This window comes from Embleya australiensis, from assembly GCF_051903075.1.
GTDB lineage: Bacteria > Actinomycetota > Actinomycetes > Streptomycetales > Streptomycetaceae > Embleya.
In genome coordinates this window covers 683,113-1,605,858 of the sequence record NZ_CP182422.1, presented here as the reverse complement: position 1 = coordinate 1,605,858, position 922,746 = coordinate 683,113, and the positions used below count along the sequence as shown (strand labels likewise).

742 protein-coding genes, 4 tRNA genes, 11 pseudogenes and 7 riboswitches (2 of these 764 cut by a window edge) are annotated in these 922,746 nt (G+C 71.7%); of the genes and pseudogenes, 401 read left to right on the top strand and 356 right to left on the bottom strand.

What is annotated here, in order from left to right:
- Positions 1–2,119, bottom strand: partial view of an ATP-binding protein gene (locus tag ACMXN5_RS06665; RefSeq protein WP_439674460.1) — the 5' portion only. The gene continues 1,394 nt to the left of window position 1, outside the view; only the first 2,119 of its 3,513 coding nucleotides appear in the window; its start codon is at positions 2,117–2,119; its stop codon lies beyond the left edge, outside the window.
- Positions 2,120–2,544: 425 nt separating this feature from the next.
- On the opposite strand from ACMXN5_RS06665, the gene ACMXN5_RS06660 reads away from it, so the two are divergent.
- From ACMXN5_RS06660 to ACMXN5_RS06650, 3 genes are all read left to right on the top strand, one after another.
- Positions 2,545–3,423, top strand: a complete 879-nt coding sequence (locus ACMXN5_RS06660) for an alpha/beta hydrolase fold domain-containing protein (RefSeq protein ID WP_439674459.1) — start codon at positions 2,545–2,547, stop codon at positions 3,421–3,423.
- A 213-nt stretch (positions 3,424–3,636) separates the two neighbouring features.
- A complete protein-coding gene (locus ACMXN5_RS06655) occupies positions 3,637–4,329 on the top strand; it encodes a peptidyl-tRNA hydrolase (RefSeq protein ID WP_439677964.1) in 693 nt (230 codons plus the stop codon).
- A gap of 340 nt (positions 4,330–4,669) precedes the next feature.
- Positions 4,670–5,050 carry an STAS domain-containing protein gene (locus ACMXN5_RS06650; RefSeq protein ID WP_395785868.1) on the top strand — a complete coding sequence of 127 codons (381 nt, stop codon included), beginning with the start codon at positions 4,670–4,672 and terminating at the stop codon, positions 5,048–5,050.
- Between the two features lie 31 nt (positions 5,051–5,081).
- Here ACMXN5_RS06650 and ACMXN5_RS06645 read toward each other — a convergent pair whose 3' ends face one another.
- Positions 5,082–6,077: a cobalamin B12-binding domain-containing protein gene (locus ACMXN5_RS06645; protein WP_439674458.1), complete on the bottom strand. Its 996-nt coding sequence runs from the start codon at positions 6,075–6,077 to the stop codon at positions 5,082–5,084.
- Positions 6,074–7,804, bottom strand: a complete 1,731-nt coding sequence (locus tag ACMXN5_RS06640; protein ID WP_439674457.1) for a SpoIIE family protein phosphatase — start codon at positions 7,802–7,804, stop codon at positions 6,074–6,076. Before ACMXN5_RS06640 ends, ACMXN5_RS06645 begins: the two co-directional genes overlap by 4 nt.
- Before the next feature lie 279 nt (positions 7,805–8,083).
- On the opposite strand from ACMXN5_RS06640, the gene ACMXN5_RS06635 reads away from it, so the two are divergent.
- Positions 8,084–8,473: an STAS domain-containing protein gene (locus tag ACMXN5_RS06635; RefSeq protein ID WP_439674456.1), complete on the top strand. Its 390-nt coding sequence runs from the start codon at positions 8,084–8,086 to the stop codon at positions 8,471–8,473.
- A gap of 278 nt (positions 8,474–8,751) precedes the next feature.
- On the opposite strand, the gene ACMXN5_RS06630 is transcribed toward ACMXN5_RS06635, so the two are convergent.
- Positions 8,752–9,939, bottom strand: a complete 1,188-nt coding sequence (locus tag ACMXN5_RS06630) for a phytanoyl-CoA dioxygenase family protein (RefSeq protein ID WP_439674455.1) — start codon at positions 9,937–9,939, stop codon at positions 8,752–8,754.
- A 204-nt stretch (positions 9,940–10,143) separates the two neighbouring features.
- On the bottom strand, positions 10,144–10,887 hold the full coding sequence (locus ACMXN5_RS06625) for a FadR/GntR family transcriptional regulator (RefSeq protein ID WP_439674454.1): 744 nt from the start codon (positions 10,885–10,887) through the stop codon (positions 10,144–10,146).
- Positions 10,888–11,023: 136 nt separating this feature from the next.
- On the opposite strand from ACMXN5_RS06625, the gene ACMXN5_RS06620 reads away from it, so the two are divergent.
- The 4 genes from ACMXN5_RS06620 (at position 11,024) to ACMXN5_RS06605 (ending at position 14,744) form a co-directional block, all read left to right on the top strand.
- Positions 11,024–11,755 carry a (Fe-S)-binding protein gene (locus tag ACMXN5_RS06620; RefSeq protein ID WP_126635586.1) on the top strand — a complete coding sequence of 244 codons (732 nt, stop codon included), beginning with the start codon at positions 11,024–11,026 and terminating at the stop codon, positions 11,753–11,755.
- A gap of 125 nt (positions 11,756–11,880) precedes the next feature.
- A complete protein-coding gene (locus tag ACMXN5_RS06615) occupies positions 11,881–13,356 on the top strand; it encodes a lactate utilization protein B (protein ID WP_439674453.1) in 1,476 nt (491 codons plus the stop codon).
- The gene (locus ACMXN5_RS06610) at positions 13,353–14,039 is read left to right on the top strand and encodes a LutC/YkgG family protein (protein ID WP_439674452.1); all 687 of its coding nucleotides are present in this window, start codon (positions 13,353–13,355) and stop codon (positions 14,037–14,039) included. Before ACMXN5_RS06615 ends, ACMXN5_RS06610 begins: the two co-directional genes overlap by 4 nt.
- Positions 14,040–14,069: 30 nt before the next feature.
- The gene (locus tag ACMXN5_RS06605; RefSeq protein WP_395785884.1) at positions 14,070–14,744 is read left to right on the top strand and encodes a hypothetical protein; all 675 of its coding nucleotides are present in this window, start codon (positions 14,070–14,072) and stop codon (positions 14,742–14,744) included.
- Positions 14,745–14,815: 71 nt separating this feature from the next.
- On the opposite strand, the gene ACMXN5_RS06600 is transcribed toward ACMXN5_RS06605, so the two are convergent.
- Entirely contained in the window at positions 14,816–15,379 is a 564-nt protein-coding gene (locus ACMXN5_RS06600; protein WP_439674451.1) for a hypothetical protein, read from the bottom strand.
- A gap of 109 nt (positions 15,380–15,488) precedes the next feature.
- Here ACMXN5_RS06600 and ACMXN5_RS06595 point away from each other — a divergent pair, with 109 nt between their 5' ends.
- Both ACMXN5_RS06595 and ACMXN5_RS06590 read left to right on the top strand, forming a co-directional pair.
- Positions 15,489–16,166 (top strand): response regulator transcription factor, encoded by a 678-nt coding sequence (locus ACMXN5_RS06595; protein ID WP_126635589.1) that lies wholly within the window; start codon positions 15,489–15,491, stop codon positions 16,164–16,166.
- A gap of 164 nt (positions 16,167–16,330) precedes the next feature.
- Positions 16,331–17,692 carry a sensor histidine kinase gene (locus ACMXN5_RS06590; protein ID WP_439677963.1) on the top strand — a complete coding sequence of 454 codons (1,362 nt, stop codon included), beginning with the start codon at positions 16,331–16,333 and terminating at the stop codon, positions 17,690–17,692.
- Between the two features lie 428 nt (positions 17,693–18,120).
- Here ACMXN5_RS06590 and ACMXN5_RS06585 read toward each other — a convergent pair whose 3' ends face one another.
- A complete protein-coding gene (locus tag ACMXN5_RS06585) occupies positions 18,121–19,350 on the bottom strand; it encodes a styrene monooxygenase/indole monooxygenase family protein (RefSeq protein WP_439674450.1) in 1,230 nt (409 codons plus the stop codon).
- 163 nt (positions 19,351–19,513) lie between these two features.
- Entirely contained in the window at positions 19,514–19,987 is a 474-nt protein-coding gene (locus ACMXN5_RS06580) for a hypothetical protein (RefSeq protein WP_439674449.1), read from the bottom strand.
- Positions 19,988–20,153: 166 nt separating this feature from the next.
- On the opposite strand from ACMXN5_RS06580, the gene ACMXN5_RS06575 reads away from it, so the two are divergent.
- Positions 20,154–22,667 carry a DEAD/DEAH box helicase gene (locus ACMXN5_RS06575; RefSeq protein WP_439674448.1) on the top strand — a complete coding sequence of 838 codons (2,514 nt, stop codon included), beginning with the start codon at positions 20,154–20,156 and terminating at the stop codon, positions 22,665–22,667.
- A gap of 79 nt (positions 22,668–22,746) precedes the next feature.
- Positions 22,747–23,130: a hypothetical protein gene (locus ACMXN5_RS06570; protein WP_439674447.1), complete on the top strand. Its 384-nt coding sequence runs from the start codon at positions 22,747–22,749 to the stop codon at positions 23,128–23,130.
- 15 nt (positions 23,131–23,145) lie between these two features.
- Here ACMXN5_RS06570 and ACMXN5_RS06565 read toward each other — a convergent pair whose 3' ends face one another.
- Both ACMXN5_RS06565 and ACMXN5_RS06560 read right to left on the bottom strand, forming a co-directional pair.
- A complete protein-coding gene (locus tag ACMXN5_RS06565) occupies positions 23,146–24,006 on the bottom strand; it encodes an aminoglycoside phosphotransferase (protein WP_439674446.1) in 861 nt (286 codons plus the stop codon).
- A 204-nt stretch (positions 24,007–24,210) separates the two neighbouring features.
- Entirely contained in the window at positions 24,211–25,284 is a 1,074-nt protein-coding gene (locus tag ACMXN5_RS06560; protein ID WP_439674445.1) for a DUF2867 domain-containing protein, read from the bottom strand.
- 101 nt (positions 25,285–25,385) lie between these two features.
- Here ACMXN5_RS06560 and ACMXN5_RS06555 point away from each other — a divergent pair, with 101 nt between their 5' ends.
- Positions 25,386–25,961 (top strand): TetR/AcrR family transcriptional regulator, encoded by a 576-nt coding sequence (locus ACMXN5_RS06555; protein WP_439674444.1) that lies wholly within the window; start codon positions 25,386–25,388, stop codon positions 25,959–25,961.
- A 14-nt stretch (positions 25,962–25,975) separates the two neighbouring features.
- Here the strand turns inward: ACMXN5_RS06555 and ACMXN5_RS06550 are convergent, their stop codons facing one another.
- From ACMXN5_RS06550 to ACMXN5_RS06540, 3 genes are all read right to left on the bottom strand, one after another.
- Positions 25,976–26,521: a hypothetical protein gene (locus ACMXN5_RS06550; RefSeq protein ID WP_439674443.1), complete on the bottom strand. Its 546-nt coding sequence runs from the start codon at positions 26,519–26,521 to the stop codon at positions 25,976–25,978.
- A gap of 3 nt (positions 26,522–26,524) precedes the next feature.
- Positions 26,525–26,731: a hypothetical protein gene (locus tag ACMXN5_RS06545; RefSeq protein WP_439674442.1), complete on the bottom strand. Its 207-nt coding sequence runs from the start codon at positions 26,729–26,731 to the stop codon at positions 26,525–26,527.
- A 238-nt stretch (positions 26,732–26,969) separates the two neighbouring features.
- On the bottom strand, positions 26,970–28,199 hold the full coding sequence (locus tag ACMXN5_RS06540; RefSeq protein WP_439674441.1) for a helix-turn-helix domain-containing protein: 1,230 nt from the start codon (positions 28,197–28,199) through the stop codon (positions 26,970–26,972).
- A 115-nt stretch (positions 28,200–28,314) separates the two neighbouring features.
- Here ACMXN5_RS06540 and ACMXN5_RS06535 point away from each other — a divergent pair, with 115 nt between their 5' ends.
- Positions 28,315–28,626, top strand: a complete 312-nt coding sequence (locus tag ACMXN5_RS06535; protein WP_439674440.1) for a 4a-hydroxytetrahydrobiopterin dehydratase — start codon at positions 28,315–28,317, stop codon at positions 28,624–28,626.
- Positions 28,627–28,729: 103 nt separating this feature from the next.
- Positions 28,730–29,266: a hypothetical protein gene (locus ACMXN5_RS06530; RefSeq protein WP_439674439.1), complete on the top strand. Its 537-nt coding sequence runs from the start codon at positions 28,730–28,732 to the stop codon at positions 29,264–29,266.
- Positions 29,267–29,436: 170 nt separating this feature from the next.
- Here ACMXN5_RS06530 and ACMXN5_RS06525 read toward each other — a convergent pair whose 3' ends face one another.
- Positions 29,437–30,756 (bottom strand): ammonium transporter, encoded by a 1,320-nt coding sequence (locus ACMXN5_RS06525; RefSeq protein ID WP_439674438.1) that lies wholly within the window; start codon positions 30,754–30,756, stop codon positions 29,437–29,439.
- 190 nt (positions 30,757–30,946) lie between these two features.
- Positions 30,947–31,840 carry an IclR family transcriptional regulator gene (locus tag ACMXN5_RS06520; RefSeq protein WP_439674437.1) on the bottom strand — a complete coding sequence of 298 codons (894 nt, stop codon included), beginning with the start codon at positions 31,838–31,840 and terminating at the stop codon, positions 30,947–30,949.
- Between the two features lie 143 nt (positions 31,841–31,983).
- Here ACMXN5_RS06520 and ACMXN5_RS06515 point away from each other — a divergent pair, with 143 nt between their 5' ends.
- From ACMXN5_RS06515 to ACMXN5_RS06500, 4 genes are all read left to right on the top strand, one after another.
- Positions 31,984–33,096: an LLM class flavin-dependent oxidoreductase gene (locus ACMXN5_RS06515; protein WP_439674436.1), complete on the top strand. Its 1,113-nt coding sequence runs from the start codon at positions 31,984–31,986 to the stop codon at positions 33,094–33,096.
- A gap of 38 nt (positions 33,097–33,134) precedes the next feature.
- Entirely contained in the window at positions 33,135–34,748 is a 1,614-nt protein-coding gene (locus ACMXN5_RS06510) for an alpha/beta hydrolase (protein WP_439674435.1), read from the top strand.
- Positions 34,749–34,833: 85 nt separating this feature from the next.
- Entirely contained in the window at positions 34,834–36,771 is a 1,938-nt protein-coding gene (locus ACMXN5_RS06505) for an exonuclease domain-containing protein (RefSeq protein ID WP_439674434.1), read from the top strand.
- Between the two features lie 124 nt (positions 36,772–36,895).
- Positions 36,896–37,330, top strand: coding sequence for an SRPBCC family protein (locus ACMXN5_RS06500; protein ID WP_395785921.1), 435 nt, complete (start codon positions 36,896–36,898; stop codon positions 37,328–37,330).
- A gap of 95 nt (positions 37,331–37,425) precedes the next feature.
- On the opposite strand, the gene ACMXN5_RS06495 is transcribed toward ACMXN5_RS06500, so the two are convergent.
- A complete protein-coding gene (locus ACMXN5_RS06495) occupies positions 37,426–38,145 on the bottom strand; it encodes a M50 family metallopeptidase (RefSeq protein WP_380038843.1) in 720 nt (239 codons plus the stop codon).
- Positions 38,146–38,278: 133 nt separating this feature from the next.
- Positions 38,279–39,337: an FHA domain-containing protein gene (locus tag ACMXN5_RS06490; protein WP_439674433.1), complete on the bottom strand. Its 1,059-nt coding sequence runs from the start codon at positions 39,335–39,337 to the stop codon at positions 38,279–38,281.
- Positions 39,338–39,515: 178 nt separating this feature from the next.
- On the opposite strand from ACMXN5_RS06490, the gene ACMXN5_RS06485 reads away from it, so the two are divergent.
- From ACMXN5_RS06485 to ACMXN5_RS06475, 3 genes are read left to right on the top strand one after another with little or no spacing between them, the layout of a single operon-like run.
- Positions 39,516–39,842 (top strand): PadR family transcriptional regulator, encoded by a 327-nt coding sequence (locus ACMXN5_RS06485; RefSeq protein ID WP_439674432.1) that lies wholly within the window; start codon positions 39,516–39,518, stop codon positions 39,840–39,842.
- Entirely contained in the window at positions 39,839–40,195 is a 357-nt protein-coding gene (locus tag ACMXN5_RS06480; protein ID WP_439674431.1) for a DUF1048 domain-containing protein, read from the top strand. The genes ACMXN5_RS06485 and ACMXN5_RS06480 overlap by 4 nt, the downstream gene beginning before the upstream one ends.
- Before the next feature lies 1 nt (position 40,196).
- On the top strand, positions 40,197–40,523 hold the full coding sequence (locus ACMXN5_RS06475) for a DUF1048 domain-containing protein (RefSeq protein ID WP_439674430.1): 327 nt from the start codon (positions 40,197–40,199) through the stop codon (positions 40,521–40,523).
- Between the two features lie 98 nt (positions 40,524–40,621).
- Here ACMXN5_RS06475 and ACMXN5_RS06470 read toward each other — a convergent pair whose 3' ends face one another.
- Positions 40,622–41,143, bottom strand: coding sequence for an RICIN domain-containing protein (locus ACMXN5_RS06470; RefSeq protein ID WP_439674429.1), 522 nt, complete (start codon positions 41,141–41,143; stop codon positions 40,622–40,624).
- 584 nt (positions 41,144–41,727) lie between these two features.
- Between ACMXN5_RS06470 and ACMXN5_RS06465 the strand changes: the two genes are divergently transcribed.
- A complete protein-coding gene (locus ACMXN5_RS06465; RefSeq protein ID WP_439677962.1) occupies positions 41,728–42,531 on the top strand; it encodes an ATP-grasp domain-containing protein in 804 nt (267 codons plus the stop codon).
- Positions 42,532–42,569: 38 nt separating this feature from the next.
- On the opposite strand, the gene ACMXN5_RS06460 is transcribed toward ACMXN5_RS06465, so the two are convergent.
- Positions 42,570–43,076 (bottom strand): hypothetical protein, encoded by a 507-nt coding sequence (locus ACMXN5_RS06460; RefSeq protein WP_439674428.1) that lies wholly within the window; start codon positions 43,074–43,076, stop codon positions 42,570–42,572.
- Positions 43,077–43,326: 250 nt separating this feature from the next.
- Between ACMXN5_RS06460 and ACMXN5_RS06455 the strand changes: the two genes are divergently transcribed.
- From ACMXN5_RS06455 to ACMXN5_RS06425, 7 genes are all read left to right on the top strand, one after another.
- Positions 43,327–44,262 (top strand): helix-turn-helix domain-containing protein, encoded by a 936-nt coding sequence (locus tag ACMXN5_RS06455; RefSeq protein ID WP_439674427.1) that lies wholly within the window; start codon positions 43,327–43,329, stop codon positions 44,260–44,262.
- An 11-nt stretch (positions 44,263–44,273) separates the two neighbouring features.
- Entirely contained in the window at positions 44,274–44,462 is a 189-nt protein-coding gene (locus ACMXN5_RS06450; RefSeq protein ID WP_439674426.1) for a DUF397 domain-containing protein, read from the top strand.
- Positions 44,463–44,638: 176 nt separating this feature from the next.
- Positions 44,639–47,158 carry a valine--tRNA ligase gene (gene valS / locus ACMXN5_RS06445; protein WP_439674425.1) on the top strand — a complete coding sequence of 840 codons (2,520 nt, stop codon included), beginning with the start codon at positions 44,639–44,641 and terminating at the stop codon, positions 47,156–47,158.
- Between the two features lie 82 nt (positions 47,159–47,240).
- The gene (locus ACMXN5_RS06440) at positions 47,241–48,191 is read left to right on the top strand and encodes a DUF7065 domain-containing protein (RefSeq protein WP_439674424.1); all 951 of its coding nucleotides are present in this window, start codon (positions 47,241–47,243) and stop codon (positions 48,189–48,191) included.
- 212 nt (positions 48,192–48,403) lie between these two features.
- Positions 48,404–49,342 carry a heme/hemin ABC transporter substrate-binding protein gene (locus ACMXN5_RS06435; protein ID WP_439674423.1) on the top strand — a complete coding sequence of 313 codons (939 nt, stop codon included), beginning with the start codon at positions 48,404–48,406 and terminating at the stop codon, positions 49,340–49,342.
- Positions 49,343–49,528: 186 nt separating this feature from the next.
- A complete protein-coding gene (locus ACMXN5_RS06430) occupies positions 49,529–50,599 on the top strand; it encodes a FecCD family ABC transporter permease (RefSeq protein WP_439677961.1) in 1,071 nt (356 codons plus the stop codon).
- Entirely contained in the window at positions 50,599–51,423 is an 825-nt protein-coding gene (locus ACMXN5_RS06425; protein WP_439674422.1) for a heme ABC transporter ATP-binding protein, read from the top strand. The genes ACMXN5_RS06430 and ACMXN5_RS06425 overlap by 1 nt, the downstream gene beginning before the upstream one ends.
- A 49-nt stretch (positions 51,424–51,472) precedes the next feature.
- Here the strand turns inward: ACMXN5_RS06425 and ACMXN5_RS06420 are convergent, their stop codons facing one another.
- Positions 51,473–52,393, bottom strand: coding sequence for an alpha/beta hydrolase (locus ACMXN5_RS06420; protein ID WP_439674421.1), 921 nt, complete (start codon positions 52,391–52,393; stop codon positions 51,473–51,475).
- A gap of 105 nt (positions 52,394–52,498) precedes the next feature.
- Positions 52,499–53,704 carry an FAD-dependent monooxygenase gene (locus ACMXN5_RS06415; protein ID WP_439674420.1) on the bottom strand — a complete coding sequence of 402 codons (1,206 nt, stop codon included), beginning with the start codon at positions 53,702–53,704 and terminating at the stop codon, positions 52,499–52,501.
- Between the two features lie 160 nt (positions 53,705–53,864).
- On the opposite strand from ACMXN5_RS06415, the gene ACMXN5_RS06410 reads away from it, so the two are divergent.
- On the top strand, positions 53,865–54,527 hold the full coding sequence (locus tag ACMXN5_RS06410) for a TetR/AcrR family transcriptional regulator (RefSeq protein WP_439674419.1): 663 nt from the start codon (positions 53,865–53,867) through the stop codon (positions 54,525–54,527).
- A 134-nt stretch (positions 54,528–54,661) separates the two neighbouring features.
- The gene (locus tag ACMXN5_RS06405) at positions 54,662–56,194 is read left to right on the top strand and encodes an APC family permease (protein WP_439677960.1); all 1,533 of its coding nucleotides are present in this window, start codon (positions 54,662–54,664) and stop codon (positions 56,192–56,194) included.
- A 76-nt stretch (positions 56,195–56,270) separates the two neighbouring features.
- On the opposite strand, the gene ACMXN5_RS06400 is transcribed toward ACMXN5_RS06405, so the two are convergent.
- From ACMXN5_RS06400 to ACMXN5_RS06365, 8 genes are all read right to left on the bottom strand, one after another.
- Complete coding sequence (locus tag ACMXN5_RS06400; RefSeq protein WP_395785960.1) at positions 56,271–56,870, bottom strand: hypothetical protein; 600 nt, start codon at positions 56,868–56,870, stop codon at positions 56,271–56,273.
- A 78-nt stretch (positions 56,871–56,948) separates the two neighbouring features.
- On the bottom strand, positions 56,949–58,496 hold the full coding sequence (locus ACMXN5_RS06395; protein WP_439674418.1) for an AMP-binding protein: 1,548 nt from the start codon (positions 58,494–58,496) through the stop codon (positions 56,949–56,951).
- 128 nt (positions 58,497–58,624) lie between these two features.
- The gene (locus tag ACMXN5_RS06390; protein ID WP_439674417.1) at positions 58,625–59,905 is read right to left on the bottom strand and encodes an alpha/beta hydrolase; all 1,281 of its coding nucleotides are present in this window, start codon (positions 59,903–59,905) and stop codon (positions 58,625–58,627) included.
- Between the two features lie 189 nt (positions 59,906–60,094).
- On the bottom strand, positions 60,095–61,309 hold the full coding sequence (locus ACMXN5_RS06385; protein WP_439674416.1) for an acyl-CoA dehydrogenase family protein: 1,215 nt from the start codon (positions 61,307–61,309) through the stop codon (positions 60,095–60,097).
- 3 nt (positions 61,310–61,312) lie between these two features.
- Positions 61,313–63,091, bottom strand: coding sequence for an acyclic terpene utilization AtuA family protein (locus ACMXN5_RS06380; RefSeq protein ID WP_439674415.1), 1,779 nt, complete (start codon positions 63,089–63,091; stop codon positions 61,313–61,315).
- The gene (locus tag ACMXN5_RS06375; protein ID WP_439674414.1) at positions 63,088–65,148 is read right to left on the bottom strand and encodes an acetyl/propionyl/methylcrotonyl-CoA carboxylase subunit alpha; all 2,061 of its coding nucleotides are present in this window, start codon (positions 65,146–65,148) and stop codon (positions 63,088–63,090) included. Before ACMXN5_RS06375 ends, ACMXN5_RS06380 begins: the two co-directional genes overlap by 4 nt.
- Positions 65,149–65,222: 74 nt before the next feature.
- Complete coding sequence (locus ACMXN5_RS06370; RefSeq protein ID WP_439674413.1) at positions 65,223–66,821, bottom strand: acyl-CoA carboxylase subunit beta; 1,599 nt, start codon at positions 66,819–66,821, stop codon at positions 65,223–65,225.
- Positions 66,822–66,999: 178 nt separating this feature from the next.
- Positions 67,000–67,806 (bottom strand): hypothetical protein, encoded by an 807-nt coding sequence (locus tag ACMXN5_RS06365; protein WP_439674412.1) that lies wholly within the window; start codon positions 67,804–67,806, stop codon positions 67,000–67,002.
- A gap of 261 nt (positions 67,807–68,067) precedes the next feature.
- On the opposite strand from ACMXN5_RS06365, the gene ACMXN5_RS06360 reads away from it, so the two are divergent.
- The 3 genes from ACMXN5_RS06360 to ACMXN5_RS06350 all read left to right on the top strand — a co-directional run bounded on the left by ACMXN5_RS06360 (position 68,068) and on the right by ACMXN5_RS06350 (position 70,105).
- On the top strand, positions 68,068–68,760 hold the full coding sequence (locus ACMXN5_RS06360; protein WP_439674411.1) for a nucleotidyltransferase domain-containing protein: 693 nt from the start codon (positions 68,068–68,070) through the stop codon (positions 68,758–68,760).
- Positions 68,761–68,829: 69 nt separating this feature from the next.
- Positions 68,830–69,006 (top strand): hypothetical protein, encoded by a 177-nt coding sequence (locus tag ACMXN5_RS06355; protein WP_395785976.1) that lies wholly within the window; start codon positions 68,830–68,832, stop codon positions 69,004–69,006.
- A gap of 139 nt (positions 69,007–69,145) precedes the next feature.
- Positions 69,146–70,105: a DUF1152 domain-containing protein gene (locus ACMXN5_RS06350; RefSeq protein ID WP_439674410.1), complete on the top strand. Its 960-nt coding sequence runs from the start codon at positions 69,146–69,148 to the stop codon at positions 70,103–70,105.
- Between the two features lie 13 nt (positions 70,106–70,118).
- Here the strand turns inward: ACMXN5_RS06350 and ACMXN5_RS06345 are convergent, their stop codons facing one another.
- The 4 genes from ACMXN5_RS06345 to ACMXN5_RS06330 all read right to left on the bottom strand — a co-directional run bounded on the left by ACMXN5_RS06345 (position 70,119) and on the right by ACMXN5_RS06330 (position 76,017).
- On the bottom strand, positions 70,119–71,582 hold the full coding sequence (locus ACMXN5_RS06345) for a DUF6745 domain-containing protein (protein ID WP_439674409.1): 1,464 nt from the start codon (positions 71,580–71,582) through the stop codon (positions 70,119–70,121).
- Between the two features lie 121 nt (positions 71,583–71,703).
- The gene (locus ACMXN5_RS06340; protein WP_439674408.1) at positions 71,704–72,372 is read right to left on the bottom strand and encodes a response regulator; all 669 of its coding nucleotides are present in this window, start codon (positions 72,370–72,372) and stop codon (positions 71,704–71,706) included.
- Between the two features lie 13 nt (positions 72,373–72,385).
- Complete coding sequence (locus ACMXN5_RS06335) at positions 72,386–73,636, bottom strand: sensor histidine kinase (protein WP_439674407.1); 1,251 nt, start codon at positions 73,634–73,636, stop codon at positions 72,386–72,388.
- Positions 73,637–73,848: 212 nt separating this feature from the next.
- Positions 73,849–76,017: a putative bifunctional diguanylate cyclase/phosphodiesterase gene (locus ACMXN5_RS06330; protein ID WP_439674406.1), complete on the bottom strand. Its 2,169-nt coding sequence runs from the start codon at positions 76,015–76,017 to the stop codon at positions 73,849–73,851.
- Positions 76,018–76,559: 542 nt separating this feature from the next.
- Between ACMXN5_RS06330 and ACMXN5_RS06325 the strand changes: the two genes are divergently transcribed.
- Entirely contained in the window at positions 76,560–77,414 is an 855-nt protein-coding gene (locus tag ACMXN5_RS06325) for an ADP-ribosylglycohydrolase family protein (protein ID WP_439674405.1), read from the top strand.
- Between the two features lie 108 nt (positions 77,415–77,522).
- On the opposite strand, the gene ACMXN5_RS06320 is transcribed toward ACMXN5_RS06325, so the two are convergent.
- Positions 77,523–77,598: transfer RNA gene (locus ACMXN5_RS06320), tRNA-Thr, on the bottom strand.
- A 119-nt stretch (positions 77,599–77,717) separates the two neighbouring features.
- The gene (locus tag ACMXN5_RS06315; protein ID WP_439677959.1) at positions 77,718–78,515 is read right to left on the bottom strand and encodes an STM4013/SEN3800 family hydrolase; all 798 of its coding nucleotides are present in this window, start codon (positions 78,513–78,515) and stop codon (positions 77,718–77,720) included.
- 288 nt (positions 78,516–78,803) lie between these two features.
- Here ACMXN5_RS06315 and ACMXN5_RS06310 point away from each other — a divergent pair, with 288 nt between their 5' ends.
- The 6 genes from ACMXN5_RS06310 (at position 78,804) to ACMXN5_RS06285 (ending at position 85,368) form a co-directional block, all read left to right on the top strand.
- Complete coding sequence (locus ACMXN5_RS06310; RefSeq protein WP_439674404.1) at positions 78,804–79,706, top strand: NUDIX hydrolase; 903 nt, start codon at positions 78,804–78,806, stop codon at positions 79,704–79,706.
- Positions 79,703–80,857: a lipopolysaccharide kinase InaA family protein gene (locus tag ACMXN5_RS06305; protein ID WP_439674403.1), complete on the top strand. Its 1,155-nt coding sequence runs from the start codon at positions 79,703–79,705 to the stop codon at positions 80,855–80,857. The genes ACMXN5_RS06310 and ACMXN5_RS06305 overlap by 4 nt, the downstream gene beginning before the upstream one ends.
- Before the next feature lie 120 nt (positions 80,858–80,977).
- Complete coding sequence (locus tag ACMXN5_RS06300) at positions 80,978–81,973, top strand: hypothetical protein (RefSeq protein WP_439674402.1); 996 nt, start codon at positions 80,978–80,980, stop codon at positions 81,971–81,973.
- Complete coding sequence (locus tag ACMXN5_RS06295; protein ID WP_439674401.1) at positions 81,970–83,256, top strand: adenylosuccinate synthetase; 1,287 nt, start codon at positions 81,970–81,972, stop codon at positions 83,254–83,256. Before ACMXN5_RS06300 ends, ACMXN5_RS06295 begins: the two co-directional genes overlap by 4 nt.
- 241 nt (positions 83,257–83,497) lie before the next feature.
- Positions 83,498–84,292: an electron transfer flavoprotein subunit beta/FixA family protein gene (locus ACMXN5_RS06290; RefSeq protein WP_439674400.1), complete on the top strand. Its 795-nt coding sequence runs from the start codon at positions 83,498–83,500 to the stop codon at positions 84,290–84,292.
- Positions 84,293–84,408: 116 nt separating this feature from the next.
- Positions 84,409–85,368: an electron transfer flavoprotein subunit alpha/FixB family protein gene (locus tag ACMXN5_RS06285; protein WP_439674399.1), complete on the top strand. Its 960-nt coding sequence runs from the start codon at positions 84,409–84,411 to the stop codon at positions 85,366–85,368.
- A 112-nt stretch (positions 85,369–85,480) separates the two neighbouring features.
- Here the strand turns inward: ACMXN5_RS06285 and ACMXN5_RS06280 are convergent, their stop codons facing one another.
- The 3 genes from ACMXN5_RS06280 to ACMXN5_RS06270 form a co-directional block, all read right to left on the bottom strand.
- Entirely contained in the window at positions 85,481–85,903 is a 423-nt protein-coding gene (locus tag ACMXN5_RS06280; protein WP_439674398.1) for a PIN domain nuclease, read from the bottom strand.
- Entirely contained in the window at positions 85,900–86,115 is a 216-nt protein-coding gene (locus ACMXN5_RS06275) for a type II toxin-antitoxin system VapB family antitoxin (RefSeq protein ID WP_439677958.1), read from the bottom strand. The genes ACMXN5_RS06280 and ACMXN5_RS06275 overlap by 4 nt, the downstream gene beginning before the upstream one ends.
- A gap of 189 nt (positions 86,116–86,304) precedes the next feature.
- Positions 86,305–87,219 (bottom strand): EamA family transporter, encoded by a 915-nt coding sequence (locus ACMXN5_RS06270; RefSeq protein ID WP_439674397.1) that lies wholly within the window; start codon positions 87,217–87,219, stop codon positions 86,305–86,307.
- A 74-nt stretch (positions 87,220–87,293) separates the two neighbouring features.
- On the opposite strand from ACMXN5_RS06270, the gene ACMXN5_RS06265 reads away from it, so the two are divergent.
- Complete coding sequence (locus ACMXN5_RS06265; protein WP_439674396.1) at positions 87,294–88,205, top strand: LysR family transcriptional regulator; 912 nt, start codon at positions 87,294–87,296, stop codon at positions 88,203–88,205.
- A 52-nt stretch (positions 88,206–88,257) separates the two neighbouring features.
- Here ACMXN5_RS06265 and ACMXN5_RS06260 read toward each other — a convergent pair whose 3' ends face one another.
- The gene (locus tag ACMXN5_RS06260; RefSeq protein WP_439674395.1) at positions 88,258–89,208 is read right to left on the bottom strand and encodes a hypothetical protein; all 951 of its coding nucleotides are present in this window, start codon (positions 89,206–89,208) and stop codon (positions 88,258–88,260) included.
- A gap of 328 nt (positions 89,209–89,536) precedes the next feature.
- On the opposite strand from ACMXN5_RS06260, the gene ACMXN5_RS06255 reads away from it, so the two are divergent.
- The gene (locus tag ACMXN5_RS06255; RefSeq protein WP_439674394.1) at positions 89,537–91,243 is read left to right on the top strand and encodes a choice-of-anchor A family protein; all 1,707 of its coding nucleotides are present in this window, start codon (positions 89,537–89,539) and stop codon (positions 91,241–91,243) included.
- 110 nt (positions 91,244–91,353) lie between these two features.
- On the opposite strand, the gene ACMXN5_RS06250 is transcribed toward ACMXN5_RS06255, so the two are convergent.
- On the bottom strand, positions 91,354–92,568 hold the full coding sequence (locus tag ACMXN5_RS06250; RefSeq protein WP_439674393.1) for an amidohydrolase family protein: 1,215 nt from the start codon (positions 92,566–92,568) through the stop codon (positions 91,354–91,356).
- A gap of 154 nt (positions 92,569–92,722) precedes the next feature.
- Here ACMXN5_RS06250 and ACMXN5_RS06245 point away from each other — a divergent pair, with 154 nt between their 5' ends.
- Positions 92,723–93,631: a LysR family transcriptional regulator gene (locus ACMXN5_RS06245; RefSeq protein WP_439674392.1), complete on the top strand. Its 909-nt coding sequence runs from the start codon at positions 92,723–92,725 to the stop codon at positions 93,629–93,631.
- 107 nt (positions 93,632–93,738) lie between these two features.
- On the opposite strand, the gene ACMXN5_RS06240 is transcribed toward ACMXN5_RS06245, so the two are convergent.
- Genes ACMXN5_RS06240 through ACMXN5_RS06225 form a run of 4 tightly spaced genes read right to left on the bottom strand, consistent with a single transcriptional unit; the run spans position 93,739 to position 96,883 of the window.
- Positions 93,739–94,500 carry an AIM24 family protein gene (locus ACMXN5_RS06240; RefSeq protein WP_439674391.1) on the bottom strand — a complete coding sequence of 254 codons (762 nt, stop codon included), beginning with the start codon at positions 94,498–94,500 and terminating at the stop codon, positions 93,739–93,741.
- The gene (locus ACMXN5_RS06235; protein ID WP_126635649.1) at positions 94,497–95,144 is read right to left on the bottom strand and encodes an AIM24 family protein; all 648 of its coding nucleotides are present in this window, start codon (positions 95,142–95,144) and stop codon (positions 94,497–94,499) included. The genes ACMXN5_RS06240 and ACMXN5_RS06235 overlap by 4 nt, the downstream gene beginning before the upstream one ends.
- Complete coding sequence (locus tag ACMXN5_RS06230; RefSeq protein WP_380038845.1) at positions 95,141–95,764, bottom strand: AIM24 family protein; 624 nt, start codon at positions 95,762–95,764, stop codon at positions 95,141–95,143. The genes ACMXN5_RS06235 and ACMXN5_RS06230 overlap by 4 nt, the downstream gene beginning before the upstream one ends.
- Before the next feature lie 36 nt (positions 95,765–95,800).
- Positions 95,801–96,883: a slipin family protein gene (locus ACMXN5_RS06225; protein WP_439674390.1), complete on the bottom strand. Its 1,083-nt coding sequence runs from the start codon at positions 96,881–96,883 to the stop codon at positions 95,801–95,803.
- 241 nt (positions 96,884–97,124) lie between these two features.
- Between ACMXN5_RS06225 and ACMXN5_RS06220 the strand changes: the two genes are divergently transcribed.
- The 3 genes from ACMXN5_RS06220 to ACMXN5_RS06210 are packed head-to-tail and all read left to right on the top strand — an operon-like array spanning position 97,125 to position 100,080.
- A complete protein-coding gene (locus ACMXN5_RS06220; protein ID WP_201261004.1) occupies positions 97,125–97,985 on the top strand; it encodes an AAA family ATPase in 861 nt (286 codons plus the stop codon).
- A 6-nt stretch (positions 97,986–97,991) separates the two neighbouring features.
- Positions 97,992–99,413, top strand: coding sequence for a vWA domain-containing protein (locus tag ACMXN5_RS06215; RefSeq protein ID WP_439674389.1), 1,422 nt, complete (start codon positions 97,992–97,994; stop codon positions 99,411–99,413).
- A gap of 4 nt (positions 99,414–99,417) precedes the next feature.
- Positions 99,418–100,080 (top strand): class I SAM-dependent methyltransferase, encoded by a 663-nt coding sequence (locus ACMXN5_RS06210; protein ID WP_439674388.1) that lies wholly within the window; start codon positions 99,418–99,420, stop codon positions 100,078–100,080.
- On the opposite strand, the gene ACMXN5_RS06205 is transcribed toward ACMXN5_RS06210, so the two are convergent.
- Positions 100,081–100,548, bottom strand: coding sequence for a YbaK/EbsC family protein (locus ACMXN5_RS06205; RefSeq protein WP_379998478.1), 468 nt, complete (start codon positions 100,546–100,548; stop codon positions 100,081–100,083). It abuts the gene before it with no gap.
- A 99-nt stretch (positions 100,549–100,647) separates the two neighbouring features.
- Between ACMXN5_RS06205 and ACMXN5_RS06200 the strand changes: the two genes are divergently transcribed.
- The 4 genes from ACMXN5_RS06200 to ACMXN5_RS06185 all read left to right on the top strand — a co-directional run bounded on the left by ACMXN5_RS06200 (position 100,648) and on the right by ACMXN5_RS06185 (position 104,929).
- The gene (locus ACMXN5_RS06200; protein WP_439674387.1) at positions 100,648–101,202 is read left to right on the top strand and encodes an NADPH-dependent FMN reductase; all 555 of its coding nucleotides are present in this window, start codon (positions 100,648–100,650) and stop codon (positions 101,200–101,202) included.
- A gap of 110 nt (positions 101,203–101,312) precedes the next feature.
- The gene (locus tag ACMXN5_RS06195) at positions 101,313–102,638 is read left to right on the top strand and encodes an endonuclease/exonuclease/phosphatase family protein (protein ID WP_439674386.1); all 1,326 of its coding nucleotides are present in this window, start codon (positions 101,313–101,315) and stop codon (positions 102,636–102,638) included.
- Between the two features lie 125 nt (positions 102,639–102,763).
- On the top strand, positions 102,764–104,191 hold the full coding sequence (locus ACMXN5_RS06190) for an MFS transporter (protein ID WP_439674385.1): 1,428 nt from the start codon (positions 102,764–102,766) through the stop codon (positions 104,189–104,191).
- Between the two features lie 9 nt (positions 104,192–104,200).
- Positions 104,201–104,929 carry an SMI1/KNR4 family protein gene (locus ACMXN5_RS06185; RefSeq protein WP_439674384.1) on the top strand — a complete coding sequence of 243 codons (729 nt, stop codon included), beginning with the start codon at positions 104,201–104,203 and terminating at the stop codon, positions 104,927–104,929.
- A gap of 55 nt (positions 104,930–104,984) precedes the next feature.
- Here the strand turns inward: ACMXN5_RS06185 and ACMXN5_RS06180 are convergent, their stop codons facing one another.
- Positions 104,985–106,847, bottom strand: a complete 1,863-nt coding sequence (locus ACMXN5_RS06180; RefSeq protein WP_439674383.1) for an LVIVD repeat-containing protein — start codon at positions 106,845–106,847, stop codon at positions 104,985–104,987.
- A 410-nt stretch (positions 106,848–107,257) separates the two neighbouring features.
- On the opposite strand from ACMXN5_RS06180, the gene ACMXN5_RS06175 reads away from it, so the two are divergent.
- The 4 genes from ACMXN5_RS06175 to ACMXN5_RS06160 all read left to right on the top strand — a co-directional run bounded on the left by ACMXN5_RS06175 (position 107,258) and on the right by ACMXN5_RS06160 (position 112,023).
- The gene (locus ACMXN5_RS06175; RefSeq protein ID WP_439674382.1) at positions 107,258–108,205 is read left to right on the top strand and encodes a LysR substrate-binding domain-containing protein; all 948 of its coding nucleotides are present in this window, start codon (positions 107,258–107,260) and stop codon (positions 108,203–108,205) included.
- A gap of 101 nt (positions 108,206–108,306) precedes the next feature.
- Positions 108,307–109,185 (top strand): AAA family ATPase, encoded by an 879-nt coding sequence (locus tag ACMXN5_RS06170; protein WP_439674381.1) that lies wholly within the window; start codon positions 108,307–108,309, stop codon positions 109,183–109,185.
- Between the two features lie 223 nt (positions 109,186–109,408).
- Positions 109,409–110,476 (top strand): fatty acid desaturase family protein, encoded by a 1,068-nt coding sequence (locus ACMXN5_RS06165; protein ID WP_439674380.1) that lies wholly within the window; start codon positions 109,409–109,411, stop codon positions 110,474–110,476.
- A complete protein-coding gene (locus ACMXN5_RS06160; RefSeq protein WP_439674379.1) occupies positions 110,476–112,023 on the top strand; it encodes an MFS transporter in 1,548 nt (515 codons plus the stop codon). Before ACMXN5_RS06165 ends, ACMXN5_RS06160 begins: the two co-directional genes overlap by 1 nt.
- Here the strand turns inward: ACMXN5_RS06160 and ACMXN5_RS06155 are convergent.
- Entirely contained in the window at positions 111,995–113,548 is a 1,554-nt protein-coding gene (locus ACMXN5_RS06155; protein ID WP_439674378.1) for an ABC transporter substrate-binding protein, read from the bottom strand. The two genes, ACMXN5_RS06160 and ACMXN5_RS06155, sit on opposite strands and share 29 nt — an antisense overlap.
- A gap of 249 nt (positions 113,549–113,797) precedes the next feature.
- Between ACMXN5_RS06155 and ACMXN5_RS06150 the strand changes: the two genes are divergently transcribed.
- A complete protein-coding gene (locus ACMXN5_RS06150; RefSeq protein ID WP_439674377.1) occupies positions 113,798–114,937 on the top strand; it encodes a baeRF3 domain-containing protein in 1,140 nt (379 codons plus the stop codon).
- Between the two features lie 126 nt (positions 114,938–115,063).
- On the opposite strand, the gene ACMXN5_RS06145 is transcribed toward ACMXN5_RS06150, so the two are convergent.
- A complete protein-coding gene (locus tag ACMXN5_RS06145) occupies positions 115,064–115,705 on the bottom strand; it encodes a hypothetical protein (protein WP_078978026.1) in 642 nt (213 codons plus the stop codon).
- 118 nt (positions 115,706–115,823) lie between these two features.
- On the opposite strand from ACMXN5_RS06145, the gene ACMXN5_RS06140 reads away from it, so the two are divergent.
- Positions 115,824–116,009 (top strand): DUF5703 family protein, encoded by a 186-nt coding sequence (locus ACMXN5_RS06140; RefSeq protein WP_078978027.1) that lies wholly within the window; start codon positions 115,824–115,826, stop codon positions 116,007–116,009.
- A 133-nt stretch (positions 116,010–116,142) separates the two neighbouring features.
- Here the strand turns inward: ACMXN5_RS06140 and ACMXN5_RS06135 are convergent, their stop codons facing one another.
- From ACMXN5_RS06135 to ACMXN5_RS06125, 3 genes are all read right to left on the bottom strand, one after another.
- The gene (locus ACMXN5_RS06135) at positions 116,143–116,793 is read right to left on the bottom strand and encodes a chaplin (protein WP_439674376.1); all 651 of its coding nucleotides are present in this window, start codon (positions 116,791–116,793) and stop codon (positions 116,143–116,145) included.
- Positions 116,794–117,106: 313 nt separating this feature from the next.
- A complete protein-coding gene (locus ACMXN5_RS06130) occupies positions 117,107–117,337 on the bottom strand; it encodes a chaplin (RefSeq protein ID WP_395786041.1) in 231 nt (76 codons plus the stop codon).
- A gap of 222 nt (positions 117,338–117,559) precedes the next feature.
- The gene (locus ACMXN5_RS06125) at positions 117,560–118,888 is read right to left on the bottom strand and encodes a M20/M25/M40 family metallo-hydrolase (RefSeq protein WP_395786043.1); all 1,329 of its coding nucleotides are present in this window, start codon (positions 118,886–118,888) and stop codon (positions 117,560–117,562) included.
- A gap of 293 nt (positions 118,889–119,181) precedes the next feature.
- Here ACMXN5_RS06125 and ACMXN5_RS06120 point away from each other — a divergent pair, with 293 nt between their 5' ends.
- Together ACMXN5_RS06120 and ACMXN5_RS06115 are read left to right on the top strand one after the other, a co-directional pair.
- The gene (locus ACMXN5_RS06120) at positions 119,182–120,048 is read left to right on the top strand and encodes a TIGR04222 domain-containing membrane protein (protein ID WP_439674375.1); all 867 of its coding nucleotides are present in this window, start codon (positions 119,182–119,184) and stop codon (positions 120,046–120,048) included.
- A 342-nt stretch (positions 120,049–120,390) separates the two neighbouring features.
- Positions 120,391–121,641 carry a class I SAM-dependent methyltransferase gene (locus ACMXN5_RS06115; protein WP_439677957.1) on the top strand — a complete coding sequence of 417 codons (1,251 nt, stop codon included), beginning with the start codon at positions 120,391–120,393 and terminating at the stop codon, positions 121,639–121,641.
- Between the two features lie 345 nt (positions 121,642–121,986).
- On the opposite strand, the gene mshC is transcribed toward ACMXN5_RS06115, so the two are convergent.
- The 4 genes from mshC to ACMXN5_RS06095 form a co-directional block, all read right to left on the bottom strand.
- Positions 121,987–123,213: a cysteine--1-D-myo-inosityl 2-amino-2-deoxy-alpha-D-glucopyranoside ligase gene (mshC, locus tag ACMXN5_RS06110; protein WP_439674374.1), complete on the bottom strand. Its 1,227-nt coding sequence runs from the start codon at positions 123,211–123,213 to the stop codon at positions 121,987–121,989.
- Between the two features lie 141 nt (positions 123,214–123,354).
- Positions 123,355–124,179 (bottom strand): SCO1664 family protein, encoded by an 825-nt coding sequence (locus ACMXN5_RS06105; RefSeq protein ID WP_439674373.1) that lies wholly within the window; start codon positions 124,177–124,179, stop codon positions 123,355–123,357.
- The gene (locus ACMXN5_RS06100; protein ID WP_078978035.1) at positions 124,176–124,745 is read right to left on the bottom strand and encodes a DUF3090 domain-containing protein; all 570 of its coding nucleotides are present in this window, start codon (positions 124,743–124,745) and stop codon (positions 124,176–124,178) included. The genes ACMXN5_RS06105 and ACMXN5_RS06100 overlap by 4 nt, the downstream gene beginning before the upstream one ends.
- Positions 124,746–124,837: 92 nt before the next feature.
- Positions 124,838–125,563 carry a histidine phosphatase family protein gene (locus ACMXN5_RS06095; RefSeq protein ID WP_395786053.1) on the bottom strand — a complete coding sequence of 242 codons (726 nt, stop codon included), beginning with the start codon at positions 125,561–125,563 and terminating at the stop codon, positions 124,838–124,840.
- A 169-nt stretch (positions 125,564–125,732) separates the two neighbouring features.
- Here ACMXN5_RS06095 and corA point away from each other — a divergent pair, with 169 nt between their 5' ends.
- Together corA and ACMXN5_RS06085 are read left to right on the top strand one after the other, a co-directional pair.
- Entirely contained in the window at positions 125,733–126,707 is a 975-nt protein-coding gene (corA, locus tag ACMXN5_RS06090; protein ID WP_439674372.1) for a magnesium/cobalt transporter CorA, read from the top strand.
- A 257-nt stretch (positions 126,708–126,964) separates the two neighbouring features.
- Positions 126,965–127,588, top strand: a complete 624-nt coding sequence (locus tag ACMXN5_RS06085) for a hypothetical protein (protein WP_379998438.1) — start codon at positions 126,965–126,967, stop codon at positions 127,586–127,588.
- A 129-nt stretch (positions 127,589–127,717) separates the two neighbouring features.
- On the opposite strand, the gene ACMXN5_RS06080 is transcribed toward ACMXN5_RS06085, so the two are convergent.
- On the bottom strand, positions 127,718–128,767 hold the full coding sequence (locus ACMXN5_RS06080) for an LLM class F420-dependent oxidoreductase (RefSeq protein WP_439674371.1): 1,050 nt from the start codon (positions 128,765–128,767) through the stop codon (positions 127,718–127,720).
- 197 nt (positions 128,768–128,964) lie between these two features.
- Between ACMXN5_RS06080 and ACMXN5_RS06075 the strand changes: the two genes are divergently transcribed.
- Positions 128,965–129,945, top strand: a complete 981-nt coding sequence (locus tag ACMXN5_RS06075; RefSeq protein ID WP_395786059.1) for an aldo/keto reductase — start codon at positions 128,965–128,967, stop codon at positions 129,943–129,945.
- Positions 129,946–130,016: 71 nt separating this feature from the next.
- Here the strand turns inward: ACMXN5_RS06075 and ACMXN5_RS06070 are convergent, their stop codons facing one another.
- Positions 130,017–130,400, bottom strand: a complete 384-nt coding sequence (locus ACMXN5_RS06070; RefSeq protein WP_439674370.1) for a hypothetical protein — start codon at positions 130,398–130,400, stop codon at positions 130,017–130,019.
- Positions 130,401–130,749: 349 nt separating this feature from the next.
- Here ACMXN5_RS06070 and ACMXN5_RS06065 point away from each other — a divergent pair, with 349 nt between their 5' ends.
- Positions 130,750–133,833 (top strand): helix-hairpin-helix domain-containing protein, encoded by a 3,084-nt coding sequence (locus tag ACMXN5_RS06065; RefSeq protein WP_439674369.1) that lies wholly within the window; start codon positions 130,750–130,752, stop codon positions 133,831–133,833.
- A 66-nt stretch (positions 133,834–133,899) separates the two neighbouring features.
- Here ACMXN5_RS06065 and ACMXN5_RS06060 read toward each other — a convergent pair whose 3' ends face one another.
- The 3 genes from ACMXN5_RS06060 to ACMXN5_RS06050 all read right to left on the bottom strand — a co-directional run bounded on the left by ACMXN5_RS06060 (position 133,900) and on the right by ACMXN5_RS06050 (position 136,719).
- The gene (locus ACMXN5_RS06060; protein ID WP_439674368.1) at positions 133,900–134,997 is read right to left on the bottom strand and encodes an ABC transporter ATP-binding protein; all 1,098 of its coding nucleotides are present in this window, start codon (positions 134,995–134,997) and stop codon (positions 133,900–133,902) included.
- A 242-nt stretch (positions 134,998–135,239) separates the two neighbouring features.
- The gene (locus ACMXN5_RS06055) at positions 135,240–136,058 is read right to left on the bottom strand and encodes an MOSC domain-containing protein (RefSeq protein ID WP_439674367.1); all 819 of its coding nucleotides are present in this window, start codon (positions 136,056–136,058) and stop codon (positions 135,240–135,242) included.
- Between the two features lie 142 nt (positions 136,059–136,200).
- Positions 136,201–136,719 (bottom strand): DUF6643 family protein, encoded by a 519-nt coding sequence (locus ACMXN5_RS06050; protein WP_201260900.1) that lies wholly within the window; start codon positions 136,717–136,719, stop codon positions 136,201–136,203.
- Positions 136,720–137,892: 1,173 nt separating this feature from the next.
- Here ACMXN5_RS06050 and ACMXN5_RS06045 point away from each other — a divergent pair.
- From ACMXN5_RS06045 to ACMXN5_RS06020, 6 genes are all read left to right on the top strand, one after another.
- A complete protein-coding gene (locus ACMXN5_RS06045) occupies positions 137,893–138,027 on the top strand; it encodes a hypothetical protein (RefSeq protein ID WP_439674366.1) in 135 nt (44 codons plus the stop codon).
- Between the two features lie 1,061 nt (positions 138,028–139,088).
- On the top strand, positions 139,089–140,123 hold the full coding sequence (locus ACMXN5_RS06040; protein WP_439674365.1) for an ADP-ribosylglycohydrolase family protein: 1,035 nt from the start codon (positions 139,089–139,091) through the stop codon (positions 140,121–140,123).
- Between the two features lie 127 nt (positions 140,124–140,250).
- The gene (locus tag ACMXN5_RS06035; RefSeq protein ID WP_439674364.1) at positions 140,251–140,517 is read left to right on the top strand and encodes a MarR family winged helix-turn-helix transcriptional regulator; all 267 of its coding nucleotides are present in this window, start codon (positions 140,251–140,253) and stop codon (positions 140,515–140,517) included.
- A 1,171-nt stretch (positions 140,518–141,688) separates the two neighbouring features.
- Entirely contained in the window at positions 141,689–143,845 is a 2,157-nt protein-coding gene (locus ACMXN5_RS06030) for an MMPL family transporter (RefSeq protein WP_439674363.1), read from the top strand.
- Positions 143,842–145,017: a sensor histidine kinase gene (locus tag ACMXN5_RS06025; protein ID WP_439674362.1), complete on the top strand. Its 1,176-nt coding sequence runs from the start codon at positions 143,842–143,844 to the stop codon at positions 145,015–145,017. The genes ACMXN5_RS06030 and ACMXN5_RS06025 overlap by 4 nt, the downstream gene beginning before the upstream one ends.
- A gap of 97 nt (positions 145,018–145,114) precedes the next feature.
- Positions 145,115–145,810, top strand: coding sequence for a response regulator transcription factor (locus tag ACMXN5_RS06020; protein WP_395786074.1), 696 nt, complete (start codon positions 145,115–145,117; stop codon positions 145,808–145,810).
- 65 nt (positions 145,811–145,875) lie between these two features.
- Here the strand turns inward: ACMXN5_RS06020 and ACMXN5_RS06015 are convergent, their stop codons facing one another.
- Complete coding sequence (locus tag ACMXN5_RS06015; protein ID WP_439674361.1) at positions 145,876–146,880, bottom strand: transporter substrate-binding domain-containing protein; 1,005 nt, start codon at positions 146,878–146,880, stop codon at positions 145,876–145,878.
- Positions 146,881–147,353: 473 nt separating this feature from the next.
- Positions 147,354–147,950, bottom strand: a complete 597-nt coding sequence (locus tag ACMXN5_RS06010; protein ID WP_439674360.1) for a TetR/AcrR family transcriptional regulator — start codon at positions 147,948–147,950, stop codon at positions 147,354–147,356.
- Positions 147,951–148,090: 140 nt separating this feature from the next.
- On the opposite strand from ACMXN5_RS06010, the gene ACMXN5_RS06005 reads away from it, so the two are divergent.
- Positions 148,091–149,245 (top strand): FAD-dependent oxidoreductase, encoded by a 1,155-nt coding sequence (locus ACMXN5_RS06005; protein WP_439674359.1) that lies wholly within the window; start codon positions 148,091–148,093, stop codon positions 149,243–149,245.
- An 84-nt stretch (positions 149,246–149,329) separates the two neighbouring features.
- Here ACMXN5_RS06005 and ACMXN5_RS06000 read toward each other — a convergent pair whose 3' ends face one another.
- Complete coding sequence (locus ACMXN5_RS06000) at positions 149,330–150,640, bottom strand: trans-sulfuration enzyme family protein (RefSeq protein WP_439674358.1); 1,311 nt, start codon at positions 150,638–150,640, stop codon at positions 149,330–149,332.
- A gap of 60 nt (positions 150,641–150,700) precedes the next feature.
- On the opposite strand from ACMXN5_RS06000, the gene ACMXN5_RS05995 reads away from it, so the two are divergent.
- Positions 150,701–151,207 (top strand): Lrp/AsnC family transcriptional regulator, encoded by a 507-nt coding sequence (locus ACMXN5_RS05995; RefSeq protein WP_395786084.1) that lies wholly within the window; start codon positions 150,701–150,703, stop codon positions 151,205–151,207.
- A gap of 15 nt (positions 151,208–151,222) precedes the next feature.
- On the opposite strand, the gene ACMXN5_RS05990 is transcribed toward ACMXN5_RS05995, so the two are convergent.
- Together ACMXN5_RS05990 and ACMXN5_RS05985 are read right to left on the bottom strand one after the other, a co-directional pair.
- On the bottom strand, positions 151,223–152,413 hold the full coding sequence (locus ACMXN5_RS05990) for a low temperature requirement protein A (RefSeq protein ID WP_439677956.1): 1,191 nt from the start codon (positions 152,411–152,413) through the stop codon (positions 151,223–151,225).
- A gap of 642 nt (positions 152,414–153,055) precedes the next feature.
- The gene (locus tag ACMXN5_RS05985; RefSeq protein ID WP_439674357.1) at positions 153,056–154,279 is read right to left on the bottom strand and encodes a lactate 2-monooxygenase; all 1,224 of its coding nucleotides are present in this window, start codon (positions 154,277–154,279) and stop codon (positions 153,056–153,058) included.
- Positions 154,280–154,418: 139 nt separating this feature from the next.
- On the opposite strand from ACMXN5_RS05985, the gene ACMXN5_RS05980 reads away from it, so the two are divergent.
- Entirely contained in the window at positions 154,419–155,699 is a 1,281-nt protein-coding gene (locus tag ACMXN5_RS05980; RefSeq protein WP_439674356.1) for an alpha/beta fold hydrolase, read from the top strand.
- Positions 155,700–155,782: 83 nt separating this feature from the next.
- On the opposite strand, the gene ACMXN5_RS05975 is transcribed toward ACMXN5_RS05980, so the two are convergent.
- From ACMXN5_RS05975 to ACMXN5_RS05945, 7 genes are all read right to left on the bottom strand, one after another.
- Positions 155,783–156,466 (bottom strand): GntR family transcriptional regulator, encoded by a 684-nt coding sequence (locus tag ACMXN5_RS05975; RefSeq protein ID WP_078978057.1) that lies wholly within the window; start codon positions 156,464–156,466, stop codon positions 155,783–155,785.
- Positions 156,467–156,588: 122 nt separating this feature from the next.
- Positions 156,589–157,590, bottom strand: a complete 1,002-nt coding sequence (locus tag ACMXN5_RS05970; protein WP_439674355.1) for a proline racemase family protein — start codon at positions 157,588–157,590, stop codon at positions 156,589–156,591.
- A complete protein-coding gene (locus ACMXN5_RS05965) occupies positions 157,590–158,531 on the bottom strand; it encodes a dihydrodipicolinate synthase family protein (protein ID WP_439674354.1) in 942 nt (313 codons plus the stop codon). Before ACMXN5_RS05965 ends, ACMXN5_RS05970 begins: the two co-directional genes overlap by 1 nt.
- The gene (locus tag ACMXN5_RS05960; protein WP_439674353.1) at positions 158,528–159,904 is read right to left on the bottom strand and encodes an NAD(P)/FAD-dependent oxidoreductase; all 1,377 of its coding nucleotides are present in this window, start codon (positions 159,902–159,904) and stop codon (positions 158,528–158,530) included. Before ACMXN5_RS05960 ends, ACMXN5_RS05965 begins: the two co-directional genes overlap by 4 nt.
- Positions 159,901–160,188 (bottom strand): (2Fe-2S)-binding protein, encoded by a 288-nt coding sequence (locus ACMXN5_RS05955; protein ID WP_439674352.1) that lies wholly within the window; start codon positions 160,186–160,188, stop codon positions 159,901–159,903. Before ACMXN5_RS05955 ends, ACMXN5_RS05960 begins: the two co-directional genes overlap by 4 nt.
- A complete protein-coding gene (locus ACMXN5_RS05950) occupies positions 160,185–161,333 on the bottom strand; it encodes an NAD(P)/FAD-dependent oxidoreductase (protein WP_395786096.1) in 1,149 nt (382 codons plus the stop codon). Before ACMXN5_RS05950 ends, ACMXN5_RS05955 begins: the two co-directional genes overlap by 4 nt.
- 138 nt (positions 161,334–161,471) lie before the next feature.
- Positions 161,472–162,500, bottom strand: coding sequence for a glycerophosphodiester phosphodiesterase (locus ACMXN5_RS05945; RefSeq protein WP_439674351.1), 1,029 nt, complete (start codon positions 162,498–162,500; stop codon positions 161,472–161,474).
- Between the two features lie 139 nt (positions 162,501–162,639).
- Here ACMXN5_RS05945 and ACMXN5_RS05940 point away from each other — a divergent pair, with 139 nt between their 5' ends.
- Complete coding sequence (locus tag ACMXN5_RS05940) at positions 162,640–162,810, top strand: hypothetical protein (RefSeq protein WP_439674350.1); 171 nt, start codon at positions 162,640–162,642, stop codon at positions 162,808–162,810.
- Between the two features lie 183 nt (positions 162,811–162,993).
- Here ACMXN5_RS05940 and ACMXN5_RS05935 read toward each other — a convergent pair whose 3' ends face one another.
- On the bottom strand, positions 162,994–163,773 hold the full coding sequence (locus ACMXN5_RS05935; RefSeq protein WP_439674349.1) for an SDR family NAD(P)-dependent oxidoreductase: 780 nt from the start codon (positions 163,771–163,773) through the stop codon (positions 162,994–162,996).
- Positions 163,774–163,910: 137 nt separating this feature from the next.
- On the opposite strand from ACMXN5_RS05935, the gene ACMXN5_RS05930 reads away from it, so the two are divergent.
- Positions 163,911–165,113 (top strand): TetR/AcrR family transcriptional regulator, encoded by a 1,203-nt coding sequence (locus tag ACMXN5_RS05930; protein WP_439674348.1) that lies wholly within the window; start codon positions 163,911–163,913, stop codon positions 165,111–165,113.
- 28 nt (positions 165,114–165,141) lie between these two features.
- Here the strand turns inward: ACMXN5_RS05930 and ACMXN5_RS05925 are convergent, their stop codons facing one another.
- Positions 165,142–165,945, bottom strand: coding sequence for an IclR family transcriptional regulator (locus ACMXN5_RS05925; RefSeq protein ID WP_439674347.1), 804 nt, complete (start codon positions 165,943–165,945; stop codon positions 165,142–165,144).
- Between the two features lie 130 nt (positions 165,946–166,075).
- On the opposite strand from ACMXN5_RS05925, the gene aceB reads away from it, so the two are divergent.
- From aceB to ACMXN5_RS05910, 3 genes are all read left to right on the top strand, one after another.
- A complete protein-coding gene (gene aceB, locus ACMXN5_RS05920; protein ID WP_439674346.1) occupies positions 166,076–167,695 on the top strand; it encodes a malate synthase A in 1,620 nt (539 codons plus the stop codon).
- 140 nt (positions 167,696–167,835) lie between these two features.
- Complete coding sequence (locus ACMXN5_RS05915) at positions 167,836–168,225, top strand: allophanate hydrolase-related protein (protein ID WP_439674345.1); 390 nt, start codon at positions 167,836–167,838, stop codon at positions 168,223–168,225.
- A 25-nt stretch (positions 168,226–168,250) separates the two neighbouring features.
- Positions 168,251–168,601 carry a hypothetical protein gene (locus ACMXN5_RS05910; protein ID WP_439674344.1) on the top strand — a complete coding sequence of 117 codons (351 nt, stop codon included), beginning with the start codon at positions 168,251–168,253 and terminating at the stop codon, positions 168,599–168,601.
- A gap of 20 nt (positions 168,602–168,621) precedes the next feature.
- Here the strand turns inward: ACMXN5_RS05910 and ACMXN5_RS05905 are convergent, their stop codons facing one another.
- The 6 genes from ACMXN5_RS05905 to ACMXN5_RS05880 all read right to left on the bottom strand — a co-directional run bounded on the left by ACMXN5_RS05905 (position 168,622) and on the right by ACMXN5_RS05880 (position 172,575).
- Positions 168,622–170,010 (bottom strand): 8-oxoguanine deaminase, encoded by a 1,389-nt coding sequence (locus tag ACMXN5_RS05905; RefSeq protein WP_439674343.1) that lies wholly within the window; start codon positions 170,008–170,010, stop codon positions 168,622–168,624.
- A 34-nt stretch (positions 170,011–170,044) separates the two neighbouring features.
- Positions 170,045–170,959, bottom strand: a complete 915-nt coding sequence (gene pucL, locus ACMXN5_RS05900; RefSeq protein WP_439674342.1) for a factor-independent urate hydroxylase — start codon at positions 170,957–170,959, stop codon at positions 170,045–170,047.
- A 4-nt stretch (positions 170,960–170,963) separates the two neighbouring features.
- Positions 170,964–171,305 carry a hydroxyisourate hydrolase gene (uraH, locus tag ACMXN5_RS05895; RefSeq protein ID WP_439674341.1) on the bottom strand — a complete coding sequence of 114 codons (342 nt, stop codon included), beginning with the start codon at positions 171,303–171,305 and terminating at the stop codon, positions 170,964–170,966.
- Positions 171,302–171,799, bottom strand: a complete 498-nt coding sequence (gene uraD / locus ACMXN5_RS05890) for a 2-oxo-4-hydroxy-4-carboxy-5-ureidoimidazoline decarboxylase (RefSeq protein WP_439674340.1) — start codon at positions 171,797–171,799, stop codon at positions 171,302–171,304. Before uraD ends, uraH begins: the two co-directional genes overlap by 4 nt.
- Positions 171,800–171,958: 159 nt before the next feature.
- Positions 171,959–172,321, bottom strand: coding sequence for a helix-turn-helix domain-containing protein (locus ACMXN5_RS05885; RefSeq protein ID WP_439674339.1), 363 nt, complete (start codon positions 172,319–172,321; stop codon positions 171,959–171,961).
- Positions 172,318–172,575 (bottom strand): thiamine-binding protein, encoded by a 258-nt coding sequence (locus ACMXN5_RS05880; protein WP_439674338.1) that lies wholly within the window; start codon positions 172,573–172,575, stop codon positions 172,318–172,320. Before ACMXN5_RS05880 ends, ACMXN5_RS05885 begins: the two co-directional genes overlap by 4 nt.
- Before the next feature lie 141 nt (positions 172,576–172,716).
- Between ACMXN5_RS05880 and ACMXN5_RS05875 the strand changes: the two genes are divergently transcribed.
- From ACMXN5_RS05875 to ACMXN5_RS05840, 8 genes are all read left to right on the top strand, one after another.
- A complete protein-coding gene (locus ACMXN5_RS05875) occupies positions 172,717–173,559 on the top strand; it encodes a hydroxypyruvate isomerase family protein (protein WP_439674337.1) in 843 nt (280 codons plus the stop codon).
- Positions 173,556–174,512 (top strand): 2-hydroxy-3-oxopropionate reductase, encoded by a 957-nt coding sequence (locus tag ACMXN5_RS05870; RefSeq protein WP_439674336.1) that lies wholly within the window; start codon positions 173,556–173,558, stop codon positions 174,510–174,512. Before ACMXN5_RS05875 ends, ACMXN5_RS05870 begins: the two co-directional genes overlap by 4 nt.
- Positions 174,512–176,227 carry a glyoxylate carboligase gene (gene gcl / locus ACMXN5_RS05865; protein WP_439674335.1) on the top strand — a complete coding sequence of 572 codons (1,716 nt, stop codon included), beginning with the start codon at positions 174,512–174,514 and terminating at the stop codon, positions 176,225–176,227. Before ACMXN5_RS05870 ends, gcl begins: the two co-directional genes overlap by 1 nt.
- A gap of 169 nt (positions 176,228–176,396) precedes the next feature.
- Positions 176,397–177,518: a glycerate kinase gene (locus tag ACMXN5_RS05860; protein ID WP_439674334.1), complete on the top strand. Its 1,122-nt coding sequence runs from the start codon at positions 176,397–176,399 to the stop codon at positions 177,516–177,518.
- Entirely contained in the window at positions 177,515–178,861 is a 1,347-nt protein-coding gene (gene allB, locus ACMXN5_RS05855; RefSeq protein ID WP_439674333.1) for an allantoinase AllB, read from the top strand. The genes ACMXN5_RS05860 and allB overlap by 4 nt, the downstream gene beginning before the upstream one ends.
- A gap of 116 nt (positions 178,862–178,977) precedes the next feature.
- The gene (gene alc / locus ACMXN5_RS05850) at positions 178,978–180,024 is read left to right on the top strand and encodes an allantoicase (RefSeq protein ID WP_439674332.1); all 1,047 of its coding nucleotides are present in this window, start codon (positions 178,978–178,980) and stop codon (positions 180,022–180,024) included.
- A 301-nt stretch (positions 180,025–180,325) separates the two neighbouring features.
- Entirely contained in the window at positions 180,326–181,621 is a 1,296-nt protein-coding gene (locus ACMXN5_RS05845) for a family 2B encapsulin nanocompartment shell protein (RefSeq protein WP_439674331.1), read from the top strand.
- A 158-nt stretch (positions 181,622–181,779) separates the two neighbouring features.
- On the top strand, positions 181,780–181,989 hold the full coding sequence (locus ACMXN5_RS05840; protein WP_078978080.1) for a CsbD family protein: 210 nt from the start codon (positions 181,780–181,782) through the stop codon (positions 181,987–181,989).
- A gap of 105 nt (positions 181,990–182,094) precedes the next feature.
- Here ACMXN5_RS05840 and ACMXN5_RS05835 read toward each other — a convergent pair whose 3' ends face one another.
- From ACMXN5_RS05835 to ACMXN5_RS05790, 10 genes are all read right to left on the bottom strand, one after another.
- Complete coding sequence (locus ACMXN5_RS05835) at positions 182,095–182,793, bottom strand: hypothetical protein (protein WP_439674330.1); 699 nt, start codon at positions 182,791–182,793, stop codon at positions 182,095–182,097.
- Complete coding sequence (locus ACMXN5_RS05830) at positions 182,784–184,235, bottom strand: hypothetical protein (protein WP_439674329.1); 1,452 nt, start codon at positions 184,233–184,235, stop codon at positions 182,784–182,786. Before ACMXN5_RS05830 ends, ACMXN5_RS05835 begins: the two co-directional genes overlap by 10 nt.
- Positions 184,232–185,098 carry an ATP-binding cassette domain-containing protein gene (locus ACMXN5_RS05825; RefSeq protein WP_439674328.1) on the bottom strand — a complete coding sequence of 289 codons (867 nt, stop codon included), beginning with the start codon at positions 185,096–185,098 and terminating at the stop codon, positions 184,232–184,234. Before ACMXN5_RS05825 ends, ACMXN5_RS05830 begins: the two co-directional genes overlap by 4 nt.
- Entirely contained in the window at positions 185,095–185,931 is an 837-nt protein-coding gene (locus tag ACMXN5_RS05820) for a zf-HC2 domain-containing protein (protein ID WP_439674327.1), read from the bottom strand. The genes ACMXN5_RS05825 and ACMXN5_RS05820 overlap by 4 nt, the downstream gene beginning before the upstream one ends.
- The gene (locus ACMXN5_RS05815; RefSeq protein ID WP_439674326.1) at positions 185,928–186,497 is read right to left on the bottom strand and encodes an RNA polymerase sigma factor; all 570 of its coding nucleotides are present in this window, start codon (positions 186,495–186,497) and stop codon (positions 185,928–185,930) included. Before ACMXN5_RS05815 ends, ACMXN5_RS05820 begins: the two co-directional genes overlap by 4 nt.
- Before the next feature lie 8 nt (positions 186,498–186,505).
- Complete coding sequence (locus tag ACMXN5_RS05810; protein ID WP_439674325.1) at positions 186,506–187,720, bottom strand: XdhC family protein; 1,215 nt, start codon at positions 187,718–187,720, stop codon at positions 186,506–186,508.
- 40 nt (positions 187,721–187,760) lie between these two features.
- Positions 187,761–189,266, bottom strand: a complete 1,506-nt coding sequence (locus ACMXN5_RS05805; protein WP_439674324.1) for an NCS2 family permease — start codon at positions 189,264–189,266, stop codon at positions 187,761–187,763.
- Positions 189,267–189,499: 233 nt separating this feature from the next.
- Positions 189,500–191,866 (bottom strand): xanthine dehydrogenase subunit D, encoded by a 2,367-nt coding sequence (gene pucD, locus ACMXN5_RS05800; RefSeq protein WP_439674323.1) that lies wholly within the window; start codon positions 191,864–191,866, stop codon positions 189,500–189,502.
- Between the two features lie 4 nt (positions 191,867–191,870).
- Entirely contained in the window at positions 191,871–192,371 is a 501-nt protein-coding gene (locus ACMXN5_RS05795; RefSeq protein WP_439674322.1) for a (2Fe-2S)-binding protein, read from the bottom strand.
- Positions 192,368–193,252 (bottom strand): FAD binding domain-containing protein, encoded by an 885-nt coding sequence (locus ACMXN5_RS05790; RefSeq protein WP_439674321.1) that lies wholly within the window; start codon positions 193,250–193,252, stop codon positions 192,368–192,370. Before ACMXN5_RS05790 ends, ACMXN5_RS05795 begins: the two co-directional genes overlap by 4 nt.
- Positions 193,253–193,554: 302 nt before the next feature.
- On the opposite strand from ACMXN5_RS05790, the gene ACMXN5_RS05785 reads away from it, so the two are divergent.
- Positions 193,555–195,174: a PucR family transcriptional regulator gene (locus ACMXN5_RS05785; protein WP_439674320.1), complete on the top strand. Its 1,620-nt coding sequence runs from the start codon at positions 193,555–193,557 to the stop codon at positions 195,172–195,174.
- Between the two features lies 1 nt (position 195,175).
- On the opposite strand, the gene ACMXN5_RS05780 is transcribed toward ACMXN5_RS05785, so the two are convergent.
- Positions 195,176–195,961 (bottom strand): SDR family NAD(P)-dependent oxidoreductase, encoded by a 786-nt coding sequence (locus ACMXN5_RS05780; RefSeq protein WP_439674319.1) that lies wholly within the window; start codon positions 195,959–195,961, stop codon positions 195,176–195,178.
- A 157-nt stretch (positions 195,962–196,118) separates the two neighbouring features.
- Between ACMXN5_RS05780 and ACMXN5_RS05775 the strand changes: the two genes are divergently transcribed.
- The 4 genes from ACMXN5_RS05775 to ACMXN5_RS05760 all read left to right on the top strand — a co-directional run bounded on the left by ACMXN5_RS05775 (position 196,119) and on the right by ACMXN5_RS05760 (position 199,750).
- Positions 196,119–197,363, top strand: coding sequence for a Tm-1-like ATP-binding domain-containing protein (locus ACMXN5_RS05775; RefSeq protein WP_439674318.1), 1,245 nt, complete (start codon positions 196,119–196,121; stop codon positions 197,361–197,363).
- A gap of 1 nt (position 197,364) precedes the next feature.
- A complete protein-coding gene (locus ACMXN5_RS05770) occupies positions 197,365–198,228 on the top strand; it encodes a phosphoenolpyruvate hydrolase family protein (RefSeq protein ID WP_395786156.1) in 864 nt (287 codons plus the stop codon).
- Between the two features lie 76 nt (positions 198,229–198,304).
- On the top strand, positions 198,305–198,640 hold the full coding sequence (locus ACMXN5_RS05765) for an EthD family reductase (RefSeq protein WP_439674317.1): 336 nt from the start codon (positions 198,305–198,307) through the stop codon (positions 198,638–198,640).
- A 221-nt stretch (positions 198,641–198,861) separates the two neighbouring features.
- Positions 198,862–199,024: riboswitch (cyclic di-AMP (ydaO/yuaA leader) on the top strand.
- Between the two features lie 105 nt (positions 199,025–199,129).
- Complete coding sequence (locus ACMXN5_RS05760) at positions 199,130–199,750, top strand: transglycosylase family protein (protein WP_439674316.1); 621 nt, start codon at positions 199,130–199,132, stop codon at positions 199,748–199,750.
- Positions 199,751–199,896: 146 nt separating this feature from the next.
- Here the strand turns inward: ACMXN5_RS05760 and ACMXN5_RS05755 are convergent, their stop codons facing one another.
- The 5 genes from ACMXN5_RS05755 to ACMXN5_RS05735 form a co-directional block, all read right to left on the bottom strand.
- Positions 199,897–200,646, bottom strand: a complete 750-nt coding sequence (locus tag ACMXN5_RS05755; protein ID WP_439674315.1) for a hypothetical protein — start codon at positions 200,644–200,646, stop codon at positions 199,897–199,899.
- 87 nt (positions 200,647–200,733) lie between these two features.
- The gene (locus ACMXN5_RS05750; RefSeq protein WP_439674314.1) at positions 200,734–202,098 is read right to left on the bottom strand and encodes a carotenoid oxygenase family protein; all 1,365 of its coding nucleotides are present in this window, start codon (positions 202,096–202,098) and stop codon (positions 200,734–200,736) included.
- A 215-nt stretch (positions 202,099–202,313) separates the two neighbouring features.
- Positions 202,314–203,381, bottom strand: a complete 1,068-nt coding sequence (locus ACMXN5_RS05745) for a threonine aldolase family protein (protein WP_439674313.1) — start codon at positions 203,379–203,381, stop codon at positions 202,314–202,316.
- The gene (locus tag ACMXN5_RS05740) at positions 203,363–204,064 is read right to left on the bottom strand and encodes an SDR family NAD(P)-dependent oxidoreductase (protein ID WP_439674312.1); all 702 of its coding nucleotides are present in this window, start codon (positions 204,062–204,064) and stop codon (positions 203,363–203,365) included. The genes ACMXN5_RS05745 and ACMXN5_RS05740 overlap by 19 nt, the downstream gene beginning before the upstream one ends.
- A 99-nt stretch (positions 204,065–204,163) precedes the next feature.
- Entirely contained in the window at positions 204,164–205,549 is a 1,386-nt protein-coding gene (locus ACMXN5_RS05735) for a DUF6421 family protein (RefSeq protein ID WP_439674311.1), read from the bottom strand.
- A 504-nt stretch (positions 205,550–206,053) separates the two neighbouring features.
- On the opposite strand from ACMXN5_RS05735, the pseudogene ACMXN5_RS05730 reads away from it, so the two are divergent.
- Both ACMXN5_RS05730 and ACMXN5_RS05725 read left to right on the top strand, forming a co-directional pair.
- Positions 206,054–206,236: pseudogene (locus ACMXN5_RS05730) on the top strand (SAM-dependent methyltransferase); the annotation flags it as partial.
- Positions 206,237–206,538: 302 nt separating this feature from the next.
- Positions 206,539–207,036 (top strand): hypothetical protein, encoded by a 498-nt coding sequence (locus ACMXN5_RS05725; protein WP_439674310.1) that lies wholly within the window; start codon positions 206,539–206,541, stop codon positions 207,034–207,036.
- Here the strand turns inward: ACMXN5_RS05725 and ACMXN5_RS05720 are convergent.
- Positions 207,028–208,803 carry a cholesterol oxidase substrate-binding domain-containing protein gene (locus tag ACMXN5_RS05720; protein WP_439674309.1) on the bottom strand — a complete coding sequence of 592 codons (1,776 nt, stop codon included), beginning with the start codon at positions 208,801–208,803 and terminating at the stop codon, positions 207,028–207,030. The genes ACMXN5_RS05725 and ACMXN5_RS05720 overlap by 9 nt on opposite strands.
- 366 nt (positions 208,804–209,169) lie before the next feature.
- Complete coding sequence (locus ACMXN5_RS05715) at positions 209,170–210,597, bottom strand: sensor histidine kinase (RefSeq protein ID WP_439674308.1); 1,428 nt, start codon at positions 210,595–210,597, stop codon at positions 209,170–209,172.
- A gap of 262 nt (positions 210,598–210,859) precedes the next feature.
- Here ACMXN5_RS05715 and ACMXN5_RS05710 point away from each other — a divergent pair, with 262 nt between their 5' ends.
- From ACMXN5_RS05710 to ACMXN5_RS05695, 4 genes are all read left to right on the top strand, one after another.
- On the top strand, positions 210,860–211,831 hold the full coding sequence (locus ACMXN5_RS05710; protein WP_439674307.1) for an alpha/beta hydrolase: 972 nt from the start codon (positions 210,860–210,862) through the stop codon (positions 211,829–211,831).
- A complete protein-coding gene (locus ACMXN5_RS05705) occupies positions 211,824–212,972 on the top strand; it encodes an acyltransferase family protein (RefSeq protein WP_439674306.1) in 1,149 nt (382 codons plus the stop codon). The genes ACMXN5_RS05710 and ACMXN5_RS05705 overlap by 8 nt, the downstream gene beginning before the upstream one ends.
- Before the next feature lie 60 nt (positions 212,973–213,032).
- Positions 213,033–214,397 (top strand): sensor histidine kinase, encoded by a 1,365-nt coding sequence (locus ACMXN5_RS05700; protein WP_439674305.1) that lies wholly within the window; start codon positions 213,033–213,035, stop codon positions 214,395–214,397.
- 70 nt (positions 214,398–214,467) lie between these two features.
- Complete coding sequence (locus ACMXN5_RS05695; protein ID WP_439674304.1) at positions 214,468–215,136, top strand: response regulator; 669 nt, start codon at positions 214,468–214,470, stop codon at positions 215,134–215,136.
- 9 nt (positions 215,137–215,145) lie between these two features.
- Here ACMXN5_RS05695 and ACMXN5_RS05690 read toward each other — a convergent pair whose 3' ends face one another.
- Positions 215,146–215,790: a TetR/AcrR family transcriptional regulator gene (locus tag ACMXN5_RS05690; RefSeq protein ID WP_439674303.1), complete on the bottom strand. Its 645-nt coding sequence runs from the start codon at positions 215,788–215,790 to the stop codon at positions 215,146–215,148.
- Positions 215,791–215,908: 118 nt separating this feature from the next.
- On the opposite strand from ACMXN5_RS05690, the gene ACMXN5_RS05685 reads away from it, so the two are divergent.
- A complete protein-coding gene (locus ACMXN5_RS05685) occupies positions 215,909–216,784 on the top strand; it encodes an NAD(P)-dependent oxidoreductase (protein WP_439674302.1) in 876 nt (291 codons plus the stop codon).
- On the opposite strand, the gene ACMXN5_RS05680 is transcribed toward ACMXN5_RS05685, so the two are convergent.
- From ACMXN5_RS05680 to ACMXN5_RS05650, 7 genes are all read right to left on the bottom strand, one after another.
- The gene (locus tag ACMXN5_RS05680) at positions 216,744–217,748 is read right to left on the bottom strand and encodes a lactonase family protein (RefSeq protein ID WP_439674301.1); all 1,005 of its coding nucleotides are present in this window, start codon (positions 217,746–217,748) and stop codon (positions 216,744–216,746) included. The two genes, ACMXN5_RS05685 and ACMXN5_RS05680, sit on opposite strands and share 41 nt — an antisense overlap.
- 50 nt (positions 217,749–217,798) lie before the next feature.
- A complete protein-coding gene (locus ACMXN5_RS05675) occupies positions 217,799–218,707 on the bottom strand; it encodes a GNAT family N-acetyltransferase (protein WP_439674300.1) in 909 nt (302 codons plus the stop codon).
- A gap of 1 nt (position 218,708) precedes the next feature.
- Positions 218,709–220,739 carry a peptidase C14 gene (locus ACMXN5_RS05670; protein WP_439674299.1) on the bottom strand — a complete coding sequence of 677 codons (2,031 nt, stop codon included), beginning with the start codon at positions 220,737–220,739 and terminating at the stop codon, positions 218,709–218,711.
- Between the two features lie 247 nt (positions 220,740–220,986).
- The gene (locus tag ACMXN5_RS05665; protein ID WP_439674298.1) at positions 220,987–221,793 is read right to left on the bottom strand and encodes an SDR family NAD(P)-dependent oxidoreductase; all 807 of its coding nucleotides are present in this window, start codon (positions 221,791–221,793) and stop codon (positions 220,987–220,989) included.
- A 23-nt stretch (positions 221,794–221,816) separates the two neighbouring features.
- Positions 221,817–222,680 (bottom strand): amidohydrolase family protein, encoded by an 864-nt coding sequence (locus tag ACMXN5_RS05660; RefSeq protein ID WP_439674297.1) that lies wholly within the window; start codon positions 222,678–222,680, stop codon positions 221,817–221,819.
- Positions 222,677–223,867, bottom strand: coding sequence for a mandelate racemase/muconate lactonizing enzyme family protein (locus ACMXN5_RS05655; protein ID WP_439674296.1), 1,191 nt, complete (start codon positions 223,865–223,867; stop codon positions 222,677–222,679). Before ACMXN5_RS05655 ends, ACMXN5_RS05660 begins: the two co-directional genes overlap by 4 nt.
- Complete coding sequence (locus tag ACMXN5_RS05650; protein ID WP_439674295.1) at positions 223,867–225,240, bottom strand: aspartate aminotransferase family protein; 1,374 nt, start codon at positions 225,238–225,240, stop codon at positions 223,867–223,869. The genes ACMXN5_RS05655 and ACMXN5_RS05650 overlap by 1 nt, the downstream gene beginning before the upstream one ends.
- Positions 225,241–225,444: 204 nt before the next feature.
- On the opposite strand from ACMXN5_RS05650, the gene ACMXN5_RS05645 reads away from it, so the two are divergent.
- The 11 genes from ACMXN5_RS05645 to ACMXN5_RS05595 all read left to right on the top strand — a co-directional run bounded on the left by ACMXN5_RS05645 (position 225,445) and on the right by ACMXN5_RS05595 (position 238,989).
- Entirely contained in the window at positions 225,445–226,278 is an 834-nt protein-coding gene (locus ACMXN5_RS05645) for an IclR family transcriptional regulator (protein ID WP_379998278.1), read from the top strand.
- A 734-nt stretch (positions 226,279–227,012) separates the two neighbouring features.
- Positions 227,013–228,815: a peptidase C14 gene (locus ACMXN5_RS05640; RefSeq protein ID WP_439677955.1), complete on the top strand. Its 1,803-nt coding sequence runs from the start codon at positions 227,013–227,015 to the stop codon at positions 228,813–228,815.
- Positions 228,816–228,879: 64 nt separating this feature from the next.
- The gene (locus ACMXN5_RS05635; RefSeq protein WP_439674294.1) at positions 228,880–230,190 is read left to right on the top strand and encodes a Gfo/Idh/MocA family protein; all 1,311 of its coding nucleotides are present in this window, start codon (positions 228,880–228,882) and stop codon (positions 230,188–230,190) included.
- Positions 230,191–230,290: 100 nt separating this feature from the next.
- Positions 230,291–231,550: an ABC transporter substrate-binding protein gene (locus ACMXN5_RS05630; RefSeq protein ID WP_439674293.1), complete on the top strand. Its 1,260-nt coding sequence runs from the start codon at positions 230,291–230,293 to the stop codon at positions 231,548–231,550.
- Between the two features lie 84 nt (positions 231,551–231,634).
- Positions 231,635–232,540 carry a carbohydrate ABC transporter permease gene (locus ACMXN5_RS05625; RefSeq protein WP_439674292.1) on the top strand — a complete coding sequence of 302 codons (906 nt, stop codon included), beginning with the start codon at positions 231,635–231,637 and terminating at the stop codon, positions 232,538–232,540.
- 2 nt (positions 232,541–232,542) lie between these two features.
- On the top strand, positions 232,543–233,517 hold the full coding sequence (locus tag ACMXN5_RS05620; protein WP_439674291.1) for a carbohydrate ABC transporter permease: 975 nt from the start codon (positions 232,543–232,545) through the stop codon (positions 233,515–233,517).
- Positions 233,518–233,548: 31 nt separating this feature from the next.
- A complete protein-coding gene (locus ACMXN5_RS05615) occupies positions 233,549–234,607 on the top strand; it encodes an NAD-dependent epimerase/dehydratase family protein (RefSeq protein WP_439674290.1) in 1,059 nt (352 codons plus the stop codon).
- Between the two features lie 53 nt (positions 234,608–234,660).
- On the top strand, positions 234,661–235,692 hold the full coding sequence (locus tag ACMXN5_RS05610) for a dihydrodipicolinate synthase family protein (protein ID WP_439677954.1): 1,032 nt from the start codon (positions 234,661–234,663) through the stop codon (positions 235,690–235,692).
- Positions 235,676–236,758, top strand: a complete 1,083-nt coding sequence (locus tag ACMXN5_RS05605) for a hydroxyacid dehydrogenase (protein WP_439674289.1) — start codon at positions 235,676–235,678, stop codon at positions 236,756–236,758. Before ACMXN5_RS05610 ends, ACMXN5_RS05605 begins: the two co-directional genes overlap by 17 nt.
- Before the next feature lie 110 nt (positions 236,759–236,868).
- Positions 236,869–237,720: a fumarylacetoacetate hydrolase family protein gene (locus ACMXN5_RS05600; RefSeq protein WP_395786217.1), complete on the top strand. Its 852-nt coding sequence runs from the start codon at positions 236,869–236,871 to the stop codon at positions 237,718–237,720.
- Between the two features lie 117 nt (positions 237,721–237,837).
- Positions 237,838–238,989, top strand: a complete 1,152-nt coding sequence (locus ACMXN5_RS05595; protein ID WP_439674288.1) for a low temperature requirement protein A — start codon at positions 237,838–237,840, stop codon at positions 238,987–238,989.
- Positions 238,990–239,006: 17 nt separating this feature from the next.
- Here ACMXN5_RS05595 and ACMXN5_RS05590 read toward each other — a convergent pair whose 3' ends face one another.
- Complete coding sequence (locus ACMXN5_RS05590; RefSeq protein ID WP_439674287.1) at positions 239,007–239,624, bottom strand: TetR/AcrR family transcriptional regulator; 618 nt, start codon at positions 239,622–239,624, stop codon at positions 239,007–239,009.
- 129 nt (positions 239,625–239,753) lie between these two features.
- Here ACMXN5_RS05590 and ACMXN5_RS05585 point away from each other — a divergent pair, with 129 nt between their 5' ends.
- The gene (locus ACMXN5_RS05585) at positions 239,754–240,497 is read left to right on the top strand and encodes an SDR family oxidoreductase (RefSeq protein WP_439674286.1); all 744 of its coding nucleotides are present in this window, start codon (positions 239,754–239,756) and stop codon (positions 240,495–240,497) included.
- Positions 240,498–240,590: 93 nt separating this feature from the next.
- Positions 240,591–241,079 carry an isochorismatase family protein gene (locus ACMXN5_RS05580; protein ID WP_439674285.1) on the top strand — a complete coding sequence of 163 codons (489 nt, stop codon included), beginning with the start codon at positions 240,591–240,593 and terminating at the stop codon, positions 241,077–241,079.
- A 210-nt stretch (positions 241,080–241,289) separates the two neighbouring features.
- Here the strand turns inward: ACMXN5_RS05580 and ACMXN5_RS05575 are convergent, their stop codons facing one another.
- Complete coding sequence (locus ACMXN5_RS05575; protein WP_439674284.1) at positions 241,290–242,993, bottom strand: Cys-Gln thioester bond-forming surface protein; 1,704 nt, start codon at positions 242,991–242,993, stop codon at positions 241,290–241,292.
- Between the two features lie 538 nt (positions 242,994–243,531).
- On the opposite strand from ACMXN5_RS05575, the gene ACMXN5_RS05570 reads away from it, so the two are divergent.
- Positions 243,532–244,140, top strand: a complete 609-nt coding sequence (locus tag ACMXN5_RS05570; RefSeq protein WP_395786229.1) for a hypothetical protein — start codon at positions 243,532–243,534, stop codon at positions 244,138–244,140.
- A 67-nt stretch (positions 244,141–244,207) separates the two neighbouring features.
- Here ACMXN5_RS05570 and ACMXN5_RS05565 read toward each other — a convergent pair whose 3' ends face one another.
- The 3 genes from ACMXN5_RS05565 to ddaH form a co-directional block, all read right to left on the bottom strand.
- Positions 244,208–245,071: an anti-sigma factor family protein gene (locus tag ACMXN5_RS05565; protein WP_439674283.1), complete on the bottom strand. Its 864-nt coding sequence runs from the start codon at positions 245,069–245,071 to the stop codon at positions 244,208–244,210.
- A complete protein-coding gene (locus ACMXN5_RS05560; RefSeq protein WP_439674282.1) occupies positions 245,068–245,631 on the bottom strand; it encodes a sigma-70 family RNA polymerase sigma factor in 564 nt (187 codons plus the stop codon). The genes ACMXN5_RS05565 and ACMXN5_RS05560 overlap by 4 nt, the downstream gene beginning before the upstream one ends.
- Before the next feature lie 258 nt (positions 245,632–245,889).
- The gene (gene ddaH, locus ACMXN5_RS05555; protein ID WP_439674281.1) at positions 245,890–246,735 is read right to left on the bottom strand and encodes a dimethylargininase; all 846 of its coding nucleotides are present in this window, start codon (positions 246,733–246,735) and stop codon (positions 245,890–245,892) included.
- Between the two features lie 1,661 nt (positions 246,736–248,396).
- Between ddaH and ACMXN5_RS05550 the strand changes: the two genes are divergently transcribed.
- Complete coding sequence (locus tag ACMXN5_RS05550) at positions 248,397–248,966, top strand: LmbU family transcriptional regulator (RefSeq protein WP_439674280.1); 570 nt, start codon at positions 248,397–248,399, stop codon at positions 248,964–248,966.
- A 141-nt stretch (positions 248,967–249,107) separates the two neighbouring features.
- Here ACMXN5_RS05550 and ACMXN5_RS05545 read toward each other — a convergent pair whose 3' ends face one another.
- Complete coding sequence (locus tag ACMXN5_RS05545; RefSeq protein ID WP_439674279.1) at positions 249,108–249,752, bottom strand: FMN-binding negative transcriptional regulator; 645 nt, start codon at positions 249,750–249,752, stop codon at positions 249,108–249,110.
- 414 nt (positions 249,753–250,166) lie between these two features.
- Here ACMXN5_RS05545 and ACMXN5_RS05540 point away from each other — a divergent pair, with 414 nt between their 5' ends.
- Positions 250,167–251,453 carry a lysine N(6)-hydroxylase/L-ornithine N(5)-oxygenase family protein gene (locus ACMXN5_RS05540; protein WP_439674278.1) on the top strand — a complete coding sequence of 429 codons (1,287 nt, stop codon included), beginning with the start codon at positions 250,167–250,169 and terminating at the stop codon, positions 251,451–251,453.
- An 18-nt stretch (positions 251,454–251,471) separates the two neighbouring features.
- On the opposite strand, the gene ACMXN5_RS05535 is transcribed toward ACMXN5_RS05540, so the two are convergent.
- The 3 genes from ACMXN5_RS05535 to ACMXN5_RS05525 form a co-directional block, all read right to left on the bottom strand.
- Positions 251,472–252,194 carry a hypothetical protein gene (locus tag ACMXN5_RS05535; protein WP_439674277.1) on the bottom strand — a complete coding sequence of 241 codons (723 nt, stop codon included), beginning with the start codon at positions 252,192–252,194 and terminating at the stop codon, positions 251,472–251,474.
- Positions 252,195–252,322: 128 nt separating this feature from the next.
- Complete coding sequence (locus tag ACMXN5_RS05530) at positions 252,323–253,198, bottom strand: SAM-dependent methyltransferase (protein WP_439674276.1); 876 nt, start codon at positions 253,196–253,198, stop codon at positions 252,323–252,325.
- 202 nt (positions 253,199–253,400) lie between these two features.
- Positions 253,401–255,176, bottom strand: a complete 1,776-nt coding sequence (locus tag ACMXN5_RS05525) for a CDGSH iron-sulfur domain-containing protein (protein WP_439674275.1) — start codon at positions 255,174–255,176, stop codon at positions 253,401–253,403.
- Positions 255,177–255,294: 118 nt separating this feature from the next.
- Here ACMXN5_RS05525 and ACMXN5_RS05520 point away from each other — a divergent pair, with 118 nt between their 5' ends.
- Positions 255,295–255,903: a TetR/AcrR family transcriptional regulator gene (locus tag ACMXN5_RS05520; protein WP_439674274.1), complete on the top strand. Its 609-nt coding sequence runs from the start codon at positions 255,295–255,297 to the stop codon at positions 255,901–255,903.
- A 13-nt stretch (positions 255,904–255,916) separates the two neighbouring features.
- Here the strand turns inward: ACMXN5_RS05520 and ACMXN5_RS05515 are convergent, their stop codons facing one another.
- Together ACMXN5_RS05515 and ACMXN5_RS05510 are read right to left on the bottom strand one after the other, a co-directional pair.
- Complete coding sequence (locus ACMXN5_RS05515; protein ID WP_439674273.1) at positions 255,917–256,468, bottom strand: hypothetical protein; 552 nt, start codon at positions 256,466–256,468, stop codon at positions 255,917–255,919.
- Between the two features lie 152 nt (positions 256,469–256,620).
- Entirely contained in the window at positions 256,621–257,088 is a 468-nt protein-coding gene (locus ACMXN5_RS05510; protein ID WP_439674272.1) for a MarR family winged helix-turn-helix transcriptional regulator, read from the bottom strand.
- Positions 257,089–257,235: 147 nt separating this feature from the next.
- Between ACMXN5_RS05510 and ACMXN5_RS05505 the strand changes: the two genes are divergently transcribed.
- Together ACMXN5_RS05505 and ACMXN5_RS05500 are read left to right on the top strand one after the other, a co-directional pair.
- Entirely contained in the window at positions 257,236–258,711 is a 1,476-nt protein-coding gene (locus ACMXN5_RS05505; protein WP_439674271.1) for an MFS transporter, read from the top strand.
- A 55-nt stretch (positions 258,712–258,766) separates the two neighbouring features.
- Positions 258,767–259,786, top strand: coding sequence for an NADP-dependent oxidoreductase (locus tag ACMXN5_RS05500; RefSeq protein WP_439674270.1), 1,020 nt, complete (start codon positions 258,767–258,769; stop codon positions 259,784–259,786).
- 166 nt (positions 259,787–259,952) lie between these two features.
- On the opposite strand, the gene ACMXN5_RS05495 is transcribed toward ACMXN5_RS05500, so the two are convergent.
- The 5 genes from ACMXN5_RS05495 to ACMXN5_RS05475 all read right to left on the bottom strand — a co-directional run bounded on the left by ACMXN5_RS05495 (position 259,953) and on the right by ACMXN5_RS05475 (position 265,053).
- On the bottom strand, positions 259,953–261,398 hold the full coding sequence (locus ACMXN5_RS05495) for a CHRD domain-containing protein (RefSeq protein WP_439674269.1): 1,446 nt from the start codon (positions 261,396–261,398) through the stop codon (positions 259,953–259,955).
- An 85-nt stretch (positions 261,399–261,483) separates the two neighbouring features.
- Positions 261,484–262,098 carry a hypothetical protein gene (locus tag ACMXN5_RS05490; RefSeq protein ID WP_439674268.1) on the bottom strand — a complete coding sequence of 205 codons (615 nt, stop codon included), beginning with the start codon at positions 262,096–262,098 and terminating at the stop codon, positions 261,484–261,486.
- A gap of 242 nt (positions 262,099–262,340) precedes the next feature.
- Positions 262,341–263,810, bottom strand: coding sequence for an SDR family NAD(P)-dependent oxidoreductase (locus ACMXN5_RS05485; RefSeq protein WP_439674267.1), 1,470 nt, complete (start codon positions 263,808–263,810; stop codon positions 262,341–262,343).
- A 165-nt stretch (positions 263,811–263,975) separates the two neighbouring features.
- The gene (locus tag ACMXN5_RS05480; RefSeq protein WP_395786263.1) at positions 263,976–264,407 is read right to left on the bottom strand and encodes a nuclear transport factor 2 family protein; all 432 of its coding nucleotides are present in this window, start codon (positions 264,405–264,407) and stop codon (positions 263,976–263,978) included.
- 100 nt (positions 264,408–264,507) lie between these two features.
- Entirely contained in the window at positions 264,508–265,053 is a 546-nt protein-coding gene (locus ACMXN5_RS05475; protein WP_439674266.1) for a GNAT family N-acetyltransferase, read from the bottom strand.
- A 153-nt stretch (positions 265,054–265,206) separates the two neighbouring features.
- Here ACMXN5_RS05475 and ACMXN5_RS05470 point away from each other — a divergent pair, with 153 nt between their 5' ends.
- Positions 265,207–266,697 carry a pyridoxal phosphate-dependent decarboxylase family protein gene (locus tag ACMXN5_RS05470; protein ID WP_439674265.1) on the top strand — a complete coding sequence of 497 codons (1,491 nt, stop codon included), beginning with the start codon at positions 265,207–265,209 and terminating at the stop codon, positions 266,695–266,697.
- Positions 266,698–266,884: 187 nt separating this feature from the next.
- Positions 266,885–267,157 (top strand): hypothetical protein, encoded by a 273-nt coding sequence (locus tag ACMXN5_RS05465; RefSeq protein WP_379998208.1) that lies wholly within the window; start codon positions 266,885–266,887, stop codon positions 267,155–267,157.
- Positions 267,158–267,267: 110 nt separating this feature from the next.
- Here the strand turns inward: ACMXN5_RS05465 and ACMXN5_RS05460 are convergent, their stop codons facing one another.
- The gene (locus ACMXN5_RS05460) at positions 267,268–268,197 is read right to left on the bottom strand and encodes a non-homologous end joining protein Ku (protein WP_395786269.1); all 930 of its coding nucleotides are present in this window, start codon (positions 268,195–268,197) and stop codon (positions 267,268–267,270) included.
- Between the two features lie 103 nt (positions 268,198–268,300).
- On the opposite strand from ACMXN5_RS05460, the gene ligD reads away from it, so the two are divergent.
- Positions 268,301–269,182 carry a non-homologous end-joining DNA ligase gene (ligD, locus tag ACMXN5_RS05455; RefSeq protein ID WP_439674264.1) on the top strand — a complete coding sequence of 294 codons (882 nt, stop codon included), beginning with the start codon at positions 268,301–268,303 and terminating at the stop codon, positions 269,180–269,182.
- 24 nt (positions 269,183–269,206) lie between these two features.
- On the opposite strand, the gene ACMXN5_RS05450 is transcribed toward ligD, so the two are convergent.
- The 6 genes from ACMXN5_RS05450 to ACMXN5_RS05425 all read right to left on the bottom strand — a co-directional run bounded on the left by ACMXN5_RS05450 (position 269,207) and on the right by ACMXN5_RS05425 (position 279,120).
- On the bottom strand, positions 269,207–270,157 hold the full coding sequence (locus tag ACMXN5_RS05450; protein ID WP_439674263.1) for an ATP-dependent DNA ligase: 951 nt from the start codon (positions 270,155–270,157) through the stop codon (positions 269,207–269,209).
- Between the two features lie 82 nt (positions 270,158–270,239).
- Complete coding sequence (locus ACMXN5_RS05445; RefSeq protein WP_379998200.1) at positions 270,240–270,899, bottom strand: response regulator; 660 nt, start codon at positions 270,897–270,899, stop codon at positions 270,240–270,242.
- On the bottom strand, positions 270,896–272,254 hold the full coding sequence (locus ACMXN5_RS05440) for a sensor histidine kinase (RefSeq protein WP_439674262.1): 1,359 nt from the start codon (positions 272,252–272,254) through the stop codon (positions 270,896–270,898). The genes ACMXN5_RS05445 and ACMXN5_RS05440 overlap by 4 nt, the downstream gene beginning before the upstream one ends.
- Before the next feature lie 99 nt (positions 272,255–272,353).
- Complete coding sequence (locus tag ACMXN5_RS05435) at positions 272,354–273,148, bottom strand: ABC transporter permease (RefSeq protein ID WP_439674261.1); 795 nt, start codon at positions 273,146–273,148, stop codon at positions 272,354–272,356.
- A gap of 31 nt (positions 273,149–273,179) precedes the next feature.
- Positions 273,180–274,154 carry an ABC transporter ATP-binding protein gene (locus ACMXN5_RS05430; RefSeq protein WP_439674260.1) on the bottom strand — a complete coding sequence of 325 codons (975 nt, stop codon included), beginning with the start codon at positions 274,152–274,154 and terminating at the stop codon, positions 273,180–273,182.
- A 316-nt stretch (positions 274,155–274,470) separates the two neighbouring features.
- Positions 274,471–279,120, bottom strand: a complete 4,650-nt coding sequence (locus tag ACMXN5_RS05425) for a hypothetical protein (RefSeq protein WP_439674258.1) — start codon at positions 279,118–279,120, stop codon at positions 274,471–274,473.
- 422 nt (positions 279,121–279,542) lie between these two features.
- Between ACMXN5_RS05425 and ACMXN5_RS05420 the strand changes: the two genes are divergently transcribed.
- From ACMXN5_RS05420 to ACMXN5_RS05410, 3 genes are all read left to right on the top strand, one after another.
- The gene (locus ACMXN5_RS05420; protein WP_439677953.1) at positions 279,543–280,652 is read left to right on the top strand and encodes a carboxylate-amine ligase; all 1,110 of its coding nucleotides are present in this window, start codon (positions 279,543–279,545) and stop codon (positions 280,650–280,652) included.
- A gap of 106 nt (positions 280,653–280,758) precedes the next feature.
- Positions 280,759–282,609, top strand: a complete 1,851-nt coding sequence (locus ACMXN5_RS05415) for an NAD-binding protein (RefSeq protein ID WP_439674257.1) — start codon at positions 280,759–280,761, stop codon at positions 282,607–282,609.
- 190 nt (positions 282,610–282,799) lie between these two features.
- A complete protein-coding gene (locus tag ACMXN5_RS05410; protein ID WP_439674255.1) occupies positions 282,800–284,572 on the top strand; it encodes an amidohydrolase in 1,773 nt (590 codons plus the stop codon).
- Between the two features lie 93 nt (positions 284,573–284,665).
- Here the strand turns inward: ACMXN5_RS05410 and ACMXN5_RS05405 are convergent, their stop codons facing one another.
- Complete coding sequence (locus tag ACMXN5_RS05405; RefSeq protein WP_439674253.1) at positions 284,666–285,211, bottom strand: YbaK/EbsC family protein; 546 nt, start codon at positions 285,209–285,211, stop codon at positions 284,666–284,668.
- Between the two features lie 92 nt (positions 285,212–285,303).
- On the bottom strand, positions 285,304–285,972 hold the full coding sequence (locus ACMXN5_RS05400; protein ID WP_439674251.1) for a hemerythrin domain-containing protein: 669 nt from the start codon (positions 285,970–285,972) through the stop codon (positions 285,304–285,306).
- 185 nt (positions 285,973–286,157) lie between these two features.
- Here ACMXN5_RS05400 and ACMXN5_RS05395 point away from each other — a divergent pair, with 185 nt between their 5' ends.
- Complete coding sequence (locus ACMXN5_RS05395; RefSeq protein ID WP_439674249.1) at positions 286,158–289,763, top strand: BTAD domain-containing putative transcriptional regulator; 3,606 nt, start codon at positions 286,158–286,160, stop codon at positions 289,761–289,763.
- A gap of 54 nt (positions 289,764–289,817) precedes the next feature.
- Positions 289,818–290,405: a hypothetical protein gene (locus ACMXN5_RS05390; RefSeq protein ID WP_439674247.1), complete on the top strand. Its 588-nt coding sequence runs from the start codon at positions 289,818–289,820 to the stop codon at positions 290,403–290,405.
- A gap of 28 nt (positions 290,406–290,433) precedes the next feature.
- Here the strand turns inward: ACMXN5_RS05390 and ACMXN5_RS05385 are convergent, their stop codons facing one another.
- From ACMXN5_RS05385 to ACMXN5_RS05365, 5 genes are all read right to left on the bottom strand, one after another.
- A complete protein-coding gene (locus ACMXN5_RS05385) occupies positions 290,434–291,081 on the bottom strand; it encodes a maleylpyruvate isomerase family mycothiol-dependent enzyme (protein ID WP_439674246.1) in 648 nt (215 codons plus the stop codon).
- A 121-nt stretch (positions 291,082–291,202) separates the two neighbouring features.
- Positions 291,203–292,975 (bottom strand): FAD-dependent oxidoreductase, encoded by a 1,773-nt coding sequence (locus ACMXN5_RS05380; protein ID WP_439674245.1) that lies wholly within the window; start codon positions 292,973–292,975, stop codon positions 291,203–291,205.
- A gap of 168 nt (positions 292,976–293,143) precedes the next feature.
- Complete coding sequence (locus ACMXN5_RS05375; protein ID WP_395786299.1) at positions 293,144–293,383, bottom strand: DUF5302 domain-containing protein; 240 nt, start codon at positions 293,381–293,383, stop codon at positions 293,144–293,146.
- Positions 293,384–293,509: 126 nt separating this feature from the next.
- The gene (locus tag ACMXN5_RS05370) at positions 293,510–294,178 is read right to left on the bottom strand and encodes a TetR/AcrR family transcriptional regulator (RefSeq protein ID WP_439674243.1); all 669 of its coding nucleotides are present in this window, start codon (positions 294,176–294,178) and stop codon (positions 293,510–293,512) included.
- 137 nt (positions 294,179–294,315) lie between these two features.
- A complete protein-coding gene (locus ACMXN5_RS05365) occupies positions 294,316–295,953 on the bottom strand; it encodes an MFS transporter (RefSeq protein ID WP_439674242.1) in 1,638 nt (545 codons plus the stop codon).
- A 232-nt stretch (positions 295,954–296,185) separates the two neighbouring features.
- Between ACMXN5_RS05365 and ACMXN5_RS05360 the strand changes: the two genes are divergently transcribed.
- Positions 296,186–296,962, top strand: a complete 777-nt coding sequence (locus ACMXN5_RS05360; RefSeq protein ID WP_439674240.1) for an SDR family NAD(P)-dependent oxidoreductase — start codon at positions 296,186–296,188, stop codon at positions 296,960–296,962.
- 104 nt (positions 296,963–297,066) lie between these two features.
- Here the strand turns inward: ACMXN5_RS05360 and ACMXN5_RS05355 are convergent, their stop codons facing one another.
- The gene (locus ACMXN5_RS05355) at positions 297,067–297,771 is read right to left on the bottom strand and encodes a hypothetical protein (protein ID WP_439674238.1); all 705 of its coding nucleotides are present in this window, start codon (positions 297,769–297,771) and stop codon (positions 297,067–297,069) included.
- 331 nt (positions 297,772–298,102) lie between these two features.
- Between ACMXN5_RS05355 and ACMXN5_RS05350 the strand changes: the two genes are divergently transcribed.
- The 5 genes from ACMXN5_RS05350 (at position 298,103) to ACMXN5_RS05330 (ending at position 303,247) form a co-directional block, all read left to right on the top strand.
- Complete coding sequence (locus ACMXN5_RS05350; protein ID WP_026218929.1) at positions 298,103–298,324, top strand: hypothetical protein; 222 nt, start codon at positions 298,103–298,105, stop codon at positions 298,322–298,324.
- Positions 298,325–298,612: 288 nt separating this feature from the next.
- Positions 298,613–300,430 (top strand): 2-isopropylmalate synthase, encoded by a 1,818-nt coding sequence (gene leuA, locus ACMXN5_RS05345; RefSeq protein WP_439674237.1) that lies wholly within the window; start codon positions 298,613–298,615, stop codon positions 300,428–300,430.
- Positions 300,431–300,491: 61 nt separating this feature from the next.
- Positions 300,492–301,184: a FadR/GntR family transcriptional regulator gene (locus ACMXN5_RS05340; RefSeq protein WP_439674236.1), complete on the top strand. Its 693-nt coding sequence runs from the start codon at positions 300,492–300,494 to the stop codon at positions 301,182–301,184.
- 253 nt (positions 301,185–301,437) lie between these two features.
- Positions 301,438–302,550: an LLM class flavin-dependent oxidoreductase gene (locus tag ACMXN5_RS05335; RefSeq protein ID WP_439674234.1), complete on the top strand. Its 1,113-nt coding sequence runs from the start codon at positions 301,438–301,440 to the stop codon at positions 302,548–302,550.
- 43 nt (positions 302,551–302,593) lie between these two features.
- Positions 302,594–303,247 carry an FMN reductase gene (locus ACMXN5_RS05330; RefSeq protein WP_439674233.1) on the top strand — a complete coding sequence of 218 codons (654 nt, stop codon included), beginning with the start codon at positions 302,594–302,596 and terminating at the stop codon, positions 303,245–303,247.
- A 239-nt stretch (positions 303,248–303,486) separates the two neighbouring features.
- Here the strand turns inward: ACMXN5_RS05330 and ACMXN5_RS05325 are convergent, their stop codons facing one another.
- Together ACMXN5_RS05325 and ACMXN5_RS05320 are read right to left on the bottom strand one after the other, a co-directional pair.
- The gene (locus ACMXN5_RS05325) at positions 303,487–304,128 is read right to left on the bottom strand and encodes a GNAT family N-acetyltransferase (RefSeq protein ID WP_439674232.1); all 642 of its coding nucleotides are present in this window, start codon (positions 304,126–304,128) and stop codon (positions 303,487–303,489) included.
- A 43-nt stretch (positions 304,129–304,171) separates the two neighbouring features.
- Positions 304,172–304,804, bottom strand: coding sequence for a TetR/AcrR family transcriptional regulator (locus ACMXN5_RS05320; protein WP_439674231.1), 633 nt, complete (start codon positions 304,802–304,804; stop codon positions 304,172–304,174).
- Between the two features lie 144 nt (positions 304,805–304,948).
- Between ACMXN5_RS05320 and ACMXN5_RS05315 the strand changes: the two genes are divergently transcribed.
- From ACMXN5_RS05315 to ACMXN5_RS05305, 3 genes are all read left to right on the top strand, one after another.
- Positions 304,949–306,172, top strand: coding sequence for an acyl-CoA dehydrogenase family protein (locus ACMXN5_RS05315; RefSeq protein ID WP_379998148.1), 1,224 nt, complete (start codon positions 304,949–304,951; stop codon positions 306,170–306,172).
- A 66-nt stretch (positions 306,173–306,238) separates the two neighbouring features.
- Positions 306,239–306,994 carry an SDR family oxidoreductase gene (locus tag ACMXN5_RS05310; protein WP_395786324.1) on the top strand — a complete coding sequence of 252 codons (756 nt, stop codon included), beginning with the start codon at positions 306,239–306,241 and terminating at the stop codon, positions 306,992–306,994.
- The gene (locus ACMXN5_RS05305) at positions 306,991–307,779 is read left to right on the top strand and encodes an SDR family oxidoreductase (protein WP_439674230.1); all 789 of its coding nucleotides are present in this window, start codon (positions 306,991–306,993) and stop codon (positions 307,777–307,779) included. The genes ACMXN5_RS05310 and ACMXN5_RS05305 overlap by 4 nt, the downstream gene beginning before the upstream one ends.
- Positions 307,780–307,817: 38 nt before the next feature.
- Here the strand turns inward: ACMXN5_RS05305 and ACMXN5_RS05300 are convergent, their stop codons facing one another.
- Positions 307,818–308,378, bottom strand: a complete 561-nt coding sequence (locus ACMXN5_RS05300) for a hypothetical protein (protein WP_439674229.1) — start codon at positions 308,376–308,378, stop codon at positions 307,818–307,820.
- A 78-nt stretch (positions 308,379–308,456) separates the two neighbouring features.
- Positions 308,457–309,545, bottom strand: coding sequence for a MerR family transcriptional regulator (locus ACMXN5_RS05295; RefSeq protein WP_439677952.1), 1,089 nt, complete (start codon positions 309,543–309,545; stop codon positions 308,457–308,459).
- 154 nt (positions 309,546–309,699) lie between these two features.
- Between ACMXN5_RS05295 and ACMXN5_RS05290 the strand changes: the two genes are divergently transcribed.
- Positions 309,700–310,920 carry a helix-turn-helix domain-containing protein gene (locus ACMXN5_RS05290; RefSeq protein WP_439674227.1) on the top strand — a complete coding sequence of 407 codons (1,221 nt, stop codon included), beginning with the start codon at positions 309,700–309,702 and terminating at the stop codon, positions 310,918–310,920.
- A 95-nt stretch (positions 310,921–311,015) separates the two neighbouring features.
- On the opposite strand, the gene ACMXN5_RS05285 is transcribed toward ACMXN5_RS05290, so the two are convergent.
- Positions 311,016–311,849, bottom strand: a complete 834-nt coding sequence (locus ACMXN5_RS05285) for a helix-turn-helix domain-containing protein (protein ID WP_439674226.1) — start codon at positions 311,847–311,849, stop codon at positions 311,016–311,018.
- A gap of 336 nt (positions 311,850–312,185) precedes the next feature.
- Here ACMXN5_RS05285 and ACMXN5_RS05280 point away from each other — a divergent pair, with 336 nt between their 5' ends.
- A complete protein-coding gene (locus ACMXN5_RS05280; RefSeq protein WP_439674224.1) occupies positions 312,186–312,704 on the top strand; it encodes a hypothetical protein in 519 nt (172 codons plus the stop codon).
- Between the two features lie 14 nt (positions 312,705–312,718).
- Here ACMXN5_RS05280 and ACMXN5_RS05275 read toward each other — a convergent pair whose 3' ends face one another.
- The 5 genes from ACMXN5_RS05275 to ACMXN5_RS05255 form a co-directional block, all read right to left on the bottom strand.
- Positions 312,719–314,059 carry a class I SAM-dependent methyltransferase gene (locus ACMXN5_RS05275; RefSeq protein ID WP_439674223.1) on the bottom strand — a complete coding sequence of 447 codons (1,341 nt, stop codon included), beginning with the start codon at positions 314,057–314,059 and terminating at the stop codon, positions 312,719–312,721.
- Positions 314,060–314,228: 169 nt separating this feature from the next.
- Positions 314,229–314,981: an amino acid ABC transporter ATP-binding protein gene (locus ACMXN5_RS05270; RefSeq protein WP_395787040.1), complete on the bottom strand. Its 753-nt coding sequence runs from the start codon at positions 314,979–314,981 to the stop codon at positions 314,229–314,231.
- A gap of 50 nt (positions 314,982–315,031) precedes the next feature.
- Positions 315,032–315,946 carry an amino acid ABC transporter permease gene (locus ACMXN5_RS05265; protein WP_395786338.1) on the bottom strand — a complete coding sequence of 305 codons (915 nt, stop codon included), beginning with the start codon at positions 315,944–315,946 and terminating at the stop codon, positions 315,032–315,034.
- A 103-nt stretch (positions 315,947–316,049) separates the two neighbouring features.
- The gene (locus ACMXN5_RS05260) at positions 316,050–316,955 is read right to left on the bottom strand and encodes an ABC transporter substrate-binding protein (RefSeq protein ID WP_439674222.1); all 906 of its coding nucleotides are present in this window, start codon (positions 316,953–316,955) and stop codon (positions 316,050–316,052) included.
- A gap of 259 nt (positions 316,956–317,214) precedes the next feature.
- Entirely contained in the window at positions 317,215–318,114 is a 900-nt protein-coding gene (locus ACMXN5_RS05255) for a UbiA family prenyltransferase (protein WP_439677951.1), read from the bottom strand.
- A gap of 259 nt (positions 318,115–318,373) precedes the next feature.
- Between ACMXN5_RS05255 and ACMXN5_RS05250 the strand changes: the two genes are divergently transcribed.
- Genes ACMXN5_RS05250 through ACMXN5_RS05240 form a run of 3 tightly spaced genes read left to right on the top strand, consistent with a single transcriptional unit; the run spans position 318,374 to position 320,973 of the window.
- Positions 318,374–319,438, top strand: coding sequence for a type III polyketide synthase (locus ACMXN5_RS05250; RefSeq protein WP_439674221.1), 1,065 nt, complete (start codon positions 318,374–318,376; stop codon positions 319,436–319,438).
- 6 nt (positions 319,439–319,444) lie between these two features.
- Complete coding sequence (locus tag ACMXN5_RS05245) at positions 319,445–319,963, top strand: isoprenylcysteine carboxyl methyltransferase family protein (protein WP_439674220.1); 519 nt, start codon at positions 319,445–319,447, stop codon at positions 319,961–319,963.
- Positions 319,960–320,973 (top strand): NAD(P)/FAD-dependent oxidoreductase, encoded by a 1,014-nt coding sequence (locus ACMXN5_RS05240; protein WP_439674219.1) that lies wholly within the window; start codon positions 319,960–319,962, stop codon positions 320,971–320,973. Before ACMXN5_RS05245 ends, ACMXN5_RS05240 begins: the two co-directional genes overlap by 4 nt.
- 544 nt (positions 320,974–321,517) lie before the next feature.
- Here ACMXN5_RS05240 and ACMXN5_RS05235 read toward each other — a convergent pair.
- From ACMXN5_RS05235 to ACMXN5_RS05215, 5 genes are all read right to left on the bottom strand, one after another.
- On the bottom strand, positions 321,518–322,951 hold the full coding sequence (locus tag ACMXN5_RS05235; protein ID WP_439674218.1) for a PLP-dependent aminotransferase family protein: 1,434 nt from the start codon (positions 322,949–322,951) through the stop codon (positions 321,518–321,520).
- A gap of 80 nt (positions 322,952–323,031) precedes the next feature.
- Positions 323,032–323,871: an SAM-dependent methyltransferase gene (locus ACMXN5_RS05230; RefSeq protein ID WP_439674217.1), complete on the bottom strand. Its 840-nt coding sequence runs from the start codon at positions 323,869–323,871 to the stop codon at positions 323,032–323,034.
- 253 nt (positions 323,872–324,124) lie between these two features.
- A complete protein-coding gene (locus ACMXN5_RS05225) occupies positions 324,125–325,648 on the bottom strand; it encodes an RNA polymerase sigma factor (RefSeq protein ID WP_126635819.1) in 1,524 nt (507 codons plus the stop codon).
- Between the two features lie 941 nt (positions 325,649–326,589).
- Positions 326,590–327,456 carry an NmrA family NAD(P)-binding protein gene (locus ACMXN5_RS05220; RefSeq protein ID WP_439674216.1) on the bottom strand — a complete coding sequence of 289 codons (867 nt, stop codon included), beginning with the start codon at positions 327,454–327,456 and terminating at the stop codon, positions 326,590–326,592.
- Between the two features lie 108 nt (positions 327,457–327,564).
- Positions 327,565–328,416 carry an AraC family transcriptional regulator gene (locus tag ACMXN5_RS05215; protein ID WP_439674215.1) on the bottom strand — a complete coding sequence of 284 codons (852 nt, stop codon included), beginning with the start codon at positions 328,414–328,416 and terminating at the stop codon, positions 327,565–327,567.
- A 226-nt stretch (positions 328,417–328,642) separates the two neighbouring features.
- Between ACMXN5_RS05215 and ACMXN5_RS05210 the strand changes: the two genes are divergently transcribed.
- The 3 genes from ACMXN5_RS05210 (at position 328,643) to ACMXN5_RS05200 (ending at position 331,422) form a co-directional block, all read left to right on the top strand.
- Positions 328,643–329,533: an SIS domain-containing protein gene (locus ACMXN5_RS05210; RefSeq protein ID WP_439674214.1), complete on the top strand. Its 891-nt coding sequence runs from the start codon at positions 328,643–328,645 to the stop codon at positions 329,531–329,533.
- Positions 329,534–329,567: 34 nt separating this feature from the next.
- A complete protein-coding gene (locus ACMXN5_RS05205; RefSeq protein WP_439674213.1) occupies positions 329,568–330,500 on the top strand; it encodes a 1-phosphofructokinase family hexose kinase in 933 nt (310 codons plus the stop codon).
- 64 nt (positions 330,501–330,564) lie between these two features.
- Positions 330,565–331,422, top strand: a complete 858-nt coding sequence (locus tag ACMXN5_RS05200) for a class II fructose-bisphosphate aldolase (protein WP_439674212.1) — start codon at positions 330,565–330,567, stop codon at positions 331,420–331,422.
- A gap of 72 nt (positions 331,423–331,494) precedes the next feature.
- Here the strand turns inward: ACMXN5_RS05200 and ACMXN5_RS05195 are convergent, their stop codons facing one another.
- The 7 genes from ACMXN5_RS05195 to ACMXN5_RS05165 form a co-directional block, all read right to left on the bottom strand.
- Positions 331,495–332,874: a cytochrome P450 gene (locus ACMXN5_RS05195; protein WP_439674211.1), complete on the bottom strand. Its 1,380-nt coding sequence runs from the start codon at positions 332,872–332,874 to the stop codon at positions 331,495–331,497.
- Positions 332,871–333,491, bottom strand: a complete 621-nt coding sequence (locus ACMXN5_RS05190) for a GTP-binding protein (RefSeq protein ID WP_439674210.1) — start codon at positions 333,489–333,491, stop codon at positions 332,871–332,873. Before ACMXN5_RS05190 ends, ACMXN5_RS05195 begins: the two co-directional genes overlap by 4 nt.
- On the bottom strand, positions 333,472–333,822 hold the full coding sequence (locus tag ACMXN5_RS05185) for a DUF742 domain-containing protein (RefSeq protein WP_439674209.1): 351 nt from the start codon (positions 333,820–333,822) through the stop codon (positions 333,472–333,474). The genes ACMXN5_RS05190 and ACMXN5_RS05185 overlap by 20 nt, the downstream gene beginning before the upstream one ends.
- Positions 333,819–334,226: a roadblock/LC7 domain-containing protein gene (locus ACMXN5_RS05180; protein ID WP_379998100.1), complete on the bottom strand. Its 408-nt coding sequence runs from the start codon at positions 334,224–334,226 to the stop codon at positions 333,819–333,821. Before ACMXN5_RS05180 ends, ACMXN5_RS05185 begins: the two co-directional genes overlap by 4 nt.
- Complete coding sequence (locus tag ACMXN5_RS05175) at positions 334,223–335,692, bottom strand: sensor histidine kinase (RefSeq protein WP_439674208.1); 1,470 nt, start codon at positions 335,690–335,692, stop codon at positions 334,223–334,225. The genes ACMXN5_RS05180 and ACMXN5_RS05175 overlap by 4 nt, the downstream gene beginning before the upstream one ends.
- 427 nt (positions 335,693–336,119) lie before the next feature.
- Positions 336,120–336,704, bottom strand: a complete 585-nt coding sequence (locus tag ACMXN5_RS05170; RefSeq protein ID WP_439674207.1) for a septum formation family protein — start codon at positions 336,702–336,704, stop codon at positions 336,120–336,122.
- Positions 336,705–336,825: 121 nt separating this feature from the next.
- Positions 336,826–337,428, bottom strand: a complete 603-nt coding sequence (locus tag ACMXN5_RS05165; RefSeq protein WP_439674206.1) for a CGNR zinc finger domain-containing protein — start codon at positions 337,426–337,428, stop codon at positions 336,826–336,828.
- Between the two features lie 359 nt (positions 337,429–337,787).
- Here ACMXN5_RS05165 and ACMXN5_RS05160 point away from each other — a divergent pair, with 359 nt between their 5' ends.
- On the top strand, positions 337,788–338,291 hold the full coding sequence (locus ACMXN5_RS05160) for a hypothetical protein (protein WP_439674205.1): 504 nt from the start codon (positions 337,788–337,790) through the stop codon (positions 338,289–338,291).
- Between the two features lie 72 nt (positions 338,292–338,363).
- Here the strand turns inward: ACMXN5_RS05160 and ACMXN5_RS05155 are convergent, their stop codons facing one another.
- Complete coding sequence (locus ACMXN5_RS05155) at positions 338,364–339,122, bottom strand: IclR family transcriptional regulator (RefSeq protein WP_439677950.1); 759 nt, start codon at positions 339,120–339,122, stop codon at positions 338,364–338,366.
- A gap of 381 nt (positions 339,123–339,503) precedes the next feature.
- Here ACMXN5_RS05155 and ACMXN5_RS05150 point away from each other — a divergent pair, with 381 nt between their 5' ends.
- The 7 genes from ACMXN5_RS05150 to ACMXN5_RS05120 all read left to right on the top strand — a co-directional run bounded on the left by ACMXN5_RS05150 (position 339,504) and on the right by ACMXN5_RS05120 (position 345,690).
- Positions 339,504–339,611, top strand: a complete 108-nt coding sequence (locus ACMXN5_RS05150; RefSeq protein WP_439674204.1) for a putative leader peptide — start codon at positions 339,504–339,506, stop codon at positions 339,609–339,611.
- A 246-nt stretch (positions 339,612–339,857) separates the two neighbouring features.
- Entirely contained in the window at positions 339,858–340,937 is a 1,080-nt protein-coding gene (locus ACMXN5_RS05145; RefSeq protein ID WP_439674203.1) for an ABC transporter substrate-binding protein, read from the top strand.
- Entirely contained in the window at positions 340,930–341,970 is a 1,041-nt protein-coding gene (locus ACMXN5_RS05140; protein ID WP_439674202.1) for an ABC transporter substrate-binding protein, read from the top strand. Before ACMXN5_RS05145 ends, ACMXN5_RS05140 begins: the two co-directional genes overlap by 8 nt.
- Positions 341,967–342,848, top strand: a complete 882-nt coding sequence (locus tag ACMXN5_RS05135) for an ABC transporter permease (protein ID WP_439674201.1) — start codon at positions 341,967–341,969, stop codon at positions 342,846–342,848. Before ACMXN5_RS05140 ends, ACMXN5_RS05135 begins: the two co-directional genes overlap by 4 nt.
- Complete coding sequence (locus tag ACMXN5_RS05130) at positions 342,845–343,699, top strand: ABC transporter ATP-binding protein (protein ID WP_439674200.1); 855 nt, start codon at positions 342,845–342,847, stop codon at positions 343,697–343,699. Before ACMXN5_RS05135 ends, ACMXN5_RS05130 begins: the two co-directional genes overlap by 4 nt.
- Positions 343,700–344,614: an ABC transporter substrate-binding protein gene (locus tag ACMXN5_RS05125; protein ID WP_439674199.1), complete on the top strand. Its 915-nt coding sequence runs from the start codon at positions 343,700–343,702 to the stop codon at positions 344,612–344,614.
- A complete protein-coding gene (locus tag ACMXN5_RS05120) occupies positions 344,611–345,690 on the top strand; it encodes an LLM class flavin-dependent oxidoreductase (RefSeq protein WP_439674198.1) in 1,080 nt (359 codons plus the stop codon). Before ACMXN5_RS05125 ends, ACMXN5_RS05120 begins: the two co-directional genes overlap by 4 nt.
- Positions 345,691–345,757: 67 nt before the next feature.
- Here the strand turns inward: ACMXN5_RS05120 and ACMXN5_RS05115 are convergent, their stop codons facing one another.
- Positions 345,758–346,549, bottom strand: a complete 792-nt coding sequence (locus ACMXN5_RS05115; RefSeq protein ID WP_439674197.1) for an SDR family NAD(P)-dependent oxidoreductase — start codon at positions 346,547–346,549, stop codon at positions 345,758–345,760.
- Between the two features lie 138 nt (positions 346,550–346,687).
- Here ACMXN5_RS05115 and ACMXN5_RS05110 point away from each other — a divergent pair, with 138 nt between their 5' ends.
- The 3 genes from ACMXN5_RS05110 to ACMXN5_RS05100 all read left to right on the top strand — a co-directional run bounded on the left by ACMXN5_RS05110 (position 346,688) and on the right by ACMXN5_RS05100 (position 350,082).
- Positions 346,688–347,293, top strand: coding sequence for a TetR/AcrR family transcriptional regulator (locus tag ACMXN5_RS05110; protein WP_439674196.1), 606 nt, complete (start codon positions 346,688–346,690; stop codon positions 347,291–347,293).
- 61 nt (positions 347,294–347,354) lie between these two features.
- Positions 347,355–348,050: a glycerophosphodiester phosphodiesterase gene (locus ACMXN5_RS05105; RefSeq protein WP_439674195.1), complete on the top strand. Its 696-nt coding sequence runs from the start codon at positions 347,355–347,357 to the stop codon at positions 348,048–348,050.
- Between the two features lie 112 nt (positions 348,051–348,162).
- On the top strand, positions 348,163–350,082 hold the full coding sequence (locus ACMXN5_RS05100) for a serine/threonine-protein kinase (RefSeq protein ID WP_439674194.1): 1,920 nt from the start codon (positions 348,163–348,165) through the stop codon (positions 350,080–350,082).
- 15 nt (positions 350,083–350,097) lie between these two features.
- Here the strand turns inward: ACMXN5_RS05100 and ACMXN5_RS05095 are convergent, their stop codons facing one another.
- Both ACMXN5_RS05095 and ACMXN5_RS05090 read right to left on the bottom strand, forming a co-directional pair.
- Positions 350,098–352,677, bottom strand: coding sequence for a right-handed parallel beta-helix repeat-containing protein (locus ACMXN5_RS05095; RefSeq protein WP_439677949.1), 2,580 nt, complete (start codon positions 352,675–352,677; stop codon positions 350,098–350,100).
- 20 nt (positions 352,678–352,697) lie between these two features.
- Entirely contained in the window at positions 352,698–360,503 is a 7,806-nt protein-coding gene (locus ACMXN5_RS05090) for a hypothetical protein (RefSeq protein WP_439674193.1), read from the bottom strand.
- 170 nt (positions 360,504–360,673) lie between these two features.
- Here ACMXN5_RS05090 and ACMXN5_RS05085 point away from each other — a divergent pair, with 170 nt between their 5' ends.
- Both ACMXN5_RS05085 and ACMXN5_RS05080 read left to right on the top strand, forming a co-directional pair.
- Positions 360,674–361,513: a hypothetical protein gene (locus ACMXN5_RS05085; RefSeq protein WP_395786401.1), complete on the top strand. Its 840-nt coding sequence runs from the start codon at positions 360,674–360,676 to the stop codon at positions 361,511–361,513.
- 86 nt (positions 361,514–361,599) lie between these two features.
- A complete protein-coding gene (locus ACMXN5_RS05080; RefSeq protein ID WP_078978201.1) occupies positions 361,600–361,899 on the top strand; it encodes a hypothetical protein in 300 nt (99 codons plus the stop codon).
- An 80-nt stretch (positions 361,900–361,979) separates the two neighbouring features.
- On the opposite strand, the gene ACMXN5_RS05075 is transcribed toward ACMXN5_RS05080, so the two are convergent.
- From ACMXN5_RS05075 to ACMXN5_RS05060, 4 genes are all read right to left on the bottom strand, one after another.
- A complete protein-coding gene (locus ACMXN5_RS05075; RefSeq protein WP_439674192.1) occupies positions 361,980–366,641 on the bottom strand; it encodes an FtsK/SpoIIIE domain-containing protein in 4,662 nt (1,553 codons plus the stop codon).
- Between the two features lie 226 nt (positions 366,642–366,867).
- Positions 366,868–367,998, bottom strand: a complete 1,131-nt coding sequence (locus ACMXN5_RS05070; RefSeq protein WP_439674191.1) for a hypothetical protein — start codon at positions 367,996–367,998, stop codon at positions 366,868–366,870.
- Positions 367,995–368,522 (bottom strand): sigma-70 family RNA polymerase sigma factor, encoded by a 528-nt coding sequence (locus ACMXN5_RS05065; protein ID WP_379998061.1) that lies wholly within the window; start codon positions 368,520–368,522, stop codon positions 367,995–367,997. Before ACMXN5_RS05065 ends, ACMXN5_RS05070 begins: the two co-directional genes overlap by 4 nt.
- A 148-nt stretch (positions 368,523–368,670) precedes the next feature.
- A complete protein-coding gene (locus ACMXN5_RS05060) occupies positions 368,671–369,087 on the bottom strand; it encodes a winged helix-turn-helix transcriptional regulator (RefSeq protein ID WP_439674190.1) in 417 nt (138 codons plus the stop codon).
- 130 nt (positions 369,088–369,217) lie between these two features.
- Here ACMXN5_RS05060 and ACMXN5_RS05055 point away from each other — a divergent pair, with 130 nt between their 5' ends.
- On the top strand, positions 369,218–370,147 hold the full coding sequence (locus ACMXN5_RS05055; RefSeq protein WP_439674189.1) for an NADP-dependent oxidoreductase: 930 nt from the start codon (positions 369,218–369,220) through the stop codon (positions 370,145–370,147).
- A 297-nt stretch (positions 370,148–370,444) separates the two neighbouring features.
- On the opposite strand, the gene ACMXN5_RS05050 is transcribed toward ACMXN5_RS05055, so the two are convergent.
- Positions 370,445–371,263 (bottom strand): DUF2127 domain-containing protein, encoded by an 819-nt coding sequence (locus tag ACMXN5_RS05050; protein WP_395786409.1) that lies wholly within the window; start codon positions 371,261–371,263, stop codon positions 370,445–370,447.
- A 101-nt stretch (positions 371,264–371,364) separates the two neighbouring features.
- Positions 371,365–371,982 carry a TetR/AcrR family transcriptional regulator gene (locus ACMXN5_RS05045; protein WP_395786411.1) on the bottom strand — a complete coding sequence of 206 codons (618 nt, stop codon included), beginning with the start codon at positions 371,980–371,982 and terminating at the stop codon, positions 371,365–371,367.
- Positions 371,983–372,285: 303 nt separating this feature from the next.
- Between ACMXN5_RS05045 and ACMXN5_RS05040 the strand changes: the two genes are divergently transcribed.
- Positions 372,286–373,467, top strand: a complete 1,182-nt coding sequence (locus tag ACMXN5_RS05040; RefSeq protein WP_439674188.1) for a thiolase family protein — start codon at positions 372,286–372,288, stop codon at positions 373,465–373,467.
- 113 nt (positions 373,468–373,580) lie between these two features.
- Positions 373,581–374,342, top strand: coding sequence for a 3-hydroxyacyl-CoA dehydrogenase (locus ACMXN5_RS05035; RefSeq protein WP_380035221.1), 762 nt, complete (start codon positions 373,581–373,583; stop codon positions 374,340–374,342).
- Positions 374,343–374,698: 356 nt separating this feature from the next.
- Here ACMXN5_RS05035 and ACMXN5_RS05030 read toward each other — a convergent pair whose 3' ends face one another.
- Positions 374,699–375,352 (bottom strand): TetR/AcrR family transcriptional regulator, encoded by a 654-nt coding sequence (locus ACMXN5_RS05030; RefSeq protein WP_439674187.1) that lies wholly within the window; start codon positions 375,350–375,352, stop codon positions 374,699–374,701.
- 147 nt (positions 375,353–375,499) lie between these two features.
- Positions 375,500–377,506 (bottom strand): hypothetical protein, encoded by a 2,007-nt coding sequence (locus ACMXN5_RS05025; RefSeq protein WP_439674186.1) that lies wholly within the window; start codon positions 377,504–377,506, stop codon positions 375,500–375,502.
- Between the two features lie 494 nt (positions 377,507–378,000).
- Between ACMXN5_RS05025 and ACMXN5_RS05020 the strand changes: the two genes are divergently transcribed.
- Positions 378,001–378,828 carry a GntR family transcriptional regulator gene (locus ACMXN5_RS05020; protein WP_439674185.1) on the top strand — a complete coding sequence of 276 codons (828 nt, stop codon included), beginning with the start codon at positions 378,001–378,003 and terminating at the stop codon, positions 378,826–378,828.
- Here the strand turns inward: ACMXN5_RS05020 and ACMXN5_RS05015 are convergent.
- Together ACMXN5_RS05015 and ACMXN5_RS05010 are read right to left on the bottom strand one after the other, a co-directional pair.
- Positions 378,803–379,534, bottom strand: coding sequence for a GntR family transcriptional regulator (locus tag ACMXN5_RS05015; RefSeq protein ID WP_439674184.1), 732 nt, complete (start codon positions 379,532–379,534; stop codon positions 378,803–378,805). The two genes, ACMXN5_RS05020 and ACMXN5_RS05015, sit on opposite strands and share 26 nt — an antisense overlap.
- Positions 379,535–379,704: 170 nt before the next feature.
- On the bottom strand, positions 379,705–381,237 hold the full coding sequence (locus ACMXN5_RS05010) for an ArnT family glycosyltransferase (RefSeq protein WP_439674183.1): 1,533 nt from the start codon (positions 381,235–381,237) through the stop codon (positions 379,705–379,707).
- 198 nt (positions 381,238–381,435) lie between these two features.
- Here ACMXN5_RS05010 and ACMXN5_RS05005 point away from each other — a divergent pair, with 198 nt between their 5' ends.
- The 4 genes from ACMXN5_RS05005 to ACMXN5_RS04990 all read left to right on the top strand — a co-directional run bounded on the left by ACMXN5_RS05005 (position 381,436) and on the right by ACMXN5_RS04990 (position 384,597).
- Entirely contained in the window at positions 381,436–382,860 is a 1,425-nt protein-coding gene (locus ACMXN5_RS05005) for a serine/threonine-protein kinase (RefSeq protein WP_439674182.1), read from the top strand.
- 131 nt (positions 382,861–382,991) lie between these two features.
- Positions 382,992–383,531: a TetR/AcrR family transcriptional regulator gene (locus ACMXN5_RS05000; RefSeq protein ID WP_379998036.1), complete on the top strand. Its 540-nt coding sequence runs from the start codon at positions 382,992–382,994 to the stop codon at positions 383,529–383,531.
- Positions 383,528–384,016: a DUF5360 family protein gene (locus ACMXN5_RS04995; protein WP_439674181.1), complete on the top strand. Its 489-nt coding sequence runs from the start codon at positions 383,528–383,530 to the stop codon at positions 384,014–384,016. Before ACMXN5_RS05000 ends, ACMXN5_RS04995 begins: the two co-directional genes overlap by 4 nt.
- A gap of 98 nt (positions 384,017–384,114) precedes the next feature.
- Positions 384,115–384,597: a peroxiredoxin gene (locus ACMXN5_RS04990; RefSeq protein ID WP_439674180.1), complete on the top strand. Its 483-nt coding sequence runs from the start codon at positions 384,115–384,117 to the stop codon at positions 384,595–384,597.
- Between the two features lie 21 nt (positions 384,598–384,618).
- Here ACMXN5_RS04990 and ACMXN5_RS04985 read toward each other — a convergent pair whose 3' ends face one another.
- The gene (locus tag ACMXN5_RS04985; RefSeq protein ID WP_439674179.1) at positions 384,619–385,554 is read right to left on the bottom strand and encodes a S1 family peptidase; all 936 of its coding nucleotides are present in this window, start codon (positions 385,552–385,554) and stop codon (positions 384,619–384,621) included.
- A 257-nt stretch (positions 385,555–385,811) separates the two neighbouring features.
- On the opposite strand from ACMXN5_RS04985, the gene ACMXN5_RS04980 reads away from it, so the two are divergent.
- Both ACMXN5_RS04980 and fes read left to right on the top strand, forming a co-directional pair.
- Positions 385,812–386,834, top strand: a complete 1,023-nt coding sequence (locus ACMXN5_RS04980) for an ABC transporter substrate-binding protein (protein ID WP_439674178.1) — start codon at positions 385,812–385,814, stop codon at positions 386,832–386,834.
- 145 nt (positions 386,835–386,979) lie between these two features.
- Positions 386,980–388,197, top strand: coding sequence for an enterochelin esterase (gene fes / locus ACMXN5_RS04975; protein WP_439674177.1), 1,218 nt, complete (start codon positions 386,980–386,982; stop codon positions 388,195–388,197).
- Here the strand turns inward: fes and ACMXN5_RS04970 are convergent.
- The 3 genes from ACMXN5_RS04970 to ACMXN5_RS04960 all read right to left on the bottom strand — a co-directional run bounded on the left by ACMXN5_RS04970 (position 388,183) and on the right by ACMXN5_RS04960 (position 397,230).
- Positions 388,183–389,616 (bottom strand): DHA2 family efflux MFS transporter permease subunit, encoded by a 1,434-nt coding sequence (locus tag ACMXN5_RS04970; RefSeq protein WP_439677948.1) that lies wholly within the window; start codon positions 389,614–389,616, stop codon positions 388,183–388,185. The two genes, fes and ACMXN5_RS04970, sit on opposite strands and share 15 nt — an antisense overlap.
- 62 nt (positions 389,617–389,678) lie before the next feature.
- Entirely contained in the window at positions 389,679–389,894 is a 216-nt protein-coding gene (locus ACMXN5_RS04965) for an MbtH family protein (protein WP_439674176.1), read from the bottom strand.
- Complete coding sequence (locus ACMXN5_RS04960) at positions 389,881–397,230, bottom strand: amino acid adenylation domain-containing protein (RefSeq protein ID WP_439674175.1); 7,350 nt, start codon at positions 397,228–397,230, stop codon at positions 389,881–389,883. Before ACMXN5_RS04960 ends, ACMXN5_RS04965 begins: the two co-directional genes overlap by 14 nt.
- 177 nt (positions 397,231–397,407) lie before the next feature.
- Here ACMXN5_RS04960 and ACMXN5_RS04955 point away from each other — a divergent pair, with 177 nt between their 5' ends.
- Positions 397,408–397,545 carry a hypothetical protein gene (locus ACMXN5_RS04955; RefSeq protein WP_439674174.1) on the top strand — a complete coding sequence of 46 codons (138 nt, stop codon included), beginning with the start codon at positions 397,408–397,410 and terminating at the stop codon, positions 397,543–397,545.
- On the top strand, positions 397,542–398,708 hold the full coding sequence (locus ACMXN5_RS04950) for a M20 family metallopeptidase (RefSeq protein ID WP_439674173.1): 1,167 nt from the start codon (positions 397,542–397,544) through the stop codon (positions 398,706–398,708). The genes ACMXN5_RS04955 and ACMXN5_RS04950 overlap by 4 nt, the downstream gene beginning before the upstream one ends.
- A 97-nt stretch (positions 398,709–398,805) precedes the next feature.
- On the opposite strand, the gene secA2 is transcribed toward ACMXN5_RS04950, so the two are convergent.
- On the bottom strand, positions 398,806–401,166 hold the full coding sequence (gene secA2, locus ACMXN5_RS04945; RefSeq protein ID WP_439674172.1) for an accessory Sec system translocase SecA2: 2,361 nt from the start codon (positions 401,164–401,166) through the stop codon (positions 398,806–398,808).
- A gap of 451 nt (positions 401,167–401,617) precedes the next feature.
- On the opposite strand from secA2, the gene ACMXN5_RS04940 reads away from it, so the two are divergent.
- Entirely contained in the window at positions 401,618–402,037 is a 420-nt protein-coding gene (locus ACMXN5_RS04940; RefSeq protein WP_439674171.1) for an SRPBCC family protein, read from the top strand.
- Between the two features lie 141 nt (positions 402,038–402,178).
- Here ACMXN5_RS04940 and ACMXN5_RS04935 read toward each other — a convergent pair whose 3' ends face one another.
- Both ACMXN5_RS04935 and fhuB read right to left on the bottom strand, forming a co-directional pair.
- On the bottom strand, positions 402,179–403,114 hold the full coding sequence (locus ACMXN5_RS04935; protein WP_439674170.1) for a SigB/SigF/SigG family RNA polymerase sigma factor: 936 nt from the start codon (positions 403,112–403,114) through the stop codon (positions 402,179–402,181).
- 133 nt (positions 403,115–403,247) lie between these two features.
- The gene (gene fhuB / locus ACMXN5_RS04930; protein WP_439674169.1) at positions 403,248–405,599 is read right to left on the bottom strand and encodes a Fe(3+)-hydroxamate ABC transporter permease FhuB; all 2,352 of its coding nucleotides are present in this window, start codon (positions 405,597–405,599) and stop codon (positions 403,248–403,250) included.
- 160 nt (positions 405,600–405,759) lie between these two features.
- Here fhuB and ACMXN5_RS04925 point away from each other — a divergent pair, with 160 nt between their 5' ends.
- The 5 genes from ACMXN5_RS04925 to ACMXN5_RS04905 all read left to right on the top strand — a co-directional run bounded on the left by ACMXN5_RS04925 (position 405,760) and on the right by ACMXN5_RS04905 (position 410,572).
- On the top strand, positions 405,760–406,539 hold the full coding sequence (locus tag ACMXN5_RS04925) for a 2,3-dihydro-2,3-dihydroxybenzoate dehydrogenase (RefSeq protein ID WP_395786457.1): 780 nt from the start codon (positions 405,760–405,762) through the stop codon (positions 406,537–406,539).
- A 244-nt stretch (positions 406,540–406,783) separates the two neighbouring features.
- Positions 406,784–407,971 (top strand): isochorismate synthase, encoded by a 1,188-nt coding sequence (locus ACMXN5_RS04920; protein WP_439674168.1) that lies wholly within the window; start codon positions 406,784–406,786, stop codon positions 407,969–407,971.
- A complete protein-coding gene (locus tag ACMXN5_RS04915; protein WP_439674167.1) occupies positions 407,968–409,653 on the top strand; it encodes a (2,3-dihydroxybenzoyl)adenylate synthase in 1,686 nt (561 codons plus the stop codon). Before ACMXN5_RS04920 ends, ACMXN5_RS04915 begins: the two co-directional genes overlap by 4 nt.
- A 48-nt stretch (positions 409,654–409,701) precedes the next feature.
- Complete coding sequence (locus ACMXN5_RS04910) at positions 409,702–410,334, top strand: isochorismatase family protein (protein ID WP_439674166.1); 633 nt, start codon at positions 409,702–409,704, stop codon at positions 410,332–410,334.
- Between the two features lie 7 nt (positions 410,335–410,341).
- Positions 410,342–410,572 carry a phosphopantetheine-binding protein gene (locus ACMXN5_RS04905; RefSeq protein WP_126635871.1) on the top strand — a complete coding sequence of 77 codons (231 nt, stop codon included), beginning with the start codon at positions 410,342–410,344 and terminating at the stop codon, positions 410,570–410,572.
- A 9-nt stretch (positions 410,573–410,581) separates the two neighbouring features.
- On the opposite strand, the gene ACMXN5_RS04900 is transcribed toward ACMXN5_RS04905, so the two are convergent.
- Both ACMXN5_RS04900 and ACMXN5_RS04895 read right to left on the bottom strand, forming a co-directional pair.
- On the bottom strand, positions 410,582–411,796 hold the full coding sequence (locus tag ACMXN5_RS04900) for a serine hydrolase domain-containing protein (RefSeq protein WP_439674165.1): 1,215 nt from the start codon (positions 411,794–411,796) through the stop codon (positions 410,582–410,584).
- Positions 411,793–413,043, bottom strand: coding sequence for a serine hydrolase domain-containing protein (locus tag ACMXN5_RS04895; protein ID WP_439674164.1), 1,251 nt, complete (start codon positions 413,041–413,043; stop codon positions 411,793–411,795). Before ACMXN5_RS04895 ends, ACMXN5_RS04900 begins: the two co-directional genes overlap by 4 nt.
- Positions 413,044–413,189: 146 nt before the next feature.
- Between ACMXN5_RS04895 and ACMXN5_RS04890 the strand changes: the two genes are divergently transcribed.
- Entirely contained in the window at positions 413,190–413,567 is a 378-nt protein-coding gene (locus ACMXN5_RS04890) for an RNA-binding S4 domain-containing protein (protein WP_439674163.1), read from the top strand.
- Between the two features lie 61 nt (positions 413,568–413,628).
- Here ACMXN5_RS04890 and ACMXN5_RS04885 read toward each other — a convergent pair whose 3' ends face one another.
- From ACMXN5_RS04885 to ACMXN5_RS04875, 3 genes are all read right to left on the bottom strand, one after another.
- Positions 413,629–415,302, bottom strand: a complete 1,674-nt coding sequence (locus ACMXN5_RS04885) for an APC family permease (RefSeq protein ID WP_439674162.1) — start codon at positions 415,300–415,302, stop codon at positions 413,629–413,631.
- A 234-nt stretch (positions 415,303–415,536) separates the two neighbouring features.
- Positions 415,537–416,751 (bottom strand): Cmx/CmrA family chloramphenicol efflux MFS transporter, encoded by a 1,215-nt coding sequence (locus ACMXN5_RS04880; RefSeq protein WP_439674161.1) that lies wholly within the window; start codon positions 416,749–416,751, stop codon positions 415,537–415,539.
- A gap of 128 nt (positions 416,752–416,879) precedes the next feature.
- Complete coding sequence (locus ACMXN5_RS04875) at positions 416,880–417,461, bottom strand: TetR/AcrR family transcriptional regulator (RefSeq protein ID WP_439674160.1); 582 nt, start codon at positions 417,459–417,461, stop codon at positions 416,880–416,882.
- Positions 417,462–417,558: 97 nt separating this feature from the next.
- On the opposite strand from ACMXN5_RS04875, the gene ACMXN5_RS04870 reads away from it, so the two are divergent.
- Entirely contained in the window at positions 417,559–418,800 is a 1,242-nt protein-coding gene (locus tag ACMXN5_RS04870; RefSeq protein WP_439674159.1) for a hypothetical protein, read from the top strand.
- A 47-nt stretch (positions 418,801–418,847) separates the two neighbouring features.
- On the opposite strand, the gene ACMXN5_RS04865 is transcribed toward ACMXN5_RS04870, so the two are convergent.
- The gene (locus ACMXN5_RS04865; RefSeq protein ID WP_439674158.1) at positions 418,848–419,498 is read right to left on the bottom strand and encodes a TetR/AcrR family transcriptional regulator; all 651 of its coding nucleotides are present in this window, start codon (positions 419,496–419,498) and stop codon (positions 418,848–418,850) included.
- 213 nt (positions 419,499–419,711) lie between these two features.
- Here ACMXN5_RS04865 and ACMXN5_RS04860 point away from each other — a divergent pair, with 213 nt between their 5' ends.
- Positions 419,712–420,737, top strand: coding sequence for an alpha/beta hydrolase (locus ACMXN5_RS04860; RefSeq protein WP_439674157.1), 1,026 nt, complete (start codon positions 419,712–419,714; stop codon positions 420,735–420,737).
- A gap of 616 nt (positions 420,738–421,353) precedes the next feature.
- On the opposite strand, the gene ACMXN5_RS04855 is transcribed toward ACMXN5_RS04860, so the two are convergent.
- The 5 genes from ACMXN5_RS04855 to ACMXN5_RS04835 form a co-directional block, all read right to left on the bottom strand.
- Positions 421,354–422,172, bottom strand: a complete 819-nt coding sequence (locus ACMXN5_RS04855) for a polysaccharide deacetylase family protein (RefSeq protein WP_439674156.1) — start codon at positions 422,170–422,172, stop codon at positions 421,354–421,356.
- Between the two features lie 124 nt (positions 422,173–422,296).
- Positions 422,297–422,860, bottom strand: a complete 564-nt coding sequence (locus ACMXN5_RS04850) for a rhodanese-like domain-containing protein (protein WP_439674155.1) — start codon at positions 422,858–422,860, stop codon at positions 422,297–422,299.
- Between the two features lie 103 nt (positions 422,861–422,963).
- On the bottom strand, positions 422,964–424,190 hold the full coding sequence (metX, locus tag ACMXN5_RS04845) for a homoserine O-acetyltransferase MetX (protein WP_439674154.1): 1,227 nt from the start codon (positions 424,188–424,190) through the stop codon (positions 422,964–422,966).
- A 36-nt stretch (positions 424,191–424,226) separates the two neighbouring features.
- Complete coding sequence (locus tag ACMXN5_RS04840) at positions 424,227–425,603, bottom strand: bifunctional o-acetylhomoserine/o-acetylserine sulfhydrylase (protein WP_439674153.1); 1,377 nt, start codon at positions 425,601–425,603, stop codon at positions 424,227–424,229.
- 317 nt (positions 425,604–425,920) lie between these two features.
- Complete coding sequence (locus tag ACMXN5_RS04835) at positions 425,921–426,001, bottom strand: putative leader peptide (protein ID WP_379998678.1); 81 nt, start codon at positions 425,999–426,001, stop codon at positions 425,921–425,923.
- A 520-nt stretch (positions 426,002–426,521) separates the two neighbouring features.
- Here ACMXN5_RS04835 and ACMXN5_RS04830 point away from each other — a divergent pair.
- From ACMXN5_RS04830 to ACMXN5_RS04785, 10 genes and pseudogenes are all read left to right on the top strand, one after another.
- A pseudogene (locus tag ACMXN5_RS04830) lies at positions 426,522–427,349 on the top strand (isopenicillin N synthase family dioxygenase); the annotation flags it as partial.
- 180 nt (positions 427,350–427,529) lie between these two features.
- On the top strand, positions 427,530–428,885 hold the full coding sequence (locus tag ACMXN5_RS04825; RefSeq protein WP_439677947.1) for an O-acetylhomoserine aminocarboxypropyltransferase/cysteine synthase family protein: 1,356 nt from the start codon (positions 427,530–427,532) through the stop codon (positions 428,883–428,885).
- Entirely contained in the window at positions 428,882–429,724 is an 843-nt protein-coding gene (locus ACMXN5_RS04820) for an alpha/beta fold hydrolase (RefSeq protein WP_439674152.1), read from the top strand. The genes ACMXN5_RS04825 and ACMXN5_RS04820 overlap by 4 nt, the downstream gene beginning before the upstream one ends.
- 108 nt (positions 429,725–429,832) lie before the next feature.
- On the top strand, positions 429,833–431,386 hold the full coding sequence (locus ACMXN5_RS04815; RefSeq protein ID WP_439674151.1) for an ABC transporter substrate-binding protein: 1,554 nt from the start codon (positions 429,833–429,835) through the stop codon (positions 431,384–431,386).
- A 61-nt stretch (positions 431,387–431,447) separates the two neighbouring features.
- Entirely contained in the window at positions 431,448–432,416 is a 969-nt protein-coding gene (locus ACMXN5_RS04810; protein WP_439674150.1) for an ABC transporter permease, read from the top strand.
- Positions 432,413–434,164: a dipeptide/oligopeptide/nickel ABC transporter permease/ATP-binding protein gene (locus tag ACMXN5_RS04805; RefSeq protein ID WP_439674149.1), complete on the top strand. Its 1,752-nt coding sequence runs from the start codon at positions 432,413–432,415 to the stop codon at positions 434,162–434,164. The genes ACMXN5_RS04810 and ACMXN5_RS04805 overlap by 4 nt, the downstream gene beginning before the upstream one ends.
- On the top strand, positions 434,161–434,973 hold the full coding sequence (locus ACMXN5_RS04800; protein ID WP_439674148.1) for an ABC transporter ATP-binding protein: 813 nt from the start codon (positions 434,161–434,163) through the stop codon (positions 434,971–434,973). The genes ACMXN5_RS04805 and ACMXN5_RS04800 overlap by 4 nt, the downstream gene beginning before the upstream one ends.
- A gap of 71 nt (positions 434,974–435,044) precedes the next feature.
- The gene (locus tag ACMXN5_RS04795; protein ID WP_380035347.1) at positions 435,045–435,527 is read left to right on the top strand and encodes a (2Fe-2S)-binding protein; all 483 of its coding nucleotides are present in this window, start codon (positions 435,045–435,047) and stop codon (positions 435,525–435,527) included.
- Between the two features lie 5 nt (positions 435,528–435,532).
- Positions 435,533–436,522, top strand: coding sequence for an FAD binding domain-containing protein (locus ACMXN5_RS04790; RefSeq protein WP_439674147.1), 990 nt, complete (start codon positions 435,533–435,535; stop codon positions 436,520–436,522).
- Positions 436,519–438,726: a xanthine dehydrogenase family protein molybdopterin-binding subunit gene (locus tag ACMXN5_RS04785; RefSeq protein ID WP_439674146.1), complete on the top strand. Its 2,208-nt coding sequence runs from the start codon at positions 436,519–436,521 to the stop codon at positions 438,724–438,726. Before ACMXN5_RS04790 ends, ACMXN5_RS04785 begins: the two co-directional genes overlap by 4 nt.
- On the opposite strand, the gene ACMXN5_RS04780 is transcribed toward ACMXN5_RS04785, so the two are convergent.
- From ACMXN5_RS04780 to ACMXN5_RS04770, 3 genes are all read right to left on the bottom strand, one after another.
- Positions 438,694–440,292 (bottom strand): sensor histidine kinase, encoded by a 1,599-nt coding sequence (locus ACMXN5_RS04780; RefSeq protein WP_439674145.1) that lies wholly within the window; start codon positions 440,290–440,292, stop codon positions 438,694–438,696. The two genes, ACMXN5_RS04785 and ACMXN5_RS04780, sit on opposite strands and share 33 nt — an antisense overlap.
- A gap of 115 nt (positions 440,293–440,407) precedes the next feature.
- Positions 440,408–440,914, bottom strand: a complete 507-nt coding sequence (locus ACMXN5_RS04775; protein WP_439674144.1) for a DUF2269 family protein — start codon at positions 440,912–440,914, stop codon at positions 440,408–440,410.
- Positions 440,915–441,017: 103 nt separating this feature from the next.
- The gene (locus ACMXN5_RS04770; RefSeq protein ID WP_439674143.1) at positions 441,018–443,201 is read right to left on the bottom strand and encodes a DEAD/DEAH box helicase; all 2,184 of its coding nucleotides are present in this window, start codon (positions 443,199–443,201) and stop codon (positions 441,018–441,020) included.
- Between the two features lie 176 nt (positions 443,202–443,377).
- On the opposite strand from ACMXN5_RS04770, the gene ACMXN5_RS04765 reads away from it, so the two are divergent.
- From ACMXN5_RS04765 to ACMXN5_RS04750, 4 genes are all read left to right on the top strand, one after another.
- The gene (locus ACMXN5_RS04765; RefSeq protein ID WP_439674142.1) at positions 443,378–445,099 is read left to right on the top strand and encodes a glycoside hydrolase family 13 protein; all 1,722 of its coding nucleotides are present in this window, start codon (positions 443,378–443,380) and stop codon (positions 445,097–445,099) included.
- 43 nt (positions 445,100–445,142) lie between these two features.
- Complete coding sequence (locus tag ACMXN5_RS04760) at positions 445,143–446,309, top strand: N(5)-(carboxyethyl)ornithine synthase (RefSeq protein WP_439674141.1); 1,167 nt, start codon at positions 445,143–445,145, stop codon at positions 446,307–446,309.
- A gap of 60 nt (positions 446,310–446,369) precedes the next feature.
- Positions 446,370–446,726, top strand: coding sequence for a hypothetical protein (locus ACMXN5_RS04755; RefSeq protein ID WP_439674140.1), 357 nt, complete (start codon positions 446,370–446,372; stop codon positions 446,724–446,726).
- A 96-nt stretch (positions 446,727–446,822) separates the two neighbouring features.
- The gene (locus ACMXN5_RS04750; protein ID WP_439674139.1) at positions 446,823–447,731 is read left to right on the top strand and encodes a Gfo/Idh/MocA family protein; all 909 of its coding nucleotides are present in this window, start codon (positions 446,823–446,825) and stop codon (positions 447,729–447,731) included.
- Between the two features lie 13 nt (positions 447,732–447,744).
- Here ACMXN5_RS04750 and ACMXN5_RS04745 read toward each other — a convergent pair whose 3' ends face one another.
- From ACMXN5_RS04745 to ACMXN5_RS04705, 9 genes and pseudogenes are all read right to left on the bottom strand, one after another.
- Positions 447,745–448,944: an MFS transporter gene (locus tag ACMXN5_RS04745; protein ID WP_439674138.1), complete on the bottom strand. Its 1,200-nt coding sequence runs from the start codon at positions 448,942–448,944 to the stop codon at positions 447,745–447,747.
- Positions 448,945–449,232: 288 nt separating this feature from the next.
- Positions 449,233–450,267 carry an N-acetylglucosamine kinase gene (locus ACMXN5_RS04740; RefSeq protein WP_439674137.1) on the bottom strand — a complete coding sequence of 345 codons (1,035 nt, stop codon included), beginning with the start codon at positions 450,265–450,267 and terminating at the stop codon, positions 449,233–449,235.
- A complete protein-coding gene (locus ACMXN5_RS04735; RefSeq protein ID WP_439674136.1) occupies positions 450,255–451,541 on the bottom strand; it encodes a 6-phospho-beta-glucosidase in 1,287 nt (428 codons plus the stop codon). The genes ACMXN5_RS04740 and ACMXN5_RS04735 overlap by 13 nt, the downstream gene beginning before the upstream one ends.
- Positions 451,538–452,443 (bottom strand): carbohydrate ABC transporter permease, encoded by a 906-nt coding sequence (locus ACMXN5_RS04730; protein ID WP_379997922.1) that lies wholly within the window; start codon positions 452,441–452,443, stop codon positions 451,538–451,540. Before ACMXN5_RS04730 ends, ACMXN5_RS04735 begins: the two co-directional genes overlap by 4 nt.
- A gap of 114 nt (positions 452,444–452,557) precedes the next feature.
- Positions 452,558–453,523: a carbohydrate ABC transporter permease gene (locus tag ACMXN5_RS04725; RefSeq protein WP_379997920.1), complete on the bottom strand. Its 966-nt coding sequence runs from the start codon at positions 453,521–453,523 to the stop codon at positions 452,558–452,560.
- A 4-nt stretch (positions 453,524–453,527) separates the two neighbouring features.
- Positions 453,528–454,817 carry an ABC transporter substrate-binding protein gene (locus tag ACMXN5_RS04720; protein WP_395787045.1) on the bottom strand — a complete coding sequence of 430 codons (1,290 nt, stop codon included), beginning with the start codon at positions 454,815–454,817 and terminating at the stop codon, positions 453,528–453,530.
- 334 nt (positions 454,818–455,151) lie between these two features.
- Positions 455,152–456,363 (bottom strand): ROK family transcriptional regulator, encoded by a 1,212-nt coding sequence (locus tag ACMXN5_RS04715; protein ID WP_126635900.1) that lies wholly within the window; start codon positions 456,361–456,363, stop codon positions 455,152–455,154.
- 316 nt (positions 456,364–456,679) lie between these two features.
- Positions 456,680–456,808: pseudogene (locus ACMXN5_RS04710) on the bottom strand (carbohydrate-binding protein); the annotation flags it as partial.
- A 336-nt stretch (positions 456,809–457,144) separates the two neighbouring features.
- Positions 457,145–459,028 (bottom strand): annotated as a pseudogene (locus ACMXN5_RS04705) (M4 family metallopeptidase); the annotation flags it as partial.
- A gap of 422 nt (positions 459,029–459,450) precedes the next feature.
- Here ACMXN5_RS04705 and ACMXN5_RS04700 point away from each other — a divergent pair.
- Entirely contained in the window at positions 459,451–460,917 is a 1,467-nt protein-coding gene (locus ACMXN5_RS04700; protein WP_439674135.1) for a sugar porter family MFS transporter, read from the top strand.
- A gap of 36 nt (positions 460,918–460,953) precedes the next feature.
- Here ACMXN5_RS04700 and ACMXN5_RS04695 read toward each other — a convergent pair whose 3' ends face one another.
- The gene (locus ACMXN5_RS04695) at positions 460,954–462,600 is read right to left on the bottom strand and encodes an ABC transporter permease (protein ID WP_439674134.1); all 1,647 of its coding nucleotides are present in this window, start codon (positions 462,598–462,600) and stop codon (positions 460,954–460,956) included.
- Positions 462,597–463,508: an ABC transporter ATP-binding protein gene (locus ACMXN5_RS04690; RefSeq protein ID WP_439674133.1), complete on the bottom strand. Its 912-nt coding sequence runs from the start codon at positions 463,506–463,508 to the stop codon at positions 462,597–462,599. The genes ACMXN5_RS04695 and ACMXN5_RS04690 overlap by 4 nt, the downstream gene beginning before the upstream one ends.
- A gap of 117 nt (positions 463,509–463,625) precedes the next feature.
- Here ACMXN5_RS04690 and ACMXN5_RS04685 point away from each other — a divergent pair, with 117 nt between their 5' ends.
- Together ACMXN5_RS04685 and ACMXN5_RS04680 are read left to right on the top strand one after the other, a co-directional pair.
- Positions 463,626–464,111, top strand: a complete 486-nt coding sequence (locus tag ACMXN5_RS04685) for a GbsR/MarR family transcriptional regulator (protein ID WP_439674132.1) — start codon at positions 463,626–463,628, stop codon at positions 464,109–464,111.
- 114 nt (positions 464,112–464,225) lie between these two features.
- A complete protein-coding gene (locus ACMXN5_RS04680) occupies positions 464,226–466,208 on the top strand; it encodes a WD40 repeat domain-containing serine/threonine protein kinase (protein ID WP_439674131.1) in 1,983 nt (660 codons plus the stop codon).
- A 182-nt stretch (positions 466,209–466,390) separates the two neighbouring features.
- Here the strand turns inward: ACMXN5_RS04680 and ACMXN5_RS04675 are convergent, their stop codons facing one another.
- Positions 466,391–467,086, bottom strand: coding sequence for an HNH endonuclease family protein (locus tag ACMXN5_RS04675; protein WP_439674130.1), 696 nt, complete (start codon positions 467,084–467,086; stop codon positions 466,391–466,393).
- A 190-nt stretch (positions 467,087–467,276) separates the two neighbouring features.
- Here ACMXN5_RS04675 and ACMXN5_RS04670 point away from each other — a divergent pair, with 190 nt between their 5' ends.
- The 3 genes from ACMXN5_RS04670 (at position 467,277) to ACMXN5_RS04660 (ending at position 470,389) form a co-directional block, all read left to right on the top strand.
- The gene (locus ACMXN5_RS04670) at positions 467,277–467,900 is read left to right on the top strand and encodes an RraA family protein (RefSeq protein WP_439674129.1); all 624 of its coding nucleotides are present in this window, start codon (positions 467,277–467,279) and stop codon (positions 467,898–467,900) included.
- A gap of 278 nt (positions 467,901–468,178) precedes the next feature.
- Positions 468,179–469,702: a serine hydrolase domain-containing protein gene (locus ACMXN5_RS04665; protein WP_439674128.1), complete on the top strand. Its 1,524-nt coding sequence runs from the start codon at positions 468,179–468,181 to the stop codon at positions 469,700–469,702.
- A 141-nt stretch (positions 469,703–469,843) separates the two neighbouring features.
- Positions 469,844–470,389, top strand: coding sequence for a hypothetical protein (locus ACMXN5_RS04660; protein WP_439674127.1), 546 nt, complete (start codon positions 469,844–469,846; stop codon positions 470,387–470,389).
- On the opposite strand, the gene ACMXN5_RS04655 is transcribed toward ACMXN5_RS04660, so the two are convergent.
- Positions 470,350–471,003, bottom strand: coding sequence for a hypothetical protein (locus tag ACMXN5_RS04655; protein WP_439674126.1), 654 nt, complete (start codon positions 471,001–471,003; stop codon positions 470,350–470,352). The two genes, ACMXN5_RS04660 and ACMXN5_RS04655, sit on opposite strands and share 40 nt — an antisense overlap.
- An 86-nt stretch (positions 471,004–471,089) precedes the next feature.
- Entirely contained in the window at positions 471,090–471,539 is a 450-nt protein-coding gene (locus ACMXN5_RS04650; protein WP_439674125.1) for an ATP-binding protein, read from the bottom strand.
- A 241-nt stretch (positions 471,540–471,780) separates the two neighbouring features.
- Here ACMXN5_RS04650 and ACMXN5_RS04645 point away from each other — a divergent pair, with 241 nt between their 5' ends.
- On the top strand, positions 471,781–472,638 hold the full coding sequence (locus tag ACMXN5_RS04645; RefSeq protein ID WP_439674124.1) for a helix-turn-helix domain-containing protein: 858 nt from the start codon (positions 471,781–471,783) through the stop codon (positions 472,636–472,638).
- 1 nt (position 472,639) lies between these two features.
- Positions 472,640–472,837 (top strand): DUF397 domain-containing protein, encoded by a 198-nt coding sequence (locus ACMXN5_RS04640; protein WP_439674123.1) that lies wholly within the window; start codon positions 472,640–472,642, stop codon positions 472,835–472,837.
- Between the two features lie 778 nt (positions 472,838–473,615).
- Here the strand turns inward: ACMXN5_RS04640 and ACMXN5_RS04635 are convergent.
- From ACMXN5_RS04635 to ACMXN5_RS04625, 3 genes are all read right to left on the bottom strand, one after another.
- Positions 473,616–474,179, bottom strand: a complete 564-nt coding sequence (locus ACMXN5_RS04635; RefSeq protein ID WP_439674122.1) for a DinB family protein — start codon at positions 474,177–474,179, stop codon at positions 473,616–473,618.
- Positions 474,180–474,338: 159 nt separating this feature from the next.
- Positions 474,339–475,466 carry a methyltransferase gene (locus ACMXN5_RS04630; protein WP_439674121.1) on the bottom strand — a complete coding sequence of 376 codons (1,128 nt, stop codon included), beginning with the start codon at positions 475,464–475,466 and terminating at the stop codon, positions 474,339–474,341.
- Positions 475,467–475,763: 297 nt separating this feature from the next.
- Complete coding sequence (locus tag ACMXN5_RS04625; protein ID WP_439674120.1) at positions 475,764–476,213, bottom strand: carboxymuconolactone decarboxylase family protein; 450 nt, start codon at positions 476,211–476,213, stop codon at positions 475,764–475,766.
- Positions 476,214–476,295: 82 nt separating this feature from the next.
- Here ACMXN5_RS04625 and ACMXN5_RS04620 point away from each other — a divergent pair, with 82 nt between their 5' ends.
- On the top strand, positions 476,296–477,192 hold the full coding sequence (locus tag ACMXN5_RS04620; RefSeq protein WP_439674119.1) for a sigma-70 family RNA polymerase sigma factor: 897 nt from the start codon (positions 476,296–476,298) through the stop codon (positions 477,190–477,192).
- Positions 477,193–477,296: 104 nt separating this feature from the next.
- Positions 477,297–477,740 carry a hypothetical protein gene (locus ACMXN5_RS04615; RefSeq protein ID WP_439674118.1) on the top strand — a complete coding sequence of 148 codons (444 nt, stop codon included), beginning with the start codon at positions 477,297–477,299 and terminating at the stop codon, positions 477,738–477,740.
- A gap of 118 nt (positions 477,741–477,858) precedes the next feature.
- Here ACMXN5_RS04615 and ACMXN5_RS04610 read toward each other — a convergent pair whose 3' ends face one another.
- The 7 genes from ACMXN5_RS04610 to ACMXN5_RS04580 form a co-directional block, all read right to left on the bottom strand.
- Positions 477,859–479,043, bottom strand: a complete 1,185-nt coding sequence (locus ACMXN5_RS04610; protein WP_439674117.1) for an epoxide hydrolase family protein — start codon at positions 479,041–479,043, stop codon at positions 477,859–477,861.
- Between the two features lie 89 nt (positions 479,044–479,132).
- Entirely contained in the window at positions 479,133–479,651 is a 519-nt protein-coding gene (locus ACMXN5_RS04605; RefSeq protein WP_439677946.1) for a DUF4240 domain-containing protein, read from the bottom strand.
- 88 nt (positions 479,652–479,739) lie between these two features.
- Positions 479,740–480,201, bottom strand: a complete 462-nt coding sequence (locus ACMXN5_RS04600) for a TetR/AcrR family transcriptional regulator (RefSeq protein ID WP_439674116.1) — start codon at positions 480,199–480,201, stop codon at positions 479,740–479,742.
- A 58-nt stretch (positions 480,202–480,259) separates the two neighbouring features.
- Positions 480,260–480,844 carry a MepB family protein gene (locus ACMXN5_RS04595; RefSeq protein ID WP_439674115.1) on the bottom strand — a complete coding sequence of 195 codons (585 nt, stop codon included), beginning with the start codon at positions 480,842–480,844 and terminating at the stop codon, positions 480,260–480,262.
- A gap of 164 nt (positions 480,845–481,008) precedes the next feature.
- Positions 481,009–484,200 carry a M28 family peptidase gene (locus tag ACMXN5_RS04590; protein WP_439674114.1) on the bottom strand — a complete coding sequence of 1,064 codons (3,192 nt, stop codon included), beginning with the start codon at positions 484,198–484,200 and terminating at the stop codon, positions 481,009–481,011.
- Between the two features lie 261 nt (positions 484,201–484,461).
- Positions 484,462–485,889 (bottom strand): helix-turn-helix domain-containing protein, encoded by a 1,428-nt coding sequence (locus ACMXN5_RS04585; RefSeq protein ID WP_439674113.1) that lies wholly within the window; start codon positions 485,887–485,889, stop codon positions 484,462–484,464.
- A gap of 584 nt (positions 485,890–486,473) precedes the next feature.
- Positions 486,474–486,968: a winged helix-turn-helix transcriptional regulator gene (locus ACMXN5_RS04580; protein WP_439674112.1), complete on the bottom strand. Its 495-nt coding sequence runs from the start codon at positions 486,966–486,968 to the stop codon at positions 486,474–486,476.
- A 172-nt stretch (positions 486,969–487,140) separates the two neighbouring features.
- Between ACMXN5_RS04580 and ACMXN5_RS04575 the strand changes: the two genes are divergently transcribed.
- Positions 487,141–488,538, top strand: a complete 1,398-nt coding sequence (locus tag ACMXN5_RS04575; RefSeq protein ID WP_439674111.1) for an MFS transporter — start codon at positions 487,141–487,143, stop codon at positions 488,536–488,538.
- A gap of 128 nt (positions 488,539–488,666) precedes the next feature.
- On the opposite strand, the gene ACMXN5_RS04570 is transcribed toward ACMXN5_RS04575, so the two are convergent.
- Both ACMXN5_RS04570 and ACMXN5_RS04565 read right to left on the bottom strand, forming a co-directional pair.
- Positions 488,667–489,263 carry an HhH-GPD-type base excision DNA repair protein gene (locus ACMXN5_RS04570; RefSeq protein WP_439674110.1) on the bottom strand — a complete coding sequence of 199 codons (597 nt, stop codon included), beginning with the start codon at positions 489,261–489,263 and terminating at the stop codon, positions 488,667–488,669.
- Positions 489,264–489,367: 104 nt separating this feature from the next.
- Positions 489,368–490,372 carry a serine hydrolase gene (locus ACMXN5_RS04565; protein WP_439674109.1) on the bottom strand — a complete coding sequence of 335 codons (1,005 nt, stop codon included), beginning with the start codon at positions 490,370–490,372 and terminating at the stop codon, positions 489,368–489,370.
- Between the two features lie 166 nt (positions 490,373–490,538).
- On the opposite strand from ACMXN5_RS04565, the gene ACMXN5_RS04560 reads away from it, so the two are divergent.
- Entirely contained in the window at positions 490,539–491,639 is a 1,101-nt protein-coding gene (locus tag ACMXN5_RS04560; protein WP_439674108.1) for a nucleotidyl transferase AbiEii/AbiGii toxin family protein, read from the top strand.
- Here ACMXN5_RS04560 and ACMXN5_RS04555 read toward each other — a convergent pair.
- Complete coding sequence (locus ACMXN5_RS04555) at positions 491,636–493,309, bottom strand: AMP-binding protein (protein ID WP_439674107.1); 1,674 nt, start codon at positions 493,307–493,309, stop codon at positions 491,636–491,638. The genes ACMXN5_RS04560 and ACMXN5_RS04555 overlap by 4 nt on opposite strands.
- Positions 493,310–493,532: 223 nt before the next feature.
- On the opposite strand from ACMXN5_RS04555, the gene ACMXN5_RS04550 reads away from it, so the two are divergent.
- The gene (locus tag ACMXN5_RS04550; protein ID WP_439674106.1) at positions 493,533–494,408 is read left to right on the top strand and encodes a response regulator transcription factor; all 876 of its coding nucleotides are present in this window, start codon (positions 493,533–493,535) and stop codon (positions 494,406–494,408) included.
- Between the two features lie 668 nt (positions 494,409–495,076).
- Here the strand turns inward: ACMXN5_RS04550 and ACMXN5_RS04545 are convergent.
- Positions 495,077–495,466: a hypothetical protein gene (locus tag ACMXN5_RS04545; RefSeq protein ID WP_439674105.1), complete on the bottom strand. Its 390-nt coding sequence runs from the start codon at positions 495,464–495,466 to the stop codon at positions 495,077–495,079.
- Positions 495,467–495,683: 217 nt separating this feature from the next.
- On the opposite strand from ACMXN5_RS04545, the gene ACMXN5_RS04540 reads away from it, so the two are divergent.
- Together ACMXN5_RS04540 and mtnC are read left to right on the top strand one after the other, a co-directional pair.
- A complete protein-coding gene (locus tag ACMXN5_RS04540; RefSeq protein ID WP_439674104.1) occupies positions 495,684–496,265 on the top strand; it encodes a 1,2-dihydroxy-3-keto-5-methylthiopentene dioxygenase in 582 nt (193 codons plus the stop codon).
- Complete coding sequence (gene mtnC, locus ACMXN5_RS04535; protein WP_439674103.1) at positions 496,262–497,014, top strand: acireductone synthase; 753 nt, start codon at positions 496,262–496,264, stop codon at positions 497,012–497,014. The genes ACMXN5_RS04540 and mtnC overlap by 4 nt, the downstream gene beginning before the upstream one ends.
- A gap of 74 nt (positions 497,015–497,088) precedes the next feature.
- Here mtnC and ACMXN5_RS04530 read toward each other — a convergent pair whose 3' ends face one another.
- From ACMXN5_RS04530 to ACMXN5_RS04495, 8 genes are all read right to left on the bottom strand, one after another.
- Positions 497,089–497,886 (bottom strand): ferredoxin reductase, encoded by a 798-nt coding sequence (locus tag ACMXN5_RS04530; RefSeq protein ID WP_439674102.1) that lies wholly within the window; start codon positions 497,884–497,886, stop codon positions 497,089–497,091.
- Positions 497,879–498,493, bottom strand: a complete 615-nt coding sequence (locus ACMXN5_RS04525) for a sulfite oxidase-like oxidoreductase (protein ID WP_395786537.1) — start codon at positions 498,491–498,493, stop codon at positions 497,879–497,881. Before ACMXN5_RS04525 ends, ACMXN5_RS04530 begins: the two co-directional genes overlap by 8 nt.
- A gap of 14 nt (positions 498,494–498,507) precedes the next feature.
- Positions 498,508–499,869 carry an amidohydrolase family protein gene (locus ACMXN5_RS04520; RefSeq protein ID WP_439674101.1) on the bottom strand — a complete coding sequence of 454 codons (1,362 nt, stop codon included), beginning with the start codon at positions 499,867–499,869 and terminating at the stop codon, positions 498,508–498,510.
- Positions 499,866–500,645 carry a nucleoside phosphorylase gene (locus tag ACMXN5_RS04515; protein WP_439674100.1) on the bottom strand — a complete coding sequence of 260 codons (780 nt, stop codon included), beginning with the start codon at positions 500,643–500,645 and terminating at the stop codon, positions 499,866–499,868. The genes ACMXN5_RS04520 and ACMXN5_RS04515 overlap by 4 nt, the downstream gene beginning before the upstream one ends.
- Positions 500,642–501,610, bottom strand: a complete 969-nt coding sequence (locus tag ACMXN5_RS04510) for an ABC transporter permease (RefSeq protein ID WP_439674099.1) — start codon at positions 501,608–501,610, stop codon at positions 500,642–500,644. The genes ACMXN5_RS04515 and ACMXN5_RS04510 overlap by 4 nt, the downstream gene beginning before the upstream one ends.
- Positions 501,611–501,612: 2 nt before the next feature.
- Positions 501,613–502,812 (bottom strand): ABC transporter permease, encoded by a 1,200-nt coding sequence (locus ACMXN5_RS04505; protein ID WP_439674098.1) that lies wholly within the window; start codon positions 502,810–502,812, stop codon positions 501,613–501,615.
- Between the two features lie 13 nt (positions 502,813–502,825).
- Positions 502,826–504,436, bottom strand: a complete 1,611-nt coding sequence (locus ACMXN5_RS04500; RefSeq protein ID WP_439674097.1) for an ABC transporter ATP-binding protein — start codon at positions 504,434–504,436, stop codon at positions 502,826–502,828.
- 92 nt (positions 504,437–504,528) lie between these two features.
- On the bottom strand, positions 504,529–505,605 hold the full coding sequence (locus tag ACMXN5_RS04495) for a BMP family ABC transporter substrate-binding protein (protein ID WP_439674096.1): 1,077 nt from the start codon (positions 505,603–505,605) through the stop codon (positions 504,529–504,531).
- Between the two features lie 661 nt (positions 505,606–506,266).
- Here ACMXN5_RS04495 and mtnA point away from each other — a divergent pair.
- Together mtnA and mtnB are read left to right on the top strand one after the other, a co-directional pair.
- A complete protein-coding gene (gene mtnA / locus ACMXN5_RS04490) occupies positions 506,267–507,262 on the top strand; it encodes an S-methyl-5-thioribose-1-phosphate isomerase (protein WP_439674095.1) in 996 nt (331 codons plus the stop codon).
- 207 nt (positions 507,263–507,469) lie between these two features.
- A complete protein-coding gene (gene mtnB, locus ACMXN5_RS04485; RefSeq protein ID WP_395786544.1) occupies positions 507,470–508,114 on the top strand; it encodes a methylthioribulose 1-phosphate dehydratase in 645 nt (214 codons plus the stop codon).
- Positions 508,115–508,215: 101 nt separating this feature from the next.
- Here the strand turns inward: mtnB and ACMXN5_RS04480 are convergent, their stop codons facing one another.
- Positions 508,216–509,199 (bottom strand): LysR family transcriptional regulator, encoded by a 984-nt coding sequence (locus tag ACMXN5_RS04480; protein ID WP_379997820.1) that lies wholly within the window; start codon positions 509,197–509,199, stop codon positions 508,216–508,218.
- 273 nt (positions 509,200–509,472) lie between these two features.
- On the opposite strand from ACMXN5_RS04480, the gene snpA reads away from it, so the two are divergent.
- The 3 genes from snpA (at position 509,473) to ACMXN5_RS04465 (ending at position 511,229) form a co-directional block, all read left to right on the top strand.
- Positions 509,473–510,135, top strand: a complete 663-nt coding sequence (snpA, locus tag ACMXN5_RS04475; RefSeq protein ID WP_395786545.1) for a snapalysin — start codon at positions 509,473–509,475, stop codon at positions 510,133–510,135.
- A 162-nt stretch (positions 510,136–510,297) separates the two neighbouring features.
- A complete protein-coding gene (locus ACMXN5_RS04470; RefSeq protein ID WP_439674094.1) occupies positions 510,298–510,699 on the top strand; it encodes an NTP pyrophosphohydrolase in 402 nt (133 codons plus the stop codon).
- A gap of 74 nt (positions 510,700–510,773) precedes the next feature.
- Positions 510,774–511,229, top strand: coding sequence for a hypothetical protein (locus tag ACMXN5_RS04465; RefSeq protein ID WP_439674093.1), 456 nt, complete (start codon positions 510,774–510,776; stop codon positions 511,227–511,229).
- A gap of 7 nt (positions 511,230–511,236) precedes the next feature.
- Here ACMXN5_RS04465 and ACMXN5_RS04460 read toward each other — a convergent pair whose 3' ends face one another.
- Positions 511,237–512,172, bottom strand: coding sequence for a hypothetical protein (locus ACMXN5_RS04460; protein ID WP_439674092.1), 936 nt, complete (start codon positions 512,170–512,172; stop codon positions 511,237–511,239).
- A gap of 328 nt (positions 512,173–512,500) precedes the next feature.
- On the opposite strand from ACMXN5_RS04460, the gene thpR reads away from it, so the two are divergent.
- On the top strand, positions 512,501–513,088 hold the full coding sequence (thpR, locus tag ACMXN5_RS04455; RefSeq protein WP_439674091.1) for an RNA 2',3'-cyclic phosphodiesterase: 588 nt from the start codon (positions 512,501–512,503) through the stop codon (positions 513,086–513,088).
- Between the two features lie 135 nt (positions 513,089–513,223).
- Positions 513,224–514,486: a sulfite oxidase gene (locus ACMXN5_RS04450; protein ID WP_439674090.1), complete on the top strand. Its 1,263-nt coding sequence runs from the start codon at positions 513,224–513,226 to the stop codon at positions 514,484–514,486.
- A 56-nt stretch (positions 514,487–514,542) separates the two neighbouring features.
- On the opposite strand, the gene ACMXN5_RS04445 is transcribed toward ACMXN5_RS04450, so the two are convergent.
- Positions 514,543–516,762: an NADP-dependent isocitrate dehydrogenase gene (locus tag ACMXN5_RS04445; RefSeq protein WP_439674089.1), complete on the bottom strand. Its 2,220-nt coding sequence runs from the start codon at positions 516,760–516,762 to the stop codon at positions 514,543–514,545.
- Between the two features lie 195 nt (positions 516,763–516,957).
- Between ACMXN5_RS04445 and ACMXN5_RS04440 the strand changes: the two genes are divergently transcribed.
- On the top strand, positions 516,958–518,256 hold the full coding sequence (locus ACMXN5_RS04440; protein ID WP_439674088.1) for an NAD(P)/FAD-dependent oxidoreductase: 1,299 nt from the start codon (positions 516,958–516,960) through the stop codon (positions 518,254–518,256).
- Positions 518,257–518,350: 94 nt separating this feature from the next.
- Here the strand turns inward: ACMXN5_RS04440 and ACMXN5_RS04435 are convergent, their stop codons facing one another.
- Both ACMXN5_RS04435 and ACMXN5_RS04430 read right to left on the bottom strand, forming a co-directional pair.
- Positions 518,351–519,472 carry a glycerophosphodiester phosphodiesterase gene (locus ACMXN5_RS04435; RefSeq protein WP_439674087.1) on the bottom strand — a complete coding sequence of 374 codons (1,122 nt, stop codon included), beginning with the start codon at positions 519,470–519,472 and terminating at the stop codon, positions 518,351–518,353.
- Positions 519,473–519,644: 172 nt separating this feature from the next.
- On the bottom strand, positions 519,645–520,775 hold the full coding sequence (locus ACMXN5_RS04430; protein ID WP_439674086.1) for a saccharopine dehydrogenase family protein: 1,131 nt from the start codon (positions 520,773–520,775) through the stop codon (positions 519,645–519,647).
- Positions 520,776–521,328: 553 nt separating this feature from the next.
- Between ACMXN5_RS04430 and ACMXN5_RS04425 the strand changes: the two genes are divergently transcribed.
- From ACMXN5_RS04425 to ACMXN5_RS04410, 4 genes are all read left to right on the top strand, one after another.
- Positions 521,329–523,875 (top strand): BTAD domain-containing putative transcriptional regulator, encoded by a 2,547-nt coding sequence (locus tag ACMXN5_RS04425; RefSeq protein ID WP_439674085.1) that lies wholly within the window; start codon positions 521,329–521,331, stop codon positions 523,873–523,875.
- A 724-nt stretch (positions 523,876–524,599) separates the two neighbouring features.
- The gene (locus ACMXN5_RS04420; protein ID WP_439674084.1) at positions 524,600–528,034 is read left to right on the top strand and encodes an amino acid adenylation domain-containing protein; all 3,435 of its coding nucleotides are present in this window, start codon (positions 524,600–524,602) and stop codon (positions 528,032–528,034) included.
- A 333-nt stretch (positions 528,035–528,367) separates the two neighbouring features.
- Positions 528,368–529,768 (top strand): M1 family metallopeptidase, encoded by a 1,401-nt coding sequence (locus ACMXN5_RS04415; RefSeq protein ID WP_439674083.1) that lies wholly within the window; start codon positions 528,368–528,370, stop codon positions 529,766–529,768.
- A 100-nt stretch (positions 529,769–529,868) separates the two neighbouring features.
- Positions 529,869–530,930, top strand: a complete 1,062-nt coding sequence (locus ACMXN5_RS04410; protein WP_439674082.1) for a hypothetical protein — start codon at positions 529,869–529,871, stop codon at positions 530,928–530,930.
- Between the two features lie 89 nt (positions 530,931–531,019).
- On the opposite strand, the gene ACMXN5_RS04405 is transcribed toward ACMXN5_RS04410, so the two are convergent.
- The 7 genes from ACMXN5_RS04405 to ACMXN5_RS04375 all read right to left on the bottom strand — a co-directional run bounded on the left by ACMXN5_RS04405 (position 531,020) and on the right by ACMXN5_RS04375 (position 537,144).
- Complete coding sequence (locus ACMXN5_RS04405; protein WP_439674081.1) at positions 531,020–532,531, bottom strand: FAD-dependent monooxygenase; 1,512 nt, start codon at positions 532,529–532,531, stop codon at positions 531,020–531,022.
- A gap of 36 nt (positions 532,532–532,567) precedes the next feature.
- Entirely contained in the window at positions 532,568–533,701 is a 1,134-nt protein-coding gene (locus tag ACMXN5_RS04400) for a zinc-binding alcohol dehydrogenase family protein (protein WP_395786559.1), read from the bottom strand.
- An 82-nt stretch (positions 533,702–533,783) separates the two neighbouring features.
- Positions 533,784–534,710 (bottom strand): ketoacyl-ACP synthase III, encoded by a 927-nt coding sequence (locus ACMXN5_RS04395; protein WP_439674080.1) that lies wholly within the window; start codon positions 534,708–534,710, stop codon positions 533,784–533,786.
- Positions 534,707–534,955 (bottom strand): hypothetical protein, encoded by a 249-nt coding sequence (locus ACMXN5_RS04390; RefSeq protein ID WP_379997786.1) that lies wholly within the window; start codon positions 534,953–534,955, stop codon positions 534,707–534,709. The genes ACMXN5_RS04395 and ACMXN5_RS04390 overlap by 4 nt, the downstream gene beginning before the upstream one ends.
- 31 nt (positions 534,956–534,986) lie before the next feature.
- Positions 534,987–535,235 (bottom strand): biotin/lipoyl-containing protein, encoded by a 249-nt coding sequence (locus ACMXN5_RS04385; RefSeq protein WP_395786561.1) that lies wholly within the window; start codon positions 535,233–535,235, stop codon positions 534,987–534,989.
- Positions 535,232–536,230, bottom strand: a complete 999-nt coding sequence (locus ACMXN5_RS04380) for an alpha-ketoacid dehydrogenase subunit beta (protein WP_439674079.1) — start codon at positions 536,228–536,230, stop codon at positions 535,232–535,234. The genes ACMXN5_RS04385 and ACMXN5_RS04380 overlap by 4 nt, the downstream gene beginning before the upstream one ends.
- Complete coding sequence (locus ACMXN5_RS04375; protein WP_439674078.1) at positions 536,227–537,144, bottom strand: thiamine pyrophosphate-dependent dehydrogenase E1 component subunit alpha; 918 nt, start codon at positions 537,142–537,144, stop codon at positions 536,227–536,229. The genes ACMXN5_RS04380 and ACMXN5_RS04375 overlap by 4 nt, the downstream gene beginning before the upstream one ends.
- A 631-nt stretch (positions 537,145–537,775) precedes the next feature.
- Here ACMXN5_RS04375 and ACMXN5_RS04370 point away from each other — a divergent pair.
- The 10 genes from ACMXN5_RS04370 (at position 537,776) to ACMXN5_RS04325 (ending at position 563,249) form a co-directional block, all read left to right on the top strand.
- Positions 537,776–537,994, top strand: coding sequence for an MbtH family protein (locus tag ACMXN5_RS04370; RefSeq protein WP_379997778.1), 219 nt, complete (start codon positions 537,776–537,778; stop codon positions 537,992–537,994).
- A gap of 41 nt (positions 537,995–538,035) precedes the next feature.
- Complete coding sequence (locus tag ACMXN5_RS04365; RefSeq protein ID WP_439674077.1) at positions 538,036–539,577, top strand: amino acid adenylation domain-containing protein; 1,542 nt, start codon at positions 538,036–538,038, stop codon at positions 539,575–539,577.
- Positions 539,578–539,612: 35 nt separating this feature from the next.
- Positions 539,613–539,843, top strand: coding sequence for an acyl carrier protein (locus ACMXN5_RS04360; RefSeq protein WP_379997774.1), 231 nt, complete (start codon positions 539,613–539,615; stop codon positions 539,841–539,843).
- Positions 539,844–539,929: 86 nt separating this feature from the next.
- Positions 539,930–541,117: an NAD(P)/FAD-dependent oxidoreductase gene (locus tag ACMXN5_RS04355; protein ID WP_379997772.1), complete on the top strand. Its 1,188-nt coding sequence runs from the start codon at positions 539,930–539,932 to the stop codon at positions 541,115–541,117.
- Positions 541,118–541,160: 43 nt separating this feature from the next.
- Positions 541,161–548,939, top strand: coding sequence for an amino acid adenylation domain-containing protein (locus tag ACMXN5_RS04350; protein ID WP_439674076.1), 7,779 nt, complete (start codon positions 541,161–541,163; stop codon positions 548,937–548,939).
- A gap of 11 nt (positions 548,940–548,950) precedes the next feature.
- Entirely contained in the window at positions 548,951–556,729 is a 7,779-nt protein-coding gene (locus ACMXN5_RS04345; RefSeq protein WP_439674075.1) for an amino acid adenylation domain-containing protein, read from the top strand.
- A gap of 4 nt (positions 556,730–556,733) precedes the next feature.
- Entirely contained in the window at positions 556,734–560,624 is a 3,891-nt protein-coding gene (locus ACMXN5_RS04340) for a non-ribosomal peptide synthetase (RefSeq protein WP_439674074.1), read from the top strand.
- Between the two features lie 82 nt (positions 560,625–560,706).
- On the top strand, positions 560,707–561,432 hold the full coding sequence (locus ACMXN5_RS04335; RefSeq protein ID WP_439677945.1) for a thioesterase II family protein: 726 nt from the start codon (positions 560,707–560,709) through the stop codon (positions 561,430–561,432).
- 120 nt (positions 561,433–561,552) lie between these two features.
- A complete protein-coding gene (locus tag ACMXN5_RS04330) occupies positions 561,553–562,491 on the top strand; it encodes an ATP-binding cassette domain-containing protein (protein ID WP_439674073.1) in 939 nt (312 codons plus the stop codon).
- Positions 562,488–563,249: an ABC transporter permease gene (locus tag ACMXN5_RS04325; RefSeq protein ID WP_439674072.1), complete on the top strand. Its 762-nt coding sequence runs from the start codon at positions 562,488–562,490 to the stop codon at positions 563,247–563,249. Before ACMXN5_RS04330 ends, ACMXN5_RS04325 begins: the two co-directional genes overlap by 4 nt.
- Positions 563,250–563,267: 18 nt before the next feature.
- Here ACMXN5_RS04325 and ACMXN5_RS04320 read toward each other — a convergent pair whose 3' ends face one another.
- Positions 563,268–566,411, bottom strand: coding sequence for a BTAD domain-containing putative transcriptional regulator (locus ACMXN5_RS04320; RefSeq protein WP_439674071.1), 3,144 nt, complete (start codon positions 566,409–566,411; stop codon positions 563,268–563,270).
- Positions 566,412–566,927: 516 nt separating this feature from the next.
- On the opposite strand from ACMXN5_RS04320, the gene ACMXN5_RS04315 reads away from it, so the two are divergent.
- The 11 genes and pseudogenes from ACMXN5_RS04315 (at position 566,928) to ACMXN5_RS04265 (ending at position 593,650) form a co-directional block, all read left to right on the top strand.
- Positions 566,928–567,239, top strand: coding sequence for a phosphopantetheine-binding protein (locus tag ACMXN5_RS04315; RefSeq protein ID WP_439674070.1), 312 nt, complete (start codon positions 566,928–566,930; stop codon positions 567,237–567,239).
- Positions 567,236–568,483, top strand: a complete 1,248-nt coding sequence (locus tag ACMXN5_RS04310; RefSeq protein WP_439674069.1) for a cytochrome P450 — start codon at positions 567,236–567,238, stop codon at positions 568,481–568,483. Before ACMXN5_RS04315 ends, ACMXN5_RS04310 begins: the two co-directional genes overlap by 4 nt.
- Positions 568,480–569,217, top strand: coding sequence for a thioesterase II family protein (locus tag ACMXN5_RS04305; RefSeq protein WP_439674068.1), 738 nt, complete (start codon positions 568,480–568,482; stop codon positions 569,215–569,217). The genes ACMXN5_RS04310 and ACMXN5_RS04305 overlap by 4 nt, the downstream gene beginning before the upstream one ends.
- Positions 569,218–569,269: 52 nt before the next feature.
- A complete protein-coding gene (locus ACMXN5_RS04300; protein WP_439674067.1) occupies positions 569,270–572,362 on the top strand; it encodes a type I polyketide synthase in 3,093 nt (1,030 codons plus the stop codon).
- A gap of 66 nt (positions 572,363–572,428) precedes the next feature.
- Positions 572,429–577,966, top strand: a pseudogene (locus ACMXN5_RS04295) (SDR family NAD(P)-dependent oxidoreductase); the annotation flags it as partial.
- Positions 577,967–577,975: 9 nt separating this feature from the next.
- Entirely contained in the window at positions 577,976–584,557 is a 6,582-nt protein-coding gene (locus tag ACMXN5_RS04290; RefSeq protein WP_439674066.1) for a type I polyketide synthase, read from the top strand.
- Between the two features lie 2 nt (positions 584,558–584,559).
- Entirely contained in the window at positions 584,560–587,685 is a 3,126-nt protein-coding gene (locus ACMXN5_RS04285; protein ID WP_439674065.1) for a type I polyketide synthase, read from the top strand.
- Positions 587,686–587,932: 247 nt separating this feature from the next.
- Positions 587,933–591,253, top strand: coding sequence for a non-ribosomal peptide synthetase (locus tag ACMXN5_RS04280; RefSeq protein WP_439677944.1), 3,321 nt, complete (start codon positions 587,933–587,935; stop codon positions 591,251–591,253).
- Between the two features lie 14 nt (positions 591,254–591,267).
- A complete protein-coding gene (locus ACMXN5_RS04275) occupies positions 591,268–592,038 on the top strand; it encodes a thioesterase II family protein (protein ID WP_439674064.1) in 771 nt (256 codons plus the stop codon).
- A 218-nt stretch (positions 592,039–592,256) separates the two neighbouring features.
- Complete coding sequence (locus ACMXN5_RS04270; RefSeq protein ID WP_439674063.1) at positions 592,257–592,721, top strand: hypothetical protein; 465 nt, start codon at positions 592,257–592,259, stop codon at positions 592,719–592,721.
- Between the two features lie 80 nt (positions 592,722–592,801).
- Entirely contained in the window at positions 592,802–593,650 is an 849-nt protein-coding gene (locus ACMXN5_RS04265; RefSeq protein ID WP_439674062.1) for a DUF4097 family beta strand repeat-containing protein, read from the top strand.
- A gap of 127 nt (positions 593,651–593,777) precedes the next feature.
- Here ACMXN5_RS04265 and ACMXN5_RS04260 read toward each other — a convergent pair whose 3' ends face one another.
- On the bottom strand, positions 593,778–594,290 hold the full coding sequence (locus ACMXN5_RS04260) for a hypothetical protein (protein WP_439674061.1): 513 nt from the start codon (positions 594,288–594,290) through the stop codon (positions 593,778–593,780).
- 243 nt (positions 594,291–594,533) lie between these two features.
- On the bottom strand, positions 594,534–595,739 hold the full coding sequence (locus ACMXN5_RS04255; protein WP_439674060.1) for a serine hydrolase domain-containing protein: 1,206 nt from the start codon (positions 595,737–595,739) through the stop codon (positions 594,534–594,536).
- Positions 595,740–596,088: 349 nt separating this feature from the next.
- Here ACMXN5_RS04255 and ACMXN5_RS04250 point away from each other — a divergent pair, with 349 nt between their 5' ends.
- From ACMXN5_RS04250 to ACMXN5_RS04240, 3 genes are all read left to right on the top strand, one after another.
- Complete coding sequence (locus ACMXN5_RS04250; protein ID WP_439674059.1) at positions 596,089–596,508, top strand: hypothetical protein; 420 nt, start codon at positions 596,089–596,091, stop codon at positions 596,506–596,508.
- Positions 596,453–597,514, top strand: a complete 1,062-nt coding sequence (locus ACMXN5_RS04245) for a tyrosinase family protein (protein ID WP_439674058.1) — start codon at positions 596,453–596,455, stop codon at positions 597,512–597,514. Before ACMXN5_RS04250 ends, ACMXN5_RS04245 begins: the two co-directional genes overlap by 56 nt.
- A gap of 86 nt (positions 597,515–597,600) precedes the next feature.
- Positions 597,601–598,323, top strand: a complete 723-nt coding sequence (locus tag ACMXN5_RS04240) for an RICIN domain-containing protein (protein WP_439674057.1) — start codon at positions 597,601–597,603, stop codon at positions 598,321–598,323.
- Between the two features lie 63 nt (positions 598,324–598,386).
- Here ACMXN5_RS04240 and ACMXN5_RS04235 read toward each other — a convergent pair.
- Positions 598,387–598,728: pseudogene (locus tag ACMXN5_RS04235) on the bottom strand (hypothetical protein); the annotation flags it as partial.
- Between ACMXN5_RS04235 and ACMXN5_RS04230 the strand changes: the two are divergent.
- Complete coding sequence (locus tag ACMXN5_RS04230; protein ID WP_439674056.1) at positions 598,711–600,549, top strand: FG-GAP-like repeat-containing protein; 1,839 nt, start codon at positions 598,711–598,713, stop codon at positions 600,547–600,549. The pseudogene ACMXN5_RS04235 and the gene ACMXN5_RS04230 sit on opposite strands and share 18 nt — an antisense overlap.
- Before the next feature lie 27 nt (positions 600,550–600,576).
- On the opposite strand, the gene ACMXN5_RS04225 is transcribed toward ACMXN5_RS04230, so the two are convergent.
- A complete protein-coding gene (locus tag ACMXN5_RS04225; RefSeq protein ID WP_439674055.1) occupies positions 600,577–600,987 on the bottom strand; it encodes a hypothetical protein in 411 nt (136 codons plus the stop codon).
- Between the two features lie 296 nt (positions 600,988–601,283).
- Between ACMXN5_RS04225 and ACMXN5_RS04220 the strand changes: the two genes are divergently transcribed.
- The 4 genes from ACMXN5_RS04220 to ACMXN5_RS04205 all read left to right on the top strand — a co-directional run bounded on the left by ACMXN5_RS04220 (position 601,284) and on the right by ACMXN5_RS04205 (position 605,144).
- Positions 601,284–602,999: an alkaline phosphatase D family protein gene (locus tag ACMXN5_RS04220; protein ID WP_439674054.1), complete on the top strand. Its 1,716-nt coding sequence runs from the start codon at positions 601,284–601,286 to the stop codon at positions 602,997–602,999.
- A gap of 114 nt (positions 603,000–603,113) precedes the next feature.
- Positions 603,114–603,989: a helix-turn-helix domain-containing protein gene (locus ACMXN5_RS04215; protein ID WP_439677943.1), complete on the top strand. Its 876-nt coding sequence runs from the start codon at positions 603,114–603,116 to the stop codon at positions 603,987–603,989.
- 72 nt (positions 603,990–604,061) lie between these two features.
- Positions 604,062–604,529, top strand: coding sequence for a cupin domain-containing protein (locus ACMXN5_RS04210; protein WP_439674053.1), 468 nt, complete (start codon positions 604,062–604,064; stop codon positions 604,527–604,529).
- Positions 604,530–604,814: 285 nt separating this feature from the next.
- On the top strand, positions 604,815–605,144 hold the full coding sequence (locus ACMXN5_RS04205; protein WP_439674052.1) for a hypothetical protein: 330 nt from the start codon (positions 604,815–604,817) through the stop codon (positions 605,142–605,144).
- A gap of 135 nt (positions 605,145–605,279) precedes the next feature.
- Here the strand turns inward: ACMXN5_RS04205 and ACMXN5_RS04200 are convergent, their stop codons facing one another.
- The 3 genes from ACMXN5_RS04200 to ACMXN5_RS04190 all read right to left on the bottom strand — a co-directional run bounded on the left by ACMXN5_RS04200 (position 605,280) and on the right by ACMXN5_RS04190 (position 609,176).
- The gene (locus ACMXN5_RS04200) at positions 605,280–605,510 is read right to left on the bottom strand and encodes a hypothetical protein (RefSeq protein ID WP_439674051.1); all 231 of its coding nucleotides are present in this window, start codon (positions 605,508–605,510) and stop codon (positions 605,280–605,282) included.
- Between the two features lie 174 nt (positions 605,511–605,684).
- The gene (locus ACMXN5_RS04195; RefSeq protein ID WP_439674050.1) at positions 605,685–606,035 is read right to left on the bottom strand and encodes a MerR family transcriptional regulator; all 351 of its coding nucleotides are present in this window, start codon (positions 606,033–606,035) and stop codon (positions 605,685–605,687) included.
- Positions 606,036–608,285: 2,250 nt separating this feature from the next.
- Positions 608,286–609,176, bottom strand: coding sequence for a NaeI family type II restriction endonuclease (locus tag ACMXN5_RS04190; RefSeq protein ID WP_439674049.1), 891 nt, complete (start codon positions 609,174–609,176; stop codon positions 608,286–608,288).
- A 136-nt stretch (positions 609,177–609,312) separates the two neighbouring features.
- Between ACMXN5_RS04190 and ACMXN5_RS04185 the strand changes: the two genes are divergently transcribed.
- The 4 genes from ACMXN5_RS04185 (at position 609,313) to ACMXN5_RS04170 (ending at position 612,032) form a co-directional block, all read left to right on the top strand.
- Positions 609,313–609,975 (top strand): hypothetical protein, encoded by a 663-nt coding sequence (locus ACMXN5_RS04185; protein ID WP_439674048.1) that lies wholly within the window; start codon positions 609,313–609,315, stop codon positions 609,973–609,975.
- Positions 609,972–610,151 (top strand): hypothetical protein, encoded by a 180-nt coding sequence (locus ACMXN5_RS04180; protein ID WP_439674047.1) that lies wholly within the window; start codon positions 609,972–609,974, stop codon positions 610,149–610,151. The genes ACMXN5_RS04185 and ACMXN5_RS04180 overlap by 4 nt, the downstream gene beginning before the upstream one ends.
- A 217-nt stretch (positions 610,152–610,368) precedes the next feature.
- A complete protein-coding gene (locus tag ACMXN5_RS04175) occupies positions 610,369–611,199 on the top strand; it encodes a class I SAM-dependent methyltransferase (RefSeq protein WP_439674046.1) in 831 nt (276 codons plus the stop codon).
- 176 nt (positions 611,200–611,375) lie between these two features.
- Complete coding sequence (locus ACMXN5_RS04170; RefSeq protein ID WP_439674045.1) at positions 611,376–612,032, top strand: class I SAM-dependent methyltransferase; 657 nt, start codon at positions 611,376–611,378, stop codon at positions 612,030–612,032.
- Between the two features lie 43 nt (positions 612,033–612,075).
- Here ACMXN5_RS04170 and ACMXN5_RS04165 read toward each other — a convergent pair whose 3' ends face one another.
- Genes ACMXN5_RS04165 through ACMXN5_RS04150 form a run of 4 tightly spaced genes read right to left on the bottom strand, consistent with a single transcriptional unit; the run spans position 612,076 to position 618,564 of the window.
- The gene (locus tag ACMXN5_RS04165; RefSeq protein WP_439674044.1) at positions 612,076–615,393 is read right to left on the bottom strand and encodes a ferritin-like domain-containing protein; all 3,318 of its coding nucleotides are present in this window, start codon (positions 615,391–615,393) and stop codon (positions 612,076–612,078) included.
- A gap of 11 nt (positions 615,394–615,404) precedes the next feature.
- A complete protein-coding gene (locus tag ACMXN5_RS04160; RefSeq protein WP_439674043.1) occupies positions 615,405–616,883 on the bottom strand; it encodes a flavin monoamine oxidase family protein in 1,479 nt (492 codons plus the stop codon).
- On the bottom strand, positions 616,871–617,974 hold the full coding sequence (locus ACMXN5_RS04155) for a methyltransferase (RefSeq protein ID WP_439674042.1): 1,104 nt from the start codon (positions 617,972–617,974) through the stop codon (positions 616,871–616,873). Before ACMXN5_RS04155 ends, ACMXN5_RS04160 begins: the two co-directional genes overlap by 13 nt.
- A complete protein-coding gene (locus ACMXN5_RS04150; protein WP_439674041.1) occupies positions 617,974–618,564 on the bottom strand; it encodes a DUF6875 domain-containing protein in 591 nt (196 codons plus the stop codon). Before ACMXN5_RS04150 ends, ACMXN5_RS04155 begins: the two co-directional genes overlap by 1 nt.
- A 630-nt stretch (positions 618,565–619,194) precedes the next feature.
- Between ACMXN5_RS04150 and ACMXN5_RS04145 the strand changes: the two genes are divergently transcribed.
- Positions 619,195–620,013, top strand: a complete 819-nt coding sequence (locus ACMXN5_RS04145) for a methyltransferase domain-containing protein (RefSeq protein WP_439674040.1) — start codon at positions 619,195–619,197, stop codon at positions 620,011–620,013.
- Positions 620,014–620,123: 110 nt separating this feature from the next.
- Positions 620,124–620,732 carry an AAA family ATPase gene (locus ACMXN5_RS04140; protein ID WP_439674039.1) on the top strand — a complete coding sequence of 203 codons (609 nt, stop codon included), beginning with the start codon at positions 620,124–620,126 and terminating at the stop codon, positions 620,730–620,732.
- A 128-nt stretch (positions 620,733–620,860) separates the two neighbouring features.
- On the opposite strand, the gene ACMXN5_RS04135 is transcribed toward ACMXN5_RS04140, so the two are convergent.
- Complete coding sequence (locus tag ACMXN5_RS04135) at positions 620,861–621,796, bottom strand: TY-Chap domain-containing protein (RefSeq protein ID WP_439674038.1); 936 nt, start codon at positions 621,794–621,796, stop codon at positions 620,861–620,863.
- A 160-nt stretch (positions 621,797–621,956) separates the two neighbouring features.
- Complete coding sequence (locus ACMXN5_RS04130) at positions 621,957–622,967, bottom strand: hypothetical protein (RefSeq protein ID WP_439677942.1); 1,011 nt, start codon at positions 622,965–622,967, stop codon at positions 621,957–621,959.
- Positions 622,968–623,103: 136 nt separating this feature from the next.
- Between ACMXN5_RS04130 and ACMXN5_RS04125 the strand changes: the two genes are divergently transcribed.
- Positions 623,104–623,766 (top strand): TetR/AcrR family transcriptional regulator, encoded by a 663-nt coding sequence (locus ACMXN5_RS04125; protein WP_439674037.1) that lies wholly within the window; start codon positions 623,104–623,106, stop codon positions 623,764–623,766.
- Between the two features lie 213 nt (positions 623,767–623,979).
- A complete protein-coding gene (locus tag ACMXN5_RS04120; RefSeq protein WP_439674036.1) occupies positions 623,980–624,180 on the top strand; it encodes a hypothetical protein in 201 nt (66 codons plus the stop codon).
- A 266-nt stretch (positions 624,181–624,446) separates the two neighbouring features.
- Here ACMXN5_RS04120 and ACMXN5_RS04115 read toward each other — a convergent pair.
- Together ACMXN5_RS04115 and ACMXN5_RS04110 are read right to left on the bottom strand one after the other, a co-directional pair.
- Positions 624,447–624,671 (bottom strand): annotated as a pseudogene (locus ACMXN5_RS04115) (DUF6545 domain-containing protein); the annotation flags it as partial.
- 55 nt (positions 624,672–624,726) lie between these two features.
- Positions 624,727–625,464: a TetR/AcrR family transcriptional regulator gene (locus ACMXN5_RS04110; protein ID WP_439674035.1), complete on the bottom strand. Its 738-nt coding sequence runs from the start codon at positions 625,462–625,464 to the stop codon at positions 624,727–624,729.
- Between the two features lie 199 nt (positions 625,465–625,663).
- Between ACMXN5_RS04110 and ACMXN5_RS04105 the strand changes: the two genes are divergently transcribed.
- From ACMXN5_RS04105 to ACMXN5_RS04085, 5 genes are all read left to right on the top strand, one after another.
- On the top strand, positions 625,664–626,440 hold the full coding sequence (locus tag ACMXN5_RS04105) for a hypothetical protein (RefSeq protein WP_439674034.1): 777 nt from the start codon (positions 625,664–625,666) through the stop codon (positions 626,438–626,440).
- Between the two features lie 383 nt (positions 626,441–626,823).
- Entirely contained in the window at positions 626,824–627,855 is a 1,032-nt protein-coding gene (locus tag ACMXN5_RS04100) for a hypothetical protein (RefSeq protein ID WP_439674033.1), read from the top strand.
- Positions 627,852–628,691 carry a DnaB-like helicase N-terminal domain-containing protein gene (locus ACMXN5_RS04095; protein ID WP_439674032.1) on the top strand — a complete coding sequence of 280 codons (840 nt, stop codon included), beginning with the start codon at positions 627,852–627,854 and terminating at the stop codon, positions 628,689–628,691. The genes ACMXN5_RS04100 and ACMXN5_RS04095 overlap by 4 nt, the downstream gene beginning before the upstream one ends.
- 274 nt (positions 628,692–628,965) lie before the next feature.
- Positions 628,966–629,241, top strand: a complete 276-nt coding sequence (locus ACMXN5_RS04090; protein ID WP_439674031.1) for a hypothetical protein — start codon at positions 628,966–628,968, stop codon at positions 629,239–629,241.
- A gap of 1,005 nt (positions 629,242–630,246) precedes the next feature.
- Positions 630,247–630,585, top strand: coding sequence for a MerR family transcriptional regulator (locus ACMXN5_RS04085; RefSeq protein ID WP_439674030.1), 339 nt, complete (start codon positions 630,247–630,249; stop codon positions 630,583–630,585).
- Between the two features lie 1,133 nt (positions 630,586–631,718).
- Here ACMXN5_RS04085 and ACMXN5_RS04080 read toward each other — a convergent pair.
- Positions 631,719–632,615: a SpoIIE family protein phosphatase gene (locus tag ACMXN5_RS04080; protein WP_439674029.1), complete on the bottom strand. Its 897-nt coding sequence runs from the start codon at positions 632,613–632,615 to the stop codon at positions 631,719–631,721.
- A 1,431-nt stretch (positions 632,616–634,046) separates the two neighbouring features.
- Here ACMXN5_RS04080 and ACMXN5_RS04075 point away from each other — a divergent pair.
- Positions 634,047–634,277: a hypothetical protein gene (locus ACMXN5_RS04075; RefSeq protein ID WP_439674028.1), complete on the top strand. Its 231-nt coding sequence runs from the start codon at positions 634,047–634,049 to the stop codon at positions 634,275–634,277.
- 152 nt (positions 634,278–634,429) lie between these two features.
- Here the strand turns inward: ACMXN5_RS04075 and ACMXN5_RS04070 are convergent, their stop codons facing one another.
- Positions 634,430–635,017, bottom strand: coding sequence for an ATP-binding protein (locus ACMXN5_RS04070; protein ID WP_439674027.1), 588 nt, complete (start codon positions 635,015–635,017; stop codon positions 634,430–634,432).
- Between the two features lie 419 nt (positions 635,018–635,436).
- Between ACMXN5_RS04070 and ACMXN5_RS04065 the strand changes: the two genes are divergently transcribed.
- The gene (locus ACMXN5_RS04065) at positions 635,437–636,315 is read left to right on the top strand and encodes an RNA polymerase sigma factor SigF (protein ID WP_439674026.1); all 879 of its coding nucleotides are present in this window, start codon (positions 635,437–635,439) and stop codon (positions 636,313–636,315) included.
- A gap of 162 nt (positions 636,316–636,477) precedes the next feature.
- Here the strand turns inward: ACMXN5_RS04065 and ACMXN5_RS04060 are convergent, their stop codons facing one another.
- Positions 636,478–638,028, bottom strand: a complete 1,551-nt coding sequence (locus ACMXN5_RS04060; protein ID WP_439674025.1) for a DEAD/DEAH box helicase — start codon at positions 638,026–638,028, stop codon at positions 636,478–636,480.
- Between the two features lie 372 nt (positions 638,029–638,400).
- Positions 638,401–638,607, bottom strand: a complete 207-nt coding sequence (locus ACMXN5_RS04055; RefSeq protein ID WP_020554951.1) for a cold-shock protein — start codon at positions 638,605–638,607, stop codon at positions 638,401–638,403.
- 584 nt (positions 638,608–639,191) lie between these two features.
- Here ACMXN5_RS04055 and ACMXN5_RS04050 point away from each other — a divergent pair.
- The 4 genes from ACMXN5_RS04050 (at position 639,192) to ACMXN5_RS04035 (ending at position 642,035) form a co-directional block, all read left to right on the top strand.
- On the top strand, positions 639,192–639,395 hold the full coding sequence (locus ACMXN5_RS04050; protein ID WP_439674024.1) for a hypothetical protein: 204 nt from the start codon (positions 639,192–639,194) through the stop codon (positions 639,393–639,395).
- A 95-nt stretch (positions 639,396–639,490) separates the two neighbouring features.
- Entirely contained in the window at positions 639,491–639,778 is a 288-nt protein-coding gene (locus ACMXN5_RS04045; protein ID WP_439674023.1) for a hypothetical protein, read from the top strand.
- Between the two features lie 650 nt (positions 639,779–640,428).
- Positions 640,429–641,484, top strand: coding sequence for an ice-binding family protein (locus ACMXN5_RS04040; RefSeq protein WP_439674022.1), 1,056 nt, complete (start codon positions 640,429–640,431; stop codon positions 641,482–641,484).
- Positions 641,485–641,672: 188 nt separating this feature from the next.
- A complete protein-coding gene (locus tag ACMXN5_RS04035; RefSeq protein WP_439674021.1) occupies positions 641,673–642,035 on the top strand; it encodes a hypothetical protein in 363 nt (120 codons plus the stop codon).
- A gap of 180 nt (positions 642,036–642,215) precedes the next feature.
- On the opposite strand, the gene ACMXN5_RS04030 is transcribed toward ACMXN5_RS04035, so the two are convergent.
- Positions 642,216–642,431, bottom strand: a complete 216-nt coding sequence (locus tag ACMXN5_RS04030) for a hypothetical protein (RefSeq protein ID WP_439678122.1) — start codon at positions 642,429–642,431, stop codon at positions 642,216–642,218.
- Between ACMXN5_RS04030 and ACMXN5_RS04025 the strand changes: the two are divergent.
- Positions 642,411–643,280 (top strand): annotated as a pseudogene (locus ACMXN5_RS04025) (transposase); the annotation flags it as partial. The gene ACMXN5_RS04030 and the pseudogene ACMXN5_RS04025 overlap by 21 nt on opposite strands.
- Positions 643,281–643,454: 174 nt before the next feature.
- A complete protein-coding gene (locus ACMXN5_RS04020) occupies positions 643,455–644,222 on the top strand; it encodes an SDR family NAD(P)-dependent oxidoreductase (protein ID WP_439674020.1) in 768 nt (255 codons plus the stop codon).
- 97 nt (positions 644,223–644,319) lie between these two features.
- On the opposite strand, the gene ACMXN5_RS04015 is transcribed toward ACMXN5_RS04020, so the two are convergent.
- Positions 644,320–645,627, bottom strand: a complete 1,308-nt coding sequence (locus ACMXN5_RS04015) for a PP2C family protein-serine/threonine phosphatase (protein WP_439674019.1) — start codon at positions 645,625–645,627, stop codon at positions 644,320–644,322.
- A gap of 413 nt (positions 645,628–646,040) precedes the next feature.
- Positions 646,041–647,045, bottom strand: a complete 1,005-nt coding sequence (locus ACMXN5_RS04010; RefSeq protein WP_439674018.1) for a YdcF family protein — start codon at positions 647,043–647,045, stop codon at positions 646,041–646,043.
- A gap of 188 nt (positions 647,046–647,233) precedes the next feature.
- Between ACMXN5_RS04010 and ACMXN5_RS04005 the strand changes: the two genes are divergently transcribed.
- The 7 genes from ACMXN5_RS04005 (at position 647,234) to ACMXN5_RS03975 (ending at position 654,724) form a co-directional block, all read left to right on the top strand.
- Positions 647,234–648,247, top strand: a complete 1,014-nt coding sequence (locus tag ACMXN5_RS04005) for a tyrosine-type recombinase/integrase (protein ID WP_439674017.1) — start codon at positions 647,234–647,236, stop codon at positions 648,245–648,247.
- A gap of 575 nt (positions 648,248–648,822) precedes the next feature.
- The gene (locus tag ACMXN5_RS04000; RefSeq protein WP_439674016.1) at positions 648,823–649,503 is read left to right on the top strand and encodes an HNH endonuclease; all 681 of its coding nucleotides are present in this window, start codon (positions 648,823–648,825) and stop codon (positions 649,501–649,503) included.
- Between the two features lie 590 nt (positions 649,504–650,093).
- Complete coding sequence (locus ACMXN5_RS03995; RefSeq protein WP_439674015.1) at positions 650,094–650,225, top strand: hypothetical protein; 132 nt, start codon at positions 650,094–650,096, stop codon at positions 650,223–650,225.
- Between the two features lie 159 nt (positions 650,226–650,384).
- A complete protein-coding gene (locus ACMXN5_RS03990) occupies positions 650,385–651,599 on the top strand; it encodes an ABC-three component system protein (protein WP_439674014.1) in 1,215 nt (404 codons plus the stop codon).
- Positions 651,596–652,081 carry a three component ABC system middle component gene (locus ACMXN5_RS03985; protein ID WP_439674013.1) on the top strand — a complete coding sequence of 162 codons (486 nt, stop codon included), beginning with the start codon at positions 651,596–651,598 and terminating at the stop codon, positions 652,079–652,081. The genes ACMXN5_RS03990 and ACMXN5_RS03985 overlap by 4 nt, the downstream gene beginning before the upstream one ends.
- The gene (locus ACMXN5_RS03980) at positions 652,078–654,021 is read left to right on the top strand and encodes a DUF3732 domain-containing protein (RefSeq protein WP_439674012.1); all 1,944 of its coding nucleotides are present in this window, start codon (positions 652,078–652,080) and stop codon (positions 654,019–654,021) included. The genes ACMXN5_RS03985 and ACMXN5_RS03980 overlap by 4 nt, the downstream gene beginning before the upstream one ends.
- Positions 654,022–654,190: 169 nt before the next feature.
- Positions 654,191–654,724, top strand: coding sequence for a tyrosine-type recombinase/integrase (locus ACMXN5_RS03975; protein WP_391581919.1), 534 nt, complete (start codon positions 654,191–654,193; stop codon positions 654,722–654,724).
- A gap of 263 nt (positions 654,725–654,987) precedes the next feature.
- Here ACMXN5_RS03975 and ACMXN5_RS03970 read toward each other — a convergent pair whose 3' ends face one another.
- The gene (locus ACMXN5_RS03970; protein ID WP_439674011.1) at positions 654,988–655,815 is read right to left on the bottom strand and encodes a hypothetical protein; all 828 of its coding nucleotides are present in this window, start codon (positions 655,813–655,815) and stop codon (positions 654,988–654,990) included.
- A gap of 159 nt (positions 655,816–655,974) precedes the next feature.
- On the opposite strand from ACMXN5_RS03970, the gene ACMXN5_RS03965 reads away from it, so the two are divergent.
- The 3 genes from ACMXN5_RS03965 to ACMXN5_RS03955 all read left to right on the top strand — a co-directional run bounded on the left by ACMXN5_RS03965 (position 655,975) and on the right by ACMXN5_RS03955 (position 660,608).
- Positions 655,975–658,059 carry a GmrSD restriction endonuclease domain-containing protein gene (locus ACMXN5_RS03965; protein WP_439674010.1) on the top strand — a complete coding sequence of 695 codons (2,085 nt, stop codon included), beginning with the start codon at positions 655,975–655,977 and terminating at the stop codon, positions 658,057–658,059.
- 1,169 nt (positions 658,060–659,228) lie between these two features.
- On the top strand, positions 659,229–659,510 hold the full coding sequence (locus ACMXN5_RS03960) for a hypothetical protein (protein WP_439674009.1): 282 nt from the start codon (positions 659,229–659,231) through the stop codon (positions 659,508–659,510).
- Between the two features lie 108 nt (positions 659,511–659,618).
- Positions 659,619–660,608 carry a helix-turn-helix domain-containing protein gene (locus ACMXN5_RS03955; RefSeq protein ID WP_439674008.1) on the top strand — a complete coding sequence of 330 codons (990 nt, stop codon included), beginning with the start codon at positions 659,619–659,621 and terminating at the stop codon, positions 660,606–660,608.
- Here the strand turns inward: ACMXN5_RS03955 and ACMXN5_RS03950 are convergent.
- Together ACMXN5_RS03950 and ACMXN5_RS03945 are read right to left on the bottom strand one after the other, a co-directional pair.
- Positions 660,598–661,071 carry a hypothetical protein gene (locus tag ACMXN5_RS03950; RefSeq protein ID WP_439674007.1) on the bottom strand — a complete coding sequence of 158 codons (474 nt, stop codon included), beginning with the start codon at positions 661,069–661,071 and terminating at the stop codon, positions 660,598–660,600. The two genes, ACMXN5_RS03955 and ACMXN5_RS03950, sit on opposite strands and share 11 nt — an antisense overlap.
- Before the next feature lie 264 nt (positions 661,072–661,335).
- Entirely contained in the window at positions 661,336–662,265 is a 930-nt protein-coding gene (locus ACMXN5_RS03945; protein ID WP_439674006.1) for a LysR family transcriptional regulator, read from the bottom strand.
- A gap of 70 nt (positions 662,266–662,335) precedes the next feature.
- Between ACMXN5_RS03945 and ACMXN5_RS03940 the strand changes: the two genes are divergently transcribed.
- From ACMXN5_RS03940 to ACMXN5_RS03930, 3 genes are all read left to right on the top strand, one after another.
- On the top strand, positions 662,336–663,223 hold the full coding sequence (locus ACMXN5_RS03940; protein ID WP_439674005.1) for an SDR family NAD(P)-dependent oxidoreductase: 888 nt from the start codon (positions 662,336–662,338) through the stop codon (positions 663,221–663,223).
- 43 nt (positions 663,224–663,266) lie between these two features.
- Entirely contained in the window at positions 663,267–664,196 is a 930-nt protein-coding gene (locus ACMXN5_RS03935; protein WP_439674004.1) for an SDR family NAD(P)-dependent oxidoreductase, read from the top strand.
- A 381-nt stretch (positions 664,197–664,577) separates the two neighbouring features.
- The gene (locus ACMXN5_RS03930) at positions 664,578–665,300 is read left to right on the top strand and encodes an FAD-dependent monooxygenase (protein WP_439674003.1); all 723 of its coding nucleotides are present in this window, start codon (positions 664,578–664,580) and stop codon (positions 665,298–665,300) included.
- A gap of 400 nt (positions 665,301–665,700) precedes the next feature.
- On the opposite strand, the gene ACMXN5_RS03925 is transcribed toward ACMXN5_RS03930, so the two are convergent.
- The 5 genes from ACMXN5_RS03925 to ACMXN5_RS03905 all read right to left on the bottom strand — a co-directional run bounded on the left by ACMXN5_RS03925 (position 665,701) and on the right by ACMXN5_RS03905 (position 670,530).
- Entirely contained in the window at positions 665,701–666,405 is a 705-nt protein-coding gene (locus ACMXN5_RS03925) for a hypothetical protein (RefSeq protein ID WP_439674002.1), read from the bottom strand.
- Entirely contained in the window at positions 666,402–667,151 is a 750-nt protein-coding gene (locus ACMXN5_RS03920) for a MerR family transcriptional regulator (protein WP_439674001.1), read from the bottom strand. Before ACMXN5_RS03920 ends, ACMXN5_RS03925 begins: the two co-directional genes overlap by 4 nt.
- Positions 667,152–667,495: 344 nt before the next feature.
- Positions 667,496–669,235 carry a LuxR C-terminal-related transcriptional regulator gene (locus ACMXN5_RS03915; RefSeq protein ID WP_439674000.1) on the bottom strand — a complete coding sequence of 580 codons (1,740 nt, stop codon included), beginning with the start codon at positions 669,233–669,235 and terminating at the stop codon, positions 667,496–667,498.
- Positions 669,211–669,546: an AAA family ATPase gene (locus tag ACMXN5_RS03910; protein WP_439677941.1), complete on the bottom strand. Its 336-nt coding sequence runs from the start codon at positions 669,544–669,546 to the stop codon at positions 669,211–669,213. The genes ACMXN5_RS03915 and ACMXN5_RS03910 overlap by 25 nt, the downstream gene beginning before the upstream one ends.
- Positions 669,547–669,636: 90 nt before the next feature.
- Positions 669,637–670,530: an alpha/beta fold hydrolase gene (locus tag ACMXN5_RS03905; RefSeq protein ID WP_439673999.1), complete on the bottom strand. Its 894-nt coding sequence runs from the start codon at positions 670,528–670,530 to the stop codon at positions 669,637–669,639.
- 405 nt (positions 670,531–670,935) lie between these two features.
- Between ACMXN5_RS03905 and ACMXN5_RS03900 the strand changes: the two genes are divergently transcribed.
- Positions 670,936–671,883, top strand: a complete 948-nt coding sequence (locus ACMXN5_RS03900) for an RNA polymerase sigma factor (RefSeq protein ID WP_439673998.1) — start codon at positions 670,936–670,938, stop codon at positions 671,881–671,883.
- A 115-nt stretch (positions 671,884–671,998) separates the two neighbouring features.
- Here ACMXN5_RS03900 and ACMXN5_RS03895 read toward each other — a convergent pair whose 3' ends face one another.
- Together ACMXN5_RS03895 and ACMXN5_RS03890 are read right to left on the bottom strand one after the other, a co-directional pair.
- Positions 671,999–672,847, bottom strand: a complete 849-nt coding sequence (locus tag ACMXN5_RS03895; protein WP_439673997.1) for an alpha/beta fold hydrolase — start codon at positions 672,845–672,847, stop codon at positions 671,999–672,001.
- A 104-nt stretch (positions 672,848–672,951) separates the two neighbouring features.
- A pseudogene (locus tag ACMXN5_RS03890) lies at positions 672,952–673,643 on the bottom strand (alpha/beta fold hydrolase).
- Between the two features lie 217 nt (positions 673,644–673,860).
- On the opposite strand from ACMXN5_RS03890, the gene ACMXN5_RS03885 reads away from it, so the two are divergent.
- The gene (locus ACMXN5_RS03885) at positions 673,861–676,590 is read left to right on the top strand and encodes a helix-turn-helix transcriptional regulator (RefSeq protein WP_439673996.1); all 2,730 of its coding nucleotides are present in this window, start codon (positions 673,861–673,863) and stop codon (positions 676,588–676,590) included.
- A 626-nt stretch (positions 676,591–677,216) separates the two neighbouring features.
- Here the strand turns inward: ACMXN5_RS03885 and ACMXN5_RS03880 are convergent.
- From ACMXN5_RS03880 to ACMXN5_RS03795, 18 genes are all read right to left on the bottom strand, one after another.
- Positions 677,217–677,702 carry a cytochrome P450 gene (locus ACMXN5_RS03880; protein WP_439673995.1) on the bottom strand — a complete coding sequence of 162 codons (486 nt, stop codon included), beginning with the start codon at positions 677,700–677,702 and terminating at the stop codon, positions 677,217–677,219.
- A 361-nt stretch (positions 677,703–678,063) separates the two neighbouring features.
- A complete protein-coding gene (locus ACMXN5_RS03875; protein ID WP_439673994.1) occupies positions 678,064–678,687 on the bottom strand; it encodes an NADase-type glycan-binding domain-containing protein in 624 nt (207 codons plus the stop codon).
- Between the two features lie 637 nt (positions 678,688–679,324).
- Positions 679,325–679,888, bottom strand: coding sequence for a phage tail protein I (locus ACMXN5_RS03870; RefSeq protein WP_439673993.1), 564 nt, complete (start codon positions 679,886–679,888; stop codon positions 679,325–679,327).
- Entirely contained in the window at positions 679,885–681,849 is a 1,965-nt protein-coding gene (locus ACMXN5_RS03865) for a putative baseplate assembly protein (RefSeq protein WP_439673992.1), read from the bottom strand. Before ACMXN5_RS03865 ends, ACMXN5_RS03870 begins: the two co-directional genes overlap by 4 nt.
- A gap of 4 nt (positions 681,850–681,853) precedes the next feature.
- The gene (locus ACMXN5_RS03860) at positions 681,854–682,279 is read right to left on the bottom strand and encodes a GPW/gp25 family protein (protein ID WP_439673991.1); all 426 of its coding nucleotides are present in this window, start codon (positions 682,277–682,279) and stop codon (positions 681,854–681,856) included.
- Positions 682,276–682,590: a PAAR domain-containing protein gene (locus ACMXN5_RS03855; RefSeq protein ID WP_126639692.1), complete on the bottom strand. Its 315-nt coding sequence runs from the start codon at positions 682,588–682,590 to the stop codon at positions 682,276–682,278. The genes ACMXN5_RS03860 and ACMXN5_RS03855 overlap by 4 nt, the downstream gene beginning before the upstream one ends.
- A gap of 54 nt (positions 682,591–682,644) precedes the next feature.
- The gene (locus ACMXN5_RS03850; RefSeq protein ID WP_439673990.1) at positions 682,645–684,414 is read right to left on the bottom strand and encodes a VgrG-related protein; all 1,770 of its coding nucleotides are present in this window, start codon (positions 684,412–684,414) and stop codon (positions 682,645–682,647) included.
- Positions 684,411–685,133: a CIS tube protein gene (locus ACMXN5_RS03845; protein WP_439673989.1), complete on the bottom strand. Its 723-nt coding sequence runs from the start codon at positions 685,131–685,133 to the stop codon at positions 684,411–684,413. The genes ACMXN5_RS03850 and ACMXN5_RS03845 overlap by 4 nt, the downstream gene beginning before the upstream one ends.
- Positions 685,134–685,208: 75 nt before the next feature.
- Entirely contained in the window at positions 685,209–685,634 is a 426-nt protein-coding gene (locus ACMXN5_RS03840; protein WP_439673988.1) for a phage tail protein, read from the bottom strand.
- Between the two features lie 37 nt (positions 685,635–685,671).
- The gene (locus tag ACMXN5_RS03835; RefSeq protein ID WP_439673987.1) at positions 685,672–686,142 is read right to left on the bottom strand and encodes a hypothetical protein; all 471 of its coding nucleotides are present in this window, start codon (positions 686,140–686,142) and stop codon (positions 685,672–685,674) included.
- Between the two features lie 2,620 nt (positions 686,143–688,762).
- Positions 688,763–688,921 (bottom strand): DUF6760 family protein, encoded by a 159-nt coding sequence (locus ACMXN5_RS03830; RefSeq protein WP_170222246.1) that lies wholly within the window; start codon positions 688,919–688,921, stop codon positions 688,763–688,765.
- The gene (locus ACMXN5_RS03825) at positions 688,918–689,430 is read right to left on the bottom strand and encodes a hypothetical protein (protein ID WP_439673986.1); all 513 of its coding nucleotides are present in this window, start codon (positions 689,428–689,430) and stop codon (positions 688,918–688,920) included. The genes ACMXN5_RS03830 and ACMXN5_RS03825 overlap by 4 nt, the downstream gene beginning before the upstream one ends.
- The gene (locus tag ACMXN5_RS03820; RefSeq protein ID WP_126639687.1) at positions 689,427–689,867 is read right to left on the bottom strand and encodes a phage tail protein; all 441 of its coding nucleotides are present in this window, start codon (positions 689,865–689,867) and stop codon (positions 689,427–689,429) included. The genes ACMXN5_RS03825 and ACMXN5_RS03820 overlap by 4 nt, the downstream gene beginning before the upstream one ends.
- Positions 689,868–689,907: 40 nt before the next feature.
- A complete protein-coding gene (locus tag ACMXN5_RS03815) occupies positions 689,908–691,455 on the bottom strand; it encodes a phage tail sheath family protein (RefSeq protein ID WP_439673985.1) in 1,548 nt (515 codons plus the stop codon).
- A gap of 180 nt (positions 691,456–691,635) precedes the next feature.
- A complete protein-coding gene (locus tag ACMXN5_RS03810; RefSeq protein ID WP_439673984.1) occupies positions 691,636–693,810 on the bottom strand; it encodes an ATP-binding protein in 2,175 nt (724 codons plus the stop codon).
- Positions 693,807–694,559, bottom strand: a complete 753-nt coding sequence (locus ACMXN5_RS03805) for a DUF4255 domain-containing protein (protein WP_439673983.1) — start codon at positions 694,557–694,559, stop codon at positions 693,807–693,809. Before ACMXN5_RS03805 ends, ACMXN5_RS03810 begins: the two co-directional genes overlap by 4 nt.
- The gene (locus ACMXN5_RS03800) at positions 694,556–697,810 is read right to left on the bottom strand and encodes a hypothetical protein (protein ID WP_439673982.1); all 3,255 of its coding nucleotides are present in this window, start codon (positions 697,808–697,810) and stop codon (positions 694,556–694,558) included. Before ACMXN5_RS03800 ends, ACMXN5_RS03805 begins: the two co-directional genes overlap by 4 nt.
- A 178-nt stretch (positions 697,811–697,988) precedes the next feature.
- A complete protein-coding gene (locus tag ACMXN5_RS03795; RefSeq protein WP_439673981.1) occupies positions 697,989–698,744 on the bottom strand; it encodes a helix-turn-helix transcriptional regulator in 756 nt (251 codons plus the stop codon).
- 195 nt (positions 698,745–698,939) lie between these two features.
- Between ACMXN5_RS03795 and ACMXN5_RS03790 the strand changes: the two genes are divergently transcribed.
- Positions 698,940–700,412 (top strand): COG1470 family protein, encoded by a 1,473-nt coding sequence (locus ACMXN5_RS03790; protein WP_439673980.1) that lies wholly within the window; start codon positions 698,940–698,942, stop codon positions 700,410–700,412.
- 207 nt (positions 700,413–700,619) lie between these two features.
- Complete coding sequence (locus ACMXN5_RS03785; RefSeq protein WP_439673979.1) at positions 700,620–701,306, top strand: eCIS core domain-containing protein; 687 nt, start codon at positions 700,620–700,622, stop codon at positions 701,304–701,306.
- Positions 701,307–701,384: 78 nt separating this feature from the next.
- Here the strand turns inward: ACMXN5_RS03785 and ACMXN5_RS03780 are convergent, their stop codons facing one another.
- Together ACMXN5_RS03780 and ACMXN5_RS03775 are read right to left on the bottom strand one after the other, a co-directional pair.
- Positions 701,385–703,736: a hypothetical protein gene (locus ACMXN5_RS03780; protein WP_439673978.1), complete on the bottom strand. Its 2,352-nt coding sequence runs from the start codon at positions 703,734–703,736 to the stop codon at positions 701,385–701,387.
- Positions 703,737–704,505: 769 nt separating this feature from the next.
- Positions 704,506–704,931, bottom strand: a complete 426-nt coding sequence (locus tag ACMXN5_RS03775) for an ester cyclase (protein ID WP_439673977.1) — start codon at positions 704,929–704,931, stop codon at positions 704,506–704,508.
- A gap of 183 nt (positions 704,932–705,114) precedes the next feature.
- Here ACMXN5_RS03775 and ACMXN5_RS03770 point away from each other — a divergent pair, with 183 nt between their 5' ends.
- From ACMXN5_RS03770 to ACMXN5_RS03760, 3 genes are all read left to right on the top strand, one after another.
- On the top strand, positions 705,115–705,432 hold the full coding sequence (locus ACMXN5_RS03770) for a hypothetical protein (protein WP_439673976.1): 318 nt from the start codon (positions 705,115–705,117) through the stop codon (positions 705,430–705,432).
- Positions 705,433–705,573: 141 nt separating this feature from the next.
- On the top strand, positions 705,574–706,392 hold the full coding sequence (locus ACMXN5_RS03765; RefSeq protein ID WP_439673975.1) for a hypothetical protein: 819 nt from the start codon (positions 705,574–705,576) through the stop codon (positions 706,390–706,392).
- Between the two features lie 1,161 nt (positions 706,393–707,553).
- Positions 707,554–708,180 (top strand): pentapeptide repeat-containing protein, encoded by a 627-nt coding sequence (locus tag ACMXN5_RS03760; RefSeq protein ID WP_439673974.1) that lies wholly within the window; start codon positions 707,554–707,556, stop codon positions 708,178–708,180.
- Between the two features lie 21 nt (positions 708,181–708,201).
- Here the strand turns inward: ACMXN5_RS03760 and amcA are convergent.
- Positions 708,202–708,309 (bottom strand): annotated as a pseudogene (gene amcA, locus ACMXN5_RS03755) (multiple cyclophane-containing RiPP AmcA); the annotation flags it as partial.
- Between the two features lie 771 nt (positions 708,310–709,080).
- Between amcA and ACMXN5_RS03750 the strand changes: the two are divergent.
- Together ACMXN5_RS03750 and ACMXN5_RS03745 are read left to right on the top strand one after the other, a co-directional pair.
- Positions 709,081–709,602, top strand: coding sequence for a DUF6879 family protein (locus ACMXN5_RS03750; protein WP_439673973.1), 522 nt, complete (start codon positions 709,081–709,083; stop codon positions 709,600–709,602).
- Positions 709,603–709,632: 30 nt separating this feature from the next.
- Positions 709,633–710,487: a helix-turn-helix domain-containing protein gene (locus ACMXN5_RS03745; protein WP_439673972.1), complete on the top strand. Its 855-nt coding sequence runs from the start codon at positions 709,633–709,635 to the stop codon at positions 710,485–710,487.
- Between the two features lie 7 nt (positions 710,488–710,494).
- Here ACMXN5_RS03745 and ACMXN5_RS03740 read toward each other — a convergent pair whose 3' ends face one another.
- Entirely contained in the window at positions 710,495–710,617 is a 123-nt protein-coding gene (locus ACMXN5_RS03740) for a hypothetical protein (protein ID WP_439673971.1), read from the bottom strand.
- 517 nt (positions 710,618–711,134) lie between these two features.
- Here ACMXN5_RS03740 and ACMXN5_RS03735 point away from each other — a divergent pair.
- Positions 711,135–711,458 (top strand): hypothetical protein, encoded by a 324-nt coding sequence (locus ACMXN5_RS03735; RefSeq protein WP_439673970.1) that lies wholly within the window; start codon positions 711,135–711,137, stop codon positions 711,456–711,458.
- Positions 711,459–711,468: 10 nt separating this feature from the next.
- Entirely contained in the window at positions 711,469–712,110 is a 642-nt protein-coding gene (locus ACMXN5_RS03730) for a nucleotidyl transferase AbiEii/AbiGii toxin family protein (RefSeq protein WP_439673969.1), read from the top strand.
- A gap of 133 nt (positions 712,111–712,243) precedes the next feature.
- On the opposite strand, the gene ACMXN5_RS03725 is transcribed toward ACMXN5_RS03730, so the two are convergent.
- The 5 genes from ACMXN5_RS03725 to ACMXN5_RS03705 form a co-directional block, all read right to left on the bottom strand.
- Positions 712,244–713,323, bottom strand: a complete 1,080-nt coding sequence (locus ACMXN5_RS03725; protein WP_439673968.1) for a terpene synthase family protein — start codon at positions 713,321–713,323, stop codon at positions 712,244–712,246.
- A 334-nt stretch (positions 713,324–713,657) separates the two neighbouring features.
- Positions 713,658–713,912, bottom strand: coding sequence for a hypothetical protein (locus ACMXN5_RS03720; RefSeq protein ID WP_439673967.1), 255 nt, complete (start codon positions 713,910–713,912; stop codon positions 713,658–713,660).
- Between the two features lie 85 nt (positions 713,913–713,997).
- Positions 713,998–714,471 (bottom strand): hypothetical protein, encoded by a 474-nt coding sequence (locus ACMXN5_RS03715; protein ID WP_439673966.1) that lies wholly within the window; start codon positions 714,469–714,471, stop codon positions 713,998–714,000.
- A 325-nt stretch (positions 714,472–714,796) separates the two neighbouring features.
- Entirely contained in the window at positions 714,797–714,919 is a 123-nt protein-coding gene (locus ACMXN5_RS03710) for a hypothetical protein (protein ID WP_439673965.1), read from the bottom strand.
- Positions 714,920–715,394: 475 nt separating this feature from the next.
- Positions 715,395–716,492, bottom strand: coding sequence for a prenyltransferase/squalene oxidase repeat-containing protein (locus tag ACMXN5_RS03705; RefSeq protein WP_439673964.1), 1,098 nt, complete (start codon positions 716,490–716,492; stop codon positions 715,395–715,397).
- 130 nt (positions 716,493–716,622) lie between these two features.
- A riboswitch (cobalamin riboswitch) is annotated at positions 716,623–716,757 on the bottom strand.
- A gap of 367 nt (positions 716,758–717,124) precedes the next feature.
- Positions 717,125–717,250: riboswitch (cobalamin riboswitch) on the top strand.
- A 61-nt stretch (positions 717,251–717,311) separates the two neighbouring features.
- On the opposite strand from ACMXN5_RS03705, the gene ACMXN5_RS03700 reads away from it, so the two are divergent.
- Positions 717,312–717,905 (top strand): cob(I)yrinic acid a,c-diamide adenosyltransferase, encoded by a 594-nt coding sequence (locus ACMXN5_RS03700; protein WP_439673963.1) that lies wholly within the window; start codon positions 717,312–717,314, stop codon positions 717,903–717,905.
- A 447-nt stretch (positions 717,906–718,352) separates the two neighbouring features.
- Here the strand turns inward: ACMXN5_RS03700 and ACMXN5_RS03695 are convergent, their stop codons facing one another.
- From ACMXN5_RS03695 to ACMXN5_RS03665, 7 genes are all read right to left on the bottom strand, one after another.
- Positions 718,353–719,252, bottom strand: coding sequence for an ECF transporter S component (locus ACMXN5_RS03695; protein ID WP_439673962.1), 900 nt, complete (start codon positions 719,250–719,252; stop codon positions 718,353–718,355).
- A complete protein-coding gene (locus ACMXN5_RS03690; RefSeq protein ID WP_439673961.1) occupies positions 719,249–720,949 on the bottom strand; it encodes an ABC transporter ATP-binding protein in 1,701 nt (566 codons plus the stop codon). Before ACMXN5_RS03690 ends, ACMXN5_RS03695 begins: the two co-directional genes overlap by 4 nt.
- Positions 720,946–722,181 carry a CbiQ family ECF transporter T component gene (locus ACMXN5_RS03685; RefSeq protein ID WP_439673960.1) on the bottom strand — a complete coding sequence of 412 codons (1,236 nt, stop codon included), beginning with the start codon at positions 722,179–722,181 and terminating at the stop codon, positions 720,946–720,948. The genes ACMXN5_RS03690 and ACMXN5_RS03685 overlap by 4 nt, the downstream gene beginning before the upstream one ends.
- On the bottom strand, positions 722,178–723,218 hold the full coding sequence (locus ACMXN5_RS03680; RefSeq protein WP_439673959.1) for a hypothetical protein: 1,041 nt from the start codon (positions 723,216–723,218) through the stop codon (positions 722,178–722,180). Before ACMXN5_RS03680 ends, ACMXN5_RS03685 begins: the two co-directional genes overlap by 4 nt.
- Complete coding sequence (locus ACMXN5_RS03675; protein WP_439673958.1) at positions 723,215–724,726, bottom strand: prenyltransferase/squalene oxidase repeat-containing protein; 1,512 nt, start codon at positions 724,724–724,726, stop codon at positions 723,215–723,217. Before ACMXN5_RS03675 ends, ACMXN5_RS03680 begins: the two co-directional genes overlap by 4 nt.
- 104 nt (positions 724,727–724,830) lie before the next feature.
- A riboswitch (cobalamin riboswitch) is annotated at positions 724,831–724,989 on the bottom strand.
- Positions 724,990–725,137: 148 nt separating this feature from the next.
- Positions 725,138–727,462 (bottom strand): 5-methyltetrahydropteroyltriglutamate--homocysteine S-methyltransferase, encoded by a 2,325-nt coding sequence (gene metE, locus ACMXN5_RS03670; RefSeq protein ID WP_439673957.1) that lies wholly within the window; start codon positions 727,460–727,462, stop codon positions 725,138–725,140.
- A gap of 164 nt (positions 727,463–727,626) precedes the next feature.
- Positions 727,627–727,844, bottom strand: a riboswitch (cobalamin riboswitch).
- A 227-nt stretch (positions 727,845–728,071) separates the two neighbouring features.
- Positions 728,072–728,605 carry a flagellar hook-length control protein FliK gene (locus ACMXN5_RS03665; RefSeq protein WP_439673956.1) on the bottom strand — a complete coding sequence of 178 codons (534 nt, stop codon included), beginning with the start codon at positions 728,603–728,605 and terminating at the stop codon, positions 728,072–728,074.
- A gap of 183 nt (positions 728,606–728,788) precedes the next feature.
- Positions 728,789–728,863, bottom strand: a riboswitch (cobalamin riboswitch).
- Between the two features lie 348 nt (positions 728,864–729,211).
- On the opposite strand from ACMXN5_RS03665, the gene ACMXN5_RS03660 reads away from it, so the two are divergent.
- Both ACMXN5_RS03660 and ACMXN5_RS03655 read left to right on the top strand, forming a co-directional pair.
- Complete coding sequence (locus tag ACMXN5_RS03660; RefSeq protein WP_439673955.1) at positions 729,212–729,679, top strand: NUDIX hydrolase; 468 nt, start codon at positions 729,212–729,214, stop codon at positions 729,677–729,679.
- Positions 729,680–730,139: 460 nt separating this feature from the next.
- Positions 730,140–730,874: a tyrosine-type recombinase/integrase gene (locus ACMXN5_RS03655; protein WP_439673953.1), complete on the top strand. Its 735-nt coding sequence runs from the start codon at positions 730,140–730,142 to the stop codon at positions 730,872–730,874.
- A gap of 201 nt (positions 730,875–731,075) precedes the next feature.
- On the opposite strand, the gene ACMXN5_RS03650 is transcribed toward ACMXN5_RS03655, so the two are convergent.
- Positions 731,076–735,407, bottom strand: a complete 4,332-nt coding sequence (locus ACMXN5_RS03650; protein ID WP_439673952.1) for an AAA family ATPase — start codon at positions 735,405–735,407, stop codon at positions 731,076–731,078.
- A 164-nt stretch (positions 735,408–735,571) separates the two neighbouring features.
- Here ACMXN5_RS03650 and ACMXN5_RS03645 point away from each other — a divergent pair, with 164 nt between their 5' ends.
- Positions 735,572–736,453: a hypothetical protein gene (locus ACMXN5_RS03645; protein WP_439673950.1), complete on the top strand. Its 882-nt coding sequence runs from the start codon at positions 735,572–735,574 to the stop codon at positions 736,451–736,453.
- Positions 736,454–736,668: 215 nt separating this feature from the next.
- Here ACMXN5_RS03645 and ACMXN5_RS03640 read toward each other — a convergent pair.
- Positions 736,669–736,899 (bottom strand): annotated as a pseudogene (locus ACMXN5_RS03640) (restriction endonuclease); the annotation flags it as partial.
- A 446-nt stretch (positions 736,900–737,345) separates the two neighbouring features.
- Here ACMXN5_RS03640 and ACMXN5_RS03635 point away from each other — a divergent pair.
- The gene (locus ACMXN5_RS03635; protein WP_439673949.1) at positions 737,346–738,587 is read left to right on the top strand and encodes a hypothetical protein; all 1,242 of its coding nucleotides are present in this window, start codon (positions 737,346–737,348) and stop codon (positions 738,585–738,587) included.
- A 482-nt stretch (positions 738,588–739,069) separates the two neighbouring features.
- Here ACMXN5_RS03635 and ACMXN5_RS03630 read toward each other — a convergent pair whose 3' ends face one another.
- Positions 739,070–739,369, bottom strand: a complete 300-nt coding sequence (locus ACMXN5_RS03630) for a DnaB-like helicase C-terminal domain-containing protein (protein WP_439673948.1) — start codon at positions 739,367–739,369, stop codon at positions 739,070–739,072.
- On the opposite strand from ACMXN5_RS03630, the gene ACMXN5_RS03625 reads away from it, so the two are divergent.
- Positions 739,317–739,655: a hypothetical protein gene (locus ACMXN5_RS03625; protein WP_439678121.1), complete on the top strand. Its 339-nt coding sequence runs from the start codon at positions 739,317–739,319 to the stop codon at positions 739,653–739,655. The genes ACMXN5_RS03630 and ACMXN5_RS03625 overlap by 53 nt on opposite strands.
- A gap of 75 nt (positions 739,656–739,730) precedes the next feature.
- A complete protein-coding gene (locus tag ACMXN5_RS03620) occupies positions 739,731–740,471 on the top strand; it encodes an integrase (protein ID WP_439673946.1) in 741 nt (246 codons plus the stop codon).
- Positions 740,472–740,618: 147 nt separating this feature from the next.
- On the opposite strand, the gene ACMXN5_RS03615 is transcribed toward ACMXN5_RS03620, so the two are convergent.
- Positions 740,619–740,692, bottom strand: a tRNA-Pro gene (locus ACMXN5_RS03615).
- Between the two features lie 141 nt (positions 740,693–740,833).
- On the opposite strand from ACMXN5_RS03615, the gene ACMXN5_RS03610 reads away from it, so the two are divergent.
- The 4 genes from ACMXN5_RS03610 to ACMXN5_RS03595 all read left to right on the top strand — a co-directional run bounded on the left by ACMXN5_RS03610 (position 740,834) and on the right by ACMXN5_RS03595 (position 745,101).
- Positions 740,834–741,781, top strand: a complete 948-nt coding sequence (locus tag ACMXN5_RS03610; protein ID WP_439673945.1) for a hypothetical protein — start codon at positions 740,834–740,836, stop codon at positions 741,779–741,781.
- A 139-nt stretch (positions 741,782–741,920) separates the two neighbouring features.
- Complete coding sequence (locus ACMXN5_RS03605; protein WP_439677940.1) at positions 741,921–742,724, top strand: helix-turn-helix domain-containing protein; 804 nt, start codon at positions 741,921–741,923, stop codon at positions 742,722–742,724.
- Positions 742,725–742,761: 37 nt separating this feature from the next.
- Positions 742,762–743,715, top strand: a complete 954-nt coding sequence (locus ACMXN5_RS03600; RefSeq protein WP_439673944.1) for a DMT family transporter — start codon at positions 742,762–742,764, stop codon at positions 743,713–743,715.
- A gap of 225 nt (positions 743,716–743,940) precedes the next feature.
- A complete protein-coding gene (locus tag ACMXN5_RS03595) occupies positions 743,941–745,101 on the top strand; it encodes a M28 family peptidase (RefSeq protein ID WP_439673943.1) in 1,161 nt (386 codons plus the stop codon).
- 107 nt (positions 745,102–745,208) lie between these two features.
- On the opposite strand, the gene ACMXN5_RS03590 is transcribed toward ACMXN5_RS03595, so the two are convergent.
- The 6 genes from ACMXN5_RS03590 to ACMXN5_RS03565 all read right to left on the bottom strand — a co-directional run bounded on the left by ACMXN5_RS03590 (position 745,209) and on the right by ACMXN5_RS03565 (position 752,133).
- On the bottom strand, positions 745,209–747,650 hold the full coding sequence (locus ACMXN5_RS03590; protein WP_439673942.1) for an endonuclease/exonuclease/phosphatase family protein: 2,442 nt from the start codon (positions 747,648–747,650) through the stop codon (positions 745,209–745,211).
- Positions 747,651–747,999: 349 nt separating this feature from the next.
- Positions 748,000–748,070: transfer RNA gene (locus ACMXN5_RS03585), tRNA-Cys, on the bottom strand.
- 9 nt (positions 748,071–748,079) lie between these two features.
- Positions 748,080–748,150: transfer RNA gene (locus ACMXN5_RS03580), tRNA-Cys, on the bottom strand.
- 375 nt (positions 748,151–748,525) lie between these two features.
- Entirely contained in the window at positions 748,526–749,425 is a 900-nt protein-coding gene (locus ACMXN5_RS03575; RefSeq protein ID WP_439673940.1) for a glutathione S-transferase C-terminal domain-containing protein, read from the bottom strand.
- Complete coding sequence (locus tag ACMXN5_RS03570; RefSeq protein WP_439673938.1) at positions 749,422–751,392, bottom strand: FAD/NAD(P)-binding protein; 1,971 nt, start codon at positions 751,390–751,392, stop codon at positions 749,422–749,424. Before ACMXN5_RS03570 ends, ACMXN5_RS03575 begins: the two co-directional genes overlap by 4 nt.
- A 309-nt stretch (positions 751,393–751,701) precedes the next feature.
- A complete protein-coding gene (locus tag ACMXN5_RS03565) occupies positions 751,702–752,133 on the bottom strand; it encodes a hypothetical protein (RefSeq protein ID WP_439673937.1) in 432 nt (143 codons plus the stop codon).
- Between the two features lie 810 nt (positions 752,134–752,943).
- Between ACMXN5_RS03565 and ssuE the strand changes: the two genes are divergently transcribed.
- The 3 genes from ssuE to ACMXN5_RS03550 all read left to right on the top strand — a co-directional run bounded on the left by ssuE (position 752,944) and on the right by ACMXN5_RS03550 (position 756,081).
- Positions 752,944–753,477: an NADPH-dependent FMN reductase gene (ssuE, locus tag ACMXN5_RS03560; RefSeq protein ID WP_379997371.1), complete on the top strand. Its 534-nt coding sequence runs from the start codon at positions 752,944–752,946 to the stop codon at positions 753,475–753,477.
- 70 nt (positions 753,478–753,547) lie between these two features.
- Positions 753,548–754,675 (top strand): LLM class flavin-dependent oxidoreductase, encoded by a 1,128-nt coding sequence (locus ACMXN5_RS03555; RefSeq protein WP_439673935.1) that lies wholly within the window; start codon positions 753,548–753,550, stop codon positions 754,673–754,675.
- 11 nt (positions 754,676–754,686) lie between these two features.
- Positions 754,687–756,081, top strand: a complete 1,395-nt coding sequence (locus tag ACMXN5_RS03550; protein ID WP_439673933.1) for an NtaA/DmoA family FMN-dependent monooxygenase — start codon at positions 754,687–754,689, stop codon at positions 756,079–756,081.
- A 39-nt stretch (positions 756,082–756,120) separates the two neighbouring features.
- Here ACMXN5_RS03550 and ACMXN5_RS03545 read toward each other — a convergent pair whose 3' ends face one another.
- From ACMXN5_RS03545 to ACMXN5_RS03515, 7 genes are all read right to left on the bottom strand, one after another.
- Positions 756,121–757,065 carry a glutathione S-transferase C-terminal domain-containing protein gene (locus ACMXN5_RS03545; RefSeq protein ID WP_439673932.1) on the bottom strand — a complete coding sequence of 315 codons (945 nt, stop codon included), beginning with the start codon at positions 757,063–757,065 and terminating at the stop codon, positions 756,121–756,123.
- A 278-nt stretch (positions 757,066–757,343) separates the two neighbouring features.
- Positions 757,344–758,432, bottom strand: a complete 1,089-nt coding sequence (locus tag ACMXN5_RS03540) for an LLM class flavin-dependent oxidoreductase (RefSeq protein ID WP_439673930.1) — start codon at positions 758,430–758,432, stop codon at positions 757,344–757,346.
- Positions 758,429–760,081: a dipeptide ABC transporter ATP-binding protein gene (locus ACMXN5_RS03535; RefSeq protein WP_439673928.1), complete on the bottom strand. Its 1,653-nt coding sequence runs from the start codon at positions 760,079–760,081 to the stop codon at positions 758,429–758,431. Before ACMXN5_RS03535 ends, ACMXN5_RS03540 begins: the two co-directional genes overlap by 4 nt.
- 164 nt (positions 760,082–760,245) lie before the next feature.
- Entirely contained in the window at positions 760,246–761,112 is an 867-nt protein-coding gene (locus ACMXN5_RS03530; protein WP_439673927.1) for an ABC transporter permease, read from the bottom strand.
- Entirely contained in the window at positions 761,109–762,041 is a 933-nt protein-coding gene (locus tag ACMXN5_RS03525; RefSeq protein WP_439673925.1) for an ABC transporter permease, read from the bottom strand. The genes ACMXN5_RS03530 and ACMXN5_RS03525 overlap by 4 nt, the downstream gene beginning before the upstream one ends.
- Positions 762,041–763,693 carry an ABC transporter substrate-binding protein gene (locus tag ACMXN5_RS03520; protein ID WP_439673924.1) on the bottom strand — a complete coding sequence of 551 codons (1,653 nt, stop codon included), beginning with the start codon at positions 763,691–763,693 and terminating at the stop codon, positions 762,041–762,043. Before ACMXN5_RS03520 ends, ACMXN5_RS03525 begins: the two co-directional genes overlap by 1 nt.
- A gap of 605 nt (positions 763,694–764,298) precedes the next feature.
- Positions 764,299–765,279, bottom strand: coding sequence for an NAD(P)/FAD-dependent oxidoreductase (locus tag ACMXN5_RS03515; protein ID WP_395786720.1), 981 nt, complete (start codon positions 765,277–765,279; stop codon positions 764,299–764,301).
- Between the two features lie 376 nt (positions 765,280–765,655).
- On the opposite strand from ACMXN5_RS03515, the gene ACMXN5_RS03510 reads away from it, so the two are divergent.
- From ACMXN5_RS03510 to ACMXN5_RS03495, 4 genes are all read left to right on the top strand, one after another.
- Positions 765,656–765,784, top strand: coding sequence for a hypothetical protein (locus tag ACMXN5_RS03510; RefSeq protein ID WP_395786721.1), 129 nt, complete (start codon positions 765,656–765,658; stop codon positions 765,782–765,784).
- Between the two features lie 46 nt (positions 765,785–765,830).
- A complete protein-coding gene (locus ACMXN5_RS03505) occupies positions 765,831–766,451 on the top strand; it encodes a hypothetical protein (protein ID WP_379997349.1) in 621 nt (206 codons plus the stop codon).
- A 309-nt stretch (positions 766,452–766,760) separates the two neighbouring features.
- Positions 766,761–768,554 carry a glycosyl hydrolase family 18 protein gene (locus ACMXN5_RS03500; protein WP_439677939.1) on the top strand — a complete coding sequence of 598 codons (1,794 nt, stop codon included), beginning with the start codon at positions 766,761–766,763 and terminating at the stop codon, positions 768,552–768,554.
- 199 nt (positions 768,555–768,753) lie between these two features.
- The gene (locus ACMXN5_RS03495) at positions 768,754–769,308 is read left to right on the top strand and encodes a group III truncated hemoglobin (protein ID WP_439673923.1); all 555 of its coding nucleotides are present in this window, start codon (positions 768,754–768,756) and stop codon (positions 769,306–769,308) included.
- Positions 769,309–769,921: 613 nt separating this feature from the next.
- Here the strand turns inward: ACMXN5_RS03495 and ACMXN5_RS03490 are convergent.
- On the bottom strand, positions 769,922–770,773 hold the full coding sequence (locus ACMXN5_RS03490; RefSeq protein WP_126636026.1) for a PAC2 family protein: 852 nt from the start codon (positions 770,771–770,773) through the stop codon (positions 769,922–769,924).
- 349 nt (positions 770,774–771,122) lie between these two features.
- Here ACMXN5_RS03490 and metH point away from each other — a divergent pair, with 349 nt between their 5' ends.
- The 5 genes from metH to ACMXN5_RS03465 all read left to right on the top strand — a co-directional run bounded on the left by metH (position 771,123) and on the right by ACMXN5_RS03465 (position 779,007).
- Entirely contained in the window at positions 771,123–774,599 is a 3,477-nt protein-coding gene (gene metH / locus ACMXN5_RS03485; RefSeq protein ID WP_439673922.1) for a methionine synthase, read from the top strand.
- Positions 774,600–774,670: 71 nt separating this feature from the next.
- Positions 774,671–775,519, top strand: a complete 849-nt coding sequence (locus tag ACMXN5_RS03480) for a putative RNA methyltransferase (protein WP_439673921.1) — start codon at positions 774,671–774,673, stop codon at positions 775,517–775,519.
- 128 nt (positions 775,520–775,647) lie between these two features.
- Positions 775,648–776,352, top strand: coding sequence for an HAD family hydrolase (locus ACMXN5_RS03475; RefSeq protein WP_439673920.1), 705 nt, complete (start codon positions 775,648–775,650; stop codon positions 776,350–776,352).
- Between the two features lie 607 nt (positions 776,353–776,959).
- Positions 776,960–778,333 carry a histidine kinase gene (locus ACMXN5_RS03470; protein ID WP_439673919.1) on the top strand — a complete coding sequence of 458 codons (1,374 nt, stop codon included), beginning with the start codon at positions 776,960–776,962 and terminating at the stop codon, positions 778,331–778,333.
- A complete protein-coding gene (locus ACMXN5_RS03465) occupies positions 778,330–779,007 on the top strand; it encodes a response regulator (protein WP_078978583.1) in 678 nt (225 codons plus the stop codon). The genes ACMXN5_RS03470 and ACMXN5_RS03465 overlap by 4 nt, the downstream gene beginning before the upstream one ends.
- A 28-nt stretch (positions 779,008–779,035) precedes the next feature.
- Here ACMXN5_RS03465 and ACMXN5_RS03460 read toward each other — a convergent pair whose 3' ends face one another.
- Entirely contained in the window at positions 779,036–779,947 is a 912-nt protein-coding gene (locus ACMXN5_RS03460) for a RecB family exonuclease (RefSeq protein WP_439673918.1), read from the bottom strand.
- A 170-nt stretch (positions 779,948–780,117) separates the two neighbouring features.
- On the opposite strand from ACMXN5_RS03460, the gene ACMXN5_RS03455 reads away from it, so the two are divergent.
- Positions 780,118–781,557 carry a cellulase family glycosylhydrolase gene (locus ACMXN5_RS03455; protein WP_439673917.1) on the top strand — a complete coding sequence of 480 codons (1,440 nt, stop codon included), beginning with the start codon at positions 780,118–780,120 and terminating at the stop codon, positions 781,555–781,557.
- Between the two features lie 478 nt (positions 781,558–782,035).
- Here the strand turns inward: ACMXN5_RS03455 and ACMXN5_RS03450 are convergent, their stop codons facing one another.
- Positions 782,036–783,178, bottom strand: a complete 1,143-nt coding sequence (locus tag ACMXN5_RS03450; RefSeq protein WP_395787054.1) for a site-2 protease family protein — start codon at positions 783,176–783,178, stop codon at positions 782,036–782,038.
- A 128-nt stretch (positions 783,179–783,306) separates the two neighbouring features.
- Between ACMXN5_RS03450 and ACMXN5_RS03445 the strand changes: the two genes are divergently transcribed.
- Both ACMXN5_RS03445 and ACMXN5_RS03440 read left to right on the top strand, forming a co-directional pair.
- Positions 783,307–784,215 carry a tRNA (adenine-N1)-methyltransferase gene (locus ACMXN5_RS03445; RefSeq protein WP_439673916.1) on the top strand — a complete coding sequence of 303 codons (909 nt, stop codon included), beginning with the start codon at positions 783,307–783,309 and terminating at the stop codon, positions 784,213–784,215.
- 99 nt (positions 784,216–784,314) lie between these two features.
- Positions 784,315–785,076: a hypothetical protein gene (locus tag ACMXN5_RS03440; protein WP_439673915.1), complete on the top strand. Its 762-nt coding sequence runs from the start codon at positions 784,315–784,317 to the stop codon at positions 785,074–785,076.
- Positions 785,077–785,109: 33 nt separating this feature from the next.
- Here the strand turns inward: ACMXN5_RS03440 and ACMXN5_RS03435 are convergent, their stop codons facing one another.
- Positions 785,110–785,397: a ferredoxin gene (locus tag ACMXN5_RS03435; RefSeq protein ID WP_078978591.1), complete on the bottom strand. Its 288-nt coding sequence runs from the start codon at positions 785,395–785,397 to the stop codon at positions 785,110–785,112.
- Positions 785,398–785,621: 224 nt separating this feature from the next.
- Here ACMXN5_RS03435 and arc point away from each other — a divergent pair, with 224 nt between their 5' ends.
- The 6 genes from arc (at position 785,622) to prcA (ending at position 791,749) form a co-directional block, all read left to right on the top strand.
- Complete coding sequence (arc, locus tag ACMXN5_RS03430) at positions 785,622–787,388, top strand: proteasome ATPase (RefSeq protein WP_078978592.1); 1,767 nt, start codon at positions 785,622–785,624, stop codon at positions 787,386–787,388.
- Positions 787,389–787,608: 220 nt separating this feature from the next.
- Entirely contained in the window at positions 787,609–789,114 is a 1,506-nt protein-coding gene (gene dop / locus ACMXN5_RS03425) for a depupylase/deamidase Dop (protein WP_078978593.1), read from the top strand.
- 175 nt (positions 789,115–789,289) lie between these two features.
- Complete coding sequence (locus ACMXN5_RS03420; protein ID WP_078978594.1) at positions 789,290–789,499, top strand: ubiquitin-like protein Pup; 210 nt, start codon at positions 789,290–789,292, stop codon at positions 789,497–789,499.
- A 6-nt stretch (positions 789,500–789,505) separates the two neighbouring features.
- Positions 789,506–790,111, top strand: coding sequence for an endonuclease VII domain-containing protein (locus tag ACMXN5_RS03415; RefSeq protein WP_439673914.1), 606 nt, complete (start codon positions 789,506–789,508; stop codon positions 790,109–790,111).
- Entirely contained in the window at positions 790,063–790,908 is an 846-nt protein-coding gene (gene prcB / locus ACMXN5_RS03410; RefSeq protein WP_395786733.1) for a proteasome subunit beta, read from the top strand. Before ACMXN5_RS03415 ends, prcB begins: the two co-directional genes overlap by 49 nt.
- Positions 790,909–790,972: 64 nt before the next feature.
- Positions 790,973–791,749, top strand: a complete 777-nt coding sequence (gene prcA, locus ACMXN5_RS03405; RefSeq protein ID WP_439673913.1) for a proteasome subunit alpha — start codon at positions 790,973–790,975, stop codon at positions 791,747–791,749.
- Between the two features lie 110 nt (positions 791,750–791,859).
- On the opposite strand, the gene ACMXN5_RS03400 is transcribed toward prcA, so the two are convergent.
- A complete protein-coding gene (locus tag ACMXN5_RS03400; protein WP_439673912.1) occupies positions 791,860–792,882 on the bottom strand; it encodes a LacI family DNA-binding transcriptional regulator in 1,023 nt (340 codons plus the stop codon).
- Positions 792,883–793,003: 121 nt separating this feature from the next.
- Here ACMXN5_RS03400 and ACMXN5_RS03395 point away from each other — a divergent pair, with 121 nt between their 5' ends.
- From ACMXN5_RS03395 to ACMXN5_RS03375, 5 genes are all read left to right on the top strand, one after another.
- Positions 793,004–794,278, top strand: a complete 1,275-nt coding sequence (locus ACMXN5_RS03395) for an MFS transporter (RefSeq protein ID WP_439673911.1) — start codon at positions 793,004–793,006, stop codon at positions 794,276–794,278.
- Positions 794,279–794,287: 9 nt separating this feature from the next.
- Complete coding sequence (gene pafA / locus ACMXN5_RS03390) at positions 794,288–795,649, top strand: Pup--protein ligase (protein WP_078978599.1); 1,362 nt, start codon at positions 794,288–794,290, stop codon at positions 795,647–795,649.
- 99 nt (positions 795,650–795,748) lie between these two features.
- Positions 795,749–796,585: an ABC transporter ATP-binding protein gene (locus ACMXN5_RS03385; protein ID WP_246126500.1), complete on the top strand. Its 837-nt coding sequence runs from the start codon at positions 795,749–795,751 to the stop codon at positions 796,583–796,585.
- Positions 796,586–796,668: 83 nt separating this feature from the next.
- Positions 796,669–797,577, top strand: coding sequence for an FKBP-type peptidyl-prolyl cis-trans isomerase (locus tag ACMXN5_RS03380; protein WP_439673910.1), 909 nt, complete (start codon positions 796,669–796,671; stop codon positions 797,575–797,577).
- A gap of 82 nt (positions 797,578–797,659) precedes the next feature.
- Positions 797,660–798,037, top strand: coding sequence for an FKBP-type peptidyl-prolyl cis-trans isomerase (locus tag ACMXN5_RS03375; protein WP_439673909.1), 378 nt, complete (start codon positions 797,660–797,662; stop codon positions 798,035–798,037).
- 214 nt (positions 798,038–798,251) lie between these two features.
- Here ACMXN5_RS03375 and ACMXN5_RS03370 read toward each other — a convergent pair whose 3' ends face one another.
- Positions 798,252–799,337 carry a DUF3866 family protein gene (locus ACMXN5_RS03370; RefSeq protein WP_439673908.1) on the bottom strand — a complete coding sequence of 362 codons (1,086 nt, stop codon included), beginning with the start codon at positions 799,335–799,337 and terminating at the stop codon, positions 798,252–798,254.
- 127 nt (positions 799,338–799,464) lie between these two features.
- On the opposite strand from ACMXN5_RS03370, the gene ACMXN5_RS03365 reads away from it, so the two are divergent.
- The 9 genes from ACMXN5_RS03365 to ACMXN5_RS03325 all read left to right on the top strand — a co-directional run bounded on the left by ACMXN5_RS03365 (position 799,465) and on the right by ACMXN5_RS03325 (position 808,738).
- The gene (locus ACMXN5_RS03365; protein ID WP_395786740.1) at positions 799,465–800,448 is read left to right on the top strand and encodes a helix-turn-helix transcriptional regulator; all 984 of its coding nucleotides are present in this window, start codon (positions 799,465–799,467) and stop codon (positions 800,446–800,448) included.
- Positions 800,445–801,410: a helix-turn-helix transcriptional regulator gene (locus ACMXN5_RS03360; RefSeq protein ID WP_439673907.1), complete on the top strand. Its 966-nt coding sequence runs from the start codon at positions 800,445–800,447 to the stop codon at positions 801,408–801,410. Before ACMXN5_RS03365 ends, ACMXN5_RS03360 begins: the two co-directional genes overlap by 4 nt.
- A gap of 119 nt (positions 801,411–801,529) precedes the next feature.
- Positions 801,530–801,733: a hypothetical protein gene (locus ACMXN5_RS03355; RefSeq protein ID WP_078978606.1), complete on the top strand. Its 204-nt coding sequence runs from the start codon at positions 801,530–801,532 to the stop codon at positions 801,731–801,733.
- A 32-nt stretch (positions 801,734–801,765) separates the two neighbouring features.
- On the top strand, positions 801,766–801,993 hold the full coding sequence (locus ACMXN5_RS03350) for a hypothetical protein (protein WP_439673906.1): 228 nt from the start codon (positions 801,766–801,768) through the stop codon (positions 801,991–801,993).
- 130 nt (positions 801,994–802,123) lie between these two features.
- Positions 802,124–802,405 carry a Sec-independent protein translocase subunit TatA gene (tatA, locus tag ACMXN5_RS03345; protein ID WP_439673905.1) on the top strand — a complete coding sequence of 94 codons (282 nt, stop codon included), beginning with the start codon at positions 802,124–802,126 and terminating at the stop codon, positions 802,403–802,405.
- A 32-nt stretch (positions 802,406–802,437) separates the two neighbouring features.
- Positions 802,438–803,379, top strand: coding sequence for a twin-arginine translocase subunit TatC (gene tatC, locus ACMXN5_RS03340; protein ID WP_439673904.1), 942 nt, complete (start codon positions 802,438–802,440; stop codon positions 803,377–803,379).
- Between the two features lie 25 nt (positions 803,380–803,404).
- Positions 803,405–804,292, top strand: coding sequence for a YegS/Rv2252/BmrU family lipid kinase (locus ACMXN5_RS03335; RefSeq protein WP_439673903.1), 888 nt, complete (start codon positions 803,405–803,407; stop codon positions 804,290–804,292).
- A 170-nt stretch (positions 804,293–804,462) separates the two neighbouring features.
- Entirely contained in the window at positions 804,463–807,192 is a 2,730-nt protein-coding gene (locus ACMXN5_RS03330) for a DEAD/DEAH box helicase (protein WP_439677938.1), read from the top strand.
- Positions 807,193–807,313: 121 nt separating this feature from the next.
- Positions 807,314–808,738, top strand: a complete 1,425-nt coding sequence (locus ACMXN5_RS03325; protein WP_395786744.1) for an amidase — start codon at positions 807,314–807,316, stop codon at positions 808,736–808,738.
- A gap of 43 nt (positions 808,739–808,781) precedes the next feature.
- On the opposite strand, the gene ACMXN5_RS03320 is transcribed toward ACMXN5_RS03325, so the two are convergent.
- The 5 genes from ACMXN5_RS03320 to ACMXN5_RS03300 form a co-directional block, all read right to left on the bottom strand.
- Positions 808,782–810,530, bottom strand: a complete 1,749-nt coding sequence (locus ACMXN5_RS03320) for an RNA polymerase sigma factor (protein ID WP_439673902.1) — start codon at positions 810,528–810,530, stop codon at positions 808,782–808,784.
- Between the two features lie 243 nt (positions 810,531–810,773).
- Positions 810,774–811,502: a hypothetical protein gene (locus ACMXN5_RS03315; RefSeq protein WP_439673901.1), complete on the bottom strand. Its 729-nt coding sequence runs from the start codon at positions 811,500–811,502 to the stop codon at positions 810,774–810,776.
- 154 nt (positions 811,503–811,656) lie between these two features.
- Entirely contained in the window at positions 811,657–812,598 is a 942-nt protein-coding gene (locus tag ACMXN5_RS03310) for a 5'-3' exonuclease (protein ID WP_439673900.1), read from the bottom strand.
- 76 nt (positions 812,599–812,674) lie between these two features.
- Complete coding sequence (locus tag ACMXN5_RS03305; protein WP_020552020.1) at positions 812,675–813,049, bottom strand: STAS domain-containing protein; 375 nt, start codon at positions 813,047–813,049, stop codon at positions 812,675–812,677.
- A 217-nt stretch (positions 813,050–813,266) separates the two neighbouring features.
- Positions 813,267–814,511 carry an amino acid deaminase/aldolase gene (locus ACMXN5_RS03300; RefSeq protein ID WP_439673899.1) on the bottom strand — a complete coding sequence of 415 codons (1,245 nt, stop codon included), beginning with the start codon at positions 814,509–814,511 and terminating at the stop codon, positions 813,267–813,269.
- Between the two features lie 155 nt (positions 814,512–814,666).
- Between ACMXN5_RS03300 and ACMXN5_RS03295 the strand changes: the two genes are divergently transcribed.
- Positions 814,667–816,199, top strand: coding sequence for a carboxyl transferase domain-containing protein (locus ACMXN5_RS03295; protein ID WP_439673898.1), 1,533 nt, complete (start codon positions 814,667–814,669; stop codon positions 816,197–816,199).
- Between the two features lie 1,509 nt (positions 816,200–817,708).
- A complete protein-coding gene (locus ACMXN5_RS03290) occupies positions 817,709–818,446 on the top strand; it encodes an SseB family protein (protein WP_439673897.1) in 738 nt (245 codons plus the stop codon).
- A 329-nt stretch (positions 818,447–818,775) separates the two neighbouring features.
- Here the strand turns inward: ACMXN5_RS03290 and ACMXN5_RS03285 are convergent, their stop codons facing one another.
- A complete protein-coding gene (locus tag ACMXN5_RS03285; protein WP_126636054.1) occupies positions 818,776–819,144 on the bottom strand; it encodes a DUF1844 domain-containing protein in 369 nt (122 codons plus the stop codon).
- 374 nt (positions 819,145–819,518) lie between these two features.
- Here ACMXN5_RS03285 and infC point away from each other — a divergent pair, with 374 nt between their 5' ends.
- The 7 genes from infC to pheT all read left to right on the top strand — a co-directional run bounded on the left by infC (position 819,519) and on the right by pheT (position 826,910).
- Positions 819,519–820,214 carry a translation initiation factor IF-3 gene (gene infC, locus ACMXN5_RS03280; RefSeq protein ID WP_395787056.1) on the top strand — a complete coding sequence of 232 codons (696 nt, stop codon included), beginning with the start codon at positions 819,519–819,521 and terminating at the stop codon, positions 820,212–820,214.
- A 94-nt stretch (positions 820,215–820,308) separates the two neighbouring features.
- Positions 820,309–820,503, top strand: a complete 195-nt coding sequence (gene rpmI, locus ACMXN5_RS03275) for a 50S ribosomal protein L35 (protein WP_078978620.1) — start codon at positions 820,309–820,311, stop codon at positions 820,501–820,503.
- Between the two features lie 119 nt (positions 820,504–820,622).
- The gene (gene rplT / locus ACMXN5_RS03270; RefSeq protein ID WP_020552013.1) at positions 820,623–821,015 is read left to right on the top strand and encodes a 50S ribosomal protein L20; all 393 of its coding nucleotides are present in this window, start codon (positions 820,623–820,625) and stop codon (positions 821,013–821,015) included.
- Between the two features lie 73 nt (positions 821,016–821,088).
- Positions 821,089–821,937: a TrmH family RNA methyltransferase gene (locus tag ACMXN5_RS03265; RefSeq protein ID WP_439673896.1), complete on the top strand. Its 849-nt coding sequence runs from the start codon at positions 821,089–821,091 to the stop codon at positions 821,935–821,937.
- 136 nt (positions 821,938–822,073) lie between these two features.
- The gene (locus ACMXN5_RS03260; protein WP_439673895.1) at positions 822,074–823,123 is read left to right on the top strand and encodes an ATP-binding protein; all 1,050 of its coding nucleotides are present in this window, start codon (positions 822,074–822,076) and stop codon (positions 823,121–823,123) included.
- A 158-nt stretch (positions 823,124–823,281) separates the two neighbouring features.
- Complete coding sequence (gene pheS / locus ACMXN5_RS03255) at positions 823,282–824,403, top strand: phenylalanine--tRNA ligase subunit alpha (RefSeq protein WP_380001047.1); 1,122 nt, start codon at positions 823,282–823,284, stop codon at positions 824,401–824,403.
- The gene (gene pheT, locus ACMXN5_RS03250; protein WP_439673894.1) at positions 824,403–826,910 is read left to right on the top strand and encodes a phenylalanine--tRNA ligase subunit beta; all 2,508 of its coding nucleotides are present in this window, start codon (positions 824,403–824,405) and stop codon (positions 826,908–826,910) included. Before pheS ends, pheT begins: the two co-directional genes overlap by 1 nt.
- Positions 826,911–827,005: 95 nt before the next feature.
- Here the strand turns inward: pheT and ACMXN5_RS03245 are convergent, their stop codons facing one another.
- Positions 827,006–828,889 (bottom strand): hypothetical protein, encoded by a 1,884-nt coding sequence (locus tag ACMXN5_RS03245; protein WP_439673893.1) that lies wholly within the window; start codon positions 828,887–828,889, stop codon positions 827,006–827,008.
- 77 nt (positions 828,890–828,966) lie between these two features.
- Between ACMXN5_RS03245 and ACMXN5_RS03240 the strand changes: the two genes are divergently transcribed.
- Positions 828,967–829,641, top strand: a complete 675-nt coding sequence (locus ACMXN5_RS03240; protein WP_439673892.1) for an SDR family oxidoreductase — start codon at positions 828,967–828,969, stop codon at positions 829,639–829,641.
- Between the two features lie 604 nt (positions 829,642–830,245).
- Here the strand turns inward: ACMXN5_RS03240 and ACMXN5_RS03235 are convergent.
- Complete coding sequence (locus ACMXN5_RS03235; RefSeq protein ID WP_439673891.1) at positions 830,246–832,120, bottom strand: hypothetical protein; 1,875 nt, start codon at positions 832,118–832,120, stop codon at positions 830,246–830,248.
- A gap of 79 nt (positions 832,121–832,199) precedes the next feature.
- Complete coding sequence (locus tag ACMXN5_RS03230) at positions 832,200–834,083, bottom strand: hypothetical protein (protein ID WP_439673890.1); 1,884 nt, start codon at positions 834,081–834,083, stop codon at positions 832,200–832,202.
- A 409-nt stretch (positions 834,084–834,492) separates the two neighbouring features.
- Between ACMXN5_RS03230 and argC the strand changes: the two genes are divergently transcribed.
- The 23 genes from argC to ACMXN5_RS03115 all read left to right on the top strand — a co-directional run bounded on the left by argC (position 834,493) and on the right by ACMXN5_RS03115 (position 866,418).
- A complete protein-coding gene (gene argC / locus ACMXN5_RS03225) occupies positions 834,493–835,521 on the top strand; it encodes an N-acetyl-gamma-glutamyl-phosphate reductase (RefSeq protein ID WP_439673889.1) in 1,029 nt (342 codons plus the stop codon).
- Positions 835,518–836,672, top strand: coding sequence for a bifunctional glutamate N-acetyltransferase/amino-acid acetyltransferase ArgJ (argJ, locus tag ACMXN5_RS03220; protein ID WP_380041003.1), 1,155 nt, complete (start codon positions 835,518–835,520; stop codon positions 836,670–836,672). The genes argC and argJ overlap by 4 nt, the downstream gene beginning before the upstream one ends.
- Positions 836,673–836,704: 32 nt before the next feature.
- Positions 836,705–837,688: an acetylglutamate kinase gene (gene argB / locus ACMXN5_RS03215; protein WP_439673888.1), complete on the top strand. Its 984-nt coding sequence runs from the start codon at positions 836,705–836,707 to the stop codon at positions 837,686–837,688.
- Complete coding sequence (locus tag ACMXN5_RS03210; RefSeq protein ID WP_439673887.1) at positions 837,685–838,902, top strand: acetylornithine transaminase; 1,218 nt, start codon at positions 837,685–837,687, stop codon at positions 838,900–838,902. Before argB ends, ACMXN5_RS03210 begins: the two co-directional genes overlap by 4 nt.
- A 45-nt stretch (positions 838,903–838,947) precedes the next feature.
- Entirely contained in the window at positions 838,948–839,511 is a 564-nt protein-coding gene (locus ACMXN5_RS03205) for an arginine repressor (protein WP_395786762.1), read from the top strand.
- A gap of 112 nt (positions 839,512–839,623) precedes the next feature.
- On the top strand, positions 839,624–840,820 hold the full coding sequence (locus ACMXN5_RS03200; RefSeq protein ID WP_439673886.1) for an argininosuccinate synthase: 1,197 nt from the start codon (positions 839,624–839,626) through the stop codon (positions 840,818–840,820).
- Positions 840,817–842,235: an argininosuccinate lyase gene (gene argH, locus ACMXN5_RS03195; protein ID WP_380001026.1), complete on the top strand. Its 1,419-nt coding sequence runs from the start codon at positions 840,817–840,819 to the stop codon at positions 842,233–842,235. Before ACMXN5_RS03200 ends, argH begins: the two co-directional genes overlap by 4 nt.
- Positions 842,236–842,474: 239 nt before the next feature.
- Positions 842,475–843,719: an alpha/beta hydrolase family protein gene (locus ACMXN5_RS03190; RefSeq protein ID WP_439673885.1), complete on the top strand. Its 1,245-nt coding sequence runs from the start codon at positions 842,475–842,477 to the stop codon at positions 843,717–843,719.
- Complete coding sequence (locus ACMXN5_RS03185; protein ID WP_439673884.1) at positions 843,716–845,272, top strand: wax ester/triacylglycerol synthase family O-acyltransferase; 1,557 nt, start codon at positions 843,716–843,718, stop codon at positions 845,270–845,272. The genes ACMXN5_RS03190 and ACMXN5_RS03185 overlap by 4 nt, the downstream gene beginning before the upstream one ends.
- Entirely contained in the window at positions 845,269–846,099 is an 831-nt protein-coding gene (locus ACMXN5_RS03180; RefSeq protein ID WP_439673883.1) for an SDR family NAD(P)-dependent oxidoreductase, read from the top strand. Before ACMXN5_RS03185 ends, ACMXN5_RS03180 begins: the two co-directional genes overlap by 4 nt.
- A gap of 312 nt (positions 846,100–846,411) precedes the next feature.
- Entirely contained in the window at positions 846,412–846,888 is a 477-nt protein-coding gene (locus ACMXN5_RS03175; protein WP_078978635.1) for a GNAT family N-acetyltransferase, read from the top strand.
- A gap of 380 nt (positions 846,889–847,268) precedes the next feature.
- Positions 847,269–848,342 (top strand): methionine ABC transporter ATP-binding protein, encoded by a 1,074-nt coding sequence (locus ACMXN5_RS03170; RefSeq protein ID WP_395786768.1) that lies wholly within the window; start codon positions 847,269–847,271, stop codon positions 848,340–848,342.
- 2 nt (positions 848,343–848,344) lie between these two features.
- Positions 848,345–849,001, top strand: coding sequence for a methionine ABC transporter permease (locus tag ACMXN5_RS03165; RefSeq protein ID WP_078978636.1), 657 nt, complete (start codon positions 848,345–848,347; stop codon positions 848,999–849,001).
- Between the two features lie 82 nt (positions 849,002–849,083).
- Positions 849,084–849,905: a MetQ/NlpA family ABC transporter substrate-binding protein gene (locus ACMXN5_RS03160; protein ID WP_395786769.1), complete on the top strand. Its 822-nt coding sequence runs from the start codon at positions 849,084–849,086 to the stop codon at positions 849,903–849,905.
- A gap of 469 nt (positions 849,906–850,374) precedes the next feature.
- Positions 850,375–852,471: a putative cobaltochelatase gene (locus tag ACMXN5_RS03155; protein WP_439677937.1), complete on the top strand. Its 2,097-nt coding sequence runs from the start codon at positions 850,375–850,377 to the stop codon at positions 852,469–852,471.
- Positions 852,472–853,028: 557 nt separating this feature from the next.
- Entirely contained in the window at positions 853,029–853,643 is a 615-nt protein-coding gene (cobO, locus tag ACMXN5_RS03150) for a cob(I)yrinic acid a,c-diamide adenosyltransferase (RefSeq protein ID WP_395786771.1), read from the top strand.
- Positions 853,640–855,040 carry a cobyrinate a,c-diamide synthase gene (locus ACMXN5_RS03145; RefSeq protein WP_439673882.1) on the top strand — a complete coding sequence of 467 codons (1,401 nt, stop codon included), beginning with the start codon at positions 853,640–853,642 and terminating at the stop codon, positions 855,038–855,040. The genes cobO and ACMXN5_RS03145 overlap by 4 nt, the downstream gene beginning before the upstream one ends.
- 120 nt (positions 855,041–855,160) lie before the next feature.
- Positions 855,161–856,375 carry a precorrin-6y C5,15-methyltransferase (decarboxylating) subunit CbiE gene (gene cbiE / locus ACMXN5_RS03140; RefSeq protein ID WP_439673881.1) on the top strand — a complete coding sequence of 405 codons (1,215 nt, stop codon included), beginning with the start codon at positions 855,161–855,163 and terminating at the stop codon, positions 856,373–856,375.
- On the top strand, positions 856,372–856,878 hold the full coding sequence (locus ACMXN5_RS03135) for a cobalamin biosynthesis protein (protein WP_439673880.1): 507 nt from the start codon (positions 856,372–856,374) through the stop codon (positions 856,876–856,878). Before cbiE ends, ACMXN5_RS03135 begins: the two co-directional genes overlap by 4 nt.
- Before the next feature lie 208 nt (positions 856,879–857,086).
- Positions 857,087–858,190, top strand: a complete 1,104-nt coding sequence (gene cobC, locus ACMXN5_RS03130) for an Rv2231c family pyridoxal phosphate-dependent protein CobC (protein WP_439673879.1) — start codon at positions 857,087–857,089, stop codon at positions 858,188–858,190.
- Complete coding sequence (cobT, locus tag ACMXN5_RS03125; RefSeq protein ID WP_439673878.1) at positions 858,187–863,463, top strand: nicotinate-nucleotide--dimethylbenzimidazole phosphoribosyltransferase; 5,277 nt, start codon at positions 858,187–858,189, stop codon at positions 863,461–863,463. Before cobC ends, cobT begins: the two co-directional genes overlap by 4 nt.
- Before the next feature lie 229 nt (positions 863,464–863,692).
- Complete coding sequence (cobA, locus tag ACMXN5_RS03120; RefSeq protein ID WP_439673877.1) at positions 863,693–864,916, top strand: uroporphyrinogen-III C-methyltransferase; 1,224 nt, start codon at positions 863,693–863,695, stop codon at positions 864,914–864,916.
- Positions 864,917–865,614: 698 nt separating this feature from the next.
- Positions 865,615–866,418: a TrmH family RNA methyltransferase gene (locus ACMXN5_RS03115; RefSeq protein WP_380037926.1), complete on the top strand. Its 804-nt coding sequence runs from the start codon at positions 865,615–865,617 to the stop codon at positions 866,416–866,418.
- Between the two features lie 48 nt (positions 866,419–866,466).
- On the opposite strand, the gene ACMXN5_RS03110 is transcribed toward ACMXN5_RS03115, so the two are convergent.
- Positions 866,467–867,354, bottom strand: a complete 888-nt coding sequence (locus ACMXN5_RS03110) for a hypothetical protein (RefSeq protein WP_439673876.1) — start codon at positions 867,352–867,354, stop codon at positions 866,467–866,469.
- Positions 867,355–867,773: 419 nt separating this feature from the next.
- Between ACMXN5_RS03110 and ACMXN5_RS03105 the strand changes: the two genes are divergently transcribed.
- The gene (locus ACMXN5_RS03105) at positions 867,774–868,895 is read left to right on the top strand and encodes a DUF2637 domain-containing protein (protein WP_395786778.1); all 1,122 of its coding nucleotides are present in this window, start codon (positions 867,774–867,776) and stop codon (positions 868,893–868,895) included.
- A 677-nt stretch (positions 868,896–869,572) separates the two neighbouring features.
- On the opposite strand, the gene ACMXN5_RS03100 is transcribed toward ACMXN5_RS03105, so the two are convergent.
- Complete coding sequence (locus ACMXN5_RS03100) at positions 869,573–871,720, bottom strand: protein kinase domain-containing protein (protein WP_439673875.1); 2,148 nt, start codon at positions 871,718–871,720, stop codon at positions 869,573–869,575.
- Between the two features lie 196 nt (positions 871,721–871,916).
- Here ACMXN5_RS03100 and ACMXN5_RS03095 point away from each other — a divergent pair, with 196 nt between their 5' ends.
- Both ACMXN5_RS03095 and ACMXN5_RS03090 read left to right on the top strand, forming a co-directional pair.
- Complete coding sequence (locus tag ACMXN5_RS03095) at positions 871,917–872,144, top strand: hypothetical protein (protein ID WP_380000988.1); 228 nt, start codon at positions 871,917–871,919, stop codon at positions 872,142–872,144.
- 630 nt (positions 872,145–872,774) lie between these two features.
- Entirely contained in the window at positions 872,775–873,350 is a 576-nt protein-coding gene (locus tag ACMXN5_RS03090; RefSeq protein WP_439673874.1) for a phosphoribosyltransferase family protein, read from the top strand.
- 46 nt (positions 873,351–873,396) lie between these two features.
- Here the strand turns inward: ACMXN5_RS03090 and ACMXN5_RS03085 are convergent, their stop codons facing one another.
- Complete coding sequence (locus tag ACMXN5_RS03085) at positions 873,397–873,714, bottom strand: WhiB family transcriptional regulator (RefSeq protein ID WP_380000984.1); 318 nt, start codon at positions 873,712–873,714, stop codon at positions 873,397–873,399.
- Between the two features lie 301 nt (positions 873,715–874,015).
- On the opposite strand from ACMXN5_RS03085, the gene ACMXN5_RS03080 reads away from it, so the two are divergent.
- The 7 genes from ACMXN5_RS03080 (at position 874,016) to ACMXN5_RS03050 (ending at position 886,141) form a co-directional block, all read left to right on the top strand.
- On the top strand, positions 874,016–875,905 hold the full coding sequence (locus ACMXN5_RS03080; RefSeq protein ID WP_439673873.1) for a penicillin-binding transpeptidase domain-containing protein: 1,890 nt from the start codon (positions 874,016–874,018) through the stop codon (positions 875,903–875,905).
- A gap of 257 nt (positions 875,906–876,162) precedes the next feature.
- Positions 876,163–876,393 carry a hypothetical protein gene (locus ACMXN5_RS03075; RefSeq protein ID WP_126640696.1) on the top strand — a complete coding sequence of 77 codons (231 nt, stop codon included), beginning with the start codon at positions 876,163–876,165 and terminating at the stop codon, positions 876,391–876,393.
- Positions 876,394–876,513: 120 nt separating this feature from the next.
- A complete protein-coding gene (locus ACMXN5_RS03070; RefSeq protein WP_395786784.1) occupies positions 876,514–876,921 on the top strand; it encodes a hypothetical protein in 408 nt (135 codons plus the stop codon).
- Between the two features lie 524 nt (positions 876,922–877,445).
- The gene (locus ACMXN5_RS03065; protein ID WP_439673872.1) at positions 877,446–878,858 is read left to right on the top strand and encodes a HEAT repeat domain-containing protein; all 1,413 of its coding nucleotides are present in this window, start codon (positions 877,446–877,448) and stop codon (positions 878,856–878,858) included.
- Positions 878,859–878,959: 101 nt separating this feature from the next.
- Positions 878,960–880,507 (top strand): hypothetical protein, encoded by a 1,548-nt coding sequence (locus tag ACMXN5_RS03060; protein ID WP_380000977.1) that lies wholly within the window; start codon positions 878,960–878,962, stop codon positions 880,505–880,507.
- The gene (locus tag ACMXN5_RS03055; protein ID WP_380000975.1) at positions 880,504–881,352 is read left to right on the top strand and encodes a hypothetical protein; all 849 of its coding nucleotides are present in this window, start codon (positions 880,504–880,506) and stop codon (positions 881,350–881,352) included. Before ACMXN5_RS03060 ends, ACMXN5_RS03055 begins: the two co-directional genes overlap by 4 nt.
- 205 nt (positions 881,353–881,557) lie before the next feature.
- A complete protein-coding gene (locus tag ACMXN5_RS03050; RefSeq protein WP_439673871.1) occupies positions 881,558–886,141 on the top strand; it encodes a hypothetical protein in 4,584 nt (1,527 codons plus the stop codon).
- 6 nt (positions 886,142–886,147) lie between these two features.
- Here the strand turns inward: ACMXN5_RS03050 and ACMXN5_RS03045 are convergent, their stop codons facing one another.
- Complete coding sequence (locus ACMXN5_RS03045; protein ID WP_380000971.1) at positions 886,148–886,693, bottom strand: nuclear transport factor 2 family protein; 546 nt, start codon at positions 886,691–886,693, stop codon at positions 886,148–886,150.
- Between the two features lie 99 nt (positions 886,694–886,792).
- On the opposite strand from ACMXN5_RS03045, the gene ACMXN5_RS03040 reads away from it, so the two are divergent.
- The gene (locus tag ACMXN5_RS03040; protein ID WP_439673870.1) at positions 886,793–887,917 is read left to right on the top strand and encodes a serpin family protein; all 1,125 of its coding nucleotides are present in this window, start codon (positions 886,793–886,795) and stop codon (positions 887,915–887,917) included.
- Here ACMXN5_RS03040 and ACMXN5_RS03035 read toward each other — a convergent pair.
- Positions 887,869–888,492 (bottom strand): helix-turn-helix domain-containing protein, encoded by a 624-nt coding sequence (locus ACMXN5_RS03035; protein ID WP_395786789.1) that lies wholly within the window; start codon positions 888,490–888,492, stop codon positions 887,869–887,871. The genes ACMXN5_RS03040 and ACMXN5_RS03035 overlap by 49 nt on opposite strands.
- A 37-nt stretch (positions 888,493–888,529) precedes the next feature.
- Between ACMXN5_RS03035 and ACMXN5_RS03030 the strand changes: the two genes are divergently transcribed.
- Both ACMXN5_RS03030 and ACMXN5_RS03025 read left to right on the top strand, forming a co-directional pair.
- Complete coding sequence (locus ACMXN5_RS03030; RefSeq protein ID WP_439673869.1) at positions 888,530–889,801, top strand: MFS transporter; 1,272 nt, start codon at positions 888,530–888,532, stop codon at positions 889,799–889,801.
- 82 nt (positions 889,802–889,883) lie between these two features.
- Complete coding sequence (locus ACMXN5_RS03025; RefSeq protein ID WP_439673868.1) at positions 889,884–890,858, top strand: LLM class F420-dependent oxidoreductase; 975 nt, start codon at positions 889,884–889,886, stop codon at positions 890,856–890,858.
- Between the two features lie 15 nt (positions 890,859–890,873).
- On the opposite strand, the gene ACMXN5_RS03020 is transcribed toward ACMXN5_RS03025, so the two are convergent.
- The 4 genes from ACMXN5_RS03020 to ACMXN5_RS03005 all read right to left on the bottom strand — a co-directional run bounded on the left by ACMXN5_RS03020 (position 890,874) and on the right by ACMXN5_RS03005 (position 894,532).
- Positions 890,874–891,740 (bottom strand): amidohydrolase family protein, encoded by an 867-nt coding sequence (locus ACMXN5_RS03020; RefSeq protein ID WP_439673867.1) that lies wholly within the window; start codon positions 891,738–891,740, stop codon positions 890,874–890,876.
- A 105-nt stretch (positions 891,741–891,845) separates the two neighbouring features.
- On the bottom strand, positions 891,846–893,039 hold the full coding sequence (locus tag ACMXN5_RS03015; RefSeq protein WP_439673866.1) for a lipid-transfer protein: 1,194 nt from the start codon (positions 893,037–893,039) through the stop codon (positions 891,846–891,848).
- The gene (locus ACMXN5_RS03010) at positions 893,036–893,482 is read right to left on the bottom strand and encodes a Zn-ribbon domain-containing OB-fold protein (protein WP_395786794.1); all 447 of its coding nucleotides are present in this window, start codon (positions 893,480–893,482) and stop codon (positions 893,036–893,038) included. The genes ACMXN5_RS03015 and ACMXN5_RS03010 overlap by 4 nt, the downstream gene beginning before the upstream one ends.
- A gap of 102 nt (positions 893,483–893,584) precedes the next feature.
- Positions 893,585–894,532 carry an AurF N-oxygenase family protein gene (locus ACMXN5_RS03005; RefSeq protein ID WP_439673865.1) on the bottom strand — a complete coding sequence of 316 codons (948 nt, stop codon included), beginning with the start codon at positions 894,530–894,532 and terminating at the stop codon, positions 893,585–893,587.
- Positions 894,533–894,708: 176 nt separating this feature from the next.
- Here ACMXN5_RS03005 and ACMXN5_RS03000 point away from each other — a divergent pair, with 176 nt between their 5' ends.
- From ACMXN5_RS03000 to gcvP, 16 genes are all read left to right on the top strand, one after another.
- Complete coding sequence (locus tag ACMXN5_RS03000) at positions 894,709–896,742, top strand: acetoacetate--CoA ligase (protein ID WP_439673864.1); 2,034 nt, start codon at positions 894,709–894,711, stop codon at positions 896,740–896,742.
- A 135-nt stretch (positions 896,743–896,877) separates the two neighbouring features.
- On the top strand, positions 896,878–898,236 hold the full coding sequence (locus tag ACMXN5_RS02995) for a glycosyltransferase 87 family protein (RefSeq protein ID WP_439673863.1): 1,359 nt from the start codon (positions 896,878–896,880) through the stop codon (positions 898,234–898,236).
- Between the two features lie 149 nt (positions 898,237–898,385).
- A complete protein-coding gene (locus ACMXN5_RS02990) occupies positions 898,386–899,819 on the top strand; it encodes a glycosyltransferase 87 family protein (RefSeq protein WP_439673862.1) in 1,434 nt (477 codons plus the stop codon).
- A 63-nt stretch (positions 899,820–899,882) separates the two neighbouring features.
- Positions 899,883–900,539, top strand: coding sequence for a CDP-alcohol phosphatidyltransferase family protein (locus ACMXN5_RS02985; RefSeq protein ID WP_201260924.1), 657 nt, complete (start codon positions 899,883–899,885; stop codon positions 900,537–900,539).
- Between the two features lie 112 nt (positions 900,540–900,651).
- Positions 900,652–903,147: a sugar phosphate nucleotidyltransferase gene (locus ACMXN5_RS02980; RefSeq protein ID WP_439673861.1), complete on the top strand. Its 2,496-nt coding sequence runs from the start codon at positions 900,652–900,654 to the stop codon at positions 903,145–903,147.
- Between the two features lie 223 nt (positions 903,148–903,370).
- Positions 903,371–904,348: a DUF881 domain-containing protein gene (locus ACMXN5_RS02975; protein ID WP_395786800.1), complete on the top strand. Its 978-nt coding sequence runs from the start codon at positions 903,371–903,373 to the stop codon at positions 904,346–904,348.
- Positions 904,345–904,677, top strand: coding sequence for a small basic family protein (locus ACMXN5_RS02970; protein ID WP_020548716.1), 333 nt, complete (start codon positions 904,345–904,347; stop codon positions 904,675–904,677). Before ACMXN5_RS02975 ends, ACMXN5_RS02970 begins: the two co-directional genes overlap by 4 nt.
- A gap of 517 nt (positions 904,678–905,194) precedes the next feature.
- Positions 905,195–906,001: a DUF881 domain-containing protein gene (locus ACMXN5_RS02965; RefSeq protein ID WP_439677936.1), complete on the top strand. Its 807-nt coding sequence runs from the start codon at positions 905,195–905,197 to the stop codon at positions 905,999–906,001.
- A 74-nt stretch (positions 906,002–906,075) separates the two neighbouring features.
- Complete coding sequence (gene gcvH / locus ACMXN5_RS02960; RefSeq protein ID WP_126640677.1) at positions 906,076–906,462, top strand: glycine cleavage system protein GcvH; 387 nt, start codon at positions 906,076–906,078, stop codon at positions 906,460–906,462.
- Positions 906,463–906,841: 379 nt separating this feature from the next.
- Positions 906,842–907,360, top strand: coding sequence for an FHA domain-containing protein (locus ACMXN5_RS02955; protein WP_395786801.1), 519 nt, complete (start codon positions 906,842–906,844; stop codon positions 907,358–907,360).
- Positions 907,357–908,118, top strand: a complete 762-nt coding sequence (ftsR, locus tag ACMXN5_RS02950) for a transcriptional regulator FtsR (RefSeq protein ID WP_439673860.1) — start codon at positions 907,357–907,359, stop codon at positions 908,116–908,118. The genes ACMXN5_RS02955 and ftsR overlap by 4 nt, the downstream gene beginning before the upstream one ends.
- Before the next feature lie 161 nt (positions 908,119–908,279).
- Complete coding sequence (locus ACMXN5_RS02945) at positions 908,280–908,753, top strand: bifunctional nuclease family protein (protein ID WP_020548711.1); 474 nt, start codon at positions 908,280–908,282, stop codon at positions 908,751–908,753.
- 368 nt (positions 908,754–909,121) lie between these two features.
- Positions 909,122–909,736 carry a MerR family transcriptional regulator gene (locus tag ACMXN5_RS02940; protein WP_380000939.1) on the top strand — a complete coding sequence of 205 codons (615 nt, stop codon included), beginning with the start codon at positions 909,122–909,124 and terminating at the stop codon, positions 909,734–909,736.
- A gap of 48 nt (positions 909,737–909,784) precedes the next feature.
- Positions 909,785–910,471: a SanA/YdcF family protein gene (locus ACMXN5_RS02935; RefSeq protein WP_439673859.1), complete on the top strand. Its 687-nt coding sequence runs from the start codon at positions 909,785–909,787 to the stop codon at positions 910,469–910,471.
- Between the two features lie 94 nt (positions 910,472–910,565).
- Positions 910,566–911,975 (top strand): DNA polymerase IV, encoded by a 1,410-nt coding sequence (locus ACMXN5_RS02930; protein WP_395786805.1) that lies wholly within the window; start codon positions 910,566–910,568, stop codon positions 911,973–911,975.
- A 71-nt stretch (positions 911,976–912,046) separates the two neighbouring features.
- Positions 912,047–912,144, top strand: a riboswitch (glycine riboswitch).
- A gap of 199 nt (positions 912,145–912,343) precedes the next feature.
- A complete protein-coding gene (gene gcvP, locus ACMXN5_RS02925; RefSeq protein ID WP_439673858.1) occupies positions 912,344–915,265 on the top strand; it encodes an aminomethyl-transferring glycine dehydrogenase in 2,922 nt (973 codons plus the stop codon).
- A 36-nt stretch (positions 915,266–915,301) separates the two neighbouring features.
- Here gcvP and ACMXN5_RS02920 read toward each other — a convergent pair whose 3' ends face one another.
- The 6 genes from ACMXN5_RS02920 to ACMXN5_RS02895 form a co-directional block, all read right to left on the bottom strand.
- Entirely contained in the window at positions 915,302–915,901 is a 600-nt protein-coding gene (locus ACMXN5_RS02920) for a TetR/AcrR family transcriptional regulator (RefSeq protein ID WP_439673857.1), read from the bottom strand.
- A 182-nt stretch (positions 915,902–916,083) separates the two neighbouring features.
- Positions 916,084–916,284 (bottom strand): DUF5999 family protein, encoded by a 201-nt coding sequence (locus ACMXN5_RS02915; protein WP_126640671.1) that lies wholly within the window; start codon positions 916,282–916,284, stop codon positions 916,084–916,086.
- Positions 916,285–916,436: 152 nt separating this feature from the next.
- On the bottom strand, positions 916,437–917,006 hold the full coding sequence (locus ACMXN5_RS02910; RefSeq protein WP_380000928.1) for a hypothetical protein: 570 nt from the start codon (positions 917,004–917,006) through the stop codon (positions 916,437–916,439).
- A 222-nt stretch (positions 917,007–917,228) separates the two neighbouring features.
- Entirely contained in the window at positions 917,229–918,215 is a 987-nt protein-coding gene (locus ACMXN5_RS02905) for a hemolysin family protein (RefSeq protein ID WP_439673856.1), read from the bottom strand.
- Positions 918,215–919,414 carry a hemolysin family protein gene (locus tag ACMXN5_RS02900; protein WP_439673855.1) on the bottom strand — a complete coding sequence of 400 codons (1,200 nt, stop codon included), beginning with the start codon at positions 919,412–919,414 and terminating at the stop codon, positions 918,215–918,217. The genes ACMXN5_RS02905 and ACMXN5_RS02900 overlap by 1 nt, the downstream gene beginning before the upstream one ends.
- Positions 919,415–919,975: 561 nt before the next feature.
- Positions 919,976–920,761: a polysaccharide deacetylase family protein gene (locus ACMXN5_RS02895; protein ID WP_439673854.1), complete on the bottom strand. Its 786-nt coding sequence runs from the start codon at positions 920,759–920,761 to the stop codon at positions 919,976–919,978.
- A gap of 352 nt (positions 920,762–921,113) precedes the next feature.
- Between ACMXN5_RS02895 and ACMXN5_RS02890 the strand changes: the two genes are divergently transcribed.
- Together ACMXN5_RS02890 and ACMXN5_RS02885 are read left to right on the top strand one after the other, a co-directional pair.
- Entirely contained in the window at positions 921,114–922,592 is a 1,479-nt protein-coding gene (locus tag ACMXN5_RS02890; protein ID WP_439673853.1) for a glutamate--cysteine ligase, read from the top strand.
- 28 nt (positions 922,593–922,620) lie between these two features.
- Positions 922,621–922,746: the beginning of a CPBP family intramembrane glutamic endopeptidase gene (locus ACMXN5_RS02885; protein WP_439673852.1), read on the top strand. The gene runs 678 nt beyond the window's last position; the window shows 126 of its 804 coding nt (coding positions 1–126); the start codon lies at positions 922,621–922,623; its stop codon lies off the right edge, out of view.

Genomic DNA, 922,746 nt, shown 5'->3' with positions numbered 1-922,746 from the left:
GGGCGTAGTCCAGGGCCCGGCGGGCCTCGCCGAAGCGGCAGGCGAGCCGGAAGTGGTGGGCCAACTCGGGCAGATGGGCGTCCCGATCGCCCCGGGCCTCCAGGGCCAGGCCGACTTTGCGGTGCAGTTGCAGGCGGCGCGCGGTGGGCAGTTCCTGGTAGAGCGTGGAGCGGACCAGGGCGTGCACGAAGGTGAAGCGGCCCGGGCGGTCGGTCTCCTCGCCGCGCACCACGTGCGCGCGTTCCGCGTCGTCGAGCGCGTCCACGACGGTGTCGAAACCGCCGGGGTGCACCGCCGCGACCAGGTCGATGTCGAACGAGGGGCCGACCACCGCGGCGACCGTGAGCGCCTCCAGGGTGGACTGCGGCAGGCCGAGCAGCCGCTGGCGCAGCACGTTGCGCACCCGGCGCGGGACGTCGGCCGGCACGCTCTTCCCCAGCGCCGACCAGTCGCTGACGTCGGCCCACTGGCGCAGCAGTTCGGTGGCCAGGAGCGGATTGCCGTCGCTGAGTTCGCGCAGTACATGGGCCCGGACGCCCTCGGCGCGCGGCGGCAGCGGGCCGGCCAGTACGTGGGCCAGTTCGACCAGGGCGGCCACGTCCAGGCCGCCGAGCGGCACATGCAGCGGGTGCAGATCGCGGTAGAGGTCGGCGATCAGCCGGGTCATCGGATGTACCGAGCCCAGACCGGTGTCCCGGAAGGCGATCACCACCACCGCCCGGGTGCCGACCAGGGCGCGGGCGACATGCCGCAACATCAGCATGGTCGAGGTGGAGGACCAGTGCACGTCGTCGAGCAGCAGGATCAGGTCGCGCTCGCCGGCGGCGTGCCGGAACACCCCGGCGACCGCCTCGAACAGCCGATACCGCTCGGTGTCCGAGTCGGGCGGTCCCTGAGGCTGGGTCAGGCCCGCGGGCTCCAGCGGCAGTTCGGGCAGCAGTCGGTGCAACTCGCCGCCCAGGTCGCCGACCCGCTCGCGCAGTTCCTCCGCCGCGACGTCGCCGAGATGGGCGCGCAGCATGGTCACGAACGGTTGGAAGGGCGCGGCCACGCCCTCGTCGCTGCGTCCGGTCAGCACCAACGCGTCGCGGCCGGCGCGGGTCGCGAACTCGTTGAGGAGGAAGGACTTGCCGATCCCGGCGTCGCCGCTGACCAGGATCACCCGCGAGCCGACCTCGGCCCGGGTGGACTCCTCGAGCAGGCGCAGTTCGGCGGAGCGGCCCACGATCGGCCCGGGCGCGCCGTGCGGGAACACGTCGTGCGCGGAGCGGGTCGGGGCGGGTGCGGGCGGCGCGTCCAGGCCGGGTGTCGGTGAGGCGAAGCGGGCGGCGGGTGCGGGCACCGGCAGCGGTTGCGGTGTGGCGTCGCCGAGCAGGCGCAGGAACGCCGACTCGGTCTCGGGCGAGGGGCCCACGCCCAGTTCGGAGTTGAGCAACCGCCGACACCGCTCGTAGGCGCGCAGCGCGGCCGCGCGGTCGCCGCCGGCGGCGTGCGCGGTCATCAGCAGGCGGTGGCTGCTTTCGCGGAACGGGTCCAGGTCGACCAGTTGGGCGGCGCGGGTCACGGCCGCGTCGGCGCGGCCCAGGTGCAGTTCGGTGGTCACCGACACGGCGAGTGCGCGCAGTCGGGCCGAACGCCAGCGGGTACGCCGTTCGTTCACCCAGTCGCCGTCCAGGCCGGGCAGAAACGGCAGCGCGAGGATTTCGTGCGCGTCGTGCGCGCGGGTCCTGGCCTGCGCGAACGCGCCGTGCACGGCCAGCGCCTCGGCCTCGATCAGGGCGCTTTCCGCCGCCTCCACGTCGACCTCGGTGCCTTCGGGCAGAGACAGCACGTAGCAACCGGCCCGGTGGCGCAACACCGACGACGCGTCGTAGCCGGCCTGCCCCAGGAATCCGCGCACCCGGCTGAGCACTCCGCGCAGTGCGCCCTCCCACGACTTGGGCGCCTGCTCGGGCCACAGGAGCGCGGCCAACTCCTCGCGCGGCACCGGGTGTCGGCGGCCGAGCGCGAGCGCGGCGAAGACGAGCCGGGCCTGCGGTCCGCCCAGCAGGTCCTCCGCGGCACGACCCGCGGGGCCGTCGACGCAGACATGGCCGAGAACACGTACCCGGACCACCATGCGACGGACCCCCCTCCTGCTGTCGTCGGCGCGACGACCGATTCCCCGGCGCCGGTCCGGGAGCGGTTCGAAGGACCCCGCGCGCCACATCGTACGAACCGAACGGTGCGCCCGGCGCCCAATTGCGCCGGCGCCCAGGTCACAACCCGGCCAATCGCTTGATCCCTACCAGGGTTTGTCGCAAGCTTCGATCCGCACACGCGCGCTCCCGGCCGGGCGGTCGACGATCGGGCGGTCGCACGGGTCCGTTCGTGGGATGGGCCCGCCGGCGTGGACGATCGACGGCGGGGCAGACGGTGGGTGGGCCCGGATCCGCGGGCCGGGACGGGTTGTCGACGGGATCGATGGGATCGGAGGGGTCGAGCGGGCCGCCGGGGACGGTGGGTCCGGTCGGTCCGGTCGGGTCCGGGCGGGGAGGAGCAGGGATGAGCCTGGACGATTGGCAGTTGCCGCCGGCACGGGAAGGGCGGCCCGCGCCGGAGGAGTTGGAGGCGCGGCGACGTGGCACGGCGGCGTACCGTGAGGAACCCGAGGAGGGGGTGGCGGTCGCCCGACGCCTGGTGGGCGGGGTGCCGTGCACGTTCCTGGAGGTCCCGGTCCCGGCGCTGACGCTGCTCTACTTCCACGGCGGCGGCTATCGCATGGGCGACGCCGAGGGCTGGCTGGGGATCGCGTCGCGGATCGCGCTGGCGGCCCGGGCGCGGGTGATCCTGGTCGAGTACCGGCTCGCCCCGGAGGCGCCGTTCCCCGCCGCGCTGCACGACGCGGCGAGCGTGTACGACGCGCTCGTGACGGTGGAGGAGGAGGGCCTCGACGCGGCGCCGTTCGTGGGCGGCGACTCGGCGGGCGGCGGCCTGGCGGCGGCGCTCGCGATCGCGGCGCGGGGGGCGCGGGTGCCGATGCCGGCGGGCCTCGTGCTGTTGTCCGCGTGGTTGGACCTGACGGTGACCAAGCCCACATACGACTCGAACGCGGCCACGGACCTGTTCATCTCGAAGCGGTCGCTGCGCGAGGCCGCCGAGATCTACCTGCAACTGCACGACCCGAGCGACCCGTTGGCCTCCCCGTTGTTCGCCGACCTGTCCGGCCTGCCGCCGATACTGCTCATGGCCTCGTGCCACGAGGCCCTGCTCGGCGACACCACGGCCTTCGCCTCCCGAGCCGCCGCAGCCGGCGTCCAGGTCCAGGCCCACCTCATCCCCGACGTCCCCCACGCCTGGCCCGCCATCGACCCGGAAATCCCGGAATCCACGACGGCCATCGGGGCGATAGCCAGGTTCCTGACGACAACGTCGGCGGCCTGAGACGAAGCGCGAAGCGCGAAGCCGGACGGCTCCGGCATGCGTTGCGCCTTGGGTTACGGATGGCTGGTGCGGGGCCACGCCCGCCCAACGCGCCATGCGGATCGGGGTTGGGGGCCGGGTTGGTTTCGGCCGATGCTTGTGGGGGCCCAGCCTTCGCACTCGGCGTAACGGGTGGGCGGGGTGGGCGCACCGCCCACCCCGCCCGGCGAGGCCATGTGGCCACGAGCACGGCATGATCGGGGCGTGAGTTCCATCGAATACGTTCTCCCCCTCGTCGCCCACATCGAGAAGGACGAACCCCCCGCCCGTACCGATGCCCTCGAGGCCGCCGCGCGGGCCGTCCTCGTCCTGCTTGCCGACGTGCGCTCCACCGACCCCGAAGGGGAGTGGCACGACGTCGTCGAGGCCTGGCAGGGGCATCGGATCCGCAAAGTGGTGCGCCGGGCCCGCGGCGGTGAGTGGCGTCGTGCCGGCGCCCTGCCCGGGATCACCGTGGCCCACCGCACCGCCGAGGTCCGGGTGTACCCGCCCATCCCGCTGGACGGATGGCCCAAGGACCTGGCCAAGTTGCAGGTCTCCGGCACCGACCTGGACGAGCCGGTCGCGCCGCGCGCCGCCGATCCCGGGCAGCCGGTGTTGTGGTTGAACCCGTCCCTGGAGATGACCGCCGGCAAGGCCATGGCGCAGGTCGGGCACGGCGCGCACATCGCCTGGATGGGGCTCGGTCCGGGGGCGCGGAAGGAGTGGGCCGCGCGTGGCTTCGACCTCGCGGTTCGGGTCGCCGATCCCGCCGCATGGCCCGCGCTGGCCGGCAGCGGCCGGCCCGTGGTTCGCGACGCCGGCTTCACCGAGATCGCGCCGGGGTCGTGCACGGTGGTCGCGGATGTGCCATGGCCGACCCGCTGAACGACGTACCGCCCCCGCCGCGTCGCGAGTCGAGGTGACGGCAGGTGACGTTGCGTCATCGGGGCGGTCGATCGGGCGGGCGCCCCGACTCCCGGAGGCGCCCGGGATGATCCGTGTACGCTGCAACCGAGACCCGTACGTGACCGGATCGTCACTGCCCCGGTTCCTGCGGGCCACTACGGTAGGTCACAGGCCGGGCCGACCACCCGGCTCCCGAGCCACGTGTCCAGGTCCCGCCCGGATCCGTCGGTGCCATCCGCTGGGGGACGGGTTCGCCGATCGCTCCGGCCGCCCTGTCTCGCGCGGCTCGGGACACCATGGGCGAGGGGACTGCCGGCGCGTGACTCTTCAGGTGATCAAGGACGATCTCCAGGGCTGGACCGTGCTGCACGTCCTCGGGGAGGTCGACTACGCCGTCGTCCCCGAACTCCGCGAACACGTCAGACGCGCGGTCGCCGACGGCGACCATCGCATCGTCCTCGAACTCACCCGGGTCGAATTCCTCGATTCCACCGGCATCGGCACCCTCGTCGCGGCCCGCCGACTACTGCGCTCCACCGGCGGCTCGTTGCGTCTGGTGATGCCCGGCAACAACGACCACCACGTCAACCGCGTCTTCACCGCCCTGGGCCTGCGCCGCCTCTTCGACGTACACCCGGACCTCACCGAAGCCCTGTCCGACGACACCCCCACGGACGAGGACCTGAGCGCCGTGAGCTGACCGGCTCCGCCCCCGCCCCACAACACCGCGCCTACAACACCGCCCCCGCCGCCGTCAGCGTGGCGCTCGCGCCGGGGACGTGGGTCAGGCGCGTGGCGAAGGCCCGGTAGGCGGCGGCCAGTGCCTCGCTGGGCACGCGCCGGTGGCCCAGTACGTCGGCGAACCACCGGGTGAAATCGATGAACAGCGCGTCGTCGTCCAGGAACAGCGAGACGGCGAGCGTGTCGACCGCACTGGCCAGGCCGTCGCGCATGGTGGTGTCCGAGCGTTCGCCCTCGATCGGAGCCAGCGCCGACATGCCCGCGGCCACCAGCGGGGTGCGCAGCAGGCCGACGCCGTCGTGCGCCGGGTCGGACAGGTGGCGCAGGCGCGGGGCCGGCGTGGTGACGGTCGGCCAGTCGGGACCGGTCAGCATCTCGGCGGCGCGTTCCGCGTCAGGCGCCCAGCCGTTCGCGCCGACGACGCCCGCCCAGCGCCCGTTCGGGCCGAAGCCGGGACCGCCGACCAGCACCGGCACCCCGACCCGGCGGGCCACCTCCACCATCGCCCGCGCGCCCGGCAGCGCGGTGGAGACCGTACAGCTCAGCACCACCGATCCGGCGCCCGAGTCGGGCACCACCCGGGCCAGTTCACCCGCACCCGTACCCGGTGGCAGCACCGTGGTGTCGATCCCGCGCAGCCGCAACAGCGCGGCCAGGATTCGGGACGCGAGCCCGTGCCAGTCGCCCTGCGCGCAGCACACCACGATCCGGGTCTGCGAGCGCGGACGCGGCGTCGCGTCCGCGACCAGGTGCACCACCCGCCCCGTGACGTGCGAGGCGGCGTGCTCGCGCGCCACCGTCCACTCGCCCGTCGCCCACCGCTCGCCCACCACCCGCAGCGCCGGGATCACCAGGCCCGTCAATACCTCCTCGCCCGGCACCCCCTTGCCCAGCAGGTTGCGGACCAGGTTCAGTGCCTCGACCTCGTCGGCTCGACCCAAGTGTGCGAGGAACAGGTCGAGTTCGTCGGAGACCACGTGCGTCATGCGCCGTCCGGATGCTCGTCGGGACCGGGACGACCCGGCTCGGCCAGGATCGGCAGCGCCTCGTGGTCGTCCCGATAGGGGATGTGAATGGCCAACAGCACCACGTCGTCGATCACCGGGGCGTCGCCGAGATGCGTCAACAGCCGCTGTTCCAGGCGCTCCACCAGCGCCTCCACCGGCATGCCCGCACACGAGGCCAGGTCGTGCCGCAACGCCTCCACCCCGTACGCCTCGCCGTCCGCGTCCCGCGCCTCGGTGACCCCGTCGCTGTACAGGAGCAGCGTCGACCCGGCCGGCAACGGCAGTTCCCGCTCGCCGAACACGGTGCCCGGGATGCCCGCCACCAGCGGATCGGTGAACGCCATCGCGGTCACCCGGCCCGCCGGGTCCATCCACAGCGGCGGCGGATGCCCGGCGCAGGTCAACCGCACCCGCGCGGAGCCGTCCGGATGCACCGAGCAGTCCCCGGTGATCGCGGTCAGCACCAACGAGGGATCGCCGAGGGTGAGTTCCGCGTCGAGCAGCGCCATCCGATGCGCGGGAGCGCAGCCCGCGCTCGCCGCCGTGCGCAGTATCAGCAGCGAGCGCGAGCTGAACATGCCCACGGGCGTGCCGCGTCCGCACACGTCGCCGACGGAGAACGCCCACGTGCCGTCGACCGGGGTGGGATGCACGGCGTAGAAGTCGCCGCCCAGACCATTGGTCAACGACACCGGGCGATACCGGGCGGCGATCCGCGCGCCGGGCACCTCGGGCAGCGGGCCCGGGACGAGGGCCCGGGCGAGCAGCAGGGTGCGCCGGTCCTGTTCGACGTACAGCCGCGAGGTGCGCAGTGCCACGCCCACCCGTTCGGCGTAGTCCACGGCGAGTGCGATCTCCTCCTCGGCGAACGGCTCCGAGGTCGCCGAGCGCACGAACGTCAGTACGGACGGCGCGTCGTCGTCGGTGGGCACCGGGACCACGAGCGCACACCGCGCGTCGACGGCGAGCAGGTCCGCGACCGCGTCGTCCGGTACCAGGCGGCCGAGCAGTTCGCGATCCATCAGCGGATGCAGCTCCTGCCGGCGGGTACGCAACACCCGGCCGACGCCCGCCGGGGCCGTCCACGCCGTGCCCAGACCGGTGGTCACCCGGGCGATCGGGGTGCCGGTGGCGGGCGCGTACGTGGTGCGCATCCGGCCGTCCTCCATGCTCGGCACGGACAGCGCCACCCAGTCGGCCAGTTCGGGTGCGGGCAGCGTGGTGACCAGGTCGGTCAGCCGGCGCGGGTGGGTGGTCGCGGACAACATCCGGCCCGCCTCGGCGAGGAAGACCTTGCGCCGCCGCTCGGCCAACAGCGCGTCCTCGCGCCGCCGTTCGGCCGTGGTGTCGCGGACGTACCAGGCGTAGTGTCCGTCGCTCAGAACCGCTCGCCGCCCCTGCACGCGCCGATCGTCGACCTCGCCGCGCCAGGTGGTCCCGGTCGCGGGCAGGGTCGGGAAGGCGGTGCCCACCGCACAGTCGGGCAACAGGCGCGCGGCCGCGGGGTTGACGTGGCACACGGTGCCCTCGGCGGTGAACACGATCACGCCGCTGTCGCTCTCGTCGAGCACCTCGGCCGGTGACCAGCCGGGCGGCGGCGTCTCGTCCGGGGCGTGCGGCGGCTCGAAGCCGTTGCTCCGCCGGGCGACGGCGGGCTCCTGCGTGTTGCTGCCCCGCTCGTCGCTCGAGGGGCGTGGTCCGGTCATGGCTACGGAATCCCTTGCGTCCGTGCGTTTCGAGCCGACTCGCACCGGCGCTCGCGCAACCTTCACGGTACGACCGCCGGGGCCGGCCGCGGGTGGCTTCCGACGGAATCACACCTATAGGGGAAGACGGTCCACGAGCGACCGATGCGGCGAGTAGGGTGCCGATGCGGTCCTGCGTTCCGGGATGGATGTGGGGGTTCGTCCCAGGACGCGCGCATCGTAGCGAGCGGTCGCGTGCCGCGCGACCGAACCGACACTCGACCGGGTGGAGTGGTCCCCATGAGCCTTGACGATCTCCCGCCGGACGACGTGGATCACACATCGTTCTCGGCGAGACCGTGCGTGGTGCGGACGGCCCTGGAGGCCGACCTCGGTGGCATCGTGTCCGTACACGGCGACATGGACATGACCGCGGCGCCGGCCTTCCGCCAGGCGGTGGACCGCCTCGTCGACGAGGGCGCGCGCAGCCTGCGGATCGACCTGTCGGGGGTGCCGTTCATCGACTCGTCCGGCCTGGGCAGCCTGGTCTACGGCTACCGCCGACTGCGCGACCGGGACGGGGACATCGTGGTGTGCGGTGTCGGGCCGCAGCCGGCGCGGGTGTTGCGAATCACCCATTTGGACCGGATCCTCAGCGTGGAACCGGCGGGTATCGTCCGGAACCGGTGAGCGCCGAACGCCGATTGCCGAACGCCGATTACCCCTTGCGGAACGCCGAGTGCCGATGCCGGGCCGACGAGTACACGCGTGCCCGCGCGTGTGGCCGCCGCCGACCGCCTCCGCGAGCCGAGCGGCCGATCCCGTCCCGCCCGTTGCACCGGCCCCGAACCGCCCCGCCCGTCCCGAACCGTCCCGCAGCGCAGTCCCCGCACCCGTCCCGCCAGGCGCGCTCCCGCGCCCGTCCCGCCCGGCGCAGTCCCCGCGCCCACCCGCCCCGAAGGGCGGACTCACCGGCCCAGGCCGGCCTCCAGCTCACCCGCCGTACGACTGCGGATCAGGTCGTTGACCGCCTCGCCCGGTCCGACCTGCTCGAACAGCGACGGCGGCCGGAAGGTGACGTACATCGTGCGCCGCCCGCCCACCCCGGCGGGCGGCGGCGACGCGTGCAGTACGTCGGCCACGTGCACCGTCACATCGCCCGGCTCGGTCGGCACCGCGACATAGGGCAGGTTCGCCGGCTTCTCCTGCGTCGGTTGCGGGCAGGTGCGCCCGTGCGAGCCGGGGATCGCCTCCAGGTAGCCGGTCTCGGCGGAGGAGCCGGTCAGTTGGATGCCGATCGCCACCGACGGGCACATGATGTGGTGGCCGCCGAGACCGCAGTCGGTGTGCCAGGGGATGTTGGCGAGGCCCTTGAGCCGACCCGCCGGCTTGAGCAGGACGGAGACCCCCTCCATCCGGTCCATGGACGCGGCGAGGTCGTCGTGCAGCAGACCGGCCAGCCGGACCAGGCGCGGATCGCGGGCCAACTCACCGATCGGCGCGGAGCGTTCGCTCGCATACACGATCCGGCACAGCACCGCCTCACCCGACTCGGTCTCCGCCCACCAGGACCGGTCGTCGTCCGGACGGGCCTCGGCGGCGAGCCGGTCCACCTCCGCGTTCAGGACGGCGATCTCGGCGGCGGAGAACACCCCGCGGATCCGCATCACCCCGGTCGCCTCGAAGTGTTCGGCGAGTTCCCGATCGGAGCGGTCGAGGGTGAGTTCGGCCGCCGGGTCCACCGGCGCGCCGTGCCGGTCGTACAGTTCCGGGCCCTGCGGCAGGTAGATCTCGATGCCCTGGTAGAGCGCCCGCAACGCCGGTTCCCAGCGGAACAGGTCGAGCACCGTGCCGTGTTCGGTGTGCACCTCGCCCGCGATGGCCAGCGCCGCGGCGGTGCGCAGCAGGGTGACCAGGTCGGTCCAGGCGTCGGGGGACAGCCGCACCACGCAGCCGGCGTCCGGGTCGATCCCCTCCACGACGCGCAGCCGGGAGTCGTCCGCGCGATAGGTCCACGCGCCGGTGCCGATCCGCAGTCCGAGCGGGTCGAGCCCGGGGAGGCCCGCCTCGGCCCGTTTGCCGTGTGCGCCGATGAGCAATCCGGGGACGATGTCCCGGTGGTAGGTTTCCGCGTCGATCCGGTCGTGCCCGAGCATCCTCGCGACCTCCTGCGCTGTACGTTGCCGCGCAGTATGCCGGGCCGGAGCGCTGTGTCACCAGAGCGTTGCGCGCTTTGCCCGAAGTCCGCGCGAGCGGGCCGCCGACAACCCACCCCCGGCGCCGACCTGTTGGGCGATCGCCTTACCACACGCGGTCGATGACGGTTCGTCAGCTATGTCGGCCGGATCGTTGACGGTTCGTCAGTTCTCCGGGGACGGCGCGTCTTCGCGGACCTGGGACACCTGCGGGTACGCGCGGCGCAGATGCGCGGCCACCGCGTCGGCCGCGGCGCGCGGGTCGCGGGCCACGATCGCGGCCAGGATGGCCCGGTGGTCCGCGCGCAACGCGCCCGTGTCCGGCCCCAGTTCGGCCACCGCGCGGCGCTGGTGTCGGCGTACGGTGTCGCGCAGCGCGCGCATGAACGTGGTCACCAGCGCGTTCCCCGACAACTCCGCGATCGTGGTGTGGAACTCGGTGTCCAGTTCGTTGAACCGCTCCGGGGACAGGTCCGGGTCGTCCATCGCGGCCACGATCGCGCGCAGCCGGTCCAGGTCGGCCTCGCCCGCGTGCCGCGCCGCGCCCTCGACCGCCCACGATTCGATCAGCAGCCGGGTCTCGACCACGTCGTCCACGGCGAAGTTGGCCAGCCCCAGGTGCAGCCCGAGGACGCCGGTCAGCGCCGGACCCGCCGAGCCGGCCAGGATCGCCCCCGCCTCCGGGCCGCTGCCGGGGTTGGCCACCAGCACGCCCATGGCCTCCAGGACCCGCATCGCCTCGCGCACCGAGGGGCGGCTGACCCCGAGCGCGGCGGCCAGCGCGCGCTCGCCCGGGAGCTTGTCGCCGGCCCGCAGTCGGCCGCTCGCGATCTGCTCCTCGATCTGCGCCACGACCTCCTCGAACGCGCGTACACGCTTGACCGGACGCCAGTCGGGGCCGTCTGTCACGGGGGCTCCTCGGATGCGGGCGTCGCGAATCGCGAATCGGGGGGTGTCTTGTGGCCAAGCATGCCATGCCCTTAGCGTGAGCACACCACAGTGTGGTCAGACCACATGATTCGACAGTCGCGAGGAGGCCGCACGCATGCGCGTCGGGCTGTTCATCACCTGCGTCAACGACACGCTCTACCCCCGCACGGGGCAGGCCGTCGTCCGCCTCCTGGAACGGCTCGGCTGCACCGTGGACTTCCCCACCGCGCAGACGTGCTGTGGACAGATGCACTGGAACACCGGCTACGGAAAACGGATCGAGCCGATGGTGGCCGGGTTCGCGGACACCTTCGCCGGCTACGACGCGGTGGTCACCCCGTCCGGGTCCTGCGGCGCGATGATCCGGGACAACCACCCGCGCGCCGCCGCCCGCGCGGCCGATCCGGGGTTGTCGGCCCGGGTCGCGGCGGTGGTTCCGAAGGTGTACGACCTCACCGAGTTCATCGTGGACGTGCTGGGCGTCACCGACGTCGGCGCCTACTTCCCGCACCGGGTCGTCTACCACCCCACCTGCCACTCCCGCCGCCTCCTGGGCCTGGGCGACCGGCCGACCGCGCTGCTCCGCGAAGTGCGGGGTCTGGAACTGGTCGACCTGCCGGGCGAGGAGGAGTGTTGCGGCTTCGGCGGCACCTTCGCGGTGAAGAACCCGGACGTGTCCACCGCGATGGGCGCCGACAAGGTGCGGCACGCGGCGGGGACGGGGGCGGAGGTGCTGTGCGCGGCGGACAACTCGTGCCTGATGCACATCGGTGGGCTGATGGATCGTCAGCGGACCGGCATGCGCGTGGTGCATCTGGCGGAGATTCTCGCCTCGACGGCGGGCTAGGGATTGTCTACCCGCCCGCTCCACCCGTTGCGCCGGCCGTATCGGCTGCGGTTTCAGGGCAGCGGTGTGGCCTTCATGGCCTGTGAGCCGAATTTCCTCGACCCGTTGATCGGAAAGCTTTGGTCATGACCTCATCGCCTACGTTTTTGGGTATGCCGCCGTTTCCCGAGGCTGCTCGATCTGCCGTTTCGAATCCTCAGCTTCGGCATAATCTGCGCAAGGCCACTCATACCATTCGGGATAAACGGGCCCATGTGGTCGGTGAGCTTTCCGACTGGGGTGAGCTTCGGGCCGCCGGGGCGGCGATCAAGGATCGGACATTGCGTCGGCTCGACGAGTACCTGGTCGCCGCCGAGGCGGCCGTCACCGCCGCCGGGGGCACCGTGCACTGGGCGGCGGACGCGGCGGAGGCGAATCGCATCGTCGCCGATCTGGTTCGGGCCACCGGGGAGACCGAGGTGGTCAAGGTCAAGTCGATGGTCACCCAGGAGATCGGGCTCAACGAGGCGTTGGCCGCCGAGGGCATTCGGGCCTACGAGACCGATCTGGCCGAGTTGATCGTGCAGTTGGGCGACGACCTGCCGTCGCACATCCTGGTGCCGGCCATCCACCGCAACCGGGCCGAGATCCGGGAGATCTTCGTCCGGGAGATGGCCGAGTGGGGGGTACCGGCGCCGCCCGGACTGACCGACGAGCCGGCCGCGCTGGCCGAGGCCGCGCGACGACACCTGCGGGAGCGCTTCCTGTCCGCGAAGGTCGCGGTGTCCGGCGCGAACTTCCTGGTCGCCGAGACCGGCACGCTGGTCGTGGTCGAGTCGGAGGGCAACGGGCGGATGTGTCTGACCCTGCCCGAGACGCTGATCTCCGTGGTCGGCATCGAGAAGGTGGTGCCGACCTGGGCCGACCTGGAGGTGTTCCTGCAACTCCTGCCCAGGAGTTCGACCGGGGAGCGGATGAACCCGTACACCTCGATGTGGACCGGCGTCACCCCCGGCGACGGCCCGCAGGACTTCCACCTGGTGCTGCTCGACAACGGCCGCACCGACGTGCTGGCCGACACCACCGGACGGCAGGCGTTGCGCTGCATCCGGTGTTCGGCCTGCCTGAACGTGTGTCCGGTGTACGAGCGCACCGGGGGACACGCGTACGGGTCGGTGTACCCGGGGCCGATCGGCGCGATCCTGGTGCCGCAACTGCGGGGCGTGGCCACCGGGAAGGTGGACCCGCAGACCGCGTCGTTGCCCTACGCGTCGTCGTTGTGCGGTGCCTGCTACGAGGTGTGCCCGGTCGCCATCGACATCCCCGAGGTGCTGGTGCACCTGCGCGAACAGGTGGTCGAGGGCGGCGGTCACCGGGCCGAGCGGGCGGCGATGCGGGCGGCCGAGTGGGTGCTCGACGACGCGAAGCGGCTGCGCACCGTACAGCGGGTCGCGGCCCGCTCGCGTCGGTTGTTGCCGCGCCGCGCGCCCGGGCCGGGTGCGGCCTGGTCGGACAGCCGGGCCCTGCCGGAGGTGCCGGCGCAGTCCTTCCGCGACTGGTGGGTGCGCGAACGCGGCGCGCCGCCGGCGGAGAAGAACCGGATCGAGGAGGACGACCGATGAGTTCGCGTGCAGCGATCCTGGCCCGGGTCCGCCGGGCGCTCGCCGACGTGCCGAGCGACGACGACTCCCCGGTCGTGCGCGACTACGCACGGGCGCATGTCACCGAAGGTGTGCTCGACCTGTTCGTCGAGCACCTGCGCGACTATCGGGCCGTGGTGCACGAGGTCGCCGAGGACGCCCTCCCGGACGCGGTCGCGGCGGCGGTCGAGCGGCGCGGGGCCCGCACCCTGGTGACCCCGGCGGGGCTGCCGGCGGCGTGGACGGTCGGGCTCGCCGAGGGGGTGTGCCTGGCGGACGGTTGGGCGTACGGGCAGTTGTACGACAATCGTATTAATAACAGGCCTCAGGTCGTCGAGCCCGCCGACATCCTGACCACGTCCGCCCTCGACACCGCCGACGGCGTACTCACCGCCGCCGCCGTCGGCATCGCCGAAACCGGCACGATCGTGCTCGACGCCGGGCCCGGCCAGGGCCGTCGGGCGTTGACCCTGGTGCCGGACTGGCACCTGTGCGTGATTCGCGCCGCCGACGTGGTCGCCTCGGTGCCGCGGGCGCTCGAACGACTCGACCCCGGTCGACCGCTGACCTGGATCTCCGGGCCGTCCGCGACCAGCGACATCGAGCTGAATCGGGTCGAGGGTGTGCACGGGCCGCGCACCCTCGAAGTCCTGGTCGTGCGGTGACGGGCCGCCGATCATTTACAGTCCATAGGCGTGGCACCTGATACGAACGCACTCGTCCGCTCGACCAAGAATCTGATGGAGATGGTCGACCTCCTCGGCAACACCAGCCCGCCGGAGGCGTACGACGCGATCGCCGAGCAGTTGGCGAACACGCGCCGGCTGCTCGGTCAGTTGACCGCGCCGGCGCCGACCACGCTGTGCAACGAGCATCCGCACGGCCCGGTCGACGAGGACGCGCGGGACAAGTGCCTGTTCTGCGAGAACCGGCGACGGCGCGGCCGGGCCCGGGACGCGGCCGACGCACGACCACGTTCGGCGCCGTGTCCCCGGCACCCCGAGCGCGGTCTGCTCGCGCTCGGCGAGACGTGTCCGCTGTGCGGTGGCCCCGAGGGCGCGTCGATGCCGCGTCAGGGCGTGCCGAGCGTGCGCGATCCGCGGCCGGCGCCGTTGGCCGGTGTCCGGGGCGTCGACATGCGGCTGACCGTGCTTACCCGGCAACTCGCCGGGATGGCGGGCGAACCGGGCCAGGACGCGCGCGGGGAGGCGTTGCTCGCCGCGGCGGTCGACGCGCTCAAGGGCGCCCAGGGGCTGATCCAGGCGGCCAACGCGTTCTCCGAGGGGCGCGGCGACGAGGGGTACAACACCGCCACCCGGGTCGCGCGCGGTCTGCGCGCCACGGCCGCCGAGGTGCTGGAGGACCTGTGAGCCGGGCGGGTCGCGGGGCGCGAGGGCACGGCAGGGGTCGGGGCGCGTAGGTCGCTCGGCCGCGCCGGTCGTCAGTCCTCGTAGGTCGAGGCGATCGGGTCGTGCCCGTTCCACACCACGAAGACCGACGAGGTCTGTCCGTGTCGGATGAAGTCGACCCGGATCCACCGGTCGCCCGGCCACACCTTGACCGCCCACCCCGAGTTCGGCGTCGCGGCGATCAGCGTCGCGATGGTCGGCTGGTAGCGGAACGACGCCCGCCCGCCGCGCACCTCGAAGCTCTGCACCGCCGCGGCCGGCTGCTCCCGCAACTGCGCGGGCGGCGGCGCCTGCGGAGCCTTCGTGGTCGGCGGGGTCGTGGTCGGCGGCGGCGGGGGCGGGGACGACGAGGTCGGCGGCGGGGTGCGGTTGACGGCCGAGATCAGGTCCGGCGCCTCGGAGGTCGGCGGCGCCGAGGGCGTGGGCGGCGATGTGGACACTGCGGGCGGCGGTACGTTCCCGGCCACCGGGCTCGGCGGCCGGGGCGGCTCGAACACGGTCTCGCGCAGCACGCTGCGCACCCCCCACCAGGAGAGCGCGACGGCGACCGCGGTCACCGCGAGCCACACCGAGATCGACGTGATGATTCTCCGCACGAGCCCTATCCTCCCGCCCCCGGCCCACCCCTCCCCGGCGGGGTGGGCCCGAGGTCGCGGGCCCCTCCCGGGCTGGACGGAGCCATCCGTACGGGTACGGTTCCGAACCATGGCACAGGTGCTCGTTGTCGAGGACGACCAATTCGTACGTTCGGCGCTGATCCGCTACCTCACCTCGTCCTCCCACGCGGTGCGCAGCGTGGGCACCGCCCTGGAGGCGCTGCGCGAGGTGGCCCAGTACTCGTTCGACGTGGTCATCCTGGATCTCGGCCTGCCGGATCTGGACGGATCCGAGGCATTGAAGATGTTGCGCGGCATATCCGACGTCCCGGTGATCATCGCGACCGCCCGGGACGACGAGGCGGAGGTGGTCCGGCTGCTCAACGCCGGCGCCGACGACTATGTGACGAAGCCGTTCTCCGGGGAGCATCTGGGTGCCCGGTTGTCGGCCGTGCTGCGCCGCGCGCGCGGCGGCAGCACACCCGAGGTGTTCACCACCGGCGGCCTGCGGATCGACACCCGACGCCGCGAGGCGCACCTGGACGGCCGCGAACTGGAGCTGACCCGGCGCGAGTTCGACCTGCTGGCGTTCCTGGCCGCGCGGGCCGGACGGGTGGTGCCGCGGCGGGAGATCCTGGCCGAGGTGTGGGGTCAGGCGTACGGGGACGACCAGACCATCGACGTGCACCTGTCGTGGTTGCGCCGCAAGCTCGGCGAGAAGGCGCGGGAGCCGAGGTATCTGCATACCGTGCGGGGTGTCGGGGTGAAGCTGGAGCCCCCGGCGTGAGACTGCGCTCGGGCGGGCGCGGGGCGACGGGGCGGCGCGGGGAGGGCCGCTCCGGTGGTCGGGCGGCGGGTGCGGCGGAGCGGGCCGGCGGGTCCGCCCGGGTTTCGGGGTCGGGCAGTCCGAGGTCGGAGCGCGGCCCGAGGCCGGCCCGGGCGCCGAGGGGGCTGCGCGGCACGTTGGTCCGGGTCTCGTTGGCGGTGACCACGATGGTGGCGCTGGCGTTCCTGATCCCGCTGGTGCTGGTGATCCGGGAGATCGCCGCGGACCGGACCTTCACCGATGCCGAGCGGCAGGCCGCCGCGTTGCAGCCGGCGTTGGTGATCACCACCGATCGGGCCGCGCTGGAGCCGGCGATCGCGAGTGTGCCGGCCGGTTCGGGCGGGCGGATCGCGATCCACCTGCCGGACGGGTCGGTGCTCGGGCGACCGCGGGCGAGCGAGCACAACGTGGCGGGCGCGCGCGAGTCGGCCCGCTCGTTCCGGGTTCGGGCGGGCGGCGGCTGGGCGCTGTTGCAGCCGGTGGTGCTGGATCAGGGGCGGATCACGGTGATCGAGGTGTACGTCCCGGACGGCGACCTCGACCACGGCGTGGGCACCGCGTGGCTGGTGCTGACGGGGGTGGCGGTGATCCTGGTCGGCGGTTCGGTCCTGGTCGCCGACCGGCTCGGCGCGCAGGTGGTGCGCTCGGCCCGGTCGTTGGCCGCCGCCGCGCGTTCGCTGGGTACGGGCGACCTGGAGGCGCGGATCGCCCCGCAGGGCCCCTCCGAACTCCAGGAGGCCGCCACGTCGTTCAACACGATGGCCGATCGGGTCGAGCAACTGCTGGCCAACGAGCGGGAGATGGCCGCCGACCTGTCGCATCGCCTGCGCACCCCGCTGACCGCGCTGCGGCTGAACGCGGCGGCGCTCGGCGACGATCCGGTGGCCGAGCAGACCCGGCACGCGGTGGCGCAACTGGAGCGCGAGGTGGACGAGTTGATCCGCGGCGCGCGCCGGTCCAGCGCGAGCATCGAACGGGTGGGCTGCGACGCGGCGGAGGTGGTGCGGGCCCGGATGGACTTCTGGTCCGCGCTGGCCGAGGACGAGGACCGCCCGTGGCAGCTGGCGGGCGCGGAGGCGCCGGTACGGGTCCCGGTGTCCCGGAGCGACCTGGCGGCCGGTCTGGACGCGATGTTGGGCAACGTGTTCCGGCACACCGAGGAGGGGGTGCCGTTCTCGGTCACACTGCACGCGGGCCGGGAATCGGTGATCCTGCTGGTCGCCGACGGCGGCCCCGGCATCGCCGACCCGGAGACCGCGCTGCGGCGCGGGCACGGCCAGGGCGGCGACGGCTCGACCGGCCTGGGCCTGGACATCGTGCGCCGGCTCGCGGAGGCCACCGGGGGAGAGGTCGGCCTGGGCCGCTCGGTGCTCGGCGGCGCGGAGGTGAGCGTGCGGCTGGGTGCGGGCCGTACGGAAGCAGTCACCCGGCGCAGTCGTCGAGCCGGCAAGAGTCGGCGCGGCCGGCGCCGGACCGGTGTCGGCTGAGTGTCCCGACGCGTTCCGCCGCTTGTCGGCGGCGCCGATCTTCTCACTCTGAGTCACTGGTCGTGTGCCCCCCGGAACCTCGGCGACGATTCACTCTTAAGAGGGCCTTAAACCCTCGTCCCGGGCCCAATCCGGTCGGGTCGACAGGTGTTCTTCGGCCACGGTTTTCACTAGCCTTCAGAACGACGGTCCATTCGGAACCAACGGGACTCCCCCCTTTCCGAGTGGGCCAGGCGCAGCCCAATCCCCCCCAGGGTCTGTAGCCGTTCGGGGATCTGATCCCCGGCCGTTCGTGTCCCCACCCCCACCCGGGGCACGACGGCACCGGCCCGAGAGCGTGAGCTCTCGGGCCGGCCTTCTTTGTGCGCCCGTCGGCGCCGATCGTGGAGTCCTGGGTCGCCGGACCCCACGACGGGGAGCCGATCGCCCTACAGCGCGCCGACGCCGTGCAGGAACGCCTTCGTCTTCTCCGGCTCGTACATGAACTCCTCGAACTCCGCCGGGTTGTCGAACGCGCTCATGATCGCGTCGCAGACGGCCGGGCAGTCGTTGCCCGCGCCCATCAGCATCTGCACGTGCTCCGGCGGGGCGCCGAGCAGGGCGGTGGAGAACTTCACCCCGTGCCGGGCGCGCTCCCAGAACGTGGCGAACAGCGACTCCATCCAGGCCGCGTCGAACGGCCGGTCCCCGTGCGCCACGATCGCGTTCAGGTACAGGTCGGCGGCCCGCGCGGCGTTGTTGGCGCCCTGGCCGCTGAGCGGGTCGTTGGTGACCAGCACGTCGCCGATGCCCAGGGCGACGCCGCCGGAGGGGAGTTGGGCGACCGGCTTGCGCACGACGGGGGAGAAGCCGCCGCTGAGCACGCACATCGGGTCGGTGAGTTCGGCCCGGCTGATCCGGTCGTGGTCCCACGGCGCGAACCGGCGGACCACGTCGCGCATCAGCGTCCAATAGGTTTGCGGGTCGCGCACACCGCCGAACACGTCCAGCGGTCCCCCGGGGATCGCCTCCAGCAGGATGATGTCGCACGGCCCGGACAGGGTCAGGCCCGGGAACATGATGATCTCGCCCGCCTCGGGGATGGCGTTGACGTGCAGCGCGTCGTGTCCCACCGCCGGCCTGGGCGTCGCGCCGTGGAAGTAGGCGACCGCCAACTGCCGCTGCGGGGTGGTGAATTCGGACTTCTCGTGGTCCCGGTCGAACATCGACACCAACTCGCCCTTGCCGGCGGCCACCACCACGAGGTCGTAGGCGCGGGTGAACCAGTCGATGTCGGACACCGCGACCGGGTGTACCACCAGGTTGCCGCCCCGGGCCACGAACAGCTCCATCCAGGCGGGCATCTTCATCCGCTGGTCCACCGACTGCGCGCCGCCCAGGTCGCCCAGCCAGTCCACCACGGGTGTGCCGTCCGGGCCGGGGATGGTGAAGCCCGCCCGGTCGATCGGCGGCACCCGGTCGGCCCACAGGTCCAGCCCGTGCGGCCGTTCGAGGGCGATCGTCGACGGCATCATGATCTGTGTCGAGGTCACCCGGCCCGCGCGTATCTCGTCGGGCGTGCGCTCGGTCATCACGGTCACGTCGTAGCCGTGGGCGAGCAATCCCAGGCCGAGCTGGAGCCCGGATTGGCCGGCACCGACGATGAGGATCCTGCGCATGGCTGAAGTCCCTTCCCCTGATCAAGTCGCATGCATCGTATGGCTCGCGCTGCGTGTTCACGGGGGCACCGACGGGAACTCGGGGGCCGCCGACCGGAGATCGGGCCGCGGGGGTCGGGGAGCGGGGGTGGGCCGCGAGGGCGGCGCGCTTCGGGCGTCGACGTCAGGGGTGCGGCGCCGTCCACCGCTCGCGGGTGCTCCAGCCGGAGTCCCGGTCCCGGTCGTCCCGGATCCGCACGCTCCAGTAGTACGTGGTGCCCGACTCGTAGCGGAACCCCGACGGCCGCACCCCGGCGTGCTGCGCGGAGTGCACGACCCCGCTGTCCCACACGTCCGGGTCGACGCCGCCGGCGAGCACCGTGTCCAGTGAGTCCGGATCGGCGGAGATGACCAGCCGGTAGGTGCGCTGCGCGCGGTCGTGGCCGAGGTCGCCGTAGCGGACCGCCCAGCCGATCCCGTCCGCCCCCGCCCGTGCCTCGTCCGACATCGCGACCACGGTCGGCGCGCGTCGGGACGCCGGCGATCCGGAGCGGGCCGCGTACCCGAGCAGGCTGCCCGCCAGTACCACACCGGTGACCAGCACCAGGCCCGTGAGCAGCACCGGACCCACCCGCCCCACGCGTCGTGCCGACCCCACGAGCACTCCCCGTCCCAGGCGGCGGATGATCACGTGACCCTAGACATGTGACACGCGTCACCGGAAGCCCCCGCGACCGGCGCGCGGAGCGCCGCCGCCGACGCGCGGGCGAGGTCGTATCCGGGTTGCGTCCGGGGCGGGGTCGGCGAGCAGGCAGGATAGACGGGTGACTCTCATCGATCTGCTCCCCGCCGAGGCCGACCCCGACGCCCTGTACGAAGCCTTCGCCGCGTACGCGGAAGAGCGCGGCCTCACCCTGTACCCCGCGCAGGACGAGGCGCTGATCGAGCTGGTCTCGGGCAACAACGTCATCCTGAACACGCCGACCGGCTCCGGGAAGAGTCTGGTCGCCGCCGGCGCGCACTTCGCCGCGCTGGCCCGCAAGGAGCGCAGCTTCTACACCGCGCCGATCAAGGCGCTGGTGTCGGAGAAGTTCTTCGACCTGGTGGCCCAGTTCGGCACCGAGAACGTCGGCATGATGACCGGCGACGCCTCGGTCAACGCCGGCGCGCCGATCATCTGCTGTACCGCCGAAGTGCTGGCCAACATCGCGCTGCGCGACGGCGCGGACGCGGACGTGGGCCTGGTGGTGATGGACGAGTTCCACTTCTACGGCGACCCGGACCGGGGCTGGGCCTGGCAGATCCCGCTGATCGAGCTGCCGAGGGCGCAGTTCCTGCTGATGTCGGCGACGCTCGGCGACATGGACCACTTCCAGGCCGACCTGAAGCGGCGGACCGGCCGGTCCACCACGATCGTCAAGTCGGCCACCCGCCCGGTGCCGCTCTACTTCTCCTACCGGGTCACCCCGCTGCACGAGACCATCGAGGAGTTGCTGACCACGCGTGAGGCGCCGGTGTACATCGTGCACTTCACCCAGGCGTCGGCGGTCGAGCGGGCCCAGTCGTTGATGAGCATCAACATGTGCACGCGCGCGGAGAAGGACCAGATCGCGTCCGTGATCGGCCGCTTCCGCTTCACCACCAAGTTCGGCCGCCAGCTCTCGCGCTGGGTGCGGCACGGGATCGGCGTGCACCACGCGGGCATGTTGCCCAAGTACCGCCGGCTGGTGGAGCGTCTCGCCCAGGCCGGGCTGCTCAAGGTGATCTGCGGCACCGACACCCTCGGTGTCGGGGTCAACGTGCCGATCCGCACGGTGTTGTTCACCGCGTTGTCGAAGTACGACGGCCAGCGGGTGCGCCGGCTGCGGGCGCGCGAGTTCCACCAGATCGCCGGGCGCGCCGGGCGGGCCGGGTTCGACACGGTGGGCAACGTGGTGGCGCAGGCCCCCGAGTACGAGATCGAGAACCTCAAGGCGCTGGCCAAGGCCGGTGACGACCCGAAGAAGCGCCGCAAGGTGGTCCGTAAGAAGGCCCCGGAGGGCTTCGTCGGCTGGAACGAGGAGACCTACACCAGGCTCCAGGAGGCCGAGCCGGAGCCGCTGGCGTCCCGCTTCCGGGTCACCCACGCGATGCTGCTCGCGGTGATCAACCGTCCGGGCAACGCGTTCGAGGCGATGCGGCACCTGCTGGTCGACAACGACGAGCCGCGCGCGCAGCAGTTGCGGCACATCCGGCAGGCGATCGCGATCTACCGTTCGCTGCTCGACGGCGGCGTGGTGGAAAAGCTCGACGCCCCGGACGAGGAGGGCCGCATGGTGCGGCTCACCGTGGACCTCCAGGCCGACTTCGCGCTCAACCAGCCGCTGTCCACCTTCGCGCTGGCCGCGTTCGACCTGCTCGACCCGGAGGCGCCGACCTACGCGCTCGACGTGCTCTCGGTGGTCGAGGCGACCCTGGACGACCCGCGGCAGATCCTGGCCGCGCAGTTGAACAAGGCCAAGGGCGAGGCGGTCGGGCAGATGAAGGCCGACGGCATCGAGTACGAGGAGCGGATGGAGCGGCTGGCCGACATCCAGTACCCGCGCCCGCTGGAGGAACTGCTCGAACACGCCTACGCGATCTACATGCGCAGCCACCCGTGGGTGGGCGACCACCCGCTGTCGCCGAAGTCGATCGTGCGCGACATGTTCGAGCGGGCGATGACGTTCGGCGACTACGTCGGCTGGTACGAACTCGCGCGCACCGAGGGCATCGTGCTGCGCTACCTGGCGAGCGCGTACAAGGCGCTGAACCAGACCGTGCCGGACGACGCCAAGAACGAGGACCTGCACGACATGATCGCGTGGCTGGGCGAACTCGTCCGCCAGGTCGACTCCAGCCTGCTCGACGAGTGGGAGAAGCTGGCCAACCCGGACGCCACGCAGGAGGAGCTGGACGACATCGAGGGGCGGACCACGCCCGTCACCGCCAACGAGCGCGCGTTTCGGGTCCTGGTGCGCAACGCGCTCTTCCGGCGGGTGGAACTCGCGGCGCTGCGGCGCTACTTCCAGCTCGGTGAGTTGTCCGAGCAGGAGGGCGACACGGCGTGGGATTCGGAACGCTGGCAGGACGCGCTGGAGGACTACTGGGACGAGCACGACTCGATCGGCACCGGTCCCGACGCGCGCGGGCCCAAGCTGCTGCAGATCACCAAGGAGGACTCGGCATGGCGGGTCCGCCAGGTGTTCGACGACCCGGCGCAGGACCACGACTGGGGCATCACCGCCGAGGTGGACCTGACCGAGTCGGACGAGACCGGGCGCGCGGTGGTGCGGGTGGTGGCAGTGGACCGGATGTGAGGGGCGGCGGCCGGGATGGGACGCGCGGGGGCGCGGGTGATTGCGGTCGATCGTATGTGAGTTCGGGCAGACTGGGCCGATGACGAAGAAGCGGCTCGCCGTCGACGCACACGGCTCGATCCTGTCCCGGAACTCGCACAACTCGGTGTTGTCGATCGGGTCGGAGGGTTCGGTGCTCTCGATCGGCTCGGTGGGCTCGGTGTTGTCGATCGGCTCGGTCGGCTCCGCGCTGTCCTTCGGGTCGGTCGGCTCGGCCCTGTCGTGCGTGTCGATCGGCTCGTTTCTGGGCGTGGCCTCGGCGTTCTCGGCGCAGTCGGTGTGGTCGGCGTTCTCGTTCCAGTCGAGCGGCGGCCTGTTCGACGCCCACAACCGGCGCCGCGACGCCCGCGGGGCGGCGTTGCCGGTGGCGGTGGCCGTAGCCGCCCTGGTCACGACGGCGGCATTGGCCCGCAGGTCCCGCTGACGCCGCGTCCCGGGCCTATGCCCAGACGTCGGCCCAGGCCCGGGCCGAGGGGGCGATATCGGCCGCGCCCCGGACGCCGTCCGCCGCGTCCTCCTCCCATCGGCGCGCCTCGGCCCGGGTGAACGCGCGTACGCCCCGCGGCGTCGCCGTCCGCCATCCCGGTGTTCGGGCTGCCCAAGCCCGCGCCTGCGCGGGGGTGTGGCCGCCCGCCGACACCAGGCGCATGCCCCACAGGACGGGATCGATCCAGGCCGGCCCGAGCGCGGGCCAGGCCCAGTCGACGAGACGGGCCCGATCGCCGTCCACGAGGACGTTGCAGGCGGCCGGATCGGTGTGCATCAGGCACGCACCGGCCAGGAACGGCTCGTCCGCCGGATCGCACCAGTAACCCCAGCGATCCCACGCGGTCGGCAACGCCAACGCCGGTGTCGGGCAGCGCGCCACCTCGGCCAGGGCGTCCACCACCAGGGGCAGGTCCGGCGACCCGGGCGCGTAATCGGCGTGCCGGCCGCCGACGCCCTCGAACGCGAGCAGGTGCCACCCGGCGGCCGCCAGGCGCCACAACACGCGCGGCGCGCTCGCGGGCAGGAACGGGTTGATGCGCTCCTCCTGGGCGAGTTCATCGACGGGGGCCCAGGTCGGCCCCCACCAGCCTCCCGGATCCTGGTTCGCGTCGTCGGCGGCGGGCACGGGGTCGCGGCCACGCTGCCCCTTGACGAACACCGTGTGCCCGTCGGGCAGCGTCAACACCGCCGAGACACCACAGTTCGCCCCGGCCGGCGTGTCCGCCGCCGCGAACCCCGCGCCGAGCCGCCCCGCCACCGCGCTCCGCACCTCGACCGGAAGTCCGTGCCACGCGATGCGGTCGATGGTCACGTCACGACCCCGGCGGTGGCGGATGCTCCGGCGGCGCGGGCGGGTTCTTGTCCGGGGACACCGGACCGGGCGGGCGTCCCGGGTTGTTCGGGGTGGACGGTCCGCGCGGAGGCTTGCGCGTTTCACGCGTCATGCCCGGAGCCTAGACCGCCCGGCTGCCCGGCTGCCCGGCACAGAGAGTCGAACGACGACGTCCCGCCCGGCTCAGTGGACCCTGGTCGCGGCCTTGCGGAGTACACCGGGGACCAGGCGGCGGTGTACGGCGGACAGCGGAGGCCAGATCAGGCCGCCGAGGGTGCGGTCGTAGCGCAGGAAGGTCCCGAGTGAGACCCGCCCCTCGCTCGTGCGGACGACGAGGTTGGCGGTGAGGTTCGGGGACGCCGTCTCCAACCGGATCCAGTCCTCGCCGCGTTCGGCGACACGCCAGCCGGCCACCGTGTCCGGCGAGCGCCCATGGCTGAGCCGCAGGCCGAGCAGGCCGCGCCAGATCAGGCGCTCCCCGGTGTCGGGGACGTCGCCGAACATCGCCCGCGCCCACTGCTCGGGTGTGGCGTCGCCGGCCGCGTCCGTGGCGAGGGTGAACACGTCGACGTAGTCGAAGTCCGGGATCGAGGTGAGGGCGTGGAACGACGGGGGCATGTCCTTCCGTCCCACGACGGCGTCGACGGTGCCCGCCGGGCTGCCCCCTTCGGGGTTCGGGCGGCCGTACTCCCGCCAGGCGCGTTCCCATTGCCGGGTCAGCGCCGGGTAGACGACGAGATGGCGGAACGGCGCGATGGCGGCCATGTACAGCCGACCGAAGGTGCCGTTGGGCTTCACCAGGACCGCCATGCGCAACTCGTGGTCGCCGCTCGCGGTCGGCACCCATCCGAGGTGCATGATCGCGTGGACGGTCTTGTTCACCAACTCGCGGGCGCACTCGGTGTCCAGCTCGTACACGGGGGTGAGCGGCATCTCCTCGGACTCGAAGCCCGGGCTGTCGCGCAGGTCGGCGGGCAGGCGATCGCGCAGCGACGGAACCCGTGCCCCGATGCCGGCCTTCGGCTCGTCCCAGCCGAGCAGGGTGCCGATCTGCCGGCGCGCGGCGAACAGGAATCGGGCCGGCGCACTCTGCTTCGCGAGTCCGCCGGCCGCCCGCAGCGCGGCGAGCATGGTCGGGAAGTCGTCCGGCCCGGCGCCGGGTGTGCGGAACGACCACACGTCCTCCACCCGGAAGTCGCGGGTGAGTTCGTGGATGCGCCACGGCTGATCGGTGTACGCGGTGCGGGGGAGCTTCATGGGCAGAACCGCCTCGAATGCGCGATATACGGGTGCGTATAAAATGAGGCTAGCCGTTCTATACGGCTCCGTACATCGGCTTCGAAAGTGAAGTGGGGCACATGGTGGGAACACCGCGCACACCGCGGGACCGGTGGGTCGAGGAGGGCCTGCGCGCCTTGGCCGCCGGCGGTCCGGACGCGGTCCGTATCGAGGCGCTGGCCAAGCGGCTCGGCGTCACCAAGGGCGGGTTCTACGGCTACTTCGCCGACCGCGGCGCCCTGCTGGAGGCGATGCTGGAGACGTGGGAGCGGGAGAGCACCGACGAGGTGATCGACCGGGTCGAACGCGAGGGCGGCGACCCGAGGACCAAGATCCAGCGCGCGGGCGCGCTCACCTTCTCCAGCGACCGCCTGCTGCCCCTGGACCTGGCCATCCGCGACTGGGCCCGCCGCGACGAGGCGGTCGCGGAGCGGCTGCGACGCGTGGACGCCCGGCGCATGGCGCTGCTGCGCGAGATGATCGGCACGTTCTGCCCCGACCCGGACGAGGTCGAGGCGCGCAGCCTGATGGCCTTCGCGATGGCGATCGGCACCCACTTCCTGGACCTCGACCACGGCCCCCGAACCAAGGCCCAAGTCCGCGCCCACGCCGCCGACATCCTCCTAGACCGCCCGAGGCCGAAGCCGAAGCCCTGACGAGACGGACGGCCTCAGACGGGCCGGGTCATCGGCCCGGCCCGATACATCTCGGCGGCGGGCGCGGTGGCGGTCTTGTCGGCGAGTGCGCCGTAGTCGTATTCGACCATCCATTGCTCGCCGTCATGCCAGATGCGGGTGATGGTGCCGAGGTGGTGAAGCCCGTGGTCGAGCTTGCGCCACAGGTGCTCGCCGACGGACCAGGGGGGAGGTGAGGTGGACACGAGTTCTCCGTGAACACGAAACGGAACCGGTTCGGGGGTGGTGCGCTCGCGGTGCAGGATCATCCGCACGTAACCGGGCGAGAACCCGGCCGCGCGGGCGACGACTTCGACGGATATGCCGCCCCGGTACGCGTCGGCCACCGCGCCCCGAACCGCAGCCCCGGCGGCACGGCACCGCCGGCGGTGCGCGTCCTGCCGATGACGAGGCGCCGTCGCGGGGTCCGGCAACCACCCCTGAAGCCGCTCCCGCTCGCCAACGGCGGCGACCAGGCGCACGAGGGCGGCCGGCCGTGGGGTGGCGGCGGCACGGCCCTCCTCGCGGGCGCCATGGGGCATGGTTCAGCCGCCCGAGTTCGAGATCCGGCCGATCCCCGTGGGCGGCAGCGTCCGCATCAGGCGCATTCGGGCCTCGTGCACCAGCGCGGTCAATTCGGCGCGTGTCACGTCCAGTTCCGGGCGGCCGGGCAGCGCGATGCGGTGGGGGCGGGTCGAGTCGCCCGATTCGGCGACGCTCACCCGGACGACGATGTCGTTGCGCGGCGTCACGGTGTCACCGGCGGGAGTGCCGCGTTCGGACGGAGCGTGCGATCGGGCGTGGACAGGACCGGGTCGAGCCGCCTGATCGGCAAAACGGGCACGGTGCGCGCACACATGTGTCGGCTCATGGCATTCCTCGCGGTAACGGTGAACAGTCACGCAACCATGGACGAGGATGCACACGGCAACAGGGACAGATCGTCCCCCTACCTGAAAGGGGCAATCCGTCCCTGCTGTTCGTGCGCGTTCAGTCGATGACGCCCACGTTCTCCGCGAGTTGCACGACCTCGCTCCGGAGTGGGCCGCGTGTGGTCCGCCACAGTTCGGCGATCACACCCCGCGCCGCCGGAGTGAACCGCACCGCCTCCGGGCCGACCGTGACGGCGCGTTGCATCAGGTGCAGAGCCGCCGTGTGCTCACCTCGCTGGACGTGGCTGCGGGCGCTCTCCGTCCACAGTCGCGACTGGCGTTCCATCGACGGCATGGTTTCCGGATCGATGCGATCCGCGTACTCCAACGCCGTTCCCGCACGCCGCAAATCGGCCGCCACCGAGACCGCGTGGATGTCCACGTTCGTCCGCCCGAAGACCGTCCACGGATGCAGGTAGCCCGCCGGCAGGGACTTCGCCGTGGCATCGCCGCGCTGCCAATGCGCCCAGGCATCCCCGTCGTGGCCGGACTTCGCGTGCGTGATCGCGGCATGCAGCTGCAGCGCACCGTACAGGCCCCGCGCGTGCTCGCCGAGCTCGTCGAGGTGCGACCGCATTGCATCCGCCGCGTCGATCACCACCGCCAGCGCCTCGTCGCCGTCGGCCGTCTCGCGCAACGCGTTGCCGTAGCACCAGGCGGCCCCCGCGAGTGCCTCCGGGGTGTCGGCGTACTGCGCGGACGACATGCCGCGATCGGCCACCACCCACACCAGTTCGGCCGGTGCGATGTAGGCGATGTGCTGCTGTACGAGGTGGTAGATCGTGGCCAGGACCGCGTAAGCCTCGCGGCGCTCCGGCCCGTCGAGCACGCGGACCGCGACCTCGCCGTCGCCGATCAGATCCGGCAACAGTGCGCCGACCTCGCTTCGGTTGAACCGCGAGCCGTGCCACAGCCGCCAGGCGGCATCGACGCGCGCCCGGAGCGCCGCCACGTCCGGTGCCTCCGCAGGCCGAACGGCGGAGTGGTTGCGCTTCTTCACCGCCGCCCAGATGCCCGGGATCGACTCGTGGTGCAGGGCCGGTGACACGGGTTGCAACACCTCCCCGGCGCCGGTGCCGGTGAGGACTCCGAGATCCGTCAGCCCGAGAACGCATGCCAACCGCAGTATCAGTCTGTGGTCGCGCAGTTCACGCTCACCGGACTCGATCTTCTTGAGCCAGTCGGGTCCGCGACCACACAAACCCGCCAGGACCGGGCGGCTCATACCGCGCCGCCTCCGCAACCACTCGATCCGCTCGCCCATCGGCAGGTCAGCCGGCACGTCCATGAATACCCCCGGAGGTGGTGTGTGCACCTGCTGCCAAGGTACGCCGGAACGGCAAACAACCGTGACCTCACCGAACTCCTGGCTACGATCGGCCTCTGACGACATGGGGGTGGACATGGCACTCGCGCCGTTGACCGACGATCGAATCACCGCACTCCTCGCCGAAATCCCCGGCTGGCAGCGCGTCGGCGACGCGATCGAGCGGACCTTCACGCAGGCATATCACGAGACGTTGCACCTGGCGATGTACGTCGGTGCCAAGGCCCGCGAGATCGGCCACCACCCCGACATCCACATCCCCTGGCAGCGCATCCGCTTCTCCGTCACCACCCACGACGCCGGAAACAGGCTCACCGAGCGCGACTTCGAACTCGCCCGCTGGATCGACTCCATCGCCGAGGGCCACGGAGCGACCCCGAGCAACTGATCGCCGTCACCTCGACAGACCCCGCGCGGGCCGGGCGACAACTGAGGAGGACTGATTTCATGGACAAGCGCACACCCCTGGATGCCGTCGAAGGAGCCTCCCCATGAGTCGCAGTCGCCGTGAGATGGCGCGGACCCTGCGCCTGGCCCGGCGACTGAGGGGCAAGCGCGGTCGCAGGCGTGGCCGTCCCACGTTCATGTCCTGGCCGTCGATCGGATCCCTGCAAGTCCTCGAGTGGCGTCTGACCGAGCCGGGTCGTCCGGAGGCGCAACGGCTCCTGGAGCGCGTCATGGATGCGCTGTCCTGGAACATGAGCCTCGTCTACGGCGTCGACCTGGGACCACAAAGAGGGGCGATCTTCTTTTCCCAAGCCGCTCTGTACTTCGACGGACCCTCCGGCCTCGCCGTCACCTGCGGGCACCACGACCCGGCCCCGTCCGACCCACCCGAGAGTCCCGAATACGCGCGCTTGCACGCCGCTCTCGCCGCGCTCGAACGGCAGTGGCGCCACGAACTCCCGCCCTACCCCACACGCATCGTCCTTCGCGACGTCCGCAAGCGCCGCGAAGGGCAACTCCGAGCACTCTTCGACGCCTTCACCACCACCCACCCCGGCCTCACCGCCACTGTCCGCCGCTGAACTTCGCCGCCGCCGCGATCGACGCCCGCGACGGGTGGGCGACGGTCGAAACCTCCGCGTCGGCGCCGCGCAACGACCGGGTGCCGTGCCCGAAGGTGCCGGTGCGCGACCCGGACCCGCCATCGACGGCCGGCCGGATCCGCGGGGCGGCCTCGGGGTCGGGGCCGGGGTCAGTCCAGTTCCTCCGCCGGCTTCGGGGTCGGGTGCCAGGTCGGGCCGGGGGTGCGCTTGGTGCCGGCGAAGGCGGTCAGGTCGTAGGCGCTCTCGGCGTGTACGGCCAGGTCCAAGCCCTGTTGTTCGTGGTCGGCGTGGGCGCGGAAGCCGATGGTGCGGTCGATCACCTTGGCGATCGTGTACGTCACGCCGAAGGAGAACGCGGAGACCACCACGATCGCGACCAACTGCTTGCCGAGCAGCGCCGTGCCGCCGCCGTGCAGCAGGCCCGCCGGTCCGCCCGTGACGTCCTTCGCCGCGAACAGGCCGATCAGCAGCGTCCCGACCACGCCGCCGACGTAGTGCACGCCGACCACGTCCAGCGAGTCGTCGTAGCCGAAGCGGTGCTTCCAGCCGACCGCGAAGCTGCACAGGACGCCCGCCACGAGGCCGATCACCATCGCGCCCGGCAGGTCCACCACACCGCACGCCGGGGTGATCGCGACCAGGCCCGCGACCGCGCCGGAGGCCGCGCCGAGGGTGGTGGCGTGTCCGTCCCGGCGCTTTTCCACCGCGAGCCAGCCGATCAGAGCGGTACATCCGGCCGCCTGCGTGTTCACCAGCGCCTGCGCGGCCAGCCCGTTGGCGCCGAGCGCGGAGCCGCCGTTGAAGCCGAACCACCCGAACCACAGCAGCCCCGCGCCCAGCACCACCAGCGGCAGGTTGTGCGGCCGCATCGGATCCCGCTTGAAGCCGATCCGCGGGCCGAGCACCAGCGCTACCGCCATGCCCGCCGCGCCGCAGTTGATCTCCACCACCAGGCCGCCCGCGAAGTCGAGCGCGCCGAGCCGATGCGCGATCCAGCCGTCGGGGCCCCAGACCCAGTGCGCGAGCGGGACGTACACGCAGGTCACCCACACGGCGCAGAAGAGCACCCACGCCTTGAACCGGGTCCGGTCCGCGATCGCCCCCGAGATCAGCGCCACCGTCAGGATCGCGAAGGTCAGCTGGAAGGCCATGAACAGCAGTTCGGGCACCGTGCCGTGCAGGTCGGCGGGCTTGGTGCCGGCCATGAACACGCTGCCGAGGTCGCCGAGCAGACCGCCGCCCACGTCGCCGCCGAAGGCCAGGCTGTAGCCGAAGGCGATCCACACGACGGTCACCACCGCGATCGCCACGAAGCTCATCATCAGCATGTTCAGCACGCTCTTGGCCCGCACCATGCCGCCGTAGAAGATCGCCAGGGCGGGGGTCATCAGCAGCACGAGCGCGGTGGCCACAAGCAGCCACGCGGTGTCTCCGGCGTTCAGGGCGTCGGGGGCGACGGCGACGGTCATGCGGCTCCCTCATGGGCCTGATGGGGTTTCAGGTCAGGGTGCGCAGCGCGGGTTTCCTGGCGTATACCTCGGTGTTACGCGCGGGTTAAGTAACCGGCCGTGTGTTACGCGTGCATTGCCCGATGGTGAGCGGGCGTGCACGGGGTGAGCGTCCCGACATGCCGGTGAAACACGAATGGCCGACCCGGCTTCACTCCGGCGCCCGCCCGCCCGAGCGCCGCGTGACCAGCCGGGCCACCGCCCCCAGCCGCTCGCCGTAGTCGCCCACCCGACGGCCCGTCACGGCCTTCAGGCCGTTGAGCGTGAGGGCGACCGCGACCCGGCCGGCGGCGTCGAAGACCGGGGCGACCAGGGTCGAGATGTCGTAGACGGTGTCCGGGTCGACCGCGATCAGCTCGTACTCCTCCTCGCCGAGCGCCGCGACCAGTTCGGCCAGCCGGTCGCGCAGCAGCGGCGCCTCGCGGGGATGTTCGGCCATCCGCTCCAGCGTGTCGCCGATCCGGGTCCGGGTCGGGCTGTCCAGGGTGATCGAGTAGCCGCGCTCGCGGACCGCGCCGAGCGTGGCGGGCAGGTGGATTTGGGCCGTGCCGCGCACCCGCTCGTCGAGCCGGTCCAGCCAGGCGTCCACCTCCGCCGGCGTGGACCAGGCGTGGAAGACCTGCCCGAGCGGCGGCACCATGCGCAGCCGCTGCCCCACCCGGACGTCGGCGGACGCCAGTTGCGGCCGGCCCTCCACGGCCAGGATCACCACCTCGTCGCCGATCGCCACACTCGCCACCAGCTCGGTGTCGAACTCGCCCGCCAGCGCACGCAGTTCGGCCCGAGCCAGGTCCACCGCCCGGTTGCCGCGCAGCGCCGCGTCACCCAGCGCGATCGGCGCCGGCCCCAGCTCGTACGTCTTGCGGCGCGGATGCCGCACCAGGTAGCCGCCGTCCTCCAACGCCTGGAGCACGGAGAGCGCGGAGGCGAGGTTGATGCCGAGCGCGGTGTGCAGCTCGGACAGCGTGTACGCCTGCCCCGGGTGGGCGGCGAAGAAGTTCAGGATCTCCACCGCGCGACCGGCGGCGAGGGCGGGACGAACCATGAGGACGACTCTCCGACCCGGCGGGCATCTTGTGGCCGATACCTCGCGGGGCCACACTCGGCAACACGAAATACGGGATTCGGAAACACTTTTCAATATATCGAAAACTATCGCCCCTGAACCCCGACCCCGGGAGTCGCCCCATGAAGCTCGACGTGCTCTATGAAGTGGACGTGCCGCGCCCCTGGCCCGGCGAACACCCGCACGGCCAGCGGCGCGCCGAGCGGCGTGCCTACCGCGAGGCGGTGGAGCAGATCCGGCTGGCCGACCGCATGGGGTTCCACACCGTCTGGGCGGTCGAGCACCACTTCCGCGAGGGCCGCTCGCACATGCCGGCATCCGAGGTCTTCCTCGGCCACCTCGCCGGCCTCACCGAGCGCATCCGGATGGGCTTCGGCGTCACCCTCACCCCGTTCGGCTTCACCCCGCCGCAGCGGATCGCGGAGAAGGTGGCCACCGTGGACATCCTGTCCGGCGGCCGGGTGGAGTGGGGGACGGGACGCTCCACGCCGATGGAGCAGACCGCCTTCGGCGTGGACATCGCCCGCTCCCGCGACGACTGGCGGGAGGCGATCGAGATCGTCACCGGCATGTGGCGCGAGGAGTACTTCGAGTACGCGTCGGAGCGGTTCACCTTCCCGCGCCGGATGGTCACCCCCAAGCCGTTCCAGGACCCGCACCCGCCGTGCTGGATGGCCGCCACCTCGCAGGGCTCGGCGGAGATCGCCGGTCGGTACGGCCTGGGCATGTTGTCCTTCTCGATCATGCAGCCGCTGGAGACGATGGCCGCCCAGGTGGCCGCCTACCGCGCGGCGGCGGCCGACCCCACACCGCTGACGGACGTGACCACGAACAAGGTCGCCGCGTACACGCTCGTGCACACCACCGCCGGCAAGCGGGTGGATCGCCGGGTCTGGGACTCGGTCGCGTGGTGGTACAAGAACCTGGCCATGTTCACCCTGGAATGGGAACTGCCGCACCTGACCCCGGAGGAGCGGGACCGCACCTTCCCGCTCCTGAAGCCGCTGTTCGAGGGCGAGGTCCCGGTGGACACCTTCGACGCCGCCGACATGATCGTGATCGGCGACGTGGACACCTGCGTACGCAAGCTCAAGCGCTACGCGGACCTGGGCGTGGACGAACTGATCTGCTACGTCCAGTGGGGCTTCCTGGAGCACCGGGAGATCATGCGCACCCTCGAAATCCTCGGCAAAGAGGTCATTCCGGAACTGGAGAAATACCGACCAAACAAATAGTGGGCGGATGTGGTCGGTTGCTGATAGTTCTTGGCGCCGTGAGCACCTCCATATTCGTGTCGCGAGCGCGACGCATCATCCCCGCCGGTCTCGTCCTGGCCCTGGCCGTCGGCTGCGGCGGGTCCGGCGGCGGGTCCGAGCGCAAGGCCGAGTCCAAGGCCGAGTCCAAGACCCGGCCGCCGGCCACCGGCGCCCCCGCGCCCGCCGGAACCACCCCGCCGACGGCCACGCCGATCGGGGCGGACGACCCGGCGCTGAAGGAGTTCTACGGTCGGCAACTCGCCTGGGCCAAGTGCCCGGACGACAAGCTCACCAAGGCCGACGAGGGCATGCTCGAATGCGCGAAGCTGCGCGTGCCGCTGGACTACGCGAATCCCGCCGCCGAGACGATCGAGCTCCAGGCGTACCGCAGGAAGGCCACGGGAGAGCGGCTGGGGATCCTCGCGGTCGACCCCGGCGGCCCGGGGTCGGGGGTACAGGGCACGACGGCGACCTTCGCGCAACGCCCGGCGCTGGGCGAGCGCTACGACATCGTCGGGATCGACCCGCGCGGGACCGGCGGCAGCAACCCGGTGACCTGCGTCGACGACGCGGGCACGGACCGGTACAAGGGCCTCGACCCGACGCCGGACGATCCGGCCGAACTGGAGCGGATCACCGCCTACTTCAAGGAGTTCGCCGACGGCTGCACCGCGCGCAGCGGCAAGATGCTCGCGCACCTGGGCACCGAGGACGTGGTCCGCGATCTCGACGTGCTGCGCGGGGTGCTGGGCGAGGACAAGCTCAACTACTTCGGCTACTCCTACGGCACCTTCCTGGGCGCCGTGTACCTGGAGAAGTTCCCCACGCACAGCGGCCGGATGGTGCTGGACGCGCCGATGGACCCGGCCCTGGACCGGGTCGCGATGGCGCGCAGCCAGGCGCAGGGCTTCGAGCGGACCTTCCGGGCCTTCCTGACCGACTGCCTCAAGCAACCGGACTGCCCGCTCGCCAGCACCGCGGACGAGGCCACGAGCAAACTGGCCGATCGACTGCACCAGTTGGGCCGCACACCCCTGACGACCGCCCAGGGCCGTACGATCGGCGAGGGCGAGGTCGTCAACGCGATCTCCCAGGGCATCTACAGCGACCGGTTCTGGAAAGACCTGCGCGTCACACTGCGCGCCTACCTCGGCGACGACGCGGCCAAGGCCGCCGCGGAGACCGACCTGTGGCTCGGGCGGGACCGCAACGGCGCCTACCCCCGCGACCACACCGCGGCCAACCTCACCATCAACTGCGCCGACGGGCGGTCGTTGACCATCGCCGAGGCCGACCGACTGGCCCGTGAAGTGGCGGCCACGATGCCGATCACCGGACCCGGAACGGCCTGGTCGTTCGCCGCCGACTGCCGGCCCGCCGGGACCGACCGGGCCCGGCCGATCCAGGCGCCGGGCGCGCCGCCGGTGCTGGTGATCGGCTCCACCGGGGATCCGGCGACGCCGTACGAGCAGGCGCAGGCACTCACGCCGCAATTGCCGGGCGCGGTGCTGCTCACCCGTGAGGCCGACGGGCACGGGTCGTACAACAAGGGCAACACGTGCGTCGACGGCGCGGTGGAGACGTATCTGGTCAAGGGCGAACTGCCCGCCGCCGGCACCCGCTGCCGCTGATCGCGACCCGGCTCGGGGGGCGGGACGCCAATCACGATTGCGGCTCTCGCCGCCCTGCCCTGGCCGCGCGTTGTACGGTCCGTGAGTGACAGTCACATCACTCGCGACGTGGCCCGTCGACTACCCGAGCGACTACGCGGTGGTCGACGTGGAGACCACGGGGCTGCGGAGTTCGGATCGCATCGTTTCGGTGGCCGTGGAAGTCCTGGATCGACACGGCACCGTCACCGATCGCTGGTCGACGCTGGTGGACCCCGGGCGGGATCCGGGACCGGTGCACATTCACGGGCTGACGACCGAACGGCTGGCCGGGGCACCGACGTTCGACCGCGTTGCGGAGGATCTGGCCGAGTATCTGGCCGGGCGGGTATTCGTCGCGCACAACGCGCCGTTCGACTGGCAGATGTTGACGTCGGAGTATCGGCGGCTCGGCACGGCGTGGCCGATGGAGCGCCGGTTGTGCACGATGGCGCTCGCCCGGCATCTGGAACTGCCGGTCGGCGACTACCGGTTGGCCACCCTCGCCGAGTATTACCGGGTTCGCCAACTGCGGGCGCACGACGCGGTGGACGACGTGCGGGTGCTCTCCGAGATCTTCCGGTACGGCCTGCACGAGGCGGCCGGCGCGGGCCTGCCGCTGCCGCTGACCGCGCCCGGCGACGAACCGGGGCAGCGCCGCGCGGCGGTCGCGCGCGCTCGCAGCGCGGAACGCGGCGCACCGGCCAAGGCGCCGTGTCCGTGGGTGAATCCGGGTCGGCTCGACCTCGGCGTCGGGCTGGTCCAGGGGATGCGCGTGGTGTTCACCGGCGAGACCGACCGGCCGCGCGACGCGTTGGAACTGCGCGCGACCGAGGCCGGGTTGTACGTCACCGGCTCGGTCAGCGGCAAGACGTCGGTCCTGGTCACCAACGACCCGCGGAGCGGCAGCGGCAAGAACCGCCGGGCGGCGCAGGCGGGGACGCCGGTGATCGACGAGGCGACGTTCGTCGAGCTGGTGGGCCGGGTGCGGCCCGGGACGGCCCGGGTCGGGGTGGTGCCGGCGCCGCGCGGGGAGGGTGCGCCGGTGGTGGACGCGGCCGGCCCGGCCGGGGTGGTGGTCCCGGCGCGGGCCGACACCGGCGCCGCGCTCGACGCGGCCCGAGCCGTGGGCGTTCCTGCCGAGGTCGTCGCCGTGCCGGATCCGGCCCAGGCCGCCGGCGCGCCCGATTCGCCCCGCGCCGGCGCCCGTACCGCCGTGCGCCAGGTCCTGGTCCTCCAGGGTCGCGACGAGCACCTGGACGGCGGCCGGGTCCGGCAGCTCGTCCTGGAGTCCGGGGCCCGGCTTCGGATCAACCTCACCTCGACCGTGGACACCGTGGTGGTGCTGCCCGGCGCGGCGGCCGACCCCCGGATCGCCCGGGCCGAGGCGTTCGGGGCGGTCTGTCTGACCGAGGCCGAGTGGTCCGCGTCGGTGTCCGGGACCCCGGCGGCGCCCGCGACGTCCGGGCGGCCGGACACCGGCCATCTGCCGCGCGGGGGCACGGTCGAGCTGCCCGGCGGCGCCAACCCCGGCCGGTGGACGCTGAACGCCTCGTGGGCCTGGGACCGCCCCGACGAGGAGATCGACATCGTGGCCTTCCTCCTCGACGAGAACGAACGGGTACGCGGCGACGCCGACTTCGTCTTCTGGAACCAGCCGGCCGCGCCGCTGGACCTGGTCGTCCTCGACGCGTCGGGGCCGGCCGAGCAGACGGTCACGCTCGAACTGGACGTGCTGCCGCGTGACGTACGTCGCGTCGTGATCGCCGCCGCCGTCGACGGGACCAGTACGTTCGACGCGGTCGGGCCGATCGAATTGGACGTCGCGCCGTTCCAGGGCACCGCGTTCCGCCGCTCGGTGCTCGACGCCGCGACGGTGGAACGGGTGCTGCTGCTCGGCACGTTCTACCGTCTGGGCACGGGCTGGAAGTTCCGTACCGAGGGCCAGGGCTACGAATTCGACCTCGCGGGCCTGGCCGGCTCCTTCGGCGTGGACATCGCGTAGAACCGGTCCGAGTCATCGACATGACGACCGTCCGACCGGCCGGTAACCGGAGTGCGATTCGGTCGCCGGGCGGTGGAGTGGTTTGCTTGACCCGGCCGACAGCAATCGAGGGCAAGGAGTGGTCATGGCGCAGGTCAGGGCAACCGCACACACGACTGTGGCGGCGGAACCGGAGGCGGTTTTCGCGGCCGTCGCGGATTACGCGGACGTGCGACCCAAGCTGCTCACCGAGCACTTCTCGGAGTACGACGTGCGCGAGGGCGGCAAGGGCGCCGGTACGGTCGCGCACTGGCGGCTGCAGGCCACCAGCAAGCGTTCGCGCGACTGCCTGGTGACGGTCACCGAACCGGCGCCCCTCACGCTGGTGGAGACCGACGCCAACTCGTCGATGGTCACCACGTGGACCGTCTCGTCCGCCGGCGCGGGCAGCCGGGTCGAGGTCGTCACGGTGTGGAACGGGGCCGGTGGCATCGGGGGCTTCTTCGAGAAGACCTTCGCGCCGGCCGGGCTGAAGCGGATCTACGACGGAGTCCTGGCGAAGCTGCCCGACGCGCTCTGACGAGCCGTAACGGGTCACGCGCAACGGAAGAGGCCGCCGGCCCCACCGCGAGGTGGGTGCCGGCGGCCTCGGCGCGTTCGGGCCGGCCGGCGGGATCAGGTGAGCAGGGAGCCCGCGCCGATGCCGAGGGCGGCGGCGGAGACCAGGCCGAAGAAGCCGACCCAGAACGCGCCCGGTATCCGGGTCAGATCGGCGAGTTGGTCCGCGTCCGACCACGGCGCCCGGCCCCGGCTGCGCATCTGCTGCAACTCCAGGACCGGACGTACGCCGGACACCAGCAGGAACCACACCAGCAGATAGGCGAACGCCGCCTGGATCCGGGCGCCGGCCAGCCACGAGATGGCGAAGATCACGCCGCCGGTGACCAGCAGTACCAGTGCGCCGAACACGTTGCGTATCGCGATCAACATCAGCGCGAGCAGCACCAGCGCCACCCACAACACCATGGTTATGTGCGCGCCCGCGAGCAGCGCCGCCCCGCCCGCGCCCAGGATCGACGGGGTGATGTAGCCGGCCATCGCGGTGAACACCATGCCCAGGCCGGTGGGTTTGCCCACCGACACGGTCACCCCGGAGGTGTCCGAGTGCAGCCGGATCCCGGACAGCCGGCGCCCCATCAGCAGCGCCACCATCGCGTGCCCGCCCTCGTGGGCGATCGTCACCACCGTGCGCAGCGGTCGCCAGGTCGGGCGGTACAGCACCACCGCGACCGCGACCGCCCCCGTCACCAACGCGAGCCAACTCGGCGGATCCGGCTGGGTCCCGACCACCCGGTCCCACATGTCCTGCAACGACACCGTGTCGACGTTGCTCACGCCGCCCCTCTCGTCCTACGTCCCGACCGCTGCCCCCGCCGCGAACGCTACCGTCCGCCGCGCACCCCCGATCGCCCGCGCACCGTCCCGTGACGCGACTGTCGCCGACCCGGGGCACGCCCGGGCCGGGCGGTCAGCCGCCGGCGCCGGCCGCTTCGGTCGCGGTGGCGATCCGGCGGTCGGCGACCTCCACCCGGACCCCGCCGCCGAGCACGAGCCGATCACGCGGGGCGAGGATCACCTCGGCGTCCGCGGCCAGTGGCCGGCCCGGCTCGTACGTCGCGCCGTTCCAGCGCTCCACCTCGGTGCCGTTGGCGGAGCCGAGATCGATCGCGACCACGTGCTCGCCGGCCCGCCCCGACGCCAGGCGAAGGAGTACGTGCTGTCGGCTCACGTAGCGCACCGCCTCGCCGAACCGGTGCCCCCGACCGCCCAGGTCGTAGCCGTTGTCGATGCGTCCCCGGCCGAGCACGAGGGTGTCGCCCACCTCCAGCGGAAGCCGCTCGATCGACGCACCGCCGGCATGGTCGGCCACCGCCACCTCGCGCGTCACCCGCCGCGCCCCCGCCGCCCGGAGCGCGCTCGCGCAGCCCGGACAGATCGCCCGCCCGCCGTCGTCCACGCGCGGCCACACCGGCAGCCGCCCGCTCCAGGTACGCGCGTACACACACGACCCCTCGGCGCAGCGCCACCGCGTGCGCACGATCTCCGGATGCCGCGCCGGGTCGGGATAGCGGTCGTCGACGTCCTCGGTGCGGGCGACCGTCGTCTCGGGCCGGATCCCGGCGGGCACGAAGCGCACGACCCCGTCCGCCTCCCGCCGCCAGTGGTGGAACCGCTCGGGATGCGCCTTGATCCACGGGTGTCGGCGGCGAAAGTCGAGGTAACGATCCCCGCTGAGCACATGCAGCCCGCCGGCTTCGGCCCGCTCCAGGATCACCGTGTCCGCGACCGGCACCAGACTCGCCTCACCGAGCCCGACAAGCCGCCGCAACGCGTGCGCGTCGGCCGGGCTCAGGGTGTACAACAACGCCCGGTCGGCCACGAGCTCGACCCGCGCGTCGGCCCCGTGGCGGGCCCGCCAAGCCGCCTTGGCGGCATCGACCCGAGCCAGAACCGCGCCCTCCGCGCCGGCCGGTTCCCACTCCTCGGAGTGACACACATCGGCCACATCCACGATCGCGTCCCACATACCGTCCCCCTGCTCGAACCCTGCCCCATTCCTATCCGAAACCCGCCCACCCCGCCGCGCCACACGCCGCCGTACGCACACGGTCGGCGGCCGGCGGTTGGCCTCGCCGCTACTCGGTGATACTTTGTAGTGGTACTCGGTGCCACTCAGTACCGGGGGCAGTCGAGGAGAACGCGCGATGGATGACCTGACGGAGATGTTGAAGGGCACGCTCGAAGGTTGCGTGCTCGAAATCATCGATGGCGAGGAAACGTACGGCTACGCCATCACCCGCCGGCTGAACGAACTCGGCTTCGCCGACGTCGTCGAGGGGACGGTGTACACCATCCTGCTGCGACTGGAGCGCAACGGCCTGGTCCAGGTGACGAAACGACCGTCCGGGGTCGGTCCGCCGCGCAAGTTCTACGCGCTCAACGACGCCGGACGCGAGCAACTCGCGAGGTTCTGGGCGAAATGGCAGTACGTCTCATCACGCATCGACAAGCTCAAGGAGGGCGGCGGATGAACTTCCGGGAGAAGGTCACCGGCAGCGATCTCACCAGGGAATGGAAGGCGTTCGAGGCCCGGGCCGAGGCTTTGCCGGACGACCACCGGGCGGCGTGGGAACACATCAAGGCCAACCTCGTCCCCTACGGGGACTTCACCGGCCGCAACCTGACGCCGATCCTCGACGGCGCGCTGGGGCTGCTCGAGGAATCGGCGGCGGACGGGCAGGGCGCCCACGAGGTGCTCGGCGACGACATCCCGGGCTTTTGCGCGGCCCTGGCCGGCGGCGAAGGGGCTCGTACCTATCGCGACCGATGGCGCGAGCAGTTGAACAGGAACGTCGCACGGAAACTGAGCCGGCTGGGAGGCTGACGTGAGCATCCGGGACATCATCGAGGGCAAGAAGCAGTGGCGGGCGCACATGGCCAGGGTCAAGGCGCTCCCGCCGGATTACCGCATCGTCTACAAGGAAATGCAGACGTACCTGTTCAAGGTCGGCCCGCTCGACCTGCCCGACGGCCCCCTGCTCCCGGGAATCGTCGACTTCTTCGAGGAGGGCGCCGCCACGGGCAAGGGAGTCCTCGAACTCATCGGCAACGACGTCGCCGCGTTCTGCGACGACCTGATCAAGGACTCCCCAACCCGCGCGGACGCCCTCCAGGAGTCCATCGGCCGGGAATCCGCCCCGTCCGAGAAGTAGCCCATGACCCGGCCCGTCTGAGCATCCCCCGCCGAGGCGGTTCGGCCCGGCGAGGGAGGCAGTCCTGGGTCGACGTGCCGACGTGCTGTTCCGCGTCGTCAGGGCTGCAGGTACCAGAAGTGGTCGTTCCAGGGGCCGCAGCCCCAGGTGATGGACTTCGTGCCCGGGAGCGTGCTGCCGCCCTGTATGCCCATGCAGTTGTAGTTCGAAGCGACCTTGAGCTGAAACTTGTCGCCCTCGGGAACGAAGGCCCACAGCTGGGACTGGTAGTTGGAAGCAGACTGCTCGGTCTCGCAGAGGGCGAGGAAGTTCGGGTTACCGGCAGTGGCGCCGGCGGTGATGCACCAGGCGGGATTCTCCGGGTGGCGCAGGCGGAGCCACATGACCATGTACATGCCGACCTCTTCGACCTGCCACGTGGTGTGACCGGAACCGCAGTCGACTTGGACGACGTTGTCCCATACCACCGGCGCCCCTCGTTCGGGTCCCAGGCACAAGCCGGTGCCCTGGTTCCTGATCTTCAGGGTGTACGTCCCGGCGTCGGCCGGCGGCGCGGCGACTGCGAACAGTGTTGCCAGTGCGACGGCGACGATCCGTAGCCCGCGGAAGGGCTTCCTCATGGGCGTGTCCTTGCCTCGGTTGACGTTCTTCGGATGGGAGAGCGACCAAGGTTGTGCCATGCACGGACTGCCCCCACGATGGGGCCAGGGCAGGTTATTGGGAGCCCGCGAAACAATCAATCGTCTCGCAGGCCGGGTGGGCGGCGAGGCGGACGCGTTGCGCTTGGGTGGGCCGCCGGGCAGCCACCGCACCGACATGAGGGCCAACGGCAACCGGATTCGCAAAGCTCAGTAGCCTTTGCGTATCCCGTCCCCCCGTCCTCGCCGCCGCACTGCCCACGTATGAACGCGCCGATTGCGAGCGGCTCGCCGACGCGGGGATCGCCCTGTCCGACGGCCTGGCCATGCGCCTGCTCTACACCCCCGACGCGCAGGGACGAACCGATCCCCGCCCTCGACCGAGCACTGCGGGCACTCCTCACGCACCACTGAACCGGCCGCTGCACGCAGGAGGGCGGATACAACCGGGCTTTCGGGCGTCGCGACGTGGTTGCGAGGGCGGTTGGCGGACCCGAACCGGCTCCCGCACTGCGCGAACCGCCGGTCCGCACCGGCTGGAGTAACGTGCGCACGTGTCCTCGATCATGCCCGGCACCCTCGCGCTCTCCGCTCAATCCACCACCACGGCCGAACTGTTGGCCGAAGCTGCCGTGGGGCGTGGGATGGCGGTTGCCGTGCTTGCCGGGCCTCGGCCCGAGCTGCGGGGTGTTGCGGCCTACTACGGCGGGCCCCGGTTCGCCGACACCGTTGCCGCGTCGTTGGATGTGGCGCTTCTGGAGCCCGCGGACGGCTGGTTGACCGCGTTGCCGGAGCGGTGGACTCGGCGGGGGATCGCCGCGACGACGATGGGTGAGGCGCGGCGGTTGCGGGTGCCCGCGTTCGTGAAGCCGCCCAGTGACAAGTCGTTCGAGGCGGCCGTGTACACGGACGGCACCCGGCTGCCCGCCGGTGTTCCGGACGCCACGCCGGTGCTGGTCGCCGAGATCCGGACCTTCGTCGTCGAGTACCGGCTGTTCGTGCTGGACGGCGTCCCGCACACGGGTTCGCGCTATGCGACCTTCGGCCGGCTCGACCCGATGCCGCTGACCGACGATCCCAGGTCCGGGGAAGTGTTCGCCTTCGCCCGCGACCTGCTCGCCGAGCACGGCGCGGGGTTGCCGAGCGCGGTGGTCCTGGACGTCGGCCTGGCCGGCACCGCGGACAGCGCGGAGGAGCACTGGGTGGTGGTCGAGCCCAACATGGCCTGGTTCAGCAACATCTACGCCGCCGACCCGGCCCGCTGCCTGGACGTGATCGTGGCCGCGGCCGGCCCCCGCACCGCACTGCGCCCGACCGACACCCGCTTCGCCCGAGCACGACACGACACGCCGCGCGCACCCACCGGCTGAACCACCCCCACCTCCCTGCCGATTCGGTACCCGCGCGCCTACGCCCCACCGGAGGCGCAGCAGGCCCTCGGTGTATCGGCCTCGGCGGTCAGGTAGGCGTCGGCCAAGGTGGTGACGCAGGTCAGGTTCGTGCCCAGGCCGGGGCGGACGATCCAGGTCATCGACGAGCCCGGGTACGGGCGCGGCCCCGGGAGGGTGAGGCAGCCGCCGTGGCCCACGTAGTGGTAGCGGGTGCCCTCCGCCGGACCGACCGCGCCCTGCCATGCCTCCGCGCTGCCCGGTCCGACCAGGTACGCCCACTTGCCCGCGTGCTCCTCGGCGATCACCGTCCCCACGGGAGCGCCCGTCGCGACCAGTAGCGCCAGCACCGCCCGGCCCAGATCGGCCCGCATCACCACCGCGTCGAACAGCCGGCCGGTGTCCGCCGCGCGGCGTGCGCCCGGATTGGTCAGCCAGGTGTACCGCGTGTCGCGCGGATCGCGGGTGGCGGCACTTATCCACGCGATCCCGGCCTGATTGACGCCGGCGTCTTGCTCCCGCAGCACGATTCCTCGCCTCCCAAGGTTCGGGACACCGGCGCGGCCCCGGGCGCGACCGGACCCTCACGAGCCCCTCGGCGTGTGCTCGACGGGTCGCTGTAAGTAGCGTCCTCGGTACGGGCATCAAGTGCAAGTCAAACAAGTCACCCAACTTGCATCGTGTCGGATATGAGTAGCATGACGCCCACTCCTCGGGGCGAACTCCCGGAATCACCCAGAAAAGCCATGAATATCGCGCAAAGCCACAGGAGGAACCATGGGCGCCGAGCAGTACCCGACGGTGCGCAGGCGCGTCCTGGGTGCCAACCTGCGTCGGCTGCGCGAGGATTGCGCGCTGCTCCTGGAGGACGTGGCCGACGCCCTCTCCTGCCATCCCGCCAAGGTGAGCCGGATCGAGTCCGGCCGCAGCGGCATCCGGGCGCTCGACCTCAAGGCGCTGCTCGATCTGTACGAGGTGGCCGACCCGGCCGCGCGCGAGGGCTGGTTGGCGCTGGCGCGGGAGGGTCGGCGGCAGCGTTGGTGGCGCGACCTCGCCGACCGACTCCCGCAGGACTTCCTCGACCTGATCGGCCTGGAGGCCGAGGTCGCCTCCTGTCTGGGCTTCCAACCCAGCATCATCCCGGGGCTGTTCCAGACCGAGGCGTACGCGACCGCCGTCATCCGCGGCGGTACCGTGGGACCGCTCGACGAACAGTGCCGGACCCGGGTCCGGGTGCGGCTGGATCGGCAGCGCGTGCTGACCCGCGAAGAGCCCGCGCCGATGCGGGTGTTGATGGTCATCGGCGAGGCCGCGCTGCGCCAGGAGATAGGCGGCCGGGGGGTGTTGCGCGAGCAACTCCTGCGCTTGATCGAAATTGCCCAACTTTCGAACGTGACCGTGCAGGTACTACCCTTTTCGGCAGGCGCCTATCCGGGCGGCCCCACGCCGTTCTCGATCTACGGGTTCCCTCCCCCCTCGGGGATGGAAGTGGTTTCGCTGGAGAACTTCACCAGCCACGCCTACCTGGAAAGAGCCCAGGACACCGCTCACTACGGCAAGGTTTTCGCGGACTTGCGGGGAATCGCGCTGAGTCCCATCGAGTCCGAGGCCTTCATCGCGTCCAGTGCCAAGGAACTCGCAGGCCGATCGTCCTGCGCACCGACCACCTCGCGGTTCCCGAGCGAGCAGCCGCGTAGTCGAGTAACCGAGTAGGAAGAATGCCGATGCCTGAGAACTCACCCCGTTGGGTCAAGAGCAGCTACAGCATGCAGAACGGCGACTGCACCGAGATCCGTCCCCACCCGGACGGCCGCACCGACGTACGCGACAGCAAGGATCCGGCGATCGGGCCGCTGACCCTCGCCCAAAAGCCCTGGGCCGCGTTCGTCGCCGCACTGCGCACCGACGCCTGACCGCTCCACCCGCCCGACCGGCCCCGGCGAACGCCCGACCCCCCGATGGGCGTTCGCCGGGCCCGCCCCACCCCACCCGCCGCGACCCGCCCCCACGAAACGAACAATCGGTTAGAGCCCCGCCCCCTCGCCCGGTACGCTCCGGGGGCATGGTTCCCGCCTCTGGTTCCCCCCGCATGCCCGACAAGCCCACCCTCGACGGGCTGGAAGCGAAATGGTCGCGCGTCTGGGACGAGACGGGCGTATACCGCTTCGATCGCACCCGGACCCGCGACGAGGTCTACTCGATCGACACCCCGCCCCCGACCGTCAGCGGATCGCTGCACGTGGGCCACGTCTTCTCGTACACGCACACCGACGCCATCGCGCGCTACCGCCGCATGTGCGGGCGCGAGGTCTTCTACCCGATGGGCTGGGACGACAACGGCCTGCCCACCGAGCGGCGGGTGCAGAACCACTTCGGCGTGCGCTGCGACCCGGCGCTGCCGTACGACCCCGACTTCGTGCCGCCCGCGCAGCCGGCGAAGCGCCAGATCCCGGTCTCCCGACGCAACTTCATCGAACTGTGCGAGGAACTCACCCGGCAGGACGAGCGCGCGTTCGAGGAGTTGTGGCGACTCCTCGGGTTGTCCGTCGACTGGTCGATGACGTACCAGACCATCGACGCCGTCTCGCGCACCGCGTCGCAGCGGGCCTTCCTGCGCAACCTGGCGCGCGGCGAGGCGTATCCGGCCGAGGCGCCCACCCTGTGGGACGTCACCTTCCGCACCGCCGTCGCGCAGGCCGAACTGGAGGACCGGGAGCGGCCCGGCGCCTACCACCGCCTGACCTTCCGCGCCCCGACCGGCGACGCGCTGGAGATCGCCACCACCCGGCCGGAGTTGCTGCCGGCGTGTGTGGCCCTGGTCGCGCACCCCGACGACACCCGCTATACCCACCTGTTCGGCTCGTGCGCCCGCACCCCGCTGTTCGGCGTCGCCGTGCCGGTGTACGCCCATCCGCTGGCCGATCCGGAGAAGGGCTCCGGACTGGCCATGGTGTGCACGTTCGGCGACACCACCGACGTCACGTGGTGGCGCGAACTGCGCCTGGAGACCCGGCCCGTGCTCGACTGGGACGGCAGGTTCCGGGCCGAGCCGCCGGCCGGGATCGAACGGCTCGAGGGGATCGAGGCGTACGCCCGTCTCGCCGGCGCCACCGTGTTCACCGCGCGCGAGCGGATCGTGGCGATGTTGCGCGAGAGCGGCGACCTGGTCGGCGAGCCGGAGCCGATCACGCACGCGGTCAAGTTCTACGAGAAGGGCGACAAGCCGCTCGAGATCGTCACCACCCGGCAGTGGTACCTGCGCAACGGCGGACGCGACGCCGACCTGCGCGGCCGACTGCTGGCCCGGGGCGCCGAGTTGGCCTGGCATCCCGCGCACATGAAGGTCCGCTACGACAACTGGGTCGACGGCCTCAACGGCGACTGGCTGATCAGCCGGCAGCGCTTCTTCGGCGTGCCCGTGCCGCTGTGGTACCCGTTGGACGAGGCCGGCCTGCCGCTCCACGACAAGCCGCTGTCGCCCGCCGAGGCCGACCTGCCGATCGACCCGTACACCGACGTGCCGCCGGGATATACCGAGCAACAGCGCGGCGAGCCGGGCGGGTTCGTCGGCGACCCGGATGTGATGGACACCTGGGCGACATCCTCGCTGACCCCGCAGATCGCGGGCGGCTGGTGTCGGGACGAGGACCTGTTCGCCCGGGTCTTCCCGATGGACCTGCGGCCGCAGGCGCACGAGATCATCCGTACCTGGCTGTTCTCCTCCGTGGTGCGCGCCGACGCGGAGAACGACAGCCTGCCGTTCGCGCACGCGGCGATCTCCGGATGGATCCTGGACCCGGACCGCAAGAAGATGTCCAAGTCCAAGGGCAACGTGGTCACCCCGGTCGACCTGCTCGCGCAGCACGGCTCCGACGCGGTGCGCTACTGGGCGGCGAACGGCCGGCCCGGCGTGGACACCGCGTTCGACGTCGGGCAGATGAAGGTCGGCCGGCGGCTGGCGATCAAGCTGCTCAACGTGGGCCGCTTCGTGTTGTCGATCGGCGCGGCCGAGGCCCCCGAGGCGGTGACCGAACCGCTCGACCTGGCGCTGCTCGCCGAGTTGGCGGAGGTGGCCCGGGCGGCGGGGGAGGCGTTCGAGGACTACGACTACGCACGGGCGCTGGAGCGGACCGAGCGCTTCTTCTGGTACTTCTGCGACGACTACGTCGAGTTGGTCAAGGCCCGCGCGTACGGCGAGGCCGGCGCCGAGGCGGGCGCCGCCTCGGCCCGGGCCGCGCTGGCGGGCACACTGTCCGTGCTGACGCGGCTGCTCGCGCCGGTGTTGCCGTTCGCCACCGAAGAGGTGTGGTCCTGGTGGCAGGAGGGCTCGGTACACCGGGCGGCCTGGCCCGCCCCGGCCGCACCGCCGGCGGCCGACCGGGCCCTGCTCGGCGTCGCGTCCGGCCTGATCGCCGAGGTGCGCCGGGCCAAGTCCGCCGCCCAAGTGTCGATGCGCGCCGAGGTGGCCGCGCTGACCGTCACCGGCGACGCCGACGAACTGGCCCGGATCACCCCGATCGAGACCGACCTGCGCGCGGCCGGCCACATCGCCCGGATCGACCGGGTGCCGGGGAGCGGGCCGCTGACGGCGGAGGTCGTGCTCCAGTAGCACCAGGCCTCAGGTCGCATCCGGCCTCAAGTGGCACCCAACATTCATTGACTCGGCCAAGTACCCGTAGTACCCGTTGGCCATGACCACTCACCACCCCGACGACAGGTTCCACCCGCCGACCGACGACGACCCGTACTGGTCGGAGACCTCCTGGTTCACCTTCACCGTGCCGCACAAGCGGTTGTCCGGGCAGTTGTACCCGTTCTTCCGGGCGAACCAGGGGGTCGCGGCGGGCGGCGCGTACTTCTGGGACGACAGCGGACAGCACCCGCACGACGCGGTCTACGCCAAGAACTTCTGGCATCTGCCGATCCCCGACCAGGACCTGACCGACCTGCGCCTGCCGAACGGCTTCCGGGTGCGCTGCGTGGAGCCGCAGCGGGTGTACGAGGTCGGCTACGACGATCCCGACGGCGGCGACGAGATCCACGTCGACCTCACCTTCACCGGCCTGTTGCCGCCGCACTACCTGGGCGAGAAGCACCTCGACCAGCCCGGCCGCTACACGGGCACGGTGGTGCTGCGCGGCGAGGAGATCCCGGTCGACTCCTACGGCTTCCGGGACCGTTCGTGGGGTCCGCGATCCCAGTTCGGCCCCGGTCTGATGCAATCGCCCGCCCGGCGCGGCGGATACAGCTATGCGACCGCCTCCGAACACGACGCCTTCCACAGCATCACCATGGACTTCGGCCAGGGGTGCGTGTCGATCCACGGCTATCTGCTGCGCGACGGCACCTGGGCGAAGCTGGCCCGGGGCTGCCGCGAGGTGGTCGAGCGGGACGACGCCACCGGCTGGGCAACCCGGGTGGTACTGACCGGCGTCGACACGCTCGGTCGCGAACTGCGCGCCGAGGGGCGGCTGTACAACCGCCTCGGCTTCTTCCTGAACCCGAATCTGTTCACCGTCAACGGCCTCACCGAGTGGACCTTCGACGGCGTCACCGCGTGGGGCGAGGACCACGAGAACTTCTCCGCGGCCGAGATCCGCCGACACAGCCGGGACTGGCGCGCCCGCCGCTCGGCCGGGTGAGCGGCGGGGCGATCGGCCGGGTGACCGGCGGGCGAATCGTGTGCGGGTCGGCGGGTTCGTGTGACGTTGTCCACCCGACACGGGCTTGAGTTAGGCAAGCCTTACCTTTAAATTGCCGGATGAAGGAAGGCAAGGCTTGCCTGACTTCGCCGGCTCCGGGTCGGCCCACCCCGTGCACGAAAGGCCGCCGGATGCGTCTGCGCCGAACAAGCTTGAAGCTGGCCGCGGCCGTCCTCGCCATCACCGCGTTCGCCACGGCGTGCGGCGACGACGACCAGAAGTCCGACGCCAAGACCGCCAAGGGCGACCAGGCCGCCGCCGCGCTGCCCGCCACCGTGGACACCACGATGGGCAAGGTCACCGTCAAGGACGCGAGCCGCATCGTGCCGCTCGGCGGCGACATCGCGCAGACCGTCTACGCCCTCGGCCTGGCCTCGAACGTGGTCGGCGTGGACACCTCCGGCGCGGTCCTGCCGGAGAGCAAGGGCAAGCCCACCTTCGGCAATTCGCGCAGCCTCAGCCCGGAGGGCATCCTCGCCCAACGGCCCACCGTCGCGATCGGCAGCGCCTCGGTCGGCCCGCGCAGCGCGGTCGACCAGCTCAAGGCGGCCGGCGTACCGATCGTGCTGGTCCCGGACAGCGGCAAGCCCGAGGACGCGATCACCCGGATCACCACCATCGCCACCGCCCTCGGCGTGCCCGACAGGGGCAAGGTGCTGGCCGACCGCACCGCCGGCGAGATTGCCGGCGCCAGGGCCAAGGGCGCACAGGCCGCCGGCAAGCCGCGTGTGGCGTTCCTCTACATCCGCGGGCAGGCCAACCTGTACCAGATCGGCGGCAAGGGCCTGGGTCCCGACAGCATGATCAGCGCCGCCGGCGGCATCGACACCGGTACCGAACTGGGCGTACAGATGTCCGCCGCGCTCACCCCGGAAGCGATGGTCGCGGCCAAGCCCGACGTCATTCTCGTCTTCCAGAAGGGCCTCGAGTCGGTTGGCGGCATCGACGGCGTGCTCAAGCTGCCCGGCGTGGCGCAGACCCCGGCCGGCCAGAACCGCAAGGTCGTCGCGATGGACGACCTGGAACTGGGCGGCGGCGGCCCGACCGCGGGCGTCGCGCTGAACAAGCTCGTCGACCTCCTGCATGGCTAGGCCCGGTCCGATCCGCCGGATCGGGCCCGGGGCCGGCCGGCCCGAGGTCCACGCCCCCCGGGCGTCGGACGGGCCCGTCCCGCCCGTCCGACGCCCGAGGACCTACGACGCGAAGACCCAGGGGAGCCCGTGGCCACGGTGACGGAGCGTCAAGAACCCACGGGCGAGCCGAACCAACCCCCACCCGTGGTCGAACTCGGCACGCCCACCGCCCCGGTGCCGGCCGCGCCGCGCCGGCACGGCCGTTGGCTGATGCCCACCCTCGTACTGCTCCTGCTGGCCACGAGCATCGTCTCGGCCGGCATGGGCGCCTTCGAGATCCCCTCCGACCAGGTGCTCTACTCGGCGCTGCGCCACCTGGGCCTGGACGTCGGCCACGTGTCCGAGGCCAACGAGGCCGTGCTCTGGAACATCCGCTTCCCGCGCATCGTGCTCGGCATCATGGTCGGCGCCTGCCTGGGCTGCGCCGGAGCCGCGATGCAGGGCGTGTTCGGCAACCCGCTGGCCGAACCCGGCGTGATCGGGGTCTCCTCCGGCGCGGCGCTCGGCGCGGTCGGCGCGATCGTGCTGGGCGTGTCCACCTTCGGATCCTGGACGGTGACCGCGTTCGCCTTCATCGGCGGCCTGCTCACCACCCTCTTCGTCTACCTGCTCTCCCGCTCCGACGGCCGCACCGAAGTGGTCACCCTGGTGCTCACCGGCATCGCGATCAACGCCCTCGCGGGCGCCGCGATCGGCCTGTTCACCTTCGTCGCCGACGACGCCGAACTGCGCAGCATCACCTTCTGGAACCTGGGCAGCGTCGGCGGCGCGAGCTGGAAGATCATCGGCGCGCTGGCCCCCTTCGCGGCGATCGGCCTGCTGATCCTGCCCCGGTACGCCCGCGCGCTCGACATCATGGCCCTCGGCGAACGCGGCGCCCGGCACCTGGGCGTGGACACCGAACGGGTACGCGTCGTGGTGGTCGTGCTGAGCGCGACCCTGGTCGGCGCGGCCGTCGCCGCGGCCGGCGTGATCACCTTCGTCGGCCTGGTCGTACCGCACATCATCCGCCTGATCTCCGGCCCCCGACACCGACTGCTGCTGCCCGCGAGCGCGGTCCTGGGCGCGCTGGTCACCGTCGCCGCCGACCTGGCGGCGCGCACCGTCGCGATGCCCAAGGAGGTCCCGCTCGGCGTGCTCACCGCGCTGATCGGCGCCCCGTTCTTCCTGTGGTTGTTGCGCCGGACCCGTTCCCGGCAAGGAGGTTGGGCCTGATGAGACTGCTCGCCCGGAGCCGGTCGGCGATCGACCGGAGCACCCCCGAGATCGGCACGGTCGGCGTCGAGGCCGAGGACGTCACCTTCGCCGTCGGCGGTCGCAACCTGGTCGACGGCGTCTCGCTGACCGTGCGCCACGGCGAGATCGTCGCGGTCCTGGGACCCAACGGCGCCGGCAAGTCCACCCTGCTCGGCCTGCTCACCGGCGACCTGACCCCGCACCACGGCACGGTGCGCATCGCCGGCCGCCCGGTGCCCGACTACGCGCAGCGGGAACTGGCGCTGCGCCGAGGGGTGTTGCCGCAGAGTGTGACGCTGTCCTTCCCGTTCACCGTGGACGAGGTGGTCCGGATGGGCCGCGCGCCGCACGCGGGGCTGCCGAGCGAGGAGTCCGAGGACACGATCGTGGCCCGCTGCCTCGCGCAGACCGACGTGGCGCACCTGGCCGACCGGACCTACCCGTCGTTGTCCGGCGGCGAGCGGGCCCGGGTCTCGCTGGCCCGGGTGCTGGCGCAGGGCGCGCCCGTGCTGTTCCTCGACGAACCCACCGCCGCGCTCGACCTCAGGCACACCGAGGACGTCCTGCGCCTGGCCCGCACCCGGGCCCGGCTCGGCGACGCGGTGGTGATCGTGCTGCACGACCTCAACCTCGCCGCCGCCTACGCGGACCGGATCGCGCTGCTCGCGGGCGGACGGCTGGTCGCGTGCGGTGTGCCGGACGAGGTGTGCACCGCACCGGTGCTCTCCGACCTGTACGGCCACCCGGTCGAGGTGCTGCGCCGACCCGGCACGGACGAACTGCTGATCCTGCCGTCCCGCTGAGCGGCGCGACCGGGCGCCGTCCGCCGCAGGCGCCCGCGCCGCCGTCCGGTCAGGGGTGCAACGCCCGGTGCAGCGCGGCGAACGAGCCCGTCGCGCACTCCTCGCAGCGCGGGACCAGGTCCACGAAACTCATGAACCCGTGCACCATGTCGTCGAACGACTCGCACTCGACGGCGTTGCCCGCCGCCCGCAACCGCTCGGCGTAGTCGGCGCCTTCGTCGCGCAGCGGATCGTGACCCGCGATCACCACATGCGCGGGAGCCAGGCCGGACAGGTCCTCGATGGTGCCGATCCGGGCGTACGGACCGAGGTCGGCCGGCTTCCGGCCGCCGAAGTAGTGGCCGAGGAACCACGCGATCGAGGCCGCGGTGAGCAGCGGCGCGTCGGCGTTCTCGACCTGCGACGCGGTGCCCTCGATGCCGGTCGTCGGATACCACAGCATCTGCAACGCCGGTTGCGGAAGCCCGTGTTCGCGGGCCAGGAGGCACACGGTCGCGGACAGCGTGGCACCCGCGCTGTCCCCGGCGAGGGCGATCCGGGTGGGATCGGCGCCCAGTTCGCCGGCGTGATCCAGCAGCCACCGGTACGCGGCGAACGCGTCCTCGGTCGCGGCGGGGAAGGGGAATTCGGGGGCGAGCCGGTAATCCAGGGACACCACCACGCAGTTCGCGTGCCGGGCGATCCGCCGGGCCAACGCGTCGTGGCTGTCCAGGCCGCCGATCACGAAGCCGCCGCCGTGGAAGAACAGGGTCACCGGCAGCCCGGGCTCCTCCGACGGCCGGTACACCCGCGCCGGCCGCGCGTCGACGGCGCCGGGGACGGTGCGATCCTCGACCCGCGCCAACTCGGTCAGTACCGGCAGCAGCGCGACCCCGGCGTCGATGCCGGCCCGCGCGGTCGCCGCGTCCCCCACGAACAGGTCGTCCGGCAGGACCCCCAACAACTCCACCAACTGCGGATCGATGGTCACCGTGCCCCCTCCGTCGAGCCCCCATACCGGCCGGTACGGAATGTACGACGCATGCCCCGAAGGCGGAACCCACATCGGTACCGCACTCGGGCCGCCCGGCCCGGATCATGCCTCGGCCCGGGTCGACGCGTCGGCCCCCGTCGGCGGACGCCAGGCGAGCACCGGGTCCAGCGGGCGCAACGCCGCGTCCGGCGCGACCCGGCCGGCCACCCGCAGGAGCGTGTCGCGCACCGCGACCGCGCCGCGTCCGTGCCACTGCGCCATCGCCCCGATCCGACGCGACTTGCGGACCACCGCCGAGGTACGGGCCACCCGGCGCCGGCTGTATCCCGGCAGCGCGTCGACCACCCCGGCCGCGGTCGCCCCGGAGAGCACGTCGGCCAGCTCGATCGCGTCCTCCAGCGCCTGGTTGCCGCCCTGGCCCAGGTTCGGCGTCATCGCGTGCGCGGCGTCGCCGATCAGCACGACCCGCCCCCGGTGGTGGGCCGGCAGCGGTGTGGCCATCTCGTGCACGTCCAGATGCAGGATGCGCTCGGCCGGCGCGGCGGCGATCAGGTCGCCGACGGGTGCGTGGAAGTCCCGGTACAGCCGCAGCAGTTCGGCCCGTTCCCCGGCCGCGTCGCCGTGCGTGGTGCCGGCCGGCCGGTTCGCCGTCGCGTACCAGTACACCCGCCCGTCGGCCAGCGGCATCGCCCCGAAGACCAGTCCGCGTCCCCAGGTCTCGCCCGGTGTGATGTCCATGGCCGGGACGATCGCCCGCCACGTGGTGAACCCGGCGTAGCGCGGACCGGGGTGCTCGGGGAACACCGCCTGCCGGATCGGCGACCGGATCCCGTCGGCGGCGACCACCAGGTCGGCGGTCAGCGTCTCGTCCGCGGTGGTCACCGTCGCGCGCCGATCCGCGTCCCCCGGGGTCACCGTGAGCACGGTCGTCCCGGTCCGCAGCGCGTCGGACGGCAGCCCCGCGAGCAGCACCCGCATCAACTCGGCCCGCTCCGCGAGCACCATCGGCTCGCCGAACCGCGCGGTGAACGCCTCCCCGCTGGTCGGCGAGAGCACCCGCCCGTCCGGCCGGCGCAACGTCGCGGTGCCCCGGATCGCGGCCAGCGCGCGCAGCGGCACACCCGCGTCGATGGTGTCCAGGGCGCGCAGCCCGTTCGGCGCGATCGCGATCGCGGCGCCGATCGGCTCCAGCGTGGCGGAGCGCTCCAGGACGACCACGGACCACCCCTTCCGGTGCAGCGCGGTGGCGGCGGCGAGCCCGCCGGGGCCGGCGCCGACGACGATCGCTTCGGGCTTGGTGACGGACATGGTTTCCCCCGATGTCGGTGGGTGTCGACGGCGTCGACTGCCTGGTGCCCACTACAGGTGTAGAGGGCATGGCCACGACTCTACACCTGTAGTGGCCCGAATCTCTACACCTGTAGCGGGTCGATCTCTACAGCTGTAGCGAAATCGCTAGGCTGCACCCGTGACCACCGCCAAGCGCAGCCCCGACCGCCCCGACCGCCTCCTGCTGATCGGCGACACCGCGATCCGCCTGCTCGTCGAGCGCGGCATGCGCGGGCTGACCCATCGCGCCGTCGACGAGGCCGCCGGGCTGCCGGCCGGGTCCACCTCCTACTACGCGCGCACGCGCGTCGCGCTCCTGGAGGTGGCGTTGGCCCGGATGACCGTCCTGGAGGCAGGGGAGTTCGCCCCCGCGCTGGCCGCCGGCGACCTGCCGCCCGCGCTGCCGCGCGACGTGGACGGGGTCGCCGACATGGCCGCCACGATCGTGAGCGAGGCCATCCGTGAAGGGCGCGCGCAGAAGATCGCCCGCTACGAACTGGCCCTGGAGGCGACCCGGCGCCCCGAGTTGCGCGGGATGTACGACAGCGCAGGGGTCGCGTTCCGGGAGGCGGCCGTCGCGATGGTGGCCGCGCTCGGCTCGCCCGAACCCGCGCGGCACGGCCGATTCCTGGTCGCGTGGTGCGAGGGGGTGATGTTCGACGCGATCGCCGGCTCGGGTTGGGCCACACCCCCCTCCCGCGCCGACATCCGCACCGGAATCGCCGAACTGCTGGCCGGGATGCTCGGCGACACCGCCCGCCGGCACCGCCCGACAGCTCCACCCGAAAGCCCCAACGAGTGACATGAACGACTCGTGCGATCGTTCCCGGCCCCTTTGGTCAAAAGTCGTTTCATCCTGACTTAGTCTGTTCACTTGTGAGTCATGAGCACGTGCGCCAAAGGGGCGATAAGCACCAGCACCAGCACCAGCACCACCTGGTAGGGGAGTCGCACTACCTGCCGGAGTCCGATCTCCAGGACAAGGGGCTGAGCAGAAATTCCATCGGCCTGCTGGGCAGCGTGGTCGTCGCCATCTCCACGGTGGCGCCGGTGTACACGCTCACCGGCGCGCTCGGGCCCACGGTCAACCAGGTCGGCACCCACATGCCGGCGATCTTCCTGGTCGGCTTCGTGCCGATGTTGCTCGTCGCCTTCGCGTACCGCGAACTCAGCAAGGCCGTTCCGGACGCCGGCACGTCCTTCACCTGGACGGTCAAGGCGTTCGGCCCGCGCGTGGGTTGGATGTGCGGCTGGGGCCTGGTGATGGCCACCATCATCGTGCTGTCCAACCTGGCCGGCATCGGTACGTCGTTCTTCTACCTCGCGCTCGGCGAGGCGTTCGACAGCGACCGGATCCGCGACCTGGACGACAACAAGCTCGTCCACGTGCCCACCTGTCTGGCCTTCATCGCCATCGCCACCGCGATCAGCTACCGCGGCATGACGGTGACCAAGCGGGTCCAATACGTGCTCGTGGCGCTCCAACTCGCGGTGCTCGCCCTGTTCGTCGTGATGGCCATCGGCAAGGCCGGTGCGGGCGACGTGCCCACCTCGATCCCGTTCTCCTTCGACTGGTTCAACCCGTTCAGCATCGGCAGCTTCGCCGCGCTGACCGCGGGCCTGTCGTTGTCGATCTTCATGTATTGGGGTTGGGACACCGCGCTGAGCATCAACGAGGAGACCGCCGGCGGGCCCAAGGTGCCGGGTCGGGCCGCGATCATCTCGGTGTTGTGCATCGTGGTGGCCTATCTGATGACGGGCGTCGCCACGCTGATGTACGCGGGCACCGGGACCACGGGACTGGGCCTGAACAACGACGAGGACGACAACATCTTCGCGAAACTGGCCGATCCGGTCATGGGTTCGGGGCTCGGTGTGCTGATGTTCGTCGCGGTGCTGGCCAGTTCGGTGGCCAGCCTCCAGACCACCTTCATCCCGGTCGCCCGCACACTGCTGTCGATGAGCACCTACCAGGCGGTGCCCAAGGTGTTCTCGCGGGTGCATCCCCGGTACAGGACACCGGGGTTCGCCACCATCACCGCGGGTGTCGCGACCGGCGCGTTCTACACGGTCATGACGATCCTGTCGGAGAACGTGCTCACCGACACGATCTACGCGCTCGGCCTGATGATCTGCTTCTACTACTCGCTGACCGCGTTCTCCTGCGTGTGGTACTTCCGCAAGGACCTGTCCCGCAGCGTGCGCGAAGCGATGGTCAAGGGCGTCATGCCGGCCCTGGGCGGACTGATGCTGGGCGCGATCTTCGTCAAGACGCTGGTCGACGTGGCCGACCCGAACTACGGCGACGGCAACCGGGTCCTGGGCGTGGGCAGCGTGTTCATCATCGGCGTGGGCCTGCTGGTGCTGGGCGTGGTGCTGATGGAGATCCGCCGGATCGAGAGCCCGGCGTTCTTCCGGGGCGAGGTGCTCAAGCGGGACACGCCCGTCCTGGTGCCGGACGGGGACTGAGCGCACGCGGCGGACCAGGCACGACCGGCCCGCCGCCGGCCGGGTCGCTGGGGGACCCGGCCGGCGACGGAACGATTCAGCGGTTCTGGATGGCGTCCATGGCCACCGCGACGCAGATCGCCAGTCGGCGATCCATCGTCGGGTCGGGGAGCGAGACCAGGTACTGGTCGCGCAGCTTCATCTGCCGCTCGACGGTCAGCACCGGCCGGCCGCCCTCGTCGACGAAGTCGAAGTGGTAGGTCGGAGCCGGCAACCAGTCCCCGACCACCGGTATGAGACCCCACAGGCGGCGCAGGATCGCCCCGAAGAGGCTGCGCTCCTGCCCCGTCGCCCGGGGAGCGTCCGGACGCTCCAGGTGCCACGTGGAACGCAGCAGCGACTTCTTGAAGTCCTTGGCGAACATGCCGAGGTTGCTGCCCTCGACACCGGTCACGTCGTGCTGGGACCGGATGTCGAGTATCTGGCGCGCCTTGAACCGGGCGAGTTCGGTGGTCTTGGTGTCGTCCGTGTAGAGGATCACCTCTTCCTTGAGCTTGCCGCGCTTTTGCTGCGCGAAGGCGATCACCGGTCCGTGCTTGCCGTCCGGGCCGACCAGGTGCACCACGTATTGGTTCACGATCGGGCGGAAGTTCTGCCGGATGATCAGCTGTGTCTCGTTCTGGAACGGCATGGTCATGACGTGCGCGATCCCCCCGGGGATTCATTGGATTCGCAGGCACGGGGGCCTTGGGCCGCACAACCTACCGGTGTTCCCTCACGAGCGCTCGTACTCCTCGACCAGTAGGCGTTTGTACAGCTTCCCGGTCGGGTGGCGCGGGAGCGTGGGACGGAAGTCGACGGAGCGCGGGCACTTGAAGTGGGCCAGTCGGGCGCGGCAGTACGCGATCAGTTCCTCGGCCAACTCCGGTCCGGGCACGGCGCCTTCGGCCGGCTGGACGACCGCCTTGACCTGCTCGCCCAGGTCTGCGTCGGGCACGCCGAACACCGCGACGTCGGCGATCGCGGGGTGCAGGGCGAGCAGGTTCTCCACCTCCTGCGGGTAGATGTTCACCCCGCCGCTGATGATCAGGTGCGATTGACGATCCGTCAGGTACAGGAAACCGTCCGCGTCCAGGTGTCCGATGTCGCCGAGGGTGGTCCAGCCCCGGCCGCCGGGATCGCGGCCGGCCTCGGTCTTGGCCGGATCCTCGTGGTAGGAGAACCGCGGCCCGTCGGCGAAGTAGACCACGCCGTCCTCGCCCACCGGCAGTTCGCGGCCCTGCTCGTCGCACACGTGCGGCGTGCCCAGGATCGCCCGCCCCACCGTGCCGCGATGGGTCAGCCACTCCTCGGGCGTGCAGGCGACGTAGCCGTTGGCCTCTGTGCCCGCGTAGTACTCGCACAACACCGGCCCCCACCACTCCAGCATGCGTTCCTTGACCTCGGGCGGACACGGCGCCGACGCGTGCACCGCGTAGCGCAACGACGACAGGTCATGGCGATCGCGCACCTCGGCGGGCAGTTTGAGCATGCGCACGAACATGGTCGGCACCCACTGACTGTGCGTCACCCGGTATCGCTCGATCGCCGCGAGCGCGGCCTCGGCGTCGAAGCGCTCCAGCACCACCACGGTGTGCCCGCCCCGGAGGAACTGCATGCAGTAGCGCAGCGGGGCCGCGTGATACAGCGGCGCCGGGCACAGGTAGACGTCGCCGCCGGCGCCCGAGGTGTCCATCCCGTACAGCGCGCCGAGCAGCTGATAGAGCGTCACGGCCGGTCCGCTGCCCAGCGGATGGTCCTCGCGGCGGGGCAGCACGCCCTTGGGCCGGCCGGTGGTGCCGGAGGAGTAGAGCATGTCGGCGCCTTCGAGTTCGACGGCGATCGGCGTGCTCGGGTACGGCCGCACCGCCTCCTCGTACGCCTCGAACCCGGCTCTCGCGCCGTCGAGCATCAGCCAACGCTCGACCCGGGGCGCCCGTTCCCGGACGGCGCCCGCGAGTTCGCCGACGCCGGCCGAACAGACGAATACGCGGGCGCCGCAATTGTCGACCACGTAGGCGAGTTCGTCCGGGTGCAGGCGCACGCTCACCGGCGTGTAGATCAGTCCGGAGCGCTGTGCGGCCCAGGTGATCGCGAGATAGAGGGGATGGTTCTCCAGGGCGATGGCCAGATGGTCCCCGGGGCGCAGCCCCGCGTCGTACATCAGGTGGGCGAAACGATTGGATTCGGCGTCCAACTCGGCGTAGGTGACGACCCGGCCGGAGCCGGCCAGGATCACGGCGGGGCGGTCGGGGTGCGCGGCGGCGATGACACCGGGATGCATGGGCGATCCTCGTCTCGGTGCGGCGGTCCACCGCCCGGGCGGGCGACGGGCTGCTGAGCTTCCGTTCGGATGGCGCCGCAGAAGTCTCGCACCGTACGCAGCCGCGTTGAAGGACCGGCGGCCACCGCTCAATGCAGCGGGCGTCCGCCCGTGAAGGCCGGTCCGCGTACCTCGCCCTGCTGTGCGGTGGCCGCCGCGAGTTCGCGCCCCAGCCACTCGAACGCGGCGGGCAGCCCCCTGGCCCAGGTGCCGAAGTTGTGCCCGCCGGACGACTCGATCTGTACCTTCACCGTGTCCGTGGGCCGGAACTTGCGGGCGAACTCCCGGGCCTCGCGCACCGTCTTGCCCTCGCCCTTGGCCGCGAACAGATACATGCGCACCGGCGCCCGCCGAGGGTTGTCGATGGTGTACTGCGGGCTGTTGGCCCGGCGCAGCCCCTCGTCGCCCCTGTACAGATCGCCCGTGGTCATGTCGGTGATCGCCTTGAAGTAGCCGGACAGGCTGGCCGCCGCGGTGTAGCGGTCGGGGTGGCGCAGGGCCAGGTTCGCCGAGCAGAAGCCGCCGGTCGAGTAGCCGAGCAGCCCCCAGCCCGCCGGCGCGGGCGCGGTGCGGAAGTTGGCCGTTATCGCGTCGGGCACGTCCTGGCCGAGGTAGGTGTCGGCGCGGGCGCCGCCGGGCGCGTCCACACACTCGCTGTCGCGGCCCTCGATCGGGTTCTGCGCCGCGATCACCACGATCGCCGGCGGCATCCGCCCCGACTCCATCAGGCCGGCCAGCATCTGGTGCACCTTCATCCGGCGCAGCCAGGTGTCCGGGGTGCCGGGGAAACCCGAGGTCAGCTGGATCACCGGGAAGCGGGTCCGGGCGTTGTCCGGGGTGAAGTAGGCGGCCGGCAGGTAGACGAAGGTGTTCAGTTTGTAGCCGGTGCGCGGGCCCTGGATGCTGGTGTTGACCAGCACGCCGTGCTTGGGGTCGGCGCCGCGCCGCGGCGGATGCGGCCGGCGCGGCTGGTCGGTCAGCGGGGGTTTGGTGACCATGAACGGCAGGCCCTTGCCGTCGTCGTCGGAGAACGGCACGGCCGGCTTGGGATCGAGGTGCTTGACCTTCACCGTGGACACCGACACGTCCGGTACGGACGGCCCGTCGGCGATGTGCATCAGGTCCGACAGCGTCGAGTAGAAGTACATCTGGGCGTTGACCGCGGCCAGGATGGTGAAGGTCACCATGAGCTGGGTGAACAACAGCGTGCAGATCCGGCGGGTGCGCTGCAGCGTCGGGCGGTTCCAGAACCAGACGGTGGCGAAGGCGGTACCGGCGGTGGCGACCGCCATGCCTATGACGAACCACACACTCGTGATGTCCACGTCCCAGAAGGGCCGTCCCGCCAGCACTTGATCCAACGCTCCCACTGCCTTCTCCGCCGAGCCCGACCGGTGGCGCCGGTCCCGGACGACGCCCCGCACGGTCGCGCCGGGAGCGGTGCAGCCTCTGTCTATTTTGTGCCCGACGGGGTGCCGGCGCGTCGATCCCGGGTCCCGTGCCGAGTCATTCACAAGTCGCACGCGAGTGCGCCGACTCCTCCGGCCGCCGATCGGGGATCAGTACGAACGTGGCAATCCCAGTGTGTGCCGCGCCACATGATTGAGGATCATCTCCCGGCTCACCGGCGCGATCCGCAACGTGCGGGCCATCGCCCACAGGGGGATCAGCCCGTAGTCGCGGCTCATCCCGTTGCCGCCGTGGGTCTGGATCGCCGCGTCGACGGCGTGTACGGCCGCCTCGGCGGCGGCGTACTTGGCCATGTTGGCGGCCTCCCCCGCGGCCTTGACCCGCGCCTCGCCCGCGTCGTGCAACCGGGCCGCGCGGTAGGTCATCAGCGCGGCCAACTCGACCTCGATGGCGGCCTGGGCGAGCGGGTGGGCGATCGCCTGGTGGGTGCCGATCGGGCGATCCCACACCTCGCGGGTCCGGGCGTAGTCGGCCGCGCGGGCGAGGGCGTATCTCGCGATGCCCACGCCCAGTGCCGCCCCGGTCACCCGCTCGGGGTTGAGGCCGTGGAAGACCTGGCGCAGCCCGTCGCCCTCGGTGCCGATCAGCCGGTCGGCGGACAGCGGGACGTCGTCGAAGAAGAGGGTGAACTGGCGTTCCGGGGCCGCCCCTTCGACCGCCAGTGGGGTCGCGGTCAGCCTCGGGTCCGCGGTGTCGACCAGGAACAGCGAGAGCCGGCCGTGCCCGGATCCCGGGTCGGTGCCGGTGCGGGCCACCACGAGTACCGCGTCGGCCTCGTCGACTCCGGAGATGAACTGCTTGGTGCCACGCAGCAACCAACCGTCACCGTCGCGGCGGGCCGTGGTGGACAGTCGATGGGTGTTGGAACCGGCCTCCGGCTCGGTGATCGCGAACACGATCTTGCGGGTGCCGGCGGCCAGGCCCGGCAACCACGCGGCCTGTTGCCCGGCGGTGCCGAAGCGGGTCAGCACCTCGCCGGCGATCGCCCCGGACACCAGGAGCAGCAGCAGCGGGCAGCCGTGCGCGGCGACCTCCTCGCAGACGATGGTCAGCTCGACCAGGCCACCACCGCCGCCGCCGTACTCCTCGGGCAGGTTGACACCGATGTAGCCGTGCCGGCCCAATTCCCGCCACAGCTCGGTGGTGGGGCGGCGCTCGCGGCTGTGCTCGGCGAAGTAGCCGGGGCCGAATCCGTCGGTGATGGCGCCCACGGCGGCGCGCAGGGCCCGGTGTTCGTCGCTCTCGTCGATGCTCGGGTCGAAGCCTTCGTCGCGGGATTCGTCGTGGGTTTCGGCAAAGCGCATGGATCACCCGTCCAGCAGCGTCGTGGGGATGTCGGTGTGGCGGGACCGCACGTATTCGCCCAGGCCCTTGGCCTGCGGGTCGGGGCGGGTGGAGGAGCCGACGCCCTCGCCGAGCAGGCCGGTGATCACGAAGTTCACCGCGCGCAGGTTGTCGAACACGTGGCGTTCGATCGGCAGGTCGGCCGCCTCCGGCAGCAGCCCGCGCAGCCGATCGACGGTCAGATGTACGCGCAGCCAGCGATACGACGCGTCGTCGCGCGTCCACAAGCCGAGGTTGGCGTCGCCGCCCTTGTCGCCGGAGCGGGCGCCGCAGACCAGGCCGAGGGGGGCTCGGCGGGTGGGGGTCGGCGGGCGGGCGGGCCGAACCGGCGGGACGGGGCGTGGGGGAGGTATGGGGTCCGGGAAGCCGTGTGGCAGCGCGGCGGTCAACTCCGGCGGCGGGATCGGGCGGACGGTGCCGTCGGGGAGCACCACGGTGTGCGCGACCTCGCTCGCCGGGATCCACGCGGCGCGGAAGACGGCGTAGGCGGTCTCGGCCGTGGGCGGGGTGGTGGTGTGGAAGCCGGGGTAGCCGGCCAGGGCCAGTTCGACGACCGCGCCGGAGAAGGCGCGGCCGACCCGGGTGGGGTCCGGGTCCTTGACGGTGATCCGCAGGTGCGCGCCGGCCTGCTCGTTGGTCGGCGCGTCGGGGCGGTCGTAGCGGATCAGCCGCACGTCCACCTCGGCGAAGCGGTCCCGGCCGCCGAGCGCGTCGAACAACATGTGCTCGGCGTGCGCGGCCTTGGCCTCGATGTCCAGGCCGGTGAGCACCATCGTCATGGTGTTGCGGTAGCCGCCGAGTTCATTGACGCCGACCTTGAGGGTGGGCGGCGGCGGCAGGCCCCGGACGCCCTGGATCCGGACCCGGTCGGGGCCGGCCGGGCCGATCCGGATGGTGTCGAAGCAGGCCACCGCGTCGGGGTTGGCGTAGGCGGGGCCGCCGATCTCGTACAGGAGTTGGGCGGTGACCGTGCCGACCGAGACGGTGCCGCCGGTGCCGCGGTGTTTGGTGATCACCGACGAGCCGTCGGCGGCCACCTCGGCGATCGGGAAGCCGGGGCGGCGGGTGTCGAGGGCGAAGTCGGCGGTGCGGCCGGGGCGTTGCCGTCGGGGGGCGTCGCCGAGGAAGGGGTAGTTGCCGCCGGTGGCCTGTGGGCCGCACTCGATCACGTGGCCCGCGACGATCGCGCCGGCGATGCGGTCGTGGTCGGTGCGTCGCCAACCGTGCCACCACGCGGCGGGGCCGACCACCAGGGACGCGTCGGTCACGCGGGGGCAGACCACGATGTCGGCGCCCTCGGCCAGCGCCTCGGCGATGCCCCAGCCGCCGAGGTAGGCGTTGGCCGTCACGGTGCGCGGGCCGGCGTCGATCCGGTCCAGTACGTCGTCGCCGGTGATGTACGCGATCTTCGGGGCCAGGCCGAGGCGTTGCGCGCTCACGTGCAGTCGCTCCGCCAGGCCGGCGGGGTTGAGACCGCCCGCATTGGAGACCACCCGGATGCCCCGGTCCAGGCACGTGCCCATGACCTGTTCGAGCTGGGTCACGAAGGTGCGCGCGTAGCCGGCGCTCGGGTCCTTGGCGCGGGCCTTCCACAGGATGGACATGGTCAGTTCGGCCAGGTAGTCGCCGGTGAGCACGTCGATCGGGCCGCCCTCGACCATCTCGTGCGCGGCGGAGAGGCGATCGCCGTAGAAGCCGGAGCAGTTGGCGATCCGGATGGGGCGGCTGTCGGTCCGGCTCATCCGACCGCCTCCTCCGGTGATCCGGCGGGTGGGGCGGCAGGCTTCGTCGTGAGCCCCGACTCCGTCTCGGGATCCGCGGCGCGGACGACCGCCAACACCGCGCCGGCGTCGACCGCTTCGCCCGTGCCGACCGGCAGGTGGGACACCACGCCCGGGTACGGGGCGGTCACCTCGTGCTCCATCTTCATCGCCTCCACGGCCAGGACGAGCTGCCCGGCCGCCACCCGTTGGCCCTCGGTGACCGCGACCCGCACCACCGTGCCGGGCATCGGTGCGAGCAGTGACCCGGCCGGTTCGCTCTCGGCCGGCACCGGCTCGGGCAGGCGCGGGAGTTCGGTCAGCACGCTCGCGCCGAGCGGACTGTCCACGTACACCGTGTCGCCGACCCGGTGTACGTGCACGGTGCGGCGGACGCCGTCGGTGGTCAGGTCGACCCGATCGGCGTGCGCGGCGTGGATCACCAGGCCCGGCAGCGGTTTTCCGTCGATCGCGACGTGGTCCGGGAGGCGGTAGGACACGGTGGTCCGGGTGTCCGGGTCGGATGTGTAGGTCACCTGCTGGTCGGCGTCGCGGACATTGCGCCAGCCGCTCGGGATGCTCGTCAACACGCCTGCCCGGAAACGGCGTTCGGCCTGTCCGGCGAGCGCGGCGGCGGCGGCGTGCACGCGCGTCGCCGAGGGGTCGGCGGCACACAGGTCGGCGGCGGCATGCCGATCCAGGAAGCCGGTGTCCACGGCGCCGGCGGTGAACTCGGCCGAGCGCAGCACGCCGACGAGCAGATCGCGGTTGGTGCGTACGCCGTGCACCCGGGCTCGGGCCAACGCGCGGGCGAGCCTGCGACATGCCTCCTCGCGGGTCGGCGCGTACGCGATCACCTTGGCCAGGAGCGCGTCGTAGTGCGCGCCTATCCGACTGCCCGTCACCACCCCGGCGTCCACCCGGATTCCGTCCCGCTCGGACTCGGCGAGTTCGAATCGGTGCAGGATGCCGATCGAGGGGGCGTAGTCCCGGACCGGGTCCTCCGCGTACAGCCGGGCCTCGATCGCGTGCCCGGCGGAGTGCGCCTCCGCGGGCAGTGCGTGGCCCTGGGCCACCAGGAGTTGCAGGCGGACCAGATCCAGGCCCGTGGTCAGTTCGGTGACCGGATGCTCGACCTGGAGCCTGGTGTTCACCTCCAGGAGGTGGAAGGCGCCGGCGTGGTCGAGGACGAACTCGACGGTGCCCGCCCCGAGATAGCCGATCGCGCGACCGGCGGTGACCGCCGCCGCGCACAACTCGGCGCGCAATCCGGGGTCGATGCCCGGCGCGGGGCTCTCCTCGATCAGCTTCTGGTGTCGGCGCTGGATCGAGCAGTCCCGCTCGAACAGGGCGATCACCCGACCGTGCGTGTCGCCGAGGATCTGTACCTCGATGTGCCGTGGATCTACGACCAGTTGCTCCAGGAACACGGTGTCGTCGCCGAACGCGGCGGCGGCCTCGCGACGGGCGGCGGCGACGGCGGCGGGCAGGTCGCCCGGCTCGCTGACCACGCGCATGCCCCGACCGCCGCCGCCGAACGCGGCCTTGACGAGGAGGGGGAAGCCGATGCGGTAGGCCAGTTCGTCCACGGATTCGGGAGCGGATTCGGGAGCGGATTCGGGAGCCACGACGCCGCCCGGCAGGACCGGGACGCCGGCGCGGCCGAGGAGGTCCTTCGCGGCGAGTTTGTCGCCCATCGCGGCGATGGTCTCGGGGGTCGGACCGACGAAGAGCAGTCCCGCCTCGGCCGTTCGGCGGGCGAAGTCGGCGTTCTCGGACAGGAATCCGTAGCCGGGGTGGATCGTGTCGGCGCCGGTGGTCCGGGCCGCCTCGATCAGCAGGTCGCCGCGCAGGTAGGTGTCCGCGGCCGCCGCGCCCGGCAGCCGGACCGCCTCGTCCGCCGCCGCGACGTGCGGGGAGTCGGCGTCGGGATCGGCGTACACGGCGACGGTGTCGATCCCCATCGCGTGTGCGGTGCGGGCGATCCGGACCGCGATCTCGCCGCGGTTGGCGATCAACAGCCTGCGGATGAGCGGCATACGATCCCCTCGGTGTGCGGGTGGCCGGTGGGGGTGGTCGCGGGGGCGGGTGCGGGCCCCGGCGGAGGTCGGGCCTACATGCGGAAGACCCCGTAGCCGGTGGTACCCGCGACCGGGGCCGAATGTGCCGCGGACAGCGCGATGCCGAGCACGGTGCGGGTGTCGCGGGGGTCGATCACCCCGTCGTCGTAGAGCCGCGCGGTGACGAAGAAGGCGTGCGACTCGCGCTCGATCTGCGCCTCGATCGCGGCGCGCCGCAGTTCGTCCACGTCATCGTCGAAGGCGATCCCACGAGCGGCGGCGGCCTGGCGGCCGACGATGGACAACACGCCCGCCAGCTGCGCCGCGCCCATCACCGCGAGTTTGGCGGTCGGCCACGCGAACAGCAGGCGGGGATCGAAGGCACGCCCGGACATTCCGTAGTTGCCCGCGCCGAAGGACGCGCCGATGTTGAGGGTGAGGTGCGGGACGGTGGAGTTGGTCACCGCGTTGATCATCTTGGCGCCGTCCTTGACGATGCCGCCCTGTTCGTACGCGGTGCCGACCATGTAGCCGGTGGTGTTCTGGAGGAACAGCAGCGGGGTGTGCGAGCGGTTGGCGAGTTGGATGAACTCGGCGGCCTTCCTGGACTCCTCGCCGAACAGCACCCCGCGCGCGTTGGCCAGCACCCCGACCGGGAAGCCGTGCACCGAGGCCCAGCCGGTGACCAGGCTGGTGCCGTGCTCGGACTTGTACTCGTCGAACCGCGACCCGTCCACCACCCGGGCCAGCACCTCGCGCGGATCGAACGGGACGCGCAGGTCCGTCGGGACCAGGCCGAGCACCTCGTCGATGTCGTACAGCGGCTCGTCGGGCGGTCGGCTCGGACCCGGGCCGTGTTTGCGCCAGTTCAGGTCGGCCACGATGCGCCGCCCGATCCGCAGGCAGTCGTACTCGTCGACGGCGTAGTGGTCGGCGAGTCCGGACACGCGCGCGTGCATCGCGGCGCCGCCCAACTCCTCGTCGTCCGCCTCCTCGCCGGTGGCCATCCGGACCAGCGGCGGCCCGCCCAGGAAGACCTTGGCCTGGCCGGCCACCAGGACCGCGTGGTCGCACAGGCCCGGGATGTACGCGCCGCCGGCGGTCGAGTTGCCGAACACGAGGGCGATGGTGGGGATCCCGAGCGCGGACAGCTCGGTCAGGTCGTGGAAGACCCGGCCGCCGGGCACGAACAGCTCGGCCTGGGTGGGCAGATCGGCACCCCCGGACTCGACCAGGTTGACCACGGGGAGTCGATTGCGGCGGGCGATCTCCAGCGCGCGCAGGTTCTTGCGCAGGGAGTACGGATTGACCGAACCGCCGCGCACTGTCGGGTCGTTGGCGATCAGCACACACTCCACGCCGGAGACCGGACCGATACCGGTGACCACGCCGGCGCCCACGGTGAAGTCGGTGCCCCACGCGGCCAGGGAGGACAACTCCAGGAAGGGCGCGTCCCGGTCGAGCAGCAGCTCGATGCGCTGACGGGCGGTCAGGCGTCCGCGGGCCCGATGTCGTTCGACGTAGCGTTCGCCGCCGCCGGCCCGGGCCAGGTCCAGTTGCTCGTGCAGCGCCGCGAGGGCGGCCAGTTGTGCGGTGCGGTTGGCCCGGTAGGTGTCGGACCGGGGATCGAGACGGGAACGCAGAACGGGCACGACCTCGACTCCTCGCCTGTCGACGCGAAGGCAGCTTCCGGATGTTAACGGCCGGTCACTTGGCTACGGAAGGCCCGAGCGCAGCGGGGGAGTCGCGGACGCCGGCGCCGTACCCGGATCGGTCGGCGCACAACGACGCCGACGCGACCCCGATCGGGGGCCGCGCCGGCGGGTGGGATCAGCCGTGGTGCCCGTGGTGCCCCGCGTGCGGGTCGGCGGCCTGCTCCGGCGCGTGGGCGTGCGGTGCGGGCTTGCCCGCCTCGACGGTGAACTCGGCGGTGCGGACCACGCCGCCGTGTTGGAAGTCGAGGAAGAACCGGTACGTGCCGACGCTGGGCAGTTCGGTGTGGAACGCGATCTCCGGACCGGCCGGGGTGACCCCGTCGCCGGGCGCGCCGCCCGGGTGCACGTGCAGGTAGGCGAGATCGCCGTCGCGCAGCACGACCAGGTGGCCGAACGCGGCCAGGTAGGGCTCCAGGTCGGTGACGGGCAGGCCGTCCCGGGCCACGGAGAGGGTGATGTGCGCGCCCTGTCCGGCCGCGGGTTCGCCGGCGAGGGTGACCGTGTAGCCGTCGACCTCGGCGGTCGCGGCCGGGGCGGGCAGCGGCACGGGCCGGAAGTCGCCCGCGACGTGGATGTCGACGCCGAGGGTCAGCGGGGTGCCGGTGGCGGCCGGGGCGAAGTCGGTGAAGACCCGGTACGTGCCGGCCTCGTCGAGGGTCAGCTCCTGGGTCCAGACGCCGTCCTCGCCGAGGACCGGGTGTACGTGCCGGAAGCCGCTCAGGTCGCGGCGCACCACGATCAGGTGCAGGTCCTTGTCGTGCTGCGGGACGTACTCGCGCACCGGGGTGCCGGCGGGGCCGTCGATCCGGAACGCGAAGGTGCCGGCGGGCGCGGCGACGGGGACCAGGGTGTAGCCGTCGCGGGAGACCTGGAGACCCTCGGGGGTGGCGGGGGCGGCTGCGTGGTGGGCGTGGACGGTCATGACGGTCTCCCTGAGCGATGTGCGTGCTGTTCGAGGTGTTCGGTCTCTTCGTCGGCGGCCGGCGGCGTCGGCCACGAGGATGAAGTTATACCCCCTAGGGGTATCTGGCAAGATCATTTGTGCGGCTTCTCGAAACTTCTTCGCGGCGTGACGGCCGACGCCGGTGAGTCGGCCGGGCCGGAAAACGGGATTCGCATCGGGTGCGCGGTGTCGGATACTGCGGGCTCGGGGGGACGGTCACGGGGAAGCGAGGTCGGCGGGATGCGTACGTTGTTGATGGGGGTGGTCGGGTCGACCGCCTACGGGTTGGCCACCGAGAGCTCCGACGAGGACCTGCTCGGCGTCTTCCTCGCGGACTCGCGGGAGGTGCTGGGCCTGGACGGCGCGGCGGCGGCCGGCCGCTCGCGGGTGACCACCAAGCCCGACGTGACGATGCACGAACTGGGCAAGTACTGCTCGCTCGCGCTCAAGTGCAACCCGACGGTGACCGAGCTGTTGTGGCTTCCGGAGTATCGGGTCGAGACCGAGGCCGGTCGCCGACTCCGGGCCCTGCGGGGGAAGTTTCTGTCCACGGAGTACGTCCGGTCGGCCTACGGCGGTTATGCGCTCCAGCAGGCCAAACGCCTGCTCGGACGGCACGAGGCGGGCAAGGACGGCTTCTCCGCGGACACCGCCCGACGTACCGCCAAACACGGCCGACACTGTCTGCGCCTGCTGATCCAGGCCCAACGCCTGCTCGCCACCGGCGAGTTGATCCTGGACGTCGGCGCGCAGCGCGAGGACCTGTTCGCCGCGGGCCGGCTGGCCGTCGAGGACCCGCCGGCGTTCGCCGCGCGCTTCGAACACGAGAAGGCCGGCCTCGACGCCGTGGCCTCGGTGCTCCCCGACCGCCCGGACCGGGCGGCGATCAACACGCTGGTCGTGGAATTGCGGATGGCCGCCCTCACTCCCTGACCGAGGTCGAATACGCTCCGTGTGGGTAGGTATCGACACGGACCGGAACCTTCGAAGGGAGGCGCGATCATGGCGCAGGAATACGATCCTCCGCGAAAGAGCAGGCCGCCCCGGAAGGATTGGAAGAACTCCTTCGAACACTGGGACGCCACGCCGCACGACTGGCACGCGGAGGGTCCGGACCTGTTCCAGTGCGGGGAGTGCGGCTTTCGCTCCTCCGCCGTCCCGGTACGACCGACGCGATAGCGGCCGGCGCGGCGGCGAGCCTCGGGCGCCGAGTCTCGGCCCCGAGCACATCCGCGTCCGGACGGGGGCACCCGGGGACTCTTGCGGTATGGCTCAAATGTGTTGACCTTTGTGCTGATCACCTTGGTACGGTCCGGCCGTGTTCACACTTGCCGAACCTCCGCTCTTCGCCCGCCTCCGCGATGCCCGCTCGGTGCTGATCGCCGGGGCGGGCGGTGGATTCGACGTGTTCGCCGGGCTGCCGCTCGGCATCGCGTTGACGGATCTGGGCAAGCGGGTGCACTTCGCCAATCTGTCGTTCGTGACGGTGGATCACCTGCCGTCCTCGGTACGGGTGATGCCGGGCCTGGCGGCGGTGCGGGCGGATACCCCCGGGAACGACGACTACTTCCCGGAGCGGGCGCTGGCGATGTGGTTGTCGCGCAACGGCTTTCCGGACACGGTGTACGCCTTCGCGAAGACCGGGGCGAAGCCGCTGCGGGCGCTGTACCGGCGCCTGGTCCACGACTTGGACATCGACGCGATCGTGTTGGTCGACGGCGGGACCGACATCCTGATGCGCGGCGACGAGGCGTCTCTCGGCACGCCGGAGGAGGACATGACCAGCCTGGCGGCGGTGGCCGGGGTGGACGTATCGGTCCGGCTGGTGGCCTCGCTCGGGTTCGGGATCGACGCCTACCACGGGATCTGCCACGCACAGGTGTTGGAGAACCTGGCCGCGCTCAGCCGGTCGGGCCACTATCTCGGCGCGTTGTCCATCCCGCGCGAATCGCGGGAGGGCACGCTGTTCCTGGACGCGGTGGCCTACGCGAATCGGGTCACCCCGCGCCGCCCGAGCATCGTGCAGGGTTCGGTGGGCGCGGCGCTGACCGGCCGGTTCGGCGACGCGCACTTCACCGAACGCACCGGGAACAGCGAGCTGTTCATCAATCCGCTGATGAGCGTGTACTTCACCGTCGACCTGGTCGGTCTGGCCGAACGCTCGCTCTATCTCGACCGGTTGGAGAGCACCCGCAACATCTGGGAGGTCGCGTCGCGCATAGCGGAGTTCCGCGACGAGTTGCCGTCGACCCGGCCCCGGCAGGCGATCCCGCACTGAGGCCGGCCGGTCGTCAGGTCTCGCGCAGCGGGCGGTAGTCGTCCGGGCCCAGGCCGAACGTCCAGGCCACGCCCTCGCGGGCGGTCTCGGTGTCCGGCGGCACCCGCAACCAGTAGGTGCGGACGCTGCCGTCGGGCTCGGGGGTGGAGTTCAGCACCTCGACCATCACGATCGGTTCGTCGTCGTCGAGATCGATCTCCCACAACACGCCGGTCTCGTCCCGATCGAGCGGCTGCGCGCCCACCTCGCGCAGGTAGCGGTCGTAGCCGTAGATCTCCAGCATCACCCGGCGCAGTTCGGCGTTGTGTTCGGTCCGGATGGCCCGTGCGGTCAGCCGGCTGCCACCGGGACCCAGGCCACCGACGAAGTCGGCCGGTACGGGCATCCCGCGCCACGCGTGCAGCGCGAAGCCGTCGGCGTAGGTGAGCGCGGGGCCGTCGCCGTGGTGCAGCCGAGAGTGGTCGTCGCGGTGCATGACGATGGGCCGTTCGCTGACGAGGGCGACCCGCTCGTAGGGCCACCACCAGCCGACGTGGCGGGCCACCTCGCCCAGTTCGGCCACGACGGGGAAGTCGAACTCGGGGAAACACCTCCGCAGTCCGTCGAAAACCGCCAGCCAGGCCCCGTCGAACTGGCCGCCGAGGGCGCTGTACGTGGTCGCGCGGACCCTGTCGGCGACGTCCCATCGGCCCGGGACGGAGGCGGCGCGCCTGGTGGGGGTGCGTACCGAGGGGTCCGTCGCGCCGACGCCGGCGTGTACGGCCTCGCGGATCCGCTCGGTCAACTCGCGGGTGGGCTCCCACAACCGCGACGCGCCCTCGTTCCAGGCGAGTTGCCAACCGGCCGCGCCGAGCGCCGCGCTTGCCTCGGCCTTGGCGGCCTGCCACGGCCCGCTCCACAACCGCTCCTGGACGGGCCGCCCGGGCCGCCCGGGCACCTTCACCGACAACCGCGTGGCGGCCAGGTCCGCCGGCCGGCACGTACCGGAGGCCACCGCCGCCGCGACCGCCGCCGTGAGTGGCGAGTCGTACCAGACCACCCGCTCGGGCTCCGCCATCCCGGCGGCCCGATACACCGTCCGGATCGCCCGCTCGGCCGCCTCCCGATCCGTCCCACCGGTGGCGGAGACCACCTCGCCCCAGTGCTCGGCGGCCTCCTGCAACACCACCCGGTCCGCGTCTCGGAGTACTCGGGCCAGCCCGTCGGCGTCGCCGGGACGCGAGCGGACCACGACCGTCGCGAGGCCGGGCTTGGGGTGCCTACCGGGAGCGGGCCTCGGGAGAGGGGCCGGGCCGCGGGCCGCCGTTTCGTCGTGTGGGGCCTTCGTCTCGCGGGCCATGCTCGCCATGTGGGCCCGGAGCGCGGACCAGGCCGCGTCGGCCGGATTGGCGGGCGGCGCTGGGCGGGGCGCCGGGGGTGCGGCGGGCGGCCTGCGGGGCAGCGCGATGCCGGGCAGTCGGCGGGGCGGCGGGGGCATCAGTGTCTCCCATGGCTGTCGGTTCGCGGCGACACGCTAACCGACCCGACCGACACCGCACCGTGCCTGCGCCGCGCGCCCGACCGGGCCCGACGGCGCCCGACCGCGCCCGTGCCGCGGCTCAGTATCCCGTCGGGCGGATCAGGCCGGATTCGTAGGCGTACACCGCCGCCTGGGTGCGATCGCGCAGGGACAGCTTGACGAGGATCCGGCCCACATGGGTCTTCACCGTCTGTTCGGCCACCACCAGGCCGGCGGCGATCTCGGCGTTGGACAGGCCCTGGGCGATCAGGGACAGGACCTCGGTCTCGCGTTCGGTCAGGTCGCCGAGCCGGCCCTTGACGGGAATCCTCGGAGCGCCGGCCAGGCGGGCGTACTCGCCGATCAGGCGTTTGGTGAGGTTGGGCGCCAACAGGGCGTCGCCGGCGGCCACCACCCGTACCGCGTGGGCCAGTTCCTCGGCCGAGGCGTCCTTGAGGAGGAAGCCCGACGCCCCCGCGCGCAGCGCCTCGTACACGTACTCGTCCAGGTCGAAGGTGGTCAGTACGAGGACCTTGGCCGCGCCGTCGGCGGGGCCGGTGATGCGGCGGGTGGCCTCGATGCCGCCCAGGCGCGGCATCCGGATGTCCATCAGCACCACGTCGGGGGCCAGTTCGGCGACCATCGCGACCGCGTCGAGGCCGTCCACCGCCTGGCCGACCACCTCGATGTCGGGCTCGGCGTTCAGCAGCACGGTGAACCCCTGCCGGACCATCACCTGGTCGTCGGCGATCAACACCCGCACGGTCACGAACCGTTCCCCCTCACGAACCACTCCCCAGCGGCAGCCGTGCCACCACCTCGTAACCGCCGCCGGGAATCGGCCCGTCGGCGAACTCGCCCCCCAGCATGGCCACCCGCTCCCGCATGCCGAGCAACCCGTGCCCGCCACCCGCCGTCCCCGCCCCGGCGGCCTCGGCCACGCCAACCGCCGCCGGCGGCGCCGTATTGGCCACCCGCAGCGCCAACCCCGTGGCCTGATACCCCACCTCCACCCGGATCGCCGCCCCGGGCGCGTGCCGCAGCACGTTGCTGAGCGCCTCCTGCACGATCCGGAACGCGGACAACTCGACCCCCGGCGACAACGCCCGGCGCTCGCCGGTGATCCGGGTTTCCACGTCGAGGCCGGCGCCGCGCACGTTGTCGACCAACTCGTCCAGCCGGTCCAGGGTCGGCTGCGGGACGTGCCGCATCGCGGTCGACAGGTCGTCCTCGGAGCGCAAAACGCCCAGCACCCGGCGCAGTTCGGCGAGCGCGTCCACCGCGTTCGCCCGGATGCCGATCAGGTTCTCCCGCAACGCCTCGGACGGCTCGGCCACCAGATGCGGCGCCACCTGCGCCTGGATCGAGATCACCGACATGTGATGGGCGACCACGTCGTGCAACTCGCGGGCGATCCGGGTGCGTTCCTCCAGAAGGGTGCGCCTGGCCCGTTCCTCGGCGGTGAGTTCGGCCTGCGCCACCAACTGGGTCCGAGCCACCCTGCGCCCGCGCAGCGACGTACCGACCAGCACCGTGACGCACAGGATCAGCGTGGCCTGGTACAGATCGGGGTTGTGCACGGGCGACGCGGCCACGGTGCACACCGCCCCCGCCAGCACGCTGATCCCCAGCGCCTCGGCCGCGATCCGCGGGCGCATCCGCAGCGCCAGCACGAACAACACGGCGGCGTGCAGCGCGAGGCCGCTGCCGGTCCACGGGTACATCTGCGGCCCGTGCGGCTTGGCGAGCACCGCGACCAGGACCATCGTCACGGTCACCGCCCACCAGGCCCGCACCGGCCGGTGTACGGCGCAGACGACCGCCAGGGCCGGGATCGCGCCCAGCACCACCCCGAGCCCCTGGCCCAGGCCGTACTGCCAGACGGCCTGGTTGATGCTCACGATCCCGATCGGGAACACCACGAACGCGACCAGCAGCACCAGCGCCGGCTGCCAGTCGCGCCAGGCACGCGGCAGCGGATCGGGCCCCGCCGTCCACAGGTCGTCACGGAGCGTACGGGTCAGTGTGCCCAATACCGATCCGAATCGGCCCCCGCTTCCCTCCCGCACAAGATCAACACTAGGCACGCCGTACCTCCGCCGTCCGGGCGGGTCGATGCCCGACCCGGCCCCGGCACCGAAGCTACGCACCGCCCCCACCGGCACGCATCCCGCCGCGGAGCCGCCTTCCGGACTGGCTCGGAGGTATTACGGGTATGACGGCCGGCAATCGACCGCCCCACCCCTCAACCGGGCTCCTTGACCCCCGCCAGCATGCCCTCGATGCGGTCCGGCGGGCCCGGGCGGGAGAAGTACCACCCCTGCCCCGCGTCGCACCCGATCGCCCGCAGCCGCTCCGCCTGGACCGCCGTCTCGATGCCCTCGGCCGTCACGGTGAGCCCGATCGCGTGCGCCAGCTCGACCAGCGAGGCCACGATCCGCCCGTCCACCGGGTCCGAGTCGCCGGGCTGGCGCAGGCCCTCGACGAACGAGCCCGCGATCTTGAGTTCGCACACCGGCAGTCGGCGCAGATAGGCCAGGTTCGAGTAGCCGGTGCCGAAGTCGTCGATCGCGATCCGGATGCCCATCGCGGCCAGTTCGCGCAGCCGTTCCAGCGGACCACCGTCGGTGGACATGATCTGACTCTCGGTCAGCTCGAATTGCAGCCGGCCCGGATCCAGGCCGGTCTCGGCCAGTACCCGCTCCACCTGCCGGACCAGGCCCGGTTCGCGGCACTGGCGTTCGGCCAGGTTGACGCTGATGAACGGCGCGCTGTCCGGCTCCAGGTCCTGCCAGCGGCGCGCCTCGCGGCAGGCCTGTTCCAGCACGTGCATGCCCAGCGGCACGATCAGGCCGGTCTCCTCGGCCAGGCCGATGAAGCGGTCCGGTCCGACCAGGCCGTTGCGCGGATGGCGCCAGCGCACCAGCGCCTCGACACCCAGCACGCCGCCGTCGGCGAGGGACACCAGCGGCTGGTAGTCGACGTAGAACTCGCCGTGATGCAGCGCGGCGGGCATCTCCGCGGACAGCGTGTAGCGCGCCACCTCGCGGTCGTTGCGGTCGGTGTCGAACACCGTCCACCGGCCGCGGCCGTCGGACTTGGCCCAGTACAGCGTTATGTCGGCCGCCCGCAGCGTGTCCGCCGGGCTGGTGCCGGCCACCGGCCGCTCGACGATGCCGATGCTCGCGGTGACCGTCAGATCGTGGCCGCGGATCCGGAACGGCTCGCGCAGCGCGGCGAATACGCCGTCGGCGAGCGCCACCACCTGGCCGGTCCCGGTGGAGTGCTCGACCAGGATGACGAACTCGTCGCCGCCCATCCGCGCCATCAGATGCCCGGCCTGGCCCGCGTACCGGCTCAGCCGCCGGGCGACCGCGACCAGCAACTGGTCGCCCACGTCGTGCCCGAGGCTGTCGTTGACCACCTTGAACCCGTCCAGGTCCAGGTAGCACAGGCCGACCCGATCGCCCGGGCCCGGGTGTTCGAAGGCCGCGGTCAGTCGTTCGACGAACAGCGCGCGGTTGGGCAGCCCGGTGAGTTGGTCGTGCATCGCCTGGTGGCGCAGCCGGGTGTGCAGGCGGTGGCGGTCGGTGACGTCCTCCAGCATGCAGACCTGGTACTCGGGGTTGCCCTTGGAGTCGCGGACCAGGGACAGCGACAGGTGTGTCCACAACGTCTCGCCGTCGGCGTTCTCGAACTGCTTCTCCAGCGCGAAGTGATCCCGCTCGCCGGTGACCAGCTCGTCGTAGAGCTTCCACATGTGGTCGGTGTCGCCGGCGTGCATGAACTCGCGGACCTGCCGCTTGCACATCTCCTCGACACTGGCCGCGAACATGGTCGTCATCGCCTGGTTCACATCGATCACGTTGCCGTCGACGTCGCCGATCCCGATGCCGATCGCGGCTTGGTCGAAGACCGCCCGAAAACGCGCCTCGCTCGTGTGCAGCGCGTGTTCGGCGTTGTCCCGCGCGACCAGGACGGCGGCGTGGATGGCCTCCTGCTCGTCCAGCGTGCGCCGCCGCAGCGCCTCCGCGTAGCCCGCCGCGAGCGCCCCGGCGAGCGCGGTGACCCGCTCCAGCCAGGCGTCGGGATCGTGGCCCTGTGCGGCGGCCTTGGCGCGCAGCACGGGCCACCAGGGGCCGACCAGGCCCAGCGTGCGCTCCAGCGTCCCGCTGCCGGTGAAGTGTTGCCCGACCAGCGACGCGCCGACCTCGCGCGCGATCGCGGGGTCGAACGGTTCGGAACGCAGCGCCTGGGCGAGGCGCTCGGCCTGCCCGCGCAGGTACTCCTCGATCTCGGCTCCGCTCAACGGGACGAAGCTGGTGCCCTCGATGGCGCGGGCCCAGTCCCGGGCGAAGCGGCTCAGCGACCCCTCGGCCTCGTCGAAGCGTGCGTCGTCCGTTCCGCCGCTCACCCTGTGCTCCCCACGGTGGTCCGGGCGCGCCGGCCGGCTCCCCGGCACGCCTGGAGCCACATGCCCGGCGCCCACGATGGTCGATCCACCGCCCCACCTTTCCTCCTCGGGGGCGATCCGCCACCGCGCAATGTCGGTGCGGTCGCCTCTCGGACGAGCCGGCCACAATCCCCAGCGGCCGTGTGAACGAGCCACATCACCCGTTATCACCCGTTCGGACGAGCCGGATGGTACGTCCGGCACGTCCCGACGATCGCGTGATCATCGTTGACGGTATCCGCCGCGGCGCGGAAACGTCTTGCAGTTGGACACGGCGCGAGGAGCATCACTCCGGAGAGGGACAGGTGGTGCGCGCGGGTCCGTACCGAATTGTGGCGTACGCCCTCGTACTCCGGCGCACGCAGGGCGCCCGACGCGATGACTGACGGACCATCAGGTTGTTGCCCTCGGGTAACGGTACGCTCTACCGGCTCGCGTCGGCGAGTCGGGGCGCCGCCGCGACCGGCGTTCGGCGACCCGTCCGGAGAGAGGATGTGGTCCCGATGATGGTCGAGTTGGCGGTGGGCGACGCGTACGGCGCAGGGTTCGAGTACGCGGAGCGCTCGTTCGTCACGCGAGGCAACACACTCGCCGGTTATGTGCAGCATCCCCGTCATCGTGACGTGCTGCCGGGTCGATATACGGACGACACGCAGATGAGTATCGCGGTCGCCGAGTGGTTGCTCGGCGACGATCGCGGAATTCCGGCCCTGGCGGAGCTGTTCGTGCGGGCGTACAAGCGGGATCCGCGCGCCGGATACGCGCGGGGGTTCCGGGGCGTACTCGAGGAAGTCGCCGACGGCACAGGGCTTCTGGAGGTGCTGCGGCCGGAGAGCGACAAGAGCGGCGCGGCGATGCGGGCGGGCGTGATCGGGCTGCTCTCGGACCGGGACGAGGTGCGGCGCACGGCGGCGCTCCAGGCCCGGATCACCCACCGCACGCTCGGCGGGATGACCTCGGCCACGGCGGCGGCGCTGGCGGTGCACTACTGCCGGTACGGGCTCGGCCCGGTCGCCGAGCTGCCGGGATGGCTGGCGGCGAACCTGCCCGCCTCCACCGGCCCGGCGGTGTGGACCGAGCCGTGGCGCGGCAAGGTCGGATCGGCCGGGATGGACAGCACCCGCGCGGCGGTCACCGCGCTCGCCGCGCACACCGGCACGGCCGCGCTCCTGCGCGCGTGCGTCGCGTACACCGGCGACGTGGACACGGTGGCCACCATCGCGCTGGCGGCGGCGAGTTGCTCGGCGGAGTACGCCCAGGACCTGCCGCGCGAGCTGCTGGCGGGCCTGGAGGACGGCCCGTACGGCCGGGAACATCTCGCGGGCCTGGACGCGCGGTTGACGGCGCGATTCGGCTGAGCCGGGCGCGGGGCGAAAGTCCGGCGAAAGATCGCCTCGGCCGCGTCCCGAGTGGTGGGCGGCCGAAAGACGAGAGGCCCCCGGCGAACCGGGGGCCTCTCGTCTGCCTGGAGCCCCAATACGGAATCGAACCGTAGACCTTCTCCTTACCATGGAGACGCTCTACCGACTGAGCTATTGGGGCCTGCGCGGCGAAAACTTACCGGATCCGCGTTCGGTCTGCCAACTTGATCCGTTCGGGTCGCCGGCCCGGCCCGGGAGCGGTTCCGCGCCCGGGCTCGCGCCCGCCTCCCGCAGGGGTGCTCACCACTCGCCGGGGCTCATCGTGAAGTGCGCGTAGGGCACCGTCCAGACCACCTCGCCGGCGGCCTGCGCGGCCTCGTCGTAGGCCGTGCCGTGGTCGCTGGTGACGATCGCGAAGCACGGCCGGCGGCAGCTCATCGCGCGAAACAGCCGGCCGATGTGCCGGTCCACGTATTCGAGCGCCGCCGCGTGGGTGTCGCGGGTGTCGCCGTCGGCGGCGGTGGCGCCGGGGGTGTGGAACCAGTTCGGGTGGTGCACGGCGGCGACGTCGACGAGCAGGAACAACCGGCGATCCGGGTCCAGGCCGCCGACCACCAGCTCGGCCCGGGCGACCTGGGCCTCGAAGGAGATCGGTGAGGTGACGCCGAGTTCGGGGTCCCAGTGGCTCTCGGCGAACATCGCGGGCAGCACCGAGTCGAGCGCGCCCTGCTTGTCGAAGCAGCCGACCCCGCCGATGCACGCGGTGTGGTAGCCGGCCTTGGTCAGCGCGCTGGGCAGGTCCGGGGTGTCGAACAGCCAGGTGTGCGGGCCGGTCGTCTCGGCGTCGCCGAGGCGGGAGGCGAACAGGCGCGGGTGCGGCCCGGGTCCGTCCGGGGTGGGCAGGTAGCCCGCGAGGAACGCGGTGTGTGCGGCGAAGGCGAGCCGTGCGGGGGTCTGCCGGCGCTGCCAGCCGCCCTCGGGCAGGACCCGCGCGAGGTTGGGCAGCCGGCCGGACGCCGCGAGCTCGACGGCCACGTCGTACCGCAGCGCGTCGAGCGTGACGAGCAGTAGGTCCTGCTCACCCACGACGGCGTTCATGTCGGGATCGGTCATATCGGACATGCCACCTGCTCCGCTTCTGCTCGGGTGTTCGGGGCCGCCGCCGGTGGCCCGCACGCGGGCGGCGAGTGGATCGCCCATGCCTACCAGAGGGAGGGGACTCTTCGAGGGATAACCCCCTCGCCGGTTCGGATCCGGCCGTGTATGTTGTTCTCAGATTAAGAAGATCTCAATCGGAGAACAACCGTCGAGTCGGTGTCGGGAACGTGAACCGACAGGGCCGCGTCGGACGTGCATCGCCATGAGCACATGGGAGGGATTCGCGATATGGCCGACACCGCCACCACCGAACGCGACTGGCTCGCGTCCTACGACCCCAGGGCCTTCGAGCCGATCGCGGTGACCGTCGACATCGTCGCGCTGACGATCCGTCAACTCGGCCCGCCGGTCGGGACGTCGGGCGATCCGGGGGGCGACGCGGAGGCGGGGGCCGGCCCGGAAGCCGGCGCGGAAGCCGGTGAGGGGGCCGAGAGCGCCGCCAAGGCGCTGCACGTGCTCCTGGTCCGGCGCGGCGAGATGCCGTTCGCGGGCCGCCTCGCGCTGCCCGGCGGCTTCGTCCGCCCGGTGATCGACCCGGACGGCACCCGGCACGAGGAGGACCTCGCCGAGGCCGCCGAGCGCGAACTCGCCGAGGAGACCGGGCTCGCCGCCGGCACCCGACTCGACCGGCTCCACCTCGAACAACTGGGCACCTACGGCGCCCCCGGGCGCGACCCGAGGATGCGGATCGTCTCGGTCGCCCACCTCGCCTTCGCCCCGGACCTGCCCGACCCGACCGCCGGCGGCGACGCCGCCCACGCGCAGTGGGTCCCCGTCGCCGACGTCGACCCGGCCGAACTGGCCTTCGACCACGCGCGCATCCTCGCCGACGGCCTGGAACGCGCCCGCGCCAAGCTCGAATACTCGCCGCTGGCCACCGCGTTCGCGGGCGAGGAGTTCACCGTCACCGAACTGCGCGAGGTCTACCAGGCGGTGTGGGGCCGGCCGATGCACGCCGGCAACTTCCACCGCAAGGTGCTCTCGGTACCCGGCTTCGTCCGGGACACCGGCGCCACCACCGCCCGCGGCGGCGCGCGCGGTGGGCGCCGCGCCCGGCTGTACCGCGCGGGCCCCGCACGTCTGCTGCACCCGGCGCTGCTGCGCCCGTCCCCGGAGGAGGACTCCCGATGACCAGGACGCCCGGCACCACCTCGACCGGCCCCACGACCTTCGACGACGCGCTCGATCTGCTGACCGGCGCGTCGGATCCGCAGGGCGTCTTCGGGCCCTACGACGGCACGCCGGAGGCCTGTCTGCGGGCGGGCAACCGCACCTATCGGCTGCTCGCGCGCCTGCTCCACCCGGACACCGCGCCGGCCGACCGCCGGGCCGAGGCAGCCGCCGCGTTCACCCGGCTCGGCGAGTCGTGGAACCGCTATCAGCAGGACATCACCGGTGTGACCGGCCGTCAGGTGGTGATCACCACCAAGCGCCGGGTCTACTCGGTCGGCGGCGAGCGGGCGAGCGGCGACATCGCCACGCTCTACAAGGTCAACTACCGGGCCGAGGACGACGGCGAGGCGCGGGCGCTGCTCAAGCTGCCGCGCTCGGTCACCGACAACGACCTGATGGAGCGCGAGGCCACCGCCCTGGAGCGGATCGCACGCGAGGGCGACCCGGAATACGCGAACTACGTACCGCGGCTGATCGAGACGTTCCGGCACCGCGACGCCGCGTCCGGTACCGAGCGGCGCGCCAACGTGATCGAACGGGTGCGCGGCTTCCGGTCGTTGGCCGAGGTGCGCGAGGCGTACCCGGACGGCCTGGACGCGCGCGACGTGGCCTGGATGTGGCGCCGGCTGCTCGTCGCGATCGGATACGCGCACCGCGCGGGCGTGGTCCACGGCGCGATCACCCCCGACCACGTGCTGATCCATCCGCGCGAGCACGGCCTGGTCCTGGTCGACTGGTGCTACTCGGTGCTGCTCGACGGGTCGGCCGATCCGGCCCGACCGGAGGCGATCCTGCGGGCGAAGGCGGTCGAACACGTGCCCGCGATGATCGACCGGCACGCCGACCTGTACCCGCCGGAGATCCCGGCCAAGCAACCGCCGGAGACCGCCGCGGACGTCTACATGGCGACCCGCTGCGTCACCGGCCTGCTCGCGCCGGACGCGCCCAAGCCGCTGTTGCGCTTCGCCCGGGGCTGCTCGTTGCCCGCCCCGGCACGCCGTCCGCACGACGCGTGGAAGCTGCTGGGCGAGTTGGACGAACTGCTCGGCAAGCTCTACGGCCCGCGTCGTTTCCGGCCGTTCGCGATGCCCACGCGCCGCGAGGCGTAGATCCCATCCGACGGGAGCGGCGGCGGTCTCCGCCTGCTCCCGTCGCACCTTCGGCCGGCCCGCTCGGCCGGTCGAACATCCACGCACGCATCCCAGCGTCCCGATCGGGGAGTGAGCACCATGGGTAGTGGCAATTGGTCCACCAACGTCTACGACGCGGCCCAGAGTTACAACCGGGCCAGCGGTCGCAGCGCGTTCCACTACGACCACGTCACCAAGAACAGCACGCCGCACAGCGCCTGGAAGGCGCACGTCGACCTGGATCCGGCGCTCGCGGGCATCCGGGAGAGCCGGGACAGCGACGAACACCCCATGTCCCTGGCCGTCTCGGTGCTGTTCGACGTGACCGGCTCGATGCTGCGGGTCCCGCAGACCCTGCAGACCAAGCTGCCCGAGTTGTTCGGGCTGCTGCTGCGCAAGGGCTATGTGCAGGACCCGCAGATCATGTTCGGCGCGATCGGCGACGCGACCAGCGACCGAGTCCCGTTGCAGGTCGGCCAGTTCGAGTCGGACAACCGGATGGACGACCAGCTCGGCAACATCCTGCTCGAAGGGGGCGGCGGCGGACAAAAGCGCGAATCCTACGAGCTGGCCCTGTACTTCATGGCCCGGCACACCTCGATCGACTGCCACGAGAAGCGCGGGAAGCGCGGCTACCTGTTCGTGATCGGCGACGAGATGCCCTACCGCAAGGTGCGCCGGTCCGAGGTGCTGGAGTTCATCGGCGACGACATCGGCGAGGACATCCCGATCGAGCGCATCCTGGCCGAACTGCGGCGCAAGTTCGAGGTGTACTACATCCTCCCGGCCGGGTCCTCCTACGTGGGCGACAAGGAGGTCCTGGGCGAGTGGCGGGGCCTGCTCGGGCAGCACGTGATCGAACTCGACGACCCCGACGGGGTCTGCGAGACGATCGCGCTGACCATCGGCCTCGCGGAGGACGCGATCGACTTGGACGAGGGCCTGGAGCACCTGCGCGACGTGGGTGCCGACGCGCAGGTGGCCAACGTGTCCAAGGCGCTGGCCTCGTACGCCCGTTCCGGCGGCGCGGTGGCCGTGTCCGGCACGCTGCCGGGCCTGGGCGAGGGCGACGCCGCGGGCACCACGCGCCTGTGACGCCTCGTCATGTCGCGGTCGTCGACCTGGGGTTCGGCGACGCGGGCAAGGGCACCACGGTGGACCGGCTGTGCGCGCGGGGGCGCGCGGAGGGGCGGCCGGTCCACGCGGTGATCCGGTTCAACGGGGGTGCGCAGGCCGCGCACAACGTGGTCACCGACGACGGGCGGCACCACACGTTCGCCCAGTTCGGCTCGGGCACGTTCACCCCGGGCACGCGTACCCACCTGTCCCGGTTCGTGCTGGTGGACCCGCTCGCGCTGGCCGCCGAGGCCGAACACCTGCGCGCGCTCGGGGTGGCGGATCCGCTCGGGCTGCTCACGGTGGACCGGGACGCGCTGTTGACCACGCCGTACCACGCTGCGGCCAATCGGGCCCGGGAGTCGGCGCGCGGGGTGGGGCGGCACGGGTCGTGCGGGATGGGGGTGGGCGAGACCGCGGCCTTCGCGCTCGCCCATCCGGACCTGGCGCCGCGGGTGGGGGACTGCGGCGCGCCCCGGCAACTGCGTCGGCGGCTGAGTGCGGTGCGGGAGGTGTTGAGCGCCGAATTCGGGACACCACTGGGACCCGACGTCGAGGCGTGCGTGGCGGCGTTCCTCGGATTCGGGCGGGCGGTGCGCGCGGTGGACGGGGGGTATACGGGCGAGCTGCTGCGGGCCGGGCCGGTGGTGTTCGAGGGGGCGCAGGGCGTACTGCTCGACGAGTGGCACGGGTTCCACCCGTACACGACGTGGTCGACCACGACGTTCGCGGGCGCGGAGGCGTTGGCCGGCGAGGCGGGGGAGGGGGTGTACCGGCTCGGCGTGCTGCGCACCTACACCACGCGGCACGGGCCCGGGCCGCTGCCGAGCGAGGACGCGGGGCTGACGGCCGCGCTGCCGGATCCGCACAACGGGACCGGGCGGTGGCAGGGGAGCTTCCGGGTGGGCCACTTCGACGCGGTCGCGCATCGGTACGCGGTCGCGGTGTGCGGGGGTGTGGACGGGCTCGCGCTCACCCACGCGGACGTGCCCGGGCGGGTGCCGGGCATGGGCGTGGTGAGCGCGTACGCCGGAACCGAGCCGTGGGCGAGCCCCGTTCCGGACCTGGCCCACGCGGAGCGGCTGACCGCCTTGATGTCGGCCGCGCGGCCGATGGTGGAGCAGGCGCCGTCGGCCACCGAGTGGCCGGATTTCGCCGCCGCCGAGCTGGGTGCCCCGGTGACCTTGCTCTCGTTCGGTCCGCGCACCGGTGACAAGCGCGAGCGGGCGGTACTAGGCTCCTATTACTCTCCGGTAACATAGCGGTTTCGGGTCGATGGTCGGAGTCTTTTCCAAGACCGCGTACTCTCGGAACCAGAAGTTGACGGACCGTCAGAACTGAATGTGCCCTGTGTCACGCGTGTGCCCGCGCACGGGCGTGGCATCGTGGCGCGAGATCGATGGATCTTGGGGCCGGAACCGTGGGCCCGTCGTGGACCCCGACGGCGGGCATGACACCCTCGGACCGGCACCTGGGTGACCGGACGACCACAGGAGAACTGTTGTGAAAATCGTTGTCTGCGTGAAGTACGTACCCGACGCGACCGGGGACCGGGGCTTCAACGACGATGGCACCACCGATCGCGAGTCGGTCGACTCCCTGCTGTCGGAGCTGGACGAATACGCGATCGAGCAGGCTCTGGGGATCGTGGAGTCCGGCGTCGAGGCCGAGATCACGTACCTGACGGTCGGTCCGGACGATGCCAAGGACGCGCTGCGCAAGGCGCTGGCGATGGGCGGCGACAACGCCATCCACGTCAACGACGACGACATCGCGGGCACCGACGCGCTGGGCACCTCGCTGATCCTGGCCAAGGCCATCGAGGACGCGGGCTTCGACCTGGTCGTGTGCGGCATGGCCTCCACCGACGCGTCGATGGGCGTCGTGCCGGCCATGCTCGCCGAGCGTCTGGGTGTTCCGCAGGTCACCTACCTGGACGAGATCACCGTCGAGGCCGTGGGCAAGGGCGCCGGTGTGGTCAAGGGCCGTCGCGAGGGCGACGTCGCCACCGAGCTGATCGAGGCCCCGCTGCCCGCCGTCGTGTCGGTCACCGACCGCACCGGCGAGGCGCGTTACCCCTCGTTCAAGGGCATCATGGCGGCCAAGAAGAAGACGGTCGTCTCCAAGGACCTGGACGACCTGGGCATCGAGTCGGACGAGGTCGGCCTGTCCGCCGCCTGGTCGATCGTGGACACCGCGACCAAGCGCCCGCCGCGCGCCAAGGGCGAGGTCGTCGAGGACGAGGGCGAGGGCGGCGTGCAGTTGGCCGCGTTCCTCGCCGCCAAGAAGTTCATCTGAGTCGGTCGGCAGAACCGGACTGTTTCGACACCTTTGACCGGCCGCCCCCCGGGGCGACCGAGCATCGCAACCCGGCCGGAGAGATCCGGGCTGTACCGGAGTAGGAGAGAACAACCATGGCCGAGATCCTCGTTCTCGTCGACCACGCCGACGGCGCGGTCCGCAAGCCGACCCTGGAACTGCTGACCCTGGCCCGCCGCCTCGGCGAGCCGGCCGCGGTCTTCCTGGGCAAGGGCGCCGAGGGCGCCACCGAGACGCTGGGCAGGTACGGCGCGCAGAAGGTGTACGTCGTGGACGCCCCCGAGGTGGACGACTACCTCGTCGCGCCGGCCGTCGACGCGCTCGCGCAGATCGCCGGGGGCGGTGAGCCGGGCGCGATCCTGGTCGCGTCGTCGAACGACGGCCGCGAGATCGCGGCGCGCGTAGCGGTGCGGCTGGAGTCGGGCCTGATCACCGACGCCGTCGATGTCGAGGCGGGCCCCGACGGCCCGGTCACCGAGCAGTCGGTGTTCGCCGCGACCTACCAGGTCAAGGCACACGTCACCAAGGGCACCCCGATCATCACGGTCAAGCCGAACGCGGCCACCCCCGAGGAGGCCCCGGCCACCCCGACGGTGGAGGCCGTGACGGTGGACTTCACCACCGCGGCGACCGGCACCAAGATCGTCTCGCGCGCCCCGCGCGAGAAGTCCGACCGCCCCGAGCTGACCGAGGCCGACATCGTCGTCTCGGGTGGTCGCGGCGTGAACGGCGCGGAGAACTTCCACGTGATCGAGTCGGTCGCGGACGCGCTCGGCGCGGCCGTGGGCGCCTCCCGCGCGGCGGTCGACGCCGGCTGGTATCCGCACAGCCACCAGGTCGGCCAGACCGGTACCCAGGTCTCGCCGCAGCTCTACATCGCGGTCGGCATCTCCGGCGCGATCCAGCACCGCGCGGGCATGCAGACCTCCAAGACCATCGTCGCGATCAACAAGGACGAGGACGCCCCGATCTTCGACCTGGTCGACTACGGCGTGGTCGGCGACCTGTTCAAGGTGATGCCGCAACTCGAAGCGGAAATCAACAAGCGCAAGTAGCCGCCCCCGGCGCCCCGCCGCACGCGCGACGACCCCGCACCGGAAACCCGGTCGCGGGGTCGTTCGGCGTTTCGCCGGACAACCGAATGACCGAATATCCGCACTGACGGGGCTACTTGCCGGTCGGTGGGCCGTACCACTGGAGTGCCTGCCCGGTAACGGCCGCGATGCACTCGAAGTCCCGATCGCGATGCAGCAGCGTCAAGCCTTGGAGCTCCGCCGTGGCGGCGACAACCAGGTCAACCGGTCCGGCGCTGCGATGCTGCCCCCGATCGGTGAGCTCGTCCTGAACCTGCCAGGCGCGGTCGTAGGCACGATCGTCCACTGGGACCCAACTGAACAACAGCCGCACATCCCCGATGCTTCGGGCGCGGTCCGCGGCCGAGCGGGCACTGTAGAAGAATTCGAGCTCGGTGATGGGACAGGTTGCGATGAGCCCGGCCGCGGCGGCCTGATCCCAACCGTATTGTTCGCCTTCTCCGCGCATGAAGCGGCCGAGTGCGCTTGTGTCGATCAGGAACTGCGCTGCACTCACCGGCGGTAGTTCCGCTTGTCCTCGAAGATCTCCAAATCGAAGGCGCCGTCCTCGGCTGCCGCCCGCAGTCGGGTGAGTGCCAATGCCCGCCGCCGGTTGTCCAGGACTTCGCGGAGTGCGGTGTTGACCGTCTCCTTCTTGGTGCCGGTTCCCAATGCCTGGGCCACGGCGGCGAGCAGGTCGTCGTCGAGGTCGATCACGGTCCGGGCCATCAAATGCACCTCCATTGATATCAGCCTGAGTCTCGAGTATATCCGGCCTGGTATCAATGTGGGCGGGTTCGGCTTCTTCTGCCGGACGACGTCGTGCCTCGTGGGCCCCTGTGCCGAGCGGGTCGGCGTACGAGCGGAAGGCGGACCGAGCACGCCCGGCCGGGATCGGCTGCTTCGAGGCCGGGTGGGTCAGGGCCGGGCGGCCGGGATCGAGGCGGGGTGGACCGTGGGAAGCCCGGGTGGGGTTTCGGTTTTGCGGGGGAGGCTTGCCAGGGCTATGCCGGTCAGGACGATCGCGGCGCCCACGGCCTCGATCCAGGTCGGGCGTTCGCCGAGGACGGCCCAGGCGGCGAGGATGCCGACGATCGGCACGAGCAGGCCGTACGGGGCGACCGCCGAGGCCGAGCGGCGGCCGAGGAGGGCGAACCACAGGCCGTAGCCGAGCCAGGACGACAGCACGACGGTGAACGCCAGTCCGCCGACGCCGGTCCAGGAGGCGGAGGTCAGCGCGTCCACGTCCCGGCTCGGGCCCTCGACGGTCAGGGACAGCGCGAGCAGCGGCAGCGGGGCGGCCAGCGCCGACCACACGACCAGACCGAGGCCGCCGGGGATGCCGGCCTTGCGGGTCAGTACGTTGCCGAAGCCCCACGACGCGGCGGCGCCGACCACCAGCAGGAACGGCCACAACGAAGCGCCCTGGCCACGACCGAACGCGATCACGCCCATCCCGACCGCGGCCACGCCCAGCGCGAGCACCCGGGTACGCCCGGGGATCTCGCGCAACATCGCCACCGCGCACAACACGGTGAACATCGCCTGGCACTGGATCACCACCGAGGACAACCCGGCCGGCATGCCCGCGTGCATCGCGCTGAACAGGAACGCGAACTGCCCCATGTTGACCGTGAGTCCGACCCCGATGATCAGCTTCCAACTCGTCCGCGGCCGCTTGACGAACAACACCGCGGGAAACGCGACGAGCGCGAAGCGCAGCGCGGCCAGCAGGAACGGGGGGAAGTCGTCGAGGCTCGCGTCGATCGCGACGAAGTTCACCCCCCAGATCACCGTGACGAGCACGGCCCACAGGGAATCGGTACGGGTCATGCCGAGAAGTGTGTGCTCGGGCCATCCATGGAGTCCAGCTACATTTTCCGGATCTCAATCGGTAGTTTTGCTACATGGAGATCAAGCGGCTGAACATCCTGCGCGCGCTCGACCAGCACGGCACCGTGGTCGCCGCCGCCCAGTCGCTGCACCTGACCCCGTCCGCGGTGTCGCAACAACTGGCGGTGCTCGCAAGGGAGGCCGACGCCGTACTCCTGGAGAAGCACGGGCGCGGCGTCCGGCTCACCCCGGCCGCGCATGTGCTGCTCGGCCACGCCGACGCCATCGCGACCCGGCTGGAACAGGCCCGCGCCGACCTCGCGGCGCAGCGCGACGGCCGCATCGGGCGGGCCCGGATCTCCGGCTTCCCGTCCGGCATCGCGGGCCTGATCGCGCCCGCGCTGGCCCGGCTCAAGCGGACCCACCCGGGGTGGCGGTTCGAGGTGGTCCAGTACGAGACCGAGCTGGCGTTGCCGCTGCTGCCGGCGCGCGAGCTGGACCTCGCGGTGGTGATGACGCATCCGGACCTGCCCGCGCCGGACCACCCGCGAATCGAGCTGCACCCGCTGCTCGACGAGCCGTTCGAGATCGCGCTGCCGGCCGATCACCCACTGGCGGGGCGCGCCGAGGTGGCCCTGGCCGCCGATCTCGTGGACGCCGACTGGATCATCACCGCGCCCGGGACGGCCTGCCACGACGTGCTTCTGACCGCCTGCCACCAGGCGGGCTTCCAGCCGCGCCTGGTGCACACCTCGACCGACTTCGGCGCGCAGCTCGCCCTGGTGGCCGCCGGCCTGGGCGTGACGATCATCCCGCGCCTGGCCCAGCCCGAACTCCCCCGGGGCGTGGTCCTGCGCCCCATCACCGCCCCGGCCCCCCGCCGGCACCTGATGGCCGCCGTCCGCCGGGGCCAGGGCCCGACCCCCCTCCTCGACACCCTGCGCACGGTGGGCGCGGAACTCGCAGAGCGGGGCGCCCCCGGCTGACCCGCGCCGAGCGGGGGAATCGTGTGTGCTCCGTGGGGCCCCGCGGGTGCGGTCAGGTGCGGGATGGGGTGCCTTCGGGGCTCTTGTCCGGTGTGGCGGAAGGTTCCTGCTCGTCCTGCGCGTCGTGCTTGCCGAAGTAGGCGACGGCCACGGCGCCGGACACGGCGAGGACGAAGCCCAGGACCGCCAGCCAGGCGAGGCCGGCGCGGGAGGTGTCGCCGAGCCACAACACGCCGACCGCGCCGGGGACCACCGTCTCGCCGACCACCAGGGCCGCCGTGGCGCCGTTCACCGAGCCGATCTGCAGCGCGATCGTGTGCAGGTACATCCCGCCGATGCCGCCGATCAGGACCGCGTACAGGGCCGGGTCGGCGGCCAGCTTGCCGAGGTCGAACGGGTCGACGCCGTCCAGGATGCGTACGCCGATGCCCAGGCCGCCGAAGCCGAGGCCGGAGAGCAGGCCCGCGACGATCGCGCCGTTGGAGCCGAGGAAGCGCACCAGTACGGTCCCGCCGACGATCACCACGAAGGTGACGATCAGCACCCACCAGTGCGTGGCGCGCGGACTGTGCCCATCACCCTCGGGCCCGGCCGCGATGCCGAGCAGGACCAGCGCGCCGCAGACCACCCCGATCGAGGTCCAGTCGGCGCGATGCAGCTTGATGCCGAGCAGCTTGATGCCCAGTACGGCGGTGATCACCAGGTTCGCGCTGATGATCGTCTGGGACAGGAACAGCGGCAGCAGCCGCGCCGCCAGCGCGCCGAGCGCGAAGCCGACGAAGTCGAGCAGGGTGCCGACGATGAACTCCCACGTGACCGCGGCCTTGGCGGTCGAGGACAGGCTCGGGCCGCCGTACCCGGTCACCTGTGCGGTACCGCCGCCCCGCGCGGCCTGCTTGGCCGCCTCCTCGCGCGCGGATCGCCGCGACCCGACCGCTTGCAGCACCGACCCCACTCCGTAACACGCGGAGGCCGCGACAGCGGTACCCAGTCCGACGATCACAGAAGACTCCCTCTCACTCTCACCAGGATTCGTGCGTCGTCCGAGGACGACCGACGGCGCACGGCCGCGAACACCTCGCCGGTTCACGCGTGCCCGCCCGGGCCCGACCGTACCGGCACGGCTTCCCGCCCCGCCCCGCCCCGGCAACGATCACGCCGCGCGGGCGGTTTCCGATTCGGCGGCGCCCTTCGTATCCCATACCTGCGATGTATGCGGGCCGTACGCATCTCGGTTGACGGTCGCGTGTGCGAATCCCCGGGAGAGGCATTCGGGGGAACCTTCCGCGCGCCTTGTCCGCATTTGTCGTTTTATATCCCATGTTTCAGAAATGCACAGGAAACCGAACGCCCGGATCCGCGCGACGGGCCTCGCGCTATCCGGAGTCGTCACCCTCGGCGGTGTGATCCTCGTCTGCGTGTTCGCCGTGATGGGCTTCGCCAAGCCGCTGCCCGGGGGTCTCGGCCCCTGCGTCCCGGGCAGCTGTCCGGCTGTGGACCTGGAGCCCAACAACGGTCCGATCCAGGGCCGGGACAACGGCATCAACATGTTCGTGGGCGGCAACTGGACCGTGAGCGGGTCCGCCGCCGAAGCCGAGGGCAAGCTGGTCACCCTCGGCAACTTCGACATGAACAAGACCTCCGGCTCCAGCGTCTACAACGTGGGCATCGTCGGGGTCGGCTCCCGTGTGCCCCCCGACAACGGCACGGACTTCCTCACCGTCGGCGGCAACCTGACCGTGGCGGCGGGGCAGACCCTGATCGCCGAGGAGGGTGCGGTCAGCGGCGTCGTCCGCTACGCCGGCACGCTCAGCGGCACGGTGACGCCGGATCCGGTCAAGGACGGATCCGCCGCGGCGCCGTACACCGCGCTGCGCCCGCAGTTGACCGACTCGTCGAGTTGTTACGCCTTCCCGGACGGCCGGCTCCGGCAGGCGACCGGTACGGCGGTCAACGTCGGCTTCGAGACGTTGTTCACCGGCGACGGCACGTCCGCGCTCCAGGTGTTCAACGTGGACTTCGACATGGTGAGCGCGAGCGGCGGGGACCAGGGCATGACCTTCCTCGGCATCCCGAGCGGCGCCACGGTCCTGGTCAACCTGACCGGGGCGAACCGGACGATCGCCAGCTTCATCGGCAACACCGCGATCCCGACCGGGCTGCGCGAGCGGTTGCTGTGGAACTTCCCGGAAGCCACGACGGTGACCATCAGGGGCAGCGCCCAGTTCCAGGGCAGCATGCTGATCGGCAACCCGGCGAGCACCACGACGGTGTCCGTGCCGGGGATGAACGGCCGGTTCTTCACGGCCGGATCGCTCATCCACCAGTCGTCGTCCGGATCGGAGTTCCACCGCTACCCGTTCAACGGTGACCTGCCGGACTGCGGCGGTACGTCGCCGTCACCGTCGACCTCGCCGTCCACGTCGCCTTCGGCCTCGCCTTCGACGTCCCCGTCCGCGTCGCCTTCGGTCTCGCCGTCGATGTCGCCGTCCATGTCGCCGTCGGCGTCGCCTTCGGTTTCGCCGTCCACGTCCCCGTCGGTCTCGCCCTCGGTCTCGCCGTCCGCGTCGCCGTCGATGTCGCCCTCGGCCTCTCCGTCGGCTTCCCCGTCGGTCTCGCCGTCGACGTCGCCCTCGGCATCCCCGTCGGCGTCCCCCTCCGTATCGCCCTCGATGAGCCCGTCGGCCTCGCCGTCCGCGTCGCCTTCGGCCTCGCCTTCGGTGTCCCCGTCGGTCTCACCCTCGGCGTCGCCGTCCGGTTCGTCCTCGGCCTCGCCGTCCGCGAGCCACTCGGCCGTGCCCTCCGGCGCGCACACCAAACCGCACGGCGGTGGCCACGGCGGCCACGGCGACGGCGGTAACGGAGGCAACGGCGGCGGTCACGGCGGTGGGATCGGTGGATCCCACGGATCCGACCAACTCGCCCACAGCGGCATGCCGGGCAACGTGGCCATCCTCCTCGCCGGCAGCGCATGCGCCATCGGCCTCGGACTGGCCCTGATGTTCCTCTACCGCGCACGCGGACGTAACCGCACGTAATCCCCCTCCGCCCCGAATGGCCCACGAACTCCCCAGAGTTCGTGGGCCATTCCTACGCCTGCGGCCCGAGCGCGAGGAGACCGCCGACGTCACCGCGGGACTGTTCGTCGTTACTTGGTGATGCCGAAGCGGGTGAGGCCGAAGGCCTTGATGGCGTTGGTGCGGAAGAGTTTGTCGCATTCGGCCTGGGTGAGGCCCGCCTTGGTGGCGATGTCGAGGGCGACCTTGTGGGTGTTGGGGAAGGTCGAGTCCGCGTGCGGGTAGTCGACCTCGAAGCAGATCTGGTCGATGCCGATCACGTCGCGGTTACGCAGGCCGATCTCGTCGTCGAAGATGCAACCGTAGATCCGGTCCTTGATGTACGAGCTGGGCTTTTGGGTGAGCGAGGAGCCGAACGCGTTGTCGTCGCGCTCCTCCCACAGCTTGTCCGCGCGCTCCATGACGTAGGGCATCCAGCCGACCTGGCCCTCGGCGTAGGCGATCTTCAGCTTCGGGAAGCGGTCGAAGACGCCGGAGAAGATGTAGTCGACCATCGAGCCCATGGCGTTTTGGAACGTCAGCACCGAGGAGACGATGAACGGCGCGTCGGGGGAGGTGGAGGGCATCTTCGAGGACGAGCCGATGTGCATGCACACGATCGTGTCCGTCTCCTCGCAGGCCCGGAAGAACGGGTCCCAGAACCGGTCCTTCGAGTGCACCGACGGCAGGCCGAGCGGGACCGGGTTCTCCGAGAAGGCGACCGCGAAGGAGCCCTTGGCGGCGCAGCGGCGCACCTCGGCGGCGGCCAGGTTCGCGTCCCACAGCGGGATGATCGTCATCGGCAGCAGGCGGCCCTTGCCGTCGCCCGCGCACCACTCGTCGATCATCCAGTCGTTGTACGCCTGCACGCACAGCAACGCGAGTTCCTTGTCCTCACGCTCGTAGAACGCCTGGCCGCAAAAGCGCGGCAGGATGTTCGGGAAGCACAGCGAGGCGTCGACGTGGTTGGCGTCCATGTCCTTGAGGCGTTCGGACTGGATCCACGCGCCCGGCCGGATGTCGTCGAAGGTGACCGGCGTCACGTCGAGCGTGTCGAAGCCGACCGCGGCGGAGAGCTTGGGGAACGGGTAGACCAGGTCGTCGTACAGCCACCAGTCGCACCACTCGCCGTCCTCGACACCGCGCTCGTACGAGAAGACGCCGCCGATGAAGTTGAACTTCGCCTTGTCGCGCACCACGCGCGGGCCGCGGTCCTTGTACTTGGCGGGCAGCCGCGAGGTCCACAGGTCCGGCGGCTCCACCACGTGGTCGTCCACGGAGATGATGCGCGGGATCTCGAGCGTCATGACCTGCTCCTTAGTGCGACTTCGGTGCGATTGCCGTGTGGCTGCGGTGCGATTGCGGTGCGATTGCCGCGCTCCCAAGGAAACCTGCTGACGGGGCGTCAGCCAAGCCCCTGTTGTTGCTAACGTTATGCCGACACGGCATAGGTGGGTTTCCATGGAACTGCGCGACCTGAGATGTTTCCTGGCGGTCGCCGAGGAGCGGCACTTCGGCCGGGCCGCCGCTCGGCTGTACCTGTCCCAACCGATGGTGAGCAAGGCCGTACGCCGGCTGGAGCAGCAGCTCGGCACCCGGCTCGTGGACCGCTCCTCGCTGCCGGTGGCGCTCACCCCGCTCGGCGAGGTGTTCCGCAGTCGGCTCGACGAGTCGTTGCGGGTGCTCGACGACGCGTGCGCGGAGGTACGGCGGCGGGCCACCTGGGACGCCGGGCAGGTGCGTGTGGGGTATACCTCCGGCCTGGGCCCCTCGCTCGTGTCGGCCGCGATCTCCGCGCTGCACATCCGCCACCCCGCGCTGCGCGTGCAGTGGACCAGCGAGCCGACCGCGCGCCAGGTGGCCGACGTGCGCGAGGGGGTGCTCGACGCGGGCCTGGGCTGGCTGCCGGACCTGGGCTCCGGCTTCGAGTCGGCCCGGGTCGGCACGTTCGCCTTCGTCGCGCTGTTCCCGCAGGAGCACCCCTTCGCCGAACGGCGCTCGGTGGACCTGACCGAGCTGGTCGGCTGCGGCGAGCCGATCGTGGTGTGGCCGCGCCAACCGCATCCCCGGCTGTACACGCGCGTCACCGAGGCGCTGCGGCGCTCGGGCGCGACCGACATCGTCGAGGCGTACGGCAGCGTGGACGACGTGATCGCGCGCGTCGTGGACCGCCAGGGGGTCGGCCTGTCGCCGCGCGGCTGGGCCCGGCAGCGGCCGGTGCGCGGGGTCGTCCAGGTCCCGCTGACGGGGGCGCCGGACGTCGCGGTGACCGCCTTCTGGCGCGCCGACACCGACCACGAGGGCGTCGACGTCCTGGTGCAACTCCTGCGCGAGGTGGCCGCGGACAGCGACCTGGCCGACCAGCTGTAGGCCGGGGGCACAAGCCGACCGGCCGGCCGAGGCATTGGCGAGGCCCTCCACCGTCCCCAGTGAAGGGCCTCGCCAGGTCAACGGCCCGAACCCGCCGTCGGTTCCCGCTACTGCAACAACCGACCCAGCCGCCCCGGCAGATTCGGCAGCCCCGGGATGTTCTGCGCCCCCGGCGGCTGGTTCTGCTGCGCGGTCTGCGCCGGGATCAGGTTCGGGTCGATGGAGATCTCCGAGGACTGCATCAGCACCGTCCCGGTCCCGACGAAGTCGTACTGGTGCTCCTCGCCCGACGCGCCGCCGATCCCGGTCAGCCGCCGGGCCATGCCGAGCGCGCCGCGCATGTACTTGGTGTCGAAGTGGTGGCACGGCGTCGGACAGTCGGCCCAGCCCAGCAGCGCCTCCGGGTCCACCCGGATCGGCGGTTCGACGAAGTGCACCGCGCCGTTGGACGCGGCGACGAACTTGCCGGTCCCGATCAGCGTGACGAACCCGGGCACGATCGACTGCTTGAGGTCCAGACCCGGCTGGAACGCGAGCAGGTTGGCCGCCCGGATGGTCAGGTTGCCCACCTCCAGGTCGTACGAGTTGACGTCGAACCCGCGGTCGGCGAGCAGGAGTCGGCCCTTGCCCTGCGCGACGATCCAGTCCTGGATGTACAGCGGCGAGTTGAAGTTGGCGGTGACCAGCCGGTCCAGCGCGCCCACGCCCAGCGCCTCGAACTTGATCCGCCCGTAGTAGGCGATCATCTTGCCCTTCTGCACGAACCACTCGCCGTCGAGCGCCACGCAGAAGGAGTAGGGATTGACGTTGTCGTCCTGGGGCAGCGAGCGCGCGTCGTACACGGTCGTGCCGGAACCCGGGCCGCTCACAGCTTCTCCTCGCTCGCCTGGACGTAGACCGTGCCGGTGCCGGACAGTTCCAACTGGAACGCCTCGCCCGAGCCGCGCCCGATCACGTCGCGCCAGCCGACGTTGGCGCCGATCCGGTTGTCGAGTTGCCCCCGGTGCGCGATGTACGCCTGTGGGTCGACGTGGATCGACCGGCCCGGCTGGACCGGCAGTTCGATCACCCCGCCGTGCGCGAGCACCGCGCACCAGCCGCGCCCGGTCAGCGTGGTGGTGAACAGGCCCTGGCCGGTCACCTGGCCGCGGATCATCCCGCGCACGCCGCCCTGCGAGCCCATGAACATCGTGCCCTGCTGGAGGCTGTCCTCGAACACCATCAGCCGGTCGGCCTCGATGTGCAGGGTGTCGCCGGTGATCTCGATCAGGTGCACGTGCCGGCCCGCGTAGCCGAACATCACCCGGCCGTCGCCCTCGGCCTTCATCAACGGCACCGATTCGCCGGCCAGACGCCGACCGATCATCCCGCCGACGCCCTGCGCCCCGGTGCTGGTCGGGGTGAAGGAGACCTCGCCCCGGTAGGCCAACATCGCGCCGCGCAGGCAGTACAGCGTCTGCCCGGGCCGCACGGTGGCCTCGATCATCTTGGAGTTGAGCTGGTCGAACGTCACGTCTGCCCCCCGATGGTCTGCCGCTCGGTGGGCTGTACGTACACCAACCCGTCGCCCTCGAAGCGCAACTGCACGCTCTCGCCGGATCCCTCGCCGATGAACGTGCGCCAGTTCACGTCCTTGACGAACTCCTTGCGGAGCTGCCCGGTGTGCGCGACGTACGCCCCCGGGTCGACGGACAGCGGTTCGCCCTGCGACACCCGCAGTACGATCGCCGGCCCGTCGGAGGTCACCGCGACCGTGCCCTGACCCGAGACGGTCGTGGTGAACAGGCCCTGCCCGCTGGTCGCGCCGTGCAGCCCGGTGAACTCGGTACCGGTACGCAGGCTCTGCTCGACCGCGAGCAGGTTGCTCGACTCCACGTGCAGCGTCTCGCCGCTCAGGTGCACGAGGTTGATCTCGGTGGCCCGGTCCGCGAACCAGCACGTGCCCTCGCCGCTCACCTCCATGAGGGTCATGCCCTCGCCGGTGAGCCGGCGGGTCACCATCCCGCGCAGCCCCTCACCCCCACCGGACAATCGTTTGAAGGTCATTCGTCCGTCATAGGCGATCATCGTCCCGTTCCGGGCCTTGACCGCCTCTCCGCCCAAGCCCACCGCGAGAACTCGCGTGCCCTGCATCACAAAGGTCGCCACGGTGGGGAAGTTAGCAGCGGGTCAGCCGTGGTCGGAGGGTGGAAACCCCTCATCTTGCCGGGGCTTTACCGGCGGCGCGGCAGGCGGCACGATCGGCGGCGCGGCCGGCACCGGCGGAACCCGGGGCGCGGGCGGCATCGGCGGTACGGCCGACACCACCGCCGTCACCGGTCGATCCTCGTCCCCCAGTGCCGACGCCGAGGCCGCGACCGCCGCGGCCCGCTCGTCCGCGGACCCCTCCTCGCCCCTGCTCTCGCCCCCGTCCGCGACCCGCGCCGCCGCCTGCGCGACCGCCTTCACCGCGGCCCGCGCCACCGCCGGATCGCGCGGCTCCGGCCCACCCCCGCCGTTCGGGAAGTTCTCGAAGAAGCGCAACATCTCCACCGGGAACGGCATCACCAGCGTCGAGTTCTTCTCCGCGGCCACCTCGACCACCGTCTGCAGCAGCCGCAGTTGCAGCGCGGCCGGCGACTGGGACATCTCGTCGGCCGCCGCCGCGAGCTTCTTGGACGCCTGGAACTCGCCGTCGGCGGTGATGATCCGCGAGCGCCGCTCACGCTCCGCCTCGGCCTGGCGCGACATCGACCGCTTCATCGACTCGGGCAGCTGTACGTCCTTGAGCTCGACCCGGTCGATCTCCACACCCCAGCCCACCGCCGGGCTGTCGATCATCAGGGCGAGGCCCCGGTGCAGTTCCTCGCGGTTGGAGAGCAGGTCGTCCAGATCGCTCTTGCCGATGATCGAGCGCAGCGAGGTCTGCGCCACCTGCTCGATCGCGAACACGTGGTTCTGCACCTCGACGATCGCCCGCGCGGGGTCGTGCACCCGGAAGTAGACGACCGCGTCCACCCGCACCGTCACGTTGTCCCGGGTGATGCCCTCTTGAGCCGGGATGGGCATCGTGATGATCTGGATGTTGACCTTCCGCATCCGGTCGAAGAACGGCACGATCACGTGGAATCCGGGCTGGCGGACCCGCTGCCTGACCCGGCCGAGCCGGAACACCACCCCACGTTCGTACTGCTGTACCACGCGTGCGCCCTTGGCCACCACGATCAGCATGGCGACCACGATCCCGATGACGAAACCCACCGCGATGTCCATGTCTCGATGCTAGGAACCCGAGGCCGCACATGGACCGGGGAACTCCCTACGGACGGTGTGATCGGCGTCAAGAATCGGTCATGTGACGCCACGTCAGCCAAGCCGGAGGGCGTGGTGGAGCCGACCCGGCCCCGCTCGTATCCTGCCGACCGGCCCCTCTTGTAACTTGAGGGGGCGGCCGGCGCCGGATCCGGCACACCGGCCGGCCGCGATCGCCCGCGAGGAGTGCACCACGATGACGATGTTCGCCTCGCCCGAGGACGCCCGCACCCGGCTCGGCGCGGTCGACTACCTGACCGACCCCGGCATCGCCACCGCCGTCTTCCTGGCCGACGCGCTGGGCAAACCGCTGCTGATCGAGGGACCGGCGGGGGTGGGCAAGACCGAGTTGGCCAAGGCGGTCGCGGCGGCCACGTCCTCGGCGCTGATCCGACTCCAGTGCTACGAGGGCCTGGACGAGTCCCGGGCGCTGTACGAGTGGGACTACCGCAAACAACTCCTGCGCATCCAGGCCGGGGTGGACGGCTGGGACGAGGCGCGCGCCGGCATCTTCGCCGAGGAGTTCCTGCTCGCCCGCCCGCTGCTCACCGCGATCCGCCGGGACGAGCCCACCGTGCTGCTGATCGACGAGACCGACAAGGCCGACGTCGAGGTCGAGGGGCTGCTCCTGGAGGTGCTGTCCGACTTCCAGGTCACCATCCCCGAACTGGGCACCATCACCGCCTCGCAGCGCCCGTTCGTGGTGCTCACCTCCAACGCCACCCGCGAGCTGAGCGAGGCGCTGAAGCGCCGCTGCCTCTACCTCTACATCGACTACCCGACGCCGGAGCGCGAGCGGGACATCGTGCTCACCCGGGTGCCCGGGATCCGCGCGCACCTGGCCGAACAGGTGGTCCGCACCGTCGCCTCGCTGCGCGCCCTCGAACTCAAGAAGGCGCCGTCCATCGCGGAGAGCCTGGACTGGGCGCACACGCTGCTCGCCCTCGAGGCCGACGACCTGGACGAGGAGACCATCGCGCGCACCCTCGGAGTCGTGCTCAAGCACGTCGCCGACCACACGCGGGCCGCGAAGGAACTCGGCCTGCCCGGCCTCGGCGGCTGACCGCCGATGTCGCTCCTGGATCGACACACCGGGTTCGTCCGGGCGCTGCGGCACGGCGGGTTGCCGGTGTCGCTCGCCGAAGGGCTCGACGCCGCGCGCGCATTGACCGTGCTCGACCTCGCCGACCGCGAGACGCTGCGCGCCGCCTACGCCGCGTCGCTGGTCAAACGCCACACCCATCGGCCGGTCTTCGACACTCTCTTCGAGCTGTGGTTCCCGCTCGGGGAGAGCCCGAAGGGCCCGGAAAGCCCGGAGTGGACGCCGGAACCACCGGCGGAGGCGCCGGCCGACAGCGCCCCCGCCCCGGATGCCCCCGCTTTGGACACCGACGCCGCCGATGCCGAGGCATTCCGCGACCGGCTGCGGGAACTCCTGCTCACCGACGACGAGATCGCGCTGCGCGCGCTGGCCCGCGAGGCGGTCGGCCGGTTCGCCGGCTTCGAGGGCGCGTCGGGCTACTCGTGGTCCGCACAGCTGGTCGGCCGGGCGCTCGACCCCAAGACGCTGATGGCCGGCCTGCTGCGCGCGGTACTGGGCGGGCAACTCCCCGGCGGGGTTGCCGAACGCAACGCCCGGCGGATGATCCAGGCCCGGGTGGGCCGGCTGAACGCACACATCCTGGCCGACGTACGCCGCCGCCTCGCCGAGGAACGCGGCATCGAACGAGTCGCCGAGACGGCGGTGCGGCCGGCCGTGGAGAACCTGGACATCCTGCGCGCGAGCCGAGCCGACCTGGTGGCGCTGCGCCGCGAGGTGCAACCCCTCGCGCAGCGCCTGGCCACCCGACTGACCGTCCGGCAACGCGCGGGCCGCAGCGGCCGATTGGACTTTCGCCGGACGGTGCGCGCGTCGTTGTCCACCGGCGGCGTGCCGCTGACCACCCGGCATCGGCCGCGCCGACCGCACAAGCCCGAGTTGGTGGTGCTGTGCGACGCCAGCGAATCGGTCGCCTCGTTCGCCCACTTCACCCTGCTGCTCGCCTACGCACTGCGCGAACAGTTCGCCCGGGTACGGGTGTTCGCGTTCATCGACACGCTGGACGAGGTGACCCGGTTCTTCGAACGGCCCGGCGGCGACGTGGGCGAGGCGATGCGCCGGCTGACCGCCGAGGCGAACCTGGTGCGGCTGAGCGGACACAGCGACTACGGACACGCCTTCAAGGTCTTCGTCGAGCACTACGGCGACGTGATCGGCCCCAAGACCTCCCTGCTGATCCTGGGCGACGCCCGCAACAACTACCAGGACCCGGCCCTGTCCGCCCTGGTGGCGATGGTCACCCCGGCCCGCCACGCCTGGTGGCTCAACCCGGAGCCCGAGCGCGACTGGGACACCGGAGACTCGATCGCCGGCGTGTACGCCCGACACATCCCCCTGATCGAGTGCCGCAACCTGGCCCAATTGGGCCGATTTGTAGGGGAGTTGGCCTGACCACATGGATGCGCACCGGATCGCCGTGGAGTTTTGGGACGACGCCTACGCGGACGGGATGTACGCCGACGCCGGGCCCGACGCGTTCGTGGCGCGGATCCTGGAGGTGGCGGCGCCCGGGGTCTCCGGGGTGGAGATCGGGTGTGGCAACGGGCGGAACCTGATTCCGCTGCGGCGCGGTGGGCTGGAACTGGTCGGGGTCGACCCGTCCCGGATCGCGCTGGAGCAACTGGCGCTGCGGGAGCCGGGAGTGCCGTTGGTGCACGGCACCCAGGACGATCTGCCGCCTGGGCGGCGATACGACGTCGTGGTCGGGATTCAGGTGCATCAGCACGGCACCCGCGCCGCCGCCCGGGACATGGTGCGCGGTTCGCTGGAACGGGTGGCCCCCGGCGGCCTGTTCGCGCTGCGCACCGCCTCGGCCGAGACCGAGGCGGTCGAGGCGCACGAGGTCTTGGACGAACACCCCGACGGGGGGCGGACCTTCCGCTACCTGGAGGGCTTCAAGGCGGGCCTCGTCGTGCACTACTACGGCCGCGCCGAACTGGAGGCGCTGTTGGCCGACTTCGAGCCGGTCCTGCCCCTGCGCGCCGAATACAGCCCACGACTGGACCCGCCGGCGGGCCGCTGGGCCCATTGGGAGACGATCGTGCGCCGGCCCCGCTGATCACGCTTCGACGTCCGCCGCCTGCCCGCCCGTCATCCGCAGCAGCTCCGCGTACGTCGTCGGATACATGTGGTTGTGGTCGCCCGCACCGGCCCAGACCACCTCGTGCTTGTCCAACCACGTGTCGATCAGCGTGCGGATCGGCTGCGGATGACCCACCGGGGCCACCCCGCCGACCTCTTGGCCGGTAGCCGCGAGGACGAACTCCGGGTCGGCGCGCCGCACCTTGCGCACGCCCAACAGCCGGGCCACCACGCGGGTGTCGACCCGGTGCGCTCCGCTGGTGACCACCAGGAGCGGTCGGCCGTCGGCGGAAAAGATCAGGCTGTTGGCGATCGCGCCCACCTCGCAGCCCAGTACCTCCGCGGCCGCCGCCGCGGTCGGCACCGTCTCGGCGAAGGCGCGGATCCCACCCGTGGCGCCGAGCGCGCGCAGCGCCTCGGCGACGTTCTCGACCGGCGTGTTCATGGGGCGAGGTTAATACCGGCGCGCCGCGACTGCGGCACCGATACCGGCGACCCGTCGGCGTCGGGCGGCGAAGTGCGCGCGGTGCTACCTTGACCGGCCATGACAGCGAATCGTCGGGTGCTCGTGATCAGTGGGTCGCTTCGTGCGGAGTCCACCAACTCCGCGGTGGTGCGGACCGCTTCCGTGGTCGCACCGGAGGGGGTCGACGCCGTCGTCTTTCCCGGCCTCGCCGAGCTGCCGCACTTCAACCCCGACGACGACCACGAGCCGTTGCCGCAGGCCGTCGTCGCGCTGCGCGCCGCGATCGAGGGCGCCGACGCGGTGCTGTTCTCCACGCCCGAGTACGCCGGCGCGTTGCCCGGCTCGTTCAAGAACCTGCTCGACTGGACCGTCGGCGGCGTCGAGACCAGCGACAAGCCGGTCGGCTGGATCAACGCCTCGACCAACCCCGGCGGCGCGGTCAAGGCGCACGAGTCGCTGCGCACGGTGCTCGGGTACACCGGGGCCGACGTGATCGAAGCGGCCTGCGTACGCCTGGGCGTGGCCCGCGACGGGATCGACCCCGAGGGCCTGATCGCCGACCCCGAGGTGCGCCAGGGCATCGCCGCCGTGCTGACCGTACTCGCCGAGGCGGCCCGACTCACCCGGGCCTGAACGCACCGTCGACGGATCGTCGGGAGTCCCCTCCCGAGCGGGATTCGCCGCTCTATGCGCTGGGCCTGGGCCTGGTCCTGGGCGACGCCGCCGGGCGAATACGCGCCGAGGTGCGGTGGGCGCCGGCCTGGAGCATGGTCGGCTTCTTCGCCCTGACCTTCCTGCACTACGCCCGCTACGACATCGAGATCGGCGTCCTGGCCCGCGGCCGGGTGCTGCTCCTGGGCGTGGCGGCGATCGCGGTCGTCGCGGGCACGGCGGCGCTCCGCGACCTGCGCGCGCCCACACCGGCCGAGCCCGAGACCCCACCCGCCCCGGCCCGCGCCCAAGCCCAAAGCCGAACCCCACCTCAACCCCATACCCGAGCCCGCGGGCGCACCGTCGCACACGCCACCGGCTCGAACGGCCCCCGATCCGACGTCCCACTCGGCGCCCGCACCCGCACCGGCCGCTCGCCGCAACGCCCCGGCCGCAAACCCGGCACCCGCCCCGGCGCCAAGTCCACCCCCAAGTCCACGGCCGCCCGCGCCGCCGGCCGCCCCGGCGTACCCGCCCCACCCGGCACGACCACCCGCAAGGCGGACCGCGTCGCACCCCCGCCCGCCCCGTCCGAGCGGGCCGAACGCCTGCACCTCCCGCTCGCCCTCGCCACCGTGTTCCCGGTGCTGCTCGCGCTCGCCGCCTTCGGCCTGCGCGCGGGCCCGGGCTCGGCACCCGTGCCGGACGCGGGGGCCGGAACGCTGCGGGTGGTCACGTACAACATCCGGATGGGCTACGGCATCGACGGACGGTTCGACCCGGATCGCACGGCCGACACGATCCGGGCGCTGCGCCCCGACGTGCTGCTGCTCAACGAGGTGGACCGGGCCTGGTTCCTCAACGGCGGCCACGATGTACTGACCCTGCTCGCCCGGCGGCTCGACCTGCCCTACCGGTTCGCGCCCGCCGCCGACCCGCAGTGGGGCGACGCGGTGCTCACCCGCAAGCCGATCCGGCACCTGGAGTCGATTCGGCTCCCGGCCGGCGGCGCCCCCACCGGCGCTCAGGCGCTGGGCGTGGTGGTCGAGGCGGCGCCCGGCAAGCGGCTCGGGTTCGTGGCCACCCACCTCCAGGACGCGGACGACGAGGTGCCGCAGCGGCAGGCGGACCGTGCCGCCGCGTTCGCGACCGGCCTGGCCGAGCGTGAGGCGGTGCCGGTGACCGTACTCGGCGACCTGAACGCCGCCGTGGACAGCCCGCAGGTGCGGGCGTTCACCGCGCGCGGGCTGGTGGACGGCCTGGCCCGGGTACGGCCGCTGCGCACCTATCCCGCGGACCGGCCCCGGCGCGAGATCGACCAGGTGCTCGTCGACGCGAGACTGCGGGTGCTCGCCGTGGAGGCACCGCCGTCGAGGGCCGCCGATCACCTGCCCGTCGCGGTGACGCTGGGCTACTGACCCGCGCCCCGGGCGACCGGGGTCACCCGGGCGGGCGCCTTGGCTCCGGGGGATGTGGGCATCGTCCCTCGGATGGTCGCCGACGGGGCGGCCGTGCGGGAGCGGCCGAGAAGGGGCGTGGGAGCGTGACGCACGATGCGCCCGACCCGCATCGGTGGCAGGCGCTCGGGGTCTGTCTGATCGCGGGGTTCATCACCCTGCTCGACGTGTCGATCGTCAACGTCGCACTGCCGTCGATCCGGGCGGGCCTGGGCGCCTCGGAGAGCGACGTGCAGTGGGTGCTGTCCGGCTACGCGTTGACCTTCGGCCTGGTCCTGGTGCCCGCCGGTCGGATCGGCGACGCGCGCGGGCGCCGGATGATGTTCATGACCGGCCTGGCCCTGTTCACCGCCGCGAGCGCGCTGTGCGGCGCCGCGCAGACGTCGTTGTGGCTGGTGCTGGCCCGACTGCTCCAGGGCATTGCGGGCGGCATCCTCACCCCGCAGGTGTCCGCGCTCATCCAGCAGATGTTCGCCGGCCACGAACGCGGCCGCGCGTTCGGCATGTTCGGCACCGTGATCGGCATCTCCACCGCGGTCGGCCCGCTCCTGGGCGGGCTGATCATCAAGGCGGCCGGCGCCGAGGAGGGCTGGCGCTGGGTGTTCTACGTCAACCTCCCGATCGGCGTGCTGGCCCTCGTCCTGGCCCGGCGGCTGCTGCCGGGACCGGACCACGCGAACCGGGCCTACCTGCGCGACCTCGACCCGGTCGGGGTGCTCCTGCTCGGCTCCGGTGTGTTGCTGTTGCTGCTGCCGCTGGTCGAGGAACGCCAGTGGCAGGGTTCGACCAAGTGGCTCCTGATCCCGATCGCGGCGGTGTTCCTGGCGGTCTTCGTGCGCTGGGAGATCCACCAGACCCGGGTCGGCCGCAACCCGGTGGTCGACCTGGCCCTGTTCCGGGTCCGGTCGTACACGCTCGGGTTGTTGGTGATGTTGTTCTACTTCGCCGGATTCACCTCGATCTTCTTCGTCTTCACCCTCTACCTCCAGTCCGGCCTCGGCTACAGCGCGCTGCTCGCCGGGCTTGCGATCACTCCGTTCGCGGTCGGCTCCGCGGTCGGCGCATCGATCGGCGGGCACCTGGTGAACCGGTACGGGCTCGCGCTGGTGACCGGCGGGCTGCTGATGGTCGCGGTCGGCCTCGGCGGGGCGATCGTGGGGGTGTACGAGGTGCCCGGGCGCGACATCGGCTGGATCCTGGTGGCGCCGCTGGCGTTCGCGGGGGTGGGCAGCGGGCTGGTGATCTCGCCCAACCAGACGCTGACCCTGGCCCGGGTGCCGCCGGCGCAGGGCGGCAGCGCGGGCGGGGTGTTGCAGACCGGGCAGCGGATCGGCTCGGCGATGGGCATCGCGGCGGTCGGCTCGATCTTCTTCTCCCGACTGGCCGCCGACCGGGGCCGGGACTGGGCCGGGCCGCTGCGGCACGGCCTGGTGGTGTCGGTGGCGTTCGTGCTCGCCGCGTTCGTCGTCGCGGTGGTGGATCTGCACCGGGGACGGGTGCCCGAGACCCGGTAGCGTCCGGCCATGACCTTCGACATCCACGCGGCACTGCCCGCCGCGCTCGCCGATCGGGCCGGGGCCTGGGGGTTCGTTCGTGCCTTTGCCGCCGATCGGTCCCGGGCGATCGGGCCCGCCGACGGGTACACCCCGGCGGAACTGGACGCGAGCGCGGCGCGACTGGGCGTCCCGCTGCCGGCCGCGCTCCGCGAGCTGTACGAACTCCTGGGCCGGCGGGCGGACCTGACGAGCAATCACGACGTGCTGCTGCCGCCCGACAAGCTCTACGTGGAGGACGGCCTGCTGGTCTTCCGCGAGGAGAACCAGGGCGTGGCGTGGTGGGGCGTGCGGCCGGACGGCGACGACCCCGAGGTGCTGGTGGGTTTCAGCACGGCCGAGCCGGTCGAGGAGCCGTGGAGCGCCTGGCTGCACCGGTTCTCGCTCGCGGCCGTGGAGATCGTGCTGTCCGAGACGCTGCTGTTCGACGACGACCTGGTCGAGGCGGTCGAGCTCGACGCGGACGACCTCGACCTGCTCCCCGAGACGATGCGGGAGTTGGCCTTCCCGGGCTACCCCGAGAGCGAGTCGGCCGGGAACCGGATCCGCTGGTTCGCCGGTCACGACCTGCTCGGCCGGCACGACGGCACGATGATCGTCTTCCGCGCCCGCACCGAGGACGATCTGGAGACCTTCTTCGACGCGGTCTGCGGCCCGGACGAGGACGACGAGGACGAGCCCGACGCTCGCGCCGGGTGAGCCGGTCGGCCGCCCGGCGTCCCGAGGTGCGGACGCCGGGCGGCCGAACCGTCGCTCAGGAACCGCTGTTGCGGAACGGCTCCTTCGGCCGGCCCAGGTTCGGCTTGCCCAGCACGTCCTTCGCGGACAGCGCGTAGATGCCGTGATTGGTCAGCACCCACACCACGTTGCGGTCCCACTCGACGTAGACGCCGTGCGTCTGGTTGCCCATCGCCCACTCCGGGAACGTGCCGTCCTCGGTCGGCCAGTCCCGGGTCTTGGTGCCGAACGCCTTGGGCACGAAGTACGCCTCGATCTCCGGCCGGGCGGGGTTCTTCACGTCGAAGACCTGGGCGCCCGCGTTGTAGAAGCCGTACACGAGGGTGCCGTCGTCGTGCCGGCCCGGGTTGGTGTAGTAGCCGGTGCGCTTGGGTCCGAAGCTGCCCCGGCGCTGGCAATAGTCGGTGATCCCGGCCGACTTCGGCGGGGTCGGACGCGGCAGTTGCCCGACGATCCGGGGGTTGGCCGGGTCCCGTGCGTCGATCTGGTAGATCGGCTTGTAGGGCTCGTAGCAGTCCTCGGTCAGCGGATAGCCGGAGACGTAGATCATCCCGGTGCGCTGGAACTGCGAGACGTCGATGTTGTCGCCCTCGGTGCCCGCTACCGACGGTGGCAGGTCCACATGCCCCACCTGGCGCATCCGGGCCGGGTCGGAGATGTCCAGGACGGTCATGCCCAGACCGCCCTGCACGGCGAAGCCGTATCGCCCGCCGCGCTCCACCGGCGTGGGCACGAACAGCGACATCCGCGCGCCCAGCCAGCTGGTCCGGTTCCCGCAGCGCGGGTTGCGCGCGTACGCCTCGTCCTCGCCGGTGACCTGTCCGGGCAGGTGCCAGGTGTCCAGCAGCCTCGGCGCGCCCGGGTCGGACATGTCGTAGGACTGGTAGCCGGCCGAGTGCAGGTTGGTCGGGTACTCGGTATTGGCGTACGTGTCGTTCGGCGCGACCGCGATGAACATGTACCTGCCGCCGTCCCAGTACGGTACGTCCAGCGAACCGGAGCCCTGCTGCGGGCGGTTCGGGTCGCTGTGCAGCGGGTCCGGCTGGGTCGAGTCGGTGCTGACGGTCGAGATCAGCTGCCAATCGGCCTTGCGGGGACCGTTCAGGCGATACACCTTGAAACCCTTGAGACCGGGCTTGGCACGCAACTTCGCCACGCCCTCGGGGTTGCCGTACTTGTCCTTGCCCGGCTCGTCGCCGAGTTCGGTGATCTGCCGCTTGTCCTCGAAGGACTGCACCATCACGTAGGCGCGCAGCCGGTCGTTCCACTGGATCGTGGACGCGCCCCAGTAATCCCCGGACGCCCAGGTCCCGTTGGCCTTCGACTCGTCGCCGCCGACCTCCTCCCGGGACATCTTCTCCACCACCGTGACGTGCTTGACGTCGGTGATGTCGTAGACGCGGCCCTCGGAGCGGTCGTACTGGAACATGTAGCGGCGGCCGTCGAAGTCGACGATGTTCTGCCAGGTGTGGAAGAAGTCCGGGGTGAAGTCGTAGCCCTCGTAGGCTGCTTCGACGGTCATGTTCTTCACGTACTGCCGGCTGTCGTAGTCGGCGCGGCGGCCCGGGAAGGGGTGCGGGTTCTCCTCGTCGAGCGGGGTCGACGCCGGGGCCAGGAACGAGCCGTCGAGCTGCATGCCGTACGCGTTCGGATCGGCCGCCTGCGGGCGACGCTCCTGGCAGACGAACGGGATGTTCGGATCGGTGCCGGCGGCGCCCGCGGCGGTCGCGGTGCGGGGCGGGGAGCCGGCGGCGGGGGAGCCGGCGCGTGGGGCGCCCGCGTAGGTGCCGGCGGTGAGGGCCACCAGGGCGGCCACCGCCAGTGCGCTGGATCTGCCGTATCTGCCGGTGCCGTTGCGGAGGAGGGGAGTGCGGCGCATCTGACGAACCTTCCGACCGGGACGATGACGGGGAAGTACACGACCGGCGGCGACGGCGCCGGGCGGGGACGCGGCACGCGCCTTCGCGGGGCACGACACGAACGGAATCCCCGATCGTGCCGTCGACCCGTGACCTCCTCGCCGGCGACTCGTACATCCGGCGAGGGGCACATTCGGCGAGTGGGCCGACCCGGCGGCTCCGGAAGCTCCGATGCCGCCGCGCGTCGATCCGCCCGGGGCCGCTCGCGCGCTCGTGCGGCCACGGCGGCGGCTCGTCAAGAAGCCGTCGCCACGTGCATGATGGCTGCGCCGGTGCATGTCCATCCAATGCCGATCCGGCGCCATGGCATCACCAAACAGGTATGCGTCCTGTCGGGGGGACGCAGCACCGAACCGGTACGGGAGCCCGCGTGGACCTGCTCGACGGACGGCTGAAGTTTCGCCACCTGACCCTGATCACGGCGATCGCCGAGCACGGGGGAGTCAGCCGCGCGGCCGAGGCGTTGCACCTGACCCAGCCCGCCGCCACCCGCACGCTGCGCGAGCTGGAGACGATGGTCGGCGTGCCGCTGTTCGAGCGGGGCCCGCACGGGATGAGCGCGACCCTGTACGGCACCGCCCTGGTCGCACACGCGCGAGCGATCCTGGCCGAGGTGCGGCGCGCCGGCGACCACCTCGCGAGCCTGCGCGAGGGCCAGACCGGCACGGTCGTCGTCGGCACCCTGCTCGCCGGGACCAGCGTGCTGCTGCCGCGCGCGGTGTCCGCGCTCAAGCGGGAGCGGCCCGGGATCACCGTGATCGTCCGCGAGGCCACCCACGACGTACTGCACCCGCAGCTGCTCGCCGGCGAGATCGACGTCGTGGTGGGCCGGTTGGGACCGGCCGCGGACGGCGGACGGGTCCGGCGCACCGCGCTGTACCGCGAGCCGATCCGGCTGGTGGTCCGCCGCGGCCACCCGCTCCTGGACAGCGCGCGCGAGCTGGCCGACACGATCGCGCACCCGTGGATCCTGCCGCTCGAGCAGACGGCGCTGCGCAGCGAGTTGGCCCAGCTGTTCCTGCGCAACGGGCTGGCCCTGCCGGCCGACCGGGTGGAGTGCACCTCGATCCTGACCGTACGCGCGCTGCTGCTCGGCACCGACATGATCGCGGCACTGCCCGAACTCGTGGTCACCGGCGACGACCGCCTCGCGGTATTGCCGGTGCCGCTGGAGTCGGTGCGCCGCACGGTGGGCACCACGCTCCTCGCGGACCGGCCGCCGACCCCCGCCGTGGGCGCCTTCCTCGCCTGCATCGGCGAGGAGGCGGCGGCGTTGCGGGCCGCGCTGGGCGAGGAGGCGGCGCTCGATCCGGACTGACGCGCCCGCCCCGTACCACCGCGCGCCCTGTTCAAGCGGTTGCGCCCGGGAGCACCATGCCACCTCGACGACCGCGCGGGACCGCGCCCAGGGGGGCCATCGTGCCGAACGATCCGCTCAGCCTCACCTCGCATCCACAACTGCTGCTCGTGCTCAACGGCCCCCGAGGGGTCGGCAAGCGCACGGTGGCCGCCGCCGTCGCCCGGCACCTGCGCGGCGCCACGGTGTTCGACCCCGACGCGGTGGGGGCGCCGGACCCGGTGGGCATCCCCCACACGGCGGGCGCGCCGGGCATACACGCGGGCGCCGCCGACGACGAGCACCGGTCGCCCAAGACCAACCACCGCACTCCCGACCCGGCCCGTACCTCGGTCACCGCCGACCACCTCACGCCGACCGACAAGCACATGCGCACCAACCACCACGCCGGGCCCACGAACGACCTCGAGCACCGCGCGCCCGCCCGGTGGCGGGTCCTGGTCGCGGATGCCGCCGAGGCGCTGCGCAGGCGCCGGCCCGGGCCGATCCTGATGCCCGCCACCCTCCTCGACCGCACGCACTGCGAGCACCTGCTCGATCTGCTGGTGGCCCGCGGCTTCGATGTCCGACACGTCACGCTGCACCTGGACCACCGCGACCGCCGGGCCCGGATCGGCGACGACGAGGCGACGGCGTCCGGCCGTGCCGCCCGCCGCGCGCGGCTCGGCCACGAGCGGCGCTACGAGCGGGCCAGGCCCTGGCTGCACACGGCGACGCTGGTCGTGGACACCACCGCCGGCTCGCCGGACACCATCGCGGTCGGCCTCGCCGAGGCGGCGCTGAACGGATCGTTGCCGGTACACCGACCCGGTGCGGATCGGCCCGACTCCGCCCCGACCCGGATCGACCGGCCCGCGCCCGCGGGGGTGTACCGGGCCGGCGTCCGCAACCCCCCGCTCCGGGTCGGCCGCACCCCGGACGGCCGACGCCGCAAGGGATAGCCCGCGCGGCCCCACCACAGGAGACGGCCCCACCAGCCGCGTCCGCCATACCCGATCACACCCCGGTTGTCCATGGGGTGCGGCCCCCGGATGGGGGAGGTGGAGACGCCCCCGCATCCGGGGGCCGACCGGCTCGTTCCCCGCGCGGGTGATCAATAGCGTCGAGTTACGCCCGGTCGGCGTGCTCGACCGATCATCCGCAACCTGAATTCGGGGACGCCCCATGACCATGACCGCACCGATCCTGGATACCCCGGAGGCCGCCGCCCCGCGCCGGGGCAGCGACTTCGCGCCGCTGCTCGCCGACCTCAAGGCCGCCGGCCTGCTGGAGCGGCGCACCGCCTGGTACGCCCGCTCGATCGGCCTGAACCTGCTGCTCCTGCTCGGCTCCTGGGCCGCGGTCGTCCGGGTCGGCGACTCGTGGTGGCAGCTCGCCCTCGCGATACCCGTCGCGCTGTTCACCACCCGCGCGTCCTTCGTCGGCCACGACGCGGGCCACCAGCAGATCGCCCGCAGCGCCCGCACCCACCGCGTAATCTCCCTGCTGCACGGCAACCTGCTGATGGGGATGAGCTGTGGCTGGTGGAACGCGAAGCACAACAAGCACCACGCCAACCCGAACCACCGCGAGAAGGACCCGGACGTCGCGGTCGGCGTGCTGGTCTGGGACGCCGACCAGACGGGCGGCCGGACCGGCCTGATGGGCTGGCTGACCCGCAACCAGGCGCGGCTGTTCTTCCCGCTGCTGTTGCTCGAAGGGCTCAACCTCAAGGTCAACGGCCTGATGGCGCTCAAGGAGCGCACCCCGCGCGAGCGCCGGGTCGAGGGTTCGGTGCTGGCCCTGCACTACGCCCTGTACATATCGGTCCTGGCCATCTCGATGTCGCCGGTCAAGGCCCTGGTCTTCGTGCTGCTCACCCACGCGCTGCTCGGCCTGCACCTGGGCATGGCGTTCGCGCCCAACCACAAGGGCATGCCGATGCCGGAGCCGGGCGTCAAGTGGGACCACCTGCGCCGCCAGGTGCTGACCTCGCGCAACGTCACCGGCGGCCCGGTCACCGACTGGCTGCTCGGCGGGCTGAACTACCAGATCGAACACCACCTGGTGCCGAACATGCCGCGCGTGAACCTGCGCCGCGCGCAGCCGATCGTGCGCGCGCACTGCGCCCGGCTCGGGGTGCCCTACCTGGAGACGAGCGCGATCACCTCGTACCGGCAGGCGCTCGGCCACATGCACCGGGTGGGCGCACCGCTGCGCAAGGAGCGGGCAAAGGTGTCCGCAAACGATTGATGTGTCGTACATCTATCCCTAGGGTGGGGCCGACCTTCCGCCCTCTCCCATCCGGAGCGTTCGTGACCGGCCCCGCCTCGACCCCGCACGACGCGCGACGACGCTTCCTCGTACCGGTCCTCGGCTCCTGCGGCATCGTCGCCGCGCTGATGCAGACCGTCGTCGTCCCGCTCCTGCCGGACCTGCCCGCGCTGACCGGCAGTTCGGCCTCGACGGTGAGCTGGACCCTGACCGCCACGCTGCTCAGCGGCGCCGTCTGCACCCCGCTGCTCGGCCGGGCGGGCGACATGTTCGGCAAGAAGCGCATGCTGGTCCTGGCCATGGTCGTGCTGTCGATCGGCTCGCTGATGTGCGCGCTCACCTCGGACATCGGCGTGCTGATCGTCGGCCGCACCCTCCAGGGCATGGCCACCGCGGTGGTCCCGCTGGGAATCAGCATCCTGCGCGACGAACTGCCGCCGGCCAAGGTCGGCGGCGGCATCGCGATGATGAGCTCCACGCTCGGCATCGGCGCCGCCGTCGGCCTCCCGCTGGCCGGCCTCGTGGTCGACCACGCCGACTGGCACGTGATGTTCTGGGCCGCCACGGCGCTGGCCCTGGTGGTGCTGACCCTGGTCGTGCTCGTGGTCCGCGAGTCGCCGGTCCGCACCCCCGGACGCTTCGACGTGATCGGCTCGCTCGGCCTGGCCGCGTTCCTGGTCTGCCTGCTGCTCGCGGTCTCCAAGGGCGCCGCCTGGGGCTGGGGCAGCGCCCGCACGGCCGGCCTGATCGGCGCCGCCGCGGTGATCCTGCTCGGCTGGTGCCGGCACCAGTGGCGGGCCCGCACCCCGCTCGTGGACCTGCGGGTGACCACCCGCCCGGCGGTGCTGCTGCCCAACATCGCCGCGCTGTTCATCGGCTTCTCGTTCTACGCCAACAGCCTCTCCACGGCCCAGCTGGTCCAGACACCCGAGGCGAGCGGCTACGGCCTCGGCCTCTCGGTCGCCGCCGGCGGCCTGTGCCTGCTCCCCGGCGGGGTGATGATGGTCGTGCTCTCCCCCGTCTCCACCCGGCTGACCGCCACCCGGGGACCACGCTTCTGCCTCGGCCTCGGCGCCGTCCTGCTCGGCCTGGGCTACGTGGTGCGCATCTTCACCAGCCACGACCTGTGGACCGTCATCGCCGGCGCCACGGTCGTCGCCTCCGGCACCGCCATGTGCTACTCGGCGCTGCCGATGCTGGTCATCCGGGCCGTGCCCGCCGCGCAGACCGCCGCCGCCAACGGGATCAACGCGCTGATGCGCACCATCGGCCAGGCGGTGTGCAGCGCGGTGGTGGCGGCCGTGCTCACCTCGTACACGATCTCCGCCGCCGGCCGCGAACTGCCCGCGCTGCACGCCTACATGGTGATATTCGTGATCGCCGGCACGGTGGCCGGCTGCGCGCTGATCGCGTGCCTGTGCATCCCCGAACCCGGTGGCCCCACGGCCGTGCCGATCCCCGCCCCGGCCGCCCCCGCCGAGTCGCGCCCGCTCGCGGCTAGGCCAGACCCAACCGGTCGAACATGATCAACCCGTCCTCGAACACGGTCAGGTCGACCACCTTGGCGTTCTTCGCCCGGATCGCCGCGGTGAACGCCTGCTCGTAGGCGAAGATCGGCACATCCTCCGCCAGCGCCCGCTGCACCTCGGCATAGGCGGCCCGCCGGACCTCCGGATCGGTGGTGGCCCGGGCCCGCTCCAGCGCCCCGTCCACCGCCGGGTTCCTCCACTGCATGTGGTTGTCCTGCCCCTTGGAGTGCAGGAAGTTGTACAACACCGGCTCCGGGTCCTCGAAGGACAACACGAACTCGCCCGCGTCGAACTGCCGCTGGATCTGCACCTTCTGGAGGTACTGGGTGCCCTCCAGGAACTCGGTTTTCATGCTGATGTTCTTCATCGTGGCGAGCTGGGCCAGCCAGTATTCGGCGGTCACATGCGAGCCGGGGCTGTTGTACGTGCTGTAGGTGAAGCTCAGCGGCTTGCCCTCGGCGGCGAGCGCGTCGAGCAGGCGCTGCGCCTCGACCCGGTTGTTCGCGGGCAGTGGCGCGTCGGAGGCGACGAAGTCCGAACCCGGGCGCAGGAACGTGCTCAGCGGTTTGCCGGCGTCGTCGGTGACCACCTTCGTCCGCGCGGCCGGATCCATGATCAACGCGAACGCGCGCCGCGCCCGGGGATCGTCGAAGGGCGGTCGGGCCGTGTTGAACAGCGTCATGAAACCGCCGCTCTTGCCCTCGGTGACCACCGGCAGCCCGGCCTTGCGCGCGTCGCCCATCAACTTGGCCTGCGCCGTGGTCAACACCTGGGCCTGATCGGCACCCAGCATGGCCAGCCGCTGCGACTGGTCGACCACCGGCTTGAGGATCAGCTCCTTGAGCGGCGGCCGGGAGCCCACCTGCCAGTACTTCGGGTTGCGCTTGAACACCATCTGCTGGTCGCGCACCCAGCTCTCCAGCCGGTACGGCCCGGCCCCCACCGGCTTGGCGCCGAACCCCTTCGGATCGGCCTTGATCGCCGTCGGCGAGCCGATGAACGCCAGGTTGTGCGCGATCACCTTGTCGAAGTGCGCGTTCGGGGCCGGCAGCGTGACCCGGACGGTCCGGCTGTCGGCCACGGATATGCCGACCCCGGCGACCACCCGCGCCTGGAGCGACTTGTTCGCCGGATCCGCGTGCCGCTCCCAGTTGAACTTCACCGCCTCCGCGTCCAGCGGGGTGCCGTCGGAGAACCTCAGGTCCGGCCGCAGCCGCAACGTCCAGACCCGCCCGCCCTCCGCCGCCGCCGCGCTCTCCGCCAACTGCGGCTGGGCCCGGCCGGTCTTCGGATCGATCCACAACAGCACGTCGAAGACCGCCGCGGCCTGGGTGCCGCCGGTGATCTGGGACAGGCTCGCCACGATCGGGTCGAGACTGCGCGCCTCCTGCGTGACCAGCACGGTCATCGCCTCGCGGGACGAACCGCCGGCGGCGGAGTCGTCGCCGCACGCGGCGGTGGTCAGGGTCGAACCGAGCAGCGCGGCCACGAGGGCCGGCCGCCGGGAGAGCACGGATCGCACGTGGTCGCTCCTCGCACGGGCCCACCCCGGTCCGGGCGGACCACGGTCTCCGGGCGGGCCGGATCCCCATGGACGGTGAGGGCTCAACCTAAAGTCACTCCTGACTCACGGTCAACAAGTGTTTCCGGATCGGTGACCGCCCCGGGGCTGCGAGCCGGTCGGGTGATTCGCGCGATTTTCCTGCCGAAGCGGGCATAGGACGGTGTGTTTGCCGATGCCGCGAGGCCTGAACGCACGCCAGGAGACCGCATGACCACCGCCGCCCTGACGCCGGACCTGCTCGCCGAGCTGCGCCGTCCCCGCGCGTACCCGCTGGTGTCCCTGACGCTGCCCACGCACCGGCACCGCCCGGAGAACCAGCAGGACCACATCCGGCTGCGGAACGTGCTCACCGAGGCGGAGAAGCGGCTGGCGGCGGACCCGGAGGTGACCCGGGAGGTGCGGATCAAGACGGCGGAACGGCTCCGGGCCGCGGCGGCCGAACTGGATCCGGAGAGCTTCCTCGACGGTCTGGTGCTCTACGCGTCGGCGGACGAGCACTACGCCTTCAGGATCGAGGCGCCGGTGAGCGAGCGGATCGTCTTCGCGACCACCTACCTCACCCGCAACCTGGTCTCCGCGGCGGAGCGGCTCACCCCGTACTGGGCGCTGGTGCTCAGCGAGCAGGAGGCACGGTTGTGGCGCGGCCGGGGCGAGCACGTGTACGAGGCGCGCGTCGACGGGTTCCCGGTCACCACACCCGCGCCCGAGCCCGACGGCCAACTCCGGCGCGAGGGCGGCGGCATGGGGGTGAGCGAGGAATTCCGCCGACTGCTGAACGAGGCCGACGAACACCTGGCCCACGCGCTCGTCGGGCCCAACCGCGACGGCAAGGTCGTTCTGGTCGGCCTGCGCCCGCAGGTCAAGGCGTTCCGCGAGGGCAGCCGCAACGCCGGGCACCTGGCCGAGCGCGATCTGGAGGTCGGCGGCCTGGTCGAGGCCACGCCCGCGCAGCTCGCCGAGATCCTGGCCCCGGCGCGGGCCGCGCTGGCCGAGGAGGCGACCGCCGCCGCACTGCGGGCGCTCGACGACGCGCGCAGCGCCAAGCGGTACGCGGGCGGCATCCAGGAGGTGTGGACGCCGGTCCGGGCCGGGCGCGGCGCGCTGCTCGTGGTCGAGGAGGGCCTGCGGGTCACCGGCCGCCTGGTCATCGTCGAGGCGACCGGGGAGATCGCGCTCCAAGTGCTCACCGGCCCGCACGCGGAGGACGCGGTACTGGCCGGTCGGGCCGAGGACGACATCGTCGACACCGTGGTCGAGGCGGCCCTCGAAGGCGACGGCAAGGTGGTCTTCGTCCCCGACGGCACGCTCGCGGATGCGGGCGGCATCGCCCTGGCGATGCGCTACTGAGCCGACACCACGCACATCCGGGTGCGGGGGCGGCCTCCGGAAAGGCCGCCGCCGCACCCGGATGACCCGTGACCGGACCCGCGAGGGTCGATCGGCGGTCGATCGGTGCGCCGGTCGGTGCCTCGGTCAGTGCAGATCGCGTTCCAGGGCTTCCAGGTCGTCCTCGTACGCGGTGCTCGTCTCGAACCGGTAGATGATGCTGCGCGGATCCGCGTCCTCGAAGGGGGCGTCGAGCCACTCGCCCGGTTCGGTCGGCTCGATCGCGGACACCCACAGGGTCGAGTCGCCCGGTTCCAGGCCCAGTTCGTCGGCGCGCTGGGCGATCTCGTCCGGATCGTAGACGTCGAAGAGCACCGCGACCGCGCTGGACGCGCTGTCGGCGCCGGTATCGCGCGGCGAGACGGCCGGTTCGTTCTCGCCGGCCTCCGCGTCCGCCCGGCGGGCGTGGTCGACGAGGGTGATCAGATCCTTGATCACGTAGTCGCGACGGATCAGCACGGTCACCGCCTCGGGGTTGGTCGGCCCCTCGTACTCGGCTTCCTCGCCGCTGCTCGGCACCTCGAACGGGGTGACCTCGTCATAGGCGTCGTACAACAACTCGTCGTAGGCCTCTGCGGCGGCCGCGAGCGCGTCGTACGCGGCGAAGACGGCCGGGTCGCTCTCGCCCTGGCGGGCTTCGACGGCGGCCAGATGGTCGTCGATCGCCGATTTGAGAACGTCCGCGGCGGCACGGACCTGCTCTGGCGTGGGCTGCGCAACACCGGTCATGGGGTGACGTTATCCGCAAGAGCCCCACGCGCGCACAATGGTTCACTGATGGCGGAGTCGTTGGCCTACCAAAAGGCCGGTCACCGCGCCGGCGGCGCGGGCGCCGGGGAATGGAAACATGGCGGACTACGAGTTTCGGCAACTGGACATTCCGCGCGGCACGTCCCGCGGGGACGCGTGTCGGATCCTGACCGAGCAGGCGGAATACGGGTATTGGGAGCTGGACCGGCTGCTCCTGCGCGGCGACGGCAGCCGCCGGGTGGTGCTCCGGCGCCGAATCATCCGACAGGTGCGCACCATGTGACGATGCGCACCATGTGAGCGAGGCGAAACGCGGACTGCCCGCCCCTGGCCTCCCAGGGGCGAGCGGTCCATCCGGGCGTGCGTCGGGGTGCGTCGTGCGCCCGGTCGATGTGGGTCGGTCCCGTGGGTCGGGATCAGTCCCGGGCGGGCCGCGCGCGACGGTACAGAACGAAGCCGCCGAGCAGCAGCGCGGCGCCGATCGGGGCCACGGTCAGCGCGTCGGAACCGGTCTCGGCGAGAGCCCCGCCGCCGTGCGAGGAACCGCCGGTCGAGCCGCCGGTGCTGCCGGCCGACGAGCCGCCCGTCGACCCGCCGGTGGTCCCACCCGTGGTGCCACCGGTCGTACCGCCGGTGTTGCCGCCCGTGGACCCGCCGGTGTTGTGGCCGGTCGAGCCGCCGGTGGTGGGCGGCTTGCTGGTCGGCGGCTTGGTGGTGGGGGGCTTGGTGGTCGGGGGCTTGGTGCTCGGCGGGCACGTGGTCGGCGGCTTGCTGGTCGGCGGGTGGGTTGTCGGAGGCTTCGTGTGCGGCGGCTTGTCGGCCGACACGTTGGCGCAGTGGTTGCCGAAGGCCGGGTTCAGCGCACCGATGACGTTCACGGTGTTGCCGCAGATGTTCACCGGGACGTGGATCGGCACCTGGATGTTGTTGCCCGACGCCACGCCGGGCGAGCCGACGGCCGCTCCGTCGGCCCCGCTGCCGGCGTTGGCCACGCCGACAGCCGCGGACGCGAGTGCGCCCGCGGTTGCGACGACGACCAACAGCCCCTTCTTGGCGAGCTGGTGCATGTAGGTACCCCTGTGTCTCTCTCGCGAGGGGCGGGGGACGTTGACCCCGCACGGTCGTCCAACGAGAGTCGACACCGGAGGTCACCGGGGTGACGGCGATTCGCTCGTATGGCTGAGTTTCGGCCTTCCTTGCAACCGTGTTCCGATTGTTTTCGCCCGCACTTCGGCCCGGACGGGCGCTCGGCTGAACGAAGACGACCGTCGATGCGCCGACGCCGCCGGGCTCGGATGAAAGCGGGCGGCGCAGCGGGACGGCCCCGAGACCTTGGCGGTCCCGGGGCCGTCCACACGCCATCGAGGGCGTGGGCCTGGATCAGGCGTTGATGCAGGTGTTGCCGAACGTGGGGTTCAGGACACCGATGATGTCGATGCTGTTGCCGCACAGGTTGATCGGCACGTGGATCGGCACCTGGATGTTGTTGCCCGACAGCACACCGGGGGAGCCGACGGCCGCGCCGTCCGCCTCGGCGTTGGCCATGGCACCGCTGGCACCGGCGAGCACGAGACCACTGCCGGCCGCGACGATGAACGCGGCCTTGCCCATCTTCTTCATGATTCTTCCGTCCTCCTTGTAGACACCACGACGCGCATGCGCGCCGCACAAGAAGAAACGACCGGATCGGGCGCAGGCTACGTGCTCCACGAGGTATTCACTCGTTCGGGCCCGATGCCCGGGAAACCCCGGGCCGGCGGTGCCGACGGGCGCGCGACACGGCCTCGGGATCCCCTCCCGGGCCCGGCCGCGCGCCCCCCGCTCGGCGATGTCTCACGCGTTGTCGAGCAGGTGATCCAGCACCCGGACACCGAACTTCAGCCCGTCCACGGGGACCCGCTCGTCCACGCCGTGGAACATGCCCGCGAAGTCGAGGTCGGCCGGCAGCTTGAGCGGCGCGAACCCGAAGCAGCGGATGCCCAGATCGGCGAAGGACTTCGCGTCGGTGCCGCCCGACAGGCAGTACGGCACGGCGCGCGCGGCCGGGTCGTGCGCGCGCAGCGCGGCCGACATGGCCTCGACCAGGGCGCCGTCGAAGCCGGTCTCCAGGGCCTGGTCGGTGTGGATCGTCTCGCGGCGCACGCGCGGGCCCAGGACCGCGTCCAACTCGGCGTGGAACTCGTCCTCGAAGCCCGGCAGGAAGCGGCCGTCCAGGTGGGCGGTGGCCTGCCCGGGGATCACGTTGACCTTGTACCCGGCGTTCAGCATGGTCGGCTGCGCGGTGTTGCGGATGGTCGCGCCGATGATGCTCGCGATCGGGCCGAGCCGCTCGATGGTGGACTCTATGTCGTCCGGGTCGAGTTCGATGCCCAGCGCGTCGGAGACCTCGTCCAGGAACGCGCGCACCGTCTTGGTGACCCGGACCGGGAACTTGTGCCGTCCCACCCGGGCGACCGCCTCGGCCAGTTCGGTGATCGCGTTGTCCTTGGCGATCATCGAGCCGTGGCCGGCGGTGCCGTCCACGATCAGCCGCATCCAGTCCATGCCCTTTTGGGCGGTCTCGACCAGGTAGAGCCGCAGGTCCTCGTTGACCGTGAAGGAAAAGCCGCCGACCTCGCCGATCGCCTCGGTGACGCCCTCGAACAGGTCGGCGTGGTTGTTCACCAGGTGCCGGGCGCCGTACAGCCCGCCGGCCTCCTCGTCGGCCACGAAGGCGAGTACGACGTCGCGCGCGGGCGGCCGGCCGGACCGTACCCGGTCGCGCAGCACCGCGAGCACCATCGCGTCCATGTCCTTCATGTCGACCGCGCCGCGACCCCACACACAGCCGTCGGCGATCTCGCCCGAGAAGGGGTCGTGGGTCCAGTCGGCGGCGTTCGCCGGGACCACGTCGGTGTGGCCGTGGATCAGCAGGCCCGGCCGGGACCGGTCGGTGCCCTCGATCCGGACCACCGTGCTGGCCCGGCCGCGCTCGGATTCGTAGATCTTCGGCTCCAGGCCGACCTCGGCCAGCTTTTCGGCGACGTATTCCGCGGCGGCCCGTTCACCCGGCCCCGATCCGTCGCCGTAGTTGCTCGTGTCGATGCGAATCAGGTCGCGACACAGGTCGACGACCTCGTCTTCCGCGCGGGTGGTGGGCTGGGGACGGACAGCCTCCGTCATGACGGCTCCTCGGGGAAGGCGGAACGGCACGTGCGTACGGGTGTACCACCATCCTGCACCCGCGAGCGGATCCGACCGAGCCCGGGCACCGTTCTGACGATCAGTCAGTCGAGCGAGGTCGGTCGCGGGGTCGGTACGGGGCCGCCGGGCGAGCGTGTGGCGACCGCGCGGCGACGGTGCCCGCAACGTAGGGAGATGCCTCTGACCGGGAGGATCGGGCCACTGCTACCTTCCGGATCAGGGTGAACAAGCCGCACACACCCACGAGTCGGACCATCGGGAGGAGACGTCACATGAACGGCACGGCGTGGGGTCTGACGGGTCCCGAATTTCTCCGCCTCTACGGCGGGATCGCCCTCGGCCTCGTGGTCCTGGCGATCGTGTTGCGGATCGTGCTCGCCTGGGCGGTCCGCGGCCAGGCGCGAAGCGGGTCGCTGGGCCCGTACGACGCGGCCTACCTGGCGGGCGGCCCGATGCGGGTCGCCGACACCGCCCTGGCGTCGCTGATCACCGAGGGCTACGTACACGTCCAGCGGGTCGGCCGGGTCACCGCCGCGACCGGATCGCGTCCGCCGGAGCCGGTGGCCGCGGCGATGCTGGACGTCGTCCGCACCACGCGCGGCACCCGACTCGCCCTGCTGCGAGGCTGGTCGCGCACTCCCATGCGGGAGCAGATCGAGCGCAGTCTGGTCGAACGCGGACTGCTGCACTCGCCGCTCGCGCGTCGGATCGCCAAGACGCCGTCCCGGCTGCTGTTCGTGCTCGGACTGGTGGGCATCGCCCGCTTCGTCAACGGCCTGGCGCACAGCCGGCCGATCGGCTTCCTGGTCCCGATGATCGTGCTCACCTTCGTCTTCGCGGGGTTGACCGCCGCGGGCTTTCGGACCACCGCGGCGGGCCGCCGGGAGCTGCGCGAGCTGACCTCACGGTTGCGGGCCGACCGCCGTTCCGGCGCCCTGGTCGGCGCGGGCGCGCTGTCCGGGCTGTTCGTGGTGGCCTGCCTCGGCATGGCCGCACACCCGGACCCGGACGCCCGGCTCGCGCTGGTCGCGTACGGCGGCTCCGGCAGCAGCGGTGGCGGCGGGGGCGACGGCGGCAGCAGTTGCAGTGGCGGGAGCAGTTGCGGCGGCGGCTGTGGCGGTGGCGGCTGCGGGGGCTGAGCTCGCGCCCGCTCGACGATCGAAGAAAAACCGGCTCCGCATCCTCGACTCCGGGATGCGGAGCCGACGCATGTCGGGCCGCCGCCGCGCGCCGCGCACAACGCTCCGCCGCGGCCGTCCGGGACGGGTTCTCCCGGCCCACGGCTGTCGCCGCCCGTTCCGGGAAGAGTGGGACTCGAATGGGAGTTCTACGAGTCGCCGTTCCTCCCGAGGCGGGCAACCGTCGATCGGGTCGGCCCGAACCGGAGGGCGGCGCGGACGGTCACGTCGCACCAACGGGGTGCGCGGCCGCGCGGCGTACCCGTGGTGCGGGCACGGGACTGGAGGGAGTCTGCGTTGAGTGTGATCGAGGTTGCCCCGACCCGGGTCGATCCGGTGCGCTGGCCCGATGTGGCGGAGGTGCCGCGTCGACCGCTGCGCGCCGCCGCGGCCCGCTTGCTGTTCGAACGAGCGGTGGCTCGGCTGCCGTTGCGGGTGTGGATCGACGGCGCGCTGCGCGGCGACGGGGACGCGAAGGCGCCGGTGATGCGGATCGTGCGGCCGGACGCGTTCTTTCGTCGGGTGGGCACGGGTGGGCTGATCGGCTTCGGCGAGGCGTATCAGGCGGGCGACTGGGAGGCGGACGACCTGACCGCGGTGCTCACCGTGTTCGCCTCCCGGGTAAGCACGCTGATTCCCCCGGCGCTCCAGCGACTTCGCCCCCTGGCGATACCGCGCCTGCCGCGTGCGCAGCGCAACACCGTGGCCGGGGCCAAGCGCAACATCCACCGGCACTACGACCTGTCGAACGAGTTGTTCGCGACCTTCCTGGACGAGACGATGGCCTACTCGTCGGCCGTCTTCGAACAGGGCCCGGACGGCGGACCGCGCGCCGACGAGGACGCGTTGCCCGAGGCCCAGCGGCGCAAGATCGACCGGCTGCTCGACCTGGCGGACGTCGGCCCCGGTACCCGGCTGCTGGAAATCGGTACCGGATGGGGCGAGTTGGCACTGCGCGCGGCCGAACGCGGGGCGGACGTACACACCATCACCATCTCGGCCGAACAGCGCGACCTGGCGGCGGCGCGGATCGCGAACGCGGGCCTGGCCGATCGGGTCCGGGTCGAGTTGCGCGACTACCGCCACGTGAGCGGCAGTTACGACGCGATCGTCAGTGTGGAGATGATCGAGGCGGTGGGGGAGGAGTACTGGCCCACCTACTTCGCGGTGCTCGACCGACTGCTCGCGCCCGGCGGCCGGGTCGCGTTGCAGTCGATCACCATGCCGCACGACCGGATGCTGGCCAGCCGCGACACGTACACGTGGATCCACAAGTACATCTTCCCGGGCGGTCTGATCCCCTCCGACGACGCGGTGCGCAAGGCCGCCGCCGCGACCCGGCTGCGGGTCGCGGACAGCAGGTCGTACGGGCTGCACTACGCCGAGACGTTGCGGCTGTGGCGGGAGCGGTTCGACCGGCGCGCCGACGCGGTCGAGGCGTTGGGCTTCGACCACGTGTTCCGGCGCATGTGGGACCTGTACCTGTCCTGGTCGGAGGCGGGCTTCCGGTCCGGCTACCTGGACGTGCGGCAGTACCTGCTGATGGAGGCGTGAGCGCGAGAGCGGCGGGATCCGAGGGAGTTCCGCCTCGGGGAGCCCGGTTCGGGGGCAATGTCGGGGAATCGGGTCGGCGACTCCCTCGAAGTTTCCGCCGAAGATGAGGGCTTCCCCTGAAGTGCCGAGGGATTCCCGCGTGATCTGCTTATGACGCGGGCGAGGGGTCCGCTCCGATCGGCCGTCGCGGGGGTGTGGCCGGGCGGAGCGGGTACCGACCCCGGGCCGGCGCCGGGCAGGTGCCGGTGATCCATGAAGGCCCCGAACGGCGAGTGCCGTTCGGGGCCTTCGGGGTTGTTCGGGCCGGCGCGGCCGTCGTGGCCGGCCGCCGTCGTCGGGTCGCGGTTACAGGGCCACGCCGAGGATCGCGTCCAGGGCCCGTGAGGCCACGCCCGGGGCGGACATGTCCTCGCCGCCGTCGGCGAGTTGCCGCGCCGCCCAGGCGTCCATCGCGGCCAGCGCGCCCGGGGCGTCCAGGTCGTCGGCCATCCGTTCGCGGATCGCGGCGAGCAGTTCGGTGGTGTCCGGCCCGTCGGGACGGCCCACCGCCGCGCGCCACGCGGCCAGCCGTGCCTCGGCCTCGGCGAGGACCGTGTCGGTCCACTCCCAGTCGCTGCGGTAGTGATGGGCCAGCAGGGCCAGACGGATCGCCATCGGGTCCACGCCCTCGCGGCGCAGCTTGGAGACGAACACCAGGTTGCCGCGCGACTTGGACATCTTCTCGCCGTCCAGCGCGACCATGCCCGCGTGCACGTACGCCTTCGCGTACGGCACCTCGCCGGTGACCACGTGCGCGTGCGAGGCACCCATCTCGTGATGCGGGAAGACCAGGTCGCTGCCGCCGCCCTGGACGTCGAAGCCCATGCCCAGGTACTTCAGCGCGATCGCCACACACTCGATGTGCCAACCGGGGCGCCCCGCGCCGAAGGACGCGTCCCAGGACGGTTCGCCCGGCCGCGCCGCACGCCAGAGCAGCGGGTCGAGCGGGTCCTTCTTGCCGATCCGCTCGGGGTCGCCGCCGCGCTCGCCGAAGATCTCCAGCATCCGGGCGGCGGTGTATCCGGACACGCCGCCGAAGCGCTCGTCCGACACGATCGAGAAGTAGATGTCGCCGTCGACCGAGTAGGCCGCCTCCTTGGCGAGCAGGTCCTCGATCAGCGGCACGATCAGCGGGATCGCCTCGACCACGCCGATGTAGTTCGCCGGCGGCAGCACCCGCAGCGACGCCATGTCCTCGCGGAACAGCGCGGTCTCGCGCTCCGCCAATTCGACCCAGTCGACGCCGTCGCGCACGGCCCGCTCCAGGAGGGGGTCGTCCACGTCGGTGACGTTCTGCACGTAGTCCACGGTGTGGCCCGCATCCCGCCAGACGCGCTGGAGCAGGTCGAAGGCGACATACGTGGCCGCGTGGCCCATGTGGGTCGCGTCGTACGGCGTGATGCCGCACACGTACAACCGCGCGACCGGTCCCGGGGTGACCGTCACCAGCTCGTGCACGGAACTGTCGTGCACGCGCAGGGACGCACCCTGACCAGGGAGAACGGGGAGCTCGGGTGCAGGCCAGGCATACATACGTATGAGCCTAACGTCCGCGGGGGGTGAAGATCTTCCAGGGTTGGCAGACGAATTTCCGCGTCTTTACCCGCGCCCGGGGCGCGTCGGCCGGCGCCGTCGGCCGGGAACGCCCGGTCGACTCGTGAATTTCATGTCACGTCAGATCGGCGGCCACGGAATCACGTGCCGGCGGCCGTCCGGCTTCGGCAGCCGGCCCTCGGCGAGCAGAACTCTCACCCGTTCGCGGGTGGCCTCGACCTCGTCCGGCGTAATCAGCTCGCCCAGACGCACACCCAGAGCGCCGTCCAGTTCCTCGGCGAGCGAGGTCAGCGCGGCGCGCGCGGAGGCCGGCAGCGGCTCGCCCGCCCAACCCCACAGGAGGGTGCGGAGTTTGTCCTCGACGTGGAAGCAGATGCCGTGATCGATTCCGTACACGTGGCCGGCCGGGCCGGGCAGGAGGTGGCCGCCCTTGCGGTCGGCGTTGTTGATCACCGCGTCGAACACGGCGATGCGCTGCAGTACGTCACCGGCGGCGTGCACGAGCAGGGCGGGCTGCTCCTTGCCCTGTTCGTCGGGGACGACCACGTGTGCGATCGGCTTCCAGGCCGGTCCGGGGTCGACCGCCGGCAGGATCGCGACCGGCTCGGGCTCATCGTCCGCCCGCTTGTGGTCGATCCACAACTGGCACATGCCCGCCCCGTACGGGCCCTCCCGGAACACCGTGGTCGGCACGATGTCCCAGCCCAGCGCCTCGGACACCTCGTACGCCGCGACCTCGCGCCCCGCGAGCGTGCCGTCGGGGAAGTCCCACAGCGGACGCTCGCCCGCGACCGGCTTCCACACACACGGCAGCGACACGCCGTCGAGCGTCGCGACGCAGTACAGCGTGGCGTTCGAGGCGTCCTCCAGGCGCGCCTGCACCGTCAGCTCACCCCGACGCAACAGCTCCGGGACGGCGGCGGCGTCGAGGACCGTGTCGGTCAACGCCGGTACCCGTTGGCGCGCGGGCAGATGTGGCCCTCGGCGTCCATCGGCAGCCCGCAGAAGGGACACGCCGGCCGCCCGGCCGCGACCACGAGCAGCGCGCGCTTCGCGAACGCCCGGGCCTGACCGCCGGTGAGCCGCACCCGGAGCAGCGGCGGGCCGTCCTCGTCGTCGTCATCGCCGAGCAGGGTGTCCTCGGGGGAGTCGTCGTCGGGGACCTGGGCCTGCGCCTCGACCACGAGTCGTTCGTCGTCGGCGTCCCACGCGAGGGCCATCGTGCCGACCCGGAACTCCTCCAGGATCGGCGGCAACAGCGGTCCGGAGTCCTCCAGTTCGGCGGGCGTCACGGCCGGCACGGCGGTCTCGCCCCCGGTGCGGCGCACCAACTCGTCGAGGAGTTCGTCGACACGTTCGGCCAGGACGGACACCTGCGTCTTCTCCAGCGCGACGCTCGTCACGCGGCCGGCGGCGGAGGCCTGGAGGAAGAAGGTTCGCTGGCCGGGTTCACCCACGGTGCCGGCGACGAAACGGTCCGGGGGGTCGTACAGGAAGACCTGGCGGGGCACGATCTGCTCCGTGTTTCTGTCGAGAGCTGGACGGGTGGTCGATCGGGTCGGTCGGCCAGGGCGCGCGGGGGGAGCGCGCCCTCCGAAGAACCCTACGGCGCGCCGGCTCCGCCGCCCACCACCGCGTCGCCGGACGCCGGCCCGTGCCGTCCGTCGGGCGGCGGCAGCAGGCCGGCCACCGAGCCGCCGGTGTCGTTGAGGCGGCCGACGGTCGGCCGGTGGGTACCGTACGTGATCACCGTGAGCGAGCACGGATCCACCTGGATCCGCTGGAACAGGTCCAGGTGCATCCCGAGCGCGTCCGCGACCAGCGCCTTGATCACGTCGCCGTGCGAGCAGACCAGGTACATCGCGTCGGGTCCGTGCTCGGCGGCGATGCGCTCGTTCCAGTCGCGGACCGCGTCCACCGCGCGGGCCTGGGTGGTCCGCAGCGCCTCGCCGCCCGGGCCGGGGAAGGTGACCGCGCTCGGGTGCGTCTGCACGGTCTGCCACAGCGGGTCCTCGGCGAGCTTCTTCAGCTCCTGCCCGGTCCAGTCGCCGTAGCGGCACTCGCCGACCCGCTCGTCGACCTGCGCGCCCGCGTCGAGCGCGAACTTGGTCCCGAGCCGGGCCGTCAGCACCGCCTCCGAGGTCTGCCGGCAGCGCTCCAGCGGGCTGGTCACCACCGCCGCGAGCGGCACCTCGGCGATCCGCGCCGCCAGCGCGGCGGCCTGTTCCTCGCCCCGGTCGTCCAGGAACACCCCCGGCGTCCAACCGGCGAGGACTCCGGAGGAGTTGGCCGTGGTCCGTCCGTGCCGAACAAAGAGCACCGTCGTCATGGGGCCAAGCCTATGTCGGGGTGGTGCGAGCGCCGTGCGCGAGGCGTGCGTGAGGGGCGGGTGGGGTGTGAGTGGGGCGCGGCCGGAGTGTGGGTGGGGCGTGGGCGGGGGCGGTGCGGTGGCGGGTCGAGCCGCGTCGGTCGGGCGCGCGAGCCGGCAAACTGGCCGGGTGATCGTCGACTGCGCCATCTACACGAACGGCCGCCGGACCGAAGGGCCCACCGACTTCTCCGACGCGCTGGACGAGGCTCGGCGGGTCGGTGACTCGTTCCTGTGGATCGGGCTGCACGAGCCGACGCCGAGCGAGTTCGACCTGGTCACGAGCGAGTTCGGGCTGCACCCGCTGGCGGTCGAGGACGCGCTGCACGCGCACCAGCGGCCCAAGCTGGAGACCTACGACGACTCGATCTTCCTGGTCCTGAAGACGCTCCACTACTACGACGAGACGTCGTCGGTGGAGACCGGCGAGCTGATGATGTTCATCGGCGACTCGTTCGTGGTGACCGTTCGGCACGGTCCCGGCGCGGAGCTGAAGTCGGTGCGCCGCCGGGTGGAAAAGCAGCCCAAGCTGCTCAAGCACGGCCCCGGCGCGGTGATGTACGCGGTCGCCGACGCGGTCGTGGACACCTATCTCGCCATCGCCGGCGAGCTGGAGACCGACCTGGAGGAACTGGAGGCGCGGGTCTTCTCGCCCAGCCGGGAGAACGACGCCGAGGCGATCTACCTGCTCAAGCGCGAGGTCCTGGAGTGCCGGCGCGCCGCGCTGCCGCTGATCGAGCCGATACGGCGGCTGGCCACGTCCGAGATCGCCTTCGTCCCGGCCGACACCCGGCCGTTCTTCCGGGACGTGGCCGACCACGTGACCAGGGTCACCGAACAGATCGAGTCGTTCGACCGGTTGTTGTCCGACGTCCTGGGCGCGCACCTCGCGCAGGTGGGCGTGCGGCAGAACGAGGACATGCGCAAGATCTCCGCGTGGGCGGCGATCTTCGCGGTGCCGACGATGATCGCGGGCGTGTACGGGATGAACTTCGAGCACATGCCGGAGCTGAAGTCGGTGTGGGGGTATCCGGGTGCGGTGGCGCTGATGGTGCTGTCGTGCGTGGGGTTGCATCGCATGTTCCGGCGGAGCGGGTGGTTGTAGGGGGCCGCGTCGGCTCCGTGTGCGGTCGCCGCCGGGCCGGTTTCGGTTGCCGGCGCGTCCGGGGCTCCCGGCCCCGCCGGCGTGTCCTTTGTCGGGTGTGGTCGTTGAACTCGGTACCGGCCGTGGCGGGGACGCACTGGACTCCCCCGCCGCGGCCTGATTTCGTTCCGTGAGCGATCAAGCGGTGGACGCCGGCACCGCCCGCGCCGGACTCTCGTAGGCTTCTGCTTGTACAGACGCGGCGGAAGCAGGTGGGGATGTTCGGCAAGTCGGGCAGGCAGCGCACATCGGGGACGCGCCCGGCCCAGGTTCCGGGGGCCGGAGCCGCCGGGGCCGACTGGTCCGCGCACACCCAGCTGGAGGACGCGGTGCGGTCCTACCTGCTGCACCCGGACGTGGCGATGGAGGCCCTGGGCTCGGTGCTGGGCCGCCGTCCGGTGCGCGGGTTCACGCTCGAACGGGTCGTGGACATCAACGCGAACGGCACCTCGGTCTGGCAGGAGGCGGCGGTCTGCGACGACCGGCGCCTGGTGTTGTGGCACAGCGAGGACATGACCGACCCGTCCGCGCCCGGCGGCACGGTGCTGGATTCCTCCGTGCAGGTGATTCCGCTCGGCTCGGTCTCGCACGTCGGGATACGCACCCTGGTGGGCACCGACAACGACGGGCGGCGGCAACTGCGCGGCGCGTTCGTGTTCCTGGCCACGCCGACGCTGCAGGAGGTGGCGACGGTGCGCGGGGAGGACGGCGCTTCGACGGGGCGCTTCCGGCAGGAGGCGTACCGGTTCAGCAAGTCGTTGGAAGACGGCGGGCCGGGGCAGATTCGCCGGCTGTTGGAGTTCGCCGAGGTGATCGCGGCGCGGGTGCCGGGGCCGCGCTGAGGGTGTGGGCGCGGGTGGGGGCTTCGGGTGCTCCCGGTGCCTCCGGTGCTTCGGGCGCGGCGTGATCGGACGTGCGGCGGGCCCGAGGTGCGTCGGGCCCGCCGTCGGGTCGGGAGCCGGTGGCTCGGGTCAGGAGCCGGTGCCGGAGAGGTCCAGCGCCTCGGCGGCCAGGCGCAGCGCCGCCACGCGTTCGTCGAGGGTGCTGCCGTTGGGCGCGATGGTCAGGGTGGTCACGCCGGTGTCGGCGTAGGCCTGCATACGCTCCGCGATCCGCTCCCGGCCGCCGAGCAGGCTGGTCTTGTCGATGAAGTCGTACGGGACGGCCGCGCCCGCGCCCGCGTAGTCCTTCGCCAGGAACCTGTCCTGGATCTCCTTGGCCTCCGTCTCGTAGCCCATGCGGACCGCGAGCCGGTTGTAGAAGTTCTGGTCCCGGCTGCCCATCCCGCCGACGTACAACGCGGCGTAGCCGCGCACCTGTTCGGCCGCCTGCCGAGGGTCGTCGCCGACCACGAGCGGGACGGTCGGCACGACGTCGAAGTCGGTCATCGCCAGGCCGGCCTTCTCCCGGCCGGCGCGGATGTGTACGAGCGATTCCTCGGCGTGCTCCGGGGCGTAGAAGACGCCCAGCCAGCCGTCGGCGATCTCGCCGGTCAGCTCCAGGTTCTTCGGGCCCACGGCGGCGATGTAGAGCGGGATGTGCTCGCGCACCGGGTGCACGGTGAGCTTGAGCGGCTTGCCCGGGCCGCCGGGCAGCGGCAGGGTCCAGTTGGCGCCCTCGTGGGCGACCCGCTCGCGGCGCATCGCCTTGCGGATCACCTCGACGTACTCGCGGGTGCGGGCGAGCGGCTTGTCGAACTTGACCCCGTACCAGCCCTCGGACACCTGCGGCCCGGACACGCCCAGGCCGAGCCGGAACCGGCCGCCGGAGAGCACGTCGAGCGTCGCTGCGGTCATCGCGGTCATGGTCGGCGTCCGGGCCGGGATCTGGAAGATCGCCGAGCCGACGTCGATCCGGGTGGTCTGCGCCGCGACCCAGGACAGCACGGTGGCCGCGTCCGAGCCGTAGGCCTCAGCGGCCCAGCAGACCGCGTAGCCGAGCCGATCGGCCTCCTGGGCGACCGCCAGATTGTCGGCGTCGTTGCCGGCGCCGAAGTAGCCGAGGTTGATTCCGAGTCGCATCTGCGCGGACCCCCTGTTCGACGTCTGTCCGACGTCCGTCTCACGCCGGACGACGTTCGTCCGACTGGTTGGCGGTACCTGATACCTCGGCCGACCCTACCGCGTGACCTACCCGTCGGTAACCTGTCTCGCCGGCATACCGCCGAACGGCCCCGCCAACGGCGGCGCGGGGGAGGGAACGGCTAGTCTCCGGTGCCATGGAGCAGCGACATCTCGGCCGCACCGGCCTGCGGGTCTCCCGCATGGGGCTGGGCACCATGACATGGGGACGAGACACCGACGAGCACGACGCGGCCGACCAGATGAAGGCATATCTGGACGCCGGCGGGAACCTCGTGGACACCGCCGACGTATACGCCGACGGTGAGGCCGAGTACATGATCGGCCGCCTCCTCGACGGGTACATCCCGCGCTCGGAGCTGGTGATCGCGACCAAGGCCGCGAGCGTGCCGTACAGCGAGCGCCGCTTCGACGGCTCGCGCGGCCACCTGCTCCAGGCGCTCGACCACTCGCTGGCCCGCCTCGGCACGGACCATGTCGACCTGTGGCAGTTGCACGCGTACGACCCGTCGACGCCGCTGGAGGAGACCCTGCACGCGCTCGACTTGGCGGTCACCAGCGGGCGGGCCAGGTATGTCGGGGTGTCCAACTTCTCCGGCTGGCAACTGGCGAAGGCGGCCACGTGGCAGTCGGCGGCCCCCGGCCGGGTGGTGGTGGCCAGTACGCAGGTCGAGTACTCGCTGCTGCAACGCGGCATCGAACGCGAGGTCCTGCCCGCGGCCCTGGACCTGGGCGTCGGCCTGCTCCCGTGGTCGCCGCTGGGGCGCGGGGTGCTGACGGGGAAGTACCGCCACGCCATGCCGGCCGACTCCCGGGGCGCCTCCGCCCACATGGGCCCCTTCGTCGCCCCTTACCTGGACGACCACTCCCGCCGCATCGTCGACGCCCTGGCCACCGCCGCCGACGGCCTGGGCGCGGCCCCGATCGAGGTGGCCCTGGCCTGGGTCCGCGACCGACCGGGCGTGGTCGCACCGATCGTGGGCGCCCGCAACGCCGGCCAGCTCCGCGCGTCGTTGGCAGCGGAGTCCGTGACGCTTCCGACCGAGATCCGGAACGCGTTGGAGGACGTCTCCCAGCCGATGACGGGTTACCCGGACGATTCGTGGAGCCAGGCTTAGGGCGTGTCTTGGTCGGGGTGAAGCCGAGCCTCTCGTAGTCGTGCACGAGCCAACCGTCCTCGCCGGTCCAATCAGTGCGTGCGAAGCAGCCGTATGCCGCGCCGGGCGGCTTCGGCGACCAGGGCCGCGATGTCGAGATCCCAGTGCCTCACATCGCTGACCAGGAGGTACAGGTATAGCTCGGGCTCGTCGGACGGCGGAATGAACTCCGGGGCCTCGTCGGTCGGTACGGAGCCGCCGGTGACGCGGCCCGACGGATGCCGGCAGATTCGCGTTCGGCCGGCGCGGGTGTGGCGTAGCACCTGTTTGACGATCGGTGGGGGGTCCTCCCACTCCAGGGTTTCGGGCAGGTCGACGTAGCGCGTCGGGAGCAGCCAGGTGGTGTGCCCGTAGAGCATCGAGACGAAGTCCGATACGTCGTCGAGGCTGCCTTGGGTGACCTTGATGTCGATCATGGTGTCCTTCCCGCGCTCCGGTGCTGCGGGGGGCCGGCCATGGCTGGACATCGAAGGTGCGTTCGGTGCCGCCGGTGGTCGGTGGTGTGGCTGCTGGGTGTCGGTCGGTCCTGATTGGTTGGGGGTGCGGGGGTGTGGTGGCCGGTGATCGGGTGTTCGGGGGCGCGCCGGTCGGGGGTTTCGCTGGATCGGGTGGGTCGAGGGGGGCGGCTTCGGTGCGGCGGAAGGTGTCGGACGGCCGGGTACGGCAGTTTGGGACCATCGATTCCGGCGAGGGTCGGTGACACCGGCGCGGCCGGTTGTGTGTCGGGGTGTTCGAGCGGACGAGTGTGGGTCGGGTGTGGCTGACGTGAGTGTGGGCGGTGCGGGCGGCGTGAACGGCGGCGGTGCGGGAGCCGATCCGGAGGATGTGACCGAGCGTCGGGCCGGGGCCGACCCCGGGGCCACGGCGACCCGGGCCGGCTCCGAGCACGGGCCGTCGGATCCGGAGCCCGAACCGTCGGACGCCCGGGACAGCCGACCGAAGGCCGACCCGGTGGCCCTCCTCCGCGACCAACTCGCGAGGTTGGCTCGCGGCGAGGCCCCCGAGGTCGTCGGCGGCGTGGCGCATATCGAGACCGCCGACCCGACCCACGCCGAGCGTGCCCGCCGCCGCACCACGGTGGCCGCGGAAGCCGCCGAGGCCGAGGCCGCCGCGATTGCTGCCGCCGAGGCGGAAGCGGAGGCCGCCGCCGAGGCTGCGGTGGCGGCCGAGAAGGCCCGTGGCGAGGAGGCTCGCGGCGAGGGGGCTTCGGCCGACTCGGCCGCTGTGGAGGATCCGGCGCCTGCTCCCTCGTCGACGGACGAAGAGGCCCGCCGTGAGGTCGAGGCCGATGACGAGGCAGCGCCGCGTCAAGAGCCGGAAGTGGGTGAGCCCGGGGCCGGTGACGAAGCGCCGCCCCGTCGGGAGACGGAGGCCGGTGAGGAAGCGCTGTCCCATCGGGGCACCCGGCGCGCCCCTCGGCACGTCCGCGACCTGGACCTCCCGCCGGAGCCGGACAGTGAGGGCGCCGCTGTCGAATCGGCCCCTGTCGACGCTTCGCCAAGCCCGGCCATCGGCGACGTGGCCACGACCGAGCCGGCTGACGAGGACACGGAGGCCGAGACTCCCGACAGCACCGCTCTCGCCGCTCAGCCGTCGGAGCCGGTGGGCGGTCCGACGAACCCGGCCGGCAGTGGTGACGCGCCACGCTCGGCCGATGAGAGCGCAGTCCGACCGCCGACCGCCGCCGACACGATGGCCGCGACGCCGAAGCCCGCCGACGAGGGCGCCGCCGCCGACGGCCCGGCGGATTCCGACGGCGATCCGGATCGGGGCCCCGAGGGCGCCGCGCGCGTCGATCGGGATCGGGCAGCGGAGGCGACGTCACTTCATCCCGAGGCTGCGCGCGGCGCCGACGCCGGTACCGAGGACGCTTCCCCCGGCGTGGACGCCGAGAGCGATGTTGTCGCTGCGTCCGACGGCGATGGCGATGGGTCGGGCCTTGTGAGGGGCGGTGGTGCCCTCGCTTCCGGTGGTGACGGTGGCAGGTCCCCGCTTGTGGGCGAGAGCGGTACGCCCGCGAGGCCGGGCGTTGCCGAGGGCGGTGGGCGTGAGCGTGGGGCCTGGGGGCGGCCCGGTGGTGGTGCCTCCGACCCGGGGGTGGGGGAGGTGGAGCGGCGGCCGTTCGGTGTTGTGGTTGCCGATGTTGCTCGGCTGCTGGGGGCCGCCGGGGCTCCCGAGGGGATGGCTCCCCAGGTGGTTGCCGCGCTGGGGAGCGAGGCGGCGGAGTTGTTGGCCGGTGATCCGTGGGCGTTGCTCGGCGTGGCGGGGATCGCGCCGCAGCAGGCCGACCTGTTCGCGCGTGGGGCGTTGGGTACCGCGTGGGCCGCCGACGATCCTCGGCGGGTGCGGGCGATTGTGCTCTGGCTGCTTCGCCGGGCCGCTCGCCAGGGGGATACCGCGATCGAGGCCGATGCCGTTCGGGCCGCGCTCGGGCACTTCGAGGTGGGTGAGTCCGACACCGCGTTGCGCGCCATATTGGCCGAGGGCCGGGTGATGGCTTTCGCCGCCGTACCTGCCGCCTCCGCCGAGGAAGGTGGCGAGGAGGGCGGCGACTTCGACGAAACGGACGACGGCGACGGCGACTTCGAGGCCGACTTCGAGGAGCCCGACGAACTCGCCGCCGTCGGTGGCGTGCTGCTCGCCCTGGACGACTACGCCCTTGCCGAGGAGGCCATCGCCGAGGCGGTCGTGCGGCTGATGTCGACGGTCGAGCCCTGGCCGGAGTTCGGCGACGGCAAGCTGGATCGGGCGCTGGCTTCGACCGGCGTCGTGCTCTACGCCGCGGGCCCCGGTGAGGAGCCGCCCGCCGCGATCTCGGCCGTCGTCGCGAAGGCTCGGGCGGCCGGACTTCGGGTCACCGTGGTCGCCCCGACCCTCGACGGCCGGGATCGCCTCGGCGCCGGTGCGGTCGGTTTGCGCGAGTTGGCCGCGATGGAACGTGGCCCGGACGGCACCCTCGAACTCGACCTTCTCGTCGTCACGGACGCGACCCTGCTCGACGTCACCGCCGCGGCGGCGATCTTCGAGGCGGTTCCCGACGGCGCCAGGCTCCTGCTGGCCGGCGACCCGGCCGGACTCGAATCGACCGGCCCGGGACGGGTGTTCACCGACCTGGCCGCCACCGGCGCGATCCGTGCGCTGGTCGCGCCGAACGTCCCGGACGGACCCCTCGAAGCGCTCGCCGACGGCATCCGGGACGGCCGGCTGCCACCGATCCGGGATCCCGAGCGCCGCGTCGTACTGATCCCCGCCCGCACCGGCGAGGAAGCCGCCCACCGCTGCGCCCAGTTGGTGGCCGACTCGATTCCGAGGGCGATCGGCATCGCGGCGCGGGACGTGCTGGTCGTCGCTCCCCTGGCCACGGGGCCCGCCGGCGCGAACGCGCTCAACGCCGCCCTCAAAGCCCGGCTCAACCCGGGTCCCGGCGGTGGGAGTTCGCCGACGCCGGGCGCCATCGACGTCGGCGACCGGGTGATCCGGGCCACGACCGACCCGAGTTGCGGGGTGGTCCAGGGGACCGTACGCGAACTCCTGCCCGACGGGCGGGCGGTCGTGGTCTTCGGGACGGCCGCGCCGGAGGCGGTACCTCCGATGGAGCTTCGCCACGGCTGGGCCTTGACGGCCCGTCAATCCCTGGGCGTGCGGCGCCCGGCCGCGGTGGTCGTACTGCCCGCAGAGGGCGCCGACGCCTACACCAGGGCCCTCATGTACACGCTCGTCACGCGAGGCGAGCGCCACGTCTCGATCGTGCACGCGGCCGGTCCGGCCCTCGCCGCCGCGGTGGCCGCGGACCCGACCCGGCAGCGAACCACCCACCTGCGGCAGGCGTTCGGGGAGGCGGCCGGCTGAGGGACGCTCGGCGCCCGGGCTCGGCGAGCCCGGGCGTGGGTATGGGCGCGTGCGCGGGCGGGGAGTTCAGTCGGCGAGGCGTTCGCCGGTGGACTTCGAGAACTTGTGGATCTCGTCGATGCGTGGGGTCACCCGCAGCGTCTCGCCCTTGTGCGGCACCCGGTTGCCGGGCACCCGGACGACCAGGGGCGCGGGCGAGCCGTCGACCCGGGCGGTGCCGTATACGTAGGCGTCGGAGCCCAGTTCCTCGACCACATCCACGGTGACGGGCAGGCCGTCGGCATCGGAGTCGGAGGTGACCTCCAAGTGCTCCGGGCGGATGCCGACCGTGATCCGCTCGGCCTTCTCGGCGCGGGCCGTTTCCAGCGCCTCGCGGGTGAGCGGAATCGGGGCTTCGCCGAACCGGAAGCCGTCCTCGGTCAGTTCGGTGTCGACCAGGTTCATCGACGGCGAGCCGATGAAGCCGGCCACGAACACGTTGTTCGGGTGCTCGTACATGCGACGCGGGGTGTCGACCTGTTGGAGGATGCCGTCGCGGAGTACGGCGACGCGGTCGCCCATGGTCATCGCCTCGACCTGGTCGTGTGTCACGTAGACCGTGGTGGTGCCCAACCGCCTTTGCAGGCCCGCGATTTGGATGCGGGTCTGGACGCGGAGCTTGGCGTCGAGGTTGGACAGCGGCTCGTCCATCAGGAATACGCGCGGTTCGCGGACGATCGCGCGGCCCATCGCGACGCGTTGACGCTGACCGCCGGAGAGCGCCTTCGGCTTACGGTCGAGGTATTCGGTGAGGTCGAGGATCTTCGCGGCCTCGGTGACGCGTCGGGCGATCTCGTCCTTCGGCCGATGTGCGATCTTGAGCGCGAAGGCCATGTTCTCGGCCACCGACATGTGCGGGTAGAGCGCGTAGTTCTGGAACACCATCGCGATGTCGCGGTCTTTGGGTTCAAGGTTGGTGACGTCGCGGTCGCCGATGCGGATCGCGCCCGAGTTCACGTCCTCCAGGCCCGCGAGCATGCGCAGGGCGGTGCTCTTCCCGGAGCCGGACGGGCCGACCAGGACGAGGAATTCGCCGTCGCCGATCTCCAGCGAGAGCTGGTCGACGGCGGGCCTGTCGCCCTTGGTGTACCGGCGGGTGGCCCGGTCGAACGTGACGGTAGCCATGGAGTCGCGCCCCTCACCCGGCAGGAACGTGCCGGACGGTCCTAGGTAGTGGGGGTATCAGCGTGTCGGGGGAGTGGGGGCGTGGGGTCGGGGCGCGCGGACGATGTCACCCACGTGAGTGACGCCGGTGCGCCGGGTGGCGGGGTCGGCCGGACCCGCGCGGTCCGTACCCACCGCGCCCACGACGGCCCTCGTATCGGCCCTCGCAGGCGCGAGAATCGGCCGGCCGCGCCGTGGTCCGGTCAGTCCGTTTCGAGGACTTCGAAGGTGTCGCCCACGTGGAGGATGCCGGTGGTGTGGGCGGGGAGTTCGGGGACCAGGTTCTGGCCGAAGACCAGCTTCGTACCGAAGCGGCGGTGCTTGCCCAGGGCCCGGAGCGGTTCGGGGCCGCGCTCGCCGGTCCGCTGGTCGGTGGTGGTGATGACGCAGCGGGAACACGGCTTGACCACGCGGAATACGACGTCGCCGATCCGGATCCGACGCCAGTGGTCCTCGGCCCACGCCTCGGGTTCGTCGATGACCACGTTGGGGCGGAAACGGTTCATCGGCAGCGGGGATTCGACGAGACCGTTCAGCGCTTCGAGTGAACCCGTCGTGGTCAGGAGCAGCGGAAAGCCGTCCGCGAAGCTCACTCGATCGGATGAGTCCGCGTACCTCTGATCGGGCATCCGTCGGGTCGGGTCGTCCAGGTGGACGAGCCGCACGTCGATGCCCAGCACCTTCCCGAACCACGTGTGCGCGTCGTCCGGGCCCACGGCGGCCTCGACCTCGTCGTTCCAGACCGTCACCGGCACCAGCCGGACCTCGGCGGGCGGCTCGACCCGGAGTTCGTCCATCGAGGGCGCGCGGACGACCAGTCGTCCGCCGTCCTCCTGACGTACCGTCACGGTCGCGAGCAGGGGCTGCTTGCGCTGGCTGAGAAAGCGTCCGGTGGTGTCCACCAGCATCCAACGCCGGTCCCCGGCAAGGCCCCACGGCTCGACCACGGCCTCGGAGAGGTCGATGCCACGAGTGGACTTGATCGGGTACAGGTGCAGGGAGGCGAGGTGGCGGTGGTGCATGGCTTCACTGTTTCACGCCGGCCCGAGAGGGCCGACGGCGGCTCGGCGCGGCGCCTCGGCTCGGGGACGGCCACGCGGGACGTACGGGTATGACGACTCTCGGTTCTCGACCTCGCTCGGGCCTGCGCTCGGCGGCGTTCGCTCAGTAACGGGGCGGGAATTGGCCCGGCTCGCCCATGTTCGGCACACGCGGCGCGGGAACCTGCGGCGGCTGGACGTACTGCGCGGCGTACTGCCCGGCACCCGGCTGCGACTGGTGCACGGCCGGCTGCGGAGCCTGCGGCGCGGCCGGGGCCATCGACGCGTAGCCCGACATGGGCGCGTTGTTGTACTGACCGCCCCCGTACTGCGGAGCGCCACCGTACTGCGCGGGCACCGGCAGCGGCGCGGGCAGTGCGGGCATCGGCGCGGGCGCGTTGTAGCCGTAGCCCGGGGTCGACGAGCCGTACGCGGGCGCGGGCGACGAGTACGAGGAGGGCAGCGCCGGGAGGGCGGGGAGCGCCGGTCGTTCGCCGAAGAGCGGGTGCATGGCGAAGTCCGGGAGGGGCACGTTGAAGGGGCCGATCTCCGGCCGGCCCCGTTCGGCCACCAGCCGGTCGTAGATCGGGGTCTCCGAATACGGCGAGTAGATGCCGCCGTCATAGGCGCGAGCCGAGGTCATGGCCGATAAGGTACGCGATTCGCGGCGCTTGCGAACCCCCTGGGTCGTGACGAATTTCAGCGGGTTGCGTCTGAACTTCGTCAAGGCTTGCCAATAGCGCGAGCCGGGGTGCTTCTGCCGCCTGCGCGGGCGATGTGATAGGGCGTCACATTTAGGACGTTTCCGCAACTCCCGACACCCGGGGTTAACCAAAGCGACGGGCGTGTCGGGATGGGGCGGGTCGGGGGGAGCCGGGGCGGCGGGGCGGGGGCGCGACGGGAGGCATCCGGCCTCGGGCGCGGGGCGGGGCGCGGGGTGTGGCCGCCGGTCCTCGCGGGGCCCGACCGCGACGGGAGACGTTCGGCCTCGGTTGCGGGTTGCAGGTTGCGGCTGCCGGACCGGGCGAGGCCTGACCGCGACAGGAGGCGTTCAGCCTTGGTTGCGAGGGCGGGCTGCGGGGCGAGGCCGCCGCTCTTGGCGGGGCCCGACCGCGACGGTAGGCATTCGGCCTCGCTTGCGGGGCCGGGTCGTGGGGCGTGGCTGCCGGTCCTGACGGGGCCTGACCGCAACGGAAGGCATTCGGCTTCGCTTGCGGGGGATGGGTCGCGGGACGCGGCTGCCGGTCCTGGCGGGGCCAACGCTTGACGGTAGGGCACGGGCCGCGCTTGGGGACGGTGGCTGCGGGGCGGGGCTGCGTGACTTGGCGGGGCCCAACGTCGACGGCAGGCATCTCGCTTCGCCTGGGGACGCCGACTGGGGTACCGCCGCGTGCCTCGGTGGGCTCCAAGCTCGACGGCAGGTCTCGCCGTCGCCTGCGAGGCCAACGCGGGGCATGACTGCCGGACTTGGCGGGCCCACCCTCGACGGCCGGCATGTGGCTTCGCCTGGGGACGCCGACTGGGGCAGCGTCGCGTGCCCCGGCGGGCTCCAAGCTCGACGGCGGGGGTGCGGATCGCGCCCCCGGATGCCCGCCTCGATGCACCGCCGCCCGACCCCGCCGGGTACCGGGATCTCGACTGTGCGCGGCGTCGGCGACGTCTTGCCTCCGGACGAGACGACGCCTGTCCGTTTCGACATTCGCTACGACCATCGCCGACGGAGCTACATCGGCACGATGACCTACGGCGAGCACCGGCTGGAGCTGCGTCGGGTCGCGGCGAGCCGCGATTGCACGTTCTTGCCACGGGGAACCCGGTGCCGATCCGGCTGAAACTCCCGGAGAACGGCACCGTCGAGTGGTCCGACCTCGGCAAGCCGGTCGATGTCACCGCGCCGCCCACATCGGACACCGTCGACCTCCCATCCGAGGCCACCAACCCCACGAACTGATCGGCCCCGGTTCCTACGGCGGCGACGGGGTGCGTGCCCCGGCGCCCGGGCCGCCGGCCGTCTACGAACCGGACCGGCGCGCAGTCGGACTTCGAGCAGGGCTTGTCGCTCGTCGGGTTCACGCTCGGTCGCGACGGCTTGGTCGGCCGTCCTCCCCGACCCCGGGCGTGCAGGGCCCGGGGTCGGGGGGCGGCCGGGTCAGTCGAGGGTCCCGCCCGCCGCGCCGACGATGACCGGGGGCGAGGTGGGCGATCAACTCCGCCGGCGTCCCGGCGAGCGAGGTCGTGGAGAGCATCGCTCCGGCGCCGGGGCCGCCGGTCCGACCCTGTGCCGCCCGGCCGTATGTTCCCTGCGCGCGTTCGCCGCCCGAAGCGATATCTCTCCACGAATCGTGCGCAGGCCCGCTGAGGAGTCATCCGATACATCGAGGTCTTCGACAATCGCCGACGGTTCCAGGTGAGCCTGGGCTATCGGGGGGGCGCCCGTTCGAAGCCCGGCGGGAACCACATCGAACCCGTACTTGGGGCGTAAAAGGACGGCATGTGCAAGCGTCCGGAAAACGCCGGCATCTCGGTTCGGCAGTGGGTGCGGGATGTCGGGGCCGGGAGTCGGGACGAGGGGTGACCGGGCATTGAGCGTCGAAGTCGACCGGCCTGAAGCAGGAGGGTGAAAGCCAAGCATTGTGAAGCGAATGCGGTGAGCGACGATCGAATTCGTGAAGATTTGCTCTCGGGGTCGTCTGGGACGACGTCGTCTTCTCGAGACGATTGGCTTTGACGGTGATTCCGGGTGGGCCTGTGAGGTGACCCGATCAACGCGAGGATCGGCCCAAGGTGGGCGAGGGCGAGGTCGGTCGTCCGCGGGTGGATCATTCGGCGGGTGATGATCACGGCGCCGGTCGGGGTGGCTGCCAACCGCAGAGATGGGCGGCACTGAGGTGATTGACGCCATGAATATTTGGCTTGAGACGGGTGCTTCGGAGGCGGTTGGCGCCACGATGCTTGCGGGGTGGATCGTCCTGGGCAAGAGCTTCTGGACCGGGCGTGATTCCTGGGAAGTCGATGGAGTTCGATGGCTTGCGGGGGGATGGACTGTTGCGAGACGAGTCGAGTCGGGAAAAGGTCTCGGGGGTTGATGCGTTGATCGATGAGCTGCTGCCTCCGGCCGGGGGGATTGATCCGCCGCCGGTACGCGGCGTGTTGTTCGATCGGATCCACGGGGGATGGATCGGGCGATGCCTTGGCGCCCATGAGGCGAGGCAGGGATTGGGTTCCGGTTTGGCCGAGGATCGCAGTGACGCGGTTGATCGGGCGGTTTTGAGTCTGCGGGTTTTGGAGTCGTACGGGCCGGGGTTCACGAGTGCGCAGGTTGGCGGATTGTGGTTGCTTACCCTGCCGTTCCTACGGGCCTTTGCGGCGGAGCAGGCCGCGTATCTGCGTTTGCTTGACGGGGATTTGCCCCCGACCACGGCAGGTGATGGGAGCGCGTCGGGTGAGGCGATGACGCGGGCCGACCTGTATGGCTATGTGGCGCCCGGGGATCCGAGGCGGGCGGCTCGGTTGGCTCGGAAAGATGCGGTGGTGTCGCATGCCGGGGAGGGGGTGTACGCCGCCATGTGGTGCGCTGCCCTTGCGGCGGCGGCCTTCACGGCTCGGGATGCGGCGCAGGCGGTCGGTGTTTCGTTGCGGCACGTTCCGGTGAACTCGGAGGTGTCGCGGGTGGTTCGGGATGTGTTGGTTGCGTCTGCGCGTGGGTGGGCCTGGGACCGAGTGGTCGCCGAGGTACGACGAGAGGCCGGGAGCGACGATCGGCACGACGCGTCGGGGAGCGCGGGGCTGATCGCGGCCGGGTTGTTGTGGGGAGGCGCCGACCCCGCTCGGCAGATTGGGCTGACTGTGCGCGGCGGGTGGGGCGTTCATGCCACCGCGCCGTTGGTGGGCTCGATCGCAGGCGTGTTGCACGGTGCCGAGGCGGGGTGGCCGGAGGGGGTGGCGACTCGGGTCGAGACCGCGCTGCCCGGGGAAGGCGTCTGCGCGCTGCGGCAGTTGGCGCGGCGGACTCTGGCGGTGAGCGGAACCGAGCTGCCCCTGCGGTGACGTTGGACCATGGGCTGGGTGCCTGAGGCGGCTGGACCATCGTCGGTGGCGGGGTGGCGGGTTCGTTTGCGGATTTGGGTGCCGGCGCGCGTTGTGGTGGCTGGGGTGCGGGTCCTGGCGGGGGCCATTGGGCAAGACGATCGATGGGCTGGAGCAGCTGGGCTACGTCGAGCGGCACACGGATCCGAATGACGCGCGGCGCAAGCTGGTTGGGCTCACCGCGCATGGGGTCGACTCGTTGGTGAAGTCGGTCGCGATCTTCGAGGACGTCAGGGCCAAGTGGGCGGACCGGCTCGGCGCGGATCGGTTGCGTGCGCTGGAGGAGGATCTTCGGCTGATGACGCCCGGGGACGCCATCCACCTGGACATGCCGGCTTGGTTCGGCGGCGGCTGAGCGGCCGACCCGACGGCGGGCGAGCGGCCGAGCCGACGATGGTCCGGTCGGCCGTGGGTCGGTTGACGATCGGAAGGTGGCCGAGTCGACGGCGGTCGGGCTGCGGCGGGTGGGCTGACTGCGGCTGGGCCGGTGCACGTGACAGGCGGGCGTACCTGTTCACGGGCACCATCACCGTGGCCTCGATTCGTGTGCGGCTCAAGCCCTGGCGAGCCCGTTCCGTCAGTGGGCTTCCGGATCTTCGGCCCGCCGCTCACGTTCCGCCGCGGCATCGACAGGATCGCATCCGCGTCGGCGAACGCCGGCCGCCCTTCGACGAAGTAGTGCTCGCGGTACTCCTGGCCGCACGCCGGTGGTGTCGCACGGCACTCGTCTGCGTGGAGACACCGCGCGGCTCGGTCAGCGGGCTGCGCCCGCGTTGCAGCCTCCGATGTCGTGATCTGCCCGACCGGCCCTGCGCGGCTGCGTACGGCGGGGCATGGACGATCGGGCGGCGACGATCGGGAACGCGGGCGCTGCGGGGCGAGCCGGCGCATGCGCTCGGGCACGTCGCCCCGTGGAGGTGAGCGCGCTGCCCCGAGCCCGCGCCTACGCCCGGCCGGGCAGCCGCTCCCGTGCGCCCGAGTTCCCGCTCGCGGTCCCCGCCTGGGCGGCACACGGCCGCGCCATCGCCCCACGTCCGACGCGCGACTCCCGCCCTCCGCACCGCATTCCGGCTCCGGGCCTGTGCGCCCGTGGTCCCTGTTCGTTGCCCGCGCCTGCTGCGGCGCCTCCGCCCTCGTGTCCCCGTGTCCGTCCCGACTCCGTCCGTGCGTCGGTGGTCCTCGCGCGCCCGGCGCTGTCCGATCTCGGCGCCTGCGCCCCCGCGTTGCGCTCCGCGTCTGCTGTCCGGGCCTTCACTGCTGCGCTGCGCCTGTTCCTGCGGTCTTCACCGATGTACGTCGTGCTGCGCCGGTTTCCGGGGACTTCGGCGCCGTGCTTGGGGGCGGACTCGGGTCCGGGGTTCTGGTCCTCGGGTTGCTGGGGGCATGGGCATGGGCATGGGCCCGGGCTGGGGCGGGGTGGGTTACTCCTCCGGGATTAGTGGGGGTTCCATGACGTCGGGTGGAGTAATGCGGAGATCGGTCCTTGGCCGGACGAGTGGGGTGGGGTTGGGCGGAAGCCTTGGGGCATGGAGATTTTGGCGCGGGAAGAGAGCGGCTCGGGGGCCGACCCGGGCGTGCCCGTACGGTCACGGCCGCGGCCGTCGCGGCGGGGACGGTTGTGGGGGTTGCCGTGGGTCGTGGTGGGCGGGTGGGTGTTGGTGGTGCTGGTGGCGGGGATGTTCGCCGCCAAGCTCGGTGACGTGCAGCACAACGAGGCCGTGGACTATCTGCCCGCCAACGCCGAGTCCACCCAAGTGGCCCGGATCCAGGGCGGGTTGCCGGGCGGCGACGCCATGGACGTGCAGATCGTGTACCGCCGCGACGGCGGATTGACGCCCGCCGACCGGCAGTCGGCCGCCGCGGGGGTCGCCGACGTGGTGGCTCGCCATCCGCTCGTGGGTGGGTCGGTGCCGGCCGCGCAGGAGTCGGTCGATCACACCACGCTGCGCTACGCGTTGTCCGTCGACCGCCGGGGCGCCGAACCGGACGACATCGTGCCGGACATCCGCACCCTCGTGGAGCGGCATCCCGACGGGCTCAGCGTGCGCGTCGGTGGGCCCGGCGGCATCACGGCGGACATGCAGGAGGTGTTCTCGTCCATCGACGGGACGCTGATGCTCGCGAGCGTGCTCGTCGTGGCCGTGTTGCTCATGCTGACCTACCGCAGCCCCTACCTCTGGGTCGTCCCGCTCGTCTGCGCCGGAGTCGCGGTGGCCGTCGCGACGGCGACGGTGTACGGGTTGGTGCGGGTGTTCGGGATCACCGTCACCGGGCAGAGCTCCGGCGTGTTGACGGTGCTCGTGTTCGGGGCGGGCACCGACTACGCGCTGCTCCTGGTGGCCCGCTACCGCGAGGAACTACGGATACACGAACGGCCCTTGGTGGCCATGCTCGCCGCGCTGCGCGGCTGTGGGCCCGCCGTGCTGGCCTCGTCGGGGACGGTCGTGGTCGGGCTGCTCTGCCTCACCGCCGCCGATCTGAACAGCAGTCGGGGCATGGGGCCGGTCGGGGCGGTGGGCGTGGTGTGCGCGCTCGCGGTGATGACGACCCTGCTGCCGGCGATCCTCGTGTTGCTCGGGCGGCGGGTGTTCTGGCCGTTCGTGCCGGTGTTCGGGAGTACGCCGAAGCTGGGGCGCGGGGCCTACGCGCGGATCGGAACGGCGGTGTCCCGGCGGCCGATTGCCGTGCTCGTCGCGGGAGTGGTGCTGCTCGGGGCCGGGGCGTTGACCGCGTTCGGGCTGCCGGGCGCGTTGCGGCAGAGTGACGGCTTCACGAAGAAGCCCGAGTCGATCGTGGCCCAGGAGACGTTGAGCGCGGCCTTCCCGGAGCAGTCCGGTGCGCCGATCGCGGTGCTGGCGCGGAGCGAGCAGGCGGGGGGCGTGCTGGCGGCGGTGGGCTCGACCGAGGGGGTCGAGCATGCGCGTCAGGGTCGAACGGCCGGTGGGTGGACGGAGATCCTGGCCTTTGCGAAGGATCGACCCGAGTCGGCCGGGGAGCATGCCACGATCGAGCGTCTGCGTGCGGTGCCGGATGCCCGGGTCGGCGGCCCCACCGCGCAGCAGATGGACACCGCGCACACCACGGCCAGGGACCGCCGCGTCGTCGTGCCGCTCGTACTGCTCGCGGTATTGCTGGTGTTGATCGTGCTGTTGCGCAGCCTGGTGGCGCCGCTGATCCTGGTTGCCGCCGTCGGGTTGGTCTGGGCGGCGTCGCTCGGACTGGGCGGGCTGGTCTTCGAGCACGGCTTCGGGTATGCGGGCGTGGATGCGCAAACGCCGCTGCTGACCTTCGTGTTCCTGGTCGCGCTCGGGGTGGACTACGGCATCTTCCTGATGCACCGCGTGCGGGAGATGGCGCTGCGCGGGGATTCGGTGCGGATCGCCGCGCCGGCCGCGCTGGAGACTACGGGCGGGGTGATCGCCTCGGCCGGGTTCGTGCTCGCGGCGACCTTCTCGGTCCTCGCGCTGCTGCCGCTGGTCTCCCTCGTGGAGCTCGGATTCGTGGTCGCGGTGGGGGTGTTGATCGATACGTTCCTGGTCCGGACGTTCCTGGTCACCGCGGCGAGCGTGGCGCTGGATCGGTGGATCTGGTGGCCTGGCCCGCTTTCCCGACGGCCTGCGCGGGACACGACGGCGACCCGACCGCCGCAACCGCCCCTGTCGTCCCGGAAGATGGCGGTGTGACGACACGAACGAGGTGGGGTGGGGCGTCCGTCGCGGACGCCCTGCTCGCCGTCCTGTTGGCGGCGGGGGCGGTCGGCGCGGCGCAGGTGTGGTCGGCGCAGCGGGCGCTGGACCCGGTCGGCGTGGCGCTGTTGGTCGGTGCCACGATTCCGCTCGCCTGGCGTCGGGTCCGGCCGGGGACGGTACTCGTGCTGACGTTCGCGCTCACCGTGCCCTACCACCACCGCGAATACCTGCACGAGAGCGCCGCGGTGCCGGCGTTGGTGGCGTTGGGGACATACGCGGCGTACGTGCGGCGCGGGGTGGCCGTCGTGGTCGGGGTGGCGGCGCTGACCGTGGCCGTCGTGGCGATGACCCTGGGCGGTACCGACGGGCCGAGCTGGCGTGATCGTTGTGGGATGGCGGGCTGGGTGGTCGCGGCGGTGATCGCGGGCCAGGCGTGGCGCAGCCACCACGACTACGTGAGCGCGATCATCGATCGGGCCGAACGCGCCGAACGCACCCGGGACGAGGTGGCCCGGCGGCGGGTGGCCGAGGAACGCCTGCGGATCGCCCGGGACTTGCACGATCTGCTGGCGCACAGCATCACGCTGATCGGCGTCCAGGCGGGGGTGGCCGCGCACCTCGCCGCGCAGGAGCCGCCGGCCGACCGTACGGTCATGGTGGGCGCGTTGGACACGATCGCGCAGACCTGCCGGGACGCTCGCCACGAACTGCGGGCCACGCTCGCGGTGTTGCGGGATGCCGAGGAGGTCGCGTCGTACGAGGCGGTGCCGGGCCTGGCCGGTCTGGACGGCCTGGTCCCGCTGGCGGGCGCGGCCCGCTCCGCCGGCATCGACGTCACCCTGACCGGACACGACGGCCCGACGCCCGCGCCCGAGGTGGGCGTCGCCGTGTACCGGATCGTGCAGGAGGCGCTGACGAACGTGGTCAAGCACTCGCAGGCGCACACGGCGCGGGTGGAACTGATCGCCGACGATGGCGAGTTGAGAGTGAGCGTGGTCGACGACGGCCACGCGAACGGGGTCGGGGAGGGCGCCGGCTTCGGCATCCTCGGAATGACCGAACGGGCCCGCAGCGTCGGCGGCACGTTGGTCGCGGGCCCCGCCCCCGAGGGCGGGTTCGCGGTCTCGGCGGTGTTGCCGATGGCACGGTCGGAGGACGCGGGGTGAAGGCGACGCCGGTCCGCCGACTGCCCGGCCGCGCCGGTGCTGCCGGCCGTGCCGACCGCTCCGGCCGGCGGGTTTCGGAGGAACGGGGGAGTGTGTGATGGGCGATACCTTGCGGGTGTTGCTGGCCGATGATCAGCATCTGGTGCGGTCGGCGTTCGCGATGTTGGTGTCCTCGGCGGCCGACATGGAGGTGGTCGGGGAGGCCGCCGACGGGCGGGCCGCGCTCGAACTCGCCCGGGAGTGCGGGCCGGACGTCGTGGTGATGGACATCCGGATGCCGATTCTGGACGGCATTGAGGCGACGCGGCTGATCGCGGCGGATCCGGAGTTGTCCCGGGTCCGGGTGTTGGTGTTGACGACCTACGAGGACGACGAGAACGTGCTGGCCGCGTTGCGGGCGGGTGCCGGCGGGTTCCTGGTCAAGGACACCCGCCCAGCCGAACTCCTGGCCGCCATCCGCACGATCGGCGCCGGCGAGGCGCTGCTGTCGCCCGGCCCGACCGCACGGTTGATCTCGCGCGTGTTGCGGATGCCGGCGACGGCGACCACGGGTACGCCGGGCTCGACTCGGGTGGCCGACCTGTCGGCGCGTGAACGCGAGGTGTTGACGCTGGTCGGACGAGGGCTGACGAACGCGGAGATCGGCACGCTGCTCGGGCTCAGTCCGCTGACCGCCAAGACGCACGTGAGCCGCATCATGGCCCGGCTCGGCGCCCGGGACCGGCCGCAACTGGTGGTCATCGCCTACGAGTCGGGACTGATCGTGCCGGGGGACGACCTGTCGCCGACGTAGCGTTCGGCCACGGTGCGCAGTGACCGCGACCGCCACCCCGACCCCGCCCGGCTCCACGCGCCCGCTCAGTCCCGGTACTCCGCCTCCGGCGCCGTCACACCCCCCGACTCCGGGATGTAGCGGCCCAGGTAGGTGTCGAACAACCGACGCCAGGTGCCGTCGTGCCGGACGCGTTCGAGGGACGCGTTGACGAAGCGGACCAAGTCCGGCTTCCCTTTGGCGATTTCGAGCCCGTAGGGCTCCGTGGTCAACTTGGGACCGACCATGCGGATGAAGCGGTCCTGCGCCTGGAGGCCCGCCATGACGGTGTCGTCGCCGACCGCCGCGTCGGCTTGGCCCTGCTGGATGCGGACGAGGCAGTCCGTCCAGTTGTCGCCGGTGACGTCGACCAGGCCCCGCGTGGCGTGTACCGCGTCGGCGGCGGTGGTGCCGCCGACCGTACACACCCGGGTCCCGGTCGGCAGGCCGGCGAGGCCCTTCGTGTGGTCGGCGCCCGCGGCCGGGGTGTCGTCGACGATCAGTACCCGCTGCCCCGACTCGTAGTAGATCGAACTGAAGTCCACCACGGCCCGCCGACGGCAGTTGACGGTGACGGACTTCGCCACCATGTCCACCGTGCCGTCCGCGACCGACTGTTCGCGGATGTTGTTCGGCACCACCCGAAAGCGCAGTCGGCTCGGGTCGTTGCCGCCGAACAGGTCCGCGGTGATCTCCCGCACCAGGTCGACGTCGAAGCCCTTGAGCCGGTTGTGGTCGGTCACGTCGGCGTAGCCGAACGGGTAGGCGCTCTGGTCGATCCCGACGATCAGGTAGCCCCGCTCCAGGATGCGGGTGAGCGAGCCGTCGGTGCGGTAGTCGGCCGCGCGGGGCGGGCCGGAGGCGGGCCGCAGGCTCGCGGTGGGGTTCCCGCAGGCGGCGGGTGGTTCGGTGACGGCTCCGGGGGCGAACCCGGGTGCGGTCGCGCCCGCGTCGGGGAGCCCGGTGGGCGAGGCGGCGGGTGCGCCGGACGTCGTGGAGCGGGCGGACGTACAGGACGCCAGTGCCGCGAGCACGATCAGTACGACCGCCATCGTCAGCGCGGATGTCGGCCGCAGCGTGGTTCTCCGGCATCGCCGAAGTCGCATCCCCCGGGCGCCCCGGCGTCGCGGGTGCCGAGCCGCCGCGCGCGAAGCCCTCCCGTCGGGACACCGAAGTCCCGTGAACGGTCGGGCCCGAAGTGGGCGGCGTGCCGTGCGGTGCGGTCGGACTGCGTGCCTGTACATGACGCGTCACCTCCCGGGGCGGTGTGCACGACACCGCTCGGCGCGGCCGATGCTGCCTTGATCGAGACGCTACCCGGGCGAACTCGCGGGCTACCGGGGGTAATCCCCACGAATCGTGGAGACCGTACGCGGACGGCTCGGGACGATCGACGCCGAGGCCGTCGGCGCGCGTCCGGCCATGCGCCGCAGAGCCCCGGACGCCCGGCCCGCCGGCAAGTGGGCGTCGCACTCCCGGCCTTCCGCCGCCCGCCCTCGGACCCCCGGCCCCCGGGCGCCGACCCTCAGACCCCAGGCATCCCGGCCCCCGGATCGTCGGCCCCCAGGCTCCCCGTCAAACAGCGTTGGATCTGCGGACCGAGCCAGTCGACCACCTCGGGATGCGTCATCGCCACGATCGGCGGCAGCCGCAGGACGTATCGGCACAGGGCGAGGCCGAGCACCTGCGTGGCGATCAGGCCGGCGCGCCGGGGGGCCTCGGCGCGGTTCGGGCAGGTGCGGAGTACGAGCGGGGCGAGCTGGTCCGCGAAGACCGCGCGCATACGCTCGGCGGCGTCGTCGTTCGTCACCCCGGTCCGCAGCAGGATCAGCATCGCCTCGTCCCCCTCCCACCGGTCGAGGAAGTGCGCCGAGAGCACCGCTCCGAGCTGTGGGCGCGGGACCGCATCGAGCGCGGGCAAACGCAGATCGACGTCCGCCGCAGCGGCGAACAACTTCTCCTTCGTGCCGAAGTACCGCATCACCATCGACGGATCGATCGCCGCATCCGAGGCGATCGCCCGAATCGTCGCCCGTTCGTAGCCGTCGGCGCCGAATCGTTCCCGGGCGGCGGCCAGGATCACGGCCTTGGTCTCGATGGACGACCTACGCGGAGTACTCATGCCAACGATTGTAGGCCAACGCCTGTTGACTTACCGCCACGGGAGGGCCATCGTTATGCCAACAGACGTTGGCCAACAAACGTTGGCCTCTGGGTCCGGCTTTCGAGCCCGGCCTCCGATCCCAACCCCAGGAGCCCCCGATGAGCAGCCGACTCCCCGCCACCACCGACGTCCTCGTCGTCGGCGCCGGCCCCGCCGGACTGACCCTCGCCCTGGCCCTGGCCGCCCAGGGGCGGGACGTCACCGTCGTCGACGCCCACGCGGCTGCCGAACAGACCTCGCGCGCCGCCGTCGTACACGCCCGCACCCTCGAGGTACTGGCCCCGCTCGGAGTCGCCGCCCCGCTCGTCGCGCAGGGCATCCCCGCGCCGACGTTCACCGTCCGCGACCGGGACCGCGTGGTGGTCCGGATCGACTTCACCGACCTGCCCACGCAGTACCCGTACTCGCTGATGGTCTCCCAGGCCACCACCGAGGCCGCGCTCCTCGACCGCCTCACCGCACTCGGCGGCACCGTCCTGCGGCCGTACCGGGTGACCTCCCTCGACCAGGACGCCGACGGCGTGACCGCGACCTTCGAGAGCGGCGAACGTGTCCGCGCCGGCTGGGTGGTCGGCGCCGACGGCATGCACAGCACGGTGCGCGACCAAGCCGGAATAGGCTTCCAGGGCGGCACCTACGGCGAGTCGTTCGTCCTCGCCGACGTACGGCTGAGCGGCGCGGTCGCGGCCGACGAGGTGGTCCTGTACTTCGCCCCCGCCGGCCTCGTCGTGCTCGCCCCGCTCCCGGGCGGCCGGCACCGGATCGTCGCGCCGGTCGCCGACGCGCCGCACGAGCCGTCGGCGGCCTACGTCCAGGAACTCCTCGACGTACGCGGTTCGAAGACCGGCCGCATGGTCGTCGAGGAGGTCGTCTGGGGCTCGCGCTTCCGGGTCCACCACCGGATCGCCGACGCCTACCGCGCGGGCCGGATCCTGCTCGCCGGCGACGCCGCCCACGTACACAGTCCGGCGGGCGGCCAGGGCATGAACGCCGGCATCCTCGACGCGGTGACCCTGGCCGAGGCGCTCGGCTCGGTACTCGACGGCGGCCCCACCACGGCCCTGGACACCTACGGCGCCACCCGCCGCCCGATCGCCGAACGCATCGTCAAGCTCGCCGACCGGATGACCCGGGTGGCCACCCTCACCCCGGCGCTGCGCCCCCTGCGCAACATCGTGCTGCGCACGCTCACCCGGATCCCCGCCGTGCGGCGTCGACTCGCCCTGCAGCTCTCGGGCTTGACCTACCGCTGACCCGGCCGGGACCGGCCGCGCCGCGAAGCGCGCCGCCACCGATCCCGGGCCCGCGCGATGCGGGACCCACCCCGGCCCCGCCGCTCAGACCCCCACCGGCCACAGCGCCGCGTCGCCCACCCCGACCTGCGCGTCCGGAACCGGCGATGCCCCGACGATCTCCCCGCCCGTCCGCTCCAGCGCCGCCGACAGGTCCGCCCACAGGTCCGCCTCGTGTTCCAGGCCGATCGACAGGCGGAGCAGGTGCGGGCCGATGTCGCCTTCGGCGCGCGCCGCGTCGTCGATGACCCGGTGGGTCAGCGAAGCCGGATGCTGGATCAGGGTGTCGACGCCGCCGAGGCTCACGGCGGGGGTGATCAGGCGGAGCGCGCCGACCAGCCGCATCGGGTCGCCGATCGGTTCGAAGGCCACCAGGGCGCCGCCGATGCTCGGATAGTGCACACGCGCCACCGCCGGGTGTGCGGCCAGTCGGGCGGCGAGCGCGGCGGCCGTCGCGGAGGCCCTGGCGACGCGGATCGGCAGGGTCGCGAGGCCGCGCAGCAGCAGGTAACCCGCCAGGGGGTGCAGCAACGCCCCGGTCGCGAAACGGATTTGCCGCAGCGCCTTGGCCCACTCCGGATCACAGGCCACCACACCGCCGAGCACGTCGCCGTGTCCCCCGAGGAACTTGGTCGCACTGTGCAGGACCAGACGGGCACCGGAGGACGCCGGCTGCTGCAGGACCGGTGTGGCGAACGTGTTGTCCACCAGCAGCGGTATCTCGCCCGCCTGCGCCGCGAGTTCGGCCAGATCGAGTTCGGCCAGCGTCGGATTGGCCGGTGTCTCGACCATGACCAGACCCGTGTCGGGCCGCAACGCCGCGGCCACGCCGTCAGGTTCGACCCAGGTGACCTCGGTGCCGAGCAGGCCGCCGGAGAGCAGGTGGTCGGTGGTGCCGTACAGCGGCCGGACCGCGACCACGTGCCGTCGGCCCTGCGCGGCGGCGGCGAGCAGGCACGCGGTGACCGCCGCCATGCCGGTCGCGAACGCCACCGCGTCGGCGCAGCCCTCCAGTTCGGCGAGCGCCTGCTCGAAGCGGCGCACGGTCGGATTGGTCAGCCGACCGTAGATCGCCGAACCGTCGGGCAACTCGCCCTCCGCGTAGGCGTCCAGGGCGAGCGCCGCGGCCGGCAGGTCCGGCAGGGGATAGGTGGTCGACAGGTCGATCGGCACGGCGTGTACGCCCAGGGCGGCCAGGTCGTCGCGGCCTGCGTGTACCGCGCGGGTCTCGAACGTGTGCCGCGCGAGGGGTCCGGTGGGGGTGGAGCCGGCAGGGGCGGCGCCGGCGGGGGTGATGCCGGCGGGCGCGGTGTCGGTGCGGCCGGCGGCGGCGGGGGAGTCCGGTCGAAGGTCCATGGACGTCATCCTGGGGCGACCTCCGGAGAACCTTCCCGATCACCGAATTATCATCGCCGGATGAGCCAATCCATCGCCCTCGATCCGATCGACCTCGGCATTCTCCGGGCTCTCCAGAACGATGCCCGGATCAGCAACAAGGCGCTCGCGGCCGAGGTCGGGATAGCGCCCTCGACCTGCCTGGACCGGGTGGCCCGGATGCGCGCGGCCGGGGTGGTGAAGGGCGCGACGGTGGAGGTGGACGCGGCGGCGCTCGGGCGACCGCTCCAGGCGATGCTCGCGGTGCGGGTACGGCCCCATCACCGCGCGGTGCTCAACCCGTTCGTCGGGCATGTGCTGAAGCTGCCGGAGACCCGCGCGCTGTACCACCTCGCGGGTCCCGACGACTTCCTCGTGCACGTCGCGGTCGCCGACGCGACCGGGCTGCAACGCCTGGTGGTGGACGGATTCACGGCGCGCACCGAGGTGACCCAGGTGCACACGATGCTGATCTTCCAGCAGTGGTCCGGCGGTCCGCTCCTCCCGCCCGAACCGTCGGTTCCCGCACGGCGCCTGACGGCGGGTTAGCCGTTCGTCCCGGACTCAGTCGGCCTCGGACACCGGCTCCGGGCGCGGGTCGACGTCGCCGTCGCCGGCGCCCTCGCCCTGGCGGGCGGACAACACCACCCCCGCGGCGACGGTCAGCGCCGCCACCGCTCCGGCCGCCGGCACCGCCGCCTCGCCCAGGAACGTGGAGGCCAGGACCAGGACCGCGGCGGTCGGCAGCAGTATCTGCTGGGCGGCGCCGCGCTTGTGGTGGCGGGCGTGCAGCGCCCATGTGGCGACCAGGAACAGCCCGGCGGGGATCGTGACGCTCGCCGCGGCGGCGACGTCGGAGATGTGCGCCTCGCCGACGGCCTGCTCGACGGCGACCTCGAGACCGGCCCCGATCGCGGCGGCGGAGCCGAAGATCACGTAGTGGCCGTAGCCCCACAGGAACGCCTGTCGACTGGATTGCAGGTATTCGTGGATGGGCGCCGCGAAGTAGATCCAATAGGCCGCGAACACGATCAGCAGCCCGCCGGCGGCGATCGGCAACAACTCGTCCAGTGCGGCCTGGTCGTCGAGCGCGGTCTGGATCGCGACGGTCGCGGCGGACACGCTCTCGCCGAGCATGATGATGGTGAACAGGCCGTAGCGCTCGGCGATGTGATGCGGATGCCAGCTGGTGGAGCGCCCGCGTTCGGCGATGGCCGGTACCGCCATCTCGGCGATCGCCAGCGGTGGGAAGCCCCAGTTCCAGGCGGCGTCGGGGAGCAGCAGGAGCACCACCCAGCCGATCTGGACCAGCACCACGCCGGCCGCGTAGCGCAGCGCGGTGCGGCGGGCCGCCGGGTCGGTCTCGTCGTGGGCCGCGCGCAGCCACTGGAAGGTCAGCGCGAGGCGCATGATCAGGTAGCCGACGATGGCGACCGTGTAGTCGCTGCTCTCGAACGCGCGCGGGACGCCGGCGGCCAGGACCAGGACACCGGTGATCTGGACGAGCGTGGCGACGCGGTACAGCGGGTCGTCGCAGTCGTACGCGGAGGCGAACCAGGTGAAGTTGACCCACGCCCACCAGATCGCGAAGAACACGAGCAGGTATCCCGTGATCCCGTGGCCGGGGTGGCCCTCCGCGAGCGAGTGCACCAGGCGGCTGCCGGCTTGGGCGACGGCCACCACGAAGGTCAGGTCGAAGAACAACTCCAACGGCGTGGATGCGCGGTGCGGCTCCGTGGAACTGCGCGAGGTCATCCGGCGCAGGATTGCGGCGGGGCGCGCGGGGTTGGTCACGGGGTTGGTCCTCTCGATCCGGGCGTGATCATGCGCGGAGGGTATCCGAGAGGGGCGGGCAAACCGGGGTAATCCCAGCGGGCGGTGTGGTCGAGGTGGCCTGGGGTCGGCGGGGTGGCCGGCCTGCGGTTGTCCTCGAACGCCGGACGGGCTGGGGGTTGGTGGGCTTGCGGCATGGTGTGCCGTGATGCGGTCGGTTGCGCGGGCGTTGTCCTCAAGCGCCGGACGGGCTGGAGTTGGTTGGTGCTCGTGTGATGTGTTGACGTGCGGTGAGTGGTGCGGGTGATTTCAAGCGCCGGATGGCTGGGTTGGTTGGATTGCGCTGTGATGTGTCGCTGAGCGTTGGGTGGCGCTTGTGGTGTCCTCAAACGCCGGACGGGCTGGGGTTGGTGGGCTCGTGCTGTGATGTGCCGTGATGCAGTGGGTGGCGCAGGCATTGTCCTCAAACGCCGGACGGGCTGGAGGGGTGGTGCTGGATGGGCTGGAGCGTGCCGGAGGGCCTGGATGTTGGACGGGCTGGAGCGTGCCGGTGGGCTGGAGGGTGTTGGGCCGGCCGGAGAGGGTTGGGTGGCCGGAGAGGGTTGAGTGCGGTTGGTTGGTGGGTTAGGTCAGGGTTGATGGGGTTAGGGTTTGTGGGTGGGTGTGGCCTGATAGGGCCATGGATAGGTCGAATTCGGCAAGTAGGCAGCGGAGTACGTGGGTGATGCCCGGTGTGCCGCCCAGGGCCAGGCCGTAGATGTAGGGGCGGCCCAGGAGGACTGCGCGGGCGCCGAGGGCCAGGGCCTTGAGGATGTCGGTGCCGGTGCGTACGCCGCTGTCGAAGAGGACCGTCAGGTCGTTGCCTACCGCTGCCGCGATCTCCGGGAGGGCATCCAACGCCGGGATCGCGCCGTCGAGTTGGCGGCCGCCGTGATTGCTGACCACGATGCCGTCCATGCCCGCGTCGCGGGCCTTTCGGGCGTCGTCGGGGTGTAGGACGCCCTTGAGGATGATCGGGCCGATCCAGTTGTCGCGGAGGAAGGCCAGGTCGGACCAGGTTTTGGTCGGGTCGGAGAACATTCCGGCCCAGTGCACGATCGCCGCCGTCGGGTCCTCGGCGATCGGGCGGCTCAGGCCGGCCAGGAAGGCCGGGTCGCTCAGGTAGTTGGCCAGGCCGATGTGCCGCAGGAAGGGCAGGTACGCCCCGTCCAGGTCGGTCGGCCGCCAGCCCAGATACCAGGTGTCCAGGGTGACCACGAGCACGCTGTAGCCGGCCGCCCGCGCCCGGGCGAGCAGGCTGATCGTCACGTCGTCGTCGCGCGGCCAATACAGCTGGAACCACCGGGGGCCCGAGCCGGACGCGGCGGCGACCTCCTCCAGGGAGTACGAGGACGCGGTGCTCAACACCATCGGCAGCCCGAGCCCGGCCGCCGCCCGCGCGGTCGCCAACTCGCCCTCGGGATGCACGATCGACTGCACGCCGACCGGCCCGAGCAGCACCGGCGCGGGCGAGTCGGTGCCCAATACCGAGCAGGACAGGTCCCGGGCGCCCACGTCCCGCAACATGCGCGGGACGATCCGGCGCCGCTCGAAGGCCTCGCGATTGGCCCGCATCGTCGCGCCCTCGCCGGCGCCGCCCAGTACGTAGCCGCGCGGCCCCGGATCGAGCCGTTCGCGCGCCGCCTCCTCCAACGCGCTCGCGCCCGTGGGGTACGGGGGTGTCTCCCCGGTCAGCAGTCCGTCGAGATAGATCGAGTCCTGAAACGCGGAGAAGGGCCCGGCGGTCCGCGCGATACCGGACCGCGCCTCACCGGCGTGCGCGCCATCGGACACCGGGCCATCGACCATGACTGACACCCTTTCGCCGCACGGGATCCCGCGGAACCCTGCCGCAGCAATCTTCCCGATGCGGTGGGACAACAAGCACCTTCCTCCGGTGGAATGTCACAGCACACCCGAACGGCACGCACCCAGGGGAGGAATCCGCATGACCCGCACGACCCGCATCACCCGGATCCCGGGGATGGCCCTCACCGATCACACCTTCGTCGTCCCGCTCGACCACGCGCGTCCCGACGGGCCGACCATCGAGGTCTTCGCCCGCGAGGTGGTCGATCCCACCGCGACGGGTCGCAACCGGCCGTGGTTGTGCTTCTTCCAGGGCGGCCCGGGCCAGAAGGCGCAGCGCCCCCCACGCGCCAACGGCTGGCTGGCCCGTGCGCTGAAGACCCACCGGGTGTTGCTGCTCGACCAACGCGGTACCGGACGCAGCACGCCCGTCACGCCGAGCCTGGCGGCGCGCACCCCACCCGACGAACTCGCCGCTCTGCTACGGCACATGCGCGCGGACTCGATCGTCGCCGACGCCGAGCTGATCCGCCGTCGACTGTGCGGCGACGAGCCGTGGGAGACGCTCGGCCAGAGCTACGGCGGCTTCATCACCCTCGCGTATCTCTCCCGAGCCCCCGAGGCGCTGAAGTCCTGTTACGTCACCGGGGGTTTGATCGGCCTGGACGTCACCGCCGAGGACGTCTACCACCGCACCTACCCGAGGGTGCGGACCAAGAACGCCGAGTACTACGCGCGCTACCCGGACGACGTGGAGGCGGTCCGCCGGCTCGCCGACCACCTGACCGAGCACGACGTCCGGCTGCCCGACGGCGACCGACTGACCGTGCGCCGACTGCAGTTCCTCGGCTCGGTGTTCGGCATGGGCGACGGTTTCGAGCGGGTGCACTGGATGCTGGACGAGGCGTGGGACGGCGACCGGGTCTCGGACACCTTCCGTGCCGCCGCCATGCAGGCCACCGCGCTGACCGACCAACCGCTGTGGGCGGTGCTCCAGGAGCCGATCTACGGGCAGGGCAAGGTCGCCACCGGGTGGGCCGCCGAGAAGGTGCGCGCGGGGTTGCCGGAGTTCGCGGAGAGCGCCGATCCGCTGCTGTTCACCGGGGAGATGATGTACCCCTGGATGTTCGAGGAGATGGCCGCGCTGCGCCCGTTCCGCGAGGCCGCCCACCTGTTGGCGGAGCAGTACGACTGGCCCGTCCTGTACGACGTCGAGCGGCTGCGCGCGAACGCCGTCCCGGTGGCCGCGGCGATCTTCTTCGACGACATGTACGTGGACGCCGACCTGTCCCTGGAGACCGCGCGCGAGGTGGGCAACCTGCGCGCGTGGGTCACCAACGAGTGGGAGCACGACGGCTCCCACGCCTCCGGCGGCGCGGTCCTCGGCCGCCTGATGGACATGGTCGCCGGCAAGGTCTGACGCCGCCGACCGGGCCCGGTCGGCCCCGGGCACGTGGTCCGGGGGCGCGGAGCGGGCGACGCGATGTCGATCCCGCCCCCGGCTCAGCCCTCCCGCTCCGGCCCCGCCCACAGATTGCGGACGTGGCCGATGTGCCGGGCCATCACCTGCTCGGCCGCGGCCGGGTCGCCGCTGTCGAGCGCGTCGAGCAGTTCGAGGTGTTCGGCGGCGGACGCGGCGAGTCGGCCGCCGCGCGCGAGCCGGGACAGCCCGTACAGGCGCGAACGTTTGCGCAGATCGCCGACCACCCGGACCAGGTGTTCGTTGCCCGCCAGTGCGAGCAGCGACAGGTGGAAGCGGCGGTCCGCCTCCACGTACCTGATCAGGTCGCCCGCCTCGGCCGCCGCGACGATCTCCTCGGCGACCGGGCGCAGCGCGGCGGTCTGGGCCGGGGTGACCACACCCGCGAGGCGGGCCACCACCGGAACCTCGATCAGCGCACGCACCTCGGTGAACTCGTCCAACTCGCGGTCGGACAGCTCGGTGACGCGAAATCCCTTGTTGCGTACGGCCTCGACCAGTCCCTCGTTGGCGAGGTCGAGCATCGCCTCGCGCACGGGCGTCGGCGACACGCCGAACTGAGCGGCCAGCGCGGGCGCGGAATAGACCACGCCCGGCCGCATCTCACCCGCGATCAACGCCGCGCGCAACTCTCGTGCCACCCGATCCCGCAGGATCGGTCGATCGTCGAAGGACGGCAGCGCGAGCGCTCCGTGTCCCGTGTCCATGGTGCCTCCTCCCGCCATGTTACTGACGGTCAGTCACCGCTGGGGCGGGATCGCGACTGCGCGTGTGAAAGATCACCGAGGGTGAGCAAGGAAGCGGGCGGAACCGACCGCGCGCCCGCCCCTCAGAGCCGGAACCCCGCCGGGAACGGGTCCTCCGGGTCGAGCAGATACTGCGCGGTCGCGGTGATCCACGCCCGCCCGGTGATCTCCGGCACCACCGCCGGCCGCCCGCCGACCTCCGCCTCGGCGACGATCCGACCGCGAAAGCGGGTCCCGATGAACGACTCGTTGACGAACGTCCGACCCACCATCAACTCGCCCCGCGCCGCCAACTGCGCCATCCGCGCGCTGGTTCCGGTGCCGCACGGCGAACGGTCGAACCAACCGGGGTGGATCGCCATCGCGTTGCGCGACAGCGCCGCGTCCGAGCCCGGCGCGAGGAACTGCACGTGGTGGCAGCCCGCGAACTCCGGCTGCTCCGGATGCACCGGCCTGGCCTGCTCGTTGATCGCCGCCATGATGGCGAGGCCGGTCTCCAGGATGCGGGTGCCCTCGGCCCGGTCGAACGGCAGGCCCACCTTCTCGATCGGCAGGATCGCGTAGAAGTTGCCGCCGTACGCCATGTCGTAGGTGACCGCGCCGAGCCCCGGCACGTCCACCGTCGCGTCCAACTCGTGGGAGTACGCGGGCACATTGCGCAAGGTCACCGAGCGGGCCGCGCCGTCGCGGACCTCGACCTGGGCGACCACGAGCCCGGCCGGGGTGTCCAGACGGACCGTGGTGACCGGCTCGACCACCTCGACCATGCCGGTCTCGACCAGGACGGTGGCCACCCCGATGGTGCCGTGTCCGCACATCGGCAGACAGCCCGACACCTCGATGAACAACACGCCGTAGTCGGCGTCCGGCCGGGTCGGCGGTTGCAGGATCGCCCCGCTCATCGCCCCGTGCCCGCGCGGCTCGTACATCAACAGCGTGCGGATGTGGTCCAGTTCCGCCATGAAGTGGCTGCGCCGCTCGGCCATCGTGGCGCCGGGGATCACCCCGATGCCGCCGGTGATCACCCGAGTGGGCATGCCCTCCGTGTGCGAGTCGACCGCGTGGTAGACGTGTCGGGAACGCATCAGTTCAATCCCTCCGCGAGCGCCTTCTCGGTGGATTCCCGGACGAAGGCTTCCTGTTCGGGCGACAGCGGCAGCCGCGGCGCGCGGCACGGCCCGCCGCGCAGGCCCGCCAGATCCATCGACAACTTGATCGACTGCACGAACTCGGTGCGCGCGTCCAGCCGCAGCAGCGGGTGCAGCAGGCGGTACAGCGGCAACGCCGCGCGCGGGTCGCCGTGCACGGCCGCGCGGTACAACTCCACGCTCGCGCGCGGGAAGACGTTGGCGTAACCCGCGATCCAACCCACCGCGCCGGCCAGCCCGAACTCCAGGGTGACGTCGTCGCTGCCGATCAACACGTCGAGCCCCGGCGCGAGTTCGGCCACCTCGTAGGCCCGGCGCACGTCCCCGGTGAACTCCTTGACGCCGACCACGAGACCTTCCTCGTACAGGTCCGCGAGCAGTCGGGGAGTCAGGTCGACCTTCGTGTCGAACGGGTTGTTGTAGGCCACGATCGGCAGCCCCGCCCGGGCCACCGTGCGGTAGTGGTCCATCACCGTACGGGTGTCCGCACGATAGGAGTTCGGCGGAAGCAGCATCACCGCACGGGCGCCCGCCTCGGCCGCCTGCTCGGTCCAGCGCAGCGACTCGGCCGCGCCGTACGCCGCCACGCCCGGGAGCACCCGGTCGCCGCCCACCGCGTCGACCGCGACCCGCACCACGCGGGCGCGCTCCTCCGGGGTGAGCGATTGGTACTCGCCCAGCGAGCCGTTCGGACAGACCCCGTCGCAGCCCGAGTCCACGAGCCACCGCACGTGTTCGGCGTACGCGTCGAAGTCCACCGACAGGTCCTCGCGCAGCGGCAGGGCGGTGGCCACCACGACGCCGTGCCACGGCTTGCGGTCGGCGCCGTCCTGCGGGGCGGAGCGCTCCGGGGCGGGAAGGTGCGGGCTTGTGCTCATGAGGCTCCTTGGGCGAGATCTCCGAGACGGATGGGGACAGCGATCGGACGGGTGGGCGCGGGCGCGGCGATCGGCCGGCCCAACACGTCGGAGAGCACGCACGCGGTGGCCTCGGCGCACATACGGCCCTGACACCAGCCCATGCCCGCGCGGGTGAGCAGCTTGATCGAGCGTACGTCGTCCGCGCCCTGCCGCGCCGCGTCCGCGATCCGGCCGCGCGGCACCTCCTCGCAACGGCAGATCGGGGTGTCCTCGTCGGACCACGACGGCCAGCCCGACCGGATCGGGTAGAGCGCGCGCAGCCCGGCGGCGAACCGGGCGAGCCGGGCCCGCCGACGCAGCAGCGCCTTCGGCGGCGTCCGGCCCGCGACGGCGTATGCGGCCAACTCACCCTCGACCACGGACAGTTGGGCGCCTCCGATGCCGGTGCTCTCGCCCGCGGCGTACAACCCGGGCAGGTCGGTGGCCTGGCGGGAGTCGACCGCGACGAAGCCGTCGGGGGTGCTCGCGCAGCCGAGTTGGCCGGCGAGTTCGAGCTGCGGGGTGAAGCCGTAGCCGACCGCGAGGGTGTCGCAGGCCAGTTCGTCCCCCGTCCCGGGCCGCACCCGCCAGTCCGCGTCGAGCCGGGCCACGGTGACCGAACCCAGCACGCCCCCGTCGCCGTGCGCGGCGACCACGGCCCGGCCGGTGCGGTACGGGATGCGCCGCCGCGCCAACGCGGCGGCATATCCCGCGGCCTCGACCACCCGTGCCGGGCTGTGCGGGGCGAGCGCGGCGGCCCGCGGCGTGGGACGCGAGGCCTCGACCACCGCGAGCACCCGCACACCCGCGTCGGCGAGCCCGACGGCGACCGGCAGCAGGAACGGACCGGTACCGGCCACCACCGCCCGCCGCCCGGGCGCGACGCCGTTGCCCTTGAGCAGGGCCTGCGCGCCGCCGGCGGTGAACACCCCGGGCAGATCCCAGCCGGGGAAGGGCAGTTGCCGGTCGTAGGCGCCGGTGGCCAGGAGCAGCCGACGGCCGCGCACGGTCACCGCGACGCCGTCGCGCTCGCCCGCCACGGCATGCACGGTGAAGTGGTGGTCGCCGCGTTCGACCGCCCAGACCCGGTGTTCGGCCAGGTGCTCGACGGTGTGCAGGCGCGCGAGCGGCGCCCACGCGGGCGGGCGGCCCGCACGGTGCCGGTAATACTGGCCGCCCGCCCGGGCGTTCGTGTCCAGGACGGCGACCCGCAGGCCGAAGCCGGCGGCGGTGACGGCGGCGGCGAGCCCGGCCGGCCCGGCGCCGACGACGACGAGGTCGTGCGGGGTGTCGTGGCCGCCCGAGTCGCGGCCCTTCTCGTGGTTCATTCCCTGGCCCATCTCGTGGCTCATGACGTGCTCACCTCGTCATCGGGGCGCGCGGTCACCAGGCAGGCGCGCAGCGACGGCGTACCGTCCACCGTCACCAGACAGTCGAAGCACACCCCGATGCCGCAGAACAGGCCGCGCGGCCTGCCCGCGAACCGGGTGGTGCGCCAGGACCGGATCCCGGCGGCGAGCATCGCGGCGCCGATCGTCTGACCGGGCTCGACCGGGATGCGGCGGCCGTCCACGGTCAGGTGGAAGCCGGCGTCGCCGGAGCGGTCGAGGGGGGCGGGGCCGGTTTCGTCGGTCACGCGGCTACCTCCGCGAAGCGGTTCGGGGCGAACGGGGCGAGGTCGACATCGGGGCGCTCCCCGGTCAGCGTGCGGGCGATCAGCAGGCCGGTGGCGGGGGCCAGACCCACGCCGGCGCCCTCGTGACCGCACGCGTGCAGCAGGCCGGGCGCTCGCGGATCCGGGCCGACGACCGGCAGGTGGTCCGGGCAGTACGGCCGAAAGCCCCGATAGGCGCGCAGTACCGACGCGCCGGCCAGGACCGGGAACAACTCGATCGCCTGCGCGGCCAGTCGGCGCAACACCGGCACCGAGAACGAGGGGTCGAAGTCCACCCGCTCCCGGCTGGCGCCGATCAGGACGGTCCCGGCCGGGGTGCCCTCGATCACCGCCGACGAGGCGAGGTCCGCCTCGTCGCTGGCCACGTCCCCGGCATAGGCCGCCGCGTACACCTTGTGCCGCACGATCGGCGGCAGCGGCTCGGTGACCAGCACGAAGCCCCGGCGCGGCAGGATCGGCAGGGTGATCCCGGCGAGCGCGGCCACCTCGCCGGACCAGGTGCCGGCGGCGTTGACCACCGCGCCGGCGGCCACGTCGCCGTGCGAGGTCCGCACGCCCACCACCCGCTCGTCGGCCCCGCGCAGGAAGCCGGTGACGCTCACCCCGGTGTGCAGCCGGATGCCGTCGGCGCGCAACATCGAGGCGGTGGCCAGGGCCGGCTGTACCTGGGCGTCCTGGGGATAGTGGGTGCCGGCCACGACGGCGCGGGACAGGTGCGGCTCGTAGTCGGGCAGGCGCGCGGCGTCGACCGCGTGCGCGGTGACCTCGCAGGCGCGCTGGGCCGCCGCCGTCGCCGCCATCGCGGCGGCCTCGGCCTCGGTCCGGGCGACGATCAGGCCGCCCTTGGGCTCGTACTCGAAGTCGTCGCGGCGCTCCGCGAGTTCGGCCCACAGGCGGAGCGAGAGCAGGGCCAGCGCGAGTTCCGGGCCGGGCTCCTTGTCCGAGACGAGGAGGTTTCCCTCACCCGCGCCGGTGGTCCCGCCCGCGACCGGACCCCGGTCGAGCACGGTGACGGACAGGCCCGCGCGCGCGGCGAAGTGGGCGCACGCGGCACCCACCACGCCCGCGCCGATGACGACGACATCACTGGGACGGAGTTGGCTCACGTCAGTAAAATGTCACATTGCCCTTACGAGGTAAAGGGTTTGTCGACGCGGTTCCGTGGACAGGACGGCCCGCGACCCGTCCGAAAGCGGGGTTTCGGGTCGGTCGCGGGCCGTTCACGGGCCGTTCGTCGGCTCGGCTCAGTGGCGGGCGCCCTTCCCGGGGGTGTGCTTCCCGTTCCATGCGACCAGGTCGGCGCTGCGGTTGGTGATGATTCCGTCCACCCCCGCGTCGTGCAGCTTCGACCACTCGTTCGGGTCGTCGGGGGTCCACGCGAACACCGCGACGCCGGCCGCGTGCAGGCGGCGGACCAGGTCGGGATGCTTGGCGACCAGGTAGTAGGAGGGGTTGTACGAGGTCAGCCGCAGCTCCCGGGCCAGCGCCACCGGATCCGCCTCGTCCGCGTCGCCCAGCAGGCCGAGCGGGAGGTCGGGGGCGAGATCGCGGGTGATCCGCAACGACTCCCGATCGAAGCTCTGTACGAACACCCGGTCCGACATGCCGCTGTGGCGCACCTCGTCGACGATGCGGGCGATCTCCTCCCGGGTCTGCGGGTTCTTGATCTCCAGGAGCAGGCGCCCGCCCCGGGAGCGCAGATCCGCGAGTTGTCCGCGCAGGGTCATCACCTTCGTGCCGGCGAACTCCGGCCGAAACCACTTCCCGGCATCCAGACCGGCCAGCTGGGCCGAGGTCAGATCGCGAATGCGCCCGTGTCCGTCGGTGGTTCGATCCACCGTCTCGTCGTGCATGATGTGCGGCACGCCGTCCCGGCTCGGCTGCACGTCGTTCTCGATCCAGTCCGCCCCGGAATGGCGGGCCGCCTCGTCGGAGGGCAGCGTGTTCTCCGGGGCCAGCGTCGGCGCGCCGCGGTGCGCGAACACGGTCACCCGGTCGCCGGCGGATCGCATGTACCGGCGACCGTCGATCGCCGAGGAGCCGTTCGGCGAGCCGGTGTTGTCCCAGGATGGGCGCATCGCGGCCGGCTGGGGCGGCTCGGTGGTCGTCGACACGCCGCCGGCGGACGCCGTTGTGCCGTCCTTGTGCACCCGGGCGGGCTCGGCGCACTGGACGGCGCCGACGGCGATGCCGGCCATGGCGAGCGCGACGCCGATCCGCCGCATGGGGTATCCCCGGCGGCGGTGCCGGCGTCGGCGTGGATCGAGGGGCATCCAGGCATCGTAGAAGGTAAGTCGAGCCGCCATTCGATTCCCCCCGATGACCGCGTGTGATCCTCGACATGCGTACCGTCATGAACGGTGTGAGAGTGGTCGATGACCGCCCAACGGCTCTCTCCAGGAGGAAACGGTCATGGCCAAGCAGAAGCAGAAGCCGCACCTGAAGAACAAGAACCCGATGCTCGCCGACACCGAGCGCGTGGAGTCCGCCCCGGCGCAGCCGACCGAGGCGATCGACACGCTCGAAGCCCCCAAGACCGCCCGGCGCGGCAAGAGCGACCGACCCAAGGGCCGTCGTCGCTGACCGTCCGGTCGCTCCGGGGCGACGGCCCCGGCGTGTCGACCCGAAGACTTCGCGGATACCCGGGGGAGGGGCGTGACGGAGACACCGCCCCGCCCGGACGCACCCGAGGACCCCGCCGACCATCCGTCGGCGGGGTCTTCGGTGTCCCACCCCGAGCGCGGGCGCCGCGACCTCGGGCAGGCGCTACCCGCGCGTGGGTCCGTACACCCGGCCGGTCCGCGTGGATACGTTGCCGAACAGGGCGCGCGGGGTGAGCCGGGCCAGGCCGACCACCGCCTTGTAGCGCAGGTCCGGCACGCTGACCGACTTGCCCACCGCCAGGTCGCGGATCGCCGCGGCGACCACCCGATCGGCGTCCAGCCACATCCAGTTGGGGATGTTGGACGTGCCCATCCCGGCCCGCAGGTGGAACTCGGTCCGCACGAAGCCCGGGCACAGCGCCATCAACCGCACACCGCTGCCCGCGAGTTCCTTGGCCGCCCCCTCGGTGAAGCTCACCACCCACGCCTTGCTCGCGCCGTACGTGCCGCGCGGCAGGAAGGCGGCGACGGAGGCCACGTTCACCACCCAGCCGCGCCCGCGCTCGCGCATCGCCTCGCACGCGGCGGCGGTCAGCCGCAGCACCGCCTCGCAGTGCACCTTGAGCATGCGCAACTCGTCCGCGGTGGACACGTCGAGGAAGCCGCCCTTGTTGCCGAACCCGGCGTTGTTGACCAGCACGTCCACCGGCGCCTCACGGTCGGCCAGGCGGGCCTCGACGGCGGCGATGCCCTCGTCGAGCGACAGGTCGGCGGCCAGCACCTGCACCGACACGCCGTGCTCCTCCCGCAGTTCGCGGGCACATTCGGTCAACCGTTCGCGGTCGCGCGCGACCAGGACGAGGTCGTGCCCCTCGTGCGCGAGGCGCCGGGCGAACGCGGCGCCGAGCCCTGCGGTGGCACCGGTGATCAGTGAGGTCGTCATGCCTCCGCAGCCTAGTGATCGCGACCGGTGGCCCGGTTTACTTCATCGGGGCGGGGCCGGTTCGGCGCGTGGCCGCCGCGGGCGGCGGCCGGCTGGAACAATGGCGCGCGGGGGCGGATCCCGGAGGGAAGTACGCGATGGCGGCTGCGGTGCGCAAGGTCGGCGGACTCGTGCCGCCCGCCCGGGGGACCCGACCGCGCAATCGACGCGAGCTGATCCTGGCCGCGGCGGCCGACCTGTTCTACCGCCGGGGCTACGCCGACGTGGCGATGAGCGACATCGCCGAGGCGGTGGGCATGGGCCCCTCCGCCCTGTACCGGCACTTCCGCAGCAAACAGCACCTGCTCCTGCAGGTGGTGCTCGACGGCATCGCGCCGGTGCGCGACGCGCTGGCCCGCAGCGCCGTGGACGACCCGGACACCGTGCTGCGCGCGGTGGTCTCGGCCACCCTCGACCACCGCGAGGTGGGCGTGTTGTGGCAGCGCGAGGGCCGGTTGTTGCCGCCAGAGGAACGCGCCGAGGTACGCCGCGAGGTGCGCGCGGTCACCGCCGTGGTCACCGCGCTGATCCGCAAGGCCCGCCCGCAACTGTCCACCGGGCAGGGCGAGGTGCTGGCCCGCAGCGGCCTGGGGGTGCTGCTCAGCCCGTCCTTCCACCGGATCGACCTGCCCCGTCCGGAGTACGTCCGCCTCCTGGTGGACCTCTGCCGGGCGGCGTTCACCGCGGATCCGGCGGCGCTGGGGCCGATCGCCGAGGCCCCGGCTCCGGCCGGGATCGGGCTGCGCTCGCGGCGCGAGGCCCTGCTCGGCGCGGCGGTGCGGATGTTCGCCGAGCAGGGCTACGCGGGGGTGGCCATCGAGGACATCGGCGCCGCCGCCGGGATCGCCGGCCCCAGTGTGTACAACCACTTCGAGAGCAAGGCCGACCTGCTGTGCGCCGCGGTGACCCGGGGCCTGGAGTGGCTTTCGATGGACATGACACGCGCGCTCGCGGGCGCCGACGACGCCGAGACGGCGCTGCGCGCACTGCTGCGGTCGTATGTGCGCTTCTCCCTCGACCGCAACGACCTGGTGCAGTTGTTGGTCGCGGAGGTTTCGCACCTGCCGACGCAGGCGCGGCATCGGGCCCGGCAGGCGCGGGTGGACTACCTCATGGAGTGGACCCGATTGTTGGGCGCGGTGCGGCCGGAGTACGGCGCCGCCGAGGCGCGGATCCGAGTGCACGCGGCGCTGAGCGCGATCAACGACGTGGCCCGGGTGCGGCATCTGCGCGACACCGACGGCGTGGCGCCGACCCTGGCGGTGGTGGCCGGCGCCGTGCTCGGTCTGACGCCGGCCTGACCCCGCTCGGCGGGTGGGTGCGGGTGGCTCAGTCGGCGGCCAGGGGCTCCGGGAGCGGGTCGGTGCCGCCGAGGCGTCGGCCCAGGCGGACGGCGATCTCCTGCATCCGGCCGGTCATCCAGCCCTCCTCCATCGCCCGGATGCGCGCCTCGGGGCCGGAGATGGACAGCGCGGTCGCGGTCGGCGCGCCCGGTACCACCACCGCCACGCAGCGCACGCCGAGTTCCTGCTCCTGGTCGTCGATCGCGTAGCCCCGGGCCCGGATCGTCGGGAACTGGGCCAGCAGTTCGGCGGGATCGGTGACCGTGTGCTCGGTGTGCGAGGCCAGCGGGCGACCGCCGAGCACCCGTGCCGCGTCGGCCTCGGGCAGTTGGGCGAGCAGCACCTTGCCCACCGCGGTGCAGTGCGGTTGCACCCGGCGGCCGACCTCGGTGAACATCCGCATCGAGTGCCGGCTGGGCACCTGGCCGACGTAGACCACCTCGCCCGCCTCCAGAACCGCGAGGTTGGCGGTCTCGCCGGTGGCCTCCATCAGCTCGGCCAGATACGGCCGGGCCCAGCTGCCGAGCAGGCGGCCCGCGGTCTCGCCCAGCCGGATCAGCCGCGGGCCCAGGGTGTAGCGGCGCGACGCGTCCTGGCGCAGATAACCCAGCGACACGAGGGTGCGTACCAGGCGGTGGATCGTGGGCATGGGCAATCCTGAACGCGCGGCGAGTTCGCTGAGCGTCAGCACCCCGCCGGCGTCGGCGAGCAGTTCGAGGAGGTCGAACGCACGTTCCAGGGACTGGACGCCGCCGCCCGTGCCGTTGCTGCCTGTCTTGCCTGCGGCCACCGACGATCCTCCACACGACTCGGTTCGACGAGATTCGTCGACACTGAGTTCAACACGTTGTTGAACTTCCGTTTCCCGGAAACTAATGTCCACTCTACAAAAGAACGTCGACGGCGAAGGAGAGCCACCCATGAGTGCACCGACCATCGTGGTCAAGCACGGCGGCGCGACCGGCGGCTCCGTGCCGCGGGCGGACGAAGTGCTCGGCCCCGAGGCGCTGCGCTTCGTGGCCGCGCTGCAGCGCCGGTTCGGCGGTCGCCGCCTCGAACTGCTCGACCGGCGGCGGGCCCGGCGCGCGGAGATCGCCCGCACCGGCCGGCTCGACTTCCTCCCGGAGACCGCCGACGTGCGCGCCGCCGACTGGCGGGTCGCCGAGGCGCCGCCCGCGCTGCGCGACCGCCGGGTCGAGATCACCGGACCGGCCGATCGCAAGATGACGATCAACGCGCTCAACTCCGGGGCCCGGATCTGGCTCGCCGACTTCGAGGACGCCTCCGCGCCCACCTGGCACAACGTGGTGGCGCACCAGCTCAACCTGATCGACGCCTACGACCGGCGGATCGACTTCTCCACCGCAGAGGGCAAGAGCTACCGGCTGCGCCCGGACGACGAACTGGCCACCGTGGTGATGCGCCCGCGCGGATGGCACCTGGACGAGCGGCACATCCTGGTCGACGGCGCGCCGGCGTCCGGTGCGCTGGTCGACTTCGGGCTGTACTTCTTCCACAACGCGGCCCGGCTGCTCGACCGGGGCCTGGGACCGTACTTCTACCTGCCCAAGATCGAGAGCCGGCTCGAAGCCCGGTTGTGGAACGACGTGTTCCTGCACGCGCAGGACCTGCTCGACATCCCGCGCGGCACGATCCGGGCCACCGTGCTGATCGAGACGGTCACCGCCGCGTTCGAGATGGACGAGATCCTGTACGAACTGCGCGAGCACGCCTCGGGGTTGAACGCCGGCCGGTGGGACTACCTGTTCAGCATCGTGAAGAACTTCCGGGACGCGGGCGAGGCGTTCGTGCTCCCCGACCGCAACGCGGTCACCATGACCGCGCCGTTCATGCGCGCGTACACCGAACTGCTCGTGCGCACCTGCCACCGGCGCGGCGCGCACGCCATCGGCGGGATGGCGGCGGTGATCCCCTCCCGCCGGGACGCGACGGCCAACGCGGCGGCGCTGGCGAAGGTGCGCGACGACAAGGACCGTGAGGCCGCGGACGGCTTCGACGGGTCGTGGGTGGCACACCCGGACCTGGTCCCGGTGTGCCGCGAGGCGTTCGACGCGGTGCTCGGCGATCGGCCGAACCAGCTCGAACGTACCCGCGACGAGGTCGAGGTGACGGCGGATCAGCTGCTCGACGTGGCCTCCGCCCAGGGCTCGCCGACCGGCGCCGGGCTGCACGGCGCGGTCGGGGTGGGGCTGCGCTATCTGGAGGCGTGGCTGCGCGGATACGGCGCGGTCGCCGTGTTCGGCCTGATGGAGGACGTCGCCACCGCGGAGATCTCCCGCTCCCAGGTGTGGCAGTGGATCAACAACGGCGTGGTGCTCTCGGACACCGGCGAGAAGGTCACCGCGGACCTGGTCCGCCGCCTGGTCGTCGAGGAACTGGGCTCGCTGCGCGAGGACTTGGGCGATCAGAACTTCGACGCGGGCCGCTGGACGGACGCGCGCGACCTGTTCCTGCGGGTCGCCCTCGCCGAGGAGTTCGTCGACTTCCTTACCCTGCCGGGATGCGAACTCCTCGACTGAGTCGAGCCGTTCGCGTATCTCCCCACATGCGCGGAACGGCCGGGTCCATCCCGGCGGTCGTGGGGCGCGTCCGATCGGACGGGCCCGGCCGTTCCGCACCCTCCCCCGCACCCCTGCCGATTTCGAACAGGAGACAGCCGATGGCCCGCATGTTCCTCAATGGTCAGGCGATGGAGGGTGGCCCGTTCCACCACCACTTGGAGGGCGCGCCGCTGGTCGCCCGGACCCGCACCGCTCCCGGATACCGCTTCTTCTCGATCGGCGACCGCTGCCCGGGACTGCTGCCCGACCCGACGAGCGAGGCGCGGATCGCGGGCGAGGTGTACGAGGTCCCCGACGAGGTGTTGCGGGACAACCTGCTGCCGACCGAACCGCCGGAGTTGGAGTTCGGGATCATCAAGCTGGAGGACGGCTCGGCCTGCTTCTCGATGATCCTGCGCCGCGGCGAGTCCGAGTCCGGCCGGCACAAGGAGATCACCGAGTTCGGCGGGTGGCGGGCGTACCTGCACACGCTCGGGCGCGAGGCGTAGCCGCCGGCGCCCATATGATCACGGTATGACTGCCGAGAACGCCGCCCTGGCCGCCGTCCTGGAGGACACCGACGGGGAGATCGACCCCGCCGACCTGCTCGCAGCGATCGTGGCCGGCGGGGTGGTGGTGGCGATCGACGACACCGAGTCGGTGGTCTTCATCCACGGGCAGGACGGCAAGCCGTGGCTGGCGGCCTTCGTCGACGCGGCCACCTGCGCCCGGGACGTCCCGCACGCCCGGCCCTACGTGTGCGACGCGGCCCGGCTGGTGGACATCGCCGGGCGGACCGGGGTGCGGACCATGACGGTGGCGTCCGCGACGCAGTGCGCGACGGTACCGCTGGCGCTGGTGGCCAAGGCGGCGACCCGGGACTGACCCCCGCCCGCCGCGGGGCGCTACCTCGCGCGCAGTCGGGCCGCCGCTCGGCTCACGTTGCGGGCGATCTCCTCCTCGTCCACCCGGGACAGGTGACCGTGCTCCACCACCTCGCGGCCGTTCACGAGCAGCAGGGTCAGCGGGGCGGCGGCGCCCAGGACCAGCGCGGCCACCGGGTCGGCGATGCCCGAGTGCAGCACGTCGTCCACCCGCCACATGGCCAGGTCGGCGAGCTTGCCCGGTTCCAGGGAGCCGATCTCGTGCTCCCGGCCGAGCACCTTCGCGCCGCCCGCGGTGCCCAGGCGCAGCGCCTGACGGACCGTCAACGCGCCCGGTCCGCCGCGCAGTCGGGCGACCAGCAGCGCGTTGCGCAGTTCGGTACCCAATTCCCCCGACTCGTTGGAGGCGGCGCCGTCCACGCCGAGGCCCACCGGGACGCCGGCGGCCAGCATGTCCGGCACCCGGGCGATGCCCGCCGCGATCCGGGCGTTGGAGGAGGGGCAGTGCGCCACGCCGGTGCCGGTGCCGGCGAACTTGGCGATGTCCGAGTCGTCCATGTGGACGCAGTGCGCCATCCACACGTCCTCGCCCAACCAGCCGAGGCTCTCCAGGTAGTCGGTCGGCCCCATGCCGAATCGTTCCCGGCAAAACGCCTCCTCCTCCACCGTCTCGGCACCGTGGGTGTGCAGCCGAACCCCCTTGGCGCGGGCCAACTCGGCTGCCCCGCGCAGCAGTTCGGGGGTCACGGAAAACGGCGAGCAGGGTGCGGCGGTGACCCGGACCATCGCGTCGAAGGAGGCGTCGTGCCAGCGGTCGATCGCCTCGGCCGTCGCGGCGAGCGCCGCGTCGGTGTCCTCGACGCACGCGTCCGGCGGCAGTCCCCCCTGCGAAGCGCCCAGGTCCATCGACCCCCGGGTGGGTTGGAACCGCATGCCCAACTCGGCCAGTGCGCGGATCTCCGCGCCCAGGATGTCGCCGCCGTCCTTGGGGAAGACGTAGGCGTGGTCGGTGGAGGTGGTGCAGCCCGAACGCAGCAGCGCGGCGGCCGAACCCTGCGCCGCGGCGTAGCACATCTCGTCGTCGATCCCGGCCCAGACGGGGTAGAGCGTGACGAGCCAGTCGAAGAGGTTGCACTCCTGCGCGAGGCCGCGCGTGATCCATTGATAGAAGTGGTGGTGGGTGTTGACCAGGCCCGGGGTGACCAGGTGCCCGGTCCCGTCGATGCGGCGCACGACCCGTTCCAGGCCGGCGGGGGCGGGCCCGGCGCCGACCGCCTCGATGCGGTTGCCGGCGACCACGACGTGGCCGCAGTCGTACTCGGTGTCCCCGGCGTCGACGGTGGCGATCGCGCAGTTCTCGATCACGACGCGCCCGGGGGCGGTGGAGCCGGTGGAGTTGTCGACAGACATCGGCGGTCCCTTTGCGGCAGCGGTGTCGGTGGGTTCAGTCCACCGGGATCAGTGGCGTGACACCCTCGCGGTGCACCGTGCCCTCGATCAGACCGTAGGGCCGATCGGCGGCGTAGTACACCTCCTTGTCGTTCTTGATGCCCATCTGCTCCATGTCGACCAGGAAGTGGTGCTTGTTCGGCAGCGACAGGCGGACCTCGTCCACCTCGTGCCGATGGGTCAATACCCGGTCCGCCATCGCGTACAGGCTCTGCTGGAGCGAGTAGGAGTAGGTCTCGGCGAACGCTTCCAGCAGGTGCCGGCGCACCTGCGTGTACGAGCGTTCCCAGTCCGGTTCGCTCGCGCCGGCGGAGGCGTCGAAGGAGAACCGCCAGCGGGCGCTGACCTTGGTGGCCAGGATGCGGTCGTACGCCTCCTGGAGGGTGGTGTAGCGGTCCTTGATGTAGCCCCGGAATTCGGAGGCGGTCGTGTTCATCACGACCAGGTCCTTCAGCCCGGAGATCACCCGCGCCCGTCCGTGTTCCCAGACGATCTCGGTGGTGCGGGTCTCGCTCGCGTCGCGGACGAACGAGTGGCGGATCTCGTCCGCGCCGACGAAGCGATCGCGCCCCGGGGCCGAGGTGATCCGGTTCCACGGGTATTCCTCGATCCGGATCCGCGCCCGGGTGATCGACGGCTGCGATTCGACGAAGTGCCGGGCCAGCCGTATCCCGTAGGCCTCGGCGGAGTCGATGCCGTGTTCGCGGGCGAAGGCGAAGACGGTGTTCTTCATGGTGTCCGTCGGCAGCACCTTGTCGTTGCCGCCGGTCAAGTGGGTGTCGGACAGGTCGCCCGACAGCGCGACGCCGACGTTGAGGTCCTTGACCTCGTGCCGCTCGGTGTCGCGGCGGACCCGGACGACGCGGGTCTCCGCCTTTCCGTACTGGTTCTGCCCGAGCACCGTCGCCATGTTGTCAGCTCCCTCGATAAACGGAGTATCCGTACGGGTTGAGCAAGAGCGGTACGTGGTAGTGCGTTTCGGGGTCGGCGGTGAAGACCACCCGGACCTCCGGGAAGAACGGCGTCTCGCCGCGGGCGCGCCGGTAGGCGCCGACGTCGAAGACCAGGCGCACGTCGACGGGGCCGGCGGCCGGGTCGACGCCGAGCGCCGGCAGGTCCGGGCAGCGGCCGTCGGCGTTCGTCGCGGACGTGCCGAGCACGATCCAGGTGCCGTCGGCGGTGCGTCGGGACAACTCGACGGGGACGTCGGAGGCCGGGCGGCCCTCGCTGGTGTCGAGGATGTGGGTGGAGATCACGCGCGGATCAGTCCTTCCAGGCGCAGGCGGTTGATCTTCCGCAACTCCTCGCGGGTGACCTCCCACTCGGTCGCCGGGTCGTTGTCGAGTCGCCGGCGCAGTTCGGCCAGGATCGCCGCGGCGCCGCGCCCGCTCGCGCAGATCAGGAAGACCCGCCCGAACCGGTCCCGGTACGCGATGTTCCCGGCCCGCAGCTCGGCCGCCAGTGTGTCGTCCGCCTGCCGTACGCCCGCCTGTTCGCGGGTCGACTGCGGATCGTCGTGCCGGGGGCGCCCGATCACGGCGTGTCCGTCGATCGCCTCCAGCAGATCGTCGGTGGTGAGAGCGGCGGTCGCCGCGTCGGAGCCGGCGAACAGCGCCTCCGGGTCCGCGTAGGGGCGTCCGGCCAGCACCCCCGCGATCCAGGCCCGACTGGCGCATACCTCTCCGAGCAGTCGGATCCCCTCGTCGGTGGACGCGTCCTCGAGCCGTTTCAGCCCTGGGGTCGATGGCATGTCGAGACCTCCTCGCTCCGCGGGTACTCCAGTCCAGAGGTGAGCACCACGCCCGAGCGAGTACCCGGCGTCGGCACTGGCCGGAACGCTAGGCGTTGCGAATCCCGATCGTCAACAGTTTGTTGAAGTGCGTCATCGGAGCGATCGTGGGGCCTCGGTTCAGGGGCGCGTGTCGCGGTTCAGGTAGTTGTAGACGGTGAAGCGGCTCACTCCGAGGGCCGCGGCCACCGTCTCGACGCCGTGGCGGATGGTGAACGCGCCGCGTTGTTCGAGGGTGCGGACCACCCGCTGCTTGTCCTCGCGGCCGAGGTCGGCCAGCGGGCCGTATTGGCGTTCGGCCTCGCCCAGGAGGCGGTCCAGGGCGCTGCCGAGGCCGGGCAGGCGTACGGCGACGGCGGGGCGGCCCTCCCAGTCGAGCACGACGTCCTCGGGGCCGGCGTCGCCGACCGGGACGAACTCGGCGCCGATCGCGGTCACCAGGGGCTTGATCGCGGCGGACAGGGGATGTTCGGCGGCGCTCACGCCCGGCCTCCCGATGTCTGCGGCACGGTCGTCACCTGGATCGAGATGCGGGACGCGCCGACCCCGAACGCGCCTCGGCACACCCGGTCCAGCGCCGCGAGCACCACCTCGGCCTCGCCCTCGGCGGTCGTACCGAACGGGCCGACCTCCACGTCGAGACCCGCGTCGTCGAGCACGCGTCGGGCCTCCAGGGCATGGGCCGGCACGCCGTCCAGATCGAACGGCTCGGTCGAGAACTCCATCCGCAATCGCACGCCCGAACCCTAGCCGGCCGATCCCCGGCAGGCCAGGCTGCCGCGCGCCACCCTTGACAAACTGTTGAAGCCACGTGGCATGATTTCGATGAGCAGAATACTACTTCCGCATTATGGAATCGACGTGGAAGAGGTGATCCCGTGAGCGCTCGCGAACTGCGCTTCGACGTCAATCTCTCGATCCTCTTCACCGAACTCCCGCTCCTCGAACGGCCCGCGGCCGCCGCCGAGGCCGGCTTCACCGAGATCGAGCTGTGGTGGCCCTTCGCCGGTCCGACCCCCGCCGACGCCGAGTCGGACGCGCTGGCCCGGGCCGTCCGCGACGCCGGCGTCGCCCTGGTCGGGCTGAACTTCGACGCCGGGGACATGCCCGCCGGGGATCGTGGCCTGCTGTCCCGGCCCGCCGAGGCGGCGCGCTTCCGGGCCAACATCGACGTCGCGACCGGCTTCGCCGGGAGCCTGGGCTGCCGCGCGCTGAACGCGCTGTACGGCAACCGGGAGGACGGCGTGGATCCGCGCGCCCAGGACGAACTCGCCCTGGAGAACCTGGTGTCGGCGGCCGTCGCCGCCGAGCGGGTCGGGGCGACCGTGCTGATCGAGGCGCTGAACACGCCGGAGAACCCGCGCTACCCGCTGGTCACCGCGGCCGACGCGCTCGCCGTGGTGGACAAGGTGAACGCCGAGACCGGTCTGGGCAACACGGCCCTCCTGGCCGACTTCTACCACCTCGCCCGCAACGGCGAGGCGCCGGCGGGGGTGATCGACGCCCACGCCGACCGCTTCGGCCACGTGCAGATCGCCGACACCCCCGGACGGGGGCAACCCGGCACCGGCGAAATGGACTTCGACGACCTGTTCCGCCGACTCGTCGCCGCCGGGTACACCGGGCGCGTCGGCCTCGAATACAAGCCGGTCGGCGCCGCCGCGGACAGCTTCGGCTGGCTCGCGCGCGAGTTGCGCGGCAGCAAGGGAGGGACCGGATGACCGGCGCGGGGGACACCGGGCGGATCGGGTTCATCGGACTGGGCATCATGGGCGGCCCGATGGCGGCCCATCTGGTCCGGGCCGGCCACCGGGTCACCGGATACGACCTGGAGCGGGCCGCGATCGACCGGCTGATCGCGGCCGGCGGCGAGGGCGCGGCGGGTATCGCCGACGCGGTGCGCGACGCGGACGTGGTGATCACCATGGTCCCGGCCGACCCGCAGGTCGAGCGGGTGATGTTCGGCGCGGGCGGCGTCCTGGAGACTGTCGCGCCCGGCACGCTGGTGATCGACATGAGCTCGATCAAGCCCGGCACCTCGATCGCGGTGGCCGAGGCCGGCGCCGAGCGCGAGCTGCGGGTGATGGACGCGCCGGTCAGCGGCGGCGAGGCGGGAGCGGTCGAGGCGGTGCTCTCGATCATGGTCGGCGGCACCGAGCGGGACTTCGCCGCCGCACTGCCGCTGTTCGAGGTGCTCGGCCGCACGATCGTGCACGTCGGTCCGCACGGCGCGGGACAGACGGTCAAGGCCGCGAACCAGCTGATCGTCGCGGGCAACATCCAACTCGTCGCCGAGGCACTGCTGTTCCTGGAGCGCGCCGGGGTGGACACCGAGGCCGGGCTGAAGGTGCTCGCCGGCGGACTGGCCGGCAGTACCGTCCTGGACCGCAAGGGGCGGGTGATGCGCGACCGCGACTTCGAGCCGGGATTCCGGATCGACCTGCACCACAAGGACATGGGCATCGTCACCGAGTCGGCCCGCGAGTTCGACCTCGTGCTGCCGCTCGCCGGACTCACCGCGCAACTCGTCGCGTCGCTGCGCGCCCAGGGCGGCGGCGGGCTTGACCACTCCGGTCTGCTGCTCGGCCTGGAACGGCTCAACGGCGGTCCCCGCGAGGGTGGTTCGGCGACCGCCGGCACCGAGGACAGTGTTTCGAAACAGGGAGACAACTGATGGCACCCCGTCGTGTTCCGGTCATGAACGCCGTGGTGGAGGTGCTGAAGTCGGAAGGCGTGGACACCGCGTTCGGCTGCCCCGGCGCGGCCATCCTGCCGCTCTACGCGGCCCTGGAGGCGGTCGGCGGGATCGAGCACCTGATCGTCCGGCACGAAGAGGGCGCGACCCACATGGCCGACGGCTGGGCCCGGACCAACGGCGGTGTCGGCGTCGCGATCGGCACCTCCGGTCCGGCCGGCACCAACATGATCACCGGCCTGTACACCGCGCTCGCCGACTCGGTCCCGATCGTGTGCATCACCGGTCAGGCCGTGTCGAGCAAGCTGCACCAGGAGGCGTTCCAGGCGGTCGACATCGTGGAGATCGCCAAACCGGTGACCAAGTGGTCGGTGCAGGTCAAGGAGGCCGCACAGGCTCCCTGGATCTTCCGTGAGGCGTTTCGGCTGGCCCGCTCGGGCCGCCCGGGCCCGGTGCTGATCGACCTGCCGCTGGACGTGCAGCGCCACGAGATCTGGTGGGACTCGGAGGTGGACGCGCCGCTGCCGGTGACCGAGGTGCACCCGCACCAGCCGCGGGTGGACGCCGCGTTGGACCTGCTGCTCGCCGCCGAACGCCCGCTGCTGCTCTCCGGCGGCGGGGTGATCATCGGCGAGGCGCACGAAGAACTGGTCGAACTCGCCGAACTGCTCCAGATCCCGGTGCAGGTCACCCTGATGGGCAAGGGGTCGATCGACGAGGACCACACGCTCTACAGCGGGATGACCGGTGTGCAGACCTCGCAGCGCTACGGCAACGCCTCGTTCCTGGAGTCGGACCTGGTGCTCGCGCTCGGCGCCCGCTTCGGCGACCGGCACACCGGCACGCTCGATGTGTACCGGGGGGAGCGGAAGTTCATCCACGTCGACATCGAACCCACCCAGATCGGCAAGGTGTTCGAGCCGGACCTGGGCATCGTCTCGGACACCCGGCTGTTCCTCCAGGCGATCCTGGCCGGCGCCAAGGAGCGCGGCATCCGCCGCGAGGCGGGCGCGTGGGTCGCGCGGATCCGGGAGCTGCGCGCGTCGTTGACCCGGCGCGAGGACTTCGACACCGTGCCGATCAAGGCGCCGCGCGTGTACAAGGAGATCAACGAGATCTTCGACGCGAACACCTACTTCGTCACCGCGATCGGGCTCTACCAGATCTGGGGCGGCCAGCATCAGAAGGCGTACAAGCCGCGCCACTACCAGGTCTGCGGTCAGGCCGGCCCGCTCGGCTGGGAGATCCCGGCGGCGATCGGGGTCAAGAAGGCGCTGGGGCACAGCGATCCGGACGCCGAGGTGGTCGGCATCGTCGGCGACTACGGCTTCCAGTATCTGGTCGAGGAACTGGCCGTGGCGGCGCAGTACAACGTGCCGTTCGTGATCATCATGATCAACAACGAGTATCTGGGCCTGATCCGGCAGGCGTCGATCCCGTACGAGATGAACTACCAGGTCGACATCCACTACGACGAGGTCGGCACCGACAACGTCAAGTTGATGGAGGCGTACGGCTGTTCGGGCAAGCGGGTGATCGAGCCGGGCGACATCCGCCCGAGCATCGAATGGGCTCGCAAGGAGGCGCAACGCACCTCGCGGCCGGTCCTGGTGGAGATCATGATCGAGCGCGAGGCGAACACGCCGCACGGGCCCGCGATCGACGCGGTCGAGGAATTCGAGCCGGTGCCGTAGCGGACCGCGGCTTCCCATCGATTCCGCCCGGTGGCGTCGACCCATTCCGGTGTCGTGCCCGCGCCACCGGGCGGTTGCCGGCCCCGTCGGTCCTGCCCGAAACGGCGACCGCGTAGTTGACTGTGCCCTCTGTACAGCCCACCCGACAGCCCACCCGAAGGAGCAGCGCATGGGCCCGGTCGTCGTGCTGGCCCCCGACAAGTTCAAGGGGACCCTGACCGCGGCGGAGGCCGCGGCCCGGATCGGCGCCGGGATCCGCCGGGCACGCCCGGACGCACGGATCCGCGTGGTGCCCGTCGCCGACGGCGGCGAGGGCACGGTCGACGCCGCGGTGGCGGCCGGCTTCACCCGGATCCCGGCGCGGGTGAGCGGTCCCACGGGGCTGCCCGTCGACGCGGCGTTCGCGATGCGCGGCGCCACCGCCGTGGTGGAACTGGCCGAGGCCTCGGGGCCGGCCCGGCTGCCCGCCGGACCCGAGCCGCTGACCGCCGACACCACCGGGGTGGGCGAGTTGATCGCCCGCGCGCTCGCACTGGGCTGCACCCGGATCGTGCTCGGCCTGGGCGGCGCCGCCACCACCGACGGCGGCTCGGGGCTGGCCCGGGCGCTGGGGGTGCGCCTCCTCGACGCGGCCGGGGCGGACCTGCCCCGGGGCGGGGCCGCGCTGCGCGACCTGGACCGGATCGACGGCGCCTCGGCCCTGGCCGCGCGGCTGGCCGGCGTCGAGGTGGTGATCGCCTCGGACGTGGACAACCCGCTGCTCGGCCCCAAGGGCGCGGCGGCGGTGTACGGGCCGCAGAAGGGCGCCACCCCCGACGACGTGGCCGTGCTCGACGCGGCCCTCGCGCGCTGGGCGGAGGTGGTCGCCCCGGACCTGGCCGACGTCCCCGGCGCGGGAGCGGCCGGCGGCGCCGGATTCGGCGCGCTGGCACTGCTCGGCGCGACCGTGCGCCCCGGCATCGGCCTGCTGCTCGACCTCCTGGGTTTCGCGGAACTGCTCGACGGGGCCCGGCTCGTGGTCACCGGCGAGGGCAGCCTCGACGCACAGACCCTGCACGGCAAGGCACCGGCCGGGGTGGCCGCCGCCGCCCGGGCCCGGGGCGTGCCCGTGGCGGTGGTGTGCGGCCGCGTCGAGTTGAGCCGGGACCGACTCGACGCGGCCGGCATCGTCGCCGCCTACGCGCTGACCGACCTGGGCCCCGACAGCCTGACCCGCGCCGGCGCCCTCGCCGAGATCGCGGGCGAGCGGCTGGCCCGCGACCTGCTCACCGCATCGGAGGACGCGTCGTGACCCACACCCCCACCCTCGTGCTGCGCTCGCGCCGGGTGCTCACCCCGGACGGCGAGCGGCCGGCCGACGTGGTCGTGGCCGGCGACCGGATCGCCGAGGTGCTGCCCCACGGCACCGCCGTCGGCGGCGCGCCGGTCGAGGATCTGGGCGAGGTAGCCCTGCTGCCGGGCCTGGTGGACACCCACGTACACATCAACGAGCCGGGCCGCACCGCGTGGGAGGGCTTCACCAGCGCCACCCGGGCCGCGGCCGCCGGCGGGGTGACCACGCTGATCGACATGCCGCTGAACTCGATCCCGGCCACCGTCACGGTCGACGCGCTGCGGATCAAGCGGGACGCCGCCCGCGGGCGGGTGTACGTGGACGTGGGCTTCTGGGGCGGGGCGATCCCGGGCAACACGGGAGAGTTGGCCGCGCTGTACCGGGCCGGCGTGTACGGGTTCAAAAGCTTCCTGGCGCCCTCCGGCGTGGACGAGTTCCCGCACGTGAACGCCGCCGAGCTGGCCGAGGCGCTGACCGAACAGGCCCGGCTGGGCGCGCTCGCGATCATCCATGCCGAGGCGCCGCAGGTCCTGGACGCCGCGCCGCAGGTGCCCGGTCGGGCCTACGCCGACTTCCTCGCCTCCCGACCCGACGCTGCGGAGACGGTCGCCGTCGGGCAACTCCTGGACACCGCCAAGCGCACCGGCGCGCGGGTGCACGTGCTGCACGTGTCCTCGGCGGACGTACTGCCGCTGCTCGCCGCCGCCCGTGCGGACGGGGTCGTGGTCACCGCCGAGACCTGTCCGCACTATCTGACCCTGGTCGCCGAGGGGGTGCCGGCCGGCGACACCACGTTCAAGTGTTGCCCGCCGATCCGCTCCGAGGACAACCGCGAGCGGCTGTGGCGCGGGGTCGAGGCGGGCGCGTTCGCCGCCGTGGTCTCCGACCACTCGCCGTGCACCACCGACCTCAAGCGGCTCGACGTCGGCGACTTCGCCGCCGCGTGGGGCGGCATCGCGTCGCTGCAACTGGGCCTGCCCACGGTGTGGACCGAGGCCCGGGCGCGCGGCCTGGCGCTGGCGAAGGTGGTCGCGCTGATGTCGACCGGGCCGGCGCACCTGGTCGGCCTGGCCCGCAAGGGCACGATCGCGCCCGGATACGACGCGGACCTGGTCGCGTTCGACCCGGACGCGGTGTTCACGGTGGATCCGGGCGGGCTGCACCACCGCAATCCGGCCACCCCCTACACCGGCCGCACGCTCACCGGCGTGGTCCGCACCACATGGCTCGCGGGCGCGCCCGTGGACGTACACGGCACCCCGCGCGGACGCCTCCTGGACCGCGTGGGGACGGCCGCGTGATCACCCCGGCCATGCGCCGGCTGCGCGGCCACGGCCCGCCTCCCCCGAGCGCTCTCCCATAGCCGCGAGCGCCCGCCCGCGGTTGTCGACTCCCGTTCCGGGCGAGGAGATTCCCCATGACCACCGACTTCACCGCGTACGTCAATCTGGCCTCGCGCGCGCTCGGCGCCGGCGTGGTCGCCGCCAACGACGAGTGGTTCGCCGAGAAGGAGAACCTGCTCCGGGCCGAGCCGCCGGTCTTCGCGCCGCACACGTTCGGCCCCAGAGGGCAGATCATGGACGGCTGGGAGACCCGCCGCCGGCGCGGCCCCTCGGCCGCGCACCCGCACCCCGAACCGGACGCGCACGACTGGGCGATCGTGCGCCTGGGCGTGCCCGGCATCGTGCGCGGGGTCGTGATCGACACCGCGTTCTTCACCGGGAACTTTCCGCCGGGCGCCTCGGTCGAGGCCGCCTCCGTGCCCGGCACACCCTCGGTCGAGGAACTGCTCGACCCGGCGGTCGTATGGACCACGATCGTCGCCCGCACCGAGTTGCGGGGCGACACCGCGCATCCCTTCGAGGTCGCCGTGGCACGTCGGTTCACCCACGTACGGCTGAACATCTTCCCCGACGGAGGGGTGGCCCGACTGCGCGTGCACGGCGAGGCGGTGCCGGATCCGGCCTGGCTCGACGGGCTCACCGTGGACCTCGCGGCGCAGGAGTACGGCGGGGTCGCCGAGGCGGCCAGCGACCGCTACTTCTCCTCGCCGCACAACCTCAACGCGCCGGGCCGCTCGCGGGTGATGGGCGAGGGCTGGGAGACCCGCCGGCGGCGCGACGACGGCCACGACTGGGTGCGGCTGCGCCTGGTCGGACGGGCCGAACTCCTGGGCGCCGAGATCGACATCGACAACTACCTGGGGAACGCGCCGGGTTGGGTCGCGCTGGCCGGCAGCGACGCGGGCGTGGATCCCGACGCCTGGTTCGAACTGCTGCCGCGCACCCGGGTCCAGCCGGACACCCGACACCGATTCCGCTTCACCGACGCGCCCCCGGTCACGCACGTACGCATCGAGGTCTTCCCGGACGGCGGGGTGGCCCGCCTGCGGCTGCCGGGCCGACTCACCGAGGCGGCCCTGACCGCACTGCGCGACCGCTTCCACACCGCCGGACCGGCATAGCGCACGCGCCGGCCGACGGGGAGTCGGTTCCGAGACGAGCGAGCGGATCCCGGAGAAGCCTCCGTCAGAGCTACTTAGCCAATTCGCACCCCTACCAGTCTCACTCGTTCGGGTAATGGCCGGCCGTCGGCGCAACGGCAACGATTGACCGCGCAAACGGGTTCATCCAGGGGAGGCGGAATCGTTGTCGATCGATGCTGGGGCGCGCACGGAAGGTGACGCCCAGGACACGCAGGCCCGTTCGAGTCTTGCGACGGAGGCGGCGCGAAATCTCGCGACGACCACCAAGACCGTCCCGCAGATGCAGGACATCACGTCGCGATGGCTGCTGAAGATGTTGCCGTGGGTCCAGGTATCGGGTGGTACATACCGGGTCAACCGACGGCTGAGCTACCGGGTGGGGGATGGTCGGGTCCAGTTCGTTCAGACCGGTTCCGATGTGCGGGTGATCCCAGCGGAGTTGGGCGAGCTGGCGCCGCTGCGCGGGTTCGAAAACGAGGAGGTGCTGCGCGCGCTGGCGGACCGGTTCGTGCGGCGGGAGTTCGCGGCGGGGGAGACGCTGGCGACCCTGGGGGAGCCGACCGACCGGGTCTTCCTGGTCGTGCACGGCAAGATCAACCGGTTCGGCGAGGGCCGCTACGGCGACCGCACCGTGCTCGGACTGCACGGCGACGGCGACCACTTCGGCGAGCGCATGCTCGTCGACCGGGACGCGACGTGGGGGTACACGGCCACCGCGGCCACCTCGGTGATCGTGCTGGAGATGACCCGGGAGGCGTTCGACGCGGTGCAGGCCGACGCGTTGCGCACGCACCTGGCCGAATACGCCGAGGACACCGGTCGGCCGCAGAACGCCAAGGGCGAGGCGGAGATCCCGATGTCCGCCGGCCACCGCGGCGAGGCGCTGCTGCCCGGCAGCTTCGTGGACTACGAACTCAAGCCGCGCGAATACGAGTTGAGCGCCGCGCAGACCGTGCTCAAGGTGCACAGCCGGGTCGCGGATCTGTACAACCACCCGATGGATCAGATCGAGCAACAATTGCGGCTGACCATCGAGGCGTTGCGCGAGCGCCAGGAACACGAGCTGATCAACAACCGCGAGTTCGGGCTGCTGCACAACGCCGACTACGACCAGCGCATCCAGGCCCAGACCGGCCCGCCCACCCCCGACGACATGGACGAGCTGCTCAGCCGGCGACGCGGCTCCAGGCTCTTCCTGGCCCACCCGCGCACGATCGCCGCGTTCGGCCGCGAGTGCAGCCGGCTCGGCCTGTACCCGACCACGGTCGACGTGGGCGGCAACCAGATCCCGGCCTGGCGCGGCGTGCCGATCTTCCCGTGCAACAAGATCCCGATCTCGGCGGAGCGCACCAGTTCGATCCTGGTGATGCGTACCGGCGAGGACGACCAGGGTGTGGTGGGTCTGCACCAGACCGGCCTGCCCGACGAGTACCAGCCGGGCCTGTCGGTGCGCTTCATGGGCATCAACGAGCAGGCGCTGATCTCCTACCTGGTCACCGCCTACTACTCGGCGGCGGTACTGGTCCCGGACGCCCTGGGAGTCCTGGAGAACGTCGAGATCTCGCGGGCCCGATGAGCGGGAGAAACTACCCCGTGTGCGGCGCCGGTGACCGGATGAGAAAGATCACGAAGAATATGTATGGGTGTCAAACCGGTCGTTTCCGGTTATAGATCGGGCCGGACGTCGCGCGATCAACGGACGCGCGCGGTCTACCGCGACAGGAGACCCGAGACATGGGCATCGACGACAACATCCGCAACAAGGCCCAGGACGCAGCCGGCCAGGCCAAGGAGAAGGTCGGCGAGGCGACCGGCAACGAGGACCTGCGGGACGAGGGCCAACAGGATCAGGGCTCGGCCAAGGCCAAGCAGGCCGTCGAAGGCGCCAAGGACAAGGCCAACGAGGCGATCAACAAGATCAAGGGCTCGCTCAAGCGGGACTGATCGCAGGGCCCGCCCGGTCGCCGCATGCGACGGAGTCGGGCAACCGCGAGGCCCCCGGTGCGCCGGGGGCCTCGCGGCGTGGGTGGGCGGGTCGGCTCCGGTGGGTCAGCCCAACCGGCCGAACGGGCGGTGGTTGGCCCGCAGCAGGACGAGTACGGCGACCGGGAGCGCGGCGGCCCAGGCGAGGTGGATGCCGGTCCAGTCGGGCGCACCCGCTTCGGGCCACGGTGAGATGGGCAGCGCCAAGGTCGCGGTGACCAGGGTCAGCACAGTGCCGATCGCGATGAGCGCGGCGGTCCTGCCGGGCACGCGGTGGACGGCCCATGCGGCGGCGGCCACGGTCGCGACGGCGAGCACGGCGGCCTCCAGGGTCAGGCCGACCCAGGGCAGCGCGGCGGGCGAGCGCCGGGTGACCACGACGGCCGCCACGCCCCAGACGAGGGCGATCGGGAGCAGCGCGACGAGGGTGCGCAGACCCTGGCGCAGCGCGCGGGGGACCGGGAGGGCGGCGGTGCTCGACTCCATCGGGTCGAGCGGCGCGACGGCCGAGGCGGCGCCGAGCAGGACGGCCGCGACCCGCAGACACGTCACCGCCTCGTCGGGCCTCGGCGCGCCCACCGCGGCCACCCAGACGGCGATCGGGGCGACGGCGAGGAACGGGATCCAGTCGATCGCCCGGACCACGGTGGGCAGCAGGGCGCGGGCGGTGCGCAGGGTACGGCCGGCGCGTGGGCCGCGGGAGGTGTCCGGGGCGGGGAGCGCGCGCCGGGCGGGCCGTACCCGCCGGTCGGGAATCAGGCGCACGGTTGCTCCCCGGCGGCCGGGATCGGGGTGTCGGCGGTGAGGCCGAGGAGCGGCAGGGCGTCGGCGAGCGGCGACTTCACGAGGGTGTCCCAGTGCGCTCCGATCCGCTCCCGCGCGCCCGGATCGGCGAGCAGTCGCCGGGCATAGGTCACCTCGGCCTGCCCGTAGTCGCGACCGAGCGGGTTCGAGCGGCCCACCGTCCATTCGCGGATCAGGTCCATCCGCACCGGTTCGGGCTCGATCGGGTATCCGGCCCGGCCGAGCAACCACAGCGCGACCACCGTGCCGGCCCGGCCCCGGGCGTCGCAGCCCTCGGGGCCCAGCCCGGTCGCCTCGGCGGCGAACCCGCCCGCGAGCATGATCCGGTAGGCGGGGGAGCGGACCCAGATCAGGCCGGTCTCCACCGAGTGCGGCGGCCGGTCCACGAACCACGACCACGTCCCGGTCACCTGACGCACCACCGGCAGTCGCCCGCGCGCCGCGGCGGGCAGACCGGCGGCGACCGGGCCGACCGCCCCCGCCCACAACGGGATCCACGCCGTGTAGTCGCGGAACGCGCAATAGGTGACCCCGTCGCGGACCTCGCAGCGCTGGGCGTCGGGGCCGAACCAGTGTGCCCGGACCCGATGGTCGACGGCCGCCACGCCGGGCCGGGGGCTGCGGCCCGGCGGGATGGTGGACGGATCCTCGGCGCGCGCCGTGGCCACCGCGCCGGCGGGCACCGCGACCGCGAGGGCGACGCCGAGCACCGCGAGCCGCCCCGGCCGCCTCCCGTGCCGGAGCAGGGCCAACGCGCAGCAGGCCACCACCGCCGCGACCAGGTACACCAGGTGCAGAGCACTGGGCCGACTCGGCCAGTCGGGCCGCTGACGCAGCACGATCGGCAGGAACCAGGCGCCGAATCCGCCGAAGCCCAACTCGGGCCGATTGCGGTTGAGCAGCGTGGCCAGGGCGAGCACGACCACCACGATCGGCGTGGCGATCAACGACGGCAGCCACCGGGCCAACACCACGCCCAGGACGGCGGCCAACGCCGTCGCCGCGACCAGCGCGAGCGGTTCGAACGGGTCGAGCCGCCCGGCGACGTTGCCCTGCACTCGGCGCACGGCCAGGTACACCCCGCATGCCGCCGCCGCGAGCAGGGCCCCGACCACCATCCCGGCCAGCGCCACCGCGCGGGTACGGGCCTCGGGTCGACACGGCAGCGCGTCGAACGCCTCGGTGGTCCCGTGGCGTCGATCGCGCGCGGCGGCGGCGTTGGTCACGAACAACACGCAGGCCGCGATCAGCAGCCCGTACCCCGCCAGTTGCACCGATTCCACGGTCAGGTCCGGCGCCCGATCGTGCACGTCGTTCAGTTGCAGCGCCGGCGCCGCGATCGCCGACAACCACGGCAACGGGTGCGTCGCGAGCCGGCGGAGCTCCAGCCGGAACAGGGTCATCGGATCGCCGCCGGGTCGACCGCGTCCAGGCACAGCAGGTAGCCGTCCTCCACCGTCGGCTCATCGGGCACCCCGCCCGGCGGCGGATCGCCCAGCACCCGGTAACTCCCGTCCGCCGTGCGCCAGTAGCGCCCCTCGGCCGGACGCTCCCCGGTGCGCCAGACCCGATCCGCCGCACTCGCGGCCAGAGTGGCCGGGGTGCCGGTGAACACCACCCGACCCGCGGCCAGCACGATCACCCGCTCGCACAACGCGGCGACGTCCTCGGTCTGATGCGTGGACAACACCACGGTCAGTCGCTCGCCGAGCCGGGAGACCAGCGAGCGAAACCGCATGCGCTGGTCCGGGTCGAGGCCGACCGTCGGCTCGTCGAGGATCACCAACTCGGGTGCGCCGAGCAGCGCCTGGGCCAGCGCGAGGCGCTGCTTCATGCCGCCGGAGAGCCTGCGCACCTTCGTGTCGGCCCGATCGCCCAGGTCCACCTCGTCGAGCACCCGACGGACCTCGCGGTGCCGTTCCCGACGATCGGTCAGATCCTTGAGCACGGCGACGTAGTCGACCAGGTCGAACGCGGTGAAGTGCGGATAGAAGCCGGGCGATTGCGGCAAGTAGCCCAGTCGACGCCGCAGTTCGGTGCGCTCATCGGCGACGGCCGGGTTCAGGCCGAGCGCCTCGATCCAGCCCTCGTCCGGGGCGAGAGTGGTGGCCAGGCAGCGGATAAGCGTGGTCTTGCCCGCGCCGTTGGGCCCGAGCAGTCCGGTCACCCCGACGCCAAGGCTCAGGTCGAGCCCGGCCAACACCGCCCGGGATCCGTAGCGTTTGCGCAGCGCGCTCACGCGCACGGTGGTGGTCGTGGTGGTCATCGCATGCTCCGAAGGCGCGGTGTGGCGGACGGGGAACCGGGATCGAGCCGGCGGCGACGGGCGTACACGACGAGCGCCAACAGCGGCACCGCGCAGGCCCAGCCGGCCTGGGCGACGGGGGCGAACAGCAGGTATCGGTCGACCCGTTGGGTGCCGAGCACCACGGCGACCCAGCCCAGGGTCAGGCCGCCCGCCGCGATCGGCAGCGGCAGGCGGGTGCCGATCGCGAGGCAGGCCAGGGTCAGCGCGAGTGCGGGCAGCAGCCACGCGGCGCCCAGGCCGGCGGGTCCCGGCAGGAAGGGCGCGGCGAGGCCGGTGAGCGCGGCGGCGGTGACCAGGACGGCGCCCGCGCGCAGGAACAGCAGGCGGGATCCGGCGAGCGGGGTGGCCGCCTGCACCTCGTAGGCCCGGTCCACGCCCGGGCCGTAGGCCAGCGCCACGCCGGCGAGTGGCAACACCGGCGCGCCGACCAGGAAGGCGAGCAGGACCCCCGGGGTGTCGCCGGCCAGGTGCGCGGCGGCGGTGCCGAAGGCCAGTACCGCGATCACCGCGAGCAGCCAGGCCCGGCTGAGTGCGGGCGTCGCGGTCAACAGGCGGGCCACGTGCGGGCGCACGCCCAGGCGGGCCAACGCCCGTTCCGGCCACGGCGGTCGGTCGATCGCGGCATCGATACCGGCCCAGGAGCGGGCCAGCCAGTCGGGGTCGACCGGGACGTGCGCGCGACAGCTCGGGCAGCCGGCCAGGTGGGCTTCGATCGACATCACGTGCGCGACGGGCAGCCCGCCGCTCAGATAGCGGGTCAGCAGCGGTTCGGGGATGTGCCAGGCGCTCATGTCAGCAACTCCCTCAGCCGGGCCCGGGCCCGCATCGCCCTGGTCTTCACGGTGCCCTGCGGTATCCCCAAGAGCCGGGCGGCCTCGCCGGTGCTGAGTCCGTCCAGCACGGTGGCCTCGATCACCGCGCGCAACTCGGGGGAGAGCCGGGCGATCGCTGCGCCCACGTCGGTGTGCTCGACGCCCAGCAGGACCAGGTCCTCGGCGGAGGCGGTGGTGGGGTGGTCGGCGTCGAGTTCGACCACGGGGATGCGCCGGACCCGCAGCAGGGAGACGAGCCGCCGGATGCCGATGGTCCAGATCCAGGCGGCCGGTTCGCCGCCGGCCGGATCGAAGCGGCCCGCTCCGCGCCACACCGCGACAAAGGTGTCCTGGATCGCGTCGTCGACGAGGTCGGCGTCGGCACAGCGCCTCGCCAGTCGGGCCCGCAACCAGGGCGCGTGGCGGGCGTGCAGGACGCGCAGCGCCTCCTGGCGGCCGGTGGCGACGGCGGCGAGCAGGTCGGCGTCGGCGGAGTTCTCGGTGACGGGCGGTGGGTCGGGGCGGTTCGCGAAAAACAGGCGCACACCCTGGACTATCGCCGTTGCTCGCGCGGCGGTTCACGCGATGGTGGGGAGTTCGGCCCCGGAGCGCAGTGGCGGAGTCGGGCCGCCGCGTGGTGGATCGGGCCCGTGGCGGTGCGCAGGGGGCGGGCCGTGGCGCCGGTTCGGGTGGCCACCACCTCGGCGAAGATGGACAGGGCCGTCTCGTCGGGGGTGCGGGCGCCGAGGTCCAGGCCGATGGGGGAGTGCAGCGCGGCCAACTGCTTTTCGGTGAGCCCGATTTCGCGCAGGCGGGTCAGGCGCGCCTCGTGGGTGCGGCGCGAGCCCATGGCGCCGACGTAGGACACATCGAGGCGCAGCGCCAGGTCCAGGAGCGGGACGTCGAACTTCAGGTCGTGGGTCAGGACGGTGATCACCGTGCGGGCGTCGAGGGTGTTCGCGATCGAGGCCAGGTGGCGGTGCGGCCAGTCCACGATCACCTCGTCCGCGTCGGAAAAACGCCGCCGCGTGGCGAACACCTCCCTCGCGTCGCACACCGTCACCCGGTAGCCGAGCAGGTTGCCCATCCGGGTCACCGCCGCCGCGAAGTCGATCGCGCCGTAGACGAGCAGGCGCGGTGGCGGGGTGCGGGTCTCCACGAAGACGGTGACGTCGTCGGGGGCCGACTCCGGACACGGGCGGCCGTCCGGGCGCAGCGTCACCAGGCTGGTGCGGCCCAAGGCGAGCATGGCTCGGGCCTCGGCGACCACGGACGCGTCCAGCGCGGGATCGGCGCCGAACGTACCGGTCACCGCGGACTCCGCGGGGTCCACTCCGCGCGCCGCGCCCACGACCGTGATCGCCCGCCCCACCAGCGCCGCCGGTCCCGCCACGACGCGGGCCGCGGCCACGGGGATGTCCCGTTCGGCCGCGGCCAGGGCCGCCTCCACCGTCGCGTCGCCGGCGCGTTGTACGAAGATGTCGAGCACTCCGCCGCAGGTCAGCCCCACGGCGAAGGCGTCCTCGTCGCTGTAGCCGAAGCGCTGGAGCACCGGGGTGCCGCGCTCCAGCGCCTCGCGGCACAACTCGTACACCGCACCCTCCACACACCCGCCGGAGACGCTGCCGACGACCGTGCCGTCGGCGCCCACCGCGAGCGCCGCGCCCGGGGGGCGGGGGGCGCTCCCGCCGACGCCGACGACGGTGGCCAGGGCGTATGGCGTTCCCGCCCGGCGCCATGCCGCGAGTTCGCTCCCGAGGTCGAGCATCGACGTCTCCTGGGGGTGTGGGTGGCGCGGTGTGCGGGCGTCAGCTGACGCCCAACCACTCCTTGATCGGATGCAGGGCGAAGAACACGAGGAATGCCAGGGTGAGGATCCACATCAGCGGGCCGATGTCGCGGAACCTGCCCTGGGCGGCCTTGATCAGCGTGTAGACGATCACGCCGGCGGCGACGCCCGCGGTGATCGAGTACGTGAACGGCATCAGCACGATGGTCAGGAACGCGGGGATCGCCGCGGCCTTGTCGTCCCAGTCGATGTGCTTGACCTGGGTGATCATCATCGAGCCGATCACCACGAGCGCGGCGGCGGCGACCTGGTCGGGGACCACGCCGGCGAGCGGGGTGAAGAACAACATCAGGCCGAAGATCGTGCCGGTCACCACACTGGACAGCCCGGTGCGGGCGCCGTCGCCGACGCCGGTCGCCGATTCGATGAAGACGGTCTGACCCGACGAACCGGTCACCCCACCGACGATGCCCCCCGCACCGTCGATGGCCAGGGCCTTGGACAGTCCGGGCATCCGGCCCTTGTCGTCCACGAGCCCGGCCTCGTTGCCGATGCCGATGATGGTCGCCATCGCGTCGAAGAAGCCCGCGAAGACGAGGGTGAACACCAGGACGGAGGCGGTGATGCCGCCGGCCTCGGAGAAGCCGCCGAACACGCTCACCTCGCCGAACAGCCCGAAGTCCGGCGCATCGACCACCTTGTCCGGCAGGTTCGGTACACCGCCGCCCCAGGTCTTGTCGGATATGTCGACGATCGCATTGACCACCATCGCCAGCACGGTGCCGAAGACCAGGCCGATCAGGATCGCGCCGCGGACACCGCGGGCCATCAGCATGAAGATGGTGAGCACCGTGACCGCGAAGATCAGCACCGGCCAGCCGGCCAGTTCACCGGCCGGGCCGAGCGTCACCGGCGGTCCGCCCGGGGCGGCGTTCTCGGTCACCACGCCCGCCTTGTTCAGCCCGATCATCGCGATGAACAGCCCGATCCCGATGGTGATCGCGTGCTTGAGCGCCATCGGGATGGCGTTCATGATGCGCTCGCGCAGCCCCGAGACGACCATCAGCATGATGATCAGGCCGTAGATCACGCACAGGCCCATTGCCTGCGGCCAGGTCATCTCGGCCGCGACCTGGTTGCCCACCACGCCGGCCACCGACAGGCCCGCGGCCAGCGCCAGCGGTACGTTGCCGATCAGGCCCATCGCCACCGTGGTGACGAACGCGGCCAGCGCGGTCATCGTGGTGATCTGCGCGGGGTCGAGCTGGTGCCCCTTGACGTCCTTGCCGCCCAGCAGGATCGGATTGAGCAGCAGGATGTACGCCATCGCCATGAACGTGGTGAGGCCGCCGCGCAGTTCGCGGCCCACCGAACTGCCGCGTGCGCTGATCCGGAAGTACGTGTCCAACGCGCCCGAACCGGACGAGCCGGCCGGCGGCGGATCGCCGGCCGCGGTCGCCCCGGATCCGCGCGGAGGATTCGGGGGATTCTCGCCGGGTTCCGTCGGAACCGATGTCTGAGCCACTTTCCCACTCCCAAGTGTCCTAGGTGTTGTTGGGGTGGAGCCGGTCGCCGCGGCGCAAACCGCCCGGAGCCTGTTCCGGGCAGGCGGGTGCGACGACCTTCCTGCGTGGGGGCGCGTCCGCTCGACGGCACGGCGATCGGCCGTGCGGGGTCGAGCCGGTCCGGCCCCGAGGGCCGCGTCTGCGCCGCCGCCGGGACCGTACTACGGTGATGAGAACGGGAACTGACGGAGTCTCAGAGCCCGGTGAGGTGTTCCGGCCGGACCGGCACCCGGTTCAGGGCCAGACCGGTCGCCGCGCGAATCGCCGCGACGATCGCGGGCGTCGCGGACAAAGTGGGTGCCTCGCCGGCCCCGCGCAGCCCGTACGGGGCGTGCGGGTCGGCCAGTTCGAGGACGTCCACCGGCATCGGCGGGGTGTCGAGGATGGTGGGGATCAGGTAGTCCGTGAAGGACGGATTGCGCACCCGTCCCTCGGCGACCACGATCTCCTCCATCACCGCCAGGCCCAGCCCCTGGGTGCTGCCGCCGTGGATCTGGCCGAGCACCGCGAGCGGGTTCATCGCCTTGCCGACGTCCTGCGCGGCGGCCAGTTCGACCACCTTGACCAGGCCCAGCTCCACGTCCACGTCCACCACCGCGCGGTGTGCGCAGAAGGTGTACTGGACGTGCCCGACGCCCTGTCCGGTGGTCCGGTCGAACGCCTGGGTGGGGCGGTGCCGGAACTCGACGGTCTCGTCCACGGGTTCGTCGCCGAGCAGGTCGACGAGGTCGGCGACCACCGCGTCGGCGCGGTCGACCACCTTGCCGCCGACCAGGCGCAGGCCCGCCACGAGATCGGGCGTCCAGCCGTGGCGGAGCCGGCCGCGCTCGAACACCGTGCCGCGCACCGCCTCGGCGGCCGACTTGACCGCACCGCCCGTCATGTACGTCTGCCGCGACGCGGAGGTCGACCCGGCGGAGCCCACCCGCGTATCGGCCGGCGCGATGGTCACCAGGTCCACGCCCAACTCGGTGCGCACGATCTGTGCGTGCACCGTGACGCCGCCCTGGCCCACCTCGGCCATCGCGGTGTGCACCAGCGCGACCGGCGCGCCGCCCAACACCTCCAGGCGGACCCGCGCGGTGGAGTAGTCGTCGAAGCCCTCGGAGAAGCCGACGTTCTTGATCCCGACCCCGTAGCCGATCCCACGTACGACGCCCTCGCCGTGCGTGCTGTTGGACACCCCGCCCGGCAGCTCGCGCACGTCCACACCGTCGGCGGTGTGCCGGTGCTCCGCCGCCGGCAGCGGCATCGCCTTGACCCGGCGCAGCAGTTCGGCCACCGGCGCGGGCGCGTCCACGACCTGCCCGGTGGGCAGCACCGAGCCCTGCTCCATCGCGTTCAGCCGCCGCAACTCCACCGGATCCAGGCCCAGTTCCGCGGCCAGCCGGTCCATCTGGCTCTCGTAGCCGAAGCACATCTGAACCGCGCCGAAGCCGCGCATCGCGCCGCACGGCGGGTTGTTCGTGTACACCGCGGTCGCGTCGATCGAGGCGTTCGGGATCACGTACGGCCCGATCCCCAGCGAGGCCGCGTTGCCGACCACGGCGGGGGAGGAGGAGGCGTACGCGCCGCCGTCCAGCACGATCTCCGCCCGGACGAACACCAACCGGCCGTCCCGGGTGGCGCCGTGCTCGAAGACCATCGTCGCGGGATGGCGGTGCACGTGGCCGAAGAACGACTCCTCGCGGTTGTAGACGATCTTCACCGGCTTGCCGGTGTACTGCGCGAGCAGACACGCGTGCACCTGCATCGACAGGTCCTCGCGCCCGCCGAACGCGCCGCCGACGCCGGCCAGGGACAGTCGCACCTTCTCCGGCGGCAGACCGAGCACCGGGCACAACTGCTGCCGGTCCACGTGCAGCCACTGGGTGGCGATGTACAGATCGATCCCGCCGTCCTCGGCGGGCACCGCGAGCCCCGACTCCGGGCCCAGGAACGCCTGGTCCTGCATGCCGACCTCGTACTCGCCGCGCACGATCACATCGGCCCGTGCGCGCACCCGCGCCGAGTCCCCGTCGCCGTGGTGGATGTGCTGGCTGTGCACGATGTTGCCGCAGGCGTGCGCCTTGTAGTCGGCCGGCGCGTGCACGTAGCCGTAGCGCTCCGGGTCCAGCGCCTCGGCCGGTCCGATCGCCGGCAACACGTCGTAGTCCACCGCGATCCGGGCCGCCGCGCGCCGCGCGGTCTCGGGGTGGTCGGCGGCCACGATCGCGATCGGCTCGCCGTGGAAGCGCACCTCGTCGATGGCCAGCACCGGCTGATCCGCGATCTCCAGGCCGTAGAACCTGCTGCCGGGGATGTCCTCGTGGGTGAGCACCGCGTACACCCCCGGCACGGCCAGCGCCGCGGACACGTCCACGGACCGGATCCGGGCCCGGGCATGCGGGCTGCGCAGCGTCGTGCCCCACAACATGTCCTCGTGCCACAGGTCCGAGGCGTAGGCGAAGTCGCCCTTGACCTTGAGGATCCCGTCGGGCCGCAGCGGCGACGCGCCGATGCCGTCCCGACCGGGCGCGGCGACGTCGAGCAGGTTCTTCGGCATGGTGGGACCGGCCATGGCGTCAGCCCTCCGAACCGGCCGGGGCCGTGCCGCGCGCTTCGGCCTTGCGTGCCGCCGCCAACCGGACCGCGTCCATGATCTTCTCGTAGCCCGTACAGCGACACAGGTTGCCGGACAGCGCCTCGCGGATCTCCGCGTCGGAGGGGTGGTGCGCCCGGTTCAGCAGGTCGTGCGTCTGGACCAGCAGCCCCGGCGTACAGAACCCGCACTGCACCGCGCCCGCGTCCACGAACGCCTGCTGGACCGGATCCAGCGTGTCCCCGTCGGCCAGCCCCTCGACCGTGCCGACCTCACGATCCTGCACCTGTCCGGCGGCGACCAGACACGCGCACACCGGGGCACCGTCGAGATAGACCGTGCACGAGCCGCACTCGCCCTGCTCGCACGCGTTCTTGGACCCGGGCAGCCCGACCCGCTCGCGCAGGACGTACAGCAGGCTCTCGCCCTCCCACACGTCGTCCGCCTCGGTCGGGCGGCCGTTCACGGTGAATGTGACCCTCATGCGGCGGCCCTCCCGGTGGCGCGGTGGTCGTTCCAGGTCCAGAGCAGGGTGCGGCGCGCCAGTACGGCCAGCGCGTGGCGCCGGTACGCGGCCGACCCGCGCACGTCGTCGATCGGCGCGGCGGCCGCCGCCACCAGTTCGCCGAAGCGCCGCGCGGTGGCCTGCGGCAGCTCGCCGCCGGAGGTCCACAGGCCGCTCTCGTCGAGTTCGGCCCGGATGAACTCCTCCGCCTCGTGAGCCCGGCGCGGGGTGGGCGCGGCTGAGCCGATCCCGGTGCGCACGTCCCGGGTGCGCGGGTGCAGCGCGACCGCGAACGAGCAGACCGCGATCACCATCGCGTTGCGGGTGCCGATCTTGGCGAACTGCTGCGGCCCGGTCGCCGAGGGGATGTGGATCGCCCGGATCAGCTCGTCCGGCTCCAGCGCGTTGCGCTTGACCCCGAGATAGAAGTCGTCGATCGGGATCAGCCGGGTGCCGCGCACCGACGCCGCCTCCACCGCGGCGCCCGAGGCGAGCAGCGGCGGGTGCGCGTCGCCCGCCGGCGAGGCGCCGCCGAGGTTGCCGCCGACCGAACCCCGGTTGCGGATCTGCGGCGAGCCGACGGTGCGTGCGCCGAGGGACAACCCCGGCAGCCGGTCGTGCAGCGACTCGATGATCCGCGCGTACGGTACGCAGGCGCCCAGACGCACCGTGTCGTCGTCCTCGATCCGCCATTCGTGCAACTCGCGGATCCGGTTGAGATCCACCAGGGCGTCGGGGCGACGCCGGTCGAAGTTCAGCTCGACCATCACGTCGGTGCCACCGGCGATCGGGACCGCGGACGGGTGCTGCGCCTTGACGGCGAGCGCCTCCTCCCACGTCGCGGGCCGCAGGAATTCCATGTCGGGTGTCTCCTTCTGCCTTGCGTATGGCCCTACCGTCCTTGTACCCGTCGCGGGGGGCGCGTCGCTCCGGGTGTGGTGACCGGTCGTTTCGTGACCGGTCGTTTTTGTGGATGGGAGGGTGCGCACCAGTACACCGAGACGGAGGTCACTGCGAGTACCCACCAAAGACATGACCCAGGCGTGTCACACGGGCGGTGTTCCCGTACTTTTCTCCAAGTGCTCGTCCGGTCGTCGAACCGGTATGACGGATCCGCCGCGCGGCCGACGCCGTGGTCGGCTCGATCGAGAGGGGGCCGTCGATGCGGTTGCGCGCGCTTCTCGGCGATGGCACGAGCGGCGTCGGCATAGCCGGCATCCGTCTGCTGGTGGGCGAGGGGGAGCTGGATCGTACGGTGCGCGCGGTGATGACCACCGACCTGCACGACCCCAGCCGCTACCTGACCGCCGGGGCCCTGGTGCTGACCGGGATGGGTTGGCGCTCGGGTCCGGCCGACTCGGACCGCTTCGTCCGGGTGCTGACCCGGGGCGGCGCCACCGCGCTGGCCGCGGGGGAGGCCGAGATCGGCGCCATCCCGGCCGATCTGGTGGACGCCTGCGAGCGGCACCACCTGCCGCTGTTCGCGGTCGCGGAGGAGTTGTCCTTCGCCCACCTGACCGAGTTCGTGGTCCGGCGGATCTCCGCCGAGCGGGCCGACGACCTGACCGCGGTGGTCGACCGGCATCGACGTCTGGTCCAGGCGGCGGCCGGCGGGGCCGGGCTGGACGGGGTGCTCGGGCTGGTCGCGGCCGACATCGACATCCACTGCTGGGTGCTCTCGCTGACCGGGCGGCAGGCCGCCGCCGGCGGGCCGGATCTGGCGCCGGGGTTGCGGATCAAGCTGGCCCGCGCGCACTTCGCCGCCCGCGAGCGCCGGGCCCGGGTGCCGTTCCGGCATCGGGTCGACGGGCGCTCGTTCTCGCTGTTGCCGGTGCCCGAGGCGGGCGGCGCGGCCGACCCGGACGTGTGGGGCGACTGGTTTCTGGCGGTCGAGGACGACGTGAGCGACTGGCCCGACCGGCATCAGGCGCTGCTGGGCGAACTGGTCCGGCTGGTCTCGGTGGGCCGGGAGCGGGTCGAGGACGGACGCCGGCACACCCGGCGCCTGGCCGACGACGTGCTGAACCTGCTGGCGACCGGCGCCGATTCGTTGGAGGTGGCGACCCGCCTGCGGGTGGCCGAGCCGGACGAGGGCGACACGTGGCACCGGCAGTTCGTCACCCTCACGCTGCCCGACGTGCCCGTGCGCGACGCACCCCGACTGGCCCGGGTGCTGCTGGAGGAGGCGTTGGCGGATCGACCGACGCCGGCCCTGGTGTCGGCGGCCGGCACCGGCGCCGTGGCGCTGATCTCGTGCGAGGGCGGGGACGACCGGGACGGCGCGGAGCCGGATCCCACCACGGGCCTGCTGCGCGAGCGGCTGGCCGCGTTGGACGGGCCCGCGACGGACGACCTGCGGGCGCACATCGGGGTGAGCGCCCGGGTGGCCCGCGCCGACGCGCTGCGCGGCGCCCTGGAGGAGGCCTGGCACGCGGGCCGGATCGCCGGGACCAGGACGGGCCGGATCGAGGTGGTCGGGCACGCCGAACTCGCCTCGCACGTGGCGCTGTTGGCCGCGGTGCCCGAGGACGTGCGCCGGGCCTTCCGGGGCCGGTTGCTGGAACCGCTGCGCGCGTACGACGCGAGCCATCAGGCGGACCTGATCGGCACGTTGGAGGTGTTCCTGGACTGCGACGGGTCGTGGACCAGGTGCGCCGCGCGGTTGCACGTACACGTGAACACGCTGCGCTATCGGATCGGCCGAATCGAGGAGCTGACCGGGCGTCAGTTGGCCCGGCTGGAGGACAAGGTGGACTTCTTCCTGGCGCTGCGGCTGCGCTGAATCAGCCGATGGAGGCCCCCGACGTGACCGGGACGACCGTGCCGGTGATCGCCCGGGCCCGGTCGGAGGCCAGGAAGGCGACGGCGTCGGCGATGTCCTCGGGCCGGGTGATCCGGCGCAGCGCCGAGGACCGGGTCAGCTCGGCCCGCACCTCGCTCTCGGGCACCTCCCGGCGCGCGGCGATGTCGGCGATGTACCCGGCGAGTTTGGCGTTCTCGGTGTAGCCCGCGACGACCACGTTGACCCGGATGCCGTCCGGCCCGACCTCCTTGGCCAACACCCCGGAGGCCACCTCCATCGCGGCCTTGGTCGCCGCGTACGCGCCCAGGCCGACCAGTTTCGCGCGCGGCGCCTCGGAGCTGATCTGCACGATCGAGCCGCCGCCCACCGCGCGCAGATGCGGCAACGCGGCCCGGGAGACGGCCAGTACGCCCAGCACGTTGATCTCGAACGCGCGCCGGAACTCGTCCGGGTCCAACTCCTCCAGGCGTCCCGACGGGTTGTACGTCGCCACGTTCACCACCACGTCCACGCGGCCCGACTCCCGCGCCGCGGTGTCCACCAGCGCGCGGCAGGCGCCCTGGTCGGCCAGGTCGGTCGGCACCGCGAGCACTCGACGGCCCGTCAGCTCCCGGATCTCGTCCGCGAGTTCGCGCAGCGGTTCGGGGCGGCGGGCGGCCAGCACGAGGTCCGCGCCGTCGCGGGCCAGCGCCAATGCCGACGCGCGCCCGATGCCCGCTCCGGCTCCCGCGACGATTGCGACCCGTGCGTCCGGTTCCTCCGCCATCGACACCCCTTTCACGTGCACGAAATCCGCGACTCGCCACCCGTCCTATCGCACGGTGCTTTGCATTGCCATGATCATCCGGTTGGGTTACTGTGCGCGGCCGTTCGCCGCCGAAGCGTCAACCCGGCAAGCCGTACCGACACCACCGGAGGCACCGATGCCCACCGTCGTACTGATCGGAACGCTGGACACCAAGGGGTCCGAATACGCGTGGCTGGCCTACCGGCTGCGGGCCAGAGGCGCCGAGGTCCTGCTGATGAACGTCGGCGTCCTGGGCGACTCGCTGGCCCAGGCCGATGTCCAGGCGGGCGAGGTCGCGGCCGCGGCCGGCACCGATCTGGAGGACCTGCGCACTCGCGCCGACCGGGGCGCGGCGACCACCGCGATGGCCGAGGGCGCGGCCTCGATCCTGCGCGAACTCTTCGAGCAGGGACGGGTGGACGGGGTGCTCGCGATGGGCGGCTCGGGCGGCTCGGCGATCGCGTCCCACGCGATGCGCGCGCTGCCGGTGGGCGTGCCCAAGCTGCTGGTGTCCACGATGGCGGCGGGCGACGTGTCGCCGTACGTCGGCGCGGTGGACGTGACGATGATGTACAGCGTCGTGGACATCGCCGGGATCAACCGGCTCTCCGAACGCATCCTGGGCAACGCGGCGGACGCGATCGCGGGCATGGCCGGCGGCTACGCCGAGGATCGCGCGGCGGTCGCCGGGGTGACCGGCGAGGGCCGACCGCTGGTGGCCGCGACCCAGTTCGGAGTGACCACGCCGGCGGTGGACGCGGCGCGCGAGCGGCTCAACGAACTGGGCTACGAGGTACTGGTGTTCCACGCCACCGGGGCCGGCGGCCGGTCGATGGAGAACCTGGCAGAGGGCGGCTTCCTGGCCGGGGTCCTCGATCTGACCACCACCGAGTTGGCCGACGACCTGGTCGGCGGGGTGCTCAGCGCGGGGCCGCAACGGCTGACCGCGGCCGGGCGGATGGGATTGCCGCAGGTGGTCAGCGTGGGCGCGCTGGACATGGTGAACTTCGGCCCCCGCGACACCGTTCCGCCGCGTTTCGAGGACCGGCTGTTGTACGTGCACAACCCGACCGTGACGCTGATGCGCACCACACCGGCCGAAAACGCCGAACTGGGACGGCGGATCGCGGCCAAACTGCTCGACGCGACCGGGCCCACCGCGCTGTACCTGCCGCTGCGCGGAGTCTCGGCGATCGACGTCGAGGGCGGACCCTTCTACGATTCCGACGCCGATACGGCGTTGTTCGACGCGTTGCGCGCCGGCCTCGACGGGACCGCCGTCGAGGTGCGCGAGGTCGCGACGGACATCAACGATCCGGCGTTCGCCAAGGCGGCGGCGGATCGATTGCACGAGTTGATCACGAAGGGACACGTGGACTGAGATGAACGGACGCGAGGCGCGGGGCCGACTGCGCACGACGGTCGAGCAGGGCGGCGTCGTGATCGGCGCGGGCGCGGGCACCGGATTGTCCGCCAAGTGCGCCGAGGCCGGGGGTGTGGACCTGATCATCATCTACAACTCGGGCCGCTATCGCATGGCCGGCCGGGGTTCGTTGGCGGGACTGCTGCCGTACGGCGACGCCAACGCGATCGTGGTGGAGATGGCGGGCGAAGTGCTGCCGGTGGTGCGCAGTACCCCGGTCCTCGCGGGGGTGTGCGGCACCGATCCGTTCCGGATCATGCCGCACTTCCTGGACCAACTCGCGGCCATGGGCTTCGCGGGAGTGCAGAACTTCCCGACGGTCGGCCTGTTCGACGGCGTCTTCCGGCAGAACCTGGAGGAGACCGGGATGGGCTACGACCTGGAGGTGGAGATGATCCGGCTGGCGGCGGAGCGCGGTCTGCTCACGGCGCCGTACGTCTTCGACCCCGAGCAGGCCCGTGCGATGGCGGCGGCCGGCGCCGATGTGCTGGTCCCGCACCTGGGCCTGACCACCAAGGGCAGCATCGGCGCGACCACCGCGGTCACCCTCGACCAGGCGGTGGAGCGGGTGCAGGAGATGCGCGACGCGGCGGCGGAGGTCGATCCCGACGTGCTGGTGCTGTGCCACGGCGGGCCGATCGCCGAACCCGAGGACGCGGCGTACGTCCTGGCCCACACCACCGGCGTGGTCGGCTTCTTCGGCGCCTCCAGCATGGAGCGTCTGCCGACCGAGGTGGCCATCACCGAGCAGGCACGGGCGTTCAAGAGCATCACCCCGAGTGGGGACGCCGCCACGACGGGCGACACCCCGGCACATCCGTAACGACCGCGCCCGGCAGCAGCCGCGTGGCGCAAGCGCACGTCCGTCCGTCCGACCACCACGAGCGTGAGGACCCGGCATGTACAAGTTGACCGTGCTCTACGGCCACCCCGACGACCCCGCGGCGTTCGACTCCTATTACTGGGACAAGCACGTCCCGCTGGCCCGCACCATGCCGGGGCTGACCGGCTGGACCATCGGCAAGTGCGAACCGGATCCGTCCGGCGCGAAGCCGCCCTATTACCTGGTGGTCGCGCTGTACGCGCCTTCGCGCGCGGAACTCGAGGCGGTGCTGGATTCGCCCGAGGGGCGGGCCACGGTGGCCGATGTGCCCAATTTCGCGACCGGTGGCGCGACGTTCCTCTGGGACGAGGAGCGGGTAGTGGTTCCGGTAGAGCTGCCCGCGACGGAATAGCCCGTCGCTGACGCACGCGTGACCGCGTGGCCGCGCACCGTGTACGCCGGCGCCGTGACCTGCAAGGACGGCGACAAATCGGGCAAATAGGTGTTATTCCCCCTTATGGGGGACGTCACAAACCGCCCGAAATGTTTGCCAACCCGGCGAACCGGTGCGTAGCTTCGTGGTTGTTCGCACAAGCGGACTCCCCGGGCGGTACGCCGAATCCTGCCGCCGCCCGAGGGAAGCAGTCGATATCGACTGGCGGCAGGAGCGGGGGAACCAAGTGAGCCGACATCGGCACTGCCGATGCCTGGGGTGAAGCCATGCCTGTGACAGGCGAGGCCGGGCCAATCGTCCGAACCCGACAGCTAACTTCGTAGGCGCCCGACGAGGTAATCAATGACCTTCCGTGCCATCACCGCTCCGGTTCGTTCGCTCTCTCGTGGCCGTCGCGCCGGCATCGCCGTCGCCGCAGGTGCGGGTCTCGTCCTTCCCCTCGTGGGCATGGCGGGCAGCGCGAACGCCGCGACTTCGTCCACCTGGGACGCGGTCGCCCAGTGCGAGAGCACCGGCAACTGGAGCATCAACACGGGCAACGGCTTCTCCGGCGGTCTGCAGTTCACCCCGAGCACCTGGAACGCGTTCGGCGGCAGCCAGTACGCGGCCAGCGCCGCGCAGGCCTCCAAGGCGCAGCAGATCGCCGTCGCCGAGCGGGTCCTGGCGAGCCAGGGCCCCGGCGCCTGGCCGGTCTGCTCCGTCAAGGCCGGCCTGGGCAAGGGCGGCGACGCCAACGCCACGGCCGAGTCCTCGACCACCGGCAAGACCAAGTCCTCGGTCGAGCCGAAGGCCGAGCCCAAGTCCGAGGCCAAGCCCGCGACCGGCAACGCGCCGAAGCTCAACGTGCAGCCCAAGCAGGACGTCGCCAAGCAGGACGCGCCGAAGTCGGCCGCGACCGAGCGGGCGTCGGGCTCCGGGACCTACACCGTCAAGTCCGGTGACACGCTGTCCGCGATCGCGGCCAAGTTCGGTGTCAAGGGCGGCTACAAGGCCCTGCACACGGCCAACGCCGGCGTCATCGGCGACAACCCGAACGTGATCGCGGTGGGCACCAAGCTCGCCGTCTGATCCCCCCTCACCACGTGGGCCCCGCCGAACACTTCGGCGGGGCCCACGTGTGCGCCGATCGCCCCTTCGCCGGCGCCCCGATCGTCTCCGCCGCACTGCGGCCGGTCGCTCGTGCCTACCGGACGCGAGTAGGCCGAACGGCCCGGTCAGCTCTGCTCGGTGCGCAAAAGCCGCAGGAACGCCTTGATGCCGGAGATGACTTCCTGGTTGTCCGTCAACTGGCTGATGGTGTCCTCGAAGCGGCGGCCGAGGGCGTCCACCTTGCGGTCCGCCTCCTGGAAGCGCCTCGTCGTGTCGGCCGCCCCGAAGACCGTCGTCTCCTTGAGTTGCTCGATGCTCTCCAGCAACTCCTTGGTGCGGGTCTCCAGGCCCTCGACCTTGGCCTTGAGCGCCGTGACGTCCTGGCTGACCGCGAGCACGTCGTCGCGGGGGTGGGTCACCTCGCGCAGCATGGTGCGCAGCCGCTGGGACAGGTGCTCCGCATACGCCTGACCGGGTCGGAACAGGGTGCTGAGCAGGTAGAACCCGGCGAACCAGTAGCCCACCACGCCACCGGAGATCCAGGTGATCAGCGCGATCACCGCGGCGGAGAGCACGTGTGCGCCGATCGCGCCGTAGAGCAGTCGGCGGGCCATCCGCCGGGCCTCGACGTCATGCCCCTCGGGAACCGCCAGGCCCCGCTCCCGGCTGATCGCGATCTCCGTGATCACCCGCTGGGCCCGGAAGTACAGGTTCCACGGCGCGGTCAGCACCAGGATCAGCCAGAACAGACACACCGCCCCCGCCCCGAGCGAGAGCAGATCCGCCAATGACGTGTCCTCGACGAAATACAGCACGATGCCCAACGCCGTCGTGCCGACGAACAGCAGAACCGCAAGCAGCCTGGTCGCACCCACCCGAATCGCACTCCCACCCCACCCGGTGCCCGGCCCACCCGAGCACGCTGCTCGGACTGTAGAGCACGAAGATCGGCGTGGTCGGGTTCAGCCGTCGGCAACCGATCCGTCGCAGTCGGGAATCCACGAACCATGGATTCCGGCCGGTACCCGGCGCGGCAGTTCGACGACCGCGATCGGCGGCGCGGTGATCCTGCGCGCGTCCAGCACCAGCAACTCCGAGGCGTTCCGGGCGAGATCACCGACCACGGTGAGCAGGTAGCCGTCGTCCTCGGCGGTGCCGCCCTCGGCCGGCACGAACACCGCCTCGCCGGGCATGCGGTCACGCCCCTGCCCGGCGATCCACCGCTCCCCGCTCACCCGGTCGTACTTGACGATCGCGTACTCGCGCAGCCCCGCCCCGGGAAAGGCCGACACGTAGCCGAATCGGTGCGGCCGGCCCACCGCACGGGCATCGATCGTGGGGAACTCGACGACCAGCGAGTCCAGTTCCTGCTCGCCCGCGATTCCCGAGGCCGGGTCCAGGATCCATCGGTGCGAGATCGCGCCGACCACGGGTGGTTCGGGGTAGCCGGGTGCGCCCACCCACCACCGCCAACTCGTCTCCCACGCGGCGCGATCGAACCTCGGCGCCTCCAGCACGATCCGCCCGCGCGCGTCCTCGTACGCGTTGGCCACATGCAGCACCATCCCCGGCGACACCTCGAACCAGGTCGGTACGGCCGGGCCGGTGCGCGGCATCACGCCGATCCGGGGCGCGTAGGACTCGCTCCAGCGGTAGGGCACACCGGAGGACTCGGCCGGGTTGAACACCACCGGCAGGTCGAGCCAGACCACATGACGTCGCGTCAGGCCGAAGTCGTGCATCAGCGAGGGCCCCGCGCCGCAGATCACCTCGCTGCGGATGATCCGCCCCCGGGGCGAGGCGACGTGGTACGTGAGATACGGCGGGGTCGGCGAGTAGCCGAAGAAGTGCAGTTCGCCGGTGCCCGGATCGGTTTTGGGATGCGCGGTCATCGCGGTGGTCAGCCCGCCGGCGAAGTCGTACGGGCCGACCGTGTCCAACTCGCGGGTCACCTCGAACGGGAGGTTGGCCTCCTGGAGCGCGAGCAGCCGACCGGCGTGTTCGACGATGTGCGTGCCGGCGATGCTCGCGGTCAGGTCCACGCTGCCGTCCGCGCGCACGTACGGCGCGCCGTTCCACGCGGGGGTACGTACCCACCGGTTGCGGTACCACTCGGCCCGGCCGGCCCGCAGCCGGATGCCGTGCAGCATGCCGCTGCCCCGGAACCAGTGCGACGGCACGTCACCGGGTCGCGGGTTGTGCCCGTTGCGGATGTAGCGACCGTTCAACTCCGGCGGAAGCATGCCCCGAACCTTCAGGTCGCGCCGGTCGATCTCGTCGGCGACGGGTGCGAAGTGCTCGGCGAGATAGGGCTTTCGCAGGTCCACGACGGCGCGCTCCGATCACCTGGGTCGGCGACTGTAACACCTGCCGCCGCCGATCCGGCACCCGATGTGAACGCGCCCTCGCCGACCTGTGCGCCCCGAAAGAGATCCGCAACCGGCCGGAAACCCACACCACTTCGAGGCAAACGTGACAAAGTCCCGGCAATACGCGAAGGCGGGCCGGGGCGCTCGCCCCGACCCGCCCACCGCCGCGCGCCCTAGCGCGCGCCCAACTCCTCGGCCAGCGCGGTCGCGAAGGCCTCGATGTCCGCCTCGGTGGTGTCGAACGCCGTCATCCAGCGCACCTCGCCGATCGACTCGTCCCAGGTGTAGAACCGGAACCGCTTCTGCATCCGCTCGGTCACATCCGCCGGCAGCACCGCGAACACCGCGTTGGCCTGCGGCATTCGGGACAGCGTCACTCCGTCCAGGTCGGCGACCTTCTCGGCGAGCAGCGCCGCCATCGCGTTCGCGTGCCGCGCGTTGCGCAGCCACAGGTCGCCGGAGAGCAGCGCCTCGAACTGCACCGATACGAACCGCATCTTGGACGCGAGTTGCATCGCCGCCTTGCGCAGATACTTGATGCCGCGCGCCGCGTCCGGGTTGAGCACGACCACGGCCTCGCCGAACATCAGGCCGCTCTTGGTGCCGCCGAAGGACAACACGTCCACGCCCACGTCCGTGCTCAGCGCGCGCAGCGGCACGTCCAGCGCGGCGGCGGCGTTGGCCAGGCGCGAGCCGTCCAGGTGGGCGAGCATGCCGTGGTCGTGCGCGTGCGCGACCAACGCGGCGATCTCGTCCACCGTATAGACCGTGCCCAGTTCGGTGCTCTCCGCGAATGAGACCACCCTCGGCTGGGCCCGGTGCTCGTCGCCCCAGCCCCACGCGTGCGTGTCCACGAGTTCGGGGGTGAGCTTGCCGTCGGGGGTGGCCACGGTGAGCAGCTTCAGGCCCGCCACCTTCTCCGGCGCGCCGCACTCGTCCACGTTGATGTGCGCGGTGGTCGCGCAGATCACCGATTCCCAGCGGTCGGTCATCGACTGCAGGCCGACCACGTTGGCCCCGGTGCCGTTGAACACCGGGAACACCTCGGCGCGTTCGCCGAAGTGGGCGCGGAAGACCTCGGTCAGGTGCTCGGTGTAGACGTCGTCGCCGTAGGAGATCTGGTGTCCGCCGTTGGCCGTGCCGATCGCGGCCAACACCTCGGGATGTATGCCCGCGTAGTTGTCGCTGGCGAAACCGCGCGCGTCGGGGTCGTGACGCGGGGTCAGGGGGCGTTCAGGCACAGTCGTTTCCCGTTCAGGTCGATGGCCGGGGTGTTCCACAGACCCGCGATCTCGGTGGCGAGATCGGCGACGTCGGTGAATCCGGCGAACTTTGCGTTGGGTCGGGCGTCCCGCATCTCGTCGTTGACGAGCGCCTTGACCACCAGGATCGTGGCCGCCGCCTCGGTGTCGGTGAACGCGTCGGCGAGCGCGAGGGTCCAGGTCTCCGCCGCGGCCTTGGCGGCGGCGTAGCCCGCGTTGCCCTGGGTCGGCTGTCCGGCCGCGGCGGCGGAGATCAGTACGAACCGGCCGCGCGGGCTGCGCGCCAGCGCTTCGTGGAAGGCCAGCGTGGTGTGCTGGAGGGTGCGTACGAGCAGGCTGTGCAGCAGGGCCCAGTCGTCGAGCGAGTTGTCGCCGAACTTCTTGCCGCCGCGCCAGCCGCCGACCAGGTGCACCAGCCCGTCCACCCGGCCGTGCTCGCGCTCGACCTCCTCCGCCCAGCGGCGGGTGGCGTCCGGGTCGAGCAGGTCCACCACCGCGCCGTGCGCTCCGGGCGCGGCGTCCACGCTCGCCCGCAGTCGTTCGGCGTTCGCGTCCGCGCCGTACACCTGCGCGCCGGCGCCGACCAACCGTTCGAGCACCGCCCGTCCGGTGGGTCCACCCGCGCCCGCGACCGCGATCACCGCGCCTTCGAGACCGTTCATCACTGCGACTCCTCGTTCACGTGCCGTTCGTCCTGCCCCGTACCCCGGTGGGCGCCTGCCGCACCCATCACGTCGGTCGCGTCCGTCGCATGCGCACGGTCACGACACCGCGGCCTCCCGCTCGGGCGCCTCGATCGGGCCCACCGGCGGGGCGTCGGCGGTGATCCCGCGTGTGGACGCGATCACGTCGCGCAGCCGCCGGTTCAGCGCCTCGTAGAACATGCTCAGCGGGAACTCGTCGGGCAGCACCGCGTCCACGAGCGCCTTCGGCGGGCCGTCCATCGGCAGTGCGGCGGTCCCCTTGGCCCACACCGACCCCGGGTGCGACGGCACATACTTGGCGACCAACTGGTAGCCGGCCAGCCAGTGGCCGACCTTCGATCGGTCGACACCCTCGCGGTAGAGCCGGTCCACCTCGTCGAACAGGCCGAGCACCGCGTCGGTGATCCGGTCCCAGTCGATGGTGAGCCGGTTGTCCGACCAGTCGAGCACACCCGCGCGGTGCAGGTAGGCGAACAACAACTGCCCGCCGAGCCCGTCGTAGTTGCGCACCCGCCCACCGGTGACCGGGAAGCGGAACAGCCGGTCGAAGATCACCGCGTAGCGCACCAGCGGCGCGGTCGGCTCGCCCTCCGCGGACAGCGCGACCGCCTCACGGAACGCGGTCAGGTCGCAGCGCAGTTCCTCCAGGGCGTACATCCAAAACGGCATGCGCTGCTTGATCATGAACGGGTCGAACGGCATGTGCCCGCGCATGTGGCTGCGGTCGTGGATCAGGTCCCACAACACGAACGCGTTCTGGGCGAGCTGCTGGCTCTCGACCAACGCCTGTGCCTCCGGCGGCAGTTCCAGCCCGAGGGTGTCCGCCGCGGCGGTCCCGACCCGGCGGAAGCGGGCCGCCTCGCGGTCGCAGAAGATGCCGCCCCAGGTGAACCTGGGCACTTCGCGGACGGCCACGGTCTCGGGGAAGAGCACCGCGGAGTCGGTGTCGTATCCGTCGGTGAAGTCGACGAACGCGAGCGGCACGAACATCGCGTTGTCGTAGCGCGTCGCCTCCAGGTCGGCCAGCCACTGCGGCCACACCACGCGCAGCAGGACCGCCTCGACGTTGCGGTTCGGATTGCCGTTCTGGGTGGTCATCGGGAAGACCACCAGGTGCTCCAGACCGTCCCGCCGGTTCTGCTCGGGACGGAAGGCGACCAGCGAGTCCAGGAAGTCCGGGCGAGCGAAGTCGGCCTCGGCCCAGCGGTGGAAATCGGCCACGACGGCGTCGAGGTACGCCTCGTCGTACGGGAACAGCGGGGCGAGCGCCGCGATGGCGGCGGTGATGTCGGCGACCAGGAGACGGGCGGCAGCATGCCCGGACGGCTCGATCGAGCCGTCCTTGGCCTGAAGCGGACGCAGGTCGGCAACGGCTTCCTTGAGCACCGGCCACTGCGGGTGGTCGACGGCGGTACGGACGGCTACGCGGGTCATGTCGGACATGAAACCCCCTCAGGAAACGCAGGAACCACGGTCAGACGAACCTATGTCAAAAGAATTTCACGTGGCAAGGCCGATTCAAACGCAATCTTATCGTCTCCAGTGCGTTTTGCCCGAATAAGTTGAGAATGCGATCACCTCGCTCCCGGCACGTCCGCAGCCGGTCCGATGCCGACCGAAGCGCGGCCCGACCCTGATCGCTGGGGGAAGCCACAAGATTTCGCCGACCGGGCCGCCGAAGGTTGCCGTGCCATGGACCATCGATCCGCTCCTCGGAATATTGATTCCGCGTCACGAAATCTTGCGGCCAGAGGAACGCCCCGGATCCGCATCCACTCCCGCTGCCCGAACCTGCGTCTCCGTACGCCAATCGGCCGGAGCGCGAGGGTGACGGGCGGCAGCGGGTCACGCTCGGGCAGGAAGCGCGCGTGCGGCTGCGCAAGCGGGGGACGCACGAACCCGGCGCGTGCGCCGGCACGGAGCTCGGGGCTGCGTAGGGTGACGGGCGTGGACGCAGCTGACTTCTACACCGGCATCGTCGCGGAGCTCTACGGGCCGCCCTACGCAGCCTTCATTCGGCAAGCCGGTATGCCGGCACTGGAACCGGGGTGCGGGGACGGTGACCCCCTGCTCGAACTGTGCCGACGCGGCCTGGACGTCGACGGCGTCGAATCCTCCACCGACCTGCTGTACTTCCGGCTCCGAACCACCTGACCGCCTCGCCTCCGAGAAGGCCCGGGATCATCCTCCAAGCACCATCAGACCGCGCTCGGGGTGCCGTCGATTATTGCGTCGTTCGTGGTGCCCCCGCCTGGGAGGATGGGCGGGTGTATGGGTCGGATGAGGTTGGTGGCGCGGGGTTTCCCGGGGTGGCGGTCGGGCTTTTCGAGACGCATGTCACCGTGGGGACCCCGGATGTGGACGGGTTGGTTCGGTGGGCCGCCGAGGTCGGGGTCGGGGTGACGCACATCGTGTTGGCGCGAGGACGGACCGTGTCGCAGCCGATGGTCACCGAGCGGGCCACCACGACCCTGCCGGCGGCTCGGGAGCGGGCCGCGGAGTTGGCCGATGTGTTGGCGCGGGGCGGGCATCGGGTGACGCGGACCAAGATCGAGGTGGCGCCGTGGCATCCGGGCGTGCCTCGGACGGACGCGCGGGCGCGGGAGCTCGGGTCCGGGATGTACTTCGAGCATCACGTGAAGCTGGTGTTGGCCGAGGGTGTCGCCGAGTCGGGCGGGTTGGTGGCCGAGGTGCTGCGGCATGGGGCGCATCTGTCGTACAACGCCCGGCGGGTGCGGGCGGACGGGCGGGCCGAGCGGTTTGTCACGCAGCGCTGCCACGGGGTCGGGGACGTGGCGGCCACTCGGGCCGCGGAGGACCTGGTGGCCGCCCTGGCCGCGTACGAAATCGCCTCGGTGGAGCGGGAGTTCGTGGTGTACGACGACAACGGGTCGCTGGATGACGGCTGGTTGGGTGGGCGGTCAGGGTAGGAGCACGTCCAGGAACGGGTTGGCGAAGACGCGACTCGGGTCGTACTTGTTCAAGGTGGCGCGGGCCGTGTCGAAGTTCGCCGTCGTGGGCAGGCCGGTGCGGAACGCGTTCGGGATGCGGCCGGTCACGGCGGCCGTGTCGGTCCAGGCGCCGCCGAGGCCGTACGCCCAGCCCTTGGACCACTCCGGGCGGACACAGGCGTAGTCGCCGGTGTAGTTGGCCCAGATCCAGGAGTCCATCTCCCGGTAGAAGTCGTGGTTGGCGGGGGTGCCGGGCAGGGTGGCGACGTCGAGCCAGACCACGGTGTCCCATTCGGGGTGGTCAGGGCGTGGGCGGGCGGCGGACAGGGTCGGCTCGACCGCGTTCGCGACCACGACCTCGCTCGCCCGGTCCACGCCGGTCACCCGCAACTCGATCGGACTGTTGCACGGATACCGGCCGTTGGCCTTGTACGCGCTCAACAGGCCCGTGTAGCGCACGAAGAACTCGTTGAGCACCCGCTGTACGTTCGCCCGCGCGGTCAGCACCGCCCAGCCGCCCTCGTGGATGCGCAGCGTGGTCGGTTCGACGAAGAGCTGCGTGTTCTTCGCCCAGCCCCAGATGTCCCAGGTCCAGGTCGCGATCAGGCCCGAACCGACCACCGCCATCTCGGCGTTGGTGAACACCTCGGTGCCGCCGACGTTGCCGGTGGCGATGTCGGCGAGGAATCTCGCCTGGTCCTCGGTGACGAAGTTGGCGAATGTGTACGGGTACGGCGCGTTGATCTGAGTCGACACCCACGGCTTGCTCGGCGCGACGCTCCACACCTTGAGCCACGGCACCGTGGTGAACGGGAACCAGATCACCTCGACCCGGCCGGAGTCGCGCAGGTAGTCGGCGAGTTTCTTGCCGGAGCCGCCGGGCGGGCCGAGCAGGGTGCCGATCTGGTCGTGGTAGAAGTTCTGGCAGCGCAGCCGTTGGTTCGTGTTGGTCTGGAGGGTGACCTCGGTGACGAAGGCCCGGCCCAGGTGCACCAGGAACGGGCCGATCTCGGGGTCGTCGCGCCGGAAGGTCTTGAGGACGTACGCGCCGGCCGTCGGGTCCCACACGACTGCGGTCAGTGCCGTCACCAGGTTGCTCAACGTACCGTAAGTTCCGCCCTGGGGAAGGGTTTCGCCGGGTGTCGGGATACCGCTGCCGTGTGCGCCGATGGCCAGCACCCCACCCACGCTCAGCTTGCCCGGCGCGGTGGTGGCGATCATCCCGCGACCGGCCTCCTCCAGTTTGGTCAGCAGGCGCTCGATGCTGCATCCGGTCTCGACGGTCACCGTGGTGGGCGAGCCCGGATTGATCACCAGCGAGGTCAGGTTCCGCGTGGTGTCCACCATCAGGGTGCGCGAGGTGTCCGCGCCGGGCGGGATCAGGATCGGCGACCAGTTGTGGCTCATGCCGCGCGGGCGGAGCCGATAGCCCTTGGCGCGCGCCCAGTTGGCCAGGATCACCACGTCGGAGGGGTGCGCGGGTACCGCCGTCCAGACGTCGTCGGCGCGCATCTCGCCGGACCAGTTCCGGTATTGCTGCACGCCCAGCGTGATGCCGGCCGGGAAGTCGGGCGGCGCCGGTGGAGCGGTGGCCCCGGCGGCGGGGGCCAGGCCGACGGGGGTCCACTGGGCCGCGACGAGCGCGGCGCCGGCGAGGCCGCCGAGCACCGCGCGGCGGGACGGGCCCGGGTCGGGATTCGGGTTCGGGCGGTTCGGATTCGGGTTCGGGTGGTTCGGTCGGGGCATCAGGATGCCTTTCGCGGCGTCCCGAGGGCCTGCAGCCCGGGGGAATTCGACATGCGGAATCGGTGGCTCCGGTTCCGGACGATCGATCTGCTGCGTGCCGAGGAGCAAGGTGGAGCGGTGATGTCGAACACCACGGCGTGGGAGCGGAGAAACGGATCCGGCGCCGTGCGGTGCCGTGCCGGTGCGGGCCGTGCCTGGCGTGCCGAGGCGGCGGGTTCGGGGTGGTTCCGAAACCCGGGGCCGTTCGGCCGAACGGTGCGACGCGGCTGGCCCGAGGGTCCATCCGGGGGCCGCGCAAGTCAACACCGAAAGATGGGTGACACGTGTCGAGGATCGAGAAGTCGGCGCGGCCGGATCCTCCGGGTATCAGCCGGTTTCGGGGCGTGATCCCGTCAGTACTCCCGGTGTCGATGCCGGGGCGGAGTCTGAGCGATCGTGGTGATCCGAACGGCCCGACCGCTCCCGGGCCGGGCGTACCGGACGCGCGCGCAACACCCACGCGACCCCGCTCGGCGGCTCTACGGACGCGGCTTCGGGCTCGGCGTCGGCTCCGGCCTCGGCATCGGCCGAACTCTCGGCCCGTGGCGCCCCGTTCGGATCATCCGGCATCCCGGAATCCACGGCTGCCGTCGCCGGGTCCACCGACAACCGCGCGTCCACCTCGAAGCCCCCATCCGCCCGCGGCCCCGCCCGGAACGTGCCCCCCGTCAGCTCGATCCGCCGATGCAGCCCGACCAATCCCGTGCCACCCGCGCCCAGTTCGATCTCCGGCGGCCGGGTGGGCGCGGTGTTCGTCACGGTGATCCGCACCTCGCCGTCGGTGTGCCGCACCAGGACCCGGACGAAGGCCCCCGGCGCGTGCTTGTGCACATTCGTCAGTGCCTCCTGGACCACCCGATACGCGGTGCGCACCACCACCGGCGAGGCCGGCCGGGCCGTACCCTCCACCTCCAGGCGCACGTCCACGCCCGCCGCCACCGACTCCTCCACCAGCGCCGACGCGTCCAGCACGGCCGGTTCCACCGGGGCGCGCGCGTCACGCTCCCGCGCGGCGCGCAACACCGAGACCAGATCGCGCAGTTCGGCCAGCGCCTGACACCCGGTCGAACGCAGGTCCTCCGCCGCCATCCGGGTCGCGTCGTCGACCGCCCGCGAACGCATCGCGCCCGCCTGGAGGACCATCAGGCTCACCCGGTGCGTGACGATGTCGTGCATGTCCCCGGCCAGCCGGTTGCGCTCCTCCTCCCGGGCCTGTTCGGCACGCAACTCCTGCTCACGCTCGGCCCGTTCGGCACGCTCGCCGAGAGCCGCGATGAGCCGGCGGCGCGAGGCGATGTAGAGGCCGTAGCACGCGGGAGTGAGTGTTCCGAAGGTGTTCCCGGTGTTGTTGGCGAGATCCCGCCAATCCCAAGGCTGCCACGTGGCCAGGCACAGGACGCCGATCAACAACCACATCCGCCGGCGGTCGCTCACGTAGACCGCGACCGCGTAGGCCGCCAAGAGGGCGCCCAAGGACTGGGCCTGCAGCAGCGTGGGCGCGATGACCGCGACGCACACCTCGGGATGCCGGCGCCGGACGATCAGGATCAGCCCGGCGATCGCCTGGGCCACGTACGTCAGCCACGCGTTCGCGACGTCCGCACCCGACTCGTGCAGGTGCACCGCCAGGGCGAGCGCGGGAACCAGCGGCCCGACCACGATCGCCACCGTGAGGTCGAAGGCGAACGAGCGGCGGGCCTGCGGCCAGGAGGGGAACGGGCGGCGGATCGACTCGGCGGCGGCGCGAAAAGTCACGGATGCCACGGTAGCCGGCCGCACCCGGCGCGCCGTCAGCCCAGCGGAGGAGAGCACGCGTGGTACCTGAGGCGCGATCCACCCTCGGCACGATTCACCCGCGGCGCGGGCCGCCGCGGAGCCGTCCCCGCCGACTCCCGAACACACGAGTGACCCGTGTAGTCCCCCAGAGCTACCCGCAGGGTCCACTCCCTGGCGCGACGCAGGTTACGGACGCCGATTCCTAGCTTCGAGTCCGGAACTTCGAGGACGGGAGCGGGAGATGCGTGTTCGGCTGCGAATGGGCCTGGTCTCGGTGCTGGTGGCGGCCGGGCTGGCCGGACCCGGCGCGAGTGTGGCGGAGGCCGCTGCGGCGGCCCCGCCGACGCTGCCGGCGATGTCCGCGACCACCCTGGGCGAGCGCTACACCGCCAACCAGCGGGCCATCGCCGACGCGGCCGGGCAGGCCCGGGACACCGGACACACCGGTCGGGCGGACAAGCTGGCGCGGATGGCCGACCCGGCCCGGACCTTCCTGTCCTTCGACGGCCGCGCGGGCCGGGTCCGGGCGGTCGAGGTGGTCGGCGACCTCGCCGCCGCGGACCGGATCGCCGTCCTGGTGCCGGGCGCCGACACCGACCTGGACCACTTCGACACGCGCGGCGACAAGCCGTACTCGGCCCCCGGCGGCGGCGCGCGCGCCCTGTACGCGGAGATCCACACCCAGGACCCGACCGCCCGCGTCGCGGTGATCGCCTGGCTCGGCTACTCCCCGCCGCACACGATCAGCCTCGACGTGCTGACCACCGGCCGGGCCGACGACGGCGCGCGCGAACTGCGCCGCTTCGTCGCCGGGCTGTACGCCGTCGCGCCCGCCGCGCAGGTGTCGCTGCTGTGCCACTCCTACGGCTCGGTGGTGTGCGGGCGGGCGGTCTCCACGATCGACGTGGCCGACCTCGCCGTGTTCGGCAGCCCCGGCCTGGGCGTCGACGACCGGGACGACCTGGGCACCGGCGCCCGCGTCTGGGCCGGTCGCGGCGATTCGGACTGGATCGACGTGGTGCCGCACGTCAGCATCCCGTTCTTCGACACCACCGTCGGCTTCGGCGCGGACCCGACCTCGCGCGGCTTCGGCGCCCGCGACTTCGCGGCCGGCGGCGGTGGCCACTCGGACTACCTGCGGCCCGGCGGGCGGGCCCTGTACAACCTCGCGCTGATCGTGCGAGGCCGCGCGACGGAGGTGACCCATGGCTGAACCGGGCGTGCTGGTACGCCGGATCGAGCGATCGACCCCCGCCGACCGCGAGCGGGAGGTGGACGGTCTGCGCGCGTTCGCCATCCTCGGCGTGGTTCTCGGCCACTGGATCGTCACGGGCGTGTCCGCCGGCGCCGACCACTGGCAGACCGGCAGCCCGCTGCGCCGACTGCCGGACTTCGCCCCGGTCACCTGGCTGCTCCAGCCGCTGGCGGTGTTCTTCCTGGTCGGCGGATACGTGGGGGCACGCTCGTACGCCCACGCCACGAGCCGACGCACGTGGGCCCGGCGGCGGATGACCCGGCTCGGCCGGCCGATCGCCGCGCTGCTCGCGGTGTGGACCGTACTCATGGCGCTGCTCGCCGACTTCGTGCCCGGCGACACCCTCCACACGCTCGGCAAACTCGTGCTCTCCCCGCTGTGGTTCGTACTCGTCTACGTGGGCCTGACCCTGCTTACCCCACTGGTGATCCGCCTCGGCCGGTCCGGGCCACCGCTCGCGCTCGCCGTGGTCACCGCCGTGGACCTGACCAGGTTCGCCGCCGACGGGCCCGCGGCGCTCGGCTGGGTCAACGTGCTCGCCGGCTGGCTGGTCCCGTACAGCCTCGGGGTGCTCTGGGCCGGTCCGCATCGGGCCCGGATCGAGCGACTGGGCGGTCCGCTCCTGGCGGTGGGCGCGCTCGGCTGCGCCGCGCTGATCCGCTGGTGCGGCTATCCGGTCAGCATGGTCGGCGTCCCGGGCCAGGCGATCTCCAACCTCAACCCGCCCACCCTCGCGGCGGTCGCCTTCGGTCTCGCCCAGTGCGGCCTCGCACTGCTGGTCCGGGGTCCGCTGCGCCGGGCGCTGAGCCGGCATCCGCGCACCTGGGCGGCGGTGGCGCTGGTCAATCTGTCCGCCATGACGGTGTTCCTGTGGCACCAGAGCGCGATGCTCGCGACCACCTCGGTCGGCATCGCCCTCGGCGGACTGCCCGGCCTGGGCACCGCGCCCGACGGACTGCCGTGGGTGGCCGCGCGAATCGGCTGGATGCCGGTGTTCGCCGCCGTGCTGCTCGGGTTGTGGGCGATGTTCCGGCGCTGGGAGGCCGCCGGCGGGCGAGCGGCCGGCTCCCCGGACTCCGGGGGTAGCTCCCGAGAGTGACATCCGGGATCACCCGGGCCGGGGACGCCGAGCCCCGATCCGGGCCCTAACCTGCTGTGGATGAGCACAAAGGCAGGCGGATCGGGTGCGCGGGACATCGACGGCGCCCGTCCGGCGACCGGCGCCGGGACCACGACCGCCGGCCGGATGCGGCGAGGGCTGAGCACGCTGCGCGGCGACCTGTTCGACGCCCGGATCCGGACCGAGCGTCCGCCCGCCCCGTTCAGCAGTCGGGCGGTCGCCCGGGTCCTGCACTACCTCACCGTGGTGCTCGTCGTGGGAATCCAGGGGGCGGTGTTCGCCGGCTATTCGGGAGTGTCCGGCGGACTGGCCTTCACCATGGGCCTGGCCACCGGTGTGCCGATCCTGCTCGCGCCGCAACGACCGATCGTGGCCTGGTGGATGTCGCTCGGCGCCACCGCGCTCTGTGCGCTGGTGGCCACGCCGGACGGGTCCTCACCGGACGGGTCCGGCGGCATGCAGTGGCCGTGGAGCGTGGTGGGCATGATCGCCCAGGTGGTGGTGATGGCCTACGTCGCCTTCCACACCCGGGTGCGGATCGTGCTGGAGACGTGGGCGTGCACCGCGCTGCTCGGCGTGGTGCTGGTGCGCAACGCGCAGGACGTCCCCTCGCGTTGGGGCACGATGCCCGCCGTGGCGATGCTGACCGCGATCGTGATGATCGTCGTGATCGCCTTCCGGGGCCGCAGCGACGCGCGCCGCGAACTCGCCGTACAGTCCGACCTGACCGCCACCGAGCGGGAGCGCAGCGCACTCCTGGAGGAACGTGCGCGGATCGCCCGCGAGTTGCATGACGTTGTCGCACACCACATGTCGGTGATCGCGATCCAGGCCGAGGCGGCCCCCTACCGAGTCGCCGACCCGCCACCGGAGTTGGTGCGCAGCTTCGTCACGATCCGGGCCAACGCGGTCGACGCGTTGGCCGAACTCCGCCGCGTGCTCGGCTTGTTGCGCACCGAGGGCGACGGCGAGGGAGCAGTGGCGGTGGACCGGGACGGGCGGCCCGCCCCACTGCCGACGCTGGAGCGACTGCCCGAACTGATCGACAACGTGCGCGCGGCCGGGATGACGGTGGACCGCGTCACCGTCGGTGCCCCGCGCCCGCTGCCCCAGGGCGTCGACCTGTCCGCCTACCGGATCGCCCAGGAGGCACTGAGCAACGCGCTGCGCCACGCGTCCGGCGCGCGGGTGCGGGTCGAGGTCGCGTACGTGCCCACCGGACTCGGCCTGCGCATACACAACGAACCGCCGCCGCACCCGACGCCGCCCGCGCGCAACGGCTCCGGGCACGGCGTGCTGGGCATGCGCGAGCGGGCCGCGATGATCGGCGGCACCCTCCAGGCCGGGCATACTCCCGAGGGCGGCTACCACGTCGAGGTCTTCCTGCCGACGGACGGGCAATGACACTGCCCGCCGGCGGGGGAGCCGGGACACCTGCCATGGACCGCGAACACGACCGAACGGTAGGGACACGATGGCTATCCGCGTGCTGATCGCCGACGACCAGATGCTGGTGCGCGAGGGCTTTTCGGTCCTGCTCGGCGCCCAGCCCGGGATCGAGGTCGCGGGCGAGGCGGTGGACGGGCGCGACGCGGTCGAGCAGGTCGCGGCGCTGCGCCCGGACGTGGTGCTGATGGATGTACGGATGCCGGTCCTGGACGGCCTCGCCGCCACCCGCGAGATCACCGCCGACCCCGACTGCGCGACCCGGGTCCTGGTGCTGACCACGTTCGATCTGGACGAGTACGTCTACGAGGCGCTGCGCGCGGGGGCGAGCGGGTTCCTGCTCAAGGATGCCTCGGCGAGGCAACTCGCGGACGCGGTACGGGTGGTGGCGGCCGGCGAGGCGCTGCTCGCGCCGACCGTGACCCGACGGCTGATCGCCGAGTTCGCCCGGCTCGGCGGTCCGGGCGCCGGCCCGCGCGGCCGGGTCGAGCAGCTCACCGAGCGGGAGACCGAGGTGTTGTCGCTGATCGCCCACGGGTTGTCCAACGCGGAGATCGCCGCGCGGTTGGTGGTCGGTGAGCAGACGGTCAAGACACACGTCAGCCGACTGCTGGCCAAGCTGAACCTGCGCGACCGCACGCAGGCGGCGGTGTTCGCGTACGAGAACGGCGTGGTGCGCGCGGGCGAGCGCCGCTGACGCCAGGGCTCAGCCCGCGTCGGTGGTGCGCGGGTAGGTGTCGAGCAGCCGGGTCAGGTGGGTGCCGGCGAGCAGCAGCGGTTCCTCGCTGCGGGTCACCTGGGCGGCCAGTTCGGCGCCCTCCAGCGTGCTGATCACGGTGTGCGCGAGTTCCCGCGCGTCGGTCTCGGCCAGGCCCGCCTCGATCAGTTTGGCGAGGACCGCCTCCCGCCAGTGCGCGAACGCCTCGGCCGCGGCGGCCTGGATGTCCGGCAGGCCGGCGGCGGTGCCGAGCGCGGTCGCGGTGACCGGACAGCCGTCGACCCAGTCGGAGGCGCGCAGCCCCTCGGCCAGACTCCGGGTGAGCGCGCGGATCGCCGCGCCCGGGTCCGGCTCGGCCGCCAGTACGGCGCCCAGGATGTCGACGAACTCCGCGTCCCCGTGTCGGATCGCGGCGACCGCCAACTCCTGCTTGCCGCCCGGGAAGAAGTGGTACATCGAGCCGAGCGTGGCGCCGGCCTCGGTGGAGATCTGCTTGATCCCGGTGCCGTCGTAGCCCTGCCGCTGCATCAGCCGGGACGCCGTGCGCACGATGCGCTCGCGGGTGCCGAGCGGAGTCGCCCCGGCGGCGGCCTCGGACTGATCGGGTCGGCTCTGCTGCGTCTTCGTCTGCACGGGCCGAGTCTACCGAATAGAGCGTTCGTTCCAGAGGCGTGCTACGTTTCTCTCGCTGGATAGAGCGTTCGTTCTAGTTCGGCATTCCCTTGCTCGTATCGCGAAAACGGGAGTACTCATGGGCGACAAGCAGGCGGTCACGGTCATCGGTCTCGGTCCGATGGGGCAGGCGATGACCCGCGCGTTCCTGGCCGCCGGCCACCCGGTGACGGTGTGGAACAGGACCGCGAGCAAGGCCGACGAGTTGGTGGCCGAGGGGGCCGTACGGGCCGACACGATCGAGGCGGCGCTGGCCGCGAACGAGTTGGTGGTGCTGAGCCTGACCGACTACGCGGCGATGTACGCGCTGCTCGAACCGGTCGCCGCGGCGCTGGCCGGGCGGGTGCTGGTCAATCTGAGCTCGGACACCCCGGAGCAGGCCCGCGAGGCGGCCGAGTGGGTTGGTCGGCACGGCGGCCGGCAGCTGACCGGCGGGGTGCAGTCGCCGCCCTCGGGCATCGGCTCACCGGAGATGTCGACCTTCTACAGCGGCCCGGCCGACGTCTTCGAGGCGCACCGGGACACGCTGGCCGTACTCACGGGCACCGACTACCGAGGTGCCGACCCGGGTCTGGCCGCGCTGCTCTACCAGCTCCAGATGGACATCTTCTGGACCTCGATGCTCAGCGCGACGCATGCCCTGTCGGTGGCTCGGGCGAACGGCATCTCGGCCGAGGAGTTCCTGCCGTACGCGTCCTCGACGGCCGCGTCGGTGCCGGGTTTTCTCGCCTTCTACGCGCCGCGCCTGGACGCGGACGACCACAGCGGGGACGTGGACAACCTGGCGATGGGCGTGGCGAGCGTCGAGCACGTGCTGCACACCACGCGTGACTCGGGCGTGGACACGGCACTGCCGGCGGCGGTCCTGGAGATCTTCCGCCGGGGGATCGCGGCCGGGCACGGCAAGGACAGCTTCACCAGCCTGAGCGAGGTCTTCCGGTCGAGCCGGGGGTGATCCGGGGAGCCGGCAGGCCCCGGCGCAGCGGCAGGACGCAGCGCGGATCCGAAACGCGCAGCGCCACGCCGAGGGGGTGCAGCGTGCCGGTGCCCGGGGTCCAGGCGAACGCGGTGACCGCGTCGGCGTCGGGGACGGCCGCGTACAGGACCCGGCCGACGAAGGCCAGGTCCTGCGGGGCGGCGCCGCCGACGGGGAGGTCGGACATCGTATGCGGGGCGCCGGCGGCCAGGGTGGTGATGGTGCCCGGGCCGCGGTTGGCCGCGTACACGTGGGCCCCGTCGGGCGCGGTGACGATCGCGGACGGCAGGCCGGGCGCGGCCAGCGGGTGGCGGGTGAGGTCGGGCAACGCCAGGATCACCGGGTCGAGTTCGCCCAGCAGCCAGCGTCCGGACAGATGCCGGGGGCCGGTTCCGCGCGGAACGGGCCGGGCGGCGAGCAACTGCGGCCGGCCCTCGGCGAGTCGGTAGGTCAGCAGTGCGTCGCCGCCCAGGTCGACCACGGTGAACGTGTCGGTGCCCGTGAACACGATCTGGTGCGGATGTGCGGCGGATTGCCGGTCGGCGACCGCGCCGGAGCCCGACCCCGGCAACGGGACGGAGGCGGACACACCCGCGAGCGCGCCGTCCGGGGCGAGCCGGTGTACGACCAGGTCGCCGCTGCCGTAGTTGGCGGTGACCAGCCGGCCGCCGTCGGGGGAGACCGCGAGATGGCAGGGGATCTCGCCGTGCGATGGGGCCTGTTGCCGGATTCGGGCGCCGCCGGTCGTCTCGACCACGGTGATCGTGCCGCTCGGCGCCTCGTCCACGCCGTAGACGAGGTCGAGACGGGGATGGGCGGCGGCGTACGCGGTGCGGACGGGAGCCGGCGGGCCGACCGGGGTCAGGACACCTGTGTCCGGGTCGGCGGCGCAGACCAGCGTGCCGGCGCCGCCGACCAGGACCGGCACCCGACTCGGCGGCACGGGGTGATTCCTCACCGAGTCGGGTGGCATCGCAGCGTCCTGACGGCCCATCAGAACGCGTCCGCCGGCCAGTGGATCGCGCCGGGGGCGGTGATCGTGGCGCGCACCCGGGCCCGGTCGCTCTGGATCGGCCGGGCCAGCCCGAACGTGGTGTGCCCGGTGCTCAGGTCGGCGAGTACCGCGCCGACCGCCCGGGTCAGCGCCGCGTCGATCGGCACGTGCAGCGTCACCACCGTGCCGGGGCCGCCGAGTTCGCGCGTCGCCGCCCGCAACAGCGCGGGCAGCGCGTACGGGCGGCCCGGGCCGAGCGCGAGTTCGAGCACGTCGCCGGTGTCCGGCCGGACCACCACGTAGTCCCCCTCCTCGGTGACCAGCACCCGGGTCGGCGGCGCGTACCAGTGCGGGAAGCGGTACGCCCAGTCGGCGGCGGAACGCACCGTGGTCAACGGCCGGTTCGCATTCCAGGCGGCGTGCGTGGCGAGCATCCCGGGCAGGTCGGCGGGGGAGGCCGGGCGCACCCGACGATCCCCCCACGCCGCCTCGGGGCCGGCCACGCCGCGCAGATACGGGGCCGCGAAGGTCTCCCAGCCGGATCCCGTGTACACCCCCGGCGTACCGCTGAACATCAACGACCACGCACAACCGTGGCGCGTCATGTCGTCGACGGCCAGGGCGAGCAGCCGGCGGATCAACCCCCGGCCACGGGCCCGTGGTGCACTGGCCACGCTGCCCACGCAGCCGACCGTGTCCACCCCGCCCGCCGGATTGCGGATCGGGCGGGGCTGCCAGTGCACGACGGCGTCGATCATGCCGTCGTCGCCGGCGGCCACCAGGGTGCGCGGATGCCGGCCCACGTCGCGCGCGTACAGCGCGGGCAGGTCGGGTGCGTCCGGGAAGGCCACCGCCCACAGGGCGCGCAGCGCGGGTTCGTCGGCCGTGGTGCTCGGGCGCAGCCGCATCTCAGATCGCCAGGTTCCCGCTCGTGACCACCCGCGCGCCGTCCGCCGGCATCGCGGTCCGGGTCACCCCGTCCTCGACACAACCGGTGTGCAGCGCGGAGGAGGCGCCGCCGAACGCCTCCGGGCGCAGCTCCAACCGGCCGCCGGTGAACCGGGTCTGGCCGGCCATCCAGTGGTTGACCCCGCCGGTCAGGCGCACATGCGCACCGTCCGTGGTCGAGGCCGCGCCGGCCAGGTGCCAGCGCAGTACACCCGCCCCGGCGCCCCGGGACAGCAGCGCGCCCGCGCCGTTGCCGCCGGTCAGCCGGGTGCCGGCGCTCACGTGCAGGTTCTGGTCGCGGACCGCCGACAGCAGGATCCCGGTGTCGGTCAGGGTGCTCGCGGTCAGGCGCAGCACGGCCGAGCCGACTTCGAGGGGCGCGGCGGTCGGCCCCGCGCCGACGAGGGTGCAGGAGTCGAAGTCGACCTCGCCCGAGCCGCGCAGGATCGCGCCGTCCACGCCGGTGAACAGGCAGTCCCGGAAGTGCACGGTGTTGCTCACCGGCGTCTGGACCAGCACCTGCTTCGCGGGCAGGTCGAACGTGCAACCCTCGACGATGTTCGGCCGGGTCGAGCGGTTCGAGCGCTGGCCGATCGCGAACGTGCGGGCCACACAGCCGCGCATCTGCACGCCGTCGGCGTTGACCTGGAGCGTGCCGCCGGGGTCGAAGGTCGGACGTGGGATCACCCGGACGTTCTCCAGGGTCAGATCGGTGATCTTCGTACCCGCGACGAACCACGAGCAAGTGTGGTCGCGCACGGTGATGCGCTTGGCGGAAGTCCCCCACAGCGCGCCCGAGTTGGCGATGTCCATCAGTCCGGAGTTGCCCTCGAAGAGCAGGTCGTGCTCGTACTGGCCGTGCGTGGTGAAGGGGTTGCCGCCCTGGTCGTCGCCGTCGCCGTGACAGTTGACGACGTGACAGTAGGCGGACGCGGTCAGGTCGTTCAGGTGTCGGGCGTTGCTGGAGACGCAGTCCTCGACCCGGCCGTAGAGGCAGTAGATCTGCTGGGTGAGATAACCCGCGCCGCCGTACATCACCGTCGGCGGGTTCTTCAACGACGAGCGGGCGGTGACGAAGTGGGTGCACCAACGGCGCATGACCACCGGCCAGAACGAGCCGGTCGCCTCGATCCCGGTGACGTCGCAGCGCACCGCGAACTCGTACGCGATCGGGTGCGAGCCGGTGTACTCGTCGTCTGCGCCGACACCGGCGCCGGCCCCGAAGAACACCATGTTCCGGACGTCGGCGTGTTGCACGGGTTCCACCCGGGTCCAGGTGATGCCGCGCCCGGCGGCCAGTTCCCACCCGTTGAGGTAGTCGACCCGGATGTGTTTGCCGTCGACGATCTGGGTGATCTCGACCAGCTTCTGCAATTCGCGCTCGTAGGTGCCGCCGCCGGCGATCGGGTCGATCTCGACCGTCCACCACTCGCCGACCCTGAACGCGCCGGCGTCGGGAACCGGGAAGGCGTCGGTGAGTTCGATGACGGTCTCGGGCAGCGCGTATTTCACGACCGCGCCGGTGACCTTGCCCTTGAAGTACAGGACGGCGCCGAACGGGTTGTCGTGGGTGTTCTTCTCGATGCCGGTGGTGCGCACGGTGTGGCCGCCGAAGTCGAGCACGATGCGCGAGCGGGCGAAGGTGTGCCGTTTGACGAAGAGCAGGTCGCTGTGCGCCTCGACACGATGGATGTACGGATCGTTCACCATCGCGTCCAACGCGGCATCCGCCGGGACCTTGTCGTCGAGGATGCCGAACCGGCGGAAATCCATCACGCCGTCGTGCACCTGGATCCACCGACCCTCCCGCCCCGCGGCGGGATCGGCGAGAACGGTGCCCCCGTTGACCGAAAGCCTCGACCGCGGGTCCCAGCGCACCACCATCGCGCCACCGTCGCCCGCCGCGTGATAGCCGGCCACCAACACCATCGCATCGGCCTCGAGGGGCCTGACGTTCATCCGCAACAACGCGGCCACATTCGGCACACTCATCGACACATCACGCGAACCGACACCATGCCGATCGTCGTCGGGTGAAGCCGAGGCAGAACCCACCGCAGCCGTACCGGCGAGCAACAACCCGCCCAATCCGCCCGCGGCCAGCAGCCGGCGGCGGGACGACGAAGGGGAAGAACCGAGTGAGGACATGGGGTCCCGCTCACTTTCTCGATCCGTGCACGAAGTGGGGTCGGGTGCGGGCCCGTCGGCCCTTTTCGGGCCGACGGGCACGCACCGGTGATCAGAGCGAGCTGCGGTACGGCGGCATGTGGCGCATGCGCGGCATCTGGTCCGCGAGCACGCCGCCGTCGACGACGATGCGGGTGCCGGTCATGTAGGACGCGGCGGGCGAGGCCAGGAAGACCACCGCGCCGGCGCACTCGTCGGGGGTGGCGTAGCGGCCGAGCGGGATTCGTTCCCGGTAGGCGGCCTCGAACGGCTCCCGGTCCAGCCGGAATTCGCCGTCGATGGGCGTCTCGACCATGCCGGGCGCCACGGCGTTGACGGTGATCCCGTGCGGCGCGAGTTCGACCGCCAGGCTCTGCACGAGCAGGTCCACACCCGCCTTGGACGCGTTGTAGTGGGCCAACCCGGCCTCGGCCACGTGGGCGTTCTTCGAGGTCACCGCGATGATCCGGCCGGCGACCCGGTCCGCGATCTGGTGCTCGGCGACCCGCTGGGACAGGAAGAACACCGCGTCCAGGTTCACCGCGAGCACCCGCCGCCAACTCGCCACGGAGATCTCGTTGAACCGTTCCAGGGCGGCCGTGCCCGCGTTGTTGACCAGGATGTGCAGCGGGCCGGCCGCGGCCCGCACCTCGTCGACGAAGCCGGCCAGCCCGGCGGTGTCGGCCAGGTCGAACGGCATCACCCGGGCGGTGCGGCCGGTCGCCTCGACGGCCGCGCGGGTCGGCTCCAGGTCGACGCCCGGCAGGTCGGTGAGCACGACGTCGGCGCCCGCCCCGGCCAGCGCGACCGCGAACGCGCGGCCCAGGCCGCCGGCCGCGCCGGTGACCAGCGCGGTGCGCTCGGTAAGCGCGAAGTCCACGGTGCGTCCCCCCTCGCCGCCGCTCACGTCAACCCCAGCAGGGGCAGCGCGTCACGGAAGATGATCGCCTCCACCGCGTCCCGGTCCAGCGGCGGCAGACCCGGGATGCCGGGTACCGCGGCCACCTCGCGCAGCCCGGTCACCGACGCGTCCACCGTGGTGAACGGGTAGTCGCTGCCGAACAGCAGCTTGTGCAGCACCCCGTAGTCCTGGGCGAGCCGCAGGCTGTGCCACAGCTGGAACGGGCGGTAGTGCAGCGCGCTGAGATCGGCGTACATGTGCGGGTGCTTGCGGATCACCGCGATGCACTCGCCCTCGAACGGATGGCCCAGATGCGCGAGCACCATGCGCAGTTCCGGATGCCGGATCGCCACCGGGTCCAGCAACCTCGGCTGCGCGTAGGCGATCGGCGCCGCCGAGACGAACGTGGTCCCGGTGTGCACCAGGATCGGCAGGCCGTTGTCCTCGGCGTAGGCGAACAGCGGGTCGTAGTGCGGATCGCCCGGGTCGAAGCCCGCGTACATCGGCATCAGCTTGATCCCGCGCAGCCCCAACTCCTGGTGGCCGAACCTCAGTTCGTCCTGCCATCCGGGTTGGGTCGGGTCGATCGACAGGTAGCCGATCAGCCGCTCCGGCTGCGCGCCGACATACTCGGCGACGGCCTTGTCCTCGACCCACAACCCGCTGCGCCGGGCCTTGCCGCCGACCACGATGGTGCGGGTGTCCGCCGGGCTGCTCGCCGCGTAGTCGGCCCAGCGCACGGTCAGGTCCACCTCGCCCGCGTGTGCGCGGGCCGACTCGGCCTTGAACGTGTCGTCGAAGTCGCAACACTGCCGGAACAGATGGGAGTGCACGTCGACGATGGCGGGGGCCGGCGTGGAGGTCATGTGCGGTTCCTCTTCTCCCAGCCGGCCGAGAACATGTTCCAGAACCGGTGCGTCGGCGGGTGTTCGGCGAACACGTCGTCGTCGAGTTCGACGCCGAAGCCGGGCGCGGTGGGGATCTCCACGTGGCCGTCGGCGGTCACCGGCAGTGCGCCGCGCACCGCGTCGAACACGTACGGCTCCAGCAGGCCGTCGAAGGTCTCCAGGATCTTGAAGTTGGTGATCCCGAGCGCGGCGTGCACCGAAACCGTGGTGCACAGCGGGGAATTGGAGTTGTGCGGGGCGACCATCACACCGTGCGTGTCGGCGATCGCGGCCAGTTTGCGCACCTCGGTCAGGCCGCCGGCCATGGACAGGTCCGGCTGGATGATGTCCACCGCGTTGGTCGCGAACAGCTGCTTGTACTCGTAGCGGTTGTGGAAGTGTTCGCCGCCGGAGATCGGGAACGGCGCGCGGGCGCGCAGTTCCGCGTAGCGCTCGATGTGCGTCCAGGGCATCGGCTCCTCCAACCAGCCGATGTCGAACGGCTCCAGCGCCCGCAGCAGTGCGGAGGCGGTGGTCATCGCGAACCGGGCGTGCCCCTCGACGAACAGGTCCACGTCCGGCCCGATCGCCTCGCGGACCGCACCGACCAGTTCGACCGACTGGCGCAGTTCGGCCCGGGACAACTCGTGCAACCCGGCGCCGAACGGGTCGAACTTGAGCGCCGAATACCCCTTGGCCACGGTCTCCTTGGCCTTCGCCGCGAACACGGCGGGGTCGCGCTCGCCGTTGTACCAGCCGTTCGCGTACACCCGGACCCTGTCCCGGCAGGCGCCGCCGGTGAGCCGGTACACCGGTACACCCAGCGCCTTGCCCATCAGGTCGTGCATGGCCTGGTCGAAGCCGGAGAGCACGATGCCGCCGATGTCGCCACCGCGCAGGAAGTCGCCCTGGTACAGGCGCAGCCAGATCTCCTCGGTGTCGAACGGGTCGGCGCCGATCAGGTGCCGCTGTGCCATCGCCTCGGCCAGCGCCGCGGTTTCGGCGACCCGGTAGGGGTGGGTGATCTCGCCGACGCCGGACAGGCCCTGGTCGGTGTGCACGCGGACGTAGCCGAAGTCGCGCCACGCGGTGCCCAGGAGCAGGGTCTCGACGTGGGTGATCCGGCCGGCGGGTCCGGTGGGTCGGGTGCGGTCGACGACGAGCATCAGCGGGCCGTCCCCTCGGTCGCGCCGCCCATCGTGGAGGTGCCGGCGAGTTCGTCGATGCCGCCGTCCTTGATCGCGTCCTGCACGGCCAGTTCGGTGGCGGCGATCAGGTGGTCCACGTCGGCGTCGGTGTGCGCGTACGAGATGTGGCTGCGCTTGAGGTTCAACGGCAGTTCGAACACGTCGTGTTCGAGCAATCGGCGGCGGTAGCCGATGAACAGGTTCGCGTCGTTGGCGAGCAGGTCGTCGTAGCTGCGCGGTACGCCGCCGGCCATGAAGTAGGTGACGAACACCGAGCCGTAGCCGGTGACCACGGCCGGGACGCCGAGCCGGGTGTACATCTCGGCCAGGCCGGTGCGCACCCGCTCGCCGAGGCGGAACACGTGCTCGTGGACCGGCTCCTCGCGCAGCTTGCGCAGCGTCTCCAGGGCGGCGGCGACCACCCACGGGTGGCCGTTGTAGGTGCCGGCGAAGAACGCGGGCGCGCCGGGGCGGGTGCTGAACTGCTCCATCAGATCGGCCCGGCCGCCGAGCGCGCCGACCGGGGCGCCGTTGGCGATGGCCTTGCCGAAGGTGGTCAGGTCGGGGGTGATCCCGGCGATCTTCTGGTAGCCGCCGAGGCCGTGCCGAAAGCCGGTGATCACCTCGTCGAAGACCAGCACCGAGCCGTGTGCGGTGCACTGTTCGCGCAGCGTGGTGAGGAACTCGGCGTCGGGCAGCAGGCAGCCGACGTTGTGCGGGATCGGCTCCAGGATCACCGCGGCGATGTCCGCGCCGTGCTCGGCGAACGCGGCGCGCACCGCGGCCGGGTCGTTGAACGGCAGGACCAGGGTGGCGGCCAGTACCTCGGGCAGGATCCCGGTGGAGATCGGGTCGGGCGCGCCGACCGCCTCGGGCGAGGAGATCACGTTCAGGCTGACCGCGTCGTGCCAACCGTGGTAGCAGCCCTGGAACTTGACGATCAGCCGCCGTCCGGTCACCGCGCGGGCGACCCGCAGCGCGTGGAACGTGGCCTCGCTGCCGGTGCTGGTGAGCAGCACCTTCTCGACCGAGGGGACCAGTTCGACCAGGGTCTCGGCGAGGGTGACCTCGCCCTCGGTGACGGCGACGCCGGTCAGGTCCAGGCGGGTCGCGGCCTCGGCCACCGCGCGCTGTACGTCGGGGTCGTTGTGGCCGAGCAGCGGCGGACCGAACGCGGAGTGGTAGTCGGTGTAGACGCGACCCTCGGCGTCGGTGAAGTTCGCCCCGTTCGTGCCGGTGACGATCAGGTCGGTCAGGCCCGGGATCCGGCGCTGACCGCTGTTCACCCCGCCCGGAATGACCCGAAGGGCTCGGGCGGGAAGGGAGTCGGTGGCGGCTGTGCCGACACTCATCGGTGGGCTCCTTGCGTCGTTCGTGACCGTTCGGATCCGCGGCCCTGCCAGGCCGTGGACCTCCGGCGCCATCCGCCTTCGGCACGCGTCGCAGGTGGTGCATTTTCGTTTTCTGAACACTGTTCGACAGAGCCGAACAGTGCAGGACTCTACATTTGGATGTACAAAGCAGTCAAGAGGTCTGGACCGGTAAAGTGTTCTGCTATGTCGAACAGCGTTAACGAGAATGTCGAGGAGTCGAAGTACTGGGTGAAATCCGTCGCCCGGGCCGCGGACATCCTCGAAGTGCTCTCCGCACGTGGTCCGGGGGACGGCATGAGCGTCACGGAGGTCGGTCAGGCCTGCGGGATCTCGAAGAGCGCGACCTTCGGACTGCTCCAGACCCTGCGCGGCTACGGCCTCGTATCCGACGACGGCGAGGGGATGAATCGGCGCTACCGGCTCGGGATGGGCCTGGCCCGACTCGGCGACCGGGCCCAGGCCCAGGTGTCGCTGCGCGACGTGGCCCGCCCGGTGCTGGCCGAGCTGACCCGGCAGACCGGCATGGCTGCCCGCTTCGCGGTGCCCGAGGGCGGGCTCGCGGTGGTGGTCGACCAGGTCGGCATAGAGCAGCGGGTCCGCCTGGACCTGCGCATGGGGGTGCGGGAGCTGCCGCACTGCACCGGATTGGGCAAGGCGATCCTGTCCGCGCTGCCGGAGGCCGAGGCGCGCGAGGTGATCCACCGCTCCGGGCTGCCCCGGCGCACCTCGCACACGATCACCGACACCGAGACCCTGATCGCCCACCTGCGCGACGTGCGGGCGACCGGCTACGCACTCGACGACGAGGAGGACGCGGACGGGATCTTCTGCATCGGCAGCCCGGTCCGCGACCACCGCGACAAGTGTGTGGGCGCGATCAGCATCACCGGCCTCAAGCTCGACCTGCCCGGTTGGCGATTCCAGGAACTGGGCCGCCAGGTACGGGCCGGAGCACTGCGGGTCAGCCGCGAGCTGGGCAGCACGGAGAGTGGCGAAGGCGACATCGGCGCCGGCTGAAACCGGTGGGTGAACAACCGGGCGAAGGGGTCGTGGCGGAACAATCCGTCGCGACCCCTTCGTGTTCCCGCGATTACGGACGATGAAAGTCGGCCAGGAGGGCTTGACCAGGATCGATGTCCGGGCCTACGTTCCTGGACTCATCAGGGCCCGCACGTTCGCTGCCACGAATCGTGCCCGATCGCCGGCCCCGGGTTGACGGTCCGTCACCACGGCCGCGCAGCCCACCCCATGCCATCCGCCGCGCGTTTCCCTCCCCGGTCGGGAAACGACGTCATCGGCACGCGCCACGGGAAGCATCCTCCGTCGAAGGCCGAGGTTCCCCGATGAGCACGTCCCCCACTCCTTCCACCTCCACCGCCACGCCGTCGGCCCCCGCTCCCGGGTCGTCGCGCCGTCGGCTGCTGGCCGCCGGCGGTCTCGGCGGGTTGTTGCTCGCCGGTACGGCTGCGGTGGGTTCTGCCTCGGCTTCACCGGACGACGATCGGCATGGTGTCGGTTCGCGTGATGTGTCGATGAGTGTGCCGAATGTGGCCGCGTTGTTGCGGATGAACGTCAGGCCCCTCGAGGCCGATGCGATGGTGTTGGTGGCCGGCTATCACGCGGCGGGCGACGGTGGCGCGATGGTGGTGCGCTGGGACCCGCGGTCGAGGCTTTCGGTCAACGGGGGCACCGTTCTCGCCGATCCCGCCGCGGGGCGGGAGGGTCGGTGGATCCAGGTGCACGACGGCGTGATGGATTTCCGCCGGTTCGGCATCCTCGACGACAAGGTCCCGGCGGATGCCGCGTTGGACGCGATGGTGAACGATCCGTACATCCATCGTGTCGAGGCGCACAGCGACCTGCTCTTCGTCAAACGGCACACCTTCGCCCGCTCGCGCATCGTGCTCGACTTCGGCGGCCACACCGTGCGCACCACCGGCATCGAGAAGAACACCCACGACAACCCGTTCGGCGCCGTCCTGTACTTCAAGGGCAAGGTCACCGACACCGTGGTCAAGGCCAGGCTGTCCCAGCCGATGCCGGACCTCGCGGACGTGTTCGAGGTGCCGGACAGCGCGGCGTTCAAGGTCGGCGACTGGTGGGCGGTCACCATCGATCCCGAGCCCGGCAAGGGCAAGTACGAGCAGGAGGTGCAGCGCCTGGTCGAGATCACCCAACTCGTCGACGCCACACACATCCGGGTCGGCTACAAGATCGGGTGGGACCTCGCCGCCGGCCGCACCTTCACCTGGACCCGGATCGAACCGGTGGACCGGGCGCACGTGCGCAACATGGTCTTCCAGGGCATCGCCGACGGCGACCAGTACACCGGATCGCACCCGATCGCCTACGAGTACACGACCAACTGCGACGTCGAACACGTCGACGCGGTCGGCACGTTCTGGCCGGTGATCATGCGCCGCTGGTGCACCCACTACCGCACTCGCGCCTGCTCGCTGCGCAACCCGGCCAGCGTCACCTGGGGCGGCGCCGGCTATCTCACCCAGCAGATCTACTGCCTGTACGGGCACGTCGAGGACTGCCACGTGGCGAACAGCCGGCACCTCAACGACCTGACCGCCTCCGCCTACTGCTACGTGACGAACTGTCACGGCGACGGCGACGACCAGGGCCCGTTCGTGACGCACGGTCAGTTCGAGCACGACCTCGTCTACACCGGCAACTCCGGCCTGATGACGTTCGCCAACTCCGGCGCCGCGTGGGGATCGGTGGCCAAACGCGTCACCGTCCGCAAGCACGTGTGCTCGTGGTTCGTGGCCCGGGTGAAGATCACCGATCTGACCCTGGAGGACATGCAGGTGATCGGCAAACCCGCGCTGTCCGGCTCCGGGATGCTCTGGGTCAACGCGGACGGCGTACAGATCCGCGGCTGCACCGCGTCGGGGCCGCTGATCGTCTCGCAGGCATCCAACCGGTCGCAACGCGCCAACGTGATCGCCGACTCCACGTTCACCCTGGCCAAGGACGCCGAGATCACCCAGGCGAACGTGACCGGCGACCTGCACCTGGAACGGGTCACGCTCAAGGGACTGGACAACGCGGCGCTGCGCAACGCCGGTCGACTCGTCCTCACCGAGTGCACCCTGATCGGCGCGCCGAACGCCGCACCGGTCACCGTCACCGGCGCTGCGCTGGCCGTTTCCGGCGGCGAACTGCGGGACACCGGGCTGCGGTTGGCGGGCACCGGCGAGCAGAGCGTGGCGCTGTCGCGCACCCGGATCGGCGGCACCAACGCGGCCCGTGCGCTACTCTCGCGCACCGGCGGCGCCCGCACGGTCCGCTGGCAGTTGGACGGTTGCGTGTCCAGCGCCGCCGACGCCGCCACCGCACACGTGCTGATCGGCGAGGGCACCAACCGCTACCGCGCGGCGGGCAACACCTTCGCCGGCGGTCGACTCGAACTGGCCGGCGCGGCCTTCGGCGGGGCCGGCGCGCTGCTGCACAGCGGCTGCGTCGAGGACGGCGTCACCCGTACCGCGATGCCCGACGAGGGCCCGCGCGTCGCGCACACGGCCGGCAACCAGCTGATCTGACCCGCCCGCACCCGGGCCCGCAGCACCCTCGTATCCGCACCGCCCTCGCACCACGGGAAGCACCATGACCGCCACCGGTTCGACCACGAACACCGCCACGCCGGCCCGCACCGACCGACCGGCCATCACCGACCGACCCGTACGGTTCGCGCTGGTCGGCGCCGGCAACCGGGGTCTGACCTACACCGATTGGATCCACCGGCACCCCGACCGCGCCGAACTGGTCGCGGTGGCCGACCCGCGCGCCTCGGCCCGGACCGCGTCCGGGGCGAGCACGCAGTTCGAGGACTGGCGACCGCTGCTCGACGAGCGCATCGCGGACGCGGTGATCGTGGCCACCCAGGACCGGGAACACGTCGAGCCGATCCTGGCGTTGGCCGAGGCCGGCTACGCGATCCTCACCGAGAAGCCGATGGCCGCCACCGAGGCGGACTGCAGGCGCATCCTCGACGGCGTGACCTCGGCCGGCGTGCCGTTCGCGGTGTGCCACGTGCTCCGATACACCCCCTACACCGACCTGGTGAAGGGTGTCCTGGACTCCGGCGTGCTCGGCTCGATCGTCAGCCTGGACCTGCTGGAGCCGGTCGGCTGGTGGCACTACGCGCACAGCTACGTGCGCGGCCCGTGGAGCCGCGAGGCCGATTCGTCGCCGATGATCCTGGCCAAGTCCTCGCACGACCTGGACTGGATCGGATACGTCACCGGCGCCCGGATCGAGACGGTGGCGAGCTTCGGCGGCCTCGCCCACTTCAAGCCGGAGAACGCGCCGGCGGGCTCGGCCCGCAACTGCCTGGACTGCGCGGTGGAGCCGGACTGCCCCTACTCCGGACCGAAGTTGTACTTCCCGGCGCTGCGCGAGACCGGCGACGCCTGGCCGATCAACCACGTCACCGATGCCGCGCACGGACCCGAGGATCAGGCGGAGCTGGTCCGGGCGCTGCGCGAAGGGCCGTACGGGCGCTGCGTCTACCACTGCGACAACGACGTGGTCGACCACCAGGTGGTGGCCATGCAGCTGTCCGGCGGGATCACCGCGACCTTCACGATGACCGCGTTCACCGAGCAGACGCATCGTCAGGTACGGATCTTCGGCAGCCACGGCTGGTTGCGCGGCGACGGCGAGAAGGTCACCGTGCACACCTTCGCCGACGACCGGGTGGTCACCCACGACGCGGGCGCGTCCGGGTCGAACGCGGCGGACGGACACGGTGGCGGGGACACCGCGCTGATCGACGCGTTCGTCACGGCGCTCGCCACCGGCGATCCCGCGCACATCCGCTCCAACGGCGCCGACTCGCTCGGCAGCCACCTCGCCGCCTTCGCCGTCGAACGCTCCCGACTCGGCGGCAACACCGAGACCGTGCCGCGAAGTTGAGCGCCCGCGCGGGGCGAAGACCCCCGCCGCCTCGACCTCGCCGGCCCGGCCCCCAGAACTGACACCCCGTCATATCTCGCTGTCAGGAGACGCGATCCCCATGAGAAGAACCATCCGCCCGCGCACCGCCCGCATGATCGCCCTCCCGGTGCTCGCCACCGCCCTCACCGTGAGCCTGGCCGCCTGCGGCGGCTCGTCCGGCCCCGGTTCGGGCGGCAAGACCGTCACCACCTGGATGTACCCGGTGATCGCCGACGAAGCGAAGAACAAGGAGTACTGGGCCGGTCTGAGCGACGCGTTCAGCAAGGCCAACCCGGGCTACAAGGTCAAGGTCGAGACCTACCCGTGGGCCAACCGGGACACCGCGCTCGCCACGGCCATCGCGGCCGGCAAGGGCCCGGACGTGGTCTACCTGGTGCCGGACCAGCTGCCCAAGTACGCGCGCAGCCTGGTGCCCGCCGACGACTACATGCCGCCCGCCGACAGGGCCGACTTCCGCAAGGCCGCGCTGGACTCGGTGAGCGTGGACGGCAAGCCGATGGCCACCCCGCTGCTGATGAGCGCCAACCCGCTGATCTGCGACAAGCGGGTGTTCGCCGCGATCGGCGAGACGAACTACCCGAGCACGTGGGACGACCTGCTCGACCTGGCGCCGAAGCTGAAGGAGAAGGGCTACCAGGCGACCAGCTACAGCGGCGACACGCAGCAGACGCTGAACCTGACCTGGTACCCGATGCTCTGGCAGGCGGGCGGGGACGTGTTCGCCGCCGACGGCAAGTCGGTCGCGTTCAACTCCGAGGCCGGCGTCAAGGCGCTGACCTACCTCAAGACCCTGGTGGAGAAGGGCTACACGGACAAGGACCAGGTCACCACCACGCCCAAGCTGGAGCAGACCCCGGTGGCCAAGGGCAAGGTCGCCTGCACCTGGCAGAACACCCCGGCCGACGTGGAGAAGTTCTGGGGCAAGGACAACATCGTGGTCAAGCCCCCGCTCAAGGACGCCAAGTCGGCGGGCTACGGCACGGTCGGCTCGTTCGCGATGCTCAAGGGCGCCAACAAGGACGCCGCGGGCAAGTGGATCTCGTTCGTGTCCAAGCCGGAGAACAGCCTGGCCCTGGTCAAGTCCAACGGCTACTTCCCGGCCCGCACCTCGGCCGCCGACCCGTACCCGGGCGACGCGCTCCAGGCGGATGTGGCCAAGACGCTCGACGTGATGAGCTCAGGCCCGCTCAAGGAGAAGTCGCGGGACGTGATGGGCGTGCTCGCGCCGGAGATCCAGGCCGCGCTGATCGGCAACAAGAGCCCCAAGGACGCGCTGAACGACGCGGCCAAGGCGGCGAACGCGCTGCTCGCGCGCTGACCCCGACCGGGCGGCCCGACCCCCGTGCGGGCCGCCCACCCTCCCGTTGTGCTCCATCCGCCTTCCCAGCCCCAGGAGGTCCCCGTGGCCGCAGTCGCGGAACAACCCCGCAGGCTCCGCCGACGCGGGCCGCACGCACGCCGCGAGGCCCGGATCGGGCTGCTGTTCGTCCTGCCCGCCTTCGTGCTGTTCGTGCTGTTCCGCTTCGGCCCCAGCATCGCCGGCGTGCTGCTCGGCTTCACCGACTACTCGCTGATGGACTCGCCGACGTTCACCGGCCTCGACAACTTCACCCGGCTGTGGGACGACCCGGTCTTCTGGTCCTCGCTCAAGGTCACCGTGCTCTACACGGTGATCACCGTGCCCGGCACGGTCGTCGCCGCGATGGGTCTGGCCCTGCTGACCCGGCGCGCGTTCCGCGGATCCAAGCTGTTCCGCTCGATCTTCTTCCTGCCGGTGGTCACCAGCCTGGTGCTCGCCTCCACGGTGTTCATCTGGATCTTCTCCACCGACGGCCCGTGGTCGACGGCGATGGGTTGGGTCGGCGGTCACACCGGATCCTGGCTCGCCGACGACGTGTTCGTGGTGCCGGCGCTGGCCATCGTGGGCATCTGGTCGCGGTTCGGCTACGGCATGCTGATCCTGCTGGCGAGCCTGCAGAACGTGCCGCGCGAGCTGGAGGAGGCCGCGCTCACCGACGGCGCCGGCCCCTGGCAGCGCTTCCGGTACATCATTCTGCCGAGCCTGAAGCCCGCGCTGTTCTTCCTGGCCGTGATCGAGACCACCGCCAGCTTCCAGGTGTTCGACGCGGTGTACGTGATGACCGGCGGTGGTCCGGCGAACGCCAGTTACACGCTGGTCTTCCAGCTCTACGACGCCGGGTTCAAGTACTTCGACCTCGGCTACGCCAGTGCGATCGGCCTGGCCCTGTTCGTACTGACGCTCATCGTCGCGGTCATCCAGCGCCTGGTGATCGGGAAGGAGAAGTGACCATGTCCCTGGACACACGTGGCACCCACGAGGCCCGTACGGTGACCGAGTCGCCGTCGGTGCCAGCGGTGCAGGACGAATCCCCGCGCTCCCGGCTCGGGTTGCGCCGGCGCGAGCGGTCCGGCGTGGGACGCGAACAGGACACCGTGCCCTACGCGCTGCGCGGCACCCGGCGCGGCAAGGTACTGCGCGGCGTGCTGCTCGGCGTGGTGGCGCTGGCCACGATCTTCCCGTTCTACGCGATGGTCGTGTTGTCCCTGAAGCCGTCCGGCGCGGTCGAGTTCCCGGGCAGCCTGCTGCCGTGGAACCTGACCACGAGCGCGTACAGCGACGTGCTCGGCTCGCAGGACGTGCCCCAGTGGCTGATCAACACGCTCATCTACTCGATCGTCGGCGTGCTCGGCACGCTGCTGCTCTCCGCGCTGGCCGGGTATGCGTTCGCCAAGAAGCGTTTCCCCGGCCGCGAGGCGATGTTCTGGTCGTTCCTGTCGATGGTCATGGTCCCGTACCACGTGACGATGATCCCGACGTTCGTCCTGATCGCGAAGATGAACGGCGTCGACACCTACTGGGGTCTGATCCTGCCGTCGCTGGCCAACGCGCAGGCGGTGTTCCTGATGCGGCAGTTCATTCAGGGGCTGCCGGACGAGCTGTTCGAGGCGGCGAAGATCGACGGCGCCTCCGAGTTCCAGATCTTCGTCCGGATCGTGCTGCCGCTGATCAAGCCGATCATGGCCACGCTCGGCACGTTCGTCTTCCTGTGGCACTGGAACGACTTCCTGTGGCCGCTGATCGTCGGGCAGAGCACGGACATGCGCACGCTGACCGTCGGCATCGCGTCGCTGCAACAACAGAACGTGCCGCTCAACGTGGTCCTCGCGGGCTCGGTGGTCGCGTTCGTCCCCATCTTCATGGCCTACCTGGTGGGCCAGCGCTACGTCACCGAGGGCGTGGCGGCAACCGGAATCAAGGGCTGAGAGCTGATCACGCGTCATGAATGGTGTAGGGATGGCGGAATCGGCGCAGGCAGGGCCGACCGGATCGGTGTTCCCGGACGGTGAGGCCGCGCTGGAGGAACTGCTCGCGACGCCGTCGGCCGGGCTGATCGCGGACCTGGCCGGGGTCGAGGGCGACCTGGTCGTGCTCGGCGCCGGCGGCAAGATGGGCCCGAGCCTGTGCCGACTGGCCCGGCGGGCGCTGGACGCGGCCGGTCGCGGCGACGTGAGCGTGTACGCGGTCTCGCGCTGGTCGGACCCGGCGGCGGCCCGGTCGTTGGAGGAGGACGGTGTACGCACTGTCGCGTTCGACCTGATGGACGGCGACCCGGCCGAACTGCCGGACGCCGGCAACGTGGTGTTCATGGTCGGCGCCAAGTTCGGCTCGGCCGGCGCGCCGGAGCACGCGTGGGCGGTGAACGCGGCGCTGCCGGACCGGGTCGCGCGCCGCTACCCGGCCGCGCGGATCGCGGCGTTCTCGACGGGCAATGTGTATCCGCTGGTCGCGGTCGGCTCCGGGGGCAGCGTGGAGAGCGACCCGGTGGGGCCGGTCGGCGAGTACGCGATGTCGTGCCTGGGCCGGGAACGGGTGTTCGCGCACGCGGCGAGCACTCGGGGTACCCGGGTGGCGCTGATCCGGCTCAACTACGCGGTGGATCTGCGGTACGGGGTGCTCGCCGACATCGCGGCGGCGGTGTACGCGGGCGAGCCGGTGGATGTGACGACGGGTCAGGCCAACGTGGTGTGGCAGGGATACGCGAACGAGGTCGCGCTGCGCTGCCTCGGGCACGCGGCGGCGGTACCGTTCACGATCAACCTCACCGGTCCGGAGACCGCGTCGGTGCGACGCCTCGCGGCCCTGTTCGGTGCGGAGTTCGGGCGGGAAGCGGTGGCGGCGGGCGTCGAGTCGGGCAGTGCGCTGCTGTCGGACGCGAGCCGCTGCCACGAGCTGTTCGGCTATCCCGACGTCCCCCTGCGCACGCTCGTGGCCTGGCAGGCGGATTGGATCCGGCGCGGTCATCCGCTGTCCGGGAAGGCCACCAAGTTCCAGGTCCGCGACGGAAAGTTCTGAGGCACAACGTGATCAACTCCGATACGGCCGCGTCGAGTGCTCCCGACTCGCCGATCGACTCGCCGATCGAGCTGCTGCTTTCGGGCACGGTGATTCCCGCGCATCCGCTCGCGTTGGACGCCGAGGGGCGGTTCGACGAGCGGCGGCAGCGGGCGCTGACCCGGTACTACCTCGCGTCCGGCGCGGGCGGCATCGCGGTCGGCGTGCACACCACGCAGTTCGAGATCCGCAAGCCCGAGGTCGGGCTGCTGCGGCCGGTGCTCGAACTGGCCGCCGAGACCGTGGCGCGCGAGGCGGGGCGGCCGGTGGTGCGGGTGGCCGGCGCGTGCGGCTATACCGCGCAGGCGGTGGCCGAGGCCGAACTCGCCGCCTCGCTCGGCTACGACGCGGTGCTGCTGAGCCCGGCGGTGCCGGGCGCCGACGAGCAGGGGCTGCTGGACCGGGCCCGCGCGGTCGGCGAGGTGTTGCCGGTGATCGGCTTCTACCTCCAGGACGCGGTGGGCGGGCGGTTCCTGACTCCGGGGTTCTGGCGCGCGTTCGCCGACATCCCGTCGGTGGCGGCGATCAAGATAGCGCCGTTCGACCGTTACCGGACCGCCGACGTGCTCGGCGCGATCGCGTCGGCGGACCGGGCGGGCGAGGTCGCGCTGTACACCGGCAACGACGACGCGATCATCACCGACCTGCTGACCCCGTATCGGGCCGGCGACCGGCCCCGCTGGTTCGCCGGCGGGCTGCTCGGCCAGTGGGCGGTGTGGACGTCGACGGCGGTCACCCTGCTCGAACGGGTCCGCCGGGCGCGCGCGGGCGATCACCCGACGATGGTCGAACTGTTGCGACAGGCACCGGAGTTGACCGACGCGAACTCGGCCGTCTTCGACGTGCGCGGCGGATTCCGGGGCTGCATCGCCGGGGTGCACGAAGTGCTGCGGCGGCAGGGGTTGTTGGCGGGGACCTGGTGCCTGGACCCGGCCGAGACGTTGTCGCCGGGGCAGGCCGCGGAGATCGATCGAGTGGCCTCGGCGTATCCGTGGCTGACCGACGACACGTTCGTCCGGGAGCACCTCGATGCCTGGCTCGGGTGAGGCGCGCCTCGACCGGCCCGGGGCGGACGGGGGGCCGGCCGTGGTCGCGGTCGCCGTACCGCCGGGACTGCGGGCGGAGTTCTTCGGCGAGGCGGCGGCCGGCGGTTCGGGTGAACCCCACGTCGGCGCGCTGACCGAACGGCTGCGGGGTGTCGGGCGGATCGTGGTCGTGGACGATCCCCGGGATCTCCCGGCCCTGCGGGCGGCGTTCGCGCGGGCGGACGTGGTGGTGTCCTCCTGGGGCATGCCGCGGTTGACCGGCGAACTGCTCGCGGCGGCGCCCCGGGTGGGGCTGCTCGCGCACACCGGCGCCGCGATTGCCCCGTACGTCGGCGCCGACGCCTTCGCGCGCGGCGTGCGAGTCACCCAGGCCGGGCAGGGCATGGCGCGGTCGGTGGCCGAGGTCGCCCTGGCCTTCACGCTCGCGCTGCTGCACCGGACCCATCGCTACGACCACGCGCTGCGCGGCGGACGGGAATGGGCCGAGGCATCGGTGGCGCCGCCGCGGCACGAGGTGTTCGGCGCCCGGATCGGTGTGGTCGGTGCGTCCCGCACCGGTCGGGCGTACATCGAGGTGGTGCGCGCCCTCGGTGCTCGGGTGCAGGTCGCCGACCCCACCCTGAGCGCGCCGGCAGCGGCCCGGATCGGGGCCGAACTCGTCCCGCTGGACCGGTTGTTGGCCACGAGCCGGATCGTCGCGCTGCACGCGCCGTCGTTGCCGGAGACGCGACACCTGATCGGCGCCCGCGAGTTGGCCCTCCTGGCGGACGGCGCCGGGCTGGTGAATACGGCGCGTTCGTGGCTGGTCGACGAGGACGCGTTGCTGGCCGCGTTGCGTACCGGGCGGATCGATGCCGCGCTGGATGTGTACGACGCCGAGCCGTTGCCCGTCGGGCATGGGTTTCGGGCATTGCCCAACGTGCTGCTGACTCCGCATCAGGCCGCCGGTACGGTCGAGTGTCGCCGCCGACAAGGCGACATCGTCGTCGACGAGGTGGAGCGCTATCTGACGGGTCGTCCACTCGACCACGAGGTCGGCCCGGAGGCGCTGATCCGCGTCGGCTGAGGCGAGCCGTTCGTTGCCGTGTGCCGCGTGGCATCCGTCGTGTGCGGTCTGGTCTGCTTCCGGTCATCATCCCCATCCCCCTGTACCCATACGTATCTGGAGAGTTCACCGTGCGCCTGATGCGCGTAGGCGAGCCCGGCAACGAACGCCCCGTGCTGTTCGCCGCCGACGGCCGCCACTTCGACCTGAGCCGGCTCACCGCCGACATCGACGGCGCGTTCTTCGCCTCCGACGGCGTCGAGCGGGTCCGCGAGGCCGCGGCGGCGGGCACGCTGCCGGAGCTGGACGTCGCGGGCCTGCGCGTCGGCGCCCCGGTGGCCCGCCCCGGCGCGGTCCTGTGCATCGGCCAGAACTACGCGGCGCACGCGGCCGAATCCGGCGCCGAGCCGCCGACCACGCCCATCCTGTTCTACAAGACGCCGCACACCGTGGTCGGTCCGTACGACGACGTGTTGATCCCGCGCGGCGCGGTCAAGACCGACTGGGAGGTCGAACTCGCCGTCGTGATCGGCCGCCGGGCCCGCTACCTCGCCTCGCCGAAGGAGGCCCTGGCACACGTCGCGGGGTACACGATCAGCAACGACGTCTCCGAACGCGCCTTCCAGCTGGAGCAGTCGGGCGGGCAATGGTCAAAGGGCAAGAACTGCGAGACGTTCAACCCGCTCGGCCCGTGGCTGGTGACCACCGACGAGGTCCCCGATCCGCAGACGCTCGGGCTGCGTTCGTGGGTCGGCGGGGAGGCCCGGCAGGACTCCACCACGGCCGACATGATCTTCGGCGTGGCGTACCTGATCCACCACCTGTCGCAGTATCTGGTGCTGGAGCCCGGTGACATCGTCAACACCGGGACGCCGCAGGGCGTCGCGTTGTCCGGCCGGTTCCCGTACCTGGCCGAGGGCGACGTGATGGAACTGGAGATCGACCGGCTGGGTCGGCAGCGCTCGCATCTGGTCCAGGCCTGACGCACGCCGCACGCCGCGTGGGCGCCGGTCGGGAGAGCACCCGACCGGCGCCTCCGGCGGGTACTGGGTGGTCGTAGGATCGGCCGGCGTATCGGGCCGGTTTGTGGGGGGATTCGGGTGAGCGAGGCGGTGGGGGAGCGGCGGGCCACCTGGTTCGAGTTGTTCTGCGACCTGGTGTTCGTGGCGGCCGTCGGGCAGGTCGTACACCGGGTGGGGGAGCAACCCACGGGCGGATCGGTCGTGGGAGCCGCCGCGCTGTTCGTACCGGTGTGGTGGACCTGGGTGTTGTACACGGTGCGGGCCAATCGTTTCGATCCGGACGACTCCGCGCATCGGTTGATCACCATGGTCGGGATGGCCGCCGTGGCCGCGATGGCGGTGTTCGTCGGCGGGGTCGGACACGGGGCCGGGGCGAATGTCGGGTTCGTCGCCGGATACCTCGGCGCGCGCGGGGTGATCGTGTTCTCGTACGCCTGGGGTGCTCGATCCGACCCGAGCTTTCGGCCGATCCTGCGCTCGTTCGGCACGATGTCGACGCTGACCGGTTCGGTGTGGGTCCTCGGTCTGCTGGTGCCTCGGGACTCGGTGCGCTACGGACTCTGGGCGGTCGCGATGGTCGGCGAGTTGTCGCTGCCGTTCCTGGCCCGCCGCCGGATCGCCGCCGCCTCGCACGACGCGGAGCATCTGCGCGAGCGTTTCGGGCTGTTCACGATCATCGTGATCGGCGAGGCGGTGCTCGGCTGCACCGGCGGCCTCGCCGACGGTGGGCGCGACGCGGTGTCCACGGGGCTGATCGGGCTGAGCGCGTTCGCGCTGTGCGCGTGCGTCTGGTGGATGTACTTCAACGCGAGCGCGACCCGGGTGGGCGGCCACGAGGAGATCGCCACCAGCCCGATCCTGCGCGACGTGTACGTCTTCGGGCATCTGCCCATCCAATTGGGCATCGCGGTGACCGGCGCGGCGATCGGTACGGTCGTCGGCGGCGACGACCGGCACGTGTCCACGGCGACCGCCGCGTGCCTGCTCGGCGGGATCGTGCTGTTCCTGGTCGCCGGGGCGGGGGTACGCGCGGCGTTCGCCGGCTCGCGCGATGCGACGGTGTGGATCAGGATCGCCGCCGCCGTGGTGGTGTCGGCGCTGCTGCCCGCCGCCGGGGTGCTGCCGGTGGCGGGCCTGATCGGCGCGACCGCCGCGATCCTCGTCGTGACGGCGGCGGCCGAGGGACCGGCGACCCACCGACGACTCGCGGAGTCGGCCGCGCGGGGGTGACGCGGGGGCCGGACCCCTCAGGGGCGGGTGGATCCCGCTCCGGCCTGGGCGGCGAGGGTCGCGCCGAGGGCGGCGGCGGCCTCGTCCGACAGGGGGCGGTGGGCGAGCAGGAAGCGGTACCAGAACAGTCCGTACATCTGATCCACGATCAGGTCGAGGTCGGCGTCGGGCGCGAGTTCGTCGGGGTGCCCGGCCAGCAGCGCGCGCAGCGCGTCCCGGCGGGTCTCGGTGAAGGTGCGGACCAGGTCGGCGGCATGCGGATCGCGCGCCGCCTCGCGGACCAGCGAGCGCAGTACGGCGGCCGTCGACTCGGCCCGGGCGCCGCGGAACGTGGCGGTGACGAAGGACGTCAGATCGGCGCGCAGCGTCTCGCCCCGGGGTGGTGACACAACGTCGCCCGCCAAGCCGATCAGGGCCTCGAGGAGGACCGCGCCCTTCGAGGGCCACCAGCGGTAGATCGTCTGCTTCCCGACGCCGGCCGCGCGCGCGATGGTGTCGATCGTCACGGGTGCGCCGCCCGACTCGGCGAGCAGGACGAGCACGGCGTCCAGGATCGCGCGGCGGGCGTCCTCGTTGCGGCGCCTACCGGTGTGCGCACGGCGCGGGGGGTCGTCATTGTCGTCGGGGTTCGTCATGGGATCAGCATAGCCGCTTGACGAGACCGTCGGTCTCGGTAATGCTTTGTCGAGACGGAAGGTCTCGGTAAAGCGAGCGCCCTCCCGTCGTCTGCATCGGGTCGTACGAAGAGAAGGCAAGGCACCGTCATGGCTCTGTCCCGTTCCCTGCATGGTCAGCACGTCGTCGTCATGGGCGGCACCTCCGGAATCGGCGAGGCGACCGCGGCCCTGCTGGCCGCCGACGGCGCGGAGGTCGTGGTCACCGGCCGCGACCGGGCGCGGCTCGACGCCGCCGTCGAGCGCATCGGCGGCAAGACCACCGGATACCGGCTCGACGGCGCGGATCAGGCCGAGGTGGCCGAGTTCTTCGCGGCGTCGGACCGGCCGATCGACCACCTGGTCCTGGCGCTGAGCGGCGCCGCCGGCAGCGGCCCGATCGCCGGCCTGGACCTGGAGCAGCTGGCGGCCGGCTTCGCGGGCAAGTTCTGGCCGTTCGTCCGGATCGTCCAGGCGGCGCTGCCCAGGCTGGCCGCGCACGCCTCGGTGACGTTCGTGACCGCGGCGTCGGCACGGGCGGCCTTCCCCGGTACCGCCGGACTGGCCGCGATCAACGGCGCGTTGGAGGCGATGGTGCCGCCGCTGGCGGTCGAACTCGCGCCGATCCGGGTCAACGCGGTCTCGCCGGGTGTGATCGACACCCCGTGGTGGGACACGATCCCGAGCGAGGCCCGCACCGAACTCTTCACCGGGATCAGCGCCGCGACCCCGGTCGGCCGGGTCGGCCACGCCGACGAAGTGGCCGATGTGATCCGGATGCTCGTGGGCAACGGCTTCATGACGGGGACGGTGACCGACTGCACCGGCGGCGCGAACCTGGCCACCGGCCGGTAGGCACCGACGCCCCGACGGCCGACGGCCGGCCCGTCACGGCGGCCCGCCGCCCGGGTCCGGCGTCGAGCGGACGGCGTGTCTACGATCACGACCGTGACTACCGCCCTGATTCTCATCGATCTCATGCCGCGCATCGTCGCGTTGCCGGTGGCACCGCACTCCGGCGAGGACGTGCTCGCCCGCTGTCGCCGCTTGGCCGACGTCTTCCGGGCCGACGCGAACCCGGTGGTCCTGGTGCGGGTGGACCGACCCGGCGTCGCCGAGCAGCCGGCCGGAAGCGACTTCGCGGAGGGGTTGGTCCGCCCCGGCGACGTGACGATCGTGAAGCACACCGTCGGGGCGTTCCACGGGACCGACCTGGACGCGCAGTTGCGGGCGCGCGGCGTGGAACGGCTCGTCCTGGCCGGCCTGGTCACCACCATGGGTGTGGAGTCCACGGCCCGGGCGGCCGACGACCACGGTTACGAGGTCGAGTTCGTGGCCGACGCGATGTCCGGATTCGCGGCGGACGAGCACGACTTCACCGTCGAGCGCATCTTCCCGCGCTTCGGGACGGTCCGAACCGCGGCTTCCTACGGCTGATTTCGAATGCCCTCGCGTGGCGTGATTCAGGAAATGAATCGTGCTGTCGACAAATAGGGATTGCATTCGAAGCGGTGTGGAAAAGGAGTTGGCGCGACGACGAAGGCCCCGCCGGTACACCGGCGGGGCCTTCGTCGTCGGAACGGGTCACCTTGCGACAGCGCCCGGTTCAACTGCCTTGCGTGGTGGTGCGATCACCTCGGTGGAGCGTCACACCTCGTGACGGCCGCGGCGGCGGTTCAGGTAGAGCGCGCCTCCACCGGCCAGCAGCAGGCCGGCGGCCACGCCGGTGATCAGGACGACGTTGGAGTCGTCCCCACCGGTGTTGGCCAGATCCTTGCGGCTGCCCGCAGGGGCGACCGGGAGCCAGGGCACCTCGATCGGCGGGTTGTCCGTGCCGGGCTCCACGATCGGCTTGGTGGGTGCCTGGCTGCCGCTCGGGCTCGCGCTGCCCACCGGGGCGGACGAGGAGGTCGCCGGTGTGCCCGTGGTGGCGGGCGCGCCCGTGGTGGCCGGTGCCGACGTGCTCGGCGGAATGGTTGGCGTGACCGGGGGAGCCGAAGTGGTCGCCGGGGCGGAGGTGTTCGACGTCGGCGGGGCAGTCGAGGTCGGCGGCTTCGAGGTGGCGGGCGGCGTGGTCACCACCGGCGGCGTCGTGCTCGCGGGAGCCGTCGGCGGCGTCGTGGTCGGCGGCACCGTCGGGGTCTCGACGCAGTCGAGCCGGCCCGTGTAGGTCTGCGCGTAGCCGCCCGGACCGGTCACGGTGATGGTGTAGTTCGTGTCCTCGGCGACCTTGACGAACTGCGTCCTGGTCGAGTTCGGCGCAACGGTCACCTTCTCGCCGTTGAGCTTGAAGTCGGCGGGGCCGTCACCGGTGTTCTTCAGCGTGACGGTGACCCCGCCCTGGACGCAGTCCTCCTTGTACGCCGACGAGGGGACCGGAACCGGCTGGTGGCTCCACTTGACCTGGGCCGCGGCACTGACCGAGAACGGCTGCGAACCGGCCGCGATCAGGGTCTGCGAGTGCTTGCGGTCCTTGGCCAGGAACACCCGGCCGATGTTGACGCCGGCCTTGGTCGAGGCCGAGATCCGGGCCTCGCCCGGGTTCTGGCTCTTCGGCACCTTGACGTACAACTCGGTGCCGTTGCCGGCGGTGCCGAGCGGGTTGCCGTCCTTGCCGACCAGCGAGACGCCGGTCGGGACGGTGCCGTCGAGCTTGACCGCGACCGGCTCGGTCGAGGTGGTCTTGACGGTGACCGGACCCACGCCCGGCGTGTCGCCGTCCTTGCCGCTGGTCGTGGTCGGCGCCAGTTCGAGGGAGGCCCCGGGCTCGGCCGCCTCGCCCTTGTTGGCGTCGCCCGTCAGGTACTTGTACAGCTTCACGACGTCTTCGCCGTTGTCCGAACCGGACAGGGACAGGTTCACGCCGTTGCTGTAGTGCCAGATCGCGGCCTGGGTGGCCTCGACCGCCTCCTGCGCGTCGAGCCGGCGCTTCTTGTCCGGCAGCCCGGCGGCCTTGGCGAGCGCGTCGAGGTCGTTGATCTTGGGGTACGAGTGGTTCAGCACCCAGTTGATCTTCGCGACCTTGGCGGTGTCCTTGAGCCAGGAGTCGGCCCACGCTCCCTCGCGGTAGTCGACATCGCCGTGGACGGACGTCTCCAGGTCGATGCAGTACACGAGAACCTGGGGGGCGTGGCGTCCCTCCGCGCTCAGGATCATCAACTCGGTCTGCTGCAGCCACCGGAAGCCGGACAGGGCGACCGCGCCCTCCGTGCGGTCGACGTGCCCACGGAATTGCAGCGCGGCCGTGTCCGCCTGCGCGACGGGCGCGAACCCGACGAGCGCGACGGCGGCCAGACCGGCGACGGCACACGCCGACGCCGCGCGGGATATACCCCGCTGTGCCAGGAACATGAAAAGACGACTCCCTCACGAAAAAGCGGCCCCCGCAGCCCGGGCCTGTTCACCGGGCTCCCCACCCCTGGGCCACCGCACGCAAGAATCGTGGCGACGGCATGTTTAGTCAATTCGGGAAGGGGGAAATTCGGCGTCGAATTATGGCCGGTTCGACGGGCGAACAGGAGCGCATCGAAACGGTGTTGGACTTTTTCCGGACTTATGCCCGAGTGGGGTGTACGGACGGTGATCGGGACGTCGCTCGGGTGCTTCGCCGAAGTCGCGGGGAGTGTGCATACCGACCGCGTGCGGCCGGGTACCGTCCGTGAACGATCCGGACCCGATCGGTCGTCGATCGATCCGGACCGGATGGCCGGTCGGTTCGGCTCGCCGTCGGTGTCGGTCCGCCCCAACACCCGGGCGTCGGCTCGGAGTCGCGGCCCGGACTTTCTATGCTTGCCGCGTGACCGACCCCAATGACCTCGATGTCCCACCGGCTTTCTCGCCGTCCGCAGCCGCCTCCGCACGGGGGGTGATGGCGCTAACCTGCGAGCGTGTGGCCGCGACATTGGCTTCGTACGAGCTGCGGGTGATGCCGTCGACCGTGGCCCAGTGGGAAGCCGGTACGGAACGCCCGAACGAAGCCGAACTGCTCGCCCTCGCCAAGTCCTTGGTCGTGCCCGTGAGCCGACTGATGGGTGGCCGCCCGACCAACCTCCAGGACCACCGGATCGCGGCCGGCCTCACCCGTGCCGAACTGGCCAACCGGGTGCGGATGCGGGAGGTGGGCTACACCCGGCTCGAACGGGCGAACAAGTGGCGGGCCGACGAGGAGCGCACCGGATTCCTGGTTCGCGCGCTCGGCCTGTCCATGCAGGGCCTGGCCGAAGTGTCGGGCGTGGGCCCGGAGCTGGAGAACCTGCTGGCCGAGGCCGTGGTCGGCCGGTGGAAGACGCAACTGCCCGACATCACCCGGCTGATCGGGATGCGCCGCAAGCGCATCGGCGAGGTGCTCGAGGTGCTGAGCTCGGTCTTCCCCGAGGGCATGGACGTGGCCGACGTGCCGCGGGCAGCCGTGGTCGAGCGATTCTGGGGCCTGCTCGGTGACCCGGTCGCCGACCCCGGCGCGCCCGGGGTCTGGTTGCTCCAGGGCCGCTTCGCCTAGAACCCGTCCGAAGTGCCGGTGCCTCGGGACGGGTTGTCCCGAGGCACCGGTACCGGTACCGCCGCCGCTACACCGGCACGCTGACCAGCGTGCCCCCGTCGGACGTGCGTACGTCGAAGCGGGCCAGATTGTCCTTCGTGGTCCAGGTCCCGGTCTGCAGCACCAGCGGGGCCTCCGAGCCCGGGACGCCGTAGCCCTTCGGCGGCACCATCCAGGAGGAGATCTGCTGCTCCTTCCCCGCCTTGTCCACCGCGACCAGCGAACACTTCAACGGGCCGCGGACGTTGCGCAGTTCGAGCGCCAGGTTGGTGCCCCACGCCTTGCTCTCCAGGGCGATCCGCGCGGCGGCGCCGCCGTTCGGCCCGGTCGCGCCCACCACCTGCCCGTTCGCGGCGATCACCGCCATCGGGTCGCCCGGCACCGCCCGGGTCGCGGTGGACGAGTCGTCCTTGAGCCAGGTCCGCCCGGTCAGTACGCCGGCGCCCAGGCCGATCGCCAGAAGCGCCGCGCACGCGGCCACCAGCAACGAGCGCCGCGGCGTCCGGCGGGCCGCCCGGCGCGCGGCGAGTTCGTCCTCGGGGGCCGAGGGGGCCGAGATGGCCGAAGAGTCCGAGCGAGTCGAGCCGGCCGGGGGAGCCGGAGCGGCCACCCGCAGCGTCGGCGGTTCCGGAGCCGGAGCCGGAGCCGGGGCCGCCTCCAGCGGGGATACGGCCGACCCGGCCGGCTCGGGTTCACCCCTCGCCTCCGCCAGCTCGTACACCCCCTCGTCGCGCAGCTCGGTCAGCAGCGTGGCCATGCCGGAGAAGTCCGCCAGCTCGTCCAGGCAGCGGTCGCACGTGGTCAGGTGTTCCTCGAACGCCTCCCGGTCGGCCGGTTCCAGCAGTCCGAGGGCATACGCGCCGACATCCGCGTGTTCGGGTTGGACGCTCATGACGACACCCCCCTCTCCTCCAGGACGACCCGCAGGGCGCGCAGCGCGTAGTACACGCGCGACTTCGCCGTACCGGCCGGGATGCCGAGTACGTCGGCCGCCTGATTGACAGTACGGTCGCGGAAGAAGGTTTCGATCAAAATTTCCCGGTGCGATGTGGAAAGCGCGTCCAGCGCGTCGCCGACCACGACCGAACGCAGCAGCCGGTCGACCTCGTCGCCGGTGGGCAGCGTGGCCAACGGCTCGTCGCCGACCTCCGGCGGGCGGGCCGATCGGGCCCGCTGTTCGTCGATGACCAGGCGGCGGGCCACGGTGACCAGCCACGGCAGCAGCGGAGCGGCGGGATCCAGCTTCTCCCGATTGCGCCAGGCGCGGACGAGCACCTCCTGCACGCTGTCCTCCGCCCGCTGGCGGTCGCCGCCGTTCAACCGCGAGACGACCGCGAGCAGCGGTCGGGAATACTCGCGGTAGAGCATCGAGACGAACCTGCTCTCCTCGTCGCCACCCGGCGGGTCGTCGGCACCCGGCGGGCCCGACCCCGGTGTGTCCACATCGGACATCCGCGACGGCCTCCTCACCCCGTAGTCGGGATCCGAGTCCCCGGAACCGCACACACCGTCCCCGGAACTGGCAATACCCTAGGGGAACCGGGAGCCCGCCTCGGCCGGGTCGGTCCGGCGCCATCGACGGCGCCGGGGCGGCGACGCGGTGTCGGGGGGAGGCCGCGACGGTGCCGGCGCGTGGCCGGAAGGCCGTCCCGTCGAGAGGATCCGGGCATTTCGGGCGGCCCGGCCGGCACCGTTGCGACAACGGGTCGATCAGCGACGCAGTTCCAGCGTGCAGCACTTGGTGTTGCCGCCGGCCTTCAGCAGTTCGGTCAGGTCGATCCCCTGGGGGATGTAGCCGCGCTCGCGCAACTGCGGTCCGAGCAGTGGGACGGCGCGCTCCGGGAGCAGTACGTGCCGGCCGTCGGAGAGCGCGTTGAGCCCGAACGTGGCGGCGGCGGCCTCGTCGGCCAGGATCGCGTCCGGGAAGCGCTCGGCCAAGGCGCGGCGGCCCGCCTCGTCGAACGCCTCCGGGTAGTACATGACCTCGTCGGGGCCGAGCACGGACAGCGCGGTGTCCAGGTGGTAGAACCTCGGGTCGACCAGGGTCAGGCCCAGCACGGGCAGGCCGAAGAACTCGCGGGCCTCGTCGTGCGCCCGCGGATCGCTGCGGAAGCCGCTGCCGGCCAGCAGTTGCCCGCCGGCCAGGAGGAAGTCGCCCTCGCCCTCGTTGATGTACTCGGCCTGGTGGACCTCGGCCCAGCCGTCGGCGCGGAACCAGTCGAGGTAGGCGGCGGACTCGTCGACGCGCTGTGGGTGGCGGAACCGGGCCACCAGCACCCGGCCGTCCACGACGGTGGCGCCGTTCGCGGAGAACACCATGTCGGGCAGTCCGGGCACCGGTTCGATCAGCGCCACCTCGTGCCCGAGTGCGACGTAGGCGTCGTGCAGGCGCTTCCACTGGGCCAGACCGGTGTCCGCCGACGTGGGCACACTCGGGTCCATCCACGGATTGATCGAATAGGTGACGTCGAAGTAGGTCGGCCGGCACATCAGATAGCGGCGCGGTCCAACCGTTCGGTTGTCCTGTGTGGGTCGTTCGGTCTCTGGCTGGGGCACGTTGATTCCCTTTTTCTCCGTGATTGTGTCCGGGGGATGAAATCAATGCCGAATTCGGCGGTGTGCGACACCGGAGGAAAACACGGTGTGCGCCCGATGATGCGGGCATACCGGAAAAGAGCGGGATTGCCGCCGATCGAAACTAGCACGAGGTTCGACCGATATCCGTCCCGTTGACAGGACAGCCACCGTTTCGGTCGCCGCGGCACCGTGAAGGGCTCCACGACGGATCGCACCGGAGACCGACAATCGCGCATTCCGGCGGACTCGCGGCCGTATTCCCCACCGAAGCGAGCGTCGCAGCCCCGAAGCGGTGCGGGCGGGGTCCCGGGCCGGAGGGTCACGCGGGGGCACACCCGGAGCCGAGCCGGCACGGGCGGGTCGATCGGGTCGCCGAACCCCGCCCGGTGCCACCGCCGGCCCCGGGGCCGGGCCGACCCCCCGGGTGCGCCGGATCGGCCCCTGGACGACCGAGTCGAACGCCTACACGACCGAGCCTGCGCTCACGCCCGCGCTCGTGGCCGAACCCGGGTCCGCACCCACATCCGCACCCCGGACCACGCCTCACGACTCCCGCGCCCGCTCCCGCGCGCGACACGTCGCATACCCCGGCGGCTCCTTCGAGGCCGTTCCGGCACTTCTTCTCGTCCGGTCGCACCCCGCTGCGACCCCGCCACCCCGCGTGTTCGCCGGCCGGATCGCGCCGCCGGTGCGGCGCCGATCGAGGCTTCGACCTGGTGTTCGAAAAAACCATCCGGGTGGTGATCGGATGTCTCGGGTCGCGTCCCATCGTGAATATCTGCGGGTAGTGCGTTAGGAAGGCGTCAATACGCATGAGTAGCCGAGTGGGGAGCGGTTCATTTCGTCTATAGTGACCGCCCCGCGAGAGTGGTCGAAGTGAACGATCGAGTACGCCGGATCCGGACCTGCGGCCAACCGATTGCCTTTCCTATGGGTTGGGTTGCGGGACGATCCGGTTGGTCGATTCATTTCCGCCGTCGGCAAAATGTCGATGAACACCAACCAAACAGTTGCGTAGCCAGTCGGTCGCGAAGTGTTGGTGGTTGGTTCCTTGATTTCCGGGACCTGCTGAGATCTACTCGGGTAGGCCCGAAGAGCACCACTCTGAATGTGGATCTTCGGGAGTCGGCGGGGGTGTGCCGCCGACAGCCGCAACGCCAACGGGGATCTGTAAAGAGGCGAACGGGGCAAACCGTTGATGCACGCATTCGTACACATGTCGACCATGTCCGGCCCTGACACCGCGCCCTCTGCGTGGTGTAGCCGCATGCTCCCGGAAGTCGTGCCGCCGATCACCCGGGTGGGGGTGATCCGTAGGCGACCGGCGACACCGGAGCCCGCGGCGGGGCCGATGGTCCGCTGAATGCAGATCGGATATCGGGCACACCCCGTAGCAGAACTCCCTGGGGCAACGCACTGCGCAAACAGCGGTTATGGCCTGCGCATTATTTGCTTGTTCGAGCATGCACGCACATGGAGGCATGGTGGCGAACCAGACGAGAGTTCACGAACGCGAGAGAGAGGCCCAGTTGCACTCGGGGCCGGGAGTGGTCGCCCGCCCGCGAAGAGCTGTCAGGGAACATCCGCCGCATTGCGGACGATTGCTCACCACAAAGGTGGGTCTGCAAATCCCGGCCGACATGACCTTCGAGGATTGGGAGCAAGCCGGGCGTAAGCTCTCGGGAATCCTTGATTCCTCGTCGTGGTGGCTCGGCGACTGGTTGGTATACGGAAAAGATCACTATACCGACCTGTATCAGCGAGGGATACGCGCAGCGGGGTTAAGCTACCAGACGCTCCGGAATTATGCGTGGGTCTCCAGGAGGTTCGACTTCGATCGTCGGCGATCCGCGCTCAGTTTCCAGCATCATGCCGAGCTGGCCTCGTTGCCGCTCGGTGAACAGGAGCTGTGGCTGGATCGCGCGGAGCAGATGAAGTGGACCACCAAGCAGCTGCGCAACGCTATCCGCGACGCGCGAGCGGACGAGGGGCGCGACGGCCGGCAGATCGAGGCGACCCGTCGTCTCGCGGTGCCCGGTGATCGTATCCAGTGGTGGCACAAGGCCGCCGAACACTCCGGGATCGACTTCGAGCAATGGGTGCTCGCGACCCTCGACCACGCCGCCGAACGGGTGCTCGAGGACGCCATCGAGGTCGCGTTGGAGGACGTACAGGAGGGTGTGCCGCAGGAGGCCGGCGTCGGCGTCTGACGGATCCGGACGCAGGTCGGCGCGCGGGGCGGGCGGGGGCGGCCCGAAGCCCGGTACGCCCCGCCCGACTTCCCGCTCCGGTGGGCCGAGGGGCCCGTGCTCCGGGTCGAGCACGGGCCCCGTCGGCAGGTCGGGCCACGGTCAGGGCAGGCGGCTCATCAACTCGGCCGTGGCGCGATGCCGCGTGCACCCGCGCTCGTCGAACGAGCGCTGCACCCGGTCCCGCACCTCGCCGGGTTGTTCCTGGCTGAGCTTGAACATGCCGTCGGCCCGGGTCACCCGGATCCGGAAGGCGCCCACGCCGGCCACGATGCTGCGGAAGTACTCGACCGATTCGGTCATGTCCCATCCGGTGCCGTGCTCGCTCTCGAAGGCCCGGACGGTGGACTTCACCACGCCCAGCGTCTCGTCCAGTGAGTCGATCTTCTCCACCGTGCCGCGCAGATGAACCGAGGTGAAGTTCCAGGTCGGCGCGGCCGGCGTGATCTCGTACACGGTCGGCGAGACGTACGCGTGCGGTCCGGTGAAGGTGAGCAGCACGGTGCAGCCGTCGGTCAGCGCCCGCCAATGCGGATTCGCCCGGTTCATGTGTCCGAGCAACGTGACACCGACCAGGTCGTCGCTCCATTCGGTGTGCCGCTCGGGATCGAGGATCACCGGCAGGTGTGTGGCGAAAGGCCCGTCCTCGGGGCTGCCGTTCAGTGCCACGAGCGCCAACGGATTACTGCGGATCAGCTCGACCATCCACGAACCGTCCGGTTCGCGATACTGCCCGGGAACGAACATCCGGAACTCACCCTTTCGGTGACCTGGTGCAGGGCGCGGCTCCACGACGACGGAGCCGGAGTCCTTGGTATGGATACGATCGGGGTGCCGCCGCGGCGGGGGTGTTGTCCCGTCGGCAGGACGGCGTACTCCGCTGCATTGCGACCGAGCCCTTGAAAGGTGTGCTCGGCCCCTCTAAGTTGAAGCTGCGGTGCTTCCCGGCGCAATACCGAATGCGTTTCTCCCGGTTCTCCGGTCGAGAGATGCGGGAACAGCCGACAACGCTCGACGAAGTTTTCCGCTGAATTCCAGGACGCCCGACCAGGGTCCCTTCCCGGTTTCCGTGACCGACCCGTCGAAGTTACCGAAGCCCCTGTCGCCGCCACGCTAGCGAGAGAGTATTCTATGGGTACTTTTGCACATCAAATCTACGACGTGGCGGGCATTGGATTCGGGCCCTCCAATCTGTCCCTGGCCATCGCCCTGGAGGAGTACGGGGGTGCCGGTGGAGACGGATCCCCGGACGGACCCGGGGCGATATTCTTCGAGCGGCAGCGTGCGTTCGGCTGGCATCGCAATATGTTGCTGCCGACCGCGACCATGCAGATCTCGTTCATGAAGGACCTGGCCACGTTCCGGAATCCGGCGTCCCGGTTCAGCTTCGTGTCCTATCTGCACGAGGTGGGCCGGCTCACGCAGTTCGTCAACAACCAGGACTTCTTCCCGACCCGCCAGGAGTTCCACCAGTACCTGGAGTGGGCGCAGGCGAGCTTCACCGACCGGGTGCACTACGGCTCGGAGGTGACCGCGATCCGCCTGCCGGCGGGCGTCGATCCGGCCTCGGCCGAGCATCTGCGCCTGGAGATCCGCGACGGCTCCGGGACCCGCACCGTCGACGCGCGCAACGTGGCCATCTCCACCGGCCTGGTACCGCGTCTGCCCGACGGCATCCAGGCCGACGAACGGGTCTGGCACAGCTCGGAGTTCCTGGACAAGTACGGCCGGACCGACCCGACCGGGCTGCGCACCGTGGCGGTGGTCGGCGCGGGCCAGAGCGCGGCCGAGATCACCCGGTTCCTCTACGACGAACTCCCGCATGCCCGGGTCTACTCGATCATCCCGTCGTACGGCTACTGCGTGGCCGACGACACCCCGTTCGCGAACCAGGTGTTCGACCCGAACGCGGTCGACGCGTACTACTTCGGGACCGACCGCACCCGCGAGGCGTTCTGGCAGTACCACCGAAACACCAACTATTCGGTGGTCGACGCCGAGGTGATCCGCGACCTGTACCGGCGCTCGTACGACGAGGAGGTGCGCGGGGCCGAGCGGTTGCACTTCCTCAACCTGACCCGGGTCGACGAGGTCAAGCGGGCGGGCGACGAGACGCGGGTGTCACTGCTGTCGCTGCTCGACGACGAGTCGCCCGAACTGGACGTGGACGCGATCGTGTTCGCCACCGGCTACGAGGCGATGGAACCGAGCCGCCTGCTGGGCGAGTTGGATCGGTACTGCCTGCGCGACGAGACCGGCCGGCATCGGGTGGGCCGCGACTACCGACTGGTCACCTCGCCCGAACTGCGCTGCGGTATCTATCTCCAGGGCGGTACGGAGCACACCCACGGGCTGACCTCCTCGCTCCTGTCCAATCTCGCCATCCGCAGCGGCGAGATCGCCGAGTCGATCCTCGGCCGCCGTCCGGCGGAGGCCCTGCACGGCTGACGTCACCGACCCGAGCCGCTACTTCCCCGCGGGCAGGCGATCCACGACCTCGCCCGCGGGGGGTGCGGCGGGCACGCACGAGCGTTCGCTGCGGGTGATCCTCGCATTCTGCGGACGGGTGCCCTCGGAGCGGATGACGACGGGATACGGCTTGCCGTACGCCCGCACATAGACCGTGCGCGACCGCCGCCGACCCTGCGCGTCCCCCTCCCCGTCGACCCGGGTGAGGGGGATCAGCGTACGGCCGTCGATGGTGACCGGTTCGCCCTTGGTGTAGCCGTCGGCGCCGGGTGCGAAGACCACGCCGACCGTGTCCAGGGGATTGGTCGGATCGTACGCGAGCATCGCGTAACGATCGGCGTACTTGCGCCTGTTCGCGGCGGTGTCGGGCAGGCTCGTGCCGGCCCACTCCCAGAACTCGGCGCCGGCCTTGAGGTAGGACTTCCCGCCGACCACGATCGCCTCGCCCGGGCGCCCGTTGATCTCGAACGTGCCCCGGTAGTCCCGGCCTTCGCGCACACACAGGTCGAAGTCGACGCGCCTGGTGGAGGTGAGCACCTGGTCGCCGATGATGCGGATGTCGTCGGCACCGCGGACCAGACTCGCCGACTCGCGGACCAGGTCCCGCGCGTCCCGGTCGACGTTGGACTCCAGCGCGCCACCGACACCGGCGCAGCCGGCGAGCGTGGCGCAGCAGAGGGCGACCGCCATGGCGATCACGGCCATTCGGGATGTGTACACGACGTTCCTTGCCTGCGAACCCGGGAATCCGACGGGTAAGTATCGCGGGTCGGATCCCGTCGGGCGCGGGCGGCCCGTCCGCATCGTGAATCGCCGCGCGCACGCGAGTCCGTGCGGTGTCGCGGGGGTCAGGGTTTGATGCCGACGGCGCCGTAGCCCCAGACGTTCTCGACCTCGTCCAGCGGGTGTTCGGGCTCCCCGTCCGGGTTCCAGTGGGTGCGCAATCCGGGTTCGACCAGGTCGAATCCGGCGAACATGGCGCGGATCTCGTCGTAGGGGCGCATGGTCATCTCGGCGGAGGCGTTCTTCCAGCCCTCGGCGCCCTTGCGGCCCTGGTTCGGGTTGGCGTCGAAGGAGGCGTGCGAGAGCAGCAGCATGCTTTTGGAGGGCAGCGCGTCGCGGAGTCGGGCGACGATGTCGTGCGGTTTCTCGTCGTCCCGGATGAAGTGCAGGATCGCCACCAGCATCAGCGCCACCGGCCGGTCGAAGTCGATGACCTCCAGCACCTCCGGCGCGGACAGGATGTCCTCGGGCGCGCGCAGGTCGGCCTGGGTGAACGTGGTCCGGCCCGGATCCGCGTCGGTCATCAGCGCCCGGCCGTGCACGAGCACGATCGGGTCGTTGTCCACGTATGCCACCCGGGCGTCCGGGGCGATCTCGTGGGCCACTTCGTGGGTGTTGCCCGAGGTGGGGATCCCGGTGCCGATGTCCAGGAACTGGCGGATGCCCCGGCGGGCCGCGTAGCGCACGGCGCGGCGCAGGAAGAGCCGGTTGAGCCGGAGGCTGACCGCCAGGTCGGGGATCGCCGCGACTATGGTGTCGGCGGTGGCCCGATCGACCGCGAAATTGTTCTTGCCGCCGAGAAGATAGTCGTAGATCCGGGCGGTATGCGGAACGGTCGTGTCGATCCGGGTGGGCAGCCTGCTCTCGATCTCGTCGAGTCGCGGCAACCGCCAAGCGTTCTCGTCGCCTTCGCCCGCGTGCCCCGCCGATATGGATGTCACGCCGCCTGCCTCCGCACCACAGATTCCGTACGTGCGCCGAGCGTACCGGGGACGGTCGCGGTTCGGGTCGGCAAGCAACCGCTGTCGAGGAATCGGGACATGCCCGAGGCCGGTCGGCAACCGACCGGTGTGCCGGGTGAATACGACCGTGCCGGCGGTCGGCCCCCGTGGCGCGGACCGCCGGCACCGGTGCCTACCGGCACTACGCCGGGGTGCCCTCGTCGACCCAGCGGGCGAAGACGTCCACCCGGTCGGCGGGCCAGGCGCCGTCGCAGGGCATGCTGCCCTGGCGCAGCCGGGCCAGGATCGCCTGCGCGTGCGCGCTGACGTCGTCGTGCGACCACAGGTCGAACATGAAGCTCATCGACTTGCGGTCCATCTCCCGGAACAGCGGCTTGATGTGCTCGGCGAAGCCGAGCGGTTGGTCCTCGGTCGGCAGGGGCATCTCGGTCGTCTCCTCGGTCGCGACGGGGGCCAGTGCGGAGACCCGGGCGCCGGGGGTGGCGCCGCAGACCCACCACCAGCGGGGCACGGGCATGTGGGCCGGCGGTCGGGCGCCGGGCTGGGAGTTCTCCACCGCGATGCGCGAGCCCCACTCGACGTAGGCGACGAACGCGGCGCGGAACTCGGCGTCGGTGGGCAGCCCCGCGTCGTTGGCGGCCCGGCCGATCAACTGGGTCCAGCGGGTGCGCCATTCCTCGGTCAGCGCCTTGCCGGCGTGCTCGCCCACCATGTGGTCGTAGCCGCCGTACCGCTCGGTGTACAGCTTGGGGCCGCCGAAGGTCTCGACCAGCCAGGCCGCCACCCGCTCGGGGTGGTCGGGTGCCATCCGGGCGAACAGCGGGCCGAGCAGCGGGTCCTGCGGTACGTACTTGTCGTAGAAGATGTGCGTCATGCGGGTCAGCGCGGGCAGTCCGCCGGCCCATTCGTAGAGCGTGGGCTCCTCGGAGCGCGGCGGGTCGGCGAAGTTCACGTACCAGTGCATGCCGCTGCAGAACGGCTTGTTCTGCGAATGGCCGCACCGGCACAGGCTGTAGTGCTCGGTCGGGGCGCCCGGACCGCGCGGTTCCGGTTCGCCGTCGGCGCCGACCAGCGGAATCGAGCCGGTCACCCGGTACGGGCCGTCCTGCGAGACCTCGATAGCGGGGTCGCGCGGTTGCGGCGGCGGGGACTGTCCGTCGATCAGGTAGTCGAGCGCGCCGGACGGGCAGGCCCGCACGGTGCGCACGATCTCGTCCATGCGGTCGCCGGAGGGCGCCACGAACGGCTCCTCCTTCTGCCGGAAGACCGTGGAGAGCCGATCGGTGCACAGGCCCGAGTGCGCGCAGATGCCGCGGTTGTCGGTGACCGCGACGGGCGCGCCGGGGTACGTCCGCCGCTCGTCGGGCACCCGGCCGGGGTCCTTGGCACCGGTGAACCCGTTCCGGGCGTGGCTGCCGTCGCACAGCGGTTTGGTGGTCGACTCGCCGCACCGGCACAGCGCGGTCTGCGGCAGTACCGGGATCGGCTCGCCGAGCCGGTCGGTGACGCGCGTGGCATTGGTGACCAGGTACGGGCCGTTGGGCGCGACCAGGATCCGGGCCGGCAGGCCGGCCTGGAGGGCGGCGAACTCCTCGACCAGCGCGGCCCGATCGGCCTCGTCGGCGAACAGCCAGGCCAGGTGTTGCAGCGCGGCGGCGGCCTCCTGCACGCCGAGCGGCGGCTCGGGGTCGACCTCGGCGCGCAGCCGGGTGACGTCCGCGGCGAGGGCGCGTACGAGGCCGGCCGGATCCGTGTCGGCGGCCGTCGGGTCGATCGGCTCCGGCTCGACGGCGCTCCCGCCGACCTCGGCCAGTGCCTCGGCGAGCGGTCGGATCACCGTGTCCCGCAGCGGCTCGCCCGCGTCGGCGTCGGTCATCCGTCGGGTGAGCGCGTGGTCGAGGGTGTGCGCCCGGGTCAGCAGCGCCCGCACCCGGCTCGGGATCGGTGCGCCGGTCACGGGGTTCCGCCGGTGGAGCGGCCCGGCGGGATGATGGGACGGTTGAACACGATGATCACGCTCGCTACCCCTGTTTCTCGGTGCGTTGCCGATCAATACAATACAGGAGTGTATTGGAATGGAAAGTGCCAGTCGCGGTGCCGGTCGGGCGCGGGACAGCGCGATCGACGCCCGCATCCTGGCCGTCGCGGGACAACATCTGGCCCGGGACGGATACGCCGCGATGTCGCTCGCGGCGGTCGCCCAGGAGGCCGGCACGACCCGCCAGGCGCTGTATCGACGCTGGCCCGGCAAGGCCGAGTTGGCCGCGGCGGTGGTGACCGCGCTCGCCGAGGAGGAGCACGACGTCGGCGCCGCCGAGCCGTTCGGCACGCTGGTGGCCGAACTCGCCGACTTCCAGCGCGGCGTCGGCAAACCCGGCCGGATGTCCCTGGTCGGCACGATGCTCCAGGACACCACCGACCCCGAACTGCGCGCCCGCTACCGCTCCCGGGTGATCGCCCCCCGCCGTGCGCGCCTGCTCGCCGCGCTGGAAGCGGCCCGCCGCCAGGGCCAACTCGCCCCCGACGCCGACCTGGAGGTCGCCCTCACGATGTGCACCGGTTCCTGGTACGGCCGCGAACTGGCCGGTGCGCCGGTTCCGACGAACTGGCCGTATCGCACCGCGGCGCTGCTCTGGCGCGCCCTCGGCGGCACGGTCCCACCGGCGGACCCCGACGCGCCGTAGCGGATCGGCCCGCTCACGTCGCCGGGTCGAACGGTCGGCAACCGGCATCCGGTTCGGCCGCGAGCCACGCGGACCGGGGCCGGGCCACAACCCGGTCCCGCAGCCGAGCGGCGTCGGCGGCGAAGGCCCGGGCCGCGGCCGGGGGCGTGTCGTACTCGCCGGACCACTCGGCCTCGGGATGACCGCCGCAGTCCGCCGGCGGCGGGCACGCGCGGCCGATCTCGACCTCGCTCACCCAGGGTGGTCCCCAGCGCAGGTCGAAGGCGCAGCGCCGGGGGAAGTACAGCGCGGCCAGAAAGCTCCGGCCGTTGGGGAGTTCGAGCCGGCCCTGCACACTCGCGCAGTGGATCCCGTCGAAGTGTTGGCCGACGTAGTGCACCGAGCCGGGGACGCCGAGGTGTGCGCCCGTCTCGCGCAGCCGGGCGTCGGCCTCGGCGAGCCCGGCGCGGACGCCGGCCGCCTCGTCTCCGGCGACGGAGGGGAAGACCCAGGCGGGGTCGCCGAGTTCGAGGGGCGTGGGGACGAAGTGCAGGCCGGATGGGGCGTCTTCGGGATCGGTGGTCATGCGCTGCCGAACCGGTACCGGGCCGGTGCGGCCGCGGGGAACTCGATCTCGGGAATCGCGGTCACCGACCGAGCGTGTCGGGCGCGCGCACCTTCGGGCAAGCCGATTCGCGCGGTCGGGCTCGGGGCGGACCGGAGCCGCCGCCGGCGCGGTCAGGCGTGCGGGGCCTCCATCGCCGGGCGCAGCCGGCCCAGCAGGCCGTACAGCGCGGCGCGCTCGTCGAGGGTGAGCGCGTCGAGCGCGGCGCGCGTGGTGTGCATCTCGGCCCGGATCCGGCGGATCGTCTCGTGCCCCTCCTCGGTCGCCGCCACGTTCTTGACCCGCCGGTCGGCGGGGTCGGCCTCGCGGCGGACCAGGCCGCGCGATTCGAGCCGGTCCACGATGCCGGTGACGTTGGAGGCGTCGCACACCAGCCGATCGGCCAGCCCGCGCATCGGCAGCGGGCGACGCAGCAGGGACAGCGTCTTGGCCTGCACGGAGGTGAGCCCGTGCCGGCTGACCACCGCGGCGAAGTCGTGGAAGTACGCGGTACCCACGGCGGCCATGGCGTCCATGATCTCGGCGGTGCTCGGCTCAGGGGTGGTCGGCTCAGGACTGCTCATGACGCCAAGACTGCTCATGACCCCAAGGTAGTGCAAAAAGGTTGAGGACTTCAACCATTGAACTTGACGTAGCAATTTCCGGGTGTCTACGGTCGGTCTCGTCCTATTGCTTGAAGACTTCAACCATCGAGGTCGACAAGCTTCTTGCTCGTAGAAAGAACACCCGTGACCCCCACCCCGCCCGACACGCGACGATCCGGTGGACCGCTGATCCTCGCCCTCGGCCTGGCCGCCATGGTCGTCGCGATGGCGCAGACCCAGGTCATCCCGATCCTGGGGCTGCTCCAGCAGGAACTGGACACCACGCCCGCCGGAGTCGGCTGGGTGACCACCGCGACGCTGCTGTCGGCGGCGGTGTTCACGCCGCTGCTCGGCCGCTTCGGCGACCAGCACGGCAAACGGCCGACCCTGATCGGCGTACTGATCGTGATGATCGCGGGCTCGGTGCTCGCGGCCGTGACGTCCTCGCTGCCGCTGCTGATCGTCGGCCGGGTGCTCCAGGGCGCGGCGACCGCGATCTTCCCGCTCGCGTTGTCGATCATCCGCGAGGAGGTGCCGGTCGAGAAGCTGCCCGGCGCGATGGCGCTGATCAGCGGCACGCTCGCGTTCGGCAGCGGTCTGTCCCTGGTGGCCACCGGGCTGCTCACGCGCGGTGACGACCCGAACTACCACCTGGTGTTCTGGTTCTCCGGGATCCTGTCCGTCGTGGCCCTGGTCGCGGTGCTGATCCGGGTGCCGGCGAGCCGGGTCAAGGCCGGCGGCCGGATCGACCTGCTGGGCGCGGCCACCCTCGGCCTGTTCCTGGTCCTGCTGCTCCTGGGCATCTCGCAGGGCCACGAGTGGGGCTGGGCGTCCGGCCGCACCGTCGGCTCCTTCGTCGGCGCGGTGGTGACGGCCTTCGTGTGGGTCCGGGTCGAGCGCCGGGTCGCCGACCCGCTGGTGGACCTGCGGATGTTCGTGCACCGCCCGGTCCTGCTGACCAACCTGGCCGGTCTGTTCGTCGGCTTCGCCGCGTTCAGCCAGTTCATCGGCATCTCCTACCTGGTCCAGATGCCCGAGCGGGTGGCCGGATACGGCTTCGGCGCCTCGGTGTTGCGGGCCTCGGTGGAATACCTGCTCCCGGGCGCGCTGATCTCGCTGCTCGCGGCACCCCTGGGCGGTCTGCTCGTGGGCCGGATCGGTGCCCGGGCCACGCTCGCGATCGGCTCGGCCGTGGGGGTGGCCGGCTTCGCCTGGCTCGCCTTCGGGCACGGCGCGTCCGCGTCGGTGATCCTCGCGGGCATGCTCACCGGTATCGCCATCTCGTTCGGCTACGCGGCGATGCCCGCGCTGATCGTGGCCGGCGTACCGCACCACCAGACCGGCATCGCGAATGGGATCAACTCCATCTCGCGCAGCGTCGGCAGCTCGATCGCCAGCGCGGTGATCACCTCGCTGCTCGCGTCCAAGTCGGTCGAGGGCCTGCCCCCGGGCCTGCCGCCGATTCCGGCGGAGAGCCGGTTCACGCTCAGCTTCGTGATCGCCGGCGTGATGTTGGTCCTGGTCGTCGGGGTGGCGTTGCTCGGCCTACAGCGGGTACCCGCCAGGGCCGAAGCCGTCGCCGTGCCCCACCCGCGGGCCCAGGAGTCCGTGGACGCCTGACCGACCGCGCCCGTCCCCTCCGCCCGTCCGTCCCACCTCAGAAAGGCCACCCGAGATGACCCCCACCACCAGCCGCGAATGGCACATCCTCGCCCGCCCGAAGGGCTGGCCGAAGGAGGAGGACTTCGCCCTGCGCGAGGTCGAGATCCCGGAGCTCGCGGACGGGCAGATCCTGGTCCGCAACCTGTTCCTGTCCGTCGACCCGGCGATGCGCGGCCGGATGAACGACGTCAAGTCGTACACCCCGCCGTTCGCGCTGAACGAGCCCATGGAGGGCGGCGCGGTGGGCCGGGTCGTCGCTTCCCGGTCGGACGCCTTCGCGGTCGGCGACCACGTGCAGCACTGGCTCGGGTGGCGCGAGTACTCGGTGGTCGAGGGCCGCGGGGCCGGGGCGGTCAAGGTCGACCCCGACCTCGCCCCGCTGTCCGCCTACCTCGGTGTGCTGGGCATGCCCGGCCTGACCGCCTGGGTGGGGCTGCTCGACATCGCGTCCTTCCGCGAGGGCGACGCGGTGTTCGTCTCCGGCGCGGCCGGCGCGGTGGGCAGCCAGGTCGGCCAGATCGCCCGGCTCAAGGGCGCTTCGCGGGTGATCGGCAGCGCGGGCTCGGCGGACAAGGTCGCCCTGCTCCAGGACGAGTACGGCTTCGACGCGGCGTTCAACTACAAGGACGGGCCGGTCGCCGAGCAGCTGGCCGAGGCCGCGCCCGAGGGCATCGACGTCTACTTCGACAACGTCGGCGGTGAACACCTCGAGGCCGCGATCGGCGCGCTGCACACGCACGGCCGGGTCGCGCTGTGCGGCGCGATCGCGCAGTACAACGCCACCGAGCCGACGCCCGCGCCGCGCAACCTCGCGCTGTCGATCGGCAAGCGGCTGCGGTTGCAGGGCTTCATCGTGATCGACTCCTTCGGCCGGCGCGACGAGTTCCTGGCCGAGGTCGGCGGCTGGCTTCGGAGCGGCGAACTCAAGTATCGCGAGACGGTGGTCGAGGGGATCGAGAACAACCTGTCCGCGCTGCTCGGCATGCTGCGCGGGGAGAACACCGGGAAGATGGTCGTCGCGCTGCCGGAGTGAGCCGCCGGAGTGAGACGCCGGAGTGAGCGGGCGGGAGCCGGCGGCCGAGGCGACCGGCCGCGGTGATCGAATGCAGAAGTGCCGAAGGGCCGCGCGTGGGGGTGGACGCGCGGCCCTTCGGGGTGGTGCGGGCCGGTGACTCACCCTCGGGGGAGGGGAGTTCGACTCAGCCCAGGAACAGGTAGTCCGCCTGGTACGGCACTTCCGCCGTCGGCCGGGTGGCCGGGTCGCACGAGCCCGTCGGCGCCACGCCGCCCCGGGTGTTCAGCCGCAGTACCTGCGTGGTCGCGGACAGCAGCGCGTCCGGCTTCCCGGTCTGGGTCGCGTTCAGCACCAGCTCGGGGATGTTGCCGTCGCCGTTGGGCAGTTTGCTCGCCACCGCGCCGGTGACCGAGCTGCCGTCGGGGGCGACCCACTGCGGCGGGCCCGCCGTCGGGGTCACGAACGTGTGCTTGAGGTCGCCCTGGAGCTTGGCGGCGACGTCGAGCTGGGTGAACGCGGTGCCGCCGTCCTTGGCCGTGCACTGGTAGATCTGCTTGCCCGCGACCACCGACAGGTTCAGCGCCGGCGACTTCGGGGTGACCTTGCGGGAAAGCTGCCCGCGCACGGCGCCGCCCGGGAACTCGCCCGTGTGCAGGTTGGTGTAGTAGTTCGCCGGCGTCGCGTTGATCCGCTCCACCAGCGCCGGGTCGATGCCCTCGACGGTGCCGGCCAGTCCGGTCACCGACTGCGGCAGGCCGGCCTTCGCGTCGAACAGCGGCGCGACCACGTCGCCGTTGGCCCCGGCCGCCGCCCGGTGCAGGTGGCCGAGCGTGGGCGGGGCGATGCCGGTCCAGCTGAACGACCAGTCGACGCAGTTGCCCCACGGGCGGATCGAGGTGTCGGCCCGACCGTCCGGGTCGGCGGTCTTCTTGCCCTCGGCGTTCGGCACCTCCTGCTTGCCGGTCGCCTCGGCGGGCAGCGTGCCGGTCTTGAGCACACTGTTCACGTCGGCCGCTCGGGCGAGCTTGACCAACTGCCCGCGTACCGCGCCGCCGGGGAACTCGCCGGTGTGCACGTTGAAGTACACGCTCGCCGGGTCGCTCTTGATCCGGTCGAGCAGCGCCGCGTCGGTGACCTTGACGGCGCCGGTGACCGCGGTCGCCGAGTCGGGCAGCGGCGAGGCGAAGAAGGGCACCTTGACCTCGCCGTTCTGCCCCTTGCCGCCCAGGTGCAGGTGTGCCGCGGTGGGCGCGCCGATGCCCTCCCAGCGGATGCCGAAGCTCACCTGGTCGCCCTTGACCCGGACCAGCGCGGTGCCCTTGCCGTCGGGGTCGCCGACCCGCGCGTTGCCGCCGGGGACCTCGTTGGCCCCGGTCAGGCCCGCTGCGAAGAACGTCTCCTCGCCGGTCGCGGGCTCGGCGGCGCCGGTCGTGGTCGGGTCGGAGGCCGGCACGGCGCCGCCGTGTTCGGCGCCGTGGACCGTACCGGGATCGTTGGCGCCCTTGGCCGCGGCGGCCGGATCGGGGCGCGTGGCACCGGACTTGGTGTCCGAGGACGAGCAGCCGGCGACGGCGAACACGAGACCGGCGGCGAGGGCGAGTGCGGGCAGCGGATACCTGCGTGCGGACATGACGAGTCTCCCCGAAGACTGGGTGGGATGGATGCGTGCCGGGTGAGCGGCGCCGACGGGCGTCGGCGCCTACTGCTCGGGTCGATCAGTAGCCGTAGCCGCCACCGCTCGTGGTCGGCGCCTTGCTCGTCTGCGGTGCGCCGGTCGCGCCCGCGCCCGCCTTCTTGCCGTCGGGGGTCACCGCGAACCAAGTCCCGTTCACACCCTGGCCCTTGGTGTCGCCGGGCTGAGTGTCGGGCGCGAAGCGGTACACCGGCCAGCCGGCGATGGTGACCTGGGTGCTGCCGTCGCTGCGGGTGACGCTGCCGACGGCGGACTGGTCGACGCCGGTCACGGTGACGCCGCCGGTGGTGGTCACCGGGGGCCACTGGGTGGCGCAGGCGCCGTCGCAGTTCGACTTGGACGGCTTGGCGGTGTCCTTGTCGAAGCGGTACAGGGTGAATCCGTTGCCGTCGGTCACGATCGGGCCGAGCTTGGCATCGGTGCCCGCTTTCAGGACGGCCTTGCCCACCCCGCCGTTCGCGGCCCCACCGGGTGTGCCGGGCGCGCTCGGCGCGGACTGCGCCGGCTGTGTGGCGGCCGGCGGGGTGGTGCCGGTGGATGTGTCGCTCTTCGAGTTGTCGCCACAGGCGGACAGACCGAGCCCGAGCGCACCGGCGATGGCGACCGCGGCGAAGCCGCGCGTGCTGAAGACAGACATGGTGAACCCCCGGAAAAGATCGATGAATGAGTCGAACTGCCCTACGGGGAAAGGTTGTTGGTTCCGATCCCGGGCGGGTCGACCGGTGCGCTGCCGGTCGGTGGTGCGTCGACATCCAGCAGTACGGGGGAGGGGTCGAAGAAGGTTCAACGGTCGGGAGAGTTTTTTCGACGAATTCCGACCGGACCGGAAACGGCCCCGGCGGGAATCCTCGCCGGGGCCGAAAAGCGCAGGTCGGCGGCCTACCAGGCAGCCGGCGCGTAGTCCTTGAGGAAGCAGCCGTACAGGTCCTCGCCGGCCTCGCCGCGCACGATCGGGTCGTAGACCCGGGCCGCGCCGTCGACCAGGTCGAGCGGTGCGTGGAAGCCCTCGTCGGCCAGGCGCATCTTCTGCGGGTGCGGGCGCTCGTCGGTGATCCAGCCGGTGTCCACGGCGGTCATCAGGATGCCGTCGGACAACATCTCCTCGGCGCTGGTGCGGGTGAGCATGTTCAACGCGGCCTTGGCCATGTTGGTGTGCGGGTGGCCGGGGCCCTTGTAGCCGCGGCTGAACTGGCCCTCCATCGCGGACACGTTGACCACGTACTTCCGCCGCGCCTTGGCCGCCGCCATCGCCGGACGCAGCCGGCTGACCAGGACGAACGGCGCGGTCACGTTGCAGAGTTGCACTTCGAGCAGCTCGACCGGGTCCACCTCGTGCACCCGCTGCACCCAGCTGTTGACCGGGTCCAGGTCGGGGACCAGGCCGCCCGCGTCGATCGCCGTGCCGGTCTCGATCCGGGCGGGCGAGGCCGAGCCGCTGGTCAGCGCGAGCGCGGTGAGCGCCTGCGGGGTCAGCGCCTGGTCGTCGCCGCGGGACTGGCCGGGCAGCAGCACGTGGCCGCTGCCCCCGACGTGGCCGAACGACACCATCTCCGGCAACTCGCCGGCGGGCAGCGGCGCGGCCTCGGCGGCGGCCAGGGCCGCGTACGCCTGCGGGGTCCGGCGTACCGTCTGCGCGGCGTTGTTGATCAGGATGTCCAGCGGCCCCGCCTCGGCCACCGAATCGGCCAGCGCGACCACCTGGGCCGGGTCGCGTAGGTCTATCCCGGCGATCTTGAGCCGGTGCAGCCAGTCGGCGCTGTCCGGCATCGCGGCGAAGCGGCGGATCGCGTCGTTGGGGAAGCGGGTGGTGATCGTGGTGTGCGCGCCGTCGCGCAGCAGGCGCAGCGCGATGTACATGCCGATCTTGGCCCGGCCGCCGGTGAGCAGCGCACGGCGGCCGGTCAGGTCGGTGCGCTGGTCGCGGCGGGCCCGGTTGAACGCGGCGCACTCCGGACACAGCTGGTGGTAGAACGCGTCCACCTCGCGGTAGCGCCGCTTGCAGATGTAGCAGGCCCGCGCGCGCTTCAGGACACCGGCGATCTCGGTGGTGGTGGCCGTGGTCAGCGCGATCCCCAGCGTCTCGTCGTCGATCCGGCCCGGCGCGCCGGTCGCCGTCGCGGCGGTGACCGCCTCGTCGTTGGCGAGCACCCGGTCCCGGCGCTCCTTGCGGCGGCGCTCCTTGACGCTCTTGTAGATCGCGGCCGTGGCCCGACGGATCCGCACCGCGTCCGGGTGCTCGACGTCGAGGTCCTCCACTTCGGCGAGCACGCTCAGGCACAACTCCATACGCGCGGGGTCGATCCCCTCCGCCACGCCCGTGTCCGCCTGAATCTCGCTACTCGCTGTCATCGCCGTTGCCGTTTCCTGTGCTCGCCGGTGCCACAAAACCCCGGCGGAACTCTACGTCGTGCCGACACGTGGGCCAATTTTCATCCGGTCAGGTGGTCGGGCAGTCGGTACGGAAGCGGTGGTCGGTGCGGGCGGGCTCGTCGGCCTTGCGGCTTCGCCTCGGTGTCAGGCGCCCTGCGCGTAGCCCTGGGCGACGTGCTCCAGCCACCACTGCGGTGCGGCGTTCATGAGCGTGCCGAAGTCCCAGTAGTCGTGCCAGCGCACGATCAGCCCGTCACGGAACTCGTGCACCGACACGAACGGCAGCACCACCTGCTCTCCGGTCTTCCAGTGCCACTCCTCGGCGTGCTCGGTCACCACGAGGTCGCCCTCGGCGACGGTGCTCTTGTGGTGGTGGATATAGCCGGTGAGCATGTCCAGGCCCAGTCGCAGCCGGGCCTCGATCGCCACCGGGCCGGTCGCCCCGGGCCCGGGCGCGGCGACGTCCGTGTAGTGGCCGTCGGCGGCGAAGCAGGCCGCGACCTTGGCGAAGTCGCGGGCGTACAGGTCCTGCCAGAACTGTTCGATCAGCCGCTTGTTCGCGGTCGCGTCACTCATGGCGCGAACACTATGTACGAGCGCCGAAACTGAACAGAGGCAAGGTTTCTCGAAATCGGGAACAGGACCGGGGCCGGGGCCGGGGCGAACACCCGGCCGCTCAGGTGCGATCGAGCAGGAGCACGGTCAGCAGCGGCGCGTTCGGCCACGCCGGGCGCAGGTCGCAGAGCACGTGGTAGCCCCAGCGCTCGTACAGGGCCAACACCCTGGGATGGGTCGGGTCGACCAGCAGCGTCACCCGCTGCTCGGTGCGGGCGGCGAGCAGCCGGTCGTGGATCACCCGCGCCGCGCCCGAGCCCCGCCACGGTTCGCGCACCATCAACTCGTTGAGCGCGAAGGTACGCCGCCCGTCCTCCTCGATGTCCACCGCCGGCACCGGCTCGGTCAGCCCGATCCACCAGCGCGCGCCGGGCTGGAGGGTGTAGCCGAACGCGTAGCCGACCGGGATCTCCCGACTCCACCCGATCACACACTCGAACCCCGGCGAGGCGGCGTACGCGGCCAGCCGTTCGGCGAAGGCGTCCACCGACTGGAACGGCTGCGCCGACTCGGCCGCGTACACCTCGGCGTAGACGTCGAGCAGTACCTTGCGGATCTCGTCGAGGTCACCGCCGCGGTGGTGGGTCAGCTCGATCTCGGTCGCCACGCTTCCTCCAGGTCGGGGTGATCCGTCCCCGAGAGGGGACTTCCCCGGGGCGCCGCGAACCACGCCCGCGCGGCGATCCTGATGGGCCGTCAAAAGCCGTTCGGGGTCCAGAAATACTCGACGCGGGCGGGCCGGTCGTGATCCCCTGCTCGGATGGCTGATCCCCTCCACGAACGTGATCTCGCCCGGCCCGCCCTCGATCTGGTGGCCGGGGCCGCCGGACGCTACCTGGAGGCGCTGCCCGAACTGCCGGTCCGTGACGCGGCCGCCGACGTGGTGTTCGACCGGTTGGGCGGCCCGCTGCCCGAGCGCGGCGACGGCACCCTGGCCAGTATCGAGGAACTGCTCGACATCGGTACGCGCGGCGCGATCCAGTCCTCGGGGCCCCGGTTCTTCCACCTCGTCGTGGGCGGTGCCACCCCCGCCGCGCAGGCCGGCGACTGGGTTACCGGACTGCTCGACCAGCCCGCGGGCCTGTGGATCGCGTCACCGCTGGCGACCGAGGCCGAGACGGTGGTGCTCGGTTGGCTCAAGGACCTGTTCGGGCTGCCCGACACGTACGGCGGGGTACTCACGCCCAGCGCCACGTTCGCCAACCTCACCGCGCTCACGTGCGCACGCCACTGGTGGGCCGCGCAACACGGCGTGGACGTCACCGCCGACGGGCTGGCGGGGTTGCCGACCATGCCGGTCCTGGCGAGCGGCTACATACATCCCAGCAACCGCAAGGCGTTGCAGATCCTCGGCTTCGGGCGGGATACGGTCCACATCTGCGCGCGCGACGACGCCGGTCGGGTGGACATCGACGCGATGGAGCGGGCGCTGATCGAGATCGACGGGCCCGCGGTGCTGATCGCCTCGGCGGGCGAGGTGAACACCGGCGATTTCGACCCGATCGACGCGCTCGCCGACCTGGCCCGACGCTACGGCGCCTGGCTGCATGTGGACGGCGCCTTCGGGCTGTTCGCCGGCGTCTCGCCCCGACTCGCCCACCTGGTGCACGGCGTCGAGCGGGCGCACTCGGTGGCCGCCGACGGGCACAAGTGGCTGAACGTGCCCTACGAGAGCGGCTTCGTGTTCGTGCGCGACGCCGAGATGCTCGGTCGGGCGTTCGGGTCCTGGAACGCCCCGTACCTGCCGGAGACCGGCGACACGCACCTCGACTACAACCGGCTCGGGCCCGAATCCTCGCGCCGCGCCCGGGCGCTGCCGATCTGGGCCACGCTGCGCGCGTACGGCCGGTCCGGCTACCGGGAGATGATCGAACGCCACCACGACCTCGCCTGCCGGCTCGGCGAACTGGTCGAGGAGGCACCCGAGTTGGAACTGCTCGCGCCGGTGAAGCTGTGCGTGGTGTGCTTCCGCTATCGACCGGCCGAGTCGGGCCCGGATGCGCGCACCGAACCGCTCACCGAGGCCGAACTGGACGAGTTGAACCGGCGCCTGGGGGCCGAGCTGAACGCGGACGGCCGGGTGTACGTGGGCACCACCGTGTACCGGGGGCGGGTGGCGCTGCGCCCGGCGATCGTGAACTGGCGTACGTCGGCGGCCGATATCGATCTGCTCGCGGCCGCGGTGCGGGAGATCGGCGCACGGGTGGCGGCCGAGTCGCGCGGTGGGACGCCCGCGGCCGGCGACGCGTAGCGCCACGCCGGTCGGTCGCGGCGATCCGGACGCGATGTCGAAACGATTCCGCGTAGGGGTCCGGGTGGGCGAATGGGGGGAGTACTTTGAGGAGACCGAGGGCACCTCGTATGCCGTTTGTCCGTACCGGCGTCGTCTGCGGTGATTCGGACATTCGAGCACCAGGCCGACCGGAGGATTCGAACGCATGTACTCACAGCACTCGATCGCTGGACACCGCCGAAGCCCCCGCCCCACGGTCGAGATGACCTACGGCCTGGCCTGCACGATGTGCGGGCGTGATCTGCGCGCCCCCGCCGACAAGCCGGCGCCCGACGCGGTGCCGGTCGGCCACGTCGAGGAGCGGCAGACCTTCGCCTGTCGGGGGGTGTGCGCGCGCCTGGCGAGCGGTTCGGCCGACGGCATCGCCGAGGAGCCGGTGCCCTTGGCGGAGCGGATCGCGGCGTTCCCCACGGCCTGAGCGCACCGGCCGGCGTCGCGGCTCGCCGGGCCGGGAGCCGGGACGCCGGGCGTCGGGGCGCCGGACGGTGGGGTGCCGCAGGCCGGGTGTCGCGGTCGGCCGGGTCCGCGTCAGGCGCTGGTGCGTTTGCGGGTGGTCTTCTTGGCGGCGGCCTTCTTGGCGGTCGACGCCGACTTGCCCTTCCCGGACGAGCCGCCCGCCGACGTCTTCTTCGCGGCCGACTTGCGGGCCGTGCCCTTCTTCGCGGGGGCCCGGCCGTGGCTGCGGTTGGCCGCCTCGACGCTCGCGGTCAGCGCGGCCATCAGGTCGACCACGTTGTCCGGCGTCGCGGCGGCCTCCTCGCCCCCCTCCACCGGCTCGGCGCCCTCCAGGCGGGCGACCACCAGCGAGTCGAGGGCCTCCTTGTAGTCGTCGTGCAGCGACTGGATGTCGAAGTCCTCGCTGAGCGTGTCCATCAGCGAGGTGGCCATCTTCAGCTCCTGCGGCCGGATGTCGAACTTGCCCTCGGGGGCCAGTCCGTCCGCCGCGCGCACCTCGTCCGGCCACAACATGGTCTGCAGGATCAGGATGTCGTCGTGCACCCGCAGCAGGGCCAGGCTCTCCCGGGTACGCAGGGTGATCTTGGTGACGGCGGACTTGCCGGCCTTGGTCAGCGCCTCGCGCAGCAGCACGTACGGCTTGGCCGCGGCCGGGGTCGCGGTCTGGAGGTAGTACGCCTTGGAGAGCATCAGCGGATCGATCTCGTCGTCGGCCACGAACGCGAGCACGTCGATGACCTTCTTGCTGGGCAGCGGCAACTCCGCCATGTCGGCGTCGGTGAGCACCGCCTGCCGGCCGTCGGGCGCCTGGTACGCCTTGGCGATCTCCTTGTACGGAACCTCGCGCTCCTCCAACTCGCAGTAGCGCTTGAGCCGGATCCGGCCGCCGTCCGTCTCGTGCACCTGGTGCAGGGGCACGTTGTGCTCCTCGGTGGCGGGGAAGAGTTGGACCGGGATGCTCACCAGTCCGAACGTGATCGCGCCTTTCCAGCTGCTGCGCATCGGCTCTCCAGAATCGCGGGGCGGGCATGGTCCGCTGTTGTCCGTCTTTGCTTCGATGTGCCACAAAATGCATCGAAAACGGGCACGAGGGGACCTTTACCGTATGCCGGACCGCATCGCCACGACAGTCGACGGACGCACCCTGACCCTCTCCCACCTGGACAAGGTCTGGTGGCCCGAGACCGGGTACACCAAGGGCCAGGCGCTGGACTACTACGCGAAGGTGGCCCCCGTGCTGCTTCCGCACGTGGCCGGACGCGCCGCGTCGTTCATCCGCCTCCCCGACGGCGTCGAGGGCACAACCCGGTTCTACGCCAAGCACGTGCCGCCCGGTGCGCCCGAGTGGGTGAGCACGATCGAGGTGGTCGGGCACGAGGAGACCAGGCGGCAGGTCGACGTCGACTCCCTGGCCACGCTGATGTGGGCGGCCAACCTGGCGGCCATCGAGATCCACGTGCCGCAGTGGGGCACCGACCCGGACGCCCACGACCGGCTGGTCCTCGACCTGGACCCGGGTCCCGGCGCGGGGATGGCCGAGTGTCGCGAGGTCGCGCTGCTGGCCCGGGACGTGCTCGCCGAGGATGGGCTGACCTGCGTGGTCAAGACGTCCGGGAGCAAGGGGCTGCACCTGTACGCGGCGCTGAAGCCGACTCCGGAGGCGGCCACGAGCGCCTACGCGAAGGCGCTCGCACAACGCCTGGAACGGGAGCGGCCCGAGCTGGTCGTGCACCGGATGGCCAAGAACCTGCGGGCCGGCCGGGTCTTCGTGGACTGGAGCCAGAACGCCTCCGCCAAGACCACCGCCGCGCCGTACACCCTGCGGGCCGGCCCGGAGCCGACCGTATCCGCCCCGGTGACCTGGGCCGAGATCGACTCGGTCGCGGAGCTGACCTTCGGCCCGGACGAGGTGCTGGAGCGCGTGGCCCGGGACGGCGACGGCTTCGCGCCGCTGTTGGCGGCGCGGACCACGGGGCGGCTGCCGTGACGGCGCCGGTGCCGCGTCGCGCGCTCAGTCCTGGGCCAGGTCCGGGCGTAGGCGGTGCCAGACCGGGTGGCGGAGCAGGCCCGCGCGGGTGCGCGTGGCGTAGCGGACCTCGCCGACCAGGCGCGGCAGTACCCAGTGGGCGTCGACCACGATCGGCTCGGGGGTGAACGGGCACTCGTCGATCGCGGACACCCGCAACAACTCGCCGAGCATGGTCCGCTCCCGATCGGCGAAGCCGGACCCGACCGCGCCGACGAAGCGCAGCAGGCCGGCCTCGCGTACCCCCACGAGCAGCGCGCCGGGCAGGTCGGCCAGCCGGCCGCGACCGGGCAGCCAGCCGCCCACGACCACGTCCAGGGTGTGTGCGTGCCGGATCTTCACCCAGTCCGGCGAGCGCACGCCGGGGGTGTACACCGAATCCAGGCGCTTGCAGACCAGGCCCTCCAGGCCCGCCTCCCGGGTGGCCGCGAGGGCGGTCTCGCCGTGTCCGATCAGCGCGGTCGGCGTCGCCCAGTGCGATCCGTGCAGGTCGAGCCCTTCGAGGAGGCGGCGTCGCTCCAGGTACGGGCGGTCCACCGTGGTCCGCCGATCCAGGAACAGCACGTCGAAGAGGAGCAGCCGGACGGGCACCACGTCGCGCATCCGGGCCGCCTCGGCGGGGTGGTCGACCAGGCCCATCCGGGACTGCAACCGCTCGAAGTCGCTGTGCCCGTGCCGGTCCGGAGCGACCACCTCGCCGTCCAGGATCGCCGGCCGGGCGCCCAGGACGTCGCGCAACCCCTGCAACTCCGGGTAGGCCCCGGTGATGTCCGCGCCCGAACGGGCCCGGAACGACACCGTTCCGTCGCCCGGGAGGTAGGTGAGGCAGCGTTGACCGTCGAGTTTGGTCTCGTACGCCCAGCGCTCGTCCTCGGCCGGGGGCGGCAGTGTGCCCGGGGTGGCCAGCATGGGCGGGTAGATGGGCAGCTCGGGCATGGGGTGAGCGTGGTCGCGCCGCCGCGGATGTACACCCGGCGTCGCCCGGACGGCGCAGCGGTCGACGACCGGGGCGCAGGGCTCAGACGAGCAGGCCGCGGCGGTAGGCCTCGGCCACCGCGGCGGCGCGGTCGCGGACGCCGAGCTTGCCGTACAGGTGCAGCAGGTGGGTCTTGACCGTGGCCTCGCTGACGAACAGGGCCGCCGCGGCCTCCCGGTTGGTGGCGCCGCCGGCGACCAGGCGCAGCACCTCCGACTCGCGCGGACTGAGCACTGCCGGGGCCGGCTCGGGAGCGCGGACCCGGCCCATCACCAGGCCGGCCACCGACGGCGAGAGCACCGCCTGCCCCGCGTGCGCGGCCCGCACCCCGCGTACCAGGTCGTCGCGCGGCGCATCCTTGAGCAGGTAGCCGGTCGCCCCCGCCTCCACCGCCGGCAGTACGTCGCGGTCGGTGTCGTACGTCGTCAGCACCAACACGCGGACGTCCGGGGCGACCTCGCGCAGCGCCCGGATCGCCTCGACGCCGCCCATCCGGGGCATCCGCAGGTCCATCAGCACCACGTCCACCCCGCCCACCCGGACCCGGTCGACCGCCGCCGCGCCGTCGCCCGCCTCGCCGACCACGTCGAAGCCGGGGTCGCCGGCGAAGATGCCGCGCAGGCCGTCCCGGACCACCGGGTGATCGTCGACGATCAACAGGCGGATCGGGGCCTCGCCGGGGGCGGGGTGGGCGGCGGTCATGCGGGCGTCTCCTTCGGGGCGGTGCCGGGGCCGGTGGCGGGCGGGCCGGTCGGGACGGACACGTTGACCGTGGTGCCCTCGCCGGGGGCGCCCTCGATAGTGACGGCGCCGCCGACCCCGGCCACCCGGTGGCGCATCGCGTGCAGGCCGTAGCCGCCGTCCCGGTCGAGCCGGGCGTCGTCGGTGCGGGTCGGGCCGATGCCGTCGTCGCGGACGTCGAGCAGGACCACGTCGTCCAGGTAGGTCAACGAGACCCCGACTCGGGTGGCGCGGGCGTGCTTCGCGACGTTGGCCAGCGCCTCCTGCGCGGCCCGGAACAGAGCCACCTCGCAGTCCACCGGAAGCTCCCGTACGACACCGTCGGTCCCGGCGGCGGCCGGTGTGCCGGTGCTCTCGGACCAGCGCGCGACCAACTCGGCGATCGCCTCCGGCAGGTGTACCCGCTCCGCGAGCAGCGCGGGCCGCAACGCCTCGACCGAGCGGCGCGCCTCGTTCAGGCCGTCCCGGGCCAGGTTACGGGCCTGGTCGAGATGCCGCTGCCAGTCGGCCGGTACGCCGCCGTGCCGGCGGGCCTGCTCGTGCGCCGCGCCCAGTTGGGTGACGATGCCCGCCAAGCCCTGGGCGATCGTGTCGTGGATCTCACCGGCCAGCCGCTGCCGCTCGGCCAGGACACCCGCCTCCCGGGCCTGGTTGAGCAGTTGCGCGTGCAGGCCGGTGTTCTCCCGCAGCGCGGTCTCCAGGCGCGCGTTGGCGTCGGCGAGTGCGTCGATGACCTGCTTGCGCTCGTCGTTCTGCACCTGCACGGCGTTGGCGACCAGGACGATCGCGGACGCGATGATCGCGTTGATCGCGGTGAGCGAGACGTAGAGCGGGAGGTTGCCGACGGTGAACTCGGCGCGTCCGCCCATCTGGGCCAGGGTGATCACGGCGGCGGTGGCGGCGGTGGCCACCGAGCCGAGTCGGCCGAAGCCGAAGCGGCGGGCGTCCACGTAGCCGAGGAAGGCGAACACCGCGTACCAGGGGTTGAGCGCGACCAGGACCGCGCTCAACCCCCACCGGACCCAGAAGTAGAGGTGGAACAGGCGCGGTCGCTCCGGGCCGATCGGGCGCCGGCTGTCCATCCACCACGACCAGGCGGCGGCCACGACGGTCAGGACCAGGGCGGCCTGGTACTCGCCGGTGGAGCCGTAGCCGTGCGCGACGCTGAGGGTGGCGAGTACGGCCGAGGCGGCGAGGAGGAAGAACGGGGCGAACCTGCGGTAGCGGGCGATCCGCACGTCGTCGCGCTCGGTGCGGTCCCGGAGGGCGGAGTGCCCGGGGCCGACCCGGCCGGGGGTGTCGTCCGCCGTCGCCACGTCGATCGTTCCTTCCTTCCACTCTCGGAGGGGGTATGTACCACCGGGATCCTCACGGGATCCTCTCACCGGCCCCGGACGCGGTTCGCCCGGGCCGGGTCACTCCCAGCGGAACCAGCGGGCCGAGGCGATGCCGAAGACCAGGGCGTAGCCGGCCAGGACCGGGAGCGCGGAACCGTGCGGCCAGTGACCGGCGGTGGCGTCGCCGAGGGCCCGGACGCCGGCGCCGAGCGGGGTGCAGTCGCCGATCGTGCGCAGGGTGTCCGGCATCTTGGCCCGGGGCAGCCACAGGCCGGCGAAGAACATCGACACGAAGAACAGCACCGCGCCCGCGCCGTTGGCGACCTTGGTGTTGGCGGCGACGGCGGAGACGAACAGCCCGATCGCGAACAGCGCGAGGGCGGTCAGCACGACGGTGACCCCGAACGCGAACGGCGCTCGCGGCAGGTGCACGCGGAACGCGAAGCGCGCGACCAGGGTGATCACGGCGGTGGCCAGCGTGGCGACCGCGCCGTGGATCAGGATCTGCGCACCCAGCACCCGGCTCGGCGGCAGCGGCGTGGTGGACAACCGACGCAGCACGCCCTTCTCCCGGTAGCCGGCCAGCGCCGGCGGCATCGCGTTCAGCGCGAGCATCGCGAAGGTGAAGGCGGTCAGGATCGGGACGTACGCCTCGACCACGCTCTGCCCGTCGAGGTCGTCGCTGTGCTTGCGGGTGCCGGGGATCGAGCCGAGCACGACGAGCAGCACCACGGGAAAGAGCAGACCCCACAGCAGGCCGACCGGCTCGCGCAGGAACAGCCGCAGTTCGGTGCGGGTGACTTGGGCCAGGAGGCCGCGCGCGGGGCGGCGGGGGGTGAGGGTGATGGGGGCGGGGGTGGTCGCGGTGGACATGCGGGCTCCCGAGTGGGGGTGGTGGGGGTGGTCAGCGGTGGTCGACGGTGCGGGCGCGTGTGTCTGTGTCGCCGTATGCGCCGGCGCCGGCGCCGGTGTCGGTGAGCGCCAGATAGGCGTCGTCCAGGTCGGGGCTGTCCACGCGCAGGTTCTCGGCGATCACGCCGGCGCGGGCGAGCAGCGCGGTGACGCCGGTGAGTGCGTCCGGGGCGCCGGTGATCACGACCCGGTCCTCGATCTCGGTCAGTTCCCGGACCTGGGGGAGCGCGGCCAGGTCGGCGCGCAGCTCCGGGGTGAGCGGGGTCCGGGGGCGGAAGCGCACGATCTGGTGGCGGACGACCCGTTCGATCAGCGCCTGCGGGGTGTCGAGGGCGACGATCCGGCCGCCGTCGAGCACCGCGACGCGGTCGCAGAGCCGTTCGGCCTCCTCCATGAAGTGGGTGACCAGGAGCACCGTCACCCCCGCGTCGCGGATCTCCTCCACCAGCGACCAGGTGTCCCGGCGGGCCTGCGGGTCGAGTCCGGTGGTGAGTTCGTCAAGGATCACCACGCGCGGCGCGCCGATCAGCGCGAGGGCGATGGACAACCGCTGCTGGAGGCCGCCGGAGAGCTTGGCGTACGGGGTGCGCAGGTGCGCGTCAAGGCCGAGCCGGGTGAGCAGCGGGCCCGGCTCGATCGGGGCGCGGTGGCAGGCGGCGTACAGCTCGATCGCCTCGGCCACCCGCAACTTGTCCGGCAGTGCGCTCTGTTGCAGCTGCACGCCGAGCACGTGCCGCACCTCGTCGCGCTGCGTCCGAGGGTCGAGCCCGAGCACGCGCGCCGTACCACCGTCGGGCCGGCGCAGCCCGGTCACGCACTCGACGGTGGTGGTCTTGCCGGCTCCGTTGGGACCGACCAGACCGAAGATCTCGCCGACGTCGACACTGAAGGAGACGTCCCGCAGGACGGACTTGCCGGGGTACGACTTGCTCAACCCCTCGACACGCACCGCTTCGACATTCGCCATGGTGGCTGACCACTCCCCGCACTCCGAGCCGACCTCGTGCCGACCCCTACGAGAATGCGACCGAGGCAGGCACCCCCGAATCCACCGACGAGCCGCACTCGGCGCAGACACCGGTGGACCCCCATCCACCGATCGGTGGATGACCGGAAGGCGGAAGGGCGCCCGTGACGCGACGTGGAGCCGGGCGACCGGCGGGCGGCCCGCCCGATGCGGTGCAGGCCGGCTGCCTTGCCGGGTGACGGCGGCGGAGGGGAGGAGGCGCCGGACCGGACCCGACCGCCCTTCCACCCCGCCCCTCTCCGTCCCTCCGCTCCCGCTACGCGGTGCGTGTCAGGAGGTTGTGGATCGTTGAGGTTGGGGACTCCGGGTGCCATGTGGGGTCTTGGGCTGTCAGGGCTGCGTAGATGTGGGGCCATTGGGGCTTGGTGGTGGTCAGGATGGAATTGATTTCCGCTTGGGCTTCGCGGCCGGCCGTGTGGATTTGGGTGGGGACCTCGAGGCGGTGGGTGGACTCGGCTATCCAGCGGAGGATCGTGGCGGCGCCTCTGGCCTTGTGGACCAGGTCCCTTCCGGTGACGTGTCCCCTCGTGACCAGGTCGTCCATGTGGGTGTACCACGTGGCGTCGCCGAGGGAGGATTGGCCGGAGGCGATCGAGGCGAGCGCGTGTGCGGGGTCGAGGAGGGCGGAGCGGCGGGCGGCGCTGACGTCGACCGGGCCGAGTTCGAGGAGCCTCGCGGGGGAGTCGCGCTGGAGGACGAGGCGGCTCAGGATCTGCCGGGGGAAGGGCTCCCGTTCGTGTTCGGCCAGGATCAGGTCCCAGTCCTGGATGTACGGCAGGTCCAGTGCCTCGTCCGTGTCGGCCACACCGGCGCAGCGGCGCAGCTTCGCGACCAACTTGTCGCCGCCCCGCTCGCGGTCGATGCGGGCGGTGAGCGTCGCGTCGGGGTCGGCATCGGTGAGGGCCTTGGCCACCAACCGGCCGGCCGTGGCGCCGAGTACGCCCTCCTCGACCAATGCCCCGATCCGGTCCGCGCCGCCGTGCCGCAGCAGGCCGCGTACGCCGATGAGCCGATCCAACAGCGAGAGCTTTCGGCCGAGTTGGCGCAGCGCGTGCTCGACCACCTCCGGGTCGGCCGCCTCCACCTTCATGCGCAGCGCCGGCAGGAGCGAGGCGGTGGGCCGGTGGTCCATCAGCAACTGCGCGCGCAGATCCGGGTCGAGCGGGAGCAGATCGTCGGGGCCGGTCGTGGGCCGGCCCTGCGGCACCCGGGAGAGCACCACACGTCGGATCGAGGCGCCCTCGTCCTCCAGGGGTGAGCCGTACAGGTCGCGGTTGAGTTCGGGGTCGTCGAACTGCAACAGCCGCTTCAGCAGCGCCGGGCTCTCGGTGTGGGTCGCGACGATGCGCAGCGCGGCGTGGTCGTTGGCTGGGAACGGGTACTCGTCCAGCGCGCGGGACGCGTACTCGACGTGCCGCGAGTACGCCCACAGCGAGGGATAGGCGTGCGGGCCGAGTCGCGGCAGGATCGCCACCAGCGCCTCGGGCGAGGCGTGCAGCAGGAGGTCGGCGGCCGGCCACCGCCACGCGCGCCGGATCCGCCATTCGGCCTCCTGCACCACCGCGGCCTCGATCGTGTGCGGGGATTCGAGGCGCTGCCAAGCGGCCTCCCGATCCGCCTCCGTCTCCGCGACGGCACCGGCGCCCGTCTCCGCGACGGACCCCGACTCCACCGCCGCGTCCAGGAGTTCCGTGATCGGCCGATCCCCCTCCGTCCCCATCGCCGTGAGCGCCCGCAACCACCGGTCCGGGTCGACGCCCAGCCGGTCGGCCACCAGCGTGCCGACCGCCCGCTTGATCGGGCCCGCCACGATTCGGTGTCGCCACTTTCGGGGCAGCGGGGTCAGTGCCCGGGTCGGGAGGATGCCGAGGATGTCGGTCGGCCCGACGATGCCGTGCCGGTAGGCGCCCTCGGCGAGGTACTCGCCGCCACCGCCGCGGCCCTCTTCGAAGTACCCACGGATCCAGCGCAGGAACGCGGCCGGTGCGGCCGCGCCCGGCCAGGTGTCCCGGGACGGGTACTGCGCGGGGCGCTCGGTCGGCGTGCCCGCCACGATCGCGGCGACCCGGTCGGCCGTCGGCTTCTCCAGGCCCTTGTTTTCGCCGAGCGCGGCCAGCACCTCCGGCTCGCCCAGGTCGATCAGGTCGTTGGCGACCGACTCGTCGAACACCCGGCGGCCCAGGGCCACCCGCGGCCCGACCGACTTGCTCGCGAAGCACGCCTCGTACAGCCAGCCCGGATACTCGTAGCCGGGTGCGTCGAACGTCGACAGCGAGGCGAGCGCGGCGAGCACGGCCGGATCGTCGGGCACCGGCGCGGCCTCGGGATCGCCCGTGGCCGCGCCGGACAGCGTACGCAGCAGGTCGACCGCGACCAGGCGCGAGGTGCGGTCCGGTTCGGTCGTCCGCTCCCGGCCCCGACGCGCGTTCGCCGCCGGCGTCGTCGCCGGATCTGCGGTCGCCGGCACCGATGCGGTCAGCGCGGTCTCGGCCGCCTCGCGCCGGGCCTGGGCGAGCGCGGCGGCGTCGGCCCGGGCCACCTCCTCGGCGTCCGGTCGGGGGCCCGCCGCCTGCCCGGCCAGCGTGACCAGTTCGGCGAGCGAGCCGTTGAACTCCTCGACCAGGCCCACCGCGATCGCCAACGCCTCGGTGTGGCCCGCGAGGTGATCCCGAGTCAGTTCGGTGAGCCGCTCCCGCATCGGGTCCACGACCAGGGTCGGGCTCATCCGCTTGATGCTCGCGACCACCGCATGCGCCGGATAGGCGATGTCCACCAGGTGCACGGGATCGAGCAGGCCGTTCTCGACCGCCGCGCCGGCCCAGTCCTCGTCGCGGTTGAACGCCTTGGTGCGCAGCCACTCCTGCGGCGAGATGTCGATCGCGCGACGGTCGTACCCCCGCAGGAAGTTGATCAACTCCAGTTGCAGCGCCACCCGATCCGCGTCGGTGGCGTCCTCGTGCCGGATCAGGTCGTCGAGCGCCTCGTACGCGAACGGCTCCGTCCGGTTGGCCGCCATCAGCAGCGGGAAGTCGTGCGCGTACGGCTCGTGGACCAGGTCGCGCACGGTGGTTCGACTGGTCCGGGTCTGGAGGCGGTTCGGCAGCGTGGCCGGATCGTCGTACGGCTCACCGCTCGCGCGCAGGTCGGCCAGGCCGTCCTCGGCCTTGAGCGCGGCCTCCACCCGCTTGCGGATCTGCGCGGCGGTGCTCTTGCCGGCGGCCGCCAGCAGCTCGCGGGCGCCTTCCGGGCCGTGCCGCTCCCAGACCTGGATGTACGCGTACTGCTGGGCGATCTTGCGGCACCCGAACTCCAGAGCCCTCGCCGCCAGTTCGGGTTCGCCGCAGGCCACGAGCGGCAGCAGCGTACGGCGGTCGCCGCCGGCGAGGAGTTCCTTGCGCAGGCCCGGATCCAGCGGCGAGCGGCGGGCGATGGTGCGGCGCAGCGACGGGGTCGAGCGCATGCTCATGTACGCCGCGGCGTCCACCGCCGGAACCCGCTTGTCGACCAGGCGGGCCAGTTCGCGGACGTCGAGGCCGATATTGCGGGCCAGCGCCTCCCACGCTCGCGGGTCGGTGGAGGTGATCGCCGCCTCGTGCACGCGTCGCGGCAGCGAGCCGCTGGAGAGCAGGTCGCGGACCAGCGCGTCGGGCAGCGCGGGCAGTACCTCGCGCAGGTCGTCGGGGTCGGCCGAGGTGAGCAGGTAGCGGTACGGCTTGGTCAGGGTCGGCGGCGGCCCGCCGACCGGTTCCGCCGGTGCGGTGACCGTTCCCGCCGCGATCTCGGCCAGCAATGCGGGCAGCGTCGCGCGGTACCGGGGCAGCGCGGTACGCAGCGTGTGCCAGCGGTCGGCGTGCGCGCCCAGGTGACGGTGCAGCAGATCGCGCAGCTCGGTGTGCTCCGGGAGTTCGGGCAGGGTGGCCACGGCGGTACGGGCGGGGGTCACCTCGTGGATGATCCGCGCCACGTCGGCGGGCTCGGCCGAGTCGCGGGTGAGCACGGCGATCCGGGCCAGCGCCGGGTGTTTGGGCAGATCGATGGCCGCGCGCAGTACGGCCGGCGCGGGCCGGGCCACCGGGCCGACCGCCGTCGGATACGCCGTGTAGAGCGCGACGAGCAGCTCCTCCGGACACTCGGCGTCGGCGGCCAGCACCACGGCGATCGCCTCCGGCAGCGGCTCGTCCCGATGCGCCTCGGTCACCGCGGCCCAGTCGACCCCGCGCCGCCAGGTCGTCGGCCGGATCCCGGCCCGCAACTCGGCGATCAGCCCCGCGGCCCCCTCGGCCTCGGCAACGGCGGCCGCCAGATCCGCGCCGCCGCCCGCCCCGGCCTCGGCCGACCCCTCCGCGCCGCCCGCCCCCTCCGCACCCGACCCCGCGAGCGCGGCGACCTCGGGCCGCACATACCGCACCGCCTCCGCCAACAGCCCCTCTCCACCGAACCGTTGCAGCGAGAGCAGACCCCTCAGCTCCTCCGCGACCGTCAACGCCCCGGCGCACACCCGCAACGCGTGCACGACCAACTCCCGCCGATCGGCCACCACCGCGGCGCCCAGCCGGCGCGGCAGCGCGGTTTCGGCGGACAGCGCGAGCAGTTCCGTGTGCAACGCGGCCAACGGATGCGGCTCGTCGGGATACCGGCCCGGCGTGAGCACCACCCGGCGCATCCACGCGGTCGCCTCGGGGTGCGCGTACACGATGCGATCGGTGACGGGGTCGGGCTGTTCCAGCAGCGCGCCCAGATCGGCCGCGGTCAGCGCCGACGAGTTGGCCGCGACGGCCCGGCGGACCCACGGATCGGGGTCGAGCGTGGCCAACGAGCGCAGGCGCGAGGTGAGCCCTTCGTCGGCGAGCAGGGTGGCGATCACCTCGTCGCCGAGGCGATGACGGACGCGGCCGAGGTCGCCCACCGCGGCCCCTTCGAACAAGAGTCCGACCAACAGGGCCTTGTTCGCTACCTGAACCCCAGACACCACACGCCCCCACACTCACCTGTTCGGCTACCGGGATCCACCCCATCACAACGGCCGGACATCGGGCGCGCCGACCCCGCCACACCCGGCCCCACATCGGTCCCGACCCCGGCCGGACGTGTCGACCTGTGGTGGTTACGGGTACAACCGATCGAGTCCTCCCAAGTAATACGACCTGTCCGGATCTTGGTCGAGCACGTCGTGGGTCGCGATGCCGCACCGTGTGGGGTTCGGGGATATTCCCGAGGGCTACGGGGTACCGGGGCACGGGTCGTGGCGCGTACCGGCCGCCGGTGGGTCAGGTCCTGGTGGAGGCCCTGCCCGGCGGGCTCGCGCCCGCTCGAAAGGACGGTTCGGTGATCACCACCCTGGGTGTCGAGGAGGAATACCTGCTCGTGGACCCCGTCAGCGGCCTACCGGCGCCGGCAGCGGAACGGGTCCGCGCCGAGGCGTGCCTGCGGCCCGGACTCGATGTCGGCGATGTACAACCCGAGTTGCTCAAGGCGCAGTTGGAGGTGGCGACTCCCGTCTGCAACTCGCTCGACGAGATCGGCGGACACCTGCACCGCATGCGCGGCGAACTGTCGGCGGCGGCCGAACGCAGCGGCTGCCGGATGATCGCCTGCGGGACCGCGCCCGTGGGCAACGGGAAGCTGATGGAGATCAGCGAACACCCGCGCTATCTGGCGATCCGGGCGAACGCCCGGCGGCTGGCCGACGTGCAACTGATCCACGGGATGCACGTACACGTCGCCGTGCCCGATCGGGAGACCGGCGTGCAAGTGGTCAACCGGATCCGGCCCTGGTTGCCGGTGTTGGTCGCGATGGGCGCCAACTCGCCGATCTGGCAGGGCATGGACACCGGGTTCGCCAGTTGGCGAACGATCCATTACGCGCGCTGGCCGGTGGAGGGGCAGCCTCCGGTGTTCGTGGACCTGGAGGAGTACGAGCGGCGGGTGGACGCGCTGCTCGCGGTGGGGGTGATGTTGGATCGGGGGCAGGTGTACTGGCAGGTGCGCTTGTCCGAGCGCTTCCCGACCATCGAGATTCGCTGCCCGGACGTGCAACTGCGGGCGGACGACGCGGTGATGCTGGCGGGGCTGGTGCGGGCCCTGGTGGTGACCGCGCTGCAACAGCACGACGAGAAGGCGCCGTACGCCGCGCCCGACCAGGAACTGCTGCGCGCGGCCTGCTGGATGGCCGCGCGCGACGGATTGGAAGCGGAACTGTTCGGACCGGTGGGGCCGGCGGGCGTCGCCCGGCGGATCGACGCGGGGGACCTGGTCGGCGAGCTGCTGCGGCACGTCGCCCCGGCGTTGGACGAATTCGGCGACACCGCCCAGGTGTTCGCGCTGGTGGACCGACTGATCCTGGAGGGGACCGGGGCCGATCGCCAGCGGGCGGCGTTCGCCGCCGGGGGGCTGCAGAGCGTCATGGACCTGCTGATCTCGGACACTTCGCCGAGGTAGGAGCAGTGCCGGCGCCGGCGGTAGGGGGCTCGGTCGGGGGCTCGGTGGGGTACGGCCGGGAAGAAAGGGGCTGACGGGGGGACGGCCCGGCGGGCAGGGTGGGGGTGTGTCGACTCCTCCGCACCACCCGACTCCCGCGCCTCGGACCGGACACCTGGTGGTGTGCGGCGACGACGCGCTCGCGCAACGACTCTCCTACGAACTGGCGCGCGTCTACGGGGAGCACGTGACCGTACTGCTGCCCTCGGTGCACCGCAATCACGGCCCCCAGATCGACGATCTCGCCCGGGCCGGCGGTGTGGCGGTGGTCGAGGCCGCCGAACCGGACGACGACGCGCTGCGCTCCGCGGGCGTCCCGGGCGCGGCGGCACTGGCGCTGGTGTATCGCGACGACCGGGCCAACATCCACGCGGCGTTACGGGCGCGCCGACTCGATCCGCGGATCCGCCTGGTGGTGCGGCTGTACAACCGCAAACTGGGCCGGCATCTGGAGGACCTGCTGGATCGGGCGGCGGCCCGGGCCGACGACGGATCGGCCCGGGACGTGACCACCACCGTGCTCTCCGACGCGGACACCGCCACACCCGCGCTGGTCGCGGCGGCGATCTCCGGCGCGGACAAGGTGGTTCAGGCCGACGGACTGCTGCTGCGGGTGGCCGAGCGGCCGCCCGCCGAACCCGACCCGGCGCCGTGCCTGCACACCCTCGCGCTGGCCGCCGACGGCCCCGGCGGCAGTCCCGACCTGCTGCCGGACGAGGCCGACGTGGTCGCCGCCGGGACCACCCGGGGGCGGACCGTACTGGAGGCGATCGGCCTCGCCGAGGCCGCCGGCCCGCCCGTCAACCGCCCCCGGATGCCCCAGGCACTGCCGGTGGCCACACTCTTCCCGCGCCGGCTGCGCTATGCCGTGGTCGGCCTGGTGGCGCTGCTGTTCGTGTTCGCGGGGCTGACGTGGTGGGTCACCCGGGATCCGCCGATGCGCGCCGCGTACCGTTCGATCCTGGACGTGTTCGGGATGGGCGATCCCGCGATCGGCGAGAACGCCTGGCGGCAGATCCTCCAGGTCCTGTCCGCAATGGCCGGGATGGCGCTGCTGCCACTGCTGTTCGCGGTGGTGCTGGAGAGCCTGGGCACGTTCCGTACCGCGACCACCCAGCGACCGCCACCGCGCGCCATCGCCGATCACGTGGTGCTGCTCGGACTGGGCAAGATCGGTACGCGGGTGCTGGATCGGCTGTGCGACCTGGGCATCCCGGTGGTGTGCGTGGAACGCGACCCGCAGGCGCTCGGCATCGCGACCGCCCACGCCCGGCGGGTACCGCTGGTGATCGGCGACGTGACCCGCGAAGGCGTCCTGGAGGCCGCGCACATCGGGACCAGCCGGGCCCTGCTCGCGCTCACCAGCGACGACGCGATCAACCTGGAGGCGGTCCTGTACGCCCGTGAGGTGGACCCCGAACTGCGGGTGGTGCTCCGGCTGTTCGACGACGACTTCGCCAAGTCCGTGAACGGGACGCTGCGCCAGTCCTATCCGCTCGCGCGCACCCGCAGCCGCAGCGTGTCGTCGTTGTCCGCACCGGCGTTCGCGGGCGCGCTGATGGGGCGACAGATCCTCGGCGCGATCTCGGTCGAGCGCGAGGTGCTGCTGTTCGCGGCGGTCGACGTCGCGGGCCACCCGGAACTCCAGGGCCACACCGTCGCGGAATCCTTTCGGGCGGGCCGCCGGCGGGTCCTGGCCCTGGACACCACCGAGTCGCCCGCGCCCGGTGCCGCCGCGTCGCCGGGCGCGGGCCGGTCGGTCGCCGTACCACCCTCGGACCACCGGCTGCTCCCGACGGATCGGGTCGTCCTGGCCGCCACCCGCCAGGGGTTGGCCGAACTCCTGCGCGAGGACGTGAGCCGGACCGACCGTGAGCCGAGCGAACCGAGCGGCGGCCCCGGGCCCGGGCCCGGGTAGACGCCACCCGGCCCCGGGCAGCGGTGGCCCTGCGCGACACCGGAACCGCGGCGACAGGGAGGCGAATTCGAAGGATGGCCGGATTCGAGCTTCATTGTCACGATCCGTCACCGCCAGACTGCATGGCGATGCCGTGATCGTGTCGGTGCGTCCGTGGGCCGGCGAGTCAGCGAAGGATCGGGTGAGTTGTGTGGCGACCGAGGAATCCCCGCCGACCGAGCCGGGCGCGGCCGATGTGATCTTCCACGGCGGTGAGATCGAGACGGTCGCCGGCCCGGCGGCCGGTCCGAGGTCGCCGGACCCGCGGCCGGAGGCGGTCGCGGTCAAGGACGGGCGGATCGTCTTCGTCGGCGACCTGGGCCAGGCGCGGGCCCGATGGCAGAGCGACGCCACCCGGATGTGCGATCTGGCCGGGCGCGCCCTCCTGCCGGGTTTCATCGACCCGCACGGCCACGTCGTCGGCACCGGACTCCAGGGGAGCATCGCCGATTTACTCGGCAAGCCCGACGGGGACGTCGAGGACATCGCCGGAATCCTGGACAAACTACGCGAGTTCGCGGTGGGCCCGGTCGGCTCGCGGTCCACCTGGATCATCGGCTTCGGCTACGACGACCACCTGCTCGCCGAGGGCATCCATCCCACCCGCGAAGACCTGGACAAAGTCTCCCTGGATCGGCCGGTGTTGGCCATCCACCAGTCGTTCCACCTGGGCGCGGTGAACAGCAAGGGCCTGGAACTGCTGGGCTACTCGGCGGAGACGAAGGATCCGGACGGCGGGAAGATCCGCCGTGGCGACATGTCGGTGCTGCCCTACGGCGAACCCGACGGCGTCCTGGAGGAGTCCGCGTTCACCCCCGCCCAGGGGCTCGCGATCCTGGGCATCGACGACCGGGACAAGGCGGCCTTCCTGGCCAGGGGCCTTGCCGAGGCGGCGAGTTACGGCTTCACCACCGTCCAGGAGGGCGCCGCCGAACTGGACGTACTGGGCCAACTCCGGGCGGTCGCCGACGCCACACCCGGCGGCCTGCCCCTGGACGTCGTCGTCTACGTCAAGGCCGCCCAGGCGATCAAGCGGCCCGAACTGGTCCGGGCGAGCCGGGAGTACGAGAACGGCCTGCGCGCTGCCGGTATCAAGATCGTCCTGGACGGCTCCCCGCAGGGCCGCACCGCGTGGTTGCGCAAGGCGTACGCCACCCCGCCGGACGGCATGTGCAAGGACTATCGCGGCTATCCCGCGCTCGACGAGAAGTCCGCGCTCGACCAGGTCCGCGCGGGCTACGCGCACGCCTGGCAGGTGATCGCACACGCGAACGGCGACGCGGCGATCGCGCAGCTGATCCGCTGCGTACGTACCGCCGGCGACGAGGCCGGACCGGGCGATCGGCGCACCACCGGGATCCACTGCCAGACGGCCGGCGAGGACCAGATCGAGCAGTTCCGCCTGCTCGACATCATTCCGTCGTTCTTCTCCATGCATACGTACTACTGGGGCGACGTGTACTGCGAAACCGTCCTCGGGCCGGTACGCGCGGTCGACATCTCGCCCGCCCGGTGGGCGCTGGAGCGCGGCATGATCTACACCTCCCACCACGACGCGCCGGTCGCCCGGCCCAGCTCCATCGCGATCCTGTCCAGCCAGGTCACCAGGCTCACCCGCAGCGGCAGGACGCTGGGCGCACACCAGTGCGTGTCGGGCCTGGACGCGGTGCGGTCGATCACCGTCAACGCCGCCTACCAATACGGCGAGGAGGCGGAGAAGGGCACCATCGAGGTCGGCAAAGTGGCCGACCTGGTGATCCTGAGCGCGAATCCGGTGACCGCACCGGGGACGGAGATCGCCGGTATCACGATCGAGGAGACGATCAAGGCGGGGCGGACGGTCCACCCGCCGCCGTCGGGGGATTCGGCGTCGGCCCCGATTCCGGAGGGCGTGGGGCTGAGCCTGTTTGCGCCGCACTGCTGACGTTCGGGCTGCGGTACGCGGGACGCCCTGTCCTGCCCGGCTCGTGATCGTGGTCGGGCAGGGCGGGGGCGTACGCGTGGGCTCCGGTGTCGGTCAGGTGATCGGGACGCCGAGGTCCGAGACGACCTCCGCGCCCGGGAGTTCGGCCAGCAGCCGACCCGGGACCCACAACTTCGAGCCGCGAATCCCGGATCCGACCACGACGCCCGGATGTGCGGCGACGGCGGCGTCGATCAGGACGGGCCAGCCGGCGGGCAGGCCGATCGGGGTGATGCCGCCGTACTCCATGTCGGTCGCGGCCAACACCACGTCCACCGGCGCGAACGAGGCCTTGCGCGCGTCGAGTCGGCGGCGGACCAGGCCGTTGACGTCCGCGCGGGTTGTGGCGGTGATCAGGCAGGCCGCGTAGCCGACGGTGCCGCCGCGTTTGGCCGCGATCACCACACAGTTGGCGCTGTCGGCCGGGGCCACGTCGTAGCGGTCGCAGAACGCGGCGGTGTCGGCCAGTTCCGGATCGATCGCGGCCACCTTCACCAACTCGGCGGACGCGGGCGGCCAACCGGCCAGCGCGCGGGCCACGGGCTCCGCGAGCAACTCGGGTCGGGTCAGAGCGGGATGCAGGTCGAGTGCGGTGGTCATGACCCCATCCAAACGCACCCGACGCGGCGATGCGCGCACCCCGGCCCGGTGGCGCCACCCGGACCCGGGCGCGGCGGGCGCCACGCACCGGGTCAGCCGCGGACCCGGCGAATCATGCGGGCGTACATCGGCCGGCCCATCACGTACCAGATCAGCCGGGCCGGGAGCGGGAGCCCGCCCAGCATCTGCGCCCGCTCCTGCTCCGTCGCATCCTCCAGGACGATGCCGAGCAGCAGCAGGATCTGCGGCTTGGGCGTGGACTCGACGAAGTGTTCGCCCAGGGCATGCCACTCCGCCGCGGTGAGCAGGCGCTGGGCCAGCGGCAGCAGCTCGGTCTCCTCGTCGTCCAGGTGTTCGATCAGCGCCGCGCGGTGTTCGACGAGTGCCGCGACCAGCGCGTCGCGTTCGGTGACCCCGGCCCCCGCCGCCCAGGCGCCGGCCAACTGCTCGGCGACGGCCAGCGAACCGGCGACCCGCTCGTGCTGGGCCTCCATCCGCAACACCAGCTCGGCCTCCAGGTCGACGCGGGCCAGCAACGGCGGCCACAGCAGTTCGTCCTCGCCGGTGTGGTGGCCGTGCAGGCCGAGGCGGTACAGGTCGAAGTGCTCGGCGAGCACCTTGGCACGGGCGGTGTCGCCCGGCTCGACCGCGCCGATCAGCTCGATCAGCAGCCGCGATTCGCGCCGCAACCCGCGGTGCACGATGACCATTTCGCGGACGTCGAAGCCGGCCTGCGCGGGGGTGATGGGCGTGGTGGTCATGGCGATGATCCCTTTCGGCGACCCCCGACCCGTCGTCGTGGGGAGTGGTGCAAGCCTCGTCCCGCCGTCTTGGAACAATCCTGGAAGGCACCTGGAAGGAACATGGAGCGGCCCGGTCGGGTTGTCCCAGGACCGGTACGGGTGGTCACCGGGGCGGACGTCGACGGATTCGGGTTGGGGTTGGAATGGTGTACCTGCGCGTGCTCGGCCCGTTCGAGGCCGAGGTGGCGGACGTGACCGTGCCCCTGGGCGGTCCGCGGCAGCGTGCGGTACTCGCGCTCCTGACGGTCGCGCGCGGCCGGGTCGTGTCGATCGACCGCATGGTCGAGGACCTGTGGCGCGGCGAGCCGCCCACGCAGGCGGTCACCTCGCTCCAGGCGTACGTGTCCAACCTGCGCCGGCTGCTCGAACCCGGTCGGCCGCGCCGGGCGCCGGCCACGATCCTGGTCAGCGCGGCCCCCGGCTACGCACTGCGACTGCCGGACGACGCGGTGGACGCGTGGCGCTTCGAACGCCTGCTCCACACCGCGCGCGAGCGGGTCGAGGCCGATCCCGCCGAGGCCCGCAAGCTGGTCGAAACGGCGCTGGCGCTGTGGCGCGGACCGGCCTTCGCCGCCGCCTCGGACGAGCCGTGGGCCGTCGCCGAGGCCGCGCGACTGGACGAACTGCACCTGAGCGCGCGCGAATTGCACATCACCGCCGGCCTCCGCACCGGCGACCCGGCGGACGCGGCGGTCGACGCCGAACGCCTCACCCGCGAGGCGCCGCTGCGCGAGGAGGGCTGGCGGCTGCATGCGCTGGCGCTGTGGGCGGGCCACCGCCAGGCCGACGCGCTGGCCACCCTCCGGCGAGCCCGCGCGGTGCTGGCCGACGATGTCGGCCTGGACCCGGGGCCGGCGTTGACGGAGGTCGAGGAGGCGATCCTGGGGCAACGGATGGAGGTACTGCGGGCGGCGGTGGGGTCGGGGGGCGAGGGCTTCGGTGTCGGCGAATCGGTGGAGGCCGGGGCCGGGGCCGCGGCGGGGGCTGGGACCGGGGCCGGGACCGGCTCCGCGTCCACTCCTCGACCCGGTCTGGGCTCCGGGGGCGGTTCCGGCCTCGGCTCCGATCCCGGCTCCGCGACCCGTTCCGGCTTCCGTTCCGAGATCCGCTCCGGCGTCGGTTCCGAGGCCGGGTCCGGCTTCGGTTCCGAGGTCGGTTCCGGTCCCGGCTCCGGCCCCGGCTCCGGACCCGGGGAGACCTTCGTCGGGCGGGACGAGGAGTTGGCCGCGTTGCTCCGGGCGGCTCGGGAGGCCGCGGCCGGCGGGGTTCGGGCCGCGCTGGTCACCGGTGAGGCCGGACTGGGGAAGTCCGCGCTGTTGGGCCGACTCGGTGCGGAACTGGAGCGGGAGGGCGGGCTCGTGGCCACCGGCCGCTGCCCCGAGGTCGACGGTGCGCCGCCCGCGTGGGCCTGGGTCGAGGCCCTGCGCGCGGTCGCCGCGATCGAGCCGCCGCCGGACGAACTCCTCGACGCGCTCGCGCCCTTGCTGGCCGACGACGCGGCCGGCGGGCCCGGTACCGATACCTCGGCGGGGCGATTCCGGTTGCACCGCGCGGTCTGGGCCTGGCTGACGGACGTCGCCCGACGCCGACCCCTGACCGTCGTGCTCGACGACCTGCACCGGGCCGACGCCGAGACCCTGGCCCTGCTCGCCGCCGGCGTCCGGGCAGAGGCCGGGCCGATGGGGGCGGCCGACGGAAAGCACGCGCCGGTACGGCTGTTCGTCGTCGCCGCCTATCGGCCCGACGAGGTCGACGGCAGACTGACCGAGACGCTGGCGGATCTCGCCCGCCGGTCGCCGGTGCGGCTCGCGCTGGGTGGGCTGTCGGCGGATGCCGCCGCCCGCGTGGTGGCCTCGGTGTCGCAGACCGCCGTCGACGCCGCCACCCTCACCGCGCTGGCCGAGCGTACCGGCGGCAACCCCTTCTATCTCCGGGAGAGCGCCCGTCTGTTGGACAGCGAGGGTGCCCTCGTGGCGCTGTCGGACGTCCCCGAGGGGGTTCGCGACGTGCTGCGCCGCCGGCTGGCGCGGCTGCCCGATCCCGCCGTCGCCGTCCTGCGCCTGGCCTCGGTCGTCGGGCGTGAGGCGGACGTGGACGTCCTGGTCGACGCGGCCGAGGTGGACGAGGGCGGCGTGCTGGACGCGCTCGACGCCGGCCTGATCGCCGGGCTGCTCACCGAACCCGCCCCCGGCCGGGTCCGGTTCGTGCACGCGCTGGTCCGCGACACGATGGCCGCCGACCTCAGCGGCCTGCGCCGGACCCGGATGCACACCCGGATCGCCGCCGCCCTGGAACGCCTCGGCACCCACGACGTGTCGGCCCTCGCCCACCACTACGGCCACGGCGTCGGCGCCGCCACCGCCGCCCGGGCCGTCGAAGTACACATCGCCGCCGCCGAGTTGGCCGAACGCCGCTTCGCCCACGACACCGCCGTCGACCTGCTCGCCCGTGCCCTGGAATGCCTGGACCGCGTCCCGGCGGCGGCCCCCGGTGATCGGGACGCCGAACGGGCCGACCTGTACGGCCGGTTGTTGCGCGCCCGGGTCCGCGCCGGCGACGTCTCGGGCGCCCGGCGTACCCGGCAACTCGCCTTCGAGGCGGCGGAGGCTGCGGGCCGGGACGATCTCGTCGTCGCCGCGTTCACCGCCTGGACCGTGCCCACTCCCTGGCAGCGCCGGCCGTACGGCGTCCTGGACGAGCCCGTCGTGGCGGCGCTGCGCCGGTTGTCGGCGCGTACCGATTCGACCCCGGAGATCCGCTGCCGGTTGTTGGAGGCATACGCGTCCGAGGTATCCGAGGAACGCATCGTCCCCGACCCGCGCGCCCTCGCCGAGGAGGCCGTGGCGCTCGCCCGTGAACTCGGCGACCCCGACCTGCGCGGCCTGACCCTGGCCACGCTGGCGGCCAATCTGGGCCGGCTGCGGGAAGAGGCCGCCCGGAACGCGGCGGCGACCGAACTCCGGGACCTGGCCGACGAATACGACCTGCCCGTCTACGGCTGGTACGCCCGGTTCAACCTGGCCACGACGGCGACCGACCGCAACGATCCCGCCACCGCGCGGCGCCTGGTCGAGGAGAGCGCGGCGATCGCCGAGGCCTACCGGATGCCCGAGGCGATCGGCGTCGGCGCCCTCGCACACGCCACCCTCGCGCACATCGCAGGCCGCCACGAGGAGGCCGAGGAGCGCTATCACCGGGCCATCGAGCCGATGATCGCCCAGGGTTCGCCGCACGCGTTCGGATTCCGGTGGGTGGCGGTGTCCACGATCCGGCTCGGCCAGGGCCGGATCGGCGAACTCGCCGGAGAGGCACCGGAGATGCTGGCGACGTTCGGCCCGTTCGCGGCAGACCTGTGCGCGCTCGCGATGGCCGCCGCCGGCCGGATCGACGAGGCCCGCGCGATGCGCACGCTGAACGAGCCGATCCGCCCCGACTTCTTCCACACCCCGATGTCCGTGCTCCGCGCGACGGCGGCGATCGCCCTCGGCGAACGAGAGGAGGCCGCCGCGCTCTACCCGACCCTGCTCCCGCTGGCCGAGGCACCCCCGGCCTGCGCGGGCCTGTCCATCGCGATCCGCCCCCCGGCCCTGACCCTGGGCGAACTGGCCCGCTTCCTGGGCCGAGAACAGGAAGCAACCGAACACTTCACCCGCGCCGCCGCCATCGCCGACATCTGGGGAGCCAACGACTGGGCAACCCAGGCACGTTCGGCCCTGCGCCGGCCCGAAGGAGGGCCGCCGATCGGCTGAAGCGTCGCCCCGGCTGCCGGCAGAATCCGAAGTCCTGTCGACGGGGGGACGAGGATGTCGGAATCGGAAGAACCGCGCGCGGAGGACGAGCAACCGGCGCTCGCCGACTCGGCGACGCGGGTGGCTTTGGAGCGGCGACGGCGTCGGCAACTCCGCCACGACGCGGCGGGGTTGTTCGGCGCGGCGGTGATCACGGCGGTGACCGTCGTCTTTCACGACTCGTTCGGCCTGCTCTTTGCTCTGGTCGGGATTCCGGTGTACCTCGGCCTCCTGCTGTCCCGACGGCACGCCTCGGTCCGGGCCGTGGAGCGGATACTGCGCGAATACCCGTGGCGCCGCTACGGCTACCGCCTGGAGCGGCAGGGCGAGGGCGTGCGCGCCGCGCTTCGGCTCGTGCTGGTCGATCCGGTGACCCGACGCGCGATCGGCTCGTATGTCGGGGCCGCGCGGTACCTGGTCGACGCGACCGGCAACCCCGTGAGCGAACTGGTGCTGTTTGCGGGCAATCCCGTCTACGGCGGCGTCCTGCGACTGCCCGACGGCGCGGAGTTCAACGTGTTCAAGCGGGTCAAGATCCCCCGCCATACCGACACCGAGGAGGAGGCGGCCAGGGCCCGCCGCGCCCGCATTGCCCGCGGCTGACCCGGGCCGCGGTCCCACCGGCGCCGCGTCAGACGGACGCACCCGACAGCGCGCTCGCGATGCGGGCGCGGCCCGGGCCGGTGACGGCTGCCAGGCCCGCCGGGCGGCCCGTGGTCAGCAGGAGAAGTTCGGCGACCGGGCCGCGGACCTCGTCCGGCCCGGTACCCGCCGACCAGTCCGCGTCGGTGGCCACCAGGCGGGTGCCCCGACACCGCTTCCGGGCGCCGTAGAACGGACTGGCCCACACATGGCCGACGGCCGCGACCGCCTGTTCCGTGGGCATCTCGCGGCTTCGACCCAGCGGCCTGGCCACGTCCTGTCCGTGCACCAGCGCGTCGACGAGCGGGTCGAGCGGGGACGTCAAGGGCGCACGACGCGGTGAGCCGGCCGTCTCGCGGAGTCGGGCGATCAACTCCGCCGGCGTGAACCTGACGGCCAGCGCCCGGGCCTCCTCCGACGTCATCCGGTCGAAGTCGCCCCGGGCCCGGATCGCGCCTCGGATCATGCTCATCACCGTCGTACGCGTCGACGTGGTCAGATGCGCGGCCAACTCGTGCATCGTCCAATCGGAGCAGAGCGAGGGCACGCCCCAGTCGTGCGGCCCGAGGTCGTCGAGGAGGTCGGCGAGGCCGAGCCGCTCGTCCCGTACCCACGCAAGAATCCTGTCGCGATCCATGTCCGGCTCTCCTCGGGTCGTGTCGTCTCGTTCGGCGCGTACATCAACACGACGAACGCACGACATCCGGATCGACAGCCCGCGAAAGATTCTTTTCCGCTGCCCGCTGCCCGACCCGCCGTCAGTCCTTCGTCGGTCGAGGGCCCGAGCGGATCTCCACGATCGGTAGCCGCAGGGCCGCCGGGGCGTCCGCCGGGACCGTCGGGGACACCGGTGCGGTGTACGGGACTTGGTGGTAGGGCTCGCCCAACGCCGGGCGTTGGTCGGGCTCGCCGCGGTTCGGCCACATGGCCGTCGCGCGTTCGGCCTGGGCGGTGATGGTCAGTGACGGGTTCACGCCGAGGTTGGCGCTGACCGCGGAGCCGTCGAGGACGTGCAGGCCAGGGTGGCCGTAGATGCGCTGGTACGGGTCCACCACGCCCGTGGCCGGCGAGTCGCCGATGACGCAACCACCCAGGATGTGCGCGGTCATCGGGACGTTGGCCAGGTCGCCCCACGAGCCGCCGGCCACGCCGCCGAGCCGGGTCGCGATACGGCGGACCGCCTCGTGACCGGCCGGGATCCAGTTCGGGTTGGGCTCGCCGTGGCCCTGGCGCGTGGTGATCCGGGTGCGGCCGAACAGGCCCCGCTTCCGGTACACCGTCAGCGAGTTGTCCCGGGACTGCATGACCAAGGCGATCACCGCGCGTTCGGACCACTTGCGCACGCTCAGGAATTTCAGCTTGGCCGGGTCCCGCAACACCGTGCCCAGCAACTGCCGTACCCGGGGCCGGTCCCCGTCGGTCAGGAACGTCTGCAACAGCCCCATCGCGTTCGAGCCCTTGCCGTAGCGGACCGGTTCGATGTGGGTGTCCGCGTCCGGGTGCCACGAGGACGTGATGGCCACCCCGCGCGTCGCGTCGATCACCCCGGTCGTCGGCGCGACCGCGCCCACCAGGGCCTCGGAGTTGGTTCGGGTCAACCGGCCGAGCGTAGGGGACAGGCGCGGGAGCGTACCGTCCGCCGCCATCCGGTGCAGCAGCCGCTGGGTGCCGAGCGTGCCGGCGGCGAACACGACCTGTTCGGCGGTCCAGGTACGCGGCGCGCGGGCGGTCGTCGGCGGCCCACTGCGTATCGTCTCCACCGCGTAGCCGCCGGGCGCTCCGTCCGGACCGGCGGCCAGCGGGCGCACCCGGCGCACGGTGCGCTCCGCGTGTACCTCCGCGCCCGCCCGCTCGGCCAGGTGGAGGTAGTTCTTGAGCAGCGTGTTCTTCGCCCCGACCCGGCACCCCGTCATGCACGAACCGCACTCGGTGCACGTGGTCCGGCTTGGGCCCGCCCCGCCGAAGTACGGGTCCGGTACCTCCTCGCCGGGACGCTGCCCCTCCTCGGGGAACAGCACGCCGACCGGCGCGAGATGGAACGAGTCGCCCACGCCCATGTCCTCGGCGACGGCCTTCATGTGCTCGTCGGCGGGCGTCATGTGCGGGTTGCGTACCACGCCGAGCATACGTTCGGCCTGGGCGTAGAACGGCGCGAGTTCGGCGCGCCAGTCGGTGATGTGGCCCCACTGCGGATCGTCGAAGAACGGTTGGGGCGGCTGGTACAGGGTGTTCGCGTAGTTCAGCGAGCCGCCGCCCACACCCGCCCCGGCCAGCACCACCACGTCCTTGAGCACATGGATGCGCTGGATGCCGGTCAGCCCGATCGCCGGCGCCCACAGGAAGTCGCGGGCCTGCCACGACGTCTTGGGGAAGTCCGCGTCGGCGAACCGTCGGCCGGCTTCGAGTACGCCGACCCGGTAGCCCTTCTCGGTCAGCCGCAGCGCCGCGACCGAGCCGCCGAATCCGGAGCCGATGACCAGAACGTCGTAGTCGAACACGAGGGGACCCTTCGCCGGGCGGGCAGTAGGCATGCCGTGAAATCTCGCGATCCCGGCGATCCTACTCCCCGGTAACCCGGCGAAGGCAGCCCCTCGACGAGCCGACTCGTGTGTCGACCCGTGTGTCCGGTCGGGTGACGACCCGTGCGTCGAGCCCGTGTGTCGAGCCCGTGCCCGACGCGGTTTCGGGGGTGGGTCGAGTCAGCCGCTCTTGCGCCGGAACGAGCGCTGTTGTGCCGCAGGCCCGTGCGCACCGTGGATCTTCGAACCGTCGCCACCGGGGTTCTCGCCGGCGCCGTCGGTCTTGGTGCCGCGCTTGCGGGCCAGTGCCTCGCGGAACTTGCGCTTGGTCTCGTCCTCGGCGCTCTCGGGCTCGGCGACCTCGCCGGCCTCGGGGGCCGTCTCCTCGGGTGTCTCGTTCGCGGGTGTCTCGTCAGCCATGGTGCGTTCCTGCTCTCGAACTGGATGCGATCCGTGAGGACACCCTTCCATGTCGAGGCCCGCGATGGCACGCCCGGTTGCGGTAACGGCCACAACGGCGGTCGAATCGGACCGCGACGGACCGGTTCAGCCCACCTGGGTGACCTGCGCCGTTCGGATGACCAGGGTGTCGATGAACGTGTCCAGTTCCGGCCACTCGAAGACCGGCGCGGTCATCCGCAGCAGCACCGCGCCGTGCATCGCGGCCCAGACCGCCAGCGCGTCCTGGAACGGGTCGGCGCCGGCGGCCTGGCCGGCCGCCTGGGTCCGGGCGATCGCGTCGATGAGGGTCTGGAAGACGTCCATGCGGCTGGGCAGCCTGGGCAGCGGCGGGGGTGCGTCCGGCGCGTCGGGCGGGTTCGGCGCGTCCGACGCCTCCGACCCCGGGCGCATCCGGTGGAACAGCGCCCGATAGCGGCCGGGGCGCTCCATCGCGAACCGGGCGTAGGCGCGGCAGCCCGCGAGCAGCGAGCGGGCCTCCGTGTCCTCGGCATCCGAGGCGGCCAGGATGGCGGCGCGCAGGTCGTCGAAGTAGCCGTTGAGGACCGTGTCGAGGATGTCGTCCAGATCGGTGAAGTGCGCGTAGATCGACGGCGCGGTGATCGCGGCCTCCCGGGCGATCCGGCGCAGCGTCACGTCGCCGGAGTGGCCGTCGCGCTCGATCAGGTCGGTCGCGGCGGCGAGGATGTCCTCGCGGAGCAGCGCCCCTTGGCCGCGGCGATTGCGTCGGCGATTCGGCCCGTGGTCGTCGTCCATGGCGCTCAGCGTACGAGGCGTGGGAGCGGCGTTGTTCGGCATGGGGCCTTCCCGGGGGTTGTCGACGGCGCATGGCATGACGCCCGCCACCCGGCGGCCGGCGGGGGCCGGTCGTCGGGTGGCGGGCTGAGGTTTCATCAGACGGTTTGTACCGCTTGAACGTTGATCGGTTCGGCGGGGGCGTCGACCGATTCGGCGGGCTTGCCGGCGGGGGCGGTGGCCTGTGCGGCCCGGCGGGGGAGGCCGAAGCCGACCAGCAGGACACCGAGCGCGGCGACCGCGGCGGCGACGAGCGCGCCGTTGTTCATCGCGGTGGTGAAGGCGTGGTCGGCGGCGGAGGTGAGCCGGCCAGCCGCGTCCGGGGACAGGTGCTCGGCCACCACGTGGGCGCTGGGCAGGTCGTGCCCGGCGACGGCGGCGGGGCCGGTGAGGTGTTGGTCGCCCATCTCGCTCCGGTAGTGCGAGGAGACCAGCGTGCCGACCACGGCGATGCCGAGTACGCCGCCGAGTTCGCGGACCACGCTGTTGAGCGCGCCGGCCATCGCGGAGAAGCGCGCCGGTACGGACGCGGTGATCTCCATGCTCGCGGGCGCCATCATCATCCCCATCCCGGCGCCCACCAGCATCATTTCGCCGGCGAGGGCGACGAACGGGGTGTCGGTGGCGGTGGTCAGGCCCATCACGCCCAGGCCGAGCGCGATCGCGCCGAGTCCGACGGTGAGGGTGCCCCGAATGCCCAGTCGGGCGGTGACGATCGGCGACAGTCCGGACATCGCCGCCATCGCCGCGGCGAACGGCATCGCACCGAGCCCGGCCTTCAGCGTGCTGTAGCCGTGGACGAGTTGGAAGTACTGGGAGAGCACGAACAGCGTGCCGAACAGGGCGAAGAAGGTGATCGCCAGCGTGCCGGCGGCGAGCACGAAGCCGCGGTTGGCGAACAGCCGTACCTGCACCATGGGTTCGTCCCGACGCAGCTCCCAGACCAGGAACGCGGCGGCGACCACGACGAAGACGACCAGTTCGACGAGGGTGACGGCGTCGGTCCAGCCGCGTTCGGGCGCCTCGATGATCGCGTCGACCAGGATGCCGAGGCCGATCACGGACAACACGGCGGCGGGCAGGTCGAGTCGGGCGGTGCCCTGGCGCGGGATGGTCGGGACGATCCGCAGGACGCCGACGAGCGCGGCGAGCACCAGCGGGACGTTGATCCAGAACGCGCTGGACCAGGAGAAGTGCATCAGCAGCGCGCCGCCGGTGACCGGGCCGATCAGCACCCCCACGCCGGCCGAGGCCGACCAGACGGCGAACGCCTTGGCGCGCTCGACGGGCGGGAACATCCGGATGATGATCGCGAGCGTCGCGGGCATCACGAAGGCCGCGCCCAGGCCCATCACCGCGCGCCAGGCGATCAGTTCGCCGGCGGTCGTGGACACCGCGGCGACGGCCGAGCCGCCGCCGAACAGGACCAGGCCGCCGAGGAGGGCGCGGCGGGCGCCGAACCGGGCGCCGAGGCTGCCGGCGAGGAGCAGCAGGGCGGCGAAGACGAGGGTGTAGGCGTCGGTGATCCACTGGAGGTCGGCGGTCGACGCGTCCAGGCCCTTGGCGAGGGACGGCAGCGCGGTGTTGAGCACCGAGTTGTCCAGCGTCACCGCGACGAGGGTCGAGCACAACACGAGCAGTGCGGCCCACCGGCGGGGATGCCCCGCGGTATCGGGAACGTCGGTCGGTGTCGGTGATGCGGTGGTTCGGGTTCGGGTCGATGCGGTGCCGGTCACGAGCTGCCCCCATTGATTAACGCCTGTTTCCTTACGGCTGTAAATCTAGGGCTTCGACATACAGCTGTAAAGCCAAGGGATGGCAAAGTCGATCGGCGTGCGCGGGCTCTTCTGTAGCGATCGCTAATAAACCTGCGCTACGGTGCTGCCCGGCAGGATCTGTAGCGATCACTAAAGATGTGCCGCGGAAAGAGACGTACGAAGCGGCACATACGAGAGGAAGGGGCGCATCATGCGCACGCTCACCCACACGCTCACCGGCAAGACCGCACTCGTCACCGGGGCGAGCCGGGGGATCGGCCGCGCCGTCGCGGAGCGGCTGGCCGCCGACGGGGCGCTGGTCGCGGTGCACTACGGCCGGGACGAGCCGGCCGCCAAGGATGTGGTCGCGACGATCGAGGCGGCCGGCGGCCGGGCCTTCGCGGTCCGGGCCGAACTGGGCGTACCGGGCGACGTGGACACCGTCGTCGACGTGCTGCGGGCCGGCTGGGCCGAGTTCGGGGTGGACGGCCTGGACGTCCTGGTGCACAACGCCGGCATCGGCTCGACCGGGCCGATCGAGGCGGAGACCGAGGCCGGCTACGACCGGGTGTTCGCGGTCAACACCCGGGCCCCGTTCTTCCTGACCCAGCGGGTGCTGCCGCTGCTGCGCGACGGCGGCCGGATCGTGACCGTCACCTCCGGGGCGACCCGGATCGCGTTCCCCGAGTCGATCGCGTACGCGATGAGCAAGGGCGCCCTCGACACGTTCACCCTGGCCCTGGCCAAACACCTGGGCCCTCGCGGGATCACCGTCAACAACGTCGCCCCCGGCATCGTCGACACCGACGTCAACGCGTCCTGGCTGCGCGGGAACCCACAGGCGCAGGCGCAGGCGGCGAGCCGCGCGGCGCTGGGCCGGGTCGGCCGCCCGGACGACATCGCCGACGCGGTGGCCTTCCTGGCCTCCGACGCCGCCCGATGGGTGACGGGTACGACGCTGGACGCCACGGGCGGGTCGGAGCTGTAGCGGCGCGGCGGGGGCGGGTCGAACGGGGTGGCGTCCGGCCCCCGGTATGCCCGGCGACTGCCGCCCGGGGCCGCCGACTTCGGAGCCGCGATCGCCGCCGCCCGCTACAGGTCCCGCGTCACGCCCAGCGGAGCGCAGTGCAGGCTGCCGTGCGCGGCGGGGGCCGCGATCCAGCTGTCGGCGCTGACGAAGTCCCGCCCGCGCTGGTGTGCTTCGCGGGCCGGGGTCGGGTCGGCCCAGGTCACCGTGAGCGGGCTGTGCTCGACGTCCCACTTGGCCCCGCCGAGTGCGCGGTCGTCGGAGGAGGTCGCCTCGACATGGGTGAGCAGGCCGGCCTCCGTGGTCAGCACGCCCGCGTGCCACAGCGTCACGCCCGCGTCGGTATGCACGATCGCGGGCGGCGTGCGCAAGGTGAGCCCGGTGCCGTCGTGGCGTTCCGAGTCGAAGCGCAGCACCAGTCGGCGCGGGATGGTCGGCAACACCACGTCCAACACGAGATCGCCGTCCGGGACATGGCCGAACAGGCACGAGGTGAACCGGATCGGCCCGGCGGACAGGGTCGTGGCCAGCGCCGAGTGGGCGAACCGGTCGCCCGACCGGGTCACCGACACCCCGTATTGGCCGAACACCTGCGGCGCGGGCGGGCGCGGGCCGGTCGGGCGGGCCAGGGTCTCCATGCCGATGGTCGTATACAGGCCGGCCGGCGTACGCAGGATCCCGCCGTGGAAGACCCGGACCTCGTCGTGCGCGAGCAGGATCTCGGGCGGCCTGACCAGCTCGATCGCCACCGGGGCAGTGCTGTCGCTCATGTGGGCGACCCTATCGCCGGGTCACCGCAAGACCCGGCGCCCCGCCGGCGGGCCCCGATACCCCGTGTCCCGCCTCGGCGATCCGTTCGGGATTCCCCCGCTCGGCCCAATCGGGAGCTGCGGGGCGCTGTGCGCGAATCGCGCCCCCGGGTGCCGGCGGGCGGGTACCGCGTGACCTGCGGGAGCGGCGCCGATGTGGCATTTCGGTCCGGTTCGGCGGGCGCATAGGGGATTCGAGCCGCCATATCGTGGGGACACTTTCCGGTTACGGCTTCGCCTATACCGCCCCGGAACGCCCCACGCGTCACCCGACAGGCGCATACTGAGGGAGATGACGACCTCAGCCGTGACCCGGCGCATTCTGCCCACCAGTCCCTTCAATGTCCCGGTCGCTCCCATCATCGAGGATTTCGAACTCGGTGCTCGAGTGACGCACGATCAGTACGGACTCGGTCGGATCGTCGGTGTCGAAGAGGACATCGCGGTCACTGTCGACTTCGGATCGCGCCAGGAACGCATCTGCCGTCCCTACGCGAAGCTGAGCAATCTCTGAACCACGCGACACCGTTCCGCACGTCCCGACACCACGCGGTCGGTACGAGGAGGCGCCCCCGGGCAACCGGGTCGGCGCCTCCTTTGCGTTGTGGGTCGCGGCCTGTTTCGGACCCTGCCATGCGCCAAGACATCAGGTTGTCAGACAAGTTGTGGTACCGTCCCGGACATGAAGCTGCGCGTGGTCCTTCTTCTCGGCCGCCGCGGCGGGGCCTGATCCGACCGGCACCCCGCCGCGGGGTTCGGTGTCGCCGGTCGACCCTCCGAGCGGCGAGGACGATCCCGCACCATGACCGACCGCATGACCAACCACACCTTCCCCACCCTGCGCACCCCCGCCGGCCCGATCCCCGAGGGCCGCCCGCACTGGAACCGGCAACGTCCCGGCACGATGCCGCACCACCGCTACCGCCCGGCGCACGAGCGGGTCCGCGTCGATGTCGACCCGGTCCGGCGGAGTTGGCCGAACAATCGCATCGAGCAGGCGCCGCTGTGGGTCCCGGTGGACCTGCGTGACGGCAATCAGGCGCTGGCCGAACCGATGGACCCCGTACGCAAACGCCGGATGTTCGACCTGCTGGTGGCGATGGGCTACAAGGAGATCGAGGTCGGCTATCCCTCGGCGAGCCGCGCCGACTTCGACTTCGTCCGGCAGTTGGCGGAGGGCGACGCGGTACCGGACGACGTCACCGTCGTGGTCTTCACCGCCGCGCGAACCGACCTGATCGAACGCACGCACCAATCGATCGAGGGTCTGCCGCACGCGGTCGTACACATGTACACCGCGACCGCGCCGACCTGGCGCGAGGTCGTGCTCGGCCACGACCGGGCCGCGCTGCACGCGCTGATCCTGGCAGGCGCGAAGGACGTGGCGCGCGGCGCCGATGCGCGACCCGGGGCGGACATCCGCTTCCAGTTCTCGCCGGAGGTGTTCAACCTGACCGAGCCCGACTACGTCCTGGAGGTGTGCGACAGCCTCACCGAACTGTGGGACGCGAGCCCGGACCGGCCGGTCATCCACAACCTGCCGGCCACGGTCGAGATCGCCACGCCGAACGTGTACGCCGACCAGATCGAGTACATGCACCGCCACCTGGCCCGCCGGGACGCGGTCGTGCTGTCCGTGCATCCGCACAACGACCGGGGGACGGGCGTCGCGTGCGCCGAGTTGGCGCTGCTCGCGGGGGCGCAGCGGATCGAGGGCTGCCTGTTCGGCAACGGCGAGCGGACCGGCAACGTGGACCTGGTCACGCTGGCGCTGAACCTGTACACGCAGGGGGTCGACCCGATGATCGACTTCTCCGACATCGACGAGATCCGGCGCACGGTGGAGTACGCGAACCGGATCGATGTGCACGCCCGGCATCCGTACGGCGGGGACCTGGTCCACACCGCGTTCTCCGGTACGCATCAGGACGCGATCAGGAAGGGGTTGGCGCACCACACGCGCGAGGCCGAGCGGCTGGGGGTGGGGGAGGACCGCGCGCCGTGGAACGTGCCGTATCTGCCGATCGATCCCGCCGACCTCGGGCGCGACTACGAGGCGGTGATCCGGGTCAACAGCCAGTCCGGCAAGGGTGGCATCGCCTACCTGATGCAGAGCGCACACGGCCTGGACCTGCCGCGTCGGCTCCAGATCGAGTTCTCCCGGGTGGTCCAGGAGGCCACCGACGACAGCGGCGAGGAGATCGGCGCGGGCGAGTTGGGGGCGCTGTTCGGGCGGGAGTATCTGGAGCGGCGTACGCCGGTGGAGGTCACCGGGTGGCGCGCCGAGGAGCCGGCGGCGGGGCGGCATCGATTCAGCGGGACGCTCGTCGGGTCGCCTTCGGGGTTGCGTGTGGGGTCGAGTACGGAGTCGCGGGCGGTGGTCGGGGAGGGCAATGGGCCGCTGTCGGCCATGACGGCCGCGCTGGGTACGGCCGGGATCCGGGTCGAGATCCTGGACTACGTCGAGCACTCGATCGGCGCGGGCGAGGATCGGCAGGCGGCGGCGTATGTCGAGTGCCGGGTGGACGGGGTGACCCGGTGGGGCGTGGGGATCGACACGTCGATCCTGGCGGCCTCGGTGCAGGCGACGTTGTCGGCGGTGAACCGAGCGCGAGGTTGACGCGGGATAGGATTTCTCAGACAACCTGAGATGTACGAGCCATGACGTAAGGCGACACACGATGACGTTCGGCCCCCTGCGCCGCAACCCGCTGGTCGGCCAGGCGGCCGAACGGCTTCGGGACCAGATCGCCGCCGGGCGCTGGCCGATCGGGACGAAGCTGCCCGGCGAGGTGGCACTCGGCCGGGAACTCGGCATCGGCCGGTCGACGGTGCGGGAGGCGATCCGCGCGCTGGCCGGTGCGGGGTTGGTCGAGTCGCGGCAGGGGTCCGGCGTCTTCGTGATCGCGACCGAGCCGACGGAGGACCTGACCGCGCGGCTGCGGCGGGCGTCGGCGGTCGAGGTGTACGAGGTGCGCAACCTGATCGAGGTGCGGGCCGCGATGTTGGCGGCGGAGCGGCGCACGGACGCGGATCTGGCGGTCCTGGACGCCCGACTGCTTGCGCGGGCCGCGGCGCTCGGCGACGACGAGGCGTACATCGACGCCGACATCGCGTTCCACGCGGCGATCGTGGCGGCGGCACACAACGAGGTGCTCACGGACCTGTTCGCGGTATTCCAGGTAACCATGCGCCCCGGCCTCCTGGACCTGCTGGCGGCGATGGACGCACAGGGCCTACGAACCGCCGCACCCGACCCGGGAGCCGACGCCCACGCGGCCATGGTCGCCGCAATCCGAGCAGGCGACCCGGCAGCAGCCGGCCGGGTAACGGAGACGGAACTCGAGATCGGCTTGCGGATCCTCCGCGACTAGCTCACCCCGTCCCGCGGTCCGCACGCGGACCCGCGCGAGCGGACGCACCTCGTGTCGCCTGGTTCGGCGCGGTCCGGCCCGCGAAGCCGGGGCCGGCGTGCGGATCGTCCGTGGGTGGGCGCCGCACGCCGGTCGGGCCCGGTCCGGCGGAGTTGCCCGGCCTCCGGGGGGTGCGGGTGGGGTGGGAATACCCGGCGTGGGATTCTGCTTGGACGGGGTGATTGAGAGTTCAACTACTGAGAGAGTGGTCATCGTGCAGTTCGGGATCTTCACCGTCGGTGACGTCACCGTCGACCCCACGACCGGTCGGGAGCCGACCGAGCACGAGCGGATCAAGGCGATGGTGGCCATCGCGCTCAAGGCCGAAGAGATCGGCATGGACGTGTTCGCCACCGGTGAGCACCACAATCCGCCGTTCGTGCCGTCCTCGCCGACCACGATGCTCGGCTACATCGCCGCGCGGACCGAGCGGATCATCCTCTCCACCTCCACCACGCTGATCACCACCAACGACCCGGTGAAGATCGCCGAGGACTACGCGATGCTCCAGCACCTGGCCGACGGCCGGGTGGACCTGATGATGGGGCGCGGCAACACCGGACCGGTGTACCCGTGGTTCGGCCAGGACATCCGCCAGGGCATCCCGCTGGCGATCGAGAACTACGCGCTGCTCCACGAGCTGTGGCGCAAGGAAGTGGTGGACTGGGAGGGCCGCTTCCGTACCCCGCTGCAGAGCTTCACGTCGACGCCGCGCCCGCTGGACGGCGTGCCGCCGTTCGTCTGGCACGGGTCGATCCGCAGCCCGGAGATCGCCGAGCAGGCGGCCTACTACGGCGACGGGTTCTTCGCCAACAACATCTTCTGGCCGCGCGACCACTTCGTGCGCCTGATCAACCTCTACCGGGACCGCTTCGAGCACTACGGGCACGGTACGCGGGAGCAGGCCATCGTCGGCGTCGGCGGACAGATCTTCATGCGGCGCAACTCGCAGGAGGCGGTGCGCGAGTTCCGTCCCTACTTCGACAACGCGCCGGTGTACGGGCACGGTCCGTCGCTGGAGGAGTTCACCGACCAGACGCCGCTGACCGTGGGCAGCCCGCAGGAGGTCATCGACAAGACGCTGACCTTCCGCGACTCGTTCGGCGACTACCAGCGCCAGCTGTTCCTGATGGACCACGCGGGCCTGCCGCTGAAGACCGTGCTCGAACAGCTCGACCTGTTCGGCGAGGAGGTACTGCCGGTGCTGCGCAAGGAGTTCGCCGCCCGACGGCCGGCCCAGGTGCCGGACGGCCCCACCCACGCGGCGCTGGTCGCCCGGCGCGACGCGGCGGCGGTGTCGGCGGAAGCCGTCCCGCAGACGTCCTGACGGCAGCGAACCCACCGGCGTGGAAAGGGAGAAGGTAACAGTGATGGCAGAACCGCTGAAGCTCGTCGTCGTCTCGGCCGGACTCGGCAAGCCGTCGTCCACCCGGCTGCTCGGCGACCGGCTCGCCGAGGCGACCCGCCGGCGCCTGGACGAGCGGGAGGTCGCGGTCGAGGCGTACACGATCGAACTGCGCGACCTCGCCGTGGACATCGCGCACAACCTGGTCACCGGCTTCCCGCCGCCCGGGTTGCGGGCCGCGATCGACACGGTCGTCGCGGCCGACGCGCTGATCGTGGTCTCGCCGATCTTCAGCGCGTCCTACAGCGGGCTGTTCAAGTCGTTCTTCGACGTCCTGGACAACACCGCGCTGATCGGAAAGCCGGTGCTGATCGCGGCGACCGGCGGCACGGCGCGGCACTCGCTCGCCCTGGAGCACGCGCTGCGCCCGCTGTTCGCCTACCTGCGGGCCACGGTCGTACCGACCTCGGTGTACGTGGCCACCGACGAATGGGGCGCGGCGGCCGGGGAAGGCGTCGAGGGAGTGGGCACGCGGATCGCTCGCGCAGGCGGCGAACTGGCCGACTTGGTGGCCGGGTTGCCGCCACACCCGGCGACCCGGCCGTCGTCGTCCGCGACCGACGCCATCGACGAAGTCGTGCCCTTCGCCGAGCAGTTGGCGGCGCTCGGACGGGGCTGAGCGGGCCCTGACAAGGCGGCCGTCGACGGGGTGGGCCCGTCGACGTCCGCCGGTCGAACCCGGCGCGTGCCGATGGCGGGTCCAATATCCGGAATCCCGTTCTCGGTATGTGGGCTTGCGTTACCCTCCTGATCCTGATCGGATTCCTACGGAGAGGCGGGTGCGAAGCACATCCTGCCTGAGCGACGCTGCGACGAGCGTCGCACGGGTCGGCGCCACCGGCCGGCGCCGCCGGAAGGCTACGCGCCGAACATGTCCCGGCAGGCGTCCAGGCCCGTGACCTCGACCGGGATGGTGCGGTGCGCCGACCACGCCTCGCGGGTCAGCCGCAGGCGTTGGAAAGGGCGGGGCTCGCCGTCGTGCGGCAGGACGTCGATGCCGTCGTCGACGTAGCCCAGGCGGCGCGAGACCCCCAGCGACGGGGCGTTGTCGAACCGGGCGGCCGAGATCGCCCATCGGGCGCCCAGGCCGGTGAAGGCCAGTTCCAACAACCCCGCGCGCATCTCGGTGCCGAAGCCCTGCCCCTGGTGGGCCAGGCCCAGCCACGAGCCCGAGCCGATCTCGCGCCGGTGGGCGAAGTCCTTGGCACAGCCCTCCTGGGTCCCGATCACCCGGCCCTCGTGCACGACGGCAAGCAGCAGGCGCCAGTCGTCCGGCTGCCAGTTGGCCCACGTACCCCAGTAGAACCGCAGCGCGTTCCGGGCCTTCGCCGGTTGCGGCTCGCGCGTCCACGGCAGGCTGAACGGCATGTAGTCGGGAGCGTGTACACCCTGCTCGGCCAGTTCCACCAGCGCCACCAGGTCGTCCTGGGTCGCCGGGCGCAGTTCGAGCCTGGGCGTGGTCACGCGGATGCCGAATACCGGCCAATGATCGGTGAGCATGTTCGATTGTGGGCGCTGTCGCTGCGCCGATGCCACGGGATTTTCAGCGCGCCGCCGTCGGCGCCAGCCCGTGCAGCAGCAGGTCGGCGAACGCGTCGCCGACCTCGCGCGGCGACATCGGCCCGTCGAACTGGTACCAGCTGTTCAGGTGGTGCACGCCGCCGAAGAAGTTGTGCGTGGCTATGTCGGCCGACACGTCCCGGCGCAACAGGCCCTCGCGCTGGCCCTGTTCGATCAGCGCGCGGAACCGCTCGTGGTAGCGCCGACGTTCGGCCCGGATCTCGGCGCTCTTGTCGGGCGTGAGCAGGTGCATCGAACGGAAGTAGACCACCGCGTCGTCCATGTTGCCGAGGGTGGTGACCACCACGTCGGCGGCGGCCTCGCGCAGCCGGTCGAGCACCGGCTCGGGTCCGTCGGCGATGCTGTTCAGGCGTTTGGTCTGCATCGACAGCATGCGGTGGTAGATCTCGACGAGGAGATCGTCCTTGGACGCGTAGTAGTGGTACATCGCACCCTTGGTGACCCCCGCGGCGGCCACGATCTCCTGGACCGAGGTGCTCTCGAAGCCACGCTCGGCGAACATCCGGGAGGCGATGCGCACCAACCGCTGCGGCAGCGACGACCCGTCGGCGTCGGACTCGACCGGCGCCGCGTTTCCGCGACCTCTTGCCGCCATGATGTTCAACCTTTCGCGGGAGCGTACGCACGCCAGTCTAGCCAAGATACCGACCGGTCGGTACCGTGAATCGGGCACGTCTCGCGAAACCCTATGGACTCGACGCCGTCGACTCGGGAACGACCCAGGAGGAGGTACACGCCGGTGGACTTCGGCTACGACGCCCGGACCGAGGAACTGCGCGAGCGGCTGCTCGCGTTCATGACCGAACACGTCTACCCCGCCGAGGCCGTGTTCGACGAACAGGTGGCCGCTCCGGGCGCCGACCCGTGGGGCCGCCCGCCGGTGCTGGCGGAGTTGAAGGCCGAGGCGCGCAAACGCGGCCTGTGGAACCTGTTCCTGCCGGGCGAGGAGGGCGCGGGGCTGACCAACCTGCAATACGCGCCGCTGGCCGAGATCGCCGGGCGCAGTCCGCACCTGGCCCCGGAGGCGCTGAACTGCGCCGCGCCGGACACCGGCAACATGGAGCTGCTGCACGACTTCGGCACCCCGGAGCAGCGCGAGCGCTGGCTGCGGCCGCTGCTCGACGGCACCATCCGCTCGGCGTTCTGCATGACCGAGCCCGACGTGGCCTCCTCCGACGCCACCAACATCACCACGAGCATCGTGCGCGACGGCGACGACTACGTGATCAACGGCCGCAAGTGGTGGTCCTCCGGAGCGATGGCGCCCACGTGCGAGATCCTGGTCGTGATGGGTCGTACCGACCCCGACGCGCCGCGCCACCGCCGACAGAGCATGATCCTGGTGCCGCGCGACACCCCGGGGGTGGACATCCGTCGAGGGATGCACGTCTTCGGCTACACCGACGGCCCCCACGGCGGACACGCCGAGGTGGTCTTCGAGGACGTACGGGTGCCCGCGACCAACCTCGTCGGCAACGCCGGTGACGGCTTCGCGATCGCCCAGGCCCGGCTGGGCCCCGGGCGGATCCACCACTGCATGCGGCTGATCGGGATGGCCGAGCGCGGCCTGGAACTGATGTGCCGTCGGGTACTGGCGCGCGAGGCGTTCGGCGGACCGCTGGCCGAGCAGGGGGTGATCCAGGAGTGGATCGCCGAATCCCGGGTGCGGATCGAGCAGTTGCGGCTGCTGGTGCTGAAGACCGCGTGGCTGATGGACACCGTCGGCAACCGCGGTGCGCACCGCGAGATCCAGTCGATCAAGATCGCCACGCCGAGCACCGTGGAATGGATCCTGGACAAGGCCATCCAGGCGCACGGCGCCGGCGGCCTGTCCCAGGACTTCGTCCTCGCCTCGCTGTGGACGCACGCCCGCACGCTGCGCCTGGCCGACGGGCCGGACGAGGTACATCGTCGTTCGCTCGCCCACCGCGAACTCAAGCCCTACCGAGACGCGGACCAGTGAACCGCGCACCCCGTTGACGCGGACCATGACCCGCGCACCCCGTTCCGACCGAGAGGCAGCCGCCCAGTGACCGACACCTCCCGCCCCGTAGCCATCGTTACCGGCGCCAGCCGCGGCATCGGCCTGGGCATCGCCCAGGCGCTGGTCGCACGCGGCGACCGCGTCTGCGTGACGGCGCGCGGCGCGGACACCCTGGCCGAGGTGGTCGCCTCGCTCGGTGGCCCGGAGCATGCCATCGGCGTCGCGGGCAAGGCGCACGACCCGGCCCACCAGGACGCCGCCGTGGCCGCGACCCTGGAGGCGTTCGGCCGGATCGACATGCTGGTCAACAACGCCGGGATCAACCCCGTCTACGGCCCGCTGGTCGAACTCGACCTCGATGCCGGGCGCAAGATCCTGGAGGTCAACCTGCTCGCCGCGCTGGCCTGGACCCAGCGGGTGTACAAGGCGTGGCTGGGCGAACACGGCGGCGCCATCGTCAACATGTCCTCGATGGCCGGTGAGCGGCCCGCGCACGGGATCGGCTTCTACGGCGTGAGCAAGGCCGCACTGACCCACCTGACCGCGCAGCTCGCGAGCGAACTCGGGCCGCGCGTACGGGTGAACGCGGTCGCGCCGGCCGTGGTCAAGACCGTCTTCGCGACCGCGCTGTACGAGGGGCGCGAGGAGGAGGTCGCGGCGGCGTACCCGATGGGCCGGCTCGGCGTGCCCGAGGACGTGGCCGGCGCGGTGGCGTTCCTGCTCTCCGAGCAGGCGGGGTGGATCACCGGCCAGACGCTCCTTGTCGACGGCGGCGTGAGCCTGTCCGGCGGTGTGGGGTGACGGTGCTCGCGGGGGCGGGCGTGGTGGTCACCGGGGGCGGCGCGGGGATCGGCGCGGCCCTGGCCCGCCGCTTTGCCGCCGGCGGCGCGCGGGTGGTGGTCAACGACCTCGACCCGGACGCGTGCCACGCGGTGGCCGCCGACATCGACGCCGTCGCGTTGCCGGGCGACGCGGCCACGGAGGCGGGCGTCGCGGCGCTGGTCTCCCGGGCCCGGGCGGCGCTCGGCGGTGAGATCGACGTCTACTGCGCCAACGCCGGCATCGGCGCGGGCGTCGGCCTGGACGCGCCCGAGGAGGCGTGGGAGCAGTCCTGGGACGTCAACGTGATGGCACACGTACGCGCCGCGCGACTGCTCACCCCGGCCTGGCTGGCGCGCGGTCGCGGCCACCTGGTCACCACGGTCTCCGCCGCCGGGCTGCTCACCATGTTGGACGCGTCGGCGTACGCGGTCACCAAACACGCGGCGTACGCGTTCGCGGAGTGGATGGCGATCACGTATGGAGCCAAGGGCATCACGGTCCAGGCGATCTGCCCTCGAGGCGTGCGTACGGCCCTCCTGGACGCCTCCGGCCCGGCCGCCCGCCTGCTCCTGGACGACGACGCCGTGGAGCCGGAGCAGGTCGCCGACATGGTGGTCGACGCGGTCGCGGCGGGCGCCCCGTTCCTGATCCTGCCCCACCCGGACGTGGCCCCCATGTACGCGGGCCGAGCCGCCGACCCGGACCGCTGGCTGACCGGCATGCGCAAACTCCAGGGCAGACTGGAACAGGCCCGGGAGGACTGAGGCACCGCCGCCGCCGCATCGGAGGAACGGCCGCGGACTCAACCGGAGTTCGGACGCCGCGCCTGCGGCGCGTGGCTCTTCGGGCCGAGGTCGGGTACCGCTGTGCGCTCGGTGCCCGACCTGGGTTTCCTCGGGTCGGCTGACGCGGGAACGTGCGACACGATCATCCACCGATCGCGGGAACGGCTCCAGACCACCTTCTCGTCGACGCGCACCCACGAGGACGTGGTGGCGGCGAAGGCGTTGATCCTGACGTCGTACAGGTCGACGGAGATCGGTTGTTCCCACGTGTAGGTGACGTCGCGCCACTGCTGCCGGCCGTGCTCGCTCATCCACAGCTCGGCGTCCTGTTTTCCTCGGTCGCCGCCGATGTCGAGATGTCGGGCCAGCTTCTGCACGTCGCCCGCGTTGAGCAACGCGACGTAGCCGTCCAGGTACTTCCGCAGTCGTCCCTCATCGGGTGTGGAGTCCTGGTCCGCGGAGCTTGATCCCGCCTTGCCGCCATCGCTGCCGCAACCCGCCGAAACAATCGCCAGCAGCACCCCCAGCGCGACAGCCGCGACCTTCCGCCGTACGGGTGCCGTAACACGAACGGCCATCGTTCCCCTCCCGTTCACCGGGAGGTGCCTTTCCGGCAAAAGCTACCGACAACCATTTCGCGGGTCCGGCGGTCGTGTTCAGGCCACGAGCAAGCGCAAGCCCGGTTCCGCCGCGTCGAGGTCGGTCAACTCGCCGTTGCGTTCGGACCATCGGCCGGAGGCGAGGTCGTCGCGGAGCCGGTCCACCGCCCGCTGCTCGGCCTCCGGCCCGACGCGGGTCCACAGCGAGATCGCGCGGCGCACGGGTTCGTCCAGGTACGCCTCGGGGCGGCGCCAGTACGCCTCGAAGAAGCCGTCGGCGCAATCCCACGGGATGAGCACCGGCTCCAGGCGGGCGCCGATCGTGCCGGCCAACCGCTGTACGGAGGGCCGGCCGGCGACGAGTCCGGTGACCTCGGGCAGATAGTCGCGGATGAGCCAGAACCGGTCCCGCCACGCGGTGTCGTGGGCGTCGTGCGTGAACACCACCACGCGCCGGGCCACCCGCCGCATCTCGCGCAGCCCGGCGACGGGGTCCCGCCAGTGATGGATCGTGCTGAAAGCCATGGCCGCGTCGAAGGACTGGTCCGGGAACGGAAGGTTTTCCGCTTCGGCCGCCACGCACGGAGCCGCGCCCGCGGGACGCTGCGCCCGCATGACTGCCGACGGCTCCACCGCAGTCACGTCGCGGTCCGGGGGTTCGTACGAGCTGGTGCCGGCGCCGACGTTCAGGACGGTTCGGGCATCGCCGAGTGCTTCCCAGACCCGCGCGGCGATGCGCGGCTCGGTGCGGCGCGTCACCGGGTACGCGGATCCGATCGTGTCGTACAACTGCGCGCCGAATACCTTCAATTGATCCTCCGAGGTGGTTCTGATCCCCATTGCCCGTGCCTCCAGTTCCGTATCGATGACCGTCACCATGGCGGCAGCCCGGTCGCGCTGTTCAAGCAGCAGGCCGCGCAATCGGCGCAGATGCGCGACGGCGTCGGTGTCGGGGTCGTCGACCAGATCCGCGATCTCACGCAGCCCGAAGCCGAGTCGCCGATAGGCGAGCACCTCCCGCAACCGCTCCACGTCCCCGGCGGCGTACGCCCGGTACCCGGCCCCCGTCCGCGCGGACGGCCGCACAAGCCCGATCTCGTCGTAGTGATGCAACGTCCGCACGCTCACACAGGCCAACTCGGCCACACGCCCCACAGTCAGGTGCTCCTCCACACCCCCGACAATGCGCCATAACGCCACGTGAGGGTCAAGCACTTCGCCGCCGACGGCTTGCGCTGCCGACCCGCCCGTATCGGGGCGTACCGTGGTGGACAGCGCCGAACCTGCCGGGAGTCTGACCATGCGAGAGAGCATCGGGGACCGCATCGCTCGGTTGCGTCTGCGGAGGGGGCATACGCAGGAATCGCTCGCCGCCGTCGCGGGGGTGTCCGTCGACGTGGTCCGCAAACTGGAGCAGAACCAGCGCCTCACGGCCCGGCTTTCGACACTCAACGCGCTCGCGGGCGCGCTCGATGTGGAGACGTCGACGCTGATCGGGCAGCCGACCACGTTCCAGGGGGCGGCGGCGGACCGGGATCCGTCCCCGAGCCTGCTGGCACTGCGCCGGGCGGTGACTCCCGTCGCCGAACTGCTCGACGACGAAATGGCGGTCGCCGACGGCGAATCGCCGTCCGTGCACGATCTGCGCGAGGCGTTGCGGTCGACGGAGGCGATCCGCCGCGAGGGGAGGTTGTCGGAGATCGCCACGATCCTGCCGCGCCTGATCGCGGACGCCCGATCCGCCACGCGCGAACACGCCGGCGCCGACCGCGCGGCGTCGTTCGCCGTACTGGCCGAGGCGTACCAGGTCGCGGCAACCACGTTGGCCGCGCTCGGCAAGGAGGACGCGGCCTACACGGCGATGGAACGCGCCGGCGCGGCGGCCCGGAACTCCGACGACCCCCGCCTCGAAGTCATCGGCATGTCCACGCTGTCCTGGATCTTCAGCAAGCAGGGCCGGATAGACGACGCCCAACGGGTGGCCCAGGCAACGGCGGAGAAGATCGAGCCGTCGTTGACGAAGACGCCGCCGATCGACATCGCACTGTGGGGCATCCTCCTCCTACGCGCCGCCTCGGCCGCCGTACGCGCCGAACGCAAGGACACCGCCGCCGAGTTCCTGCGCCTCGCCAAGCTCGCCGCAGCCCGCATCGGCACGGACCGCACGGAATACGCCACACCGTTCGGCCCCACCAACGCGGGCGTCGCCACGGTCAACGCCTACGTCGAAATGGACCGCCCCGAACAGGCCCTCACCGAGGCCCGCCGCATCACCGGCCTCCACCACCTCCCGCCCACCTGGCAGGCCCGCCACCACGTCGACCGCGCCCTGGCCCACATCGACCTCGCCGACGACATCAGGGCCACCCGCGCGATGCTCAAAGCCGAAGAAACCGCCCCGGAATGGCTCCGCTACCACGCCACATCCCGCCGAGTCGTCACCGACCTGACCTCGCGCGACCGACGACAGGACGCTCCGGCTCTCGCTCTCGCCAACCGGTTGTGCCTCGACGTCGATTAGAACGCCACGCCTTCGTCGCGCGGCGCGTACGCCCATGGCGTCGCCGGCCGCGACCATTCGTCCTGTCGATGTGAAACGGATTCCCGGCTACCCGTTCACGCTTGTAGCTCCGTGATCGCTCTCCGAATCATCGTCGCCGACTCCTGCGGGGCGAGAGAGCCGGCAAGCAGACGGTCGTACGCCGCCTGGTGGTGCGCCACCACCACGCCGTCGTCACGCAACTGGCCCATGTGGCTGCCTTCCAGGTATGCGACGGGACCACTGTCGGGTGGGGTCAAGAGCGTCAGTGATCCGCCCAACTGGCCGTGCACTCCGGAGCTGAACGGTAGGACTCGGATGGTGCTGTACGCCGTTTCCATCCGAGGCAACAGCGCCTCGAGTTGAGCGCGCATGACCGCCGAGCCACCGATCGGGCGACGGATGACCGCTTCGTCAAGGATCACGCCGTATCGCGGGGGGTGTTCCCGCGTGAAGATGCGCTGCCGGTTCATCCGCGCCGCGACGCGTCGCTCGATTTCGGTGTCCGGCACTTCGGGAGCGAACTCGCGGAACTGTGCACGGGCGTAGTCCGGAATCTGCAACAGCCCCGGCACGGTTTGCGGCTCGTATTGGAGGATACGCACCGCCGTCGTCGCGAGCTGCATGAACGGACGGTAACGGTCCGGGAACTGCCCCTGCTCCAGCAGCATTTCGTAGGCTCGCACGAAAGACCCCTCCGTCCCGAATGCGGTGTCGAGCCTGGCGGGCAGGTCCGGTGGCACCGGGCTGTCGCCGGTTTCGTACCGGGAAAGCGCGGCCTTGCTGTAACCCAGGGCAGACGCGCACGCCGTCAGCGACAGTCCCAAGCGATTGCGCACGACCCGAATCTCGCGCCCGAACATCTGACGGGGCGAACCATGGGGAGCAAGATCCTTCTCTTGATATCGCACGGATGTTCCCTCCTCCGTTCCACTGCAAATCGGTAACGGCGCCGAGATGCACAGGCTGGTTCGCCCAGTTCATCATGGGGACCGGGCGCGGCAGGCTGTGAACGGAAAGACGAGGCACCTTCCTTGCTTGGAACGTCGCAGCCGAGACACGTCGCTGCAGACGGGCGTAGGGGGCGGGGGGTTCAACTTTGGCGAGTTGCCCCACCCCTGCGTGTCCCAACAGAAAGGACACGGACCCACGATGACATATCAATTCGGATGGGCTCGACGCGCTTCGACACCGGTGTCGGTGTCGAAGCGCGACTGGTAGGAAGAGCGGATGTGGCGGAGCGGGCGATGACCAGGCGGAAGTGGGTTTCGGGGAGTACGCAGGAAGACATCGCCAAAGGGCGGGAGTTCCTTGAGGGTTACCGGTATGCGTGGTGTCGGGACGCGTATTCGGGGCGTGAAGGTGTGCTCATGGATGTATGCGGGCGACAGGTGTATCTGCGGCTGCGAACCGGGATCGAATTCGTCTCCGATGTGTGGGACTTGGTGGTTCTCCGGCTGCCGCCGCCGACTTTGGGGCATGAGGTGCGGTACGTGGGTGGGGGAGAGGTGAACTTGCGGCCGGAGGGAACGCTGATGGAGTTGTGTGCCGTGGAGTGCGGCATGTTGGCGACCGTTCAGCCATCCGAAGGGCCGGCGTGGTTCGCGTTGGTGTCGGATCTGGAGCGGGTCGATTGTCCGATGGGGGCGGTGGCGGAGTGGGGGGAGCCGCCGTTTGTGGTCGGGGCGGACCCGGGGGACGCGTTCGGGGGTGTGTGGGAGAGGATCAAGGCCGCCCAGGATGCCTGGTGGGCGCGGGGGCGATAGGCGACGGCCCGGGGCTACAGGGTTCGGGTGGGGGGCATTCCGGAGTGGCCTGTGGGTGGGGTTTTGACGGCGAGGATTTGGTTTACGCCGATGCGGTTCTGTTCGAAGGCCAGGGCCGAGGCGGCCATGTACAGGCGCCAGACGCGGGCTCTGCCCTGGGTGGTCAGGCGGGCCGCTTCGTCCTGGTTGGATTCGAGGTTGGTTACCCATGCCCGCAGCGTGGTTGCGTAGTGTTCGCGTAGGGCGTGTACGTCTCGGACCTCCAGGCCGGCTTCCTCCAGGACCGACACCGTGGTGCCGATCGGGGCCAGTTCGCCGTCGGGGAAGACGTAGCGGTCGATGAAATCGTCGACCTGGTAGGCCTCTTCGTTCGGTACCGGGCGGCGGGAGATCTGGTGGTTGAGCAACCGGCCGCCGGGGCACAGGAGTTCGTACAGCGTGTCGGCGTAGGCGCGGAACTGGACGCGGCCCACGTGTTCGGCCATGCCGATCGAGGAGATCGCGTCGTAGGGGCCGTCTGCATGCTCGCGGTAGTCCTGGATCCTGATCTCCACGCGCCCCGTCAGGCCCGCCTCGGAGACACGTTTGCGGGCCAGGTCGGCCTGTTCGTGCGAGATGGTGATCCCGACCACCTCCACGCCGTAGTGCTCGGCGGCGTGCAGCGCCATCGAGCCCCACCCGCAGCCGACGTCGAGCAGCCGCATGCCGGGGCCGAGCGCGAGCTTGCGGCAGATCAGGTCCAGCTTCGCCCGCTGGGCGTCCTCCAACGTCGCCTCGGGGCGATCCCAATAGGCGCAGGAGTAGACCATCGACGGACCCAGGACCAGGGCGTAGAAGTCGTTGCCGACGTCGTAGTGGTGCCGGATCGCCTCCTGGTCGCGGCGCACGCTGTGCAGCACGCCCCGGCGGCGCCGGACCTCCTCGGCGGGCGCCGGCGGCGGCACCGGCAGCCCGGTCAGGGAGAGCATCGTGCCCATCGGGCGGGCCGCGTCGCGCGCGATACGCCCGGCCTCGCGCAGCCGGGCGACGGGTCCGAGCCGGGCCGCCCCGGAGACCCCGGCCACCGGCCCCGCCGGAACCGGCTCGTCGCGGTTGAGCGCCAGCCCGGACAGCCGGGTCAGCGCGTCGTAGAGGTCGCCGTCCACGTCGAGATCGCCCGACACCCAGCCCCGGGCGAAGCCGAGTTCGCCCGGCGACCACAACAGGCGGCGCAGCGCGCGGCGATTGCGCACGATCAGCGCCGGACCGTCCGGCGGACCGGCCTCGCTGCCGTCCCAGGCCCGGATCCGGATCGGCGACGGGCGGCCGAGGACCTGCTGAGCCAGTGCGGCGAGGCGGTCGGCGGTGTGCGGCATGACGGATTCCTCCGCGGTGGTGGATCCCCGGACTCCCGAGCCGGGCGACACCGGTGCCCCTACCCCACGCGCGCCACGACTCGAACGGAATTGCTCCGTCCGGGCCGGCGAGCCGCCCCGGACGGAGCAGGACGGCCGCCGGCCCGACGAGACGCGCGCTACGCCGAGGTCACAGCACCTTGGACAGGAACGCCTTCGTGCGCTCGTGCTGCGGGTTGGCCAGTACCTCGCGCGGATTACCCGCCTCGACGACCAACCCGTCGTCCATGAACACCAATGAGTCGCCCACCTCGCGGGCGAAGCCCATCTCGTGCGTGACCACGATCATCGTCATGCCGTCCTCGGCCAGCCCGCGCATGACCTCCAACACCTCGCCGACCAGTTCGGGGTCGAGCGCCGAGGTGGGCTCGTCGAAGAGCATCAGCTTGGGGTCCATCGCCAGTGCCCGGGCGATGGCCACCCGCTGCTGCTGGCCACCGGACAGCTGCGAGGGGTAGGCGTCTGCCTTGTCGGCCAGACCCACCCGCGCCAGCAGCTCGTGCGCGCGGGCCCGGGCCTCCGTCTTGCTTATGCCCTTGACCTGGGTCGGCGCCTCCATGATGTTGCCCGCGGCGGTCATGTGCGGGAACAGGTTGAAGCGCTGGAAGACCATGCCGATGTCGCGCCGCTTGAGCGCGACCTCGCTGTCCTTCAGCTCGTAGAGCTTGCCGTCCTTCTCCCGGTAGCCGACGAGGTGGCCGTCCACCCACAACCGCCCGGCGTTGACCTTCTCCAGGTGGTTGATGCAGCGCAGGAAGGTGGACTTGCCGGAGCCGGAGGGGCCGACGATGCACATGACCTCGCCGGTCGCGACCTCCAGGTCGATGCCCTTGAGCACTTCGAGCGGGCCGAACGACTTGCAGACGTCCTCGGCCCGGACCATCACCCGACCGGGCTCGGCCGGGCGGGGTGCGGGCTTGTCGAGATTGGTCGTCATCGGGTCTTGCCCCCCGGGCGCCGGGTGCTGAACACATTGGCCATGATCCGCTGGAGCGGCGTGGGCGGCAAGGCTCGACTGGATCCACGAGCGAAGTAGCGCTCGAGGTAGTACTGGCCGATGCTGAACACCGTGGTCAGCAGCAGGTACCAGAAACATGCGGCGAAGAGAAGTTCCATCACCGCGAGGTTGTGCGTGTACACGTCCTTCGCCTTCTGCAGCACTTCGGGATAGACCACCGCGCTGGCGAGCGAGGACGTCTTGAGCATGTTGATGAACTCGTTGCCGGTCGGCGGCACGATCACCCGCATCGCCTGCGGCAGCACGATCCGGCGCAGGGTGCGGCCCTTGGACATGCCGAGCGCGTGCGCCGCCTCGGTCTGGCCCTCGTCCACCGACTGGATGCCGGAGCGCACGATCTCCGCCATGTAGGCGCCCTCGTTGATGCCGAGGCCGAGCAGCGCCGCCATGAACGGGGTGATCACATCGTTGGTGTTCTGGCCGAACATGGTCGGGAAGACCAGCGCGAGGTTGCCCCAGATGAGCAACTGCACCAGGACCGGGGTGCCGCGGAAGAACCAGATGTAGACCGAGGCGACGGTCGAGGTGACCGGGTTGCCGGACAGCCGCATGATCGCCGCCAGCACACCGAGGACGAGCCCGACCGCCATGGCCGCCAGGCTGATCAGCAGGGTGTTGCCGGCGCCCTTCATGATCTGGTCGTCGAAGAGGTAGTCGCCGGTCACGTCCCAGTGGATCTTCGCGCTCGCGAACGCGTTGATCAGCAGGCCGACCAGGGCGAGGACCACGACGGCGGCGACCCAGCGGCCGTAGTGCGGTACGGGGATGGCCTTGATGGGTTCCCGCTTGACCGGCTGTTTGTCGGCAGGGGGTGTTGCGGGCGTGGTCACGGTCGGGTGACCTCCTCTTGGAGCACGAGTACGGACGCGGTCGGGCGGGCGCGGATCGGGTCCGGCCCGGCCGTCGGGCGACGGGGCGGGCCGGACCCCGCGATCAGGAGGTGCCGCCGTTGATGGTGACCTCGGTGACGGCGCCGGCCTCGACCTTCCAGTTGGCCAGGATCTTGGCGTACTCGCCGTTCTTGATCAGCGCCTCCAGGGCCGACTTCAGCGCCTGCTGGAGCTGCGTGTTGTCCTTGCCGACGCCGATGCCGTACAGACCGGCCTCGATCTGGTCGCCGGTGACCTCGAAGTCCTTGCCGTCGCCGGAGGTCTGCGCGTTGTACGCGGCGACGGGGAAGTCGTTGAGGTCGGCCGCGGCGGCGCCGCTCTTCAGCTTGAGCAGGGCCTCGCCGTCGTGCTCGTACTTCTGGATGGTGATCGCGCCCTTGCCCGAGTCCTGACACTTCTTGGACTGGGCGGTGGCGACGTCCTCGTTGGTGGTCGCCTGCTGGAGCGCGACGGTCTTCCCACACAGGTCGTCGAGCGACTTGATGTGCTGCGGGTTGCCCTTCTGCACCAGGATCGAGGTGCCCGCGCGGAAGTAGTCGACGAACGACAGGCCCTGGCCCTGGCGTTCCTTCTTGTCCGTCATCGCCGACATCACGATGTCGAAGCGCTTGGAGGTGATGCCGGTGATCAGCGAGTCGAACTGCGAGTTCTTGTAGTCGTACTTGACGCCCAGCTGCTTGGCGAGCGCCGCGGCCAGTTCGGGGTCGACGCCGACCGCCTTGCCGTCCTTCATGAACTCGATGGGCGCGTACGCGACCTCGGAGCCGATCGTGATCTTGCCGGACTTTTGGACGTCGGGCGGCAGCATCTTGAAGAAGGGGGCGTTCTCGTCCTTCTTGCCGAGCGCGCTGTCGCCGCCGTCGTCGCCACAGGCGGTCAACAGCATGGATCCCGCGATCAGGGTCGCGGCGGACGCGATCAGACGGCGGTGGGTGAAGCGACCGCTCATGTGCGGGTTCCTCCAGTGTGAGGGGACAGAGGTGCCGGCACGGCACGAGCTGGCTCGGGGTGACCGATCTGCGGGCGGTTTGGACTGATCCTGGATCGAGCTATGGGCATGAATGATTTCCTGATGCTCTGAGCGGGACAATGGGACAGATTGTTAAATACGAAGATCCAATTTGACAGACCGTAAAGCAGCGATCGCTCTATTTCATCCCATCAGCCCTTTTTCAGGGCATACCGAAACAGCTCTGACGGGGACGGGTCTACGCGCATTGGCGTGATGATCGTCCGACGTCACGCGAACCGGTCCGTGCGATCCCGGTACCCCGGCGGAGCAGCAGCGCAACGTCGATCGCGGCGACCGCCACGGAGGACGCGAAGGGGATCCGGGGCCGCCGGCCGCCGAGCAGTGCGCCGGTCGCGGCGAGGGCGCCCGCGCCGAGGAGGGCGAGTCGGCCCGCGCGATCCGGCCGGCCGTACGCGAGCAGCGCGGTGGCGGCGAGGAGCGGCAGCGGGGTGAGCGCCCGGATCCCGGTCGGGCCGAGCCGGTGCGGCAGGCCGCGCACCCCCGCCGCCCGATCGTCGGCCAGGTCCGGCAGTGCGTCCGCCAGATGCGCCCCGCAGCCGAGCAGCGCGGCGGCGCCGACGATCCACCAGGTGGGCCCGGGTCGGCCCGGCAGCCCGAACGCGACGAACGCCGGCAGGCTGCCGAATCCGATCGCGTACGGCACCCACGACCCGGCCGTGCTCTTGACCCCGAGGTCGTACGCCCAGGCCGCACCCACGCCGACCAGATGCGCGGTGCCGGCCGCGGGCCCGGACGCGTAGGACAGCGGAACGCACACCACGAGCGCGCGGCGGGCGGCGCGCGCCACCCGATCGGCCCCGACCAGGCCGGCCGCCACCGGCTTGCCGCCGCGCCCCGCCGCCCGGTCCCGTTCGGCGTCCACCGCGTCGTTGCACCAGCCGACCGACAACTGCCCGGCGAGCACGGCCGCGCCGACCAGTACGCAGCCGCGCGCGTCCCGGCCGGCGGCGCGGGCGAGCCCGGTGGTCAGCGCGGTGACGGCGACGGTCGGGCCGGGGTGGCAGGCGAGCAGGAGGCCGACGGCGGGGGGCCGTTCGGGGTGGCCGGGAGCGTCGGAGCGGCGGCGGGCGCGCAGGCGGGCGAGGGGACGGCCGAGGGGGTGCGGGGCGGGGCGGCTCGGCGCTGCGGTGTCACTCACGTGGGTGTCCTTCGGGTGAGTCGGCGGTGGGACCGGAGGGGTCGGAGCGCATGCGGGCGGCAACTACGGGCAAACGACGTGGGTTCCGTGTTCGCGCTGGGCACTGTTCCAGCGTTCCCTACCTCTCCCGCCTCCCGATACCTGCCTTTTCACCCGCTATTCCAGCCCCGCCCCCTAATCCAGCAGGGGAATCGCCATGACCCGCATCGCCGCCGTCCGTGGTGCACTGCCGCCGCACCGATACCCGCAGGCCGAGATCACCGACACGTTCGCGGCGCTGTGCCTGCCGACCGGCGCCGATCGGCGCGTACTCGACCGGGTGCACGCCAGTGCCCGGGTGGACACCCGCCATCTGGCGCTGCCGCTCGACCACTACGCCAAGTTGGCGGACTTCGGCGCGGCCAACGAAGTCTGGCTGGAGGTCGCGGTCGACCTCGCCGCCGAGGCGACCGAGTCCGCGCTCGGCGCCGCCGGGTTCGGCGCGCGGGACGTGGACCTGATCCTGTTCACCACCGTGACCGGCCTGGCGGTGCCCTCCGTCGACGCGCGCCTGGTCGGCCGGCTCGGCCTGCGCGAGGACGTCAAACGGCTGCCGGTGTTCGGCCTGGGCTGCGTGGCGGGTGCGGCCGGGATCGCCCGATTGCACGACTACCTGCGCGACCGGCCCGACGAGGTCGCGGTGTTGGTCTCGGTCGAGTTGTGCTCGCTCACCCTCCAGCGCGACGACGCGTCGATGGCCAACGTGGTGGCGAGCGCGCTGTTCGGCGACGGCGCGGCGGCGGTGGTGGTCCGCGGGGACGACCGCGAGCCGGGACACGGGAACGGGGACGGGCCCAAGGTGATCGCCGCCCGCAGCCGGATGTACCCCGGCTCGGAGCGGGTGATGGGCTGGGACGTGGGCGGTTCGGGCTTTCGGATCGTGCTCGGCGCCGACGTACCGGAGATGGCCCGTACCCATCTCGGCGGCGACGTCCGGGGCTTCCTCGCCGACCACGGCCTGACCACGGCCGACATCACCGCGTGGGTGTGCCACCCCGGCGGCCCCAGGGTGCTGGAGGCGGTTGCCGAGACGCTGGACCTGCCCGCCGGCGCCCTCGACGCGACCTGGCGGTCCCTGGCCGCGACCGGGAACCTGTCCTCGACGTCGGTGCTGCACGTGCTGCGCGACACGATCGCCGCCCGGCCGGAACCCGGGACCCCCGGCCTGATGATCGCGATGGGCCCCGGGTTCTGCTCCGAACTCGTTCTGGTGGAGTGGTAGGTCGCGATGTATTGGTATTTCGCCCTGGTCGGCCTGGTCGCCCTCGAACGGCTCGCGGAACTGGTGGTCGCGCGGCGCAATCTGGCCTGGAGCCTGGCCCGGGGCGGCGTGGTCAGTGGGCGGGGACACTATCCGCCGATGGTCGTGCTGCACGTCGGCCTGCTGGCCGCGTGCATACTCGAAGTCGGCCTGGCCGACCGGCCGTTCGTACCCGCGTTCGGGTGGACCATGGTCGCGCTCACGGTGGCCGCGCAGGCGTTGCGCTGGTGGTGCATCACCGCGCTCGGGCCGCACTGGAACACCCAGGTCGTGGTCGTGCCCGGGTCGCCGCTGATCCGGCGCGGGCCGTATCGGCTCTCCTGGCTGCGCCACCCCAACTACGTCGCGGTGGCGGTCGAGGGCGCGGCGTTGCCCCTGGTGCACGGCGCCTGGATCACCGCGCTCGCCTTCACCACCCTCAACGCCGCGTTGATGGTGGTCCGGATCCGCTGCGAGTCCGCCGCGTTGTCGGCGGCGACCGCGTGATCGACCTGCTCGTCGCGGGTGGTGGGCCGGCGGGGCTGGCCACCGCGATCCACGGCGCGCTCGCGGGGCTGCGTGTGGTGGTGGTCGAACCGCGCCCCACGCCGGTGGACAAGGCGTGCGGCGAGGGGCTGATGCCGGCCGGGGTGGCCGCGCTCGCCGCGCTCGGGGTGGCGCCCGCCGGGCGGCCGTTGGCCGGGATCCGGTACGTGGACAGCCGGCACGCGGTGGAGGCGCGGTTCCGGGCCGGGTCGGGGCTCGGGGTACGTCGGACCACGCTGCACGCGGCGCTGTACGAACGAGCACTGGCCCTCGGCGTGGAGCACCGGATCGGCCGGGTCGCCGAGGTTCGCCAGGACGCGCACTCGGTGACCGCGGCCGGGCTGACCGCACGCTGGCTTGCGGCGGCCGACGGGCTGCACTCGCCCGTGCGGGCTGCGCTCGGCCCCGCGCCGCGCGATCGGCGGGATCGGCGGTACGGGCTGCGCCGGCACTACCCGATCGCGCCGTGGACCGAGTTCGTCGAGGTGCACTGGTCGCCGCGTGGCGAGGCGTACGTGACGCCGGTCGGCCCGGACCTGGTGGGCGTCGCCATGCTCGGCCCGCGCGGTCGCACCTACGCCGACCACCTCGCCGCGTTCCCGGCCCTGCGCGAACGGCTCGCCGGCGCGGCGGGCGGCGAGGTACGCGGCGCGGGACCGCTGCGCCAGCGGGTGCGCAGTCGCGTCGCGGGCCGGGTGCTGCTCGTGGGCGACGCGGCCGGCTACACCGACGCGCTCACCGGCGAGGGCGTCGCCCTGGCCCTGGCCTCGGCCCGCGCCCTGGTCGCGGCCGTGCGGGCGGGCCGTCCCGAGCGCTACGAGCGCGACTGGCGCCGCCTCTCTCGCCGCCACCGCGTACTCACCGAAGCCCTCCTCACCGCCCGCGCCCACCCCCGAACCGCCCGCCTGATCGTCCCGGCCGCCCACCGCCTCCCCACCGCCTTCACCACAATCGTCAACGCCCTCGCCTGACCGGCGGGCGACCCGAACCGCGAGGCACTGCCGCCGGATGCGGGGCCCGGCGAGGCGAAGGCGGGCGGCCGGCAGGGGAGCCCGGAAGCCGCCCGCCGAGCATCGGGGCGCGACCGCCGAGGACGCGACCGGAGCGGACTCCGGCGGGCGAAGGCGGGGGATCCGCGGGGAGTCGGAGAAGCCGCCCGCCCAACGTCGGGGCGCGAGCGCCGGGGAGGCGACCGGAACGAGCTCCGGCGGGCCGAAGGCGGGCGGTCTGCGGGGGCCGGGGAGGCTGCCCGCCGCGCGTCGAAGTGCGAGCGCCGGGGAGGCGACCGGAGCGGACTCCGGCGGGCCGAAGGCGGGCGGTCTGCGGGGTGCCGGGGAAGTCGCCGGCCGAACGTCGGGGCGTGCGTGCCGGGAAGGCGGGCGGGGCGGGCTTCGGTGGGTTGAAGGCGGGCGGTCTGCGGGGAGCGGGGGAGTCGTTCGCCGAGCATCGGGGTGCGAGCGTTGGGGAGTGGGGCGGGTTCCCCGGGTCTGGGTTTGGTGCTGCTCGGGTGCGTTGTTACGCCGTTGCCGATGCCAGGGCTCGGCACAGTGCTGTTACCGCTGCCGGGTATGCGTGGTCCGGGGGTGTGGCGTAGCCGACTACCAGGCCGTCGCGGGCTGGGGAGTCGGTGTCGGGGTGGCGGAAGGTGGACAGGGCGTCCAGGGCCAGGCCCTCGCGTTCGGCTGCGGCGATGGTGTCCGGCTCGGTGCCCGGAGGCAGTTGCAGCACCGCGTGCAGGCCCGCGGCGATTCCCGTCGCGCTCACGTGCGGTGCGTGTTCGGCCAGCGCCGCGACCAGGTGGTCTCGGCGGGCCCGATAGCGCTGCCGCATCCGGCGGATGTGCCGGTCGTAGTGGCCGCCCTCGATGAAGTCGGCCAGCGTGAGCTGATCGGTGACCCCGGCCCACGCCTCGCGCTGTCCCTTCACCGCGAGCACGTCCTCGACCAGATGCCCGGGCAACACCATCCAGCCGAGCCGGATCGCGGGAGACAGGCTCTTGCTCACCGAACCGACATAGATCACCCGGTCCGGATCCATGCCCTGGACCGCGCCCACCGGCCGCCGGTCGTAGCGGAACTCCCCGTCGTAGTCGTCCTCCACCACGATCCCGCCGCCCGCCCGCGCCCAGTCGAGCGCGGCGACCCGACGCTCCGGCGGCAGCGGCCCGCCCGTGGGGAACTGGTGGGCCGGAGTGAGCACCGCCACCCGCGCCCGCGCCAACGCGGCCGACCCGGCCGTGTCGGCGCCGTGCTCGTCGATCGCCAGCGGCAACGTGCGCACCGACGCCGCCGCCAGGATGGAGCGATGGAAGGCGAGCCCGTACGCCTCCACCGCGGCCGGCCCCCGCAACACCCCGCCGAACAACAACCGCAACGCATGCGCGAACCCGGAGCAGACCACGATCCGGTCCGGATGGGTACGCACCCCCCGCACCCGCGCGAGGTAGTCCGCCAGCGCGGCCCGCAACTCCGGGCGCCCCTGCGGATCCCCGGGCCCGAACGCCTCGCTCGGCGCCGCGTTCAACGCCCGCCGCGCCGACGCCACCCACGCCGCGCGCGGGAAGGACGCCGCGTCGGGCTGCCCCTGGCGCAGGTTGTACGTCGGCCCCGCCGGATTCCCGGCGACCGGTCGCACCCTGGCCCGGGGGCGCGGCGCGGCCAACGGCTCGGCCCGCCGGGCCACCCGCGTCCCGGACCCCTGCCGCGCGGTCAACCAGCCCTCGGCGACCAACTCCGCGTACGCGTCGGCGACGGTGTTGCGCGCGATGCCCAGATCCGCCGCGAGCGAACGATACGGCGGCAACGGCGTGTCCGGCCCCAGCCGTCCGCTGCGGATCGCCTCCCGGATCGCCCGGATCAACCCGGCCCGCCGCCCGCCCGCCCCGGACACCTCCAGATGCAGATCCCGCCCGATCCACCGGGCCGGATCGTCCGCGATCGGCGTGCTCATGGCCTCATCGTATGCATCGTGCGAACACCGCCCACGCACCACCGCCACCCGCCGACGGGTCGCCCCGGCCCGCCGGCCCGCTACGGCTTGCGCGCGATCGCGCCGAGGACCAGGCGCTGGCTCACCGTGAGGTCGGCCTCGTCGACGGGCTCCTCCGGGCGCCACAGGTCGACGTACACCAGCCCCGGGTCGGCCGGCTCCAGCCCGTCGAGGTAGGCGGCGATCTCCGCGCGCTCACGGAACCGGCCGCTTTTGTGCGAGCCCTGCATGACCCGCTCCATCTGCTCCGACTCCGGACCGCCGCGCAGGAAGTGGGTCAGGAACAGCCAACTCCCGGACGGCAGCGCGTCGAGGTAGGTGCGCAGCAGGCCGGCCGGGTCCTCGTCGTCGTTGATGTGGTGGATGACGCCCAGCAACATCAGCGCGACCGGCCGGTCGAAGTCGATCAGGCGCAAGACCTCGGGGTTCTTCAGGATCGACCGGGGCTCACGCAGGTCGGCCGTGATCACCGTGGTCCGCTCGTTCTCGGCCAGCAGCGCACGACCGTGCGCGAGCACGATCGGGTCGTTGTCGACGTAGACCACGGTGCTGTCCGCCGCCACCGCCTGGGCGACCTGGTGGGTGTTCTGCGCGGTCGGCAACCCGGACCCGATGTCGAGGAACTGCCGGACGCCCTGCTCGACCAGGAAGCGTACGCCCCGGTGCAGGATGCGCCGATGCGCGCCGGCGTCGCGCGCGAGGTCGGGCGCCACCGCGATCAGCTTCCGGGCCACCTCGCGATCGGCCGCGTAGTTGTCCTTGCCGCCGATCAGGAAGTCGTAGATGCGGGCGACGCTGGGCACGGTGACGTCGACCCCGGCCGGCGCGGGCGCGCCCTCCGGGTCGGTCGACCACAGTCGGGATTCCGCGTTCTCGGTCATGATCTCAACACCTCGTGGTCGCCGGAGGGGCCGAACGGCTCACCGCCGATGGTAGGCGGCGACCGGTGGGCTCCTGCGGTCGACTCCCTTGCCACACGCGGGAGTTCGCGATCGGTGGAGGGGGCGAGTCGGCCGATGTCCGCACTTGGTGGGATCGGCCGGGCGTCGAGGCGGTGCCGTGGCGCGGGGGATTGCGCCGGGTACGGACGGAGGGCGCCGCCGTGGCGGTCCGTCCGTACCCGGGGTCCTGCCTCTAGTCCAGGTAGTCGCGCAGCACCTGGGAGCGGGACGGGTGGCGCAGCTTGGACATCGTCTTCGACTCGATCTGCCGGATGCGCTCGCGCGTCACCCCGTAGACCTTGCCGATCTCGTCCAGCGTCTTCGGCTGACCGTCGGTGAGCCCGAAGCGCATCGAGATCACCCCGGCCTCGCGCTCGGCGAGGGTGTCCAGGACCGAGTGCAGCTGCTCCTGGAGGAGGGTGAAGCTGACCGCGTCGGCCGGTCGGATCGCTTCGGTGTCCTCGATCAGGTCACCGAATTCGCTGTCGCCCTCCTCGCCGAGGGGGGTGTGCAGCGAGATCGGCTCGCGCCCGTACTTCTGGACCTCGACGACCTTCTCCGGCGTCATGTCGAGTTCCTTGGCCAGCTCCTCCGGGGTGGGCTCACGGCCCAGGTCCTGAAGCATCTGGCGCTGCACGCGGGCGAGCTTGTTGATCACCTCGACCATGTGGACCGGGATGCGGATCGTCCGCGCCTGGTCGGCCATGGCCCGGGTGATCGCCTGCCGGATCCACCAGGTGGCGTAGGTGGAGAACTTGAAGCCCTTGGTGTAGTCGAACTTCTCGACCGCACGAATGAGACCCACGTTGCCCTCCTGGATCAGGTCCAGGAAGAGCATGCCGCGGCCGGTGTAGCGCTTGGCCAGCGAGACCACCAGGCGGAGGTTGGCCTCCAGGAGGTGGTTCTTGGCCCGCTTGCCGTCCTCGGCGACGAGTTCCAGCTCGTGCCGGAACTGCGGGGTCAGGCCGGGCTCGGTGTCCAGCTTCTCCAGCGCGAACAGGCCGGCCTCGATGCGCTTGGCGATCGACACCTCCTGCTCGGCGTTGAGCAGCGAGACCTTGCCGATCAGCCGCAGGTAGTCCTTGACCGGGTCCGCGGTGGCACCCGGCGTGGTGACCTGCTGCTGCGGGGCGTCGTCCTCGTCGGTGGTGAGAACGAAACCGCTGGGCCCGACCTCGGGGGCCACGGCGTCGCCGGGCTCGTCGAACAGGTCCTCTTCGACCAACGCCTCGTCGCCGTCCTTGGGGACACTCGGCTCGACGGGGGTCGTCTCGGTGGTGGTGGTGGACGTCGTCTTCTTGGCCGCGGTCTTCTTCTTGGCTGCGGCCTTCTTCGGCTTCGGAGCAGATTCCACGACGGACTCTCCCGATTCCGTTGCCGCGGGCGTGACTTGCGCGGGCAAGGTCTCTGTGTTCTTGACACGGGTTGAGCGCGTGGATAGCGTCTTCTTGACAGATCGCCGAGTTGTGGCTACGTCTCTCCGTTGGGTCTCTTTGACCGGGTTGACGGTCAACGTCACACCCGCCTCGTCAAGAACCTCGTTGAGGCTACGGAGGATGCTCTTCCACTGCGTCGCAGGGATGGCATCCGTTTCGAAGGCTCGGCGTATGTCCTCGCCGGTAATCGATCCTTCGGCACGGCCGCGCTCGATGAGCGCCACCAGAGATTCCGATTCGGCGATTCTGTTGGGAAGCGTGCTGGACGAGCTCGGGGTCACAAATAACCTCTCGGTTCACGCGGGCATGCTGCGGCGCCGCAACTACACCGAATCGATGACGGATCCGCGGGACCGGACCCGTCGGCGCTGCCGGCGCCACTCAAGGCATCGCTCCGATCGGTACAAGTGTTACGCCTCCACGAGGGTGACCTGGGTCACGTCGGTCCGCAGCGGCTTCGAGCGGTTGGTCCCCCAGTGTGCGGGACGGTCCGGTGATCTGCGTGATCGTGCCGATGGGCCCGGGTTTCCGGGCTCGGGCGCGGTCGCACACGCCTGCCGGGCCGGGGATCGGCGGCGACCGGATGCCGGTGGGACGAGACGGATGTTCGGGGAGGGTGGGGTCGGAGGGACAGGACAGGGACCGGTCGTCGGCGTCGGGGTCGCTCGGACGATCCCGAACCTGTCTTGAGAATGCCCGCCCTCGGGCGCGTTACGCCCGCGAAGTCGGGGGCCGCCGCCGGACGTCGGGCTCCGGCGGGTGGGCCGGCGGGGGCCGGCGCGGGGGTCGGGGCGCGGCGGAAAGCGGTGGCCGGACTTTTTTGCGCGGCGCTGCGGCGGTAATGCGCGGGGTGGTCGCGGGCCACCGGGAATCGGGTGTCGCCGGGATCGGTATTCATCGGCTGTTCGGGTGGTAGCGGTTGTGCGTGATTGTTTTTCCGGTGGGATGGATATCCGGTACGCCGCGCCGGCGAAAGAGTGAATTCGGGCGGAGGGTTTCGGCGGTCGATACCGAGCGTGCCGCTTTCGGATGCGATGGGTGAGCGCGGTGATTCGGCGGCCGGCATCCGGAATGCGGTCGGGTGATTGCGGGCCGGATTCTTTTGCCCTCTTCGGCGGCGCGGGCGGGACATCCGGCGGGGCGTCGGGGAATTCGGTCGCGGGCGTGCGGGCGGGCCCGTCCGCGGTGCGTCGGACGGGCCCGGCGGGTGGGTGGTCGGGGGTCAGGGCGTCCAGGCGCCGGTGGGGGCGGCCGAGCGCACGAACTCGGTGAAGTCGCGGGCCGGGCGGCCCAGCGCGCGCGGGACGCCGTCGGAGATCGCGGCCTCCAGGCCGCGGTGGATGCTGCCCAGGGCGGAGGTCCACATGGCCACCTCGACCTCGGGCACACCCTGGGCGATCAGGGCGGCCGCGTACTCGTCGGGGTCGGCGGCCACGTAGTCGGCCCGCCGACCGCCGGCGGCGGCGATCTCGGCCAGCGCGGCGTCGAAGGTCAGCGCCCGGGGGCCGGACAGTTCGTAGGTCTCGCCGTCGTGGCCGGGGTCGAGCAGGGCGGCGGCGGCCACGGCGCCGATGTCCTCGGTGTCGACGAAGGACACCGCCGCGGCGCCGGTCGGCAGGACCAGCTCGCCCGCCTGGATGCCGTCGCGGAACAGGCCCTCGCTGAAGTTCTGCGCGAACCACCCCGGGCGCAGGATCGTCCACGCCGGGACGGCGCCGCGCACGGCGGCCTCCAGGTCGAGTCGGGCCCGCGTGGCCGGATCGTCCGCGGCGAAGTAGCCGGGGGTGTCGACGCCCCGCGCGGAGAGCAGGACGATGCGCTCGACGCCGGCGGCGACCGCCCGACGTACGAAGGCGGGACCGGCCTCGGCACCGTCCAGTGGGACCAGGTAGACGGCTCGTACGCCGTCCAGGACCCGGTCCCAGGTGCTCTCGTCGGACCAGTCGAAGGGCACCTCGGTGGATCGGGAGGCGACCCGGACGTCGGCGCCCCGGGCGCGCAGGGCGGCGGCCACGCGGCTGCCGGTCTTGCCGGTGCCGCCCAGGACGAGGATCGGGTGCTGCGGTGCGGGTCGGGTCGTGGTTGTCATGCGTCCAGCCTGCTTCGCGCGCCGCCCGGCAACCATGGGTGAGAAGCCGGGGGGCATGTGCGTGCGTCCGGGACCTCGTCGGCCGCGCGGTTTTGCGCCGGGTCGGTACTACGCGGCGCGGTGGTGGGCGGTGCGGTGGGCCGAGGGGCTCAGGCCGCGGACCCGTTTGAAGGCGGTGCTGAACGCGAACGCGTCCGCGTAGCCGACCCGGCGGGCCACGGCGGCGACCGTGGCGTCGGGTTCGGTGAGCAGTTCGGCGGCCAGGGCCATCCGCCACTCGGTCAGGTACGTGAGCGGCGGTTGGCCGACGCGGGCGGTGAAGCGTTCGGCGAGCGAGGTGCGGGACACACCGGCCTCGGCGGCCAGGGCGGCGATCGTCCAGGGGCGGGCCGGGGCGTCGTGTACGGCGCGCAGGGCGGCGCCCACGATCGGATCGGCCAGGGCCAGGTACCACTGCGGGGCGTGCGCCTCGGGGAGGTCGAACCACGCCCGCAGCGTGCAGGCCAGCAACCAGTCGAGCAGGCGGTCGAGCACGACCTGTTGGCCCGGCCGGTCGGCGGCGACCTCGGCGGAGAGGAAGTCCAGGAGTTGATGGTCGCCGTCCGGGTCCGGCACCACCAGCAGGTCGGGCAGCGCGGTGGGCAGTCGGCGGCCGATGTCGGTGTGCGCGCGGTAGGCGCCGGAGATCAGCTCGGTCGGCGCGTCGGTGGCCGGGTCGGCGGGCCCGTCGGCGACGAAGGTGAACGGGGCCGGGCCGCGGACCACCGCCGTATCGCCCGGGCGCAGCGGGCGCGACGGGCCGCTCTCGGGCACGATGCGCCCGCCGCCGCGCACGAGTGTGCAGACGGTCAGCGGCGTGCGGCAATCGAGCCGGACGGACCCCGCCGGGGGCACGATCCGCCGGTCGAACAGGGCCTCGTCGGCCCTGATCCCGCGCAGCAGGTCGGCCAATCCATCCATGGGGAGAGCCTAGGCCCTGTCCGGCGGGGCGGGGGACCGGCGCCGGCGGGCGGGGGACGGGGTGGCGATCGGGGCGAAATTTGCCGTGAATCGGGATGAGTCGGGCTTGAGTGGGGTGTGCGACGTTGCTCATTCGTGCGTGAAACTGCTATCAAATGAATAGTTTCAAGCATGTGAGTGCAGCAGTGCGCAGCGCTGCGCATCGTTCGAGCACCCCGGGAGCGCCATGACGACCGTCAGTCACACGTCCGCCGAGATCGCCACCCAGCCCGCGTTGTGGGCCCGCGCCGCCGCGCTCGCGGGGGAGTGCGCGGGGCTGCCGAAGAGCGGCGAGCGGGTCGCGGTCGTCGGCTGCGGGACGTCGTGGTTCATCGCTCAGGCGTACGCGGTGTTGCGCGAGCGGGCCGGGCTCGGGGTCACCGACGCCTTCGCGGCCTCGGAGTTTCCCGGCGTACGGGACTACGACCGGGTGGTCGCGCTGAGCCGCTCCGGCACCACGACCGAGGTGTTGCGGCTGCTCGCGGAGGTGCGTGGCAAGGTCGCCACGACCGCGATCACCGGCCCGCCCGGGACGCCGATCACGACCGCGGCGGACGAGATCGTGATGCTCGACTTCGCCGACGAGCGCTCGGTCGTGCAGACCCGGTTCGCCACCACGGCGCTCGCGTTGTTCCGCGCGCATCTGGGCGAGGACCTGGCCGCGGCGGTGCGGGACGCGGAGACCGCCGTCGCCTGGGAGCCGGACGCGGCGTTCGTGGCCGCCGAGCAGTTCACCTTCCTCGGCTCGTCGTGGTCGGCGGGACTGGCCGCCGAGGCCGCGTTGAAGATGCGCGAGGCGGCGGGGGCGTGGACCGAGAGCTACCCGGTGATGGAGTACCGGCACGGGCCGATCAGCATCGCCGCGCCGAACCGGGTCACGTGGGTGTTCGGTCCGGTGCCGGAGGGGCTGGCCGAGCAGGTCGCGGTCACCGGCGGCACCTTCGTGGCCGGCTCCCTCGACCCGATGGCCGAGCTGATCCGGGTACAAAAGCTCGCGGTCGCGATCGCGGAGAGCCGCGGCCTGAACCCGGACGAGCCGAGGCACCTCACCCGGTCCGTGGTGCTGGACGCGTCGTGAGGGACGTCGGGCGCGGGCCGGCGGGGCGGGCGTCGTGATCGTCACGGTGACGCCGAATCCGGCCTGGGATGTCACCTACCACCTGGAACGACTGGACCGGCACGGGGCGAACCGGCCGGCGTCGGTCGGCGGGCGGGCCGGCGGCAAGGGGATCAACGTCACGCGGGTGTTGCGCTCGCTCGGGGTCGCGGTCGTGGCGGTGGCGCCGCTGGGCGGGCCGACGGGCGAGCGAATACGGGCCGACCTGGCCGCGGCCGACATCGCGTTGACCTCGGTGCCGGTGGTGGGCGAGACGCGGTGCACCACGACGATCGTGGAGACCGCGTCGGGCGGCGCGACGTCGTTGAACGAACTCGGCCCCTCGCGGACCGCCGAGGAGTGGGCGCGGGTGGTCGCCGCGGCGGCCGAACTGCTGCCCGGCGCCTCGGCGTTGGTGCTCTCCGGGAGTCTGCCGCCGGGAGTGCCTGAGGGCGGTTACGCGGAACTGGTCGCCCGGGCGCGGGCGGCGGGCGTGCCGGTGTTGTTGGACGCCTCGGGGCCGGCGCTGCTCGCGGGGGTGGCGGCCGGGCCGGATGTGGTCAAGCCGAACGCGGACGAGTTGCTCGCGGCGACCGGGGAGCGTGATCCGCTGCGCGCGGTGGCCCGGTTGGCGGCGCGGACGGGGGCCGGCGGCGCGGTGGTCGCGTCGTTCGGTCCGGGCGGGATGTTGGCCGCCTCCGACGCCGGGTGGTGGCGGGCGGTGCCGCCGGAATCGGTGCACGGCAACGCCACCGGCGCCGGGGACGCGGCGGTCGCGGCGCTGGCCCGGGGGCTGGCCGAGGGCGTGCCGTGGCCGGAGCGGTTGCGCGACGCGGTGGCCCTGTCGGCGGCGGCGGTGGCCGCGCCGCTGGCCGGGGACGTGGACGGCGAGCTGTACCGGGCCTGGCGGCCTCGGGTGCGGGTGGACGCGGTGGCGCCGCCGGCGTAGGGCGCGGGCGGCGCGGTGGTGATGGTTGTGGTGCCGGGCGGGATCGTTCCAGAGGAGTTGTGCGATGGGCTTGACCTCGACGGGGATACTGACCGACGCGGCGCGGGCGGACGGGGTGGGGGTGGCCGCGTTCAACGTGATCACCCTCGAACACGCCGAGGCGGTGGTGACGGCCGCCGAGCGGGCCGGGCTGCCCGTGGTGGTGGCGATCAGCGAGAACGCGGTGAAGTTCCGGGGCGGGCGGCTGGGACCGCTCGCGGCCGCGTGCCGGGTGCTGGCGGAGGAGGCCGGGGTGCCGGTGGCACTGCACCTGGACCACGTCGAGTCGGTCGAACTGCTGGCGGCGGCCGAGGGTACGGGGATCAGCTCGGTGATGTTCGACGCCTCGCGGCTCGGTTACGCGGAGAACGTGGCGGCGACGGCCGACGCGGTGGCCTGGGCGCACGCTCGCGGCATCACCCTGGAGGCCGAACTCGGCGAGGTGGGCGGCAAGCCGGGCCATCCCGCGCTGGACGCACACGCGCCCGGGGCGCGCACGGATCCGGCCGAGGCGGCGGCATATGTACAGGCGACCGGGGTGGACGCGTTGGCCGTCGCGGTCGGCAGCAGCCACGCGATGCTCGATCGCACCGCCACGCTCGACCACGACCTGATCGCCCGGCTGCGCGAGGCGGTCGGCGTTCCGCTGGTGCTGCACGGCTCGTCGGGCGTGCCGGACGAGGAACTGCGGGCGGCGGTGTCGGCCGGGATGACCAAGATCAACGTCGGTACGGCGCTGAACATCGCCTACACCGGCACGCTGCGCGAGCGCCTGGCGGCCACCCCCGGCAAGGCCGACCCGCGACCGGCGCTGTCCGCTTCGCGGGCGGCGATGGTCGACGCGGTCGGGGCCCTGCTGCGGGTGATCACCGCGAAGCGGTGAACCCGGCGGGTCGGGCCCGCCCGGTGCTCGTGCGGTGATCGAGCGCCGGGGGGCGGCCCGGCGCTCGCCGGGTCAGCCGAAGAGCCACGTGCTCAGCCGCGACCACCACGTGGTGGGCAGCGGCGGGAGCAGCGGCTCCGGCGGGCGGGTCGCCCGGTCGGGGCGGGCGGGGCGGACCCACTCGGCGGGCTCCACCAGGGGGACCGGGGTGAACTCGACCGGCAGCGAGGTCAGGTAGCGGGCCCAGGTGGCGGCGTGCCAGGCGGGCGGCTGGTCCGGGTGGGCCAGTCGGATGTCGGGCAGTCGGCTGTTGAGGGTGTCGATCGCGGTGTCGGTGATGGCCCGGCCGATGTCCTGCCCCGGGCACAGGTGCGCGCCGCCGCTGAACGCCAGGTGGGCCCGGTTGTGGTGGACGGGCACGGTGAGGTCGGTACGGATCTGCGGGTCGACGTTGCCGGCCATCACGCCGAGCACCAGCAGGTCGCCGGCCCGGATCCGCCGCCCGCCCAACTCGGTGTCGACCAGCGCCCAGCGACCCGGGATGACCCACAACGGCGGTTCGTCCCACAGGACCTGCTCGACCGCGTCGGGCAGGCTCAAGCGGGCGCCGGCCAGCGAGGCGGCGAACCGGTCGTCGGTGAGCACCACCCGCAGGGTGTTGGCGATCAGCGCGATGGTCAGTTCGTTGGCGGCGACCATCACGAGCCTGAGGTGGTGCAGCACCTCGTCCTCGGACAGCCGGTTCGGGTGCTCGATCAGCCAGGAGGGGAAGTCGGCGGCCGGCTCGCGGCGTTTGCGGTCGGCCAGGTCGCGCAGCGTCTGCAGGATGAACTCGTTGGATTCCAGGGCGCGTTCGCTCTGCATCATCAACTCGGCGCTGGCCTGCACCAGTTGCGGACCCATCTCGTCGGGCAGACCATAGAGCTGCGCGATGACCAGCATCGGCAACTGCTGGGCGAACTGGGCGACCAGGTCGGCGTGGCCGTCGGCGGCGATCCGGTCGATCAGCTCGTGCGACAGGCGTTGCACGTGTTTGCGGATGCCGCGCCGGTCGAACCGGTCCAGGCTCTCCGTGACCACCGAGCGCAACCGCTGGTGTTCGGCGCCGTCGCTGGAGACGCAGTCGGGGCGATACTCCATGATCGGCAGGATCGTCGCGTCCGGCGGGATCCGGCCCTCGCGCCAGTCGCGCCAGTTGCGCGCGTCCCGGGAGAACCGGCTCGGCGTGCGCATGACTTCGAGGTTCTCCCGGTAGCCGAGCACCAGCCAGCCGGGGAAATCGCCGTCGACCAGGATCGGGGCGACCGCCCCGTATTCGGCGCGCAGTCGTTCGTACGCGGCACCCGGATCCGCGATGGTCTCCGGACCGTACAACCGCGTGATGCCCTCGGTGGCCGTCGCGCCCGCGTGCGCGGGGCAACCGGGCGGCGGAACGGGGGGAGGAGCGGTCATGGCGTCTCCCGGTTCGTGGTGAGCGTGTGGAGGTATTGCATGAGCGCCATCAGCACATCCCGGCTGGAACCTCGGTCGCGGGCGTCGCAGTCGACCATCGGTACGGTGTCGTCGAGGTCGAGCGCGCCGCGCAGTTCGTCCATGGAGTAGATCGGCGACTCGGGGAACGTGTTGACCGCGACCACGAACGGCACGCCGCGATCTTCCAGGCGGCCCATCACGTCGAAGCACACCTCCAGGCGCCGGGTATCGACCAGCACCACGGCGCCCAGCGCGCCGTCGAACAGGCCGTTCCACAGGAACCAGAAGCGTTCCTGCCCGGGGGTGCCGAACAGGTAGAGCACCAGGCGCTCGTTGAGGCTGATCCGGCCGAAGTCCATCGCCACCGTCGTGGTGCTCTTGGCCTCGACGCCCGAGAGGTCGTCGATGCCGACGCCCGCCTGGGTCATCGTCTCCTCGGTGGTGAGGGGACGGATCTCGCTGACCGCGCCGACGAGGGTGGTCTTGCCGACCCCGAACCCGCCGACGATCACGACTTTGACCGCGGCGGCGGCCGTCGCGGGCAGCATGTCCTCGGGACGCGGCCCGACGAGGGTCTCAGAGCCGTTGTAGTCCATGCATCACCGCCTTGAGGAGATCGATGTCGGGCAACGACGCGGCCGGGATCGGGGCTCGGGCCTCCAAGTCGTCCGCGGTCACCATGTCCGCGAGCACCAGGGTCAGGACGCTGGTGGGTAACCGCATGTGGGCGGAGATCTCCGCCATCGACAACGGTTGTTCGCACATGCGCAGGATCGCGGCGGGCTCGGGGCCCATCCCGCGGGTGGGTGTGTGCTTGGCGACGAACAGCGTCACGAGGTCCAACCGGCCGGGGTCGTCCGGGTTCTCCCCGACCAGGTACAGCCGTTCGGGGTAGGGAACGCGCCGCGTGCGCCGCGGCACGGTCACGGGAAGGCCCCGTCGTGGCGTGGAGGACTGGTCAGGTGTTCGCCGATGCGGATCACCAGGTCGCGCATGCGGTGGCCGAGCAGGCCGGTGTCCACCTGTCCGTCGGCGAGCACCGCGAGGTAGGCGCCGGCGCCGGCGGCCATCATGTAGAAGTAGCCGCCGTTGACCTCGATCACCACCAGCCGCATCCGCCCGTCCCCCTTGGGGAATTCGGCGGCCACGGCGGCGGCCAGGCTCTGTAGGCCGGCGCACGCGGCGGCGAGCCGGTCCGCGGTGTCGGCGGCGGTGTTGTGCTGGGCCATCCGCAGGCCGTCGGCGGACAGCAGCACGATGTAGCGCGTGAAGGGCACGCTCTTCGCGAGGTCGGAGAGCATCCAGTCCATGTTGGGTCGGTACGCCGTCATCGGTATCCCCCGTCGTCCCACGAGTTTTCGCCGGTCTCGGATCGTGGTTCCTTGGGCGGTTCGCCGTTGATGCCGCTGAGGAAGGCGTCCAGGCCCAGTCCCGGCGGGGTCTCGTCGACGCTCGGGGCGGCGGCGGGAGTCGTCGGCTTGGCGGCGCGGTGTCCGCGGGTGCCACCGGCGCGGGGCACCGTGCCCAGGCCCCGTCGGCGGCGCTGCGGCAGACCGTTGGCGCCGAACTCGGTGTGCGCCGGCGTCTCGGTCATCAGGTCGTGCAGGGACGGGAGTTCTTCCAGGTGCGACAGATGCTCGGGCATCGGGTACATCGGCGGCACGTTCGCGGTGATCTGGTTCTGCGGGATGACCACGACGGCGCGCACGCCGCCGTAGGCCGACGGACGCAGCATCACCTTGAAGTTGTAGGTGTGCGCGAGGCGGGCCACCACGGTCAGGCCCAGCCGCGGGGTCTCGCCCAGGTCGCCGAGGTTGAGCGCGTCGCCGTCCAGGGACAGGATGCGCTCGGCGCGGCGGCGGGCCTCCTCGCTCAGGCCGACGCCGGCGTCCTCGATCTCGACCGCGATGCCGCTCTGCACCTCGGTCGTGCTCAGGTGCACGGTGGTCGAGGGCGGCGAGTATCGGGTGGCGTTGTCGAGGAGTTCGGAGATCGCGTGGATCAGCGGTTCGACGTGCTGGGCGATCACCGCGACCTCGACGACCGACGACAGTTTGACCCGGCGGTAGTCGAGGATGCGCGACATCGCGCCGCGCAGCACGCTGTACATGCCGATGTCGGTCTCCCACTGGCGGCCCGGGCGAGCGCCGCCGAGCACCGCGATGCTGTCGGCCATGCGGCCGATCAGCGCGTTGCCGTGGTCGAGGTGGAGCAGGTCGCGGAAGACCACCGGGTCGTCACCGTGCCGGTCCTCCATGTCCCGCATGTCCTGGGCCTGTTGGTGGATGGTGGCCTGGACGCGGCGGGCGATGTTGACGAACGCGCGTTGGGCGGACTCGCGCAGGTCCTCCTCGGCGCTGACGGTGTCGATCACCGAGCGGATCACGTTGCGGTGCGCGATGGCGAACTCGGTCGGCTCCTTGGGGTGCGGCGCGACCTTGCGCATCACCTCGGGCACCGGTTCGCCCATCTGCAGTCGGCCGATCGCCTCGGGCAACATCTCCTCGGAGAGCCGGATCATCTCCGACTCCTGCTCGGCGAGTCGGCGGCGCAGGCCGATCTGTTGCTGCTGGAGCCTGGTGTGCAGTTGGGCGATCGTGCGCCCGCGCCTGCCCGCCTCCGCGGCGCACACGGCGACGGCGACGGTCGCGAGTCCGCCGCACAGGGCCACCGCCGGGCGGGCCTGGTCGGAGACCGCGGCCACGGCCGCGGCCGCGCACACGGCTGTCACGAGGAAGGGGAGGATCCAGACGAGGGCCGGCCGTCGGCCTCCGGGGGACGATCCAGCGAGAACCATCGGCATCCTCGAAAAAGGTCGGAATCGAATCGTGCGGGTGTCCTGCGGACCGCTCGGCGGATCGGGCCGCCGGTGGCATGTTCGGGTGCGCTCGCGGCCGGTGCCGGAGCCCGAAGGGCGATCCGAGCCACCGTCGCGGGCGTCAGGCTACGCGGATGCTCGGGGCGGATCGGTCGTGTGGCCCACAAGCCCCTCGAACGGGTGAATCCGGTCCGAAGAGGCCATCGATCATCGCGAACGCGATAAGGAATCGCGGCCGATTCCCGTCGTCCGTCGGCCTGTTCACGACGGTGGGTGGCGGCGGGTTCGCGGGCGCCGGCAGGGGCCGGTTCGTGATCGTGCGCGAGGGGCCGGACATGGCGCAGCCGACCGCGCCCGGGGACACGGGCGGGGTCGGCTGCGGTGGGTAACGGTGCGGCGTGCCGCGTTACTTCAGCGGCGCCGTCAGGGGTGTGCCGTCGGTGCGCTTGAGCAGGCAGGTCAGGTCCCGGTCGTGCTCATTGAGCCAGCTGCCGGACGTGGGTCGGAACGACAGCTTCGACAGCTCGATGGCGCTGTTGCGGCCGGCCGCGCCCGAGGTCAGCTCCGTGCACTTCGCGGTGATCTCGTCCTTGAACTTCATGCTCGTCGGAGGCAGCGAGTCGGGGATGGTGTACTCGCCCACCACCTCGGCGTCGTGCGGTGTGGTGCAGGCAACGGTGAGGACGTCCTCGCCCTTCTGGTTGATGCAGTCGCCCTTGTGCAGCTTGACCATCTTGACCCGGCCGGGGCTGCTGTTCGGGTTCGCGGTGCCGGCGGGCGGCCGGCTCGCCGACGGGTCGGACTTCGCGGGCAGCGTCGGAGCCGGGGGCATCGTGACGATCGGGGGTTTGGACGCGGTGGCCGCCGGGGCGGCCTTGGGGTCCTTCTTGTCGTCGCTCTTGCCGAGGCAGCCGGACAGCAGCGTGGTGGCGACCAGGACGGCGGCCGCGGCGCCCGCGGAGCGCGTGTGGAGCAGGGACGGAACGCGCATGGAAGATCTGAGCCTCTCGCTGGGGATTCGCCCAGAGTCTTTCGGAGGCCGGCATTCCGGTCTTCAGGGGAGTCCCTTGTCTCCTGTGTCTCCCGCGTCTGCGTGTCTCCTGCGGACAGGGTCAGCCGTCGACGGACGGGTTCTTGCTGCGCCGGTAGTGCCGGGCCACGCGGGCGCGGTTGCCGCAGCCCGCCGAGCACCATTCGCGGCGCGGGTTGTTCCGGACGAAGTGCAGGATGCAGCCCGGGCCGTGACAGGCCCGCAACTCGGTGCGGTCCGGGCCGGTGAGCAGGTCGACGGTGGCGCCGGCCAGCTCGGCCAGGACCGCGGTGATCGGGTCGGCCTCGGTGCGGGTGACGGCGGTCGGCCAGGTGAGCTCGCGCCACTGCGGGGCGGCCCGGGTATAGGTGTTCAGCCGCTCGACGATGTCGGCGGCCGGCACGGTGTCGGTCATCGCGGCGGTGAGCAGGGCGCCGACGCAGTCGCGCAGGTCGAGGGCGCGGGCCAGGTCGTGCGCGTCCATGGCGAGCAGCGCGGCCTCGGACGGCGGGTTGCCCAGGCGCGGTGCGATGTCGCGGAGCCAGGCGGCCAGGTGCGCGGGCTCGGCCAGGCCCTCGTGCGGCGTGCCCCGTACCGCGTAGCGCGTATTGGCCAGCTCCACCGGCAGCGGTTCGCCGAGCAGGGGAGCGCCGCCTGGGTCGAGGTCCGCGATTCGTGTGCTCACAAAACTAATGCTACCGGGTCGCGGCATCCATGTGGATGGTCGTGGGGGTTGGGGGCGGGGACGGGCGCGGATCCGGGAGATGTGACGAGGGAGACATTTGCGGGGAACGAGTTGCGGGCCGGGTTGGTTCCCCGGTCCGGGGATGGGTTTGAGTGCGGCCTTTTGTTCGGTTATACGAGGGTTTGTCGAGCGTATTTCGGGCGCGCGGGCGACGGTTTCGACCCCTGGCGGATCTCCCCGCGGGGGGTGGGGCCAGCCCTACCCACAGAGGGAAGTGAGCACCATGGGGAATGCGTTGCCGAATCCCTAGGTTGGACCTGTCGGACCGAGGGGGTCCGCAGGGGGCCGAGGAGAGTCACGTGAACAACCGCAGCCGGGTCGCAGGACAGGACACCACCAACCCGACGGCCCCCGGCACGGTCGCCTCCTTCGTTCGATTCGTGGTCTTCGGCGGGGGTACGGGACTGGCCTCCAGCGCCGCGCTCGTCGCGCTGAACGGGACCCTGCCGCTCGTCGTCACCAACGCCGTGGTCACCGCGGCCGGCACGGTCCTCGCCACCGAACTGCACAGCCGGTTCTCCTTCCGCGCGGGTCGGGCAAACCTCAAGGCGCACGTCCAGGCAGGCGGTTCGGCCCTGATGGCCTACCTGTTCACCACCGCCGCGATGCTCGGGCTGCACGCGGTCCAGGCGGCGCCGAGCATCATGGTCGAGCAGGCCACCTACCTCACCGCCTCCGGCGTGGCGGGTCTGGCCCGGTTCGTGTTCCTGCGGGTCGCGGTGTTCGCCCGCCCGAGGGCCGGGTCGACCGTCACCACCCGCACCCGCGTGCTGGGCCGCGACGCGCTCGTCGCCGCCGCCTGACCCGGCCGGTACTTCTCGGGCCCGCCCCGACTCCCGCTTCGCGGGGGTCGCGGCGGGCCCTTCGGCATACGCCTATTCGGCGGGCAGTCCGGACTCGCGCAGTCGGCGTCGATGCGGCGGGAGCAGCAGTACCTCCAGGGCGTCGGCGCACGCCTGGGCCCGGTCGCGGAACCACGGGATGCGCTCGTCGGTCATCACGGCGGGGGTGGAGCGCACGGCGAGCGCGGCGTGCGCGTGGCCGGCGCGGTTCAGGATCGGTACGGCCAGGGTGCGTACCCCCGGTACCGACTCGCCGTCGTTGAGCGCGTAGCCGATCGCCCGAGCCGCGTCCAACTGGGCCTGGAGCGCGACCGGGTCCACGATCGTGCGGTCGGTCTGCGGGGCGAGCGGGAGCAGGGGGGCCAGGCCGCCTTCGGCCGGGTCGGCCCAGGCGAGCAGGACCTTGCCCAGCGCCGTCGAGTGCAGCGGTCGGCGCAGACCCGCACCGGTACCGGGCTGGACCGAGCTGCCGACCAGGACCAGGGCGTGCCGGCCGCTGCGGATGGCCAGGTCGGACGTCGCCGACGTGCGTCGGGACAGCTGTTCCAACTCCGGGGCGGCGTGGTGCAGGCCGCGCTGGTGGTAGGCCAGCAGACCCAATTCGGCGACCACGGGACCGAGGCGGTAGCGGCTGGTGCGGTCGTCCTGGTCCAGGAAGCCCGCGCCGACCAGGGTCCGGGCGAGCCGATGTGCGGTGGACACCGACAGGCCCAGGCGGCGGGCGATGTCCGACGCGCTCAGGTCGGTGCCGCCGGCCCGGAAGCAGTGCAGGATGCCGAGGGCGCGCTGCACGGCCTGGGCGCCGGAGGGGGCGGTCGCCGGGCGGGGCGGGTCGGCGGTGTGCGGAGCGTCCGGGGCGGCGGCCGGCTCGGGTGTGGCGGCCGGCTCGGGTGTGGCGGCCGGTTCAGGCGTGCCGGTCGGCTCGGGTGTGCCGGCGGGCTCGTGCGCCGGGATTTTCGGAGTCTTCACTGGCTTCCCCAACTCGCCGTTCGACAGGCGGTTTTCACCATACGGCAAGGGTGCGGACCACTCCGCGCCACGGGGCGCGTCGGAGAGCGACCGGACATCCCACATCGTGGGAAAGTTTGATCGGGTGGCGCGGATCGTGCCAGGATCCACCCCGATGCGCCATTCGGCGCACCCGTGCCGGATGAATGCCGTGAGGAGGCCCGCGTGTCCGCAGCCGCGTCGTACACCGCGCCGCTCGCCGGCGTCCGGGCGCTGCTCACGAGCCGCCGGCACATCGACCTCGCGCGCGTCTCCAGCGCCGGCTGTCGCTGACCCGACCCGCGTTTCCTCGGGGCTTCGGCTCGTCTTCCTTGACGGGCCCCTGCCCGACCGGGTGATGCCTTCGGTCCGCCCCGGTTTCGACCCGCGCGTCGGGTAGGTCTCGCCACCCCCTTTGTCCCACCCCTCTCTTCTCTTCTCTCTTCGTTGCCCGGACCGGCTCGGTCCCGGGTCGATCCGCGCCGTGTCGAACCGGTCGCGGATCCCGTCGACGCCTCGAACGCGAACGGAAGTATTCCCATGACCGCCCTGACCGGCGCACGTCCCGACGAGCTGTGGTTCACCCGTTGTCCCGTCCCCACCGCCACCGGCATCGCGGCCGATCTGGGCCTGCTCGACGCCGAGTTCGCGGCCGAGGGGATCACCGTGCGGTCGCTGCAGGACGTCTCGGCCGATGTCGCCGCCGACCACCACTACACGCACGCGCTGCCCGGACTGTTCCGCGAGGGCGGCAACGTACCCGCGCTGTGGGCGCGTTCGCGCGGTGAGGAGACCCGGCTGGTCGGGCTCACCTGGATCGAGGAGCGCCAGGCGATCCTGGTCCGGGCGGAGAGCGGGATCGCCTCGCCGGAACAGCTGCGCGGACTGCGGCTGGCCGTGCCCCGGCACGACATCGCGATCGACTTCTGGCGGGCGATGGCCCTGCACGGCTTCGCCGGCGCGTTGTCCCTGGCCGGCGCCACCCTGGCCGACGCACGCCCGGTCGAGGTGCCGGCGGCGCGTGGGGGCGGGCAGTGGGAGGCCGAGTTGGCCGCGCTGAGCCGGGGCGTGGTGGACGCCGTCTACGTCAAGGGCGCGTTGGCCGTGGAGGCGGCCGTCCGGTACGGCGCGGTGGTCGCGGTGGACCTGGACGCGGTGCCGGACCGGGCGGTGCGGATCAACAACGGGACGCCGCGACCGATCACCGTGCACCGCGAACTGCTGGATCACCACCCGGAGTTGGTCAGCCGGTTCCTGGCGGTCCTGGTCGAGGCGGCCGACTGGGCGCCGGAGCATCCCGCCGAGGTGGCCCGGATCCTGGGCGCCGAGACCGGCGCGGGCGCGTTCGGGGTGGCCGGCGCGTACCGCGAACTCGGCCCGGACACGCTCCGGATCGACCTGTCCGCCGAACGCCTGGAGCTGCTCGCCCGGCAGGAGCGGTTCCTGTTCGCACAGGGCTTCCTGGCCGGGCCGGTGGACGTACCGGCCTGGGCGGATCCCGAACCGCTGCGGCTGGCCCGCGAACTCGCCGATGTCCGCGCTCGTGCCCGCGCCCGCGCCACGCACCCGAACGACCCCGCACCGTCTCGCATATCACCGCTGGAGGTTCCCCATGAGTAGCCGGCCCCCTCGCCGCCCCCGACTGTTGTCCGCCGTCGCGCTCGCGACCGCGACGCTGATCGCGCTGACCGGCTGCGGCTCCTCTTCGAAGGACACCAAGGCGTCGGCGGCGAGCGGCGGCAAGAGCGACATCACGCTGCGGATTCCCGACCCGGGCAACAACGGGGTGCTGGCCCGGGGCAAGAAGGACGGCTCGCTGGACGCGGCCCTGGCCAAGGTCGGTGCCAAGGTCTCCTGGACCGGCAGCGCGGGCCCGTTCGCGCCGGCCGCGCAGGCGATCAACGCCGGGCAACTCGACGTGGCGCTCGGCTCGATCACCTCCGCCGTGGCCGCGCTCGGACAGAAGCCGAGCTTCAAGCTGTTCGGCGCCACCGCCCCCGACCTGGCGGGCGAGGGCATCCTGGTGAAGAGCGACTCGAAGATCCACTCGATCCAGGACCTGGTCGGGAAGAAGGTGGCCTGCTCACAGGGTGGCACCAGCGAATACCTGCTGCTCGCCGCGCTCGAACAGGCGAAGATCCCGGCCGACAAGGTGGAGCGGGTCTATCTGCGGGCCGACCAGACCGCGCCGGTGTTCGCGGCCGGCCAGGTGGACGCCTGGGCGACCTGGGCCACCTACTCGGTACCGGCCCTGGCCTCGGGCAATGCCCGCTTCCTGGCCGACGGGCGCGCGCTCGGCTCGGACAACTACTCGGTCTGGGCGGTGCGCAACGCGTTCGCGGACAAGCACCCCGACGTGGTCAAGGCGTTCTACACCTACCTGCACGACGCCGGCACCAAGGAGATCGCCGACCCCGCCGCGTACATCAACGTCTTCACCGACTCCGGACCCACCGCCTACGGTGCCGAACCCAAGCGCATCCAGACCGACTTCACCCGGCAGGGGGCGACGGTGGAGCCGATCCGACCCGCCGACGTGGAGCGCTTCGGCAAGGTGGCCCGGTTCTTCCAGGACCAGAAGGTCACCCAGACCCTCGTCGACGTCAAGCCGCACCTGCTCGACGTGGAGACCCTCGCGGGGGCGGCCGGATGAGCGCGCCCACGGTGATCGAGGCGCAACCCCGGGCGATCGAGGCCGATTCCCCGGAGCGCGAGTACCCCGGCCTGGTCGCCCCGCGTCCGCGCGTCCCGCGACCCCGGCCGCGCCTTCTCAGCCCCGCGCTGCGCGCGATCGGGCCGCTCGCGCTGATCGGCGGCTGGGCCTGGGCCTCGCACAGCGGGGCGCTCAGCCCCGATCTGCTCGGCTCGCCCGCCGACGTCCTGCACGCCGCGCGCGAGATGTGGGGCAACGGGCAACTCCCCGACGCTCTACGGGTGTCGCTGGGCCGCGCCGGTCTGGGCCTGGTGTTCGGGCTGACCATCGGCCTGGCCCTGGGCGTGCTCACCGGCTTCTCCCGGCTCGGCGAGGAACTGCTCGATTCCTCCGTGCAGTTGCTTCGCACCGTGCCGTTCCTCGCGCTGGTCCCGCTGTTCATGGTCTGGTTCGGGATCGGCGAGTCGGCCCGGGTGATCCTGATCGCGGTGGCCACGGCGTTTCCGATGTACGTCTCCGCGTCCGGCGGGGTGCGCAATGTGGACCGCAAGCTGGTCGAGGCGATGCGCAGCTTCGGCGTCGGTCGGCTCGCGCTGGTCCGCGAGGTGGTGCTGCCGGGCGCGTTGCCCGCGCTGCTCTCGGGGCTGCGCCTGTCCATGACGCTGAGCGTGATCGCGCTGATCGCGGCCGAGGAGATCAACTCCACGGCGGGGATCGGATATCTGATGAGCCAGGCGCAGAGCTTCTCCCGCACCGACATCCTCACCGTCTGCATCCTCGTCTACGCGATCCTGGGCCTGCTCGCCGACGTGATCGTGCGGATCCTGGAGCGGGTGCTGATGCCGTGGCGCGGCCAGGGGCAGGGGGCGGGCCGATGAGCGCCGAGACCGCCGTGCATCTCGCGGGCCTGCGCCGGGTGTTCGGCACCCGGGCCGTGCTCGACGGCGTCGATCTGGACATCGCGCGGGGCGAGTTCGTCGCCCTGCTCGGCGCCAGCGGCACCGGCAAGACCACGCTGCTGCGCATCCTGGGCGCACTCGATCGGCACGACGGCGGCACCGTGCTCGTTCCGGAGGTCCGCACGATCGTCTTTCAGGAGCCGCGCCTGGTGCCCTCCAAGCGGGTGTTGGCCAATGTGGTGGTCGGGTTGCCGAGGGGGCGGGCCACCCGGGAGATCGGCCTGCGCGCGCTGACCGAGGTGGGCCTGGAGGGGCACGCCTCCGCCTGGCCCGCGACGTTGTCCGGCGGCGAGGCACAACGTGTGGCGCTGGCCCGGGCGTTGGTGCGCGAGCCGGAACTGCTGCTGCTCGACGAGCCGTTCGCGGCGCTGGACGCGCTGACCCGGATGCGCATGCAGGACCTGGTGGGCGAGCTGTGCCGGGTGCACCGGCCCGCCGTGCTGCTGGTCACGCACGACGTCGAGGAGGCGATCCGGCTGGCCGACCGGGTCGCGGTGCTGCGCGACGGCAATCTGGTCACGGACGAGATCGTGGCCGTGGACCGACCGCGCGACCCGACGGATCCGGCCTTCGCCGCGTTGCGGCGGCGGCTTCTGGCGGACCTGGGGGTCCGGGTCGCGGACGGGCCGGTCAAGGTTCCCGCCGCCCCGACCGTCCCCACGGCGCCTGCCACGGTCCCCTCGGCCCCCGTCACGGCCGCCCCCACCGCTTCCCCCACGAGTTCCGCCACGACTTCCGCCACCGTCCCGTCCACGTCCGGAGTGATCTGAATGACCGTCACCATCGGTGTCCACGGCAGCAATCCGTCGCTGTACCTGCTCGCCCGACTGGGCATCCTCGAACGTGCCCTCGAACCGCTCGGCGAGACGGTGACCTGGTTGCCCGTGGAGGGCACCCGGGTGGGCGAACTGCTCGGCGCCGGCACGATCGACTTCGGCGGCACGGGGTCGACGCCGCCGATCGTCGGCCAGGCGCAGGGCCACGACATCGTCTATGTCGCGGTGTCCGCGCCGCGGCCCGGGCACGGCGCGCTGCTGGTCGCGGACGAGGGCCCGGTGCGTACCACCGTGGATCTCAAGGGCGGCACGGTCGTGCTGAGCATCGGGTCGTGGCAGACGCACTTCGTGGCCAAGGCGTTGAACGACGTCGGCCTGTCCTATCGGGACGACATCACCCCGGTGCGGCCGGCGGCGGGCCAGGACCAGGCGGCGCGGCTGCGCGCCGGCGAGATCGCCGGGTGGGTCGCGCAGGGCCCCGAACTGGCCGCCGCGCGCCGCGAGCCGGGCCTTCGGGTGCTGCACCGGGTCGGCGACGTGATCACCGACCGCTCGGTGTTCTTCGCCCGCCGTGCGTTCGCCGAGGAGCGCTCGGAGGTGGTCGCGACGGTGGTGGGCGCGCTGCGCGAGGCCGACGCCTGGGCGGCGACACATCCGGAGGAGGCGGCCGAACTGCACGCGGCCGAACTGCCCGGCACCCGGGCCGATTGGGCCGAGGCGCTGGCGGCGCTGCCGTGGCGGCTGGAGCCGATCCCGGCTTCGTTCATCGCCGAGCAGCAGGAGGCCGCCGACATCTTCGCGGCCAACGGGTTCATCGACCGCCCGATCACGGTGGCCGACGCGCAGACGGCGGCGTTGTCCGCGCCGGTGACCCGGGCGCTCGCAGTGGCGGACGGTGCGGGCCGATGAGTCCCGAGGTGTTGTGGTACGTGATCCCGCGCGAAGGGCCCTATCCGTGGGAGCCCGCCGGGCGGCGGCCGGTGGACCTGGCCTACCTCCAGCAACTGGGCGGCGCGGTCGACCGATTGGGCTTCAGCGGGGCGCTGCTCGCGACGGATCTGTACGACGTGTGGTCGCTGGGCAGTGTCCTGGCCGCGGCGGCGCCGACGTTTCGGCCGCTGCTCGCGGTGCATCCCGGATTGATCGCGCCGACGTTGCTGGCGAAGATGGCGCTGAGCTTCGAGGCGCTGTTCGGCCGGGGGCGGTTGCGGTTCAACGTGGTCAACGGCTCGACCGAGGGGCTGCGCGAGTACGGGCTGCATCTCGAACACGACGAGCGGTACGAACTCAGCGCCGAATACTGGGACATCGTCAAGCGGCTCACCGCGGGCGAGGTCTTCGACCACAAGGGCACCTTCTACGACCTCAAGCAGGCCGGCGCAGGGCTGCGCGAGCTGCATCGGGAGGGCGGGCACGTACCGCTGTGGTTCGGTGGCTCGTCCCCGGCCGGGATCGAGATGGCCGCCGAGCATGTCGACGTGTATCTGACCTGGGGCGAACCGCCGCACCAGCTTGCGGAGAAGCTGGCGAAGGTGCGCGAGCGGGCGGCGGCACACGGGCGTTCGTTGCGGATCGGGCTGCGGCTGCACCTGATCGTCCGAGAGCGCGAGGACGAGGCCTGGGCGGCGGCGGACCGGTTGCTCGAGGTGACCAGTTATGCGACGTACGCCCGGCAGCTGGGTCAGGCGGCCGACGCCGACGGGGTGGGCTGGGAACGGCAGTTCCGCCAGCACGGGGGCCGGGTACCGGCGCGGGCCCGGGAGTTGGAGGTGTCGCCGAACCTGTGGCCCGGGATGGGCCTGTTCCGGCCGGGGCCCGGCACGGCCGTGGTCGGCAGTACCGCCCAGGTGATCGAGCGGTTGCAGGAGTTCGAGGCGCTGGGCGTTGATACGTTCATCCTCTCCGGCAATCCGCTCCTCGAGGAGGCGTATCGGATCGGCGAGACGGTCTTGCCGGCGCTCGGGGTGCGGCCCCGGGTGGGCTGAGCGGCGGCGGCGTCGATCGGGCGGGCCGGTGCGGCCGATCGCACCGGCCCGGCCCCGACTGCGGGGTTCAGGCCGCCTTGAGCGCGCCCCCGTCGACGAGGTGGTCCGTGCCGGTGACGCTGCCGGCGAGCGGGGAGGCCAGGTAGGCGACCGCGGTGGCCACCTCGTCCGGGTCGACGAAGCGGCCGGTGACCATGCCCGACGCGCCGGGCAGGGTGTCGAGCAGCTGCTCGTGGGACAGGCCCATGGACGCGGCCAGTTGGGCGCCGTAGCCGTCCGGCGCCTCCCACATGGCGGTGCGCACCGGGCCGGGGGAGACGGTGTTGACCCGGACGCCGCGCGGGCCGAACTCCTCCGCGACGGCCTTGCCGAACGCGGTGAGCGCGGCCTTGGCGGTCGTGTACGGCACGGGACCGCTGTGCGGCACCCGGCCGCCGAGCGAGGAGATGTTCACGATCGTGCCGCGCGTGTCGACCAACGCGGGCAGCGCGGCCCGGGTGGTGCGTACGCCGGCCAGGAAGTTCAGCTCGAACGAGGCGAGCCACTGCTCGTCGGTGAAGCTCAGGAAGCCGCCGGTCTGCGACTCGCCGCCGGCGTCGCCCCCGCCGACGTTGTTGACCAGGACGTCGAGCCGGCCGAACTCGGCGAGGGCCCGATCGACCAGGCGGCGCGGGCCGTCGGGTCGGGCCAGGTCGACGGCCATGGTCGTGGCGCCGGTGGCGGCCAACTCCGGGGTGATCGTGCGGGACGCGGCCAGGACCCGGGCCCCTTCGGCGACGAGCGTGGACACGATGGCGAGCCCGATGCCGCGGCTCGCGCCGGTCACGAGGGCGGCCTTGTCGGTGAGGCGCAGGTCCATGAGAACTCCTTGGTGGGCAGCCGGCGTCGATGGTTTTCGACGACCGACCTGCTGCTTTGGTGATGCAGTGAACCTAGAACATGCATCACTGATGTCGCAAGTATGAACCGACCGGCGTCGTTGTCGTACAGTTCGAGGGTGACTTCCCCAACTGACGGAGCCGGTGGCCGGGTGCGACCGCTGCGCGCGGACGCGGAGCGGACCGTGCGCGCGATCCTGGAGGCCGCCGAGCGGGTCCTGAGCGCCAACCCCTCGGCCACGATGGAGCAGATCGCCGAGGCCGCCGGCGTGGCGCGGACCACCGTGCACCGGCGCTTCGCCACCCGCGACGCGCTGATCGTGGCGATGACCCGGTGGGCCACACAGCAGTTCCACGACGCGGTGACGGCGGCGCGGCCGGACGCCACGCCGCCGGCGGTGGCGCTGTACCAGGTGACCGCGAACGTACTGCGGGTCAAGATCGCGTGGGGCTTCGCGATGAACGCCCTGCGCACCGACGACCCCGAGGTCGCGCACCTGCACACCGACGTGCTCGATCGGTGCGATCGGCTCTTCCGCCGGGCACGCGAGAGCGGGCTGCTGCGTCCGGAGGTGGACCTCGACTGGACCCGGCGCGTCTACTACGCGCTGATCCACGAGTCGGCGCAGGACGACCGGGGTGAGGACGCGGACGTGCTCGCCACCCGGATCGTGGACACCCTGCTGCGCGGATTCGGCGCCTCCGGCGGTCCCTCGACACGATGAACCCGGGGCGGGCGCGGCGCGTGTACGGTGTGCCCGCCGGTCCCCGATCGAGAGGTTTGTCGTGACCCTGGCCGTGGCCCACCGAGGCGACCCCCGACGCTACCGGGAGAACACCCTGCCGTCGTTGTCGAGCGCGCTGGAGCGCGGGGCCGACCTGGTCGAGATCGACTTGGAGGTGACCCGGGACGGACACCTCGTACTGCTGCACGACGCGACGCTGCGCCGGTTGTGGTGGCGCAACGCGCGGGTGCGCGAGTTGACCCTGGCCGAGGTCCGGGAGATCGGCCGGCGCGGGAAGTATCGGGTGCCGAGCTTCGACGAGGCGTTGGACCTGATCAAGGGCGGCCCCGGCGGGCTGATGGTCGACTTCGGCGAGATCGAACTGGCCGGTCCCGGGACCGAGGCGGTCGCCCGGCACGGGCTGAACGAGCAGATCCTCTACGTCGGTGGACCGGTCGCGATGGGCATGGTCCGCGAGCATGCGCCCGAGGCCCACATCGGGCTCAGCGGCGACTCGTTCGCCCGGCTGCCGGGCGAGGACGTGCTGCGGACGCTCCGGCCGGAGTACATCAACCTGCGCTGGCGGGCGTACGACGCGGAGTCGGTGGCGCGCTGCCATGCGGACGGATACGGCGTGAGTGCCTGGACGGTGGACTCGCCCCGGGTGATGCGCAGGCTGTTGGACATGGATGTGGACATGATCATCAGCAACCGGATCGGCCGGTTGCTCGACGTGGTGGCGGAACGGCGCGGCTGAGCGGTCGCGGGCCTGCTCGGCGGCGAGGTTCGACGGCGCCTCGGCGAGGGATCTGCCCACGATGCGGCCGGCGGTACCGGTTGTGGGAGGCCTGATTTGTAGGGTGTGCCGCATGACCCCGGGTATACCTGGCAGACGCGTGATCGACGGCCGCTTCGAGTTGCTGGAGCGGCTCGGTGGTGGCGGCATGGGTTTGGTCTGGCGGGCGCGCGACCTGGCCCTTGAGCGCGAGGTCGCGCTCAAGGAGGTCCGGCCGCCCGACCCGGCACTCCTGGAGGACGATCCGACCGCCGCCCGGATGTTGCGCGAGCGGGTGTTGCGTGAGGCCAGGTCGCTGGCCCGGCTCAACCACCCGCACGTGGTGACGATCCATCACATCGTGGACGCCGCCGAGGTCCCGCACCCGTGGCTGGTGATGGAACTGGTCCCCGGCGGATCCCTGCACGACCGGCTGGCCAACGGGCCGATCGCTCCCGCCGAGGCCGCCGTGATCGGTCGGGGCGTACTGTCCGCGCTGAGCGCCGCGCACGCGGCGGGGATCCACCACCGCGACGTGAAGCCGGGCAACGTACTGCTGCGCGCCGACGGCAGCCCGGTCCTGACCGACTTCGGCATCGCCGCGCTGCGCGAGTCGACCAGCCTGACCGCGACCGGGGACCTGATCGGCTCGCCCGAATACATCGCGCCGGAGCGCATTCGCGGCGAGGAGGACAACGCCGCGTCCGACCTGTGGTCGCTCGGGATGATGTTGTACGTGGCGGTGGAGGGGGAGCACCCGCTGCGCCGGGCGACCAGCCTGGCCACGCTCGCCGCGGTGCTCACCGAGACGGTGCCGGCGCCGGTCCGCGCGGGCGCGTTGCGGCCGGTGTTGGAAGCGCTGCTGGTGCGGGACCCGGCGGCTCGGCCGGACGCGGCGCAACTGGACGCGCTGCTCGCGGCGGCCGCGGGCGAGCCGGGCGCGCGGCCCTCGTCGCAGCACACGACCTCGGCGCTGCCGGTGGCCGACGCCCTGGCCTGGAAGCCGGGCGACCTCGGCGGTGGTCGGGCGGTCGAATCGGGGTCGGACACCGGGTCCCGTTCCGGCTTCGATGCCGCGTTCGGGGCCGATACGGGTTCGCGGTCCGGGTCCGGGCCCGCGTGGGCCGGAGCAGACCGGGCAGGGCCCGGATGGGCGGGGGCGGATCGGGTCGACGGAGGGCCGAACTCCGGTTCATCGCAGGGGGCTTCGGCCGACTCTTCGGGCGAGGTGCCGGTCGGGTCGGCGGCGGCCGGGTCGTCCGGAGCGGGCTCGCCGTACGGTTCGGCGTTCACCCCGGCGACGCCCGAGTCGGCCGCCCGGCAGCGGGCGCGGCGCAATCGGATCGTCGGGGGATCGGTGGTCGCCACGGCCCTGGTCGGCACGCTGGTCGCGGTGCTCCTGGTGTCCCAGCTTCGCGACTCGGGGTCGGATTCGGCCGGGGACGGGGCCAAGCCGGCGGCGACGCGAACGAACATCTCGCCCGATGCGCGGGGGAGTTCGCCGAACGACGAGCCGACCGAGCCGGCCGAGCGACCGTCGCCGACCCGGACGGCGTCCAAGCCCGCCGCGGACAAGGAGAACCTGATGACGCCGGCCGGGATCCGCGGTGTGATCGAGTCGATGAAGCCGGTCATCGGCGGGACGAAGGTCAAGTCCTTCAGCGTCCATGACACCTTCGCCTCCATCGACGCACCGGTGCCCGGCAATGCCCGCCTCCAGGACCGTTATTCCTATCGCGACGGGAAGACCACGAAGGACAACGGCTTCGGCCGCACCGGTGAGGACGAGAAGACCATCGACCTCACCAAGGTCAACTGGGACGCGTTGCCCGCGTTGTTCGCCAAGGCCGACAAGGAACTCGGCATCACCACGCCGAAGAACCGCTACGTGATCGTGGACCTCGGGCTGATCGACCGGGTGGCGTCGCTGAAGGTGTACGTCAGCGACGACTACGGCTCCGGCTACCTGCGGGCGGACCTGGACGGCAAGGTGGTCAAGATGTATCCGCGCTGACGTCGTGCCCCCGGGCTACGAGGCCAACGACGTCGGCAGATCCGCGACCTCCAACGCGATCAGCTGGGCCGCGTCCGGGTGTTCGAGTTCGGCGACGCGGCCGGCCTGGCGCTCCGTCATCTCCTGGAACGCCTGGCGGGCCGAACGCCCGTTGCCGAAGCCGCCGCCCCGGGACATGCCGGCGAACAACGCGAGCAGCTCGGTGCGTGCGGCGGGGCTGAGTTCGTAGCGGTGGCGCTCGGCCTGGTGCTCGACGATGGCCACCAACTGCTCGGCGTCGTAGTCCTCGAAGAGCAGCGTGCGGGTGAACCGCGACGCCAGGCCCGGGTTCGAGGACACGAAGCGGTCCATGTCGTCGGGATAGCCCGCCGCGATCACCACCACGTCGTCGCGGTGATCCTCCATCAGCTTCACCAGTGTGGCGATCGCCTCGGAGCCGAAGTCGTTGCCGCCCGCGAGCGGGGAGAGCGAGTACGCCTCGTCGATGAACAACACGCCGCCGATCGCCCGGTTGAACGCGGCGGCGGTCTTGGGCCCGGTGTGGCCCACGTATTCGCCGACCAGGGCGCTGCGGTCGACCTCGACCAGGTGCCCGTGGCCGAGCAGCCCGAGCGCCTTGAGCAGGCGCCCGTACAGCCGAGCCACTGTGGTCTTGCCGGTGCCCGGGTTGCCCGCGAAGACCAGGTGCCGGCTCAGTGGCGGCGCGGGCAGCCCGGCCTCGACCCGCAGCCGGACCGTCTGCATCAGCTTGGCCATCGACGCGACGTCGCGCTTGACCCCGTCCAGGCCGACCAGTTCGCCGAGTTCGGCCAGCAGGTCGGTCAGCTTCTCCTCGACCACCTCGGGCAGATCCGGCACCGGCGGTGCGGCGGCCGGGCCCGGCCCGACGCCCGCGATCGCCGCGGGGGCGGGCTGTGCGCCGGCCGACGTGCCGCCGAGCGCCGGATCGCAGTCGTCGAACACCGGCGCGGCCTCCGGATCCGTGCTCAGGTCGTCCGTACAGTCGCGCAGCCGACAACGCCGGAACAGCGGATCCGCGCCGCCGCCCACGTGCAGCGCGGCGTAGCCCGCGCCGATCACGTCGCAGCCGGTGTAGGTGCCGCCGGCCTGCTCGGCCACGAACAGCCCGTTCTTGCCAGGACGTTCGATCCGCACCCCGTGCACCGTCGGCCGGGCGCCGGTCCACACCACCAGCCCCGACCCGGTGCAGTCCTCGATCGAGCCGCCCGCCAACTCGGCCCGCGAGCCCGCGTCGAACACGATGCCCGCGGCACCCGCGCCGGTGACCCGGTTGCCGGTCAACTCGGCGACACCCTCGCCGGTCACCTCGATCCCGGTGCGCCCGGCGGCGCGCACCGTACATCCCGACACCCGCGACCCGGTGGGCGATGCGATGCCGATCCCGGTCGTGGTGTCCGCGACCAGGCAGCCGGAGAGCGCGGCCGAGGAGCGGCCGGTGATCGCGATCCCGCTCATCGCGGCGGCGGAGACCGTGCAGTCGGTCAGCTCGACCCGGGCGGTGTCCGCGGTGTGCACGCCGTGTTCGGGGGTGCCCACCACCCGACAGTCGGCCAGTTTGAGAACGGCGGTACCGGCCGCGTGGATCGAGCCGAAACCGGAGTCGAGGATGCGGCAGTCGGTCAACTCGGCCGCCGCGGCCTCGGTGAGCAGCACCCCGTTGGTCGCCGAGCGGCGCACCGCGCAGCCCTGCGCGAGCACCCGCGCGCTGCCGTCGAGCACGATGCCGGCCGCGGCGGCGTCCAGGATCCGACAGTCGGTCAGTTCGGCCCGCGCGCTGCCGCCGAGCCGAATCCCGGCCGCGCCCGGCGCGCTGACCCGGCTCTCGCTCGCGGCAGCCGAGGAGGCGTCCTCCAGGAGCAGGCCCACCCGCCCGCAGCCGTGCAACACCGAGTCGGCCAGGCGCAGTACGGCCCGGCCGCGCAGCCGGATCCCGGAGCCGGAGGTGGCCTCCAGGCGCAGCCGGGCGATGCCGACCCGGGCGCTGCCGGAGACCACGATCCCGGTGCCCTCGATCGTGCCCACCTCGACGTCCTCCACCCGGGCCCGCGCATCGCCGGACACGTGCAGTCCCGCGAGCCGCGCGCCGGTCACGCGCGTGCCGGTGAGCAGCAGCGCCGAGGTGGTGCCGCCGGCGGTCGGCGGCGCGTCCAAGTCCGGGTCGGCGCCGTCGGGTTCGTCCCGATCGGGCCCGCCGCGCACCTCGATCCGACCGCCCCGGACCGTGCAGTCGGCCACGATCAGGCCCGCGCCCGGACCCACGCTGACCGCCGGCGCGTCGCCGCCCGCGCCCTGCACGGTCAGCCCGCGCACCGCGCAGTCCGCCGCGTCGACCGTGATCGCCGGCCCCTCGGCGCTCGCGGTCAGCACCACCTCGCCCCCGCCCGGTTCCGGACACAGCGTCACCGACCGGGCCAGCACCAGGGATTCGGTGTAGTGGCCGGCCTCGATCAGGACGGTCGCCCCCGGCGCGGCGGCCCGTACCGCGTCCGCGATCCGGCGGTGGGCGCCCCGGCCCTTGGCGGCCACCCGCACGGGCACCGGCCCGCCGCCGGTGTGCCGCTCGACGCTCGACATCTGTGCGCTACGCACCTTCGCTACGCATCCTTCTGCTGGTACCAGACCGGGTCGATCCCCGCGCGCACCTTGGGCAACAACCAGCCGTTGAACATCTTCTCGCCGATCTTGAATCCGATGTTGAGCAGGAACTCGCTGACACCCTGGCGGTGGAAGAACCGACCGCCGGCGGCGTTGAGGAAGCCGATCCGGGCGAGCGAGGCACTGCCGGTGCTGACCACGCCGGACAACGAGGCGATCCCGCCGTCGCCCAGCGCCTCCCAGCCGGAGAGCTTGTGGGTGAGGCCGTCGGCGCCCTTGATGCCGAACACACTCGCGTTGATGCTGCCGTTGATCAACCCGGCCAGCATGCCGACGCCGGCGCTGTAGCCGAAGTCGTAGGTGCCGCTGCGCCAGCGCACCGCGGTCTCGTTGCCCGCCCACTCGTTGGCCCACGTCTTGTCGTGGTTGCCCGGCCGGCGGTTCCAGTGCTTGCCGCCGTCGATGTTGCCGTAGCCGCTCTTGAGGTCGCCGAGCTTGCGGAAGCCGTCCCACTTGTTCTCGTGCACGAAGGCGCCCACACCGCCCTTGACCACGCCGCCGACCGCCGCGTTCAGCGCCGCCTTCTGCCAGTCGGTCTCGGTCAGGCTCTTGCCCTGCGCCCTGGCGTTGATGTCGGCCACGATGATGTTCGCGGTGAACTCGATGGCGAACTCCTGGGCGAACTCCAGCGCGAGCTTCTTGCCCAGGACCGTCCCCGCGCTCTGGTAGGCGGCTTCGGCCAGGTGGATCGAGCCGGTCGGCAGGACGCCCGGGATTCCGGTCAACGCGGTGCGGAACTGCGTCACGTCGATCCCGGTCATGTCGCCGCGCCACGGCATGCGTTGGCCCTCGCGGACGCGCCGCACCCAGCCGCGCACCTCGGTCACCTGGCCGCGGAAGTCGTACTCGCTGCCGACCACGCGCCACCGGCCCAGCGAGTCGGTGGTGATCACCGCGCCGCCGTCGGTGCGCCGGGCCAGCAGGTTGCCGTGCTCGTCGTAGCGCCGCCACTGGCCGCGCCACGCGTCCCGTTCCAGGTAGTTCCCCTCGGGGGTGAGCGATCGGGTGCGCACCGCCGTGCCGTGGTCGAACTCCTTCCAGGTGGCGGTGTTCGGCGACGTGGCGCCGCCCGGCCCGTACTCGCGCACCCGCGCCGGCGCGTCGGTGATGTGCGGCGGGGTCTCGCGGATCACCAGCGTCTCGCCCGTGGTGGGCACGAACCGGTCGCGGAAGAGCAGGTTTTTGCCGTCGAGCGGGGTCGCCTGCCAGCCGCCGGCGCCCTCGGCCGCCTTCGGGTCCCACCACACCCGCTCGTGGGTGCCCGTGCCCGGCTGGGGCATGATCGCGCCCGCCCGGTCGAACTTCTGCCAGGTCCAGGTCTGGGTGCCCGGTGCCCGCCACGCGTCGACGTAGCGGCCGTCGTCGAGCATGCGTCGTTCGCGGACCAGGTTGTTGTGCGCGTCGAAGTCCCGGAACGAGTCGTCGAACGGCAGCTTGGGGTCGTCCGAGCTGCGGAACAACACCCGCTTGCCGGACTCCCGCACCTGGCCGGCGGCATCGAGGCGTTCCCACCGCCAGGTCTTCGCGGTGGACGAGCCGTGCGCGACGATCGTGATCTCATTGCCGGCGGCGAGTGTCCAGGTGTCCCGACGCCCGGCCACGTATCCGTGGGCGTCGTACTCGACCCAGTTGCTGCGCGGGTTGGGGGCCACCGGGATCTCGGGGGCCGGGACCGGCGCGTCCGGGGTGCCGTGCACGGGCGATTCCGGCGTGGTGTAGTGCCGGATGTTGCCGTTTTCGAAGCCCTCGCGAACCATCTCCCAATGCGTGACGACGCCGTCGGCGTTCGTCACCGGTCGGAAGTCCTGCCAGTTCCGCCCGCCGGCATCCAGGCGATAACCGATGACGTCGCCCTTGCTCCACGGGATCGTTCCGGCGGGGGCGTTCGCGTGCGGCCGTACCGTGTCGCCGGCCTTGAGGGTCGAACCGTCGGCCAACTTGATCTGCGAGCGGGCGAAGGTGCCGTCGGCGAGGATGTCGAAGGAACTGCCGTCGTCGCCGACGAAGCGGGTGCCGCTGCTGCGGACCACGGTGCCGTCCGCGCCGGCGACCGACTTCTCCCAGGTGAACACCTGGTAGCGGGTGTCGGAGGCGAGGAAGGCGTGGTTGCCGGCCGGGTTCGTCCAGTGGTGGGTCAGCCACTTGCGGGCCCAACTCGGCGGGCGCTGCTCGGAGACCCGGGTAGTGGTGAACGTCGAACCGTTCGTCTCCACCACGTGCTTCCCGGCCTCCTTGCCCTGCGGCGACAACTCGTCCCAGGACGCCTTGCGGAAACCGTCGGCGCCCAGCGGGTGTTCGCGGTAGTGCCGGGCGTGGCCGGTCCGGTGCACTTCTCCCCACTGCTTCTGGACCAGTTCACCCGCGTGGTTGCCGGTCCCCGGGCCGTGTCGGTCGCTCCAGCCGCCGTCCCAGTGCGTGGTACGCGGACCGCTCGCCAACTCGTTGCCGGCGCCGTCGTAGCGGTGCCAGGTCCAGCCGTCGGTGCCCTTGACGCCGAGGGTGTGTCCCGCCCGGCCGTCGAACTTCTGGATGGTGTCCCGGAATTCGCGGACCGTGACGAAGTGCCGGTCGACGTCGGTGTAGCCGAAGCCGGACGTGTCGAACTTGCGCGAACCCTGGGCGAGGGGTGTGCCGTCGGCACCCCACTCGATCCACTTGGTGCGGTGGCTGAAGGTGCCGAAGCCGCTGAGGTCGGTACGCCGGAACGCGTCGAGCGTGGTCCCGCCGGGCAACATCCGGCGCTCGAAGATCACCACCCGGTCCGGCGAATTCGACTTCAGCCGCAGTCCGCCGTTGGCCACGCCGCTCGTGTCCACCGTGCCGTGCTGGAACTCGTTGTGGGTGAACGGGCCGCCGGGGGAGTCGGGGTGGAAGTCCTGGCGCCAGGTCGGCGTCGGGGTGCTGTGGTCGACGACGTACTGGTGGTTGGTCAAGCGGCCGTCGTCCAGCACGTTGAACCCCTCGCGGGTGACCGTGCCGTTCGTGCCGAACTCGTGGAACTCGCCGTGGCGCGGGGAGTTGGGGTGTACGACGTCGACCCGGTAGCCGGTGTGCGTGCCGTCGGCGGCGGTGAGGCGGGTGAGCCGCTGCTCCACCGGGAGCGGGTTGCCGTGCAGGTCGGTGAGGGTGTCGCCGACCGCGAACGGGCCCTGGCCGGCGCGACCCAGCTTGGTGCCGTGCTCGAACGTGCCGTTGACGGTGTCGTGGCGGAACGAGTGGCCGGTGTTCGGGTCGGTGACGCGGTAGCCGTTGTCGACGACGGTGATCGCGCGGTCGGTGACGCGGACGCCGTTCGCGTCGGTGAGCACCCGGCCGGCGCCCTCGCCGACCACGAAGCGGGGCTCGCCGGGGCCGCCGACGGCGATGCCGCGCTCGATGAACGCGCCGTCGGCACCGTGCAGTGTGGACGCGTTCGTGCGGGTGTCGACGATCCGGAAGCCCTGGTCGGCGGTGAGCGTGGCGGTCTGGTGCGGCACCGGGGTGCCGAGCATGTCGGTGAGGTGGCGGTTCGGGCCCTCGCCGACCACGAAGCGGGGTTCGACGCCGCCGCCGAGGGCGATGCCGTGCTCGGCGGCCCAGCCGTTGGCGGAGTAGCGGGTGCTGTGGCCGCCGGCCGTCTCGGTGATCCGGTAGCCCCCGCCGGTGAGCGGGGTGACCTCGACGCCGGCGACGGGGATGCCGCGTACGTCGGTGAGTTCGGGGCCGGCGTCGCGGTCGACGATGAAGTGCGGCTCGCCGAGTTCGGTCAGGCCGAGTTCCCGCTCGATCGCGGTGCCGGTGCCGTCGTAGCGCACGGAGCGGCCGGTGGCCGGGTCGGTGATGTGGTGGCCGTTTTCGAACGGGGTCAGCCTGAGGTCGGTGATCGGCTTGCCGTTCACATCGGTGAGGACCGGGGGCCGGCCGTCGCGGGTCACCACGAAGTGTCGGTCACCCGAGGACCCGGTGAGCACGACGCCGCCTTCGGCGACGCTGCCGTCGCCTCGGTAGCGGGTGGTTTGTCCGCTGGTGGGTTCGGTGATGCGGTAGCCGCCGTTGGTGGTCGGGGTGACGTGGACGCCGTCGATGCGGTTGCCGTGCACGTCGGTGAGCACCGGGCCGTGTTCGGCGGGGACGACGAAGTGTGCGTCGCCGGCGCCTTGGAGGGCGAGGCCGTGCTCGGCGACGGTGCCGTTGCCGTGGTAGCGGGTGCTCTGTCCGCTGGTGGGTTCGGTGATGCGGTAGCCGCCGCCGTCCACCCGGGTGACGTTCACGCCGTCGATGCGGTTGCCGTGGAGGTCGGTGAGTGTCGGGTGGGGTTCGCCGGGGATGACGAAGTGTGCGTCGCCGGCGCCTTGGAGGGCGAGGCCGTGCTCGGCGATGGTGCCGTTGCCGTGGTAGCGGGTGCTCTGTCCGCTGGTGGGTTCGGTGATGCGGAAGCCGTTGCCGTCGGTCGGGGTGACGTGGACGTCGTCGATCCGGGTGCCGTGCAGGTCGGTCAGCACCGGACCCCGCTCGCCGGGGACGACGAAGTGTGGCTCGTCCAGACCGCGGAGCGCGAGGCCGTGTTCGACGACGTGGCCGTCCGCGCCGTATCGGATCGAGCCGCCGGTGGCGGGATCGGTCACCCGGTAGCCGTTCTCGAACGGGGTGAAGACCCGATCGGTGATCGGCTTGCCGTGTGCGTTGGTCAGGATCGGCGGCCGGGCGTCGTTGCCGTGCACCACGAAGCGGGGCGCGCCGGCCCCGCCGAGGGCGATGCCCTGCTCGGCGACGGCGCCGTTGGTGCGGTAGCGGACGGTCTGCCCGCCGGTGGTGTCGGTGACGCGGTAGCCGCCGCGCACGACGGTGACGTCGAAGCCGAGGACCGGGTCCCCGTTCGCGTTGGTGAGGAACGGTCGACCGCCGCCGTCGTCCACGACGAACCGGGGCTCACCCGGCGAGTGCAGCGCCAGCGCCTCGTCGACGAGGCGACCGTCGTGGCCGTAGCGGACGGAGTGGCCGGTGGCGGGATCGGTGATCCGGTAGCCGCCGTGCACCGGCGTACGCACCGTCGCACCGTCGAGTCCGGTGGAACCGGCGCCGACGTGCGAGGTGACGGTCGTGTTCGGCGGCGGCACGGCTCCGGCGGCCGACGTCGTCGCCGGCGTGTTGCCGCCGCCGAGGTCGTGGTGGGTGCCGCCGACCAGCCGCGGACGCTCCAGCAGGCTCTGCGCCTGGATCTGGGCCATGCCCTTGTCGATCCGGGCCGGGTCCACGCCCAGGGCGTCCAGCCGGGTGGTCGCGGTCTCCACCTTCGCCGACGCGGTCTGCACCGCGATCCCGGCGTCGCGTTCGTATACGGACGGCTTGGACGAGCCGCCGGGGCGGACCTCCAGGTCGTGCAACACCTGCTGGGCCCGGCCCAGTTCGTTGCGCGCCGAGGTGAGGTCGCGCCACGCCTCGATCCGCTCGGCCCGCAGCGGGTCGTCGGCCTTGCCGAACAGCGCGCCGATCCGGTCCGCGTCGCGCTGCCACAGCTGTTCCAACTGGGCGCCGGTGAGCCGGTTGGGCGGGCCGGCCAGGTGACCGCCGGGCGGCGGGGTCGGCGCGACGGCGACCTGGTTCGCGGTCGGCGTGCCGGGCCGCAACTCGCCGCCGCCACCCGGGCCGTGCGGTGGCGGGGCGGTCGGCAGCGCGCCGGCATGGGCGGGCCCGTCCGGGCGCGGCATCGGCTTCGGGCCGTGGTCGAGCAGGTTGAGCGCGTTCCCGGCGTGGTCCGGGACCAGCGCCGTCGGCGGCGGGCCGCCCGCGAGCGCCGTCGGGCTCGGCGCGGACAGGGTCGCCGTCGAGCCGAACCCGGTCGACTGCAACTCCACGTGCGGAGCGGGGGCGCCGTGGCCGGGCAGACCCGGGCCGGACAGGCCGTGGCCGGCCAGGTTCGGCGCGGGCAGGCTCGGCGCCGGCAGGCCGTGGTTCAGGCCGGCCGCGGGCAGGCTCGGCGCGGTCACATGGCCGGTCGGGGCGGGCAGGTGAGCGATACCGGCGCCGGGGCTCGGGGTGTTGCCGGTGACCAGCGACGGCACACTCGGCCGGTGCCCGGCCCCGGTCTGGACCAGGTCGAGCGCGGTCAGCGTGGACAGGGACGGGGTGTGCGTGACGCCCGGCAGCGTGGACGGGGTGGGCAGCGCGTGTACCGCCCCGGCCGCGCCGTTGGTCGGGGAGAGCTGCCCGATCGAGTGGAGCGCGTTCAGCTCCATCCGGCCGCTGTTCGCCGGCGTCGGCAGTTTGGCCCAGTCGCCGATCTGCACCATCTTCATGTCGCGCGCGCCGATGTCCAGGAGCGCGTCCATGCGGCGCACCGCGTCCGGCGCGAACTGCATCACCTCGCCGAGGCTGGTCGGGATGTGCAGGCCGGCGGGGGAGGTGACGGTCAGGTTGGTCGTCGGCAGGTCCAGGGCCTTCATCCGCAGCTCGTTCGCGCCGAACCCGGACCAGTCGCCGGCTCGGATCCGGGCCAGGTCGTTCACCGGCATCTCGGGCAGCGCGCCCAGGGGCGGCGTGGTCGGGAGCTGGCTCAGGCCGCGCCCGCCCGCGCCGAGCAGCGGCGAGGCGTAGCGGAACTTGCCGAGCACACCACGCTCGTAGAAGCCGATCTGCAACGCGCGCTTGAGCCCGAACCGGCTGATCTCGGCCGCGTCCACCGGCAGGATCAGCCGCAGCCACTTGGTGCCGCCGAGTTCGGACTTCAGGAACTTCCAGGTGCTGCCCGCGGCCCCCTTGATCGCCCCGGGGATGGCGCGGAACAGCGCCGGTATCGCCTTGAGGCCGGTGACCACCGCCAAGCCGCCCTTGATCACCATGCCGCCGACCCAGGACGGCATCTTCAGCGCCGCCGCGCCCACCCACAACGCGCCCGTCTTGATCCAGCCGCCCGCGAGCCGGGCGAAGTCCTTCAGGCCCGGGATGAACGCGAACGAGCGGAACGCGCCCGCGTTGAAGGCGCCCTTGAGCGCGCCCCACGCGCCCTGCGCGAAGGGCTTGATGCCCTTGGTCCACAAGAACTTCGCGCCGTCCTTGAACAGCTTGAACAGGTTCAGGCCCTTGGTGGTCGGCGCGATCATGCCCAGACCCGCCAGGAACAGGTCGAGCAACCCGGCCTTGCCGTTGGCGACGTCCACCGCGGTCTTGACGAACAGGACCAGGTTGATCCCGATCGCGAGCAGCGCGAGCGGGCCGCCGAGGAGCAGCGCGGGCAGGATCAGGATGATCGCCAGCCAGTTGAACGCCTCCCAGAACAGGTCGCAGTTCGACACCGGCTGCTTGATCCCGGTCGCCGAGGTGTTGAGCACCTTCGCGGCGGTCTCGGCCTGGGTGCGCTGGGCGGTGCCCGCGTTGCGCGCGGTCGTGCCGTACGTGGCGCGCTGCGGATCCTCCAGGGGCAGGTCGCGGCCGTTGGCCAACGCCGTGTCGGCGACCCGCTGCTGGGCCTCCATCACGTCGACGTATGTGTGCAGCGCCTTGGCCGAGTGCTCGAACGCGTCCGCGATGCTGGTCACGAACTCGCGGAGCGGGCCGCTGATCTTCTCCCGCAGCGCGTCGGCGGTTTGCCCGACGAACGCGCCGTTGCCCGTCTTGTCCAGGACCGAGTTCAACGCGTCGTCGATCTCGCGGGCGACCTTGCCCAGGCTCTCCATCGAGGTGATCAGCGTGCGCAGCCGAACGGGGTCGCCCGGGGTGGGATCGGTGCTCAGGCCGATCGCGTTCCAGTCGGTGGGGCGATTGCCCATGACCCGTCGTCTCCTCGCCGTGCTCGCCGGACCTCGCCGTGACCACGCCCGGGCCCACCGGACGGTTCATCGGATGACGTGTCGGGCCGCGATGAACCGGGTGGTGGGCTCGGGCGTGGTCACGGCGACGGATCCGGCCGAGGGATCCGCGATGCCCGACGGGAGCGGACGTGGTCGACTTCGCGCTGGACTACAGCACGCTGGCCGAGGCCAAGAAGGACATGTACGACCTGGCCGACCGCATCTCGCCCACGCTCAAGTCGAGCGACTTCGCGACCCTGGGCAAGGGCGGCTACACCGACGCCCAGGCGGTGTTCGGCGACCCGACCCTGACCGCCGCGTTCCGCAGCCTGTACCGGCTGTCCGCGGGCCCGATGACCCGCGCCGAGGACCTGCTGAAGAAGCTCGGCGACTGCTTCGGCAAGGTCGGCGACGCCTACTTCAACGCCGACGCGCAGATCACCGAGGGCCTGGGCGTGATGGGCGCCACGATGGGCCTGGCGGAGTGGCGCAACAAGGTCGCCGCCTGGAAGTACAAGCAGGAGCACCTGGCCGAGTGCGCCAAACCCGGACCCGACGGTACCTACCCGGAGTTCTGCAAGGCCACCGACCCCGGCGACAAACCGCCGCTGGACAAGGTGATCACCACGCCCAACGGCGGCCGGATCGAGACCCACCTGACCCTGGACGCGGACGGCAACGTGATCAAGGAGGAGACCAAGGTCGTCAACAACGGCCAGACGTACACCTCGGTCACCACCTACGACTCGAGCCGGCTGAACTACACCACCGTGTCCACCGCGCCTGACGGCGGCGTGACCACCACCGAGACGCACCTGAACGCCAACGGGGGCGGCACGCAGAAGGTGGTCGACTCCGAAGGAAAGACGCACACCTACGCGCGCGCCGACGGCAAGCACGAATGGGTGGACACCACACCCAAGCCGCCGGAGAAGCCCGTCCCGCCGGGCGGTGGCGGCGGTGGCGGGCACATCCCGCGCCGCGACTGAGCCGCATCGCCCGGTAGTCCCCTGTAGCTCCCCGTAGTCCCCGTTCGTCGTACCCCCACGACGAGCCGATCTTCCCTGGAGGAACCATGCCCGATATCGCACTCGACTTCGGCCGCATCGACGAGGTCGCCGGCAAGCTGACCAAGGCGAAGGAGACCATCACGCCGATGATCAACACGCTGCTCTCCGACGTGAACGGGCTGCTGGACAACGGCATGGTCTTCAAGGAGTCGAGCCCGGCCATGCGCGAGGCCTACTCGAAGTTCAACACCAGCCTCACCGCCGCCGTCGACGGCATCCTGATCTTCTCCGAGATGTTCGCCAAGATCCGCACCCAGATGCACGAGATGGACGTGGAGATGGCGAAGAACCTGAAGAAGAGCTGAACCCTCGCCGTACCGATTCGGGCCGCTTCCCTCGGGGGGAAGCGGCCCGAACTCGTGTGCGCGAAAGGAGGTTCGCCCGGCTACTCGGCCGACCGCAACACCGTCAGCGGCACCTGCACCGCCATCGGCGCGCCGTTCGGCCCGGCGGTCCACGCCCGCCCGGGGACGGGCGGCGCCGAGCGCACCACGTTCGTCGGCAGCCGTACGCCGATCATGTCGCCCTCCTGCATGTTCTTCGGCGCGAGCAGGACGCCGCTGCGGCTGCCGCGTCGGGCCGCGGTGAGCCAACTGCCCATCGCCACCTGGAGGGCGTCGTAGGACCCCGCGTACAACAGCCCCTGCCCCCGGTCGCGGCCGGCGACCGCCAGGTCGCGCAGGACCCGGTCGGCGGCGGGCATCCCGAGCAGTTCGGCGTCGTCCACGACCACCACGCGCGGACCGGACAGCTCGTCCAGGGCCCGCTCGACCGCTTCGGCGGCGGGATCCTCCTCGGTCAGCAGCCGCACCTGGGGATGTTGCGCAAGCCCGCGCAGCGGCGACTCGCGCGGGGTGAGCACCACCAGCGACGTGCCGCCCGCGAGCAACGACACCGACAAGGACGCGAGCGTGGTGCTGCGCCCGGTCCCGGCGGGCCCGATCACGCAGAACACCGACCTGGCGGCGAAGTCCGCCCCGATCGGCTCCGCGCTGTCGCCGCCGATGCCGAGCAGCCCCCACATCGGGCGGCGCACCTCGGCCGGCACCCGCTCGTACGCGGTGGCGAACTCGACCACACGCGGCAGCGTCGGGATCAGCACCGGCATGCGCTCGCGCGGCACCGAGGTGTCGCGCAGGGCCGCCGCCGTGCCGATCCGGCGCAGCGCCTCGGCCTGTTCCTGTCCGCTCGGATCGGGCGCGAGCAACGCGACCTGACTCTCCGTCTGGGACAACACGTGCCAGCCGCGACCGGGCGAGATCACGGCCGGCACCTTGCGGATCGGCATGCCGGCCATCTGGTAGTCGCTGCGATCCGCCTGGCGCAGCAGCAGCTTGTGGTCGTTGTGCGCGGACAACCGCCCGCTCAGCAGCGCCCGTTCGGACGTCGCCACGATGTGGATGCCGGCCGCCGCGCCCTCGCGCAGCAGGCGCATCGTGTCGTCCACGAGCCGGCCGCCGTCGTGGTCGTCGAGCAGCGCGACCAGGGAGTCCCAGCCGTCGAGCAGGATCACGATGTGCGCGGGCCGCTCGGCCGCCGGGAGGATCCGGCGCAACTCCACCAATCCTGCGGCGTTGTGCGCACTGCACCGTTCCTGACGCTCGGTCAACTCGCGGACCAGGTAGCCCAACAGCCGCCCCATGCGCTCCATGTCGTGCCGCGAGACCACCGCGCCGCAGTGCGGCAGGGTCTCCAGCGCGGCCAGACCGCCGCCGCCCGCGTCGATCCCGTACAGGTGCACGTCGGCGCAACTCGCCGTGGCCGCCGCCGAACCCGCGAGGGTGCGCAATACCTGGGTGCGGCCCGAGCGCGGCGAGCCGATCACGTACAGGTGACCGAACGTGGCCAGGTCCATCGTGGTCACCCGCTGCTCCTGGAGTTGCGGAACGTCCTCCAGGGCGTAGGGGATCGGCGGCGGGCAGGGGTCGGACGGGTCGACGCCGGCCCGCTCCACCGGCGGCAGGTCGTCCACCAGCACCCGCTCCGCCAGGGGCGGCAACCACGGGCTGGGCAGCGGGCGGTAGTCGGGCAGCGTCTCGGCCGCCTCGCGCAGCGCCAGGACCAGGGCGTTGAGGTCGGTCGGGTTGGGTGTGTCCGCGGTGTCCGGGCCCTCGTCGACCGCCGGCAGCGACGCGGGCCGGCCCAGGCCGGCCAGGGTCAGTTCGGTGGCGCGCACCGCGCGGGTCGGGCCGGTCTTTTCGGCGGCGCCGCCGGGGAGGGGCCGCTCGGCGCCCACCCACGCGGCCTGGAACGGCACGGCGGCGCCCGGCCCGGTGCGGATCAGCGCCCGGCCGGGTGTGCCGGCCGAGATGTGCACGGCCTCCATGGTGTCGATGATGTCCTGGCTCTCGCCCGCGTCGGTCACCCGAAGGGCGATCCGCAGGTTGGTGTTGGCGCGGATGTCGCCGGTGACCACGCCGGCCGGACGCTGGGTGGCCAGCACCAGGTGGATCCCGAGCGAACGGCCGCGCTGGGCGATGTTGATCAGCCCCGTGACGAAGTCGGGCACCTCGCGGACGAGGGTGGCGAACTCGTCGATCACCAGGATCAGTCGGGGCAGCGGCGCCAGGGTGGGGTCGCCGGCGCGCTTGCCCCGGTACTCGGGGTGGTCCTTGGCGCCGACGTCGGCCAACAGCTGTTCGCGGCGCCGCAGTTCCGCCGCCAGCGACTCCAGCGCCCGGGTGGCGAGGTGCTCGTCCAGGTCGGTGACCATGCCGAGTGTGTGCGGGAGTTCGGCGCACTCGCTGAACGCGCTGCCGCCCTTGTAGTCGACCAGGACGAAGGTCAGCTCGTCCGGGCGGTTGGCCACCGCGAGCGCGGAGACGAAGCTCTGCAACAACTCGGACTTGCCGGAGCCGGTGGTGCCCGCGATCAGGCCGTGCGGACCGTCGCGCACCAGGTCGATACGCAGTGGCCCGTCGTAGCCGGCGCCCAGGGTGAAGGTGGTCGAGGCCGGGCGGCGGGCCCAACGGGCCACGAAGTCGGCCGCCTTCGGCGGTTCGGCGTCGACCAGGTCGAGCAGCTTGACGGTCTGCGGCAGGCCGCTGTCGTGCTCGGGGCTGACGTCGCGCAACGGCGCCAGGGCGCGGGCCAGTTGCTCGCACCACGCCGCGTCCACGTGGTCGGCGCGTACGTCCTTCACGTCGGGCAGTCCGGTCTGGCGCACGGTGAGGTGTCGGCCGGCGGCCAGCACGACGGCGGTGCACTCCTCCGGCAGCAGCCGCTCGCGTTCGTCCAGACAGACGCTGAACACCCGGGCCGCCGGGCCCTCGGTGAGCACCTGGACCATGCCGGGCACCTCGCGCAACTGCCGGGCGCCGTCGGCGATCACCAGGATGTCGGGGCCGCTGAACATGGCCTGGCCCATCGAGGAGCCCATGCTGCGCTGTCGGCTCTGGATCTGCGCGACCAGTTCGGAGATGCGGTTGGCGGTGGATTCGGGGTCGGTGCCGAGCAGGGCGACCGGCGCGGCCGAGCGGGACTGCGGGCGCAGGTGCGGCAACCAGCGCACCCAGGCCCAGTCACCGGCCCGCTCGGGATCGGTCAGCACCACCACGCGCAGGTCGCGCGGGCTGTGCAGGACGGCGGACTGGATCACCAGCCAGCGGGCCAGCGCCTGGATCGGCTCGGTGGGGCCGGCCACGCCGAGTACCCCGTGGTCGGGGATCTCGACGCCGATGGGTGTGTCGGGCAACGTCCAGCTCGCTGTGCGGTGATGCTCGTCCCGGGCCGGGTCCTCGACCTCCTTGACCGACGGCTGGTCGACGGTGCCGATCCGCAGCACCAGGTGGTCGGCGTCGCGGCGGCGCCGCTCCCACAACCGGCTGCCCGGCCCGGTCGCGATCAGCGCGACGGCGGCCGGGTCGGGGCCGACCTCGGCGCGGACGATGCGCTCGCGGCGCACGGCCGTGCGGATGTCGTCGTGCAATACGCGCAGCCGGCGCCGGTACTGCACCCCGTCGAGCTGGTGCTTGACCCGATTGCTGCGGCGGCCGGAGACCCAGTTCGCGATCGCCATGAACGGGCTCATGATGCAGAAGATCAGATAGAAGTACGAGTGGAAGAACCCGACCATCGCCAGGCCCATCACCAGCGGGGCGATCATCACGAGCAGCGGGAACGGCACCCGGTTCGGCTCCAGCGGCGGCGAGGGCAGCCGGATCTTCTCCGCGTCCAGGTGCGGGGCGATCCGGGGCGGCCGGTTGTAGTCCAGGCCGATGCCGTCGTCGGAGGGCGTCACGTCGGCGTCCGCCTCGACCGGTCCGCACAGGCGCAGCAACGACGGGCCGACGACCAGGTCGGACGCGTGCGGCCAGGGGGTGCCGGGCGGCGCCTCGGGGCGGAGCACCGGCTCCTTCGGCGGGGCGATCCGGGCGCTCTCCCGCTCGACCTTGCGGTCCGCCTCGCGCTCGTCCTCCAGAATGCGTTCCTCGTGCTTGCGGGGCAGCGCCGCGGCGGCGGTGATCGCGTCGGTGGGCGGCGGCGCCACCTCGCGGCCGTGCACCGCGCCCTCGTCGGGTCCGGTGCGATGCCAGTACGCCGAGCCGTCCGGGCACACCGTCACCCACAGGCCCCGGGCCGGTACGCCGGACACCGGCAGCCGGATCGCGCAGCCCTCGTCGGCGCCGATCTCGTGGCTGCCCGGGCCCAGCGGCCAGACCCGGCCGGTGTACGGGCCGGACACCGCGTGCACCTGGACCAGGGTCTGCGGGTCGAAGGGGTGCCGGGGGGCGTGCACCCGGTCGGGCTCGGCGGGCGGGGCGCCCAGGCCAAGCACCGTGGCCTCGCGGATCCCGGAGACGCTCAGCGGGGCCTGCGGGTCGAGCACGGTGTCGCCGAGGTAGAGCGACTGTCCGGTCGCCGGCGCCTGGCCGTCCAGGAACGCGCCCAGGTCGGCAGCGCCGGACTCGGGGGCGTCGTCGGCGGGTGCGGCCGGGCGGTGCACGGCGGTTGCGAGGTCCGCCACGATGCTCCCGGGCGGGAGGTCCAGGAGATGGTCGCGGCGCAGGCCGTCCGCGGCGTCCACGGTGGTGACGGTGAGTCTCACGTTCGTCGTGCTCCTGGGGGGTGGGGGACGGGGTCGGGTCCGGCCGACCGGGGGTGTCGGCGGGGAGGGGTCGGCGTGGGGCGGGGCAGGGCCGGCTGGGACGGGCCGGGATGTCGGCGCACGCCGGACGGGTGCCCGGCGGCGTGTCCCGGGCCCGCGCGGTGATGCTCGGCGGGGGATCGAGGACACGCCGTTCGGCCGCCCGTCCGGCGTGCGGGGACACGGGTCACACGTCGATGGAGACGCCGCTCGGCTTGTCGGTGTCGGCGGGCTCGGAGAGGTCGTCGTGCGCGGCGGCCGGGACCTGCGCCGGAACTTGAGCCCGCGTCGTGGGGGGCGGCGTGGCCGGGGTCGGCTCGGGGTCGAGGTCCAGGTCCGGGTCGATCCCGGCCGGGGCCGGGTGTACCGCGTCCTCCGTGGACCAGGGCGGCAGGCGCCACACCGTCGCGGCCACCGCGCGCGGCAGCGGGCGCGCGTCCACCCGCAGCGGCGTGCCGTGTACGAGCAGTGCGCCGTTCGGTGCGATCGCCAACAGCCGGGCATGACCCCGGGGTTGACCCGTGGTCAGCACCGACACGGGCGAGGCGGCGGGCAGTTCGGGGGTGTCGGCGCAGGCCACCACCTGCGGGTAGCGGCGGGTCGCGGCGACCGTCGTGGCATGCGCGAACGCGTCGGCGGCGCTCGGGCCCGCGTAGCGCGGATGCACCCCGGCGGCGACGGTGACCGCGCCGGCCGGCAATCTGGCGTCCAACTGGGCGGCCAGCGACTGGACGGTGGCCCGCGCGCCGCGCCGCTCGCCGGAGACCGCCAGCACGCGCGGTCCGGTCAGCAGGTCCAGGAAGACCACCGCCTCGTGCCGGGTGCCGATCGCGACCAGCAGCGGCGCGGGACCGGATCCGGGCTCCAGGTCGGAACGGGCGATCCACCACAGACGGGGGTCGAGTTCGTCCACCGCCCACGGCTCGGCGGGCACCGGCAGGTCCGGGCCGCAGCCCACCAACACCCCCACCACGTCACGCTCGACCAGCACGGCGTACGGGCGCGCGCTGGCGCTCACCTCGGCCGCCAGCATCGCCGCGTGCTCCGCGTCCGTCCAGGTGCCGGGCGCGCGCAGCGTGCGGACCAGGAGTCGGCGGCGCCGGCGGAACCGCACGAGCGCGGCGATCGGCTCGGCGAACGCGGCCACGGTGAGCGCGATTTCGCGGCGCAGCCGACGCCGGACGAAGCGCCAGCCGCCGCGCCGCATCGCGGCCCAGTGGGCCAGGGCGAACACGAGGACCAGGATTCCGGTCCACCCGAGCAGGGTCATCACATCGTGTCCGGCGACCCGCATGGCGAGGTCCTCGGAGCCGGTCATCCGCTCTCCTCGATCGCGGCCGGCTCACGCCGGATCGCCGCGATCCCGTGGTAGGTACGGGACTTGACCGTCCCGTGCGGTATCCCCAGGGCGCGCGCGACATCGGCGCCGCTGCGGTCGAGCAGGTGCACGTGCGCGACGGCCTCGCGGTGCGACGGCGCCAGTTGGCGCAACGCCCCCACCAGCACGCAACGATCGACCACCGACGCCGCCGGATCGGGCACCGTGGGCAGCCCGGTGAACTCGCTCGGGTCGATGCCCACCGGCAACGAACGATTGCGCCGTCGGGCGTCGACGGCCAGGTTGCGGGCGACGCGGAACAGCCACATGCGGATCGGGCGACCGTCCCAGTCCAGGCGGTCCGCGGCCTCCCAGGCCCGTAACAGCGTTTCCTGGACCACGTCTTCGACCGTGTGCAGATCCGCCCCCAGGATCCCGCTCACATATCTGCGCAACGGCGTGCTCTCCGCCATCAGCAGGTCGATCCGCCGCTCGCGCTCGTAGGTCTCCCGGCCAGGCGACACGAAACTGGGCTCCTCGGAGGCTCGGCCGGCGTCCGTTCCGCCGGTCAAGATCACGATATGGAGCGGGAATCACCCCCGGCGGACCGGGAAATGAACAGCGGGCGATCTTCTGGCGGCCCCTCGGTGTCCCGGGTCGGTGCCACCCGAATCACGGGCGGTTCGGGTCCATGTGCGCGGCGTCGTAGCGCTCGCGGGCCCGGTCCACCTCGGGGATGTGCTCCTCCGCCCAGATCTTGACCGCCTGCATGAGCGGCAGCAGGCTCGCGCCGAGCGGGGTCAGCGCGTAGTCGACGCGGACCGGGACGGACGGGGTGACGGTGCGCTCGACCAGTCCGTCGCGCTCCAGGTTGCGCAGGGTCTGGGTGAGCATCTTCTGGCTGACCCCGGCCACCCGCCGGGACAGGTCGCTGTAGCGTCGCGGGCCGTCGGCGAGCGCGTTGACGAGCAGGCTGACCCACTTGTCGCTGATCCCGTCCAGGAGCCGGCGGGCCGGGCAACTCGCCATGTACGCGTCGAACTCGGAACGGGCCTGGGCGCGGCGTTCGGCGGCGGTGCGGGTGGCCATGGCTCTCCTTCGGGTGGGATACGCACTTCCGGGTGGGTACTTCCTCTCGGAGAGTAGCTCTTCCTAGGTTGGCGGTCGAGGGGGTCGGGAGTTCGGCCCGTGGCTGCGGAGAGTGTGGGAGTGGTGGGTCATGCGTGCGGTGATCGCTCGGTCCGGTGCGTCGGTGGTCGAGGTCGTGGACGGACCCGTGGGTGAGCCGGGGCCCGGTCGGGTGCGGATCCGGGTCGCGGCGGCGACGGTGAATCCGGTGGACCTGATGGTGGTGGAGGGCGCGCCGGTGCGGTACGGACTGGTGCGCGAGCGTGCGGTGTTCGGGCTCGGGTGGGACGTCGCGGGCGAGGTCGACGCGGTCGGGGCGGGCGTGGCCGGGTTCGCGGTCGGCGACGCGGTGCTCGGGTTGCGCGACCGGTTGGATGTACGGACCGGCGCGCTGGCCGAGTTCGTGGTGCTGGACGCCGACGCGGTGGCGCCGCGGCCGGTCGGCCTGGATCCGGTGGCGGCGGCGACGATCCCGCTGAACGGCTCGACGGCGTGGCAGGGGCTCGACCTGCTCGGCTCGGCGGCGGGGGACACCCTGCTGGTCACCGGGGCGGCGGGCGGTGTCGGCGCGTTCGCGGTCGAACTGGCGGCGGCGCGCGGGGTACGGGTGGTCGCGGTCGCGGGGGCCGCCGACGAGGCGTCGGTGCGGGACCTCGGCGCGAGGTGGTTCGTGCCGCGCGGCGCCGACCTGGCGGACCGGATCCGGGCGTTGGTGCCCGGCGGGGTGGACGCCGCGCTGGATGCGGCCATGCTCGGCCCGGACGCGCTGGACGCGGTACGCGGCGGCGGGGCGTTCGTGGCGGTCAACGCGGGCGCGGCGCCGCCCGGGCTGCGCGGGATCCGGGTACACCACGTGTGGGTCCGCGCCGACGCCACCCAGCTGGCCGAACTCGCGACGGCGGCCGGCAAGGGCGAACTGACGCTACGCGTGGCCCGAACCTTCCCCTTCACAGACGCCCCCCGCGCCTTCGCCGCAGTCGCGGAGGGCGGCCTCCGAGGCCGGATCGTCCTGGTGCCGTAGACCGAGACGGCACGGGTCCCGCCCACCGACCTCGCCCCGGAAGCAGCGGCGACCCCTACCCGGACAGGATGGGTTATCAGTCCCACACGTGTGGGGACTCCTCGCGTCGAGAAGCGTGGGGTGGAGGTCGCGCCGGTTCAGCCCCGGCTCGGGTGAGGTGCCGGGTCCGGGCAAGGCACCGCCCGCCCGGCGAGATGCCGGGCCCCGGGAGCGATTCGGTGCCCCGGTGGAGGCAAGCGGGCGCCCCGGCCGGCGTTCGGTCGGGGCGCCCGGGGGTGCGGGTCGGGGCCCGCGGGTTTACGGGGTGCGGGCGGACGGGGGCTTGGTCGCGTGTACGTGTTCCTCCCACGGCTGCCGGGGCGGCCCGGGGTGGATCGCCTCGTCGATCTCCAGGAGCGATTCGCTGTGCCGCTCGCGTTCGAACGCCTCGGCCCCGCCGCGCACCCCGAACAGCCGCTTGGCGACGATGATGTAGACCACCGCGAGGATGTTCAGCACCAGCGTGCAGACCTTGAACCAGCTCACGTGCTCGCGCATCTCGTAGCCCTCCAGCGGTAGGAACGCCGCGGTGGCGACCACCGTGAGGTATTCCGCCCAGCGCTTGAGGTACCACAACCCGACCGCCTCGACGATCTCGATGACCGCGTAGGCGACCATCCCGATCGCCACCCAGATCAGCGTCGAGCGTTTGTAGTCGAACGTCTTGCGGATCGAGTCGACGATCGGCGAGTGGTCCAAGTCGTAGTGGAAGTGCTCGGCCACCGGCCGGAACGCGGTCAGGTCGTCCTCGAACAACCGGCGCACCGAGTCCTGCGAGTTGCTGAACCGCCAGACCGCGTAGGCCGCGAGCAGGATCAGTACGCCGCGCGCGGCCCGCTCGATGGAGAGGAAGCGCAGGATCAACACGTCGCGCAGCGCCCGACCGCGCATCACCACCGGCGCGTCGCCGGCGGGCCCGCGGCCCTTGACCTCGCCGAGCACGTAGTCGCCGCAGCGCAGGCAACGCCACGCCTCGCCGACCGGCGTGGTCGCGTGCAGCCGGGCGCGCAGCGCGGGTTCGTCGGGAGCGTACGTCTCATGGCCGCGCCGTGCGCAGGCCCGTCGATTCCAGTCCACGCCGTGAAGTTACGGTCTTCCGACCCGGCCACGTTCACGATTCGACCGGGTCCGTACCAAGGATTGGTCATCGAAGCGTGAAATGAGGCCGTACGCTCCGGTTAGGGCACGCCGTTCCCGGCCAGAACGTGGTCCAGACTCGCCGCCCATTGCCGTACGACCGCCCGCCGACGCTCGTCGTAATCGATGACGAGCGCGCTGATGCCCAGACCGCGGGCCACGTCGAGGGTGGCCTCCACGGCGGCGGACACCCCGGGCAGGGAGACGTCGGCGTCGAGCAGCTCGACGGCCATGTCGTATATCGCCGCGGTCAGTCGCAGATCCAGCGGGATCACCCGCGCGCGCAGCACGGGATCGTTGACCGCCGCCGTCCACAGGCTGAGCGCGGCCCGGTACAGCCTGCCCCGGAACATCGACGCCAGTGCCTCGACCACCGCCTCGGTGTGCGCGGGGCCGGGCGGGATCCGGGCGCCGTCCAGGCGGGTACGGGCGACCAGGTCACCGGCGATGTGGTCGATCGCGGCGGTGAACAGGTCCTCGCGGGTGGGGAAGTGGTGCTGCACGGCGCCTCGTGAGACGCCCGCGCGCTCGGCGACCACGGTCACGGTGCCGCCGAGCCAGCCCAGCTCGGCCAGCACGTCGACGGCGGTGTCCAGGAGTCGGGCACGGGTGACACGACTGCGGTGTTGACGTGGTTCGCGTACTGGTGCGCTGGTCACGTAGGTCAGCCTAACCCCCGGGACGGGGCTCGATGCCGGTTTTGTCGGTTGACGTGCGCGGTATCGCCGAGACGAGCACGAGCGTGTCGCCGCCCGGGTCGATGCTTGACAGCATTTGCGCCGGCGGGTCGAATGTCTTAGCGAACGTTCAGTAACCTTGCCGGCAGGACCCTGCGGGAATCCGGGAGCGGCCGGCCCACAGCGGGATCGCGGCACGATCGCGCGGACCGCGCACCGGATGCCACGACCGGGTCCGGCCGTCGCGGTGCGCCGGTTCCACCGTCGTGAAGGAGACGCAACGCCATGACCACAGCCGTCGTCGTCGACGCCGTACGCACCGCCTCCGGCAAGGGCAAGCCCGGCGGCGCCCTGTCCGGCACCCACCCCGTCGACCTGCTCGCGCACACGTTGCGGGCCCTGGTCGAGCGCAACGGCTTGGACCCGGCCCTGGTCGAGGACGTGATCGCGGGCTGCGTCACCCAGGGCGGCGACCAGTCGCTGAACATCGCCCGCAACGCGGTCCTCGCCGCCGGATTCCCCGAGGGCGTGCCCGCCACCACGGTGGACCGGCAGTGCGGATCCAGCCAGCAGGCCGCGCACTTCGCCGCGCAGGGCGTGATCGCCGGCGCGTACGACATCGTGATCGCGGCCGGTGTCGAGTCGATGAGCCGGGTGCCGATGGGTCTCGCCTCGCACGGCGGCAACCCGCTCGGCGGCGAACTGCTCGCCGCGCGCTACCCCGAGGGCCTGATCCCGCAGGGCTACTCGGCCGAGTTGATCTCGGCCCGGTGGAACCTGGACCGGGAGACGCTGGACCGGTTCTCCGCCCGCTCGCACCGCCTCGCCGCGCAGGCCGCCGCGCAGGGCGCGTTCGACCGCGAGATCGTGCCGATCACCGTGGCCGGCGGCGAGCACCGGGTGGACGAGACGGTACGTCCGAGCACCTCGGAGGAGGGACTGGCCGGTCTCAAGCCCGCGTTCGTGGACGAGGGCATGGCCGCGCGCTTCCCGGAGATCGACTGGCGGATCACCCCGGGCAACTCCTCGCCGCTGACGGACGGCGCGTCCGCCGCGCTGATCATGAGCGAGGAACGGGCGAACGCGCTCGGCCTGACCCCGCGCGCCCGTTTCCACGCGTTCGCGGTCACCGGCGACGACCCGCTGCTGATGCTGATGGGCGTTGTCCCGGCCACCCGCAAGGTGCTGGAGCGGGCCGGCCTGGGGATCGACGACATCGACGCGTTCGAGGTCAACGAGGCGTTCGCGCCGGTGCCGTTGGCGTGGGCGGCGGAGGTGGGCGCCGACCTGGAGAAGGTGAACCGGCGCGGCGGCGCGATCGCGATCGGGCACCCCCTCGGTGCCTCCGGTGGGCGGCTGCTGAGCACGCTGCTCGGGGTGTTGGAGGCCACGGGCGGGCGGTACGGGTTGCAGACGATGTGCGAGGGCGGCGGGATGGCCAACGCGATGATCATCGAACGGCTCTGAGGTCGTTCGGTCGTTCGGTTGGTCGGTTGGTCGGTTGGCCGGTTGGCCGGGTTTTCGGTCGGGTTCGTCGGCCGGGTTTTTGTCAGTGAGTAGCGAGTTACGGAGACACACGTATGCGCATCGAAGGCACCACCGCCCTGATCACCGGCGGCGCCTCGGGGCTCGGCCTGGCCACCGCCGAACTGCTCGTCGCGAAGGGCGCGTCGGTCGTGCTCGTCGACCTGCCCTCGTCGCAGGGCAAGGAGGTGGCCGAACGGCTGGGCGAGCGGGCCCTGTTCGTACCCGGCGACGTCACCCGTGAGGACGAGGTGCGGGCCGCGGTGGAGGCGGCCGACGCGGACGGCACGCTGGCGATCACGGTCAACTGCGCGGGCATCGCGAACGCGGCTCGCACGGTGGGCAAGAAGGGCGCCTTCCCGCTGGACGTGTTCGCCCGCGTGGTCAACGTCAACCTGATCGGCACGTTCAACGTGCTGCGGTTGGCCGCGGAGCGGATGAGCACGCACGAGCCGGTGGACGGCGAGCGCGGCGTGGTGGTCAACACGGCGTCGGTCGCCGCGTTCGACGGGCAGATCGGGCAGGCCGCCTACAGCGCGTCCAAGGGCGGGATCGCGGCGATGACGCTGCCGATCGCGCGGGACCTGTCGGGGTTGGCGGTGCGGGTGATGACGATCGCGCCCGGGTTGTTCGAGACGCCGCTGCTCGGGTCGTTGCCGGAGGCGGCGCGGGAGTCGCTGGGTGCGCAGGTGCCGCACCCGAGTCGGTTGGGGCGGCCGGCGGAGTATGCGGCGCTGGTCGCGCACATCGTGGAGAACCAGATGCTGAACGGGGAGGTCATCCGGCTGGATGGGGCGATCCGCATGTCCCCGCGGTGACGCTCGGCGCTGGGCCGCAGGGGACCTGGCCTTCGGCCTAGGTCTTTTGGCCTCAAGCGCCGGCCGGGCTGGTTGTTGCTGGGCTGGGGGGTTCGGCCGGCGTTTCGTGTTGGTTGTTTGAGGTGGCCTCAAGCGCCGGCCGGGCTGGTTGTTGCTGGGCTGGGGGGTTCGGCCGGCGTTTCGTGTTGGTTGTTTGAGGTGGCCTCAAGCGCCGGCCGGGCTGGTTGTTGTTGGGCTTGGGGGGTTCGGCCGGCGTTTCGTATTGGTTGTTTGAGGTGGCCTCAAGCGCCGGCCGGGCTGGTTGTTGTTGGGCCGGGGGTTCGGGTGGCGTTTTGTGTTGGTTGCTTGGGGTGGGCTCAAGTGCCGGTCGGGCTGAAGGTGCCTGTGTAGCCGACTGTGGACAAGGAGATCTGTACGTAGCGGTCGGCAATTTGTTGGGGGGTCAGGGGGCCTGTGGGGCGGTACCAGTTGGCTACTGCCTGGCAGCAGGTGATGACTGCTCGGCCGGCGTCGATCGGGTATGGGGTGGTGAACTCGCCCAGGGCCACGCCGTCGCGGACGGCGGCGTGCATCAGGGATTCGAGTTCGTCGCGCATCGCCACGTAGCGGGCCCGGTTGGCCGGTTCCAGGCTGCGCATCTCGGTGTCCAGGAACGCCAGCGGTGCGCGGTTGGCCATGTACAGGACGATGCACTCGACCAGCGCGGCGAATCGTGCGGCCGGCGCGTCCTCGGCCTCTTCGAGCGCTGCCCGGCAGCGGCCCAGGGCGGCGTTCATCGAGCCGATCAGCAACTCGACCAGCAGGGCCTGCTTGTTCCGGTAGTGGTAGTACAGCGCCGGCACCGTTACGCCGACCCGGCGGGCGATGTCGCGCACCGTCGTACCGTGATAGCCGTGCTCGTCGAACGCGGCGAGCGACGCGGCCAGGATCGGCGGCAGCAGCAGCGGTCGGTATCCGCGCCAGTCGGTGTGACCGTCGGCGCGCAGATCCGCCGCCAATGGCTCCGCCATGGGTCCGCCTCCTGATTCCGCGGACTTGCTCCGGCCGTTCCGGGACGCATCGTCTTGGTTGCCGGGCATTCTAACGATCGCTCGCTCGGTACCCGTACCCGTGCGCCGCCCCGCGCGACCCGGACCGCGGTCCGGGTCGCGCCGGGGTCAGCCGCCGATCTCCTGCAGGGTCTTGACCAGTTCGGCGAAGCCGATGCCCACCTCGTCCAGCACCCGCAGCAGGGCCGGCGGCGGGTCGCCGATCTGCCGGTTGAGCGGGCCGACCCGGCCCGGGACGCTCGCCAGGTCGCCGCCGCGGAAGCGCGACTCGGGGTCGGCGGGCCGGCGTATCTGGTAGCTGCGCCAGTTCCGGGCGGGCCAGTTCAGCAGCGTCAGGTCGGGCGCCTCCCAGGCCATGAACGCCCAGCGGCGCTCGTTGCCGGCCTGGATCAGCACCGGCTCGCCGTACTGCGCGAGCCGGGTCGCGGCCACCGCCGCGATCGGGACCGGGTTGCCGAACGAGCCGGTGATCCGCCAGATCCCGTCCTCGATGCCGGCCACCCAGCCGTGCGCGGCGAATTCCTCGATGGCCTCGGTGTACGGGCTGTCCTCCGGCGCGGGGGCGAAGGTGGTGGTGCCGGCCGACTCGAACTCGGTCCCGGCGGCGACGTAGAGCGGCGGCGGGGTCGGAGCCGGCGGGGGCGTCGGAGCGGGCGCGGCGACCTCGACCGGACGCGGCGGCGGGCTCACGGGTGCCGCCGGCGCCCGGGGCGGCTCGGGGGCCTTGGGCGCGGCGGGAACGGGAGCCGGGGTCGGCGCGGCCGGCGTCGGCGTCGGCTCGGCTCGCGGCGTCACCCGCTGCTCGCTCGGCCGTGCGGCCGTGGCCGGGCTGTACGCGAAGACCACGCCGGAGTGCGTCACGCCGCCGTCGGCGCGTGGAAGGCTGCCCCGCACCGCCGGGCCCTGACCGGCCGCCGGCGGGAAGGTCGCGCTCGTCGCGCCGGCCGGGACGACGCCCAACTCCCGCCAGGAGCCCGCCGATCCGTCGACGGACGTGGTGATCGTGACCGGCTCGCGGGCGGGCCCGGCGAGCACCACGTGCAGCCCCGCGCCGTCCGCCCGGGCGCCGAGCAGGACCAGTTCGGGCGTGGCCGCCACGCCGCGCAGCGCGTCCAGGTCGGCGGGCGCGACGGTGCGGCCCTCGTCGAGCGGCAGGACCGGGCCGCCGACGGTGTGTACCGCGAGGTCGAGGCCGCCGCCGGCCGCCGCGGTGGTGCCGAGACCGGCCCGGCTCAGGTCCGCGTTGCCGGTCAGCGCGGACCACTGCTCGCCGATCCGCCACTGCGCGAACCGGCCGTGCGTCAGCCGCTGTTCGGGCAGCACCCGCACCTCGGCGGGCCGCCCCGCGAGGGCCGAGCGCAGCACCGCGCCGGAGTAGCCGGACCAGTTCTCGTGTACGCCCAGCACCACCCGCGCCGGAGCCAGCCGGGCGATCAGCTCGCGCAGCGTCTCACCGCCCGGGTCCACGGCGGGGGCGTACAGGTGCAGCTCGTCCACCGGACCGTTCGGGAGCCGGTCGAGCAGCGGGCGGTCGAGGTTGTCCAGGAGCCGGGCCTCGGGACCCGGGGTCTCGTCCGCCAGGATGTGCCGCTCGGTCAGCAGCCCGGCGATCTCCCGCAGGTGCTCGGCGGCCCACGGCGCCATCGCCACCGTGTCCAGGTCCGGCAGCTTGTCCAGCCAGTCCGCGACGTCGGCGAGCAGTGCGTTGGAGGCGTCGTCCTCGGTCTCGACCACCGTCCACAGGCGGTCGTCGCCGGCCCAGCCGGGCAGTGCGGGGGAGCCGCCGCCGATCGCGATCCGGCAGGCGTGTTCGCCGATCAGTACGACCAGCTTGGCGCGCAGCGAGCCGGGACACACGGTGGGTGCGTAGAGGTAGTCCCGACCGGCGCCCCGCACCCGGCTCGGGTCGTGCGCCTCCTGGGCGGCGTCGCCGAGGATGGCGACGCGGGCGGACAGGTCCCGGGCGAGCGGTACGGCGACCCGCTCCAGGAAGGGCAGGTCGACGCCGAGGCCGAGGAACAGCGCCTCGTGCAGGGCGGCCCCGTCGGCGCGCTCGCGCCATTCGCGCAAGAGCGTGACGGGGGATGCGGATCGGGTGTGCTGCGACGCGGTCATATGTCGATGTCCAAGGTCGTTCGTCCCGAGGGGGTGGCGTGCGGCTGCGGCTCGCGGATGCGGTCGGTGGAGCCTTCGACACGGTTTCGATGGTAGGCCCGGTCGCGCCGTGGACGAGGGGGATCGGCGGGCGGAGCCACTCCCGGCCGGACGCCGAGCGGCGTACGGGCCGCGCAGGTCACGCCGGCGAGCATCCGAAACCACCTTCCTCGTCGCGAGGATCATCGCAGGAGCCGGCCCCGGGGAGGGCGAAGGCCCCACCTGCCGGGCACCATGACGGGCCATGTCCGGGGGCGACGCGCCCCCGCGTCCATGTCGCCGATCCTGCTGCCTGAGATATTAGGCGCACAGGTCCGGGAAGGTGCCGGCCGCCTCGAGTTCGCGCGGCGTCGGCGTCCGGCCGAGTCGATCCGGGCGCCGATCGGGCTTTGCCGGTCTTCGCCGATTCGGGTGTGCGGAGCCGACCGGGGCCGGGATCCGGAGAGAATCCGGGCATGACATCGAGCTCGCCGGCGCGCCCGAAGAGCCGGACCGCCGTTGCCCGCGAGGTGATCCGGCGGCGCATCCTGCGCCTGGAGATGCCGCCCGGAACGGTCTTCAGCGAGGGCGACCTGGCCGCCGCCCTGGACCTGGGCAAGACGCCGGTGCGCGAGGCGCTGAACCTGCTCACCCACGAGAGCCTGGTGGCGGTCGCGCCGCACTCGGGCTATCTGGTCATGCCGGTCACCCTGCGCGACGTCCGGGAACTGCTCGAACTGCGGGTGACGGTCGAGACGTTGCCGGCCCGCCTGGCGGCCGCGCGGGGCGAGGGCACGGCCGGCCTGGACGCGGCGGCGCTCGCGTGGTGGCAGGCGACCAGCGGGGAGCGGACCGACGCGGTGCCGAGGCCGGTCCAGGGCCTGGCCTACGGCGCCGCGCTGGCCGAACGGGCCGGCAACGCGCGGGCGGCCGAGGTCGAGGGGTACGTACTGCGCCACCAGCTGCGGCACCTGTACCTGGCCACCGCGCTCGGCGACCCGCACTGGCCCGCGCCCGACCGCTCCGCGCTGTCGGCCGCGCTGGCCGCGGGCGACCCGGACGGCGCGGCGGCCGTGGTCGAGGACGGGATCCGGGCCCTGGGCGCGGCGCTGTTCGCGACCCTGGTGCCGGTGGTGGCCGCGTACCTGAACCGGCCCGCGGACGGCGGGCCCGGGGGCCTGCCGCCCGACGCGGTGCTCGATCTGGACCTGGGCACGCTGCTCCGCGACGGCGACGGCGACGGCGCCGATGCCGTCGCCGTGCGGCCGGGCCGGGTGATCACCGCCCAGGCGACGGCCCGGTGATGTTCACGTCGAGCAGCGCGTCGTTGGCCAGCAACGTGTCGAGCACTCGCTCCCGACAGCCGGTCAGCCGGGTGTGCGCGGCCCGCCCGGCCGCCTCCGCGTCGCCGTCCGCCAGCGCGTCGAGGAGTGGACCGTCGTCCCCCGCGATCACCCGCAGGTGCGGCCCGTCGGCGGTGACGCACAACCGCAGCAGCCGGTGGTGGGCGTACAGCGTGCCGGCCAGCGCGCGCCGCAGATGCCGGTTGCCCGCCAGATCGGCGATCACCAGATGCAGCCGGGTGTACCGCTCCAGCCAGGCGTCCGGCCCGGCCACCGGGGTCGGCGTACGCACCCACGCGCCCTCGCGCGCCGGCGCCGAGCCGACCTCCGCCGCGCGCCGGGCCACCGCCGCCGAGGCGTCCCGGGCGAGCACGCGGTGCAGGTCGAACAACTCGCGCGCGGAGCGCAGCGTGACCCGGGTGACCCGGTAGCCGCTGCGCGGGATCACGTCGACGAACCCGTCCTCGGCCAGCAGCGCCAGCGCCTCGTGTACGGGTGTCTTGCTCATGCCCAGTTCCTCGGCCACCGCCTTCTCGGTGAACCGCGAGCCCGGGGCCAGCTCCAGGTACAACACCCGGCGTCGGATCTCCCGATACGCCGATCCCGTCAGCGACCCCGGTCGCCCCTCGCCACCGGTGCGGTACCCGGGCGGACTCGCCTGCGCCATGACACTCCTCGGGACTCGGTACGACTCGATACGACTCGGTCGGGTGCGATGTGGTGCGAGGTGGTGCGGTGGGACCGGGTGTGGTGGGACGTGCGGTGGTGCGATTCGGTGCCGTGCGGGCTCGGTGCGCAGGGCTCAGTGCTCAGGGCTCAGTGCTCAGGGCTCAGGGCTCAGTAGAAGTGCCGCAGGTCCGGCCAGATGCGGGACCAGGGCTTCGTGGTGCCGGCGCACAGTTCGACCACCGCGTGCTGCTCCTCGTTGTCGACCCCCTTGCCGTTGTCCACCCGGGTGACCAGCCGGCAGTCGACGAAGTCGCGGTATCGCGCGGTGACTTCCCCCTCGCGGACGACCACGACGGGCCCGTCGGCGCGATCCGGCGGCGGGCCCCAGTCGGCGAAGGACATATGGCCCGAGTACGGCTTCGGCAACCCCCGGGCCGGGCCGTACCGGTCCAGCGCGCCGGCCTCGCCGTAGTTGCCCGCGAACAGCACCGCCCGGCCGCGCTGGTCCGGCGGGATCCGCCCCCAGGCCACCGCCGCCGCGTCGGCCAGTTCCGGCCAGCCGATCTGCTCGCCCTGCTCGGGGTTGATCCCGATCACCGCGTTCACCCGGCCGGCCGGCAGCAGCGGCAGCGAGATGACCGCGCTGGTGACCGTGGCGACCAGGAGCATCGAACCCACCGGCACCCGCCGCCCGGGCCGGCTCGCGGCCCACTGCACGGTCGGCTCGCACCCCGCCGCGACCAGCACCAGGAGCAGCGGCAGCGCGTAGTACGACTTGCCGCCGGAGGCGATCACCAGCACGCACAGGATCGCGTAGCCCGGCACTATCGAGCGCGCCCAGTCGATCTGCGGCGCCCGCAGCAGCCGGCGCGCGCCGGCCACCCAGATCGGCACGAACAGTGGTGACAGATAAGCGATTTGCAGCGGGACGAACATGATCCGGTTCTTGATGCCGTCGTCCGTGCTGATCCCGCCGGCCACGGTGAACTGCGGCCAGTCGTGGGTGGCCTGCCACCACAGACCCGGCGCGCTCAGCCCGATCGCGATCGCCGCGCCGCCGACCAGCCACCGGCTGCGCAACACCTCGCGGGGGCCGACCGCGAGCAGGCCCACGAGCAGGGCCACCACGAGATAGCCGACCAGGTACTTGTTCAGCATCGCGAAGCCGACGGCGGCACCCACCGCGAGCCACCAGCGCCCGTCGCCGGTGCGCAGCAGCCGCAGGACGAACCACGCGATCAGCAGCCACGCGACGATGTCCAGGGTCGCGGTGGACCACAGGTGACCGATGCCGAGCACGATCCCGGAGGTGGCCGCGCAGGCCGCCGCGAGCAGCTGGCCGGCCCGTCCGCTGCCGAACTCCCGGGCGATCAGGGCGACCAGGAGCACCGTCCCGGCGCACGCGAGGGCGGCGAATATCCGCAGGTCCTGCGGGTCGTCCCCGAACAGTTCGCCGGACGCCCGGGCGAGCAGCGGGGTCAGTGGAGGCTGGTCCACGTAGCCCCAGGCGAGATGTCGACCGGCCACGACGAAGTACAGCTCGTCGCGGTGGAATCCGTAGCGCGCGGACACCGCCGCCTGCAGCGCGAATACCGCGACCATGATCAGCACGATCGGTCGCTTGGCGAGCGGAGGCAGAGTGGGCGGGGCCGGGGCAGGCAGCAACGGTTCGGTCGACGTGCCTTTCTCCACACGGCTCATTAGGTCATGGTGCCGGATCGACGAGCGGTACGGCAGAGACTCGCGCGCAGGTCCGGACAACAAGTCGGGTCGGTCGAACGGACGGCCTAACGTCGCCGGGACGGACGGCCCGACGTCGTCGGGGCGGAATCGGGGATGACCGTTTTCCGACGCGATGACCGGATCCCGGCGCACACTGTCCTTCGGGGGTGGCCTGCCATGGACATGCGGGATTCGGGGCGCTCGGTCGTGGGCCGGTATCGGCTGCGCGAGCGGTTGGGCGCCGGGGGTATGGGCGTGGTCTGGCGCGCAGACGACGAGCTGCTGCACGTCGAGGTCGCGCTCAAACAGGTGACCATCGGCGACTGGCTACCGGAGGCGGAACGCGAGCAGCGGGTGGCGCGGGCCATGCGCGAGGCGCGCAACGCCGCGCGGCTGCGCGAGCATCCGCACATCGTCAGCGTGCACGATGTGGTGGTCGAGGACGGCGTGCCGTGGATCGTGATGGAGTACGTGCCCTCGCGCACCCTGGCCGAGGTGGTCGACGAGGACGGTCCGCTCACCGTGGCCCAGGTCCGGGTGGTCGGCACGGCGCTGGTGGACGCGCTGGCCACGGCGCACGCGCTCGGCATCGTGCACCGCGACGTGAAACCCGCCAACGTGCTGTTCGCGCCGACCGGACGGATCGCCTTGGCCGACTTCGGGATCGCGGTGCACGAGGACGACGCGGGGCTGACCGCGTCCGGGGTGATCGGGACGCTGGAGTACATCGCGCCCGAACGGCTGCGCGGGGACCCGGCGACGCCGGCGGCCGATCTTTTCGCGCTGGGCTGCACGCTCTTCCAGGCGATCGAGGGCAATTCGCCGTTCCGCCGCGAACAGGCGTACACGAGCATGGCCGCCGTGCTCGGGGAGCCGCCCCCGAAGCCGCGTCGGGCGGGGCCGCTGACCGACGTGATCCTGGGGCTGCTGGCCAAGGAGCCGGAGCGGCGACCGGACGCGGAGGAGGTCCGGCGGGCCCTCGACGCGGATGTGACGGACAGCGGGACACGGCGGGTGGGGCGGGAGTTGGCGGGGCCGGCGGCGCTCGCTGGACCGGTGCGGCCGGTGGAGGCAGAGGAGGCCGGCGGGGAGGCGGGTACGGTTCCCGCGTCGGTGGGATCGCCCGCCGTCGAGGGCGGTGGGGACGGGGGCACGGTTCCCGCGCCGGTGGGATCGACCACCGTGGCGTCGCCGGTTGATCGGGTGGCTTCGGGCGATGTCGTGGACCCGGGCGATGCGTTGCCCCGACGTCGTCGGCGGCGCCGGGTCGGGGCCGTGCTCGGGGCGGTCGGCGGGATTCTCGTGGTGATCGTGGTGATGAGCCTGCTGCCGAACGGTCGCGGTGGTGGGGGCGGCGGGAGTGACGAGAGTACGAGCGGTCCGGCGGCGGTCGAGTCCGAATCGGCTTCCCCGGACCCGACGGACACCTCGTCCCAGGGCGATGCGGTGTCTCCGTCCTCGGACGGGGGCGCGGCCGAGCCCGCGCCCGCGTCGGCGGGGGTCACCGCGACCGACTACACCGTGCCGGGGTTGGGGCCGGTCGTACCCGCCGTGGTGGTCGTATCGCTCGACTCCCGACGGCCGGCGGCAGGCCCGTCGTGACGGGGTGACTCCCGTGCAGCGAGCGGCAGATCGGGGTTGCGCTCGGCGCGGCGGCTGCTACGGTGGCTCCCGACCGTCCGGACGGTCCGGAGGGTTCGAGTGGGTTTTCACACGGGGACGGGGGCGTGCCGATGCGTGATCGGCTGTTGGACGCGGTGGAACGGATATTGGTTCGGGACGGCGTGGAGTCGGTGCGGCTGGACGCGGTGGCCCGGGAGGCCGGGGTCAGCAAGGGCGGGTTGCTGCACCACTTCCCGAGCAAGCAGGACCTGGTGCGCGGGGTGGTCGAGCGGCTGGCCGACCGGTTCGAGGCCGCGCTGCCCGAACCCGGCGCGCCGCCCGGGGCGTTCACGCTGGCCTGGTTGCGGGCGAGCATCCCGGCCGAGTCGCCGACCGGCGATCGCAGCGGCGCCGACCAGGTCCCGCTCGCGCTGCTCGCCGCGGCGGGCGGGCCGGACGTCCTGGCCGCGCTGCGCGCCCGCTACGCCCACTGGCAACTCCGGCTCGCCGACGACGGTCTGGAGCCGGCCGTGGCCGATCTGGTTCGGATGGCCGTGGACGGCTGGTGGGCCGCGCGGCTGTTGGATCTGGGCGTGCCGCACGACGACGCGCACACCCGACTGCGGGCGCTGCTGGTCGAGTTGATCCGTACCCGAGGCGGCGCCGAGTGAGCGCGGGGCTGGGCGCGTGTGTGCGCGAACTGCTCCCGGGCGGCGCGGGCCGTGTCGTGTCCCGGGTGCGGACCGTCGACGTGATGTGCTTCACCCGGGTCTCGATGGCCGTCGCCGACGTGGGCTTCCTGCTCTACTGGACGGTCACCCTCCTCGCGCTGCTCCCGGCCGAGTACGCGTACAAGGACTATGCCGATCCGGTGATGAGCGACTGGAACTACTCGTTCGTGCCGCTCGACGTCGCCGCCGCGGTGACCGGGCTCGCCGCGCTGCGCATGGGGCGGCGGATCGCACCGGACCGGGTGCATGCGCTGCTGCCGATCTCGCTGGTGCTGACCGCCGTCGCCGGCCTCCAGGCGGTGGCGTTCTGGACCCTGCGCGGCGACTTCGCGATCGAGTGGTGGTTGCCCAACCTGTTCCTGCTGCTGTTCCCGCTGCCCGCGCTCGCCCGGCTCGTGCGGCGTACGACGATCGCCCGGCCCTGACCGGGGCGGGTAACGTCACCACCCGGAACACTTCGCGTTCCGCGCCCGAGGGCGGCTTTCCGGCCCGGACGTCCGACCCCTGCGAGGAAGCCCACCACGTGTCCAAGACCCCCGACATCGGCGCCCCGGCACCGGACTTCACCCTCGACGCGGTACGCCTGACCGACGGCGAGGCGATCCGCGAACCGCTCACCCTGTCGGCGCAACGCGGCCGTCCGGTGGTGCTCGCCTTCTACCCCGGCGACGACACCGCGGTGTGTACGAAGCAACTGTGCTCGTACTCCTCGGGTTTCGAACAGTTCACCGATCTCGACGCGGTGGTCTGGGGGATCAGCCCGCAGGGACTCGACAGCCACGAGCGTTTCGCCCGCAAACACGGTCTGCGGATGCCGCTGCTCGCCGACACCGGGCATCGGGCCGTCGAGTCCTACGGCATCGGCATGGGCGGCAAGGCGCTGCGCCGGGCGGTGTTCATCGTGGACGCCCAGGGTGTGCTGCGCTGGAAGCACGTGGCGCTGGTCGGACTCACCTACCGGGGAGTCGACACGCTGACGGCCCAACTGAGGTTGCTCGACGCCTGAGTTGGGCCATGGCGCTCGGTTTCAGAAGTTCAGCGGTTGTACGAAGGTCGGCGCCCCCTCGGTCGGCCCGCCGCTGATCAGGGCCACCCCCGTGGAGCCGGTGTGGACCGGGCCGCCGGAGTCGCCGGCGGCACCGGACTGGGTGCTGCGGGCCAGGCCGGTGACCGGGCCCTCGGGATAGTTGACGGTGACGTCGACGGCGTCGATGGTGCCGCAGCGGGTGCCGCTGGACGCGCCGGTGCCGCAGACCCGGTCGTCGAGGCGGGGGCGGCCGAAGGCGGTGATCGGGGTGGTGGCGTCGCCGTCGAGGATGTCGGGGGTCAGGGTGACACCGTCCGCGCCGGGGACGACCGCCCAGTCGGCGCCGGGGAAGCGGGAGTCGCCGACGGTGCCGATGAGGGTGCCGGTGCCGTCGTACCAGGTGGCCGCGTCGCGGGCGCAATGGCCCGCTGTCGTGGTGATGTTCGGGCGGTAGTCGTTGAAGCCCGCAGTGCAGATGTAGACCGTGCCGGTGAGGCCGCTGTACAGGGCGCTGCCGCCGTGGAAGCCGGCTGCCGGCCGCGGCGTCGCCCCGCCCGCCGGTGCCCGGGCCACGCGTGGGCGCATCGGGGTGTCCACCTCGGTGATCTCGACCAGCGCGGGGACCAGGCGGGCGGCGGTCATGAAGGCGGCGGTGAGCGGGTCGGCGGCGCCGCGCAGGATGGCCAGGGTCAGCGTGCAGCGGCGCTGGTCGACGTACCAGTACTGGCCGGCGCCGGCCCGGCCGTCGAGCGCGAGCGCGTCGAGGCGGCCGTGCAGCGCGCGCAGTCGGTCGAGCCGGTCGGTGAGGCAACCGGCGTCGGCCGGGTCGGCGCCGGCCGGGGTGGTGAGCGAGGTGAGCACGAGGACGACCGCCGCGGCCATCGCCCCCGTCGACCGCGTCACCGTGCTCCGCGTGGTCCGCGTGGTCCGCTTCATGCGGAAGACCGTACGGATCACGCCCGGTTCGGGCCGGCGAAACCGCGCCGAGGTCACCCGATCGGGCGCCCCATGCCCGCTTGGGAGCGTGGGCATGGGGCGATTCCGCATTCCGGTGGCGCGTCGATCCGCGCGGGCGGATGTGTTCGCCGGCCCGGACCACCTTGCGCCGCATGCGGAAGGTAAGGCTAACCTAAGTGGCGTCCTGGGGGTGCTGCCGTGTTCGCCCCCGTCCTTTCTCGCGCCCGGAGCCCCACATGACCACTTCTCTTCGCCCGCTCGCGACCGCCCGGCGGCGCGCGGTTCGGTTGCTCGCCGTGGCGGGGGCGGCCGGTCTGCTGCTCACCGGATGCGGATCCGACTCCGAGTCCGATGCGAAGTCCGACTCGAAGTCCGCCGCGAGCCAGGGCGGCAGCGGCGACGCGGCCGGCGGCACCCGAACGGTCAAGGACGCCACCGGTACCACCGTCCAGGTGCCGGCCAACCCCAAGCGCGTCGTGGTGCTCACCCAGGAGGACCTGGACGCGGTGCTCGCGCTCGGTGTCAAGCCGGTCGGCATCACCAACGGCCAGGGCCTGGACAAGCCGCCCGCCTACCTGGCCGACAAGGTCAAGGGCATAGAGGTGATCGGCAACCTGCTCCAACCGGTGATGGACAAGGTGATCGCGGCCAAGCCCGACCTGATCCTGGCCGGCGACATGCAGGACACGCAGATGCTCGGCCAGTTGCGCAAGATCACCCCGGCGACGCTGGTGACCATGGCGCCCACCGACGATTGGAAGTTGTCCTTCCGCGGCGTCGGCAACGCGGTCAACAAGCTGGAGCAGGCGAACAAGGTGATCACCGACTACGAGGCCAAGGCCAGGAAGACCGGGGAGGACCTGACCGCGAACAAGGGCGCCGCGGTGAGCATCGTGCGCTGGAACCCGAACGGCCCGAGCTGGATGGAGAAGCGCCAGTTCGCCGGCGGGGTGGCGCTGGACATGGGCCTGACCCGGCCGAAGGCGCAGGACAAGGACGGCAACGCGCACACGCCCGCGCTGAGCCTGGAGAAGATCTCCGAGATCGACGGCGACTGGCTCTTCCTCGGCACGCTCACGGCGGACGGCGCGAGTGCGCTCAAGGAGGTACAGAGCAAGCCGGCGTACAAGGAGTTGAACGCCGTGCAGAAGAACCACGTGGTCACGGTGGACGGTTCGGTGTGGTCCACGCGCGGCGGGCCGCTGGCGGCCGACGTGGTGCTCGGCGACATCGCGAAGGCGCTGTCGGCGACTTCCTGAGCACGGGTCGGGTGAGCCGGGCTCGGTGATTCCGGGCCCGAGGCCCCGGGCTTGAGGCCCCGGGCTTGAGGAGCCCGGCCCGACCGGCTCGGGGCCGACTGTTTGTGATTCGACTGTTCTCGACCCGCGGAAGGCGACCGGCACCATGGACACTCCGATCCTGCACGCGCTGAGCCGGGCGGTCGACGCCGGACGCGCCGACGCCTGCGCCGAGTTCTGGGCCCGGGTCGAGGCGGTCGGCGCCCCGCTGGTCGAGCCGGATCCGGACGATCCCGGACAGCGGTTGGTCACGTTCGTGTGGCGTGACGACCCGGCCGGGCCCACCGGCGACGTGCTGGCGCTGCTGCACACCTTCACGGATCGGGACCGGCACGCGGGCGATCTGACGCCGCATCTGCTGCGTCGGGTGCCGGGGACGGACGTACGGGCGATCACGCACCGGCTGCCGGCCGGGTTGCGCGCGTCGTACCAGTTCTTCGTCGGCACCGGCTCGCGGGCCGAGACGCTGCGTACGGATCGGGCGGCCTGGCTGGGCGTGTTGGACGCCGCGGTGCCCGATCCGTACAACCACGCACCCACCCTGGCCGCCAGGGACGGCCGCAACCCGTCCTCGGTCCTGGCGCTGCCGGACGCCCCCGCGCAGCCGTGGGCGCGGCGTCGGCCGGGGATCCCGCGCGGCCCGCGCGAGGACACCACGGTCGACGGCCGGCGGGTGAGTGTGCTGCTGCCACCCGCCATGGGACAACAACCCTGCCGGGTCGTGGTGTTGTTGGACGGGGAGGTGTGGGGGTCGGTGCTCGCGATCGGCGACACCCTCGACAACCTGCACGCCGACGGCCGCATCCCGCCGACGGTTACGCTGCTCGTGGACACGATGGGGCGGGAGCGGCGGATGGCCGATCTCACCTGTAGCGAACCGTTCGTGGACTGGCTCGCCGACGTGTTGTTGCCGTGGGCGGGCGAACGATACGGCGTGAGCGCGGATCCGGCGCGCACCGTACTGGCCGGGCAGAGCGCGGGCGGGCTGACCGCCGCGTTCGGGGCGTTCCATCGGCCGGACCGCTTCGGCAACGCGCTGTCCCAGTCCGGGGCGTTCTGGTGGCCCGATCCGGACGAGAGCAACGACGGGCCGGAGTGGTTGACCCGGCGGTTCGCGGCGACCGAGCGGCTGCCGATCCGGTTCCACGTCGAGGTGGGCCTGCTCGAATGGATGCTCGTGGCCGAGAACCGGCGGCTGCGTGACGTGCTGCGCGAGCGCGGATACCCGCTCACCTACGTCGAGTTCGACGGCGGCCACGACTACGCCTGCTGGCGCGGCGGGCTCGCCGTCGGACTCGTCGGACTGCTGTCAGCCGGCGGCTGACGCGCCGGTGGGCGCGGCCGGCTCGCCCTGGGCTGCGGCCGGTTCCGCGTCGTCCGGCTCGTCGTCGAACGGCGGCGGTTCAGGCGCCTCGCGCGGCAGCCGCAGGGCGAACAGCGCGCCGAGGGCGACCAGTCCGGCCGTGACCCAGATCGCGGCCCGATACGGCCCCGGCGCGCTCGCGTCGTGTCCGTTCGCGCCGCCGGCCTCGATCACCGCCGCGCCGGCCGCGATGCCCAGCGAGCCGCCGAGCGTGCGCACGATGGTGAACAGGGCCATGGCATGTCCCATGTCCGGTGGTTCGATCCCGCCGAACCCGGCGATCTGTACCGTCAGCACCGCCGTGCCCAGGACCAGTCCGACGCAGAACATCAACACCCGTACCGCCCAGGCGTGATCGGCCACCCCCGGCAGCGCGAGCGCGCCGAACACCAGGGCGGCCAGGACCAGCGCGGGAGTGGTCAGCCGGCGCGGGCCCAGTCGGGGCAGCAGGCGGTCCACCACCTGCGAGGCGAACATCAGCCCGACCGCCTCCGGGAACACCCCGAGCCCGGCGTCCAACGCCGAGGCGCCCAGCGCCGCCTGATACAGCAGTGGGAAGACGAACAACACGCCCATCAGCCCCGCCGAGGTGACCAGCGCGAGTGCGGTGGCCGCGCCGAACGCCCGGTCGGACACCAGGCGAAGCCGCAAGAGCGGCTCGGTGGCGCGCAGTTGGTGGGCGATCGCGACCGCGAGCAGGATCAGGCCGAGCAGGCCGGAGACGGCGATGGCGGGCGTGGTCCACCCCTGCGACGGGCCGAACCCGAGCGCGTAGGTGAGCAGTCCGAGGGTGGGCGTGGTGAGCCAGAACCCGGTGCGGTCGAACGGGCCGACCGCACCCGCCCGATGCTCGCGCAGCCCGTACAGGCCGAGCAACACCGCGGCCGTGCCGATCGGCACATTGACCAGGAACAGCCAGTGCCAGGACAGGTGTTCGGTGAGGAACCCGCCCAGCGGCGGGCCGAGTGCCGGCATCAGCGCGGTCGGCACGATCAGCCACTTGGCCAGCCGCATGCGCTCGTGCGGCGCGAACGCCGTGAACAGGATGGTCATCCCGACCGGCGTGAGCAGCCCGCCCGCCAGGCCCTGGACCACCCGGGCCAGGACCAGCGAGACCAGGTTCTGCGACAACCCGCACGCGGCCGAGGCGGCGGTGAACACCGCGAGCGAGCCGAGGAAGACCCGTTTGGTGCCGTGGCGGTCGCTCAGCCGCCCGGCCACCGGCAGCGCGGCCACCAACGCGACCAGGAAGGCGATCTCGACCGTATTGGCCGCCGCCGCCGGGCGATCGAAGTCCTCCGCGATGGTGAGCAGCGCCGGGTTGACGATGGTCGAGTCCAGGCCGTTCATGCACATCGCGGCCGTGTAGACGAGCACCACGATCCAGGCGGACCCCTGCGACGTGGCGGTCCGGGTCGGGCCCTGTTCGGTGGGTTCCGGGTTCACCGTGCGACCGGGCCGAGGTCGGTCCAGTGCGCGGTGATCCAGTCCAGCGCTGCCGGGCGCGGGCACGGCCCGTGTGCGATGGCCCAACCGTCCGGCACGGCGGCGAAGTCCGGCCACAGGGAGTGCTGACCGACGTCGTTCACCAGCACCAGGAACTCGCCGTCCTCGTCGTCGAACGGGTTTGTCGCGGTCTCGCGATCACGGCTGCTCATCGGTCTTGCTCTCCAATGCGGTCAGGCGGTCGGCGACCACGCGGGCGATGTGCGCGATCGGGCCGGGCAGGGTCATGTCCTTGTGCGAGCAGGCCACGTCGGTGTTGTCGATCCGACCGCTCACGTACGGGGTCCAGGTGTCGGGGGTCAGCGTGTCGTCGATGGTGTCGACGGTGGCCCGGAAGAAGAGCACATCGCCCCGGAAGACCCGGTGGTCGTAGGCGCGGACGAGGTGATTGGTGTTCAGGTAGATGTCGCCCAGCGCCTCGATCGTGGCCGGTTCCAGACCGGCCAGCGGGCTGCCCTCGCGGCGCAACACCTCGATCACCGGGCCGAGTTCGAGCGGTGCGCCGGCCAGGCTCTCCGGTCCGTAGCCGCCCATCGTGAGCAGCGCCTCCAGCGCCTCGGCCCGGTCCGGGACGGGCAGTTCGCGAAAACCCTCGGCCGGATAGGCGTCCAGGATCGCGAGCAGTTCGACCGGCAGGCCCAGGTCCTGGAGCCGGGTGGCCATCGCGTGCGCGATGATCCCGCCGGTGGACCAGCCGAGGAGTCGGTACGGCCCGCTCGGGTCCACCTCGCGCAGGCGGTCCACGTAGTGCGCGGCCAACTCCTCCAGCGTGGCGGGCAGCGGCTTGTCGGCGGTCGCCGCACCGACCCCCTGTGCCTGGAGGCCGTGGATCGGCACGTCGGCCGGCAGACGGCGGATCAGGCCCGCGTAGCACCACGACAGCCCGCCCGCCGGATGTACGCAGAACAGCGGCGTACGATCGCCGGGAGCGGCCGGGCGCAGCGGCAGCAGTACGTCCAGCGCGTCGGTGCGGTCGGTGGCCTCCAGGGCGGCGTCCAGGCCCGCGGCGGTGGGTGCCTGGAAGACGGTGCCGATGCCGATGTCGACGCCGAGCGCGGCCTTGATCCGACCGGCCAGGCGTACCGCGAGCAGCGAATGGCCGCCCAGGTCGAAGAAGTTGTCGTCGACGCCGACGCGGGGCACGCCCAGGACCTCGGCGAGCAGCGTGCAGACCAACTCCTCGCGTGGCCCGCGCGGTGCCCGCCCGGTGGTGGTGGTCGGGGTGTACTCCGGGCGGGGGAGCGCCTTGCGGTCGAGTTTGCCGTTCGCGGTCAGCGGCAGGCGGTCGAGCACGACCACGGCCGACGGGACCATGTGCACGGGCAGCGTCGCGGCGGCGTGTTCGCGCAGCGCGGGTCCGTCGGGGGCCGGCTTCGCGGGCGGTTCGGCACCGGGTTCGAGCGCCGGTTCGGGGGTGGGTTCGGCGGTGGGTTCGGCGACCACGTAGCCGACCAGGCGTTTGTCCCCCGGGGTGTCCTCGCGCAGGATCACCGCCGCGTCGGCGACCGCCGGGTGTGCCGCCAACACCGCCTCGATCTCGCCGAGTTCGACCCGGAAGCCGCGAATCTTCACCTGCTGGTCGGCGCGCCCGAGGTAGTCGAGCGTGCCGTCCGCGCGGCGACCGGCCAGGTCGCCGGAGCGGTACATCCGGGTGCCGCGCTCGCCGAACCGGGCCGCGTGTGGGTCGGCGACGAAGCGCTCGGCGGTGAGCGCGTGCCGACCCAGGTAGCCCCGGGCCAGGCCCTCGCCCGCGACGTACATCTCGCCGGTCACCCCGGGCGGCACGGGCTGGAGGTACCGGTCCAGGACGTAGACGCGCAGGTCGGGGATGTTCACCCCGATCGTGCTCGCCGTGCCGGCGGCGGCCGAGGCGCGATCCAGCGGATGGTAGGACACGTGCACGGTCGTCTCGGTGATCCCGTACATGTTCACCAAGCGCGGCGCGTCGTCGGCGTGCCGTTCGTACCAGTCGGCGAGCCGGGCCGGCTCCAGCGCCTCGCCGCCGAACACCACATAGCGCAGCACCAGTTCGCGGCCGGGGCGCTCCCGGTCGGCGGCCACCGCCTGATGGAAGGCGGACGGCGTCTGGTTGAGCACGGTGACCTTTTCGCGGGCGAGCAGGTCCAGGAAGGCGGCCGGGTCCCGGCTGATCGTGTGCGGCACCACCACCAATCGGCCGCCGAACAGCAGGGCGCCCCACAACTCCCAGACGGAGAAGTCGAACGCGTAGGAGTGGAACAGGGTCCACACGTCGTCCGGGCCGAAGCCGAACCAGTGGTCGGTCGCGGTGAACAGGCGGGCCACGTTGTGGTGGGTGACCGGCACACCCTTGGGCCGGCCGGTGGATCCTGAGGTGTAGATGACGTAGGCCGGGTCCGACGGGCGCAGCGGGCGTTTGCGCTGGGCCTGGGTCAGGTCGAAGCCCGGGTGGGCGTCGGCCTCGTGGCCGTCCACGTGGATTCGGGGCAACTCGTGGGCGGGTAGGCGGGGTGCGGTCGCGGTGTCGGTGAGCAGCGCGGCGGGGCGGGCGTCGTCGAGCATGTAGGCCAGCCGGTCGGCCGGGTAGTCGGGGTCCAGTGGCAGGTAGGCGGCGCCCGCCTTGGCCACCGCGAGCAGTGCGACGACCAGGTCGAGCGAGCGGGGCAGGGCGAGCGCGACGATGTCGCCGGGGCCGATGTCGCGCGCCACCAGGAGCCGGGCCAGGCGGTTGGCCCGGGAGGAGAGTTCGGCGTAACTCAGGGACAGGCCCTCGCAGTCGACCGCGGTCCGCGTGAAGTGCTCCGCCGCGACGCGCTCGTAGCGGGCGACCAGGGTGGTCGAGGAGGTGGCGGTCGCGGTGGGGCCGACGTTCCATTCGACCAGTGCGCGGTGCCGTTCGGCGTCGTCGAGCAGCGGCAGTCGGTCGATCGGGGTGTCGGGTGCGGCGACGGCGGCGCTCAGCAGCGCGGCGAGCCGGCGGGACAGGCCCAGCGCGGTGGTCCGGTCGAACAGATCGGTGCGGAACTCCAGGAAACCGCCCAGGCCCAGGCCGGGTTGCTCGCCCACGTTCAGGGTCAGGTCGAACTTCGCGGTGCCGGTGGGCGTGGCCACCATGCGTGCGCGCAGCGGGCCGAGCGCGAACTCGGCGTCGGGGCGCGACTGCCACGCGATCATCACCTGGAACAGCGGGTGCCGGGCCAACGATCGGGGCGGATTGAGTTCGTCGACGACCCGGTCGAAGGGCAGGTCGGCGTGGTCGTAGGCGGCCAGCGTCGTGGTGCGGACCCGGTCGAGCAGGGTGCGGAAATCGGGGGAGCCGGAGGTGTCGGTGCGCAGGACCAGGGTGTTGACGAAGAACCCGACCAGGTCGGCGGTGGCGTCGTCGTCGCGGCCCGCCACCGGGGTGCCGAGCGGGATGTCGGTACCGCAGCCGTGCCGGGTGAGCAGCGCGGCGAACGCGGCCTGGACGGCCATGAACACACTCGTCCCGCTTGCCCTGGCCAACTCGACCAGGCCGGTGTGCGTGGTGGCGTCGAGCCGGAATGGCACGGTGTCGCCCGCCGTCGAGGCGATCCGGGGCCGGGGTCGGTCGGTGGGCAGCGCCAGTTCGTCGGGCAGCCCGGCCAGCGTCCGGCGCCAGAAGTCGAGTTGCCGCCGGGCGAGGGGGGTCGGATCGTCGGGGTCGCCGAGCAGCCGGGCCTGCCACGCGACATGGTCCGAGAAGCACACCGGCAGCGGCGCGAGATCGGGCGTGCGACCGGCCACGCGCGCGGTGTACGCGGCGGCCAGGTCACGGGCGAGCGGGGTGGTGGAGGCGCCGTCGCCGGCTATGTGGTGCAGCAGCAGAACCAGGGTGTGGGTGGTGCGGTCGGCGGTGAACAGCGTGACGCGCAGCGGTGTTTCGACGGCGAGGTCGAAGGGGTGGCGCACGGCGGCGGCGAGTTCGGTGGCGGAGGCCGCGATGTGCAGGGTGGGACGGGCCTGATCGGGACTCAGGATGTGCTGGTACGGCGTGTCCTCGGCGGCCGGGTGCACGGTGCGCAGCGTCTCGTGCCGCCCGACCAGGTCGGCCAGCGCGAGGTCGAGCGCGGCGCGGTCCAGCGGTCCGGTCAGGGTCAGCACCAGCGGGATGTTGTAGGTGGGGCTGGGCCCTTCGAGCCGGTACATGAACCACAAGCGCCGCTGCGCCGGGGACAGCGGCAGCCGGTCGGTGTCGCGCGGGATGGGGGCGAGCGCGGGACGCGGCTCGGGACGGGCGCCGGCGCGGGCCAGTTCGGCCAGGCCCGCCGGGGTCGGCCGACGGAAGACGTCGGCGAGGCCGATCGGGGACCGGAAGCTCTCCCGGGCCCGGGCGGCCAACCGCGCGGCGAGCAGGGAGTGGCCGCCCAGTTCGAAGAAGTCCGCGTTGCGGTCGGGTTGTTCGGGCAGCGCCAGGACGGCCGCGAACAGATCGCACAGGATCTCCTCGTGCAGTCCGCGCGGGCCCTCGCGCAGACCCGGCGCGGTCGGTGCGGGCTCCGGCAGCGCGCGCTGGTCGATCTTGTCGTTGGCGGTGCGCGGGAGCGCGGGCAGCACCTGGATCGCCGCCGGCACCATGTGCTCGGGCAGGACGTCGGCCAGGTGCGCGCGCAGCGTCTCGGGCGCGGGGGAGCGGCCGGCGACGGGCACCGCGTAGCCGAGCAGGCGTTTGCCGTGCGCGCCCTCGCGGGCGATCACCACCGCCTGGGCGACATCGGGGTGGGCGGCCAACACCGCCTGGATTTCGCCCGGTTCGATGCGGAAGCCGCGGATCTTGACCTGCTCGTCGGCGCGCCCGAGCAGTTCGAGGGTGCCGTCGACGCGGCGGCGGGCGAGGTCGCCGGTGCGGTACATCCGGGCGCCCGGGTCGCCGTGCGCGGCGCCGAACGGGTCGGCGACGAAGCGCTCCGCGGTCAGGTCGGGCCGGCCCAGGTAGCCGCGGGCCAGGCAGGCGCCCGCGATGTGCAGTTCGCCGGTGACGCCGACCGGGGTCGGCCGCAGCGCGCCGTCCAGGACGTAGGCGCGCGAGCCGCGCACCGGCCGGCCGACGCCGTCCGCGCCCCAGAAGTAGGCGTCGACGGTGGTCTCGGTCGGCCCGTACAGGTTCAGCGGCCGGCTGCCGGGGGTGGCCGCCAACCGGCGCCACAGCGGCTCGGGCACACTCTCGCCGCCCACCACCAGGATCGCCGGGTGGTGCCGGTCGGGGTCCAACAGGCCGTCGGCGAGCAGGGCTTCGGCGTAGGTGGGGGTGACGTCCAGGTAGTCGAGGCGGTGTTCGCGCACGTAGGCGATCAGCGCGCCGGGGTCGCGGTAGGTCGCGTCGTCGAGCAGGTGCAGTTCGTGGCCGTGCACCATCCACAGGACCGGGTCCCACGACGCGTCGAACGCGAACGACGCGCTGTGGCCGATCCGCAGCCGCTCCCGGCCGGTGCGCTCGACGGCGGGCGCGATGTGGTCGGTACCGTGTCCGGCGTACAGGTTGGAGAGCGAGGCGTGGGTGACCGCGACGCCCTTGGGCCGGCCGGTCGAGCCGGAGGTGTGGATCACGTACGCGGTCTGCTCGGGGCGCGGCGGCCGCGGGGGCCGGTCCGGGTGCGCGGCGAGCCGGGCGCGGGTGTCGGGGTGGTCCAGGACCAGGGCGCGGATGTCGTGCGCGGGCAGGGCCGCGAGGGTATCGGCGGTGCCGATCAGGCACCCGGGCCGGGTGTCCGCCAACACGTCGGTGATCCGCCGGGCGGGGTGGCCCAGGTCGAGGAACTGGCAGACGCCGCCCGCCTTGAGCACCGCGAGTAGCGCGACGGCGGTGTCGGCGCCGCGGTGCAGGGCGACGGCGACCGGGACCTCGGCGGTGACACCGGCCGCGATCAACTCGTGCGCGAGCCGGTTGGCGGCCGATTCGAGTTCGGCGAACGTACGCGCGTCGGCGCCGGCGCGGACCGCGATCGTGTCGGGTGTGCGGGCGGCCCGGCGGGAGTACAACTCGGGGAGCGTGGCGTCGACCGGCGGTTCGGCGCGGCCCTCGGTCGCCGCGTGCACCTCGGCGGGGGTGAGCAGGTCGATCCGGCCGATCGGCAGCGCCGGTGCCTCGTGGAGCAGCGTGACCAGGCCGCCGAGGTAGCGCAGCAGGCCGCGTTCGTGCTCGGCCAGGGAGGTCGGGTCGTAGTGGTCGCGGTGTGCGTCCAGGTCGATGCGCAGGCCGCCGGCCGGGGTCGGCACCACGCCCAGGGCCAAGTCGTCGATGGGTCCGGCGGCGAGGTTGTGCACCCGGCCGACCGCGTCGCCGAAGACCAGGTCGCCTTCGAAGGTCTTGATGTTGACCATCGGTCCGTAGAGCGGCTGTTCGCGACCGGCGGCGCCCAACTCGCGCAGCAGGTCTTCCTGGCGGAAGCGCTGGTGGCGGCGTACCGCGCGCAGTTCGAGCACGACCCGGCGCAGCAACTCGGGTGCGGTGTCCCGGGGTTGCACGGCGATGCGCATCGGCAGGATGTTGACCGTCATCGCCGGCGTGCGCAGGGCGGTGACGCTGCGCCGGTTGAGCAGGGGCAGTCCGAGGGTGATCTCCCGCGCCCCGGTGACGCGGTGCAGGTATCCGGCGGTGGCGGCGAGCAGGAGTTCGGCCCAGGTGGCGCGAACGGTGGTCGCGGCCTCGGTGAGGCGGGTGGTGCGGTCGGCGTCGAGTTCGAGGGTGCGGTGCAGGATCTGCGAGCTGGGGGAGGGGGGTTCCGGTTCCGCTTGCTCCGGTTCCGCCTGCGACGGCGGGACCGGCGGCGTGGGTCGGGATTCGGCCAAGGTCACGGATCGGGGTCGGTCCGCGAGATGTTCCAGCCAGAATGCGCGATCGGTGTCGTACGCTTCGCTCGCTCGGTAGTCGGCCTCCTCCGCGACCAATTCGCGCAGGGTGCCGAAGGGGTTGGGGGTGGTCGGGGCATGGGTGGCGAATCCGGTGTACAGCTCGGCCACGCGCCGGCCGATCAGGGTGAGTGCGTACGCGTCCACGGCGATGTGATGGACGCGCCGGTACCACCAGTGGCGGTCGTCGGCGAGCCGGAACAGCGCGTGGGTGACCAACGGACCGGTGGTCGGGTCGATCGGCCGGGCCAGGTCGGCGCGCAGCCACTCCTCGGCCGCCGCCTCCGGGTCGGTGGCGCCGCGCACGTCGATGCGGTGCAGGGGATCCTCGCGGCCGTCGGCGGTGGATCGTACGCCCTGGACCGGGGTTCCGTCCGGGCCGATCGACACCAGCAGGTTCAGCGTCTCGGCCTCGGCGCCCACTTGGCGCAGGGCCCGCGCGAACAGGTCGGCGTCCAGCGGGCCGCGGATCTCGATCCGGTCGGCGGTGTTGTACTCGGGGTCGTCCGGGGCCAGGGCCTGCGCGTAGTGGATGCCGGCCTGGGCGGCGAGGAGGGGCAGCCGCACGGATTCGGGGACTTCGGGGCCGTCCTGACTCGGGTCGGCGTCCGTGACCGTGGGCTGGGCCGGGTAGTGACGCATGGTGTGGGGACTCCCGGAATGCGACGAGGGCAGGCGGAGCGTACCGATCCCCGGCACGCCAAGTTAGGTAAGCCTAAGCTATCTTTCGAATGCTCGACGGGGTGCCCCCGGGAGCGGCGGAACTCGATCAGGCGGAGCTCTCGATCAGGCGGAGCTCCCGAAGGGACGGAGCTCTCGGTGACGTGCGCGACGCGGCTCGCGAAGGAGCTGTCGGTGCGGCTCGCGATGGGGCTCTCGGTGCGGTTCCGGACGCTGCTCTCGAAGCGGCTCTCGATGCAGCTCTCGCTGAAGAACATGAACTGGAGCGGAACATGAGCGTGGCCGACGTGGCGAACCTACCGGCCTCGGACGCCGACCGGGCCGCGATTCGCGATCGAGTCCTGACGAACCGCGACGAGTTGCTCGCGCTTAGTCGACGCATCCATGCCTACCCGGAGCCGGCGTTCGCCGAACACCGGGCCTCCGCTTGGTGCGTGGAACTGCTGCGGGCGCACGGCTACACCGTCACCGCGCCCGCGCACGGCCTGGAGACCGCCTTCGTCGCGACCGTCGGCACGGGGCCGGTGACGGTGGCCATCGCGTGCGAATACGACGCGCTGCCGGGTCTGGGCCACGCGTGCGGACACAACCTGATCGCGGCGGCGGGGGTCGGCGCGGCCCTGGCGCTCGCCCCGGTCGCCGGCCAACTGGGCCTGACCGTTCGGGTGATCGGCACGCCGGCCGAGGAACGTGGTGCGGGCAAGGCGCTGTTGCTGGAGGCGGGCGCGTTCGACGGGGTGGACGCGGCGATGATGGTGCACCCGTGTCCGTTCGAGGTGGCCGAATTCCGCTCCTTCGCGCTCGGCACGCTGTCCGTGGAGTTGCTGGGCACCGCGGCGCACCCGAGCCTGAATCCGCACGAGGGCCGCAGCGCCGCCGACGCGCTGACGGTGGCTCAGGTCGCCCTCGGGCTGCTGGGGCGGCAGTTGCCCGTCGACTGGAGGGTGCACGGGATCACCACGGCGGCGGGCACCGCGCCCAACGTGGTCCCGGAGCGCGCCACGGCGGAGTACGAACTGCGCACCACCGACGCCGCCGACCTGGCCGAACTGCGCACCCGGGTCGAGAACTGCTTCCGCGCGGGCGCACTGGCCATCGGCTGCGAGGTCCGGCTGACCCGCCCCGAGCCGGACTACCTCGACTTCCGCACCGACCCGACCCTGATCGCCCTGTGGCGCGCCAACGCCCGGGAGCTGGGTCGTCCGGAACCCACCACGCGCCCACCCTTCGCCTGCACCGACATGGGCAACGTCTCCCACGTCATCCCCACGATCCACCCGGTCCTCGACATCACGGACGGCACGAGCGCCCCCCACGAACCCGCCTTCGCCGAAGCCGCCATCTCCCCGCAGGCCGACCAGGCCCTCCTGGACGCCGCAATCGCCATGGCCTGGACCGCCGCCGACTACGCAACCCTCCGCCACAACACCCCCCACTGACCCCACGCCGCCGCAGCGGTCGAAAAGGCCCGGAGGGCGCAAGCATGGCTCTTTGTACGCCGTGACGACTCCGGCGGTCGGGTTTCGGGGCGGTTGTTCAGGCGTTGTCGGGTGGGGTGGGGAGGAGTTTTCGGGTGATTGTGGTGAGGAAGGGGTCGCGGAAGGCTTGGAAGGGTTGGTCGTCCACCATGTAGGTCCAGGTGGTGCTGGGGCGGGTGAGGTCGGAGGCTTCCCTGTCGAGGCCGGACTTGGTGATTTTGGCGGTGTCGAGGGCTTCGGCTGCGGTGCGTTGGGCGCGTTGGATCAGGGGGGCGAAGGCTCGCTGGGTTTCGGCGTGGAACGCGTCTATGGGGTTTTGGCGGGCCAGGGCGCGTAGGTGGATGCCCTCGCGGAGGTCGGCGGTGCGGGCCAGGTGGTCGGTCCAGGCGCGGTCGAGGGCGTGGAGGAGGAGTTGGCGGGCGGCTTCGGCCAGGACGGAATCGCCCACCTCTTCGTGGAGTTCGGCCCAGCGGTCCGGGTTGAGGTCGGCCAGGATGACGGACGCCGCGTCGTCGTGCAGGACGTCGTGGCGCAGGGACAGGACCTCCTGGCGTTGCAGGTGGAGTTGTTGGTTGTACATCCATGTGGTGCGGTGGGTGTCGAACAGGACGCCTTCGGCGACTCGTTGGGCCTGTTCGACGTAGCGGCGCACGGCCGCGTCGAGGATGCGGCCGTCGGAATCGACCCGGGCCGCCCGGGGCGGGGGTTCGGTGGTGTGCCGGGTGATGGACTCGTCGTCGAGGCTGGTCAGGAAGACCGAGGTGCCCGGGTCGCCCTGACGGCCGGCTCGGCCGCGCAACTGGTCGTCCAGCCGTCGGGTGTGGTGTCGGCCGACCCCGACCACGAGCAACCCGCCCAGTTCGACGACCCGTTCGTGGTCGGCCTCGTCCGCGCCGCCGAGGCGGATGTCCGTACCGCGCCCCGCCATCTGCGTGGACACCGTGATCGCGCCGATCGCCCCGGCCTCCGCGATGATCGCCGCCTCGCGGCTGTCGTCCCGGGCGTTGAGCACCGCGCACCGCAGGCCCGACTCGTGCAGCGCCGCGCCGATCCGCTCCGACGCGGCGACGTCGCGCGTGCCGATCAGGATCGGTCGGCCCGTGGCGTGGGTGCGCTCGACCAACGCGATCAGCGCCGCGTCCCGGGACTCCTCGTCGTCGTAGAGCCGATCCGGCTCGTCCACCCGCACACAGGGCACGTTCGGCGGCAGGTCTCCCGTCTCCAACCGGTAGAACTCGCGCAGTTGCTCGGCGACGATCACCGCCGTGCCGGTCATCCCGGCCACCGTCGGATAACTCCCGATCAGATCCTGCACGATCAGCTGGTCCAGGACCTCCCCGCGCGGCCCGGCGGTCAGCCCCTCCTTGGCCTCCACCGCCGCGTGCAACCCGTCGGGCCAGCGCTGCCGTTGGGCGATCCGGCCCCGGTTGGCGTCCACGAGTTTGATGCCGCCCTCGCGCACGAGGTAGTCCACGTCCCGGCGCAGCAGCGCCCGCGCGTACAGGGCGACGTTGACCTGGGACAGGCGCGCGTCCATACCCCGCGCGTACAGGTTGTCCACGCCCAACGCCCGCTCCACCTCGGTCACGCCCGTGTCGGTGAGCTGTACGGTCATCGCGTCCGACGCGGCCTCGTAGTGCCGGCCCTCGACCAGGTCCGCCACCACCCGGGCAGCCTCCGCCTCGTCGGACCCCGCGGCCATCCCGCCGGCCAGGACGAGCGGGATCCGGGCCTCGTCGATCAGCACCGCGTCGGCCTCGTCGACGATCGCCACATCCGGTGCGGGCAACACCAGTTCGGTGACATCCGTACGCAACCGGTCGCGCAGCGTGTCGAAGCCGACCTCGGTCACCGGCACGTGCACCACGTCGCGGCCGTAGGCGGCCCGCCGCTCCGTCGGGGTGGATTCCTGGGTCACGTGCGCCACGCGCACGCCGAGCAGGTCGTAGACGGGCCCCATCCACTCGGCGTCGCGACGGGCCAGGTAGTCGTTGACCGACAACACGTGCACCCGGCGGCCCTGGAGCGCGAACCCGGCGGCGGCCAGCGCGCCGACCAGGGTCTTGCCCTCGCCGGTGGCCATCTCCACCACCGTGCCGCGCAACAGGCTCAGTACGCCCAGGAGTTGCACGTCGTAGGCCCGCTCGCCCAGGGCCCGGCGGCCGGCCTCGCGCCCCAGCGCGCACAACTCGACCATGGCGTCGTCGTCCCAGGGTGTGCCCGGAATCCCGGACGCCCGGCCGGCCCGACCGAACCGGCCGCCGGAACGCGCGGCGACCTCCGGTTCGGGCTCCGCGCCGCCGACCCGTACCCGTAGCGTGTGCGCCGCCGCGCGCAGTTCGGCGTCGGACAGATCGCGCAGCGCCGCCTCGCGTTCGGCGGCGCGCCGGACCAGGGGGCGCAGGCCGGTCGGGGTCACGGTTCCGGGTTTGCCCAGGAAACGACGGACGGACCGGGTCAGAGCGCCGGACGAACCCACTGGGCCTCCACTTCCGCGGGGCGGGTGGCGCCCCTGTCGTCGGCAGCCGAGGCGACGGCGACGTCGGTCGGATGCGGTGCGACGCGCGGTCTACCCACCCGCGCCCGCCCGTTCCGTACCGCGCCCCCGCAGCCCGACACACACATCACAACCTCGGCCCCACGTCGCCGGGGATCCGGTCGGTGCGGCCGTTCGGACAACGAAGCGAGATCCACGGCTGTTCCCTGCTCGTGACCCGGATTCCCTGTCCGTGATCGCATACCCCGCAATCCGTGACCCCGATCGACGGTATCCGGCCCGGTGCGACGACCCGGATTCCTTGTGATTCAGTCGTCGCACAGATAATCTCTGCGTGGGTTAAATACTGCCGAGCGAGCGGGGCGGGCACATCATGTGGATTCACGAGCACGCGGTCGAGACCGAGGTCGGCGCCGAGGCGATCTGGAAGGTGCTTCGGGACGTGGACAACTGGGCGTGCTGGGACACCTCGATGGAGGCGGTCGTACTGGAGGGAGCGTTCGAGGTCGGGTCGCACGTCTCGATGACGCCGACCGGGCAGGACCCGATCCGGTCCGTGATCGTCGCCGTCGAGGAGAACGAGCTGTACGCGGACGAAACCGAGTTCGGCGGCGTGCGGCTGCGCTTCAGCCACGCCCTGGAACGGCTCGCGAACGGCGTCGGCACCCGGGTCGTGCACCGCCTGGAGATCACCGGCCCGGACGCCGACCGGGTGGGCCCGGAGCTGGGACCGGCGATCACGGCCGACTTCCCGGAGGCGATGGACGCACTGCTCGGCCGCGCGGCGGCCTGAAACAGTGCCCAGAGCGAACGAGGAGGGCGGGACCGCGAATTCGCGCGGTCCCGCCCCTCGTCGATGCGCTCCGTGCGTGAAGTGGACGAAGTACGCCAACTACGCCAAGTGCGCCAACTGCACGAAGCCTAGAAAATGTGCTCAGTCCGCGAGCAGTTCCGTGCGCAACCGGGTCAGGATTCGGCTGAGCAGGCGCGACACGTGCATCTGGGAGATGCCGAGCCGGGCGCCGATCTGGGCCTGGGTCAGTTCCTGGCCGAACCGCATCGACACGATCTCCCGGTCCCGCTCCGGCAACGCGGCCAGCAGCGGCTTCAGTACGTGCAGGTTCTCCGCGACCTCGTAGCCGGGGTCGACGTAGGACGAGCGGCCGGAGTAGCCGTCGCCCGGACCGTCCTCCGAGGTGGGCGCGTCCAGCGAGGCGGCGGAGTAGCCGGCCGCCGCGGTCAGCCCCTCGGTGACCTCCTCGATGCTGAGGTCCAGGTATTCGGCCAGTTCGGCGGGAGTGGGTTCACGGTCGAATCGACCGGTGAACGCGTCGCGCGCGCGAGCCAGTTCGAGCCGCAACTCCTGAAGGCGCCGCGGCACGTGCACGGCCCAGCTGGTGTCCCGGAAGAAGCGCTTGATCTCACCCGAGATGGTGGGTATCGCGAAGGTGGGGAACTCGGTCCCGAACGAGGCGTCGAATCGGTCGATCGCCTTGATCAGTCCGATGGTGCCGACCTGGACCATCTCCTCGATCGACTCGTGCCGCGAGCGATAGCGGCCGGCCACGAACCGGACCAGGGGGAGATTGAGTTCGATCAGGGTGTTGCGCACGTACTGGTACTCGTGCGTGCCCTCCTCCAACACCCTCAGTCGGTCGAAGAGGACCTTGGACATCGCTCGCGCGTCGCTCGCGGTCGGCTCCGCGTGATCCGGGGAGGCCAAGGTGTCGAAAACCCGGTCGGCGAACTCGTCGGACGTGCCGACCGAGGATTCCGGAGCCGAGGACGCGAGTGCCGGGAATGCGACGGAACGAGCCGTGTGAGCAATCTCCGCGGCGGCTGTGGTCGCGGTCGTCGTGCTCGGGTTCATCGTCTGCCTTCCCCTCTTGTCGTACACGGTGCGTGGGCGCGGTGCATTGTTCCGACGTCCGGGCATACTGCCCCGCCTCTTTCGGCGTACACCCCTTCGCCGCGGATTATTACGATCCGGCCTCGGCCCCACCCTACGCGCGTGCGGAGCCGGACCTACCCAGCAGTACCCACAGCAGGAACGGACCGCCCAGCACCGTGGTCACCACGCCGACCGGAATCTCCGCGCCGTCCAGGACGATTCGGCCCAGCATGTCGGCCAGCACGATCAGGATCGCGCCGACCAGCATCGAGCCGAGGATCGGCACCCGCAGCGGCCCGGTCAGCCGTGCGGCGATCACCGGCGCGGCCAGCGCGACGAAGCCCACCGGCCCGCAGACCCCGACCGCCAGACCCGCCAGGCAGACCGCCGCGACCAGGCAGATCAGCCGGATCCGGCCCGGATCCAGGCCGAGCGAGGAGGCGGTGGAGTCGTCGAAGCGCAACACGTCCAGCTTGCGCCCGAGGGCGAGGGCGAGCGGGACCAGCACGGCGAGCCCGATCAGTACCGGCCACGCCACGCTGTAGCCGCGCCCGTTCAGGCTGCCCGAACTCCATACGTACAGCGCGCTCGCCGAGTTGAGCGATCGCCGGGCGAGCACCACCTGGGTGATCGCGGACGCCAGCGCGGACAGCGCCAGGCCGACCACCAGGACCCGATAGCCGCGTCGGCCCAGGCCGCCGGCGACCGCGGTGACCACCACGGCGGCGACGAGCGCGCCGATCGGTCCGGCCCACCACGCACCGAACGAGCCGCTCGCGCTGAAGCTGACCGAGACCAGCACGGCGGCGGTGGCGCCGTCGTTGACGCCGAGCAACTCCGGGGTGGCGAGCCGGTTTCGGGCCAGTGTCTGGGTCAGGCAGCCCGCGACGCCCAACGCCGCGCCCGCCGCCGCGCCGGCCACGATCCGACCCAAGCGGAACTCGCGGACCAACAGCACGTCGAAGCGGTCGCCCCGGCCGAGAATCGCGTCGAAGGTACGGACGAGGCCCAGTTCGCGCCGGCCTGAGTACACCGACACCACGATCGCCGCGGCCAGCGCGACCGCGAGCAGCGTGGTGGCCAGCACCGCCCGACCGGGCAACAACAGGGAGAACCGGCCCCGGCGCACCACCAGATGCTCGGGCAACCGCCGCACGCGCCCCCCGCGCGCCGCCGAACGCGCGGCCTCGTCCGCGCGCGCCGCCTCGCGCTCGGGCCCACCCTCGCCCGCACGCGCCGCTCCAGCGCCCCCGCGCCCGACCCCGATCAGTCGCCGCACCCGCGCGACGCCGCCGACACCCCCACCCGACGCCGCCACCGACTCCGGCGCGTCCGTGAGCCCCAGCGCGCCCAGCCGCCGCGACCGCACCACGCCGATCAACAGCGGCGCGCCGATCAGCGCCACGATCACCGAGACCGGCGCCTCGAACGGCCGGGCCACCACCCGGGCCGCGACGTCGGCGGCGGTCAGTACGGCCGCGCCGATCAGCGCGGAGAAGCACAGTTGGGCAAGGATGCGCGGACCGGCCAGGGTCCGGGCGAGGAAGCCGGCGAGCAGGCCGAGGAAGGAGATCGGGCCGACCAGGGCCACCGACGACGCGGTCAGCAGGGTCACCGACACCGCGACCAGGGTCCGGGTCAGCGCCGGGCGATGGCCGAGCCCGCGAGCCAGGTCGTCGCCCAGGACCAGCGCCGACAACGACCGCGAGACCAGCACGGCGAGCACGAACCCGCCCGCGAGCACCGGCGCGAGGCGGCCGAGCGAGTCGAAGCCCTGGATGCCGGCCAGCGAACCGAGGATCCAGAAGCGGAAGTTGTCGTACGCCTCGGTGGAGTTGACGATCAGGATGTTGGTGATCCCGCCGAAGGTGGCGCTCAGCGCCGCGCCCGCGAGTACCAGTCGCATCGGCGAACCGCCGCCGCGCCGGGCGGAGATGGCCAGGACGAGCAGCCCGGCCACGGCGGCACCGGCGAACGCCCAGACCAGATAGCCGTATCCGGTCTGCACACCGACCAGGGTGATGCCGAGCACGACGCCGAGCGAGGCCCCCGCGTTGACCCCGAGCAGGCCGGTCTCGGCCAGCGGATTGCGGGTGACGGTCTGCAACAGGCAGCCGGCCGTGCCCAACGCGGCGCCGGTGAGCAACGCGGTCAGCGTGCGCGGCAGCCGCAGGTCGCGAACGACCAGGGTCAGATGACTGTCGGAGCGGGCGCCGTGCCGGTTGAATATGTAGTCGAAGGCGCCGCCGACACCGACCTCGCCGGCGCCCACCGAAAGCGAGATCCCGGTCAGCACCACCACTGTCGCGGTCAGTGCGATCGCGGCGATCAGGACCGTACGCCGACCGGCCGCGCGCCCCGAGGGGTCGTCGCGGCGATCGTCCGAGTGCGCCCCGGGCGTGGCGTCGGTGGACATGCTCGGCGGGCCGCCCAGGTTTTGCAGAATCGGCTGATGCACAGTCATAAAGTGAGGCTAACCTAACTGCCGAGCACCCTTGGAAGGCCGCATCACGCCGACTTCGAGCCCGCGCCGAGGGCCCCACCGGGATCGACCACGAGATCGATATTAGGTTAGGCTAACCTAAATCCCGACCAACGGGGTTGTGCTTGCCAAGGGGAGTTTCGTGCACCCATCAGACCTCGCCGGTCGCGTCGCGGTGGTCACCGGCGCCGCGCAGGGCATCGGTGCCGCCGTCGTGAGGGCCCTCGTCGACCACGGCGCGACCGTCGCCGCCACCGACCGCAATCCGACCGGCGTCAAGAACCTGATGGCCGACGACGGCACCGACGCGGTGATCGCCTACCCGCTCGATGTCACCGACGCCTCGGCGGTCGAGGCCACCATCGCCGCGATCGAGAGCCGGCTCGGGCCGATCGACATCCTGGTCAACGTGGCCGGCGTGCTGCACGTCTCGCCGGTGACCGAACTCACCGACCGGGACTGGGCCGACACCTTCGCGGTCAACACCACCGGGGTGTTCCACACCGGCCGCGCGGTGGCCGGATCGATGGCCGAGCGCGGGCGTGGCAGCATCGTCACGGTCGGCTCCAACGCGGCCGGCATCCCCCGCACCGGGATGGCGGCCTACGCGGCATCCAAGGCCGCCGCCACGATGTTCACCATGTGTCTGGGACTCGAGCTGGCACGCAGCGGTGTGCGCTGTAACGTGGTCTCGCCGGGTTCCACCGACACCCCGATGCAACGCGCCCTGTGGACCGACCCCGAGGCGCCGAAGCGGGTGCTCGATGGCGATCCGGCGACGTGGCGCACCGGGATTCCGCTCGGCCGGATCGCGGACCCCGCCGACATCGCCGAGGCGGTCGTGTTCCTGGCCTCGGACCGAGCGCGGCAGATCACCATGCACAACATGTACGTCGACGGCGGCGCCACGCTGCACGTGTGACGAACGGGCGCCCCTCGTATGGGACTTCGGCCACGAGCCGCCCGGCGGAACGGCCATGCACCTGTACCCGCACGCACACCCGCATCGCAAACACCGCGCGCGGCGACCGGTACCGCAGACCGTGGCAGCGGACCGCGCGCACCGGTTCGACGTGCCCCACTCGCCCGGCCCACCGGCCGACCGGCCGGTCGTCGGTGCCGCACGGACTCCGTACCACCCCGTCGGAGAATCAAAGGAGCCTCAGGTGACCACCCCAGAAGCCACCGGCCTGGCCACAGTGGGCGCGGCGACCGCGCTGCTGGAGGCGTATCGTCCGGGCGACACACGCTTCTTCGCGTCCCCCACCCGCACCCTGCTCGCGCACGGCACCCAGGCCGAAGTCCCGCACGACGCACGCCCGTTGCCGTCCCGCGTGGCCGCGACACTGGCCGACGCGAGCCCGGTGGGCGGCCGGCCCCCGATCGTGCTCGGCGCGGTGCCGTTCGACCAGGGCGCACCCGCCGCGCTCGTGGTGCCCGGCACGATCGACTGGGGGCCGCCGCTGTCCGCCGACCCGCTGATCGCACTGGCCGCCCCCGCGCCGCCGCCGACCGACTGGGACATCCGTCCGGTACCCGCGCCGGAGACCTACCGCGCGGGCGTCGCCGAGGCCGTACGGCGCATGCGCGCCGGGGCGTTCGACAAGGTCGTGCTCGCCCGCACCCTGGAACTGCACGCGGCCGATCCGCCGGACATACCCGTCCTGTTGCAGCGCCTGGCCCGCCGCGACCCGCAGGGATACACCTTCGCGGTCCCGGGCACCCGGCCCGACCACACCCTGATCGGCGCCAGCCCCGAACTGCTCGTCTCCCGGCACGGCGACCGGGTGATCGCCAACCCGCTCGCCGGATCCGCCAAACGCAGCACCGACCTGGCCGAGGACGTACGCCGCGCGATGGCCCTGCTCGAATCCGAGAAGGACCTGCACGAACACGCCGTCGTGGTGGCGGCCGTGCGGGACGCGCTCGCCCCGCACTGCGCCACCCTGGAGATCCCCGAACGGCCGACCCTGGTCTGCACCGCCGCGATGTGGCACCTGTCCACCACCGTCACCGCCACCGTGGACCCGGAAAGGCGGCCCTCCGCACTGGAGTTGGCCTGCACACTGCACCCGACGCCGGCCGTCTGCGGCACCCCGACCACCACCGCGCGGCAGACCATAGCCGACCTCGAACCCTTCGACCGGGGCCTGTACACCGGCATGGTCGGCTGGGGCAACGCGGACGGCGACGGCGAATGGGTGGTCACCATCCGCTGCGCCGAGGCGGCGAGCGACGTGCTGCGCCTGTACGCCGGTGCCGGGATCGTCGCGGAGTCCTCCCCGGACGCCGAAACCGCCGAGACCGAGGCCAAGTTCCGCACCTTCCTGCACGCCGTGGCGGGTGAACGATGAGCACCCCGAAGCCGCCGAGCACCGCGACCACGCCGAGCACCCCGAGCACCCCCAACCCCGGCCCGCTCGCGCCCACCTGGCCCACCGAGTTCGCCGAGCGCTACCGCGCGGCAGGTTGGTGGCGCGGCGAGACCTTCGGCGGCGTCCTGCGCGACCGCGCCGCCGCGCACCCGGACCGGGTCGCCATCGTGGACGGCGAACGCCACTGGACCTACCGCGATCTGGACGAGCGAGCCGACCGCGTCGCCGCCGGGCTGCTCGCGCTCGGCGTCGCCAGGGGCGACCGGGTCGTGGTGCAACTGCCCAACGTGGCCGAGTTCTTCGCCGTGATCTTCGCCCTGTTCCGGATCGGCGCCCTGCCGGTGTTCGCGCTCCCCGCACACCGCCTGACCGAGATCGGCCACTTCTGCGCGTTCAGCGAGGCCGTCGCCTACGTGATCCCCGACGTGTCCGACGGCTTCGACCACCGCACCCTGGCAAGCGCCGTACAGGCGGTCACGCCCACACTCCGGCACGTCCTGGTGGTCGGCGACCCGGGCGAACACACCGCGCTGGTCGACATCGAGCGCGACCCGGTCCACATCACCGACCCCCCGGCCCCGGGCGATCTCGCCTTCCTGCAACTGTCCGGGGGCAGTACGGGCGTGCCCAAGCTGATCCCGCGCACCCACGACGACTACATCTACTCGCTGCGCGGCTCCAACGAGATCTGCGCGGTCGACGCGGACAGTGTGTACCTGTGCGCGCTGCCCGCCGCGCACAACTTCCCGCTCAGCTCGCCCGGCACGCTCGGCGCGCTGTACGCGGGCGCGCGCGTGGTGTTGTGCCCCAAGCCCACCCCCGACGTCGCCTTCGCGCTGATCGAACGCGAACGGGTGACCATCACGGGTGTGGTGCCGCCACTCGCCCTGGCCTGGACCGAAGCTGCCGAGCGCGGCGGCTACGACCTGAGCAGCCTGCGCGTACTCCTCGTGGGCGGCGCCAAGTTCAGCGAGGAGGCGGCCCGCCGGGTCACCCCGACCCTCGGCTGCACCCTGCAACAGGTGTTCGGCATGGCCGAGGGGCTGGTCAACTACACCCGCCTCGACGACCCCGACGAGATCATCGTCACCTCACAGGGCAGGCCGATCTCCCCTGACGACGAGATCCGCATCGTCGACGACGCCGACGTCCCGGTCCCCGACGGCGAGACCGGACACCTGCTCACGCGCGGCCCCTACACCATCCGCGGCTACTGGAACGCCCCCGAGCACAACGCGAGATCGTTCACCGAGGACGGCTTCTACCGCACCGGCGACGTGGTCCGCAGACTCGCCTCCGGCCACCTCGTGGTGGAGGGCCGGGCCAAGGACCAGATCAACCGCGGCGGCGAGAAGGTGGCGGCGGAGGAGGTGGAGAACCACATCCTGGCCCACCCGTCCGTGCACGACGCGGCCGTGGTCGCCGTACCGGACGCCTACCTGGGCGAACGCACCTGCGCGTACGTGATCCTGCGCGCCGGCGCCGAACCGCTCAAGCCCGTGGCCATCCGCCGCTTCGTCCGCGAACGCGGCCTGGCCGGCTACAAGGTGCCCGACCACGTCGAGTTCGTCGAGACGTTCCCGTACACCGGCGTCGGCAAGGTCAGCAAGAAGGACCTGCGCGCGGCGATCGCGGCCGGACTGGCCGCCCGGGCCGGCTGAGCCCGCGTCCACCCCCACACATCCACCTCCCGAAGGACCGCCTCCCCGATGGCACTCCCCAAGATCGCCCCCTATCCCATGCCGAACTCGGCCGACCTGCCGACGAATCGGGTGGACTGGACCGTGGACCCCACCCGCGCCGCGCTCCTCGTGCACGACCTCCAGAACTACTTCCTGTCCGCGTTCACCCCGAACGCCTCGCCGATCACCGAACTGCTCGCCAACGTCGCCCGCCTCAAGGACGACTGCGACCGACTCGGCGTACCCGTGGTCTACTCCGCCCAGCCCGGCGGACAGACCGCCGAACAGCGCGGCCTGCAACAGGACTTCTGGGGGCCTGGGCTGCCCGACGACCTGCACGCGGCGGCCATCGCCGCACCGGTCGCGCCCGGCCCCGCCGACACCGTGCTCACCAAGTGGAAGTACAGCGCCTTCGTCCGCACCGAGTTGCGCCGCTGGATGCGCGACCTGGAGCGCGACCAACTGATCATCGTCGGGGTGTACGCGCACATCGGCGTGACCACCACCGCGTGCGACGCTTGGATGCAGGACATCCAGACGTTCGTGGTGGCCGACGCGGTGGCCGACTTCACCTCGGACAACCACCGCATGGCCCTGTCCTGGGCCGCCGCGAACTGCGCGGTGGTCACCGATACCGAATCACTCTTCGCGGGAAAGTAGACCGGACATGGCCCTGACCCTCGAACTGATCCGCACCGACGTGGCCGACATCCTCGGCGAGGACCCGGCGGACATCCCCGACGACGAGAACCTGGTCGACTACGGCCTGGACTCGGTGCGGGTGATGGCGCTGGTCGAGCGCTGGACCCGCGACCACGGGGTGAGCGTGGACTTCGCCGACCTGGCGGAGCGGCCGACACTGGAGGGGTGGTCCGAACTGCTCGCGCCCAGGCCGTAGTCGCCCGGTTCACGGGTGGCGTGGATCGGGGGCGCACAGGGCGTGGTCGATCAGCGCCCGGGTCGCCGCGTCCACCCGTGCACCGCCCGCCTCGTCGTTCTCGTCGACGCCGTTGCGCACCACCAGGACCGCGCGACTCCCGTCGCCGGTGACGCCGTTCTCGCTGGAGAAGCCCAGATCGTCGCCGCCGTGTTGCCAGTACCGACCGCCGCAGCTCAACCCGGTGCTTTCCAGGCCCAGACCGTAACCGCGCCCGGGTTCGTCGGGGATCGGATGGGTGCGTTGCATCTCGGCCAGCTCGGCGGGACCGAGCAGCCGGCCGGACAACAACGCGACGAAGAACCGGTCGATGTCGCTCGGCGTGCCGTGGATGGCGCCCGACGCGTCGGCGACGGTGTGGTTGAGCACGGTGGTGTCGGTCGGCCGGGTGTCGCCCGCGAACGTGTGCTGCGCCCGTGCGTGCGGGCGCGGCAGGTACGGATCGTCGCCCGGGACGCGGGTGTCGTGCAGACCGAGCGGGCGGATGACGCGATCCTGGACCTCCTCGCCCCACGAGCGGCCGGTGACCTGCCGGATGATCAGGCCCACCAGCAGGTAGTTGGTGTTCGAGTACGCCCACGAACTCCCCGGCTCGAAGCGGCTCGGCAGGGTCAGCGCGGCGGCGACCAGATCCTCGGCCCGGTAGTGCCGGAAGCGGTTCTCCAGGTAGCCGCGCGCCGAGTACAGGGCGGGTACGGTGGCGGGCAGCGCGGTGTAGCCGGGGATGCCGCTGGTGTGCTGGAGCAGGTGGCGCAGGGTGATCCGGCGGCCGTCGTTGCCGTTGCCGCGCACCACACCCGGAAGCCAGGTCTCGATCGGGGAGTCGAGCCGCAACCGGCCCTCGGCGACCAGTTGGAGGGCGACGGTGGCGACAAAGGTCTTGGTCGTGCTGCCGGTGCGGTAGTGGCCGTTCGGGGGCAGCGGCCGGCCGGTGTGGAGTTCGGCCTCGCCGCTGCGGGCGGTACGGACGGTGGTGGGCCCGCCGGGCGTCGGGCGAGCCGTGTAGTACACGGTGACGCCGATCGCGCCGGCCGCGTGGACCGCGTCGGTATCGCGTTGGAGGCGGGAGGCACGGGCGTCGGCGCTCGCCGCGCCCGGGCCGGCCGCCGTCAGGGTCAGGGCGATGCCCAGGGCGAGGGCCGCCGGGCGTAACAGCCTTCCGTGGATCCGGTTCGGCGCGGTCATCGTGGCGCACTCCCTTCGGGGCAGAGCAGGCGGTCGGTGAGCTGTTGTACGGCCACCTCGGCACGCAGGCCGTGTTCGTCGTCCGTGTAGGTGCCGTTGGCCACGATCACCACGCTGCGCCGGCCGTGCTCGGTGACGCCCATGCGGATCTTGGAGCCCTCGACGTCCCCGCCGTGGCCCCAGCGATACCCGCCGCACGGCAGCGGTTGGCGCATCAGGCCGAGACCGCACCGCACACCCGGCATCACCTGCTCGAAGTCGGGCGGCATCGGCACGGTCTCGCGCATCAGCGCGAGTTGCGCCGGCGGGAGCAGCCGGCCGCGCAGCAGCGCGGTGAAGAAACGCTCCAAGTCGGCGTGTGTGGTGACCAGTTCACCGGCGGCGTCGGCCCAGGACATGGTGCGTACGGTCGTGTCCACCCACTCGTCCCGGTCCGGGAAGCGGTGGTACGAGTGGGCGTACGGCGCGGGCAGGGTCGGGTCGTCGCCGGGGGCGTGGGTGCCGGTGAGGCCGAGCGGGCGAAGCACCCGGGCGTGCACCTCCTCGGCCCAGTGTCGGCCGGTGATCCGCTCGATGATCATCCCGGCCAGGACGTAATTGGTGTTCGAGTACTCCCAGTTCGGCGCCGGGTCGTCGGCCGAGGCGGGCGGGAAGCTCGGGGGGAACCGCAGCGCGGCGGCGACGAGTTCGGCCGGCCCCGTGCGGCGGAACCGCAGTCGTTCGAAGTCCGCGGCGGTATCCCCGAGTTCGATGGTGTAGTTGTGCAGTCCACTGGTGTGGCGCAGCAGGTTGTGCACGCTCACCCGGCGTCCGTCGTTGCCGTTGCCGGCCACCACGCCCGGCAACCACCGGTCCACCGGATCGGTGAGCGACAACCGCCGCTCGGCGACCAGTTGCAGGATGACGGTGGCCACGAATGCCTTGGTGGCACTGCCTGCCCGCAACGCGCCGCCGCGCGGCATCGGTTGCCCGGTATGCAACTCGCCGGGTCCGGCACTTGCCTCGATCCGCTCGGACCCGTCCCGGAGCAGGATCGCGACATTGACGTAGCCACCCTCGCGCAGCAGCCACTCCGCCTCCCGGCGCAGTCGTACACCGCTCACCTGGGCCCGCTGCGTGCCGGCGGCAGCGGCGGCGGGCACGGTGGCGGCCACGGCGGACCCGGCCAGTGCCACGGCCAGTACGCAGCAGCGACGACGGGTCACGGCGGTGGGATTGCCGGGCAGGTGGATCGTATTCGGGAACACGCCGACTCCTCGGGAACGCACGGGTATCCCCCGAGGGTCCCGCCCGGCGGGGTGCCGCAACGACCGTGCGGACACCCGAACCGGCGGGGGTGCAGCCCGGTGTGCGGAGGTGGGGTGAACCGAACCGGCCGGGTTAGAGTCGGGGCATGGCAACAGACGAGGCGACGACCGTTCGGGTCGACAGTTGGATCTGGTCGGTGCGGCTGACCAAGACCCGCTCGCTTGCCGCCGCGGCCTGCAAGGCCGGGCACGTGCGGGTCAACGGGGACAAGGTCAAGCCCGCCCAGACCGTCAAGGTCGGGGACGAGGTGCGGGTGCGCGTGGACGGCTACGAGCGGATCGTCGTGGTCAAGCGCATCGTGCGCAAGCGGGTCGGGCCGCCGGTGGCCGCCGAGTGCCTGACCGACAACAGCCCGCCGCGTCCGCCTCGGGACGAGCTTTTGATGGTTCCCCAGCGCGACCGCGGCACGGGCCGCCCGACCAAGCGCGACCGTCGCCTCTTGGAGCAGTTCCGCGAACACTGATCGAGAACACTGACCGACGGCGCGGTGGGCCCACCGAGCGGAGTGGGCCCACCCACGCGGGTCAGAGCGCGGTGGATCCCGTGGACCCCTCGTTCTTCGCAGCGCCCGCCGAACCGGGAGGCCCGGCAGCCCCCGCCGACCCCGGAGCCCCCGCCGACCCCACCCACTCGACCACGGCGTCCCTCGGTGCCACCGCGCGCGGCAGCGTCTCGCCCCGGAAGAACGACGGCGCGACGAACCGGTACCCGAGCATCAGTACCGCGCCCAGCACCAGCGCGCCGATCCCGGTCAGGAACACCCCGCCGAGCTGCCAGTGCGGCGCGAACGGCAGGGTCCAGTACGTCGTGCCGTAGTCCTTGTCCGAGTAGACGTAGCAGGCGTCGATGAAGAAGTACGCCAGCAGCGCGCCGCCGAGCCCCGGCATGACGCCCTTGGTGATCAGGTCGCGCCGGCTGCGGGTGAGCACGCGCCGGTAGTACCAGACGCAGGCGAAACCGGTGATGCCGTAATAGAACGCGATGGCCAGGCCGATCGAACCGATCGAGTCGGTCAGTACATTCGTGCTGACCCGGGTGATCACCACGTAGAAGGCCACCGACGCGATCCCCATGCCGACCGTGGACCAGGTCGGCACCTGGTTGCGGGTGTGCACGCGCGCGAACTTCTCCGGGATGGCCCGGTGCGCGGCCATCGACAGCGCGGTGCGCGCGGTCGGCAGGATGGTCGTCTGGGTGGACGCCGCCGACGAGGTCAGCACCATGAACACCAGCAACTTGGCCATGAACCAGCCGAATCCGACACTGCCGAAGACGCTCGAACCGAGGCCGGACAGTACGTCCCCGGAGTTGTCCGGGTTGGCCAGACCGCTGCCGGTGTCGCCGGCGCCCGCGAAGGACAGCGCCGAGGTGCTGATCAGGACGTAGATCAGCAGGAGCAGGACGGTCGAGATCACCGCGGCCCGGCCGGGGGTGCGCGCGGAGTCCGCGGTCTCCTCGTTGATCGACACGGCCGTGTCCCAGCCCCAGTAGATGAACACCGCGGCCAGGACGCCCTTCGTCAGCGCGTCGACGGAGTCGATCTCGAACGGGTTGAACCAGGACCCCGCGATGTGGACCGAGCCGTCGGGGGCGTTGCCGAGGTAGACCTTCCAGAGCGCGGTGAGGCCGAGGGCGACCAGGACCACGATCTCGATGGTCAGCAATACCTTCTGCAGGTTGGCGGACAGTTCGATGCCGACATAGCAGATCCAGGTCATCAGGATGATCCAGACCACGCCCGCGAAGGTGGTCCAGAACGTGTCCTCGGCGAGGCCGTGGGCGCCGACCAGCTGGAAGCCGTACTGGCCGGCGATCTGCGCGAGGTTGGCCATCACGATGACGTCCGCGACGATGATGGCCCAACCGCCCATCCAGCCGGTCATCGGGCCGAACGTGCGTGATCCCCAGGTGAAGGTGGTGCCGCAGTCCGGGTTGTCCTCGTTGAGTTCCTTGTAGCCGTAGGCGATCAGGAACATCGGGACGAAGGCCAGGACCATGACGATCGGCGATTGCAGGCCGACGCCCGCGACGATGATGCCGAGGGTGGCGGCCAGGCTGTAGGCCGGTGCGGTGGAGGCGAGCCCGATCACGACGCTGGACGCGAGGCCCAGGGCGCCGGTCTTGAGGCCCTTCTCGCCGGCTGCGCGACGCAGGGGCGGTTCGGGTGAGGAGGGTCTTGCGGGGTCGGTGGAGACCATGGCGAACCGTCCTGTCCTAGACGGGTGGTTTCTACCCGTTCGACCGAAAACGGACCATTGCAGCAGGGGATTAGATTAGACCCCCCGGCAAGCCCTCCGGCAGCCCCGAAGGCCGGAAAAATCAAGGGAACTGATGCTGCGTCAGGCGCTCGGGGCGGCCAGTGTCGCGGGGTGCGGCGGGGCGGTCACCGTCGGCCACGAAGTCGACACGGCCCGGCCGCCGCCGGGTGCCGTTCAGGCCGGCACCCGGGTCGCTTCGGCCGCCGAGTGCTCGGCGGCCGGCTGCGCGGCGTGCGCGGGGGTACGCCCGCGCATGCGGGAGTCCGTCCAGGCGCTCGCCAGCGCGATCAGGCCCAGGGCGACGCCGACCCACGCGACGGCGGCGTAGTCGAAGCCGGCCGCGATCACCCGGCCGCCGAGCAGCGGGCCGACCGTGATGCCGACGTTGAACGCCGCCGTGTTGGTCGCGCCGGCGAGCGTGGGGGCGTCGGACGCGATGGCGAACACGCGGGCGTTGACGGCCGGATTGGCCGCGAAGCCGCCGGCGCCGAGCAGGAAGACCAGGACGAGGGTGGCCGGCACGTTCCGCGCGGTCAGCGTGAGCAGCAGGGACACGACCACGACCGTGCCGAGGCTGCCGTACAGGGTGCCGAACGGGTGCTCGTCGGCCAGCCGTCCGCCGACCGTGATCCCGACCACCGCGCCCACCCCGTACCAGGACAACACCAGCGGCACCCACGCCTCGCCGATCCCGGTGGTGTTGGTCAGCATCGTGCCGAGGTAGCTGAACACCGCGACCACGGCACCGAAACCGGCCGCCGTCGTGGTGTAGGCGACCCACAGTCGCGGCCGGCGCATGGAGCTCAGTTCGGTCCGGACCGAACGCGGCGCCTCGTTCGCGGTGTGACCGCCGGGCAGCACCGCGTACACCGCGACCGTGCTCAGCGCGGTGAGCACGGCGACCGCCCAGAAGGCCGCACGCCAGCCGGCCCAGTTGCCGATCATGGTGCCGAGCGGGAGGCCGACCACGGTGGCCAGGGACAACCCGCCCGCGACCACCGCCATCGCCTTGGCCCGCGCGTTCGGGGCGACCAGGCCGATCGCGGTGACGGCCGCCACCGCCCAGAAGCCGGCGTAGGCGATGGCGCTGACCACGCGGGTGGCGAGCACCACCCAGTAGCCGGGCGCGAGCGCGCCGACCACATGGCCCAGGACGAACACGGCCTGGAAGGCGATCAGGGCGGTACGCCGGGGCCAGTGCAGGGTGAGTACGGCGAGCAGGGGCGCGCCGACGACCATGCCGACGGCGAAGGCCGAGATCAGCAGCCCGGCGTCGGGGATGGAGACGCCGAGGTCGGCGGCCATCGTCTCCAGCAGCCCGGAGAGCATGAACTCCGAGGTGCCTTGCGCGAATATGCCGAGTCCGAGGATGTAGACGGCCAGAGGCATGGGGGTACTCCCGAGTCGGTGGTGCGGTGTGCGTTGGTGTTTTGGAATGTGTAGTTCAAAACAGGGGCATGCGTGAGCGAGGCGCAGGGGTGCGATGGGCACCGTGTCGGCTCGCCGCGCGCGGGTCGCTAGAGCGCCGCGAGTGTCGTCTCCGCGATCGCCGTCAGTCCCGCACGGTCGACCCCGTTGCGGGCGGCGAGTCGGATTCCCGACACCGCGCCGATCACGGCGTGCGCGAGGGCGTCGGCGTCCTTGTCCCGGTCGATGTCGCCGTCGAGCCGTCCGGCGTCGATCGCGGCCTTGATCGCCGCGTGCCGGCGACGGTAGTCGCGTTCGAGCACCGCGGTCACCTCGGCGTCACGGCCGGACAGTTCGATCGCGGTGTTGACCACCAGGCAGCCGCGCCGGTCGCCGGGGTTGTCGGTCTCGTCGACCACGATCGAGGTCAGCAGGTCGCGGATCTTGTCGTGTACGGGACGATCGCTCTCCAGGTTCGCGACCTGGACGCTCGTCATGTGCTCGATGTAGCGCCGCAGCGCGCGCAGGAACAGCTCGCGCTTGCTGCTGAACGTGTTGTAGATGCTGCTGCGGCCGAGGCCGGTCGCGTCGCACAGGTCCTGCGTCGAGGTGGCCTCGTAGCCCGCCCGCCAGAACGCGTCGAGCGCGGCCTGGACCGCCTGCTCCTCGTCGAACTTCCGTGGTCGGGCCATGCGGAGCACGCTAGCAGGTTTTGTAATGAGCAGTCCAATAAGGTTGATCGCTCCCGACCGTCGACGCCGCGCGCCGGAGAGGGAAGGATTGTCGACCATGGTGGAGTGGGGGCCTCTGGCCGGGCTGGACGGGATCGACTGGGCGGGTTCGGAACACGCGTACGGCTCGGCCGAGGACGTGCCCGAACAGCTGCGCGCATTGCGCTCGGCGGACGCGGAGGGGCGGAGGCGGGCGCTGAACGCGCTCTACGGCAACATCTTTCATCAGGGCAGCCGGTACGAGGCGACGGCGCACGCCGTCCCGTTCCTGCTCGCGCTCGTCGCGGATCCGGGCACCCCCGATCGGGCCGACCTGGTGCATCTGCTCGCGGCGTTGGCGATCGGATACGACGAGGCGCATCTCCCCGACGGGGTGGCCATCGCCGCCTGGCGCGCGGCGGTGGGTCGAACACGCGCGGAGGGTGCGGAGGGGGCTCGGCGGCGGTTCGACGGCTGGATCGCGGAGGCCGACGGCGAGGCCGAGCGACGCGCCCGGGAGCGGCGGCGGGACACCTTCGACTTCGAGGAGTCGTGCCGGGAAGCCGAGTACGAACTGCGCGCGTACGACGCGGTGCGCGCCGGTGTGCCGACACTGTGCGGTGTGCTGACCGATCCGGATCCGCAGCTGCGGGCGGCGGCGGCCTACGCGGTCGGCTGGTTTCCCGAGGAGGCGTCGCGGATTCTGCCCCGGCTGCGCGACCTGCCGGCGACCGAATCGGTACCGGGCGTCGCGGCGAACGCGATCGTGGCGATCGGCCTGCTCGGCGACGCGGCCCAGATCGCCCCGCTGCGGGCGTACCACCAGGGCACCGACGAACCCCTGGCCCGCTGGGCGGCGGCGATCGCACTGGCCCGCCTCGGCGCGGCCGACCTCGAGGTGATCGCCGAACTCGCCGCCTGCATGGTGGATCCGCCGGCCGACGACGAGGCGGTCCCGCTGGGGTTCTTCGACGGCGACCTGGGGGCGTACGCGTCGAGCAGCCTCGTCGCCCTCGGAGCCGGCGAACTCCCGGTCGACGTACTGGAATCGGTCCTGACAGGGTTGTCCCGCACTTCCGGCCCCTCGGCGTTCGCCATCACGGACGCGGCACTGCGCCTGGCCTTCGGCACGGAGGCACTGGGGGTGCCCGCGCCGGCCTTCGCCGACTTGCCGGCGGCACGGCGCCGGGTCGTGGCGACCTTGGCCGAAATGGATGTGGACACCTGGAAGTGGCTCAACTTCCGCGAGCTGCTGCGGGCGCGCGAGCTGCCGGACGACCGGGCGACCTGCCGGAGGTACGCGGGGTTGGCGGCGGACTGAGCCCCGGCGGGGTGCGGGCCGGCCCGCCAAGATCCGCCGGACAGGGCCTATTCCGTCAGCGCCGCCCGCAGCGCGTCCGGGTCGGTGGCGGCCGTCAGCAGGCGGGCGTGGATGGCGGTGCCGGCCCGGGTGTAGGCGCTCTCGTCGTCGTGCAGGACGCTGATGCCGTTGGCGGCTTCCAGGAACGCGATGATCTCGAAGACGAGTTGGGCCACGTCCAGGTCCGGCTGGGCCTCGCCCCGGGTTTTCGCCGCCTCGGCCTCGGCGGTCAGCAGGGCGCGCCAGCCGCTCCAGGCGCCGGCCAGTGCGTCGCGGACCCGGCCCGGGCGGGCGTCGAATTCGGCGGCGGTGTTGAAGAAGAAGCAACCACCGGGGAAGACCCGGTCGCGCGAGTAGGCGATCCAGCGCTCGGCCAACCGCCACAGTCGGACCAGGCCGGCAGGGCCCTCCATCGCCGGGGTCACCACGTGGTCCACGTACACCTCGACCGCCGCGCCGATCGCGGCGAGTTGCAGTTCCTCCTTGGAACCGAAGTGGGCGAACACCCCGCTCTTGCTGATCTCCAGGTCGCTCGCCAGCCGGCCGATGGACAGTCCCTCCAGGCCCTCCATCGAGGCGATGTCGGCGGCCCGGTGGACGATCGCCTGCCGGGTGCGATCGCCCTTGCGGACCCGCCCGTCGGTCGCGGACGTGCTCATGACCACTCCTGTCTCCGCCGGCTCGACCGGTCCGGCCCTCGGGTCGGCCCGCCGCCTGCTCGGCCGACCGGCGTCGATTATCCCGCTGTCGTGCCTCCCCTCGGGCCTTGACAGTCTTCGCCGACTTGATAAATAGTACGACCGGTCGTGCAATTTTGACACGCCGGGGTGCATGTCATCCAGGCGAATCACTCACCCAGGGGGCATGCGGACATGACCCATTCGAAGGGGCCCGGCGCCATTGCGGGCCCGATCGATCTCGAACTCGCCTCGACGGCACCGGGGTTCGCCGACACACGGGGGTCGGCGAACCCCGGTGCGGGCGGCAGGCGGGTCGGGGAGACGTCCGCGCGGTTGGCCCTGCGGGCGGCGACGGCACTGTCCCCGAGGGCGGCCGGGGCGCTGGCGTATGTGTTGTTTCGGCGTCCGTTCGGGCGCAGCGCGGTCCGGCCGGCGGAGCGTTCGGCGCACCTGTTCGCGGTCACCGACACCTTGGATGTCGGCGGTCGGAAGGTGGTCACCTACCGCTGGGGCGACGGGGCCGAGCCGGTTCTGCTGCTGCACGGATGGCAGTCCCGGGCCTCGCGCTTCGCGCCGTTCGTCGAGGAGCTGCGGGCCCGGGGGCTGACCCCGATCGGCTTCGACGCGCCGGGCAACGGGGATTCGGGCGGGATCGGCCCCACGGTGCTGGACTATGCCGAGATCGCCCGGCAACTCCAGGAGCGCCATGGGGAGTTCCGGGCGATGCTGGCGCATTCCTTCGGTGTGCTCGGGGCGTTCCAGGCGTTGCGCTCGGGGGTGCGGGCGGATCGGGTGGTGGCGATCGGCGGAGTGTGCGACATGGAATACCTGTTGCACCGGTTCAGTGCCCGACTCCGGTTGCACGCGCGGGTGGTGGCGCTGGTCCGGGAGCGGGCGGACGAGCGGCTGCTGGCACCGGAGTCGGACATCTGGGAGCGGTTCTCCGCGTCCTACGCTCCCGAGCGGGTACGAGTGCCGATCCTGGTCGTGCACGACGAGGAGGACCCGATGGCGACGGTCGATCAGGGGTATCGGCTCGCGGCGGCCTATCCCGACCGGGCCCGGCTGTTCGTCACGAGGGGACTCGGCCATCACCGCGTGCTGAGCGACCCGGCCGTGGTCGCCGAGGTGCTGGGATTCCTCGACGAGGACCACGGATACCGGTCCAGGACGCGCGACGGCGTGGTCGCGGCCTCGTCGTCGACGACGTGCAGGTAGCGCAGGCCGACGTAGTTCGCGGTGGGGTGGCCGGCGAGCAGCGGACTGTCGAAGCTGCCGGTGCCCTTGGCCATGTCGCTGCGCGGGTTGGCCAGTTGGATGTACGTGAAGGTGCCGGCGCTCCGGGCGATCCAACCGGTGAAGATCACCACGTGGCCGTCGGCGGTGTCGTCCAGCGCGTCGCCGGGGAGCAGGTCGTCGCGGTCGACCCGATCGGTGACCGAACGCCGGTCGAGGGAATCGGTGTTGAAGTCGGTGCTCGGCAGATGCCAGGCCATCGCGACCATGCCGGAACAGTCCGTGCGGTAGTCGTGCGCGCCGTCGGCGTCCGGGGCGACGGCCTGTTGGTCGTACTCGACCCTGCGGTCGAACCAGTCCTTTGCACGGGCCAGGACCTCCGAACGGGCGATGGCCCCACCGCGCGTGGAGGCGGCCTCGGCCGTCGGTGCGGTGGTCAGGCCGAGGGCGGTCGCGGAGAGGAGGAGGGCGATCGTCACCCGGGCGCGGATCCGGGTGTGACGACCGGCGGCAATAAGGTTCAAATGGTGCATTTCACTAGATTTATCCACGACACGGCAATCCCGGTGCACCCGCCGGGGCGTGTCGGCCTCCGGACTCAGGCGGGGAAGTCGAAGGTGTAGCCCTGTTGGACCAGCCAGGGAAGCAGCTGCTTGAGCGCGGCCAGGGTCTGTGTGCGGTCGCCGCCCGCGTCGTGCATCAGGATTATCCCGCCGGGCTTGAGCTCCTTCTCGGCGGTGGCCAGGATCTTGTCCGCGCCGGGGCGCTGCCAGTCGCGCGTGTCGTCGGACCAGTCCAGCGGGCGCATGCCGTACCCGGCCGCCATCGCGCGTACCTGCGGTGACCAGTCGCCGCCGGGCGCGCGGAACCAGTCGACCTTCGTGCCCGGTCCGGCCGCCGCGACGATCTGGTCGTGCGCGGTGGTGATCTCGTACTTGATCCGGGACAGCGGGCGCTTCGCGATGCCCTCGTCGTGGGTGACCGAGTGGTCGCACAGCCGGTTGCCGTCGGCGACGACCTCCTTGACCAGCTTCGGATTGGCCTTCGCGTTCGGGCCGAGCATGCAGAACGTCGCCTTCGCCTTGTACTGCTTGAGCAGCGCGAGCACCTGCGGCGTCCACTGCGGGCTCGGCCCGTCGTCGAAGGTCAGCGCGACCGTACGCCCGCCGGTCGCGGTCTTGCGCACCAGCGCGTCCGGCACCAGCGGCGCCGGGATCGACGCCTGCGGATCGGCGGCGGTGGGCGCGTCGGACGGTGGCGGACCGACCTCCGCGGACCCCTCGCGCCCACCGGGCTTCGCCTTGTCTCCGGAACCTCCCGAATTCGACGAACACGCCGCGGTCCCGGCGGCGAGCACTCCGGCCACGGCGAGAACGGTCAGACGACGCAGGACACGGCGGGTTGGGAGGCTCGTCACCGGTGACTCCAAGCACTGTTCGGAACTACGGACACATGTCCGAACACGTACGCGGCCAACGGGCGGGTTCCCACCCGAAGCCCATTTTGCGGCGACTTGGCCCGCCCTTGGTCGTCGGTGGGGGTCAGCCGCGGTCGAGGGCGCCGAGCGTGGCGGGCAGGTCGGGGGTCTCGGCGGCGGGGCGGTTGTAGGGGAGTCGGCCGAGTACGGCGGCCATGCCGCAGGTGTTCGTGACGGCGGAGAAGACCAGGCCGGAGCCGATCGCCGCGGACAGCAGGCGGGCCCCCGGCGCACGGCGGCCGGCGAGCAGGCCGAGCACCACGAGGGAGCCGGCCGCGAAGCGGACCTGGCGCTCCATCGGCCACACCGGGCGGGCGCCGTCCGGGGCGTCCAGGGCGTGGCCCTCGGCGGCCCAGGCCGAGGTGCCGCCGCTCAGGTGCGCGGCCTCGATGCCGGCGGCGGCCAGTTCGGTGCGGGCCCGCTCGGAGCGGGCACCGGAGGCGCAGACGATCAACAGTTCGGGGTGCGCCGCCCGCTTGAGCACCGGCACCGCCTCGCGCAGCCGGTCCAGCGGGACGTTGTACGCGCCGGGGATGTGGCCCGTGGCGAACTCGCCGGGGGTGCGCACGTCGAGCACGGTGAACTCGGTCAACCGGGCGCGGACCTGCGCGGGAGCGAGGGCGGTCATGGTGATCGGCCTTTCGACGGCCCGCCCGCTGCCGGGCCGGGGGGCCGCGCCGGTGCGTGGCGCGCCCCCCCGGACTCGACACCGGATGGGGATATGAGGAGGACTACCTTCCGGTAACGGTGGGATCGAGCAGCGTGTTCCGGTTCGGCGGCGTATTTCGGGTCGGAGCGGGACGCCCGACCCGCTCCAGGGGTTCGGTACTCCCGACGCGGTCCGCCGGTGCCGCCCGCTCCAGAAATTCGGCGACCAGGGGAGCGACCTGGTCCAGTTCGAGCAGGAAGCCGTCGTGGCCGTACGCGGAGCGCACCACGCGCAGGGGGCCCGCGGTCGGGATGGCCTCGGCGAGGGTCCGCTGCTGGCTCGGCGGGTACAGGCGGTCGCTGTCGACGGCCGCGACCACCGTCGGCGCGGTGATCCGGGCCAGCGCCGCCGCCACGCCGCCCCGGCCCCGGCCCACGTCGTGGCTGTTCATCGCCTCGGTCAGGGCCACGTAGCTGCCCGCGTCGAAGCGTGCGGTCAGCTTGGCCGCGTGGTGGTCCAGGTAGGACTCGACGGCGTAGCGGCCGTTCGGGCCCTCGCCCGGCTGGCGTTCCCGGCCGAAGCGGGCGGCCAGCTCGGGCTCGCTGCGGTAGGTGATGTGCGCGATGCGGCGGGCCAGGCCGAGCCCCCGCCAGGGCCCGGCCGAGGCCGGCCGGTCGTGGTAGTCGCCGCCGGCCCACCCCGGATCGGCCCGGATCGCGTGCAACTGCGTCGAGCACCACGCGATCTGCTCGGCGCCGGCCGCCGCCGTGGTGGCGATCAGGAACAGCACGCCGACCCGCTCCGGATGGGTCACCGCCCACTCCACCGCCCGCATCCCGCCCATCGACCCGCCCACCACGGCCGCCCACCGCTCGATGCCCCACACGTCGGCGGCGGCCACCTCCGCGGCCACCTGGTCGCGAATGGTCAACCGGGGAAAACGACTTCCCCAGGCCCGGCCGCCCGGACCGGGCGAGGCGGGGCCGGTGCTGCCCCGGCAACCGCCGAGCGCGTTCGGCGCGACCACGAACCAGCGGTCGGTGTCCAGCGCCCGACCCGGGCCGATCAGGCCGTCCCACCACCCGGGGGTGGGAAAGCCGGGACCGGCCGGACCGGCGACGTGGCTGTCCCCGGTCAGCGCGTGCAGGACCAGCACCGCGTTCGAGCGGTCCGGGGCGAGCCGACCCCACGTCTCGTAGCCGATCCGGACCTCGGGCAGCACCTCCCCGGACTCGGTCCACAGCGGTGCGGGCAGGGTCAGCGAACGAGGCCCCGCCGGGGCGGGTGTGGGGGGTGTGGCGTGCGACATGGCGAGCGTTCCGTCCGAAGTTCCCGGCTTTCCCGGCTAGTTCGACTGCGCGGCGGCGCGGAATCCGGCCACCAGGTCGGCGCGCAGGTCGGCCAGGCCCTCGATGCCGACGGAGAGCCGGACCAGGCCGGGGGTCACGCCCGTGGCCAGCCGCTCCGCGTCGGTGAGCTGGGCGTGCGTGGTACTGGCGGGGTGGATCACCAGGCTGCGCACGTCGCCGATGTTGGCCAGGTGGCTGAACAGGGACAGCCCGTTCACGAACCGGCGGCCCGCCTCGACCCCGCCCTTCAACTCGAACGCCACGATGGCCCCGGCACCGCGCGGCAGATAGCGCTTGCCGGCGGTGTACCACCGGCTGCTCGGCAGACCCGCGTAGTGCACGGTCTCCACCTCCTCCCGGCTCTGCAACCACGCGGCCAGCGCACTCGCGTTCGCCACGTGCCGCTCGACCCGCAGCGACAACGTCTCCAGGCCCTGGAGGATCAGGAAGCTGGTCAGCGGCGCGATCGAGGCGCCCACGTCGCGCAGCAGTTGTACGCGCAACTTCGCCGCGTACGCGCCCGGGCCCAGATCCGGCCAGTAGCGCAGCCCGTTGTAGCTCGCGTCGGGCTCGGCGAAGCCGGGGAATCGTTCGGCGTGCGCGCCGAAGTCGAAGGTGCCGCCGTCCACCACGATCCCGCCGATCGCGGTGCCGTGCCCGCCCAGGAACTTGGTCGCCGAGTGCACGACCACGTCCGCGCCGTGCTCGATCGGCCGCAGCAGATAGGGCGTGGGCACCGTGTTGTCCACGACCAGCGGTACACCCGTGGCGTGCGCGACATCGGCGACCGCCGCCACGTCCAGCACGTTGGCGCGCGGATTGCCCAGCGTCTCGGCGAACAGCAACTTCGTTTGCGGCCGGATCGCGGCGCGCCAGGCGTCGAGGTCGTCCGGGTCGTCGACGAAGGTGACCTCGACGCCGAGCTTCGGCAGTGTCCAGTGGAACAGGTTGTACGTGCCGCCGTAGAGCGACGCGCTGGAGACGATGTGGTCGCCCGCCGCCGCGAGGTTGAGCACCGCCAGCGTGGTCGCCGCCTGCCCGGAGGCCGTCGCGACCGCCGCCACGCCGCCTTCGAGAGCGGCCACGCGCCGCTCCAGCGCGTCGGTGGTGGGGTTGTGGATCCGGGTGTAGATGTGGCCTTCCTCGGACAGGTCGAACAGTCCGGCCGCGTGGTCGGTGTCCCGGAAGACGAACGAGGTGGTCTGGTAGATCGGCACCGCGCGGGCCCCGGTGGTCGGATCGGGCTCGGTGCCGGCGTGGACCTGCCGGGTCTCGAAGGACCACGACGCGGGATCGTCGGGACGTACGGGGCCGTCGGTGCCCACGGGTTCGGCTTCGACGACGGGCGGCGTGTCGGTGGCTTCGAGGGTCATCTGGAAACTCCTTGCGGGGTACGGGTATCGGCGGTGGGCGCGGGCAACGGCGGGTGCGGCCCGACCGATTGCGGGTACGCGGGACCACACCCCCCGGGGTGCGGCGAACGGGCGTACCGCACCGACCGCACGGCACGCGGCGAAGTGGCCGCGAGACGGGCGTGGTTCGGCCACCCGAAGGCCCGGGCCGAAAGGCGCCCGGACACGGGGGAGCGGAATGCGGGAAGCGGGAAAACGTGGGACGCGGCGGAGCCTGCGGGTCAGCGCCCGGGCTCACACACCGCGCGAACCACCGGGACCGGAACGGTCACCGTGGTTCAGCGGGACATACGACAGGCCATGCTGGTCACGCGCACGAGATCCACGTGGCGGCGACTGACGAGCATGGGGCAGGACATGGCCGCGAGTGTAGGCGGCCCGAGGCGGTTTGCGCCACGGGGTACCGCCCGACGCCTGCCGACGGCCGGTCCCGGACCCGCGCATCGGCCGCCGACCGGCGCGATGTCCGACCCGTACCCTTACGCGTCGTCGACCGGATGTGACGGAAAGTCCGCTGGACCAACACGCCTTCCTCGTGCTTACATCACGGCCATGTCTCCGCGTCAGGTCGCTTCCGCGCTGCTCGACCCCTTCTGGGCGGGTCGACGAGCCGACCACTTCGACCAGATCTGTCGCTGACCCCTGCGCTCGTGCGGTGCGCTTTCGCGCCGCCGAGCAGGTGTGTGCCCGCCCCCGCGTGACCGATGCCGGTCCGCCGCGCGCCGGCCCGCCCGCCTTCCGCGTCGCCGCCCTCCGGGCCGGCGCGCCATTCGTACCCGATCTCGCCCCACCCGCCACGGGTCCGCCGTGCCGCGTTCGGCCCCGCCCCGGGCCGGCGTCCGGCCCGGCGTGCCCGAGGCTGTACCGAGGACCCCAGTCATGGCAACCAGCGCACCGCCCACCACCCTGCCCGTGATCGACATCTCCCGATTCCGCGACCCCGCCGCGGACCCGGCCGCGTTCCTGGCCGAACTCCGCTATGCCGCACGGGAGATCGGCTTCTTCTATGTGATCGGCCACGGCGTCGACCCGGAGCTGCGCGCCCGCGCCCTGGCGGTCTCGAAGCGTTTCTTCGCCCTACCCGAGGCGGACCGGCTCGCGGTGGAGAACATCAACTCGCCGCAGTTTCGCGGATACACCCGCACCGGCACCGAGTACACCGAGGGCGGCCCGGACTGGCGCGAACAACTGGACATCGGCCCCGAGCGGGCGGCGCTCGACCTCGGCCCGGACGATCCCGCCTACCTGCGGCTGATCGGCCCCAACCAGTGGCCGGCCGCGCTGCCCGAACTGCGCGAGACCGTACTCGCCTGGCAGGCCGAGGCGTTGCGGGTCAGCCGCGAGGTGCTGCGGGCGCTGGCCGCAGCGCTCGGCCAGGACAGCGGCTACTTCGACGAGTGGTTCGACGAGGAGGCCGCGGTCCACGTCAAGGTGGTGCACTATCCGGGGCGGCCCAGCGCCGACGTCGACCAGGGGGTGGGCGCGCACAAGGACTACGGCTACCTCGCGCTGCTCCAGCAGGACGAGATCGGCGGCCTCCAGGTGCAGGCCCGGGACGGCTCCTGGATCGACGCGACGCCGCTGCCGGACGCGTTCGTGTTCAACATCGGCGAGATGTTGGAGATCGCCACGCGCGGCTACCTGCGGGCCACCCGGCACCGGGTGGTCGCCCCGCAACCGGGCGTCGACCGCTACTCGTTGCCGTTCTTCCTCGGCCCGCGCCTGGACGCCGTGGTCGAACCGCTCGACCTGCCCGCCGAGTTGGCCGCCGAGGCCGACGGGGTCACCGAGGATCCGGACAATCCGCTCAAGCCCGCCTATGGGGAGAACGCGCTGATCGGATGGCTGCGGTCGCATCCGCGCGTGGTCGAGCGCTGGTGGTCGGATCTGCTCCCGGACGCCACCGAACCACCCGACCCCCGACCGGCCTTCGAGACCCTCCAGGTGCACGCCGGGGCCCGCCCCGATCCGGCCACCGGCGCCCGCGCCATGCCGATCTACCTGACCAGCAGCTACGTCTTCCGCGACGCGGCGCACGCGGCCGACACGTTCGCGCTCACCGACCTGGAGACGCACGCGTACACCCGGTTGTCCAACCCCACCACCGCCGTGGTGGAGGAGCGCATAGCCGCCCTGGAAGGCGGCACCGCGGCGGTGGCCGTGGGCAGCGGCCAGGCCGCCACCACCCTCGCGCTGCTCAACCTGGCCCGCGCCGGCGACCACCTCGTCGCGGCCGCGTCCCTGTACGGCGGCACCCGCACCCTGCTCGAACACACCTTCGCCGACCTGGGCATCGAGGTGACCTTCGTCGACGACCCGGACGATCTCGACGCCTGGCGCGCCGCGATCCGACCGGCCACGAAGGCGCTGTTCGGGGAGAGTGTCGGCAACCCGCGCGGCAACGTGCTCGATCTGGCCGCCGTCGCGGAGATCGCGCACACCGCGGGTGTCCCGTTCGTGGTCGACAACACGGTGCCCACGCCCTACCTGCTTCGCCCGATCGAGCACGGCGCCGACATCGTGGTGCACTCCACCACCAAGTTCCTCGGCGGACACGGCACCGCGATCGGCGGGATCGTGGTCGACGGCGGCACCTTCGACTTCGGCGCGCACGCCGACCGCTACCCGGGCCTGGTCGCGCCCGACCCGACCTATCAGGGCCTCTCCTTCTGGGAGAGGTTCGGCCCGGACCGCATCGCCTACGCGCTGCGCCTGCGGGTACGGCTGTTGCGCGACCTCGGCCCGGCGGTGTCGCCGCTGAACAGCTTCCTGCTGCTCCAGGGCATCGAGACGTTGTCGCTGCGCCTGGACCGGCACACCGCCAACGCCGAGCGGGTGGCGGCCTGGCTCGCCGCGCGGCCCGAGGTGCTGCGGGTGGATCACCCGAGCCTGCCCACCAGCCCGTGGCACGCCGCGGCTCGGCGCTATCTGCCGCGCGGCGCGGGGGCGGTGCTGTCGGTGGACCTGGCCGGCGGCCTGCCGGCCGGGCGGCGCTTCGTCGAGGGACTGCGGCTGTTCAGCCACCTGGCCAACATCGGCGACGCGCGCAGCCTGGCGATCCACCCCGCGTCCACCACCCACGCACAACTGGACCCCGAGCAGCGGCTGCACGCGGGGGTCACCCCCGGCCTGGTCCGGTTGTCCGTCGGCCTGGAGGGTATCGACGACCTGCTCGCCGACTTGGAAGGCGGGTTGGTGGCCGCAGCCGCCGGTACCGACATCTTCGCGGAGGGCACCCGATGACCACCCGTCAGGCCGTGCACCAGAGCCGGATCCGCGGTGCCCGCGGCGAGTTCCACCTGCGCGTGTGGCCCGTCGTGGGCGAACCCGTCGCGGTCGTGCTCTTCCTGCACGGACTCGGCGAACACGCGGGCCTGCACGAGCCGTTGGCGCATCGGCTCAACGCTGACGGGATCGAGGTGTGGGCCCCCGACCAGATCGGCCACGGCCTCAGCGACGGCACCCGGGTCCTGGTGGAGAGCCTGGACGCGCTCGCCGACGACGCCGAACTGGTCCTGGCGCGGATCACGGCGGGCCGCCCCGGCGTACCGCTGATCCTGGCCGGCCACTCGCTCGGCTCGGCCGTCACCCTGCTGCTCGCGGGCGAGCGGGTCGCCGCCGCGTCCGCCCGCGCGCTGGTGCTGGCCGGCGCCGGGACCGGCTTGTCGGCGGGCGAGAGCGGCCTGCGCGCGCTGCTCGCCGAACACGACATCGACCCGATGTCGCTGCGCAAGGACCCGAGCGAGCTGTGCGGAAACGCCGAGTACGCCGAACGGTTGCGCAACGACCCGCTGGTCTGGTCCGGCGGCTTGCGCCCCGAGACGCTGGACGCACTGGAAGCCGGCGGCGAGCGGATCGCCGCACTGATCGCCGGCGGTACGATCACCCGTCCGGTGCTCTTCGTCCACGGCGAGGCCGACGACCTCGCGCCCGCGAGCGCGGTCCGGGCCGCCGCCGAGACGCTGCCCGACGCCCGGGCCCGGATCTTCCCCGGCGACCTGCACAACGTGCTCGCCGAACGCGACAGCGCTCAAGTACACGACGAGATCGCCGAGTTCGTGTTGGCCGCCGCCCGCGGCTGAGCCCCCGGTCCGACCGCGAGGGCCGCACGGCCCTGCCATGCAACCCCGCGCGGTCCCGTCACGTCACGTCACCCCGCACCACCCCACCCGCAAGGAGATCGATCCACCATGCGCCGCTCCGCGCTCCGCATCGCCGCCGTCCTCGCCCTGGCCGGACCGGTCCTCGCCGCGTGCGGCTCCGGCGGCACCCCGAACCCCGCCGCCAACGGCGCCAACACCCAGGCCCCGGCCCCCGCGGACAGTGCGCTCGACCCGAACGCCACGGCCCGGGTGCGGCTGGTCCTGGAACCCACCAGCCTCAACCTGACCACCACCGCCGGCGTCGCGCTGGAACAGGTCCTGCTCGACAACGTCTACCAGGGCCTGCTCGGGGTCGACACCAACGCCGACAACAAGATCGTGCCCGCCCTGGCCTCCGGCTTCGAGACGTCCCCCGACGGCCTCACCTACACCTTCCACCTCGCCCCCGACGCCGCCTTCCACGACGGCTCGCCCGTCACCGCCGAGGACGCCGTCTGGTCGCTCCAACAGGTGCTCGCGCCCGGCTCCAAGCAGCCGAACGCCAAGACCCTGGCCACGATCGCGGGCGTCGCCGCACCGGACCCGGCCACCGTGGTGATCACCCTCAAGCAGCGCGACACCAACCTCACCTGGGCGCTGACCCAGCGTCAGGGCGTGATCTACAAGAAGGGCACCGATTTCGCCAAGCTGGACACCACCGAGAACGGCACCGGCCCGTTCAAGCTGGACGGCTGGCAACGCGGCTCGGCGATCACCCTCGTGCGCAACGACGCGTACAAGGGCGCCAAGGCGAAGGTGGCCAAGGTCGTGCTCAGCTACATCCCCGACCGCAACGCCGCGAACAACGCGCAGGCCACCGGCCAGACCGACATCGAGACCGCCGCCGAGGCCACGCTGCTCCAACCCTTCACCGGCAATGACAAGTTCACCGTGCTGCGCGGCACCACCACCGACAAGTACACGCTGGCGATCAACAACGCCAAGGCGCCGCTGAACAACCCGGCCGTGCGGCACGCCATCCGGCGCGCGATCGACAAGGACGCGCTGATCAAGTCCCTCGGCGGGGCGGGAGTTCGGCTCGGCGGCCCGATACCCACCTCCGACCCCGGCTACCAGGACCTGACCACGATCGACCCGCACGACGCGGCGGCGGCGAAGAAGGCACTCGCCGACGCCGGGGTCACCGATCTCAAGCTCACCCTGAAGATCCCCAACATCTACCCGGCCGCGATCGGTGACGTCCTGGTCTCCAACCTCAAGGACGCCGGCATCGAACTCACGGTCAAGCAGCAGGAGTTCACCGCCTGGCTGAGCGAGGTCTACACCGCGAGGGACTACGACCTGAGCCTGGTCAACCATGCCGAGCCGCACGACATCGGCAACTTCGCCACCCCCGGCTACTACTTCGGCTACGACAACGCGCAGGTGCGCGACTGGTACGCGCAGGCCGTGGCCGCGCCCGACGAGCGCACCCGCACCGACCTGCTCGCCCGGGTCGGCCGCCAGGTCGCCGAGGACGCCGGCGCCGACTGGCTGTACCAGGCCCAGACACTGACCGTGGTGCGCAAGGGCGTCAGCGGCGCACCCCAGCACCACACCAGCAGCCGACTCAACCTCGCCACGATCGGGATCGGCAAGTGACCTCGCGTCGGGGGCCGTCACACGAGCGATCGTCGCGGCACGGGCCGGATCGGGGACCGGCATGACCGTGTTCGTGGTGCGCCGGCTCGGACTGCTCGCGCTGTCCCTGCTCGGCGCGAGCATCCTGACCTTCGCCCTGCTGCGACTGCTCCCCGGTGATGCCGCCGCCTCTGTCGGCGGCATCACCGCCGACAAGGCGCAACTCAGGTCCATCCGGCACGACTTGGGCCTGGATCGACCGCTGATCGTGCAGTACTGGACCTGGCTGACCGAGGTGCCCACCGGCGACCTCGGCCACTCGCAGCTCAACGGCTCCTCGGTGACCGGCGAACTCGGCGAGAAACTACGGGTCACCGGCCCGCTCGTGCTCGGCGCGCTGGTCCTGGCGCTCGCCTTCGCGGTGCCGCTGGGGATGCTCGCGGCGGTGCGCCGCGAGCGGCGCGACGGTACCGCGATCAGCGTGGCGAGCCAGCTCGGGATCGCGCTGCCCACGTTGTGGGTGGGCCTGTTGCTGATCCTGCTGTTCGCCGTGCAGACCCCGCTGCTGCCCGCCCAGGGCTTCCCCGTGGACGGCTGGGCGAATCCCGGCGAGGCGAGCCGCAGTCTGGCGTTGCCGACGCTGACCCTCGCCCTGTCCGAGGGCGCGGTGCTGCTGCGCTTCGTCCGCTCCGCGACGCTCGACGTGCTGCACCGGGACTACCTGCGTACCGCGCGCGCCGCCGGACGCACCCGCACCGGCGCGCTGCTTCGGCACGGGCTGCGCAACGCGGCCGGGCCGGTGTTGTCCATGCTCGGCGTACAGGTCGCCTCCCTCCTGGTCGGCGCGATCGTGGTGGAGAAGGTGTTCACCCTCCCCGGCGTCGGCTCGATGCTGGTCGCCGACGTGGGCAACCGGGACCTGGTCAAGGTGCAGGGCGAGGTGATGCTCCTGGTGGCGATCGTGCTGTTCGTCGGCTTCCTGGTGGACATCGCCCAGCGGCTGATCGACCCGCGCCTGGCGGACGTTCGGGTCCGGGAGGTGTCCGGATGAGGGCGCGCATCGCCGTCGGCGCAACGTTGCGCGCGCTGCGGCGCGACCGCAACGGCCTGATCGGCGGCACGCTGATCGCGATCCCGGTCGGCGCGGTGCTGCTGTCGCTGGTGTGGACCCCGTACGACCCGACCGCCGTCGACCCGAACTCGCCCTGGCTGCTCCCGTTTTCGCACGGGCACGTGCTCGGGACCGACATGCTCGGGCGGGACCAGTTCAGCCTGATCCTGGCCGGCTCCCGGGAGACGCTGGTGATCGCGCTCGTCTCGGCGGCGATCGCCGCCGCGCTCGGTGTGCCACTGGCGTTGGCGGCGGCGCTCGGGCCGCGCCGGTTCGCGGCCGGGGTGGTGCAACTGGTCGACGTGGCCATCGCGTTCCCGGCGCTGCTCACCGCGATGATCCTGGCCGCCGTGTTCGGCGGATCGGTGTGGACCGCCGCGAGCGCGATCGGCGTCGCGTTCGGGGTACACCTGGCCAGGATCGCCCGGGCCGAGATCGAGCGGGTGGCCGGCACCGACTACGTCCTGGCCGCCGCCGCGAGCGGATCCAGCACGTGGCGCACCATCCGGCGGCACATCCTGCCGAACATCGCGCCGACCCTGCTCGTCCAGCTCTCGCTGGTGATGGCGGTGGCCTCGCTGACCGAGGCCGCGCTGTCCTACCTCGGCTACGGCAGCCCCGCGCCCGCGGTGTCCTGGGGCCGGATCCTGCACGACCAGCAGCCCTACATCTCGGCCCGGCCGCTGCTCGTGGTCTGGCCCGGACTGGCCGTCGCGCTGACCGTGTTGGGCTTCAACCTGCTCGGCGACGCGCTGCGGGACGCGACCGATCCGCGCCTGCGGCACGGGGGATCGGGGCCGGTCGCCAAGGACGAGGGCGAGCGCGCGGTGCGGGCGATGCGTACGCCCACCGAGGTCGACGGCGCGCTCCTGGAGATCACCGACCTCACCATCCGGATCGCCGGCCGCACCGTGGTGGACGGCGTCGACCTGACCCTCGCGCCCGGCGAACGGCTCGGCCTGATCGGCGAGTCCGGCTCCGGCAAGTCGCTCACCGCGCTGGCCGTGCTCGGCCTGCTGCCCGAGGGCGCCGAGGTCACCGGCAGCATCCGGCTCGACGGGGTCGAACTGCTCGGCCGCTCCGAGCGCGAACTCGCCCGCATCCGGGGCGATCGGGTCGCCATGGTCTTTCAGGAACCGCTCACCGCGCTCGACCCGACCATGCGCATCGGCCGGCAGATCGCCGAACCGCTGCGCCTGCACCGGGGCATGACCCGCCGTCGGGCCGACGAGGCGGCGATCGAGCTGGCCGCGCGGGTGGGCCTGCCGGATCCGGCCGATCTGGTCCGGGCCCGGCCGCACCAGCTCTCCGGAGGGCAGCGCCAGCGGGTGGGCATCGCGATCGCCCTGGCCTGCCGACCGGCGCTGCTGATCGCGGACGAGCCGACCACCGCGCTGGACGTGACCGTGCAGCGGGACATCCTCGCGCTGCTCGACGAGCAGGCCCGGGAGCAGGGCACCGCGCTGCTGTTCATCACGCACGACCTCGCGGTGGTGTCCTCGGTGAGCGATCGCATCGCGGTGCTGCGCGGCGGGCGCACGGTCGAGCAGGGGCCGCTGGAGACGATCCTGCACGACCCGCGCGCGCCCTACACGCGCGCACTCCTCGCCGCCGCGCGGGCGACGGCGTTCGTCCCGATCGAGGCGCCGACCGAGATCCCCACCGACTCCGTGGAGGCCGCGTCGTGACCGCGCCCGCCGTACTGCTGCGCGCCGAGGGGCTGACCCGGACCTATCGGCTGTCGCGTCGTTCGTTGTGGGCCCCACCCGGGCGGCGGTACGCGCTGCGCGGGGTGGATCTGGCACTGGCCGAGGGCGGCGCGCTCGGCGTGGTCGGCGAGTCCGGCGCGGGCAAATCCACCCTGATCCGGCTGCTGCTCGGCTTGGACCGGGCCGACGGCGGCACGGTCCGCTACCGCGACCGAGAGGTCCGTCCCGGGCCCGCCCGCACCCTGGCCTGGTTCCGGCGCGAGGTGCAGATCGTGCTCCAGGACCCGATGAGCTCCCTCGACCCCCGCGCGCGCGTGCGCGACATCGTGGCCGAACCGCTCGAATGCCTGGGCGTCGCCGGCGACCACGACGCGCGGGTGGACGAGGTGCTGGCCGCCGTCGGCCTCGACCCCGACACCCGCCACCGCTACCCGCACGAGTTCTCCGGCGGCCAACGGCAGCGGGTCGCCATCGCCCGAGCCCTCGCCCCCGACCCGCGCGTACTGGTCGCCGACGAGCCGGTCAGCGCGCTCGACGTGTCCGTCCGGGCGCAGATCCTCGACCTGCTCGGCGACCTCAGGACCCGGCTCGGCCTGTCCCTCGTGCTGGTCTCGCACGACCTCGGCGTGGTGCAATACCTGTGCGACGAGGTCCTGGTCCTGAAGGCGGGCGAAGCCGTCGAGGCCGGCCCGACGGCGCGGGTCCTGGGCAGCCCCAGCCACCCGTACACCCGCGACCTGCTCGCGGCGATCCCCACGCTGCCCGCGCCGAGGGAGTCGGCCGTGTAGCGCGCGCGACGGGCGGGTAGCAGCGCTGATCCGGGTCGGCACGGCCCGGGTGCGCCCACCCCGGAGGGACCATGTCGATCGAGCCCGCCGCCGACGAAGTCGAACTGCGGGTCAACGGGGACCCGCGCCGGATCCGCGTCGACCCGCGCGTCACCCTGCTGGACGCGCTGCGCGACGAGTTCGGGCTGACCGGCCCGAAGAAGGGCTGCGACCTCGGCCAGTGCGGCAGTTGTACCGTGCTGCTCGACGGACGCCGGATCACCTCGTGCCTGACCTTCGCGGTGATGCACGACGGCCGCGAGGTGACCACGATCGAGGGCCTGGGCGGGGATCCCGAAGGGGAGTTGCACCCCGTACAGCGGGCGTTCGTCGACCACGACGCGTTCCAGTGCGGCTTCTGCACCCCCGGGCAGATCATGGCCGCGGTCGCGCTGCTCGCCGAGGGCCACGCCGGGGACGACGACGAGATCCGCGAATGGATGAGCGGCAACCTGTGCCGGTGCGCCGCGTACCCGAACATCGTCACGGCGATCGCCGCCGCGGCCGGGCGGTGACCGCCATGCGTCCCTTCACCTACACCCGTCCGGACGAACCCGCGCACGCCTGGGCCGAGCTGGGCCCGGACGCGATGTACATCGCCGGCGGCACCAACCTCGTCGACCTGATGAAGTGCGGCGTGGCCGACCCCGCGCGGCTGGTCGACATCGGCGGGCTGCCGCTCGGCGGGATCGGGCCGGACGGCGACACGCTCCGGATCGGCGCCCTCGTCCGCAACAGCGACCTGGCCGCGCACCCGGTGGTGGCCGAGCGTCTGCCCGTGCTCGCCCAGGCCCTGCTCGCCGGCGCTTCGCCGCAACTGCGCAACCTCGCCACGCTCGGCGGCAACCTGATGCAGCGCACCCGGTGCGGCTACTTCCGCGACCCGTCGATGCCGTGCAACAAGCGGCTGCCGGAGAGCGGCTGCGCGGCGCTGGACGGCGACCACCGCGGCCATGCGGTGCTCGGGACGAGCGAGCGGTGCATCGCCACCCACCCGTCCGACCTCGCGGTGGCGCTGCTCGCGCTGGGCGCCCGGGTGCGGATCGACGGACCCGGCGGTCCGCGCGTGGAGCCGATCGACACCTTCCACCTGCCGCCGGGGGAGACCCCCGAGCGGGAGACCACTCTCGCGCACGGCGAGTTGATCACCGGGGTCGAGGTGCCGCTGACGGCACTGGGTGCCCATTCGTACTACCTCAAGGTGCGCGAGCGGGCCTCGTTCGCGTTCGCGATGTGCTCGGTGGCGGTCGCCCTGGACGTCCGCGAGGACACGGTTCACGATGCCCGGATCGTGCTCGGCGGCGTGGCGACCACGCCGTGGCGGGCGGGCGCGGCCGAGACGGTGCTGATCGGCGCCCCGCCGAGCACCGCCGCGTTCGCCCGCGCGGGGGAGGCGGCCACCGAGGGTGCCCGGCCGCTGCGGGACAACGCGTACAAGGTCGAACTCATCCGTCGCGTCGTCGCCCGGGCGCTGACCACGCTGACTACCGTGGAAGGGGACCGCGGATGAGCCCGGAGCAGCCGTGGATCGGCCGACCCCAGACGCGGGTCGACGGTCCGGTCAAGGTCACCGGTACCGCGATGTACACCGGCGACGTGGCCCTGCCCGATCTGGCCCATGCCGTGCTCCTGCAGAGCACCATCGCCAAGGGCCGCATCCTCGACATGGACGTCGCCGCCGCCGAGCGCGCGCCGGGTGTGCTGGCCGTGTGCGCCTCCGACGGCTCGCTGGGCATCCGCCCGGTGGCGTCCTACTACTCGGCGGACAACGGGCCGATGGGCGACGGCCGGACACCGCTGTCCGACGCGGTGATCCACCACCACGGGCAGCATGTCGCGATGGTGATCGCGGAGTCCCGGGAGCAGGCGTGGGCCGGCGCCGAGCTGATCAGGGTGCGCTATCGCGAACAGGCCCCGCTGGCGCGGATCGAGGACGCCATCCCGCAGACCCCGCCGGGCCGCGAGGACGTGGTCCGGGGCGACCTGACCACGGGCCTGGCGGTGGCCGACGCGACGATCGAGGCGTACTACGAGACACCGCCGCAGCACATGAACGCGATGGAGCCGTGCACCACCACCGCGCGTTGGACGGGCAATCGGCTCACCGTTCACGACTCGACGCAGTACGTCTTCGGGGTGCGCGCGGCGCTGGCCGAGGCATTCGGGCTGCGGCCCGAGGACGTGCGGGTGTTGTCCGGGTTCGTCGGCGGCGGCTTCGGCAGCAAGGGCACGGTGTGGCCGCACGTACTGCTCGCCGCGGCGGCGGCGCGACTGGTCGGCCGACCGGTGCGCCTCGCGCTCACCCGGCCGCAGATGTTCACCTCCTGCGGCGTGCGCCCGGCCACCCGGCAGCGGGTGGTGCTCGGCGCGCGGCGGGACGGCCGGTTGACCGCGATCGCCCACGACGGCACCACGGCGACGTCCTTCGGGGAGAACGTGGTGGAGAACACCGGCGCGACGACCGCGATGTTGTACGCCTGCCCGAATGTGACGATCCGTCAGCGCATTGCGCGGCTCGACATGCAGCCGCCGACCTTCCAGCGGGCGCCGGGCCGGGCCCCGGGATCGTTCGCGCTGGAGTCGGCCCTGGACGAGCTGGCCCACGAACTGGGCGTCGACCCGGTGGAGTTGCGTCTGCGCAACCACGCCGACACCGATCCCTCGTCGGGCCGGCCGTGGTCGGGCAAACACCTGCGCGAGTGTTACCGCCTGGGCGCCGAGCGGTTCGGCTGGGATCCGAACGACCGCACGCCGGGCACCCGTCGCGACGGCGACGTGCTGATCGGCAGCGGGATGGCGAGCGCGACGCACGAGATGGACCCGGGACCGGCCGCGGCCTACGCCGAACTGCGGGTCGACGGCACCGCCGTGGTGGGCGTCGCCTCGCACGAGATCGGCACCGGGACGTACACCGTCTTCGCGCAGATCGCCGCCGACGTGCTGGGTGTCGGGCCGGAGCGTATCTTCGTCCGGCTCGGCGACACCGAACTGCCCGAGGCGCCGCCCTCGATCGGCTCGCAGACCGTGGCCTACGTCGGCCCGGCGATCCGGCGGGCCTGCGAGGCGGTGCGCGACGACCTGCTGGCCGCCGCCCTGGACGATCCGGAATCGCCGCTGTACCGGCGGGAGATCGGCACGATCGACTTCGGCCCCGACACGTTCGTGGGCGAGCTGTCCCGGATCGGCTCGCCGTCGATCTCGGCGATCGGCCACGCCCATCCGGACGCCGGATCGCCTTACGCCGTGCACTCGTTCGGCGCCCACTTCGCCGAGGTCGCGGTGGACGTGGCGACCGGGACGGTGCGGGTGCGGCGGATGGTCGGCGCGTTCGACATCGGCCGGGTGATCAATCCGCGCACGGCGCGCAGCCAGCTCATCGGCGGGATGACCTTCGGTCTGGCCCAGGCGTTGATGGAGGCGACCACGATCGACCCGCGCCGGGGGCACGTGGTCGAACCGCATCTGGCGGGTTATCACCTGCCGGCGAACGCCGATGTCGGCGCGCTCGACGTGCTGTTCACGGACATCCCGGACCCGCACATCGGCGACGTCGGCGCGCGGGGCGCGGGCGAGATCGGCGTGGTCGGCGCGGCGGCGGCGATCGCCAACGCGGTCTTCCACGCGACGGGGGTGCGGGTGCGCACGTTGCCGATCACGCCGGACCGGGTGGTGGTGGCCGGATCAGGGCTGGGGTGGGGGGACTTCGGCGAGTGACCGGTCGGCCGCCGGGAGGGTGAACACGATGCGGGTACCGGCCGTGTACTCGGGGTCCAACCCGATCGTGCCGCCGTGGAATTCGACGATCTTCTTGCACATCGCCAGCCCCATGCCATTGCCCGGATAGGCCTCGCGGGTGTGCAGGCGCTGGAAGATCACGAAGATCCGGTCGGCCTGGGCCGGATCGATGCCGATGCCGTCGTCGGTCACCGAGATCCGCCACATCCCGTCCACCGCCTCGGCCTCGACCGAGACCCGGACCGGCCGGTCCGGCTTGCGGAACTTCACCGCGTTGGCGATCAGGTTCTGCACGACCAGGGAGAGCTGGGAGCGGTCGCCGCGCACGGTGGGCAGCGGATCGTGCCGGACCTCGGCGCCCGCGTCGCGGATGGCCAGATCCAGATCGCCGACCACCGTCTCGTACACGGCGTTCAGGTCCACCGCCGCGTCGGTCGCCGGACCTCGGCCCACCCGGGAGAAGGCGAGCAGGTCGTCGATCAGGGTCTGCATCCGCACCGCGCCGTCCACCGCGAAGTCCAGATAGCGGTCGGCCCGCTCGTCGAGTTGCCCGTGGTACCGCTTGTCCAGGAGCCGGCAAAAGCTCGCGATCTTGCGCAGCGGCTCCTGGAGGTCGTGCGAGGCGACGTAGGCGAACTGCTCCAGGTCGGAGTTGGAGCGGCGCAGTTCGGTGGCCTGCTCGTCCAGACGGTGTCGGGCGTCGTGGGAGAACGCCAACTCGTCGGCGAGGCGGCGGCGCATCGCCTCCATCGCGTCGGCCAACGCGCGCAGGTCGGCGGGGCCGGTGGGGGTGATCTCATGCCGAAAGTCGCCCCCGGCCACCGCGTTGGCGTCCGCCACCAGTCGGCTCATCGGCCGGGTCACGCCGTGCCGCAACCCCGCGAACACCATGATCACACCGCCCACGACCACCAGGGCTATCCCGCTGAACACCCACGTGCGCAGGTCGCGGACGTCCTGGAGGTCGGCCCTGGCGCTGTCGCGCTGCCGCTGGAGGCGGTGCGACTGCTCGCGGGTGGCGGTGCGCAGCGCCGGGTAGGCGGACGTGTCGGCGACGGCCGCGCGCACCTCCGCCGGCGGCTCGCTCCCGGGCGGGACGGCCAACACGGGCCGGACCACCCGCTCCTGCCACGCCTGCGCCCGCTCCTGCACCACCCGCAGTTCGTTGCTCGCGGTCGGGTCGTCGCGCAACAACTCGCGCAGTACGGCCGCCTGTTCCTGCTCGGTGGCGCGGCCCGTCGCGTAGCCGTCCAAAAGCGAGGCGTCGCCGGTCCATACGTAGCCGCGCACCGCGGCGTCCTGGTCGGCGTACGCCGTCTCCAAGCGCACCGCTGCGATCAGCGCCGGCGAACTGTAATCCACCAGCCGTCCGTTCACCGAGGTGGAGTGGGTGAACACCCACGCGCCCAACGCGGCCAGCAGGGCCGATACGACCAGCGTCGTGGAGACTCCGACGAGCAGCCAACGTCTGGTGTCCCAGGTGTGCCGCCGCGTTCCGGTCCCCGGCGCCCCCGACCCGGCGCCGACCCCCTCGTGTCGCTCCACCACACCGTCCCCATCGTGCCCATCGCGCCGAGCCCGCCGGCGGCGGGCCGGACATCGTGCGAGGACCGATACTTGCCCGAAACGGCGATCTTTGCACCTGCCGAGCGGCGGCGGATCAGGCGCCGGTGGAGGACCCCGGCCGGGCGATCATCAAGACGGTCACGGTGGCCCAGAGCAGGTTGAACACACCCGTGAGCATGCCCAGGCGCACCGTGGCGCGGTGGAAGGGGGACATCGGATCGGGGGCCACGGCCGTGGCGGTGCCGGCCCCGCCGTCCGCCGTCCCGATGTCGGCCAGCAGCGCGCTCTGTCGGGGCAGCACCGCCAACCCGAGAACCGCGGCGGCGATCGCGGTCAACGCCATCGACACGATCAGCCACGCGTCGCCCACCACGTCCATCTGCAGGGCGACCCCCAACCCGAAGACCGGTACCACCACGCCGACGACCGCATAGACCCGACAGGTCCGATGCAGCGCGCGCACCACCGCCGGGGCCTGCTCGTCCTCCGGGTGGGCCCGCGCCTTCCGGGCGGCGGGCGGGAACATACTCGCGGCAACGGTCACCGGTCCGACCGCCAAAATCGCGGCAAGCACATGTACGGCAAGCAAAAACTTGGTCACCAGCCGAGGCTAAAACTCGCCCATGATCGGCACGAGTGGCAACAGTGCCACCCACCAACGGATTATCGCCAGGGGCTGCCGCGCCGCAGGCGGGGGTGCGGCCTCAGCCCGTCGCGCCCCACCTGCGCTGCTCGTCCTCGACGATCCGCCGTACCGTCGTCTCGTCCGACACGTCGACCGCGTCCGGACTGGCCTCCGCCAGGTCGCTGCGCCGCGCGTACGCGTCGAACAGCGCGGACTTCTCGGCCAGGATGTCGAGCATGCGCTGATCGACACTGTCCGGGGACAACAGGCGATGCACCTGGACCGCCCGGACCTGGCCCATCCGATTGACCCGCGCCTCGGCCTGCTGCTCCGTCGTGGGCTTGACCTGCGGTTCGCAGATCACCACGACCGAGGCCGCCTGCAGGTTCAGCCCGACTCCGCCGGCCTGGATCTGTGCGAGCAGCACCGCGTGGCCGGACACCGCGGAGAACTCGTCGACCATCTTCTGCCGGTGTGCCGCGGCCACCGCGCCGGTGATCGGTCCGAAGCAGCGTGGACCGTCGAGGGCGGCGCCCACCGTGGCCAGCACGTCCCGGAAGAAGGAGAACACCACCACCTTCAGGTCGATCTCGGCGGCTTCCGCGACCAGTTCGCGCAGCCGCTCCAGCTTGGCCGAGTCGTCGGCGCAGACGTACGCGGCCCGGCGCATCCGCATGAAGTTCCCGGCGGCCACCGCGTCGCGGTAGGCGTTTCGATCGGCGGCGCTGAACTCCTCCCACTCCTCGACACGCAACAGTTCGGGGAGTTCGGTGAGTACGTCCTCCTGGTTGCGCCGCAGGTACGCGGGCGCCACGGCCATGCGGAACGCGCGGGATCCCGCGAGCGCGTCCCGCCCATGGATCCCGGGGACCAGGTCGGGTTGCAACCGCTGGACGAGGGAACGGAATTCGGCGACCCGGTTCTCCATCGGGGTGCCGGTCAGGAACAGGACGTGCCCGGCGTGCTCGGTCCAGCCGGCCAGCGCCCGGGAGCGTCCGGTGTCGGGATTCTTCACATAGTGCGCCTCGTCCACCACGAGCATCCCCACGGCCGCTTCGGCGATGGGCGCGGGGAGCGTCTTGAGTCCGTCGAAGGTGGTGATCGCGACACCGCCGGACTCCTGCCAGTGACCGAACGCCTCCACCCGGGTCCGGCCGTGCACGACTATGGGACGGAGCCGGCTGTGCTTGCGCACCTCGCGTTCCCAGTTGATCAGCACGCTGCTCGGGCACACCACCAGGAAACGGTGGTGACCGCCGGCTGCGAGGTGGGCGAGTGCCGCGATCGCCTGGACGGTCTTGCCGAGCCCCATCTCGTCACCGAGGATCGACCGATGCTGCCTGAGCGCGAACCGAGCCCCGAAGGACTGGTATCCGCGCAGTGAGGCGAGCAGAAGGGACTCGTCCAGCGGTTGGGCGTTGACCCGTTCGGCGATCTCCGCGGGGATGAATCCCTCGGCCGCGTCCCGGTCCGGTACCCGGCCGGCGATCGTGTCGAGCAGGGCGTAGTAGTCCGCCGGGCGCTGCTCGAAGTCGCACCACGCCTCGAAGTCCGAACCGGGGACGCGCAACAGGTCGGTCGAGGCCTGGGCGAACAGCAGCGGCAGTTCGCGCTCGGCCGCGTCCGAGACCAGCGTGTGCAGTTCGGCGAGGGCCGCGGCGACCCGTTCCCGCTTGTCGGTTCGGGCGAACCACATTCGCAGCCGACTGCGGCCCGGGCCGGCGGCGGCGCGCGGGGCGACCAGGCGCCCGGTGAGGTCTTCGGCGATCGCCGCCGTCCTGCGGGCCTCCGGGCCGGCCGCGACCAGGGTGTACAGCGCCCGGACCAGCGCGGTGGTCTGCTCCGTGGGCCGGTCCGGGTCGATGCGGACCGTGACGGTGTCCTCGACCGCGCGGGCGATGCGCCGTGCGGCGCCGACGGCCTGGGCGGCGGTCTGCTCGCCGACGCCCGGCACCTGGCGCAGTCGGTACGGTGGCGCGTCGTACACGGCGCCGACCGTCGCAAATCCGGCCGCCTCCAGGGCGCCGAGGCGCAGTCGGCCGTCGGTGGCCTCGCGGAGCTGGTCGATCGGGATGCGGGCCAGCGCGGCGGCCACCAACTCGGCGCGAAGCGGGGACAACGCCGAGCGCACCGCGTCGAGCGCCCCGGCCTGGTCGGCGGTGACGGTTCGGGCGGCGGTGTACAACGCCTCCGCCGCGGCCAGCACTTCCCGCGCGCGTCTGCCGCCGGCCGGTGCGCCGGCTGCCGGTTCGGCCGATCCCATCGAGTGCTCCGCCCCATCGTGCTCGCCGCGACGGGGCATCCTCCCATGCCGCGCTCGAAATCCGGGGTTCGCGGACGTGGGGGCGGCCGGCGGGTGACAGTGGAGGGGCCGGGGTGCTTCGGGTGCTCCGGGTGCTCTGGGTGCTTCGTGTGCTTCGGGAGAGGGGTTGGTGGGTCGTGGCGAGCGGTGAAGGGGAGCGGGTGGAGGCGCCCTGGTGGAAGTCGGCGGTGGTCTATCAGATCTATCCGCGGAGTTTCGCGGACTCCGACGGGGACGGGATCGGGGATCTGGGCGGGATCCTGGCTCGGCTCGATCATCTGGTCGGGCTCGGGGTGGACGTCTTGTGGTTGTCGCCGGTGTATCCCTCGCCGCAGGACGACAACGGGTACGACATCAGCGACTACCAGGGCATCGAGCCGATGTTCGGTACGTTGGCCGACTTCGACCGGCTGACGGCGGCGGTACACGAGCGTGGGATGCGGCTGGTGATGGACCTCGTGGTCAACCACACCTCGGATGAGCACGCGTGGTTCCGGGAATCGCGCGAGGGGCCGAACAGCGCCAAACGGGAGTGGTATTGGTGGCGCTCGGGGCGGCCGGAGCGCGGGGTCGTGGGGGAGGAGGCGGCGGCGCCGAACAACTGGGGGTCGTTCTTCTCCGGGTCGGCGTGGCAGTACGACGACACGAGCGGGGAGTACTACCTCCATCTGTTCTCGCCGAAGCAGGCCGACCTGAACTGGGAGAACCCGGAGGTTCGCCAGGCGATCTACGCGATGATGCGCTGGTGGCTCGACCGCGGGGTGGACGGGTTCCGGATGGACGTGATCAACCTGATCTCGAAGCATCCGGACCTGCCGGACGGCGAGTTGACGGGCGACGGGCTGTACGGCGACGGGTCGCCGTACTACGTGTGCGGGCCCCGGGTGCACGAATACCTCGCGGAGATGCACCGTGAGGTATTCGCCGATCGGCCGGAACGGGTGCTCACCGTGGGCGAGATGCCGGGGGTGACGCTGGAGCACGCGCGGCTGTTCACCGACCCGGCGCGCCGCGAGGTGGACATGGTCTTCCAGTTCGAGCATGTGGGGCTGGACTTCGGGCGGCACAAGTTCGACGTGCGACCGCTGCGGCTGACCGCGCTCAAGGAGTCGTTGGGCCGCTGGCAGACGGGCCTGGCCGAGGTGGGCTGGAACAGCCTGTACTGGAACAACCACGACCAGCCCCGGGTGGTGTCCAGGTTCGGCGACGACGGGCCGCGATACCGGGTGCGTTCGGCGACGATGCTGGCCACCGTGCTGCACCTGCACCGGGGCACGCCCTACATCTACCAGGGCGAGGAACTGGGCATGACCAACGCGCCGTTCGCCTCAATCGAGGACGTGCGGGACATCGAGGCGCTGGGCCATTACCGGCAGGCGATCCGGGCCGGCGAGGACCCGGAGCGGGTGTTGGACGGACTGCGGGCGCGGGGGCGGGACAACGCGCGTACGCCGATGCAGTGGGACACGTCCGAACACGCCGGATTCACCACGGGCACACCGTGGTTGCCGGTCAACCCGAACCACACCACGATCAACGCGGCGGCGGCGCGGGCCGACCCGGAGTCGGTGTACCACCACTACCGGCGACTGATCGCCCTGCGGCACAGTGAACCGGCCGTCGTACACGGCGACTTCACGATGCTGTTGGCGGACGACGAGCTGCTGTACGCGTTCACCCGGTGCTACCGCGACACCACACTGCTGACGCTGGCCAACTTCACCGGCGAGCCGGTCGAGCTCCCGGCGGCGCTCGCGGCCGAGTGGGCAACGGCCCCGCTCGTCCTCGGCAACGTGGGCACGTCGATCGACCCGACGACGCTGCAACCGTGGGAGGCCCGCGTACAGCGAAAGGGGTAGTCGGGCGTGTGGGGGGATACTGGGGGTCTACCTAAGGAATCTCATGATTCGCAGGACCCGCATGACCCTCGGCATTCTCGGCTCCTCACTCAAGGAGAACGAGCACCGATTGCCGGTCCACCCGCTGCACGTCGAGCGGATCGCGCCGGACGTCCGCGAACACCTGTTCCTGGAGGAGGGCTACGGCGAGCGTTTCGGCGTAGCCGACGCGGAACTCGTGCGGCACGTGGCCGGCCTGCTTCCACGTAAACGCCTGCTCGCGGAGAGTGACGTGGTGCTGCTGCCGAAACCGACCCACGAGGACGTGGCCGCGATGCGCGACGGCCAGGTGCTGTGGGGCTGGCCGCACTGTGTGCAGGATCCGATCATGACCCAGCTGGGCATCGATCGTAGGCTGACGATGATCGCGTGGGAGGAGATGAATCACTGGACCGCGACCGGCGCGTTCAGTGTCCACGTGTTCCACAAGAACAACGAACTCGCGGGCTACTGCTCGGTGTTGCACGCTCTCGCGCTCGGCGGCGCGACCGGCAGCTACGGCCGCCGGATGCGTGCGGCGGTGCTCAGCTTCGGCGCGACGGCGCGGGGCGCGGTGATAGCTCTGGAGGCGATGGGCATCTCGGACGTCACGGTGTTGACGGCGCGTGACGCGGTCGCGGTGGCGTCGCCGATGCCCTCGGTCGTGATGAGCCACTTCCGTTTCGGCGAGGACGACCCGTCGCGTCTGGAGGCGCTCACCGAGGACGGGCCGGTGCCGTTGGGCAGCCACCTCGCCGGCTACGACATCGTGGTGAACTGCATTCGGCAGGACACCGACGCGCCGTTGACGTTCGTACTGAACGAGGATCTGCCGGAGTATCGGCCCGGTTCGTTCTTCATCGACGTCTCCTGCGACGACGGCATGGGCTTCGAATGGGCCCACCCGACCACCTTCGACGCACCCGCCTTCACGGTCGGGGACAACTGCCACTACTACGCGGTCGACCACAGCCCGTCCTACCTGTGGGACTCCGCCACGTGGGAGATCAGCGAGGCCCTCATCCCCTACCTCGGCACGGTCATGGCCGGCCCGACCGCCTGGGACGCGGACGCGACCATCACCAACGCGATCGAAATGCGCGACGGCGTGATCCGAAACCCGAAGATCCTGACCTTCCAAAACCGCGCGACCGACTACCCACACGCACGGGCGGCGGGCGCGGGCGTCTAGGACGGGTGGACTGTGCGGATTCGGGTGGTGGAGCGGGACGCGGGGGAGCCTCGGCGGGTCGTGTTCGGGTCGGATGTCGGTGGTGGGGTCGGCTACTGGAATGTCGGGCCGGGCTTTCCGGATCAGGTGCCGATGGTGGGCGAGTGGTACGACGTCGAGGTCGACCCGGCGGACGAGGTGCTCGCGTGGACCCGGGTGCCGGCGGGTGTCGTGACGGGACTCGCGCCGGCACCCGGGGGCGGGGTGGTCGTGTCCGGGGTGCTGGAGCGGGTCGAGCCGGGGGCTTCGTTGGTGGTGATGCGGCTCGGGCTCGGGCTGATGTCGATCGATGTGGCGTGCGGGGGCGAGGAGTCGGCCGTGGGGGATGTGATCCGGTTCGAGATGTCGTGGATCGAGGTGTGGCCGTATCTGCTGTGAGGGGTGAGTGCGGCGACGGGGTCCGAGCCGGCTTCGGCGGGGGCGGGTCGTAGGGTCGGTTCGCCTTGGTCGTTGCCTGGAAGGGATGTTCGGATCGTGCGTCTTGCGTTTGCCGGGTTCGCCCACAGTCATCCCTTCACCGATGCCGGGGTGGCTCGGGACCTCGGGGTGGGCGGGATCGATGGGTGGGACGGTGGTGAACCCGGGCGATTCGCGGCGTTTCGGGAGCTGTATGCGTGTGAGCCGGCCGCCTCGCTTGCCGAATTGATCGCCCGCCGGCCGGATGCGGTGGTGGTGACGGTGCGGCCGGCTCTGATCGCGGCGACCGCGGCACGGGTGTTGCGGGCCGGGCTGCCCTGCTTCGTGAACAAGCCGGCGGCTGCGTCGGTGAGTGCGTTGGCCGAGTTGGATCGGGCCGTGGCGGGGCACGAGGAGCGTTTCCTGACCTCGTCCGTGCTGCGCTTCGCGCCCGCCGTGGTGGACCTGGCCGAGCGCCTGGTGGGGCAACGGGTGCTCGGGGCAAGGGCGTTGGTGCGGCACGACATCGCGGGCTTCCTGACGCCGGAGCGGGCCTGGCAGGACGATCCGGCCGAGGGCGGCGGCACGCTGGTCTCGCTCGGCCTGCACGGCGCCGAACTCCTCGACGCGGTGGCCGGTCCGGGTGCGCGGGCGGTGGCGGCGACCCGGTCGGTGCTGGTGCATCCGGCCACCCGCTCCGAGGACACCGGCACGATCCTGGTCGGCTGGCCGGACGGGCGGCCGGGCACGATCGAGGTGTCCGGGGCGGGCGGCGAGGAGGTGTACGAGGTGGCGGTGCAGACCGAGGACGGGGTGCACGCCACCCGCCTCGGCGGCGCCCCCGACTGGCAGGAGGCGCTGGGCTACCGCGCCACGATGCGTACGATCCTGGCCATGGCGGGCGGCGCGGCGTCGCCGTTGCCGTGGGCGCGGAGCAGGGCGGTCCTGGAGTGCGCCGTCGACGCGGCGGCGATGGCGCGGGGTTGACCTGGCCGCCGCGTCACGGGCGGGTGGTGGTGGCCAGGCGGAGGATGGGCAGCGAGGCCAGGAGCAGGATCGGCAGGAGCAGGAACGCGGTGCGGACCGGCATCAGGTCGGTGGCCACGCCGAGCAGGAAAGGCGCACCCCCGGCGGCCAGGGTGGTGGCCCCGGCGAGCCGGGAGACGGCCAGGTCGGTGCGGCCGCCCGCCGCGCGGATCGCCGTCGCGGTGGCGAGGGGGAACTGTACGGACAGGCCCAGGCCGGACACGAACAGGCCGGTATAGCCGAGCCACGGCACCGAGGCCGTCCAGAACACCACGAAGCCGACCAGGTTGACCGCGACGGCCCCGCCGTAGAGCCGATCCAGCGGCACCCGCAACACCAGCCGCCCGCCCGCCAGTCGGCCCAGGCACAGGCCGGCGACCACGGCGGTCATCGCGGTGGCGGCGGCGCTCTCCGACATCCCGGTGCGGTCGCGCAACAGCGTGGAGGCCCACAACGACAACGAGAACTCCACCGCCACCGAGCACACCGTCAACAACCAGGCCCACCAGTAGGCGGGCGGCAGGCCACGGGCCGGCGGCCGTTCGTCCTCGGTCGCCGCCTCCGGACGGTCCGGTGCCGGTCGGGCCGGCGGGTGCGGATCCGGGATCGGGGTTCGGCCGTACACCAGGGCCAGGACGGCGAAGAGCACGGGGACCACGACCATGGCCCAGCGCCAGCCGGGGCCGGAGGAGTCCATCACGCCGATCAGCAGCGGGGCGGCCGTACCCACGCCGGCGGCCAGGCCGTTGGCCTCGCTGAGCGCGCTCGGCCCGGCGATCGGGCCGTGGTGATCGGCCAGCGCCGTACCGGCCACGTTCACCACCAGGAACGCACCGAACCCGCACAGCAGCGCCGCGCTCAACGACACGGCCGGGGTACCCGCCGCGCAGTACGCGAGCACCCCCAGACACAGCACCACGCACCCGGTCCACAACGTGCGCCCACGCCCGAAGCGGCGCATCGGCCGGTCGCCGAGCAGCGCGATCAACACGCCCGCCGCCGCATAGGCCGTACTGTGCAGCGCGGCCACCGCGTTGCTCACGCCCAGCTCGTCGCCGAGCAGCGTGACGGAGGGGCCGAAGCAGTACAGGAAGTAGCCGAACGCGGCCATGTGCAGGTACAGCGACCAGGTCGCCCGGTCGCGGACCAGCCCCGGCGCGGAGCCGTCGATCACGCGAGATCGCCCACAGTCGTCCCCATCCGCATCGTGTGGGCCCCGTCGCGGATGAACCCGCCCCGCCCGGATCGTATGCGATCCACATGAACACCCGATGCCCAAACGACCACAGAACCCGGACCCGGACCGCACGGTCGCCTCCCCGCGCTCCGAAGCCGGCCGGCGCGACGCCCGCCCGACGCCCCGGCCACCCCCGTACGGCCCGACCCGGACCGTCCACCCCCGTCCCCCGCCCCGTCCTCCCCCGGTCCCGTCCCAAGTCCCCCACCGACACCGACCGCCCGCTCAGCCCACCCCCGCCGACCACTCCTCACGCAGGCGCCGCTCCGCCGCCCCGCCCTCGTCCACCGGCGCCCGCCCCTCGCCGCGCAGGCGATCGAGCCCGAGCAGGGCCGCGCCCACCACCGGGGGGTCCGACGCGACCTTCAGGACCGCCCTCGGCGCGACCTCCAGCACCCGCCGCGCCACCGCCGCCATCAGCAGCGGCGGTTCCGCGGCCAGCACGCCGCCGCCGAGGACCACATCGGCCGCCTCGCCCAGCAGGTCCAGCCGACCCAGCGCCGTCACCGCCAGTACCGCGATCTCGGCCGCCTGCCGCTCGACCACCTCGCCCGCCACCGGATCGCCCGCCTCGGCCACCCGGAACAACAACGGAACCAGTTCGTGCAGCCGCTCGGCCGGCAACTCACCGAGATGCACCGCCTCGGCCACCGCGGTCGCCGACGGCAGACCGAAGTGGTCGGACGTGGCCGCGGCCAGCGCCGTCGCCGGCCCCCGACCGTCCTCGGCCCGCACCGACGACCACATCACCTCCTCCATCAGACCGATCCCGCCGCCCCAGTCGCCGGTCATCCGCCCGAGCGCCGGGAAGCGCGCGGTACGCCCGTCCGGCAGCAGCCCCACGCAGTTGATCCCCGCGCCGCACACCACCGCGACCCCGCGAGGCGCGTCCGTGCCCGAACGCAGCACCGCGAACGTGTCGTTCCCGACGGTGACCGTGCGGCTCCACCCCCGATCCTCGAACTCCTTGCGCAGCCGCAACTCCTCCACCGGCAGATCGATGTTGGCCAGATAGGCCGCGACATGCTCCACCGGCCCGACCCCCGCCGCCGCCCGCAGTACCTCCTCGACCAGCTCGGCGACTGCCTCCGCCGCCGCGTCGTGGCCGAGCACGTACGGCTTGTAGCCCGGCCCACGCGCCCGACCCCAGACCCGACCGTCCGCGTCGACCACCGCGACATCGGTCTTCGAATTGCCCGCGTCGATCGCGAGCACGGCCGGGGCCGGCCCGGGCGAGGCGCCCCCGGTCACCGCGCCCACGGAAGGTGCTCCTTGCCCGCGGCAAGGAGCCGGTCGGTGAGCGACTCGGCGATGTCGTACTGCCCGACCAGCGGGTGCGCCAACAACGCGGTGAACACCCGGTCCCGCCCGCCGCGCAGCGCCGCGTCCAGGGCCAACTCCTCGTACGCCGCGACATGCGCGATCAGCCCGGCCTGCAACGGCCCGACCGGCGCCACCGGCAGCGGCGTCGCCCCGTTCGCGTCGACCCGGGACTGCACCTCGATCACCGCGTCGTCCGGCAGGAACGGCAGGATGCCGTTGTTGCGCACGTCGGCGACCTGGATCCGGGACGCCTCGTCGCTGCCCTTGCCCATCAGCGCGGCGACCAGCGCCACCGCCGCCTCCGAGTAGTACGCCCCGCCCCGGCGCTCCAACAACTCCGGCTTGGTGTCCAGGGTCGGATCCTTGTACAGCTCGAGCAGTTCGCGCTCGATCGCGGCCACCTCCTCGGCCCGCGAACCGGTGTGCCGCTGCGCGGACACCACCGCGTCGTGCGCGTAGAAGTAGCGCAGGTAGTAGGAGGGGACCGTGTTCTGCCGGTACATCAGATCCACCGGCAACTCGATGTCCGCCGCGATCGTCGCCCCGTGCTCGGCCAGCAGGCGCGGCAGCAGGTCCGGCCCGGGCGCGCCCAGGTCGTCCAGCACATGGATGCCCCGCTCCCAGGTCAGGTGGTTGAGCCCGACGTGGTCCAGGCGCAGCCGATCCGGCGCGACGTCCAACAACGCCGCGAAACGCCGCTGGAAGGTGATCGCGACGTTGCACAACCCCACCGCACGATGGCCCGCGTCGAGCAGCGCCCGGGTGACGATGCCCACCGGGTTGGTGAAGTCCACGATCCACGCGTCCGGCGCGACCCGGCGGACCCGCTCGGCCGCGTCCAGCACCACCGGCACCGTGCGCAGCGCCTTGGCCAGGCCGCCCGCCCCCGTGGTCTCCTGCCCCACGCAGCCGCAGTCCAGCGGCCACGCCTCGTCCTGCGCCCGGGCCTGCTGACCACCCACCCGGAGCTGGAAGAGCACCGCGTCGGCGCCCTCCGCTCCCGCGTCCAGGTCGTCGGTCAGCACCACCCGGGCCGGGTGTCCGTAGCGGGCCAGGATTCGGCGGACCACCGCGCCGACCGACTCCAGGCGTTCCACCACCGGGTCCACGAGCACGAGTTCGTCGACCGGCAGGGTCTCGCGCAACCGGCCGAGGCCGTCCGCGAGTTCGGGAGTGTAGGTGGACCCACCGCCCACCACCGCAAGCTTCAACCCTTTACTCCCGTCAATGTCACGCCCTCGATGAACGCCTTCTGGGCGAAGAAGAACACGAGGATCACCGGCGCCATCACCAAGAGGGTGGCGGCCATCATGAGATTCCAATTGACCTGATGCGCGCCCTTGAACGACTCCAGGCCGTACGACAACGTCCACGCGCCCGGATTCTCCGAGGCGTACACCTGTGGACCGAAGTAGTCGTTCCAGCAGTAGAAGAACTGGAACAGCGCCACCGCCGCGATCGCCGGCCGGATCATCGGCAGCACGATCGAGATCAGGATGCGCAGCTCGCCGCACCCGTCCACCCGGGCCGCGTCCAGGTATTCGGACGGGATGGTGAGCAGGAACTGGCGGAGCAGGAAGATGGTGAACGCGTCGCCGAAGGCCATCGGGATGATCAGCGGCCACAACGTCCCGGTCAGGTGCATCTGCTTGGCCCAGAAGATGTACATCGGGATGACGATCACCTGGGGCGGCAACATCATCGACGAGATCACCAGCATCAGCGCCACGCCGCGGAAGCGGAACCGGAACTTGGCCAGCGCGTAGGCCACCGGCAGGCTGGAGACCACGGTGAACAGGGTGCCGAGCCCGGCGTACATCAGCGTGTTGCGCCACCACGTGCCGAAGCCGGGGGTCTTCATCACCTCGGTGTAGTTGCCCCACTCCCACGACGTGGGCCACAGATGGCTGGTCAGCGCCTGTTTGTCGGACATCACCGAGGTCAGGAACAGGAACACGAACGGAAGGATGAAGAACAGCACGGCGGTAACGGCGAGCGTGTGCACGCCGATCCAGCTCAGTACACGCTTGCGCCGATGCGGCTGCGCCGGCGTCCGGGCGGGCGCGGGCGGCGGCACGACGCCGGCCGCCTCGGCCGTGACGGTCTGGGCCATGTAACCGATCCCTTCTGGGCACGGTGGATCGTCGAACTCGGGTTTTCGGCAGGGTGGTTCGTGGCAGGGCGTGGCGGTCGCGGGCACCTACGGCGGCGCCGCCCGCCGCCGCGCTCAGTCGTCGTCCAACAACCCCGACCGCCGCCGAAGCAGCACGAACGTGAACGCCATCGCGATGGCGAACAGGATCAGCGAGATCACGCACGCCGCACCGGTGTTGAAGGTGGAGAACCCTTCCTGGTACACGAGTTGCGGCAGCGTCAGGGTGGTGCCCTGCGGATAGCCCGGCTCGAACGGCTGACCGGAGTTGCCGATGATGCCGCTGGCGACCTTCCCGGCGACCATCGCCTGCGTGTAGTACTGCATCGTCTGGATCACCCCGGTGACCACCGCGAACAGCACCACCGGCGTGATCGCCGGCCACGTGACGTAGCGGAACTTCTGCCACGGCCCGACGCCGTCCAACTCGGCCGCCTCGTACTGCTCGCGCGGCACGTCCAGCAGCGACGCGGTGAAGATCACCAGCAGGTCGCCGATGCCCCACAGGGCGAGCAGGGTGAGCGCGGGCTTGGACCAGTCCGGGTCGGTGAACCAGCCCGGCTGCGGCAGTCCGGCGTCGCCGAGCAGGTTGTTCACCGGCCCGGTACCGGGGTTGAGCAGGAACGCGAAGCCGATCGTGGCGGCCACCGGCGGTGCCAGATACGGCAGATAGGACAGCGTACGGAACAGCCCGGATCCGCGCTTGAGCCGGATCGCCAGCATGCCCAGAGCGAGCCCGAAGATCACCCGCAGGGTGACCATCACCACGACCAGCCACAACGTGTTGCGCAACGCCTGCCACAGCGCCGGGTAGTCGTTGAAGACGTAGTTCCAGTTGCGGGTGCCCACCCACACGGGCGGGTTGATCAGGTCGTAGCGCGTGAACGAGTAGTACACGGTCGCGCCGAGCGGATACGCGAAGAAGACCGAGAAGCCGATCAGCCACGGGGACAGGAACGCGAGCGTGCGCAGGTTCCGCCGGCGGCGCTGCCTGCGCAGCGCCGCCGGGACCTTCGCCGCCGCGGGGGCGGTCGTGGTCATCGGATCACTGGACCTGGGCCACGTCGGTGTCGATCTGCTTGTCCAGATCGGCCAGACCCTTGCTCGGGTCGCCACCCCCGCCGGCCTCCCACTTGTACGCGAACTCCTGGAAGGTCACCTGGTACTTGCCGCCGTTGGGGCTGGCGGGCGTGGTGTTGCTCGCGGGGTGCTTGAACGCGTCGATGAACGGCTTGAAGTGCTCGTCGTTCGCCAGCGGCGAAGCGGCCAGCGCGGCGTTGGTGGTCGGCACGTTGTGGATCGCCCCGGCGAGCTGGTTCAGCGCGTCGGTGTCGGTCGTCACGAACTTGACGAACTCCCAGGCTGCGCGCTGGTGATGGCTGGACTTGGCGATGCCGATGGTGGTGCCGGTCAGGTAGCTGCGGCCGTACTTGTCCAGCTGGTCGTCCGGGACCGGGAACGGCGCGGTGCCGTAGTTCAGGTTCGGCGCGTCCTTCGCGATCATCGCGGTGCGCCACTCGCCGTCCATGGTCATCGCGAGCTTGCCGCTCATGAAGGGGTTCTCCGCGGAGAACTCCTCACCGAAGGTGGTGCGGAACTTCTCCAGCTTGTCGAACCCGCCCTGACTCTCCACGAATTGCCGCTGCCAGTTGAGGAACTGCGGGACGCCCGGGTCCTTGGACAGGGCCGACTTGCCGTCGGGCGTCTGGTAGGTCGGACCGTACTGGGCGAGCACGTGCGCCGGGGTGAACTCGTAGGCGTGGAAGGTGGGCAGGAAGCCCGCGACCTTGAAGGTGCCGTCGCCGTTGAGCTGGTTGAGCTTCTTGGCGGTCGCGATGAGTTCGCTCATCGTCTTCGGCGGCCCCGCGATGCCCGCCGCGGCGAACATGTCCTTGTTGTAGTAGAGCCCGTAGGAGTCCGCGAGCAGGGGCAGCGCGCACCGCTTGCCCTGGAACTGGGTGTAGTCCATCACCGCCTTCGGGAAGGTGGTGGCGGGGTCGATGTTGGACTGGGCCAGCCACGGCGCGAGGTCGAGCCACGAGCCCGACGAACAGAACTGGCCGACGTTGTCCGTGGTGAACGAGGACACCACGTCCGGGCCCTTGCCCGAGCGGATGCCCTGGGTGATCTTGTCGTCCGTCACGTTGGAGACGATCTTGACCGTGATGTTCGGGTGCGACGCGTTGAACTTGGCGACCAGGTCCTTGACCGCCTTGGTCTCGCTTTCGGCGCTCCAGCCGTGCCAGAAGGTGATGGTGACCTTCTTGTCGGGCGCCTCCGAGGCGCCGGTGCCGGACCCCGAGCCGCCGTCGTCGCCGGCGCACGCGGAGGCCATCAGGGCGAGCGTGGCGGCGCACGCGAGGGTCGTGAGGGAACGACGGAGCCGTGGGAGTCTGTGCACTGGGTCCTCCTCCGGAGATGGCGGCGGCGCGGCCGGGACGAGCGGCGCCGTGGTCCTGGCGGTGGTACGGGTGCTGCCGGTGGCGCTGGGTGTGCCTGGACGGGGGTGTGCCCGGGCGAGGTGGGCCCGGGGCGGGGTACGCCCGGGTGCCGACGGGTCGCGGCGGTGGACGGCGTCGGGTGGTGCGCGTACGGGGATGGGCGTACGAAGACGGGCGTGCGTGTACGAGGTGGGTGTACCGGGCGGGCCTACGGGCGTGCGTGGTGCGTCAGGTCGTGGTGAAGACGACGTCGCGGGCGACGTCGAGCGCCGCGTGCACGGCGCCGGTGAGCACGGGGTTGGCGGGCACGTCGCCGAGCACGACGCGTGGGCGCGGGATCGCGAGGCGGTGCAACTCGTCCACCACACGCGAGCGCAACGCTTCGCCACCGGCCATCGGGATGGCCCCCGACAACACGACGAGTCCCGGATCCAGGACCGAGACGATCACCGCGATCCCCACCGCCAGCCGGTTCGCCAGCTCGTCGAGGAAGGCGCCGCCGCGCGGTTCGGTCGCCCGCACCGCCCGGGCGACGGCCTGCGGCGCGGTACGACTGCCCACCCCGTAGGCGCGGGCCAGGGACAACACCGCGGGCGCGCCCGCGAGTTGCTGGAAGCCGCCGGTGTTGCGCCGGCTGACGTCGTGCGGCAGCGGCGCGCCGGGCATCGGCATGTAGCCGACCTCGCCCGCGCCGCCGGTCGAGCCTCGGTGCAGTCGGCCGCCGATCACGATCGCGCAGCCGATTCCCTCGTCGACCCACAGCAGCACGAAGTCCCCCGCGTCGCGGGCCGATCCGTCCCGCTGCTCGGCGAGCGCGGCGAGGTTGACGTCGTTCTCCACGTCCACCGTCAGGCCCAGGGCCTCGCGGATCTGGTCCAGCACCCCGGGGGAGTGCCAGCCCGCGAGGTGGCGTCCGTAGCGGAACTGCTCGGTGGTCGGGTCGAACGCGCCCGGGATGCCGATCACCATGTGCGCGAGATCGGCGAGGTCGAGTCCGGCCGGCTTGGCGGCGGCCCGGACCGCCTCCCTGATCCGGCCCGGCGTATCGGCCGACTCCCGGCGCGGGGTGGCCAGTTCGTGCTCGCCCACCACGCGCCCGGTCAGATCGGCGATGGCCACCCGGATCCGGGCGGGCGTGACGTCCAGGCCCGCGACGTGCCCCGCCGCCGGGTTGATCTCGTACAGCTGGGCGCCGGGCCCCCGGCCGCCCTCGGTGGTACCGACCCCGACGACCAGGCCCGCCGCCTCCAGGCGGGAGAGCAGCTGGGAGGCGGTCGGCTTCGACAAACCGGTCATCGAGCCGATCTGACCCCGGGACAGCCGCCCGTGCCGCAAGAGGAGTTCGAGCGCGGCCCGGTCGTTGATGGCCCGCAAAAGGCTCGGCCGCCCGGCCTGCTCCCGCCCGGACGCTGCCGCGCCGCGCTCGGTGCTCCCGGCCATGAGCGGTCTCCCTTTCGCCACTGTTAGGAAACCTTCCTAAGAGTTGTAGAGGAAATTAGGCCCGCTCTCTCGGCACTGTCAAGGGTGTCCGGCAAGGTCGTTCGCTCTGCCCGACAAGGGAGTCCGTCCGCCGGAGCCGGCGCGGGGCTCGACGTGCGGCTGCCCGGCGGGCCCATCTGCGGGCCTGCCGGGCAGCACGATCGAAGAAACAGGACTGTGGGTGGAGCTACGGACGAGTGCTACCGGTGGGTACTACCGACCCGAAATACCCACCGGCGGCCTCGACTTCGCGCGGACTGCGCGCGAGCCGGCGTCCTCAGCACGGTCCGAGGTCGAGCCACACCCCCCACTGTCCGGTGGTTCCGGGGGTCTCGCCCTGGGTCCACCACTTGGCGCGGTAGGTGTGCCCCTGGTACGAGACCGTGTTGCCGCCCACGTAGACGGTGTTCGCGTCCCACGGGGGCGCGGAGCAGTTGCCCGGACCGGTGCCGACCGTCAGCCGGTAGTCCACGCTGTGCGTGGTGGAGGTACCGGTGGCGGTGACCGTCACCGTGTACGTCCCCGGCGTCGCCGCGGAACTCGCGGACAACTTCAGCGACGACGACGCGCCGGACTGCACGGTGCCGGGCGTGAACACGGCGGTCACGCCACTGGGCAGGTTCCCGGCGGCCAGCGTGAGCTGCTGCGGGGTGCCACTGAGGGTCGCCGTGGTCAGCGACGTGCTGACGTCCCCGCCGGGCGTCACGGTGCCCTGGGTCGGGTTGAGCGAGAGGGAGAAGTCGGGGTTGCCCGGACCGGAACCGACCGTCAGCTGGTACTGCGCGCTGTGCGTGGTGGCCGTGCCGGTGGCGGTGACCGTGATCGGGAACGTCCCCTGGGCCGCACCCGCGCTCGCCGTGAACTTCAGCGACGCGCTGCCGCCCGACTGGACGGTGCCCGGGGTGAACACGGCGGTCACGCCGCTGGGCAGGGTCCCGGTGGTCAGGGTGAGCTGCTGTGCGTTGCCGCCCGTGGTCGCGGTGGCGACGGAGGTGGTGACGTCACCGCCGGGCTGCACGCTGCCCGAGGTCGGGTCGAGCGAGAGGGAGAAGTCGTCCGGGTTGCCGACACAGGTCGGGTCGCCGGTCTGGGCGGGCAGGCTGACGGCGTCCCACGCGGCCTTGGTCTTGTTGAACAGCGCGCAGGTCGGGTCGAGGCTCTTCGCCGCGGTCAGCGTCGTGGTGCGGTACTTCTTGTACGTCATGCCGCTGGTCTTGAGCAGCATGCCGCCGTAGAAGACCTTGCCCGCGTTCTGGATGCCGACGCCGGCCAGCGTGGTGTTGTTGCAGGTCGGGCTGCCGGGCTTGCCGTTGCCTGCCGGGGCGGTGCCCTCGGCGAGCAGGTAGAACCAGTGGTTGAGCGGGCCGGCCGCCTTGTGCACCTCGGTGTTCGGGATCGAGGAGCTGTAGCAGTCGGGGTCGCCGTTGGTGGACGGCTTGTACATGTAGCGGATCGGGCCCTGGCCCACGAGGTTGACGGTCTCGCCGACGGTGTAGTCCGGCGAGTCGAAGGAAGTGGGCTCGTTGGTGTACGCCTCGGTCAGCGCGCCGAAGATGTCGCCGGTGCCCTCGCCGAGTCCGGCTTCGCGGCTGGTGCCGCCGGGGGTGAACTGGTCGATGCCGTGGCCGAATTCGTGGCCCACGACGTCCATCGAGCCGATCCACTGGTTGGCCTGGTTGTGGCCGATGGAGACGGACGAGCCGTCCCAGTAGGCGTTGATGTCGCTGATGCCGACCTTGACCGGCCAGCTGCCGCCGGTGCCGTTGTGGCCGTTGCGACCGAGCCAGTCCTTGAGCATGTTCCACTCGTTCTGCGCCGCCCACATGACGTCGACGCAGCCGGTCTCCTTGCTGGACGCCTGGCCGTTGCCCCACGAGTCGGTGGACTTCGTGAAGACCTGGCCGGTGGCGTTGTCCGCGCAGCTCAGACCGGGACGGGTGGAGTCGCGGAGGGAGTAGGAACCGGCCGAGCCGCTGGTCTGGATGGTCAGCGGATTCGGGCCGTTCCACTGGCTGTTGCCGGTGCCGGCCTTGACGTCGTCGACCTTGTCGAGGACCTGGCCGGTGCTCGCGTCGACGAACACGTGCAGTCGGCTCGGGGCGGTGTCGGTACGGCCGGTGACCACCGTCTCCCACGCCAGGTTGCTGTTGCCGTCCAGGACGTGGACGACGAGGCGGTGTGATTCGACCTTGTCCACGACCGGAAGCTGGGCCTTGGACGTGGCCTCGGCGGTGCCGGCGGCCACGGTCGCCCGGGTCGGGACGGATATCTGCGCGCTGGTCGCGGCCTGGGTTCCGCGGACCCGGCCCTGACCGTCGGCCATGACCACCGCGTCGCCGCCGACGACCGGCAGGCCGCGGTAGGTGCGCTGGTACGCGACCGAGTACAGGTCGTTGATCCAGGGGGTGACGAGCTGACGTTCGAACTTCTCGTCCGGGCCCTTCGCGAGGGCGTCCAGACCGTTCGCGACTGCCCGGTCGGCGGCGGATACCGCCTTGTCCTGCGAGCTTGCGGGGGGAGGGGAGGACGGTCCGGTGGTCCCGGCCGAGGTCGGGCCGACCGCGCCGATCGCCAGGCCGGCGATCAGGGCGAGCACGGTCCCGGCCGTGGTCGTTCTGCGATTCATCGAGGCTCCTTGGGAGGGGACATGCCTCGACCACGTCGCCGACGTGCACCGCGGCGCTGGGGAGCGACACGGGCGACCGTGCAGGCCGGGTACGTGCCCGAGCGAGCGAAACACTCACACGGGTGTGGGGCGGCGGAGAAGCGCTCGGTGGCGATCGGCTAGTTCTGGCAAATGCTCGGGGCGGAACGGAATCCCGGACGACGGTCCGGTTGACGGATCCGGGTGGCGGATGACGCCTTCCGGTCGCCTGCCGATGATTAGCGGCGAAATATCGGGCAACTCTCAAGATCCGGCAACCGGGCCGGGTCCGGAACACCGTACGGACCGCCCCGGACCGGACGGGCGCACCGGACCGGGGCGGGGCGTACCGAACCGTGCGGGGCGCACCGACCCGCACGGACGTACGGACCCAGGAGGCGACGTTGGTCGGCAGCACAGCGACGACCGGGCAGTCGAGCGGCGGTGGCGACGGGACCCCGGGCGGTGGTTCCGGCGGCGGCTATTCGGAGAACCTCGGCCACGTCATCTTCATCACGGCCGCCGCCGCCATGGGCGGATTCCTCTTCGGCTACGACAGTTCGGTGATCAACGGCGCGGTCGAGGGCATCCGGGGCAAGTTCTCGCCGGGTTCCAGCCTGCTCGCCCAGGTGGTCGCCGCCGCGCTGGTCGGTTGTGCGATCGGGGCCGCGATCGCGGGCCGGATCGCCGACCGGATCGGGCGCATCCGGGTGATGCAGATCGCCGCCGTGCTGTTCGCGGCCAGCGCGGTGGGATCGGCGCTGCCGTTCGCGCTGTGGGACCTGGCGCTGTGGCGCGTTTTGGGCGGTACGGCGATCGGGATGGCGTCGGTGATCGGCCCGGCGTACATCGCCGAGGTCGCCCCGCCGGCCTATCGCGGCCGGCTCGGCTCGTTCCAGCAGGCCGCCATCGTCACCGGCATCGCGGTCTCGCAGTTGGTCAACTGGGGCATCCTCAACCTGGCCGACGGCGACCAGCGCGGCAAGCTGATCTTCGGGCTGGAGGCGTGGCAGGTGATGCTCGGCGTGATGGTGCTGCCGGCCGTGCTGTACGGCCTGTTCACCTTCACCATCCCCGAGTCGCCGCGCTTCCTGCTTTCGGTCGGTCGGGAGGCGCAGGCGCGGAAGGTGCTCGCCGAGGTGGAGTCCGACGACGTCGACCTGGACGCACGGGTGGCGGAGATTCGGGCGGCGATGCGGCGTGAGCACAAGTCCACGTTCAGGGATCTGTTGGGCGGTGGCGGGTTCGTGTTCCTGCCGATCGTGTGGATCGGCATCGGGCTGTCGGTGTTCCAGCAGCTCGTCGGGATCAACGTGATCTTCTACTACTCGGCGTCGCTGTGGCAGTCGGTGGGCATCGACCCGAACAGCTCGTTCCTGTACTCGTTCACCACCTCGATCATCAACATCATCGGCACGATCATCGCCATCTCGCTGGTCGACCGGGTGGGCCGCAAGCCGCTCGCGCTGGTCGGTTCGACGGGCATGGCGATCTCGCTCGGCCTGGTCGCGTGGGCCTTCTCGGCCCGCACCGGGAAGGGCAAGAACATCAAACTCCCGGACACCGAGGGCACCGTCGCGCTGATCGCGGCCCACTCGTTCGTGCTGTTCTTCGCGCTGTCGTGGGGCGTGGTGGTGTGGGTCTTCCTCGGCGAGATGTTCCCGAACCGGATCCGCGCGGCGGCGCTGGGGGTGGCGGCGTCGGCGCAGTGGATCGCGAACTGGGTGATCACGGTGTCGTTTCCGACGTTGTCGGACTGGAATCTGTCGGCCACGTATGTGATGTACGCGTGTTTTGCGGTGTTGTCGATTCCGTTCGTGTTGAAGTTCGTGCCGGAGACGAAGGGCAAGACGTTGGAGGAGATGGGGTGAGGGTGGGGGCGGTCGGGAAGGTGGTTGCCGCGGGGTTCAGCCGAGGTCGCGGTGGCGGAGGGCGGTCAGGCCCGCGATGGGCAGGATGGCGGCGAGGGTGAGCAGGTAGGCGTACGGCGTGGCGGTGACGTCGGCGCCGGGCAGCTTCGGCAGGTGGGCGAACGGTGATACGTCCAGGAGCGACTGCGGCAACTTCAGGGCCGGGCCGAGCCAGCCGAGCGCGATCACCAGGCAGACCAGGCCCCAGACCGCCGGGGTGAGGCGGGGCAGGGCGCCGACGATCAGGACGGCCAGGCCGGTCATCACCCACACGGCGGGCGTCTGGGCCAGGGTGGCGAGCAGGACGCGGGGGAGTTGGCCGGAAACATCCCCCACGGTGATCCCGTACGACAGGCCCATCGCGAGGCCGCCGGCGGCCAGGACGGCGGCCGTGCCGAGGTAGGCGACCACCAGGTGTCCGCCGGCCCAGCGCAGTCGGCCGACCGCGTTGGCGAGCAGCGGTTCGGCCCGGGCGGCGGTCTCCTCGTCGCGCAGGCGCAGGATCGAACCGGCCGCGAACACCACGCAGATCAGGCCGAGCAGGCCGATCAGGGTGGACAGGAACGCGTCGGTCAGGTCGACGTGGCCGCCCATGCGGCGGACCAGGTCACGGGTGCCGTCGTTGTCGCCGACGATGTCCTTGGCGCCGTCGGCGATGCCGCCGAACACCGCGCCGCCGAAGGCGAGGCCGATCGCCCAGGCCGCGAGGGTGCCGCGTTGGAGGCGCCAGGCCAGGCCGTATGCGCCGGCCAACGACGCGGGGGCGTGGGCCGGTCCGGGGCGTGGGCGGATGAAGCCGGCGCCGATGTCGCGCCGACCGGCGAGGGCGTACGCGAGCACGGCGCACCCGGCGGCGAGGGCGGCGGAGGGAAGCAGGACCCACCAGCGGTCGCCGGCGAAGGGGCGGACGTATTCGGCCCAGCCGAGGGGGGTCACCCACACGAGTGGATGGCTGCCTTCGTCGGCCGCGGGCCGGGCCGCGTCGCCCGCCGCGCGCAGGACGAAGGCGACGCCCAGGACGGCGACGGCGATGCCGCGGGCGAGTCGGGTGTTCTCGGTCAGCTGCGCGGACACCGCCGCGATGCCGGCGAAGACCATGCCGGTCAGCGCCACGGCGGTGCCGAACGCGAGGGAGCCGGCGGTGGATCGGCCGGCGCCGCGCAGGACGGCGGTACACAGGAGCAGCAGCGCGAGGTTGGCCAGGGCGGCGCCGGCCAGGGCCGCGGTGAGGGGCGCCCGACGGCCGACCATCGCGGCGGACAGGGCCTCCTGGCGACCCGTCTCCTCCTCGTCGCGGGTGTGCCGGATCACCACGAGCAGGCTCATCAGGCCGGCGAGGAGGGCGACGGTGGCGCCGACGCGCCAGACGGTGAGGGCGCCGTAGGAGTCGGCGTAGACCGCGCCGTACAGGGCCCGGAACGAGCCGTTGGCGTTCATGTCGTGTGCGACGTCGGCGCGTTCGGCGGCGGTGTCGTACAGCTTTTCGAGGGAGCGCCCGGTGCTGAAGAGGGTGCCGACCAGGGCCACCACCCAGACCGGGATCAACACGCGGTCGCGACGCAGGGCGAGGCGGAGGAGGGTGGGGGTGCCGGCGAGGTGGCGGGCCGACGCCGTGGGGGCGGGGGTGATGGTGGTGGCGGTCACCGGGACACCGCCACGGGCCGGGTGTCCTCGGTGCGGTAGTGGCGCAGGAACAACTCCTCCAGGGTGGGCGGGCTGCTGGTCAGGCCGCGTACGCCGATCTCGGCCAGCCGGCGCAGCACCGGGTTCAGGTGCTCGTTGTCCACCTGGAGCACGGCGTGGTCGCAGTCGCCGCGCAGGTCGTGCACGCCAGGGAGGTCGGCCAGGCCGTCGGCCGGGCCGGTGAGCTGGGCGCGGACGGTGGTGCGGCTCAGGTGGCGCAGGTCGGCCAGCGAACCGGACTCGACGGTGCGCCCGTTGCGGATGATGCTGACCCGATCGCACAGCGCCTCGACCTCGGCCAGGATGTGGCTGGACAGCAGCACGGTGCGGCCGCGATCGCGTTCCTCGGCGACGCAGGTACGGAAGACCTCCTCCATCAGCGGGTCCAGGCCGGAGGTGGGCTCGTCCAGGATCAGGACGTCCACGTCGGAGGCGAACGCGGCGACCAGGGCCACCTTTTGCCGGTTGCCCTTCGAGTAGGCGCGGCCCTTCTTGGTCGGGTCGAGTTCGAACCGGTCCAGCAGGTCGGCGCGCCGGGCCGGGTCCAGGCCGCCGCGCAGCCGGCCGTACAGGTCGATCACCTCGCCGCCGCTGAGGTTGCGCCAGAGGGTGACGTCGCCGGGTACGTAGGCGACGCGGCGATGCAGGGCCACCGCGTCGCGCCACGGGTCGCCGCCGAGGAGGGTGACGTCGCCCCGGTCGGCGCGGATCAGGCCGAGGAGGACGCGGATGGTCGTGGACTTGCCGGCGCCGTTGGGGCCGAGGAAGCCGTGTACCTCTCCGGTCGCGACCTCGAGATCCAGGCCGTCGAGGGCGTGCGTGCGCCCGAAGGACTTGTGCAGACCGGAGACGCTGATCGCCGTGTTCATGTTTCAGAACATACGCGTCCTTCAGAAAGTTGTGAAGTTAAGAAAAGTCAAGAATCATGAAGACGAAGCGGCAGCGTGCTTCGTGGGTGCCCGGAGGGTGGTCGTAAGGTGAGCCGGATGCGAGAAGAAGAGTCGGTGGCGAAGCGGGACGAGGCGGCCGTCGCACGCTACGTCGAGCGCTTCGCGGGCGAGCTGACGGATGCCGGCATGCAGCGGATGGGCGCGCGCGTGTTCGCCGCCCTCCTCGCGGCCGACTCGGCGAGCATGACCTCGGCCGAACTCGCCGAGTCGCTGCGGATCAGCCCGGCGGCGGTGTCCTCGGCGATCGGCTACCTCACCCAGGTGCGCATGGTCCACCGCGAACGCGAGCCGGGTTCGCGCCGGGACCGCTACTGCCTGCACGACGAACTCTGGTACGAGACCTATGGAGAGCGCGACAAACTCCTGAGCCGCTTCGAGACAATCCTCCGAGACGGCGCCCAAACCCTGGGCCCGGACACCCCGGCAGGCGCCCGAGCCTTGGAATCCGCCGACTTCTTCGCCTTCCTCCAGGAGGAATTCGTCGGAGTCATGCAACGCTGGCGGGCCCGAACCACCAGGTGACCCCCGGCCCTCGGCCCCGCCCACGCGGCCCCCACAAACCCGAACGCCGCATCGGTGCGGGATGATCACGGGCTGATGGGGAGGGTCCCCGGAGTGCTGGTTAAAGTGATCGCCGTGACGGGGACTGCGGGGTTGCTGGTCGGGGGCCGCTACCGGTTGGTCGCGCCCATCGGGCAGGGCGGCATGGGGCGCGTGTGGCGCGGTCATGACGACGTCCTCGACCGCGATGTCGCGGTCAAGGAAATCCTGCTGCCCCCGGGCATCCCCGACGTGACCCGCGACCAGCTGATCGCCCGCACCCAGCGCGAGGCCCGCGCCACGGCCCGGCTCCAACACCCCGGCATCGTCACCGTGTTCGACGTCACGGAGCACGGCGGTACCCCGTGGATCGTCATGGAACTCGTCCGCGGCCGCTCACTCGCCGCCGAACTGGCCGAGCACGGCCCGTGGCCGTGGCAGCGCGCCGCGGTGCTCGGCGCGGACCTGGCCGAGGCCCTCGCGCATGCGCACGCCGCGGGCGTGGTGCACCGCGATTTGAAGCCCGACAACGTCCTGGTCGGCGAACACCGCGCGGTCGTCACGGACTTCGGCATCGCCCGCATCCTCGACGACGTCATGCAGCTGACCAGCACGCACACCGTCATCGGCACGCCGCACTACATGGCCCCCGAGCAACTGGAGGGCCGGCAGGCCGAGGGCGCGGCCGACATGTGGGCCCTGGGGGCCACGCTTTTCGCCGTCGTGGAGGGCCGACCGCCGTTCGACGGGCCGACGTTGACCGCGGTCATCACCGCCGTACTCACCGGCACGCCGCCGGACGCCCCGCACGCGGGCCCGCTGGCCGCCGTCCTGCCCACACTGCTGGCCAAGGACCCCCGGCAACGCCCCGACGCGCCGACCACCGCGCAGCGCCTGCGCGACGTGCCCCCGCCGCGCGAACAACGGCCGCCGGCCGTGACGATCGTCAATCCCCGGATCCACGACGCCCCGACCCGGTCCGCCGCCGGCACGCCTCCCACCGCACCGCCGCCCGTGGCGGATGCCGGGTCCGGGCAACCGGTCGCACCCCGCCGGCCGAGCCGCCGCACCCTGCTCATCGGTGGTGGTGCCGCCGCCCTGGCCGGGGCGGCAGGCGGCGCCTTCGCCTGGTCCCGCGGCGGCGACGGCTACGAGGACAAGTCCCTGTTCCGGTTGACGGGGTACGGCAGCGCGGTGAACACCGTGGCCTTCAGCCCGGACGGTCGGACACTGGCCGGCGGCGGGGGCATGGCCAAGTTCGAGGACCCGGCCACGGGCGACACGGTCGTGCGGCTGTGGAACCTCACCGACCGCGGCCTGGCCGCGACACTGCCCGAGCAGACCGAGAAGATGCTCCGTTCCGTGGTGTTCAGCCCGGACGGCAGGACGCTGGCCGGCGTCGACTACGGCAGGACGGTGCGGCTGTGGGACGTACGCGCCGGCACGGTCGACCCAACCCGCAGCCCGGGCTCCAACCGTTACGACAACACATGCTCGCTGGCGTACAGCCCTTCCGGGGCGTTCCTGGCCGGAGCCGACGGCTACGGCGTGCGGCTGTGGGACACGGCCGGCTATGCCGACGCGGGCATGATGTACGGCCACGACGCCTACGACAACTCGCTCTACACGCTGGCGTTCAGCCCCGACGGCAGGCTGCTGGCGACCGGCGGCGCGGCCGAAGCCGTGCGGATCTGGAACTTCGCCTCACGCACGATCGCCGCCACGCTCACCGGCCACGACACCACGGCGGTATCCGAAGTGGCGTTCAGCCCGGACGGCAGGATCCTGGCAACGGCCGCCCACGCCGTCACGCTGTGGGACGTCGCCACACGATCCCCGCTCGGCGTCCTCAAACACAAGTACGCGGAATCGCTCGCGTTCAGCCCCAACGGCCGAACGTTGGCGACCGCGGGCAACGACAACGACATCCGGCTGTGGGACGTCGCCCGGCGCACCCGGGTCGCCACACTCACGGGCCACACGGACAGGGTGAAGTCGATCGCGTTCAGCCCCGACGGGACGACCCTGGCCAGCGGAGGCGACGACCGCACCATCCGCATCTGGAGAGCTCCGGCCTGACAGCACCACCCTTCCAGCCGGTCCGGCGTTTGAGGACGCCCACGCAGGCACCCCTAAACGGCATCCGGGTGCGCAGCCCATCTCAGCCCGTCCGGCGTTTGAGGACGCCTGCGCAGGCACCCGTGAACGGCAACCGTTCACCGAACGCAGCCCATCCCAGCCCGTCCGGCGCTTGAGGACCCTCAGGGCGTGCCAGGCTCGATCGGCACGTTGGGGCACTGCGCGCCCAGTCGCCGGAGCGTGTCGAGCTCGGTCGGGTCGACCGCCAAGTCGTACTTGGTCTTCACGATCACCCAGTCCGTGAGGTACGTACAGCGCGCCCCCTCATACGGCGGCAGCCACGTGCTCGGATCCTGATCGGCCTTGGAGCGGTTGTACTTCGCCGTCACGGCCACCAACGCCCGAGGCTGGTCGAGGTCGTTGGCATACGCCTCACGCTGCTTCGAAGTCCACGCGGACGCGCCCGAGTCCCACGCCTCGGCCAACGGCACCATGTGGTCGATGTCCAGCCCGGCCGCGCCGTCGACGTAGGCATCTTCGTAGTAGGAATACCAACGCCCTCCGGCAAGAGCGCACTTGGCGCCGATCTCGGGCGGAAGCACGGCCTGGTCGATCAGCACCTCCGCGCGCGTCGTGCAACCGTTCTTGTCCGCGTCGATCCAGTGCCGGAACGCGGCACGGTCATAGCCGGAACGATCCTCCTCCGCGACCCGAAGATTGGCGATCGCGTCGTGCAGCGGAATGCGCGAGGCCGACGCCGTCGCCCCCGCGGCCGGTGCCGCCACAGCCGTGCCCGGCGTGAACAGCAGCGCGCCGACGCTCGTTGCCGCCACCACCAGGGAGGCCATCCGGCGCCCAGTGGCCCTCGTCCTCGTCATCTGAGTCATCGTCATCGTGTCGCCCCGGAGTCGTCGTGATCAGGTTCGCGGTCCTGTTGTAGCGACTGACGGGACGGGATCGGCGACGACGCGGATCGGGCCACTCGAAAGAGTGCAACCGGCAGGAGCGGATGGCCTGTTCGGTAGTGTCGCGCCGTCTCGTCGCCCGATGCGAACAAAGGATGAGCCGATGAACGACGGTGCCGGATTCGCGGACATATCGCCGACCACCCTCGCCGACCTGCTCGGACGCGCGCAGGTGATGGACATCGGGATCCGGCCGCTGTGGGGCCCGATGCCGCGCGTGGCCGGCCCCGCGTTCACCGTGCGGTGTCCGCCGGGCGACAACCTCATGCTGCACGCGGCCATTCATCGCGCCGAGCCCGGTTCGATCGTCGTGGTCGAATCCGGCGACGTGGACTACGCCTTGGCGGGCGGCAACGTATGCGCCGTCGCGCGGCGGCGCGGGATCGCGGCATTCGTGGCCGACGGGGTGATCCGGGACCTGGCGGAGGTAAGGGAGATGGGCTTCCCCGTGTTCGCCCGGGGCGTGATCCCCATCCCCGGTATGAAGGCGGCCGTGACACCGCTCAACGCCCGGGTGCGCTGCGGCGGCGTCGACGTGGACCCCGGCGACATCGTGGTCGCCGACGAGGAGGGCATCGTGGTCGTCCCGAGCGCCCATCGAGCGCAGGTACTCCACGACGCCCAACACAAATCGGCCACGGAAGCCGCCGAGACCCTGGCCGCCTGGGAGACAGCCCACCGCGCCCGAATCGACGCCCTGCTCACGGCCAACCAGCCGACCGATTGACGGCTTGATGTCGGTTACCCCGGGTGACCTCGGCTCGGCGTTGGTGGCGGCGACAACCGAGGGGACGCGGCTTTGACGGGCGCGACAAGGACAGCCCCGGTGCTCCCCCGTACGTTGTGCCGACCAGGCGCGAACGGAGAGTGGAGCCCAGGATGAGCGAACGGATCCCGTCGGAAATCACGCGGTCGGCGCCCGGGACGGGCGGGCGCACGCATGTGAAACCGGACGTGCGACAAGTGCTCTCGGGGCTTGCGGAGGGGCTGCGAAGCGGGTGGCCGGTGCCGGGAATCGCAATCAGCGTCGTCGATGGGACCGGCGAGTCGGCGTTCGTCACGGCGGGGTTCGCGAACGCGGAGTCCGGGGCGCCGATCTCGCGTCGCACGCGCTTCGAGATCGGTTCCATCAGCAAAACCTTCACCGCCTTCCTGCTCGGCGTACTGGCGGACGAGGGGAAGGTGGACCTCGACGCGGCCGTCGCCGACCACCTGCCCTGGTTCGCCCCGAACGGCGGCTCCCGCGCGATCACCGTCCGGCACCTTCTGCAGCACACCTCGGGCCTGGTGACCGGGGCCGACACGCTGCCCGATGCCGCCGCCCGCGGCTACGCGCTGCGCGATGCGAAGACCTGGGTCGAACCGGGTGAGCTGTTCCACTACTCCAACGAGGGCTACAACCTGCTGGGGTTGATCGTGGAGCGGGTGACGGGGCAATCGTTGGCGGACGCCATGACCGAACGTCTGCTGCGGCCCCTGGGCATGCGCGACTCGGCGGCGCGGATCACCCACGAGGACATCGCCGAACTCGCCACCGGATACCGGTTCCTGCGCGACGACCGGCCGCCGCTGCCATCGGCCCCCGTCGCGCCGGCCGGCTTCTTCGAGTATTCGTCGGCCGATGGGAACGTCCTGGCGACCGCCTCCGACCTGGGCCTGTTCGCCCGCATGTTGCTGGGCCGGGGCACCCTGGACGGCACCACGATCGTCGGGCCGGAGCGTTTTCGACAGTTCCTCACGGTGCCTTCCGATGCGGTCGGTCCCGGCTACGCGTGCGGCGTGGGCGTGGAAGTGATCGACGGCCGCACCTGGCTGACGCACGCCGGCGGGATGGTCGGATACCGCTCGTACCTCGCCGTCGACATCGACGGCGGGCACGGTGTCGCCGTGCTGACCAACGCACCCGGCGAGTGTCGGATCATCAACCGCTTCGCCCGCCATGTGCTCGCCGTCGTCCAGGGAGCCCCGGCGGACCCGGCACTGTTCGACCCGGAGCGGATCCCCGACGCTCGGCGCTACGTGGGGGTCCACGGAACGGCGCCGCGTCGGATCCGCGTCGAGTCCGCGGGGGACGACCGGCTCACGCTCACCTCGGAGGGGGTGACCGGCAAGCTGTACGACGCGGGGGACGGGCGGCTGGTGTGCGATCACCCGGAGTGGTCCGCGTACCACCACTCCCGGGACGGACGCTGGCTCTACGGCCCCGAGTCACTGGGTCCCGATCCCGCCGCGCCGACCGCCCCACCGCACGCACTCGTGGGCCGCTACCGGAGCTACACCCCCTGGTATCCCGCTTTCGACATCGTGCAGCGGGCGGGACGCCTGCACATGATCGCCGCGACGGGCGTGGAAGCGCCCAGCGACGAACCGGAACTCGTCCCGCTCGACGACGAGACGTTCCGCATCGGAGCCGATCCCCGGCTGCCGGAGCGCCTGACTGCCGGCCCCGCCCCGGACGGCGCGGTGCTCTGGGTCGACGTGGACGGATGCCGCTACACGCGCTCGTTCCGGGAGCACCCGAAGCCGTGAGCAGCGCTCGTCCGCAGCTCACGCACCCGCGCGACGGTGCGCACTGCGCTGTGGTCGAACGCGCGGGTCGGGCATTGTGTTCCTATGGAAGAAGAAGCCGCAAGCCCGCATGAGCCCGAACCCCGGTCGGGGGCCGCCTTCATGGCGCTGTCGGAGGTGGCGTGGCGTTACCGGGCGGACGGGGTCGAGCCGGCGGATCTGCCGATGATCGCCGCCGAGGCGTTGGCGGCCGGGTTGGAATCGCCGGCGCTGTGCGAGTTGGCCGGGTTGGGCCGAGGTGACGATGTTCGTGATCTGGGGGACCTGTTCGAGCAGGCGCTCGCGGAGACGGGGATCGAACTGCCGACTCCCGACCTGGCCTGGCGTTACGCGCTGCGGCGACTGGCGGCCCGGATCGTCGACGAAGGTGTTCCCCTCGCCGAGGTGGCTCGCGGTAGTTGGTGGGACGGGGTGGCCGAGACGGAGGAGGAGCGGGAGTTCGTCGCGCTGCTGCCGGATTGCGCGTGTTGCGTGGAGTACGCCCTGGGGTTCGACGAAGAGCATTGGACGAGTGTGGTGCGGGCGGCGGCGATCGTGCTCGACTCGTCGCCGGTTCGGGTCGGCCCGGCCCGCTGCTCCGTTCCGTTCGACCCGGTGCCCGGGTGCGATCAGGGTCGGGGCTCGCGGAGGTCTTCCCACGACGGGTGATGGTGCATGGTGTCCCGGCCGCAGGGGCAGTGGAGGACGGCTCGTCGGTCGAGGACGAAGACGATGCCGATCCAGTAGTGGCGGAGCGCGCGCAGGCACCACCGGTAGGGGAGGACTTCGTCGTCCGGGGCCAGGCCGGCCAGGTAGGTGCCGAGGTTGGCGCCGAGCGGTACGAGGTCTATCGGTTGCGGGAGCAGGGTGTGCCAGACGCCCCGGTCGGTGAGGACGAGGCCGGAGTCGTCGTCGGTGACCACGCCGATCGTCATGGGGCGGTCGCGTGCGGACGGGTGTTCGTTCATGCGCCGGAAGGTCGCGGACGTGCCGTTTGCCGCGGCCGCCTCCAAGTCCCCGTCGCGGTGGGCGCCGACGGGCGAGACGTGCATGATCGCGTCGATCCGGCCCAGGTACTCCGGGACTTCCTCGAACCAGCCGACCAGGTTTCGTTCGTCGTCGAACGCCCGGGGGACGGGCGTGCCGGGCGCGCTCCAGGCCACGGTCGCGTGGCCGCCCGGGACGCTCGGCAGGAGGTGGACGTCGGCGAGCGAGAGGCATTTCAGAAAGGTACGAGCGGTCTCAAAGGTCTGAAGCAGCCCGACCACTCTTTCGGGTGACATCAAGTGGCTGCCGGTGGAACAGGGTTGGCTTTCGGACACGACAACTCCGTTTCGTCGGAAGAAAATCGGCGGGTGACGACGTCCAGTCACTCCAGATCGAACGCTGCGCCGAACTCGCCTGCACTCATGCCGAGTTCGGTGGCAACCACCGCCCGAACCCACTTGCCACCGCCACGAACGGGCCCAGAACCGAGCCCACATCCCATGGCCCAGACCAGAAAAAGCCCACGCCCACAGCAGTCCCGGTCGTCGGCGGGAGGCTCCACCCCAAGCGCGAACGGCCCACCACCATCAACGACTTCGACCACGACACCCCGGTCGTCCACCACACACGAGATGGACCGAGCCCCACCGGCATGCCGCACGGCATTCCCCACCAACTCGGACGCCACGAGCCGCAACACATCAACGATGTCGCCCCGGCCGCATCCGCTACTCCACAGCGCCACGAATTCCCGGGCCATACAGGCTGCTTCCGGGCCGGGGGGCAGATCGATCCGGTGCACTCCCGTGCACGGGTTTGCGAAATGGGTCATTGCGCGCCGACTCCCCACTGCCAGTGGTGCACAGGGCATCGCGATCTTGCTGCACTTGGTGATCTTTCAAGCACAGGCGGTGACTTGAACGAGACTGCATGCACCGCGCTACATGAGTCAAGCCACATGCGTGAATTATTCAGAAGTCATGCGAACGAGTGTCGACGTCGCTAGGCTCGCGCCGTCAGCGATGCTGCGCAGCTGCACAATGGGGTGGAAATCCTCGGATGGAAGGCGCTCGATGGCAGGCACGGGACCGGGTAATCTGAAGGCTCGACGCGAACTGGGCGCGCGGCTGCGCAAGATCCGCGTGCGAATGGGACGCTCATCGGAGAGCGTGGGCAAGGCCATTGGCATCAGCCAGTCCACGCTCACGCGAACCGAAACCGGCGATCGAACTTGCACAGAACGAGAGTTCTATGCACTGGTCGACTTCTTCGGGCTGGCCGACGGTGAACGCGAGGCGCTTGAGCTGACGGCGATGTCTGTCTGGAACGCGGATCCACCGTGGTGGTCACGCTTTGGCGACGTCATCTCGGCCAACTACGCCATGGTTCTGGAGTACGAGGACTGGGCCACGTTGCGCCAGGACTACCAACTTGCGGTCATGCCACCGCTCTTGCAGACCGAGGCGTATGCGCGAGAGGTCACCGCCGTTGGGTTCAACGATCTGAACCCCGACCAGGTAGACGACTTGGTTGAGGTGCGTACTTGCCGTCAGCGGCGTGTCTATGAAGACCCGTGCTTGGCTATAGAAGCCGTGATTACCCAAGCCGTGCTCGAGTTCGAAGTCGGCGGTAGCGCCGAGCACGACGCGCAACTTCGACACCTGCTGGAGATGACTGCGTTGCCCCACGTGGAGGTGCGCGTGATTCCTTTCGCGGCCGGAGCCGGAGGGACCCAGTCGAATCCCTTCCAGATCCTCTCCTACGGTGAAGGCGAGCCCTCCGTGGCATTCGGACAGGGCGTCGGCGGGAGCACGTTCATGGACGATCCCCGTGACGTGCGGCGGATCACTCGGCTCTTCAAGAACCTGGCCAGACACGCCCTGAGCCCGGAGGATAGCCGTGAACTGATTGCCACGATCAGAAAGAACTGACATGACCCTGCGTCACACTCGCCCTGAGGCCCGTCTCGCCTGGCGGAAGAGCTCGTACAGCCACAACGACGGCGACTGCGTCGAGACTGCCTCGACTCGCGCTTCCGTTGCGATTCGCGACAGCAAGGAACTCGGCGTCGGTGCCCTCGCCGTTCCTCACGCCTCATGGACCCGCCTGACTGAAGCCCTCAAGGGCTGATCGCGTCCGCAGCGCGACCAAGGCCGCCCCGTCGGTGCAGTGAGGGGCGGCTTTGCGGCGCGTGGGGACCTCGTGCGGGAGCCAAACACGTTCCGGGGCTGCGGGATCGGGGCGGCCGAGGGCGCCGAACGGCCCTGCGAGGGTGGATGATCGGGGATGGTCGCGGACGACGGGATCCATGAGGCCCCGGGCCCGGTCGTGAGTACGTGGGACACCATCGCGCGGCGGTGCTCTCCCGGCCGGAGTGACGTCGCGAACGCGATTGGACACGCGGACCGGTGTTCGGCACCCATCGCCGCAGTGGTGGCGGCGCTCACCGCAGCCGTCCTGCACGATGTTCTCACCCGCGCCGTCGCCGTCGGCCGCCAGGCACTTGCCGGTTCCGACGTTCTTGATCCGTACGTGCTCGATTTCGCGACCGGGACGGGGAGCAGGTCCGCCGGACTACCGGCCTCTCCCCGCCATTGTTCGCGACGCGGGCGGGCCGGTTGCGACCCGGCAGGTCGGCGACGTGCCGGCGCCGGAGGTGACGCTACGGGGCAAGTCGGAGTCGCTGCGCGGAAACCGGCCAGGCTCGCCGGGCGGGGCCGGCCACGCAAGCTGCCCGACGGCCGGTTCACCACCCGGCTGTGACCAGGCGCGTTGCGCCGCGATGGCCGTAACCAGGCGATACGTTCCTCGTGGCGGTCGCCGCCGCCGGGCCGGATAGCGGTACTCGTGCCGGCCATACTGCGGCACGAGCAGCGCCTGGCGCCCGCACGCCGGCCCCTCCGAAAGTTCATATTCGGTGCGGTACGGCTTCGTCCTGCCAGTGGTAGAGGTCGCGCAGCAGGGAAATCTCGGCACCGTGATGGATCAGCTCCCTGTTGACGTGCAGGACCCTGTTCTCCATGGGAAACCGCTCGGGACCCACCGTGGGCGGATTGTCCAGGTCGGCGTCCGACAGCTCGCGGACCCCCGCGTTCCATCTCCCATACATCTCGTCGAGTTGTTCGAGCGCCTCGTCAGCGGTCCCCGCGTAGGCGAATGTCCGGAAGTCGACGTCCCGGCCGTCGAAGTACCATTCGACCCGGTAGCCCAGGCACGAGACGATGATGTGCGCCAGCCGCCAGGCAATCGTGGTCACCGGCGCCGGCACCGGGGCAGGGGACGCGGAGTCCATCGTCCATTCCCCCGAACCTTCCGACACCGGTGCGACCGACGTGACACGCGGGCGGATGCTCCAGCAGCCGCGCACCGGCTCCCAGAAGTACTCCTCATCGGTAAGGCCGTCCAGCCGCGGCCGCAGGTTCTTGTACCAGTACCAGTCCAACTGCTCCGCGAGTCGCTCGCTTCTTGTCATTTGCGCACGCTACATACAGCGGAGACCCGGCCGCGATGCGGCGAGCGCGGAGGGTGCCGAACAGAACGACTCGGGCAGCGTGTTCCCGTGCAAGCAACTGACAGCCCCCAGGGTCTCGACGGCGGGACCGGGTGACCGTGGGGGCCGGCGGAGTTGGGGTCAGGTGGCGGTCAGGCGCCATAGGGATGTGGTTTCTGCGGCGCGGGCTGCGTGCAGTGGGGTTTTGGGGTTGCTTGCTCTCGGGTGTTGGGGCTTTGTGGTGGTCTTGTCCAGCACCTTGAGGCCGGCTGCCTTGATGGCTGTGGGGATCTCGTTGGGGGTTCTGAGGCCCAGGTGTTCGGCGAGGTTGGAGAGGATCAGCCAGGCCTCGCCGTTCGGTGTGAGGTGGGAGCGTAGGTCGTTCAGGAAGGCTCGGAGCATGGTGCTGTTCGGGTCGTAGACGCCTTGTTCCACTGCGGATGTCGGGTGGGCGGGGATCCAGGGTGGGTTGCAGACGACCAAGTCGGCGCGGCCCTCCGGGTAGAGGCAGGGGCCGACTACTTCGATGCGGCCCGTGAGGTCGAGCCGGTGGATGTTTTCGCGGGCGCAGGACAATGCGCGTGGGTTGATGTCGGTGGCCACCACGTGATCGACTCCTCGGTGGGCCAGGACCGCGGCGAGTACGCCCGTTCCCGTGCCGAGGTCGAAGGCGGTGCGGCCGGGGCCGCCGCCGGGGAGTGGTGCCTGTGCGACCAGGTCGACGTACTCGCCCCTGACCGGGGAGAAGACGCCGTAGTGGGGGTGGATGCGGGCGGCGAGTGCCGGGATCTCCACGCCCTTCTCGCGCCACTGCCGTGCTCCGATCACGCCCAGCAGTTCGGTGAGCGAGACCGCCGACGGGCCGTGCGGTGGGCCGTATGCCTCGGTGCACGCCCGACGGACGTCGGGGGCTCTGCGCAGCGCCAGCGAGTGGTCGTCCTCCAGTAGTACGAGGAGTTTGCCCAGAACCCGGGCCCGGTGGCCTTTGGTGCGGCGGTGGAGGTGGAAGGACTCGGCCGGACTGTCACCCTCACCCGAACGGGGAGGCTTTCGGTCGAGGCGGTGGTTCATCGCGCGCAGTAGTTGACGTGCGTTGTGGTAGTCGCCGCGCCACAACGCCGCCGTGCCTTCGCAGGCCAGGCGGTATGCGGTATCGGCTTTCATCCGGTCGTCCGCGACGACGACGCGTCGGGGAAGCGGTGCGGCGCTCTCGGAGTGCCAGCGGGCGGATCGGACCGTGTCGGCTTCGGTCCAGTGGATTGTGGACACCACGTACTCCTCGTGATCGAACGTGCGGGGCACGAAGAGCACTTCGACGAGGAGCAGGTGAAAACGACGCGCGTGCTACGGCACAGGCGCGTGTATCGGGGCAGGCAGGGCTACCGCTCCCGCGTCGAAGCGCGAGAGGAGACGTCGCCGAGAACCATGCCTAGCGTCACGACCAGCCCTTTCGGGGACGTGGTGGAGAGATGACACGTGAGGTTTGCACAGTTCTCGGCGCACCGGCAACCCGGATTCGGCGACGGGGGGAGGCGTGGGCCTCCCCCCGGATGGCGTTCCGTTTCGCTACCAGGTCTTGCCGGCCTGCTCGTTCGTGGTGCGGTTGATGCGGTTGAAGAAGTTGGTCAGGGCGATCTCCAGGGTGATCGCGCCCAGTTGCTCCTGGGTGAAGTGGGCGGCGGCGGCCTCCCAGATCTCGTCGGTGACGCCCGGGGCGCCGTCCTGGATCCGGGTGGCGGCCTCGGTCAACGCGAACGCCGCCCGTTCCTCGTCGGTGAAGAACGGCGTCTCGCGCCAGGCGGCCACCTGGTGCAGCCGCTCGTCCGACTCGCCGGCCTTCTTCGCCGCGTCGATCGAGGCGTACACGCACGGGCTGCAGCTGTTGATCTGGCTGACCCGCAGGTGGATCAGCGACAGCAGGCGCGGCTCGACGCCCCCGGCGTGGATCGCCTTGAAAAGGTGTTGGAAAGCGGTGGTCAGGTCGGGGCTCGGCGCGCTCTTCAGCCGTGCTTCCATGGGTCTGCTCCTTCATCGGTTACCTGCGCCCCTTCGGGCCCGTCATCACCCATGACGGAGCGGATCCGAGGAAGGTAACAACATGTCCGGCACCAACCCCGACCCCGGGCCCGGCCCCACGGACCCGATGGTCGAGGCGTTCGAATCCCAGCGCGACCGACTGCGCGCGGTCGCCCATCGCATGCTCGGGTCGCATTCCGACGCGGAGGACGTGGTCCAGGAAGCCTGGCTGCGGTTGTCCCGCCAGGACACGGTGACCATCCACAACCTCGGCGGCTGGCTGACCACGGTGGTCGGCCGGATCAGTCTGGACGTGCTGCGCTCGCGACAGGCCCGTCCCGAGGCGTCCTACGACGAGCAGTTGCCGGAGTTCGTCGTGACGATCGACGACGGCCGCGCGCCGGAGGACGAGGCGGTGCTGGCCGACTCGGTCGGCCTCGCGCTCCTGGTCGTGCTCGAATCGTTGCGGCCGAACGAACGGCTCGCGTTCGTGCTGCACGACCTGTTCGCGGTGCCGTTCGACGAGATCGGCAGGATCCTCGGCAAGTCCGCCGACGCCACCAAGATGCTGGCCAGCCGGGCGCGCAGGAAGGTCCGGGCGACCGAGCGGCCGGCGGACGGCGCGCGGGAGCAGCGCGAGGTGGTCCACGCGTTTTTGGCGGCGGCTCGCCACGGCGCCTTCGAGGAGTTGTTGCGAGTGCTCGACCCCGAGGTGCGGCTGGTCGTCGACACCCCCGGCGGTACGGTCGTCACCCTCGGCGCCACCAAGGTCGCGGCGGGGGCGCGACTGGCCGGGGGCGGGGTCGCGCTGGGGCGGGCGGTGTTCGTCAACGGCCTCCCCGGGGTCGTTTCCTGGAGCGAGGACGGCTCTGCGCTCTCGGTCCTCGCGTTCACCGTCGTCGACGGCCGGATCACCGAGATCAGGGCCGTGGTCGACCCGGCCAAGCTGGCCCTGATGGATCTGCCGGATCCGAGGTGAGCCAGGGCGATGCGACGGAGGTCGGGAATGGCCGCGACGTACAATCCCAGCGAGGGCGAGGCGCCAGGCCGAGATTCCGGTACCGGTGTGAGGGAGGGGACCGGATGTTCGGTTCGAAGAAGAAGCAGAAGCTCGACGATCTGATGGCGCAGCTCAGGCCCGACCTGAGTCGGGAATCACTCGGCGTCGGGCCCGACTTCCCGGGCGTCGCCCCGAACCCGGTCCTGAGCGGTGATGCACGCAAGCGCAATGCGGAACTGCGTACGGGGACGCTTGCGCTCGGCGTTCTCGTCGACTGGCGGGAGGTCAACAACAATCCGCGCGTGGTCCTGATGTTCGACGTGGAGACCGCCGACGGCATCTCGTTCCGCGGTATCGCAGACGAAGACCTCACGATCACCGAACTCACCCGACTCGCCCCGGGACAGACGTTGCCCGTGCGCTACCGGCCGGCCGTGATGGACCACTACGTCTGTCTTGCCCGGGACGCGGACCCCGCCCACGTGCAGCGGCTCTCCGACGAGATCGCGAGCCGCAAGCGGACCTGACCCGAAGCCATTGGCCGGGTCCCCGGAAAACCAGGGTCGGCTCGGGCGCTCGGCGGGGACGACCCCGGCCGGGCGCCCGGCCGAACCGAACCGGGCGATCGTCGCCGTGCGCCGTCCGTCAGGCCGGGTTCGGGTCCGCCTTGCGGAACGGGCGGAAGAACGTGCGTAGTTCCTCGGCGTACAGTTCGGGTTCCTCGAACGCCGCGAAGTGGCCGCCGTGCTCGGCCTCGGTCACGCGCACGACGTTCGTGGTGCGCTCCATCCAGGCGCGCGGTGGGCGGATCAGGTCGCCGGGGAACAGCGTGAAGCCGGACGGGACTTCGACGCGGCGGGCGAGTTGCGCGGGCGGGATCGAGCCGTTGGCCCGATACATCCGCATCGACGAGCCGATCGTCTCGGTGAGCCAGTAGATGGTGATGTTGGTCAGGATCTCGTCCTTGGTGAAGCCGCGCTCGATGTCGCCGTCGCAGTCGCTCCACGCGCGGAGCTTCTCGACGATCCAGGCGGCGAGGCCGGCCGGCGAGTCGGTGAGCCCGACGGCGGCGGTCTGCGGCTTCGTCCGATGCATCGCGGCGTAGCCGCCCTCGGCCGCGCCCCAGGCGGCGACCTCCCGGAACCACTCGCGCTCCTCGGGCGTGAACTCGGCGAGGTCGCCGGAGACCACGGGTACACCGGCGTCGGTGCGGTGTACGGCCACCACCCGGTCGGGGTGGTCGAGGGCGAGGTAGCGGCTTACGTGGCTGCCGATGTCCCCACCCGCCGCGCCGAATCGGGCGTAGCCGAGCCCGTCCATCAACTCGGCCCACAAACCGGCGACGGCGATGGAGTCGAGGGGCGGACCGGTCGGGCGATCCGAATACCCGTAGCCCGGCATGTCCGGTACGACGACATCGAACGCGTCGGCCGGATCACCCCCGTGCGCACCGGGATCGGTCAGCAGCGAAATCACCTTGGTGTAGCGCCAGAACGAATCCGGCCACCCGTGCCCGAGCACCAACGGCAACACGGGCCCGGTCGGCGCGACGGCCCGGGCATGCACGTAATGGATCCCGAGCCCACCGATCGTCGCCCGAAAGCGCGGCAACCGATTGAGCGCGGCCTCCTGCGCGCCCCAGTCGAACCCGTCCGCCCAATAGCCCACCAACTCCCGGAGATACCCGAGATCGACCCCGAGCCCCCACCCGACCTCCTCCGGCGCATCCGGCCATCGCGTCGCCCGCAACCGCGCCCGAAGGTCGGCAAGCACGGCGGGATCGGTGCGCCCAATGAACTGCTGCGGCTGGAACACCTTTTCGTCCGACATGGACGCATGCTAACTCCGCGACGATCACACCCCGGACCGCACACGCACCCACGCCCTCACGGCCCGGATGGTCGCGATCACGTCACCGCCTACGTGCGGAAGCGGGTCCACAGGTTGGGGTAGCGGGTGGCCAGGGCATCGTCGAATTCCAGATTGATCGCCGTGCCGACCGGGTCCACCGGTTGGGGTGGGAGGCCCACCGGGGGCATGGGGGTGCCGGTCATCTGTTCGTACGCCTCGTCGGCGGCGTAGCCCAGGTCCTCGCCGTCGCCGTCGATCTCCGGGTCGAAGGTGTCGAGGAGGTCGGCCAGGTCGTCGGGGTCGCGGAGGGCGCCCTCGAAGACGTCCCGGCCCTGGCCGATCAGCCAGCAGCGGAACGAGTCGAAGACGTCGTCGCTCGCGCCTTCGAGCAGGACCGCCGCCGCGCCCCACAGGTCCCAGCGGTACGCGCGGGTGTACCGCGCCTCGAAGTGTTTGGCGAAGTCGCAGACGGAGTCGGGATCGAGCTGTGTCAGGCGCTCCACCAGCAGGTCGGCCTGCTCTTCGGGGTCGCCCTCGGCCGCCTCGCGCGTGGCGTCAATGAGTTCCCAGAACTCGCTCTCGTCCATCACGGTCGGATCATCGCATGCGCGGGGCCGAACGCCCGGGAGGACATGAAGGGCAATTCGGTTCGCCCGCCCGGGGCCGGCTCCGGGGTCAACCGCGACCGGCGAAGAAGGTGCCGGCGTGTTCGGCGAGTTCGGCGCTGTGGGTGACCGCGCCCAGGGCGGCGACGGCGATGTCGGCCGTTGGCGGGGTGGTGAGCAGGGACACCATGCCGTCCATCAGCGCCTCCAGGTCGCCCCGGAGGCTGCCGGTGTCGGGCATGGCGAACTCCAGGCGCCGGGCACCGGTGAGCGCGGCACCGAGGAGGGCCCCCTTCGACGGCCACCAGCGGTAGATCGTGGTCTTGTTCACCCCGGACCGCTCGGCGACCCCCTCGATGGTCAGGCCCTCGTAGCCCTTCGCTCCGGAGGCGGAGGGGGCGGCGACGCTGGTCACCGAGCACTGGATCGACCGCCGCCGCGACGGATGGCGCCGCCGGGTCGCCGAGACACTCGGACTGGTCTTCACCGGCACCCCGGCCGCGCGGCGCGCCGAGCACAACCGCGAGGGCATGCGCACGACGCTGCGCCGCCCCCGGGCCGCGTGTGGCGGCGCCCCCTGACGTCGAGAGCTACCGGGCCCCGCCCGGCGCGTACAACCGCCGGATCCGCGCCGAGTCCGCCGGCGCCTCACCCGACAGCGTGAGGAAGTGCTCGACCTGCCAGGCCCGGGTCCGCTCCGCCTGTCGAACGGTCGGCGTCACCCACGGCGGGTAGACCCGAAAACCCCGCTTGCCCCCGACACCGCCCACGGACAGGATGCCGCGCTCCGCCAGCACCGCCGTCGGAAACACGAACTGCCCGAGGTGTTCGCCCTGCCGGCAACCGATCACCACCAGGTCGATCGCGTCCTCGACCGCCGACGGCTCGATCGGCCCGGCGGCCGAGCGCCGCCACAGGGTGACGAACAGGCCGACCTTGGTCGGCGTGGTCCTCGCGCTCCGAAAGCGGACTCGGGCACCGGCCACGGTGAGCGTGTACGCCCCGTATTCGGCGCTCTCCGGCTCGGCGACCGGGCGGCCGCACCGGAACCCGATCGGGTCGTAGATCATCTCCTTGGCAGCCGTCAGATCGGCGGGCAGGGACGGCGACCCGTCGCCCGGCCAGGGCTCGGCCCCCGGATCGGACCCGGCCGAAAGATCAGGGTTCGTAGCCATTCGGGCATCCTGCCGGCACGCACCGGCAGTGCGGATGCCGACCCCGGACGCCGACCCCGAACGGTGTGATGCCCGGCGACCCAAACCTCGGGCCACCGGGCATCACAATCGGGGACAGCGGTCGTACGGACTACCTACGTGCTACGTGCTCTCGGTGTGCGGCCTCAGCACGGTCCGAGGTCGAGCCACACCCCCCACTGCCCAGTGGTCCCGGGGGTCTCGCCCTGGGTCCACCACTTGGCGCGGTAGGTGTGCCCCTGGTACGAGACCGTGTTGCCGCCCACGTAGACGGTGTTCGCGTCCCAGGCGGGCGCGGAGCAGTTGCCCGGACCGCCGTCGCCGACCGTCAGCGTGTACGTGGTCGAGTGCACGACCGAGCCCGTGCCCGTGATGGTGATCGGGTACGTACCGGCCGCGGTGCCCGCCGAGACGGTGATCGTCGCGGTCGAGGAGGTGCCGCTCTGGACCGACGGCGGGCTGAAGCTCACGCTGATGCCCGACGGCGCGTTCGAGCCGAGCGTCACCGTCTGCGCCGTACCACTGGAGGTGGTGGTGTTCACCGTCGTGGAGACGGTGGCACCGGGCTGCGCGTTGCCGGAGGACGGAACGGCCGAGATGGTGAAGTCGTTGGTGGGCGTGGTGCCGCCGACCGCGGTCTTCCAGATCGTGTACGCGACACCGTCCGCGCTGCGGTTGAGCACCGTGGCGCTGATGTTGGAGCTGGTGTCACACGAGGAGTGGTAGCAGGAGTCGTAGGACTGGTTGGCCTGCCCGCCCCACTTCGTCGCCTGTGCCGAGGTCTTGCGCGCGTCGGCACCGGCCGCGTAGCCCGACGTCGGGATGCCGGCCTGCTGGAAGGAGTAGTCGTCGGAGCGTCCCTGGCCCTCGACGTTCTCCTCCGGGCGCAGGTTCAGCGAGTCCCAGTACGCCTTCATCGGCGCGGCGGTGGCGGAGTTGATGTTGTTGATGAAGTAGCCGCCGTTGGGCGAGCCGACCATGTCGAAGTTGTAGTAGCCCTTGATCGCCGCGCGCTGCGTGGAGCCGAGCTGGCTGACGTAGAACTGCGAGCCCTGGAGGCCCTGTTCCTCGCCGGCCCACCAGCCGAAGCGCACGTGCTTGGTCAGGCTGGGGTTGGCCTGGGCGAGCGCGAGCGCGTTCTCCAGGAGGGTGGCGGAACCCGAACCGTTGTCGTTGATGCCGGGGCCGGCCTGGACGCTGTCCAGGTGGGCGCCGAACATGACGACCGAGTCGGCGGGGCCGCCGGGCCAGTCGGCGATCAGGTTGTTGGAGCGGTACGTGCAGGAGGTGCAGGTCTGCTCGCTGACCTGGAAGCCGGCCGCCTGGAGCTTACCCTTCACGTACGCCACCGACGCGGTGTAACCGGCGCTGCCCGCACGGCGGTTGCCGCCGTTCTGGTTCGCGATCTGGTTGAGCTGCGTCAGGTGCGACTGCACGTTCGCGACGTTGATGTCCGGCGGGTCGCTCGGGTTGCCCGGCCCGCTGCCGACGGTCAACGTGTACTGCGCGGTGTGCGAGGTGGAACCCGTGCCCGTGATGGTGACCGAGCTGGTGCCCGCGCTCGCCGACGCGCTCGCCGACAGGGTCAGCACGGAGGACTGGTTCGTGCCGATGGTCGCCGGGTTGAACGACGCGGTGACGCCGGCCGGAAGGGGGCCGGTGGTCAGGGTGACGTTCTGCGCCGGACCCGAGACCAGCGTCGCGGTCACGGTCGTGGTCGTGCTGCCGCCGGGCGTGACGCTGCCGCTGGTCGGGCTGACCGCGAGGCTGAAGTCCGAACCCGGGTCGACGTTGCAGACCGGGTCGCCGGTCTGGGCCGGCACGCTGACCGCGTCCCACGCCGCCTTGGTCTTCTTGAACAGGTCACACGTCGGGTCGATGGTCTTGGCCGCGGTGAGCGTCGCGGTCCGGTAGCGCTTGTAGGTCATGCCGCTGGTCTTGAGCAGCATGCCGCCGTAGAAGACCTTGCCGGCCTTCTGGATACCGGCGCCGGTGAGGGTGGTGTTGTTGCAGGTCGGGCTGGTCGGCTTGCCGCCGCCCGGGTTGGTGCCCTCGGCGAGGAGGTAGAACCAGTGGTTGAGCGGTCCGGCCGCCGCGTGCTCCTCGGTGCTGGGAATGGAGGAGCTGTAGCAGTCGGGGTCGCCGTTGGTGGACGGCTTGTACATGTAGCGGATCGGGCCCTGGCCCACGAGGTTGACGGTCTCGCCGACGGTGTAGTCGGGGGCGTCGTACTGGGAGGGCTCGTTCGTGTACGCCTCGGTCAGCGCACCCATGATGTCGCCGGTGCCCTCACCGAGTCCGGCCTCACCGCTGGTGCCGCCGGGGGTGAACTGGTCGATGCCGTGGCCGAATTCGTGGCCCACGACGTCCATCGAGCCGATCCACTGGTTGCTCTGGTTGTGGCCGATCGAGACCGACGAGCCGTCCCAGTAGGCGTTGACGTCGTTCAGACCGACCTTGACGGGCCAGCTGCCGCCCGTGCCGTCGTGGCCGTTGCGACCGAGCCAGTCGCGGAGCATGTTCCATTCCTTCTGCGCCGCCCACATGACGTCGACGCAACCGGTTTCCTTGCTCGACGCCTGGCCGTTGCCCCACGAGTCCGAGGACTTCGTGAAGACCTGGCCGGAGCTGTAGTCGGCACAGGTCAGGCCGGGGCGGCCCGGGTCGCGCAGAGAGTACGAACCCCCGGAGTTGGAGGTGTCGATGGTGAGCGGATTCGGGCCGTTCCACTGGCTGTTGCCGGTGCCGGCCTTGACGTCGTCGACCTTGTCGAGCACCTTGCCGGTGGTCGCGTCGACGAACACGTGCAGGCGACTGGGCGCGGTCGCGGTACGACCCGCCACCACCGTCTCCCAGGCCAGCGCGCTGTTGCCGTCCTTGACCCGGACGACGAGGCGGTGCGATTCGACCTTGTCCACGACGGGGAGTTGGGCCCGGGACGTGGCCTCGGCGGCACCGGCCGCCACCGTCGGTTGGGTGATCACGGAGATGCGCGCGTCGGTCGAGGCCTGGGTCGCGTGGACTCGGCCCTTGCCGTCGGCCATGACCACCGCGTCGCCACCGACGACCGGCAGGCCGCGGTATGTGCGCTGGTACGCGACCGAGTACAGGTCGTTGATCCACGGCGTGACGACCTGGCGTTCGTACTGCTCGTCGGGACCCTTGGCGAGGGCGTCCAGGCCGCTTGCGGCCGCCCGGTCGGCGGCGGATACCGCGAGTGCCTGCGGGTTTACGGGGGGAGGTGACGGGTCGGCGACGGCCGGTGCTCCGGCCGCGCCGATCGCCAAGCCGGCGAGCATGGCCAGGACGGTCCCGGCCGTGGTCGTTCTGCGATTCATCGAGGCTCCTTGGGAGGGGACATGCCTCGACCACGTCGCCGGCTTGCGCCGCGTACGCCTCGTGAGCGACGCGGGCGACCGTGCAGGCCGGGTTCGTGCCCGAGCGAGCGAAACACTCACACGGGTGTGGGGACTTGGTGAAGTGATCGGCAACGGCCGGCAAATTCCGGCAAACGCCAAGCAGACCCCGGGAGTCGCGGGAGTGCCTGGTCGCCCGGTCGGGCGGCGGTGCGATGCCCCGACGAGTGCGCCGACGACCGTTCAGTGACCCGGCATCTGCTCCAAGAGGTCGCGCACCTCCGGCAGATCGCTCCAATGTTGGGTCAGACGTCGGCGCAGGCCCAGGAGTTCCCGATTTGTGGTCGCGGTGCCCAGACCGGCGGCCTCGTGGATGACCGGGGCGGCGGTGGTCACCGCCGCGTCGGGACGGCCGGCGCAGGCAAGCGCGTCGGCCAGCCGTACGGTCAGCAACACCCGGGCGGGGCGCAGCGGAACGGGCAGCAGGTCCAACGCGGCCTCCACCGACTGGACCGCCGACCGGGCCGAGGCGAGATCGCCGGTACGCGCGGCCAGATCGCGCAGCGCGCCGCCGACGGTGGCCTCCATGCGGAGTCGGCCGGCCAGTCCGGTCAGCCACGGTGCCTCGGCGCGGTCGCGTTCGTCGAAGCGGTTGATCTGCCGATGCGCGGTGGCGATCTCCTGGCGACACTCGCCGATGTCGCCGCCGAGCGCGTGGCCGCGGGCCTGGTAGAGCTTGGCGAGCGTGGTGATCCAGGCCCGGCCGGTGTCCACCGCCTCCAGGGCGCGGGCGTAGGCCAGTGCGGCCGTCGCGTCGCCGTCGAGGCGGGCCAGTGAGCACACGTCGCCGAGCAGCGAGGCGCGGGCGCCCGGACTCTCGCAGACGTCCGCCCAGTTGAGGCCGCGGTCGTACCAGGCCATGCCGATCACGCTCTGGCCCTGCTGCATCCGGAAACGCCCGGCGAGTTGGGCGTAGTCGGCGGCCAGGCGCAGCTGCGCGTGCGGCGAACGGCCTTGCGCGTTCAGGGATTCGGCCCAGCTGACGATGCGGCGCAGCACGTACTCGACGGAGCCGACCAGGCCGGTGGTGGTGCCGCCGTGCAGGCCGGCCTGGGTATAGCCGCCGAGCAGGGCGGTGAGTACGTGGACCACGTCGGGGTCGACGCCGGTCGGGTTGTTGCCGTCGATGCCGGCGAGGATGGTGAGCGCGTCGGCGTACGGCGGGACCTCGCACTCGTGGCAGCCGTCCTTGCCGTGCAGGGGGCAGGGCAGGCCGTGATAGGGCAGCCGCTCGGGCCAGAACCGGTCGGCCAGGGGGGCGAGTCCGGCCGGCGCCTCGCCGCCGGGTATCACCGAGAAGTGCGTGCGGTGCAGGGCGGGCGGCGGGATGGCGCGGCTGGTCAGGAGGGCGGACAGGTCGCCGCCGGTGTCGAGGAGGTCGTCGAGCCGGCGCGGCAGACCGGCGGGCGGTTCGCGCAGGCCCGCCTCCAGCTTGCTGATCAGGCTGTGGTGGTAGCCGACGCGTAGCCCGAGTTGCTGCTGGGTCATTCCGGCGAGGCGGCGCCGGGTCCGCAGCGTGCGGCCGAACTCCGCCCACAACGGTGTGGACGCGACCTTTAGAGGTGTGGACGCGACCTGTGTGGTGACGGGTGCGTTCGGGAGCCTGTTCACGTTCGTCCTCCCCGAGGTAACTCCGGATGGTCGACGGTTGGTCACTGCCCGGAGCAGGGTGACAGACGGGAGTGCGAGTTGTCTCCGATGGAACGAGGCATTCCGCTTTTGGCGTGCGGTGGAGGTGGGGTTGGGCGGTGGGTTGGGCGGGGGGTGGGTGGCACGGGACGCGATGTGACATATCACCCCGGGCTGGCGGGGGCGGGGTCGGTGGGTGGGCCGCGTGGGTGGGGGCGGGGGTGGTCCCGTGCGGTCGGGTGGGCGGGGGGGCTCAGGCGGTCGGGGGGTGGGTTGGCCGCAGGCGCACTCGGGCCGTGCGGCGGCGGCCTTTGGCCTCAAGCGCCGGCCGGGCTGGGTGGCCTCAAACGCCGGCCGGGCTGCTTGGCCTCAAACGCCGGCCGGGCTGGGTGGCCTCAAACGCCGGCCGGGCTGGGTGGCCTCAAGTGCCGGCCCGGCTGGGTGGCCTCAAACGTCGGCGGGCTGTTTGGGATCAAGTGCCGGTCGGGGCTGGGTGGGGGTAGCGGGTGGGTGGGGTGGGGGTTGGTTGGGTTGGGCTGGAATGGGGCTTGTGGTTTGTGGGGTGGTTAGGCCGTGGGGGTGGCTTTTGGGGGGAGGTTTGACAGGAGGCCGTCCCTTGCGCCTGGGCCTGGGGTTGCCTTCAGGGTTTCGGGGGTCAGGGGTTCCTGGCAGGCGGAGCAGATGTGGATCGCGGTTGTGGGGTGGCCGCACGGGGTGTGGGTGACGATCACCGGGGGGCCGTCGGGCGCGGCCCATTGGTCGCCCCATTGGCGCATGGCGTTGAGTACCGGCCACAGGCTGCGGCCCTTGTCGGTCAGGCGGTAGTCGTAGCGGACCGGCTTGTCCTGGTAGGCCGCGCGTTCGAGGATGCCGTGCTCGATCAGGTGCTCCAGGCGCTGGGTGAGCACGTTGCGCGAGATGCCGAGCCGGTCGTGGAAGTCGTCGAAGCGGGTCACGCCGAAGAAGGCGTCCCGCACGATCAGCATCGTCCACCACTCGCCGCCCACCTCGAGGAACTGGGCGACCGAGCAGTGCATCTCCTGGAAGCTCTTGCGGCGCATGGCGTCAGTGTAATGGGTGGGTTGCATGATTGTACTTAGTTAGTTGCTTTATAGAACTTGGTCGTTCTAGGTTGGCTGAGTTGCTTGATAGAACTTACTCGCTGAGTGACCTGGGAGGGCTCTCGTTATGGCCGGTAGTGGCTCGGATCGACCGCCGCGTGCGTTTGCGGCGGTGTTGGTCTGTGCGGGCGTGGTGCTCGTCAACCTGGACCTGTTCATCGTCAACGTCGCGATGCCCTCGCTGGCCGAGACGTGGTCGGGCTCCTCGCTCGCCGACCTGTCCTGGGTGCTGAACGCCTACACGGTCGTCTTCGCAGCCCTCCTCGTGCCGGCCGGGCGGTTGTCCGATCGGATCGGGCATCGGCGTGCGTTCCTGGCCGGCGTCGCGGTCTTCACCCTGGCCTCCGCGCTGTGCGCCGCCGCGCCGGAGTTGGTGGTCCTGGTGATCGCCCGACTCGGCCAGGCGGTCGGCGCCGCGCTGTTGATGCCCGCGTCGCTGGGGTTGTTGCTCACGTCGTACCCGCCCGAACGTCGCGGTACGGTGATCCGCGCCTGGGCCGCGATCGGTGGAATCGCCGCCGCGGTGGGCCCGGTCCTGGGCGGCCTGTTGCTCGAACCCGGTTGGCGCTGGGTCTTCGTGGTCAACCTGCCGATCGGCGTGCTGACGCTGGTATTCGGCGCGCGCCGACTGCCCGACCCCGCGCCGACCGATCGTGGGCCGCTGCCGGACCTGGTGGGAGCCGTGCTGTTGACCGCCGCGATCGGCGCGTTGTCGCTGGGCGTGGTGCGGGCGCCGGACTGGGGCTGGTGGTCCGGCCGTACGGTCGGCGTGTGGGTGGCCACCCTGGTGCTGGTGGCCGGATTCCTGGTGCGCAACGGGCGGCATCCGCGTCCGGTCGTCGAGGGCGCGCTGGTGCGGAATCGGGTCTATGCGGTCTCGGGGGTGGCCAACGTCCTGTTCGGCGTCGCGTTCGCCGGGATGCTGATCTCCGCCACGATGTGGATGCAGACCGTGTGGGGTTGGAGCGCGCTGCGGACCGGCCTCGGGACCGTTCCCGGGCCGCTGTGCGTGCCGTTCGTGACGATTTTGGCCGGGCGGTACGCGGCCCGGGTCGGACCGGGGCCGCTGGTCGTGCTGGGCGGGATCTCGTTCAGTGCGGGTTTGGGTTGGTGGATCGTCCGACTCGAACCGCACGCGCACTACGCGAGCGACTTCCTGCCCGGTTCGATCCTGAGCGGCATCGGCGTCGGGCTGGTCCTGCCGACCCTGATCGCCACCGCGACCGGTGCGCTGACGCCGGATCGCTTCGCCACCGGCTCGGGGGTGATCACGATGTTGCGGCAGGTCGGTGCGGCCCTCGGGGTCGCGGTGTTCGTCGCGGCGGTCGGCACGGAGGCCACACTCGACGGCTACGACCGGGCCTGGTACATCCTCGGCGGTGCGACGTTGCTCACCGCGCTCGCCGCCCTGTTCCTGCCGAGGGCGGGCCGCGGCGCGGCAGCGGGAGTGGCGGCCGAGCGGGCCTCGGGAGCGGTGGCGGCTTCGGCGGCATCGACGACGGTGAACTGACGAGGACGGTGAACTGACGAGCGGGGCAGGGCGGGGAGCGGGCAGGCCGGGCGCGGGGCCGCTCCCCGCCCCGGTCGGGCTTCCCGCCCGGGGTGGGGCTTGTGTCCCCGGTGGGTTCGCGTTTTTGGTCAGGTTGCCTTGGTTGCTTTGGCGGCCTTGGCGGCGCGTTTGGCTTCCTGTTTGTGGGCGCGGACCTTGGCCAGGGAGTCGGGGCCGGTGATGTCGGCCACCGAGCGGTAGGAGCCGACCTCTCCGTAGGCGCCGGCCGCTTCGCGCCAGCCCTTGGGGGTTACGCCGTATTGTTTGCCGAGCAGGGCCAGGAAGATCTGTGCCTTCTGCTTTCCGAAACCGGGCAGTTCCTGGAGCCGCTTCAGCAGTTCGGCGCCGGTTTTCGCGTCGGTCCAGACCGCGCTCGCGTCGCCGTCGTAGTGCTCGACCAGGTACTGGCACAACTGCTGGACGCGGTGGGCCATCGAGCCGGGGTAGCGGTGTACGGCGGGCTTCTCGACGAAGAGGGCGGTGAAGGCGTCCGGGTCGTAGGCGGCGATCTCGTGTGCGTCCAGGTCGGTGGCGCCCAGGCGTTGGGTGAGCGTGTAGGGGCCGGTGAAGGCCCATTCCATCGGGATCTGCTGGTCCAGCAACATGCCGGTCAGCGCCGCCAACGCACTGCGTCCCAACAACTCGTCGGCCTCGTCCTGCTGGGCGAGGTGCACTGTCGTGTTCATCCCCCGATGATCTCCCGGCCGGCCCCGGACCCGCACCCGGACTCGCCGCCGATCACGTGGATGGGGCGCTGCCGGCCGGCGGCGATGCGGACGGGTGGTCGTGGTCAGCCCAGGGCCGTTGCCACTGCCGGGACCGCGGCTCGGGCGACGGCTTCGACCTGGGATACGCCCTTGTCCATGGTCGGCTGGTCGTCGGAGAGGATGGCGATCAGCAGTGGCCGGCCGGCGTGGGTGATGTGGCCGATGCTGTTGATCACCCACAGGCCGGTGGCATCGCGGGGGAGCCAGCCGTTCTTGAGCGCCGGGGTGGTGGCGGGGTCGGCGGTGACCGATACGCCCCAGGTCTGGTCGCCCTCGACGGAGGTCATCAGGTCGGCGATATAGGCCCGGGAGCCGGCGTCGAGGGGTGAGTCGGCGGCGGTGATCGCGGCCAGTAGGCGGACCTGGTCGGCGGCGGTCGTCGTGGTCAACCCCCAGGAGGCGCCGGTCGGTTCGGTCTCGGTCAGGCCCAGGACCGCGTTGGCGGCGCGCAGACCGGCGGCACCGCCGACGGCGGACCACAGGGTGTCGGCGGCGTCGTTGTCGCTGTTCTCGATCATGGCCTCGGCCGCGGCCCGTTCGGCGGCGGTCGGCGCGCGGTCGTCGTGCTGGGCCCGCAGGAGCAGCGCGGCCAGGATGTCGACCTTGACGATGCTCGCGGCGACGTAGGCGCGGTCCTCCCGATAGCCGGCAATGGTGCCGTCGGCCGGGTCGAGGATGGCGACCGACACGTTTCCGATGGTCGCGGGCATCGCGGCGGCGAGGACGTCGGCGGCGACCGGCCCCACGGGCGGTTGCGGGTCGGCGCCGCGGGCCACGTCGGCGGGGGCGGCGGCGCGGCTGTCCGGCGGTGGCAAGGTGGGCTCCGTGTGCTCGGGCGGCGTGGCCGATGTCGCCGGAGCCGCACCGGTGTTCGCGGTGGCGGTGGCGCTCGCGGTCGGCTCGGCGCGGCTGCGGGAGACGGCCGACCACAGCAGGGTCGCACAGACCAGGACGATCACGATGGGCACGACGACGGCTCGGCCGCGGCCGATCGGGCGGCGGCGAGTGCGCTCGCGAGCGGGGCTCATGCTCCATACGGTGGTGGGCGGCCCTGTGCGGTGGGTGAGACGCGCATGAAGAGCGGATGAGAGTGGCGGCAGTGGCACGGCGAACACGCCGACACCGCGGCGGTTGTGCTCGTGCTCGTGGGACCCGGCGGTTGCCCCGCTGCCCGCCGACGTGGAGGATCGTGCGATGCCCGTGCCGCCACCCCACCTCGACCCCGACGCGGCGACCCGATGGCGGCGCGCCCGCGCCCGGGCCGTGGACCATCTCCTGGCGGCCGTGGCCGGGTCCCGCCGGGTCGACGAACTCGTGCTGCGCGGGAGCGTGTTGCTCAAGGCCTGGTACGGCGCGGCGGCCCGCGACCCGGGTGACCTCGACTTCGTGGTGACGACGAAGGGGTGGGGGCCGGAGGACGGCCGTACCGACCGGATGTTCGCCGAGATCGTGCGCCGCGCCGAGGAGTCGTCCGCGACGGATGCGTTTTGCGTGCGGGTCGTCGCGACCCGGGCCCTGGACGAAACGCTCCGGGCCTACGACCGCGCGCCCGGCCGCCGACTCGGACTGCCGTGGCGGGCCGAGGGGTTGCCGGGCGGGACGGTGCACCTGGACTTCGTCTTCGGCGAACGCCTGCCGAGCGAGCCGGAGTTGGTCGAGGTCCCGCGCTCGGACGGCACCGGCACACACCTGCTGGTCGGCGCCACCCCCGAACAGTCGTTGGCCTGGAAGTTGTTGTGGCTGGTCGAGGACGACCACCCGCGCCCCCAGGATCTCCACGACGCGGTACTGCTCGCGGAGCACGTGCCGTTGCCCGTCTCGCTGCTGCGGGCCACGTTCATGGCGTTCGACCCCGGCCACGGCGGCCGCCCGTTCACCGTGGCTTCACTCGCCCTGGACCGGGTGAAGCCCTTCGAACCGGGCCACGATCACCCCGAGTTGATGGCCGACGAGCTACCGGCACGACTGATTCGGGCGCTCGCACCGACCTTCGCCGCAGACGCCGGGTCCGGCGAGAGCGGGTATGCGCGGGCCGTGCGGCGGTTACGCCCCTGGATCGAGAAGTGCCGTGCGCTGCGTGGGGATTCGCGGGCACTGTCGGACGTGATCACAGCCGACTCGTGGCATCTGGACTCGGCCCTGGTGGTGTACCGCGAAGTGATGGGGCCGGGGACCTGCGACCTGGCCGAGGCCGCGCGGGTGGTGACCGGCCACTGGGACGCGCGGCCGGCGCAGGTCGGACACGAGCGGTGGCATCCGTATGTGGTGGCGGAGGCATTCGGGCGGTTGGGTTAGGGGTGGGGTGGGGGTTGGGTGAGGAGCTGGATGGAGCGTTCGCGCATTTCGATTTTGCGGACTTTGCCGGTCACCGTCATGGGGAACGCGTCGACCAAGTGGACGTAGCGCGGGATCTTGTAGTGGGCCAACCGGCCGGTGCAGAACTCGCGGAGGGCGCCGGCGGTCAACTCCGGGGCGCCGGGGCGGAGTTTGATCCAGGCCATCAGCTCCTCGCCGTAGCGGGCGTCCGGGACGCCGACGACCTGGACGTCCTCGATGTCCGGGTGCGCGTACAGGAACTCCTCGATCTCGCGTGGGTATACGTTCTCGCCGCCGCGGATCACCATGTCCTTGATCCGGCCGACGATGGAGACGTAGCCGTCCGCGTCCATCGTCGCCAGGTCGCCGGTGTGCATCCAGCCGTCGGCGTCGATCACCTCGGCGGTGCGCTCGGGGTCGCGCCAGTAGCCGAGCATCACCGAGTAGCCGCGCGTGCAGAATTCGCCGGGGGAGCCCTCGGGGACGGTCGCGCCCGTGGTCGGGTCGACCACCTTGATCTCCAGGTGCGGGTGGACCCGGCCGACCGTACCGACCCGGCGCTCCAGCGAGTCGTCGCGGCGGGTCTGGGTGGACACCGGCGACGTCTCGGTCATCCCGTAGCAGATGGTCACCTCGGTCATGCCCATCCGGTCGATCACCCGCTTCATCACCTCCACCGGACACGGTGAACCGGCCATCACGCCCGTGCGCAGCGAGGACAGGTCGTACTTGCCCGCCTCGAAGTCGGGCAGGGCGAGTTCGGCGATGAACATGGTCGGCACGCCGTACAGGACCGTGCACCGCTCCTCGTGCACGGCGCGCAGCGTGGCGGCCGGGTCGAACAGCGCGGCCGGGATCACCATGCACGCGCCGTGGCTGGTCGCGCCGAGATTGCCCATCACCATGCCGAAGCAGTGGTAGAAGGGCACCGGCAGGCACACCCGGTCGGCGGCGGTCCAGCCCTGGATCTCGGCGACCAGGAAGCCGTTGCCGAGGATGTTGCGGTGGGAGAGGGTGGCGCCTTTCGGGAAGCCGGTGGTGCCGGAGGTGTACTGGATGTTGATCGGATCCTCGGGCCGCAGCGTGGCCTCGCGGGCGCGCAACCGGTCGAGCGAGACGTCGGCGCCCTCGGCGAGCAGGGCGGGCCAGTCCGGGGTGTCGATGTGCACGACACGTTCCAGGTCGGGGCAGGTCGGGCGGACCTCGGCGACCATCGCGGGGTAGTCGCTGGTCTTCACGCGCGAGGCGGCGATCAGGAGCCGGGTCCCGGATTGGGCGAGCGCGTATTCGATCTCGTGCACCCGGTAGGCCGGGTTGAGGTTGACCAGGATCGCGCCGACGCGGGCGGCCGCGTACTGGACGAGGGTCCATTCGGCGCAGTTGGGCGACCAGATGCCGACGCGGTCGCCCGCCTCGATGCCGACGCCGATCAGGGCGCGGGCGAGGTTGTCGACGGCGGTGTCGAACTCCGCGTACGTCCAGCGCCGGTCGCTCGCGCATTCGACGAGCGCGTCGTGGTCCGGGTACGCGGCGGCGATCCGGGCCAGGTTCGCGCCGATGGTCTCGTGGGGGAGGGGCGGCGTGCGCTCTCCCTGGCGGGAGGACGGGGGGATTTCGGCCTGTGGCGGGGCGGGCACGGGGGTGGTCATCGCGGGTCACCTGCCTGGACGGGGTGGGTGGCGGGGCCGGGTTTTCGGTGTGGCGTGTCTGTGTGGTCGCGACGGTAGGTGGGCGCGGGTGGGGGCGGCGAGCGGAGTACCCCCGAATGGGGGTGATGCCGGGCGGGGCTCGGCAGTACGGTGCCCGGGCGCGGTGTGGGTGTGCCCTGGACGGGTACGACGCGAGCCTGAGTGTGGAGTGTGGGGAGGGGCCATGGGCGGACCGGCGGCGGGCTCGGTCGAGGATCCGCTGGCGCGGGCCGTCGAGCGGTTTCGGGCGCGGACCGGGGTGGACGTGGCGTTCGCCGGGCCGTGTCCGAGTACGGCGGACCGGTTGGTGATCTCGTACCTGAGCGGCACCTCGACGCGCGTGTTGGCCGGGTTGACGGTGGTCGCCGGGAGCGGGGTCGGCGGCAAGGCGATCACGACGCGGCGGCCGGTGCGGGTGGTGGACTACGTCGCGGCGTCGGCGATCAGCCACGAGTACGACCGGGCGGTCACGACGGAGGGGGTGCGGGCGGTGTTCGCGGTGCCGGTTCCCGTGCCGGGGCCCGGCGGTGGGCGGGGGGTGGTGGCGGCTGTGCTGTATGGGGCGTTGCGGCGGCCGTCGGACTTCGGGGACGGCATTTTGACCACGGCCTGTGATGCGGCGCGGGAGGCGGGGCACGAGATCGCCGTGGCGCGTGAGGTCGAGCAACGCATGGCGCGGGCGGCGGAGTTGCCGGGGTGGGCGGCGTTGGAGATCCGGCTGGCCCATGCGGACTTGCTGGCGCTGGCGGGGTCGGCCGCGGTCGATGATCCGGCGCTGGGGGAGCGGCTGCGGGCGGTGTGTGGGCGGTTGGCGCGGACGGCGGCCTCGGTCGGGGAGGGCGGGGGCGCCGTGCGGGCGGCGGGGCCGCGGTTGACGGTGCGTGAGACGGATGTGTTGGCCCTGGTGGGGGTGGGGCGGACCAATGCGGAGGTGGCGCAGGCGCTGGGGGTGGGGGCGGAGACGGTGAAGAGCTACCTGCGGTCCGCGATGCGGAAGCTTGGGGCGCACAATCGGGTGGAGGCGGTCGGCGCGGCGCGCGCGACGGGGCTGTTGCCGTAGCCCTTGCGGGCGGCGGGGGCGCCCGGTGCGATCGAGCCCTCACCCGACGGAGGCCGGAGTCTCGTCCCGGCCGTCCTCAAACGCCGGACGGGCTGGTTTGGTTGGCTGCCGTGCCGTGGCTTGCGGCCGCGAGTCGGCGTACCTTTGTTTGTCCTCAGGCGCCGGACGGGCTGGATTGGTCGGTTTCGGGTGTCTGGGTTGCGGCTGTGAGTCGGTGTGGCTTTGTTTGTCCTCAGGCGCCGGACGGGCTGGATTGGTCGGTTTCGGGTGTCTGGGTTGCGGCTGTGAGTCGGTGTGGCTTTGTGGCCCTCAAGCGCCGGGCGGGCTGGATTGGTTGGCTCCCGCGCCGTGGCTTGCAGCCGCGAGTCGGCGTGGCGTTGTTTGTCCTCAAGCGCCGGATGGGCTGCGCGTGACTGGGTTGTGAGTTGGCTTGGCTTTGTTGCCCTTGAGGGTCGGGTGGGCTGAGGCGGTCTGGTTCGGTGTTTGGCGGTGAGGGTTCCCCCCCGGGTGGTCAGCCGGCGATTCGGACCACGGTTACGGTGAGTACCGAGGCTGATACCTGGTAGACGGCGATTACGCTGCCGCACGTGACCTCGCGATGGTCCTTGTGGTATGTCGGTGTGGATCCGCAGCCGTAGGGGTCCCTCGCGACGTGGGCCATGCCGTTGTCAAGATCCCGGCGCTGGCTCGGGGTCAGGTTGGCCCGGTCCCTTTCGGAGGTCGGACTGTAGCTGATCCTGTACGTCGGCAAGGCTTTCCCCCTCGATCAGACGCCTTTCGGCGGCCTCGTACAACTCGCGGACCCATGCGTGGGCGGCTTCGTCCTCCGCTTCGATCTCGGGGGTGCGCGCCCACCTGTACAGCGTCAGATGCATGTCTCGCGCCGGCGTGTTCTCGATCTCCTTGGTGAAGGCGTCGCGCCGGTCCTCGGGCAGGGCCGCGCGAATGCCGGCGATGGTGGCCGGCAGCACGACGAGCCGGCCCCCGACCGTGGTCCGGAAGTGCCGGCCGTCCGGCTCCGGTCCGTCGTCCCGGGGTTGGTGTGTGCCGTCGTTCATGTGGTCCTCTCCATTGCGGAAGGTCGGATGCTCTCAGTGTGCTTGTGTGTGCGGTGTGTGAGCAAGGGTGGGGCTGGGGCGAGTCCCGAAGCGGTGGTGGGGGGAATCGGGGGAGACGGTAGTTTTGGGGATGGTCCGGGGGGCCTTTGGTGTTTGATGTGTACCGGATTTGGTGCTCGGGGAGTTTGCCCCGATCGAGTACTCGTGGAGGGACGCCATGTCCTTGTTGACCGTGTGGCCTGAGGACGATGCCACCGAGGTGGTCGTGCGGACTTCGGAGCCGGGGGAGATCGCTCGGGAGCTGGAGCCGATCGGGGTTCGGTTCGAGCGGTGGACGGCCGATGTGGCGTTGCCGGATGGGGCTACGCAGGATCAGGTGATCGCGGCCTACAAGACCGAGGTGGACCGCATTTCGGCGGCCGAGGGGTACATCCTCGTGGACGTGATCCGGTTGCAGCCGTCGGATGATCCGGAGTGGCCGGCCAAGGCCGCCGGGGCGCGGGCGAAGTTTTTGACCGAGCACACGCATGAGGATGACGAGGTGCGCTTCTTCGTCGAGGGCGCCGGCATCTTCTACCTCCACATCGCCGGCCGGGTGCACGCGGTGTTGTGCGAGGCGGGCGATCTGCTCTCGGTGCCCAAGGGCATCACGCACTGGTTCGACATGGGCGTGGAGCCCTCGGTGGCCGCGATCCGGTTCTTCCACGACGAGGACGGCTGGGTCGGCGACTTCACCGGTGACCCGATCGCCTCGCGCTTCCCGGACTTCGACGAGATCTGGGCCGGGTACGCCGCGTGAGCTCAGGCACGAACCCGGTCGACGCGCCGCTGACGGTGGTCGTCGACATCGAGGGCACCACCAGCGCCACCGGCTTCATCACCGAGCAGTTGTATCCGTACTCCCGCGTGCACTTCGCCCGTTGGCTGGACGAGCACGGCGACCACCCCGACGTGGTGCGTGCCGTCGAGGCCGTGCGTGAGCTGATCGGCGAGCCCGACGCGGACGACCGGCGGATCGTCGAGGCGTTGAACGGCTGGCTCGACCGGGATGAGAAGGTCACGCCGCTCAAGGCGCTCCAGGGCCTGATCTGGGCCGAGGGCTTCGCGTCCGGCGAACTCACCTCGCACTTCTACCCGGACGCGATCCCGGCGCTGCGCGCGTGGCACGCGGCCGGGCATCGGCTGTACATCTTCTCCTCGGGCTCGGTGGCCGCGCAGCGTGCGTGGTTCGGCAGTTCGCCCGAGGGGTCGCTGCTGCCGCTGTTCTCGGGGCACTTCGACACGGAGAACGCCGGCCCGAAGCGGGTCGCCGACTCGTACCGCACGATCGCGGCGCAGATCGGCGAGCGGCCGGAGCGCCTGGTCTTCCTGTCCGACGTGGTCGAGGAGTTGGACGCGGCGCGCGAGGCCGGGTGGTGGACCATCGGCGTACGCCGGCCGGACGCCGACGAGCCGTACTACGACCGGGGCGTGGGTGATCACCCGGAGACGGCCACCTTCGCCCGGCTGGACCTGACGGGCGCTCGGCCGATCCTGCGCGAGCCCTGAACAATAAGCGAGAGATGGGCGGTCGGCGGCACGAACTCCCGTGCCGCCGACCGCCCTTCGGCGAACAGACAGGCTCAGCCGAAGCGCTCCACCCGGATCCGGGTCCTCGGTACGCCCGCCGAGGTGAGCAATCGGCCCGCGTGTTCGGCGAATCCGGTCGAGCCGCAGACGAAGACCTCGCAGCGCTCGTCCGCGACGGCCGCCGCCGCGTGCGGGGCGAGCGTGTCCGGGGTGAGCCGGCCCACCGGATGCGGATACCCGGGCGGCGCCGCGCGGCTGTACAGGACGGTGTGCTCCTCGCCCGGCAGCGGGGCCAACTCCGCCGCGTACAACAGGTCTTGCGGCGTGCGGGCGCACGCGACCAGGCGCAGCGGCACGCTCAGCGCGCGGCGCCGCCGGTGGCGCACCATCGCCATCAGCGGGACCAGCCCCGACCCGCCCGCCACAAGGAGCACCGGCCGATCGCCCGGCCACGCGAAGAACCCGCCCAGGGGGCCGCGTACCTCCAACACGTCGCCGGGCCGGGCCACATCGTGCACGAAGCCGGACACCTCGCCGCCCGGCACGCGGTCGACGGTGAACTCGATGTGCCCCTCGTCGTCCGGCGCGGAGGCGACCGAGTAGTGCCGCTGCGCGGTGTAGCCGTCGGCGGCGGTCAACCGCAACATGTAGTGCTGGCCCGCCACATGCGCGTTCCACACCGGCAGCGCCAGGCGCACGGTCACCGCGTTGGGCGTCTCGCGCCGTACCTCGACCACGGTCGCGCGCTGCCAGTCCACGGCGCCGCGCAGGCTCGGCGCAGCCCGGCCGGGGGCGGCGAAGGCGGGGATGGGCGGGAGGCTCACCAGGCCCGCCGGGGTCGACTCAGTCACCGGAGTACCGCTCCTCTGCCCACGGGTCGCCCCGATGGTGGTAGCCGTTGACCTCCCAGAAGCCCGGCTCGTCGTGGTCCAGCAGGCGCAGGCCCGCGATCCACTTGACGCTCTTCCAGAAGTACAGGTGCGGCACCAGCAGCCGCGCCGGCCCGCCGTGCGCCGGGGTCAGCGGCTCGCCCTCGAAGTCGAAGGCGATCCAGGCCCGGCCGCCGGTCAGGTCGGCGAGGGCGAGGTTGGTGGTGTAGCCGGTGTGCGAGAAGGCCACCGCGTGGGTGGCGCCGGCGCGCGGTCCGGCCTCGGCCAGGAACACGTCCAGCGATACGCCGGTGAAGTCGGTGCTCAGCTTCGACCAGGACGTGACGCAGTGGATCGGGCCGTCGTACGTCTCCCGGGGCAGTGCGCGGGCCTGGTCCCAACTCCACGAGCGCGGCCGGTCGACCAGCCCGTCGATCCGGAACGACCAGTCGGCCGGCGCCAGTTCGGGAGTGACCTCGGCGGAGAGAACCGGGAAGTCGTGGCGCGCGTCGTACTGCCCCGGCGGCAGCCGCGGATCACGCTCGGCGGCGGTGTGCCGGCCGACGAAGCCACGCGTGGTGGAACCCATGTCGCCTTCTCCCTTCACGTCGTTCGACCAGGACCGGGACCAGGACCGGGTCCGGGAGCGGCCTCGGGGCGGCCGGCCCGCTCCCGCAGCGCCCCCGCGAGCGCCTCGACCTCCTCGATCGCCGCGCCCTCGTCGATCGTAAGCAACCGCCGGTCGCGCAGCACGATCCGGCCGTCGATCACCGTGTCCCGCACATCGGCGGGCCCGGCCGCGTAGGCGAGCATCGACCACGGGTCGTGCCGGGGCGTCAGGTGCGGCCGGTTCAGGTCGAGCACCACCAGGTCGGCCGCCTTGCCCACCTCGATCGACCCGGTCAGCGCGCCGATCCCGATCGCCCGCGCGCCGTCGACGGTGGCCATTCGTACCGCCGTGCGCGCGCCGACCACGGTCGGGTCGGGCGCCCCGGAACCGACCCGGTGCAGCGTCGCCGCCGCGCGGATCGGGCCGAACAGGTCGAGCGCGTTGGCGCTGACCGCGCCGTCCGTACCCAACCCCACCGGCACCCCGGCCGCCAGCAGTTCGGGCAGCCGCGCCACCCCGGAGGCCAGTTTGAGGTTGGACACCGGGCAGTGCGCGACACCCGCGCCGGAGTCGGCGATCAACCCGATCTCCTCGTCGGTCAGGTGCACCGCGTGCGCGAGCAGCGTGCCGGGGCCCAGCAGCCCCAAATGGTGCAGGAGTTCCACCGGCCGCCGGCCGTGACGGCGCCGTACGCTCTCCGCCTCGGCCGCGTTCTCCGCCGCGTGGATGTGCAGCAACGCGCCGTGTTCGCGGGCCAGTTCGGCCACCGCGAGGAGCCGGTCCGGGTCGAGCGTGTACGTACTGTGCGGCGTCACACAGCGGATCGCCGTCCGGGCCAGCAACCGCGGTGCGAGCCGCAGCCGGGCCGCGAAGTCGAGCCCGTCGGGCGGCCCCGGCACATCCATGAACGTCGGCCCCGTCACCAGCCGAAAGCCCGCTTCGGCGGCGGCCTCCAACCCGGCCTCGGGAAACCAGTACATGTCCATCGCCGTGGTCACGCCCGCCCGGATCGACTCGGCGAGCGCCAACCGCACCGCGGCGCGCACCACGTCGGCGGACAACACCGCGCTCTCCGCGGCGACCAACCGGTCCAGGAACACCTGGAGATCGACGTCGTCGGCCGTACCCCGGAACAGCGTCATCGCCGCATGCGAGTGTGCGTTGACCAGCCCCGGCAGCACCAGGCACCCCCGCGCGTCCAGGGTCGGCGCACCCGGGAACCGCGCCCCCACCTCGGCCGCCGGCCCCACCGCGACGATCCGCCGGTCGGCGATCGCCACCGCGCCGTCGGCCACGTACGTATCGGCCGCGTCGGCGGTGAGCACCGCACCGCCGGTGACGAGCAGATCGATCACGCGCCGTCCGCCGCCTCGTCCTCGGCCAGCCGGTACAGCGCGTCCAACGCCACCACCACGCCCCGCTCGACGCCCTCGGCCACCACCGTGCGATGCGGGTCGTAGGTCGACGCGCCCGACTCGTCGACCAGATCGTCGGCCGCGATGCCGTCCACGACCAGCACCCCGCCGGCCCGGTGCCCGCCCAGCGCGGCCCAGACCAGCAGCGCCGACAACTCCATCTCGATCGCCAGCACACCCGCCGCCTGATACGGCTTCATCGGCAGTTCCAACACACCCGGCATGAACGCCGCCCGGGTCCACACCGTGCCCCGATGGTGCGGCGCCGCGTGCGCGCGGGCCGCGCCCTGGAGCGCGAGCACCACCTCCGGCGTGGCGGACGCCGGGAACTCGGCGGGCACCAACTGCTGGGTGACCCCGTCGTCGCGCACCGCGCCGGTGGCTATCACCAGGTCCCCGTCGTGCACCCCGCGCGCCATCGCGCCCGCCGTGCCGAGCCGGACGAAGGTGCGCACCCCCGCCTCGGCCAACTCGCCGAACAGGCATACCGCGCCGGGCCCGCCCACCCCGTGTGAGGACACCACCACGGGCAGCCCGCGCCAGGTGCCCGCGTAGCTGACGTACTCCCGGTTGGCACCGATTCGCCGCGCGTCGTCGAGGCGTTCGGCGACCAGCGCGGCACGCGCCGGGTCGCCGACGACGAGTGCGTGCGCGGGCAGCCCGCTGCTGGGGATCCGGGTGATCGGCAATACGGCGGGGCGGGTGGTGGTGGTCATGAGGGCGACTCCGTGGTGGTGCGCGCGATGCGGCGTGGACGGGGGATGCGGCCGGTGAGCCGGCCCGGCGGCGCGCCGCCGCGTCGGCCGCGCGAACGGGTGGCCAGGAACAGCGCGACCAGGGTCATCACGTAGGGCGCGGCGTCGGCGGCCTGCTGGGGCATGCCCTCGCCCTGGAGCCGGAAGCCGATCGCCTCGACCAGCCCGAACAGGATGCCGGCGAGCAGCACCCCGACCGGCAGCGCCCGGCCGAGCATCACCGCGACCACGGCGATCCAGCCGCGACCGGCCGTCATGTTCTCCGAGAACAGGGTCACGTTGCCCAACGCGAGCTGCGCGCCCGCCAGTCCGCACAACGCGCCCGAGGTCAGGATCGCGGCGTAGCGGTAGCGGGCCACGCTCACCCCGAGCGACTGCGCCGCCTCCGGGGCCTCGCCGACGCCGCGCAGCCGTACTCCCCACGGGTGCCGGGACAGCAGGACCGCGATCACCACGACCGCGACCCAGGACAGGTACACCAGCGGCGAGTGGCCGGACAGCGCCGGACCGACGAAGGGCACCGACTCCAGGCCGGGGATGTCCACCGGTCGCAGGCCCTTGAGGTCCGGGTCGCCGAAGGTGCCCTGCTTGCCGAAGACGGTCCGCAGGAGGAAGCCGGTCAGGCCGACCGCGAGCAGGTTCAGCGCGATGCACAACACCACCGCGTCGGCGCCGAGGGTGACCGCGCCGATGGCCAGCAGCAGCGAGAAGACCATCGCGGCCAGGACCGCGGAGATCACCCCGATCCACACGCTGCCGCCGAACCAGCTGCCGGTGACGGCGGCGAAGCAGCCGATCAGCATGGTGCCTTCGAGGGACACGTTGAACACGCCCGCGCGTTCGCACAGCGCGCCGCCGAGGGCGGCGAACAGGATCGGGGTGAGCGCGCGCAGGGCGGAGAAGATCAGTTCGGCGTCGAAGGACATGGTCACTTACCTCCGTCGCCGCGCGCGGGGGCGGGCACATTCGGGTCGGGATCAGGCGGCGATACCGTCGCGAGCGGTCCGGGATCGGCCCCTCGCCCGAGTCGGCGCAACCACCCGCCCTTGCGGAAGACCCCGCCGCGCACGGCCAGGAAGATGATCACCACGGCCTGGAGCACCGAGGTCAACTGCTGCGGCACGGCGGTCTCCTGCTCCATGCCGAAGCCGCCGATGGTCAGCGCGCTGAAGAAGAACCCGGCCGCGACCGTGCCCAGCGGGGACGCGGCGGCCAGCAGCGCGGCGAGCAGCCCGGTCCAGGTGTAGCCGGGCGTGGTCAGCGAGCCGTCGACCAGCCGGTACGGGAAGCCGAGGACGGCGATCGCGCCGACCAGCCCGGCCAGCGACCCGGAGGCGAACATCAGCCGCAGGGTCAGCCGGGCCCGGTCCACCCCGGCGTAGCCGGCGAAGCGCGCACCCAGGCCGGTCATCCGCACCTCGTAGCCGGCCGCGGTGCGGTGGTCGACCACGAAGTAGATCAGCGCGGCCAGCCCGATCAGCACGATCCCCACGCTGACCCCGGTGCCAGCGCCGGATCCGGCGGCGAACTCGGGCAGCTTGACGCCCTCGGGCAGCCGATCGGTCTGCGGGATGCCCGAGCCCTTCTGGAGCAGCGGGAAGCGCACCATGTAGGACACGAACGACATCGCCGGGTAGCTCAGCAGCAGGCTGCTGACCAGGAGCGGAACACCGCACCGCGTCTCCAGGACGGCGGCCAGCGCGGCCCACAGGCCGCCCGCGAGCATGCCCGCGAGCAGGGCCAGGACCACGGTGATCGCGCTGGGGAAGGGCGAGTACAGGCCGACCGAGACGGCGGCCAGGCCGCCCAGGACCAGTTGGCCGTCGCCGCCGAGGTTGACCAGGCCCGCGCGCAGCGGGATGGCCAGCGCCAGGGCCAGGCCGACGATGGGGATGCTCTCGCCGAGCGTGTCGCCGATGCCCTCGGAGCCGAACGCGCCGGTGAATACCGCGCGATAGGCGGTGAACGGGTCGGCGCCGGTGCCGGCCAGGATGATCGCGCCGAGCAGCAGCGCGGCCACGATGGACGCGGTGACCGGGGACAGCACCGCGCCGCGCAGGCGCAGGGCGGCGTACCGGGCCGGTCCGGGGGCGTGCTCGATGGCCGTACCGGCCTTGATGGCAGTCATGTCTGATAACCCGTCAGGCCAGGTGGGCGGTGGTCGGTGCGGAGTCGGGATCGGAGTCCGGGTCGGCGTCCGCGGTCGCCTCGATCGTGCCGCCCGCCATGGCCAGGCCGATCCGGTGCGGATCGGCCTCGGCGCGCGGGAGTTCGGCGACGACGCGGCCCTCGTACATGACCAGGACCCGGTCGGCCAGCGCCAGGATCTCGCTCAGCTCGGCCGAGACGAGCAGCACGCCGTGACCCGCGTCGCGATACTCCACCAACCGCGCGTGGATGTTCTCGATCGAGCCGATGTCCACACCCCGGGTGGGCTGTTCGACCAGGAGCAGCGGCGCGTCGTGGGTGATCTCCCGGCCCAGGATGGCCTTTTGCTGGTTGCCGCCGGACAGCGTGCCGATGGTCACCGCGGGGGAGGCGGCCTTGACCCCGAAACGCTCGATCACCCGCGTCGCGTGCTCGCGGATCGCGCTCCGGCGCAGGAAGCCGCCGCGCGCCACGAGCGGCGCGGTGCGGTGGAAGCCCATCGCCAGGTTGTCCGCCAGCGAGGCGTCACGCGCGGCGCCGACGGTGGCCCGGTCCTCGGGGACGTAGGCCAGACCGGCCGCCCGTCGCCGCTGTACCGAGGCGCCGCTCACGTCCGAACCGGCCACCAGCACCCGACCCTCGGCGGCGGGCCGCAACCCGGCCAGGGCCTCGACCAGTTCGCTCTGCCCGTTGCCCGCCACGCCCGCCACGCCGACGATCTCGCCGGCCCGTACGGTCAGCGACACGTCCTCGACCAGCGGCTTGGCGCCGCGCCCGGCCGACACGGTGAGCCCGCGCACCTCCAGCACGTCGGCGGCGGGGGTGCCGGCCGGGTGGGTGCGGTCCAGGTCGATCCGCCGGCCCGTCATGGCCAGCGCGATCTCGGCCGGCGTGGTCTCGGCGGTGGCCAGTCGGGCGGTGACCCGGCCGTCGCGCAGCACGGTGACCCGGTCGGCGACCGCCATCACCTCGCCCAGCTTGTGGGTGACGAGCAACACGGTGCGCCCGGAGCGGGCCAGGCCGCGGATCACCTCCAGGAGGCGATCGGCCTCGGCGGGGGTGAGTACGGCGGTGGGCTCGTCCAGGATCAGCACTCGCGCGTCGCGGTAGAGCAGCTTGAGGATCTCCACCCGCTGCTGCACGCCCACCGGCAGGTCCGCGACGCGCGCGTCGGGCGGTACGCGCAGGCCGTGCGTCTCGACCAGTTCGGCGACCCGGGCCCGGGCGGCGGCCCGGTCGACCAGGCCGCGGCGGGTCGGCTCGCTGCCGTAGACCACGTTCTCCGTGACGGTCAGGGACGGGAAGAGCTTGAACCCCTGGTGCACCATGCCCAGTCCGGCCGCGATCGCCTGGACCGGCGAGCCGAAGGAGTGCTCGGCGCCACGCAGCAGGATGCGGCCGGCGTCCGGGCGTTGCAGGCCGTACAGGATCGACATCAGCGTCGACTTGCCCGCGCCGTTCTCGCCCATGACGGCGTGGATCTCGCCGGTCTCCACCCGCAGATCGACCCGGTCGTTGGCCAGTACGCCGGGGAAGCGCCGGACGATGCCGCGCATCTCGACCTCGGCGAAGTCACCGGGGGCGGCGGCGTGCTGATCGTTCATCGGGCGGGTCTCCGGTGGAAAGGGGGCGGTGGGACGGGCGTCGGCCGGGGTCGGGGCGCGGTGTGTGCCGCGCCCCGACCCCGGCTCGCGAACTACTTGGCCGCGGCCGGGTCGGCCACGGTGATCGTGCCCGCCACGATCTGGTCGCGCAGACCCTGGACGGTCTTGATCACCTCGGGACGCTGGGCGATCAGGCACTGCGAGGTCTCCACGCCGCTCTCCAGGCCGGTGAGGGTGATGCCGCCCTCCTTGACGCCGTAGGAGGTGACGCCGCCGGGCTTGCCGCCGACGATCTGCTCGACGCCCTTGTCCACCGCGACGTCCGTGCGCTTGATCACGTTGTCCACGACCGTGCCGGGTGCCGCCGAGCACTGGTTGACGTCCACGCCGAACGCCTGGAGGCCGGCCGACTTGGCCGCGTTGAACACGCCGAGGTTGCCCGCGGCGGAGGCGGCGCCCATCACCTGGTCGACGTCCTTGGCCTTGAGCGACGCGGTCTGCTCGCCGGCGCGGGCCGGGTCGTTGAACGGCTTTTGGCCGCCGACGAACAGCTGGGTGAAGGAGCTTGCCGGGTTGGTCTGCTTGGCGCCCGCGCCGAACGGGTCGGAGAAGCGGCGGATCTGCGGGCTGTCCAGCGCGACCACCGCGCCGACCTTGCCGCTCTTGGTCAGCAGGCCCGCCTCGGCGCCGGCGAGGAAGGTGCCCTCGTGCTCGCGGAAGGTGGCGCAGGTGATGTTCGGGTACGGCTTGGTGGTGCACGAGTCCACGAACAGGAACTGCTGCTTCGGGTTGGCCTCGGCCTGCTGGGCCAGCACGTCGGCGAACTCGAAGCCGACCGCCACCACGACGGCGGGCTTTTGCCGGACCGCGGCCTCGACGTTCTGCTGGATCGCGCTGGTGTCCTTGCTCTCCAGGACGGTCGCGGTGCCGCCGGCCTTCTTGGCCGCGTTCTGGGCGCCGGTGGCGGCCAGCTTCAGGAAGTCGTTGACGCCGATCGGCTCCGGGGTGACCAGCACCACGTTCTTGCCGGTGCCGCCGCCCGTGCCGCCGGCGGCCGGGGTGCTGCCCTTGTCCTTGTCGGCGGAGGCGTTGCACGCGGTGGCGGCCAGCGCGGTGCCGACGAGGAGACCGGCCACGGCGAGGCGGTGGCGGAAGGTGTTGCGGTACATGAGCGTCCTTGGGAGGAGTGTCGACGCCGGGGGTGCGGTGTGGCGTCGGTGGTTCGGGGACGGAAACCCCGCGATCCCGGAGTCGGGTCTCGGGAGGCCGGAGCTGTGGGAGCTGTCGGAGCGGCGGACGATGCGGTGCGATCGGTGCGGGTTTGCCGGTAGGGGACGACCGGTCAGTGCGAGCGCCGACAACAGCGGTCGGTGCGGCGCGCACCGGCGTCGAGGACGCCGCGCTCGTCGAGCGAAAGGGGCGGACGGTGACACGCCATGGAGCGGCCGCGGCACTCGATGCGTACGTTGTCGCAACGCCACGTTTCGGCCACAGCCGGCTCCTTTCCGATCGAACCAGACACGCTCGAAGGTCGATGTGATGATCACATGTGACTGGTTTCGGGGGGAGGTTAGCACCCTCACCAGGCACTTCTCTCACTTGTTCAGGATGTGGACAGATTGTCCATGATGTGGCCGATGGGCGGGCGTGGGGTACGCGTGTTCGTCCCGGATGGCGGGTGTGGGTCCGTCGGGCGCGGGGCGGCGACGTAGCATCCGTGGTGCCGGACCGTGCGGTTGCCGCGTCCGCCGCCGCACTGCGGCCTGCCCTCGGACCGGTGTTCGCGCCGCCCGCGCGGCGCTTGTCCACCCGCCCGGAAAGGACCCCCCGATGGCCTCCGAGATACGTTCGCTCGCCTGGCACGACACCGGCCTGCGGCTGCTCGACCAGACCGCGCTGCCGCAGCGGATCGTGTACCTCGACATCACCGAGGTGGACGCGCTGATCGACGCCATCCGCCGGCTCGCGGTGCGCGGCGCGCCGGCGCTCGGCGCGGCGGGCGCGTACGGCGTCGCGGTGGCGATGCGGCAGGGCGAGCGGGAGGGGTGGGACGCGGCGCGACTGGCCGCGGAGATCGGGCGGATCCGGGACGCCCGGCCGACCGCGGTCAACCTGGCCGGCGGCGTGGACCGGGTGCTGCCGTTCGCGGCGAAGGGCGTGGACGCGGTGCTCGCCGAGGCGGACGCGGTGGTGCGGGAGGACGTCGAGGCCAATCACGCGATCGGCCGGCACGGCGCCGACTGGATCCTGTCCCGGGTCGGGCGTCGTCCGTTGCGGGTGCTCACCCACTGCAACACCGGATCGCTGGCCACCGCCGGGTGGGGGACCGCGCTGGGCATCGTGCGCGAACTGCACGCGCGCGGCGCTTTGGAGCTCGTGTACGTCGACGAGACCCGGCCGCTGCTCCAGGGATCCCGGTTGACCGCCTGGGAGTTGGCCCAGGAGGGCATCGCGCATCTGGTCCAGCCGGACGGCGCGGCGGCGAGCACGATCCTGCGCGGGTTGGTGGACGTCGCGGTGATCGGGGCGGACCGGATCGCGGCCAACGGCGACACCGCGAACAAGATCGGGTCCGTGGGCGTGGCACTGGCCTGCGCCGACGCGGGCATCCCGTTCGTGGTCGCGGCGCCGCTGACCACCTTCGACGACGCGACGGCGCACGGGGACGAGATCACCATCGAGGAGCGCCCCGAGTCGGAGGTGTTGGAGGTGGCCGGCGTGCGCGTCGCACCGGCCGAATCGCGCGCGTTCAACCCGGCGTTCGACGTCACGCCGGCGCGGTTGATCAGCGTGATCGTGAACGAGACGGGTGTGCGGGAGTACTGAGCCCGGCCCCGGCGGTCGATCAGCGCCGGGCGACGACGGCGCACCCATCCGTTTCGCGCGGCTCGCTCCATCCACATCCGTCCCGATCCGGGGTCGGCGTGCCCCGGATGCGAGGATGACCCGTCGGCCCCGGTCCGAGGTCCGGACCGAACCCCATCGAATCCCCACCCATCGCAGCCTCGTGAACGACACAGTGAGGAACCTCCCATGACGACCCCCGACGCCGGAATCCCCGCCTCGGTCTCGGATCCCGTCCACGCCGCCGGGGCCATCCTCGCCCGGGAGGCCGCGCGTTTCGCCGGGCTCGGCTGGATGCGCGGCACCTCCGGCAACCTGTCCGTGGTGCTCTCCCGCGACCCGCTGCGGCTCGCGGTCACCGCCTCCGGCCTGGACAAGGGCGAACTGGCGACGGACGACCTGGTCGTGGTGGACGCGGCCGGCGAACCGGTCCCCGAGGCGGCGAGCACCCCGCCGCGCCGGCCGTCCGCCGAGGCCGGCCTGCACGCCCGCGTGGTCGCGCTGACCGGGGCGGGCGCGGTCTTCCACGTACACACCCTGGCCGCGGTGCGCGCCGGCAAGCGCTGGCCGGCCGGGATCGAACTGCGCGACATGGAAATGCTCAAGGGCATCGGCCGTTCCGCGCACGACGAGACCGTCACCATCCCGGTGATCGCCAACAGCCAGGACATGACCGAACTCGGCGACCGCCTGGAGGCCGCCCTGGTCCCCGGCGTGCCCGCGGTCGTCGTCGCCTCGCACGGGCTGTACGTCTGGGGCGAGACCCCGATCCAGGCCCGCCACCACGTCGAGATCGTCGAGTGGCTCCTCGAATACCGCATCGCCGAAGGCTGAACCCGACGCACGCGGCCCATCCGGACTTCGGCACCCGAATCCCGAAGTCCGGAACGCCGCCGGGTCGCATTGCCGGCAGCACACACGATCCCGGGCCCCGGCTATGTGCGCCCGCGGGTCTGGCCGTCGTAGCGCAGGATCGGGCTGTCCTCGCGCAGCAGGCGTTGACGATAGGCGACGGCCAGCCAGGCGGCCTCGCGGTAGGCGGCCTCCAACTCGTGATACACCGTGTCGATCAGCGCCGGCGCGGGGCCGTTCTCGGTGCGGAAGGCCAGGAACAGCCGTACCGCGAGCGGATCCCCGGCCAGCGGACGCACCGCCATGTCGGGACGCGGACGCGAGGTGGGCTGGCACGGCGTGACCACCTCGCCGATCGCGACCAGGGAGGCCGCGGTCAGGTAATCCCCGTGCAGGATCCGGGGGTTGATGCCCGCGTCGGACAACACCTCGCGCAGGCCCTCCCATTCGCCGTCCACACTCGGATCGACCATCCACTGGTCGTCGGCCAGGTCGGCGAGTTTGACCTCCGGTTCGGTCACCGCCGGATGATCCGGCGACAGGGCGATGAACTGCGGTTCCCGCTCGACGAGTACGCGGCGGCGCATCCCGTCCGGAACGCGCAACGGGAAGCCCTCGACCTCGTGCACGAACGCCACGTCGAGCTGGCCGGCGGCGACCATCCCGAGCAGCGTGCTCGCCGATACGTCCACCCGGAGATAGGTGTCGGTGGTGGGCAGGCGCAGCCGAAGTCGGCGCAACCAGTCGGCGATCACCCGGTTCGCGGTGCCACCGATGCGCAGGTTCGGCCCGGCGGTGCGGACCGCCTCGGCCTGGGTGTCGATGACCAGCGCGCTCATCTCGGCCATGATGGGTCGGGCCCGGTGCAGCATCGTGAGGCCGAGGGGGGTGGGTCGGCTGCCGGTCCGGTCGCGCACGAACAGGGGGGCGCCCAGGGCGTTTTCGATGCGTCTGAGCTGGGCGGTCAACGAGGGCTGGGTCATGCCGAGCAACCTGGCCGCCGCGTGCAGGCTGCCGGTGTCGCCGATGGCACACAGTGCGCGGAGGTGCCTCACCTCGAGCTCCATGATGCGGAGGATAGGACGCTCCACCGAGGTCGTACCAGACACGTGTGCACGCGAGATCGGTCGCGGGCGGTGAATCCGCCGTAACACGATGCGTGGATGGCCGGTAACGGTGCGGGAACGCCCGGTGGTGCCACGGGAGCGGTGCGGGAACGGCGCGCGAACGGCGGGTGATACGACCGTGCTATCGCCGGTTGTCATCATCCGGGCCGGACGGGACGCCCATGAGACTCGTTTCCGCACCGAACTGGTCTTCGGCACCCAAGGAGCACCGCCATGTCCCCTGCGCGTCCCCGAACCCCCCGTAAGACCGTGATCACCGCCATCCTCGGCCTCGGCCTCGCGGCCGGAGTGATCGCCGCCCCGGCGGCGTCGGCCGGCCCCAGCGATGTGGCGGCCCCCCTTCGCCACTCCGCCAACTACACCGGCAACGAGGATCAGGCGCAGAACCAGGCGTTCCTCGACGCGGTGATGCGGTCCGTGGCCGCCAAGCGCGCCGCCGCGCCGGGCGCCGCCGTGGTCACCGTCACCTACAGCTCGTCCAGTGCGCCCACGTTCCGCACCCAGATAGCGCGTTCCGCGCAGATCTGGAACAGCTCGGTCACCAACGTCCGGCTCCAGGAGGGCAGCAACCCCGACTTCCGGTACTACGAGGGCAACGACTCGCGCGGTTCCTACGCGAGCACCGACGGCCACGGTCGGGGCTACATCTTCCTCGACTACCAGCAGAACCAGCAGTACAACTCGACCCGGGTCACGGCCCACGAGACCGGCCACGTGTTGGGTCTGCCGGACCACTACTCCGGGCCGTGCAGCGAACTGATGTCCGGTGGCGGCCCCGGCCCGTCCTGCACCAACCCGAACCCGAACGCCCAGGAGCGCTCGCGCGTCAACACCCTTTGGCGCAACGGCTTGGCGGCCTATTCCGCGAAGTCCTGACCCCGGCTCGCGGCGCCCACCGGGCTCCTCCCCGGCTCCCTTCCCCCGGGCGCCGCGTCGTCCCCATAACCGGCACCCGATCGTCGTCGATGCGACGGTCGGGTGCCGTTCCATGGGCCCGGGGTGGGGTTCGGGCGGTTGGTTCGGCGGGAGGATGGGGGGATGGAGAACCTGGTGCCGCTCGTGGTCGTGGATTCGGCGAATGTGGTGGGGGCCGTACCGGACGGGTGGTGGCGGGATCGGGTGGGGGCCACCGAGCGGTTGCGGGATGCGTTGGTGAAGGTGGCTTCGGCGGGGGTGCCGGCCGGGGCGTCCGTGCCGGAGTGGGCTTGTGCGGGGCCGGTCGAGGTGGTGTTGGTTGTCGAGGGGGCGGCCGGTGGGGTCGTCGGGGTGGAGGGTGTGCGGGTCGTGCGGGCGGAGGGGAGCGGGGACGATCGGGTGGTCGACGTCGTCGCGGCCGCGCCCGGGCGTCGATGTCTCGTGGTGACCGCCGATCGGGGCCTTCGGGCGCGCGTGGCGGCCCTCGGGGCCGAGGTGGTCGGGCCCCGCGTGGTGCGACCGTAGGGTCGGGCGCCGGATATCGTGGGGGGTGGTGGTTCGGGTGCCGCCTTGGACGTGGGTGAGTGGCGGAGGGCCGGATGACCACCAATCGGGTGCGTAAAGGTGTGATTCGGGGGCGGATGGCCGCCTCCGGGGAGTCGTATGTCGTGGCGGCGCGGCAGATGGCCGTGCCGCGCGGGGCCAAGGCTCCCGACGCGCGGACCGCGGCGGCGTTGCGCACCCGCTACTGGGAGCCGGCCGAATCGTTCGATGTGCCCTGCCCCTGCGGGGGGACGTGTGCGCCCGGTGAGCGGTGTGAGCGCTGCCACGCGACCCATCGGCACGCCGCCCGGGTGCCCGGCAGTCGGGTCGACGTGGAGGTGTGGCAGGACCGGTACGACTGCACCGGTTGCGCCAACACGTACTCGTTCGAGGTGACCCTGCCCGATCGGCCGTGGGGCGTGGTGCGGACCGTTTTGCAGCGGGGCGGGCGGGAGCCGATCGTGCGGGTCGAGGTGTTCGAGGGCGTCGACCACCCGGACCCGCCGCGCTGACGGCGGGTCAGCGCACGCGTTCCAGGCGGAAACGTTGGTCGGCGCCGCCGGAGCAGGTGGCCTGCTCCGCCTCGGCCTTGACCGTGGTTTCGGCCGGGCCGCCGAGGATACCCACGCACAGGCCGCTGTGTACCGGGCTGATGCGGTAGACGCCGGGCTCGGCGGGCTGGGCGGGCTCGATCAGGAAACGTTCGTTGGCGGCGCGGGTGCACGGGCCCGGGCTGAGCAGCGCGCCGGGGGTCAGCATGGACTCGTCCACGCGCAGGCAGCCGACGCCCTTGACCGGATGGCGCCATTCGATCTGGTACACGTCCCGGTTGAGCGAGGTCAGGTAGGTGTCCGGGACCAGGTTCGCGCACGGCATCTGGGCGGCGATGGGGCGATCCGTGCGGCCGTTGCGCTCGCGGCCCTCGCCCAGGCACAACGAGCCGTCCCGGATCTGGCCGGGCTTGATCAGGTAGTGGCCGTTGGGCAGACGACCGTGGTGGTCGTCGTCGCCGGCGCGGATCGCGACCACTATGGCGCCGGCCGCCACCACGCCCGTCGTGACGGCGGCGATCGCCCAGAGCCGCCAACGGCGTCGGGCGGGCTTCGGGGCGGTCGGCGGGTCGACGGGGGCCGGCGGCTCGGCGTCGTCCGGGCGTTCGGCGACGCGGCCGGCCGCCAGGTCGTCGCGGACCTCCAGCCAGCGGGCGCCGGCCTCCGGGCCGAGGCCGCAGGCGACGACGAGGGCCTCGACCAGATCCGCCCGGGGCAGCGTGGTGCGGCCGAGTGCGGCGGCGACCGTACTGGCCGGCAAAACCCGGCCGGACGCCTCGGCCTTGGCCGCCAATTGCCGATAGGTCAACGCCGACCACTCGCGTAACTCACGCAACAAGGCCACGTATTCGGCCGCCGTGGTCGCCGTGTCCGGCCGAGGAGCACTCTCGTCACGCCCTGTCACAAGACTCCCGTCATTTTCGTCGGCACATACTCACCGTCGCTGATGCGCGACCCATGGTGCCGGCAGTTCGACGGAGCGGCGAGCCCCAGAAAAGCGATAAACCGGACGGTGCGCGCGGGCTCCGCGATCGGGCGGCCGGCCCCGGATCCCGTCCGGAACACGTTCGGGACGGGGGCACCACCTGCCGGGACACGGGCCTCGATGTCCGGGACGGGTGCGGTCTCTTGCGCGCCACGGGGTGCATACCCGCAGGGCGGCGGAGGTGGATCGTGGGGCGATCGGTGGGCCGCCGCGCGGTGGGTCGGGGCGATGCGGTACGACATCTCCTGTGATCGACGAAGCCCCCACCGCGCCGCGGACCGTACGCCTGTTCGTGGCCCTCGCCCCGCCCGACGACGCCAAGGACGAACTGGCGCGCGCCCTGCGGCCGGTGCATGCCGCGCATCCTCGGCTGCGCTGGAATCGCATCGAGGACTGGCACATCACGCTGGCCTTCCTCGGCGAGGTCGCGGTCGACGTGGTCGAGGCGCTGCGACCGCCGCTGGCGGAGGTGGCCGTCGCGGCCGAGCCGCTCACGCTCGCGCTGCACGGCGCCGGGCAGTTCGACGAGCGGGTGTTGTGGAGCGACGTACGCGGCGATCTGGACGCGCTGCACACGCTGGCCGACGCGGTCCGGAGCGTGGTGGCGGACTGCGGAATCCCGCTGGAGAACCGGCCGTTGCGGGCCCATCTGACCCTGGCCCGGGCCCGCCGCGACAACCTCGACGGCATCGCGGCCGCCGCCGCCGAACTCGCCGACTTCGCCGGACGGCCCTGGCCCGCCCGCACGTTGCACCTGGTGGCGAGCAACCAGGGCCGTGGACCCGGACCGATCCACTACCGCGACGTGGACGCCTGGCCACTGCCGACCCGATAGCGCCGACGCGCACGGGAGTCGGCCGCCGGGCCCGAACACGGGGATTGCCGGGGGTACGCGCGCGGGTACGTGCTTCCGTGTGATCGTGAGGTCGCCCGGTGTGGTGACGTCGGGCCCCGTTCGGTGGAGGTTTCGATGACATCGATCAACGAAGGTGCCTACGACCGCCGCCGGTTGCGGCAACTCGTCGCCGGCGGCACGCGGGCCGACGGGCCGGGCCGGCGCGATCTGCTCAAGCTGCTCGCGGCGGCCGGAGCGCTGTCGGTGTTGCCGACGACCGGTGCCTTCGCGGCGGGCTCGGCCGCGCCCGGCATCATCAAGCCGCTTCCGCCCGAGTGGTTCACCGCGCGGGGCACCAACGCCGAGAGCAACTTCGCGGCGCTCGCAGACACCGGATACCTCACACCGGTCGAGCGTTTCTTCGTGCGCAACCACACCTCGACTCCGCAATCGGCCGCCCGGGACTGGCGGTTGCGGTTGTGGGGGAGCGGGCTGCGCACCGGCGTCGGATACGACGACGCGATCACCTTCGACCTGGACCAGCTGCGCCGACTGCCCGCCCATACGCACACCGCCGCCATCGAGTGCGCCGGCAACGGCCGCAGCCTCTACGCCTCCCAGCAGGGCGAGACCGTGCCGGGCACACCCTGGACGCTGGGCGCGATCGGGGTGGCCCGGTGGCGCGGCGCGCGGCTGTCCGACGTGCTGCGCCGGGCCGGACTGCGGCCCGACGCGGTCGACGTGATGCCGCGCGGACTGGACGATCCGTACGTCGGCGGCGGGGTCGACTACGGCCGGGTGCGCCGGCCGCTGCCGGTGGCCAAGGCGCTCGACGACGTGCTCTTGGCGTACGAGATGAACGGCGCGCCGCTCGCGCCGGACCACGGCGCGCCGTTGCGGGTGGTGGTGCCCTCGTGGGTGGGCATCTCCTCGATCAAGTGGGTCGGTGACATCGAGGTCTCCGCGCAGCCGCTGTACTCGCCGTGGAACACCGAGTTCTACCGGATGTTCGGCCCCGCCTTCCCCGAGGGCGGTGGGCCGCCGCTGACCCGGCAGACCCTCAAGAGCGCGTTCGAACTGCCCTTCGGCGCGCGGCTCGCGGCCGGTGTCCCGCACCGGCTCACCGGCCGGTCCTGGTCGGGCGCGGGCGGCGTATGCCGGGTGGAGGTCAGTACGGACGGTGGTGTGCGATGGCGGCACGCGCACCTGTGGGACGAGCCGAGGCGCGACGGGTGGATGCGCTGGAGTGTGGATTGGCGGCCCGCCGAGTCCGGGCCGGCGCTGTTGCTCGCCCGCGCGAGCGACACGGCCGGGCGTACCCAGCCGGAGCGCGCCACGTTCAACACCCAGGGGTATCTCTTCGACGCGGTCGTTCGCCACCCGGTGACGGTGGGCTGACGCGACACCGCCCCGGCCGGCGCGGGGCCGATCGGGGCGGTGTGTGTGCGAACGGGTCAGGCCAGCGTGGCGAGCGCGTTGTTGAAGGTCGCCGACGGGCGCATGACCGCCGACGCCTTGGCCGGGTCGGGGCGGTAGTAGCCGCCGATGTCGGCCGGCTTGCCCTGGACCGCGATCAGCTCGTCGACGATCGTCTGCTCCTGCTCGCGCAGGGTGTGTGCGAGCCCGGCGAACGCCTCGGCCAGTGCCGCGTCCTCGGTCTGCGCGGCCAGCTCCTGCGCCCAGTACAGGGCCAGGTAGAAGTGGCTGCCGCGGTTGTCGATGCCACCCAGGCGCCGGCTCGGCGACTTGTCGTTGTCGAGGAAGGTGCCGGTGGCCCGGTCCAGGGTGTCCGCCAGCACCTGGGCGCGGGCGTTGCCCACCGACTGGGCCAGGTGCTCGAAGCTGACCGCGAGGGCCAGGAACTCGCCCAGGCTGTCCCAGCGCAGGTAGTCCTCCTTGACCAGCTGCTGCACGTGCTTGGGCGCGGAGCCGCCCGCGCCGGTCTCGAACAGGCCGCCGCCGTCCATCAGCGGGACCACCGAGAGCATCTTGGCGCTGGTGCCCAGCTCCAGGATCGGGAACAGGTCGGTCAGGTAGTCGCGCAGCACGTTGCCGGTGACCGAGATGGTGTCCTCGCCCCGACGGATGCGCTCCAGGGAGAACGCGGTCGCCTCGACCGGCGACAGGATCTCGATCCGCAGGCCCTCGGTGTCGTGCTCGGGCAGGTACTGCTTCACCTTGGCGATCAGGTTCGCGTCGTGCGCGCGGCCCTCGTCCAGCCAGAACACGGCCGGGGCGCCGGTGGCGCGGGCGCGCGTAACGGCGAGCTTGACCCAGTCCTTGATCGGCGCGTCCTTGGTCTGGCACATCCGGAAGATGTCGCCCGCGGACACGACCTGGGACAACACCACGGTGCCGGCGCCGTCGACCACGCGCACCGTGCCGGCGGCGGGGATCTCGAAGGTCTTGTCGTGGCTGCCGTACTCCTCGGCCTTCTGCGCCATCAGACCGACGTTGGGCACCGAGCCCATGGTGGCCGGGTCGTAGGCGCCGTTGGCCTTGCAGTCGTCGATGACGACCTGGTACACGCCCGCGTAGCTGCTGTCCGGCAGGACCGCGAGGGTGTCCGCCTCCTTGCCGTCCGGGCCCCACATGTGCCCGGAGGTGCGGATCATGGCCGGCATCGAGGCGTCGACGATCACATCGCTGGGCACGTGCAGGTTGGTGATGCCCCGATCCGAGTCGACCATCGCCAGTGCCGGACCGGCGGCCAGCTCGGCGTCGAAGGACTCGCGGATCTTCGCGCCGTCGGGCAGCGCGTCCAGGCCCTTGAGGATGGCGCCGAGGCCGTCGTTCGGGCTCAGGCCGGCCGCCGCGAGCGCCGCGCCGTGCTCGGCGAACGTCTGCGGGAAGAAGGCGCGGACCGCGTGGCCGAAGATGATCGGGTCGGAGACCTTCATCATGGTGGCCTTCAGGTGCACCGAGAGCAGCACGTCCTCGGCCTTGGCCTTGGCGACCTGCGCGGCCAGGAACTCGCGCAGCGGCGCGGCGCGCATCACCGACGCGTCCACCACCTCGCCCGCGAGCACCGGTACCGACTCGCGCAGCACGGTGGTGCTGCCGTCGTCGCCCACCAGCTCGATGCGCAGCGTGCCCGGCTCGGCGATCACGGCCGACTTCTCGGTGGACCGGAAGTCGTCGGCGTCCATGGTCGCGACGGCGGTCTTCGACTCGGCGGTCCAGGCGCCCATGCGGTGCGGGTGCGCCCGCACGTAGCTCTTCACCGACGCGGGGGCGCGGCGGTCCGAGTTGCCCTCGCGCAGGACCGGGTTGACCGCGCTGCCCAGGACCTTGCCGTAGCGGGCCCGGACGTCCTTGTCCTCGTCGGTCTTCGGGTCGTCCGGGTAGTCCGGGAGCGCGAAGCCCTGCTCGCGCAGCTCGGCGATGGCGGCCTTGAGCTGCGGGATCGAGGCGGAGATGTTGGGCAGCTTGATGATGTTGGCTTCCGGCGTCTTGGCCAGGTCGCCCAGCTCGGCGAGCGCGTCGTCGAGGCGCTGCTCGGCGGTCAGCCGCTCCGGGAAGTGGGCGATGATGCGCCCGGCCAGGGAGATGTCACGAGTCTCCACCTTGACCCCGGCCGTCGCCGCGTACGCCTGGATCACCGGCAGCAACGAATACGTCGCCAGCGCCGGGGCCTCGTCGGTGTGCGTATAGATGATGGTCGGGTCAGTCACAGGATGCTCCGCTCCATGTCCGCAACATTGCTCGACATCAAGATATCTTGCGGCGGGTGATGGTGCGTCGCGGGCCCTGCCGGTTCCGGGACGGACCGTGGGTGCGGCGCGACATACCGCGACAGTCGGCGGTACCGGGGCGGTCGACCGGTCAGACTGTGGCGTGTCGCACCGCATCTCAGGGAGGAGGCCCGGATGAGTACGGACGTCGTGGTGATCGGCGCGGGGGTGATGGGTTCCTCGATCGCGCTCGAACTCGCCCGCGCGGGGCGGCGGGTGACCGTGGTGGACAAGGCCGGCGGGGTGGGCCTGGGCTCGACCGGCGCGTCCAGTGCGATCGTGCGGTTCAACTTCTCCACGTACGCCGGCGTGGCCGCGTCGTGGGAGGCGCTGTTCTGCTGGCGGGCCTGGCCCGAGCACCTGGGCTGCGAGGTCGCCGACCCGGTGCGCTTCGAGCGTTGCGGGCTGGCCCTGCTCGATGTGGACGCCGCGCCGCGTGGGGCCTACCTGCCGCTGTTCGACGCGGTCGGGGTGCCGTACGAGGAGTGGGACGCGGAGACGTTGGCGGCCAGGATCCCGGGACTGGACACCGGTCGCTACTGGCCGCCCCGACGGCTGGACGACGAGGCGTTCTGGGCGCCGGCGACCGGCACGCTCGGGGCGGTGTTCACCCCCGACGCGGGGTACGTGAGCGATCCGCAGCTGGCCGCGCAGAACCTGGCCGCCGCGGCGCGGCGGTACGGCGCCGAGTTCCGGTTCCGGCGCACGGTGACCACGATCGAGTCGACGGCCGGTCGGGTGCGCACGGTGGTGCTCGACGACGGGTCCAGGCTCGCGTGTGCGACGGTGGTGAACGCGGCCGGGCCCTGGTCCGGGCGGATCAACGAACTGGCGGGCGTGGGCGCCGACTTCACCATCGGGGTGCGACCGCTGCGGCAGGAGGTCGAATACCTCCGGGCACCCGACGGCTACAACCCGGAGGGCGCGGCCGGGGTGGCCGTGGCCGACCTGGACCTGGGCGTGTACCTGCGCGGCGAGGTCGGCGGCGGGATGTTGGTCGGCGGGACCGAGCCCGAGTGCGACCCGCTCCAGTGGCTGGACGACCCGGACGAGGCGAACCCCAACCCGACGCAGGCCGTGTTCGAGGCCCAGGTGACCCGGGCGGCCCGGCGGCTGAGCGGGCTGACCGTGCCGAACCGGGCGCGCGGGGTGGTCGGGGTGTACGACGTCGCCGACGACTGGACGCCGATCTACGACCGGACCGAACTGGACGGCTACTACGTGGCCATGGGCACCAGCGGAAACCAGTTCAAGAACGCCCCGCTGGTGGGGCGGATGATGGCCGCCCTGATCGAGGCGGTGGACAACGGGGCGGACCACGACGCGGATCCGGTGTGCTTCGTCGGCCCGCACACCGGCAAGCGCATCGACCTGGGCGCGTTCTCCCGACGGCGCAGCGTCAATACGGCCAACTCCGGGACGGTCTTCGGCTGATCCCCGGCCGCCGGGACCGACGGAGTCGCCGGACCTGGCGCAGACCCCGTACCGCCGTGACGCGGGCGGTACGGGGCCGATCGGATGCCCGGGGTCAGAGGCCGAGGCCGGCGCGGGCCGCTACGGCGGTGTCCGGGTGGTCGGCGAAGACGCCGTCCAGGCCGAGGCCGTAGAAGAGTTCGTACTCGGACGTGATGTCACCGCGTGCGTTCGGGTCGGCGCCGAGCCGGAAGTCCAGCGGCAGGAACTGGTTCTCCGCGCGGAACGTCCAGGCGTGCACGAGCAGTTGGTTGCGGTGCGCGTCGCGGATCACCGAGGTCGGCGCGAGCAGCTTGCCCGCGGCGTCGCGGGGCACGATCAGGTTCTTGTTGACCCCGATGCCGTCGGCGTAGGAGTGGATCCACTTCAGGTTCTCCGGCTTGGCCAGATCCTGGTACGTACGCGGGTCGTTCGCCACCACCAGGTCGTACGGCCGGCCACTCGCGTCCAGCAGCTGGATCAGCTTGTTGTCGGTCATCCGGTCGAGCTTGCGCAGGTTGGCGGTCTCGAAGGACTGGATGAACACCTTGTCCTTGCGCCCGGTGAGCCGGTTCTGCTTGAGGACCCGCACCAGGGGCTCCTCCAGCGCCAGACCTATCGACTGGAAGTAGCTCGGGTGCTTGGTCTCCGGGTACACGCCGATCGTACGGTCGAGCCGGCGGCCCTCGGTGCGGGCCAGGTCCAGCACCTCCTGGAAGGTCGGCACCTCGAACTTCCCGTCGAACGTGGTGTTCGTGGGCCGGACCTGCGGCAGCCGCTCCTTCGCGCGCAGCGTCTTGAGCTCGGCCAGCGTCAGGTCCTCGGTGAACCACCCGGTGACGGGCGTGCCGTCGATGGTCTTGGTGGTCTTGCGCGCGGCGAACTCCGGGTGCGCGGCCACGTCGGTGGTGCCGGAGATCTCGTTCTCGTGCCGGGCGACCAGCACGCCGTCCTTGGTGGAGACCAGGTCGGGCTCGATGTAGTCGGCGCCCATCCGGATCGCGAGGCGGTAGCTCTCCAGGGTGTGCTCGGGACGGTAGCCGCTGGCACCCCGGTGCCCGATCACGATCGGGTGGGTCGACGGCCGCGACGAATCGCGGGACGTGTCGTCCTGGGCCGCGGCGGCGGGAACCGCGATCACGGTCGCGAGCAGCACGCCGGCCACACCGAGCGCGGGAAGGATACGTCGCAACGCCATCTCCTCTGTCGTCCCGACGCGGGCGCGCGGGAGCACGAATCGTGCAAACACGCCGAGTCAATCGCCGGCAGACGACGCGCGGTGAGGACGAAGCCGGCCCGCGGATGAACCTCCGGAGAACGTCCGGCGGCCCGGGCCCGATGCGACGGTGCCCGGGCCCGGCCGGCCCGGGTCAGCGGGCGGCGCCGGCGATCGTGGTCGGGCGGTCGGCGTCCTCGGTGTGCTGTTCGGCGTCCCCGCCCGGGAGTTCGAGGCGGCTCAGGTGGTCCGGGGTGAGCGCGCGCAGGAAGTCGGCCGCGTCGAAGGCCTCGCCCGCGGCCAGGACGCCGGTCGTGGTGTGCCGTCCGGTCAGGAGCCGTTCGGCGGCCTCGACCACGAGGGGCGCGGTGACCGCGTAGATGTCGTTGCCTCCGGCCACCGCGCGGTGTTCCCCCTCGCCGGTGCGCACGACCACCTCGACGAGGAAGGTCTGCGCGGAGCGGCCGAGGGCGTCGGCGGGGGACGGGGAGGGATTGGGCGTGCTCGCGTCGTTGACGTCCCGCAGCGGGGCCAGGTTCATCACCGCGCGCACCTCCGGGGTGCGCAGGTGACGGGGGATGGTGACCTGGTCGGCGGTGGCGAACTCGGTGACCGCCAGGGCGCCCATCGGCGCGGGGAAGCGCCACTCGGACTGCTCCTCCGAGTACGAGAAGGGGTGCAGCCGGCCGCCGGTGAACACGAGGTGCCGTCCCGCGTTGGTCCGACCGGTGAGGCGGCTGCCCTCGGTGGGCAGCCAGCTGTCCAGGCCGAAGGCGATGGTGATCTCGTCCGCCTCCGACCGCTCGCCCATCGCGACGGTGGCCAACAGGTCGCCCAGCGCGCCGTAGAAGGCGAACGACGGCGCCAACACCAGCCCGGCGGCCCGGGCCTGCTCGCCCCGGGTGTCGAACAGCGCGGCGGTGGCGGCCTGTTCGGCCGCCACGTCGAGATAGTGCGCCCCCGCGCGGATGGCCGCGTCGGCCACCGGAAGGGTGGTCTCCGAGAACGGTCCCGCGCAGTTGATCACGGCGGCGGCGCCCGCGAACGCCCGGTCCAGCGCGGCCGGATCGGCGACGTCGGCGACCCGGATCGTCGCGTCCGGATACCGCTCGCCGAGTTCCCGGAGCCTTTCCTCGTTCCGACCGGAGAGAATCACCGTCCGACCCCGGCGGTGCAATTCGGCGACCACGAAACGCGCGGTGTGTCCATAGGCCCCGTAAACCACGACCGCACTTTCCCGGAGAGCGGCGTCGGCGGTCGGCGTATTCGTGGCGATGGCGTTCATGATTTCGCTTTCCGGGATCGAGGCCCGACCGGAACACCCGGTCGGGAGAAGCATGTACACATCCTCTGCGCCCGCCGAGGGCACTGCCAGTGTCGGGAACGACATGGTCCGTGCAATTTCGGACACGGCGAGCGCGGGGGTCGAGGGCGTCGGTCCGGGTTGGCGGAGTGCGCCGGCCGCTCCGAGACTTCGCCGGCCGGCTCGGGATTTCCCGGCGCTGATATGCGGGCCGACCGACTGTGCCGATTATCAAGTGATATGGGTGGTTCCGTGATTGCGCACGGCGAGCGAATCGTGCCACGGAGTCATTGACCGACGAATTTCCGTTGTGTCAATGTCGTCTCCAGGTACCCGCGACCCGCCCGTCGCGTCGTCCGCCCACCACGGGCGACCGAAGGACGGGTCGTCACACCCGGGCCGACCCGAGCGGCAGCGGGAGGAGCGCGCGCGGGGGGCTACGCGCGTGGAGACACATCCGTCCGACCGACGGCTCGATTCTCCGCGAGACACCCCGAGACCGTCGCGACACCACCGCGCTTGACTGGAGGGTTCCATGGAATTCCGGATTCTCGGCCCGCTCGAATCGGTCCACGGCGGCGCACCGGTGGACATCAAGGGCACCCGCCAGCGCACCGTGCTGGCCCTGCTCCTCCTCGAGGCCAACCACATCGTGCCCACCGACCGGCTCGTGGACGGCGTCTGGGACAAGGCGCCGCCGACCACCAGCCGAGGGCAGATCCAGATCTGCATCTCCTCGCTGCGCCGGCAGCTTCCGGCCGCCGCGTTACCCGGGCTGATCACCACCCGATCGCCCGGCTATCGACTACGCGTCGCCGACGGCCAACTCGACCTGCACGCCTTCGAGTCCGGAGTGGCCGCCGGCCGCCGCGCCGCGGCCGAGCGGCAACCGAAGCGTGCGGTCCGCGAGTTCCGGGCCGCGCTCGACCTGTGGCACGGACCGGCGCTGGCCGGGATCGACAGCCGACTGGTCCGGCACGGCGTCGCGCACCTGGACGAACGCCGCCTGGTGGTGCACGAGGAGTGCCTGGAGCTGGAGTTGGCCACCGGCGCGCCGCACGGGCCCGCCGGCGAACTGCTCGCCCTGGTCGCCGCGCATCCGCTGCGCGAGCGGCTGCGGGTGCTGCTGATGACCGCGCTGTACCGGGCCGGCCGGCAGGCCGAGGCGCTGGAGGAATACCGCAAGGCCCGGGAGATCCTGATCGAGGAACTGGGCATCGAGCCGGGCGAGGACCTGCGCCGGCTGCACCGGGCCATCCTGAGCGGCGACCCGGATCTGGTGCGACCCACCGCGCCGGCGATGATCGAACCGGTCGTGATCGCGCCGACTCGGGTACCGCGCCTGCTGCCCACCGACTTCGCCGACTTCACCGGACGGGCGGACCTCGCCCGGGAGTTGACCCGGCCGCGCGAGACCGCAGGGACCGGCACGGCGGTACCGATCACCGTGGTCACCGGACGCTGCGGAGTGGGCAAGACCACCCTGGCCGTGCACGCCGCACACCGACTGGCCCCGGACTTCCCCGACGGCCAACTCTTCGCGCACCTGACCTCGGCGGACGGCCCGGTGGACCCCCGCGACGTGCTCGGCCGCTTCCTGCGCGCGCTGGGCCTGAGCGGATCGGCCATCCCGGACGGCCTGGAGGAGCGCGCCGAGACCTATCGCGACCTGCTCGCCGGCCGCCGGGTGCTGGTGGTCCTGGACGACGCCACCGCGGAGAGCCAGGTCCTGCCGCTGCTGCCCGGCACCCCGCGGTGCCGGGTCCTGGTCACCTCCCGGCGCCGCTTCACCGGCCTGCCCGCCGCCGATCGGCTGGAGGTGCCCGCCTTCGACCCGGACGGCTCGGTCGAACTGCTCGCCCGGATCGCGGGCCGGCACCGGATCGCCGCCGAGCCGGACGCGGCGGCCGCGCTGTGCGCCGCGTGCGAACACCTGCCGCTGGCGCTGCGGATCGTGGCCACCCGACTGGCGGCCCGGCCGCACTGGAGCGTGTCGGACCTGGTCGCCCGGCTCGGCAACGGCTCCCGGCGACTGGACGAGCTGTGCTACGGCGAGGTGAGCGTGCGGGGGAGCATCGCGCCCACCTACGAGGGCCTGACCCCCGAGGCCCGGCGGCTCTTTCGGCTGCTCGCCCTGCTCCAGGCCCCCGGATTCGCCTCGTGGGTCGGCGCGCCGCTGCTCGGCACCGACCCGCTGCGGGCGCAGGACCCGCTGGAGGAACTGGCCGAGTGCTATCTCCTCGACGTCGAGGTGAACGCCGGTACCGGCGTGGCCCGCTACCGATTCCCGGAGCTGGTGTACACCTTCGCCCGGGAGCGGCTGGCCGCCGACGAACCGCCCGGGGTCCGCCGCGCGGCGCTGGAACGCACCCTGGGCGTACTGCTGTTCCTGCTCGGCGAGGCCCGGCGGCGACAGCGCGGGGCAGCGTCGAGCGGGCCGCACGCGGGCGGGCGGCAGCGGGTCTTCTCCGCCGAACTGGTCGAGCGGCTGCTGGCCGATCCGCTCGCCTGGTACGCGCAGGAGCGCCCGTGGATCCTGGCGGCCATCCGACAGGCCGCCGCCGCCGGGTTCCTGGAGCACGCGCGCGGACTCGCGATGAGCACGATCACCCTGTCCGAGGCGCGGACCCACCCGGACGCCGGGCACGCGGTGGTGGGGTTCGGCGACGAGCTCGTCGAGACCGCGTCGGCGCCCGACGCGTCGACGCGCGCGCTACGGGCCCACCTGCGCCTGGCGGAGGCAGATGTCGGGCCCGGGGAACACGCCGGGGGGTTCCGCACGTTGCTCGACCCGGCCGATGCCGGGTACGGGCGCGGCGAGGAGCGGCAGGCGGGCGTGCTCGCGGTGGCCGCCCGCGCGCTCGCGGCGAACATGCCGCGGCCGCGGGCCGGGTCCGCGCCGTCGTCGCCGGTCGGGGAGCGGAGCGAACCGGGCCTGGAGTCGGGCGCGTTCGGGTCCGGGGCCGGGCCGGTGGGCGATGCCGGCGCGTGGGTCCGGGCGGTGATCCCGCAGGTGCGTGCGCTGCGCGCGGAGGGTTGCCCGTCGGGCGGATCCGGTGCTGCGACGGTGCGTGCGGAGTAGGCGGCCCGGTCGGAGCGGGCGGATCGTGCGGAGCAGGCGGCTTGTGCGGAACGGGCGGGTCGTGCGGAGCAGGCGGATCGTTTCGGGCAGGCGCCTTGTTCCGAGCGGGCGGCCGGGCCCGGCCGTCGTCCGGTCGTACGCGCGAACCCTGGCCGAGCCCGCCGTACGCCGGTCCGGACGACGACACGGGTCCGGCCGTCCACCCCTGCCGGTGCGCTTCCGGCCCCCACCCTCGCCACGTCCCGCCCTCCCCTCGGGACGCGCGGTGACCCCGGAACGCTCCCGGTTCGACACGTGCATTCGGGTCCGAAGCCGGTGCCGGCCGCGGACACGCTCCCACTTCCGCACGTGTCGTGGATCCGAGGACGCCGCCTCGGACCCGGTCCGTCCGGGAACGTCTCCCCGGACCGGGTTCGCCCCACCCGCCTCGCCGATCACGTTGCCACGCGCGTATATCGGCGTCACGGTGCGAGCAGGCGCTCCCCCTCGACACGCACGATATGCGGGCCGCCTTTCCTTTTCCTATCGGTGCCTTCTCCGTTTCCTATCCTTGACGCCCTCGTATTCGCGTCCTTACGGTGCGAACGTTTGCCGACGAACACATCGCCACGGGGCTTCCGCCGAGGTATCGCACCGATGGGAAGGGCGTCACGATGGACCGCGACTCCGGGCAAGGGCGGGAAATTTCGAAGGCGTTGCGGGGGAACGAGAGGGGTCGTGGACGATGAACGGGGCGGGTGCGGCCGACGGGCGGATCGGGTCCGCCGCGGGCGGGTCCGGCGGTCGTGACGGTGGTGTCGCGGCCGGTTGGCGGGCGGCGGTGGCCGGGGTCTGGCTGGGCGCGCTCGGGCGCGGTGCCGACGAGGGTGCGGAGGCCGGGGTTCCGGTTCGAGACGACGCGGACTTCTTCGCCGAGGGCGGCGACTCGGTCGCGGCCGTGGAGACCGCGATCGCGCTGCGGGAGCTGACCGGCTCCGAGGACCTGGCGCTCGACATCCTCTACGACCACCCGGAGTTCGGCCGGCTTCTCGCGGCGCTCGGCGACGGACACGTGGCCCCGGGACAGGACGAGTTCCGCGAACTCACCCCGGCCGAGGAGCACCTGTGGGTGGCCGAGCAGCGGCACCCGGGAACGCCGGTCCACCACATCGACGCCCACTACCGGTTCGCCCGCTCGCCGAACGTGCCCCGGCTGATCGCCGCGCTGGACGAGGTGGCCGGACGACACGCCGCGCTGCAGCGCGGATTCGCCGCGCCGGGACGGGCCTTCGAGGTGTCCGGGGTGTCGGTGCCGGTGCGCTGGGTGGATGCCCGGGGCGTGCCCGACACGGTGGTACGCACCCTGCTGGACGACGAGATCCGGACCCCGTTCGACCTCGCCCACCCGCCCCTGCTGCGGGCCCTGGTGGTGGACCGGGGCGAGGTCGGCGCCGAACTCCTGCTCACCGCACACCACCTCGTCTGCGACACCGACTCGCTGGCGCTGCTCGAAGGCGAGTTGCAGCGCCGGTACGCGGGAGCGCCGGACCCGGTCGCCCGGCCGAACCCGCTCGGACCGCCCCCGGCCCCGCTCGTCGCCGACCCGGCCGCCACGCTCGCCTCCTGGCGGGCGACCCTGGCCGGGTGCCCGCGCGCCATCGCGCTGCCGCACGACCTGCCCCGGCCCGGAACACTCGACGTCGCGGGCGGCGTGCACCGCATGGTGGTCCCGGCCGGAGCGAGCGCCGCGCTGCACGCGGTGGCCGCCGGCGAGCGGCTGAGCCCGTTCATGACCTGGGTGGCCGGCTACCTCGTCGGCCTCGCCGCGGTGACCGGCGAGCGTGACCTCGCGGTGGCCGTACCGGTGTCCACCCGCGGACCCGAACAGCGGGACGAGGTCGGCACGTTCGTGGACACCCTGCCGCTGCGGCTGACCCTGACGCCGGGCCTGACCGCCCGTGCCCTGGCCCGGCGGGTCCGCCGGGTGGTCGCCGAGGCGCTGGCCCGGCGGCACGTACCCTTCCGACGCATCGTCGCGGCGCTGCCGCCGGCGCCCGGCGAGCAGTCGCGCGCCCCGCTCGCCCAGGTCGGACTCACCTACCTCGACACCTCGGAGCGGGGACTGCGGCTGGGCCGCTCGTGGGCCGGCCGCACGTCGATGCCGACCGGCGCCACGAAGTACGAACTGCTGTGGGCGCTGACCCGGCGGGGCGATCGTACGATCGCCGGACTGGAATACCGGACCGGCCTGTTCAGCGAGCAGGCAGCGGCCGACCTGCATGCCCGGATGATGACCGCGATCGAGGCCGCCTTCGCCGACCCGGACGTGGAACTGCCGCTCCCGGCCGGGGTGTTGCCGAAGCGCACCACGCGGCGGCGCACGATGGGGGAGCGGGCCGCCCGGATCGAGGCCGTGCCGCCGCGGGCCGTGGACGCGATCGGGCTCGGGCCCGACGTCGAGGCCGGCAAGGCCCCGCGTGGAGAAACCTTCGGCCCGGCCGCCGGGTTCGTCGAGGCCCGACGCATGGCGAGCCCGATCGTCGAGGACGCGGAGTATGTGCCGGTGCACGAACTCGTGCGCCGACACGCGCGGGAACGCCCGGACGCGATCGCCCTCCGGCACCGCGAACGTGAGCTGACCTACCGCGAGTTGGACGAGCAGGCGGCCGAGGTGGCCGCCGGACTGCGAGCCGCCGGGCTGCGTCGGGGCGCGGTGGTGGCCGTCCCGATCGGTCGCGGCGCCGACCTGGTCATCGCGTGCCTGGGCGTGCTGCACGCGGGATGCGCCTACCTGCCGGTGGACGTACGGCAGCCGACCGCCCGCACCCGCGGCATCGTCCGGGCCACCGCCCAGGCGGCCCTGGTCGCCGACGAGACCACCGCGGCGCTCGTGGCCGACCTGGTACCGGTGTTGTGCCTGGAACTGCTCGCCGAGCGGCGCCGATCCGGGGCGCGGACGGCGCCCTCGGCGACGCCGCCGCGCGTGCACGGGGACGACATCGCCTACGTGATGTCCACGTCCGGATCCACCGGTACGCCCAAGGCGGTGATGGTGCCGCACCGGGCGATCAGCCGACTGGTCCCGCACGCCGAGTATCTGCGGATCGGCGTCGAGGACCGGGTCGCGCAGCTGTGCAACCCGGCGTTCGACGCGTCGACGTTCGAGATCTGGGGCGCGCTGTCCGGCGGCGCCACGCTGGTGATCGAGGACGCCGACGTGGTGCTCTCGCCGACCCGGCTGCGGGCCTTCCTCGCCGAGCAGCGGATCACCGTGCTGTGGCTCACCACCACGCTGCTCAACCAGGTGATCGACGTCGCACCCGACGCGCTCGGCCGGCTGCGGGTGTTGCTGGCCGGCGGCGAGCCGCACGATCCGCGCCGCCTGGAGAAGTTGTTCGCGGGCGGTCGGTCGCCGGCCAGGGTGGTGAACGGGTACGGGCCCACCGAGAACACCACGTTCAGCACCACCCACGACATCACGCCGGACAACCTCCGGGCCGGCGTGGTGCCCATCGGCAGGCCGTTCGGCGACGGTACGGCGTACGCGCTGGACCCGAACGGGCTTCCGGTCGCGGCCGGCGAAGAGGGCGAACTGTACGTCGGTGGCGAGGGGTTGGCGCACGGCTACCTGAACGCCCCCGCGGCCACCGCCGCCGCGTTCGTCCCGGACCCGTTCGACCCGCGCGGCGGGCGCCGGCTGTACCGCACCGGAGACCGGGTGCGGCAACTGCCTTGCGGGTCCTTCCAGTTCCTGGGACGCCGGGACCACCAGGTCAAGGCCAAGGGCGTGCGGGTGGAACTGGGCGAGGTGGAGGCGGTGGTACGGCGCCAGCCGGCGGTGGCCGACACGGTGGTGTTCGGCCGGCCCACGGACAACGGCACCGAGATCGTCGCGTGTGTCACCCCGGCTCCCGTCCCGGCCGTGATGGGCGCGGGCAGCGGCGGCGCGGCCCTGGGTGTGCCGGCGCTGGACGTTGCGGCGCTGGGCGAGCGGCTGCGGCTGGAGTTGCCGGAGTACATGCTGCCCACGCTCGTTCCGCTGGACCGGATCCCGATCGACGCCGAGGGCAAGGTCGACCGCGCCGCGCTGGAGGCGGCCGCGCGTCCGACGGCGGAGGTGTCGCGACGCGCGAACCACACGGCCGCGCAGGTCCTGGTGACCAACGACGGGAAGTGGTAGGCCGCTTGCGGCCCCGGTGTATCGGTACCTCCGCGTGTCCGCGTCCGTGCACCGGCGCACACGCCGGGTGGTCGGTGGTGCGCCCGCGGTGACCTCGGGCGATCCCCGGTCGGCGCGCCGACCCGGTGATGCCCCCGCGTCATCCGGATGACCACGCGCAACCTGTTTATCGCCCGGGGGTTCGACCGTAGAGTGATGGCCGCCGCGGCGCGCCGGGCGGTTTATACCGTTCCACGCGCGTCGCGGTGAGTCGATCGTGCGCCACGTCGGACCCGCCGCCGCGGTGTTGTACAGCCGAGGCGGCACCCAGCCACGACACAGGAGGCCATCACCTTGGCATCGAAGATCGCCCGTCCCCTCCTCGCCCTCGTCGCCACTCCCGTGCTCGCCGCCCTCCTGGTGGGTGCCGGAACGCAGGGGGGCGCTGCCACGCCCGGTGCTCCCGGGGCGGGCGACCCGTACTTCCCGGACTCCGGGAACGGTGGAATCCACGTCGTCCACTACGGCCTCGACCTGGACTACACACCCACCACCAAGAACCTCGTGGCCACCGCCGACCTCACGGTCACCGCCACCCAAAAGCTCAGTTCGTTCAACCTCGACCTGTCCGGACTGACCGTGGACAGTGTCCGGATCGACGGCCGAAAGGTCGCCTTCAGCCGCGCGGGCAACGAACTCACGGTCACCCCGTCCCGGGCGCTGGACAAGGGCCGCAGGTTCCACGTGGTCGTCACCTACTCGGGTGTACCGGCGCATGTGTACGACCCGGACGGCTCCCCCGACGGCTGGATCATCCAACCCGACGACTCCGTCTTCGTGGCCAGTGAACCCCAGGGCGCGATGACCTGGTTCCCCAGCAACAGCCACCCGAGCGACAAGTCCACCTACGACGTCGAGGTCACCGTCCCCGACGGCTGGACCGCGGTGTCCAACGGCCGGTTGCGCGACCGGCGCAGCCGCGACGGCAAGACCACGTTCGCGTGGCGCGAGTCGCAGCCGATGGCCGCCTACCTGGCGACGGCGAGCATCGGCCGGTTCCAGACCGAGCAGTACACCACCCGGAGCGGGCTGCCCGTATACAACGCGGTCGCCCCGAGCCAGGCCGCGGCGGCCAAGCCGGTACTCGACCAACTGCCCGCCGTGATCGAGTTCGAAAGCAGACTTTTCGGTCGATACCCGTTCGACGCCGCGGGCTCGATCGTCCAGGACGCGCCCGACGTCGGCTACGCCCTGGAGACCCAGACCCGGCCGATCTACGACCGGGCGCCGCGGCTGGACACGCTGGTGCACGAGACGGCGCACCAGTGGTTCGGTGACTCGGTGACGCTGACGAAGTGGCAGGACATCTGGCTGAACGAGGGTTTCGCCACCTACGCCGAATGGCTGTGGGACGCCGAGCACGGCGGCCCGAGCACGGCGCAGAAGTTCGCCACCGACTACGCACTGCCGGAGACCGACGCGCTGTGGTCCTTCCCGGCCGGCGACCCGGGCGACGGCGGGCACATCTTCGGCAAGCCGCCCTACGCGCGCGGTGCGATGGTGTTGGAGAAGTTGCGCCAGACCGTGGGCGACCGGGACTTCTTCGCCATCCTCCGGACCTGGGCGAGCGAACACCGGTACGGACACGCCGACTCGGCCGCGTTCATCGCACTGAGCAAGCACATCTCCGGCAAGAACCTGGACGCCATGTTCGCGACATGGCTGTACGGCCGAGGCAAGCCGGCCACCCCGTAACACGATCGACGACACGACCGAACATGCCCCGAGAGCCCCGGGTCGGATGCGACATCCGACCCGGGGCTCTCGGGACCCACCCCATGAACCGAGGAGAATCATGAAACATGCGAGGAACTTGACCCGCGGCGTACTGGCCGGCGTGCTGGTGGCGACGACGGTCGGCGCGACGGCACCCGCCGTCGCCGCCACCTCCGCAACGAAAGCCTGCGCGTGGACGCCGGCCATCCTGCCGATACCCGCGGGCGCGCTCGCCGGCGACGTGCGGGCGACCGACGGAAGCGGTGGCTACGCGGGCACGATTTCGTACGGCGCGAATTCCGCACAGGGCTCCCGGGCGACGTTGTGGAAGAACGGCAAGTTAACCGACTACGGACTCCTGAACGTTCCCGGATACCAGAAGTGGGTCGAGGTCCTCGGCGTCAACAAGGCCGGGACGGTGGTCGGAAGCGCCTTCCGAAACGGCGGACTCTCGAGCGCCGTCCGCTCGCGCGACGGTGGGCTGGAGCGCCTGCCCGAAGTGCCCGGTGCGTCCGCCTCGCGGGCGACGGGTATCAACGACCGCGGGGACATCGTCGGCGCGGCCGACGTCGGGACCGGAGCCTCGTCGTATTGGAAGCCGGTGATCTGGCCCGCCGACAAGCCCGGAACAGTGGTCAAACTCACCGGGTTGCCCGACAGCGAGGGTTTCGCGACCGGTATCGATCAGGACGGCACCGTGCTGATCGATGTGGACAAGGACTTCAGCCGGAGGCCCTACCTGTGGAAGGCGGGTCGAGCGCATGCGGCGCGCCTCCCCGCCGGGGCGGTGGACGTGCTCACTCGCGGCATATCCAACGGCCGCTTCATCGGCCAGGTCACCTACGGTTCGGGCAACGGCGCGCCGAGCGTGTTGTGGGACCGCGACGGCGTGCCGCGCGCGGTGGCGCGGGCCGCGGATGTCACGGGCATCAACCGCGACGGTCGGATCGTCGGTCGTACCGATGATCCCGATTGGCACGAATTCGGCGTCTGGCGGTCGTCGGCGCTCGAATCCACGGTGAGCTACGCCCCCGACCGCGGGCTCGAATTCGCGGTCGCCGGTGACGACGGCACGATCGCCGGTCGGAGCTGGAAGATCCCCGGGGGCGCGGACGAGCCGACCGTCTGGACCTGCCGCTGACCGAACCGACCGCGTACGGCGGTGCCGATCCCGGACGCCGAGGCGGGCCCGTGGCGCGATTGCCACGGGCCCGCCTCGGCGGTGGGGCGTCAGGGTTGGCGCGGTGGGCCGAACCAGGTGGTGAGGGCCTGGCGCAGGGCCCGGGTGTCCGGGTCGGCGTCCGGGTCGGCCCCCCAGGCGACGTGGCCGTCGGGGCGGATCAGCAGCGCGGCCGGGGCGGCGACCTCGCTGCCGGGCGGGACGGGCCAGTACTCGTCCTGGCTCCGGGCCTCGACCAGGTCGACCCGATCCGACCAGTCCCGGACCACCTCCGCCAACTCCGCGTTGCCCCGCAGATCGAGCAGGACCGGGCGGGCGGCGTGCAACAACTCGTGGATCCGGCCGAGGCCCTCGGACGTCTTGAGATCGGCGTCGGGGACCCGCCGGCCCACCAGCGCGTGGTCCCCGTCGATCGGGTACCGGATGTCCAGCGCCGTGAGCATGGCGCACAGATGCCGGTTGACGTCGTCGAACACGATGAGCGACCCGAACACGTCGCGCAGCGCGTCCGTTTGCGGCCCGGGGCGGGTCAGGGCCGACTGCGCCCGGGTGTTGTGCAGCACCCGCTCCGCGACCGGGTGGCGTTCGTCGTGGTAGGTGTCCAACAGCTGCTCCGGCGCCCGGCCGAGCACCACCGAGGCGAGCTTCCAGCCGAGGTTGACCGCGTCCTGTACGCCCACGTTCAGTCCCTGCCCGCCGGCCGGGAAGTGGATGTGCGCCGCGTCTCCCGCGAGCAGCACCCGGCCGACCCGATAGCGGGCCGCCTGCCGCGCGGCGTCGCCGAACCGGGAGATCCACCGGGGGTTGCGCATGCCGTAGTCGGTGCCCGCGAGCGCGATCAGCGAGTCCCGGAGCTGCTCGAACGTCGCCGGTTCGTCGCGATCCGCGACCCGGTCGTACGCGGACGTGATCACCCGGTACCAGCCAGGCTCGAAGCCGATCACCGAGAACTCGCCGTCCGGGCGACGCCGTGCCCAGATGTACTCCTCGTCCAGATCGGGGAGTTCGACGTCGCCGATCAGCGCGGTCATGGTGGCCGGCGTGCCGGGGAAGTCGATGCCGGCCAGCTTGCGCACCGTGCTGCGCCCGCCGTCGCAGCCCACCAGCCAGCGGGCGCGCAGCGTCGACGGCTCGTCGGTACCCAACTCGACGGTCACCCCGGACTCGTCCTGACGCAGCCCGGTCACCGCGGCCGACCGCCGTACCCGCACGCCGAGTTCGACCGCCCACTCCTCCAGCAGCCGCTCGATGGTGGACTGCGTGATCATCAGCGGGAGGGGGTGCCGGGACTCGGACTCGTCGAAGTCCAGCCAGATGCCGGAGAAGTGGCCCACCGACTGGAGTTCGCCGAGCGCCAGGAACCGGTCCAGCACCCCGCGCTGGTCCAGCACCTCCAGGGTGCGGGAGTGCATCCCGCCGGCGCGCGCCTCGCCCGTGCGGTCCGCGCGCCGCTCGACCACCGCCACGTCGACGCCCGCCAACCGCAGTTCGCAGGCGAGCATCAAGCCCGTCGGCCCGGCGCCCGCGATCACCACGTCCGCGTCCGTGCCGGTGTGTGCCACGTCGTTTCCCCCTGATATCACTGCGTCTCCAACCGGTCAGAGCGGGTTCACGCGGTACATCGGGAAGTACGACCCGATCCGGGCGTTCGCGTAATCGTCGGCCAACTCCGGTACCCGGTCGAAGTCGTAGATCACGTCGGACCCCTTCGGCGCGATCCAGCCCTCGGCCTCCTGGAAGTCACGGATGCCCGGCGAATCCGGCAGGCGCCAGACGTGCGTATTGATGAGGAGGTGCCGGGCGATGCTCTCCGCGCCACGCAGATGCGACAGGCGCATCCCCGCCTTCCAGCCGCACGTGGTGACGACCCCCTCGCGGGCCAGCGCGGTCAGGGTGACGTCGTACAGGGGCTCGCCGATGTTGTCCACGAAGATCGCGACCCCGTGGCCGTCGCTGAGTTCGTTCACCAGCTCCAGGAACTCCCGGACCGACGTGCGCCGTCGCTGGTGCCGCTCGCGGTCCGTGCGTTCCGCGCGGGTGGGCAGCGAGAGGGCGGGGAACCGGCGGCGATCCACCGGGGTGATGCCGTTCTCGCGCAGGAAGGCGATCCGGTCGTCCGAGCCCGCCGTCATCGCCACCCGGAACCCGGCGCGCTTGGCCAGCATCAGTTCGGCGAAGGCCACGCCGCCGCCCCAGCCGAAGACCAGATGGTTCGCGGGGTCGTCGTCGGCCACCTGGGTGCGCCAACACCCGTACGCCTTCTGCCAGTTGTCCCATGCGGTGAAGTAGCGCCCATACGTGGTCCACTGCGGCAGCGAGTAGGCCGTGCCGTCCGGGATGGGCAGCAGCAGCCGGGCGTCCATCTTCGTCCGCTTGGCCAGCAGGCCGATGGTGTGCGGGCAGTCGTAGGCGTAGGCCAGTTCGGCGTAGCCGAAGCGGTCGAGCTTCCCGAACGGCATGAGCAGGCACAGGTCCCCTTCGCGGACCCGCACGTCCCGGCCGGCGGCGTTCACGTCGAGCACGCGCACCACGCCCAGGTTGCCCAGGACCACCGCGTCCTCACCACGACTGCTGCACACGTCGATCGGTGAACGGGTCAGCGCGTGGTCCATGTTGGCCTCCCAGGAGCAGAGGATCGGCTCCACCAGCGCCTCACCCTCCTCCAGCGGGCCGAAGGCGAACCGATCGCGTTGCAACGCGCTCCCGGGACTGCCGTCGTGCGCACCGGTCATCGCACCGGAGCGCAGGACCCAGGCATCTGGCGAGTAGATGACAACCTCCTGTGATCGACTGTGTTCGCGAAGTCCCGAAGCTCTAGAGGCCCACTCGGTAGCCCACCGACACCCCGCCCCATGCCTCGCCCGCGCCGTAGGCCACCGCTGCGAGTCGGCCCGCGGTGGGCAGGGATCCGGCCGTCAGTTCCTCGGCGAAGGCCAGCGGGATCGTCGCGGACGACGTGTTCCCGGAGTGCTCGATCCGATTCACGAACGGCACGCCGAGATGGGTGGTGAAGTTGCGGACCTGCTCCAGGATGCGGCCGTTCGCCTGGTGGCCGACCACGACGGTCGGGGCGGGGCCGTGGTCGAACAGGTACTGCGCCGACTCCGTCATCCGGCGCACGGCGCGGTCGTACACCTGCATGCCGTCCAGGTGGATGCCGCCGCCGTCGAGTTCGCGCATCAGCGCCTCCTGGGCGCCGTCGCAGCCGGCCACCTGGCGAAATCCCTCGAACTCCGGGCGATCCGCCAGCAGTACGGCCGCGGCGCCGTCGGCGAAGATGCACGCCGTCTGCCGGTCCGTCCGGTCCACCATCCGGGACATGGCCTCCACCGAGCACAGCAGGACCGACCGCGCCGATCCCGCGTCGCACAACGAGAGGCCGGTGACCAGGCCGTAGACGAAGCCGCAACAGGCCGCGTTCATGTCGAACGTCAGCACCGAGGGCCCCAGTCCGACGAGTTGCGCCACCTTCTGAGCGATTCCCGGAACCCGCTGCGGCGACGAGGTGCTGACCACGATCAGGGCGCCGATCTCGGAGGAGTCCGCCATCGCGGTCACGATCGGCGCGCAGGCCTCCGCCGCCACCTCCGCCAACGAGGTCTCGTCCGGCAGCCAGGAGCGGGACGCGATGCCGCTGCGGCGCCGGATCCACTCGTCGGTGAGGCCGATCGACGTGAAGTGGTCGTTGTCGATCGTTCGGCCCGGCTTGGCGGTGGCGATGTCGACGATGCCCGCGCTCATCCCCGGTTCGCCAACTTCACGAAATAGGTGGTGAAATCGTCCAGGAAGGCGAAGCCCGCGGTCTCCTTCAGATCGCCCTTGACCTGGAGCTCGCTCTCCAACTGCTGGTGCAGCTCGACCAGGTCGAGGGAGTCGAGGTCGAGGTCGGCGACCGGCCGGGCGAGGTCGTCGGGACCCAACCCCGGGTCGCGCTCGCGCAGTTTGGCCAGCATGGTGTCCGCGATCCGGCTCTCGATGTCGCTCATGTCCTTCTCCGTTCTCCGTCCCCGGGGGGAACTACTCGGCCGCCAACCGGTACAGCACCTCGCCGGACTTGAGGATCGTGCCCACCGTCGCGGCGTGGGCCGTGATTCGTCCGCCGCGTTCCGCCTCGATCTCGGTAGTGGCCTTGTCGGTCTCCACGACCGCGATCACGTCGCCGCGCTCGACCCGGTCGCCGACACCGGCGACCCACTCGATCAACAGGGCCTCGCCGAGACCGTGGCCGAAGCCGGGAACCGGCATGTCCTCGGAGGAGTCGCTCACTTCGTCATCACCAGCACCTCGTCCTTGATCTCCCGCACACCGATCAGGTATTCGCTCTCGAAGTTCGCCGGGGGATAGATGCGACGTTCGGGGGCCAACCGGCGGATCGGGCCCCGGAGCGTGTCGAAGCCGCGCTCGGCCACCTCCGCGGCGATCTCGGCGCCGATGCCGACATCCTTCGATCCCTCGTGCACGATCAGCAGCCGGCCGGTGCGGGTCACCGACTCCAGGACCGTGTCCATGTCGAGCGGGGCCACCCAGCGCAGGTCCACCACCTCGACGTCGACATCGGGGGCGAGGTCGTGCGCCGCCTCCAGCACTTCGTGGGTGATCGCGCCGAACGTGGCGATCGTCAGGTCCGTGCCGCGCCGGACGATCCGGGCCGCGGTCGGCGACCGCGCCGGCTCGGGGTCGCGCACGGGTGTGTCCCGCCGCCAGTACAGCCGGATCGGCTCGTACACCACCACGGGCGAGCCGAGCGTCACCGCGTGGCGCAACACCTGGTCGGCGTCCTCGCCGGTGGACGGGCACGCCACCGAGATGCCCGGGTAGCGGGCGAACAGCGCCTCGTTGGACTCGCTGTGGTGCTCCACGCCCCGGAAGCCGCCGCCGGTCGGGATGCGCACCACCAGACTCGGGCTCACCTGCCCGTTCCACCGGTAGCCGATCCGGGACGCCTGGGTCACCAGCTGGTTGACCGCGGGATAGGTGAACCCGTCGAACTGGATCTCGCAGATCGGCACGAGACCGCTCATCGTCATGCCGACGGCCTGGCCCACGATGGTGGACTCGGCCAGCAGCGCGTCGCGTACCCGCTCCGCGCCGAAGCGCTCGCGCAGACCCCGGGTCACCCGGAACACGCCGCCGAGGCGGCCGATGTCCTCGCCGAGAAGCAGCAGTCCCGGCTCGTGTTCGAGCAGGTCGGCGAGGGTCGCGTTGATCGACTCCGCGAAGGTGGGGGTCCGCACGGGGCTCGTCTCGACGGTGCTCGTCACGCGTACTCCTTCATCAACCGTTCGCGCATCTCCCGTACCTCGGTCTCGACACCCTCGAGCCACGCGGCGTCCACCACGCCCAGGCCGCTCAGCCGGGCCGCGTACGAGGTCACCGGATCCGCGGCCGCGCTGCGCGCGATGTCGTCGCGGGTGCGGTAGACCTCCTGCGCGTCGGTGGTCGTGTGGCCGCGGATGCGGCCGACCTGGATCTCGACCAGATAGGGCGCGCGTTCGCCACGAATGTGGGCGGCGGCCCGCGAGCAGGCCGAGAACACGGTTTCCGGATCCCGACCCGAGATCCGGACCGACTCGATCCCGAAACCCCGGGCCCGCTCGGCCACCGAGGTGCGCATCTGCTCCTCGGCCGGCTTCGAGATGGCCCAGCCGTTGTTCTGGCACACGAACAACACGGACGCCGACTCCACGGCGGCCAGGTTCAGCGCCTCCGACATGTCGCCCTCGCTGGTGGCCCCGTCGCCCACGTACACGACGACGAAGTCCTCACGCCCCTGGAGGCGTTGCCCGATCGAATAGCCGACCCCGTGCAGGGTCTGCGCGGCCAGGACCAGCGTGTAGGGGAAGAACCGCACCCGATACGGATCCCAGCCGCAGAACGTGCGGCCGGCCCACTGCGCCAGCAACTCGTCCGGCGCCACACCCCGAAGCAGCGCGATGGCGTGTTCGCGGTAGGTGGGAAAGACCGTCGCCTCCGGTCCCACGGCGAGCGCGGAGCCCACCTGCGCGGCCTCGTGCCCCTGCCCCGAAGCCCACAGGATCAGCCCGCCCTGCTTCTGGAGCCGATGCGCCTCCTCGTCGAGACCTCTCGCCACGAGCATGTGGCGCAACAACGACCGCCGTGTGTCGTCGTGCAATTCGGTCGCGTACCCGTACTCGGATTCCGACTTCAAGACCATGGATCACCAGCCGTAGGTTCGTCGATGAGCTTTCTGTCGTCGTATCGCGGTATCGCGCGCAACATCCCGAGGACCTCCGGGTGACGGCGAACCGTACGTCGGCGGTCGGGGTGCGGTTTTTCCGGCATTTCCCCGCCCGGGAGATCGGGCCTCGGCGGGCCGACCGCGCGGACCCGTAATCGCCTGCGCGCTCTCGATCGCCTCCGGGGAGGAGATTGGCAGAACCCGAATTCGAGCAGACCCGTCCACGGGCCGATGCCCGGTCATGGTGGCACAGAACTCGGTGGGGTACAGGTCCGACGCATGCCCGGGAGGCCGGTACTCCCGCAGCCATTGTTCGGCGCGCCCGTCGCCATTGTGACGCGGGCGGTCGGGTCCTACGGTGTGGCCTCGGAACCGCGGTGCGGCCGGCGGATGCCGGGTGTCCCGTCGACGGGACGACACCGAACGACGAACCCGCGCCCCGGCTCCGCGACGAGCGATATCGAGTCGCCCGGCGGCGGGCGAGGGTTGTGAAATGGTGTGCGCCTCGGCCGAATTGCCCACCGAGTTGCCCCGTGATCACCCGGGGTGGCTCGGTCGCGACATTCTTCGATTCCCAGTTGTGACGTGACGATCAAGGACGGTGCCCATGAGCACGAACCCCTTCGACGACGAGGACGGCCGTTTCCAGGTCCTGGTCAACGCCGAGGAACAGCACTCCCTGTGGCCGGTGTTCGCCGACGTGCCGGAGGGCTGGCGGGTCGTCTTCGGCGAGGCGAGCCGGGCCGAATGCCTGGAATACGTCGAGCGGAACTGGACCGACCTGCGCCCGAAGAGCCTGCGGGAGGCCATGGCGGCGGACCGGTGATTCTGCGGGGAAAGCGGGTCGCCCTGCCACCGAATCCCGTCGTGCACCGGCAATTCGAGGCGCACGCGCGAACCGCCCCGGACGCCGTCGCCGTGCGCTGGGCCGACCGAGAGGTGACGTACGCCGAACTGGACGCGCGTGCCAACCGGTTCGCCCGCCTGCTTCTCGCGCGCGGACACGGCCGGGGCGCGAAGGTCGGCCTGTGCCTCGACTACTCGATCGACCTGCTCGTCGCCCTCCTCGGCACGCTGAAGGCGGGCGCGGCCTACGTCCCGCTCGACCCGGCCTACCCGGAGGCGCGACTGCGACTGCTGCTGGGCCAAGTCCCCGATCTCGCCATGATCGTGGCCTCCCCGGCGACGTTCGCCCAGGTCGAGTCGGCGCCCGCCGAGGTGGTCGTCTTCGATGAGCTGGCCGACTACCTCGCCGGGCTCGCCGGCACCGCCCCCGACGTCGCGGTCACCGGGGACGACGTGTGCTACGCGGTCTTCACGTCCGGGTCCACCGGCACGCCGAAGCTGACCGCGGTTCGACACGAGGGTTGGTTCAACCTGTTGAACTGGCTGATGCTCGAATACGGCCTGAACTCCGGGTCGGACAACCTCGTGGTCAGCGCGTTCGGGTTCGACCTGTCGCAACGCAGCCTGATGATGCCGCTGTTCTGCGGCGCGACCCAACACCTGTTGGCGAGCCGCAACTTCGACGCCGCCATGGCCTATCGGCTGTTGAACCGACACGGGATCCGGGTCGTGCACTGCGCCTCCAGCACGCTGTATCTGCTGGTGGACTGGGAGACGGCGCGCAAGGGCGACGCGCTGACCCGGCTGGACTACGTGATCTTCGGCGGCGAGCCGCTGCACGTGGAGCGGCTCGCGCACTGGATGCGACGCGAGGGCAATACCTGCACCCTCCTGCACCAGTACGGGGTCGCCGAGTGCACCGACGTCGCGTCGTCGTACGACCTGGCCGACTACCGGCCGGGTGAACACGACATCGCACCCGTCGGCAGACCGGCGTACAACACCGACCTGCACATCGTCGACGAGCACATGCGGGGTGTCGGGGCGGGCGAGTACGGCGAGATCCTGATCGCCGGCACCAGTGTCGGCGCGGGCTACCTCAACGGCACCGGGCCCGAATCCGAACGGTTCACCACGATCGAGGTGGACGGCGAACCGCGCCGGGTGTACCGCACGGGCGACCGCGGCCACGTCGACTCGAACGGCGATCTGGTCATCGCCGGCCGGATGGACGCGCAGGTCAAGGTGCGCGGGATGCGCATCGACCCCACCGACATCGAGCGTGCGCTCGGCCGGTTGCCCGGCGTCCGGCAGGCCGCCGTGGCGGTTGCGCACACCGACTCGGGCGACGTCGAGCTGATCGCGTTCCTCGTCCCGATCGGCGACGACCTCGCCGAGGACGACGTGCGCGCCGGTCTTCTGGCGACGTTGCCGCGAAACATGGTTCCGGCCCGGTTCGTCAACACCGCGCGGATTCCGCTGAGTCCGCACGGGAAGGTGGATCGGCCGGCGCTGGTGCGGGAGTTCCGGAGCAACTTCGCCGACAGCGGCACCCCGGCATAGTCGACGGACCTTGATGACAACCGAGAGGACCTGTGATGATCGCCGAAAGAGTGCTGTCCATCTGGCGTCGGGAACTCCGGCGCGACGACATTTCCGTCGACGACAATTTCTTCACCCTCGGCGGCCAATCCGTGATCATGGCCGGTATACAGGGTGCGTTCATCGAGGAGCTGGACGTCGAGGTTCCGATGGACCAGTTGTTCCTCAATCCGACGGTGTCGTCGATTTCCGCGTACATCGAATCCATGGGCGCAACGACCTCATAGCGTCGACCGGCCGTTCCGGCCGGCACGACGACTTTCCGGCTGCGGCCGCTTCGGGATCCAGATAACCACCAAGTGAGAGAGGCACCATGTACGACGTCATTGTCATCGGTGCCCGTTGCGCGGGTTCGCCAGCGGCCATGTTGTTCGCGCGTCAAGGATATCGAGTCCTGCTCCTGGAGAAGGCACGATTCCCCCTGGACACGCTGTCCTCGCATTACATCCACCAGCCGGGAGTGGCGCTGCTCGGTCGCTGGGGGCTGCTCGACGATCTCCGCGCCGCGGGTTGCCCGCCGATCAACCACGAGAGCTACGACGGGCCCGGGGTGCGACTGGACGGCTTCTCGCTGCCGGTCGACGGCTACCGGACGACCTACGCGCCCAGGCGGTTCGTGCTCGACCCGATCCTGGCGCGCGGAGCGGTCGCGTCGGGTGTGGACTTCCGGGAGTCCTGCGCGGTCACCGACCTGATCTTCGAAGACGATCGGGTGGTCGGGGTGCGGTACACCACGCCGGAGGGCACGGAGGCAACGGACCGGGCCCGGCTGGTGATCGGCGCGGACGGCATGCGTTCGCTGGTGGCCCGCAAGGTCGGCGCGCAGAACGTCGTCGAGCACCCGCGGGCGACCTGCGTCTACTACAGCTACTGGGCCGATGTGCCGTCGAGCTTCGAGCTGTTCGAGCGGCCGGGGCGCTGGATCGCCGCGATCCCGACCAACGACGACCTCACGCTGATCATGACCTACTTCCCGCAGGACGAGTTCCCCACCGTCCGTACCGCGGTGGAGCCCGCCTACCTGGAGGCCGTCCGCACCACCAACCCCGTGCTGTTCGAGCGGATGGCGGCGGGCAAGCGCGTGGAGCAGATGTACGGCACGGGGCACCAGGAGAACTACTTCCGCAAGGCATACGGGCCCGGGTGGGTCCTGCTGGGCGACGCGGTGCACCACAAGGACTCGATCACCGCCCGCGGGATCACCGACGCCTTCATCCAGGCCCAGACGCTCGTCGACCACATCGGTGACGGCCTGCACGACGACGCCGTGCTCAAGCGGGCGTTGCGACGTTACGAGAACGACCTGAACAACAACTTCCTCAACCTCTACCAGGGCGTGCTCAACGTGGCCGAGCTCAAGCCCGAGGGGCGCACGGAGATGTTGCGCAAACTCGTCGGCCACCAGGACCTGATCGACCGCTACTTCTCCACGGTCTCGGGTGCGTGCTCCCTCGACGACTTCTACAACGCCGACCTCTTGACGGTGCTCGATCAGAACTGAGTGGCGGATTGCCTCTGTGTAGTTCTGCCGATTGGGAGACACAATGATTCCGTTGTCGTTCGCGCAGCGTCGGCTGTGGTTCGTGGACCGCTTCGAAGGCCCCTCGCCGACCTACAACGGCGCGTTCGCGCTGCGGCTGACCGGCGAACTGGACGTGGCCGCACTGGAGTCGGCGCTTCGCGATGTCGTCGACAGGCACGAGGTCCTGCGCACGGTGATCGTCGAGGACGACGACGGGGTCCCCCATCAGGTGGTGCTGCCCGCCGATCACGAGCCGTTTCGCCTGCCGGTCGTCGAGGTCGCCGAGGAGGGGCGGGCGGCGGCGGTCGACGCGGTGGCCACGAAGTGCTTCGACCTGGCGGCCGACGTGCCGATCCGGGCCGAGCTGGTGCGGTGCGGTCCGCGCGAGCACACGCTGGTGGTGGTGGCGCACCACATCGCCGTGGACGGGGAGTCGTTCGGGCCGCTGTTCCGCGACCTGACCACGGCCTTCGCGGCACGCCGCGCGGGCGCGGCACCGGTGTGGGAGGCGCTGCCGGTGCAGTACGCGGACTACACGCTGTGGCAGCGCGACGTGCTCGGCGACGAATCCGACCCGGAGAGCCTGGCGGCCCGCCAACTCGCCTACTGGCGCGCGGGGTTGGCCGACATGGCGCAGCCGCTGGCGCTGCCCACGGACCGGCCGCGGCCGAGGATGATGAGCGCCCGCGGTGACGCGGTCGGATTCGCCATCGACCCCGACCTGCTCCGCTCCGTGGAGAAGCTGGCCGCGCAGGCGGACACCACGGTCTCGATGGTCATGCACTCCGCGCTCGCGGTGCTGCTGCACCACCTCGGCTGCGGCGACGACGTGCCCATCGGCGCCCCGATCGCGGGCCGCACCGACGAGGAACTGCGGGACCTGGTCGGCTTCTTCGTCAACACCTGGGTGCTGCGCGTCGACCTCTCCGGCAACCCGACCTTCGGCGAACTGCTGGCGCGGGTGCGGGATCGGGCGCTGGCCGCCTACGACAACCAGGACATGCCGTTCGAGCGACTGGTGGAACTGCTCAACCCGGACCGGTCCACCGCCTACAACCCGTTCTTCCAGGTGATGCTCTCCTGGCAGCCGCCGGTGCCGGCGCTGACCATCCCCGGTCTGGAGGTGCGCGCCGAGCGGTTGGAGACCCGAACCGCCAAGTTCGACCTGTTCTTCGACCTGCTTCCCGACGCCTCGGGCGGGGCGCAGTGCCGACTGGAGTACCGCACCGACCTGTTCGACCGGGACACGGTCGAAACCCTCGCGGGGCGGTTCGTGCGTGTGCTGGGTCGACTCGCCGCCGACGCGGAGCGCGGGATCGGCGGGATCGACGTGCTGGACGAGGCCGAGCGGGAGCGGCTGCTCGGCACGTTCAACGACACCGCCACGACCCCGACCGAGCTGACCGTCCCGGAGCTGTTCGAAACCCAGGTGGCGACGACACCGGACGCCCCGGCGATCGTGTGCGACGAGCGCACGCTGACCTATCGCGAACTGGACGACCGGGCCAACGCCGTCGCGTGGGAGCTGATCCGGCGCGGCGCCGGGCCCGAGGACCTGGTGGTGCTGGCCCTGCCGCGCACCGAGGACCTGGTGGTCGGCCTGCTCGGGATCCTCAAGTCCGGTGCCGGATACGTGCCGATGGACCCGCGGTATCTGGGCGGGCGGGCGCGGACGGTGCTCGCCGAGGCCGGTCCGCGATTCGCGGTCACCGACACGCGGACGTGGTCGGACATGCCGGCCAACGACCTCCGGGCCGTGGACCTGGACCGGCGCGCGGAGTGGGACACGCCCGTGGGGGCGCCGGACGACGCGCGCCGGATCTCGCCGTTGGCGCCGGACCACCTGGCCTACGTGATGTACACCTCCGGCTCCACCGGCAAGCCGAAGGGCGCCGCGATCACCCACCGCAACGTGGTCAACGGCGTGCGGGAGCTGGTCCGTGTGCTGGACGCGCCGCCCGGATGGCGGATGTTGGCCGGCACCTCGATCAATTTCGACGTCTCGGTCTTCGAACTGCTGACCACCCTGTCCACCGGCGGCACGGCCGAGGTGGTGCCCGACGCGCTGGCCCTGGCCGAGCGGCCCGGCTGGGCCGGCCACGTGATCAGCGCGGTCCCCTCGGTGCTCGGCGAGTTGGTCGGCCACCTGGAGAAGACCACCGACGTGCGCACGGTCGTCTTCGCGGGCGACATCCTCCCGGCCCGACTCGTGCGGCAGGTGCGCGAGGCGCTGCCCGGCGTGCAGGTCGTCAACTCCTACGGCCAGAGCGAGAGTTTCTACGCCACCACGTTCTCCCTCGGTGGATCCGAGGAGTGGACGGACGGTGAAGTCGCGCCGATCGGCACCCCCCTGGGCAACGTGCGCGCCTACGTGCTCGGCCCGGGACTGGCCCCGGTGCCACAGGGTGTGGTCGGCGAGTTGTACGTGGTGGGTACCTGCCTCGGGCGCGGCTACCACGGCCGTCCGGGCCTGACCGCCGAGCGGTTCGTGGCCAACCCGTTCGGTCCGGCCGGCGAGCGGATGTACCGCACCGGCGACCTGGCCCGATGGAACGCGCGCGGGCAGCTGGAATGCCTGGGGCGCGGCGACGGCCAGGTGAAGGTGCGCGGCTTCCGGATCGAGACCGCCGAGGTCGAGGCGGCCTGCGCGGCGCACCCCGGGATCGGCGAGGCGGTGGTGGTCGCCCGCGAGGTGCCCGGCGGCGGCCGGCGACTGGTCGCGTACGTGGTGCACACCGAAGGCGAACGTGTCGGCGACGACGGCGCCGGCGGGATCGGCGACGTGGACGTCCAGTCCGGCGCCTCGGCCGCCGAGCTGCGCAGGTTCGTCGCGGCCCGGCTGCCCGACTACATGGTGCCTTCGGCCTTCGTGGTGCTCGGTCGGATGCCGCTGGGACCGACCGGCAAACTGGACCGCTCGGCCCTGCCCGAACCGGAGTTCGTCGGCGAGACCTACCGGGAACCGCGCACCGAGGCCGAGGCGATCGTCGCCGCGGCATACGCGGACGTGCTCGGCGTGGAGCGCGTCGGCGTCGACGACGACTTCTTCGCGGTCGGCGGGGACAGCCTGCGCTCGATCCAGGTGGTGGCCCGGACCCGGGTCCGGGGCCTGGAGCTGACCACGCGGGAGATCTTCGAGTGCCGTACGGCGGCCCGACTCGCCGAGGTGGCGACCGCGCGACGGGACACGATCCCGGCGCTCGCGGAGCACGAGGGCGGCGGCGTCGGCCCGATGCCGTTGCAGCCGGTGGCCCGGCAGGTGTTCGAACACGGCGGCGGGATCGACCGGTTCGCCATGTCGATCGCCCTGGAACTGCCCGCCGGCATCGACGAGAGCGGCCTGGCGGCGACGCTGGACGCGGTACTCGACCGGCACGACCTGCTGCGCGCGCGACTGGTGCGCGACGACGACGAATCCTCCCTCGTGGTCCGCCCGCAGGGCGCGGTGCGGGCGGCGGAGCTGATCCGCCGGGTCCCGTGCGACGGCCGGTGGGACGAGCCGAAGCTGCTCGACCTGGCGCGGACGGAACTGGACGAGGCGACCGGACGCCTGGACCCGGAAGCCGGGACCATGGCGGACTTCGTCTGGTTCGCCGCCGAGTCGGGCGCCGGCCGACTGCTCGTGGTGCTGCACCACCTCGTGGTGGACGGCGTGTCCTGGCGGATCCTGATGGCCGACCTCGCCGAGGCGTGGCAGCAGGTCGGCTCCGGCCGTACGCCCGAACTGCCCGCCGTCGGCACCTCGGCCCGCCGCTGGGCGTCGGCCCTGGCGGACGAGGCGCTGAGCCCGAAGCGGGAAGCCGAACTGGCGTTCTGGCGCGACATGTTGGAGGCGCCGAACCCCCCGCTGGGCACCCGCGCGTTCGACCCCGCGGTGGATGTGATGGCCACGCTCGACAGCGTGCGGGTGCAGGTGCCCGCCGACGTCACCGAGGCGGTGCTGACCACGCTCCCCGCGGCCTTCAAGGGCACCGGGACCGATGTACTGCTCGCCGCGCTCGCCCTGGCGATCAACCGGTGGCAGGGAGCGGAGCACTCCACCCTGGTCCGGTTGGAGGGACACGGCCGCGAGGAGGACGTCGTCCCCGGCGCCGACCTGTCCCGCACCGTCGGCTGGTTCACGAGCATGTATCCGGCCCGGGTCGACGTGCGGGGCGTGGACCCGGCCGAGGTGTCGGCCGGCGGCCTCGCCGTCGCACGGGCGATCAAGCTGGTCAAGGAGCAATTGCGCGCCATCCCCGACAAGGGCGTGGGATTCGCCCTGCTGCGTCACCTCAACCCGGAGACCGCCGAACAACTGGCCGAACTCCCGGTGCCGCAGATCGGGTTCAACTACCTCGGCCGGATCTCCGACGCCGACGTGCCCGAACATCTGCGCGCGCAGGGGTGGGGACCGGCGTCGTCCTGGTCCGCCGAACTGGTCCCCACACCCGACCCGGACCTGCCCGCGCTGTCCGCCCTGGAGGTCAGCGCGGTCGCCACCGACACCCCCGACGGCCCCCGACTGCAGGCCGCCCTCATGTTCCCCACCGGCCTGCTCACCCGCGAACGTGTCGCCGAACTGGCCGAGCTGTGGGTGGAGATGTTGCGCGGGATGGCCGCACACGCCGCGCAGCCGGCGATCGGCGGACTGACGCCGTCGGACAACCCGCTGGTCACGGTGGGACAGGACGAGATCGAGACCTGGGAGGAGCGCTACGGCCGGCTGGCCGAGGTGTGGCCGATGCCCCCGTCGCAGTCCGGCATCCTGTTCCAGGCGGCGCTCGCCGACGGCTCCTTCGACGTCTACCACATGCAGTTCGTGCTGCACCTGTCCGGACACGTGGACCCGGAGCGCACCCGGGCGGCCGGGCAGGCACTGCTCTCCCGCTACCCGAACCTGCGCTCCGCGTTCCTGACCGGAGCCGGCGGCGAGCCGATCCAGGTCGTGCCGGAACACGTCGACATCCCCTGGCGGCACATCGACCTGACCGACCGCGACGAGGTCGAACAGGACGCCGAGCTGGACCGGTTCCTCGCCGCGGACCGGGTCGACCAACTCGATCCCGTCCGGCCGCCGCTGCTGCGCCTGGCCCTGCTCACCTGCGGGCCGAAGCGGGCCAAGCTGGTGATCACGGCGCACCACGCGCTGTTCGACGGCTGGTCGTCGCCGTCGGTGATCACGGACCTGATCCGGCTCTACTCCGGCACCCACGAGATGACGCCGGTCCGCGGCTACGGCGATTACCTGGCCTGGCTGGCCGCGCAGGACCGGGAGGCGTCGGCCGCCGCGTGGGCCGCGGAGCTGGCCGGATTCGACCGGCCGACCCTGGTGGCCCCGAGCACCGCGTTGCGGGAGACGGCGTCGGCCCTGGGCCGGATCGAGGTACCGCTGTCGATCGACAAGGGCCGCGAACTCGCCCGGCGTGCCGCCGAACTCGGCGTCACGCTGAACACGCTGCTCCAGGCCGCGTGGGCGATCCTGCTCGCCAAGCTCACCGGACAGCAGGACGTGGTCTTCGGCGCCGCCGTCAACGGTCGCCCGGCGGACCTGCTCGGTTCCGACGAGATGGTCGGCCTGTTCATCAACACCCTGCCGATCCGGGTCCCGTGCCCACCCGACCAGCGTGTCGCCGACGTGGTCACCGAGTTGCAGCGGCGGCAGACCGCGCTGCTCGACCACAACCACTACGGGCTGGCCGACATCCAGCGCGGGGTCGGACTGCCCGCCCTGTTCGACACCATCGTGGTCTTCCAGTCCTACCCGATCGACCGCGAGGGCATGATCGAGGCGAACACCTCCGCGGGCTTCTCCATCGACGCCATCCGGCCGTTCGCGGGCTCGCACTACCCGCTCACGCTCAACGCCTCCGACCCCTACCTGCGACTGTCCCTCGACTACCAGAACCACCTCTACGACCGCGCCGCGGCCGAGGAGGTCGCCGCCCGGCTCGTGCGGGTGCTGGAGCAGGTGCTCGCCGACCCGACCGTGCCGATCGGCGCCGTCGACGTCCTGGCGGCGGACGAGCGGGACCGGCTGGTGCGCCGGGTCAACGACACAGCGCACCCGGTGGCCCCCGACACCCTGCCGGGCGCGTTCGAGGCCCAGGTGGCGCGGGAGCCCGACCGGATCGCGCTGATCGGCGACCGGGAGACGCTGACCTACGGCGAGTTCAACCGGCGCGCCAATCGACTGGCGCACTGGCTGATCGTCCAGGGCGCGGGCCCCGAGCGCACCGTCGCGGTGCGGATCCCCAGGTCGGTGGACCTGATGGTGGCGATCTACGCCGTGGTCAAGGCCGGTGCGGCCTACCTTCCCGTGGACACCGACCTGCCCGAGGACCGGGTGCGACACGTACTGGACAGCGCGAAGCCGCTCCTGGTGCTCGACGGGACGCTCCCGGACGTCTCCGGATACCCGGTGGTCGACCCCGAGCGCACGCTGTCGCCCGACAACGCCGCCTACGTCATCTACACCTCCGGATCCACCGGCGGCCCCAAGGGCGTACAGGTGTCGCACCGGTCGATCATGAACCGGCTGAAGTGGGGCCTGGCGCACTTCGACGTCGACGAACGGGACCGGGTGCTGCTCAGTACCTCGGCGAGCTTCGACGTGTCGGTACCCGAACTGTTCGCCCCCCTCCAGGTCGGCGCCGCCGTGGTGATCGCCCGGCCCGACGGGCGCCGGGACCCGGCCTATCTGGCCGAGCTGATCCGGCGCGAGAAGGTGACCGGCGCCGACTTCGTGCCCTCCCTCCTGGAGGCGTTCGTCGCCGAACCCTCGGCCGCGGCGTGCACCAGCCTGCGCTGGATCGAGGTCGCCGGCGAGGCGTTCCCGGCCACGCTCGCGAACAAGACGGTCGACCTGCTGCCCGACTGCGGGGTGCACAACCTCTACGGGCCCACCGAGGCGGCCGTCGAGGTCACCGCCTGGCAACACGTACCCGGCGCGGAACGGGTCCCGATCGGCGCGCCGGTCTGGAATACGCGGGTGTACGTGCTGGACGCGGCACTGCGCCCGGTCGCGCCCGGCGTCGCGGGGGAGCTGTACCTGGCCGGCGCCGGCCTCGCCCGGGGCTACCTCGGCCGCACCGACCTGACCGCGCACCGGTTCGTCGCCTGCCCGTACGGCGACCCGGGAAGCCGGATGTACCGCACCGGCGACCTGGTCCGCTGGAACGAGAACAGCCAGGTCGAATACCTCGGCCGCACCGACTTCCAGGTCAAGGTGCGCGGCTTCCGGATCGAGCTCGGCGAGATCGAGGCGGCGCTGACGGCACACCCCGACGTCGACCACGCGGTGGTCGTGGTGCGTGAAGAGCGCGCCGGCGATCAGCGGCTGGTCGCCTACGTCGTCCCGGGCAAGGGCCCGGGCATCGCGCGGGCGGCCGACCTCGACCTCGCCGCGCTGACCGACCTGGCCCGGGAACGGCTGCCGGAGTACATGGTCCCCTCGGCCATCGTGCCGCTCGCCGAGTTCCCCACGACGGCGAGCGGAAAGCTCGACCGCAAGGCCCTGCCCGTGCCCGAGCAGACCGAGGCCGCCGTCGGTCGCGGGCCGCGCAACCCGAGGGAGGAAGTGCTCTGCCGGTTGTTCGCCGAACTGCTCGGTGTGGAGGAGATCGGCATCGACGTCGACTTCTTCGAGCACGGCGGGCACTCGCTGCTGGCCACCCGGCTGACCGGTCGCATCCGCAACGAACTCGACGTCGACGTGAAAGTCACGACGGTATTCCGCAATCCGACCGTCGCCAAGCTGGCGGAGAGCCTCGGCGAATCGACCGCCTCCAGCCGCCCGCAGCTGCGCCCGATGACCACATAGGAGAAGCGTCGATGATCCCGTTGTCCTTCGCCCAGCGTCGGCTGTGGTTCCTCCACCGTCTGGAAGGCTCGTCCGCGACCTACAACATTCCATTCGTGCTCCGCCTGGACGGGCCACTGGACACGGCGGCCCTGGCCGCGGCGGTGACGGACATCGTCACTCGGCACGAGAGCCTGCGCACCCTGATCGTGGAGGACGCCGACGGAACGCCGGAGCAGCGGATCCTGGCCCCGGAGGCGGCCATTCCGCGGTTCCGGGTGGTCGGCGTGGCGGCGGACGCGGTCGAGGCCGTGACGCGGGAGGTCGCCTGCGAGGGGTTCGAACTGCACACCGACCTGCCCCTGCGGGTGACCCTCCTGCGGGTCGCCCCGCAGGAGCACGTCCTGGTGTTCGTGTTCCACCACATCGCGGCCGACGGATCGTCGATGGCGCCGTTCCTCCGGGATCTGGTGTCGGCGTACACGGCCCGGCGGCAGGGGAGCGCGCCGGAGTGGACACCACTTCCGGTGCAGTACAAGGACTACACGCTGTGGCAGCAGCAGTTGCTCGGCGACGAGGCCGACCCGAACAGCCTCGCCGCCACGCAACTCGACTACTGGCGAGGTGAACTGGCCGACGTGCCGCAGCCGTTGCAGCTGCCGCTCGACCGGCCCCGGCCGACGGTGGCCGGCCACGACGGCGGTCATGTCTCCTTCGAGTTGGAACCCGAGCTGCTCACCCGGCTCGGGAAACTGGCCGCAGACCGCGGTGCCACGGCGCCGATGGTGGCCCAGGCGGCGCTGGCGGTGCTGCTGCGCACCCTCGGCGGCGGTGACGACGTGACGATCGGCAGCCCGATCGAGGGGCGCACCGACGATGCCCTGGCCGAGCTGATCGGGTTCTTCGTCAACACCTGGGTGTTGCGGGCCGACCTGTCCCGCAACCCCTCGTTCGGCGAACTGCTCGAACAGGTACGGGACAAGTCCCTGGCCGCCTACGACAACCAGGACGTGCCGTTCGAGCGGTTGGTGGAACTGCTCGACCTGGAACGCTCCACCGCGTACCAGCCGCTGTTCCAGGTGATGCTGGCCTGGCAGTTCGTGTGGCCGCCGATCGAGATACCGGGTCTGCGGGTCACCCCCGTGCCGGTGGGTACCGACACAGCCAAGGTCGACCTGTTCCTGAACGTGGTCCCGGACGCCACCGGACGTGCGCACGGCCGACTCGAGTACGCGAGCGAACTGTTCGATCGGGCCACGGCGGCCGACATCGTCGAGCGGTTCGTACGCATCCTGGAACTGGTGGTCGCCGATCCGGGCGTGGGTGTCGGTGACCTCGACGTGCTCGGTGAGCATGAGCGGACGTGGCTGCTGCGCACGGCGAACGACACGGTCGAGCCGATCCCCGCCGCCGACCTCGTGGACACGGTGGCACGGCACGCGCGCGACACCCCCGACGCGCTCGCCGTCATCGGTGAGGAACGGTCGCTGACCTACCGGGAGTTGGACACTCGGGCCAACCGGCTGGCGCACCGGCTGATCGAGCGCGGGGTGCGGCCGGAGTCACCGGTCGCCGTCCGACTGCCCCGCTCCGCGGACCTCGTGGTCGCACTGCTCGCGGTGCAGAAGGCCGGCGCCGCCTACATCCCGATCGACCCGGAGCACCCGGGTTCCCGGATCGACCACATCCTGGCGGACTCCCGCCCGGTGCTCGTGCTCGACACCGGGACATGGGCCGACATGGATCTGGCCACGGGCCCGGACTCGGCGCCGACCGTGCGCGTGTCGCCGGACAACACCGTGTATGTCATCTACACCTCCGGCTCGACCGGCAACCCGAAGGGTGTGGCGGTCCCGCGCGGCGCGCTGACGAACTTCCTGGCCACGATGAGTCGGCGGGTCCCGCTGTCGCCCGCGGATCGCCTGCTGGCGGTGACGACGATCTCGTTCGACATCGCGGCGCTGGAGCTGTATCTGCCGCTGATCTCCGGGGCGGCGGTGGTGCTCGCGAACAAGGACACCGTGTCCGATCCGGCCGCCGCCGTGGCGACGATCGGCCGGCACGGGGTCACCGTCGTACAGGCGACGCCCGCGTTCTGGCAGATGGTGCTGACCCACGAGCCGACCGCCGCGACGGGCCTGCGGGTCCTGGTCGGCGGCGAGGCGCTGCCGCAGCGGTTGGCCGAGACGTTGGCCGACCGGGCCGTCGACGTGCTCAACGTGTACGGCCCGACCGAGACGACGATCTGGTCGACGAGCGCGACCGTCGCGCCCGGATCCGGTGCCCCGGCGATCGGCACACCCATCGGCAATACCCGGGTCTACGTGCTGGATTCGCGGCTGCGGCCGGTCCCGCGCGGGGTCGACGGCGAGTTGTACATCGCCGGCGACGGCCTGGCCCGCGGATATCACGGGCGACCCGACCTGACCGTCGGACGATTCGTCGCCTGTCCGTTCGGCCCCGCCGGCGCCCGGATGTATCGCACCGGGGACCTCGTGCGCTGGGGCCGGGAGGGACGGCTGCACTACGTCGGTCGGACCGACTTCCAGGTCAAGGTCCGCGGATTCCGGATCGAACTCGGCGAGATCGAGCATGCATTGGCGGCACACCCCGGCGTGACGCAGGTGGTGGTCGTGGTGCGCGAGGACGGGGACGACAAGCGGCTGGTCGCCTATGTGGTTCCGGAACCCGAGCCGAACCCCGAGCCGGAGTCCGAACCCGACTCCGGGTCGGGCCTCGCGCCGGAGCTTGCGCCGGACCTCGCGCCGACCGAGGTCGATGCCACGGCGCCGTCCCGGGACGCCGTCCTGCTCGCCGACCTGCGCGAGCACCTGCGCGCCCGGCTGCCCGACTACATGGTGCCCGCCGCCATCGTCCCGCTCTCCGCGATCCCGCTGACGCCGAACGGGAAACTCGACCGGCGGGCGCTGCCGGCGCCGGACTTCGCACAGGTGTCGACCGGCGGGGCGCCGCGAAATCGGCGCGAGGAGATCCTGTGCGCCGTGTTCGCCGAAGTGCTCGGTCTGGAGAGCGTCGGGATCGGCGACGACTACTTCGCGCTGGGCGGCGACAGTATCCGCTCGGTCCAGGTGGTGGCCCGGGCCAAGGCCCGGGGCATCACGGTCGGCGTCCGGGAGATCTTCGAGCACCGCACGGTCGCCCGGCTCGCCGAGTCGGTCGCGGGGCGGGACGCCGAACAGGGGCCGATCCTGGCCGAGTTGCCGGGTGGTGGCGTCGGCCCGGCCCCGCTGACGCCGATGGCGGCGCACGTGCTCGCACTCGGTGGTGGCATCGGGCGGTTCTCGATGTCGGCGATGCTGACCCTGCCCGAGCGCATCGACCGCGCCGAGCTTCTCGGCGCGCTCCAGGCCGTGCTGGACCGGCACGACGTGTTGCGCTCGCGGCTCGACCGGGCCCGGCCGGGTCTGTGGATCGAGCCGCCCGGCAGCGTGGACGCCGGCGCGTTGCTGCGGGAGGTGCCCAGCGGTGATGCCGACGTCACCGCCGAACTGGACGCGGCCGCAGGCCGGTTGGATCCGGACGCGGGTGTCGTGGCGCAGTTCGTGTGGTTCGCCGCCGACCCGGGCGCGGGCCGGTTGTTGATCGTGCTGCACCACCTGGTGATCGACGGGGTGTCGTGGCGGATTCTGGTACCGGACCTGATCTCCGCGTGGCAACGGATCCACGCCGGCCGCGCCCCCGAACCGGCGCCGGCGGGAACCTCGCTGCGCCGGTGGGCGCATGCCCTGGCCGACGAGGCCGCCGACGCGGCGCGCGTGGCGGAACTGCCCGTGTGGCAGCGGATCCTGAGCGGCGACGAGCCCGTGCTCGGTGCCCGGGAACTCGACCGCACCCGCGATGTCGCGGCCACCGTCGACACGGTGCGGGTCCGGGTGCCGGCCGACGTCACCGAGGCCCTGCTGACCACCGTCCCGGCGGTGTTCCGTGGCGGGGCCGAAGACGGGCTGTTGGCCGCGCTCGCGCTGGCGCTGACGCGACGGCGTCGTACCCGAGGCCGGAACGAGTCCTCGGCGCTGGTGCGGATGGAGCGGCACGGCCGGGAGGAGCACGTGATCCCCGGCGCGGACCTGTCGGGCACGATCGGATGGTTCACCTCCTCGTTCCCGGTACGGCTCGACCTGGCCGGGATCGACGTGGCGGACGCGTTCGCCGGCGGCCCGGCCGCCGGCCTGGCGATCAAAGCGGTCAAGGAGCAGCTGCGCGCGGTGCCGGACAACGGCATCGGCTACGGCCTGCTGCGCCGGCTCAACCAGGACACCGCCGGGGCACTGGCCGGCGAGCGGGAGCCGCAGATCGGGTTCAACTACCTCGGCCGCGCCTCCGGCACGGACATCCCCGCGGAGCTGCGCGGCCTGGGCTGGGCGCCGGACACCACGCACCCGGACCTGATCGCCGCGCCGGACGCGGACATGCCGGTGCTCTCGGCCCTGGAGATCGACGTGGTGGCCACGCCCACCGCCGCCGGCGACGAGTTGACCGCCCACTTCGCCTTCCCCACCGGTGTGCTCTCCCGCGAGGACGTGACCGAGCTGGCCGAGGCGTGGGTCGAGGCGTCGACCGCGCTGGCCCGGCACGCCGCGACCCCCGACGCGGGCGGGCTGACCCCGACCGACGCGCCGCTGGTCGAGGTGCGTCAGGAGGAGATCGACGACTGGGAGGCCCGGCTCGGCCGGCTGACCGAGATCTGGCCGACCACCCCCGCGCAATCGGGGATGTTGTTCCACAGCATGCTGGCCGGCGCGTCCTTCGACGCCTACCACGTGCAGCTGGTCTTCCAGCTCTCCGGCGAGGTCGACCCGGAACGCATGCGTCGGGCCGGTCAGGCACTGTTGGAGCGGCACACCAACCTGCGTGCGGCGTTCGTCGAGCGGGCCGACGGCGCTCTCGTACAGGCGGTGCCGGCGCGCGGGGTGAGCGTGCCCTGGACACACCTCGACCTGACCTCGGTCGGCGAGGCGGAGCGAACCGAGACGTTCGAGCGATTCCTCGTCCGGGACCGGGCCGCCCACTTCGACGTGCGCACCCCTCCCCTGATGCGACTGGCCCTGATCACCCTGGAGTCCGGGCGGGCGGAGTTCGTGATGACCGCCCACCACGTGCTGTTCGACGGCTGGTCGATGCCGTTGTTGATGCGCGACCTGCTCCTGCTCTACGCCTCCGGAGGCGATCCGGCCGGCCTGCCCGAGAGCCGCAGCTACGGCGAATTCCTGGCCTGGCGGGCCCGGCAGGACGAGGACGAGACGGCACGGGCGTGGGCGGGCGAACTCGACGGGGTCGAGGAGCCGACCCTGCTCGCGCCCGGCTCCGCCGGCGTGGGCGAGGGCGGTCTCGAACAGTTGGAGATCGCCCTCCCGGTCGACGAGGCGCGCGAGTCGATCCGTCGGGCCGCCGCGATGGGCATCACCGTCAACACCCTGGTGCAGGGCGCCTGGGCGCTGCTGCTCGGCCGACTCACCAACCGCCGGGACGTGGTCTTCGGCGCCACCGTCTCCGGGCGCCCGCCCGCGGTGGCGGGCGTCGAGTCGATGGTCGGGATGTTCATCAACACCGTCCCCGTCCGCGTGCGCCACGCCCCCGGCGACACCCTCGCCGAGGTCCTGGTCGCGTTGCAGAGCCGACAGGCCGACCTGATGGAGCACCACCACCACGGGCTCACCGAGATCCAACAGGCCGTCGGCCTGCCGTCCCTCTTCGACACCCTGGTGGTCTTCGAGTCGTATCCCATCGACCGCGAGGGCCTGACCGCCGCCGGCGCCGCCGCGGACGGGATCACCTTCACCGGCCTGCGCCCGAACAACGGCACCCACTACCCGCTGGCCCTGATGGTGGCCGCCGACCCGCACCCGGAGTTCATCCTCCAGTACGCGCCGAATGCCTTCGACCGGGCCGCGGTGGAGGCGATCGCGGCCCGCTTCCTGCGCATCCTGCGGCAACTCGTGGCCGAGCCGGCACGCACGGTCGCTCGGGTCGAGACGCTGGATCCGGCGGAACGCGAGCGCCTGCTCGTCGCGTTCAACGACACGGCCGTGCCGACCCCGGACGTGAGCATCACCGAACTGGTCGAGGCCCGGGCGGCGCGCACCCCGGACGCGGTCGCCGTGGTCGCCGAGGGCGAATCGCTCACGTACCGCGAGCTGGACGCCCGGGTCGATCGGCTGGCGCGCGAACTGGTCGAACTCGGGGTGCGTCCGGAGTCGCCCGTGGCGGTGTCGCTGCCGCGCTCGGCCGACCTGGTGGTCGCCCTGCTCGCGGTCCTGAAGGCCGGCGGCGCGTATCTGCCCGTCGACCCCAAGTACCCGAGCCAACGCCTGCGGGCCATCCTCGAGGAGGCGCGCCCGCACCTGGTGCTGACCCACTCCGCGACTGTCGCCGCGCTGCCGGAGCACGACGCCCCGGACGTGCTCCTCGACGCGCTCGACCCGACCACCGCGCGCGTCGCCATCGAGCGGCCGCCGTACGCCGAGCAGTTGGCGTATGTGCTGTACACCTCCGGATCCACCGGCAAGCCCAAGGGCGTCGCGATCACCCACTCCAACGTGGTCAACGGCGTACTGCGGCTCGCCTCCCGGGTGGGCATGGAGTCCGGCAAGCGCATGCTCGCCGGCACGTCGATCAACTTCGACGTCTCGGCGTTCGAGATCTTCACCACCCTCGCCGCCGGCGGCGTCGTCGACGTGGTCCGCGACGTGCTGGTCCTGGACGAGCGGAAGAGCTGGAGCGGCGCGGTGGTGTCCACCGTGCCGTCGGCCTTCGCCGAACTCGTCGACCGCATCCGCGACCGGGTCGAGGTGGAGACGGTGGTCTTCGCCGGCGAGGCCCTGCCGCCGTCGCTCGTCGACAAGACGCGCGAGGCATTCCCCGGCGTCCGGATCGTCAACGCCTACGGGCAGAGCGAGTCGTTCTACGCCACCACCGGTACCGTCTCCGGCGACACCCGGGACTGGGCGGGCAGCGCGCCCGTCGGCACCCCGCTCGGAAACATGCGCGCCTACCTCCTCGGCCCCGACCTCGCGCCGGTGCCGCCGGGCGCGGTCGGCGAGTTGTACGTCGGCGGGAACGTGGGCCGCGGCTACCACGGCAACACCGGATCGACCGCGGAGCGCTTCCTCGCCGATCCGTTCGGCCCGGCCGGCTCGCGCATGTACCGCACCGGGGACCTGGCCCGCTGGAACGCCGAGGGTGAACTCCGGTACGTGGGGCGGGGGGACGCGCAGGTCAAGCTGCGCGGCTTCCGGATCGAGCCCGCCGAGGTCGAGGCCGCGCTCACCGCGCACCCCGACATCGCCCGCGCCGCCGTGCTCACCCGGGGCACCGGCGTCGGCACGCGGCTCGTCGCGTACCTGGTGTCGTCGGGCGAGGTCGACGCCGACACCGTTCGAGGATTCCTCGCCGAGCGACTGCCCGAGTACATGGTGCCGTCGGCACTGGTGTTCCTGGACCGGCTGCCGCTGATGCCCAACGGCAAGCTGGACCGGGCCGCGCTGCCCGAGCCGGAGATCGGCGGGGCCGCCTATCGGGCGCCGCGCAATGCCCGCGAGGAGACCCTGGTCCGACTGTTCGCCGAGGTGCTCGGCATCGACCGGGTCGGCATCGACGACAACTTCTTCGCGCTCGGCGGGCACTCCCTGCTGGCCACCCGGCTGATCAGCCGGGCCCGCGCCGACCTGGGGATCGAGATTCCCATCCGCAAGATCTTCGACCTGCCGACAGTGGCCGCGCTCGCACCGTGGTCGGAGGAACCGACGGCTCCCCGCCGCCCCGGTTTGCGCAAGATGACCGTAGAGGAGTGAGGCAATGATTCCGCTGTCATTCGCACAGCGTCGCTACTGGTTCCTGCACCAACTCGAGGGTGGGGAGACCTGGAACATGGCGGCGGCGTTCCGACTGACCGGAGCGCTGGACCGGGACGCCCTCGCCGCGGCGGTCCGGGACGTGGTCGAGCGGCACGAGGTCCTGCGCACCACGTACGTGACCGACGAGGACGGTGAGCCGCACCAGCGGATCCTGCCGTTGGCGGAGGCACTTCCGCAGGCGCGGATGCCGGTGGTCGAGCTCGCGGCCGAGGACGTGTCCGGCGCGGTCGACGAGGCGGTCGCGCACGGGTTCGACCTGGCCACCGAAATCCCCTTTCGGGCGAGCCTGTTCCGCTGCTCGCCCGAGGACCACGTGCTGGCCGTGGTGATCCACCACATCGCCACCGACGGCAGCTCGGGCGCGCCGCTGGCCCGAGACCTGGGCGTGGCCTACACCGCGCGCCGCGACGGTCGGGCACCGGAGTGGGAGCCGCTGCCCGTGCAGTACAAGGACTACACGCTGTGGCAGCGCGAGGTCCTGGGCGACGTGGACGACCCGGACAGCCTGGTCGCCACGCAGATCGAGTACTGGCGCGACGAACTCGAGGGTGTACCGGAGCCGTTGAACCTGCCGCTGGATCGCCCGCGGTCGGTGGAGACGGACACCGCCGGCAACGCGGTCGCCCTCGCGGCGACCCGGGAGGTGTCGGCCGGACTGGAGAAGCTGGCCGCCGAGCGCGGCACGACCATGGCGATGGTCGTGCAGTCCGCGGTGGCGGTCCTGCTGAGCCGGCTCGGCGCCGGCGACGACGTACCGATCGCCACGCCGATCGCCGGCCGCACCGACGACGCGCTCGCGGACCTGATCGGTTGTTTCGTCAACAACCTGGTGCTGCGCATCGACCTCTCGGGCGACCCGTCCTTCGCCGACCTGCTCACCCGGACGCGGAACAAGGCGCTGTCCGCCTACGAGCAGCAGGACGTGCCGTTCGACGTGCTGGTGGAGACGCTCAACCCCGACCGCTCGGCCGAGTACCGGCCGCTGTTCCAGGTGATGTGCGGCTGGCAGAACTACGCCCGGCCCAGCTTTGAACTGCCGGGACTCAGGGTGGAGTTCCAGCAGGCGCTCACCCAGAAGACGATGGTCGACCTGTTCTTCAGCATGGGCATGGACGAGGCCGGCCGGCTGCACGGCGACATCCAATACTCGGGCAAGCTGTTCGACCGGGGCACCGTCGAGGACATGGCCGCCCGGTTCGTCCGGATCCTGGAGCAGGTGGTGGCCGATCCGGACGTGCGCGTCGGGGACATCGACGTACTGGTCGAGGGGGAGCGGGAGCAATTGCTCGTCGAGGTCAACGACACCGCGGAACCGACCCTGGAGCAGGGCCTGTTGGCGGCGATCGACCGACAGGTGGAGGCCACGCCGCAGGCCCTCGCCGTCATCGGCGAGGAGGAGACGCTCACCTACCGGGAACTGGACGTCCGGTCGAACCGGCTGGCGCACTGGCTGGTCGAGCGCGGTGTGCGGGCCGAGTCGCTGGTCGCGGTGTGCCTGCCGCGCACGGTGAACCTGATGGTGGCGATCCTCGCGGTGCTCAAGGCCGGCGGAGCCTACGTCCCGGTCGACCCGGACCACCCGCGCTCGCGGATCGACCACGTCCTCGGGCAGGCGGATCCGCTCCTGGTGCTCGACGCCGACACCTTGGCCGGCGCGGATTGTTCCGAATACCCGGACTCGGCGCCGGAGGTGGTCGTACGGCCGGACAACACCCAGTACGTGATCTACACGTCGGGCTCGACCGGAACCCCGAAGGGGGTGGCGATCCCGCGCGGCGCGCTGGCCAACTTCGTGGCCGCGACGCGGCGACGGTTCCCGCTGTCGCCCGACGACCGCATGTTGTTCAGCACGACGGTGTCGTTCGACATGGCCAACACCGAGCTGTACCTTCCGTTCGTCTGCGGCGCGACCATGGTGATGGCGACGAGGGACACGGTCACCGAACCGTCGAGGATGGTGGCGTTCCTGCGCCGGCACGGGGTCACCGTGGTGCAGGCCACCCCCGCCTTCTGGCAGATGGTGCTGACCCACGAGCCGAACGCCGCGCAGGGCCTGCGGATCATCACCGGCGCGGAGGCGGTGCCGGTACGGCTGGCCGAGACGCTGGCGGACCAGGCCGTCGAGGTGGGCAACTGGTACGGCCCCACCGAGACCACGACGTGGTCGACCATGGCGCCGGTGAAGGCCGGGGCGGGAGTCGCGATCGGGACTCCGGTCGGGAACACACAGGTGTACCTGCTCGACGCGCGGCTGCGCCCGGTCCCGCGCGGCGTGCAGGGCGAGTTGTACATCGCCGGCACCGGTATGGCGCGCGGCTACCAGGGCCGGCCCGACCTGACCGCGGAGCGGTTCGTGCCCTGCCCGTTCGGCCCGGCCGGCGCGCGGATGTACCGCACCGGGGACCTGGCGCGGTGGAACCGCGACGGCCTGCTGGAATACATCGCCCGCACCGACCACCAGGTGAAGATCCGGGGCTACCGGATCGAGTTGGGGGAGATCGAGCACGCGCTGGCCGGGCACCCCGCGGTGGCGCAGGCGGCGGTGGTGGTCCGCGAGGACCGGGAGGACGACCGGCAGATCGTGGGTTACGTGGTGCCCGCTTCCGCCGTCGGCGCGCCGGCCGATTCCGCTGCCCCGGCGGGCGAGGGGCCGCGCGTGTACGACGACGAGGCGACGGTCGCGCTGCTCGCCGAACTGACCGAGCACCTGCGCGGGCGCCTGCCCGAGTACATGGTGCCCGCCTCGGTGATCGCGCTCTCGCGGATCCCGCTGACGCCCAACGGCAAGCTCGACCGGCGGGCGTTGCCGGCGGAGCAGACGAGCGCCGCGGTCGGCGAAGGACCCCGCGACGTCACCGAAGAGAAGTTGTGCGCGCTGTTCGGCGAGTTGCTCGGCCGGGAGAACGTCGGCATCCACGAGGACTTCTTCGCCCTCGGCGGCCACTCGCTGATGGCCACCCGGCTCAGTGTGCGCATCCGCGCCATGTTCCACGTCGACGTGCCCCTCAGGACGATCATCAAGTTCCCGACGGTGGCCGAGTTGGCCTCGCTCGTGCTCATCGGCGGCATCCCCGTGGGCGACAACGTCGACCCGTTCGGGGTCGTGCTGCCGCTGAACAACGATCCCGGCACGGGCAAGGAGCCCCTGTGGTTCTTCCACGGGGGAGGCGGCCTGGGCTGGGCCTACTTCAGCTTCGTCATGCACGTGCCGGACCGCCCGGCCTACGCGCTGCAATCGCGCGGCTCCAACGGCGTGGACGCGCTCGCGGGCTCCGTCGAGGAGATGGTCGACGACTACATCGCCGAGATGTTGAAGATCCAGCCGGAGGGCCCGTTCCACCTGATCGGCTGGTCCTACGGCGGTACCGTCGTGCAGGCCGTCGCGGAGGGGCTCGACCGGCGCGGGCACAAGGTCGCCCTGGTGGCGATCCTCGACTCCCAGCCGGGCGGCGAGGGGTTCTCGGAGATCCACGCCGGCAAGACGCTGGAGGACTACCGGGACGAACTCGAGGAGTTCTTCGGCCAGTACATCGGCACCGACAACCAACAGGACTTCCTGGACACCATGTCGAAGGTGTTGGCCAACAACACCCGGCACATCATGACCTTCCAATCGCCGGTCTACCGCGGCGACGTGGTGTTCTTCAGCGCGACGCTCAAGGACGATCTGTACGCGCACATGTGGCGACCGCTGGTCCTGGGCGACATCGAGGTGCACGACGTGCGCGCCACGCACCACGAGATGAACATGCCCGCGCCCGTGGCCGAGGTCATGGAGGTCATCGTCCGCAAACTCGCGGACGCGGAACGATCGGCCATCGAACGGCCGTAGCGGGGCCGCCGGTCGCCGGGTCGCGGGTTTCCATGAACCATCGAACGCAGGATTGGGGTTGGTCGGGGTGAGCACACCCGGTATGTCCGCGCCGGATCGAGGGCGAACCGCGCTGCTGTGCGTGCCGTTCGCCGGCGCGGGACCGTCGTTCTTCCACCCGTGGCGGGCACCGGCCGGCGACCGGTGGCGCCTGCTCTCGGTCGAACTGCCCGGCCGGGAGCGGCGAATCCTGGAGACGCCGTATCGCAATGTCGTCGAGGCGGCCAAGAACTCGGTCGACGAGATCGTCGCGAACCTTGGCCGCGGGACGCGGACCGTGTTGTTCGGGCACAGCCTGGGCGCGGTGCTCGCATACGAGTTGGTGCATCTGCTCAGTACGCGCGACGTGCCCGTGGAGCGGCTGATCGTCAGTGGCTCGCCCGGTCCCTGGACCCAGCGCGAGCGGCGGGCGACGGGCCTTCCGGACGAGGAGTTCCTGGCCCGGGTGGAGGAGTTCGCCGGGTTTCGGCACGAGGCACTGGATCACCCGGAGATGCGCGAGCTGATCCTGCCCGTGTTGCAGGCCGACTGCGAGATGCACGAGAACTACCTGCCCAGCACCGACGACCCGGTGTCGGTGCCGATCTGCTCGATTCGCGGCGACTCCGACGGCCTGGTCAGCGCGGACCAGGCCCGGGAGTGGCGGGACGCCACCACGAGCACGTTCGAATACGCCGAGTTCCCGGGCGATCACATGTATCTGGTCGATCACGCCCGGGAGATCCTGGATCTGATCGAGGCGCAGTCCGCCCGCGACACCGCGAGGTGACGAGCCGCCGCCTGCCCGGGGGCGGCGTCCCGACCCGGGGCGATACGACGGAATGCCATGGCAGCGGCCGTGTCAGGGGTGTGACAGTCGGGTGACAGTCACCGTGGAAATGGTGGATGCATGAGAAGTTCGGCGATCGCAGTTTCCGGGCTGCGCAAGGCATATGGCGACCGGGTGGTGCTCGACGGCATCGACTTCGAGGTCGCCGAGGGATCGGTGTTCTCCATGCTCGGCCCGAACGGGGCGGGCAAGACGACGACGGTGAACGTGCTGGCGACGTTGCTGAAGGCCGATGCCGGAACGGTGCACGTCGCCGGGCACGACGTGCTGACCGCGACCAGGCAGGTACGCGCGGCCATCGGGGTCACCGGCCAGTTCGCCGCGGTGGACGAGCTGTTGTCGGGCCGGGAGAACCTGCAGCTGATGGCGGACCTCAAGCGGGTGCGCTCCGGGGAACGGGTGGTCGAACGACTGCTGGAGCGCTTCGATCTGGTCGAGGCGGCGGACAAGCGCATCTCGACCTACTCCGGCGGCATGACTCGCAAGCTGGACCTGGCGATGACGCTGGTCGGCGACCCGCGGATCATCTTCCTGGACGAGCCGACGACGGGCCTGGACCCGCGCAGCAGGCGCACGATGTGGGGGATCGTCCGCGAGTTGGTGGCCGACGGCACCACCATCTTCCTCACCACCCAATACCTCGACGAAGCCGACCACCTCTCCGATCAGGTCGTGGTCCTGGACCAGGGCAGGCTGGTCGCCGAGGGCACCCCCGACGAACTCAAGCGTCAGGTCCCCGGCACCCACGTCCGGCTCCGCTTCACCGACCTCGACGAACTCGACGCGGCGGCACGCGTGTTGCGCGGCGGCACGAGAGACGACCAGGAACTGCTCCTGCGGGTGCCCAGCGACGGCCAGTCGAAGTCGCTGCGGGCCCTGCTGGACCGGCTCGACGAGTACTCGATCAACGCACAGGAGTTCTCCGTGCACACCCCGGACCTCGACGACGTCTTCCTCGCCCTGACCGGGCACCCGAGCGAGGAGGCGGTCGCGTCATGAGCAATGTCGCCACGGCGTGGGCCGACTCGACGATCATGTTGCGCCGCAACCTCAAGCACACCATGCGCAACCCCCTCGTGCTGTTCAACGCGATCCTGTTCCCCATCGTGCTGCTGCTGATGTTCGTCAAGGTGCTCGGCGGTGCCTTCGAGGTCGGCGAGAGCTACATCGACTACGCGACGCCGGGCATGCTCGTGATGGCCGTCAGCTACGGACTCGGGTCCACCGCGACGGCCGTCAACGACGACATGACCAAGGGCATCATCAACCGCTTCAAGGCGATGGACATCTCCCGCGGCGCCGTGCTGACCGGGCAGGTCATCGTCACCACGGTGCGCTGTCTGGTGGCCTGCACGGCGATCATCGCGGTGGCCTTCGCGATGGGGTTCGACCCGGACGCGAGCGCCCTCGACTGGCTCGGCGTGCTCGGCTTCGTCGTCCTGCTCACCGTCGCCGCCGCCTGGCTCACCGTCGCGGTGGGACTGGCCGCGAAAACCGCGGAATCGGCCGGCCTGGCCACCGTGCCGCTGATCATGCTGCCCTTCCTGAGCAGCGCCATCGTGCCCGCGGACACGATGGGCGCCGGAGTGCGCCAGTTCGCCGAATACCAGCCCTTCACCCCGATCATCGAGACGCTGCGCGGGCTGTTGGCGGGTGATCCGTCGACGGGCGACGCGCTCGCCGGCATCGCCTGGTGCATCGGACTCGCCGTCGTCGGCTACCTGTGGGCGATCTCCACCTTCAAGAAGCGGGCCTGACCCCGATCGACGCCTGCTTCACGAAGCGAGCGTGATCTCGACCAAGCGGGACCAGTTCGTTCGTGTCCCCTCCCGAGCCGCCTCGGCGTAACCCCCGTCGCCGAGGCGGCGTCGCGCGTTCTGCTCGATCCGCGCCGCGTCCGGATGGGAGCGGTCCGGCAACCCGCGTACGTCCGCGCTCGCCGCGAGCAGCCGCGCGGCCTGCGCGGGATCGTCGCGACGCAGCGCCAGGTCCGCGACCCCGACGAGCACCTGCGCTATCACCGGCGCGTGCCCCGCCTCGGTCGCCGCCCGGCAGGCCGCCGCCCGGTGCTCCCGCGCCTCGCCCACGTCCTCGGCGAGATAGCCGAGCAGGTCGTGCGTGGCCGCCCGGACGTTCGCCTGCTGCGCCTCCTCGCCCAACATGGCCGTCGCGACGCCGAGTTGCCGACGCGCTTCCTCGGTATCGCCGCTCCACCGGGCGAGTTCCGCACGCGCGAAGGCCAACTCGGCCAGCGCGTCCGGCCAGGTGACCCGCTTCGCGTGCCGCTCCGCCTCGGCCAAGGCGGCCGTGCCGGCCTCCTCGTCGCCCAGCAACCAGTACAGCTGCGCCTGTCGCGAGCGCATCCGGATCACGTCCTCCAGGGCACCCACCTCGGTGACCACCGCGATCGCCTGCTCGTAGTGCTCGCACGCGCCGGCGAACTCGCCGCGCACGGCGATGCGATCCGCCAGCTCCGTCTGGGCGAACGAGATCCCGAACCGCTCGCCGATCTGCCGGAACGCCGCGAGCGCCATCTCCAGATACGCGTCCGCGTCCCGCCCGCCCTGGCCGAGCATGATCCGCATCTTGCCCAGGTGCAGCCGGGCAAGCGCGCGTACCCACGGGTCCTCGTTGTCGAGCAGCGGCTCGAACGCGGGCAGGAACGCGTCGGGCGCCTGCAACAGGCGCTCCAGCGCGGCGACGAGCCCGAGCAGCGGGTAGCGGCGTCGGCTGCGCAGGCTGAACCGGTGCGCCTCGCGGATCCACACCGCCGCCTGGTGCTCGTCGCTGCGCCCGGAACTGACGAACAGCACGACCAGCGCGTACACCATGGCCCGGGTCTCGTCGGTGACCTCGCCCGGCGTGCGGGTGGCCGCGATGATCAGCTCGATGCCCTCGGTCCGGTGTCCGCTGAGCCACCAGTACCAACCCGTGCCCGCGGCCAGCCGCATCGCCGCCTGCGCCTCGCCCGCCGCCAGTGCGCCACGCATCGCCGCGCTGATGTTGTCGTGCTCGGTCTCCAGCGTGGCGAGCCATTCCAACTGTTCGGCGCGACGCAGATGCGGCTCCGCGGTCTCGGCGAGTTCGGTGAACCAGGCCAGGTGCGCGCGGCGCGCCCCGTCCGATTCCCCCGCCTCGGCGAGCCGATGCCGGGAATACTCCTTGATCGTGCCGATCATGCGGTAGCGCTGGGTACGGTCGCCCTCGACGAGCAGCAGCGACTTCTCGGTCAGCGCGGTGAGCAACTCCAGTACCTGCTCCGAGTCCACCGCGTCACCGGCGCAGACCCGTTCGGCCGCCTCCAGGCTTGCCCCACCGGCGAACACCGAGAGCCGACGCAGGACCACCCGCTCGACGTGGGTGAGCAGTTCCCAGCTCCAGTCGACGGCCGCGCGCAGTGTCCGGTGTCGAGGCAGTGCGGTCCGGCTGCCACTGGTCAGCAGACGGAACCGGTCGTCGAGTCGGTTGGCGAGCTGATAGATGGACATGGTGCGCAACCGGGCCGCGGCCAGTTCGATCGCCAGCGGCATCCCGTCCAATGCCCGGCACACGCGCGCCATCGTCTCCGGCGCGGGGGCCTCGACCCACAGGTCCCGGCGCACCGCCCCGGCCCGGTCGCGCAGCAGCCGCACGGCGGGTGAGGCCTCGATCTCGTCGGGGCTCGCGTCCGCGTCCGGCAGGGCCAGCGGCTCGACCAGCCACAGCGCCTCCCCGGTGATGCCGAGCGGCTCCCGGCTCGTGGCCAGGATCCGCAGCCGCCGGCACTCCCCGAGTACCCGGTGGGCGAACACCGCCGCGGACTCGATCACGTGCTCGCAGTTGTCCAGGATCAGCAGCGCCTCCCGCTCGCGGATCGCGGCGATCAGCCGGTCGGTCGGCTCCACGCTCGGCGCCGCGCCGAGCAGCGCGTCACGCAGACCGAGGCCGGAGAGGGTGGCGCGGGCCACGTCGCCGTCGGTGCCGATGGCGGCCAGTTCCACCAGCCAGACCCCGTCCGGCAGGTCGTCGAGCAGGGTGCGGGCGGTCTCCGTGGCCAGCCTGGTCTTGCCCGCCCCCGCCGGCCCGATCACCGTGGTGAGCCGGTGCTCGGCGACGAGTTCGCGAACCGCGGCGATGTCGGCGTCGCGCCCGACGAAGGTGGTCAGCTCGGCGCGCAGGTTGCTCCTGCGGTTCTCCTCCCGCCGCCCCAACTCGCCCCGCAGCAGCGCGCCATGCAACGCGGCCAGCTCCGGCGAGGGGTCCACGCCCAACTCGTCCGCCAGGGCCTGCCTCGTGCGCTGGTACACCAGCAGCGCGTCGCTGTCGCGCCCGGTCGCGACCAGGGCGCGCATCAGCGCGGTGGCGAACCGTTCCCGCAGCGGATGTGTGGCCACCAGGTCGGTCAACTCCGTGACCACCTCGGCGCCGCGCCCGAGGGTGACCTCCGCGTCGAACCGCTCCTCGGTGGCGGTCAGGCGTAAGCCTTCCAGGTGCACGATCGCGGCGTCGAACGAGGCGCTGTCCGCCGGACCGACGTCCTGCATGGCCGCACCGCGCCACAGGTCGAGGGCTTCGCGCAGCAGGCGCACCCGTCGGGAGGCGTCCTCGGTGCGCAGCCGGCCCGCGGCGACGAGGCGTTCGAACCGCACCGCGTCGACGGCGTCGGGTTCCACGGTCAGCCGGTAACCGTCCGGCCGACCCTCGATCACCCCGTCGGGCAGCGCCTTGCGCAGTCGGGACACCAGGCGTTGCAGTGCGTTCGTGGCGTCGACGGGCGGGTGTTCGCCCCAGATCCAGTCCACGAGCACGGCCTTGGGGACCGGGTGGCCCGGTCTCAGTGCGAGGGCGATCAGCAATGCGCGCAGCCGTGCGCCCGGCACGTCGGCCGTACCGCCGGCGTCCGTGCGAACCTCGAAAGGACCCAGCATCCCGATCTGCACCCACCGATTTTGCCACGGTTGTTCGGGCCGCCCGACCGGATCCCGAAACCTTGACGGACCTCGATCGCGATATGGCGTGTCCGCGTGTCGATACCGCGCGGGAATTCGGTACCGATTTCGGGGCGATCGGCAGCCGACGCCGAAAAACCGGACGGCGCCGGAATCAATGCCCCGGCGATCCACGGCATTCGCCGAGGCCGTGGAGTCCTCGGCCGACCGGTGTCGTATTACTGTCCTGTCGGCGGGACATCGGCGTCCGTCGGTGTGCGCGGACCACCGTCCCTTGCACCGGCTTTCCCCGGCGATTTATGTTGGCGACGCGAGTTTGCCCCGACAGCCGCCCACCGTAACGCTCTTCGGTCGGCGTGCACAGGCGGTCGCTTTCACCTCGGGGTCCCCGGAGCCCTCGGCACGAACCAATCGTCGAACAGCGGGCACAACGCCTGCGGATGGCGTTGTCATGCCGGTTCGCCGGCGCATTCCCGATCCGTTCGGCGAAGGAAGGAGAGGTCGGCCATGGAATCGTTGCCGCGTATCCACGAACGAGGCGAACAGGACGAGACATCGCAGGGGCAGGCGGCGCCGACGGGCGCGTCGACCGCCCTCGTACCGGAAATCGCGGCGCTGTGGGGGGAATTCCTCGGGGGCCGCGAGGTCGGGCCGGACGACGACTTCTTCGCGATCGGCGGCAATTCGCTGATCGGGATCAAGATCATCGATCGGGTGGCCCAGGACTACGGCGTCGCCCTGTCCGTGCGCGGGTTCTACCTGGCCCAGACCCCGGCCCGGGTCGCCGAGCTGATCGAACAGGAAAGGGCGCGAACGTGAGGTTGACGCCGGGTGCCGCGCGCGAGATCGACCTCGACCGCGTCGACCTGTTCGACCTGGACCTGTACACCTCGGGCGATCCGCACCCGATCTGGGACGTGATGCGCGCCGAGGCTCCGCTGCACCACCAAGTCCTGCCGGACGGCCGCGAGTTCTGGTCGGTGACCCGCTACGACGATGTCTGCGCCGTACTCGGCGACCACCGGAGGTTCACCTCCGAGCGCGGCACGGTGGTCACCCATCTCGGGGAGGACGACGTCGCGGCGGGCAAGCTGATGACCTCCACCGACCCGCCGCGGCACACCCAGGTGCGCCGGGCGATCGGCGCGCGGCTCACCGCGCGCGCGGTGGCCTCGTGGCAGGACCGGATCCGGGAGGCGATCGTGCGCTTCCTCGAACCGGCCCTGGACGGCGCCACGTTCGACCTCGCCGAGAAGGCGCACCGGCTGCCGATGATCGTCGCGGGACCGCTGCTCGGGATCCCGGAACGGGACTGGGACGAGCTGGTACAGCTGACCGCGATGGTCACCGCGCCCTCGGACCCGCACTTCAAGCACGGCAGCGAGGCCGCGACGCTGGCCATCTCCCACCACGAACTCGTCACCTATGTCACCGAATGGGTCAAACGGCGGCGGGCCGCCGGAGGCGAGGACGGCAGCCTGCTCGACCACCTGATGACCGTGCGGCCGGGCGACGCGCCGCTGACCGACGAGGAGATCGCGCTCGACGGCTACAGCATCCTGCTCGGCGCCAACGTGACCACGCCGCACACCGTTTCGGGCACGGTGCACGCGCTGATCGAGCGGCCAGAGCAGTTCGCCAAGGTCCAGGCCGACCCCTCGCTCGTGCCGTCCCTGGTCGAGGAGGGACTGCGCTGGACCTCGGCCGCGTGCAACTTCATGCGCTACGCGGTCGACGACACCGAGATCGGCGGCGGTACGATCCCCGCCCGCGGCGCGGTCGTCGCGTGGATCGGTTCGGCCAACCGGGACGAGTCGCAGTTCACCGACCCGCACCAATTCGACGTCACCCGGCGCGAGAACCGCCACGTCGCGTTCGGGTTCGGGCCGCATTACTGCATCGGCGGCCCGCTGGCCCGGCAGACGCTGCGCATCTTCTTCGAGGAACTGCTCGGCCGCTTCGGCTCGATCGAACTCGACGGCGAGCCGCAACACCTGCGGTCGTACTTCATCGCCGGGATGACCCACCTCCCCATCGTCGCCCAGAAACGAACGACGCCATGACATCCGGCAGCGCCCCCGCCACGTCGCCGTGGTTCGTCCGGCCACCGGCCGGCGACCCCCCGGCCCGGTTGTTCTGCTTCCCCTACTCCGGCTCCGGCGCCTCCGCGTTCAGCGCCTGGCCGGCCACGGTCGACGACGTCGAGGTCTGCCCGGTGCAGTTCCCCGGCCGGGAGAGCCGGCTGGCCGAACCGCACTACGGCACCTACGAGGATCTGGCCGCCGCCCTGGTGGAACCGCTGGCGGCGCGCCTGGACCGGCCGTTCGCGTTCTTCGGGCACTGCGCGGGCGCGCTGCCCGCGTTCGAGACCGTGGTCCGGCTCGCCGAACTGGACCTGCCGGGGCCGGACTGCCTGTTCGTGTCCGGCCAGCCCGCGCCGCACGACGCCGCGAGCGATCGCATGCTCACCATGACCGAGGCCGAACTGCGCGCCGAATTGGTGTCGGTGGTGCGCGGGCGGGGCATCGAGCCGCGGCCGGACATGGTCGAGGTGGGGATGAGCGTGCTGCTCGAGGACCTCGCCGCCGCGCGCGCCTACCGCAGGGTCGAACCGGTTCGGCTGGGCTGTCCCATCGTCGTCCTGCACTGGCGCGACGACCCCGACGTGACCCCGGACCAACTGGAGGGATGGCGTCGGTACGCGGATTCGGTCGAGATCCGGGTCGTCGAGGGCGGCCACCACGACTTCATGAACGCGCCGGACGAGCTGCTGAAGCTGCTGACCGCCCGGCGGTGACGGCGGGGCGGCCCGCGAGCGCCGGCCGGCGAGGGAATCGGAAGGAATTCGTATGAGTGGCGCAGCCACCGATATTGCCGTCGTCGGGATGTCGTGCCGCTTCCCCGGGGTGCGCGGTCCGGACGAGTTCTGGCGCCTGCTGGTCGACGGCGGGTCCACCATCGGGACCTTCCCCGAGCGGCGGGCCGCCGACGTGCGGCGCTCGACCCACCCGGACGCCGCCACGGTGAACGCGGGTTCCTTCCTCGACGCCATCGACGGGTTCGACGCGGAGTTCTTCGGCACGGACGCGGCGGAGGCCACCGCGATGGACCCCGTGCAGCGGCTCGGCCTGGAACTCGCCTGGGAGGCCGTCGAGGACGCCCGGATGCCGGCGACCGCGCTGGCCGGCCGGGAGATCGACGTCGTGGTCGGCAGCGCGCCCTCCGGCTACGAGGTGCTGCGCAAGCTGTCCGGCGGCGACCGGGACGACCACTACGCCGCGCTCGGGTCCGGCGGCGCGTGGATCGCGAACCGGATCTCGACCCTGTTCGACGTGCGCGGGATGAGCCTGTGCGCGGACTCGGGCCAGTCCTCCTCCCTCGTGTCGTTGGCCCTCGCGTGCGACCGGATCCGCGCCGGCGCGGTCGACCTGGCGCTCGCGGGCGGTGTACACCTGATCGCCGACCCGGAGGCGGGCCTGGGCCTGGCGAACCTGGGCGCGTTGTCGCCCGAGGGCCGCTGCTTCCCCTTCGACGAACGCGCCGGCGGCTTCGTCCGGGGCGAGGGCGGGGCGTTCGTCCTGCTCAAGCGGCTCGACCTGGCCGTCGCCGACGGCGATCACATCTACGCGGTGGTGCGCGGCTGGGGGGTGGGCAGCGGCGGCGCTACCAGCCGGATGCCCGATCCCAGCCCGGCCGGGCAGGCGGCGGCGATCCGCACCGCGCTGGAGCGGTCGGGCGTGCCGTTCGACACCGTCGACTACGTCGAGGCGCACGGCACCGGGACCCGCGTCGGCGATCCGGCCGAGGCGGCCGGGCTGCGCGAGGTGTTCCGGACGACCGGGCGGGATCGCCCCCTGGTGATCGGCTCGGCCAAGGCCAACGTCGGGCACCTGGAGCCGGCCGCCGGCATCGTCGGTTTCGTCAAGGCCGCACTGTGCCTGGACCGTGCGCGGTTGGTGCCGCACCCGAACTTCCGGACGCCCAACCCCGCCATCCCGAACTTCCACGAGCACTTCGACGTCCCGAGCGCCGCCCGGCCCTGGCCGAGCCCGGCCGACCGGCCGCGACGGGCGGGGGTGTCGGCATTCGGACTGGGCGGGACGAACGCGCACGTGATCCTCGAACAGGCACCGGAGGAGCAGGGGCGCCCCGGGGTCGTCGACGCGGGGACGGTGCCCTGGGTGTTGTCGGCGCGCACCGAGACCGCCCTGCGGGAGCAGGCGGCACGGTTGCGGGACCGGCTGAGCGCGGACGCGACGCCGTCGGCGGCCGACGTGGGCCACTCGCTGGTCTCCACCCGAGCGTCCTTCGCCCACCGGGCGGTGGTCCTGGGCGCCGGCCGCGAGGAGGCGCTGACCGGGCTCGATCTCCTTGCGGCGGGCGGCGATTCGGCCCGTGTGCTGCGCGGGGTCGCGGCGAACCCGCCCGGCCCGATCGTGTTCGTCTTCCCCGGCCAGGGGTCGCAGTGGGCGGGTATGGGCAGGCGGTTGTACGCGGAGTCGGAGGTCTTCGCCCGCTCGATCGACGAGTGCGCGCGGGCCCTGGAACCGTGGCTGGACTGGTCGTTGCCGGACGTGGTCACGGGGACGGACCCGGCGGCGCTGTTGGCGCGCGGCGACGACGTGGTGCAGCCCGCCCTGTTCGCGATGATGGTGTCCCTGACCCGGGTCTGGCACTCGCTGGGCGTGGTCCCCGACGTGGTGGTGGGGCACTCCCAGGGGGAGATCGCCGCGGCCTGCGCGTCGGGCGCGCTCTCCCTCGACGACGCGGCGCGTGTGGTCGCGCTGCGCAGCACGGCATTGACCGAACTGGCCGGACTGGGTGGGTTGAACGCGGTGTTCGCGCCCCTGGACTGGGTCGAGGAGCGGTTGCGGGCGTGGGCCGGGCGGTTGTGCGTGGGCGCGGTCAACGGGCCGGGCTCGGTGGTGATCTCCGGCGACCTGGAGGCGCTGGCGGAGTTCGCCGCGATGGCGGCCGGCGACGGTGTCCGGGTACGCCGGGTCAGGATCGAATACGCGTCGCACTCGCACCAGGTCGAACGTATCCGGGACCGGGTGCTCGCCGCCGCGGAGGGCATCACGCCCAGGGCGTCGGCCGCGGCGTTCCACTCCACCGTCACCGGCGGCCCGCTCGACACCCGCGGGCTCGACGGCGCGTACTGGTACGACAACCTGCGCTCGAAGGTGCGATTCGGCGAGGTGATCGAAGACCTGATGCGCGTGCGCGGCGGCGTGTTCGTGGAGGTCAGCCCGCATCCGGTACTCGCGGTGGCGATGGCGGAGACCGCCGACGCGCTCGCCGCCTCGCCGGTGTTGTCGGGCACCCTGCACCGGGACGACGGGAGCATGGACCGGGTCCTGGTGGCGTCGGCCGAACTGTACGTGCGCGGCGTGCCGGTGGACTGGACGGCCTGCTTCGCCGCGGCCCGGCCGCGCCGGATCGCCCTGCCGACCTACCCGTTCCAGCGGCTGCGGTACTGGCTGACACCACCCGCGGACACCACCCCGGCGGAGGCGAACTCCCGTACCGGAGAGCTCGATTCGGAATCGGCGGTACGCAAACTCGTGTGCGCCGAGACGGCCGCGCTGCTGAGCACGCCCGACGCGCCCGTCACCGGCGCCGAACTCGCCGCGAGGTCGACCGAGACCTTCAAGACCCTGGGTTTCGAGTCCTCGATGGCGGTACGGCTGCGCAACCGGCTCACGACGGCGGCCGGTGTACGACTGCCCGCCACCGTCGCGTTCACCTACCCGACCCCACGGGCGCTCGCCCGGCACCTCTTCACGCTGCTCGGACCGTCGGCCCCCGAAGCCTTGGAAACGGCACGGGAATCGACGCCGACGTCGACCTCGGCGGCGGCCCCGACCCCGGTGCCGAAGACACCTTCGGCGAGCCGCAGCGACGACGAATTGTACGCATTGATCGACCGCGGATACGTGTAGCGCCACCCGTTCGTCCGAGTAACCGTTGGGGGAGTTCCCGTGGAGGATGTCGACAAGCTCCGGTCCTACCTGCGCCGTGCCGTCGGCGACGCGCAGGAGTTGCGCGAGCGGGTGCGCGCGTTGGAGGAGTCCGCTCGCGAGCCGGTCGCGGTGGTGGGCATGGGGTGTCGTTTCCCGGGCGGGGCGAACTCCCCCGAAGGGTTGTGGGACCTGGTCTTTGGCGGGGTCGACGCGGTGGGCGACTTCCCGACGGATCGCGGCTGGGACCTGGAGGCGCTGTACGACCCGGACCCTGCGGCGCAGGGGAGGACGTACACCCGCTCGGGCGGATTCCTCCCCGACCTCGCCGAGTTCGACGCGGCGTTCTTCGGGATCAGCCCCCGCGAGGCGCCGGCGATGGATCCGCAGCAGCGGGTGATCCTGGAGACGTCGTGGGAGGCGCTGGAGCGGGCCGGGATCGACCCGGTGGGCCTGCGCGGTTCGGCGACCGGGGTGTTCACCGGGATCTACGCGGTCGACTACGGCCCGCGGATGGGCGGCGGAGCCGCCGCCGAGGTGGAGGGCCACTCGATGACCGGGACGTACACCAGTGTGGCCTCGGGCCGGGTGGCGTACGTACTGGGTCTGGAGGGACCGGCGATCTCGATCGACACCGCGTGCTCGGCGTCGCTGGTCGCCGTGCACCAGGCCGTGCGGTCCCTGCGCGCGGGGGAGTGCACGTTGGCACTGGCCGGCGGGGTGTCGGCGCTGCCGAGCCCCGGGATGTTGGTGGAGGCCGCCCGGCAGCGCGGCCTGTCCGCCGACGGGCGCTGCAAGTCCTTCGCCGAGGCGGCCGACGGCACCGGCTGGGGCGAGGGCGCGGGCGTGCTCGTCCTGGAGCGGCTGGCGGACGCGCGGCGCAACGGCCGGCGCGTCCTGGCGGTGATCCGGGGCTCGGCGATCAACCAGGACGGGGCCTCCAACGGGCTGACCGCGCCGAACGAACTGGCGCAGCGGCGGGTCATCCGCGCCGCCGTGGCCGATGCCGGGCTCTCGCCCGCCGACGTGGACGCGGTGGAGGCGCACGGAACCGGCACCCGGTTGGGCGACCCCATCGAGGCGGAGGCGCTGCTCGCCACCTACGGACAGGGCCGCGGCGCGGCCGGCCCGCTGTGGCTGGGCTCGCTCAAGTCGAACATCGGCCACACGCAGGCCGCGGCGGGCGTCGGTGGCATGATCAAGATGATCATGGCGATGCGCCACGGGGTGTTGCCGAAGACGCTGCACGTGGACCGGCCGACCCCGCACGTCGACTGGTCGTCCGGCGCGGTGGAACTGCTGACCGAGGCCCGGGAATGGCCTGCCACGCCCGGACGGCCCAGGCGCGCCGGCGTGTCGTCCTTCGGGATCAGCGGTACGAACGCGCACGTCGTGCTCGAAGAGGCACCCGAGGAGCCCGAGGCACCCGAGGCGGCGGAGCCGGCGACCGCGCCGGTGCCGGAACCGCGTCCCGGGGCGGTGCCGTGGGTGGTGTCGGCGCGCTCGGCCGAGGCACTGCGGGAGCAGGCGCTGCGGTTGCGGGACCGCCTGGCCGCCGACCCCGACCTGCCGCTCGCGGGTGCGGGCCGTGCGCTGGTGACGACACGGTCGTTGTTCGAGCACCGCCGGGTGGTGATCGGCGCCGACCGCGACGAACTGCTCGCCCGCCTGGGCACCGACGTCGGCACGACCAGGAATCCGCCCGGCGTGGTCTCCGGCACCGTCGAACCCCTCGGCAAGACGGTGTTCGTCTTCCCCGGCCAGGGCTCGCAGTGGGTCGGCATGGGCCGGGAACTCCTCGACGCGTCCCCGGTCTTCGCCGAGCGGATGAACGAGTGTGCCCAGGCCCTCGCGCCGTGGGTGTCCTGGTCGCTGATCGACACCGTGCGCGGTGAGCCGGAGGGCGCGGACCTGGAGCGCATCGAGGTCGTGCAACCCGTGCTGTTCGCGGTGATGGTGTCGCTGGCGGGGGTGTGGCGTTCCTTCGGGGTGATTCCCGACGCGGTGATCGGGCACTCCCAGGGCGAGATCGCCGCCGCCTGCGCGGCCGGCGCGCTGACCCTCCGGGAGGCGGCCAGGATCGTGGCCCTGCGCTCCCAACTGCTGGCCACCGCCGACCAGGACGGCGGCATGGCCGGGATCGTGCTGCCCGAACGGCGGGTCCGGGAAATGCTGGAGCGGGTCGGCCCCGGCGTGGTGATCGCGGGCATCAACGGCCCCTACTCGACCACCGTCGCGGGCGAGGCCGCGGCGGTTCGGGAGGTGGTCGCGCTCTGCGAGGCCGAGGGCGCCCGCGCCCGGTGGATCCCGGCGAGCGTACCCGGGCACTCGCCCCTGGTGGACCGGTTCGAGGGGCCGCTGCGGGACCTCCTGGGCCGGGTCACCTCCGTGTCCTCGCCGGTGGCCTTCCACTCGACGGTCACGGGTGGGCCCCTCGACACGGCGGGACTGGACGGCGCCTACTGGTTCCGCAACATGCGCGAGCCGGTGCAGTTCGAGGCCGCCATGCGCAGCCTCCTCGACACCGAGCACGGCGCGTTCATCGAGATGAGCCCGCACCCGCTGCTCACGATCAACATCCGCGACATGCTCGACCACACCCCCGGCGCCGGCGGGGTGGTGGTGGGCTCGCTGCGCCGCGGCGACGGAGGCCCGGCCCGGTTGTACCGGTCGATGGCCGAGGCGTTCGTGGCGGGCGTCCCGGTGTCGTGGGAGGCGGCGTTCCCGGGCGGCGACGGGCCTGCGGTCGAGTTGCCCACGTACGCCTTCCAACGGGAGCGCTACTGGCTGGACCTGCCCGTGGAGGGCGCCTCCGCGAGCAACTCGGATCACCCCCTGCTCGACGCCGTGATCGACCTGCCCGACGACGGCGAACGCGGCGGACTGGTGGGCAGCGGGCGGTTGTCCGTGCGCCGCCGGCCGTGGCTCGCCGACCACGTGGTGCACGGCGCGGTACTGGTGCCGGGAACGGCGCTGGTCGAATTGGCGGCGTGGGCGGCGCACAAGGTGGGTTGCGACGTCGTCGACGAACTCACCCTGGAGACACCGCTGGTGTTGTCCCGCACGGCCGAGCGGGAGATCCGCGTGGTGATCGACGGCAAGCGCATGCTCGCCGTGCACTCCAGGGGCGCGGGCGAGTCCGAGTGGACACGCAACGCCGTCGGGTCCGTCGGAAGCGACACCGGAGCCGGCCGGCGCGAGCCCGACCTCGCGGCGTGGCCGCCCCCGGGCGCGGTCGAGGTGCCCGTCGAGGACGCGTACGCCGGATCGGCCGCGCTCGGGTTCGACCACGGGCCGCTGTACCGCGGCCTGAAGCGGGTCTGGCGCTGCGGTGAAGTCCTGTTCGCTGAGGTCGCGTTGCCCGCCGCCGACGGTGCGGACCCGGGCCGGTTCCGGATCCACCCGGCGCTGCTGCACGCCGCGCTGCTGCCGATCGGCCCGGGGGACGGCGACGCGGGCCGGTTGCCGCATCGCTGGACGGGTATCCGGCTGACCGCCGCCGCGCCCACCGTGCTGCGCGTACGACTGGCACCCACCGGCGAGGGCGCCCGATCCGTGGCCGTCGCGGACCGCCACGGAGCCCCCGTCGGCGGTGTCGAGTCGCTGACGCTGCGGCCCGTGGACGTCGCGGAACTGACCGAACTGGGCTTCGACCGGCGGGACTCGCTGTTCCGGGTGGACTGGGTCCCGCTCACGGCCCCGCCCGGGGAGGCCGCGGGCCGGTTCGCCGTGGCGGGGCCGCCCGGCGAGCTCACCGCGTCCCTCGGCGCGCGCGGGGCCCTGTTCGCCGACCTCGACGAACTCGCCGCCTCCGCAGGACCGATCCCACCGATCGTGGTGACCACCGTCGAGCGCACCGACGCGGGCGTCGGCAACACCCCGGCCCTGGTCGAGCGCAACCTGCACCGGGTGCTGCGGTGGACCCAACGCTGGCTCGCCGAGGACCGGTTCGCCGACTCGCGTCTGGTCATCGTGACGCGGGAGGCGCTCGCCGACGGCCCGACCGACCGCACCGACCCCGCCGCGGCCGCGATCTGGGGATTCGTACGCACCGCGCAGACCGAGAACCCGGGCCGCTTCACACTCGTGGACACGGACGACCACCCCGACTCGTGGGCGCGCGTGCCGGCGGTGGCCGCGACCGGGGAAACCCAGCTCAGGATCCGGGCGGGCGTGGCGACCACCCCGCAACTGGCCCACGTGCCGGGCATTTCCGCCGGGCACCGGGCCCGCGGCCTGGGCTCCGGGACGGTGCTGATCACGGGCGGAGTCGGCGGCCTGGGCGCGACATTGGCCCGGCACCTCGTGCGGCGGCACGGGGTGCGCCGGTTGTTGCTCGCCGGCCGGCGGGGGCCGACGGCTCCGGCCGCCGCCGCACTGCGGCGGGAGTTGATCGAGGCGGGAGCCGAGGTCGAGATCGTCGCCTGCGACGTCACGAGCCGCGAATCCGTCGCGGCGCTGATCGCCGGCGTGCCGGCGGAGCACCCGTTGACGGCGGTGATCCACTGTGCGGCCGTGCTGGCCGACGGGGTCGTCGAGACACTGACCGAGGAGCGGGTGGACACGGTCCTCGCGCCGAAGGTGCGCGGCGCCTGGTATCTGCACGAACTGACCAGGCACCTGGACCTGTCCGCGTTCGTGTTGTTCTCCTCGATCGCCGGCGTGCTCGGTACGGCGGGGCAGGCCAACTACGCGGCGGCGAACGCGTTCCTGAACGGACTGGCCGAAGCGCGTCGGGCCGAGGGGCTCGCGGCCGGTTCGTTGTGCTGGGGCTACTGGGCGCAACGCACCGAGGCGGGCGCGGACATCGGCGAGTCGGACATCGCGCGCCTGCGTCGACAGGGCGTGCGGCCGCTGGCCACGCACGAGGGACTGGCGCTGTTCGACGCGGCGATCGTGCGGGACGAGCCGGTGCTGGTGCCGGTGCGGCTGAGCCTGCCGGCGCCGGGCGCGCCGAGTGCGGGTCAGGTGTTGTCGCCGCTCCTGCGCGCGCTGGTCGGGACGCCCGCCGGTCCCGGTGGGACCAGCCCTGTCGCTGCGGAGGCCGCCGACATCCCACTCGCGCGGCGGATCGCCTCGCTTCCCCCGGCCGACGCGGAGGCGCTGCTGCTCGACGCCGTGCGTACGCAGACCGCGAGTGTGCTCGGCCTCGCCGACGCCGCGCGGGTCGGCCCCGCCTCGGCGTTCAAGGACCTCGGGGTCGACTCGCTCATGGCGCTGGAGTTGCGGAACAGGCTGACGGCGGTGACCGGGCTGAAGTTGTCCGCCACGCTCGCGTTCGACTACCCGAACCCGGCCGCTCTCGCGGGATTCCTGTACGCGGGCATCAACCCCGACTCCGTCGCCGACCCGCTGTCCCCGACCGATCGCCTGACCAGGGAAATCGAGGGATTGGGCGCCCGGCTGGAGGACGCGTTCCGCGACCTCGGCGCGGCGGACAAGGCCACCATCACCACGCTGCTCGGCGAATTGCAGGGCCGCGTACGGGCCCTGGCGGGCGACGGATCGCCGGTCGGGATCGCCGACCGGATCAGTGCGGCATCGGCCGGCGAGCTGCTTTCGCTGCTGGACAAAGAGCTCGGCTAGGGGAGAGCGATGACAAACGACAACAACGCCGATGTGCTCGACTACCTCAAGCGGACGTCGATCGAATTGCTCGACACCCGTCGGCGTCTGAACGAGCTGACGGAGGCCGCCGCCGAGCCCGTCGCCGTCGTGGGCATCGCCTGCCGTTACCCGGGCGGGGTGACCTCGCCGGAGACGTTGTGGGACCTGGTGCGGGAGGGCCGGGACGCGGTGTCGGATTTCCCCGACGACCGCCACTGGGACCTGGACCGGCTCTACGACCCGGATCCGGACCGGCCGAACACCTGCAACACGCGCGCGGGCGGATTCCTGTACGACGCGGGCGACTTCGACGCGGAGTTCTTCGGGATCAACCCGCGCGAGGCGCTGGCCGCGGACCCGCAGCACCGGTTGTTGCTGGAGTCCGCGTGGGAGTCGCTGGAACGGGCCGGCATCGACCCGCACACCCTGCGCGGCAGCGCCACCGGCGTGTTCGCGGGTCTGGCCTACTTCGGCTACGGCAACCACTTCTCCACCCCCGAGGTCATCTCCGGCTACGGGCAGACCGGTTCGCTGCTGAGCGTGGCGTCCGGGCGGGTGGCGTACGCGCTGGGCCTGGAGGGTCCGGCGATATCCACCGACACCGCGTGCTCGTCGTCCCTGGTGGCGGTGCACCAGGCGGTGCAGTCGCTGCGGCAGGGCGAGTGCGGGCTGGCCCTGGCCGGGGGCGTCACCGTGATGGGGACCACGCAGGTGTTCCGGGAGATGGCGCGCCAGCGCGGACTGGCCGTGGACGGCCGATGCAAGGCGTTCGCGGACGCCGCCGACGGCACCGGATTCGCCGAGGGCGTCGGGGTGTTGGTGCTGGAGCGGCTGTCCGACGCGCGACGCAACCGGCGGCGGATCCTGGCGGTGATCCGGGGCTCGGCGATCAACCAGGACGGCGCGTCCAACGGGCTGACCGCGCCGAACGGCCCCGCCCAACAGCGGGTGATCCGAGCCGCGTTGGCGAACGCCCGGGTGCAGGCGGGCGACGTGGACGTGATGGAGGCGCACGGGACCGGCACCACGCTGGGCGATCCGATCGAGGCACAGGCACTGCTGGCCACCTACGGCCGCGACCGCGACTCCGAGAACCCGCTGTGGCTGGGCTCGTTGAAGTCGAACATCAGCCACACGCAGGCGGCGGCGGGCGTCGGCGGCATGATCAAGATGATCATGGCGATGCGGCACGGGCTCATGCCCAGGACGCTGCACGTGGACCGGCCGTCGACACACGTGGACTGGTCGGCCGGGGCGGTGGAACTGCTCACCGAGGCGAGGCCGTGGCCGAGTACCCCCGGGCGGCCCCGGCGGGCGGCCGTGTCCGCGTTCGGGGCCAGCGGTACCAACGCGCACGTGATCCTTGAGGAGGCGCCCGAGGAGGTCGCGTCCGAGGAGGTGGTGCCGCAGAGCGCGGATCACCCCGTCGACGTGATCCCGTGGGTGGTGTCCGCACGCTCCGAGGCGGCGCTGCGGGCCCAGGCGGAGCGGCTGCGCGAGTTCGCGGACGCCGAACCGGATGCGCATGTCGTCGACATCGCCGGGTCGTTGGTGGCGAGCCGGTCGCGGTTCGAGCACCGCGCGGTGGTGCTGGGCCGGGACCGGGACGAGTTGCTGAGCGGTCTGACGGCGCTGGGCGAGGGCGCCGATTCCGCGCGATTGGTGCGCGGCGTCGTCGGCGAACTCGGCGGCACCGTCTTCATGTTCCCGGGGCAGGGCTCTCCCTGGGCCGGTGTGGCCCGGGAGTTGTACGACACCTTCCCGGTCTTCGCACAAAGCCTCGACGAGGTCTGCGCGCGCTTCGACACCCACCTGCCCTTCGCGCTGAAGGCACTGCTGCTCGCCGAGGCGCCCGAGGAGGCCCGAGCGCAGCGCACCGACGTGGCGCAGCCCGCGCTGTTCGCGCTCCAGGTCGCGCTGTACCGGCTGCTGACCGGGTTCTGCGGGGAGCCGAACCACCTGATCGGCCACTCCGTCGGCGAGATCGCCGCCGCGCACGTGTCCGGCGTCCTGGACTTGGACGGCGCGACCAGGCTCGTGGCCGCGCGCGGCCGGCTCATGCAGACGGTCACCGAGCGCGGCGCCATGCTGGCGGTACGCGCCTCGGAGGACGCCGTCGACGCGCTGCTCGACGGATACGACCACCTCGGTATCGCGGCCGTCAACGGCCCGGAATCGGTGGTGGTCTCCGGCGCCCGTGAGCAGATCGTCGACCTGCGGGATCGGCTGGTCGCCGAGGGAGGTTCGGCCAAGCTGCTCGACGTCGACCACGCGTTCCACTCGCCGCTCATGGATCCGATCCTGGACGAGTTCGCCGCGTCGATCGGCGAACTCCCGGCGGGACGCCTGGCGATCCCGATCGTCTCGACCAGGACGGGCCGCGAGAGCACGGTCGAGGAACTGACGTCCGTCGCGCACTGGGTGCGGCACGTCCGCGAACCCGTTCGTTTCTTCACCGCCGTGGAGAACGCCCGGGCGGCCGGTGCGAGCGTCTTCTACGAAATGGGCCCGGGATCGGCCCTCACGAGCATCGCCAAGGAGGCGTTCGCCGCCGTCGGCGTGACCGACGCGGTGGCCCTGTCGGCGTCGCGGCGCAACCGCGGGCCGGTGTCCACTCTGATCGGCTCGCTGGCCCAACTGCACGTCCGCGGCGGCGCGGTCGACTGGGCGGCCCTGCTCGGCGACGTGCGGCGGCCGGTGGACCTGCCGACCTACGCGTTCCAACGGCAGCGCTACTGGCTGGACTTCCGGGCCGGGACCGGCACCGCCGACGTGGCCTCCGCCGGTCTCTCGGCCGCCGAACACCCGCTGCTGGGCGCGGTGGTGGAGCACCCCGGTACCGACGAGGTGGTGTTCACCGACCGATGGTCGCTGCGCACCCACGCATGGCTGGCCGACCACGCCGTGTTCGGCGCGGTCGTGGTACCGGCGACGGCGTACCTGGATCTGGCCCTGTGGGTGGGCGACTTCGTCGGATGTACCACGATCGGGGAACTCTCCCTTGAGGTACCCCTGATCGTCCCCGACACGGGCGAGGTACGAATCCGGGTCGTGGTCGGCGCGCCGGACGAGACCGGACGCCGCGCGCTGGACGTGTACTCCGGCCCCGACGGCGACGAGGACCGCGCCGCCGGGTGGACCCGGCACGCGACGGGGAGCCTGGCACCGGGCGGCGCGCGCGCCGAGCACGCGAACGCTCCGCTCGCGTGGCCGCCGGCCGAGGCGGAACGGGTCGACATCGGCGCCCTGTACGACTCCTTCACGGACGCGGGCTTCGACTACGGGCCGGTGTTCCGCGGACTGCGCGAGGTGTGGCGGCACGGCGACGACCTGTTCGCCACCGCCACACTGCCGACGGATGCCGACGGCTCGGCCGCCGCCGGGTTCGCCCTGCATCCGGCGCTGTTCGATGCCGCGCTGCACGCGGTGGTCGCCGGCGGGGTCGTCGAGATCGGGGCCGACCAGGGCTGGATGCCGTTCTCGTGGTCCGGGGTGGAGCGGTTCGCGGAGTGCGGCCGGGCCGTGCGGATCCGGCTCTCCCCGGCCGCCGACCCGGCGGCCGGGGACCGTGCCGTGTCGGTCGCGATCGCCGACGAGCGGGGCCGCCCGGTCGCGCACGTCGGGGCGCTGACGTTCCGCCCGGCGAGCGCCGAACACCTGCGCGCGGCGCGCGGCGACCGGTCGTTGTACGAACTCGCCTGGCGCCCGGCCCGCGCGGTCGAGCCGGCCACGCCCCCCGGGCGGTGGGCCGTGCTCGGCTCGCCCGTCCGACTCGGCGAACCGGCGCACGAGGGAGTCGTGTTCCACGCGAGCCTCGACGAACTTCTCGCGGGGGAGCCGCCGCGACACATCGTGCTGTGCCCGGACGACGTCGCCGCGTCCGGGACCGACCTGTTCGCCGCCGTCGCCGACACGGACACCCGCGTCCTGGAATGCGTGCAACGGTTCCTCGCCGAGGACACGCTCGCCGAATCGACACTGGTCGTGCTCACCCGGCTGGCCGTGGACACCGGCGGCGGGGAGCGGGTGGACAGTCTGCCCGGCGCGTCCGTCTGGGGCCTGATCCGGTCCGCCCAGACCGAACACCCGGGCAGGTTCCGGCTGGTGGACGTCGAGGACGTGGCCGCCGCATGGCCCCGCATCCCCGACGCGCTCGCCCTCGACGAGGAGCAACTGGCCCTGCGCGGCGACGCCTACCTGGTGCCGCGCCTGACCGCCGCCGCCCCCGCGCCCAACCGGATCGAGCCGCCCGCGGTCGGCGCGTACCGGCTGGGCATCCCGACCAAGGGCACGTTGGAGAACCTGACCTGGATTGCCTGCCCCGAGGTGGAGGCGCCGCTGACGAGCGGTCAGGTCCGCATCGCGGTGCAGGCCGCCGGCCTCAACTTCCGCGACGTCACCATCGCCCTGGGACTGGTCGAGCGCACCGCCCTGGACGCCGGAATCGGCGGCGAGGGCGCCGGAACCGTCCTGGAGGTGGCCGACGACGTCACCGGCCTCGCCCCGGGCGACCGGGTGATGGGCATCTTCTCCGGCGCGTTCGGCCGCATCGCGGTGGCGGACCACCGCCTGCTCATGCCCATCCCCGACGGGTGGACCTACACCGAGGCGGCGTCCGTACCGGGCGCCTATCTCACCGCCTACTACGCCCTGTTCCACGTGACCAACCTCGAAAAGGGCCAACGAATCCTGATCCACGCCGCGGCCGGCGGCGTCGGAATGGCCGCCGTGCAACTGGCCAAGCACGTCGGCGCCGAGGTCTACGGCACCGCGAGCCCGGCCAAGTGGCCCACCCTGCGCGCCCTCGGGCTCGACGACGCGCACCTGGCCTCGTCGCGGAACCTGGAGTTCGCCGACACCTTCCTGGCCTCCTCCGCAGGTCGCGGCGTGGACGTCGTGCTCAACTCCCTGGCACACGACTTCGTCGACGCCTCGCTGCGCCTGCTGCCCGAGGGCGGCAGCTTCGTCGAGATGGGCAAGACCGACATCCGCGATCCGCAGCAGGTGGCGGCCGGGCAACCGGGCGTCGCATACGCGGCGTTCGACCTCTATGAGGCCGGCCCCGAGGTCATCCACGAGGTGTTCCGCGCGGTCATGGAACTGTTCGCCGACGGGCGGGTGCGGCTGAACCCGATCGCCGTACGCGACATCCGCGACGCGCGCGGGGCGTTTCGCGAGATGAGCCAGGGCCGACACATCGGCAAGATCATCTTCGACATGGGCAGCGGCTTCGGCGGCGGAACCGTCCTGGTCACCGGCGCCACCGGCGGCATCGGCTCGCTCGTGGCACGCCACCTCGTCGCCGAACACGGGGTACGCAGCCTGGTGTTGGCGAGCCGCCGGGGCCCGGCGGTCGACGGCGCCGCCGAACTCGTCGCGGACCTGGAGGCGGCCGGCGCCCTCGTCCGGGTCGCGGCCTGTGACGTCGCGGACCGGGCCGCCGTGGCGGACCTGCTCGCCGAGATGCCGCCCGGATACCCGCTGACCGCCGTCGTGCACGCGGCCGGCGTACTCGCCGACGGCACCCTCGAAGCGCAGACCCCGCAGAGCCTGGACCGCGCCCTGCGGGCCAAGGCCGGCGGCGCGATCAACCTGCACGAACTGACCCGCGAACACACCCTGTCCGCGTTCGTGCTCTTCTCCGCGCTCGCCGGCACGCTCGGCACCGGCGGCCAGGCCAACTACGCCGCCGCGAACGGCTTCCTGGACGGCCTCGCGGCCCAGCGCAGGGCGGCCGGCCGGGTCGGCACGTCCCTGTGCTGGGGCTGGTGGGAACAGCGCAGCGGGATGACCGAGAACCTGGACGAGGTCGACCTGCGGCGCATCCGCCGCCTCGGCATCGCCGAGATGCCCGGCGCCGAGGCACTGGGCCTGTTCGACGCCGCGTGCACGATCGACAAGCCGGTCCTGATCCCGGCCCGACTGGACCTCACCGCGCTGCGGAGCCGAGCCGCCGACGACCTCCCGCTGCTCCTGCGCGACCTCGTCACCGCCGGCCGCCCCGCCCGCACCCGCGCGAGCACCGCGACCGGCGCCGGCTCCCTCGGTCTGCCCGCCCGCCTGGCCGGGCTGTCCGAGAGCGAGGGAGAGGCGGCCGTGCTCGACTGGGTCCGCGACCAGGTCGCCGTCGTCCTCGGACACCCCGCCGGCACGACCGTCGACGCCGACCAGGCCTTCACCCACCTCGGCTTCGACTCGCTCACCTCGGTCGAACTGTGCAACCGCCTGGCCTCCTCGACCGGGCTGCGCCTGGCATCCACCCTCGTCTTCAGCTACCCCACCCCCCGCGAGCTGGGGCAACACGTCTTCGACCTGCTGCGCCCCGCGGAGCGCACGGGTGCGGACGGGGACGACGACGCGCGGATCCGCGAGGTGCTGCGCGGCATCCCGATCGACCGGCTGCGCGACGCGGGCCTGCTGGAGCAGATCCTGGCGTGCGCAGCCGCGCCGTCGCACCCCGACGCCGGATCACCCGGCGCGGACACCGACGCGGACACCGGCGCGGACGAACTGGCGGCGCTGGACCTGGAAGCACTCGTCGACCTGGCTCTGGCCGAGAAGGGCAAGTGACCATGAACACCTCCGCGAACAACGCCGCGGAACGGCCGGCGGACGGCGGGGACCGGGTCGCCCAGGCGCTCCGCACCCTCTTGGAGGAGCGCGACCGGCTGCGCCAGGAGAACGACGCGCTCAAGGCCGCCAGGGTCGAACCGATCGCCGTGGTGGCGATGGCCTGCCGCTACCCCGGAGGGGTGTCCTCGCCCGAGCAACTGTGGGACATGGTCCGCGACGGGGTCGACGCGATCGACGAGTTCCCGGCGGACCGGGGCTGGCGGGACCTGTACGACGAGGACCCCGACACACTCGGCAGCTCCTACGTACGGCACGGCGGATTCCTCGCCGACGCCGCCGACTTCGACCCGGAGTTCTTCGGGATCAGCCCGCGCGAGGCGCTGGCGATCGACCCGCAGCAGCGCCTGCTGCTACAGACCTCGTGGGAGGTCCTGGAGCGGGCCGGCATCGTGCCCGCCGACGTGCGCGGCAGCGACATCGGCGTGTTCACCGGGGTGGCCTCGTCCGAGTACGGCCTGCGCTTCCTGGAGGGCAGCGCGGGCGAGCTGGAGGGCTACCTGCTGCACGGAAGCGCGCTGAGCGTGGCGTCCGGCCGGGTGGCGTACGAACTGGGGCTGACCGGGGCGGCGGTGTCCGTGGACACCGCGTGCTCGTCGTCGCTGGTGGCCCTGCACCTGGCGATCCAGTCGTTGCGCTCGGGGGAGTGCTCGCTGGCGCTGGCGGGCGGGGTGTCGGTGATGGCCACACCCGCGATCTTCGTGGAGTTCTCCCGGCAGCGCGGCCTGTCGGCCGACGGCCGGTGCAAGTCCTTCGCGGACACCGCCGACGGGACCGGCTGGGCCGAGGGCGCGGGGGTCCTGCTCCTGGAGCGGTTGTCCGACGCCCGCCGCAACGGCCACCCGGTGCTCGCCGTCGTGCGCGGCTCCGCGGTGAACCAGGACGGGGCCAGCAACGGGCTGACCGCGCCCAACGGCCGGGCCCAGGAGCGGGTGATCCGGCAGGCGCTGGCCAACGCCGGGGTGGAGGCCGCCGACGTGGACGCGGTCGAGGCACACGGCACGGGCACCGTGCTGGGGGACCCGATCGAGGCGGGCGCGCTGTTCGCGACGTACGGCCGGGACCGGGCCGAGGGCCGGCCGCTGCGCCTCGGCTCGATGAAGTCCAACATCGGGCACGCGCAGGCCGCCGCCGGGGTGGCCGGGGTGATCAAGATGGTGATGGCCCTGCGGCACGGCTACCTGCCCAGGACGCTGCACGTGGACACCCCCTCCCGGCACGTCGACTGGTCCTCCGGCGCGATCGAACTGCTGGCGGAGGGGCACGAATGGCCCCGCGCGGACGGTCCCCGGCGGGCCGCGGTCTCGTCGTTCGGCGTCAGCGGGACCAACGCGCACGTGATCCTGGAGGAGGTACCGGAGCCGGAGGACGAGCGGCGCGGTCCGGCCGCGGCCGTCGTCGGCGGGTTGGTGCCGTGGGTGTTGTCGGGCAAGAGCGCCGCGGCCGTGGAGCGACAGGCGGGCCGACTGCACGAGTTCGTCGCCGCCGACCCGGACGCGGACGTCGCCGACGTCGGCTGGTCGCTGGTGTCGAGCCGTTCGCGGTTCGACCATCGTGCGGTGGTCCTCGGCCACGACCGGGACGAACTGCTCGCCGCGCTCGCGGCGTTGCGCGACGGCACCGAGTCGGCCGAGGTGGTGCGCGGTGTCGCCGGGAACCTCGGCGGGGTCGTCTTCATGTTCCCCGGGCAGGGATCCCAGTGGGTCGGCATGGGCCGGCAACTCTACGACGCCTTCCCGGTGTTCGCGCGCACCCTCGACGAGTGTGGAGCGGCGCTGGCCGAGTGGACCGACTGGTCGCTGCTCGACGTGGTGCGCGGCGCGCCCGGGGCGCCGACGCTGGACCGGGTGGACGTGGTCCAGCCGACGCTGTTCTCGGTGATGGTGTCCATGGCCGCGCTGTGGCGGTCCTGGGGCGTGGAACCGGCCGCGGTGGTCGGGCACAGCCAGGGCGAGATCGCCGCCGCCCACGTGTGCGGCGCGCTGTCGTTGCGCGACGCCGCCAAGGTGGTGGCGCTGCGCAGCAAGGCCCTGGTGGACCTGATCGGTCACGGCGGGATGGCCTCGGTCGCGGAATCCGCGGATCTCGTCGCGGCCCGGCTGACCCCGTGGCAGGACCGGGTGAGCATCGCCGTCGTCAACGGACCCCGCTCGGTGGTGGTTTCCGGGGAACCGGACGCGCTCGACGAATTCGTCGAGAAGATGAAGGCGGAAGGTGCCCAGGCGCGGAGGATATCGGTCGACTACGCCTCGCATTCCCACCAGGTGACCCGGGTCCGCGAACAGGTGATCGCACCCCTCGCCGATCTGGAACCGAAAACCTCGACACTGCCCTTCTACTCGACCCTGTACGGCGAGACGATCGACACCGCGAAACTGAACGGCGAATACTGGTACACCAATCTCCGGGAGCAAGTCCGCTTCGAAACCGCGATCCGGCGATCGGTCGACGACGGATTCCGGACCTTCATCGAGATGAGCCCGCACCCCGTATTGACCGTCCCCGTACAGGAGATCGTCGAGGATGTGGACGACGCGGTGGTCCTGTCCTCGTCCCGCCGGGACCGGGGCGAGGCGGAGGCCGTGCTCGGCTCGCTGGCCCACCTCCACACCCGGGGCGGCACGGTGGACTGGGATGCCCTGTTCGGCGCGCGCCGCCGGGTCGACCTGCCCACGTACGCCTTCCAGCGGCAGCGCTTCTGGCTGAACTCCGCGCACACCGCGCCGACGGCGCAGATGCCCGCGACCGAGGCCCTCTCGGACGAGGAGCAGGCCGTCGCGCTCGCGGACGTGCTGCCCACGCTGTCCGCCGACGACGCGGCGGCATTCGTGCTGGACCACGTCCTGACCAGGGTCGCCGTGGTGCTCGGGCACGGCTCGGGTGCGACGGTCGACCCGGACCGGGAGTTCAAGGAGCTCGGCTTCGACTCGCTGCTTTCGGTGGAACTGAGCAAACGCCTCGCCGCGACGACCGGCCTCAAACTCAGGGCCAACCTGGCGCTGCGGCACCCGTCGCCGCGACAGGTCGCGGCGCACATCCTGTCGTCGATGGGCGGACGCGCGGGATAGCGTCGCCACCGTGACGGGGGTGCGCGGCGTGGCGACGCCACGCCGGGAAGCGGGCGCGCGCGTCCGGCGTATCCCCGCCGTTGCGGGCGGGATTTCGCCCGCCGGGATGTCCCGCCGGCGGGACACCGCGGATTCGACGCGGCCCGGCGCGTTCCGGCACCCGTTGTCTTGACCGGCCGATCACACCTCCGTGAAGGTGGAGGCGATCTGCGAATTCATTCAGGTTCCTGGCCTGTTTGCCGAGGGGATGATCCCTGTGCGTTCGTTCGGTGCGTCGTCGGCGCATAAAGGATTGTGGCTGGCCCAGAAAATGTCTCCGGACATGCTCAACCATGCGCTGAGCATGTGGGACGTGGACGGTGAAATCGACCCGGCGGTCATGGAATCCGCATTCCGGCACGTGCTGGCGGAAGCGGAAGTGCTGCGGATCGATTTCGTCGACGACGGCGAGGGCAATCTGCTCCTGGTGCCCCGGGAATCGACCGACTGGCAGCCGTTCTTTTTGGACGTGGGCGCCGAGCCGGATCCCGAGCAGGCCGCGCGCGAGGCGCTGGCCGACATGATGAAGCAGCCGTTCGACCTGGAGCGCGATCTGCTGCTCCGGCTCGGCGTGGTCCGGCTCGGGCCCGCCCGCTCCCTCGTGGTGATCGCCTACCACCACCTCGTCTCGGACGGGTACGGCGCGGGCGGCCTGCTGTCGCGGCGCCTCGCCGAGGTGTACACCGCGCTGGCCCGGGGCACGGCCGTGCCGGAGCAGGAACACCCGTGGGATGTCGAGTCGTTCGCCGCCGACGCCGCGCGATACCAGGAGTCCCCGAAGTTCGCCGAGGACACCGGGTTCTGGCGCGACTACCTCGCCGAGGCGCCGGCGCCGGCGCAGGTGCCGCGCGTGCCGCTGTCCGACGCGGCGCGCGCCGCGCTCGCCGAGCCGATGAGCCGGGTGGACCGCTGGGCGCAGTTGGCCGACTCCATCGGCATGGTCAGTCGTACGCTGACCGTGCCGCGCGCCGAGGCGGACGGGTGGATCGCCGCCGCCGAGTCCATGGGCGTGTGGATGTCGTCGCTGCTGACCGCGGCCTCGGCGGTGTACTTCCGACACCGGTGCGACCGACCGGAGTTCCTGCTCTCGTTGGCCGTGGCCAACCGGGCCGGCGAGGCGAGCCGCACACCCGGCCTGGCGGTGAACGTGGTGCCGATGCGGGTGAAGGTGCCGCTGGGCGCGACCTTCGCCGACATCGCCGACGCGGTCGTGGACGAGACCTACGAGGTCTTCGGGCAAACCGCCTGCCACTACTCGGAGATCCAGCGTGCGAGCGGCACCGTCCTGAGCGGACGCGGCAGTTTCGGCGCGGTCCTGAACATCGTCGAGTTCGCGGAGCAACTGCACTTCGCCGACCACTCGGCGCGCTACCTCGGCGGAACGAACGGGGTCTTCGACGAACTGTCCATCGGCGTCTACACCGACGGCAGCGCCGACAGCGACCTGTTCGTGCGCCTCGACGCCCCCGCGGGCCTGTACACGGGCGCCGAACTACGTTTCATCGGCGCCGAGTTGATTGAATACGTCCACGCGGTGACGGCCGATCCGCAACTGCGCGTCGGCGCGCTGGACGTGCTCGGCGGCGACGCACGCGACCGGGTGCTGACCGTGCCCAACGAGACGATCGTGCCCCTGCCGGGGTCGACGGTTCCGGAACTGTTCGCCCGCCGGGTGGCGCAGGCCCCCGACGACGTCGCGGTGCAGTTCGGCGAATCGGCGCTCACGTACCGCGAGTTGCACGCACGATCCGGCCGCCTGGCCGAGACGCTGCGCGGGCGGGGCGTCGGTCCGGAGACGGTCGTGGCGGTGGCGCTGCCCCGGTCGGTGGACCTGGCCGTCGCGCTGCTCGCGGTGGTGAAGGCGGGCGGAGCATACCTCCCGATCGACCCCACGTCCCGGGCGGAGCGCATCGTGCCGGTGGTGCGCGACTCCTCGGTGCGGGTGCTGCTCACCGACGCGGCGACCGCCGAGGGCGCCGCCGTCGCCCGGGACGTCGCGGTGATCCTGTTCGACGACGTGCGCCCGGAGACCGCCGCCGACACCGGCGACGACGCGCCGAAGACGTCCGTCCCGTCGCGACCGGACAACCTGTTGGCCGTGATGTACGGCTCCGGACCGGACGGCAAGGCCGCCGGCGTCGCCGTGACGCACCGGAACATGGAGCGCCTGGCCCTGGACCGCCGGTGGCACGAGGGCGGCCGAGGCACCGTACTGTGGCACTCGCCGATCACCGCCGACGCGCTCGCCCTGGAACTGTGGGTGCCGCTGCTGAACGGCGGCCGAGTGCTGGTGGCCGGGCCGGCGGAGTCGGCGGTGGACACGCTCGCCGCGTCGACGTCGATCACGGCCGCGTGGGTGTCCGCCGGCCTCTTCTCGGCGATGGCGGCGCAACACCCCGAACGCCTGGCCGGGTTGCGCGAGGTGTGGACCGGCGGCGACCGGGTGTCCTCGGCCGCGCTGCGCCGGGTGCGCGAGGCATGCCCCGACCTGGCGATCGTGCATGGCCACGGTCCGACGGAGGCGACCGTGTTCGCCGTGTGCGACCGCCCGGTCGACGGCGAGGCGGCACACCACGCGGGTTCGATCGGCCGCCCGATGGACAACACCGCCGTGTACGTCCTGGGCCCGGGCCTGGCGCCGGTCCCCGTCGGGGTGACCGGTGAGCTGTACGTGGCCGGCCCCGGTGTGACGCGCGGGCGTCCCGGGCGTCCCGGGCAGACCGCGGAGCGCTTCGTGCCCTGCCCGTTCGGCCCGGCCGGCGGTCGGATGTACCGGACCGGGGACCTGGTGCGGTGGGGAACCGATGGCGGGCTGGAGTACGTCGGCGCGGCCGATGCCCGGTTCGACGTGCGCGATGTCCGGGTCGAGCCGGCCGAGGCCGAGGAGGTGCTGTCCGAACACCCCGGCGTGGCACAGGCGGTGGTGGTCGGCCGGGCGGACGAGTCGGGGCAGCCGCGTCTGGTGGCCTATGTGGTCCCGGCCGGCGGTACGGGAGAGGGCGCCGCGAACTCCGCCGGGCTCTCCGGCTCTTCGGGTTCCACGGGTTCCACGGATACCTCGGATACCTCGGATACCGACTCCTCGGGTCCGACGGGCGAGGAGCTGCGCCGGTTCGCCGCCGAGCGGCTGGCGGAGTCCGTCGTGCCGTCGGCCTTCGTACTCCTCGAACGCCTGCCGCTGACCGCGGGCGGTCGGGTGGACCGGGCCTCCCTGCCGAAGCCCGATTTCGACGGCGGCTCCTACCGGGGCCCGCGCAACCGGACCGAGCGGGTCCTGGCCGCGCTGTTCGCCGACGTGCTCGAACTGGACCGCGTGGGTATCGACCAGGACTTCTTCGACCTCGGCGGGAACTCGTTGCGGGCGATCCGGCTGGTCGGCCTGATCCGGGCGGAGCTGAACCTCGAGGTGTCCATCCGCACGTTGTTCGCGGCGCGCACCATCATCGGCCTGTCGGACATGTGGGGAGACCTCAGCCGGTCGAGCCGGCCGGCTCTGCGCCGGCGGACGAAGGACGGCAAGGCCCTCTGAGAGGAATCCCGACAATGACGAGTCCGGTGGAAGAGCGGTGGCTCCGCCGCTTTCGTGACGACGACGCGTGCGGAACCAAGCTCGTCTGCTTCCCCCACGCCGGCGGCTGGTCCAACGCGTACCGCACGTGGGCGCGGGGACTGCCCTCGGACGTCGGCCTGCTCGCCATCCGGTATCCGGGCCGCGAGGACCGGATCGGCGATCCGTTCCCGTCCGGGTTGGAGGCCCTCGCCGACGACATCGTCGACGCGCTCGTCGGATTGACGCGGTATCGGCTGGTGTTGTTCGGCCACAGCATGGGGGCTTCGGTGGCGCACGAGGTGGCACTGCGCCTGCACAAGCGCGGGTGCCCGCCGGCCGCGTTGTGCGTGTCGGGCAGACGTCCGTCGCACGCGCTGGAAGGTTTGCGGCGCCACTTCGGCACGGACGAGGAGATCATCGCGGACGTCGTGCGCTTCGACGAGAGCCGCGCCCCGGTGTTCGCGGATCCCGACCTGCGGGAGATCCTGCTCCCCGCCGTCCGCGCGGACTACCGGATGGTCGACGACTATCCCGCCGGCGACCGGCCTCCGCTCGACTGTCCGGTGTACGGCTACACCGGCGACCACGATTCCGAGGTGAGCCCGGAACTGATGCGCCGCTGGGCGGATACGACGAACGCCGGTTTTCGGATCCGGGTCTTTCGCGGTGGGCACTTCTACCTCCGAGCCGAGGAGGACGCGCTGTTGGCGGATCTGCGGGATGTATTGGATCGGGTCAAGCGCGGCGTAGGGGCCGGCTCGTGACCGGGTGGGCCCGGTCCGGGCACTTCGATCGACTCGGCGAGGTGTCGATCCGGATACCGTGACCCGCGCGGGGCGTTCGGCTCGCGATGACGTACGGGTGCCGCCCAGGCCCCGTGACCTGCCCGGATACCGTCCGGGCCCAGCCGGATGTGGCGTCGATGGCGCCATCCGGGTCACAGTGACTTGTGGTGGCGCAACGTTTGCGCCATGATGACGTCATGGATGTGAGCCCGTTCGTAGACAGGTTCGGGCGCGAGTTTGCCGCGCTCGCCCGGACCGACAGTGGGGACGCGGTCGTGCCGGAGGCACGACTGCTCGAGCCCGTGATCCGACGCATGTTGTTCGACACACTGGCCGCCGCCGCGGACGAGATCAATCGCGACTTCGCCCCGGGCGCGGTCGAGATTCGGCTCCGCGAGGGCGAGCCGTACTTCGCCCTGCTGCCACGCGCGCCGGAGAGTTCGCCCGACGCCGGTGCGGACGGTGCCACGGCACACGTCGACGTGCGCGTTTCCCGGCACCTGAAGGAGTCCGTCGAGCAGGCCGCCGGCCGCGAAGGGCGTTCGGTGCAGGACTGGTCGGAGCAGGTGCTCTCCGCCGCGGTGCGCCACGAGCACATACCCGGCGCCGCGAACCGGCGCGGCAAACGGGCCCGGCAACGCTACACCGCCTGGGCGCGCTGAGCCGACCGGGCCGACACCCCGGCCGTCCCACCACGGGGGACACCCGCGATACCCGCCGGAAATGACGAGGAAGGAAAACCATGCCTGTTTTCGAGACCCCCAAGCCGATCTCCGTCGAGTTCGAACTCGGTGTCGGTGACGTGGAGATCACCGCCGAGGATCGCACCGACACCGTCGTCGAGGTACGGCCGACCGACGAGAAGGACGCCTCGGACGTCAAGGCGGCCGACCAGATCCGCGTCGAATACAACAACGGCGTACTGCTGATCAAGGGGCCCAAGCACGGGGTGCCCGTGGTGGTGGACTTCTCTCGGAAGTCCCGTTCGGTGGACGTGTCGATCGTGCTGCCCACGGGCTCGCGTGTGCGTGGCGAGGCGGCGATGGCGGACCTGCGCGGCTCCGGACGCCTCGGGGAGTGCACATACAAGACGTCCACCGCGGACATTCGCCTCGAGCACGTCGGCCGGTTGAACCTGCGCACGGCGGGTCACATCGGCGTGGGCCGGGTCGACGGGGACGCCGAGGTCGCCACCGCCACCGGGAGGATCCGACTGACGGAGGTCGACGGCGCGATCGACGCCAAGAACTCCAACGGCGACATCGAGATCGGCCGGGTCACCGGCGACGTGCGCGCGCGCACCTCCAACGGTGACATCACCATCGGCCACGCCTCGGGGGGCACGACCGAGGCCAAGACCGCCAACGGCAACATCCGGGTCGCGGAGGTGGCCCGCGGCTCGCTCGTGCTCAAGACCGGGTCCGGCGACCTGGAGATCGGCATCGGTGGGGACAGCCCGGCGAAGCTGGACCTGAACACCGGATACGGGCGCGTGAACAACACCCTGGAGGAGGTCGCCAAGTCGCTCGGGGAGGGGATCGAGGTGCGGGCGCACACCTCCTACGGGGACATCACGATCCACCGGGCCTGACGGGCGGACCGTACGGCCGGGCTCGGGCCGTCGTGTCCGGGCACGACGGCCGGCGTGGCCCGGCCGCGACCGGCCGGCGATCGTACGGCCGGCCACCGCACCGGGCGACCCGTGGCGCACGGAGCGGCTACTGCACCCAGCCGTTGAACTGCTGCTTGCCGCGATGGGACCGCTTGCTGTTGGACAGCGCCGCGGCGGAGGCGCGGACCATCCACGTGTTGACCGAGACGCCCTGTCGGCTCGCCGCCTTCTCGATCTCGTCCTTCATCTCCTGCGGCGGCCGGAAGTTGATCCGGGCCGTGGCGCCACCCCTGGCGCCACCGAACTCGCCGGTCGACCAGTCGCTCACCGGGTCGTCCGTCTCCTCCGGGGCGCCCTGGGCGGGGCCGTCGTCGCCCGAGGGCGGGGTCACCACGAAGCTGGGATCCATCCCGCGCAGGCGCAGGTCCACCGAGCCGGGTGCCAGGTCCCGGGTGATCTCGTCGGCCGCCGCCGACAGAACCTTGAGCAACGTGAGCCGGACGGCCGACTCCAGCGGGGCGACGAGCCGCTCGGCCACCGCGCGAGTCTCGGCATCTCCGGCCGCGGAGGCTGCGACCAGCTCGTCGCGCAGCGCCTCGACATACTCCCGTAGTTCCATGTGCCCCATCATGGCACAGCGATTGCGCCGCACGGCGCCTACCTGGCCCGACACCGGGGCGCGATCCCTTTGCCCAGGTGGAGGCGCGGTGGTCCGCACGGCCGGCGGCACCGCCCGGACCGCCGGGCCCGGCGGGATCCGGTCGACCTGTCGCCACGGTTGGCGCCATCGCTGCGCCACCGGGGGTACGACCGGGGGCGGCGCGGGACGGGCGGCGCCGCGTCGCCCGTCCCGATGCTCGTCTCAGCGTGTGCCGGAAGGCGTGTCCGACGCCGTGTTCGCGGGCGTCGGGCAGAACTCGGCGTTCACGATGGGCAGGATGGTCTCCGCCGCCCAACCGCCGTTGTAGTTGAACGCGAGCTGATGCCCGCCGTCCTCGGTCAGCGCGACCATGGTGATCGACCCCGGTGCGCCCCCGTCGTGGTACCACAGCGTGACACCGCAGCCCAGCGTGAACCGCTCGATGCCGAGACCGTAGGACGCGCCCGGAAAATCGGGGTTGTCGACGGTCGTCTTCAGCTCCGCCAACTGCCGTGGCGGCAACAACCTCCCGCGGATCAGGGCCGCGTAGAACCGGTTCAGATCGTCCGCGTCGGAGATCATGTCGCCGTTGCCCCAGGCCTGGGATCCGTTCGTCTCGGTGACGTCGTCGACGCGATCCGGCTGTGCCGCGAAAAGCTTTGCATAACCGCGGCTGCTCGGCCGGGGCAGCCGGACCCGGTTGCCGGGGTTGGACGTCGCCCCGAGCCCGAGGGGTTCGATGATGCGATCGTGCACCTCGTCCTCGTACCGCCTGCCGGCGACGCGCTCCACGATCAGCGCGGCCAGGACGTCGTTGGTGTTGGAGAACGAGTGCCGGACACCGGGCCCGAACGGCGCCTGGTGGGAGAGCGCCACCCGTACGCGCATCTCGGGGGTCAGCGTGTCGTACCGGTGCCGCAGGAAGCCGTCGCCCGCGAGATACGTGGCTCCGTACTCCGGGTCGAGGGCGTAGTCGAACAGCCCGCTGGTGTGGTTGAGCAACTGCCGTACCGTGATCGCCCGCCCGTCGTTGCCGTTGCCCCGGACGACGCCGGGCAGATGGCGCTCGACGGTGTCGTCGAGGCCCAGCCGCCCCTCCGCCTCCAGCTGGAGCAGTACGGTCGCCACGAACGTATCGGTGACGTTGCCGATCCGGAAACGATCGTCCCGGCCGCGCGGCGCACCCGTCCTCAGGTCGCCCACCCCCGACGCCGACCGCCAGACCCCCCGGCCGTCGCGCGCCTGGGCGGTGACCCCGGGAACCCCGGCCAGCACGGCGGCATCGATCGCCCGCCGCGTCTCCTGATGCCGCCCCCCGGACCGGTCCGCCTCGTCCGCCGAAGCCCGCGCGGATCCGGTGAACACGGTGGCCACCATCGCCATCACCGCCAACCCGACCACGCCGCCCCGCGCCTTCTTCCACGCCACCACGCCGTACCCCCGAATGTCGTCCGCACTCGCCCGTCGGCCGCATCCAGTGCCGCTCCCGAGCACCCGTCGGCGGCAGCGTAGATCACCCCCGAGCCGCATGGGGCTTTCCCGTGCCAAGACCACACCCGATGACGAAACGACCGGTCAACACCGCGTCGGACACCCGGAATCGCCGGCTGGAACCGCCGCCGCACCGGCCCCGTGTCCAGCCGCCGGGACACCCCGAACCCGGCCCGCGGCGGGCGACGGCGCCGGCCCGGCGCGGCAGGAGTTGCAGCGGCCGGCGGATGAGCGTCTCCTGGACATGGGGCGACAGCGCGTTTTGCGTGTTTTGGGAGAAGATCTGATGACTCATCAGGACATCACCGCAGCCGCCGAACCGGCCGTCCTCGCGCAGTACATCGCGGATCTGCCCGTGCCGGACCTGATGCCGGGCTCGATGGAGAGCGTTCGCGAGGACGAATTCGAGGGCCACCGGATCGTGGTCACAACCACGTACGAGATCACCGTGGACGACCGGCCGGTCACCGCCCACCTGATGGTGTCGAACAACGGCGAGGTGCACTGTCACGCGCTGCCGGCGTACCAATTCCTGTCCGCCGTCGACACGGTGAAGGCCCTCATCCAGTACTTCCCGGACGAATTCCCGCCCGGCGGCGGAGGCGCGCCCGAGGGAGAGGAGGGGCATGAGGGGCACGAGGGGCAGGACCATGAGCACCACCACCACGAGCACGGCCACGGGTTGGAGCACCCGGGAGGTGGCTGAGATGGCGATCGTCCGCAGAAACGTCATCACCGACCTGTCCGCCCGCGACGCGTACATCCGCGGCGTCAACCTCCTCAAACAGGAGAACACGACGCTGCAGACGACCGCGTTCGGGATCCCCGGCCCCGCCACGCCGGTCCGTACATACGACCTCTTCGTGATCTGGCACCACCGGGCCATGACCACGCCCGTGCCGCCGACCGGGAACTGGATGGTCCGCAACGGCGCCCATCGCGGGCCGGTGTTCCTGCCGTGGCACCGCGTCATGCTGGCCTACCTGGAGGCCAACCTGCAGCGGGTCCTGAACGACCCCGGCTTCGCCCTCCCGTACTGGGACTGGTCCATCGACGGCTCACTGCCCAGCCCGGCGAACCAGCCGATCTGGACGGAGCAGTGGATGGGCGGTCCGGGTAGTCCGATCTCCACGGGGCCGTTCGTCTTCAACGCCGCCGACCCGAAGAGTTTCCGGGTCCGCGTGGAAACCGACAGCTCCCTGCGACTGGTCCAGGCGAACCGGGGTCTGCGCCGGGGCCTGGGAGAGCTTCCCCCGCAGGGCACCGCCTCCTCGACCACCCTCCCGACCGCCCTCGACGTGGGCGCCGCCTTCAACACACTGCCCCTGCTCGGCGGCGATCCCGACCTCGCCACCTACGACTTCGCCCCCTGGGACGCGGGGTCGAAGGGATTCCGCAACCGGCTCGAAGGATTCATCGGAACCGGACTGCACAACCAGGTACACCGCTGGGTGGGCGGCGACATGGGCCCGGCCTCGTCCCCGAACGACCCCGTCTTCTACCTGCACCACTGCAACGTGGACCGGCTCTGGGAAGGCTGGATGCACCACCACGGCCGCTCCTACGCCCCACCCATGACGGCCTCCGCCGACCTCCTCGGCCACCGCATCGACGACCCGATCGTCACCCCCCTGGGCCCGAACGCCCCGGGCGGCACCCCGCGCCTGACCCTCGACTTCACCAGCAAGTACACCTACGACCTCGTCCCGTAGACCCCGACGATCCGGCGCGCTCCCTCCAGGGCAAGTTTCGCAAAAGCACCCGAACGTGACCTTGCCAATCCCACCACCGTTGTGACTTGCACCGCCCCTACGGAGTCGCGGTGGACGGCGCGGACGACCTGTACATCGCCGACGCCGAGAACCACCGGGTCCGCAAGGTCACGGCCGACGGGACGATCGGCACGGGCACCGCGGGCTTCGCCGGGGACGGCGGCCCGGCCGCCAAGGCGCAGTTGAACAGTCCGTACGGGCTCGCCGTGGACTGCGTCGACACCCTCTACTTCGCCGACCACCTCAACAACCGGGTGCGGCGGATCGCATCGACGATGCTGGCCGGGCTGCCCGAGTCGGGCACGGTGGTCTCCTGGGCCAACGTCCGCAGCGCCCTGCGGATGGCGGTCCTGCGCGAGTCCACCAAGGACGGGGCCGAGATCCGCCAGTCGCTCGCCACCACCAGGGACAACCAGCGGTGGCGGCTGGTCCCGGTGGGCCGGGACGACGGCGACATCCTGTACATGATCGAAAACGTGCGCAGCGGCAAGGTGTTGGAGGTCGTCGGAGCGCAGGAGACCGCCGGGGTGCCGGCCGCGCAACGCGCCTACGAGGGAGGCGACGCACACCACCAGCAGTGGCGGCTGGTCCCGGTGGGCGCGGTGACCGACAGCCCGCGCGTGTACGAGATCGCGAACCGGAAGAGCGGTCTGCTCCTGCGCGTCGACACCAACGCCCGCGCGGCGATCAGGCAGCACGCTGCGGAGGGCGACCACCGGGGCCGGCAGTGGCAGTTGCTCCCCGTGTGACACGCGTGCGATGCGGCGCACGAGGGGGCGGGGGCGAGGTCGCCCCCTCGGAACCACCGTGCGCTACTGGGAAGCCGACGGATCCTCGGCCGTCGGCTTGGCCGCCTTGGGTGCCTCCGGGGCCTTGGGGGGCTTGGTGAAATCGCTCTTCTTCGGCTTGGTCTCCAGGTCCTCGTCCTTTTGCAGGCCGCTGTGCTCCGTCACCGTCGCACTCGACTCCCGCATGCCGGCGGACGCCGCCGACGACACCGAGCCGGGATCCGCGGCGTACCGGGCCTGGGTGCCCGCCGACGCCTGGGTGGTTCGGATGAAGGAGCCGAGGAAGCCCAGCACGACCCGCGCCTCGGGCGACTGCTCCTGCACGACCTGCGCCCGGGTGGAGGCCCCGTGGATCGCGCCGGCGAACTGAAGCTGGAGATCGTCAACGCCGCCACGGGGCAGACCCTCGGCACCAGGGCCGCCCCGAGCACGGATGTGGCGCTCGTCGTCCGGGACTTCCCCGACGACGGCCCGAGCCCGGAGCAGTGGCACCTCACCCCCGTGCCGGCCGCGCCCGGCGGAGCGCCGGACGACCACGTATACGTGATCCGCAACGCGGTCGGCGGCAAGGTGCTCGACACCTCCGCCGTCGCGGAACGCGGTGTCCGCCAGGGCAACGCCGCCGCCGGCAAGAAGAGTCAGCAGTGGCATGTCGTCGCCGTCGAGGGCGAAGCGGGCCGGTACTTCATCGAGGACGCGAGCGATGGTGCCGTCCTGGATCTCGCCGAGCCCGGTGCGGACGACACCCGGATCGTGCTGCGCGAGTACGACGACGGCGCAAAGAGTCAGCGGTGGCGCTTCGTCCCGGCCGAGCCCGAGCGCACCGCCGACCTCGTGCTGCGCTGGGCACCGCTGGACCACTGGAACAGCCGCCGGTCCTGGCGATTGAACCGGGCGCCCGCGCTGCGGCCGGTGCCCGACGCGGCGCCCTCCTTCAGCGATGTGCTCCGGGTCCTCGACCGGTTCGGGAGCGACCAGGGCGCGGGCGGGTGGAAGAGCGCCGGGGCCGTCCCCTTGCCAGGCGGGCAGGCGGGCCGGTGGGCCGGGATCGGGGCGCGGTTCCTCGCGGACACCACGGGAGCGGGGCCGGTGGACATCGTCGGACTCGACCCCGCGAAGGGGGCCCTGACCTCGACCGCCCGAGGCGACGGCACGTTCGATGACGAGCGTGTCCTGCACCCTTCCGCGCCCGCGCCGAAACCCGCCGACCTGTGGACCCTCGCGGACACGACGGGCGACGGCAGGCCCGACATCGTCGTGCTCGCCGCCGACGGCGTCCGGCTGTCCGCGCGGGACGAGGGCGGGACGTTCGCGCCGACGGGCACCCAACCGGTGCTCAAGGCGTTCGGGCACGGCGCACAGGCCGGCGGTTGGCGGGCCGACCGGCATCCCCGGTTTCTGGTCGACACCACCGGCGACGGCAGGCTCGACCTCGTGGGCTGCCACGACGACGGCGTGTGGCTCTCGCTCCAGGACGAGGAGGGCACGTTCGCGCCGCTCGCCGACGAACCGGTGCTCCGGGCGTTCGGCGCCGGCGAGGACGCGGGGGGTTGGCTCCTCGACCGGCATCCCCGGTTTCTGGTCGACACCACCGGCGACGGCAGGCTCGACCTCGTCGGCTGCCACGACGACGGGGTGTGGCTCTCGCTGCGGGACGAGGAGGGCGCCTTTGCCGAACCCCTGTACATCCTGGACGACTTCGGCGTCGAACAGGGGTGGGGCTCGGTCGACGAGCACCCCCGATTCCTGCTCGGGATCGTCGGCGACGGAGCACCGGACATCGTCGGCTTCGGCCCGGAGGGCGTCGCCGTCGCCCGCGGGCGCGGCGACGGCACCTTCGAGCCCGCGAAACTCGTCCTGAACGACTTCGGACACGCCCAGGGATGGACGGGCAGGAAGCACCTCCGCCTCCTCGCCGACGTCACCGGCGACGGCAACCCGGACATCGTCGGCTTCGGCGACGAAGGCGTCTGGGTGGCGCACAATCTCGGCGACGGCCGGTTCGAACAGGCCCGCCTGGTGTGCCGCGGGTTCGGCTACGCCGACGACGCGGGCGCCTGGCGCGTCGACCGCCATCCCCGCTTCCTCGCCGACGTCACCGGCGACGGCAGGCTCGACCTCGTCGGGTTCGGTGGCCCGGGAGTACACGTGGCCCGAAACCTCTTCCGCCGCTTCAGGACCCGCTGACCTCGGCCGCGACGCCGGCGCCCGACCTCACACGGCGCCGGCGTAGCCGCAGTGGTAATCGGAGTTGGTCGCGATGTTCCAGTCGATGACACACACCGCCGCCTTGTAGCCCTTGTCGTCCCAGTGCCAGCCGGTGTTGGTCTGTCCGTTCGTGACGCTCCAGTGGTTGGACGCGTCCGACCAGACACCGTCGTGCTTGCGCTGAAGGATCATGGTGCACTTGCCGCCGTTCCACGAGTGCACCAGCCCCTGCGCGTACCACGCACCGTTGGTCTTTTGGGTGTTGATCCAGGCCTTGCAGTTGTTGCCGTACCAGGTAACGGTGCTCGGTTCGTACACGACCGACTGTGCGGCGGCCTGAGCCGGCGTCCCGCCGCCCATGACCAGCAGCCCGGCCGCAACGGCCACCGACGCCCACACGATGCGCTTTTTCGCCATGAGAATTCCCCGTTCTCGCAAGAGTCGGACGGTCGGGTACCCGGGGTCCGAGTCGGATCCGTTCCGGGTCCCTGAGCCGAAGCTAGACCCGGCCACCTCCCCGATCGTCGAACGCAGGGTGGAACCTGCCCTCAACTTTGGCGGTAGCCCGGCGGTCCGGCGGCGCCCGCCCGGGCCGCGGGGGTGCTCGGCGCGTACCGGCCCGAAGGGTTCGTGGGGCGTAGGGGCATTGCGGTCGGGTGGGGTGGGCAGGCACTGGGGATCGAGGGTGTCGGCGAGGTGGGAGGCCGGGGACGATGGCCGAGTTGTTGCTCGGTCCCGTGTTGCGGCACGTGGACCGCACGAGTGCCACGGTGTGGGTGGAGACCGACTCGCCCTGTGTGGTGACCGTGACGTGTGAGGACGGCGTGGCCAGTGCGGCCACGTGGACGGTGTTCGGCCACCACTACGTGCTGGTGGTGGTCGAGGGCCTGACGCCGGGGCGATCGCGGGAATACCGGGTGCTGCTGGACGAGCGGATGTGCTGGCCGGACGAGCGCTCGAATTATCCGCCGAGTGTGCTGCGTACCCCCTCGGCCGACGACGAGGAGCGGGACCTGAACCTCGTGTTCGGGTCCTGCCGCTGGTCGAGCCCGCCCAGCACCGAGGCGGGCGAGGAGCGCCGGCTCGACCCGGACGCGCTGGACACGCTCGCCCGCCGGCTGATGCGCTCGCCCGACGAACCGCTGCCGGACGCGCTGCTGTTGCTCGGCGATCAGGTGTACGCGGACGAGACCTCGCGCGCGATGCAGAACCGGCTGGCCCGGCGGCGCGACCTGAGCGAACCCCCGGGCGGCCAGATCGCCGACTTCGAGGAGTACACGCTGCTCTATCACGAGTCGTGGTCCGACCCGCAGATCCGCTGGCTGCTGTCGACCGTGCCCAGCGCGATGATCTTCGACGACCACGACGTGATCGACGACTGGAACACCTCGCACGCGTGGCGCGCCGACATGGCCGCGACCGACTGGTGGTCCGAGCGGATCGCGGGCGCGCTCGCGTCGTACTGGATCTACCAGCACGTCGGCAACCTCGACCCGGCCGCGCTGGCGCGCAACGAGGTGCTCGCCGCGGTCCGCGCGGCGCCGCAGGGCGAGGATGTGGGGCCGCTGCTGCACGAGTTCGCGCTGGGCGCCGACGCGGAGGCCGACGGCAAGACGACCACACGCTGGAGCTTCCGGCGCGATTTCGGCCGGACCCGGCTGCTGATGATCGACTCGCGCGCCGGCCGGGTGCTGACCACCGACCGACGGGCGATGATCGGCCCGGACGAGTTGGCCTGGATCACCGAGCAGGCGGACGAGGGCGGATACGACCACCTGCTCATCGGCACGTCGCTGCCGTGGCTGCTGCCGCCGGGCATCCACGACCTGGAGTCGTGGAACGAGGCGCTGTGCGCGGGCGCCCGCGGGCCCCGCCTCGCGCGCTGGAGCGAGCGGTTGCGGCGGGCGGGTGACCTGGAGCACTGGGCGGCGTTTCGCGAATCCTTCGATGCGCTGTCCGCGCTGATCGGGCGGATCGCGCTGCACGGACCTCGGGCGGGCGGGCCGGCGCCGGCCACGGTGTGCGTGTTGTCGGGGGACGTGCACCACGTGTACGCGGCGGAGGCGCACTGGCTCGGCCCGGGAGAGGGGCCGCGGGCGGGCGACGCCGCCGGTGGCGCGGCCCGGGTCTACCAGCTGACCTGCTCGCCCGTGCACAACTCGGTCCCGCCGGCGATCCGGATCGGCTTCCGGTTCGGGTGGGGACGTACGGCGACCCGCATCGGGCGCGCCCTGGCCGCCCACGCGCGGTTGACGCCGCTGCCGGTCGAGTGGACGAAGCTGGGCGGACCGTGGTTCGGCAACCACCTGATGACGCTCACCCTGCGCGGGCGGCGCGCCACGCTGTCCCTGGACCGGGCCGAGAATGGCCGACGCCACCGCGCCGCCCGGCTGCGCCGCATCGGCCGCGCGGTACTGCGCGGGGACTGACCGGGCGGGACCCGCTCGCTCAGGTACTACCGGTCAGCAAGCGGCATGGCCGGCGGCGCGATGCGGCTCAGGGCCCGATTCGGCCCACGCGTGCCGCCCGGCCGCGTGGTGATCATGCCGAGTTCGCCGGCTCGTACACTGACGAGCGTGGAGGATCGTACGGCCGCCGGGACCGGTGCACGACCGACGGCCGCCCTGTGGCCGTACGTCGACTCGTACGTCGGTTTCGACCTCCGCGGGTTCCCGGAGGGAGTGCACTGCGGCCCGCCGGGACGTGTGCTCACCACGGTGATCAGCCTGTCGGACCCCTTGGAAGTGGCGACGGGCGTCGACGACGGGTCGCCGATCACCCGATACGACAGCGTGGCCTGCGGACTGCGGAGCCGATCCGTCGCGATCCATCACGACGGACGGCAGCAGGGTGTACAGATCGCGCTGACACCGCTCGGCGCCCGGGCCGTCTACGGCATGCCCGCCGCCGGGCTCGCCCACCACCTCGTCCCCCTCGACGACCTTCTCGGATCGCTCGGCATCGAAATGGTCGAGCGACTCCGAACGGCGACGACATGGGCGGCGCGGTTCACCGCGCTGGACGAACTGCTCCTTCGAGCCGTCGAACGCGGCGCCGGCGCCGGCGGCGACCGGGTGCGCCGGGCGCGCCCCGAGGTGGCCGAGGCATGGCGCCGGCTCGTCGGCACCCGGGGCCGGGTCCAGGTCGGGGCGGTCGCCGCGGAACTCGGCTGGAGCCGTCGCCACCTCACCGACCGGTTTCGCGACGAACTGGGGCTGTCGCCGAAGACCTTCGCCCGAGTCCTGCGCTTCGAGCACGCGCACGCACTGGCCACGGCGCGAGCCCCGCTCCCGTGGGCCGACGTGGCGACCGCGTCCGGCTACGCGGACCAGGCCCATCTCGTCCGGGACTGGAACGAGTTCACGGGCCGATCGCCGACGACCTGGCGTCGCGGGGAAGTCCTCCTCGCGACCGGATAGCCGCCGCCCGCCCGCGCTGCTGTTCCCTTTCGTTCAAGACCACCCGGTCGCCGACGCGGCACGATCGTCGGCATGAGACTCCTCAACGACGAACACGACGCCGTCGACCTGCGGACCACCCCCGTGCACCTCGGGCTGGGATCACGCGCCAAGCCCGTCGAGGGCTTCGCCTGGAGCCCGGAGGTGCTCCAGGCATACGGCGCCGCGGTCGCGGCGGACGGCGCCGAAGGCCGGATGGTGATGATCTTCGACGGCGACGGCCCCGGCGACCACTGGGAGCGCCACCCCGCCGGCGACGAACTGGTCGTCTGCCTGAGCGGCGCGGTGACGGTCCACCGCGACACGGACGGGGTACGCGAGCGCGTGCAGCTGCGGCCGGGTGAGGCCACCATCAACCCGGCCGGCGCCTGGCACGTCGTCGACATGGCCGGGCCGACGTCCATCCTGACCATCACCGCCGGCCTCGATACCGACCACCACCCTCGAACCGACACCCACCCGGGCGAACACACCGGCACACCCGACCCGGAAACGCCGTGACGACACGCGTCGCGTGCCTCGGCGACAGCCTCGTCGCCGAGGTCATCGACACCGCCCTACCCACCCGAAGCCCATAACCGCCTCCGGGCCCGCAGCCGGCCGGCACGGCGGACTTCGGCGCGAGGAGGCGTTGCCCTCCAGCGGGCCGGGACGGATCACCGCCGTCCGGTTGGGCACCGACACTGCCTGCGTCGGTGTCGGTGGCGTTGGCCTCGTTGTCCTGACATCGGGTCGGCCGGCGCCGTAGCCTGACGTCACGTTCAGCGGCCGGCCGAGAGGAATCATGTGACCACCGAACAGCGGTCGACGCCGGACGAGGAGCTCGGCGCGGACGTGGCCCCGGGGATCCCCGCCGTGATCCGTCTGCGCGAGGTTCCGGCGGCGGCCGAGGCCCGCGAGCAGCTCCTCCAGGCCATCGCCGCGGAAGCCCGGGCCGTCACCGAGCGACACGCCGGTCAGGCATCCGGTGCGTTGGTGGAACTGGCCCGCGCCTACGCCCTGGTGACCTCGGGCACCACGGCGCCACCCACGCTCCTCGGCGATCCCGAGAACACGGGTGTGCAGGTGCGCGCGGGTGGACACCAAGTCGGCCTCTGCCTCGAACTGGAGCCGTAACCCCGGGCGCACCCTCCACCGCGACTGGCCCACCTCATGCGGAAGCGGCCCCATGCCTCGACGGCCCCGCCGTCTTGGGGTCGACCGATCTCGGCCTCGGGTACGCGGCCTGCCGCGCGGGTGTCGTCGGGTCCGTCAGCGTGTGTGTCCGGTCGCGTCGTCGCGGGTTCCGGGAGCGCCGTGGAGGGCGGTGATGCGCGTGGCGGTGCCGGCCAGGCAGTCCGCGATGTTGCGCAGGTGCGATCTGCTGTACGAGTCGGTCGACCAGCCGAGGTCGTCCATGCCCTTGACGGCCAGGAGAAGCTGCTCCGCCGCCGTGGCCAGCCGCTTCGCCAGGGCGGCCATGTCCCCCGGGTCTCGTTTCATCGCCTGCCTCCTGTCGTCGAATGGGCCCTCGGCCCCGGTGGGGTCCCGGTCGCGGGCTCCGCCGCGATCCGGGTGGGGGGTTGCCGCTCGTGACGAGGACTCCGGGGTCCTCGGGGGAATCGAGCCCGGCGGTTTCGGTGGCGGCGTCGATCCGCGCCGGGCGTCCTCAGGGGGTCAGGGGCTCTCGGGCGGCCGGGTCTCGTTGGCGTCGCGCAGTTCGGCGTTCAGGCGCAGGGCCTCCTCGAGTTGGTCCTCGAGGATGACGATGCGGCAGGCGGCGTCGATGGCGGTGCCCTGGTCGACGAGTTCGCGGGCGCGTTGGGCGATGCGCAGTTGGTAGCGGGAGTAGCGGCGGTGGCCGCCCTCGGAGCGCAGGGGGGTGATCAGACCGTAGTCGCCGATCGCGCGCAGGAAGCCCTGCGAGGCGCCGATCAGTTCGGCCGCGCGGCCCATGGTGTAGGCGGGGTAGTCGTCGTCGTCGAGCCTGTCGGTGCTGGTCGGGGTCGAGCCGGGTTCGGGTGCCATCGGCGCCTCTCTGGAGTTCACGTCCGTGGGAGCTGTTCGGGAAACGCGTCGAGGGGCCCTGGTGCCGTACGGCACCAGGGCCCCGAAAGAAATCCACACCATCCACCGACACCGAGGTGCCGGCCTATCCGTTCCGCACGCTTCCCAACGGGTGGGGGTGCGGGGATCGCAATTGCGTGACCGCGGACGACCTTTCGTATCGGCGTCTCCACGGATCCCACTCGGCCGAAGTCTCACCGTGCCGAGCGGGCGATCCGGATGGCGTTCGCTCCTTCCTCTCCTGTCCTGCGTTGTGCAACGTATTGCCGCCTGTTGCCGGGTACTGCCGGGTACCGCCTGTCCTGCGCGGCGACCCCGTGGGCCGCCTTCGGTTTCTCCTCGGCCCGACAGCCAGTCTCCGGAACCCCTGTCGAACAACGAACGGCCCCGGGACTCTGCTGTCGAACCCTCAACAACGCGCGCCGGTTCGTCTCCGTCGCGCCTCACTGATTCGCTTGGTTACGACAGAAAACATAGCCATCGACTCCTCCGATGTCTACTCCATGCACGACAGATTTTCCGGCACCATCGGATGTGGAAACCCCTCGCTCACGGAAACCCTCGCTCACGGTTGCTCTCCTGCCGGTCCGGTAATCCCGTCGGCGGGCGACTCGTCGTTCCCTTCGCGCTGGAAAGGCCGCCGGCTGCTCCGGCCGATGCGCTCGACGTGTACGCCTGCCGCCTCGGGTCGGCCGCCCGGGGGCGGGCACGTGACGTCGGCGATCGGGGCGGCGGGGCCGTCGTCGCCCGACGTCCGGTGGCGGTACGCCCGCGCGCGAATGCCCAGGGCCGGGGGAGCGCGTGATCCGGACCGCGAGGCGCCGCGGATCGGCGACGTGGTCGCGGGCCGGGCGCCCGCGCGCCCGTCCGGGAGGTCCCGCAGGTTTCGCGTGGCAACGGCGGCGAGGCCAGGGACCGTCGGGGCCGTCGTCCGGCCCCCGGGAGTCGACTTCGCAGGGAGGAACGCGGCCCCAACACCCAGGAAGAGAGCGCCCGGGGACGCCACACCCCACGGCTTGCTCATCTTTTCTCTTCGGGAACGCATAGAGGGGCCCCGGTGCCGTACGGCACCAGGGCCCCGAAGGAACTGCTACACCACCTGCCGGCCGTGATACTGCGCCGGCTTCATGTTTCCGCGGGCCCGACCGAACTGCCGTCGGGGGCGCGGGGATCGCGGTTGCTCGACCGGAGACCACCTCACTATCGATGTCCTGCGGTACCCGGGCCCAAGACTTCCGCCCGGGCGATCCCGATGGTGCTCGGCTCCTCCGTTCTTCCCTCGAATATCGACTGCTTGACCTGCTCTACTGCGTACTACCGGTGATGCGAACCTTCGGTGGCCTCTCGCAGCGCCACCCTTCGACAGCCAGCCCCGTCGCCCGTCCTGCGTCCTGCCTTGGCTTGGAACCCCACTGCCGAACCTCCCGGTGCGCGCGCCCGCAGCCGACGCCTTCACCGAGGTACTGCTCAACCTCCACTGCCGGATGCTGCGACTTGCACTTACCGGTACTGCCACTGCGTTGACCACTGCACTGCCTGCGGCGGCCCCTGATACTGCGGGCCACCCGGTCCGGCCGTCAGTCCCGTCGCCCTGTCATTCACAAACCGTGGCTTCGGAACTCCACCGCCGAACCGTCCTGCACACTGCGAAAACCTGTACTACTGCCCGGCAGTTCGTTCCCTCCGGGCCCTTCGGTCTCTCTGGGCTACGAGAGAAACCATAGCCACGCCATCACGTGATGTCTACTCCAGACACGATAGATTTTGCGCTGCCCCAAGAACAGGCAATCTGCTCCACGCCAGAGCGCCCAAGGCAACCCGGGCCTCCGTCCATCCCCCTCTCGCCCCTCGGCGTGAAACGCCCCAAAGCCACCTTGGTTCAACCAGGTCCGTCCTGTGATGGACCGGGATCGGCTCGACCTGCCCCTCCCGGGCGTCCGTTGTCATACCGGACGCCCGGCCGTCCGCGTGCGGTACCGGACAGCTTCGTGGAGCCGGCCGGCCCGGCCGGTGGAGATGGGCTGCGACTGGCGATCCCGCGCTACGTACGAGGGTTCCACGCAGCCAGGCCGCGTAGGGTCGAGGCCCGACGAGGCCCGATCGGGGTGATTCCTCAAGGCTCGGTGACAGTGGCTCCAATCTCGTGTGCGCGGGGACCGAGTGAAGACGAGATCGGCGCCGGAAGTGGTCGTGTTGACCGAGACGATCGAGTCAGTAGTTCGTCGGCGCTGGTTGGGGGGCATCGGTTGGTCGAGCGCGTGCGTAGGCGGTGTCCCCGATCGTGATGACCGGGCGGGTGTCGTCGGGGTGTGCCGGTACGACACACGTCGAGATCCAGGATCCCTTTGCGGGCACCGGGAGTTGGAGCTCGCGGGCGATGTCGGGATGCTTCTTCTGGTGGCCCAGGATGATGATGCCGTCGTTGCGGAGGTGTCGGCGTGCGTCGCGGACACGTTTGGCCGGGTCGGTTTGGTGGGCGACGGTGGCCATCGGTTCGCGGGGGATGATGCGGTCGCGCACGTGCCGGAAGAGTTCGTTGACGCGTTTTTGGCCGGAGAGGTGATCGGCCAGGATCAGGTCGCGGGTGTGGGCCGGCAGGTGCAGGAGGAAGTTCTCCGGGAGGTCACCGGAGCGTATGAGCCAGTGGATTGAGCGGCGGCCGGCGGGGGACAGGCGGTACTTGCGCTCTGGTGGCCCTGGCAGGACCGCGTGCTCGGTGACGTGCAGAAGGCCGACGGAGAATCGTGAGTGCTCGTCGTCGGCGGTGAGCAGGAGGCCCACATGGCCCATGGCTTCCTGGGGGAGGGTCCAGGCGCCGGTGAACGAGAAGCGCGGATGGACGTGGTGCCCGTCGACGACGTAGTGGAGGGTCCCTGCGGAGAAGCCGTATGCGACGCGGCAGATGATGCCGACCTTGGCGGCGAGGTAGGTCTTCTCGGGCTCTTCCAGCGTGTTCACCTCGTAGCGGCCGGTGCGTTGGCCGTCGAGCACCTCGTCCAAGGACTGACGAAGGGCTTCGCCGAAGCGGGTGAGCTTGGGGTCGTGCTGCCGGAACCAGGCCGCCACCGAGTGAACCGGGTCCACCGGTTCCGGGTGCGTCAAGGCGCATCCATGCGAGTGTCCGTCGCCGCGAGCGATTCGCCGGTGGTTCGTCTCAGCCAAACCGGGGCGCAAGCTGACCGGTGCCATCGACCTCGGCGAGGAGAACCTGCCGTTCTACGATCGCCCGGCCGAGGGCATGGTCGTCACCACGGAGCAGAGCTGGTCGGCCCAGGGCGTCACGCTCGGCCGGCTGCTGCACAGCCTCGCGCTCGCGCCCGGCGAGAGCACCAAGGTCGCGGTCGTGGACTGGCAGCGCAGCACCAAGGCCACCGGCACCGAGACGGCCGCCGAGAACGAGGCCCTCGCCGGCACCACCGACCAGAACCGCTCGATCAGCGAGGTCGCGAACGCGATCGCCATCGAGGAGCAGCACGGCTCGTCCCAGGCGTTCCAGCACGGCAATTCCTCCGGCTCCGGCGGCAGCATCGGAGTTTCGCTCTTCGGGATGGGCGGTGGCGGCAACTGGGGTAAGTCGTCGAACACGGGCTTCGCGACGGCGGTGTCGCGCTCCACCGGTGTGAAGTCGGTGGCGACCGACGCGACGCAGCGCATCAGCGCGCGGACCCAGCAACTGGCGACCGCGGCCCGCAGCCGGAACATGACGGTCGTGCGCGAGACGACGCAGACGGAGAAGGACCAGGTCGTCACCCGGGTCGTCACCAACTACAACCACATGCACGCGATGTCGGTGCAGTACTACGAGGTCGTTCAGGTCTACAACGTGACGACCAAGCCGACGAAGCTGGAACGTTGTCTGTTCATCCCGCTGCAGGAGCTCACCTTGCCCAGGAGGCATTGAAGACCGCCACCGAACACCTGCAGAAGATGGCCCAGATCGCCCTCGACGCCGCCGCCGAGGCGGCGCCACTCGTCACCGGAGGCGGCGGCAACCTGAGCGCCCTCGGCGGCATGCTGAACCAGGGCGGCAAGGCCGACGCGCCGTCGTCCAACGGCGGGTCCCCGGCCAAGCCCTGATCACCGCCACCAAGCGGGCCCGGACCACCACCCGGGCCCGCTCGCGCGGCAGGCCCCGACACCTGTACGCCGATCGCGGCGGCCACGTCGCCGTCCCGCTCCCCGGTCGGCGGCGGCCAGGCGTACAGGGCGATCGTGTGTCACGAGGGATCACCACCTTGGTACTGTGTGTGACAGTTGCCGTACGGGCTGTGACGCGGACGAGGGTGGAATCGGCATGACGGATCGCTTCACCGCACAGCTGACCGAGATTCCGGAGACCGCCCTGTGGGCCCTCTATCACCGTGCCACCGAGGCCCAGCGCGCGGACGCCGTCCTGGCGGATCCGCTCGCGGTCGAGTTGGTGCGCTCCATCGACTATCCCTGGCAGGAGCGGTTCGGGGTGGCCTCGCCCTGGCTTGCACAGACCGTGGCGCTGCGCGCTCGTTGCTACGACGCGGCCGTGCGGGAGTTCCTGGACCGGCATCCGAACGGCACTGTGGTCGCGCTCGGCGAGGGTTTGGAAACGCAGTTCTGGCGGGTGGACAACGGCCATATGCGCTGGATCACTGTCGACCTCGCGGAGCCGACGGCCCTGCGCGACAAGTTCCTCCCGTCCGCCGAGCGGCAGCGCACCGTGGTCTGCGACGTCCGGGACCCTCGTTGGCTGGACGAAGCAGCCGGCTCCTCCGAGGTGATGATCACCGCGCAGGCGTTGCTGATGTACCTGCGGCCTGCCGAGGTACGGGAGTTGCTGGCGGCCTGTGCGGCGCGCTTTCCCGGAGGAAGCATGGTCTTCGATGCCGTGCCTCGTTGGGTCCGGGATCGCGCCAGGTCCGGACAGCGCGCTCCGGGCAGCCGCTTGAAGCCGCCCATGTACTGGGCGATGGACTCGGGCGAGCACGAGAAGTTGCGCACGGCGCACCCCGGTATCAGCGAGGTTCGTGACCTGCCGATGCCACCCGGGCGCGGTTTCGTGTTTCGGCATGTCGTGCCGCGCGCGGGCCGGTTGCCGCTGGTGCGTCGGATGCGCCCGCCGATCGTCCTGCTGCGGTTCGGGTCGTCCTGACCCGAGCAGCCCCGGATCGCATCGCATCGCATCGGATCGGGAATGCTGCGCGGCCGGTGAGTAGTAAAGAACGAAAGGGGATCGCGGTGCCAGAAGAGCCGACTCCAGTCCTTGACAAGGAAACGATCGATTTCGACGCCGTCTACCGAGGTGGGCCGCTCGCGCCGGATGGGGAGGTGGCCTTCCCCGTCATCCCTTGGGACCTGGGCGAACCGCAGCCGACGGTCGTCGAGTTGGTTCGGGAGGCCGAGTTCCGGGACGAGGTTCTGGATGCCGGCTGCGGGCTGGGGGACAACGCGATCATGCTTGCGGGTCGCGGCCTCCGGGTGACGGGGATCGACTGTTCGCCCACCGCACTCGAGAGTGCCCGCAAACGCGCCGTCGCCGCCGGGGTCCGGGTCGACTTCGTACAAGCCGACGCCACCAGCCTCACCGGACTGGAGGGGCGGCGCTTCGCCACCGTGCTGGACAGCGCGCTGTACCACTGCCTCGGCGACGACGACAGACACCGGTACGTCGCGGAGCTGCACCGGGTCACCGAGCCGGAGGCACACCTGCATCTGGTGTGCTGGGCAGAGGGGTCGTCCCCCGCCGCCCGGCATCCCATGGGAGTGAGCGAATCCAATTTGCGCACCACCGTCGGCGTCTTGTGGGACATCAGGGAGATCCGTCCCACGACCCTGTCCACGGGCCTTGTCCGGGACTCCCTCACCGATCAGCAGATCGACCGGTTCAGGCAGTTGGGCGCGACGATCGACAGGGATCGGGCACCCGTCGACAACAAGGGCAGGGTCAACGGGCCGGCCTGGTACCTACACGCGGTTCGCCGCTGAGCCTCCTGCGCTTGTCGACCCGGCCGGCACCGAGGGGTGGATCTCACCGGTCGGCCGGGTCGGGCGCATGGAAGTAGTCGGCGTAGGAGCACATGAGTTCCGGAACCCGTGCGGGAAGGCCGGGCAACCGGGCCGCCGCGTCGGCGAGATGGGCGAATGTACGGCTGATCGACCGCAGCGCCACATCCGGCCTGGCGATGAACTCCGGCTGCGCCTCCAGTTCGAAGGAAGGGCCCGCGGTACGCCCCGGTCGGCCGGATGGAAGCGTCACCAAGTGCTCGGCGAGTGGCCTCATCATCCCCGCCATGACGTCGATCGCCGCGTTCATGAGCGGCGAGCGGCGCAGGCCGGCGTCCGGCGTACCGCTGAAGTGCTGAAGCATGAGCTGGTTCATCAGGAAGTAGCAGCGGTTGAACACCACCAGTGCGGCGCGCGCCTCCGGGGCGGTCACCTGCTGTCGTGCCGGGTTCCCGGCGTGCAGCGAGGGGTTGCGGAGCACCGGGTAGGCGGGGCTCCAGGGTGGTCGCCGTCGGCCGCCGTCGTGCGGGTGGCCGGGTTTTTGGTGCTCTGCCATGAGCAGGTCCGAGATCCGGGTGAAGGTCGCGAAGTGTGACTCCTCGTCGTGCCGGACGCCGTCGAGGACGTTGCCCTCGCCGTGTTCGGTGACGAAGTCGAGGGCGAACAGCGCGCTCGCGACATCGTCGACCTCCAACTGGTAGTCGGGGTGGGCCGCGTTGACCGACGCGCGCATGAACAGGTGGTGTTCGCCGCCGCCGCGTCCCCGTTCGACGAGGAAGAGGTCCGGCACGGTCTTGATGCCCTCGCGGATCGCCTCGTACAGATCGCTGAGCGACTCGTAGGAGTACGACGGTCCTTCGTCGCGATGCGGCAGCCGGTCCTCCGCGAGGTCCCGGCCGGAGCCGTGCGGCCGTTCGAGGGCGATGAACCGCTGCACGCTGCCCAGTCCGAACCCTTCCAGGCACAGGTCCAGGGGTAGGCGCAGCCGGCTGTTGACGGTCCCGAAGTCGATCCGCGGCAAGTGGAAGGCCAGGCCCATGGCGGTGATGATGTTGTTGATCACCAGGAAGTGCATCATCTCCTCCCGGGCGACGTTCATCAAACCGCCTCGCACGCCGTTGTCGAGGGTCTCCGCGCCCTTCCCGCACGCGAGGCGGAGTTGCTCGTCGGTCCATTCCCCGCGCCGCACCAGCTCCCGACCCGCGCCGTGCAGGGGGATGGACCAGGCGGCGTACAAGTACTGCATCATGACGGCGAGTTCGACCGCCGCGGCCTCTCGGAGCGCCTCGTGGAGTCCGGCTCGCGTGGTGATGGCGCCGCTGCGAGCCCGGCGGGGAACCAGTCGAGGCGGTGGCCGCCGGCTCGCCTCCTCCTGTCGCAGGTGGGCCAGCAGGAGCCGCGCCTGCGGTCCGGTCATGTCGCGGGTGGGGGGCATGTAGAACGTCTTGTCCCTGTGGCGGGGGTCGCACATCAGCCAGATGAGCCGTGCGTGCGAGGCCACTCGACATGCGTCGGACAGGCTGAAGACCTCGTCGCCCATGAACGAGTACAGGTGTTCGTAGGGTGCGAACACCTCCCGGTAGAGCACCTGGGGCGTGACCCGGTCCCGAGGGATGTCGTCGAGGTGCCGGGTGTCGGGGAGCACACGAACGTCCACGGCGCACACGGCCGGCCAATACCCCAGGCGATCGTCGTTGTCGTACGCGCGGGCGGCGGACCCGGCCTCGGCGGGTTCGCAGGGCGGCTCGTCCCCGGTCGGCAGCACGAGCAGCCGGGTGCTGCCCGCCGACGCCCACCGCAGGGCGAGCCGTCCGCGTCCTTCGGCATCGGTCTCCAGCGTGCAGGACTCGTCCCACTTGTCGTCGCCGGCCCGGGTCCCGCCGGGACGGACGTCCACGATCCGCACGTCGCCGCACCGGCGTTCGCCGCTGCCGGCCCAGGGATCGCCGGGCAGGGCGCGTGGGTTGAAGAACTGTCTCACACGCACGCTCGCCGGCGCCGGGCGCCCGAGGTGGTAGGTGCGGACGTCCACCTCGGCGGCACCGTCGTCGCGGGAACCTCGATCCGGCGGTTCCACGAACAGGGCGGAATCGTCGATCCGCACCACGGTCTCCTCCTCGGTCAGCAGCACCGCGGGCTCGTGTCCAGGCGGCGCGCCCACCAGGACCAGCGGCTCGTCGGGACCGGCGTCCCCCACCGGGCGGGCGCTCGGATCGTGGTGCGTGGGAACCGTGACGAGGCCGCCGGTGCGGTCGGCGTCCGCGAGATAGGCGTCGCGCGGCACGGTGGCCACCAGCCGCCCCGAGTCGCGCGTGCGCAGTTGCAGGTCCCCGACATCGAGGCGCGGACCGAGTTCGTGGAGGGGTCCGGGCCCCGGGCGGGTATTCCGGGCGGTGACGGGAATGGCCGTGACGAGGTCGAAGGTGGTGTATTCCGCGGTCACTCGCACCGCGGCGTTGTGGAGCAGGGGCGCTGCGCCGCTCCGGCGCGGACGGCGGGCGCTGAGGAACCGCCCGGCCGGGCAGGTCCGTTCCTCCTCGCGATGCCACGGTGCGATGCTGCCGCGCACCTGCCACACGTCCGGCGCGTCGTGGACCGTCGGGGTGGCCATGTTGGTGAGCGCGAACCGTACGACGAGACCCGCCGCGCCCCCGTCCGTGACGCGCGTCCGGAGCAGCCGTGCGGCCTCGGAGCCCTCCGCCTCCGGAAACCAGTCCAGGCCGAGGGCGCCGTCGACGGCGAACTGGTGGACCACCGAGCGGCGGAACCGGTCGGCCAGCGGGTGGTCGCCGACGTCGAGGATGTGGTGCGAGTTCTGCCAGCGCGGGGGTTGCAAGCCGGTCACCGCGCCCATGGCCATGTAGCCGACCTCGTGCGAGCGGCCCTGTCGGCCGAAGCCGAACCGGCCGACCATCACCGTCGTGGTCCAGTTGGACGCCGGATCGACGTCGAAGACGCGGGCGCGGTTGAACGTGGTCGCCAGGTAGTCGTTGTAATGGCCCCACATGTCGACGTGTCGGCCGACCACCGGGTCGGAGGTGTCCACGTCACCCGGCGCGCGTTCCCAGCCGCTGACCCGGGCGTCCACCCAGAAGTGGCCGTTGGCGCCGAAGTTCCACCCCTTGACCGTGCCGAACCGTCCGTCCGCGGTGATCCGGCCGTCCGGTTCGTAGCGCCGGCCGAGTCCGTCGAGGTGGTCGTGGTACTCCCGGGGCGGACGGTCCAGCGGGAACGGCACCCCTTGGGAGGTCACGGCGCGGTTGCGGGAGAGGTCGTACAGCCCGCTGCGCGGCCCGGTGGGAAGGCGGGTGACCGCGGTGCCGGCGAAATGCAGACGAGGCACATCGAAGATGCTCAGGGGGACTCCCGCAGCGCTGCGTCGATGGCGGTCACCGCGCCGAGCGCGGACTCGATGGCGCCGTTGATCCAGGCCGGAGTGGACGAGCAGTGCTCTCCGGCGAAGAACAGCCGCCCCTGACGACGCGCGGCCCGCCGCATCTCCCGGGCGCGGCGGTCGGCGTCATCGCCCCAACCCCAGTGATGCGAGGTGCACCCCTTGCTCCACCGGTGGGTGCCCCAGGCAATGCCGGCCGCGCCGAGCACGGCATCGGATTCCTTCAACTCAGGGTGCAGAACGGCCAGTTCGTCGATGACGGCGCCATGCCGCGCCTCCGGAGGGAAGTGGCCGAGAAGGTTGCCGTCCTCGGCGATCGCGTACGAGGCCAGCAGGGCCGCTCCCTTGGCCGGATCGCCTTCCCGGGGTGGGTAGTACGTCTGCCGGGTACGCCCGCCCGTCGCCGATGCTCCGCCGCGGATTCCGCTCCGTTCCCAGAACGCCTCCCGGCAGTGCAGCGCGATCTTCGTCGCCGACTCGTAGGTGACGCTGTCGATCACGTTCCGCTTGTCGCGGTCCAGGCCGGTCACAGGCAGGTCGCGCAGCACGGAGAACGGCAGCGTGCACAGTGCCGCCGGATACCGTTGCATCAGGTCGAGCCGACCGTGCCGCAGCCCGAGACGGACGTGGTCGTCGCGTGCGTGCAGAGCGACCACTTCGCGCCCCCGCAGGACGGGCCCTCGGATGCGGTCGACGAGCCGGTCGGTGAGTCGGCTCATGCCGCCGGCCAAGTACATCAGCCCGGGGCCGGTCTCCAGCAGGAGGTCGTCGAGGAATCCGTGCAGCCATGGGCTGCATCCCGTGCGCAGCTCGGGGTGTGTGCGGAAGACGGCCCCGAGGTCGATCCGGTCGGCTTGCGCGCCGTGGATATGGGGCGACAGGTCGAGGTGGTCGGCGAGGCCGAGGAGCGTGGTCAGTTCGGACGCCAGGTTGTCGCGCAGCCTGGCCGGACCGATCGCCCGGATGACTGCCGCCAGCCAGGCCCCGAACAGCATGGCGGCCGGCTTGCAGGACGTCGTGGGTACGTCGCGGCGCAGATCCGCCATGAGGGCAGCCGAAGCATGCTTCACCTGCACGAACCCACGCCCGGTGATCAGGTAGTTGTTCTCGTCGCTCAACATGGTGCGGAACGGGCGCAGCGCGGACCGTAAACCGAGCTTGTCCACATAGCGCATGGTCAGTTCGTGGGTGGACGGGATGCGCATGGCGCCGAGTTCGACGTGCGGAGCGTCCGCCTCGGTACCGAACCTGTGCGTGTAGATCCGACCGCCGATGCGCTCGCTGCCTTCCAGAACCGTCACGGGGTGTCCCAGCGCCTCCAGTTCGTAGGCCGCCACCAGGCCGGCGATCCCCGCGCCGACGACCGCGATGCGACTGCTCCCGTGCGCCGCCGCCGTCGTGTCCGCTGCCGTGGACCGCATCCGGGTCAACGCGTGCACGACGGCTGCTCCGCAACGTCCTTCGGGATCATCAGCTTCCGGTCGACCGGCGGGCCGACGGTGGTGGAGCGGGCCGGGGACGCCTCGATGAGGACTTTCTGACCCGTCAGGTGGTGGACGGCGTCGAGGCGCAGTTCGGCAGCCGAGAGGAGCGCTTCGAACTCGTCCGTGGTGCGTTCCCTTCCCGGGAGTACGGACAACATGTACAGCGACATGAGCGCGGCCATCTTCGCGTCCGCATCCGCGGCGCCGCCGTCCCTGGCGAGTTCGATCAGGACGAGGCGGCTGTGCGAGGACATGGCCCGACGACAGGCGCGCAGCAGGGTGACGCACTGATCGTCGTCCCAGTCGTGCAGGATTTCCCGCAGCAAGTACACATCGCCGCCCGAGGGGACGGCGGCGAAGAAGTCGCCTGCCCGGACGTCGGTGCGTTCGGCCAACCCCGCCCGGTCCAGCCGCGTCCGGGCCTCGGTGACGGCGGCCGGACGGTCGACGAGCACGCCGCGGAGTTGCGGATGAACGCTCAGCAGACGGGCCATCAGTTCGCCGTTCCCGCCCCCGACGTCGACCAGGATTCCCGTCTCGGAGAAGTCGTGGGCGCGCTCGATGGCGTCGATCTCCAAATCGAGGTCGGCACTTTGGGAACGGTCGAACAGTTCCCGCAGACCGGGCTGCTTCTCCAGGTAGTCGAAGAACTCGGCCCCGAACCGGCTCTCGAAGGCGGGGATTCCGGTGCGTACGGTGTGCGGGATTCCGTGCCAGGCGCGGCCGGTCACCTTGTCCGCCATCAGCGCGCTCGCCCGGGCGCTTCCGGGCGCGTCGGTACTCAGGGCCGCACCGAGGCGGGCGAGTCCGAAGCGGCCGTCGGGGAGTTCCTCGAAAACGTCGAAGGCGGTCAGCGCGATCATCACCTGCCGCAGGCTCGGCTCATGGGCACCGGTGAGTTCCGCGAGTTCGGCGACCGGCCGCGGGCCGGACGTCATCAGGTCGGGAATGCCCAGCCCGGTGACACTGCACAGGGCCCGCGAGACCAGGTGGCCGTACAGCAGAGCCCGCACGGCCACCGCGCTCTCGACATCGTCGGGGCGCATCAGGGCGCCTCTCGCTGCCGGTACCGGCGCTTGGCGGCCGCGAAGAGGCCGAGCATCAAAGGGTCATTGACTCGTCCGTCCACGAACTGTGCCGAGAACTGCTTGTGGTAGGCATCGAACCAGCGCGGGCAGTCGTGCAGAAAGAGGATGTCGTGGGACGCCATGTGCCGTGCGGCGAGCAACGGGATGGGGGACCGGGACGCACGCAACACGTGGTTGCGCACCGAGCGTTCGTCGCAGTCCGGATGGAACTGGCCGATCATCAGACCGTGATCCACGGCCAGGTCCTTGAGGTCGGCGTGCGCCTTGTCCAGCGCGGACCAGTTCTCCACGGCGAGATCGGGCAGGGCCACGACGAGACATTCGAGCGACGTTCTTTGCGCGCCTGCGGCAGGCGGAGGAAAGCGTCGCAGCCGGTCCGCGAGCACGCCGCGAAGTTCGCCCGGATCATCCCCGGTGATTTGGTAGCGGAACTCGAAGCGGAGGGTGCCGGCGTTCAGAGCGGCCGGCACGAACGGGCACAGCGGGCCCGGGCGTTTGAGGTCCGGATGGGGCCGGCCGACGTCGTCCTGTAGCCAGTCGACCAGCACACGAAGGTCCGTGTCGACACGTTCGTCGTATCCGTGTGCGGGGAACACGACGGTGCCACTGCGATACCGCCCGACCGACGGCCCGTCGAACGGCTTTGTACTGGTGGGCATTTGGCTCCTCGGGTACGTCGGGTACGACGGCCGATCCGTCGTGGGACCGTGCTGCCGGCAGGGGTTGCACTCGTGGTTCGGGCATGAGGGCCGCACGGCCGAGACGCCGCCTCCTTCGCGAGGTGCCGAAGGGGCTGAGGACCGGGCGCGGACGCGTCGCGTCCCGGTCGCGCCACCACGCCGAGCAACTACACAGTAGCGGAACGTGTGGAGTGAATCGGGATAATCATGAATGAGCGATATCATGCTCACTGTAGGTGTACGATTCTGCTTTGAATGCCCTCAAGTCAGCACAAACCGACGAGGCTTGATGGGTCGGCTCGGCTCGGGTCGGGTCGGTGTGGGTCGGCTCTGCCGGCCTCGTCCGAGTCGTCATGCTTTGGACCCGGCCGCGCGACCACTTGGTCCCGGCCACACGACCATCTGGTCCCGTACTCCTCGCCGCAGAGACCGGCGGCTCGCCGAACTCGCTGTGACCCGAGCGGAGTTCACGGGGCCTGGCCCCGATCCGGAGGCACCATGCACGCCACCACCACCTGGGACCCGCAGCAGCACCTGCGTCGTTCCGGCCCACGAACCCGCCCGTTCCACGACCTGCTCGCCCACGTCCCGGAGTTGCCCACCAGCCCCGCGCGCATCGTCGACCTCGGCTGCGGAAGCGGCGGGCTGACGGCCGTGCTGGCAGAGCGTTGGCCCGACGCGCACATCACCGGACTCGACAATTCCGTCGAAGGGCTGGACGAGGCGGCGGCACACGCGGGGGAGACCGCGGGTGGCGGACACATCGACTTCGTCCATGCCGACATCGGCACCTGGTCCCCGGCCGAGCGCTTCGACCTCGTCATCTCGAACGCCGCGATCCAATGGGTACCGAACCAACCCGAGCACTTCGCCGGCTGGACACGGACACTTTCCCCGGGGGGCGTGTTCGCCTTTCAAGTCCCGGACAACGCCGCCTCACCCAGCCACGCCGTGTTCCGCGAACTGTGCACGAGCCGGCGCTGGCGCGACCGCCTCGGCGCGGTGGCGCGGCACACGTTCGAGGTCTACGACCCCGCCGAGTACGTGGACCACCTCGCCGCTCTGGGTTTCACCGTCAACGCTTGGGAGACCAGCTACGCCCACGTTCTGCAAGGCGGGGATCCGTTCCAGGGCTGGATCAACGGAACGGGCATGCGTCCGGTGCTGAACGCGCTGGCGGACGACCCCGAAGCGGTCGGCGAGTTCCTCGCCTCCTACCGTGCCCGCCTCGGCGAGGCATACCCTGTCCGACCGTACGGCACGGTCTTCACGTTCCGCCGAGTCTTCGCCGTCGCCCGGAAGGAAGCCGGCGCCTGACCATCGCGCCCGATCGGCCGGATCCGGTGAACGCCGATCGGGGGTGCGCTCCTGCGGGCACGCCGTCACTACCCACGATGACCACTACGACCTCCGACTAAAGGACCGCGATGACCTCACCGAGGCTGGCCGTCGTGAGCGGCGGCCCCGGCACCGGCAAGACCACCTTGGCCCACGCCCTCGCCCAGGAGCTCGGGTGCCCCGCGATCATCCGAGACGAGATCAAGCAGGGCCTGGTCATGTCCACCCCCGGCTACCGGAGCGGCGGCGACGACCCGCTCAACCGCCCCACGCTGGACGTGTTCTTCGGCGTACTGAAGGTGCTCCTCCAAGCCGGAGTGACGACCGTGGCCGAGGCCGCCTTCCAGGACCGACTGTGGCGCCCGAACCTGGAGCCGCTCGCGAACCTCGCCCACATCCGCGTCATCCGCTGCGTCACGCCTGCCGCGATCGCGCACGAACGCATCGTCCGGCGCGTCGAGGAGAACGCGCACCGAGCCGCGCACGGCGACCGAGACCTGCTCGACGCGATCGCGGCCGGAGAGCACTCCCTGGAGTCCTTCGTACCGATCTCGCTCGACGTTCCCACTCTCACGGTGGACACCTCCAACGGCTGTACCCCGGCCATCCCGGACATCGCCGCCTTCGTACGGGCAACCGCTCCGGACGGCTCCTCCGCGGACACGGACGGCCCGTCCGCCGCGCGAGCAGCACGATGATCGCCGGGCCGCCGACCCCACTGCACCAGGTTGCCCGGATACGGTGCCCGGTCCCTGGGGGACCGGTCGGCGGTCGCGTCGGGCGGTATACGCGTTGTCGGTCACGGCGTGGTACCGCGGGTGTCCTGTTACGACGCGTCTTGGCGTAGGCCGAGTTCGGTGGGTACGTACGCGGGGTCGGTGTGAGGGCCGTTGCGGAACGCGTGGACGGTCAGGGCGGTCGGGGAGGGGATGCCCAGGGCGCGTGCGGCGGCGACGGCTTGGGCGGGGACGGTGCCGGCGCCCCAGTGCACGATCGGTACGCCGAGGGTCCATTCCGCGATTCCGGGCGCGCACTCCTGCGGCCGCCAGCCACTCGCGAACATGCGCCGGGCTCGTTCGGAGCCCGGGTTCGACGCGTCGGGCAGCTTGGCGGCGTCGAGTTCGGGGTCCATGACGCTGGTGTAGAGGGAACCCCCGTGCGGGCCGGTCATGAACTGCACGACCTCGCGGCCCGGACCGGCCATGACGACCGCCGAGTCGACGGCGAGCGTGGTCAGTACCCAGTCGAGGCGACGCTGTAGATCGTCCCACTCGGTGCACTCCGGCGCCCGGCCGATGGCGCTCGGACGATCGCCGAAGTCCTCCACGGAGTACAGCTCGGTCGGGCCGTCGTCGTCCGCGCCGCGAACCACCACGTCCTCCGGAGGCAGGCGGAGAACGTCGCGGAGGGCCTCGACGACCGCACGTCCGCGCGCGCCGCGCACCGAGGCGTCGCTGTACCAGCGCCAGGACAGCGACCAGACGCGTTCCCGGACCGGCATGACCGAGCTCGACGCGTGTCGCCACTCCGCTGCGGCGAGCAGCCGTTCCTGGTCCGCGGTGAGCGGGACGCCGGCGCCGGCCCGGATCTCGGCGACGACGAAGTCGTTGAACCGCGTGAGCGTGACGGACGGACCCGCCTCGGGGGCGCCGATACGGACCCGCGTGTTGTCGGGTTCGCCTTCGTCGCCCACGAGGAGGGCGACATACGGGATCCCGGCATGATTCGGACGCGACAGCGCGTCCCAGAGCGCGTGTTCCATGGCGGCAGTGTGCCAAGCCGGCCCGACAAACCACCGCCCCGCCCCGGCAGCCGCCGTCCGATCGGATCCCGCGAACGCCACCTGGTCACGGCCGGCGACATCACCTGACGCCGGCCATCGCGTGCGGATCGCGCGCCGTGGTCACCGTGCGCGGGGTGTGTCACCTCCGATACCGCTGCGCCACTGCCGTGAAGGCGGCCTTGGGTTCCCATTCCATGTCGGGGTAGGTCTGCCCCCGGCGCCCTTCGAGGAGTTTGACGATGCCCAGGCCGGCCCGGTCCAGGTCGTCCCTGGGGTCGCCGTCCGGGCGGTGCGGATAGCCGGACAGGGCGAACAGGAACACGAACGCGCTGTCCACGCCCTCGCTCTCGAAGACCTCCAGCAGTTCGCTCAGATATGCGGCCTGGCCGGCCTCGTCACGCTCGTATGTGCCGTTCAGCCGTACAGGGGCCTTGGTCGTCGGGTCGTATTCGACCACTTCCAGCACCCGCCCACCGCGGTCTCCCGCGCCGCGGTAGGCGGCGGTGCCGAACCCGGTGATGGCGAGCGGCTTCGGGCCCCGGGCCAAGGTGCGCACCGCGTCCCGGAACCGGTCGGCGACCTCGGCGGAGCGGATCAGCTCGAACGTCACCACGTCGAAGGGAGTCCAGTCGACCTGTTCGAACTGGATGGACGCGTAGGTGAGTTTGCCCCGAAAGCGCTCGCGGACCGCGGCCGCGGCATCGCGCAGGAAGGCGTTGATGCGCACGCCGAGCTCGCGCATCGCCTCGCCCCGCCGCTCGGGTCGGCCCATCAGCTGCTCGACCCGCTCCTCGGGGCTGTCTCCGGGCAGGAACCCGTGGTTCATCACGCTCAGCTCGACCCCTGCGACGAACACGACCGTGGCCCCCTGGCGCCGGAGCCGTTCCGCTCGCTCGGCGCAGTCGCGGAAGAGGGTGAGGATCCGCTCCGGATCCAGCTCCAGCGGATAGGGCGAGAACCAGACCTCCAGCCCGAGCTCGGCGGCGGCAGCGGCGGCCGACTCCAGTCGGTCCGGGTCGCCGCCGATGATCTGGACCGCGTTGCAGTGCAGGTCGTCACGGATGACGGCGAGCTCGCGCCGGACCACCGCGGGGTCGAAGCGCTCGCGAGATATTCGGCCGTGCACGACGAATCCGGTGTCGTAGGTCATTCCTCTTGCTCGCATGGTGACGTCCTCTCCGTCGGTCTCGGGCGGGTCGATCGAGACTGACAGGAAAACTGCGCACACGCAAGTTTGCGTATATGCAACTTTGCGCCCGCGCAGCCCTGTGTGGAACGCTGACGCCGTGACGACACCACCACCACCAGGGCTGCGGGAGCGGAAGAAGCAGGCCACACGCGAGGCGCTACGCGAGGCGGCCCTGCGCCTGGCCGTGGAGCGCGGACCCGACCAGGTGCGGGTCGAGGACATCGCGGAAGCGGCCGGGGTCTCGCCGCGCACCTACAACAACTACTTCGCCAGCCGCGAGCAGGCGATCGTCTCCGCCATCACCGCGGACCGGGAAACGCGTGTCGCGGCGGCGGTCGCGGCCCGGCCCGCAGGAGTGCGCCTGGCCGACGCCATCACCGAGGCAGTGGTCGAGCAGTACACGAACACCGGCGAGCGCGAACACCAGGCACTCCTGCTGATCACCACCCGGACCGCACTGCGCGACGCGTTCCTCGACAGCACCGCCGGCATCGAGCCCCCTCTCGCGGCGGTGATCGCCGCACGCCTGGGTGATGCCGGAGCGCCCACAGCCCGAGCCCGCGTTCTCGCGGCAGGCGTGGCCGCGGCGGTTCGCATCGCGGTGGAAGGCTGGCTCCAGCCGGCCGGGAACGCAGCGGCCGCCGGGACTGTCGGCACCGGAGGACTGGTCGTGCCCTCCGGCTCACTGCCCGACCGGCTCCGCGAGGCATTGGCCCCGCTCGCGCCCGCGTTCGACGCCGCCGAGCGACGCACCCGCTGAACAAGCAGCACCTCCGGAACATGCCGACACCCCCCGTCCCCTCCTCGCCGGCCAACCCAACGTGCCCCGCAACCCCTCGGCACGCGCGAGTTGGCGTAACACCCCACTCGACGCCGGTCACGACATGGCGAGTGGAGCCCACCGGCAGCGGGAGACCGGTTCCCACGGAGTCATCGTCCTCAGCGCGACATGGAGGGGGTCGGGAGCACAGCGATGCCTACCCCCGACGCGGACTGCTTCGACCTGCGGGCCCCACGACCGGCGAAACAACTCGTCTTCGGAGGCGGTATCCACTACTGCCTGGGCGCCGCGCTCAGCCGAGTGGAAATCTCCGAAGCACTGGCCGCGTTGACCCAACGCTTCGACGCACCGATTCCCAACGGCCGAAGCGTCTGGCGCCTCCACTCGCGATGATCCACGGCCCGGATTCCCTCCCCTGCTCTTCCGGTCGCGTTCGCGCACCGGTATGCGCGGGCTCGCCACCTTGCGACGCCGCACGCCCCGGCGACATGGCGAAGAGCCGCCCTGGGCCGTTTCGTGACGAGCGACCGCCGCCGTTCGGCAAGGTCCGCCCGGATCCGGAACATCCCGTGTCGATACGGGCACGGGCGTGGGCTCACACCGTGCTGCCGGAACGCCACCCGGCCCACGCCCCGACGGTCGCCAACTGACGTTCCGTGCCCGTGAGTCCCCGCCCTTCCACGTCGATGCGCAGGCTGTCGCACAGGCCCGGGTCTGCGTAGCGGCGAAGCCGGCATGCCGTCCCGGATCTCGACGACGTGGCGGACCCTGCGCATGTGCGCGGTATCCGGGCTCAGCGAGCCGGTAGCCGGGGCGGAAGGTCTGGGCGGTACGGCATCGGGGATCGCGGGAGCGACCAGGTTCCACAGTGGGAAAAGCGCGCGTAGACGCCTGTGGCAGGCGTGGGGACGTGGCCCGCGTGTATGTCGTGGTGCGGGTTCACGGCGTGCGTGGAGTGCCGCACAGGGCGAGGAGGTCGGTCATCATGTGTTCGAACAGGGGAAGGTAGTCGTCGAACGACGAGGCCAGGTGTCCGTAGACGGCCATGCAGAGCAATCCGTAGATCTGCCGCCAGCACGTGATCATCACCATGGTGACGGCTTCCGGATAGTCGTCCTCCATCAAGCGCCCATACGCGGCCACCTGCGACCGCAGACGCGGTCCCGGTTCTGCTGCCGCCGATGGGCGCGGCAATATGCCTCGGTGCCACAACTGCATGAAGGTCGCTCCGAAGAGACCGCCCAGCTCTCGGAGCAGCACCCGGTCGACGTCGTATCCGGCGGCGACCAGCCGCGCGGAACCGGCGCCCATGAGGAGGTCGAACTCGCCCGGGTTCGAGACCGACCAGTCGAGCACCGCGCGGGTGGCCGCGTAGAGCCGGCCGCCGAGATCCTCCGCGTCCACCTCGCCCGCGGCGGCCGACACGGTAGCCACGAGGTCGTGCGTGACGACTTCGTAGACGGCGAACATCAGGCCGGCCTTGCCTTCGAAGTAGCGATACAGCGCGGGCGGCGTGACTCCGACGTCCCGGGCCACCGCCGACAGGCTGAGCGCTTCGGTTCCTTGTGTGGCGATGGTTTTGCGCGCCGTGGCGAGCGCGTCGCGCTCCAACTCCGCGCGCAGGCGCTCCCGCCGTGACGTGGGCCGACCGTCGTCGTCCCGGGGGAGGACCGGCATTGTCAACTCTCCATCTCCGAACAGGGCAACTCGTCACCACTTCCGTGTAGTTGGCGGCACTCGGGTTGCGGTGGTGCCATGCTATGTGGTTAATACTCTTCACGAAGTTGACGGGTATCGCGAACGGGCCGTCGTCGGTCTCGTATCGCGGCCCGTGGCGTGGGTGTGCGGAGTCTTTCGCCGGACGATTGGAGTCGTGATGACCACGGATACGAGCGGAAGCGGTTCCGGCACGCCCGGCGGCTCCCCGGCCCCTCCGCCGCCACCCCCGGGCGCGCCGCCGCCGACCGACCCGCACACCGGCGCCCGTATCAACTCGCGCGCCACGATCATCGCCGCGGTCGTCACCGGGCTGAGCACGGTGCTGGTCTGGGCTCTGGGCGTGGCGTTCACCGGGGACGACAAGGACCAGGACAACGCGAGGCCGCCCGCGCCGCCCGCCGCGGTCGCCTCCGCGCCGGCGTCCGTCTCGCCGGTGATCGAACCGTCGTCCCCGCGAGTCCCGTCGCCGTCGGCATCCGCGAGTGCCGCCGACCTCGTGCGGCCCTATCCGGGTGAGCCGATGACCCTGAAGTTGACGGCGCCGGGCTGCAGCATCCGAACGGAGATCGACTTCGACAAGACGCCGTTGACCCGACGCATCGATACCAACGACGTGGGCGCGGATCCGGGTCCGGGCAAGGGCGTGGACATGATCTGGGAGGACTGCTCGCCCACTTCGCTGCTCACGCGCCCCGGCGCTCGGGCCGGAGTGCTCCCGAAGGGTACGAACGTCACGAAGGCGACCTGCCTCGACGCGGCCAACGGCGGTGGTCTGGAGGAAGCCACCATGGGTTTCGACGCGGCGAAGTTGGGCGTCGTCGAGGGGAACACGATCTGTGTCCTGTCCGACCGGGGGCGCCTGATGGCCATGGAGATCGTCGACGTCATCGAGAAGCCCAGTGCCATCGAAATGAAGGTTCGCACGATCGTCTGAGCCCGGGAGCGGTGGGCGCTGTGGGGAGCCGCGGCGCCGCCCGGCGCGCGGGCGCCGAACTCGGCCGTCTCACCCGCTCCCTCGGTCTCCACACCCGGTCGGCCGGGACTCGGCGGCCGGCGGTCTCTCGAGCGAATGCGTCGTGGAGCGGGGGCTCCCGAATGCCGGCCGGTGAACGTACGACCACCGTGCGTCGGTCATCTCGCACCTGTATCACGGTGAGTTGGGCGAATGGTGTCAGTCGCGGCTGACCGGGTCGGAAGAGGCCGCGAGGCGCATGGCGGAGCACCTGCGCGAGCACGCGATCATCCGGCCCGAGGGCAAGGTCGACAAGCATCACTGGAGCCAAGCCGACCTGGACCCTCGCTCTGCGGCTGGGCGCATTGATCCAGCCCGCCCCGCCCTATACCGCGTTGCTGGGCCTGGCCAGGGCGGGGTTGGTCTCGCGGTCCTGGGCCGATGCCCAGGCGGCACGCTATCCGACTCACGCCCCGCTGCCGGAGCAACTGCGCGGGCGGGCGCGGGACATGCGCCCGACGCCGGACGGCCGGCTCGACCTGCGGACCATGCGGGACGCGGGGGCGACGGTCGGCGGCGAGTTCTCCTCGACCGAACGCACCCACCGCCGCTTCTCCCGTCCCGGTGTGCCCGACGAGGCGCCGTTGGCCGAACTGTTCGAGCGAATACGGGCCTACTTCGCCGCGTACGGCCCACCGGGCCGGCTCGGCGGGCCCGGACCGGAGAAGGGCCTGACCCGCTTGTGCCGGCTCCTCGGAGCGTTCCAGTACACCTACCGCAGCGACAGCATCGAACACCCGTTGTTCCTGGTATTCCGCGACGACGCCCCGACCGTGGCGCAGTTGCACCGCACCGCGAGCGACGAGGCGATCGCCGACCCACTGGCCCTGGTTCACCGGCTGAACGTCTCGGGCGCGCTGTCGCGGATGCGTCGCCTCGCCGGCGATCCGCAGGTCGGCACGTCGTGGGGCATCACCAACCCGGTGATCTTCGAGCACTGGGACGACAACGTCTTCCTGCTCAACGGCCCGAACGGCGCGACACTGCTGGAAGCGGTCTCACTGGTCAAGGCCGACGACACCCGCTCCCGGGGCCGCCGTCGCCTGTGGAAGATGCCGGCCGGCGCCTGGCTCGACACCGCCGACACGTTCCGCATCCGCCCCCTGGCCGTGTACTTCGCCCGACACGGCGTGCTCATCAACTGGAACCTCGACTCCTACGCCGACTTCCTCCTGGAGGGCCGCGACCCCGACAAGGCCCGAAGTTGGCGAGCGGGTGTGGGAAGGAGGGTCAGGTGCACAGGCGGGCCCTTCGACATCGGGTCTGGTCGACTGCCGGTCGGATCAGACGGACTCGACGGCCCCACCCGCGCAACGCGGCCCTGTACGCCCGCATGATCGTCGAAGCCGCCGATTACCGGGCCGTCGGCCGTCATGCCATCCGCCTCGGGCAAGTCGCCGCAGCCGACACCGACCGCGACGGGATCGCCGACACCCTCACCCACCATCGGGCGCTCCACGCCGTACTCGACGACCTCGCCCGCCGCTGGGGAGAGCCCCACTCCGCCCCTGCGCCGGGACCGCCCCGGACGGTGCCGCCCGAACCGCCGTGCCCACGCGACCTGATCGAGGAACAGGCGCTGGTGGCCACGCTGATAGCAGACCCCCGCGCCCTGGACGAGATCGCGCGTTGGCTCGGACCGGGGGACTTCGCCGACCGCGCGCACGTGGCGCTGTACCGATGCATCGCCGCCCTCGTCCACCGGGGCGACGTGGTCGATCCGCTCACCGTCCTGTGGGAAGCACAACGCCGAGGGCACCTCGCCGACGGCAGCCTCGGCCCCGAACTCGTCGTGAGCATCGGCGCACCCGGAGTACCGGGCAGCACCGAGTACCGGGCCAAGCGCGTCCTGCGCGCGGCAGTCCTGCGCACCGCGACCGCCGGCTCCCGCACCGTGCGCGACCTTGCCGACGACCGGACCCTGCCGATTCCTCGACTCGTCTCCTCGGCACGCGAAGTCCTCGCCCCGTTGGACGCGATCCACAACCGCTGGAACACCGCCACCCGACCACCCTCCGTCGGTACGCCCGCTGGAGAGAGTGCGGCACCGACATCCCCGACCAGGACAGCCGCACGCTCACGCACCACCACGACCACATCCCCACCCCCGCCCGCACCGGTACCGGGCGGGCCGACCGCAGCGACTACCTCCACTGCCAGGAGGCGCCCGTAACCGACCCCCTGCTTCGACTCGTACCTGTGCCACCCGCTTCACATTGCCCGAGTTGTTGACCATGTCGCCCCCCCGGGTTCGTCGGGGGCGCGCGGTGTCCCGTCTCGGGCGCCTGTTCGTGGATGCCCGACGATCCGACCGCCCCGCAAGCGCCCTGTCCGCCGGCCCGGGGCGCTCCTAGCGTGTGCCACGACCGACGGATCCCGATCCGCCGGCCACCCGCCCACCGCTTTCGGTGGGCGATCGCGAACGATCGACGTCAAGGGGAACCGTCATGCGCCTGCCCCACCGGATCGCCGCCGCCACCGCCACCCTCGCCCTCGCCCTGGGCGGTGTGGCCCTGGCCGCACCCACGGCCCAGGCCACCCAGGCCGACTGCTACTCCTACCTGTCCGGACTCGGCTACGGAGGCATCAACTCCAGCGCCAACTGTCTCCTCGGCGCATCCGGCCTTCCGCTCGCCTACCAGACCTGCCAGGCCACGCTCAACCTCCAGGGCGTTCCCGGAGCCATCACCGACGAGGCCTGCCGCCGCGCCGGCACCCCCTGACCCCCCACCGCCACCCGAGTCGGCCCGCGCGCCCCGAACCGGCCCGCGCGGGCCGACCCGCGCCCACACAAACGCCTACCGCGACGGCGAGTGTGCACTCGCGGTGGTGACTGGTGTGTGGGCGGCGGCGTGGCGACCACGGCCACCCCGAGCGTCCGCACCGTCCGGGTCGCCCCCTCGCTGGGCGAGGTGGATTACCTCTCCGTCCGTCACGCGAAAATCTATGCCGGCTGGAGTAGACATCGGGTGCTGGTGTGGTTATGGTTTCTTTCGTAGCCCAGAGAGACGGAAGGGCCTGGCAGAGACGAACTGCCGGTCGCAGTAACGCAGTACAGGTATTCGTAGTGCGCAGGACGGTGTGCTTGTGGAGTCCCGGAGTCAGGGTTGTCGCAGGACGGCGACGGGACTGACGGCCGCACCGGGGTGGCCCGCGATGACCGGGGCCGCCGTGAGCAGTACGCAGTTCGGCAGTCGCAGTGCCCGCAGTTCGGGTAGATGAGTGGTACCTCGGTGAAAGCGTCGGCTGCGGACGCGCGCACCGGGAGGTTCGGCAGTGGGGTTCCATGCCAAGCGGATGCAGGACCGGCGATCGGGGCTGGCTGCCGAAGGTGGCGCAGTAGGCCACCGAGCAGTACGTATCACCCGCAGTACGCAGTAACCGATGGAGCAGTACCCGCAGGACGCAGTAACCGTAGTCGCAGTACCCGCAGTACCCGCAGTATGTAGTGGCAGTGGATGTATGTCACAGAGGAAACGACGAAGGAGTGGAAGCGCCATCGGGATCGCCCGGGCGGAAGTCTTGAGCCCGGGTACCGCAGGACATCGTTAGCGAGGTGGTCTCCGGTCAAGCAACCGCGATCCCCGCGCCCTCGACCGCAGTTCGGTCGGGTCCGCGGAAACAGTAGGCCGGCGCAGTAACAGGGCCGGCAGGTGGTGTAGCAGTTCCTTCGGGGCCCTGGATGCCGAATGGCACCAGGGCCCCTCCACGTTCCCCAGAGAGGCACGATGACAGCAGACACCTCGCACCGCCGTCTCGACGACGACGACTACCCCGCCTACACCACCGGCCGGGCCGCCGAACTCCTGGGCACCACCCCCGGTTTCCTGCGCGCGGTCGAGCACGCCGGCCTGATCACCCCGCGGCGTTCCGCCGGCGGACACCGCCGCTACTCCCGCCACCAGCTGCGCATCGCGGCCCGCGCTCGGGAACTCGCGCACGGCGGGACCTCCATCGAGGCCGCCTGCCGCATCGTCACCCTCGAGAACCGACTCGAACAAGCCCGACGCCTCAACGCCGCACACCGCCCCACCCTCGAAGCGGCGAACCCCACGGCCGCCGCCTGAGACGACCCAGACCCCGCAGACCCCGCAGACCCCGAGACCCCGCCGACCTCACGGACGCCGCCCGCACATCCCGCCCGGGCCCGGCGGTCCGGGTGACTTCACCCCCCCGGCGGCAACAGAACCGACAACCCGGGCGCGAGCACACCCCCTGCCCCCGTGATCCTCTTCCCCCAGTCGGACCCAACGACCTCACGCCCGCCCTGCCGCACCCGGACCCGGCCCCGCAGTTGATGGCGAACGGACCGCCTGTTCGATCGGCGGATCGAGGCCATCGCCGATCGGATCCGGCGGGGCGAGGCGGCAAGGACCCGTCTGCGGGCCCCGGTGATCCCCCCACCGATGATCCGCGCGACGAACCGCAACGACTCCGACCGCTCGCGCGGTCGGAGTCGTTCCCCTCCCCGCCCGCAGGGCACAGCCCGCACAGCCCGCCGCGAGGCGAACGTGGGACCCCGAGAAAAGGGGCGCCCCCGCCCACGGTGCCCGGGCGCACACGTTTCACCCGAACGAAGCGAACATGCTTCGGGAACGGCCGCCGCGACGACCGTCGTCGGCGCGGGCAACGGCACCTTCGACAACGCCTGCGGCAACCTCGGGGGGCGGGGCCACGGCCCACACCCTGGGCGCCCTCGCCCCCGGCGCCCCCGCCGGCACGACCCTCGCCGCCCCCGCGAGCGGACCTGCCAACCAATGCGGCAACCTCGGCCTGTCCCAGGAGTACCAAGCCGTGGGGATCATTGAAAACGTCAACATCGCCACCGCGGACACGGGTAACTCCGTGCCTGTGAACAGCTGAAGCCCCGACGATCCCCGGCCGCGTGCCCGCCGGCCGCAGGACGGTGCGGGTGCCATGCCGATCCGTGCTGCCCTGCGCCCCGCCGGACCGGCCCCGGGGGATGAGCCGAACTGAGCTTCCCCCGTTGTGCGGGAGGTGTTGATCAGCTGGTCAGGCCGGGTTGCGGGAGTTTGATGATTGCCTGATTGGCGGCCGTCTCACGGGCGCGAGGCCGACGGGGCGGTAACAGTCACGGGTTTGGCGGGGGTTCACCCCCGAGAGCCGAGTCTTCCGTCCATGCCGGCAGCGTAGGCTCGCTCCGGTCCGGTCCGGTCCGGGCCGGGCGTGTGGCGTGGAGTTACCCCGGTCCCTTGGCCACGACGACCGAGGCGTCGTCGTGGTACTTGCCGGCGCTGCGCAGGAGGTGGCCGGCGATTGGGGTCGGGGGGTGTCGCAGGACCCCGGTCAGGGTCTGGGGCTTCCATCGTTCGGTGAGGCCGTCGGAGTGCATGACCAGCGCGCTGCCGGTGGGCAGCGGGTGGGTCGCGGTGCGGGGGTTGTGTATCCGGTGTCCGGCGTTGCCGGGCAGCGCGGGCAGGCTGTCCTTGGATGTGGGTGTCACGATCGCGGCGGCGGTGTTGCCGATCCCGCAGAAGAGCACCCGCGCGTCTTCCGGTTCGTTGCGTGCCACGGCTACTGCGGCGCCTCGTGTGCCGGCCAGGGCCCGGTGGATGTCGTGCACGACCTCTTTGGGTGAGCGGCTTCCGCCGGTGTGGAAGGCGCGGATCGTGGCCCGGGCGGCTGTTTCCGCCAGGAGGCCGTGGCCGAGCCCGTCGCAGAGCATCACCAGGACCGCCCGTCCCGCGCCGAGGGCCGTGGACGCGGGGCCGGCCGCGGACCTGTCGAACACCAAGACGGCCCGGCGGCCCGGGGCGAGGGTGCGGGCGTCCGCTGCCGCGTCACGCGAGGCGGGCCCGGGCATCGATGTCCCGGCGTCGTCCCGGTGCGCCGCCCAGCCGTCCCCGCACGCCACCCCGCCGTGCTGCCCGATCCGCACGATCCGCAACAGGATCGCCCCGTGGACGGCGTGCTTGATCAGGTTGGAGAGGGTCTCGGACATCGCCAGGGCGACCTCGCCGGCCCGGTACTCGCCCAGCCCCAGCCGGGTGGCCAGCCGAGAGGCGGCCCCCCGCGCACCCGCGAGGCCGTCACGAAACCACGCCACGTCCTCACTCTCCAACAGCACCACGCTCATCGCCTACGCCCGGCGGCGCCCGCCGGAACGGCGGCCCGCCCCGCGCCGGTACGACCGTGGTCCACGACAACTCCTCGGGTGGAAGGCCGTTCGGTGGGTATCCCGCATGTTCTGCCGGCAACGGTCTGCCCCGAAACGGAGCGGCGATCGCGTGCGGGTGGATCCGTCCGGTCGCCGACGGACCGAAAGGGTGCCACCCGCTGCTTCTCGTCCCGACTCCCCGTGACCTGTGCCGGTGTACTGCGCGCAATGGGGTGGCCGGGTCGGCGTGGATTGCCTCCGAGTGCCCGTCCCTGATCTTCGACCACGTCGCCGGGTGCCTGCCGGAGGAAAGTGTGTCGTCGTCGCGCGGGTGACCACGTCGGAACGCCTGGCCGGGGCGCGCCGGCGCGCCGAGAAACGCCTGTTGGCGACCCTGGCGTCGTCCCGCGCCGGACCGGGGTCTCGTGGCCGGACCGGTTGCGGCGCTTGCGGCGGGACAGGTCCCCGCGCGCGGTGGTCCAAAGCCGCGAGTGGGACCGCTGCGTTCGAGGGCGACCATCCTCTCGCCGGCGCCACGAAAATCTATGTCGCCGGGAGTGGACAGGTGTGGCCGCCACTCGACAGGTCAGGGTGCCGAGACGCCCGAACCCGGCCCGTCCCACGGTGCCGGTGGCCGGCGCCCTCGTCGTCCGCCGGATCACGCCGAAGGCATGCGAACACCCCCGGCGAGGCGACGCGAAGGAATGCGCCGCGCCACCACCCGGATGTCGACACGCCTCCCGGTCCCACTCGACCGACGCTTCAATCCCTTTTCGTAGACGTCGAAAATCTACCTTGACCGTAGTAGACATAGTAGAGGCTCATGGGTATGTTTTCTCTCGTAGCCAAGCGAATCAGTGAGGCGCGACAGAGACGAACCGGCGCGCGTTGTTGAGGGTTCGACAGCAGAGCCCTGGGGCCGGTCGTTGTTCGGCGAGGGTTCCGGAGGCTGGTTGTCGGGCCGAGGAGAAACTGAGGGCGGCCCACGAGGTCGCCGCGCAGGACGAGCAGTACCCGGCAGTACCTGCGGTTCGGTTGTACCCGCGGTGGCAGTAGACGTTGTACGACGAAGGACAGGAGAGGAAGGAGCGAACGCCATCCGGATCGCCCGCTCGGCGCGGTAGAGGTTGTTCGGCCGAGTGGGATCCGTAGAGACGCCGGTACGAAAGGCGGTCCGCGGTCACGCAATTGCGATCCCCGCACCCCCAGGACTCGGGGCGAACGCGGAACAGGTAAGTCGGCACTTCGGTGTCGGCGGGTGGTGTGGATTTCCTTCGGGGCCCTGGTGTCGTACGGCACCAGGGCCCCTCGACGCGTTTCTCGGCACGAGTGGCCGGCCTCGAATACGGCGCGGTCCGCGGCACGCAAGCGGCTCGGGCCGTGGGCCCGGTCGACGATCGGAGACAGGCGATGAAACGGGCCCCGGGGGACATGACCGCCCTGGCGCGACGATTGGCTTCGGCGGCCGACGAGTTGCTGCTGGCCGTCAAAGGCATGGACGACCTGGGTTGGACGACCGACTCGTACAGCAGGTCCCACCTGCGCGACGTCGCGAGCTGCCTCCAGGTCAGCGCCACACGGATCGCCTCCCTCCAAGGCGGGACCGATCTCCGGGACGAGACGACCGGGCGCGCACCCTGACGAACGCCGCAGGATCGGCGCGGCCGGCAAGGGAGCTCGCGTCGAATCGATCGACTCGCCATGCGACGGGAGGGCGGTTCCACCCGAAGGAGACCGGGGGCGCTGTGCAGGATTCGCGGGGCGGCCTCCGTTACGACGCCGACGACGCCACTTCAGGCCGCGGCGAAGGCGTGCACCAGCATCACGTGGGAACTCCCGCGCCGCATTCGCCGGATACGCCGGGTCAGGGGTGTCGTGCCCGCACGCACCGACGACCCGATTGCGCCGGCCCGCCACCACACCCGTGCCACCACCGGGCCCGCCGGCCGTCCCCGGTCGAGGGCCGCCACGGCCCAGACGGCCTTCGGCCGGGCGCGCACCGGCCACGGGCGCCGGCTCACGTCGGGCCGGGACGAGTCGATGTCGGCCCAGACGGTCTTGCCGGCCCGATGTGTCCTGACGCCCCACCGCGTGGTCGTCGTATCGAGGATGTGCAGGCCGAAGCCGCCCTCGTGTTCGAGGCCGGTGTCGCGTCGGGTCGGCATGCGGGGATCGGCGTCGGTGACGGACAGCCGGATGCCGCGTCGGGTCCGGCGCAGGGCCAGGCGCACGTCTCCGTCGGTGTGCAGTTGCGCGTTGGTCAGCAGCTCCGAGGCGACCAGGACGACTGCCGGGACCTGGTCCTCGTCCCAGCCCCAGTTGGCGAGAGCGGTCCGCACCGCGTTTCGTGCCAGCCGCGAGGCGCCGGTCTGTCGTGGCACGCGCCACCGGACGAGGGGACCGCGAAGTCGAGACATGAGCTTCCTCATGGGCTTAGGGGGCGGACAGTGGACGCTGCCTCGGCTCGAAATCAGTGCCCAGGTGGGAAAGGCCACGGACCCTCGGCAGAACTGTGACCTGCCCATCTGGGCGGGCGCCGACGATGCCTTGCCGAGGCCGACGTCGTCGTGTCCCGCACGCCTGCCCGGCCGGCGACGCCCCAAGCGTCACCCGTCCGAGTGGATCGGTGATCGGCGGACATCGGGAAGGGCACGCCACGCTTCCCGCCCGACGATGTGCCGCCGAGTGGAGGGCGAACGGTTCGGCGCGTACGATCCCCACGCCCAATCGGGTGTACCCCCACGGATGCGGGGCACGATGCCCCCGCTCGTCGCCGACACACAAGCAGGAGGACGCCGACATGAACGCCACCGCCGCGACCGCCTTCCTGGCCTCTGGCAGGGCCGCAGCGCAGGACACCGCGCACGTCGACCTGCCGCTCGTCGACCTGCCGATCGTCGACGACCCGGGCAGTGTCACGGCGACCGACGCGCGGGCGATGTCGAAGGTGCTGTTCGACCGGCTGCGGGTGCTGGAGGAGGGCACGCACGAGTACCAGTACGTGCGCAATACCCTGATCGAACTGAACATCCCGCTTGTGCGGTTCGTCGCGGGCCGTTTCCGCTCCCGCCCGGAGACCACGGAGGAGATGGTCCAGGTGGGCACGATCGGCCTGATCAAGGCCATCGACCGCTTCGACCCCGCCTACGACGTCGAGTTCCCCACCTTCGCCATCCCCACCATCTCCGGCGAGATCAAGCGCTTCTTCCGCGACACCTCCTGGGCCGTCCACGTCCCCCGACGCCTCCAGGAACTGCGCCTGGAACTGGCCAAGGCCCGCGACGCGTTCACCGCGGAGCACGATCGCGAGCCCACCCCGGCCGAACTCGCCGACAGGCTCGGCCTCGCCGTCGAGGAGGTCGTCGAAGGGCTCACCGCCGCCGCGGGCTACTCGGCCGCCTCCCTGGACGCTCCCGCCGACGACGACGGCCCCGCCGGGGTCCACTCCGGCCGTGCCTCGTTCGTCGACCCCGGCTACGAACTCGCCGAGAACCTGCACGCGCTCAAGCCGCTGATCGCAGCCCTGCCGCCACGCGACCGCGCCATCCTGTCGATGCGCTTCGGCGGGGAACTCACCCAGGCCCAGATCGGCGAACAGCTCGGCATCTCCCAGATGCACGTCTCCCGACTGCTCGCCCGCACCCTGACCAGGCTGCGGACCCAACTCCTCGCCGACTGACGCCCGACCGAGGAGCGCGGCTGCCCGGCCACCGGTAGCGCTCGGCGTGCGCCGACGATGTGTCGGGGACGGCGAACGGCCCTGAAGTACCGGCCACGCTCACCCGGCGGGCGGGTGTGTGTGGTGGTCGGCGCTTCAGGGCCGGAGGTTGCGGGCCGTGGGTCAGGCGGCGGCGACCGCACGGGATGCGGGACGCGTGGTGGGGCCGGAACGGCGGGCCTGGGCGGAGCCGCTGCGGCGCCCGCGTGAGGAGGAAGAGCCGGCGGTGCGGCGGGGGCGGTCCACGACCGGCGCGGTGATGACGACCGGGATTCCGGAGGGCACCTGGGCGCCGGTGATCCGGGTCAGTTCGGCCTCGCCGGAGCGGACCTGGGTGGTCTGCGGGATGATCCCGGCGTCGGACATCAGGCGGACCATCCGGCGACGCTCGCCGGGCAGGACCAGGGTGACCACGCTGCCGGATTCGCCGGCGCGCGCGGTACGCCCGCCGCGGTGCAGGTAGTCCTTGTGGTCGCTGGGCGGGTCGACGTTGACGACCAGGTCGAGGTTGTCCACGTGGATGCCGCGCGCGGCGACGTTCGTGGCGACCAGGACCGTGACGTGGCCGGACTTGAACTGGGTCAGCGTGCGGGTGCGCTCGGGCTGCGACTTGCCGCCGTGCAGCGCGGCGGCGCGCACGCCGCTGTCGAGCAGGTGCGCGGTGAGCCGGTCCACCGCGTGCTTGGTGTCGAGGAACATGATCACCCGGCCGTCGCGGGCGGCGATGTGTGTGGTGGCGGCGTTCTTGTCGGAGCCCTGTACGTGCAGCACGTGGTGTTCCATCGTGGTGACCGCGCCGGCGGTGGGGTCGACCGAGTGCACGACCGGGTCGTGCAGGTACTTGCGCACCAGCAGGTCGACGTTGCGGTCCAGGGTGGCGGAGAACAACATGCGCTGGCCGTCGGGGCGTACCTGGTCCAGGAGTTCGGTGACCTGGGGCATGAAGCCCATGTCGGCCATCTGGTCGGCCTCGTCCAGGACGGTGACGCCGACGTCGGTCAGCACGCAGGCGCCGCGGTCGAGGAGGTCCTTGAGCCGGCCGGGTGTGGCCACGACGACTTCGGCGCCGGCCCGCAGTGCGGTGATCTGGCGGCCGATCGGCATGCCGCCGGTCACGGTGGCCATCCGCAGTCGGAGCGAACGGGCGTACGGGGTGAGTGCGTCGGTGACCTGCTGGGCCAGCTCACGGGTGGGCACCAGCACCAACGCGAGGGGGTGCTTGGGCTCGGCGCGTCGGCCCGCGGTGCGGGCGAGCAGGGCCAGGCCGAAGGCCAGCGTCTTGCCCGATCCGGTCCGGCCGCGGCCGAGTACGTTGCGGCCGACCAGCGAGTTCGGCAGCGTCGCGGCCTGGATCGGGAACGGCTCGACCATGCCCAGACCGGTCAACGTCGCCAGCAACTCGGACGGCATGTCCAACTCGGCGAAGGAGGCGACGGCGGGCAGCGCGGGGGTGAGGGTCACGGGAAGCGCGAACTCGCCCTGCACACCGGAGGAACGACGGCCGTAGCCGCCGGAACCACCCGAACGGCCGTAGCCACCCGAGCGACCCGAGGTGCCGGAACGGCCGTAGCCGCTGCCGGCGGCGGCCGAGCGGGCATAGCCGCCGGTGCCGCCGCTACGGCCACGGGAGGAGGAGCTGTACGAAGAACTGGTGGAGCGGGCGTTCGGGTTCACGGGGAACCTTCCTCGACACGGCGCGTACCGCGGAGACCCGGCAGCCGAAAGCCGCGCAAGGCATCACGAGAACGAGCCGAAATGAAAAGCAGAAACGAAGTGGGGCGAAGGAATTCGCGCGAACACACTTCGCCAGGCACGGCGCCGTCGGAAAAAGCGGCCGGCTCGAACGGACTGCGAAGTCCGGGGGCGGTGGGCGGTGCGCGGTCGTAAGCCGTCGGCTGCCGCCTACCGGGCGGGGATACTGCGTCGCCTGCCAGCGCCACGACCCCGGGGAAGGGGGACGGGCGGCCGACGGCGGATATACGAACGCCGTGCGAGGGTCCGCGACCATACGGTGGCGGGCCCTCGCACGGGGGCGCCGAAAGGGCGTCAGGCGGGAACGATGTTCTCGGCCTGCGGGCCCTTCTGGCCCTGGGTGACGTCGAAGGAGACCTTCTGGCCTTCCTGGAGCTCACGGAAGCCCTGGGCGGCGATGTTCGAGTAGTGGGCGAAGACGTCGGGGCCGCCGCCGTCCTGCTCGATGAAGCCGAAGCCCTTTTCCGCGTTGAACCACTTCACGGTTCCGGTGGTCGCCATGTCGTTCTCCTTCATTGGGGGGGAGCAGTTCCGGAATCCACGATGTGCGATTCCGCGTCGCCGCAAGGAGCCCATCCGGAGATGACCGGCCAAACAAAAAATGCACCCACGGATCACGCCCGTCAGGTGCACACAAAGTTCATGGGTACCACAACTGCAACTGGCATCAACGTAGCACGGATATCGACGGCTTCGCAGACCCCGACAACCAACCGGCCCCGACGATCGGGTATTTCGGGGGCGTTCACCCGCCCCGTTGCTCGCCACGTCCGACCCCTGCGCGCCCCGGTGCCGGGCGGTTCGGGGCCGAACGCCCACGCTCGGGAGCCTCGTGGACGGGGCCGCTGCCAACATCCGCCGGTGACCGCGAGTTCACCCGAACGGATCGGGGGCAGGCATGGGTGATTCCCCGAGGCGTGGACGGCCTCGCCCGTCACCGGAGTGTGCATCATCGGTCGACGGCGGGGGACGGCTCGCGGTCGCTCCCCGCACGGGCCCCACATCCGCCGACGCGACCGGAAGTCGGGCGTACAGGCTCCCGCCGTCCGGCGGGCGCCTTCGCGGGGGCGGACGAGACGAGACGCATGTCCCAACGAACAGCTCTGCCCCACACCCGGCCGAACCGTGACTCCTCGACGGTGGAGGTGGACTGGATCGCGGCGGTGCGCCGCCACGGCGCCCTCGACACCCCGGCCGACGGCGCGTACGACCGGGTCGCGGCCCTCGCGGCACGGTTGTTCGACGTGCCCGTGGCAAACGTGACGATCGTGGAGACGGCCTGTCCGTAGTACTCGCCTAAAACCAACGGATATCGCTGACCTGCACTGATGCGTTCCCAATCCTCGTGAAGCCGACGGATCGGTCTGGTCCCGCAGTTCCGGCCTTGACGATGCGTGCGCCGGCGCCGGGTCGGGTCGTCGGGCAGTGCACCGCGATGTGCGGTTCGAGGAAGGCCACCGGCGACGTGGCGCACGAGGTGGCGATGGCGGCTCTCCACCTGCTTGCGGCCAGGAAGCTGCTGGATCTGGCCGAGTCCTGCCGTCCGGTGCCCGGGTCGGTCGAGATGTGCGACTTGGTCCAAGGGCATCTGAGTGAGACCCGCGCGCTCTTGGTGGCCATGGGGTTGACGGACGCAGAGCTTCGGGCACTGCTGAGCGGCACCACCAAATAGCCGAAACCCACGGCGTCATGCTTCGAGTGCGACACGAAGGGCACGCCTCACGGGGCACGGAACGGGCTCGGCAGACCGTCCGCGACGCCGCCCACGCCCGCGGCGGCTACGCGTGCTTCGCCGCCTGGGGCCGCTCCCTGTGTCGAGGTGGAATCGGCTCTCGGGTTCGTCGGGGGCGGCGATGTGGACGCGGGTGACGAGGCCGAACGTGGTCGCCGGCGGAGTGTGGTCACAGCGGTTAGTTATGCCTAGCGGTGAATCACCTGGTTTGCCGCATGGCTTTTCTCGATGGACGCGGGTCGGCCCCCCACACCCCCGTGACGGCCCTCCGCCTACCCCCTTTCGCTGCCCGAACCCTCGGCGGGCTCTGTTTCCGAAGCGGTGTCCGCCGGATGGTCGCAGGCCGCGTCGAGCGCGAGGAAGGACTCACCTTTCATGGTGATCGATCCTGCCCACGCTCCCCGAGGGTCCGCGACGGACGGACCCGGCACGAGAAGAAGACACCGGGACACCGTGATCCACCACGGCGTCGCGGCGATCGCCGTCGTTCTGGGACTGGCCCTGTTGATGTCGGCCGCCCTGGTGTCGACCGCGACCAACGCCCGGGCCGCGACCGCCACGGTGGACTGGGTACGGCGGACAGCTACGCGGTGCTCGGCGGTGCGACCGTCACCAACACCGGCCCGAGCGTCCTGAACGGTGACCTGGGCGTCAGCCCCGGCACCGCGATCACCGGGTTCCCACCCGGGATCGTCAACGGCGCCACCCACGCCGCGGACGCCGCCGCCCTCCAGGCCCAGTCCGACCTGACCATCGCTTACAACGACGCCGCCGGCCGAGCCCTCACCGCCAGCGTCGCGGGGGACCTCGTCGGACAGACCCTGGTCTCCGGCGTCTACAAATCCACCGGACCACTGGGTCTGACCGGCACCGTCACCCTCGACGCCCAGGGCAACCCCAACGCGGTCTTCATCTTCCAGATCGCCTCCACCCTGATCACCGGCTCCTCCAGCACGGTCGCCCTGATCAACGGCGCCCAGGCCTGCAACGTCTTCTGCCAGGTCGGCAGCTCCGCCACCCTGGGCACCAACACCACCTTCAAGGGCACGATCATGGCCCTGACCCCCATCTCGGTGACCACCGGAACCACCATCGAAGGCCGAGCCCTCGCCCGCAACGGCCAGGTCTCCCTCGACACCAACGTCATCACCAAACCCATCTGCTTCACCGGCCCCAGCGGCCCGCCTGGCCCCAGTGGGCCCCCCGGCCCGAGCGGTTCCCCGGGTTCTCCGGGTGCTCCGGGTTCTCCGGGTGCTCCGGGCTCTCCGGTTCCCCCGGCCCGAGCGGCGCGCCCGGCGCCCCGGGCGCCCCGGGTGCTCCCGGTGCTCCGGGTGCTCCGGGTGCTCCCGGTTCGAGCGCTTCTCCGGGTGCTCCGGGCGGTCCCGGTCGACCCGCAGCGCCGGGTGCCGCCGGCCAGGCCTCCACCGGCCCCGCACACGGGCACGGCGGCAAGGGCGGGAACGGCGGAAACAACCAGGAGGAGACGACACCGGACCACCTGGCGAACACCGGTTCCGACGGCCTCGCAGGCGTACTGGCCGTCGTCGGCGCCGGGCTCCTGGCCCTCGGCGGCCTCGTCCTGCTCTACCTCCGCCGGGCCCGCACCCGCACCACGACCGCGGACCTGGACAACTGACCCCGCCTGACCCCGCGGGCACGGCGTACCGGACCGAAAGACACCCGGTACGCCGTGCCCGTCACGACGAACACGGGCAACCGAACGGCGACCCCGTGACGCACACGTGCGTGTCGGCGCCGCCCGGCTCGCGACGATGTCCTGGGCGGGCTGCGGGAGTTCGGGCGGCAGCCGGCAGGTCGACGACGGGAGTGGCCGATGGGTTCGGCGAACAGGTTCGGCGCCGCGCGGGCAAACCGCGAGTGCAGCCGGCACGACTTCGCCACCAAGGTCTCCCCCGACACCGCATCGAGCCAGGCCGACCCGATCGGCTCACCGCCCAGCGTCGCATTCGTACCCCAGGCGATCGTCTACGACCACAAGGCGTACCACCTCTCCACCCAGCGCCCACTGGAGAGTTGGGCAGGTGACGGGAACCCGATCGTCGCGCACTGGTCGATCAACTACGAGCTCGGCCCATCATCGGACTGGATCGCGGCAACATCAGCCTGTTCCGAACCAAGCAGGCAGCCAAAACCGAGTACGAGACCCCGCAACTGCCCACCACCATCGGCGCTGTGACACTTGACGACCGCTACGTGATCGGGGTGGCTCGGATGGGCCCCAGCCCGGACGACAAGACCGCCGACAAGGCTCTCGCGGCACAGTTCGTCGAGGCACTGCCGAAGGCCTGAGCGCCGCCGCCACGCCCGCCGGCCGGAGGCCGCGTGTGCCGCCCGCCGTATGGGCGCTCGGCGGTCGTCAGGTCTCGGGCGGCGCGAACGCGTCGTAGTGCAGAGCGCGTACGGCGTGCAGGTACTCGCCGACAGTGACGGTGTCGGCGAGCACGGCCGGCGGGTCGGTCGTGCCGGCGTCGAGCGCGGTCGCCTCCGCGGCGGCCTCCGGTTCGGCCGCGACGGCGTACAACTCCCCGGCCCGCACCGACCGTACGACCGACAGGTGTCCGACAGGTGGCACTCATGGCGGAATCCATGTGACAAAACCCTCGCCGAGGTCCGCTCGCACAGCTCGTGCCGGGCCACGGTCAACCCGCCCCGGCCCGGCTGGGCCGCCGAGCAGACCACCCGCGAGCGCCGGCACCAGGTGCACGATCTGCCCGGCAAAGGCGTCAGCCTGCTCGAATGTGCCCGCCGGCCGAACGTGTCCCCGAATACCGTCAAACGGTATGCACGCACACGCGAACCCGACGCCCTGCGACGCGCCCCGCGCTACCGGCCCACCCTCGTCGACCCCTACCGGGACCACCTGCGCGCACGCCGCGCGACTGACCCCGCCGTGCCCGTGACCCAGCTCTTCCCGGAAGGCAAGGAACTCGGCTACACCGGCAGCTTCAACCTCCTCCACCGCTACATCACCCAGGGCCGGGCCGAGGGCGATCGGCTCGTGACCACGCCCAAGCGTTTCGCTTGCCTGCTCCTCACCTGCCCGGACAACCGACGCGAGAAGGACACCGACCTCATCCGAGAACTCACCGCCGCATGCCCCGAGATGGCACAACTCCACAACTCCACACCTCCACACCTCCACACCTACATTGCCGAGTTCGCCTCGCTCCTGGCCCCCGCCCAGGGAAACGACACCGGGCTCACGGCATGGATCACCGCAATACGCACGTCAGACCTTCCTCATCTGCACGCCTTCGCCAACGGCCTCCGACTTGACCGTGCAGCAGTCGACGCCGCGCTCACCACGCCCCACCACAACGGACACACCGAAGGCGTCAACGCCCGAACCAAACGCATCATGCGGCAAATACACGGACGAGCCGGATTCGACCTCCTCCGCCACCGCATCCTTCTCCCATGACACTCACGCAGAGCTACCACCGGAGGTGAGGCAGAGCCGTTAGTTTTACAGTCCCGATCGTGGCCCACCGCATCGCGCCGCCCCGTACGCGGGACACCAAGACGGCATGCGTGCCCTCGGGGTACTGACGCACGCACCGCATCGCGTCCCGCCTCTCGACAGGAGAAGAACGACATGAACCCCACCTACGACTTCACCGGCCAGGTCGCCTTCGTCACCGGCGCCTCCTCCGGCATGGGCCTGGCCGCCGCCCGTGCCTTCGCCGAATCCGGTGCCGCCGTCGGCCTCGCCGACATCGACGAAGCGGCCGTCGACAAGGCGGCGAAGGAGCTCACCGACGCCGGCCACCAAGCCCTCGCCCTGCTCTGCGACGTCACCGACGAGGACCAGGTCGCCGCTGCCGTCGACCGCACGGTGGAGACCTTCGGACGGCTCGACATGGCCTACAACAACGCCGGCATCATGCCCCCGCCTACCGACGCCGCCGACGAGAGCGCCGAGCAGTTCGACCGCGTCCAGAACGTCAACCTGCGCGGTATCTGGGCGAGTATGAAGCACGAACTGCGCCACATGCGCGAGCAGGGAAGCGGCGCCATCGTCAACTGTTCCAGCCTCGGCGGCCTCGTCGGCAACCCCGGCCGTGCCGCCTACCACGCCTCCAAGCACGGTGTGATCGGCATGACCAAGAGCGCCGCCCTCGAATACGGCTCCCGGGGCGTCCGGATCAACGCCGTCTGCCCCGGCACCATCGCCACCCCCATGGTCGACGCCATGGTCGAAGGCGGCGAACTCGACCGCGACCGGGCCGAAGCCGGCCAGGCCATCGACCGCCTCGGCACCGCCGACGAGATCGCCCAGGCCGTCCTGTGGCTGTGCAGCCCCGGCGCCGGCTACGTCACCGGCATCGCCCTTCCCGTGGACGGCGGCTACACCGCCCAGTAGGAAGCAGCTTCCTCGCCTCCGGCCGGCACTGCGCGGCCAGGGCTCGACCACCGGCCAGGCGCGTCGTTCGGGTTCCCCGGGCAGGCGATGGCGTCGTTCAGGGGGTGACGCGCAGAAGCATCAGTGCGGAGTCGTCGAAAGCGTGCCCTCTGGCGTGTGCGGCAACCGCGCGGGACAGGAACGCCACAGTGGTGCCCGCGTTCATGCCGGCGGTCGCCGCCAGCGCGGCGAGCAAGCCCTGCTCGCCGAACATCGGGTGCCCGCGGCCGATCCGGGCCTCGGTGATGCCGTCGGTGTACAGCAGTATCGCGTCCCCCGGCTCCAGCCGGAAGTCGGCCTCGCGCAGGCGCACCTCGGGGATCAGCGCACCCAGGATCGTGCCGGGGCACTCGACCTCCTCCACCGTGCCGTCCGCACGGCGGATCAGTGCCGGGAGGTGTCCCGCGCTGGACAGGCGCCCGGCGAACGCGCCCGCGTCCACGGGGTGAAGGACGGCCAGAACCGCGGAGAGGAAGCGGTCGCCGATCGCCTGGTCGACCAGGGCCTCGTGCAGGCGCTGCAGGATCTTCACCGGCCCCTCGTGCTGGGTGGCCTCCGCCCGGACGGTGTACCGGGCCAGTGCGGTGATCTTCGCCGCCTCCACGCCCTTGCCGCACACGTCGCCCATCACCGCGCACCAGCTCGACCCGCGGGTGCGGAAGAGGTCGTAGAAGTCGCCGACGACTTCTCCGTCGGTGGCGTCCGCGACCATGTAGACGGCGGCGACGTCCAGGCCCGCGACCTTGGGCAGATGCGGCGGGAGCAGACTGTCCTGCAACGTGCGCGCCAACGCCGCCGACGCTCGCCCCGCCGTACGGGACTCGCTCAACGCCTGCCGCAACGCGACCTCGGAGGACACCGAACGCGCCAGCGTGCGCAACGCCTTGAGCTGGGGCTCGGTGAACGGGCGTCGGTGCGCGTCCACCACGCAGAGCCCGCCCAGCACATGCCCGTCGGGGGAGAACACCGGGAACCCCGCCCAGGCGCCGACACCCCACGCGGAGACCTCGGCGAGGCGCCCGATCCTGGGGTCCGCCGCCGCGTCTTCGACGATCAACGGCCGCCCGGACGCGATCAACAGGTGACACGGGCTGTCCGCGACGTCGTTCTCCCGGCCGGCCGTGGTGTCGACACCCATGGCCGCCTTCCGAAACGAACGGCGTCCGTCCACGACGGTGAACAACGCAACGCCCGCGCCGGTCACCGCCAACGCCAACTCGGTCAGGTCGTTGAACGAGCCCTCGGGCGCGCTGTCGAGAAGGCCGCTCGCGGCCACCGCCGCCAACCGCGCGGGATCGAACACCGCCGCCGGCAGCTCGGCCTTGTCCGCCACCACGGGCGTGGTGATCACCTTTGAGCTCGACACGAAACCGTCTTCCCCGGCACCCACCCCGCCCGCCCTCGGAACGAGAACGGCCTCAAGCAACCTGACGGACAGCCTAAACGTCCGGACAACCGAACGACAGGCACACCAACGATCTTCCCCGCCCCCGCCCCCGCCCCCGCCCCCGCCCGGGCCGGCGCTCGGTGGCGCCGGTCGGCGATGTGGATGCGCTCTGCTCCACGCAGGAAGCGTCCGGCGCCGGAAAGCGCCGACCCCCGGCGGGTCGGGAGAAGATCGACGGGGACCGCCGGCGCGAGTCGCCAATCCCGCGCCGTTGGGACCGGCTGCCTCGTCGATGCCCGCCCACGGTCGGGAGACCACGACCACGACCGTCCTCGACCCGCACGTCGCCACGGGCCGGAGGCGACCCGTGCTCCCGCGCCTCGGGGCGTCTTTCAAAGGCGCAGCCAGGCGGCCACGCCGGACAGGGCGATGAGCAGGCACACGCCGAGGTTGACGACCTTGTAGGTCAGGAACACCGCGACGAACTCGCGGATCGTCGCGCTGGGCCGAAAGTACGAAGCCGTCGGCGCGCCGATCACTTGGCCGCGAACGCCGGTGCGTCGGGCGGTCAGGGCGGCGCGGAAGGCGTGGAAGTTGTTGGTGACGATCAGGCATCGGTAGTCGGGGTTGGTGGTGGTCATGATGGCCTTGCTGAAGAGCAGGTTCTCCTCGGTGGTCCGCGAGCGGTCCTCGCGCACGATCCGTTCCGCGGGGACTCCCCGGGCGATCAGATAGTCGGCCATCGCGTGCGACTCCGGCAGTTTCTCGTCGGGGCCCTGGCCGCCCGAGGTGATGAGCACGGGCTGGTTGCCGCGCGCGACTTGGGCTTCGAAGAGGGTTCGCGCGCGGTCGAGTCGACTGGCCAGTAGGGGCGGCACCGTCTCCCCGCCGACGAGGCCGGAGCCGAGTACGACCACGAAGTCGACCGAGCGGCGCACCCACAACCACCCGTAGAGGAAGCCGTAGCCGACGAAGCACACCAGGAGGAAGGACACGTAGCCGACCACCAGGACGACGGTGCCGGTGAACACGATCAGTGTGTGCGAGCGGGTGAACACGGCCGTCGCCAGAAGTGCGAGTACGGCGACGATGGTCAGCCCCGCCAGGAGCGAGAGCAGGTTGGCGGGGCGAATGCCCTCCCGGCGCACCATCGTCGCGCCGTTGGACAGCAGCGCACCGACCAGCAGGAGTACGCCCACGGCCGGTACGAGCAGGAGGAGCACGACCACCGCCGTGACGAACGGCCGTGGTATCCGACCCAGTTCCCCGATCAGCCCGACGATCAGGGCGACGAGGGCCAGCCCCAGAAACACGGCGTTGCCGAACTTGCGGCGGTCGCGCAGGATTCCGACCAGAAAGAGCAAAATGAACAATGCGGAAACCATGTAGGCGAACACCGGCGAATCCTACGCGGCGTGTTTCGTGAGAGGCGGCCGACGCCGTTCCGGGCTCGGTTGCGGTGGATCGATCCGATCCGATGGGCCGGGGGCGGCAGTCGGTCTCCGAGGCTCACGACTCGCAGGAGGAGGCCGAGGCGTGGGTCGAGTGGTTGAGGAAGTTGGCTGCGGCGGGCGTGGATCCGGCGATGGCCGTGATGCCGTTGGGTGAATACGGCGACCTGGTCATGGACATGGCTTTGCGTGGGCTGGAGCGCAAGACCACCGATCCGTATCTGGCGGGATGGCGAATGCGGGTCAAGCCCTGGCTGGGGCATTTGCCCGTGCACGCCGTTACTTACGGCGCGGTTGATCGTGCCGTCTACGGGTGGATCGAGGACGGGGCGGGGCTGTCGACCGTCAAGAACACGATCGCGATTCTCGTGCGCGTGATGCAACAGGTCCGGCGGGATGGGCTGATCGAGACCAATCCGGCCCGGGTGACCGGGTGGCAGCACTCGTATCGCACGGCCGAGGACGAGCTCGACAACCCACGTGCGCTCGCCTTGCGCGACTGGGCCGCGCTCGACGGGCTGGCGAAGGCTCTGGTGGCCCGCTCGCACGGAGGCTACCGGGGGTGGGGCGATGTAGTGCGGTTCGCAGGGTGCACCGCAGCTCGGATCGGTGAAGTGTCGGGGGTGCGGATCAAGGACATCGACACGACGACGTGGATGTGGAACCTGTGTCGGCAGACGACCACCTCGCCCGGGGGGCTGGTCGACAAGGGGACCAAGGGCAAGCGCCGAAGATGGGTGCCGGTCATCCCGCAGGTCCGCCCGCTCGTGCTCCATCGCATCGCGCTCGCCGGGCCGGACCCCGACCCGATGACGCGGCTGTTCACCGGGCCGCGCGGTGGGCGGATCACCACGGCGATCCTGCGTGACGCGACGCACTGGGACGAGGTGGTCGCCGCTCAGAGCTACGAGTTCCTGCTGCGGCACGGATTGCGTCACACCGGGCTGACGTGGATGGCCGACGCGGGAGTTCCGGTGCATGTACTTCGGAAGATCGCCGGGCACGGGTCGTTGGCGACGACGCAGCGCTATCTGCATCCGGAACTGCGGTTGGTGACCAGTGCTTCTGAGGCGCTTCAGGTGCATTTGGACCCGGGCTGGTCCCCAAATGGTCCCCAAGAGGTTTTCGGGGCCTATTCCAACCGGTAAGTGGTCTAAACCAGCAAGAGGCGCTGACCTGGGCTTTTGCCCCTGTCAGCGCCTCTTGAACACCGTCGGGACGACAGGATTTGAACCTGCGACCCCTTGACCCCCAGTCAAGGAGATGGGGCGTTTCCGCAGGTCAGGGGCACTTTACTGCTCAACGCGACGTTCGATTTTCAGTATATCGTGCCGTTTCGTGCATGGCGTGTGGTCCACAACTGGTCCACAGCGTCCGAGCGTTGGTGCCGTGCGTTCGTCTGGGTGCAGCGGTTTCGCATCGGAGTTCGACGACCCGAGCGACCAAGTCCTCCGGATCGTTGCTGGGTTCCTCGACCGGCAAAGGCATCCAACTTTTGGCAGCCCCGGCGGCGAGCAGTCGGTTCTCGTTGTAGATGTAGTACTTGCGCATTTGTACGATCCGAACCACGCGTCCGGGTGGTTGTCCAGGCGCCGACAGATCAGCCGCCCACCGCCGAGCAGCCTCCATCCGCCCATCCGCCCATGTCGAGTCGATGGCACACGCTCTGAATGTCAGTGCTTCCTCCTACGATCCCCGCGACCGAGTCACGGGAAGGATGCGGGTGGACAAGATCCGTCGTGGTGAGCGAGGTAAGCAGAAGACCTGGGAATGGCTCATGGTCCTGACAGCGCAGCGCGGACTCTGTACTTACTGTGGGCGGTCGCCTGCTACGACACTCGACCACGAGAAGCCCATCACAGATGGAGGACCCGATATCTGGTGGAACTTCGTTCCGGCCTGCGATGACTGCAATCGCTGGAAGAAGGGTCGCACCGCCAAGAGTTGGGTGGCGAACCTGGACCTGCACCACAGGTATCCGAAGGCGGGCTTCGCAACGCGAGCCATGCGTCCCGAGGTCTACGCCGGCATCACGAGGCGCGTTGAGCGCGTGCAGCGGGAGATAGCAGACACGGATCGCCGTGAGTGGTTCCGGTTGCACTACGGGACCGAACGGCATCAGAACAAGACGGAGTTGTCCAAGATCCTTGAGAGCTGCAAGGAAGAGTTGCGGGGCTATCCGCATCATCCCTGGCGAACGCCGAACCTCGGCAGCTCTCGAAAAGTTTGTACTCGCCTGATGTGCTGTGGCTACCACCACCCGAAGGCGAAGTGGATGACTGCCTTCCTGGAGGGTGAGGAGTACGCCGGCTTTCGGCGAGCTGTCTTCAACGAGCGCGCCCATGAGGGCGACGTACTGGGACGCCTCGTCAGGGAGTATCTCGCCGATAAGGATCGTGATTGAGGCGACGGAGCAGCGTAGTTGTGGAGGTTGCGGCGGGAAGGCAGCATCCTGCCGGGTGCCGTCGGGACGCACCGAGAGGTCGGCAGGCTGGGCCCGCGGAGTCGAAGCTGGGTGCTCTGAACACTCCGGGTGTGGCTGCCTCGGGTAGGCCCAGGCTGCGGATGGGATAACCATGGGCAGCTTCGTAGTCCGAGTTGCCGGCGGGCCCGCACTCGACCATCACCGCTTACGGGAACTCGGTCACAGCGGAGCGGATTTCGTGAGTATCCACCTGCCGATGCTTCTCCACTCGTGTTGGCCACCCGAAACAGCTCTCGACGACACGACACTCGTTGCCTTCGCCCTCCGACCGATCCTCGTTTAACACCAGACGAACGGACAACACCGCACCCGACATCGCAATCGTCAACTCGCACAGCTTGCTCGGCATCGTCGTTGCCGCAATCGCTCCGGGTGATACGGCGAACCTGGATCCGACCTGCGTTGGAGACGCGACCCTGGCCCGTGTCTGAGTTGGCCCGGCGAACGCGCTGACGACGCCCACTCGTGTCAGCGCCGCTCTGGACGGTGCTCCCGCGGATCGAGCGCAGGTGGGCACCCATGTGCTTGTCCCGGCGGGTCTGCTGCCGCGCCCCGGTGCGCCGTGCGGCATCACCGACGCCCAGGCCGAGGAGATGGTGGTCCGCACCCTGTATGACGGTGCCGGGACCACGACATCATGATCACCGCTTACCGAACGGTTTGTCCGGGCCAGGGTCCCGCGCACCGGCCGGCGATGCCGCGTTGGGAATCGATTCGTCTTCCGATTTCCACAACCGGACGCTGTGCTGCCGATACGCTCTCGTGACGCAGGGTATGCCGGGTCGGGGGGCGGGGATGCAATGAGCGGCAAGTCCGATCCCTTCGAGGCTTCTGCGGCGGCGCTCGGCTATCTGTATCAGTTGCGCATGGCCCTACTGGTGTGCGTCGAGCATCTCCAAACAGGTCTGGACTGGACAGTTGCCGTCGAGGCCGGCGACGACATCGAAACGGTCAGCGACACGGCCACAAACTGGTGGCAGCTCAAGCACCGCGCGCCTGGCACACGGATGACCGATGCCAGTAGCGACCTCTGGAAGACACTGCGCATCTGGGCCACGGCGGTCTCCGAGCAGCAGATGGACCTGGAGCGGACGAACCTGTTTCTGCTGACGACTGGGATTGTGCCGACGGGATCCGCCGGTTCCTTCCTGGTGCCCAATCGGCCGGGCGGAGCGAGAGACGAAGCCGAAGCGCTCAAGCTGCTCAACACGGCGCGTGCAAACTCCGCTGCCAAGAGTTCGGCAGCCAAGGCCAACTTCGCTGCCTGGGACGCCTTGGACGCGAACCAGCGGTTGAGCCTGCTCAAACGTATCCAGGTGCTCGACGAGGCCAACGACATCACGAAGGCCGGCGAACAGCTGCAGGGCCGGGCCGCGCTGGTTGTCGGGCATATCCACGCATCGGCCTTCCTACAGCGGTTGGAAGGATGGTTCCTCCAGCGCTGCATCGCCCACCTGGCAGGCACAGGATCCGGGCCGGTCACAGGCGTTGAATTCGATGACATCTTCGACCAGCGGCGCAATCAGTTCCGCCCCGACAACCTCCCCATCGATGTCGATGTCGTCGACCTTCACGGCGAGGCGGCCGAGCACACGGAAAAGACCTTCGTACGTCAACTGACACTTGCCGGCATCGGCAACGCGCGCATCCGGATGGCCGTGAGGGACTACGTCCGCGCGTATGAACAGCGCTCTCGGTGGTCTAATGAGAACCTCCTCCGCCCCGGGGAACTCGGCGAGTATGAGAGACGCCTGGTCGAAGAATGGCAGAGACGTTTCAACGTGATGATCGACGACCTCGGCGAAGACGCAGCCGAATCGGAGATGCGCAGGGAGGCAAAGAAGATCTACGCCTGGGTCGAACAGGACGCCCGGTACAGAATCCGGCCCGGATGCGACGAAGCGTTCGTGACCACCGGCTCCTACCAAATGCTTGCGGACGAGGAACGGGTCGGCTGGCACCCGGACTTCGAAGCCAGGCTCATGGCCCTACTGGAGCCGGCGGAAAGCCGGTGAGCAGATCTGTGGACCTCAGTCGCGAGGAACGGGCCCTGTTCAACCTGGCATTCATGGCCCTCGTCAGCTGCCGTGTGGTGCAGGGCCACCAGAAGACGGGACCTTGCCCGCTGCCGGTCGCCATTACGTCAGCAGTGATGGCTCTGCAGCCGGCGATCCGGCGGCTCTTGCCGGGGACCACCGCGGCCAGCGTGGCAAAGTGGGTCGAGGAGAACCAGGCCATCCGTGTCGTCATGGCGGCCAACGCGCCGGGGCTGGCCAACATGGTCCGCCCTGGCATCCTTTTCGCGCTCCAGACTCAGCTGCTCAGCCTCGACGAGAGGGCACGCCTGACCCTGCGCCACCGTGCGATACCAACCGCGATCACCGGAACCTCCGATACGGTCATCGCGATTCAAAAGACCGCTCAGATGCTCGGCCGCTGGCTACCCACCGGCGGGAGTACGGCTACGGTCCTGACTCTGCTCGGAGTGCGCCTATGACCTACCAGATCAAATCATTGGCCCTGTACGGGCACCGTCCCGAGCAGCTGCGCATCCTTGCGTTGAACCCAGGCCGCCTCAACATCATCACCGGAGACTCCCGCACCGGGAAAACGTCAATCTGGACCATCACCGACTACTGCATGGGCAGCACCGACTACCCCGTCGGCGCCGGCAAAGTCCGTGATTACACCAGCGTCTTCGCCCTGCAACTTGTGCGCGGCGAACAGCAGTTGTTCATCGCTCGTCCGGCTCCCGAGAACAGCACCAGCCCAGCTCCGCGACTGTGTCTGCAGTTCCAAAACGCGGGGGCCCCGCCGCCGCCCCGCGACGGCATCGACTTCACCTTTCCTCTCGAGGCAGCCCGACGTCTACTCAGCGAGTTCTGCGGCATCGACCGGACCGTCCGCATCCCAGCGGCGCGCGGCACCACCATGTCGCCGTCAATTCGTCATGCCTTGTTCTTTTGCCTCCAAGCACAGAACGAAATCGCCAATCCTGACCATCTCTTCCACTCCCAGGGACACGAGTGGCGACCACAGGCCATCCGCGACACACTGCCATACTTCTTGGGAGCGGTCGAACCCGAACAAGCGGTGCGTCGTGCTCGACTCAAGCAGCTACGCGCCGAACTAAAGAACGTAGAGCGCCAAATTGCCCAGGCTATCCAGGCCGCTCCCGCGCCTGGGCAGGCCCGCGGACTGATAGCCGAGGCGGAGAGCGCGGGCCTCTTGTCCGAGCCGGTCGACGACATCGTCGGCTTCGACGAAGCACTGCGGATTCTTGCCTCCGCTCTCACCCGCACACTCGGTGAACTCGAGTATCCCGACTCCACCGACCACCGCGCCGTCCTGGACCGCGAGCGGCGGGAACTCCGCTCTCGGCATCAGCAGATCAGGTCGCGCATCACCGACCTTCGCCAAACATTGACCGAGGAGAACGACTACCTGGTTCAGGCCCGTGATCAGCGCGAACGACTCGCCTCGCTCGGCCTATTGCGGACCGCAGTCGACGCCACGAGCCCGCACTGTCCGGTGTGCGACAGTGTGGTTTCCTCGGCGCAGGAAACCACGCTGAGAATCCGTGAGGACCTGCAACGTCTGGATTCCGACGTTGCCTTCGTCAGCGACGACGCCCCTCTCATCCAAGGCATGATTGCTGTCGAGGAAGAGCGACTTCAGGAACTGCGTGCAGAGCTGGTCCGCAACCGCGAACATCGCGAAGCGCTTGACGCCGGCCTGCGTGAGGCCGCCCGCTTCCGCAGCCAGTCCCTACGCGCGGCGTCCGCCCAAGGCAGGATTAGTCTCTTCCTCGAAAACGCGGCCCGTGCCGAACACGCTCCGCCCGTCACCGACACACGCGAGGAACTGAAGCGGGAAATCGCCGACCTTGAGGAAGTACTCGGCTCGGACATGCAGGCCGATCGGCTAGCCAGCTGCCTCTCGTTGATCAACCACAAGATCACCACGAAAGCACGCATGTTGGGCTTGGAACACTCCGAATACCCGGTGCGACTGGACCTCCGCCGGCTCAGCGTCGTGGCGGACACGCCGCGGGGCCCGGTGCCGCTGAGCGACATGGGCAGCGGGGAGAACTGGCTGGGCTATCACATCGCCGCCTTGCTCAGCCTGCATGAGTGGTTTGACGAGCAAGGACGTCCCCTACCCCGAGTTCTGGTCCTCGACCAGCCTTCCCAGGTGTACTTCCCTTCCGACTACGACGGGCCTCAAGTGGATCTCGCGGGAGAGGACCGCGCCTCACTCCTACGGGTCTACCAGGCCATTACCGACACGGTGAGTCGTCTCGGCGGGAGGTTCCAGGTGATCGTGATGGAGCACGCGGACCTGGGGGACGACAGCTTCCGGGCTGGAGTCGTCGAACGATGGCGCGGCGGACAGGCGGCTCTCATCCCACCTAACTGGATTCTCCAAGACGACTGAGCCGACATCGCACCCGATGCCCGTGCGCGTGGCTGAGCAAAACAAGGGGGGCGGGCGGGACTCACCGGGATGAGGGTCGAGTACCGTGCGCGTGGCAGCCACCCTTCGTAGGCGTGCTCACCCGAGCGGCTCGCGCCGTGTGGACCCTGCCGATTCGTTCACCGGTCTCGTGTTCACGCGTGACGACGGTCGGCCGTTGCGGCCGCAGACCCTGCTGGACCGCTTCCGCCACTGGTTCGCCCAGGCGGGGGTTTTGCGGATCACGATGCACGACCTGCGGCACCTCGCGGCGACGCTGACGATCACCGCGGGCGTGCCGTTGACGGTGGTGTCCAAGACGTTGCGGCACTCGACGTTGTCGACCACGGCGAACATCTACGCCCACCCGACCCGTCAGGCCGCCCACGGCGCCGTCGACGCCATCGAGGAGGCCCTCGCCGGTGCCGAGGGAGTGGACGTGGCGAGGCACCCGCCGAATCGGTTGCGACCACATCGCGACCACCCGGCCCGGCTCCGAGATCTGTTCAAACCGCTCTACACGGCGGCGGTGGCGGGCCGATCGCTCGTGAGCCCCAAGGCCGAGCGCCGGTCGTGCGACCACACTGCGACCACCACGCCCCGAGAAGCGGAAAAGGCAGTCCTCCCATCTCTGAGAAGACGACCTCCGACCTGCGTAGACGCTGGTCGGGACGACAGGATTTGAACCTGCGACCCCTTGACGGGGTATCCGCAGGTCAGGGGACCTTTCATGCTTGATACGACGTGCGTTTTCTTTTGCATCGTGCCGCTTCGCGCATGGCGTGTGGTCCACAACTGGTCCACGGAAGAGCCGAGTTTGCGGAGCTGGCGCAGCATGACGGCCTCGGGCACGAGGTGGTGCCACGCGGTGGACGTCAGACGTTGGGTCGGCACCTGTATTCGGTTGTCGAACCTGGCTACGGCGCGGATTCGCGATCGGCTTGGTGCTCAGCTGCGCCAGGCGGCGATCACGTCGTCGGGCCCCCAGTTCAGGCCGATCGGGTCGGTGGGCACGTCGAGAGCGAGGCCGGACAGCGAGACGACCGCCAAGGTGGTGACACCGAGTTCGAATCCGGGGACCTGTGGAGCCGCCCTGGCCAGATCTGCCATGTCATGCCGGTCGAATGGGTTGGCCAGCCACTTGACGGATCCGACCAGGCGCACGTGGCGCGCTACAGGCGCGCGGTCGACGGCCACCAGGTCCACTTCGGGGTCGAAGGTCCGGTTCCACCAACCGCTAACTGCCCCGATGTCGTCCCAGCCCAATGCGCCTTCCCCTGCGGCGAGTTCGAGTGCCTCGCGCACCAGTGGCTCGACGGCTCGTCCGCGCCACGTCGACCAGCGGCGTTCGACGAGGCGGAACGCGCTGGCGGGGCGGCCTCGTCGGACCTGTTCCTGTGCTCCGCGCAGGATCGCGAGGTACAGCCGTAGGTTGCTGTCGTCGACGCGGTACAGGGCGGGTTTGCCCGGTCGGGTCGACAGCGGCTGGTCCATCGCCAGGACCCGTTTCTCCTCGACCAATTTGCGTAGCAGTGGCGACAACGAGCCCGACGGGATAGCCCCGCTGCGGCCCCCGGCAGTCGAGGCGATGTTCGCGTGGGTGCGGTCGCCCCCACCGACCGCCTCGAGGACGCGCCGAGCTTGATCCGGCGCGGGGAACTCGGCCAGGAGGGAGGACTCGGGGATGCCGAAGACCGGCGAAGCTGGGTCGGCGCACTCGGCTTCCAGGAACGCCAGACTCCGCCGAACTCCGCAAAACCATGGGCGTAGGTACATGGCGTCGGGATGCCCGTGTGGAGTCCAGGGGTGCCCGTGCCGTTTCCGGGTCCCCGGAAGTCGAGTAATCTCACATGATTCGTGACAGTCGGTCATCGGTTGCACAGCCCGAACGAGCGTGGACTGCGCCGGTCATCGACAATCGGGGGAGGCCTGAAGATGGCTCGAACGCTCTACAAGGACACGACGGGTGGGGTGGATCATCTCGTTGCCGAGATCCGCCGAGGTGACATCGCGCTACCGGAACTCCAACGCCCATTCGTATGGAAGGCGACCCAGGTCCGCGACCTGTTCGACTCGATGTACAAGGGATTCCCTGTCGGTTCCCTGCTGTTCTGGCTGACCGGCGCCGAACCCGGCGCGCGGCAGATCGGAACCAACATCAAGGACCACGCGCCTCGTGCGCTGGTCGTCGACGGGCAGCAACGGCTCACCGCGCTGTACGCCGTGCTGACGGGCGAACCCGTCCTTCGCGGCGACTACAGCACCGGGCGCATCCGCATCGCCTTCCGGCCGGCCGATGCCACCTTCGCCGTCACCGATGCCGCGATCGAGAAGGACCCGGAATACCTGGCCGACGTCAGCACGCTGTGGCAACCCGGCAATCGCAAGCCCACGATCCGCCGCTTCATCGACGGGTTGACCGAGAAGAGGGAACTCGACCAGGACGAACGCGACCGTTTGGAAACCGCGCTCGAAGAGCTTCACGACCTGAACAAGTCCACCTTCAAGGTGGTCGAACTCGACGCCGACATCGACGAGGAGCAGGTCGCCGAGATCTTCGTCCGGATCAACAGCGAGGGCGTCAAGCTCAATCAGGCCGACTTCATCCTCACGCTGATGTCGGTCTACTGGCCCGCCGGACGCGTCGAGCTGGAGCGGTTCTGCCGCGATGCCCGTGAACCGGTGCTCACCGGTGCGTCGCCGTTCAACTGGTACATCAGGCCCGAGGCGGATCAGCTGCTGCGTGTCACCACGACGCTCGCGCTGCGTCGGGCAGTGCTCAAACAGGTGTATACGATCCTGCGAGGGCGCGACCCCGAGACGGGCAAGCCGTCCGCAGACCTCAGGAAGGTGCGGTTCGCCGGGCTCCAAGCAGCCCAAGAGCGCGTACTCGACCTGACCAACTGGCACGAATTCCTTCAGTGTCTGGAACGCGCCGGGTACCGCGGTAGCAAGATGATCTCGTCGGACAACGCCGTGCTCTTCAGTTACCTCATGTGGCTCATCGGGCGCGTCGACCATCAGGTTCCGCTGGATCGACTGCGAGAGAGCATCGCGCGGTGGTTCTTCATGGCCCAACTGACGAGCCGCTACTCGGGATCCTTCGAGACTCGGGTGGAACAGGATCTCAATCGGCTGCACGCCGTACCCAGCGGTGACGCCGCCGCATATCTGGCGGTTCTGGACCGAACCGTCGAGGCCACGTTCACCCCGGACTTCTGGAGCATCACACTGCCCAACAGTCTGGAGGCATCCGGCGCGAAGTCGCCCGCGCAACTCGCCTACGTCGCAGCGCTCAACGTGCTGGACGCCGAGCCGTTGCTGTCCACGACGAGGGTGCGCAGCCGCATGGACCCGGCGGTGCTCACCAAGAAGGGCATCGAGCGCCATCACCTCTTTCCGAGGAACCACCTGAAGAAGACCGGCGTCAACGACACCCAGCGGATCAACCAGGTCGCCAACATGGCACTCGTCGAATGGCACGACAACATCGAGATCTCCGATCGTCCGCCGGCCGACTACTGGCCGAGCGAACTCGCCTCGACAGCGATGACGCCGGAGCGCTTGGCGCGCCACATGTACTGGCACGCCCTGCCACAAGGGTGGGAGTCGATGAGCTACGACGATTTCCTGCCGGCTCGTCGGACGCTGATCGCCGAGGTCGTACGCGACGCGTACGCGCGACTGCGCGAACCGAACTACGCCCCCACCTATCCGACGGTATCGGCGACGAACCCTCCACAGGAGAGGTGGATTCGCCTCGGCGACCTGATCGACGCGGGACTGCTCACACCACCGACGAGGCTCACGCCCGCACGTGACGGCCAGGGCGTCGAAGCGGTGGTTGACGCCCGCGGCCGGATCACCCTCGACGGCGAGGAGTTCGACTCCCCGTCACCGGCCGCCTCGCGGAGCGCCGGCGTCAGCACGAACGGGTGGCTCTACTGGAACGCACACCTGGACGACGGACCGGTACTGCTCGACGAACTGCGCAGCGAGTACCGACGCAAGCGGTCCTGACGGGTCGAAGTCCGGCCGTCCCGATGCAAAAGTCGTCGCAATGGTGGTATCGCCCGAGAAGCTGACCATGGCTGACACGATCAGCTGGCGAAACGTCACCGGGCTCGCGTCGGCACGTTTGGGTGGCGGGTCTCGATGAGACCGGGGACGTGCCGGTGGTTGTTGTGCTGGGGGAGCGTGGAAGCGGCAAGACCGTGGCCTTGGAGCAGGAACGAGACCGTCTGGATGCTGCCGGGGTGCCGAACACCTACGTCCATTTGGGCAGGGACGCATTCGACTGAGGTGCCCTTGACCTTCCCGAGGACGGTTCGTGTCCGGATGCTGGAGCAGCACGCGATGTCGGTCGTTTTCGGAGCCACGCATGGTGAACGTGCCCACCGGAATAGAAGCCTCGGAGCCGTGGATCATCGGCGCTCCGCGGTGCCGGCGCGCATCCGAGATGCCTGATGCTCGTGGAGGAGCCGAAGGCGTAGCGTGGAACCTGTGCGATGTCGTGGCGCACTTGACCGGCGGTCAAATGGCTTACCGCGAGACAGCTCTTTGAAGGCGAACAGTGATGAAGTATGACCGGAAGGTGTCGGTGCCGAGTCTCTTATGCTATCAAAGCGGGAATTCGTGTCGCCGTGAAATTCGGCCGGAGGTGCGCCGGGGTCGCAATTGGTCCACGGATGGTCCATGGCGACCCGGGATCAACCCGTGCGCTCGTGTGGTGGCCTGAACCAGCAAGAGGCGTTGACCTGGGCTTTTGCCCCTGTCAACGCCTCTTGAACACCGTCGGGACGACAGGATTTGAACCTGCGACCCCTTGACCCCCCCCAGTCAAGGAGATGGGGCATTTTCGCAGGTCAGGGGCTTTTCGCTGCTCGATGTGACGTTCACTTTTCGCTATATCGTGCCGTATTGCGTGTAGCGTGTGGTCCCCAAATGGTCCCCAGCGTGTGGGAGTTCAGCAGCTTTGAAGCTGACCGTGCTCAGCGGTTGGAGGGCTTGTTTGCTCCGAGGGAGCCAGGGTTCAAGACTCTCGGTTGACGTGGCACCGCCGAAGCCTGCCCACGCCCGTGCTGCTGCAGTGCGGCGCAATCGAGTCCATCCATCGGTTCGTTGCGGCATGATGCAGGCTTGTGCCGCGGCAGTTCCCCGGCACGTGGAACCGTATTCGAGGCGGGTGGATGTTCGCTCGGTATGACCACCGGCAGCGCGATGTCGAGCTGGTGATGGGTTCTCTGCACGGTGATCCGCGGCAGCTCGGTGTGCTCGTCGCCTTCGGGCGTCAGCTGCGTGAGGACCTTGTGACGGGCTTGCGCGAGGTCATCGCGACGGGCGTGTGGACGGAGGACTGGCACGTGCGGGCGGAAGCTGCGCAGTGGCGCGGCAATCCCCGTTTTCGCCGCTTCCTCGAGGTCGATCTGGAGGATCGACGAAATCGTGGTCCCAAGGCCGAGCACTTGTAGACCGCTCTCATTCCTTCCCTTGAGACGGGCACGGCGCTGCGGAGACTGTCCGACGCCGACTGTCCGCAGCACTGCCGTGCCGACCACGTCGGGTCGGACTTCTCCGTGATGTCCGAGCAGCGAACTGCCGAGTATCGGGAGGCGCTGTTCGGTTGGTACGCCGCCATCCGATACGCACACCGGACTCTGGTCCGCAGCGCCGACTGGTATGCGGACAACCCCACGTGCTCCGAGCAGTTCGACACCTTCGGTGCCATGCTGGCGCCGCCCGCATCTCGGCAGACATGGTCGGGCGACCAGTCGGCGGACGCTTGGCGGGAGCTCTTGCTGATGATGAATGCCTGGAGCCCTTACACCCTGGAGGCGCTGTCCGAGATCCTGCCGGGGTCGGCGGAGACGCCGATGTTCCGAGGCTGGGGTTCCGGGTTCGAACCGGCGGGACGCGACGAGGCGCACGCCGTCGCTTCGGCTCTGGCGCGAGTGCTCACCCCCGATGAGCGCGACCACGTCCTTGCGCAGGTTGCCAGGATCGGCGAGTGCGACGATGCCATCGCCGGCGCGGGATATGTCGAGACTCTCGTGGACGACTCCCGGCCGTGCACCAGCAACGTGCACGAAACGTTTGGTGACTCGACTGCCGAGCGCCGCGAATGCGCCCGCGCCCGGGCAACGGTGATGCGGGTGGCCCCACGGGATGACCGTAAGGACAGGCGCGAGCACGTTGCCCGAGCCTCCGTGCTCCTCCTGGGTTCGCGGAGAGACCGCATGCGCCACCTGGTCGCGCACGTGCGCAAGCAACTTGCCACGGAGGTATTGGACGACCTGCCGGTGCATTGTCGAGAGCATGCGGCAGAACTCGCGGACGTGCGGAAACAGTGCGGGTTCGACGAGCACAAGACAGCAGAGCTTGCGGGAATCTCCGTGGCAACGTTGCAGCGGCTGGAGAACGGTCGCACGAAGACCACACCCGGCAAAGCTTCTTGTCTCGGATACCTGACGCTCCTCGCGGCAGCGTCGCTCGAAGCGGGTCGGGCACACGAGTGCGTGCCGGCGGTGCTCAGCTCCGCCGTAGCGACGAGTGGGTTCGTCATGGAGTAGCCACAGGTTCGCGACCTCGCGCTCTCGATCTGCAGCGAAGCTCCCGTCTCTTGGCCGTCCTCACCACCTGGCTGAGCTCGCGGCTGCGTTCCCACAGGTCGGAGAACGCCCGCACGACGGGCGCCGGGGAAGGGCGCACCGGCCGGCGCAGCGCCTCCATGGTGCTGCCCACGAGAGCCTGCGCCCGGGACGGGTCCTCGCCGCTCGGACCGTCGAACAGCTCGTGGAAGACGAAGAACCAGCTCATCAGGTCCACGCCCAGGTCGAGGTCCGCCCCGGACGCGTCGGGGTAGAAACGCGCCGCCAACTCCGCGTACCGCGCGCGCTCGTGTCTGCGCACGGCTTCCTCGTCGGCCAACAGGCCGTGGAGGAGCGGCCAGGCGAGATGTCGTTCCGTGGCCCGATCGACATCGGGGCTGATCCGGCACGGGAACGGGATGTGGAGATCGATTCCTCTGGGCACGGCTCCCTCGTTGACGGTCGAGAGGACGGCCCGGCACGGTGCTCGCCGGGAAGGGCTCACGGACGGTGGGGGGTTGCTCGTGATACGACGGGCGGTCGAAGGCCCGCGGCCACGCTCACCTGGCCGGCTCCGGGTCCACTGTCACGCTATGAAGCCGACTGGCATGGGTCCAACGACAGTTGGGCATACACCCCATGCGCAAACGTCATGCCGCGCCCCCGTCCGGCGCACCTCCGTACGAGCCGCCCGGCCGACGGCCCCACCTCACGGATCGGGGACGGTGTCCTCTCCGAGGGCCGCGGCTCGCAAGGCGGCGGCGAGCCGGACGACCGGATCGACCGGCTGCCCCGGGAGTCGGGCCAGGAGCAGGCGGCGTGTTTCCTGCGGGCCGCCGCGCACCGGCAGGATGCGCACGCCGGACGGCGCGGCGGGAGCCAACGCGGAGGGCACGGTGGTGATTCCGCAGCCGGCGGCGACGAGGTGCAGTTTCGCCAGCCAGTCCCGGGCGGTGTGCGCGATCTCGGGGCGTTCGTCCAGGCCGGGCCACACCCCCATGAGCCGGTCCGCGCCGGATGGTGAACCGCCGATCCATCGTTGTCCGCGCAGGTCGGCCGCGTCGACGAACTCCCCGCGCGCCAGCGGATGCGCGGCGGGTACGGCCAGGCACAGGGCGCGCTCGGTGAGCGTGCGCACCACCAGGGGCGGGGACTCGGCGTCCGGTGCGCGAAACGGCGGCGCCGAGGACAACAGGGCGAGGTCGATGCTGCCCGCCCGCAGGGCGCGCACCAGCGCCGGGGTGCCACCCTCGCGGCTGACGACCCGCACGCCCGGATCGCTGTGCCGCAGCGCGACCAGCGCGCGCGGCACCAGGGTGGTACCGGCGGTGGGCACCCAGCCCAGCCGCACGGTGCCGCCCGGCCCGGGCAGCCCGGACAGTTCGCGGGCGGTCGCGTCGATCTCGTCGAGCACGACCGTCGCGCGCCGCATGACCAGGCGCCCCGTCGCGGTGAGCCGTACGCCGTCGCGTCGCCGCTCCAGCAGTTCCCCGCCCGCCACCCGCTCGATCGCCGCGATCTGCCGGGACACCGCCGACTGGGTGTAACCCAGCGACGCCGCCGCCGCGGTGAAGGTTCCCTGCTCGGCGACCGCGCGGAAGACGCGCAGCGCCGTCAGCGACACATCCGTGAAGTCCATGATGTTTACGCATACCACGCTTGCGTTACTTTCGTTGGACGCACGACGCCAGGGTTCCTACCGTCGAGGTGTGAACGCTTCCCGCATCGCCCTCGTCACCGGCGCCAACCAGGGGCTGGGCCGGGCCCTGACCGAAGGGCTCGCCGCCCGTACGAACCCCGGCGACCTGGTCCTGCTCACCGGCCGCGACCACCGGCGCGTCACGGACGCCGCCCGCGAGGTCGCCCGCCTGTCCGACACCCGCGCCCGGGTCGAGGGCCGGGTCCTGGACGTCACCGACACCGACGCGATCGCCCGCCTCGCCGACGAACTCCAAGACCGCCACGGCGGCGTCGACATCGTCGTCTCCAACGCGGTCGCCCGCCTGCTGCCGCACGAATCACAGGCCGAACGCGCCGACGAGTTCATCGACGTCGCCAACACCGCCACCCATGCCGTCCTGCGCTCCTTCGCCCCCGTCCTGCGCCCCGGCGGCCGGTTGCTGGTGATCGCCAGCAGCCTCGGCACCCTTGGCCACCTCGACCCTCGGCTGCGCCCGCGGTTCGACGGCGCGACCCTCGACCAGGTCGAATACGCCATCGAATCCTGGCGCGCCGCCATCCACCACGGCACGGCCGCCGAGGACGGCTGGCCGGTGTGGCTGAACGTACCGTCGAAGGTGGCCCAGGTGGCAGCCGTCCGCGCAGTCGCTGCCGACCGGCGCGAGCGCGATCTGGCCGCCGACACCCTGATCGCCTCCGTCTGCCCCGGCATGGTCGACACCGCGACCTCCCGACCGTGGTTCGACGACTACAGCCAGGCCCGGTCACCCGCCGAGGCCGCCGAGGCGGTGCTCGACCTGATCCTCGCCGACCACGTCGACCCCGCCCTCTACGGCGAACTGGTCCGCTTCGGCAAGGCGTTGGACTGGCACTCCGGCACACCGCCGACTGAGCAGGACCGCGTGCTCACCCCCTGACCACAGCGCAACCGCACGTTCTCGAAACCCCAGGAGATCCCCCATGAACGCCATCACCACCCCGTTCGGATTCGGCACCACCGCCGCCGAGACAGTGGACGGGATCGACCTCACCGGCCGCCGCGCCGTCGTCACCGGCGGCTCCTCCGGACTGGGCGCGGAGACGGCCCGCGCCCTGGCCTTCACCGGCGCGCATGTCACCCTCGCGGTCCGGGATCCGGCGGCGGGCGAACGCGTCGCCAAGGAGATCACCGCCTCCACGGGGAACCACGAGGTGCGCGTCGCACCCCTCGACCTGACCGACCTCGCGTCGATCGCCGCGTTCGTCGACGCCTGGCAGGGACCGCTGCACATCCTGGTCAACAACGCCGGCGTCATGGCCTGCCCCGAGCAGTACACCGAACAGGGCTGGGAATGGCAGTTCGCCACCAACCACCTGGGCCACTTCGCCCTCGCCACCGGCTTGCACCACGCGCTGGCCGCCGACGGCAACGCCCGCGTGGTGGTGGTGAGTTCCACCGGCCATCAGCAGTCGCCGATCGTGTGGGACGACATCAACTTCGCCTTCCGCCCCTACGACCCCTGGCTCGCCTACGGCCAGTCCAAGACCGCCAACGCCCTCTTCGCGGTCGAGGCGACCCGCGCCTGGGCCGACGACAACATCACCGCCAACGCACTCATGCCCGGCGCCATCTACACCAACCTGCAACGCCACACCGGCGGCCGAGGCAGCGGTCGCGTCCCCGCCGAACTGATCAAGACCGTCGAACAGGGCGCCGCGACCTCCGTACTCCTCGCGACCTCACCGCTCCTCGAAGGCGTCGGGGGCCGCTACTTCGTCGACTGCAACGAGACCGAGATCGTCGACCGCCGCTCCGGCACCCTGCACGGCGTCGCCCGCTACGCCGTCGACCCGGTCGGCGCACGCCGCCTGTGGGACCTCTCACGCGACCTGCTCGCACAGGCACGCTGACACCGCCGCTGTCCGGGAGACCGAGATCGAGGGCCACCGAGACGAAGGGTGGCCAAGGCGCCCGGCCGCCGCGGCCCGCGAAGACCGACACCGTCCGCGCGGCTGCGTGGCAGGCGGCTCCGTCACCGCCCTCGCCCGCGACCATGCGGTCAACCGTGGCGCCATCCGCACGGCCACCGCCGGCCCTGGGCCCGAAGGCCCGGTCGTGTCGGCCGGGGCGGCGCGATCATGTTCGGCTCCAGGGACAGGAGTTGCCGCCGGGGCGCGCCGTGCGTCCCGAACTCGTCTGCCACGGTGTCGAATCGGCCCAGCCGGCATGATCGGTGGGCGCCCCTTCGGGGAGCCTTGTTCGCGGCACCGACGCAGGGCAGGGCGGATCCCATGAGAGTCACCATCGTCGGCGGCGGCATCGCCGGGCCGACCTGCGCCCTGAGCCTGCGCGCCGCCGGGCTGTGGCCTCGGGTGAGCGAGGCCGCCCGGACCATTGAGGCGGTCGGTGTGGGGATCAACCTGCTGCCGCACGCCGTCCGTGAACTCGCCGAACTCGGTCTGGCCGAGGAACTGGCGGCCGTCGCGCTGCCCCCGCACCGCTTGCGGTATCACGACCGTGCGGGCGCACCGGTGTGGGAGGAGCCGGTCGGGCTCGCGGCCGGCTACCGGTGGCCGCAGTACTCCGTGCACCGGGGCCGGCTGCACGTGCTGCTCCTGGCGGCGGTGTGCGAACGCCTGGGGCCGGACGCGGTCCGTACCGGCCGCTCGTTCCGACGCTTCGAGCAGACGGCGTCCGGCGTCCGGGCGCACTTCCCGGACCGCACGAGCGGCGAGTCGATCGTCGAGGACGCGGACGCGCTGGTCGGCGCGGACGGCATCCACTCCGCGGTCCGGGCCCAACTCCACCCGAACGAGGGCCCCGTGCACCGCAACGGCGTGCACATGTGGCGCGCCGTCGCACGGTCTCCGCACATCCTGGACGGCCGTTCGATCGTGGTGGCGGGCGGTACCCCCGGCGCGATGTCCGGGATCCCGCCCTCGGCCGAGTGGTGTGATGCCCGGACCACGGTCTCTGCGCTGGTGGCCGTCACGACCGTCACGACTCTCGATTGAAGAAATCGAATGCTCGAGCCGGCGCCCCGGGCGTCGTCCCAGCCGACTGCATCAGGACCGAGATGCCTACTGATCCGGAGGGGGTAGCCGACCGAGGCGTATCGCCCCGCGTCGAAGGAGATCGACGGCCCGTCCAAGGACATGGCGGCGATGAAGCAGCAACTTGCGCGGATCGAGGCGTTGTTGCAGAGGTTCCTGGGCAGGTCGTCGAGCTGCACGCCCGATTCGCCTGGGGCACCGTCGTGGGCATGGTCGCCGAGCACGACTTCGTTCGGGTTCACGGTCGCGGTTGTCTTTCCCCTGGTCGCATTCGGCGGTGGGCCGCCCGGAATCTCGTACCACGCGAGCCGCGCACCGCATCGGTCAGACAACCCGAATTCGCGGGCGCCCGACGGCACAGTCATCGGACTGGGCCGTCCGGGGCGGTTTTGCGGTAGGGCTGCACCGGCGTACTGCGGGGTCGTGCCTGTGTGAGGGCGTTGTGGAGGGCACCGGGATCGTCCGCGTGGAGTCTGATCACGGTGACGAGGCGGGGTGCGCCGAGGAATCCGGGGGCGGTGAGCGGGGTGGTCAGTTCGAGGGTGAGGGAGGTTTGCGAGGCGATGGGGAGGTTCAGTTCGTTGTCCCTCTTCTCGTGGGTGAAGCGTGTCTCGCGGCGGATGGCGGCGATGTGGTCGAGGGGGACGTGGATGTCGACGTGGGCCGCCTGGCGAACGCGCAGGGCTCCGTTCACGAGGACGTGGGGTCGGGTGACGGCGGCGGCCTGCATGCCGAGGACGAACAGGACGGTGTAGACGTCCACGGCCAGGAGGACGTAGTGGACGACCGGTGGCCCGGGGAGGAGGTAGGACACGGCGACGGTCTCGACGATGCAGGCGAAGGCCAGGCAGTACACCGTCAGGGCCTGGTCGCGGGCGTGGGTGAAGATCGCGTCGGCGCCCTCGACGCCGTGCGGTCGGCGGGTGACCCAGCGGATCAGGCTTTCCCAGACGCGTCGCTCGTGCGCCACGATCCGCCGGACCGGTTCGGGCACGATCCTCGTGAGCACTCCCCGGGTGGGGGCGGCGGACGAGGCCGTGGTCGTCGGGGCATTCGCTGTGGTCATGGGTGTCCCTGTCGTCGTTGCCTCACGAGTGCGAGCGCGCCTCGGATGACTGCTGCCTGGGCCGGTGCGAGATCCGCGAAGAACGCGTCCGCCACGGCGTCGGCGTGGTCGTCGGTGCCGAGCGTCGCCACCTCGTCGGACAGCAGGGCGGCCAGTGACGCTGCCGCCGGCGGTACGCGCGGATCGTCCGGGGGCGCGTCGGTGAGGGCGTCCAGCAGGCGGTACACCTCCGCGGCCTGCTCCCGCATCCCGTCCAGCATCGCCATCAGTCGGATCCGCTTCTCATCCGGGAGGGCGACGTCGAACAGGACGAGGTGTTCCCGGTCCTTCGCCGCCATCGGCGAGTCGGGCACTTCGCCGAGATCGGCCAGCAGGGCGGTGAGCTCCGGTGACAACGGCCCCTCGGCGGGGAGCCGGCCGGCTCGGGCCTGGGCCAGGAGCGAGGCGAGCCGGGACCGCCGCTCCAGGATGATCGTCTCCTGTCGTGCGAGGTCGTCGTCCAGCTCCTCCAGGACCTCCACCAGCTCCCGGCCGGCGTCGTCCGTGATGACGTCCCGCACTTCGTCGAGCCCGAGTCCGAGCTCGGTCAGCCGCCGGATCCGTGCGAGCAGTACGGCCTCCCGAAGGCCGTACTCGCGATACCCGTTGGCGCGCCGTGCGGGCTCGGGCAGCAGCCCGAGATGGTGATAGTGCCGCACGGCTCGCGGAGTGATCCCGACGAGCGCGGCGAGTTCGCCGATTCGCATGACACCAGTGAAAACCATGACGCTGCGACAAGGTCAAGGTCGGCTCGCACGGCGACCTCGACGCCGCCCACGTGATGCCGACGGAGACTTCATCGCCACGATCCCCGGCAGCAACGAACCCCGGCGCGGCCGGGAGAACCGGTGTGCGGGTCCTCCCGGGGCGGGTCGAGGGGGAAATAAACGATCGCCCGACGCAGCCGCACCGCCTCGGTTCGCGGAAGGCCGGCGTCACCATCGGCCGCCGGCGACAGTCAAGGCGTGGCTCCGGGGCCGCCGTGCTGCCCCGGGGTCTGTCGGATGAGCAGGGGACGTCGCGCGCACCCACGACGTCTCTGCGGCGCATGTCATGGGTGGTGGGGGCCGCCCAGGGCGTCGCGGAGGCCGGCGCGGGAGGTGACGCCGAGTTTGGGGAACGCCTGGTAGAGATGGGTGGAGACAGTACGCGGAGACAAGAACAACCGTTCCGCGATCTGCTTGTTGGACAGCCCGACCGCGGCCAGACGTACGATCTCCCGCTGCTGTGGCGTCAGTAGGGCCGCCTCGGTGCGGGGGACCGAACTGCCGCACCCGCGCAGTTCGTGGTTCGCGCGTCGGGCCCACGGGTGGGCGCCGAGTCGTCGGAAGGTGTCGGCCGCGGTGCCGAGATGCCGGCGTGCCTGCTTGGCGGCGTGGCCACGCCGGAGCCGTTCGCCGTGGTAGAGGTGGATGCGGGCCAGGTCGAAGGGCCATCGGCCGGCTCCCTCGACGGCGAGGGTGTCGTCGAATCCGGGATGTCGGATGTCGTCGGCGGCCAGGGCCGCGGCGGCGAGCAGGATCATGCGCAGGCGTGGCGACACGGCGTCGAGGGTGGCGTCCCGGGCCGCCGCGACGTGGTCGAGTGCTCGGTCGCGGCGGCCGGTGCGCACGGCGGCCTCCACCAGGTCCATGACCGTCCACAACGCGTGTGGGACGAATTTCGGGAGCGTTCCGGACAGGGCGACGAGGGTCGCCTGCCGGTACGCCTCCTCGAAGTCGCCCCGGCCCAGCGCTGCCAGGGCCCTGGTGTGGGCGGCGTACGTGCGTACCGCGTCGGCGCGTCGGGGGCCGGCCCGCTGCTCCAGCCGATCGGTGAGCCCGCGTACCGAGGCGTCGTCCCCGCAGGCCGCGGCGACGCAGGCCAGGAGGAAGTTTCCCGGGCAGGCGAGCATGGGGTAGTGGTACTGGTCGCACAGGTCCAGGCCTTCGAGGCACACCTCACGCAGGTCGGCCCACTGCCCGGTCATCCAGGCGTGGTTGCCGAGCAGGAACAGGGCGTCGATGGCCGGTGGGATGTTCTCGCCGCGACGGCCGGCGGCCACGACGCGGTGGAGGGCTTCCGTACACCCGCCGAGACGGTCCACGTACGCACCCGCGATGGCGACGCGGACGATGTGCACCGGGTCGGACTCGTATGCCAGCCTCGCGACGGCCGCGTCCAACCCGGCCAATTCGGTCGGGCCCGTACGCGCCGGGTCGGCGAATGCACTGCGCGTCGTCGTCAATACGTCGGGTACGACGGGGAATCGTGCCAAGGCGGCGTCGGGCCGCGGCACGTCGCAGCGCGTGGAGGTCGCCGGTACCGTCCAGGGCGGCCAGCAGGAGCAGGTGGCGGGTGGGTGCGGGCAGCCCGGTGACGCGCGAGGCGAACGCCGCCTGGAGCCTCCGGCTGAGCGGAAGGCGCTCGGGCAGTGCTTCGGACGCGGTTGCGGCCCGGTGAGCGCGACCGGGAGCTCCAGCAGGGCCGGCGGGTTTCCCTGGGACTCGGCCATCAGGCGCCGCCGGACCCGGGGCGCCAGGGCCGGGAAGCGGCGCACCAGCAACTCCTCGGACGCGGCATTGCCGAGCGGAGCCACGTCGTGCACGGGCAGGCCGCCGTGGTCGAAGAAGCCGCCCGCGTCCGGTCTGCCGGCGCAGAGCATCCGGGCGCCGCCCTCGGCGATCCGGCGGGCGACCGCACTCATGACCGTGGCGCCGGCCGGGTCCAGCCACTGCACGTCGTCCACGACCAGCAGCGTCGGGCCTTGGCCCGACGGCCGGCGGATCACCGCCAGAACGGCCGCGGCCACGCCTTCGTGCTCGGGCCCGGACCGTCCTCCCGGCCCAGCGCCACCGCGAGGGCGCCGGCGACGGCCGGGGACGCGGGGGCGGCGGTAGCGGCCTCGACGAGTCGGCCCAGACCGCCGTAGCTCACCCGCGCCTCGTACTCGACCCCGGCGGTCGCGACGACGCGCACGCCACGCCGTTCGGCCCGCGTCGCGGCGGCGGCCGGCAGCGCGGTCTTGCCGACGCCGGGATCCCCGAGCAGCACGAGTGGGCCGCCCCGCACGCCGCCGGCCAGGGCGCGGTCGATCCGGGCCGGATCCGTGTCGCGCCCGATCAGCCGATCGTCGGGCGTCCGGGCCGCAACCGGACCCGATCCCGCCGCGATGTCCGTCGCGTGGTCCGGGGGTTCCCGATCGCCCGCGCATCAACGCTCCTTCGTCACGAACGCGGCCACCTCGGCCGCGAATCGCTCGGGTTCCTCCAGATGGCCGAAGTGCCCGCTGTGATCCAGGATCACCAGGCGCGACCGGGGAATCAGCGTGTGCAGTTCCTCCGCCCAGCGCACCCCGCAGACGACGTCGTGGCGTCCGACGACGACCAGCGCCGGTACGGTCAGCGTCCCCAGCGCCGCGCGGTCGTCGACGACGTCCGGTTCGCCGGACGCGTCCAGCCCCGAGATGTAACCGGCCCGCAGGGACGCGCGCAGGGCGTCCCAGCGCGGCATGTCCGACCAGTAGTCCGCCACGTAGGCCGGCACCACACCCCGGGCGGCGGCCACCATGGACGCGTCGTCTTCGATCTCCGCGGCCGAGGCGAACGCCGCCATTACCGCTGGCAGTTCGGGCCGCTCGGCGTTCCTCGCCGCGAACTCCCCGACCGCGCGCATCGCCTCCTCCACGTGCTCGGGGCCGGTCACCGGCGCGCTCTCGAACAGCACGATTCCCGCGAGCCGTTCGGGCCGGCGCAGGGCGTGGAACTGGGCGACGAACCCGCCGTGCGAGTGACCGAGCAGGTGTACGCGCGGCACGGCCAGGTGGTCGATCAGCGCGGCCAGGTGCCGGCTGTACAGGGCGCGGGTGTAGCCGTGCGGATGGGTGGGCAGTCGGCCCGAGCCCCCCGTGCCGACCGGCTCGACGTACACCACGGTCAAGAACTCCTCCAGCGCCGATGCGCGCAGGTACTCCCACACGATCCCCGGTCCGCCGGGATGCGCCACGCACACCGGTCCCGTGCCGTGGACGTGGTAGCGAAGGACGATGCCCTCCACCTCGAGGGTGTGGACGCCTTCGGACAAGGGGCCGGTGGCGGATGAGATCACAGGTGCTCCCGATCGTGACGGTGGAATGGACTTACCGACAGGATGCGCTGGAGGAGCGGAAGTTCGAATCACAGCGTATGACCTGGGTCACATCGTGGCCGACGACTCGCGCTCTTCCGCGATCCGGGCCGTGCGCGGGTCGGCCGCGGTCTTGTTCCCGACCACCCGCGACGGGGTCGACGCGGACCGCATCGGCGCGCTCGGGACACACCGAGGGCGCGCCACCCGCGCTCGGCCGGGGTGGCGCTCCTCGTACCGGCTGTGGCGTCGATACCAGTGATCCCCTGGCCCACGGGATCACTGGTATCGACTCCCCGGCCTTGATATGCATGGCCCACATCCGCGTCGCGGGACCGTTTTCGCGACCGCACACGGTTGGTGATCCGTCGCCACGGAGGCGCAGACATGATGCCCACGACCTCGCCCACCGACGAGGCACTCACCCGCCGGGCGCAGGCGGGTGAGACCGGCGCCCTCGGCCTGCTCCTGGCCCGGCACCAGGCGACGATGCGCGCGGTGGCGATCGGCGTGCTCGGGTACGGCCCCGCCGCGGACGACGCCGTCCAGGACGCCGCACTGACCGCCCTGCGGCGGATCGGCGATGTTCGCGAACCCGCCGCGGCGGGGGCGTGGTTGCGTGCCGTCGTGCGCAATCACGCCCGCATGCGCCTTCGATCCGACCGGGAGACTCCCGGCCTGGATGGCCTGGAACACCTGCTCCTGCGCGACGACGAAACGTCGCACCCCGAGCGGGTCATCGAACGACACGCCATGCGCGACTGGATCTGGGGCGCGGTCGAGCAACTGCCGCCCAAACTGCGACTCGTGCTGATGTTGCGGCACTTCAGCGGCATCAGCTCCTACCGGGATATCGCCGACGCCTGCGACGTGCCGGTAGGTACGGTTCGCAGCCGGCTCGGTCAGGCCCGCGAGAAGATGGCCGGCGTCCTGCTCGCGACCGCCGAACAGGCCCACGGCGACGCGTCCGCCCTGACGGAGGAGAGCGGACACGAGGCGGTCGCGACCCTGGCGGCGTCCGAACAGGGCACCCCGCTGCCCCGCGAGATCGCCGAGTTCTGGCCGGCGGAATCCGCGATGGTGGGCCGGCTCGGCCGACCGGGCGAGCACGTGCACCCCGTCCCGGTCCTCCAGCGCATGATGGGTATCGGTGTACGCCAACACCTGCGCCACGTGGTCGCCGGTCGCGACATCACCATCTGGGAGATGGACGTCACCAATCCGCCGGAGAAGATCGACCCCTGTCCACCGACACTCGTCTGGCTGATGACCCGCCGGAATCGCAAGGTGCAACAACTGCGCGTGGTCTTCCCCGCACAGACCCCATCGACCTGAAACGCGGTATCGCCCGACGGCGCACAACCCCGTCGTCGTCCGTGCGGGCGACCCGCGCCGGCCCGCGACCGTCACGCGTCCGGGTGCGCGGGCCCGGACGCATGCCGCGAGCGTGTCAGCGTGTGTCGGTCGCGGCTTGTTCGATGAGGCGTTCCACGGTGTCCGGGTGGCTGATCATCACGACGTGGGAGGCGCCGGGGACCTCGACGACGCGTCGGGCGTTCGCGCGCTGGTACTCCCAGCGTTCGACGGCCGGTGGGATGGCCTTGTCGGCTCCGGCGACCACGCCGTAGGACGGGATGGTGCGCCACGCGGCGGGCCCGGTCCTGTCGGTGAACGCGGAGACGGCGAACGGGCGTTGCCCGGCGGCCATGAGTCGGGTCTCCTTGCGCGGGACGTCGGCGGCGAATACGTCGTGGAATCGGTCGGCGCGGATGTACTGGTCGGTCCCGGTGGTGCCGTCGGCGTTGGTGTAGGGCACCAGGTTCAGCGCGGGCTGGATCTCGCTGCCGGGGTGGCGGGTGATCAACTCGCCGAGGGTTTCGCCCTGGTCGGGCATGAAGGCCGCGACGTAGACCAGCGCCTTGACGTTCGGGTTGCCTGCGGCGGCGTTGGTGATGACGGCGCCGCCGTAGGAGTGGCCGACGAGGACGATCGGGCCCCGGATCGAGCGGAGCACGCTCGCGATGTAGGTGGCGTCGGTGGGGATGCCGCGCAGCGGGTTGGCCGGGGCGATGACGGGATACCCGTTCTTCTGGAGCCGGGATATGACGCCGTTCCAGTTGGACGCGTCGGCGAAGCCGCCGTGTACGAGGACGACGGTCGGCTTGGGAGCGTGATCGCCGTGGCGCTCGTCGTCCGCGGCCGAGGCCGTCGGGGCGAGGCCGGCGAAGGTCGCGGCGCCGGCCAGGGTCACCGCGGCCGCGGCAAGTGCGATTCTTCGGTTCTTGCGCGAGGACTTCATGTGTTCTCCTCCGACGGTGATGGAACGTTCCGGGGCGCTCGACACCCGCCGGGCGCCCCGGCGGGTGGTCGGCGGGCTCTCGGGGGATGCGGACGGGGCGCGGCTCAGCCGGCGGCCCGCTTGATCAGGTCGGCGACGGCGGCCGGCTGCGAGACGTACACGGCGTGGCTGCCGGGGACCTCCACGGCGTGGGCGCCGATGCGTTCGGCCATGGCGTGCTGGGCGGGCGGGGGGATCATGTGGTCGTCGGTGGCGACGAGATACCACGAGGGCTTGGTGCGCCACGCGGGCCGGGACACCGCGCCGCCGGCCGCGTCCACTCCCCAGGGCGCCTGCGAGTCGGCCATGAACTCCGCCTGCGCGAGGGGCAGATCCCCGGCGAACGCCGCGGCGAACCGGTCCCGGTCCAGGAGCAGGTATCCGTCGACGGGCGGCAGGATCGGCGGGACGGAGGCGCCGGGCGGCGGGTCGGCGATCAGGGTGTTCACCGACTCGCTCTTGTCGGGGGCGAAGGCGGCGATGTAGACGAGCGCCGTCACCTTCTCGTGGTTGCCGGCCTCGGTGATCACCACGCCGCCGTAGGAGTGGCCGACCAGGATCACCGGCCCCGGCCGCGCGTCGATCACGCGGCGGGTCGCGGCCACGTCGTCGTCCAGCGAGATGGTGGGGTTCTGCACGACGGCCACGTCGTAGCCGTCGGCCTTGAGCGCCTCGTATACCCCCTGCCATCCGGATCCGTCCACGAACCCCCTCCGTGCACGAGCACCACACTCGCGCGCGGCGTGTTGTCACTCATCGTTTCCTCCACGGTGCCCGGGGCCTGGATAGGGCCCTCGGCGAGCACTGTAGGAACGCCACGGATCGGGCCGCGCCCGTCAAATGACGTAGTTTCCACCGAGATTCCGCCGCAGGTCGGGCGGGACGGGGCGGCGCCCGGGTTCGGCGGTGTCGGCGACGTGGGCGCCGGCGGGGAACCGGTGTCCACGCACCGCGCCGCTCAGTAGAGTCTCGGCGTGCCGGGTTTGATGTGGGTGTGGGGCGGACGGCTCGTGGGGCGTGCGCGTGAACTCGGCGTGTTGTACGACTTCGTCGACGCCGCGGCGAGCGACGGCGGTGCCCTGCTCGTCGTCGGCGAGGCGGGTGTGGGCAAGACGTCGGTCGTCGACGCCGCGGCCGCGCACGCCGCGACGCTCGGTACGCGTGTGTTGCGCGGGTCCGGCGTCGAGTTCGAGGCGGAGGTGAGCTTCGCCGGCCTGCACCAGTTGGTCGCTCCGCTGGTCGCCGAACTGGCCGTGCTGCCACCCGACGCCAGACGCGCGATCGAGGTGGCCGTGGGCCTTGCCGAAGGTCTCGCGCCGAGGCGGCTCACGCTGACGAACGCGCTGCTCGCCCTGCTGTCCGAAGCCGCCGGCCCGGACTCCGTGCTGGTGGTGGTGGACGACCTGCAATGGCTCGACCGCGCGAGCGCCACCCTGTTCGGCATCCTCGCGCGGCGCCTGGGCGGCTCGCGGATCGGCCTGCTCGGCGTCGTCCGGACCGGTGAGGGCGGCGTGTTCGAGGACGCCGGGCTCGCGGAGATCGCCATCGGACCGCTCGGCGACGACGACGCCGCGACACTCCTCACCGAGGCATTCCCGAAGCTGCCGCCACGCGCCGCCCGGCAGGTGATCACCGAAGCGCAGGGCAACCCCTTGGCACTGATCGAACTCCCGGCACCCCTGGGCCCGATCGCCACCGAAGCTCCGCACGACCGCACACCGGTCGGCCGACGCCTGCGGTCGACGTTCGCGCGGCGCATCGAGGGGCTTCCCGCCGAGACCCGCGCCCGGTTGCTCCTGGCCGCGCTCGACGGAACCGGCGCGCCGTTCCCGGCGACGTCCGTCGGCGAGCTCCAACCCGCCGAGCGTGCCCGGCTGATCCGCGTCGACCCGGTCACCCGGGACATCCGCTTCCGGCATCCGCTCACCCGCTCCGCCGTCGTCGGGCTGTCGACCGAGGACGAACGACGCCGGGCACATCGACGTTTGGCCGAACGACACCCGGCCGACTCCGAGCGGCGCGCACGACATCTCGCGGAGGCGACGTCGGCGCCGGACGAGAAGATCGCGCAACTCCTCGAACAGGCCGCGCAGAAGACGAAGGGGCGCGGCGATCCGATCGGCGCCATCGCCCTGTTGCTGCGTGCGGCCGAGCTGAGCCCGGAACCCGACGACCATCACCGCCGCGCCATGTTCGCGACCTACCTCGGTGCCGACGTCACCGGAGACCTCACCGACCCGCGGGCGCTCGTCGCCGAACGCGGCGGACAGGGCCACACGGTCGCGACCGCCGTCGCCGCCGCCGCGTACATGCTCAACAGCGGTGGCGATACCGACACCATCCACCGGCTGCTGCTGGGCGCGCTGCGCGGCGTCGACCGGCCGATCGGAACCTGGGACACCCAGCTGACCGAGATCGTCTACGTCCTCCAGGCGAACTGCGCCTTCGGATCCCGCGCCGAATTGACGGACGACTACCGGGCGGCCCTCGACCGGCTCGGCGTCGAGCCCCCGCGCATCCTGAGCCTACTCGGCGGTACCTTCCTCGAACCCACACGACGGGCGGGGCCGTTGCTCCCGCCACTCGACGAGGCGATAGCCGGCATCGGCGAGCAGACCGACCACGCCCACACGGCACGTCTGGGCATAGCGGCGCTGTACGTGGACCGGATCCCCGGCTGCCGCGACGCGCTGTGGCGGGTGGTCGAGCACGGCCGCGCGGGTGGTGCGGTCGCGGCGGCGATCAAGGCGCTCGTACTCCTGGGGTTCGACGGCGTGCTGAACGGCGACTGGAACGGCGTGCAACAGTTGACCGAAGAGGGACTCGCCGTCACGACCCGGCACCACTACCGACTGCTCGGCGGCTGCCTGCGGTACGACCGCGCGATGGTCGCCGCCGCCCGCGGCGATCGCGAGAGCGTCCGGAGCATCGCCGACGACCTGACCGCCTGGGCAGCACCCAACCGCATCGGCTTCGTACTCCAGCTCGCCACCCACGCGAGGGCCGTCGATGCGTTGAGCAACGGGGAGTTCGAGACCGCCTACCGCCACGCGGTCGAGATCTGCGCACCGGGGACCGTGCCCGCCCACAAACCCGCGGCGCTGTGGGTGCTGCTGGACCTCGTCGAAGCGGCGGTCCGCTCCGGGCGGACGGCGGAGGCGCGCGCACATGTCGCCGACATCCACCGCTCCGGTATCGCCGGCCTCTCGCCCCGGCTCGCCATGATCACGGCCGGCGCGACGGGAATGGCCGCCCCCGCCGCGTCGTTCCGCGAGGCGTTCGACACCGCGCTCGCCACTCCCGGTGCAAGCCGCTGGCCGTTCGCCCAGGCCCGGATCCGGCTCGCCTACGCCGAACGCCTGCGCCGGGCAAGGTCCGCCGCCGAGTCCCGGCACCAACTCACCAACGCCCTCGACACCTTCGAACGCCTCGGCGCCACCCCATGGGCGGCTCGGGCCCGCGCCGAACTCCGCGCGAGCGGCACACCGACCACCCACCCGGCCACGGGGCCCACTGCCCCGCTCACTCCGCAGGAGCGTGAGATCGCCACACTCGCCGCAGCCGGCCTCACCAACAAGCAGATCGGCGAACGCCTCTACCTGTCTCCCCGCACGGTGAGCTCCCACCTGTACAACCTGTTCCCCAAACTCGGCATCACCTCCCGAGCCGCGCTCCGCGACGCCCTCGAAGGGTTGCCGCGATGACGGCGGCGCCACCCGCTTCGTGCGACCGCGCGCCCGGCGCGGTCCCGACGTCGCGCACGTCTATTGTCGAACGGCCGCTTGACGTACCGGTCCCGGAGCGACATGCCGAAGGTGGTGGGGGTGGGTCGCCGTCGCAGCGCCCCCGGACGAACGAGGCGAGAGAGGCCCTGCGTTGAAGGTGATCCTGTTCGGAGCGTCCGGCATGGTCGGCCAAGGGGTGCTCCGCGCCTGCCTGGAGCACCCCGAGGTGGCCGAAGTGCTCGCCGTCGCGCGGCGTCCGCTCGGCCGTACGGCGATAGTTGGCCGGCTCCCTTCGTAACGTCCCAGGCCACGGAACTGCTGTGCAGCGGTACCTGGCTGATGTGGTCAGAGATGGATGGCCATTCGGGTCCTATGTGCGCGGCTGCGCGGGACGGGACAGGTGTGGGGGCCTGCGGGGACGCCACGGCCGCCGGCCTCGTCGAAGGCGTGGATCGGACGGCCCGTACCGGCCGCGGTTCCGGCGGGCGCGCCCGGGCCGATCCGCATCGGGTACGTGCGCACGTCCCTGGGCGGGCGGGAACTCGCGAGGTGTCGAGCGCGTGGTGCCGTCGGGCCGGTGCCGTCGTTGATTCCGATGAGGATGATCACGGTCGGCGCAGGGCCACTTTCGTGATTACTCGGCGGGGGTGGAGCAGGTCCATCGTCTGCGCGCCCAGGTCGACGACCGACCCGTCCCGCCAGCGCGCGAGAAGGGAGGCGGTGGTGTCGGTCACGCGCGCGGTGTACGCGGGGATCCGGGCGGGGTGGAAGGAGGGTTGGACCAGGGTACGCAGTCGTTTGTGCTCCGCGTGGGGGCAACTGGCCGGCCCGTTGCCGGTCACCTCGCGGGCCCGGTCCCACATCGGCCCGTGCTTGTCGAACGTGCGGGGATTGAGGAGCACGTGCCGGACCAGCGCCGGGTCGTACACCATGACCAGGCTGTGCGGCCCCAACCGCAGGCGGACCAGGGGACCGGTGTGGCGCAGGCTCGTGAGGAAACCGAGCGGGTCACGGACCAGGGGCAACAGATGCCCGATCACCGGAAGGGCACCGGGGGCCGTCGGAAGCGCCGCGACACTGTCGACCAGCATATTCGTTCGTCCTCGCCTGGGGCGTACCACTCCTGCACACGAGTAGTAGAGCCGCCGCCACGTCCCGCGGGGAGGGCATCACACGGGTGTGGACGTGGTCCACTCGTACGGCCCACTGCCGTGGACGGTCTCGTGCCGCCTCCGGCTCGACATCGTGTTCCGAAGCGGTCCTTGATCCACTGCACGGAGGGCAGCGACGCCACCCCTCGTACCGATGGTGGTCGACGGCCGCGAATATGGCGTGCCTCGATAACCTGATCCGCGCCTGTCGGCGAGGTTTGTTCGCCCTCCCCGAGTGAGCGATCACCCCGCCCTTGGCTTCGTCGCCGCGCGCTCGGGAAGGGCCGGAACCGGACCTGTTTCAGGTGCGTTTGAAGAATTCGACCTCGCCCAGGGCGATGGGTTGTTCGGCGACCGGGCCTGCTGCGGCACGGACGGTGAAGCGGACCGAGACCACATCGCTGACACCCATGCGTAACGTTTGTGGGCCGGGCCGGTCGTCGAGGGTCATCGTGCGGGTGGTCACGCGACCGTCCTTCGCGGTGATCGACAGGTCGAGCCGGGTGGGGCGAGCGCCGCGACGGAACTCCTCGGGCGCGGTGGAGCCGCCGGAGTGCACGACGACGCCGACCAAACGGAATGGCGTGGCGAAGGCACAGGTGAGGGAATCGCCGAGGGCGGGCGCCCCCCACCATTCGTTGGTGATTCCGTCGGTGGCCGCGCTCGCGGGGTGACCCGGTGCCTCGGCACTGGCGGTCACGGCGGTCGGGGTGACCTGGGACGCCTTGCCGAGTTTGTCCCGGGTGTCCTCGAAGAGCGAACGGGCGAACGGGACGAGGAAAAAGCCCGCGACGACGAGCGCGAGGACCACCAGCACGGTGATCAGGCGTCGCCACACCGCCCCCGAGCCGGTGCGTACCCGGCGTCGGAACGGCCAGATGGTGCGCCACCACGGCAGGGCGGGTGGGAGCGCGGTCGGGTGCAAGGGGGCGGCGCAACGGCGACAGAACCTGCGTTCCGGTCGGTTCGGGGTGCCGCAGACCGGGCACGGCGGGCCGTCTTGGGTGTCGTCGGTGGCGACCGGTCGTACGACGGGTCGTGGCGCCACCGGCTTCGCCGGTCGGACGGGCAGTACGGGTTCGGGCGCGGGCGGCTCCGGCGGTGTCGGGGGTGCGGGCGGGGCCGGCCGCACCGGTGCGGCCGAGTCGGGTGGCGAAGGCGCCTCCCTGCGTACGGGCTCGGGTACGGGCTCCCGGGCGGCCGGGTGGGTGCGGTGCGGGGGTGGTTGCGTCGGGCGCGGCGGTACGGGCGTGGGCGGGCCATCGGCGGTCGGCGGGGGTGAGGCGGGGTTCTCGGCCCTCGACGGCGCCGGCGGCGGGCCCGCGGCGACCGGCGCCGCCGGGTCCGCGGAGCCGTGTTCGGCCGCCGGCGGCGGGGTCGTGCCCTCGGTCGCCGGTCGTGCCGATGCCTCCGACCGCTCCGCCCCCTGGGGCTCGTCGACCCGCGCAGCGGGTCGATCCTGCGCCGGTTCCCGCGACCAGCCCAGGTACGACCCGCAGTTGCCGCAGAAGTCGTCGTCCTCCTCGTTGGCGACCCCGCACGTCGGACACGCGCGCATGGCGTCAGTCCCCTCTCTGGTCGGGCGGGCCGGGCAGGATCTCGACCCGGTGGGTCAGGTGCACGGGGCAGGAGGCCGCGACCACCTCGAGGACCCGTTCGCGGTCCACGTCCGGTGTGCGCACCGGCCACACCCGTACCAGGAGTTCCTCGGGACGGGTGCCGGGGAGCACGGAGTTCGGTTCGGACGACCACGCGGCGCCGCCCCCGTCCACGACGTCCGCACGCACGCCGCAGCACAACCACAGGAGTTCGATCAGTCCGCGATGGGTTCCGCGCCGGCGGTGCAGCTCGACCGCGCGCGCGACCACCGCTCGGCGCACCTCCTCGGGCCACGTCGGGGCCACGTCGACGCCGACCCAGCCGGCGAGCCAGTGCAGGAAATCCGCGGGTGCCAGCGCGGGGTCGAGGTAGGCGGCGAGGTTGTCCAGGGTGGCGAACACGGGTGCCAGGACGGTGTCCAGGCCCGCCGTGAAGCGCTGTGCCAGATCGTCGTCCGCGTAGAGCGCGGGCAGCAGTTCGCCGATCGGGTAGCGGGTGGGGAGGCCGGGTACTGCGGCTCTGGTCATGCGTCACCGTCGGGTTCGCGCGCGGTGACCACCACCTGGTGCCGGTAGGAGAACACCAGTGCGTTGCGGGCGACTTCGATCCGCTCGACCGCTCCGCCGCGACGTCCGGTGATCGGATCCGCCGGGAACAGGCGTACCTCCTCGACCAATCCGGCACCCACGCTTTGTTGGAGCACGGCGAAGAGCTCGCCGTATTGCACGGCCCTGCCGAACGGCCATCCGGTCGCGTCGAGTCCGCCGCGCAGCGGATCCAGCAGGTCGAACAGTGCGTCGAGGGCGTCCTCGCGCACCCGGTCCACCTCGCCGGGGCTCGCCGCGACCAGCCGGGCGACCACAGTGACGCCCTGGTACGCCGGTGGTTCCACGATCAGGCGGGTGCCCACCAGGCGTCGTTCGTCCAGCCGTTCGGTGATCGCGCCCAGGACTCGATTCGATGGGATCAGTTGCTCGAAGCGCAGCCGCTCGCCCTCGTCGGCCACCGCGTCGGGGACGACGAGCACGCGCACGGCGCCGGGTTCGTCGGCCGCGGCCGGCAGGCAGCGCACCCGGCGCACCGAGGGCGCGGCCTGGCGCGCGATGAACTCGTAGTCGCGGGCGGTGACCGCGCGTTCCTGCACACGCAGCATGTTCGGGGCCCGGGTCTTGGCGTTCTCCACCGTCTCGCCGTCGACCCCGCCGCGCGCCGCCTCGCGGTTGTCGACCTCGGCGATGTAGGGCACCGAGCTGCGCAGCACCCGGATCGTGCCGCGGGCGACGTTGCCGGCCGCGCCACCGCCGGTGCGATGTCGCGGGACGCGTAGGTGGGCCCCCTTCGCGGGCACCGCACCGTAGGTGCGCAGGCCCCCGTCCGGTTCGCGCACGGCCGGGGGGAAGGCGAACTCGCCGGTGGTGGCGTCGACGCGGACGTGTCGATCCTCGGGGCCGGACGCGCCGAAGTGCTCGACCGCCGTCCAGGTCCGCCAGCCCTCCGGTGAGGACTCCTGCACGACGGGTGCGGGGCCGTCGAGCAGCAGCGGTGGCCGGGCGACCGTGAAGCGCTGGCCGGGGACCCCCTCGGAAATGCCCAGTTGCACGTCCGAGACGGTCTCGGCGTGTTCGACGCCCATCGTGCCGCCGACGGTGAACACCTCCGCCTCGCGGATGGTCGGCGACTCGGAGTAGAACGGCTGGCCGGCCTCCGCCGGGACGACCCGACAGCGCAACCAGCCGGCCGGGGTGCCCGCGACCACCGACGTGGTGTGGCCGGCGGGCACGAACACGGTCACCTCGCCTGGGCGGTTCAGTCCGCCGGTGCTGTCGGTGCCGACCTCGCAGTCGAGCCAACGCGCCCCGTCCCACGCCTCCCACACCAGCGGCGGTTGCCTCGGGTCGACGCCCACGCCCTCGACTCTGCTGTCCAGGCGTACGGCGACGATGCACCGGGGAACGGCGGTGGGCAGGCCGAGCAGCATCGCGTCCCCCGGGGCGGGGCGGGCCTGGAAGACCGGGATGTCGCCGCCGGCGGCGAGCGCACCCGTCTGGTCGTGCAGGCCGCCCGAACTCGGGGCGGTGACCAGGCGGGTCAGCGAACTCGGCACGATCGACAGGTCCGCCGTGGTGGCGAACACCACGGCCTCCTGGGTCTCGCTGCCGCTGGTCGCCACCTCCGTGCCCGCCCGAAGACGCACGGTCTCGGGTTGCGGCGCGGACAACCAGAAATCCACGTCGGCGCCCGCCGCGGCCGGTGGGAACAGCGTGACGCCGAGCAGGTCGAGGAACGCCGTGTAGTTCTTCTCCGGCACCCGGTTCAGCCGATACAGCAACTGGTCGACCATGTAGGCGAAGGTCTCGATCAGGGTGACGCCCGGGTCCGAGACGTTGTGGTCGGTCCATTCGGGCGCGCGTTGTTGCACGTATCGTTTGGCCTCGTCGACGAGTTGCTGGAAGCGCCGATCGTCGAGGTTGGGGGAGGGCAGCGCCATCAGTTCACTCCTGGGTCCGGGCGTCCGGCGAGCCCTCCGAGGACGGGATCGTGTAGAAGGGGAAGACCAGATTGCGGACGTCGTTGGTGGAGCGCACCGTGTAGCGCACGTCGATGTACAGGACACCCTCGTCGACCGTGTCGAACGCGATCACCACATCGTCCACCTCGATCCGCGGCTCCCAGCGTTCCAGCGAGACCCGGGTCTCGTGGGCGATGCGCCCGGCGGTGGCGCCGTCGGCGGGCGCGAAGACGTAGTCGTGGATGCCGCAGCCGAACTCCGGCCGCATCGGCCGCTCTCCCGGCGCGGTGCCCAGGACCAGGCGGATCGCCTCCTCGATCTCCCGATCGCGCTCGACCATGCCGATGCCGCCGGTGGGGCTCACCCGCAGCGGGAATCCCCAGCCGCGGCCGATGAAACGTCCGCTCACAAGGGACCTCCGATCAGGACGTTCGGCGCGCCGAGGAGGATCTGCGCGCCACACGAGGTCTGGTCGCGCATGCGGGCCGCGGGCAGGCCGCCGATCAGCACGATCCCGCTCGTCGCGGCGGCCGGGGAGGGCATCACCACGTTGGCCGGGCCGAGGTAGGCGTGCGCCGGGCATACGTGCAGGCTGCCGGTGACGGCGGCGGGCTTGCCGCCGATGAGCACGGTGGCGACGGCCGCCGCGGCGCCCGGGGGTGGGGTACCCAGGACGCCGCCGTGGGCGGTGGGATCGCCGGTGCGGGCTGCGGGGGGCATCGTCGGTGCTCCTTGGCCGGGATGGGGTTCGGGTGTGTGGCGCCGGTGCGCGGTTCAGTTGATCCGGATGAGTTTGGCCTTGAGGACGCCGAGCAGGCCGCCGTCGACGGTGACGTTCGCCGTGCCGTTGATGTTCACCGAGCGGCCGTTGATGGTGACCGCGCCGGTACCGGCGTCGAGGGTGATTCCGGTCGGAGTGAGCGTCACGGAACTGCTCGCCCGCCCCCCGGACGGGCCGTACACGGTGAGTTCGATACTGTTCGCCCGCTCGTTCAGGCGCACCTCCAGGCGCCGGTTGCCACTGGCCAGTCGTACGCCGGAGGCCCCGCGAGCGGTATCCAGGAGTTCCAGCCGATTGCCCGAACGCGACACCAGCGAACGGCGGTTGACCTTTCCGCTCGTGCGGTCGATCAGCGGTACGTCGTGCCGCGAGGGTTTGTCGACCCCGTTGTACAGGCCGCCGAGCACGTACGGGCAGTCCAGCAGGCCCTGTTCGAACCCGACCAGCACCTCGTCGTTGACCTCGGGACTGAACACGCCACCGCCGCCCCGGCCGCCCCACTGCACGGTCCGTACCCAGTCGGTGACGTAAGTGTCGTCGAGCCAGGGGAACTTCAGCCGGACCGCGCCGCGTTGCGCGCCGCCCTCCTCACGCACGTCGGTGACGACGCCGATCGCCAGACCCGGCATACGCGGACCGCGCGAGGGAGCGTTGGCCCCGGCGGTCAGACCGGACAACGAGCGGTCGGACGTCGCGCTGACCACGACGGTGGTGCGGTAACCGCGGATCGGTTCCAGGACGTGGTGCGTGGCGGTGGCCGTGTAGCGCCCGGAGAACGCGGGGCCGACGTTGCCCAGGGTGACCGGTTCGCCGGCGCGCAGTTTGGGATTGCCCTCGGCGACCGCCTCGATCTCCCCGAAGCCGGAACTCACCTCGGCCGCCACCGCACCGGCCACCGCCCTGGTCTCGGCCTGGGTGCGATAGGGGGTGTCCGCGATGGTGGTCCGGGGGGACTTGCCGAACACCTTCTGCGCCAGGCTCGGGTTCATCCCCGGCACGACCGTGGTGCTCCGCACCGACGGGACCCTGGCCGTCAACGGGGCCTTGGTGGTGACGTTCCAGCCGCGCACCTCGACGTCGGCCGCCGCGTCCGCGCCGGTCAGCACGGCCCGCAGGGCCAACAGATTGGCACCGTATTCGAGGACCACGGGACTCTGCGCCGCCCGGGTCGAGGGCGGAGGCGCGGTCGAGGCGGGCTTGGGCTTGACGAATTGCAGCAGGCCCTTGTCGTCGATGCGGACCTGGGCGCCGCTCTCGGCGGCGAGGTAGCGCAGAAACTCCCAGTCCGAGACGTTGGCCTGGGTCAGCTGCTTGTGCATGATCGGCGCCGCCTCGATCCGGCCGCAGGCCAGTCCGGCGCCCGCGGCGACCTTGCGGACGATGTCCGCGGTCCGCATGTTGCGGAACGCGACCACCTTGCGCCCGCGTTGCAGGCGGTGCGCCCTGGACGTCGCCCGGATCACGGTGAACGAGCCGGTGGTGTCCGAATCCAGTTCGAGAGCGGTCACCTCGCCGGTGAACAGACGTTCGCGCACCCGGTCCCGCACCGTGACCACCGAGATCTTCACCGGAGTTCCGATGCCGATCCCGGTGGCCGTGAGCAGCTGGTGGTCCGGGTCCCGATACGTCAGCATCGCGGTGTCGGGCAGGCCGACGTGCTCGTCGACCTCGCAGCCGACCAACTGCGCCACCCACGCCGGTGGCAGTTCGCCGGGGGCCTCGACGATCGGATCGGCCGCGAACGACCTGCCTACGGGGGTCATTCGGACTCCTTTCGGGCCGGCTCTCCCGCGGCGGGCACGATCAGTTCCGTGCCGGGAGCCAGTGTCATCGGATCGTCGATGTCGTTGGCCTCCGCGATCGCGCGCCACAGACCGGCGTCGCCGTACTCCTGCCAGGCCAGCAGCGCCAGACTGTCGCCCGCCACCACGCGATGGGTGCGACGGGCGTCGGGTGAGCCCGAGGTCGGATTCTGCCCGGCCGGAGCGGAACCGGCCTCCTCGATGGACAACGAACAGGTGGCCCGCAATGGCTTCCCGTCGACGTCGAACAGCGTGTAGGACACGGAGAAGTTGTTCAGTACGCCGTCGAACGACGTGGTCTTCGCGGTGCCCCAGTCGAACCGTACCCACGGGCTGGCGGGTTTCTTGGCGGCCAGGCTGGCGGGTGTCGGCACGCACGCCAGCATCAGTTGCTCGACGGCCTTCTCCACCGAGTTGTCGTGGGTGGCCGTCGCGTCGAGGAAGACGTCCAGGGACAACGAGCGGGGCCCGCTGCCGACGAATTCCGGCAGCGAGGACTGCTCCGCCATCCGGGAGGGCGATCGCCGCCACTCGGTGCTCTTGGTCAGCGACAACTGCGCCGGATTGAACTGCAACGTGATGCGGGCGATGCGGCCGCCCGGCCGGGCACCCACCGTCGCGGGCGGCTCCATGATGGTCAACTGGGCGCGGGCCCGGCTGGTACGACCGACCGGTGACACGTTGTTCCTCCCTTCGGGTGCGTGGCGGAAACATGGGACGGGGCGGGGTCGCGACGCGGGCGGCGCGGTGGTCGATCAGGACGGGCGTAGACCCTCGTGCGCGATCTCCAGCGACTCGACGGCAGCCTGGGAGTTCGCCGGGTCGAAGGACGGGCCCTGCCAGCGCACCGGCACGATGCCCAGTACCTGCCAGCTGATGATGCGTTCGAGGTCCGGTTTCAGCGCCACGATCTCGCCGTCCTTGGGTTCGACGCGCTGGATGATCTCGTTCAGCCAGCGGGCGATCTTGGTGGTGTCCGCAGTCACCGGACGGGTGAGGGTGATGTTGGACCAGGTGATGCGGCCCGGCAGTTGCCAGGCGAAGCCGTTGTTGCCGCCTTCGGCGTACTGCTCCATCTCCACCTCGGCCCCCAGACCCGAGCAGGTGTGGAAGGCCCCCAGGTCGTTGCCTCCGATGACGAGCTTGAAGAACACGCTCGTCGCGAAGATGTTGTCCGCCATGCGTTCGTCTCCATGCCTTTCCTCGTGCCGCGCGCGGTCAGCGTCGGCCGTCGTACGGTCGCCCGGAGCGTTCGCGACCTCGGCGCAGGTCGGCGCGCAGGAGTCGGCTCACCGGCTCGATCAGGCGGCGGGCCAGGTCCTCGATGTCGGGCGTGGTCGCCGGCTTCGTCGCGGATGTCGCTTCCGGGGTGGACCGGTTGCCGGTCGTGCCGGTGCCTCCGGTGGTGGACGGGGACGGGGACCGGGCGGGGACGGCGGTCACCGGGACGCCGGTGATGCCCGACACGGCGGCGGCGCGCCGGGCGAGGGACGGAGTCCTCTGGACGACGGCGGTGTCCGGGAGCGACGGCGGTGTATCGGCGGGCCGGACCTCGGGCGGGGCTGCGGTGGGTCGGCGGGCGCGTACCGGCGGGGGGTGCGGGTCCGCGCCGGAGTACACGGCCGGGCCGGTCTCGGGAGGTCGGACGATGTCGGCGGTCACGGGCAGCGGCGACGGAAGCGTCGGCACCCCCGCGCCACCGGAGCGGGGCGAGCCCGGCGGGTGGGGGCGGACGACGGGGACGGGGAGTGGGGGACGGGCGGAGGGGGTGGCCGCCCGGTGCGGCCCGGGCGGCTGCTCGGCGGTGGGCGGCACCGAAGGGGTCGAACCCGCTTGTACTCGGCGGGTGTTGCCGGTGCGTTGCACCGTAGGCGTAGGCGTGGGTGCTGCGGAGGGGCGGAGGCCGTTTGCGTCGGCGACGAGTGCGGGCCCGCGGTCGATGGAGCCGGCGGGGGCGGTCGGGGATGCCGGGGGAGTCGGGAACATCGCACCGAGGGGGGTGGACGGGGTGACCGGGGCCGGGCGGGACCGATTCGGCAGAAAACGCCGAGGCGGTTCGGGCCCGATCCGGGCCTTGCGCATCTTCCCGCGTCGACGCGCCGACACGACCTCGGGACCGGGCGTCGGGTTCTCGCGTCGGCGCGCCGGAGCCTCGGGGTTGGGCACCGCGTTCGCCCCGCCGTCCACGCGTGCCCGTGTCGTGCGCCGCACCGGTGTTTGTGTGGGAATCGCCGGTGCCGGAGCGGTTGGCGCCGGTACGGGGTCGTCGTTGCGCCGCCATGTGGCCGAGACCACCGGTCGATGCGACCCGGTGGTCGGGATCGGAGCCGAAAACCCTTCGCCGCTACCGGTGTTGATGACCAGGGCCCGGGCCGGAAGCAGCGGCAGGGAGCGCCGAGCGATGCGCGTCGGGGTGTCGCGGTGGGTGCCGGATCCGGACGTCGGTGCGGAACGGCCGGTGGCGCCGATGCGCCGGGCGACCGCCGTGGGTGGCCCTGACGCCGTCGCCCATGAGGTGCCGGCCGACCCGGTGCGCGCGGTGGCGTCGCCGGCTTGCCGGAACGGGCCGCGTTCGGGAGCCACGTGCGGTTCGCGACCACCGGGGCTTGTCCGTGGCGGCTCCGCGACGCGTTGCACGGCAGGGAGCCCCGGGGTGGACGGCCCGGACTCCGAGCGTGTTTCGGTGCCGCGCACGGGCATGGGGAGCATCACGCTCGACGGAGCGGGAGACGAGATCGGAGCCGGGGCCGGCGCGGGAATGGGGTGGGCACCGATGTGCGATTCCCGCGTGGCCGAGGAGCCTCGGTCACCCCCGATGTTCGTCGGACTCTGCGCGTGTCGGCCGCCGCCGAGTACGGGTGCCGTTCCCTCGGTGGCGGAGACGGCCGTGGGCGGAAGCCCGGTGAGCGGGGCGCCGATTCCGATGCGGTGGTGTGATCGGGACGGCGATGCGTCGCGGCCGGGAAAGCGCGGGACCGCCGACGGACGAGCCGAGGAGGTATCCGCGCCGGCCTCGCCTCGGGTGCGATCGGGCGCCGCCGGCGAGGTCGACGGAGCGTGCGGCTTCGCTGCCGCGGGCTGTGGGGCGGACCGAGGCGGCTCCGGTAGGGTCGGCCGCGCCACTCGGGAGTGTCGCACCGGCTCGGGCGCGTCGGTCGGGAAGGGCGTGGGTACGTCGGAGCCGGTGCGGCGTTGCACGATGGGCAGGGCGCCCCCATCCGCCCTCGGTACCCCCGAGCCGGTTTCGCCTGCTTCGCCCCTCGGCATGAACAGCCGTGCACCCTCCGGGAGTTCGCGGCGTGGGTGACCGAGCGCGGGGCGTACCGTCGGAGGCCGTTCGGTGTCGGAGGCGTCCGTCGGGTGGTTCGCCCCGTGCCGGGCCTCGCGGTCGGCCGGGGAGGTGGCCGCGGTGTCCGGCGCGGTGTCCCGGAAGACGGGTGTGCGGCTCCCGGCGGCTTGCGTCGTGTCGGGCCCCGTCGACTCCACGGCGGGGGCGGGTGGGCGGATCGCCGCCACCCGACGCAGGATCATCGCCGGGCGCCGCGCCACGACCAGCGACGGCCGCACCCGCCGCGGACGTACGGCGGCCACCTCGGCGACCTCGCCACGCGCGGGAACATCGGCGGGCGGCTGGACACTTCCCGTGCCGCCGTCCGCCCCGGTGCCCGAACCGCCACCACCCATGATCGAGGCGTTCCCGGATCGTGGCGATACGGACGTCGCGTCCCGGGCAGTCGTCCCGGCCCCGGGAGCCTCCGAACGCTGCACGGTTGTGCCCGAACGGCGCGGCCCACGCTCGGCGTTGTGCCCGGGCGCTGCCCCGTCCCCCGGCTCCCGCACCCCGTCCGGCTCCGCTTCCGCCTCCGGCCGGACGACCCGCAGCAGCAGCGGCCCACCCCGGGACTCGGTCCGCGACGGCATCGCCGGACGGGCCACGCCGTGGATGAGACCCACCGGAGCCGAGGGCAACACCGCGTGACCGAGTTCGCCGCCGAGCGCCGGGTTCTGCCAGGACGCGAGTCCGGACCGAAAACGGAGCCCGTCGCTCACGGCGATCGACGACCGGGCCACGGTCGTCTCCGGCGCCGCGGTTCGTCGCCAACCACCGTCCCAGTCGGGACCGTCCCGGTCATCGCCATGGCGATCTCCGCCGTCACGGTGTCCGCTCGCCGATCCCTCCGCCGAGGCCCGTGACTCCTGCTCGGGCGTGGGTCGTTCGTCGGGTCCGCCACCGCGCCCCTCGCCGGCGACGCCCCCGCTCTTGGGCCCCCGTCGGTTCCGGCGCAGCCGGTCGCTCCACACCACGTGATCACCCGCCTTCGTTGACGCGGGTGTTGATCCGCGCGATCTCCCGTACCCACTCGACCCGCTCACCGTGGGTGAGGTCGAGGATGTCCTCGCGTTGCCAGTGGAAGTGGTAGGCGATGTACGCGATCTCCTCCCGCAATCGAGGAAGCGCGTACGTCACGATTCCCCCAGGCGCCCACCCGAGAGATCGACCTCGAAGGAGCCGTGACACAGCGGACAGGTGACCGCCGCGTGGGTGTGTCCCTCGCTGTTGATCCGCCGGTAGAAGTCCTGGAGAAAGGCCACGTCGGTGGCGTACATGCGCTCGACCACACCGGCGTGCACGTCGGTGACGGTGCCCAGCCGGGTGATCACCTGACTCAGCAGCACCACGCTCAGGTACGCCGGGTTCTCCTTGACCCGCAGGTCGATCTGCGGGCGCAGCTCGTCGCGGGCGGTGGCCAGCCGCATCGAACCCCGTCGATGCAGGGTGCCCTCGTCGTCGACGTAGCCGCGCGGCAACTCGAACTCGAACTCGGTGCGCAGTTCGTGCCGATCCCGTTCCGCGGACGTCGCCGACACCGTGGACGCCGGCGCCGCGTCCCGGCCGTCGGTCGGGTCCGGCGCGGGGGGTGCGCCGACGTCGAACGGATCGCCCGGACCGCCGGCGGTGACCGTTCTGCGCCTCATTCGACCACGATCTCCTCGAAGGTGATGGTCACGGTCTCGGTGGCGGCGCTGGATTCGCCGGCCTTGAGGGAGGGGCCCTCCCACTTGCTGGCCCAGCCCTGCATGAGCTGGATGCGCCGGACCGTCTCTCCCGTCGAGTCCTTGATCTCGATGGTGAGGTTCTGCCGCGCGGTGTCCACGGCTCCCTTGTTCAGCGTTTCCTTGATCCAGGTGGTGAATTCGCTGCTCTTGTCGAGACCTCGGGTGATGGTCACCTCGCCGGCCTGCCGGGCGCCGGGTTGTTTGCGGATGATCTGTTTGCCCTCCGCGGTCACCTGGCGGACCTCGACGACCTCCTCCTCGACGGTCATGCCGCTGATTTCCTGGATGGACTCCACCAGATATCCGCCCAGTTGCACGCCGAAGACGTGGGTGGAAAGAGCGTCGCCCTCTGCCATGGCCGTGTGTCACCTTTCCGTTGGGGTGGTGGTGTGCGGGTCACTCGTCGACGAGGCTGGTGCTGTCGGAGAACTGGGCGAGGCGGAAGATGACGAACTCGGCCGGTTTCACGGGCGCGACACCGATCTCGCAGACCACGCGGCCCAGATCGATCGACTCCGGCGGGTTGTTCTGCCGATCGCACCTGACGTAGAAGGCCTCCTCCGCGGTGCGGCCGAACAACGCGCCTCGGCGCCACTCCTCGGTCAGGAACGCGGTGACGTTGCGCCGGATGCTCGACCACAGGCGGTCGTCGTTGGGCTCGAACACCACCCACTGGGTGCCCAGCAGGATGGACTCCTCCAGGTAGTTGAAAAGGCGGCGCACGTTGAGATAGCGCCACGCGGGATCGGAGGAGAGGGTGCGCGCCCCCCAGATGCGGATGCCGCGTCCGGGGAAGGCCCGCACACAGTTGACGCCGATCGGGTTGAGCAGGTCCTGCTCGCCCTTGCTGAGCCGGATCTCCAGGTCGACCGCACCCCGGATGACCTCGTTGGCGGGAGCCTTGTGCACGCCGCGCTCCCCGTCGCTGCGCGCCCATACCCCGGCGACGTGGCCGCTGGGCGGCACCATGGTGTTGCGACCGGTGGCGGGGTCGAACACCTTGATCCAGGGGTAGTACACGCTCGCGTAGCGCGAGTCGTACCCGGCGTCGTCGTTGCGCCAGGTGCGCACCCGTTGTGCGTTCATGCCCGGTGGTGTGTCCAGCACGGCCACCCGGTCGCCCATCTGCTCGCAGTGCGAGATCACCGCCAGCTGCACGGTCTTGACGCCCTCGGCGTCCAGGTCGCCGCGCCGGTGGGCGCTCATCAGGTCGGGGACGGCGACCATGGTGATCTCGTCGATCGCCTCCAGGCCGGCGAATCCGGTGCGGGCCGCGGAGTCGCCGACGTACTCGCCCGCGTCCAGCCGGGCCACGGTGGTGTTCGACGTCGGCGCGGGGGCGTCCGCGAGGGTGACGGTGCCGCGCTCGGGGCGGGTCTGCGCGCTGCCCGACTGTTCGGTGACCTCGATCAGCTCGGATTCCCGGACCTGGTTGAGCAGGTAGCCCCGGATGCTCTTGCGGGTGGACGCCTCGTAGGTCTCCACGACCGTCCCGTCCCGGCGGACCAGCAGTTTGAAGCGGTCCTCGGGCGGGTTCTCGCCGTCGGGGTCGGCGACCTCGACGGAGATGCCGGTGCCGGCTCCCGGCCGGGCCGCGATCAGGAACCCACCGACGGGGGTGGCGGGCGCGACCGGCGTGGGATCCTGCCGCGATCCGCCCGCGTCGTCCGAGTCCTCGGCGCTGCCGCCGATCCGGACGACGTACGCGGTGCCGCCGCCGTTGGCGAAGTAGCCGTAGACGGCGTGGGACAGGTACGTGCCCTCGGTGAAGCCGCCGAAGACCTGGACGTACTGGTCCCAGTTCGTCACCAGGGTCGGCCGGTGGAAGGGGCCGGACTCGGCGAAGCCGACGAAGGCGGCCACCGCGGTCCCGACGCCTTCGATGGGCCGCGCGCCGGACTGCACCTCCTCCACGTAAACGCCCGGGGTGAGGTACGTCGGCATACTCGCTCCTTCGGCTGGCCCACTGCTCGGTCGAAGCCGAGTCTTGCCCGCGCGGTCCCGGCCGACGTAGGCCCCAAGGTCCCCCACCCGGGGCAACGACGCTGCCTTCGAGGGCACTTCACCGGGCATGCGACGCGCGGGCACGGTACCGGGGACCGGGTACGGACAGGCAGCGCACGTTCAGGGGCGCGGACGGCCGCCGGTGGCGGGCGGACGGTCGTCGTCGAGCGCGCTCGGGCGTGCGCCATCGGGCCGTTCTCGGCCCAACCACGGGCCGAACTCGCTTTCCAGGACCAGCCGTCCGAGTTTGCGATACTCCTGAAGGATCGCCGAGACGACCTGTGCCATCGTCAACGGTCGACCCGACTCCGCCGCCAGATAGGCCGCGGTCACGGCACACGCCCGGATCGAACCCCCCGCCAACTCGAAGCGCCGGGCGCAGAATTCCAGGTCGAGGTCCGACCCGCGGGGCAACTCCGTGCCCAGACAGCGATCCCACAGGGCAAGCCGTTGGCGCTCGTCGGGCATCGGGAACTCCGCGATCACGTCCAGCCGTCGGGTGAACGCCTCGTCCAGGTTGGCCCGCAGGTTGGTGGTGAGCACGGCGATCCCGTCGAAGGACTCCATGCGCTGCAACAGGTAGGCCGATTCGATGTTCGCGTGGCGATCGTGGGCGTCCTTGACCTGCGAACGTTTCCCGAAGACGGCGTCGGCCTCGTCGAACAGCAGAATGCCGTTGACGTCGGCGGCCTCGACGAAGATGCGTTCCAGGTTCTTCTCGGTCTCCCCGATGTACTTGTCCACCACGGTGGACAGGTCCACCACGTACAGGTCCATCCCCAGCGAGGCGGCCAACACCTCGGCCGACATCGTCTTGCCGGTGCCGGACTCGCCGGCGAACAGCGCGATCACGCCGCGTCCCCGGCCGCCGCCCGGCCGCATCCTCCACTGCCCGAGCACTCGGTCGCGATGGCGCGCACGCAGCGCGAGTTCGCCCAGCGCACGCCGGGTCGGCTCCGGCAGGACCAGGTCCGTCCAGCCGACCGCGGGTTCCACGCGGCGGGCCAGGCGTTCCAGTCCGGCACCGTTCTGCGCGCGCACCGCGACGCGAAGGTCGTCCGCGCGCAGCGGGCGTCTCTCCACTTCGGCCATGCGGACGGCGACGTCGGCGGCCTTGCGGACCTGGTCCGCGCTCAACCGGTACGACGCCACCGCCTCGGTGAGTTCGGCCGCCGGCAGGTCCGCCATGTCGACGCGAGCGGTGGATCCGGCGTGGGCGAGTGCCCACGACCATTCCCGCGCCCGTTGCGCGGGGGCCGGCGAGGGCACGGTGAACAGCAACGGACTCTCCCGCGACCACAGCGGATCCCAACCCTCGGTCCCGAACACGAACAACGGTACGCCGCCGCACGCCGCACACAACTCGCGAAGAAGCCGGGCCTGTTCGGGGCGTTGCGGGGCCATCGCCTCCAGCGGGCCCACCACGATCCCGGCACCGCCGAGGCGGGCTTCCATCGCCAGGACGCGGGTGAGCGGACCCGGCGCCGGACTCGCCGTCAGCGCGGCAACGTCCACCACCACCGGGCGCAGGCCGGCGGACGCCAACGCGTCGATCGCCGGCCGGAGCGGGTCGCCGCCCCGGTCCAGCAGATACACCAGCGCGTTCGCGGCCTGTGCCGCCCGGACCAGCAGCGGCGCCGCCTCCGTCTCGGGCTCGCGCCCGCCCTCCACCACGCGCGCCACGCCCAGGAGCCGGGCGTCGATCCCGTCGTCGCCGAGCAGGTGCGCGGTCACCCGGTCGGGAACGCGCAACACGCGGGACAGCAAAGGCGATTCGGACTCCGCGAACTCCAGCAGACCGCCGGCGACGAGCGGCGCGGCGGGCGCGAGCCGGAACCGACCGGCGCCGGCGGACGGTTGCCCGCACAGTTCCAGGGCCAGACCGACGGTCGGGCGCCGCCGGGTGAGGTCGTCGTTGAGGTAGCCGTACAGGCGCTCGAAACGGGCGTCGACGTCCGGTGCCATGGCCACCAGCAGCAGTTCCACGTCCAGCGGCAACAGGGCGAAGTCCGCGGCGAGTCGGCCGAGCCGGCCGCCGGCAGGTGACGGCGTCGGGCCGTCGCGGTTCGCGGTGGGCAGGAAAGCCGACGGGGACTCCAGGATACGTTCGACCGCCTCGGGGGTCAGGTATTGCCCCCGGTAGGGATCGTCCGGATCCGGGTCGACGGCGTGGCGTGCGGCGACGGCGCGGCGCACCCGCTCCTCGACGCGGGCCAGCCGCTCCCACAACTCGCGCGACCCGTCCCCGTCCCCGTCCCCGTCGATGTCCGGTCGGGTGCGCAGATCGTGGGTCATCCGGGACCACCGGCGATACCGCCGCGTCCTCCGGTGCGCCGGCGTCGGGCCGCCGGCGGCGGCCGGTCGCGTGGGGAGGTGAAGCCGTCGGGACCCGGGCCGGTAGTGTCCGCATAGCGCAGTCGGCGCCCGGGTTCCGGTGCGGTGCCTCCGGAGCCCCCCGTGTCCCGGGCCGGCGCGGAGTCGGGCACGGTGCGTACCACCAGCCCATCGGTGACCGGTGGGCCCGCCGCGGTGCGGTCGCCGGCCAGCGGGGCACGCACGCGCAGGTCGATGGACGCCTTGAGTTCACCGCCCAGCGCGGACCACAGGTCCGAGGCCGAGGGTCCACCCCCGCCGGGGCCGGCCGCCTCGATGTCGACGGCGAGGCCGAGTTCGGCGAGCGAGCCGGTGTGCAGGCGGGCCGGCAGCACGTCCGATCGGATCAGGCAGCGCAGCACCTCGGAGAGCAGGCGGTGCTCGTCCTGGGGTCGGTTGGTCCAGGCCGTGATCAGGTAGGTCAGTTCGAACCAACGCGGCAACGCCCGCCACGCCACGACCACGCCGTCGTCGTCGTGTTCCTCGGTCGCGCCGGTGCGCCGACGGCCGACGTCCTCCCGGATGTCGTACAGGAAGACGCTGATCGTGGGGGCGTTGCGCCGCGCCGCCCAGTCGCTGGTGGGGGCGTCGAAGACGAGGTCGACGCCGTTGTCCGACAACCCCGCGTCCACCAACAACAGCCGCAGGGCCTCGTCGACTTCGTGGATCATCGGCGGGACACCTCGTCGGGCGGACCGATGTTGCCGGAGACCACGAGGAAGGGGGTGGTGACCGGGCCGAAACCGGGGCCGGACGCGGTGATCGTGCGCGGCCCGATGGCGTCCTTGACCAGGATGAGCAACTGCGTGATGAAGCGGAAGTCGCTTCCGGCCGCCGCCGGAGCCGCCGCCGCGGTGATGCCGGGCGTCCAGGTCAGCCGTACGGGTGCGCCGGGCGGGAAGTCCACACCGCGCACGGAGGTGACGAAGCCCGGTTTGCCCACGGCGGGTACGGCCACGATGCGCGGTTGCAGGATGTCGAGCGGGACGCGGGCCGCGTTGTCGGTGGGGTCGGCGTCGGTACCGGTGGTGGTCAGCGCGCCGTCGACGGTGGTGTGCAGTGCCCTGTCCGGTGCCAGTACGACCCGGAGCACCAGGGAGGCGCCCGGTGCCAGGTCGCCCAGCGCGCACACCCCGCCGCGGCAGCCCGCGGGTGCCGGACCGGCCGGGATCTCGGCGGGCAGGCCGAGTCTCAGGCGCAGTCCGGTGGCCAGGGCGTTGCGTCCGTTGCGCACCGTGTAGGTCACCACGACCCGGCCGCCGACGAAGCCGGGGTTCGGCTGTGCCACGACGGTCAGCGCGGGGCCGGCGGGAGGCGGGGGCGGTGGCGAGGCCGGCGGTGGGTTCGGCGGGATGGTGGGCGGAGGAGTCGAGGCCGGAGGCGAGGTGGGCGGGGGTGAACTCGCGGGTGGTGTACTCGCCGGCGGTGAGGTGGGTGGTTTCGACGTGGGCGGCGTGACGGGGACGACCGGAACGACGGTGCGAGCCGCGTTGTCCCCGGGGTTGGGGTCGACGACGGCTCCGCCGACGGACCAGCCGACCGCCTGATCGCCCTTGGTCACCGCGATCAGCCGCGCGGTGACCGAGACCGCCGCGCCGGGCGGCACTACGCCCAACTCGCATTGCGGTGATCCGGCCGCGCACGATCCGGCGGAGCCGGTCAGCGAGTCCAGGCGGACCCCGGGCGGGGCGGCGACGGTGAAGACGGTGCCCGGCGAGGCGGCCGGGCCGCGGTTGGTGACGGTGACGGTCACCGTGACCGGGGAGCCCACCTCGACGGGTGTCGTGGTGGTCGGCGCGGTGAGCGTGAGGTCGACCGACTGCTGGTAGCCGGGCTCCTTCTGCCGGCCCGGCAACCCCTGGGCGAACGGGGTCAGCACGCCGGAGGCCAGGTCCAGGGTGGACAGGCCCTCCGGGGAATTCGGTGCCACCGTGCGGCGCGAGGTGAGCAGGAGGCGGCTCGCGTCCGGGGACCACGCGACGTCGCGGGGCTGGAACGGGCCGGTGGCCGTGGTGTCCGGGAGGTCGCGCCGGCACGCCCCGGGGTCGTTGCGCAGCCCGGCCGGCAGGACGACCCGGCAGCCGTCGCCCGTCGGGGAGGCGACCAGCACACCCGTGCGTTCGTTGACCCGACCGCCGCCGTCCTTGCGGTTGAACGCGAGCGAGCGACCGTCCGGAGAGAAGGCGGGACTGTCGTCGATGACCTGGCAACTGCCCGGACAGATCGTGCCGCTCACGTCCCGCTGGCGGTCGAGGGCGTTCACCGGAACGGTCCAGATGTGCTTGTTGCCACCGCCGCCGTCGATCACCGCGGTGCGGGTGAACGCGATCGTGGTGCCGTCCGAGGACCAGGTCGGCTGCGCGTCGGAGCCCGTCCCCTGCCCGGCGGGTGGCTCGATCCGGGAGACGATCGCGCCGGTGGCGACATCGGCCACCAGGATCCGGCCCGGGCCCGATGCCGACCCGACGCCGCCGGGGGAGGTACGGGTGAACGCGAGACGCGTGCCGTCGGGGGAGAAGGTGGGATCGGTGTCCCAGTCGTTCGGGCCGCGTCCGGCCAACGGCAGCGCGGCGGCGTTCGCGCCGTCCGCGTCGGCGAGCCAGACGCGCTCCACGCGCCTGTCCCCGATGTTCTCGAACCGGGTCACCACGATGCGTCTGCCGTCCGGCGTGTAGTTCTGCCGCTCCGTCCACGGGTCGTAGCCCGGCCTCGGGACGAACAGCGGGTCTCGCGCCGGATCGGTGTTAATGTCCGCCTCGGGATCCTCGGTGAGGATGGGCAGTCCCAGGTCACGCGGATCGGAGCCGTCCGGCCGGGCGTCCTGGAGGGTCGCCACGTGCGACGCGGGGGCGGTCGTTCGGGTGACGACGACACTCCCTCCGTTGAGCGGGCCGAGCCAGGTCGGCGAGTCGACCGCGCGATTCTCCTTCAGCACCGGTTCCGGGACGGCGTCCGGACGCGACTCGACGCGGTAGACATTGGCGAACGGGTTGCACCCGCAGGTCAGATCGGGGCTGAGGAAGAGCAGACCGTCGCCGCCCGGCAACCACTCCGCCGACTCGGTACGCCAGTCGGCCGGGCCGCCGGCGAGCAGCGGCCGATCTCCGCCCCTGCCGTCCGTCAGCCACAGGCGTGGCCCGGTCGTGGGCCCGGTGTCCAGGGTGAAGGCGACCAGGTCGCGGTGGGCGGTGTCGTCCACCCTATTCCAGGACGGTTCGCTCGCGTCGCCGGCGGGAGCGTGACTGATCCGCGTCTCCGGGCCGCCGGCCACGGCGCGGACCAGGATCTGGCGCCCCGACGCGGGATCGGCGTTGCTGGAGTAGGCGATGCGCGAGCCGTCCGGGGAGAAGGTCGGGGAGGTCTCGTCGGCGGGGGAGTCGGTGAGTCGGCGCAGCCCGGCCCCGTCGGCGCCGACCAGCCACAGGTCGTGCCGGACGGCTCCGCCGGGGCCGGGCTCGGCCGCGTCGAACACCACGGACCGTCCGTCCGGGGCGAGTTCGGGGTGCGCGGCATCGAGGCCGCTGGTCAGTCTGCGGATCGCGCCGCCGGCGTCGCGCAGATAGACCTGCGGCCGGGGTTCGTCGCGCAGGCTCGTGAAGACCAAAAGATCGCCGCGCGCCGAGGACTGCCGGTCGAAGTGCGCGGGTCCGGGGCCGAACAGCGGATCGCTGGACTCGGGGCCCGACACCCGTCCCAGACTGCGGTGTTCGGTGCCGGCGAAGGTGATCCGTCCCATGCCGGGGGCGGCGGGATCGTCGCCGGGTCCGGCCGCCGGGGCCCTGGTCGCGGGCGCGGAGGCGGGTACCAGCACCGCCGCCGACGCGGCGCCCAACACCACGAGCGCGACCGTCAACGCCACCACGCCGCTCGGCCCGCCCCGCCGACCGGACCCGCCGCCGACCGGGCCAACGCTGCCGATCACGCCTCACCTCACAGTCGGCCGAGAGTGGCCTCCAGGGGCCGTACGGCCAGCCTTTCGGCGGTAGGGGCGCCGGGACAGGCCGGGAGTACCCCAGGCCGGGGAACCGCCGCTGCCCTCCCGGGCCGCGGCGCACCCGCCCCGACACCGGCGCCGACGGGGTGGGTGCGCCGCGACGGGCTCAGATCAGGCCCTGGCGCATGGCGTAGCCGACGGCGTGGGCACGGTTGCGCAGTTGCAATCGGGTCGCGACGTCGTGCAGGACGTTCTTGACGGTGCGTTCGGAGTAGGAGGTCTCGCGGGCGATCTCGGCGGTGTCCAAGCCCTCCGAGACCAGGCGCAACATTTCGGCCTCTCGGGCCGTCAGGGTGGACAGTGTCAGGCCCCGAGGGTCGAGCACGGTGCGCTGGAGACTCCCGACGTAATCCAGGAGTTTCCCGAGCAGATCGCCGGGCAGAACCCCTTCGCCGTTCGCCATGGCCGTCACCAGGTGCACGAGCCGGTCCTGGTCGGCGTCGGCGCGGCGCAGCACGGCGGCCACGCCGCATTCGATCATCGTCTGTAACGCGTTCGCCTCGAATACGCCGACGACCAGCCCGGTGCGGGTGGTGGTGTTGCGTTGCAGCCGGCGCAACAACCGCACGGTGGTTTCGTCGAGCATGTCGACCACGACTATGGAGGTCTGTGCCCGGTCCGCCTCGGCTTCCGCGATCAGCTCTATCTCCGGGCGTTGGCGCAGCTGTTGTACGACGCCGGTGTGCAGGATCAGGTCCTCGGCGTACACGGCCACCGAGACGCGACGGGGCGCGGCCGGAGTCGGGCCGGCGGGCGTGGCCGTCGAGGTGATCGTCGCGGTCGTCGTCGTCGTCGACGTCGTGGTCGGGCGGCGCGGTCGTCGAGAGGTCGGGGGTTCGGACGTCGTGGCCTGGGATGTCATCGTTCGGTGTCCGTTCGTTCGAGTACTGCCACCGGAAGGGACTTGGGGCCTTCGTCTTCGTGTCCGTCAGGAACCGCGGGCCCGGGCGGGATACGACCCGGCGACCCGGCCGTGCGCGCGGGGGGCAGCGCCGTTGCCCGTGCGTTGCCCTCCCGTCTCTGCGGCGGACGCGGCTCGGCCGGCTAGTTTCGGATCGTGACCACACCTGCCGAACTCGAAATCCCGCCGGTGACGGTGACGCCCGGTGGCGTAGCGACGACGACCCTGACCGTGCGCAACGACAGCGACATCGTCGAGGCGTACACACTGGAGGTGGTCGGCGAGTGCGCCGCGTGGAGCACCGTCGAGCCGGCTCGTGTCTCGTTGTACCCGGGCACCTCCGAGGAAGTGACGATCCGACTCGCGCCACCCCGGTCGTTCGAGGTGCGTGCCGGGGAGACGCCGCTGGCCGTCCGCGTGTTGCCGGCGGAGCATCCCGAGGCGGTGGTGGTGCCGGAGACCACCGTGATCGTCGAGGCGTTTCGAGAACCACGCGCCGACATGGAACCGAGGCGCAGGCGCGGCTGGCTCGGGGCCCGCTACCGGGTGGCGGTGCGAAACCTCGGGAACACACCCGTCGACGTCGTGTTCGCGGGCAGCCAAGCCGGGGAGGAACTGCGACTCACCTTCACGCCGGTGCGACGGCGCCTGGTGCCGGGCGAGTCCGCCGACGCGGGACTGCGCGTGCGAACCCGGAAGTTGATCTGGTTCGGCGCACCGACGACCTGGCCGTTCGAGGCCGCGGTCGACACTCTCGTGCCTGTCGTGCCTGTCGTGCCTGTCGTGCCTGTCGTGCCTGTCAACGCGGGCGACGGTGCCGGAGCCGACGCGAGCGCACGAACGGGCGTGGTCGCCGACGCCGGCACGGTCCCGGCACCCGCCGAAGTGGGCGGTTCGGCCGTGGCCGTCGCGAGCGTCCTCCCGGAGCAACCGCTCGGCCAACCCGTGGCCCTGCCGGGCGAGTTCGTGCAGCTCCCGGTGTTGCCGAAGTGGCTGCTGATCCTGTTGGCGGCGCTGCTGGCCCTGCTCATCGCCTGGTTCGCGCTGGTCCGGCCGTCGGTGCGCAGCACCGCGAAGCAGGCCGGAACCAAGGCCGCCGAGAAGGAAGTGGCCCGCGACGCCGGGAAACAACAGGACGCGCTCGGAACGGCGGGCCCCACCACCGGGCAGACCGGTGGCCGCGGTACCGGTGCCGGCGAGTCGGCGGCTCCCGCCGCCGGCGGGTCCAAGCCCGGCGGTTCCGGGGGTGGAACGGGCACCGGGGGCGGTGGCGGAGGGCAGAGTTCGGCCACGATCGACGTACAGACGGGCGGCGGCAGCGAGCAGGCGGGTACATACCGCGTCCCGGACAAGAGCGTGTTCGCCATCACCGACCTCGTGGTGTCGAACTTCCAGGGCGACGAGGGCCTGGTGACGATCTCCTTCGGCGAACAGAAGATCACCACGATCGCCTTGGAGACCTTCCGCAATCAGGACTACCACTGGGTCACCCCCATCCAGATTCCCGCGAACGGCACTGTCACGGCGTCCGTGACCTGCGCCAAACCCGGCACCCCCGCCACCGGGCAGCAGGCTGCCGGGTGCCATGAAGTCCTCAACGTCAGTGGTGTGCTCGGTAGAACCGATTAGAACCGGTTTGTAAACATGTGCACGCCGGACGTGATCGACCTTGAACGACCCGACGTCGGGGGGAGGGTTCCCCAGGGAAGGTCGAAGGTATGCCTCGGAACGGTGGGTTCGCCAGAGTTCACCGAAAGGGCAACCCTCATTGCCCCATCGGGACGAGCGGTTGCCGTTCGCCCCGACGCGACATCTCGGATCCGGGAGGATTGGGTCATGCGTACACCCGCGGCCGACCGAGCGCGCTCTTCGTCGGGTCCCGTCCCCGAGCCGGTGCGGCGCCGGGTCGTTCGGCAGGCGACCACGCCCGGGCCGACGCCCGCGCCGCCCTCGGGGGCGGACCGGGTGGGGGCTCTGCAACGTTCGATCGGCAACGCCGCCGTGGTCCGGATGATCCAGCGCCACGAACACGATCCCGATCGTGGGCACCCGGACTCCGAACCCCCGGGGCGGCGTTCCCTGGTGCACCGGGTCCTGCGCCGTCCGGGTGTCCCGCTCGACACCGGCGTACGAGAGGAGATGGAGGCCCGCTTCGGTGGCGCCGACTTCTCCGGAGTGCGCCTGCACAGCGGGCAGTTGGCACGCGGTTCGGCCGCCGAGGTCGGTGCCCGTGCCTTCACCTCGGGCCGGCACGTGGTCGTGGGTGCGGGTGGCAACGGCAGGCATACCCTGGCCCACGAGTTGGGACACTACCTCCAGCAGCAACAGGGTCCCGTCGGTGGTGCGGTCGACCATCGGGGGCTGGCTGTTTCCCATCCCACCGACCGCTGGGAGGTGGCCGCGGAGCGGCAGGCACGACAGGTGATGAGCGGCCCGGTGCCGGTGCTGCGCGAGCCCGCGCCCGGCACCCCGGCGGCGACCCGACCGCGGCCCGTCGGCGAGGAGCGAGGCGAGGACGGGTAGGCCGAGTTCCGCCGCCGGGGCCGAGGCGGGCCGGGTGTACGGGATCGCCGCGCCGCGGTACGGTCCGCCCCTAACGGCTCAGCGGCGACGGTGGCCGCCGCCCATCTCGACGTCCTCGTCCTCGCCCCTGTCGATGCGCACCATGCGGCCGTCGACATGGACGTACACGTAGCCGGTGTCCTCGTCGATGTAGGTGGCCTGCCCCGTACGCGGTTCGACGTGCAGGGTGTAGCCGCCGATCTCCCGGGGCCGATCACGATACGACGTACCGGAGGAGCTGCCCGCCTCGCCGATCCCGATGCTCGGTCCCGGCCGGTGGGGCAGGGTCATCGACGAGGACGATCCGCCCGTGAGGCCCGCCGGCACCGACCACGGCTCGTCGTCCATGTCGAAGTCCTCGGCGTCCTCGGCGTCCTCGGTCTTGATCGGTGCCGCGTCCTCCATCTCGACGTCCTCGGTCTTCATCGGCGTCTCGGATTGCTCGCGCTGGGCGAGCAGCTTCTCGCCCTTGCGTTGGATGGCCTTTCTGAGCTTGTCGCCGTTGGCGCCGGTGTGCAGGTACTTGGAAAGGCTCGGCACGCTGTAGTGGTGGTCGCGGCGTAGTTCGGCCAGCGTCCTGAGGAGGGCGTCGGGTGCCTTGGTCGCGTTGAGTTCGGCGGTGCTCCTGCCGTCGTCGGCGCGCCTCCATTCCTGGCACCAACCGTCGTTGCCGAGGCTCTCGATGACCGCCCGGATCGTGTCCATGCCTTCCTGATCGAGGTCGCCGCCCTTGGTGAACTGCTTCTCGACCGCGCCCTTCTTGCGGTTCTTCGGTACGGTCTCCACCTTCTTGGACCGAGTGGGCACATGTTTCCAGTGACCTCTGTCGCGGAAGCGGGCGACATAGCCGTTGAACCGGTCGGGGTGCAGGGCGACGAACTTGGCGAGATACTCGAAGGTCATCTGATCGCGCGCGTTGTAGCGGTCCGCGAGTTCGATGGCCCGTCGCCGGCTAGCGTTGGTGGGAGGTTCGCCGGGCCTGCCGTTCCAGAGTTCCCGCAATTCCGTTTCCTGCCCGGGGGTGAGCCGTTCGTGCCGGCGTCGCGGGATCGTGTGCGTGGCGGAGCCTTTGCCGATGCCGGCGGCCGCCGTCTCCGTCGTCCAGGTGTCCGTCAGGGGACGGGTGATCCGGCGGTAGGTGTCCTCTTCGTCGAGCTCCGCGTCGCTGGTGGGCGGAGTCACGTCCGCCTGTCGTGACGCGTATGCCCCGGGCACCCTGAGGGAGGGGCCGCCGCGACGATGGACGGCGCCCTGCGGGGCGGCCTCGTGCGCCATGGCCGGGGTGCTGGTGATGTCCTCCGCGACCATCTGCCGGATGTATTCCAGGTAGTGGGCGTCCATGACGTGTCGCTGATGCTCGTAGAGGGAGTCCACCGAACCCTGGAAGTAGTGCCCGTAGTTCTCGTCGAACGTCAGGTTCGTGAAGTCCAGCCGCTCCCGGTAGTACATCAGCGCCGCGGCGCAGCCCATGCAGGGGCGATACTTGCCCATGATGGAGATGGGGCCCCTGACGTCCCGGCGCGGCCTGATCCCGGCGTGGCGCAGCGCCAGGAGCAGCTTCTGCTCCGCGTGCACGGACCCCTCCTGGGTCTGCTGCCCCTTGTTCTTGCCGGTCTTCTTGGCCCTGGGATTCAGGGCGGCGAACCGGAGCAGGAACACCCTGCCCTCGTGGTCCTCGTCGGTGAGCATCCCGTGCAGGTCCGGGTCTTCGACGTCCACCACGATCACCGGCGAGTCCATCTTCGCGCGCAGGGCCATGGCAGTGGGGTCCGGGCCCCGCTGCTGTTCGCCCTCGCCGCGTTGCCCGGTGACGATGGCCCGGTTCTTGCGGCGGAAACTCGCGAGCTTCGCGCGCACGTTCTCCGCCTCGTGCCCGCGCAGGCCGCGGGTGAGCGCCGCGTCGCTCTGCTCGAACTCCAGCAGTTCCCCGAAGGTCGGCTCTGCCCCGACCTCGTGCCGACCGCGTTCCACGAGAGTGTCGATCGAGGAGTTGTAGTTCGACGCGAACACCAGTCGTCCGTTGATCAACATGCCTTGGACCTCGCGGTTGTTGCTGTCCTCGGCGGTGTTGTCCGGATCCTCCTCGCGCGCCTGCTCCTGGGCGCCCTTCATGCTGTCGAAGAGCAGGGCGCTGGTCTCCGACAGGGTTTCCTCGGCCTCCTCGCCCTGCTTGGATCGGGCGAACCGCATCCAGAACTCCCCGTGCGCCCGGCCCTGTCGGCGAGCGCCGTAGTTCACCATCGGGGGGTTGTCCACCAGCGTCGTGATCCCGGCCCTGACCTGATTCGGGTTCGGTGCGGGCGCCTGCTGTTGGGGTTGTTGCGCGGGCTGTTGCGCGGGCTGCCCCTCGTCGTCGGATTCCTCCTCCTCGTCGGATCGCAGACGCTGCACCGGGACCGGCACGGTCGAGGGCGGGCTCGGGCGGAGCATGCGCGCGACGGCCGCATTGCCGGCGGAGCCCTGAAGGGCCGACACGGTGTCGCGCGTGAGCCGATCGCCGGGCCGTGGGGCCGGGGTGGGCGATGCGCTCGACCGGCGTCGCCGATCCGCGCGCGTGTCCCGCCCGGCATGTCCCGGTGCGTCGACCTGCCGCTGCCACATGAGCCGGACCTCCTACGCCGCCGAGGGTCCCGACCACGATCCCGCAACAATGGCGCGCCGCCCACGGCCGCGAGGGTGCCTCCGAGGGCAATCCCGCCTGCCCCCGCCGCCCCCACGAACCGTGCCGGTCACCACGGGGCACCTCGCCCCGACCCTGCCGAAGTGGCGCGGGCACCGTACCGACCCCGCCGGAACCGCGCTTGCGCGACGCATGCGGCTTCGGACACTCGGGGGGCGGGACCCATGTGGCAGTCGTGGAACGGAGGGCGTTCCCGGGCGCCGGTCGACGACCGGCACCCGGAGGCGGCCGGGTCGTTCGGTGACTGCCACCGGGCCCGCATGCCCCGGAGGAGCACCCCACCGACGACCCACCCCGAAGTCGGCCTTGGGCAGTGGCGCTCGCGGTGGTGATCGGACACCTCGACCGCCACCGCGGCTTGGTGCACGGGCGCGGTCGTCGGCGACCGGGTAACCATGGCGGACGATCCTGTGAATGGGCGGGTGGCGGCAGGACGGTGCCGGACTCTTGCGACGGCATCTGCGACGGTGGGCAGCCGGTTCAGTGCACGGGGTCGGCCGAGATCTGCCGCAGGAGGGAGATCATGTCCGGGGCGACCCATTCCTCGGCGATCCTGTCTCCTTCGAAGCGGTACAGCTCGACGCTGCCGAAACTCACCTGCCGCTGCGTCGCCTCGATGCCCTGGAAGGTGCCCTGGTGGGTGCCGCCGAAGCGGACGCGCACCGCGACCTTGTCGCCGGCGCCGAACATCTCCTCGACGTGGATCCGAAGGTCGGGGAACCCGTTCAACATGGCTCGGGTACCGAACCTCCAGACCTCCCGCCCGATCAGCGGCTCCGGCGCACCGGGGACGTTGGCGATGAAGTTCTCCGTCAGCAACTCCGCGCCCGCCTCGACGTCGCGGCTCTCCACCGCCTTGTAGGCGGCGCGCATCAGGGCCATGTTCTTCTCGGGGTTCGTGCTCACGGGCTCTTCTCCTCGGTTCACCGAGCAGGGCGCGCCCGGCGGGTGCGGACCCGGCGGCACCACAAGACACGGCGCGGCGCCGCGCGGTCCCGCAGGGGGCGTTCGGTGCGCGTTCCTGCTCTCGATACGTCCAGTGGAAACCCTGCCCTCGCGTCAAGGTCAACCGCCGCGAAGCCGGCCGGCATGTCCGGTGTCGGTCCCTCGGCTGCCGGGCGGGACCTGCGGGACGGGTGCGGCGCCGCCCGGAAGTACGCCAAGAACGTCGGGCAGGTGAGCGACCCGAAGCTGCGTCGGTTGTTCGGTTCGGTCGCTCCGGTCGAGGCCCAGCACCGGGCGGTGTTGCCGGTGGTGCAGGCGCTGCTCGCGGGCAGCGCCCCGGACCTGATCGCGCTTTCGCCGGACGCGGCGAAACTCCCGACCGCCGGCGGCAGCGTCGGGTTCCCGGACGCCTTCTACCCGACCAAGGACGCCTTCCCGAGCAGTGAAGGGACCGTGAAGTGACCACTCGCAGGCACACGTGGGAGCCGGCCGTCTCCGAGGCCGAACTGCGCTCGCTCACCAAGGATCTGGACGAGGCCCACCGCGCCACGACGTTCCCCCGGCCTCGGACGGCACTTCCCGGGACCGGGCGAAGCGCTCCTGGTGGTGGTCACGGCCGCGGCCCTGGCCGTCGACGCGTGGGTGCACGCCGATCTGGCGGCGGTCTTCGACCGCAAAACGGAGGACATTTTCCAGGGCACGCTGTTTCGGATCGACGCGGCGACGGCCTCCCTGGCGGCCCTGCTGGTCGTGACGATCCGACACTGGTCGATGCGGGTGTTCGCGGTCCTGGTCGCTGCGGCCGGGCTCGGCGCGATCCTGCTCTACCGCTACGTCGACGTCGGCGCGCTCGGACCACTGCCGAACATGTACGAACCGATCTGGTACCCGAAGAAGACATCGGCCGCGTGGGCCGCGGGCGCCGCGACGGCCGGCGCGCTCGCACTGACCACGACATCCCTCGCCGGCCCCCCGGCGCCGCGCCCGACACGGACGTCCGTCGTGACCCGGCGGACCTGCGCCAACACGCCCTGCCCGCGCGCACTCCCGCTCACCGCGCCGCACGGTCGCCGATACCGTTCGTCCGCGTGCCGGCGGGCGAGCCACAGCGATCGGCGCCGCCTCGCGAAGCCGTCCCCGCACACGGATCCGGCGCGCGCCGCCGAGTTGGCCGACCTGATCCGCGACACCGCCGAGCAACTGTCCGACGCCGCGACCCGCGTCGCCGGGATCGCGCCCGACGAACACCACTGCGGGGACATCCGGGAACTGGTCGCACCGGTGAACGAGTTGACGCGCGCGTCCGTGGCGCACGACCGGGCATGGGGCGACTCCTGGCCCGACATCGCCGCACGACTGTACCTGCACCCGGAAGCCGTACGCCGGCGCCACCGGACACCGACCCCGGTGAAGACGCCGTGAGTCGGGAAGCCCCACCGGCCGGGGCGCCGCCCCGACCGGGGGCATCGCGACAGCAGCCGCGGCACTCGCAGCACACCTGCGGAGCAGACGGCCACCGTGAGACCGCCGTATCGGAGCACGCGCTTCGCGGTGCGCCGTACTCCCTCGGCCGCGATGCGGAACTGCGCAGCGTGCGGTGTGCCATGATCCTGCTCGTCCATGGGTATGTCCGCCGGCGTCGGGCCCCCGTCACCGATCCAACGAGCCGGCGCGGCGACCCCGAAATCACGGGCTCGACGACGCGTCGCTGCCGGAGTGCGATGTCCGCGTTGTCGGCGTCCCGTTCGGCAACGGCGACTCGCGACCACTCCACGGCACCCGAACGACGTGGCCCGGTATCGGCTGCCTGTTTTCCCAAGCCGGGCACATCCCGTCGACCCGGCGGCACGTCGGAGGGAGTGCATGGGCGGGACACGAACGGAGAGTCCGGCGCGAAGCCGGAGCTGCTGCTCGAGGGGGCGTCGCGGCGTCACCGCCACGCCGGGGCCAAGGCTGCCCGACGGAGTTCGGGGACCGAGGGCCGCCCTCACGACCTGCAGCCCGAGACGACGACCGGATGCTGCGGCACGATCGCGCGCACTCGAACCACCCACCGGGATCCGACACCGAACGCAGGAGTTACCGCCGTGCGGCATGATCCCCGGGGCCGCCTCGCGCCACACGCCACGCGAGGCGATTCCCTCCGGGGTCCGCGAATGCGGGTGTCAAGCCCCCCACACAACGATCGTGGAGGCCGTCGGCCACCGCGACCGGGAACGCGCCGGCGTGGTCGCGGTCGCGGCGTCCGGATTCACCAGACGCCGGGGATCAGGCGCGGGGTGCGTGCGGCTTTGTGGGCGTTGTGCGCGTAGTGGTCGCCGAGGGCGGTGGCGAGCACGGTGCGCACCAGACCGCTGGGGATGCTCGGTCTATCCGACCTGTAAGCAACTCGCGTACAGCCGCGTGCGGGGTATGTCCCGCCTACTTGCGCGGAAGCTTGTGAGTTCGGAGTCGGAACGGGCGCAGTTCACCGAGCCGAGGCATCGTGCCGCATGGCGTGCGTTGGCGTCGGGGTTGCCCGTTTGCGGTGCTCGATCCGGCTTGGCGACTATGGAGTTCCGCGATTTCGGCGAGCGTCGGTCCGTGCAGCGTCCGAACTTCGAGGCTGTGGACCTGGGGGAGCATCCGGTTTCTTTCAAGGGCCTTGTGGATCTGACGGCGGTGGTGGTCGAGGGCGGTGTGCACACGGGGGTCCGGTCCGAGGGTGCGATCACCTACGGGTCGTTGACGGACGTCGGCCTGGACGAGACGCACATCGGCCCGTTGCGGTTCGCGGATGTCTTGATGAGGCGCTGCGATTTGTCCAACGCGCGGTGGCGCGAGGTCGGGATGTCCCGGGTGGAGTTGGACGGTTGTCGGGCTGTGGGCTTGGCGTTGAGCGGCACGCTCGACGACGTGTACGCGGTGGACACGCGGTTCGACATGATGGCGCTGGGCCGTGAGCGTGGCCGGGCGTGGACGGTGTTCGAGCGGTGTTCGTTCAGGGATGCCGTGTTGTCCGGCTCGTTCGATCGGGTGATTTTCCGTGATTGCGATCTGTCGGGTGCCGAGTTCGAGGCGACATCGGCTCGGGGGGCGGATGTGCGCGGTTCGCGTCTCGACGGGGTGCGCGGGTTGATGACGCTGCGGGGGGCCACGTTGGACGGGGACCAGGCGCGCGAGGTGGCGGAGCAGCTCGCGGCGGAGGCAGGCTTCGTCGTCGCGCGCTGATCCGCCGTCCGGCGGGTGCGGTTATTTGCTCCAGTTGTCCCAGGTCGGCCGGTTGTCGAAGCGCTGGCCCTGGTTGTCCCAGGTGGGCCGGTTGTCGAATCCGGCGAGGGGAACGGTGGCGCGGGCGGCGGCGACGAGGGGCCATGAGGGCGGCGAGGTGGTCGCGGCCGACGGTGAGGGGTTCCCCGCCGTGCCAGACGACTTCGAAGCCGGGTCGGGCGGCGGCCCAGCGGTCTACGCTCGCCGCGACGCTCTCGGCGACGACCGGCGACATGAGGTGCCTCGTCTTGCGGAAGGGCAGATAGCAGTAGCGGCAGTCCAGGTTGCACAAGGTGGTGGGCTGCATGATCACCGACTTCGGAACGGTCGTCAGGCGCGCGGACATCGGAACCCCCGTTCGAATGCGATGCGGATCAGGACGCCGGGTGGGTGCATGTGTACCGATGCGGCGAAGGCGACCGATGGCCGGTCGGGCGTCGCGGGCGCTACCGGTTTCCGCCCTGGTGTCAGGGTGCCGCCGCCCGGCGGGATTCTCCACGGGCTTCTATACATGTGCATGGTGATTCACCGGGGCTCCGACATCGCCGGCTCCCACAAGCCGTCGGATCGCTGCATGCGATGCCCGAGACCTGATGGGGCGAAGACGAATATGGCGACCGGCTTGTCATGAAGTCGAATTGTCGGCGGCCTTGTTGCGTCGATGAACTTGACCGCTGTCGCCGTGGAGGGTGAAGGTCGTAGAAGTCCGTGCGCATCCGTCGATTCGGGGGGCGTCGTGGCTTTACGGTTCATCGCGAAGGATCCGGAGAGCAAGACGGGCGCATCGCCCACCGTGTGGGTGGACGACGAGACCGGTGAGGTCGTCGTCCAAGGTTGGCTGCCGGGCGAGGCGCTGTTGAGTTGCCCTTCACCGAACGCCTCGGTGAACTGATGGGCGCGGCCCGGTTGTCCGCGGTGCATTGGGAGACCCGGGACGATTACGCCGTCGACGGTGAGGACGAGGACTTCGAGGCGTGGCGCGCCGGGCGGCTCTCGGATGAGGAGGAGGCGTCGTGGTGGGCACCGTTCCTGGACGAGGTGGTCGCGGCGACCGGTCGCGGTGTCGCGTTCCGCCGGTTGCGGGTGGTGTCCGAACCGGTTTCGGACTACCTCCGTTACGAGCACGTCGGCACCGGACAGAACATCAAGGCCGGTGAGCAGGTCCGTTGGTTGCCTCGCGCACGCGCGGGCGACCTCTTGTTGCCCGCGCTGGACGGTTGGGTGTTCGACGAGCGGGTTCTGCTGCTGCATCACTTCGGCGGTGACAATCGCATGATCGGCCACGAACTGGTCCGCGACGCCGCGCGGGCCGCCGCGTACGCGGCGGCGTTCGAGCGGTTGTGGGAGCGGGCCACTCCGCACGAGGAGTATCGACTCGGCTGAACCGGACCCTCACCCCTCGTACGCGTAGCCATGGCCACTTCACCGTCCTCCAGCGCGCAGGCCGCTCGCGAGGCGCTCGGTGCGCGCCTGCGCGAGATCATGCGGAACGCGGGTCTCGACGGCGTCCGACTCGCGGCCCGGGCCGGGTGGCACGCTTCCAAGTCCAGCAGGCTGACCACCGGCACGACGCTTCCATCACCGGCCGACTTTCGCACCTGGTGTGCGGTGTGTGGCGCGGACGACCAGGTCGAGGACCTGCTCGCTCGTTCCCGGGATGTCGACTCCCTGTACGTGGAATTGAAGCGGCGACACAGGGGCGGCCTGCGTCGACTCCAGGAGTCCTACACCGCCGAGTTCGAAGGAACACGTCGCTTTCGCGAGTATCGCTGTGACGTGCTTCCCGGATTCGCACAGACCCACGCCTACGCACAGGCCCTGTTGGCCTCCGTGGCCCGCTTCGACCGCATCCCCGACGACTCGCAGGAGGCGGCAACCGCCCGGCTCGCGCGATCCTCGATCGTCCGGACACCCGGAGAACGCACATTCGTACTGCTGATCGACGAAGCGGTCCTTCACCACCGCATCGCGGACGACGCCGTCATGGCCGAGCAACTGGACCACCTCCTTACCCTGATGACGTTCCCCGCCGTCTCCGTAGGCATCGTGCCGCTGCGCGCACGCCGGGACTCGATCCTGCCCCTCGAGTCGTTCCTCGTCCTCGACGACTCCCAGGTACACATCGAACTGCTCACCGCCGAGATCCGCGTCACCGCCCCGAGCGAAGTCGACGGCTACCTCCGCGCCTTCGCCGAACTCACCCGCCTCGCCGTCCACGGCGCCCGAGCACGCGCGTGCATCGGCGCGGCGATGAACACCCTGGTCTGACTTCTCCTCACGAATCGGCCGAACGCGCCGAGGTGAGCCGCAGCCGGACCCCGAGGAGGACCTCCATGGTGAGTCCGGGCGTAATCATGCCGAGGCTTGCGCTCTGCTCTTCGGCACGAGTGCGCAGCAAGTCCGCCGGCTCCGTTCCACAGATGGTGTTCGACATCACGCTGTGGTTCGAGAAGATGGGAGAGTTCGGGGTCCAAGGACTCGTCTGGTCCACATGGACCCCGAGCGACGGCCACGTCGTTGCGATATCTGCACCCCGACGTGCGATCGATCACGAGCGCGGGTGAGGCTTTGCGCGTCTATCTGACGTCGGTTCGGACCGGGTTCGGTCGGTAGCTGGCCCATGGACGCTTCGCCGGGCATTGCCCAACCGGAAAGCGGTCTAAACCTGCAAGAGGCGCTGGCCTGGGCTTTTGCCCTGGTCAGCGCCTCTTGAACACCGTCGGGACGACAGGATTTGAACCTGCGACCCCTTGACCCCCAATTGGGCGAGGGGAGCGTTTGCGCAGGTCGGAGGCATTTGCCTGCTCGCTGTGACGTTCTATTTCCACCGTATCGTGACGATTCGCGCAGGGCGTGTGGTCCACAACTGGTCCACAGGGCGGAGTCTCTCTGGCGTCCGTTGGCATACTGGACGCATGGACGCGCGCGTGCACTACGCAGATGTCCGGCCGTATGCGGTGCCGGACGGCTTCGCGGAGTTGGCTGGCCCGGCGGAGGGCGTCGTCGTGCTGCCCACTTCACTGGATTGGACCCCGAAGGAGTCGTACGACTTGGCGGACGACGCCGATGTGCGTCTGTTGTACGAGACGGTGCTTCGTGAGGCGATGCATGCCGAGGATCTTCGTCGTCACGTGAACGGGGACCTGCTGGCGCACGTGTGGTCGCGGTTGTGGTTGCCGCTGCGTCTGCGGGTGATGTGGGAGTCGAGGTTCCCGGACCTGGTGCCCGCCGCCGCATAGCATTTCGGCCATGGATCCCCTGCATGCCAGGCTCGCCCGTGTCGGTCTCGCCGCTGCGGCCTCGTACGGTTTCGTCCTGGCGGGCGGCTACGCGGTCCAGGCCCACGGCTTCCTCGAACGCGTCTCGGACGACGTCGACCTGTTCACCGACGTCACCGACCCCACGGCGTTCGCTGAGGCGGTGGATCGTGTGGCTGCGGCCTACCGGACCGACGGTTTCACGGTCGACGTCGAACTCCTCGGGGACGTGTTCGCCCGCTTCACGGCGATCGACGAGGCAGGCCGCGCGGCGAAAGTCGAGATGGGCTGCGACTGGCGATCCCGCCCACCGGCACACCTCGACATCGGCCCGGTGCTCCACCCCGACGACGCGGTCGCCAACAAGGTCACCACCCTGTTCGGCCGAGCCGCCCCACGCGACTACCTGGACGTCGACGCCGCCCTCGCCTCCGGCCGCTACACAGAGGAACGCCTCCTCGAACTGGCCGAAGAACACGACGCAGGCTTTGACCGCTCCTACTTCGCTCTGGCCCTCCAAGCCGTCGATCGCTGGCCGGATCGCGAATACGCGGTCTACGGCGTGAACGAAGAGCAGATCACGACCATGCGTGGGCGGCTCAAGGCGTGGGCCGTTCGTATCAGTGATGCATAGTCGGCACCGGCGCGAGTAGCCGCACTCTCCGTGTGGCTCAGGTGAACAGTGCGAGCTCTTCCTCTTCGGGTGCCTGAGTCAGTCCAGGTTCGTCCGAGAGGAACCAAAGACGATTTGCGGGACAAAATACTCTTTACAGGGTGTGACGTCGCGCCTGCTCGGGCGCGAGGTGGAGGTCGTCGAGGAAGTCGTCCTTGACGGGCTTCGCCATGGTCTCGGGCCGGTAGCGGGGGTGGTACAGGTGGAAGTCGTTCGCGCCGATCCACAACTGGTCGACCGCTGCCATCCAGCGGAGGCAGCCTTCGCGCTCGGCGGCTGACAGCCCCAGGTGGCCGAATAGGGCGGGCAGGTTTGCCTTGATCTTCCGGTATTCCGCCAAGGCGCCGTACGTAAGGTCGACGACGTGTCGAGTGGCGTCTGCCCGGGACATGCCGCGCTCTTGTTCAAGGACGAGGACGGCGTTGCTGGGGTCGTTGCGGGTGATGTCTTTGGGGAGCGAGTAGATGTCGTTCATCCAGGCGCACCCGTCGACCGTGCGGGTGCGCAGGGAGTCGAACTCCCATGAGTTGTGGATGACATCGGGCAACTCGTATCCCGTCCCGATCTCCACCAGGTCCAGGGCGCCTCGGGCCCATACGTTGTTGCGTCGTTGGATCATGTACTCGTCGAAAGTCCACACGCGGCGGACGCGCCGCTGGGTGGCTTCGTTCGACATGGCGGTCAGCCAGTCGAGCGTGTTGTTGAACATGCGGTTGCACCACATGGCGGACATGCGCTGTCCGGTGCGCCGGATGAGGTCGACCAGCGCGCTCTCGGCGGGGTGGTTGACATGTGGGGGGTTCTCGGGATCGCCGTGCACGATGTCGGCAAGGTTCTCGATGACCTCGGCTGCCGTCCGGGGATTGCTGCCGACGGCGCCGTCGAAGAGGTCGTCGAAAATGATGGCCCAGCCCATCCAGTCCGTGCACAGCCGCAAGTCCGCGCCGCGGAGATGCGGCAGGACAACGCCGCAGACCAGCGCGATGTCCCACGATGCGATGCCCTCGATGGCACGCGGGCTGCGCACCATTCCGTGCTCCAGGAGCCAGGCCGCGTGATGTGTCGCGGCTCGGTCCACGTCAGGGCTCACTCGTCGAGTGAACGGAATCCGGAACACGCCAGGCCGCACGGGAGCTGTCCGCTCCAGCAGGATGGGGTTGAGTTGAGGGTCCATGCCGTCCTCCTTGGCCAAGTGGTGAGTGGTGGCATCAATCCCGGCGAAGGTGCCGCCGTCAGCGGCCCTGCCGTAGCCCTGGCGACCCTGTCGACCGTCACACGCTCGTCCTCGCCTTCGCTCCCCGGGGTCGCCCGGGTTTTCGATCGGCGAGGCCCCCGAGCTCGAGGTCCATCGGGGCGCGAGATCGGCAGTGATCCGGGTTGAACGTTGGCAAACAGCACGGGGCGGGACCACCACTGGGCAGCCCCGCCCGAACCGCTCATCGGATCACCTGCTGACGGCGGACGCCGCCTTCTGCCGCGCCCCGGTGCCGACACGGTGGCAAGGGGCTTCACGAGGTGAAGAAGGCTCCCGAAAACTGCTGGGGGTCATCGAAGTTCACCGCGGCTTTCGGCGGCATCTGGTGTGTGGCGCCGTCCTCGGTGAACAACTCGGCAGTGAACCTCGTGTTGTTCCGGGCGGAACGGGCGGTGAACGGCTCGCTCAACGATGCGCGGCCTCCACCGACGCCGGTCGCCGACACGGACACCGTGTCGCCGCCTTGGTCGGGCTCGCTGTAGAGGTCCACAGACCCAAGGCCTGTCATGACTCCTCCTTCTCGGCCGCAGCCGCGGCAAAGCCGACGGCGACGTGGACGCTGCGCAGGCGCACGGCTGTCCTTTCGATCGTTCTCAGGCGACCCGACTGTCGACGGGTTCCGACCGCAGCGCTGCCGAGGGGCTGCGGCGCGCTGGACCGCGGCCGGCGCCGGGGCCGGCGTGCGGACACCCGTGATCTCGATGTCGCCGGCGTGCGGCGGCCCGGTCGGCGATGGCGGCCTGCTCCGCCGGGTCAACCGCGAGACCCCACCGGGCCTTCATCGCGACCGGGTCCGCCAAGTACGTGCAGTCGTACGGCTGATACGGCGGCACCCACTCACGGACGTCCTCGTCGGCCTTGGCTCGGTTCGTCACGGCCGACACCGCGATCGGCAGCCGGTCGTCACCCAAGTCGTTCGCGTGCTGCGCGCGCTCCCTCGGCGTCCACGCGCTCGCGCCGCTGTCCCACGCCTCGGCCGACGCGGCCGTCGCCGGTGCGGAGCACACCACTGCGGACAGCGCTGCCGCGGCGGCAGCAGCGGACCGGCAACGCAGTGGAAGACGCATCCGACTCCCATCCATACGATTCGTTGGTTCGGGTAGTCGTACAGGCCCGCGCCACTCCGAGTCGAGTCAGGCGCGCGGGCGTTCACCCGCCCGGACGACGAGGTGCCCGCACTTGGGCGACGCAGGCTGTACGGTCACCCCGACGGGTGGATGTGTGTGAATGGGGGACCCCGGCGCGCCAGTCGACGGGATTGAAGAGGGCCTCTGGTGCCCTGGACGGTGCGGTGCATTCGAAGGTACCGGTGGCGGCGTCGGCCGAGCCGGGCAGGGAGAGCATCGGGAGTGCGGTGCCGGTGCCGGTGCCGGCGCGGGTGCGGGCGCGGGCTCACACCAGTTTGTCGCCGGCCGCGTCGAGCGCGGGCGACAGGCTGCGGTATCCCTGCCCGAACTCTCGGGGAGCGGTCCAGGAGCCGCTGAGGCCGTCACCGGGGCGGTGTGTCCACAACACTTTCTGGTGTCCGGCGTAGGAGACGAACAAGCCGCGCCCGGGGGTCCAGGCGACCGCGGGGCGGTGTGGGTCCTGTGGATGTCCGGGAAGTGAGCATTGCCGAGGGCGGCCAGGTGTAGCGGCGAAGACATCCGGCGGGGCCCCGGCTTGGACTTTTTCCCTGGTCAGCGCCTCTTGAACACCGTCGGGACGACAGGATTTGGACCTGCGACCCGTTGACCTCCAGCGCCCGAACGGGCGTTCTTGCCGTGCCCGTTGGTGCAGAAGCCTTGGGCTGGACGCTTTCCTGTCCGGGTGTCATGGGGATAGTCGATGCCGCGTGATCCCCAATCCGTGAGAGGGCCGTGAGAGGGCCGTGAGATAGGTGCTGTTGTCGCGACATGCTCGCCGCCTCGGGAGGAGGGGCCCGGGGACCGACGCCCGCACCTGTCGAGGTAGCGGCCACCGTGTCGACGGTGGCCGCTACCTCGTTCGGTCAGGGTGTGGTGGGGCAGTGCAGTGTGGGGGTGTTCCGGTGAGCGCCCGCACTGCTCAGGTCGGCGAAGCCGGTGCCGGCCAGGCCGAGGACCGCCTGAGCGGTGGCCCTGGTGGCGGTGGCCGGGTTGTACCCGCCGGCGTCGTAGGCGATCGCGCCTCGCGTGGCCGTGGATGCCGGGCAACCGACCTGACGTTCGGTCAGGAAATGCCGGGCGGCCAGGCCCGGTATCACGCGCCAGGACGAGAGCAGGGCCTGGGCGGCCAGGCCGGTGCTGTTGGCGTTCGAGGTGGTGGCGCCCACCGTACCGAAGCCGCCGTCGGAAAGCTGGTGTGAGGCGAGCCAGTTCAGTCCGGCTGTCGCTTCCTGGTGGCGCCCGGTGGCGGCCAGCGCCTGCACGCTCATCGCGGTCGAGTCGGCGTCGCTGGTGCAGGTGGACAGACCGTAGTCGAGGGGGAATCCGCCGTCGGCGCAGTGTGCGTCGGCCAGGAAGTCCACCGCGGCGGCGGGGGCGCCGGCCGGAGTGCGGTCGAGCGCCAGGAGTGCGAGGGACTGGCTGAAGGCGTTGCTGTAGTCGCCCCACGGCGAGGTGTCGGTGAAGCGGCCGGAAGGCTTTTGCAACGAGCGCAGCCGGGCCGGGAGGTCCACGCCGCCGAACGAGGTGGGGTCGACACCGCGTACCTCGGCGGCGAGGAGGGTCTTGGCGGTGGCTCCGGCGTAGGCGTTGGTGGTGCCGTCGCCGATGTACCCGGACAGGATCTCCGGGCGGGCGAGCCACGTGGTGGCCTTGGCCCCGTTGTCGTCGGCGACCCCGGCGGCGGCGAATGCGAAGATCGCGTCGATCGTCAGGCCCTGGTCGGGGTAGGTCACTCCGTCGAAGGTGGTCTCGAAGCGTTCGCCGTCGACGAGTTGCCGGGCCAGCCATCCCGCCGCGGCCTGGGTGCGGTTGCCGGAGAGTATGGACACGTTTGCCTGGGGCGTCGTGTCGGTCGTCGGCGGTGCCGCCACGGCGGTGGACGGGATCAGGGCGGCCGTACCGGCGAGGGCCAGTCCGCCGAACAGCGCGGCGATCCGGCGTCCGGGTCGGGTGAGCGTCATCACAGTGCCTTTCCGGGCCCATGGCACGGCGGACCCGGGAGACCCGGCGGCCGAGCGGGCACACCGACGGCGGCACCGTCCCGACGCACGGGTCGCTGGGGCTCCGTCCCGCGGACCACGACGGGGATGGGAGACGAACACTCCGGCGGCGGGCATTCGGGCTCGCCGTCGGGAGGGACGGATCACCGCTGCGGGTCAGCGCCGGATTCACACCGGACTTCCCCCGTCGTCGGAGCTACTGCGGGTCGTCGCACAAGACGATCGAACAGATGAAGACGCCCGGAATCGGTACGTCGACTGCTCAGACCTGCAGATCCCGCACTCTACGGATCGCTCACTCCGGAAGGAACTCCCTTTCCGGCCAACAAGATCGCCGGCACATGAAGGATGGATCCGGCACTGGGCCGAGACGCGCACGACGCGGAACCCGGAAATCCTTCTTGGGGCTTCGGTACCTGCCTGCACGCCGACCTGGGGTGCGACGGTCCGACGGTCTCAGTACGCGCGACAGATTGGTCGACACAGGGGCATGTCGAACGGGTCGGCGTCCGAAGCGGATGAGGTTCCGGGTCGGGTCTGGTGCCGGCGAGGGCCGCGTGTCATGCTGTGGCCTGCTGTGCGACGGCGAAGCCGAGGAAACCGGTGTGATTCCGGTGCGGTCCCGCCACTGTGATCGGGGAGCGACTCCCGTCAAGGCCACGGCCCCGCTTCGGGGTTGGAAGGCCGGGGGAAGTGTTGATCCGAGAGCCAGGAGACTCACGTCGTCGCCACCTCGACACAACCGGGGCGGATTTCCCCGAGAGAGGCCGGTGGTTCGCCATGTCTGTGGTGCTGAGCCGTATCTACACTCGCACGGGCGACGCGGGCACGACCGCGTTGGGCGACAACTCCCGTGTCCGTAAGACCGATCCTCGGATCGTCGCCTATGCCGACACCGACGAGACCAACGCCGCCATCGGCGTGGCGCTCGCGCTGGGCTGCCTGGACGCGGAGTTGCGGAACGTCCTGGAAGGCATCCAGCACGACCTGTTCGACGTGGGCGCGGACCTGTGCGCTCCGATCCGCGACGGAGACGAACGCCTGCGGGTCCGAGACGAGGACGTATCCCGCCTCGAGCGTCTGTGCGACACGTTCAACGAACGGCTCGAGCCCTTGCGGTCGTTCGTACTGCCGGGCGGTACACCCGGTGCGGCGCTCCTGCACACGGCGCGGACGGCCGCACGCCGGGCGGAACGCTCGGCGTGGGCGCTGGTCGACACGGACACGGAGTTGTCCGGCGGCGAGGCGGCGACGGTGAACCCGGTGTGCGTCCGCTATCTGAACCGTTTGTCGGACCTGCTCTTCATTCTCGCGCGGTTGGCCAACGACGGCGGGCGCGGCGACGTGCTGTGGAGTCCCGGCCGCAACCGCTGACATCGGGCCGCCACCGTTCCGCCGGCGATATCGCACCGGTCCTCGACAGCCGTGGCGGCACGAACGACTCGCTCGGGAGCCAACCGAATTGCGTTCCCGGACTTGCCACCCGGCCGCCGCCGCGGCCGGGTGGCAAGGCTACGGTCGCGGTGACCGGATCCCGCGGCTCGGCGCCGGCCGAAGGCTCCGAGGAGCTCTCCCCCATGCGCTCCTGTGCGCCCCTGCGCGGGCACTTGCCCCGCCGGTCGACCCCGAACATCTCCCTGTCGGCCGGCGTCGCCGACACACAACGCACATCCGACGCGCCCAGGCCGGACGCGCATCGCGGGGTTCCACGCCCATCGTCGAGACGCGTCGCCCTATGAGGTGCCCCACCGGTTCATGAGCAGCTCGCGCGCGGGCGGGGGGCACAAGGCAGAGGTGGTAGGCGCCACCTACGGAACGCAGCTATGGAGCGGGCTTCGTCCGCTTGGTGGTGGTCGCGGTATCGGCCTGCGTAGGGCCGTGGTCGGCCGGGGCGGGGTCGAACACGATCGGTGCCTCGAACGCGGCCTTGCGGGATGCGCGCCGCAGGGCGGCCAGTACCGCCGGGCCGACGAGGACGATCGCGACGCAGTTGGTGATGGCGCGGCCGGTGTCCCATCCGAAGGTCGAGGTGAGCACGGTGAACACGAAGAACCGGCGCAGGTTGTCGAGGATGTCGTCGCCGGGGACGAACGCGGGGCCGACCATGGATTCGGAGTCGGCGAGGAACGGCCAGAACCACATGTTCATGAGGAACCCGAACGCGTAGGCGGCGAAGACGCCGTAGCAGGCGAGCATGACGATCTCACGCCGCCCCCGGACGCGTCGGGGCAGCAGCCCCGCGCCGAGTCCGACCCAGGCCGAGGCCAGCATCTGAAACGGCAACCACGGGCCGACGCCGGCGGTCAGCAGGGCGGATGCGAACAGTGAGGTGCAGCCGAGTACGAACCCGAATCCAGGGCCGAACACTCGCCCGGCCAGGACGAGCATGAAGAACACCGTCTCGATCCCGGCGGTGCCGGCGCCCAGCGGACGCAGTGCCGCGTTGATCGCGGAGAGCACGCCGAGCATGGCCAGCGCCTTGGAGTCGAGCCCGCCGCTGGTGAGTTCGGCCAGCACCACCGCGACCACGAACGGCAGCGTGACGGCGAAGACCAGCGGCGCGTCGCCCGAGTGCGCCGCCGATTCGGGGGAGGGGGAGGCGAACAGCGGCCACAGGAACATGGCCAGGCCCGCGATCGAGGCGATGGCGAGCACGATCGCGGTACGCGCGGTGATCCGGATCGCGTTGACGCGTTTGCGCGTGTCGGTGACGATCGTCATCCGGTGGGCTCCCTGTCTGCGGCGGATGCGCGAGCGTCGCGTGCGGTCGGGACGCCGTCCTCGGAGGCGAACTCCCGGCCGCTGATGTCCGTATCCGCGAGGGCGTTGCCGACGTCGGTGACGGTCAGCCATTCGGCCGGTGCGAGGATCTTGGCCACCTGGGGTGCGAACGCGGGCGAGGAGACGACGACTTCGGCGGTCGGACCGTCGGCGACGATGTCGCCTTCGGCCATCACCACCACGCGGTCGGCGACCTGGGCGACGAATTCGACGTCGTGTGTGGCCAGTACGATCGCCCGCCCGGCGTCGGCGAGTTCGCGCACCACCCGGACGAACCGCCGCTTCGCGTGGTAGTCGAGGCCGCGCGTCGGTTCGTCCAGCAGCACCACCTGTGGCGCGGCGACCAGCTGGATGGCGAGTACCAGGGCGAGGCGCTGCCCCTCGGAGACGTCGCGCGGGTGCAGGGTGCCGTCGATCCCCGGCGCGATGCGATCGAGCAGCGCCCGGCACGCACCGGCTTCGGCGCCGGATTCCCGGTCCGCCTCGGCGCATTCGGCGTCCACGGTCTCCAGGTAGAGCAGGTCGCCGGGAGTCTGCGGGACAAGACCGACCAGCGCGCGAGCCCGCTTCGGCTCGGCCCGGCCCGGATCGGTCCCCGCCACGTCCACGGTGCCGCCCTGGCGGGGACCGGAGCCTTGGAGGGCCCACAGCAGCGAGGATTTGCCGGAGCCGTTGCGGCCCATCAGGGCGGTGACCTGGCCGGCCGGCAACTCCAGGTCGAGGCCGCGTACGGCGATCACGTCGCCGTAGCGCACGATGATGCGCCGCGCGGTCAGCAGCGGGTCGGCCGAGGAGTGGGCCGATCGTGGTCCGGGCGGGGTACAGTCCGCCAACCGCGCTCGCAGCGGTGCGGCCAGGCGGCGGGCGTCGCGGACCGACAGCGGCAGCGGCGACCAGCCGGCGAGCCGCCCGAGTTCGACCACGGGCGGGGCGATGTCGCAGGTCTCCAGGATTTCGGCGGGCGCCCCGTCGCGCACGGTGCGGTCGCCGGGCAGGTGGACGAGCCGGTCGGCGTACTGCACGACCCGTTCCATGCGGTGTTCGGCGACGATCGCGGTGATCCCGAGGTCGTGCACGAGCCTGGTGATCGCGGCCAGGACGTCCTCGGCGGCGGTCGGGTCGAGTGCCGAGGTCGGCTCGTCCAGGACCAGTACTCGGGGGTGCGCGGTCAACACCGAGCCGATCGCGACCCGCTGCTGCTGGCCGCCGGAGAGCGTGCGCAGCGGGCGATGGCGCAACTCGGCGATGCCGAGCAGGTCGAGGGTTTCCTCGACGCGTTTGCGCATCACCGCCGACGGGATGGCCAACTGCTCCATTCCGTAGGCGAGTTCCTCCTCCACGGTGTCGGTGACGAAGCCCGCGAGCGGGTCCTGACCGACCACGCCCACCAGGTGTGCGAACTCGCGCGGTGGCTGTGTCCGGGTTTCGATGCCGTCGACGCGCACGCTGCCGCGCAACGTGCCGCCCGTGAAGTGCGGGACCAGGCCGTTGATCGCCCCCAGCAGGGTGGACTTGCCCGCCCCGGTGCGGCCGACGACCAGACACAACTCCCCTTCGGGGATGATCAATTGCACGTCGCGCAGGGCGGGTGCCGGCGCGTCGGCATAGGTGATGGTGACGTCGCGGAATTCGATCACCGGACGGACTTCTCCCTGATGGTGGTACCGGTACCGGCCGGACCCGCCTTCGGCGCGACGGCCGACGTATCGGGTGCGGGCACGGTGTCGCCGATGCGAGGTGTGGTGAGCGGAGGCGGCGGCGCCAGCCACGCGGGCAGCACGCCGACGAGCAGCGCGAGTACCGGGAGCGGGGCCAGTTCGGGCCAGGCGAGCGGGCTCAGCGACGGGTACAGGTTGCCCGCGTCGATCCGGCTGGTCAGGTAGAGCAGCGCGCCGGCGCCCAGACCACAGCCGGCGACCGCGAATTCGGCCGGGCGCCAGCGGTCGGGGAGATAGATGCTCCGGTTGATCCGCCGGCCGGTCAGCACGAAGCCGATGCCGGCGATCAAGAGGCCGCCGGGCAGCATGGTGGCGCCCAAGTAGCGGGGTGTGCTTCCGTCGAGGAGCGCGTAGACGCCGACGCACACGCCGATCAGCCCGACGAGGGTCAGGACGCCGGTCAACAGTCGGATCGCGCGTGGTAGATGCCGATTGCGGCCGTATCCGCGCGAGTCCATCGCGGCAGCCAGAGCCAGTGAACGATCCAGCGCGTCCTGAAGGACCGGGATCGCGATCGACCGCAACGCCCGCATGCCCTTTTGCGCCCCGCCGCGCAGTCGGCGGGCCCTGCGCACGCGCTGTACGCTCTCGACCAACTGCGGCGCGACCGACAGCGCGACGACCACCGCCGCGCCCACCTCGTACAGCGCGGCCGGCACCGCCTTGAGCATGCGCTTGGGACTGGCCAGCGCGTTCGCCGCACCCAGGCACACGATCATCGTGGCCAGCCGCAACCCGTCGTAGAACCCGCCCAGGACATGTTCGAGCGCCACCGGTCCGAACAGGTGGATACCCGCCGCCCACGCGGGCAGCGGGATCTCCGGCAGGTTGACGAGCACATGCCCGCTCGCCGCGCCCGCGCCGAAGACGATCCGGAACAGTACCCGCATCACGATGATGAACAACCCGAGGAACAGGTACATCCGAAACGCCAGGGCCCACGGGGCGTCGCCGCGCCGGTTGGCGACGACGAACCCGGCCACCGCCAGGAGCGACGCGAGCAGCAGCGGGTTGGTGGTTCGGCCGGCGGCGGTGGCCAGCCCCAGGGCCCACAACCACCACGCACCGGGGTGCACGGTGCGGGGCAGCCGGCCGCCGCCGCGGCGGAATGCCGCGGCGGTCGGCGACGGTTTCGGGTGGGGCACGTTCATCCCGATCCGTCGGCGCGCGTCCGGCGGCGCCACGTGGTGAACCCGGCTGCCGCGCAGATGGCCACGAGCAGGGCGATGCCGACGATGGTCGTGGTCGGGATGCCGTCCCGCTTCTTCGTGGCCAACTCCTCGCCGCCGGTCCAGGTCTGACCCTGCGGGGTGACGCCGGAGGGTTGCACGGACGGCGCGGCCGAGGCGGGCTCGGGCGCCGCGGACTCGGTCGGGGCGGTGGAGGGCACCTCGCTCGCCGGAGCGGCCGGCGGGGGTGCGGACTCCATCGGATTGCCGGAGACGCCGGGCCCGGGGGCCAGGGGGTCGGTACCCGAGGTGGCGGTCCCGCCGGCCCCGTTCGAGCCGGACCCGGTCGACGCGGTGCCGCCTCCTGTTCCGGCCGGTTTGCCTCCCGATCCCGCCGACGTCGTGCCGTTGCCGGAGTTGCCTCCGTTGCCGGTCGGCGGTTGCGGGTTGTTCGTCCTGGGCGGCGGGTCCTGGGTGGCGGGCGTGGTTGGGCGTGACGGGGCCACGCGCGGCGAGGGGTTGGTGGTCTCGGTCTTGTTCTTGGAGAACGACCAGCCCTCGAAGCTGCCGGGCGGCGGTTTGCGGTTCATCGCGCCCCACTGGCTGTACGTCCACGAACCGCCGTTGGGGGAGTGCCAGTACGACCAGTAGGCGCTCGCCGGCGGCGTGTCGATGCATGCCTCGGAGTTGGCTCCCGGCTTGCCTTCGATCCGGCAGATGAAGGACTCGCCCCAGCGGGCAACGCCGGCGATCTCGATGCCGGCGTTCTTGATCGCGGCGTGCCCGGTGGCCTGATCGCCTCGTGCGCAGCGCACGATGGTCGTGCCGCCCAGCTCCTGGAAGTCGATCACGACCGTCACGCCGTTGCCGTCCGGGCAGTATCCGGGAGTGCCCTTGGAGGTGTCGACCGCGCGTGCGGTCGGTGCGGCGACGGTGAGCTGGGCGGTGGCGGGCAGGGCGAGCAGGGCCAGGGCGGCGACCAGGCGGGCCATTCGGCCTCTGCGGCCGAGGCGCCTCACGTGTGCTGTCCGTTCTTGCGGCGCGCACCCGCGCGGACGGCGAAGCCGGTGCCGACCAGGCCGACCGCGAGCAACACCAATCCGCCGACCTGGGCACCGGTACGGGCGAGGCTGCCACCGCCGCCGTTCGCGGTGCCGCCACCGCCGTAGGTGCTTCCGCTGCCGGATACCGAGCCGCCTGTGCCGGCCTGGTTCGTGTTCGTCGCGGACGCGGACGAAGACGCGGAGATCGACGCGCCGGCGGTCTGGCTGAGCGAGGTGGTGGGCGTTGCCGACGTCGAGGCCGACGGGCTCGCGGACTCGGTGTGGGTGGCCGAGCCGGTGGGTGCGGGAGTGTCGGAACGGGTCGGTACGGAAGTGCTCGTCGCGGTCCCGGTCGGTTCGGTCGGCGCCTTGCCCAGGTCGCCGAGCGGGACGCCCGCGAGCACGAGCAGGGCCTGCGGTGTCGCGCGGCGCCACTGGTCGCGCTGGAAGTCGGGGATGCCCTCCGCCCGAGCCGAGGTCAGCGCCTCCTCGTTGTAGGCGATCGTGCCGACGTCCTTGTTCGCGGCGCCGGCGTTGTCGGCGGTGATCTGGTGCTTGGCCACCCACGCGGCGGCCTTGTCCGCCTCTGCCGAGTAGCCGGCCGCGTGCAGGGTCTGCCCGGCCAGGCCGGTGCTGTTGGTGTTCGAGGCCGCCGTGGGACCCGAACCGCCGAACGAACCGTCCGCTTGCTGCCGCGACTTCAGCCAGTCCGCCCCCTTCTTCGCAGCCGCCGCAGCGCCGGTCGACCCGCTCTCCGCCGCCGCGGACAGCAGTGCCTGCACGGCCATCCCGGTGGAGTCCGGGTCGAGGACGGTGGTCGGGGTGTCCTGGCAGACCGGCCCGGTGCTGCCCAGTTGGTCCGGGAACAGTCGGAAGCCGCCGCTGGGGCACTGCTGCTTGATCAGGAAGTCCACCGCACTCTGCGGCACTCCGCCGCTGCGGGCCAGGCCCAGGACGGCGAGCGACTGCCCGAAGGCGTTGCCGGAGTCCGGGCTGCCGGTGAGCTTGTCCCGGACCCGACCGACGTCGTCGCCCGCGTCCGGGCCGGCGACCAGATCGAGGGTCTCCGCCCGCATGTCCAGCCCGCCGAACGCGGCCGGGTTGCGGCCGGCCACGACCGACGCGAACAACACCTTCGCGGTCGCCCCGGCGATCCGCGAGCCGGGTATGCCCCACTCCTCGGCGCTGTTGTACTTGCGGATGTTGGCCGCCACGGCGTCGGTCGCGGCCTTGAGCGCCGCAGGCTCCGAACGGGTGGCCGCCAGCGCCATGACGGTGTCGATGGTCAGGCCCCAGTCCGAACCGGAGAACCCGGGTATCCCCCCGTCGACCAGCTCCCCGGCCTGCCACTTCGCCGCCGCGGCGGCCTGCGTGGCATACGGGTTCGCGGCGTCGGCCGACGCGGAGAAGACAGGGGAGGCCGCGACCAGGATCGCGCCGCAGACCGCGACCGCGCCGGTCTTTCGCACAGTGAGCCAGGACATCGGTGGAACCCTTCCGGGACCGACGCGTCCCGGGGCTCGCCCACGACACGACGCCGGTCGGGCGGTCCGGGCTTCAGCGTGTAGTCCACGACAGCTGGAGCCGACAAAATTCGTACGCACCCAGGTATTCCGACTCGCGGCGGCCTCGCGGCCACCGCCTACGGTTGCGGGTCAGCGCCGGATTTCGACCGGCTTCCCCTGGGTTTCGAACTATGTAGTTGGAGTGCCGATATGGCTCGGCGTGCGGAGCCTACGGAACATTCCGGTCGTTGGACAATACGAGGAGTGCGGAAGCCGCCGTGCCCCTTGTCACGATGACGAACGCCACGGATCGGAATAGGCGGCAGGGGCGGTCACGTCGCGGGCGGTCGCCGGGGCGGGTACGTGCGTTCCCGCCCCGGCGAACTCAGGTCAGGAGGCCGTGTTCGGCAGCGTCGCGCGCACCTCCCGGGCCGCCGCGACCAGATTCTCCAGCGAGGTGCGGACCTCGGGCCAACCACGGGTCTTGAGGCCGCAGTCGGGGTTGACCCATAGACGTTCGGCGGGGATCGCGGCAAGTCCCTTGCGGAGCAGGCCCACCACCTCGTCCGCGCTCGGGACGCGCGGGGAGTGGATGTCGTACACGCCGGGTCCGGCCTCGCGCGGGTAGCCGTGGGCGGCGAGTTCGCCGGCGACCTGCATGTGTGAGCGGGCCGCCTCCAGGCTGATCACGTCGGCGTCGAGGTCGTCGATGGCCTGCACGATGTCGCCGAACTCGGCGTAGCACATGTGGGTGTGGATCTGGGTGGCCGCGCGTACGCCGGACGTGCTCAGGCGGAATGCCTCGGTGGCCCACGCCAGGTATTCGGCGTGGTCCACGGCGCGCAATGGCAGCGTTTCGCGCAGCGCAGGTTCGTCCACCTGGATGACCGAACTCCCGGCCGCCTCCAGGTCGTTGACTTCGTCGCGCAGCGCGAGCGCGACCTGTCGGGCGGTGTCGCCGAGCGGTTGGTCGTCGCGGACGAAGGACCAGGCGAGCATGGTCACCGGTCCGGTCAGCATGCCCTTGACGAGTCGGTCGGACAACGACTGGGCGAACGCGGTCCAGCGCACGGTCATCGGGTCGGGGCGGGAGATGTCGCCGGCCAGGATCGGCGGGCGCACGTACCGGGTGCCGTAGGACTGGACCCAGCCGTGCCGGGTGGCAACGTACCCGGTGAGCTTTTCGGCGAAGTACTGGACCATGTCGTTGCGTTCGGCCTCGCCGTGGACGAGGACGTCGATACCGGCCTTCTCCTGGAAGGAGATCACATCGCGGATCTCGGCCTCGATGCGCTCCTCGTACCCGACGCCGTCGATGCGTCCCGCCCGCAGGTCGGCGCGGGCGGCGCGCAGCTCGGCGGTCTGCGGGAAGGAGCCGATGGTGGTCGTGGGCAGCAACGGCAGGCCCAGATGCGCGCGTTGGGCCTCGGCCCGTTGGGCGTACGGCTTGCTGCGGCGCGCGTCGGCGTCGGTGACCGCGGCGGCGCGGGCGCGCACGGCGGGGTCGTGGGTGAGGGCGGACGCCTTGCGTGCGGCCAGGTCGGCCAGGTTGGCGGCGAGGTGGGTCGCGATGGTGTCGGTGCCCTGAGCGAGGCCGCGGGCCAGGGTGACAATCTCCTCGGTCTTCTGCCGGGCGAACGCGAGCCACCGGGCGATCTGCGGGTCGATGTCGCGTTCGGCGTCGGCGTCCAGCGGCACGTGCAACAACGAGCAGGAGGCGGCGACATCGACGCGGTCGGCCAAGCCCAGCAGTATGCCGAGGGTAGTCAGTGACTTGCCGAGGTCGTTGATCCACACGTTGCGGCCGTCCACGACGCCGGCGACCAGACGTTTGCCGGGCAGTCCGCCGACGGCGGCCAGCGCGTCCAGGTTGGCGGCGGCGGAGCCGGTGAAGTCCAGTGCCAGGCCCTCGATCGGGGCTTTGGCCAGGATCGGCAGCGCCTCGCCGAGGCGGTCGAAGTACGAGGCCACGAGGACCTTGGGCCGGTCGGTCAGTTTGCCGAGGTCGCGGTAGACGCGGGCGGCGGCGCCCAGTTCGGCGAAGCTGCGATCCTGCACCAGCGCCGGTTCGTCGAGTTGCACCCACTCGGCCCCGGCGGCGCGCAGGTCGGCGAGCAACCGCGCGTACACCGGAAGCAGCCGGTCCAGCAGGGTCAGCGGTTGGAAGTCGGCCGCGACGCCAGGTGCGGGCTTGGCGAGCAGGAGGTAGGTGAGCGGGCCCACCAGCACCGGTCGGGCGGTCAGGCCCAGCGCGACGGCCTCCTCGAACTCGGCCACCTGCTTGGCGGAGTTCGCCTCGAAGACGGTGTCCGGCCCGAGTTCGGGGACGAGGTAGTGGTAGTTCGTGTCGAACCACTTGGTCATCTCGAGCGGCGCGACGTCCTGCGTGCCGCGGGCCATGGCGAAGTAGCCGTCCAGGGCGTCGGCTTCGACGGCGGCGCGATGCCGGGCCGGGATCGCGCCCACGGCCACGGTGGTATCGAGGACGTGGTCGTACAGCGAGAAGTCGCCGGTGGGCACCTCGTGGATGCCGGCCTCGGCGAGGCGCCGCCAGTTGGCCAGGCGCAGTTCGGCCGAGGTGTCCCGAAGCGCCTGCGCATCGGTGCGGCCGGCCCAGTAGCCCTCGACGACCTTCTTCAGTTCCCGGTTCGGGCCCTGACGGGGATAGCCGTACACGGTGGCACGGGCTGCCGCGGCTGCGGTCTTGGTTGTCACGGAACTCTCCTTCGCGAGCCTGTCGACAAGATCCCGGAGACGGATCGCAGGCACGAAGGGATGGCAAACCACACGGGCCACGTCGGCGTACTCGCGCGCACATACGTGTCCCACCGGTTGTCCGCCGACCCGCCCACGAGGTCACCGAGCTCTCCGTGCGCTGCGACAGCGCACGGGCAGTGGCAGGTCTTCGGACTCGCGGGCACATCCACCAAGGGTGGACACCTACTGGCCGTCGCTTCCCGGACCGAAACGGGTCCAGTGCTGTTGACGGCGGTCGTTCCCACTCACCGCTGCGGGGCAGTCCCGGATTCGCACCGGGTTCCCTCTTGCGACGCGCCTACCCGGATGGCAGGGCGAACCGACTGCGTGCGACAGCTTAGACGCACAAGAGGCACCCGGGGGAGCCCGGTGCACGCGCCTGGCGGCGAGAGCACGCCTCGAAGGCGTGGACGCAGCCGGCGTCGCTGCGATCGAGTCGGTCCTCGTGACGCGTCGCCGCGTTCGTTCCGGGCGGTGTGGCCCCACGGGCGGTGATCCTGTCGGAACGAACGCGGTCGCGACACCGAGGACGAGGCTGCGTCGGAGTCTTCGGCGGTTCGGCCGGTACTACGGGCGCGTCGGGGCCACGCGCGGCGGCGGGTTGGTGGTGTCCGTCTTGTCCTTGGAGAACGACCACCCCTCGAAGCTGCCCAGCGGAGGCTTGCGGGCGCTCGCGCCCCACGAACTGTAGGTCCACGTGCCGTTGTTGGGCGCGTGCCAATAAGACCAGTAGGCGGATGCCGGCGGGGTGTTGACGCACGGTTCGGTGTCCACGCCGGGCTTGCCCTCGATCCGGCAGATGAACGCCTCTCCCCAGCGGTTGGTGCCCTGGATCTGGAAGCCGGCGTTCTTCAGCGCGGCCAAGCCCGTGGCCTGGTCGCCGGGCGCACAGCGGGTGAGCGTGGCCCCGCCGAGCTCCTGGAAGTCGACGATCACGGTCACGCCGTTGGCGTCCGGGCAGACGCCGGCGGAGCCCTTGGTGGGGTCGATGGCGTAGGCGGCCGGGGCGTTCACGGTGATCTGGGCGGTGGCGGGCAGCACGAGCAGGGCGAGCGCCCCGACCAGCCGACCCCTTCGAGCCTTGTTTCCACGAATCTTCACGCGCGGATCCCTTCGTGCGACGGGCGTCGGCACGAGCGGCGAGAGCGACGCCGACCGGGCCGAGCGATGTTCCTCTCGGGACCGCGCACCCCCGGTATCCACCGACAGGACATCGCCGGGCGGGAAATCCGGGCCTCAGCATGCAGTCCACGACAGCTGGAGCCTCAAACTCGTACGAATCCAGGTGTTCCGACTCGCGGTGGCCTGCCGGTCACCGCCTACGGTTGCGGGTCAGCGCCGGACTTCGACCGGCTTCCCCTGGACTTCGAACCATGCGGTTGTCGCCGACCTGAAGAGAGCCGGCTTGCGGAGCGTACGAGATGCCCTGTTCGTCGGACAACGGGTCAGACGATGGATCCGCGATGTCGTTCATCACCTTCATGGGTGCTCGACGCTGGTTTGCACAACGGTGGTTACGGTCACCCGGGCCGCACCGGGCCCCACGACAGGGGACCTGGGAAGCACGGCCAGTAGGCGTCCTGTCTTCGAAACCGAGCCCGCGAGTCCGAAGGTGGATGGCGGCTGCCCCAACCACCGGCGAGCCGGCGGCCTTCACGTACGGTCCGAGGCATGACCACAGGAGATCCGAAGGCCCCCAAACCCCGAGTGCAGTTGGTCATCGGCATTGTCCGCCGAGACGACGAGATCCTGCTTGTGCGGGAGAGTCTCGGCACCGGCGGCGAGATGCTCTGGTCGCTCCCCGGCGGCGGGATCGAGGACGGCGAACTCGTGCACGAAGCTCTCCGGCGCGAGTTGCGGGAGGAGACCGGACTGCTCGTGGGAGACCCGGTGCGTACCGCCTTCCTCATGCACATCGATTCGGAACGGCACCCATCGGCGTTTGCCGCCGCCTTCGAGATCGACCAGTGGTCGGGGAACATCACGCCAAGGGACGACGACATCGAACAAGCCGCCTTCTTCCCCTTGCCCGACGCCCTGAAGCTGCTCGGCGAGCTGGACAGCGCGATCCAGCGCGAACCCATCGTCGGCTATCTGTCCGGGGCCGTCGCGCCGGGGAGCACCCGGCTGTACCGCAGCCGGGGTGACGAAGAAACGCTTGTCGCCCGCTGGTGATCCCGGACAACGCCCGCCGCACAAACGTCACGATCCGAGGCCGCAGCGCCAGGAGTCCCAGTCTTCGAGGGTGCAAAACTGCGGAATCCGAGTACCCCGGTTCGGACTTCGACTCGACAGGGCGGCATGCCCACGCGGTCGAACACCAGCAACTCGGGAACGGCGTGATACCGGATCACGTATGCAGCGACGCGGATTCTGGGTTGGGTCATCCCGGCATTGCCCGTCACGGCGTCGTTCGTGATCACCGATGAGGCGGCGCCGGACCCGGGAGGGCCGCGACAGCGGCCGACGATTGCGCCTCGGCCGTGGGCGGCGGAGCGGGTGGCGTGGTCGGCTCGTGGGGCGGTTCGGTTTCTGCGGTGCTGTCACGAACGTGATCCGTTGCCGGCGGCCCTGTGCGAGGTGTTGATCGGCACCGGGATGCGCAAGGGCGAGGCTGGGCCTGCATTGGGCCGACGTGCACCTGGACGAGGGGGTTCTCTATGTCCGCTACACGCTCTCGGCGATCGACAACAACCGGCTGGTGATCACCGCGACCAAGACGCGCAGCAGCAGGAGTTGGGTCGTGATCTCGCCCCGGGTCGCGGCCGCGTTGCGACGGCGGGCTCGTGCGAGCGGTTCCGGTCGGGTCGATCCGGCGGATCCGTTCACGGGCCTTGTTTTCACTCGCGCGAATGGCCGGCCGCTGCGGCCGCAGACGTTGCTGGATCGCTTCCGCCACTGGTCCGCCGAGGCCGGCGTGCCCCGGATCACGATGCACGATCTGCGGCACCTGGCCGCGACGCTGACGATTACGGCGGACGTGCCGGTGACGGTGGTGTCCAAGACGTTGCGGCACTCGACGTCGTCGACGGCGGCGAACATCTACGCTCATCTGACCCGGCAGGCCGCCCACGGTGCCGTGGATGCCATCGAGGAAGCTCTCGCCGGTGCCGAGGAAGTGGACGTGGCGAGGCACCTGCCGAATCGGTTGCGACCACATCGCGACCATCCGACCCGGCTGCGTGACCTGTTCAAACCGCTCTACATGGCTGCGGTCGCGGGCCGATCGCTCGTGAGTCCCAAAGCCGAGCGGCGGTCGTGCGACCACACTGCGACCACCACGCCCCAGAACCCGGAAAAGGCCGTCCTCCCATTTCTGAGAAGACGGCCTCCGACCTGCGTAAACGCTGGTCGGGACGACAGGATTTGAACCTGCGACCCCTTGACCCCCAGAGGAGACGGGGCATTTTCGCAGGTCAGGGGCACTTTGCTGCTCAATACGACGTTCGATTTCCAGTATATCGTGCCGTTTCGTGGATGCTGTGTGGTCCACAATTGGTCCACACGATTGGCAGGTTCACTGTGCTTCGATCCGAGCGTGCCGCGCGGCCGGAAGGCCGCGGATGCTTGGTCAAAGGGACGGGATGTCGATACTGAGGGCTGCGAAGCCTGCGGGTCCGCCGATTCCGATCAGGAGGGTGTCGTCGTCGTGCAGCGTGGTGATGGCTTCGATGGGTGCGGCGGTGACAAGTGTATGGAAGAGTTCTGCGGTGGTCGGATCCCATAGATGGACGGCGTGACCGCTTCCGCTTGCCAGAAGGCTGCTTGCGGCGGACAACGGGATAGGTGCCAGAACCTTCGTCGAAGGTACGACGATGGTGGTCTGGACTGTCCAAGTAGCTGTATCCCAGGTCTGAATTCGCTCTCGGGTGGCCGCGGCCAGAAGGGTCGTGTCACCCGAGTGCACCACGGCCAATGTTCTGGTATCGGATTGCCCACGCATGCTCAGTTCCGCGACTACTTTCTGCGCGGTGAGGTCCCAGATCAGTACGCCGCCCCGGATGCCGAGCGCGATCCGCCGAGTAGCTTCGTCCGGCGCTGGTACGGCTATCACGGCGCGAGGCGATGCCGCGCGCTCTATCGATACGAAGACGCCTTCCTTGTTCAGGATGTCGGTGAGGTGAACGCCGCCAGGATGCGCGGTGACGACAGTGGCAGAGCCGGGCGGCCAGTCGATGAGACAGCTGGCCGGAGTCCTGCCGGGCAGACGGGACACGATGTGCTTTTCTTGGTGCGGCGACATAGTTTGCGCTGGCTCGTCCTGCAGGGGATCCCAGACCTCTAGTCCGTGAGGTGTGTGAACGGCCAAGAGCCCCTGTGGCAAGGCCTGCAGGGCGTTGACGGCTCCGGTAGGCAGGCGACGCCAGGGGTGGTTGCTGCCATCGGTGATCTCGACTCCCGTGCCGGTGCCGATGGCCCACAGCTCGCGAGTCGAGTCATTGCGGAAGGCAACCGGGAGCGTTGCCAACGCTGTCACGGAGCGGGACACTGCCGCGTTGCTTTCGGTGAGGGCAACCGGGGAGGGATGCCAAAGGCGTAGCCCGGCTTCCCCTGCAGTCGCCACCCGCCACTGACCTTGATCACTGGGCAGGGCTGTTAATGCTGTGATTGGGCCCACCCTGACGGTAGCCGCCAGTCTCCAAGAGACACCGTCTAGTTCCCATATTTCTACAGTCCGCTTTCGCTCCAAGGCGATCGCCACGCGACCGTCGTGATCGGGGACCTGCACGGGGTGGGCTGCTGGGCCCATACCCACGTAAACTTTCCGATTGGTCTCGAAGTCCCAAGTAAGGATGTGTTCGGAGGTTGCGGCGAGCACTAGGTCCGAGCGGCCTGGGCGGTGTACACCCATTAGCTTGCGCAGCCCTCGCTTGGAGAAGGGCAGTTGTGCCCGGACGCCGCCGCCGTTCAGCTCGCTTACGGTCAGCTGACCAAAGGCCTGAGCAGCCAGCAGTGGTTGGCCTCCTTCGCCGTGAATGACAGCTTGAATTTCCAGTGAGAAGTTCTCCAGCTCGGAGGCAGGCGACAGGAAATCGAAATGATCCTCATCGGGCCTCCAGATCGCCGGAACCTGGCCACGCAAATAGAGCTTCCAACGCCGATGCCCATCGGCAATCACCTGCACCCCGCTCATCCTGGGCCCTCGGGTGTGGGCAACTTGCAGACCTGATAGCGGGTCCCAGATGGCCACGCCTTGTGATCCAGCGGTGGCGAGAAAGGGTCGTCCGCTGTTGCTGCGGATCAGGCACATGCCCTGGACGAAACCAGCTGGGAGATCCGTTAGATGTCGGCCGGAGGAGGCGTCCCAGACGTGGGCCCCGGACTTGGTGCCAGCAGCGAGAAGGGTACGCCTCGGAGATACCTCCACAGCTGTAAGCGCATGCACATGCTCTCCGAGCGAGGCCAGCACGTTGGTGGCGGACTCCCACCATCCCCACTGCGGGGTCAGGGCAGCGGGGATGGCTTCGGGTCCGGCCTGGTTCGCGCTTGCCAGCGCGGCATAGTGCAAGGCGATGCTGCTTCTCCGCGACGCGGTGTCGGTGTCCTCGGTGAGGTACGGCTCGATTAGCGCGGCTGCGGTCACGGTCAGCAAATGTGCGTGCGCCGGATCGTGCCGCAAGGGCACGCCCAGTTGCTCACGCAGGGTAAGGGAAGTTTCCTGGGCAAGCAGTTGAAGCGGGACGTGGTCATCGTCCAGTACACGACCTGCAGCCGCGTGGGCGACGAGGTGCCGGCGGATGTAGGGATGAGAGATAGACGGCGGGTTCGAGGGCACAAGCAGGGCCAGTGCGTCCGTGATACGCGCCTGTTCTTCGTCGACGGACAGCGAAGGGTGTTCACTGCGCGCAACGGGCGACATGTCCACAAGCCAGGAAGGCTGCTGTACCAGGACTTCGGCGACCTGCTCGTGTACCGGTCGGTAGGTGGTGCGCCCGTCTTCCTCGCTTGTGGCGAGATAGCCGGTCAGTCGGGTCGTCTGCACGGTGCGGATCACGGCCGCGTATGTGTCCAGGCCGACGGGATCAGTGGTGGGGACCTCCAGTGCCTGTGCGACGGCCGGCCAGATCTCGGCCCAGGGTAGACCCGAACCAGCCCCGAAGGCGGTGGCTCGAAGCACCCTCACCAGAACGCCTACGGGCACGCCGTGGTGACTGGCCACCTCATGCACATCTTCATGCAGCAGCGCGACCGTGCCCTGATTCAGGCGCTCCCGCCACGAGGCAGCGGTCAAATCCTGCATCTGATCGGCCGTACGTAGTTGATCTGCCGCCAGACGCGCATCCAAAAATGAGGGGGCCACGACGCGAGCGATCTCGCGTGCCGTCGTGCGGGCGGACTCGCCCTGCCCTATGTACGGGCTGGTTTCGCCAGTGTTGAGCAAGGCCTCGACATAGACAGAGATGTCCTCCTGGCAGGTCGGTTCATCGGTGCGCTGCACTTGAACCGGTACGTACTGGTGATCATCGGCCAGAGCTTTGATCAGCACCTGCAGGAGGGCGTCGGCGTCGTCATCGCGCAGAGCCCGCGGGGGGCCGAAGGCGTCGGGAGGAGAACTGCGCACGCCCAGCACCATGCGCACCAGCGGCTGGTAGTCCTCCCTTCGCAGGCGTGCCATGGGCAGGATGACATCGTTGAGGCAGGCGAGAGTCTGCTCGGCCTCATCCAGCCCGTCGAGGACGATGGTCGGTATTGCGCCTTGTTGCGCGCGTGTGGTGAGGTGGTCCAGGAGCAGCTGAAGTGGTGCCGTCCCTGCGGGAACCGCCCCGATACCCAGGGCCCGCAGAAGGTCTCCGATCAGGCCTGGTGAGGTCTTGTTTCGGGCGAGCACCGCTGCAGCCACTGATCCGACCGGCGGTCGCTCTTCCTCCGGTACTGCTGACGCCACCCGGTACAGATCCGGCTGGGAGAGGAACACCGCGTCGGTGAGTGTGACCAAGCGGGCCAGCAGGGCTGACTTCCCTGAGCCGGCTGCCCCCGTTACCACCATGACGCCAGTGCCGTTGGTGACAAACCCAGCCAGCTTGCGCATGACCTCGTGGCGTCCGCTGAAGTACCAGCCCACATCCTGTTCGTGAGTACGTCCTGAGGCGCGATCATGCCAGTAGCCGGCGAACAGGCCCGCAGCATCGGGAAGCTCACGGACCGAAGCTCCCAATCTCTGTGGAGCCTGATACCGCGGGTTGGGCAAGCACAGACTTGGTTCCTGTGACAGCTTCTGCGGCCACACCCACTGCGCCTCGACCAGTCCACGGTCCTGTTGGCTGACCGCATCGAGGACCTGCTGCCACTCACTGAACGACAGATACGGTTCAGCAAACCCTGACTCCTCCGCACCGATCGCCTCCAGAGCGCGGTTGAGGAGTTCGGTGAAGGACCCGACCAGAGGCTGCTCGTCGAAGTCGCCCGCTGCGACGACCGCGCGCGAGGCTAATCTGTGGCGAACTCCCAGATCGCGCATTACAACGGGAACCTCGTTGGCCAGCGCCCCGGCGAAGCAGGAGTCGACCAGAACCAGGACGTGCTCGGCTGAACTGCCCAGCGCGGCGCTGATGACCTCGCTGGTTGTCAGCGCCGTTCCCGGCAACCGGGCGTCATCGGTGCGCGCGAAGCGCAGATAGTGTCGGCCAGAGGACGAGCCTCGTTGGCCGTGACCGGTGATGTAGACGACGATGGCCTCGTCTCGCTCGGCAGCGGCAAGATCCTGATCGTCCAGGAACTGGCGGACCTGCTGCACCGAGTGCAGAGGCTGCGGCACCATTATCGGCTCGAACGTCCGGTCAACGCCGAGTTCTGGATCGGCCAGCCAGCCCGTAACGACCGCTACCTGGTCGGCGATTCCCTTCGCGAAGTCGGCATCACCGTCCCCGTAATCGTTCACCGCGATCACGATCAGCCGTCGCACCCGGCATGACGACACACTCATAGCGTTCCCTGCCCTGATTGCACCGGTCAAGGGTCGCACTTTACCGACGCCCGGTCCCAATTTTCGCGCGGTTACGAGGCGCGAAGCCCGCTAGCATCCGTGAAGTGCCGCCGCCGTGGCGGTATCCGGAGGGGAGGTGCGTAGTGACCGATCTGCATGTGGTGGGTGTGCACGGCGTTCGGCAGCGAGACACGAACGCTATCAAGCTGGCCGATGACTGGAACCAGGCACTGGCCAGGGGCATCGCCGTGCACGCCGGTTCGCACGCCGTTGTGCCCGTGGTGACGGCGCCGTACTACGGCGATGTCTTTCGTCGCGGCCGCCTCAAGCTTGGTGAAGACGAGGTTTCCGATTTCGCCACAACCGACGAAGAGGAACTCGATTATATCTTGGGGGCTTTGGAGGTGCACAGCCCACCTGTCCCGGGACAACAGCTGTCAGCTGGCACCTTGGGAATGCCACCGCGAATGAATCCCCGTCTCGTCCGGGCGATCGCCCGGGTTGACAGGCGTTGTGGCAACGGAGCGGGCAGGTTGGTCTTTAGCCGCATCAGCGAGATGTACGGGTACTTCAAGGACAAGGACAAGGCGGAACAGATCCGCACCCGCGTCCGTGAGGCCGTTGAGCAGACCGGCACCCCACTGATCATCGCCCACTCACTGGGCAGCGTCGTTGTCTATGACATGTTTCAGCGTGGTCAGATCCCTGCGCCCGCCGCGGGTACCGGCGTGACCCAACTCATCACTTGCGGTTCACCGTTGGCCTGGATGCCCGTCCAACGCAAACTCGGGCTCACCGCAACAGCAGGCTTGCGCTTGCCCATGGGGGTTGCCTGGTTGAACGTCTACGACCCTCGCGACCCCGTTACCGCTGGAGTCGGCCTTGTCGCCCTGGCTCCCGAACTGATCGACGCCCCGGTCGACAACCGGAATGATCCCCATGCCGCAGACAGATATCTCGAACAGAAGGCCGTGGCACTCGGCGTCCAGGCTGCTCTGGAGTTGTTCGCGCCGCCGGAACTCTGAGGGAGCGACAGCCCATCGAGAGCTGCCCGAGGTGGTCGTGCAGCGTTTTTTGGTGACGTGATGTCGTCCGGCTCAGCGTTGGGATGGGTGATGGGGCATACCCGGGTCTTGGACGTCGATACCGAGGTGTTGGCGGAGTAGGTTTCGGAGCAGTCGCCGTCGAAGAATTCAGTGCGGCCGTGTTCGCGAGTGAACTGCCAACTGCCGTAGTCGAATCAGGATGCTGTCACGAAGATCGCCTTGCTCGCGTGATGGTCTTGGCCCAGTACACCGGCGAGGGCCCGGACGGAGTCGGGCTGGATGCACTTGGCGTAGTGCCTGGCTTGGACGACCGTAGCGGCCAGAAGAGGGCCTGTGTGACCAGGACCGTGCCGACGCCTTGATCGCCCGGACCGCCGGGTGTTCCACGCGTTGATGCCGCGCATCTCGAACACCTGCCGGCCAAGTGCTCGAAATCGTCAGGATCCAGAGGAGTCTCGGGATCGTCGGCCGCGCAAAGGTCGTGCACTGCGGATTTATCGGTTCGGCTGAGCCTTACCCCGAGACTATGCCGAACAGTGGTGCTTCCGTGAGGTGTTCCCTACGGCTTGAGGCAGGTGGCTGTGCTGTGTCAGCCGTGGAGCGCGCGTAGTGGGGCAGGGGGTCGGGGCGGAACGCGGTTTGCATTGTCGGGCGTTGGCAGACCTGGTCGACCTCGGTACAGGTGGCCAGGGACTCTGCTGTGTCGCCGCAGTCGCGAAAAGCAGGTTGCACGCGAACGTACCGAGCGTTGTCGCCGACAAGCGCCTTCGGGACTACGGATGGGTTGATCAGCCCATAAGTTGGTGTCAGTGCCGAGCGACCCGGCGCATCGCACCCGCCCCGGGTGCGCTCACCGCGATCGGAGAGCATCGTGAAGAACAGCCCGTTGTGGCGAGTGGTTGACAACGAGAGTGGTAGCCAGTCCATCGTCAGCACGCCCGCCGAGGCGGTCGCGTTCGTCAACAGCCGGTTCGACACCGATGACGACGACGAGCCGTTCAGCATCACCGAGGTCGGTCCTCTCCTTCCGAAGCCGCTCGGGGTCATCACCGCATGGGCCGCCGAGAAGGACGGCGAGCGAACCGACGGACGTACTGCCCCGATCACCATCAGGCCGGTTGTGACGGACAACGCCGGCGAGTGCGATGACGTGGTGCTCTGGCGCGACGTGTACGTCTCCTGGGACCACGACATGTACACCGTCGAGGAGCCGGACAGCTCCGAGTACAGCGAGGCTTACAGCGCTGCCGAGTTGAGCGCGATCCTCGACGAGTACGCCGCCGACTACGAGTACGCGCCTGAAGGGCCCGACAGCCACAGGTGGCCGAAACCGGAAGAGTTGATCGCCTACGGTGCCCAGGAGTGCGCCAAGCGGTTCGGGTACCTCGACGACGACGCCCTGCTGTGGCTCGCTGCCACCCGCATCACGCTCGCGGTGTGGCGCAACACACCCGTCGAGAACTGGCATGCCGGGAAGAGTCCGCTCCACGACGGCACAATGATGCGGATCAACACGGCAACCACCCGACTCGTGCGCTCGATGCTGTCGTTCGACCATGTCGACTGGATCGGTCTCGGTCTCGCGATCGTCAACCCGTCCCGGGTTCTACCGACCGGGCAGTCTGTTCTCGAGCTCGGGCTGGCCTGCCACAACCCTGACGACCCGGCGCACGAAGCTGATCCGCGCGAAGAACTCGCGGAGATGGCACAAAACGCGATCGCTTGGGGGCGAGCGTACTGCCTTCGCGAGAAGGAGTTCGGCCTGCGAACCCTGATCGAATTCTTCTGCGCGTCCGACAACGGCTGGTTCGGAACACCGAGTTGGGGGCGCATCGTCGATCGGTTCCTTACGGCTGTCGACGACCGGGAGAATGCGCACTGGCGCATGCACCGAAACGAGCCTTGGTTCGACGAGTGGTTCACCAACCGCCCGGCCGACATTGCGGATACCACGGAACTTCGTCGGCTGCTCTATGCCGGGCCCGACCTGCTGTCCGAGGAGGCCGCCGAATGGTGCGTGGATGGTGCCATCGGCTACGTCTGCCGGGACGACCACGTGAACGGCTGCCTACAGTGCGGCATTCCGCCGGCAACGGAGTCCCCCAACGAGTGAACGTGGGCACCAACGTAGAAAAGCAAGCACCCACTGACCGCGCTCTCTCCCGCCTACTCGGCGGCCTCCCTCTGCTCAGGGAGCCAGTCGCGGCTCCCCTGAATGGTCGCGGACCAGTAGGTGCCGGAGTAATGCTTCTGCCCCTTGTACCAGCGGAACGTCCGCCACGGCACTGCGGACTGCAGCAGGTCAATCGAGACCGCAGCCCATTCCTGATCAACAATCACTTCGCCATCTCGGCAGCGAACACTTACAGTTGCAGTAGCACTGTCCATCGCGCACACCCCCGGCCCATGGACCCTTGCCCATAGACCCACGGTGCCAGCACGCTTGTCTCAGACGGGCAGCGCTGCATGCTATTCATCCGAACGGGTGACGGCCCTGAGCTGCCAGTCTCAGACTTGCGTCCTACCGGGCTCGGTCCGGACATCCATACTGAGATTTGGACACGAAATCTGAGACCCTACAAAAGGGATTCACGGCTAGTCGAAGTCAACGAAGCGCGCGTAATGCGCTTGGAAAGCCACTGTTGCTATGCCGGTAGGGCCGCTGCGATTCTTCGCCACGCGGATATCTGCTTCTCCGGCACGCGAGCTTTCTAGATCGTACGCATCATCTCGGTGCAGCAGCAGGACAACATTCGCCTCGTCTCTTAGCGGACGACCGTGTACAGCGTGGTGGATGTGGAGGCGTGGTTGGCGGGTCGTCGGGTGATCCGCAGGTGGCGGCTTGAGCCAGCGGCGGGTGGTGCTGCCGGTGGGAGTGCGGCTGTCGTCGGACATCGAGTTCATCGAGGGGTTGCCGAAGCCCTTTCGGGCGCGGGTGCGTTGGACGGACTCGGCGAACAAGAGGCGGCCGTCCGTCTCGGAGAGTGCCGCGACCCTCGCGGAGGCCGAGGCGTGGATCGAGCGGGTCGAGCGTCTTGCGCGGGCGGGCGTGGATCCGTCGATGGCGACGATGAGCCTGGCCGAGTACGGCGAAGTGGTGATGGAGATGGCCTTGCGGGGGCTGGAGGCCAAGACCTCCGACCCGTACAGTGCCGGGTGGCGACTGCGGGTCGTGCCGTAACTCGGGCATCTGCAGGTCCAGGCCGTCACGCACGGAGCGGTCGATCGCGCGGTCTACGGGTGGATAGCCGACGGCGTGGGTCGGTCCTCCGTCAAGTGCTCGATCGCCGTGCTGGTGCGGATGATGCAACAGGCGGTCCGGGACGGGCTGATCGACAACAACCCCGCCCGGATCACCGGCTGGCAGCACGAGTTCCGCAAGGCCGAGGACGAACTCGACGACCCGCGCGCCCTCGCACTGAAGGACTGGGCCGCCCTCGACGCCCTGGCCGAAGCGCTGGTGGCCCGCTCGCACGGGCGCTACCGCGGGTGGGGCGACGTGGTGCAGTTCGCCGGCTGCACCGCCGGCCGCATCGGCGAGGTCTCCGGCGTGCGGGCCCGCGACATCGACACGAGGACCTGGGTGTGGGACCTGTGCCGCCAGACCACGACCTCGCCCGGCGGGCTCGTGGACAAGGGCACCAAGGGCAAGCGGCGGCGGAAGGTGCCGATCATCCCGGAGATCCGGCCGCTGGTGCTCCGCAGGATCGATTCGGTCGGTTCGGATCCGATGGCGCGCCTGTTCACCGGGCCGCGTGGCGGTCGGATCACCACCGCCATCCTGCGTGACGCCACCCACTGGGACGAGGTCGTCACCTCGCTCGGATACGGATACCTGCGCCGACACGGACTGCGCCACACCGGGCTGACTTGGATGGCGACGCGGGAGTTCCGGTGCACGTGCTGCGCAAGATCGCGGGACACGGTTCGCTCACGACGACCCAGCGATATCTGCATCCGGATGTGCACTCGATCACGAGCGCGGGAGAGGCTCTGAGTCTCTATCTCACGCTGGCTCCGGGGGAGTCTGGTCCATAACTGGTCCATGGACGCCTCGGCGCCCCTCGCCCAACCCGCTGGTGCTCTAAGCCAGCAAGAGGCGCTGACCTGGGCTTTTGCCCTGGTCAGCGCCTCTTGAACACCGTCGGGACGACAGGATTTGAACCTGCGACCCCTTGACCCCCAGTCAAGTGCGCTACCAAGCTGCGCCACGTCCCGGTGTTCGGTTGGCCGAACACGGAAACCATATCGCACTTGGGGGGGTGGTCCGCCACGTGGTTGTTCGGTGGTGTCGGGGGTGGGGAAGGGGCGTGGGTCCGGGAAGATCTTCGGGTGGCTTATCCGGTGAATGTCGATGTCGTGCCCCTCGAGACCTATCCCGATCTGGATGAACTCCAGCGGCTCGGGGTCGGGGCGTTGCTGAGTGACGGGCTCGATGCCGTGGAGGGGTTCGAGGAGGCGGACGGGGTCGGGGTGGATCTGGTGGACCATCGGGTCACGCCTCGGTCGGATGGGGCCGGGGTGTTGTTGTCGGTGGACGCGCCGACACTGGAGGCGGCCGAGCGGACGGCTCGGCAGATCGTGCTCGCGGTGTTGGAGGCCAGCGTGTTGCTCGCGGATTGGCGGGTGGTGCGGAGCGAGGTGCAGCTGCACGACGAGCTCGTGTACGAGAGTTTGATGGCCGCAGGGGGGCCGGACGCGCCCGCGGAGGATCCGACCATGCGGGCGCGGCGGCCGATGCCGGAGGAGCGGCTGCGGATCGAGCGGCAGGCCGCGGGGGTGCGGGCGTTCGGGCTCGACGCGTTCGGGTGTGAGCCCGACACCGCGCAGCCCGACGTGCCGGAGGAGAAGGCGCGACTCGCGGCGGGCGCCGTCGCCGCCTCCGTCGGGGTGCTGATCGACCTCCTGTTCACCGACCTCGTCAATCTGCGCGAGGAGGACGGCGCCTCGTTCTTCGTCCTCGACGCGTTGCCGCTGACCGAGGAGGGGTTCGTCCGCCGCTTCGTGGTCGCCGCGGTCACCGTCACCGGGCGGCTCGCCGGCACCGAGTGGGCGCCGCCCGGCTGCTTCGCCGAGGAGATGGCGCTGCGGTTGCTGGTCGATCAGGCGGCCTCGCTGCTGGAGCGGCAAGGGCTGTACGACGACGACGTCGAGGCCGCCTTCGTGACTTTCAGCGACGCGGCCTCCGACGACCCCGAGACCGTCGAGCCGCGCCTGTCGGACCCCGGCCCGGAGGAGTGGTTCGACCCCATCGTGCCCGGCCGGGCCGTCCACGGATATCTGAGAGCGAACCGACATGAGTGGTGAGCCCGACCCCGGGGCACGACGCCCCGACCCCGGGGCACGACGCGCGGGCCGAGGCGGCGGCGACGTCCTCGGCCCCGCCGCCGTGGACCGCGCCGTGTGGACCCGCGTACACGGCGTCCAGGACGCGCCCCTGGACCTGATGACCGCCCGCTTCCGACGGCACCGCTACGCCCCGCACGCGCACGAGGAGTACGCGATCGGCGTCTGCGTCGAGGGCATCGAGCAGATCAACTACCGAGGCGCCGTACACCGCTCCGGCCCCGGCGCCGTGGTCGTCGCCGAGCCGGGCGAGACGCACACCGGCGGGCCGGGCATCCCCGAGGGGTACGCCTACCGGGTCTTCTACCCCTCCACCACCCTGGTCGGGGAGGACCTGCCCGGCGGCCCCGCGCCGCACTTCCCGTCGCTGATCGTCGCCGACCCGGCGCTTGCCGCCGAGATGGTCGCCGTACACGTGCACCTGACCACCGGCGGTGACGCCTTCGAGGGCGAGTCCCGGCTCGTGGAGGTGCTGCGCGCCCTCGTCGGCCGACACGCGGTCCGCGAACAGGCGCGCCGCCGCACCTCGCCGGACGCCGCCCGGGTGGCCCGCGCCGTCCGGGAACGGCTGGCCGACCAACTCGTCGAGCCGCCGTCGCTGAGCGAGCTGGCGGCCGGCATCGGCCTGTCCCGCTACCAGACCCTGCGCGCCTTCCGCGACGTGGCGGGCCTGCCCCCGTACGCCTGGCTCGCCCAGCACCGCGTCGCCCGCGCCCAGGAGCTCCTGGCCCGCGGGATGACGCCCGCCGGGGCCGCCCTGGCCGTCGGCTTCGCGGACCAGGCGCATCTGGGCCGCTGGTTTCGCCGCGTACTGGGCGTCACGCCCGCCGGCTACCGCAGCAGCGTGCTGCGCCACGGCGTGCTGTGCAACAACGTTCTAGACCGATCGGCCCCGCGTGGTTGATCATCCTCTTCGATCCAGAGATTGAGGGGACACGGCCGTGAGTCGTCGTGGAGCGTTGTTGTTCGCGTGCATGTGCGTGATCTGGGGGATCCCGTACCTGCTGATCAAGGTCGCGGTGGACGAGGTGTCGCCGGGCGTGCTGGTGTTCGCGCGTACCGGGCTCGGCGCCCTGTTGTTGCTGCCGTTCGCGCTGCGCGGCGGGGGGATGCGCGGGCTGGGCCCGTACAAGTGGCCGCTGCTCGTGTTCGCCGTGACCGAGTTCGTCGGGCCGTGGTGGATGCTCTCGGACGCCGAGCGGCGGCTGTCCAGCTCGACCACCGGGCTGCTGATCGCGTCCGTGCCGATCTTCGGGGCGGTACTGGTCTACCTGACCGGCGGCACCGAGCGGATGGGGCCGGTGCGGTGGGCCGGGCTCGCGATCGGATTCGGCGGGGTCGCGGTACTGGCCGGGCCCACGCTGGGCGGCGGCGACCCCTGGGCGGCGGTCGAGGTATTGGCCACGGCCCTGTGCTACGCGGGTGCGGCGCTGGTGGCCGAGCGCCGGCTCAAGGACGTGCCGAGCCTGCCGATGACCGTGGTCTGCCTCGGCTTCACCGCGCTGGTGTACACACCGCTCGCCGCCGTGCAGTGGCCCACGCACGTGCCGGGCGGCAAGGCGCTCGGCGCGATCGGCGTACTGGCCCTGGTGTGCACGGCGATCGCGATGGTGATCTTCTTCGAACTGGTCCGCGAGGTCGGCGCGGCCCGCGCCACGGTCATCACGTACGTCAACCCGGCGGTCGCGGTGGCGGCCGGCGTGCTGATCCTGGACGAGACGTTCACCCTCGCGATCGGCGCGTCGTTCGTCCTGATCCTGGGCGGGGCGGTACTGGCCACCCGCAAGAACGCCGCGCCGGTCGCCGGGGAGACCGAGGCGGCCGAGGTGGCCGAGGTGGCCGCCGCGACTGACGAACTGCCCGGGGCCATGGACGCCTCGCCGCAGAGCGGCTGACCCCCGGTCGGTGGAAGGCGCCCGCAGCCTGGACCGCTCCCGCCCACGAAGCATCCACCCCCGCACCACAACCCATCGGTAACAAACGCCCGTTCCCCTCGGACACCGCCCGACCCCGCGTGGCATCGTGGCGGGATGACGAGCCATGGGGGAACTGATCCGCACCCGAGCGGCACCGGCCGAAGGCACCGCTCACGCCGGCCCACCGAAGCCGAACTACGCGCCGTGATCGAGCCGTTGGCCGAGATCGAACGGCTGCCCACCTCGGCCGGCGAGCGGGAGGCCGCGCACCGGATAGCCGAACTGCTGCGCACACTGGGCGCGACCGACGCCGCGGTCGAGGAGGAGCCGGCGTACACCTCCTACGCGCGCCCGATCGGCACCCTCACCGCCCTGGCCACCGCCGCCGGTCTGCTCGCCGGCCGCTCCCGCCTCGCCGCGACGGCGGTCGCGGCCGCCGCCACCGTGGGCATCGCGGACGACATCTCCTACCGCCGCCAATACGCCCGCAGGGCCCTCGGCGGTCGCCGGCGCAGCGCCCACAACGTGGTCGCCTCCGTCGGCGAACCGGACGCGCCACGCACCCTCGTGGTGACCGCCCACCACGACGCGGCGCCCACCGGAGCGGTGTTCGACGAACGAGCCGCACGCTGGTTCGCCACCCGCTACCCGCACCTGCTCGACCGGGTGAGCGAGAACCCGCCGCTGTGGTGGCCGGTCGTCGCCGGCCCCGCCCTGATCGCGCTCGGCACGGCCACCGGCGCCAAGAGCCTGCGCCGCGCCGGGATCGGGCTCGCCGCCCTGTGCACCGCCGCGTTCACCCAGATCGGCCGCAGCAGCGCGGTCCCCGGTGCCAACGACAACCTGTCGGGGGTGGCCGTACTCGCCGCCCTCGCCCGCACACTGCGCGACGAACCCGTCGACGGCGTGCGGGTGTTGCTCGTCTCGGCCGGTGCCGAGGAGGCCCTGCAGGAGGGCATCCGCGGCTTCGCCCGCCGACACTTCCCCGACCTGGACCGCGAACGTACGTACTTTTTGAACGTCGACACCGTCGGCTCCGGAAACCTCGTACTCCTCGAAGCCGAGGGCCCGTTGCGCATGGAGCCCTACGACGTGCCGTTCAACAACCTGCTCTCCGAGTGCGCCACCCGCAACGACATCAAGGTCCTGACCGGCCTGCGCTCGCGCAGCTCCACCGACGGCGTGGTACCCAACCGGCACGGCTACCCCACCGCGACCCTGGTCTCCATCGACGACCAGAAGCTGATCCCGCACTACCACCTGCACACCGACCTGCCCGAACACGTCGACTACGACTGCGTCGCCGACGCCTGCGCCCTGGCCGAAGCCGCCGCCCGGGCGCTGGCGCCGGAGCAGCCCGAATAGGTACCCGACCCGCATACAGACGCCTCGCCCCCACACACGCCTCGCGCCCGATGCCGAAACCACCGACACCGGGCGCGAGTCGACGCACCATCACCGCGAAGTTCCGGCTACGAGCGCTCGAACAACTCCTCCCACAACCGCTCCAGCCGGTCCAGGAAGTCGTTGCCCGTACTCGGATGCACGCGCAGCACCTGCGGATCGTGATCGCTTGCCTGGTCCGCGAACGCCGCGTTCACGTGCACGATGTCGTACTCGAACCGGCTGAGCCGAGGGCTGGTCAAGATGTGGTCGAGCATCTGGCTGTTGCCGTTGAACACATACCCCCATCGCTCGTTCGCCGGCAGCGTGTCGACCATCGTGCGCAGCGCCCCGCCGTCCGTGAGCGTCTTCAGCGTCGGGGAGAACGCGAAGTCGTTCAGATCGCCCAGGAGTACCAGGTTCGCCCGGGGGTCGGAGCGGAGCAGTTCGTCCACGAAGCCGCGCAGCACCTTCGCCTGCGCGACCCGCTGCACCTCGGAACTGCGCGTCGGCGGCTGGAATCGGCTGTCCAGCGCCTGGTCGCCGCCCTTGGAGGCGAAGTGGTTCGCGATCACGAACACGGTCTTGCCGCGGAAGCGGAACTCGCCCGCGAGCGGCTTGCGGCTGTTGTCCCACGCGGCGTCCGTCGGCGCCACCCGGCCCGGCGACTGGGTCAGTTGGGTACGCCCGAGCCAGTCCTTGCGCACGCCCACCGCGCTGGTCGAGCCGCCGCCGGGACGGTCCACGAACTCCACGCGCGTAGCGTCGAACAGGAACGCGGTGCGGATGTTCCCGCCCGGCTGGCCGCCGTCCTTGCCGTCGACCGGCTCGATCGAACGCCACGAATAGGCGGGCCCGCCCGCGGCCTTGATCGCCGCGACCAACTGGTCCAGGGTCTGATTCGCGGTCACCACACCGTCGTTGGTGGGTCCGCTGTTGTCCTGGATCTCCTCCAGGGCCACCACGTCGGGCGTGGAGAGGTTGGTGACGATGCCCTTCGCGAGGCGGTCGAACTTGGCCTGCGGGTCCTTGGGGGAGAGGTTCTCCACGTTGTAGGTGGCGACCGCGAGTTCGGAGTTCTTCTGATCCCGCGTGGTCTCCGGCGTCAACGTGCCCTTGGCTACCTTGCCCAGGGTTGTCGCTGCCAGCGTGTACCCGCCGAACTGGTCGTAGGTGAATGGGCCCGTGGTCTCGCCGGTGAGCGTGTCGCCGACGTTCGCCTGCGGGAACGGCTCCTGGGAGAACGGGATCAGCGAGGAGACCTTGATCCGACCGCTGTTCTGCGCGTCGTAGCCGGCGTACAGGGTGCCGCCCTGCGCGGTCGGGTTCCGGGTCGGCTCGACGGTGACCCACAACTCGCCGTGCGTGTTGCTCGGGCCGACCACACGCGAGTCGGCTACGCGCGTCAATTGGCCTTCGAGGGACTCGTACAGGTCCAGCGCGTACTTCGTCGGCTCCAGCGGCAGTGCCTCGATCGACGGCGCCCCGACGGGCACGTACGCATCCGGTACGGAGGTCGCGTCGAGCAGCACGGGGGCGGGCAGCGCCTGACCGGACGCGTCGATCACCCAGGTGGCGTCGGCGAGTTGGGTCAACGACTGGCCGCCGATGTCCGCGCCGCCCGGGTAGAACTCGTCGACCCGACCGGTCACCTTCACCGCGTCGCCGACCGCGACCTTCGGCGTCACCAAACCGGTGAACACGAACAGCCCCTCGGACGTGCGGGGATCGTCGTCCGCCAGGGTGTCCTGGAACCAAAAGCCGCGCGCGGAACCGAAACCGCGAACCCCGGTGACCACACCGGGCACGCTCGTCACCCGCGCGCCCTTCTTCGGCGACACCCGCGTGGTGCCCTGGATGTCGTGGATCCGCGCACTGGTCGGCTCCGGCTCGCCGCCGCCCGGGTCGGTCGGACCCTGCCCGTGCGCGTTGAGCGGCGTCGGCGCGCCCGCCGCGAAGTCGACGCCGTTGTCGTCGGTGTCCGCGAGCGCCGAAGTGCGGGCCGCCGAGGTCGAGTTCGTGGTGGCGGCCGCCGGGGTGCCCTCGCGGACCACCGCGTCGCCATAGCCGACCACGTCCACGACCCGGCCGTCCGCGAGGCAGTCCGCGGCGGTCAGGCACGTGAGCGCGGCGGTGCCGCGGACCAGGGCGACGGTGCCGGCCGTCCCGGACATGTTGATCGAGCCCGCCGCGTCCGGGGCGGGCAGCGCGACGGTGCCGCCGGTGCCCTTGGCCTCGCCGATCAGGTACCGGCCGCCCGGCGCCACCGAGCCGGACAGCGCGGTGACCTGCCAGGTCGAGGTCGGCTTGGGCGCGGCCGGGAGGTACTGCACGCTCCAACCGTCGACCGCGACCGCGGCCGAACCCTTGTTGGCCAACTCGACGAAGTCGTTGGTCAGGGTCGCGCCGCTGTTGCCGCCACCGCCGTACACCTCGGCGAGCAGTACGTCCACGGCCGGCGCCGCGACGGCCGGAGCGGGCGCGACGACGAGCGCGGTGCCGGCGAGGGCGCCGGCCACGGTCGTGGCCACGACACCGATCCGGCGCCGCGACCCCGACGCGGATCGTCGTCGAGACGATTGCTGACGGAATGTCACCCAGAGCCTCCGAAGTGGGAAAGGGACAGGTTCGGGACATTCTCCGGACTCCGGGTGAACGGCGTCCATCGTTTGGGCGGCCCGAAGGGGGCCAAGGTTCACCCGGCGTCCGAATCTTTTCCGCCCGACCCCTTCGGGCCCGTCGGCCTTCGCACAACGAAGCACTACGCGCCAAGCCACGCGCCAAGCACCAAGCCAGGCACCGCACCGCACCGCACAGCACGCAACGCGTAGCAGCCGGCACGTATCGACCTCTGCGCGACGCACGCGCGCGCCGCTTCGGAGATGGAGGCGGGATTCGAACCCGCGTGCACGGTTTTGCGGACCGCTGCCTTGCCTCTCGGCCACTCCATCGGGACTACGAGGTGGAGACGGGATTCGAACCCGCGTGAACGGCTTTGCAGGCCGCTGCCTAACCTCTCGGCCACTCCACCAGGCCTTTGTTCTCTCAGTCCTTGTTGCTCCCCAACCTCGTTGCCACCTACCGCCGTTGCCTCCGGCCGGGCGATCCGCCGGCCCTCCGCTCCGGATCGCCCGGACCCTCCGGGGCTGCGCCGCCGGCCCCCTCCGTCCGGCGACGCATCCTCGAACCGGTCCCGCACCTCGGGATCCCCGTCACGCACGCGTCCCGACGTGCGCAGCTCCCACAGGACCGACACCGACCCGACCGAAGCCGGCCCGGCGAACTCCACGAACTCCGTGAATTCCACGAACTCCGTGAATTCCACGAACTCCGTGAACTCGACGAACTCCACGAAATCCGCGAGTTCGACGTGCCATTCGACGCCCCTACCGGCTCGCCGCCCGGCTCACCCCAACGCGGCCCGATCGTGCGCCGACGCCCACTGCGCGGCGGTCGGCGACGCCGGCGACTCGGGGAATCGCCGCCGCCGGCTCTCCGCCAGCACCGCGAGATCCGTGGTCTCCCGGAACTCCGGCCGGCTGTACAGGTCACGCGCGTATCCCCACAGGTGGGGGTAGTCCACCAGCGTGCGCCCGTCCTCGGCGATCGCCGCCCGGTAGGTCTCGGTGAAGCGCACCAGCTTCACCCAGAACCGGACATCCGAGATGGTCAGCCGATCCCCGAACAGGTAGCGCTTGTCCGCCAGATGCGCGTCCGAGCGCTCCAGGGTGTGGATCGTCTCGCCCTCCTCCGACGTCCACAGCCCGCCCTTGCGCGCGGCGGTGGCGAAGTCGGTGTCGGTGATGTCGATCGCCTCGCGCAGATCCTCCGGATACAGGTCCGCGGCCTGGTCGCCGACCGACTCCGGGAAGGCGACGGCGAGATCGTTCGGGATCGAGTCGTAGGCGTTGGACACGATCCGCTGCGTCTCGCGATCCCACAACGTCGGCACCGAGATGTGCCCCGCGTACCCGGGCACGGTCGCCTCGTACGCCTCCCGCAGCAGGGTGAACCCGTTCACCGGATCCGGGCCGAACCGCTCCCGGAACGCCCAGCCCCGGGCGTCGCGTTCTTCGTCCACGTACGACGCGCCGACGATCCCGGTGAGACCGCGCGCATGTCGGACGATCGCGACGATGTGCGCCCAGGGGCAACCGTGCGCCAGGTACACGTGATATCGCCCGGCCTCCGCCGGGAATTCGGCGTCACCGATCGCACCGACGAACGGATACTCCGGGTTCGTCACGCTGTACGGTCCGTAGCGGTCGACGTCGACGGGACTCGCATAACCGAGTTGTGTGGTCACTGACTTGCTCCTGTCACGAGTTCCAACCGATCGCCGCTCGGCGGACCGGTCCGCCTCCCGATCCGTTCCCCGGTCCGGTCGGCGGCACCGTCGACCGCCCGATCCGCCGTCGGATCGACGGCCCGTACATGATCCAATACGTTCCGCGCCAAGGCGTCGTTGACCCGGAACGACGGTGCGTCGAAGCGCGGCCGGGAAAACCCCGCACTCCCGGCACTGCCCGCCACGCCGTGCCCGACCGCGAACCGGTCCGGATGTACCGCGCCCCGCGCGTCGACCAACCTGCGGTCGCCGGCCCGGGTCGCCAGTCGCCCGCTCGGATCCGCCGCCGCGTCGCCGCGCGCCGCCAGCCGGCGCAGCAGCGCGTCCCGGGTGCGGGCGAGCGAGGGCTCGGGCAACCGGGCCTCCACCAGCGCCCGGGTCCGCACCCGCGCCGTCGGCACGGTCGGACTCGACGCCCACCACCCACCCGCCTCCTCGTCGGCGGTGATCGTCACATCCTCGCCCAGGAAACGCACCACGCCGGCCCGGGCCAACGCCAACATCTCCTCCAGCCGTGGCCCCGGCGGACCACTGGCCAGGTAGCTGAAGAAGCCGAGCAGCCTCGGCAGTTGCGCCAACGACTGCGCGCCGCCCTCGCCCCCGTCCTGGAGCCGCAGCAGCACCCCGTACACGCTCAACAACGCGTGTATCACCGCGAGATCCTGGCTGTATCCGGGATCGTGCCGTCGGGTCAGGTCGCCCTCGATGTGCGCGAACATCCAGTCCTGCAACGCGCGTTCGTCGGCGAATCGGCGTCCCTGTACCGGCCGATCCAACCGCTCCGGGTCGAACCGGTCGGCCGGATCCGGCACCGCCCGGGCGACCACCTCGTCCGGATCCTCGGCCGCCTCGAACTCCGCGTCGAACTGGGCCCATTCCATCGTGGTGCGCTCGCGGTGCGCGGTGAACAGTCGGTGGTAGTGCGCGCCGGCCAACTCCCGGAGGATCAACGGCCACAGGTCCGTCGCCTCCCGCGCCGCATCCACGGTGAAGTGCCGGGGGAGGGGCGGCCGTTCGCCCGACCAGGCATAGCCGGTCTTGGACCGGTACGGCACCCCGCGCCGCGACGCCGCCAGCAACAGCGGCTCACGCCCCGACGGCCGGTAGTGCAACACGCCCTCCGTGTCGCGCTCGAACGCACCGCCGCGTCCGTGGCTGAGCCGCACCATCAGATCGACGAACGCCAACCCGATCCCGCGCACCAGCACCGGCTCGCCGGGGCGCAGCGCGTCCAGGTCGAGGTCGGCGGTGTAGCCCGTCGGGATGTAGGTCAGCCCGTGCCGGCGGGCGAACCTGATCCGCTCGCGCTCGTCGGGCGAGGGTTCGACGTCCAGATGACCCTGGGCCATGATCACCGCGTCCACCTGGAGCGGCGGCCTGCGCCCGGCCAGGTGTACCCGCTGTCGACGCGCTCCGTCGGTGACGTCCACCACCACCGTCTGGTGCACCAACACCCGTACGTTCGCCGGCGCAGCCGCCACCGCTGCCCGAAAGAACCAGGCCAGGTAGGCGCTCAGCAACGGCCGGGACGGAAACGACGTCGGTGTGCAGGCGCCCAACTCGTCGGCGAACGGCGCCAGTTCGTCGGAGCCGCGACCCTCGCCGAACTCCTGGGCGCGGTCCGCGGCCCACTCGGCCAGCGAGGGTCCCGGCCGGATGGGCCCCTCGATCGTGGATGCCTCGTCGGTGAACAGGGTGATGTCGGCGGCCAACGAATTCGCCCACAGCAGTGGCGACTGGGCTCGCCGCCACACCCGACCCGCACCCGCTGGGTAGGGGTCGACGACGTGTATGTGCAGCGGGCGGTCGCCGAGGAGTTCGGGCACGTTGGCCAACAGGCGTTCGAGCACGGACGCGCCGCCCGGACCGGCGCCGACGATGCAGACGGCGACGGGGCGGAGGCGGCCGGACGGATGATCGGGCATGGCTCTCCCCTCGTGGGGCACAGCAGGAGTACACGAACCGGCGCGCCGACGTCCGGACGAGGGGACGCCACGCGGCGGCGGTTCGATCGGGTGGGAATCCGGTGGGAATCGAGTGAGGGGGGCCTTGCGCCACAAGGCCGGGTGCGCAACCCGGGCGGGAGCTCAGGAGTCCTCGGGGCGGCACCGCGAACGGCGGCGCACGGTCATACCGAGGAGCGCGGCGGCGAGGTCAGCCGCGCGGACGACACAGCCCGCCGGCCACACGACACAGGTCGATGGGGCGGCACGACACGAGGAAGAGGTCGGGGCTCACGACGTCGACGCTACGGAGCCGCCGGACGAGTTGTCAACGCCGAATGACCGCGAACGCCTGGTCGCCGCGCTCCCGACGACCACGAAATGCCGCGTGAGCACGGCGAGTTCGAGTGCCTGGAACACGTAGTCGTAGACGCGGAACACGGTCGGCGTCGCCAACTTGGCGGCGCATCCGAATCTGTGTCCCGACCCGAGGCGCCAGACGAGCGCCACGACTTCCAGGACCAGCACCAGACCCAGGAAGCCACCGACGGGCAGCGGGTTGAACAGCACGAAGATCCCCAGCGCGACCAGCACCGTCACGACGATCCCGTAGAGCGAATCCCGGACGACCTCGGTCCACCGAACCGGCCCCGACGCCAACTCCTTCTCGCGGCCGAGCGTGAGCGTGATGTGCTCCGAGGTGGAGCATCTTTCCCTGTCCACGGAGCGAACCTTTCACCTATGGCCACACCCGAGGGGACCACGAACCGCTCGGCCCCCGGTTCGGATTCGGTGGGTCGCAGCCCGGCAGCGCCCGAGTCCGCAGCCCGGCAGGCGCCCGGTCCAACGTACGCCGGCCCCCGAGTCCGCACCCCGCCGACACCGCCCAGCCGCCTGACGAAGGGCCGATGCCGACCACCCCGGCCGGCTTCGGACAATTGACCGAGCACCGCCCGGCGGGTTAGGTTCCGGACCATCTCGCCGTGGCATTCCGCCACGGCCCAGCGAGGGGATCCCGGTGGCGCACCACGCGCGACGCAGCGACGGGGCGGTCAGGTCCGCCGCCGGTTGGCTGCTGTCCGCCCGCCTCCACATCGACCTCGGGCGCGTCACCAGCGCCGCCTGTTGTCGCTGACCGCAGCAGGGGTACGCGCACGCGGCCGAGGCCGCGCGGCCGGCGCCGGATCGTCCCGGATCGGCGCACCCGATCGACTCGTCGCACACCACCGCCGCCCCGCCCGGCGCGCCGTCGAGGCGCACGGGTAGACCCGTAGACCCGTAGACCCGCCACGGCCCCCGCTTCGGCGGCCGATCGGCGGCGAACGCCCCGGTGTCGGACGGAAATGGCGCACGAGTCGCCACCCGGTACGGACGGCCGTCCACGGCCCGACCGACCGCCGCGCACCCCTCGCTCCACCCCCGGCACCCGCCCCACCCTGGCGCCGCACACCGGTGCCCGGCCCCGCGCCCCACGACCAAGCGCCCCATCCGCACCCACCTCCACCCCAGAACCACCCGAACCGAGGTAATCCCATGGCAACCGTCCTGACCGTATGGGGCAGCCCCTCCGCGACCTCCCGCACCGGCGCCGTCGCCCGCCACGTCGCCGCCCGGCTGGCCGCCGACGGGCACGACGTGTCCACCCTCGCCGTGCGCGACCTGCCCGCCCAGGCCCTCCTGTACGCCGACTTCGCCGACCCCGACCTGCGCGCGGCCCTCGCCCGGGTCGCCGCCGCCGACGCCCTCGTCATCGCCAGCCCCGTCTACAAGGCCGCCTACAGCGGCGTCCTCAAGACGTTCCTCGACGTGCTCCCCCAATTCGCCCTGCGCGGCAAGGAGATCCTTCCGGTCCTCACCGGCGGCACCCCCGCACACGTCCTTGCCCTCGACTACGCGCTGCGCCCGGTGCTGACCTCGCTCGGCGCCGACCACGTCGCGCAGGGCTGGTTCGTACACGAACGTTTCGTCACCGCCGCCGGCGGGATCGAAGCCGAGGGCGTGGCGCCGCTGGAGGAACTCGCCGACGCGTTCTCCGCCCGGCTGCGCCGCCCCGCCGCCGTCGCCTGATCCGCGCCGCTCGGCGCCCCGCCCCGCCGACCGGCCCGGTCCGATCCGCCCCTCACCCCAGGGAGTTCGCATGACCACCGGCCACCCCCACCTCGGCGTCGCCCTCGACGGCGCGGGCCGCCACCCCGCCGCGTGGCGTTCGCCGCACGCCCGCCCGGCCGACCTGTTCGACCCGAACTATTGGGTCGCGCTCGCGCGTACCGCCGAACGCGGCCTGTTCGACTTCATCCGCCTCGACGACTCGCTCGGCCCACCGTCCGCCCGCCTTCCCGGCCGGCTCGACGCGGTCTCCGTGGCCGCCCGCGTGGCGCCGACGACCGCATCGATCGGCCTGATCCCGGCCGCCACCACCACCCACACCGAGCCGTTCCACGTCTCCACCGCGATCGCCACGCTCGACCACGTCAGCCGCGGCCGGGCCGGCTGGTGGCCCAAGGCGTCGCGCACCGCCGCCGAGGCCCGCCACTTCGGCCGCAAACCCGTCGCCCCCGACGGTGAACTCACGGACGAACAAGGCGAGTTCACCGACGTCGTCGGCCGGTTGTGGGACAGCTGGGAGGACGACGCGATCATCCGCGACGTGGCCACCAGCCGTTTCCTGGACCGGGAGAAGTTGCACTACGTCGACTTCGAGGGCACCTACTTCGACGTCCGCGGCCCCTCCATCACCCCCCGCCCGCCCCAGGGCCGGCCGGTGATCGGGATCACCGTCGACGGCCCGGACACACTGGAGATCGCGGCCCGGTTCGCCGACGTGCTGTTCGTCGACGCCTCCGGCCCGGACGAGGCCCGACGGCTGCGCGAACGCGCCCACGCGATCGCCGAGGGCAACGACCGCGACCCCGCCGAACTACGCGTACTCGCCGACATCACCGTGCACCTGGCCGAAAGCGAACCCCAGGCCCGCCGGCAACGTGCCCTGCTGGACGCGCGCTCGGACGTCCCCGTGCCCGACGGGCTCACCTTCGTCGGCACCGCCGCGGTGCTCGCCGACCGCATCGCCGCCTGGTACACGGGCAACGCCGTCGACGGCTTCACGCTCGTCCCCGGCGTGCTGCCGTACGACCTGGACCGCATCGTCGAGGACCTGGTCCCGATCCTGCGCGAGCACGGCCTCGCCCGCACCGCCTACACCGCGGACACCCTGCGCGGCCACCTGGACCTACCGCGTCCGGCCAACCGCTACGCCCACACCTGAGGAGGGTACGCATGCCCCACTCCCAGCACCCCCGCCACCGCACGCGCATCCACCTCGCCGCGCACTTCCCGGGCGTGAACAGCACCACCGTCTGGAGCGACCCGCACTCGGGCAGCCAGATCGACTTCGACTCGTTCGAACACCTCGCCCGCGTCGCCGAACGCGGCAGGTTCGACTTCTTCTTCCTCGCCGAGGGCCAGCGGCTGCGCGAACACCAGGGCCGCATCCTCGAACTCGACGTCGCCGGACGCCCCGACGCGCTCACCGTACTGGCGGGCCTGGCCGCGGTCACCGACCGGCTCGGCCTGGCCGCGACCGCCACCGCCACCTACAACGAGCCGTACGAACTGGCCCGCAGGATCGCCTCGCTCGACCACCTCAGCGCCGGCCGTGCCGGCTGGAACGTGGTCACCTCGCCCGACGCCTGGACGGGGGAGAACTTCCGGCGCGGCGGCTTCCTGCCCCGCGAGCAACGCTACGAACGCGCCGCCGAGTTCGTCGAGGCCGCCCGCACCCTGTGGGACAGCTGGGCCCCCGACGCACACCTCGCCGACCGCGACACGGGCACGTTCGCCACCCCCGACGCGGGACGATTCGCGCACCACGGACGGCACTTCGCCATCGACGGCCGATTCACCGTGCCGCGCGGCCCGCAGGGCAGGCCGGTGCTGATCCAGGCCGGCGACTCCGAGGACGGGCGCGAGTTCGGCGCCGCGTATGCCGACGTGATCTTCTCCCGGCACGGCCACTACGACGCGGGACGCGCCTTCTACGCCGACATGAAGGGCCGCGCCGCGCGACACGGGCGGGGCCCCGACGAGCTCAGGATCCTGCCCGCGGTGACCGCCGTCGTCGGCGCCACCACCGAGGAGGCCCAGGAGAAGGCCGCCTGGATCCGCCGGCAACAGGTCAGCCCGCGCAACGCGATCCACAGCGCCGAACAGGTCTGGGGCCGCGACCTGTCCGACCTGGACCCCGACGGGCCGCTCCCGGACTTCGACCCCGTCGCCGACGCCGCCTCGATCAGCCGCGGCCGGGTCCGCTCCGGCACCGACCCGCTGGAGACCGCCCGCGCCTGGCGCGAACTCGCGGCGGCCAAGGGCGGCTTGAGCCTGCGCGAGGTGGTGATCGAGGTGGCCGCGCACCAGACGTTCATCGGCACCGCCGAGCACATCGCGGACCGGATGGAGGTGCACGTGCGCGACGGCGCGAGCGACGGTTTCATCCTCGTACCGCACCTGACCCCGACCGGCCTCGACGACTTCGTCGATCAGGTGGTGCCCATCCTCCAGGAGCGCGGCGTCTTCCGCGCCGAATACGAGGGCACCACCCTGCGCGAACACCTGAACCTGCCCGCCCCCGGCCAGGCGGCCGGCACCCACCGCCACGACGACGTGGCGGTGTGAGCCCCGGCCCGACACCGAGGCCCCACCGCCCCCGCCGACTCAGCTCCAGTCGTTGAGCGCGATCGAGACCCCCGAAGCCGCCGGGCCACGACAGTGGCTCCGGTGGTTTCGGGCGATGTGGTCCAGGCGCAGGTTGTCGCGGAACGCCGGGATCAGGTTCAACCGCCGCGCGTACGCCCACAGATGCGGGTGCGCCGCGAGCCGGTGCACGTCCGCGGCGTCCAAGTGCCGCTTGTGCACCGCGTCCAGATGCACAAGCGTGACCCACAGGTGTACGTCCGCCGAGGTCAGCCGATCGCCCAGCAGGAACGGCCGCACCGCGAGCCGCCGTTCGGCCACCGCCAGGGTGGCCAGCACGGTGTCCATCGCCTCCGCCCGCCGCGACCCGGCCGGCGCCCGCCCGGCCCGCTGCGCCGCGTCGGTGACGTCCTCCTCGAACAGGGTGTCCAGCGCGCACAGTTCCTCGCGCCGATCGGCCGGATACAGATCCGGCCCGCCCCCGAACGCGGTGGCCAGGTCGCGCAGCACGTGCGGCGCGTGGTTGCTGACGATGCGTCCGCTCCACCGGTCCCACAACACCGGCACGCTCACCGGCCCGTCGTAGTGGTACTCGGTCGCCTCGTACGCCTCACGCAGGAACGCGAACCCGCCGACCGGGTCGAGGCCGTGGCCGTCCCCGTCGCGAAACGCCCAGCCGCGCCCGTCGCGGACCGGGTCCACCAGCGACGTGCCCACCACGTCGCCCAGGCCCTTCAGGTCCCGGGTGATCGCCACCCGCAGCGACTTCGGGCAGGCCAGGCACAGGTACAGGTGGAAGCGGTACGGCTCGGCGCGGAACCCGGCGCCGATCCGGCCGCGGAAGCGCTGCATCGGCGGGCGGATGGTCTCCAGGCCCGGCAGCGGCGACCCGGAGTGGCGGGCACGGTAGCGCCCGTGGAGGCGGAAGTCGATCGGTCCGGCGGCCTTCGGGGATGTCGTGGACATACGGGTCTCCCTCGCGCGGGGCGTTGAGTGTGGCAACGGTCGAGACGGCACGGCACGGCGCGGCCCCAGCCCGAAATCCGGGCGGACCGGTGGCGTGAAACTCAGACCGCGCGACAACTCGCGCTGCACACGCGCAGGAAGTCGATGTGGCGGCGGATCAACAGGTGAACGGCGATCAGGACCCGCGCCCTCGGCAGAACCGGGCGGGGGCCCGCGTGACACACGCAGCCGTCCATGGCTCGGATTATTCGCGCTGCGGACCGCCCCCGCAAGGGCCTTCACCGATCCCCGGCGCCGATTCCCGAACCCGCCGATCCCGTCCCCTCCCACACCCGCGAGGGCAACGCACGACGCAACTCCGGCGCCACCTCGTCCGCGAACAGCTCCAACACCGCCCGCCGTTCCGCCCGATCCAGCCCCTCCGTCCCGATCGCCTGCACCTGATGTCCGTACGCGGCGTGGTAGCGACCGACCTTGTCCACGATCTGCGCCGGACTGCCCACCAGCGCAGGGCCGTTGGCGACGTTGTCCTCCAGCGACGTGAACGGCGAACGATTGTGCTGCGCCGCCGCCGACTTCGCGAACGCGTCGTAGTACGGCCGATATCGCGCCAACGCCTCCTGCGAGGTCGGCGCCACATAGCAGCCGCCCGCACCCGAACCGACCACCGCGTCCGCCGGATCGTGCCCGTACGCCGCCCAGCGCTCGCGATAGTGGTCGATCAGATCCGCGTACTTGGCCATCGGATGGAACCCGTTCGCGGTGAACAGCGGATCCCCCCACTTCGCGGCCAACTCCGTGGACGCCCGGCTGGTCGCGCTCCCGTGCCAGATCACCGGCGCCCGCCCGCCCGCACGCGGGAACGGGCGCGGCTGGGTGGTGACCTCGTGCAGGGGGGTGCGAAAACGCCCCGACCACGTCACCTTCTCCTCGCTCCACAACCGCCGCAGCAACTCGAACTTCTCCTCCTGCAACTCCCACTGATCCGCCTCGTCGAGGCCGAACAGCGGGAAGTGCCGAGGGTCGTTGCCCTTGCCGACCATCAGATCCAGCCGGCCCTCGGACAGCTGGTCGACCGTCGCGTAGTCCTCGGCCACCCGCACCGGGTCCAGCACACTGATCACGGTCAAGGTGGTCAACAACCGGATCCGCGACGTGCGCTGTGCCACCGCCGCCAGGATCACCGGCGGCGCCGAGGACAGGAACGGCTCGCCGTGCCGCTCGCCCACCCCGAACGCGTCGAACCCCAACTCCTCCGCCAGCGCCGCGCTCTCCACCAAATCCCGCAACCGCTCGTGCGCCGGCGCCTGTTCGCCGGTGAGCGGATGCGGTGCGTTGGCACCCAGCGTGAACACCGCGAACTTCATGACACCGCCCCCAACAGTCGCGGGCGGCGCCGCCCCGGAATGGCCGCGATCAACTCGCGCGTATACGGATGGGTCGGCGCCGCCAACACCTGCTCGCAGGTGCCCTTCTCGACCAGCCGACCCGCGCGCAGCACACCCACCCGGTCGGCGATCTGCCGCACCACGGCCAGATCGTGCGAGATGAACAGATAACTCACCCCCAACTCCTCCCGGAGCCGGGCGAGCAGATCCAGGATCTGCGCTTGGACGGACACGTCCAGCGCGGACACCGGCTCGTCGCACACCACCAGATCCGGCTCCAGCGCCAACGCCCGTGCGATCGCCACCCGTTGCCGCTGTCCACCCGACAACTCCGCCGGTTTGCGGCGCAACACGTCCGCCGGCAGCGCCACCTGATCGATCAGCGCCGCCGCCCGGGCCCGCTGCTGCGCCCGCGTGCCGACCCGATAGGCGCGCAGCGGCTCCTCGACGATCTCGGACACGGTGAAGCGCGGATCCAGCGACGCGTACGGGTTCTGATACACCAACTGCATACGCCGGCGCAGCGCCCGTGCCTCGCCGCGCCCGGGCCGGGTGACGTCCCGGCCCTCGATCAGCACGCGGCCCTCGGTGGGCGTCTCCAGACCCAGGATCATCCGCACCGTGGTCGACTTGCCCGAGCCCGACTCGCCGACCAGCGCGAACGTCTCGCCGCGCCGCACGGTGAACGAGACGTCGTCCACCGCGCGCACCGTGCGCGGCCCCTCCTTGGTCCGCGGCAGCGCGAACTCCTTGACCAGGCCGGTCACGGTCAACAGCGGCTCGGTCCGCGGCACCGGATCGCGGACCGGACGCGGCCGGGCCCGCCGCCGGGTCAAACTGGGCGCGGCGGCGATCAACCGCCGGGTGTACGGGTGTTCGGGATCGGTCAGGACCCGCTCCGCCGGTCCCTGCTCGACCACCTCGCCGCGCGACATCACCACCACCCGCCGGGCCCGGTCGGCCGCCACCCCCAGATCGTGCGTGATCAACAACATCGCGGTGCCGTGCGCGTGGGTCAGCTCCTCGATGTGGTCCAGGATGCGCCGCTGCACGGTGACATCGAGCGCGCTGGTCGGCTCGTCGGCGATCACCAGCTTCGGCCGGCACGCCAGCGCGATGGCGATCAACACCCGCTGGCACATGCCCCCGGACAACTCGTGCGGGAACTGCCGCGCACGCAACGCCGGTTCGGACAGACCCGCCTCGTCGAGCGCGGCCACCGCCCGCTCGGCGGCCTCCTTCCCGCTCGCCAACCCGTGCACGATCAGCGCCTCGGCGACCTGGTCGCCGACCCGCCGCACCGGATTGAGCGAGACCATCGGGTCCTGTGGGATCAGTCCGATCGAACGACCGCGCACCGCACGCAGGTCCCGCTCGCGCAACCCCAGCAGATCCCGATCCTCGAACAACACCCGCCCCGCGCCGACCCGTCCGCCCGCCGGCAGCAGCCCCACGATCGCGTGCGCCGTGGTGCTCTTGCCCGACCCCGACTCGCCGACCACCGCCACCACTTCGCCCGGCAACACGCTCACATCGGCGGCCGTCACCGCGTCCACCGACCCATGCGAGGTGCGATACGACACCCGCAACCCACGAACGTCCAGCAACGGCACCTCGGTCGCAGCCACAGCCGGCGCCCCCGAGGCACCCGACGCCCCGGGCGCGCCCGAAGCGTCCGGCACACCCGGCGCCCCCGGCAGACCCGCCGGCCCCGCCGACCCCGCAACCGCCGGGGCGCCCCCCACCGCCCCCTCCACCCGCCGAGCCCGCCCACCGCGTACCAAGCCGCCGCTCATCGCTCCCGCCTCCGCTCTCCGTCCAGGGCCCGCGAAACGCGGTTCGCCGACAACACCGTCGCCGCGATCACCAGCCCGGGAAATGTGGTCAACCACCACGCCGTGGCCACGAACCCGCGCCCGTCGGAGATCAACACGCCCCACTCCGGCGTCGGCGGCGGCGCGCCGAACCCCAGGAAACTCAGCGCCGACACGGCCAGGATCGCCACCCCGAACTCCAATGCGGCCAGCACGAACACCGGCCCGGACGCGTTCGGCAACACATGCCGCGCCAGGATCGCTCCCGACCGCACCCCGCTCGCCCGCGCCGCCTCCACATACACCGACGAACGCACCCGCAACACCTCGGCGCGCATCACCCGGGCGAAGGACGCGACACTGGCCACCCCCACCGCGATCGCCACCTTCGTGGTGCCGAAACCCAGCGCGCTCACCAGCGCCAGCGACAACAACAGCCGCGGAATCGCCTGCACCACGTCCACCGTGCGCATCAACACCGCGTCCGGCCACCCGCCGACGAACCCGGCCACCAGACCGAGCCCGCCGCCGACCACCAGGGCCACCGCCACCGCGACCACCGTCGCCCGCAGCGAGAGCGAACTGCCGTGCACGACCCGGGTGAACAGGTCCCGCCCGAGCTGATCGGTACCGAACAGGTGCTCCCGACTCGGGCCCTGCAACCGCTCGCGCGGCGTGCCCACCAGGGGATCCCCGTCCGCGAACAGCGTCGGGACCAGCGCCGCGAGCAGCACCAGCGCCAGCACCACCAGCGAGAGCAACAACCCGGGCCGGCGCACCACGAACCACGCATGCCCACGCGCCGCGGGCCCCACCCGCGCACCGAACCCGGTCGCCGTCGTCACACCGTCCTCCCCACCCGCGGATCCAGCAGCGGATACAGCAGATCCACCACCAGCGCGACCACCACGAACACCACCGCCGCCAGCAACACCACGCCCTGCACCACCGCCAGGTCCTGGGTATCCACCGCCGCCGCCGTCAACCGGCCCACGCCGGCCCGGGAGAACACCGTCTCCACCACCACCGACTCCATCAGCAGATTCCCCGCCAGCACCGCCGCCAGGGTCAGCGCCGGCAACGACGCGTTGCGCAGCGCGTGCCGCAGATGGATCCGCACCCGGCCCGCCCCCTTGGCCCGCGCGGTCTCCACATACGGCTCGGCCAACGCGGTGGTCAGGCTCTTCGCCAACACCTGCGCGATCATCGCGCCCGCCGGCAGCGCCATCGTGATCGCCGGCAGCACCAGGCTCTCGAATCCCTCGTTGCCCATCGCCGGCAGCAGCCCCCACTGGAACGACACCACCTGGACCAGCAGCAGACCCACCCAAAAACCCGGCATCGAGATCCCGATCGCGGGCAACGACAACAACACCTGACGCAGCGCCCGCACCCGGGTGAACGTGGCCGCCAACGCCACCGCCCCACCGCCGAGCACCGCCAACACCATCGCGCACCCGGTCAGCGCCAATGTCTGCGGCAGTGCGTCGGCGATCGTGCGCACCACCGGCGCCCCCGTCTGCGCCGACCGCCCCAGATCCCCGCCCAGCGCGTCACCCAGGGCGTGCGCGTACTGCACATACAGCGGGTCGTCCAGGCCGTACTCGGCCCGCACCGCGTCGATCTGCGCCTGTGTCGCGGTGCCCTCCAAGCCGCCCAGCCTGATCGACAACGAATCCCCGGGCAGCAGATACAACACCACGAACGAGACGGTGAACGCCGCCCACAACACCACCACCGCCTGCACCAACTGGCGCAGCAGATATCCGCGCATCAGCCCACCCACGTGTCGTGGAACTGCAGGCGCGAGGACGCCTCGAAGGTCAGCCCATGCACCTTCGGACCGAGCCCGTGCACCTGCGCCAGCTCGAACAGCGGCACCACATAGGCCCGATCGGTGACGATGCGCTGCGCCTCGGCGACCTTCGCGAAGCGCTGCGCCGGGTCGAGGTTCTGCGCCTGGTCGTCGAGCACGGTGTCCAGGTCGCCGGAGGGGATCCGGAGCCGGTTCACCGTCCTGGTGCCGAACAGGGTGCGCAGGATGTCCGGGTCGGAGCGGGTGACGTTGTAGTAGGCGAAGTCGTAGTCGCCCGCGTTCTGCACCTGGTTCTGCTCACCGGCGGCCAGTTTGCGCAGCCGCAGGTCCACCCCGACCCGGCGCAACTGCTGCTGGACCAGCTCCAGGACGGACTGGCTGGCGTTGAACAGCGGCGCGAAGATCACGTCCACGCTCAGCCGGCGCCCGTCCTTGACCCGGACGCCGTCCGAGCCGGCCCGCCAACCGGCCTCCTCCAGGAGCCGCTTCGCCCCCTCGGGGTCGTATCCCAGCTGCGCGGACAGGTCGACGTAGCCGGGCGTGACCGAGGCCAGCGGCGAGGTGGCCGCCTTGTACTTCGGGGTGAGTACGGTCTGCGCCACCTCGGGCCGGTCCACCGCCTTGGCGATGGCCCGCCGGACCGCGTCCTCGCCCAGGATCGGGCGCGAGACGTTGGCCTGGAGGACGAACACCACGCCCGGGTTGGGCCGGGTCAACACGGTGTAGCCGGCGGCGAAGCGGGCCTCGTCCTGCGGCTGTACGTCGCTGATCGCGTCCACCTGACCGGACTCCAGGCTGCCGGCGCGCACCCCGGACTCGGGCACGATCTTGAACACCAGCCGATCCAGGTACGCCTCGCCCGGGTGGGCGAACAGCGACGAGCCCCAGCCGTACCCGGCGCGCTTGGCCAACTCCACGCTCTGGTTCGGCTTGTACGAGCGCAGCGTGAACGGGCCCGAGCCGACCAGGTCGCCCTGGCAGCGCTGTTCGGGGGTCTTGGCGAGGGTGGCGGGGGAGAGCAGGCCGAGCGACATGGTCGAGGTGGCCTGGAGGAACTGGGCGCTGGGCGCGGCGAATTCGACCCGCACGGTGGTCGGGTCGAGCACCGCGGTGCCCCGGTAGCCGGCGAGGTAGCTGCTCGCCACGGTGGCCTTGGCGCCCAGCGCGAGCACCGCGTCCAGGTTGGCCTTGACCGCCGCGCCGTCCAGCGGGGCGCCGTCGGCGAAGGTCACCCCCGGGCGCAGGTGGAAGGTGAACGCGGTGGCCTGCGGGTTCACCTCCCACGAGGTGGCCAGCCACGGCTTGATCTCGCCGGTGCGCCCGTCCTGGTCGGTCAGCGAGTCGACGAGTTGGCGGCCCACGTTCAGGCTCGCGTTGGTGCCGAACTGCTGCGGGTCCAGGCACGTGGGGTCGGCGGCCAGCGCGAAGGTGAGCGTGCCGCCGGCCTTCGGCGGGCCGACCTCGGCGGAGTTCGCCGCCGGGCCGCCGGCGCCGTTGCAGGCGGCGACCAGGGCCAGGGCGGCGGTCGCGGCGGCGCCGGAGCCGGCGGCGCGGCGCAGTCTTCGGAAGGCGGGGAAGGCGGGATCGGCGGCGAATCGGGAAAGGCGCATGTATATCTCCGGGCAGGACGAATTCACGCGGCGGCGCGCGTGATTTCGGGCAGGCGATATCCATCGATTCACGCGCGCACGGCGCCGTGCGAATCCCGACGGAAATCGGGCCGGCGCGGGACGCGGCGAATCGAGGGGAGGAATGTGGAACGGCGGGCGGACGCCCCACGATCACCGGGATCGGCGGGATCGACGAGGGGGGTCCGGCGGCGGAGCGGTCCGGTCCGCGGCGGTCAGCGGGCTCGACAGGCCGAGCTGTGGACCCGGCCGAAGTCGACATGCCTGCGCGTGCACAGGGGAGTTCGCGGGCGGTGCACGGCCGCGCCGCAGGGCGCGACGGCCTCGACACGCCGCGAGGAGACCCCGGGGGTGGAGGCGGTGACCGGCACCACGAGCGTCATGACGTCCTTCGACAACAATGGATCGATATCCGTACCGGCGAGAGCCTATCGAGTCCGTAGTGGCGACAACAAGTGGTAATTCCGCTTTTCGGTGGCGGGGATACGAAAACCCGCATCGGGCGGCAATACCCGCGGCCCCGGCGCCGGCGGTATCGCCGACGCCGGGGCCGCCCGGCGCAGTCGACCGCGCGGCCCGCCGGCGGCCTACGGGACGTCGGAGGAGTGGCCCGGGAAGACGTGCGCCGAGGGATCGATCACGGTCATCGCGTTGTTGACCGCGGTGGCCGCCTCGCCGAAGCCGGTGGCGATCAGCTTGACCTTGCCGTCGTAGTCGACGATGTCCCCGGCGGCGAACACCCGCTCCAGGTTGGTGCGCATCGCCTGGTTCACCACGATGTGCCGCTTGCGCTGCTCCAGGCCCCAGTGCGTCATCGGCCCCAGGTCCGCGACGAAGCCGAGCGCGGCCACCACCGCCTGGACCGGCAGCGTGCGAACCGCGCCGTCGAGCTTGCCGACCACATCCGCCGCCCGCACCTGCCCGTTGCCGTGCAGCGCGGTGACCTCGGCGGAGGTGATCACCTCGGTGGTGGAGGCCAACACCCGTCGCACGGTGTGCTCGTGCGCGCGGAACTTGTCCCGCCGGTGGACCAGGGTGATCGACTTGGCGATCGGCTCCAGGCTGGTCGCCCAGTCGAACGCCGAGTCGCCGCCGCCCACGATCAACACGTCCAGTCCGGCCAGATCGGCCAGGCGCGGCACGAAGTAGCGCACACCCTCGCCGGTGAACGCGTCGGCCGCCGGCAGCGGGCGCGGACTGAAGGTGCCGATGCCGCCGCTGATCAACACCACCTTGGTGCGTACCACCAGGCCGCTCGCGCAGGTGATCGTGACGCCGTCCTCGTCCTGCGCCAACTGCTCGGCGCGGTGCCCGAGGAGGTAGTTCGGCTCGAACGGGGCGGCCTGTTCGACCAGCGCGTCGACCAGGTCCTGGCCCTTGATCGCGGGGAAGCCCGCGACGTCGTAGATCATCTTCTCCGGGTACATCGCGGAGATCTGGCCGCCGGGTTCGGGCAGCGAGTCGACGAGCGCGGTGCGCAGGCCCCGGAATCCCGCGTAGTAGGCGGCGTACAGGCCCGTCGGGCCCGCGCCGACGACGAGCAGATCGGTGTCGACGGTGGTGGACACACGCGCTCCTTCCCGAGCGGGGTTGCCCGGACACTAGCCCAAGGACACACGGCCTTCTCCGAGTTCGTGCCCCGCGTCACACGAACGGAAGCACCAACCGCACGCGAGGTAGCCCAACGGTGGGCAAAAGTCCATACGTGGCCGTATGGAAACCGTGGAACTTGTTCTCATCCGGCTCGCCGATCGTTAGGGTCCCGTCCATGGAGTTCTCCTGCGCGCCGCCGCGACGATCGGCGCTTCGGCGCCGATCGCGATGGGCGCGGACCACGGTCGCGCCCGGCCTCGGTGCCACGGCCCGCCCCGGGTTAGCCCCGCGACCGCACCGCCCGCCCGTGCCGCGCCCGGTCGACTCACCCTCACGGGCGAAGGCGAACGTGTGTGCGGCAAACTGGCGGCGCCCGCGCACCGCGGCGTGATCGAGGTCGCCTGCCGGCGGCTCGGTCCCGATCCGGTACGCGAGTTCGCGGCACCGCGCCCCGGTGGCGAGGCGGCCGCACCGACCTGATCCGCTTCGAGCCCGTTCGAATCCCGCACGACCGCGAGGACGCACCATGACCCTGTTCCCCGGCAGGGACTCCGACGTCACCACCGCCGTCGCCGCTCTGCTGGCGAAGTGCCGACTGTCGATACCCCGCACCTGGATACTCACCGCGCTCGACTACGCGTGGCACGACGAGCGCCCCGTCGTGGTCCTGCGCCACCAACCCGCCGGCGATCCGCGCCCCGGCGGCGCGCACGCCAGTGTGGTGGTCGACCGCGCCGACGGCACCCTGCTGGGCTGGACCCGGCTGGACGGCCCGCGCCCGGGACCGCTGCCCGGCACCGAGGAGGCGCACGCCGCCGCCGAGGCGTTTTGGCACCACGTCGATCCGCTGCACGCCGAGGGGCTGACCGTGCAGTGGGTCGCCCAGCACGACGAGACCATCGCCACCGCCTCCGGTCGGGCCGGTTCGGTGAGCGGAATGAGGGTCAACGCGCGTCACATCAACGGGCTCTACACGTGGGCGGTACTCGCGGGGGACCTGTCCGTGCTCACCTACGAGCGCGACGTGCAGTGGGACGAGCGGGCAGCCCGACGGCGCACCCAGATGTGGCTGCACGACCGCTGGCGGGCCGCCGTGGACGGCACCGCGCCGGCTCCCGGCGCGCCGTACGCGCCGGCCCGTCGCTGACTTCGTACCGGAGCAACTGTCCGAAAATTCCGGCAAGTTCGTCGAATCCCCAGCTCACGCGGGTCCTTCGGGGCCCGCGTGCGGCGTTTTCGGCGCCGGGCGCGGCGGTTGGTCCAGACCATTTTGGTACAGACCATTGACCTCTGGTCCAGACCTTTCCTACGCTCACGGGAACCCCGGTGGGGTGGTGGTCGAATCGTTTCCCCACCGGCTGGTGCACGTCCCCGCATGTCTGGCCCCACTCGAGGAGCACCCTTGAGCACAGGAACCAAACAACGCACCACCTTGTCCCGACGCACTCTCGTCGCCATGATGAGCGCCCTGCTGCTTCCCCTCGCGGCGATGGTCGGCCTCGCGTCCCCCGCACAGGCCGCCGGCACCACCGCGACATTCGTCAAGACCTCCGACTGGGGCTCCGGCTTCGGCGGAAGCTGGACCGTCAAGAACACCGGCACCGCCGCGATCAGCTCGTGGACCCTGGAATGGGACTTCCCCGCCGGCACCGCCGTCGGCTCGTCCTGGGACGCCACCGTCACGCGCACCGGCGACCACTACAGCGCCAAGAACGTCGGCTGGAACGGCACCGTCGCCCCCGGCGCCTCGGTGACCTTCGGCTTCAACGGCACCGGCCCCGGCAACCCCACGGGCTGCAAGATCAACGGCGCCTCCTGCGACGGGGGACCCACGAACCCCGGCGACAACCCGCCATCGGCACCCGGAACGCCCGTGGCGAGCAACGTCGGCGACAACGGCGCCACGCTCACCTGGACCGCGGCGACCGACGACCACGGCGTCAAGAACTACGACGTGCTGCGCGGCGGCACCAAGGTCGCCACCGTCGCCACGACCACCTACACCGACGGCGGCCTCGCCGCGGGCACCGACTACACCTACACCGTCGTCGCCCGCGACAACGCCGACCAGACCGGCCCGGCGAGCGCCCCGGTCACCGTGCACACCACCGGCGGCGGCAACCCCGGCGGCGGCGGCAACGCGGTCAAGCTCGGCTACTTCACCAACTGGGGCATCTACGGCCGCAACTACAACGTGAAGAACATCGTCACGTCCGGCTCGGCCGCCAAGATCACCCACATCAACTACGCCTTCGGCAACGTCCAGGGCGGCAAGTGCACCATCGGCGACTCCTACGCCGACTACGACAAGGCGTTCACGGCCGACCAAAGCGTCAGCGGCGTCGCCGACAACTGGGAGCAGCCGCTGCGCGGCAACTTCAACCAACTGCGCCAGCTCAAGGCCAAGTACCCCAACATCAAGGTCCTGTGGTCCTTCGGCGGCTGGACCTGGTCCGGCGGCTTCGGCCAGGCCGCGGCCAACCCCGCCGCGTTCGCCGAGTCCTGCTACAACCTGGTCGAGGACCCGCGCTGGGCCGACGTGTTCGACGGCATCGACCTCGACTGGGAATACCCCAACGCGTGCGGCCTGACCTGCGACACCAGCGGCGCCGCGTCGATCAAGACGCTGCTCGCGGCCACCCGCGCCAAGTTCGGTGCCAACAACCTCGTCACCGCGGCGATCACCGCCGACGCCTCCTCGGCCGGCAAGATCGACGCGGCCGACTACGGCGGCGCCTCCGCGTCCGTCGACTGGTACAACGTGATGACGTACGACTTCTTCGGCGCCTGGGACGCCAAGGGCCCCACCGCCCCCCACTCGCCGCTGACCTCGTACACCGGCATCCCCAAGGACGGCTTCAACTCCTCGGACGCCATCGCCAAGCTCAAGACCAAGGGCGTACCGGCGAACAAGCTCCTCCTCGGCATCGGCTTCTACGGCCGCGGCTGGACCGGCGTCACCCAGGACACGCCCGGCGGCACCGCCACCGGCGCCGCCCCGGGCACCTACGAGGCCGGCATCGAGGACTACAAGGTGCTCAAGAGCAGCTGCCCCACCACCGGCCTCGTGGCCGGCACCGCCTACGCCAAGTGCGGCAGCAACTGGTGGAGCTACGACACCCCGGCCACCGTCGCCTCCAAGATGCACTGGGCCAAGGCGCAGAACCTGCGCGGCGCCTTCTTCTGGGAGTTCAGCGGTGACACCACCAACGGCGAACTCGCGGCCGCGATCCACAACGGCCTGGGCTAGCCCCGAAGGCGCGGCCACGAACGCGGCCGCCTTCACCGCTTCGTGACCGCACGGTCGTGACCGGGCCCACCGGGGTGCCCGGTCACGACACCCCCCAGCGGGCCCGTCGTCCACCGGCGCGGACGACGGGTTCGGCACAAACCGCGCGGGCGAGGTCCCAGGACCCCGCCCGCGCGGCCTGTCCACCTACGCTGGTCGAGTGAAACCCGCACCCCTCGGCACGCCCCGCCCGGACATCGAGACCCGCGCCGACCTGGAAACCCTCCTGCGCCGTTTCTACGGGGCCGCCTTCGCCGACCCGGTCATCGGCCCCCACTTCACCGGGATCGCCGGCGCCACCCTCGAGGAACACCTCCCGCGAATCACCGACTTCTGGGACCGAGCCCTGCTACGCGGCGCCGACTACCGAGGCGACCCACTGGCCATCCACCGCACCCTCCACGAGACCGCCCCCCTCACGGCCCACCACTTCGGCCGCTGGCTCCAGCTATGGCACGCCACGGTAGACGGCGCCCACACAGGCACCCGAGCACAACGAGCAAAATCCCAAGCCGACCGCATAGCCCAATCCATGCTCCGCCACCTACCAGCCCCCAACACCGGGACCGAACACCCCCAGGCAGCCTTCATCCCTTTGACCACCTTCGCCCTACGCCACCCCAACACCAAAACCCACCCAATTCACCCGCCCGCCCCTCAAGACCAAACAGCCCACAGCCCGACCCCGCCCCCACCCAGCCCATCCGGCGTGTGAGAACACCCGCACCGGATGCCGGCCCAGCACACAACCCAGCCCATCCGGCGTTCGAGGACAACCGGCCCGGAGCCCGGTCCAGAAGGCGATCCGGGCCTCACGCAGCCCGCCCGACACTTGAGGACAGGCGGGGCGCAGCCCGCCCCCGGAGGCGACTTGGATCCCATTCAGCCTGTCCGGCGCTTGAGGACATCCGGGCCGCATTCTGGCCCGGGAGGCGACTCAGACCCCATTCAGCCCGTCCGGCGCTTGGACAGGCGGGGCGCAGCCCGGCCCGGGAGGCGACCCGGACCCTATTCGGCCCGCCCGGCGTTCGAGGACAGCCAGGCCGGAGGCCGGCACGGCAGGCGACCCGGCCCCATTCAGCCTGTCAGGCGCTTGAGGACAGGCGGGCGCAACCCGTCCCGGAGCCGCCCGGATCCCATGCAGCCCGTCCGGCGCTTGAGGACAGGCGGGGCGCAGCCCGGCCCGGGAGGCGACCCGGACCCTATTCAGCCCGTCCGGCGTTTGAGGACACCCGGGCCGGAGGCCGGCCGCCGCCGCAGCCGCGACCAGCGTCGGGCATACCCCGCCCCCGCCCCAGCCCCATCAGGGCCATGTGGCCGCGAGCCTTTCACCCCTCCGGCTGATCACCCTTACGCTTCAAATACCGCTCGAACTCCGCCGCGATCGCATCGCCCGACGCCTCCGGCAGATCCTCCGTGTCCCGCGCCGCCTCCAGCGACCGCACATACTCGGCCACCTCGGTGTCCTCGGCCGCGAGCTGATCCACGCCCACCTGCCACGCCCGCGCGTCCTCCGCGAGCTCGCCCATCGGCACGTTCACGTCGAGGAAGTCCTCCAGCCGCCGCAACAGCGCCAGCGTGGCCTTCGGCGACGGCGGCTGCGCCACATAGTGCGGAACCGAGGCCCAAAACGTCAGCGCCGGCATGCCCGCGTGCGCGCACGCCTCCTGGAACACGCCCACGATCCCGGTCGGCCCCTCGTACCGCGACTGCTCCAGCCCCACATTGCGCGCCACCACCGGGTCGGAGGTCGTCCCGTTGACCGGGACGGGCCGCGAGTGCGGCGCGTCGCCCAGCATCGCGCCCAGCACCACCACCGTCTCCACACCCAACTCGTGCGCGAAGCCCAGCAGTTCGTTGCAGAACGAGCGCCAACGCAGGTTCGGCTCTATCCCGTGCACCAGCACCAGGTCACGCCGCGGCTCGGTCAGCCGGACCACCGACAGCCGCGTGGTGGGCCAGGTGATCCGCCGCGTGTCGCCGTCCAGCCATATGGTCGGCCGGTTCACCTGGAAGTCGTAATAGTCCTCGGCGTCGAGCGCCGCGAACACCTCGCCCTTCCAGACCCGGTCCAGGTGCTCGATCGCGGCGGAAGCGGCGTCGCCGGCGTCGTTCCAGCCCTCGAACGCGGCCACCATGACGGGGTCGATCAGCTCGGGCAGGTCGTCGAGCTCGATCACCCAGTGCCTCCTTCCGGCCGGGGCCGGGATCCGTGCGCCGCGGCCGACCGTACGTGGGGACCGCGAGAGCTGTACGGTCCCCACATTACGGGTTGCGGCACCCCCGACCAGACCCGCCGGCGCCGACTTCGCCCACAGTGAAATCCGCGCCCCGCCCACCGACCCGCGCGGCCAACGCACCACAAACGGCCCGGTAAACGTGTGTGACCACACGGTGACCAGTGGGACACGTCACCCGCGAGTCATCGAGCTCCCGACGAGGATCGCATTAAGCTGGCGCTCTGGCCCGAGCCGTCACGACGGCACCGGGCAAGCCGACAGCCGTCGCACCCATCGGAGACGCATTCTCATGACAGCCACCCCGCAGCAGCTTCGCGAAGCACTCGCCACCCGCGTCGTCGTCGCCGATGGAGCGATGGGAACCATGCTCCAGGCCCAGGATCCCAGCCTGGACGATTTCCAGGGCCACGAAGGCTGCAACGAGGTCCTGAACGTCACCCGACCCGACATCGTGCGCAACGTGCACAAGGAATACTTCGACGTCGGCGTGGACTGCGTCGAAACCAACACCTTCGGCGCCAACCTCGGCAACCTGGGCGAGTACGACATCCAGGACCGGATCTACGAACTCGCCGAAGCCGGCGCCCGGATCGCCCGTGAAGTGGCCGACGGCTACACCACGCCCGACCGCCCCCGCTGGGTGCTCGGCTCGATCGGCCCCGGCACCAAGCTGCCCAGCCTCGGCCACGTGCCCTTCGCCACGCTGCGCGACGCGTTCGAGGTCAACGCCGCCGGCCTGATCGACGGCGGCGCGCACGCCCTGCTCATCGAGACCAGCCAGGACCTGCTGCAGACCAAGGCGTCCATCATCGGCGCCCAGCGCGCCCTGAAGAAGGCCGGCGTCGACCTGCCGATCTTCGCCCAGGTCACCGTCGAGACCACCGGCGCCATGCTGATGGGCTCCGAGATCGGCGCCGCGCTCACCGCGCTCGAGCCGCTGGGCATCGACTTCATCGGCCTCAACTGCGCCACCGGCCCGGTCGAGATGAGCGAGCACCTGCGCCACCTCTCCCAGCACGCCGGCATCGGCGTCACCGCGATGCCCAACGCCGGCCTGCCGATCCTGACCAAGGACGGCGCGCACTACCCGCTCAGCCCCGACGAACTGGCCGACGCGCACGACACCTTCACCCGCGACTACGGCCTGGCCCTGGTCGGCGGCTGCTGCGGCACCACCCCCGCGCACCTGAAGGCCGTCGTCGAGCGCGTGCACGGACGCGAGCTGACCCCGCGCAACCCCCGCCACGAGCCCGCCGCCGCCTCGCTCTACCAGTCGGTGCCCTTCCGCCAGGACCTGTCGTACCTGTCCATCGGCGAGCGCACCAACGCCAACGGCTCCAAGGCGTTCCGCGAGGCCATGCTCGAAGGCCGCTACGACGACTGCCTCGACATCGCCCGCGACCAGACCCGCGACGGCGCGCACATGCTCGACCTCAACATCGACTACGTCGGCCGCGACGGCGTCGCCGACATGCGCGAACTCGCCGGCCGCCTCGCCACCGCCTCCACCCTGCCGATCATGCTCGACTCCACCGAGCCCGAGGTGCTCGAAGCGGGCCTGGAACTGCTCGGCGGGCGCGCCGTGGTCAACTCGGTCAACTACGAGGACGGCGACGGCCCCACCTCCCGCTTCCGGCGCATCATGCCGCTGGTCAAGGAGCACGGCGCGGCCGTGGTCGCGCTGACCATCGACGAGGAGGGCCAGGCCCGTACCGCCGAATGGAAGGTCCGCGTCGCCGAGCGGCTGATCACCGCGCTCACGCAGGAGTGGGGGATCAAGGTCTCCGACATCATCATCGACGCGCTCACCTTCCCCATCGGCACCGGCCAGGAGGAGACCCGCCGCGACGGCATCGAGACCATCGAGGCGATCCGCGAGATCAAGCGCCGCCACCCCGAGGTGCAGACCACCCTCGGCCTGTCCAACGTCTCCTTCGGCCTCAACCCGGCCGCGCGCATCGTGCTCAACTCGGTCTTCCTCAACGAGTGCATCGAAGCCGGCCTCGACTCGGCGATCGTGCACGCCAGCAAGATTCTGCCGATGGCGCGCATCCCCGAGGAGCAGCGCGAGGTCGCCCTCGACATGGTCTACGACCGCCGGCGCGAGGACTACGACCCGCTCCAGCGCTTCCTGGAGCTGTTCGAGGGCGTCGACGCCAAGTCCGTACGCGCCACCCGCGCCCAGGAACTGGCCGCACTCCCGCTGAACGAACGCCTGGAGCGGCGGATCATCGACGGCGAACGCGCCGGCCTGGAGGAAGACCTCGACGAGGCGCTGCGCGAACGCAGCGCACTGGTCATCATCAACGACACCCTCCTGGCCGGCATGAAGGTCGTCGGCGAGCTGTTCGGCTCCGGCCAGATGCAGCTGCCGTTCGTGCTCCAGTCCGCCGAGGTGATGAAGTCCGCCGTCGCGCACCTGGAACCGCACATCGAAAAGGTCGAGGGCGAGGACGGCAAGGGCACCATCGTGCTCGCCACCGTCAAGGGCGACGTACACGACATCGGCAAGAACCTCGTCGACATCATCCTGTCCAACAACGGCTACAACGTGGTCAACATCGGCATCAAGCAGCCGGTGTCCGCCATCCTCGAAGCCGCCGAGGAACACCGCGCCGACGTGATCGGGATGTCCGGCCTGCTGGTGAAGTCCACCGTGATCATGAAGGAAAACCTCCAGGAGCTGAACACCCGCGGCCTGGCCGCCGGCTACCCCGTCATCCTCGGCGGCGCCGCCCTCACCCGCGCCTACGTCGAAGAGGACCTGTACGACATCTACGCCGGCGAGGTCCGCTACGCCCGCGACGCCTTCGAGGGCCTGCGCCTGATGGACGCTCTGATGGGCGTCAAGCGCGGCGTGCCCGGCGTGGAGCTGCCCGCGCTGCGCCGGCGCAAGGTCGCCGCCGCCAAGGTGATCGAGACCGAGCCCGAGGAGATGCCCGCCCGCTCCGACGTCGCCGTCGACAACCCCGTGCCCACCCCGCCGTTCTGGGGCGACCGCGTGGTCAAGGGCATCCAGCTGAACGACTACGCGTCCTGGCTGGACGAGCGCGCCACCTTCATGGGCCAGTGGGGCCTCAAGCCCACCCGCGGCGGCGACGGGCCCTCCTACGAGGAACTCGTCGAAACCGAGGGCCGCCCGCGCCTGCGCTACTGGCTCGACCGCATCGTCACCGACAACCTCCTCGACGCGGGCGTGGTCTACGGCTACTTCCCGTGCGTGTCCAAGGGCGACGACCTGATCGTGCTCGACGACTCCGGCAACGAGCGCACCCGCTTCACCTTCCCGCGCCAACGCCGCGACCGGCACCTGTGCCTGGCCGACTTCTTCCGCCCCGAGGAATCCGGCGAGATCGACGTCGTCGGCTTCCAGATCGCCACCATGGGCCCGCGCCTGTCCGGCGCCACCGCCGAGCTGTTCGCGGAGAACTCCTACCGCGACTACCTCGAACTGCACGGACTGTCCGTACAACTCGCCGAAGCCCTCGCCGAATACTGGCACGCGCGCGTGCGCGCCGAACTCGGCTTCGCCGGTGAGGACCCCGCCGACCTCGACGGCATGCTCAAGCTGCACTACCGCGGCGCGCGCTTCTCGCTCGGCTACGGCGCCTGCCCCGACCTCGAGGACCGGGCCAAGATCACCGCACTGCTCGGGCCCGAGCGCATCGGCGTCGAACTGTCCGAGGAGTTCCAACTCCACCCCGAACAGTCCACCGACGCCATCGTGCTCCACCACCCCGAGGCGAACTACTTCAACGCCCGCTGACCCACCCACCCACACCGGTCACGGCCGGGGCACCCACCGCCCCGGCCGCACCGGCGGCCCGAACGAGGCACATGCTCGGCGACGTCCTGCACACCCTCGCCTGCCCGCACTGCGGCGCCGACCTGGCGGGGGAGGACACCGGCCTGCGCTGCGCCGCCGGGCACACCTTCGACATCGCCCGCCAGGGCTACGTCAACCTGCTCACCGGCAACGGCCCCACCGGCACCGCCGACACCGCCGCCATGGTCGCCGCCCGGGTCGACTTCCTCGGCGCCGGCCACTACGACCGCCTCGGCGACGTGCTCGCCGCCGCCTGCGCCGACGCACCCCCCGGCACCCTCGTCGACGTCGGCGCCGGCACCGGACACCACCTCGCGCACGTCCTCGACGCCCTGCCGGACCGCCACGGGCTCGCCCTCGACATCTCCAAATACGCGCTGCGCCGCGCCGCCCGCGCCCACCCCCGCATGGGCGCGGCCGTCTGCGACGCCTGGCGCCCGCTGCCGGTACGCGAGGGCGTCGCCGCCCGCGTACTCAACGTGTTCGCCCCGCGCAACCCACCCGAACTGCACCGCGTCCTGCACCCCGACGGGGCCCTGATCGTCGCCGCCCCCGCCCCCGGACACCTGGGCGAACTCGTCCCCGCCCTCGACCTGCTCCGCGTCGACACGGACAAGCAGGAGCGGATCGACGCCAAACTCGCCCCCTGGTTCACCGTGCGCGACCGGCAAACCCTCACCTACCCCATGACGCTCGACCACGCCGCGATCGCCACCGTGGTCGCGATGGGCCCCAGCGCCTGGCACACCGACCCCGAGCGGCTGCGCACCCGGCTCGCCGCGCTGGCGAACCCGCAGGTCGTGACCGCTTCGATCACTGTTTCCGCATACGACCCCGTTCGGCGGTTGCCCAATCCCTGACGACGCCGCACAATCGAGGACCCGCCGGAGCCAACCGGCGGATCCGACCCCTGGAGAACCCGCGTGAGGAGATTCACCCACCCCATCCACACCACCACGCCGCGAACCGGCGGAGAGGCGGCCACCCGATGACGGCAGCGCTGACGACCACCACCGGAGCCCGCCCGGGCCACGGCCTCCAAGCCGTCCTGTTCGACATGGACGGCACCCTGGTCGACACCGAACGCCACTGGTTCGCCACCGAGACCGCGGTGATGGCCGACCTCGGCTTCACCCTCACCGCGCAACACGCCGAGCAACTCCTCGGCAGCCCCATGGAGCGCGCGGTCGCCTACCTGCTCTCGGTCTCCGGCCTGGACGTGCCCCCCGCCGAACTGGAGCACCGGATCAACGCCGACATGGTGCGCCGCCTGCGCGACGGCGTCGACCTGCGCCCCGGCGCCAAACGGCTGCTCGCCGAGGTCGACGACGCGGGCGTACCGTGCGCGCTCGTCACCGCCTCCCAGCGGGTGATCGTGGACGCCGTCCTGCCCTCGATCGGCGCCCACCACTTCCGCCTCACCCTCGCCGGCGACGAGATCGCGCGCACCAAGCCGCACCCCGACCCGTACCTGACCGCGGCCCGCCGGCTCGACGCCGAACCCTGGGCCTGCGTGGTCGTCGAGGACTCGCCCACCGGGATCGCCGCCGGCGAGGCCGCCGGGTGCGCCGTGCTGGCCGTGCCGAGCATGACGCCCATCCCGCCCGCGCCCACGCGCACCGTGGTCGACTCCCTCGAAGAGGTCGACCTCGCGTACCTGCGCGACCTGGCCCGGGCCCGCGTCGCGCGCTGACCGGCGGCGGCGCCGCACCCGCGGCCGCCACACCCGCAAACAGGTGGGAGCGGGCGGCCCCGAAGGCCCGCCCGCTCCCACATCCCCGTGTTTCCCCCGTACTGCCTTGCCCGTTCCCCGCGGTTCCCCCGAACCGCGGTTCCCGTACTCCCCGGATTCGTTCCCCGCGATTCCCCCGAATCGCGGTTCCCGGGTCCCCCGTGTCCCCCGAATCGGAGCCCCCGTGCTCCGACCCGCAGTTCCCCGTCGGTCCTGTCGACCTCCCGGCGGCGGTTTCCCCCGTCCCCGTGACCGCCGAGAGGTCTCCCGGTCGTGCTCCGCCCGATCCCCGAAGGAATCGGACCCCCGTAGTACTACCCCCGTAGTACTGCCCGTGGTTCCCGTTGCCGGGTTCCCCGTGTGATGTCCAGTGTTCGCGATCGGAAAGGGCAGGGCTTCAGGGAAGTCCCTCGCGTTGTCCCGCACTCCCTCGCCCGCCCCGCCACACCGTTGAGTACGGCCCGCGACTCCGCCCCTGGGAGGAGATCGCCCCACCGCTCCTCCCAGGGGACGAGACCGAGGCCCCAGGGGGTCAAAACCCCCGGCCGGGGGCCCTACCGTAAGAGACGTGCGCGCCGTGACCCCCGACCCGGACACCCCCGCCGGGACCTCAGACCGACCCGCCCCGAGCGATCTCGCGCCCCGGGTCGTGCGACCACGCGCCGGCCTCGCCGACATCGTCCACGAACTCGGCCGCGACGCGCAGCAACCCTGGCCGCGCCCCACCGTGCTCGACCTGGCCCTGGTCGTCCTGCTGTCGGTCTTCGCCGTCGGCGGCCTGTACTTTCGCGAACTCGGCCTGCGCGACGTGCGCGACCCCGACGTGTGGGGCGTACTGCTCGCCCTGCTGACCGCCGTGCCGCTGCTGTGGCGCGGCGCGCACTCGCTGCGCGTGCTCGTCGCCGTCAGCGCCGCCGGACTGCTCCTCGCCGGCGCCCACTACGAGTCCGCGGGCGCCGGCATCGGCCAGATCGTCGCCCTGTACGCCGTCGCCGTCGGCCGCTCCCGCGTGCCCGCCGCCATCGCGCTCGGCTTCACCGAGAGCGCCACCGTCGTCTGGCTCGCGCTCCGCGACAGCGACATCGTCTTCCTCGACGTGGTGGCCAACCTCGCCGCGATCTTCGCCGTCTGGGCCTTCGCCCGCAGCGTCGGCTTCCGCCGCGCCTACACCGCCGAACTCGAGGCCCGCGCCGACCGCCTGGAACGCACCCGCGAAGCCGACACCCGCGCCGCGATCGCCGAGGAACGCGGCCGCATCGCCCGCGAACTGCACGACGTCGTCGCCCACCACGTGTCGGTGATGACCGTGCAGGCCTCCGCCGCGCAACGCATGGTCGCGCGCAACCCCGACCGGGCCAAGGAGGCGATGGCCGCCGTCGAACAGACCGGCCGCGGCGCCCTCGTCGAGATGCGCCGCCTCGTCGGCATCCTGCGCGACACCACCGACGCCGTCGGCGGCCCCAACGAGGGACACAACGCCCCCCAACCCGGCCTGGACCAACTCGACACCCTCGTCACCCAGGTCCGCGAAGCCGGCCTGCCCGTCGAACTGTCCCTGGAGGGCGCCCCCTGCGCCCTGCCGCCCGGCATCGACCTCGCCGCCTACCGGATCGTCCAGGAAGCCCTCACGAACACGCTCAAGCACGCCGGCCCCGCCGAGGCCCGGGTGCTGCTGCGCTACAGCCGCACCGAACTCCTGGTCCGCGTCGCCGACGACGGCCGCGGCGGCAGCACCGCGCCCACCGGCGAACGCACCGGACACGGCCTGCTCGGCATGCGTGAGAGGGTCTCCCTCTACGGTGGACGCCTGTACGCGGGACCCCGCGCCCAGGACGGCTTCGAAGTCCTGGCCCGCATCCCCCTGGCCGCCACGAACCCCACCGACACCGCCGGCCCGCCGGACGGTGTCGCCCCCGACCGACTGGAGCAGACCCGCCCATGACGATCCGCGTCATCCTGGTCGACGATCAGCCGCTGCTGCGCACCGGCTTCCGGATGATCCTGGAGGCCGAGCCCGACATCGCCGTCGTCGGCGAGGCCGCCGACGGCGAACAGGCCGTCGAACAGGTCCGCGCCCTACAGCCCGACGTGGTGCTGATGGACATCCGCATGCCCCGGATGGACGGCGTCGAGGCCACCCGCCGGATCGCCGGATCGGGCCGCGACGGGGAAAACGCCGCCCGCGTCCTCGTGCTCACCACGTTCGACCTCGACGAATACGTCGTCGAGGCGCTGCGCGCGGGCGCCAGCGGCTTCCTGCTCAAGGACGTGCCCGCCGACGACCTCGTCGCCGCCATCCGGGTCATCGCCGAGGGCGAGGCGCTGCTCGCGCCCAGCATCACCCGGCGCCTGCTCGACATGTACGCCGCCCGGCTGCCCTCCGCCGAGGACCCCACCCCCGACACGCTCGCGATGCTCACCGAGCGCGAGGTCGAGGTGCTGCGCCTGGTCGCGCGCGGGATGTCCAACGCGGAGATCGCCGCCGAGCTGTACGTCAGCGAGACCACCGTCAAGACGCACGTCGGCCACGTGCTGACCAAACTCGGCCTGCGCGACCGGGTTCAGGCCGCCGTCTACGCCTACGAGAGCGGCCTGGTGCGCCCCGGCGCCATCTGAGCCTGCCGAACCGCGCCCGACGGGCCCGCTACGGGGCCGGCACCACCGGCAGCGGATACACCGGGGGTGTGCCACCGAACTCGGGGCACACCTCCCGGTGGTCGCACCACCCGCACAACTTCGACTTCCGCGGCAGCCACTCGCCCGTGCGCGTGGCCAGGTCGATCGCCTCCCACAGCGCGCGCAGCTTGCGCTCGACCGCGAGCAGCTCGCCCTCGTCCGGGTCGTAGGTGATCACGTCGCCGCTGCCCAGATACACCAGCTGCAACCGGCGCGGCACCCGGCCGTGCTGACGCCACAACACCAGGGCGTAGAACTTCATCTGGAACAGCGGCTTGTCCTGGAACATCGGCGACGGTGCCTTGCCCGTCTTGTAGTCCACCACCCGCAGATCGCCCGCCGGCGCCACATCCAGCCGGTCCACCACCCCGCGCAACACCAGGCCGTCCTCCAGCGTGGTCTGCACGTAGAGCTCGCGCCGGGCGGGCTCCAGGCGGTTCGGATCCTCCAGCGTGAAGTAGCGCTCCACCAGCTTGTCGGCGTCGGCCAGCCACGCACCCAGACCCGCGACGTCCTCGCCGAACAACTCGGCCAGCTCCGGCCGCTCGGCCAACAACGCGTCCCACGCCGGCCGCACCATCGCCACCGCCCGCTCGGGCGTGCGCTGCCCGCTCGGCAGGTCGAACAGCCGCTCCAGGACGGTGTGCACCACCGTGCCGCGCGTGGCCGCCGCGCTCGGCTTCTCCGGCAGTTTGTCGATCACCCGCAGCCGATACAGCAGCGGGCACTGCATGAAGTCGGCCGCCCGCGACGGCGACAGCGACACCGGCGGCCGCGACTCCCGCGCACCGGCCTGGGCGGGTACCGCGACACTCGGCGCGGCGGCGGGATCGACATCGGCCGACGCGACGCCGGCGGCTTCGGAGGAGCTGGCACTCATGCCGCACACCCTATGCGCGCACGGCGACACCCTGTGCGCCCGCGCGGATCGAAGGCCCTGTCCATCGCGACTACCAGTCAGTAGAGTCCGGCTCCGCGAGGCGCGATACCGGCCCGCGAGTCCCACGCACGCCCTCCCCGTCCCCCACCCCTCGTCACGACGGAGGCCCCATGCGCGTCCCCACCCGCACCCGACTGCTCGGCGCCGCCACACTCGCCGGCGGCCTGCTCCTGGCCGGCCTGCCCGGCCCCGCGTACGCGCAGGGCGGGCAGCACGGCCGCGGACCCGACAAGATCACCGTCGGCGACCGCACCTTCATCGCCGACGAGCACGGGCGGGCCACCCAGTGGCGCGGCTTCAACATCGGCGACAAGGCGCACCGCGGCGCGCAGGCGTTCAAGGACGTCACCGAGAACCAGTTCCGCGAACTGTCCTCGCGCGGCTTCAACCTCGCCCGGGTGCTGTTCTTCTGGGACGACCTGGAACCGCGCCCGGGCCGCTACGACCGCGACTACCTCGCCCGCGTCGGCCGCATCCTCGACTGGGCCGAGAAGTACCACGTCAAGGTGATCCTCGACGCGCACCAGGACGTCTACGGGCCCTACTTCTCCGACCACCGCGGCAACCCCGAGTGGACCACCCGCGACGAGGGCCTGCCGTACGAGCCGGTACCCGGCGACTGGTTCGCCGAGTACTACACGCCCGGCGTCCAGGCCGCGTTCGACCACCTGTACGAGGACCGCGACCTGCGGCGCGCGCAGGCGGCCATGTGGACCAGGGTCGCCGCCACGTTCGGCCGGCACCCCGCGGTGCTCGGCTACGACCTGATGAACGAGCCGATGGGCCGCTTTCGCGACGGCGAGGACATCCCCGCCGCCGCCGCCCGGCTCGAATCGACCCAGATCACCGACACGTGGAACCGGCTCACCGACGCCATCCGCCTCGTCGACCGCCGCAACTGGATCTTCGTCGAACCCACCCCGATCGTCGGCCTCGGCGTACCCACCGCGCTCGGCCCGATCAGCGACGACAAGGTCGCCTACGCCCCGCACTTCTACGAGACCGCCATGGAGACCGGCGCCGACTACGACCCGGCCGGCGGCTTCATCGAGAACTACGAGGCCGCGATCACCGCCTACCCCAAGGCGAACAAACTCCCGCTGATCGTGGGGGAGTGGGGCCCGCCCGACCAGTCGCTGCCCAACATCCCGCTGTTCTACCGGCGCATGACCGCCGCCATGGACCGCTTCGGCACCGGCTGGGCCGGCTGGCAATGGTGCAACGGCGGCGGCTACTGCACCTTCGACGCCGACGGCCGCATGAAGCCCAACAACAAACTCCTGATCCAGCCCTACGCCCGCGCCGTGGCCGGAAACCCGGAGTCGTACACCTACGACATCGACACCCGCACCTACACCCTGACCTTCACCACCCGCCGGGGCGCCGATGCCCCCACGGAGATCACCCTCCCAAAGGACGTATACGCCGAACCCCCGACGATCCGCGTCACCGGGCCGGGACGGTCCCGGGTGGATACCCATGGCACCGTCGCCCGCGTCGACACCTCGACGGCGGGGCGGTACACGGTGACGGTCACGCCCGGGCGCTGAGCCGCGGCAGACAGGGTGCGGGGGCGGCGCGGGGTGGGTCGTGGCGCATGCAGCGGACCGCACGTCCGCTACGCGGCCGAGGGACAGCCCAATCAGCCCCCGCGCCCACTACGCGGCCGGGAACAGCCCAATCAGCCCGGCCGGCGTTTGAGGCCAAAAAGGGTCCGCCATTACCCGTCGCAACCTCGGCGCGCGTCGTAAGCAGCGCCCCCAGCCCGGTTGGGTGCGGCCCGATCAGCCCGGCCGGCGTTTGAGGCCAAAAAGGGTCCGCGATCGCCTGTCGCAACTTTGACCCGTGCCGCGAGCAGCACCCCCGGCCCGGTGGGAACAGCCCGATCAGCCCGGCCGGCGTTTGAGGCCAAAAAGGCCCGCGAACACCCGCCGCAACCTCGACACGCGCCGCAAGCAACAACCCCCAGCCCGGCCGGCGCATGAGGCCAAGCAGCCCGGGCCGGCACCTGAGGCCGAAAGCCCGCACTCAACCCCGCATCATGGCCAAAAACGCATGCTCCACATCCGTCCGAGCCAGCACCCCGTACACCCGCCCATCCGGCTCCACGACCAGATACTCACTCGCGGGAGCGCCCCGCATCGCCACCAACAACTCCTCACCCGCCAAATCCGCCGGCACCCGCATCCCCTCCGCCAGATCCCGCGCCAACGCCCCCACCTCCACCCACGGCCGACGATGCTCCGGCGTCGCCAACACCGCCGCCTCCCGCACCAGCGCGACCGGATCCCCGCCCCCGTCCACCACGACCAGCCCCCGCGCCCCCTCCTCGTGCGCCCGCCGCAGCGCCTCCGCCAACGGCACGCTCGCCGCCACCGGAATCGCCCGCCGCGTCAGCACCCGCACCCGCAACTGCGGCAACCGCTCGCGCAACCGCTCCGCCCGCAACGACTGGACCGCCCCCGCCCACATGAAACCGGCCACCAACGCGCCGAAGATCATCGTGTACGTGCGCTCGCCCGCATCCGCCCCCAACGACCACGCCACCGCGGCCACCAACACCACCACCGCCAGCACCCGACCGGCCCACGACGCCGCGATCGTGCCCGCCAACGGCCGCCCGCTGACCCGCCACACCACCGCCCGCAACATCCGGCCACCGTCCAACGGCAACCCCGGCAGCAGATTGAACGCCGCCACCAGCAGATTGGACACCGCCAACAACGCGATCATCCGCCCCGGCAACGTATCCACGTGCAACGCCAGGCCGATCAGCCAAAACCCGCCACCCAGCACCAACGACAACACCGGACCCGCCGCCGACACCAGGAACTCGTGCCGCGCCGTCTCCGGCTTGTCGATCTCCGACACCCCGCCCAGGAACTGGATGGTGATCCGCCGCACCGGCAGACCCAGCCGCAGCGCCGTCACCGCGTGCGCCAACTCGTGCACCAGCACCGACACGTACAACAACACCGCGAAGCCGAACGACAACACGAACCGCCACGGCCCCAGGTCCGGGAACAGACTCTCGAACGTCGGCGCGAACAACACGGTGATCACCGCCGCGATCACGAACCATGTCGGCGCCACATAGACCGGCACCCCGAACGGGCGCCCCATGAGCAGGCCACGCCTCGGCTCCCGGCGCGGAGCCTCGTCCTGCCGCACCCGGCGTCCCTGCGGCCTGCTCGAATCAGTCACGGTCAAGATGCTATGCAACCGAGCCCCGGTTCGACCCCCATGGGCCCCGGACCCACGCGTCGGAGCGTCGCCGCCGACCGACTAGGCTGACCCCCATGTCCGAACCGACCGGTACCGCGCGCAGGCGCGGACCCTTCCAGGTCGGGGACCAGGTTCAGCTGACCGATCCCAAGGGCCGCCACCACACCTTCACCCTCGAAGCGGGCAAGGCGTTCCACACCCACAAGGGCTCGTTTCAACACGACGCGCTGATCGGCGCCCCCGAAGGAACCGTCGTACGGTCCACCGGGAACACCGACTACCTCGCGCTGCGACCTCTGCTCCCCGACTTCGTCCTGTCCATGCCCCGCGGCGCCGCGGTGATCTACCCCAAGGACGCCGGCCAGATCCTCGCGATGGCCGACATCTTCGCCGGCGCCCGCGTCGTCGAGGCCGGCGTCGGCTCCGGAGCGCTGAGCACCTTCCTGCTCCGCGCCATCGGCGACAGCGGGCAGCTCGCCTCCTACGAACGCCGACAGGACTTCGCGGACATCGCCCGCAAGAACGTCGAACGCTACTTCGGCGCCCCCCACCCCGCGTGGAAGCTGACCGTCGGCGATCTCCAGGACAACCTCGTCGAAACCGGCGTCGACCGCGTCATCCTCGACATGCTCGCGCCCTGGGAATGCCTCGACGCGGTCTACAAGGCGCTCGCCCCCGGCGGCCTGGTGTGCTGCTACGTGGCCACCACCACGCAGCTCTCGCGCACCGTGGAGACCATGCGGGTGATGAACTGCTTCACCGAACCGCAGCCGTTCGAGTCGATGGTGCGCTCCTGGCACGTCGAGGGTCTCGCGGTGCGCCCCGACCACCGGATGATCGGACACACCGGCTTCCTGGTCACCGCCCGCCGGCTGGCCGACGGGGTGGAACCGCCGCTGCGCCGGCGCCGCCCGTCCAAGGGCTCCTACGGCGACGACTACGCCGGCCCCGGCGCGGAGGCGGGCGACGCGGCGGCGTCCTGACCCACCGTCAGCGATGCGTCGAACCGCCGGTAATGGTTGAGACAAGGCGGGCCGGAACCCCTGTACCGGGGCCCGGCCCGCCGCCTATCGTCATCCACCGTGGCGGACGATCACTCTGAGAACCGGCCCGTGCGCGGCGACAGTCCCCGCGGGCTCGCGACCACCGACGGACCACCCGAGACCACGGTCCCCCCGCACCGCGAGATACCCGACGTACGCAACGGCATCGCCTTTGCCGCTGCCGGCATCGTGTTCCTGTTCATCGTCATGACCGGCCTGGTCATCTGGGCCGCCGCATCCCTCGACGGCGGCATACCCGGCGTCACCGCACCGGCCCGAGGCCGCCCCAACCAACAGGACCCCCCGGCCGCGCCGCGCACCCTCGAACCCACCCACGCCGGCGGCACCACCACCGAGCAGGGGCGAAAACCGGCCGGCCCACCCACCGAGACCGTGCAGGCCGCACCGCTCGCGGGCAGCCGCCGACCCGCCGGCGGCCCCGGCGCCGCCGAACTCGCCGGGCTCGCCCTCCCACTCGACTGCCCCGGCGTCGGCACCCGCGTCCACAGCGTGCTCACCGACCCCGACGGGCCCACCGTGGTCCGCGTCACCTGCGCCGCCGGCTCCGGCAGCCCGCCCACCGCGCTGCTCGCCTACGCCTGGGACGCCGGCGCGCCGCGCCTGGTGGCCACCCTCCTCGGCACCGACGAGGGCCTGCTGGTCGACGACCTCACCCGCACCGGCGACACGATCACCGCACATGCGCAGGGCTGGTCCACGCCCGGCATTCCGCGCTGCTGCCCCGACACGAGCACGACACTGCGCTGGCGACTGACTCCACTCGGTGCCCAACGGATCTGACGCGTCGCCAGACACGAGACCACAAAGCGGAATTCAGGAGGCTTCCGGCCCGAATACCTCGACTCCGTCGGAAACGCGACGCATATGGATGCATTCCCCCGGACACTTGCGTGTGGCGTCGATCACGTCCACGAGCAGCGGCGCGGGCACCGGAACCACCGCGCCCGGCTCGGTGCGCAGCTCGTCGTCCGCGCCCTTGACGTACGCCAGCCCGTCGATGTCCAGCTCGAAGACCTCCCGCGCGTACTGGACGCAGATGCCGTCCCCGGTGCAGAGATCCTGATCGATCCAGACCTCGAGGGGTTCGTTTTCCGCGGACATGCGGCCTCTCTCTTCACCGATTCGTACCGACACGCGACCAACAGACCCTACTCGCGCCTGCTTCCCGACGCGGTCGGGTGGGTATCTGATCCTCACAAGCGTGGGGGCAATCGCACGGGTGAAGATCGGACACGCCCGGACAGTCTTGCTGATCAAGGGGTTTCAACCCCTCCTGCCATAGGTAGGGTCGGAGACGTCGCAGCTCCCAGGAGGAGGTGAGGGCCGTGGCAGTCCACGACGACGACATGAACCGTGGTGGGAGGCCGGCTCGGGGTACGGACGACCTCGTAAGCCAGGTTTCTTTTCTAGAGCAGGAAGTCGCCGTCCTGCGTCGCAAGCTCGCCGACTCACCGCGCCAGAGCCGTTTGCTCGAGGAGCGGGTCGTCGATCTTCAGACGTCCTTGGCCGGCATGACCACACAAAACGAGCGACTGGTCGCGACCTTGCGAGAGGCCCGCGATCAGATCGTGGCCCTCAAGGAGGAAGTGGACAGACTCGCCCAACCCCCCTCGGGGTTCGGCGTGTTCCTACAGGCCAACGAGGACGGCACGGCCGACATCTTCACCGGCGGGCGCAAGCTGCGCGTGAACGTCAGCCCCAACATCGAGCCCGACGAACTCCGGCGTGGCCAAGAGGTCATGCTCAACGAGGCCATGAACGTCGTCGACGCCATGGAGTACGAGCTGATCGGCGACGTCGTGATGCTCAAGGAACTCCTCGAGGACGGCGAACGCGCCCTGGTCATCGGGCACACCGACGAGGAGCGCGTGGTGCGCCTCGCCGAGCCGCTGCTCGACGCCCCGCTGCGCGCGGGCGACTCGCTCCTGCTCGACTCCCGCTCGGGATACGTGTACGAACGGGTGCCCAAGAGCGAGGTCGAGGAACTGGTCCTCGAAGAGGTCCCGGACATCGACTACACCAAGATCGGCGGTCTGCGGAACCAGATCGAGATGATCCGCGACGCGGTGGAACTGCCCTACCTCCACCCCGACCTGTTCAAGGAACACGAGCTGCGCCCGCCCAAGGGCATCCTGCTCTACGGTCCGCCCGGCTGCGGCAAGACGCTGATCGCCAAGGCCGTGGCCAACTCCCTCGCGAAGAAGGTCGCCGAGGCCCAGGGCAACGAACAGGGCAAGAGCTACTTCCTCAACATCAAGGGCCCCGAACTCCTCAACAAGTACGTCGGCGAGACCGAGCGGCACATCCGCCTGGTCTTCCAGCGGGCCCGCGAGAAGGCCAGCGAGGGCACCCCCGTCATCGTCTTCTTCGACGAGATGGACTCGCTCTTCCGCACCCGCGGCTCGGGCGTCAGCTCGGACGTGGAGAACACCATCGTCCCCCAGCTGCTGTCCGAGATCGACGGCGTGGAGGGCCTGGAGAACGTCATCGTCATCGGCGCCTCCAACCGCGAGGACATGATCGACCCGGCCATCCTGCGCCCGGGCCGACTCGACGTGAAGATCAAGATCGAACGTCCGGACGCCGAGGCGGCCAAGGACATCTTCGCGAAGTACCTCAAGGTCTCGCTGCCGCTGCACGACGACGACCTGGCCGAACACGACGGCAACCGCGACTCCACGGTCACCGGGATGATCCAGGTCGCGGTGGAGCGGATGTACTCGGAGAACGAGGAGAACCGCTTCCTGGAGGTCACCTACGCCAACGGTGACAAGGAGACCCTGTACTTCAAGGACTTCAACTCCGGCGCGATGATCGAGAACATCGTGGGCCGCGCGAAGAAGATGGCGATCAAGGACTTCCTGGAGCACCGCCAAAAGGGCATCCGGGTGGCCCACCTGCTCGCCGCGTGCGTCGACGAGTTCAAGGAGAACGAGGACCTGCCCAACACCACCAACCCCGACGACTGGGCCCGGATCTCCGGCAAGAAGGGCGAGCGGATCGTCTACATCCGCACCCTGGTCTCGGGCAAGCAGGGCGACGAGGCCGGGCGCTCCATCGACACGGTGGCCAACACCGGTCAGTACCTCTGATCCCCATCGAGCATCGATTGACCACCGCCGCCGCGACCCGTGTTCCGGTCGAACACGGGTCGCGGCGCCGTGCCGGCACGACACTTCCGCACAGGGCAATAGTTCCGGCCGTATCCCCAAGGCAATCCAACGGCAATAGGCTCGGCAGCATGACCAGGGTGTACCCCGACCACGGAGAGTGTGGAACGGGTACCGGCCGGGTGAGGGACGAGGGGGTCGCATGACCGTCCGGCGTGTGATGGGCATCGAAACCGAGTACGGAATCTCCGTACCCGGACATCCGAACGCCAACGCGATGTTGACGTCTTCCCAGATCGTGAACGCGTACGCCGCAGCGATGCAGCGGGCCCGCCGGGCCCGCTGGGACTTCGAGGAGGAGAATCCGCTGCGCGACGCGCGCGGGTTCGACTTGGCGCGCGAGCTGGCCGACTCGAGCCAGCTGACCGACGAGGACGTTGGTCTGGCCAACGTGATCCTGACCAACGGCGCTCGGCTCTACGTCGACCACGCCCACCCGGAGTACAGCGCGCCCGAGACCACCAACCCGCGCGACGCGGTGATCTGGGACAAGGCCGGCGAGCGGATCATGGCCGAGGCCGCACGGCGGGCCGGCGAGCTGCCCGGCGGGCAGCAGATCCTGCTCTACAAGAACAACACCGACAACAAGGGCGCGTCCTACGGCACCCATGAGAACTACCTCATGCAGCGCGCCACGCCGTTCGCCGACATCGTCCGGCACCTGACCCCGTTCTTCGTCTCCCGGCAGGTGATCTGCGGCGCGGGCCGGGTGGGCATCGGCCAGGACGGCTCCACGCACGGCTTCCAGATCAGCCAGCGCGCGGACTACTTCGAGGTCGAAGTCGGCCTGGAGACCACACTCAAGCGGCCGATCATCAACACCCGCGACGAACCGCACGCGGACGCGGAGAAGTACCGGCGCCTGCACGTGATCATCGGCGACGCCAACCTGTCCGAGGTGTCCACCTACCTCAAGCTCGGCACCACCGCGCTGGTCCTGTCGATGATCGAGGACCGCTTCCTGGGCAACGACCTGACCGTCGACCAGCCGGTGCGCACGCTGCACGAGGTGTCCCACGACCCGACCCTCAAGCAGCTGATCACGCTGCGCAGCGGCCGGAAGCTGACCGCGATCCAGCTCCAGCTCGAATACCTCGAGCTGGCCCGGAAGTATGTCGAGAACCGGTTCGGCAAGGACGTCGACGCCGACACCACGGACGTGCTCGACCGCTGGGAGTCGGTGCTCGCCCGCCTGGAGACCGATCCGATGTCGCTGGCGCGCGAGCTGGACTGGGTGGCCAAGCTCCAACTCCTGGAGGGCTACCGGCAGCGGGACGCCCTCGACTGGGACGCGCCGAGGCTGCATCTGGTCGACCTCCAGTACGCCGACGTACGGCCCGACAAGGGGCTGTACAACAAGCTGGAGGACCGCTTCGAGCGGATCGCCGGCGAGGCCGAGGTGCAGCGCGCGGTGCATCTGCCGCCGGAGGACACCAGGGCCTACTTCCGCGGCCGGTGTCTGGAGCAGTACGCCGACGAGGTCGCGGCGGCCTCGTGGGACTCGGTGATCTTCGACGTCGCCGGTCACGACTCGCTCCAGCGAGTGCCCACCCTGGAGCCGCTGCGCGGGACGAAGGCCCACGTGAAGGACCTGCTCGACCGCTGCCGCACCGCCGAGGATCTGGTCCGCGCGCTCACGGGTGGGTGACCTCGCCCGTTCGCGGGAACAAAGCGAACGGACGGATAAATCGTGTTCCGGAACACCGGGCATCCGACACTCGTTGGCACTTACACCCCCGATCCTTCGGGATCGGGGGTGTGGATCCTCCGGGGAATGGATAAGCACCGGTTCAAGGAAATGATCTCAAGGTGGGGTGAGTGACATGGCCACTAAGGACAGCGGCGGTCAACAGCGCGCGACAAAGCGCTCGGAAGAGGTCGAGGAGACCACCGCCGAGGCCCAGTCGGACGTGCAGGAACGGCACGAAAAGTTGACGGACGACGTCGACGCGGTATTGGACGAAATTGACGAGGTGCTAGAGGAGAATGCCGAGGAATTTGTGCGCGGGTTTGTGCAGAAAGGTGGGGAATAGCATCAAATGTCCGATTTGAAATCGGGCAAGGAATGCCCTGATTGCAAGGCGTGGAAGCCTGCTCAGGATTTCAGGCGCAGCGCGGGAAATCCTGACGGGCTTTCATGGTATTGCCGTGAGTGTTTCCGCAGGCGGGATGCAGACTCGTACCGTGCCCGACGGGAGCGGGCCGGGTTCAAGGTGCGGCCCAAAATCGACGTGCCGGACGGGCATAAGCGCTGTCCGAAATGCGAAGAGATCAAACCGCATTCCGAATGGCATAAAAGCGCCCGGCAGTGGGATGGTTTGGCGGCGGCTTGTAAAGCCTGTCGCAAAATTGAGGGTCGTGTCGGGCATCTCAAGCGCAAGTACGGCATGACCGAGGCCGATTATCGGGTCATGCTCGCCGACCAAATGGGCGTATGTCCGATCTGTCAGTCGACCAGGCCCGAGCACGTCGATCATGATCACGAAACCGGTAGGGTCCGAGCCGTACTCTGCTTCAACTGCAATGCCGCACTGGGCATGTTCAAGGATCGACCCGACGCGTTGCGCCGGGCCGCAACCTATGTGGAAGGGATCGTGTGGAAGCCAACACTCGTGGCACCGGGCGTCTACCGGCTGCCTTCCTGACCCCCGGGTCGTCCTCGTTCGCCGAATTCCTCGACGCGTATCGGCCCGAGCTGTTGCCCGCGCGTAGGACGCCGCCGCTGCAGCCCGTGACGATCGAGGCGCCGCACGGTACGACGATCGTGACCGCGACGTTCGACGGCGGCGTGGTGATGGCCGGCGACCGGCGGGCCACGATGGGGAACCTGATCGCACAGCGGGACATCGAGAAGGTGTTCCCGGCCGACGAGTACTCGGTCGTGGGCATCGCCGGCACCGCCGGGCTCGCGGTCGAGATGGTCCGGCTGTTCCAGGTCGAACTGGAGCACTACGAGAAGATCGAGGGCACCACGCTCTCGCTGGAGGGCAAGGCCAACCGGCTGTCGCAGATGATCCGCGGCAACCTCGGCATGGCCATGCAGGGCCTCGCGGTGGTTCCGCTGTTCGCCGGCTTCGACGTGGACGGCGGGGTAGGACGGATCTTCAGCTACGACGTCACCGGCGGCCGGTCGGAGGAGCACGGCTTCCACGCGGTCGGTTCGGGCTCGTTGTTCGCCCGAGGCGCGCTGAAGAAGCTCTACCGCTCCGGCCTGGACGCCGACGGCGTCGTGCAGGTGTGCATCCAGGCGCTCTACGACGCGGCCGACGACGACTCCGCCACCGGTGGTCCCGACCTGACCCGACGGATCTACCCGGTGGTCACCCTGGTGACCGAGGACGGTATCCAGCGGCTCTCCTCCGACGAGGTCGGTGCCATCGTCCGGACCGTGGTGAACGCCCGCATGGACGCCCCCGACGGCCCGACCGCCCCGCTGACCTGACGTCGATGTCGACGACCCCACCAGCCGACCCTTCGAGACCGGCTTCGACGAAAAGGACTCCACGGTGACGACGCCCTTCTATGTGTCGCCGCAGCAGGCCATGGCGGACCGGGCCGACTATGCCCGCAAGGGCATCGCCCGGGGCCGCAGCGTGGTCGTGCTGACCTACGCGGACGGCATCCTGTTCGTGGCGGAGAACTACTCTCGCGCCCTGCACAAGATCAGTGAGATCTACGACCGCATCGCGTTCGCCGCGGTGGGCAAGTACAACGAGTTCGAGAACCTGCGGATCGGCGGCGTGCGCTACGCCGACATCCGCGGCTACTCGTACGCGCGCAACGACGTCACCGCCCGCGGCCTGGCGAACGTGTACGCGCAGACGCTGGGCACGATCTTCTCCAGCGGGGGGGAGAAGCCCTACGAGGTGGAGCTGATCGTCGCCGAGGTGGGCGCCGCGCCCGAGGACGACCAGATCTATCGGCTCACCTACGACGGTTCGGTCGCCGACGAGCACAACTACGTGGCGATGGGCGGCAACGTCGAGCAGATCACCGACCAGCTCAAGCGCCGGCACAGCGAGGGGCTGTCGCTGGAGGACGCGCTCAAGGTGGCGGTCGACGCCCTCTCGCGTGACGGTGTCGGCGAGAAGCGCTCCATCACGGCCTCGCAGCTGGAGGTCGCGACGCTGGATCGCACCAGGCCGCAGCAGCGCAAGTTCAAGCGTCTGGTGGGCGGTCAGCTGACCCGTCTGCTCGGCGAGGCCGAGCCGACCGGCGAGGCGGCGGAGGAGGGGGCGGCCGAGGCCGCGCCGGAGACCGCTCCCGAGGCCGGCGAGGAGTAGTTCCGCAGGTTTTTTTGCTCCCGGGCGCCCCGTCCGCCCGGATCCCGTCACAGGGCCCGTACACCGCCTCGGTGTGCGGGCCCTGACGCGTGTGGGCGGCGCCGGCGGGGTCAGGCCGGTGTCGGGGGCGCGGTGGAGCCGCGGATCACCAATTCGCCGGGCAGGACCACGTCGGGGCCCGCGTCGCCGGTGTCGAGCAGGTCGAGCAGTGCGCTCATGCCGCGGGCGCCCAGTTCGACGGCGGGCAGCCGGAAGGTGGTCAGTTCGGGCTCGACCACGCGCGCGTAGCGCATGTCGTCGAAGCCGGTGACGGACAGGTCGTCGGGCACGCGCAGGCCCAGTGTGCGGGCGGCCTTGTAGGCGCCGGCCGCCTGGAGGTCGTCGTCGCACACCAGCACGGTGGGGCGGGCGGGCCCGGAGAGCAGGCTCAGCGCCGCCTCGCGCCCGCCGTCCAGGGTCAGCGGGGCGCACGCCTCGGCGACCACCTCGGCGGGGCCGAGCGCGGAGCGAAAGGCCGCGTCGCGGGCCTCGAACGTCCAGGTCCGCACGGTGGAGCGCAGCCGGGCCGCGCGCCGGTGGCCGAGCCCGACCACGTGCCGCGCGATCGTGCGCATGCCCTCGGCGACGTCGTGGTTGACCGTCGGCAGGCCGTGTCCGGGTTCGCTGTCGAGCATGACCAGGGGCAGGTGGCCGGTACCGGGTCCGGCGGAGCGCAGCACGTCGAGCGGTTCGGCGGCCATCGAGGAGGCGAGCACGCCGTCGATGGCGGCCGGGGAGAAGGCGTTGGGGGCCAGGTCGGCGCCGTCGAGGGTGGGGTAGACGACGACGCCGAAGTCGCGTTCGGCCGCCACCCGGGCGGCGCCGCTGTGCACGGCGCCGAAGAACGGCGAGGTGAGCACCGGTACGACGAGCATCACCGTGCGGGTGCGGCCCAGGCGCAGCGACCGCGCCGAGGTGTTGGGCCGGTAGTCGAGGGCCGCGGCCGCGTCGCGCACGGTCTCGACGGTGGCGGGGGAGACCCGGCCGCGCCATTTGCCGGCGAGGACGAGGGACACGGTGGACTGCGACACGCCGGCGTTTCGGGCGACGTCCTTGCTGGTCGGGCGACCGGCGGGGGGCGGGGGCGACGGCACGGTGACCTCGGGCGGCGGAGTCGGGGCGGGGTGGCGGGGCGGGTCCAGCCTAGAACGCGCTTGCCATGCGGCCGACCGGGCGGGCACAGTGATACGGGATAGTCATACGTATGACTTCGGGATGAGCGGACGTGCCGGGCGCGGCACGGGAGGGCGGTATCCGCGGATGCGGACCTATCTGGAGCTGCTGCGCGTGCCCTATGCGGGGCGGCTGCTCGGCGGGACGCTGTTCGGGCGACTGCCCAACGGCATGGGTGCGTTGGCGGTGCTGCTGCTGGTGCGCGCGGACGGCGGCGGCTACGGCCTGGCGGGCGCGTTGTCCGCGGTGTACGGGCTGGCCGGTGCGGCGGGGCAGCCGGTGCTCGGGCGGTGGATGGACCGGCGCGGGCAGACCGGGGTGCTGATCGGTTCGGCGACAGTGTCCACGCTGGCCTACGCGGTGTTCGCGCTGGTGGGCGCCCATCCGCTCCCGGTGGCGGTGGCGGCGGTGCTGGTGGCGGGCTTCACCACGCCGCCGCTGGAGGCCGGGTTGCGGGCGTTGTGGCCCTCGGTGCTCACCCCCGAGCGGGTGCAGGCCGCCTACGCGCTGGACGCCGCCGCCCAGGAGGTGCTGTTCACCGTGGGGCCGCTGATCGTGGTGGTCGTGGTCCAGCTGGGCTCGGCGCAGCTGGCCGTGCTGCTGACCGGTTTGGTCGGCGTCGCGGGCACGCTGATCGTGGCCACCTCGCACCCGTCGAGGGTCTGGCGCGGCGAGCCGCATACGCCGCACTGGGCCGGGGCGCTGCGCTCGCCCGGTCTGCGCGTGGTGCTGCCGGCCTTCACGCTGGCCGGGGTCGCGCTGGGCGTGTTGAGCGTGGCCGCGGTGGCGTACGCCGACCGCGAGGGCTCGGACGCGCTGTCGGGGGTGTTCCTGGCGGCGATGTCGTTCGGCGCGCTCCTGGGTGGTCTCGTGCACGGGGTACGGGCCTGGCGTACCCCGCCGGCGCGCCGGTTGTTGTGGTTCATGGGGTGGCTGACGGTGTGTTACCTGCCGCTGATCGTGGTGCCTGGGCCGTGGCTGATGATGCCGCTCGCGGTGTTGTCGGGGGTGTTCCTGGCGCCGGCGATCGCGTGCGTGTTCACGCTGATCGACGAGTTGGCGCCGCGCGGCACGGTGACGGAGGCGTTCGCGTGGCTGGTGGCCGCGATGGGCGCGGGCGCGGCGCTGGGCATGGCGCTGGCCGGCTGGGCCGGCGAAGTGGCCGGCGCGCGGGGTGCGTTCGCGGTCGCGGGGGTCGGCGCGGGGCTCGGATTGCTGGTATTGCTGGCCGGTCGGGGCCGGCTGATCCCAAACGTGATCCAGCTTGTGAAAACCACCGACGCGGAGTTGTCCCGGAACGGCTCGTCGTCGGCGTAATGTTGCAGCATGGACCGCCGCATCTTCGGGCTGGAGAACGAGTACGGCGTCACCTGTACGTTCCGGGGGCAGCGCAGGCTCTCCCCGGACGAGGTGGCGCGGTACCTCTTCCGCCGAGTCGTTTCGTGGGGCCGAAGCAGCAATGTCTTCCTACGCAATGGGGCCCGGCTGTATCTGGACGTGGGCAGCCACCCCGAATACGCGACGCCCGAGTGCGACTCGGTGCCGGAACTTGTCGTGCACGACAAGGCCGGTGAGCGCATTCTCGAGGGTCTTCTCGTCGACGCCGAACGGCGGCTGCACGAAGAGGGCATCGCGGGTGACGTGTATCTCTTCAAGAACAACACCGATTCCGCCGGCAACTCCTACGGTTGCCACGAGAACTATTGTGTGGCGCGGCATGGGGAATTCTCCCGGCTCGCCGACGTGCTCATCCCGTTCCTGGTGACCCGTCAGATGTTGTGCGGCGCGGGCAAGGTGCTCCAGACGCCGCGCGGTGCGGTGTACTGCGTGAGTCAGCGCGCCGAACACATTTGGGAGGGCGTCAGTTCCGCCACGACCCGTTCCCGTCCGATAATCAACACGCGCGACGAACCGCATGCCGACGCCGAGCGCTATCGGCGGCTGCATGTGATCGTCGGCGACTCCAACATGGCCGAGCCCACCACGCTGCTCAAGGTCGGCTCGACCGACCTGGTGTTGCGGATGATCGAGGCCGGGATCGTCATGCGCGATCTGACCCTGGAGAACCCGATCCGGGCGATCCGCGAGGTCAGCCACGACATGACCGGCTCGCGCAAGGTGCGGCTGGCCAACGGCCGCGAGGCCAGCGCGTTGGACATCCAGCGCGAATACCTGACCAAGGCGCAGGAGTTCGCCGATCGCCGGGGCATCCGCACCGGCACGGTCGAGAAGGTGCTCGATCTGTGGGAGCGCACCCTCGAGGCGATCGACTCCGGCAATCTCGATCTGGTCGGGCGCGAGATCGACTGGGTGATCAAGTATCAGCTGATCGAGCGTTACCGGGCCAAGCACAATCTGCCCATGTCCTCGCCGCGGGTGGCGCAGATAGACCTCGCCTACCACGACATCCACCGGCGCCGAGGGCTCTACTACCTGATGGAGCGACGCGGACAGGTCGACCGGATCGGCAACGACCTGAAGATCTTCGAGGCGAAATCGCTGCCGCCGCAGACCACTCGGGCGCGGCTGCGCGGCGAGTTCATCAAGAAGGCCCAGGAGCAGCGGCGCGACTTCACCGTCGACTGGGTGCACCTCAAGCTCAACGACCAGGCGCAGCGCACCGTGCTGTGCAAGGACCCCTTCCGGTCGGTGGACGACCGTGTGGAGAAGTTGATCGCCAGCATGTGAGCCGGGCGTCTCGACCCGCGCCGGCCGGCATGTGAGACGAGGCCGCCGCCCACCCCCTCCCGCGTCGGGAGTCGGGTGGGCGGCCGGCATGCTTGATCGATGGTCGATACACCTGCATGGGACATCGCTCCGCCCGTCTTCGAGCTCGACGGGGTGGACGTGTGGGCGCACGGGCCCGCCGGGCGCACCGACATGCTCGTCGGCGTGGACTGGACGGTCCGCGAGGGCGAGCGCTGGGCGCTGCTGGGGCACAACGGCGCGGGCAAGAGCACGATCCTGGCGTTGGCGGGCGCGTTGCGTTTTCCGGGCAACGGCGCGGTGACGGTGCTGGGCAAGCGGCTCGGCAAGGTCGACGTGCGCGAGGTCCGGGCGCAGGTGGGCGCGGTCAACGCGGCGCTGCGGGTGCCCGAATACCTGACGGTGACCGACTATGTGCTCACCGGCGCGAGCGGCACGGTGCAGCCGCTGTACGGCAAGTACGGGCCGGCCGAACACGCCCGGGCGGCGGAGTTGATCGCGCTGCTCGGCCTGGAGCGGTTGGCGCGGCGCGAGATCGCGGTGTGTTCGCAGGGCGAGCGCGGCCGGGCCCGGATCGCCCGGGCGTTGATGCCCGATCCGAGGCTGCTGCTGCTGGACGAGCCGGCGAACGCGCTGGATCTGCCCAGCCGTGAGGAGCTGCTCGAGGCGATCGACTCGCTGACGCGCGAATATCCGCGGTTGACCCTGGTGATCGTGACGCACCACCTGGAGGAGTTGCCCACCGCGGTGTCCCACGCGCTGTTGCTGCGGCGCGGCGCGACGGTGGCCGCGGGGCCGGTGCGCGAGGTGATGACCGACGCCAACCTCAGCGAGTGTTTCGGGATTCCGCTGACGGTGCGCGCCGAGGACGGGCGCTGGGCGGCGCGGCTGCGCCGGCCGGGTCGTGAAGTGGCCTGAACGCGATTGTCGTCTTCACGTCGCCCTCACATCGGGACCCCATAGAGTGTCCCGGTCCTTGTCCATCTCAGCAGAGGAACATCGTGCGCCGTCTCGCTGCGCTCCTTCTGGTCCCCGCACTGGCCTTCACCGCGGTCGCGTGTGGCGATGACGACGGAGGAAAAACCGTTACACCCATCGTGACCGGTGCCTTCGGGCAGAAGCCGGACATCAAGATCCCCAAGGGGAAGTCCGGCGACAAGACGACGACCAAGATTCTCATCGAGGGCACCGGCGATGTGATCAAGAAGGACGATTACGTCGTCGCGGACACCGTCGGCAAGAACTGGGACGGCACGGACGCGGGCAACTCGTACGACACCAAGACCCCCGAGGTCTTCCAGGCGGGCAGCGCGGAGCTCCTGAAGGAGATCGGGCAGGGGATAATCGGCAAGAAGGTCGGCACCCGGATGCTCGTGGTGGTCCCGGCCAAGGTCACCCAGGAAAAGCAGGCCGTCGTGCTGATGCTGGACCTGAAGTCGACCAAGACGGTCGACACCAAGGCCGAGGCCAAGGGCGCCGCGGTGACCCCGCCGGCCGGTCTGCCGGTGGCGAAGGTCGAGTCGGGCAAGGCCGCGGAGATCTCCATCCCGCCGGGTACCGCCGCGCCGACCAAGCTGGTCGTGCAGCCGCTGATCGAGGGCACCGGCCCGGTGGTCCAAAAGGGCCAGACGCTGGTGGCGCAGTACACCGGCGCGCTCTTCGACAAGGGCACCAAGTTCGACTCGTCGTGGGACCACGGCGGCGCGACCGCGTTCAAGATCGGTGTCGGCCAGGTCGTGCCCGGGTGGGACGAGGGTCTGGTGGGCCAGAAGGTCGGCAGCCGCCTCCTCCTGGTGCTGCCCGCGGACAAGGGCTACGGCGCCGAGGGCAAGCCGCCGACCATCCCGGCCAACTCGACGCTGGTGTTCGTCGTGGACATCGTCGACGCGCTGGGCGGTACGGCCGCCTGACGGCCGGAGTGGTGGGCGTACCGGGCGGGTCGCCCGGTACGTTGGACGCGCATTCAGTACTCGAACGGATACGGATACCGCTGTGAGCGAGCTTACGAAGCCCGAGATCGACTTCCCCGAGGGCGGGGTGCCCGCCGACCTGGAGATCACCGAGATCTGGGAGGGCGACGGTGCGGAGGCCCGGGCGGGCCAGGACGTCAGCGTGCACTATGTCGGCGTGTCGTTCTCCTCTGGCGAGGAGTTCGACGCGTCCTGGAACCGCAACCGGCCGCTGGACTTCCGGCTCGGGATCGGTCAGGTCATCGAGGGCTGGGACCGCGGCGTGCAGGGGATGAAGGTCGGGGGTCGGCGCAAGCTGGTCATTCCGGCGCACCTGGCGTACGGGGACCGCGGATCGCCGGGGGCGATCGCGCCCGGGGAGACGCTGATCTTCGTGGTGGACCTGTTGAACGTGCGCTAGCCGCACTCGGCGACGGCCCCGGTTCGTGCACACGTTGTGCGGATCGGGGCCGTTTGCGTGCCTGGCCTGCGGGTCCTCATGCGCCGGACGGGCTGGGAGTGGCCTGCCCGTGCTCGACGCGGCTGTTTGCTTTCCTGGCCGGCCTGCCCGCCGGTCCTCAAGCGCCGGATGGGCTGGGGGTGGTCGGTTCGTCCTCGATGTTGCGGTGGCTGGGTTACGTGGGGAGTTGGGTTGCGGCCCAGTGGCCGGCTGTGGCTGCGGCCAGGAAGTAGGCGTGGTCGGCTTTCAGGTCGCGGCCCATCGTGGATAGGCGGGCCGGGCTGGTTTGTAGGGCCTCGTCCAGGCCTGTGGTGGGGTGGGTGTGGATGCGGTGGCGGGCTCGGAGGGGGGTGATGTCGGCTGCCACCTGTGTGGCCAGGGGTTCTGGGAGGACCGGGACGATTACGTCCGCCGGGGCCAGGGCTACTCGGCCGTATGCGGTGAGGCTGTGGTGGGAGACGCCGCGGTGGCGTTCGCGGCCGTCGGCGTCGGAGATGCGCAGCGACGCGACCGGGCGCCCGCCGAGTGTGGCGATCGCGTTGATCGCCTCGCCCGCCGCGACCCCGGAGAAGCCCCACCGGGTGCCGGTGCCCAGGTTGCCCGGGCCCTGCGCGACGATCGCCACGTCGGCGTGTTCGACGTGGCGCGCGGCCAGCAGGCCGGTGTGCAGGGTGACCGCCTCCAGGTCGCCGCCCAGCGCCTGGCCGACGGTGATCGAGGCGGCGAGCCGGCCGTGCGAGCGCAGCGTGTCGACGGTCATCGAGAACCACAGCGGCAGCGTGCCGCCGTCGGTCATCACGTACACCACCCGCGCGTCCGGGCGCGCGGCGCGGATCCCGGCGCAGATCGCGGGCAGCGCCGAGTGCAGGTCGGCGACCACCACCGGCATGCCGTCGAGCGAGTCGGCCGCGCTCAGCGTGGCGTGGTGCGGCGAGTCCTGCTCGTCGACGCCGAGCACCACCGCCTGCATCGGGGTGTAGCGGGCCTTGACCACATGTCCCGGTCCGGGCGGCGGGTCCGCGGGCAGCCGCTCAGGCAGCGCCACCACCAGCGCGTAGCCGCCGGTGCCCAGGCCCATGTCCTGCGCGGTGGTGTTGAGCAGCACCGCGTCGCCGACCTCGGGGGTGCCGGTCAGGTGCGGGTAGGCGATCGCGCGCAACGTGCGGGCGGGATCGGGTTCGGGCACCGCCACCGTCACCTCCACGGCCCCGCGCCAGGCCCGTCGGATCGCCGTCACTTCGCCGCGTCGCCAGGTGATCACGGTCCGAGAGCCTAACGGCGCCGGCCTGCGGCGGGCGAACTCGGGGGGCAGATCGGCGGGCGGGACCAACCCGTGCGCCGAACGCGGTACGGTCGGGGCTGCGCCGTGTGGGAGGGACTGGGATCTGATGGCGATTCCGAAGCAGGAGCGGTTGGTGAGTCTGGTCATGTGCCTGCTCGCCGCCCGTCGCTACGTCACCAAGGAAGAGTTGCGGCAGTCGATCGAGTCGTATCGACTGTGCACGTCCGACGAAGCCTTCGACCGCATGTTCGAGCGGGACAAGGACGACGTACGCGAGCTCGGCTTCATCGTCGAGACCGGTGCCAACGACCCCCTGATCGAGTCGGCCGACGGCTACCGCATCCGTCCCGAGGCGAACACGCTGCCCCCGGTGGAGCTGGACCCGGAGGAGGCCGCCGCGCTCGCCCTGGCCGCCGGCGCCTGGCAGCAGTCCGCGCTGGCCGGCGCCGCCACCGGCGCGCTGTACAAGCTCAAGGCCGCGGGCGTGGAGATCGACTCGGCCCCGCTGACCAGCGTCGAGCCGAGGGTCACCGCCCGTGAGCCGGCATTCGGTCCGCTCCTGGACGCGCTGCGCACCCGCCGGCCGATCCAGTTCGCCTACCGCCGCTCGGGCGCCGCGGAGGTCACCGCGCGGGTGGTCGAGCCGTGGGGGATGAGCTGCTGGCGCGGCCGCTGGTACCTGGTGGGCTTCGCCCGCGACCGGGGCGAGCAGCGGGTGTTCCGGTTGGACCGGATCGCCGACAAGCCCAAGCCGAAGCCGCTGAAGGAGCCGTTCTCGGCCGAGGTGCCTGCGAAGGTGGACGTGCGCGCCCAGGTCGCGCGCTTCGCCGGCGAGGGCGGCGAGGGCATCGCCCGGATCCGGGTGCGCACCGGCGCGGGGTTCCCGCTGCGGGCGCGCGCGAGTGCGGTGCGTCCGGCCGGCGAGGGCTGGGACGAGCTGGAGATGAGTCACGGACACGGGCTGCACCACTGGCTCGCCGAGTTCGGCCCCGACGTGGTCGTGCTGGAGCCGCCCCATCTGCGCGACGCCGTGGTCGCGCAACTGCGCGAGGCCGCCCACGGGGCGACGGGACAGGTGAAGGTCGGATGAGCAACGCGATCGACGACACCCGACGGCTGTTGTCTCTGGTGGCCTACCTGCGTGAGCGCCCGGGCACCCACCTCGACGACGTGGCGCGCGCCTTCGGCCTGCCGGTGACCCAGGTCGAGGCGGACCTGGGCACCCTGCACATGTGCGGCACCAGCTTCATGGCCGACGACCTCCTGGAGCCGCACGTCGACTTCGAGGGCCGGGTCTTCCTGGACAACGCCGACGCCCCGGTGCGCCCGGTGCGCCTGGCCCCGCACGAGGCGTTGGCGCTGCTCGTGGCGCTGCGCGCGCTGGCCGGGCTGTCCGGGCTGCGCGAGCGGGACAAGGTCGCGCTGGGCCGGGTGACCGCCAAGCTGGAGGACGCGGCGGGCGAGGCGGCGCGCGCCGCCGAGGGGGTGACCGTCGAGTTCGAGGGCGACGACGCGGCCCAGGAGTCGGCGTTCGCCACGATGGACCGCGCGGTGAGCGAGAAGCGCCGGTTGCGGCTGCGCTACTACGTGCCGCGCCGGGACGAGATCACCGAGCGCGAGGTGGACCCGATCCGGCTGGTCCTGGTCGACGGACACACCTACCTGGTGGCGTGGTGTCGCCAGGCGGAGGGGCGCCGGTTGTTCCGGCTCGACCGGGTCGCCGAGGCGGTGCTGCTGGACGAGGCGTCCGAGCCGCAGCCGATCGAACCGCTCGATCTGGCCGACGGCTTCGCGCCGACCGCCGCCGACGGCATCGAGGTGGTGCTCGAACTGGGGTCCGGCGGGCGCTGGGTCACCGAGTACTACCGCTACGACAAGGTCGAGGAGTTGGCCGACGGCGGTCTGCGGCTGACCCTGCGTACGCCCGACCCCGCCGGGATCCGGCGGCTGGCGCTGCGCCTGGGCGGACACGGCAGGGTGATCTCCCCGCCGGAGCTGGTCGACGATGTACGACGCACCGCCTCGGCCGCGCTCGCGGCCTACGCGGACTAGACCGAGCGGCCGGGCCCGCGGGCGACTGTCCAAAAACGGCACACGCCCCCGGATCCGGCCCGCCGGCACCTCCCGGTACCACCGACGACAACCTTCCCGACCTTGCGAGGAGGCCCACGGTGTCGACGTTCACGGCGCGCTGCCCGGTATGCGGACGGGTGGAGCTGACGGCGGATCAGCTACGGCTGGTGCTGCGACCGAACAAGTCCTTCTACCTCTTCCGCTGCCCCACCTGCGCGGACTCGGTGCGCCGTCCGGCCGGTGAGCGGATCGTCGAACTGCTCACCGACGGCGGGGTGTCGTCCATGCAGGTGGCACGCTGAGCGGGGCCTTCGCGGGCTGTTAGGGTCGCCGCATGTTGCCGTGGGTCCTGCTCTTCCTCGTGCTCGTGCTCGTCGGACTCGGCGTCCTCGCCTGGTTCGCCGTGCGGTTGTTCGGTGACGTTCGCCGATTGGGCACAACCGTCGCCGACGCCGCCGACCGGTTGTCCCGGGCGGCGGCCGAGCTGGACGCGGCGGGCCGCCCCACGGCGCGAGACGACGTCGTACCGCACCCGCGGTCCGCGTCCGCGCACCGGCATTGATTCGCGCGCGTGACCCCTGGGGGTTACGCCCGGTGCAGTTGTTCGCCACCATTGCGTTGCACGTGCGTCATCCGCACCGGCGTACGATCGAACCCGTAACCCCCCCGGCCCCGGCAATGAGGTACTGACTATGTTTGGCAAGCTCGGTTGGCCCGAGATCATCCTGATCCTGGTTGTGGTCGTGCTGTTGTTCGGCGCCAAGCGTCTGCCGGACACGGCGCGTGCGCTGGGTCGCTCGCTGCGCATCCTCAAGAGCGAGACCAAGGCGATGAAGGAGGACGGGGCGGCAGATGCCCCCGCGTCCGACAAGGGTGCCAAGACCACCGAGGCGCCGCCGCGCACCATCTCGGCCGCTCCGGGCGACGTGAACGAGGCGCGGCCGGTCGGCGAGCCCGACCACAACCGTCGCTGAGTCCGCGCGCCCTCTAGGAGTCGGCCCTCAAGGTGCTTGACAAGGCAGGGCGTGGACGAGAGTCCGGCCCGAAACAAAAGAAGATCAAGGACGCCGAGGGGCGCATGCCCCTGATGGAGCACCTGCGCGAATTGCGCAACCGGCTCGTCAAGGCGCTCCTGGCCATCATCGTCGTGACCATCGTCGCCGCGTTCTTCTACGAGGACATCGGCCGATTCCTGGTCCACCCCGTCTGCGACCTCAAGGACGTCAAGGGCACGGGTGTCACCAAGTGTGGTCAGGGCGTCCTGGTCCAGCAGGGCGTGCTCTCGCCGTTCTCGATGGCCCTGAAGATCTCGCTGGCCACCGGCATCATCGCGGCCTCTCCGATCTGGCTCTACCAGATGTGGGCCTTCCTGGCGCCGGGGCTGCACAAGCACGAGAAGAAGTACTCGCTGGCCTTCGTCGGCGTGGGTGTGCCGCTGTTCCTGGGCGGTGCCTACTTCTCGTACTGGATCCTGCCGCACGCCCTGCAGGTGCTCCTCGACTTCACGCTCGCGGACGCCAGCAACCAGATCCAGCTGGACGACTACCTCAACTTCGTCATCCGCATGGTCGTGGTCTTCGGTATCGCGTGCGAGCTGCCGCTCGTGCTGATCATGCTGAACATCGGCGGGGTCGTCACCGCGCGGCAACTCGCGAACTGGTGGCGCTGGGTGGTGATGGGCATCTTCGTCTTCGGCGCGGTGGCCACCCCCACCACGGACCCGCTGACGATGATCCTGCTGTCCATCCCGATCACGATCCTGTACGGACTCGCGCTGATCGTCGCGTTCTTCAACGACCGGCGGCGCGGCAAACGCCGTGCCCAGGTGTTCGGCGCCGAGCTCGACGACGACGAGGCGTCGGTGCTCGACACCTCCGTCGCCCCGGTGGAGACGCCGAGCCGGGTGGACGAGCGCGAACCGGTGGACAGGGTGGACGACATCACCTGAGTCCGGTGGGCTACTCTCGCGCCTTGTGTCTCGGGAGATCGCAATATTCGTCAACCCCACCGCGGGCCGCGGGCGTAGTCTCAAAGCCGCGTCGATCGCCGCCGACCTGCTGCGCGACCGGGGGCTGACGCCGCACCAGGTGTCCGCTCCCGGCGTCGCGGAGGGCGTCGCCCGGCTGCGTTCGGTGGTCCGCGCGGGCGTGGACGCGGTGGTCGCGGTCGGCGGCGACGGCACGGTAGCGGCGGCGTTGCAGGCGGTCGCCGGCACCCCGACGCCGCTGGGCGTGATACCCATCGGTTCCGGCAACGACTTCGCCCGCGCGTTGGACCTGCCGCTGGGCGACGTGGCCGCGGCGGCCCGCGTGGTGGCGGATCGGCACATCCGCCCCGTGGACCTGGGCCGGGTGGGCGAGCGCTGGTTCGGCACGATCCTGTGCACCGGCTTCGACTCGCGGGTCAACGAGCGGGCCAACCGGATGACCTGGGCGGGCGGGCGCACCCGCTACAACGCCGCGCTGCTGGGTGAACTCGGCGCGCTGAAGGCGATCGACTACGAGCTGGAACTGGACGGCAAGCCGTTCGACGTCGAGGCGACGCTGATAGCGGTCGGCAACGGTCGCTCCTACGGCGGCGGCATGCGGATGTGCCCGGGTGCCGACCTCGCCGACGGGCTGTTCGACATAACGGTGGTGGCCGCCTGCGGGCGGGCCGAGCTGTTGCGGGTGTTCCCCAAGGTCTACGGCGGGCGGCACGTGAGCCACCCGCTGGTCACCGTGCACCGGGCCGCGACCGTGTCGCTGACCGCGCGCGGGCTCAGCGGCTGGGCCGACGGGGAGCGCCTGGGCGCACTGCCGCTGACCGCGGACTGCGTGCCGGCCGCGGTCCGGGCGCTGGTCCCCGCGCCGCCCGGCTGAGCCGGGAGGCGACCCCGCGCGGCGGACCGCTCGGGTGTGCTGCGCACGCTCGTTCGACCAGCCGCGTCGGCAAGATCGAAAAAAGGTGATCACAGCCGTCGGTCCCGGCCGGTAGTCTGCTTGACGAGATGCCTCTCGATCCCGCACGCGGCACGGACCGCGATACCCAGATGTCCCCGGCCGAGCGCTACGCGGCCGCCCGGCGCCGTGCCGCGGACGAACGCACGAGTCTGCACGCGTTCCGCGAGCAGTACCCCTTCGGCCTCGACTCCTTCCAGGTCGAGGCCTGTCGCGCCCTGGAGGCCGGCAAGGGGGTCCTGGTCGCCGCGCCCACCGGTTCGGGCAAGACCGTGGTCGGCGAGTTCGCCGTGCACCTGGCCCTGGAACAGGGCCGCAAGTGCTTCTACACCACGCCGATCAAGGCGCTGTCGAACCAGAAGTTCACCGACTTCCAAAAGCTCTACGGCGCGGCCAACGTGGGCCTGCTCACCGGCGACAACTCGGTCAACTCCGACGCCCCGGTGATCGTGATGACCACCGAGGTCCTGCGCAACATGCTCTACGCGTCCTCGAACGCGCTCGCGGGCCTGGGCTACGTGGTCATGGACGAGGTGCACTACCTCTCCGACCGCTTCCGCGGCGCGGTGTGGGAGGAGGTGATCATCCATCTCCCCGAATCGGTCACCCTGGTCTCGCTCTCGGCGACGGTCAGCAACGCCGAGGAGTTCGGCGACTGGCTGGGCACCGTGCGCGGCGACACCGAGGTCGTGGTCTCCGAGCACCGCCCCGTGCCGCTGTGGCAGCACGTGATCGCGGGCAACCGCACCTACGACCTGTTCACCGACGAGAACCACACCGAGGTCAACCCCGAGCTGGTGCGCCTGGGGCGGATGGACAGCGAGCGGGCCGGGCGCCCGCAGGACCGCTACCGGCGCAACCGCGGCCAGGAGGCCCGGCCGGTGCGCAGCCGGATCTGGACGCCCAGCCGCGCCGAGGTGATCGACCGGCTCGACGCCGAGGGCCTGCTGCCCGCGATCACCTTCATCTTCAGCCGCAAGGGCTGCGAGGCCGCGGTCCAGCAGTGCCTGCACGCGGGCCTGCGGCTCAACGGCGACGCGGAGCGGGCCGAGGTGCGCACGATCGTCGAGGCGCGCACCACCGGCATCCCCGACGAGGACCGGCACGTCCTGGGCTACCACTCCTGGCTCGACGCGCTCCAGCGCGGCATCGCCGCACACCACGCGGGCATGTTGCCGACCTTCAAGGAGGTCGTCGAGGAGTTGTTCGTCAAGGGCCTGGTCAAGGCGGTCTTCGCGACCGAGACGCTGGCCCTGGGGATCAACATGCCCGCCCGCTCGGTGGTGCTGGAGAAGCTGGTCAAGTGGAACGGCGAGACGCACGCCGACCTGACCGCGGGCGAGTACACCCAGCTCACCGGCCGCGCCGGGCGACGCGGCATCGACATCGAGGGCCACGCGGTGGTGTTGTGGCACCAGGGCTTCGACGCGGCCCACCTGGCCGGCCTGGCGGGCACTCGCACGTACCCGCTGCGCTCCTCCTTCAAGCCGTCCTACAACATGGCGGTCAACCTGGTCGGCCAGGTCGGCCGGCACCGCTCGCGAGAGCTGCTGGAGACCTCGTTCGCGCAGTTCCAGGCCGACCGCTCGGTGGTCGGGCTGACCCGCCAGGTGCAGCGCAACGAGGAGGGGTTGGCCGGCTACCGCGAGGCGATGACCTGCCACCTCGGCGACTTCGCCGAATACGGGAGTCTGCGGCGCGCGCTCAAGGACCGCGAGACGGAACTGGCCCGCGAGGGCGCCGTCCAGCGCCGGGCCGCGGCCGCCGCGTCGCTGGAGAAGCTCAAGTCGGGCGACATCATCATGGTGCCCACCGGCAAGTACGCGGGCCTGGCCGTGGTCCTGGACCCCGGCACCGACCAGGGCCCGGAGGGGCCGCGCCCGTTCGTGCTCACCGTGGACCGCCAGGCCCGCCGGCTGGCCGGGATCGACTTCCCCGTGCCGGTCGAGGCGATCGACCGGCTGCGCATCCCGCGCTCGTTCAACGCGCGCAATCCGCAGTCCCGCCGCGACCTGGCGTCCTCGCTGCGCACCAAGGCCGGCCACGTGGACCACCCCCGGGGGCGCAAGCAGCGCTCGCCGGCCGCCGACGACGCCGAGCTGGCCCGGCTGCGCCAGGCGATCCGGCAACACCCGTGCCACGGCTGCGACGACCGCGAGGAGCACGCGCGCTGGGCCGAGCGCTACCACCGGCTGCTGCGGGACACGCAGGTGATCGAGAGCCGGATGAAGGGCCGCACGCACACCATCGCGCGCACCTTCGACCGGGTCTGCGCGATGCTCACCGACCTGGGCTACCTGGCGGGCGACACGGTCACCGAGGACGGGCGCCGGCTGGCCCGGATCTACGCCGAGCTGGACCTGCTGACCGCGGAGTGCCTGCGCGAGGGCCTGTGGGAGGACTTGTCCCCGGCGGAGCTGGCCGCGTGCGCGTCCGCGCTGGTGTACGAGTCGCGGCAGCCCGACGACGCGATGTCGCCGAAGGTGCCGGCCGGGACGACGACGTCGGCGCTGGTCGACATGGTCCGGCTGTGGGGCCATCTCGACGCGCTGGAGGGGCAGCACCACCTCGACTTCCTGCGCGAGCCGGACCTGGGCTTCGCCTGGACCGCGTACTCGTGGGCGTCGGGGATGAGCCTGGACGCGGTGCTCGGTGACGCCGACCTGCCCGCCGGCGACTTCGTCCGCTGGATCAAGCAACTGGTCGACGTGCTCGGCCAGATCGCCGCCGCCGCGCCCGACGACAGCAAGGTCGGCGGCACCGCCCGCAAGGCGATCGAGGGGCTGCGCCGCGGCGTGGTCGCCTACTCCTCGGTCGGCTGAGCGGGCGGCGCCCCGCCGGACGCGCCGGATTGTGCCGATCCGCCGAGCGGCCACACGGCGAGTGGGTACGGTCGCGTACGGTGCGGGGCGGACGTGTTTCCCCAGCCCAGGAGGTCCCACCGTGCGGATCGACGAGTATCAGTCCCATGACGCCACCGGACTCGCGGGCCTGATCGCCCGCGGGGAGGTGAGCGCGGACGAGGTGCTCGACGTCGCCTTCGCCGCGATCAAGGAGCGCGAACCGGCCCTGGGCGCGGTGGTCGCGCTGTGCGAGGAGCAGGCCCGTTCCGCCGTCGCCGGACTGCTGCCCGGCGTGTTGGCCGGGGTGCCGTACCTGATCAAGGACCTCGAGTGCGACGTGGCCGGCACGCCCACCACCAACGGCTCGCGCCTGTTCGCGGGCGCGCCGGCGAAGCGGGACAGCACCCTGGTCACCCGGCTGCGGGTGGCGGGCGTGCTGATCGTGGGCAAGACCAACACCCCCGAGTTCGGCCTGGGTACCACCACCGAGTCGGCCCTGTTCGGTCCCGCGCACAACCCCTGGCGGCTCGATCACAGCGCCGGCGGCTCCAGCGGCGGCTCGGCGGCGGCCGTCGCGGCGGGCATGGTGCCGGTCGCGCACGCCACCGACGGGGGCGGCTCGATTCGGATCCCGGCCTCGTGCTGCGGACTGTTCGGCCTCAAGCCGAGTCGGGGCCGGGTCACCGCCGGACCCGACCGCGGCGAGTCCTGGGCCGGTCTCTCGGTGGCGCACGCGGTCACCCGCACGGTCCGCGACAGCGCGACGCTGCTCGATGTCACCGGCACCCCGGAGCCGGGCGACCCCTACCACGCGCCGCAGCCGGTGGGCCCGTACGCCGCCGAGGTGGGCGCGGACCCGGGGCGGTTGCGGATCGGGCTGATCCTGAACCCCGTGGACGCCGACGTGCTCGTGGACGCCGAGTGCACCCGGGCCGCGCAGGAGGCGGCGGCGCTGTGCGAGGCGCTGGGGCACGACGTGGAGCCGGTCGCATGGCCGGACACGCTGACCCGGCCCGGCGAGGTGATCGCGCCGATCAGCGCCGCGCACATGGCGCGCATGGTGGACCTGCGACTGGCCGAGCTGGGGCGCGAGTTGCGGCCCGGCGACCTGGACGCGGCGACCGAGCTGATCGTGGAGAAGGGCCGGCGGCTGACGCTGGCGCGCTATCTGGCCGCGGTGGACACGATGCACACCATCGGGCGGGCGGTGACCCGGCTGACCGGGCGCTTCGACGTGCTGCTCACCCCGACGATGGCGGTGGTGCCGCCGAAGCTGGGCGAGTTGGACCCCAACCGGGATCCGCGGGCGGCGCTGGCGGGGATGCGCGGCATGGCGGCGTTCACCAGCCTGTTCAACGTCACCGGGCAGCCGGCCATGTCGGTGCCGCTGGGCAGTACGGCCGACGGGATGCCGGTGGGCGTGCAGTTCGCGGGCCGCTACGGCGACGAGACGACGCTGCTGCGCCTCGCCGGGCAGTTGGAGGCGGCGGCCCCGTGGGCGGGTACGGCGCGCCCTCCGCGCTAGTGGTCGCCGGTCGGTGGCTCGGCGCGGGCTCGGGGTGTGCGGCTCAGCGTCGGCACAGGGTGTAGTGCGAGCCGTTCTTGCCCTTGATCTCGGTGCACACGGCGGTGGAGCCGGCCGGCATCAGCTGCGCGGCCAGGGCGCTGGGCACGGTGATGGTCGGGTTCTCGCACCACTTGCCGGCGCCGTTGTCGCACCGGAAGCCGACCTTGGCGTCGTCGACCCGGAACTCCTTGTTGTTGGCCACCAGCGTCGGTCCGGAGCGGGTGGGCTTGACGGTCGGGCTGGGCCGGTGGGCCGGTGGGCGGGTGGTGGGCGCCGGGCGCGGCGAGGCGGCCGGCGGGGTCGGCTCGGGTGACTCCACCTCGGCCGGCTTGGGCGGCGAGGGTTGCGGGGGCCGGGTCTCGGCGGGGGGTGGGGCGGGCGGCAGTGGGGCCGGCGCGGAGGCGGCGACCGGCGGGGACGGGTGCTTCGGCTTGGGCTTGTCGGTGTCCACCAGGGCGAACGCGGCGACCGCGACGGCGACCACCACCCCGCCCGCGATCAGCGACGAACGGCCGGCCGTCTGCCCGCCCTGCGCCGCGCCCTTGACCGCGGCGGTGCCCACGCCCGCCCCCGCCGCCGCGCCGCCGGCCGCGGCGGCGCCCGCGGCCACGCCGCTCGCGACGCCGCCCGCGCCGGTGGCGCCGACCGCCAGGCCGAGCCCGCCGGCCACCGCCGCCCCCGCCGCGGCGGCGCCGGCGGCCACGGCGGTACCGCTGAGGAAGATCGGCGCGGTGATGCCGATCAGCGCGAGCGCGATCGGCCCGTACCGGTCGCGCACGTCGGCCATCTCCGCGTAGGTGTCGTGACACCTGCTGCACTTCTTCAGGTGCGCGTCGATGGTCTCCCGGCGCCGTTCCGAGTCCATGCGGTTGCGCAGGTGCCGGCCGTAGTACCGGGTGAACTTCTTGCACTTCTCGTCGTCGACACCGCCGGTGGCGAACGCCACGAAGTAGTTGTCCTTGAGTTCCTGGCGGGCCCGCTCCAGGATCTTGCGCACGTTGTCCGGGTTCTCGCCGACCAACGGGGCGACCTGGACGGCCTGTTCGCCCTCGATGTCCACGTGCCAGAGCACCGTCCGGGAGCGCTCGGGCAACTCCTGGAACGCCTGGTACGCCAGTCGCGTGTCGTCGGCCCTCACCAGGGGATCCTGGTTCTCGCACGCCGATTCGAAGACGGCGAAGTCCTCGGTGAGCCATTCGCGCCGGCTGTTCCTGGTCCAGCTGATCGCTAGATGGCGCACGGTCGTGAGCAGGTAGGCCCGGAACGCCTCCCGGGGCCCGCCGCCCGCCCGCAGCGCCTCCAGGGTGGCCGCGAACGCGTCGGCGCACAGGTCGTCGGCGGCCTCGGGGGTGCGGGTGCAGGTGCGGGCGAAGGCGCGTACCGAGCGCACGTGTCGCTGGTACAGCAGACCGTAGGCGTTGCCGTCGCCGGCGCGTACCCGCTCGGCCAACTCCAGGTCCGAGGGCCCCTCGAACACGGGTACCGCCTCGTCGTCCCACGATGGGCGCTCGGCAGCGTCGCCGCCCGATTCGGACGTGAAGGGGTCGGTCGTTGCGGCGTGGGCCGACCCGGGCTGGGCCGGTTCGGCTGCGGCCGGCTCGGCGGGCCAGAGGTCGCCGTCGTACACCCGAGGGTGATGCACGCCGCGCTGGCCGGGGACGAAGGGGGCGCCGGATCCGGTCGCCTCCGCGGCGCCGCCCATGTCGCCGCCGCTGGGGTCCGGGGTCGCCGAGTCGTCCTCGCGTGCCACCGTTTGCCCCCTTGTGCCCTTGCCGTGCCCGATCGTTCGCACAGCATCGTGACCATCCGGCCACGGTCTGTCCAGAAGCGGTGGCCCTCGGCAAGGCACCCGGAGTGCGCTCCGGCGCAGGTGGTGCGGTACGGGCGCGGATGGTCGAGGTCCGCGCCCGTTTCGACGGTGGAACCGCGGCCGGGGTGACGCTGCGTCGTTCGGGTGACGAACGGGGGTGCGAAGAGGTGGTTCGTCACGGTGCTATCGACCCGTCGTGCCCGGCGCGGTGGTCAGGCGCACGCTCGACCGGGGGATCCGCGGCGCGCCGCCGGGCGCTCCGCCGGGGCCGTCCAGCGGGTCGACGGGGGCGCGGCACAACCGGTCGAGCCGGTCGGGCAGTTCCGGGTCGTCGCCGTCGAGCAGGGCCATCAGCCGGCCGGGCGGCACCGCGTAGGCGAGGTCGCCCAGGGCCCGCTCCAGGTGGCGGGCGGTGAGCAGCAGGTGGCGCAAGTGCCCCCACAGCAGCGACTCGGGCACCTCCAGGCGCACCACGACGATGCGCACGTGTTCGCCGGCGGCGGTGCGCTCGACGAGGCGCTGCTGGAGGAGGGCGGCGGAGGGGAGTTCGGTGATCGGGTCGGTGCCGGGGGGCAGGGTGCCGGGCGGGTTGGCCCGGGCGCGGGTGCTCAGGTAGGCCTGGACGAGCGGGCCGGGGGCGCTGTGCGCGAGGGCGCACAGGAACAGCGCGTCCAGTTCGGCCAGGGCCACGTCCAGCGGGATCTCGGCGGCGGCCCGGTCCCGGGCCAGGGACAGGCACGCGGCGTGGATCCGGCCGTCGCGGACGAAGGCGTCCAGGCACTGCTCGACGGCGTCGCTGTGCCAGGCGACCCGGGTGGGCCAACCGGCCCGCAGGGTCACCCGCTGCCACTCGCCGCGGAGCCAGTCGCGGTCGGGTTGGGCGGTGATCGGGGTGTCACACTCGGTACGCATGGCGGTCGAGAGCGGGCTTTGCGACGAACGTGACAAAGTTCGCCGAAGTTTTCTTGAATGTGACCCGGGTCACATTCGCACCCGTGCGCCCGGCGCGTTCCGGAGCGACCCTTTCGAGTGGCCGGCCGCCGTCCTCAGGTGGAGATTCCGGGCATCACCGGCGGGCGGCGAGCACGTCGAGCAGCCGGTGCACCGGCCCGGTCAGGCCCCACTGCCGGCGCAGCGCGTCCAGCGCCTGCGGATCGGCCGGTTCGGTGGGCAACGGCCGATCCCACTCGGCCGCCGGCGGCAGCGGTACGTCGCGCACCACGCGCACCACACCCGGCGCCACGTCGAGGTAGTCGCTCGCCTCGACGATCCGCGCCCGCCGGGCCGGGGTGAGCCTGGCCCGGGGGTCGGCCGCCGCCCGGCGCACCCCCGCCAGGTCGCCGTATTCGACGATCAACTGGGCGGCGGTCTTGTCCCCGATGCCCTTGACCCCCGGCAGCCCGTCGCTGGCGTCGCCGCGCAGCGTGGCGAAGTCGGCGTAGGCCGACGCGGGTACGCCGTAGCGGGCCAGCACCGCCGCCTCGTCGATCACCTCGTGCGCGGCCACGCCCTTGACCGTGTAGAGCACCCGGACCGAGCGCGCGTCGTCGACGAGTTGGAACAGGTCCCGGTCGCCGGTGACGATGTCCACCGCCGTAGGCGCTCGGGTGGCCAGCGTGGCGATCACGTCGTCGGCCTCGAAGCCCGCGACCCCCACGCGCGGGATGCCCAGCGCGTCCAACGTCTGTTCGATCACCGGTACCTGCGGGCCGAGCGTGTCCGGGATCTCCTCCTGGTCGGGACCGATCTCCTCGGCGACCCGGTGCGCCTTGTAGGAGGGGATCGCGTCGACTCGGAACTGCGGCCGCCAGTCGGCGTCCATGCACGCGACCAGCCGGGTCGGCTCGCGGTCCTCGACCAGGCGGGTGATGAAGTCGAGCAGGCCGCGCACGGCGTTGACGGGCGTGCCGTCGGGGGCCTTGACGGATTCCGGGACGCCGAAGTAGGCGCGGAAGTACAGGGACGCGGTGTCGAGGAGCATCAGACGTTCGGTCACGAGCCCGATCATGCCGCACCGCACCGACGCGGGAGCCGACCTTCGCGCGGTCGTGCGGGTCGCGCCGGCCCGCCCGCCGGCGCCGGCGTCAGTCGGCGAACTCGTCCAGGACTTCCTGGAGGGTGTCGCGCACCCCGAGTACGTCGATCAGGCCGGTCATCCGCAACGTCGCCCGCACGTTGCGGTCGGGCGCGGCCAGCCGCAGTTCGCCGGAGAACGCGTGCATCGACTTGAACGCGTCTATCAGCACACCCAGGCCGACCGAGTCGCAGAAGTTCAGCCCGGTGGCGTCCACCACCACCCGACGACACCCGCCGTCGATCAACTCGATCAGGGTGCGGTGCAACAACGGGGCGTTGTGCAGGTCCAGTTCGCCGGCCAGGTGGACGACCGCACAACCGCGCCAGATCGTCACCCCGGTGACGGGATGTTCCTGCCCGAGGGTGCCCAAGCGCGCGATCATGGCTGCGACCTTTCACCGGCCGGACGTACCGCCGCGCCGATACGGCGCCGGCAATGGGCATTGTGGGCCATCCGGAGTGGTGCCGGACAGCCCCTCAACGGGTCGTTTTTTGCGCGGTGGGCCGAACGAGAGGGTCTTGTCCGGGTAACGGCAGGTCGGTTCGGGTGCCGGGGCCGACACGAAGGACCGCGGCGGGTCCGGGTTTCGGGTTCGCGGCCTACAGGAACGTGTGGCCCTCGCCCCGATACGTGGGCACCGTACGCACCACCCGGTCGCCCTCGACCAGATGCAGCGCGTCGAAACGTTCGCACAACTCGCCCGCCTTCGCGTGCCGGAACCACACCGAGTCGCCGATCCGCAGATCGTCGGCCGGCGCGCCGCGCAGCGGGGTCTGCACCTCGCCCGCGGCCTCCTGCGCGTGGTACGTCAGGCCCGCGGGCAGGTACGGCTGGGGCAGCCGGTCGGGCGCGGGCACGCCGGACGCGGGGTAGCCGCCGCCGAGCACGGTCACGCAACCGTGGCCGGGCCGGCGCACCACCGGCAGGGCGAACAGCGCGGCGGGCCGGCCCCGGAAGGCGCTGTAGTGGTCGAACAGGCGCGGCTGGAACAGCCCGGAGCCGGCCGCGACCTCGGTGATCGAGGTCTCCGCCACGGTGCGCTCCACGCTGCCGGTACCGCCGCCGTTGACGAACTCCAGCGGCGCGACCGCCCGCACCGCGCGCACGATGTCGGCCCGGCGCCGGCTCAGTTCGGCGCCCGAGCGTGCCTGCATCGCCCGTACCACCCGGCCGTACAGCGCGCGGCCCTCGGGCGCGTCGCCGACGCCCGCGATGTGCGCCTCGTAGGCCATCAGGCCGACCAGCCGAAAGCCCGGCCGCCGCACGACCGCCTCGGCGACCGCGGCCACCTGCTCCGGGGTGCGCAGCGGCGAGCGGTGCGCGCCGATGTGCACCCGGCCGCCGAGGAGTTGCCAGGAGGTGTCGATGTCCAGGCACACCCGCACCTCGGCCCGGGGCCGCACGTCGGCGAGCGCGCGCTCGATCAGGTCCAGCTGCGCCGGGTCGTCGATCATGACCGTCACCCGCGCGGCGGCCTCGGCGTCGGCGGCCAGCCGGCGATACGCCGCGCGGTCCGCGGAGGGGTAGGCCACCAGGATGTCGGTGACGCCCTCGGCCGCCAGCCACAGGCCCTCGGGCAGGGTGAAGGCCATCACGCCGCGGTAGCCGTCCATGGCCAGCACCTCGCGCAGCAGCGGCAGGCAGCGCACCGACTTGCTGGCCACCCGTACCGGCGTGCCGGCCGCGCGGCGCACCAGGTCGGCGGCGTTGGCCCGGAAGGCGTCCAGGTCGACGATCGCGAAGGGGGCGTCCAGGTGCGCGGTGGCCCGGTCGTAGCGGGACCGGTCGGCGCTCGCGGTCGGCGTCGGGGCGGGAGCGGACACGGGGGGCGCGGCGGAGACCATGGCCGCAGCCTGCCAGATCGACGTACCGATCGGTAGCACTCGCGGGTAGGACTTGCGGGTGGGGCTCGTGGCCGGTGGTGGGCTCGTCGGGCGCCCCGGGTGCGTCTGCGCCGAGTCGCGCCGACGGGGCGTCGACGGTGCGTTAGCTTGATCGTATGAGTCACCCCGAGCGGGTGCGGGCGCTCGACCTGATCGACCGCGTCCTGGACCCGGGCAGCTTCCGGGCCTGGAACGACCCGCTGCCGACGCTCGCCGCACCGGACCCGGACTACGCGGCCGAATTGGCGGCGGCCCGCGAGCGCACCGGCCTGGACGAGGCGCTGGTCACCGGCGAGGGCCGGATCCACGCGCGCCGGGTCGCGGTGGTGGCCTGCGAGTTCGACTTCCTGGCCGGCTCGATCGGCGTCGCGGGGGCGGAACGGCTCACCCTCGCGGTCGAGCGTGCCACCGCCGAGCGCCTGCCGCTGGTCGCCTCGCCCACCTCGGGCGGCACCCGCATGCAGGAGGGCACCGTCGCGTTCCTGCAGATGGTCAAGATCTCCGCGGCGGTGGCCGCGCATCGCGCCGCGGGTCTGCCGTACCTGGTCTATCTGCGCCACCCCACCACGGGCGGCGTGTTCGCCTCGTGGGGATCGCTCGGCCACGTCACCGCCGCCCAGCCCGGCGCGCTGATTGGCTTCCTCGGGCCGCGGGTGTACCAGGCTCTGCACGATCGCCCGTTTCCCGGCGGGGTCCAGGTCGCGGAGAACCTGTACGAGCACGGGCTGATCGACGCGGTGGTGCCGCCGGAGGAGCTGCGCCGGGTGGTGATCCGGGTCTTCGACGTGCTCGGTCCGGACGCCGCGCCGCCGGGGCCGTCCGGGTCGGCCGCCCCGGACGCCGAGGTCGTCGCCGAACCGCTGCCGGACGTGCCGGCTTGGACGTCGGTGCGGCGCTCGCGCGATCCGCGCCGGCCGGGCCTGCGCACGCTGCTGCGACACGGCGCGCGCTCGGTCACCCCGCTGCGCGGGACGGGGGAGGGGGAGAGCGAACCGGCGCTGCGCCTGGTGCTGGCCCGGTTCGGGGTCGGGGCCGGCCCCGGGGCGCCGTGTGTGGTGCTGGGCCAGGACCGCACCCGGCAGAGCGAGCACGGCCCGTTCGGCCCGGCGGGGCTGCGCCAGGCCCGACGCGGAATGCGGCTCGCGGCCGAGTTGGGGCTGCCGCTGGTGACCGTGGTGGACACCGCCGGTGCGGCGCTGTCCCCGGAGGCGGAGGAGGGCGGGCTGGCCGGGGAGATCGCCCGGTGCCTGGCCGAGCTGGTGCTGTTGCCCGCGCCGACGGTGTGCCTGCTGCTGGGCCAGGGCTCCGGCGGCGGCGCCCTCGCACTGCTGCCGGCCGACCGGGTCGTCTGCGCCCAACACGGCTGGCTGTCGCCGCTGCCCCCCGAGGGCGCGTCGGCGATCCTGTACCGCACCACGGATCGCGCCGCCGAAATCGCCGACCGCCAGGGCATCCGAGCCGCCGACCTGCATCACAAGGCCATCGTCGACCGAGTGGTCCTCGAACACCCGGACGCGGCCACGGAACCCGTGGCGTTCGTACAACGGGTCGCCGAAACCCTCCGCGAGGAACTCGACACCTTGCGAACCATGGACACCCCGACCCGATTGGCGAGGAGACGATCGCGCTATCGACGATTGGGCCTCTGACGCCACGACCAAGGGGGTGGGACGGGGCCGGCGCGGGCACCCGCCTCGACGCGGCGCACACCGGAACCGCCTCCGGTCGCGACTCTGACGTGCACCGAAGGCGCAGCCGGGACCCCGTCGGCGCGTCAGCGCCCACGACCCGGGCTGCCCGCCCATCCGGTGGGCGCACCCTGTGGCGCGTCAGCGCCCCGCGACTCGGGCTGCCTCGCCCGTCCGGTGCGCACACTCCTGTGGCGCGTGAGCACCCCGCGACTCGGCCGCCCTACGCCTGACGCGCACCCCCGTTGGCGCGTCAGCGCCTAGGACTCGGGCTGCCCGCCTATCCGGTGGGCGCACCTTGTGGCGCGTCAGTGCCCCGCGACTCGGGCTGTCTCGCCCGTCCGGTGCGCACACTCCTGTGGCGTGTGAGCACCCCGCGATTCGGCCGCCCTACGCCCGACGCGCACCCCTGTTGGCGCGTCAGCGCCCACGACTCGGGCCGACGGCGGGATCGACGCGCGCAGCGCGGAGAGCGGCGGAGCCGCGAGTTTTGGGTTGGGTGGCCCGGAGCGAAGCGGAGGGACACCCGACCCCGAGCGAGGGGCCGCTTTTTTCTCGGAGGAGCGAAGCGGGGGAGAGAAAAAAGTGGTCCCTCGCGAGCCGGCGCGAAGCGCCCGATAAGAAGCAACGCTGCGGGATACGAGTTTGGTTGGTTGGGCGGCTTGTGTTGCGGGTGGGGTGGCTTGGGTGGCTTCTGCTGCGAGCCGGGTTGCTGGGGTGGCTCGTGTTGCGAGCCTGGTTGCTTGGGCGGCTCATGCCGCGAGCCTGGTTGCTTGGTTGGCTTGTGTCGCGGTCCTGGCTTCGCGCCTTGGTTGCCCCGCGACTCCGGCCGGGCCCCGGCGGCCTCTGGGGCGCGGTCGGGGTGGTTGTGGAGTGGTTTCTCCTCCGCTTCGCTCCGTCGGGGGCCGAGGCGCGGGGGGCGTTGCCGCTGCGCGGCGCCTTGGGGGTTCCGGCTCCGCTGCGCTCTGCCGGTTGTGGAGTGGGGCGCGGTTCCGCTGCGCTCCACCGAGGCGCCTTCGTCCGCCCGCCTCGTGCCCCCGGCGTCCAGGTTGCTTCGCGCCGTTGGTGTGTCGAACCCGGTGCCTCGGTGGGCGCTGCGCGCGCGATGGATGCCTGCGCGGCAGGCGCGGGGCAAGTGGGTGACCTTGGGTTCACTCGAATGGGTGAGCGTGGTGGGAGTCCCCAACGGCAAATCCCGCCGGACCTACGCTGAACGCGGTTCGGGATCCGGGCCGGTTTCAGCCCGACCCGTCCGAGCACGGGCCAGGACGGGCCGGCTCGGCCCGGCGCCTCGTCCGGTCTCCCGGGGCCGTGGCGGCTCGATCGCGCCGTCGCGGGTCGGATGTGCGGGGCGGGCGAGCCGGACCTCGATAGGGAGGTCGCGGGTCGGCAAGTGGTCGCCGACCCGCGATGCTCCCGGGGCTGGTCCGGGGTGGTGGCGGCGGTCGGCCGGTGGCCTACAGTCGACGGGTGGATTTCAGCGGCAAGAGCATTCCCGACACCGGATTCCCCAACGACGACGGCAGCGCCCACCCCGCGCTGGCACAGGCGCTGGCGGCGCCGGAGGTGGACGACGAGGCGGTCTCCCGGGCCCTGTGCGAGGCGCGACTGCTGGTCCCGGTGGTGGCGATCCTGACCGAGGAGGAGGACGTCGCGCCCGGGGAGTTGCGGCGGGAGAAGTCCAGCGACATGGCGGTGCCCACGATCCAGGGTCCGGACGGGCGGCGGGCGCTGCCGGCGTTCACCTCGGTCGCGGCGCTGGCGCGTTGGCGGGCGGACGCCCGGCCGATCCCGGTCGAGGCCGCGCGCGCCGCGCACGCCGCGTACGCGGAGGAGGCGGACACGCTGTTGCTCGACCTGGCCGGGCCGTATCCGTACGAGGTGTCGGGCAGTCGGCTGCGGGCGGTGGCGGAGGGGCGGGCGCATCTGGCTCCGCACCGGGATCCGGAGGTGCTGGGTGCGGTGCGGGAGGCGGTGCACCCCGAGAGCGCGGTGTCGGCGGTGTACCTGACCGAGGGCGGCGGCAACGACCTGACGCTGAGCCTGGTGGCGGCGGCGTCGCCGATCGAGGTGACGGAGGCCGCGCGGCGGATCGTGGGGCGGTTGGCCGAGGACGACGTGGTCCGGGCCCGGCTGGATCGAGGGCTCGACCTGGCGATGTTGCCGCCGGGCGCTTCGCTGGAGGCGGAGCCGCTCTTTTCGCGATAGACGCGACCGGGGTTTGTCCTCAAGCGCCGGACGGGCTGAGTTGGGCCGGGTCGCTTCCGGGGCCGGTCTCCGGCCCGGTTGTTCTCAAGCGCCGGACGGGCTGGATTGGTTGCTCGGGTTGGGTTCGGTGGTGCTTGGCCGATCCTCATTCGCCGGATGGGCTGATGGGGCGGGTCTGCCCCCGAGCCGGCGCCGGACTAGCTGAGTTGGGGCCGGTCGCCTCCGGGGCCGGCCTCCGGCCCGGTTGTGCTCGAGCGCCGGACCGGCTGAATTGCCCGGGCCGCTTCCGGGGTCGGGGTGCCGGGCCGGGGTCCCGGCCCGGCTTGGGGTTAGTGGACTGGGCCTGTGAGTTTTTCGCCTGGGCCCTTTCCGGGGACGTCCGGGTATGCGGAGGCTTCGCGGAAGGCCAGTTGGAGGGTTTTGAGGCCGTCGCGCAAAGGGCCCGCGTGGTAGGAGCCGACCTCTGGGGCCGCGGCGGTGACCAGGCCCGCCAGGGCGGTGATCAGTTTGCGGGCCTCGTCGAGGTCCTTGTGCGCCTCGCCGTCCTCGGCCAGGCCCAGTTTGACCGCCGCCGCGCTCATCAGGTGGACGGACAGCGTGGTGATGACCTCGACGGCCGGCACATCCGCGATGTCGCGGGTCATGACGTCGACGTCGTCGGCCGGGCCGGGTGCAATATGGGGGGCGCTCTCGCTCATGGGGACCAGTCTCGGGTATGCCCCCGAATCGGGGAACAACGGGGCCCTTCGGCATGTTCGAGCCAGTGGTAGAGTGGTGTATCGACCGACCGGGCATCTGCATGCCCGGCCTGCAAGCGGAGGCTCCGTCTCCCACCCGATCGACCTCACGGACGACGGGTACCGGTCCGGTGCGACGCACTTCGTGTGCGTCCGTTCCACGTTTGCCGCCCTCTGGGCGGCTTCGTCAGCCGGTGGTGGAGCCTCGCATGCAACCGTGCGAGGCTTTTTCGCGTTGCCTGGATGGCTTCGCGGAGAACCTGGCTCGGGGGGAAGTAACACCGAGACACATGTGACCGCTTCGCCCGCGGTCGCTTCAGGTATGAGGAGGCCCCATCAGCGCCGAGCCCCGCATCAACGACCGGATTCGCGTCCCCGAGGTGCGACTCGTTGGTCCTGGCGGCGAGCAGGTCGGAATCGTCCCGCTGGCCAAGGCCATGGAACTTGCCCAGGAGTACGACCTCGACCTCGTAGAGGTCGCGGCCAACGCCCGGCCGCCGGTCTGCAAGCTCATGGACTACGGCAAGTTCAAGTACGAGTCGGCCATGAAGGCCCGTGAAGCGCGCAAGAACCAGGCGCACACGGTCATCAAGGAGATGAAGCTCCGGCCGAAGATCGACCCGCACGACTACGACACCAAGAAGGGTCACGTCGAGCGGTTCCTGAAGCAGGGCGACAAGGTCAAGATCACGATCATGTTCCGTGGTCGCGAGCAGTCCCGGCCCGAACTGGGCTACCGACTGCTGCAGCGTCTCGCGACGGACGTCCAGGAGCTCGGGTTCATCGAATCGAACCCGAAGCAGGACGGCCGCAACATGATCATGGTTCTCGGCCCGCACAAGAAGAAGACCGAGGCCATGGCCGAGGCTCGCGAGGCCCAGGCGGCGCGCAAGGACGCGCGTCGGGTGGCCGTCGAGTCCGGGGACGAACGCCCCGACGAGTCGGAAGCCGGCAGGGCCGAGGCCGCCGCTCAGGTCGCCGAAGCCCCCGTCGAGTCCGACGCGGAGCCGAAGGCCGAAGAGCAGGTCTGACCCGGAACGGGTCGCCCCGCGCCGATTTGCACACACACCTGTGCCTGCCCGGTGGTACCGGGCGGGTACGGCACGACGAGGAGACTGCGGCGACATGCCGAAGAACAAGACCCACAGCGGTGCCAGCAAGCGCTTTCGTATCACCGGCTCCGGCAAGGTGCTGCGCCAGCGTGCGGGTCGCCGTCACCTTCTCGAACACAAGCCCTCGACCCTGACCCGGCGCCTCGCCGGTGTCGTCGAGGTGGCCCCGGCCGACGCCAAGAAGATCAAGAAGCTGCTCAAGAAGTAGTAGCAGCAGCAGTCGTCGCACCGGCTGACGAGAACCCACCGGTCGGCGACAGGCGACGGTCCCAGACTTACCCGGGCCGCGGTCGACACACCGCGGTCTGACATCAAGGAGTTCATCAAGTGGCACGCGTCAAGCGGTCGGTCAACGCCCACAAGAAGCGCCGCGTCATCCTCGAGCGGGCGTCCGGCTACCGCGGCCAGCGGTCCCGTCTGTACAGGAAGGCCAAGGAGCAGGTCACCCACTCCATGGTCTACAACTACAACGACCGCAAGAAGCGGAAGGGGGACTTCCGTCAGCTGTGGATCCAGCGCATCAACGCCGCTGCCCGCCTGAACGGGATGACCTACAACCGCTTCGTGCAGGGCCTCAAGGCCGCCGGTGTGGAGATCGACCGCAAGATGCTCGCCGAGCTCGCGGTCAACGACGCCCCGGCGTTCGCCGCCCTCGTCGAGGTAGCGCAGAAGGCCCTCCCGGCCGACGTCAACGCGAAGAAGGAAGACGCCGCGGCCTGATCGTCGACTCACGTCGTCGATGTCGCAGCACTTCCCAGACCGTTGCAGGTCGAGAGCAGAGAACGGTAACGCGATGGCGAGCCCCGAGCTGACGTCCACCCGATCACCACGAGTGGCGGCGGCTCGGCGGCTCGCCAAACGCGCTTTCCGGGCCCGGGAGCGGTTGTTCCTGGCGGAGGGACCGCAGGCGGTGCGCGAGGCGGTGGCCCTGCCGGGCACGCTGCGCGAGATGTACATCACCCCCGAGGTGGCCGCGCGCTACCCCGATCTGGTCGCCGGCGCGCACGAGGCCCGGGTGCCGGTGTTCACCGCCACCGACGAGGTCGTCGCCGCGATCAGCCAGACCGTCACCCCCCAGGGCGTGGTGGCGCTGTGCCGGTTCGTGGACGTGCCCCTGGAACACGCGATGGCGGCGCGGCCGCACCTGGTCGCGGTGTTGGCCAACGTGCGCGACCCCGGCAACGCGGGCACCGTGCTGCGCGCGGCCGACGCGGCCGGCGCCGAGGCGGTCGTCCTCACCGACGCTTCCGTGGACCCGTACAACCCCAAGGCCGTGCGCGCCTCGGTGGGCAGCCTCTTTCATCTGCCTGTCGTCACCGGCGCCCGGATCGAGGACACCGTCGCCGCGCTGCGCGCCGCCGGGATGCGGATCCTGGCCGCGGACGGTGGGGGCGAGGCCGATCTGGACGGCGAACTGGACGCGGGTGGGCTCGCCGGACCCACCGCGTGGATATTCGGCAACGAGGCGTGGGGGCTCCCCGAGGAGACCCGCGCGCTGGCCGACGCCGTGGTGCGGGTGCCGATCCACGGACGGGCCGAGAGTCTGAACCTGGCGACCGCCGCGGCCGTGTGTCTGTATGCCTCCGCCCGCGCGCAGCGCGGACACGGGGGCTGCCGCTCCGGCGCGCGAAACGCGCGATGACCCCGACGTACCCGGCTTGACTGGCGAGCGCCGGGGAACGAGTCGGTTGCGTCCGGCGCACCCGGACGGCACGCTGCGCCTTGGGATAGTGTGTCCGGCCCGGAACTCCCTCGGGCCCGAAACGGGAAGGGGGCCGATGGACGCCGACATGCTGCCCGACGGCCTGGTGGTCGCCGACGAGAACGGCACGGTGGTCACCTTCAACGCCGCCGCCGCCCGGATCACCGGGACGCGTCCCGAGGACGCGCTCGGCAAACACATCGCCGACGCGCTGCCGCTGGAGGACATCGAGGGCCGGCGCTGGTGGGTGTGCACCGATCCGTACGGCGGGCTGTCCACCCGGACCCGCCAACCCGAGCGCAACCTGCTGCTCGCCGGGCGGGAGATCCTGGTCACCGCGTCCTACGTCCGCGACGACGGGCCGCGCGGGCCGCTGAGCAAACTCGTGGTGTCGCTGCGCTGCACCGACGCGCGTAGGCGGATCGAGCGCGGCCACTCCGATCTGATCGCCACCGTCGCGCACGAGCTGCGCTCGCCGCTCACCTCGGTCAAGGGCTTCACCGCCACGCTGCTCGCCAAGTGGGAGCGGTTCACCGACGAGCAGAAGCGGCTGATGCTGGAGACGGTCGACGCCGACGCGGACCGGGTCACCCGGCTGATCACCGAACTCCTGGACATCTCCCGGATCGACGCGGGCCGGCTGCAACTCAACCGCCAGGTCGTCGACATGGAGGAGGCGGTACACCGGCACCTGCGCGCGCTCGAATGCAACGGCCTGCCGGACGAGCGCTTCGTGGTCGTGGTGGACGGGCCGTTGCCCCGCATGTGGCTCGACGCCGACAAACTCGACCAGATTCTCGGCAACCTGCTGGAAAACGCGGTGCGCCACGGCGCGGGAACCGTCACCATCGAGATGCGCGCGGTCTCCATCGGGTCCGCGCCCGGTGCGTACGGGACGGAGATCACGGTGAGCGACGAGGGCCCGGGCATCCCGGACGAACTCCTCGAGCGCGTCTTCACCCGCTTTTGGCGCGGCAACCGCCGCGGTGGCACCGGCCTGGGGCTGTACATCGTCAAGGGCCTGGTCCAGGCGCACGCGGGCAGCATCAGCGTGGATCGCGCCGAGTGCGGCGGGGCCCGATTTCGATTCACCCTGCCGGCCGCGATGCCGGACGTCCTCATGTAGCGCTGCCCGCGCGGAGGAAGTCCCACCCACGTCGTCGCGGTCCGGCGGCCGCGGACACGCACGCCCATCGGGCGTCAGTAAACTCGGAGCGCGGACGTCGCAGGACGTCATTGCCGCCTCCACCACCGGCGGATCCCCCACAGGAGCACTGGACACAGATGTCGGCACCGAACAAGTCGTACGACCCGGTCGAGGTCGAGGCGTTGAAACCCGAGGAAGTCGAGCGGGCCAGGGACGCGGCGCTCGCCGCGGTCGCGGCCGCCGCCGACCTGGCCGCGCTGCAGGAGGCGAAGGTCGCGCACACCGGCGACCGTTCGCCGCTGGCGCTGGCCAACCGCGAGATCGGCGCGCTCCCGCCGCAGGCCAAGGCCGAGGCGGGCAAGCGCGTGGGCCAGGCCCGCGGCGCGGTCAAGCAGGCCCTGGAGCGGCGCCTGGTCGAATTGGAGGCGGAGCGGGACGCGCGCGTCCTCGTCGAGGAGGCGGTCGACGTCACGCTGCCGTGGGACCGCGCCCCGCGCGGCGCCCGGCACCCGCTGACCACGCTCTCCGAGCGCATCGAGGACCTGTTCGTGGCGATGGGCTACGAGGTCGCCGAGGGCCCGCAGGTCGAGGCCGAGTGGTACAACTTCGACGCGCTCAACATCCTGCCGGACCACCCCGCGCGGACCATGCAGGACACCTTCTTCGTGCGCGCCGAGGACGGCTCCGCGGACTCCGGCGTGGTGCTGCGCACGCACACCTCGCCCGTGCAGATCCGCACCATGCTCACCCGCACGCCGCCGATCTACGTGATCTGTCCGGGCCGGGTGTACCGCACCGACGAGCTGGACGCCACGCACACCCCGGTGTTCGGCCAGATCGAGGGCCTGGCCGTCGACAAGGGCCTGACCATGGGCGACCTCAAGGGCACGCTCGACCACTTCGTGCAGGCCATGTTCGGCGAGGGCATCGTCACCCGGCTGCGCCCGTCGTACTTCCCCTTCACCGAGCCCTCCGCCGAGCTCGACCTCAAGTGCTTCGTGTGCCGGGGCGCCTCGGTGGGCGACCCCGAGCACCCGTGCCGGACCTGCCGGTCCGAGGGCTGGATCGAGTGGGGCGGCTGCGGCATGGTCAACCCGCGCGTGCTGATCGCCTGCGGCATCGACCCCGAGGTGTACAGCGGTTTCGCGTTCGGTGTGGGTCTGGAGCGCGCGCTGATGTTCCGGCACAACGTCGAGGACATGCGGGACATGGTCGAGGGTGACGTCCGGTTCACCCTCCCGTTCGGGATGGAGATCTGATGCGGGTCCCGCTTTCGTGGCTGCGGGAGTACGTCGACCTCCCCGCCGGCGAGTCCGGGCGCGACGTCGCCGACAAGCTCGTGGCGCTCGGCCTGGAAGTCGAGACGGTCGAACAGCTCGGCGCGGACCTCAAGGGTCCGCTCGTGGTCGGACAGGTGCTCGAAATCGAGGAGCTGGAGGGCTTCAAGAAGCCGATCCGGTTCTGCAAGGTCGACGTCGGCGACGCCAACGGCACCGGCGAGCCGCAGGAGATCGTCTGCGGCGCGCGCAACTTCGAGGTCGACGACAAGGTCGTGGTGATCCTGCCGGGCGGCGTGCTGCCCGGCCCGTTCGAGATCGCCGAGCGCAAGACCTACGGGCGTGTGTCGCGCGGGATGATCTGCTCGGCCCGCGAGCTGGGCATGGGCGACGACCACGACGGCATCATCGTGCTGCCGATCGAGGCGCAGATCGGCGCGGACGCGATCGAACTGCTCGGCCTGGTCGACGAGGTCCTCGACATCGCGGTCACCCCGGACCGCGGCTACTGCCTGTCGATGCGCGGTGTGGCCCGCGAGGCGGCGATCGCCTACGGGCAGCCGCTGCGCGACCCGGCGCTGCTGGACGTGCCCGACGCCAACGGGTACGGCTACCCGGTGCGGGTCGAGGACCCGGCCGGCTGTGACCGGTTCGTGGCGCGCACCGTGGTCGGCGTCGACCCCGACGCGCCCTCGCCGCTCTGGGTGCAGCGCCGCGTGCAGATGAGCGGCATGCGGCCGATCTCGCTGGTCGTGGACGTGACCAACTACGTCATGCTCGAACTGGGCCAGCCGCTGCACGCCTACGACCGGGCCCGGTTGCAGGGTCCGATCGTGGTGCGCCGCGCGCAGGCCGGCGAGAAGCTGACCACCCTCGACGACGTCGAGCGCACGCTCGACCCCGAGGACCTGCTGATCTGCGACAACCGCGGGCCGATCGGCCTCGCGGGCGTGATGGGCGGCGAGAGCACCGAGATCGGCGACGGCACGAGCGACATCGTGATCGAGGCCGCGCACTTCGACCCGGTGGCCATCGCGCGCACCGCGCGTCGGCACAGGTTGTCCTCGGAGGCGTCGCGCCGGTTCGAGCGCGGCGTGGACCCGGAGGCGGCCCGCGCGGCGGCGCAGCGCGCGGTCGACCTGCTGGCCGCGCTCGGCGGCGAGCGGGCCCAGACCGAGGCGGGCGTGACCGAGGTGGACGCGCCGCGCGAGCCGGTGCGGATCACCCTGGCCGCCGACCACGCGGCGAAGGTCGCGGGTGTGCCCTACACCCGCGAGACGGTGGCCCAGCGGCTGCAGGAGGTGGGCTGCTCGGTCGAGGGCATCGACACGCTCACCGTCGGCCCGCCGACTTGGCGGCCCGACCTGACCGACCCCAACGACCTGGCCGAAGAGGTCATCCGGTTGGAGGGCTACGACCGGGTGCCGGCGACGCTGCCGCAGGTGCCGGCCGGTCGCGGGCTGACCGCCGACCAGCGGCGCCGGCGCCGGTTGGGCCGGGCCCTCGCGGGCGCGGGCTACACCGAGGTGCTCAACTACCCGTTCCTGGGGCAGAGCGCGTTCGACGACCTCGGCCTGGCCGAGGACGACGCGCGGCGGCGCACCGTGGTGCTGGTCAACCCGATCTCCGAGGAGGAGCCGGCGCTGCGCACCACGCTGCTGCCGGGCCTGCTGGACACGCTGCGCCGCAACCTCGGGCGCGGCAACACCGACCTCGCGCTGTTCGAGTCGGGTGTGGTCTTCCGGCCGAACGCCTCGACCCCGCCGGCGCCCGTGCTCGCCGTGGACCGGCGGCCGAGCGAGGAGGAACTGGCCGCGCTGGCCGCGGCGTTGCCGCACCAGCCGCAGCGGATCGCGGTCGTGCTGTCCGGGGAGCGCGAGCGCTCCGGGTGGTGGGGCAAGGGCCGGCCGCAGATCTGGGCGGACGCGATCGAGGCCGCGCGGGTGGTCGCGGACGCCGTCGGGGTCGAGCTGAGCGTGCGGGCGGATCGGCACGAGCCGTGGCACCCCGGGCGCTGCGCCGCGCTGGTGGCGACCGCGCCGGACGGGAGCGAGCGGGTCGTCGGGCACGCCGGCGAGCTGCACCCGAGGGTGCTCAAGACGCTGCACCTGCCGGAGCGGGTCGGCGCGATGGAGTTGGACCTGGACCTGCTCACCGCCGACCTGGACGGGGAGCGCCCGGTTCAGGCCGGGCACGTCTCCTCCTACCCGGTGGCCACCCAGGACGTGGCGCTCGTGGTGCCCGACTCGGTGCCGGCCGCCGCGGTGCAGGCCGCGCTGGTCGAGGGGGCCGGGGCGCTGCTCGAATCGGTGCGCCTGTTCGACGTGTACACCGGCTCGCAGGTCGGCGAGGGCAGCAAGTCGCTGGCCTACGCGCTGCGTTTCCGGGCGCAGGACCGCACGCTCACGGTCGAGGAGGCGACGGCCGCGCGGGACGCGGCGGTGGCGCTCGCGGCGGAGCGGACCGGGGCGGTGCTGCGCGGGGCGTGACGCCTCTCGGGCCGGATCGGTCGACGTGGGCCCGCACACCGTGACGGTGTGCGGGCCCACTCGTATGTGCGGGGTCGCCGGTCGGGGGTGGGTGCTCAGGGCCGGGTGGGGGCGGTGGGCAGGACGCCCGGGGCCAGGACGTCGACGCCGCAGATCTGCCTGGCGGCGGCGATCGGGTCGTTGGGGAAGCGGAAGGACGTGCGGCGCACGGCGCCGGTGAGGTTGGCGACGAAGCGGTGCCGGGTCAGCGGGGCGTGGGTCGAGTCCAGCAGTTCCTTGAGCCGGCCGCGGTTCGTGTCGCCGCAGGTGAGGGTGTAGCGGGCGGCGGCGATGCGGATCGGGTCGATGCCCGGGGGTGGCGGGGCGGCCGGGTCGGCGTACTGGGCGAGCACCCAGGCCGGGTCGATCTGCTTCTCGTGCCCGGGGCGGCCCCGAGCGGACAGCTGTACGTGCGCGGCGAGCGGATAGGCCAGGCCCAGGTCGTCGAGGGCGACGCCGGTGAGCGGGACGGCCGCGCCGAGCATGCCCAGGGAGGGCCACATCGCCACGATCGGCGCGGCGACGTCCGGGCGCAGCGGGGCGTTGAGGGTGTGCGTGGGGGAGCGGTCGACCAGGGTGTGCCGGTATCCCGGGCGGGGGCCGCGGACGAAGGTGGGGAAGCCGGGAAAGCCGTCGATGAAGGCGTCGGCGGTGACGGGGTTGGCCACGCCCAGGACCGAGGTGTAGAAGCCGCGTTCGTCGGCGATGCCGGCCGGGCCGATGCGCTCGTAGGGGAGCCGGAAGGCGGACGCGCACAGCAGGGCCCACGCGGCCACGGCGGCCACGGCGGGGATCGCGAGTCGGCTCGCCGGGACCAGCAGGATCGGCAGGAGCAGGAGGAACAGGCCCGGGAGGAGCATCCGGGCGTGCATGAAGTCGCCGCCGACGCGGACCACGTAGAGCAGCATGGCGAGACCGCACACGACGGGGGTCGCGTAGAGGGTGCGGCGGACGCGGGTGCCGGGGAGTGTGGCCGCGGGGGCGCTGCGGCGTCTTGTGGTGAGCACGCCGGCGGTGCCGAGGGCGGCGAGGGTGAGCAGGGGCAGCCACAGGTGGTACGGGTCGGCCAGGTCGCGGGCGTAGGCCCAGCCCCGGGGCCAGTCGCTCGCGCCGGCCTCCTTGGTGATCGCGGGCAGGGGGAGCAGGACGCCGTAGTAGCCCATGCGGAAGATCTCGTGGGCCAGCGGAAGCGCGGTCGCGGCGGCGGTGAGGGCCGCCGCGCGGCGGGGGCGCGGGCGGTGGATCAGGGCCAGGGCGGTCAGGAATCCGAGCGTGGCGATGGCCAGTTCGGGGCGGACCATCGGGCCCAGGCCCGCCAGGACGGCGAGGCCGTATGCGCGGCGGGTGTGCGGGCGCGGGTGTGAGCGGGTGTGCGGGTCGGCGGCGAGGCGTACGAGCAGCCACCAGCAGCCGGCGATCCACAGGGTGGTGAGGCCGGTTTCCAGGCCGGAGGTGGCGAAGTCCCAGGTCGGCGGCAGGGCGAGCAGAATCGGGGCACCGCAGGGGAGCAGCGGGGCGTGCCCGGCGGCGGGCCGGTACAGGCGGCGGCCGGCGTCGGCGGCCAGGAACCAGCCGAGTACGGCGCACAGCAGGCCCAGGCGCACGGCCAGGGGCGCGGGGTCCTGGCCGGTGAGGCGCGTCGCGGCGACCAGGAGCCACTGCCAGAGCGTGCCGGTGGCGGCCTCGGCGCGCTCGCCCGGGTTGAACACGGGGCCGTTGCCGGCCAGGATCTGCCGGACCGGGCGGGTGTAGATCAGGCCGTCGTCGCACAGCCAGCTGCGTTTACCGGCGAGGACGGCGACGAACACGGCGGGCAGCAGCACGGCGGCGATGTTCCACCGGGCGACGCGGCGTGGTGTGCGCGGGGGTGGGAGAGGGGTGGGGGCGGGGTGGTCGGCGGGCGGTGGGCCCTGGTCGGTCGAGGTGGTGGTCAGGGTCATCGGCGGCCTCCGGGCGGGTCGGACGGCGCCGGTGGGATCGTCCGTTCCGCCGGGCGCGCACCTCGTAGGGTGGCGCCATGAGTACTTACGTGATCACCGGTGCGGGTAGCGGTATCGGCGCGGAGATCGCCCGGCTGTTGCGGGAGGACGGTCACGATCTGGTCGCGATCGTGCGGTCGGAGCGGCGGGCGGCGGATCTGGCGGGGCCGGGAGTGCGGACGGTCGTGGCCGACCTGGAGCGTCCGGAGACCATCGCGGAGTCGCTGGCGCCGTTGGCGGACGAGACGTTCGCGGGGCTGGTGCACAGTGCGGGCGTCGCGGAGCTGGGCACGGTGGAGTCGACGGCCGTCGCGGTGTGGGCGCGCACGCTGACCGTGAACGTGGTCGCGGTGGCGGAGGTGACGCGGGTGTTGTTGCCGGCGTTGCGGCGGGGGCGGGGCGATGTGGTGCTGCTGAACAGTGGGGCGGGGTTGCGGACGAGTGCGGGGTGGACGGCGTATGCGGCGAGCAAGCACGCGTTGAAGGCGTTCGCGGACGGGCTGCGGGAGGAGGAGCCGGGGTTGCGGGTGACCAGTGTGTATCCGGGGCGGACGGCTACGGCGATGCAGCGTGGTGTGCGGGAGCAGGAGGGCGGGGCGTACGAGAGCTCGCGCTACAGCGATCCCGTGACGGTGGCGGGGGTCGTGGTGTCGACGCTTTCGCTTCCGGGGGATTCGGTGGTCCATGACGTGACGGTGCGCTCGTGGGGTTGACGTGAGGTTGTCGTCCTCAGACGCCGGACGGGCTGGGGTGGTGGGTTCGGCGCGCCCGGGGTCGGGCTGGGCCTTGTCCTCCGGACGGCCGATTGGGGCCGGTTCGGCTCCGGGGCCGGGCTGCGCCCGCGCCTGAGGCGCCGGGCGGGCTTGGGGTTGGGCCTGGTTCGGGCTTCGGGAGCCGGGCTGCGCCCTGCCTTGTCCTCAAGCGCCGGACGGGCTGATTGGGGTTGGGTTCCGGTGTCGGGCTGCGGCCCTGCTTTTCCTCAAGCGCCGGACGGGCTGGTGTTGGGCCCGGTTCAGCTCCGAGGCCGGGCTGCGCCCTGCCTTGTCCTCAAACGCCGGACGGGCTGATTGGGTTGGCTCCGGGGCCGCGCGCCCTCGCCTCAGGTGCCGGGCGGGCTTGGGGTTGGGCCTGGCCGGGCTTCGGGAGCCGGGCTGCGCCCTGCCTTGTCCTCAAGCGCCGGACGGGCTGATTGGGGTTGGGTTCCGGGGTTGGCTGCGGCCCTGTTTGTCCTCAGGTGCCGGGTGGGTTTGGGGTTGGGCCTGGTTCGGGAGCTGGGCTGCGCCCCGCTTTGTCCTCAGGCGCCGGGCGGGCTGGGGTTCAGCGGTTGGGGTTGTCGGTGGGGAGGATGCCTTTTTGGAGGACGTCTACGCCGCAGATTTGCTTGGCTGCTGTTACCGGGTCGTTGGGGAAGCGGAATGAGGTGCGGTCCCAGGCGCCGGTGAAGTTCTTTTTGAAGCGGCTCCAGGTCATGGGTTCTTGGACCGAGTCCTGGAGTTCTTTGATTTTGCCGGTGTTGGTGTTGCCGCAGGTGAGGGCGTAGCGGGCGGCTTTGACGCGGATCGGGTCGATGCCCGGGGGGAGGACGGCGTCCGGGGAGGTGTACTGGGCGAAGACCCAGGCGATGTCGATTTCCTTTTCGTGGCCGGGGCGGCCCCGGGTGGTGAGTTCGACGTGGGCGGCCAGGGGATAGGCCAGGCCGAGGATGTCGACGGAGACGCCGTCGAGCGGGGTGTTCGCGCCGTTCATGCCGAGGTTGGTCCACACCGTGGCGACCGGAGCGGGCAGCTTCGGGTCGAGGGCGGTGACGTAGAAGCCGTCGTACCAGGGGTAGACGATCACGTGCTTGTGGTCGGCGCGGGCGGCCTGGGCGGCGGCGGGGAAGCGTGGGTAGTTGGCCACGTACGAGTAGGCGGTGACCGGGTTGGCGACCTTGAGCGCGCTGATGTAGAAGGCACGTTCGTCGGCGATGCCGCGCGGGCCGATGCCCTCGTAGGGCACCCGGAAGGCGACCGCGCAGACCACGGCCCAGCCGATCAGCACGGTGGCGGCCGGTACCGCGAGCCGGTTCGCGGGGACCACGAGGATGGGCAGCAGCAGGGTGAACAGGCCGGGCAGCAACATCCGGGCGTGCATGAAGTCGCCGCCGACGCGGATCACGTAGAGCAGCATGAGCAGCCCGCACGCCACGGGGACGGCGAAGACGGTGATCCGGGCCCATCCGGCGCGGTCGATCGTGCGCGGGTCCAGTCGGGCGCGGGCGCGAGCGGGGTCGCGGCGTACCCGCAGTACCGCCTGGGCGAGCAGGCACGCGGCGAGTACGACGAACGGGAGCCACAGGTGGTACGGCTCGGTCAGGTCGCGGACGTAGTCCCAGCCCCGGGACCAGTCGCTCGCCGATGCCTCCTTGGTCACGGCGGGCAGCGGCAGCATGACGCCGTAGTAGCCCATCCGGAAGATCTCGTACAGCAGGGGGAGGGTGAACGCGGTGCCGAACAGGGCGAGGGCGCGGAGCGGGCGCGGGCGGCGGATCACGGCGAGCGCGATCAGGAATCCGAGGGTGGCGATGGCCAGGTCGGGGCGGACCGTCGGGCCCAGGCCCGCGACGAAGGCCAGCGCGTAGGCGATGCGGGCGCGCGGGTCGTGCGGGAGACGGACCAGGAGCCACCAGCAGCCGGCGATCCACAACGTGGTCAGCCCGGTTTCCAGGCCGGAGGTGGCGAAGTCCCACACCGGCGGCAGCGCGAGCAGGGCGATCACGCCGAACGGCACCAGGAGGGGGACACGCGCGGTGCGTTCGTGCAGCCGACGGGTGGCCTGGAGCGCGAGGACGTAGCCGGCGGTGGTGCACAGCAGGCCCAGGTAGACCGCGAGGCGGCCGACGTCGCTCTGGGTGATCCAGGACGCGAGCACCAGGATCCACTGCCACAGCGTGCTCGTGGAGGACTCGGCGCGTTCGCCCACGTTGAACACGGGGCCGTTGCCGGCCAGGATCTGGCGCACGGTGCGGGTGAAGATCAGGCCGTCGTCGCTGATCCAGCGTCGGTGCCAGCCCAGGATCAGCACGATCAGGGCGGGCGTCAGCACCATCGCGAGGTTCCAGCGGGCCGTGCCGCGGGTGGACGGGCCGTCCTGGGGGGGATCGGCCCGTCGCCCGAAGCGCGAGCGCCCGGACAGCACACTCACGAGGCTCATGGTTCGTTGACTCCAGTCGGGGCGGGCGGGCCGACCACACCATAACCACTGATGATCGACCGCCGGACCGATGACGGGCTCAGGAGGGCGAGCAGAATTTCTTCTCGGCCTCGATCGGGTTGGCCGGGATCCGCAGCTTGGTTCGGTCCACGGCGCCGGTCAGGTTCTTCCAGAAGCGCGACGCGGACATCGGTTCGTCGACCGAGTCGACGAGTTCGGCGAGGTCGCCGCAGCGCAGCGCGGCCCGGGCGGCGCGGATTTCCTCCTGGGTGGCGGCGTCCGGCGGGACCAGCGCGTCGCCGGCCGGGTCGACGTAGAGCGCGACGTTCCAGGCGAACGGCAGCAGCTTCTTGTGGCCGGCGGCGGTGTGCCGGGTCTCGGTGATGTGCGCGCCGACGGTGTTGGACAGGCCCCACACGTCGACCACGATCCCGCCGAGCGGGGTGATCGAGCCGCCGACGCCGAGTCGGCCGATGACCAGGCCCTTGTCGTGGTCGAGGTCGGTGCGCAGCGGCAGCGGCGGCACCTTCATGTAGTTGGGGTCCACGAAGAGAAGACGCTCGCCGGTCGCCTTTTCGTTGCGGAACGCCTCTTCTATCGACGGCAGCGTCCGGATGTGCGCTTCCTCGGTGGTGGGGTTGTCGGTCCTGGTCCACGCGGCGTAGGTGTCGCGTTCGTTCCAGACCTGGTTGCCGTTGCCGTCGGGGGCCGGCGTGGTGATCACGCCGGAGCGCAGCGTGCTGCCGCAGACCACCGCCCAGACCGCGACCAGCACGATGACGGGGGTTATGAGCCGGTCCAGGGGGGCGAGCAGCAGCGGGAGCAGGACCAGGAGCAGTACGGGCAGCCACATGCGGCCGTGCATGAAGTCGCCGCCGACCTTGAGCACGTACACGGTCTGGCCCAGCGCGGCGACCAGGGGAGTGCCGATGACGATCCAGGTGCGCCGGTCGGCGGGGCGGCGCCGGGTGAGCGCGAGGGCGACCGCGACCACGATCAGGATCATCGGGATCCACAGGTAGTACGGCTTCATGTAGTCGGTCAGGTAGTCCCAGCCGCGGCCCCACAACGATCCCGACGCCTCCTTGGTGAGGGCGGGCATCGGGAAGATCAGGCCGTAGTAGCCCATCCGGAAGATCTCGTAGGCGGCGGGCAGGAACCCGGCGCAGGCGAGCATCGCCAGGGCCCCCCGCCAGCGGGCGCGGATCAGCAGGAACTGGGCGGCGAGCAGGATCACCATGGTCAGGCCCAGGTCGGGGCGGACCAGGGGGCCCAGGCCGAACCAGAAGGACAGGGCCAGGGTGCGCCGGGTGGTGTGGGTGCCGACCGGGCGCAGCCAGGTGCCGATCAGCAGCCACCACGACAGGCCGATCCAGAACAGGATCAGGCCGGTCTCCATGCCGGCGGTGGCGAAGTCCCACACGGAGGGGATGGCGATGAACACGAGCACGCCGGCGGGCAGCAGCAGCCGGGTGACCGCCAGGCCGCGGAAGAGCCGGCGGGTGCCGTCCAGGGACAACCACAGGCCGGCGACCGACAGGATCAGGCCGGTGTAGACGGCGGTGGGCGCGTAGTCGAACGGGGTGATGCCGCCGAGCAGCGCGAGCAGCCATTGCCACAGCGTGCTGGTGGAGGTCTCCACACGTTCGCCGGCGCTGTAGACGGGGCCGTTGCCGGCCAGGATCTCGCGGACCGCGCGGGTGAAGATGAGGCCGTCGTCGGTGATCCAGCGCTGGTGCCAGCCCATGATCGCGAAGACCAGCGTGGGCAGGCCCAGGGCGAGCAGGTCCGGCAGTGGGACGCGGGCGCGCCTGCGCTCGGCGGTGGGCCGGGTCGGCGCGGCGGTGGTGTCCGCGGTGCCCGCCTCGCGAGCCGATGGGGGCTCGCCGGTCGGGGACTGTAGGTCCGGGTCGGCGACGCGTGCGGCGTCGGCGGGCCCGGAGGTGCCGGGGGGAGGGGTCACGTGGTCTCGTTCGTTTCCTGGGCGGGGGCGCCCGCCGTCTGCTGCACGTCGCTGCCGTCCCGCCGGCCGTCGACCGCCCGCCGGGGGCGCGTATCCGAAGTCCGCTGATCCTAACGCACCGGCATGCGCCCTATCGGGTGACCCGGGGACGGGGAAGGCTTGCTCGAAGCGGCCTCGTGCGGGACTTCGGGCCCCTGCCGGGCATTGCGACGCGCGGCGCCGCACCTGGGCGCACCGGAGAAACGGGCGGATAGGACCACTGTGCGCCTGCTTCTGCGGTGCGCCGACGCAGGGGATCCGCCCGTCGGGCTCCTCTCCGCGGATCGCGCCGCGGAGCCCGCGGTCACCCAACGTACTTGCATAGTGATTCGATCATCCGTATAGTCATGCTCCTGACAAGGAGGCGGTAATGGGGGCCAAGGCGGCACTGGCGGGGGCGAGTGGATATGCGGGCGGGGAGATTCTGCGCCTGCTGCTCGCACACCCGGAGATCGAGATCGGCACGCTCACGGCGGGGTCCAACGCGGGCCGACGCCTGGGCGAGCTGCAGCCGCACCTGCTGCCGTTGGCCGACCGCGTCCTCGTCGAGACCACGGCCGAGAACCTGGCGGGGCACGACGTGGTCTTCCTGGCCCTGCCGCACGGACAGTCCGGCGCGCTGGCCGCGCAACTGGGCGCCGACGTGCTCGTGGTGGACTGCGGCGCCGACTACCGGCTGCGCGACGGCGCCGACTGGGAGGAGTTCTACGGATCCCCCCATGCCGGGACGTGGCCGTACGGACTGCCCGAGCTGCCGGGCGGGCGCGCCGCGCTCATCGGCACCCGGCGGATCGCGGTGCCGGGCTGCTACCCGACCGTCTCGCTGCTGTGCACGGTGCCCGCCACCGCCGCCGACCTGGTCGAGCCCGACTGGGTCGTGGTCGCCGCGTCCGGCACCTCCGGGGCGGGCAAGGCGCCCAAGCCGCACCTGCTGGGCAGCGAGGTGATGGGCTCCGCGAGCGCCTACGGCGTCGGCGGGGTGCACCGGCACACGCCGGAGATCCTCCAGGGGCTGCGCGCGGTCACCGACGCGCCGGTCACGGTGTCCTTCACCCCGACGCTGGTGCCCATGTCGCGCGGCATCCTGGCCACCTGCACCGCCCGGCTGCGGCCGGGCGTCACCGCCGAGGCGGTCCGCGCGGCCTACACCGCGGCCTACGCCGACGAGGGCTTCGTCCACCTGCTCGCCGAGGGCCAGTGGCCCGCGACCGCGATGGTCTACGGCGCCAACACGGCCGTCGTACAGGTCACCGTCGACGAGCGTGCGGGCCGTGTCGTGGTGGTCGGCGCGATCGACAACCTCGCCAAGGGCACCGCCGGCGGCGCCATCCAGAGCACCAACATCGCCCTCGGCCTCGCCGAGGACCTGGGACTGAGCAAGACGGGGGTAGCACCGTGAGCGTCACCGCAGCACAGGGCTTTCGCGCCGCGGGCGTGGCCGCGGGCCTCAAGAGCACGGGCGCGCCCGACGTGGCGCTGATCGTCAACGACGGCCCCTCGATCGCCGGGGCGGCGGTGTTCACCGCCAACCGGATCAAGGCCGCGCCGGTGGTGTGGTCCGAGCAGGTGGTCAAGGCCGGCCTCGTGCAGGCGGTCGTGCTCAACTCCGGCGGCGCCAACGCCTGCACCGGCACCGAGGGCTTTCGCAACACGCACGCCACCGCCGAGCGGGTCGCCGAGGCGCTGGGGCTGAACGCCGGCGAGATCGTGGTGGCCTCCACCGGCCTGATCGGCGTACAACTGCCGATGGACCGGCTGCTGCCGGGCGTCGACAAGGCCGCGGCGGCACTGAGCGCCGACGGCGGCGAGGCCGCGGCGATCGCGATCAAGACCACCGACACCGTGCACAAGCAGTCCGTGGTCACCGACCCCGCCGGGTGGACCGTCGGCGGCATGGCCAAGGGCGCGGGCATGCTCGCCCCCGGCCTGGCCACCATGCTGGTCGTGCTCACCACCGACGCCGCGGTCGACGCCGAGACGCTGGACGCGGTGCTGCGCGGCGCCACGCACACCACGTTCGACCGGATCGACTCCGACGGCTGCATGTCCACCAACGACACCGTGCTGCTGATGGCCTCCGGCGCCTCCGGCGTCGAGCCCGACCTCGCCGCGTTCGCCGAGGCGGTGCGCACCGTCTGCGGCGACCTCGCCCGGCAGCTGATCGGCGACGCCGAGGGCGCGAGCAAGGACATCCGGATCGACGTGACGGGCGCCGCGACCGAGGCCGACGCGCTGGAGGTGGCCCGCTCGATCGCCCGGAACAACCTGTTCAAGTGCGCCGTGCACGGCGAGGACGCCAACTGGGGCCGCGTGCTCGCCGCGATCGGCACCACCGCCGCGACCTTCGACCCCGACCGGCTCGACGTCGCCTTCAACGGCGTGTGGGTGTGCCGGGACGGCTTCGTCGGCGAGGACCGCGAGCTGGTCGACATGACCCCGCGCGAGACGCACATCGTGGCCGACCTCAACGCCGGCGAGGCCGCCGTGACGGTGTGGACCAACGACCTCACCGCCGAATACGTCCACGAGAACTCGGCCTACTCGTCGTGACCGGTACCGACAGCCAGACGAGGGGGAGCGGGATGCGGACGGAATCGGCCGACAAACAGGGGCGCAACAACGCGGCACTGGCCAAGGCGCACACGCTGATCGAGGCGCTGCCGTGGTTGGAGCGCTTCTACGGCAAGACCGTGGTGATCAAGTTCGGCGGCAACGCCATGGTCGACGACGCGCTCAAGCAGGCGTTCGCCCAGGACCTGGTGTTCCTGCGGTTCGCCGGGCTGCGCCCGGTGATCGTGCACGGCGGCGGCCCGCAGATCAGCGCGCAGCTCGACCGGCTCGGCATCGAGTCCTCCTTCGCCGGCGGCCTTCGGGTGACCACGCCCGAGGCGATGGACGTGGTGCGCATGGTCCTCGCCGGCCAGGTGCAGCGCGAGATCGTCGGCCTGATCAACCGGCACGGGCCGTTCGCCGTCGGGATGACCGGCGAGGACGCGCACACGATGACCGCGGAGAAGCGGCTCGCGGTCGTGGACGGCGAGTCGGTCGACATCGGCCTGGTCGGCGACATCGTCGAGGTCGACCCCGGCGCGATCCGGGCGCTGCTCGACGACAACCGGATACCGGTGATCTCCTCGATCGCGCGCGGCGCCGACGGGCACGTCTACAACGTCAACGCCGACACCGCGGCGTCGGCGCTCGCGGTGGCGCTCGGCGCGGAGAAGCTGGTCGTGCTCACCGACGTCGAGGGGCTGTACGCCGACTGGCCCGTCAGCGACGAGGTGATATCGCGCCTGGACGCCGACGAGTTGGCCGCGCTGATGCCGAACCTGTCCACCGGCATGCTGCCCAAGATGGAGGCGTGCCTGCGGGCCGTGCAGGCCGGGGTGCCGGCCGCGCACGTGCTCGACGGGCGGGTCGCGCACTCGCTGCTCCTCGAGGTGTTCACCGACGAGGGGATCGGGACCATGGTGGTGCCCGCCCGGGACAAGCACGCGGGGGCCGCGGCCGCGGCCGACATCGAGCACGCGGACAACGACGACGAAGACTCCGAGGGGGCGGCGTGACCATCACCGAGAGCGGTGCCGCCGGTGCGCTGACGCAGCGGTGGAACCAGGCGCTGATGCACAACTACGGCACGCCCGCGATCGAGCTGATCAGCGGCTCGGGCGCGCGCGTGGTGGACGGCGCGGGCAAGACCTATGTCGACTTCCTCGGCGGCATCGCGGTCAACGCGCTCGGCCACGCGCACCCGGCGATCGCCGCCGCGGTCGGCGCGCAGCTGGGCCGGCTGGGCCACGTGTCCAACCTCTACATCGCCGAACCCCCCGTGGCGCTCGCCGAGCGGCTGCTCGGCCTGTTCGGCCGCCCCGGCCGGGTCTACTTCGGCAATTCGGGTGCCGAGGCCAACGAGGCCGCGTTCAAGATCGCCCGGCGCACCGGTCGGCCGCAGATCATCGCGGCCGAGGGCGGCTTCCACGGCCGCACCATGGGCGCGCTGGCGATGACCGGCCAGCCCGCCAAGCGCGAGCCGTTCGCCCCGCTGCCCGGCGGCGTCGACTTCGTGCCGTACGGCGACGTCGACGCGCTGCGCGCCGCCGTCGGTCCGCAGACCGCCGCGGTGATCCTGGAGCCCATCCAGGGCGAGAACGGCGTGGTCATGCCCGGTGAGGGCTACCTGGCCGCGGCCCGGGAGATCACCGCCGCGCACGGCGCGCTGCTGATCCTGGACGAGATCCAGACCGGCATAGCCCGCACCGGCGCCTGGTTCGCCCACCAGCCGCTCGGCATCGAGCCCGACGTGGTCACGCTGGCCAAGGGCCTGGGCGGCGGGCTGCCGATCGGCGCCTGTGTCGCCTTCGGGCCGGCGGCCGAGTTGTTGCGGCCGGGCCAGCACGGCACCACGTTCGGCGGCAACCCGATCTGCTGCGCGGCGGCGCTCGCGGTGCTCGACACGATCGAGAACGACGACCTGTGCACCCGTTCGGCGCAACTCGGCGAGCGGCTGCGGGCGGGAATCGACAAGATCGCCCATCCGCTGGTCGACGAGGTGAGCGGAGCGGGCCTGTTGATCGGTATCGTGCTCACCGCACCGGTGGCGCAGACCGTGCAACAGGCGGCGCAGGACGCGGGTTTCCTCGTCAACGCCGCCGTGCCCACCCGGGTCCGGCTCGCCCCGCCGCTCGTCGTCGACGACGCGGACGTGGACGCGCTGCTCGGGGCGCTGCCCGCAATCCTGGACGCCGGCCTCGCCGCCGCACCCGCCGGAGGAACTTCGTGAACACCGTCCGACGACGACGCGTGCGGCGCTAGGCGGGGTCGGCCCATGAGCAGCGAGCCCGGCACCGGCGAGCCCGGCACCGACGCGACCCCGGTCGAGGGCGTATACGCGGTGCCCAGCACCCGGATCGCCCGCCACCGGCGGATCGTCGACATCCTGACCCGACACCCGGTCCGGTCGCAGAACCAACTCGCCCGGCTGCTCGCCGAGGACGGCCTCGCCGTCACCCAGGCCACGTTGTCCCGGGACCTCGACGAACTCGGCGCGGTCAAGATCCGCGACGCGGAGGGATCGCTGATCTACGCCGTGCCGGCGGAGGGCGGCGATCGCACCCCCCGGGCGCCGCTGGAGGAGTCCGCGGTCGAGGGACGGCTGTCCCGGCTGGCCGGCGAACTGCTGGTGTCGGCCGAGGCGTCGGGCAACCTCGTGGTGGTGCGCACACCGCCCGGCGCGGCCCAGTTCCTGGCCTCCGCGATGGACCACGCCGAGTCCCGGCTGATCCTGGGCACCATCGCCGGCGACGACACCATCCTGATGGTCTCGCGCGACCCGGAGGGCGGCGCGGCGCTCGCCGCGTACCTCCTGGCGCTCGCCGAGCACAAGGGATAGCCGGGCCCGGTCCGCCCGCGACCATCGACTTCCGCACACCGCCAGAGCGCTCGGCTCGGGCCGAACCAGCACCGCATCCGCCGAATCGCTCATTCGTAAGGAGAAAACGCTCGTGACCGAGCGCGTCGTACTCGCCTATTCCGGAGGTCTAGACACCTCCGTCTGTATCCCATGGATCGCCGAGGAGACCGGCGCCGAGGTCATCGCGGTGGCCGTCGACGTCGGCCAGAACGGCGAGGACCTGGACATCATCCGCAAGCGGGCACTGGCCTGCGGCGCGGTCGAGGCCGAGGTCGCGGACGCCCGCGACGAGTTCGCCGACGGCTACTGCCTGCCGGCCATCCGGGCCAACGCGCTCTACATGGACCGCTACCCGCTGGTCTCCGCGCTGTCTCGGCCGGTGATCGTCAAGCACCTGGTCGCCGCCGCGCGGAAGCACGGCGCGACCACGGTCGCGCACGGCTGCACCGGCAAGGGCAACGACCAGGTCCGCTTCGAGGTGGGCATCTCCTCCCTCGCCCCCGACCTGACGTGCGTCGCCCCGGTCCGCGACTACGCGATGACCCGGGACAAGGCGATCGCCTTCGCCGAGGCGAAGAACCTGCCGATCGTCACCACGAAGAAGTCGCCGTACTCGATCGACCAGAACGTCTTCGGGCGGGCCGTGGAAACCGGCTTCCTGGAGGACATCTGGAACGCGCCGATCGAGGACGTGTACGAGTACACGCAAAACCCGGCCGACGCGCGGGACGCCGACGAGGTGGTGATCACCTTCGAGCACGGCGCGCCGGTGGCCGTGGACGGCCGCGAGGTCACCGTGCTCCAGGCGATCGAGGAGCTGAACCGGCGGGCGGGCGCGCAGGGTGTGGGCCGGATCGACATGGTCGAAGACCGGCTGGTCGGCATCAAGAGCCGCGAGGTCTACGAGGCACCGGGCGCGATCGCGCTGATCACCGCGCACCAGGAGCTGGAGAACGTCACCGTCGAGCGCGAACTGGCCCGCTACAAGCGCACCGTCGAGCAGCGCTGGGCCGAACTGGTCTACGACGGCCTGTGGTTCTCCCCGCTCAAGCGGGCTCTCGACGGCTTCGTCGCCGAGGCCAACCGGCACGTGTCCGGCGACATCCGGATGACCCTGCACGGCGGGCGGGCCGTGGTTACCGGTCGGCGCAGCGACCAGTCGCTCTACGACTTCAACCTGGCCACCTACGACACCGGCGACACGTTCGACCAGTCGCAGGCCAAGGGCTTCATCGAGCTGTTCGGGCTCTCCGGCAAGATCGCGGCGCGTCGGGACGGTGCATCGTGACCGAGAACACCGACCGGGTGAGCCTGTGGGGCGGCCGTTTCTCCGGCGGCCCCTCCGAGGCTCTGGCCCTGCTCTCCGCCAGCGTGCACTTCGACTGGCGGCTCGCGCCGTACGACATCGCCGGCTCCCGGGCGCACGCCCGGGTCCTGCACGCGGCCGGACTGCTCACCGACGACGAGCTGACCCGCATGCTGGCCGGCCTGGACACGCTGCAAGAGCACGTCGAGTCCGGTGTCCTGGTCGCCACGATCGCCGACGAGGACGTACACACCGCGCTGGAGCGCGGCCTGCTCGACATCCTCGGCCCCGACCTGGGCGGCAAGCTGCGCGCGGGCCGCTCGCGCAACGACCAGATCGCCACCCTGGGCCGGATGTACCTGCGCGATCACGCGCGGATCCTGGGCCGGCTGCTCGCCGACCTCCAGGAGGCGCTGATCGAGCAGGCCGCCGCGCATCCCGACGCGGTGATGCCGGGCCGCACCCACCTCCAGCACGCCCAGCCGGTGCTGCTCGCGCACCACCTGCTCGCCCACGTGCAGGCCTTCGCGCGCGACGCCGACCGGCTGCGCGACTGGGACCGGCGCGCCGACGTGTCGGCGTACGGGTCCGGCGCGCTCGCCGGGTCCTCCCTCGGGCTCGACCCCGAGTCGGTGGCCCGCGACCTCGGCTTCTCCGCGTCCGCGGCGAACTCGATCGACGGCACCGCCTCGCGCGACTTCGCCGCCGAGTTCGCGTTCGTCACCGCGATGCTCGGGGTGAACCTGTCCCGGCTGGCCGAGGAGATCATCGTGTGGAACACGAAGGAGTTCTCCTTCGTGACGCTGGACGACGCCTTCTCCACCGGTTCCTCGATCATGCCGCAGAAGAAGAACCCCGACATCGCGGAGCTGGCGCGCGGCAAGTCGGGCCGGCTGATCGGCAACCTGACCGGGTTGATGGCCACCCTGAAGGCGCTGCCGCTGGCCTACAACCGCGACCTCCAGGAGGACAAGGAGCCGGTCTTCGACTCGTGCGACACGCTCGAAGTCCTGCTTCCGGCGTTCACCGGGATGATCGCCACGCTCACCTTCCACCGCGAGCGGCTGGCCGAACTGGCGCCGGCCGGCTTCTCGTTGGCCACCGACATCGCCGAGTGGCTGGTCCGCCGCGGCACTCCGTTCCGGGTGGCGCACGAGGTGGCCGGCGCGTGTGTGAAGTACTGCGAGCCGCGCGGGATCGAGCTGTGGGACCTGACCGACGATCAACTCGCGGAGATCTCGCCGGAGTTGACCCCGGAGGTGCGCTCGGTACTGACCGTGTCCGGCTCGGTCGCCTCGCGTGACGGGCGCGGGGGCACCGCCCCCGTCCGGGTCGCCGAGCAACTCGGCGAGCTTCGGGCGGACCTGGCCGGCCAGCGCAAGTGGGCCGGCGGGTAACGCCGCACGGCACCGGGATCGACCTGAGACGATGGGCCCGCAACCTCCGGGGGGAGGTGGCGGGCCCATCGTCGTGTCCGCATGTCGTAGGGCGTCCGGTTTCGGGGTGGTTGCACGAGTGTGAGCGGAAGTCGCGGTTCCAGTCCCAATTGTGAAATCGCGGTTACCAAAAGCGATTGCGTGTGTTCGCTCCGTTGATTCCGTACTAGGGTCGATTCACATCGAGGGGAGGGATCGGCATGCTCGATCACCTGCGTCGAATACGTTCCCAGGGGGAGAAGTCCGCCGCCATGCTGGCGGATCTGCCGGTCGGCGCGCTGCTGCGCAGTGTTCCCCCCTCGGTGGGCTTCGGGGTGCGCTCCTATGTGCGGTCGTTGCGCGCCGAACGGCGCCGATATCCCGAGATGCCCACCGTGTTCCCCACCCCGGGACTGGTCTCCGCGGCCTTCCTGGACGAACTCGTGGTGGCCGTCCTGGCCGGCGGCCGGCTGTCCCCGGACCCCGAGGACGCCCAGCGGATCCGGACCGAGATCGCCGACGCGCTGGCCAAGTTCCGCGCCGAGGGCTACCTCGACGATCCGACCCGCTTCCATCCCGACCCGCCCGCCCCGGAGGACCCGGTGCTCCGGGACCGGCTCTACGGCACCATCGGCTACGAGCGACTGACCTTCGACAGCGAGTACATGCCCCGCGCCGGGGTGCCGGGGGCCACCCGGTGGCAGGGCGCGGGCGCGAATCAGCGGGTGTGGGCGTACGTACTGCGCCACCCCGGTGCGCCCCGGCCGTGGCTGGTGAACCTGCACGGCTTCGGCATGGGTCGACCCGGCGACCTGGCCGCGTTCCGCTCGCCGCGGCTGCACCGCGAACTCGGCGTCAACGTGATCCACCCGGTGCTGCCCATGCACGGGCCGCGCAAGAGCACCCGCACCCACGACGGCACGTTCATCTCGTTCGACTACCTCGGCAACGTGCACGGCCTGGGACAGGCCGTGTGGGACGTGCGCCGCTGCCTGGACTGGGTGCGCGCGCAGGGCGACGCCGACACCCCCGTCGCCCTGCACGGGCTCTCGCTGGGCGCCTACGTCGCCGCCCTGGTCGCGGCCCTGGAGGATCTGGACTGCGTGGTCGTCGGCGTGCCCTCGGTCGACATGGCGTGGGTGATGTCGCACCACGTACCCGAGGACATCGAGCGCGAGGTGCGCGCGGCGGGCCTGCTCGGCGCGGACGCCGAGACGGTCCACCGCGTGGTCTCGCCGCTGGCGGTGACGCCCCGGGTGCCGCTTGAGCGGCGCTTCGTCTACGCCGGCCTGGCCGATCGGATGGCCACGCCGCAGCAGGCGTATCGGCTCTGGAAGCACTGGGAGGAACCATCCGTCTGCTGGTACCGCGGCTCGCACATCGGAGCCGTGTGGAACCGGCAGGCGCACCGCTTCATCGAGGATGCCCTGACCTCGTCGGGCATCGGGAGGAGGAATACCTGGTGAAGCTCTCCGGTCTGGATTCGGCATTCCTGGCCCTGGAGTCGCAGGAGTGGCCGGCGCACGTCGTCTGCCTGACCGTCGTCGACGCCTCGGACACCGGGGGCCGCGTCGACCGCGCCGCGTTCGCGCGCACGCTGGCCGCCCGGCTGCCCCGACTGCCGCTGCTGCGCCGCAAACTGGTCCGCGGCCCGTGGGGGCTGGCCCGGCCGCACTGGGTCGAGGACCCCGACTTCGAGCTGGGCAACCACCTGCGTCGGGCCACCCTGGCGGCTCCCGGCGGCCGGCGTGAACTGACCGCCATGGCCGAGGAGATCTACCGTCACCGCCTGGACCGCGACCGCCCGCTGTGGGAGTGGTGGATCGTCGACGGTCTGGAGAACGGGCGGGTCGCGCACCTGTGGAAGGTGCATCACGCGTGCATCGACGGGCGCTCCGGCGCCGCGATGCAGGAGATCTTCTTCGACGCCGTCCCGAACCCGCCGGACGAGCAGGCGCCCGCGCCGGTGCCCGCGCCGAGCGAGCCGGGCGGTGTACCCGAGGGGTGGGAGGCGATCCGCGAGGGCGCACTCTCGCTGGCCGGTACGCCCGTGCGGGTGGGCCGGCAACTCGGCCGCCTGGGACAGGGCGTGCTCCAGGCCGCGCTGACCGGGCGACTCGGCCGGGCGCTGCCGCTGAACGTACCCAGGACCCGGTTCAACGAGCCGATCGGCCCGCGGCGGGCGTACGGCTTCTGCAGCGTCTCGCTCTCCGACGTCAAGCTGGTCAAGAACGCCTTCGGGGTCAAGGTCAACGACGTGGTGCTCGCGATGGTGGCCGGCGCACTGCGCGAACACCTGGACGCCCTGGGCGAGTTGCCCGAGCGGGAACTGGTCGCCACGGTGCCGGTGGACGCCACGCACGGCGGCGAGCGGGCCGGCGGCAACCTGATCACCGGGATGCTGGTGGGGCTGGCCACCGACGTGGCCGAGCCCGGTCAGCGACTGCTGTGCGTACACGAGAACTCCGATGCGGCCAAGGCCGTACAGAGCGCGATGGGCAGCGAGTTGCTCACGGGACTGGCCGAGGCACCGCCGCCGGCGCTGCTCAGGGCGCTCGGCGGGCTCTACCGCGAGGCCCGACTCGCGTCCGTGTTGCCGGCGTTGTGCAACGTCACGGTCTCGAACGTGCCCGGTCCGCGCAGGCCGCTGTATGCCCACGGGCAGCGAGTGGAGGCGTTTCATTCGATGGGGATCATCGCCGACGGCTTCGGACTGTTCATCGGTGGCATGAGCTACGACGACCGGATCGACATCGGTGTGCTGGCCGACCGGGACGCGCTGCCGGACCCGTTCGCCCTGGCGGACGCCATCGTCGAGCAGTTGAACCACCTGTTGAAGGCGGCGGACGAGGTCGCGCCGCCGCGCCCGACGCGGGATCTGCCGGTCGAACCCTCCGGCGCGGGTGACCCGGAGGGCCGGGTGGCCGGGGCCGCCGCCGTGCCCAAGGTGCCCGGTCCGCGACGGGTCGAGGAGGATCGCGCGGTCGAGGCCGCCGGGTTCGAGGCGGGTCGCGCGTGAGCAGGACGGCACTGGTCACCGGCGCCAACTCCGGGCTCGGCCTGGCCACTGTGCTGGCGCTGGCCCGGGCGGGCGTGGACACCGTCGGCAGTGTGCGTACGGCGGCCAAGGCCGAGTCGGTCCTGGCCGCGGCGGACGCGGCCGGGGTCGAGGTGCGCACCGTGCTCCTGGACGTCACCGACGCGGCCGGCGGCAAGGACGTGATCGAGCGGGTCCGTCCCGACATCCTGGTCAACAACGCCGGCGGCACCTCGTTCGCCCCCGTGCTCGACGTGTCGGAGGAGGACGCCCGCCACCAGCTGGAGACCGCGCTGTTCGGCCCGATGCGGCTGGCCCGCTTCGCCGTTCCGCACATGCGCGAGCGCGGATGGGGCCGGGTGGTGCAGATCTCCTCGCTGGCCGGGCGGATCACGTATCCGCTGCTCGGCTGGTATCAGGCCGGGAAGCACGCGATGGAGGCGGCGTCCGACGCGCTTCGGGTGGAGCTGGCCGGGGCCGGGATCGACGTCGTGGTGGTCTCGCCCGGCGGCTTCCGCAGCGGCGCCACCGAGGAGATGGCCGACGCGGTCGAGCGCCATCGCGGCACCGCGTTCGCGACCGCGTTCCGCCGGATGGACCTGGGCTTTTCGATCATGAAGCCGCTGTGGAGCGAGCCGGAGACGGTCGCCGACACGATCGCCCTGGCCGCCACCACGAAGTCGCCGAGGTCACGCTACGTGGTCGGGGCCGACGCACACCTGACGCTGCTGGTGCACCAGGTCACCGAACCGTTCGCGATGGTGCGCGCGCTCAAGGAGGGAGTGGTCCGCCGCGTCACGGGTCTGTAGCCGGCCGGGCCTCGGCCCACAACGGGCGTGCGCGCCGCGCGTACCGGCCACATCGTGCGTTCCGCGACCCGCATTTTTCCGGCGATTCACCCCATCGGGCGCACTTCGTCGAACACGCTGCCTGAACGCCGGATTGCGCATAGGTGAGGGCCGGGTAGAAGTCCGGGAAAAGCCGTGTGGAACAGTGACGAATGCAGTGTTCACGCGCGTGTTCGAGAAGGGGACAACCCTCCCCCTTCGCACCGGGCACGGGGCTCGACGCTGCGGCACACACATCCGCGCGGTGATCAGGGCGATCAGGGGAGCAATCCGATGGGGCAGAACGTGGGTATCGGCACGGCGGACGTATCCGACGCCGAGCAGATTCTCAAGCTTCAGTACCTCTGTTACCAGGGCGAGGCCGCCCTCTACAACGACTACGGCATCGAGCCGCTGACGCAGAGCCTGGAGAGCCTGCGCGCCGAGTTCGAGACGCACACCGTGCTGGTGGCGCGCCTGGGCGAGGAGGTCGTCGGCTCGGTGCGCGGCACCATCGACGACGGCGTGGCCCGCATCGGCAAACTGATCGTGCACCCCCGACTGCAGCGGCACATGCTCGGCACCCGGCTGCTGCGCGCGATCGAGGCGAAACTCGCCGACGCCGCCGAGTACGAGCTGTTCACCGGCCACCGCAGCGAGAACAACCTGCGGCTGTACGAACGCCTCGGCTACGTCTCCGGCCGGATCGAGAAGGTCAGCCCCCGGCTGAGCCTGGTCTACCTGCGCAAGACCGCCGTCCTCGCGGCCTGATCGACGCCCGCGGGGCGAGAAGCACCCCCGAAGCCCCGGCGACCATGGAATCCATGGTCGCCGGGGCTTCGTCGGCTCCGGTCGCAGGTGCTCGGCGGGATGACATTTCCATTGCGAGGCGTGTGTCTGCTTTAATCGGATCATGTTCACGACGGCTCACATCTCCGGCACCGCGGCTACCGCCACGGGTTGTCGTTGCATGCGCCGTTCGTGTCAGATGTGTCGAATGTGTGGCTGTTGAGGATTTGAGGGCCTGATCCCTCTCCCGGGCCGAGCGCTCCGCGCCCCCGGTGCACCCCCCGCCACGCCCCCTGTGTGATCGAGTCGCGCGGCCCTTCGTCGGGCCCGATTCGGCACGCACATCCCCCGAGGACTTCACGGTGATCCGTACCACTGCCCTGAGCAAGGTCTATCGCAGCCGAGAACGGCAGGTGACCGCGCTCGACGGGGTCGACCTGCACGTGCGCGAAGGCGAGATCTTCGGCGTGCTCGGCCGCAGCGGCGCCGGCAAGAGCACCCTGATTCGTTGCGTCAACCTCCTGGAGCGCCCCACGTCGGGCACCGTCGAGGTGGGCGGGCGCGAGCTGACCTCGCTGTCGGCGAGTGCGCTGCGTGCCGAGCGGCGCGGCATCGGGATGATCTTCCAGCACTTCAACCTCCTCTCCAGCCGCACCGTCGCCGGGAACGTCGCGGTACCGCTGGAGATCGCGGGGGTGCCGCGCCGGGACCGGGCCCGCCGGGTCGCGGAACTGCTCGACCTGGTCGGCCTCGCCGAGCACGCCAAGGCGTACCCCGCGCAGTTGTCCGGCGGGCAGAAGCAGCGGGTGGGCATCGCCCGCGCGCTCGCCGCCGAACCGCGCGTACTGCTGTCCGACGAGGCCACCTCGGCGCTCGACCCGGAGACCACCCGCTCGATCCTGGCCCTGCTGCGCGACCTGCGCGATCGTCTCGGCCTGACCATCCTGCTGATCACCCACGAGATGGACGTGGTCAAGAACATCTGCGACTCGGCCGCGCTGATGGAGGGCGGCCGGATCGTCGAGTCGGGGACGGTGCCCGAGCTGCTCGGCCGCTCCGACTCGCGGCTGGCCCGGGAGATGTTCCCGCTGGGTACGCCCGCCGTGCTCGCGGGCCGCACGCTGGTCGACATCACCTTCCGCGGCGAGGAGACGGCGCAGCCGTTCATCTCCACCCTCGCGCGCACCTACAACGTCGACGTCAACGTCCTGGGCGCGGCCGTGGAAAGCGTCGGCGGGCGGCAGATCGGCCGGATGCGGATCTCGCTCGACGGCACCTTCGAGCGCAACGTGGTGCCGATCGGCTATCTGCGCGAGCAGGGCCTCCAGGTCGACGTGATCGACGAGGCCGACGCCGAGTCGGGGACCGACCACACCACATCGGACGCCGACGTCGCCGCCGCCGACGGCGTGGCGCTCGCGGGCAAGGAGCTCTGACGATGACCTGGTCCGAGATGCGGCCACTGCTGGAGACGGCCACCCAGGAGACGTTGTACATGGTCGGCGTCGCGACGCTGATCACCGTACTGATCGGCCTGCCGATCGGGCTCCTGCTCGTGCTCACCGACCGCGGCGGGCCGTTGTCCTTCGCGCCGGCGAACAAGCTGCTCGGCCTGGTGGTCAACGTGGGGCGGTCGATCCCGTTCCTGATCCTGCTCGTCGCGCTGATCCCGTTCACCCGCTGGGTGACCGGGACCACCATCGGCACCGACGCGGCGATCGTGCCGCTGACCGTGGGCGCCATCCCGTTCTTCGCCCGCCTGGTGGAGACCGCGGTGCGTGAGGTGGACCGGGGCCTGATCGAGGCCGCCCAGTCGATGGGCGCGGGCACTTTCACCGTCGTGCGCAAGGTGCTCGTGCGCGAGGCGGTGCCGTCGATCATCTCCGCGATCACGGTGACCGTCGTCGCGATCGTCGGCTACTCCGCGATGGCGGGTGTGGTCGGCGGCGGCGGGCTCGGCGACCTGGCCATCCGCTACGGCTACCAACGCTTCGAGACGAACCTGATGCTCGTCACCATCGCGGTGCTCGTGGTCCTGGTTCAACTCGTGCAATTCCTCGGCGACCTGCTCTCCCGCAGGCTCGCCCACCGCTAGACACGCGGCACTTCGCCCGCGCCACCGTACGACGCGAGGTATTCCGCCCGCGTACACCGCACCACCAGGAAAGGCACTCTTCGTGCGTATCAACAAGTTTGTCGCCATCTCCGCCGTCGCCGCCCTCGGACTCGGTCTCGCCGCCTGCGGCAGCGACGACAAGAAGGGCTCGTCCGCCTCCGACCCGCTCAAGGTCGCAGCCTCCGCCGTCCCGCACGCGCAGATCCTGAAGTACATCAAGGACAACCTCGCCGCGAAGGAGGGCCTGAAGCTGGAGATCAAGGAGTTCTCGGACTACACCCAGCAGAACCCGGCCCTGGACGAGGGCGCGGTCGACGCCAACTTCTTCCAGCACAAGCCGTATCTGGCGGAGTACAACAAGGAGAAGGGCAAGAGCCTGACCCCGGTGGTGCCGGTGCACCTGGAGCCGCTGGCGCTCTACTCCAAGAACGTCAAGTCGCTCGCCGAGCTGAAGGAGGGCGCGACCATCGCGTTCCCGAACGACGCCACCAACGGCGGTCGTGCGCTCAAGCTGCTCGCCGACAACGGGGTGATCAAGCTCAAGGACGGCGCGACCACCACGGCGACCGAGAAGGACATCGCCGACAACCCGAAGAAGCTCAAGTTCAAGGCGATCGAGGCGGCGCAGCTGCCCCGCGCGCTGGACGACGTGGACGGCGCGGTGATCAACGGCAACTACGCGCTCGACGCGGGGCTGACCCCGGGCAAGAACGGCATCGCGGTGGAGAAGGCCGACAACAACCCCTACGCGAACGTCCTGGTGGTCAAGAAGGGCAAGGACACCGACCCGCGCGTGCAGAAGCTGGCGAAGCTGCTGAACTCGCCCGAGGTGAAGAAGTACATCGCCGACGAGTACAAGGGCAACGTGCTCGCCGCGTTCTGATCCCGGCGGCGTGATCCCACCGCCCGCGCACACCCACCACCGCCCCCGCCCGATTCATCCGGCGGGGGCCGTGGCGCGTTTCGGGGCATGTGAGAGGGTGTGGCCGACAGCAGGGAAGGAATCCGGCGGATCGCGCGGAGCACCTTCGGGCCCGGTGTCGAGGTGGGTTCGCGGCCGTATCGGACGCGGACCACACCTCGACGCCGGTACATCCGGAGGCGGCGGCGCGATGCGGCAACCCGGAGCGGTCCCGCCACTGTGAACGCACGCCCTCGGGCGGGCGTGAGCCAGAGACTTGCCGCTGTCCGGGACCCCGAACGCGGGTCCCGCCACCGACCAGGGCGTGGACACCCGAGGGAGGCCGACGGCGCATGCCTGCGTGCTTGATACCGATGTTTCCGGCGATCGTCGTACCGATGGGCACGGTACGGACATCCGACGGCGGATCGACGACGCCGGGCCGGCGCCGATGAGCGCCGCCTACCCGTTCTCCGCCATCGTCGGGCTGGCCGACCTGCGCCTGGCCCTGGTGTTGAACGCGGTCTCGCCCGCGGTCGGCGGGGTGCTGGTGCGGGGCGAGAAGGGCACCGCCAAGTCGACCATGGTGCGTGCGCTGGCGAGCCAGCTGCCCGAGGTCGCGGTGGTGCCGGGGTGCCGCTTCTCATGCGAACCGGTCCGGCCGGACGAGCACTGCCCCGACGGCCCGCACGATCCCGCCGTCGGCGGCGTCTCGCGCGCCGCGCGTCTGGTGGAACTGCCGGTCGGCGCCAGCGAGGACCGGCTGGCCGGCTCGCTGGACATCGAACGTGCGCTCACCGAGGGCGTCAAGGCGTACGAACCCGGGCTGCTGGCCGCGGCGCATCGGGGCGTGTTGTACGTCGACGAGGTCAACCTGCTGCACGACCACCTCGTCGACCTGCTCCTGGACGCGGCGGCGATGGGTACCTCGCACGTGGAGCGCGAGGGGGTGTCCGTGCGGCACGCCGCGCGGTTCCTGCTCGTGGGCACGATGAACCCGGAAGAGGGCGAGCTGCGGCCGCAGTTGCTGGACCGGTTCGGGCTGACCGTGGAGGTGGCGGCGAGCCGGGAGCCGCGCGAGCGGGCCGAGGTGGTGCGGCGCCGGTTGGCGTACGAGGCCGACCCGGACGGGTTCGCGGCGCGGTGGGCGGACGAGGACGCGGCGTTGGCCGGCCGGATCCTGGCCGCCCGGAAGGTGCTGGCCGACGTGCGGTTGCCGGACGCCGAGCTGGAGCGGATCGCCCGGGTGTGCGCGTCGTTCGAGGTGGACGGGATGCGGGCGGACCTGGTCACGGCGCGTACCTCGATCGCGCTGGCCGCCTGGCACGGGCGGACCGAGGTCACGGCGGAGGACGTGCGGCAGGCCGCGCTGTTGGCGCTGCCGCACCGGCGGCGACGCAATCCGTTCGACGCGCCCGGGTTGGATGAGGCGCTGCTCGATGAGGCGTTGCGGGATCCGGAGGAGCCGGAGCCCGAGCCGGAGCCGGAGCCGGACGGGGATGGGCCGGACGGGGGCGGGGAGCCGCCGGCGGGGGCGGATGGGTCGCAGCGGTCGGACGGTGCGGACCGGGCGGATGGCTCGAACGGGGCGGACGGCTCGGATCGGGCGGACGGGTCGGGGGGCGACGGGTCGAAGTCGACCGAGGCGGCGCCGAGTTCGGCGCCCGGTACCGAGGATGCTCCGGTGGCGGGGGCGCCGGGCGGTTCGGACGGTGGGCGGGAGCAGGCCGCGGTGGCGGCGGCCGAGCCGTATCGCACCCGGCTGTTCGCGGTGCCCGGGGTCGGGCAGGGCGCGGCCGGGCGCCGGTCGCGCGCGCGGACCGCGAGCGGGCGTACCACCGGCGCGCAGGTCGCCGCGGGGCGGGTGACCCGGCTGCATGTCGCGGCCACGGTGCGGGCGGCGGCGCTGCACCAGAAGGCGCGCGGACGTACCGGCGCTGGGCTGCTGCTGCGGCGCACGGATCTGCGTGAGGCGGTCCGGGAGGGGCGCGAGGGCAACCTGGTGCTGTTCGTGGTGGACGCGTCCGGGTCGATGGCGGCGCGCAAGCGTATGCAGGCGGTCAAGGGCGCGGTGTTGTCTCTGCTGCTGGACGCCTATCAGCGGCGGGACAAGGTCGGGCTGGTGACCTTCCGGGGCGCGGGTGCGTCGTTGGCGTTGCCGCCGACGTCGTCGGTGGAGATCGGCGCGGCTCGGCTGGCGGCGTTGCCGACCGGGGGGCGTACGCCCGTGGGGGCCGGGTTGTTGCGGGCGCACGAGACGCTGCGGGTGGAGCGGCTGCGGGATCCGCTGCGTCGGCCGCTGCTCGTGGTGGTCACCGACGGGCGGGCCACGGGTGGGCGGGACGCGCTGGGGGAGAGCCGGCGGGCGGCTCGGCTGTTGGCGGCCGGGGGTGTCGCGTCGTTGGTGGTGGACTGCGAGAGCGGCCCGGTGCGGTTGGGCCTGGCGGCCCGGCTTGCCGGGGATCTGGGCGGGCCGGTCGTGACGTTGGACGAACTCGCGGGGGAGGGGCTGGCGGGGCTGGTGCGGGATGTGCGCTCGGTGGCGTGACGTGGTTGGTCCTCACGCGGTCGGGCCTGGGGGCCGGGTGTGGTTGGCCGGCCTGCCGGTCCTTACGCGCCGGACGGGCTGAGATTGGTGCGTTGGGTGGTCGGGCTGCGGTTCTCGGGTGCCTCCGGTGGGTGTCCTCAAGCGCCGGACGGGCTGGGGTTGGGGCTGGTTCGGGCTTCGGGAGCCGGGCTGCGCCCCGCCGGTCCTCAAGCGCCGGACGGGCTGAGATGGGTTGCGTCGCGCGGGTCGGGTTGCGGATTTCGGGCGCCTGCGGCGAGTGTCCTCAAGCGCCGGACGGGCTGGTTTTGGTTGCGTTGGGCGGGTCGGGATGTGGTTCTCGGGCGCCTGCGGCGAGTGTCCTCAAGCGTCGGACGGGCTGGTTTTGGTTGCGTTGGGCGGGTCGGGATGTGGTTCTCGGGCGCCTGCGGCGAGCGTCCTCAAGCGCCGGACGGGCTGAAGGTGGGTGGGTGTTTGCTGCGGGTGTTTTTGAGCGCCGGATGGGTTGAATCGGTTGGCCTGGGGCTTTGCTTTGGGTCTTTGGGTTGAGGGAGAGCGTTGTGCCGCAGGGAGTTCCCGTGCATGTGCCGGCTGATGGGCTGACTACGCGTCAGCGGCGGAATCGGGCGTTGGTTGTTGTGCATACCGGGGCCGGCAAGGGGAAGTCGACGGCCGCCTTCGGGCTTGCCCTGCGGGGGTGGAATCAGGGGTGGGCGGTCGGGGTGTTCCAGTTTGTGAAGTCGGCCAAGTGGAAGGTCGGCGAGGAGAGTGTGTTGCGCACCCTCGGGCGTCTGCACGACGAGACCGGGGAGGGTGGGCCGGTCACCTGGCACAAGATGGGTGAGGGCTGGTCCTGGATCCAGCGCGAGGGCACGCAGGAGGACCACGCGGAGGCGGCTCGGCAGGGCTGGGAGCAGATCAAGCGGGACCTGGCCGCGGAGACGTATCGGGTGTACGTGCTCGACGAGTTCACCTATCCGATGAAGTGGGGCTGGGTGGACGTGGACGAGGTGGTCGCGGTGTTGCGGGATCGACCCGGCAGCCAGCACGTGGTGATCACCGGTCGCGACGCCGATCCGCGCCTGATCGAGGCCGCCGACCTGGTCACCGAGATGACCAAGATCAAGCACCCGATGGACGCCGGGCAAAAGGGTCAGCGGGGTATCGAGTGGTGAGTGCTCCGCCGCGGGTGGTGATCGCCGCGCCCGCCTCGGGGCATGGGAAGACCACCGTCGCCACCGGGCTGATCGCCGCGTTCACCCGACGCGGGGACGTCGTGTCGCCGCACAAGGTGGGGCCGGATTACATCGATCCCGGGTATCACGCGTTGGCCGCCGGTCGGGTCGGGCGCAACCTCGATCCGTTCCTGGTCGGGGAGGAGCGGATCGGGTCGCTGTTCGCGCATGGCGCGCGCGGTGCCGATCTGGCCGTGATCGAGGGCGTGATGGGGCTGTTCGACGGCGCCGCCGGGCGTGGTGGATACGCCTCCACCGCGCATGTCGCGCGGTTGCTCGGCGCGCCGGTGGTGCTGGTCGTGGACGCGCGGGCGCAGAGCCGTTCGGTGGCCGCGCTCGTGCGCGGGTTCGACACTTTCGAGCCGGCCGTGGGCGTGGCCGGGGTGATCCTGAACCGGGTCGGCTCGGACCGGCACGAGAGCATGCTGCGCGAGGCGCTGGACGAGATCGGCATGCCCGTCCTGGGCGTCCTGCGCCGGCACGACTCGATCGCCAAACCCGCCCGCCACCTGGGCCTGGTCCCGGTCGCCGAGCGGCAGGCGGACGCGGTGCGCACCGTGCAGGCGCTCGGCGAACTGATCGCGCGCAGCGTGGACTTGGCCGCCGTGCGGCGGATCGCGGCGGGTGCGGGTGCGTTGCCGGACGCGCCGTGGGACGCGGCCCGGGAGGTCGGCGGCCCGGTTGCCGGGCGGCCGAGAATCGCCCTCGCGGGCGGCTCGGCGTTCACTTTCGCCTACGCCGAGACCGCCGAACTGCTGGGCGCGGCCGGGGCCGAGGTGGTCACCGTCGATCCGCTGCGCGACGAGCGGTTGCCCGAGCGGACCGCGGGCCTGGTGGTGGGCGGTGGGTTTCCCGAGGTGTACGCGGCCGAGTTGGCGGCGAACGCGACGCTGCGCGCGGACGTGGTGGCGCTGGCCGGGCGCGGTGGGCCGATCGCGGCGGAGTGCGCGGGGCTGCTGTACCTGGCCCGGAGCCTGGACGGGGCGCCGATGTGCGGGGTGTTGCCCGCCGACGCGCGGATGACCGAGCGGCTCACCCTGGGCTATCGCGAGGCGACGGCGGCGCACGACTCGGTGCTCGCGGCGACCGGACGGGTGGTGCGCGGACACGAGTTCCATCGCACCACGCTCACCCCGAGGGCGGGCGACCGGCCGGCGTGGAGCCTGGGGGAGACGGGCTTCGAGGGGCATGTCGTGGGGTCGGTGCACGCGTCGTACCTGCACACCCACTGGGCGGGCGCGCCGGACCTGGCCCGGCGGTTCGTCGACGCGTGTGCGGCGGCTGCGGGGACGGGTGTGACCTCGGGGGCCGGGGAAGGAGTCACTCTCGGTGCGTGATCGGCGCAACCTCGGGTGGGGGAGACGACGTCGTGTCGGGTACGGGCGCCCGGTCATGGGCGCCGCCGCAGGTCCGCGCGGAACCTCCCCCGGGGTTCGGCGCGGTGAGGGGGGATGGCCATGGCTGATCGGGTGACCGTGATCGGGTACGACGGCGGGCCGCTGTCGGCGCCGGCCGTCCAGGCGCTGCGGGCGGCGACGTTGGTCGCCGGGCCGGAGCGGGTGTTGGCGGCCGTCGAGGTGCCCGACGGGGCCGAGCGGGTGGTGCTGGGCAACGTACACGTGGCCGCGCAGCGGATCGGCGCGCATCGCGGCATCGCGGTGGTGCTCGCGATCGGTGATCCCGGCTTCTTCGGGATCGTGCGGTTGTTGCGCCGGCCCGAGTACGGCCTGGAGTTGGAGATCGTGCCCGCCGTGTCCTCGGTTGCCCTGGCGTTCGCCCGGGCCTCGATGGCGTGGGACGACGCCCGTGTGGTCAGCGCGTTGGGCCGGGACGTGCGTCGGGCGGCGAATCTGTGCCGGGCGTTCGGCAAGGTCGCGGTGCTGACCGGTTCGGGTGCGGGGCCGGCCGAACTGGCCGCGCTGCTCACCGATGTGCCGCGCACGTTCGTGGTCTGCGAGCGGCTGGGCACCGAGGACGAGGAGATCTCGATGGTCTCCGCGGAGCACGCGATCGGGCACGAGTGGTCCGACGTGGACGTGGTGATCGTGATCGGTCCGGCGCCGCGCGCGGGCGCCGCGGCGGGCTGGTTGGCGGGCGAACGGCCCGGTTTTCCGGGGCCGGTGCGCGGCTGGGCGCTGGCCGAGGAGTCGTACGCGCATCGTGCGGGCGCGATCACCCGCGCCGAGGTGCGCGCGCTCGCGGTGGCCCGACTCGGGCCGCGGCTCGGCGATCTGGTCTGGGACGTCGGCGCGGGCAGCGGTTCGGTCGGTGTGGAGTGCGCCCGGCACGGCGCCGCGGTGGTCGCGATCGAGCAGGACGCGTTCCGGTGCGACCTGATCGCGGAGAACGCCTCCCGGTTCGGCGTCGAGGTGCAGGTGGTGCACGGCAAGGCACCCGAGGAGCTGGCCCGACTGCCGCTTCCCGACGTGGTGTTCGTCGGCGGGGGCGGGCCCTCGACGCTGGCGGCGTGCGCGGCGCGGCGTCCGGAGCGGATCGTCGCCGCGCTGTCCGAGGTGGATCGGGTGGCCGAGGCGCGTGCGGTGCTGGAGCGGGCGGGTTACACGGTGGACGGCTGTCTTTTGCAGGCCTCGCGGTTGTCGGCGCCGAGCGGTGGGGCGCTGGGGTTGGAGCCGGCGCACCCGGTGTTCTTGGTGTGGGGGGATCGTTCTTGACGGGTGATCGGCGGGCGGATGATCCGCGGGCGGGCGACGCCCGCGGATCGGTCGACTCCGGGGCGGACGCCCGGGTGTGGGTGGTCGGGATCGGTGCGGCGCGCGGGGTCGGCGCGGAGGAGGTGCGCGCGAGCGTGTGCGCCGCGTTGGCGCGGGTCGGTGCGGCGCGCTCGGCGGTGCGCGCGCTGGTGACCGTGGCCGCGCGGGCGGACGAGCCGGGCCTGGTGGCCGGCGCGGCGCTGCTCGGACTGCCGCTGTACGCGCGGCCGGCGGCGGAATTGGCCGAGGTGCCGGTGCCCCATCCGTCCGAGCGGGTCCGGGCGGCGGTCGGCACGTCGAGCGTCGCCGAGGCCGCGGCCCGGCTCGGTCCGGTACCGGGCGCGCCGGCGGGCGAGTTGGCGGTGGCGAAGACGCGCGGCGTGGGGGCGCGTCCGCGCTGTACGGTGGCGATTGCCCGTCACGTGGGGTCGACGGGTGGTGAAGTGGACCGACATACGTCGTGATCGGTGCAGAGTCGAGCCGACTCGGCGCTGTGGTGGTCGAATTCGTATGGTGAATCGATCGGGAAGTGCTCGCTCGCGATCAACGCCGGGACCCCGGCCGTCGCAGCGGGCACCATCACCACCATCATGGACACGAACGACACGGGCGGGGCAGGGACACCGGGCGGTGACGCCGGGCAGGGGCACGGGAAGCCGGGAAAGCACGAGCATGGGCAATGACGCGATGACGGACCCGGACGGGCCCACTCCCGACGAGCGGGACGGCACGTCGGGCGCGCGCGTGAGCCCGGACGTGGACCTGCGCCATCACGGCGACGCGGAGATCGGGCCCGGCCTGGTCGACCTCGCGGTCAACGTGCGGCTCGCGGAACCGCCGTCGTGGCTGGTGCACCGACTCACCGCGAGCCTGCGCGACCTGGCCGCCTACCCCGACACCACCCGCGCCCGCGCCGCGATCGCCGCCCGACACCGGCGCCCGATCGCCGAGGTGTTGCCCACCGCGGGCGCCGCCGAGGCGTTCGTACTGCTCGCCCGCACCCTGACCCCTCGGCACGCGGTGGTCGTACACCCGCAGTTCACCGAGCCCGAGGCGGCACTGCGCGCCGCCGGACACACCGTGGACCGGGTGCTCCTCGACGAGCGCGACGGCTTCGCGCTGGACCCGGCGCGGATCCCCGCATCGGCCGACCTGGTCGTGCTCGGCAACCCCACCAACCCCACCTCGGTGCTGCACCCGGCGGCCACGATCGCCGCGCTCGCGCGCCCCGGCCGAATCCTCGTGGTGGACGAGGCGTTCGCCGACACCGTCCCCGGCGAACCCGAAAGCGTGGCCGATCGGCGCGACCTGCCCGGGCTCGTCGTTGTGCGAAGTCTCACGAAAACCTGGGCGTTGGCCGGACTTCGGATCGGTTACGTCCTGGCTTCCCCGGATCTGGTGCGCATCCTCACGGACGCTCAGCCGTTGTGGTCGGTGTCGACACCGGCGCTGATCGCCGCCGAGGCGTGCTGCACGCCGGAGGCGCTGGCGCAGGCGGAGGCGTTGGCCGTTACGCTCGCGGCTGACCGTTCGTACCTCGTGGAGAGATTGCGCACGGTCGCGGGGATGCGGCTACCGGTCGTTCCCCGATCCTCGTTCGTGCTCGCGCGGACCGAGGGGGGCCCAGAGATCCGCGAGCAGCTGAGGGAGCGAGGCTACGCGGTTCGGCGGGCCGACACCTTTCCGGGCCTGGGCCCGGATTGGCTTCGGATCGCGGTGCGGGATCGTGCCACGACGCTGGCCTTCGCGGCTGCCCTGGAAGGAGTAGTTCGATGAGCGAAGCCGACGAGCGCCGACCTGCCGGGGAGGGCGCGGGCCCTGCCCCCGCCGGGCACGCCGCCGGCACCGGTCCGGTCGGGGAACCGGCCGGTCCGTATCCGTACGACGATCTGGACGACGAGGACTCGCTGTTGATGCCCGGCCCGCAGGCCGGTTGGGCCGACCCGAACGTACCGACGGCCCCCGGGATGTCGCTGGCCGACCGCATGGTCGCCGCCGGTGAGGACGCCTCGGGACAGGGCCCGGTACCGCCGGTCGAGCAGGCGTACGACGCCGTGCCCGGCCCGCAGTCCGGCATGTTCGCCGCGATGATCATCGACGAGCCCGAACTGCCGGAGACCTACGTCGAGCCGGCCGCGCCCATGACAGCCGGTCAGATTCCGTATCCGCCCGGTCCGATGACGCCGCATCAGGAAGTTCCGCAGCCGGTGCAGGGGTTCGGCCCGGGTGCGTACGGGGTGGCGCCGGGTGTTGCCGAGCCGTATCCGGCGCCGGCGCAGGCTCCGGGTGGGGCTGTGCCGGGCGCTGCCGAGGCGGCTGCGGGTGGGCCGGGCGCGGGTGCGCCGGTGCCGGTTCCGCCGCAGGCGGTGCCCGTGGTGCCGCCGCCGCTCGCACCGCAGTTCGTGCCGCCGGGTGCGGTGGTGGGCGAGTACGGGCCGGCGGCCGGCGCGGTGCCGGTGGGACAGGGTGTGGTCGGGCAGGCGCCCGAGGGTGCGCCGGTGGGTGCGCCCGGAGGGGCCGAAGCGGCGCCCGCCGTCAGTGGTGGTCGGTTGCGGCAGCGGGTGCGGGCGGCGCAGAGCGCGGAGCCGGCGCAGCCGGAACCGGAGTCGGTACAGGTGCCTGCGGCGCCGGATCGGGCGCAGGCGCAGCCGGCGGTTCCGGCCCAGGCGCCGGCGCCCGAGCAGTCCGTGGGTGGGAATCCGGTCGACACGCCGCCGTTCCCGGTGGCCGCCGCCGTGCCGCCGCGCACCACGCTGCCGCCGCGCCGGCAGCGTCGGGTGGGCCGTGGGCCGGTGCCGCAGCAGGCGGGGCCGCACAGCGGTGCGCATCCCGTGGGCGACGCGGTGAACACCGGCATCCCCGCACAGGGTCCGGCGGCGCAGCCGCCGTTGGCGGTGCCGGTGGTGCCGCCGCCGGCCGCGCCGCAGCAGGCCGCCGCAGGGGCGCCGCCGGTCGAGCAGGGTGTGTCGGTCGAGCAGGGCGCGCCGGTCGCGGCCGAGGGCGCCGTGGCTTCGGCTGCGCCCGTCGAGCGGGTCGAGCCGCCCGTGGTGGTCGAGTCGGCGGCGCCGGTCGCGCCGGGCGCTCCCGTGCAGGGGGTGACCGCGCCGGCCATACCGCAACCGTTGCCGGGTGTGCCGACGCAGGCGGCGCCGCCGAGGTTTGTACAGGCCGCGCCGGACGCGGTCGCGAGCGTGCTGGCGGGGGCCGCTCCGGCGGTCGCCCCGACGGCGGCGCCGACCGCCGAGCCGGTTCCGGCGCCCGCTGTCGCGCCGACGCCGGATGCCGGGGTCGCGGCACCGGCGGCGGGTGTCGCGTCGCCCGCGCCCGAGCAGGCCGCGGTCGCGCGGCCGGTGGCCCCCGTCGTGCCCGAGGGCACCGGTGGGCGTCGGCGGCGTCCGGAGCGGGCGGCGGAGGCGGCCGAGCAGGGGGCAACGCCGGCTGCGGCCACGCCGATCGGGCCGGTGGTGCCGCCGGAGCCGGCGGCCGTGAGCGAGGGCCCGGCGGAGGCGGCGGTCGCCGCTGCGCCGAGCCCGGACGAGGCAGTGGCCGTGGCCGCGCAGCCGGTTTCGGCTCCTGTCGGGCCGGTCGTGACGCCCGGGGAGGCGGCTCCGGCCGAGACCGTGGTCTTGCCCGCGGGTGGTGTGGTCGGCGGGCAGCCGGCTGCGGCGGCGCAGGAGCCGGTACCGGTGCCGGCGCCGGAGTCGTCGCCCGCCGTGGTGCCGACGCCCGACGTGCCCGTGCCGGTGGAGCAGCCGGCCGAGTCGGCAACGGCGGTTGTGGAAGCGCCGGTTGTGGAGAGCGTGCCGGCTTCGGATGTGGCGCAGGCGGCACCCGCCGCGGCGCCTGCGGCGAGTGGGCCGGTCGAGTCCGCGGTAACGGCGGGGCCGGTCGCCGAGGCTGCGGCGGACGCGCCGGGTGGGCCGGTGGTGGCTGCCGCCGCGCCGGAGGCGCAGGTTGTCGCGGCTGCGGCTGCTGCGGATGCGCCCGTGACGGTGCCTGCCGCACCGGATGCGCAGGCGGCGCCGGCGGAGGTCGCGGCCGGGGCGGCCGAGGCGCGGGCGGTGCCCGATTCGGGTGCCGTCGCGACCGTGCCCGCCGGTCCTGACACACCGGCGGTGCCGGTTGCCGAGGCGCCGGCGGATGTGCCGGTGCCGGCCGCCGTCGCGGAGGCCGAGGTCGTCGAGGCTTCGGCGAGTGTGTCCGCGGTGCCGCAGGCCGGGCCCGAGGGCGCCGAGGCAGCGGCCGGGGCGGCTGCGGGGAACGCGGCGGCCGATGCGGCTGCCGTGCCCGTGGTGCAGGCGTCGGTGAGTGCGGATGGGGCGGCTGCGCCGGTTGCGGCGGCCGGTTCCGAGGCGCAGGCGGTAGTGGCTGCGGTTACCGAGGCGGCGCCTGGCGGGGCGGATGCGGCGCAGGCCGTACCGGCTCCCGAGGTTCCGGCGAGTGCGCCCGTCGGGTCGGAGGTTCCGGCGAGTGCGCCCACGGCTCCGGCGGCGAACGTGCCGGACGCGCAGGCGGCTTCGGCCGTCGGGCCCGAGGCTTCCGGGGGTCCGGCGAGTGCGCCGGACGTACCCGGCGCGGATGATTTGGCGGCGCCCGTGGTCGTGAATGAGCCCGCCGAGACGGCCGGCGCCGACGTGCCCGCCGCTGCGGAGGCGCCGGTCGAGGTGCCGGCCGCCGCTCCGGTGCGTGTGGCCGGGCCGACCACGCGGGCCATCGCGGCGGAGCTGCTCGCCGAGGAGGTACCCGTCGAACAGCCGCCCGCGCCGGCCCCCGAGCCCGTCGCGGGGCCGGCCGAGGCCGACTCCGGCGCCGGCGTCACGCCGGCGGTTCCCCGTACGTCCGAAGAAGGCACCGTCATGCACGCCCCCCAGGTCACCCCCACCGCCGACGCCGAACAGCGGCCGCAGCCCGCGGTCGCCGCCGGGACCGGCGAGATCCCCAGGATCCCGCCGCCGCCGGCCGGGCCGGTCGGCGTGGTCGCCGACGGCGCGGTCGACGCCCCGGAGGCGACCCCGCAGCCGGATGCGGCCGGCGGGGCCGAGGGCGCGCCGGAGCCGGCGATCGCGGGCGCGCAGGCGTCGGCGACGGCCGAGACGGTGCTGCTGCCCACCACTCCCGCGGAGCCGGCGACCGCCGAGGCGGCGCAGCCTGCCGAGCCGGTGCAGGCGCAGGCCGCGGCGACCCCGGTGGCGGCCGAGGGCGCCGAAGGCGCGGACGGCGCCGAGGGTGTGGAGGGCGCCCGAGGCGCGGAGCCCGCCGAGGGCGCGGAGGCGGAGGTCGCCGAGGAGGAGGTGCCCGAGGTCGATCGTGGCCCCGCCGCCCCCGGCTACGACGACGCGGCGCGCGAGGCGGTGCACCGCGTCATGCGCGAGCGGCGCGACGTGCGGGCCGGATTCCGGCCCGACCCGGTGCCGGACGACGTGCTGGTCCGGGTCCTCGAGGCGGCGCACGCGGCGCCCAGCGTGGGCTACTCGCAGCCGTGGGACTTCGTGGTGATCCGCTCCGAGGAGACCCGGGTCACCGTCCAGGATCTGGCCCAGCGCCAGCGGGAGGCGTACGCCACCTCGCTGCCCAAGGCCCGGGCCAAGCAGTTCCTGGAGATAAAGGTCGAGGCGATCCTGGAGACCCCGGTCAACATCGTGGTGACCGTGGACGCCACGCGTGGCGGTCGGCACACCCTCGGTCGGCACACCCAGCCGCAGATGGGGCCCTACTCCAGCGCGCTCGCGGTGGAGAACCTGTGGCTCGCCGCCCGGGCCGAGGGCCTGGGAGTCGGCTGGGTGAGCTTCTTCGACGAGCGCGAGCTGGCCACGGCGCTCGGGCTGCCGGAGCACATCGACGTGGTGGCGTACCTGTGCGTCGGCTACGTGGACGCCTTCCCCGACGAGCCGGAGCTGGCCACCTCGGGCTGGGCCAAGGCCCGCCCGCTGTCGTGGGTGGTGCACGAGGAGACGTACGGTCGGCGCGGCCTGCCCGGCGAGGAGCCGGTCAGCCTGCTCGACGAGACGCTCCGGTCGGTGCGCCCGCTCGACGCCAAGGCGCTCGGCGCGGCCTGGGAGCACCAGCGGAACATGACCAAGCCGCCGGGCTCGCTGGGCATCCTGGAGACGATCGGCGCGCAGCTGTCCGGCCTGGCCCGGACGTTCCCGCCGCCGATCCCGGAGCCGGCGGCCGTCGCGGTGTTCGCCGGCGACCACGGGGTGCACGCGCAGGGCGTGTCGCCGTGGCCGCAGGAGGTCACCGCCCAGATGGTGGGCAACTTCCTCGCGGGCGGCGCGGTGGTCAACGCGTTCGCCAAGCAGATCGGCGTCGAGGTGTGCGTCGTCGACGTCGGCGTCGCCACCGAACTGCCGGACGCCACGGGACTGCTCCCGCGCCGGATCCGGCCGGGCACCGCCGACATGACCCAGGGCCCCGCGATGACCCGCGAGGAGGCGATCGCCGCCATCGAGGTCGGCATCGAAACCGCGCGGGACCTGGTCACCGCGGGCAACCGGGGCCTGCTCACCGGCGACATGGGGATCGCGAACACGACCGCCTCCGCCGCACTGATCTCGGTGTTCACCGGGGCCGACGTGGCCGAGGTGACGGGTCGCGGCACCGGGATCGACGACGCCACGCACCGGCGCAAGATCGAGGTGGTCAAGGCGGCGCTCGCGCGGCACGAACCGGACCCGGGTGACCCGATCGGCGTACTGGCCGCGATCGGTGGCCTGGAGCACGCGGCGATCGCCGGCTACATCATCGGCGCGGCGGCGCTGCGTGTCCCGGTCGTACTCGACGGCGTGATCGCGGGTGCGGCGGCGCTGGTCGCGCAGGCGATCGCGCCGGAGGCGGTGCAGGCGTGCGTCGCCGGGCACCGGTCGGCCGAGCCGGGGCACGCGGCGGCGTTGGCGAAGTTGTCGCTGCGTCCGCTGGTCGAGCTGGAGATGCGGCTCGGCGAGGGCACCGGCGCGGTGTTGGCCCTGCCCCTGGTGCAGAGCGCGGTGCGCGTACTGCACGATGTGGCCACGTTCGACTCGGCGGGAGTCAGTGGCAAGACCGACTGATATCGACTGATACCGACTGGTTCGGCTATTTTTCGAGTCCCGCCCGCAGCAGCAGAAGGGCACCTCGGCCACGATGGAGTGGCAGAGGTGCCCTTTCCGCGCGGTGAAACGTGGTGACCCGGAACGGGCCGGAACCAACCGGCCGGCTCCCGGGACACCGCGGAGCACCCCGGACCCACCGAGCACCGCGTACGCGGAGCGCCCCGCCCCACCCGGAAAAGTGAGAACGATGTCCCGACTTCCTGGTCCCCCCGCCTACCCCGCCGGCCTGCGCCTGGAGGGCCGGCGTGTCGTCGTGGTCGGCGCCGGTACGGTCGCCCAGCGTCGCCTGCCCGCGCTCCTCGACGCCGGCGCGGACGTGCTCGTGGTCGCCCCCGAGGCGACGCCCGCGGTCGAGGGCATGGCAAGCGGCGGCGAACTGCGCTGGGCGCGGCGGGCCTATGCGCCCGGCGATCTGGACGGGGCGTGGTACGCGCTGGCCGCGACCGATGTCGCCGAGGTCAACGAGGCGGTGGCGGCCGACGCCGAGGCGCGACGGGTGTTCTGCGTGCGCTGTGACGACGCCTCGCACGCGAGTGCGTGGACGCCGGCCAGCGGGCGGCACGACGGGCTGACCGTGGCGGTGCTGGCGGGGGGCGACCCGCGGCGGGCGGCGGGGGTGCGGGATCGCATCGTCGAGGGTCTGCACGACGGGTCGCTGGCCGCGCGCAAGGAACGCCCGAGCGGGGTGCTGCCGGGGGTGGCGCTGGTCGGTGGCGGTCCGGGCGACCCGGACCTGATCACCGTGCGCGGACGGCGGTTGCTGGCCGAGGCCGACGTGGTGATCGCGGACCGGCTCGGGCCGCGGGCGCTGCTCGGCGAGTTGCCGCCGCACGTCGAGGTGGTCGACGCGGCGAAGATCCCGTACGGGCGGGCGATGGCGCAGGAGGCGATCAACGACGCGATGATCGCGCACGCGAAGGCGGGGCGCTTCGTGGTGCGGCTCAAGGGCGGCGACAACTATGTCTTCGGGCGGGGCTTCGAGGAGGCGCTGGCCTGCGCGGAGGCGGGCGTGCCGTGTCAGGTGGTGCCGGGGATCACCAGTGCGATCTCGGTTCCGGCGATAGCCGGCATCCCGGTCACCCACCGGGGTGTGGCGCACGAGTTCGCGGTGGTCTCGGGGCATGTCGCGCCGGAGGACCCTCGGTCGCTGGTGGACTGGGCGGCGTTGGCGCGGCTGCGCGGGACGCTGGTGTTGCTGATGGCGGTGGAGCGGCTGGGGCCGATTACGGCGGCGCTGGTGGCGCATGGCCGTGCGGCGTCGACTCCCGTCGCGGTGATCCAGGAGGGCACGATGGCCACGCAGCGGGTCCTGCGCACGTCGCTGGTCGCGGCGGCGGCGGACGTGGCCGCGGCGGGGATTCGCCCGCCGGCGATCGTGGTCATCGGCGAGGTGGCGGCGCTCACCGGTTGACGGGGCCGCCGGTCCTCAAACGCCGGACGGGCTGGGGGGTTCGACCTGGGCCAGGATCGCCTGGTGGCGCGCCTGGCCTTGCGGCCGGCTTGTCCTCAAGCGCCGGACGGGCTGAGTTGGGCCGGGTCGCTTCCGGGGCCGGCCTCCGGCCCGGTTGTCCTCAAACGCCGGACGGGCTGGATTGGTTGCTCGGCTTGGTTCGGTGGTGCTTTGCCGATCCTCATTCGCCGGATGGGCTGATGGGGCGGGTCTGACCCCGAGCCGGGCTGCGCCCTGCTTGTCCTCAAGCGCCGGACGGGCTGAGGGGGTGGTTTCGGTCCCGGGTTCGGTTGCCGCTCCGGGTTGGTGGCGCCAGCCTGCGGTCGGCTTGTCCTCAAGCGCCGGACGGGCTGAGGGGGTGGTTTCGGTCCCGGGTTCGCTTGCCGCTCCGGGTTGGTGGCGCCAGCCTGCGGCCGGCGTGTCCTCAAGCGCCGGACGGGCTGAGGGGGTGGTTTCGGTCCCGGGTTCGCTTGCCGCTCCGGGTTGGTGGCGCCAGCCTGCGGCCGGCGTGTCCTCAAACGCCGGACGGGCTGAGGAGAGGCCCGGGTTGGGTTGGCGCTTCGGGTTGGTGGCGCCTGGCCTGCGGTCGGCCTGGCGTCGAGCGGCGGACGGGTTGGGTGGCGGGATGTTGGTGTGTGGGGGGCTGGGAGACTGGGGGGATGTCCGTGATTTTGGTTGATGATCCTGGGGATCCGCGGCTTGTCGACTACACCGATTTGACCGATGTCGAGTTGCGTCGTCGTCGTGAACCGGCCGAGGGGCTGTTCATGGCGGAGGGGGAGAAGGTGATTCGGCGGGCATTGGGGGCGGGGTATCCGATGCGGTCGATGTTGCTTTCGGAGCGGTGGCTCGAGGTCATGGCGGAGGTGATCGAGGGGGCCGACGTGCCGGTGTACGTGGGTAGTCCCGAGGTCGTCGAGCGGGTGACGGGGTATCAGGTGCATCGGGGGGCGCTGGCCTCGATGGGGCGCAAGGTGTTGCCGGCGGCGGGTGAGTTGGTGGCCGGCGCGCGGCGGGTCGCGGTGTTGGAGGGGGTCAACGACCACACCAACGTCGGGGCGATCTTCCGTGGCGCGGCGGCGCTGGGCATGGATGCGGTGTTGTTGTCGCCGGACTGCGCGGATCCGCTGTACCGGCGGTCGGTGAAGGTTTCGATGGGCGCGGTGTTCTCGGTGCCGTACGCGCGCCTGGACCCGTGGCCCGGCGGCCTCGACGTACTGCGCGGGGCCGGGTTGACGCTGCTTGCGCTGACTCCGGGCGAGGGGTCGGTGGCGCTGAACGAGTTGCCGACCGCGGATACCGATCGATGTGCGTTGATGCTGGGCGCGGAGGGGCCGGGGCTGACCGCGAAGGCGTTGGCCGCGGCGGATCGGCTGGTGCGGATCCCGATGTCGCACGGGGTGGACTCGCTGAATGTCGGTGCCGCCGCGGCGGTCGCCTTCTATGCGGTGGCGTTCGGCTGAGTGGGGGACGGCCGAACGGGGGAAACGTGTGCGATGGGCTCGGCGGGCTCAGGTGTTCGACGGGGCGTCGTAGTGGCGTTCGCGGGCGGTTTCGCCCGAGCGCTGGATGTCGTTGATCGATCGGGTGTGGTACAGGTCCGGGCGGGTGTGTACCCGGCGTCCTCGCATCCGGGCGTTCCGGATCTCGGTGCCCCGGTCCCAGATGTGCAGGCGGGGCGCGTCGGTGTCGGGATACCTCCAGGCGGCGAACCTGTTCGGCGGTACCGGCATGGCTTCGATCTCGCGGCGCGCGGTCCGGGCCGCGCTCACCCGGCGCCGGTAGTCGTGGAAGATCTGGAACTCGTAGCGGCGCAGGTACTCGTAGGCCATCGGCGTGGTGGCGGACACCTCCATGCCCGCGATGCACACCGCTTCGCGTCGTAGCGCTTCGGCGTTCGCGGGCAGCACGAACAGGCCCTCGCGCATGGTGTCTTCCGGCTTGCGCTTGTGCCGGCGTTCGCGATCCCAGTCCCACATGGGCTCCGGGTGCCGCCGCATCCAGGCGTCGCGGTCGGCGAGCGCGGCGTCCAGGCCGTGGGTGCGCCAGTGCACGGTGCCGTCCGGTCGGCCGAGCGTGGGCAGCAGTCGGCGCAGGTCGCGGGCGGCCCGGCCGCCGAAGGGGGTGCGCTCGCCGGCGAACAGCACGATGGGCGGCGAGGGTTCGGCGTCGAACGGGTTAGGGTCCAGGTGGCGGCGGTCGATCACCACGAGGGTGTTCGGGTATCGCTCGTGTGCCAGGCCCCACATCAGCCGGGCGAACAGCACTGCGCCGGCGCGATCGGACACCACGTGCCAACGGTCGTGGAAGTGGTTGACGGCGAACCGGGTCGTGTTCGACGGCCGCGGGGTGATCAGTCGGTAGGGCCGTCCGTCCAGATAGGCGGTGATCCGATGCATTTTGATCCGATCACCTGCGTCCCGATTGGCGCCCGATTGCTTTCGTTTGTGTACTTGGTTGGCAGTGATCCGCTTCTCTCTTCCTTGCGTTCGATGAGATGTTTCTTCCGATCGCCCCGGAATTCGAGGCAACGACCTTCCCTGATTTGTCTCATGACATGCCGATCGCGTCATGCCAATTTCGATCGAATGTGATCTTGGACTAGCGTGTGCGCGGAAGTGCAGTACGGTCGAGCGTCGTCCAAAATGGCGCAGTGGCCTGTTCGGGTCGCACGGGCGGCCGAAAAAGTGGATGTGCGGGGTAATGTCCCGTCACCCACACGCGGGATATTCGGTGGATTCGACCCGCACCAGGCGAAATTCCGCCAGTATGGGGCGCCGCGCAATCGGATCAGGAACGGGAAGCGAGGCAAAGCTCGTTGGAGATCATGGGTGTACCCCTGGCCTGGGCCCTCGTCGGCTTGGCGGAACTGGTCGCCCTTATGGCGCTTGTGGCGTATCTGGTCGTCCGACGCCGCAAGGCCGATGCGACGGATACCGGGGAAGGATCCGACAACTGGGAGCGTGAGCAGGATCGCCGACGGCGCAAGGAGCTGATGTACGGGGTCGCCTCGTACACCCTGCTGTTCGTCTGCGCCGGCGTCGCGGCCGCGCTGTCGTTCCACGGCCTGGTCGGCTTCGGCCGGGAGAACCTCGGGCTCGCCAACGGCTGGGAATACCTGGTGCCGTTCGGGCTCGACGGGGCGGCGATGTTCTGCTCCGTGCTCGCGGTGCGCGAGGCCAGCCACGGTGACGCGGCGCTCGGCTCGCGGATACTGGTGTGGACGTTCGCGGGTGCCTCGGCCTGGTTCAACTGGGTGCACGCGCCGCGCGGCGACATGCACGCCGGTGCGCCGCAGTTCTTCGCCGGCATGTCGCTCTCCGCGGCCGTCCTGTTCGACCGTGCGCTGAAGCAGACCCGTCGGGCCGCGTTGCGCGAACAGGGCCTGGTGCCCCGTCCGTTGCCGCAGATCCGGATCGTGCGGTGGCTGCGCGCCCCGCACGAGACGTTCAACGCCTGGTCGCTCATGCTGCTCGAAGGCGTGCGCACCCTCGACGAGGCGGTCGAGGAGGTCCGCGAGGACAAGCGGGCCAAGCAGGACGACCGCGAGCGTCGGCGGATCGACGGCAAACGCGAGCGGGCGCAGCTCAAGGCGCTCAGCCGCGGCGAGGGCACCGGCCACTTCGGTCGGCGCGGCGCCGCACGTCAGGAGATGGCTGCTCTGCCGGGAGGTGGCGGCTCCGAAGCACTCTCGGAGCCTGCTATAGCCGGAAACGACGTTTCCGGCCACGGCGGCTCAGCCGATGCGAACGGCCCTTCCGGCCGTCCGGCTCTTGCATCCTCCACGCGAGCGAGCGAACTCCCGGCGGCGACGGGCACTTCCACCGGTGCCGAGCGGCGCGACGTCATCGACCTCACCGCCGAGGACGACACCATGACGCTGCCCCGGCTCGACTCGCTGGAGCGCAAACTGAAGGACCTGGAACGCCAGTTCGGCTGAGGCCGGACACCGCGTGATCCGACGCGGCGCGCGAGGCAGTGCGGTATACGAACGAGGGGCATCCGGCTCGGGCCGGGTGCCCCTCGTCGTCGTTGTGGTGGGTGGTGGGGTGGGGCGCCGGGTCTCCCGCGCTCGGGTGGCGGGTGCCGTGCTTTGGTGGCGGGGCCGCGATCGGGGTCGAGCGTGGGTCGGGTGCGAGCCGGTGCCGGGTGAGGGGTACGTGGGCCGAGCGCTCGGCGGCGCAGCGGCCGGAGTCGGGGCGTGTGGAGCCCGGTCGGGAGTCGGCCGAGGGGCATGGCGCGGGTTGGTCCGAGTCGGGTCGGGACGAGGCGGCCTGCCCGGACGCGGCTCGGCACGACGTGCGGGGGCACGGGGCCGGGGGGCGGGTGTCCGAGCGGCGCGGCGCGGAGGGTGGGCAGAGCACGCGGTCCGGCACGAGCGCCGGCGGGGTGACGTCGGGCGGCACTAGTCGGCCCGGCACGAGACGCACCCCGACGGGCCCGGCACGACACGGGCGGCCCGACGCCGGCCGGCGGCGAACGCTCCGAGGCGTCACGCGGCTCGACCGCGGAACGCCTCGACCGGGCCGAGCGCGCGGAGTGGCCGAATCACTCGGATCGCCCCGACGGGGGTCGTGCGCGGGCGGCGGGTTCGTGCTCGCGCGGTGGGCGCCGTGTTCAGGCGGTGGGGACCAGGACGCCGGAGGGGCCGACCACGTAGCGGGTGGTCACGTCGGGGACGTCCAGGTAGGACTGGATGCGCGAGATGCCGCCCTCGACCACCGTCCAGCGGGTGGCGACGGCCTGCGGATCCGCGACCGCGGCGAGCGCGGCCACCGTGGTCGGCGCGCCGTTGGCGAAGCGGAAGAGTTCCACCAGGTGCGTCGCCGGGCCGCCCGCGCCGGGGGTGCGGGTGAGCACCACGACCACCGCCGGGGCGCCGTCCAGGCTCGCCGGAACCACGTCGCCGAGGGTGACCCGGTCGCTGCCGACCACGGCCGTGCCGTCGGTCAGGGTGACGGTGGCGCCGCTCACCGAGGGGTCGGAGTAGGTACGGTCCGACCAGTCCGCGATCGGGATCGAGCCGTGCGCCGGGCCGATCCGGAACGGCCCCGGGGCCTGCGGTGGGGCCGGGTCGGCGGCCGCGGGCACCTTCGGCCCGTCGTCGCCGCCGTCGCTCTGGAACGCCGCGATCGCGAACGCGGCGATCGCGGTGACCACCACGAAGACGATCAACTGCTGGATGAGCAACCGCCGTCGCTCCTCGGGCCGGCGGCGGCGCGGGGTGCCGGACGCGGATGCCGGGCCGGGGCCGGTACCGGACCCCGCGCGGGAGCGTGGGCCGTGGTCGAGCCGGCCGGGCCGCTTGCCGTCCGGGCGATCCGGGTGATGCGAACGATCCGAGTTGGGCCGCTCCCCGCGCTCGGGGCGCTCCGAGGTCGAGGCGCGCGACGCCTCGGAGCGTTCGCCGCGGCCGGCGTCGGGCCGCCCCGTGTCGTGCCGGCCCCCGTCGGGGCGCGTCTCGTGCCGGGCCGACTCCTGCCGCGGCTCGTGCCGCCCGGCGTCGCCCCGGCCGGGCTCGTGCCGGGCCGTATGGTCCGCGCGCCCGCCGTCCGCGCCGCGCCGATCGGACCCCTGGCCCTCGGACCCGTGCCCCCGCGCATCATGCCGGGCCGCGTCCGGACGAGTCGCCTCGTGCCGCGCCCCGTCCTGCCGACCCGACTCCGACCGGCCCGCGCCGTGCCCCTCCGCCGACCCCCGACCGGGCTCCGCACGCCCCGTCTCCGGCCGACCCGCCTCCGCGCGGTGCGCCGCCGAGCGCTCGGCCCGCGTGTCCTCGTCCCGCCGCGCTCCCTCGCGCCGCGCCGCCTCGCGCCTGGCCCGTTCCCGCTCCCGCTCGCGATCCCGCTCCCTCGGCCCCGCCGCGAGCATCGCGCCGCCCTTCATCGCGGCCGGAGCCGCGGTCGACGACGCCGCCGTGCCGCGCGCCGGCGTACCCCGTTCGGCCTCGCGCCGCCGGGCGATCGCGGCCAGCCGCTCGCGGACCTGCTCGGCCGTCGGCCGCATCCGCGGATCCTTGGACAGGCACGCCGAGATCAACGGCACCACCTGCTCCGGCACACCCTCCAGGTCGGGTTCCTCGTGTACGACCCGATACAGCAGCGCGTCCACCGGCCCCGACCCGAACGGCGGTGCCCCGCGCCCCGCGTAGGCCAGCGTGACGCCGAGCGCGAAGATGTCGGTGGCCGGCGTCACGGTCTGCCCGCGCACCTGTTCGGGGGCCAGAAATCCCGGTGAGCCGACGGCCGTTCCGGTGACGGTCAGGGTGCCGGCGCCGTCCGCGTAGGCGATGCCGAAGTCGATGATCTGCGGACCGTCGGGGGACAGCAGGATGTTGGACGGTTTCACGTCGCGATGCACGACGCCGACCGCGTGTACGGACACCAGGCCGTCGGCCACCGCCGAGCCGATCCGGGCCAGGTCGAGACAACCCATCGGGCCGCGTTCGCCGACCCGGCGCTGGAGGGACGGGCCGGGCACGTACACGGTGGCCAACCAGGGCCGCTCGGCGCCCGCGTCGGCGTCCACGAGGGCGGCCGTACGGTTGCCGCGCACCATCGCCGCCGCGGCCACCTCGCGCGCGAAGCGGGAGCGGAACTCCGGGTTCCCGGCCAGCTCTTGGCGGATCAGCTTGAGCGCGACCCGGGTGCCGTGCCGGTCCACCCCGAGGTAGACCACGCCCATGCCGCCGGCCCCGAGACGACGCAGCAACCGATACGAACCGACGATGCGCGGATCCTGCCGTCGCAGCCGCACCATCGTCATGTGTGCCCGATCCCCTCGCGTGGTGCCGTCGTCCGGGTTTCGTCTGCCCGAATTCCCTGTGCGAGACACGTTAGAGGAACCCCGGCGCCCGGCGCGGTAAGGCGCCCCGGAGTCGGCGCCGGACCACGCCGCCGCAGCGCCCGTCGATGTCGGACCTGTGGGAGAAGATGGAGGTAATCGGTCGAAGGGGGCACGAATGAAGGGCGATCGGGTCGAGATAGTGGTCGACGCGGGCGACAGCACCAAAACCTACGAGATGACCGCGACCCGCGCGGGGCGCCGGCTCGACGTCGCGGTCCGGCGCGGCGTGGTCGAGGTGAGCGAACTGACCCGGACGGGCACGGTGGTGCGCACGGCACGATTCATGGCCAGCCGCGTACTGGCCCTGGTCGAACAGCCGTTGGACCGCCCCGACACCGACTGACCACACGGCGACGGCAGCCAGGCACCCGACTGCCGTCGCCCACAGTCGGCAACCACGAGCCACCCCAGCCCGCGCGGCAACCGCAGGCCGGTCCGCGTGCGGCGAAGAACGCGACTCAAACTCGCGCGTCCATCACGGGCGGTCCAAGCGGCGCGGCAACCGCAGGCTGCTCAAGTCCGCGTGCGGTAACCAAGTGCGGCCCAGGCTCGCGCGCACCAACCGAAGGCAGCCCAAGCCCGCGTACAGCAGCCACGGCCCGCCGAAGCCCGCGTGCGGCGACCGAGCACGGCCCAAGCTTGGGCGTACCAACTGCGGGCCGCCCAACCCCGCATGCGCCAACCGCAGGCCGCCTGAGCCTGCGCGCACCAACGGCAGGCGCCCCGGGTCCGCGCCCACCAACGGCTGCCGCGGCCTGCGCGAGGCAATCGAGTGCCGCCCGAGATCGCGCGCCGCAACCGCCGGCAGCCCGAGCCGCGTGTGGCAAGCACTGGGCGGACGGGCCCGTGTGCGTATCGATCGCGCGCCGTCCAAACCCCCGTGTGCCGAATGGGCCGAGCGTGGGGGTTTGGGCGTCCCGGTAGGCTGTTCGGCTGAAGATCGATACGGGGGACGAGACGGGGTGGCGCCGAGGTGACGGGTCGTCAGGGCGGTCTGGGAGCCGTCGCGCGGCGACTTGCCGACGCGTTCACCTGGCGGGAGACCCCGTGGGGCACCTTCGCCGACGCGTCCGAGTGGTGGCACGACCCCGAACTGCTCGCGATGCTCGGACCCGGCCTCGGCGCCCTGCACGCCGACGCGCGGCCGACGCTGATCGTCGGCATCGAGACGCGCGGCCTCGTCCTCGGTCCGATCACCGCGCTGCACCTGGGCGTCGGCTTCGTGGAGATCCGCAAGGATCGACGGATCGTGGGCGAGCACCGGGGGCCCGCCGCCGATCCCATGCTGCGTGCCGCCACCCCGCCCGAATACCAGGACGGCGGCCTCACCCTCGTGGTCCCGGGCCGGCTGTTCCGCCCGGGCGACCGGGTGTTGCTCGTCGACGAGTGGATCGAGACCGGCGCACAGGCGAGCGCGGTGCGCCGCATGGTCACCGAGGCGGGCGCCGAATGGATCGGCGCCGCGGTGGTGGTGGACGCCTGCGCACCGCACGTGCGCGCCCGACTGGACGTGCGTGGTCTGCTCGCCGAGGACGATCTGCCGGCGTGACCCCCCGGTCACCGGCGTCCGCGGCGGGACCCGACGGTCGGCTCGGTCAGGCCGCCGTCGTGGTCTCCTCCCGGTCGTGCCCCTGCTCCTGCTCCTGCTCGCGCAACAGCGCGGCGCGTTCGGTCTCGCCGAGACCCGCCCACACACCTCGGCGTTCCGGGACCGACATCGCGTGCTCGTGGCAGCGCCGCCGCACGGGGCAGGAGATGCAGACCTTCTTGGCGACCCGCTCGCGCGCCCGGCGCTCGCCGGGTCGCTCCTGGTCGTCGCCGAAGAAGAGGCCGGCGTCCAGGCCCCTGCATGCCGCGTCCTCCTGCCACCCGTAACGCGGTGGTGTCGGTATGGCGATCCGTGTGGTCCCCATCGCCCCGTTCTCCTCCTGCTCGACGGTGCCAACGGTCAAAGCGGGGCCCCCGTCCCGGCTGACCCTCTTGCTCCTACCGACGCATCGGATGGGAGACCGGTTTCCTCCCGCCGGGAATTCGGCTCCCGTTCGCGCAGGGTTGAGGGCGATCCCTCACTCCCTCGTTCGGAGCACCTCAACAACCAGGTCACAAGTGGCTCGTACACCTGCCCGATGACCGATTCGCCCCGGCGCCCCCGGTAGCGTGACCGGAGGCCGCCGGCGGTTGTCGGGGGTTCGCGGAACGTACGGGAGGAATCTGGTGGGCAGCAGGATGCGACGGTTGCCGTCGGCCGTGCCGTTGATGGTGTCGGTCGTCGTGGTCGCCGGGCTGACCTCGTGCAGCGGCGGAGAAGACAAGAAGGACACATCGGAGACGACGGCCAGGGACTTCCTGACCGCGTGGCAGAGCGGCGACCTGACCAAGGCGGCGTCCTTCACGGACAACCCCGCCACGGCCAAGCAGAGTCTCGACACCACGAACAAGCAACTGGGGATCGTCAAGGCCGAGTACAAGGCCGGCACCTACGCCAAGGGCAAGGACAACGCGCCGGCCACGCTCGCGTACAACGCGACGTTGACCCTCAAGGGGGTGGCGGACCCGGTCAAGATCGCGTCCACGGTTCCGATCGTCACCGCGAACGGCAAGACGACCGTGCACTGGACCCAGACCATCGTGCACCCGCAACTGGCGGACAACGGGAAGATCAAGCGGGATCGTACGCTGCCCAAGCGCGGCGAGATCCTGGACCGCTCGGGCAAGTCGCTGGCCACCACGACGCCCGTGGTGGCGTTGTCCCTGTGGCCGGCCAAGATCACCAACGCGGACGCGCTGTACGCGGCGCTGTCGGACCCGATGTTCGACCTGGACATCCCCAAGCTCAAGGGCCGGGTCGCGGCGGCGGATCCGAACCAGTCGCTGCCCCTGGTGACGCTGCGCAAGGACAAGTGGGACGGCGGCGGCCAGGTCAAGCTGGCCGGTCTGGGCGGCATCCAGGTCAAGGAGGGGGCGACCCAATCCGGCGACGTGGCGAAGCAGATCGTCGGCACGGTCGCCTCGGGCGACAACGCCGACCTGCTCAAGAACGCCGACCCGAGCGCCTCGTCGGCGGACCAGGTGGGCGCCTCCGGTCTGCAGTACCGCTACGAGAAGAAGCTGGCCGGCGTCGCCGACCTGAAGATCACCATCGTGGACGCGGGCGGCGCGGAGAAGGCGACCCTGGTCGACGTCAAGGGCAAGCCGGCGGAGTCGCTGAAGACGACCCTCGACCCGGGCGTGCAGGACCAGGCCGAGAAGGCGCTCAAGTCGGTGACCGGCGGCAACAACGCCTCGATCGTGGTGCTCGACGCCAAGTCGGGCGGGATCCTGGCCGCCGCGAACACCCCGTCCAACGGCGACAATCGTGCCTTCACCGGGCGCTACCCACCGGGCTCGACCTTCAAGACCGTCTCCTCGGGCGCGCTGTTGCAGGCCGGCATCAAGCCGACCGACAAGGTGCCGTGTGAGAACACGCTGGTGGTCAACGGGCAGACGTTCAAGAACTACGACGGCCTCAAGCCGATGCCCGACGCGCTGTTCCAGGACGACTTCGCGCAGTCCTGCAACACGGCCTTCATCGGCAACCGCGGCAAGATCCAGAACGACACGCTGAACAAGCTGGCCGGCGACCAGTTCGGGATCGGCGCCAAGTGGGACGTCGGCACGGTCACCTTCGACGGCTCGGTGCCGCCGGCGAACAGCGAGAACGACAAGGCCGCGTCGATGATCGGCCAGGGCCGGGTGCTGGCCAGCCCGCTGGTGATGGCCTCGGTCGCCGCGACGATCGCCTCCGGCAAGTTCAACCAGCCGGTGCTCGCGCCCGACGACGTGCCGGGCCGGGTGCCCTCGCATCCCCTGGACCCGTCGATCGCCGGCCAGCTCAAGGCGCTGATGCAGGGCGTCGTGGCGAACGGCTCGGGCAAGATGCTCCAGGGCATCCCGGGCACGGTGGGCGCCAAGACCGGTACCGCCGAGTTCGACGAGAAGGGCGAGACCCTGACCCACGGCTGGATGATCGCGTTCAAGGACGACGTCGCGGTCGCGGTGCTCGTGGAGAAGGGCAAGTCCGGTGGTTCGGCGGCGGGTCCGGTGGTGAAGGCCTTCTTCGGCTAGCCGACCTCCGACCGAGGCGGGCCCTCCTCCCAGGGTCCATGCGGGCCCTCCTCCCGGGTCCCCCACACGACCGGTCGACGGAAGCGAAGCCCCGGCGCGCGGTGCGCGCCGGGGCTTTTCGGTGCGTCGAGGCGCGCCCGGCACGCTCCTTGTGACACCGGGATGCACCTGGACACCGTCCGTGTCCGATGCGAGCGTGAGGAGTGACCGGCAATGACAGCGGCGATCGTTTTCGCTCTCCGAAGGGAGTCGACGTCATGTCGAACAATGTCACCCTGGTGGCCCGGGTTCCGGTGCTGCCGTCCGCCGACGCCGAACGTCCGATCGAGCTGAGATTCGGCCCGCACACCGACGAGCACGGTCGGCCCACCGACGAGTGGACGGTGGAACGACTGACTCCGGACCAGGCCGCGAACCTCGTCGAGGACCTGGCCGCGGTGCTCGGGCTGAGCGTGGTCGGTCCGGCCGAACTCCGGGTGGTCTCCTGACCGGACGCACCCCCCACACGTCCCATCCGCGTGGCGCCCCCGTGCGCCGTACGGGTGGGACGCGTGCGTGCGGCGACGCGTTTCGGCCGGCGGATCGTTCCGGCGCCGCACAATGGCCGCGTGAGCAGCCAGACCGCAGCAGTACGGAATCCGGCCGTCGGCGGCGACTCGCCCACGCCGGCCACGGAACCGCTCGGCGTTCGCGAGCCGCCGCCGCCGAGCCGGGTCGGCGAGCGCCGCAAGGAGGCCGATGCGCACCCGACCGGCCCCCGGGTGCGCATGGTCCTCCCGGACGGGCAGCACCTCGAGGTCACCCTGGTGAGTTGGCACCAGTACCGGGACGGCAGTTGGCGCGCCCGCGTGCGCTGGCCCGTCTGGGGGGCGTACGGCTTCGCCGCCGACGTGGAGACGCGGGCGTGGGCGATGGAGTCCTTCGTACCCGCGCGCGTGCTCGGCCCGCTCGACGGCGAGGACTACGGCACCGTCCGCCGCGACCGCCCCCGCATCCCGGTCCCCAAACAACCCTGACCGCCCCGGGGCCGCCCTCGCGGCCCCGGCCGTCGGCCTTCGCCCACCCGAGGCCCGATCCCGTGGACCCGGCCGCAGCCGCCGCGCTCCCAAGGCGCACCTTTCCGGACCCGGCCTCCGGCTGTCGCATGCCTGGGTGTCGGGTCTCGTGGGCTCGGTTGCGGCTGTCGCATGCCTGGGTGCCCGGTCTCGCGGACCCGGCCGCCGGCCGTCGCGCCCGGATGCCCGCCGCCGCAGACCCGGCCGGCCGCCCACACACACCTGCGCGGCTTCCCCCACACGCGCCGGAGCCGCCTTCCGCACCCGCCCGAGCCGCCTCCCGCACCCGCCCGGGCGGTCCCCGCACCCGGCCGGCCCCCTCGCATACCCCGGCGGCCGGTGGGCCAACGGGGGCGGTACAGTTCGTGGCTTCGGGTGACGAAACGGTGACAACGGCGCTCCGTGGTTCGCCGAAACAACGGGCAACGGGTACATGTGTCCTAAATCCTGTTGCTCCAGGGTTGCCGGCCACCGATGCTTGCGGCATGTTCGATCCGGTCATCACCTCGCATGACGCCCTCCTCGGCCTGCTTCGCAGCGGCCACGGACAGGGCGCCCGGCGGGCCCTCGTCGCCGACCGCGTCGCCGTGCTCGACGCGCTCGACGGTTGCGTGGTCCGCGATCCCCGTGCCGTTCCGGCCACCGAGTCCCGCTCGCTCTATTACGCGCGGCTGTACGCGGACCTCGACGCCGGCCTCGACGGCCTCGCCCGACATCTGCTGTGCGAGGAGGACTGGACCGACGAGGACGCGGACCGCACCGCGCTCCCGCTCGCCGTCCTCGGCACGCTCGCCCGCCTCGGCCGCACCGACGCGACCGAGTTGTTGCGCGCCTACGTCGAGGAGGGCCGCGACTGGCCGGAGGCGCTGGACCGGCTCGCCGCCATCGGCCGGGACGCGGCGCTGACCGGCATGCTCGACGTCGTGCTGGAGCGCGGCGAGGACGACGAACTCTACGACTGCGTCAAGCGCTCCACCGGCATGCGCCCGTGGCGGATCTGGGCGGCCGAGGACGAGCGGGTGCGCGCCGTCGTCGAACAGGTCGACCTGGACTGGTGGCGCTGGGAGTTGACCCGCTCCGTGCGCCCCGGCACACCGCCGACCGCGCCCGCGCAGACCGTCGACCAGGTGCTCGCCGAGGCCGCCGACGGCCCACGCCAAGCGCTCGCCTGCGACAGACGGCTCGCCGCCGTCGCCGGGCCGGAGCACCGCGGCGCGATCCTGGCCGCCGCCTGGGCCGGACCCGACGGCGCCAGAGCCGCCGCGCTGCGCTACCTCGGCGAACAGGGCGACGGCGCGCTGCTCGACCTGGCCGAGGGCGCGCTCGCGCCCGACGCGCCCACCGGGGTGCGGCTCGCCGCCGCACACGCCATCGGCGGCCTGCGCACCCCCGCCGCGGTCGCCCGGGCCCGCACCTGGGCCGCCCGCGAGGACCTGCTCGGCGAGGTGGCCGTGCGGATACTGGCCGGTGCCGGGGAACCCGCCGACGGACCGATTCTGCTGCACGCGCTGCGCGCCAGGGTGGCCGCGGTGCCCCCGGTCGGCGCGGCGGGCTCCGACCAGGCCGACCACTTCCGGCTGCGCGACCTCGTCACCGGCATAGGGCGCCTCGCCCTCGTCGACGCGCTCGACCTGATCCGCGACGTCTACCGCGACGCCGCCTCCGCCGGACTGCGCGCCTGCGCCGTGGAGACCCTCGCCCGGATAGAGCCCACCTTCGCCGCCGAGACGGCCGTGGAAGCCCTCTGGGACTGCCAGGCCGACACCCGACTGATCGCCGCGCGCCACGTGGACGCGCGCCGCCCCGAGGCCGTGACGCGACTGCGCCGGCTCGCGGGCGACCCGGCCGAGCACGCCGAGGTGCGCACCGCCGCCAGGGCCAGGCTGAGCGAGATGTGAGCCTGATGTAGCCGGCCCGCGGCCGACCCCGCCCCCGTTCGGCCCCATCCGGGGTGGGCGGGCGCCGAAGCTGTCGGCCGAACGTCCTAGGCTCTACTCCCATGACCGTTTCCGCCCGAGCCGTCCGGCCCGGGGAGCTGCCGCCGCCCGCCGGCCCGGCGCTGCCCCCGGGCGCGGCGCACCCCCGCTCCGGGGTGACCGAGGAGGGCCTGGCCCGCCGCCTCAAGGCCCTCGCCTGCACCGCGCCGCTGCACGACCTGGAGGCGCGCAAGGCCAACCTGGCGGGCGAGTACACCGTCTACGCGATGGCCGAACTCGGCCTCGCCGCGATCGACCTGGTCACGGTCACGATGGACTTCGACACCGGCGCCGACCACGACGAGATCGTGAGCCGGCTCCGCCCGCGCGTGGCCGCCCAGGCCCCCGGGCGCGACCCGGCCGAATACGAGCGGGTCGCCCGCTGGGTCCTGGAGAACCTGATCAACGTCGGCAGCGTCGACCGGGGCTTTCGCGCCGTCTACGGCATGTGGACCCGTGAGGGTGAATACATCCGGCGCGACTACGACTTCAAGCTCCTCGAAGAGGTCCCCGGCCCCGACGGGCACATCTTCCTGCGCGCCACCGACGAGGCGATCAACGTCCTGGTCGGCGCCCTCGACACCGACGTGACCAGCGCGCAGATCGCCGCCGACGTCAAACTCGACCACCTGATCCGGCGCGGCCGGCTCGCCGAGGCCAGGTTCGCCGCCGAGCAGGCCCGCTACCGCACCGTGCAGTACGCCGAATCGCTGCGCCGCGCACTGGACGCCACCCGGCGCAACGTGCGCGCCGTCGACTGGCTCCAGGCCGTGCCGGACCTGATCGACGAGGCGTTCGACCACGTCGCGGACCGCTACCGGCACGAGAACGCGATCCTGATCAACATCCGCCGGGCCCGGGACGAGGCCGAGGAGAGCGAGCGCAAGCGCGGCGCGGCCGAGCTGGTCGACATCGTGCAGGACTGCATCCGCCGGCACACCCAGTTGCAGACCCGGCTGATGGAGGCCGGACCGCTGTTCCGGGCCGAGCAGGACCGGCAGGCGTTCGCCGCGCCGAGCACCCGCACCGGGCTCGACCTGTACGGGCAACTGCTGCGCCCGCTCCTGGAGTTGCCCGTGGGCGACGCACGCCGGGTGACCGACCGGTTCTTCGCCGCCGGCACCGGACTGCGCACCCCCGTCGCGGTGCGCCTGCACGATCTGACCGAGATGTTGCTCACCCCGCCCGCGCCGCGCGACCACCTCGGCGCCGAACTGCCCGAGCCCGACGTGTCGCTCACCCCCGACGACAGCCGGTACAGCGAGCGCCAGCACGACGCGGCGGCGCTGCTCCTGGACATTCCGCCGGAGACCCCGCGCCGGTTGTCCGGGCTGCTCGCCGAGGCCCGCGAGGCCGATCCCGACCTCGGCTACCTGGTCGCGCTGCTCGCGTTCCACGCGGCCTCGCCGCCGGTGGGCACCGCGCTGCGCCAGGGCGATCGCACCCTGCTGGTGGCCGTCGACGACGGCACCGAACTCGACGACCCCGAGGTCGGCGGCGCCGACCTGATCATCGGCACGGCGGTTCTGACCGGCGCGCGACCCGAGCCGGAAGGGCCCACCCCCGGATGACCCACGACACGGCGGCCGACGCCGCCCCGATCACCTCCGCCGACGTCGGCGACGCGGCCCGCCTGGTCGCCTTCGGCCTCCAGCCCAAGCTGCTGCCGGCGCGCGACGCGGAATACGCCGACCTGATCCGCCGACACCGCGAGGATCCGCGCTTCGCGGCGCTCGCCGCGGCCGTCGCGGCGGGTCTGGGTCTGGTCGTCCTGGAGGTGTCGCCGCGCGCCGGGATGGCGGTGACCGCCGGTGAGGACTCGGTGTTCGCGGTCCGGATGGGCGACTACGCACGCCGGGCCGGCACCGAGTCGGCCGACCGCTTCCTGCACGGCCTGGCTCACCTGGCAGTGGCCGCGATGGCCTTCCCGCGCCCGGAAGACCTGGCCGACGACGCCTACGTGGGCCGGCTCAGCGTGCACGGCGTGGACGCCTTCGTCCGCCAGGCCTGCCGGCGCCTGGAGGAACGCGCCGAACTGCGCGGCGAGATCAGCGACCCCGAGGTGGACGGGCCGAGCCTGGAGGCGGCCTGGCGGGTCTACGCCAGACGCAGCGCCACCGGCGCGACCAAGGACGCTCGCCGGCTCGCCGCCTCCACCGTGGGCATCGTGGCCAAGGCGGTGGCGTTCCTGGTCGACTCCGGCTTCCTGCAGCGGGTCTCCGACGACGGCGGCGGCACCTACCGCACCACGGCGCGCTACCAGCTCCAGGTCCGCGACACGGCCGGCTCGGCGGCGATGTCGGAGCTGCTGGAGCTGGGCGTGGTGGCGGTTACCGACGGCAGCCCGAGCCTGCTGGCCGCCGCGGTCGACGGCGAACTGGTGCCGGGGGCCGGGTTGCCCTTCCACGGCGTCTGACCGCGTGCCGGGGTGGCGGCGACCGGCACGGCGCGGGTCCCGACCGTCCGCGCGTGCCGCGCCGGGTGCGCCTCGCGCCGTCCGTCCGCCCCTTCGCCCGTTCGTCCGCGCGTGCGTTGCTTCGGGTGTCGCGCGACGTGCGCGTTTCGCCCCGTTTGTTCGACCTGTTCCGTCCTGTGTTTCGACCAGAGAGATTTGACCGCCGATGTACGAGCTGTCCCGGGTCCGCCTGTTCTCCATCGGGCCCGCCGGTGCGCGTTACGCCGACACCGTGCTCGACCTGCGCGGGGTGGGTGCGCCCGTGCCCGACCCGGCGCCCAGGCAGGCGCAGTTGTTCGAGGGCGAGCCGGTCGGGCCGCCGCGCCGACCCGCGCCCGCGGGCGTGTTGTTCCTGGAGAACGGCGGCGGCAAGTCGGTCCTGCTCAAGCTGATCTTCTCGGTGATGTTGCCCGGACACCGCAACACCCTCGGCGGGGCCAGCTCGGGTGTGCTGCGCAAGTTCCTGCTCGCCGACGACTGCGGGCACGTCGCGCTCGAATGGCAGCACGTGCTCACCGGCGAGACGGTCGTGGTCGGCAAGGTCAGCGAGTGGCGCGGCCGACAGGTCTCCTCCGACCCGCGCAAGTTCGCGGAGAGCTGGTACTCCTTCCGACCCGGGCCCGGGCTCACCCTGGACGGGCTGCCGGTGCAGGTCGGCGGGCGGCGGCGGACCATGCGCGGCTTCCGCGACGCGATGACCGAACTGCACAAGGTCTACCCGGACGTGGACGTGGTCTGGGAGGAGATCCACGACCGCTGGATCGAGCACCTGAACGTGCTCGGCCTGGACCCGGAACTGTTCCGCTACCAGCGCGAGATGAACGCCGACGAGGGCGAGGCGGCGGGCCTGTTCGCGGTCAAGAACGACGCGGACTTCGTCGACCTGCTCCTTCGCGCGGTCTCCGACCCGGCCGACACCGACGGACTCGCCGACCTGGTCGACGGGTTCGCGGTCAAGCTCGCCCAGCGCGCCGAGCTGACCGCCGAACGGGACTTCGTCGAGGGCGCGGTGGAGCTCCTGGACGCGGTCGGCGAGGCCGCCTCGCGGCGTACCCGGGTACGCGCGGTGCACCGCAACGCCGAGGACGCCGCGCGCGGGCTCGGCCGCGAACTGGGCGCCCGCGCCGAGCGGGAGCGCGAGCGGGCGGCCGAACTGGCCCGGCGGGTGGCCGACTCCGCCGCGGCCGTGGACGCCGCCGAGCGGGCCCGGGCGCACGCCGCGCTTGTCACCGCCGAGATCACCCACCGGCACGCGGGCATGCGGCTGACGGCCGCGGAGAAGGACGCCGCCCGGATCAAGCGCGAACTCGGCGACGCGCGCGGGCTGCACGCGGCCTGGCTGGCCACCGAGGCGGTGTTGCGGCACCGGGCCGCGGTGGACCGGGCCGAGCGGGTGGACGTGGCGATCCGGGCCGCCGAGCGGGACGCCGCGCCGGCCCTCGCCGCCCGCCAGGACGCCGCCTCGGCGCTGGTACGCGCGCTGCACGCGGCCGCCGCCGGCGCGGAGGGCCGGGCGGACACCGAGGAGCGGCGCGCAGCCGAACTCCAGGAGCGGGGCGAGCGGGCGCAGCGGGCCGCCACCACCGCCGCGACCGAGGCACAGCGCACCCGCAGCGAGGCGGCGCATCTGCGCGGCCGGCTCGTGGAGGTGGGCGCCGAACTCGATCTCGCGGTCGAGGCGGGCTGGATCGACGACGACGGCGACCCGGCCGAGTCCGCCGCGCGCGCCTCGGACGAGGAGAAGGCCGCCTCCGCCGCCTGGACCGAGGCCCGGGCGGCCGCCGAACAGGCGGCGGCGCGGGTGCGCGAGGCCGAATCCGCGCGCGGCCGGGCCGAGTTGGCCGCGGCCCGCGCGGCGGACCGGCTGGGCGTGGCCGAGGCCGACCTGACCGCCGTGCACGACAACGCGACGGCGCTGGCCGCCGAGCCGAGGGTGCGCGAACTGCTGGGCCCCGACGCCGAAACGGCGATCGGCGAGCAGGCCGCGCGCACCTTCGACCGGGCCGCCGACGTGCTGCGCGAACTGCTCGCCGAGGCGGTCGTGGACGGCGAGCGCACCCTGTTCCACCTGCGCACCGGCGCCGCCGACGACTCGCGGATCCTGGCCGCGCTGGGCGACGGCGGCCTGCTGCCCGCCGGCCCCGACGTGCTGGCCGCGGTCGAACTCCTGGGCGAGCACGGCATTCCGGCCCTGCCGGGCTGGCGCTACCTGGCCCAGTCGGTGCCCGCCGAGCGGCACGCCGCGGTGCTCGCGGCCCGCCCGCAGCTGGTCGACGGCGTGATCGTCACCATGCACGACGCGATGGACCGGGCCCGGGACGTGCTGGCCGAGGCCGCGCTGCTGCCGCGCTCGGCGGTGGCGGTGGGCACCCCGCAGGCGCTGTTGGAGCCGGGCGAGGAGCGGGCGGACACGTTCCTGGTGCCGCCGAACCCGGCGATGCACGACGAGCGGGCCGCGGACACCGAGCGGGAGGCGCTGCGCCGGCGGGCGGGCGAGCGGCAGGAGGCGATCCGCGAGCGGGCCGCGCGCCTGGAGGCCGATCGGGCGCTGGCCGGACGGCTCGCGACGTGGCGGGCGGCGTGTCCGGCGGGCCGGCTCGACGAACTGTTCGAGGCGGTCGCCGACGCGCGGGTCGAGTTGGCCGCCGCGCAGGCCGCGGGGGAGGCCGCCGAGATCGCCGCGGTGACCGCCGAGCAGGACCGGGCGCAGGCGGTGGATCGGCGCGATCGGCGGATGGACGCCGCGCAGACCGCGCGCCGCCGCGCCGACGCGCTGGCCGGGCTCGCCTTCCGGCTGCGCGAGCGGGCCGGGTGGGCGCGCCGGATCCGCGAATTGGAGCAGGAGACCACCGAACACGAGGCCGGCGCCGAGGCGGACCGGCTGCTGGCCCGCACCGCCGACGAGGACCGCCGGCAGGCGCAGCGCTCGGCCGACGACGCGCGCCGCACCGCCCGCGCGCTGCGTGAGGAACGCGCCGAGATCACCGGCGCGTCCGAGGAGCCGGGCGCCGACGAGGCGGCCGACGAGGCCGCCGCGCGCGCGTCGTTGCCCGCGCTGCGCGAGGCGTACCGCACCGCCCGCGCGCTGTACGAGAAGGTGGGCGTGGGTGCCGACCTGCGGGCCGAGCAGGCCCGCGCGGAGAGCGAGGAGTCGGCCGCGCAGTCCACCCTGGACCGGCTCACCGCCAAGGTGCGCCGACAGGCCGCCGAGCTGCTCGACGGATTCGACGGCTCCGACGGTCCCTCGCGCCTGGCCGCCGCCGGTCGCGCCGAGGACCACGTACGCACCCTGGAGGGGCGCGCCGACGCGGCCAGCGAACTACTCGGCCGACTGCGCGGCGAGGTGGAGCGGCACGCGCCCGCCGAGGGCCGCGAGCACCACCTGGACCTGCCCGAGGAGCAGCGCCCCCGCGACGGCGCACACGCGCACGAGTTGTTGCGGGCCGCCGGCGCCGAACACGCGACGCGGACCGAGGAGGTCGCGTCGGCCCGCGAGACGCACGGGCGCCTGGTGCGCGAGCACACCGACGCGGAGCACGCGGCCGGCGCGTTCGGCGAGGTGGCGGCCTCCCTCACGGACACCCTGCCGGCGGTGCCGGTGGACCCCGAGCAGCCGGCCGCGACGCCGTTCGCGGGTCCGGTCGCCGACGCGCGGGACGCGGCGACCACGTGCCGGCGCGCGCTGCGGGCCGCCGCGGCCGACCTGTCCGCCGCCGAGGCCCAGGTCCGCGAGCGCACCGAGACGCTGGTGCGGCACGCGGGCGCGACCCGGTTCGAGCAGGTCCGGATGCCCGCGCGGCAGCAGATCCGGGAACTGCCGCCGGCCGCGCTCGCCGAGCACGCACCCGCCTGGTCGGCGGCGTTCGCGCCGCGCCTGCGGGTGCTCACCGACGAGCTGCGCCAGATCGAGCGCAACCGGGACAGCATCGTGGACCGGATGCGCGGGATGGTCGAGGCCGCGCTGACCACGCTGCGCGCCGCGCAGCGGTTGTCCCGGCTGCCGGAGGAACTGGGCGAGTGGTCGGGGCAGGAGTTCCTGCGGATCCGCTTCGACGAGCCGGACGCGGCGGCCCTGGTCGAGGCGCTGGGCGAGGTGGTCGACGAGGCGACCCGGACGATCCGGCGCGGGCGCGACGGCACGGTCGGCGGGGTGCGGCGGGACGGGATGACGCTGCTGCTGCGCGGGGTGCACGCGGCGCTGCGCCCGCGCGGGGTGCAGGTGGAGATCCTGAAGCCGGACTCGGTGTTGCGGGCCGAACGGGTGCCGGTGGGGCAGATGGGCGACGTGTTCTCCGGCGGCCAGCTGCTCACCGCAGCGATCGCGCTCTACTGCACGATGGCGGCGCTGCGCAGCAACGACCGCGGCCGGGCCCGGCACCGGCACGCCGGGACGTTGTTCCTGGACAACCCGATCGGGCGGGCCAACGCGTCGTATCTGCTGGAGCTCCAGCGCGCGGTGGCCGATGCGCTCGGGGTGCAGCTGGTGTACACCACGGGGCTGTTCGACACCACGGCGCTGGCCGAGTTCCCGCTGGTGGTGCGACTGCGCAACGACGCCGACCTGCGGGCGGGGCTGAAGTACATCTCGGTCGAGGAGCACCTGCGGCCCGGGCTGCCGGTGCCGCAGGAGCCGGACGCGCCGCAGATCGTCGGCGAGATCCACGCGACCCGGGTGTTCCGCAAGCCGGTGGATCCGGTCGAGGCAGTGGAGCCGGTCGCGGCGGCGGAGGCGGCGGAGCCGATCGGCTGAGGCCGATCAGGCAGGCGGGCCCGGGTCGGCGGGGAACGGCGCGTACACCGCGTCGGTGCGATCCCGTCGGCCCGTGCGCAGCCCCTCGGGCACCGGCCACTGCCCCGCCGCGTCGTCGACCCGGACCCACTCGGTGGTGGCCACCCGGCGGGCGATCCGCCACACGCCGTCGCGCCGGGCGAAGTCGTCGATGTAGCGGAAGCCGGTGGTCAGGTTGCCGCGCGGCGCCGGGTCGGCGCTGCGGTGGAAGGCGATCCCGTACGTCTCCGAACGGGCGAGATCGGGCGTGTCGTCGCGGAAGTCCACCAGGTGGTTGCCGGTCAGATGCATGGTCGAGGTGTATCGGGGGAGCAATCGCCCGATCCACGCAAGGTATTCGTCCACCGTCCCGGTGAAGGCGCCGTGTTCGTCGGTGGCGTCGGGGTGGTAGCACGCGCGGACGGCGTCGAGGTCCATCCGGTCGATGCCCCGGCAGTACCGCGACACCACGTCGCGGATCGCCTGACGGTCGATGAGTCTGCGCAGCTCCACGTCCCCGCCGAAGTCGTCCATGACGCACGACACTACGGTCGGGAGGCATACATCTCCTCGGCCGGGGGGACACCGAACACCTCCGGGCAGCGACCACGTGGCGACGACAAGGGTGATCAGATGGAACCGGCTCTGCGCGAACACGCGGGCGCCGTACGGGAGCTGGCCTCGCGTCTGCTCGACGCGTTGCTGAGCGACGCCGGGGTGCGGGCGGCCGGTGGCGACGTGGTGTGCTCGCCGACCGGCCTGTGGCTGGCGCTCGCGGTGCCGGCCGTCGGCGCGGACGGGGACACCGCCGAGGAGTTGGCCGACGTGGTCGGTCTCGCCTGGCCCGAGGCGGCGCCCGTGGTGGACGCGCTGGCGCGTGAGCTGGCCGGGATCGAGGCGCTCGCGGTGGCCACCGGCGTGTGGAGCGCGGCGCCGCTGCGGGCCGAGTTCCGCGCCGCGCTGGCGGAGGTCGAATTCGGGTCGCCGGTGGATTCGGCCGCGCTGGACCGGTGGGTCGCGCGGGCCACGGATGGGCTGATCGAGCGGATACCCGTGCGGATCTCCGAAGCGACGCGGCTGCTCGTGGTCGGCGCGCTCGCGCTGCGCGCCCGCTGGCGGGACGCGTTCGATCCCGCCCGCACGCGCGATCGGCCGTTCCACGCCGCCGACGGCACCCGGGCGCCGGTCCCGATGATGCACCGGGAGGTGCCCGCCGCTGACGTCTGGACGATCGACGGCCGCGACGGCGAGGTCACCGTGGTGGAGCTGCCGTGCGTGGGGGAGCGGCCCGCACGGGTGCGCTTCGCGCTCGGCCCGCCGCAGGCCCCGCCCGCGTCGGTGATCACCGCCGGATGGGCGCCGCGCGAGACGGGGAAGCCGTACGAGGGCGCGGCCGTGGAGGTGGCCGTGCCGCGCTTCGAGCTGCGCACCCGGCTCGACGTGGTGCCCCGGCTGCGGGCGCTGGGCGTGACGGCGCCGCTGGGTGACGCCGCGGACTTTCGCTGGGCGACCGACGAGCCGGTGCGGATCGACGCGATGGTCCAGGAGTCGCTGCTGCGGGTCACCGAGGAGGGCGTCGAGGCGGCGGCGGTGAGCGCCGTCACGCTCACCCCCGTGAGCTGGACGCCCAAGCCGCGTCCGGTGTGCTTCGACCGGCCGTTCGCGTGTGTGGTGACGGATCCCACCGGCTACGTGCCGCTGTTCGCGGGCTACCAGGCCACGGTGCCCCGGGAGGCGGCGGCCCCGACCTCCCGGTAGCGGGGGTCGGGCACACCCGCGTAGACCACGGTCATGGTCAGCCGGACCGGATCGGCGCGGGTGTTGCGGTATACGTGCGGCCGATCGCCGCGCATCCGCAGCGCGTCGCCGGGGCCGACGGTGAACGTCGCGCCGCCCACCTCGACGGTCACCGTGCCCTCGTGCACGTGCAGAAGCTCGCGCGTACCGGTCGGGTGCGCGTCGGCGGACACCTCGTCGTGTGCCGCCAGGCGCAGTTCCCACAGCTCGGTGAACGGCGCGGTGGTGTCGTTGATCAGCAGCCGGAACACGCTCTCCCGGCCGCCGGGGCGGGTCGGCGCGTCGTCGCGGCGGGCCACGTGGCCCAGTTCCTCGGGCGGCTCGACCAGCCGGCCGATCGGGATGCCGAGGGTGGCCGAGACCCGGGCGAGGGTGGCGATGCTCGGGTTGGTTCGGCAGGTCTCGATCTGCTGGAGCATGTTGCGGCTCACCCCGGAGCGGCCGGCGAGTTCGTCCAGCCGCCAGCCCCGGGCCTGCCGGGCGGCGCGCAGATTGGCGGCGAGGGTGTAGCCGACGGCTTCGGCGGGATCGGTCATGGCGCGATTGTGTCCTTGGGTCCAAAATACTGTGTCTATGACACAGAATAATGTGCACAGGCCGGAAGTCGAGCAGGACACGACCGAGGTCGAGGCCGCAGGGGGCCGCGCCGACGCCCGGGGCCGGCGTCCGGTGCGGCGGCTGCTCGGGGTGGGGCTGGTCGACTACCTGGGCGTGGGGCTGTTCGTCGCGTTCTCCGCCGTCTACTTCACCCGGATCGTCGGCCTGTCCACCGGCGGCGTGGGCCTCGGCCTCGGCCTGGCCGGACTGATCGCGCTCGGTACCGCCGTGCCGATCGGCCGGCTCGCCGACCTCCTGGGGGTACGCAACACCCTGGTCGCCCTGCACCTGGCCCGCGCGGCCGGCACCGCCGGCTACGCGGCCGTCGGCGAGTGGTGGGGCTTCCTCGTCGCGGTCGCCGTGGTCACCACGGCCGACCAGAGCGTGTCCGCGCTCACCCAGGCGTTCGTGGCCGAACTCGCCGACGGCGCCGACCGGGTGCGCACCCTGGCCGCCTACCGCACAGTGGCCAACCTCGGGATCAGCCTGGGCGCCCCGCTCGGCGGCCTGGCCATCGGCCTGGACGACGCGGCGGCGTTCCGCGCGGTCGTGCTTGTCAACGCCGCCGCGTTCGTCCTGGTGGCCGCACTGCTCGCGACCATCCCGGCGCCGCCGGCCCGGGGCGCGGCGGCGCGGGTGTCCGGATGGGGCGCGCTGCGCGATCGGCGGGTGTGGGGGCTGGCCTCGATCGACACGCTGCTCCAACTCTGGCTGCCGGTGCTCAATCTGGGCATCCCGCTGTGGCTGACCACCCGCGGCGGGTTGTCCGCGTCCTGGCTCGGCGCGCTGTACGCGGTCAACACCGTCTTCGGCGTGGTGTGCCAGATGCCGGCCGCCCGGCTCGCGATGTCGGTCCGCGCCGCGCGGCGCTGCCAGGTGGCGGCCGGCGCGCTGCTCGCGGCGGCGTGCGTGCTGCTGTGGTCGGCCGAACGGGCGCCCGCCGCCGTGGTGTTCCCGATCGGCGTGCTGCTGCTGTCCTGCGGCGAGGTGATCGCGGTGTCGGCCGCCTGGACGTTGTCCTACGCCGTCGCGCCGGACGACCGCCGGGCCGAATACCTGGCCGCGTTCGGCATGGGTCGCTCGGTCGGCCGCCACGTGCTCGGCCCGATCCTGATCACCGGACTGCTCCAGGCGGTGGGCGGCATCGGATGGGGCGTACTGGCGGCCCTGTTCGCGAGCGCGGGCGTCGGCACGCTGTTCGTCCGCCTCCCGCCCGACCGCCCGGCCGCCGACGCGCGCGAAGCCTGAGCGGCGCGTCGTGCGCACGCCCGCGCTGTGGTAGTCCTGATCGACCACCACGACCGTCTCGGGAGTACGCGGAGGAGCACGCATGGATCAGGCCCGCTTCGGGATCACCGTTCCGCTCGACGCCCCGCTCACCGAACACCCCCGCCTGATCCGCGAGTTGCGCCGGGCCGGCTACACCGACTTCTGGTCGGCCGAGGTGGACGGCTCGGACGGCTTCACCCCGCTCACCGTGGCGGCCCTCGCCGATCCGGACGTGCGCCTGGGCACCGCGATCGTCTCGCCGTACACACGCGGCCCGGCCACTCTGGCGATGAGCGCGGCGGCGCTCGCCGAGGTGGCCCCCGGCCGCTTCCACCTGGGCCTGGGCGCCGGCTCCGCGCCGATCGTCGAGGGCTGGAACGGGGCCGAGTTCGACCGGCCCTATCAGCGGGTGCGGGACACCGTGCGGTTCCTGCGCGCGGCGTTCGCGGGGGAGAAGGTCACCGAGGAGTACGAGACCTTCGCGGTGCGCGGCTTCCGGCTGTCCCGGCCGCCGCAGAGCCCGCCGCCGATCCTGGTCGCCGCGCTGCGCCCGGGCATGTTGCGGCTCGCCGGCCGGGAGGCCGACGGCGCGATCCTGAACTGGCTCTCCGCGAAGGACGTCGAACGTGTGGTGCCGTACGTGCGCGAGGGCGGCCCGGACAAGGCGATCGTCGCGCGGATCTTCGTCGTGCCCACGGGGGACCGGGACACCGCGCGGGCGATCGGCCGACGGATGATCACCGCCTACCTCACCGTCCCGGTCTACGCCGACTTCCACCGATGGCTCGGGCGCGAGGAGCAGTTGGCGCCGATGTGGGAGGCGTGGGTCGAGGGCGACCGCAAGCGGGCCCTCGACCTGGTCCCGGACACGGTGCTCGACGACCTGATCGTGCACGGCGAACCGGCCGAGTGCCGGGCGCGGATCGCCCGCTACGTCGCGGCGGGCGTCACCGTCCCGGTCCTGGCCGTCATCGACCCCCGCCCCGGCGCCGACCCGATCGAGGCGGCACTCGCACTGGCCCCGACGGCGGGCTGAGCGCCGGCCGGCCGATCAGAGCCCGAGCACCCGCAGGGCGTTGGTCCGCAGGAACTTCGGCCACACCTCGTCCTTGAAGCCGACCCCGGGCAACTCGGCGAAGATCCGGTCCAGGGTCAGCCCGTACGGGAAGTAGCCCGCGTACATGACCTTGTCCGCCCCGCGCGTGTTCGCGTAGTCGACGATCGCGCGCGGGTAGTGCTTGGGTGCGAACGCCGACGAGGACCAGTGCAGGCCCGGCCACTTGAGCATCAGCTTGACCGCCAGATCGCACCACGGCTCGCCGCCGTGGCGCAGCACCACGGTCAGTTCGGGGAAGTCGTAGCAGACCCGGTCGAAGCGCATCACCTCCTGCGCGGCGGCCGGCACCCGGGGACCGGGAATGCCCGCGTTCACGAACACCGGCAGGCCCAGCTCCACACAGGTCGCGTAGAGCGGATACGCCAGCCGGTCGTCGATCGGCACCGGAGGTGTGCAGCCGCATGGGAAGAAGGTCGCGGCCAGGACGCCCGCCTCCTCGCGCGCCCGACGCAACCCGCGCACGCCCGCCATCACGTCGGTCGGATCCACCTGGAAGCTGCCGAGCAGCCGGTCCGGGTGCCGGCGCACCGCGTCGAGCGTGTCCGGGTCCTCGAACGAGACCGGGATCAGCGCCTTCTCCACGCCGAACCGGTCCATCTCGCGCAGCAGATCCTCGGCCGAGGAATCGGTGCGCTCCATCTCGGGCAGGTCCTTGAACATGTAGCCGGCCGGGTGGGTCATCCCGCTCCGGCTGTCCTCGTCCCGCAGGGTGCCCGCCATCGCGGTCGCCCACCAGCGCCGGTCCCGATTCGGCAGACCCATCAGCAGGTCGACCACGCCGATGCCGTCCGGAATACCCATGCACACCTCCGTGCAACGGAAACGACCCCGGAGCCGGTCCCCGCCGTGGACGGCCGGAACTCCGGGATCGTTTCGGTGACTTGCCGGTTCGTCGCCGCGCGGACCCTAGCGGGTGACCACGATCGACGAACCGTGCCCGAACAGGCCCTGGTTGGCGGTGATGCCCACCCGCGCGCCCGCCACCTGGCGAGCGCCGGCCTCGCCGCGCAGTTGCCAGGTCAACTCGCAGACCTGGGCGATGGCCTGCGCGGGCACCGCCTCGCCGAACGAGGCCAGGCCGCCGGAGGCGTTGACCGGGATCCGGCCGCCGATCTCCGTCGCGCCGTCGCGCAGCAGCTTCTCCGCCTCGCCGCGCGCGCAGATGCCCAGGTCCTCGATCCAGTCCAACTCCAGGGCGGTGGACAGGTCGTAGACCTCGGCCAGGCTCAGGTCCTCCGGCCCGATGCCGGCCTCCTCGTACGCGGCGTGCGCGAGCGAGGCACGGAAGGACAACTCCTGCGGGGCGACCGCCGCCGACGAGTCGGTCGCGATGTCGGGCAGTTCGATCAGCGCGCTCGGGAAGGTCGGGGTGACCGTGGAGACCGCCGAGATGCGCACCGGGCCGGTGGTGTGCCGGGCGGCGAACTCCTTGCTGCACAACACCACGGCCGCCGCGCCGTCGGAGGTGGCGCAGATGTCCATCAGCCGCAGCGGGTCGCACACGATCGGCGAGGCGGCCACGTCCTCGGCGGTGAACGCCTTGCGGTAGCGGGCGTTCGGGTTGCCCAGGCCGTTGCGCGCGTTCTTGACCTTGACCCTGGCGAAGTCCTCGACCGAGGCGCCGTACAGGTCGATCCGACGCCGGGCGTACATCCCGAAGTAGGCCGGGTTGGTGGCGCCGAGCAGGTGGAAGCGCACCCAGTCCGGATCGTCGGGACGGTCCCCGCCGACCGGCGCGAAGAAGCCCTTGGGGGCCGCGTCGGCGCCGACCACGAGGGCCACGTCGCACAGGCCGGCGAGGATCTGCGCGCGAGCGCTCGCGATGGCGTGCGAGCCGGAAGCGCAGGCCGCGTACGAGCTGGAGATGCGCGCCCCGGTCCAGCCCAGCGCCTGGGCGAAGGTGGCGCCGGCGACGAAGCCCGGGTAGCCGTTGCGGATGGTGTCCGCGCCCGCCACGAACTGGATGTCCTGCCACGCCAGTCCGGCGTCCCTCAGCGCGTCCTGGGCGGCCTTGACGCCGTACTCGACGAAGTTGCGGCCCCACTTGCCCCACGGGTGCATGCCCGCGCCCAGGACGACGATCTCGCGGTCGTTGCTCATGCCCGAACCTCCACCGGCCGTACGTTCCACGTGGTGTGCACGTACTCGTCGTCCTCGTACAGCACGCCGGGCACGATCTCCACCGGGTCGCCGACCTTCAGGTCGTCCACGCCAACCCCGGGCGCGCCCTGGCCGAGCACGATCAGGCCCTCGGCCTCCAGGCGCACCGCGACGATGGTGTACGGCTGCCATTCGACGTCCGGATCGGACACGAACGGCGCCGGCGGGCGGTAGCCGGCGTTCGTGTACGACCACACGGTGCCGCGCTTGGACAGCGGCACCTCGGCGAACTCGGTGCCGGAGCACGCCGGGTTGCCGCAGAACGTTTCTCGGCGCGGGAAGAACACGGTCCCACAGGCGGTACACCGGGTGCCGAGGAGGGAGAAGTCCTCCCCGGACGTGGTGAACCAACCGGGGACCACGGGCTTGTGGTCCTTCGTCACGGGGCCCTCCAACTCGTCTGGCCGTCTCGTCCGATGTGTGTACGGACCACAGTCTGACGGATCGTCAGTTCCGTGCGCCAACCCGACCGGGGGTATTTACGGTCACACCCGCCGGCGTGCCGGGGCGGGTATTCGACGTCCCATCAGACCCGACGCCCGCCACAGTCGCAGGCCCGGTCCGCCGAGCAGGCCCTGCTCGTCGTAGAAGGCGATCAGGCGCCGCGACCAGTGGGCGAGCGTGTCCGACCGGTGCGGATTGGCCCGCGCGGTGCGATACGCCTCGGCCGGATCCAGACCCACCGCCGCGTACACCCCGGGGTGCACCAGACGGGTGGCGATGATGTGCGCGGCGCGGGCCAGCGCGAGCCGGGTGATCGCCCGCTCCGCCCGGGACAGGTGCGGCGCGCCCCGGGCCACCTCGTCGCGCGCGTAGCGCACGTGCCGGGCCTCCTCGACCACGTGGATCCGGGCGGTTCGCCGGGTGATCGGCTGCAGCGACTCGTCGGCCATCATCTCGCGCTGCATCGTGTCCAGGACCTCCTCGGCGATCAGCGCCATCGCGAAGGCCTGCACGCCCGAGCCGAACGTCTTCATCGCCCGCGCCGCCGTGTGCGCGTACGGGCCGGGTCCGTACTCCGGGCACTCCAGCTTGTCGATCAATCGGCCGAACATGGTCGAGTGCCGGCACTCCTCGGCGATCTCCATGAACGCGTACTGCACGTGTCGCGAGGTCAGCGGCCGGTCGTAGACGTGCCGGATGAGCAGTTGCATCAGCACGACCTCGAACCAGATGCCGACACTGGCCATCGAGGCGACCTCGTGCCGGGACAGGTCGACGCGCTGCCGCTCGCTCATCCGCTCCCACAGCGGCGTGCCGTACAAAGTGACCCGATGCGCGGGCAGGAAGTAGGCGCCGTCGACCAGTGGGGCGTCCCAGTCGACGTCGGTGATCGGGTCGAACGCGTGCGCGTGGGACGCGGCCAGCAGCCGTTCCGCGACGCGTTCGCGGTCGGTGCCAAAGGCGCTGACGATGGGGTGTGGGGTGGGCATGCGGGGCCTCCTTCGCCGGATGTGCCGCCGGACTTGTTTCCCGTCGGTAACATCCCGCGTTCGCTCCGCCGCGTCCAGAGTCCGCACGAAGATCCTTTCCGACTCGCCCGGGGGATGCGCGCGCGGGCGCGAGATGGCAGGGTCGGGGGGCACACCGCGTGGAGGGGGCAACAAAGATGACGGAATCGAGCGAGCGGGCCGAGTTGCTGTGGCAACCGTCGGCCGAGCGGGTCGCCGCCGCGGCGGTCACCCGCTATCGCGCGTGGCTCGCCGCCGAACGCGGCGTCCACGCCGAGGACTACGCCCGATTGTGGGAATGGTCGACCACCGAACCCGAGGCGTTCTGGGCCTCGCTGTGCGACTGGTTCGACCTCGACCTGGGCGATCGTGAGGTGGTGCTGGCGGACCGGACCATGCCCGGTGCCCGCTGGTTCCCGAACGCCCGGCTGAACTACGCCCGGCAGGCGCTGCGGCACACCGAGGACGGCGACCCGGAGCGCCCCGCGATCGTCTACCTGGACGAGGAGCTGACCCCGCGCGAGATCTCCTGGGCCGAGCTGCGCCGCCAGGTGGCGTCCTGTGCGGCCACCCTGCGCGAGCTGGGCGTGCGCCCAGGCGACCGGGTCGCGGCCTACGTGCCGAACACCCCGCACGCGGTGGTCGGACTGCTCGCCTGCGCCGCGATCGGCGCGGTGTGGTCGGCCTGCGCGCCCGACTTCGGCGCGCGCAGCGTGCTCGACCGGTTCCAGCAGATCGAGCCGGTGGTGCTGCTCGCGGTGGACGGCTACCGCTACGGCGGCAAGGAGGTCCGCCGCGCCGACGTGGTCGCCGAACTGCGCGAGGGCCTGCCGACCGTGCGACACGTGTTGCATGTACCGCTGCTCGACGAGCCGACGCCCGACGGCGTGCTGCCCTGGGCCGAGGTGATCGGGCGCGACCTGCCCGCCGACGGGCTCGACTTCGAATCGGTCGGCTTCGACCACCCGCTGTGGATCCTGTACTCGTCCGGCACCACCGGCCTGCCCAAGGCGATCGTCCAGGGCCACGGCGGGATCGTGCTCGAACACCTCAAGGAGGCCGCGTTCCAGCTCGACCTGGGCCCGAGCGACCGCTTCTTCTGGTACACCTCCACCGGCTGGATGATGTGGAACATGCTGGTCGGCGGCCTGCTCGCGGGCAGCACGATCGTGCTCTACGACGGCAGCCCCGGCTACCCGGGCCCCGAGGCCCAGTGGACCGTGGTGGAGCGGGCCGAGGTGACCTGGTTCGGCACCTCCGCCGCCTACGTGATGGCCTGCCGCAAGAAGGGGCTGACCCCGCGCGCCTCGCACGACCTGAGCCGGGTGCGGGCGTTGGGCACCACCGGCTCGCCGCTCCCGCCCGACGGCTTCCGCTGGGTCTACGACGCGGTGGGCGCCGACATGTGGCTGGCCTCGGTCAGCGGCGGCACCGACGTGTGCAGTGCCTTCGTCGGCGGCAGCCCGGACCTGCCGGTGTATCTCGGCGAGATCCAGTGCCGGGCCCTGGGCTGCGCGATCGAGGCATGGGACGAGCAGGGTCGGCCGGTGGTCGACGAGGTCGGCGAGCTGGTGATCACCCAGCCGATGCCCTCGATGCCGATCCACTTCTGGAACGACCCCGACGACGCGCGCTACCGGGCCAGCTACTTCGACACCTATCCGGGCGTGTGGCGGCACGGCGACTGGATCACGCTCACCGAGCGCGGCACGGTCGTGGTGCACGGCCGTTCCGACTCGACGCTGAACCGGCAGGGCGTGCGGATGGGGTCGAGCGACATCTACGAGGCCGTCGAACGCCTCCCCGAGGTGCGCGAGTCGCTGGTGGTGGGCCTGGAGCTGCCCGACGGCGGCTACTGGATGCCGCTGTTCGTGGTCCCCGCGCCCGGCCACACGCTCGACGAGGCGCTCCAGGCCCGGATCCGCGCGGTGATCCGCGAGGAGGTCTCGCCCCGGCACGTCCCGGACGAGATCATCGCCGCGCCGGGCGTGCCGCACACCCTCACCGGGAAGCGGATCGAGATCCCGGTGAAGAAGCTGCTCCAGGGGCGCGCCCTGGAGGACGCGGTCAACCCCGGCTCGGTCGACGACCTCGACGTGCTGCGCTTCTACGCCGAGGTGGGCCGCTCGCGGGCCCGGGCACAGGAGAGCCGGCAGGCGGACAAGCCGGCCGACAAGCCCGAGGACAAGTAGGTCGAGAATTCGACGTAGGCGGTGTAACGGGCCGGACCGGTGCGGAACGGCCCGGAACATCCGATGAACACAACACTGTGACGCGCACGGAGTAGTGCGGGGCAAACGGGCGTCGGCGGTGGCACGATCAGGTGCATGCCCGAGACGTCACGTCGCACCCAGCGCTTCCTCGGACGTCTCCCGGTGTTGGCCGCGGTCCTGATCGCGGGGTCGGTCACCGCCTACGTCGCGCTCGCGCTGACCCGACCGGCGACCATGTGGTGGCTCGGCGACCTGCGGGTCTACCAGGCCGGCGGGCGGGCCATCCTGGACGGTCGCGGGCGGCTCTACTCGATGTCGGTCGGGATGGCCCACCTGCCGTTCACCTACACCCCCTGCGCCGCGCTGCTGTTCACCCCGCTGGCCTGGTTGCCGTGGGGCGTGCTGCGCTGGGTATCGGTCGCGGGCAACCTCGCGCTGCTCACCCTGGCCGCGCACCTGGCCTGGGGCATGGTCGGCGTGCGCCGCCCGCGCCGACTGCCCGCGGCGGCGATTACCGCCGCTGTCCTGCTGTGGAGCGAACCCGTCCAGGAGACGCTGCGGTTCGGCCAGATCAACCTGCTCCTGCTGGTGGTGATCCTGGCCGACCTCTCCCGCGCGCCCGACGCCCGGCTGCGCGGCTGCGGGGTGGGCCTGGCGGCCGGGCTCAAGCTCACCCCGGCGATCCTGATCCCCTACCTGTTCCTGACCGGCCGCACGCGTGAAGGACGCAACGCCGTCCTCGCGCTCGGGGCCGGGCTGTTCGTCGCCTTCGCCGTGCTGCCGCGCGAGTCGCTGCGCTACTGGGGCGGCCTGTTCCTCGACGACACCCGGGTCGGCCCGGTCCAGGTCCCGGGCAACCAGTCGCTGCGCGGGATACTGATCCGGCTCACCCACGAGGCACCCCCGCCGGGGCCGCTGTGGTTCGCGATCGCGGGCGCGGTCGGCGTCGGCGGCCTCGCCCTGGCCGCGGTGATCGGCCGCAGCCGACCCGACGACCCGCGCCGCGACCTGGCCGGACTGTGCGTCACCGCGCTGACCGGACTGCTGGTGTCGCCGATCTCGTGGACCCACCACTGGGTGTGGATCGTGCCCGGCGGTGTGCTCCTGGTCGACGTCGCCCGGCGGTCGGGTCCGTTCCGGATCCGGGCCGGGCTCGCCGCGCCGGCCCTGGTCGCGCTCACCGCCGCGGTGCCGGGACGCCGGGTGGAGCTGCCGGTGCCGGTGCCCACCGGGCTGATCTGGCAGGTGCCCTACCGCGACGGCCGCGAACTGCGGCTCGCCGGGTGGGATCTGGTGCTGGCCGACGCGTACACTCTCGCCGGGCTGGCCGCGCTGCTCACGATCGCGGTGGGTCTGGCGGCGAGCCGGCGAAAGTGCGCGAGCCCGTCGGTGGAAGCCGTTACGCTCGATCCGCCGGAACCGGTGGGCCGACCGTCCCCGGGGAGTTCCACGCCCACCCCGGCCGGGGTGTAGCCCCCGTCCGGAACGGACGCGGGGTCACGGTCCGCGGTTCCCGTCCGCGGCACTGGACGCCGGGCCGTTTCGACCGTGTGGATATCCTGACCCGGCGCCACCCGGCCTGGCGCCCATTGAACCGTGCAGTTGTGGAGTCCCCGACCGACATGTCCTTGCCCCGCGTGCTCGTCACCTCCTGCCGCGAGTTGTTGACGCTCGCGCCCCGCGTCCCGTTCGGGCACGAGCACAGCCGGGAACCCCGTCGGCCGGGACGCGTCGCGCTCGTCGGCGGCGCCCTGATGCTGCTCTCGCTCGGCCTGTGGGCGCTGTGGACCTACCTCAACCGCCGCGACATGTGGCACATGCTCGACCTGAGCGTCTACCACGACGCCGTGCACAGGTTGCGCGACGGCGACCGGATCTACACCGAGAACTACGGCAAGTGGGAACTGCCCTTCATCTACCCGCCGATTTCCGGGCTGCTCTTCTACATCGTGCTGCCGCTGGGCTTCGCCGGCCTCAAATGGTTCATGGCGTGCCTCAGCCTGCTGTCGCTGTTCGCCGTGGTCTGGGCCTCGTGGGGGATGCTCGGCTACCGCCGCGGCGCGGGTCGGTTCGGGGTCAGCGCGGCCACCTTCGCCGTGGTCCTGTGGCTGGAGCCGGTGGAATGGACGCTCGTGTGGGGGCAGATCAACCTGCTGCTCCTGGCACTGATCGTGCTCGACCTGGCGCTGCCCGACGATCGCCGCTACAAGGGCATCGGGGTCGGCGTCGCGGCCGGCCTCAAGCTCACCCCCGCGATCTTCGTGGTGTACCTGCTGATCACCCGCCGGTTCCGGGCCGCCGCGGTGGCCTCCGGCGCGTTCGTCGGCACCGTCCTGGTGGGTCTGGTCGCCGCGCCGTCGGCGTCCGCGTACTACTGGGCGAACCTGGTGTCGATCAGCGGCAAGGTCAATTCCAAGCTCAGCGTCGGCACCCTCAACAACCAGTCGGTACAGGGCATGTTCACCCGCATGCTCGGTGACGGCGGGCCGGCCAAGGGGCTGTGGCTGCTGCTCTGCCTGGTCATCGGGGCGCTGGGCCTGCTGGCCGCCGCCCGCGCCTCGCTGTACGGCAACGAGCTGGTCGGCGTGGTGATCACCGGCGGCCTGTCGCTGTTCGTCTCGCCCATCTCGTGGTCGCACCACTGGGTGTGGGTGGTGCCCGTGTTCGTCCTGCTCACGCACACCGCGCTGACCCGGGCGAGACCGCTGTGGTGGTGGCTCACCGGCGCCTTCTTCGCGTTCTTCGCGGCCTGGCCGATGCGACTGAACGTCCTCGGCGACTGGGACGGCACGCAGACGCTCCAGCCGTGGGGCCTGATCTGGCTCGCCCCCCGGGACGGCGACCGCGAACGGCACTGGACACCGCTCGAGTTCGTGCTGGGCAACGGCTACCTGTTCGCCGGCATCGTGCTCACCCTGATCCTGGTCCTGCGCATCCTGCGCGACCGCGGCCCGCTGCCGACGCTTCCCGCACAGGCAACCGAGAGCGCGCCCGCGACCGCCACGCCCGACAGCCCCGCTCCGGACCCGGTCTCCGGCGGCTCCGGGCGTCGCTGAGCCCGTCCGGCGCGACATAGGCTGACCTCGAACGAAGACCCACCGGAAGAAAGCAGAGGACCCGTGGACGCCCACGTGGACGCGGCCCCGCCGCCTACCCGGGAGGGCGGCGTCGACGCTCCCAGCGACCGGATCGTGACGATCCCCAACCTGCTCAGCTTCGCCCGCCTGCTCGGTGTCCCGGTCTTCCTGTGGCTCATCCTGGCGCCCGAGTTCGGCGGCCCCAAACACGACCTGTGGGCGCTCGCGCTGCTCATGCTCAGCGGGATCAGCGACTACCTCGACGGCAAGCTGGCCCGCCGCTGGAACCAGGTCAGCAAGGTCGGCGCGATCCTGGACCCGGCCGCCGACCGGCTCTACATCCTCGCCACCCTGGTAGGTCTGACCTGGCGCGAGATCCTGCCGATCTGGCTGACCGCGATCATCCTGGGCCGCGAGTTGTTCATGGGCGTGGTGCTGTTGATCCTGCGCCGGCACCGCTACGGCGCGCTCTCGGTCAGCTTCGTCGGCAAGGCCGCGACCTTCAATCTCATGTACGCCTTCCCGCTCCTGCTGCTCAGCGACGGCACCGGACGTGTCGCAACTCTCGCCGCGATCTTCGGATGGGCGTTCGCCTGGTGGGGTACTGCGCTGTACTGGTGGGCAGGAGTCCTCTACGCAGCCCAGGCCAAACGGCTCGTGGCCGCAGACAAGGCGAGTCGCACAGCGACCGCCGGGTAGCGAAGGGATCGCCGGACAACGCGGCGATCACGAGATACTCAAACCACGCCACCCGGCCCCGGCAATTCAGCCGTGGGTGCGGGTGGTGTGACGCGATAGGAGGACGAGACCGATGAAGGCCGTCGTCATGGCCGGAGGCGAAGGCACGCGCCTGCGCCCGATGACCTCCAGCATGCCCAAGCCGCTGCTGCCGGTGGTCAACCGACCGATCATGGAGCATGTGCTACGGCTCCTCAAGCGCCACGGGCTTTCCGAGACCGTCGTCACCGTCCAGTTCCTCGCGTCGCTCGTACGCAACTACTTCGGCGACGGCGAAGAACTCGGCATGAGCCTGACGTACGCGAACGAGGAGACTCCGCTCGGCACCGCGGGCAGCGTCAAGAACGCCGAGGAGGCGCTCAAGGACGACACGTTCCTGGTCATCTCCGGCGACGCACTCACCGACTTCGACCTCACGGCGCTGGTCGAGTACCACCGGGCCAAGGGGGCCCTGGTCACCGTGTGTCTGACCCGGGTGCCCGACCCCCTCGAATTCGGCATCACGATCATCGACGACGAGGGCCGGGTGGACCGGTTCCTGGAGAAGCCGACCTGGGGTCAGGTCTTCTCGGACACCGTCAACACCGGCATCTACGTGATGGAACCCGAGGTCTTCGACTACGTCGCCGCGGGTGTGTCCGTGGACTGGTCGGGCGACGTGTTCCCCAAGCTGCTCAAGGAGGGCAAGCCGATCTACGGCTATGTCGCCGAGGGCTACTGGGAGGACGTCGGCACCCACGAGAGCTACCTCAAGGCCCAGGCCGACGTGCTCACCGGCAAGGTCGACGTGGACATCGACGGCTTCGAGTTGTCGCCGGGCGTATGGGTCGCCGAGGGCGCCGAGGTGGACCGCGACGCGATCCTCAAGGGCCCGCTCTACATCGGCGACTACGCCAAGGTCGAGGGCGGCGTGGAACTGCGCGAGCACACCGTGCTCGGCTCCAACGTGGTGGTCAAGCGCGGCGCCTTCCTGCACAAGGCGGTGGTGCACGACAACGTCTACGTCGGCCCGCATACCAATCTGCGCGGCTGTGTGATCGGCAAGAACACCGATGTGATGCGCGCCGCCCGGATCGAGGAGGGCGCGGTCATCGGCGACGAGTGCCTGATCGAGGAGGAGTCGCTGGTCGCCGGCGACGTGCGGATCTACCCGTTCAAGACGATCGAGGCCGGCGCGGTCGTCAACACCTCGGTGATCTGGGAGTCGCGCGGCCAGAAGTACCTGTTCGGCCCACGCGGGGTCTCCGGAATCCTCAACGTCGAGATCACCCCCGAACTCGCCGTCCGGCTGGCCGGGGCCTACGCCACCACGCTCAAGAAGGGCGCCACCGTCACCACCGCGCGCGACCACTCGCGCGGTGCCCGGGCGCTCAAGCGCGCGGTGATCTCCGCGCTCCAGGCCAGCGCGATCAACGTGCGCGACCTGGAGAACGTGCCGATGCCGGTGGCCCGTCAGGAGACCGCGCGCGGCTCGGCCGGCGGGATCATGATCCGCACCACGCCCGGGGTGCCGGACTCGGTGGACATCATGTTCTTCGACGAGCGCGGGGCGGACCTCTCGCAGGCCGCGCAGCGCAAGCTCGACCGGGTCTTCTCACGCCAGGAGTATCGCCGGGCCTTCCCCGGCGAGATCGGTGAACTCACGTTCCCCGCGCGCCCGTTCGACAGCTACTCCGGATCGCTGCTGAAGGCCCTGGACATCACCGGGGTGCCCGAGTCCGGGCTCAAGGTGGTGGTGGACGCCGCGCACGGCAACGCCGCGCTGCTGCTGCCCAGCATCCTGGGCCGGTTGGGCATCGACGCGCTCACCGTCAACTCCGGGCTCGACGATGCCCGGCCCACCGAGACCGCCGACGAGCGGCACGAGGGGCTGCTGCGGCTCGGCGAGCTCGTGGCCTCCTCCAAGTCCGGGTTCGGCGTGCGCTTCGACCCGGTCGGCGAGCGCATGTCGCTGGTGGACGAGCGCGGCCGGATCATCGACGACCACCGCGCGCTGCTCGTACTGCTCGACTGCGTGGCGGCCGAGCGCGGCGGCGGCAAGATCGCGCTGCCGGTGACCACGACCCGGATCGCCGAGCAGGTCGCGGCCTATCACGGCGTCCAGGTGCAGTGGACCACCACCTCGCCCGACGACCTGGCGCGGGTTGCCCAGTCCGACGACACGATCTTCGGCGGCGACGGGCGCGGCGGGTTCGTCATCCCCGAGTTCAGCACCGTCTTCGACGGCACCGCCGCGTTCGTCCGGCTGATCGGCCTGGTCGCGCGCACCCAGCTGACGCTGAGCCAGATCGACGCGCGCATTCCGCGCGCACACGTGCGCCGGCGGGACGTGGCCACGCCGTGGGCGGCCAAGGGCATGGTGATGCGCCGCGTGGTCGAGGCCGCGGGCGACCGGGAGATCGACACCACCGACGGCGTGCGCGTGGTGGAGACCGACGGCCGCTGGGCGCTGGTACTGCCGGACCCGGCCGAGGCGGTCACGCACGTGTGGGCCGAGGGCCCCGACGACGACGCCGCGGACGAACTCCTCGACGAGTGGAGCCGGGTGGTGGAGCACGCGGGCGACTGACGCCCGTTCGCCCCGGCTCCGATCCCGCTCGCCGGCCGCCGCCGTCGGCGGTGGCCGGGAGTGTCTTGTAGGGTCTCTTCCGGCCGTGGATCGCCGCACGCGATCCGCGGCCGGATCCCGTATCGGACCCTGCAACGGGCACTCCGACCGGCATGGAACGATGGGGCGCATGTCATCGCGGGAGACACCGGGAACAAGCCGGTACAGGCGGCCGGACGCCTCGATGTCCCTGCTCGTGGACATGATGACCAACAGCCTCGACGCCGGCTACGCGGAGGCCACCGCGCGGCGTGCGGTGCGCGGCGACACCGGCATGAACAAGGGGCCGCTGGCCCGGATACTCGCGGTCGTCGGGGTCGCGCTGATCGCGATGATCCTGATGGTCGCCGCGATGAAGGTGCACGCCGCCGCGCCGCAGGCCGAGCGCGAGCGGCACCAGCTGGTCGACCGCATCCACGCCGACGAGGCCGAGGTGGACGGCCTCCAGTCCACCGTGGAACGGTTGCGCGACGAGGTGGACGCGATCCAGGAGGTCTCCCTGCCCAAGGGGGCCAAGGACCGGGTCGAACTGCTCGCGCTGCTCACCGGATCCGAACCGGTCGAGGGGCCGGGGCTGAAGGTGGTCGCCGACGACGCCAAGGGCTCGGACAACAGCAACGGCACCAGCGACCCGCGCCAGGCCGAGGCCGCGGCGAATGGCCGGATCCTGGACCGGGACCTCCAGCGGCTGGTCAACGGCCTGTGGAAGGCCGGCGCCGAGGCCATCTCGATCAACAACCAGCGGCTGACCGCGCTGTCCGCGATCCGGGCCGCCGGTGCCTCGATCCTGGTCGACAACCGCCCGCTCGCGCCGCCCTATACGATCCTGGCGATCGGCAACGCGAAGCCGATGCAGGTGGAGTTCATGGTCGGCGCGGACGGGCGGTATCTGCGCCAGTTGCAGGAGAACTACGGGATCCGGGTCAATCTGAGCGCGCAGAAGAAGATGAAGCTGCCCGCCGCCCTGGGTACCTCGCTGCGCTACGCGAACCCGGCCGGCGCCCCGCCGCCGGCCCCGCCGCCGAGCACCCCGGCCAAGCCGACCCCGAGCCCACCGCCCGCCTCGCCCACGGGCACCGGCGGACCGCCGAGCGGTTCGGCCCGGCCGACCGGCGCGCCGACAACGTCGCAAAAGGCGACCGAACGAAAGGGTAAACAGTGATCGCGGTCCTCGGCCTGGTCCTCGGGGTCGTGGTCGGGTATCTCGCCCGACCCGTGATCCCGCACGAACTGGAGCCGTACCTGCCCATCGCGGTCGTGGCCGCCCTCGACGCGGTCTTCGGCGGCCTGCGCGCACTGCTCGACGGCATCTTCGACGACAAGGTCTTCGTGGTCTCGTTCCTGTCGAACGTGGTCGTCGCGGCCCTGATCGTCTTCCTCGGCGACAAGCTGGGCGTCGGCGCGCAGTTGTCCACCGGCGTGGTGGTCGTGCTCGGCATCCGGATCTTCTCCAACGCGGCGGCCATCCGGCGGCACGTCTTCCGGGCCTGACGGGGAGTCACACATGGCCGACGAAACGGACGAGACGCGCGGGCGACACGCCCGCCACGACGAGGACCCCCGGGAGTTGGGGCTCCCGCGCCCGCCGGAGGAGCCGCAACTCCCGCCGGCGCGGGAACCGGCTCCGGATCCGATTCCGGCGGCGATTCCGGCTGCGGTTCCGGATCCGGAACCCGATCCGGAACCGGTGCTGGCACCCGGGATCGAGCCGGAGCCGGAGGCGCCGTCCGCCCGCAAGCCCACGATCGAGACCCGGCGCCCGGTCGACCTCTACCACGAGGGCCGGCACATCCGGGAGCGGATCCGCGAGCAGGCCGCCGAGGTGACCTCGGAGATCGCGCCGATCACCGCGCCGGTGCGCGAGTCCGCACACGAGATCCGCCACAGGCTCCCGGCGCGCGAACCGCGTGAAACACCCGAACCGGGCGACCCGTCCGAACTCCCGCACGCGGGGGCGCGCGCCGAAGCGCGCGACACGCCCGGGCCGGAATCGGATTCGGTCGAGGCCGTGGCGCCCGACGGGGCGGACCGGATCGATCCACACCCGGTGGCGTCACATGCCGCCGAGCCGGTCGACGACCAGCCGGGTCGGCGCCGGCTGATCGAGGCGTTCTGGCCGCCGCGCGTGAGCCGGGCCCAACTCGTGGGCGCCGTGCTGCTGTTCGCGCTCGGCGCCGGGCTGGCCATCCAGGTCAGATCGAACAACGAGTCGGACCCGCTGCGCGGCGCGCGGCAGGAGGACCTGGTCCGGGTGCTGGACGAACTCAACGCGCGCACACGGCGGTTGGAGGACGAGAAGCATCGCCTGGAGAACAGCCGCACACAGCTGCAGAGCAGCAACGACCGGGTCCAGGAGGCCCGGCAGCAGAACGCGGCCAAGGCGGACGCCCTGGGCGTGCTGGCGGGCACCGTCAAGGCGAGCGGGCCCGGCATCACGCTGACGATCACCGATCCGCAGCGCCAGGTCACCGGCGACGTGCTGCTCGACACGCTCCAGGAACTGCGCGCGGCGGGCGCCGAGGTGATCCAGATCAACGATGTCCGCGTGGTGGCCGGTACCTGGTTCAATGGCACGCCGCCCGGCGACATCCTGATCGACGACGTCAAGGTGCTGCCGCCGTACGTGTTCAAGGTGATCGGCAATCCGCAGGATCTCCAGCCCGCGCTGAACATCCCCGGAGGCGTGGTGAAGACGCTGGAGAAGAAGCAGGCGGGGGCCATCGTCACCCCCTCGCAGGACGTGCAGATCGACGCCTTGCGGCCTGCGAACAAGCCTGGTTACGCTCGCTCGGCACCGGGCGCCGGTAACGGGTGAGCACACCTGACAGAATCAGTCCGCCGGTCGCCGTCGGTGCATCACTCATCAGGCAAGAAGGGCAGGCTGTCCGCATGTACCCCGCAGATCTCGCGTACACGACGGAGCACGAATGGGTGCGCGTCATGGAAGAGATCTCCGGGACGGTGCGGATCGGCATCACCGAATACGCGCAGGACGCGCTCGGTGACATCGTCTACGTCACGCTGCCGCCGGTCGGCACCCGCGTCGTGGCCGGAGAGCCCTGCGGCGAACTGGAATCGACCAAGAGTGTCAGCGACCTCTTCGCACCGCTCGACGGCGTCGTGACCACCGTCAACGACGCACTCGACGGCGCACCGGAGTTGGTCAACTCCGATCCCTACGGCGATGGTTGGATGTTCGAGGTGCGCCTCGACGACCCCGCCGCCCCGGCCGCGCTCTTGGACGCGGCCGCCTACCAGAACAGCCTGGGCTCCTGACGGCCCGGCGAAGCGGTAGGCAGTCCATCACCACGACCCACTCCTCCTGCCCCACGGGCGGGCCAGGTTCTCTCGGGGAGGTTCGCCCGTGAAGTTGTTCGCGAAATTGTTCGGTCGTTCCCGTCGCTCCGGCGACGCGCCGGCTGCCGATGCGGGAAGGTCCGGCAATCCGCCGGCCGCCCCGCCGACGATGCCGCCGGGTTCCCCCTACGGGGCCTCCACCGGCGCGTCGCCCGCTCCCGCCCCCGCCCCTCGGATGGGCGAATCCGACGCCACCGCCGGGCATGTCGCTGTTGACCAGGAACACACGGCGCGCATAAGTTTCGGACAACTCTCGACCGAAGGTCGAGGTTCGACCGGGACGGGTCAGGAGGCCGACGTGGTCGTGTGCGGCACCTGTGGGCATCACAACCCGCCCGGCGGCCGGTTCTGCTCCAACTGCGGCGCGCGTCTGGGCGCCGGCGCCGAGCGGGCGTCGGAGCAGACCTCGACCATCTCGATCAGCGGCATCGAGGCGCTGGACGCGGAACCCGCGCCCCGCGAGATCCTGACCCCCGAGGCGCAGGCCGCGGTGGACGCGCTGCCGCCGGGGACCGCGCTCCTCGTGGTGCGCCGGGGCCCCAACTCCGGCAGCCGCTTCCTGCTCGACTCGGACCGCACCACGGCCGGTCGGCACCCGCAGAGCGACATCTTCCTCGACGACGTGACGGTCTCGCGCAAGCACGCCGAGTTCCGCCGCACCGCCGGGGGCTTCGCGGTCGCCGACGTGGGCAGCCTGAACGGCACCTACGTGGGCCGCGAGCGCATCGACGAGGTCCCGCTGACGCCGGGCGACGAGGTCCAGATCGGCAAGTACCGGCTGGTCTTCTTCCCGAGCAGGCAGGGGCTGATGGGGTGAGTCCGGCGGCGGCCGGATCGGTCTCCTCGAGCATCGGCGGGGTGTTGACCCTGTTGCGTCCCGAGTTCCCGGACATCAGCATCTCCAAGATCCGGTTCCTCGAGGCGGAAGGGCTCATCGAGCCGCAGCGGAGCCCGTCGGGCTACCGCAAGTTCGGCCCCGCCGACATCGAACGACTGCGCTACGTGCTGCGTGTGCAGCGCGACCGCTACCTGCCGCTGCGGGTGATCAAGGACCAGCTCGACGCGATGGATCGCGGGCTCGAACCGGCCGGCCCGACCCCGGCCGAATCCGAGCACCCCCGGAACGGGGACGGCGATCCCGGAGCGGCCGGCCGGGACGGGGGCACGGTGCTCCTCGACCGGCCGGGGCTGATCGCCGCGGCCGGCATCCAGGACGCGGACCTGGCCCGCCTGGAGGAGTTCGGCCTGATCCAGCCGCACCGCCCGCGCCCCGACGAGGCCGGTGCGGACGCGGCCGAGGAGGGTGTGGTCTACGACGGGGACGCGCTCGTGGTGGCCCGCCTGGTGGCCGCGCTGGGCCGCTACGGCGTCGAGCCGCGTCACCTGCGCCAGGCCAAGGCCGCGGCGGACCGCGAGGCCGCCCTGGTCGAGCAGATCGTCGCGCCGCTCCTGCACCGCAGGGGCGCCCGCGCGAAGGCGGGCGCCGAGGAGACCGTCCGCGACCTGCTGGCGCTCACCTCGCGCCTGCACACCGTCCTGGTCACCACCGCGCTCGCGCCACGCCTGGGCCGCTGACCGGCGCGCCCGCTCGGCGCCCTACCCCGGCGTACGGTCGCCGCCGGGCCCCGGACCCGCGCCGGCCCCCCGACGGCGCCACGAAGAAAAAACGACGAATCCCCGACCTATTCGGCCCCCGGGGATCGGTCACCGACAGTCGAGCGCGCTAGTGTGGCGATGTGAACGAGCTAGAGGTTGTGGGCGTCCGGGTGGAGATGCCCTCTAACCAGCCGATCGTGCTCCTACGGGAGACGGGGGGCGATCGTTATCTCCCCATCTGGATCGGCCCGGTAGAGGCGACGGCCATCGCGTTCGCCCAACAGGGCGTGGTACCCGCGCGTCCTCTGACGCACGATCTCTTCCGGGACGTGCTGGAGGCGTTGGGGCAGGAATTGACCCAGATCCGGATCACCGACCTGCGCGAGGGCGTGTTCTACGCCGAGCTGGTCTTCTCCGGCGGCGTGGAGGTCAGCGCGCGCCCGTCGGACGCGATCGCGCTCGCGCTGCGCACCGGGACGTCGATCGTGGGCAGCGACGCGGTCCTGGACGAGGCCGGCATCGTGATCCCCAACGAGCAGGAGGACGAGATCGAGAAGTTCAGGGAGTTCCTGAACGACATCTCGCCCGAGGACTTCGGCACCACGAGCCAATAGCCGGCCCGCTCCGGCCCGGCGCATCCTCGGAACCGTCGACCGACCCCCTCGCCTCCTCGGCGGCCGGGTCCCGGTCGGCGGTTCTTCGCGTCTCGGACCCGATCAGGGTCGATCGGTTTCGGGCAGAAGCGATCAGTGGCAAAGCCGGCAGACCTACCCGTGGACGCCGGGTTCAAACCACTCGTGCGAGCAGCGTCACTCGGCGTGCCGAACGCCCCGGTCGTTGACGCGCTGTTGGTGACTGCCTACCGTCGAAATCGACAGTTCCGGGATGACCCCTGCGCGTTGCACCTCGCCGCCTGCGGCCCGGGACTGAAAGAGACTCCTCGCGCCGTACCCGGGCGCGCGGGGACGAAAGGGAGGTCGGCGTGAGCAGCACCGGCGACATCACGGCGGCGGAGCGCGCCCGCACGGCACGTCCTCTGCCGGCGACCGACCCCGGTGCGGGCCTCCGGCGGCCGGACGTCGTCCCACCCGGCACTCCGTCGGAGGACGTGGGCTACCGTGGCCCGACCGCCTGTGCGGCGGCCGGCATCACCTACCGGCAACTCGACTACTGGGCCCGCACCGGCCTGGTCGAGCCCACGGTCCGCTCGGCCCACGGCCCGGGCACGCAGCGGCTGTACGGCTTCCGCGACATCCTCGTGCTGAAGATCGTCAAGCGGCTCCTGGACACCGGCGTCTCGCTGCAGAACATCCGGATCGCGGTCGCCCACCTGCGCGGACGCGGCATCGGCGACCTGGCCGGGATGACCCTGATGAGCGACGGGGCGAGCGTGTACGAGTGCACGTCCTACGACGAGGTCATCGACCTGGTCCAGGGCGGCCAGGGGGTCTTCGGCATCGCGGTGGGGGCGGTGTGGCGCGAGGTCGAGGGCTCGCTCGCGCAGCTCCAGGGCGAGCACACCGGCACCGGGGAGCCGACCCCGCAGGTCCATCCGGGCGACGAATTGGCCCGCAGGCGTCGAGATCGCGCGGTCTGAGCGGCGATACCGCCGGTGGGAACCGGTGCGCGGGGGCGGGACGTCCACGTGGATGTGCCCATTCGTCGCCCCACCCTGCCCCGCTCCCGGCGTGCCCAACGGCGCGGCTACCAGGCCGTCGTCCTGCTCACGGTGGCCGGACTGGCCCCGGTGACGGGGCTGCACCTGTACGCCGGGGACCGGGTGCGCCCGGTGGAACGGGTGCCCGCGCGCGACGTCACGATGGTGCTCGGCGCGGGCGTGCGGGGGGATCGGCCGTCGGATCTGCTGGCCCGCCGACTCGACGTGGCGCTGCGGCTGTACCGGGCCGGCAAGACCCGGGTGATCCTGGTCAGCGGCGATGGCGGCGACAACCGCTACGACGAGACCGGGGTGATGCGGCGCTACCTCGTCGAGCGCGGAGTCCCGGACAAACGCGTCGTGAGCGACGATTCGGGATTCTCCACCTGGGATTCCTGCGCCCGGGCGAAGCGGATCTACGGCATCGAGCGGATGATCGTGGTCACGCAGAGCTTCCATCTGCGGCGCGCGCTGGCGCTGTGCAAGGCCGCCGGCATCGATGCCTACGGTGTTCCGGACCGATCCCTGACGTGGGGCCACATCGGACCCACCGTGTACGGAACCGGTCGCGAGGTGCTCGCCGCGATCAAGGCGACCGGAACGATCGTGTTCAAGCCGGACCCCCGGGTGACCGCCCGCCCCAGCGACGCGATCCGGCGCGCCCTGGAGGACTGACCGCGGGGGCGACCGCCCGCCCGGCGTCTCGCTGCGGCGCGCCCGAACGACCGTTCACCGGGGATGTCGGACCGGTGCGTCATGATTGCGCGGTGTGAGACAGGCGCCGGGCATCCTCCACCTCGACATGGACGCGTTCTACGCGTCGGTCGAGCAGGTCGCCAAGCCCAGCCTGGCCGGCAAGGCGGTGATCGTGGGCGGCATCGGCGCCCGGGGTGTCGTGGCCACCGCCTCCTACGAGGCCCGGGTCTTCGGCGTACGCTCCGCGATGTCCATCGGCGAGGCCCGCCGGCGCTGCCCCAACGCCGCCTTCCTCAGCCCCCGCTTCGGCCTCTACCGGCAGGTCAGCGACACCGTGATGGAACTGCTGCACCGGCTGTCCCCGCTGGTCGAACCGCTCAGCCTGGACGAGGCGTTCATCGACCTGGACGCGGGCCCGCACGGCGGCGCCCTGGACACCGCCCGGGTCACCGAGATCGCCGTGCGCCTGCGCGCCGACATCCACGCCGCCACCGGCCTGACCTGCTCGGTCGGCGCGGCCACCTCCAAACTGCTGGCCAAGATCGCCTCCGAGGCGGACAAGCCCGACGGGTTGTGCGTGGTAGTGCCCGGCACCGAACGGGCGATGCTCGACCCGCTCCCGGTGCGCGCGCTGCCCGGGGTGGGCCCGGCCACCGGCGACGTGCTGCGCCGGGCCGGCCTGGACACCGTCGCCGACCTGGCCGCGGTGGACGAGAGCGAACTGGTACGCCTGCTCGGCCAGGCGCACGGACACGGCCTGCACGTCCTGGCCGCGGGCCTGGACGCGCGCCCGGTGGTGGCCGACCGGGACGCCAAGTCGGTGTCGGTCGAGGACACCTTCGCCACCGATCTGGTCGACCGCGAGCGGATCACCAGGGAATTGGACCGCCTCTCGATCCGCTGCGTGGAGCGGCTGCGCGCGGCCGGCCGCTCCGGCCGCACCATCGTGTTGAAGCTGCGCCGCTACGACTTCAGCACGCTCACCCGCTCGGAGACGCTGCGCGGCCCCACCGACGACCCGGGCGTGGTGCGCGAGACGATCCGCCGCCTGGCCGCCCAGGTGGACGTCACCGGCGGAGTGCGGCTGCTGGGGGTGGGCGTCAGCGGCTTGGCCGACTTCGCCCAGCAGGACCTGTTCGGCGCCGCCGACACGCCGGCGGAGGAGCCGGAGGACGACGACGCGGGGCCGGCGGGGGAGGAGCCCGCCGAGGCCGGCCCCGAGCGGGTCTCCTGGTCTCCGGGCCAGGACGTGGTCCATGAGGACTTCGGCCCCGGCTGGGTCCAGGGCAGCGGCGTCGGCCGCGTCACGGTGCGCTTCGAGGTCCCGGGCGGAAAGCCGGGCCGGGTACGCACGTTCGCCCTCGCCGACCCGGCGCTGCGACCGGGGGAGCCGCTGCCCCTGCCGGGCACGGGCGACGCGGACGACCGGCCCGCCGGACCCGCCGACCCCGGCCCGCCGCCTCCGCCGCCCCCGTCGACCTGACAACCCGCACCCCTCCGGCCTGGCGTCCCGTCCGCATCCGATGCCACGCTGATACCGTTGAAGCCGCCCATTACGTTCGCGCGGGAGAGTTCTCGTGTTCGTCCGCACGAGGCGCCGAAGGAGCAACTCCTCCCCGGAATCTCTCAGGCACCCGTACCGCGTGGTCGTGGGCACTCTGGAAAGCAGGATCCGCACGTGGCTCGCCGAGTCGGGTCGGATCCTCGCCGACGGTGCAAATCGCGTTCGTGGGACCGGCCCCGCCGGTGTTCCGGGCGGGGTGAAGCTCTCAGGTACCGATGACAGAGGGGGAGGCCGGTGGGCGCGCGACCCGCGTGTCCGTCCAGGAGCGATCCAGGAGGCCTTTCGCGATGACACCGCGCACCCCTGCCCCGACGCGTGCTCACGCCGTACTCCCCTCCGGCCCCGGCTCGTTGACCGGCCTGGAGGCCGCGTCGCCGTTCACCGGCCGGCACATCGGTCCGGACACCGACGAACAGGCGAAGATGCTCGCCGCGATCGGTTACGGGTCCCTGGACGAGCTGACCGACGCGGCGGTGCCCGCCGCGATCCGCGCGCTCGCGGGCTTCGAGTTGCCGGCCGCCCGCACCGAGGCCGAGGTGCTGGCCGAACTGCGCGAGCTGGCCTCCCGCAACACCGTGCTGACCTCGATGATCGGGCTCGGCTACCACGGCACGTTCACCCCGCCGGTGATCACCCGCAACGTGCTGGAGAACCCGGCCTGGTACACCGCCTACACGCCCTACCAGCCGGAGATCTCCCAGGGCCGGTTGGAGGCGCTGCTCAACTTCCAGACCGTGGTCACCGACCTGACCGGCCTGGACGTGGCCGGCGCCTCGCTGCTCGACGAGTCCACCGCCGCCGCCGAGGCGATGACGCTGGCCCGCCGGGCGGGCCGGGCCAAGAGCGACGTGTTCGTCGTGGACGCGGCCACGCTGCCGCAGACCATCGCCGTGGTGCGCACGCGCGCGCGGGCGCTGGGCATCGAGGTCGTGGTCGCCGACACCGCCGACGGGCTGCCCGAGGGCGGCTGCTTCGGGGTGCTGCTCCAGTACCCGGGCACCGACGGTCTTGTTCGCGACCTGACCCCGGTGATCGAGGCCGCGCACGCGCAGGGCGCGCTGGTGGCGGTCGCCGCCGACCTGCTCGCGCTCACCGTGCTGCGCGCGCCCGGCGCGATGGGCGCCGACATCGCGGTCGGCACCACCCAGCGGTTCGGGGTCCCGATGGCCTTCGGCGGCCCGCACGCGGGCTACCTGGCGGTCCGCGAGAAGCTGACCCGCAGCATGCCGGGCCGCTTGGTGGGGGTGTCGGTGGACGCCGACGGCGCGCCCGCTTACCGGCTCGCGCTGCAGACCCGCGAGCAGCACATCCGCCGGGAGAAGGCGACCAGCAACATCTGCACCGCCCAGGTGCTGCTCGCGGTGATGGCCGGGATGTACGCGGTCTACCACGGGCCGGACGGGCTCGCCTCGATCGCGCGCCGCACGCACCGCTACGCGGCCGTGCTGGCGGGCGGGCTGCGGGCCGGCGGTGTCGAGGTGGTGCACGGCGACTTCTTCGACACGGTCACCGCCCGGGTGCCGGGTCGGGCCGAGCAGGTGCTCGCGGCGGCCCGCGCGGCCGGCGTCAACCTGCGGCCGGTGGACGCGGACCACGTGGCGATCACGTGTGACGAGACCACGCTGCGGGCGCACGTCGAGGCGGTCTGGGGCGCGTTCGGGGTGAGCGGCGACGTGGCCGGGCTCGACGCCGAGACCGCCGACGCGCTGCCCTCGGGGCTGCTGCGCGACACCGAGTTCCTGACCCACCCGGTCTTCCACACGCACCGCTCCGAGACCGACATGCTGCGCTACCTGCGTCGGCTCGCGGACAAGGACTACGCGCTGGACCGGGGCATGATCCCGCTCGGCTCGTGCACGATGAAGCTCAACGCCACGGTCGAGATGGAGCCGGTCACCTGGCCCGAGTTCGCGAACATGCACCCCTTCGCGCCGGTCGACCAGGCGGCGGGCTACCTGGAGTTGATCGACGGGCTGGCCGACTCGCTGGCCCGGATCACCGGCTACGCCAAGGTCTCACTCCAGCCCAACGCCGGCTCCCAGGGCGAACTCGCCGGGCTGCTCGCGGTCCGCGCGTACCACCACGCCAACGGCGACACCGCGCGCGACGTGTGCCTGATCCCCTCCTCCGCGCACGGCACCAACGCGGCCAGCGCGGTGATGGCGGGGATGCGCGTGGTGGTGGTCAAGACCGGTGAGAACGGCGACGTGGACCTGGCCGACCTGCACGCGAAGATCGAGCAGTACCGGGACACGCTCGCGGTGCTGATGGTGACCTATCCGTCCACGCACGGCGTGTTCGAGGAGGGCATCGAGCAGGTGTGCGCGGCGATCCACGAGGCCGGCGGCCAGGTGTACGTGGACGGCGCGAACCTGAACGCGCTGGTCGGCCTGGCCCAGCCCGGCGGCGCGATCGGCGCCGACGTGTCGCACCTGAACCTGCACAAGACCTTCTGCATCCCGCACGGCGGCGGCGGCCCCGGCGTCGGCCCGGTCGCGGTGCGCGCGCACCTGGCGCCGTATCTGCCCAACCACCCGCTCCAGCCCACCGCGGGCCCGGAGACGGGCGTGGGACCGATCTCGGCGGCCCCGTGGGGCTCCGCGGCGATCCTGCCGATCCCGTGGACCTACCTGCGCCTGATGGGCCCGGAGGGGCTCAAGGAGGCCACCCAGGTGGCCGTGCTCGGCGCCAACTACATCGCCAGGCGGCTCGCGCCGCACTTCCCGGTGCTCTACACCGGCCCGAACGACCTGGTCGCCCACGAGTGCATCATCGACCTGCGCGGGATCACCAAGGCCACCGGCGTCAGCGTGGACGACGTGGCCAAGCGACTGATCGACTACGGGTTCCACGCGCCGACGATGTCCTTCCCGGTGCCGGGCACGCTGATGATCGAGCCGACCGAGAGCGAGAACCTGCACGAGATCGACCGGTTCTGCGACGCGATGATCGCGATCAAGGGCGAGATCGACCGGGTCGCCTCGGGTGACCTGCCGGCCGACGACAACCCGCTGGCGAACGCCCCGCACACCGCCGCGCTGCTGGCCGGCGAGTGGGCGCACGCCTACACGCGCGAGGAGGCGGTCTTCCCCGCCGGGGTGGTGCCGGCCGAGAAGTACTGGCCGCCGGTGCGCCGGATCGACGGCGCCCAGGGCGACCGCAACCTGGTCTGCTCGTGCCCGCCGATCGAGGCGTACGGCGCCAACTGATCCGCGGGCCCGCGCGGCCCGTCCCCGAGCCACCGCTCAGGGGCGGGCCGCGCCGTAGGTCAGCAGGCGGGCCACCGAGGCGGCGAAGCCGGGCTTGGCGGCCAGGTCGCTGCCCAGGACGCCGAACATCAGCGCGCCGCTGAGCGATTCGAACAGCAGATCCGCGTCCAGGTCGGGGCGGGCCTGGCCACGCGCGATCGCGTCCGTGACGAAGGCCCGGAAGATCGCCCGGACGGGATCCATTCGGGCCACGAGCAGATCCTTCAGTTCGGGCTGGTCGCGGTACTCGGCGAGCAGCCCGGGCACCGCCGCCGCGGTCTCCGGGCGGCGGAAGGACTCGAGCGCGGCCTCGGCGAAGCGCGACACGCCCGTGGCGAAGTCCTCGTGCGGCAGCGGCCGGAAGCTCATCTCGCGGGCCGGGTACACCGCCTCGTGCACCAGGTGCGCCTTCGACGGCCAGCGGCGGTACACGGTCGGCCTGGTCACCCCCGCGCGGCGGGCGACCGCGTCGATACTGACCCGGTTGTACCCCTGCTCGGCGACCAGTTCGCGGGCCGCGGCCAAAATCGACTCGTCGGTGCGCGGGTCACGCGGGCGACCGGGCCGAGGGGTGTCGCCAGTGTCGCCAATGCCCATGGGGACAAAACTCCGAGTCTCGCGCGCAGCCGGTGCCGCTCGGACTGTATCGGGACCGCGGCGCGGGGGCTCCGGGTCGACCCGGGCTCCGGCCACGCGTCGCCGCCGGACCGGGTCGCGGGCAGACGAGAGCCGGAGGTCGTTCCGAGGGACCTCCGGCTCGTCAGGGCCGTGCGAACGGTTCAGGCCGCCGAAACCAACCCCACCCGGGGTCGGTGCGGGGCGATGGTGCGTCCGTCCGGCAGCAGTTCGCCCGTGTCCTCGAACAGGACGACGCCGTTGCACAGCAGGCTCCATCCCTGTTCGAAATGAGCGGCCACGACGACGGCGGCCTCACGATCGGGGCTGTCCGCCGGGGGGCAATGCGGTCGGTGCTGGCACATCCTCGTACCTTCTCTGTCTGCGCGGAGCGCGCCGGGCCCCATTGCCCGGCAGATCACAGTCTCCGCCTTGAAACCGCCTCGCGCAGGACTTATCGCGGTTCTCACCCGACTGCGCCCAAGATGTGACCACACGTGTGAACGGCCGGGTGTGATCAGCTGTCCGGAGCCCCCACGGCGGCCGGCCGGCGGGTACGCGCGGCCAGGACTTCGGCCAGTTCGGCCGCGGTGTATCCGCGCAGCGCCTGCACCCCGCAGGGCGCCGGGGCGAGCGGGATGAGCAGGTCGACACCGCCCGCCTCGTCCGCCAGCCAGAGCGCGACCATGTACATCCCGGGGACGTTCAGCAGGCGCGCCTCGTCGCGGCGCAGCAGGGTCCCGGGCAGTGCGCGGGCCGCTGCGGCGGCGGGCGCGGTGGCGACGGTGAACGGGCCCTCGACGAATCGGCCGACGCCGTGACCGGTCGGGCCGGTGCGGACCTCGATGCCGCCGACGACCGTGTCGCCGGACCACATGAGCCAGCGCCAACCCACCTGCCGAGCGCTGCGGACACCGCGCTCGGAGACCAGGTCGAGCAGGTCGATCTCGAAGACGCGGTGCGGGAATCCGGCCGTGAGCGCGGCTTGATCGGCGCGGCAGTCGACGGGAAGCGATTCACGGGAATCGAGTACGGCTCGCGCCGCTCGTCGGGCCGATTCGGGAGCCTCGGGCACACGCAGGACCATGAGACCGCCTCATTTCGATGCAGAGTCCAAGAAACCCGGAAAATCCGGGGAGGGGAAAGCGGCGCTGTGCTGTGGGGAACCGGGTATCCGACCGGGGGACGACCCGGCGGCGTACAGAGGGACCCGGCAGGGCCGGTCAGCGCATTGTACCGAAACGGCTGCGAAAAGTAACGGTGTATTGCGAACTGACACCCGATTGAAGACCTTTTGGAACAGTCTCGATCAGGGGAAAAGTGAGGACATCACGTCGTCGAGGGTGGCCAGGCCCAGCGGCGCGGAGTCCGGCGCCAGTACCAGGGCCAGGTGGGTGCGGGAGCCGCGCATGCGGGCCAACAGGCCGGTCAGCGCGGTGTCCGGGGTGACGGTGACAAGCGGATAGACCGGTACGGAACCGTCCGTTTCGGGCGCCAGTACGTCGAGCACGTGGACGTAGCCCTCGGGGTGCCCGGCGCGGTCCAGGACGGGGAAGCGGGACAGTCCGGTGCGCACCGCGACCTCTTCGAGGGCCGCCGCCGACACCGGGGCGGGCAGCGCCACCACGTCGGACCACGGGCGCAACACCTCGGCGGCCGTGCCGGAGTGCAGCGCGAGCGCGCCAGCGAGCCGGTCGTGCTCGTCCACGTCGAGCAGGTCGTGCTCGCGCGACTCGGCGAGCAGCGCCGGAAGTTCCTCGATCGTGTACACGCTGCGCACCTCGTCCACCTGCCGCACTCCGAAGACGCGCAGGCAGAGGTTGGCGGCGTGGTTGAACAGCCACAGGATCGGCGCGGTCACCCGGGCGAACACCAGCAGCGGCGGGGTCAGCCACATCGCGCATTCCTCGGGGCCGGCCAGCGCGATGTTCTTGGGCACCATCTCGCCGAGCACCATGTGGCAGAACACCACCACGGCCAGGCCCACCACGAAGGCGATCGGGTGCACCGCGCCGGCGGGCAGGCCCAGTGCCTCGATCGGGGTGCCGAGCAGGTGCGCGAGCGCGGGTTCGGCCACCGCGCCCAGGCCGAGCGAGGCCACCGTGATGCCGAGTTGGGCGGCGGCGAGCATGGTGGACAGCCGGCCCATCGCGGTGAGCACCATCGTCGCCCGGCGCGAGCCGGCCTCGGCCCGGGGCGCGATCCGGGTGCGGCGGGCGGAGATCACCGAGAACTCGGCGCCGACGAAGAACGCGTTGGCCGCGAGCAGGACCAGCGACAGCAGCAGGTCGCCCATCACCCGTCGGTCTCCGTCCGCAGTTCCACCTCGTCGATCCGGTGCCGGTCCATCCGGACCACGGTGAGCCGCCGGCCGGCCACGTCCACGTGGTCGCCCACCTGCGGCAGCCGGCCCAGTTCGGCCAGGATCAGGCCGGCCAGCGTGTTGTAGTCGCCGACCGGCATGCGCCAGCCGCCGGCCTCCTCGACCTCGTCGGCGCGCAGCAGGCCGGACAGGCGCAGCACGTGGGTGCTCGGGGGGCGCTGCGGCGGCGCGTCCGGCTCGTCGGCCGGGTCGTGTTCGTCGGCGAGGTCGCCGACCAGTTCCTCGGCCAGGTCCTCGGCGGTCAGCACCCCGGCGGTGCCGCCGTACTCGTCGACCACGACGGCCAGCTGGGTGCGGCCCTCGCGCAGGCGCTCCACGGCGCGTTGGAGGTCGAGCGAGGTGGGCACCAGGACCGGGGCGCGGGCGATCCGGGTGAGCGGGGTGTGCGGGCGCTCCGCGGCGGGCACGCGCAGCGCGTCGCGGACCACGGCCACGCCGACGATCTCGTCCAGGTCCTGGCCGCGCACCGGGATCCGGCTGTGGCCGCACGCGCGGGCGGTGTCGAGGAGTTCGGTCACCGACGCGGTCGCGGGCAGGGTGACCAGTTCGGTGCGCGGGGTCATCGCCTCGGCGGCCTGTTTGCCGGCGAAGCGCAGGGCGCGGTTCAGGATCCGGGCGGTGCCGACGGGCAGCGCTCCGGCGCGGGCCGAATGCCGGACCAGTTGGGCGAGTTCGTCGGGGGAGCGGGCCGAGCCGAGTTCCTCCTGCGGCTCGATGCCGAGCCCGCGCACGAGGACGTTGGCGGAGCCGTTGAGGAAGACGATCAGCGGGCGGCAGAGCCGGGAGAAGCCGATCTGGAACGGGCCGGCGACGCGGGCGACGCTCAGGGGGCGGGCGATCGCGGCGTTCTTGGGCACGAGTTCGCCGAGCACCATCTGCAACGCGGAGGCCAGTACGAGGGCGGCGAACCTGGGGAGGCGGAACGCGGCCTCGGCGAGGTAGCCGACGATCAGCGAGGTCAGCGTGATGCCGAGTTGGGCGCCGGAGAGTTGGAAGGAGAGGGTGCGCAGGCCGTGGAGTACGCGCCGGGCGCCGCGGTCGCCGGCTTCGGCTCGGGCGGCGACGTCGCTGCGCTCGACGGTGACGAGGGAGAACTCGGCGGCGACGAACATGCCGTTGCCGGCGATGAGGAGTAGGAGGAGGCCGATGGCGAGGGGGGTGTCGATGGGGGCCTCCGGGGGGAGCGGGCGCTCGTGCGCTCTTGCCCGGTGGGCGCGGGAGTATGCGTTCGGCCGCCCATCCGGGGGCCTTGTCCTCAAACGCCGGACGGGCTGGGTTTGGTGGCGCCGTGTGTGGAGGTTGCGGGTTGCTTTGTCCTCAAGCGCCGGGCGGGCTGGAGTGTGTGTGTCGTTCGACGCGTGGGCTGTGGTCGGGTGTTGTCCTCAAGCGCCGGGCGGGCTGGGTTTGGTGGCGCCGTGTGTGGAGGTTGCGGGTTGCTTTGTCCTCAAGCGCCGGGCGGGCTGGAGTGTGTGTGTCGTTCGACGCGTGGGCTGCGGTCGGGTGTTGTCCTCAAGCGCCGGACGGGCTGGGTTTGGTGGCGCCGTGTGTGGAGGCTGCGGGTTGCTTTGTCCTCAAGCGCCGGGCGGGCTGGAGTGTGTGTGTCGTTCGACGCGTGGGCTGCGGTCGGGTGTTGTCCTCGAACGCCGGGCGGGCTGGATGGGGGTTGGGGTTGGCTATGGGGTTACGAAGGTGTAGCCGTTGGACTTTAGTTCGGGGATTATTTGTTCGAGCATTGTCATGGTTTGGCTGCGTTCGCCGCCGCCGTCGTGGCACAGGATGATGCCTCGGGGGCCGAGTTGGCCGTGGACGTTCTGGAGCATCTTGGGGACGCCGGCCTTCTGCCAGTCGTTGGTGTCCACCGTCCAGTGCAGTGAGCCCATGCCCAGCGACGCGGCGGTCTGGCGGACCTCTTCGGACCAGTTGCCGCCCGGGGCGCGGAACCAGCGCACGGGCGTGCCGGGGGAGGCCTTGTGGATCCACTCCAGGGTCTCCTGCATCTGGCCGTGTATCTCCTGCGGTGTGCGCTTCTTCAGGTTGATGTCGTGCGTCATGCTGTGGTTGCACAACGTGTGGCCGGCCGCGACCACCTTGCGGACCAGGTCCGGGTGGTCCTTGGCCTGCTGGCCGACCATGCAGAAGGTGGCCTTGACGTCGTTGCGGGCGAGGATCGACAGGGCCTTGTCGGTCCACTCCGGCCACGGCCCGTCGTCCAGGGTCAGAGCGACCACCTTGCCCTCGCCCTTGACCTTGCTCACCAGGGTGGAGTCCACCGGCGGCTGCTGCGCGGCCGGCGGCGTGGCCGGCTCCTGTGCGTTCGGGCTGCCCGGCTGCAGCGGTGCCTGTATCTCCTTGGGCGCTTCGCCGGCCCGGGCCGAGGCCGCCGCCGACGACCAGCGACCGTCGCCGACGACATTCCATACGAGTGCGCCACAGACGAGGATCGCGATGACCGTGACCACTGCCTGGAATCGCAGACCCTGTATCGGCAGTGCCCGAATCAACCCCCGCACGACAACCCCCAAAAAGATCTCGCTTCGGCGCCTTGGGAAGAGGCCACCCTAGGTGATCGCCGACAAGGCTTGAAGATCGACCACCGGATGCATCCTCGATGTGATCAGTGACGTGGTTGTCGGCCTCGTGGTTCCCCTGTGATTCGTCACGGTCGATCGGTAATGTTCCCAATGTCGGCCCGATGCATCGGTTGAGGGGAACGTCGGCGGGAACGTTCGGCACGTCCCGATCCGACAGGTACCGGATTGCGACCACTCGACCGGCTCCGTACCGGAGTCGGGTTCCTGGGGAGGGGCATTCATGGGCGAAAAGGTCGAGGTCACCGAGTTCGGCCGGTCCGACCGGCAGCGTTACCGGCACAAATTGCGTCGATGTCTGGAAACACTCCAACGCATGCTCGACGAGAACCGGTTCGAGAGCGCTCGAAAGCTCATGGGTGTCGAGATCGAACTCAACCTGACCGACGCCGCGGGCCGGCCCCGGATGAGCAATGCCGAAGTACTGCGGCGGATAGCCAGCCCCGATTTCCAGACCGAACTCGGCCTCTTCAACATCGAGGTCAACATTCCGCCGCACCGGCTGACCGGACCGGTGTTCTCCGAATTGGTGGAGGAACTGCGCACGAGTCTGGACTACGCGGATCGCAAGGCCGCCGAACTCGACGCGCGGATCGTGATGATCGGAATTCTGCCGACCCTCACCGACGCGCACATGGCGTTCGAGACGATATCCGACAACGCGCGCTACACGCTGCTCAACGACCAGATCCTCAACGCCCGGGGCGAGGACATCCGGCTGCGCATCGACGGCGTCGAGCGGCTGGACACCACCTCCACCACGATCGTCTCCGAGGCCGCGTGCACGTCGGTGCAGTTCCACCTCCAGGTCACCCCGCGCAATTTCGCCCCCCTGTGGAACGCGGCGCAGTCCATCACCGGGGTGCAGTGCGGCATCGGCGCGAACTCGCCGTTCCTGTTCGGTCGCGAGTTGTGGTGCGAGACCCGGCCGATCCTGTTCGAGCAGGCGTGCGACACCCGGCCGGAGGAATTGATCGCACAGGGTGTTCGGCCGCTGACCTGGTTCGGCGAACGCTGGATCGATTCGGTGGTCGACCTGTTCGAGGAGAACCTGCGGTATTTCCCGTCGCTGTTGCCGATCTGCGACGACGAGGATCCGATCGAGGCGCTGGATCGGGGCGACGTGCCGCATCTGCGCGAACTCAAGCTGCACAACGGCACCATCTACCGGTGGAACCGCCCGGTGTACGACGTCGCGCGCGGAAAACCGCATCTGCGGGTGGAGAACCGGGTGTTGCCGGCCGGACCGACCGTGGTCGACATCATGGCCAACGCGGCGTTCTACTACGGCCTGGTCCGCTCGCTGGTGGACGACGAACATCCGGTGTGGGAGCGGATGCCGTTCGAGGTGGCCACCGAGAACTTCCACGCGGGCGCCCGCTTCGGCATCGACGCCGAGTTGAACTGGCCCGGCCACGGCACCGTTCCGGTCACCCGACTGGTCCTGGACGACCTGCTGCCGCGCGCGTACGAGGGGCTGGACCGGTGGGGCATCGACCCGCGCGAGCGGGACGAGTACCTGGGCATCATCGAGCAGCGCTGTCTGCTGCGGGTCAACGGGGCCGGCTGGCAGAGCGCGCAGTACCACCACTACCGCGACGCCAAGGGCATGGACCGACTGGAGGCGCTGCGTGCGATGACCCTGCGCTATGCCGAGCACATGCGCGGCGGGGACCCGGTGCACACGTGGCCCGTGGGCTGACGGCGGGTTTATCCGCGCTCGATACCGTGTGCCTGTGATCACCGAGCCCGCGTCCGAGACCGTCGAGACGCCCCCCGAGTTCCGGCGCCGCGTCCTGCGCTCCGAGCTGGTGCTGGTGCTGGCCCTGTCCCTGGGGGCGTCCGGGGTCTCCTCG

Bases quoted from the DNA above. Each gene is read 5' to 3' on its own strand.
- ACMXN5_RS06660 (WP_439674459.1), top strand. From the start codon at position 2,545: ATGAGCCTGGACGATTGGCAGTTGCCGCCGGCACGGGAAGGGCGGCCC.
- ACMXN5_RS06655 (WP_439677964.1), top strand. From the start codon at position 3,637: ATGTGGCCACGAGCACGGCATGATCGGGGCGTGAGTTCCATCGAATAC.
- ACMXN5_RS06645 (WP_439674458.1), bottom strand. From the start codon at position 6,077: ATGACGCACGTGGTCTCCGACGAACTCGACCTGTTCCTCGCACACTTG.
- ACMXN5_RS06640 (WP_439674457.1), bottom strand. From the start codon at position 7,804: ATGACCGGACCACGCCCCTCGAGCGACGAGCGGGGCAGCAACACGCAG.
- ACMXN5_RS06635 (WP_439674456.1), top strand. From the start codon at position 8,084: ATGAGCCTTGACGATCTCCCGCCGGACGACGTGGATCACACATCGTTC.
- ACMXN5_RS06630 (WP_439674455.1), bottom strand. From the start codon at position 9,939: ATGCTCGGGCACGACCGGATCGACGCGGAAACCTACCACCGGGACATC.
- ACMXN5_RS06620 (WP_126635586.1), top strand. From the start codon at position 11,024: ATGCGCGTCGGGCTGTTCATCACCTGCGTCAACGACACGCTCTACCCC.
- ACMXN5_RS06615 (WP_439674453.1), top strand. From the start codon at position 11,881: ATGACCTCATCGCCTACGTTTTTGGGTATGCCGCCGTTTCCCGAGGCT.
- ACMXN5_RS06610 (WP_439674452.1), top strand. From the start codon at position 13,353: ATGAGTTCGCGTGCAGCGATCCTGGCCCGGGTCCGCCGGGCGCTCGCC.
- ACMXN5_RS06595 (WP_126635589.1), top strand. From the start codon at position 15,489: ATGGCACAGGTGCTCGTTGTCGAGGACGACCAATTCGTACGTTCGGCG.
- ACMXN5_RS06585 (WP_439674450.1), bottom strand. From the start codon at position 19,350: ATGCGCAGGATCCTCATCGTCGGTGCCGGCCAATCCGGGCTCCAGCTC.
- ACMXN5_RS06570 (WP_439674447.1), top strand. From the start codon at position 22,747: ATGACGAAGAAGCGGCTCGCCGTCGACGCACACGGCTCGATCCTGTCC.
- ACMXN5_RS06560 (WP_439674445.1), bottom strand. From the start codon at position 25,284: ATGAAGCTCCCCCGCACCGCGTACACCGATCAGCCGTGGCGCATCCAC.
- ACMXN5_RS06555 (WP_439674444.1), top strand. From the start codon at position 25,386: ATGGTGGGAACACCGCGCACACCGCGGGACCGGTGGGTCGAGGAGGGC.
- ACMXN5_RS06550 (WP_439674443.1), bottom strand. From the start codon at position 26,521: ATGCCCCATGGCGCCCGCGAGGAGGGCCGTGCCGCCGCCACCCCACGG.
- ACMXN5_RS06540 (WP_439674441.1), bottom strand. From the start codon at position 28,199: ATGGACGTGCCGGCTGACCTGCCGATGGGCGAGCGGATCGAGTGGTTG.
- ACMXN5_RS06535 (WP_439674440.1), top strand. From the start codon at position 28,315: ATGGCACTCGCGCCGTTGACCGACGATCGAATCACCGCACTCCTCGCC.
- ACMXN5_RS06530 (WP_439674439.1), top strand. From the start codon at position 28,730: ATGAGTCGCAGTCGCCGTGAGATGGCGCGGACCCTGCGCCTGGCCCGG.
- ACMXN5_RS06525 (WP_439674438.1), bottom strand. From the start codon at position 30,756: ATGACCGTCGCCGTCGCCCCCGACGCCCTGAACGCCGGAGACACCGCG.
- ACMXN5_RS06520 (WP_439674437.1), bottom strand. From the start codon at position 31,840: ATGGTTCGTCCCGCCCTCGCCGCCGGTCGCGCGGTGGAGATCCTGAAC.
- ACMXN5_RS06515 (WP_439674436.1), top strand. From the start codon at position 31,984: ATGAAGCTCGACGTGCTCTATGAAGTGGACGTGCCGCGCCCCTGGCCC.
- ACMXN5_RS06500 (WP_395785921.1), top strand. From the start codon at position 36,896: ATGGCGCAGGTCAGGGCAACCGCACACACGACTGTGGCGGCGGAACCG.
- ACMXN5_RS06490 (WP_439674433.1), bottom strand. From the start codon at position 39,337: ATGTGGGACGCGATCGTGGATGTGGCCGATGTGTGTCACTCCGAGGAG.
- ACMXN5_RS06485 (WP_439674432.1), top strand. From the start codon at position 39,516: ATGGATGACCTGACGGAGATGTTGAAGGGCACGCTCGAAGGTTGCGTG.
- ACMXN5_RS06480 (WP_439674431.1), top strand. From the start codon at position 39,839: ATGAACTTCCGGGAGAAGGTCACCGGCAGCGATCTCACCAGGGAATGG.
- ACMXN5_RS06470 (WP_439674429.1), bottom strand. From the start codon at position 41,143: ATGAGGAAGCCCTTCCGCGGGCTACGGATCGTCGCCGTCGCACTGGCA.
- ACMXN5_RS06465 (WP_439677962.1), top strand. From the start codon at position 41,728: ATGCCCGGCACCCTCGCGCTCTCCGCTCAATCCACCACCACGGCCGAA.
- ACMXN5_RS06455 (WP_439674427.1), top strand. From the start codon at position 43,327: ATGGGCGCCGAGCAGTACCCGACGGTGCGCAGGCGCGTCCTGGGTGCC.
- ACMXN5_RS06450 (WP_439674426.1), top strand. From the start codon at position 44,274: ATGCCTGAGAACTCACCCCGTTGGGTCAAGAGCAGCTACAGCATGCAG.
- valS (WP_439674425.1), top strand. From the start codon at position 44,639: ATGCCCGACAAGCCCACCCTCGACGGGCTGGAAGCGAAATGGTCGCGC.
- ACMXN5_RS06440 (WP_439674424.1), top strand. From the start codon at position 47,241: ATGACCACTCACCACCCCGACGACAGGTTCCACCCGCCGACCGACGAC.
- ACMXN5_RS06425 (WP_439674422.1), top strand. From the start codon at position 50,599: ATGAGACTGCTCGCCCGGAGCCGGTCGGCGATCGACCGGAGCACCCCC.
- ACMXN5_RS06415 (WP_439674420.1), bottom strand. From the start codon at position 53,704: ATGTCCGTCACCAAGCCCGAAGCGATCGTCGTCGGCGCCGGCCCCGGC.
- ACMXN5_RS06400 (WP_395785960.1), bottom strand. From the start codon at position 56,870: ATGACCATGCCGTTCCAGAACGAGACACAGCTGATCATCCGGCAGAAC.
- ACMXN5_RS06395 (WP_439674418.1), bottom strand. From the start codon at position 58,496: ATGCATCCCGGTGTCATCGCCGCCGCGCACCCCGACCGCCCCGCCGTG.
- ACMXN5_RS06385 (WP_439674416.1), bottom strand. From the start codon at position 61,309: ATGCGCTTTGCCGAAACCCACGACGAATCCCGCGACGAAGGCTTCGAC.
- ACMXN5_RS06380 (WP_439674415.1), bottom strand. From the start codon at position 63,091: ATGAGCCGGACCGACAGCCGCCCCATCCGGATCGCCAACTGCTCCGGC.
- ACMXN5_RS06375 (WP_439674414.1), bottom strand. From the start codon at position 65,148: ATGCCGCTCATCCGCAGGCTGTTGATCGCCAACCGCGGCGAGATCGCG.
- ACMXN5_RS06365 (WP_439674412.1), bottom strand. From the start codon at position 67,806: ATGACCGTCCACGCCCACCACGCAGCCGCCCCCGCCACCCCCGAGGGT.
- ACMXN5_RS06360 (WP_439674411.1), top strand. From the start codon at position 68,068: ATGCGTACGTTGTTGATGGGGGTGGTCGGGTCGACCGCCTACGGGTTG.
- ACMXN5_RS06355 (WP_395785976.1), top strand. From the start codon at position 68,830: ATGGCGCAGGAATACGATCCTCCGCGAAAGAGCAGGCCGCCCCGGAAG.
- ACMXN5_RS06345 (WP_439674409.1), bottom strand. From the start codon at position 71,582: ATGCCCCCGCCGCCCCGCCGACTGCCCGGCATCGCGCTGCCCCGCAGG.
- ACMXN5_RS06325 (WP_439674405.1), top strand. From the start codon at position 76,560: ATGATGGTCGAGTTGGCGGTGGGCGACGCGTACGGCGCAGGGTTCGAG.
- ACMXN5_RS06315 (WP_439677959.1), bottom strand. From the start codon at position 78,515: ATGAACGCCGTCGTGGGTGAGCAGGACCTACTGCTCGTCACGCTCGAC.
- ACMXN5_RS06310 (WP_439674404.1), top strand. From the start codon at position 78,804: ATGGCCGACACCGCCACCACCGAACGCGACTGGCTCGCGTCCTACGAC.
- ACMXN5_RS06305 (WP_439674403.1), top strand. From the start codon at position 79,703: ATGACCAGGACGCCCGGCACCACCTCGACCGGCCCCACGACCTTCGAC.
- ACMXN5_RS06300 (WP_439674402.1), top strand. From the start codon at position 80,978: ATGGGTAGTGGCAATTGGTCCACCAACGTCTACGACGCGGCCCAGAGT.
- ACMXN5_RS06285 (WP_439674399.1), top strand. From the start codon at position 84,409: ATGGCCGAGATCCTCGTTCTCGTCGACCACGCCGACGGCGCGGTCCGC.
- ACMXN5_RS06275 (WP_439677958.1), bottom strand. From the start codon at position 86,115: ATGGCCCGGACCGTGATCGACCTCGACGACGACCTGCTCGCCGCCGTG.
- ACMXN5_RS06270 (WP_439674397.1), bottom strand. From the start codon at position 87,219: ATGACCCGTACCGATTCCCTGTGGGCCGTGCTCGTCACGGTGATCTGG.
- ACMXN5_RS06265 (WP_439674396.1), top strand. From the start codon at position 87,294: ATGGAGATCAAGCGGCTGAACATCCTGCGCGCGCTCGACCAGCACGGC.
- ACMXN5_RS06255 (WP_439674394.1), top strand. From the start codon at position 89,537: ATGCACAGGAAACCGAACGCCCGGATCCGCGCGACGGGCCTCGCGCTA.
- ACMXN5_RS06250 (WP_439674393.1), bottom strand. From the start codon at position 92,568: ATGACGCTCGAGATCCCGCGCATCATCTCCGTGGACGACCACGTGGTG.
- ACMXN5_RS06245 (WP_439674392.1), top strand. From the start codon at position 92,723: ATGGAACTGCGCGACCTGAGATGTTTCCTGGCGGTCGCCGAGGAGCGG.
- ACMXN5_RS06230 (WP_380038845.1), bottom strand. From the start codon at position 95,764: ATGCAGGGCACGCGAGTTCTCGCGGTGGGCTTGGGCGGAGAGGCGGTC.
- ACMXN5_RS06225 (WP_439674390.1), bottom strand. From the start codon at position 96,883: ATGGACATCGCGGTGGGTTTCGTCATCGGGATCGTGGTCGCCATGCTG.
- ACMXN5_RS06220 (WP_201261004.1), top strand. From the start codon at position 97,125: ATGTTCGCCTCGCCCGAGGACGCCCGCACCCGGCTCGGCGCGGTCGAC.
- ACMXN5_RS06215 (WP_439674389.1), top strand. From the start codon at position 97,992: ATGTCGCTCCTGGATCGACACACCGGGTTCGTCCGGGCGCTGCGGCAC.
- ACMXN5_RS06210 (WP_439674388.1), top strand. From the start codon at position 99,418: ATGGATGCGCACCGGATCGCCGTGGAGTTTTGGGACGACGCCTACGCG.
- ACMXN5_RS06205 (WP_379998478.1), bottom strand. From the start codon at position 100,548: ATGAACACGCCGGTCGAGAACGTCGCCGAGGCGCTGCGCGCGCTCGGC.
- ACMXN5_RS06200 (WP_439674387.1), top strand. From the start codon at position 100,648: ATGACAGCGAATCGTCGGGTGCTCGTGATCAGTGGGTCGCTTCGTGCG.
- ACMXN5_RS06185 (WP_439674384.1), top strand. From the start codon at position 104,201: ATGACCTTCGACATCCACGCGGCACTGCCCGCCGCGCTCGCCGATCGG.
- ACMXN5_RS06180 (WP_439674383.1), bottom strand. From the start codon at position 106,847: ATGCGCCGCACTCCCCTCCTCCGCAACGGCACCGGCAGATACGGCAGA.
- ACMXN5_RS06165 (WP_439674380.1), top strand. From the start codon at position 109,409: ATGACCATGACCGCACCGATCCTGGATACCCCGGAGGCCGCCGCCCCG.
- ACMXN5_RS06160 (WP_439674379.1), top strand. From the start codon at position 110,476: ATGTGTCGTACATCTATCCCTAGGGTGGGGCCGACCTTCCGCCCTCTC.
- ACMXN5_RS06150 (WP_439674377.1), top strand. From the start codon at position 113,798: ATGACCACCGCCGCCCTGACGCCGGACCTGCTCGCCGAGCTGCGCCGT.
- ACMXN5_RS06145 (WP_078978026.1), bottom strand. From the start codon at position 115,705: ATGACCGGTGTTGCGCAGCCCACGCCAGAGCAGGTCCGTGCCGCCGCG.
- ACMXN5_RS06140 (WP_078978027.1), top strand. From the start codon at position 115,824: ATGGCGGACTACGAGTTTCGGCAACTGGACATTCCGCGCGGCACGTCC.
- ACMXN5_RS06135 (WP_439674376.1), bottom strand. From the start codon at position 116,793: ATGCACCAGCTCGCCAAGAAGGGGCTGTTGGTCGTCGTCGCAACCGCG.
- ACMXN5_RS06130 (WP_395786041.1), bottom strand. From the start codon at position 117,337: ATGGGCAAGGCCGCGTTCATCGTCGCGGCCGGCAGTGGTCTCGTGCTC.
- ACMXN5_RS06125 (WP_395786043.1), bottom strand. From the start codon at position 118,888: ATGACGGAGGCTGTCCGTCCCCAGCCCACCACCCGCGCGGAAGACGAG.
- ACMXN5_RS06120 (WP_439674375.1), top strand. From the start codon at position 119,182: ATGAACGGCACGGCGTGGGGTCTGACGGGTCCCGAATTTCTCCGCCTC.
- mshC (WP_439674374.1), bottom strand. From the start codon at position 123,213: ATGTATGCCTGGCCTGCACCCGAGCTCCCCGTTCTCCCTGGTCAGGGT.
- ACMXN5_RS06095 (WP_395786053.1), bottom strand. From the start codon at position 125,563: ATGACGACGGTGCTCTTTGTTCGGCACGGACGGACCACGGCCAACTCC.
- ACMXN5_RS06085 (WP_379998438.1), top strand. From the start codon at position 126,965: ATGTTCGGCAAGTCGGGCAGGCAGCGCACATCGGGGACGCGCCCGGCC.
- ACMXN5_RS06080 (WP_439674371.1), bottom strand. From the start codon at position 128,767: ATGCGACTCGGAATCAACCTCGGCTACTTCGGCGCCGGCAACGACGCC.
- ACMXN5_RS06075 (WP_395786059.1), top strand. From the start codon at position 128,965: ATGGAGCAGCGACATCTCGGCCGCACCGGCCTGCGGGTCTCCCGCATG.
- ACMXN5_RS06070 (WP_439674370.1), bottom strand. From the start codon at position 130,400: ATGATCGACATCAAGGTCACCCAAGGCAGCCTCGACGACGTATCGGAC.
- ACMXN5_RS06060 (WP_439674368.1), bottom strand. From the start codon at position 134,997: ATGGCTACCGTCACGTTCGACCGGGCCACCCGCCGGTACACCAAGGGC.
- ACMXN5_RS06055 (WP_439674367.1), bottom strand. From the start codon at position 136,058: ATGCACCACCGCCACCTCGCCTCCCTGCACCTGTACCCGATCAAGTCC.
- ACMXN5_RS06050 (WP_201260900.1), bottom strand. From the start codon at position 136,719: ATGACCTCGGCTCGCGCCTATGACGGCGGCATCTACTCGCCGTATTCG.
- ACMXN5_RS06040 (WP_439674365.1), top strand. From the start codon at position 139,089: ATGGAGTTCGATGGCTTGCGGGGGGATGGACTGTTGCGAGACGAGTCG.
- ACMXN5_RS06030 (WP_439674363.1), top strand. From the start codon at position 141,689: ATGGAGATTTTGGCGCGGGAAGAGAGCGGCTCGGGGGCCGACCCGGGC.
- ACMXN5_RS06020 (WP_395786074.1), top strand. From the start codon at position 145,115: ATGGGCGATACCTTGCGGGTGTTGCTGGCCGATGATCAGCATCTGGTG.
- ACMXN5_RS06015 (WP_439674361.1), bottom strand. From the start codon at position 146,880: ATGGCGGTCGTACTGATCGTGCTCGCGGCACTGGCGTCCTGTACGTCC.
- ACMXN5_RS06010 (WP_439674360.1), bottom strand. From the start codon at position 147,950: ATGAGTACTCCGCGTAGGTCGTCCATCGAGACCAAGGCCGTGATCCTG.
- ACMXN5_RS06005 (WP_439674359.1), top strand. From the start codon at position 148,091: ATGAGCAGCCGACTCCCCGCCACCACCGACGTCCTCGTCGTCGGCGCC.
- ACMXN5_RS06000 (WP_439674358.1), bottom strand. From the start codon at position 150,640: ATGGACCTTCGACCGGACTCCCCCGCCGCCGCCGGCCGCACCGACACC.
- ACMXN5_RS05995 (WP_395786084.1), top strand. From the start codon at position 150,701: ATGAGCCAATCCATCGCCCTCGATCCGATCGACCTCGGCATTCTCCGG.
- ACMXN5_RS05990 (WP_439677956.1), bottom strand. From the start codon at position 152,413: ATGACCTCGCGCAGTTCCACGGAGCCGCACCGCGCATCCACGCCGTTG.
- ACMXN5_RS05985 (WP_439674357.1), bottom strand. From the start codon at position 154,279: ATGGTCGATGGCCCGGTGTCCGATGGCGCGCACGCCGGTGAGGCGCGG.
- ACMXN5_RS05980 (WP_439674356.1), top strand. From the start codon at position 154,419: ATGACCCGCACGACCCGCATCACCCGGATCCCGGGGATGGCCCTCACC.
- ACMXN5_RS05975 (WP_078978057.1), bottom strand. From the start codon at position 156,466: ATGGACACGGGACACGGAGCGCTCGCGCTGCCGTCCTTCGACGATCGA.
- ACMXN5_RS05970 (WP_439674355.1), bottom strand. From the start codon at position 157,590: ATGCGTTCCCGACACGTCTACCACGCGGTCGACTCGCACACGGAGGGC.
- ACMXN5_RS05965 (WP_439674354.1), bottom strand. From the start codon at position 158,531: ATGAGCACAAGCCCGCACCTTCCCGCCCCGGAGCGCTCCGCCCCGCAG.
- ACMXN5_RS05960 (WP_439674353.1), bottom strand. From the start codon at position 159,904: ATGAGCCACGAGATGGGCCAGGGAATGAACCACGAGAAGGGCCGCGAC.
- ACMXN5_RS05945 (WP_439674351.1), bottom strand. From the start codon at position 162,500: ATGCCCCTCGATCCACGCCGACGCCGGCACCGCCGCCGGGGATACCCC.
- ACMXN5_RS05940 (WP_439674350.1), top strand. From the start codon at position 162,640: ATGGCCAAGCAGAAGCAGAAGCCGCACCTGAAGAACAAGAACCCGATG.
- ACMXN5_RS05935 (WP_439674349.1), bottom strand. From the start codon at position 163,773: ATGACGACCTCACTGATCACCGGTGCCACCGCAGGGCTCGGCGCCGCG.
- ACMXN5_RS05930 (WP_439674348.1), top strand. From the start codon at position 163,911: ATGGCGGCTGCGGTGCGCAAGGTCGGCGGACTCGTGCCGCCCGCCCGG.
- aceB (WP_439674346.1), top strand. From the start codon at position 166,076: ATGAGTGCACCGACCATCGTGGTCAAGCACGGCGGCGCGACCGGCGGC.
- ACMXN5_RS05915 (WP_439674345.1), top strand. From the start codon at position 167,836: ATGGCCCGCATGTTCCTCAATGGTCAGGCGATGGAGGGTGGCCCGTTC.
- ACMXN5_RS05910 (WP_439674344.1), top strand. From the start codon at position 168,251: ATGACTGCCGAGAACGCCGCCCTGGCCGCCGTCCTGGAGGACACCGAC.
- ACMXN5_RS05905 (WP_439674343.1), bottom strand. From the start codon at position 170,010: ATGTCTGTCGACAACTCCACCGGCTCCACCGCCCCCGGGCGCGTCGTG.
- pucL (WP_439674342.1), bottom strand. From the start codon at position 170,959: ATGGCGACGGTGCTCGGGCAGAACCAGTACGGAAAGGCGGAGACCCGC.
- uraD (WP_439674340.1), bottom strand. From the start codon at position 171,799: ATGCCATCGACCCCAGGGCTGAAACGGCTCGAGGACGCGTCCACCGAC.
- ACMXN5_RS05870 (WP_439674336.1), top strand. From the start codon at position 173,556: ATGACCGGCGCGGGGGACACCGGGCGGATCGGGTTCATCGGACTGGGC.
- gcl (WP_439674335.1), top strand. From the start codon at position 174,512: ATGGCACCCCGTCGTGTTCCGGTCATGAACGCCGTGGTGGAGGTGCTG.
- ACMXN5_RS05860 (WP_439674334.1), top strand. From the start codon at position 176,397: ATGGGCCCGGTCGTCGTGCTGGCCCCCGACAAGTTCAAGGGGACCCTG.
- alc (WP_439674332.1), top strand. From the start codon at position 178,978: ATGACCACCGACTTCACCGCGTACGTCAATCTGGCCTCGCGCGCGCTC.
- ACMXN5_RS05845 (WP_439674331.1), top strand. From the start codon at position 180,326: ATGCAGGACATCACGTCGCGATGGCTGCTGAAGATGTTGCCGTGGGTC.
- ACMXN5_RS05840 (WP_078978080.1), top strand. From the start codon at position 181,780: ATGGGCATCGACGACAACATCCGCAACAAGGCCCAGGACGCAGCCGGC.
- ACMXN5_RS05830 (WP_439674329.1), bottom strand. From the start codon at position 184,235: ATGACCCTGTTCCGGCTGGAGCTCCGCCGGCTCGCGACGCACCCGTTG.
- ACMXN5_RS05825 (WP_439674328.1), bottom strand. From the start codon at position 185,098: ATGACCACCACGACCACCACCGTGCGCGTGAGCGCGCTGCGCAAACGC.
- ACMXN5_RS05820 (WP_439674327.1), bottom strand. From the start codon at position 185,931: ATGAGCGCCTGGCACATCCCCGAACCGCTGCTGACCCGCTATCTGAGC.
- ACMXN5_RS05810 (WP_439674325.1), bottom strand. From the start codon at position 187,720: ATGCTCGACCTCGGGAGCGAACTCGCGGCATGGCGCCGGGCGGGAACG.
- pucD (WP_439674323.1), bottom strand. From the start codon at position 191,866: ATGGCCGGTCCCACCATGCCGAAGAACCTGCTCGACGTCGCCGCGCCC.
- ACMXN5_RS05795 (WP_439674322.1), bottom strand. From the start codon at position 192,371: ATGAGGGTCACATTCACCGTGAACGGCCGCCCGACCGAGGCGGACGAC.
- ACMXN5_RS05790 (WP_439674321.1), bottom strand. From the start codon at position 193,252: ATGGAATTCCTGCGGCCCGCGACGTGGGAGGAGGCGCTCGCCGTCAAG.
- ACMXN5_RS05785 (WP_439674320.1), top strand. From the start codon at position 193,555: ATGCGGTTGCGCGCGCTTCTCGGCGATGGCACGAGCGGCGTCGGCATA.
- ACMXN5_RS05780 (WP_439674319.1), bottom strand. From the start codon at position 195,961: ATGGCGGAGGAACCGGACGCACGGGTCGCAATCGTCGCGGGAGCCGGA.
- ACMXN5_RS05775 (WP_439674318.1), top strand. From the start codon at position 196,119: ATGCCCACCGTCGTACTGATCGGAACGCTGGACACCAAGGGGTCCGAA.
- ACMXN5_RS05770 (WP_395786156.1), top strand. From the start codon at position 197,365: ATGAACGGACGCGAGGCGCGGGGCCGACTGCGCACGACGGTCGAGCAG.
- ACMXN5_RS05765 (WP_439674317.1), top strand. From the start codon at position 198,305: ATGTACAAGTTGACCGTGCTCTACGGCCACCCCGACGACCCCGCGGCG.
- ACMXN5_RS05760 (WP_439674316.1), top strand. From the start codon at position 199,130: ATGGCGGGCAGCGCGAACGCCGCGACTTCGTCCACCTGGGACGCGGTC.
- ACMXN5_RS05740 (WP_439674312.1), bottom strand. From the start codon at position 204,064: ATGAACGGTCTCGAAGGCGCGGTGATCGCGGTCGCGGGCGCGGGTGGA.
- ACMXN5_RS05735 (WP_439674311.1), bottom strand. From the start codon at position 205,549: ATGTCCGACATGACCCGCGTAGCCGTCCGTACCGCCGTCGACCACCCG.
- ACMXN5_RS05720 (WP_439674309.1), bottom strand. From the start codon at position 208,803: ATGCCCCGACCGAACCACCCGAACCCGAATCCGAACCGCCCGAACCCG.
- ACMXN5_RS05710 (WP_439674307.1), top strand. From the start codon at position 210,860: ATGCGTGTTCGGCTGCGAATGGGCCTGGTCTCGGTGCTGGTGGCGGCC.
- ACMXN5_RS05705 (WP_439674306.1), top strand. From the start codon at position 211,824: ATGGCTGAACCGGGCGTGCTGGTACGCCGGATCGAGCGATCGACCCCC.
- ACMXN5_RS05700 (WP_439674305.1), top strand. From the start codon at position 213,033: ATGAGCACAAAGGCAGGCGGATCGGGTGCGCGGGACATCGACGGCGCC.
- ACMXN5_RS05695 (WP_439674304.1), top strand. From the start codon at position 214,468: ATGGCTATCCGCGTGCTGATCGCCGACGACCAGATGCTGGTGCGCGAG.
- ACMXN5_RS05685 (WP_439674302.1), top strand. From the start codon at position 215,909: ATGGGCGACAAGCAGGCGGTCACGGTCATCGGTCTCGGTCCGATGGGG.
- ACMXN5_RS05675 (WP_439674300.1), bottom strand. From the start codon at position 218,707: ATGCGGCTGCGCCCGAGCACCACGGCCGACGAACCCGCGCTGCGCGCC.
- ACMXN5_RS05670 (WP_439674299.1), bottom strand. From the start codon at position 220,739: ATGAGTGTGCCGAATGTGGCCGCGTTGTTGCGGATGAACGTCAGGCCC.
- ACMXN5_RS05660 (WP_439674297.1), bottom strand. From the start codon at position 222,680: ATGACCTCCACGCCGGCCCCCGCCATCGTCGACGTGCACTCCCATCTG.
- ACMXN5_RS05655 (WP_439674296.1), bottom strand. From the start codon at position 223,867: ATGCTCGTCGTCGACCGCACCCGACCCACCGGACCCGCCGGCCGGATC.
- ACMXN5_RS05650 (WP_439674295.1), bottom strand. From the start codon at position 225,240: ATGAGTGTCGGCACAGCCGCCACCGACTCCCTTCCCGCCCGAGCCCTT.
- ACMXN5_RS05645 (WP_379998278.1), top strand. From the start codon at position 225,445: ATGTCGAACAGCGTTAACGAGAATGTCGAGGAGTCGAAGTACTGGGTG.
- ACMXN5_RS05640 (WP_439677955.1), top strand. From the start codon at position 227,013: ATGGATTTCCGCCGGTTCGGCATCCTCGACGACAAGGTCCCGGCGGAT.
- ACMXN5_RS05635 (WP_439674294.1), top strand. From the start codon at position 228,880: ATGACCGCCACCGGTTCGACCACGAACACCGCCACGCCGGCCCGCACC.
- ACMXN5_RS05630 (WP_439674293.1), top strand. From the start codon at position 230,291: ATGAGAAGAACCATCCGCCCGCGCACCGCCCGCATGATCGCCCTCCCG.
- ACMXN5_RS05620 (WP_439674291.1), top strand. From the start codon at position 232,543: ATGTCCCTGGACACACGTGGCACCCACGAGGCCCGTACGGTGACCGAG.
- ACMXN5_RS05615 (WP_439674290.1), top strand. From the start codon at position 233,549: ATGGCGGAATCGGCGCAGGCAGGGCCGACCGGATCGGTGTTCCCGGAC.
- ACMXN5_RS05605 (WP_439674289.1), top strand. From the start codon at position 235,676: ATGCCTGGCTCGGGTGAGGCGCGCCTCGACCGGCCCGGGGCGGACGGG.
- ACMXN5_RS05590 (WP_439674287.1), bottom strand. From the start codon at position 239,624: ATGACGAACCCCGACGACAATGACGACCCCCCGCGCCGTGCGCACACC.
- ACMXN5_RS05585 (WP_439674286.1), top strand. From the start codon at position 239,754: ATGGCTCTGTCCCGTTCCCTGCATGGTCAGCACGTCGTCGTCATGGGC.
- ACMXN5_RS05575 (WP_439674284.1), bottom strand. From the start codon at position 242,993: ATGTTCCTGGCACAGCGGGGTATATCCCGCGCGGCGTCGGCGTGTGCC.
- ACMXN5_RS05565 (WP_439674283.1), bottom strand. From the start codon at position 245,071: ATGAGCGTCCAACCCGAACACGCGGATGTCGGCGCGTATGCCCTCGGA.
- ACMXN5_RS05560 (WP_439674282.1), bottom strand. From the start codon at position 245,631: ATGTCCGATGTGGACACACCGGGGTCGGGCCCGCCGGGTGCCGACGAC.
- ACMXN5_RS05550 (WP_439674280.1), top strand. From the start codon at position 248,397: ATGACCTTCGAGGATTGGGAGCAAGCCGGGCGTAAGCTCTCGGGAATC.
- ACMXN5_RS05545 (WP_439674279.1), bottom strand. From the start codon at position 249,752: ATGTTCGTTCCCGGGCAGTATCGCGAACCGGACGGTTCGTGGATGGTC.
- ACMXN5_RS05520 (WP_439674274.1), top strand. From the start codon at position 255,295: ATGGAAAGTGCCAGTCGCGGTGCCGGTCGGGCGCGGGACAGCGCGATC.
- ACMXN5_RS05515 (WP_439674273.1), bottom strand. From the start codon at position 256,468: ATGACCACCGATCCCGAAGACGCCCCATCCGGCCTGCACTTCGTCCCC.
- ACMXN5_RS05510 (WP_439674272.1), bottom strand. From the start codon at position 257,088: ATGAGCAGTCTTGGCGTCATGAGCAGTCCTGAGCCGACCACCCCTGAG.
- ACMXN5_RS05500 (WP_439674270.1), top strand. From the start codon at position 258,767: ATGACCCCCACCACCAGCCGCGAATGGCACATCCTCGCCCGCCCGAAG.
- ACMXN5_RS05495 (WP_439674269.1), bottom strand. From the start codon at position 261,398: ATGTCCGCACGCAGGTATCCGCTGCCCGCACTCGCCCTCGCCGCCGGT.
- ACMXN5_RS05490 (WP_439674268.1), bottom strand. From the start codon at position 262,098: ATGTCTGTCTTCAGCACGCGCGGCTTCGCCGCGGTCGCCATCGCCGGT.
- ACMXN5_RS05485 (WP_439674267.1), bottom strand. From the start codon at position 263,810: ATGACAGCGAGTAGCGAGATTCAGGCGGACACGGGCGTGGCGGAGGGG.
- ACMXN5_RS05480 (WP_395786263.1), bottom strand. From the start codon at position 264,407: ATGAGTGACGCGACCGCGAACAAGCGGCTGATCGAACAGTTCTGGCAG.
- ACMXN5_RS05470 (WP_439674265.1), top strand. From the start codon at position 265,207: ATGGCTGATCCCCTCCACGAACGTGATCTCGCCCGGCCCGCCCTCGAT.
- ACMXN5_RS05465 (WP_379998208.1), top strand. From the start codon at position 266,885: ATGTACTCACAGCACTCGATCGCTGGACACCGCCGAAGCCCCCGCCCC.
- ACMXN5_RS05460 (WP_395786269.1), bottom strand. From the start codon at position 268,197: ATGCGCAGCAGCTGGAAAGGCGCGATCACGTTCGGACTGGTGAGCATC.
- ligD (WP_439674264.1), top strand. From the start codon at position 268,301: ATGCCGGACCGCATCGCCACGACAGTCGACGGACGCACCCTGACCCTC.
- ACMXN5_RS05450 (WP_439674263.1), bottom strand. From the start codon at position 270,157: ATGCCCGAGCTGCCCATCTACCCGCCCATGCTGGCCACCCCGGGCACA.
- ACMXN5_RS05445 (WP_379998200.1), bottom strand. From the start codon at position 270,899: ATGACCGCCGCCCACCCCGCCCCCGGCGAGGCCCCGATCCGCCTGTTG.
- ACMXN5_RS05435 (WP_439674261.1), bottom strand. From the start codon at position 273,148: ATGTCCACCGCGACCACCCCCGCCCCCATCACCCTCACCCCCCGCCGC.
- ACMXN5_RS05430 (WP_439674260.1), bottom strand. From the start codon at position 274,154: ATGGCGAATGTCGAAGCGGTGCGTGTCGAGGGGTTGAGCAAGTCGTAC.
- ACMXN5_RS05405 (WP_439674253.1), bottom strand. From the start codon at position 285,211: ATGACCACCGCACTCGACCTGCATCCCGCTCTGACCCGACCCGAGTTG.
- ACMXN5_RS05400 (WP_439674251.1), bottom strand. From the start codon at position 285,972: ATGACCACCACGCCCATCACCCCCGCGCAGGCCGGCTTCGACGTCCGC.
- ACMXN5_RS05395 (WP_439674249.1), top strand. From the start codon at position 286,158: ATGGTGTACCTGCGCGTGCTCGGCCCGTTCGAGGCCGAGGTGGCGGAC.
- ACMXN5_RS05390 (WP_439674247.1), top strand. From the start codon at position 289,818: ATGTCGGAATCGGAAGAACCGCGCGCGGAGGACGAGCAACCGGCGCTC.
- ACMXN5_RS05385 (WP_439674246.1), bottom strand. From the start codon at position 291,081: ATGGATCGCGACAGGATTCTTGCGTGGGTACGGGACGAGCGGCTCGGC.
- ACMXN5_RS05380 (WP_439674245.1), bottom strand. From the start codon at position 292,975: ATGCCTACTGCCCGCCCGGCGAAGGGTCCCCTCGTGTTCGACTACGAC.
- ACMXN5_RS05375 (WP_395786299.1), bottom strand. From the start codon at position 293,383: ATGGCTGACGAGACACCCGCGAACGAGACACCCGAGGAGACGGCCCCC.
- ACMXN5_RS05370 (WP_439674243.1), bottom strand. From the start codon at position 294,178: ATGGACGACGACCACGGGCCGAATCGCCGACGCAATCGCCGCGGCCAA.
- ACMXN5_RS05360 (WP_439674240.1), top strand. From the start codon at position 296,186: ATGCGCACGCTCACCCACACGCTCACCGGCAAGACCGCACTCGTCACC.
- ACMXN5_RS05355 (WP_439674238.1), bottom strand. From the start codon at position 297,771: ATGAGCGACAGCACTGCCCCGGTGGCGATCGAGCTGGTCAGGCCGCCC.
- ACMXN5_RS05350 (WP_026218929.1), top strand. From the start codon at position 298,103: ATGACGACCTCAGCCGTGACCCGGCGCATTCTGCCCACCAGTCCCTTC.
- leuA (WP_439674237.1), top strand. From the start codon at position 298,613: ATGACCGACCGCATGACCAACCACACCTTCCCCACCCTGCGCACCCCC.
- ACMXN5_RS05340 (WP_439674236.1), top strand. From the start codon at position 300,492: ATGACGTTCGGCCCCCTGCGCCGCAACCCGCTGGTCGGCCAGGCGGCC.
- ACMXN5_RS05330 (WP_439674233.1), top strand. From the start codon at position 302,594: ATGGCAGAACCGCTGAAGCTCGTCGTCGTCTCGGCCGGACTCGGCAAG.
- ACMXN5_RS05325 (WP_439674232.1), bottom strand. From the start codon at position 304,128: ATGCTCACCGATCATTGGCCGGTATTCGGCATCCGCGTGACCACGCCC.
- ACMXN5_RS05320 (WP_439674231.1), bottom strand. From the start codon at position 304,804: ATGGCGGCAAGAGGTCGCGGAAACGCGGCGCCGGTCGAGTCCGACGCC.
- ACMXN5_RS05300 (WP_439674229.1), bottom strand. From the start codon at position 308,378: ATGGCCGTTCGTGTTACGGCACCCGTACGGCGGAAGGTCGCGGCTGTC.
- ACMXN5_RS05290 (WP_439674227.1), top strand. From the start codon at position 309,700: ATGCGAGAGAGCATCGGGGACCGCATCGCTCGGTTGCGTCTGCGGAGG.
- ACMXN5_RS05280 (WP_439674224.1), top strand. From the start codon at position 312,186: ATGACCAGGCGGAAGTGGGTTTCGGGGAGTACGCAGGAAGACATCGCC.
- ACMXN5_RS05275 (WP_439674223.1), bottom strand. From the start codon at position 314,059: ATGCCGCACACCGCCGACCGCCTCGCCGCACTGGCTCAGCAGGTCCTC.
- ACMXN5_RS05270 (WP_395787040.1), bottom strand. From the start codon at position 314,981: ATGGTCCGGGCCGAGGACGTCTGCAAGTCGTTCGGCCCGCTCGAAGTG.
- ACMXN5_RS05260 (WP_439674222.1), bottom strand. From the start codon at position 316,955: ATGAGCGGTCGCTTCACCCACCGCCGTCTGATCGCGTCCGCCGCGACC.
- ACMXN5_RS05250 (WP_439674221.1), top strand. From the start codon at position 318,374: ATGACCCGCATCGCCGCCGTCCGTGGTGCACTGCCGCCGCACCGATAC.
- ACMXN5_RS05245 (WP_439674220.1), top strand. From the start codon at position 319,445: ATGTATTGGTATTTCGCCCTGGTCGGCCTGGTCGCCCTCGAACGGCTC.
- ACMXN5_RS05235 (WP_439674218.1), bottom strand. From the start codon at position 322,951: ATGAGCACGCCGATCGCGGACGATCCGGCCCGGTGGATCGGGCGGGAT.
- ACMXN5_RS05230 (WP_439674217.1), bottom strand. From the start codon at position 323,871: ATGACCGAGAACGCGGAATCCCGACTGTGGTCGACCGACCCGGAGGGC.
- ACMXN5_RS05220 (WP_439674216.1), bottom strand. From the start codon at position 327,456: ATGACAACCACGACCCGACCCGCACCGCAGCACCCGATCCTCGTCCTG.
- ACMXN5_RS05215 (WP_439674215.1), bottom strand. From the start codon at position 328,416: ATGGATGGATTGGCCGACCTGCTGCGCGGGATCAGGGCCGACGAGGCC.
- ACMXN5_RS05210 (WP_439674214.1), top strand. From the start codon at position 328,643: ATGACGACCGTCAGTCACACGTCCGCCGAGATCGCCACCCAGCCCGCG.
- ACMXN5_RS05200 (WP_439674212.1), top strand. From the start codon at position 330,565: ATGGGCTTGACCTCGACGGGGATACTGACCGACGCGGCGCGGGCGGAC.
- ACMXN5_RS05195 (WP_439674211.1), bottom strand. From the start codon at position 332,874: ATGACCGCTCCTCCCCCCGTTCCGCCGCCCGGTTGCCCCGCGCACGCG.
- ACMXN5_RS05190 (WP_439674210.1), bottom strand. From the start codon at position 333,491: ATGGACTACAACGGCTCTGAGACCCTCGTCGGGCCGCGTCCCGAGGAC.
- ACMXN5_RS05180 (WP_379998100.1), bottom strand. From the start codon at position 334,226: ATGACGGCGTACCGACCCAACATGGACTGGATGCTCTCCGACCTCGCG.
- ACMXN5_RS05175 (WP_439674208.1), bottom strand. From the start codon at position 335,692: ATGGTTCTCGCTGGATCGTCCCCCGGAGGCCGACGGCCGGCCCTCGTC.
- ACMXN5_RS05170 (WP_439674207.1), bottom strand. From the start codon at position 336,704: ATGCGCGTTCCGTCCCTGCTCCACACGCGCTCCGCGGGCGCCGCGGCC.
- ACMXN5_RS05145 (WP_439674203.1), top strand. From the start codon at position 339,858: ATGACCGCCCTGACCGGCGCACGTCCCGACGAGCTGTGGTTCACCCGT.
- ACMXN5_RS05140 (WP_439674202.1), top strand. From the start codon at position 340,930: ATGAGTAGCCGGCCCCCTCGCCGCCCCCGACTGTTGTCCGCCGTCGCG.
- ACMXN5_RS05135 (WP_439674201.1), top strand. From the start codon at position 341,967: ATGAGCGCGCCCACGGTGATCGAGGCGCAACCCCGGGCGATCGAGGCC.
- ACMXN5_RS05130 (WP_439674200.1), top strand. From the start codon at position 342,845: ATGAGCGCCGAGACCGCCGTGCATCTCGCGGGCCTGCGCCGGGTGTTC.
- ACMXN5_RS05125 (WP_439674199.1), top strand. From the start codon at position 343,700: ATGACCGTCACCATCGGTGTCCACGGCAGCAATCCGTCGCTGTACCTG.
- ACMXN5_RS05120 (WP_439674198.1), top strand. From the start codon at position 344,611: ATGAGTCCCGAGGTGTTGTGGTACGTGATCCCGCGCGAAGGGCCCTAT.
- ACMXN5_RS05115 (WP_439674197.1), bottom strand. From the start codon at position 346,549: ATGGACCTGCGCCTCACCGACAAGGCCGCCCTCGTGACCGGCGCGAGC.
- ACMXN5_RS05100 (WP_439674194.1), top strand. From the start codon at position 348,163: ATGACCCCGGGTATACCTGGCAGACGCGTGATCGACGGCCGCTTCGAG.
- ACMXN5_RS05095 (WP_439677949.1), bottom strand. From the start codon at position 352,677: ATGTCGAGCGTCGAGCGGCACACCGGCGGCGGGCCGGTGCCCGTGCGG.
- ACMXN5_RS05090 (WP_439674193.1), bottom strand. From the start codon at position 360,503: ATGGGCAATCGCCCCACCGACTGGAACGCGATCGGCCTGAGCACCGAT.
- ACMXN5_RS05080 (WP_078978201.1), top strand. From the start codon at position 361,600: ATGCCCGATATCGCACTCGACTTCGGCCGCATCGACGAGGTCGCCGGC.
- ACMXN5_RS05070 (WP_439674191.1), bottom strand. From the start codon at position 367,998: ATGACCGGCTCCGAGGACCTCGCCATGCGGGTCGCCGGACACGATGTG.
- ACMXN5_RS05060 (WP_439674190.1), bottom strand. From the start codon at position 369,087: ATGGCCACCCGCACCGCCGCCGAACGCCGCGCCCAGGCCCGTTCCGAG.
- ACMXN5_RS05055 (WP_439674189.1), top strand. From the start codon at position 369,218: ATGCGTGCGGTGATCGCTCGGTCCGGTGCGTCGGTGGTCGAGGTCGTG.
- ACMXN5_RS05040 (WP_439674188.1), top strand. From the start codon at position 372,286: ATGACCACAGCCGTCGTCGTCGACGCCGTACGCACCGCCTCCGGCAAG.
- ACMXN5_RS05035 (WP_380035221.1), top strand. From the start codon at position 373,581: ATGCGCATCGAAGGCACCACCGCCCTGATCACCGGCGGCGCCTCGGGG.
- ACMXN5_RS05030 (WP_439674187.1), bottom strand. From the start codon at position 375,352: ATGGCGGAGCCATTGGCGGCGGATCTGCGCGCCGACGGTCACACCGAC.
- ACMXN5_RS05025 (WP_439674186.1), bottom strand. From the start codon at position 377,506: ATGACCGCGTCGCAGCACACCCGATCCGCATCCCCCGTCACGCTCTTG.
- ACMXN5_RS05020 (WP_439674185.1), top strand. From the start codon at position 378,001: ATGACATCGAGCTCGCCGGCGCGCCCGAAGAGCCGGACCGCCGTTGCC.
- ACMXN5_RS05015 (WP_439674184.1), bottom strand. From the start codon at position 379,534: ATGGCGCAGGCGAGTCCGCCCGGGTACCGCACCGGTGGCGAGGGGCGA.
- ACMXN5_RS05010 (WP_439674183.1), bottom strand. From the start codon at position 381,237: ATGAGCCGTGTGGAGAAAGGCACGTCGACCGAACCGTTGCTGCCTGCC.
- ACMXN5_RS05005 (WP_439674182.1), top strand. From the start codon at position 381,436: ATGGACATGCGGGATTCGGGGCGCTCGGTCGTGGGCCGGTATCGGCTG.
- ACMXN5_RS05000 (WP_379998036.1), top strand. From the start codon at position 382,992: ATGCGTGATCGGCTGTTGGACGCGGTGGAACGGATATTGGTTCGGGAC.
- ACMXN5_RS04985 (WP_439674179.1), bottom strand. From the start codon at position 385,554: ATGAAGCGGACCACGCGGACCACGCGGAGCACGGTGACGCGGTCGACG.
- ACMXN5_RS04980 (WP_439674178.1), top strand. From the start codon at position 385,812: ATGACCACTTCTCTTCGCCCGCTCGCGACCGCCCGGCGGCGCGCGGTT.
- fes (WP_439674177.1), top strand. From the start codon at position 386,980: ATGGACACTCCGATCCTGCACGCGCTGAGCCGGGCGGTCGACGCCGGA.
- ACMXN5_RS04965 (WP_439674176.1), bottom strand. From the start codon at position 389,894: ATGAGCAGCCGTGATCGCGAGACCGCGACAAACCCGTTCGACGACGAG.
- ACMXN5_RS04960 (WP_439674175.1), bottom strand. From the start codon at position 397,230: ATGCGTCACTACCCGGCCCAGCCCACGGTCACGGACGCCGACCCGAGT.
- ACMXN5_RS04950 (WP_439674173.1), top strand. From the start codon at position 397,542: ATGAGCGTGGCCGACGTGGCGAACCTACCGGCCTCGGACGCCGACCGG.
- ACMXN5_RS04940 (WP_439674171.1), top strand. From the start codon at position 401,618: ATGTGGATTCACGAGCACGCGGTCGAGACCGAGGTCGGCGCCGAGGCG.
- ACMXN5_RS04935 (WP_439674170.1), bottom strand. From the start codon at position 403,114: ATGAACCCGAGCACGACGACCGCGACCACAGCCGCCGCGGAGATTGCT.
- fhuB (WP_439674169.1), bottom strand. From the start codon at position 405,599: ATGACTGTGCATCAGCCGATTCTGCAAAACCTGGGCGGCCCGCCGAGC.
- ACMXN5_RS04915 (WP_439674167.1), top strand. From the start codon at position 407,968: ATGAGCACCCCGAAGCCGCCGAGCACCGCGACCACGCCGAGCACCCCG.
- ACMXN5_RS04910 (WP_439674166.1), top strand. From the start codon at position 409,702: ATGGCACTCCCCAAGATCGCCCCCTATCCCATGCCGAACTCGGCCGAC.
- ACMXN5_RS04905 (WP_126635871.1), top strand. From the start codon at position 410,342: ATGGCCCTGACCCTCGAACTGATCCGCACCGACGTGGCCGACATCCTC.
- ACMXN5_RS04900 (WP_439674165.1), bottom strand. From the start codon at position 411,796: ATGACCGCGCCGAACCGGATCCACGGAAGGCTGTTACGCCCGGCGGCC.
- ACMXN5_RS04890 (WP_439674163.1), top strand. From the start codon at position 413,190: ATGGCAACAGACGAGGCGACGACCGTTCGGGTCGACAGTTGGATCTGG.
- ACMXN5_RS04885 (WP_439674162.1), bottom strand. From the start codon at position 415,302: ATGGTCTCCACCGACCCCGCAAGACCCTCCTCACCCGAACCGCCCCTG.
- ACMXN5_RS04880 (WP_439674161.1), bottom strand. From the start codon at position 416,751: ATGCCTCTGGCCGTCTACATCCTCGGACTCGGCATATTCGCGCAAGGC.
- ACMXN5_RS04875 (WP_439674160.1), bottom strand. From the start codon at position 417,461: ATGGCCCGACCACGGAAGTTCGACGAGGAGCAGGCGGTCCAGGCCGCG.
- ACMXN5_RS04870 (WP_439674159.1), top strand. From the start codon at position 417,559: ATGGTGGAGTGGGGGCCTCTGGCCGGGCTGGACGGGATCGACTGGGCG.
- ACMXN5_RS04865 (WP_439674158.1), bottom strand. From the start codon at position 419,498: ATGAGCACGTCCGCGACCGACGGGCGGGTCCGCAAGGGCGATCGCACC.
- ACMXN5_RS04860 (WP_439674157.1), top strand. From the start codon at position 419,712: ATGACCCATTCGAAGGGGCCCGGCGCCATTGCGGGCCCGATCGATCTC.
- ACMXN5_RS04850 (WP_439674155.1), bottom strand. From the start codon at position 422,860: ATGACCGCCCTCGCTCCCGCGCAGGTCCGCGCCCGGTTGACCGAGTTC.
- metX (WP_439674154.1), bottom strand. From the start codon at position 424,190: ATGTCGCACGCCACACCCCCCACACCCGCCCCGGCGGGGCCTCGTTCG.
- ACMXN5_RS04840 (WP_439674153.1), bottom strand. From the start codon at position 425,603: ATGACCCTCGAAGCCACCGACACGCCGCCCGTCGTCGAAGCCGAACCC.
- ACMXN5_RS04835 (WP_379998678.1), bottom strand. From the start codon at position 426,001: ATGTCCTGCCCCATGCTCGTCAGTCGCCGCCACGTGGATCTCGTGCGC.
- ACMXN5_RS04820 (WP_439674152.1), top strand. From the start codon at position 428,882: ATGACCACCCGTCAGGCCGTGCACCAGAGCCGGATCCGCGGTGCCCGC.
- ACMXN5_RS04815 (WP_439674151.1), top strand. From the start codon at position 429,833: ATGCGCCGCTCCGCGCTCCGCATCGCCGCCGTCCTCGCCCTGGCCGGA.
- ACMXN5_RS04810 (WP_439674150.1), top strand. From the start codon at position 431,448: ATGACCGTGTTCGTGGTGCGCCGGCTCGGACTGCTCGCGCTGTCCCTG.
- ACMXN5_RS04805 (WP_439674149.1), top strand. From the start codon at position 432,413: ATGAGGGCGCGCATCGCCGTCGGCGCAACGTTGCGCGCGCTGCGGCGC.
- ACMXN5_RS04795 (WP_380035347.1), top strand. From the start codon at position 435,045: ATGTCGATCGAGCCCGCCGCCGACGAAGTCGAACTGCGGGTCAACGGG.
- ACMXN5_RS04790 (WP_439674147.1), top strand. From the start codon at position 435,533: ATGCGTCCCTTCACCTACACCCGTCCGGACGAACCCGCGCACGCCTGG.
- ACMXN5_RS04785 (WP_439674146.1), top strand. From the start codon at position 436,519: ATGAGCCCGGAGCAGCCGTGGATCGGCCGACCCCAGACGCGGGTCGAC.
- ACMXN5_RS04770 (WP_439674143.1), bottom strand. From the start codon at position 443,201: ATGGGATCGGCCGAACCGGCAGCCGGCGCACCGGCCGGCGGCAGACGC.
- ACMXN5_RS04760 (WP_439674141.1), top strand. From the start codon at position 445,143: ATGATTCGCAGGACCCGCATGACCCTCGGCATTCTCGGCTCCTCACTC.
- ACMXN5_RS04730 (WP_379997922.1), bottom strand. From the start codon at position 452,443: ATGGCCCAGACCGTCACGGCCGAGGCGGCCGGCGTCGTGCCGCCGCCC.
- ACMXN5_RS04725 (WP_379997920.1), bottom strand. From the start codon at position 453,523: ATGACCACGACCGCCCCCGCGGCGGCGAAGGTCCCGGCGGCGCTGCGC.
- ACMXN5_RS04720 (WP_395787045.1), bottom strand. From the start codon at position 454,817: ATGGCCTCCGCGTGCGCCGGCGACGACGGCGGCTCGGGGTCCGGCACC.
- ACMXN5_RS04715 (WP_126635900.1), bottom strand. From the start codon at position 456,363: ATGGCCGGGAGCACCGAGCGCGGCGCGGCAGCGTCCGGGCGGGAGCAG.
- ACMXN5_RS04690 (WP_439674133.1), bottom strand. From the start codon at position 463,508: ATGAACACGGCGATCAGCGTCTCCGGTCTGCACAAGTCCTTCGGGCGC.
- ACMXN5_RS04685 (WP_439674132.1), top strand. From the start codon at position 463,626: ATGCGAGAAGAAGAGTCGGTGGCGAAGCGGGACGAGGCGGCCGTCGCA.
- ACMXN5_RS04675 (WP_439674130.1), bottom strand. From the start codon at position 467,086: ATGACGAGGACGAGGGCCACTGGGCGCCGGATGGCCTCCCTGGTGGTG.
- ACMXN5_RS04670 (WP_439674129.1), top strand. From the start codon at position 467,277: ATGAACGACGGTGCCGGATTCGCGGACATATCGCCGACCACCCTCGCC.
- ACMXN5_RS04660 (WP_439674127.1), top strand. From the start codon at position 469,844: ATGGCGCTGTCGGAGGTGGCGTGGCGTTACCGGGCGGACGGGGTCGAG.
- ACMXN5_RS04655 (WP_439674126.1), bottom strand. From the start codon at position 471,003: ATGTCACCCGAAAGAGTGGTCGGGCTGCTTCAGACCTTTGAGACCGCT.
- ACMXN5_RS04650 (WP_439674125.1), bottom strand. From the start codon at position 471,539: ATGACCCATTTCGCAAACCCGTGCACGGGAGTGCACCGGATCGATCTG.
- ACMXN5_RS04645 (WP_439674124.1), top strand. From the start codon at position 471,781: ATGGCAGGCACGGGACCGGGTAATCTGAAGGCTCGACGCGAACTGGGC.
- ACMXN5_RS04640 (WP_439674123.1), top strand. From the start codon at position 472,640: ATGACCCTGCGTCACACTCGCCCTGAGGCCCGTCTCGCCTGGCGGAAG.
- ACMXN5_RS04635 (WP_439674122.1), bottom strand. From the start codon at position 474,179: ATGACAAGAAGCGAGCGACTCGCGGAGCAGTTGGACTGGTACTGGTAC.
- ACMXN5_RS04625 (WP_439674120.1), bottom strand. From the start codon at position 476,213: ATGGAAGCACGGCTGAAGAGCGCGCCGAGCCCCGACCTGACCACCGCT.
- ACMXN5_RS04620 (WP_439674119.1), top strand. From the start codon at position 476,296: ATGTCCGGCACCAACCCCGACCCCGGGCCCGGCCCCACGGACCCGATG.
- ACMXN5_RS04615 (WP_439674118.1), top strand. From the start codon at position 477,297: ATGTTCGGTTCGAAGAAGAAGCAGAAGCTCGACGATCTGATGGCGCAG.
- ACMXN5_RS04610 (WP_439674117.1), bottom strand. From the start codon at position 479,043: ATGTCGGACGAAAAGGTGTTCCAGCCGCAGCAGTTCATTGGGCGCACC.
- ACMXN5_RS04605 (WP_439677946.1), bottom strand. From the start codon at position 479,651: ATGGACGAGAGCGAGTTCTGGGAACTCATTGACGCCACGCGCGAGGCG.
- ACMXN5_RS04600 (WP_439674116.1), bottom strand. From the start codon at position 480,201: ATGCCCTCGCGGTTGTGCTCGGCGCGCCGCGCGGCCGGGGTGCCGGTG.
- ACMXN5_RS04595 (WP_439674115.1), bottom strand. From the start codon at position 480,844: ATGGCTACGAACCCTGATCTTTCGGCCGGGTCCGATCCGGGGGCCGAG.
- ACMXN5_RS04590 (WP_439674114.1), bottom strand. From the start codon at position 484,200: ATGAATCGCAGAACGACCACGGCCGGGACCGTCCTGGCCATGCTCGCC.
- ACMXN5_RS04580 (WP_439674112.1), bottom strand. From the start codon at position 486,968: ATGCGCCGCAAGAGCTTCCAGGAGATGCACTGCTCGGTCGCCCAGTTC.
- ACMXN5_RS04570 (WP_439674110.1), bottom strand. From the start codon at position 489,263: ATGAACACGACAGTGCACCTCGCCCAGCAGGACGAGGCCGACGAGTTG.
- ACMXN5_RS04565 (WP_439674109.1), bottom strand. From the start codon at position 490,372: ATGAGCCCCGCTCGCGAGCGCACTCGCCGCCGCCCGATCGGCCGCGGC.
- ACMXN5_RS04560 (WP_439674108.1), top strand. From the start codon at position 490,539: ATGCCCGTGCCGCCACCCCACCTCGACCCCGACGCGGCGACCCGATGG.
- ACMXN5_RS04555 (WP_439674107.1), bottom strand. From the start codon at position 493,309: ATGACCACCCCCGTGCCCGCCCCGCCACAGGCCGAAATCCCCCCGTCC.
- ACMXN5_RS04550 (WP_439674106.1), top strand. From the start codon at position 493,533: ATGGGCGGACCGGCGGCGGGCTCGGTCGAGGATCCGCTGGCGCGGGCC.
- ACMXN5_RS04545 (WP_439674105.1), bottom strand. From the start codon at position 495,466: ATGAACGACGGCACACACCAACCCCGGGACGACGGACCGGAGCCGGAC.
- ACMXN5_RS04540 (WP_439674104.1), top strand. From the start codon at position 495,684: ATGTCCTTGTTGACCGTGTGGCCTGAGGACGATGCCACCGAGGTGGTC.
- ACMXN5_RS04525 (WP_395786537.1), bottom strand. From the start codon at position 498,493: ATGGGTTCCACCACGCGTGGCTTCGTCGGCCGGCACACCGCCGCCGAG.
- ACMXN5_RS04515 (WP_439674100.1), bottom strand. From the start codon at position 500,645: ATGACCACCACCACCCGCCCCGCCGTATTGCCGATCACCCGGATCCCC.
- ACMXN5_RS04510 (WP_439674099.1), bottom strand. From the start codon at position 501,610: ATGTCCTTCGACGCCGAACTGATCTTCTCCGCCCTGCGCGCGCTCACC.
- ACMXN5_RS04505 (WP_439674098.1), bottom strand. From the start codon at position 502,812: ATGACTGCCATCAAGGCCGGTACGGCCATCGAGCACGCCCCCGGACCG.
- ACMXN5_RS04500 (WP_439674097.1), bottom strand. From the start codon at position 504,436: ATGAACGATCAGCACGCCGCCGCCCCCGGTGACTTCGCCGAGGTCGAG.
- ACMXN5_RS04495 (WP_439674096.1), bottom strand. From the start codon at position 505,605: ATGTACCGCAACACCTTCCGCCACCGCCTCGCCGTGGCCGGTCTCCTC.
- mtnA (WP_439674095.1), top strand. From the start codon at position 506,267: ATGGCCTCCGAGATACGTTCGCTCGCCTGGCACGACACCGGCCTGCGG.
- mtnB (WP_395786544.1), top strand. From the start codon at position 507,470: ATGACGACCCCCGACGCCGGAATCCCCGCCTCGGTCTCGGATCCCGTC.
- ACMXN5_RS04480 (WP_379997820.1), bottom strand. From the start codon at position 509,199: ATGGAGCTCGAGGTGAGGCACCTCCGCGCACTGTGTGCCATCGGCGAC.
- snpA (WP_395786545.1), top strand. From the start codon at position 509,473: ATGTCCCCTGCGCGTCCCCGAACCCCCCGTAAGACCGTGATCACCGCC.
- ACMXN5_RS04470 (WP_439674094.1), top strand. From the start codon at position 510,298: ATGGAGAACCTGGTGCCGCTCGTGGTCGTGGATTCGGCGAATGTGGTG.
- ACMXN5_RS04465 (WP_439674093.1), top strand. From the start codon at position 510,774: ATGACCACCAATCGGGTGCGTAAAGGTGTGATTCGGGGGCGGATGGCC.
- ACMXN5_RS04450 (WP_439674090.1), top strand. From the start codon at position 513,224: ATGACATCGATCAACGAAGGTGCCTACGACCGCCGCCGGTTGCGGCAA.
- ACMXN5_RS04440 (WP_439674088.1), top strand. From the start codon at position 516,958: ATGAGTACGGACGTCGTGGTGATCGGCGCGGGGGTGATGGGTTCCTCG.
- ACMXN5_RS04435 (WP_439674087.1), bottom strand. From the start codon at position 519,472: ATGGCGTTGCGACGTATCCTTCCCGCGCTCGGTGTGGCCGGCGTGCTG.
- ACMXN5_RS04430 (WP_439674086.1), bottom strand. From the start codon at position 520,775: ATGAACGCCATCGCCACGAATACGCCGACCGCCGACGCCGCTCTCCGG.
- ACMXN5_RS04425 (WP_439674085.1), top strand. From the start codon at position 521,329: ATGGAATTCCGGATTCTCGGCCCGCTCGAATCGGTCCACGGCGGCGCA.
- ACMXN5_RS04420 (WP_439674084.1), top strand. From the start codon at position 524,600: ATGAACGGGGCGGGTGCGGCCGACGGGCGGATCGGGTCCGCCGCGGGC.
- ACMXN5_RS04410 (WP_439674082.1), top strand. From the start codon at position 529,869: ATGAAACATGCGAGGAACTTGACCCGCGGCGTACTGGCCGGCGTGCTG.
- ACMXN5_RS04400 (WP_395786559.1), bottom strand. From the start codon at position 533,701: ATGACCGGTGCGCACGACGGCAGTCCCGGGAGCGCGTTGCAACGCGAT.
- ACMXN5_RS04395 (WP_439674080.1), bottom strand. From the start codon at position 534,710: ATGAGCGCGGGCATCGTCGACATCGCCACCGCCAAGCCGGGCCGAACG.
- ACMXN5_RS04390 (WP_379997786.1), bottom strand. From the start codon at position 534,955: ATGAGCGACATCGAGAGCCGGATCGCGGACACCATGCTGGCCAAACTG.
- ACMXN5_RS04375 (WP_439674078.1), bottom strand. From the start codon at position 537,144: ATGGTCTTGAAGTCGGAATCCGAGTACGGGTACGCGACCGAATTGCAC.
- ACMXN5_RS04370 (WP_379997778.1), top strand. From the start codon at position 537,776: ATGAGCACGAACCCCTTCGACGACGAGGACGGCCGTTTCCAGGTCCTG.
- ACMXN5_RS04360 (WP_379997774.1), top strand. From the start codon at position 539,613: ATGATCGCCGAAAGAGTGCTGTCCATCTGGCGTCGGGAACTCCGGCGC.
- ACMXN5_RS04355 (WP_379997772.1), top strand. From the start codon at position 539,930: ATGTACGACGTCATTGTCATCGGTGCCCGTTGCGCGGGTTCGCCAGCG.
- ACMXN5_RS04350 (WP_439674076.1), top strand. From the start codon at position 541,161: ATGATTCCGTTGTCGTTCGCGCAGCGTCGGCTGTGGTTCGTGGACCGC.
- ACMXN5_RS04345 (WP_439674075.1), top strand. From the start codon at position 548,951: ATGATCCCGTTGTCCTTCGCCCAGCGTCGGCTGTGGTTCCTCCACCGT.
- ACMXN5_RS04340 (WP_439674074.1), top strand. From the start codon at position 556,734: ATGATTCCGCTGTCATTCGCACAGCGTCGCTACTGGTTCCTGCACCAA.
- ACMXN5_RS04335 (WP_439677945.1), top strand. From the start codon at position 560,707: ATGTCCGCGCCGGATCGAGGGCGAACCGCGCTGCTGTGCGTGCCGTTC.
- ACMXN5_RS04330 (WP_439674073.1), top strand. From the start codon at position 561,553: ATGAGAAGTTCGGCGATCGCAGTTTCCGGGCTGCGCAAGGCATATGGC.
- ACMXN5_RS04325 (WP_439674072.1), top strand. From the start codon at position 562,488: ATGAGCAATGTCGCCACGGCGTGGGCCGACTCGACGATCATGTTGCGC.
- ACMXN5_RS04315 (WP_439674070.1), top strand. From the start codon at position 566,928: ATGGAATCGTTGCCGCGTATCCACGAACGAGGCGAACAGGACGAGACA.
- ACMXN5_RS04305 (WP_439674068.1), top strand. From the start codon at position 568,480: ATGACATCCGGCAGCGCCCCCGCCACGTCGCCGTGGTTCGTCCGGCCA.
- ACMXN5_RS04300 (WP_439674067.1), top strand. From the start codon at position 569,270: ATGAGTGGCGCAGCCACCGATATTGCCGTCGTCGGGATGTCGTGCCGC.
- ACMXN5_RS04290 (WP_439674066.1), top strand. From the start codon at position 577,976: ATGACAAACGACAACAACGCCGATGTGCTCGACTACCTCAAGCGGACG.
- ACMXN5_RS04285 (WP_439674065.1), top strand. From the start codon at position 584,560: ATGAACACCTCCGCGAACAACGCCGCGGAACGGCCGGCGGACGGCGGG.
- ACMXN5_RS04280 (WP_439677944.1), top strand. From the start codon at position 587,933: ATGATCCCTGTGCGTTCGTTCGGTGCGTCGTCGGCGCATAAAGGATTG.
- ACMXN5_RS04275 (WP_439674064.1), top strand. From the start codon at position 591,268: ATGACGAGTCCGGTGGAAGAGCGGTGGCTCCGCCGCTTTCGTGACGAC.
- ACMXN5_RS04270 (WP_439674063.1), top strand. From the start codon at position 592,257: ATGGATGTGAGCCCGTTCGTAGACAGGTTCGGGCGCGAGTTTGCCGCG.
- ACMXN5_RS04265 (WP_439674062.1), top strand. From the start codon at position 592,802: ATGCCTGTTTTCGAGACCCCCAAGCCGATCTCCGTCGAGTTCGAACTC.
- ACMXN5_RS04260 (WP_439674061.1), bottom strand. From the start codon at position 594,290: ATGGAACTACGGGAGTATGTCGAGGCGCTGCGCGACGAGCTGGTCGCA.
- ACMXN5_RS04250 (WP_439674059.1), top strand. From the start codon at position 596,089: ATGACTCATCAGGACATCACCGCAGCCGCCGAACCGGCCGTCCTCGCG.
- ACMXN5_RS04245 (WP_439674058.1), top strand. From the start codon at position 596,453: ATGAGCACCACCACCACGAGCACGGCCACGGGTTGGAGCACCCGGGAG.
- ACMXN5_RS04225 (WP_439674055.1), bottom strand. From the start codon at position 600,987: ATGGCGAAAAAGCGCATCGTGTGGGCGTCGGTGGCCGTTGCGGCCGGG.
- ACMXN5_RS04220 (WP_439674054.1), top strand. From the start codon at position 601,284: ATGGCCGAGTTGTTGCTCGGTCCCGTGTTGCGGCACGTGGACCGCACG.
- ACMXN5_RS04215 (WP_439677943.1), top strand. From the start codon at position 603,114: ATGCCGAGTTCGCCGGCTCGTACACTGACGAGCGTGGAGGATCGTACG.
- ACMXN5_RS04210 (WP_439674053.1), top strand. From the start codon at position 604,062: ATGAGACTCCTCAACGACGAACACGACGCCGTCGACCTGCGGACCACC.
- ACMXN5_RS04200 (WP_439674051.1), bottom strand. From the start codon at position 605,510: ATGAAACGAGACCCGGGGGACATGGCCGCCCTGGCGAAGCGGCTGGCC.
- ACMXN5_RS04195 (WP_439674050.1), bottom strand. From the start codon at position 606,035: ATGGCACCCGAACCCGGCTCGACCCCGACCAGCACCGACAGGCTCGAC.
- ACMXN5_RS04185 (WP_439674048.1), top strand. From the start codon at position 609,313: ATGGTCGTCACCACGGAGCAGAGCTGGTCGGCCCAGGGCGTCACGCTC.
- ACMXN5_RS04175 (WP_439674046.1), top strand. From the start codon at position 610,369: ATGACGGATCGCTTCACCGCACAGCTGACCGAGATTCCGGAGACCGCC.
- ACMXN5_RS04155 (WP_439674042.1), bottom strand. From the start codon at position 617,974: ATGCGCCCCGACGATGTCGAGAGCGCGGTGGCCGTGCGGGCTCTGCTG.
- ACMXN5_RS04145 (WP_439674040.1), top strand. From the start codon at position 619,195: ATGCACGCCACCACCACCTGGGACCCGCAGCAGCACCTGCGTCGTTCC.
- ACMXN5_RS04140 (WP_439674039.1), top strand. From the start codon at position 620,124: ATGACCTCACCGAGGCTGGCCGTCGTGAGCGGCGGCCCCGGCACCGGC.
- ACMXN5_RS04135 (WP_439674038.1), bottom strand. From the start codon at position 621,796: ATGGAACACGCGCTCTGGGACGCGCTGTCGCGTCCGAATCATGCCGGG.
- ACMXN5_RS04130 (WP_439677942.1), bottom strand. From the start codon at position 622,967: ATGACCTACGACACCGGATTCGTCGTGCACGGCCGAATATCTCGCGAG.
- ACMXN5_RS04120 (WP_439674036.1), top strand. From the start codon at position 623,980: ATGCCTACCCCCGACGCGGACTGCTTCGACCTGCGGGCCCCACGACCG.
- ACMXN5_RS04110 (WP_439674035.1), bottom strand. From the start codon at position 625,464: ATGCCGGTCCTCCCCCGGGACGACGACGGTCGGCCCACGTCACGGCGG.
- ACMXN5_RS04105 (WP_439674034.1), top strand. From the start codon at position 625,664: ATGACCACGGATACGAGCGGAAGCGGTTCCGGCACGCCCGGCGGCTCC.
- ACMXN5_RS04095 (WP_439674032.1), top strand. From the start codon at position 627,852: ATGATCGTCGAAGCCGCCGATTACCGGGCCGTCGGCCGTCATGCCATC.
- ACMXN5_RS04090 (WP_439674031.1), top strand. From the start codon at position 628,966: ATGCGCCTGCCCCACCGGATCGCCGCCGCCACCGCCACCCTCGCCCTC.
- ACMXN5_RS04085 (WP_439674030.1), top strand. From the start codon at position 630,247: ATGACAGCAGACACCTCGCACCGCCGTCTCGACGACGACGACTACCCC.
- ACMXN5_RS04080 (WP_439674029.1), bottom strand. From the start codon at position 632,615: ATGAGCGTGGTGCTGTTGGAGAGTGAGGACGTGGCGTGGTTTCGTGAC.
- ACMXN5_RS04075 (WP_439674028.1), top strand. From the start codon at position 634,047: ATGAAACGGGCCCCGGGGGACATGACCGCCCTGGCGCGACGATTGGCT.
- ACMXN5_RS04065 (WP_439674026.1), top strand. From the start codon at position 635,437: ATGAACGCCACCGCCGCGACCGCCTTCCTGGCCTCTGGCAGGGCCGCA.
- ACMXN5_RS04055 (WP_020554951.1), bottom strand. From the start codon at position 638,607: ATGGCGACCACCGGAACCGTGAAGTGGTTCAACGCGGAAAAGGGCTTC.
- ACMXN5_RS04050 (WP_439674024.1), top strand. From the start codon at position 639,192: ATGTCCCAACGAACAGCTCTGCCCCACACCCGGCCGAACCGTGACTCC.
- ACMXN5_RS04035 (WP_439674021.1), top strand. From the start codon at position 641,673: ATGGGTTCGGCGAACAGGTTCGGCGCCGCGCGGGCAAACCGCGAGTGC.
- ACMXN5_RS04020 (WP_439674020.1), top strand. From the start codon at position 643,455: ATGAACCCCACCTACGACTTCACCGGCCAGGTCGCCTTCGTCACCGGC.
- ACMXN5_RS04005 (WP_439674017.1), top strand. From the start codon at position 647,234: ATGGCCGTGATGCCGTTGGGTGAATACGGCGACCTGGTCATGGACATG.
- ACMXN5_RS03990 (WP_439674014.1), top strand. From the start codon at position 650,385: ATGAGCGGCAAGTCCGATCCCTTCGAGGCTTCTGCGGCGGCGCTCGGC.
- ACMXN5_RS03980 (WP_439674012.1), top strand. From the start codon at position 652,078: ATGACCTACCAGATCAAATCATTGGCCCTGTACGGGCACCGTCCCGAG.
- ACMXN5_RS03970 (WP_439674011.1), bottom strand. From the start codon at position 655,815: ATGTACCTACGCCCATGGTTTTGCGGAGTTCGGCGGAGTCTGGCGTTC.
- ACMXN5_RS03965 (WP_439674010.1), top strand. From the start codon at position 655,975: ATGGCTCGAACGCTCTACAAGGACACGACGGGTGGGGTGGATCATCTC.
- ACMXN5_RS03960 (WP_439674009.1), top strand. From the start codon at position 659,229: ATGTTCGCTCGGTATGACCACCGGCAGCGCGATGTCGAGCTGGTGATG.
- ACMXN5_RS03955 (WP_439674008.1), top strand. From the start codon at position 659,619: ATGTCCGAGCAGCGAACTGCCGAGTATCGGGAGGCGCTGTTCGGTTGG.
- ACMXN5_RS03945 (WP_439674006.1), bottom strand. From the start codon at position 662,265: ATGGACTTCACGGATGTGTCGCTGACGGCGCTGCGCGTCTTCCGCGCG.
- ACMXN5_RS03935 (WP_439674004.1), top strand. From the start codon at position 663,267: ATGAACGCCATCACCACCCCGTTCGGATTCGGCACCACCGCCGCCGAG.
- ACMXN5_RS03930 (WP_439674003.1), top strand. From the start codon at position 664,578: ATGAGAGTCACCATCGTCGGCGGCGGCATCGCCGGGCCGACCTGCGCC.
- ACMXN5_RS03925 (WP_439674002.1), bottom strand. From the start codon at position 666,405: ATGACCACAGCGAATGCCCCGACGACCACGGCCTCGTCCGCCGCCCCC.
- ACMXN5_RS03920 (WP_439674001.1), bottom strand. From the start codon at position 667,151: ATGCGAATCGGCGAACTCGCCGCGCTCGTCGGGATCACTCCGCGAGCC.
- ACMXN5_RS03900 (WP_439673998.1), top strand. From the start codon at position 670,936: ATGATGCCCACGACCTCGCCCACCGACGAGGCACTCACCCGCCGGGCG.
- ACMXN5_RS03895 (WP_439673997.1), bottom strand. From the start codon at position 672,847: ATGAAGTCCTCGCGCAAGAACCGAAGAATCGCACTTGCCGCGGCCGCG.
- ACMXN5_RS03880 (WP_439673995.1), bottom strand. From the start codon at position 677,702: ATGCTGGTCGACAGTGTCGCGGCGCTTCCGACGGCCCCCGGTGCCCTT.
- ACMXN5_RS03870 (WP_439673993.1), bottom strand. From the start codon at position 679,888: ATGACCAGAGCCGCAGTACCCGGCCTCCCCACCCGCTACCCGATCGGC.
- ACMXN5_RS03865 (WP_439673992.1), bottom strand. From the start codon at position 681,849: ATGGCGCTGCCCTCCCCCAACCTCGACGATCGGCGCTTCCAGCAACTC.
- ACMXN5_RS03855 (WP_126639692.1), bottom strand. From the start codon at position 682,590: ATGCCCCCCGCAGCCCGCACCGGCGATCCCACCGCCCACGGCGGCGTC.
- ACMXN5_RS03850 (WP_439673990.1), bottom strand. From the start codon at position 684,414: ATGACCCCCGTAGGCAGGTCGTTCGCGGCCGATCCGATCGTCGAGGCC.
- ACMXN5_RS03840 (WP_439673988.1), bottom strand. From the start codon at position 685,634: ATGGCGGACAACATCTTCGCGACGAGCGTGTTCTTCAAGCTCGTCATC.
- ACMXN5_RS03825 (WP_439673986.1), bottom strand. From the start codon at position 689,430: ATGAGGCGCAGAACGGTCACCGCCGGCGGTCCGGGCGATCCGTTCGAC.
- ACMXN5_RS03820 (WP_126639687.1), bottom strand. From the start codon at position 689,867: ATGGCAGAGGGCGACGCTCTTTCCACCCACGTCTTCGGCGTGCAACTG.
- ACMXN5_RS03815 (WP_439673985.1), bottom strand. From the start codon at position 691,455: ATGCCGACGTACCTCACCCCGGGCGTTTACGTGGAGGAGGTGCAGTCC.
- ACMXN5_RS03810 (WP_439673984.1), bottom strand. From the start codon at position 693,810: ATGACCCACGATCTGCGCACCCGACCGGACATCGACGGGGACGGGGAC.
- ACMXN5_RS03805 (WP_439673983.1), bottom strand. From the start codon at position 694,559: ATGATCCACGAAGTCGACGAGGCCCTGCGGCTGTTGTTGGTGGACGCG.
- ACMXN5_RS03795 (WP_439673981.1), bottom strand. From the start codon at position 698,744: ATGACATCCCAGGCCACGACGTCCGAACCCCCGACCTCTCGACGACCG.
- ACMXN5_RS03785 (WP_439673979.1), top strand. From the start codon at position 700,620: ATGCGTACACCCGCGGCCGACCGAGCGCGCTCTTCGTCGGGTCCCGTC.
- ACMXN5_RS03770 (WP_439673976.1), top strand. From the start codon at position 705,115: ATGTCCGGTGTCGGTCCCTCGGCTGCCGGGCGGGACCTGCGGGACGGG.
- ACMXN5_RS03745 (WP_439673972.1), top strand. From the start codon at position 709,633: ATGGCCACTTCACCGTCCTCCAGCGCGCAGGCCGCTCGCGAGGCGCTC.
- ACMXN5_RS03735 (WP_439673970.1), top strand. From the start codon at position 711,135: ATGGACGCGCGCGTGCACTACGCAGATGTCCGGCCGTATGCGGTGCCG.
- ACMXN5_RS03730 (WP_439673969.1), top strand. From the start codon at position 711,469: ATGGATCCCCTGCATGCCAGGCTCGCCCGTGTCGGTCTCGCCGCTGCG.
- ACMXN5_RS03725 (WP_439673968.1), bottom strand. From the start codon at position 713,323: ATGGACCCTCAACTCAACCCCATCCTGCTGGAGCGGACAGCTCCCGTG.
- ACMXN5_RS03720 (WP_439673967.1), bottom strand. From the start codon at position 713,912: ATGACAGGCCTTGGGTCTGTGGACCTCTACAGCGAGCCCGACCAAGGC.
- ACMXN5_RS03715 (WP_439673966.1), bottom strand. From the start codon at position 714,471: ATGCGTCTTCCACTGCGTTGCCGGTCCGCTGCTGCCGCCGCGGCAGCG.
- ACMXN5_RS03705 (WP_439673964.1), bottom strand. From the start codon at position 716,492: ATGACGCTCACCCGACCCGGACGCCGGATCGCCGCGCTGTTCGGCGGA.
- ACMXN5_RS03700 (WP_439673963.1), top strand. From the start codon at position 717,312: ATGTCTGTGGTGCTGAGCCGTATCTACACTCGCACGGGCGACGCGGGC.
- ACMXN5_RS03695 (WP_439673962.1), bottom strand. From the start codon at position 719,252: ATGACGATCGTCACCGACACGCGCAAACGCGTCAACGCGATCCGGATC.
- ACMXN5_RS03685 (WP_439673960.1), bottom strand. From the start codon at position 722,181: ATGAACGTGCCCCACCCGAAACCGTCGCCGACCGCCGCGGCATTCCGC.
- ACMXN5_RS03675 (WP_439673958.1), bottom strand. From the start codon at position 724,726: ATGTCCTGGCTCACTGTGCGAAAGACCGGCGCGGTCGCGGTCTGCGGC.
- ACMXN5_RS03630 (WP_439673948.1), bottom strand. From the start codon at position 739,369: ATGTCCGACGACAGCCGCACTCCCACCGGCAGCACCACCCGCCGCTGG.
- ACMXN5_RS03605 (WP_439677940.1), top strand. From the start codon at position 741,921: ATGACCGCCCGCTTCCGACGGCACCGCTACGCCCCGCACGCGCACGAG.
- ACMXN5_RS03570 (WP_439673938.1), bottom strand. From the start codon at position 751,392: ATGCCCGATCATCCGTCCGGCCGCCTCCGCCCCGTCGCCGTCTGCATC.
- ssuE (WP_379997371.1), top strand. From the start codon at position 752,944: ATGGCAACCGTCCTGACCGTATGGGGCAGCCCCTCCGCGACCTCCCGC.
- ACMXN5_RS03555 (WP_439673935.1), top strand. From the start codon at position 753,548: ATGACCACCGGCCACCCCCACCTCGGCGTCGCCCTCGACGGCGCGGGC.
- ACMXN5_RS03550 (WP_439673933.1), top strand. From the start codon at position 754,687: ATGCCCCACTCCCAGCACCCCCGCCACCGCACGCGCATCCACCTCGCC.
- ACMXN5_RS03545 (WP_439673932.1), bottom strand. From the start codon at position 757,065: ATGTCCACGACATCCCCGAAGGCCGCCGGACCGATCGACTTCCGCCTC.
- ACMXN5_RS03540 (WP_439673930.1), bottom strand. From the start codon at position 758,432: ATGAAGTTCGCGGTGTTCACGCTGGGTGCCAACGCACCGCATCCGCTC.
- ACMXN5_RS03525 (WP_439673925.1), bottom strand. From the start codon at position 762,041: ATGCGCGGATATCTGCTGCGCCAGTTGGTGCAGGCGGTGGTGGTGTTG.
- ACMXN5_RS03520 (WP_439673924.1), bottom strand. From the start codon at position 763,693: ATGCGCCTTTCCCGATTCGCCGCCGATCCCGCCTTCCCCGCCTTCCGA.
- ACMXN5_RS03505 (WP_379997349.1), top strand. From the start codon at position 765,831: ATGACCCTGTTCCCCGGCAGGGACTCCGACGTCACCACCGCCGTCGCC.
- ACMXN5_RS03500 (WP_439677939.1), top strand. From the start codon at position 766,761: ATGATGAGCGCCCTGCTGCTTCCCCTCGCGGCGATGGTCGGCCTCGCG.
- metH (WP_439673922.1), top strand. From the start codon at position 771,123: ATGACAGCCACCCCGCAGCAGCTTCGCGAAGCACTCGCCACCCGCGTC.
- ACMXN5_RS03480 (WP_439673921.1), top strand. From the start codon at position 774,671: ATGCTCGGCGACGTCCTGCACACCCTCGCCTGCCCGCACTGCGGCGCC.
- ACMXN5_RS03475 (WP_439673920.1), top strand. From the start codon at position 775,648: ATGACGGCAGCGCTGACGACCACCACCGGAGCCCGCCCGGGCCACGGC.
- ACMXN5_RS03465 (WP_078978583.1), top strand. From the start codon at position 778,330: ATGACGATCCGCGTCATCCTGGTCGACGATCAGCCGCTGCTGCGCACC.
- ACMXN5_RS03460 (WP_439673918.1), bottom strand. From the start codon at position 779,947: ATGAGTGCCAGCTCCTCCGAAGCCGCCGGCGTCGCGTCGGCCGATGTC.
- ACMXN5_RS03455 (WP_439673917.1), top strand. From the start codon at position 780,118: ATGCGCGTCCCCACCCGCACCCGACTGCTCGGCGCCGCCACACTCGCC.
- ACMXN5_RS03445 (WP_439673916.1), top strand. From the start codon at position 783,307: ATGTCCGAACCGACCGGTACCGCGCGCAGGCGCGGACCCTTCCAGGTC.
- ACMXN5_RS03435 (WP_078978591.1), bottom strand. From the start codon at position 785,397: ATGTCCGCGGAAAACGAACCCCTCGAGGTCTGGATCGATCAGGATCTC.
- dop (WP_078978593.1), top strand. From the start codon at position 787,609: ATGACCGTCCGGCGTGTGATGGGCATCGAAACCGAGTACGGAATCTCC.
- ACMXN5_RS03420 (WP_078978594.1), top strand. From the start codon at position 789,290: ATGGCCACTAAGGACAGCGGCGGTCAACAGCGCGCGACAAAGCGCTCG.
- ACMXN5_RS03415 (WP_439673914.1), top strand. From the start codon at position 789,506: ATGTCCGATTTGAAATCGGGCAAGGAATGCCCTGATTGCAAGGCGTGG.
- ACMXN5_RS03395 (WP_439673911.1), top strand. From the start codon at position 793,004: ATGAGCGGACGTGCCGGGCGCGGCACGGGAGGGCGGTATCCGCGGATG.
- pafA (WP_078978599.1), top strand. From the start codon at position 794,288: ATGGACCGCCGCATCTTCGGGCTGGAGAACGAGTACGGCGTCACCTGT.
- ACMXN5_RS03385 (WP_246126500.1), top strand. From the start codon at position 795,749: ATGGTCGATACACCTGCATGGGACATCGCTCCGCCCGTCTTCGAGCTC.
- ACMXN5_RS03365 (WP_395786740.1), top strand. From the start codon at position 799,465: ATGGCGATTCCGAAGCAGGAGCGGTTGGTGAGTCTGGTCATGTGCCTG.
- ACMXN5_RS03360 (WP_439673907.1), top strand. From the start codon at position 800,445: ATGAGCAACGCGATCGACGACACCCGACGGCTGTTGTCTCTGGTGGCC.
- ACMXN5_RS03350 (WP_439673906.1), top strand. From the start codon at position 801,766: ATGTTGCCGTGGGTCCTGCTCTTCCTCGTGCTCGTGCTCGTCGGACTC.
- tatA (WP_439673905.1), top strand. From the start codon at position 802,124: ATGTTTGGCAAGCTCGGTTGGCCCGAGATCATCCTGATCCTGGTTGTG.
- ACMXN5_RS03330 (WP_439677938.1), top strand. From the start codon at position 804,463: ATGTCCCCGGCCGAGCGCTACGCGGCCGCCCGGCGCCGTGCCGCGGAC.
- ACMXN5_RS03315 (WP_439673901.1), bottom strand. From the start codon at position 811,502: ATGCGTACCGAGTGTGACACCCCGATCACCGCCCAACCCGACCGCGAC.
- ACMXN5_RS03310 (WP_439673900.1), bottom strand. From the start codon at position 812,598: ATGATCGGGCTCGTGACCGAACGTCTGATGCTCCTCGACACCGCGTCC.
- ACMXN5_RS03305 (WP_020552020.1), bottom strand. From the start codon at position 813,049: ATGATCGCGCGCTTGGGCACCCTCGGGCAGGAACATCCCGTCACCGGG.
- ACMXN5_RS03300 (WP_439673899.1), bottom strand. From the start codon at position 814,511: ATGGTCTCCGCCGCGCCCCCCGTGTCCGCTCCCGCCCCGACGCCGACC.
- ACMXN5_RS03295 (WP_439673898.1), top strand. From the start codon at position 814,667: ATGAGTCACCCCGAGCGGGTGCGGGCGCTCGACCTGATCGACCGCGTC.
- ACMXN5_RS03285 (WP_126636054.1), bottom strand. From the start codon at position 819,144: ATGAGCGAGAGCGCCCCCCATATTGCACCCGGCCCGGCCGACGACGTC.
- rpmI (WP_078978620.1), top strand. From the start codon at position 820,309: ATGCCGAAGAACAAGACCCACAGCGGTGCCAGCAAGCGCTTTCGTATC.
- ACMXN5_RS03265 (WP_439673896.1), top strand. From the start codon at position 821,089: ATGGCGAGCCCCGAGCTGACGTCCACCCGATCACCACGAGTGGCGGCG.
- ACMXN5_RS03260 (WP_439673895.1), top strand. From the start codon at position 822,074: ATGGACGCCGACATGCTGCCCGACGGCCTGGTGGTCGCCGACGAGAAC.
- pheS (WP_380001047.1), top strand. From the start codon at position 823,282: ATGTCGGCACCGAACAAGTCGTACGACCCGGTCGAGGTCGAGGCGTTG.
- pheT (WP_439673894.1), top strand. From the start codon at position 824,403: ATGCGGGTCCCGCTTTCGTGGCTGCGGGAGTACGTCGACCTCCCCGCC.
- ACMXN5_RS03245 (WP_439673893.1), bottom strand. From the start codon at position 828,889: ATGACCCTGACCACCACCTCGACCGACCAGGGCCCACCGCCCGCCGAC.
- ACMXN5_RS03240 (WP_439673892.1), top strand. From the start codon at position 828,967: ATGAGTACTTACGTGATCACCGGTGCGGGTAGCGGTATCGGCGCGGAG.
- ACMXN5_RS03235 (WP_439673891.1), bottom strand. From the start codon at position 832,120: ATGAGCCTCGTGAGTGTGCTGTCCGGGCGCTCGCGCTTCGGGCGACGG.
- argC (WP_439673889.1), top strand. From the start codon at position 834,493: ATGGGGGCCAAGGCGGCACTGGCGGGGGCGAGTGGATATGCGGGCGGG.
- argB (WP_439673888.1), top strand. From the start codon at position 836,705: ATGCGGACGGAATCGGCCGACAAACAGGGGCGCAACAACGCGGCACTG.
- ACMXN5_RS03205 (WP_395786762.1), top strand. From the start codon at position 838,948: ATGAGCAGCGAGCCCGGCACCGGCGAGCCCGGCACCGACGCGACCCCG.
- ACMXN5_RS03190 (WP_439673885.1), top strand. From the start codon at position 842,475: ATGCTCGATCACCTGCGTCGAATACGTTCCCAGGGGGAGAAGTCCGCC.
- ACMXN5_RS03175 (WP_078978635.1), top strand. From the start codon at position 846,412: ATGGGGCAGAACGTGGGTATCGGCACGGCGGACGTATCCGACGCCGAG.
- ACMXN5_RS03165 (WP_078978636.1), top strand. From the start codon at position 848,345: ATGACCTGGTCCGAGATGCGGCCACTGCTGGAGACGGCCACCCAGGAG.
- ACMXN5_RS03155 (WP_439677937.1), top strand. From the start codon at position 850,375: ATGAGCGCCGCCTACCCGTTCTCCGCCATCGTCGGGCTGGCCGACCTG.
- cbiE (WP_439673881.1), top strand. From the start codon at position 855,161: ATGGCTGATCGGGTGACCGTGATCGGGTACGACGGCGGGCCGCTGTCG.
- cobC (WP_439673879.1), top strand. From the start codon at position 857,087: ATGGGCAATGACGCGATGACGGACCCGGACGGGCCCACTCCCGACGAG.
- cobT (WP_439673878.1), top strand. From the start codon at position 858,187: ATGAGCGAAGCCGACGAGCGCCGACCTGCCGGGGAGGGCGCGGGCCCT.
- cobA (WP_439673877.1), top strand. From the start codon at position 863,693: ATGTCCCGACTTCCTGGTCCCCCCGCCTACCCCGCCGGCCTGCGCCTG.
- ACMXN5_RS03115 (WP_380037926.1), top strand. From the start codon at position 865,615: ATGTCCGTGATTTTGGTTGATGATCCTGGGGATCCGCGGCTTGTCGAC.
- ACMXN5_RS03110 (WP_439673876.1), bottom strand. From the start codon at position 867,354: ATGCATCGGATCACCGCCTATCTGGACGGACGGCCCTACCGACTGATC.
- ACMXN5_RS03100 (WP_439673875.1), bottom strand. From the start codon at position 871,720: ATGACGATGGTGCGGCTGCGACGGCAGGATCCGCGCATCGTCGGTTCG.
- ACMXN5_RS03095 (WP_380000988.1), top strand. From the start codon at position 871,917: ATGAAGGGCGATCGGGTCGAGATAGTGGTCGACGCGGGCGACAGCACC.
- ACMXN5_RS03085 (WP_380000984.1), bottom strand. From the start codon at position 873,714: ATGGGGACCACACGGATCGCCATACCGACACCACCGCGTTACGGGTGG.
- ACMXN5_RS03075 (WP_126640696.1), top strand. From the start codon at position 876,163: ATGTCGAACAATGTCACCCTGGTGGCCCGGGTTCCGGTGCTGCCGTCC.
- ACMXN5_RS03065 (WP_439673872.1), top strand. From the start codon at position 877,446: ATGTTCGATCCGGTCATCACCTCGCATGACGCCCTCCTCGGCCTGCTT.
- ACMXN5_RS03060 (WP_380000977.1), top strand. From the start codon at position 878,960: ATGACCGTTTCCGCCCGAGCCGTCCGGCCCGGGGAGCTGCCGCCGCCC.
- ACMXN5_RS03055 (WP_380000975.1), top strand. From the start codon at position 880,504: ATGACCCACGACACGGCGGCCGACGCCGCCCCGATCACCTCCGCCGAC.
- ACMXN5_RS03050 (WP_439673871.1), top strand. From the start codon at position 881,558: ATGTACGAGCTGTCCCGGGTCCGCCTGTTCTCCATCGGGCCCGCCGGT.
- ACMXN5_RS03045 (WP_380000971.1), bottom strand. From the start codon at position 886,693: ATGGACGACTTCGGCGGGGACGTGGAGCTGCGCAGACTCATCGACCGT.
- ACMXN5_RS03040 (WP_439673870.1), top strand. From the start codon at position 886,793: ATGGAACCGGCTCTGCGCGAACACGCGGGCGCCGTACGGGAGCTGGCC.
- ACMXN5_RS03035 (WP_395786789.1), bottom strand. From the start codon at position 888,492: ATGACCGATCCCGCCGAAGCCGTCGGCTACACCCTCGCCGCCAATCTG.
- ACMXN5_RS03030 (WP_439673869.1), top strand. From the start codon at position 888,530: ATGACACAGAATAATGTGCACAGGCCGGAAGTCGAGCAGGACACGACC.
- ACMXN5_RS03025 (WP_439673868.1), top strand. From the start codon at position 889,884: ATGGATCAGGCCCGCTTCGGGATCACCGTTCCGCTCGACGCCCCGCTC.
- ACMXN5_RS03020 (WP_439673867.1), bottom strand. From the start codon at position 891,740: ATGGGTATTCCGGACGGCATCGGCGTGGTCGACCTGCTGATGGGTCTG.
- ACMXN5_RS03015 (WP_439673866.1), bottom strand. From the start codon at position 893,039: ATGAGCAACGACCGCGAGATCGTCGTCCTGGGCGCGGGCATGCACCCG.
- ACMXN5_RS03005 (WP_439673865.1), bottom strand. From the start codon at position 894,532: ATGCCCACCCCACACCCCATCGTCAGCGCCTTTGGCACCGACCGCGAA.
- ACMXN5_RS03000 (WP_439673864.1), top strand. From the start codon at position 894,709: ATGACGGAATCGAGCGAGCGGGCCGAGTTGCTGTGGCAACCGTCGGCC.
- ACMXN5_RS02995 (WP_439673863.1), top strand. From the start codon at position 896,878: ATGCCCGAGACGTCACGTCGCACCCAGCGCTTCCTCGGACGTCTCCCG.
- ACMXN5_RS02990 (WP_439673862.1), top strand. From the start codon at position 898,386: ATGTCCTTGCCCCGCGTGCTCGTCACCTCCTGCCGCGAGTTGTTGACG.
- ACMXN5_RS02980 (WP_439673861.1), top strand. From the start codon at position 900,652: ATGAAGGCCGTCGTCATGGCCGGAGGCGAAGGCACGCGCCTGCGCCCG.
- ACMXN5_RS02975 (WP_395786800.1), top strand. From the start codon at position 903,371: ATGTCCCTGCTCGTGGACATGATGACCAACAGCCTCGACGCCGGCTAC.
- gcvH (WP_126640677.1), top strand. From the start codon at position 906,076: ATGTACCCCGCAGATCTCGCGTACACGACGGAGCACGAATGGGTGCGC.
- gcvP (WP_439673858.1), top strand. From the start codon at position 912,344: ATGACACCGCGCACCCCTGCCCCGACGCGTGCTCACGCCGTACTCCCC.
- ACMXN5_RS02920 (WP_439673857.1), bottom strand. From the start codon at position 915,901: ATGGGCATTGGCGACACTGGCGACACCCCTCGGCCCGGTCGCCCGCGT.
- ACMXN5_RS02915 (WP_126640671.1), bottom strand. From the start codon at position 916,284: ATGTGCCAGCACCGACCGCATTGCCCCCCGGCGGACAGCCCCGATCGT.
- ACMXN5_RS02910 (WP_380000928.1), bottom strand. From the start codon at position 917,006: ATGGTCCTGCGTGTGCCCGAGGCTCCCGAATCGGCCCGACGAGCGGCG.
- ACMXN5_RS02905 (WP_439673856.1), bottom strand. From the start codon at position 918,215: ATGGGCGACCTGCTGCTGTCGCTGGTCCTGCTCGCGGCCAACGCGTTC.
- ACMXN5_RS02900 (WP_439673855.1), bottom strand. From the start codon at position 919,414: ATGTTCGTCGCCGCCGAGTTCTCCCTCGTCACCGTCGAGCGCAGCGAC.
- ACMXN5_RS02890 (WP_439673853.1), top strand. From the start codon at position 921,114: ATGGGCGAAAAGGTCGAGGTCACCGAGTTCGGCCGGTCCGACCGGCAG.